Source organism: Paenibacillus apiarius, assembly GCF_017052585.1.
Taxonomy (GTDB): domain Bacteria; phylum Bacillota; class Bacilli; order Paenibacillales; family Paenibacillaceae; genus Paenibacillus_B; species Paenibacillus_B apiarius.
The window spans coordinates 807,400-1,657,500 of the sequence record NZ_JAFFHZ010000001.1; the positions used below are offsets into that span (position 1 = coordinate 807,400).

General features: G+C 50.3%; 741 protein-coding genes, 25 tRNA genes, 2 rRNA genes, 13 pseudogenes, 8 riboswitches and 3 other annotated features (2 of these 792 cut by a window edge). Of the genes and pseudogenes, 235 read left to right on the forward strand and 546 right to left on the reverse strand.

Annotation, left to right across the window (positions count from 1 at the left end; genetic code table 11):
• The 3 genes from JSQ80_RS03780 to JSQ80_RS03790 form a co-directional block, all read right to left on the reverse strand.
• Positions 1-1,037: the 5' portion of a hypothetical protein gene (locus JSQ80_RS03780; protein ID WP_206094397.1), read on the reverse strand. It extends 364 nt beyond the left edge of the window; 1,037 of the gene's 1,401 nt are visible here — the first part of the coding sequence; its start codon is at positions 1,035-1,037; its stop codon lies off the left edge, out of view.
• 116 nt (positions 1,038-1,153) lie between these two features.
• A complete protein-coding gene (locus JSQ80_RS03785) occupies positions 1,154-1,627 on the reverse strand; it encodes a DUF4188 domain-containing protein (protein WP_087435266.1) in 474 nt (157 codons plus the stop codon).
• Between the two features lie 10 nt (positions 1,628-1,637).
• A complete protein-coding gene (locus tag JSQ80_RS03790; RefSeq protein WP_087435267.1) occupies positions 1,638-2,267 on the reverse strand; it encodes a TetR/AcrR family transcriptional regulator in 630 nt (209 codons plus the stop codon).
• Positions 2,268-2,436: 169 nt separating this feature from the next.
• Here JSQ80_RS03790 and JSQ80_RS03795 point away from each other — a divergent pair, with 169 nt between their 5' ends.
• Positions 2,437-3,252, forward strand: coding sequence for a DUF368 domain-containing protein (locus tag JSQ80_RS03795; protein WP_087435268.1), 816 nt, complete (start codon positions 2,437-2,439; stop codon positions 3,250-3,252).
• A 159-nt stretch (positions 3,253-3,411) separates the two neighbouring features.
• Here JSQ80_RS03795 and JSQ80_RS03800 read toward each other — a convergent pair whose 3' ends face one another.
• Together JSQ80_RS03800 and JSQ80_RS03805 are read right to left on the reverse strand one after the other, a co-directional pair.
• Entirely contained in the window at positions 3,412-3,984 is a 573-nt protein-coding gene (locus JSQ80_RS03800) for a DUF2199 domain-containing protein (RefSeq protein ID WP_206094398.1), read from the reverse strand.
• A gap of 269 nt (positions 3,985-4,253) precedes the next feature.
• Positions 4,254-6,149, reverse strand: coding sequence for a PrkA family serine protein kinase (locus JSQ80_RS03805; RefSeq protein WP_206094399.1), 1,896 nt, complete (start codon positions 6,147-6,149; stop codon positions 4,254-4,256).
• Positions 6,150-6,482: 333 nt separating this feature from the next.
• On the opposite strand from JSQ80_RS03805, the gene JSQ80_RS03810 reads away from it, so the two are divergent.
• Positions 6,483-7,313 carry a DUF2161 domain-containing phosphodiesterase gene (locus JSQ80_RS03810; protein WP_206094400.1) on the forward strand — a complete coding sequence of 277 codons (831 nt, stop codon included), beginning with the start codon at positions 6,483-6,485 and terminating at the stop codon, positions 7,311-7,313.
• Between the two features lie 51 nt (positions 7,314-7,364).
• Here JSQ80_RS03810 and JSQ80_RS03815 read toward each other — a convergent pair whose 3' ends face one another.
• The gene (locus JSQ80_RS03815; protein ID WP_206094401.1) at positions 7,365-8,576 is read right to left on the reverse strand and encodes an aminotransferase class I/II-fold pyridoxal phosphate-dependent enzyme; all 1,212 of its coding nucleotides are present in this window, start codon (positions 8,574-8,576) and stop codon (positions 7,365-7,367) included.
• Positions 8,577-8,947: 371 nt separating this feature from the next.
• Here JSQ80_RS03815 and JSQ80_RS03820 point away from each other — a divergent pair, with 371 nt between their 5' ends.
• Positions 8,948-10,402 carry an IS1182 family transposase gene (locus JSQ80_RS03820; protein ID WP_418888888.1) on the forward strand — a complete coding sequence of 485 codons (1,455 nt, stop codon included), beginning with the start codon at positions 8,948-8,950 and terminating at the stop codon, positions 10,400-10,402.
• Positions 10,403-10,849: 447 nt separating this feature from the next.
• Here the strand turns inward: JSQ80_RS03820 and JSQ80_RS03825 are convergent, their stop codons facing one another.
• Entirely contained in the window at positions 10,850-13,243 is a 2,394-nt protein-coding gene (locus JSQ80_RS03825) for a sensor histidine kinase (protein ID WP_206094402.1), read from the reverse strand.
• Positions 13,244-13,462: 219 nt separating this feature from the next.
• Here JSQ80_RS03825 and JSQ80_RS03830 point away from each other — a divergent pair, with 219 nt between their 5' ends.
• Positions 13,463-13,873 carry a hypothetical protein gene (locus JSQ80_RS03830; RefSeq protein ID WP_206094403.1) on the forward strand — a complete coding sequence of 137 codons (411 nt, stop codon included), beginning with the start codon at positions 13,463-13,465 and terminating at the stop codon, positions 13,871-13,873.
• 17 nt (positions 13,874-13,890) lie between these two features.
• Positions 13,891-14,958 carry a phosphodiester glycosidase family protein gene (locus JSQ80_RS03835; RefSeq protein ID WP_206094404.1) on the forward strand — a complete coding sequence of 356 codons (1,068 nt, stop codon included), beginning with the start codon at positions 13,891-13,893 and terminating at the stop codon, positions 14,956-14,958.
• 396 nt (positions 14,959-15,354) lie between these two features.
• Here the strand turns inward: JSQ80_RS03835 and JSQ80_RS03840 are convergent, their stop codons facing one another.
• Both JSQ80_RS03840 and trmL read right to left on the reverse strand, forming a co-directional pair.
• Positions 15,355-15,603: an AbrB/MazE/SpoVT family DNA-binding domain-containing protein gene (locus JSQ80_RS03840; protein WP_087435276.1), complete on the reverse strand. Its 249-nt coding sequence runs from the start codon at positions 15,601-15,603 to the stop codon at positions 15,355-15,357.
• Between the two features lie 333 nt (positions 15,604-15,936).
• Positions 15,937-16,401, reverse strand: a complete 465-nt coding sequence (gene trmL, locus JSQ80_RS03845; RefSeq protein WP_087435277.1) for a tRNA (uridine(34)/cytosine(34)/5-carboxymethylaminomethyluridine(34)-2'-O)-methyltransferase TrmL — start codon at positions 16,399-16,401, stop codon at positions 15,937-15,939.
• A 230-nt stretch (positions 16,402-16,631) separates the two neighbouring features.
• On the opposite strand from trmL, the gene JSQ80_RS03850 reads away from it, so the two are divergent.
• From JSQ80_RS03850 to JSQ80_RS03875, 6 genes are all read left to right on the forward strand, one after another.
• Entirely contained in the window at positions 16,632-17,090 is a 459-nt protein-coding gene (locus JSQ80_RS03850; protein WP_418888866.1) for a MarR family winged helix-turn-helix transcriptional regulator, read from the forward strand.
• Positions 17,087-20,248 (forward strand): MMPL family transporter, encoded by a 3,162-nt coding sequence (locus tag JSQ80_RS03855; protein WP_206094406.1) that lies wholly within the window; start codon positions 17,087-17,089, stop codon positions 20,246-20,248. Before JSQ80_RS03850 ends, JSQ80_RS03855 begins: the two co-directional genes overlap by 4 nt.
• 319 nt (positions 20,249-20,567) lie before the next feature.
• Positions 20,568-20,930: an HsmA family protein gene (locus JSQ80_RS03860; RefSeq protein ID WP_206094407.1), complete on the forward strand. Its 363-nt coding sequence runs from the start codon at positions 20,568-20,570 to the stop codon at positions 20,928-20,930.
• 130 nt (positions 20,931-21,060) lie between these two features.
• Positions 21,061-21,771 (forward strand): response regulator transcription factor, encoded by a 711-nt coding sequence (locus tag JSQ80_RS03865; protein ID WP_206094408.1) that lies wholly within the window; start codon positions 21,061-21,063, stop codon positions 21,769-21,771.
• A gap of 361 nt (positions 21,772-22,132) precedes the next feature.
• Complete coding sequence (locus tag JSQ80_RS03870; RefSeq protein WP_206094409.1) at positions 22,133-23,362, forward strand: lytic polysaccharide monooxygenase; 1,230 nt, start codon at positions 22,133-22,135, stop codon at positions 23,360-23,362.
• Positions 23,363-23,950: 588 nt separating this feature from the next.
• On the forward strand, positions 23,951-24,961 hold the full coding sequence (locus JSQ80_RS03875; protein WP_206094410.1) for a fibronectin type III domain-containing protein: 1,011 nt from the start codon (positions 23,951-23,953) through the stop codon (positions 24,959-24,961).
• 95 nt (positions 24,962-25,056) lie between these two features.
• Here the strand turns inward: JSQ80_RS03875 and serC are convergent, their stop codons facing one another.
• Positions 25,057-26,151: a 3-phosphoserine/phosphohydroxythreonine transaminase gene (gene serC / locus JSQ80_RS03880; protein WP_206094411.1), complete on the reverse strand. Its 1,095-nt coding sequence runs from the start codon at positions 26,149-26,151 to the stop codon at positions 25,057-25,059.
• 266 nt (positions 26,152-26,417) lie between these two features.
• On the reverse strand, positions 26,418-26,999 hold the full coding sequence (locus JSQ80_RS03885; protein WP_206094412.1) for a TetR/AcrR family transcriptional regulator: 582 nt from the start codon (positions 26,997-26,999) through the stop codon (positions 26,418-26,420).
• Between the two features lie 300 nt (positions 27,000-27,299).
• Here JSQ80_RS03885 and JSQ80_RS03890 point away from each other — a divergent pair, with 300 nt between their 5' ends.
• From JSQ80_RS03890 to JSQ80_RS29935, 4 genes and pseudogenes are all read left to right on the forward strand, one after another.
• Complete coding sequence (locus JSQ80_RS03890; protein WP_206094413.1) at positions 27,300-28,574, forward strand: MFS transporter; 1,275 nt, start codon at positions 27,300-27,302, stop codon at positions 28,572-28,574.
• A 162-nt stretch (positions 28,575-28,736) separates the two neighbouring features.
• A complete protein-coding gene (locus tag JSQ80_RS03895; protein ID WP_206094414.1) occupies positions 28,737-29,789 on the forward strand; it encodes an LLM class flavin-dependent oxidoreductase in 1,053 nt (350 codons plus the stop codon).
• Between the two features lie 73 nt (positions 29,790-29,862).
• Positions 29,863-30,045 (forward strand): annotated as a pseudogene (locus JSQ80_RS03900) (alpha/beta hydrolase); the annotation flags it as partial.
• Positions 30,042-30,164: pseudogene (locus JSQ80_RS29935) on the forward strand (class I SAM-dependent methyltransferase); the annotation flags it as partial. The pseudogenes JSQ80_RS03900 and JSQ80_RS29935, both read left to right, overlap by 4 nt.
• 293 nt (positions 30,165-30,457) lie before the next feature.
• Here JSQ80_RS29935 and JSQ80_RS03905 read toward each other — a convergent pair.
• The 14 genes and pseudogenes from JSQ80_RS03905 to JSQ80_RS03970 form a co-directional block, all read right to left on the reverse strand.
• Positions 30,458-31,060 carry a class I SAM-dependent methyltransferase gene (locus tag JSQ80_RS03905; RefSeq protein ID WP_206094415.1) on the reverse strand — a complete coding sequence of 201 codons (603 nt, stop codon included), beginning with the start codon at positions 31,058-31,060 and terminating at the stop codon, positions 30,458-30,460.
• 253 nt (positions 31,061-31,313) lie between these two features.
• Entirely contained in the window at positions 31,314-33,902 is a 2,589-nt protein-coding gene (gene ppsA / locus JSQ80_RS03910; RefSeq protein ID WP_206094416.1) for a phosphoenolpyruvate synthase, read from the reverse strand.
• 12 nt (positions 33,903-33,914) lie between these two features.
• Positions 33,915-34,961 carry a Cfr family 23S rRNA (adenine(2503)-C(8))-methyltransferase gene (locus tag JSQ80_RS03915; RefSeq protein WP_206094417.1) on the reverse strand — a complete coding sequence of 349 codons (1,047 nt, stop codon included), beginning with the start codon at positions 34,959-34,961 and terminating at the stop codon, positions 33,915-33,917.
• Between the two features lie 255 nt (positions 34,962-35,216).
• Positions 35,217-36,701, reverse strand: coding sequence for an Lsa family ABC-F type ribosomal protection protein (locus tag JSQ80_RS03920; protein ID WP_206094418.1), 1,485 nt, complete (start codon positions 36,699-36,701; stop codon positions 35,217-35,219).
• Positions 36,702-37,660: 959 nt separating this feature from the next.
• Positions 37,661-38,188 (reverse strand): VanZ family protein, encoded by a 528-nt coding sequence (locus tag JSQ80_RS03925; RefSeq protein WP_206094419.1) that lies wholly within the window; start codon positions 38,186-38,188, stop codon positions 37,661-37,663.
• A 316-nt stretch (positions 38,189-38,504) separates the two neighbouring features.
• Complete coding sequence (locus JSQ80_RS03930; protein ID WP_206094420.1) at positions 38,505-40,349, reverse strand: acyltransferase family protein; 1,845 nt, start codon at positions 40,347-40,349, stop codon at positions 38,505-38,507.
• Positions 40,350-40,445: 96 nt separating this feature from the next.
• Positions 40,446-41,480: an LCP family protein gene (locus JSQ80_RS03935; RefSeq protein WP_206094421.1), complete on the reverse strand. Its 1,035-nt coding sequence runs from the start codon at positions 41,478-41,480 to the stop codon at positions 40,446-40,448.
• A 449-nt stretch (positions 41,481-41,929) separates the two neighbouring features.
• Positions 41,930-43,273 carry a DUF418 domain-containing protein gene (locus JSQ80_RS03940; protein WP_206094422.1) on the reverse strand — a complete coding sequence of 448 codons (1,344 nt, stop codon included), beginning with the start codon at positions 43,271-43,273 and terminating at the stop codon, positions 41,930-41,932.
• 606 nt (positions 43,274-43,879) lie between these two features.
• Positions 43,880-47,284, reverse strand: a complete 3,405-nt coding sequence (locus tag JSQ80_RS03945; protein WP_336245703.1) for an S-layer homology domain-containing protein — start codon at positions 47,282-47,284, stop codon at positions 43,880-43,882.
• A 611-nt stretch (positions 47,285-47,895) separates the two neighbouring features.
• Positions 47,896-49,035, reverse strand: a complete 1,140-nt coding sequence (locus tag JSQ80_RS03950; RefSeq protein ID WP_206094423.1) for a WD40 repeat domain-containing protein — start codon at positions 49,033-49,035, stop codon at positions 47,896-47,898.
• Positions 49,032-50,498 carry a sensor histidine kinase gene (locus tag JSQ80_RS03955; protein ID WP_206094424.1) on the reverse strand — a complete coding sequence of 489 codons (1,467 nt, stop codon included), beginning with the start codon at positions 50,496-50,498 and terminating at the stop codon, positions 49,032-49,034. Before JSQ80_RS03955 ends, JSQ80_RS03950 begins: the two co-directional genes overlap by 4 nt.
• Positions 50,495-51,199: a response regulator transcription factor gene (locus JSQ80_RS03960; protein WP_206094425.1), complete on the reverse strand. Its 705-nt coding sequence runs from the start codon at positions 51,197-51,199 to the stop codon at positions 50,495-50,497. The genes JSQ80_RS03955 and JSQ80_RS03960 overlap by 4 nt, the downstream gene beginning before the upstream one ends.
• Before the next feature lie 2,082 nt (positions 51,200-53,281).
• A pseudogene (locus JSQ80_RS03965) lies at positions 53,282-53,533 on the reverse strand (helix-turn-helix domain-containing protein); the annotation flags it as partial.
• 121 nt (positions 53,534-53,654) lie between these two features.
• The gene (locus JSQ80_RS03970; protein WP_206094427.1) at positions 53,655-54,650 is read right to left on the reverse strand and encodes a hypothetical protein; all 996 of its coding nucleotides are present in this window, start codon (positions 54,648-54,650) and stop codon (positions 53,655-53,657) included.
• 445 nt (positions 54,651-55,095) lie between these two features.
• Between JSQ80_RS03970 and JSQ80_RS03975 the strand changes: the two genes are divergently transcribed.
• Both JSQ80_RS03975 and JSQ80_RS03980 read left to right on the forward strand, forming a co-directional pair.
• The gene (locus tag JSQ80_RS03975) at positions 55,096-55,584 is read left to right on the forward strand and encodes a DUF2975 domain-containing protein (RefSeq protein WP_206094428.1); all 489 of its coding nucleotides are present in this window, start codon (positions 55,096-55,098) and stop codon (positions 55,582-55,584) included.
• Positions 55,585-55,594: 10 nt separating this feature from the next.
• Entirely contained in the window at positions 55,595-55,834 is a 240-nt protein-coding gene (locus JSQ80_RS03980; RefSeq protein WP_206094429.1) for a helix-turn-helix domain-containing protein, read from the forward strand.
• Positions 55,835-56,434: 600 nt separating this feature from the next.
• On the opposite strand, the gene JSQ80_RS03985 is transcribed toward JSQ80_RS03980, so the two are convergent.
• The 37 genes from JSQ80_RS03985 to metA form a co-directional block, all read right to left on the reverse strand.
• Entirely contained in the window at positions 56,435-57,067 is a 633-nt protein-coding gene (locus JSQ80_RS03985) for a type II CAAX endopeptidase family protein (RefSeq protein ID WP_206094430.1), read from the reverse strand.
• Between the two features lie 174 nt (positions 57,068-57,241).
• Positions 57,242-57,391: an aspartyl-phosphate phosphatase Spo0E family protein gene (locus tag JSQ80_RS29415; protein WP_336245704.1), complete on the reverse strand. Its 150-nt coding sequence runs from the start codon at positions 57,389-57,391 to the stop codon at positions 57,242-57,244.
• 811 nt (positions 57,392-58,202) lie between these two features.
• The gene (locus JSQ80_RS03995; protein ID WP_206094431.1) at positions 58,203-61,709 is read right to left on the reverse strand and encodes a discoidin domain-containing protein; all 3,507 of its coding nucleotides are present in this window, start codon (positions 61,707-61,709) and stop codon (positions 58,203-58,205) included.
• 235 nt (positions 61,710-61,944) lie between these two features.
• Positions 61,945-62,634 carry a stalk domain-containing protein gene (locus JSQ80_RS04000; protein ID WP_206094432.1) on the reverse strand — a complete coding sequence of 230 codons (690 nt, stop codon included), beginning with the start codon at positions 62,632-62,634 and terminating at the stop codon, positions 61,945-61,947.
• A 60-nt stretch (positions 62,635-62,694) separates the two neighbouring features.
• Positions 62,695-64,032 carry an alpha/beta hydrolase gene (locus JSQ80_RS04005; protein ID WP_336245837.1) on the reverse strand — a complete coding sequence of 446 codons (1,338 nt, stop codon included), beginning with the start codon at positions 64,030-64,032 and terminating at the stop codon, positions 62,695-62,697.
• A 5-nt stretch (positions 64,033-64,037) separates the two neighbouring features.
• Complete coding sequence (locus JSQ80_RS04010; RefSeq protein ID WP_206094433.1) at positions 64,038-65,375, reverse strand: alpha/beta hydrolase; 1,338 nt, start codon at positions 65,373-65,375, stop codon at positions 64,038-64,040.
• A 25-nt stretch (positions 65,376-65,400) separates the two neighbouring features.
• The gene (locus JSQ80_RS04015; RefSeq protein ID WP_206094434.1) at positions 65,401-66,315 is read right to left on the reverse strand and encodes a LacI family DNA-binding transcriptional regulator; all 915 of its coding nucleotides are present in this window, start codon (positions 66,313-66,315) and stop codon (positions 65,401-65,403) included.
• Between the two features lie 97 nt (positions 66,316-66,412).
• Positions 66,413-68,149, reverse strand: coding sequence for an alpha-glycosidase (locus JSQ80_RS04020; protein ID WP_206094435.1), 1,737 nt, complete (start codon positions 68,147-68,149; stop codon positions 66,413-66,415).
• 190 nt (positions 68,150-68,339) lie between these two features.
• A complete protein-coding gene (locus tag JSQ80_RS04025; RefSeq protein WP_206094436.1) occupies positions 68,340-69,173 on the reverse strand; it encodes a sugar ABC transporter permease in 834 nt (277 codons plus the stop codon).
• Positions 69,174-70,490 carry a sugar ABC transporter permease gene (locus JSQ80_RS04030; protein ID WP_206094437.1) on the reverse strand — a complete coding sequence of 439 codons (1,317 nt, stop codon included), beginning with the start codon at positions 70,488-70,490 and terminating at the stop codon, positions 69,174-69,176.
• Between the two features lie 48 nt (positions 70,491-70,538).
• Positions 70,539-71,834, reverse strand: coding sequence for a sugar ABC transporter substrate-binding protein (locus JSQ80_RS04035; RefSeq protein ID WP_206094438.1), 1,296 nt, complete (start codon positions 71,832-71,834; stop codon positions 70,539-70,541).
• Positions 71,835-72,034: 200 nt separating this feature from the next.
• Entirely contained in the window at positions 72,035-73,459 is a 1,425-nt protein-coding gene (gene glnA / locus JSQ80_RS04040) for a type I glutamate--ammonia ligase (RefSeq protein ID WP_206094439.1), read from the reverse strand.
• 464 nt (positions 73,460-73,923) lie between these two features.
• Positions 73,924-74,985, reverse strand: a complete 1,062-nt coding sequence (gene aroF / locus JSQ80_RS04045; protein WP_206094440.1) for a 3-deoxy-7-phosphoheptulonate synthase — start codon at positions 74,983-74,985, stop codon at positions 73,924-73,926.
• A 121-nt stretch (positions 74,986-75,106) separates the two neighbouring features.
• Positions 75,107-75,253 (reverse strand): hypothetical protein, encoded by a 147-nt coding sequence (locus JSQ80_RS04050; protein WP_206094441.1) that lies wholly within the window; start codon positions 75,251-75,253, stop codon positions 75,107-75,109.
• 48 nt (positions 75,254-75,301) lie between these two features.
• Positions 75,302-75,811 (reverse strand): DUF2062 domain-containing protein, encoded by a 510-nt coding sequence (locus tag JSQ80_RS04055; RefSeq protein WP_240463520.1) that lies wholly within the window; start codon positions 75,809-75,811, stop codon positions 75,302-75,304.
• Positions 75,812-75,835: 24 nt separating this feature from the next.
• The gene (locus tag JSQ80_RS04060) at positions 75,836-76,786 is read right to left on the reverse strand and encodes a 4-hydroxy-3-methylbut-2-enyl diphosphate reductase (protein WP_087433453.1); all 951 of its coding nucleotides are present in this window, start codon (positions 76,784-76,786) and stop codon (positions 75,836-75,838) included.
• A gap of 44 nt (positions 76,787-76,830) precedes the next feature.
• Positions 76,831-78,312, reverse strand: coding sequence for a sensor histidine kinase (locus JSQ80_RS04065; protein WP_087433452.1), 1,482 nt, complete (start codon positions 78,310-78,312; stop codon positions 76,831-76,833).
• 3 nt (positions 78,313-78,315) lie between these two features.
• Positions 78,316-79,002 carry a response regulator transcription factor gene (locus tag JSQ80_RS04070; protein ID WP_176392801.1) on the reverse strand — a complete coding sequence of 229 codons (687 nt, stop codon included), beginning with the start codon at positions 79,000-79,002 and terminating at the stop codon, positions 78,316-78,318.
• A gap of 164 nt (positions 79,003-79,166) precedes the next feature.
• On the reverse strand, positions 79,167-80,825 hold the full coding sequence (locus tag JSQ80_RS04075) for a S1C family serine protease (protein WP_206094442.1): 1,659 nt from the start codon (positions 80,823-80,825) through the stop codon (positions 79,167-79,169).
• Positions 80,826-81,285: 460 nt separating this feature from the next.
• Positions 81,286-81,702 (reverse strand): YugN family protein, encoded by a 417-nt coding sequence (locus JSQ80_RS04080; protein WP_087433449.1) that lies wholly within the window; start codon positions 81,700-81,702, stop codon positions 81,286-81,288.
• Between the two features lie 35 nt (positions 81,703-81,737).
• Positions 81,738-82,403 carry a response regulator gene (locus JSQ80_RS04085; protein WP_206094443.1) on the reverse strand — a complete coding sequence of 222 codons (666 nt, stop codon included), beginning with the start codon at positions 82,401-82,403 and terminating at the stop codon, positions 81,738-81,740.
• 39 nt (positions 82,404-82,442) lie between these two features.
• Complete coding sequence (locus JSQ80_RS04090; protein ID WP_087433447.1) at positions 82,443-83,525, reverse strand: HAMP domain-containing sensor histidine kinase; 1,083 nt, start codon at positions 83,523-83,525, stop codon at positions 82,443-82,445.
• Positions 83,526-83,532: 7 nt separating this feature from the next.
• On the reverse strand, positions 83,533-84,525 hold the full coding sequence (gene liaF, locus JSQ80_RS04095; RefSeq protein WP_206094444.1) for a cell wall-active antibiotics response protein LiaF: 993 nt from the start codon (positions 84,523-84,525) through the stop codon (positions 83,533-83,535).
• 684 nt (positions 84,526-85,209) lie between these two features.
• Positions 85,210-85,584, reverse strand: coding sequence for a hypothetical protein (locus JSQ80_RS04100; RefSeq protein WP_206094445.1), 375 nt, complete (start codon positions 85,582-85,584; stop codon positions 85,210-85,212).
• Positions 85,585-85,724: 140 nt separating this feature from the next.
• Positions 85,725-86,591, reverse strand: a complete 867-nt coding sequence (locus tag JSQ80_RS04105; protein ID WP_418888867.1) for a 3D domain-containing protein — start codon at positions 86,589-86,591, stop codon at positions 85,725-85,727.
• A gap of 123 nt (positions 86,592-86,714) precedes the next feature.
• The gene (locus JSQ80_RS04110) at positions 86,715-87,314 is read right to left on the reverse strand and encodes a PadR family transcriptional regulator (RefSeq protein ID WP_240463522.1); all 600 of its coding nucleotides are present in this window, start codon (positions 87,312-87,314) and stop codon (positions 86,715-86,717) included.
• 16 nt (positions 87,315-87,330) lie between these two features.
• The gene (locus tag JSQ80_RS04115; RefSeq protein ID WP_206094446.1) at positions 87,331-88,866 is read right to left on the reverse strand and encodes a DHA2 family efflux MFS transporter permease subunit; all 1,536 of its coding nucleotides are present in this window, start codon (positions 88,864-88,866) and stop codon (positions 87,331-87,333) included.
• Between the two features lie 162 nt (positions 88,867-89,028).
• On the reverse strand, positions 89,029-89,766 hold the full coding sequence (locus tag JSQ80_RS04120; RefSeq protein WP_206094447.1) for an exonuclease domain-containing protein: 738 nt from the start codon (positions 89,764-89,766) through the stop codon (positions 89,029-89,031).
• Entirely contained in the window at positions 89,763-90,926 is a 1,164-nt protein-coding gene (locus JSQ80_RS04125) for a DUF294 nucleotidyltransferase-like domain-containing protein (protein ID WP_206094448.1), read from the reverse strand. Before JSQ80_RS04125 ends, JSQ80_RS04120 begins: the two co-directional genes overlap by 4 nt.
• The gene (locus tag JSQ80_RS04130) at positions 90,898-92,298 is read right to left on the reverse strand and encodes an ammonium transporter (protein WP_206094449.1); all 1,401 of its coding nucleotides are present in this window, start codon (positions 92,296-92,298) and stop codon (positions 90,898-90,900) included. The genes JSQ80_RS04125 and JSQ80_RS04130 overlap by 29 nt, the downstream gene beginning before the upstream one ends.
• 216 nt (positions 92,299-92,514) lie before the next feature.
• Complete coding sequence (locus tag JSQ80_RS04135; RefSeq protein ID WP_240463523.1) at positions 92,515-94,743, reverse strand: M1 family metallopeptidase; 2,229 nt, start codon at positions 94,741-94,743, stop codon at positions 92,515-92,517.
• A gap of 251 nt (positions 94,744-94,994) precedes the next feature.
• A complete protein-coding gene (gene thrS, locus JSQ80_RS04140; protein ID WP_206094451.1) occupies positions 94,995-96,959 on the reverse strand; it encodes a threonine--tRNA ligase in 1,965 nt (654 codons plus the stop codon).
• A 579-nt stretch (positions 96,960-97,538) separates the two neighbouring features.
• Positions 97,539-98,459 carry a putative sporulation protein YtxC gene (gene ytxC, locus JSQ80_RS04145; protein ID WP_087433437.1) on the reverse strand — a complete coding sequence of 307 codons (921 nt, stop codon included), beginning with the start codon at positions 98,457-98,459 and terminating at the stop codon, positions 97,539-97,541.
• Positions 98,460-98,779: 320 nt separating this feature from the next.
• Positions 98,780-99,919 (reverse strand): cyclic dehypoxanthinyl futalosine synthase, encoded by a 1,140-nt coding sequence (mqnC, locus tag JSQ80_RS04150; RefSeq protein ID WP_087433436.1) that lies wholly within the window; start codon positions 99,917-99,919, stop codon positions 98,780-98,782.
• A 281-nt stretch (positions 99,920-100,200) separates the two neighbouring features.
• Positions 100,201-101,400, reverse strand: a complete 1,200-nt coding sequence (locus tag JSQ80_RS04155) for a trans-sulfuration enzyme family protein (protein ID WP_206094452.1) — start codon at positions 101,398-101,400, stop codon at positions 100,201-100,203.
• A gap of 7 nt (positions 101,401-101,407) precedes the next feature.
• A complete protein-coding gene (locus JSQ80_RS04160) occupies positions 101,408-102,589 on the reverse strand; it encodes an aminotransferase class I/II-fold pyridoxal phosphate-dependent enzyme (RefSeq protein WP_206094453.1) in 1,182 nt (393 codons plus the stop codon).
• A complete protein-coding gene (metA, locus tag JSQ80_RS04165) occupies positions 102,589-103,530 on the reverse strand; it encodes a homoserine O-acetyltransferase MetA (protein WP_206094454.1) in 942 nt (313 codons plus the stop codon). Before metA ends, JSQ80_RS04160 begins: the two co-directional genes overlap by 1 nt.
• A 144-nt stretch (positions 103,531-103,674) precedes the next feature.
• A riboswitch (SAM riboswitch) is annotated at positions 103,675-103,830 on the reverse strand.
• Positions 103,831-104,359: 529 nt separating this feature from the next.
• Between metA and corA the strand changes: the two genes are divergently transcribed.
• Positions 104,360-105,295, forward strand: a complete 936-nt coding sequence (corA, locus tag JSQ80_RS04170; protein WP_087433432.1) for a magnesium/cobalt transporter CorA — start codon at positions 104,360-104,362, stop codon at positions 105,293-105,295.
• Positions 105,296-105,359: 64 nt separating this feature from the next.
• Here corA and JSQ80_RS04175 read toward each other — a convergent pair whose 3' ends face one another.
• A complete protein-coding gene (locus JSQ80_RS04175) occupies positions 105,360-106,418 on the reverse strand; it encodes an HRDC domain-containing protein (RefSeq protein ID WP_206094455.1) in 1,059 nt (352 codons plus the stop codon).
• A 259-nt stretch (positions 106,419-106,677) separates the two neighbouring features.
• On the opposite strand from JSQ80_RS04175, the gene JSQ80_RS04180 reads away from it, so the two are divergent.
• Positions 106,678-106,974 carry a DUF3055 domain-containing protein gene (locus JSQ80_RS04180; RefSeq protein WP_176392799.1) on the forward strand — a complete coding sequence of 99 codons (297 nt, stop codon included), beginning with the start codon at positions 106,678-106,680 and terminating at the stop codon, positions 106,972-106,974.
• A 761-nt stretch (positions 106,975-107,735) separates the two neighbouring features.
• Here the strand turns inward: JSQ80_RS04180 and JSQ80_RS04185 are convergent.
• The 15 genes from JSQ80_RS04185 to JSQ80_RS04255 all read right to left on the reverse strand — a co-directional run bounded on the left by JSQ80_RS04185 (position 107,736) and on the right by JSQ80_RS04255 (position 120,313).
• Positions 107,736-108,650, reverse strand: a complete 915-nt coding sequence (locus tag JSQ80_RS04185; RefSeq protein ID WP_206094456.1) for a 5'-3' exonuclease — start codon at positions 108,648-108,650, stop codon at positions 107,736-107,738.
• Positions 108,651-108,736: 86 nt separating this feature from the next.
• Positions 108,737-109,108: a Spx/MgsR family RNA polymerase-binding regulatory protein gene (locus JSQ80_RS04190; RefSeq protein WP_206094457.1), complete on the reverse strand. Its 372-nt coding sequence runs from the start codon at positions 109,106-109,108 to the stop codon at positions 108,737-108,739.
• 60 nt (positions 109,109-109,168) lie between these two features.
• Positions 109,169-110,149: an RluA family pseudouridine synthase gene (locus JSQ80_RS04195; protein ID WP_206094458.1), complete on the reverse strand. Its 981-nt coding sequence runs from the start codon at positions 110,147-110,149 to the stop codon at positions 109,169-109,171.
• On the reverse strand, positions 110,142-110,726 hold the full coding sequence (locus tag JSQ80_RS04200; protein WP_206094459.1) for a cob(I)yrinic acid a,c-diamide adenosyltransferase: 585 nt from the start codon (positions 110,724-110,726) through the stop codon (positions 110,142-110,144). The genes JSQ80_RS04195 and JSQ80_RS04200 overlap by 8 nt, the downstream gene beginning before the upstream one ends.
• A 30-nt stretch (positions 110,727-110,756) precedes the next feature.
• Complete coding sequence (locus JSQ80_RS04205; protein WP_206094460.1) at positions 110,757-111,323, reverse strand: bifunctional adenosylcobinamide kinase/adenosylcobinamide-phosphate guanylyltransferase; 567 nt, start codon at positions 111,321-111,323, stop codon at positions 110,757-110,759.
• Positions 111,324-111,365: 42 nt separating this feature from the next.
• A complete protein-coding gene (locus JSQ80_RS04210) occupies positions 111,366-111,917 on the reverse strand; it encodes a hypothetical protein (protein ID WP_206097468.1) in 552 nt (183 codons plus the stop codon).
• A 97-nt stretch (positions 111,918-112,014) separates the two neighbouring features.
• Complete coding sequence (locus JSQ80_RS04215; RefSeq protein WP_206094461.1) at positions 112,015-112,275, reverse strand: aspartyl-phosphate phosphatase Spo0E family protein; 261 nt, start codon at positions 112,273-112,275, stop codon at positions 112,015-112,017.
• 149 nt (positions 112,276-112,424) lie between these two features.
• Entirely contained in the window at positions 112,425-113,633 is a 1,209-nt protein-coding gene (locus JSQ80_RS04220; RefSeq protein ID WP_206094462.1) for an aminotransferase class I/II-fold pyridoxal phosphate-dependent enzyme, read from the reverse strand.
• Positions 113,634-113,646: 13 nt separating this feature from the next.
• Positions 113,647-114,147 carry an Lrp/AsnC family transcriptional regulator gene (locus tag JSQ80_RS04225; RefSeq protein WP_087433422.1) on the reverse strand — a complete coding sequence of 167 codons (501 nt, stop codon included), beginning with the start codon at positions 114,145-114,147 and terminating at the stop codon, positions 113,647-113,649.
• 279 nt (positions 114,148-114,426) lie between these two features.
• Positions 114,427-114,816 (reverse strand): spore coat protein, encoded by a 390-nt coding sequence (locus JSQ80_RS04230; protein ID WP_087433421.1) that lies wholly within the window; start codon positions 114,814-114,816, stop codon positions 114,427-114,429.
• Between the two features lie 34 nt (positions 114,817-114,850).
• Entirely contained in the window at positions 114,851-115,114 is a 264-nt protein-coding gene (locus JSQ80_RS04235; RefSeq protein ID WP_206094463.1) for a hypothetical protein, read from the reverse strand.
• Positions 115,115-115,312: 198 nt separating this feature from the next.
• Positions 115,313-116,560: an MFS transporter gene (locus JSQ80_RS04240; RefSeq protein WP_206094464.1), complete on the reverse strand. Its 1,248-nt coding sequence runs from the start codon at positions 116,558-116,560 to the stop codon at positions 115,313-115,315.
• 79 nt (positions 116,561-116,639) lie between these two features.
• Positions 116,640-117,182 carry a hypothetical protein gene (locus JSQ80_RS04245; RefSeq protein WP_206094465.1) on the reverse strand — a complete coding sequence of 181 codons (543 nt, stop codon included), beginning with the start codon at positions 117,180-117,182 and terminating at the stop codon, positions 116,640-116,642.
• A 326-nt stretch (positions 117,183-117,508) separates the two neighbouring features.
• On the reverse strand, positions 117,509-117,928 hold the full coding sequence (locus JSQ80_RS04250) for a DUF350 domain-containing protein (RefSeq protein ID WP_087433417.1): 420 nt from the start codon (positions 117,926-117,928) through the stop codon (positions 117,509-117,511).
• A gap of 27 nt (positions 117,929-117,955) precedes the next feature.
• Entirely contained in the window at positions 117,956-120,313 is a 2,358-nt protein-coding gene (locus JSQ80_RS04255; protein ID WP_206094466.1) for an endonuclease MutS2, read from the reverse strand.
• A gap of 151 nt (positions 120,314-120,464) precedes the next feature.
• Between JSQ80_RS04255 and JSQ80_RS04260 the strand changes: the two genes are divergently transcribed.
• Positions 120,465-120,821 carry a phage holin family protein gene (locus JSQ80_RS04260; RefSeq protein ID WP_087433415.1) on the forward strand — a complete coding sequence of 119 codons (357 nt, stop codon included), beginning with the start codon at positions 120,465-120,467 and terminating at the stop codon, positions 120,819-120,821.
• Between the two features lie 136 nt (positions 120,822-120,957).
• On the forward strand, positions 120,958-121,335 hold the full coding sequence (locus JSQ80_RS04265; protein ID WP_206094467.1) for a cupredoxin domain-containing protein: 378 nt from the start codon (positions 120,958-120,960) through the stop codon (positions 121,333-121,335).
• Positions 121,336-121,429: 94 nt separating this feature from the next.
• Here JSQ80_RS04265 and JSQ80_RS04270 read toward each other — a convergent pair whose 3' ends face one another.
• Positions 121,430-122,047, reverse strand: coding sequence for a CvpA family protein (locus JSQ80_RS04270; RefSeq protein WP_206094468.1), 618 nt, complete (start codon positions 122,045-122,047; stop codon positions 121,430-121,432).
• 20 nt (positions 122,048-122,067) lie between these two features.
• Positions 122,068-124,923, reverse strand: coding sequence for a cell division protein ZapA (zapA, locus tag JSQ80_RS04275; protein WP_206094469.1), 2,856 nt, complete (start codon positions 124,921-124,923; stop codon positions 122,068-122,070).
• Between the two features lie 342 nt (positions 124,924-125,265).
• Between zapA and JSQ80_RS04280 the strand changes: the two genes are divergently transcribed.
• Positions 125,266-126,567: a helix-turn-helix domain-containing protein gene (locus JSQ80_RS04280; RefSeq protein WP_206094470.1), complete on the forward strand. Its 1,302-nt coding sequence runs from the start codon at positions 125,266-125,268 to the stop codon at positions 126,565-126,567.
• A 240-nt stretch (positions 126,568-126,807) separates the two neighbouring features.
• Here JSQ80_RS04280 and pheT read toward each other — a convergent pair whose 3' ends face one another.
• Together pheT and pheS are read right to left on the reverse strand one after the other, a co-directional pair.
• Positions 126,808-129,252 (reverse strand): phenylalanine--tRNA ligase subunit beta, encoded by a 2,445-nt coding sequence (gene pheT / locus JSQ80_RS04285; RefSeq protein ID WP_206094471.1) that lies wholly within the window; start codon positions 129,250-129,252, stop codon positions 126,808-126,810.
• Between the two features lie 66 nt (positions 129,253-129,318).
• The gene (gene pheS / locus JSQ80_RS04290) at positions 129,319-130,353 is read right to left on the reverse strand and encodes a phenylalanine--tRNA ligase subunit alpha (RefSeq protein WP_206094472.1); all 1,035 of its coding nucleotides are present in this window, start codon (positions 130,351-130,353) and stop codon (positions 129,319-129,321) included.
• An 829-nt stretch (positions 130,354-131,182) separates the two neighbouring features.
• Here pheS and gap point away from each other — a divergent pair.
• The 6 genes from gap to glpK all read left to right on the forward strand — a co-directional run bounded on the left by gap (position 131,183) and on the right by glpK (position 140,299).
• Entirely contained in the window at positions 131,183-132,223 is a 1,041-nt protein-coding gene (gene gap, locus JSQ80_RS04295) for a type I glyceraldehyde-3-phosphate dehydrogenase (protein ID WP_206094473.1), read from the forward strand.
• Positions 132,199-132,360 carry a GapA-binding peptide SR1P gene (locus JSQ80_RS04300; protein WP_240463525.1) on the forward strand — a complete coding sequence of 54 codons (162 nt, stop codon included), beginning with the start codon at positions 132,199-132,201 and terminating at the stop codon, positions 132,358-132,360. Before gap ends, JSQ80_RS04300 begins: the two co-directional genes overlap by 25 nt.
• Positions 132,360-135,035 carry a pyruvate, phosphate dikinase gene (ppdK, locus tag JSQ80_RS04305; RefSeq protein WP_206094474.1) on the forward strand — a complete coding sequence of 892 codons (2,676 nt, stop codon included), beginning with the start codon at positions 132,360-132,362 and terminating at the stop codon, positions 135,033-135,035. Before JSQ80_RS04300 ends, ppdK begins: the two co-directional genes overlap by 1 nt.
• A gap of 388 nt (positions 135,036-135,423) precedes the next feature.
• Positions 135,424-136,776 carry an NCS2 family permease gene (locus JSQ80_RS04310; RefSeq protein ID WP_206094475.1) on the forward strand — a complete coding sequence of 451 codons (1,353 nt, stop codon included), beginning with the start codon at positions 135,424-135,426 and terminating at the stop codon, positions 136,774-136,776.
• Between the two features lie 1,219 nt (positions 136,777-137,995).
• A complete protein-coding gene (locus tag JSQ80_RS04315) occupies positions 137,996-138,700 on the forward strand; it encodes an MIP/aquaporin family protein (protein WP_206094476.1) in 705 nt (234 codons plus the stop codon).
• Between the two features lie 45 nt (positions 138,701-138,745).
• Positions 138,746-140,299, forward strand: a complete 1,554-nt coding sequence (gene glpK, locus JSQ80_RS04320; RefSeq protein WP_206094477.1) for a glycerol kinase GlpK — start codon at positions 138,746-138,748, stop codon at positions 140,297-140,299.
• 128 nt (positions 140,300-140,427) lie between these two features.
• Here glpK and JSQ80_RS04325 read toward each other — a convergent pair whose 3' ends face one another.
• The 12 genes from JSQ80_RS04325 to JSQ80_RS04380 all read right to left on the reverse strand — a co-directional run bounded on the left by JSQ80_RS04325 (position 140,428) and on the right by JSQ80_RS04380 (position 151,131).
• Positions 140,428-140,976 (reverse strand): hypothetical protein, encoded by a 549-nt coding sequence (locus JSQ80_RS04325; RefSeq protein WP_206094478.1) that lies wholly within the window; start codon positions 140,974-140,976, stop codon positions 140,428-140,430.
• 517 nt (positions 140,977-141,493) lie between these two features.
• A complete protein-coding gene (locus JSQ80_RS04330; RefSeq protein ID WP_206094479.1) occupies positions 141,494-141,658 on the reverse strand; it encodes an XkdX family protein in 165 nt (54 codons plus the stop codon).
• Between the two features lies 1 nt (position 141,659).
• Entirely contained in the window at positions 141,660-142,280 is a 621-nt protein-coding gene (locus JSQ80_RS04335; protein WP_206094480.1) for a hypothetical protein, read from the reverse strand.
• Positions 142,277-144,805, reverse strand: coding sequence for a hypothetical protein (locus tag JSQ80_RS04340; protein ID WP_206094481.1), 2,529 nt, complete (start codon positions 144,803-144,805; stop codon positions 142,277-142,279). Before JSQ80_RS04340 ends, JSQ80_RS04335 begins: the two co-directional genes overlap by 4 nt.
• Positions 144,805-145,089 (reverse strand): ketopantoate hydroxymethyltransferase, encoded by a 285-nt coding sequence (locus JSQ80_RS04345; protein ID WP_087433399.1) that lies wholly within the window; start codon positions 145,087-145,089, stop codon positions 144,805-144,807. The genes JSQ80_RS04340 and JSQ80_RS04345 overlap by 1 nt, the downstream gene beginning before the upstream one ends.
• Positions 145,086-145,673, reverse strand: coding sequence for a putative phage tail protein (locus tag JSQ80_RS04350; RefSeq protein ID WP_206094482.1), 588 nt, complete (start codon positions 145,671-145,673; stop codon positions 145,086-145,088). Before JSQ80_RS04350 ends, JSQ80_RS04345 begins: the two co-directional genes overlap by 4 nt.
• The gene (locus JSQ80_RS04355; RefSeq protein ID WP_206094483.1) at positions 145,666-146,766 is read right to left on the reverse strand and encodes a baseplate J/gp47 family protein; all 1,101 of its coding nucleotides are present in this window, start codon (positions 146,764-146,766) and stop codon (positions 145,666-145,668) included. Before JSQ80_RS04355 ends, JSQ80_RS04350 begins: the two co-directional genes overlap by 8 nt.
• Positions 146,759-147,175, reverse strand: a complete 417-nt coding sequence (locus JSQ80_RS04360) for a DUF2634 domain-containing protein (protein WP_206094484.1) — start codon at positions 147,173-147,175, stop codon at positions 146,759-146,761. Before JSQ80_RS04360 ends, JSQ80_RS04355 begins: the two co-directional genes overlap by 8 nt.
• Positions 147,172-147,474 (reverse strand): DUF2577 domain-containing protein, encoded by a 303-nt coding sequence (locus JSQ80_RS04365; RefSeq protein ID WP_087433395.1) that lies wholly within the window; start codon positions 147,472-147,474, stop codon positions 147,172-147,174. Before JSQ80_RS04365 ends, JSQ80_RS04360 begins: the two co-directional genes overlap by 4 nt.
• Before the next feature lie 3 nt (positions 147,475-147,477).
• Positions 147,478-148,443: an XkdQ/YqbQ family protein gene (locus JSQ80_RS04370; protein WP_206094485.1), complete on the reverse strand. Its 966-nt coding sequence runs from the start codon at positions 148,441-148,443 to the stop codon at positions 147,478-147,480.
• 37 nt (positions 148,444-148,480) lie between these two features.
• On the reverse strand, positions 148,481-149,161 hold the full coding sequence (locus JSQ80_RS04375) for a LysM peptidoglycan-binding domain-containing protein (protein ID WP_206094486.1): 681 nt from the start codon (positions 149,159-149,161) through the stop codon (positions 148,481-148,483).
• Positions 149,158-151,131 (reverse strand): phage tail family protein, encoded by a 1,974-nt coding sequence (locus JSQ80_RS04380; RefSeq protein WP_206094487.1) that lies wholly within the window; start codon positions 151,129-151,131, stop codon positions 149,158-149,160. The genes JSQ80_RS04375 and JSQ80_RS04380 overlap by 4 nt, the downstream gene beginning before the upstream one ends.
• Before the next feature lie 81 nt (positions 151,132-151,212).
• Between JSQ80_RS04380 and JSQ80_RS04385 the strand changes: the two genes are divergently transcribed.
• Positions 151,213-151,449, forward strand: a complete 237-nt coding sequence (locus JSQ80_RS04385; protein WP_206094488.1) for a hypothetical protein — start codon at positions 151,213-151,215, stop codon at positions 151,447-151,449.
• Here the strand turns inward: JSQ80_RS04385 and JSQ80_RS04390 are convergent.
• The 6 genes from JSQ80_RS04390 to JSQ80_RS04415 form a co-directional block, all read right to left on the reverse strand.
• The gene (locus JSQ80_RS04390; protein WP_087433391.1) at positions 151,446-151,868 is read right to left on the reverse strand and encodes a phage tail assembly chaperone; all 423 of its coding nucleotides are present in this window, start codon (positions 151,866-151,868) and stop codon (positions 151,446-151,448) included. The two genes, JSQ80_RS04385 and JSQ80_RS04390, sit on opposite strands and share 4 nt — an antisense overlap.
• 37 nt (positions 151,869-151,905) lie before the next feature.
• Complete coding sequence (locus JSQ80_RS04395; RefSeq protein WP_087433390.1) at positions 151,906-152,367, reverse strand: phage tail tube protein; 462 nt, start codon at positions 152,365-152,367, stop codon at positions 151,906-151,908.
• 1 nt (position 152,368) lies between these two features.
• Positions 152,369-153,685 (reverse strand): phage tail sheath family protein, encoded by a 1,317-nt coding sequence (locus JSQ80_RS04400; RefSeq protein ID WP_206094489.1) that lies wholly within the window; start codon positions 153,683-153,685, stop codon positions 152,369-152,371.
• Complete coding sequence (locus JSQ80_RS04405; RefSeq protein ID WP_087433388.1) at positions 153,685-153,888, reverse strand: hypothetical protein; 204 nt, start codon at positions 153,886-153,888, stop codon at positions 153,685-153,687. The genes JSQ80_RS04400 and JSQ80_RS04405 overlap by 1 nt, the downstream gene beginning before the upstream one ends.
• On the reverse strand, positions 153,860-154,303 hold the full coding sequence (locus JSQ80_RS04410) for a phage tail terminator family protein (RefSeq protein WP_206094490.1): 444 nt from the start codon (positions 154,301-154,303) through the stop codon (positions 153,860-153,862). The genes JSQ80_RS04405 and JSQ80_RS04410 overlap by 29 nt, the downstream gene beginning before the upstream one ends.
• A gap of 224 nt (positions 154,304-154,527) precedes the next feature.
• Complete coding sequence (locus JSQ80_RS04415; RefSeq protein WP_206094491.1) at positions 154,528-154,950, reverse strand: ArpU family phage packaging/lysis transcriptional regulator; 423 nt, start codon at positions 154,948-154,950, stop codon at positions 154,528-154,530.
• A 278-nt stretch (positions 154,951-155,228) separates the two neighbouring features.
• Here JSQ80_RS04415 and JSQ80_RS04420 point away from each other — a divergent pair, with 278 nt between their 5' ends.
• The 3 genes from JSQ80_RS04420 to JSQ80_RS04430 all read left to right on the forward strand — a co-directional run bounded on the left by JSQ80_RS04420 (position 155,229) and on the right by JSQ80_RS04430 (position 157,254).
• Positions 155,229-155,681: a helix-turn-helix domain-containing protein gene (locus JSQ80_RS04420; protein ID WP_087433385.1), complete on the forward strand. Its 453-nt coding sequence runs from the start codon at positions 155,229-155,231 to the stop codon at positions 155,679-155,681.
• Positions 155,682-155,702: 21 nt separating this feature from the next.
• The gene (locus JSQ80_RS04425; RefSeq protein ID WP_206094492.1) at positions 155,703-156,137 is read left to right on the forward strand and encodes an ImmA/IrrE family metallo-endopeptidase; all 435 of its coding nucleotides are present in this window, start codon (positions 155,703-155,705) and stop codon (positions 156,135-156,137) included.
• Positions 156,138-156,303: 166 nt separating this feature from the next.
• Entirely contained in the window at positions 156,304-157,254 is a 951-nt protein-coding gene (locus tag JSQ80_RS04430; RefSeq protein WP_087433383.1) for a GDP-mannose 4,6-dehydratase, read from the forward strand.
• A gap of 61 nt (positions 157,255-157,315) precedes the next feature.
• Here the strand turns inward: JSQ80_RS04430 and JSQ80_RS04435 are convergent, their stop codons facing one another.
• The 7 genes from JSQ80_RS04435 to JSQ80_RS04465 form a co-directional block, all read right to left on the reverse strand.
• Entirely contained in the window at positions 157,316-158,083 is a 768-nt protein-coding gene (locus JSQ80_RS04435) for a class I SAM-dependent methyltransferase (RefSeq protein WP_206094493.1), read from the reverse strand.
• Positions 158,084-158,273: 190 nt separating this feature from the next.
• Positions 158,274-158,951, reverse strand: coding sequence for a pentapeptide repeat-containing protein (locus tag JSQ80_RS04440; protein WP_206094494.1), 678 nt, complete (start codon positions 158,949-158,951; stop codon positions 158,274-158,276).
• A gap of 815 nt (positions 158,952-159,766) precedes the next feature.
• Positions 159,767-159,840: transfer RNA gene (locus JSQ80_RS04445), tRNA-Gly, on the reverse strand.
• 65 nt (positions 159,841-159,905) lie between these two features.
• Positions 159,906-159,982 (reverse strand) — tRNA-Pro (locus JSQ80_RS04450).
• A gap of 111 nt (positions 159,983-160,093) precedes the next feature.
• On the reverse strand, positions 160,094-160,756 hold the full coding sequence (locus JSQ80_RS04455; RefSeq protein WP_087433380.1) for a response regulator: 663 nt from the start codon (positions 160,754-160,756) through the stop codon (positions 160,094-160,096).
• A gap of 23 nt (positions 160,757-160,779) precedes the next feature.
• On the reverse strand, positions 160,780-161,619 hold the full coding sequence (locus tag JSQ80_RS04460; RefSeq protein ID WP_206094495.1) for a histidine kinase: 840 nt from the start codon (positions 161,617-161,619) through the stop codon (positions 160,780-160,782).
• A gap of 111 nt (positions 161,620-161,730) precedes the next feature.
• Positions 161,731-162,726 (reverse strand): LacI family DNA-binding transcriptional regulator, encoded by a 996-nt coding sequence (locus JSQ80_RS04465; protein WP_087433378.1) that lies wholly within the window; start codon positions 162,724-162,726, stop codon positions 161,731-161,733.
• A gap of 226 nt (positions 162,727-162,952) precedes the next feature.
• Between JSQ80_RS04465 and JSQ80_RS04470 the strand changes: the two genes are divergently transcribed.
• Positions 162,953-163,279: a YbjQ family protein gene (locus tag JSQ80_RS04470; RefSeq protein ID WP_019421390.1), complete on the forward strand. Its 327-nt coding sequence runs from the start codon at positions 162,953-162,955 to the stop codon at positions 163,277-163,279.
• The gene (locus JSQ80_RS04475; RefSeq protein ID WP_206094496.1) at positions 163,276-163,539 is read left to right on the forward strand and encodes an HD family phosphohydrolase; all 264 of its coding nucleotides are present in this window, start codon (positions 163,276-163,278) and stop codon (positions 163,537-163,539) included. The genes JSQ80_RS04470 and JSQ80_RS04475 overlap by 4 nt, the downstream gene beginning before the upstream one ends.
• A gap of 58 nt (positions 163,540-163,597) precedes the next feature.
• Here JSQ80_RS04475 and JSQ80_RS04480 read toward each other — a convergent pair whose 3' ends face one another.
• Complete coding sequence (locus JSQ80_RS04480; protein ID WP_206094497.1) at positions 163,598-164,578, reverse strand: aldolase catalytic domain-containing protein; 981 nt, start codon at positions 164,576-164,578, stop codon at positions 163,598-163,600.
• 265 nt (positions 164,579-164,843) lie between these two features.
• On the opposite strand from JSQ80_RS04480, the gene JSQ80_RS04485 reads away from it, so the two are divergent.
• From JSQ80_RS04485 to JSQ80_RS04495, 3 genes are read left to right on the forward strand one after another with little or no spacing between them, the layout of a single operon-like run.
• Positions 164,844-165,107 (forward strand): FeoA family protein, encoded by a 264-nt coding sequence (locus tag JSQ80_RS04485; protein WP_206094498.1) that lies wholly within the window; start codon positions 164,844-164,846, stop codon positions 165,105-165,107.
• Positions 165,104-167,134, forward strand: coding sequence for a ferrous iron transport protein B (gene feoB, locus JSQ80_RS04490; RefSeq protein ID WP_206094499.1), 2,031 nt, complete (start codon positions 165,104-165,106; stop codon positions 167,132-167,134). The genes JSQ80_RS04485 and feoB overlap by 4 nt, the downstream gene beginning before the upstream one ends.
• A 16-nt stretch (positions 167,135-167,150) precedes the next feature.
• Complete coding sequence (locus JSQ80_RS04495; protein ID WP_206094500.1) at positions 167,151-167,345, forward strand: FeoB-associated Cys-rich membrane protein; 195 nt, start codon at positions 167,151-167,153, stop codon at positions 167,343-167,345.
• A 64-nt stretch (positions 167,346-167,409) separates the two neighbouring features.
• Here the strand turns inward: JSQ80_RS04495 and JSQ80_RS04500 are convergent, their stop codons facing one another.
• On the reverse strand, positions 167,410-168,330 hold the full coding sequence (locus JSQ80_RS04500; RefSeq protein WP_206094501.1) for a LysR family transcriptional regulator: 921 nt from the start codon (positions 168,328-168,330) through the stop codon (positions 167,410-167,412).
• A 164-nt stretch (positions 168,331-168,494) separates the two neighbouring features.
• Here JSQ80_RS04500 and JSQ80_RS04505 point away from each other — a divergent pair, with 164 nt between their 5' ends.
• Positions 168,495-169,499 (forward strand): DMT family transporter, encoded by a 1,005-nt coding sequence (locus tag JSQ80_RS04505; protein WP_206094502.1) that lies wholly within the window; start codon positions 168,495-168,497, stop codon positions 169,497-169,499.
• A gap of 149 nt (positions 169,500-169,648) precedes the next feature.
• Here the strand turns inward: JSQ80_RS04505 and JSQ80_RS04510 are convergent, their stop codons facing one another.
• From JSQ80_RS04510 to JSQ80_RS04520, 3 genes are all read right to left on the reverse strand, one after another.
• Complete coding sequence (locus JSQ80_RS04510; RefSeq protein WP_206094503.1) at positions 169,649-171,157, reverse strand: leucyl aminopeptidase; 1,509 nt, start codon at positions 171,155-171,157, stop codon at positions 169,649-169,651.
• A 136-nt stretch (positions 171,158-171,293) separates the two neighbouring features.
• On the reverse strand, positions 171,294-172,712 hold the full coding sequence (locus tag JSQ80_RS04515; RefSeq protein ID WP_087433368.1) for an ATP-binding protein: 1,419 nt from the start codon (positions 172,710-172,712) through the stop codon (positions 171,294-171,296).
• A 303-nt stretch (positions 172,713-173,015) separates the two neighbouring features.
• Positions 173,016-173,423, reverse strand: a complete 408-nt coding sequence (locus tag JSQ80_RS04520; RefSeq protein WP_087433367.1) for a hypothetical protein — start codon at positions 173,421-173,423, stop codon at positions 173,016-173,018.
• Between the two features lie 185 nt (positions 173,424-173,608).
• Here JSQ80_RS04520 and JSQ80_RS04525 point away from each other — a divergent pair, with 185 nt between their 5' ends.
• The 5 genes from JSQ80_RS04525 to JSQ80_RS04545 all read left to right on the forward strand — a co-directional run bounded on the left by JSQ80_RS04525 (position 173,609) and on the right by JSQ80_RS04545 (position 181,873).
• Complete coding sequence (locus JSQ80_RS04525; protein WP_087433366.1) at positions 173,609-173,833, forward strand: KTSC domain-containing protein; 225 nt, start codon at positions 173,609-173,611, stop codon at positions 173,831-173,833.
• 235 nt (positions 173,834-174,068) lie between these two features.
• A complete protein-coding gene (locus tag JSQ80_RS04530) occupies positions 174,069-174,542 on the forward strand; it encodes a DUF4912 domain-containing protein (protein ID WP_206094504.1) in 474 nt (157 codons plus the stop codon).
• Positions 174,539-177,457 (forward strand): 1,4-alpha-glucan branching protein domain-containing protein, encoded by a 2,919-nt coding sequence (locus JSQ80_RS04535; protein ID WP_206094505.1) that lies wholly within the window; start codon positions 174,539-174,541, stop codon positions 177,455-177,457. Before JSQ80_RS04530 ends, JSQ80_RS04535 begins: the two co-directional genes overlap by 4 nt.
• Positions 177,454-179,886 (forward strand): sugar phosphate nucleotidyltransferase, encoded by a 2,433-nt coding sequence (locus JSQ80_RS04540; protein ID WP_206094506.1) that lies wholly within the window; start codon positions 177,454-177,456, stop codon positions 179,884-179,886. Before JSQ80_RS04535 ends, JSQ80_RS04540 begins: the two co-directional genes overlap by 4 nt.
• Positions 179,887-179,890: 4 nt before the next feature.
• Positions 179,891-181,873 carry a glycoside hydrolase family 15 protein gene (locus tag JSQ80_RS04545; RefSeq protein ID WP_206094507.1) on the forward strand — a complete coding sequence of 661 codons (1,983 nt, stop codon included), beginning with the start codon at positions 179,891-179,893 and terminating at the stop codon, positions 181,871-181,873.
• A gap of 89 nt (positions 181,874-181,962) precedes the next feature.
• Here JSQ80_RS04545 and JSQ80_RS04550 read toward each other — a convergent pair whose 3' ends face one another.
• Positions 181,963-182,511, reverse strand: a complete 549-nt coding sequence (locus tag JSQ80_RS04550) for a peroxiredoxin (RefSeq protein ID WP_087433361.1) — start codon at positions 182,509-182,511, stop codon at positions 181,963-181,965.
• Positions 182,512-183,064: 553 nt separating this feature from the next.
• Between JSQ80_RS04550 and JSQ80_RS04555 the strand changes: the two genes are divergently transcribed.
• Positions 183,065-184,786, forward strand: a complete 1,722-nt coding sequence (locus tag JSQ80_RS04555) for an alkaline phosphatase (RefSeq protein ID WP_206094508.1) — start codon at positions 183,065-183,067, stop codon at positions 184,784-184,786.
• Between the two features lie 230 nt (positions 184,787-185,016).
• Here JSQ80_RS04555 and leuB read toward each other — a convergent pair whose 3' ends face one another.
• Both leuB and JSQ80_RS04565 read right to left on the reverse strand, forming a co-directional pair.
• Positions 185,017-186,093, reverse strand: a complete 1,077-nt coding sequence (gene leuB, locus JSQ80_RS04560) for a 3-isopropylmalate dehydrogenase (RefSeq protein ID WP_206094509.1) — start codon at positions 186,091-186,093, stop codon at positions 185,017-185,019.
• 113 nt (positions 186,094-186,206) lie between these two features.
• Positions 186,207-186,839, reverse strand: coding sequence for a CmcI family methyltransferase (locus JSQ80_RS04565; protein WP_206094510.1), 633 nt, complete (start codon positions 186,837-186,839; stop codon positions 186,207-186,209).
• Between the two features lie 283 nt (positions 186,840-187,122).
• On the opposite strand from JSQ80_RS04565, the gene JSQ80_RS04570 reads away from it, so the two are divergent.
• The 4 genes from JSQ80_RS04570 (at position 187,123) to JSQ80_RS04585 (ending at position 192,424) form a co-directional block, all read left to right on the forward strand.
• Positions 187,123-188,211: a glycosyltransferase family 61 protein gene (locus JSQ80_RS04570; protein ID WP_206094511.1), complete on the forward strand. Its 1,089-nt coding sequence runs from the start codon at positions 187,123-187,125 to the stop codon at positions 188,209-188,211.
• Positions 188,212-188,898: 687 nt separating this feature from the next.
• A complete protein-coding gene (locus JSQ80_RS04575; RefSeq protein ID WP_206094512.1) occupies positions 188,899-189,546 on the forward strand; it encodes a NeuD/PglB/VioB family sugar acetyltransferase in 648 nt (215 codons plus the stop codon).
• A 32-nt stretch (positions 189,547-189,578) separates the two neighbouring features.
• The gene (locus JSQ80_RS04580; RefSeq protein ID WP_206094513.1) at positions 189,579-190,685 is read left to right on the forward strand and encodes a DegT/DnrJ/EryC1/StrS family aminotransferase; all 1,107 of its coding nucleotides are present in this window, start codon (positions 189,579-189,581) and stop codon (positions 190,683-190,685) included.
• 32 nt (positions 190,686-190,717) lie between these two features.
• On the forward strand, positions 190,718-192,424 hold the full coding sequence (locus JSQ80_RS04585) for a DUF4214 domain-containing protein (protein ID WP_206094514.1): 1,707 nt from the start codon (positions 190,718-190,720) through the stop codon (positions 192,422-192,424).
• Between the two features lie 16 nt (positions 192,425-192,440).
• Here the strand turns inward: JSQ80_RS04585 and JSQ80_RS04590 are convergent, their stop codons facing one another.
• Complete coding sequence (locus JSQ80_RS04590) at positions 192,441-193,607, reverse strand: glycosyltransferase (RefSeq protein WP_206094515.1); 1,167 nt, start codon at positions 193,605-193,607, stop codon at positions 192,441-192,443.
• Positions 193,608-193,804: 197 nt separating this feature from the next.
• Between JSQ80_RS04590 and JSQ80_RS04595 the strand changes: the two genes are divergently transcribed.
• Positions 193,805-194,914, forward strand: a complete 1,110-nt coding sequence (locus JSQ80_RS04595; RefSeq protein WP_087433352.1) for a glycosyltransferase — start codon at positions 193,805-193,807, stop codon at positions 194,912-194,914.
• Positions 194,915-195,036: 122 nt separating this feature from the next.
• On the opposite strand, the gene mnmH is transcribed toward JSQ80_RS04595, so the two are convergent.
• Positions 195,037-196,062: a tRNA 2-selenouridine(34) synthase MnmH gene (mnmH, locus tag JSQ80_RS04600; protein ID WP_206094516.1), complete on the reverse strand. Its 1,026-nt coding sequence runs from the start codon at positions 196,060-196,062 to the stop codon at positions 195,037-195,039.
• A gap of 261 nt (positions 196,063-196,323) precedes the next feature.
• Between mnmH and JSQ80_RS04605 the strand changes: the two genes are divergently transcribed.
• From JSQ80_RS04605 to JSQ80_RS04625, 5 genes are read left to right on the forward strand one after another with little or no spacing between them, the layout of a single operon-like run.
• Positions 196,324-197,418 (forward strand): mannose-1-phosphate guanylyltransferase, encoded by a 1,095-nt coding sequence (locus JSQ80_RS04605; protein ID WP_206094517.1) that lies wholly within the window; start codon positions 196,324-196,326, stop codon positions 197,416-197,418.
• Between the two features lie 31 nt (positions 197,419-197,449).
• Positions 197,450-198,562: a glycosyltransferase gene (locus JSQ80_RS04610; protein WP_206094518.1), complete on the forward strand. Its 1,113-nt coding sequence runs from the start codon at positions 197,450-197,452 to the stop codon at positions 198,560-198,562.
• 44 nt (positions 198,563-198,606) lie between these two features.
• Positions 198,607-199,365: a glycosyltransferase family 2 protein gene (locus tag JSQ80_RS04615; protein ID WP_206094519.1), complete on the forward strand. Its 759-nt coding sequence runs from the start codon at positions 198,607-198,609 to the stop codon at positions 199,363-199,365.
• Positions 199,362-200,402 carry a glycosyltransferase family 4 protein gene (locus tag JSQ80_RS04620; RefSeq protein ID WP_206094520.1) on the forward strand — a complete coding sequence of 347 codons (1,041 nt, stop codon included), beginning with the start codon at positions 199,362-199,364 and terminating at the stop codon, positions 200,400-200,402. The genes JSQ80_RS04615 and JSQ80_RS04620 overlap by 4 nt, the downstream gene beginning before the upstream one ends.
• Before the next feature lie 17 nt (positions 200,403-200,419).
• Entirely contained in the window at positions 200,420-201,289 is an 870-nt protein-coding gene (locus JSQ80_RS04625; protein ID WP_206094521.1) for a hypothetical protein, read from the forward strand.
• 134 nt (positions 201,290-201,423) lie between these two features.
• Here JSQ80_RS04625 and JSQ80_RS04630 read toward each other — a convergent pair whose 3' ends face one another.
• The 8 genes from JSQ80_RS04630 to JSQ80_RS04665 all read right to left on the reverse strand — a co-directional run bounded on the left by JSQ80_RS04630 (position 201,424) and on the right by JSQ80_RS04665 (position 210,573).
• On the reverse strand, positions 201,424-202,362 hold the full coding sequence (locus JSQ80_RS04630; RefSeq protein WP_206094522.1) for an NAD-dependent epimerase/dehydratase family protein: 939 nt from the start codon (positions 202,360-202,362) through the stop codon (positions 201,424-201,426).
• Complete coding sequence (gene rfbF / locus JSQ80_RS04635) at positions 202,350-203,117, reverse strand: glucose-1-phosphate cytidylyltransferase (protein WP_206094523.1); 768 nt, start codon at positions 203,115-203,117, stop codon at positions 202,350-202,352. The genes JSQ80_RS04630 and rfbF overlap by 13 nt, the downstream gene beginning before the upstream one ends.
• A 41-nt stretch (positions 203,118-203,158) precedes the next feature.
• Positions 203,159-204,241, reverse strand: coding sequence for a CDP-glucose 4,6-dehydratase (rfbG, locus tag JSQ80_RS04640; protein WP_206094524.1), 1,083 nt, complete (start codon positions 204,239-204,241; stop codon positions 203,159-203,161).
• 44 nt (positions 204,242-204,285) lie between these two features.
• Entirely contained in the window at positions 204,286-205,242 is a 957-nt protein-coding gene (locus JSQ80_RS04645) for a GDP-L-fucose synthase family protein (protein ID WP_087433343.1), read from the reverse strand.
• A 28-nt stretch (positions 205,243-205,270) separates the two neighbouring features.
• Positions 205,271-206,515 carry a glycosyltransferase gene (locus JSQ80_RS04650; RefSeq protein WP_206094525.1) on the reverse strand — a complete coding sequence of 415 codons (1,245 nt, stop codon included), beginning with the start codon at positions 206,513-206,515 and terminating at the stop codon, positions 205,271-205,273.
• A 335-nt stretch (positions 206,516-206,850) separates the two neighbouring features.
• The gene (locus JSQ80_RS04655; protein ID WP_240463528.1) at positions 206,851-207,483 is read right to left on the reverse strand and encodes a DUF1796 family putative cysteine peptidase; all 633 of its coding nucleotides are present in this window, start codon (positions 207,481-207,483) and stop codon (positions 206,851-206,853) included.
• A gap of 12 nt (positions 207,484-207,495) precedes the next feature.
• Positions 207,496-208,146, reverse strand: a complete 651-nt coding sequence (locus JSQ80_RS04660) for a glycosyltransferase family 2 protein (protein WP_206094526.1) — start codon at positions 208,144-208,146, stop codon at positions 207,496-207,498.
• A gap of 51 nt (positions 208,147-208,197) precedes the next feature.
• Positions 208,198-210,573, reverse strand: a complete 2,376-nt coding sequence (locus tag JSQ80_RS04665; protein WP_206094527.1) for a DUF4214 domain-containing protein — start codon at positions 210,571-210,573, stop codon at positions 208,198-208,200.
• A gap of 202 nt (positions 210,574-210,775) precedes the next feature.
• On the opposite strand from JSQ80_RS04665, the gene JSQ80_RS04670 reads away from it, so the two are divergent.
• From JSQ80_RS04670 to JSQ80_RS04685, 4 genes are all read left to right on the forward strand, one after another.
• On the forward strand, positions 210,776-212,227 hold the full coding sequence (locus JSQ80_RS04670) for a hypothetical protein (protein WP_206094528.1): 1,452 nt from the start codon (positions 210,776-210,778) through the stop codon (positions 212,225-212,227).
• A gap of 16 nt (positions 212,228-212,243) precedes the next feature.
• Positions 212,244-212,732 carry a D-Tyr-tRNAtyr deacylase gene (locus JSQ80_RS04675; protein WP_087433338.1) on the forward strand — a complete coding sequence of 163 codons (489 nt, stop codon included), beginning with the start codon at positions 212,244-212,246 and terminating at the stop codon, positions 212,730-212,732.
• Positions 212,733-212,847: 115 nt separating this feature from the next.
• Positions 212,848-213,417, forward strand: coding sequence for a class I SAM-dependent methyltransferase (locus tag JSQ80_RS04680; protein WP_087433337.1), 570 nt, complete (start codon positions 212,848-212,850; stop codon positions 213,415-213,417).
• 59 nt (positions 213,418-213,476) lie between these two features.
• Complete coding sequence (locus tag JSQ80_RS04685) at positions 213,477-214,175, forward strand: class I SAM-dependent methyltransferase (RefSeq protein ID WP_206094529.1); 699 nt, start codon at positions 213,477-213,479, stop codon at positions 214,173-214,175.
• A gap of 178 nt (positions 214,176-214,353) precedes the next feature.
• On the opposite strand, the gene JSQ80_RS04690 is transcribed toward JSQ80_RS04685, so the two are convergent.
• Entirely contained in the window at positions 214,354-215,163 is an 810-nt protein-coding gene (locus JSQ80_RS04690) for a glycosyltransferase family 2 protein (protein ID WP_206094530.1), read from the reverse strand.
• A gap of 33 nt (positions 215,164-215,196) precedes the next feature.
• Complete coding sequence (locus JSQ80_RS04695) at positions 215,197-215,895, reverse strand: class I SAM-dependent methyltransferase (RefSeq protein WP_206094531.1); 699 nt, start codon at positions 215,893-215,895, stop codon at positions 215,197-215,199.
• Positions 215,896-216,405: 510 nt separating this feature from the next.
• On the opposite strand from JSQ80_RS04695, the gene JSQ80_RS04700 reads away from it, so the two are divergent.
• From JSQ80_RS04700 to JSQ80_RS04710, 3 genes are all read left to right on the forward strand, one after another.
• Complete coding sequence (locus JSQ80_RS04700; protein ID WP_206094532.1) at positions 216,406-216,930, forward strand: hypothetical protein; 525 nt, start codon at positions 216,406-216,408, stop codon at positions 216,928-216,930.
• A 278-nt stretch (positions 216,931-217,208) separates the two neighbouring features.
• Positions 217,209-217,847, forward strand: a complete 639-nt coding sequence (locus JSQ80_RS04705; protein ID WP_206094533.1) for a hypothetical protein — start codon at positions 217,209-217,211, stop codon at positions 217,845-217,847.
• A 107-nt stretch (positions 217,848-217,954) separates the two neighbouring features.
• Positions 217,955-218,572: a histones H3 and H4 gene (locus tag JSQ80_RS04710; RefSeq protein ID WP_206094534.1), complete on the forward strand. Its 618-nt coding sequence runs from the start codon at positions 217,955-217,957 to the stop codon at positions 218,570-218,572.
• 96 nt (positions 218,573-218,668) lie between these two features.
• On the opposite strand, the gene JSQ80_RS04715 is transcribed toward JSQ80_RS04710, so the two are convergent.
• The 3 genes from JSQ80_RS04715 to JSQ80_RS04725 are packed head-to-tail and all read right to left on the reverse strand — an operon-like array spanning position 218,669 to position 221,848.
• Positions 218,669-219,073 carry a M67 family metallopeptidase gene (locus JSQ80_RS04715; protein ID WP_087433330.1) on the reverse strand — a complete coding sequence of 135 codons (405 nt, stop codon included), beginning with the start codon at positions 219,071-219,073 and terminating at the stop codon, positions 218,669-218,671.
• Position 219,074: 1 nt separating this feature from the next.
• Positions 219,075-220,460 (reverse strand): hypothetical protein, encoded by a 1,386-nt coding sequence (locus JSQ80_RS04720; protein WP_206094535.1) that lies wholly within the window; start codon positions 220,458-220,460, stop codon positions 219,075-219,077.
• A gap of 59 nt (positions 220,461-220,519) precedes the next feature.
• Positions 220,520-221,848 (reverse strand): hypothetical protein, encoded by a 1,329-nt coding sequence (locus JSQ80_RS04725; protein WP_206094536.1) that lies wholly within the window; start codon positions 221,846-221,848, stop codon positions 220,520-220,522.
• A 65-nt stretch (positions 221,849-221,913) separates the two neighbouring features.
• Between JSQ80_RS04725 and JSQ80_RS04730 the strand changes: the two genes are divergently transcribed.
• Positions 221,914-222,576, forward strand: coding sequence for a BMQ_0737 family morphogenetic spore coat protein (locus tag JSQ80_RS04730; RefSeq protein ID WP_087433327.1), 663 nt, complete (start codon positions 221,914-221,916; stop codon positions 222,574-222,576).
• 88 nt (positions 222,577-222,664) lie between these two features.
• Positions 222,665-223,645, forward strand: coding sequence for a CgeB family protein (locus JSQ80_RS04735; RefSeq protein WP_206094537.1), 981 nt, complete (start codon positions 222,665-222,667; stop codon positions 223,643-223,645).
• Positions 223,646-223,782: 137 nt separating this feature from the next.
• On the opposite strand, the gene JSQ80_RS04740 is transcribed toward JSQ80_RS04735, so the two are convergent.
• Positions 223,783-224,130 (reverse strand): DUF1360 domain-containing protein, encoded by a 348-nt coding sequence (locus JSQ80_RS04740; RefSeq protein ID WP_087433325.1) that lies wholly within the window; start codon positions 224,128-224,130, stop codon positions 223,783-223,785.
• Positions 224,131-224,259: 129 nt separating this feature from the next.
• Between JSQ80_RS04740 and ytxJ the strand changes: the two genes are divergently transcribed.
• Complete coding sequence (gene ytxJ, locus JSQ80_RS04745; RefSeq protein ID WP_206094538.1) at positions 224,260-224,649, forward strand: bacillithiol system redox-active protein YtxJ; 390 nt, start codon at positions 224,260-224,262, stop codon at positions 224,647-224,649.
• A 6-nt stretch (positions 224,650-224,655) separates the two neighbouring features.
• On the opposite strand, the gene selD is transcribed toward ytxJ, so the two are convergent.
• From selD to ilvB, 6 genes are all read right to left on the reverse strand, one after another.
• Positions 224,656-225,732 (reverse strand): selenide, water dikinase SelD, encoded by a 1,077-nt coding sequence (selD, locus tag JSQ80_RS04750; protein WP_206094539.1) that lies wholly within the window; start codon positions 225,730-225,732, stop codon positions 224,656-224,658.
• Between the two features lie 690 nt (positions 225,733-226,422).
• Complete coding sequence (locus JSQ80_RS04755; protein WP_206094540.1) at positions 226,423-227,334, reverse strand: transposase; 912 nt, start codon at positions 227,332-227,334, stop codon at positions 226,423-226,425.
• Between the two features lie 497 nt (positions 227,335-227,831).
• Complete coding sequence (locus tag JSQ80_RS04760; protein ID WP_206094541.1) at positions 227,832-229,382, reverse strand: 2-isopropylmalate synthase; 1,551 nt, start codon at positions 229,380-229,382, stop codon at positions 227,832-227,834.
• A 117-nt stretch (positions 229,383-229,499) separates the two neighbouring features.
• Positions 229,500-230,492 (reverse strand): ketol-acid reductoisomerase, encoded by a 993-nt coding sequence (gene ilvC, locus JSQ80_RS04765; RefSeq protein ID WP_087433320.1) that lies wholly within the window; start codon positions 230,490-230,492, stop codon positions 229,500-229,502.
• A 216-nt stretch (positions 230,493-230,708) separates the two neighbouring features.
• Positions 230,709-231,203, reverse strand: a complete 495-nt coding sequence (gene ilvN, locus JSQ80_RS04770) for an acetolactate synthase small subunit (RefSeq protein ID WP_411829100.1) — start codon at positions 231,201-231,203, stop codon at positions 230,709-230,711.
• Complete coding sequence (gene ilvB / locus JSQ80_RS04775; RefSeq protein WP_087433318.1) at positions 231,203-232,948, reverse strand: biosynthetic-type acetolactate synthase large subunit; 1,746 nt, start codon at positions 232,946-232,948, stop codon at positions 231,203-231,205. Before ilvB ends, ilvN begins: the two co-directional genes overlap by 1 nt.
• A 692-nt stretch (positions 232,949-233,640) precedes the next feature.
• Here ilvB and JSQ80_RS04780 point away from each other — a divergent pair.
• On the forward strand, positions 233,641-234,093 hold the full coding sequence (locus JSQ80_RS04780; protein WP_206094542.1) for a GNAT family N-acetyltransferase: 453 nt from the start codon (positions 233,641-233,643) through the stop codon (positions 234,091-234,093).
• A gap of 59 nt (positions 234,094-234,152) precedes the next feature.
• Here JSQ80_RS04780 and JSQ80_RS04785 read toward each other — a convergent pair whose 3' ends face one another.
• The 4 genes from JSQ80_RS04785 to JSQ80_RS04800 all read right to left on the reverse strand — a co-directional run bounded on the left by JSQ80_RS04785 (position 234,153) and on the right by JSQ80_RS04800 (position 237,273).
• Positions 234,153-234,452 (reverse strand): eL33 family ribosomal protein, encoded by a 300-nt coding sequence (locus tag JSQ80_RS04785; RefSeq protein WP_206094543.1) that lies wholly within the window; start codon positions 234,450-234,452, stop codon positions 234,153-234,155.
• Between the two features lie 140 nt (positions 234,453-234,592).
• Positions 234,593-235,300 carry a hypothetical protein gene (locus JSQ80_RS04790; RefSeq protein WP_206094544.1) on the reverse strand — a complete coding sequence of 236 codons (708 nt, stop codon included), beginning with the start codon at positions 235,298-235,300 and terminating at the stop codon, positions 234,593-234,595.
• A complete protein-coding gene (locus JSQ80_RS04795) occupies positions 235,285-236,190 on the reverse strand; it encodes an ATP-binding cassette domain-containing protein (protein ID WP_206094545.1) in 906 nt (301 codons plus the stop codon). The genes JSQ80_RS04790 and JSQ80_RS04795 overlap by 16 nt, the downstream gene beginning before the upstream one ends.
• 18 nt (positions 236,191-236,208) lie before the next feature.
• A complete protein-coding gene (locus JSQ80_RS04800; protein ID WP_206094546.1) occupies positions 236,209-237,273 on the reverse strand; it encodes a nucleoid-associated protein in 1,065 nt (354 codons plus the stop codon).
• A 207-nt stretch (positions 237,274-237,480) separates the two neighbouring features.
• Here JSQ80_RS04800 and JSQ80_RS04805 point away from each other — a divergent pair, with 207 nt between their 5' ends.
• Entirely contained in the window at positions 237,481-237,636 is a 156-nt protein-coding gene (locus JSQ80_RS04805) for a DUF1540 domain-containing protein (RefSeq protein WP_087433312.1), read from the forward strand.
• A gap of 234 nt (positions 237,637-237,870) precedes the next feature.
• On the forward strand, positions 237,871-238,434 hold the full coding sequence (locus JSQ80_RS04810; RefSeq protein WP_418888868.1) for an acyl-CoA thioesterase: 564 nt from the start codon (positions 237,871-237,873) through the stop codon (positions 238,432-238,434).
• Positions 238,435-239,032: 598 nt separating this feature from the next.
• Here JSQ80_RS04810 and rplT read toward each other — a convergent pair.
• The 4 genes from rplT to JSQ80_RS04830 all read right to left on the reverse strand — a co-directional run bounded on the left by rplT (position 239,033) and on the right by JSQ80_RS04830 (position 241,743).
• Positions 239,033-239,392 carry a 50S ribosomal protein L20 gene (gene rplT / locus JSQ80_RS04815; RefSeq protein WP_206094547.1) on the reverse strand — a complete coding sequence of 120 codons (360 nt, stop codon included), beginning with the start codon at positions 239,390-239,392 and terminating at the stop codon, positions 239,033-239,035.
• A 43-nt stretch (positions 239,393-239,435) separates the two neighbouring features.
• Positions 239,436-239,636: a 50S ribosomal protein L35 gene (gene rpmI, locus JSQ80_RS04820; RefSeq protein ID WP_206094548.1), complete on the reverse strand. Its 201-nt coding sequence runs from the start codon at positions 239,634-239,636 to the stop codon at positions 239,436-239,438.
• A 64-nt stretch (positions 239,637-239,700) separates the two neighbouring features.
• Complete coding sequence (gene infC, locus JSQ80_RS04825; protein ID WP_140397873.1) at positions 239,701-240,201, reverse strand: translation initiation factor IF-3; 501 nt, start codon at positions 240,199-240,201, stop codon at positions 239,701-239,703.
• 303 nt (positions 240,202-240,504) lie between these two features.
• Positions 240,505-241,743, reverse strand: coding sequence for a glycosyltransferase family 2 protein (locus tag JSQ80_RS04830; protein ID WP_087433309.1), 1,239 nt, complete (start codon positions 241,741-241,743; stop codon positions 240,505-240,507).
• A gap of 1,287 nt (positions 241,744-243,030) precedes the next feature.
• Between JSQ80_RS04830 and JSQ80_RS04835 the strand changes: the two genes are divergently transcribed.
• Complete coding sequence (locus JSQ80_RS04835) at positions 243,031-243,558, forward strand: phosphatase PAP2 family protein (protein ID WP_087433308.1); 528 nt, start codon at positions 243,031-243,033, stop codon at positions 243,556-243,558.
• Between the two features lie 141 nt (positions 243,559-243,699).
• Positions 243,700-244,875: an MGDG synthase family glycosyltransferase gene (locus tag JSQ80_RS04840; RefSeq protein ID WP_087433478.1), complete on the forward strand. Its 1,176-nt coding sequence runs from the start codon at positions 243,700-243,702 to the stop codon at positions 244,873-244,875.
• Positions 244,876-244,985: 110 nt separating this feature from the next.
• Here the strand turns inward: JSQ80_RS04840 and trmB are convergent, their stop codons facing one another.
• From trmB to JSQ80_RS29420, 3 genes are all read right to left on the reverse strand, one after another.
• Complete coding sequence (trmB, locus tag JSQ80_RS04845) at positions 244,986-245,684, reverse strand: tRNA (guanosine(46)-N7)-methyltransferase TrmB (RefSeq protein ID WP_206094549.1); 699 nt, start codon at positions 245,682-245,684, stop codon at positions 244,986-244,988.
• Positions 245,685-245,846: 162 nt separating this feature from the next.
• A complete protein-coding gene (locus JSQ80_RS04850) occupies positions 245,847-246,023 on the reverse strand; it encodes a hypothetical protein (protein ID WP_206094550.1) in 177 nt (58 codons plus the stop codon).
• Positions 246,024-246,198: 175 nt separating this feature from the next.
• The gene (locus JSQ80_RS29420) at positions 246,199-246,327 is read right to left on the reverse strand and encodes a hypothetical protein (RefSeq protein ID WP_272491071.1); all 129 of its coding nucleotides are present in this window, start codon (positions 246,325-246,327) and stop codon (positions 246,199-246,201) included.
• A gap of 163 nt (positions 246,328-246,490) precedes the next feature.
• On the opposite strand from JSQ80_RS29420, the gene mnmL reads away from it, so the two are divergent.
• The 5 genes from mnmL to JSQ80_RS04875 all read left to right on the forward strand — a co-directional run bounded on the left by mnmL (position 246,491) and on the right by JSQ80_RS04875 (position 250,196).
• Positions 246,491-247,441: a tRNA modification radical SAM protein MnmL/YtqA gene (gene mnmL, locus JSQ80_RS04855; RefSeq protein WP_206097471.1), complete on the forward strand. Its 951-nt coding sequence runs from the start codon at positions 246,491-246,493 to the stop codon at positions 247,439-247,441.
• Position 247,442: 1 nt separating this feature from the next.
• Positions 247,443-248,057 carry a tRNA 5-(aminomethyl)-2-thiouridylate-methyltransferase MnmM gene (mnmM, locus tag JSQ80_RS04860; protein WP_206094551.1) on the forward strand — a complete coding sequence of 205 codons (615 nt, stop codon included), beginning with the start codon at positions 247,443-247,445 and terminating at the stop codon, positions 248,055-248,057.
• A gap of 12 nt (positions 248,058-248,069) precedes the next feature.
• Entirely contained in the window at positions 248,070-248,465 is a 396-nt protein-coding gene (locus JSQ80_RS04865; RefSeq protein ID WP_019421613.1) for a VOC family protein, read from the forward strand.
• A 21-nt stretch (positions 248,466-248,486) separates the two neighbouring features.
• Positions 248,487-249,455, forward strand: a complete 969-nt coding sequence (locus JSQ80_RS04870) for a type I phosphomannose isomerase catalytic subunit (RefSeq protein WP_206094552.1) — start codon at positions 248,487-248,489, stop codon at positions 249,453-249,455.
• Positions 249,456-249,719: 264 nt separating this feature from the next.
• Positions 249,720-250,196, forward strand: coding sequence for a small multi-drug export protein (locus JSQ80_RS04875; RefSeq protein ID WP_206094553.1), 477 nt, complete (start codon positions 249,720-249,722; stop codon positions 250,194-250,196).
• A gap of 98 nt (positions 250,197-250,294) precedes the next feature.
• On the opposite strand, the gene JSQ80_RS04880 is transcribed toward JSQ80_RS04875, so the two are convergent.
• Entirely contained in the window at positions 250,295-252,142 is a 1,848-nt protein-coding gene (locus tag JSQ80_RS04880; protein ID WP_206094554.1) for a helix-turn-helix transcriptional regulator, read from the reverse strand.
• Between the two features lie 171 nt (positions 252,143-252,313).
• Between JSQ80_RS04880 and JSQ80_RS04885 the strand changes: the two genes are divergently transcribed.
• Positions 252,314-253,165 (forward strand): type II CAAX endopeptidase family protein, encoded by an 852-nt coding sequence (locus JSQ80_RS04885; RefSeq protein ID WP_206094555.1) that lies wholly within the window; start codon positions 252,314-252,316, stop codon positions 253,163-253,165.
• 25 nt (positions 253,166-253,190) lie between these two features.
• Here JSQ80_RS04885 and JSQ80_RS04890 read toward each other — a convergent pair whose 3' ends face one another.
• Positions 253,191-253,514, reverse strand: a complete 324-nt coding sequence (locus JSQ80_RS04890) for an ArsR/SmtB family transcription factor (RefSeq protein WP_087433274.1) — start codon at positions 253,512-253,514, stop codon at positions 253,191-253,193.
• Between the two features lie 122 nt (positions 253,515-253,636).
• Between JSQ80_RS04890 and JSQ80_RS04895 the strand changes: the two genes are divergently transcribed.
• A complete protein-coding gene (locus tag JSQ80_RS04895) occupies positions 253,637-254,872 on the forward strand; it encodes an MFS transporter (protein WP_206094556.1) in 1,236 nt (411 codons plus the stop codon).
• A gap of 51 nt (positions 254,873-254,923) precedes the next feature.
• Here the strand turns inward: JSQ80_RS04895 and JSQ80_RS04900 are convergent, their stop codons facing one another.
• Entirely contained in the window at positions 254,924-255,091 is a 168-nt protein-coding gene (locus tag JSQ80_RS04900) for a hypothetical protein (protein WP_176392790.1), read from the reverse strand.
• A gap of 184 nt (positions 255,092-255,275) precedes the next feature.
• Between JSQ80_RS04900 and JSQ80_RS04905 the strand changes: the two genes are divergently transcribed.
• From JSQ80_RS04905 to JSQ80_RS04925, 5 genes are read left to right on the forward strand one after another with little or no spacing between them, the layout of a single operon-like run.
• A complete protein-coding gene (locus JSQ80_RS04905) occupies positions 255,276-255,950 on the forward strand; it encodes a response regulator transcription factor (protein WP_087433272.1) in 675 nt (224 codons plus the stop codon).
• The gene (locus JSQ80_RS04910; protein WP_206094557.1) at positions 255,947-257,320 is read left to right on the forward strand and encodes a sensor histidine kinase; all 1,374 of its coding nucleotides are present in this window, start codon (positions 255,947-255,949) and stop codon (positions 257,318-257,320) included. The genes JSQ80_RS04905 and JSQ80_RS04910 overlap by 4 nt, the downstream gene beginning before the upstream one ends.
• 59 nt (positions 257,321-257,379) lie before the next feature.
• Positions 257,380-258,294, forward strand: a complete 915-nt coding sequence (locus JSQ80_RS04915) for an ABC transporter ATP-binding protein (RefSeq protein WP_206094558.1) — start codon at positions 257,380-257,382, stop codon at positions 258,292-258,294.
• Positions 258,291-259,004 (forward strand): ABC transporter permease, encoded by a 714-nt coding sequence (locus JSQ80_RS04920; RefSeq protein WP_206094559.1) that lies wholly within the window; start codon positions 258,291-258,293, stop codon positions 259,002-259,004. The genes JSQ80_RS04915 and JSQ80_RS04920 overlap by 4 nt, the downstream gene beginning before the upstream one ends.
• Position 259,005: 1 nt before the next feature.
• Entirely contained in the window at positions 259,006-259,746 is a 741-nt protein-coding gene (locus tag JSQ80_RS04925; RefSeq protein WP_206094560.1) for an ABC transporter permease, read from the forward strand.
• Between the two features lie 94 nt (positions 259,747-259,840).
• Here the strand turns inward: JSQ80_RS04925 and JSQ80_RS04930 are convergent, their stop codons facing one another.
• The 5 genes from JSQ80_RS04930 to recQ form a co-directional block, all read right to left on the reverse strand.
• Positions 259,841-260,308, reverse strand: a complete 468-nt coding sequence (locus JSQ80_RS04930; protein ID WP_087433267.1) for a hypothetical protein — start codon at positions 260,306-260,308, stop codon at positions 259,841-259,843.
• A 74-nt stretch (positions 260,309-260,382) separates the two neighbouring features.
• On the reverse strand, positions 260,383-261,285 hold the full coding sequence (locus JSQ80_RS04935) for a DUF2167 domain-containing protein (RefSeq protein WP_206094561.1): 903 nt from the start codon (positions 261,283-261,285) through the stop codon (positions 260,383-260,385).
• A 443-nt stretch (positions 261,286-261,728) separates the two neighbouring features.
• A complete protein-coding gene (locus tag JSQ80_RS04940) occupies positions 261,729-263,525 on the reverse strand; it encodes a B12-binding domain-containing radical SAM protein (RefSeq protein ID WP_206094562.1) in 1,797 nt (598 codons plus the stop codon).
• 41 nt (positions 263,526-263,566) lie between these two features.
• Positions 263,567-263,923: a chaperone CsaA gene (gene csaA, locus JSQ80_RS04945; RefSeq protein ID WP_206094563.1), complete on the reverse strand. Its 357-nt coding sequence runs from the start codon at positions 263,921-263,923 to the stop codon at positions 263,567-263,569.
• On the reverse strand, positions 263,920-265,749 hold the full coding sequence (gene recQ / locus JSQ80_RS04950; protein ID WP_206094564.1) for a DNA helicase RecQ: 1,830 nt from the start codon (positions 265,747-265,749) through the stop codon (positions 263,920-263,922). The genes csaA and recQ overlap by 4 nt, the downstream gene beginning before the upstream one ends.
• 279 nt (positions 265,750-266,028) lie before the next feature.
• Here recQ and JSQ80_RS04955 point away from each other — a divergent pair, with 279 nt between their 5' ends.
• The 11 genes from JSQ80_RS04955 to JSQ80_RS05005 all read left to right on the forward strand — a co-directional run bounded on the left by JSQ80_RS04955 (position 266,029) and on the right by JSQ80_RS05005 (position 278,879).
• Positions 266,029-266,949, forward strand: a complete 921-nt coding sequence (locus tag JSQ80_RS04955; RefSeq protein WP_206094565.1) for an RluA family pseudouridine synthase — start codon at positions 266,029-266,031, stop codon at positions 266,947-266,949.
• Positions 266,950-267,705: 756 nt separating this feature from the next.
• Positions 267,706-268,581, forward strand: coding sequence for a radical SAM/SPASM domain-containing protein (locus JSQ80_RS04960; protein ID WP_206094566.1), 876 nt, complete (start codon positions 267,706-267,708; stop codon positions 268,579-268,581).
• Positions 268,582-268,800: 219 nt separating this feature from the next.
• Positions 268,801-268,910, forward strand: a riboswitch (SAM riboswitch).
• 89 nt (positions 268,911-268,999) lie between these two features.
• Positions 269,000-270,031, forward strand: a complete 1,032-nt coding sequence (locus JSQ80_RS04965) for a methionine ABC transporter ATP-binding protein (RefSeq protein WP_087433260.1) — start codon at positions 269,000-269,002, stop codon at positions 270,029-270,031.
• A complete protein-coding gene (locus tag JSQ80_RS04970) occupies positions 270,003-270,662 on the forward strand; it encodes a methionine ABC transporter permease (protein WP_206094567.1) in 660 nt (219 codons plus the stop codon). Before JSQ80_RS04965 ends, JSQ80_RS04970 begins: the two co-directional genes overlap by 29 nt.
• A gap of 38 nt (positions 270,663-270,700) precedes the next feature.
• Entirely contained in the window at positions 270,701-271,549 is an 849-nt protein-coding gene (locus tag JSQ80_RS04975) for a MetQ/NlpA family ABC transporter substrate-binding protein (protein WP_206094568.1), read from the forward strand.
• Positions 271,528-272,646, forward strand: coding sequence for an iron-containing alcohol dehydrogenase family protein (locus tag JSQ80_RS04980; protein WP_206094569.1), 1,119 nt, complete (start codon positions 271,528-271,530; stop codon positions 272,644-272,646). Before JSQ80_RS04975 ends, JSQ80_RS04980 begins: the two co-directional genes overlap by 22 nt.
• A 340-nt stretch (positions 272,647-272,986) precedes the next feature.
• The gene (locus tag JSQ80_RS04985) at positions 272,987-273,229 is read left to right on the forward strand and encodes a hypothetical protein (protein ID WP_240463535.1); all 243 of its coding nucleotides are present in this window, start codon (positions 272,987-272,989) and stop codon (positions 273,227-273,229) included.
• Positions 273,230-273,517: 288 nt separating this feature from the next.
• Positions 273,518-275,659 (forward strand): NHL repeat-containing protein, encoded by a 2,142-nt coding sequence (locus tag JSQ80_RS04990; protein WP_206094570.1) that lies wholly within the window; start codon positions 273,518-273,520, stop codon positions 275,657-275,659.
• A 249-nt stretch (positions 275,660-275,908) separates the two neighbouring features.
• Complete coding sequence (locus JSQ80_RS04995) at positions 275,909-276,115, forward strand: hypothetical protein (protein ID WP_087433256.1); 207 nt, start codon at positions 275,909-275,911, stop codon at positions 276,113-276,115.
• A gap of 29 nt (positions 276,116-276,144) precedes the next feature.
• Positions 276,145-277,377, forward strand: a complete 1,233-nt coding sequence (locus JSQ80_RS05000; RefSeq protein ID WP_206094571.1) for an aminopeptidase — start codon at positions 276,145-276,147, stop codon at positions 277,375-277,377.
• A 314-nt stretch (positions 277,378-277,691) separates the two neighbouring features.
• Complete coding sequence (locus JSQ80_RS05005; protein WP_206094572.1) at positions 277,692-278,879, forward strand: MFS transporter; 1,188 nt, start codon at positions 277,692-277,694, stop codon at positions 278,877-278,879.
• 81 nt (positions 278,880-278,960) lie between these two features.
• On the opposite strand, the gene JSQ80_RS05010 is transcribed toward JSQ80_RS05005, so the two are convergent.
• Together JSQ80_RS05010 and JSQ80_RS05015 are read right to left on the reverse strand one after the other, a co-directional pair.
• Positions 278,961-279,599 carry a cyclodeaminase/cyclohydrolase family protein gene (locus tag JSQ80_RS05010; protein ID WP_206094573.1) on the reverse strand — a complete coding sequence of 213 codons (639 nt, stop codon included), beginning with the start codon at positions 279,597-279,599 and terminating at the stop codon, positions 278,961-278,963.
• Positions 279,596-280,460 (reverse strand): annotated as a pseudogene (locus tag JSQ80_RS05015) (bifunctional 5,10-methylenetetrahydrofolate dehydrogenase/5,10-methenyltetrahydrofolate cyclohydrolase). The gene JSQ80_RS05010 and the pseudogene JSQ80_RS05015 overlap by 4 nt, the downstream one beginning before the upstream one ends.
• 88 nt (positions 280,461-280,548) lie before the next feature.
• Positions 280,549-280,633, reverse strand: a riboswitch (ZMP/ZTP riboswitch).
• 145 nt (positions 280,634-280,778) lie between these two features.
• Between JSQ80_RS05015 and JSQ80_RS05020 the strand changes: the two are divergent.
• Together JSQ80_RS05020 and JSQ80_RS05025 are read left to right on the forward strand one after the other, a co-directional pair.
• Complete coding sequence (locus tag JSQ80_RS05020; RefSeq protein ID WP_206094574.1) at positions 280,779-281,396, forward strand: hypothetical protein; 618 nt, start codon at positions 280,779-280,781, stop codon at positions 281,394-281,396.
• A gap of 301 nt (positions 281,397-281,697) precedes the next feature.
• Positions 281,698-283,152, forward strand: a complete 1,455-nt coding sequence (locus JSQ80_RS05025) for an IS1182 family transposase (protein WP_272491159.1) — start codon at positions 281,698-281,700, stop codon at positions 283,150-283,152.
• A 94-nt stretch (positions 283,153-283,246) separates the two neighbouring features.
• On the opposite strand, the gene JSQ80_RS05030 is transcribed toward JSQ80_RS05025, so the two are convergent.
• From JSQ80_RS05030 to JSQ80_RS05065, 8 genes are all read right to left on the reverse strand, one after another.
• The gene (locus JSQ80_RS05030; protein ID WP_206094575.1) at positions 283,247-284,269 is read right to left on the reverse strand and encodes a zinc-dependent alcohol dehydrogenase; all 1,023 of its coding nucleotides are present in this window, start codon (positions 284,267-284,269) and stop codon (positions 283,247-283,249) included.
• Positions 284,270-284,313: 44 nt separating this feature from the next.
• Positions 284,314-285,123 carry a carbohydrate ABC transporter permease gene (locus JSQ80_RS05035; RefSeq protein ID WP_087434386.1) on the reverse strand — a complete coding sequence of 270 codons (810 nt, stop codon included), beginning with the start codon at positions 285,121-285,123 and terminating at the stop codon, positions 284,314-284,316.
• Positions 285,124-285,167: 44 nt separating this feature from the next.
• Positions 285,168-286,109 (reverse strand): carbohydrate ABC transporter permease, encoded by a 942-nt coding sequence (locus tag JSQ80_RS05040; protein ID WP_240463543.1) that lies wholly within the window; start codon positions 286,107-286,109, stop codon positions 285,168-285,170.
• 100 nt (positions 286,110-286,209) lie between these two features.
• A complete protein-coding gene (locus JSQ80_RS05045) occupies positions 286,210-287,538 on the reverse strand; it encodes an ABC transporter substrate-binding protein (RefSeq protein ID WP_206094576.1) in 1,329 nt (442 codons plus the stop codon).
• Between the two features lie 430 nt (positions 287,539-287,968).
• Positions 287,969-289,360, reverse strand: coding sequence for an extracellular solute-binding protein (locus JSQ80_RS05050; protein WP_206094577.1), 1,392 nt, complete (start codon positions 289,358-289,360; stop codon positions 287,969-287,971).
• 96 nt (positions 289,361-289,456) lie between these two features.
• Positions 289,457-290,803, reverse strand: coding sequence for a helix-turn-helix domain-containing protein (locus tag JSQ80_RS05055; RefSeq protein WP_206094578.1), 1,347 nt, complete (start codon positions 290,801-290,803; stop codon positions 289,457-289,459).
• Between the two features lie 40 nt (positions 290,804-290,843).
• Positions 290,844-291,908, reverse strand: a complete 1,065-nt coding sequence (locus JSQ80_RS05060; protein WP_206094579.1) for a dihydrodipicolinate synthase family protein — start codon at positions 291,906-291,908, stop codon at positions 290,844-290,846.
• 1 nt (position 291,909) lies between these two features.
• Complete coding sequence (locus JSQ80_RS05065) at positions 291,910-292,926, reverse strand: NAD-dependent epimerase/dehydratase family protein (RefSeq protein WP_206094580.1); 1,017 nt, start codon at positions 292,924-292,926, stop codon at positions 291,910-291,912.
• A 428-nt stretch (positions 292,927-293,354) separates the two neighbouring features.
• Between JSQ80_RS05065 and JSQ80_RS05070 the strand changes: the two genes are divergently transcribed.
• A complete protein-coding gene (locus tag JSQ80_RS05070) occupies positions 293,355-294,533 on the forward strand; it encodes an MFS transporter (RefSeq protein ID WP_418888869.1) in 1,179 nt (392 codons plus the stop codon).
• A 427-nt stretch (positions 294,534-294,960) separates the two neighbouring features.
• On the opposite strand, the gene JSQ80_RS05075 is transcribed toward JSQ80_RS05070, so the two are convergent.
• Positions 294,961-295,725, reverse strand: a complete 765-nt coding sequence (locus JSQ80_RS05075) for a TrmB family transcriptional regulator (protein WP_206094582.1) — start codon at positions 295,723-295,725, stop codon at positions 294,961-294,963.
• 250 nt (positions 295,726-295,975) lie between these two features.
• Here JSQ80_RS05075 and JSQ80_RS05080 point away from each other — a divergent pair, with 250 nt between their 5' ends.
• Entirely contained in the window at positions 295,976-296,380 is a 405-nt protein-coding gene (locus JSQ80_RS05080) for an NUDIX domain-containing protein (protein WP_206094583.1), read from the forward strand.
• Positions 296,381-296,433: 53 nt separating this feature from the next.
• On the opposite strand, the gene JSQ80_RS05085 is transcribed toward JSQ80_RS05080, so the two are convergent.
• Entirely contained in the window at positions 296,434-297,684 is a 1,251-nt protein-coding gene (locus JSQ80_RS05085) for a hypothetical protein (RefSeq protein ID WP_206094584.1), read from the reverse strand.
• A 409-nt stretch (positions 297,685-298,093) separates the two neighbouring features.
• Between JSQ80_RS05085 and JSQ80_RS05090 the strand changes: the two genes are divergently transcribed.
• Complete coding sequence (locus JSQ80_RS05090; protein ID WP_206094585.1) at positions 298,094-299,029, forward strand: helix-turn-helix transcriptional regulator; 936 nt, start codon at positions 298,094-298,096, stop codon at positions 299,027-299,029.
• Between the two features lie 80 nt (positions 299,030-299,109).
• The gene (locus JSQ80_RS05095; protein ID WP_206094586.1) at positions 299,110-299,886 is read left to right on the forward strand and encodes an effector binding domain-containing protein; all 777 of its coding nucleotides are present in this window, start codon (positions 299,110-299,112) and stop codon (positions 299,884-299,886) included.
• Between the two features lie 781 nt (positions 299,887-300,667).
• On the opposite strand, the gene JSQ80_RS05100 is transcribed toward JSQ80_RS05095, so the two are convergent.
• From JSQ80_RS05100 to JSQ80_RS05110, 3 genes are all read right to left on the reverse strand, one after another.
• Positions 300,668-300,835, reverse strand: coding sequence for an aspartyl-phosphate phosphatase Spo0E family protein (locus JSQ80_RS05100; RefSeq protein ID WP_272491074.1), 168 nt, complete (start codon positions 300,833-300,835; stop codon positions 300,668-300,670).
• Positions 300,836-301,213: 378 nt separating this feature from the next.
• Positions 301,214-302,503, reverse strand: a complete 1,290-nt coding sequence (locus tag JSQ80_RS05105; protein ID WP_206094587.1) for a helix-turn-helix domain-containing protein — start codon at positions 302,501-302,503, stop codon at positions 301,214-301,216.
• A 143-nt stretch (positions 302,504-302,646) separates the two neighbouring features.
• On the reverse strand, positions 302,647-303,144 hold the full coding sequence (locus JSQ80_RS05110; RefSeq protein ID WP_206094588.1) for a GNAT family N-acetyltransferase: 498 nt from the start codon (positions 303,142-303,144) through the stop codon (positions 302,647-302,649).
• 279 nt (positions 303,145-303,423) lie between these two features.
• Here JSQ80_RS05110 and JSQ80_RS05115 point away from each other — a divergent pair, with 279 nt between their 5' ends.
• Entirely contained in the window at positions 303,424-303,657 is a 234-nt protein-coding gene (locus tag JSQ80_RS05115) for a hypothetical protein (protein WP_087435635.1), read from the forward strand.
• A gap of 297 nt (positions 303,658-303,954) precedes the next feature.
• On the opposite strand, the gene JSQ80_RS05120 is transcribed toward JSQ80_RS05115, so the two are convergent.
• The 5 genes from JSQ80_RS05120 to JSQ80_RS05140 all read right to left on the reverse strand — a co-directional run bounded on the left by JSQ80_RS05120 (position 303,955) and on the right by JSQ80_RS05140 (position 309,651).
• On the reverse strand, positions 303,955-304,839 hold the full coding sequence (locus tag JSQ80_RS05120; RefSeq protein WP_206094589.1) for a DMT family transporter: 885 nt from the start codon (positions 304,837-304,839) through the stop codon (positions 303,955-303,957).
• Positions 304,820-306,547 carry an amylo-alpha-1,6-glucosidase gene (locus JSQ80_RS05125; protein ID WP_336245705.1) on the reverse strand — a complete coding sequence of 576 codons (1,728 nt, stop codon included), beginning with the start codon at positions 306,545-306,547 and terminating at the stop codon, positions 304,820-304,822. The genes JSQ80_RS05120 and JSQ80_RS05125 overlap by 20 nt, the downstream gene beginning before the upstream one ends.
• 29 nt (positions 306,548-306,576) lie before the next feature.
• Complete coding sequence (locus JSQ80_RS05130) at positions 306,577-307,398, reverse strand: carbohydrate ABC transporter permease (RefSeq protein ID WP_206094590.1); 822 nt, start codon at positions 307,396-307,398, stop codon at positions 306,577-306,579.
• The gene (locus JSQ80_RS05135; protein WP_206094591.1) at positions 307,395-308,336 is read right to left on the reverse strand and encodes a carbohydrate ABC transporter permease; all 942 of its coding nucleotides are present in this window, start codon (positions 308,334-308,336) and stop codon (positions 307,395-307,397) included. The genes JSQ80_RS05130 and JSQ80_RS05135 overlap by 4 nt, the downstream gene beginning before the upstream one ends.
• Before the next feature lie 70 nt (positions 308,337-308,406).
• Positions 308,407-309,651 (reverse strand): ABC transporter substrate-binding protein, encoded by a 1,245-nt coding sequence (locus JSQ80_RS05140; RefSeq protein ID WP_206094592.1) that lies wholly within the window; start codon positions 309,649-309,651, stop codon positions 308,407-308,409.
• A gap of 886 nt (positions 309,652-310,537) precedes the next feature.
• Between JSQ80_RS05140 and JSQ80_RS05145 the strand changes: the two genes are divergently transcribed.
• The 6 genes from JSQ80_RS05145 to JSQ80_RS05170 all read left to right on the forward strand — a co-directional run bounded on the left by JSQ80_RS05145 (position 310,538) and on the right by JSQ80_RS05170 (position 316,492).
• Complete coding sequence (locus tag JSQ80_RS05145) at positions 310,538-310,723, forward strand: hypothetical protein (protein WP_206094593.1); 186 nt, start codon at positions 310,538-310,540, stop codon at positions 310,721-310,723.
• Positions 310,716-311,504, forward strand: a complete 789-nt coding sequence (locus JSQ80_RS05150; protein ID WP_206094594.1) for an aminoglycoside adenylyltransferase domain-containing protein — start codon at positions 310,716-310,718, stop codon at positions 311,502-311,504. The genes JSQ80_RS05145 and JSQ80_RS05150 overlap by 8 nt, the downstream gene beginning before the upstream one ends.
• A 123-nt stretch (positions 311,505-311,627) precedes the next feature.
• A complete protein-coding gene (locus tag JSQ80_RS05155; protein ID WP_206094595.1) occupies positions 311,628-311,861 on the forward strand; it encodes a hypothetical protein in 234 nt (77 codons plus the stop codon).
• Positions 311,858-313,204 (forward strand): S41 family peptidase, encoded by a 1,347-nt coding sequence (locus JSQ80_RS05160; protein WP_206094596.1) that lies wholly within the window; start codon positions 311,858-311,860, stop codon positions 313,202-313,204. The genes JSQ80_RS05155 and JSQ80_RS05160 overlap by 4 nt, the downstream gene beginning before the upstream one ends.
• A 324-nt stretch (positions 313,205-313,528) precedes the next feature.
• Positions 313,529-314,047: an aminoglycoside adenylyltransferase domain-containing protein gene (locus tag JSQ80_RS05165; RefSeq protein WP_240463547.1), complete on the forward strand. Its 519-nt coding sequence runs from the start codon at positions 313,529-313,531 to the stop codon at positions 314,045-314,047.
• Positions 314,048-314,170: 123 nt separating this feature from the next.
• Positions 314,171-316,492: a S9 family peptidase gene (locus JSQ80_RS05170; RefSeq protein ID WP_206094597.1), complete on the forward strand. Its 2,322-nt coding sequence runs from the start codon at positions 314,171-314,173 to the stop codon at positions 316,490-316,492.
• Between the two features lie 215 nt (positions 316,493-316,707).
• Here JSQ80_RS05170 and JSQ80_RS05175 read toward each other — a convergent pair whose 3' ends face one another.
• The gene (locus JSQ80_RS05175) at positions 316,708-317,253 is read right to left on the reverse strand and encodes a hypothetical protein (protein WP_087435643.1); all 546 of its coding nucleotides are present in this window, start codon (positions 317,251-317,253) and stop codon (positions 316,708-316,710) included.
• Between the two features lie 362 nt (positions 317,254-317,615).
• Here JSQ80_RS05175 and JSQ80_RS05180 point away from each other — a divergent pair, with 362 nt between their 5' ends.
• Positions 317,616-317,978 (forward strand): VOC family protein, encoded by a 363-nt coding sequence (locus JSQ80_RS05180; RefSeq protein ID WP_206094598.1) that lies wholly within the window; start codon positions 317,616-317,618, stop codon positions 317,976-317,978.
• Between the two features lie 72 nt (positions 317,979-318,050).
• Here the strand turns inward: JSQ80_RS05180 and JSQ80_RS05185 are convergent, their stop codons facing one another.
• Positions 318,051-319,064, reverse strand: coding sequence for a ketoacyl-ACP synthase III (locus JSQ80_RS05185; protein ID WP_240463549.1), 1,014 nt, complete (start codon positions 319,062-319,064; stop codon positions 318,051-318,053).
• A 236-nt stretch (positions 319,065-319,300) separates the two neighbouring features.
• Between JSQ80_RS05185 and JSQ80_RS05190 the strand changes: the two genes are divergently transcribed.
• From JSQ80_RS05190 to JSQ80_RS05200, 3 genes are all read left to right on the forward strand, one after another.
• Positions 319,301-320,221: a polysaccharide deacetylase family protein gene (locus JSQ80_RS05190; RefSeq protein WP_206094599.1), complete on the forward strand. Its 921-nt coding sequence runs from the start codon at positions 319,301-319,303 to the stop codon at positions 320,219-320,221.
• Positions 320,222-320,233: 12 nt separating this feature from the next.
• On the forward strand, positions 320,234-321,529 hold the full coding sequence (locus JSQ80_RS05195; RefSeq protein WP_206094600.1) for an MFS transporter: 1,296 nt from the start codon (positions 320,234-320,236) through the stop codon (positions 321,527-321,529).
• A 142-nt stretch (positions 321,530-321,671) separates the two neighbouring features.
• Complete coding sequence (locus JSQ80_RS05200; RefSeq protein WP_206094601.1) at positions 321,672-322,394, forward strand: MOSC domain-containing protein; 723 nt, start codon at positions 321,672-321,674, stop codon at positions 322,392-322,394.
• Positions 322,395-322,525: 131 nt separating this feature from the next.
• Here the strand turns inward: JSQ80_RS05200 and JSQ80_RS05205 are convergent, their stop codons facing one another.
• Positions 322,526-322,852, reverse strand: a complete 327-nt coding sequence (locus tag JSQ80_RS05205) for a MazG nucleotide pyrophosphohydrolase domain-containing protein (protein ID WP_087435649.1) — start codon at positions 322,850-322,852, stop codon at positions 322,526-322,528.
• Between the two features lie 75 nt (positions 322,853-322,927).
• Between JSQ80_RS05205 and JSQ80_RS05210 the strand changes: the two genes are divergently transcribed.
• A complete protein-coding gene (locus JSQ80_RS05210) occupies positions 322,928-323,506 on the forward strand; it encodes an LOG family protein (protein ID WP_206094602.1) in 579 nt (192 codons plus the stop codon).
• Positions 323,507-324,076: 570 nt separating this feature from the next.
• On the opposite strand, the gene treC is transcribed toward JSQ80_RS05210, so the two are convergent.
• From treC to JSQ80_RS05235, 5 genes are all read right to left on the reverse strand, one after another.
• Positions 324,077-325,777: an alpha,alpha-phosphotrehalase gene (gene treC / locus JSQ80_RS05215; protein WP_272491075.1), complete on the reverse strand. Its 1,701-nt coding sequence runs from the start codon at positions 325,775-325,777 to the stop codon at positions 324,077-324,079.
• A gap of 101 nt (positions 325,778-325,878) precedes the next feature.
• Positions 325,879-327,291, reverse strand: coding sequence for a PTS system trehalose-specific EIIBC component (gene treP, locus JSQ80_RS05220; RefSeq protein WP_206094603.1), 1,413 nt, complete (start codon positions 327,289-327,291; stop codon positions 325,879-325,881).
• 235 nt (positions 327,292-327,526) lie between these two features.
• Complete coding sequence (locus JSQ80_RS05225; RefSeq protein WP_087435652.1) at positions 327,527-328,471, reverse strand: helix-turn-helix domain-containing protein; 945 nt, start codon at positions 328,469-328,471, stop codon at positions 327,527-327,529.
• A gap of 114 nt (positions 328,472-328,585) precedes the next feature.
• A complete protein-coding gene (gene treR, locus JSQ80_RS05230) occupies positions 328,586-329,335 on the reverse strand; it encodes a trehalose operon repressor (RefSeq protein WP_206094604.1) in 750 nt (249 codons plus the stop codon).
• 232 nt (positions 329,336-329,567) lie between these two features.
• On the reverse strand, positions 329,568-330,449 hold the full coding sequence (locus JSQ80_RS05235) for a DUF2268 domain-containing putative Zn-dependent protease (protein WP_206094605.1): 882 nt from the start codon (positions 330,447-330,449) through the stop codon (positions 329,568-329,570).
• A gap of 237 nt (positions 330,450-330,686) precedes the next feature.
• Here JSQ80_RS05235 and JSQ80_RS05240 point away from each other — a divergent pair, with 237 nt between their 5' ends.
• Complete coding sequence (locus JSQ80_RS05240; RefSeq protein ID WP_206094606.1) at positions 330,687-331,016, forward strand: YnfA family protein; 330 nt, start codon at positions 330,687-330,689, stop codon at positions 331,014-331,016.
• 202 nt (positions 331,017-331,218) lie between these two features.
• On the opposite strand, the gene JSQ80_RS05245 is transcribed toward JSQ80_RS05240, so the two are convergent.
• The 3 genes from JSQ80_RS05245 to JSQ80_RS05255 all read right to left on the reverse strand — a co-directional run bounded on the left by JSQ80_RS05245 (position 331,219) and on the right by JSQ80_RS05255 (position 335,925).
• Entirely contained in the window at positions 331,219-332,673 is a 1,455-nt protein-coding gene (locus JSQ80_RS05245; protein ID WP_272491165.1) for an IS1182 family transposase, read from the reverse strand.
• A 289-nt stretch (positions 332,674-332,962) separates the two neighbouring features.
• Positions 332,963-334,018 (reverse strand): hypothetical protein, encoded by a 1,056-nt coding sequence (locus tag JSQ80_RS05250; RefSeq protein WP_206094607.1) that lies wholly within the window; start codon positions 334,016-334,018, stop codon positions 332,963-332,965.
• Positions 334,019-334,176: 158 nt separating this feature from the next.
• Complete coding sequence (locus JSQ80_RS05255; RefSeq protein WP_206094608.1) at positions 334,177-335,925, reverse strand: methyl-accepting chemotaxis protein; 1,749 nt, start codon at positions 335,923-335,925, stop codon at positions 334,177-334,179.
• A 241-nt stretch (positions 335,926-336,166) separates the two neighbouring features.
• On the opposite strand from JSQ80_RS05255, the gene JSQ80_RS05260 reads away from it, so the two are divergent.
• Positions 336,167-337,732 carry a gluzincin family metallopeptidase gene (locus JSQ80_RS05260; protein ID WP_206094609.1) on the forward strand — a complete coding sequence of 522 codons (1,566 nt, stop codon included), beginning with the start codon at positions 336,167-336,169 and terminating at the stop codon, positions 337,730-337,732.
• Between the two features lie 23 nt (positions 337,733-337,755).
• Here the strand turns inward: JSQ80_RS05260 and JSQ80_RS05265 are convergent, their stop codons facing one another.
• From JSQ80_RS05265 to JSQ80_RS05295, 7 genes are all read right to left on the reverse strand, one after another.
• Positions 337,756-338,628 (reverse strand): TIM barrel protein, encoded by an 873-nt coding sequence (locus JSQ80_RS05265; RefSeq protein ID WP_206094610.1) that lies wholly within the window; start codon positions 338,626-338,628, stop codon positions 337,756-337,758.
• Between the two features lie 160 nt (positions 338,629-338,788).
• Positions 338,789-339,856 carry a Gfo/Idh/MocA family protein gene (locus JSQ80_RS05270; RefSeq protein ID WP_206094611.1) on the reverse strand — a complete coding sequence of 356 codons (1,068 nt, stop codon included), beginning with the start codon at positions 339,854-339,856 and terminating at the stop codon, positions 338,789-338,791.
• A 35-nt stretch (positions 339,857-339,891) separates the two neighbouring features.
• Entirely contained in the window at positions 339,892-340,755 is an 864-nt protein-coding gene (locus JSQ80_RS05275; protein ID WP_206094612.1) for a TIM barrel protein, read from the reverse strand.
• A gap of 322 nt (positions 340,756-341,077) precedes the next feature.
• Positions 341,078-342,319 carry an amidohydrolase gene (locus tag JSQ80_RS05280; RefSeq protein WP_206094613.1) on the reverse strand — a complete coding sequence of 414 codons (1,242 nt, stop codon included), beginning with the start codon at positions 342,317-342,319 and terminating at the stop codon, positions 341,078-341,080.
• 21 nt (positions 342,320-342,340) lie between these two features.
• Positions 342,341-343,132 (reverse strand): ankyrin repeat domain-containing protein, encoded by a 792-nt coding sequence (locus JSQ80_RS05285; RefSeq protein ID WP_206094614.1) that lies wholly within the window; start codon positions 343,130-343,132, stop codon positions 342,341-342,343.
• A gap of 170 nt (positions 343,133-343,302) precedes the next feature.
• Positions 343,303-345,336 (reverse strand): endonuclease MutS2, encoded by a 2,034-nt coding sequence (locus JSQ80_RS05290; RefSeq protein WP_206094615.1) that lies wholly within the window; start codon positions 345,334-345,336, stop codon positions 343,303-343,305.
• Positions 345,337-345,801: 465 nt separating this feature from the next.
• Positions 345,802-346,764, reverse strand: a complete 963-nt coding sequence (locus JSQ80_RS05295; protein ID WP_206094616.1) for an AraC family transcriptional regulator — start codon at positions 346,762-346,764, stop codon at positions 345,802-345,804.
• A gap of 163 nt (positions 346,765-346,927) precedes the next feature.
• Here JSQ80_RS05295 and JSQ80_RS05300 point away from each other — a divergent pair, with 163 nt between their 5' ends.
• Positions 346,928-347,608, forward strand: coding sequence for an MOSC domain-containing protein (locus tag JSQ80_RS05300; protein ID WP_206094617.1), 681 nt, complete (start codon positions 346,928-346,930; stop codon positions 347,606-347,608).
• A gap of 1,201 nt (positions 347,609-348,809) precedes the next feature.
• Here the strand turns inward: JSQ80_RS05300 and JSQ80_RS05305 are convergent.
• The 7 genes from JSQ80_RS05305 to JSQ80_RS05335 all read right to left on the reverse strand — a co-directional run bounded on the left by JSQ80_RS05305 (position 348,810) and on the right by JSQ80_RS05335 (position 355,901).
• Positions 348,810-349,751, reverse strand: a complete 942-nt coding sequence (locus JSQ80_RS05305; protein ID WP_206094618.1) for an IS3 family transposase — start codon at positions 349,749-349,751, stop codon at positions 348,810-348,812.
• Entirely contained in the window at positions 349,688-350,365 is a 678-nt protein-coding gene (locus JSQ80_RS05310; RefSeq protein ID WP_206094096.1) for a helix-turn-helix domain-containing protein, read from the reverse strand. Before JSQ80_RS05310 ends, JSQ80_RS05305 begins: the two co-directional genes overlap by 64 nt.
• A gap of 328 nt (positions 350,366-350,693) precedes the next feature.
• A complete protein-coding gene (locus JSQ80_RS05315; RefSeq protein WP_206097478.1) occupies positions 350,694-352,127 on the reverse strand; it encodes an MDR family MFS transporter in 1,434 nt (477 codons plus the stop codon).
• A gap of 259 nt (positions 352,128-352,386) precedes the next feature.
• Entirely contained in the window at positions 352,387-353,091 is a 705-nt protein-coding gene (locus JSQ80_RS05320) for an ABC transporter permease (RefSeq protein ID WP_206094619.1), read from the reverse strand.
• Between the two features lie 16 nt (positions 353,092-353,107).
• A complete protein-coding gene (locus tag JSQ80_RS05325) occupies positions 353,108-354,007 on the reverse strand; it encodes a glycine betaine ABC transporter substrate-binding protein (RefSeq protein WP_206094620.1) in 900 nt (299 codons plus the stop codon).
• A gap of 67 nt (positions 354,008-354,074) precedes the next feature.
• A complete protein-coding gene (locus JSQ80_RS05330; protein ID WP_206094621.1) occupies positions 354,075-354,734 on the reverse strand; it encodes an ABC transporter permease in 660 nt (219 codons plus the stop codon).
• Positions 354,735-354,737: 3 nt separating this feature from the next.
• Positions 354,738-355,901 (reverse strand): ABC transporter ATP-binding protein, encoded by a 1,164-nt coding sequence (locus JSQ80_RS05335; protein ID WP_087435667.1) that lies wholly within the window; start codon positions 355,899-355,901, stop codon positions 354,738-354,740.
• A 442-nt stretch (positions 355,902-356,343) separates the two neighbouring features.
• Between JSQ80_RS05335 and JSQ80_RS05340 the strand changes: the two genes are divergently transcribed.
• The 3 genes from JSQ80_RS05340 to aceA are packed head-to-tail and all read left to right on the forward strand — an operon-like array spanning position 356,344 to position 359,491.
• Positions 356,344-356,574 carry a hypothetical protein gene (locus tag JSQ80_RS05340; RefSeq protein WP_087435668.1) on the forward strand — a complete coding sequence of 77 codons (231 nt, stop codon included), beginning with the start codon at positions 356,344-356,346 and terminating at the stop codon, positions 356,572-356,574.
• Between the two features lie 6 nt (positions 356,575-356,580).
• The gene (aceB, locus tag JSQ80_RS05345) at positions 356,581-358,188 is read left to right on the forward strand and encodes a malate synthase A (RefSeq protein WP_206094622.1); all 1,608 of its coding nucleotides are present in this window, start codon (positions 356,581-356,583) and stop codon (positions 358,186-358,188) included.
• A gap of 19 nt (positions 358,189-358,207) precedes the next feature.
• Positions 358,208-359,491 carry an isocitrate lyase gene (gene aceA / locus JSQ80_RS05350; RefSeq protein WP_206097479.1) on the forward strand — a complete coding sequence of 428 codons (1,284 nt, stop codon included), beginning with the start codon at positions 358,208-358,210 and terminating at the stop codon, positions 359,489-359,491.
• A 50-nt stretch (positions 359,492-359,541) separates the two neighbouring features.
• On the opposite strand, the gene JSQ80_RS05355 is transcribed toward aceA, so the two are convergent.
• The 13 genes from JSQ80_RS05355 to cobD form a co-directional block, all read right to left on the reverse strand.
• Entirely contained in the window at positions 359,542-360,837 is a 1,296-nt protein-coding gene (locus tag JSQ80_RS05355; RefSeq protein ID WP_206094623.1) for an NCS2 family permease, read from the reverse strand.
• A gap of 174 nt (positions 360,838-361,011) precedes the next feature.
• Positions 361,012-361,114, reverse strand: a riboswitch (purine riboswitch).
• Positions 361,115-361,317: 203 nt separating this feature from the next.
• The gene (locus tag JSQ80_RS05360; RefSeq protein WP_087435671.1) at positions 361,318-361,833 is read right to left on the reverse strand and encodes a DUF2179 domain-containing protein; all 516 of its coding nucleotides are present in this window, start codon (positions 361,831-361,833) and stop codon (positions 361,318-361,320) included.
• A gap of 689 nt (positions 361,834-362,522) precedes the next feature.
• Positions 362,523-364,142 carry a cobyric acid synthase gene (locus tag JSQ80_RS05365; protein ID WP_206094624.1) on the reverse strand — a complete coding sequence of 540 codons (1,620 nt, stop codon included), beginning with the start codon at positions 364,140-364,142 and terminating at the stop codon, positions 362,523-362,525.
• Between the two features lie 7 nt (positions 364,143-364,149).
• Complete coding sequence (gene cobS, locus JSQ80_RS05370; RefSeq protein ID WP_206094625.1) at positions 364,150-364,992, reverse strand: adenosylcobinamide-GDP ribazoletransferase; 843 nt, start codon at positions 364,990-364,992, stop codon at positions 364,150-364,152.
• Positions 364,989-365,555 (reverse strand): bifunctional adenosylcobinamide kinase/adenosylcobinamide-phosphate guanylyltransferase, encoded by a 567-nt coding sequence (gene cobU / locus JSQ80_RS05375; protein ID WP_206094626.1) that lies wholly within the window; start codon positions 365,553-365,555, stop codon positions 364,989-364,991. Before cobU ends, cobS begins: the two co-directional genes overlap by 4 nt.
• Entirely contained in the window at positions 365,552-366,616 is a 1,065-nt protein-coding gene (gene cobT / locus JSQ80_RS05380) for a nicotinate-nucleotide--dimethylbenzimidazole phosphoribosyltransferase (protein ID WP_206094627.1), read from the reverse strand. The genes cobU and cobT overlap by 4 nt, the downstream gene beginning before the upstream one ends.
• Positions 366,613-367,491, reverse strand: coding sequence for an ABC transporter ATP-binding protein (locus JSQ80_RS05385; RefSeq protein WP_206094628.1), 879 nt, complete (start codon positions 367,489-367,491; stop codon positions 366,613-366,615). The genes cobT and JSQ80_RS05385 overlap by 4 nt, the downstream gene beginning before the upstream one ends.
• A complete protein-coding gene (locus tag JSQ80_RS05390; protein WP_087435677.1) occupies positions 367,488-368,531 on the reverse strand; it encodes a FecCD family ABC transporter permease in 1,044 nt (347 codons plus the stop codon). The genes JSQ80_RS05385 and JSQ80_RS05390 overlap by 4 nt, the downstream gene beginning before the upstream one ends.
• A gap of 17 nt (positions 368,532-368,548) precedes the next feature.
• Positions 368,549-369,565, reverse strand: coding sequence for an ABC transporter substrate-binding protein (locus JSQ80_RS05395; protein ID WP_087435678.1), 1,017 nt, complete (start codon positions 369,563-369,565; stop codon positions 368,549-368,551).
• Between the two features lie 368 nt (positions 369,566-369,933).
• Positions 369,934-370,131, reverse strand: a riboswitch (cobalamin riboswitch).
• A gap of 196 nt (positions 370,132-370,327) precedes the next feature.
• Entirely contained in the window at positions 370,328-371,116 is a 789-nt protein-coding gene (locus tag JSQ80_RS05400) for a histidine phosphatase family protein (RefSeq protein WP_240463552.1), read from the reverse strand.
• A gap of 99 nt (positions 371,117-371,215) precedes the next feature.
• A complete protein-coding gene (cbiB, locus tag JSQ80_RS05405) occupies positions 371,216-372,181 on the reverse strand; it encodes an adenosylcobinamide-phosphate synthase CbiB (RefSeq protein WP_206094630.1) in 966 nt (321 codons plus the stop codon).
• 106 nt (positions 372,182-372,287) lie between these two features.
• Positions 372,288-373,028 carry an adenosylcobinamide amidohydrolase gene (locus JSQ80_RS05410; protein WP_240463555.1) on the reverse strand — a complete coding sequence of 247 codons (741 nt, stop codon included), beginning with the start codon at positions 373,026-373,028 and terminating at the stop codon, positions 372,288-372,290.
• A 123-nt stretch (positions 373,029-373,151) separates the two neighbouring features.
• Complete coding sequence (cobD, locus tag JSQ80_RS05415) at positions 373,152-374,246, reverse strand: threonine-phosphate decarboxylase CobD (protein ID WP_206094631.1); 1,095 nt, start codon at positions 374,244-374,246, stop codon at positions 373,152-373,154.
• Positions 374,247-374,576: 330 nt separating this feature from the next.
• Between cobD and JSQ80_RS05420 the strand changes: the two genes are divergently transcribed.
• Complete coding sequence (locus tag JSQ80_RS05420; protein WP_087435683.1) at positions 374,577-375,041, forward strand: phosphatase; 465 nt, start codon at positions 374,577-374,579, stop codon at positions 375,039-375,041.
• A 117-nt stretch (positions 375,042-375,158) separates the two neighbouring features.
• Here the strand turns inward: JSQ80_RS05420 and JSQ80_RS05425 are convergent, their stop codons facing one another.
• Entirely contained in the window at positions 375,159-375,716 is a 558-nt protein-coding gene (locus JSQ80_RS05425) for a nitroreductase family protein (protein ID WP_206094632.1), read from the reverse strand.
• Positions 375,717-375,860: 144 nt separating this feature from the next.
• On the opposite strand from JSQ80_RS05425, the gene JSQ80_RS05430 reads away from it, so the two are divergent.
• Entirely contained in the window at positions 375,861-376,865 is a 1,005-nt protein-coding gene (locus JSQ80_RS05430) for a lipoate--protein ligase (RefSeq protein ID WP_206094633.1), read from the forward strand.
• A gap of 564 nt (positions 376,866-377,429) precedes the next feature.
• Here the strand turns inward: JSQ80_RS05430 and JSQ80_RS05435 are convergent.
• The 5 genes from JSQ80_RS05435 to JSQ80_RS05455 all read right to left on the reverse strand — a co-directional run bounded on the left by JSQ80_RS05435 (position 377,430) and on the right by JSQ80_RS05455 (position 382,201).
• Positions 377,430-378,287 carry a MurR/RpiR family transcriptional regulator gene (locus JSQ80_RS05435; protein WP_206094634.1) on the reverse strand — a complete coding sequence of 286 codons (858 nt, stop codon included), beginning with the start codon at positions 378,285-378,287 and terminating at the stop codon, positions 377,430-377,432.
• 434 nt (positions 378,288-378,721) lie between these two features.
• Positions 378,722-379,411 carry an N-acetylmannosamine-6-phosphate 2-epimerase gene (locus tag JSQ80_RS05440; protein ID WP_206094635.1) on the reverse strand — a complete coding sequence of 230 codons (690 nt, stop codon included), beginning with the start codon at positions 379,409-379,411 and terminating at the stop codon, positions 378,722-378,724.
• A gap of 124 nt (positions 379,412-379,535) precedes the next feature.
• Positions 379,536-380,429, reverse strand: coding sequence for an ROK family protein (locus JSQ80_RS05445; RefSeq protein ID WP_206094636.1), 894 nt, complete (start codon positions 380,427-380,429; stop codon positions 379,536-379,538).
• A gap of 149 nt (positions 380,430-380,578) precedes the next feature.
• Complete coding sequence (locus JSQ80_RS05450) at positions 380,579-381,439, reverse strand: SIS domain-containing protein (RefSeq protein WP_206094637.1); 861 nt, start codon at positions 381,437-381,439, stop codon at positions 380,579-380,581.
• A 315-nt stretch (positions 381,440-381,754) separates the two neighbouring features.
• Entirely contained in the window at positions 381,755-382,201 is a 447-nt protein-coding gene (locus JSQ80_RS05455) for a hypothetical protein (protein WP_206094638.1), read from the reverse strand.
• 642 nt (positions 382,202-382,843) lie between these two features.
• Between JSQ80_RS05455 and JSQ80_RS05460 the strand changes: the two genes are divergently transcribed.
• The 3 genes from JSQ80_RS05460 to JSQ80_RS05470 all read left to right on the forward strand — a co-directional run bounded on the left by JSQ80_RS05460 (position 382,844) and on the right by JSQ80_RS05470 (position 385,931).
• Positions 382,844-384,199, forward strand: coding sequence for a helix-turn-helix domain-containing protein (locus JSQ80_RS05460; RefSeq protein WP_206094639.1), 1,356 nt, complete (start codon positions 382,844-382,846; stop codon positions 384,197-384,199).
• Positions 384,186-384,338 (forward strand): hypothetical protein, encoded by a 153-nt coding sequence (locus tag JSQ80_RS05465; RefSeq protein WP_206094640.1) that lies wholly within the window; start codon positions 384,186-384,188, stop codon positions 384,336-384,338. The genes JSQ80_RS05460 and JSQ80_RS05465 overlap by 14 nt, the downstream gene beginning before the upstream one ends.
• Positions 384,339-385,118: 780 nt before the next feature.
• Positions 385,119-385,931 (forward strand): Cof-type HAD-IIB family hydrolase, encoded by an 813-nt coding sequence (locus JSQ80_RS05470; RefSeq protein ID WP_206094641.1) that lies wholly within the window; start codon positions 385,119-385,121, stop codon positions 385,929-385,931.
• 155 nt (positions 385,932-386,086) lie between these two features.
• Here the strand turns inward: JSQ80_RS05470 and JSQ80_RS05475 are convergent, their stop codons facing one another.
• Positions 386,087-386,887 carry an MBL fold metallo-hydrolase gene (locus JSQ80_RS05475; protein ID WP_418888891.1) on the reverse strand — a complete coding sequence of 267 codons (801 nt, stop codon included), beginning with the start codon at positions 386,885-386,887 and terminating at the stop codon, positions 386,087-386,089.
• A 328-nt stretch (positions 386,888-387,215) separates the two neighbouring features.
• On the opposite strand from JSQ80_RS05475, the gene JSQ80_RS05480 reads away from it, so the two are divergent.
• Positions 387,216-387,938 (forward strand): glycerophosphodiester phosphodiesterase, encoded by a 723-nt coding sequence (locus JSQ80_RS05480; protein ID WP_206094643.1) that lies wholly within the window; start codon positions 387,216-387,218, stop codon positions 387,936-387,938.
• Positions 387,939-388,015: 77 nt separating this feature from the next.
• Here JSQ80_RS05480 and JSQ80_RS05485 read toward each other — a convergent pair whose 3' ends face one another.
• From JSQ80_RS05485 to JSQ80_RS05525, 9 genes are all read right to left on the reverse strand, one after another.
• Entirely contained in the window at positions 388,016-389,125 is a 1,110-nt protein-coding gene (locus JSQ80_RS05485; RefSeq protein ID WP_206094644.1) for a sulfate ABC transporter substrate-binding protein, read from the reverse strand.
• A 25-nt stretch (positions 389,126-389,150) separates the two neighbouring features.
• Positions 389,151-390,215, reverse strand: a complete 1,065-nt coding sequence (locus JSQ80_RS05490; protein ID WP_087435696.1) for a sulfate/molybdate ABC transporter ATP-binding protein — start codon at positions 390,213-390,215, stop codon at positions 389,151-389,153.
• Between the two features lie 2 nt (positions 390,216-390,217).
• Positions 390,218-391,159 carry a sulfate ABC transporter permease gene (locus JSQ80_RS05495; protein ID WP_240463556.1) on the reverse strand — a complete coding sequence of 314 codons (942 nt, stop codon included), beginning with the start codon at positions 391,157-391,159 and terminating at the stop codon, positions 390,218-390,220.
• Entirely contained in the window at positions 391,156-391,971 is an 816-nt protein-coding gene (cysT, locus tag JSQ80_RS05500; protein ID WP_206094645.1) for a sulfate ABC transporter permease subunit CysT, read from the reverse strand. Before cysT ends, JSQ80_RS05495 begins: the two co-directional genes overlap by 4 nt.
• Before the next feature lie 631 nt (positions 391,972-392,602).
• Positions 392,603-401,077, reverse strand: coding sequence for a glycoside hydrolase family 94 protein (locus JSQ80_RS05505; protein WP_206094646.1), 8,475 nt, complete (start codon positions 401,075-401,077; stop codon positions 392,603-392,605).
• Between the two features lie 125 nt (positions 401,078-401,202).
• Positions 401,203-401,835, reverse strand: coding sequence for a hypothetical protein (locus JSQ80_RS05510; RefSeq protein ID WP_206094647.1), 633 nt, complete (start codon positions 401,833-401,835; stop codon positions 401,203-401,205).
• A 333-nt stretch (positions 401,836-402,168) separates the two neighbouring features.
• The gene (locus JSQ80_RS05515) at positions 402,169-402,771 is read right to left on the reverse strand and encodes a TetR/AcrR family transcriptional regulator (RefSeq protein ID WP_206094648.1); all 603 of its coding nucleotides are present in this window, start codon (positions 402,769-402,771) and stop codon (positions 402,169-402,171) included.
• 14 nt (positions 402,772-402,785) lie between these two features.
• On the reverse strand, positions 402,786-403,418 hold the full coding sequence (locus JSQ80_RS05520) for a YigZ family protein (protein WP_087435702.1): 633 nt from the start codon (positions 403,416-403,418) through the stop codon (positions 402,786-402,788).
• Between the two features lie 102 nt (positions 403,419-403,520).
• Positions 403,521-404,876, reverse strand: coding sequence for a glucose-6-phosphate isomerase (locus JSQ80_RS05525; protein WP_206094649.1), 1,356 nt, complete (start codon positions 404,874-404,876; stop codon positions 403,521-403,523).
• A 275-nt stretch (positions 404,877-405,151) separates the two neighbouring features.
• Here JSQ80_RS05525 and JSQ80_RS05530 point away from each other — a divergent pair, with 275 nt between their 5' ends.
• Positions 405,152-406,045 carry an NAD(P)-binding domain-containing protein gene (locus JSQ80_RS05530; RefSeq protein WP_206094650.1) on the forward strand — a complete coding sequence of 298 codons (894 nt, stop codon included), beginning with the start codon at positions 405,152-405,154 and terminating at the stop codon, positions 406,043-406,045.
• A gap of 164 nt (positions 406,046-406,209) precedes the next feature.
• On the opposite strand, the gene rarD is transcribed toward JSQ80_RS05530, so the two are convergent.
• Positions 406,210-407,145: an EamA family transporter RarD gene (gene rarD / locus JSQ80_RS05535; RefSeq protein WP_206094651.1), complete on the reverse strand. Its 936-nt coding sequence runs from the start codon at positions 407,143-407,145 to the stop codon at positions 406,210-406,212.
• 196 nt (positions 407,146-407,341) lie between these two features.
• Here rarD and JSQ80_RS05540 point away from each other — a divergent pair, with 196 nt between their 5' ends.
• Positions 407,342-408,658, forward strand: a complete 1,317-nt coding sequence (locus JSQ80_RS05540; RefSeq protein ID WP_206094652.1) for an esterase/lipase family protein — start codon at positions 407,342-407,344, stop codon at positions 408,656-408,658.
• Positions 408,659-408,787: 129 nt separating this feature from the next.
• On the opposite strand, the gene tkt is transcribed toward JSQ80_RS05540, so the two are convergent.
• Positions 408,788-410,806 (reverse strand): transketolase, encoded by a 2,019-nt coding sequence (gene tkt / locus JSQ80_RS05545; protein WP_206094653.1) that lies wholly within the window; start codon positions 410,804-410,806, stop codon positions 408,788-408,790.
• A gap of 714 nt (positions 410,807-411,520) precedes the next feature.
• Between tkt and JSQ80_RS05550 the strand changes: the two genes are divergently transcribed.
• Positions 411,521-412,120, forward strand: a complete 600-nt coding sequence (locus tag JSQ80_RS05550; RefSeq protein ID WP_240463557.1) for a S8 family serine peptidase — start codon at positions 411,521-411,523, stop codon at positions 412,118-412,120.
• Between the two features lie 958 nt (positions 412,121-413,078).
• Here the strand turns inward: JSQ80_RS05550 and JSQ80_RS05555 are convergent.
• Positions 413,079-413,810, reverse strand: coding sequence for a restriction endonuclease (locus JSQ80_RS05555; protein ID WP_206094654.1), 732 nt, complete (start codon positions 413,808-413,810; stop codon positions 413,079-413,081).
• A gap of 427 nt (positions 413,811-414,237) precedes the next feature.
• Between JSQ80_RS05555 and JSQ80_RS05560 the strand changes: the two genes are divergently transcribed.
• From JSQ80_RS05560 to JSQ80_RS05570, 3 genes are all read left to right on the forward strand, one after another.
• Positions 414,238-414,894 (forward strand): CatB-related O-acetyltransferase, encoded by a 657-nt coding sequence (locus tag JSQ80_RS05560; protein WP_087435708.1) that lies wholly within the window; start codon positions 414,238-414,240, stop codon positions 414,892-414,894.
• Between the two features lie 746 nt (positions 414,895-415,640).
• A complete protein-coding gene (locus JSQ80_RS05565) occupies positions 415,641-415,967 on the forward strand; it encodes a BLB8/JUQZ-1 family protein (RefSeq protein WP_206094655.1) in 327 nt (108 codons plus the stop codon).
• A 493-nt stretch (positions 415,968-416,460) separates the two neighbouring features.
• Positions 416,461-416,952 carry a nitroreductase gene (locus tag JSQ80_RS05570; protein WP_206094656.1) on the forward strand — a complete coding sequence of 164 codons (492 nt, stop codon included), beginning with the start codon at positions 416,461-416,463 and terminating at the stop codon, positions 416,950-416,952.
• 68 nt (positions 416,953-417,020) lie between these two features.
• On the opposite strand, the gene purU is transcribed toward JSQ80_RS05570, so the two are convergent.
• Positions 417,021-417,926, reverse strand: coding sequence for a formyltetrahydrofolate deformylase (gene purU, locus JSQ80_RS05575; protein WP_206094657.1), 906 nt, complete (start codon positions 417,924-417,926; stop codon positions 417,021-417,023).
• Between the two features lie 46 nt (positions 417,927-417,972).
• Positions 417,973-419,094 carry a deoxyribonuclease IV gene (locus JSQ80_RS05580; RefSeq protein ID WP_087435711.1) on the reverse strand — a complete coding sequence of 374 codons (1,122 nt, stop codon included), beginning with the start codon at positions 419,092-419,094 and terminating at the stop codon, positions 417,973-417,975.
• A 123-nt stretch (positions 419,095-419,217) separates the two neighbouring features.
• On the opposite strand from JSQ80_RS05580, the gene JSQ80_RS05585 reads away from it, so the two are divergent.
• A complete protein-coding gene (locus JSQ80_RS05585; RefSeq protein ID WP_087435712.1) occupies positions 419,218-419,688 on the forward strand; it encodes a DUF2621 domain-containing protein in 471 nt (156 codons plus the stop codon).
• A 141-nt stretch (positions 419,689-419,829) separates the two neighbouring features.
• Positions 419,830-420,756, forward strand: a complete 927-nt coding sequence (locus tag JSQ80_RS05590; RefSeq protein WP_206094658.1) for a TIGR01777 family oxidoreductase — start codon at positions 419,830-419,832, stop codon at positions 420,754-420,756.
• Between the two features lie 109 nt (positions 420,757-420,865).
• Here the strand turns inward: JSQ80_RS05590 and JSQ80_RS05595 are convergent, their stop codons facing one another.
• Genes JSQ80_RS05595 through JSQ80_RS05640 form a run of 10 tightly spaced genes read right to left on the reverse strand, consistent with a single transcriptional unit; the run spans position 420,866 to position 431,431 of the window.
• Entirely contained in the window at positions 420,866-422,449 is a 1,584-nt protein-coding gene (locus JSQ80_RS05595) for a DUF6382 domain-containing protein (RefSeq protein ID WP_206094659.1), read from the reverse strand.
• A gap of 40 nt (positions 422,450-422,489) precedes the next feature.
• A complete protein-coding gene (locus JSQ80_RS05600; protein ID WP_087435714.1) occupies positions 422,490-422,996 on the reverse strand; it encodes an A24 family peptidase in 507 nt (168 codons plus the stop codon).
• A 54-nt stretch (positions 422,997-423,050) separates the two neighbouring features.
• Complete coding sequence (locus JSQ80_RS05605; RefSeq protein ID WP_087435715.1) at positions 423,051-424,013, reverse strand: AAA family ATPase; 963 nt, start codon at positions 424,011-424,013, stop codon at positions 423,051-423,053.
• Positions 424,014-424,028: 15 nt separating this feature from the next.
• Positions 424,029-426,293, reverse strand: a complete 2,265-nt coding sequence (locus JSQ80_RS05610) for an acyl-CoA cholesterol acyltransferase (protein WP_206094660.1) — start codon at positions 426,291-426,293, stop codon at positions 424,029-424,031.
• Between the two features lie 14 nt (positions 426,294-426,307).
• On the reverse strand, positions 426,308-426,991 hold the full coding sequence (locus JSQ80_RS05615; protein ID WP_240463558.1) for a pilus assembly protein: 684 nt from the start codon (positions 426,989-426,991) through the stop codon (positions 426,308-426,310).
• A 53-nt stretch (positions 426,992-427,044) separates the two neighbouring features.
• Positions 427,045-427,233, reverse strand: coding sequence for a Flp1 family type IVb pilin (locus JSQ80_RS05620; RefSeq protein ID WP_240463559.1), 189 nt, complete (start codon positions 427,231-427,233; stop codon positions 427,045-427,047).
• A 53-nt stretch (positions 427,234-427,286) separates the two neighbouring features.
• Entirely contained in the window at positions 427,287-428,168 is an 882-nt protein-coding gene (locus JSQ80_RS05625; protein WP_206094661.1) for a type II secretion system F family protein, read from the reverse strand.
• Between the two features lie 44 nt (positions 428,169-428,212).
• Positions 428,213-428,986 (reverse strand): type II secretion system F family protein, encoded by a 774-nt coding sequence (locus JSQ80_RS05630; protein WP_206094662.1) that lies wholly within the window; start codon positions 428,984-428,986, stop codon positions 428,213-428,215.
• A 13-nt stretch (positions 428,987-428,999) separates the two neighbouring features.
• Positions 429,000-430,274: a CpaF family protein gene (locus JSQ80_RS05635; protein ID WP_240463560.1), complete on the reverse strand. Its 1,275-nt coding sequence runs from the start codon at positions 430,272-430,274 to the stop codon at positions 429,000-429,002.
• Positions 430,271-431,431 (reverse strand): nucleotide-binding protein, encoded by a 1,161-nt coding sequence (locus JSQ80_RS05640; protein WP_206094663.1) that lies wholly within the window; start codon positions 431,429-431,431, stop codon positions 430,271-430,273. Before JSQ80_RS05640 ends, JSQ80_RS05635 begins: the two co-directional genes overlap by 4 nt.
• A gap of 283 nt (positions 431,432-431,714) precedes the next feature.
• Between JSQ80_RS05640 and JSQ80_RS05645 the strand changes: the two genes are divergently transcribed.
• Positions 431,715-432,932 (forward strand): NupC/NupG family nucleoside CNT transporter, encoded by a 1,218-nt coding sequence (locus JSQ80_RS05645; protein ID WP_206094664.1) that lies wholly within the window; start codon positions 431,715-431,717, stop codon positions 432,930-432,932.
• A 101-nt stretch (positions 432,933-433,033) separates the two neighbouring features.
• Here the strand turns inward: JSQ80_RS05645 and JSQ80_RS05650 are convergent, their stop codons facing one another.
• From JSQ80_RS05650 to JSQ80_RS05680, 7 genes are all read right to left on the reverse strand, one after another.
• The gene (locus JSQ80_RS05650; protein ID WP_206094665.1) at positions 433,034-435,145 is read right to left on the reverse strand and encodes a methyl-accepting chemotaxis protein; all 2,112 of its coding nucleotides are present in this window, start codon (positions 435,143-435,145) and stop codon (positions 433,034-433,036) included.
• 131 nt (positions 435,146-435,276) lie between these two features.
• Positions 435,277-435,567: a hypothetical protein gene (locus JSQ80_RS05655; RefSeq protein ID WP_087435724.1), complete on the reverse strand. Its 291-nt coding sequence runs from the start codon at positions 435,565-435,567 to the stop codon at positions 435,277-435,279.
• A gap of 346 nt (positions 435,568-435,913) precedes the next feature.
• Positions 435,914-437,428, reverse strand: a complete 1,515-nt coding sequence (locus JSQ80_RS05660; protein ID WP_206094666.1) for a potassium/proton antiporter — start codon at positions 437,426-437,428, stop codon at positions 435,914-435,916.
• A 144-nt stretch (positions 437,429-437,572) separates the two neighbouring features.
• A complete protein-coding gene (locus JSQ80_RS29940; protein WP_206094667.1) occupies positions 437,573-437,767 on the reverse strand; it encodes a helix-turn-helix domain-containing protein in 195 nt (64 codons plus the stop codon).
• Positions 437,701-438,435: an AraC family ligand binding domain-containing protein gene (locus tag JSQ80_RS05670; RefSeq protein WP_206094668.1), complete on the reverse strand. Its 735-nt coding sequence runs from the start codon at positions 438,433-438,435 to the stop codon at positions 437,701-437,703. The genes JSQ80_RS29940 and JSQ80_RS05670 overlap by 67 nt, the downstream gene beginning before the upstream one ends.
• Before the next feature lie 221 nt (positions 438,436-438,656).
• On the reverse strand, positions 438,657-439,310 hold the full coding sequence (locus JSQ80_RS05675; RefSeq protein ID WP_206094669.1) for an SGNH/GDSL hydrolase family protein: 654 nt from the start codon (positions 439,308-439,310) through the stop codon (positions 438,657-438,659).
• A gap of 156 nt (positions 439,311-439,466) precedes the next feature.
• Positions 439,467-441,368 (reverse strand): heavy metal translocating P-type ATPase, encoded by a 1,902-nt coding sequence (locus tag JSQ80_RS05680; protein WP_206094670.1) that lies wholly within the window; start codon positions 441,366-441,368, stop codon positions 439,467-439,469.
• Positions 441,369-441,698: 330 nt separating this feature from the next.
• Here JSQ80_RS05680 and JSQ80_RS05685 point away from each other — a divergent pair, with 330 nt between their 5' ends.
• The gene (locus JSQ80_RS05685; protein ID WP_206094671.1) at positions 441,699-443,051 is read left to right on the forward strand and encodes an Nramp family divalent metal transporter; all 1,353 of its coding nucleotides are present in this window, start codon (positions 441,699-441,701) and stop codon (positions 443,049-443,051) included.
• A 97-nt stretch (positions 443,052-443,148) separates the two neighbouring features.
• Here the strand turns inward: JSQ80_RS05685 and JSQ80_RS05690 are convergent, their stop codons facing one another.
• From JSQ80_RS05690 to JSQ80_RS05700, 3 genes are read right to left on the reverse strand one after another with little or no spacing between them, the layout of a single operon-like run.
• Positions 443,149-443,421 carry a hypothetical protein gene (locus JSQ80_RS05690; protein ID WP_087435730.1) on the reverse strand — a complete coding sequence of 91 codons (273 nt, stop codon included), beginning with the start codon at positions 443,419-443,421 and terminating at the stop codon, positions 443,149-443,151.
• Between the two features lie 12 nt (positions 443,422-443,433).
• The gene (locus JSQ80_RS05695) at positions 443,434-444,771 is read right to left on the reverse strand and encodes a DUF4097 family beta strand repeat-containing protein (protein ID WP_206094672.1); all 1,338 of its coding nucleotides are present in this window, start codon (positions 444,769-444,771) and stop codon (positions 443,434-443,436) included.
• Positions 444,768-445,088, reverse strand: a complete 321-nt coding sequence (locus JSQ80_RS05700; RefSeq protein ID WP_087435732.1) for a PadR family transcriptional regulator — start codon at positions 445,086-445,088, stop codon at positions 444,768-444,770. The genes JSQ80_RS05695 and JSQ80_RS05700 overlap by 4 nt, the downstream gene beginning before the upstream one ends.
• 216 nt (positions 445,089-445,304) lie before the next feature.
• Between JSQ80_RS05700 and JSQ80_RS05705 the strand changes: the two genes are divergently transcribed.
• The gene (locus JSQ80_RS05705) at positions 445,305-446,048 is read left to right on the forward strand and encodes a YwaF family protein (RefSeq protein WP_087435733.1); all 744 of its coding nucleotides are present in this window, start codon (positions 445,305-445,307) and stop codon (positions 446,046-446,048) included.
• A 375-nt stretch (positions 446,049-446,423) separates the two neighbouring features.
• On the opposite strand, the gene JSQ80_RS05710 is transcribed toward JSQ80_RS05705, so the two are convergent.
• Complete coding sequence (locus tag JSQ80_RS05710) at positions 446,424-447,713, reverse strand: MFS transporter (protein ID WP_206094673.1); 1,290 nt, start codon at positions 447,711-447,713, stop codon at positions 446,424-446,426.
• 412 nt (positions 447,714-448,125) lie between these two features.
• Here JSQ80_RS05710 and JSQ80_RS05715 point away from each other — a divergent pair, with 412 nt between their 5' ends.
• The 6 genes from JSQ80_RS05715 to JSQ80_RS05740 all read left to right on the forward strand — a co-directional run bounded on the left by JSQ80_RS05715 (position 448,126) and on the right by JSQ80_RS05740 (position 454,122).
• Positions 448,126-449,469 (forward strand): ABC transporter substrate-binding protein, encoded by a 1,344-nt coding sequence (locus JSQ80_RS05715; RefSeq protein ID WP_206094674.1) that lies wholly within the window; start codon positions 448,126-448,128, stop codon positions 449,467-449,469.
• A gap of 331 nt (positions 449,470-449,800) precedes the next feature.
• Positions 449,801-450,748, forward strand: coding sequence for a carbohydrate ABC transporter permease (locus tag JSQ80_RS05720; protein WP_206094675.1), 948 nt, complete (start codon positions 449,801-449,803; stop codon positions 450,746-450,748).
• Positions 450,749-450,757: 9 nt separating this feature from the next.
• The gene (locus JSQ80_RS05725; protein WP_206094676.1) at positions 450,758-451,588 is read left to right on the forward strand and encodes a carbohydrate ABC transporter permease; all 831 of its coding nucleotides are present in this window, start codon (positions 450,758-450,760) and stop codon (positions 451,586-451,588) included.
• Positions 451,589-451,658: 70 nt separating this feature from the next.
• A complete protein-coding gene (locus tag JSQ80_RS05730; RefSeq protein ID WP_206094677.1) occupies positions 451,659-452,846 on the forward strand; it encodes a hypothetical protein in 1,188 nt (395 codons plus the stop codon).
• A gap of 96 nt (positions 452,847-452,942) precedes the next feature.
• On the forward strand, positions 452,943-453,158 hold the full coding sequence (locus JSQ80_RS05735) for a hypothetical protein (protein WP_087435739.1): 216 nt from the start codon (positions 452,943-452,945) through the stop codon (positions 453,156-453,158).
• Positions 453,159-453,270: 112 nt separating this feature from the next.
• A complete protein-coding gene (locus JSQ80_RS05740; RefSeq protein ID WP_206094678.1) occupies positions 453,271-454,122 on the forward strand; it encodes a polysaccharide deacetylase family protein in 852 nt (283 codons plus the stop codon).
• Positions 454,123-454,194: 72 nt separating this feature from the next.
• On the opposite strand, the gene JSQ80_RS05745 is transcribed toward JSQ80_RS05740, so the two are convergent.
• Positions 454,195-454,923: a L,D-transpeptidase family protein gene (locus JSQ80_RS05745; RefSeq protein WP_206097483.1), complete on the reverse strand. Its 729-nt coding sequence runs from the start codon at positions 454,921-454,923 to the stop codon at positions 454,195-454,197.
• Positions 454,924-455,038: 115 nt separating this feature from the next.
• Between JSQ80_RS05745 and JSQ80_RS05750 the strand changes: the two genes are divergently transcribed.
• Complete coding sequence (locus tag JSQ80_RS05750) at positions 455,039-455,788, forward strand: ROK family protein (RefSeq protein ID WP_240463561.1); 750 nt, start codon at positions 455,039-455,041, stop codon at positions 455,786-455,788.
• 170 nt (positions 455,789-455,958) lie between these two features.
• Here JSQ80_RS05750 and JSQ80_RS05755 read toward each other — a convergent pair whose 3' ends face one another.
• Positions 455,959-456,063, reverse strand: coding sequence for a hypothetical protein (locus tag JSQ80_RS05755; RefSeq protein WP_019422970.1), 105 nt, complete (start codon positions 456,061-456,063; stop codon positions 455,959-455,961).
• 186 nt (positions 456,064-456,249) lie between these two features.
• Between JSQ80_RS05755 and JSQ80_RS05760 the strand changes: the two genes are divergently transcribed.
• From JSQ80_RS05760 to JSQ80_RS05770, 3 genes are all read left to right on the forward strand, one after another.
• Positions 456,250-456,660: a GNAT family N-acetyltransferase gene (locus tag JSQ80_RS05760; protein ID WP_206094679.1), complete on the forward strand. Its 411-nt coding sequence runs from the start codon at positions 456,250-456,252 to the stop codon at positions 456,658-456,660.
• Positions 456,661-456,807: 147 nt separating this feature from the next.
• On the forward strand, positions 456,808-457,044 hold the full coding sequence (locus JSQ80_RS05765) for an HTH domain-containing protein (RefSeq protein ID WP_206094680.1): 237 nt from the start codon (positions 456,808-456,810) through the stop codon (positions 457,042-457,044).
• Positions 457,045-457,133: 89 nt separating this feature from the next.
• Positions 457,134-457,508 (forward strand): IS3 family transposase, encoded by a 375-nt coding sequence (locus JSQ80_RS05770; RefSeq protein WP_206094681.1) that lies wholly within the window; start codon positions 457,134-457,136, stop codon positions 457,506-457,508.
• Positions 457,509-457,789: 281 nt separating this feature from the next.
• On the opposite strand, the gene JSQ80_RS05775 is transcribed toward JSQ80_RS05770, so the two are convergent.
• Positions 457,790-458,791: a hypothetical protein gene (locus tag JSQ80_RS05775; RefSeq protein WP_206094682.1), complete on the reverse strand. Its 1,002-nt coding sequence runs from the start codon at positions 458,789-458,791 to the stop codon at positions 457,790-457,792.
• A 325-nt stretch (positions 458,792-459,116) separates the two neighbouring features.
• Here JSQ80_RS05775 and JSQ80_RS05780 point away from each other — a divergent pair, with 325 nt between their 5' ends.
• Positions 459,117-459,371 carry a type II toxin-antitoxin system HicA family toxin gene (locus JSQ80_RS05780; protein ID WP_240463562.1) on the forward strand — a complete coding sequence of 85 codons (255 nt, stop codon included), beginning with the start codon at positions 459,117-459,119 and terminating at the stop codon, positions 459,369-459,371.
• Positions 459,372-459,429: 58 nt separating this feature from the next.
• Positions 459,430-459,828 (forward strand): type II toxin-antitoxin system HicB family antitoxin, encoded by a 399-nt coding sequence (locus JSQ80_RS05785; RefSeq protein ID WP_206097484.1) that lies wholly within the window; start codon positions 459,430-459,432, stop codon positions 459,826-459,828.
• A gap of 738 nt (positions 459,829-460,566) precedes the next feature.
• On the opposite strand, the gene JSQ80_RS05790 is transcribed toward JSQ80_RS05785, so the two are convergent.
• Both JSQ80_RS05790 and JSQ80_RS05795 read right to left on the reverse strand, forming a co-directional pair.
• Positions 460,567-460,652: transfer RNA gene (locus tag JSQ80_RS05790), tRNA-Leu, on the reverse strand.
• Between the two features lie 156 nt (positions 460,653-460,808).
• Positions 460,809-462,479, reverse strand: a complete 1,671-nt coding sequence (locus JSQ80_RS05795) for a flagellin (RefSeq protein WP_206094684.1) — start codon at positions 462,477-462,479, stop codon at positions 460,809-460,811.
• 369 nt (positions 462,480-462,848) lie between these two features.
• Here JSQ80_RS05795 and JSQ80_RS05800 point away from each other — a divergent pair, with 369 nt between their 5' ends.
• The gene (locus JSQ80_RS05800; RefSeq protein ID WP_176392953.1) at positions 462,849-462,998 is read left to right on the forward strand and encodes a hypothetical protein; all 150 of its coding nucleotides are present in this window, start codon (positions 462,849-462,851) and stop codon (positions 462,996-462,998) included.
• A gap of 180 nt (positions 462,999-463,178) precedes the next feature.
• Here the strand turns inward: JSQ80_RS05800 and JSQ80_RS05805 are convergent.
• The 13 genes from JSQ80_RS05805 to JSQ80_RS05865 all read right to left on the reverse strand — a co-directional run bounded on the left by JSQ80_RS05805 (position 463,179) and on the right by JSQ80_RS05865 (position 474,952).
• A tRNA-Leu gene (locus tag JSQ80_RS05805) sits at positions 463,179-463,264 on the reverse strand.
• A 46-nt stretch (positions 463,265-463,310) separates the two neighbouring features.
• Positions 463,311-463,386, reverse strand: a tRNA-Lys gene (locus JSQ80_RS05810).
• A gap of 48 nt (positions 463,387-463,434) precedes the next feature.
• Positions 463,435-463,509: transfer RNA gene (locus tag JSQ80_RS05815), tRNA-Glu, on the reverse strand.
• Between the two features lie 159 nt (positions 463,510-463,668).
• A complete protein-coding gene (gene mgtE / locus JSQ80_RS05820; RefSeq protein ID WP_418888892.1) occupies positions 463,669-465,018 on the reverse strand; it encodes a magnesium transporter in 1,350 nt (449 codons plus the stop codon).
• A 263-nt stretch (positions 465,019-465,281) separates the two neighbouring features.
• Positions 465,282-466,574: an alpha-L-fucosidase gene (locus tag JSQ80_RS05825; RefSeq protein WP_206094685.1), complete on the reverse strand. Its 1,293-nt coding sequence runs from the start codon at positions 466,572-466,574 to the stop codon at positions 465,282-465,284.
• A 95-nt stretch (positions 466,575-466,669) separates the two neighbouring features.
• Positions 466,670-468,358 (reverse strand): ABC transporter substrate-binding protein, encoded by a 1,689-nt coding sequence (locus JSQ80_RS05830; RefSeq protein ID WP_206094686.1) that lies wholly within the window; start codon positions 468,356-468,358, stop codon positions 466,670-466,672.
• 52 nt (positions 468,359-468,410) lie between these two features.
• A complete protein-coding gene (locus JSQ80_RS05835; protein WP_206094687.1) occupies positions 468,411-469,307 on the reverse strand; it encodes a carbohydrate ABC transporter permease in 897 nt (298 codons plus the stop codon).
• A gap of 14 nt (positions 469,308-469,321) precedes the next feature.
• Entirely contained in the window at positions 469,322-470,287 is a 966-nt protein-coding gene (locus tag JSQ80_RS05840) for an ABC transporter permease (protein WP_087435750.1), read from the reverse strand.
• Between the two features lie 335 nt (positions 470,288-470,622).
• Positions 470,623-472,905 carry a helix-turn-helix domain-containing protein gene (locus tag JSQ80_RS05845; RefSeq protein WP_206094688.1) on the reverse strand — a complete coding sequence of 761 codons (2,283 nt, stop codon included), beginning with the start codon at positions 472,903-472,905 and terminating at the stop codon, positions 470,623-470,625.
• 128 nt (positions 472,906-473,033) lie between these two features.
• Positions 473,034-473,122: transfer RNA gene (locus JSQ80_RS05850), tRNA-Ser, on the reverse strand.
• 9 nt (positions 473,123-473,131) lie between these two features.
• Positions 473,132-473,207 (reverse strand) — tRNA-Asn (locus tag JSQ80_RS05855).
• A gap of 345 nt (positions 473,208-473,552) precedes the next feature.
• The gene (locus JSQ80_RS05860; RefSeq protein ID WP_206094689.1) at positions 473,553-474,374 is read right to left on the reverse strand and encodes a uroporphyrinogen-III synthase; all 822 of its coding nucleotides are present in this window, start codon (positions 474,372-474,374) and stop codon (positions 473,553-473,555) included.
• Between the two features lie 71 nt (positions 474,375-474,445).
• Positions 474,446-474,952: a SprT family protein gene (locus JSQ80_RS05865; protein ID WP_206094690.1), complete on the reverse strand. Its 507-nt coding sequence runs from the start codon at positions 474,950-474,952 to the stop codon at positions 474,446-474,448.
• A gap of 89 nt (positions 474,953-475,041) precedes the next feature.
• On the opposite strand from JSQ80_RS05865, the gene JSQ80_RS05870 reads away from it, so the two are divergent.
• Positions 475,042-475,395, forward strand: coding sequence for a hydrolase/acyltransferase (locus JSQ80_RS05870; protein WP_087435754.1), 354 nt, complete (start codon positions 475,042-475,044; stop codon positions 475,393-475,395).
• 292 nt (positions 475,396-475,687) lie between these two features.
• Positions 475,688-475,807, forward strand: a complete 120-nt coding sequence (gene cmpA, locus JSQ80_RS05875) for a cortex morphogenetic protein CmpA (RefSeq protein ID WP_019422578.1) — start codon at positions 475,688-475,690, stop codon at positions 475,805-475,807.
• Between the two features lie 113 nt (positions 475,808-475,920).
• On the opposite strand, the gene JSQ80_RS05880 is transcribed toward cmpA, so the two are convergent.
• From JSQ80_RS05880 to JSQ80_RS05910, 7 genes are all read right to left on the reverse strand, one after another.
• The gene (locus JSQ80_RS05880) at positions 475,921-478,146 is read right to left on the reverse strand and encodes a Tex family protein (RefSeq protein WP_272491078.1); all 2,226 of its coding nucleotides are present in this window, start codon (positions 478,144-478,146) and stop codon (positions 475,921-475,923) included.
• Between the two features lie 299 nt (positions 478,147-478,445).
• Positions 478,446-478,796 (reverse strand): type II toxin-antitoxin system PemK/MazF family toxin, encoded by a 351-nt coding sequence (locus tag JSQ80_RS05885; RefSeq protein ID WP_019422581.1) that lies wholly within the window; start codon positions 478,794-478,796, stop codon positions 478,446-478,448.
• A 3-nt stretch (positions 478,797-478,799) separates the two neighbouring features.
• Complete coding sequence (locus tag JSQ80_RS05890; RefSeq protein WP_019422582.1) at positions 478,800-479,081, reverse strand: CopG family ribbon-helix-helix protein; 282 nt, start codon at positions 479,079-479,081, stop codon at positions 478,800-478,802.
• 211 nt (positions 479,082-479,292) lie between these two features.
• Complete coding sequence (gene alr, locus JSQ80_RS05895) at positions 479,293-480,528, reverse strand: alanine racemase (RefSeq protein WP_206094691.1); 1,236 nt, start codon at positions 480,526-480,528, stop codon at positions 479,293-479,295.
• A gap of 240 nt (positions 480,529-480,768) precedes the next feature.
• Positions 480,769-481,893: an outer membrane lipoprotein-sorting protein gene (locus tag JSQ80_RS05900; RefSeq protein WP_206094692.1), complete on the reverse strand. Its 1,125-nt coding sequence runs from the start codon at positions 481,891-481,893 to the stop codon at positions 480,769-480,771.
• Positions 481,894-482,118: 225 nt separating this feature from the next.
• The gene (locus tag JSQ80_RS05905) at positions 482,119-482,910 is read right to left on the reverse strand and encodes a polysaccharide deacetylase family protein (protein WP_206094693.1); all 792 of its coding nucleotides are present in this window, start codon (positions 482,908-482,910) and stop codon (positions 482,119-482,121) included.
• On the reverse strand, positions 482,898-483,509 hold the full coding sequence (locus tag JSQ80_RS05910; protein WP_418888870.1) for a YkoP family protein: 612 nt from the start codon (positions 483,507-483,509) through the stop codon (positions 482,898-482,900). Before JSQ80_RS05910 ends, JSQ80_RS05905 begins: the two co-directional genes overlap by 13 nt.
• 113 nt (positions 483,510-483,622) lie before the next feature.
• On the opposite strand from JSQ80_RS05910, the gene JSQ80_RS05915 reads away from it, so the two are divergent.
• Positions 483,623-484,201 (forward strand): TetR/AcrR family transcriptional regulator, encoded by a 579-nt coding sequence (locus JSQ80_RS05915; protein WP_240463565.1) that lies wholly within the window; start codon positions 483,623-483,625, stop codon positions 484,199-484,201.
• A gap of 157 nt (positions 484,202-484,358) precedes the next feature.
• On the opposite strand, the gene JSQ80_RS05920 is transcribed toward JSQ80_RS05915, so the two are convergent.
• Positions 484,359-485,051 (reverse strand): ABC transporter permease, encoded by a 693-nt coding sequence (locus JSQ80_RS05920; RefSeq protein WP_206094694.1) that lies wholly within the window; start codon positions 485,049-485,051, stop codon positions 484,359-484,361.
• A gap of 496 nt (positions 485,052-485,547) precedes the next feature.
• Complete coding sequence (locus tag JSQ80_RS05925) at positions 485,548-485,943, reverse strand: DUF3471 domain-containing protein (protein WP_206094695.1); 396 nt, start codon at positions 485,941-485,943, stop codon at positions 485,548-485,550.
• A 188-nt stretch (positions 485,944-486,131) separates the two neighbouring features.
• Here JSQ80_RS05925 and JSQ80_RS05930 point away from each other — a divergent pair, with 188 nt between their 5' ends.
• The 3 genes from JSQ80_RS05930 (at position 486,132) to JSQ80_RS05940 (ending at position 488,769) form a co-directional block, all read left to right on the forward strand.
• Entirely contained in the window at positions 486,132-487,274 is a 1,143-nt protein-coding gene (locus JSQ80_RS05930) for a serine hydrolase domain-containing protein (RefSeq protein WP_206094696.1), read from the forward strand.
• A gap of 224 nt (positions 487,275-487,498) precedes the next feature.
• Entirely contained in the window at positions 487,499-488,263 is a 765-nt protein-coding gene (locus JSQ80_RS05935; RefSeq protein ID WP_240463566.1) for a S1C family serine protease, read from the forward strand.
• A 35-nt stretch (positions 488,264-488,298) separates the two neighbouring features.
• Positions 488,299-488,769 carry a GNAT family N-acetyltransferase gene (locus JSQ80_RS05940; RefSeq protein ID WP_206094697.1) on the forward strand — a complete coding sequence of 157 codons (471 nt, stop codon included), beginning with the start codon at positions 488,299-488,301 and terminating at the stop codon, positions 488,767-488,769.
• A gap of 160 nt (positions 488,770-488,929) precedes the next feature.
• On the opposite strand, the gene JSQ80_RS05945 is transcribed toward JSQ80_RS05940, so the two are convergent.
• Together JSQ80_RS05945 and JSQ80_RS05950 are read right to left on the reverse strand one after the other, a co-directional pair.
• Positions 488,930-490,132: an MFS transporter gene (locus JSQ80_RS05945; RefSeq protein WP_206094698.1), complete on the reverse strand. Its 1,203-nt coding sequence runs from the start codon at positions 490,130-490,132 to the stop codon at positions 488,930-488,932.
• A gap of 9 nt (positions 490,133-490,141) precedes the next feature.
• Complete coding sequence (locus tag JSQ80_RS05950; protein ID WP_087435765.1) at positions 490,142-490,594, reverse strand: MarR family winged helix-turn-helix transcriptional regulator; 453 nt, start codon at positions 490,592-490,594, stop codon at positions 490,142-490,144.
• A 388-nt stretch (positions 490,595-490,982) separates the two neighbouring features.
• Here JSQ80_RS05950 and JSQ80_RS05955 point away from each other — a divergent pair, with 388 nt between their 5' ends.
• The gene (locus JSQ80_RS05955) at positions 490,983-492,437 is read left to right on the forward strand and encodes an IS1182 family transposase (protein ID WP_272491165.1); all 1,455 of its coding nucleotides are present in this window, start codon (positions 490,983-490,985) and stop codon (positions 492,435-492,437) included.
• Positions 492,438-492,634: 197 nt separating this feature from the next.
• On the opposite strand, the gene JSQ80_RS29695 is transcribed toward JSQ80_RS05955, so the two are convergent.
• The 8 genes from JSQ80_RS29695 to JSQ80_RS05990 form a co-directional block, all read right to left on the reverse strand.
• Positions 492,635-492,865 carry a hypothetical protein gene (locus tag JSQ80_RS29695; RefSeq protein ID WP_336245706.1) on the reverse strand — a complete coding sequence of 77 codons (231 nt, stop codon included), beginning with the start codon at positions 492,863-492,865 and terminating at the stop codon, positions 492,635-492,637.
• A 66-nt stretch (positions 492,866-492,931) separates the two neighbouring features.
• Complete coding sequence (locus JSQ80_RS29700) at positions 492,932-493,306, reverse strand: hypothetical protein (protein ID WP_336245707.1); 375 nt, start codon at positions 493,304-493,306, stop codon at positions 492,932-492,934.
• A 126-nt stretch (positions 493,307-493,432) separates the two neighbouring features.
• Complete coding sequence (locus JSQ80_RS05965) at positions 493,433-495,271, reverse strand: adenine deaminase (RefSeq protein WP_206094699.1); 1,839 nt, start codon at positions 495,269-495,271, stop codon at positions 493,433-493,435.
• A gap of 84 nt (positions 495,272-495,355) precedes the next feature.
• Complete coding sequence (locus tag JSQ80_RS05970; protein WP_206094700.1) at positions 495,356-497,200, reverse strand: S-layer homology domain-containing protein; 1,845 nt, start codon at positions 497,198-497,200, stop codon at positions 495,356-495,358.
• 312 nt (positions 497,201-497,512) lie between these two features.
• Positions 497,513-497,740, reverse strand: coding sequence for a hypothetical protein (locus JSQ80_RS05975; RefSeq protein WP_206094701.1), 228 nt, complete (start codon positions 497,738-497,740; stop codon positions 497,513-497,515).
• Positions 497,741-497,929: 189 nt separating this feature from the next.
• The gene (locus JSQ80_RS05980) at positions 497,930-499,726 is read right to left on the reverse strand and encodes a flavocytochrome c (protein WP_206094702.1); all 1,797 of its coding nucleotides are present in this window, start codon (positions 499,724-499,726) and stop codon (positions 497,930-497,932) included.
• A 181-nt stretch (positions 499,727-499,907) separates the two neighbouring features.
• Positions 499,908-500,750 carry a YitT family protein gene (locus tag JSQ80_RS05985; protein WP_087435770.1) on the reverse strand — a complete coding sequence of 281 codons (843 nt, stop codon included), beginning with the start codon at positions 500,748-500,750 and terminating at the stop codon, positions 499,908-499,910.
• A gap of 88 nt (positions 500,751-500,838) precedes the next feature.
• A complete protein-coding gene (locus JSQ80_RS05990; RefSeq protein ID WP_206094703.1) occupies positions 500,839-501,372 on the reverse strand; it encodes a GNAT family N-acetyltransferase in 534 nt (177 codons plus the stop codon).
• A 117-nt stretch (positions 501,373-501,489) separates the two neighbouring features.
• Between JSQ80_RS05990 and JSQ80_RS05995 the strand changes: the two genes are divergently transcribed.
• Complete coding sequence (locus JSQ80_RS05995; RefSeq protein WP_206094704.1) at positions 501,490-503,226, forward strand: ABC transporter substrate-binding protein; 1,737 nt, start codon at positions 501,490-501,492, stop codon at positions 503,224-503,226.
• A gap of 82 nt (positions 503,227-503,308) precedes the next feature.
• Here JSQ80_RS05995 and JSQ80_RS06000 read toward each other — a convergent pair whose 3' ends face one another.
• Both JSQ80_RS06000 and JSQ80_RS06005 read right to left on the reverse strand, forming a co-directional pair.
• Positions 503,309-504,994 (reverse strand): alpha/beta hydrolase family protein, encoded by a 1,686-nt coding sequence (locus tag JSQ80_RS06000; protein ID WP_240463567.1) that lies wholly within the window; start codon positions 504,992-504,994, stop codon positions 503,309-503,311.
• A gap of 60 nt (positions 504,995-505,054) precedes the next feature.
• Positions 505,055-505,288 (reverse strand): annotated as a pseudogene (locus JSQ80_RS06005) (aldo/keto reductase); the annotation flags it as partial.
• A 305-nt stretch (positions 505,289-505,593) separates the two neighbouring features.
• On the opposite strand from JSQ80_RS06005, the gene JSQ80_RS28920 reads away from it, so the two are divergent.
• Positions 505,594-505,701, forward strand: coding sequence for a DUF6254 family protein (locus JSQ80_RS28920; RefSeq protein WP_240463568.1), 108 nt, complete (start codon positions 505,594-505,596; stop codon positions 505,699-505,701).
• A gap of 107 nt (positions 505,702-505,808) precedes the next feature.
• Here JSQ80_RS28920 and JSQ80_RS06010 read toward each other — a convergent pair whose 3' ends face one another.
• Together JSQ80_RS06010 and JSQ80_RS06015 are read right to left on the reverse strand one after the other, a co-directional pair.
• Entirely contained in the window at positions 505,809-505,988 is a 180-nt protein-coding gene (locus JSQ80_RS06010) for a hypothetical protein (protein WP_206094705.1), read from the reverse strand.
• 13 nt (positions 505,989-506,001) lie between these two features.
• Positions 506,002-509,247, reverse strand: coding sequence for a polysaccharide lyase family 8 super-sandwich domain-containing protein (locus JSQ80_RS06015; RefSeq protein WP_206094706.1), 3,246 nt, complete (start codon positions 509,245-509,247; stop codon positions 506,002-506,004).
• Positions 509,248-509,673: 426 nt separating this feature from the next.
• Between JSQ80_RS06015 and JSQ80_RS06020 the strand changes: the two genes are divergently transcribed.
• Entirely contained in the window at positions 509,674-509,985 is a 312-nt protein-coding gene (locus JSQ80_RS06020; RefSeq protein WP_206094707.1) for an ArsR/SmtB family transcription factor, read from the forward strand.
• A 212-nt stretch (positions 509,986-510,197) separates the two neighbouring features.
• Positions 510,198-511,385, forward strand: a complete 1,188-nt coding sequence (locus JSQ80_RS06025) for an MFS transporter (RefSeq protein ID WP_206094708.1) — start codon at positions 510,198-510,200, stop codon at positions 511,383-511,385.
• A gap of 458 nt (positions 511,386-511,843) precedes the next feature.
• On the opposite strand, the gene JSQ80_RS06030 is transcribed toward JSQ80_RS06025, so the two are convergent.
• From JSQ80_RS06030 to JSQ80_RS06065, 8 genes and pseudogenes are all read right to left on the reverse strand, one after another.
• Positions 511,844-513,298, reverse strand: a complete 1,455-nt coding sequence (locus JSQ80_RS06030) for an IS1182 family transposase (RefSeq protein WP_272491159.1) — start codon at positions 513,296-513,298, stop codon at positions 511,844-511,846.
• A gap of 365 nt (positions 513,299-513,663) precedes the next feature.
• Positions 513,664-515,292, reverse strand: a complete 1,629-nt coding sequence (gene groL / locus JSQ80_RS06035; protein WP_087435775.1) for a chaperonin GroEL — start codon at positions 515,290-515,292, stop codon at positions 513,664-513,666.
• Positions 515,293-515,417: 125 nt separating this feature from the next.
• Complete coding sequence (groES, locus tag JSQ80_RS06040) at positions 515,418-515,699, reverse strand: co-chaperone GroES (RefSeq protein WP_087435776.1); 282 nt, start codon at positions 515,697-515,699, stop codon at positions 515,418-515,420.
• Positions 515,700-516,032: 333 nt separating this feature from the next.
• Complete coding sequence (gene tatC, locus JSQ80_RS06045; RefSeq protein WP_087435852.1) at positions 516,033-516,815, reverse strand: twin-arginine translocase subunit TatC; 783 nt, start codon at positions 516,813-516,815, stop codon at positions 516,033-516,035.
• A gap of 104 nt (positions 516,816-516,919) precedes the next feature.
• Entirely contained in the window at positions 516,920-517,195 is a 276-nt protein-coding gene (locus tag JSQ80_RS06050; RefSeq protein ID WP_087435853.1) for a twin-arginine translocase TatA/TatE family subunit, read from the reverse strand.
• 169 nt (positions 517,196-517,364) lie between these two features.
• Complete coding sequence (locus tag JSQ80_RS06055; RefSeq protein ID WP_087435777.1) at positions 517,365-517,856, reverse strand: MogA/MoaB family molybdenum cofactor biosynthesis protein; 492 nt, start codon at positions 517,854-517,856, stop codon at positions 517,365-517,367.
• Positions 517,857-517,924: 68 nt separating this feature from the next.
• A pseudogene (locus tag JSQ80_RS06060) lies at positions 517,925-518,074 on the reverse strand (cyclic pyranopterin monophosphate synthase MoaC); the annotation flags it as partial.
• Positions 518,075-518,102: 28 nt separating this feature from the next.
• Positions 518,103-518,813, reverse strand: a complete 711-nt coding sequence (locus tag JSQ80_RS06065; RefSeq protein ID WP_206094709.1) for a 5-formyltetrahydrofolate cyclo-ligase — start codon at positions 518,811-518,813, stop codon at positions 518,103-518,105.
• Positions 518,814-519,125: 312 nt separating this feature from the next.
• Between JSQ80_RS06065 and JSQ80_RS06070 the strand changes: the two genes are divergently transcribed.
• Positions 519,126-521,099 (forward strand): ABC-F family ATP-binding cassette domain-containing protein, encoded by a 1,974-nt coding sequence (locus JSQ80_RS06070; RefSeq protein ID WP_087435780.1) that lies wholly within the window; start codon positions 519,126-519,128, stop codon positions 521,097-521,099.
• Between the two features lie 162 nt (positions 521,100-521,261).
• Here the strand turns inward: JSQ80_RS06070 and JSQ80_RS29425 are convergent, their stop codons facing one another.
• The 9 genes from JSQ80_RS29425 to JSQ80_RS06110 form a co-directional block, all read right to left on the reverse strand.
• The gene (locus tag JSQ80_RS29425) at positions 521,262-521,396 is read right to left on the reverse strand and encodes a YbaK/EbsC family protein (RefSeq protein WP_272491079.1); all 135 of its coding nucleotides are present in this window, start codon (positions 521,394-521,396) and stop codon (positions 521,262-521,264) included.
• A 15-nt stretch (positions 521,397-521,411) separates the two neighbouring features.
• Positions 521,412-521,738, reverse strand: a complete 327-nt coding sequence (locus tag JSQ80_RS06075) for a YbaK/EbsC family protein (RefSeq protein WP_240463569.1) — start codon at positions 521,736-521,738, stop codon at positions 521,412-521,414.
• A 58-nt stretch (positions 521,739-521,796) separates the two neighbouring features.
• A complete protein-coding gene (locus JSQ80_RS06080; protein ID WP_206094710.1) occupies positions 521,797-522,837 on the reverse strand; it encodes a S66 family peptidase in 1,041 nt (346 codons plus the stop codon).
• Positions 522,838-523,179: 342 nt separating this feature from the next.
• On the reverse strand, positions 523,180-524,793 hold the full coding sequence (locus JSQ80_RS06085; protein WP_206094711.1) for a 2-isopropylmalate synthase: 1,614 nt from the start codon (positions 524,791-524,793) through the stop codon (positions 523,180-523,182).
• A gap of 56 nt (positions 524,794-524,849) precedes the next feature.
• Positions 524,850-525,117, reverse strand: a binding site (T-box leader).
• 66 nt (positions 525,118-525,183) lie between these two features.
• Positions 525,184-525,466: a binding site (T-box leader), on the reverse strand.
• 99 nt (positions 525,467-525,565) lie between these two features.
• Entirely contained in the window at positions 525,566-526,615 is a 1,050-nt protein-coding gene (gene tsaD, locus JSQ80_RS06090) for a tRNA (adenosine(37)-N6)-threonylcarbamoyltransferase complex transferase subunit TsaD (RefSeq protein WP_206094712.1), read from the reverse strand.
• 14 nt (positions 526,616-526,629) lie between these two features.
• On the reverse strand, positions 526,630-527,064 hold the full coding sequence (gene rimI, locus JSQ80_RS06095) for a ribosomal protein S18-alanine N-acetyltransferase (RefSeq protein WP_411829063.1): 435 nt from the start codon (positions 527,062-527,064) through the stop codon (positions 526,630-526,632).
• Between the two features lie 147 nt (positions 527,065-527,211).
• Positions 527,212-528,069, reverse strand: coding sequence for a tRNA (adenosine(37)-N6)-threonylcarbamoyltransferase complex dimerization subunit type 1 TsaB (gene tsaB / locus JSQ80_RS06100; protein ID WP_206094714.1), 858 nt, complete (start codon positions 528,067-528,069; stop codon positions 527,212-527,214).
• 2 nt (positions 528,070-528,071) lie between these two features.
• Positions 528,072-528,551 (reverse strand): tRNA (adenosine(37)-N6)-threonylcarbamoyltransferase complex ATPase subunit type 1 TsaE, encoded by a 480-nt coding sequence (gene tsaE / locus JSQ80_RS06105; RefSeq protein WP_206094715.1) that lies wholly within the window; start codon positions 528,549-528,551, stop codon positions 528,072-528,074.
• A 175-nt stretch (positions 528,552-528,726) separates the two neighbouring features.
• Positions 528,727-528,918 (reverse strand): H-type small acid-soluble spore protein, encoded by a 192-nt coding sequence (locus JSQ80_RS06110; RefSeq protein WP_087435787.1) that lies wholly within the window; start codon positions 528,916-528,918, stop codon positions 528,727-528,729.
• Positions 528,919-529,108: 190 nt separating this feature from the next.
• Between JSQ80_RS06110 and ku the strand changes: the two genes are divergently transcribed.
• From ku to ligD, 3 genes are all read left to right on the forward strand, one after another.
• Positions 529,109-530,146: a non-homologous end joining protein Ku gene (ku, locus tag JSQ80_RS06115; protein WP_206094716.1), complete on the forward strand. Its 1,038-nt coding sequence runs from the start codon at positions 529,109-529,111 to the stop codon at positions 530,144-530,146.
• A 3-nt stretch (positions 530,147-530,149) separates the two neighbouring features.
• Positions 530,150-531,136, forward strand: coding sequence for an ATP-dependent DNA ligase (locus JSQ80_RS06120; protein ID WP_206094717.1), 987 nt, complete (start codon positions 530,150-530,152; stop codon positions 531,134-531,136).
• Positions 531,137-531,229: 93 nt separating this feature from the next.
• Positions 531,230-532,138, forward strand: a complete 909-nt coding sequence (gene ligD, locus JSQ80_RS06125) for a non-homologous end-joining DNA ligase (RefSeq protein WP_206094718.1) — start codon at positions 531,230-531,232, stop codon at positions 532,136-532,138.
• A gap of 96 nt (positions 532,139-532,234) precedes the next feature.
• Here ligD and cls read toward each other — a convergent pair whose 3' ends face one another.
• Positions 532,235-533,662, reverse strand: a complete 1,428-nt coding sequence (cls, locus tag JSQ80_RS06130) for a cardiolipin synthase (RefSeq protein WP_206094719.1) — start codon at positions 533,660-533,662, stop codon at positions 532,235-532,237.
• Between the two features lie 200 nt (positions 533,663-533,862).
• Between cls and JSQ80_RS06135 the strand changes: the two genes are divergently transcribed.
• The 3 genes from JSQ80_RS06135 to JSQ80_RS06145 all read left to right on the forward strand — a co-directional run bounded on the left by JSQ80_RS06135 (position 533,863) and on the right by JSQ80_RS06145 (position 537,732).
• A complete protein-coding gene (locus JSQ80_RS06135; protein ID WP_206094720.1) occupies positions 533,863-536,061 on the forward strand; it encodes a penicillin-binding transpeptidase domain-containing protein in 2,199 nt (732 codons plus the stop codon).
• 86 nt (positions 536,062-536,147) lie between these two features.
• Positions 536,148-537,251 carry a M23 family metallopeptidase gene (locus JSQ80_RS06140; protein ID WP_240463570.1) on the forward strand — a complete coding sequence of 368 codons (1,104 nt, stop codon included), beginning with the start codon at positions 536,148-536,150 and terminating at the stop codon, positions 537,249-537,251.
• Positions 537,252-537,279: 28 nt separating this feature from the next.
• On the forward strand, positions 537,280-537,732 hold the full coding sequence (locus tag JSQ80_RS06145) for a bactofilin family protein (RefSeq protein WP_206094721.1): 453 nt from the start codon (positions 537,280-537,282) through the stop codon (positions 537,730-537,732).
• Positions 537,733-538,213: 481 nt separating this feature from the next.
• Here JSQ80_RS06145 and JSQ80_RS06155 read toward each other — a convergent pair.
• The 17 genes and pseudogenes from JSQ80_RS06155 to JSQ80_RS06235 all read right to left on the reverse strand — a co-directional run bounded on the left by JSQ80_RS06155 (position 538,214) and on the right by JSQ80_RS06235 (position 558,950).
• Positions 538,214-538,965: pseudogene (locus tag JSQ80_RS06155) on the reverse strand (LCP family glycopolymer transferase).
• Positions 538,868-539,761, reverse strand: a complete 894-nt coding sequence (gene rfbD, locus JSQ80_RS06160) for a dTDP-4-dehydrorhamnose reductase (RefSeq protein ID WP_206094724.1) — start codon at positions 539,759-539,761, stop codon at positions 538,868-538,870. The pseudogene JSQ80_RS06155 and the gene rfbD overlap by 98 nt, the downstream one beginning before the upstream one ends.
• Positions 539,758-540,357 (reverse strand): dTDP-4-dehydrorhamnose 3,5-epimerase, encoded by a 600-nt coding sequence (rfbC, locus tag JSQ80_RS06165; RefSeq protein WP_206094725.1) that lies wholly within the window; start codon positions 540,355-540,357, stop codon positions 539,758-539,760. The genes rfbD and rfbC overlap by 4 nt, the downstream gene beginning before the upstream one ends.
• Before the next feature lie 313 nt (positions 540,358-540,670).
• Positions 540,671-542,077 (reverse strand): right-handed parallel beta-helix repeat-containing protein, encoded by a 1,407-nt coding sequence (locus JSQ80_RS06170; protein WP_206094726.1) that lies wholly within the window; start codon positions 542,075-542,077, stop codon positions 540,671-540,673.
• A gap of 56 nt (positions 542,078-542,133) precedes the next feature.
• A complete protein-coding gene (gene tuaD / locus JSQ80_RS06175; RefSeq protein WP_206094727.1) occupies positions 542,134-543,462 on the reverse strand; it encodes a UDP-glucose 6-dehydrogenase TuaD in 1,329 nt (442 codons plus the stop codon).
• Between the two features lie 5 nt (positions 543,463-543,467).
• Positions 543,468-544,361 (reverse strand): UTP--glucose-1-phosphate uridylyltransferase GalU, encoded by an 894-nt coding sequence (gene galU / locus JSQ80_RS06180; protein ID WP_206094728.1) that lies wholly within the window; start codon positions 544,359-544,361, stop codon positions 543,468-543,470.
• Between the two features lie 21 nt (positions 544,362-544,382).
• On the reverse strand, positions 544,383-545,555 hold the full coding sequence (locus tag JSQ80_RS06185) for a glycosyltransferase family 4 protein (RefSeq protein ID WP_087435801.1): 1,173 nt from the start codon (positions 545,553-545,555) through the stop codon (positions 544,383-544,385).
• A gap of 6 nt (positions 545,556-545,561) precedes the next feature.
• Positions 545,562-546,584 carry an NAD-dependent epimerase gene (locus JSQ80_RS06190; protein ID WP_206094729.1) on the reverse strand — a complete coding sequence of 341 codons (1,023 nt, stop codon included), beginning with the start codon at positions 546,582-546,584 and terminating at the stop codon, positions 545,562-545,564.
• Positions 546,585-546,593: 9 nt separating this feature from the next.
• Positions 546,594-547,784, reverse strand: coding sequence for a glycosyltransferase (locus JSQ80_RS06195; RefSeq protein WP_206094730.1), 1,191 nt, complete (start codon positions 547,782-547,784; stop codon positions 546,594-546,596).
• A 127-nt stretch (positions 547,785-547,911) separates the two neighbouring features.
• Positions 547,912-549,966 carry a carbohydrate-binding protein gene (locus tag JSQ80_RS06200; RefSeq protein WP_206094731.1) on the reverse strand — a complete coding sequence of 685 codons (2,055 nt, stop codon included), beginning with the start codon at positions 549,964-549,966 and terminating at the stop codon, positions 547,912-547,914.
• Between the two features lie 96 nt (positions 549,967-550,062).
• Entirely contained in the window at positions 550,063-552,033 is a 1,971-nt protein-coding gene (gene asnB / locus JSQ80_RS06205; protein ID WP_206094732.1) for an asparagine synthase (glutamine-hydrolyzing), read from the reverse strand.
• Between the two features lie 45 nt (positions 552,034-552,078).
• Positions 552,079-553,458 (reverse strand): hypothetical protein, encoded by a 1,380-nt coding sequence (locus tag JSQ80_RS06210; protein ID WP_206094733.1) that lies wholly within the window; start codon positions 553,456-553,458, stop codon positions 552,079-552,081.
• A gap of 16 nt (positions 553,459-553,474) precedes the next feature.
• Entirely contained in the window at positions 553,475-554,569 is a 1,095-nt protein-coding gene (locus tag JSQ80_RS06215) for a glycosyltransferase (protein WP_206094734.1), read from the reverse strand.
• A 16-nt stretch (positions 554,570-554,585) separates the two neighbouring features.
• A complete protein-coding gene (locus JSQ80_RS06220) occupies positions 554,586-555,944 on the reverse strand; it encodes a phenylacetate--CoA ligase family protein (protein ID WP_206094735.1) in 1,359 nt (452 codons plus the stop codon).
• Positions 555,901-557,250 (reverse strand): lipopolysaccharide biosynthesis protein, encoded by a 1,350-nt coding sequence (locus tag JSQ80_RS06225; protein ID WP_206094736.1) that lies wholly within the window; start codon positions 557,248-557,250, stop codon positions 555,901-555,903. Before JSQ80_RS06225 ends, JSQ80_RS06220 begins: the two co-directional genes overlap by 44 nt.
• Before the next feature lie 277 nt (positions 557,251-557,527).
• Positions 557,528-558,202, reverse strand: coding sequence for a CpsD/CapB family tyrosine-protein kinase (locus JSQ80_RS06230; protein ID WP_206094737.1), 675 nt, complete (start codon positions 558,200-558,202; stop codon positions 557,528-557,530).
• Positions 558,183-558,950, reverse strand: a complete 768-nt coding sequence (locus JSQ80_RS06235; protein WP_206094738.1) for a YveK family protein — start codon at positions 558,948-558,950, stop codon at positions 558,183-558,185. The genes JSQ80_RS06230 and JSQ80_RS06235 overlap by 20 nt, the downstream gene beginning before the upstream one ends.
• Positions 558,951-559,440: 490 nt before the next feature.
• On the opposite strand from JSQ80_RS06235, the gene JSQ80_RS06240 reads away from it, so the two are divergent.
• Complete coding sequence (locus JSQ80_RS06240) at positions 559,441-559,812, forward strand: helix-turn-helix domain-containing protein (RefSeq protein WP_206094739.1); 372 nt, start codon at positions 559,441-559,443, stop codon at positions 559,810-559,812.
• Between the two features lie 111 nt (positions 559,813-559,923).
• Here JSQ80_RS06240 and JSQ80_RS06245 read toward each other — a convergent pair whose 3' ends face one another.
• The 6 genes from JSQ80_RS06245 to JSQ80_RS06265 all read right to left on the reverse strand — a co-directional run bounded on the left by JSQ80_RS06245 (position 559,924) and on the right by JSQ80_RS06265 (position 570,956).
• Positions 559,924-560,118, reverse strand: coding sequence for an AbrB/MazE/SpoVT family DNA-binding domain-containing protein (locus JSQ80_RS06245; RefSeq protein ID WP_240463571.1), 195 nt, complete (start codon positions 560,116-560,118; stop codon positions 559,924-559,926).
• Positions 560,108-560,791, reverse strand: a complete 684-nt coding sequence (locus tag JSQ80_RS28925) for a PAS domain S-box protein (protein WP_336245839.1) — start codon at positions 560,789-560,791, stop codon at positions 560,108-560,110. The genes JSQ80_RS06245 and JSQ80_RS28925 overlap by 11 nt, the downstream gene beginning before the upstream one ends.
• A 115-nt stretch (positions 560,792-560,906) precedes the next feature.
• The gene (locus tag JSQ80_RS28930) at positions 560,907-561,314 is read right to left on the reverse strand and encodes a hypothetical protein (protein WP_240463572.1); all 408 of its coding nucleotides are present in this window, start codon (positions 561,312-561,314) and stop codon (positions 560,907-560,909) included.
• Positions 561,315-561,916: 602 nt separating this feature from the next.
• Entirely contained in the window at positions 561,917-563,236 is a 1,320-nt protein-coding gene (locus tag JSQ80_RS06255) for an MFS transporter (RefSeq protein WP_240463573.1), read from the reverse strand.
• A gap of 103 nt (positions 563,237-563,339) precedes the next feature.
• Positions 563,340-567,938 (reverse strand): glutamate synthase large subunit, encoded by a 4,599-nt coding sequence (gltB, locus tag JSQ80_RS06260; protein ID WP_206094741.1) that lies wholly within the window; start codon positions 567,936-567,938, stop codon positions 563,340-563,342.
• A gap of 819 nt (positions 567,939-568,757) precedes the next feature.
• Positions 568,758-570,956, reverse strand: a complete 2,199-nt coding sequence (locus tag JSQ80_RS06265; RefSeq protein WP_206094742.1) for an Ig-like domain-containing protein — start codon at positions 570,954-570,956, stop codon at positions 568,758-568,760.
• Between the two features lie 272 nt (positions 570,957-571,228).
• Between JSQ80_RS06265 and JSQ80_RS06270 the strand changes: the two genes are divergently transcribed.
• Complete coding sequence (locus JSQ80_RS06270) at positions 571,229-571,816, forward strand: lipoprotein BA_5634 family protein (protein WP_087435819.1); 588 nt, start codon at positions 571,229-571,231, stop codon at positions 571,814-571,816.
• A gap of 86 nt (positions 571,817-571,902) precedes the next feature.
• On the opposite strand, the gene JSQ80_RS06275 is transcribed toward JSQ80_RS06270, so the two are convergent.
• Positions 571,903-572,481, reverse strand: a complete 579-nt coding sequence (locus JSQ80_RS06275; protein WP_206094743.1) for a TetR/AcrR family transcriptional regulator — start codon at positions 572,479-572,481, stop codon at positions 571,903-571,905.
• A 210-nt stretch (positions 572,482-572,691) separates the two neighbouring features.
• On the opposite strand from JSQ80_RS06275, the gene JSQ80_RS06280 reads away from it, so the two are divergent.
• Positions 572,692-573,801: an MGDG synthase family glycosyltransferase gene (locus tag JSQ80_RS06280; protein ID WP_240463574.1), complete on the forward strand. Its 1,110-nt coding sequence runs from the start codon at positions 572,692-572,694 to the stop codon at positions 573,799-573,801.
• 43 nt (positions 573,802-573,844) lie between these two features.
• The gene (locus tag JSQ80_RS06285; RefSeq protein WP_206094744.1) at positions 573,845-574,222 is read left to right on the forward strand and encodes a permease; all 378 of its coding nucleotides are present in this window, start codon (positions 573,845-573,847) and stop codon (positions 574,220-574,222) included.
• A 215-nt stretch (positions 574,223-574,437) separates the two neighbouring features.
• Here the strand turns inward: JSQ80_RS06285 and JSQ80_RS06290 are convergent, their stop codons facing one another.
• Entirely contained in the window at positions 574,438-575,424 is a 987-nt protein-coding gene (locus JSQ80_RS06290; protein WP_206094745.1) for a C40 family peptidase, read from the reverse strand.
• Positions 575,425-575,747: 323 nt separating this feature from the next.
• On the opposite strand from JSQ80_RS06290, the gene JSQ80_RS06295 reads away from it, so the two are divergent.
• Positions 575,748-576,788 (forward strand): hypothetical protein, encoded by a 1,041-nt coding sequence (locus JSQ80_RS06295; protein WP_206094746.1) that lies wholly within the window; start codon positions 575,748-575,750, stop codon positions 576,786-576,788.
• A 110-nt stretch (positions 576,789-576,898) separates the two neighbouring features.
• On the opposite strand, the gene JSQ80_RS06300 is transcribed toward JSQ80_RS06295, so the two are convergent.
• The 6 genes from JSQ80_RS06300 to JSQ80_RS06325 form a co-directional block, all read right to left on the reverse strand.
• Positions 576,899-577,519, reverse strand: coding sequence for a hypothetical protein (locus tag JSQ80_RS06300; protein WP_206094747.1), 621 nt, complete (start codon positions 577,517-577,519; stop codon positions 576,899-576,901).
• Positions 577,516-578,151: an aspartate/tyrosine/aromatic aminotransferase gene (locus tag JSQ80_RS06305; protein ID WP_240463575.1), complete on the reverse strand. Its 636-nt coding sequence runs from the start codon at positions 578,149-578,151 to the stop codon at positions 577,516-577,518. The genes JSQ80_RS06300 and JSQ80_RS06305 overlap by 4 nt, the downstream gene beginning before the upstream one ends.
• Positions 578,152-578,159: 8 nt before the next feature.
• A complete protein-coding gene (locus JSQ80_RS06310; RefSeq protein WP_206094748.1) occupies positions 578,160-578,885 on the reverse strand; it encodes an ABC transporter ATP-binding protein in 726 nt (241 codons plus the stop codon).
• Between the two features lie 72 nt (positions 578,886-578,957).
• Positions 578,958-580,670 (reverse strand): ATP-binding cassette domain-containing protein, encoded by a 1,713-nt coding sequence (locus JSQ80_RS06315; protein ID WP_240463576.1) that lies wholly within the window; start codon positions 580,668-580,670, stop codon positions 578,958-578,960.
• The gene (locus tag JSQ80_RS06320; protein WP_206094749.1) at positions 580,667-581,656 is read right to left on the reverse strand and encodes an ABC transporter permease; all 990 of its coding nucleotides are present in this window, start codon (positions 581,654-581,656) and stop codon (positions 580,667-580,669) included. Before JSQ80_RS06320 ends, JSQ80_RS06315 begins: the two co-directional genes overlap by 4 nt.
• On the reverse strand, positions 581,643-583,262 hold the full coding sequence (locus JSQ80_RS06325) for an ABC transporter substrate-binding protein (protein ID WP_206094750.1): 1,620 nt from the start codon (positions 583,260-583,262) through the stop codon (positions 581,643-581,645). The genes JSQ80_RS06320 and JSQ80_RS06325 overlap by 14 nt, the downstream gene beginning before the upstream one ends.
• Positions 583,263-583,524: 262 nt before the next feature.
• Between JSQ80_RS06325 and JSQ80_RS06330 the strand changes: the two genes are divergently transcribed.
• Both JSQ80_RS06330 and JSQ80_RS06335 read left to right on the forward strand, forming a co-directional pair.
• Positions 583,525-584,430 carry a LysR family transcriptional regulator gene (locus tag JSQ80_RS06330; protein ID WP_206094751.1) on the forward strand — a complete coding sequence of 302 codons (906 nt, stop codon included), beginning with the start codon at positions 583,525-583,527 and terminating at the stop codon, positions 584,428-584,430.
• A 48-nt stretch (positions 584,431-584,478) separates the two neighbouring features.
• A complete protein-coding gene (locus JSQ80_RS06335) occupies positions 584,479-585,003 on the forward strand; it encodes a hypothetical protein (RefSeq protein ID WP_206094752.1) in 525 nt (174 codons plus the stop codon).
• A 168-nt stretch (positions 585,004-585,171) separates the two neighbouring features.
• Here JSQ80_RS06335 and JSQ80_RS06340 read toward each other — a convergent pair whose 3' ends face one another.
• From JSQ80_RS06340 to JSQ80_RS06415, 17 genes are all read right to left on the reverse strand, one after another.
• Entirely contained in the window at positions 585,172-586,092 is a 921-nt protein-coding gene (locus JSQ80_RS06340) for a cation diffusion facilitator family transporter (RefSeq protein WP_206094753.1), read from the reverse strand.
• A gap of 319 nt (positions 586,093-586,411) precedes the next feature.
• The gene (locus JSQ80_RS06345; protein ID WP_206097498.1) at positions 586,412-587,110 is read right to left on the reverse strand and encodes an N-acetylmuramoyl-L-alanine amidase; all 699 of its coding nucleotides are present in this window, start codon (positions 587,108-587,110) and stop codon (positions 586,412-586,414) included.
• Complete coding sequence (locus JSQ80_RS06350; RefSeq protein WP_206097497.1) at positions 587,094-587,513, reverse strand: phage holin family protein; 420 nt, start codon at positions 587,511-587,513, stop codon at positions 587,094-587,096. Before JSQ80_RS06350 ends, JSQ80_RS06345 begins: the two co-directional genes overlap by 17 nt.
• Positions 587,514-587,593: 80 nt before the next feature.
• Positions 587,594-587,680, reverse strand: a complete 87-nt coding sequence (locus JSQ80_RS29945) for a CD1375 family protein (RefSeq protein ID WP_418888893.1) — start codon at positions 587,678-587,680, stop codon at positions 587,594-587,596.
• A gap of 249 nt (positions 587,681-587,929) precedes the next feature.
• Positions 587,930-589,114, reverse strand: a complete 1,185-nt coding sequence (locus JSQ80_RS06355) for a pyocin knob domain-containing protein (protein ID WP_206094754.1) — start codon at positions 589,112-589,114, stop codon at positions 587,930-587,932.
• A 374-nt stretch (positions 589,115-589,488) separates the two neighbouring features.
• The gene (locus JSQ80_RS06360; RefSeq protein ID WP_206094755.1) at positions 589,489-590,127 is read right to left on the reverse strand and encodes a hypothetical protein; all 639 of its coding nucleotides are present in this window, start codon (positions 590,125-590,127) and stop codon (positions 589,489-589,491) included.
• On the reverse strand, positions 590,120-591,304 hold the full coding sequence (locus tag JSQ80_RS06365) for a baseplate J/gp47 family protein (protein ID WP_206094756.1): 1,185 nt from the start codon (positions 591,302-591,304) through the stop codon (positions 590,120-590,122). Before JSQ80_RS06365 ends, JSQ80_RS06360 begins: the two co-directional genes overlap by 8 nt.
• Positions 591,267-591,644: a DUF2634 domain-containing protein gene (locus JSQ80_RS06370; protein WP_206094757.1), complete on the reverse strand. Its 378-nt coding sequence runs from the start codon at positions 591,642-591,644 to the stop codon at positions 591,267-591,269. The genes JSQ80_RS06365 and JSQ80_RS06370 overlap by 38 nt, the downstream gene beginning before the upstream one ends.
• Complete coding sequence (locus JSQ80_RS06375; protein ID WP_206094758.1) at positions 591,641-591,913, reverse strand: hypothetical protein; 273 nt, start codon at positions 591,911-591,913, stop codon at positions 591,641-591,643. Before JSQ80_RS06375 ends, JSQ80_RS06370 begins: the two co-directional genes overlap by 4 nt.
• Positions 591,914-591,984: 71 nt before the next feature.
• Entirely contained in the window at positions 591,985-592,779 is a 795-nt protein-coding gene (locus tag JSQ80_RS06380; RefSeq protein WP_087432024.1) for a phage protein, read from the reverse strand.
• Entirely contained in the window at positions 592,763-593,083 is a 321-nt protein-coding gene (locus JSQ80_RS06385; RefSeq protein ID WP_087432023.1) for a phage baseplate plug family protein, read from the reverse strand. Before JSQ80_RS06385 ends, JSQ80_RS06380 begins: the two co-directional genes overlap by 17 nt.
• A gap of 50 nt (positions 593,084-593,133) precedes the next feature.
• A complete protein-coding gene (locus tag JSQ80_RS06390) occupies positions 593,134-593,895 on the reverse strand; it encodes a LysM peptidoglycan-binding domain-containing protein (protein ID WP_206094759.1) in 762 nt (253 codons plus the stop codon).
• Positions 593,896-593,911: 16 nt separating this feature from the next.
• Positions 593,912-595,684 (reverse strand): hypothetical protein, encoded by a 1,773-nt coding sequence (locus tag JSQ80_RS06395; protein WP_206094760.1) that lies wholly within the window; start codon positions 595,682-595,684, stop codon positions 593,912-593,914.
• 163 nt (positions 595,685-595,847) lie between these two features.
• The gene (locus JSQ80_RS06400; RefSeq protein WP_087432020.1) at positions 595,848-596,132 is read right to left on the reverse strand and encodes a hypothetical protein; all 285 of its coding nucleotides are present in this window, start codon (positions 596,130-596,132) and stop codon (positions 595,848-595,850) included.
• Positions 596,133-596,163: 31 nt separating this feature from the next.
• On the reverse strand, positions 596,164-596,568 hold the full coding sequence (locus JSQ80_RS06405; protein ID WP_087432019.1) for a phage structural protein: 405 nt from the start codon (positions 596,566-596,568) through the stop codon (positions 596,164-596,166).
• 116 nt (positions 596,569-596,684) lie between these two features.
• The gene (locus JSQ80_RS06410; RefSeq protein ID WP_206094761.1) at positions 596,685-597,683 is read right to left on the reverse strand and encodes a DUF3383 family protein; all 999 of its coding nucleotides are present in this window, start codon (positions 597,681-597,683) and stop codon (positions 596,685-596,687) included.
• Positions 597,684-597,690: 7 nt separating this feature from the next.
• Complete coding sequence (locus JSQ80_RS06415) at positions 597,691-598,152, reverse strand: hypothetical protein (protein WP_206094762.1); 462 nt, start codon at positions 598,150-598,152, stop codon at positions 597,691-597,693.
• Between the two features lie 659 nt (positions 598,153-598,811).
• Here JSQ80_RS06415 and JSQ80_RS06420 point away from each other — a divergent pair.
• A complete protein-coding gene (locus JSQ80_RS06420; protein WP_206094763.1) occupies positions 598,812-599,279 on the forward strand; it encodes an ArpU family phage packaging/lysis transcriptional regulator in 468 nt (155 codons plus the stop codon).
• Positions 599,280-600,237: 958 nt separating this feature from the next.
• Here JSQ80_RS06420 and JSQ80_RS06425 read toward each other — a convergent pair.
• Positions 600,238-601,854 carry an ABC-F family ATP-binding cassette domain-containing protein gene (locus tag JSQ80_RS06425; RefSeq protein WP_206094764.1) on the reverse strand — a complete coding sequence of 539 codons (1,617 nt, stop codon included), beginning with the start codon at positions 601,852-601,854 and terminating at the stop codon, positions 600,238-600,240.
• A 427-nt stretch (positions 601,855-602,281) separates the two neighbouring features.
• Between JSQ80_RS06425 and rsgA the strand changes: the two genes are divergently transcribed.
• Positions 602,282-603,553, forward strand: coding sequence for a ribosome small subunit-dependent GTPase A (gene rsgA / locus JSQ80_RS06430; protein ID WP_206094765.1), 1,272 nt, complete (start codon positions 602,282-602,284; stop codon positions 603,551-603,553).
• Between the two features lie 19 nt (positions 603,554-603,572).
• A complete protein-coding gene (locus tag JSQ80_RS06435; RefSeq protein ID WP_206094766.1) occupies positions 603,573-603,803 on the forward strand; it encodes a hypothetical protein in 231 nt (76 codons plus the stop codon).
• Between the two features lie 44 nt (positions 603,804-603,847).
• Here JSQ80_RS06435 and JSQ80_RS06440 read toward each other — a convergent pair whose 3' ends face one another.
• The gene (locus JSQ80_RS06440) at positions 603,848-604,885 is read right to left on the reverse strand and encodes an MBL fold metallo-hydrolase (RefSeq protein WP_206094767.1); all 1,038 of its coding nucleotides are present in this window, start codon (positions 604,883-604,885) and stop codon (positions 603,848-603,850) included.
• Positions 604,886-605,265: 380 nt separating this feature from the next.
• Here JSQ80_RS06440 and JSQ80_RS06445 point away from each other — a divergent pair, with 380 nt between their 5' ends.
• From JSQ80_RS06445 to JSQ80_RS06470, 6 genes are all read left to right on the forward strand, one after another.
• The gene (locus JSQ80_RS06445) at positions 605,266-606,408 is read left to right on the forward strand and encodes a virulence factor (RefSeq protein ID WP_206094768.1); all 1,143 of its coding nucleotides are present in this window, start codon (positions 605,266-605,268) and stop codon (positions 606,406-606,408) included.
• Between the two features lie 350 nt (positions 606,409-606,758).
• Positions 606,759-607,151 (forward strand): GntR family transcriptional regulator, encoded by a 393-nt coding sequence (locus JSQ80_RS06450; RefSeq protein ID WP_206094769.1) that lies wholly within the window; start codon positions 606,759-606,761, stop codon positions 607,149-607,151.
• Positions 607,148-607,846 (forward strand): ABC transporter ATP-binding protein, encoded by a 699-nt coding sequence (locus JSQ80_RS06455; RefSeq protein ID WP_206094770.1) that lies wholly within the window; start codon positions 607,148-607,150, stop codon positions 607,844-607,846. Before JSQ80_RS06450 ends, JSQ80_RS06455 begins: the two co-directional genes overlap by 4 nt.
• 20 nt (positions 607,847-607,866) lie before the next feature.
• Positions 607,867-608,613, forward strand: coding sequence for an ABC-2 transporter permease (locus tag JSQ80_RS06460; protein ID WP_206094771.1), 747 nt, complete (start codon positions 607,867-607,869; stop codon positions 608,611-608,613).
• A gap of 53 nt (positions 608,614-608,666) precedes the next feature.
• A complete protein-coding gene (locus JSQ80_RS06465; protein ID WP_206094772.1) occupies positions 608,667-609,590 on the forward strand; it encodes an ABC transporter ATP-binding protein in 924 nt (307 codons plus the stop codon).
• An 89-nt stretch (positions 609,591-609,679) separates the two neighbouring features.
• A complete protein-coding gene (locus JSQ80_RS06470; RefSeq protein WP_206094773.1) occupies positions 609,680-610,834 on the forward strand; it encodes an ABC transporter permease in 1,155 nt (384 codons plus the stop codon).
• 51 nt (positions 610,835-610,885) lie between these two features.
• On the opposite strand, the gene JSQ80_RS06475 is transcribed toward JSQ80_RS06470, so the two are convergent.
• The 6 genes from JSQ80_RS06475 to JSQ80_RS06500 all read right to left on the reverse strand — a co-directional run bounded on the left by JSQ80_RS06475 (position 610,886) and on the right by JSQ80_RS06500 (position 618,921).
• Entirely contained in the window at positions 610,886-611,887 is a 1,002-nt protein-coding gene (locus JSQ80_RS06475) for an ABC transporter ATP-binding protein (RefSeq protein WP_206094774.1), read from the reverse strand.
• Entirely contained in the window at positions 611,884-612,906 is a 1,023-nt protein-coding gene (locus JSQ80_RS06480) for an ABC transporter ATP-binding protein (RefSeq protein ID WP_206094775.1), read from the reverse strand. Before JSQ80_RS06480 ends, JSQ80_RS06475 begins: the two co-directional genes overlap by 4 nt.
• Positions 612,873-613,868: an ABC transporter permease gene (locus tag JSQ80_RS06485; protein WP_206094776.1), complete on the reverse strand. Its 996-nt coding sequence runs from the start codon at positions 613,866-613,868 to the stop codon at positions 612,873-612,875. Before JSQ80_RS06485 ends, JSQ80_RS06480 begins: the two co-directional genes overlap by 34 nt.
• Positions 613,865-614,836: an ABC transporter permease gene (locus tag JSQ80_RS06490; protein ID WP_206094777.1), complete on the reverse strand. Its 972-nt coding sequence runs from the start codon at positions 614,834-614,836 to the stop codon at positions 613,865-613,867. Before JSQ80_RS06490 ends, JSQ80_RS06485 begins: the two co-directional genes overlap by 4 nt.
• An 80-nt stretch (positions 614,837-614,916) precedes the next feature.
• On the reverse strand, positions 614,917-616,629 hold the full coding sequence (locus tag JSQ80_RS06495) for an ABC transporter substrate-binding protein (protein ID WP_087432038.1): 1,713 nt from the start codon (positions 616,627-616,629) through the stop codon (positions 614,917-614,919).
• Between the two features lie 408 nt (positions 616,630-617,037).
• Complete coding sequence (locus JSQ80_RS06500; protein WP_206094778.1) at positions 617,038-618,921, reverse strand: ABC transporter ATP-binding protein; 1,884 nt, start codon at positions 618,919-618,921, stop codon at positions 617,038-617,040.
• A 153-nt stretch (positions 618,922-619,074) separates the two neighbouring features.
• Positions 619,075-619,264: riboswitch (Lysine riboswitch) on the forward strand.
• A 118-nt stretch (positions 619,265-619,382) separates the two neighbouring features.
• Here JSQ80_RS06500 and JSQ80_RS06510 point away from each other — a divergent pair.
• The 3 genes from JSQ80_RS06510 (at position 619,383) to JSQ80_RS06520 (ending at position 623,545) form a co-directional block, all read left to right on the forward strand.
• Entirely contained in the window at positions 619,383-620,831 is a 1,449-nt protein-coding gene (locus tag JSQ80_RS06510) for an amino acid permease (protein WP_206094779.1), read from the forward strand.
• Positions 620,832-621,143: 312 nt separating this feature from the next.
• Positions 621,144-622,511: a cytochrome ubiquinol oxidase subunit I gene (locus JSQ80_RS06515; RefSeq protein WP_087432000.1), complete on the forward strand. Its 1,368-nt coding sequence runs from the start codon at positions 621,144-621,146 to the stop codon at positions 622,509-622,511.
• Positions 622,508-623,545 carry a cytochrome d ubiquinol oxidase subunit II gene (locus JSQ80_RS06520; RefSeq protein WP_206094780.1) on the forward strand — a complete coding sequence of 346 codons (1,038 nt, stop codon included), beginning with the start codon at positions 622,508-622,510 and terminating at the stop codon, positions 623,543-623,545. The genes JSQ80_RS06515 and JSQ80_RS06520 overlap by 4 nt, the downstream gene beginning before the upstream one ends.
• Before the next feature lie 96 nt (positions 623,546-623,641).
• Here the strand turns inward: JSQ80_RS06520 and JSQ80_RS06525 are convergent, their stop codons facing one another.
• The 4 genes from JSQ80_RS06525 to JSQ80_RS06540 form a co-directional block, all read right to left on the reverse strand.
• Complete coding sequence (locus JSQ80_RS06525; RefSeq protein ID WP_240463577.1) at positions 623,642-624,835, reverse strand: transglutaminase domain-containing protein; 1,194 nt, start codon at positions 624,833-624,835, stop codon at positions 623,642-623,644.
• 388 nt (positions 624,836-625,223) lie between these two features.
• The gene (locus tag JSQ80_RS06530; RefSeq protein WP_240463910.1) at positions 625,224-626,024 is read right to left on the reverse strand and encodes an alpha/beta hydrolase; all 801 of its coding nucleotides are present in this window, start codon (positions 626,022-626,024) and stop codon (positions 625,224-625,226) included.
• 125 nt (positions 626,025-626,149) lie between these two features.
• Entirely contained in the window at positions 626,150-626,851 is a 702-nt protein-coding gene (locus tag JSQ80_RS06535; RefSeq protein ID WP_418888894.1) for a bifunctional 4-hydroxy-2-oxoglutarate aldolase/2-dehydro-3-deoxy-phosphogluconate aldolase, read from the reverse strand.
• A 51-nt stretch (positions 626,852-626,902) separates the two neighbouring features.
• Entirely contained in the window at positions 626,903-627,889 is a 987-nt protein-coding gene (locus tag JSQ80_RS06540) for an ROK family protein (RefSeq protein ID WP_087431995.1), read from the reverse strand.
• Positions 627,890-628,173: 284 nt separating this feature from the next.
• Between JSQ80_RS06540 and JSQ80_RS06545 the strand changes: the two genes are divergently transcribed.
• Entirely contained in the window at positions 628,174-628,383 is a 210-nt protein-coding gene (locus tag JSQ80_RS06545) for a hypothetical protein (RefSeq protein WP_087431994.1), read from the forward strand.
• Between the two features lie 103 nt (positions 628,384-628,486).
• Positions 628,487-628,662, forward strand: a riboswitch (M-box (ykoK) riboswitch).
• A 350-nt stretch (positions 628,663-629,012) separates the two neighbouring features.
• Here JSQ80_RS06545 and JSQ80_RS06550 read toward each other — a convergent pair.
• The 5 genes from JSQ80_RS06550 to JSQ80_RS06565 all read right to left on the reverse strand — a co-directional run bounded on the left by JSQ80_RS06550 (position 629,013) and on the right by JSQ80_RS06565 (position 634,846).
• Complete coding sequence (locus tag JSQ80_RS06550) at positions 629,013-629,711, reverse strand: YkyA family protein (RefSeq protein WP_087431993.1); 699 nt, start codon at positions 629,709-629,711, stop codon at positions 629,013-629,015.
• Between the two features lie 24 nt (positions 629,712-629,735).
• On the reverse strand, positions 629,736-630,587 hold the full coding sequence (locus JSQ80_RS06555; protein WP_206094783.1) for a polysaccharide deacetylase family protein: 852 nt from the start codon (positions 630,585-630,587) through the stop codon (positions 629,736-629,738).
• A gap of 454 nt (positions 630,588-631,041) precedes the next feature.
• The gene (locus JSQ80_RS29430; RefSeq protein ID WP_272491083.1) at positions 631,042-631,164 is read right to left on the reverse strand and encodes a hypothetical protein; all 123 of its coding nucleotides are present in this window, start codon (positions 631,162-631,164) and stop codon (positions 631,042-631,044) included.
• Positions 631,165-631,872: 708 nt separating this feature from the next.
• Complete coding sequence (locus JSQ80_RS06560; RefSeq protein ID WP_206094784.1) at positions 631,873-634,011, reverse strand: DNA topoisomerase III; 2,139 nt, start codon at positions 634,009-634,011, stop codon at positions 631,873-631,875.
• 46 nt (positions 634,012-634,057) lie between these two features.
• Positions 634,058-634,846 (reverse strand): SDR family oxidoreductase, encoded by a 789-nt coding sequence (locus JSQ80_RS06565; protein WP_206094785.1) that lies wholly within the window; start codon positions 634,844-634,846, stop codon positions 634,058-634,060.
• Between the two features lie 150 nt (positions 634,847-634,996).
• Here JSQ80_RS06565 and JSQ80_RS06570 point away from each other — a divergent pair, with 150 nt between their 5' ends.
• The 3 genes from JSQ80_RS06570 (at position 634,997) to JSQ80_RS06580 (ending at position 637,169) form a co-directional block, all read left to right on the forward strand.
• Positions 634,997-635,593, forward strand: a complete 597-nt coding sequence (locus JSQ80_RS06570) for a class I SAM-dependent methyltransferase (protein ID WP_087431989.1) — start codon at positions 634,997-634,999, stop codon at positions 635,591-635,593.
• 122 nt (positions 635,594-635,715) lie between these two features.
• The gene (locus tag JSQ80_RS06575; protein ID WP_206094786.1) at positions 635,716-636,450 is read left to right on the forward strand and encodes a TraX family protein; all 735 of its coding nucleotides are present in this window, start codon (positions 635,716-635,718) and stop codon (positions 636,448-636,450) included.
• Positions 636,450-637,169 carry a TraX family protein gene (locus JSQ80_RS06580; protein ID WP_087431987.1) on the forward strand — a complete coding sequence of 240 codons (720 nt, stop codon included), beginning with the start codon at positions 636,450-636,452 and terminating at the stop codon, positions 637,167-637,169. Before JSQ80_RS06575 ends, JSQ80_RS06580 begins: the two co-directional genes overlap by 1 nt.
• 392 nt (positions 637,170-637,561) lie before the next feature.
• Here the strand turns inward: JSQ80_RS06580 and JSQ80_RS06585 are convergent, their stop codons facing one another.
• From JSQ80_RS06585 to JSQ80_RS06600, 4 genes are all read right to left on the reverse strand, one after another.
• Positions 637,562-638,278 carry a Crp/Fnr family transcriptional regulator gene (locus JSQ80_RS06585; RefSeq protein ID WP_019423514.1) on the reverse strand — a complete coding sequence of 239 codons (717 nt, stop codon included), beginning with the start codon at positions 638,276-638,278 and terminating at the stop codon, positions 637,562-637,564.
• Between the two features lie 72 nt (positions 638,279-638,350).
• Positions 638,351-638,515, reverse strand: coding sequence for a rubredoxin (gene rd / locus JSQ80_RS06590; protein ID WP_087431985.1), 165 nt, complete (start codon positions 638,513-638,515; stop codon positions 638,351-638,353).
• 71 nt (positions 638,516-638,586) lie between these two features.
• Positions 638,587-639,807, reverse strand: a complete 1,221-nt coding sequence (locus JSQ80_RS06595; protein ID WP_206094787.1) for an NAD(P)/FAD-dependent oxidoreductase — start codon at positions 639,805-639,807, stop codon at positions 638,587-638,589.
• Positions 639,808-639,837: 30 nt separating this feature from the next.
• Entirely contained in the window at positions 639,838-641,073 is a 1,236-nt protein-coding gene (locus tag JSQ80_RS06600) for an FprA family A-type flavoprotein (protein WP_206094788.1), read from the reverse strand.
• Positions 641,074-641,295: 222 nt separating this feature from the next.
• On the opposite strand from JSQ80_RS06600, the gene JSQ80_RS06605 reads away from it, so the two are divergent.
• Complete coding sequence (locus JSQ80_RS06605) at positions 641,296-641,760, forward strand: V4R domain-containing protein (RefSeq protein WP_206094789.1); 465 nt, start codon at positions 641,296-641,298, stop codon at positions 641,758-641,760.
• Between the two features lie 69 nt (positions 641,761-641,829).
• Positions 641,830-642,171 (forward strand): cupin domain-containing protein, encoded by a 342-nt coding sequence (locus tag JSQ80_RS06610; protein ID WP_206094790.1) that lies wholly within the window; start codon positions 641,830-641,832, stop codon positions 642,169-642,171.
• 116 nt (positions 642,172-642,287) lie between these two features.
• Here JSQ80_RS06610 and tatA read toward each other — a convergent pair whose 3' ends face one another.
• The 4 genes and pseudogenes from tatA to JSQ80_RS06630 all read right to left on the reverse strand — a co-directional run bounded on the left by tatA (position 642,288) and on the right by JSQ80_RS06630 (position 643,490).
• Complete coding sequence (gene tatA, locus JSQ80_RS06615) at positions 642,288-642,491, reverse strand: twin-arginine translocase TatA/TatE family subunit (RefSeq protein ID WP_087431980.1); 204 nt, start codon at positions 642,489-642,491, stop codon at positions 642,288-642,290.
• A gap of 18 nt (positions 642,492-642,509) precedes the next feature.
• Complete coding sequence (locus JSQ80_RS06620) at positions 642,510-642,716, reverse strand: twin-arginine translocase subunit TatC (protein ID WP_336245708.1); 207 nt, start codon at positions 642,714-642,716, stop codon at positions 642,510-642,512.
• Positions 642,717-642,888: 172 nt separating this feature from the next.
• A pseudogene (locus JSQ80_RS29705) lies at positions 642,889-642,960 on the reverse strand (twin-arginine translocation signal domain-containing protein); the annotation flags it as partial.
• A gap of 146 nt (positions 642,961-643,106) precedes the next feature.
• Positions 643,107-643,490, reverse strand: coding sequence for a c-type cytochrome (locus JSQ80_RS06630; protein WP_087431979.1), 384 nt, complete (start codon positions 643,488-643,490; stop codon positions 643,107-643,109).
• 210 nt (positions 643,491-643,700) lie between these two features.
• Between JSQ80_RS06630 and JSQ80_RS06635 the strand changes: the two genes are divergently transcribed.
• From JSQ80_RS06635 to serS, 3 genes are all read left to right on the forward strand, one after another.
• Positions 643,701-644,177: a glutathione peroxidase gene (locus tag JSQ80_RS06635; protein ID WP_206097499.1), complete on the forward strand. Its 477-nt coding sequence runs from the start codon at positions 643,701-643,703 to the stop codon at positions 644,175-644,177.
• Positions 644,178-644,201: 24 nt separating this feature from the next.
• Positions 644,202-644,687 carry a MarR family winged helix-turn-helix transcriptional regulator gene (locus tag JSQ80_RS06640; RefSeq protein WP_087431977.1) on the forward strand — a complete coding sequence of 162 codons (486 nt, stop codon included), beginning with the start codon at positions 644,202-644,204 and terminating at the stop codon, positions 644,685-644,687.
• 318 nt (positions 644,688-645,005) lie between these two features.
• The gene (serS, locus tag JSQ80_RS06645; protein ID WP_206094791.1) at positions 645,006-646,283 is read left to right on the forward strand and encodes a serine--tRNA ligase; all 1,278 of its coding nucleotides are present in this window, start codon (positions 645,006-645,008) and stop codon (positions 646,281-646,283) included.
• A 226-nt stretch (positions 646,284-646,509) separates the two neighbouring features.
• Here the strand turns inward: serS and JSQ80_RS06650 are convergent, their stop codons facing one another.
• From JSQ80_RS06650 to JSQ80_RS06675, 6 genes are all read right to left on the reverse strand, one after another.
• Positions 646,510-647,016 (reverse strand): VanZ family protein, encoded by a 507-nt coding sequence (locus JSQ80_RS06650; RefSeq protein WP_206094792.1) that lies wholly within the window; start codon positions 647,014-647,016, stop codon positions 646,510-646,512.
• A gap of 16 nt (positions 647,017-647,032) precedes the next feature.
• Positions 647,033-647,995, reverse strand: a complete 963-nt coding sequence (locus JSQ80_RS06655; RefSeq protein ID WP_206094793.1) for a copper amine oxidase N-terminal domain-containing protein — start codon at positions 647,993-647,995, stop codon at positions 647,033-647,035.
• 428 nt (positions 647,996-648,423) lie between these two features.
• Positions 648,424-650,853 (reverse strand): heavy metal translocating P-type ATPase, encoded by a 2,430-nt coding sequence (locus tag JSQ80_RS06660; RefSeq protein WP_206094794.1) that lies wholly within the window; start codon positions 650,851-650,853, stop codon positions 648,424-648,426.
• A 71-nt stretch (positions 650,854-650,924) separates the two neighbouring features.
• On the reverse strand, positions 650,925-651,125 hold the full coding sequence (locus JSQ80_RS06665; protein ID WP_087431971.1) for a copper ion binding protein: 201 nt from the start codon (positions 651,123-651,125) through the stop codon (positions 650,925-650,927).
• A 263-nt stretch (positions 651,126-651,388) separates the two neighbouring features.
• Complete coding sequence (locus tag JSQ80_RS06670; protein WP_087431970.1) at positions 651,389-651,712, reverse strand: metal-sensitive transcriptional regulator; 324 nt, start codon at positions 651,710-651,712, stop codon at positions 651,389-651,391.
• Between the two features lie 272 nt (positions 651,713-651,984).
• Positions 651,985-652,659 (reverse strand): tetratricopeptide repeat protein, encoded by a 675-nt coding sequence (locus JSQ80_RS06675; RefSeq protein WP_206094795.1) that lies wholly within the window; start codon positions 652,657-652,659, stop codon positions 651,985-651,987.
• Between the two features lie 182 nt (positions 652,660-652,841).
• Between JSQ80_RS06675 and JSQ80_RS06680 the strand changes: the two genes are divergently transcribed.
• A complete protein-coding gene (locus JSQ80_RS06680; protein WP_336245709.1) occupies positions 652,842-653,408 on the forward strand; it encodes a maltose acetyltransferase domain-containing protein in 567 nt (188 codons plus the stop codon).
• Between the two features lie 98 nt (positions 653,409-653,506).
• Here JSQ80_RS06680 and JSQ80_RS06685 read toward each other — a convergent pair whose 3' ends face one another.
• Both JSQ80_RS06685 and JSQ80_RS28940 read right to left on the reverse strand, forming a co-directional pair.
• The gene (locus JSQ80_RS06685; protein ID WP_206094796.1) at positions 653,507-654,466 is read right to left on the reverse strand and encodes an MraY family glycosyltransferase; all 960 of its coding nucleotides are present in this window, start codon (positions 654,464-654,466) and stop codon (positions 653,507-653,509) included.
• Positions 654,467-654,689: 223 nt separating this feature from the next.
• On the reverse strand, positions 654,690-655,082 hold the full coding sequence (locus JSQ80_RS28940; RefSeq protein ID WP_206094797.1) for a rhodanese-like domain-containing protein: 393 nt from the start codon (positions 655,080-655,082) through the stop codon (positions 654,690-654,692).
• Between the two features lie 204 nt (positions 655,083-655,286).
• Here JSQ80_RS28940 and JSQ80_RS06695 point away from each other — a divergent pair, with 204 nt between their 5' ends.
• Together JSQ80_RS06695 and JSQ80_RS06700 are read left to right on the forward strand one after the other, a co-directional pair.
• Positions 655,287-656,207, forward strand: a complete 921-nt coding sequence (locus JSQ80_RS06695) for an aldo/keto reductase (RefSeq protein ID WP_206094798.1) — start codon at positions 655,287-655,289, stop codon at positions 656,205-656,207.
• Positions 656,208-656,409: 202 nt separating this feature from the next.
• Complete coding sequence (locus JSQ80_RS06700) at positions 656,410-657,039, forward strand: nitroreductase family protein (RefSeq protein WP_206094799.1); 630 nt, start codon at positions 656,410-656,412, stop codon at positions 657,037-657,039.
• Positions 657,040-657,125: 86 nt separating this feature from the next.
• On the opposite strand, the gene JSQ80_RS06705 is transcribed toward JSQ80_RS06700, so the two are convergent.
• The 4 genes from JSQ80_RS06705 to JSQ80_RS06720 are packed head-to-tail and all read right to left on the reverse strand — an operon-like array spanning position 657,126 to position 661,281.
• Positions 657,126-658,232, reverse strand: a complete 1,107-nt coding sequence (locus JSQ80_RS06705) for a GerAB/ArcD/ProY family transporter (protein ID WP_206094800.1) — start codon at positions 658,230-658,232, stop codon at positions 657,126-657,128.
• Entirely contained in the window at positions 658,229-658,474 is a 246-nt protein-coding gene (locus JSQ80_RS06710; protein WP_206094801.1) for a hypothetical protein, read from the reverse strand. Before JSQ80_RS06710 ends, JSQ80_RS06705 begins: the two co-directional genes overlap by 4 nt.
• A gap of 3 nt (positions 658,475-658,477) precedes the next feature.
• Complete coding sequence (locus JSQ80_RS06715) at positions 658,478-659,680, reverse strand: Ger(x)C family spore germination protein (RefSeq protein WP_206094802.1); 1,203 nt, start codon at positions 659,678-659,680, stop codon at positions 658,478-658,480.
• A gap of 17 nt (positions 659,681-659,697) precedes the next feature.
• Positions 659,698-661,281: a spore germination protein gene (locus tag JSQ80_RS06720; protein WP_240463578.1), complete on the reverse strand. Its 1,584-nt coding sequence runs from the start codon at positions 661,279-661,281 to the stop codon at positions 659,698-659,700.
• Positions 661,282-661,645: 364 nt separating this feature from the next.
• Between JSQ80_RS06720 and JSQ80_RS06725 the strand changes: the two genes are divergently transcribed.
• Positions 661,646-662,518 (forward strand): aminoglycoside 6-adenylyltransferase, encoded by an 873-nt coding sequence (locus JSQ80_RS06725; protein ID WP_206094803.1) that lies wholly within the window; start codon positions 661,646-661,648, stop codon positions 662,516-662,518.
• A gap of 241 nt (positions 662,519-662,759) precedes the next feature.
• Here the strand turns inward: JSQ80_RS06725 and JSQ80_RS06730 are convergent, their stop codons facing one another.
• On the reverse strand, positions 662,760-663,017 hold the full coding sequence (locus JSQ80_RS06730) for a hypothetical protein (protein ID WP_206094804.1): 258 nt from the start codon (positions 663,015-663,017) through the stop codon (positions 662,760-662,762).
• Between the two features lie 186 nt (positions 663,018-663,203).
• On the reverse strand, positions 663,204-664,061 hold the full coding sequence (locus tag JSQ80_RS06735; protein WP_206094805.1) for a DNA alkylation repair protein: 858 nt from the start codon (positions 664,059-664,061) through the stop codon (positions 663,204-663,206).
• A gap of 492 nt (positions 664,062-664,553) precedes the next feature.
• Between JSQ80_RS06735 and JSQ80_RS06740 the strand changes: the two genes are divergently transcribed.
• The 3 genes from JSQ80_RS06740 to JSQ80_RS06750 all read left to right on the forward strand — a co-directional run bounded on the left by JSQ80_RS06740 (position 664,554) and on the right by JSQ80_RS06750 (position 669,151).
• On the forward strand, positions 664,554-667,061 hold the full coding sequence (locus JSQ80_RS06740; RefSeq protein WP_240463579.1) for a M60 family metallopeptidase: 2,508 nt from the start codon (positions 664,554-664,556) through the stop codon (positions 667,059-667,061).
• 182 nt (positions 667,062-667,243) lie between these two features.
• The gene (locus tag JSQ80_RS29710; protein WP_206094807.1) at positions 667,244-668,518 is read left to right on the forward strand and encodes an NUDIX hydrolase N-terminal domain-containing protein; all 1,275 of its coding nucleotides are present in this window, start codon (positions 667,244-667,246) and stop codon (positions 668,516-668,518) included.
• A 60-nt stretch (positions 668,519-668,578) separates the two neighbouring features.
• Positions 668,579-669,151 carry a thymidine kinase gene (locus JSQ80_RS06750; RefSeq protein WP_206094808.1) on the forward strand — a complete coding sequence of 191 codons (573 nt, stop codon included), beginning with the start codon at positions 668,579-668,581 and terminating at the stop codon, positions 669,149-669,151.
• Between the two features lie 97 nt (positions 669,152-669,248).
• Here the strand turns inward: JSQ80_RS06750 and JSQ80_RS06755 are convergent, their stop codons facing one another.
• From JSQ80_RS06755 to JSQ80_RS06775, 5 genes are all read right to left on the reverse strand, one after another.
• Positions 669,249-669,563 (reverse strand): AzlD domain-containing protein, encoded by a 315-nt coding sequence (locus JSQ80_RS06755; protein WP_206094809.1) that lies wholly within the window; start codon positions 669,561-669,563, stop codon positions 669,249-669,251.
• A complete protein-coding gene (locus JSQ80_RS06760; protein WP_206094810.1) occupies positions 669,554-670,264 on the reverse strand; it encodes an AzlC family ABC transporter permease in 711 nt (236 codons plus the stop codon). The genes JSQ80_RS06755 and JSQ80_RS06760 overlap by 10 nt, the downstream gene beginning before the upstream one ends.
• A 74-nt stretch (positions 670,265-670,338) precedes the next feature.
• Positions 670,339-671,154 (reverse strand): TrmB family transcriptional regulator, encoded by an 816-nt coding sequence (locus JSQ80_RS06765; protein WP_206094811.1) that lies wholly within the window; start codon positions 671,152-671,154, stop codon positions 670,339-670,341.
• Positions 671,155-671,384: 230 nt separating this feature from the next.
• Entirely contained in the window at positions 671,385-672,218 is an 834-nt protein-coding gene (locus JSQ80_RS06770) for a CsxC family protein (protein ID WP_206094812.1), read from the reverse strand.
• 105 nt (positions 672,219-672,323) lie between these two features.
• Complete coding sequence (locus tag JSQ80_RS06775) at positions 672,324-673,556, reverse strand: hypothetical protein (RefSeq protein ID WP_206094813.1); 1,233 nt, start codon at positions 673,554-673,556, stop codon at positions 672,324-672,326.
• A gap of 485 nt (positions 673,557-674,041) precedes the next feature.
• Here JSQ80_RS06775 and JSQ80_RS06780 point away from each other — a divergent pair, with 485 nt between their 5' ends.
• Positions 674,042-674,854, forward strand: a complete 813-nt coding sequence (locus tag JSQ80_RS06780; RefSeq protein ID WP_240463580.1) for a collagen-like protein — start codon at positions 674,042-674,044, stop codon at positions 674,852-674,854.
• 105 nt (positions 674,855-674,959) lie between these two features.
• Here JSQ80_RS06780 and JSQ80_RS06785 read toward each other — a convergent pair whose 3' ends face one another.
• The 3 genes from JSQ80_RS06785 to JSQ80_RS06795 form a co-directional block, all read right to left on the reverse strand.
• A complete protein-coding gene (locus tag JSQ80_RS06785) occupies positions 674,960-675,109 on the reverse strand; it encodes a hypothetical protein (protein ID WP_206094815.1) in 150 nt (49 codons plus the stop codon).
• Between the two features lie 91 nt (positions 675,110-675,200).
• Entirely contained in the window at positions 675,201-675,563 is a 363-nt protein-coding gene (locus JSQ80_RS06790; RefSeq protein ID WP_206094816.1) for a YybH family protein, read from the reverse strand.
• A 49-nt stretch (positions 675,564-675,612) separates the two neighbouring features.
• Positions 675,613-676,800 carry a YbfB/YjiJ family MFS transporter gene (locus JSQ80_RS06795; RefSeq protein WP_206094817.1) on the reverse strand — a complete coding sequence of 396 codons (1,188 nt, stop codon included), beginning with the start codon at positions 676,798-676,800 and terminating at the stop codon, positions 675,613-675,615.
• 131 nt (positions 676,801-676,931) lie between these two features.
• Here JSQ80_RS06795 and JSQ80_RS06800 point away from each other — a divergent pair, with 131 nt between their 5' ends.
• The 5 genes from JSQ80_RS06800 (at position 676,932) to JSQ80_RS06820 (ending at position 682,476) form a co-directional block, all read left to right on the forward strand.
• A complete protein-coding gene (locus JSQ80_RS06800; protein ID WP_206094818.1) occupies positions 676,932-677,801 on the forward strand; it encodes a LysR family transcriptional regulator in 870 nt (289 codons plus the stop codon).
• 169 nt (positions 677,802-677,970) lie between these two features.
• The gene (pepV, locus tag JSQ80_RS06805; RefSeq protein WP_206094819.1) at positions 677,971-679,416 is read left to right on the forward strand and encodes a dipeptidase PepV; all 1,446 of its coding nucleotides are present in this window, start codon (positions 677,971-677,973) and stop codon (positions 679,414-679,416) included.
• Between the two features lie 227 nt (positions 679,417-679,643).
• Positions 679,644-679,973: a phasin family protein gene (locus JSQ80_RS06810; protein ID WP_087431948.1), complete on the forward strand. Its 330-nt coding sequence runs from the start codon at positions 679,644-679,646 to the stop codon at positions 679,971-679,973.
• A 28-nt stretch (positions 679,974-680,001) separates the two neighbouring features.
• On the forward strand, positions 680,002-681,627 hold the full coding sequence (locus tag JSQ80_RS06815; protein WP_240463915.1) for an ABC1 kinase family protein: 1,626 nt from the start codon (positions 680,002-680,004) through the stop codon (positions 681,625-681,627).
• 66 nt (positions 681,628-681,693) lie between these two features.
• Positions 681,694-682,476 carry a MerR family transcriptional regulator gene (locus JSQ80_RS06820; RefSeq protein ID WP_206094821.1) on the forward strand — a complete coding sequence of 261 codons (783 nt, stop codon included), beginning with the start codon at positions 681,694-681,696 and terminating at the stop codon, positions 682,474-682,476.
• A gap of 84 nt (positions 682,477-682,560) precedes the next feature.
• Here JSQ80_RS06820 and JSQ80_RS06825 read toward each other — a convergent pair whose 3' ends face one another.
• From JSQ80_RS06825 to JSQ80_RS06895, 15 genes are all read right to left on the reverse strand, one after another.
• Entirely contained in the window at positions 682,561-682,869 is a 309-nt protein-coding gene (locus JSQ80_RS06825) for a YerC/YecD family TrpR-related protein (RefSeq protein WP_087431945.1), read from the reverse strand.
• 354 nt (positions 682,870-683,223) lie between these two features.
• Positions 683,224-684,597 (reverse strand): Na+/H+ antiporter NhaC, encoded by a 1,374-nt coding sequence (gene nhaC, locus JSQ80_RS06830; RefSeq protein WP_087431944.1) that lies wholly within the window; start codon positions 684,595-684,597, stop codon positions 683,224-683,226.
• Positions 684,598-684,688: 91 nt separating this feature from the next.
• Positions 684,689-685,513 carry a bifunctional hydroxymethylpyrimidine kinase/phosphomethylpyrimidine kinase gene (gene thiD, locus JSQ80_RS06835; protein WP_206094822.1) on the reverse strand — a complete coding sequence of 275 codons (825 nt, stop codon included), beginning with the start codon at positions 685,511-685,513 and terminating at the stop codon, positions 684,689-684,691.
• Positions 685,514-685,602: 89 nt separating this feature from the next.
• Entirely contained in the window at positions 685,603-687,465 is a 1,863-nt protein-coding gene (gene tdc / locus JSQ80_RS06840) for a tyrosine decarboxylase (RefSeq protein WP_206094823.1), read from the reverse strand.
• A gap of 76 nt (positions 687,466-687,541) precedes the next feature.
• On the reverse strand, positions 687,542-688,951 hold the full coding sequence (tyrP, locus tag JSQ80_RS06845) for a tyrosine-tyramine antiporter (RefSeq protein ID WP_087431941.1): 1,410 nt from the start codon (positions 688,949-688,951) through the stop codon (positions 687,542-687,544).
• 783 nt (positions 688,952-689,734) lie between these two features.
• Complete coding sequence (locus tag JSQ80_RS06850) at positions 689,735-690,445, reverse strand: protein rep (protein WP_206094824.1); 711 nt, start codon at positions 690,443-690,445, stop codon at positions 689,735-689,737.
• Between the two features lie 51 nt (positions 690,446-690,496).
• Positions 690,497-691,756: a tyrosine--tRNA ligase gene (gene tyrS, locus JSQ80_RS06855; RefSeq protein WP_087431939.1), complete on the reverse strand. Its 1,260-nt coding sequence runs from the start codon at positions 691,754-691,756 to the stop codon at positions 690,497-690,499.
• A gap of 84 nt (positions 691,757-691,840) precedes the next feature.
• Positions 691,841-692,061: a binding site (T-box leader), on the reverse strand.
• A gap of 96 nt (positions 692,062-692,157) precedes the next feature.
• Positions 692,158-692,430, reverse strand: a complete 273-nt coding sequence (locus JSQ80_RS06860; RefSeq protein ID WP_206094825.1) for a helix-turn-helix transcriptional regulator — start codon at positions 692,428-692,430, stop codon at positions 692,158-692,160.
• 22 nt (positions 692,431-692,452) lie between these two features.
• On the reverse strand, positions 692,453-692,707 hold the full coding sequence (locus JSQ80_RS29440) for a methyl-accepting chemotaxis protein (protein WP_272491086.1): 255 nt from the start codon (positions 692,705-692,707) through the stop codon (positions 692,453-692,455).
• 974 nt (positions 692,708-693,681) lie between these two features.
• Positions 693,682-693,870, reverse strand: coding sequence for a Spo0E family sporulation regulatory protein-aspartic acid phosphatase (locus JSQ80_RS28960; protein ID WP_206097503.1), 189 nt, complete (start codon positions 693,868-693,870; stop codon positions 693,682-693,684).
• A gap of 701 nt (positions 693,871-694,571) precedes the next feature.
• Complete coding sequence (locus JSQ80_RS06875; RefSeq protein WP_206094826.1) at positions 694,572-695,858, reverse strand: helix-turn-helix domain-containing protein; 1,287 nt, start codon at positions 695,856-695,858, stop codon at positions 694,572-694,574.
• A 310-nt stretch (positions 695,859-696,168) separates the two neighbouring features.
• A complete protein-coding gene (locus JSQ80_RS06880; protein ID WP_087431936.1) occupies positions 696,169-697,122 on the reverse strand; it encodes a siderophore ABC transporter substrate-binding protein in 954 nt (317 codons plus the stop codon).
• A 126-nt stretch (positions 697,123-697,248) separates the two neighbouring features.
• Positions 697,249-698,007, reverse strand: a complete 759-nt coding sequence (locus JSQ80_RS06885; RefSeq protein ID WP_087431935.1) for an iron ABC transporter ATP-binding protein — start codon at positions 698,005-698,007, stop codon at positions 697,249-697,251.
• Complete coding sequence (locus tag JSQ80_RS06890; RefSeq protein ID WP_206094827.1) at positions 698,001-698,951, reverse strand: iron chelate uptake ABC transporter family permease subunit; 951 nt, start codon at positions 698,949-698,951, stop codon at positions 698,001-698,003. The genes JSQ80_RS06885 and JSQ80_RS06890 overlap by 7 nt, the downstream gene beginning before the upstream one ends.
• Positions 698,941-699,894, reverse strand: coding sequence for an ABC transporter permease (locus tag JSQ80_RS06895; protein ID WP_087431933.1), 954 nt, complete (start codon positions 699,892-699,894; stop codon positions 698,941-698,943). Before JSQ80_RS06895 ends, JSQ80_RS06890 begins: the two co-directional genes overlap by 11 nt.
• A 428-nt stretch (positions 699,895-700,322) precedes the next feature.
• Between JSQ80_RS06895 and JSQ80_RS06900 the strand changes: the two genes are divergently transcribed.
• Positions 700,323-701,723, forward strand: coding sequence for a sulfatase-like hydrolase/transferase (locus JSQ80_RS06900; protein ID WP_206094828.1), 1,401 nt, complete (start codon positions 700,323-700,325; stop codon positions 701,721-701,723).
• Between the two features lie 46 nt (positions 701,724-701,769).
• Here JSQ80_RS06900 and JSQ80_RS06905 read toward each other — a convergent pair whose 3' ends face one another.
• The gene (locus JSQ80_RS06905; RefSeq protein ID WP_272491087.1) at positions 701,770-701,997 is read right to left on the reverse strand and encodes an ATP-binding protein; all 228 of its coding nucleotides are present in this window, start codon (positions 701,995-701,997) and stop codon (positions 701,770-701,772) included.
• Between the two features lie 423 nt (positions 701,998-702,420).
• Between JSQ80_RS06905 and JSQ80_RS06910 the strand changes: the two genes are divergently transcribed.
• On the forward strand, positions 702,421-703,164 hold the full coding sequence (locus tag JSQ80_RS06910) for an endonuclease/exonuclease/phosphatase family protein (protein WP_240463581.1): 744 nt from the start codon (positions 702,421-702,423) through the stop codon (positions 703,162-703,164).
• Positions 703,165-703,481: 317 nt separating this feature from the next.
• Here the strand turns inward: JSQ80_RS06910 and JSQ80_RS06915 are convergent, their stop codons facing one another.
• From JSQ80_RS06915 to ehuB, 14 genes are all read right to left on the reverse strand, one after another.
• Entirely contained in the window at positions 703,482-704,378 is an 897-nt protein-coding gene (locus tag JSQ80_RS06915) for a DMT family transporter (protein WP_087431930.1), read from the reverse strand.
• A 109-nt stretch (positions 704,379-704,487) separates the two neighbouring features.
• Positions 704,488-705,405: a DMT family transporter gene (locus JSQ80_RS06920; RefSeq protein ID WP_206094829.1), complete on the reverse strand. Its 918-nt coding sequence runs from the start codon at positions 705,403-705,405 to the stop codon at positions 704,488-704,490.
• 67 nt (positions 705,406-705,472) lie between these two features.
• Complete coding sequence (locus tag JSQ80_RS06925; protein WP_206094830.1) at positions 705,473-705,793, reverse strand: ArsR/SmtB family transcription factor; 321 nt, start codon at positions 705,791-705,793, stop codon at positions 705,473-705,475.
• A gap of 169 nt (positions 705,794-705,962) precedes the next feature.
• Positions 705,963-706,217 (reverse strand): hypothetical protein, encoded by a 255-nt coding sequence (locus tag JSQ80_RS06930; RefSeq protein ID WP_206094831.1) that lies wholly within the window; start codon positions 706,215-706,217, stop codon positions 705,963-705,965.
• A gap of 60 nt (positions 706,218-706,277) precedes the next feature.
• Positions 706,278-707,327: a hypothetical protein gene (locus JSQ80_RS06935; protein ID WP_206097761.1), complete on the reverse strand. Its 1,050-nt coding sequence runs from the start codon at positions 707,325-707,327 to the stop codon at positions 706,278-706,280.
• A 153-nt stretch (positions 707,328-707,480) separates the two neighbouring features.
• Positions 707,481-708,407 (reverse strand): manganese-dependent inorganic pyrophosphatase, encoded by a 927-nt coding sequence (locus JSQ80_RS06940; RefSeq protein WP_087431923.1) that lies wholly within the window; start codon positions 708,405-708,407, stop codon positions 707,481-707,483.
• Between the two features lie 203 nt (positions 708,408-708,610).
• Positions 708,611-709,513, reverse strand: coding sequence for an ectoine hydroxylase (gene thpD / locus JSQ80_RS06945; RefSeq protein ID WP_418888895.1), 903 nt, complete (start codon positions 709,511-709,513; stop codon positions 708,611-708,613).
• A 19-nt stretch (positions 709,514-709,532) separates the two neighbouring features.
• On the reverse strand, positions 709,533-709,919 hold the full coding sequence (locus tag JSQ80_RS06950; protein WP_087431921.1) for an ectoine synthase: 387 nt from the start codon (positions 709,917-709,919) through the stop codon (positions 709,533-709,535).
• Positions 709,920-709,953: 34 nt separating this feature from the next.
• Positions 709,954-711,237, reverse strand: a complete 1,284-nt coding sequence (gene ectB, locus JSQ80_RS06955) for a diaminobutyrate--2-oxoglutarate transaminase (RefSeq protein ID WP_206094833.1) — start codon at positions 711,235-711,237, stop codon at positions 709,954-709,956.
• Positions 711,234-711,773 carry a diaminobutyrate acetyltransferase gene (gene ectA / locus JSQ80_RS06960; protein WP_206094834.1) on the reverse strand — a complete coding sequence of 180 codons (540 nt, stop codon included), beginning with the start codon at positions 711,771-711,773 and terminating at the stop codon, positions 711,234-711,236. The genes ectB and ectA overlap by 4 nt, the downstream gene beginning before the upstream one ends.
• Before the next feature lie 2 nt (positions 711,774-711,775).
• Positions 711,776-712,642 (reverse strand): ectoine/hydroxyectoine ABC transporter ATP-binding protein EhuA, encoded by an 867-nt coding sequence (gene ehuA / locus JSQ80_RS06965; protein ID WP_087431918.1) that lies wholly within the window; start codon positions 712,640-712,642, stop codon positions 711,776-711,778.
• Between the two features lie 18 nt (positions 712,643-712,660).
• Complete coding sequence (gene ehuD, locus JSQ80_RS06970; RefSeq protein ID WP_206094835.1) at positions 712,661-713,311, reverse strand: ectoine/hydroxyectoine ABC transporter permease subunit EhuD; 651 nt, start codon at positions 713,309-713,311, stop codon at positions 712,661-712,663.
• Between the two features lie 3 nt (positions 713,312-713,314).
• Positions 713,315-713,977 (reverse strand): ectoine/hydroxyectoine ABC transporter permease subunit EhuC, encoded by a 663-nt coding sequence (gene ehuC / locus JSQ80_RS06975; RefSeq protein ID WP_206094836.1) that lies wholly within the window; start codon positions 713,975-713,977, stop codon positions 713,315-713,317.
• A gap of 4 nt (positions 713,978-713,981) precedes the next feature.
• A complete protein-coding gene (gene ehuB / locus JSQ80_RS06980; protein WP_087431915.1) occupies positions 713,982-714,884 on the reverse strand; it encodes an ectoine/hydroxyectoine ABC transporter substrate-binding protein EhuB in 903 nt (300 codons plus the stop codon).
• Positions 714,885-715,438: 554 nt separating this feature from the next.
• Between ehuB and JSQ80_RS06985 the strand changes: the two genes are divergently transcribed.
• Complete coding sequence (locus JSQ80_RS06985; protein ID WP_206094837.1) at positions 715,439-717,502, forward strand: serine hydrolase; 2,064 nt, start codon at positions 715,439-715,441, stop codon at positions 717,500-717,502.
• Between the two features lie 51 nt (positions 717,503-717,553).
• On the opposite strand, the gene JSQ80_RS06990 is transcribed toward JSQ80_RS06985, so the two are convergent.
• Positions 717,554-717,952, reverse strand: coding sequence for a GNAT family N-acetyltransferase (locus JSQ80_RS06990; protein ID WP_206094838.1), 399 nt, complete (start codon positions 717,950-717,952; stop codon positions 717,554-717,556).
• Between the two features lie 558 nt (positions 717,953-718,510).
• Between JSQ80_RS06990 and JSQ80_RS06995 the strand changes: the two genes are divergently transcribed.
• Positions 718,511-719,044: an RNA polymerase sigma factor gene (locus JSQ80_RS06995; protein ID WP_087431913.1), complete on the forward strand. Its 534-nt coding sequence runs from the start codon at positions 718,511-718,513 to the stop codon at positions 719,042-719,044.
• Positions 719,044-720,444, forward strand: coding sequence for a DUF4179 domain-containing protein (locus JSQ80_RS07000; protein ID WP_206094839.1), 1,401 nt, complete (start codon positions 719,044-719,046; stop codon positions 720,442-720,444). The genes JSQ80_RS06995 and JSQ80_RS07000 overlap by 1 nt, the downstream gene beginning before the upstream one ends.
• A gap of 101 nt (positions 720,445-720,545) precedes the next feature.
• Here JSQ80_RS07000 and JSQ80_RS07005 read toward each other — a convergent pair whose 3' ends face one another.
• Complete coding sequence (locus JSQ80_RS07005; RefSeq protein ID WP_206094840.1) at positions 720,546-721,169, reverse strand: GNAT family N-acetyltransferase; 624 nt, start codon at positions 721,167-721,169, stop codon at positions 720,546-720,548.
• A 267-nt stretch (positions 721,170-721,436) separates the two neighbouring features.
• Here JSQ80_RS07005 and JSQ80_RS07010 point away from each other — a divergent pair, with 267 nt between their 5' ends.
• The gene (locus JSQ80_RS07010) at positions 721,437-722,783 is read left to right on the forward strand and encodes a hemolysin family protein (RefSeq protein ID WP_206094841.1); all 1,347 of its coding nucleotides are present in this window, start codon (positions 721,437-721,439) and stop codon (positions 722,781-722,783) included.
• A 347-nt stretch (positions 722,784-723,130) separates the two neighbouring features.
• Here the strand turns inward: JSQ80_RS07010 and JSQ80_RS07015 are convergent.
• Together JSQ80_RS07015 and JSQ80_RS07020 are read right to left on the reverse strand one after the other, a co-directional pair.
• A pseudogene (locus JSQ80_RS07015) lies at positions 723,131-723,550 on the reverse strand (response regulator transcription factor); the annotation flags it as partial.
• 55 nt (positions 723,551-723,605) lie between these two features.
• Positions 723,606-724,196 (reverse strand): TetR/AcrR family transcriptional regulator, encoded by a 591-nt coding sequence (locus JSQ80_RS07020; RefSeq protein WP_206094842.1) that lies wholly within the window; start codon positions 724,194-724,196, stop codon positions 723,606-723,608.
• An 83-nt stretch (positions 724,197-724,279) separates the two neighbouring features.
• On the opposite strand from JSQ80_RS07020, the gene JSQ80_RS07025 reads away from it, so the two are divergent.
• Together JSQ80_RS07025 and JSQ80_RS07030 are read left to right on the forward strand one after the other, a co-directional pair.
• Complete coding sequence (locus JSQ80_RS07025; RefSeq protein WP_206094843.1) at positions 724,280-724,813, forward strand: hypothetical protein; 534 nt, start codon at positions 724,280-724,282, stop codon at positions 724,811-724,813.
• A 62-nt stretch (positions 724,814-724,875) separates the two neighbouring features.
• The gene (locus JSQ80_RS07030; protein ID WP_206094844.1) at positions 724,876-726,027 is read left to right on the forward strand and encodes a DUF418 domain-containing protein; all 1,152 of its coding nucleotides are present in this window, start codon (positions 724,876-724,878) and stop codon (positions 726,025-726,027) included.
• Positions 726,028-726,078: 51 nt separating this feature from the next.
• Here the strand turns inward: JSQ80_RS07030 and JSQ80_RS07035 are convergent, their stop codons facing one another.
• The 4 genes from JSQ80_RS07035 to JSQ80_RS07050 all read right to left on the reverse strand — a co-directional run bounded on the left by JSQ80_RS07035 (position 726,079) and on the right by JSQ80_RS07050 (position 729,177).
• Complete coding sequence (locus JSQ80_RS07035; protein ID WP_206094845.1) at positions 726,079-727,098, reverse strand: phosphotransferase family protein; 1,020 nt, start codon at positions 727,096-727,098, stop codon at positions 726,079-726,081.
• 25 nt (positions 727,099-727,123) lie between these two features.
• On the reverse strand, positions 727,124-727,867 hold the full coding sequence (locus JSQ80_RS07040; protein ID WP_272491090.1) for a thioesterase II family protein: 744 nt from the start codon (positions 727,865-727,867) through the stop codon (positions 727,124-727,126).
• 150 nt (positions 727,868-728,017) lie between these two features.
• Positions 728,018-728,758 carry an SDR family NAD(P)-dependent oxidoreductase gene (locus JSQ80_RS07045; RefSeq protein ID WP_206094847.1) on the reverse strand — a complete coding sequence of 247 codons (741 nt, stop codon included), beginning with the start codon at positions 728,756-728,758 and terminating at the stop codon, positions 728,018-728,020.
• Positions 728,759-728,763: 5 nt separating this feature from the next.
• A complete protein-coding gene (locus JSQ80_RS07050; RefSeq protein WP_206094848.1) occupies positions 728,764-729,177 on the reverse strand; it encodes a tautomerase family protein in 414 nt (137 codons plus the stop codon).
• Between the two features lie 116 nt (positions 729,178-729,293).
• On the opposite strand from JSQ80_RS07050, the gene JSQ80_RS07055 reads away from it, so the two are divergent.
• On the forward strand, positions 729,294-730,193 hold the full coding sequence (locus JSQ80_RS07055; protein ID WP_206094849.1) for a LysR family transcriptional regulator: 900 nt from the start codon (positions 729,294-729,296) through the stop codon (positions 730,191-730,193).
• A 67-nt stretch (positions 730,194-730,260) separates the two neighbouring features.
• On the opposite strand, the gene JSQ80_RS07060 is transcribed toward JSQ80_RS07055, so the two are convergent.
• A complete protein-coding gene (locus JSQ80_RS07060; RefSeq protein ID WP_206094850.1) occupies positions 730,261-731,289 on the reverse strand; it encodes a LacI family DNA-binding transcriptional regulator in 1,029 nt (342 codons plus the stop codon).
• Between the two features lie 245 nt (positions 731,290-731,534).
• Here JSQ80_RS07060 and JSQ80_RS07065 point away from each other — a divergent pair, with 245 nt between their 5' ends.
• Entirely contained in the window at positions 731,535-732,584 is a 1,050-nt protein-coding gene (locus JSQ80_RS07065; protein ID WP_087431901.1) for a 2,3-butanediol dehydrogenase, read from the forward strand.
• Positions 732,585-732,719: 135 nt separating this feature from the next.
• Here the strand turns inward: JSQ80_RS07065 and JSQ80_RS07070 are convergent, their stop codons facing one another.
• The 17 genes from JSQ80_RS07070 to JSQ80_RS07150 all read right to left on the reverse strand — a co-directional run bounded on the left by JSQ80_RS07070 (position 732,720) and on the right by JSQ80_RS07150 (position 749,604).
• A complete protein-coding gene (locus JSQ80_RS07070; protein ID WP_206094851.1) occupies positions 732,720-733,556 on the reverse strand; it encodes a carbohydrate ABC transporter permease in 837 nt (278 codons plus the stop codon).
• Positions 733,556-734,431: an ABC transporter permease subunit gene (locus JSQ80_RS07075; protein ID WP_206094852.1), complete on the reverse strand. Its 876-nt coding sequence runs from the start codon at positions 734,429-734,431 to the stop codon at positions 733,556-733,558. The genes JSQ80_RS07070 and JSQ80_RS07075 overlap by 1 nt, the downstream gene beginning before the upstream one ends.
• 129 nt (positions 734,432-734,560) lie before the next feature.
• Positions 734,561-735,784: an ABC transporter substrate-binding protein gene (locus JSQ80_RS07080; RefSeq protein WP_206097506.1), complete on the reverse strand. Its 1,224-nt coding sequence runs from the start codon at positions 735,782-735,784 to the stop codon at positions 734,561-734,563.
• A 183-nt stretch (positions 735,785-735,967) separates the two neighbouring features.
• Entirely contained in the window at positions 735,968-736,966 is a 999-nt protein-coding gene (locus JSQ80_RS07085; protein WP_206094853.1) for a LacI family DNA-binding transcriptional regulator, read from the reverse strand.
• A gap of 191 nt (positions 736,967-737,157) precedes the next feature.
• Positions 737,158-738,111, reverse strand: a complete 954-nt coding sequence (locus JSQ80_RS07090; protein ID WP_206094854.1) for a metal ABC transporter substrate-binding protein — start codon at positions 738,109-738,111, stop codon at positions 737,158-737,160.
• A gap of 65 nt (positions 738,112-738,176) precedes the next feature.
• A complete protein-coding gene (locus JSQ80_RS07095) occupies positions 738,177-739,037 on the reverse strand; it encodes a metal ABC transporter permease (protein WP_206094855.1) in 861 nt (286 codons plus the stop codon).
• A complete protein-coding gene (locus JSQ80_RS07100; protein ID WP_206094856.1) occupies positions 739,034-739,780 on the reverse strand; it encodes a metal ABC transporter ATP-binding protein in 747 nt (248 codons plus the stop codon). Before JSQ80_RS07100 ends, JSQ80_RS07095 begins: the two co-directional genes overlap by 4 nt.
• Positions 739,781-739,992: 212 nt before the next feature.
• Positions 739,993-741,576, reverse strand: coding sequence for a response regulator (locus JSQ80_RS07105; RefSeq protein WP_206094857.1), 1,584 nt, complete (start codon positions 741,574-741,576; stop codon positions 739,993-739,995).
• A gap of 16 nt (positions 741,577-741,592) precedes the next feature.
• Entirely contained in the window at positions 741,593-743,377 is a 1,785-nt protein-coding gene (locus tag JSQ80_RS07110) for a sensor histidine kinase (RefSeq protein ID WP_206094858.1), read from the reverse strand.
• On the reverse strand, positions 743,374-744,876 hold the full coding sequence (locus tag JSQ80_RS07115) for an extracellular solute-binding protein (protein WP_240463583.1): 1,503 nt from the start codon (positions 744,874-744,876) through the stop codon (positions 743,374-743,376). Before JSQ80_RS07115 ends, JSQ80_RS07110 begins: the two co-directional genes overlap by 4 nt.
• Before the next feature lie 219 nt (positions 744,877-745,095).
• Positions 745,096-745,185 carry a winged helix-turn-helix transcriptional regulator gene (locus JSQ80_RS07120; RefSeq protein WP_254912076.1) on the reverse strand — a complete coding sequence of 30 codons (90 nt, stop codon included), beginning with the start codon at positions 745,183-745,185 and terminating at the stop codon, positions 745,096-745,098.
• A gap of 386 nt (positions 745,186-745,571) precedes the next feature.
• Positions 745,572-746,588 carry a GTP 3',8-cyclase MoaA gene (gene moaA, locus JSQ80_RS07125; RefSeq protein WP_206094860.1) on the reverse strand — a complete coding sequence of 339 codons (1,017 nt, stop codon included), beginning with the start codon at positions 746,586-746,588 and terminating at the stop codon, positions 745,572-745,574.
• A 25-nt stretch (positions 746,589-746,613) separates the two neighbouring features.
• On the reverse strand, positions 746,614-747,171 hold the full coding sequence (locus JSQ80_RS07130) for a molybdenum cofactor guanylyltransferase (RefSeq protein WP_206094861.1): 558 nt from the start codon (positions 747,169-747,171) through the stop codon (positions 746,614-746,616).
• The gene (gene moaD / locus JSQ80_RS07135; RefSeq protein WP_087431889.1) at positions 747,171-747,404 is read right to left on the reverse strand and encodes a molybdopterin converting factor subunit 1; all 234 of its coding nucleotides are present in this window, start codon (positions 747,402-747,404) and stop codon (positions 747,171-747,173) included. The genes JSQ80_RS07130 and moaD overlap by 1 nt, the downstream gene beginning before the upstream one ends.
• The gene (locus JSQ80_RS07140; protein WP_206094862.1) at positions 747,401-747,844 is read right to left on the reverse strand and encodes a molybdenum cofactor biosynthesis protein MoaE; all 444 of its coding nucleotides are present in this window, start codon (positions 747,842-747,844) and stop codon (positions 747,401-747,403) included. The genes moaD and JSQ80_RS07140 overlap by 4 nt, the downstream gene beginning before the upstream one ends.
• Positions 747,845-748,351 (reverse strand): molybdopterin-guanine dinucleotide biosynthesis protein B, encoded by a 507-nt coding sequence (mobB, locus tag JSQ80_RS07145; RefSeq protein ID WP_206094863.1) that lies wholly within the window; start codon positions 748,349-748,351, stop codon positions 747,845-747,847.
• Positions 748,348-749,604: a molybdopterin molybdotransferase MoeA gene (locus JSQ80_RS07150; protein WP_206094864.1), complete on the reverse strand. Its 1,257-nt coding sequence runs from the start codon at positions 749,602-749,604 to the stop codon at positions 748,348-748,350. The genes mobB and JSQ80_RS07150 overlap by 4 nt, the downstream gene beginning before the upstream one ends.
• A 65-nt stretch (positions 749,605-749,669) precedes the next feature.
• Here JSQ80_RS07150 and moaC point away from each other — a divergent pair, with 65 nt between their 5' ends.
• Entirely contained in the window at positions 749,670-750,164 is a 495-nt protein-coding gene (gene moaC, locus JSQ80_RS07155) for a cyclic pyranopterin monophosphate synthase MoaC (protein WP_087431885.1), read from the forward strand.
• Positions 750,165-750,217: 53 nt separating this feature from the next.
• On the opposite strand, the gene JSQ80_RS07160 is transcribed toward moaC, so the two are convergent.
• The 8 genes from JSQ80_RS07160 to JSQ80_RS07195 all read right to left on the reverse strand — a co-directional run bounded on the left by JSQ80_RS07160 (position 750,218) and on the right by JSQ80_RS07195 (position 760,515).
• Positions 750,218-751,708 carry a nitrate/nitrite transporter gene (locus JSQ80_RS07160; RefSeq protein ID WP_206094865.1) on the reverse strand — a complete coding sequence of 497 codons (1,491 nt, stop codon included), beginning with the start codon at positions 751,706-751,708 and terminating at the stop codon, positions 750,218-750,220.
• 126 nt (positions 751,709-751,834) lie between these two features.
• Positions 751,835-752,482 carry a response regulator gene (locus tag JSQ80_RS07165; RefSeq protein ID WP_206094866.1) on the reverse strand — a complete coding sequence of 216 codons (648 nt, stop codon included), beginning with the start codon at positions 752,480-752,482 and terminating at the stop codon, positions 751,835-751,837.
• Between the two features lie 14 nt (positions 752,483-752,496).
• Positions 752,497-753,555 (reverse strand): sensor histidine kinase, encoded by a 1,059-nt coding sequence (locus JSQ80_RS07170; protein WP_418888871.1) that lies wholly within the window; start codon positions 753,553-753,555, stop codon positions 752,497-752,499.
• Positions 753,552-754,016 (reverse strand): GAF domain-containing protein, encoded by a 465-nt coding sequence (locus tag JSQ80_RS07175; RefSeq protein WP_206094867.1) that lies wholly within the window; start codon positions 754,014-754,016, stop codon positions 753,552-753,554. The genes JSQ80_RS07170 and JSQ80_RS07175 overlap by 4 nt, the downstream gene beginning before the upstream one ends.
• A 49-nt stretch (positions 754,017-754,065) precedes the next feature.
• The gene (gene narI / locus JSQ80_RS07180; RefSeq protein ID WP_206094868.1) at positions 754,066-754,758 is read right to left on the reverse strand and encodes a respiratory nitrate reductase subunit gamma; all 693 of its coding nucleotides are present in this window, start codon (positions 754,756-754,758) and stop codon (positions 754,066-754,068) included.
• Entirely contained in the window at positions 754,745-755,320 is a 576-nt protein-coding gene (gene narJ / locus JSQ80_RS07185; RefSeq protein WP_206094869.1) for a nitrate reductase molybdenum cofactor assembly chaperone, read from the reverse strand. Before narJ ends, narI begins: the two co-directional genes overlap by 14 nt.
• A complete protein-coding gene (narH, locus tag JSQ80_RS07190) occupies positions 755,313-756,851 on the reverse strand; it encodes a nitrate reductase subunit beta (RefSeq protein ID WP_206094870.1) in 1,539 nt (512 codons plus the stop codon). The genes narJ and narH overlap by 8 nt, the downstream gene beginning before the upstream one ends.
• Positions 756,841-760,515, reverse strand: coding sequence for a nitrate reductase subunit alpha (locus JSQ80_RS07195; protein WP_206094871.1), 3,675 nt, complete (start codon positions 760,513-760,515; stop codon positions 756,841-756,843). Before JSQ80_RS07195 ends, narH begins: the two co-directional genes overlap by 11 nt.
• Positions 760,516-760,878: 363 nt before the next feature.
• Here JSQ80_RS07195 and JSQ80_RS07200 point away from each other — a divergent pair, with 363 nt between their 5' ends.
• Positions 760,879-761,976: a cohesin domain-containing protein gene (locus tag JSQ80_RS07200; RefSeq protein WP_206094872.1), complete on the forward strand. Its 1,098-nt coding sequence runs from the start codon at positions 760,879-760,881 to the stop codon at positions 761,974-761,976.
• A gap of 222 nt (positions 761,977-762,198) precedes the next feature.
• Here the strand turns inward: JSQ80_RS07200 and JSQ80_RS07205 are convergent.
• The 11 genes and pseudogenes from JSQ80_RS07205 to JSQ80_RS07250 form a co-directional block, all read right to left on the reverse strand.
• Positions 762,199-762,274: transfer RNA gene (locus JSQ80_RS07205), tRNA-Lys, on the reverse strand.
• Between the two features lie 382 nt (positions 762,275-762,656).
• Positions 762,657-765,143: an S-layer homology domain-containing protein gene (locus JSQ80_RS07210; protein ID WP_206094873.1), complete on the reverse strand. Its 2,487-nt coding sequence runs from the start codon at positions 765,141-765,143 to the stop codon at positions 762,657-762,659.
• A 526-nt stretch (positions 765,144-765,669) separates the two neighbouring features.
• The gene (locus JSQ80_RS07215; RefSeq protein ID WP_206097507.1) at positions 765,670-767,769 is read right to left on the reverse strand and encodes a serine hydrolase domain-containing protein; all 2,100 of its coding nucleotides are present in this window, start codon (positions 767,767-767,769) and stop codon (positions 765,670-765,672) included.
• A 281-nt stretch (positions 767,770-768,050) separates the two neighbouring features.
• Complete coding sequence (locus JSQ80_RS07220; RefSeq protein WP_206094874.1) at positions 768,051-768,992, reverse strand: alpha/beta fold hydrolase; 942 nt, start codon at positions 768,990-768,992, stop codon at positions 768,051-768,053.
• Between the two features lie 307 nt (positions 768,993-769,299).
• Positions 769,300-770,658 (reverse strand): sensor histidine kinase, encoded by a 1,359-nt coding sequence (locus JSQ80_RS07225; RefSeq protein ID WP_206094875.1) that lies wholly within the window; start codon positions 770,656-770,658, stop codon positions 769,300-769,302.
• The gene (locus JSQ80_RS07230; protein ID WP_206094876.1) at positions 770,655-771,329 is read right to left on the reverse strand and encodes a response regulator transcription factor; all 675 of its coding nucleotides are present in this window, start codon (positions 771,327-771,329) and stop codon (positions 770,655-770,657) included. The genes JSQ80_RS07225 and JSQ80_RS07230 overlap by 4 nt, the downstream gene beginning before the upstream one ends.
• Positions 771,330-771,808: 479 nt before the next feature.
• Positions 771,809-772,488 (reverse strand): annotated as a pseudogene (locus tag JSQ80_RS07235) (ABC transporter ATP-binding protein); the annotation flags it as partial.
• Position 772,489: 1 nt separating this feature from the next.
• Positions 772,490-773,835 (reverse strand): annotated as a pseudogene (locus tag JSQ80_RS07240) (FtsX-like permease family protein); the annotation flags it as partial.
• On the reverse strand, positions 773,820-774,512 hold the full coding sequence (locus JSQ80_RS28965) for an MFS transporter (RefSeq protein ID WP_240463585.1): 693 nt from the start codon (positions 774,510-774,512) through the stop codon (positions 773,820-773,822). The pseudogene JSQ80_RS07240 and the gene JSQ80_RS28965, both read right to left, overlap by 16 nt.
• Complete coding sequence (locus tag JSQ80_RS28970) at positions 774,509-774,985, reverse strand: MFS transporter (RefSeq protein ID WP_240463586.1); 477 nt, start codon at positions 774,983-774,985, stop codon at positions 774,509-774,511. Before JSQ80_RS28970 ends, JSQ80_RS28965 begins: the two co-directional genes overlap by 4 nt.
• Positions 774,978-775,628, reverse strand: coding sequence for a TetR/AcrR family transcriptional regulator (locus tag JSQ80_RS07250; protein WP_206094877.1), 651 nt, complete (start codon positions 775,626-775,628; stop codon positions 774,978-774,980). Before JSQ80_RS07250 ends, JSQ80_RS28970 begins: the two co-directional genes overlap by 8 nt.
• 182 nt (positions 775,629-775,810) lie before the next feature.
• On the opposite strand from JSQ80_RS07250, the gene JSQ80_RS07255 reads away from it, so the two are divergent.
• The 3 genes from JSQ80_RS07255 to JSQ80_RS07265 all read left to right on the forward strand — a co-directional run bounded on the left by JSQ80_RS07255 (position 775,811) and on the right by JSQ80_RS07265 (position 777,537).
• Entirely contained in the window at positions 775,811-775,999 is a 189-nt protein-coding gene (locus JSQ80_RS07255; RefSeq protein ID WP_418888872.1) for an Rrf2 family transcriptional regulator, read from the forward strand.
• 175 nt (positions 776,000-776,174) lie between these two features.
• Positions 776,175-776,525, forward strand: a complete 351-nt coding sequence (locus JSQ80_RS07260; protein WP_336245710.1) for a DsbA family protein — start codon at positions 776,175-776,177, stop codon at positions 776,523-776,525.
• 64 nt (positions 776,526-776,589) lie between these two features.
• Positions 776,590-777,537: an MBL fold metallo-hydrolase gene (locus tag JSQ80_RS07265; protein WP_206094878.1), complete on the forward strand. Its 948-nt coding sequence runs from the start codon at positions 776,590-776,592 to the stop codon at positions 777,535-777,537.
• A gap of 620 nt (positions 777,538-778,157) precedes the next feature.
• On the opposite strand, the gene JSQ80_RS07270 is transcribed toward JSQ80_RS07265, so the two are convergent.
• The 6 genes from JSQ80_RS07270 to JSQ80_RS07295 all read right to left on the reverse strand — a co-directional run bounded on the left by JSQ80_RS07270 (position 778,158) and on the right by JSQ80_RS07295 (position 786,413).
• Complete coding sequence (locus tag JSQ80_RS07270; protein WP_206094879.1) at positions 778,158-779,429, reverse strand: IS110 family RNA-guided transposase; 1,272 nt, start codon at positions 779,427-779,429, stop codon at positions 778,158-778,160.
• A 159-nt stretch (positions 779,430-779,588) separates the two neighbouring features.
• Positions 779,589-780,422, reverse strand: coding sequence for a CPBP family intramembrane glutamic endopeptidase (locus JSQ80_RS07275; RefSeq protein ID WP_206094880.1), 834 nt, complete (start codon positions 780,420-780,422; stop codon positions 779,589-779,591).
• Positions 780,423-780,531: 109 nt separating this feature from the next.
• On the reverse strand, positions 780,532-781,326 hold the full coding sequence (locus tag JSQ80_RS07280) for a MerR family transcriptional regulator (RefSeq protein WP_206094881.1): 795 nt from the start codon (positions 781,324-781,326) through the stop codon (positions 780,532-780,534).
• Positions 781,327-782,611: 1,285 nt separating this feature from the next.
• A complete protein-coding gene (locus JSQ80_RS07285; RefSeq protein ID WP_206094882.1) occupies positions 782,612-783,865 on the reverse strand; it encodes an L-lactate MFS transporter in 1,254 nt (417 codons plus the stop codon).
• Between the two features lie 161 nt (positions 783,866-784,026).
• A complete protein-coding gene (locus JSQ80_RS07290; protein WP_206094883.1) occupies positions 784,027-784,773 on the reverse strand; it encodes a LytR/AlgR family response regulator transcription factor in 747 nt (248 codons plus the stop codon).
• Positions 784,770-786,413, reverse strand: coding sequence for a sensor histidine kinase (locus JSQ80_RS07295; protein WP_240463587.1), 1,644 nt, complete (start codon positions 786,411-786,413; stop codon positions 784,770-784,772). The genes JSQ80_RS07290 and JSQ80_RS07295 overlap by 4 nt, the downstream gene beginning before the upstream one ends.
• Before the next feature lie 803 nt (positions 786,414-787,216).
• Between JSQ80_RS07295 and JSQ80_RS07305 the strand changes: the two genes are divergently transcribed.
• On the forward strand, positions 787,217-787,477 hold the full coding sequence (locus JSQ80_RS07305; RefSeq protein ID WP_206094885.1) for an N-acetylmuramoyl-L-alanine amidase family protein: 261 nt from the start codon (positions 787,217-787,219) through the stop codon (positions 787,475-787,477).
• Positions 787,478-787,774: 297 nt separating this feature from the next.
• Here the strand turns inward: JSQ80_RS07305 and JSQ80_RS07310 are convergent, their stop codons facing one another.
• On the reverse strand, positions 787,775-788,224 hold the full coding sequence (locus JSQ80_RS07310; protein WP_240463588.1) for a TetR-like C-terminal domain-containing protein: 450 nt from the start codon (positions 788,222-788,224) through the stop codon (positions 787,775-787,777).
• Positions 788,225-788,497: 273 nt separating this feature from the next.
• Between JSQ80_RS07310 and JSQ80_RS07315 the strand changes: the two genes are divergently transcribed.
• Entirely contained in the window at positions 788,498-790,267 is a 1,770-nt protein-coding gene (locus JSQ80_RS07315) for an oleate hydratase (RefSeq protein WP_206094886.1), read from the forward strand.
• Between the two features lie 277 nt (positions 790,268-790,544).
• Here JSQ80_RS07315 and mle read toward each other — a convergent pair whose 3' ends face one another.
• The 4 genes and pseudogenes from mle to JSQ80_RS07335 form a co-directional block, all read right to left on the reverse strand.
• Positions 790,545-791,399 carry an alpha/beta fold macrolide esterase gene (mle, locus tag JSQ80_RS07320; protein ID WP_206094887.1) on the reverse strand — a complete coding sequence of 285 codons (855 nt, stop codon included), beginning with the start codon at positions 791,397-791,399 and terminating at the stop codon, positions 790,545-790,547.
• A 943-nt stretch (positions 791,400-792,342) separates the two neighbouring features.
• Positions 792,343-793,188, reverse strand: coding sequence for a DUF2785 domain-containing protein (locus tag JSQ80_RS07325; RefSeq protein ID WP_206094888.1), 846 nt, complete (start codon positions 793,186-793,188; stop codon positions 792,343-792,345).
• A gap of 71 nt (positions 793,189-793,259) precedes the next feature.
• Complete coding sequence (locus JSQ80_RS07330; protein ID WP_206094889.1) at positions 793,260-793,553, reverse strand: aminotransferase class I/II-fold pyridoxal phosphate-dependent enzyme; 294 nt, start codon at positions 793,551-793,553, stop codon at positions 793,260-793,262.
• Between the two features lie 191 nt (positions 793,554-793,744).
• Positions 793,745-794,822: pseudogene (locus JSQ80_RS07335) on the reverse strand (IS3 family transposase); the annotation flags it as partial.
• Positions 794,823-794,979: 157 nt separating this feature from the next.
• On the opposite strand from JSQ80_RS07335, the pseudogene JSQ80_RS29950 reads away from it, so the two are divergent.
• From JSQ80_RS29950 to JSQ80_RS07350, 3 genes and pseudogenes are all read left to right on the forward strand, one after another.
• Positions 794,980-796,149, forward strand: a pseudogene (locus tag JSQ80_RS29950) (IS3 family transposase).
• A 29-nt stretch (positions 796,150-796,178) separates the two neighbouring features.
• A complete protein-coding gene (locus JSQ80_RS07345; RefSeq protein ID WP_206094890.1) occupies positions 796,179-797,060 on the forward strand; it encodes a hypothetical protein in 882 nt (293 codons plus the stop codon).
• Between the two features lie 372 nt (positions 797,061-797,432).
• Positions 797,433-797,963 carry a hypothetical protein gene (locus tag JSQ80_RS07350; RefSeq protein WP_206094891.1) on the forward strand — a complete coding sequence of 177 codons (531 nt, stop codon included), beginning with the start codon at positions 797,433-797,435 and terminating at the stop codon, positions 797,961-797,963.
• A gap of 132 nt (positions 797,964-798,095) precedes the next feature.
• On the opposite strand, the gene JSQ80_RS07355 is transcribed toward JSQ80_RS07350, so the two are convergent.
• The 19 genes from JSQ80_RS07355 to JSQ80_RS07445 all read right to left on the reverse strand — a co-directional run bounded on the left by JSQ80_RS07355 (position 798,096) and on the right by JSQ80_RS07445 (position 819,700).
• On the reverse strand, positions 798,096-799,478 hold the full coding sequence (locus tag JSQ80_RS07355) for an ABC transporter substrate-binding protein (RefSeq protein WP_206094892.1): 1,383 nt from the start codon (positions 799,476-799,478) through the stop codon (positions 798,096-798,098).
• Positions 799,479-799,567: 89 nt separating this feature from the next.
• Entirely contained in the window at positions 799,568-800,695 is a 1,128-nt protein-coding gene (locus JSQ80_RS07360; RefSeq protein WP_206094893.1) for an efflux RND transporter periplasmic adaptor subunit, read from the reverse strand.
• Between the two features lie 11 nt (positions 800,696-800,706).
• On the reverse strand, positions 800,707-801,567 hold the full coding sequence (locus tag JSQ80_RS07365; RefSeq protein WP_206094894.1) for a carbohydrate ABC transporter permease: 861 nt from the start codon (positions 801,565-801,567) through the stop codon (positions 800,707-800,709).
• A gap of 17 nt (positions 801,568-801,584) precedes the next feature.
• Positions 801,585-802,454, reverse strand: a complete 870-nt coding sequence (locus JSQ80_RS07370; protein WP_206094895.1) for a carbohydrate ABC transporter permease — start codon at positions 802,452-802,454, stop codon at positions 801,585-801,587.
• Positions 802,455-802,605: 151 nt separating this feature from the next.
• Positions 802,606-803,367: a hypothetical protein gene (locus JSQ80_RS07375; protein ID WP_206094896.1), complete on the reverse strand. Its 762-nt coding sequence runs from the start codon at positions 803,365-803,367 to the stop codon at positions 802,606-802,608.
• A complete protein-coding gene (locus JSQ80_RS07380) occupies positions 803,364-804,815 on the reverse strand; it encodes a sensor histidine kinase (protein ID WP_206094897.1) in 1,452 nt (483 codons plus the stop codon). Before JSQ80_RS07380 ends, JSQ80_RS07375 begins: the two co-directional genes overlap by 4 nt.
• Before the next feature lie 2 nt (positions 804,816-804,817).
• Complete coding sequence (locus JSQ80_RS07385) at positions 804,818-805,474, reverse strand: response regulator transcription factor (RefSeq protein ID WP_206094898.1); 657 nt, start codon at positions 805,472-805,474, stop codon at positions 804,818-804,820.
• A 633-nt stretch (positions 805,475-806,107) separates the two neighbouring features.
• Positions 806,108-807,013: a triphosphoribosyl-dephospho-CoA synthase CitG gene (gene citG / locus JSQ80_RS07390; RefSeq protein WP_240463589.1), complete on the reverse strand. Its 906-nt coding sequence runs from the start codon at positions 807,011-807,013 to the stop codon at positions 806,108-806,110.
• Positions 807,014-807,016: 3 nt separating this feature from the next.
• The gene (locus JSQ80_RS07395; RefSeq protein WP_206094899.1) at positions 807,017-808,747 is read right to left on the reverse strand and encodes an NAD-dependent malic enzyme; all 1,731 of its coding nucleotides are present in this window, start codon (positions 808,745-808,747) and stop codon (positions 807,017-807,019) included.
• A gap of 27 nt (positions 808,748-808,774) precedes the next feature.
• Entirely contained in the window at positions 808,775-809,335 is a 561-nt protein-coding gene (citX, locus tag JSQ80_RS07400) for a citrate lyase holo-[acyl-carrier protein] synthase (RefSeq protein WP_240463590.1), read from the reverse strand.
• The gene (citC, locus tag JSQ80_RS07405; RefSeq protein ID WP_206094900.1) at positions 809,332-810,372 is read right to left on the reverse strand and encodes a [citrate (pro-3S)-lyase] ligase; all 1,041 of its coding nucleotides are present in this window, start codon (positions 810,370-810,372) and stop codon (positions 809,332-809,334) included. The genes citX and citC overlap by 4 nt, the downstream gene beginning before the upstream one ends.
• Positions 810,373-810,484: 112 nt before the next feature.
• Entirely contained in the window at positions 810,485-811,645 is a 1,161-nt protein-coding gene (locus tag JSQ80_RS07410) for an NAD(P)-dependent malic enzyme (protein ID WP_206094901.1), read from the reverse strand.
• A gap of 69 nt (positions 811,646-811,714) precedes the next feature.
• Positions 811,715-813,271, reverse strand: a complete 1,557-nt coding sequence (gene citF, locus JSQ80_RS07415) for a citrate lyase subunit alpha (protein ID WP_206094902.1) — start codon at positions 813,269-813,271, stop codon at positions 811,715-811,717.
• A gap of 26 nt (positions 813,272-813,297) precedes the next feature.
• Positions 813,298-814,161 carry a citrate (pro-3S)-lyase subunit beta gene (gene citE, locus JSQ80_RS07420; RefSeq protein WP_206094903.1) on the reverse strand — a complete coding sequence of 288 codons (864 nt, stop codon included), beginning with the start codon at positions 814,159-814,161 and terminating at the stop codon, positions 813,298-813,300.
• Positions 814,162-814,455, reverse strand: a complete 294-nt coding sequence (gene citD / locus JSQ80_RS07425) for a citrate lyase acyl carrier protein (RefSeq protein WP_206094904.1) — start codon at positions 814,453-814,455, stop codon at positions 814,162-814,164.
• A 36-nt stretch (positions 814,456-814,491) separates the two neighbouring features.
• Positions 814,492-816,738 (reverse strand): hybrid sensor histidine kinase/response regulator, encoded by a 2,247-nt coding sequence (locus JSQ80_RS07430; protein WP_206094905.1) that lies wholly within the window; start codon positions 816,736-816,738, stop codon positions 814,492-814,494.
• A gap of 325 nt (positions 816,739-817,063) precedes the next feature.
• Positions 817,064-818,416: a 2-hydroxycarboxylate transporter family protein gene (locus JSQ80_RS07435; RefSeq protein ID WP_206094906.1), complete on the reverse strand. Its 1,353-nt coding sequence runs from the start codon at positions 818,414-818,416 to the stop codon at positions 817,064-817,066.
• A 109-nt stretch (positions 818,417-818,525) separates the two neighbouring features.
• Positions 818,526-818,720, reverse strand: a complete 195-nt coding sequence (locus JSQ80_RS07440; RefSeq protein ID WP_206094907.1) for a hypothetical protein — start codon at positions 818,718-818,720, stop codon at positions 818,526-818,528.
• Between the two features lie 281 nt (positions 818,721-819,001).
• On the reverse strand, positions 819,002-819,700 hold the full coding sequence (locus JSQ80_RS07445) for a response regulator transcription factor (RefSeq protein WP_119790346.1): 699 nt from the start codon (positions 819,698-819,700) through the stop codon (positions 819,002-819,004).
• A 1,049-nt stretch (positions 819,701-820,749) separates the two neighbouring features.
• Between JSQ80_RS07445 and JSQ80_RS07450 the strand changes: the two genes are divergently transcribed.
• Both JSQ80_RS07450 and JSQ80_RS07455 read left to right on the forward strand, forming a co-directional pair.
• Positions 820,750-821,802 (forward strand): XRE family transcriptional regulator, encoded by a 1,053-nt coding sequence (locus JSQ80_RS07450; RefSeq protein WP_206094908.1) that lies wholly within the window; start codon positions 820,750-820,752, stop codon positions 821,800-821,802.
• Entirely contained in the window at positions 821,789-821,944 is a 156-nt protein-coding gene (locus JSQ80_RS07455) for a hypothetical protein (protein WP_206094909.1), read from the forward strand. The genes JSQ80_RS07450 and JSQ80_RS07455 overlap by 14 nt, the downstream gene beginning before the upstream one ends.
• A gap of 426 nt (positions 821,945-822,370) precedes the next feature.
• Here the strand turns inward: JSQ80_RS07455 and mgtE (JSQ80_RS07460) are convergent, their stop codons facing one another.
• On the reverse strand, positions 822,371-823,702 hold the full coding sequence (mgtE, locus tag JSQ80_RS07460) for a magnesium transporter (protein WP_206097512.1): 1,332 nt from the start codon (positions 823,700-823,702) through the stop codon (positions 822,371-822,373).
• Between the two features lie 214 nt (positions 823,703-823,916).
• Positions 823,917-824,093: riboswitch (M-box (ykoK) riboswitch) on the reverse strand.
• Positions 824,094-824,395: 302 nt separating this feature from the next.
• Here mgtE (JSQ80_RS07460) and JSQ80_RS07465 point away from each other — a divergent pair.
• A protein-coding gene (locus tag JSQ80_RS07465) for an IS3 family transposase (RefSeq protein WP_206094910.1) occupies positions 824,396-825,573 on the forward strand; the annotation gives its coding sequence in 2 pieces (ribosomal slippage) (positions 824,396-824,684 and positions 824,684-825,573; 1,179 coding nt in all).
• A 421-nt stretch (positions 825,574-825,994) separates the two neighbouring features.
• Here JSQ80_RS07465 and JSQ80_RS07470 read toward each other — a convergent pair.
• Entirely contained in the window at positions 825,995-826,330 is a 336-nt protein-coding gene (locus JSQ80_RS07470; protein WP_206094911.1) for a helix-turn-helix domain-containing protein, read from the reverse strand.
• Between the two features lie 430 nt (positions 826,331-826,760).
• Here JSQ80_RS07470 and JSQ80_RS29955 point away from each other — a divergent pair, with 430 nt between their 5' ends.
• Positions 826,761-827,054 (forward strand): EthD domain-containing protein, encoded by a 294-nt coding sequence (locus tag JSQ80_RS29955; RefSeq protein WP_206094912.1) that lies wholly within the window; start codon positions 826,761-826,763, stop codon positions 827,052-827,054.
• Between the two features lie 287 nt (positions 827,055-827,341).
• On the opposite strand, the gene JSQ80_RS07480 is transcribed toward JSQ80_RS29955, so the two are convergent.
• A complete protein-coding gene (locus JSQ80_RS07480; protein ID WP_206094913.1) occupies positions 827,342-828,199 on the reverse strand; it encodes a LysR family transcriptional regulator in 858 nt (285 codons plus the stop codon).
• 131 nt (positions 828,200-828,330) lie between these two features.
• Between JSQ80_RS07480 and JSQ80_RS07485 the strand changes: the two genes are divergently transcribed.
• The 4 genes from JSQ80_RS07485 (at position 828,331) to JSQ80_RS07495 (ending at position 830,405) form a co-directional block, all read left to right on the forward strand.
• Positions 828,331-828,852, forward strand: coding sequence for a GNAT family N-acetyltransferase (locus JSQ80_RS07485; protein ID WP_206094914.1), 522 nt, complete (start codon positions 828,331-828,333; stop codon positions 828,850-828,852).
• A 63-nt stretch (positions 828,853-828,915) separates the two neighbouring features.
• Positions 828,916-829,317: a metallophosphoesterase family protein gene (locus tag JSQ80_RS28975; protein WP_240463591.1), complete on the forward strand. Its 402-nt coding sequence runs from the start codon at positions 828,916-828,918 to the stop codon at positions 829,315-829,317.
• A 7-nt stretch (positions 829,318-829,324) separates the two neighbouring features.
• The gene (locus JSQ80_RS28980) at positions 829,325-829,606 is read left to right on the forward strand and encodes a metallophosphoesterase family protein (RefSeq protein WP_240463592.1); all 282 of its coding nucleotides are present in this window, start codon (positions 829,325-829,327) and stop codon (positions 829,604-829,606) included.
• The gene (locus tag JSQ80_RS07495; RefSeq protein ID WP_206094915.1) at positions 829,560-830,405 is read left to right on the forward strand and encodes a copper amine oxidase N-terminal domain-containing protein; all 846 of its coding nucleotides are present in this window, start codon (positions 829,560-829,562) and stop codon (positions 830,403-830,405) included. Before JSQ80_RS28980 ends, JSQ80_RS07495 begins: the two co-directional genes overlap by 47 nt.
• Positions 830,406-830,628: 223 nt before the next feature.
• Here JSQ80_RS07495 and glmS read toward each other — a convergent pair whose 3' ends face one another.
• The 18 genes from glmS to JSQ80_RS07585 form a co-directional block, all read right to left on the reverse strand.
• Positions 830,629-832,464, reverse strand: coding sequence for a glutamine--fructose-6-phosphate transaminase (isomerizing) (glmS, locus tag JSQ80_RS07500; protein ID WP_206094916.1), 1,836 nt, complete (start codon positions 832,462-832,464; stop codon positions 830,629-830,631).
• Between the two features lie 760 nt (positions 832,465-833,224).
• Positions 833,225-834,568 carry a phosphoglucosamine mutase gene (gene glmM, locus JSQ80_RS07505; RefSeq protein ID WP_206094917.1) on the reverse strand — a complete coding sequence of 448 codons (1,344 nt, stop codon included), beginning with the start codon at positions 834,566-834,568 and terminating at the stop codon, positions 833,225-833,227.
• Positions 834,569-834,646: 78 nt separating this feature from the next.
• Positions 834,647-836,074, reverse strand: coding sequence for a CdaR family protein (locus tag JSQ80_RS07510; protein ID WP_206094918.1), 1,428 nt, complete (start codon positions 836,072-836,074; stop codon positions 834,647-834,649).
• Positions 836,067-836,891 (reverse strand): diadenylate cyclase CdaA, encoded by an 825-nt coding sequence (cdaA, locus tag JSQ80_RS07515; RefSeq protein ID WP_087431860.1) that lies wholly within the window; start codon positions 836,889-836,891, stop codon positions 836,067-836,069. Before cdaA ends, JSQ80_RS07510 begins: the two co-directional genes overlap by 8 nt.
• A 295-nt stretch (positions 836,892-837,186) precedes the next feature.
• Positions 837,187-837,804: a zf-HC2 domain-containing protein gene (locus tag JSQ80_RS07520; protein WP_087431859.1), complete on the reverse strand. Its 618-nt coding sequence runs from the start codon at positions 837,802-837,804 to the stop codon at positions 837,187-837,189.
• 219 nt (positions 837,805-838,023) lie between these two features.
• Positions 838,024-838,590, reverse strand: a complete 567-nt coding sequence (gene sigW, locus JSQ80_RS07525; RefSeq protein ID WP_087431858.1) for an RNA polymerase sigma factor SigW — start codon at positions 838,588-838,590, stop codon at positions 838,024-838,026.
• Between the two features lie 288 nt (positions 838,591-838,878).
• On the reverse strand, positions 838,879-841,671 hold the full coding sequence (gene ppc / locus JSQ80_RS07530) for a phosphoenolpyruvate carboxylase (protein ID WP_206094919.1): 2,793 nt from the start codon (positions 841,669-841,671) through the stop codon (positions 838,879-838,881).
• A 338-nt stretch (positions 841,672-842,009) separates the two neighbouring features.
• Positions 842,010-842,083 (reverse strand) — tRNA-Gly (locus JSQ80_RS07535).
• Between the two features lie 7 nt (positions 842,084-842,090).
• Positions 842,091-842,167: transfer RNA gene (locus JSQ80_RS07540), tRNA-Pro, on the reverse strand.
• Between the two features lie 17 nt (positions 842,168-842,184).
• Positions 842,185-842,261: transfer RNA gene (locus JSQ80_RS07545), tRNA-Arg, on the reverse strand.
• An 8-nt stretch (positions 842,262-842,269) separates the two neighbouring features.
• Positions 842,270-842,344: transfer RNA gene (locus tag JSQ80_RS07550), tRNA-Gly, on the reverse strand.
• Positions 842,345-842,927: 583 nt separating this feature from the next.
• Positions 842,928-843,001, reverse strand: a tRNA-Gly gene (locus tag JSQ80_RS07555).
• 7 nt (positions 843,002-843,008) lie between these two features.
• A tRNA-Pro gene (locus tag JSQ80_RS07560) sits at positions 843,009-843,085 on the reverse strand.
• Positions 843,086-843,096: 11 nt separating this feature from the next.
• A tRNA-Arg gene (locus JSQ80_RS07565) sits at positions 843,097-843,173 on the reverse strand.
• A 10-nt stretch (positions 843,174-843,183) separates the two neighbouring features.
• Positions 843,184-843,258: transfer RNA gene (locus JSQ80_RS07570), tRNA-Gly, on the reverse strand.
• Positions 843,259-843,749: 491 nt separating this feature from the next.
• Positions 843,750-844,394: a LysE family translocator gene (locus tag JSQ80_RS07575; RefSeq protein WP_240463593.1), complete on the reverse strand. Its 645-nt coding sequence runs from the start codon at positions 844,392-844,394 to the stop codon at positions 843,750-843,752.
• A gap of 355 nt (positions 844,395-844,749) precedes the next feature.
• Positions 844,750-845,064, reverse strand: coding sequence for a hypothetical protein (locus JSQ80_RS07580; RefSeq protein ID WP_206094920.1), 315 nt, complete (start codon positions 845,062-845,064; stop codon positions 844,750-844,752).
• Between the two features lie 499 nt (positions 845,065-845,563).
• Complete coding sequence (locus JSQ80_RS07585; RefSeq protein ID WP_206094921.1) at positions 845,564-845,959, reverse strand: DUF3221 domain-containing protein; 396 nt, start codon at positions 845,957-845,959, stop codon at positions 845,564-845,566.
• Between the two features lie 307 nt (positions 845,960-846,266).
• Between JSQ80_RS07585 and JSQ80_RS07590 the strand changes: the two genes are divergently transcribed.
• Both JSQ80_RS07590 and JSQ80_RS30185 read left to right on the forward strand, forming a co-directional pair.
• Positions 846,267-846,728, forward strand: coding sequence for an SRPBCC family protein (locus JSQ80_RS07590; protein WP_206094922.1), 462 nt, complete (start codon positions 846,267-846,269; stop codon positions 846,726-846,728).
• 185 nt (positions 846,729-846,913) lie between these two features.
• Positions 846,914-847,048 (forward strand): BLB8/JUQZ-1 family protein, encoded by a 135-nt coding sequence (locus tag JSQ80_RS30185; protein ID WP_472850237.1) that lies wholly within the window; start codon positions 846,914-846,916, stop codon positions 847,046-847,048.
• Positions 847,049-847,106: 58 nt separating this feature from the next.
• On the opposite strand, the gene JSQ80_RS07595 is transcribed toward JSQ80_RS30185, so the two are convergent.
• The 10 genes from JSQ80_RS07595 to JSQ80_RS07640 form a co-directional block, all read right to left on the reverse strand.
• Positions 847,107-847,191: transfer RNA gene (locus JSQ80_RS07595), tRNA-Leu, on the reverse strand.
• Positions 847,192-847,200: 9 nt separating this feature from the next.
• Positions 847,201-847,276 (reverse strand) — tRNA-Lys (locus tag JSQ80_RS07600).
• Between the two features lie 7 nt (positions 847,277-847,283).
• Positions 847,284-847,358 (reverse strand) — tRNA-Gln (locus JSQ80_RS07605).
• Between the two features lie 14 nt (positions 847,359-847,372).
• Positions 847,373-847,448, reverse strand: a tRNA-Thr gene (locus tag JSQ80_RS07610).
• Between the two features lie 6 nt (positions 847,449-847,454).
• Positions 847,455-847,530, reverse strand: a tRNA-Val gene (locus tag JSQ80_RS07615).
• A 4-nt stretch (positions 847,531-847,534) separates the two neighbouring features.
• Positions 847,535-847,609: transfer RNA gene (locus tag JSQ80_RS07620), tRNA-Glu, on the reverse strand.
• Between the two features lie 40 nt (positions 847,610-847,649).
• Positions 847,650-847,725 (reverse strand) — tRNA-Thr (locus tag JSQ80_RS07625).
• Between the two features lie 5 nt (positions 847,726-847,730).
• Positions 847,731-847,806, reverse strand: a tRNA-Asn gene (locus JSQ80_RS07630).
• A 46-nt stretch (positions 847,807-847,852) separates the two neighbouring features.
• Positions 847,853-847,969, reverse strand: a 5S ribosomal RNA gene (gene rrf, locus JSQ80_RS07635).
• Positions 847,970-848,037: 68 nt separating this feature from the next.
• Positions 848,038-850,101 (reverse strand): 23S ribosomal RNA (locus JSQ80_RS07640) (it continues 864 nt past the right edge of the window).

Sequence of the window (850,101 nt, forward strand, 5' to 3'; positions counted from 1 at the left end):
ACTACGTTTTGCTGCGCTCCATGCGTCTGCGCCGTAATGCTTTGCACTTGGCCAGATGGCTGGAAGCTGCTTGGCACTACGTTTTGCTGCGCTCCATGCGTCTGTGCCGTAATGCTTTGCACTTGGCCGGATGGCTGGAACTGTTGTCCGCTGTACGTTTCGGATACGATGCTATGTAAGCCACCTGCTTGATATCCGCTGCCGAAGCTGTTTTGGCTGTTGCTTACAATGCCGCCGGACAACCCTTGATTCAGAGCGCTATAGCCGCTTTGGCCGCCGCTGTAGCTGCTGTACGCGCCTTGGTTCGCCGTGCTGCCGGACGGACCGGAGCTGTTGCCGCTGTACGTGCTTGCCACGATGCCGCCTGATACTCCCGGATTCACAGCGCCATAGCCGCCTTGGCCGCTGTAGTTGCTGTACGCGCCTTGGTTCGCCGTGCTGCCGGACGGACCGGAACTGTTCCCACTGTACGTGCTTGCCACGATGCCGCCCGATACTCCCGGATTCGCTGTGCCATAGCCGCCTTGGCCGCTGTAGCTGCTGTACGCGCCTTGGTTCGCCGTGCTGCCGGACGGACCGGAGCTGTTGCCGCTGTACGTGCTTGCCACGATTCCGCCCGATACTCCCGGATTCGCTGCGCCATAGCCGCCTTGGCCGCTGTAGTTGCTGTACGCGCCTTGGTTCGCCGTGCTGCCGGACGGACCGGAGCTGTTGCCGCTGTACGTGCTTGCCACAATGCCGCCCGATACTCCCGGATTCGTTGCGCCATAGCCGCCTTGGCCGCTGTAGCTGTTGTACGCGCCTTGGTTCGCCGTGCTGCCGGACGGACCGGAGCTGTTACCGCTGTATGTGCTTGCCACAATGCCGCCCGATACTCCCGGATTCGCTGCGCCATAGCCGCCTTGGCCGCTGTAGCTGTTATACGCGCCTTGGTTCGCCGTGCTGCCGGACGGACCGGAGCTGTTGCCGCTGTATGTGCTAGCTACTATACCGCCAGACGGAATTTGACTGTTTTGCCGAAATTGTTGGTATGTCATGCCATATCCTCCTTATGCTATTCACTTGGCCGAACTATGCCCGGCACTCATCGTTATTATGGATAGACAAGCAGGAGGTTTATGCACATGAAATAAATAATTTCAACCGCTTCGGTTTAACCGTGCCGTTCCGCGTTCATTCGCCCTCTCGCCCCATGATGCGGGCCTTCCGCCGGAATCAATTCGCCTGCTTTTCCGAGTCCGGTCGGCGGCATATCGTTGTACACCGCTTCATATTGACCCGGCTCGACCCGATACGTTTCATGATATATTCCGACACTGCCGTCCTTATAGGTTTTATGGAACTGGCGCCATGTTTCCTTATGGAATCCTTGTCTTGCATACCGCTCCAAATCTTCAAAGGAACGCCAATACTGAATGAGCATCGGTCCTTTGCCCCCGATGTAATATTCAGCATGCAGAAATCCATGCTCCTTATCTTGGTATAATTCCTTCATCATGCGCCGCATCGCGCGAACTACGGGCAACCATTTGTGGAAGGCGGGCAGCCGGTTTATCCGCATTCCGATAATAAAGACGACGAACGGCCCATCCATTTGGGCCGCATAACGCCCACGACTCACTTTCATTCTTTCACCCTCATTTCTTCAATATATCAAGATGCTCCTGATAACAGCGCACAATGTCGCGGCGTTGCATGATATGGGCCGTCAAGTATGCGCCATAAAAAATGGTAAACAGCATCTCTGTCAGCTGATCGATGCTCAGTTCGGCATTCACCTCGCCGTCCGCAGTCGCTTCTTCCACGATACGCCTCATCAATACGTCCAGTCGCGGGACCACCGCTCTCGCTTGCCTCTCCTCTCCAGGGAACAAGAGGGAAATTTCCGCATCGCTCAATACAGGCATGCCTGGGTGCATCTTCGCTTCCGCAAGCAGTCCGATGAGCCGCAGCATCATGCCGGGTCTTCTCTGATCCTCTGTCGCAATGCTGGTGAACAGGTGCTCGGCCGCCGCCCATCCGCGCAGCCCATGCTTCTCGATTTCAAGCCAGCGGTTCGTCAACCAGATGCACATGTAGTAAATGAGAATATCCTCTTTTTGAGGAAAGCACTTAAAGAATGTCACCTTCGACACTTCAGCATGGGCGCAGATGTCTTCCACTTTCATGTCGCGAAATGTTTGGTGAACGATTAATTCCAGACTCGCTTCATAGAGCGCAAGCTTCGTCTTCGCTTTCTTGCGTTCTCTGAGTGAAATGTTCTCCATATCCATCTCCTTTCGCACTACTCCATCTAAATAAAGTTTACTCGAGTTAATTAATTTACTCAAGTTAATTTTTTATAATCATATTCAGACCATTTGAACTCGGAGAAGAAATGATTGTACAATGGATGTGGTTTCATAGAGTAGAAGATATAGAAAAGGAGATAGACGCGTGTTTGAGTGGAAAAATATATTTCGTGGAGTCCTCATCGGTACGAGTGATCTTATTCCGGGAGTGAGCGGGGGCACCATTGCCGTCATTCTTGGCTTTTATGAAAGATTAATTGCGGCGATTAGCGGATTTTTCAGCCGGGAGTGGAAAAAACATCTTGGATTTCTTATTCCGCTAGGAATCGGGGTAGGGGCTGCGCTATTGCTGCTCAGCAAAGTGATGAAATGGCTGCTTGCTGAACATCCGCAACCAACCTTCTTTTTCTTTCTGGGCCTTATTCTCGGCATTATCCCGTTCTTATGGAAGGAAGCAGACGGTTCGCGTAATTTCAAGCCTATCCATTACGTTTTGCTGCTTATAGCCGCCGCAGCGGTCGCCTGTACGGGCTTCTTCAAACCGGAAGACCAGAGCCCGGTCATTGAACTGTCGCTTTCGTCCGGCGTATTCTTGTTTTTTGCAGGCTGGCTCGGCAGTATGGCCATGATTTTGCCAGGCATCAGCGGCTCATTCGTCCTGCTGCTCCTTGGCGCTTATCCGACCGCGATCCATGCCTTGTCGAGCTTGGATATTCCGCTTATCGCGGTAATCGGCAGCGGGGTAATTGTCGGATTTATCGTCAGCAGCAAATTCATCCGTTATTTGCTTAGCAGCTTCCCGGCCATTATGTACGCAATCATAATCGGAATGGTCGTCGGCTCGCTTGCCGTTGTTTATCCAGGGCTGCAAGGGTCATGGGTATCGCTCATCATCAGCCTGCTCACGATGGTTGTCGGCTTCATTGCCGCATTGTACTTAGGCAAGCAGCAGCCGCAATAATTCATTGAGGGAAGTGCATCCAATGAACAAAAAGGCACCTCGTCTTATCGGCGGGGTGCCTTGTTTCATGCAGGGTGTAGTTGTTCCGTGAAGTTCATATTCCCCATGCGGAATATTCAATGATAACTTAAAAGAAGCCGTTCGATGGGGTATTTCAATCTATTGCGCATCCGTATAACGATGATAGCTGGCATGAAGAGGACGCAATTCCAGCCACCGTTGAAAGGTAATTCCTTGCTCCTGTTCCTCATACAACGGGTGCTCCGTCTCACCTAAAATAATGTCAGGCGTTGTCGATTTGTCGTAAAACGTCACCTTAACGGGTAAAGCCAATGTGTCAGGGTACCCCGGTATGGCGGACGACAGTCTTCCTCTTACTTGCTTAGGCTTTGATTGCGTGTCTTTCTTCGATCCGTCTGCCACATGTTCCGGATTGATCAGCACCCAGACATCCCAGCTTACCTGTCCGCGGCCATTGCGGAATGGGACCGTCAGGCGTCCGTGAACGTAGTAGTATTGATCGTCCATGACGCATTCTTCCGCGGTCAACCGGCAGCGTTCTTCCCGTTCCCATGGCTCGATCTCCGTCACATAGAATGGGGCCGAACAATTGGTATAGACACTGCCTGCAGACGGTTCGCCCTGCTTGCGCAGCCTGATGCGATGCGGCCTCCTGCGTTTGTTGATTGCATGCGCTCGACTGTTCGCGCATGTCTGTATTGTGGTTACCATATCTCTCCACTCCCTCCACTATTCATTTACGCATAAAGTGACACGGAGTGGTGGTTAAATTGTGAACATTTTTCAACATAATTCAACAAATATCTACACCAAAATGTCTAAAAATGTCGAAATGTAATGTATGACTTATTCGCTGCATCATTGCAACGGTTTTGCTGTCATCGTACCATGTTAGCATAGATCCAGCGAGGCTTAAGTTACTTAATGACAAAAAATCCCCTCTGGCCGAGGGGATAAGCATACTTGATCATGTCTGATGGTTAACGGTTCAGCAGACTGCCCACATAGCGCAGCAGTTCGTTCGCGCACACCGGGCAGTAGCCGTGCCCTTCCATCAGGCGGGCCGATACCTCATTGATACGCTTCAACTGGTTCTCATCCGGCGTTTTCGTCGATGTCGTAATTTTGACGATATCCTTCAAATCAGCGAACAGCTTCTTCTCGACCGCTTCACGCAGCCGATCATGGCTGTTGTAATCGAATTTGCGCCCTTTGCGGGAATAGGTTGACAGACGAATCAATATTTCCTCGCGGAACGCTTTTTTCGCATTTTCCGACACTCCGATTTGCTCCTCGATGGAACGCATCAGCCTTTCATCCGGCTCCATCTCCTCGTCGGTCAGCGGATCGCGAATCTTTTTCCAGTTGCAAAACGCTTCAATGTTGTCGAGATAATTCTCGAACAACGTCTTGGCCGACTCTTCGAACGAATAGACGAACGCCTTCTGCACTTCCTTCTTGGCCAGATTGTCGTATTCCTTGCGCGCCACGGAAATGTAATTGAGATATCGTTCCCGCTCTTCCTTCGTAATCGAAGCGTGCTGATCCAAGCCATCCTTCATCGCCCGCAGCACATCCAGCGCGTTAATGCATTGAAGATCCTGCTTAATGAGCGCACTGGAGATACGGTTGATGACATATCGCGGATCCACTCCGGACATGCCTTCTTCCGTGAACTCGCTCTGCATTTCCTTCAAATCGTTCTCTTTGTAGCCTTCCACTTCCTCGCCGTCATACATGCGCATTTTCTTGACGAGGTCCATGCCTTGCTTCTTCGTCTCCTTCAGACGGGTCAAGATGGAGAAGATGGCGGCCGCCCTGAGCGCATGCGGCGCAATATGGATATGATTCATATCGCTCTGTCCGATCAGCTTCGCATAAATCTTCTCTTCCTCGGACACCTTCAAATTGTACGGAATCGGCATCACGATCATCCGCGATTGGAGCGCTTCATTTTTCTTGTTGGCAATAAAGGCTTTATACTCGGATTCGTTAGTATGGGCAATTATCATTTCATCCGCCGAAATTAGCGCGAACCGTCCTGCCTTAAAGTTCCCCTCTTGCGTCAACGAGAGCAAATTCCACAAAAACTTCTCGTCGCACTTTAACATTTCTTGAAATTCCATCAAACCGCGGTTGGCCTTGTTCAATTCTCCGTCGAAGCGGTATGCGCGCGGATCGGATTCAGAGCCGAATTCTGTAATCGTGGAAAAATCGATGCTGCCCGTCAAATCGGCAATGTCTTGCGACTTCGGATCCGATGGGCTAAAGGTGCCGACACCGATCCGGTTCTCCTCGGATACCAGCACCCGCTCCACTTCCACGCGTTCAATATCGCTATTGAATTCCGTTTTGAGCCGCATCTGGCAGGATGGGCATAAGTTGCCCTCGATACGGACGCCAAGCTCCTTCTCCACGTCCGCTCTCAGCTCGTGAGGGATCAGATGAAGCGGCTCTTCATGCATCGGGCAGCCCTTGATTGCGTAGACTGCGCCAAGCTCGGTGCGCGAGAACTGCTCAAGTCCCCGCTTGAGTATCGTGACAAGCGTTGATTTACCGCCGCTCACCGGACCCATCAGGAGCAGAATCCGCTTGCGCACATCCAATCGTTTTGCAGCTGAATGAAAGTATTCTTCCACTAATTTTTCGATTGCCCGATCCAGACCGAAAATTTCTTTTTCAAAAAACTTATATCGTTTATGCCCATCGACTTCCTCCACACCGTATGAGGCAATCATTTCGTACACACGCGCATGAGCCGTCATCGCCGGTGCGGGGTCGCGCCGAAGCAACTCGACGTATTCTTTAAATGTCCCGGTCCAGGCCAATCGTTCGCTCTCGGCTCGGTGCTCAGCAATCCGTTTGAATATGTCCATCCCTCTAAACCTCCAATGCTCCCGATTTGCAACACAGCCCTTCATCGCCGCTACATTTGTCTGTCTGTTCTTTGGTGTCTCTCTATGTTGTATGCATTTACCTTCGCAACCAACTAGGCTATTGTCTTAGTTAATCCAACAACAGATAAAAAAATAGTGTATTACATACCTATGCAAACCGAGCTGTTTATTATCACGAATTTTTGGAGCCGGGCGCAGAGAAAAACAGACTCCGCTCATGCCGTGTTATAATGGTTCCGCAGACTGCAATGCACGGAATTTGAACGAAAGTAAATGATAAATCAAGAGTGGTTGGCGAGGGGGAATAGGTGGATGATGTCCTTACAGGGTCTCAAGGAAGAAAAGATGCGCGAGCAGAACACGTCCGCACCGATGGAAGAGCACGAAACCGGGCGCAAGAAGGGCAAGCGCAAAGAATCGGAACTGTACGCGCCGCTCAAAGCTTACTTTGAGGCGCAAGGGTACGAGGTTCGAAGCGAGGTGCGTCATTGCGATATCGTCGCATTGAGGCCTGATGCGGCCCCGGATGAAGAGCCCCTCATTGTGGAATTGAAATCTTCCTTCAATCTTACGCTTGTGCTGCAGGGCTTGGAAAGATTGAAGCTGTCTTCGCAGGTGTATGTAGCGGTGGAGAAAAAGAAAGCGGCAAGCAAGAGCCATCCCGTCAGCGCGCTGCGCCACCTGTGCCGCAAGCTTGGACTGGGGCTCATTATGGTCACCTTCTATAAACGGAAGCCGCCGTTCGTGGAGCTCATATGCGAGCCGGGCCATGATGGCGGGATCTATATGGCTACGAAGCCGATCAAGACGCGCGCCGCCAAGCTTGTGCGGGAATTCTCCGCGCGCAGCGGGGATTACAACGTCGGCGGGATAACGAAGCAGCCGCTCGTAACGGCTTATCGGGAGAAGGCGCTCCGCGTGGCCTCCGCATTGCGGGATGGCGCCTTGAAGGCATCCATCGTTCGCGATCGGACCGGGGTCGGCGATGCTGCCGCCATCTTGCAGCGGAATTATTACGGGTGGTTCGCCAGGGTCAGCCACGGCGTGTACGCCTTAACCCCTGACGGGCAAGAGGCATTGATACGCTATGCCCATGTTGTAGCGAGGCTGCCGGGAGCCATTGCCACCCGGGCCAAGCCATAAACCGGTGCAAGCGCAAGGGGCGATCCCGTCCGCTTGCACCTCGGCAGTTCGTTATACTCCTGAGTAACGGCCGAAAAATTCGGATACCGCTTCGGTCAGCCGCTCCATGCCGGTACGGATCGTCTCGGGCTGAGCGAACGAGAAGTTCAGGCGCATCGTGTTGCGCTTCGGCTCCCCGGCATAGAAAGAGGTGCCCGGCACGAATGCGACGCCCTTCTCAACCGCGCATGTCAGCAAGGTCTGCGCATCCAATCCTTCCGGCAGCTCAACCCAGAAGAACATGCCGCCCTGCGGCGTATTCCATTTCGAATCGCGCCACATGTCTTTCTGCAATTCCGTCGCCATCGTCTCCATCCGCTCTTTGTAGACCGCCGAGAGCTTATGAATATGGTCATCCAGCTTGAACACTTCCGGCAGCAGCATCTCGCTGAGGATAAGCTGGTCGAGCACACTCGAATGGAGGTCCGACGACTGCTTCGCGCGAGCCATCATGCGGATAATCCGTTTGTCGGCAACAATCCAACCGGTACGCAGTCCGGGAGCAACCGTTTTGCTGAATGTGCTCGTATAAGCGACGATTCTATCTTCCGGCCGTCCTTCCAGCGCCGCGATGTTCGGCACACGCTCGGAAGTAAAGCGCAGATCCCCGTACGGATCGTCTTCCAGAATGAGCACTTCATGCTCGCGGCACAGGCGCAGCAGCGCTTCTCTCCGTTCCAAGCTCCAAACGCGGCCGGTCGGATTGCCGAACGTCGGCACGACGTAGACGAATTTGGGTTGATGCTGCTTCAGCTTAGCCACCAAGTCCTCGGGCACCATGCCGTTATCATCGCTTTCAACCGGTATGACGCGTGCATTGTACATCCCCAGCACCTGCAAGCAAGCCAGGTAGGTCGGATTCTCCACGAGCACGACATCTCCTGGATCGAGTATAGCTCTGGCGAACAAATCTATCGCCTGCTGCGAGCCCGAGCTGATTAACAACTCTTCCGCATCAGCCTGAATATTGCGTTGATTTCCCATGCGGGCGGCAAGGCGCTCGCGCAGGCTCAACGTCCCTTCCGTCAATCCGTATTGCAGCGCTTGCGGGCCTTGGCGGAATACCCGCTCCGATGCGGTTCGAATCGCATCTACCGGGAACCATTCTTCGGCCGGAAGACCTCCGGCAAAGGATATAATTGACTTTCCTTGAGTTAATTTTAAAATATCGCGCACAGCTGAGCTTTCAACCGATTGAATGCGCTTTGAAAATGAGTACTGCACCGACTATCGCCCCTTCCTATTCCCAAAATGATACACCCATCGCTTTATTTATGCAACGGGTTAAAACGGTTGTTCCGAGGTGCTATCGGCGCTCATTGCAGCCGATAATGAAAAACTATACGCCACATTCCGAAGGGCGCAAATAGTTTAATCTATTCAACCTTATGTTCGAGAATGTTCTTTTCTGCTAGGACAAGGCAGGGAGGGGCCGGAGAACGGCATTTGTGCAGTTGTTTTTGCGATGTGCCGCCCTTTTCGGCGTTTGAACTGCAAATATCAGACTGTTGAAAAAAGCCGTGTTTTTCGGTGCACTAACGTATTAGTATGATACAATATCAGTAATTAATTTGGATGAGAGGCGTGTGGTGATCTTGTTGAATAGCAAGCAGTCCGAAAACAAAGCTCATAATGAAATGGAACTTATTTGCATGGATTTATTGGTACCTCAAGATCATCTGCTACGCCTTATCGATAAATATGTGGATTTCTCTTTTATCAGGGAAAAAGTTCGGCCTTACTATAGCGAAACCAAGGGACGACCGGCCTTAGACCCCGTTGTATTATTTAAAATGATGCTCATCGGATATTTGTACGGCATACGCTCTGAACGTCAATTGGAGCAAGAAATCATTCCGAATGCTGCTTATCGCTGGTTCCTTGGCCTGCGTTTCTCCGATCGCGTCCCCGATCACTCGACGATCAGTTGGAACCGGAATAATCGGTTTAAAGATACGAATCTCTTTCAAGAGATTTTTGATGAAATGGTACATCTGGCGATCAACCATAAGATGGTGGATGGTCGTCTCTTGGTGACCGATTCGACTCATATTCGAGCCAACGCTAACAATAATCGCTACACGATGCAGGTTCTCGAAGAGACCCCTCATGACTATCTAAAAGAATTAGAGAAGGCCATCAACGAGGATCGAGAGAGCCACGGAAAAAAGCCCCTTCCTCCCCGGAAGCCTTCCGGGGAGGAAAAACCACGTAAAGTAAGTCAAACCGATCCCGAGTGCGGACTGATGAAACGAAGCGGTAAACCGGAGGCATTCTGTTATCTCGACCATCGCACCGTCGACCATAAATATAACATTATCACCGATGTCCATGTGACACCTGGCCATGTTAATGACGCTGCCGTCTACGTGGAACGCCTCAAGCGACAAATCCAAACCTTTGCATTTCAATCGACGCTGGAAGCCGTCGCGCTGGATTCGGGGTACATGACGCCTTACATATGCGATCAGACGCTAAAGCTAGAGATCGCTGCGGCTATCGCGGAACGCAATGCTCCAACGCCCCCTGACATTTTTCCGAAGAAACAGTTTATCTACCATGCGGAAGAAAATGGCTACCTGTGTCCTGCAGGAAAAATGCTAATGTATACGACTACCAATCGACAAGGGTATCGGGAATACACGTCAAATGCCCAGGAGTGTGCAAACTGCCCCCTGCTCAATCAGTGTACGAAATCGGCCAACCACCAACGTAAGATCGAACGACATATATGGGAAGAGAGTAAAGAGAAGGTCGCTCAGTACCGGAAAACCCATTCCGGAGAGGCGGCCTATAAGTTGCGTCCTCAAACGATAGAACGAAGCTTTGCAGATGCAAAAGAGCTTCATGGATATCGTCGCTGCAAGTTCCGCGGGAGAGCTAAAACGCAGGAACAAGCTTTCATGACCGCAATAGCCCAGAATGTAAAAAAGATTGCCAGGTACCTGGCCCAAAAGGTCGGAGGTGGGCAGAAGCAAAAGACTCCACCTGTTGTTTTAACCAAATTAAGGAACTTATCGAAACCTTTAGCTCTAAATTCTGCCGCTTAAACCGATTTTTCAACAGTCTGAAATATGCAGTTTATTGCGAGAGGATGACCATTAATTGTACGATTACGCGAAGATGAACTGTACGATTGAGCTTGTTGAAAAACCTGAATGTAAAAAAGAAACAAGTATGGTGGGGGTATCCGCTTCCGTCGCTGTTGAATCCAAGTCATTAGGGATGAGACGGTGCGGGGATGACTCGGATTCAAAGGCGATCACCGGGTCTCTCCAGCAGACACCCTCCACCTTTATTTGTTTCATTCGGGGTTTCTCAACAACCTGACGATCGCAGTCCGTGCGGCCACACCGTAGAGCGCCTAGGCGAAGCTGGAACTGGTTATTACTGACCGCAGGAGAGAGCAATCGGAAATGCCGAACGAAGAGAGTATAGCCTCCCCCCTATTGTTGTCCGCTCTACCTAACATTTGAAGCGCAGACCTCCCCGTACGCTCATCCCCATGACCCGGATTGAACAGGCGCAGCTACGGGCGTCTCGTCTGAGTTGGGCAGCACCGGCACATCCGGGAACGGAATCTGAATTTCCCCGCAAGCGCCTTCTCCCGGCGCCGCGTTCCAGTCCATCGTGCCCTTAAGCATGAACACGCGCGCCCGCAGCTGCTTCAAGCCTCGAACCTTCTCCTCGCTGCTGAAGACGACAGCCGGATCGAACCCGACGCCATCATCTTGATAAGAGACGAGTACATGATCGCTCGAAGCTGCAAGCGACAGGTGAACATGCTCTGCAAACGCATGTTTCCGCGCATTTATCAGCAATTCCTGCACGATGCGGAACAGATGCAGCTTGAACGAAGGAAGCTGCACATCGACCATCAATTGATTGTCTACCTCGAAGTGAATGCGTTCCTTCATTTCTTGGAACTCCAGCTCCATATATTGCCGAATGGCATTGCTCAGCCCTGCTGTCAGTATCAGCTTCGGCTGCAATGACAGGCACAGATGCCGCAGCTTCATGTTGACCTCGTCCAAACGGTCCCCTACTTGGCGCAGTGACGCAGACTCATCCGGAGCGGCGGAGCGATGCATCGCCTCCACCTCAAGGCTTGCTTCGTGCAGTGGCTGCATGACGCCGCATTGCAGCACTTTGGCCAGCTTCGTCCGGCCTTTCTCTTGTGAATCGAACAGAGTATGAACCATCCACGTGCCGCAAGCTTTGGAAGACAACGCCTCTTGATTGGCATGCAGCTTCAATTGCTGATTCCGCTCATTCAGCTTCTGAATCGTCATTACTTTTTTCATGCCGATGTTCATATGGCTGATGACCTGACGCACCCATTCTCTTTCTTCCATATTCAATTCGTCTTCATTCTGTTTCTGCGTCAGCATCAGATGGGCCACATAGGCATCATGCCGCTCTACTTCGAACCAAGAGGACGTCTCCGAGTGGAACTTGCCCGAACGCACCCTTCTCTCTATATCCTGCATGTCCAGTTCTCCTTCCGCATACGACTCGATATCGTTATGCGGATTTTTAATGATCAATGCGGCCCCCTTCACCTGCAAGGTCTGGATCATCGAGTACAGAATCACTTGACTCCAAGCTTCCATCGTGTCGAGCGCATTCAACTGCTGCGTAATCCGCTGGAGCGATTGCTTGAGCTTAAGGTTGTCCGGATACATCGCCGCCATTAATTTCCGATGAAAGAACGGGTAGGAATACAGCAGAAAGGCCAAGATGATCACGATAAAGCCGAAGCTGAACAGGTGATGCATGAACGTATGGCGCTCGACGAAAATCACTGCGTTCAAACCGACGATGATCGATCCAGGCACCATCGCAATCAAGACGACCGACATCATTCGTTTTAATATCATTTCAATATCCGACAGCTGCTTAAAGTGGTTCAAGTAAACGAAACACAATGGCAAGGTGAGCGCAAACCAACTTGTCAACAAAGGCGAGACCAACGCTCTATAGCCGAACAGCAATGGCAAATACGACAAGAAAAGAAGCGGCGCAAAGGCAATGCAAATCCAGAGCCACATGTAACGGATAACCGCGCATAACTGCGGTGACTGCCCTCTGTGCCGATAAGATATGAACGCAAACCAGCCCAGGTTCGACCCGAGGCCTATGATGAACAATACCTCTTTCAAGATGCTGTCAACGACAAAGAACGTATAGAAGTCGCCTGGCAAAAAATAAATGAACTTCGCCGCGAACTGCAGCAGCGCCAAGCTGTATAAAATCTGAAGCCAGCGCTTGGAGCACGTGATGCCTGCTTTCTCTTGAAAAAATTGCAGCAAAAAATGAAACAGCACGATCGGAGATAGAACGATGGCGCTCGTTATGGTGATTTCTCCCCAAATATCTCCACGCAGCGCAGCCCCGATACTCATGTATACCGTGCCCATGATGACAAATAGCATGGAGAGCATCTTCATCGTCTTCGTCGATGAATCCTTCCACCGTACGATCCCCGCCAACAGCAGCAATACAATTTCGCTGGAGAGGGGAATAACGTCTGAGTACGGATGGCGCGATTCATGTCCCAGGTCAATGAGCTTAATCTCGTCCAGTTGACTGATTTCAATATAATCGGCTTGCTCGATGATATGCCAGTTGCGGACCGTCGGATAGTCCTCTGGCGGTACGCCGTTGATGCTGCGAATCGTGTCGCCGATCTCCAACGCGTGATTGATGTATACATTCTCGTTATCAAAACCGGCGATCTTCCACTGTCCTTGCTGAACTTCCAGCCTGATGCCCAGGTGCGGATACAAAAACGTTACATGGATAAACCAGCATTGCAGGACAACAAGCGCGACCAAGCCTATTTTGGCAATTGTTTTCAAATGATATGTAACTCTATCTTTCTTTCCCAAGTTGTCACCCCTGACTAGACCAAAAGACGAGCTGAACCGACATATTTCTACAAATATATACCGATTGTATCGAACCGCAACTATAACATCAATGACTTTTTTGTATGAATTTTGCATCTTTCGCACGAAAAATGCTAGAATACATGCTAGAATACTATAATGATTATTTTAAAATTGGATTGATTAAAATCCAATCGACTTCCTTCGAGGTGATTAGACATGCAGCCATCAGTACATACGGAGAGCGACACCTCACGTCGCACCCGAACGAAGACGAGCGGAGCTAGCGCGAAATGGTTTCTTCTGTTCTGGGCAGTCATGATAGCGATTGGCGTGACGGCTACCTACTTCTACAGCAACCACATGAAGACAACCATGCTTCAGGAGCTGCAGCAGCAGACCGAAGCCCAACTGCAACAAGTGAAGCTATCCTATGAGAAGCAACTAAACGAGTTGAACAAGAAGTTGGACGCGATGCAAAGCAAAGTCGAATCGTTCAATGAATTGCTCACATTTACGAAAGATAACGCATCGAACAAGACCGATAACAGCAACAAGCTGTATACGCAATTGAACGAAGTGAAGAAACAGCTAAGCGTGCTGCAGAAAAAAATGGAACTGCTGAAGTAATAAGTGAGGCGGATAAGATGAAGCTGCAAGTGAAACGGGTCAACCGGCTGTTCATGCTGGTGACCGCCCCTTTTCTGGGCATGATGATATGGATGCTCTCCTCCTCCTTGACCGCAACGCTCGACTTGGAGTGGAAGCCGCTGGAGGAACCAGCCGCGTTGAGCGAGAAGCAGGCCAAGCTCGTAGGCGACTTGGAGCAGGCCCGGAAGACGGCGGACTTTACGGTAGAATCCGTGCGCCGCACGGCAACGCTCTATCAACGCACGACGTCCACGATGAACGATCTGGTCAAGACGGCCAGCGCTCAAGCGAAACGTCCAGAGCAAATATATGACCGGCGCATCACCTCCCGGTTAGGAACACCGAAGGAAAGCGTCAACAGCGACAAGCTGCGTGCCGAATTGTTCGCAATCAATCAACCGACCTATAGCGGATATGCGATGAAGATCAAGCTTAAGGATCCGAAGGCGATGCGCTTGACGCTTGGATACGATAAATACGGCGGTTCCGAGACGACGATGCATGCCGTTAACCGCTATGGCGCCGTTGCCGGCATTAATGCGGGCGGCTTTGCCGATGGCGGCGGCAAACGTTATCCGCTGGGAACGACCGTTATGAACGGGAAATACGTAAGCTCGTTCGAACCGACCCACAAAGACTTGGCTTTTGTCGGATTGGATAAGGCGGGGCGGCTGATCGGCGGCAAGTTCTCGGATCAGTCCGAATTGGATTCCCTGGATCCGCAATCCGGAGCGACCTTCGTTCCCGCACTGCTGAAGAACGGAACGCATCTGACCATTCCGGAAAAATGGCGGACTTCACCGCTCCGGGCGCCGCGCACCGTCATCGGGAACTATAAGGATGACCAATTGCTCATCCTCGTGACCGACGGCTATAACGAGAACGGAAGCTCGGGCGCAACGCTCGCAGAACTCCAGAAGAAGCTGTCCAATCTGGGTATCATTGACGCCTACAACTTGGACGGGGGCGGCTCCTCCACCTTGGTCTTCAACGGAAGGGTCGTCAATAGTCCGTCAGATGGCGAGCTGCGTCCGCTGCCGACGCACTTTTTGTTTTTCAAATAGAACGGAACCTCTAAGTATAACATGAGCCGCGCTTCCATACCGTGCCAAAATTCACACCTTTTCCATTTTCTTTTTGGCATGTCTTGGTTATAATAGTAAGAGTTACTGGAGGTGTGCGTATCATGTCCGTTACTTTTTGGATTATCATGCTTGTTTTCGTACTGTTCTTGACCGCCATCTTCACGGCAGGTTACAACGACGACAAAACAAAAGGCTTGTAAGACGAAGAAACTTCCCAAGCAGGGAAGTTTTTTTGTTTGCGGCGCTGAATGCGCAGAGGACCAGAGGCCTGATACGGGAGCTGTCAATCGGCAAACTGGCCATGTCGGCAATCACTGCACGATAACGCAAAAAAAAGAGGAGCACCACCGTAATGTGGATGCTCCTGCTCTTTTTTTACCGCACCAAGTGCATCATTTCACTCATGCATTGCGAACATATGTAACGATCTTTAAATTCGGACACACCATCCATTGAGCCACAAAATACGCATTTGGGACGATAGCGTTCTAAAATGATATGATCGCCTTGCACTAAAATTTCGACAGGATCCCCCTCGTTCATCTGATAACGCTTCCTAAGTGATTTAGGCAAAACAATGCGTCCCAGTTGGTCAACTTTACGGACTACACCGGCAGGTTTCATCAGTTCCACCTCTCTTGTATTTCTATTCTCATGCTTACCCTTGAAAACTCTGCCACTACTACTTCTATGTACCTAGCAAAAATCCTGCTGAAATATGTCAATTCGTTTCGTTTTTAATTATTTTTTGTAATATCGCATAAGGCAGCAAAAAAAGGCAGCGGCATCGAGTTCGAACATCCATTACTTGTTTTATCTTATCTAGTAAAAAATACCTAATCTTGCAAGCTTCCTAGTAAAATCATCCGATACCTTGGTGCGACTTCCATCGCAGGCCATCGTCCTTTCGCATGGGTCAAAAGATATCGTCATGCGGAAGGACTAGGTCCCGACGATTTACTGGAGATTAGGATAATCAAGCTGCCGCAACGCTTCGTATACGATGATCGCCGCCGAATTGGATAGATTGAGCGAACGCACTTTATCCGTCATCGGCATGCGCATGCACGTATCACGGTTTTCCTCGATAATTTCCGGGGGCAGCCCCTTCGTTTCCTTGCCGAATACAAAGAAATCGCCGTCTCGGAATTGAAAGTCACCGTACCGTTTGTCCGCCTTCGTCGTGGCATAAAAAAAACGCGCATCCGCGTATTTGTCCTTCAACTCTTGGAACGAGTCGTGGTACTCGATCGTTACCGCGTGCCAATAATCGAGACCGGCCCGCTTCAACGTGGCGTCATCGGTCCGGAAGCCGAGCGGCCGGACCAAGTGCAGATGCGTCCCCGTTGCAGCGCACGTGCGCGCGATATTTCCCGTGTTGGCCGGAATTTCCGGTTCCACGAGCACAATATGAAGAGCCATCTCCTGTTCACCTCGCATTCCTCATTATTATACACCATATGACAATGATAGCGTTTGTTTATCTTTACCTAAAGCGCACTTTTGATTGCGAAGCTTCCCAAGAGAGAACTTGGCCTTTCATCTTGCATTCCCGCGTGAAGCCGGAGCGATTTGACAAGGAAGTTTGGCTCATTTTATGATAGTTCTATCATCGAATAGTTCAATTGATGAACTAATTGGACAAAGAGAGGATGGAGAGAGTGAACCGGGATCCGAAGACTTTAATCAATCGGTACATTGACGCCGAATTTACCGTCATGAAGCATTTGTTCAATGAGATTGGCGATGCCATTCCAGAACAGTTAACGCCGGAGCAATTCCAGATTCTGTGCGTGATTGACCGGCGCGGCAGCTGTACCTCCACCGACCTTGCCGACATTTTCAAGGTCGTGAAAAGCTCCATTACCGCCATCGTCACGCGCCTCGTGGACCGCGGCTTCATCACGCGAACGCGCGACGAAGAGGATCGGCGCCTCGTCGTGCTGTCCTTGACGGACCTCGGGCGCGCCATCTACGAGCAGGCAGATCAGACGGTGCAGGATATCGTCTCCTCCTACCTCGTTCATTTTGACGAGACGGAAGTTGAGACGTTCATCGGAACGTACGAGAAGCTGGCTCGCTTGATGTCGGAAGGGAGGCAGCGGCCATGAGAATGATATTGAAGGCAAGATGGACGGTCATTTCGATCTGGATCGTTGCCGCCGTCGTCTTGTTCATCGCGGCCCCGTCCCTAAGCGATCTCGTTCAAGAGAAAGGCACGATCGCCGTTCCGGACGATTACCGTTCTGCCCAAGCCCAGCGCATACTGGATGAAGTATCGGCCGCTAGCGGCAAAGCGCATGAAGCGCAGATTGCGCTCGTCTTTCATAATCCTAGCGGGCTGACCGAGACGGATACGCAAGAGATTAAGCAAGCGGTTCAAGCTTTGTCCCGTCAGAAAGACACGCTTCACATCGTCTCCGTGCTTGATCCGTATGGGCAGCCGGAGCTGAAGAATAAGCTCGTCTCGAAGGACGGCCAGACGGTGCTGACCCCGCTCAACGTCAACACAGAGAAGCTGAGCGCCGTTGCTACTAGCGAGCTGATCTCGAACGAACTGCAATCCGTCTCCGTCGAGCATTACATGACAGGCAGGCAATTGATCGACCACGATCAGATCGTCAGCTCGCAGGAAGGACTGAAGAAGTCAGAAATCATTACCGTCGTCTTTATTTTATTGATTTTGTTCGTCGTCTTCCGTTCGTTCGCCGCTGCGTTCATCCCGCTCTTGACCGTCGGGCTAAGCTACATCATCTCGCAATCGATCGTCGCCTTTCTGGTGGATGGCGTGGATTTTCCAATCTCGACGTTTACGCAAATTTTTATGGTGGCCGTCTTGTTCGGAATCGGGACGGACTACTGCATTCTTCTGATTAGCCGATACAAAGAAGAGCTGGCCCATCACGACGATCCGGGGGACGCGATTGTGGCGACTTACCGTACAGCCGGGAAGACCGTCCTGTTCTCGGGTATCGCCGTCCTCGTCGGCTTCTCGGTCATCGGACTGTCACAGTTCATCCTGTACCGCTCAGCCGTCGCCGTTGCCATCGGCATCGCCGTCATGCTGCTCGCGCTCCTGACCGTCGTGCCATTCTTCATGGCGGTGCTCGGCAAGAAGCTATTCTGGCCGGCCAAGAAGTCGATTGAACATAAGGAGAGCCGCCTCTGGGGGGCAGTCGGTTCGTTCTCCGTGCGCCGTCCGCTGGCTGCCTTCCTTATCGTAGCGGCCATCACCTTGCCGTTCCTCTTTACGTATAGCGGCGATGTGTCGTTCAACAGCCTGGAGGAAATCGGCGACAACTACGAATCCGTTAAAGCTTATAACATCATCTCAGCAAGCTTCGATCCGGGCGAATCGATGCCGGCCCAAGTCGTCATCCGCAGCGGGAGCCCGCTCCATGATGCGGAATATATGGGGCTCGCCGAGAAGATAAGCCGCGAGATTCTCAAGGTGGACGGCGTGTCCAGCGTGCGCAGCTTAAGCCGTCCGGCAGGAGATGAAATCGAGGACTTCCATGTGGCCGAACAGGTGAAGACGCTGGAAAGCGGCTTGACCGAGGGCAGCAAGGGGCTGCAGGACATTCACAGCGGGCTGTCTCAAGCGAGCAGCGAGCTCCGCAAGAACGAGCCGAAGCTGAAGGAAGCGGTCGCCAGCACCGGGCAATTAAGCGAAGGCACCGCCCAGCTGAAGAAGGGCATTACGCAGTTAAGCAGCGGTCTCGGCCAGATTGAGAAGGGCATCAAGGATGGCTCGCTCGGAGCCGGCGAATTGAAAGCCGGATTGAAGCAGGCGAAGGATAGCGCGCAGCAATTGGCGGAAGCGCATAGTAAACTGTTGGCGGCTTACCGGCAGATCGGCGGCGGCCTGCGCGAGCTGGATTCCGGATTGGGCCAGATGAAGCAGCAGGCAGGCGGTATCGCGCAGGCGCTGCAGTCCTTGAATACCCGCTTCGCCAGCTTGGAAGGCCGTTACCCAGAGCTGCTGCAGGATGAGGATTACTTGGCTATCCGCGGCACGGTGACGGAGACCGGCCAAGGGACGGGCCAATTGTCATCCGCCCTGGGCGAGGCGGCGGCACAGCTTGCGCAGGTTCATGCCGGTATGAAGCAGGCGAACCAGAGCTACGAGCAAGCCGCAGCCGGCCAAGCCGCATTGGCGAGCGGATTCGACGAATTGATTGCCGGTATCGGCCAGTTGGAGAGCGGTTTGCAGCAAGCAGCCAACGGTCAAGGCCAGATTATTGGCAAGGTGCCTGCCATCATCAAAGGGCTCGACCAGCTGCAGCAGGGGCAGAAGCAAATTAGCGGCGGCTTCGCGCAGCTGAACGACCAGATCGGGCAGCTGACAGACGGTCTAGCGCAGAGCGCCGACGGCTTGTCGCAAATTTCCGGCGGCCTGAAATCTGCCAACGAATACTTGAATCAAGTCGGCTCGTCCTCCGACAAGGAGCTGGGCGGATGGTTCGTGCCGGACGAAGTGCTGAAGAACGAAGCGTTCCGCCAAGCACTTGACCTGTACCTGTCGGAAGACCGCAGCGTCATGACGCTGGATGTCGTGTTCGCCGACAATCCATACGGCACGCCTGCCATCGATCGCGTCGACCAAGTGAACACGGCCGTCGAACGGGCCGTCAAGGGCACGGCGCTGCAGCAGGCTGACATCGCCATGGGCGGCGTATCCAGCACCTTCGCCGACCTGAAGCAGATGTCCGGCGCAGATTACACACGGACAGTCGTCTATATGCTGATCGGTATTTTGCTTATACTCATCATCCTGTTCCGTTCCATCGTCATGCCGCTATATATTACTGCATCGCTCTTGCTGACGTTCTTCACGTCAATGAGCGTGACGGAGCTGATATTCGTCGACATCCTGGGCTACACCGGCGTCACTTGGGCGACTCCGTTCTTCGGCTTCGTCATGCTGATGGCGCTCGGGGTGGACTACAGCATCTTCCTGATGGAACGATTCAACGAGAACAAGCACCTTGACGTGCAGGACGCCATACTGTTCGCGATGCGGAATATGGGAACGGTCATTATCTCTGCCGTCGTCATTCTGGGCGGGACCTTCGCTTCGTTCTATCCATCGGGCGTGCTGTCGATGATGCAGATCGCTACCGTCGTGCTGTCGGGCCTTATGCTGTATACGTTCCTGCTGCTTCCATTCTTCGTGCCGGTCATGGCCGCAACCTTCGGCTCTGCCAACTGGTGGCCATTCGGCATAAAACGTGAAACGGAGCGGAAAAGAGATAGCCTAAGCGCATAGCTCATATTGGCATAACAATGTAGACATCATGCCCCGGTATAATGATATTCTAATCAAGCCTGTTGGGAAACGCCCAGCAGGCTCTTTTGCTCAAATATCACAAAGGCCGCGGTTTCTAGACGCCACATTCCCTTTCGATGCTGTAAGCGCCATACCCGCCGTTACAAGCTCTGTTACTCTCTCACCTCCATGAACCGAAAGCTTGTAATCTTCCATTCATATTCGATTCATAAAACCGATCTATGATTAGACTACAGCGGCACACCGCTCTGGGATGAACAGATGCCGCTAACCAATTACAACTGGGAGTGAGACACACATGCTGGCATTGGCAGTCATATTTATTAATTTGGCGCTCGTTTTTTATACGATTGGGGTATGGGGAGAAAAACGTGCGGGCGCTTTGCAACATAAACATCTCTTCTTCTTCCTGCTCGGTCTTGTCTGCGATACAACCGGCACCTCGTTGATGAGTCTTCTCGCTGGGGACGGCGGAAATCCGCTGCATGCACTAACTGGACTTGCGGCCCTTATTTTGATGCTCGTTCATGCGGTATGGGCCGCTCTTGTCAAATGGAAAGGCAGCGCGGCTTCGCAGCGCTGGTTCCATAAGTTCAGCTTGACCGTATGGGGGCTGTGGCTCGTTCCATACCTTATCGGCGTTGTCATGAGCATGACGTAATTACACTTTTTTTTACATCCCGTTTACGTTTGCTTAATATGGCGCTGACGAATGCCCTTCATAATGGTGATAGACGTTCGCGAGGACATGACTCCGACACTGAAATCATTGAATTGCGGGAGGGACTGCTATGAAATCGAAAATATTAGTTGTTGATGATGAACCATCCATCTCTACCCTCATTGAATATAACTTGAAATTGGCTGGCTACGATGTGTTGTGCGTATATGACGGAGAAGCGGTATTCGACGTGCTGGCAACCTTCCGTCCGGACCTGATCGTGCTTGACCGCATGCTGCCGAAGAGCGACGGGCTGGAAGTGTGCCGCAAGCTGCGTGCACTGAACAACATGGTTCCGATAATTATGCTGACGGCGATGCAGGACGTAGGCGACAAAATACACGGCCTCGATAATGGAGCGGATGATTATATGACGAAGCCATTCTCTCCGCAGGAGCTCATTTCCCGAATCCAAGCGGTGATGCGGCGCATCCGCTCCTTGCCGCTCTCCGACGACGGCCGCATATTCGAAATCGGCTGCTTGACCGTCATGGCCGATCAACGGGAAGTGGAGCTGAATGGCCGCAAGGTAGAGCTCACTCCGAAGGAATTCGAGCTGCTTGTCTTCCTCTGCCGGCATCGCGGCAAAGTGCTCAGCCGCCAGCAGCTGCTGCAGGGCGTATGGGATTATCATTTTCTTGGCGATACGCGCATCGTTGATGTTCATATCAGCCACCTGCGCGACAAAATCGAGAAGAACGCGCGCAGCCCTGAATATATTATGACAATCCGCAACGTCGGCTATAAGCTGACGGAGCCTTCCCGCCGCATTCTGGCCTAGCGCCGGCGCGGAATATCAATTGAATTTCCCTCATTTCCGATATATTCCCCGCCTGTTTCCCCGAGCAGGCGGGGAATATGTAGTTCCATTGACGGATTCCATTGAAATTTGCTTCCCTTGCTTCCAACAGCCTCAAATGGGGATACATGATTCGCATCGACAAGGACTGCCCGATTGTTTAGGCTGTTTGCCAGATTGCTTCTGTTTTTTCTGCATATATTCCCTGCAACTAGTACTTGAGATCTATTCAAAAAATAGTAGTATACGTTCATATGAATTGATACTAATAGAAGACTTAAATTAAAGCGCTTATCTTTATAATGATAGAGAATACAAGAGTATACACAACAAGGAGGCAAAAATGGTGACACAACCACGCATTTGGAATCATCTCGTTTCGAAAGTATCTCCCCTGTTTGCAGCTTTCGGACTCACGGCGCTCGGCCTGGCATGCACGCTCATCTTTGCGGACAGCGCTTCGGCTCACGGCTATATCGAGTCTCCAACCAGCCGTGCCGTATTGTGCAAGCAAGGATTAAACAAGGACTGCGGACAGGTGCAATATGAGCCGCAAAGCGTGGAAGGAAAGGGCTCCTTCCCGCAAGGCGGACCGGCAGACGGCCAAATCGCCGGCGGCGGCGTATTTGCGGAGCTCAACGAGCAGACTGCCGAGCGCTGGCACAAAGTGACGCTGCAGGGCGGCAAAAATACGTTTAAATGGTATTTAACAGCGCCGCACGCGACATCCGAATGGAAATATTACATCACGAAGAAGGATTGGGACCCGAACAAGCCGTTGACTCGCGCCGACCTTGATCCAGTGCCGTTCTGCTCCATCGACGACGGCGGCAAGAGACCGCCGAACAACGTCACGCATGAATGCACCGTGCCGACCGATCGCAGCGGCTATCACCTGATTCTCGGCGTCTGGGAAATCGCGGATACCGGCAATGCATTTTATCAAGTGATCGATGTCAATCTGATGAACGGCGGTACGGGTGAACAAGCTCCTGCCGCCCCTGGCGATGTCGCTTCCCCATCCCAGACCCAAACTTCGATCGACATTAGCTGGTCCGCCGCTGCGGCGCCGAACGGAATGAAAGCATATGAAGTGCATCGCAACGGAGTGTTGATTGGAACGACGAATCAGACTTCTTATGAAGATAGCGGGTTGACGCCGAATACGTCCTATACGTATACGGTCCGTGCCGTAGACAGCGCCGATAAAAAGTCTCCGTTCTCCGCGCCGCTTACGGTCAGCACGTTAAAAGAAGACGGCGATGGCGGCGGTGATGGCGGAAATCCGCCGCTTCCGGGCGTATCTGCTTGGGAAGCAAGCAAAGTGTACAACCGCGGCGACCGGGTGCAAAATAACGGCTTGGAGTATGAAGCCTTGTATTGGACGCAGAACAACGAGCCCGACGTATCGGATGCGTGGAAGCTGGTCAGCGATGTCGTCTTGGATTGGAACAAGGACAAAGCCTATACAGGCGGAGACCAAGTAAAGCATAACGGCGTCGTCTATACCGCGCGCTGGTGGACGCGGGACGAAGAGCCGGGCCGCGCTGACGTGTGGCAGGCTGCAAAGTAGAACGTGCAAGAGCCCGCTCAAGGCGTTTGCTTTGAAGGGCTCTTTTTCCTGACTGCAGCATGCCATCACCATTTTTACAGAATGGTTCATCATTAATTTTCTTTGCATTTTTCCATTTTGATATACTCCAGATGTTCCCTTCCCCAGCCACACATACTGTCCAGTCCTTAGATTATTCCATCATACACTCCAAGTAGAGAAGGAGAGAATAAACGATGTCTGCATGTTCATTACAAAATCAACGTGTCGTCATTATCGGAGGAAGTTCAGGGATTGGCCTGTCTTGATGCCGGGCGCTTTTAGCCAGCGGCCATTGGATGACGGCGCATCTTATGCGGCTTGCAACAACAGGAAGCCCCCTTTTTCCGGATAGGGGTTACATTTTACGTTGAATATAAATGACATGGCTCGCATCAGAGTTGTGTCATTTTTATTACCGTTCATTACCAGCAAAAGATATTTTTTTGTTGGGAACTTATGACTTAAGAACTATTAACAGATGCCCAATTGCTGATTAAAATTAAGTAAGTATTTTCCATAGAAGGGGAGGGTGGGGATTCTATTTTCAATATAAAGGAGGAGTTATAAATGAAGATAAAAACAGGATTTGCTCGCTTCATCGTGTTGGCTCTATGCGCAATTGTTGGAATCAGCTCTCTAAGTTTGCCTTCAGCTTATGCGGCTTCGGCGCAAGTGCTCTATATCGGACCGGATGCATCCGTTATTTTGATTAAAGACGACGCTGGCGATTATTATGTGAACGGCAACAAAATTTCTCAGCAAGGAAACATGAGATGGGAGCGGGTATTCGAAAATTCATGGTCAACGGGATACTTCAAACGTTCTCAAACGATTAATTACTTCAATGGATCGAGTTCCTTGATTGCCGCTGTAGATGGCACTTACACCTCTCCATATACAGGGACTGTACAGAAGGCGCTGTTTCTTCAAGTCAAAAAAGTACACATGATAAACAGTGAAATGAGCTATTCTCAATCCGGACAGAACCCGGGAAAATGGGAGATTAAAAGAACCGATGTATTGGGTTTGGAAACCCCAAGGGATACTGAGGATTTTGACCCAGTTACGTATTTAGTAATAAATGCGGACACGGGAGCGGTTGTTGACTTTTATTCCAGCCTAAACCCTTACTACTACTCCAAAGCAGAAGTTCCTGAAGTATCCGTGAATAACAAATCCGAGACGATTGCAGTCCCGAAAGAAGCTCCCCAAGTTTCCCTGACCGCTCTCTCTGATACGTCTGCTACCTTAAGTTGGGGTGCCGTTCCACATGCTTTTATGTATGAAATCGAGAATAACGGACAGTCATTCCATGTGCTAACCCGCACGGCTTCCTTTGTGAATTTGACTCCGGCTTCTACGTACCAACTCCGTATCAGAGGGGCCAATCACCTTGGGGCCGGACCATGGCAGAACGTTGCGTTCCAGACTGAGCCTTCCACTTCCCAGCCACTGGCTCCTGAGTCAGCAGAGACCCAAGACATTCAACTTCAGCACACTACTCTATTGCAACCATCTGACTTCATTGTTCAGCAACTTGAGACGATAACAGAAGCGGCGTTATCCATCGTAAACTAGGAAACTACGCCTTATATCAACAACATTTTATATATCCGCCAAAACAAGCTAACACCCCGCATGGAAAACCTTGCGGGGTGCAGTTACATCAATTATTAACCGTTCTTCTGTTGGAATTGCTTCATGAACTGGGCCAACGCCTCGCAGCTTGCATATGGCACCGCATTGTAGATGGAAGCGCGCAGGCCGCCGACGCTGCGGTGTCCCTTCAGACCGACGAAGCCCGCTTCCCCGGCTTCCTTGATGAACCCCTTCTCCAGCTCCTCATCCGCCAGACGGAAGGTGACATTCATGATGGAACGGCTGTCGCGCGCCGCGCAGCCACGGTAGAAATCGCCGCTGTTATCAATGACGCCGTACAGCAGCTCGGCTTTCGCTTGATTATCCCGCTCAACCTGCTCCAAGCCCCCGCGCTCCTTCAACCACTGCAGCACGAGATTGACCATATATACGGAGAAGGAAGGCGGCGTATTGTATAGTGAATTGTTTTTATGATGGATGCTATAACGAAGCATGGATGGAATCGTCTTAGGGCTGTTCGCAAGCAATTCTTCCTTCGCGATGACGACCGTCACGCCTGATGGACCCAGGTTCTTCTGCGCGCCCGCGTAAATCATGCCGAACTTCGACACGTCCACTGGACGGCAGAGGATGTCGCTTGACATATCGGCAATCAGAGGCACCCCGCCCGTATCCGGGTAAGTCGCGAACTGTGTCCCCTCAATCGTTTCGTTGGAGGTGATGTGAACATATGCAGCGTTCTCCGGCGCTACAATCTCCTCCGGTGTCGGCATGCGCATGAATCGGTCGGATTCGGTAGAGGCAATTACTTGCGTCTCGCCGATAAGCTCCGCTTCCTTCACGGCCTTGCTCGCCCAGCTCCCTGTATTGACGTATGCGCCAACCTTGCCGCGTGCCAGCAAGTTCATCGGCACCATGGCGAACTGCGTGCTCGCCCCGCCCTGCAGGAACAACACGTCGTAGCCTTCAGGAATGTGGAGCAATTCCTTCAATAATTGCTTCGCTTCATTGTGAACCTGTTCGTAGACGGCGCCGCGGTGCGACATTTCCATAATGGACATGCCTTGACCCCGGAAGTCGACGAATTCGGATTGGGCCCGCTCCAAGACTTCCAGCGGCAGTGCAGCCGGACCGGCGTTAAAGTTGTACGCGCGTTGATGTTGTTCCATCGGTTTCTCCCACCTTCGTATTCTTGTCTATCGAATATTTTATCGATAATCATAGCAGCAATTGGTTCCCGCTTCAAGGAGGTAACGCAAAAAAGTCTAGACTCGCCTACTTCGACCCTTGGTAGACTCGGAATGAGAGCAATAGCTCTCGATTATCATTCCAGGCGCCGTAATGGTGCAGGTGTGAATCATGGAGTTCCTTTGCTGGAGGGTTACCGCAATCACCCACTTCTGCAGGGCTTTCGCAATCTGAGATTCAGTCCGAGTTACTTAAGTAATGTGAGCGCCGTTGCGATTGCATTGTCAACAAAGGAACGTTGTGGACGCGACTTCATCATGACCGTTAGCCCAATTAACGCTACGATCAGCGCTTGCGCTAAAGACTTTGCGTCTGTGTGGGCTTCGAGCTCGCCTGATTGAATTCCTCGTTCTATCGTCTCCTGAAAAATGACGGCCAGGTACATTTGATGTTCTCTGGTCAAGATTTCGAACTTCTCATCATGAGGCGCAAGTTCGACCATGGTATTGATACAAAAGCAGCCCCGACTACGATCTTCTGCATATTCCTCCGCAATCACCCCTGCAAAGAAAGTGGAGAATGCTTCTTTTACAGATGGATGGCTTTGAAGTCTAGCTCGTACCTCGGAAGCACGGGACATCGTGTATCTGCGAAGCGCGGCTTCGAACAATTCTTTCTTGTCTCCAAAGGCAGAATATATGCTGGGGCGTTGAATGCCCATTCTAGAAGTGAGATCACTTAATGAGGTAGCTTCATATCCCTTCTCCCAAAATAACTGCATCGCTGCATCTAATACTTGTTCCTCGTCAAATTCTCGGGTTCTTGCCATTAGGGAATACCTCTCTTTACGCTTGAATTTTATTTATTGCTTAAGGTGCAGTGTCTAGGTGGCTACAATCGCCTCTTTTATATACCGAATAGTATGTTATTATTGTATAATTAGCTGTTTATTATGTCAAACGCAGGTTGGACTATCCTAATAAGCGAAGCAAAAAACTAACTTGAAAACAATCAAATCAAATAAAATGATTGACAGCACAAGTAAGCGCGAGATATATTTACGTATAATTATAATGTACCAATCGGTACGTTATATATACTGGCATCTAACATGAATGGAGGGGAAGATGTGTACAAAACGGAGGAGGTTATCGAAAAAGAAGCACTTCACGCCGAAATAAAGGCCGATTCACCGCAAACAGCACAGAGCATGTCTGATGCAGATCAACGTGCCCCCATGTCTCGCCCTGTGACACTATTGTTTGCGGCTGCCTGCGGAATGTCGGTCGCCAATATTTATTTCGCGCAGCCATTGCTCGATCAACTGTCGAGTGAGTTCGGTATTGACCATTCCATTGTCGGCATCGTTATTACCATTACTCAAATCTTTTATGGATTAGGATTGCTGTTGCTGGTACCGCTTGGAGACTTTCTGAACCAGCGCCGCTTGATTATCGGTCAGATGTTACTGTCCACGATAGCTTTGGGAATCGTTGGAACTTCAACCACTAGCAGCATACTATTTGCAGGGATGGCACTGGTGGGGCTGCTTGCCGTGGTGACTCAGACTCTTGTGGCGTTTGCGGCAACTATGGCTGCCCCTGCCGAGCGGGGGCGTGTCGTTGGCATGGTAACAAGCGGAATTGTAATCGGCATACTTCTTGCGCGGTCCATTTCAGGGATACTAACAGATCTTGCGGGTTGGCGTTCCGTATATCTAGTCTCTGCGGCGTTGATGCTTCTGATGATCTGTATGTTTCTCAGAGTGCTGCCTCATGTTGAGCGTGAGGTACATTCATTGTCATATCCCAAGTTGCTAGGATCGGTGCTTATGTTGTTCATACAAGAACGGACGTTACGCATCCGTTCTATACTGGCTCTGCTTATATTTGCGGATTTCAGCATATTGTGGACTTCGCTTGTGCTGCCCCTTAGTGGGCCGCCATTATCGCTGACGCATAGCGCAATAGGAGCATTCGGTATTGCAGGAGTAGCAGGAGCGTTAGCTGCTGCACGAGCGGGGAAGCTGGCTGACCTAGGTTATGGTCAGAGGACAACGGGAATTGCTTTGATGCTGTTGCTAGTTTCATGGCTGTTCATCAGTCGTATAGAGCAATCGTTACTCGCATTAGTTATAGGTATCGTTCTGCTTGACCTGGCAGTGCAGGCCGTACATGTTACGAATCAAACGATGATCCTGCCACTGCGTATGGATGCTCGCAGCCGAATTACTGCCGGATATATGGTGTTCTATTCAATTGGCAGTGCTGGCGGTTCAATTGCTTCGACTCATACGTATGCGCACTACGGATGGGAAGGAGTATGCTTGCTAGGTGCTTCCGTTAGCACTGCAGCTCTTCTCTTCTGGACAATGACAAGACGCACTACGGCTGCACGCCACTAGAGTAAGTTATTGTCCCCTGACATCGATATGAACATAACAGCCTCATCAAGCGGATTGACACACCTATCTGCTCCAGCAGAAATGAGTAATAGTTCGAAATCAAGATATACGACCTTGAATTAAGCGGTTGAGGGAGAAAAATCGAAAGAGGAGAGATGCTCCATGGAAATAGGTATTACTTCGTTCGTAGAAACAACGCCGAATATTCAGACTGGTGAAGTGATGAGTCACGCACAGCGATTACGTGAAGTAGTCGAAGAAATCGTCCTTGCGGATCAAGTGGGACTTGATGTGTTTGGCGTAGGTGAGCATCATCGGAAAGATTATGCGGCTTCTTCACCAGCAGTTGTGTTGTCTGCTGCTGCCTCCCTAACCACACGGATTCGGCTCACCAGTGCTGTGACAGTCCTTTCATCAGCTGATCCCGTACGCGTCTTTCAGGATTTTGCTACGCTCGATGGCATCTCAAATGGACGTGCCGAGATCATGGCGGGCAGGGGTTCCTTTATTGAATCCTTTCCCTTGTTTGGTTATGACTTAAATGACTATGAGGAGTTATTTAATGAACAATTGGAACTGCTTCTGAAAATACGGGAATCCGAGAAAGTAATATGGAGGGGAGGCCATCGGCCATCGATTGATAATTTGGGTGTGTACCCGCGGCCCGTTCAGGACCCTTTGCCAATATGGATTGGCAGCGGAGGTAATGAAGAGTCCGCTGTTCGTGCAGGTCTGCTGGGCTTGCCATTGATACTGGCGATCATTGGTGGAAGCCCGACGCATTTTGCACCGCTTGTGCAGCTTTACAAGAAGGCGGCAGCACACGCTGGACATGATGTATCGCGGCTTCAGGTGGGGTCTCATTCGATAGGATTCGTTGCAGAGAATACGGAACTTGCGGCAGATACATTTTTCCCCTCTACCCAGGCCGGTATGAATAAGCTCGGCAAAGAGCGGGGGTGGTCTTATTACGACCGTTCCAGCTTTGATGCCGCACGACGCTTTGATGGTGCGTTGTATGTCGGTGATCCGGACACAGTTGCCCAAAAGATCATCCACCTTCGCAAGCATGTAGGCATTACACGCTTTATGATGTATGTACCATTAAGCACGATGCCGCATGACCAAGTCTTGCGGGCCATAGAACTGCTCGGAACAGAGGTTGCTCCCCGGGTGCGAGAGGAAATTGCCAAGTGGGAAGCTGAGATGGAATAAGGAGCATCCATTCATTCGCAATTCAGAGAACGAGGATCGAATCTGGTCTCATTATATTATTGGAGGGGTTTACATGAATATTGACAGTCGAGTATTACCAGAATTAAGACAGGCGTTCGCACAATTTCCAGGCTTTCAATTGGAGGAGAATTTAGAGTGGAGCAGAAGTCTATTGTCGAATCCACCTTTGGAGAAGTCAGAGCACGTCCACACGACCAGCCGAATGATTCCAGGCGCTGCAGGTGAGATGCTGTTGAGCAAATGACTGAGCAATCTGATGATGAAATTATGCAATCGCGGGACGATAACAGCGATTTTGCAAAAAAAGCAAAGATGCTTCCTGTAACTTTTGTAGTCAAAGCAAGAAAACTATAGTATCCTATAGCTTAATCATGACTAGCAAATTTTTAATACATCGCCATTCAAATTCAACATTTCCCATAGTTCTATCTCATCTTTATCTGAGCATTTAAGCAGACTTGTGTCTCACATAAAACGACATAAGTCTGCTTAATTACATTTTTGTACATATGTTATTAAATTGGCTTCAGGCCTTACCCCATGAGGCTTTGTATAAGATGTGTAACAATTTATAACCCCTATGGTTTTTGCAAATAATCATTTCTCGAAAATCATATCTACTAACGGGATAATTTCCGCCTAAAAGCTTATTTTTGAGAATCAAGAATAAACATAGATGCATCATGTCCCATGAATATTTTACTTCCATTATAAAAAGTTTTGGATTGAATATTCCTGTACCCTATTTTAGTCATAATGTCAGTTAGCTTTACTTGATTAAATCCGTTATGAACTATATCTGAAACTACTTTTTCATTTTTATTAAAATCTACGATTAGTAAATGTCCTCCTTCATTTAGAACATCAAATAATCTTGATAAAACTAATTCAACATCATCAATATGGAGTAGAACCTGAGCCATAAAAATATAGTCAGCATGTAAATCCGATAGACCTTTCTCTTCAAAATCAAAGCATAATGTATCTACATTCTGAATATTAAAACCAGAAATTTTTTGCTTTATTTGATTTATCATGTGTTGTGAAGTATCCAGAAAAAGCATTGAATTAAAATCGTTTAACAAGTTCATTCCGACAAGACCAGTTCCACACCCAAAATCAATAGCATGCTTACTATTAGCGTCAACTAAATACTCACGAATGGCATCAGATGATACCTTTGCAATTTGAATTCTTTCAGAAGTGTCATATATATTAGCTATCATTTCAAACTTATCCGTATTTCCCATTATTACCTCTCCAATCTGCCTTAATAAAATCATGAATACAACAATATAGAATGATATTCTATCGAAGCATTAGCATTTAGTCCACATTCTTATTAGTGCTTATGGTTGTCCAATGCTTTATTCTCGTTCGTCGGGACCGTGCATGCGTCCAGGTAGATAAAAGAACGAACGGGATAACCGCCCTTTTATCCATGACAGGTTGCATTTAATGCCGTCCATTATGGCAGAGACTCTTACTTGACGTATTCAGCCATTACAATATTTCGATATACCCTTCTGTTCCATGCACACGAATTCGTTGTCCATCTTCTATCCGATTAGTGGCATTCTCCACTCCTACAACTGCAGGCAAGCCATATTCACGTGCGATAACGGCTCCGTGGGTCATCAGTCCGCCAACTTCGGTGACGAGGCCTTTTATAGATACAAACAATGGTGTCCAGCTAGGATCCGTAAAGGCGGTGACTAATATATCTCCATCTTCTAGATCAGCATCTTCCATGTTCAAGATGACACGTGCGCGTCCCTCTATAACTCCGGAAGACACGGGTAGACCTATAATAGCTTCGTCAGGCAGATTTTCTCGTTTGTACTCCCCTGCAATGATTTCACCATCAGACGTGATAACACGTGGTGGAGTTAGCTTTTCATAATAGTTGTACTCGTCTTTTCGTTTGCTGATGATGTGGTAATCCAGTTTATTTGTGCGTACAACCTCGTGAAGTTCCTCCAAAGTGAGATAGAAGATATCTTCTTTTTCATGAATGATGCCCGCTTGTACGAGTTGTTCGGCTTCTTTCAGTAAAGCCTGTTTATAAACGAAGTAGCGATTAACCATGCCGTATTTCGGATATTCCCTATACCCGCTGAAATTCCGGATGAAGTCGATCGTTTGTTTTGTTTCTTTAGCTTTTTGTTCACCATCAGGCAATTGCTTTAATCGTTCTAATAACTCTTGTTCTTTTTTCAAAGCTTCTTGCTGCCCTTGCTCAAATTTCCGCTGGCTAGCATTAGGCTCAAAGTTTTTGATGTTACCAAGGATCAACGGGACAAGTGTAATTGGTTTCTCACTCCAACGCGTTCTAGTTATATCGATTTCTCCGGCACAGCGCATTCCGTATTTGGCGAGATAAGCATCGATCGCGTCTCGGGTTTCCTGCCCGCCTTCCAACTTAAGCAGTTCATCCAAGAAGTGATCCTCTTTTACATGTTCTAAATAATCTATGACTTCTGGATAAGGACGAATCACATCTGCGACATCCAATAGCGCCAGACCCATTTCCGAAGTAATATTGCCCGGTACAGATTGAGAAAGTGTATCTGCTGCGTGTTTTTCACCTAACCACTCGTTCATGTTTTCATTGATCCATGCTGCAGCATCCATTGCAACCAGAATCACATCTATAATTTGCGCATCAAATACAATCTTCTTTAATTGCTGGAGATCTTCGAAAATAAAATCCAACAAATCCGATCCTGATTTCGTTTGGATATTTTGTTTCAACGCTTCGAGCGATTCTTGATTTCGCTTAATCGAATCAGGAACGATTGACGGATTGTTTTCAATTTCACGCATTTTATCTGCGTTGCTTTTATACGGATTTGGTGCTGTGTTATCATCTGGCAGCATCTTTATAAAATCTCGCTCTAGAACGGTCATCAGTGCGTCTTTGATAAGCGGATCGGATTGTCCCAGGTAATTTAATATATTGTCTCTGCTAGCCAGCATTGGTGTCACATCAACAAACAACCTACCACCGGCTTTACGCATGGGTGCTGGATTTGTTAACTGGAAAAAAGACAATCCCAGCGGTTTCATGGGATCGGTCATCATTTGTTGGTGACCGACAGATACATAAACGCGATTTTCCTGATCATTCGCTTCAGGGATCGGGTATAACGTCGTGATTGGCCGACTCTGGACAATATAAAAGGTATCATCAACCAGACACCATTCGATATCTTGCGGGCAACCAAAATATGCTTCGATATGCCTTCCGATGCGTGCTAGTTGTAAAATTTGTTGTTCAGTAAGGGTTTGAGTCTTTTGCTGCTCAGGATCGATCTGTTGTGACACTGTTCCCCCTTCTTTGCGTCCATAGACCGCCAATTTTTTGGCCGCGATCCTCTTATCGACGATCTCCCCTTCCTTTACTTTATAACAATCGGCAGATACCAGGCCAGAGACCAGTGCTTCTCCAAGCCCAAAACTGGCATCGATCGATATCACCTTTCGGTTAGAAGTAATCGGATCAGCGGTAAATAAAATCCCCGAAGCTTGTGGGAACACCATCCTTTGAACGATAACAGCTAAATAAACGTGACTGTGGTTGAATCCATTTTGCATACGGTAGATTACTGCGCGATCCGTAAATAGGGAGGCCCAACATTTGCTGATATGCTGCAGGATGGCTTTTTTGCCGATAATATTTAAATAGGTATCTTGTTGACCAGCAAAAGAGGCATATGGCAAATCTTCAGCAGTCGCACTAGAACGCACGGCATAAGCATGTTCCTCGCCAAACTGGGAGAGATATTGAGTTACTGCTTTCACAACATCAGTAGGAATTTCTACTTCCAAAATAATTTGTCGAATCTTCCTGCTGATTTCTCCAATTTGATCTCGATCTTCTACGTTTAGCATAGTTAGTCGATTGAGCAAAGCATGGTACGTTTCGTTCTGCTTGATTGCTTTTTGATATCCCACTGTTGTAACACAAAATCCTTCTGGTACTTGTATTCCTTCAATTTTTGATAACTCCCCTAAGTTCAACCCTTTTCCGCCAACGAGCAGAAGCTGCTTCTTCTCCATCTCCTGAAAATCGAGAACCAAAGAACTCATTCCATATCTCTCCTATCCATTAATTTTAGAATCAGCTCGGTATAACTGACCACATGCCGCATTAATGTCCGATCCGAATTGAGTTCGAACCGTAACGTTCACACCATATATTTTCAACGTCTGAACGAACATATTGATCCTTTCGGGATCAGATGGCAAGTAGCTTTGAGGCGTCACTTCTGTCGAATTGTAGGGAATTAGGTTCACGTGGTAGAGATGTTCCCAAGATCCCCTTCCCCTTAACAGAGCGGCAACCGCTTTCGCATGCTCTGCCGAGTCGTTGAACCCTCGAAGAAGAATATACGCGATATACACCTTTCTTCCCGTATGTCGGATATGACGATCCAATGTATTCAGCACGTCGCGGAGCGGAAACCGCTTATTAATCGGCATCAGTTCGTTCCGCTGCTCGTCGAACGGCGAATGCATCGAGAAGGTTAGATTGACCTGAGGAAACTCCCGCGTCAACCTATCGATTCCTGGCAACAGGCCGATGGTGGAAATCGTAATCCTTCTATGTCCTAAACCGAAGAGATTCGGGTTGGTCAAAATCGCCAGCGCATCGAAAAGGTGCGGGTTGGCGAGCGCCTCCCCCATGCCCATGAAGGACACGCTGTCCAAGGCGTGGCCGTTCAAGTGAAAGTGAAGCAATTGGTCGGTAATTTCGTCGGCGGTCAGATTTCGTTTCAGGCCGATGGTACCAGTGGCGCAAAAGCGGCATCCGAACCCGCAGCCGCACTGCGTGGAAATACAATACGATTTCCATCCCCGTTTATAGGAAAGTCTTACGGCCTCCACACGTTCGCCACCACCGATGGCAAACAACACCTTGCTGACCTGCTGCGATGTGAGTTCCTTTACCGGAATAACGCTGGAGACGTACGAACCAAGCGTCCGGGCCAACTCTTCTCGCAAAAATGTAGGCAGTATGGTGATCCGTTCGTATTCAGCAATTTTTTGTTTGAAAATAGCGTCTATAATTTGACCATACCGGTACGCAGGCTGCTTGTATTTGGACAAAATCTGCCCAATCGTATCGTATTTCGAGGTTGGTTTCATGTGTTCTCCTTACCGCCGGAGAAAATGCAGAAAAGCAACCGTCATCCAGCGCTTACATGCGTCTTTCACCAACTACGCAGGAAAAAACACGATGCGTTTACGGACATAATCGCTACGTGCATCTGTCGATAGATTGGTATACCTCCGGCAACAGATTCATTTTTTTGTGAACCGGGTCAATCGATAGGAACCGGTTCACATAATCATCTACAACCTCAACCTCAATGCTCATTGTTTTCATCCTCCTAGAGTGTGTTAAACGTTCAGTTCCACAATTTTAGTTGCGATATGTTTGCAAAACTCGCTGTCGTGCTCCACAAAAAGGATAGTTGGCGAATGCTCCAGCAGCAGTTCTTCGATTTGCATTCTGGAAATGACGTCGACAAAATTAAGCGGTTCGTCCCAAACATGCAAATGAGCGCGTTCGCAGAGGCTTTTCGCGATCAGAACCTTCTTCTTCTGACCGCCGCTATAAGAAGCCATGTCCTTTTCGAATTGCAAGCGCGAAAAATCGAGTTTTCTCAAAATCGCTTTGAATAAGCTTTCGTCAATCCCGCTGGATCTGGCGAATTCCGACAAATTGCCCCGCAACTGCGAGGTATCTTGTGAAACGTAGGAAATTCTCATCTGGCTCCCTTTTCGCAACACGCCGGAATAAGGTATTTCCTCGCCGCAAATCAGTTTGAGCAAGCTGGATTTGCCTGAGCCGTTCGGACCGGAGAGCACGATGCGATCCCCTTGCTCGACAGTAAAGCTGATGTCGCGGCAAACGTTCTTCTCTCCATAATGAATCGAAATGCGGTCAAGCTCGACCAATTGGTGTTTATGATAAGTCATCTGCGATATTTTCAGGCTTTCCGAGCTATCGACGTTTCTCAGAAGCTGGGATCTTTCCTCGATCGCGGATTGCTGTCTTTGCTCGATCGATTTGGACCGCTTCATCATTTTGGCGGCCTTGTGACCGATGTATCCTTTGTCGACCTTGGAGCCGGAGTTGCGGGTGCCGTTTTTCGTTTTCTCTACTTCGTGCGACCAGTTGCTGGTTCGCTTGGCCGCTTCGGACAACCTCTTAATGTCCTTCCTCAGCTTTTCGTTCTCGGCCCGTTCGAAATTGTCCTGTCTTTGTTTATTCTCCCACCAGTCCGAAAAATTTCCGTTCTGGATTTCGATATTGGTATTATTGATCGAAATAATGTGATCCACACAATTGTCGAGAAACGCCCGATCGTGTGATACCAATATAAACCCGCTCTTGTCGTTCAAATAGTCACTTACCAGCTTCCGAGCATGCAGATCCAGATGATTTGTCGGCTCGTCGATAAGCAAAAAGCTGTTTTCCTTCAAAAACAGGACTGCCAGCATTACCTTCGTCTGTTCTCCGTTGGACAACGAGTCGAACGGTCGATACAACACATCTTCTGACAACTTCAGCAGCGAAAACTCGCGCATGAGCTGCCAGTGCTCATAGTCCGGATAGATGTCGGCTACCACATCGAATGTATATTTTTCCTTGTGTTCGACGTGGAACGGGAAATACTCGAAACTGACGTTAGAGGAAATCGTTCCGCTGTATTCATACTTGCCGAGCAACAGATTGAGAAACGTAGTCTTGCCCCGGCCGTTCCTCCCCGTAAAGCCCAATTTCCAGTTGGTATCGATTTGTAAACTTACATGCTCAAAAATGTTGTCGTAACTGCCATCATAGGCAAACGTCAGGTTCGTTACCTTGATCAATGACATTCCAGAAACCTCCTTGGTTCACAAATAAAAAAGAGCTGCAAGAAAGTTGACCTTTCTTACAGCTCAAAAAAATAAAGCAAATCCAACCCTACGCAGAGTCAGATAAGGATATATTCTTTGAGTGAAAAGAATAAGGTAACTTTCTTGCCAATAAAGAACAAAACAGAACAAATAGAACTTGTTTTATTCTTTAAACGTAAGCAAGAAATTTTACATTATCCTCTTCAACTCCAATCGTAAGTGTTAGCGCAATATTAACATACCAGATATTTCATTGCAACTAACTCTTCGATTAAGACACCATTGATTTTAAGCCTTCGACTTTGCTCGATAAGCCGGCGTCTTCTCTCGACTTCCTCGTTAAACTATTCTTTTACGTAATTAATTACGATCGGCGCCGCTCGGCCCAGACAAGAACATAAATCGTTAAAGGACAAGAACATGTAGCGAAACCCGTTCCCGAAATATTCGACCTCCTAAACGACAAAAGCTGCCGGATCCGACGCCGGCAGCTTTGAACTATCGTTCCCAGTCGTATGATGAGGTCAGCCAGTTTTTACTGGTTGACCACTTTTGTTTTGGTGATGTATTTGTCAGTAGCCGGGGCAGAACGGTCGTTCCCCTGGGTCTGTAACCCGATGCTAAAACTGATCGCCCCCCTACTTGCAGAAACCATGTTTAAGCTGGTTGAGACGAATAGATCTCGCATAACAAGCGTCTTCACTCTGTTTACTTTGACACAAAGTTCCCCTTTTAATTTTGGTCTAAATTAATCTATTGAGGGTAGCTTTGGCCTCTCCTCCAAGCAAGATGGTAACTTTGTGTCACAGTTACTCTAATGAGGGGGGCAACTTCTCCAACTATGTTGGGAGTAAACTTCTAAACTGGTGAGATTTGCATCCCAAGATACAGAACCATCCTTCAAAGTGAGTCATTCAGCCCTATCTCTATGCCTTCTTCTATTTTTGATGTATTTCAAAAAAATTATTCACTCCTTCAACAATTACGGTTGTACCAAATGAAAGGAGGAGCGTTATTATGACTACTTTACTCATACCCTTTATTGTATTTTTAGAACGAGGTACTAGTTTTTGTGCGCAAAATCCGATCGTAGCGCCTAATGTATTAATGAAAATATCATCAATATCAAAACTTCCTAAATGTGTTATCATTTGTAATATTTCAATCATAAAAATAGACACACAAAATAGAATAATAAATCGTAAAAACCGGCAAGGAAACAGTAGCGGGATTAAAATCCCATAAGGTAAAAAAGCTGCGAAGTTGGCAAAGTTAAAAAACCAACTTTGAAAGTCTCTACCTAATGGAAAATACAAAGGAATCCCATTTGGTATTAGGTTATACCAATACTCTTGGTTATGAATACGACTTGTTCTGTCAAAGGCGAAGAACAGGAAGTAGAGAATCACAACAGTATAAGCTGCTAGCAAGGTGATGGTAACCTTACGAACTTTTCCTTTAAACATAAAAAATCCTCTCATTTCTATCTTCTACTCATTATTAGTCCAAGATGTGTAAAAACCACCCAAATGCTACAACAAGTCTCAAATTTACGGGTTTACTTCATTGCGACCGCTTAAACAACAGGAATCTGAAAAACCGTCGGTCCGGGTTGAACCGCTCGGAATAATTAGCTTAGAGTAAGAAAAAAGGCCAAGCCGGCCATGTCCGAAGGCTTAGCGTAATATTTTCGTTAAAAATGTTGGCGGGATCCCATGGTGACATTTTCATCATAGCTTGTTTCCCACGGTGACAGGAATATTTTGTTATAACAATTTAATGCTATTTGGACTGAATTGACTTAGCAATAAGCGAAGCGTATGCTTTAGCTCCTTCCGGTTGCGGGTGAACGCCGTCCTTCGCAAACCATTCAGATTTGTCTGCGCTAAGCGAGTGCCAGTCGATCAATGTGACATTGGAACGCTCCTCGGCCGCTTTGGCCAATGTTTCGTTTACTGAATCCTGCCAGTCTCGCGGCACACGGGAGTTAACGAGATAGATTTGCCTATTCTCACCGATTGTATTGAGTAGTTCTTCGAGTTTTTCGGAAGAAAATGGCCCATTCGTGCCAAGCTCAATAATGACAATCTTTCCTAACTTCTCTTTCGAATCGAGTTGTGCCACGACATCCTTCGCTTCAGACATTTGCCGACTTACCTTACCATCTATGTCAATGCCGGGTATTAGTTCTTTCAGATAAGGCGCTACTCCGACCAACACGGAGTCACCAATTGCTGTAACTTCTACGGATGACTTAGAGGGGCTCTCATCCTTGGGTGTTGACTTTGTGACTTGCGAGTCGGCATTAAATGACACCGATTTTGAATTATTCAATGGTGCCGATTCAGTTTGTTTCGAATTTTCGATGGAATTTTCGCTTCCTGCCCTTGCACAAGCTACACAAATGAAGATGATCATAACGACGGAAAACAGCATAAACAAATGTTTGATCGGTTTTGATTTTTTCATATATCTAACCTCTTTCCTTAAATGGTATGTCTTCCCGTTCCGAATGGGCTCCTCTACAAATCTATAGGACAGCGCGGCTAATACAACAGTTATCATTAGTTGGGCTAGCTGGAGAATAAGATTCGGACTCACGTTTGGATCTGCAGATCCCGTTAAGACAATAATCGGATAATGCAACAAATATATGCCATAAGATCGGACTCCGATCCAGCGAAGGGGTTTCCAGGCAAGCAGTTTGCCTACTGCGCTGAACGGACTCGCCGCAGCCGCAATGACCAATGCAGATGCTACGGAGAGGACGACCATACCGCCGCGGTATAATGATTCATCGTATTTCCCGGTCTTTGTCAACATATACATCACGATACAGAGACCGACAACGCCCAAAATGTTAACCCAAGCGTTTCCCTTTCGCGAAAATGGTTCAGAAAATTTGTGGCTTGGATATATGATTGCAAGTGCTGCTCCAATCAACAGCCCAAAAGCCCTTGTATCCGTTCCGTAATAAACTCGGCTCGGGTCTGTGCCTGGCTCATACAAAAATACCATCAATGCAAACGAAACGGCTGCTCCCGCAAGAATTAGCAAAAAAAGTTTGCCGCGCGTTGGGGCAAAAGTAGAAATCACTATCATTAGAAGAAACGGCCATATCAAGTAAAATTGTTCCTCCACAGCGAGCGACCAAAGATGTCCGATAGGTGAAGGGGGACCAAAGCTTTCAAAGTAGGATACATTATGGTAAATTAAATACCAATTGTTCGTATATGTTAACGATGACCAAATATCCCCGCGAATCGAAGACAGCCTTCCTGGATCAACAATCGCAAGATAGGCGGTTAGAATGCACAGCATAAGTAGCATGGCCGGCAACAGTCTGCGCATGCGCCTCAACCAGAACTGTTTCATGTTGATTCGACCTTTTCTCTTACGCTCTTCCATCAGCAAATCCGTTATGAGGTAGCCTGAGAGTACAAAGAAGACACCTACTCCCAATAATCCCCCCGAGGCCACGCCCCAGTTAAAATGATAAGCAATTACAGCGAGAACGGCTAGAGCCCGGAGTCCATCTAGTCCCGGCATATAGCGTCGTTTGTCTTTCATAACATCTTGAGGCCTATTCGAATGAAGCTTATCCAACCTCCCCATCGTTACTGACATTTCACTTCCCCTCCCTTTTACTAAAGTAGTTTTTTATGTGGTTGGTGGGACGAGGCATTCCCCAGATACATTGTCAAAATCTCATCCACATATCGCTTATTTCCTATCACTACTGCCGCCGCTGTTTACGCTGCCCTTGTCGTCTTTCAACAGCACTTCCTGCACATAGTCACGAAGCTTCTCGTTGTTTTTCACGCCTAGGACAGAGGCGCCCCTCACTGACTTGCCGGCGAGAAGATCCATCGGTGGAATTTGCGCGGATCCGGCCATGTGGCTCTCCACACCGAGCGTAGCCAGTTTCAACATGTCGGAGATGTCCAAGTTCGTCTTGATGTAAGGCGCCACGCTTTCTAATATTTGCTTCATCCTCATAAGATTCCAACCGGACTTCAACTTATCGGCTACGGCCGAAAGCAGGTTGCGCTGCCGTTCGGTACGGGTGAAGTCGCTCATTGCGTCATGACGAAAACGCACGTATTGCAACGCTTTATCGCCATCCAACTTTTGCTGCCCCTTTTTCAAGTGAATATCGTACCGGTTGCCATCGGCTTTATCGGTATAGGTCATGTCTTTCTCAACATAGAAATCGATGCCGTCGATCGCATCAATAAGTGATTTAAATCCTTCGAAATCAGTATAGACGTAGTATTGAATGTCAAGGCCTAGCAAATCACCAATCGTTTTCATCGCAAGGTTCGGTCCGCCTAGTGCAAGCGCCGTGTTGATTCGTCCTTCGCCATGGCCTTCAATCCTGACGTAGGTATCACGCAGAATGGACAGCAAATGCGCTTTTTTCGTGACAGGATCAAAAGTTGCAAGTAACATAGAGTCGGAGCGAGCCTTCTCGTTCTCCTTTAACCCTCGATTGTCACCACCCATCAGCAGGATGTTGACTCGTTCAGTGCCTTCCCATTTGACGGGTTTCATTGACTCATCTTCCTTATACTGGCCTATCGGTATCGTGTCCTTCGGTTTATCCAAACTATCGAGTGTATTGAAGGCCCCAATGGCCTGATAGGTAAAAAGGCTGACGATGCACAGTAATAAAACGCCAATGCTGATCGAAGCGTACATCCATACCTTCTTTTTTTTAGCTCGATTATTTTGATTTCCTTTTCCAATCCTAATCATGTTGCTCCTCCTAATCATTTTCTTTTAGAAGGTGTTAAACGTTTTAGGAGCAAAATTCCATTGACCAGCCCCTCTAACGCCCCCTCCCAATGCAAAACCATCTGACCGAATGCATTGTTAATGGCTTAACTGTTGCCTTTTCACCTAATTTTCTCCTCTGAAATTGACCATAATACTCCACTGTGTTACGTAGATGCGGAAAAGGTATAGTGATTAGATAAGCGTTTATAAAAAAGCCCACCCAAGGGTGAGCTGTTCTAGCAGGGTCTACGATTCTTCGATACAACGTAATATTCATCTCAGTTCAGGTTAACAACAGATTTCAAATTCCAACTTTCTCATACGCTGATCCAGAAATACTCATCCATTGGGTACCAGGCTATATCTCGGATCTCCTCCCCGTAAGACTAAAGCAAGTAGTTAGAAAGCCGCCGTCGAGAACGAACCTCCTACCTCGACGATGGTGCCGTTCGAGAGGCGCTAAACGCGCGGTCGAAGTGTCTCATCAATGACTCGAGAGGACCGTTAGGGAGCCGCGCGATCAACCACCCTGTCAGCAGCGTTGCGGCCGCGACGAGAAGGTCACCGAATGGAATCCCTCCGACACTATATTCTATCCCCGCCAGTTTGAGAGACCATATCACGACGAATTGAGCCGCATACATCGTCAATGCCACGCGTCCGACTGCAGCGAAAGGCATTAACACTACAGAGGACTTCTTCGGTACGAGACATACCAGTCCAAGCACGAGGAATGCGACTCCCAGCCCAATCAGCGTCTGGAACGTCGACGCACTGTGCGGAGATGTCCAGAGAAGCATGTTCCACAGCGGCGGTTCCGTGTTGAGCGGCCAGATTGCATTCGGGTCCGGCATGGTCGGCATGGTCGGCATGGTCGGCACGGCACTGACCGTGCCTTGAAGGCCAATGAGCCACGCATCGAAGGAACGGCTCAGCCCGGGAATAACGAAAGCGCTCAGCATCTTACCGACGGCGAGCATGATACCGCCACCGCCCGCGAGTGCGAGTGCGGTACGCACCTTGGTGAGGTCAAGGCGCCCGATCGCCATACCGGTAACGAAAGCGGGAGCGAGCGCGAGCGCGGACATCGGACCGCCCGCAATATCATAAAGGGGGTACGCTCCCGATAGGGCGCTCAAACCAAGAATCATCAGCGGTGGGGCGACCACGGCCAAAACGGCTGCTGTCGTAACGAGCACACGCGTCGAACGACGAACCAGCACCAACGCCAGCACGAACATTGCCGCATAGGCGGGTAAGATCACCCCGTACGGGGTATTCAGCAGGATGAGCAGATACCCAATCACATCAATGAACACTGCTCGAGCGAGCATCCGTGCTCGGAACGCGGTCGTCTCCGTTTCTCGATCCTTCATGCGTTGCGCCATGATCGAGTAAGAAATGCCGCCACAGAGCACGAACAGCAGCGTCGTATTCCCGGAAACGATCGCAGAAATCGTTTCATTCGATGAGAAGTGCTGCAAATACATCCCTATGACCGCTAACCCCCGTGCTGCATCAAGCGCAACGAGACGTCCGGCCGTCCTCGAATTAGCCCGTGCCTTCCTTACTCCGGCAGACTCCCCGTTGGCGATGTCAACTTGCCCACCGTCCTGAAGTGGAGCCGATACATCTACGAACATCTCGTTTGATTCGCCTAAAACCGCATTGTTTTTCAGTCCGTTGTTATTTGAATCCGCTACATCCTTGATGGTTGCTCCTGTTTCATTTTCACTTCCGGACTCGTCCGACAGCTTGATACTGACTGACAATTAGCATTCCTCCTCAAAATGGTTATTTCTTTAGGTGTTCTTCAATTCCTTGCAAGTAGTGGTTGTTATGCTTATTCCACTATAACTGGCAGATGTCGCAAAAGTTTGATCAAGATGTAAACAAAATGTCACAACCGATGCGTGCGATTTTATGCCTCATAAAAACAACCTTACTCCGGTCCGAAGTCCGAGATAAGGTTGTAGGCAGGTAGAGTGTTATTGGGTTGTCGTTGAGCTTCAGGTAGCTATTGAAATTTGATGATAAATGACTGCCCGACCGAGAAATCCGTTTGTGTCATTTGGGAAGGGGAAAACAGGCTGCGTATTTACGCAGGTTGTGTTATTCCAGAAAAGGGCCATATGTGGAGTAACAGTATGTATATATTTTAAGGAAATTAATGCATGAATCACAAATGTGTTCTTTCAATGCTCTTCCCTCATACCGAGCAGATATCTTGATTAAATATATAAAAAAATCAGCGCCTCCCTATCGGATTGTAGAAACAAGTTGAAGGGATGACGGAGCTAACTCGAGTCCACAAAAACCATCGCTTCGAATTAATCCGAAGCGATGGTTTTTGTATATATTTTCATTTATGGATTTTATCACCAGTCTAGGTGCATCATGCGGCTGATAATGACTGCAGCTTGCGCACGGTTGGCGATGTCTTTTGGACCATAAGTTGTATCGGTTAATCCTTGGAGGACACCTTCTTCGGTCAACTGGGCGATAGCCTCTCTAGCGTATAAAGCTATGTTGCCTCTGTCAGTGAATTTGGCCAATGTTGCGCCGATATTGCCGGTCGAAGCATTCCGGGTCAGCTTCAGGGAATTGGCGGCCATGATGGCCATTTCTTCACGCGTGATTGCCCGGTTTGGCTCAAAACGGTTGCGGTCTACGCCTCGGACCAGATTGGCTTTAACCCCGGCCGCTACGTACGGGTAATACCAGTCCGACGGCTGAACGTCGGTGAACGATACGGTCGCCTGATTGTCGGACAGGTCGAGGGCTCGAACGATCATCGCCAGAAATTCGGCACGAGTTACTTGCTTCATCGGTGCAAATTGGTGTTCGGAGACACCCTTGATGATGCCGAGAGCAGCCATTTCACGAACATTATCGCCCGCCCACGCTTCTGCGCCTTGCAGGTCGCTGAATTTAGGAACTATTCCGGACCCTGGTACTAATGGTGCTTGATCAGCATCATTTTTGTCCGTAATTGCATTGAAAATCGAGTTCGCCAGCAAACGGTACTGATGCCGTGGATGATCGTTATTGATGAAATCGTTAGAAAAAACAGTCAGGTTCTTGTTGTTTTCATGGTATGTGAAAGCTATGATCTTTCCTTTGGCAGCCTCATGTCCCGGCCACCAGCCTGCTTTGAAAAAGTCGTCTCGATCACTGGTAACGGCAAGCACTTTTGCCATTTTGGGAACTGTCCTAATGTAAGAACCCGTGACTGTGTAGAAATATTCCTGTTCATCGTAAGCGGCTGTAATAAGATTATCTTGCATGACGTTTGCCAAGAATACGCCTTCGTATCTTTCCCATTGTTTCGGACCTTCGAAAGAAAATCCAGGTATCCAGTTTTGGATATTACTCAATCCAAAGTATCCAAATGCGATGTAAGGCTTTCCTTCTTCTACATATCTGGAAGAGCCGAAAGTATTAACAAGTACGTCTGCATTCGACTGGCGTGTAGTCACCTTAAAGCCCAGCCCTTTCAGCACATAGGCCGTTTCACCAAGAGCTGCAACGGTAGCAGGCTTAAGGACTTTACCGCTTGGCCCGGTATTGCCAAATTCGCTCGCGTCGAGATAATACTTGGAAGCCAATGGAGACAAGTCACTGTAGGCAACCACGAAGTCACCCGCTTCATATCCTGACCCGCTTTTGGTGAGCATCGTAACGGTCTTGCCGGCAGCCAATAACTCATTGACCGCTTTTATAGCATCATTGTTTGTGTTCTGGATCAGAACATAAACAGAGTTATTTGGCATTTGTGTCGCCGGAACCGACACGGATGTTATTGGAGAAGTTTTGTTTGTGAATACACCGGCTTCTCTTACTGCGTAACGATCGAATCCGCGCATATCATGGAAGTTTTGAATGATTTCACCGGCCATCGATTCAAAATCGGATACATCCATTCCATCGTACAAGACCAGGTTCGCGATTCCACGCTTAGCCTGATGCATGTTTACAACAAATGATCCTGCAGGATATGTCGTATCGGCAACGGTTACGGCTCCTGTCGAACGTTCAATCTTAACTCCATTTCGAAGCAGGTATTCAACCATACGGTAGGTTTCCAGAACATTCTTTTGAACACTTTTGTCGATCGGTAGGACATAGTACTCCGGGAAGAAGTTTTGGTTATCTTGACGCGGACGGCCAATTGTTTCATTTTTGGCATTAACAAGGTACTTATCTACGGCACGGTCATCGATATTGTCCACACCGCGTTCATATATTTTCAATTGGTTCATGAACAGCTCTTCTTTTTTTCCGCTGACATAAGCGGTAGCTCCCGCCGCAGCATAATACAGCGCTTTGGCAGAATCCTCGTTCAACTCGGGTATTTCAAGCGTATGCCCCATTGCACCGTGATGCATTGCGAATACGGCTGTATATGCTGCGGATGCATCATCCCATCCGGAGGCAGTGCCTTTGGAAACATAGTTCGCATCCTTTACGGATTTGAGATGTTCTTCGTAAGGGATATGATAGTAGTCGTACTTCGTGTTTGCGATGCCGGCCTCGCCCATAGCGGCCGCTTGTTCCAACATGTGCTCAATGAGCAAATCATACTCGAGGTTCGGGTCATGGGGCGGTGTAGCCGGCTCGATCAGAAAGTTCGGGTCAAATCCATGCATATCCAGGAAGGACAGTGGCGACCATTTCGCGATTTGTTCCGTGACGATACGCGTTTCAGGCTGTGTTTGATAGGAATTGTCTCGATTCAGATCGAAACCCTCGGCATTATGACGTGTGTTGTGAACCCGACCATCCGGATTGTCCGTATAAACGAACAGGAAGAAAACGTTCTCCAACACATCGTCCATATTCAAAGTGACCTTGGTTCGCTGGCCGTTTGGCAAGGTTGTATCATATGTAATACTCTTGTCCAATGCCATCGTCTTAAAATAATTCAGAATCGCATCAACGCCAGGCGATTCATCCGGATGAATATTGTTAATCCAGATCGGCACTTTGTAATCCCCAAATGTCCCGGATGTGATGTCGGCTTGCAATTGCTTAGGATCATTCATCATTGCAGGATGCGTCACGTTTTGGTACTTGTCAACGGTAGCTTGATCCTTGGCAAGTACAGTGAAATAGATATCGCGGCCTTCCGCCGATTTCCCAATTGAAGTAGTTTTGATGTACCTGTCATTTTTTTGAGCTGCTCCTGCCGTGATTGCATCTATCTCCGGCTTTAGCTCATCGTAGCTGCGGAAACTGTCATATGGCGTCAATTTAACAGGCGCATGAGCAATGACTTGTCCGTTAGCTACCGCTGCCAGTTCAAATGTCCCAATTAGTGACGGGTACTGCAAACGAGGTGCGGACAGGTTGACAGTATCGTAAGGAAGATCGAACGTAACGCTTGCAGTAACTTCACCGTCCTTTACTTTTACATTGTCAACTGTAATAAAAGGTGCACCATTATAACCACGATCCTGATATTTTTTCCATTGGGACAGTGGTTTGCCATCGTACGTCCAGCTTAAGCTTTTCACATCAACACCTTCCGGAAGCTTGAACGCAGCATGAAGCGTTCTTTTCTCTGTCATCGATGCAACATAGTTGTCCAGTTCCAACGTTTGAGGGTTATTAACCTTTTTCAGGTTTAGCGTCGTTATTTCCGCCTGCTGATCGGACGAAGCAGTGATTCCCATATCCTGCACAACCTCTGCCATCGCAATGCCTGGAGTCATAGCACCCAGTAGCATCGCAAACGACAAAATCAACGCCAAATAACGCTTTGTGATCAAGTTCTTAAACACCTTTCTCCTCCTCTTCTCTCGTAGGCTCACTTTTAATGCAAAAAATAGTCATGAACCAAATAACGCTCCATAGGCCCCCTTGTTCCATCTCCGGCTTACTGGGCGGCTTCCCCGCTCGGCGATATCTCACCGACGATTGTTCTCACAACCATGTCGGTTAATCATGTACATAGACGTCATTTTTAACCGGATCAGAATCTTTCGTTCTCGAAAAAATTCTTTCAGCTCAATTTTTTATCGTTACGGATAGAACAGCTACTCCTCCCACATAGGTCTTCTTTAGTACCTAATTTGGCGAGTTTACCCTTCTTTCTACCGTATTCTGATATCCCACTGAAGCCAGCTTCCACATATCGTATACCGATAAATTGATATCGATAAAGGGATTGACTTCTTCTCAATGGACAGTGACCAGAGGTGGCCGATGGGGGATGGAGGGCCATATTTTAATATAGCTAGCAGATGTCACTAAAGTTTGATCAACATGTAAACAAAATGTCACAGCCGATACGTACGATTTTTTGAAACAAAAACAACCTTACTCCGGTCCGAAGTCCGAGATAAGGTTGTAGGCTTGAAGAGCGTTATTGGGTTGTCGTTGGTCCAGGCAGCTATTGAAATTCGATGATAAATGACTGCCCGACCGTGGAATCCGTTTGTGTCATTTGGGAAGGGGAAAACAGCTTTTGTCCATGAATTAATAAACTGTTATTGTCTAGGCTCCAGTAAATATAGCTAGGGAGAATCCCGCGGTAAACCGGCTCGTTATACAAAACATTTTTCCCTTGAATTTTACCTGCATAGATAATATCCTGGTCGTACAATGAGTAAGCAATGCTTTTCTTGTCATGAGAAAATTTAAAGTTGCCCACCTTATCCAGTAGTACGGAAAGTTCGCCGTTTCGCCGATCGTATTCGTATAACGTTCCATCGATTCCAAGGAATGCAAACTGATTGTTGTTGATCCATGCATTCTGCTCGCGCCCAATTTGGTGTTCGAATTGAATCTCGATTTCACCTTCCCCCGTATTTGTCCCCATCATGATGTAATTTTTTTCCCCAGACTGATCATATTGAAATGTAGTCAATAGCACGCTGCGCCCATCATCGGAAACGTTGATCTTTAGGATCGTATTCCCCGAGGGAATTCCCTTCAGCTTAAAAGTCTTGGAGCTTTGAGTCTCGGCATCGTATACACCAAGGCTGGTGACTCCGTTATCACGCGGATCCACCACCAGATAGCCTAGATACCTGCCATTGCCTGACCAAGCAACATCCTGCACAAACAGTTGCTCAAGGGAATTGATCTTTGCCACTTCGGTTTCTTTGCCGTTCTCTAATGATATTAGATTCAGAACAACTCTCGATTTGGATATTTCGCAGATGTATTTACCATCCGGGGACAGTTGCATATCTGGAACTTCCATGTGAATTCCTGGAACGAACTCGCTTTGCTCGTAAGGATGGGTTAGACGCTTTATCATCATACGGTCTGTCGAGCTTTTCCTATACGAAGCTACCACGGAGTTGGTAGAGGTCCAGCCAAGCAATTGACCAGCACTCGTGAAATCATCAGGAAGCCGATAGATCTTATTCACCTGAAATGGTCGAGAACCTTGATCTTCGGTATGCTCCTCTTCTTTGCTCGGAATAATAATCGTCTCAGTTTTGGGTCCTAAATTGCAGCTTGACAACAGCATGAGCATCAACGACAGGATCCCTAGTGATAAAATAAACCGTTTTTTCTTCATGATCGATTCTCCGTCCTCTTGGAGTTGAAACCGTCAAATTCCACAGTGACGGTCACATGACGATTTTGGCTATCGAAGGAGATCGTTCCCCCGAAGTCGTGGACGATGGATTTGACAATACTGAGCCCCAGCCCTACACTACCCTCTTCTGAAACACTTGGATGAGCCAAATAGAATGGATGAAATAAGTTTGCAAGCTGATCTGCCTCTATAGGGTCACTTGGATTATCAAATACAAAGCGAACCTTTCCGTCAACATGCAGCGCCTTCACAGATATTTCCGAAAGCGATAAGCTGTATTTGATCGCATTATCCAGCAGGTTGATAAAGAGCTGGCGCAGCCTGTCTCCTTGACCGAATACGACCAAGTCATCTTCGATTTGATACTTTATGCTTTTCTTATATCGCTGTGCACGAATGGCCATCGAATCGCACACATCCTGCAGGATAATTCCAGCATTGATCTTGTCGGACTCACTTATCATGGAATTGTTACGCGATACTTCAAGCAGCTTTAATACCATGGTATGGAGGCGTCTGCTTTCTTCTATAATATGGTTCATTCCTTTTTCAAAAAAATGCGGGTCCTTTTCACCATTCTCTCTGATCAATTCCGCATACCCTAGAATTGAGGTTAGCGGAGTTTTAAGCTCGTGGGTTATATTGTCAAAAAAACGTTTCTCCTGCTGGTGAAGTTCCTTGAGATAATCCCGATCCTTTTTAATAATGGTGATCTGCCTGCTAATTTGATCGATCATATCATTAAAATTATCGGCCAGCCTGCCGATCTCATCTTTACGATTAAAACGGATGCGAACGTCCAAGTTCCCATCCTTCACCTCGGTCGAGGCCCAGGTCAGTTTGACAAGAGGGATAGTGATGTGCCTCGAAAGAATATACGAGAATAGGAATGCCGCTGCAAAAATCGCAAGCGTAATAAAAAAGATAATGTCCAAAATCCTTCCGCTTTGCGCATAGATTAAACTGAAATCTTTGGAAAAACGCAAGATCCCCACCTTGGACCCATCAATCACGACCGGATAGGAAAAAAGAACGGATGCTGTATTATGCTCATAGGTGATGCTGTATGCAGTTCTGCCCTTAATCGCCTGCTTCAAATCGCTATCTTTCTGGTATGGGAACATGGACTTGTCCGAAGAATACAGCAATTCGCCATCCACCGTATAGACACTGACGTTGCTGCCGGTGGCGTGTTTCAGATCATTCGCCATTTCGAGAGCCATCTCGCCAAAGTACAGCTCATTACTTGTAAAATGGTTGATCAGGAACGCTTGGCGAACGTATACATTGCTGTTGTTCTTAACCCCGACTAATTCAGATGTAACTATTTTTTGATTGCTTGTCCGAATGAATTCTTTGACGGTTTGATTAAGGACAATGAACGAAAGTGAAAAAATCAAAAAAAATCCGATAAGAAACTTTATGCTGATTTTCCGTATCATTCCCTTTCCGCCTGCTTCTCGAATTTGTATCCAATCCCGAAAACGGTAGTAATGAACTCGCTGGCGTCAAGTTTTTTACGAAGTCTTTGTATGTGAGTGTCGACAGTACGGGTATCGCCGACAAAATGGTATCCCCATACCATATCAAGTAATTCCGAACGTGTGAACGTTTTGCCTTGATTTCCAATCAAGGTCATGAGAAGATCAAACTCTTTTGGTGTCAATTCAACAGCGTGACCATTATTTTTTACAAGTCGTTCTTCTGGAATAATTTCGATCTGTTTGAAACGAATCACACCATGCTTCGCTTCGTTTTGTTGTCCACTGTTCGCTTGATCCACTCTCCGTAGAATCGTCCGGATTCGGGCAACAACTTCGCGCAAGTCAAAAGGCTTCGTGATATAGTCGTCTGCGCCGAATTCAAGGCCAAGCACTTTATCGGTGATATCGGATTTCGCAGTAATCATGAAGATCGGTATGTTATAATTTGCTGTTACCTTTTTGCAAATATCCAGTCCGCTTTCGTCAGGCAACATCCAGTCGAGAAGCAGAAGATCGGGTTGAAATTTTTGCAGTTCGATCATTCCGTTTGCTCCACTTGCCGCCGTTCGAGTTTGAAAGCCCTCCATAGAAAGTCCGTATGAAAGTAGATCGGCAATCGCAATATCATCTTCAATAATGAGAATTTTTGCTTTATTCATCTTAATCCCCGTCTCTTTTGTTACTAATGCCAGGAAGGGTCACGGCACCGTTACTTATGTTACCGATTCGTGTAGAAATAATCAAATTCATATGAGGAGGACGCTAACAATTCGATAATTAAAATTTATTTGATAATCAACTAATCGTCAAAGTATATAATGTTCTTGTCATCGGATAACTCACGTTTCCTTGTTACTGAACCAACCTCGCAACCGTAGTCTTTTATTTATAACTAAAAGTTTCGCAAGGATAACTACTCTTAAATCCGTATGATGAATATCCCGTGCGGTCCCTGAAGATCCGTATCCTCCGTAACGGCGGCGACGACTACCTTACGAATTCCCTCTGGCTGTCCAAACACTTTCAGTCGATCCGTAAATAAAACCACTGCTTATTATATTTGGGCAAAGGCACTTACAAGTGGAGAGGCCACTTTTATGTGCCTTCTTCACAAGTTTGTCCAACTTTAAAATCATTGAGAAGAGATAAGAAGGGATTCAAGATTCCGGAGCAACACTAGGAAAATATGCCATATATAAATAACAATTGGTGTGAGTTTAACTGTTGTGTATCATTCCCTGTCAACGACAAGACGAGCTCGTTAGCCTTGGCGGTTAGTTCAAAAACTGCTGTTTATCTCAAGTTCAGAGACTGATGATCCGTTACGTGTCGTTCAAAATACCAACGTGTAAAATCCGCCCGAAATGCAGGTATTAAGCACATTGCCTATACCGGCTTCGCTTTTGCTGAGGACAATCCATTCGCTCTTGTTCATCTGACTACCGAGTATGCTTTTTTTACTACGAATATTCGATACAACTTCTTACGTAACGGTGGTTAACAGAGTTTTGTTAATTCGTCATAAAAGTAAATGTAGGGATCGGGACGACCATTACAAATGCCACTGAAAGGGAAAGTGAATACGGTTAGCCGTAGTGATCTGGCTCTGGCTGCCGCAACAGTTTTAACTGAGGATGGACACGAGAACAAAGAGTTCAATCTTCCGGGTGGGTAACTTTATGTTGAGCAAAGTGGTAAACGTTTTGGCGAGCGTTCACATTCGATCACACGCTTCACGTATCATCCATTGGGAGGTTATCTCCGCCTCTTGAGCACACTTACATGCGGATGCGTTTATTATGGTCCCAAAAGTTTGAAAGTATTACCGCACTGACTTGATCATGGACAATAATTCTTCTTCACTGACGCCTTTCTCCAGGCTCAAGGAATACGAAAATCCATGCGAGTTCCATGTTGCCAGTTCAATTTGCCTTGATTGCCTTTGATGGTCACCTGTTCATTTCCGATTTGAATGATGTTCGCGTCACCAGCCCTGGACGTTGGGGACGGTGTCATCCCTCATCCCGTTGTTCCTATGCCAAACCTGAGAGAAACTATCCCCCAATTGATGCTCTTAATAAAGGAAAAACTGACGATAAACGCACCGTCAGTTTTTTGTCAAAGTAAAGGGTTCAATCTACACTGTTTTTTTACATACGCTTGTGCCAATTCAACATCATCACCCTGTAGTTCATCATCCAATAATCTTGAAAAGTTGCATCTGATGTGACGCGACCGGCCGCATCTCGGCTGCTCTCGGAACCATCAGTGAAGTGTTCCGCTATAAGCCGGCGCGGCTGCCTTGATGATCTGTATCAGCTCGTCTGCCTAGTTGCTTTCGTAGTACCCGGTTACGCGAAAAATACGAACAGTCTACTTTATTTTCTTCTTTTTCGAGGATATGACATTGTAATCTTGTCAGTCTAAGAGGTGGCGCCATTGCTTCTTTTCGGGTATCATATGCCTTGGAAGTATTTCCGCACTAGGGACATGCGAATGAGGATCCTCGCTCGAAGTCAATGTGCAGATGCCAAGCTTGATCGTAGTCATCGAATTCAATATGTGTGAGTTTCCAAAGGTCTTCTAACTGTAAAGCTATGCTGAACATATTCATGATCAGTTGGTATTATTACTTATCGAACTCCACATCAGTTATCATCCCGCCCTATTAATTGTCTTATGAGCAGGACCGACAACATTTCTAGTAAGTAGACATAACCCATGAACTATAGCGAGGAAGCGCGAAGCACCTGAACAGAACCTTGTACAAGCAAGCCTGCATACAGCCAGCGATAGATCGTTTTAAAGTATTCATAAGACATTTGTGCTTTGTCAGCCTTATACATGTTGACATCCTGATTGCGCTTCAACTCACGTGCAATACTTGAATGATGCCGTCCTAGCTCCTGAGCAATAACCCTTGTAGACCAACCTTGAGCGTGTAGCAGTTCTAGCTGCACTCTTTCTGTTGTGCTAAAATGTGAGTAACTCATGATTGATTCCTCCGTGTAATGGATTGTTGTGGTGACACCATTTTACACGAATCAATCATGAGCCATTTTTTTATTTACTGGTAACTGTCGCAATTCATATTACAATCCGTCTTCATGATGCTTATTCTTCAATATACACTCTTTCTCCGGACATCAAGTAAACTACGTTTTTGTCGGCATCCAGCGCCGCTACCATCTTTGTCTCCTTATTTTGGACGAAGCAGAAATCTCTGGCCGAGTTGTCCCATTTCACTTCAAGTCCCTGGATGTCCATATTGAACAATTTCTTCGCGATCGGGGCGACCACTTCTTTCGCTTCTTTTTCGGTAATATCTTTCTTCAACACACGTTTTCGCCCACCATCATGAACGTAGCGTACCTTCCCCGTCTTTTCATCTAGAGAAAGCGTGACCTTGTCGCCTTTAAGCTCCCACGTCTTATTCTCAACGCCACCCTCAAGCACAGCTTTCGTCACGTCAAAGTCACGATCTAAAGCCGTTTTCACTGCTTCCGTTGCCGTTTTCAGTAATTTCGAATCAAGCTCGTTCTTGCTAAATTCGATCGCCGCCCCAATACGATTTTTCTCTTTCGACCCTGGCATATTTTTCAACAGAAAGGCGGAGAAATCTTTCCCTCTTAAAGAATACTGGGTAAAAGGTTGCTTTGGATTTTCATAGTACTCGGACACGTCAACTTCTTTATCAAATGTGTATTTTTTCTTGGCATGCATCCCTTTCAGCACTTTCAGGATTTCATCCTGATCCTTTTTGCTGATTCTATCGATGGTTTGCTTCCCTCTGATACTCCATATTTCTTTGGTCTTTTGTATATAGGCTACACTATAAGTTTCATCTTCAGAACGAACCCACACCCACCCTAACATTTCATCAAGCTCGCCAACATCCTGCAACTTAATCTCTTTCCCCGCAAATTGCTTTACGGCCTTTTGCAGCTCGGCAGCCAGCTTCTTGTCGATTTTCACTTCTTTGCTCTTCGCTTGCTGCTGCTCTTGCTGCTTCTCTTGCGCTGCCTCCGCGCCGGCAGGAATCGGTCCTGCCAATGTGGCCAGCATGCCGGATACGACCAGTGTTGCAACGATAGCTTTTTTCAAATTCACGGTAAATCCTCCTATGTAATTACTTGAATATTTGCTCACTCATATTATCCTAGCAAAGGAATTGCAAAAAACCACAAAACATTCTATTAATATTAATTAAGAAATCGTTAATAACCAACAAGATTAATATCAGTTACTTTTGACCATTGACTTTACTATCTTGAGCAGAGCGTCACCGTCCTTGGCATCCGGATACATCAAGCAACTCATTCAGTCTGGGGCTAGTTAATTTTCCACGGTTGCCGTTTCTATCGGCGGATTGCTTGCTGCTGCCCTTGTTTTAGGTTTTATAGAGCATTTCTTTGTAATGAGGAATGCTTTTTTATCTTTTTTTAAAATGAAAAGGATATTTCTATAACAATAATGTAAAACAATAATGTTTTATTGTAAAACGATAAAACGTGTGTTAAAGTCAAATTTACAATAAATAAGTGAGGTGCTTTTTATGAAACAAGGTTCAACACTCTTTTTAAAGATAGCTGTTTTTATTATCGGAACTCCAGTTCTTGCTTTGAGTATATTTTGGTTGCCTGGGATAGCCGCTAGAGATGCAGCAGCGCATCCAGAGACTGCCTACTTGCAGTATCCCTTTTTGATAGGTGCATATATAACGGTAACACCGTTTTTCGTTGCCTTATATCAGGCTTTAAAACTTTTAAGCTATATTGACCAGAACAAAGCCTTCTCGGAATTATCTGTTAGAGCTTTGAAGTATATAAAATATTGTGCAATCACCATCAGTACCTTGATTGTAGTAGGAATAATATCTGGAGTTATATTGATTGCAGGTGAAAGTGAAGACATAACAGGTTTTATAAGCTTGGGATTAATGTTCACTTTTGCTTCAATGGTGATTGCAGTATTTGCTGCTGTTCTTCAAAGACTTTTACAAGAAGCCATCGATATAAAATCAGAGAATGACTTAATAGTCTGAGGTGGATAACATGGCAATTATAATCAATATTGATGTGATGCTGGCTAAAAGGAAAATGAGCGTAACTGAACTTTCGGAGAGGGTTGGAATAACAATGGCTAACCTTTCTATATTGAAAAATGGAAAGGCAAAAGCAATTAGGCTTTCAACTTTAGAGGCAATTTGCAAAGCATTAGAATGCCAACCTGGAGATATTTTAGAATACAAAAGTGACGAAGACACTTACACTATAAGACATCACGTAACGTGAGGGTAAAGACGATACAACCATAATTTTTCTATACTCCAACACCTTAATATCGTGATTGTCGGACTACATCTATACGAACCCAGGAATTAGCATTAATACCTGCAGGCCTTTAACAGGCAGACCCCTGGCGCGCAAAAAAGACCGCCTAAAGATTGAAAGCGCCCATTCTTTAATTTTCATAAACATCCCCTTATCTAAAGGTGAACGCAGAAATATTTTCAATCCTCAACAGGACACCTGCAGTTCCATCACAACAATGTGCTCCTCGCCATCCTCATAGTAAGTTCCGTCCAAACATTCCTAATCGCCAGGCGCCACTGTATCATAAATAGAAACAAAACAGGCATATAGAAATGACAATTGGTACCAGCCAATACTTTCTCTCCAAATAAGATTGATATTGATCTTTGGAGTGATGACGCAGCCGCTCAATCTTATCAATCTTCCGCAACAGGAGCCAGCAAAAGTACAGCGCAGGGATGGACGCTGCACCTGATATCCCTAACAAAAAATAGTTGGGAGAATCAGATGGCGAAGATACACTCTTCACCAAATCCCCGCCTTGCATATACGATCCGACTACATAGGCGATGTTTGTAGTCATATGGATGACGATCCCCGGCCAGATCGACCGAGCGTAGAGTATACGATAAGTGCCGATACCCAAGCAGCGAAGAACAGCTCCATCAGCCGATATGGATTGTTGTGAAAGAGGGCGAACAAGACGGAGCTCATCGCCGCGGCGAACCATTTCCCCTTTTGTTCGTATCCGGTCAACAGCACCCCTCTGAACAACAGCTCTTCACATATCGGCGGAATTACGCCAATCGCTACGATGAGCAAAGCTAGGGACATGATGTCGGTTGCGATCGGATAAATCGATACCTGATACGTTCTCCCAAGGGCTGCTGATACGATTTCGGTCGCTTGATGAATAAACAACATGAAAATCTGACTAAGCGCATATATCAGTATACTTAGCAGCATCGTTCGCCAAGTCACCTTACGGAACTTGAATACGGACACCCATGAAAGCTCTTCGTTGCTCGTTAATACAACAGAAGGAATCACATTCAATCCGATTTGTGCGAACGCTACATAGAGTAGAAAAAAGCCTAAGTTAGCGTATAGCTGATGTTTATCTGGAAATATAAAGGTAGACAGCACATTTCCCGATATATAGGAAACAAGAAACAGCCAGCCCGCATGTATTGCATTCATTCCTTTAGTCATTCCTCTCTCCCTCAACTCGTCACGAAACCCCAAGTTCTTTGTCTATCCGCTGTATCGCACGCTTGGACTTGAGCAAGGCTGTGGACAGTAGAATAACGATGCCCGATACGATAGGAGTCCATGTCCAACTAACTAGCCGGTATTCAGTTAACGTTCGTGTTTATTCGAAATTTTTTAGATATCCAGTTCTTGGCTTAGTCTAACTACTTCATCGTCAGTGAGACCTTTATCAACCGCAGTTCTCAATAGTTGCTGTCTTAATCCGCGATTTTTTGACAACGGTGCATCTAGTGACGCGTCATAGTTGGATACAATAGAACTCACCTCCGCATAACAACTTAACTTATAGCGGCAGGTCAACTACAGTTGCAATAAGTATATAATGTGTTTCGGTGAATACAAAAATTAGGTGGTAAAGAAACAAAATGTAAAAAGAACACCCGAAGGCGTTCTTTTTATGGATTTGATCCTTAATGCTGTATTATTTTTTCGTCTTTTTGCTGTAAATCCATTGTTGTCGAGAAAGACCAATAAATATGATTGTAAAGAGAACGGATTGAATCCAATTACTTCCGTTCTTGAAGATGGTGGTGTAATACGACACCAATAACCCAATTGCCACAAGCCCCAAGAAAACATAATTCCTTACCAAAATGTTCTTTCTAAAGATGAAGTGAATTCCTAGAACGACTATTAATGTGTACAGAGTAAGAAAAGAAATGGTGATTAATAACGCTTCAATTTGACTGAGTTCCATAACTCTCCTCCACTACGTTGAATTGCGCTTACGAGTTTGTTGTAACTTCGTAATAAATGACTGGCAACCAATGAATGTTAAGCGTTATGCCATTCCCGCGGTTGTAGTAATCAAAATCATTAGCGATTGAGTTTCCTGAAGCATTTGAAACATTGTACAGGACAGTAAAAAATTATAAGAATCGGTGCAACTGCCTTAAACCCAGATCAATGGGCAATAGGTATTTTCAGTTCCGCAACAATATTCGCCGCAACGGTTACTTGATGCACGACCTGCTAAACACATTTTAAAGAATATAGCATAAAAGATAGATTCATAAAATTTTTAATACTCCCCTAAAATCCCCGCATCTTTCATAGATACGGGGGTAACGCCAGCCTATTTCATCTGAATCATTCGTACCAGCTCTTGCATCGGACGAAGATCACGTGTCGCATCATATGGATAGCGGTTCAACACTTGGAGAAGCAGCTTTCGTAATGTCTCTTGTTTGTGTAATTTCGGGAGCAATTCATCCATTAATGCAATCAATCTCTTGTATTCCTGAATATGATCCGGTTGATACACTTCGAACTCGAAGAAGGAGTAACCAAAGACGGTCGCCCGCTTCACGCCTTGGAATTTGACATATCGCGCAGCCTTCGGATCGAATGTGATAATGTCCAAGTTGCCTTTGGAAGTAATGACTCCGCCATCACCGGACACGTTCGTCCAGTTCTGCTTGTCATCAGACACGAGCAGCTTATATTTTTCTGCACCCGCTTGCCACTTGATAATGACTTTGTTGATTTCTTTCGACTCGCCCAAGTCAACCATAAACCATGCATCGTCCACGTAAGCGCTGGACCATCTGGAGCTTATGGACACAATCCCATCCACCGCCATGTCAGACGAATAATATGGGAACTCAGTCGCGGAAGATTCCGTCGCTTTATGCAGCGCCGCATTGTCACTGCTAAGCAGCTCAATCGGTTTATTGTATATCATGACATTATCCAGAACACCCTTGAATGCATTCGTATCGCTGCCGATCTTGAGCGTTGGCAGCACCAGCGTCTGCAGATGAGGAAATGTGTTCTCGAGCCGCTCCACGTATTCATCCACATTAACGAACAGCGTAACGCCTTTACTGTCACCCCTCAGAAAGATATGCGTCCACTTGTCCTCCGGAACGACGTAATTGAACGCGCTGTCATAGTGTTCCTTCGTAAACCCAAGCTTGCCCGTCTTGCCCTGCTTGAGCTTCAACCTGCCTGCGGGAGACTCCATTAGCACAGCGTCATCTGGATTGTTCTTGTCCGGCTTCACCCACATCGAGAGAGTCCATCCGAACCCGAGCGCCTCGATCGGTGTCTCAATGTAGCTCTTCCCTCCGTTCAAGCGGACCCCCTTGCCGTATTTCCCTTCTGTCATTTCAACGTTGACGCCCTCACCGTCAAATCCGTTGCCTGATTGATCCTTGAATTGATCTTCGAACAAATATTGAATGACACGATTTTCTTCATTATCAACGACGATCTTATGCGATAAATTCGCGTTCGGCGCATCGCCAATGGCCTCCGCCCGCTTCACATACCGCTCGAAAGACTTGTCGTCTCTCGTTCCGGTCCACATCTTCTCCGACACGACTTGGATCCCAGGCAGCAGCCGCTCATGCGAGTCGTCCATCGATAAGCCATTGGCATCAGACACATCGTTCCATAAGGCGAACATACCACCTTTACCGCGCGGGTGGCCGAATGGCAGCGTCGTCGTCTCCCATTTGATCGGCTCCCATTCATTGTACAGGAACTGGGAATTCAAGTAATCCCCATATAAGGTAGGAACGATATACAGGAATACATTCTGAACGTTAAGAACGTCGAAGCCGAGATCTACGGCCTGCTGCGGCGCACCATAAGGCTCATACCAGATGTCCATCGTAGCTTCATTACTTACCGGTGTCGATCCGTTGTATTCCGTCAATCCGCCCCATAAATGCGGGTGCTTGCCTTTGCCGTTAATATGTTTCACGAGTGTATCCATGTACCGCCGGAAAATTTCAACATCCGGTCCCCAATATTCATCCGTACCAATGTGCACTTCAGGCCCGACGAAGGTCGGATCGCTTCCATCCAAGTATTCATCGAACAATTTCTTTACAAAAGCAACGGTTTCCGGTTTGGAAATGTCTAAGGAGCGTTCGTTCCCAAGTGCAGGATCATAGGAGGTAAATGCGCGGGAATGCCCTGGCGTATCAATTTCCGGAATGACATTGACGCCATAGTCCATGCCTAGAAGCTGAAGGTCTTTGAATTCCTGCTTCGTATAATAGCCATTCGGGCTGGCCAGTCCCGGATATGTGGTGCTTTCCAGCCGGTAAGCTGCCGTCGTTCCATCTGCGAACGGCGTGCCGACATCATCGTTCAAGTGAATCTGGAACATGTTCATTTTGTACCAAGACAACAGCTTTACGTAGCTTCTAAGGAAATCTATCGTATAGAACTTGCGGGCGACATCGATCATCAGTCCGCGCTTCTCGTACTTCGGATAGTCTCTCGCTTCCCCTTGAGGGATGGTGCGATCCTTGTTCTGCTTGATGATCTGGAGCGCGGTTCTCGTACCGAAGAAAGCCCCCTTCGCCGACACGGAGGCGATCGACACATACTCGCCTGCCTTGAACACATTTCCTTCCTCACCGAGCCACGTCAAGGACGGATCAAGAGACAAGTACAGATCCCCTGTCTGCGGCTCCCCATAGACAATCTCAAGCTCGTATCCCGTAAGATCCAACAGATCCTCGCGTGTCAATTCGGCTGCCTTGCGCAGCGCTGACTCGTCCGGCGGGTTCACGACAATGCGCGAAGATTCGGTCAGTGCATAGTTGCCGGAGCCCCCATACCATTCTCTCAAGGACGGAATCACGTCCGGCTCTGCATTTCGTTCCGAGGTCTGCTTATATTGGCCCGGAACGGTCACGGCGATATTTCCGGACAGGAGCTTTCGCTTCGGATCGTTCAGATCTTCTGCCTCCACCAGGAGGTTCACCTTGGCATCCACCAACGGCGCGCGAATATTGCCCTCCCGATCAATGACAGGCAATCGGTCGCTGCCGTACACGCTCACGCGGAATCCTTCCGGCACTTTAGCCGCAGACCAATCCAGCTTCGTCTGACCGGCATGCACCGTCAATGTTGCTGCTATTTTGTCTATGATGGATTGCAAGTCATTCAACTGGTACACCTCAAATTCATAAAAGGAGTAGCCATACAGGATGCCATCGACAGGCGCCCGCTGCACGCCCTGGAATTTCACATATCTGGCTTGGCGCGGAGCGAAATCAATGATTTCCGTCCCTCCCTCGCATTGGATAATCCCATCATTGTCCTTCACATTCGACCACAACACGCCGTCATCAGATACGAGTATCTTGTATGTATCAGCCCTTGTCTGCCATCGAATGACGACGCGATCCACAGCCTTCCGCTCTCCAAGGTCAACATAGAACCATTGATCATCTTGCTTCGCAGAAGACCATCTCGTATTGGGCTTTCCATCTACGGCTAATTCAGGATTAAGATAATCCACTTCGTTGCCAGCAGCAAAGACCGGCTTGTTCAAGGCTAGATTCGTCCCGCTGAACGCAGCGGGTGCTTCATCTGGAGAGTCACTCGGGAGTACGTTGCCGTCTTTGTCATAGACGGCATCCGTGACGCTGTGCGGCGGTCCATCCTGAACAGCTGGGACTGTTGCGGCAGGAGGCGTGTCCGCCTGTCCTGATGCGGCATTTTTCACACTGGAATTCGCCAACGCTGTCGTCGGCTGGGCAACGGTCAAGGTCGCCGTCATTGCAACCATTAGACTGAGCAGCAATAAAACCGCTTTCAATTGTATCGTTTTCTTCATAGTCCCTCCATATCATCTTGTTATCGGTTTGGTCGAATACAAGTTATTGCCCATCACCTCCTTTTTTTATCCTATAATTTCCAAAACTCTGTTGCAACACAAAAAAAGGCATAAGCAAAAAGTTTACACTTCTCACTCATGCCCCGCTCGGGTAACACGTAAAAGGTAGATACTGTATCTTATTCGGGAACATGCTCAATTATGAAAGCGAAACCGAACGAACCGCCGTTCCTTTTTAGAGGGTGCGGAATTTCAGATCTTTACAGTCTATATAGAAAGAAAAGGTTCTCGTTTCTTTTGTTCCATTCAGGGAAAGACTGAACGTCAAGTTTTTGACATCTCGGTCTGCCAACCCTAGATTGCGCACCCAGCCATGCTTTTCTTTTTTGGGTTTGATGGCCCCGGCTTCAAAATCGGGATTTGCCGGAGAGATCCCAACCGTTTCATATGATTTGCCTTCAATGCCGTCGTTTGCTCCCGTCTTCGCGCTTCCCAATTCAGGTGTAATATCTTCATTGCTCGTATTATTTTTAATCGTGATTTCAAAGTCCGTATTCCCCTCTGTAACCCGCACCGAATGAACCGTTACCTCAACATCTTTCACGGTTTGGGTGATAGGCAATGTTTCGAACTTAGTATCGCTGCTCCCGGAAGAGCCGCTTTCTGGCTTCTCTTCCTTCTTTTTAGACTCCAGCCTGATGCCGCCTTTTTCGAAAGCAACACGATATCCAACCGCATCGGCCAATTCCCGAATTGGAAGATAGAGCTTGCCCTCGATGGACACGGGCTTGTCGCTCAGCGCTTTCTCTTGTCCGTTAATGTAAATTTTGTATTCTTCGGCTTTGGCTGTAAAGTTCGATGCAGCGAATGCAATTCCTGAGAAAAAGATCGCGCCGCATATGAATCCAGTAACTAGTTTCTTCATTGTTATCTTTCCTTCCAATATACAAAAATCTTTGGAGTTACGTTAACCCGATGCTATCATCTAAGACCAACGTTCTACGCGAATTTCGAGTTTTGAATCCATTAACGCTTTATATCGGCGCTCCACCGTGTTCCCCACTGCATCGACCTCGACGATTCCATCCTCGCGGCTGACCTGGTACACCCATTCGGCATGCAGCGGTATTTGCAGTTGGTTCGTATAAGTGCGGTTGCCCGGATTGTACCTCAACGGAAACCATGCATACAGCTTGATGCCGTCTGGCGTATTTGACGGGACATGGACGACGATATCCAGCGTGATATGCGTTTTGATCTCTGCGGTGACACGAATCATTAGGGCAGCTTCCAACCCATCATACTGAACGGTTACCTTCGTTTGTCCCTGTTGCAAAGGGATAACGGTTCCATCCTCCCGAACTTGCGCGATGCGTTCATCCTCTACTCGATAGGCCGCTCTTAATAGAGACATCTTGAATCCCGAATCGAACTCGACAATCGGGTTCAGCCGGCATTGAGGGCCCACGATTCCAACCTCTTCACTGCCGTGCAGCGTCAATGAACAGGCCTTGCCTTGATTGCCAAAAAAGTGGATGAGCGGCGCAGCCACTCTTGCCGCCCAATCTTTTTCCACATGAGCCGCTCCGGGTTCATAGAGATAGACCAGCTCGCCTTCTGCTTTATAGCCCAAGTCCAGAAGCTTCTCGGCCACTTCCCGCACATGCTTTTCCATCACCAAGAGCCCTTCGCTGCTTCCCAGATCCATCCATATTTTAGCAACAGGCTGCTTTGCGGTGAAAGAATGATACTGCGGCGCTTCTTCCTGAGTCTCTGGGTCCACGCAATAAAAATACGGCGAAACGATGCCCAGCATGCCGAACACGTCGGGACGGCGAAATCCCATATGGTACGTGACTTGTCCCCCTCGTGAGGAACCCATTAAAGCGGTATGCTCCGGCTCTGTTTTCGTGCGGAACACGGAATCGATATAAGGCTTCACTTCATCGATAATAAAGCTCTCATATAGATGGCCGCGCGGTTGGATCGGAACCTTATCCGCTTGATGGAGAATGCCTTCCATGTCATGGGTGAATTCATCGGCCCGTTCCTGCCCCATATTGGGTATGCCAACTACGATAATTTCTTCGATAATATGATCGGCAATCAGCTTATCGACGGTAACGTGCACGTTCCATGAATAGCCATTGAATGCCGGATGAAAAATATTTTGCCCGTCATGCATGTACAGAACCGGATACCGCTTGCTCTTGTCATGCTCATAGCCGGGAGGAAGATATACGAATATATCCCGCTTGTTATCCAGATAGTCCGATTGAAAATTTTCAATTCGCAATATGCTTGAACCACGCATCATATTCATCACCTTTACTTGTTCTCCGCCAAGAGATCCACCCAATTTTCGACTTCGTAATGCAACACCAATCCATCCGTAACCGTAAATTTGCGATAAGGAACTTCCTGGCCGTGGCGATCGGTTTCATGCTTGCCTAAGCCGCGGGAAATCCGAAATTCAAAGGACAAGTCCCGCGGTGCCTCGAACGTGCCGCCATACAGCCCTTCGTTGATCATCGGCAATTCGATCCCGGCATATAGTTTTTCAGTGCGCGGCGTAAATTCCGGCACTTTCACAAAGATGTCCACCGCGGCCGTCTCGGAAATATACGGAACGACGGTGACGTCCACACAAGCATGGATAGAGTGATTGGCATAGGTTACGGTTGTCTTTCCTGCTTGCTTCGGAACGAGCGTTCCGTCTGCGGTTACCACTAAAATTGCGGGATCGGCCACTTCATACACGGCGTTGAGATCCGTCATGACAAAGCCGCTGTCGAAGCGAACGACCGGGTTGAACGTCCGCTTCGGCCCCTCTATGCCTACTGCCTCAGGTCCCCGCAATTCAACATGCACAGGGGTGCCTATCTCTCCAAAAAAATAAAGGAGAGGCGCATGAACCCTTGCCGCCCAATCTTTTTGCGCATGACCGGAGCCGACTGCATAATAGTACATCAAATCATTCCCCGGCTCATAGCCGACTTGAATGAGCACATCCACCACTTGCCGCACATGCTTTTCCATAACGGTGAAGCCTTCTGCATCTCCTACATCCATCCAAATTTTCAGATCCCTCTTCTCCGTATAGACATTGCTCAGCCATCTGTCTTCCATCGTGTCCGGATTCACGCTTACAAAGAACGGACACAGTGCTCCAACCATGCCAAAGGTGTCGGATTGACGAAATCCGATATTATAAGAGACCAATCCGCCGGCGGAAGATCCCATCAAGGCCGTATGTTCTTTACCAGTTAACGTCCGGTATTCCCGATCGATATAAGGCTTCACTTCCTGAACGAGAAATTGCTCGTATAATTCGCCTTGATTGGCCGTGTGGAACACATTGTGCCCGTCCGGATTCGCATGCATATATTCCGCAATCCGCGCATCTTCCACATGGGAAATCGCGACTACAATGATCTCCTTCATCCTGCCTTCAGACACCAAACGATCAACCGCTTTATGAACGTCCCACGAGTCTCCCTTATGATCCGCAAAAAAAACATGCTGACCGTCATGCATATAGAGAACGGGATATCGCTGTTGTTCATTCGTTTCATAGCTAGGGGGCAAGTAAACAAACATATCTCTCGTATTATTAAGAATGCTTGAATAAAACTGGTTGATCTCGATTAACCGTGATGAGTCCATTAGACAATCTCCTCATACCCTATTTTTACGAGGAGACCGACAAAAATAAAAACTTCTCCTCGTGTACGTATTCCACATCATGAATATAACTGTCCATCAAATGTACGATTGCCGTGTAATCATTCAAGTCGAATGACACCTTTGCCATATCTTCCCGCAGGATTTCCGGACAATGGCACGTGCACCATGCAATCATATTTTGATTGGTTTTGGCTGCTTCATTGGCGACAAACTCGTTCATAACGATGCCCGGGCGGCCATTAAACTGCCCTAAAAACGCCTGCATGCCGCTTGGATTTTCATACACATAAATCCGATCTTCAGCCAGGCCCGATGCTTGCTTGATTGCGCCCCGCCATTGGTCATTGTTGTATGAATCCATAACAAGAAATTGCGGATCTTCGCCGAGCAAGTCGCGAGATAAGCGGAAGCTTGCCTCCATGTCCGGCATAATCTTGTGAAAGAGCGAATCTTCGATATAACTGTCAATGACAAATACCGGAATGCCGAACCCGAAATATGGAGTGATCGTTGAAAATCGCTCTTGATCCACATTGATCAAAAACACGCCATCCAAATTTCTTTCCATAATGACCTTATAGGATGGAGCCGTGCTGTCGATTTGCATAAAAATAACGTGATAGCCCAGCGCGCTGCATTGCTGCTCGATTTTGCATATCGTTTTGGCATATTTCAGATCGGACCATGGACTTTGTATGTCGTCTTTAAATAATAAAATGCCGATTAATCCGGTCTTTTTGATTTTTAAAGATTGAGCCGTGCGATTGGTCACATACTTAAGCTGCTGCGCCACTTTAAGGACCTTAACACGCGTCTCATCGGAAATGGATTGCGTCTTTACATCGTTTAAAATATAGGACACCGTGGCTATGGAGACACCGGCCGCTTTGGCGATATCCTTGATCGTTGTTTTTTTCATATTTATCCGCCCTCGCTTAACTTAAACGTTTAAGTTAATTAAAGCATACCGCCTATTCCGTGTCAATTTTAGCCACTTACCGCCCTTAATGCATGAATCAAGCCATGAATACCATCCATCCGAACGCAGGAAGACATACCGAAATCTCGTCCTTCTCCAGCGTGTATGTTCCGTTCCCGAGCATCGTTGCAGTCACTGGCTGCCGCTGCATCCCTGCAAAGGAGAATGATGCCTCCTGCCCGCTGTTATTGAAGCAAATGTATAGCTGTTCACTGGCGTGCTTCCTTACTACGGCCAGCTGCTGCCGGTTCGCATATATAATCTGGAAAGAACCTGCTTGCAATGCGCGATGCGCGGTGCGCAAAGAAATGAGCTCGCGATAAAAATCAAACAGCGCGCGGTTCTGCTGCTCTTCCTCCCACACCATCGGCTTCCTGCAATCCGGATCCGGCCCGCCCGTCATCCCCACTTCATCTCCATAATAAATACATGGAGCGCCGAGGAAGATGAACTGGAACAGTACGGCAAGCATCGCTTTCCGCTCATCTTGCGCCACCGTAAGCAAGCGTGGAGTATCATGGCTTCCCAAAATCGTAAAGGTGGCTTCGTTCACTTGCTGCGGATAGTCGGCCAAGAGCTTATTCACTTGAGAAGAGAACTGCTCCGCATCCATCGCGCCCTTCGCAAAAAAATCAATGACCGCCTCGGTCACCGGATAATTCATCACCGCGTCAAACTGATCGCCTTGCAGCCATGGCATCGCATCATGCCATATTTCGCCCAAAATATAAAAGTCCGGCTTTATATCCTTGCATGCTTTGCGGAACTCCCTCCAGAACTCATGGTCAATCTCGTTCGCAACGTCCAATCTCCAGCCGTCAATATCGCATTCTCTAATCCAATATTGCGCGACATCCAGCAAGTACGCTCTCACTTCCGGGTTTACGGTATTCAGCTTCGGCATATGAGACTCGAAGGCAAAGCAATGGTAAGAAGGTCTTGGCGCCCGCACAAGCGGAAACTGCTTAATATGGAACCAATCCCGATAGCGTGACGCTTCTCCATCCTTAAGCACATCCTGGAAAGGGGCGAACCAGTAGCCGCAATGATTGAATACCGCATCCAGAATAACGCGAATTCCGCGATCATGACACGCTTTTACGAGATTTTTCAACAGTTCGGTATCGCCAAACTGCGGGTCCACCTTTAAATAATCGGTCGTGTCGTATTTATGATTGGTCTTCGCTTCGAACAAGGGCGTAAAATAAATGGCGTTGACGCCAAGCGAGCTGATGTAATCAAGCCGCTCCAATACGCCCTGCAGGTCCCCGCCGTAAAAATCATGCGGGCCCGGATTCAACTCTTCCCACGGACGAACCTGATCCGGATCGTTTGCGGGGTCCCCGTTGGCGAACCGGTCGGGAAAGATCTGATAAAACACCGCATCCTTCACCCATGCTGGCGGCTGCAGCACCTCGCTCGTCCATAGAAATGGATAGTCGAAACATGAAAGCGGATCCGCCGGTTTTTCCTTGACAAAGCCTTTCTCCGTGTACCACACTGTCTGCTCCCCGGCAACCAATTCAAACGCATATCTGAGCCGCAGGTGCGGGGGAACGACTTCCGTTTGCCAATAATCGAACAGATCGTCGCTGCCCAGCTTGTGAAGCTCGGCTTCGCGGACGGTATTGTCCCAATCATATTTGTCTCCATAGAGGGCTTTGACCTTTTGGAGATCGTTTTTTTTGGCCCGCAGCCGAATATGGATCGTGCGGTCGTCATAGGGATAGCAATACGAATTGCCAGGTCTGTGATAGATAGCTTCTAATTGCATGGCGTGACATACTCCTTTTTAGAGAGCGCTTTTGATCACGAAGTTAAACCAAGAAGTAACTCGGCATCGAATCTTGCATTCACTCTCGAAGTCCGCTGCTCATGTAGTCTCGCCTACACTCCGCTGCTCCTTCTTCGAGTTCTTGCAACCTTCTCGGTGCTGAAAAGCGCCTTTTGATTACTACTTTTATTTATCCTTTATCCGCACCCGCCGTGATTCCGTGGATGAGATATTTTTGGAAGTACATATATAGAATCGTAATCGGCAGCGCCACCAGAACGGCGCCGGCAGCAAACGTCGTAAAGCTTGAATTCGTCTCCGTGGCCACCATATTGTACAAGCCTTGGGCCAACGTCATTTTTTCGGACGATCTCAGCACGATTTGCGGCAATATAAAATCCATGAAAGGTGTAATAAAGCTGTTCAATGCGACAAAGGTAATCGCCGGCAATGACAACGGCAATATAATTTTAAACAACGTCTCTGTATGACTCGCTCCATCAATGTAAGCCGCTTCTTCGAGACTTTTCGGGATCGTATCGAAATGGCCTTTCATCACCCATGTTCCCATCGAAATGGAACCGCCCGCGTAGATCAGGATGAGACCCAAATGCGTATCCAGCAGCTTCGTCTGCAGCAGCAGCACGAAAATCGCCATAATCGACAAGAAGCCCGGAAACATTTGCAAGATCAACAACGCCATCAATCCTTGCTGTCTGCCTTTGAAGCGAAAGCGCGAGAAGGCGTAGGCCGTCGCCGCCACAAGAGCCGTCGACACCGCCGCGTTGGCAATGGCGATCGTAAGCGTGTTGGTAAACCAAAGCACAAAATCGGTGTTCCGAATGAGATCGACATAGTGCGCGATCGTGGGCTGGTCAGGGAACATCTTGCTCACCATTAAGGTATTGCCCGGATTCAGCGACGTTCCGACAACCCAAATCAACGGATATATCGTCGTAAGCAGCAGTGCGGCAAACACCGTGTAAATGCCGATTACGACCAAGTTGTTCAGCAATTTAGACATTTAGACCCTATCCTCTTCTTGAGTTGTCTTCATCCGCCGATAATTCCACAGCGAAAATATCGTAATAAAGACGAACATAATAATCGAGACGGCGGAAGCCATATTGAATTGGCTTTGATTCAACGTCATCTTAAAAATCCACGAGATCAAAATATCGGTGCTGCCCGCGTAATAATAATCAGGATGGTTCGGATTGCCATCCGTAAGCATGTATATCAGATTGAAGTTATTGAAGTTAAAAGCAAATTGCATAATCAATATCGGCGCCGTGGCCGCCAACACCAGCGGAAGAGTGAGCTTGAAAAACTTTTGCGATCCGGTGGCCCCGTCCACAGCGGCCGCTTCGTACAGATCGCGCGGCATCGTCGTCAATACGCCTGACATCAACGCCATGAGGAACGGAGTCGAGAACCATAAGTTAACGAGAATGATCGTGACTTTCGCCATCGTCGGATCGGAAAGCCAAGGCACCGGCGACAAACCGAGCTTTGCAATCATATCGTTCACAGGACCGAACGAGCCGTTCAGCAGCACCCTGAACACCAGAATCGATATAAATTGTGGAACTGCCCACGGCAGAATAAATATCGTCCGCCAAAATTTTTTGAATTTAACTTTAGGGTGATTCACCATCAACGCCAGCAAGAGACCGCTAAAAAAGACAGACAATGTAGACGCCGCAGCCCAGATTACATTCCAGACAGAAATCCCAAAAAAGGTTGTGCGCCATGCCTCTTGGGCAAATAAATCATAAAACGTTCGAAACCCTGTCCAATCCACCAAGGATCGGTCAGGAATGTGGTTCGGGGCCGAATAGTTCGTAAATGCCAGCAGCACATTAAATACCAATGGCATCACCGTCACGAACAGCACGAAGCAAATGGCCGGCAGCAGCAATAGATAAGGAAAATTACGATGCTTTGCCCGCCTTGCGGATTCGATAAATCCCGGGACAGGCTTTCCCTCGTCCCTTAGCGCGCCATTTTTCTTGGCATCGTAAATATTGATGGCATAGAAGCCTGCAAACAATAAAATAAGCACCAGGGTGATGAGCCCATGTATCAACATGAAAATGGAATGATCGCCTTTAATGACATTCCCCGCTACAATCCTCGTAGGCACCTCGCCTAACGTTATTAACCCTCTAATCCCTTGATAGGCAATCGGATAATAGTTCCAGAAGAACAATTGGGCCGCAAGCATAAATAGCAAGCCCTTCAAATATTGCTTGTTGTAAAGCTGACCCAATCCTATAAAAACCGCAGAGAAGACAGCGGCTTTTGTCCGATGCCGACGAGCACCTGTTGTTACATCCATACGGAAGACCGCCTTAGTCGAAATTTTGAGTGTCTATAGTTGCCTTTATTATTTTTTGGTCTGCATTGCCGTTTTGATTTGTTCAACCGCCTTATTCAAGACAACGCCCGGTTCTTGATTATCATTCCATATCGCGGCCAAGGCTGCGCCCGCCGGCACCCATACATTTCCCATTTCAGGTATGGATGGCATTGGGGTCGAATGCTTCGCTTGTTCCAGGAACGCCAGAGCATTGGCATCCTCCGCAATGATCGGCTCCTCCATCATGTCTTTTCTCGGAGGGAGCTGCGTCGTCATTTCAAACCGCTTGGTGCTGTTCTTCCGAGAGGTTGCATAACTCGCAAACAACTTCGCGGCGGCCGGATATTCGGTATACGAGTTGACGTATAGAGCTCTGATCCCCGACATGCTGTTCGGATGTTCGCCGTTTGGCAATAGAGGCAACGGAGCTACCCCATAATCCATGCCCGCATTCGTCAAATCGGTCATTAACCATGGTCCGCCCATGATCGCAGCCGTTTTTCCTTCTATAAAAAAGCCGGTGATGATATTGTCATTGATATCGTTAATGTTGATCGGCAAAATCTTTTTTAACGATTGAAAAAACTTCGCGCCCTCAATCGACTTCTCGCCGTTCAAGCCAATATCGTTCGCATCCGTCCCCCCGTTCCCGAATACATATCCGCCATAACCGGCAAGAAAGGAGTAGGATTGGTACAACTGGCCTACATTCCACATGAAGGCATACTTTTTGTTTTTCGTGTCGTTATAGGTCTCGGCAAATTTTATCACTTCATCATAAGTGGCGGGAGCCTTATTCAACAATTTTTTATTGTAATATAGCGCATACGTGTCGATAGCGGTTGGAAACCCGTACAGCACCCCTTCATAACTGACACCTTCGACGGCCGAGGCCATAAATTCGTTTTTCGTTTGTTCGTCAAACACATCGTTTTGCAGCACAAGCCCTGCCATGACGGCATTGCCCAAATGATCGTGCGGCGCGGAGAAGACGTCGGCCCCAATACCGGCAGGCCCATCCGTTGTCAGCTTCGTCACGGAATCGATAGCGGGAACCGCCTCCACCTTGACCTTTATTCCATACTCTTGTTCAAAGCTTTCTGCGACCGCTTTCAGAAAATCCAATTCAGGCCCTTTGGATTCCCATACGAGCAATTCGGCTCCCTTCTCTGGCTGCAATCCCGCTGGTGTCGCGTGCTGTTGCGCCGTATTCCCCGGCTCTTGCGCGGCTGGCTGACTCATATCCTGCGCACCGCATCCCGCGAGCAGTAAAAAACTGAAAAAAGCTGCCGTCAATGTGGAAATCAAGAAGCGCGTTGACATGCCTTTCCCCTCCAGTCTCAACTTAAACGTTTAAGTAGTTTCAGTAATATGATAACTTTAGATTGCCAGAGTAGTCAATAAAAAATGTGGAAGAGCACCTATAAAAAACAAAAAAGCAGGTTCTGTATCTCCACGCGAACCCGCTAATAAGAACACCCCGCATCCAAGCTGGACACGAGGTATTCCATGTGCATATGAGATTAGCAATCGAAATAAAGGCTGTATTCTTGAGGGTGAATGCGAATGGCAACGGATTTCGCTTCCGCACGCTTCACTTGCAAGTAATTGTCGATGAACTCTTTCGTGAATACGCCGCCTTCTACGAGGAACTCGCAATCGGCTTCCAGAGCGTCGAGCGCTTCTTCCAGCGTTGCCGGAACGCTGCGAATCTCCCGCTTCTCCGCATCGGACAATTCATAAATGTTGCGGTCATACGGACCGTAGCCCAGCACGGTCGGGTCCAGCTTGCGCTTGATTCCGTCCAGCCCCGCCATCAGCATCGCGGCAAATGCCAAGTACGGATTCGCCGTGGAGTCCGGTGTCCGGAACTCGACGCGGCAGCCTTTCGGCGTTACGGCAGCAACCGGAATGCGCACCGCTGCCGAGCGATTGCCTTTCGAGAAGACGAGATTGACCGGAGCTTCATAGCCGGGCACCAGACGCTTGAACGAGTTCGTGCTCGGGTTCGTCAGCGCGATCAGGGCCGGAGCATGATGCAGAATGCCGCCGATATAGTGCAGCGCCATCTCGCTCATGTTCGCGTAGCCGCCCTGTTCATAGAACAGCGGAGTGTCGCCGTTGAAGATCGATTGGTGCACGTGCATCCCGCTTCCGTTATCCCCGAACAACGGCTTCGGCATGAAGGTCGCGACCTTTCCGAATTGGCGCGCCGTGTTGTGTACGATATATTTGTATTTCATCAGATTATCGGCCGTGCGCGTCAACGAGTCGAAGCGGAAGTTGATTTCGCCTTGTCCTGCCGTCGCCACCTCATGGTGGTGGCGTTCGATGCGCAGACCCGCTTCTTGGAGCAAGCGGCACATTTCACTGCGCAGATCCTGCTGAGAATCTACCGGGGCCACCGGAACGTATCCGCCTTTCGTGCGCACCTTGAAGCCGAGGTTCCCGCCTTCTTCCTTCCGGTTCGTATTCCAGGATGCCTCTTCCGAATCGACATAGAAGGAAGAGCTGTTCATCGTGCTTTCGTAGCGAACATCGTCAAAGATAAAAAATTCGGATTCAGGAGCAAAGTAAGCATCCGTGCCCACACCGGACGTCTGTAAATACTCTTCCGCCTTCTGTGCGATGCTGCGCGGATCACGGTCATATCGAACGCCATCGGGCGTGTAAATGTTGCACATCACAATCAGTGTAGGATGGGCGGTAAACGGATCGACATACACGCTCTCGGCATCCGGCATCATCACCATGTCGGACTCTTCAATGCCGCGGAAGCCGGCAATGGATGAACCATCAAACGCAACTCCGTTCTCGAACGTTCCCTCATCCACCTCTGCTGCAGGCAAGCTGATATGATGTGCGCGGCCCATTAAATCAACAAAACGGAAATCCACATATTGTATATGCTTTTCTTGAATCAACTCGAACACTGCGTTCACCGACATGATATTTCCTCCTGTTTCCGAACATTAAACGCTAATCACGTATCAATTGTTCACTTTGTAGTTTTTGGTTGATGTAATTATAATTTGCAGCAGGAGGTTTCGTCAATAGTCATGTCAGGTATTTTTTATTTTCATGTCAGGTAATATTACACAAGAGCATCTTTTTCATTTATTCTATGCAAATAAACAACTTTTTTCCTATCAAATGAGGAAGTAAAGAGCTTGTTTTTGATAATCTGTGTTTACTACAATAATTGTATTGCTCATTAATCATTTGCACTATTCATCATGTTTATTGTGTTTTAATCCGTAATTCTTGCACAATCTGAACATCTTTTCCGAAGCGAATTTGCATTATAATTCCGATTTGACTTAACTATGCGTATATAACAAAAAACCGGTCCATCCTTATAAGGATAGAAACCGGTTTTAGGTTCTATTTACATTCAAGCAAGGCGATGCCCCTATTTCACCCATGTTGCGAAATGAGCCGCCTCCTGCTTCTCCGTGTGGAACGTCTTGCCGCACAACGGCGCGAGCTGTTCCAATTCTCGCAGCAAGTTCGCGAATTGATCGGGGAATAGCGATTGCACCCCGTCGCCAGTCATCGAGTTGTCAGGATCGGTGTGCATCTCGATGATGAGTCCGTCCGCGCCTGCCGCGACCGACGCTTTCGACATCGTCTCCACCAGCTCGCGGCGGCCTGTCCCATGGCTCGGATCCGAGATGACCGGCAGATGGCTCAATTGCTTCATGACCGGAATCGCGGTCAAATCCAACGTGTTGCGCGTATACGTCTCAAACGTGCGGATGCCCCGTTCGCACAGCATGACGTTCGGATTGCCGCCCGCCAAAATGTATTCCGCCGCATTCAACCACTCATCATAGGTTGCGCTGAAGCCGCGCTTCAGCAGTACCGGCTTGCCGCATTCACCCAGCTTGCGCAGCAAATCAAAATTCTGCATATTGCGTGTGCCCACCTGCAAAATATCCGCATATTCCGCGCAAATATCTACATATTCCGGTGTCATGACCTCTGTAATCGTGAGCAGATCATGCTTGCGTCCGGCTTCGGCCATCATGACAAGACCCTCTACGCCGACGCCTTGGAAGCTGTAAGGACCGGTGCGCGGCTTGAATGCGCCCCCGCGCAATATTTGTCCGCCGGCCGCCTTGACGAGCCGGGCGATTTCATCGATTTGAGCCGGAGATTCTACGGCACATGGACCGCCCATTATGGCCAGATTGCCTCCGCCGATTTTCACGCCGCGAATATCAATGACGGTATCCTCCGGATGGAAGTCGCGGCTCGCCAATTTATACGATTTCGTTATTTTAACCACGTTCTCTACGCCTCTCATCTGTCTTAGTTGTTCTGCCAATTTTGGTTCCGCTTGCCCTACGATGCCGATGACCGTACGGTCTGTCCCCCGGGATATGTGGGCCTGATTGCCTGCGTTCTCGATTGCGCGGACCAGCTCCGCGATTCGTTCCTCCGGCGTCTGGTTGGATACAATTACGATCATGACAAATGATCCTCCTTATCGTGTCGATAGCGTTACTCTAGAAGCGGCTATTCGTGCAATTTATAAGCAGTGCGAACGGATCGTCCAAGCACCTCTTTTTCACTACAACGCTTATACGCTTTTAAGCTTTTATGCTTTTAATCATTAAAGCTACTATATCGGAACGAAAGGAAATCGTCAACCCTTCCTCTGAGCCAATTTCTTGCCGCATGAATTTCTTGTCATGTGAAAAAGATAACATCCCGCCATAAAGAAAGCTCTCTTCCATTCTCGATTCCCCTCTTGCGGGGTGAGCTGAGATGAAAGAGAGCTCTGCTTACCTATCGGCTTCCGCGCGGCGCCACCGGCGCTTCTGCCTGCGGCGTTCCTGCATGAACCGCAGGCCTTGCTTTACCGGAAAATATAGCATGAAGCCGAGAAGGGCGCCGTCGATGATGCCGCCGACAATTAAATACATATTGATGGTGAGCACATGGTTCAGCCACTCCGGCAACATGGAGAAGCTCACGGTCCAGTGTGAAGGCAGCAGCCAATGCCCCACCCTTTCGTTCAGCACCGCCACGGGAATATAGATTACCTTGCCCAGCACAAAGCCGATGAAGGCGGCCGCCACCCGGCCCCGCAGCATATATACGAGCGGGAACAGCAGCAAGAATGCCAAGCCGGCTGTAGGCAACGTGAACATTTCTATGAATAGTCCGACGCAAAACCCTCTGGCCACTTGAGCAGCTCCGCCGCTTGTTCGGAGCAGCTTCAATGCCTGATACTTACACCATCTCTGCACGGCCATCGCCCCATTCTCTTTTCCGGCTGCAAGCTTGCCCATTCATGTAGTTGCCATGTAAAAAAACTAATTTTTAGTCTTCGTCCTTACGGTCGGCAACAGCTTGCGCATGTTGACGGTGCGATTCTTCTCCCATGTGTCCGGGTTATTCTCGTCGTACTGCTCCAAGTAGTTGGCAACCTCTCTCGTAATCGGCGTCGGCGTGGATGCCCCGGAAGTTAGGCCGACGACTCGGATCCCGTCCAGCCATTCCCGCTTCAGCTCCGACAAGTCCGCAATCCGGTACGCGCGCACGCCGGCTATCTCCTCAGACACTTGCGCCAGACGGTTGGAGTTGTTGCTTCTCGGATCGCCGACGACGATAACGAGGTCGCAGCCCTTCGCCTGCTCGGCTACGGCATGCTGCCGCTCCTGCGTTGCCATGCATATTTCATTATGAATTTCGGCCTTCGGATACTTGGCGATGAGACGGTTCATGATGTGCTTAATATCCCATTGGCTCATCGTCGTCTGATTCGTAATGATAATGCGATCCGTCGTCAGGGACAGCGATTCGATCTCTTCTTCCTTCTCAATCAGATGCACCTTGTCCGGCGCCACTCCGATTGCGCCCTCCGGTTCCGGATGGCCCTTCTTGCCGATATAAATAATTTCATAGCCTTCGCCGGTCTTTTCCCGAATCAGATCATGCGTCCGGGTTACATCGGGACATGTCGCGTCAACCGTCGTCAGCCCTTTCTCGCGCGCTTTGCGGCGCACCTCCGGCGACACGCCGTGCGCCGTAAAGATGATCGTCCCCGACTCTACTTGATCGAGGATGTCCAATCGGTTGGCGCCATCCAGCGTGATGATGCCCTCTTCCTTGAACGCATCCGTCACGTGGCTGTTATGAACAATCATGCCTAATATATAAATCGGACGAGGCAGATCCAGATTGCGTGCCGTCTGTTGGGCCAGCACCATCGCATCGACAACGCCGTAGCAATAGCCTCGCGGTGTTATTTTCACGACTTCCATCGGTACACCTGCTTTCTTAGATTTCACTTCCGCTTGCATTTCTATTATACCGGAAGTGAACTATCCTCGTCGACCGATGCCAACGGCAGCCATATCACGAACGTCGTTCCCTCCCCGGGCTTCGTGACCACTTCAACCGAGCCGTGATGCTCGTCGATAATCCATTTCGCAATGGACAAGCCAAGGCCGGTTCCCGAAGTGACGCCGCGGGATACGTCCGCGCGGTAGAAGCGCTCGAATATATACGGAACTTCCTTCTCATTCATGCCCATGCCGCTGTCTCTCACCTTCAGCCCGATCTGTTCGTCCTGACGGATGGCGTCCAGCCGAACGTTGCCTTCGTCCGTATACTTAAACGCGTTTTCGATGAAAATGAACAGCATCTGCTGCAAATAATCTTTGTTGCCATAGACGACGGCATGATCCAATACGGCAATATCACCGAGCTCCCATTCCGCCTTGCGCGGTAAAAACTGGGCTCGACGCACGACTTCTTCCACTAAAGGCTTCAGCTCGGTCAGCTCTTTTTCCATCATGTACCCCGCATCCGCACGGGCGAGCGACAGCATGTCATTGATTAACCGGCTCATGCGGCGCGACTCATCCGCGATGTCGCGCAGAGCTTCCAACGACATCTGCTCCCGTTCCCGTTCGCTCAGCGGGAGCTTCCCCGGTGAAGCTGTCTCGTTAATCCACATTTTCTCGAGCAGATCGACATTGCCGCGAATGGTCGTCAGCGGTGTCCGCAGTTCATGGGAAGCATCTGACACGAAGCGCCGCTGCGCCCGATACGCATCATCCAGCTCGTTATAGAACGTCTCCATGCGGCTGAGCATGCTGTTGATCGTGTCCGTCAGCTGGCCGATTTCATCCTCTGGCGGTCCTTCGCGCGGAATGCGGACGCTCAAGTCCGCCCCCTTCTGAATGCGGTTCGTGGCCCGAATGATATTGCCAATCGGTCTTAGCGACTTCTGCGCCAGGAATAGCCCTAGGGAAAAGGCCAGCACAAGGGTGACCATCGAGGCGGTGATGAGAATGCTGCGCAGCTCGCGGGTGAACTTTGCTTCATGCCCGGTAAAGGCGGCAACCTGCAGCGCGCCGATTGTCGATCCGTTTTTGTCTAATTGAATCGGGATTTCGTATACGAGAAATTCAAACCCTTGCAATTCCACTTTCCTGTACCCGGTGCGAATCTGGCTAGGCTTTGACGGCAAAGGCAGCTCCAATCCGAGCTTGTCCAGGTTAGTCGATTGGAGCGCCTTTTGATTGCGGAAATTAATCGTTTGGATGTACAAATCTTGATTCAACAAGCGGGCCACATCGGATCTCTTCACATCGAAATCGATTCCGTTAAACCAATCCCCCGTCGGTTCGAGCGACAAGCGCTGAGCCTCATTCTGAACTCTGGTCTTAATATCATTGTACAGATTATAATCGACGAACGTATAAATCGAGACTCCGAACAGCATGAGCGTAAACGCCAGCAGCACGGAATACCATACGGTCAGGCGAAGGCGAATCGACATGCTCTAGTTGTCCCCTCTCAACACATAACCCGTCCCCCGGATCGTCTGTATGATGCGTTTGCCCCCATGCTCTTCCGTCTTCTGGCGCAGCATCGCAATATATACCTCAAGCACATTCGATTCGCCGCTGTAATCGTACCCCCATATTTTCTCCATAATCATGTCGCGCGGCAGCACCCGCTTCGGGTTCTGCATGAACAGATGCAGCAGCTCGAACTCCTTCGCCGTCAGTTCGATCGACTTGCCGTCCCGCTGCACTTCCCGCGTATGCAGATCGAGCACGATGTCTTCGAAGGCCAGGCGGTGAGATCCCCCTTCGCTATCCGAACGGCGGCGCAAGAGCGCGCGCACGCGGGCAAGCAATTCTTCCAAGGCGAACGGCTTGACCAAATAATCGTCAGCGCCATTGTCCAATCCGCGCACCCGATCCTGCACCTCATCCTTCGCCGTCAGCATAAGCACCGGCACGGCGCTGCCTGCCTCACGCATGCGGCGGCACACCTCCCATCCGTCCACCTCCGGCATCATGACGTCAAGAATGACCAATTCCGGCTCCTGCATCATAATCTCCCGCAATCCTTCCGTGCCGTTCGACGCCGTGCGCACTTCATATCCTTCGAATACGAGCCCCCGGCGCAGCATGGATGTAATCTTCTCGTCATCATCCACAATCAATATGTTAGAACGCATCATGTAAGTCCTCTCTTCTTTATAGTCTAGGGCTGCATCGGTTCATATACCCTGTTATCATACGAAAAGGAAGCCAAGAACTGCATGCCGCAGTTCTGTGCTTCCTATGTTGTCACGCATAAGCGGGAAAATCAACCCTTACCGCCGCTGCCGCAAGTGCATGCTTAAGGCTGCTGCTGTTGCAATTGGTTTTCGAATTTATTCCGGTCGCCAATCTTCACCTGCACATCCGCCTTTTTCCCGTTGCGGGTAATCTGCAGCGTTACAGTATCGCCAACTTTCTTTTTCCCTATCTCTTCAATTAAATCTTCTTTGGCGGCGAAGCTTTTGCCATCCATGCCTGTAATGATATCATACGCGCGCAGGTCTGCCTCATAAGCAGGCGAACCGAACAGGACGTTCATGACGAGCGAGCCTTCTATATTAGAAATGCCCATTTGTTTGGCAAAATCCTCCGTCATTGTCGCGAGCGTTGCTCCGATGAACGGAACCGGATCCTTCGCAATTTCCTTGTTCGCCTTCAAATCATTTACGACTTTGTTCATCACATTTGAAGGAATCGCAAAGCCGATCCCTTGCGCCTGCTTGCTGACGGCCACATTCATGCCGATGACCTCGCCTTTCATGTTCAGCAGCGGACCGCCGGAGTTCCCCGGGTTAATCGAAGCGTCAGTCTGCAGCAGGTGCTCGTACTTCCGCGCGCTGCCGTTGTCGTTGACATCGATGGAACGCTCGCGCGCGCTGAGCACGCCCACCGTGACCGAATGGTCGAAGCCGGAAGGGTTCCCGATGGCTACCAGCCAATCGCCGACTTGCGTCCCATCCGAATTGCCGAGCGGAACGGTCGGGAAATCGCCCTCGCCCGTAATTTTCAATACGGCCAAGTCCAAATCCTTGCTCTGGCCCAGGAGCTCCGCTTTGAGCGGCTTCTTATAGCCTTCCACCGTCACTTGAATCATTTCGCCGCCTTCGATGACATGTTGATTCGTTAAAATATAACCGGATTTATCGAAGATAAAGCCCGTGCCGAGGCCAAGCGGCTGCAGCTGCGCATCTTGTCTGGAGTTGCCGTTGCTGCCGTATGAATCGCCGAAAAACTGGCGGAAGAACGGATCGTCCATCCATGGATTGCTGCCTTGGCTGCTGCCTCCGCCGGTTCTCGCGTACGTTTCAATCTTAACGACAGCCGGGCTCGCCTGCTTGACGACTTCGGCCACGCTGCTTGCCCCATCAGGGAACGGCGTGCCCGGGGCGTTCGTGGTGACGGCGTTCGCCGCCGCGCTTGTGGCGCTGTCATTCCCTGCGAACGCTTGGTCGCCTGTAAACAGGTTCGTCTTATCCGCTGCAAACATAAGTGAACCAACGACCAGCACGCCTGCCATGAAAGAAGCGAAAATCGTCAAGAATGATGTTCTGCGCTTCCGCTTCGGTTCATTGAACTGCCAGTTGCCTTGAGCTCCCTGAGGAGGCTGGCCTCCCGCTCCGCCGGATCCCCCTCCGGCATAGCCGCCCAGGCCTGCGCCTTGCTGCGTTACGCTAGAGAAGGGCAGCGGCTTGACTGGATTCGGCGGCGTCACTTGCACGTCGCTCGTCCACCCCTTAGGATCAACGGAAGTCGTCGTCGCTGGATCCGTATTTTTCACCGATTGGTAAGGGCCATAGGCGTAATAATAAGAGCTGCCTTCCTGCGAATTGCGTTCTGTGCCATCCTCACGGCTTTGCTTCTCATGATCCGCTGCCTGCCCGTTCATAGGCTCCGTAGAAGATGTTGTATTAGAATCCTTATCGGATGTTGAAAAAAACTTGCGCCCTTGTTCGTCCATAGTGCTTACCTCCTAGAAATAACTCGTATCAAAGTATCGTGATGATATATTTATATAATGGATGAGGAACCTTAAACTTACCTTAAAATCATTATAAAACACGATAAAAGATAATGAGCCGTTCCTAAGAACAATCTAACACAGGATGTCACATTTCTCTCGTTCTAGCTCCCTTTTGTCTCATACATTAGACTTCGTACTGCGAAAATAGCACGTAAATTACTGTACGATAAGCTTCGTTGGAATATGTCCAATTCGATCCCTCGCTTCTTCGCTTATTCCGCTGCATTCGCCGAAAAATAACTGCATCCATTGGATCAAATCCAATCTATATACCGTTTAGCCGTTCTCCCCTGCTTTTCATACAAAAAAACAGGCCCCCAGACCTGTTTCAACCGCTTGATGCCTATTGTATGCGTATCTTGGTAAAAATAATGTCTGTTGCTGCCGCACGTGCACACTACTTTGCCGCATCCAGCTTCGCTTCGGCTTCGTCAAGCTTTGCCCGGGCAAGCTTCAGTTCCTCTTCGCCAAGCGAAGCATCCTTATCTGCCGGCGACTGGAACTGGTTAATGAGACTGCCGAACAGCTGCGAATCAGCCGCCGGATCGTTGCCAGTCTGGTATTGATGCTTCAATACATACGGCCGATCCAATTGGACAAGGACCGCTTCGGCGGAATCTGCGTCGAAGGCGCCATTCACCGCACGAAAAGGCAGCCTCAGCCACACGGTTTGTTCATCGTTCAGCGCACAGTCGAAGCTGCCGCCATCATAATTCCAATTGCCGCCGATGCTGAAGCCAAGCGGTCCCAGTGCCCGCACCAGTTCATTCGTGTCATATTTTCGTCCCGTCATTTTCCCCTGCAACAGTTGCATGGCATTACCCCCTCTGTTACATAGGATAGACGAAGTCATCCACTTTTAACCCATCCTTTGCGATGGGCAAACACGGCGAGCTGAGTCCGATCCTGCAGCTCGCATTTCATTAATAGATTGGATACGTGCGTCTTCACCGTCTTAATGCTGATATGAAGCTCCTCGGAAATGTCCTTGTTCGTCTTTCCGTCTGCGATAAGAAGCAGCACTTCCTTCTCCCGTTCGGTCAAGCCTTCATCGTCCGGCTGCGCAGCGCGTTTACGCAATCCGCGGGTCAACGCTTGCGATACTTCGCTGCTCATCACAGGCATTCCCTTCAAAGCCCCGCGAAGCGCGTAAACGAGCTCCTCGGCGGACACCGTCTTCAACACATAGCTCACGGCGCCGGCTTGAATCGCCTCGAAGACCTGCTCATCTTCCATAAAGCTTGTCAGCATGACGATTTTCAAATCCGGAAATAAAGCAATCAGCTCCCGCGTCGCCTCGACTCCGTTCATACCCGGCATCATCAAGTCCATCAAGACCAAATCAGGCAGCGGCTCCTCGCGGGCACTCAGCTCCTGAATCGCTTGTATCGCTTCTCCGCCACCGCTTGCTTCCCCCAATACGTCAATGCTCGGATCGAGCATTAAATACGTTCTAAGTCCCAATCTTACCATCTCATGATCATCCACGAGAAATACCGTCATCCGATCTCCCATCGGCTGTCCCCCGTCCCTTCTGCCATCCTATGCATGATCCTATGCCGAGGAGGAATCGTCGGCTTGCTCTTTTGCTTCCTCATTCTCCTCATGCTCGAATATCGGAATATGCACGCGAATCGTCGTCCCCGCACCAGGCCGGCTTATCAAATCCATATGCCCGCCCAGCTTGTCGACCCGTTCGCGCATCGTCGTCAAACCATAGCTCCCGGCCTTAAATGATGCGCTCTGCTGATCAAACCCCTTGCCATCATCACTGACCGACAAAATGACTTGATTCGGCGTCTCCTGCATCGTCAGCGTAACCAGCTTCGCCTGCGCGTGCTTCACGACGTTCGCCATCGCCTCCTGAATCATAAGGAAGCATTGATGCTCCTTGGCTTCCGACAATTCGAAATCAAGCTCGATATCAATTTTGCCTTGCAGCCCGTTCTGCCTGCAATAATCAGGGAACCAACGCTCAAGCGCCTCCTGCAGCGTGCGCCCATCCAGCTCCAGCGGGCGCAGCTGCGCAATCAAGCCGCGCATCTGCCGCTGAGCCGTGTGCGACATCTGAATCAGATGCTCCACCACTTGACGCGCCCGCTCCATATCCATTTCCATTACTTTGGGCAATGAAGAGGAGGCCATATGAAGCGCGAAGAGCTGCTGGCTGACTGTGTCATGCAAATCCCTCGCCAGCCGGCGGCGCTCCTCCAATACGACCGCTTCACATTCCCGCTCCCGATCCATCACTTGCCGCTCGGACAGCTTTTGCAAAATGCGAAGCTTCTGCTCCATGGCCCCCACCATCGTATTAAAATCCTCATACAGCCGATCGAACGACGCATCGTCCCCGAGCGGAATCCGTTCAGACCAGTTCCCTTTCATAACCTGCATCATGCTGATATGAAGCACATCCAGGCGCCGCTGCAGCCGCACGCCGGCCACATACCCCATAATAATCGACACAATGATGACGGTTGATATTCCGAACAACCACCAGTTCATGCCTTGATACCAAGTTCCGCCGTATACAAGTCCAATCCAGAAGACGCTCATAATGATGCAGCCCGAGATGACAAAGGTAAGGAGCAGCTCCCATTTTACGCTTTTTGAACTTCGGAACCACCGTGACAGCATGAATGCGTTACCCCACTCTCATTACCTTCACATCGCCGATGAACGTGCTGACGACGATACGGACTTTTTTCCCTGCTTCATAGAAATAAGGTGTCTCCACCTGCAAATTGTTAATAAAGCCATCTTTCTCCCGGCCAAACACTTTCACGTCGCCCAAAAAAGAGCTTGATGTGACGACGACGCCCAAATCCATATCATTCGGCACATACACCTTAACGTCGCCGATGAAAGAAGAGACTGTTACCTTCGTTTCGCCGTACGGCACTTGCGCCTTCGTCAAATCAAGCACCGTATCGCCAATAAAATGAGAAATGTTCATCGGCTTCAATTCCCAAAAGTCGCTGCCCAGATGAATATCTCCGATAAATCCGGCTTTATTGACCGTCGTCCGCTTGTCTCCGGATGATCCCATAGGCGGCGGAGGTATCGGCCCCGAGTATGAGGGCCCGCCCTTCATAGACGAATCATAGTCCATATTCATATCATAATCTTTATTAATGCCTTTGTTGAAGTCCTTGTTAAACTCTTTATCAAAGTCCTTATTGAATTCTTTGTTGAACTTCTTGTCGAAATCATCATCCAACGGCTGCGGTTCACTATAATGCGGGTCATAGTTCCCGCCCCATTGGCCGTCATTCCAATGGCCATTCTTCTTGTTCTTCCATTTATCCGCGTATTTTCTCGGCTTGAAGAGCATGCTTACCCCGATAAACACGAGAATTAGCGGGAACAGAAGCTTGAAAAATTCACCTGGAGACATGTTCAAGTAACCCAAGTTCGTCAGTTGGAAAAAACCGCCGATACCAAGCAGAATGAGCCCCCACAATGCGCCGCTGAGCAATGCGTTCAGCCCCGTTACGATTAAGATGAGCGGCCAGTAGGTCCGAAGAAGCTCCCCGATATCCATATTGATGTAGCCCAATTGATCTAGCATGAAAAAGACGCCGATGGCAATGAGAACAAGCCCTCCTAACCACCGTCCGCGATGTTGTTCACCCATGGTTACCCCTCGTTTCCGTTATTCTTCAATCTCGTAACTTCAGTGTACGCGAAGTCTCGTCCTTGCGCTAGCGGCGGGGGGTGGAAGTTGATCTCGGTCTCGGGACCGAGAGGCTGGAAGTGTCTTACTGGATGCATAACAAATCGGGAAGATGTTTTTGTGCTGCGTGCAATCGGTTCGAAGTGAGCTTTTCGGCGGGCACGTAAGGAATGGGGTCGACGAACTGCGATTGTGCAGTTGTTTTGGCGATATTCCGCCTTTTGGGGCGTTCGAAATGGAAATATGCAGTTCAAACTGAGGGGATTAACCTTATTTATACGATTATATAAAAATAAACTGCACAATCGCAGTTTAGCATGACGAAAGACGCAAAAACGGAATTTTTAAGTGTATATTTGCAGTTGAAGGGCTTCCCGCTATATCATCAACCGTTCTAGACAACATAGAGCATGCCATGGACCGCTTTGCAATGCGGGAATCGTTCGTTCCGTTCATGCTGACCGAAGGGGAGGGGGCTATAAGTGCCGAAACGAGAGAAAAAGTCCTCTTCAAAATTCGGAAATAACTAACAAAGCTCTATTCAAACTCGAATGAAGAAATTCAATAGGAATGGAGAAATCATCAATATTAAACGATGGGCTATCCCGTATGCTAAATTCATCGGGACGGCCCATCGCTGGAATGCTATCTTTTTGTTCTTTTTACGATATTTTTCATTGCATTTTTATTGTTGATTACTCCGCAGCCCCCTGCCGACTCAGCGCCAAATTCAGTATCTGCTGTTCCAGCTTCTGCGCCAAATTCTGTATCCGCCGTTACAGATTCTGCTCCGAATTCAGTATCCGCCGTTACAGATTCTGCTCCGAATTCAGTGTCCGCCGTTACAGATTCTGCTCCGAATCCAGTATTCGCCGTTACAGATTCTGCTCCGAATTCATTGTCTGCCGATAGAGATTCTGTTCCGAATTCAGTATCTGCCGTTCCAGCTTCTGCTGCGAATCCCGAAATGTATTTCGAGTTTGCAGGATTCATGCGGTTTGCTTTGTTGTTTTTTGCCATCGTTGTTCACCTCCTGATATTTCCGCCGATTGGCGGACATGTCAAGGAAACGTCGTTTCCCTAAGAAGTATTATGCGATGACATCCTCCCCTTTATTCCAAGGGGGAGCACATACAACTTGCCAGGTTCTTCAGCAACAGCTACAGCATTGATTTAGGTATGTTTCCGTTCTTAAATACCGCTTCGTTTAATTCGGTTAATGTTTTCTCCGACAATTTACCGTTTCCTTGCTTGATCAACTGCACTTCCACTTCTTTTTTGCCCCACTGGCTATATACTTGCTTCGTGGTGTCGAAGTACAGGTCGATTTTCTTTCCTTTTATTTTGGAACCGATATCCGATACAATGCCGTATCCGTATCCGGGAATATACAATATACTTCCTAAAGGGAAGACAGACAAATCTGCCGCAATGGTCGAGACGTAATCTCTGCGCACCTTCACGCCCGAATACGTAATTCCGTATTCCGGATGTCCCGGCTTTTTCCCAGTTGATTCCACCCCGGCCGTATACCCCGTTGCAACGACCTTCACGCTCTTAAGAACCTGCTGCTGCTGCGGCGCGAGGTTCGTATCCGTGAACGACAGTTGCGCCGAAGAGACGGGAATCGCTGTTTGCTGCTGCTTTGCCGAAGGCTTTTTCGCAGGCGGCTCGACGAACACGAGCGCAGGCGTCGATACGGTCCGATTCAATTGCCCCAAGTAGGCGCTCCACTCGTTCATGTTATGATGATTGAAGGCGTGTCCCGCCATTGACAGCATCGGTTGCGACCGGTCATTGGACCACGGAGTACTGTATTTTTCCGATATCTCCTTATTCCACTGATAAGTATGCGATGCAGACAGATAAGCCGTTGCCGTATGCCACGGCGCCAATGCCGCAGCCGTCATGAGGAATGCGCTCAGACAAGCCAATCTAGACAACCTTGCCAACACGCATGGCTGACGATCTCTTCTCGATGTCAGTCGTCCCTTTCGTTCCAAGCGTGTGATATACATTGTAAACATATGGTTACCCCTCCCTTAGTGGGAAGGATTCCACCGTTTTTTTCTTTTATTCATATTCAACAAAAAAAGAACATTCCCGACATGCGAGAATGTTCCTTCGACAATATTATAGCGCTAGCAGGCTTATGATTTGTGTAATGGAACCACTGGAAGCGGCTCACCGACATCGCCTAACCGATTCGCTTCAGCATCCTTATACAATTCCTTCAACCAATTCAGTTCCGTAACTGTATACCGGTAGCCTCCGTATAACATATGCAGCACGGCTCGCGATGCGGAGGGGACATGCTCTTCATACAAAGCCCACATCCGCTCCACTTCCTTCTCGAACGCTTGAATGCGCGCGCGGATAATCGCTTTAATCTCTTCCTGATCGCCGTATTTGACAAAGGACAAGGCCGCAAAGAAGGGATGCAGCAAATGCGGAGGCAGCTTCATCTCTTCAAGCAGCATCCGTTGGAACTCGGATTCGCCCTGCTTCGTAATCCGGTAGATCGTCTTGTCGGGACGCGCCCCCCCGCTGATTACTTCCACCGTTTCAATCAACCCGCTCTTCTTCAATTGTTCGATTGCATAATAGAGCGAGCCATACTGAAGCTTCATATAGTTGTGCATTTCGCGCTCTTTCATTTCCTGGCTCATTTCATAAGGATGATAGTCTTTGTCCATGAGCAATCCAAGAATAGCCAGTTTCATCGACATCGGTTCCACCTCTTTATCCATGAGACAACAACCTTGCTTACCTTTCGCCGGATGATGCGCTCGCTTGAACGGCAGCGGTTGTCGAATGTCCATGAGGTTTAGTTGTCACCATTTTAACACGACCCATCATCAAAATGAACATAACAGCGAACAGACAAATGAGAATTGACCATTGGAACACGTATGCAATCGAATCTGACAACACTTCAAGCAGCTGCTTGAGCAACGATCCCGGCATCGATTGTCTCACTTCCTCTTGAAGCAGAACCTGCGGATTGCCGAACGCTTCCGCCAGCTTGGGGTCCGATAGGACGGCGCTGTATTTCTCCTGCAAGCAGGAAGTCTGGAAGCTGCCGAAAATAGCGATGCCAAGCGCATTGCCAAGCGTTTGAAAAAAACGGACTAGCGAGTTGACCGTCCCCCGCTGCCGATAATCGATGTTATGCTGGGCAGCCAAGGATGTCACGGGATAAGAAGCCCCGATTCCAAGCCCCATTACTATCATATAAAGCGTCATTTGCAGTTGTGACGTTTCCGGGGTCACCCCTGCCAGACAGACGACCGCTGCCAACAGAACCGACACTGCGATCAGCATAATGTTTCGGAATGGCAGTTGTCTCACCAGCATCCCGCCAGCCATGCTGCTGACGACAAGAGCAAGCATCATCGGCGTGAGCACGGTGCTCGCGCTCGTGGCGCTCCCTCCGGCGACGCCCTGCACGAATAACGGAATGAAGACGGCTCCTGCCATCAGCACCATGCCGAACAGCAGCCCGGCAGCCATGCTGGATGTAAACAGCCGGTTATGGAACAGCCTCAATGGAATGATCGGTTCCGCGACACGCGATTCGATCCATATAAAAGCAATGAGCAGCGCGATCGTTGCGGCAAACAGACCAAGGATGAGCGGGGATGTCCACGCTTCCTCTTTGCCGCCCATCTCAAGCGCGAACATGAAGCACAAAATAGAGGCGACCAACGTAAATGTTCCTAACCAATCAAGCTGCTGTTTCCGAAAAACCAAAGTTTCACGATAGCAAAAGACGACAATCAGCAGCGCGATAAGCCCAATCGGAAGATTGATAAAGAAAATCCAACGCCAATGTATATAATCCGTGAAAAATCCGCCGGCTATCGGCCCAAGCACACTGGATAGTCCGAAAACAGCGCCGAACAACCCCGTCATTTTCGCCCGCTTATCGGCCGGGAAAAGGTCGAACAGAATCGTAAACACAACAGGCATCAGCGCCCCACCGCCAATTCCCTGCACGACACGGAACATAATAAGCCCGTCCATGGACGAGGCTGTGCCGCACAACATCGATCCGGCCATAAATACGATTATTCCGAACACAAAAAATCGTTTTCTCCCATACATGTCGGAGAGCTTCCCGAATAGCGGCATGCCTGCCACGCTCGCGATCAAGTACGCAGAGAATACCCAAGCGAACTCTTTCATCCCTCCCAGCTTCGCCACTATGACAGGCAAGGCAGTGACCAGTATAGTTTGGTCCAGCGAGACGATAAGCAATGCCATTAACAATCCAAGGACAGTCATATGAACACGAGACACTTTAACCCCACTCCTCTATATTCTAATTTGAATACATAAGTAATTATATTTAAATTAGAATATAATGCAATACGTTTTTTTGCAGCCGCTGCAAAAAAAAAGCCTGAGGGACCGCCAGCACCTCTCACATGAACATTGGCGTCCTCAGACCTCATATCCAGTTTAATCCTGACCCAGAAAGGCGTATAGCTCTCCGACCGTCCGCACCTCCCGCTGCCGTTCGATGTCGCTCACCAGCGCGCACCACAGCCGGGCAGTCAACATAGCATCGTGCAACGCGTGATGGCGGCCCGTATTGTCCAATCCGTAGAACGAGAGCCAATCGTCGAGCGTGTTATCGATATATCGGGGATACAGCTTCGCAGCCACGTGCATCGTATCTAAAACACGGTGTTGCGACATGACACGGGACGTCTTCCACAAAGCGGCATTAATAAAGCGCCTATCGTGCCCGCTTCCATGGGCAATGAGCACACGCTGGCGCACGAATTGGAGAAACTCGCCCAGCACGATGACCAAGCTCGGCGCCTGCTGGGCCATCTCATTCGTGATGGAAGTCAATCGTTCTACGTGCGGCGGGATATCACGATTCGGATTGACCAAACTATAGAATTGGTCATGCTCGGGGCATTGTTCCCCGTGAAGCGCTACTGCACCGATTGAAATAATTTCGTCCCCCCTCTGTGGCGAGAAGCCAGTCGTCTCCAGATCGAATATGACGGCCTCCAGCTCTGTCAAGGGGACATGATCCAGACTCTGCCGCTTCTGCTCCCGCGCCAGCGAGCGAATGAAAGCGATCTGCTGCCCGCTTTTCATGTCGTACAGGGAAGCGAGCGCCGGAGCGAGGCCGCCTTGACGGTATATTTTCCATACCTCCGAAGCAGGACCCCAGCGCGTCATCCTCCATCAGCCCCATCCCTGTCTGCATCGGCATCGTTGCTCAGCCTCTTCTCCTGCCTTCTGCACTCGATGCGGGCGCGCTGCTGCAAGGTCTTTACTTCACGCACGCACGCCTTAATCTGCGCCCGGACCGGTCTCAGCAATAGCTCCCTTGCAACAATGCCGCTTGACTGCCATAGACCGTCCGCGATCATCTCCTTCTCTGTCAGCTTGCGCAAACGCAGGCAGAGGGAGAAACGCGCCAGCAGCCGCGTGGCTTCCTCCGGCTTCAGCACTCCGATTCTGCGCAACCCGGATATGCGCGCCTTCGTCGAGGTGTCCGCGAGCCCGTACATGATGCTTATATAACGGACTCCGTTCACGAATGGGATATAAATGCCATATTTGATTTCCGTTCCTCCGGCATGCGCGCCGTAAGGAACCCGGATCAAGTTGCCAAGCAGCCCGAGCACTGGCTGATGGCGCAGCGAATGATGCAGAAGCTGGCCAGCGAGCTCCGGATACCGTCTTACACACGTACGGTAATGGTCCGATACATCGTCCGCCAGATGGCTCTCTCCGGCCAGCGGTCGCATATCCGCACAGATGAGCAAATAACGGACATGCTCCCAAACAGGCTGATCGAACCACCTCTGCAGCTGCTCCAGCCACTTAGCCCTCGGCATGCACCATTGCGGGTTGCCGCACGTTACTTTGCCTGCGCATGGCGGATAACCGACCGTTTGCAGCGCCTTCTCTATTTCCGTCCCGAGCCGCTGGAAATAAAGGCTGGCCTCCTCAGCCCGATCGCAAGACAGGTCTTCGTACACAATGCCATTATCTTGATCGCTCCAATATGTTTGCTCCCGCCGGCCCCCGCTGCCGAACAGGACGAATGCATAGGCGCAAGGCGCATTCAACCCTTGCTTGCGCAGCTCTGCCTCTGTCAAGCGGACCGTCTGGGCGATCAAGCGATCCTGCATATCGTTCCACTGTTCATGGAAATCGAACTCGTCCTGTTCATTCTGAACGAAGCTCGTCGCGAACAGCACGTACAATGACTTGCGGAGCTGGCCCAGCTGTGCCAAGTCGGGCGCCTTGTCGATAAAACGGCGGAGCAGCTGCAAGGGCGGCAGAGGCATCCCGGCCGCCTCAAAAATGTTGGCCAGCAAGGGATTCATGCACCTGCTTCATTTGTTCCGGATACCCGTACTCGCCATGCTCGCTCAGGTCGAGTCCGATAATCTCTTGCTCCTCGTGCACGCGCAGACCTGTCAACCCTTTGATGACGAACAGGAGGATATAAGAGACGAAGAAAGCGAAGGCGCCCGCCGCCGCTATGCCGTACACTTGAACCCACAACTGCTCGAAACTGCCGGTGTCGATAAGCCCTCCCTTGCCGACGCCGACTTTCTCCGCCAGCTCCGTCGTAGCGAAGATGCCGTTCGATAGCGTTCCCCAGATGCCCGCCATGCCGTGCACGGACAAGGCATAGATCGGATCGTCGATGCGCAGCTTCTCGAACAGCTTTGCGCTGTAGAAGACCAGCACGCCGGCGATAAGTCCGATGACGATCGCCGCCCACGGATCAACGAAGGCGCACGATGCGGTAATTGCGACTAATCCGGCAAGGGTGCCATTCAATATCGTCGGAATTTCGGCCTTGCCGTTGACGATCCAACTGATGGCAAGCGCGGCAATGGCGCCGGCGCCGGCGCCCAGCTGAGTGTTCATCGCGACATACCCAAAAAATCCGTCGCCGACCGTCAACGTGCTGCCCGCATTGAACCCGAACCAGCCAATCCAGAGGATAAGCACGCCGAGCGTCGTATAGACTTGGTTGTGGCCTTTTATTTCATTCGGAGCCCCGTCTTTATTGTATTTTCCGATGCGTGGTTGCAAGAGAAGAGTGGCTGCAAGCGCCGCCATCGCCCCAGTCAAGTGGACGACCGTAGAGCCGGCGAAATCCTGCTTGCCATGTGCGGCGAGCCAGCCGCCGCCCCATATCCAATGCGCAACGATCGGGTAGATGACGGCGGTGAACAGCACCGTGAAGAGCACGTAGACGGATAGCTTAGCCCGCTCGGCAAAACCGCCCCAAGCAATGGATAAAGATACTGCGGCAAAGGCGAACTGAAAGGTGAAGAACACGAATGGAGGCATGCCGGCGGCCGTGTACGGATTGAAGAAGAAATCGCCCCAACCTATAAACGAATTGCCGCCGCCGCCAAAGATCAGGCCGTACCCGACCGCCCAGTACACGATCGAGCATAAGCCGACGGTGAAGACGGTTTTTCCTGCGACATGCCCCGCATTTTTCATGCGGGTAGATCCCGATTCCAGCAATATAAATCCCGCTTGCATGAACAGCACCAAGATGGCGGACAGCATCACCCACAAGGCGTTCAGTCCCGTCTCCAGCGTCTGGACGGACGAATCTCCCGCAGCCGAGACCATATCGGTAACGAGCCCGAACCAACCGCAGCCGAAAAGAGCCGCAGCAGTCCACCTTCCTCCATCTCGCATTTTGCACTTCACATGGTTGCTCAACATTTTCTCCACACTCCTTATCATTTTATGTCATGTTATCTAACATAAATGTATTGATTTATGGAGATTATATACGTGAGATCGGCTCCTTTCAATGGGTCAATCAAAAGAATCCATATAATTGTTCAATATATGTAAATAAACTTCACATAAAAACCGCAAACGAAAAGCCGCAGAAGTCTGACCTCTGCGGCTTATAACCCGTTCGTAAGTTTTAAGTTATTCTACTGACGCGAAAATCTTTGCAACCGGGTTTTCCACAAACTTTTCTTTATAGATGGAGCCATCTGCCTTTTTCGCATAATACTGATAGAAATTGCTCGTTGCGCCCAATGGTTCCATGCCCATAGTAGGCAAGATATCATCAGCCGTTTGTTTGTTGAGATGGTCGTCGGTCCAGAAATAATGCACGACGAGACGGTCTTTATTATATGGGTGCAGGACGCCATACGCACCGTGAAGCCCAGGCTTGGCCATCACTTCTTTCCAAGGAAAGCCCGCGCGCTCGGCATTTGCAACAATGCCGGGCTTCAATGCTTGAATGAACGCGTTATGCTTCGGATTGCCGATCACGATGACGTTGCTCTTGGCCAGCGCTGTTTCCATGCTCTTCTTGACGGCTTGTTTTTCAGATAAAATGTCAGCTTTTATTCCGAGCATGCCAAGCATATTGTTGATGCCGCCGAACAGCATTTCCTGCTGCTCTTGGGCCGCTTTGCTGGCCGGATCGCTGTATACGACGGTCAACGGCTCGCCGCGCAGCGCCTTGGTCATTAATTTGAACATCGTTTCTTTAGGCAAGTCAGGAAACCCTTTCTCGACGCCTTCATACATATCCAAAAACGTTAATCGCATAAATTCAGCCCGCTCCGCCTCTGTCATGCGATACTCCGGCTTGAGCTCGAAGTTGGGCTTGTTCAGGTTGTCATCCATTCGATCGCGGACCGTCTTGCCGAACTGATCCTCGATGGTCTGCAGCAAGCCATCGACGGTTGCGTTACGGTATGCATAACGGTTGAAATACTCTTTCATGAACAAGTCGAACTTCTCTTGGCCGACCGTGCGGTACAGCTCGTAAATGGCGAGCCGTCCTCTTTTGTAGAACAACTCATGTGGTGATTCCCCTGCGTTATCGTTCGTGGAGTTGATCGCTCTGTCCTCCGGGAATTCGTTATTTCGCACGTCGTCGAAGCCGCTCAGCTTGTCGCCTTGCTCATTGAAGAAATAGCTCATGGCGAAATCCGCAAAACCTTCATCCAAAAACGATTCCGTCTCGGAGTCATTGCCGATAATGGAGTGGAACCATTGGTGCGCGATTTCATGGACAAATGCAGTGTGCTTCTCCGGCACGGCATTGGCGCTTACAAGGCCCATCTGAATAACGCGAGAGAACTCCACGGCTACGCCTTCCACGTGGGACTCCACGATGCGGAATTCGGGATATTCATATTTGCCGAATTTATCGTTGAAAAATTCGATCGCTTTGAATGCTTGATCGATATACTTGTTGATTACAGCCGTTTTTGCCGGATCATTTTTGTCATTGTAGTACATATACTCAATCGTCAATCCGTTTTTTGTCTTGCTGGCTTTATGGAATTTTTCGCTCGCGAAAAATACAAGCTCGCGAGTCTTGTCAGCCTTGGTCGATACCACTTTGCGGCCGGATTCAGCCGGCTGTTCCGACATTTGTCCCGGCATGGCCACTTCAAGCTTCTCTGGGACGTTCATGCTCACATGATAGTCAGCCACTTCGTAATAATCGGTTTCAAATTTGGTGCTGTACGGCGTCTTGTTCCAAGCATGCGTCTTCTCGTCGTAGACCGACATGACAGGGAACCAATGCGCGCCGTTAATGATGTCCTTATAGTAGGACAAACGCTGGGATCCAAATGGAATTTTCGTCTTATATTCCAATTCCAACGTGACTTCTTCGTCTTTATTCAGCGCCTTCTCCAGCTGGACGGTCAACGCCTGCTTCCCGTTCTTCACGGCAAGCGTACGCCCTGTAGCCGCGTCTTTAACGCTGATAATATCGATGCCGCCCAGAAAATCCTCCGGTTTTTTGTCCGGGTTTTCTTTGGCGATTTGCTCGTTGCTGCGTGCAAACATCGATGGCTGCGTTTCCTTCGAACGATGCGCGTCGGCGAACAAGCGGAACACGACATCGTTAAGCTTGTCGGAGGATGTGTTGCGGTATTTCACCGTTTGCTTACCGGATATCGTCATGTCATCCGTATTCAGCTTGGCTTGAATCTCATATTGAATGTTCGTTTGTACTTCTTGCTTCGTATTCGCTGCCAATGCCGAAGCGGCCTGTGCCGAGCTTCCTTTGGAATCCGCTTGCGCGTAAGCCCTATTTGCGGAGGTAAACGGAGCGGCGAGCAAAGCAAAGGCCATGGAAGCTGCTATCGTCGTGTGCAGCAGTTGGCGTCCAGTAAGTTTCATTGTTATCATCCACTTCCTTCAGTCAAATAATCATCTCGTGATGTTACATTCATTATAGAACAATCACGCGCATGCAGCGTGGGATTTATCTTATCGCTTCCTTACATTTTTGTCAGGATGGCTGGCTGGGCTGCCACTGACATAGCCGGAGAACGACTCATCTGCTCCCGCCGGACAGACTGAAAAATAAAGACGCCTGTCAGCGACAGGCGTCTTCCGTTCCTATTCTATTCCTTTGGTTACAGCATCATTTATTGTTCTTTCGGCGCTGCTTCCGCCACATGACGAGTACGGATTTCCTCTTGCAGCATCGCGATAACTTCGGCGAGCGGCTTCATGCCGAGGTCGCCCTCTCCCCGTTTGCGGACAGATGCGGCGGCACCGTTCTTCTCGTTCTCGCCGACAACGAGCATATACGGCATTTTTTCCAGCTGCGCTTCGCGAATTTTATAACCAAGCTTCTCATTGCGCACGTCCGCTTCCGCACGGATGCCCGCATCGAGCAGCGTTTCCGTAACTTCCTTCGCATACGCTTCATAAGTCGGCGATACCGGAATTACCTTGGCGTGTACCGGAGACAGCCAGAGAGGCAGCGCGCCGGCAAAATTCTCAAGCAGGAACGCGGTCATGCGTTCCATCGTGCTAATAATGCCGCGGTGAATAACGACCGGACGATGCTTCTGCCCGTCTTCGCCGACATACTCCAGCTCGAACCGCTCCGGAAGCAAGAAGTCCAGCTGCGCTGTCGACAACGTCTCTTCCTTGCCGAGCGCGGTCTTGATTTGCACATCCACCTTAGGGCCGTAGAACGCCGCTTCTCCCTCTTCTTCGAAGAACGGCAAGCCAAGCTCTTCCACAACTTCACGCAGCATGCGCTGGGACATTTCCCACATCGCATCATCCGGGAAATACTTCTCCGTATCTTGCGGATCGCGATAAGATAAGCGGAACCGGTATTCCTTAATGCCGAAGTCCTCATATACGCGGCGAATCAAGTTAATAACGCGGGCGAACTCTTCCTTGATCTGATCCGGACGACAGAAGATGTGCGCGTCGTTCAGCGTCATAGCCCGAACGCGGTGCAAGCCTGTCAGCGCCCCTGACATTTCGTAGCGGTGCATGGTGCCCAGTTCTGCGATACGAATCGGCAGTTCGCGATAACTGCGCATATCGCTCTTATACACCATCATATGGTGCGGACAGTTCATCGGACGGAGCACGAGCTCTTCATTGTCGAGTGTCATTACAGGGAACATGTCCTCTTGGTAATGATCCCAGTGACCCGACGTCTTATACAGATCGACATTTGCCAATACTGGCGTGTAGACGTGACTGTAGCCGAGGCGTTCTTCCAAATCCACGATATAACGCTCCATTGTCCGGCGCAGCGTTGCGCCGTTCGGCAGCCAGAGCGGCAAGCCTTGTCCGACTTCGCGGGAGAACGTGAAGATTTTCAATTCCTTGCCGAGCTTGCGATGGTCGCGCTTCTTCGCTTCTTCCAGGTAATGCAGGTATTCATCAAGCTGCGCCTTCTTTACGAAAGCCGTACCGTAAATGCGCTGCAGCATTTTGTTGTCGGAGTTGCCGCGCCAGTACGCGCCCGCCAAGTTAAGCAGCTTGAACACTTTGATCTTTCCGGTGGAAGGCACATGCGGCCCGCGGCACAAGTCGAAGAACTCGCCTTGATCGTAAATCGTAATGACCGAATCTTCAGGCAAGTCGGAAATGAGCTCCACCTTCAATTCATCGCCGATCTCATTGTAGATGCGAAGCGCTTCTTCACGCGAGACGACACGGCGGCGAATCGGCAAGTTTTCCGATACGATGCGTACCATTTCCTTTTCAATCTTAGGCAAATCTTCAGGTGTGAGCGATACATCCATATCGATATCATAGTAGAAGCCATCCTCGATAACCGGACCGATGCCGAGCTTGACGTTCGCCTCTTTATATAGGCGCTTGATCGCTTGCGCCATCAAGTGAGCGGTGCTATGACGCATCACTTCCAGACCGTCGGCGGAATCCGCCGTCACGATTGCGACCTGTGCATCCTGTTCGATCGGCGTATACAAGTCGACTACTTTCCCATCCATTTTCCCAGCCAATGCACTTTTCTTCAGGCCGCTGCTGATTGAGCCGGCCACATCTTCAATTGTGCTCCCCTGCTCATACTCGCGTACGGCGCCATCCGGCAATGTTACTTTAACCATAGACATGTGCTGTTTCCTCCTTGTTTGTCGTTAGAAGCATATGACCTCTTAAAAATAAAAAACACCCGTCCCGTAAAAGGGACGAGCGTTCATAATCATAGCAACCCGTGGTTCCACCCTCATTCGATTGCTGCGCCGATACGAGTCAACACTTGCATGCCGGTAGGGCTGAGCAATCCTTGAGCATTCGGTAACGGGAATGACACGTCGAATGATACTGTCTCTGGTGTCCATACAACAAGTATGGAATGGCCAAGGAGTTCTCATTCAATGCTTCAAAGGGGTAAATGTACGGCGTACTCCGAAGAGACTTGCAGCCTTGGTCTCTCTCTCTGCGCGGTTCCATCCGTCATTCATGTCTTCATCATCGCATGACATTATGCAGCTGTTGAATCAATATGGCATATTATATGCGATCTTTCATCGGCGGTCAAGGGGCGATCCGATCCTGCAGCTGCGGCTATCCGCTGCATTCGTCCAAGCCCGTCGAAGGCGGAGCCCCGATTTGGCCAAAAATAAAAGGCGTTGCCGCTGATTCGGATATTAGTCCGAACAGTCGGGAATCACCTTCTGCTTAAGACGGATTCAAGTGTAGCTGTCCTGCGTCTGCAATGCTTCGCTTGCCTGGGGCTGGCAAGCGCTGCAGTAAATGCAAACGTGCACACGTGACTCAAAAATTTGCTGAATGGTTTTAATCACTTGGGAATCAGGCTCCCGCGTATGAATAATAATATTTTGCGGAGACACGTTAATGAGCGTGCTTACAATCATATCTTCCATTTCCATGTCGTAATCCAGCATTTCCACAATCATGCCGTCAACGACGTGCTTCGGCTCCAGCGGCTGCATCTGCTCATTGAGAAGAGTAAATTCATGTCCGCCCCTATGCATCAAATGCGCAAGCGGTATTTTGGTCTCTTGAATGAACACGAAATATTTCAGCAGTCCGATAAATTCTTGATATTGGCGTTCAAGCACATATTCGTCAATCGCGTAATCCACGACTTCGCGCAATTCGTTCATATACTTTACTAAGCGGAACCGGATAAAGCCTTCCAGATTCAGATCCGTATGCTCCTCTAAATAACGGCGCAGCACCCGCATCACTTTGCCTTTGCGGCGGCGGCGCGCCTCCGCAGCACCGATATCGTCAGTTCCGTTAAGCAGCTGCAGGCAATATTCCTCAATCTTGCTCTGCTCGCGCTCATCATAATGCGTTTCTTTCGTAATAAAGGAACGGATGAGCGATTTTTCCTTCATGGACAAAATATATTCGGCAAGTGCCCGTGCGGCTTTATTCCATACGTCTTGTCCTTGTCCGGCAAGCTGAAATCCAGGCATAAGACCGCGGCAAGTAATCAAAGCCATCTGTTCGGTAAGCAATTGATCGAACTCTACGCCGTTCGGCTGTTTATGTAAATCGCCCAGCTCTTGCTGCAGTAAGTCCGTCAAAGCTGCTATGTCATCCTGCGATGCATGCGGTAACGATATGGTGAACAGTTCCATGAACTCACTCCTTTCTGTTCCTTATTAAGTATATGGGAGCAAGGAAACAGATATACGAAGAGGGTTTTGGAAATAGACCCTGCTCATAACACCTCACGTTCACATCCGTTGGACGAAATCCAATGTAACTTATGGACTACTCGCTTCATCCAACGAGAAAGGCGCTGCCCAAGCTTCCTCGTCTACCAAGGGCACGGGCAACGCCAGTATAATTAGACCATAATACCGAGGTCATATGCATCATAAACACATGTGGAGAAGGCGAGCTTCTGTAACGCATGATTACGTATTCATGTCCGCGTTACTCTGAATTCCCCTGGTTAGTTCTGCATGATGAAGTCGCGTTCTACACGGATGTGCTCATCGTTAAACACTTTCAGTATGTTGTACTTCGTATCCCGCTGCGCCGGAATCTTGCCGGCCTCGCGAATGAGGCGAAGCGTGCTCTCGATGTTCACTTTGTGCGTCGCTCCGGCGGCGGACACGACGTTCTCTTCAATCATTGTGCTGCCAAAATCGTTACAGCCGTAGCTCAACGTCAGCTTCCCGATTTCGGGGCCCATCGTTACCCAAGAAGCTTGGAAGTTCGGAATATTGTCCAAGAAAATCCGGCTGATGGCCAATGTCTTCAAATATTCCTCCGGACTTACGCGCTCCGCCTTCATGTTCGTATTGTCCGGCTGGAATGTCCAAGGGATGAAAGCCAGAAATCCTTTGGAAGAATAACCGTTCGCCAGACATTCATCCTGCGCCGTACGAACGCGTTCCATATGAAGCGCTCGTTCTTCCAGGAGCTCGCCGAAGCCGATAACCATCGTCGCCGTCGTGTTCATGCCAACCTTATGCGCGGTCTGCATGACGTCCATCCAATCCCGCCACGAGCCTTTAAGCCGGCTAATCTTGCGGCGCGTGCGATCGTCCAGAATTTCCGCTCCGCCGCCAGGCAAGGAGTCCAGTCCCGCCTCATGAATTTCACGCACGACTTGCTCCAACGACAATCCGTCAGATACTTCCTGCATCTTCAAAATCTCGGCTGGCGAGAATGAGTGCATCGTTATGTTGGGGAAACGTTCTTTGATCGCGCGCAGCAAGTCCGTGTAATAGCTGAAGGGAAGCTCGGGATTGGTTCCCCCCTGCATCAATATTTCCGTACCGCCGACGTCGATCGTTTCCTGAATTTTCTGAAAAATGACTTCATCCGGAAGGACATAGCCTTCCTTCGAACCCGGCGCGCGGTAGAAGGCGCAGAACCGGCAATACGTATCGCAAATGTTCGTGTAATTGACATTGCGGCCAATCACGAAGGTAGAAACGGGCTCGGGATGCCACTTCTGCATAAGTTGATTGGCAGCGGCTCCAAGCTTCTCTATCTGGTCGGTTTCGAACAAGGTTACGCATTCGTCCGTGTCAATTCGTTCGCCGCGCAGCGCTTTGTCTAATATGCGGTCAATCGGTGACATCGTACAGTCACTTCCTCTCAAAAATAAGTTGCACAAGTTGCATGCTCATGCGAAAAAAACTATCTCTTGGCCAGCCACAGCCACAAAAAAATATATGAACGTGCGTGATATGGCTCATCCGTACGTGACATGATCTTGCATCAATCCATGTCAACAACTGCAATAATGGTAACATAGTTTGCCCGTAAAAAACAGCACCTCCCGGTACAAGCTGCACCGAAGATTAGTCCGGCGCGACACCTGAAACGGGAGGAATAAAGCAACTTCATTCTAATATTTTATTACCTATTTAACGCTTGATCCAAATCATCCAGCAAATCATCAATATGCTCCAAGCCTACGGAGAAACGGAGCAATCCATCCGTAATGCCTCGTTCCAGCCGCACTTCCTTCGGCATGGCCGCATGGGACATCATCGCAGGATAGGACAGAATGCTCTCGACAGCACCCAGACTGACGGCGACCAGTGGCACCTTCACTTGGTTGAGCACCCGCTTCGCCCGTTCGCCGGATCCGACATCGAAGGATACGACCGCGCCGTAGCCTTGCGATTGCTTCTCATGAACCTCGCGGCCGGGATGATTGAGCAGCCCGGGGTAGTAGACGCGGGCAATATCCGTTCTGGCTTGAAGCCACTCCGCAAGCCGCCGCGCGCTATGCTCGCTCTGCTTCATGCGGGCTTCGAGCGTCTTCATGCCGCGCATCAACAGCCAGCTGTCCTGTACGCCCAATACGGTGCCGAGCCCGTTCTGCACTTGCTTGACACGGCGTCCGAGACTTTCGTTCGCCGTAACCGCCAGCCCGGCCAGCACATCGCTGTGACCGCCGAGGAACTTCGTCGCGCTGTGCAGCACGATGTCAACGCCAAGCTCAATGGGACGCTGATGGTACGGCGTCATGAACGTGTTGTCGAGCATCGTGATGAGTCCCTGTTCCTTGGCCCAAGCCGTCACTTCCGCGATGTCCGTAATTTTGAGCGTCGGGTTGGACGGCGTCTCCATATATACGGCCTTGGTGTTCGGTCGAAGGGCTGCTCTGATCTGCTCGATATCCGTCATATCGACGAGCGTCGATTCGATGTGCAGCCGGCTCAGGATAGACGTCAACAAACGATACGTCCCCCCGTATACATCCTCTGTCACGATGACGTGATCGCCTGCCGACAGCAGCAGGAAGGCGGATGAAATGGCAGCCATGCCGGATGCGAAAGCGTATCCGTTGCTTCCGCCTTCCAACAGAGCGATATATTGTTCCAGCGCCTGGCGCGTCGGATTGCCGGAGCGCGAATAGTCATATTCGGGCGGCTCATAAATGTCATGATGGTGGAACGTTGACGCTTGATATATCGGAACGCTGGACGCCCCCGTATTGCTGTCGATTTCACTGCCAAAATGGATTAGCTTGGTCGCAAAGCGGCGCTCCTCTTTAGAGAGTTGCTTGTTGCCCGGCTCATCACCGTGCCGATTATGTCGCTCGCTCATATCTTCGTCACCTCTCTATTTCCGCTTTTGCCGCGGCAATGGCTTGATTCAAATCCGCTATTAGATCTTCCGCATGCTCTATACCGACCGAGAAGCGCAGTAGACGGTCGTCAACGCCGACCCGCTCCCGAATTTCCTGCGGGATATCCGCGTGCGTCTGTATAGCCGGATACGTCATTAACGATTCGACGCCGCCCAAGCTTTCCGCGAATGCAATCAGCTTCAGATGTCTCAGAATCGGTTCAACATATCGCGCATCCTTCACACGGAATGAGAAAATTCCCGTGTTGCCCGACGACTGCCGCTTCTGAATGTCATAGCCCGGGTGATGCGGAAGCGCCGGATAGTACACTTCTTCTATGGCTGGATGTTCCAGCAGCCAGTTCGCGATAGCCGCAGCATTCAATTGATGCCGCTCCATTCGCAGGGCGAGCGTCTTCATGCCGCGCATCAATTGATACGAATCGGACGGACTGAGCACGGCGCCGATGGAATTGTGCAGAATTGCGATTTCGTCGGATAACGCCTCGCCCTTCGTCACGATGAGGCCTGCCAATACATCGTTATGTCCGCCCAAATACTTCGTCGCGCTATGGACAACGATATCTGCTCCAAGGTCAAGCGGACGCTGGAAGAACGGCGTAAGCAGCGTATTGTCGACGATCGTCCGCATGCCGTGCGCCTTGGCCCAAGCCGCCACCCGTTCGATGTCGGTTATCATCATGAGCGGATTGGTCGGCGTCTCGATGATGACTGCCTTCGTCTCTGGCTTGCGCGCCGACTCGAGCGCATCCATATCATTCGTATCGACATAGGTCGCCGACACGCCGAAGCGGGCCATAATTTTTTCAAGCAAGCGGTATGTCCCGCCATACAAGTCCAACGATACGATGAGATGATCCCCTTGACCGAACATCGCGAACACGGTCTGCAATGCAGCCATGCCCGAACTGCACGCAAAACCTGCATCGCCGCTCTCCAAGGCTGCCGCCGCGTCCTCCAGCACCTGCCGGGTGGGGTTCTTCGTGCGTATATAATCAAATCCGGTGCTCTGTCCGAGCCGTGGATGGCGATAAGCGGTTGCTTGATAGATTGGATACGTGACGGCGCCCGTCCTTGGCTCCTGTACCGACCCGATCTGCGCGAGCCGGCTTTCGATGCGGTAGTTGTCAGAATTCTGTGCAGCCATTACACTTGCGCCCCTTCCTTATTCGATACGGCTCTGCCCAATTCATATGGCGTCTCTTGATATACGTAGTAGTTCAACCAGTTGGAAAAGAGCAGATTGGCATGCGCACGCCAAGTCGAATACGGCGTTTTGGACGGATCGTTATTCGGAAAGTAATTAACCGGGAGGTCCATACTCATCCCTTTCGCGATATCCCGATCGTATTCCCATTTCAATGTACAGGGATCGTATTCAGAGTGCCCGGTTACGAAAATTTGCTTGCCGTCTTCGGTTGCAACCAAGTAGACTCCCGCTTCTTCCGATTCCGCCAATATATTCAATGCGGCAACTTGCTCGATATCCTCGCGTCTCACTTCCGTATGGCGGGATTGCGGAACGAGGAACATCTCGTCGAACCCGCGTGTCAGACTTACATTTTCCTTCGTCAACGTATGGGGAAATACCCCGAATATTTTCTTTTTCAGTGAATATTTGCGAATGCCGTAATGGTAGTACAGACCTGCTTGGGACGCCCAACAGATATGAAAGGTCGAGGTCACATTTTCCTTGGACCATTTCATGATGCGGCACAGCTCCTGCCAATAGTTCACGTCCTCGAATTCCATCTGCTCCACGGGAGCCCCCGTAATAATCATGCCGTCAAACTGCTGATCTTTGATTTCCTCAAACGTTTTGTAAAAGGAAGACAAATGATCCGCGGATGTATTTTTCGAGGTGTGGCTCGCTGGATGAAGCAGCGTCACATCTACTTGAAGCGGCGTATTGCCAACTAAGCGCAGCAGTTGGGTTTCCGTCGTCTCTTTCGTCGGCATCAAGTTCAGAATCACAATTCGGAGCGGACGAATATCTTGGTGATACGCGCGTGTTTCGTCCATCACGAATATGTTCTCCTGAGTCAGTATTTCTTTGGCCGGCAAATGATCCGGAATTTTAATCGGCATGACGCTCTCCTCCTTCATATTGGGTCCATACTTACGGCTTGGCAAACGTTATGCGGCAAGTGGATACGGCGTTCCTTTCCATTTTCTATACAAAAAAGACCTTTCCCGGCTTCGAGAAAGGTCATGCATTGCGTTCTCATGCCTCTCTCATCTGTCAGCAACGATTGGATCGCTGCTGCAAGAATTAGCACCGTACGTACATAGCCGTCAAGACTCTTGGAACAAGAATCTGTCGTGTCATGGCTAACGCCGGTTGCCGGGTTTCATCGGGCTTGTCCCTCCACCTGCTCTTGATAAGATTGCTATCGTTCATTATTCATTTGTTTGCCAGTTGCCAAATAGGACTTGGTAATAATTTATAGCAAAGACAAGCCTTTCGTCAAGAGGCAAATCACAATCTCTTTTGAAATGCATATTTTAAAGCAATGACAAACTTCATACTTTCGCTACCTGCCCTGTGCGGACTCATCTAACTTCTGTCATTCATTTTTTCTTGAAAGGTGAAAGTACGAGCGTTATACTTAACAAGTGCGTGAGCGCACTACCTTATTTATAACGAATAAGTTGAGGTGAATTTCGGATGGATGGCGACCCGAGGCCGTGCCACGGTACGAACGGACAACCGAATATGACGATTCGACAGGAACCGATGTCGCCCAAGACCGTTGCTGTCTGTTGCTCGTGCCTATAAGTTGAGCCGACCTTCAACTGCCTCGACGTATGACTATGCACCGAATGACGGATGACGTAATGAGCATCACCCTGCTTGAATCGTCAAGATTAGACGATGCAGCCCGTCCATTGTCGGCGGCGCGAAGGAGTGAATGCAATGAAAATCCGTCTTGTAAACGAAGGGGTATTTATACCTGTAGAAGACATCAAGGTCGCATTGAAGCCGCCTGAACAAGGCTTTTACTGGATCGATGCCGATATTGACGATCTGATCGTGCTGCAGCCTTTATTCTCCATGCATGATCTGGCCGTAGAAGACTGTATGAGCGAAGAAGAGCAGCGCCCGAAGATTGAAATCTATGAAGGACACTACTTTATCGTGCTTAACAGCATCCGGTTTGATGATGAAGAAATATTTTTACGTTCACTGAACATATTTTTAGGCAAGCACTTTATCATCACGGTAACGAAACAAAAAATAAACGAGTTGCGCATGGTGAAGCCGGTCCTGTGGGAACAGGAAGTCAGTGCGGCAGACCGCATGCTATATCTCTTAATTGATATGGTCGTTGACAACTATTTTACGGTAGCCGATCGAATTGAAGCGAAGATCGACAATCTGGAAGAAGAGCTCATCGTCAGCGCCAAAAAGACCCACCTGAATGAAATCATTAGCTTGAGAAGCGAAATCCTATGGCTCAAAAAAGGATTGGCTCCGCAAAAAGAAGTGCTGCTCGTCCTATACCGCAAAGAACTGCGGCTTATCGATGACGATTTGCAAAAATACTTCCGCGACATTTATGAAAATGCGGTTAAAGTGTCAGAGACATTCGAAACATTCCGCGATCTGATGGGAAACTTGCGCGAGTCATACCAGCTCAGCATTGCGAATCGCGCGAATGATATTATGAGGGTATTCACCGCCATCACGACCATATTTATGCCGCTTACTTTAATTACGGGCATCTATGGAATGAACTTTGACTACATCCCGTTCATGGATTGGGATTTTGGTTCATTCTATATGATTGGCTTCATGTTTGTCCTCGGAGCATTCATGTTCTATTTATTCCGAAAAAAAGATTGGATTTGACAAGCGGCTGTCCCGATGTGCCCGTGTTCCTGACTCGCTCAAGGACACGGGCATTATAGTTCATTCAGCTTGCCTGACGTGCGGAAGCAGCATTCTTTTGCTGGCGGTGAAGCAGACGCAGAAGACGAATCCGCTCGTAGTTCGCCTGCACGGAAGCGGAAGATTGCTCTAAAGCCGCTTCACCGAATACTTTGATATACACCGGCTTCAAGTACTCGTCCCCCAGCTCTGCAAAAGCCATATCAATTGCCTGCCTCTCTTCCGGCGGCAGCGAGCTAATCTCGGCCTCCACTAACGTTTCTACTTGGTAGCCCTCCCGCTCCAGCGTTTCAACTCGCATAATGAGCTCCCGGCGGTCTACGTGCAGAATTTCCATCAGCTCCAACAGGCTCCGTCCTTGCTGTATTCCCTCCAGCAGCTTTCTGCGCTCGGTCAGCTTCGTCAACTCATCCCGCTGTTTCGCTTCCCATTCCGCATAGATCCACTGTGCGAATTGCTGCTCGGTAATGGCCTCCTGCACCCACTGCAGAGGGAAGGTCGTGCTGCGTTCATGTTCCTTCGTTATTGCGATGATATCGTCCCCGAACGATTGTAATTTGGCATCGCCGAATCCCGGAAGCTCCTTCAATTCCTCCAATGTATGCGGTAAAAATGCGCTCACAAGCCGAAGCATCCGGTTCGTCGCCACCCAATACGGCGCGCGTTTCAGGCGGCTTGCCATCTCTCGGCGCCACTTGGCCAACTGCTCGTACACGTTCTCTTTCGCATATAACTGGGCATAGCAATTCACCCATTCCTGCCGTTCTTTCATCCGGCGTTCATGAATGTCTGTATCTGGGACAAATCCCAGCACCATGCGATAGCCCAAGCTAAGCAGCTGAGCCAACCCTCCCCGCAACGCAGCGCGCATCTCGGCCCAAATGGAACCTTCGAACCATACCTCAGAAGCCCCGCCGTCCACTTCCCAGATTATGATCCACTTGCCCTCCTCTTCTCCTACCGTGACAAGGCCCTGCTGGGATTTGACCGTTTCAACCTCTTTTTTAGTCTTGCGCTTCCCCATGCGTCCGTCCTTGTCTGTGCCTTCCTGATAATCGAACCTTGCCGTCCAGATTACTTGCATGTGCGACGACTCCTCCTTTATCATAAGTTGCATGTTATCCATTCATAATGTGGAACATAAAAAAGAAAGCACCTCTTCAAAATGCGGTTATACGCATTTCAAAGAGGTGCTTCCCCGTCCTAGTTATGAATTTACCTAAATTATACCACATAGGTATGAAAGGTTGCAATTGTTACTTTTCGTGCATGTTCAACTCTTTTAGAAGTTGCCGCTGTTACGCTATAATGGGAATGCTACTCATAGAAGGAGGTTCGTCACGATGAATATGAACGATATAGACTTTTTATCCGACGGTACAGAGGAGACGTCAACGCGCTTCGTTACGTTTATTGGCCCGAGCATGCACCGCTTTGATCTGGCTGTTACGACGACGAACCGTTTCTACGGCAAGAAGCTCGTTACGGATTTGCAGAGCGGCTTGACCGCCATCCTCGGACAAGACGATCTGGAAGAAGAGGGTTATTTGGAATCGTTCTATCGCTTGGGCGACGAAGAAGCGGAAGATTTGCGTCATTTTCTGTCCATGGTTATCGGTGCCGTCCATTTTACGGACTAAGGGCCAGGTTGATGAAGCCTCATACTTCCACGGTAAGATGCGGATGGAGAACGATATATCAACGATATCTGTTCTCCTGTTCGCTCCCATATATCACATTGTGCAGTTATTTCACTTCAACACCGCTCCATTCTTGTCGATAATACCACGGAGAAGCACGATGAGCGCTTTTTCGAGCCGGTAGGTCTTTAATGCTTGACTTTTCATCATATGTAATATTCCGTTCGGGCAGTGGCGCGTTCTGACTGGCGGTGATTCGCTGTATCCGCCTTTTGCTCCATTCTCCCCTTCCATCAGAAGGCGTCACGTCGAATGGCGACTCTGGTTTACTTCCATCATTATCGGCCCCTTCATGCCATGGATCCGAACGGCATGTGCTAACCTCGACATTATCTCTCCTGACGGTATGGGAGAATGGATCTAAGGACCATTGTACGGAGGCCCGATAACATGTTTTCGCTCAAAGGGAAAGAGGACTGCCATTCTGAATGAAGGGGAGAGTGAGGCAATGGATACCGAACAGGCATACCTTTTTCCGGAAAGGGAAGTGACGCTCCAAAAGATCTTCTATCGAGGCCTTTCGAAGACGAGCGAGCACGTTTAGGGATAGGTTTCATCCCCATAAGGATTGTCTGGTTTCGCTTGGATAAAAAAACGGCGATGCAGGCTGGTCCGTGTCACATCATGACAGAACAAGCAAGCTTCACCGTGTTGTTGCCGCTGTTATGCGGCACTTATGGTTGTGCTATTATTCGAATGAATCAAATTCCGACTAACTTCACTATGCTGGACATTTCGAGCCGTTCAAATACGGCATGCACCGCAGTCTGTTCCGGTTCGAACAGACAGCGCTCGGTATCGCATACGACCGGAGCGTCGCACTCAATCCGCGCCAGTTGGCGCGATAAATGAAGCATGTCCATATCCGACTCAATCTTCGTGCGCACGCCTTTGGCAAGCGACGGCAGATTGTCAAGGATGCCTTCGATGGAGGCATACTCCTGAATTAGCTTGTGCGCGGTCTTCTCGCCAATGCCGCGAACACCCGGATAATTGTCGGACGTGTCTCCCATAAGACCTTTCAAATCAATAATTTGCTCTGGCGTCAACTGCTTCTCTTCCATTAAAGTGAGCGGGCTGTATACCGCGTAGTTGCCATGCCCTTTTTTCATTATAATAACCGTTGTCCGTTCATGGACAAGCTGGAGCATATCATGATCGCCTGTCAAAATATGGACTTCCATTTCATCCCGGTATAAACGGGCAAGCGTTCCGATGCAATCATCCGCTTCATACCCTTCCGCCGAAATGTTCGGAATGCCGAAGCTGTCCATCACATCGCGAATGAGCTGAAATTGCGGAACCAGATCCTCGGGGCACTCCGCACGATTCGCTTTGTACTGGTCATATTGCTCTGCACGGAACGTCTTGCTGCTCAAATCCCAGCAGCAAGCGATATGAGTCGGTTCAAATGTTTGCACCGCATCCCAAAAATAGCGCATAAACCCGTATACCGCATTGGTCGGAGTCCCGTCCTTCATGCGGCGAATGGAGCCGCCGTATGCCGTCGCATAGTACGCGCGGAAAAGCAATGCCATCCCGTCGACCAACAGAATGCGCGGCAGTTGAGATGGCTGAGATGTCTCTGCATGTTCTTCGAGCTGTTCTTCCAGCATGAGTGTTAACTCCTTTCGCAATACAATGCCTTCCAGTATACCATATATTGCGGCTCACCGCGGTTAACGGATTCTGCCATGCCCGCTCAATGCTTGGAGGCAGCAGTCCACGTGTTCTCGAACATCTCTTCGCGGAAGCCGACTGTCGCCCGATTCCCGTCGGTCACGATCGGCCGCTTGATCAATTTGCCGTTCGATGACAGCAACTCCAACTGTTCTTCCTCGCTCAGTTGCGGCAATTTATCTTTTAATTGCATCGATTTATATACTTCGCCGGACGTATTGAACCACTTCTTCAATTCCAGTCCGCTCATCTCCACAAGCTTCTTCAGCTCGGCTGCCGTTGGCGGCTGTTCAATCAGCGGAATCAGCTCGGTCTCAATGCCTTGAGCCTGCAGCCATTTAACCGCTTTGCGGCACGTGCTGCATTTGGAATATTCATATACGGTCAACTTCATTGTACTCTCTCCTTTATGACGTCGTTCACACATGCTTCATACATCTTATCGAAGCCTTTATCATACAAGCCCTTGACGCAACCGTTCTCTTAGCTGCTGCAGTTCGGGCGGCAGCTTAGCTGTAAACTGCAGGGGCACCCCCGTCATTGGATGCAAGAACCGCAGCTCGGACGCATGAAGAGCGTGCCGGGTTAGCGGCGCAACCGCAGCCTGAAGGAATGGCGTTCGCGCCAGCTCGTTCGTTGCATAGAACTTGTCTCCCAGCAGCGGACATCCTAGATGCTGCATATGCACGCGGATTTGATGGGTTCTGCCCGTCTCCAAGCGGCAGGATACTCGTGCCGCCTCGCCATCGTATGTTTCGATCACACCGTAATGCGTAATCGAATCGTATCCATCCGGAGTCACGACGCGAAGATGCGGCTGCTCCTTGTCCCGGTCAATCGGGGCATGAACCGTTCCTTCGCGTGGAACCGGCACGCCATATACGAACGCTTCGTACTGCTTCCAGACTTCATTGTTCCGCATCTGATCAGACAGCTGATGATGCGCATGTCCATGCTTGGCTACGATAAGCAAGCCCGACGTCTCTTGATCCAGCCGGTTCGCGGGGCGGAAGCGCGTCTGCTCTCCCTTAACCCTCCAATAATGGACAACGCCGTTGGCCAGCGTTCCGTTGGGATAGCCTTTCGTCGGATGGACGACGAGTCCCGCCGGTTTATTGACGACGAGGATATCGTCATCTTCATATACAACATCTACGGGAATCGGCTCCGGCTCAATATAATCAACGGTCTCCTCCGCAATTCGGACGTGTACGACATCTCCGCCGTTCAAACGGTCCCGCACGGTAAGCGGCCTATCGTTGTACCGCTCCATGCCGTTCACCGTTATCGCACGTTCCACTGTCTTCAAGCGGGTCAGCAATCGCCGCGACAGGTTCAGCCGCGAACGGAGAACCGTCCGCAGTTGAATGCCGGCCTCTTCCTCCGGCACAACATAAGTGAGCTCCGCGGCGATATCCAATTTCGATTCAGTCATGTCGTTCTTGACGTCGAAACACTTCGGCGCTGCGCACATATTCCTGGTCTTGCACCACGGCAATTGCATTGGCGCGGCGTGCCGCGGCAAAGAAATAATCCGATAGCCGATTAACGTATTTCATCACTTCTGCATGCACCGTCTCTTGCCGTGACAAGGCGACCAAGCGGCGTTCCGCCCGCCGGCATACAGTGCGGCAGACGTGAAGCGCCGAAGCGACGTCGCTTCCTCCCGGTAAAATAAATTTGCGTATAGCCGGAGTCGAGTCTTCATGCGCATCGATCCAAGCTTCAAGCCGCTCCGCCTGTGCTGCGTGAATTTTGTAGGTGACGCTGTCTTGCTTCGTCTCCGCATACGCGACATCCGAACCGCAATCGAACAGCTCGTGTTGGATTTCGACTAGCTGCTCCCGCAATTCATTATAGCCGTCTTCCCGGCAACAGGCCGCAGCCCAGCCGACGAACGCGTTCAATTCATCCAGCTCGCCATATGCATCCACCCGCAGATGATCTTTGGCGACCCGACCTCCGATGAGCGAAGTCATGCCTGCATCACCCGTCCGAGTATATATATTCACAACTAAGGCCCTCCCATCTTTTCCAATCTATTATCCGCGGAATCGAGTTGCGCTTAGCTCCTCCGGAATGCCGGCGGTCAAGCGAAACCATTGATGGCTCCTCCGAGCCAGTTCCAGATTCAATGCGGCATGCTGCGTAATATAGCATCGTTCTTTCCTATCGGTAAATGCCGTGTATCCGGGAGGTTCGTCCGTAATAACGAACACCTTCCCTTGGAACGACAACAACGCATGCTGCAGTTCCTCGCGCGCCGCCGTTATCATTTCCATATAATCGCCATCGGAGATGCTGCCGGCATGCTCTTGCATAAAGCGTTGATGCGCCGCGCATAAATACGACGTCAAGCTATCAATGACCAGAACTCTCCGCTCGGCACGATACAGATTCGATTCCTCATTGATGCGATGGAGCACAGCCGGCAAGGAGTACCCGGTGTGAATGGTCTGCCATGTGAAATGTGGGGGTGCGGGCATGGCATCCGGCAGCGGCGTAGCGTGTGTAACGACATATAGCCCTTCGCGTCCGAAGGTTGCCGCATACTTGAGGGCAAACGGCGTTTTGCCGCTGCCGGCGCCTCCTGTCACCCCTATTATCATGTTGTTTCCCTCCATCACCTGTCATCCGTCCTGTTTCTGTAATTACTGTTCCTCTGCCAACGCTTTCAGCACCTCAACCGAGAGCTCTTCATTCGGGGTTCGGGCCGGTATCGTAACGAACAGCCCTGGCTCCTGAATGCCAATCTTCTTCAGAAGCGGCATCTGGTCTGCAGGCAGAGCATACAGATGCTTTCCTTTATATTCGTTATATCCTTTTTCCGCTTTCTCGTATACGACTCCGTCCATAACACCAGCCGCATATTTTTCCTTGTCGAAATAGTTGTCCAATACGACATGTCCGCCCTGCATCGCCATCGTCTTGACGTCATCCTCCGGCAACATAACGATGCCGTTGTCGCCTGCAGCATATTCGACAATCAGTTTTTGCAAATTGTACATCGGCGATGCAACGGCATCCACCGTAAACTTTCCTTCAAATTGCTTGCTCAATTCTTCTTTTAACGCTTGCGTCATTTCGGATGGCACTGTTGACTTCGGCATCATGAATACGGTTATATCCGCTTTCGGTCCGCCGCAGCCGCTTATAAGGATAAGCATCGCCAGCAGAGCCCCCACGAATCCCCATTTGCGCATCAAGCAATCCCCTCTCTCCTCATATGTCTCTTCATTCACTATATCATAAACGCTGCAAGCAAAAAAAGAAGACCCCGCAGGGTCTTCGTTCACGCAGTCATTTCTTGACATGCGACTTCATATATTCGTTAATTTTCAAGTCCAGCATACTGCTGATTTCGATGACATTCTCAGCCGTAAACGACTGTTCTTCTTGAAACATCTGCTCCATTTGCTTGCGAAGAACAAGAATTTCATTTTCTAGCGCAAGTAGCTTGGACGAAACGTTTCTTGTTTTGCCCGACCATTTCGGATGAGATCCATCTTCTCTCAATAAACTACGTGAATACGCCGTCAAGGTGTAGTTCGAACAAAACAAGTGACCTTTCCTCCCTTCGCAGCTGGATACTCGAAGTCCCTATAGTTGTCCATCTGTTCCATATGATGGGACAACCTAGCGAGACATGTTATATTATACCAGAGGAAGGGTACAAAAACTAGTTCATTTTAGTTGAATTTGAATTTTTTTCACATTTCTTGCTTCATCTTGTCGAGGAAGCGTCCCATGCGGTCGAGCGCCTCATTCAGCTGCGCGACAGACGTAGCGTAAGAACAACGGATGAAGCCTTCCCCGCCCAAGCCGAACACGTCGCCGGGCACTGCCGCAACCTTTGCTTCGAATAACAGCCGATGGGCAAATTGCTCCGAAGTCAGTCCCGTCGATTGAATGGATGGAAAAGCATAGAATGCCCCCTGCGGCTCATGGCAGTCAAGTCCGATCTCCCGGAAGCCCTTGACGACCAAACGGCGGCGTTGATTGTATGACTCCACCATTTGGGCTTTCTCTTCATGGCCGTTCTTCAACGCTTCCAACGCAGCCACCTGCCCCATAATCGGCGCACACATGACCGTATATTGGTGAATTTTCAACATCGCTGCAATAATTTCTTTATGTCCGCACGCATAACCCATGCGCCAGCCCGTCATCGCAAACGCCTTGGAGAAGCCGCTCACCACAATAGTTCGATCCTTCATGCCCGGAACCGATGCAAAGCTTACGTGCTTCTGATCATAAGTCAGTTCCGCATAGATTTCATCGGAAATAACGATTAAATCATGCTCCTCCACCACTTTTGCAATCGGAAGCCAATCCTCGTAAGTCATAATGCCCCCGGTCGGATTGCTCGGATAGCACAGGATGAGCACTTTGGATTTCGGCGTTAATTTTGCTTTGAGCGCTTCAGCCGTCAATTTGAACTGGTTCTCGGCAGATGTTTCAATTCCGACCGCCACACCGCCGCCAATCGATACGATCGGAGAATATGAAATATAGCAAGGCTCTGGAATCATTATTTCATCGCCTGGCGACACGAGCGTCCGCAACGCTAAATCAATCGCCTCCGAGCCGCCGACCGTAACGAGAATCTCGTCCGCCGGATTGTACGTGATCTGGAACGAATCGTGCAAATATTCGGCAATCGCCTCGCGCAGCTCAGGCATCCCCGCGTTGGATGTATATTTGGTGCGTCCCCGTTCCAATGAGTATACGCATGCCTCCCGCACATGCCATGGCGTGCAGAAATCCGGCTCTCCGACGCCAAGCGTAATAATGTCTTTGCTCGCATTCGCCATGTCGAAGAATTTGCGAATGCCTGAAGGTGGGATGTCTCTGACCAACGGATTGATATAATTTCCCATGGAGCGCATCGTCGCTTGCTTATCCTCTTCCTTAATCATGACACATCACCTTTCACGGGGATACTACGAGGCGATGATCGTCCTCGCGGTCTTCATAAATAATGCCTTCTTGCTTATATTTCTTCAATATAAAATGCGTCTTCGTCGAAAGCACCGATTCAATCGGAGACAGCTTGTCAGATACGAACGATGCGACTTCACGCAAGTTCTTCCCTTCGACTTCCACGAGCAAATCATACGCGCCGGACATAAGGTAGACGGATTTCACCTGCGGGAACAAGTAGATGCGCTCCGCAATGCCTTCGAAGCCGCGGCCGCGCTCAGGCGTAATCTGAACCTCAATCAGCGCCGTCACTTTCTCGTCGTTCACCTTGCTCCAATTCAGGACTGTCGCATATTTAACGATGACGTGATCGTCTTCCATTTCGGTGATGGCCGCTCTGACTTCTTCTTCCTCCACACCAAGCATCGTCGCGATTAAGCCAGGAGAACGACGGGCGTCCTCTTTCAGCAGCTTCAGTATATTAATGTTTAATTCGCTCAAATCCTTCATATGACGAATCCTCCCCCGGCCTGGATAAATAGCAAGTGTTCAAAGGGGCACTGCTCCACCCTGGGATGCTTCGTGATCCGAAAGGGGCTTTTTGAACTACCTCTATAAGGCCGTTTTCAGTTGGTATGCCTATTATGATACACCTTATTACAACTTCCTGCCAAGAACCACCTATGCCGTATTCCCAGGTCTATCCGGATCTGCTCCTGGCCGCCGGCTAATATGAAAATAGCCGTCCTTCCACAATGGAAAGACGGCGCTATCGGCCGGAGCGAATGATTACATGTAATTAGGGGAATGGCTGCCTTGATAGTTCCCTTGTGTATAGTTGTTGTTATTGTAATTATGCTGCTGGCCGCTCAGCTTCTGCTGTACGAACTGGTTCGTTTTCATCTGCGTTTGTTGATTTTGCTGCAGCTGCTTATTTACTTCCTGACGCAGCGCCGGCGAAGCCACGGAATACATATTGTTCTGCTCCATTAGAGTGAACAATTCTCCCTGCATCTTGAGCGTGCTGTTCGTCAAATCGGTAAACATTTGCCGGACCGTCGGGCACGCCGCCTCCGTAACGCCTGTCGCATATTCGCGCGACGTGCGTTTCAAATCGGCCAATATCGTATATAACAAATCTTCCTCAGCCATGAACCCGCTGTTTCGTGTATTGTTCATCGTCAACATTGCCTCCTGCTCTTATTTGACTATGTTATTGCGATTGAGATTGCTGCGGTTGGGTCGGCGCCAGCTGAGCGTGCTGCTGCAGTGTCTGCACAAGAATATTCATATGCTGCTGATGAGTGGACACCATATGCGTCAGCGCTTGCTGAACCGTCGTATTCGCCGAGCTGGCGGCGGTTGCCGCGCATTGCTTGATCAGCAGATCTTCATTCGAGATCGAATCGGCTATATACTCTAATTCTTTGGCGGTCAGCGGTTTCATGGTCAGATGATTTTGTTGTCCATATTGCATTTGGCATGATCTCCTTCCATCTCTTGTATGTTCGCGTACTATGTGTATTATGGACCCAGCAATAGGAAAATATGTAATGCAAACAACGAAAACAAATTGTCTGGTAAGCTGAATCGCTTGATGCCGTGAATTCCAGCTGCCTCATGATTGGCAGCTGGTTTACGGCTGCTCGTCTAGCTCCCGCTTCATCTTTGCTTCTTAGCTTCCCGGTTTCTTTCGATGCTTTTCCAGACCGTCCGGGTGTCTGCTCGCATGCGGGCGCTTCACTAACGGCTGCATGAACCATGCGCTTAACACAGGCGCTGCGCCGATAACCGTGAGAAATACGATAATCGCCGTATTGTTCGTTCGCCATTGAACCAGAGCGATAAAGGCCGCGATGCCCGCCATCCGCCCGATGATCAAACCAAATTCCCGCAGTACAGTGAGCTCGACGCGCTGGCTGACCGACTCCTTATCGACCGCCATAATATCGAATGTGGATGATGTCATCGGTATAGTGAACAGCGGCGAGAAGAGGGAAGTTATAATACCGAACATAAGCAGCGTCCCATATTTGATCTGAAAATATAATGGGGTAACCGCGAGCGCCATCGCTACCGCGCCGAGCAATATCCCTTTGGCACGGTAAGATACTTCAAAGAAACGCCCTGCCACATAGAAGCTGGCCAGCGCAACCGCAGAGGTAATAAGTGTGTAATTGCCGAGCTTCAGTTCATTGGCAGTGGCAATATACACGATCAGCCCGACGAGAAAAGCGAACACGCCATCGCGTATTCCTTGTGACGCCAAAGCCGGCAGAGCGGTGCGCCAAGGACTGTGCAGAGGACGTACCCAAGTGAACGGAAGCGCCCAGCAATAATGGCCTTCCGGCGGACGTTTGTGAAGCCAGAAGCTAATAATGACCGCTCCGATAAAGACAACAAAGGAGATGGTAAATATGATCGGATAGCCGCGGCTATCGCCAAGCGTGGAGATGAGAAAGCCCGAAGCCCAAGGCGCTGCCATCCCGCAGCCCGATCCGATAAATCCGACCCAGCCATTGAACAAATCGCGGTTGGCCGCATCCGTCACTTCAAAATATACGACATTGAAGGCCAGCCAGAAGGCCCCGGAAGCGGCACCCAGCGTTAAGCCGAGCGGCCATATGTAATGAACAGCCTCCTTATCGATCCACAAAACCACGGCGTAAAAGATGCCGGCAAGCCCGATGCCAAGGCGCAGGCAGTTCATTTTGTTGCCTTCTTTAACCCATTTGCCGGCGAAATAGAACATGAGCCCGATTGCAATTTGCTGGCTGAACGCAAACCAGCCGATGAGTGAATAATCCGACTTCGCTTTCCAAAGAAAAACGTTGACAAACGTCCCTGACAGGGCGTTCGCCAACGAGAATAGACCGTATACGACCAACAACAAGATGGATTGGCCGTCCAGACGCGCCTTCACGAAGGTAAACCTCCCCGCTTCCGTGGGCTTGCACCCATTTCGTTACAGCTTTTAAGTTACCCCAAAGCGCGCGTCTTATTTATTCTGATTTCGTATTGCGTACATTTTCCATTAATGGTTCACGATATGTCTCTGCCAGCACCTTCGATACTTGAAAGCAGGACGTGCATACATATACATCCAATTGAAACGGCGCTGTAAGCAGCGGCTGCTTGATAGTCTCAGGGATGTGGGGCGCGAACTGGGCAGAAGGGAGCGTTTCTTTGCCGATAAGCATCATGTATTCCCGGCACTGCGGGCATTCAGGAACTTCTGGCTGCTCATGCAGCACCTTGTCTACGCCTTCTTGGTAGCGCAGCGCATCCGGTTCGCTAAATAGAACGGAATCGTCATCCCAGCCAAAGTTGGACCAGCCTTTCTCTTCCGGCTCATCTGTATCCGCATCGGATGCTTGTTCGTTGCGCGCATCCTTCGCGTCATCTTCATCGTGTTCGATCATGACGTTCAAACTCCGATAAGCATTCAATTCATTATGGCAGTGCGGGCATTCCTCTTCCGGCCCCAATACCTCGTCCCATACAATTTCCGTATCGCACCAAGGACAGATTGTCGTGCTGCTCATTGTCCATCATCAAACCTTTCCTTTATAGGTAGTTTAAAAAGTGTCATTTTGATCACGATGCGTATCTGAAAGCAAAAGCGGCATCGAATCTTGCATTCACCCTCGAAGTCCGGTGCTCGTGTAGTCTTGCCTACACTCCGCTCCTCCTTCTTCGGCTTCTTGCAACCTTCTCGGTGCTAAAAATTCCACTTTTTAAACCCGATTTCATTTTAAGCCTAAATATTTACCCAATACACAATTCCGATAATGACAAATAGCGCGGCTAAAGCAAACAGCGTTCCCCATAAGTACTTCATGAATGACCTCCGCGGTATAATCCAATCACACTACTTGATGCTCGAACCAATAATGTAGGACAACGATACCGAGATAATCATCGCCAGGAGACCCACCGCCCGATTGTCTTTCTGTATCTCATTGTCCAAATTAAAATACGGCATCAAAAAGCCGAACAAAAAGTAAGCCACAAGCAATAGTACATAACCAATTATCGCCCATGTCAACGAAGCGTATAACGAGTCCCGCGCTTCAATCCCGAAGCGAAAAATATTGCATATCCCAAATATTTTCCCCGATGTCGCCAGGGCAACGCTAATATTTCCTTTGCGAATCTCGTCCCAGCACTTATAACGCGTTACCAATTCAAATACGGATAACAACAGCACCAGAGCGAGCAGCGCCACCGAAAAATACGCTATCATCGATACGTACGGATTGCTAAGCCATTGTTCAATTAGATGTTCCACTGTTGTCCTCCCCACGTTCAAGAATGATTACTTCAACTCCGCCACGGTTACTCCCGTGCCGCCTTCGCCATAATTGCCGAGACGGAAGCTCTTTACATGCTTATGCCTGCGTAAAAATTCTTGAATGCCGGTGCGAAGGATTCCCGTTCCTTTGCCATGGATAATGTATACCTGACCCAAGTTGCCAAGCAGCGCCTCATCCAAGAAACGATCCACTTCCATCATCGCCTCTTCCAGGTTGGCCCCCCGCAAATCAAGCTCGGACCGGACATTTTCTCCACGTGTGCGCTTCACGTTCATGCCGGATTGCACCTGCTTCGCTTCCGACTTGGACGAGGACAGCAGCTCCAAATCATCGAGGCGAACCTTCATCTTCAAAATGCCGAGCTGAACAACGGCTTCCTGTCCTGCCAGTTCAACGACGGTGCCTTTTTGATTCAAGCTGTATACCATTACTTCGTCGCCGGCTTCGATTTTCCGGGCTGCCTTCACGCTCTTCTTCGTCTTCGCGGCAATCTTGCTGGCCGGCGACGCTTCATCAAGCTTTCTGCGGGCTTCCGTCAAACGATGATCCTTTACCTGAGCCCCTTCCAGAGCCAGCTGCCTCAATTCCGAAATGATCTCTTCCGCTTCGCGGCGGGCTTTCGCAACGATGGCCCGCGCTTCTTCTTCCGCGCGCGCTACCCGCTTGTCGCGATCCGCTTCCAACTTCTCGCGTTCTTCAGCCAATGCTTGACGCAGCGCCTCCGTCTCGCGCCGCAACCGCTCCGCAGCCTCGCGTTCCGCTTCCGCTCCCAGACGATTCTCTTCCAATGAAGCGATCATCGTCTCTACCCGCAGATCCTCTTCCGTCACTTCGCCGCGAGCATGCTCGATAATGGACTTCGACAACCCGAGCCGTTCGGCAATGGCAAATGCATTGCTTCGTCCAGGCACGCCAATCAACAAACGATAGGTTGGACTCAATGTCTGAACATCGAACTCCATGCTGGCGTTAATGATGCCTTTGCGTTCGTACGCATACGCCTTCAGCTCGCTATAATGGGTCGTGGCCACCATGCGGCAGCCGAGCTTATGGATATGCTCCAGAATGGCGATTGCTAATGCCGACCCTTCCGCAGGATCTGTTCCTGCACCCAGTTCATCAAGCAATACCAAGCTCTTCGGCGTCATATGGCCCAATATTCGAATAATATTCGTTAAGTGGCTGGAGAACGTGCTCAAGTTCTGCTCGATGCTCTGCTCGTCTCCGATATCGGCGTATATCGCATCGAATACGCACATCTGACTGCCTTCCTCCGCCGGAATGAACAGACCTGACATCGCCATAAGGCTCAGCAGCCCCATCGTCTTCAGGGATACCGTCTTGCCGCCGGTATTTGGACCCGTGACGATGATGGAGGTGTAGGAATTGCCGAGCTCCACATCAATCGGCACGACTTGTTCTGCCGGGATCAACGGATGACGGCCTTTCTTCAGCTTGATAAAGCCACGGTCGTTCATGCGCGGAATCGATGCCTTCATCTGATGGGCTAATCTGGCTTTGGCAAAAATGAAATCCAATTGCTCCACGCAATCCGTATCGTACAGCAGCACATCGGCGAGAAGACCGACTTCCTCGGTCAAACGCGACAAAATGCGCTCAATTTCGCGCTCTTCTCTCAGCTTCGTCTCGCGCAGCTTGTTGTTCATTGCCACGATCGCTTCCGGTTCAATGAAGAGCGTGGCGCCCGAGCTCGATTGATCATGCACGATACCACCGTAATGTCCGCGATATTCCTGCTTCACCGGAATGACGTACCGATCATTGCGAATCGTAACTAACTGATCCTGGAGCATTTTTTGTCCGCTCTGCGAACGAATCATGGATTCCAGCTTTTCACGAATGCGCGTTTCCCCGATGCGCAGCTCACGGCGTACGGTCGCCAATTCCGTGCTGGCTTGATCCAATACGTCGCCCTGCTCGTCGATACAATGGCGAATATCTTCCTCCAGCGCCTTCTGGTCGCTGATGGATTGCGCCAATTCATGGATGAGCGGCACCGGATTGTCTTCATGAACGCTTGCTATATGCCGGGCGACACGTCTGCCTGACAAGAGCAGCAACGAAATATCCCACAGCTCGCTTGCGCTGAGCATGGCATTGATGCGCGCGCGCTTGATGGAGCCGCGAATATCCTTCACCCCGGAAAACGGCGCTCCGCCCTTAAGGCGCTCTACCGTCATCGCTTCATCTGTCGCCTGCAAACGGCGCTTCACTTCATCTAAATGTGTGCTCGGCTGCAATGCCAGCGCAGACTGTTCTCCCAGCGGGGTCGCCGCGTGCTGCGCTAATGACTGCAGTATTTTATGGTAATCCATCGTGTTTAAAATTTTCGAATCCAATTCTAGTCACGACTCCTCTCGCTGTAATTATATCGAAAGACCTAATTGAAGGCTATTCATGTCTGAACATGCCACTTATGTTTATCGCGGATAAGGTTACAATAATTGTTGCACAAACCTATACCCTTCAAACAAGTAAGGAGGAAAGTCCATGAGTTTTCTCGGTCATGTCGTTCGATTTATTGTGGCAGCCATTGTGTTGATGGTCACGGGCTGGATTGTGCCAATGTTTGCCGTAGGCGGCTTCTGGAGTGCCTTAATCCTCGCCTTGATCATTGCCTTGTTCGGCTGGATTGTCGAAGGCATTTTTGGAAAAAAAGTTACGCCGTTCGGTCGGGGTATCGTTGGCTTTTTAGTCAGCGCCCTCGTCATTTACGTCGCCCAATTCTTTGTAGCCGGCGTATCGGTCACCATCCTCGGAGCGATTTTGGCTGCCTTGGTCATCGGGTTGATTGACTTGTTCATCCCAATCGCCTCTCCGTTCGAAGCCGGACGCGAAGCGAAATAATCCGAAGGCTGCCGCTTCACGCCATCAGTCCTTTCCAGACGATATGCCGAATCACTCCAATTCTGTATTTTTGCCCGACAAAGAATGGCAAAAAAGGAGTGAATCAGCTACACTGTTATGGAAAAGGAGGATGAGCATGAAACGAAGCAGCCTTTGGACGTTATCATCATTTTTCATTATTATGATCGTCTTGCTGGTCGCTTGCGGAGGAAATAAAGAACAGAATTCGCCAGCAAGCGCTTCTGCCTCCGCAGATACAGAGCTTGTCATACAAGCGACCAATTATAAGTTTGACCAACCGGAATATCGAATTAAAGCAGGCGAACCTGTCCGCATCGTTTTGGATTCCTCCGGAAATCACGGGTTAGCCGTCAAAGAGCTGGGTCTCTCTCTCGATCCCAATACCAAGGAACAAGTAATAACTCCAGAGAAGCCCGGCACCTACGAATTCCAATGCACGATTATGTGCGGCCCGGGCCACCGTGATATGAAGGCTGTACTGATCGTCGAATAACATTGCAACCAGCTCCCCATGAACGGCTTCCCCACGGCTAAGCCTGGCCGCATACACGAGGCCGCCGTATCCTTTATTGGAAACGGCGGCTTTTTCAAAGCCATTGCGCCCATTTTACCGCTTCAACCATAACATCCGGGATCCACTGCCCCGTCTTATCCACCCAGACTGACTGCTCCACCCAGGTACGTATATAGCCTGCAGGCCATGCCCGAAGCAGCACATACAGGATACACCACAAAAATACGAACTGAATAAGTCCGAGCACTGCGCCGGTAAGCCGGTCTACGGTCCGGATTGGCCCGGACGCGGTGAATTTGCTCAATGCAAAGCGGACTAGCCATAAGCCGGCAAGGACAAAAAAGAACAGCAGCGCAAAGGCAATGACCGCATGCACCGTATCCATCAGCTCAGATGACATTGAACCCGCACCGTCTGCGGGCGGGTGCGGGCTTGCCGCTTGCTTGCCTGTTGCAAACAGCCTCTTCCTTACCCATGGGATGAAGTAATCATAGAAGCGCGATGCGACGACAAAGGCTACGATATAGCCGAACAACGAGAGGGCTTGTGCTTTCAGTCCCCGCTTCGCTCCCCACGCGATGCATATCACTGCAGCTATGGCAATGATATAATCGAGCCCATTCCAAGCCATTACCCCCTCTGCGAGTCCATTCCATAGGTTGTCAAAAAACATTGTGATTTCTTGTAACATAATTCATCCTTTATTGCGATTTAACGGACATCCTGCTCAATCAATTCCAACCATTCGTTGAACTCCGATTGCAGCTTCGAATACTCGTCTTTGAGCTTGGTGTAGGCTTCTTCCGTTTCTTGAGCTTGCTTGCGCTCCATGTCCCGCTCTACTTGCGACAACCGGAACTGATGGGACAATACTTCGAATTGTTCCTGAATGGCCGCCATATCCTCGTTCACGGCAGCCTGTTCCTTGGCTTGCCCCAATTCGGCTATGACGTCCTTCAACTGCTGCTTCAATTCCTCTCGTTCATCATTCCAAGATTTGAACGCAAGCGACCAATCCTTCTCTTGCTCTGCCCATTCCTGTTCCCGCGCGTTCCAATTGGATTCCGCTTGCTTCCATTTCCGTTCTTCCTCTTTCCATTGTTCGAAATGCTCAAGCCACTGTTCTTCCCGAGCCTGCCACTTCTTCTCCAGCTCCTGCCAGTTCGCTTCCCGAGCTTCCCACTGCTCTTTCTGCCCGGTCCATTCCTGTTCGTTATGCTGCTGCTCGGCGAGCTGTTCCCGCCATTGTTGCTCGCGCGCCCGCACACTTTCAAGCTCCGCTTCCCAAGCTTGCTCCCGCTCCTTCATCTGCTTCTTGTAAGCTTCATATTGTTCAAGCTCAGCCTCGTACAACTCTTGCTCCTCTTGCAGTTGGGCGCAGCGCTCCGCTGCCTCCACCGCTTCTTTCTGAGCCGTCTCCACTGCTGCCGCCGCTTCAGACTGCGCGCTTTGCAGCGTTTCTGCCGCAGACTGCCAGTTCAGCTTCTCCGCCTCCATCTGACGGCACTTTGCTTCCAGCTCGGCGGCGATATCGTTGAAGGCTGCCTGTCCCTTCTCTTCCTTCGCCAACCAAGCATTTCGTTCTTGTTCGAACTGCTCCTGCAGGAGGCTGCGCTCCTGCTTGAACTGTTCTTGCAGACTGATGCGTTCCTTCTCGGCTTCCCGCTTCCATGACTCTTTTTCCGCCTGAAGACGTTCCTCAAGCTGCGCCTCGTGCTGAGCAAGGAGTTCTTCGCGCTCGGCAGCCGCCAGCTGTTCCGCTTCTTTCAGCTGCTCCTGCAGTTCCGCCACTTCCGCGTGTGCGTCGTCCCGCACCCGAATGAGCCGTTCCATCTCCACCAAACGCGCGCGATCGAGCTCTTCCGCACGGCTTAATTGCCCTTCGACCTGATGGAGGCGATGAGACGCCTTCTTCAGTTGTTCCTCCGCTTCCGCGCGCAACGAAAGCTCCAGCGCGGCCATCGCTTGTTCATGTTCGACTGCCGCCTCCTCATGCAGGGCCGTGAACGTTTCCACATCCTCCGCATGCTGGGCCCGCACTTGCTCCAGCTCTTTCTGATGCGCGGTCTCCATCTGCTCGAGTTCATTGCCAAGGGCTGCTTTCAATTGTTCCAGCTCGCTTTGGTGGCGGGACTGCGCTTCCTCCAGAGCGTCCTGCTGCTTCGAGCTCTGCAGTTCGAGATCCTGTTGGTGCTTCGCGTTCAATTGAGACAAAACATCTTGATGCTTCGTATTTACTTGCTTCAGCTCGTTTTTATGCTTCGCATCGATTTGTTCCATTTCGGTCCGATGCGCTGCTTTTGCCTGCTCCAGTTCAGTACGGCGCTTCGCCTCTGTCCGTTCCAATTCAGTGCGAAGCTCCGCCTCCTTCTGATCGAATTGTTGCTGCAGCGCAGACAGCGCCTCTGCCTGCTTCTCCTGATGAGCGGCTGCCGCCTCTTCCAGCTCCTTCGCATGACGTTCGGCCAATTCCTTCATCTGGCCTGAGTGGCGCTGATTCGACTTCAGCAATTGATTGCCATGAGACGACTTCAATTGTTGAATCTGCTCTTCATGCTTCGTTTGAATCTGATTTATCTCTGCGGTATATTTTGCTTCTAGCGCTTGAACCTCGCTCGTTCGCTCCTGTTTCAATTGCTCAACTTGCGCGGCTTGCTGTTCAGCAAGCTGCTTGACGCGCTGCGCATGGTCCGACTTTAACCTTTCTGTCTGAGCGCCGTGCTCTTGAGCCAAACTCGCCTTCAGCTCGGTCAACCGCTTCTCCCATTCAGCCGCTTGCGCAGCCAACTGCCCTTCCCAAGCAGCCGTCTGCTCCGCCAGTTGCTCTTCCCAGACTGCAGCCGTCTCTTCTGTCCGCTTCTTCTCGGCATCCAGCTTTGACTGCCATTGCCGCTCCTGCTGGGCGAGCTTCTGCTGCAGCGCCGCTTCGTGCGCCTTGGCAGCCTGCTGCTTGTCCTCAGCGGCCGTCTTCAGCTTCGCTTCCAGCTCTTGGAGCTTGCGCTTCGACTCATTCTCCCGGGCCGTCATCGATTGAATGCGGCGGTCCGCTTCCTTCGTCTGTTCCGTCAGCTTCTGCAGACGCTCGTTCGCAGCGCGCTTCTCATCAGACAGCTGGCGGTTCGCTTCCTTCAGCTTCGCCGCTTCCGCACGAAGCGAAGCAGTCTGCTTCTCTACCTGCTCCTTCTCCTTGGCCAGCTCTGCTTGGAGCTTGTCAATCTCGGCGCCCGATTCCTTGTGCAGCTTCTCTAGCGCTTGCGAGGATTCGGACTTCAGCTGTTCGAATTCGCGCGCCAATGCCTTGCCGGCATGCTCCTGCTCTATCAGCGATGCGCTTATGCGCTCATGGTCGTCCTTAATCTTCTGCACTTCTTCCGCAATGTGCACGGCCGCAAGCACGGCGATGCGCGGCGTATCCAGACGCGAGTTCGCATCCGAGATGACCCGCATATGCTCGTCCACCACGGCAGCGATATTTCGCATATATTCTTTGCTTGTCGTACCTACCAATTTATATTGCGTTCCATATATTTCAACCGTAACCCGATGTTTGTTATCTGGAGTGGTCATTCTATACGTCCTCCTTACCGTTGCGTCGCCAACGAACTGCAAATATGACTTTGCAAATGAGGCAACGAAATCTTCCCTTTATAAGTTCGATGTCCTTAGCCTCATTTCCTGCTACGCAAAGCGGAAAGTCAGGTTTCATTTCATATATGACGGGCCGAAAAAGAAATGGGGTCCGTCTTATTCCTCTCGGGAGGAAACAACAGGTAAAACCGATGCGGAATCCAATGCAGAATTCCGTCGAACCTTCATCCGACACGAATTGACCAAATGATATTTACTTATAAGGCATTATTTGGTACTGTTGTTATAAGAATAACCTACAGGTTTTGAAGAGGTGATGATATGAGGGCCGAGTCGCTTCAATTTACGACTATTGGAGACTTCATCCGAACACGCAGACAAGAGGCCAACTTAACGTTAGTCCAGTTAGAAGAAATGACAGGAGTCGGCAAAGGCATCATCTCCAAAATCGAGAACGGTGAAACAAAGCGCCCGGAATTTAAAACGATGCATGCCCTTGCGAGTGTCCTCGACACCGCATATCCGAATATCGTGGAATTATATCTCTCCGTCGAGCAGAGAGCTGATGTGCTCATGTCCATTTTGAAGGAGTCCATTTACAGCGCTCCCTCATTGTGCTATAAGATTGCCGCTCAATTTTTGCGCGACGAAAAAAAAGACAGCACTGAATTAGTGGGACAATTGTATAGATTTGCAGGCTCGATTGAAGATGCTGAATCGGTCAGGCTTTCCCTGTACAAGCTCATCATCAAATATTCACGCACGCACGGCATTCAGGACTACTTCGCCAAAGCCTTGCTGCAAGAGTATCTGATCGAACGGGATAACTTGGAGTTGTTGCATTCAACCTATCATACAGGAAAAAACATTGCTCATTATGTGCAATTTCTTTCATCTGAAGAACAAATTTCCTTTTACTATAAAATAGGCGCCCATGCTTATCAATTAAACAAACACCAAGAATCAATCGATTTTTGCAAGCAAGTTTTAATATTGGATACAACGGACAGTGTCACCAAAGCGCATGCCCTCTCCTTCATTTCCTTTTCCTATTATTTCTTGGACAATTACGATATGGCGGAACATTATTTGCGGCAATACTGCACGTTCCAATTTCCATTTGTGCAAGAAAACGCAGATTTCATGACAGCCAAGCTAAACGGCAAAAAAGGAAATGTTGAGTTAGCCATTCATCAAATGGAACAATGTTTGGAAAAGTCTGCGCATAAAGTCAACATTATTTATGATCTTTTTGATTTATATTTGCAGCAGAACAACTTGGACGCTATCGAAAAGCTATTTCAGCGGGAAGAGCAGCTTATTGAAGCCGAGCGTTCCAATCACCCGAGTCTGATTGCAGAGCTTGCTTTATACTACAAAAATAAAAGCGAATATTATAAACTGATCGCAATGCATGAGCAATCTGTCGATTGCTTGCTGAAAAGCATTACCATGTTCGTTAGTGTCGACAGGCATACAAACGCCTATGAATGCATTGAATTATTGTTTGATCGGCTCTATGAGAATTGTGACCCAATTAACAACATGAAGTATTTACATAGAATCAAGTCCATGTTTTACGAGCTGAATAGCAGCAAACAAAAGATAGGAGAGATGATATGAAAAACGTAAAAGCTAAATTGACTGCTGTTGTCCTGTTTCTGTCTCTGATCGTTGCTCCGGCGGCAACCATGTTCACTGGTGGCGGCGGTGTCATTAACCCTTGGTAAGGTTCACCGCTCCCGGACAGGCAGCCGCAAAATAAACTGCATGTGACAATGCACTTCAAAAAAATGGTGGAACAGGACTCTTCCTGCTCCACCATTTTTTGATGCAGATCTAATGTTACCGCATGATACACCTTTATTTGCGCAATTCTGCGTTATAGGCTGTTTCAAGCGCTGCAATGACACGCCCGTGAATAGTTGTAATTTCCTCATCGGTAAAGGTATGCTCCGCATGGCGGTATACGAGGGAAATCGCGACGCTCTTCTTATCCGCTGCGATGCGATCGCCTGTATAGATATCGAATACCCCTACGGATTCCAGCCATTCACCAGCCGCTTCCTTAGCCGTATCGACCAATCGGCCCACTTCCACGTTGCGGTCGACCACGACGGCAATGTCGCGATCGACTGCCGGGAACCGAGGGAGCGCTTTATATGCAATGCTGAAATCTGCCGCATCCATCAGCGGCTGCAACCGCAGCTCCGCCACGTACGTTTCGCCAAGATCCTTCTGACGTTGAATTTCAGGATGCACTTGTCCAATGATGCCGATATATTGCTCGCCTTCCGCACCCATCAAATACAGGGAAGCCGAACGCCCCGGATGCAGCCCCTGTGGACGATTCGCCTCGTATCGGATGCGGCCCTCCAGCCCCAAATACGAAGCAAGAGCATCCACAACGCCCTTCACATCATAGAAGTCAACCGCGTCGGAGCTGACATTCCATTGTGAATCGCTGCGCTTGCCGGTCATGAGAAGGCCAAGCGCCAGCTCTTCCTTCACCAAGGACGTCAATGTTTCCTGCGCCGTCAAGTACAAGCGTCCAAGCTCGAACGTCTTTACATCGTCATTTTTGCGGTTGCGATTATATGCCGCCACATCCAGCAAGCTAGGCAGCAAGCTTGTGCGCAGCACGCTCCGCTCTTCGCTCATCGGCATCGCCAAGCGGACCGGAACAGCCCCGTCGAGGAACGTCGGGAAAAGCTCGGTTTCAGCCGGATGCGTGAACGAATACGTTACCGCTTCGTGCAGGCCGTTATCCGTCAACACCCTGCGGATCGCACGGCGGATCATCTGTCCTTTGTTCAGATGTCCCGGTGTCGTCGGACCTTCAATGGCCGTCGTCGGAATGTTGTCATATCCATAGATGCGGGCCACCTCTTCGATCAGATCGACGGCGCGCGTAATGTCGCCGCGGCGGGATGGAACCTCTACATGAAAGACGCCGGCTTCGGGTTCGGCGGCTTCCAGCCCTAAACGCTGCAGAATGGACGTCACGTCTGCCGACGTCAGCGCCGTGCCGAGCATGCGGTTCGTTTTGTCCAACGTCAGCATTACCGTTCTGCGTTCATGCGGCTGTGCCGTCTCCTCGACAATGCCTGCGGCGATGGTGCCGCCTGCCAACTGGCGCATCAGCTCTGCCGCGCGATTGAGCGCCGGAATGACCGCTTCCGGGTTCACTTCCTTCTCGAAACGGAGGGACGCTTCCGAGCGGAGTCCCATTTGGCGCGATGTTTTGCGCACAACGCTGCCCGCAAAATGAGCCGACTCCAGCAAAATATTAACGGTGTCGCCACTCACCTCGGAATTCTCGCCGCCCATGACACCGGCGAGCCCGATCGGCTTGATGCCGTCCGTAATCAACAGCATATGCGGCTCAAGCTTGCGCTCTTGCCCGTCCAACGTAACGAGCGTCTCGCCTTCGGCCGCATAACGCACATCGATCGCGCCGTTGCCGCTTAATTTGTCCGCATCAAAAGCATGGAGCGGCTGCCCGTATTCGAGCATGACGAAATTCGTAATGTCAACGATGTTGTTAATCGGGCGCACGCCCGCCGCAAGCAGCCGATTCTGCAGCCAGAGCGGCGACGGCTTAATGCTGACGTTTGCAATGTAACGCGCCGCATACCGCTTGCATGCGTCAGGAGCGCTGATGCGAACGCTAATGGCTTCGCTTGCTTGCTCAGTTGATTCGGTGACCGTTTCTTCCGGCAGACGCACCGGACGGCCCAGCAGCGCGCCGACTTCATAAGCAGCACCGATCATGCTCAAGCAATCCGAGCGGTTCGGCGTCAAGTCCAGCTCAAGCACGTGATCGTTCAAGCCGAGAACATCGGCAATCGGCGTGCCAATCTCCGTATCTTCAGGAAGCACGAGAATGCCTTCCTGCATTTCTTTCGGCAGCAGCTTATCATTCATGGCCAGCTCTTTGGCCGAGCAGATCATCCCTTGGGATTCCACGCCGCGCAGCTTCGCGCGCTTAATCTTCATGCCGCCGGGCATGACCGCGCCGATTTGCGCAACAGGCACTTTCTGTCCCGCATCGACGTTCTTTGCTCCGCAGACGATTTGCAGTTGTTCGCCGCTTCCGGTGTCCACCTTGCATACATTCAATTTGTCGGCATCGGGATGCTTCTCCCGGGATACCACATAACCGACCACGATGTTGTCAAGCCCTTTATTTCTGTTCTCCACCACATCAATTTCAATTCCGGCGCGCGTCATCTTCTCGGCAAGCTCTTCCGCGGATACGCCGGTCAAATCGATATATTGCGATAGCCATTGGTAGGATACGTTCATGACCGTTCTCTTCCTTTCCCTTCAGAGGTTGTTCAAAAAAACCATTTTTTTGAACCTATATTTAGGTTACATACGAGCAAATTGTTGGAGGAATTTCATATCGTTCGTATAGAAGTGGCGGATATCGTCAACGCCGTATTTCAGCATCGCAATCCGCTCCACCCCCATGCCGAAGGCGAAGCCGGAGTATACTTCCGGATCGTAGCCGCCCATCTCAAGCACGCGTGGATGAACCATGCCCGCTCCGAGAATTTCAATCCAGCCGGTATGCTTGCAGATGCGGCAGCCGCTGCCGCCGCACTTCATGCAGGTAACGTCGACTTCCACGCTTGGCTCGGTGAACGGAAAGAAGCTCGGGCGCAGGCGGATCTGCATATGCGGACCGAACATTTCACGCGCGAATTGCAGCAGCGTTCCTTTCAAATCACTCATGCGGATGTTCTTGTCGATGACAAGTCCTTCAATTTGATGGAACATGAACGAATGCGTCGCATCATCATCATCGCGGCGGTAGACGCGGCCCGGGCAAATGATTTTGACCGGCACGTCGCCCTTCATCGCTTCCATCGTGCGAATCTGCACCGGAGACGTCTGCGTGCGCATCAAAATATCTTCCGTAATATAGAAGGAATCCTGCATGTCGCGCGCCGGATGATCCTTCGGCAGATTGAGCGCCTCAAAATTATAATAATCTTGCTCCACTTCCGGGCCTTCCGCCACGGTGTAACCCATGCCCACAAAGATGTCTTCGATTTGCTCCACCACTTTGTTCAGCGGATGGATTGCGCCTTGCGCCATTGTCCGGCCTGGCAGCGTGACGTCAATCGTCTCTTCCTGCAGACGGCGCTCCGTCTCTTCGCGTTGGAACGCTTCCTGCTTCTGTTCGATAAACTCCTCGATGGCGCCGCGGACCTCGTTCGCCACTTGGCCGATCAACGGACGCTCTTCCGCGCTCAAAGCGCCCATGCCGCGCAAAATCTCCGTAAGCGCCCCTTTTTTACCAAGAAATTTGACGCGCAGATCGTTCAGATTGTTCGCATCCTTCACTTGCTGCAGCTTCTCCAGCGCTTCGGCGCGCAGCGCCTGTAAACGCTCCTTCATGGTGTCAACCTCCCTATAGTTTCCATTCAAAATAAAAAGGCCTTCTCTGTCTCAAGGGACGAGAAGGCCGTGGTACCACCCTTATTAGACATCACGCGGCTCTGGCGTAGATCTGCTCTCCTGCAGCGCCGAGGCGCAACGTGCTGTCTCACTTGCTACGACGATAACGGGTCGTCACCGGGCACCTCTACTGGCTCAGGCGGGCTGCCTGCCGTTCAAGGCCCTGCTCCGGAGTGAATTTCGGCAGTCCGTCCTCAAGAAACGCTCTCAATCCTCGGCGTCTCCTCCCTGGTAAGCGGTGCTGCGTACTCGTCTCCATCTCGGCATTGCATGGATACAAATGTTGACTATAGTCAATGTCGATATGATGCATGTGTTGACTATAAACAATGCGTTACATTTCAAGTATTATAGTCAACCTGTGGACGATTTGCAAGCCTAATCCGACCCAATGTTGTTCTTGAACCGCGCGGAAAAGATAAAAGCGCACTTTAACGTCGCCACACACCCGCTGTAAACAGTGCTTATGCCCATTCTCCCATACAGTCAGAATAAACCGCAACGATAATGAGTTGTGCAGAAAAGATTTGGAATGAAGCTGCAATTAGATGTCCGTTAACCGAGATGCCCCTTGGGCATGCAGCCCCTGACGGAAAGGGAGAACGAAACAAAGTGGTGGACGTGAGCCCGCAGGGAATAGAACACCTTAATTTTTATTATGACGTATTATATAAAAATAAACGATTATATATTACACATCATTTAATATTTGTGATATACTACATCCAGGAAAAATAAACCAACGATCCATCCTGAAGGAGGAATTGAAATGGCATTACCAGTTGCCGTCAACGGCATGGGCCGCATCGGCCGGCTTGTGTTTCGACGGGCTATGGATGAAGCTGAATCACCGTTTTGCATTCGGGCAGTGAACAGCCTCTATCCGGCTTCCACCATCGCGCACCTGCTCAAGTACGACTCCATTCACGGAAAATGGAACGCGGATATTGCCTCCGAAGGCAATACGCTCATTATTAATGATACGCACATTCCGGTATTGGCAGAAGCCGATCCGGCAAGGCTGCCGTGGCAACAACTCGGCATTCATACCGCCATCGATGCAACGGGCAAATTCACGGACCGCCCAGGTGCTTCTAAGCATATTGAAGCGGGCGCGGAGAAAGTTATCGTCACCGCCCCCGGCAAGCAGCTCGACCTTACGGTCGTCATGGGCGTCAACGAACAGATGTATGACGACGAGGCTCACCGGCTCATTTCCGCCGCATCGTGCACGACGAACTGTCTCGCGCCGGTCCTGCACCTTCTCGATCGCTCGTTCGGCGTCGTCTCCGGCTGGATGACAACCATCCATTCGTATACCAATGATCAGAAGCATCTCGACAATCCGCATAAGGACCTGCGCCGCGCGCGCGCATGCACGCAATCGATGGTCCCAACGTCTACCGGAGTAGGCAAGGCGCTAGCCGGCATACTGCCGCATCTGGCGCCTGCCGTTCAAGGCATTTCCGTACGGGTGCCGACACCAGACGTATCGCTCGTCGATTTGACGGCCGAGGTGAAGACACCGGTGACGGCAGACGACGTCCGGCTCGCGTTCCTTCATGCGATCCGGGACGGATATGACCGTTATGTGGAATGGTGCGATGAGCCCCTCGTCTCGACGGACTTCATAGGCAACGACAAATCCGCGGTCGTGGACGGCTTGTCGCTCATCGCGCACGATCGGCACATCAAGCTATTGGCTTGGTATGACAATGAGTGGGCTTATGCGGCGCGGGTCGTCGACTTGGCCCGCCATCTGACTCAGGAAGGAGTGGAGAGCGCATGTCCAACAGCAGCAGCCCAGTAATGCTGGGCGTCATTTTATGCGAACGATGCGACAAGGTTCTGGAAGAGATCGATACAGAAAAAGTGACCGTCTACTACCATCGGTGCGATGATTGCGCCGCCAGTAATGAAATAGATCGAATCGGGGGAGACGTTTGATGAAATCGAATTGGATTAGTCATTTCCGGCATGGAGATGCCGGCATGAAGTCGCTGCTAGGCGGCAAGGGAGCCAATCTGGCGGAGATGACGCGCATCGGGCTGCCGGTGCCGCCGGGCTTCACCATCACGACGGAGGCGTGCCGCTCCTATTATGCGCTGAATCGGCTGCCAGACGGCCTGATGGATGACGCGCGCGCCGCCCTGCAGGCGGTCGAGCTGGCGCGCGGCCAGCAATTCGGGGACGCCGGCGATCCGCTTCTCGTATCCGTCCGCTCCGGCTCTGTCCATTCCATGCCCGGAATGATGGATACGATTCTGAATCTCGGGCTGAACGATGACACGGTTCAGGGGCTGGCCGCCGTCACGAGCGACGAACGCTTCGCCTATGATTGCTATCGGCGGCTCATCCACATGTTCGGCAACGTCGTGTTCGGCGTCGAGTCCGACGCATTCGAACGCATTCTCGCCGATGTGAAGTCCCAGTGCGGCGCCCAATCGGATCAGAACGTAACGGCGGACGGCTTCCGCGAGCTTGTCGGGCGCTACAAGCAATACTTGGAGGAAACGGCCGGCGCCCCGTTCCCGCAAGATGTGCACGTCCAGCTGCAATTGGCCGTCGAGGCGGTATTTCGGAGCTGGAACAACCACCGGGCACAGGTATACCGCAAGCTGCACCACATCCCGGACGACGAGGGCACCGCCGTCAACATTCAATCGATGGTGTTCGGCAACCGCGGCGCGGACAGCGGCACGGGCGTGCTCTTCACCCGCCATCCGTCGACCGGGTCGCGTGAGCTGTTCGGCGAGTATTTGACGGATGCCCAAGGAGAGGATGTCGTCGCCGGCACCCGGACGCCGCAACCGATTGCCAAGCTGGAGGACGACATGCCGGACCTGTATGAGCAGCTGATACAAGCGGCCGGGCAGTTGGAGCGCCACTACCGCGACATGCAGGACATCGAGTTCACGGTCGAGCGCGGCAAGCTGTTCATTCTCCAGACGCGGGCCGGCAAGCGGACGGCGCAGGCCGCCGTCGCCATCTCGGTCGCGCTGGTTAAGGAAGGGCTCATCACGGTGCAGGAGGCCTTGCTGCGGACGGATGTCGCGCAGCTGGAGCATCTGCTGCATCCGTCGATAGCGCCCGATGCCGCGGTTGACGCGGTCGCGTCCGGCCTGCCCGCTTCCCCGGGCGCCGCTTCCGGCCGCATCGTGCTCGATGCCGATGAGGCCGAGCGCCTGGCCGCCGCCGGCGAGCGCGTCATTCTCGTCCGGCCGGAGACGACGCCGGAGGACATTCACGGCGTGCTGGCGGCAGAAGGCGTCTTGACGAGCCGGGGCGGCATGACGAGCCATGCGGCCGTCGTCGCCCGCAGCATGGGGAAGCCGTGCGTCTCGGGCTGCGAGGACGTGTGCTTCGACTTCGGGCAGAAGCGCATCGTCATCGGGACGCGGACGTTCCGCGAAGGCGACCTGCTGTCCATCGACGGTACGACAGGCCGGATTATAGCCGGCGCCGTACCGGTCGTCGAGGCGGATATGTCGGCCGAGTTCCTGCAACTGCTGGAATGGGCCGACCGTGAACGCGAGCTGCGCGTCTATGCGAACGCGGATGCGCCGGAGGAGGCCGCCAAGGCGCGCGCGCTCGGCGCAGAAGGCATCGGCCTGTGCCGAACCGAGCACATGTTCATGTCCGCGCACCGGCTTCAGATCGTGCAGGACATGATCCTTGCGGAGACAGAGACGGAGCGCCGGAAGGCCTTGGCGAAGCTGCTGCCGATGCAGCAGGACGACTTCGAGGGCATCTTCGAGGCGATGGACGGCTTGACGGTCACGATACGTCTGCTGGACCCGCCGCTGCATGAGTTCCTGCCGAATCTGGAGGAGCTCGTCGTGCGGCAAACGGAGCTGATGGCGAAGGACGTCGGAACGCCGCAGGAGCGGCGCGAACTGGAACGATTAATCGCCAAAGTACGCTCCCTGCACGAAATGAACCCGATGCTCGGCCAGCGTGGCTGCCGCCTCGGCATTCTGTTCCCGGAAATCTATGAAATGCAGGTGGAGGCGCTGTTCCTGGCGGCATCCCGCATGCTGCGCCAAGGCGTGCGCGTGCAGCCGGACATTATGGTCCCGCTCGTCGGGCATGCTGCCGAGCTGCGTCTGCTGCGGGAGCTTATCGAGCGCACCGCCGAGCGGGTGCTCGGTCCGGAGCGCCGCAGCTGCGCCTATCGCGTCGGCACGATGATCGAGGTGCCGCGCGCCGCGCTTACGGCGGGCCAGATCGCGGAGCATGCCGATTTCTTCTCGTTCGGCACGAACGATCTGACGCAGATGACGTTCGGCTGCAGCCGCGACGACGCAGAGGGCAAGTTCCTCACCCACTACGTCGACCGCCGCCTGCTGGCCGCCAACCCGTTCCAAGTGCTGGACACGACCGGTGTCGGCCAATTGATTGAGCTCGCGGTGACCCGCGGCCTTGCCGCCAACCCGCAGCTGACGACCGGCATTTGCGGCGAGCACGGAGGGGATCGGGATTCCATCCTCTTCTGCCACGTGACAGGATTGGATTATGTCAGCTGTTCGACATACCGTATCCCGCTTGCCCGGATCGCAGCCGCTCAAGCGAAGCTGCTGCTCGGCAGCCGGAACGCTTCGCTGCATTCCGTGTCCGTGTAGAAAATGGATCATCGCTCCAATAAACAGGCGTCCGCACTCGCGGGCGTCTTTTTTTTGAAAATCCATGTAAACATCGCTGCAAAGCATACAAAGTTGGGATTAAAAAAGATGCGAGCAATCCTTATGGCTATAACAACCGCCTTTGCACGCACTCTTTCACCTACGAAAGGCCTTGAGACAGGTTTTCTGATCAAAAGGTAGAGTGCAGCAAAGGACGGAGCGAATCCCTTTTGTTCAGTTCCTTGAAACCAATGGGTGTTGAGGCCGAAACCTTGTTTATTTGAACGCGGGATGTGATACAATAAGCGCATGACGGCTTCAATGCCGTCTATCTTTCATACTATTGAAAGGGTTGGGTGAGGGGCTACGATGGAAAGAGGGTATTTCATTGGTCCGCCAAAAAGAACACTCGCGCGCGCAGGCGGATTCCGGTTCTTTGCCTAATGCGCCTTTACGGTCAACCGCTGGCGGGATGCGCCGGGAGCTGTTGGCCGGAGTCGTGTCCTTTTTTGCAATCGTCTATATCATCATCGTCAATGCATCGATATTGGCCGACGCCGGTATTCCGCAAGAAGCGGGCATAGTCGCGACCGTGCTCGCCTCCGCCGCCGGATGCTTCATCATGGGCTGGTGGGGCAAAGCGCCGATCATTCTCGTGCCGGGCATGGGGATCAACGCCATGTTCACATACACGCTCGTGCACGGTATGGGATTAACGTGGCAGCAGGCGTTGGCGGTTGTATTCATATCGGGCATCTGCTTCACGATTATCAGCTTCACCACGCTTGCTGAACAGCTGCGGGCGGCTATTCCTGATTCGCTGCAGGAGGCCATTTCCGTGGGCATCGGCTTAATGCTCGTGCTCATCGGGCTGCAAAAAGGCGGCGTCATCGTCTCCGATGCGTCGACCATCATTGCCGTGCAATCCTTCGGCGAGCCAGGCGTGTGGGTCACGTTCGCCACGTTGGCGCTGACTTGCATCCTGTTCACGCGCAAAGTGCCGGGCCATCTGCTGATCGCGATCATCTTCGGCACTGCGCTTGCTTATGTGACCGGAGCCGTATCTTCCGGCGCAACTAGTGCAGCCGGTGAAGGCAGAGCCGCGAACGAGGCGTTTTCCTGGGCGGTGTACGGCGACGTTTTCGGTCAGTTCACCTGGGAAGGCGTGTCCGCCGCTTCTATGGCTATTGCGGTGTTTTCGTTGACACTGGTCATCGTGTTTGAAAATGTCGGCTTGATTAACGCCCAATTGAACATGTGCCGCCGCCCCGAGCGCTTCCAGCGCGCCATGCAGGCGAATGCCCTGTCGGTCGTCACCTGCGGGATATTCGGAACGAGCCCGACCGTAGCTACGGTCGAAACGGCGGCTGGCATTTCGGCGGGAGGCCGTACGGGATGGACCTCCATCGTGACCGGGTCCTTATTCCTGGTTACGCTCGTGGCGCTGCCATTATTGACGTTCGTGCCCGATCAGGCCGTTGCGCCGATTCTCATCTTCATCGGCGGCTTAATGATGCCTGCCGTGAAGAAGATTCGCTTCGAGCCTATGGCCGAGGGACTGCCCGCGTTCTTCATCATCGCGTTCATCCCGCTCATGCACAGCATCGTGGATGGCATCGCCATTGGGTTCGTCAGCTACGCCTTGTTCCAAATCGCTGTCGGAAAGGCGCGCGAAGTAAAGCCGCTGTTTTACGTCATCTCGGTGTTGTTCGCGGTGCATTTCGTGCTGCAAGCACTATAATTATTGCTAACTGGGCGGCTTCGGATTGAAGCCGCCTTTGTTGTGCCGCGAAACACCGTTCACAGGTTAGATGTAGATGTAGATGTGGACGAACAGTTGATGCAATAGTGGAGAGGGAACGGCTCCAACTGCAATTATACATTTGAAAGCAGCCTTTTTACGTTTTTCGTCACACTGGACTGCAATCGTGCAGCTCTTTTTTGCGAAATCGCACAAATACTGGTAATACCTGCATTTCGAACTGCACATTCGCAGCTCATACGCCGAAAAGGGAAGCATTTCTCAACAACAACTGCACAAATGCAGTTCGCAGGCACCTCACCTGAACTTCGTCCAACAACATGGCACAACAGATGCCGAAATCGCCCTTTTGAGTGGAAACATTAGATGAAAGCAGGCCAGACAGTCCCCCAGTCATTCTGCGCATATGTCATGAAAATGGAGATGGACATCGTCCCTTTTTATCCGGTTGGAGCTTCCTGTCACTCTCCCCTTCATTCAGAGAAAACGAGTACTGCGTGCCTGAGGCGCTAGACGACGCGAGTGATTTAACTGTAATTACTGCAACAACTGAGATGCAATGTTACTGGAGACAGGTACACAGGAATTTATATTGCCCTCCAGAGGAGTGCCCCTTCTGACCGAGTGGGAGAATGCGGAGAAACACTTTGCAGTTAGTTAATCTAAGTTGAACTATATTTTTCTCCACGTTCGAAGCAAGTCCCATTGGACAAAGTACAACGGAATGTGCAAAGCGGGCGGATCAAGGACCAGTAGACTGTATTCTGTCCAGTGGCTCTGCTTTATTTTTACCGATTGCCGAAATAAAAGTGTCGAAGCGCTGGAGTTAATTCCAGTTAAACCTGCTGTAAAGAAGGATTCGATGCTCTTTCTGCTGCACAAAATCCAATGACGGGACCATGATTTAGCTGCACGGGTGGTCTTCCCTTACCTCTTTTTCACTTCGGGTGGACAGATTCTTCAACAAAATTTCTCATTATTCATTGATAATTCAAAAATAGTTGAATATACTGTAATTAAGTTAATAGCTAAAGCGGTTACATGAGAAATGGAGATGACCAATTCATATCTTTGCCTTGCGGCAAGGGTGTATGATATTGGATCATCTCTTTTTGCTTGCAGGGGGTGCGTAGCAGAAAAAAGTATCGTATTCTGAAAATATGAAAACGCATACAGATAATCCGGGGAGGAACTTTGGATGACACCATTTTGGGGAGAGTTAATTGGGACTTTGTTATTGATTGTATTGGGTGATGGCGTTGTGGCCGGGGTCGTCCTGCGAAAATCAAAAGCGGAAAACAGCGGCTGGATCGTAATCGGGTTCGGATGGGGACTCGCCGTGGCCATTGCCGTGTATGCAGTCGGGTCAGTTAGCGGGGCGCACCTCAATCCGGCCGTAACGCTGGGGATGGCGGCCATTGGCAAGTTTGCTTGGGATCAAGTTCCGCTGTATATTGCGGCGCAAATGATCGGGGCATTTCTCGGAGCCGTGGTCGTATGGCTGCATTATTTGCCGCACTGGCGGGCGACTGAGGATCAAGCGGCCAAGCTCGCGGTGTTCGCAACGGCTCCGGCCATCCGCAGCACAGGGTCTAATTTGTTGAGTGAAGTGATAGCCACGTTTATTTTCGTGTTCAGCCTGCTTGCCATTGGCGGCAATACATTTGCAGACGGATTACAACCATTTATCGTCGGCTTCCTTATCGTCAGCATAGGTCTTTCCCTGGGCGGCACTACAGGTTATGCGATTAACCCTGCACGCGATCTCGGCCCGCGCATCGCGCATGCCCTTCTGCCCATTGCAGGAAAAGGGTCTTCCGATTGGAGCTATGCATGGGTGCCGATCGTGGGGCCAGTCGTTGGAGGCGTTCTTGGAGCGCTTGCTTATTCGTTCATGTTCTAATATACCAATGATTTGCACACATTAATTGATGGGGAGGAAATTCAGATGGACAAAAAATATATTCTCGCTTTCGACCAAGGCACCACCAGCTCACGAGCCATGTTATTCGATCATTCCGGCGATATCGTCGGCGTGGCGCAAAAGGAGTTTACGCAAATCTATCCGCGTCCCGGCTGGGTCGAGCATGATCCGATGGAAATCTGGGGCACGCAGAGCGGCGTCGCGCGCGAGGTGCTGGAACGCTCCGGAATCCGGCCGCAGGAAGTGTCGGCCATCGGCATTACGAACCAACGGGAGACGGTTATCGTCTGGGATAAAGATACGGGCAAGCCAATTCACAACGCCATCGTATGGCAGGATCGCCGCACGTCCGGCATTTGCGACGACTTGGCCGCGCGCGGGCTGACCGAGCCGATTCGCGAGAAAACGGGACTCGTATTGGACGCATATTTCTCCGGCACGAAGGTAAAATGGATTCTCGACCACGTGGAAGGAGCTCGCGAACGGGCCCAGAAGGGCGAGCTGCTGTTTGGCACGGTCGATACGTGGCTCATTTGGAATTTGACGCGCGGCACGACGTTCGCAACCGACTATTCGAACGCATCCCGCACCATGCTGTACAACATCAACACGCTGGAATGGGACGCCGAATTGCTGGAATGGCTGGATATCCCGGCTGCGATGCTGCCGGAAGTGAAGCCTTCAAGCGGCATTTTCGGTTATACCGATGAGCATACATTCGGCGGTGCCGAGATTCCGATTGCCGGGGTGGCGGGCGACCAGCAGGCGGCGCTGTTCGGTCAGGCTTGCTTCGAGCCGGGCGAAGCGAAAAATACGTACGGCACGGGCTGCTTCATGCTGATGAATACGGGCGAGCGCGCCGTCGCTTCGAAGAGCGGATTGTTGACGACGATTGCCTGGGGAATCGACGGCAAAGTGAATTATGCGCTTGAGGGCAGCATATTCATTGCCGGAGCGGCGATACAGTGGCTGCGCGACGGGCTGAAAATGATCGATTCCGCTCCCGATTCGGAATATTATGCGGGCAAGGTGGAAAGCTCCGACGGCGTGTATGTCGTGCCCGCTTTTGTCGGATTGGGCGCTCCTTACTGGGATATGTATGCGCGCGGAGCGATTTTCGGCTTGACGCGCGGCTCCAGCAAGGAGCATATCGTCCGGGCGACGCTTGAATCGCTCTCCTATCAGACGAAGGATGTGCTGAGCGCGATGGAGGCCGACTCCGGCATTACGCTGCAGGCATTGCGCGTAGACGGAGGCGCGGTCGCCAACAATCTGCTGATGCAATTCCAAGCCGATATGCTCAACGTCAACGTTGAGCGGCCAAAGGTAACGGAAACGACGGCGTTCGGCGCAGCCAGTCTCGCAGGGTTGGCTGTGCAGTTCTGGAATATCGACGATTTGAAAAAGACTAAAAAACTGGACCGCACCTTCACTCCGCAAATGGACGATGCCAAGCGGAATAAGCTCTACAAGGGCTGGAAAAAAGCCGTAGAACGCACGATGGCTTGGGAGCGCGAGGATGAGGAAGATCAAGAGGAGGCTGGCGCCTCCGGCAATAAAGAGGAGATTCAAGCTTGATGTGTCATGGAATTACAAAGTTATTTACTTGATTTAATTCATTTACACGACCGTCAGCTCGTTAGCGAACGAACTCATCACGTCTGCTCAGAAAATGAGCCGTAGAATACCTCTACGGCTCATTTATTTTAACCTCCGAAACACTCATCAATAATGCCGGCGACACCAAAAAAGCTCAATAATGCCGAAAACACTTCCTCGCTTGCCAGTTTAAAAGCATCTTTTACTGCCCATTTGATCGACTCCCCTACTGACATACCTAAGTCTCTTGCAGCTTTAAATGCTCCCGACATCACCTCGACGACTTTCTTCACACCGCCGGCAGCTTTAATCGCATCCTTGATTTTAGTTACCTTTGCCGCCGGTATTGCTGCCCCTATTAAAGTTTCACCAATGGCAGCTACACAGCCTAAAATGCCCATAGGCTGATACCCATAATGTTCTACTATCCATTCACGTGTAGCTTCGTCACCTTGCGCAAGTACGCTATCGGGTATCTGTTCAATCATTCTGAGTCCCTGTTCCAGCTCTTGAAGCTTCTGTGCATCGGCAATTGTCATTTCAGCTGTTTGATGCTTCCCCTGTGCATTTGCGGATATTGGAAGGCTTAATGATGTAAAAAACAACGATACAGCTATTATAGCAGTAACACATACTTGCACCCTTCCTTTAATCATGAAAAAACCTCCTCTTCCAAATTATGTATTGCCATAATTTAGTGTATCATATATTATGATTGGAATAAATACAAATATTCTAGAGGTGAATTTTAACATGAAAAAAGAAACCCCCTATTATCTGCTTGCGTTATTTATACTTATGTTCACATTTTTCGACCGTTTTTTCATTGAAGACGAATCGATTAAGGATATAATAAGCATTGTCGGTTTCTTCCTCTTGCTCTCTATATTTTTTAGAGTCAGACACATTAAAAAAAGGGAAGACAATGCGAATAAACGCGATTAGGATAAAAGCAATTGCACAATGTACAGATATTGCAGCGGCTAGTCCCAGATAGACCATTGTATGATATTCCTTCAAGGTGGACGGCAGCACTTTCTTGCCCCAGCCGTTAAAACTCCCGTAATAGGCTGTCCTCACACCAGCATCTGCTTGCTATCTTTAAATTAAATTCCCCTTAAAAAATGAAAAAAGCCCCCGTATCGCCGAGGGCATGAACATTGCGTATCCGATTTACAAGGCGCTCTTGACTTGATATGTTTGTCCCGTGATTTCTTCGAACTGATCCGGAGTAATCTTGCCGAATTCGCAAAACTTGCCGATGTAAAGCGGCTCTTCCGGTTCGATTTTGTAAATCCCCATATCATAGTAGCGTTTAATCGTTGCGAACCAATCCATGTTAGATCACTCCTTTTTCGGCTAGTTGCAACAGTAACGTTGCATGATCTTGCGTAAGCTGCTCGTTCTTCGTATCCAGTTCGGCATTCTGAGCACACAGCGCGGTTGTATGTTCAGAATGTTGCTCGCTCTTCGCTTCCAGTTCAGCCACATGGAGCAACAGCTTGGCATTCTCCACCCGAAGCAAGTCAAGCTCGGATGGCACTGGCTTAGGCTGTAAGGCCTCTATCTCCTCTTGCGTAAGGCCATTGCTCCAAAAGGAAGGGCCGTCTACTGGCGGCGGCGGCTTCGGCTGCGGGTCTTCTCCTTCCGGTTCGTACTCGGCCTTGGCTGCGGTATATTCGGCATATGCAGCCTCGTAGTCTGACATGGCTTGTCTATGGCCTTGGACGTCGAACGTCGGCTCATAGAGACCGTCAGGCAGCGGTACGGCGACCGTGTAGCCAACAAGCACCGTTTCCGTTTCGGCTGGCTGCTCGTCGTTCGGCTGCTTCGTTTCTAGCACCTCTCCCTCGTCCGTTTGGACAGGTTCGCGCCGATCAAAAACACCCGTCACGGAGTCCGCAACGAGCGTTGGTTCGACGTATTGACCGGATAGGTCGGTTATAAATGCGTACTTCATGACTTTTTCACCTCCAGCCCATCAATTAACAGCTCTAATCCATCAAAGGAGAGGTATGTCCCTGCTGTGCCCGTATTTAAGAAAACTGCGCCACTAGATAAAAGGCAATTAGCTGTCGCGACTGTTCCTCCTCCCCAGGTTACTACACCAAAATAACTGTTGTATCCTGGCGCCTTTATGGGAAGTACAAATAACTGTAATAGTTTTCCTGACGAGCCACCTTGTATTGCACCGCGCAGTAGCAGTCGATTACCAATAACCCTAAATCGTAAGGGTATCGCTGCGAATGTTGTCCACCCGTTTATTGGCGTAACCGGAATCCATCCCGTATCCTCAACCGCTTCCGCCTTGCTGTTCTCCACCACCGACAGCCGCCGCTGAACATCGCCTACATCCTGCACCAAGTCCGATACAGTCCCGCGAAGATTCGCCGCCACGATGCCGTTGATTGGAGCCGCAAGCGTTTGGTCTAGCATCGTATAGGTGACGTGGTAGACTGCATCCACTTCAGGGATAGGGTTCTCGGCGTACTGGTACGGCTCGCCATTCCAAACGCCATCCTTGAATGTCCAGCCGAGATCTCTTGTTTGGTTACGGTATACTGCAAGGAGTCTCGTTGTTCTATGCTGCAAACGTCCACCAGGTGCGTTAATCGCATTGATGTAATTACCGTAAGGATTCGCCTTCTCACGAATCACAATGCCACTGCCGACCTCGACCATATTCGCTCCCTTACACAGTGTCGCGCCTGTTTCGTAGTTACGGACAGGTTCGACGGTTGACTTGGCCTTGAGATATTGGAGACGGTATGGCGTCCATTCTGCATAAGAGGTAGGAGGTACCGTCCTAACACCACCTGTACCGTCTACGACACCATTGTTGTTCGTACCTGTACCGTTCCATATCTTTCCCCATGTTTTTAGTCCGACTTCTCCGTTATACAGAGGGCTTTTTGAATCAATGTTTGGATTTTCGGAGCTAATAGATTTATACATTTTCCAACCCAAGAAATACGCCTTAATTTCGTCTGTATCCGGTGTATAGTCTGGCCCCCATCCGCTGTCTGAATTTGGTATCGTTAAATATAGGTACCCCGTAGATGGCTGCAGGTCAAAACAATCCGGTTTGTCATTTGTGTTATCGTGCTTTAAGGTAGTCCCATTATACTTGGTCATAAATTGAGGATTCGAGGCAACCCCTCCTGGAACGTACTGAATAATACGCACTCGTTTATGCCCCGTAAATGATGCGTCGTGCATCCACGGCAACGAACCATCCAACGCAACCTTCTTCCACTTTTCCAGCACATACGGCAGACCATCGTCGCCAGCGAATAGCACGTCCGGATTGCTACCATCTACCGGATTAGCGGCTAGGTCGCATTCTGCTGCCCATATGCTGCGTTGTTGTGGCGTGAATGGCTTCGGTTCGGTGCCGGGAACGAGTATTGTATTCTCGAAGGAGAACGTGCCTGAGGTGGCTATATTAGATAACTGCACTATTATATAGTCTGTTGTTGCGCCGATGGTGACTGACTGCGAAAAGAATCCGTCACCGTCTGTTGTTTCGGCTATGGGGTATCCAATTACGGTACCATCTTCTTTATACTCACCTAATACCATTCGACCATATCTTGAAGAGGACAGCGTGTATGTCTGACCGCGAATAACCCGGATTTTTGGAGAAATGGTTGCTTGATATTGTGCGGTGACTGTTTTACTAAGTTTGTATGGGCCATTAATTGTATCAGTTGTTCGTAGATCCCAATCCGTAAACGGCGGCAGAAAGTTCGCCCCTGTTACGATGGCATAGGGATTGCAAACGTTTATCATAGCGTCTACGTATGGGTAGCGTGCTGCGACTTGCTCTGCGGTCATAGACTGGATAGTGTTGTATTCGGCTTCGGATATTTCGTAAATGGCAACATGCTTGAAATTCGCGACACTGTCCGGACACGTTTGCAGACGAACCACTAGACTATTAGTTTCTGCTTTAGAGCGGAAGGAAAAGACAGTGTATGCTTTTTTGCCGGCTTCCACTTTTGGTACCACGGCCCCATAATCGGAAGTTACGGCATCAGCTGAAAACTCAATGGGGCGAATGTACGCCTCCCCACCGCTTTCAGCATGTACATGACCGATCACAACATAAAATGCCCCTCCTTTCACGGGCAAAAATTCAACCGTTTTATGCCCTGCAAAGTGTTCGGGGTTCTCTGGGGCAGAAAGAGCTGTTACTTTTAACGAATCGCTTGTGGTAGCAACAGTTGCGCCTGTCCCTAGCCAATGCGTAGCAGAATCGCCCTTGCCCATCGAACCCAACATGTTTATCAATGTCCGCCCCTTAACTTCGCCAAAGTTAAACGGCGTATCATTCTCCACCTCAACCACTTGCACGCCGGGGGATAATGTCAACGCTTCGCGCTCCGCCACATGCGCATCCTTCAGCCCCTGCTCGATGCGGTTCAAATCCTTCTCCGTCACGGTATCGTCGTATTTCCAATCCGTCTTTGCCTCGTATGGCATTAGGCCACCTCCTTCACTGTAATCGGCTGCTTGATGATGGTATCGGATGTGAGCGGGATGTAGACGGCGTTCGACGTCAGCACCGCGCCGTCGGCGGCCCGCAGCTCAATCAGCGATACGCTGTCAACCGAACCGATGGGTATCATGTATTCCAGGTTCACGATGCTCTCGGATACTTTTTTTACCGTAAATTCCGTAATTTCGTAGGTTTTATTGAGCACAACCTTGGCGATCCGCGTATTCACATGGTTTGCCAGTTCACTCAAAAGCGACGGTTCTATCATTTCATCTGCACCTCCGATCCGCGCTCGGCGAACGGCGATCGCCCCAGCTTCCACGTCGTGGAAAGCCGTGTCGTCCGTTTCAGATCCGAGCGGAATATGTTCTCTTGCATACCGACACCCGATACGAGCGCCGTCTCCTGCTGGTAGACCAAGTTCGCCGGTTTAACCGTTCGTACGGTGTGCCCCACTTCTTTAAAGACGGCGGCATCCGTAATGTTGGCGACAATCCGCAGCAAGAAGGCATCCGTATCCACAACGGCCCGCGCCTTGTCTTTGCCCAGCAAAAAGTCAAGCTTCTCCTGCAAGTACCGCACGGTAAACGGGGGCTTCGTCGTATAGCGGTTAATGATGCGTCTGCGCCGAAAATCCAGCGTCTCCGCATCGCGGTCCGGCAGGATGCCGAGCATCCGTTCCCGCCGCGCTAGCGCTTCCTCGCTCGCCGTCATGACGAACTGATCATCGAAGAGCCTTTGCGCCGCAGCCAAAAGCTCCTCTTTCTCTTCCTCCTGCGCTTCCATCAGCAGAATCATTTCTTTCATTTCATGGTAAAGGTCAGGCAGCAGTCCGATTAACTTATCAGCCATTCAAGGTCACCGTCCCCAGCACCGGGATCTCCTCCGCATCCAGCTCAACATTGGAAGCCATGTCATTCAGCTTGGTGTCAGCAATGTCCGCAATCCCTTTAATGGTCAAAATGCGCGCTTCCAGTTGGCTGACGCGTACGATTGTTCTGTCTTCCTCTTTCCATGCCGTCCGCAGCGTCCGCAAATAATCGGCAATGACTTTCTCCACGTCGGACTTCACTTGGGAAACGGTAACGCCGGCATCGAGGGTGAGCGTCGTCGACACATTGATGCCGACAGAGATAGCGCCTTTAATCGTTACCGTATGACCGATAGGGGCGAATCCCAGTCCTTTTCCTTGATTCGCTTCCGGATCGATCAGAGTCTGAACCTCCCTAATCAACTCAGCGGACGGGGAGTCGAAGCTGCTCGAAATAATGGTGCACTTTACCGTGCCCCCGCCTTTCCATACCGGAAATATTTTCACGCCGCCGACGCCGGTAATGGAGGTTACCTTTTTCTTATAGTCCGCTGCATTGCCTCCGAACGGCTGCTCGTTCACCGCCTCGAAGAAGCGGCTCCGCAGTGACTCGTCCGCCTCTGCGTCTTCCCCGGGAGCGATAACGTCCGCTATTTCGGCCCTTGCCAGCCCATCTACGTAATCCACCGGCATAAGCGAACCGTAATACTCGTTCCCTTTCGAGCCTTTCGCTTCGCATTCGAGCACGAACACCCCCGCCGACAACCGCTCGACAACTGCATAATTAAGTGCTGCTGTAGAAAAACGGGAACGCAACGGAACATCAAACGGTTCACCCGCGGAATCATAGAACAGCCCTTTCCGCCGTGCCGCAGTTGCTTGCTTCCGCTTCACCCCGTATTCAGCCGTGCGCCGCTCCAAATAATCGCCGCTTGACGTATCCGCATAAGAAAGCTCGTTTTGCACATGCAGCTCTGTATAAGCCTGTGCGAGCTCCACGGCAATGGGCGCGAGCGCATCGTAAATGATGCTGCCTTCCCGCTTGTCCACATCGTCCGGAACGCGTTCCAGCATGCGTTCCATGATGTCCTCAAGGCGGGGCACCGCCCATGAGTCTTGTTCCATATCAGCCATTCATCTTCACCTCCTTCGATATTTGCAGCTTGCCTACGCTTGTCTCTACTGTAAAGCGTACGTGCAGCGAATCCCCTTTTTGCTCAAAAGCGAACTCGTTTACACGTAAGATACGGTCATCCTGCATCAGCGCCTCGGTTATAGTGCGCTGCAATTCGGACTGCACGAAGCCAAGGCTGTACCCAATATGCGCCAGCAGTTCCGAACCATAATCAGGGCTGTAAATAAGATGCGCAAACCGATCCGTCAGCAGTATCTTCAACACCGCCTGCCTCATCGCTTCCAATCCATCCGTCATGCCGGCGATGCGCCCTGCTTCCATATCCAACCGATAGGTTCGGGTCGGCTGCTCGGCATAATCCAGCACCGTTGAAGCCGGTGTAACCCCTGTACTGTACTTCGGAATCATGCATTCACCACCTTGTCGAGCGCGATATAGCTCTGCCCGCCCTGCATGCGGGCCAGCAGCAGGCGGTCACCGGAACGCAGGCCCTGACGAATCGTGATTTCCTCCGCGCCAATGTGCACCTTATATTCCTTAAGCTGTTCCGTTATGACCAGAGCAGACGCTGGCAGCGTAAACCGCTGATCAATCTGAACCTGAAGCGGTGATACGCTCAGCACCTCGCCATACAGCAGCGCGACCGGACTCGAAGCCTCCACCGCGCCCGCGCCGGCTTTTTTAATAATGTCCAGCATCATTTTCATGTTCTATATCACCTTCAACGTTAATGACATCTTATGCCCCGACCCGCTCCATTCCTGGGAGCACTCGTCAATCAGCATATACTGCTCCATGCCCTGTTCAGGCGCAAAAATGGGGATGTACATTCCGGCCCGAATGCGCGCATCCCCTACAGCGTTCACTTTCATCGTTTTCTTCTCGCGGTTGTACAGCTTCATCAACGCTTCCAAACGCTCCTCCATTTGAGCCTTGTTCAGATTTTCATCGATTTTTTTATACAGCTGCAGTTGTCCCCATTTCGCGATATTGTTGCTGTCCTGCATAATATATACCTCGCGCTTGCCTGTAGCCTCGTTATCCCGGAACAGCTTTACGCGGTTATACGTTTCCTCATCGATGCTTGCCTTATAGGATATGCCAGTCATCTGGCTGCCCTCGCCCACAATACGGTCCGTCGTCCAGCTTTTGGCGTCGCGCAGCGTCAGCTTGCCGAAATCGTCATACAGCACAAATATGTTCTTCGTCGCGATCAGCGTCATGTCGAGCGCGCGGAGAATGATATCCAGCAGTTTCTTATTGTCCTGCAGCAAGATCGGGATTTTATGCTTCGTGTCGGCAAGTTCGCCAACCTCGAGTTGACAAGCTTTGGCGATTCGCTGAATCACCTCCGTCGCTGTCACGTTCTCAAGCACGTACGTATCGTTCGTCAGCAAATAGCGGATTTGGTCAAATGCGGTCAGCTTTACCTTATCGCTCTCGTCCGTTTCCACGCTGAACACATACCCGTAAAAGATAGCCGCCCCATCCGCCCACACGCGCACGATGTCGCCATTGTTAATGGTAAAGGAACGATCCTGAAACAGCGCTCCCTTGATATACGAAATCGACATGCTCGCCGGCTTGCCTGAGCGGGACGTCGACCACGACATATCGGTAATCAATTGGGAAATATCCCACAGGGTGCCGTTGCGGTTATCGATGTGCACCTCCATCCAGTCCGTCACCTCCTAAAGTACCCGTAAATACCACTCACTTTTTGGGAATGCGCAAAATGCGTCCCGGCTCCAGCTCGTTCATCATTTCATCGTTCCGTATGCCGTTCAACCTTTGAATTTCAACAAGCTTGCTCTCATCGTTGCAGAGGCTTTTGGCTATGCTCCACAGCTTGTCTCCCGCCTGAACTGTATATTCGGTTGGTCCTTGCCGTTCATCAGCGCGTGCTTGCGGCGCTTTTTGCACCTTGACTTCCGCTTGGCCATTGCCCAAAACCTTCACTTTTTGCGCAGAATAGAACTTATATTGCTTCAGCGACAGATCATATTCCAGATCGCCTACACTGCCTGCCGCCTCTCGCCAGGTGAACTTCTCAATCGCCATCGCCAGATTCATCTGATAAGTGGGGGTCGTCAACACGAAGCGGATTGGACGCTTGCTCTCCATCCAACTGCGGATCTGGATAACGTAGTCGCTCGGAGGAAGCAGCTTGTCCGGCGGGACATGCACGTAAGGCGCGGGGCTTATAGGAAAAATACTGCTGAACTGAATCGCTGCCGGCTTCGGCGTCTCGATGGCATTCACTTCCCCAAGGCCGATGATATCGAACGACTGCAGATTCCCCGCTTCGCTGATATCAAGCTGCGCCGGGTTGACCGGCAATTCGATCACCTGCTCCTGATTATTGAAGCTCAAATACATATGGTATCCGCTCATCCGTACACCCCTTCCGCCGTCATCACGAATTCTTCCTCCAGCTTCTGCCCGATGCGGTTAATAAGCGTATCCATATCGAAGCCTTGATGAATGTCGCCCGTGCTGACCTGCACCGTCGGCGTCAGCGTTACGAAATTCTGAATGCTGTCCATTTCCGCCAAGTCGCGCATCATCATCAGATTCTCATCCGAGATGTCTACCTCGCCGCCGATAGCCCCTACTTTTCCAACCTCGCCTACTTTCGGAATTTCCGCAGCTCCGCCATTCCACGGATCCACTTTGCCTCCAGGCGCAAGACCCGACGTGTCCGGAATCAATTTCTTAGTGAAGTCGAGATTGTCTTGAACAAGCTTTTGCCCGCTGAGGAAAGCATCCGTCAGATTGGTTTGATCCATACGGTACTTCGATAAATCCAATACATCTTTATCACTCTCAGGTTTCTCAGGCACAATTTGATCGGAACTCCATTTACCAATTAATTCAAATTTAGAGCCTGTTAAATCATTAACCTTCTCAATAATCCAATTAAAGGCATCCCCGAACGAGTTAATTAAATTTCCTATATAATCGGATACCGTTTTAACTAGATCATAAATTAGTTTTTCGCATGCATAGGCTGGATCGATTAATAAATTGCCAAAGAATTCAGCAAAGGAAATCAGCAAATTCCACGCATGGGCAACAGAATTGCTGATAAACGCAAAAAGCACAGCAAAGATTCCAACGACGGCGCCGACGACGGTTCCCGTTGATATTCCAAATTCATTCAGTACAGTCATGATAAGGACGAGCGCGCCAATGATGGCAAATAACGGCCAAGCGGCTATCACCCATTGGACAAGCCACGCTACCGCCATGGCTGCAGCAATGGCGCCAAGGACAATCAGTGTGTTCTGAACAAGATTCCAATTCTCGACGAGAAAGTTCACAACGGCAGCCGTTGCACCCGCCAGCATGGTCAACCCCGCTTGTATGCCTGCAAAAAATGGGTCGAACTTTCCTTCTTGAAATGCCTGATTGATGATGTCCAGCACCGGAGCGAACACTTGTAACGCAGTCTCTCCGGCCGCGGCCAACAAGCCATTGAACCGGTTTACCGCCGCTTCCCATTTTTGAATCGGGCTGTCCATCAACAACTCCAGCGACGCTTTGCTCATGTTCGCCTTCGTCATTAACGCATCGAAAGTTTGCAGAAAGCCATTCAAATCGCCGTTTTTGGAGAATGACTCCAATTTTTTTTGTTCTGCGGCGCTTGCCGGAATTTGGAGCTTCTGCAGCAAGCCTTCGCTCTTGCCGAAATAAGCATCCTTCATCAAGCCCGCTGTCTCTGCCGGGTCACCGCCTTGTGGTTGAAAGGCTGATAAACGCTGCACCATTTCATTCATGCGGAGCACATCACTCGTATTTTTCGATACCGAGGTTAATGCAAGACCAGATTGCAATGATTTCGCTACATCCTTGCCATTCATCAGGGCCTGTCCCCGCAGCGCTTCGAAGACCGGCGAGCCTTTCTGGGCAGTTCCATATCGGGCATTGAAGCGCGCTCGCATATCTTCTGATTCGGCGGCTCCCTTCACGGCATTGACACCTATCATTTTCCATATGCCCAGCATTTTGGTGCCCAATTCGCTATAACTTTTACTAATGCTCTCTCGGAGCCCTTTAAATATTCCAGCAATGTTGTCCCGCATTTTTTCGTAAATTTTCCCACCATGCGAAATGCCCTTGCCATTGTCATTATCAGCAGGCGAAGGCTGACGTAAAGGCGCTTCGGCTTTCAACGTTCGGAGGTATACAGAAACCGCCAATTGATTCATGGCATCAACCGTTTTTCGCCACGTGTTCTTTGCAAGCTCCATCGTTTCTTCCAGTTCTTTCTTTATTCTCGTATCTGCTCGGGCAAAAGCGGCCGTAAACGATTGCATAGACAGGACAGGAGCCGAAAACGCCAACGTTGCTTGTGCATTCATGTTCACTTCCCTCCTTCTGTCCGCAAAGATGAAGAGAGCGGTTCCCCATTTGCACCTGACAGCCTCATTCGATAGCTGCTCTTGTACGCGCCAATTGTGGAACCGCCTCTGTCTCTTGCGGTTCATCCATCGTGTTCTTTACCGCTTCTTGCGCATGCTGCGCTGCGCCTTGCGCTCCTCTTCCACGCGGATGTCAATCATCGCGTAGACGGCGGCGCGTTCGCGAGCCGGGAGCGCCAGCAGCTCATGCGGCAAGATGCGAAGCTTATGGAGGGCGTAATAGGCATAGTTCGCCTCGCCGTCGCCCTCCCGGATTAGTTTTTTACTTCATTGACGAGGTCGTTCGTGTCCTGGTTGAAGCCGTTCAGCGTCTGCACCTGCTGCAGCAGCGCCGTGTATTCTCCGGGCAGCAGCATTTTGCGCAAGAGCGCTTCCGCGCCCATGACGCCGTACGATTGCTGCAGCTCCGCATTTTTCAAGTCTGGGTAGACAACGCTCGCCACGATCAGCTTCGCTGTATACTCATTGAAGTCGATTTCCGGCGTAACGACGCCCCCCTTGCCCTTCACCTGCTTCGTGGCCGCCTTGCGGCATTGCTCGTTCTCCACTTCGCTCATGCTGCGCAGCGTCCAGGCAACCGGTTCTCCCTCTTCGTTTTTGAAGCGGGTCGATACCGCAAACGTCATCTCCGTATTCGGTTCGGCATTTTGGGCAAAGAAATAGCTTAATGTGCTCATAGTTGTTTCGCTCTCCTCATCTTTTTGTTATTTTAAATTACACGGAAGGGTTGGAAAAGTTATTTAAAATATCGACATCATCAAACGTAAATTCCACTTCTTCCTCCAGCACGTCACTTTCCGTATCGAGCTTCGCCATGACGACGCTGTTCAGGTTGACATTTTTCAACGTGACGGTTTGTGCTCCGATGGAAGAGGTCGGGTCCTCGTTCGTCACTTGAATCGTGAAATTCGTGTCTTTGCCATTCTTGATATATTCCAGCATCATCTGGCGGAACAACGGCGTCATGTAATAGATGGTCATGCTGCCCGTTCCTGACCAGCCCGCTGTCTTGTGTTGCGTGGCGCGGCTGCCAAGCGTCTTAATCTCCGCCTTCTGCTTTTCGATCTTCGCTTCCAGCGTCTTGATATAAAACATTTCCTCGTTTTTGCCGTTAATTTGCGCAAATGCGCTGCCCTCACGGCCGGAAATCGTATCTTTTGCCTGTAAGAAACCCATCTTACTTCACCTTCACTTTCATGTAAATTTTCTCTACTGCATCGACCGGCTGCACCGTCAATTGAATGACGATGCTGTCCGAAGCCTCGCCCTGCGCAACCAGCACGTCCGTCTGCGCGTCAAAAGGCTGAATGGCATTCAAACGCTGCAACTGATCCAAATAAGCAATGCACTCCGCGCGGAACAATTGGCGCCCTTCTTCGTTGTTGTTCGTTTTGCCGACATACGCCGTTTCGAAAATGCGCTTCATATCGTTCGCAATGCCGTCCAATACGCGGATAACGCGGTTTTTGGAGAACGGCTGCCCTTTGTCCGGCGAATAAGTCGACAAGCTGTTGATATCCTGCTCCACCACGGCGCGTCCGCGCTGATGAACGAACACGAACTCGCCCTTGCGCAGCGCTTCCTCCACTTGGCTGTTCGTCATGCGGATATCGGCGTCGACCGCGTCCTCGTATGCGTTATACGTCAGCGATTCGTTCATTGCCGCCGCTGCCGTCGCCGCTGCAACCCAGGCGGTTGCCTGCGCCGCGTTCAGCACGGTGCCGTCTGCCAGCTTGACGCCATTTTTCACGCTGATGACGCCCTCGCTGTCTGCCGTCGGATATTGAGCCATAACCGCCTGCACCTTCTTGCCCTCGTCTTCGCGCATCCGCTTCACAAATGCCGCATATACGGAACATAACGCCGCGTCCGCCGAAGTCAGCGCGACCGTATGGAAATCATGCACGGCAATCGCATCGAGGAAAGACACGTGCTCCGCATTCGACACGCTGCCGTCGTCGCCTCCGGTGAGCGGAAGTCCCGCAATCCCCTCAATCGCTCCTGCGCCTTCGAATTCCACCCAAGCGTTGGCTGTCAATTGTTCGGCTTGCTTGACGGTCTGACTATCCACCACGCGTCCGCCAACTTTCGTAATGACATCCACCTTCGTGTCGTCGTCGACGTTCGGCTGCACCGCGAGTTGAATGTCGTTGCCGCGCACGCCGCCGTGGCGCGCCTTCACCTTCAGTTCTTTATGAGTCGCTGCCGCCTTGGCTCCTTCATTCAAGCGGTACAACAGGACCGTCTTCGCCCGCTTGAACGCTTCACGCACGAGCAGCAGAGCCTCATCCGTCAGCTCGTAGCCGAGCTGTTCGAATACCGGCTCCCCCGCATGCAATTCGAGCACTTGCTTCGCCGGTCCCCAGCTCAGCTTCAACGGCAGCGCCACTACGCCCCGTTCTCCAATCGCTCCCATCGGAGCGGCATCCCCCTGAAAGCGCACATATACGCCTGGTCTTACCTTGTTCTGAGTCATCCATGTTCCTCCAGCCATCACTTTACCTCCTGAATTAGAAAATGTTGTAGCAGCGCATTGACTTGCGCCTTCGTGTACCGTTCGTTCTCTTGCAAGAGCGCGTGCAGCATGTCCCGCTCGCCCGCGCCCCATTCCTTCGCTTCCAGCCACTGTCCCTTCGCATAAGCGGTGTCCGGGGCAGCTTGCCGGGTATTACGCTTGTCCATCTCGCGGTTCTGCATCTCGAATGCGTCCCTCCTGCTTCATCGAATTCATCTTGCTCGCCTCTTCCCGTGAACGCGTCAACATCAGCTCATACTGCACCTGAAACCGCAGCGTGCGCTCCGCAATCTCATGCTTCCAGCCCGTTCCCCGGCATAAGCCGCCGTCCGCCTCGATCAGCTCCAGCACTTCGTACAGCGCATCGGCCGCATCATGGACGGAAGCATCCAGGACGGCGGGATAATAATGAACTTCGACCGCCGCCTGCGCCAAGTAGCGGCGTTCACCGACGCGCTCCCGTTCGCCCCGCACGAGCTTGACGACAAAGCACGGCGCTGCCTCGTCCGTCCGCTCCTCCGCCTCCAGCACAGGGATGTCCGGGAAGCGTTCCCGCACTCGCCGCATCACTCCTTGCCGAATATCATAGCTCCGCAAGCCTTCACCTCCTGTTCATAGATGCAAAAAAACCGTTCGGCAGCTTGGCCGCAAACGGTCTTCTATTGCAAGGCTGCCCTGCCAAATGCCCACAACCTCACACTATCATCTTAGCACCGTGTCCCGTCCAACGGCGTGCCATCATCCGGCCATCAAGAGGACAAGCGGCGAAATACGGGCTCAACTGCAGCATCTCCTTCGGACAATATGGTTCCTTGATTCCTTCAATCCTCAAATACTTCTACCCCCAGCATGAAGGCCAGCTCCATCACGGCCCGTGCTTTAATGCGGCGGAACGTGCGCTCGCTGACGTTCAACTCATGGCATAATAAGTAATCCGGCTTGTGCGCGTACGGATCGAGGTAGCAGCATTCAATCACCTCTCTTTCCGTTTCCCCAAGATGCGCGACCGCCTTCATCACATTGTCATGCACCGACTTCATATAAGCTTCCTTGTCCACATTATGAACAGCAGCCGCCTCGACAGGCTTGCCTACCTGATTCGTCGCCCCATGGAACCTCGGTTCATAGGCGGGGGTCATTCTCATTTCCCGCCGCACCACTCCCGCGCGTTTGTACAAGCACGCCAATGATAACTGCTGCTCCACCATTTTTCGCGTCGCCGTCCGGTTTACCGTTGCCAACATCGCCGTCACTCCTTCAGTTCGTTTATAATACCAACACACTAAGCAACATTGTTACTTTAAATAACTATATAAGCGCTATAAAGGGTTCTTGTTTGGCTTCGAAAAGCTCTTGAGTTATTGTAAACAACTATATACAATAGACGTTGTTCATTGTAAACAACTCATAAATCATGTTGCGAACATTTGTTCCCGTATGATATACTGCAAGCATACCATGCTCATAAAATGAACGTCAATCATGAATTTATGAACATATGTGAAAAATAAGGGTGATAACGATGTCAGAGACGAACAAAGAACGTGTAGGTTCTCGCATTAAAGAAATGAGGCTCAAGCAAGGCTTATCTCAAGACGATGTTGCACACGAGCTTGGCATGAAGCGGGCCAATGTAGCCAATTATGAGGCGGGGCGCACGACGCCGCCAAGCGACATCATCGGGCGGCTCGCCGATCTGCTGCACACGTCAAGCGACTATTTGCTCGGCCGCATCGATAATCCGATGCCTTTGACCGTAAGTCCTCACGAATCCATACCGGAATGGGCCACGTGGAAGGATAAGCGGGATTTCAAGAAATTGCTTGAAGAAGATGCGGAGATTATGTTCGATGGCGTCCCGATCGAAGAGGATGATCGCGAGCGGGTCATCCAGGTACTGGAGGCCTTGTTCTGGGATGCGAAGAAAAGAAATAAGCGGAAGCTGAACCGAAACCGAACACAACATACCGACTAACTTATCCGCGAGGTGCATCTCATGGATGTAGAGAAGATTGTACGATCGTTAATTCGAAAATATAAGACGAACTGCCCTTTTCAGCTTGCACAGCACGTTAACATTCAAGTTCAGCTGACGCAGCTTGGCAACTCGACGCGCGGCTTTTATTTCCGCAAGCTTCGCCGCCGCTATATTGTCATTAATTCAGATCTACCGTTTGAATGGCAGCGCTTTGTGTGCGCGCACGAGCTCGCTCATGACCGGCTCCATAAGGGAGTCGGCCACTTTTTTATCGAGCGCCATACCTTGTTTCAAGTCGGCAAATTCGAACGGCAGGCCAATCAATTTGCGCTGCAGCTTCTGCTGGCGGACCAAGAATGCGTGGCTGGCGAGACGCGGGAGATATATTGCGCGCGCAATGGCATTCCGCCGGAAATGGCAAAGTTTCTTCCAATCGAATCCGATCGAGAATAAGCGCGGGATGCGAAAGTATGGATCATACTTCGTATCCCGTTTTTTTCCCTATAATGCAGCGCCGATCGGTATAAATGCCGTCACCCTTTTCTGCCTACTCCACATAGTATAGGGTAAAGCCGAACTATGGGTGTATGCTATTAATCTGAGAGGTGAGACCATTTACATGAAGGCGCTTGTCACCGGGATCTCCGGTTTCGTCGGAAGTCATATGGCGGAATATTTGCTCGATAACAACGTAGAGGTCATCGGCACGATTCGCAATCGCAGCCGCATGGAGCATATCCTCCACATTCAAGATCAGGTTCACCTTGTGGAATGCGAGCTGCGCGATCCTTTCTCCGTCGAGTCGCTCTTGACGCAGGAACGTCCCGATCTTATTTTTCATTTGGCCGCGCAAAGCTTTGTCCCTACATCATGGAACTCCCCTATCGACACCATTCATAACAATGTTGCCGGACAGTTGAACATTTTTGAAGCGGTGCGGCGGCTGGATCTCGATTGCCGCATTCAGATCGCCTGTTCCAGTGAAGAATATGGCCATGTCGAGCCGGACGAAACGCCGATTCGGGAAGAAAATCCGCTGCGCCCGTTAAGCCCGTACGCTGTGAGCAAAGCGGCGCAGGACTATCTCGGTTACCAATATTTCAAAAGCTACGGCCTTCATGTCATCCGCACCCGTACCTTTAACCACACCGGACCGCGCCGCGGAGAGCAATTCGTTACGTCCAACTTCGCCAAGCAGATTGCCGAGATCGAAAAAGGCATCCGCCCTTCGAAAGTGTCGGTCGGCAACTTGAATGCGAAGCGCGACTTCACCGATGTGCGCGACGTCGTTCGGGCTTATTGGCTTGCGCTTGAACATGGCGAGGCGGGAGATTGCTACAATATCGCATCGGGCTCCTGCGTCACCATACGCGAAATGCTCGACATGCTGCTCTCCATGAGTACCGTCTCGATTGACATCGTGCCGGACCCAAGCCGCATGCGACCGTCGGACGTTGAGATTTTACTCGGCGACATGACCAAATTCTCAAAGCACACGGGCTGGAAGCCAGAGATTCCTTTTGAGCAGACATTGCGCGATTTGCTCAACTATTGGCGCGAGCGTGTGTAAACGAAAAAAACCGCCACTCTATTGCAGAGTGGCGGTTCCTTTTTAGTGATTTAGTTAATCGTCATTTCCGTGCCTCGAACGTGAACATTTGCGTCTCGCGAGCTGGCTTGGCACCGAACTCGTAATCGGCCGAGCATACAATGTCGTTAAATCCGACGCTCTCCAGCAGCAGCTTGAGCTCCTCGACTCCGTACCATCGCAGCGCGAACCGCTGCAGCTCCGTCTGTATTAATTTTCCTTCCCGCCATTTTTCATATTTTAAATAAGACACCTGATGTTGATGGAGAAAATCAACCTCGACCACTTTTTGCTCCATTGTAATCAGATCTCCGTATGGCAGCACATGGGTCGTCGTATGGACATTGCCGATAGAAAAATCAATGCCACTATAATCAGGCAGAAAAATGTCGACAATAAAACGGCCCCCTGGCACAAGATGCTCATATATGCATTTCAATGCATGAATTGACTCTTCCCGCTTTTCGATGAGCAAAAAGGTGCCGGCAGGCATTATGATCGCTTCATAATTATGCGGCAAGGAAAACTGCTGTAAGTTGCCTTCATATAAATCGGCGTGCAAGTTGCGTTCCGCCATCCGTGTCCGACACACAGCCAGCATCTCCGCGGAATAATCGATGCCATCCACCTTCATCCCGGCTTCCAGCAACGGAATCAGCATGCGGCCGGTGCCGATTCCAGCCTCCAATATGCGACCACTGCAGGTGCGCAGCCGTTCACGGTAATATTCAATGTCTCCATTAATGGAATGTCCGACCGGTTTCGTAAAATCATAAACTTCCGCACTAAGTTCCCCGTAATAGCTGAACATGTTCTTTCCCTCCGTTATTTGAGGAACGGAAGAACGGTTATTTTAAGAACGTGATTGCTCTCAACTCTTCCGCACCTTGAATAAAATATTCGCTTGCAAAGAGCTGACTGTCATGTGAATCACTCACTTTCTTCGGAAATATTTAACAGCATACTAGATTGTTAGACAAGATGCAAACCAAAAATTACCACTACACGTCTGTTTCTTTGATAATGAGGCCAAACGTTCTGGACAACACGACCGCTTGCTCCGGGGAAATCATGCAGCCCTGCAGATCTTCCAGCGTTGCGCCCAAGCCATTGAAGCGGCAGGTGCTTAGATCGATTCCCGCTAATTTAGTGCCTGACATTTGAGCTTGATCCAGATTTGATTCGCATAACTCCACTTTTGTTAATTCCGACCTGTAAAAATCGGCGTTGCATAAGGACGAGTGTTCGAATTTCACCTGCTTGCAGTTGGCAAAGCGAAAGGTCGCAAAATCCGCGGAGCAATTATGAAACAATACATTTCGCAAAGTCGATCCAAGCAAATTCAGCCCCAACATTTTGCAGTCATTCATTTCCACTCTGTGCATGATTGCGTCACTTAAATCTATATTAGACAGGTCACATTTTTCAAAAATAACGTCTGTTAATTCAAGCTTATGAAGGCTGAGTTGCTCAAACGTCACATTTTTAAAGATAACTTGGTCAAAACAGACTCTTTCAGCAACCTGATGTCCGATCACTTCATTTTCGACAATCCCAATCTGAAACAGCTCTTCGGTATAGATCTCCCTATCCGTAAAATCGAGCTTGTCCAGCTGTTCTAACTCCTTGGGTAATCTAGGCGGTGAAACAACGGTGTTCTTCTGTTTTTTCTTATCCACGCTTGCATCTCCTTGCCTCTTGATAGTTGTGCACAAAAAGATTCGCTCAAACAAAGACAGTTTTGTTTGCCCCAACAATCCCTTTGCTTCATTCTCCCCTTCCTTCAGAAAATGCCAGTCCGATGCTCGACTCCAGTGTACTTCCTTCTATCAAATAGAATCATCGCGTCGTATCCATATGTAATAGAGCATGTCATTTCTCCTCAGCTTTATCCTATCCTGACGGCATGGGAGAATGGAGCTAAGCCCCATTATATAATGTTGCTGAAAGATAGCAAATGGCCACCATTCTGAATGAAGAGGAAAGGTGACGCCGAGCTGCATTTGTGCAGTTGCTCTTGCGAAATCCAGCTCTTTTTGGCGTTTGAGCTGCAAATGTGCAGTTCAACGGGAGGATATTACGATTATTTGTGCGATAACGTGAAAATGTACTGCACATTCGCAGAACAGCATGATGAAAACCGCAAAAAGGGAACTTTCAACTGTACAATTGCAGTTGGAGCGCAATTATTCGACCAGACATAAATAGGCTCTAAGCGATTCTGTCATCGTTGTTTGCTGACTGAAGGACAAAATTCAATTAAAAAAAGCCTTGGAAAAACCAAGGCTTAAAAAGGGTAAAGGTTATGAAGAAAAAATTGGTCCTGACAACAAGTTGCTCTTGGAGCGGGTGATGGGAATATTCAACATCTGATTCTAAATGAGCCTTCGACTCGCTTAGAGGTAATGTTGACGCGCGCCCTACTTTGGGTATTTCACCGAAGTATTTACGGGCGGCCGAACCCTTGGGTTCGCTTCCTATCCCATAATGCTCTTGGAGCGGGTGATGGGAATCGAACCCACGCCGGCGGCTTGGGAAGCCGCTGTTCTACCATTGAACTACACCCGCAAATTACAAAAACACACTCTAGCTAAGAATAACGCAGACTGGAGTGTGTGACAGTTAGAAATTCATGGTCGGGACGACACGATTTGAACATGCGACCCCTTGGTCCCAAACCAAGTGCTCTACCAAGCTGAGCTACGTCCCGACAGACGTTAAGGTGTCAACAACTAGTGACAACATTGAATATATCATATTTAACGCCATTACGCAAGCAATTTCTTGCAATTATATATTCCAGTCTCTCGATCACACCTTCTTAATTATCGACGAGCCCATGCTCAAGCGCGTAACGTGTCAATTGGACTCGATTCTCGAGGTGAAGCTTTTGCAAAATATTTTTCAAGTGATTTTTCACGGTATGCTCGGACAGCGAAAATTGCGCAGCAATTTCTTTATTGGATTCGCCCTTCGCCACCCGCTCCAATATTTCACGTTCACGTGAAGTAAGCGGTGTCGCTGCCGGAGGCTTATTCGGCCCTTTGGGCGAGAACTCCTGCAGGATGCGGAAGGCAAGCTCCTTCGACATTGGCGCTTCGTCTATGGCGATGGCGCGCAAATATTCATGCCATGCCGAAGGCTGCAAGTTTTTGAGCAAATAGCCCTGCGCCCCTTTTTTCAACGCTTCGAATAAATGGGTAATATCATCGGATACCGTTACCATTACAATTTTAACATAGGGGAATCGCTCTTTAATGCGCTTGGTCGCTTCTAGTCCGTCCATCATCGGCATCGAGATGTCCATCAAAATCAAATCAGGCATTACCGTTTCCGTCATAGCGAGCGCTTCTTCGCCATTTACCGCTTCGCCAACGATAATAAAGGAAGGATCGATGGACAAAATGTCACGCATTCCTTCACGGGCATGCGCATGGTCGTCTGCAATAAGTACGCGAAATGCGTTTTCCGGCAGCGAATTCATAAATAAAACCTCCTTTTTGTCTGTCACGCTTCTGGCCTTGATTCTTTGCATACGCGCAGCACGGTTGTCTGCTGCGCCACACGTTCCACATGCAAGCTCCAGCCCATGTTGCGAGTGCGATCCCGGAGCATTTTCAAGCCGTACTTGCCCGATTCGGCGAACGGATCGCTGCTGAAGCCGACTCCGTCATCCCGCACTTCGCAGTAAAATCCGCCGGGGCTCTGTTCCCCTATGACCTGAACCGTCTGCGCATCCGCGTGCTTGCGCACGTTCGTCAGCGCCTCCCGAACACAGGAGAACAGCGCGATTTTCTCCTTAATCGAGAGCGCTTCCTCCGGTAAATTCCATCGGACTTCGACCTGCCACTCCGTATCCTTCTTGCTGTCTTCAATCATGTGCATCAATTGCAAAGACCAAGAGAAATCCGCCTCTTGAGGCGCCGTTCTCAGGTTGGCAATCGCTTGGCGCACATCGTCATAGACGTGGCGCACCGTCTGGCGCAGCTTGTCCAGCTGGTCGCGCTTTTCTTCCGTAGACGCGGCCTCCAGCCGATCGATTTTGACAGACAACATGAACAACGATTGCGAGATTCCATCATGAAGCTCCTGGGCCAAACGCTCCCGTTCTTCCAGCGCCGCCTTGGTCTGCTGCTCCCTGCGCAGAGTCGCCTGCGTATCGTCCAGCAGCTTGAACAATCTGGTCAGCAGCGTGGCAGACACGATGAAGACGATGACCGGGGCAAGAATATTTCCCATATCCATCGATAGATAGGGCAGCAGGAAGGAGTGACGAACATACTCCCATAAGCCGATCGTAATCGTCGGTATCCATAAGATGAGTCGTTTAATCATTTTGTCGCTCACGGCGCTTCTCCTCCTAACCCAAACAATAAAAGCATGAGGCACATCCTAAGAAGGACCTTCATGCTTCAGTGAAGTTGCCGCAATGATGTCACAGCCACATTCCCAGTGACTCTACTGCGGTGGAGCTGTTGACTCTCGTACTATGATTTCTGGATTAAGCTTCAACGTAGTGCTGCGTTTGTTCACGCCATTGATTTGTTTCATCAGCACATCTACCGCCATTTTGCCCATTTGTACGGCAGGTTGGCGAATGGTCGTCAATCTTGGCCTTAGCTCGGAAGCCAGCGCTTGATCGTCATAGCCAATGACGGATATGTCGTCCGGAATCCGGAGGCCCGCTTGCCGCAGCGCATTGACAGCGCCGATCGCAGTGAAATCGTCTGCAGCGAACAGCCCGGTCGGCAGATCACCTTGCGCCAACCATTTTTGCACGACTTCATATCCGGATTGAATAGTGAATTCTCCTGGTTCGAGGGAGAATGGCTCCAGCCCCTCCTCTTTCAGCGCCTGCATGAAACCCCTTTCACGTTCGGTTGCACTCAGGAAATATGGCGGCCCTTGAATATGGGCGATCGATCGGTGCCCCAAATCAATAAGATGCTTTGCCGCTTCATATCCTCCCTTGAAGTTATCGACCGTCACACTTGACACTGCCGGATGATTCTTTTGGTTATCGATAAGCACAAAAGGAATTTTACGTTTTTTCAACTCCATCACGTAAGGCTCTTCATCAACGGCTGCTAATATGAGCAGGCCATCTACGCGATCCTCCTGAATGAGATAGCTCCCCGCCCCCTCCTCCAAGGGATGGTTGGCTACGGACAAGGCCAAATAGTATCCATGATCCCGCAAAAGAACCGACACCGTCTGCACGATATTGTCCAAATATGAATCCTGTAGCGTAGTTACGATCATTCCGATTACGCCTGTTTTTCCTTTCGCTAAGCTGCGTGCCGCCGCATTGGGATGATAGTCCAGTTCTTTCATCGCCTGCAGTACCTTTTGACGATTTTTCTCTCGAACGGTACTTGCGTTGTTCAAGACACGGGATACCGTCACAACGGACAAGCCAGCTTTTTTGGCCACATCAAAAATACTGACTTTCATTAGCCTTCTCTCCTCATAGCTTCGTCGTATTGGATAGGCTTGCAACATCTAGTATAAATAATAACGAATTTAAAGCGTTATTCCAATAAATTTGAATATACTTTTTCATTCATTAAATCCTTGAAACGAAATGAAGCGGCTCCCGTATGATTATAAAAACAGTATCCTCAGGACACCCTTACCTTAGTTAACAACTTCTTAAAGGGGAAAAGGAGATGAGCGTTCCATGATCGTAGTGACAACAGAGCGTATCGCAAATTATGAAGTGACTGAAGTAATGGGCACGGCCTTCGGCGTAGTCGTGCGCGCCCGCGGAATCGGCGGAGATATTATGGCGTCGTTAAAAGGCTTGGTCGGCGGCGAAGTAAAGCAATATACGCAAATGATTGAAGACGCGCGCCGTCAGGCCATGGACCGCATGATTGAGAACGCGCATGCAATGGGCGGAGACGCCATCACGATGATGCGCTTCGACAGCGGCGATGTCGGCCAGAATATGAGCGAAATTGTAGCCTATGGAACCGTCGTCAAGCTGAAGCCGGTGCATGCATGACGACGGCACTCAATGTTCTAGTGGCGGCCCTCATCATATACGGGCTTCCTCTGCTTGGTCTAATCATTCTTATTATTATCGGCAAGAAATATTTTGATAAGCGTTATAAGCAATACGATAATCCGCTGGATGCAATCGGAGTGAACGGTGATTTCGTCCCTACGAAAGAAGTCTTCATCGACCCTCGTGACGGCTTCAAATACCAAGTGTACTACAATCCCAAGTCGGGAGAGCGCAAATATGTGCGCGTGAACCAATAATAAATAACCGCCCTCCTCTCCGGTACCGGAGAGGAGGGCGGTCGCTGTATAGGTTACGTTATGATTCCGAACGTTTCTGACTCTTCTGGTTGAAATTCACTTCCGGCGTCGTCATCTGATCATAGAATTCCAAATATTTGTCCCGATCCTCCGATGCTAACAGGGCCATGGCCGAGCGCGGATGCTCGTCAAGCGTACCCGTGACGAGGTAAGGGATCAGATATCCCCACTCCCATTTCTCGCGCGTCTGCAGCATGAAGTTCTCGATAAAGCCCAGCACCGAACGCATTTGATACTTGCTGTTCTTCAAGTGAGTCAGCAGCAGCTCCGTAGGACAGTTCCCCGCGCCCCGGCCCATGCCATACACCGATGCATCCAGCATTTCAACACCGATTTCCGCCGCAACGAGCGTATTCGAGAAAGCAAGCTGCATATTATTGTGCGTGTGCACGCCAAGCCGTTTATTCGGCAGATGTTCTTTAAATTTGTTTACCAGGTAATGAATATCATTATGATCAAGGCTGCCGTAAGAATCAACGACGTAGACCACATCGACCGGACTTTCTTTAATCATGGCGAATGCTTCCACCAAGTCGTTCTCCATTACATTGGACAGCGCCATAATATTCAACGTCGTCTCATAACCGCGTTCATGGAACACGTTCACCAGATCGAGCGCTTTGTCGACATCCTTAATGTAGCAAGCAATACGGATTAAGTCGAGCAGGCTCTCGCTGCGCGGCAAAATGTCGTTCTCGTCCACGCGGCCGATGTCAACCAGCGCCGACAGCTTCGTGGTGCCTTTTTGCGGAATGACTTTTTTCAAGAAATCGTCATCCAAAAATCGCCAAGGACCTGCTTCGTCAGCGCCCTTCAACAGCTTCGGCGAATTTTTGTAGCCAATTTCCATATAATCGACGCCTGCTTCATTCAATGAGGCATACAGGCTTTGCACAAATTCTACGCTGAAATCCCAGTTGTTCACAAGTCCGCCATCGCGAATCGTGCAGTCGATAATTTTGCAATGATTCGTTTTCATCCCGCTATCTCCTTTGCAAAAATAATTTTCTCTCCATTCTAATGGAAACTTTCACATAAAGCAAAGCAAAATAACCTGTTTTTTGCGATTAATTGAGTCACATCGCCGAACATTCACATAAAATATGTATTTTCCATGAGAAAAATCACATGTTTTTACACAAATCATATGATAAGTTCAATTTATTCATAGTGATAAAGATTATCATTCCAACTTGATTGAATAGACTTGAAAGCTGCAAACGATAGAAAGAAGGATGATTCCCATGAGCACACAGCCATCGACTGCTGCTGACATCAATACCACTCTAAGTGCGCTTAAACCCGGACAACAGGCTTGCATCTGTGATTTGACCCGTGTTCATGCAAGCATATTCCGCCGCTTGCTGGATCTGGGGGTTGAAGAAGGAACTTGCGTGCACATGAAGCGCGCCAGCCTGTTCGGCGGACCGCTTACGCTTGAAGCCAACGGACAATTGTTCGGAATCCGGCGGAGCGTTGCCCGGCTTATCGGGGTGACGCACCTATGACGACCTGGACGACGGCGCTTGTCGGCAATCCGAATACCGGCAAGACTTCCCTATTCAATGCGCTAACCCGTTCCTATGAATACGTCGGCAACTGGACCGGCGTCACCGTCGAGAAGAAAGTCGGACAGCTTCATCGCCAATCTGGAACATTGATCGATTTGCCTGGCATATACTCGTTGCATCCGATGTCGCGTGACGAGGGCGTAGCGGTTCAATATTTGCTGCGTGAAACCCCGGATACATTACTGAATGTCGTAGACGCCTCCCAGCTTGAACGCAATCTATATCTGACCGTCCAATTATTGGAGTATGGCGTTCCAACCTATGTCGCGCTGAATATGAACGACGTAGCGGAAGGCCGCGGCATCCGCATCGACGCGAACAAGCTGTCCGAAGCGCTTCAAGTCAAGGTTATTCCGGTCAACGCCCGGCGCAAGCAAGGCATAGCGGACATTATCGCGCAGCTGCAGTCTGCGCGATCCGAATCCCCCAACGAGCCAGCAGCGTTCCACTTGGATTATGGCGATGAAGTGGAAGCGGCGGTTGCGCAAATGAGCGCCGTGCTCCCGGAAACGAATGTGCCTCTTCGTTGGGTGGCGCTGCAATACTTGGAGCGCAATGAGGAGGTTCATCGCTGGGTGCGCGGCAGACTCGATCCCGTTCAGACGAGACGTCTGGACTCGATATGCGAGGAGACCGAACATCAGTTGCGCGCTCATGGTCAGGCACTGCACTTGGCGCAGCATCTGCGGTTGGTGCGGAACTCCTTCATCCGCGAAGTGTTGTCATCTTCGGTGAACATGAATGAACGGAAGCCCCACACTCTCACCGAACGAATCGATGCGATCGTCACCAACCGTTGGCTCGGCATTCCGATATTTATCGGTATCCTATATCTGATGTTCAAAGCGACCTTTGAATGGCTCGGCACTCCGCTCTCGGATGCATTGGATGCCTTCTTCTCGGGTCCGTTAACCGCCGGCGTTTCGTCCTTGTTAGAGACCATTGGCGCTTCATCCTTTACCCATGCGCTCCTGGAGGAAGGCATTATCGCCGGTGTGGGCGGCGTGCTCGTCTTCGTGCCGCAAATTTTCATCCTGTTCTTGTTCATCTCGTTCATCGAAGATTCGGGTTATATGGCGCGGGTTACGATCGTCATGGACCGGCTGATGGAAGCCGTCGGATTGAACGGCAAAGCGTTCATCCCCTTCGTCATCGGCTTCGGCTGCAACGTGCCCGGCATCATGGCCGCCCGCACGATCGAACAGCCGCGGGAACGGCTCGTTACGACGCTGCTCGTGCCCCTCATGTCCTGTTCAGCACGTCTGTCGGTCTATGCCCTGTTTGCCGGCGTCTTTTTTGAAAGCCATCAGGCGCTGGTCGTGCTCTCGCTTTATTTGCTTGGCATCGTGCTTTCCTTGTTGCTCGCGAAGCTCTTCACGAAGCGGTTGATGAAGGAAGAGCAAAGCGTATTCGTCGTAGAGCTCCCGCCGTACCGCATGCCGCAATGGCAGACCCTGTTCCGCAGCACGTGGGAGAAAGGGAAAGGCTTTGTCCGCAAAGCCGGAACCTTCATTCTGGGAGGGTCGGTGTTAATCTGGCTCATGACTTATGCGGGGCCGGGCGGATTCGGAGTAGAGATGGACGACAGCTTCTTGGCCCGCATCGGCGGCTTGCTCGCACCGCTGTTCATTCCGCTCGGATTCGGAACTTGGCAGGCCGGAGCAGCCTTAATTACCGGCTTTTTGGCCAAAGAAATTGTCGTATCGACCATGAATATCATCTATCATGCTCCGGATGCGGCGCTATTGGAAGCGCAAATTGCCCAAGCCTTTACGCCGCTATCCGCCTTTACGTTCTGCGCATTTATTCTTCTGTACGTCCCATGTCTGGCAACGGTCGGAATATTGCGCAAAGAGACGTCTTCATGGGGCTGGACGGCGTTCGCAATCGGATATTCCTTCGTCATTGCTTACGTTGTTGCGCTCCTCATTACCGGCGTCGGGCGGCTGCTCGGCTATGCTTAGGAAGAAGGTCATTTTCATGCCATGGATAGAAATCGGATTCGTTGCCATTATTTTTGCTTATGCCATCTGGATGGTTGTCCGTCACGTTCGAAAAAGCAAGCAAGGAGCATGCGCTTCTTGCGCCCTGAATCGCTCCTGCACGTCGGCATGTTCCGCCGCCGAGCCGCAGGCAGACCGAAACAGCCTCGACAGCCGCAACCTGCCCCAATAACGCGCGAGGGTGAACCATTCCTTCAGGAACGGCTCACCCTCGTCTTATTATGCTCAGCTCTCTGCTATGGTATTGTCAACAGTGTCGTCAACGGAATGTGGCTTCCCCGCCGTGTGCGAATCTCTTCGATCGTCTCCATGAAGCGCCGCTCCGCTTCGCCCAGATACGCATCTCCCCTGCGAATATACACGACCGACACCTTGTTGAATGGCCGGGGAATACGGAACACCCGCAACGCCCCTTCCTCCTCTAATTTGCTGATGGCGGCCCGCGGCACGACTGTGATGCCGAGTCCGGCGACCACGGTGCCGATTATCGTCTCAAGTGTGCCGAATTCCATTACTTTCGTGGGCGAGATTCCCTCTTGCTGCAGCCATTCCTCCAGCTTGGCGCGATAACCGCAGCCTTTGCGGAAGACGAGCAGCGGCCGATGCAGAAGCTCGCGAACATGATCAGCCCACATCTGCCCCTCCATGACGCCGCGGCCGCAGACGAGCACCAGCTCCTCGTCGAATACGGGATGCTGCTCCACGTTGGCTGCCGTCACCGGTCCGGAGACGAAGGCGCCGTCCAGCCTATATTCAAGCACCTCTTCCGTCAGCTTCTCAGTAACGCCAGTCACTAACGAGAGGTCTACCTTCGAGTACTTCTGATAGAACAGACTAAGGATATCCGGCAAGCCGACGACAGTCTCTACCGAACCGATAAGCAAGGAGCCGGCAGGGTCATCCGTATCTTGAAATGCCTTCCTCATCTCGTTCATCAGCTGAGTCATGCGCTCCGCATAATACAGCAGCTTGCGCCCTTCCGCATTCAGCATCATGCCCCTGCGGTGGCGATGGAACAGCGGATGGCCGAGCTCTTGCTCCAGCAAGCGGATGCGAGCGGTGACGTTGGATTGAACATAGCCCATTTCCTCGGCGGCACGGCTCACGCTGCCATGCTCGACAACGGCCATAAAGATATGAATATCACTTACGTCCATGCTGATGGCTCCTTCATGATGATCCTTCACAGTAAGTGTGAGCTATTATTCTAAGTGATATCTTAAATCACTTTCAATTGTTTTACAAGATATTAAAAAAGTCATATGATGAATGTCATTGAGTCGCAAACATCAGGATTGCACTGTAGGAGTGAACATTCATCATGAGTAAGAAACATTTCTGGCAAGGAGCGTTATTCTGCCTCTTCGCCGCTGTTGCGTGGGGCGCCATGTTCCCCATCGCCGAGAGCGCGCTGCATCATATTGATCCGTTCTGGTTCTCGGGAATACGTTACCTTGTTGTCGGCTTGCTGTTGGCTATTATTCTTGGTTTCAAAGAAGGAAGGCGGGCTTTTCGCACCGAAGGCCGCGGCTTGAAGCTGTGGGTGCTCGGCGCGCTCGCGTTTACCATATATAACTTCGGCGTATTTTGGGGACAGCAACAGCTTGGCAAGTCAGGCGTGCTGCTCGCTTCGATTATGGAATCATTCATGCCGATGCTTGCCGTATTGTTCGTATGGCTGGTCACCCGCAAGCGTCCGAATAGTTGGACCTTAAGCTGTGTCATCGTCGCTTTCATCGGCGTGCTCTTCGTCGTCACGAAAGGCGATTTCGCCACACTCGCGAATGGCGGCTTGCAATTGCTGCCCCTGCTGTCCGTGTTTGCCGGTGTAACCGGTTGGGTCATCTTTACCGTGAGCAGCGATCAATTCTCAGGCTGGTCGGCGCTGCGGTTCTCGGCACTAACCTCGCTGTACGGCGGAGTTACGACATTTGCCATCGTCTTGATAATGACGGCGCTTGGCATCGTCGATGCGCCGGCTGCCGGCACCATCGTCAATATTATGCCTGAGATGCTATTCATGATTGTTGTAGCCGGATTGCTCGCACTCTTAAGCTGGATTCAAGGCATCCAGAGATTGCATGCCATTAACGGAATGCTGTTCATCAACTTCGTGCCGGCAACTACCTTTATTATATCTGTCATTCAAGGCTACTCCGTGTCCGGGGCGGAAATGTTCGGAACGCTGCTTATCGTGTGCGCGCTCATCGTCAACAACATCATTAGCCGCCGGTCACCTGCAGAGGCAACAGCGAAAGCTGCAGCCGCGCCGAAGCCAGTTCACGGACGCGTTCCGAAAAAGCATACGCACGCTCCGACAGGATAAAAGGAAAACAATCGACTACCGATAACAAACTAGACTTCACATAACCCTACAAGGTTGAAATTACCCCTACAAACAACAAGGGAGAGGCCCGATAGCCTCTCCCTTGTTGTTGTGTATTCATATATTATCAATGCGTGAAATGAGCGGCTCTACTTCGCCAGCACCGTTTCCGTAATCGTGCGCACCATAACCCCGGTCGCCCCTTTCGGATCAACACCGCGGCCACTGCCCAAAAAGGCCGTGCCTGCGATATCCAAGTGCACCCAAGGCAGATCGTCAGCGAAGGTGCCCACGAACAGACCGGCCGTAATCGTGCCTGCGCCGCCTGGAATGGCATTGCGGACGTCAGCCACATCGCTCTTCAGCATATCCCAATATTCTTGGTTGGAAGGAAGCTCCCACACCAGCTCATTCGTGCGCGCCGCAGCCGCTTTGAACTGGCCGAAGAACTCGTCGTTGTTCGTTACGACTCCGGTCGTAATGCTGCCTAGCGCCACCCCGACAGCGCCCGTCAACGTTGCAACGTCAATCAGCTTGCTTGCGCCAAGCTCTTTGGCATACGTCATACCGTCTGCCAGAACCAGCCGGCCTTCAGCATCCGTATTGAGCACTTCAATCGTGCGTCCGCTGTAGGAGGTCAACACATCACCCGGCTTCAACGCATTGCCCGCAGGCATATTCTCTGCCGAAGCGACCACGCACAGCACGTTCGCTTGGGGACGAATGCGGCCGATCGCCGCCATTGCGCCGAGTACCGCCGCTGCGCCGCCCATGTCGCAAATCATCTCGTCCATATTGCCCGCGCGCTTCAAGGAAATGCCGCCCGTGTCGAACGTAATCCCTTTGCCGACAAGACCATAGACGTCTGTCCATTCGTCTTTGCCTTGATATTTCAGCACAATCATGCGCGGCGGATTCACGCTGCCTTTACCGACGCCGAGAAGACCGCCCATGCCTTTCTCTTCGACTTGCTTCTCATCGAGAACGTGGGCCTCGAAGCCGTGTTCCTTCGCAAGCTCAAGAGCCGCTTCAGCAAGCGTGCTCGGGTACAATACGTTCCCTGGCAGATTCGTTAGATCGCGCGCAAACGTCGTACCGTACGCATAGGCGGTTCCACGTTCTGCGCCTTCCGTCCAAGCCGCTTCAGCAAGACCTTCCGCACACAGCGTGAACGATGCGAATTCATGTGCCGGCTTGGCGTCTTTCTTGTACGTGACGCGCTGATAAGCGCCTAGCATAAAGCCTTCCACCATCGCATGAGCCATCGCCTTCGCGTCTTCCCCCGCAGCCTGCACGAGCTCCTGAGGAACGATGACCGAGATGCGTCCGAGACGAAGCTTCACTGCTTCGCGAGCGGCTTCCGCCAACATCAAGCGAACTTGCTTGACCGTTAACGCTTCCTCCTTGCGGCCAATGGCGATAAGCACAGGCGCTTGCTCTTGTCCCGTCGGGACAACATACGTCTTGCAGCAGCCCGCTTCGAACAACCCGCGGCGCACCGCTTCCGCGCATGCTTCTGCGCCGGGGAAACCTGACGCCAGCTCGAACTCCGCTTTGGTACCGATAACGATTACGGCGTCCGCTTCAACCTGATTTGATGCCAAGGCTTGTGCTTGAACCTTAACATCTTGCAACCATGTCACATTTGCTAGTTTCATTTATGTACCATCCCTTTGTATAAAAATGATGATGCCAAATGCCCTCCATATTGTACCACAAGTTCAAATCCGGTACGAGACGGAGGACCATTTGCCATTTAAAGCGATTGCAATCTCGGGATGATGTTATTCAGCCTTACGCCAACGGCAGACGTATGACGAACTCCGTCCACGCCTCTTCCTTGCTGTCCACGGTGATCGTTCCCCCGTGATTTTTAATAATCCGGTAGCTGACTGACAGGCCGAGGCCGGTGCCTTCTTCCTTCGTAGTGAAGAAGGGATCGAACAATCGTTCCAACGTCTTATGATCCATGCCTTTGCCGTTGTCGTGAATTTTGATCGATACATACATTCCTTCTTGTTGAGTCGAGATGCGGATTAATCCTTTCCGCTTGGTGTGAACGTGATCAATTGCATCGATGGCGTTGCGAATCATATTTAGAATGACTTGCTTAATTTGCTTGACGTCAATTGATACAAAAAGAGAGCCTGCCTCAGAATGATCCGTCAATTCGATTTCGCAGCCTTTCATAAGCGCGTCGCTCTCGGTAAGGAGGACCACTTCCCGAAGGAGGGATGAGATAGGAACTTCTGAGGTCATCGGGGCTGAAGGTTTCGAAGAGTTCAGAAATTCAAAAATGATATCGTTGGCCCGGTCGATTTCGGCTAAAATAATCCGGGCATACTCTTCTTTTCCCAGTTGCATCAAATGCGGACGCAGCAACTGAATAAAGCCGCGGATAGAGGTCAGCGGATTGCGGATTTCGTGGGCGATCGCCGCTGCAATCTTGCCGAGTATAGCCAGTTTGTCATTTTGATAAGCGGTTTGTTCAATCCGTTTGAAATCCGATACGTCTTTGATGCTGAACAAATAGTCGCCATCCATCTGGTCTCCGTACGTAACGGTAACAAGATAATGCCTGTCATTTCGATCGGAGAATTCATGATAGCGCTTTCTTCTCAAAATGGTATCTTTGTAGAGCCGTAAAATCATTTTGCGCTTGTCCCTCTTTAAAAGCGGGTGGAGGAGCAATTCGAGCAAGGAACATCCTACCAATGCCTTGCGGGGAACGTCGAGCAGCTTCGCCGTCTCAACATTGATAAAGGACAGCACCCCGCTGCTGTCAAACAGCACAATTCCGCTATCCATCTGTTGCAGCACGTTTTCATACTTATTGCGTACGCTCTGGGTGGAGTACAACGCCTGTGCGGACTGAATCCAAGGCTCGCGAATCGGGTCTAAAACCATTGCATTCCCCTCCTTGCTTCCCTGTTCTGTCTTGATAGCCGTAATCCATTCCATGAAATAAATGAACGAACGATTAAGCGCCTTTATGCCTTCATCCATTTCGACATGGGATAGCACGGTGAACAACGCTTCCTCATGGATGCTTAATACATCCCGGGGGTCCAATTGATTCGTAGCGCAGGCCGAATCTCTCACTTGCTGCAAGTCTTGCTCGCCGCCGTTCAGGATATAGTGCCGCAACCCATTGATGTAACGTTGTTTCCATTCCGATTGATTACGTTCTTCCTTCGCACTCAGCGCATTCAATTGTGACTCACCTCATTATACGGCAACCGTTTCCGTCCCATAGGTTCGTTCCAACAGTACCATCATAGTAAACTTTTGGCAAAAGCGTCAACCCATTATTATGTCGAAAATAGACAAATAAACTCGCATCCTCTAAAGGTAACTTAAAGGCTCGGCGCGAGATTACGCATGTGAAAGAAGGCGAGTTCGTCCGCCTTAGTCGAATCGGCCCACCATTGGCCAATGCGCTTTAGGACTTATGACAACCGTCGCCTCCTGCCATCGCATCCAGCATCCGCTGGAATGCCTGTCGCCTTCCGCTTCCTACTTCTGCTTCAATAACTGCGCCTTGCGGCGGCTCATCAGCGCCAGACGGCGCTTCAACTGAGATTCCCACTGCGCATCGTTCCACTGTTTCGCCAAAGCCAGCAGGTCCAGCGCATTATCAATCTGGTTCTTCACGAGTTCGAGCGGATCATCATTCTCATGATTGATGCAGTTCTCGAACAGCCGGCCGTCTTCCGAGGTGACATAATCACGGAAGTCAACTTCCTCCGCACCGTCGCTTTGCGCATATTCCGCCAGTATTTCATACTCATTTTCCACTAAAAAATGCACTTCAATGCGATGACATACCGGACAAAGCAACAGGGGAACATTATGAATGCGAGTCCGATAATGCTGCAGCGTACCATTGGTCCCAATCATGCTTGCTCCACAACAAAAGCTCATGTTCTCCCTCCTCGCATGGATCCATTGAAGACTAGATTGATGTAGATTATTCGCCGCTCTCCCGCTCAATTCCTTTTTTTTACTCCAACTTCCTCCCAATGTCCTATTTCAAATCCGTGTCCACGTATATCACCAAGCCATAAAGCATATAGATGTGGAACAATCTTTGAAATGGGGGCGTGCGTGTGAAACCGAATGTGCTGTTTGTGTCCTCTAAGCAAATTCAGTATTTACGCTACGACAAAGTGAATCATGAATTGATTGTACACTATGCTACCGGGGAAACGGCGGCCTATCCGTCGGTGCCCGAAAGCTGGTATGAGCGTTTGCTTCATTCGGAGAACCGGTATGACGAATTCATGCGCTTGACGGAAAGCGTAATGAAGAAGCCGGCGGAGAAGCATTGCTGATCAGGCCGATGCAGCGGCTTAGCTTCATTGTTTTTGAGCTTCATTTTCATAGGTTCTCAATACGCTTTTCAAATATTCACCAAACATCAGACATGAAACCCGGCAGTACTGGATAAGTATAGTCTCGGGTCCCATTTGTAAATTACCGATGTTATCCGAAAGGGGGAGAACTCTCATCCGCTCACCTATCCAAGACAAATGGTCTTCACGCCGGCATTATTCGGTCATCCACCTGATGGTCAAAGATCCATATACCTTATTTGCGTACTGGGACATAACCGATCGCAAGCGCGCAGCCACAGAACAACACTACCGCATGAGTTGGCACCGACTAACCAAGAAAATCCGATTGTATGCCGTAACGGATCAACAAGAGCTGCAGTCCGGATCGGTCCATTATTTCGATGTGAATCTCGAGCATCTGGAACAGGATAGGGATTCCGTCTACATCCATTCCATCGAGCCGGACCAATCTTACATAGCAGATTACGGTCTTCTTAACTCATCGTTGCAATTTATACCTGTTGTACGCTCTGCAGCCATTCGCACTCCCCGTAGTCTCTCGGCAGCATCCGCCGATTCGGAAGAGACGGCAGCGGCGCGAATCACTTCGTTGTCCGCCCAACCTCCGTCGTCCGAATCGTCCTCACCCTTTGAACAATTCTCTGCTTACACGTTATATCCAAATCGAGAAGGAGTCCGTAAATGAACGCAATCACGTTGTATCCGTCAGCCGCGCCAACGCAGAACGAGGGACAGATCGCCTTGATCCTGCATGCGCATTTGCCTTATGTGCGTCACCCGGAGCGGCCGAATTCATTGGAAGAACGCTGGTACTTCGAAGCGATGATGGAAACGTATTTGCCTCTGATAGACGTCTTTCGCCAGCTCGAGCAAGATAACGTTCCGTTCCGCATTACGATGACGCTGTCGCCCACGCTCCTGTCGATGATGGACGATATGGTGCTGCAATCCCGATTCGAAGAGCATTTGAAGAACTCCATCCGGCTTGCGCGTTCCGAGACGAAGCGGCTGCACACGGACAACGAGCTGCAGCCCGTCGCCATCATGTATCTGGATCGTTGGCTCAAATGGTTGCATTTATATCGCGAATGCAAGGGCCGCGTCATCGAGTGGTTCCGTCATTTTGTCCAAAAAGGATGGCTGGAATGCATCACCTGCGCCGCCACTCACGCCTTTCTTCCGCTCATCAAGCATCCGGAGATGGCCAGCGCTCAGATTGAAATCGGAGCGCGCGAGCACGAACGGCTGCTGGGACAACGGCCAGAAGGCATATGGCTGCCGGAATGCGCCTATTCCCCCGAGCTGTCTTCGCTCCTGCGGGCAAGCGGAATCCGGTATTTCATGGTCGATCAACTTAGCTTGCTGACGGCACAGCCCCGGAAGGATCGGCTTCAATATGCTCCCGTCATGACAGAAGACGGTGTATTCGCCTTTGCCCGGGACCCGGATTCATCCCGCCAAGTCTGGAGCAGCTATGAAGGCTATCCCGGAGATTGCGATTACCGGGAATATTACCGCGACATCGGCTTTGATTTGGGCTGGAATAACGAAGAGGAATGGAATTATATCCGCCCCTATATATTGGAGGATGGAGCAAGGCTGAACACGGGCATGAAATACTACCGCATTACAGGAGCGGGCTCTGACAAAACTCCCTACCGTTTGGATTGGGCTCTGCGCAAGGTGCGGGAGCACGCCAAGCATTTCCTGGACAGCCGGGAGCGCCAGCTCGTTCAGGCGCAGACATGGATGGATCGGGCGCCCCTTGTCGTCTGCCCCTATGACGCAGAATTGTTCGGTCATTGGTGGTTTGAAGGACCGCTGTGGATTGAAGCCCTGTTCCGCGAGCAGCATGCCCGCCGGGAACGGAATAAGCAGCGGACGAAATTCGTCGCGCCAAGCGATTATATTGCGGCCTATCCGGCCAGCGAACAGGCGGATCTGTCCTTCAGCAGCTGGGGGCGGGGCGGATATGCCGACGTATGGCTGCAAGAGCGCAACGATTGGATATATAAGCATCTTCATCATGCGGAAGATCGGCTATTGCATCATGCGCAGCGGCTGCAGGGCAGCTGGGGGTTCACACCGGTTCAAGAACGAATCATGAATAGGGCGTTGAAGGAATGGATGCTCGCTGCCAGCAGTGACTGGGCGTTCATCCTGGATGCCGGCACCGTGACGGAATACGCCGCAGGACGGACCCGGCAGCATCTCGGGCGCTGTCATTTGCTGCTCGATATGCTCGAACAAAAGGTTTATGACCAGGTTCAGCTGCAACAAATGGAGGCGGAATATCCCTGCTTCGAGACAGCCGATTATCGCCTTCTGCTTTCGGGCCCGGGCTACAGCGCGACGGGCAAGGCTGACACGCCGTCATACACCGCTTTCCAGCCGTCCGCTTTCACCCCTGCTGCAAATCCCAGAGCCAAGGTCATTCTCATGCTGGCATGGGAGTTCCCGCCTCTCGTCGTAGGCGGCTTATCCCGGGCCGTGTACGATCTGTCCCGCCATTTGGCGGAGAAGCAGTGCGACGTCCATGTGGTCACGCGCGAAGTCCCGGACGCTCCATCCTATGAGTTGATGGATGGCGTGCATGTGCACCGCGTCGCGCTTATCCATTCGGTCACTCCTTTCGGCTTTATGGATTGGGTATTCCAGATGAACGCGGCCATGTCCGACGGAGTAGATGCGCTGGTCAGCAAAGGGCTGGCCTTCGATTTCCTTCATGCCCACGATTGGCTCGTCTATCCTGCTGCCCAAGACATAAAGCAAGCATTCGGCTGTCCGCTCATCGTAACCATTCACGCGACCGAGCACGGGCGCAATCACGGCCGGATTCAAGGCGAGCTGCCACAGCGCATTCATGAGATGGAATACCGGCTTGCCGAAGAAGCAGAACATGTCATTGTCTGCAGCAACTCCATGGTGCAGGAGGTCGAGCAGATCTTTTCCCTGCCGCGCCGCAAAATTACGATGATTCCGAATGGTGTCGAACTTGGAGCGGAGCCGGCTGCGATACAAAACTTGTCAAAATCAACCGTTCCCGCATCAGAACCTCCGCTTCTGTTCTATGTAGGACGGCTCGTATACGAAAAAGGAATTCACGTCCTCATCGAAGCGATGCCTCGCATTTTGCATACCGTACCAGATGCGAAGCTTATTATCGCTGGTACCGGTCCGATGAAGCAGGAACTTGAGCGCCAGGTTCAAGCCATAGGTTTGGCGGAGCATGTGCACTTTGCCGGATTCGTCCAAGATGAGATGCGGGATGCGCTGATTCAGTCCGCTCGCGTATGTGTTTTTCCGAGTCTATATGAACCGTTCGGTATCGTTGCACTGGAAGCCATGCGCTTCGGCACGCCGGTTGTCGTGTCCGACACGGGTGGATTGGCAGAGATCGTGGATCATGGCGTTGATGGCTACAAAGCGCTGCCGGGCCATGTTGAATCCCTCGCTTGGCATATCACCGACATGCTGTCGCATCCGGATCACGCGGCGGAGATGGCTGCCCGAGCGCTCTACAAGGTGCGCACGCAATACGATTGGAACACGATAGCTGTGTCTACGAGACAAGTATATGAAGGAGTGATCGCTCGATGAAAGCCGTCATCATGGCTGGTGGAAAAGGAACACGTCTGCGGCCGCTTACGCTAAAGACACCGAAACCTATGGTACCGTTATTGAATCGCCCTTGTATGGAATACATTATCGAGCTGTTGAAACGGTACGATATTCACCAGATCGCGGTCACGGTTCAATACTTGCCCGATGTTATTCGCAGCTATTTCGGAGACGGGTCTGACTTCGGCGTGCAGCTTCATTATTTTGAGGAGAACACTCCGCTCGGGACAGCCGGAAGCATCAAGAACGCCGCCTCCTTCCTGGATGAGACCTTTATCGTTATTAGCGGCGATGCCTTGACTGATTTCAATTTGCGTCAAGCCATCCAATATCATAAGCGGAAGCATGCACTCGCCACGATGATATTGACGCAAGTCCGTTCCCCGTTGGATTACGGTGTAGTCATGACGGATGAAGAGGGGAAAGTGACTCGCTTTCTGGAAAAGCCCAGCTGGAGCGAAGTGTTCAGCGATACCGTAAATACCGGCATTTACGTGCTGGAGCCTGAAATACTGTCGTGGATTCCGGAACGGGAGACCTACGATTTCAGCATGCAGCTCTTCCCTGCTCTGCTGCGGGAGGATAAGCCGCTATATGGTTACGTAGCGAATGGGTACTGGTCGGATGTCGGCAGCCTGCATCAGTATCGCCAGACACAGTTCGATATGCTTGACCGGAAAGTCGAAGTGCGCATACCGGCTGCCGAGCCGATGCCCGGCTTATTCGTAGAGCACGGGGTGCGTCTGCCATCGCGGCTGCGCCTAAGCGGGCCATCTTATATCGGAGCGGGCTGCACGCTGCACCCTTCGTCAGCGGTTGGCCCATACACGATTCTCGGCGCGGGAAACGTGATTCATTCGTACAGCTCACTGGAGCGAACGATCGTATGGGATGGCAGCCATATCGGCAGCCACTGCGATATCCAAGATGCAATCGTGCTGCACCGCACGCTGATTGGCAATGACGTCCATATTCAAGAAGGAGCCGTTATCGGGCACGGCTGCGCGTTGGGAGACAAGTCTCATATTCGCCCCCAAGTCAAGTTATGGCCGGACAAAAAGATCCAGCCTCATAGCACGGTCCATACTTCATTGATATGGAGCGAAGAGGCGCCTGCCGCTCTCTTCGGCGGCAAAGGAATTGTCGGCAGGGCGAATGGAGACATTACCCCCGAATTTGCCGGCAAGCTTGCAGCCGCATATGGCTCCGTTCTCCCCTCCGACGCTGCAGTTGTTCTCGGTTCGGGAACGCATCCCTTCGACACGCTATTAAAAAGCGTGTTCGCCGCCGGCCTGCGTTCGCTCGGCATCCACGTCACCGATATCGGCGCTGCCTCCATGGAGTGCACCCGCTTTGCTGTGCAGACGCTGAAGGCAGACGGAGCGGTTCACGTGCAGCTCTACGCGGCAAGCAACGATTTGCAAGCTGAACAGGTCATGATTCAATGGACGGATGCCCAAGGAATGCCGATAGCCAAGGGCCTGGAACGCAAAATTGAGAATGCTTATTTTCAAGAGGATTTTGCAAGGGGCGCCATCGATCGGGTTGGACGGTGGAAAGGCTATGATCATGCCATTCCGGATTATATCGAAGCGCTGCGCCGTGCGGGTGATTTCGAACTGATCCAGGATGCTTGTTTTTCCATCGTCGTACAGTCCACCTCGTCCGAGGCTTCTACAACGGAACGTTTCGCTGCTATGCTGGGCGGAACAAGGGTGCACACCCTATCGGCCCAGCCGAATCCGGCAGCGATCATCGAGCATGTCCGCAATATTCAGGCTCAGATTGGCGTCATGTTGAATGAAGACGGCACCTTCCAGCTCGTTACGGACGAAGGAACGCTCATTCATGAAGACACATTGCTTCCCCTCATCGTGCTCGCCTTGGCGAAGTCAGGTATCCATGCGAGCGTAGGTGTTCCTGTCAGCGCTCCGGTTACGGTGGAGCAAGTCGCCGCGAACAGCGGCATCCGCATCGTGCGGACGAAGGAGCCGCTGCGCGCCCGTATGGAAGCAACGAACGGGCTGCCCTTCTCCCCGTTCGCCCATCGTTTGTATGCGGTAGGTCTCATCTTGCAGCTCATGGCAGCTGAGCAGCGATCCTTGCGCGATCTTGTCGCAAGCATGCCGTCGGTTCACACGGCGAAGGAGCAAGTCCCTTGCGCCCTGCACGAGAAGGGCGGCATAATGCGGGAGCTGATGGAATGGGTCCGCCGGGAATCGGTTCAGGCAGAATGTCTGGATGGGGTTCGCATTCAATCCGAAGAAGGCTGGATTCTCATTCAACCGGATCAAGACGAACCGCTGTTTCATATTATCGCGCAGGCGGAAAGCCCCGCGAAGGCACGCATTTTGGCTCATGAATTTGCAGGGAAATTAACGAATACGCAACCTTTGATAAGGAAGTGATGACGTGCCTAGACATCTCGTCGTAGGAAACGGAAAATTCCTGGTCAACTTGGATGAGCATACCTATATACGTGATGTCTACTTCCCTTATGTAGGCCAATTAAATCACGTAGGAGGTTATCGCTGCCGTGTCGGCGTATGGGTGGATGGGCAATTCAGTTGGTTGGATAACCCGGAGTGGAGCTTTCGCTTAGGTTATGTCGAGGAATCCCTCGTTACGGACGTGACAGCCGATCATCCCCGATTAGGGCTGACCTTGTTTATGAATGATGCCGTCCATCAGCGCGACACCATTTTTCTCAAACGAATCCGCATCGTCAACCACCTGCCCTTTGCGCGTGAAATCCGCCTGTTCTTCCATCAAGATTTGGTCATCAATGAAACGGAAGTGGGCGATACCGCGGTGTACTACCCGAATAACGGAACCCTTTTTCATTATAAGAAGGACCGCTACTTCATGTTCAACGGCATAAGCTCTTGGCGGGATGGCACACTCGAAGGGATCTATGAATATTCGACCGGCATTAAAAGGTTTCACCACGCGGAGGGCACGTGGAAGGATGCCGAAGACGGACAGCTGATGGGAAATGACATTGCCCAAGGGTCTGTAGACAGCACCTTCAGCTTGCGTACCGAAGTGCCGGCTGCCGGTGAACAGACAGCCTACTATTGGTTCGGCGCCGGGACTAATTTGAAAGAGGTCGTGCGGCTCAATGAATATGTTCGCAGCAGTCACCCTGAGCAACTTATCGAGAGGGTAAGCACCTATTGGAAGCGCTGGGTGAACAAACAAAGCCGGTCCTTTGCGAATCTTGAACCTGAGCTGATTCGCCTCTATAAGCAAAGTCTGCTTATCGTGCGCTCTCAGACGGACGTGAACGGCGCCATCATCGCGGCGAACGATACGGATATTATGCAGTTCAATCGCGATCATTACAGCTATATGTGGCCGCGTGACGGCGCGCTCGTTGCCCAGGCCATGTCTGCGGCCGGCTATCATGGCATGATTGCGCCTTTCTTCCGCTTCTGTGCCGAGGCGCTGACTTCCGATGGATATTTGCTTCATAAATATAATCCGGATGGAACAGTCGGTTCGAGCTGGCACCCTTACGTTCATGACGGCAAGCAGCAGCTGCCGATTCAAGAGGATGAGACGGCGCTTGTCCTGTACGCCCTATGGCAAGATTACGAGCAGCACGGGGATATTGAAATGGCGCAATCGCTCTATCAGACGCTCATCCGGCAAGCCGCAAGATTTCTTCTCCAATACCGTGATGCGCATCTGGGACTGCCGCTTCCAAGCTATGATTTATGGGAGGAACGGTACGGGATATTCACGTTTACCGCCTCCGCCGTATATGGCGGCCTTGCCGCAGCCTCGAAGTTCGCTGCATTATTCGGGGATGACGAGCGGGCGCAGCGGTACAATCAAGCTGCGGAAGAGATTCGAATCGGAATCATGACCCATTTATGGAATGAAGAGGAACAACGCTTCGCACGCGGCTTATATCGTCACGACGGCCAGTGGACGCAGGACACGACACCGGAAAGCAGCATCTTCGGCATCTATGCCTTCGGTGTGCTGCCGGCGGACGACGCGCGCGTATTGTCCACGATGCGGTCATTAAGAGAAAGGCTCTCCATTCGAAGCGGCACGGGAGGCATTGCCCGCTACTATCGCGATTATTACTTCCAACGCTGCTCCGATATGAGTGTTGCTCCGGGTAATCCGTGGATCATATGTACGTTATGGTTCGCCAACTATGACATCGAGCTGGCCTCAACGCTCACCCAGTTGGAGCAAGCCCATGACACGCTGCGATGGGTCGAAGCGCATAGCCTGTCAAGCGGACTTCTATCCGAGCAGCTTGATCCGTTTGACGGCAGTCCCGTCTCGGTCGCGCCGCTAACGTGGTCGCATGCCACTTACGTGGACACTGTGCTCAAGTACTTGGCCAAGTATGAACAATTGAGCAATGACCCATAACACGTGCTCACCCGATCTACAAAGCCCCGGCGGAATGATCCGCCGGGGCTTTGCTATGTTCATTCAATTGGATGCGTCAAGCGCACTGCTTACTTCGCAACCAAATGCTTGTCGCCTGGTTTCCAGTTAATTGGGCACAAACCGCCGGATTGCAATGCTTGCAATACGCGGAGTGTCTCTTCAACACTGCGGCCAACGTTGTTATGGTTAACGACTTGGTATTTCACTTCGCCTTCCGGATCGATGATGAACAGACCGCGAAGCGCAACGCCATCTTCTTCAATAAGGACGCCGTAATCGCGCGCAACATTCTTCGTAATGTCGGAAGCAAGCGGGAAGTTCAACTTGCCGAGGCCATTGTCTTCTTTCGGTGTGTTGATCCAAGCGCGGTGGCTGTGGATGGAGTCAACCGAAACACCGACGATTTCTGTATCCAATTTCTTGAATTCTTCAGCCGCATCGCTCAATGCAGTAATTTCAGTCGGGCACACGAATGTGAAATCAAGCGGATAGAAGAACAGAACCAACCATTTTCCGCGATAATCGGACAAATTTACTGCACCAAAGTTTTGTCCATCGCCATTTACTGTCTCCATGTTGAATTCTGGAGCGGGTCTGCCAACTAAACGTTCTGCCATGTCGAATTCCTCCTTGAACTATATCAATAATAATGATTCACACGAGTTAATAGGCTAGTTGCTGTGGAACAACTTCCATATTGAATGTTATCATTCGATAATAATGATGTCAAGATTATAATCATTATTTATTAATATTAATTATAAAATATGGCTGAATTGCGAATCATTCTCAGTACAACTTGCAATGCCTCCATATTATATCATTTCTACGCCCTTATATCCCTCTCCTGCTTGCAGCCGATGCAAATTTTTGTGCGGAACGTTAATTTTTTGTGAATTCGCAGAACGGCGCATAGCGTAAACACCTATAACACCTCTTGGCTTCGTTCTCCCCTTCAATCAGAAGCTGCCTCCCCTTTTGTAATATTAATGCATCTCCCGCCTCATTTACGCACAAAAAGCCACCGATTTGTTAGAGCATCCGGTGTCTGGAGCCATTACAAAAACTACATATACATTTGAATTTCCGTTTACATTCATTTAACCATCACGTGACATTCCCCCTCTACAATAAAGGATGCAAATATATAACCAGTTGGAGGGGTAACTGTTGAACAAATATGTACGCAAATCGCTAGTAATTGGTCTGGCACTTCTCGTGCTTCCGCTTAGCGCGATGCAATCAGGTACGACGCTGGCGAAAGAAACCGCAAAACCTCAGCCGGTCTCAAAAAATCTCATCATCCTGATCGGTGACGGCATGGGACCTGCACAAGTGTCGGCAGCTCGAATCTACTCCAAGAACAAGCTGAACCAACCTCACCTCAATCTGGACAGCATATATGTGGGTCAAGCCACCACCTTCGCTGATAAAGGTGAAGATGGCGATGCCATTGTGTCCGGCGAAGTAACAGATTCTGCTTCGGCAGGTACTGCCTTTGCCACAGGACACAAAACATACAATGCGGCAGTCAGCGTTTCTAACGAGGATGTTTCCAAGCCGTTTGCCTCGGTCATCGAAGCTTCCAAGTCAGTCGGCAAATCAACAGGGCTTGTCACAACGGCCCGGATCACGCATGCAACACCTGCAGTATACGCAGCGCATGTCCGCAGCCGTGATAATGAAAATGCGATTGCATCTCAATACTTGACATCCGATGTGGATGTTCTGCTTGGCGGCGGCAAGCGCCACTTCGTGAGCAAGAAAGAAAAAGGCAAACGTGAAGACAAAACCATTATTCCAGACTTTGAGAAAAAAGGTTATAAAGTTGTATACGATAAAAAAGGCTTGAAATCATTAACGGCAAAGAACAAAAAAATTCTGGGCCTGTTCCATGATTCCCACATAGACTACGTGCTTGATCGCAAAGCGGAGACACCTAGCTTGGCTGACATGACCTCTAAAGCAATTGAATCATTGGCTGCCAATCCAAAAGGCTTCACGATGATGATCGAGGGCGGACGGATTGATCATGCCGGCCATGCGAACGATTTAGGATCTATGATCCAAGAAACGTTGGACTTTGATGCAGCAGTCAAAGTAGCGCTGGCCTTCGCAAAAAAGGACGGCAATACATCTGTGGTGATAACAGCGGACCATGAAACAGGCGGATTCTCGCTCTCACGCGATAACATTTACGAGCTGAACGTGGATGCATGGGATAAACAAAAGATTTCATCCGAGCTCCTTGGGCCACAGCTTGCCAAAGCCACCACAACAGATGAAGTCAAGGAACTCATCAAGAAATATACCGGCTTTACCGACGTGACAGAGGAAGAAGCGCAATACATTATGGAGGGCGACGGATCCTCTTATAAGCAGGAAGGTGCATTTAACCAAGTGATGGCGAAGCGTTATTTAGTCGGATGGTCCGGACACGGACATTCTGCCGTTGACGTAGGCGTATGGGCCTACGGTCCGATTAGCCAGCTTGTCAAAGGGCAAGTCGACAATACCGATATCGCCAAAAGCATGGCTGAAGTTGCAGGATTGGATCTGGCGAGGGCTACAGCTGAACTGCGCAGCAAGCATTTGTACCCGAAATTTAAAGTAACCCCTGAAGGCAGCATCATGTACCCCGCAGTGGAATTGGCACAAGCTCTGCACATCAAGGTGTCGGATAACAGCGCTGCAAAGGAAACAACATTCACAAAAGGAAAGGTAACCTTAAAAGTAAAGGACGATAACACGGTAACAATGAACGGCCAGACCAGCACCTTGCCGGCAGAATTAGACCACAACGTGCTGTACTTAAACCTCGACGCATTCAGCAAATTAACGGGTCTGCCTCTGAAATGGGATTCCTTGTCTGAACGTATCGCACTGAAATAAGCATGTTGACATTGAACATTGACACGTATCAGAGGGCGACCAGATTGCCCTTCTAGTCCAAGCGGCAAAAGGCTACAGGGCGAAGTGCCGTCATCTGACAAGATTGGTTCCAGATAAGTTCCGCTCCGGGCGCCGAATGCCCGTGCTTTAAGGTCAAATACCGATTTCGGATATTCACGCATACGATTGGAAGGTCGGAAGCATAACGCTCCGACCTTTATCATCCAACCTTATTTCATCGCGGCCACGATCAGATCGCCCATTTGCTCCGTGCCGAGCGCCTTCGATTTATCCGTTGCGATATCCCCTGTGCGGTGTCCCGCGTCAAGCACTTCCTTCACCGCCGTCTCAATCGACTGCGCCGCCGCTTCGTATCCGAATGTCAGGCGGAACATAAGCGCCACGGACAGGATCGTCGCAATCGGATTCGCCACGCCTTGGCCCGCGATATCCGGAGCGGAGCCGTGCACTGGCTCGTACAGCCCGAAGCTGCCTTCTCCCAGCGAAGCCGAGGACAGCATGCCGATCGAGCCCGTCAGCATCGCCGCTTCGTCACTCAAAATATCTCCGAACATATTCTCCGTCACGATGACATCGAAGCTCGACGGACGGCGCAGAAGCTGCATCGCACAGTTGTCGACCAGCACGTGCTCCAGCTCCACGTCCGGATATTCCGGCGCAATGCGGTTCACCGTTTCGCGCCAGAGGCGGGACGTCTCGAGCACGTTCGCCTTGTCGACCGAAGCCAGCTTCTTGCGGCGCTTCTGCGCAATCTCGAACGCTTGGCGCACGATGCGCTCCACTTCCTGCACGTTGTATACGCACGTGTCGACCGCTTCTTGCCCGTGTTCGCCGTCGCGGCGGAACTTCTCGCCGAAGTAGATGCCGCCCGTCAGCTCTCGCACGACGATTAGGTCCGTTCCCTCAAGCACCTCCGGCTTCAATGTAGAGGCATCCTTCAAGCAATCGAAGATGACTGCCGGACGGATATTGGAGAATAATCCGAGCGCTTTGCGAATGCCAAGCAGCCCGGTCTCCGGGCGAAGCTCCTTCGGATTGCTGTCCCATTTCGGACCGCCTACCGCTCCCAGCAGGACGGCATCCGCTTGCTTGCACTTCTCCAGCGTTTCTTCCGGAAGCGGGGTTCCTGTCTCGTCGATTGCAATACCGCCGAATAGGCTGTGGCTCGTTTCGAAAGAATACCCGAACAGCTCCTCCGTACGTTTTAATACTTTTTCCGCTTCTCTGACGACTTCCGGCCCGATGCCGTCACCTGCGATAATGGCGATCTTCTTCACGTCTGGCATGTCTGTCACTCCTCGTTCATTGTCGTTACTTCAGTTGTAACACAAATGAAAGAGGTTGGCTAAGATATAAAAGCTATCATTTTTATAGGAAAAAACTATGGGTATAGTTATTTTCAATCGGCCTGCCCATCAATTACTTTTAGCAAATACCCATTCGGATTAAATGTAAGATGGAATTTATGTCTGCTTTCATCCACTATGAATTGGTCATTCTCCGTCAAAAATTGTTGCACGGCTCCCATGGGGCCGGGAGCCCATTGGGGAACAACCGGATTCCCCCCGATGATAGTATCTTCTACAATCATGTAACTTCCAACCGTGACCAGATGATGATATATTCTCATTTCATTGAGAACGTGCGGCGCTGTATGATCGGAATCGAGAATGACCAATACGACATCGGCAGGACATATATATTCCTTTACTTTATCAACCATCTCCGAAGAGGTCGTGTCACCTATTAAATAAGTAATTCTGCCATGCTCGGGTCTTTCCATTTCCACGATATCGATCGTAATCACCTTGCCCTTGCCTAATACATCACACATATGGGCTAAAAACAAGGCGCTTCCGCCCGCATTCGTTCCGCATTCGATTATGACATCCGGCTTGATATTAAACAGAATTTCTTGATAGTTGAATAAGTCTAGCGGACATTTAAGAACGCGGTGCCCGAACCAATATGTGTCCAGCCATACTTCACTATCAAAGTAATGATGATGAAAAGATTTTACGCAATCGTTCATTGTTTCTACCCCTTTCCGGCCAATTGCATTTTCATATCCTTTTATAGCAGTGTATGAGTATTATAATTGCTTCGTGAAAGAAATAGATGAACTTGCACTCTATCATCTAAGCCCAAATCTCATTTACAGGCCAATATAAAGCCGGGGTCTCTCAGCTCGAGAAATGTGTATATCTGTATCCTATACGCCGTCCCCCCGCCTCCGAATCAATCATAGAATATTTCAATCTACTAAACCCTCGCCGTAAAGTAAGGCAACGAGTCTATTAACGGAGGGAAGAAAAATGTATACAATCCCCGACCAGTTCTATGCAAAAACGATCGACTGGGCTATAACTTACGCGTTAAGCAACAATTACCGCTTGGAGGACGTTTACAAGGTGATTTATCCGAGAGAGACGCTTCAGCTTCAAGCGCCCAAAGGTTTGGACCTTCCCCGTTGGCCTACGCTATGCAGCTTCGACGAGGCCTTCGTGGCCGTCATTCCATATGGGCGTGCCGTTACGGGGAACTGTTATTCCGTCACGTCGGACAATAAACGGCTGCTCGATGTCGAGTACAGCTATCCCTACAGCTTTCAGGAATTGCCGCCTCCAGAGTATCGGGCGGAGACCGTGGCTACCCTCATATGGGGTTGGAATATTCCCGAAGTCGTTTTCACGCAAGCCATATTCGGCCACTGGTTTTTTGATATTTTGCCGCGCATTCATCTGTTGGAACATAGCGGGATCGCAATAGATAGATACTTAATCGGCAAGCTGACCCATCCTTTTCAATATGAGTCGCTGAATATGCTCGGTATTCCAATGGATAAATTGATACAAGTAGACAAAAATGATTTCCATCTGATGGCTGACAAGTTGGTCGTCCCCGCAGTGCCTTGGATATTGGGCAAGAGCCCTAGATGGGCCTATCACTTTATCCGGCATCGTTTGAAGGATACCCATCCGGTTCAACCTGTGAGCGGTTATGAACGAATATATGTAACCCGGCAAGATGCGCATGCGCGCTATGTCCTGAATGAAGACGAAGTCATGAATTTGCTGCGCGCTAAGGGCTTCACCCGCATCGTGCTCACTCCGTTGAGTACCCAAGAAAAAATAGCCATTTATTCATCCGCCCAAGCAATCGTCGCGCCATTCGGCAGCGGCAACATCAATCTCGCTTTTTGCAATCCCGGAACCAAAATCGTGGAGCTTACGCCGTATACCATTGCAGATGATTACTTTTGGAAAATAAGCAACCATGCGCAGCTCGACTATTACGAAATCGTCTGTGACATCGAATATCCGCCCAAACCGATAGGAGGATTGGACAACTTTACCGTTGATCTCAACAAGCTGCAGCAGGTTCTTGAATTGGCCGGGATATAGACCGGACTGAAGCACCGATTTTCGGAGAAAGAGATATCCTTAAAGATCCAGATTTCACGGATCCAAGTTATGAATATATTTGTTATACCGAGAACCCAGAGAAAGGCCGTTCGGAAATCTGGAAGGTGATTCAAGCACAGCGCAAACACGAAGATCCCATACGCGATGCCTGGGGTACAAATTGATGCCTCATAAGCTGTTCCCGAGCATGACACCAGTAAATGATGGATGCCAACATAAGCCTTGCAGGGGATAAGCGCCGGCATCTACTTCAAAATGTAAAGACGGGCACGCTCAAATAGTGAAGGCGCCCGTCTTTCATAACTATTCCTTTTTTTGTCATTCAGACTCCGTTATATAGTAATGGAAGGGCCCCATTTGCTTCGATTCCGATAACTAGAACTTCAGGCCGGTACGCGGCCGAAAATACAATTCCCCCATAGTTCACACCCACATTCTTTTAATAGGAACTCTATATCCTATAACTCGGAGCTATTGCTCTGCTATTATCATTTGCCTGCTACTTTGTATTTGTACGCTTGACGCTATCTGGACCCCATCTTTTCGATTACTTTATTGCCATCTATTTTCACCCATTTTACGATAACCATTTCTTCTGCCTACATCGTCCCATTGCTTCAATCATAACCTACAATACGACATGAGATTGTCAGGAGGGAATGATTCGTGTCCAGCAGACAAAAGACGGTTATCATTGGCGCAGGCGGACATTCCAAAGTTATCATTGATATGCTGGGCTCCAATCCCATGATAGAGATAGTGGGGTGCACGGCCGCCACGGGAATGGGCACAGTCTTGAACGTGCCTGTATTAGGCGATGACTCTATCTTGCCGTATCTATATGATCATGGCGTCCGCCACGCATTCGTGGCGATCGGCGACAACCGGATCCGGCGCAAGATGACACGTCATGCCAAAGACATCGGATTTACATTGATTAATGCCATCAGCCCATTTGCGTATGTGTCTCCGTCAGCCCAGTTAGGCTCGGGGATTGCCGTCATGCCCCGCGCCGTGTTGAATGCGGAAGCGCACATTCATGATAATGCCGTTATCAACACGGGAGCGACGGTCGATCATGAATCCGTCATCGGAGAATCGTGTCATGTGGCGCCGGGTAGCAGTCTTTCCGGGAATGTGCGCGTTAAAAACGGGGCTTTCTTGGGCACGGGAACGAAAGTCATCGACGGCATAACCATTGGCGCCTGGTCGGTACTCGGCGCAGGTTCCGTCGTCATCCGCAACATTCCGGATCGATGCCTTGCTGTGGGCGTGCCGGCCCGCGTCATTAAGCAACGTCATGAACCGTTCTAATGCGCAGATACGAACGTTGGAGGGAAAAATACATGAACAAATATTATTCCATTGCAACTCCCATTTTGAATGGGAACGAAAAGAAATATGTCATGGACTGTTTGAATTCGACGTGGATCTCTTCCAACGGCCCGTATTTGGATCAATTCGAGCAGCAATTCGCCGCTTTCTGTCAGACGAAGCACGCAATTGCCTGCAGCAACGGCACGACAGCCCTGCACTTGGCGCTGATGGCTCACGGGGTCGGACCGGGGGATGAAGTGATCGTTCCGACACTTACATTCGTTGCAACGGCAAATGCCGTATCATACTGCGGAGCGGTCCCCGTGTTCGTCGACGCGGAGGCAGAAACATGGAATATAGACACCGACGCCATTGAAAGCAAGATTACGCCCCGCACGAAAGGAATCATTGCCGTTCATCTGTACGGACATCCTGCACATATGGATCCCATCATGCATATCGCGCAAAAGCACGACTTGTTCGTCATCGAAGACGCTGCCGAGGCCATTGGCGCCCAATATAAAGAAAAAATGACGGGGTCGTTGGGGCACACCGCCACGTTCAGTCTGTTCGGAAATAAAATCATTACGACCGGCGAAGGGGGCGTCGTAACGACCAATGACGACGCTCTCGCCGAAAAAGTCAAACTGCTGAAGGGGCAAGGAATCGACCAAAACAAGAAATATTGGCATCCCGTTATCGGATACAATTATCGGATGACCAACATTCAAGCGGCGATTGGATGCGCCCAGCTTGAAAATGCCGACTGGCACATCCAGCAGCGTATCCGCGTTGCCATGCACTATTATGACTATCTCCAAGGTGAAGACAGACTGACGCTTCCGGTTCAGAAAATATGGGCCAAAAATGTATACTGGATGTTCAGCGTCGTGCTCAACCGATGTTCGGAAATGCAGCGGGATTCGATCATGAAGTATTTAAAAGACTATGGGATCGAGACAAGACCGTTCTTCTATCCGATGCATATCCTTCCTCCGTATGCACACGGGCAGACGTCTACGGAATTTCCGGTAGCTAACCGCATTGCGTCCCAAGGCATCAATCTTCCGAGTCATGGTGAGTTGACGGAAGACGATATCCGGTTTATTTGCCGGACGCTAAGAAATGTGTTGTAACCTCGTTACAACGGTTTGAGGGGGAGACGTCATTGGCATTGCAACACCGGGTCATACATTTCATACATGCCATATTGAAGCTGGAAGGGTTGGACTTCATTAGAGAGCTGTATCGGCAATTCCTCCACCGGGAGCCGAGTGCGATGGAGTATCAGCATTATATGAGACTGCTGGCTATGCACCAGACCAAGCAGACGCTGATAGTCCATGTCATGTGCAGCGAGGAGGCGGAACGGTTATATCATCAGCCGCCTTCCGGATTTATCCATCTCCATGATGAGAATGAGACGGCCGCAAGCATCTTGCGCCGCTTTTATCCTTCTGAACCGTTTTTTTTCGTTCATTCGTTATACAATGAATTGTTATGCCGCAATCCGGATACGCAAGGAATGCAAGGCCACCTGCACAGTTTATTGGGGGGCATGCAAAAGAAAAATCTGCTTCACGCATTTTTCATATCGGCGGAATGCCAAAAATTCCTTTCCATGCCCCAAATCCCTTTCATAAACGACTGTCGGACGGTCGGAACGGGGATTGCAGCTCCTCCATGGGGACATCGGATTGTGAACCATATCGGCATCTTTTTGGCTTATCCTCACCCTCTCGCCTTGGACGGCGAGGGAATCGGGCGCTTTCTTTACCGGTTAATTGAGGGCTTTTTAAGTAAAAGACCGGATGTCCACATCCATATAGCCGCCACAGATTACAACTATGCGGATGCTGAACATTCATTCGCTTCATTAAAATTCCAATTCCCTGGACGGGTTCATATCACTAGATCGAACAATATCGAAACGTTCAATACGAATGTCCCGGCGGAAGTTTGGATTGTGCCTATCGTTTCACTTGAATTGGCGATGTTTTTAAAGAAACCTTATATCGTATGTTTGCATGATTTGGTTCATCATCAATTCAAGGACTTGTATTTTACAATGTATCCTGAATTTTGCTATCGGGTTGACCGCAATGGTTATCTGGTCTTGAAGAAAGCCGTAGCCATCGTATCCAATTCCAATTATGTCCGGTACCACCATGCCATCGTTGTCGCCGGAATGCCTGCGGAGAAAACACATGTTATCCGATTGGCCCCTCCGAACGACGAATATCAATCTTTTACTTTTATTGATGAAACCCAATTCCGTTTGAAATACCAGTTATTGTATGAGTACCTTGTGTTCCCGACCGTTTTGCGCCTGCATAAAAATTTCGAACGGCTAATTGCCGCATTTATCAAATTTAGACAATCATTCGACGGTTACCATTCTCGATTGCGTCTCGTATTCACTGATCAGCTGACGAACAATCCAAAGCAGGCGGAAGTCATGCAAATATTACAGCATGTTGCAGATGAAGATATTCGGAGCAGCATCATGTTTATAGGCCGAATTCCGAAATCCGATCTGCCCTCGCTCTACAAATACGCGCTGGGAACCATCGTTCCGACTCTGTTCGAAGGCAGCTGCCCGTTCCCCATTCTGGAATCATTGACGATGGGCACGCCTGTCGCGGCAGCCAATATCGAGGTGACGAACGAGATCATTACAGATATGAGCGCATTCCTGCCATTCAACCCCTACTCCATCGAAGAAATGGAAGCGGCCATTCGCGGATTATGGACGTACCGCCACACTCTGCTAGCCCGGCAACAAGCCGCGATTAGCGGAGCGATGCAGCGCAGATGGACAGATGTCGCCAATGAATATTACGCTTTACTACAGCACGTCGCCAGCACGAACTAATGGCTGCTTGAACGGCTCACAGCATGCTGTAATGCTTCATGTAAGCTAGCCGGAATATATGAATATATTTTTTTGCGACATCATCCCACGTTTCCGACGCATCGTTCATGCCTTGTACGGCAGAGGCCTTATAATGCGCATAGTTGTCAAATAGACGCTTCAACGCTTGCGCGATCGAATCCGGCGACTCCGGGTCGAACCAGACGATGTCGGCGCTGTGCCTTGCCAGATGCTCCCGCATGACGGGGATATCGGAACAGAGCACCGGGACGCCCAATCTCAACGCTTCTTCGACCGGATAGCTTCCGCCGCCTTCCGACATGCTCGGCATGATTAGGGCTTGAGCATTCCTCACGACCGGGATGACGTCCACATCCTTAATGAATCCCATCGGATACACATCTTTGTCAAGATGCAGCCCGACCCGTTTCATTAATGATATAAGTGCGGGAACATACAAATGATCAGGCCAGTGAGGCGGAACGCTGCGCAACAGCTCCGTGTTGTAGCCGAACAAAACGAGCGGAACTTCGTTGCTTTCAGTAAATCTTGAATAGGCCAGCAGCAAATTATAGTGATTTTTATGCGGTGACACATTGCTTGGGTACACCACGTACTTCTGCGGGAGACGTAATGCCAATTCTTCGGTTACCCTCGTATTTGTCAAGTTTGCGGACGGAAGAATGGCATGCTCGATAACATGGACTTCATTGCATTGCGGCCCGAAGTGCTCGATTAATCTTGATTTTACGTGATGGGAAGAGACGGCGACGGACGTCATATTTTCTATCCAGCATTTGGATTCTTTCCAACACTGTTGAACGACGGCACCCGTCAAATAATGAGGGACAAAGTCCATCACCGTTGTATCATGGAACGTGCATATCGCCGGAATGTGCACCTTGACATATTCAGGACCATGCGGCCAGAAAAAGTATACGACATGACAATCGGAAAGCAGCGCATTTCCTTCAGACGATTGAATGGATCCGCTAAAATAAACGATATCGATATTCGGGTATCCCGTAATATCGATTCTTTCTTTAAAGCTTGTTTCTGAGGATATGACTAATCTCACCAGATCAATATCTTCCTGCCGTGCCATCGCAGGCAATAGATTAGACAATAGTCTCGCTCCGCCGCCTGCGGAAATCAAATTGGCACACCAAATCATAATTCTCATTTTGCAACTCCCCTTTGAAGAGGTTGTTCAAAAAGCCCCCTTTTGAACACGCACTTGAAGCATTTACAAGCGGGTGATTCGGCAATTCCTTAATGAATATGCGACGCGCTCATGGATGATTCATCGCGATGTCCGGAAAGCAAAGATATTTCACGCCAATAAGATGAATATAGATGGGAAAAAAGGAGGATATGAAGATGGCGCAGATCATATGGCATGGAAATGTATTCGACTCCACAGGGTACGCCAAAGCAGCAAGACAATACGTGCTTGCCTTGCATGCGCGGGGTGCGGACGTCAAGCTGGAGGCCTATTCCGGACTCCCTCCTGTCGAGCTCCCCCTTAACCAAAAAACGGTGCTGGAACAATTGCGGGTCAAGCGGAGCAGAGCGGTTCAGCGTGTAAGCGTCTTTCATTATATCCCGGACTTCTGGAGAAAAAAGCTGCGGCCCTCGTTCGGCTTCACGTACTGGGAAACATCCAAAATTCCGGACACCTGGGTCAAGCAAGCGAACCAAATGAATGCCGTGCTGCTGCCCAGTCTTCACAATATCGATGTCTTTCACCGTTCCGGCGTCACCGTGCCGTTATTTTATGTCCGTCCGTGCCTGTCCGAGCCATATCATTCGCCCTCTCCCGAGTCTACGCCGCCATATGTGCACCATTTGCCTCCATTCCGGTTTTTATCGGTCTGTTCCTGGATTGACCGCAAAGGAATCGACCTGCTGTTGAAAGCGTTCTGGAACGAATTTACGGCTGCCGATCCGGTATGCTTGATTATTAAATCGGCGGGAACCGGGGATATTTTCCAACAAGTGGAAAAATTAAAGCAGGAGCAGATGCTAACGCACATGCCCGCGCCGGTATACATTGATTTGGAGCTGAGGAGCGAAATGGAAATGGATGCCCTGTACCGCAGCAGTCATGCGTTTGTGCTGCCGAGTCGGGGGGAAGGCGTCGGCTATCCGGTGCTGGAAGCAGCCATGAGGGGAATTCCGGTTATTGTGACGGGATGGGGAGGCCATGCCGATTTTTTGAATGAGCATAACAGCTACTTAATTCCGTATCAGCTCGTGCCCGTGAAGCCGCAGCCCTATTATTACGGGTACCAAAGCGATCAGCTCTGGGCGGAAGCATCGATCGACTCGCTGCGAAGCACGATGCGTCATGTCATGACCCATTATGCGGAAGCGTCCGTGAAAGGGCAAATCGTCATGCAGCATACTTTGACGCACTTCTCTCCGGATAAGGCGGCGCAAGATCTTATCCACGCGCTTACGAACATGACCGGCTTCTCCTTCACCTGATATTCCACTGCAAAAAAAGAGATAAGGAAGCCGCCCTTACCTCTTTCTTCGTTACCTGTTTCAACTACCCCAAGTTCTCCCTTTTTAAAGCTAAAACCTAAAATGGGAATCTTTGTCAGAATCTATACAGGAAGCTGCCGCTTAATGAGCTGCAAGGCTTCGCCCACATTTGCCGCCTCAATGGCGTGGATCGATCCGTCATACTGCTCGGAAGCATGGTCATAGCGGGAATCATAGTAATGCTCAAGCATGAGCGCAGCCGCTTCTCCGTAATTCTCCAATCGCAGCGCGTCGGCAACGGCGTGCGCTCCAGGCGTGTGCATCCGGCGCTGGATGCGGGCAAACGCTTCACGAATCGCTTCCGGATGCTTGGATGGCTCATAGGCGGCCACAATGTTGCGTACCCGTTCCTGCACCGGCAAATGCACATCTAACACGGTTCCGCGCTGCTTGGCGCGCATGAGGAACTCCGGCAGCACAATCTTGCCGAGCCTGCGGCTTTCCGCCTCCAAGAGCACATAGGCGGCGTTGTCCGACTGCAGCTGAATCAGTCTGTCCAGCAGCAGCGCGTCGAACATCTTCTGATTGTTCGGTGCCTGTCCGATATGTCCGAACACCGATCCCCGATGACCAGCCAGCCCTTCCAAGTCCAATACGGGATAGCCTTCGGAATGCAATCGCCGCAGCATGTCCGTCTTCCCCGTTCCCGTATGCCCCGACAGCACGATGCAGGGCACGGTCAATTCATGCTGCTCCAGCGTCTCCTGCACCCAGCGCCGGTAAGAGCGGATGCCCCCGGACAGCCGATACGGCTTCAAGCCCATCAACGACATGACCGTAGCCATCGTGCGGCTGCGCATGCCGCCACGCCAGCAATAGATGACAACCGGACCATCCAATTGCTTAAATTGTTTATACAATGCGGGGAGCTTGGCCGATGCGATTTGAAGCCCGCGTTCTTTCGCCGCTTCGACGCTAACCTGCTTATAAATCGTGCCGATTTCCGCCCGCTCCTCATCGGAGAACAGCGGAATGTTGATGCTCCCCGGAATCGTAAACTCCTTGAATTCCCCCGGCGATCGCACGTCGACCAGCGTCGCCTTTTTATCGCGCAATGACAAACATTGCTCCAATGCAATATCTTGCATGCCCCTCACCTCTTGTTGTCTCTCTCGTTACGCATCTCTATTTTTAAGACTATAGCAAACCCGGCCATAAATCTACTCTGCCTTCTATCATGGACAAAAAACGCGCCTTCCAAACGAATGAATCACCGCCCATTGCGCCCACACTCCGTCAAGCGCCGTGCCCTTTTTTCCTCTTTGTTCATATGTAGTAATAATTCTCTTCTGTCATCATCGTCTGTTTTTCAGGAGGTGTTTCTCATTACAACAGTCAAGGCTGTTATTTTGGCTGGGGGAAAAGGGACCCGGTTTTGGCCGTTTAGCCGTTCGCATTGTCCAAAGCAATTTTTGCCGATTCTTCACCAGCAATCCATGATTGCCGATACTCTGCGGCGCATGCTGCGCTACTTACCGCTTGAACATATTTACATCGTTTCACTGGAAGAATACGTTCCGCTCATCCGGGAACAGCTCCCCGGCTTCCCGCCTCAAAACATTATCATTGAACCAATGGCCAGGGATACGGCCGCCTGCATCGGTTTATCCGCGCTGCATATGCTTATGGCCGATGAGGATCCGGTGCTTATCACCTTGCCTTCCGATCATTATATATCGGACCCGGATGCATTCCATGAAGGCCTGCGATCCGCAGTCCGGCGAGCGGAGCAGGAGCCGTGCGTCGTCACGCTGGGCGTTCGGCCGACCCGTCCGGAGACCGGCTATGGATATATCCGCATTCGTACCGATCACTGCGACGCGGCGGAGAAATGTGCCGGCGAGCAAAGAGAGCAATGGGCGGAACCAATAACGGCCGTAGAAAAGTTTATTGAGAAGCCTCATCTGTCCGTCGCGCAAAAAATATTTTCTGACGGATGCCACTATTGGAACACAGGCACTTTCATCTGGAAAGCATCCACAATCATGCATTTGCTCAAGCTGCATCTGCCCGATCTGCACGATATATTAATGGAAATGAAACCTATCATGCGCAACCCGGCCGGCGGCTCAGAGACGCTTGCGCTGCTATACGGCAGACTCAACAAGCAATCCATCGATTACGGCGTCATCGAGAAATGCGAATCGATCTACATGATTCCCGTACATTACGGGTGGGACGATCTGGGCAATTGGAATGCGCTGGAACGAACGGAGCAGCCGGATGAGCAGCATAACGTGATATACGGGATCCATCAAGGACTGGATACGAACCGCTGCATCATATATGGGACATCGAATCAACTGATTTCAACGGTAGGGGTCGAAGATATGGTCATCGTCGCAACCGATGATGTCCTGCTTATCTGTCATAAAGAACGGACCCAAGATATTAAGAAGGTTGTGGAACGGCTGAGCCAGCAAGGTTACCGCACATTTTTATAGACTGTTGTCCGTCTTGAGGGGAGGAAGCACAGTGAGCGGCGAGATGTATATCCGCAACATCGGGACCGTATTCGAGCCGACAGGTTACGCGAAAGCAAACCGGCATATTTTATTGGAACTTATGAAAAGAGGCGTGCATTCCCAATTTTCCCCCATTCATCCCGAAGTCGTCAAAGTGCCGCTATCCCCTTCCGTCGAGGCCGGATTGCACGCGCTTATGCACACTCCCCTGCCGCAGCATCATACGGTTCTGGTCCACTACCCGGCGATCCATTTCGTCAAAGATGCGCAGCGGTTCACGATCGGCATGACGATGTTCGAATGCAACCGTCTCCCTTTCACTTGGGTTCGCCGATGCTGCAGCATGGATGAGATCTGGGTGCCGTCCACCTTCAACCGGGATACCTTCATCCAATCCGGCGTCCCGGCGCATAAAATCCGGGTCATGCCATACGGCATCGATCCGCTCATGTATTCTCCCGCCCGGCCGCCCCTTCCCGTTCCCGGCAGGCGGGGCTATGCCTTCTTGTCGGTCTGCTCGTTCGATGACCGCAAAGGAATCGATATTTTGCTGTCCGCCTTCTTCGAAGAATTTTCCGAATCGGAGGACGTCTGCCTTATCATCAAGACGCGCGCCTCCTCGGAACCGGAGATTGGAAGGCAGCAGGCGTATATAGATGCCATCGCCTCCCAGACACCGGGGCGGACGAGATCATCCGTCATCTTGCTGTCAGCCATCCATAGCTGGACGGAAGAGGAACTGGCCATGCTGTATAACAGCGCGGACAGCTACGTCCTCGCCACCCGCGGCGAGGGCTGGAGCATGACGGTCATGGAAGCGATGGCGTCGGGCTTGCCCGTCATTACGACACGCTGGTCTGCCCATCTGGACTTCGTGAACGATATGAACGGCTATCTCATTGCCGTGCAAAGGTTCGTCCCGTCTCATCAGACGAACTCCCGGCTGCTGTGGGCCGTTCCGGATAAGCATCATTTGCGGCAATTGATGCGCCACGTCTACGTTCACCGTGAAGAAGCCGCAGCCAAGGCGGAGCTCGGCCGGCAGACGGTAAGCGGGCAATTCACGTGGGAAGCGAGCGCTGCCCGCATGCAGCAGCGCCTGCAGGAAATATCCGCCAGGTAAAAGGGGTTGTTCGAACCTGCACGAAAAGGAGAGATTACAGCGCCATGATCAGCGTCATTGTACCTACCATCCATCATACCGAACTGGTGAAACAATGCATACACAGCTTCATCAACAGCGTGCATGATCTGCCATACGAACTTATTGTGGTCGATGACGGGAGTCCGCCCCACATTCAGCGGGAGCTGGCGGATTGGGCCGCTCCCCTCAATGTGCACATAATCGCCAAGCCAAGCAATGAAGGCTTCAGCCGTTCGGTCAACCTCGGCATTCAACATTCGCAGGGGCAATTCGTGCTGCTCGTCAACAACGATGTCGTCTTCCATGAACCGGGGTGGCTGCAGCATATGCTGCTTACCATGCATGGCTCCGCAGACATTGGCATTGTGGGCGCCCGTCTATTATACCCGAACCTGACGATTCAACATGGCGGTGTGGTCCCGGCCCATAAAGGCCATTTCGATCACCGCTTTCGGGGTCAAGCGGCCGACTTCCCGCCAGCCTTGGCGGTCGAAGACATGAATGCCGTTACCGGCGCGCTGATGCTCGTGCGCAGACAGCTCTTTGACCAGATTGGCTTGTTCTCGGAAGAGTTTTTCATTGCCTTCGAAGACGTCGATTTCTGTTACCGCGCCAAGCAGCACGGCGTTCGCGTCATTTACTGCGGAACGGCCTGCGCCCTTCATCTTGAAGGCTATACCAGAGGCACGAATAAACATAACAAGAATAGGTATTGGCGGCAAAAAGAGATGGAGGCCCGAAAAAAATTTTGGATGAAATGGGGAGGGAGCACCTTCAGATGACTGCACCGTTGGAGGTCGTGTACGTGCTGGAGCTGACCGGATTGTCCGGCGGCATCCGAAATGTGTTGGAGCAGGTAAACCGCCTGCACGATATGGGCGTAAAGGTTCATTTGTTCGCGCTCGATAAGCAGCCTGTCTGGTTTCCGCTCAAGATCGCCGTTCACCGGTTTCCGAGCTATCCGGTCATGCTGCGCACATTAAGACGAATGAATTGCATTAAAATCGCCACCTGGTGGAAAACGCTCGCCGTCGTCTGGCACAGCTGCGACCGCAGACGCGGCGGCAGCGGAGTGCCATTGTACCTTGTACAAGATATAGAGGAAAGCTACTATCCGAACTGGCATGACATGCAGGAGCGGGTGCGCAATACGTACCGGGTGCCGGTGCACATGATGACCATCGCCGACTGGACGACCAGACAGCTGCTTGAACGGTTCCAAAAGCATGCCAGCAATATCTCCATAGCGGTCGACTTCGACTTGTATAAGCCGAACCGCACGCACGATTACGATCCATTCCGCATTCTCGCCTGCAGCCGGCGCAGCCAGCATTTGAAAGGCTTCGACATCACCGTCCACGCCGTCAAGGACGCATGCGCCAAGCTGCCGCAAGCATCCCTGGTCACCTTCGGCGTAGAACCGCCCTATATCGAAGGGATCCCGCAAATCCATTTTTCCCATCCGGATGATCAGCATGTATCGTATCTGTACGCCAACTGCGGCGTATTCGTACAAACATCGTATCATGAAGGCTTCGGACTGCCGATTCTCGAAGCGATGGCGTGCGGCGCTCCGGTCGTGACGACCAAGGCGGAGGGCAATGAAGAATTTTGCCAGAATGGATGGAATTGCATACTGACGGAAAAAGGGGATGCCGCTGGAGTGGCGCAAGGAATTCAGCGCATACTGACCGATCCGCAATTTTCTGCCTTCATTGCAGCGAATGGGATGGCCACGGCGCAGCAATACAATTGGCCGCGCGTCATGAACAACTTGACGAACGTGTTTCATTCGCTGATTCCGCAGCTGCAGCACTGAGAATGGAGGCGCCCGCCATGTCTGCTCCCATTTTCTTCATGCATCGGGGTAATGAGCCCTATCTATCAATCAGCCTGCAGCAAGCGAAATGCAGCAATCCGCATGCGGAGGTTATTCTTATCGGCAAGCCGGCGAACCGGGGCCATGGCGGACCGCATGTCCGCCATGCGTTCCTCGGCGATTATTTTGCCGGCGCCGCCCTTTTTTCGAACGTATACAAGCACGACAGTCCGAACACCCGCGAGTATAACCTATTTTGTTTTCAACGTTGGTTTGTGCTGCGGGATTATATGTGCAGGCACGGAATTACAGAAGGTTATTATTTGGATTCCGATGTGATGCTGTATGCGGATATGCGGAACAGCCATCTTCGCCGCCATCCGTTCGAGCTGTGCTGGACGACCTATGTTCATATCGATCCGCTGAAGCAATTGTGCGAAATGATGATGGGCGCGTTCGCCGATCCTGCCAGCTTTTCTCATTTGCGCCACCATACACGGCAGCTTGGCCATCCCGCCGTTTCCGACATGATCGCCTTCGATCTGTTTTACAGCCATGTGCTGGGGAACACGAGAACGTACGGCTTCCATCAAGACGGTTTATACGACTACAATCTCCACCATTGCAGCGGGTTTGAAATGCAGGGCGGCTTCAAAAAGATATATTGGTGCGGCGGCGCCTTATACGGCAATCTACTCGCGGAACACCGGTTTCTGCGCATAAACAGTTTGCATTTCCAAGGAGGCGCCAAAATCTATATGTCCCATTTTCACACACCGTATTTGCCATCCGGGAGAAATGAAACGTTCTATTTCCACTATGGCGCACAGACTTGGGTAATGTCGGATTATGCGACAGCCGCTATTTCAGGAGACGGCATGCCATAGAGCGTCTATGGTTGACCTCGTGCTGCCAAATCATCCGCTTCATGGCAGACGACGTCATGTTTGTCGCTAGAAAAACACCCTTTCCCCACAGAACAGCCCCAGCTTGATTACATCAGGCTGGGGCTGTTACTCATCTATGAACTATGGACCGCTTCATCAAGCATCGCTTGGATTCCTGCCTGCAAATCGACTTTGCTCGACCATCCCAAAGCGGTGAGCGGTTCGATGTCCGCCTGTGAGTGCATAATTTCATGCTCCCGGTATGGGAGCGCCCCGAACCGGAGCGCGGTCTGCGACCGGGCCAAGCGGTGAACAAGCTGCACGAATTCCCGAACCTCAACCGCCCGCCCGGTGCCGAGCTCATATTGCCGGAACGGCTCGGAATCACGGGCTGCACTGCGCCTTAGCAATAGCGCATACGCATCGGCCGCATCCGTCGCATAGATAAAATCACGCGCCTGCCGCCCCGGTGTCAGCTTTAACTCCGGCACGTTCGCGACACAGCTCCGCACGGCGTGGCTGGTGAATTTATCGTTATTATCAAGCGGTCCGTACACATGCTCCAGCTTGACGTTGATAAAGCGGACAGCGCCCTTAAGCGCCGCCTCCCTGCCCCATTCGGCGAAGTGCCTTTTGGACAACGTATAGCCGATTAAATATTTGTAGTCGAGCGGCTCGCGGTTGATAAACGTATCCGTGTTGAGGAACAGCTTGGCGCCGTAACGTACGGCCATCTCCAGCAACCGCAGCGGAAATGCGACATTCGCCGCCATCAATTCACTGAATGGCGCCTCGTCCCGGCCGTATAGGGTTGCCGCATGAACGACGGCGTCAATCGGGGCGTGCTGCGCGACAATCGCCTCGAGCTCCGCCCGATCCAAGTCTGCGGTTGCGAGGCCGGACAGCACCCCGCTGATGCGGCGGCAATCGGAGAAGCTGCGTTTCAGCACGATGACATGATGTCCGTCGCGCAGCAGCGCCTTGACGATATAGCTGCCCAAGAACCCCGTCGCGCCCGTCACGAGCACTCGCAACGGCCGTTCAGCCTTGCTCCCCGGTTCTATTGGCTCCATGGCGCATTCCCCGTCTTCCACAGCTGCTCGAGATGCTTTTTGTCGCGCAATGTATCCATTGGATGCCAGAAGCCCGTAAACGGAAAAGCCATCAGTTCGCCGTCATGAGCCAGCCGCTCCAGCGGATCCTGCTCCAACACAGTCTCATCGCCGCGAATATAAGAGAAGACTCCCGGATTCATAACGAAAAATCCGGCATTGATCCATCCTCCCTCTCCCATCGGCTTTTCTTGAAATCCCGTCACCTGATTATCCTGCATTTGCAATGCGCCAAAGCGCCCGCCAGGCAGAGTGGCCGTTACAGTCGCCAGTTTCCCGTGAGAATGGTGGTACTCGACAAGCTTGGCAATGTTGATATTCGCCAAGCCGTCTCCGTAGGTCAACATGAACGGCTCATCCCCGACGTACCGCTGAACGCGCTTCAGTCTTCCTCCCGTCATCGTATCCCGACCGGTATCCACCAGCGTGACCCGCCAAGGCTCGGCACAATGCTGATGGATAGACATTTGATTCTGATTGCTGAAATCAAAGGTCACATCCGAGCGATGCAAATAATAATTCGCAAAATACTCCTTAATCATATAGCCCTTGTACCCGAGGCAAAGGACAAAATCATGATACCCGTACCGCGAGTAGATGGACATAATATGGTGGAGGATGGGCCGATCGCCGATCTCAATCATCGGTTTCGGTCTGACTTGGGATTCTTCGCTAATCCGCGTGCCGTAACCGCCAGCCAATATAACGACCTTCATCTGTTAACTTCCCCCTTTCCTTGGATAGGCGAGCCCGTACGCTATACGCTGTCATATAAGGCAATCTGACGCAAGCAGACCTGCTGCATGTCGCAGCCGGCTTTATAAGCGCGCACCCAGTCCGAAATATGCTGAACGGTTTGCTTTACATTCCATTTCGGATGCCAACCGAGCTCTGCCTTCGCTTTGGAACAATCCAACTTCAACATGTGCGCTTCGTGAACGTCGTCTTCATCCTCGATAATAATCGGTATATCGCTCCCCCATGCGGCGCACAGTGATTCGGCGATCGACAGAACCGTCTCGGAGCTGCTGTCGTCCGGACCGAAGTTCCAGCCCTGGGCATATGCCGCTCCATGCTCGTACAGTTTTTGCGCGAGTAGCAGATAGCCGCCGAGCGGTTCCAGTACATGCTGCCACGGGCGGACGGAATTCGGCCTGCGGAGGCGGATGGCTTCCCGCCGCAACAATGCGCGTACAACATCGGGCACGAGCCGATCCTCGGCGAAGTCTCCTCCGCCGATGACGTTGCCCGCCCGGGCCGACGCCAAGGCAACGCCGTGCGAGCCATGACGATCCGGATGAAAGTAAGAGCTGCGGTATGCGGCGGTCACAAGTTCGCTGCACGCCTTGCTGTTCGAATACGGGTCATATCCTCCCAAGCGGTCTTGCTCGCGGTAGCCCCAGATCCATTCACGGTTGTCGTAGCATTTATCGGTCGTGACATTGATGCACGCTCTGACCGGTATTCCTTGATGAACGGCTGCACGCACTGCTTCCAGCACATTGACCGTGCCCAGCACATTGACTTCATACGTTTCTGCCGGATGGACATATGAGGCGCGGACCAGCGGCTGGGCCGCCATATGAATGACAATGTCCGGCCGCGCCTCTACAAGAGCTTGGGTCACATCTTCCCGCGCCCGCACGTCTCCGGTTACGGAGCGGACAAGAGCGCCGATGCCGCAGCAAGCAAATAAACTGGGATCCGTCGGCGGCTGAAGCGCATATCCGGTAACACGCGCGCCGAGTCTGTGCAGCCACAGGCACAGCCATGAGCCCTTGAATCCCGTATGACCGGTCACGAATACGTTTTTGCCCTTCCAGAAGGACTGATCACTCACCGTTTCCCCTCCCCGCTTCCGTTCCAATCTCGCATATCCATTCTTTACTTGATATCCCCTTTGGATCTTTGTTCCCGATACCATTCAATCGTGCTCCTCAACCCGCTCGCCAAGTCGGTAGCCGCTTCGAAACCGAAGGCTTGCTTCGCCCGCCCGACATCGAGCAACCGCCGCGGCTGTCCGTCCGGCTTGGCGGCATCCCAGACAATCGCTCCGGCATAACCCGTCAACGATTGAATGAGCGCGGCCAGCTCGCGAATCGTAATTTCTTGACCGGTGCCGATATTAATCGGATCCGGTCCATCGTATAATACCGTTGCCTTCACAATCGCTTCCGCCGCATCCTCGACGTAAATAAACTCGCGTGTCGCTGTGCCTGTTCCCCATAGCGTAATGCTCTCTTTTCCTTGCTCCATGGCGTCCACGCATTTGCGGATAATGGCCGGAATGACGTGGGATGTTTCCAAATCGAAATGATCTCCCGGTCCATACATGTTCACGGGAAGCAAATAGATAGAATTAAAACCATATTGTTCACGGTAGGCATGCGACTGCACCAGCATCATCTTCTTGGCCAACCCGTAAGGGGCATTCGTTTCTTCCGGATACCCGTTCCACAATTCGCTCTCTTGGAATGGAGCGGGCGTATGCTTCGGATAGGAGCAAATCGTCCCAATCGCCACAAGCTTCTCTACCTGGAACAGGCGCGATTGTTCGATAAGCTGAGTTCCCATAATAAGGTTGTCGTAAAAAAACTTGCCGGGATTTTTCTGATTAGCGCCGATCCCCCCGACAACGGCAGCCAAATGAATGATGATTTCAGGCGCGCAATCGTTCAGCATCTGAACAATGTCCTGCCCCTTCCGCAAATCATAGCTGGCGCTGCGTGGAACAAAGACGGATTTGCATCCATACTCCTCTAGTTTGCGGACGACATGTTTGCCCAAAAAGCCAGACCCGCCAGTCACCGCTATCCTTTTTTGCGCAAGAGCAAGATTCACCTGACATTCACATCCTTTAACGGGCCTCTTATAGCAACGGAACGGGATGCCGATTCGCCAGCACCCATCTGTTTGCTACATCCGCTCCCTTTTTTAAATGATGAAAAAATTCATATTCCTGCTGCGACAACGGAGCAATGAGATTAATTCTAAAGCTGAGCTGGCGGGCATCGTTGCTTCCGCCGCGTGCGGCAGGCACGAAGTGCTGGTCGGCGCTAATATCAATTGACGTTCTCGTGCTAACCGCATCGATCCGCAAGTCGATATAGAAGTTTCCATCCGCGACAGTCACCTTCTTCACCGGGATGCCGTTCACATGTACCGTAAGATGCAAATCCCCATGTATGCGTTGATAGGTTCCATGACAGAGCAGCCGTTTGCATGGTTGATCCGGTGTCGTTTCTATGGTTGCGCGGTAGTTGGGGGGAGCCCATCCATCCTCATACCGGTTGGTGTCGGCGATGCGTGGATAATGCCCGAAGAGCGGGTATTTTTTGACGAGTTCGGCCCACCACAGCAGACCGTTCTTGAAAAAATGGATGATAAGCTGGCATAAATAATTGTTCGACACAGTGCCGTAATTTTTCATGCTTGCCGTCAATATTTCCGGCAAACCGACCTCCGTATAACCGACGACCGTCTTGCATGAGGAATGCATACGCGAATTCGCCAGCAATTCGTCCATATACCCGATCGGATAATGCTTGGAAATACGCATCCACATGTCATAGTCCATGCAGAACTGCAACTGCTCGTCAATGCCTCCCAAGCTGTCATACACTTCTTTGCGCACGAACGATGCCGGTTGGCATACGATGCAGCATTCGAATAACCGTTGCGATTGATAGGGCTCCACGTGATACGGCTTCAGAAATCGGTTGGACTCGTCGGTATAGTTGCCTCTGCCGTATACCATCCCCAAATGGGGATTAGCCTGCAAGACATGTACCGCCTTTTCAACCGCTTCCGGCAAATACGTGTCGTCCGAATTCAGCCATCCGATAATTTGGCCCTGCGCCAGTTGCAAACCTTTGTTGATCGCATGGGACTGCCCTCTGTCCGGTTCCGACACATAGCGGAAGCGGTGTCCGCAGCGGTAGCTGTATTCCTGCAATATAGCAACGGTCCCGTCGCTTGAGCTGCCATCGATTACGATATGCTCGATATTCGGATACGATTGTGACAATACGCTTTCTATCGTCTCGCGGATAAACGCCGCTTGGTTAAAGGAAGGCGTAACAATGCTTACCATGGGCAGAAGCGGATTGAGCACCGGTCATAACCTCCAAACGATGTGTCGTTGTTTCTGAGTTGTTGAAACGTTATATATATATGAAATCTGGATGATTCTGCCACGGCAAGCATATACAGGCTCATTGAAAGTTCGTAATTTAGGGAAGACGCGTTCTCGTTCCATGGACTCCGTCATGTCACCCGAATCATATGTACGCGTGCTGCATGAATGCGGCGCCAACGTCATACTCGAGGCGGAGCCATTCCGTGACCCGGCATCAAGTCGCCGTAGCGGGCCAAATCCTCATGCAGCACGGTCTAGCATTACTTTCCAAGAAGAATGCCCGGAAATGGAGTCCGCACGGAGCGCAACCTTCAATCAGCCCGGTAATGAATGCCCGCAAAGACTGCGTTCCAGAGTTCATCGCTCTGGGCATCCCATTCGGCAGGAATTTCCAAGGCGCAGGTATGTGCTAACGGCCATCCGCTTTCCACGATCTGATAAGCGGATCCGGGATTGACGACCAGAAGGGTAAACTGATGCTGGACGATGGAAGCCAAAGCGGCCTCCAATTCGATCGTTTCTTCATAAGTCGCATTCAACCGAAAGAAAAATATCCACTCGCACCGCTCCACTTTGTCGAGAAACCGGGTGATGCGGCGCTGCAGCGTTTCTTGAAAAAGCGGATATTTTGCATGAATCCCTTCTGCTCCTTCTGAACACAGGAAATCATGTACCGACTGCATGCCGTAAATGCAATCGCGCACCGAAAAGTTGTGACCGTTGAATACCGTCCCATCCACCACAATATTGGCGGGATGCATAAAATGAGCGAACCGATTGCGCAGCAGCGTGCACAACCCCGGAACAGAATTAGAGTACATCCAATCAATAACGCCACTGTAAGGACGCAGTCCATACCGCTCCATACGCTGGGACGGGTAGCAATTCGATCCGAGACTGTATACAGCGTCATAAGTCCGTTTGATTTCAGACAAGCGCATCATATCTCCCCTTCCTTACGGCAGATTGAACGGTGTCAAATACGTTTCCTGCGCCATCTTGCCGCCCCACTTCAGCTCATAATACCGTTCATAGAGCGGCCACGTCGTATCAACGATAAAGTTGAACCGCGAATCCGACTTTCTGGTCGAGCTTCCGTGATGCTCTACTGGCAGTCCTGTAAACACTTCATCATAGCCTGCCAGCCTTAGTCTGCGGTGATAATCGATATCGGCGAAATAGCTGCTGAATATCGTATCCCAAGGTCCTGCGGCCCGCACTGCCTCCATGTTGTAAGCAGCCAGCGCGTCGAAGTTCGTCAAGGCCAGCCCCCACTTGCGCCCGCTGCTCAGCAGATCCTCCAGCACTCCAAGAAACGCCTCCGGCGTGCCCGGATGCGCCTCAGCGTCGTTATGCATATAAAACACCGCATCGGCTTCGCGTTCGGCAGCCACCCGTTGGAACCAGTTCATGGATTGGGTAAACGTAAGCGGGACGGGCGGTTCATATACGGTCACGCTCCGCGACAGGCCGGTATCGTGCTTCAGCTCGCGCTCCGCCGAATTATCGAGCACGAATGTATTCCCCCAATACGGACGGATACTATCGATGGCCCGGTATAACAAGTCCTTGCGGTTGACATACGGAATTCCCACGATGTAACGCATGCTGACCACTCCTTTTCGATTGCGCACTTTTTAAGAGGATGTTCATGGAGTTCATATATGCTGCACACGGTCCGCAATCCGCTTGGCGGCATTCGCCCACGTCCATTGTGACAGCACCTGCTGCGAAATCCCCTGACTGCGCTCTTTGACCGCCTCTCGGTTGTCATATACATAGCGCATAATATGTGCCAAATGCTCATAGTCCGGCTCCGCCCATTGGAAGTTGGTATAATACGGGCACTTGGCCACTGCCGGCACCAACCGTTTTACACGGACGGGGAATCCAGTCTGTTCGTTCAAGAAGTCACGCTGCGCGCTCCAATCGGTCGCTATTACCGGGATGCCGCACGCCATCGCCTCCAATAGCGGCATGCCCCAGCCTTCTCCTCTGGTCGGCAGTACGAAACAATCGGCGGAACGGTACATGCTGCCAAGCAAATAAGCAGGAATCGTCTGGTTATAGACAATCAATATTTTGGATTCGACATGTTTTAAATTCAATTTGCGGATTTCCGCACGCACATCGATGTCCGGATCTTTATTCGTAATTTTGCATACAAGCAGCACATCGTCATGAACGAACTCATTTGCGAATGTGCGCAGCATTTCCGCCGGCGCTTTTCGTTCGCCCCATTCAAACACGCTCAAAAACGTATATTTTTCCGAAAAGCGAAACGATTGTATCCCCGGATTGAAATAATTCGGATCGATGCCTAACGGCACGATATGGATCGGCACGCGGACGCCGCTATTGCGGAATGTCTCAACGTTAAAACTGGACGGAACCCATATTTCGTCCATTCTATTGCACTGCCGCACCCATTCCTCCGGCAAGCCGTCAACCTCCAGCATCGTATAGCCGACTTTGTATTTTCCTTCATTTTTAAAGAAAACGTCTCCTTGGCCATAGACGACTTCCGGAGCAGACGAATCTCGTGCGCGCATGCTGAACACATTGATGCGGTAATCGTCGCTCATCTGCGGCTCCACCGTCTGGAACGGAGTTCCCGGGCCATAGACGTACCGGTAATGCATTTTAACGCGAAGCTCGTCGAGCGCTGTCATCATATTTCTTGAAGAGTTGGCATAACCGCTTGATAAATTCGCAATGGAATGCCAGTTCAACTTGTGAGTGTACTGCTCCTCCAGATAGCTGGCCCATTTGTCGCGGAATATGCTCTGCGACTGCATGAACAATTGATTAAAATCGACGTTGTTCACTTTGGTCGTCGCATTCTGCGAATGAATGAGCGTTACCCTTCCGTCATAGACGACCCGGTATCCGTCCGCAATCGCTCTAAGGCAATAGTCAGTATCTTCAAAATAAGCAAAATAATCGGGATCCAGCGTTCCGATGGCATCAAGCAGTTCCCGCTTCAAATAAGCGCACGCAAATACAACCCCTTGCACATCCCGTACACCCTCATACTGATTGATATCCGTTTCCAGCCCGCCAAGCTGCTGGCCCCAGCATGTTTCCGCGTAGATATACGTTCCCGCATGCTGCAGCTTCGCATCGTCCCCCCGCAATCTGCAGCCGACAATTCCGATGTCCCGGGCGGAATAGGCTGTCTCCTGCAGCCTCTCAATCCAATCAGCCTGCGGTGCGACAATATCGTTGTTCAGCAGTATAATGTCGCTGTCCGGATCGCATTGCGCAATCGCCAGATTATTTCCGGCCGTAAATCCGCTGTTCCGCCCATGTTCAATCAGCTTTACCCACTGAATCTCCCGCAAATAGGGCAGAGTCTCATCCGTGCTGCCATTATCGAGGACCACGACGTCGACCAGATCGTTATCCGCCAGGCGGGCAAGGGATGAAATACATTGCTTCGTATGCCTCAGACCGTTCCAGGTCAAGATGACGACAGAAACCTTGCGCTTCAGTGGCGGCGCGGCGGGATGACGGCTTTCCTCCTTCTCCGGCGCAGCCTCATCAATTTCGAACTCGCCGAATTCGAACGGCCCGTTCATTCTTGGCATTTGGGGCGAAGCCAACAGCTGCTGGCATTCCGGCGACACAAGCACACCCAAAATGATCGAGAGACGTGACCTTCCGTTGCGCAGCAAGTTCGCATAATGAGGCACGGCCTCATGCTCCACGTCCCGGCACAGCAGCTCGGCGTACAGTTCATGAACGAAGGAAGCGGAATCGATGGTCAACAAGGTATAGATACGGTGATAAATGCGGGGAGTGACGCCCTGCAGACCGCCAGCGCCTTCCTTGGCGTATGTCTGCTTTAATTCCCTGCTCCGCAAGAAGTTGACCGCAATCGATAACTTCGTATGTCCGGAGCGAAGCAGCCCCGCAAAATGGCTCACGCCGACAATCTCCGGTTCTTTATTCAGCAGTTGTCTGTACAATTCCGTAACATAGGCTTCCTCTTCCAATCGGAACATCTGGTGTAGCTTTTGGATGATGTTCAATATCGATCCCTCCAACACACTGCGGATGATACGGTCATTTGGATCCAGTGTATTAGCACAGCCATTGCTTTGCCTGTGCATTTGACCGTGGCGGGCGCTTTATCGCGCAAACTAAATGCAAGAATAGCCGCAATCCATCCTAATCCGTTCAAGCGCTGAATAAAATGATATCAATGGAAGATCAAGCAGGAGGCGGTTGAAAATGGAACGCCGGTATTTGGTGGCGAACGACTATCATATGTCTATCGTTAAGCCTGCGGACCGCGGGCTTGTTATAGAAACATTGGATCATGCATGGAAAGAGAGCCGCGAGGAATTTGTGCTTGAATATGCGGACCGTCTATACGACATCTGTCAGGACGACAAGCAGTATGTTCATATCGTGTATGCAGATTGCTTTCAACAGCTCGTGCATGCCCGGATTGCCCCTCACGACAGCACGGTGATCAAATGCAAACTGGACGGCGATTTCACGGAGCTTGCCGATCTGAAGATCGCATGCTGCGCCAATCGGCTTCATCTCGCGCTTCGTTTCCCCGGCCGCATCGATCATCTTGCGCTGTCCGGCATCCACTGGACGAAGCTCGGATCGACCGTGACCGAGCTGCCTGTCCGCTCGATTCAGCTTGTGACGGACGGGAACTCGCTCTGGCTTGCAGGCTGCATGATGCAGCAAGCCTGCATCTGGAGCTTCGATCAGGCTGCGGGAACGTGGAGCTTGCTTGACAGCATGTTCCACTTGCCGCACACGGATGCGCAAGGGCCTGTCTTCATTCAGGTCTTACCCGATTGGAACGGCCATCTGCACGTGATGCTGATTCATTTTCTTCACGGAAAGCTCTCCTTTCATTCCTGCGCTGCACCCGAAGAATCGGAATCGGCCAAGGCGGCGGAGGGCAGCATCGCCATTCCTCCCGCTAGGGTGGAATGTGCGGTCTGCGCCGTGGAACGTGAACGACTCCGCTTTTTTTGGCTTGCAGAGGAGAGCATCTATCGCATTGACTACCATATTGCCTGCGGTGCGTGGGGAGGTCTCGATACGGTCCCTGCATCCCATCCGGTTGCATGGCACATCATATCCGCTCTGAAGACCGGCAGCGGCGCGGCGCCGTATTGGCTGTCTGACAGCAATCATATCGGCAGCTTGTTTCAGTTGAGCGGTTGGGGCGTTGAATCATACCGGGCTGCCAGGAATTTCGGGCAAAGCCTGCGTTTCGCCCATCGTGCGATCGCCACCGCCGATTCATTGACGAGACGCCGCAATCAGTTGCATGAAGAACGAGAACGACTGGAGCAGACACTACAGTGCTGGCAGCAGAGAAAATCAACTCTGGAGCAGCGGCTGTCCGTGCTTGAAGAGGAAAAAAACATCCGCCGCGCGCTGCATGTTACTACAGTGGCCGATAAGCTGCTTGCAAAGATGCAGGCCCCCGCTCTGCAGCCTGAAGCCGCACTTGTGAAGGAACAGGAGCCCGGCAAAAATGAGGTGCAAGAGCTCAACCATACTCATATTGCGGAGACCCTCTATGAATCCGCTCCAGTTCCCGCACTGTCAACTGTTTACTATCCCGCACGGTATGAAGACGCAACCCAAGCATCAAGCTTCAAAATCAAAGTGGCCGATCTCTTATCCAAAATGACAAAAATCAGGTAACTGCGAGGTGATGACCATGAATCACTCCCCTGCTTCGGTGTCAGTCGAATGCTTGCTCCAATCTGCGGCCGATATCGATGTAACCATGAGGCGCGTAACCTTGTTCGTGAACGTGCTGTTCCGCAATACGGGACAACAGCCAATTGCGCACCCCCGCATCGTGATTGCTGTTTCCCCAGAGCGCGCTTGCGAGATAAGCGGAAAGATCCTGTCTCCCCAATTGATTCAAACGCTTGCCGTCTATGTAAAGGGCGGCAGGCAATCCGGATGGAAATTCACCGATGATAATTGGTTTCGGTCCGGCAAAGCGAGCGGAGAGTATCACATCGAAGCGATTGAACCTCTAACGCTGTCTCCGGGCGGCGGATGGACTGAAATGAAAGATTTGCAAATCGAATGTGATCTGGACAAACTGGCAAAGCCCTTGACGGTGAACGCTTTTATTATGGCGCAAGACACCCGCTTTTCCGCCCTCAATTCCATCTGTATCAGCATAAGCGCATAAATTGTGCGATTGACCATACAACTTCCTTTCTTCCGATGAATACAGTAAATAACGGATAACAGGCATTACACCATATGTGGGCAGCATACGACACAATGTAATAAGGAGTGAAGAAATGAGAAACATCATTAAAAATTTCGCTGCCATTTGCGCAGCAGTTCTGCCTTACGAGGAGCCGGTATACGAGTTCGGCGCTTATCAGGTCGCGGGCCAGGAAGGCTTTGCCGATCTTCGTCCTTATTTCCCGGGCAAAACGTATGTCGGATGCGACATGCGTCCAGGCGTTGGTGTCGATCTCGTTCTGGATCTTCATCATATTGATCTGCCGGACGAGACGGCAGGACTCGTTATTTCATTGGATACGCTGGAACATGTGGAGGATCCGCGGCTCGCATTGACCGAAATCCACCGCATATTGAAGCCAAACGGGATTGCCATCATCAGTTCGGTGATGAATTTCCCGATTCATGACTATCCGGCTGATTATTGGCGCTTTACGCCGCAAGCATTTGCCAGCATATTGAAACCGTTCGATACCGTCATTACAGATTACGCGGGAGAGGAAATCTTCCCGCATACCGTAGTCGGCATAGGCATCAAAGGAAATGCAGTTCCTCCGGAGTATATCCAACTGTTGCAGCATCATTTGAATCAGTGGAGACAAAACAGCTATCATCAGCATTAAAACCGAGGATGGCAAGCGGTAAACCAGTATGAATCTGGTTGCCATGGGAGGTAAGGATAGTGATTTATTTCTGGAATCAAATCATACATCCGATCTTGCAGTTGACGAAACCAAAAACGATTGTCGAAATTGGGTGCGCGCAAGGGTTAAATACGATGAACCTGTTAAGCTACATCAATGAGGCGGACAACGGACGCCTCATTGCCATCGATCCCTCTCCTCAGTTCGATGTGCAGCAATTGAAGCTGCAGTTCGGGGGTAAGTTCGAGATGCTGCAGGGATTCAGTTTGGAGCTCCTCCCTCACATCCGCCAGAGCGATGCCGTGTTTGTCGACGGGGATCACAATTGGTTTACGGTATATCATGAATTAAAGCATTTAGAGAGAATGGAACGGTTTCCGATCGTATTTTTGCACGATTTGGAGTGGCCTTACGGAAGACGAGACATGTATTATTTTCCGGAATCCATACCTGTTCAATTCCGGAAGCCTAGTGCGAAAAAGGGCATTTTGCCCGGTGTCAACGAATTGGTGGAAGAGGGTCATAATTCATCGGTCCATAATGCCGAGTATGAATACGGGGAGAGAAACGGTGTATTGACCGCGGTGGAGGATTTCATGAAGGAATCGAAGCGGCCTCTGCAATTACACAGAGTTCACAGCCAATTCGGTCTTGGCGTACTAATGCCGGACGACTCGGATATCTATCGCCATTATAATGAAACGGCCCGTCACATCATCGCGCAATCGGGCATGTAAGCGATCATAATCGAAGCCGCAGATGTCCTCGACGTCTGCGGCTATTGCTTGCTCGATTGCCCGCGATATTCTCGGCAGCCTTTTTATATGCGACTCCCGCGGCCTGCATCATTTTGAACGGAGAACCGTTGCTTGAGCTTCAAGTGAAGTTAAGTAATGAGCAAAGCCTCTATCGAGGCTATACCTTCATTGCGATCGGCCCATTTACATCGTAATAATTAAATTGCGAATCGACGCTAAGCGCCTGTTTATGACCCCACTTCCCATGGAAGATGATTTGGTTTTGACCATATAGCGACATCTCAGTCAGACCGAACTGTTCGAGCCATGTCGCATAATCTGATTGTGACGAAGTTTGTGAACCGACATGGTGAACGTAAACGCCGATCGTAAGCACCTTATATCCCCGGTATATGGATTCAAGGCAAATATCCATATCATAATAATGGTGAATCGGATACTGATTCGCGATACCGCCGATTTCAAGAATAAGCTCTTTTCGTATAATTAAGCACATCCCGTCCAGCACAACGGAAGGAACGTAATCCTGTACCATGCGTGTTCCGTGAACTTCGGCATTGATCATGTTGCTTGTGAATGATGTGCGGAATCCTTTGCAATCCATTGAATGCCCTCCGCCGAATCCGGCAACTCCGACATAAGGAACCTGTGACAATACCCGATTTATCTTTACATCAAAATGCGGCTCTAAAATAAGGAGATCATTATGGAGATACATAATGTAAGGTGTATTCAACACCTGCCATGCCTGATTCATGGCAGGGATGACCCCGATGTTCACTTCATTGCGGATATAGTAATCGCCGAGAGCCTGCAGTTCTGCCTGATATTGTATGCTAGAGCCATTATCGATAATCAAGATCGGTATATGTTGGCTGGAATAGGCTCGTATATAATGGATGCACTGCCTTGTCATATCCAATTGATTCAATACTAGAATAGCAATGCCGAATAGTGATGAAGACATCTTTTTCCCTCCTTCTACAAGTCTTTATATCTCCTATAATCCCGACAAAGAGAGAATCGCTTGGATTTGCATATCGACTGCATCATGTTTTGGAACGATAATGCCAAGTCCGCTATTGGAATAGGCTTGATGAAAGCTAACACTTAATGGCGTTTGCTTTAAGAAGTCTTCGACCGCCGTGAGTACGCCGTTGCGTTCCCCATTTTCATAGAGGGCATTGTAGAGAATGCTGTTCGCCCCTCCAACTTCCAGCAATTCCGAGCGGCCGTATTCCATTCCTTTTTTGGCATGCGGATGAAGATAGGCAGGCGGTATCGACTCAGGGAAGTAATACATATCTCTTCTGCCATATGGCCATTGCGTGTCGTGCAGCAGAACGACAGGGAATTTTTCGTCCTGCGAGGCCATCGCCTCAATCAACTTCAATTCATGATATACGGTGTACCAATTGTGGTCTCCGTCGATAAGAATGGCATCGTACTGCCGCAAATGAGGAAGAATTTCCAAGCTGTAATCCATTAGCATATGAAATTCTTTGTGAAAAAGTCTCTTATATTCCAGAACGTCAAACCTAGGGTATGGATCAATAACGAACAATTCTCCGTTTACGGCACGGCAATATTGCAATAGATGACTTGTATTCCACCCATTCTCCGCCCCAATTTCCACAATCTTCCTTACGCCAAATATTTGCAAGAGAGGCAATATTATTTTTTCCCAAAAAGCAAGCATCTCTCTCACCTCCGTTAAATCATTGTATTCCATTACTTGATATTGGTATAAACATTCATACCATTATGAAAAAAGCGGCCTTTGCTTGTCCAATAGAAACAAAAAAGGGCCCTGCCAATTATAGGCAAATGGGCCCCATAGTCACCAATCCACGCCCCGCCGTTCTGATGTCAATTCCCCACAAGCAGAGAGTCAGCCCTTCTCCTCCTCTTGGATGCATACATGAGGATGCTTCGGGCAGTCATCTTCGTCGATGACGACAGGGCCGCAACCATTGTCGGGATCAATAGTTAATACGTCGCCTTGGCAGAAAGGTCTGTCGAACGTCAGCGTGAGCAAGAGCAAATTGTCTGGTTCACTCGTCGGAATGCAATTGCAACATCCGAAAAGTTCTTCAAAGTCGAGGTGCAGGCAGCATGTCGGACAATCTAACACAATCGTTTTTGCGCAAAATGTGGTCTGTACTTTTACTTTGACGATACAAGGAACTTCGCATTTGTTTCCCTTTTTATGATGTCCGTGATCACCGCACTTGCACTTATCGTGGCAGTCGCAGTCGTGCTTGTGCTTGCATTTATCATGACAATCGCAGTCGTGCTTGTGCTTGCATTTATCATGACAATCGCAGTCGTGCTTGTGCTTGCACTTATCGTGGCAGTCGCAGTCGTGCTTGTGCTTGCATTTATCATGACAATCGCAGTCGTGCTTGTGCTTGCATTTATCATGGCAATCACAGTCGTGCTTATGCTTGCATTTATCATGGCAATCGCAATCTTGCTTGTGCTTGCGCTTATCGTGGCAGTCGCAGTCGCGCTTGTGCTTGCGCTTATCGTGGCCGTCGCAGTCGCGCTTGTGCTTGCGCTTATCGTGGCAGCCGCAGTCGCGCTTGTGCTTGCACTTATCGTGGCAGTCGCAGTCGTGCTTATGTTTGCACTTATCGTGACAATTGCACTCATGATGGCGGTCGTTATGATGATGAATTATACATTTTTCCTTCAAATTATCGTTGGTCACGGTAATATCAAGGTCACATAACGGTTGTTTTGTCTCATTCCGCAATATGAACTTAATCGCGTTTTCACAGTGAGCCGTCACGTGCAGCGTGCGGAAGACAAGCTTTTTCTTTAATGGGATCGTCATTTCTTACCTCCTCAATCTAACTTTCTAATCTATAAATATGCTGATTCAACGATGAAGGTTTGTGCGAATGAATCTAGCGATCCATCCATACCATCGATTCCGGCTGTTCATACAGTAGTAATGTGAAGGGACAACACCAAGTCCTTTAACAAGCCTAAAGGAGGTTATTTTATATGCCAATTATTCCTATTCAACGGCTTACAAGCACCACAGCCAACGTAGTCAGCGCGGATACCCGGGCAAATGCAGCTATTTTAGCGCTTAGCGGCGCAGCTCCTAACGTAGTCAATGTAGGAAACGCGCCATTGATATGGCCTGAAATTCGCAAGTTCGACAATGACAACACCATATTTTCCCTTGCTCCGGATCCACAGGCCGTATGGACGCAGCCGACGTTCATTCCCGGAGAAACCCACGGCTTTGCCGCAGTATCCATTACGGTTCCATTGACAATCGGTATCGTCAATGATTTTCTAATCGCTTTGACCGTATTTGCCGACAACGCCGTGACCGCACGGATTCAAGCCGTCAGCTCGCTTGGAATCAGCTTGTTCCCGGTTCCAGGGCTGGATGTCGACTTGAACGCCGGCTCGTTGGACCCAACCACCGGCGTAACGACCGATGTCGCCAACCCGTATAACTGGCAAAGAGTCCGCTTCTACTCGATCCCGGCTTCCCTCGGATTAATCAATATCAGCATTGGCGTGCGATTCGTCTTCTCCTTCCAAGTGACGAACTATCTCACCAACGGCGCCATCAACACGGCCGGCTTGGCCTTCGCGGCCGATATTTATCAAAACACCCTGCTCTAATCTGAGAAAATTGATGTAATCTAGGACAGCAACAGCCATACCCGTTATTCATGCGGGTATGGTGCTCTCATCTTATGGCATCATTATTGGATAGGAGGTTGCAAATCGTGCCATTGCTTCCGATTCAGAGACTAGTAAGCCATACCGCGACCGTAGTCGGCGCTGCCGACAGAGAGACGGCTGTCGGCCAGCTGTTGTCCGGAACGGCTCCAAATGTCATCAAGACAGGCAAGCTGTATGACAAAAACAACGCCCTTGCGAGGCTATTTAATGACGGCAGCGCGTTTCTGCCCGTCCCCGATCCGCATATTGTGAAATATGCTGCCGCGAATCAAGCTGACTGCAGTCAGGGCTATGCGGCGCAATCCCATCCGATTAATCTGGACCTGTCGAACAATTTTCTTATTGTGCTCATGGTGTTCAGCACAACTGAATTGCATACTCGTGTTGACATTGCAGATTTAGATACCCTGAACCTTCTTCATTCATGTCCTCAGCCTATGAACCCAGGAAGAAAATCCCTGCTCATTTTCTCTTCCTTGAATGCGGACAGCCACAGCCGCTCACAATGCTTGCGGAGCTACACAATACCGGTTGTGTTCGATGAGGCGTGGACGGGACTGGATGTCAAATTCGTCTTTTCCTTTGAACCTGCAGATGAACGCGACCCGATCCCGGAAGGGTTGGCTTTCATTGCGGAAATCTATCAATCGATTCCCCTGTAGGACGTGTTGTAAAAGGGGGACTTGGGAATTCTGGAAGCCTACAATAAACAAAAACGGTCCCTTATCCATACTGCAAAGACAAAGATAAGAAGACCGTTAGGAAGGAACAAGCCAAATCGGCTCATGTTGCACATCTCCCCCCGTGATGCGGTAGCTGCGGACGCGCGGTCGCAACCGGTTCAATGATACGATAAGGTACGAACAGGGATACGCAACATGTTCAATATCGAATGCGGACGGGTAAGGGTAACTATTCGGATGAGAATGATATATTCCTAACAATTCTTCATTGTGCTGCTTCATTTCCTGTAAAGCCGCCACCACTTGCTCCGTATCCATAGCGAACGATACAGGGCTCTGATTGACGTTCCGCATATTCCAGCAGCGTCCGGCCGTCCCACCGCTTCCGGACAGCAGGCCGCAGGCTTCAAGCGGTTTCTCTTCCATGCAGTGACGAACCATTTCACGATAGGCTCCTGCTGCGATTCGAAGGCAGCCCATATTACGATTTCTGAGCCCTTTCTCTCTCTAACGTCATCATATTAAACGGTTTTTGTTCCTGCTTTTTTCCTTGCTTTTGCGACATCTGATTCATGTAACTAAAAAATGACGGGTTGCGGCGCTGTTCCTCATCGGATGGCCCCTGCTCCTTCTTTGCCGTCTGCGTGTGCAGCCATATAAAAGTCGAATATGTTGGCGTATGCTTGGAACGCGTGTCCTGCCCTTCTTCTGCCAAAGCCTTCATCCCGTTCTCGCCTTGACGTTCCGATTCAATGCGATCCTCTGGTTCTGTGCCGGCAGTGACAGTGTGAACAGCTTCGGCTGCATCTGCTTCACTTGCTTCCAGCAAGGTTTCCGGCGGAAATTGTGAATCTGAATCAGTGATAGTATGGATTTCATCGTGTTCATAGACCTCATAAGCTTCATAGGCTTCATTTTCTTCATTTAGTTCAATTGCTTCATTCATTTCCTCTTCTTCATTGTTCTCAATTGCCTCATACCCTTCATTTCCTTCATTAACCTCAATTGCCTCATACTCTTCTTCATCTGTTTCATCCGCATCGTTCACAAGCTCATCCTCGACTGCATTCGGAATGCCAACCGCTCCGGTTAGTTGGCCTGCATCATCTGCGGCTGCAGCTGCTGGGCCCGATTCCACTGTTTCTACATCGCAGTGCTGTTCCGCAGCTATTGAATCATCCGTCTCTTGCTGAACGGCAAGGCCAGCTTGCTCCATCCACTGCAGCGTTCGAATGAGGTCAAGGACCGGCTGCTTCGCAAAAAATGAGGTCGCCGCGCATACAAAGCTTCGGGACAACTGCTCCAACTCCAGCGGAGACAACGCATAGAGCCTTCCGTACGTTAAAGCAACCATCGGCATATTGTGGCCGGATAAAGGAGAAATATAACTCTTTATCTTCTTCCAATTCAACGACACCCCGCCGACAGGCAAGTCAGATAGCTTCACAATATTTTGGATAAGCAATTGTGCCAGCTGTTTGCTTGATTTCATCTGCTGAACAAAAAAATGGGCTGTGACCTTATTCTCGTCCTGATCAGGCTCCAACACCGAAAGCCAAATACTCGGCTTCGCTCCGTTCAACTCAGATAAGCATGCCTTTCGTTCATCCTCTGTTTCAACAATCCATACCTGCAGCCCAGCTGCTCTAAGCGCTTCACTGGCGAGCGTCAGCAGTCTGTCGGTAACCCGTTTGCATTTGCTTTCCAATACGACCTGATGCCCCGACAACGGATTGACAATATTGAGCGTATCGTTTTCTTTGTCCAAATGAAAAGTAAACGAATGCATGCCAAGCAGTTGATACACATCGGGAAGCATCGATTCGGAAATCGTGCAGAGCGGTTTGGAGCTAATTTGGATTTTCATCTGTTCCCCCTCCGTTCTGATCTGGGTAAATCCTGAAAAGCCCACTTTTCGAACTACACTTATAATATGAAGCGCAGAGAGAATGTTTCCGCATCGGCCGCCTCCTGCAGCTTCTTTATTTCCGCCAGTACTTCGCGCTCCATTTGTTCCAGCATCCGGCACTGCTCCATGATCTGCTGCAGCGACATTTCTTTTGCCGCATTGCCGCTGTCCATCTCGTTGACGGCTGCTTGCAGCCCATCCACCTTGCCTTCGAAATGCCGGAATAACCTTTCCACCTGCAAGCCGTAGAAAGCTAACCCGGTGTCAACAGGCAGCAAAGCCTTCATCGCAGAGAACGAGTTCAGCAAATCAATCTCTTCAATCGGCCGGAAGAAAGGTGCCCCCACTCCGAGCAAGAGCACCGGAATGAGCCAGTCAGATTCGCTTATGATGCTCTGGACGATTGACAGCTGCGCCTGTGGTGAAAAGCATATATCGGTAAAGGGCGACCAGCACTCCCCGTAATCCGTCGAATATGTAATCGCAATTCGCCCGCCCTCTTCAACCAGCAGCAGCAGCAGCATTTCTCTCCTGCATATAAAGTAGGGCTGCGGCACCGCATCTTCAAATCGAACCGATAGCGGCATGCATGATCCGGGAATTCGCGTTGGGTTGGCATAATGAGATGCAACCGCCGTACCGCTGAGGATCGTCCACGCCGCATGAGGCTGGCCGTCTTCATCGACGGACAATCCAATCTTCCACCGCTGGCGAACCTCTGCCGCTGCGAACAGGCGCATCCATACCTCGTCGCTCTCGTGCTTGAAATCCACTTCAAGCAGCTCAAGAGCATGCTGCTCTTCTTCATCGCTGCACACATGAAACAAGCCGTAAAGCCTCCCTTGCTCGCTTACGGTAAATAACGCTTGCTCGATACGTTGGCCCGTTTGACCCGGACTCATATCCGGAAACGTAACGGAACGCTCGCGCCACACTCCTTTATGGCAGACTTTCATCTTGAACGTCAGCGCCTCTTGCTCTTTCACGACATAACCAATATATAGGGCGGACCGATGCATGAATAAATACGGGAACCCGGCACTCCCGCTGCGCTCAATGCACCGTTCCTGCTGCAGGCCCGTATCCAGAGAACACTTCAAATAGTAGAGACCCGTATCGCATTGCGCCAGAACATGAATTTGATGCTCAGATGGGATCGCGCAAAATTGTCTGATCGGCCCGTGCGCCTGCCATGTCATGAACAGCGGCGGCTCCTGCAGCCGATGCACCGCATGCTGCAGCACCCCGTCACGGTTAATGCCGAGCCAATGCGAACCTTGCGGCATTTGAAAAAAGACATTCCTCAGCACCGTTATCCCTCCAAAAAATTCATGGGGTTTCGTCACCTTTTTATTACCTCCTCCATAGACTGTATTGAATTTGAATTCTATAAAGGAGGCCTGAAACATCAATGGAGAGCAAGTTGGTTCAAGGGCAGACGACACCCCCCGAATATTTGCCTTTACCCTCTTTGGAATGTATAGAGGTTCCTAAAATATTCGATTGGGTGTTGAAAGTAACCCAAATTGTCGACGAGTCCACAGTCGATCCGATGTCCTGCTTACCGCTTCCGACCTCATTCCGAATCGAGGTAAGAGTAGTTGACGTCGACTGCGAAGAGAAAGTTGGTTCTACGAGAGAAAACGTAGTTGTCACGGTCGGTGGCACTCCAGTGACGTTGCAACGGGTAGTCATAAGAAAGTTCGGAACGTATGAGGTAACGATTATCGACACCTCGGTTATCCCGAACGTTGTGCACTGCAAATATACGAAGAACTTCGTGCGCTTTGAAAAAGTGCTCTTGTGCGCTCCTCCGGGAACGGTAATCGATTGCCATATCGTGCCGGAAGCAACAAGAATCGAGTTCTTGGATATCGTGAACAACACGTTCGTCAACGTCGATATCGTCATTTGCCAAAGCATTCAAGTGAAAGCTAACGTCAAGATGATGGTTGAAGCGGAATTGTGCCAGCCGCGCGCTGAAATTCCGATTCCGGAAGGTCCTTGTGTGGTCACGTTCCCTCAACAATGCCCTGACGTCTTCCCTGGTGCGCCTTATCCGTTCCCTGGATAATTTAAATGCTGATCGCTTGGGGTGGTGGACCAAACCATCCCTTTTTTAATCTTTCGTCCTTTCTTCACAGGCAAGCAAGGAGGCGTCTATGAAGCTGTATTATATTGCTTCCGGCTACCGGAGACCGATTGATATTCTCGATAATGCGCTGATGAAAGCAGTTTGCGGACACAGTCACGAGGTGCGGCTATTTCGGCTCAATCGGACTCCCATTCAGAGCTTGCTGCCCGAAATCCGTCAATTCGCTCCTGATTTTGTGCTTACGCTGTGCGGACCGAAGTCATTTCTTCCTCCGGAGCTGATTCGCGCCATCCGGGCTATGGGCATTCCAACGGGCGTCTGGTTCACGGACGATCCATACGCGATCGACAACGCGTTGCGAGTGGCTCCGCATTACGATTATGTGTTTACGATTGATTCCGGGTGCATCCCCTACTATGAAAGGAACGGCAGCAAGCGCGTATTTCACCTGCCGCTCGGAACAGACTTGGACATTTTTCGTCCGTATGCCGTTCATGCTTCGTACCGGAACGACGTATGCTTCATCGGAACGGGCTACGACAATCGGCTTGCTTTCATGAAGGAAGCGCTGCGGTATGTCAACAAGGATGTCCGGGTGCAATTGGTCGGTCATTTCTGGGAAACGGTAGACTGGTCAGGCGGCTGCGTGCCAAGCATTCGGAGCAAATGGATTAATTTCTCGGAAACGCCTCGTTATTTTAACGGCGCAAGCATCGTCTTGAATATCCATAGGAGCGAGGACGACTCGCTCATCGATAAGAACAAAGCCGGGGCTCCCGCTCATACGATCAACAACCGCACATTCGATATCGCAGCATGCCGGGCTTTTCAGCTTACCGATTACCGTCCGGATCTGGAATTATTCTATACGCCGGGAGAAGAGATTGGCTGCTATGACTCCCCGAAGCAGTGCGCGGATCTCATCCACCACTATATGAACGAACCCGGGAAAAGGCAGGAAGCGGCAGCCAAAGCCTATCACAGAACATGTGCCCAGCATACCTTTTCGCATAGGCTGAACAGCTTGCTGAATTACATCGCAACCTGACGACTAACCGAGCCATAATTTATCATATGCTATTATGATTTTGAAAGATGCAGACGGCTGCCTTATTAGTGGACAAATAAGCATCCATTTAATGCGTGGTTCAAAAAGAGCATAAAAAAAGGCAGGCAGTTGCCTGCTCAGCCTTTAACAAACGATTCCAGAATCCCGGCCGCCCCGGCGATCGCCAGCACGAGCACGAACGGATAAGCAATATCCGGTATAAGTAAATAAGCTGCTCCCACTGCGGCGGCACACCACACTCCGACGCACCAATAACAGGTCAAGAGCTTCCGCATAAATGCGTGAAAACGTCCGCCTTTTTCGTCAATTACGGCATAAATGGCGCCCGTTTCGTCGGTGTGGAACCGTTCCTCCACAAACGGGCGGCGCAAAAATGCCGTTATTTCATCGAACACGATAAGCCTCGTCAAGCGGTAGCTTGCCAAAAATAGAAGCACGAACGTAAACCAAGAGATGTCCCACATCAGCAGTTCCCCCCATGTCCTGCAAAACGTACCGGTTCAATTCATTGTATGTCACCCTGGACCTGACAAGAACCGAATACATAGCCGCGTTCAACGCGCTTGATATGAAAGCTAAGGAGGAACCTTGCGATGTCTCTGATGATTATTCAATCCGGCGAACAGCTTACGCAGCTCATTCAGCAATCCGATGCCAGACCGTTGTTTTTATACAAACATAGCTCGCGCTGCGGGTCGAGCCGGGTCGCCCATATCGCGCTCAATCAGTTTATATCCCGCTTTCCGGACGTCTCTTCCCGCTTCGCATTCGGCGTTATCCGGGTCGTCGAGGAAAAGGCGCTGTCCGATCGGGTATCTCTCGAACTCGGAATCCCTCACGTATCTCCGCAAATTATTTTAATCAACCGGCAAAAGGTCGTCTGGCACGCCTCTCACCAACAGATTAATTCCAACCAATTGTGCAGAATAGCCCTTCATTTTCTGAATGCGCCTGAGACTCGCGGAAAAATATATATAGAATGACGCTTATTAGCCGCGATTGCCGACCATCTGCCCCGTCACGGTAATTTGACCCGGATGATCCGCAACGACATCGCCGATGCATGCTGCCGCAACGCCTTTATCGTTCATCGCTTGCAGCAGGGCTTCCGCGTCTGCCTCCGCTACGGATAACAGCAATCCGCCGGAAGTAACGGCATCGCACATAATCAGCTGCGATAGGTCATCCAAGCGACCGTCAAAGCGAATGTTATCCTTCACATGATTGAAGTTGTTCTTTGTGCCGCCGGGTACGGCGCCCTGCTCCGCCAACTCGCGCACGCGCGGAAGAACCGGAACGGACTCTGCATAAATGCGCAGGCCGGTCTGGCTGCCCTGCGCCATTTCCGAACCGTGCCCGAGCAAACCGAAGCCGGTAACATCCGTGCAGGCGTGAACATCATAAGCCGCCATCACTTCCGCCGCCGTCTTGTTGAGCATCGTCATCGTCTTTGTCACGAGCTCGATTTCATCTGGCTGCAGCAGCTCGCGCTTGAGCGAGGTAGTCATAATGCCGACCCCGATCGGCTTCGTTAACACGAGCTTGTCTCCCGGACGGGCGCCGGCGTTGGTGAGCACCTTATCCGGGTGTATGATGCCGGTTACAGCCATTCCGAATTTCGGCTCCGCATCATCGATGGAGTGGCCTCCGACCAATGTAGCCCCCGCCTCCTTGACCTTGTCTCCCGCTCCACGCAATATTTCTGCCAGCACGGACTTATCCAGCTTTGAGATCGGAAATGCCACAATGTTGAGTGCCGTCAACGGCTTGCCGCCCATCGCATAAATATCGCTAAGCGCGTTGGCTGCCGCAACCTGGCCGAATGCGTACGGTTCGTCCACAATTGGCGTGAAGAAATCGACCGTCTGCACGATCGCAAGCTCGTCGTTCAACCGGAACACGCCTGCATCGTCGCTTGTGTCCAAGCCGACGATCAAATCGGGATGCTTCTCCGCCGCGGGCAGCTGCCGCAGCACCTGCGCCAAATCTGCAGGGCCAATCTTGCAGCCGCATCCTCCTTTGCTTGACAAAGTCGTCAAACGGACATTGTTGGGTTGTTGCTCCATCTTTCATCATCCTCCTGATTATAGGCCAAAACATCTGTCATTATTTTACCACACTACATGGTCTCTCTCTGACATGAATTATCGTATCATTGATTCTCCAATGCGGCAGGCGGGAAAGGTGTTAATTGGGTGTTAAGAAATAAGGTAGCGCTATGGATGGATGGTATTGCTCTAAATAGTCCTTTTGCCCACTATCCCAACTATTCAGAAAATGAGCACAGCATGTAGCTATTTGCCCATTTTTCAGTAAAAGATCAAAATCTATTACATTTCATCGTATATTGCAATATCATCGTCTGCCATAGAAGTGATGCAATCCATGTCCGCAACACTATCAATAGCCGTTTTTTTATAGTATCGAGATAATGCACTGCAGCACCATCCACCGTACGTGGCATTTACAGGACTAAAACATGACTCAAAGACTTCCTTGCACACAAAGCAGACCATCCTCATTAACTTGAGAATGATCTCTTGAGCATCGAATAATGGCAGTGACGCAATGCTGCAACTATAATGGGCTCGCTTAACTGCCATACTTGACAATATCCTTATCGATAAATGCTGATATTTGCACAATTGTAGCGTTTATCATCTCACTGTAAATGGAAGCTTCGTGATAAGTTATGCTGATTGTCCAGCTCTAAACCTTGTCAATTTCAGCTTAAAACAAGACGCAAACGTTTTCCGTCAAGCAGCAAGAGGCATTCTCCCTCTCGTTCTTCCATGTCTTCTCCACACTAACGCTGTAAAGATATTAACGGATAAACATTGATCCGCCAACCGTTCCCATATGGATACATGCTGCGATTCAAGATTGCAGCGATAGCAGTATTCGTCCAAATAAGCTTGCAAGTATGTCCCACCCAAGCCATGAAACGTCTTATTAATCCAAGCGCGAGCCTGATCAGCAAGGTGACGAAGCACATCAGGCCGGCGAAAACGGAAAGGGTGCTTCATAATGTCAACATTACGCGCATCATAAGATACGTGCCGTGAGACAAATGCTTCCCGCCCCTCATTCATCAAGCTCTTATAGGATAAATGTTTGCGCAAAACAAGCTTCATCTTCACATAGATGGGAGTGTTGTCCTCACTCATCGAGGCGGCAATCATATACGGATGTTCCTTGGTATGCAAATGAAATAAAGGAGTGTATTTCGGTCCATAGCAGGTCAAGGCGGCACGAACAGCCTGATCGAGCGGACGATCTGCATCGACTGCACTCATGACGGCTCTAAGCTTGTGCAGCATCGCCCAAGCCGTCTTATAGGTAACTTGTATGAGTGAACTTAGCTGAACAGCATTAATCCCCTCGTCGGTTCTTGAAATGAGCCAAATGGCAGCCAGCCACTTCCTGAGTTCAGTCCGGCTTCCTTGCATTACTGTGCCTGCAATGAGAGAGCATTGATGGTGGCAGGAGCAGCATTGGTATAGCGGCAGCCGACGCGAACGAATCGTATACGCCTCACGGTGGTTGCAACAAGGACAAACGTAACCATGAGGCCACTTTCTCCGAAATACCTCATCCGCACATATTTCCTCAGAATGAAAATGCGCAAATAGCTCCTCCAACGACTTAAACGACACCCGCCCCACCATATTACCGCCCTCCTGAAAGAGAACATTTGTTCTGCTTATGCAAATTATAGCAAATAAAGATTGATGTTTCAAGTAGATATATCCGGTATCCTTCTAGCTACTTAATCGCAGAATCTGAGCAACAACAGCTCTTACTGAATCATGATTTGAACAACCTGAGACAATGGGAGAGCGGACAAAAGGACTTATCAAGACATAGGTAGAGTGCCATAGGCAGAGTGCGTAGGGTGCACAATAGAACTAGTTTTTGAGAGGCGTCTGCATCTCTTTTCCAACCCATTTAATGAAGCAATCGGACTGTTCCGGAGACGTCAGTTGCATGAGCTGAGACAATGGGAGAGTGAACAAAAGGACTTATCAAGAAAGACATAGGGTCGGGTGCACATTAGAATGACTCCATAATAAAAAAGACTGCCCCACATTCATGTTGTGGGACAACCTTTGGCGGCGCTTGATTATTTATTTTCCATTGCGTGCATACAGCGCCTGATCAAAGCTTAAAGCAGCCCGATCTTATCACGCCGATTGCCGCCGTCTAACTTCCGTTTCTCGATTAGGCGATTCAACGCGTCAACGTAAGCGCGAGCGCTCGCTTCGAGAATGTCGGTGCTGACGCCTCTGCCTGTTACGGCGATATCATTTTGAGCAAGCACGACATGTACTTCTCCAAGCGCATCTTTGCCGTTCGTAACCGATTTGATGGAGTAATCGGACAGTTCCACTGCCTCTTGCGTCGCTTTATCGATTGCCATATAGATCGCGTCGACGGAGCCGTTCCCTTCGGACTCTTCCTCCAGCACGCCACCATCCAGCGTTACGATCCGCACCTTCGCAGAAGGGATCGATTTATTGCCGTAAGCGACGTAAATCGTTTCCAATGTGTACGCTTCAGGCGCATCGATGAGCTTCTCTTCAATCATCGCGCGGATATCTTCATCCGACACTTCTTTCTTCTTATCGGCCAGTTCCTTGAACTTGGCAAACGCATGATTCACTTGCTCTCCATCAAGGTTATATCCCAAGTCGAAAAGCTTCTCGCGGAATGCGTGACGTCCGGAATGCTTGCCGAGCACTAGCTTGCTCTCTTTCAAACCAATCGTCTCTGGGGAAATAATCTCATACGTCGATTTTTCCTTGAGCATGCCATCCTGATGAATGCCTGACTCATGCGCGAAGGCATTAGCCCCGACAATCGCTTTGTTTCCGGGAACCGCCATCCCAGTCAACTTGCTGACAAGGCGGCTCGTTCTTGCAATTTCGGACAACACGAATGACGTCTTCGCTTGATAGAAATCCGCGCGCGTCTCAAGAGCCATCGCCACCTCTTCAAGCGCCGTGTTGCCTGCTCGTTCGCCAATGCCGTTAATCGTGCCTTCAATTTGATCGGCGCCATTCAGTACGGCGGCAAGCGCATTGGCCGTTGCCATGCCAAGATCGTCGTGGCAATGAGCACTGAGCTGAATCTTTTCAATACCGGAAACGTTCTCCTTGAGCGTCTTAAAGATGTTGCCGTATTCGTACGGCGTCAAATAGCCGACCGTATCCGGAATATTGACGACAGTAGCGCCGGCGCGAATGGCCATTTCTGTAACTTGGGATAGAAAATCCAATTCAGTGCGGCCCGCATCTTCCGGGGAGAATTCAATCTTGCTGAAATATTTCTTAGCATAGCGAATGGCCGCATCGGCTGCTTCCAGCACCTGTTCTTTCTCCATGCGGAGCTTATACTTCCGATGAATCGGAGACGATGCAAGGAAGAGATGCAGGCATGGATCCTGCGCATCCTTCAAAGCTTCATAGGCGGCATCGATATCGGGTATGCGCGCACGGGAAAGACCGACAATCGTCGAGTTCTTTACCGCTTTCGCCACCGCGTTTACAGCCGCCAAGTCGCCCGGTGATGCGGCAGGAAATCCCGCTTCGATGCGATCGACGCCCAAGCGCTCCAACTGATGTGCAATTTCGAGCTTTTCTTTCGTATTCAAGTTGACGCCAGGGGATTGTTCTCCATCCCTGAGCGTCGTGTCAAACATATAAATTTCACGCATCGTTGCACCTCCTTCAGTTCTATCGGAGCGCTGCTCTGCAGTTCTCCATAAATCAACAGCGTCCTCCGCCTGTCGACGGGCGGACGCTGTGCGTTATCGCCTTACATTACAGTATGCTTACTTCTTAATCCAGTGCATCATTTCGCGCAATTGACCGCCTACCACTTCGATTGGATGGTTCGCTTCATTGCGGCGAGTTGCCGTCATATAAGCACCGTTTGCTTGGTTCTCCAAAATGAAGTCGCGTGCGAATTTGCCTTGTTGAATATCAGACAATACTTCTTTCATCGCTTTCTTCGTTTCTTCCGTTACGATGCGCGGACCCGTTACATAGTCACCGTATTCCGCTGTATTGCTGATGGAATCGCGCATCGTTGCAAGGCCTCCTTCATAGATCAGGTCTACGATGAGCTTCATTTCGTGCAAGCACTCGAAGTAAGCCATTTCAGGAGCGTATCCCGCTTCTACCAGCGTTTCGAACCCGGCTTTGATCAGGGCGCTGACGCCACCGCACAGTACCGCTTGTTCACCGAACAGGTCTGTTTCCGTCTCTTCTTTGAAGGACGTTTCAATAACGCCTGCGCGTGTACAGCCGATACCTTTCGCATAAGCGAGACCGATTGCTTGCGCATTGCCTGTTGCGTCTTGCTCGATAGCGATCAGACCCGGAACCCCGAAGCCTTCCACATACGTACGGCGCACCAAATGTCCAGGTGATTTTGGAGCTACGAGCAATACGTCGTTGTCCTTCGGAGCAACGATTTGACCGAAATGAACGTTGAATCCGTGGGAGAACATGAGCGCTGCGCCTTTTTTCAGGTTCGGTGCGATTTCGTTTTTATATACCGAAGCTTGCGTTTCGTCCGGCATCAAGATTTGAACGACGTCTGCACGGCTTGTCGCTTCCGCAACTGACATAACTTCAAAGCCATCGTTGCGTGCTTTATCCGCGGATTTGCCTTCACGAAGCCCAATAACAACTTGAAGACCGCTGTCGCGCAAGTTCTGAGCTTGAGCGTGACCTTGGCTTCCGTAGCCGATAACGGCGATTGTTTTCCCCTGCAATACACTTAAATCTGCATCTTTTTCATAGTACATAGTAACTGCCATACGTATGAGTCCTCCTCTTTCTTCCTTATCATAGTATAATCTGTTAACCCCGAATGAAGCGGGTATTTCAAGGGACAATCCCCTTCATCATGGCCGTTCACCGCTTGTCCCCTGAGAGACCCCCTCATTCGGGGGCAATGCGACGGCGGTAACGGCAGCTGCAAGCAAACCGGCTCCACCCTGTTTCTTCATATTATAGTGTGTCTCAGTTCCTCACTATCCGTTGGCTTGACCACGAATTAAGGCCGTTACGCCTGTACGGCTAATTTCTCGTATGCCATATGGCTTCAAAAGTTCAACCATCGCTTCAATCTTCTCTGAATCTCCGACCACCTGAACCATAAGCGTGTTCGGGCCGATATCGACAATCGAAGCGCGGAATGTCTCGACGACGCCTAGTACTTCTGGACGTTCGTGCGATTCAGCTTTCACTTTAATGAGCGCCAGCTCGCGGGCAACCATCGGCTGCTTGCTCAGATTCACCACTTTGATGACATCGATAATTTTGTACAGCTGCTTCTCGATCTGCTCCAACAGATGGTCATCTCCGGTCGTGACGATGACCATTCGGGAAAGTCCTTCTTCCTCCGAAGCGCCGACGGTGATGCTCTCGATATTGAATCCGCGGCGCCCGAACAATCCGGAAACGCGCTGCAAAACGCCAGGTTGATCGTTAACGATGACGGCTATCGTATGCTTCGTCGTACTCATCATTCACTTTCCCCCAGTATCATTTGGTCAATCGTGCAGCCTTGCGTAACCATTGGATACACGTTCTCATGCTTGCGGACAACAAATTCCACCACAGCCGGCCCGGGCGTATTCAACGCCTCCTGCCATGCTTGCTCCGCTTCTTCCTTTGTCGTCGCTCTAAATCCGCGAACACCGTAAGCTTCAGCTAATTTCACGAAATCGGGGCTGCCTGCCAAATCGATATGGCTGTAGCGGGTGTCATAAATAAGTTCTTGCCACTGACGCACCATACCGAGAACACGGTTGTTAATGATAGCCACTTTTACGGGAATGTTATTGATGGCGCAAATTGCAAGCTCTTGCGCGCACATTTGCATGCCGCCGTCCCCATTGATAGAGACGACCGTGCGATCCGGGTAAGCCATCTGCGCCCCGATGGCAGCTGGGAATCCGAAGCCCATCGTGCCAAGTCCGCCCGAAGTAATCCAAGAACGCGGATGGTTGAAGCGATAATATTGTGCCGCCCACATTTGATGTTGTCCGACGTCTGTCGTTACGATTGCATCTCCGTGAGTCATATCATTGATCATTTGAATGACCCATTGCGGCTTTAATTCTTTATCCGAATCAATGAAAGCGAGCGGCTTCTCTTCTTTCCACTGCATAATCTGCGCGCGCCATGCATCCGCTTTATCCGTGCGCTTGACCGTCGCATTAGCTAACTGAAGCGTTGAACGAATATCGCCCACGATTGGAATGTCTGTCGGAACATTTTTCCCAATCTCCGCCGGGTCGATATCAATGTGCACAATCTTTGCTTTTGGCGCAAAGCCGTCTAGCTTCATCGTCACGCGGTCATCGAAACGCGCCCCGATATTGATAAGCAAATCCGCTTGCTGAATTGCCATGTTCGCGGTGAAGGTTCCGTGCATCCCCGGCATGCCCATCCATAAATCATGACCGCTGGGAAAGCCGCCAAGTCCGAGCAGTGTCGTCGTGACCGGAATTTGCGCCTTCGTTGCAAAATCGTATAATTCTTCGTGCGCTCCCGAGTGAATAACGCCAGCTCCAGCCAAGATGACCGGGTTCTTTGCCTCTTCAATTGCCTTCAGCATCTTATCCACTTGGTATTTGTTCGGTTGAACCGTCGGATTGTAACCGCGAATGTTGACGCCCGTCACCGGGGTAAACAGCGCCTTCGCTGCCGATACATCCTTCGGAATATCGATAAGAACAGGGCCTTTGCGTCCAGTATTGGCAATGTGGAACGCCTCATGAATGACGCGAGGCAGATCTTCAACATCTCGAACCAAATAGCTGTGCTTCGTTACAGGCATTGTAATGCCGGTAATGTCCGCTTCCTGGAACGCATCTGTCCCGATAAAATTCGTAGCAACGTTCCCTGTAATGACTACCAGCGGAACGGAGTCCATATATGCCGTTGCGATTCCTGTAACCAGGTTCGTTGCACCGGGACCCGAAGTTGCGATGCAGACACCTACTTTGCCGCTTGCGCGAGCGTAACCGTCCGCCGCATGAATTGCCCCTTGCTCGTGTCGAGTCAGGACGTGATTGAAATCCTCGCGGCCGTGCATAGCGTCGTAGATGTAGAGCACCGCGCCGCCCGGATAGCCGAACACGCACTCCACACCTTCCAACAACAAGCTGCGAAGCAACATTTCTGAGCCTGTAATTACTTCAGGCTTCATCCAATTTTGTCTTAATTCATCTGTCGACCGCATTGTCGTGCGATGTGAGCTCATAAGCCATCCTCCTTACGCATCCTTGTTGGTATCCAATTCGGGCTCTAGGTTCATCATGAAGGTGTCTTGCCTGGCCAGGCATATTTATAACAAAAAAACCTTCCATCCCCGCAGCTTGCCCGCTGCTTAAGGGACGAAAGGTTGTTCTTCCGTGGTACCACCCGTGTTCATTCCACATCTCGCGATATGAAATCTCAGCGAGTACGCGCATGTCACGTGACATACAATTCAAATACGCATACTCTTGACGCCTAACGCGCGTCTGACGATTCTCCCTACTCACATGGCTGTTGTAAAACATCAGTTTCATCAAAGCCATCTGTTCAGGAAAACAGCTCCGAGGTGAGCTCGCATCTAAGGGATTAAGGCGCCGGTTTCAGCAAACTTCCGATCGCTCTCTGTTCATAAGGGCCCTTAACGCTTCGTCCTCTTCATAGCCGTTGGTATTATGTGTAAATCTCTTTCAAATGTTTAGAAACATTATATTCCTACACCTATCAGGAGTCAATAGGTCAATTTCAAATTTTTTTGTGCCACGACAAATCGGCTAATTTTCCACCTAGAGAGGACATTAGTATAAAACCCGAACCGTTCCGGCGTACAAAAACCGGATCACTTCCATCCATATCAGACTCACCGATTGCCAATCCCTCCATATGATAACAGCAACAAATCTTTTCAGGGGGATGAACATGATTCGACTTCGCCGTCCCAAAAGTGATGACGAATCCATTTGGTTAATCATTAAGTCGGAGCTCCTTCCGCGTTCGCACTTAGCATGGGACCCTGAACAAGTGCGCAAAGAACTTCCTCGGCGGTTAAAAGGCATTACCTATGTAGCAACCAACCGCCTCCATCGCACGGTTGGCTTCGTTCACCTGCTTGTGCAGGAACAGACTCTCGTTATCGATATGCTCGCTGTCTCCCGTCAAGCTCAAGGCCAAGGATATGGGCGTCAGCTTCTGAATCGGGCCGAGCAATATGGGCGCAAACACCGCTGCAGATCGTCCCGGATGCTTGTCGATTACGGAAACCGGGAGGCCGAACGATTCTATGAACGCAATGGCTATCGCTTAATCCGATATGTGGCCGCGGTTGTCTGCAATGAGATGGAAAAAACTTTCTTTTCATACAAAAAAGCCTGAGGAATCAACCTCAGGCTTGCCTCTCTTCTCTCGTGCCCTCTGCGGCAAGTTCTATTTCGTTACCGATAATAGCCGTATGGATATCCATAGTACCCCCCATAGCCTCCATATCCTCCATAGCCTCCATATCCTCCATAGCCATAGCCGTAGTATGGAGCCGTGCCGATGGCCAACAAATCAAATAACACCAAAGGTATAATCGCTTTAGTCTTGACCTTTTTGTCCTTCGGTTGTTCCAGCACCAGCTTGTTTCCAGAAATGCGCACCAGCTTTCCCGTCACAACTTTGCCGCTCTTATGAACTGCGTATATGCGCTTGCCTACCAGCTTTTGCGCTTGAGCCTTGGTAACACCCCGCATGTCAACCCCTCCTTCATGGTGGTTACTGTACAACGTATGTAAGTGATTGACAGGCTGCTTGTATAAAGGCCTTCCCATAACAAAAACTGTGCTAGAGTCTGTCAGCAAAAACTAGATTAGAAGAAGACGATATGCACTCGTCATAAATCTCGGCGTTTCATGCGCTTCCAGCAAATAGCCAACAGCCCGGCAGAATAAAGAAACGGCAACAACAATACGCCGATTCGGCCAAGCACGGAATACTTCTCGTAATTCATCAGCATGTCCATCGCCGGAAATGCCGGAGGAAGCAGCCATGTCATCCATTGTATGCCGGGAGGAAGGAGTTCTCCCAGCTTGCCCTGGGAGAATGATATCGCAATCAGCGCCAAAATGCCGCCAATGGCATGACCCATCTTCGCCTCCAATCTGGAATTGAATAAAGCGGCGAACGACGTCCCCAATAAAGCCAGACCGAAGTGGGCCGCAAAAGCAACTGTAACATGCTCCCAGGTTGCAGGCTTGTCAAATTTATTAAAAATAATCGGATATAGTATGGAGTATAAATCTAGCAACACAACCAACAGAACAACCGAGCATAGAACTCCCGCATAGTATTTCTTCGCGCTTCCCAACCGCAAAATCGTAATTTGCTCTTGCACCTGTTCCTGCGATGCAAAGAAGCCGTAGGCAAGCCACGAGGCAATCAGAAACAGCAGCACCGACGTGGCCGCATAGCTTCCCATAATCGGATTCGGGGCATAGGTATAAAATAATCCTATAAATATCACAAAGGTAAGCAACGAAGGAATATATCGATGCGATCTGCTAAAATCGCGGATTAAATACAAGATTAAGTGCTTGCACATGACGCTTGGCCCCTCTCCCGATCCGCGCACGAATGACGCGCCGCCTGTTCCTTGTCGGCAGCATGCAGCGCAGTAATCGTCCCATTTCTGTTCAATATGGCGCGCAGCGCATCATCGGAATGCTCCGAATAGATAATTAACCGATGCGTATGTCCGTGGCTAATCAGACTCACCACGCCGGCAAGATGGCGCAGTTCATTCGCCTGTTCCGTTCCTGGCAGACTGAACTCGATGACGAAGCAGCGCTCCTCACGGCGCTCCAGGAGCGTGTCAGACACAATCTTTCCACGTTGCAGGACCATTACCCGATCGGCAAGCTCGTCCAGCAACCGCCTTTCATGACAGGTCAAAATGATGGCCAGACCTTGCTGCTTCAATTGCTGCAGCAATTGAACGAGCTCCGTCTGCGAAGCGGCATCCAGCCCGGATAGCGGCTCATCCAATATTAACAGGTCTGGTGGATGAAGCACTGCCTGCATAAGGTTCACCTTCTGCATCATTCCTTTGGAGAAGGTGCTGATTCGGCGATGCGACGCTTCTTCCAACCCGAACAGCGTCAGCAATTGCGACATCCTCTCGCGCACTTCTTTCTCGGCCATCCCTTGAATCATGCCCATGGAGTATAAATATTCATGAGGAGTCAAACGCAAGCGCGGAAACCGCTCGGGAGCGAATCCGATGTTCAGCTTTCCATGAGTTCCCCTCTTTATTTTGCCGCTGGAAGGAAGGGATAGGCCTGCAATAATGCGCAATAGCGTGCTCTTTCCCGAGCCGTTGGCACCGTTGACGGCGACCGTGTGTCTCGCCTGCAGCGAGAAAGAGATATCTTCAAGAACAACAGAAGTGCCATAGCGCTTGCTTACACGATCAAGCTGGAAGATATCGTTCATGACATCAGCCTCCGCCGTTTATTCTTCTTCATTGTAGAATACTTTGTAATAGTGCATGCCCCGGTTTTCGTCATAGCCCTTCTCTACGTACGGGAAGCTCTCGCTCTTCAGCTTTAGCTCCACCCCCGTATCGGTGCGGATATTATTCTTGAACGTGCGCTTTGCCCGCTTGAGCGCCACCTGAGAAATAGGAATTTCGTCCAGCGGCGGGAGTTCGTTTGCTTCCTCGTAAGTTTCCTTGTACGTTTTAAAAATGGGGGCGATATCCGGATGCGCTATCACCTCTTCCGTGAACGCCTCTTCTTCGAACTGCTCATGCTTCGCGAAGTAATCGATCGTGCTGTTGATGAACTGCAGCTTTTCTTTCTTTTCTGGGCGCTCCTCGGCTGCCGGGGCGATGACGTCATCGTAAAATTGCGTGCACATTTCGATAACCTTGTCCGTCAAATAATGCTCATCCTCCAACAGCTTCACGTTCAGGAAATCCTCTAGCCAAAACAGTGCCGCCTCGCCCTGCTTCCCGGAGGAAGTATCTACGACGCCAACCGAATAACCTGCCTCCGCCTGCACGTTCAGAATAAGACAGCCCTTGTCCAACTTGCGCACATTGACGCCTTCCTCCACCCGCACGCCGAGACGTTCTTCCTGAGGTTCGTCCACCTGCAGGAACACGTCCTTGTTCTCCGACTTGAAGATGCCTAGCGCATCGATGCTGAAGTTGTTATATAAAATGTTGTTCAAGTGAACAACGTACAGCTCCCCCGGCTTAATCTGCGGATGGCCGGACACCGCATATAGGTGATTCAAGATATGAACCGATTGCTCATGGAACGCATCCGCCTTCTGAAAAATGCGTCCTGCATAGGTGTACACCTCGTTTAACGAGAGCTCGGACTCATGTTGGAAGCGATAGGTTGCATCGAATTTAAAGCTCGACAAAAAATATTTCAACAACGTATCCCGCACATCCTCGTTCGGAACGTCGTATAAGGTTTGTGATATTCGGACGCCTTCATCTTGGGATGGACTGCCTACCCGATGGACGATCATCCGGTGAATTTCCGCTTTTGACAAATCTATCATGCTTTCACTCTCTCTTTCGTAAAGTCGCGTTCTTCTATTGTATCGAAAAAAAGAGAGAATGGGAAAGCCAACATTCACCTGATTGGTTGATAGATTTCATAGTACGTTTCATGTACTATTTCATGCTAAAAATAGGATACCTTCGGGGGCGGGGTATAATATTACGGCCTTTATGGCTAATTTATAACTATAAGGAGGTGAACAACCATGGCAAAAGACGTATTATGCGAAGTGAACTCCTGCAAGTATTGGGCTGCCGGCAACAAATGCGCCGCAACCTCGATCTATGTTGTGAACAACCGTGGCAAGCAGGCACATGATTCCGGAGATACCGATTGCAAAACGTTCGAACCAAAGCTGTAGCTCGTGCAAGGCGCAGGGCGACCTTCCCCGTCGCCCTTGCTTGCCATCGTCATTGATAATTATTATCATTCGACTGTAAAAATATACTTCTTACAAATGTTTTAATGGATTACGAATAACCAAGATATGCGAATGGATGAGAGTACATAGAACTGAGCCCGCTCCGGTTGGTGGCTGTAACATATTTCCTGATTGTTCGTCGTGAACCAGCATTTATAATAGGTGTATGACTTCATGAAAGGACGTAATAAACAAATGACCGTAAGCCAATCACCATCCACGCAACCCGAAACGAAGCATTGCCGGGAATCACGCGTGTTCAAGACCGGACGGGTCTTCCCGAACGATGTCAACAATCACGAGACATTGTTCGGCGGCAAATTGATGAGCCTCATCGATGAGACGGCATCCATATCCGCCATGCGCCACTGCCGCTGCAACGTTGTCACGGCGTCTACGGACTCAGTCGACTTCCTGCGTCCCATCCGTCCGACCGATTCGGTCTGCCTGGAATCGTTCGTCACTTGGACGGGCAAGACGAGCATCGAAGTGTTCGTCAAGATCATATCCGAGAATTTATATACTGGAGAGCGCACCGTTGCCGCAACCTCCTTCCTCACCTTCGTGGCCCGCAAGGAAGACGGCTCACCTGCCAACGTGCCGCAGGTCATACCGGATACAGATGAAGAGAAGCTGCTGCACCAATCCGCTCCCGAACGATCCCGGCTGCGCAAATTACGACGCGTTGCAAGCAAGAATCTGGCGGACAAGCTGACGACGCGCAAATATTGGGAATGAACGGCGCATAAGAGCCATCGTTTATAGGGCATACTCCTGTTAATGATGTTCAGGCTAAGGAACATGAAGTGAAGTGATCTGCAAGCTGGCCGGAGGCGCTGCCTCCGGTTATTTATAAGGTCACTCCATGTGCCTCTCACATGAGAGCATAGATCCATTTTCGTATTGCTTCACTCTCCCCTTCCGTCAGTTCATTCAGTTAAATTAGGACAGTAAGTCCGGTAAGTGCAGTTAGTTTAGTAAGTCAACGCAGCTTGTTCAGTTAGTCAACTCAGTAAGTTTATTAGGTTTTCAGTTAGTTTGGCGGTTAGAGGGCTTATCGCCAAAAGTTGGGTCCGCTATTAACTTTATCGTAGCTTCAGCTTCCTACCCATCTTTGCTTTGACGACTCTTTAAAATGGCTACTATTTATTCTTCTGAGCTTAAGGGAGATGGAGCAAGACATTGTCATATGTTTACTCCCCCCGGCAACCTGTCAAATAGCATACACCAGCTTCAACACCGTGGAGGAACCCATCCAATCCAATACACTTATGCGGATCAAAAAAAGCAGCGCATTCGAAAGCTTCGAATGCGCTGCTTTATATACCGTCATCGCTTACGCGTTAACTTTTTGTTTTGCTACTGCTGCCAAGGAGTTGAACGCGTTGATGTCGTTCACTGCCAATTCAGCCAGCATCTTGCGGTTGATGTCTACACCAGCCAATTTCAAGCCGTGCATCATTTTGCTGTAGGACATGCCGTTCATGCGAGCTGCTGCATTGATACGAACGATCCACAGTCTGCGGAAGTCACGCTTCTTGTTGCGGCGATCGCGATATGCATAAAGCAAGGATTTCATCACTTGCTCATTTGCTGTTCTAAAAATACGGTGTTTGGAACCGAAGTACCCTTTTGCCAATTTCAATACTTTCTTATGACGACGACGTGTCGTAAATCCGCCTTTTACTCGTGCCATTTCTTGTTAACCTCCCAATCAATTCATGTATCCGTAAAATTGCTTATTTTAAGTTAGCCAATTGCTGCTTCAGACGACGAACGTCGCCAGCCGCCATAACCGGGCTTGTTGCAAGAACGCGCTTCGTACGTTGCGATTTGTGGGAAAGCAAGTGGTTGCGGTACGCTTTGTAACGGCGAACCTTACCTGTACCTGTAATTTTGAAGCGGCCTTTCAAGCTGCTGTGCGTTTTCATTTTAGGCATAATCATTTCCTCCTCAAGTTCGGTAATTCCATCCGCCGCCTATACCCTGCGCGGCGGGCAACGCTTAGTTATTGTTGTTCGGCGCCAGAATCATAATCATGCTGCGGCCTTCCAACTTCGCCGCGCGCTCTACATTACAAAGCTCTTTCGCTTCCTCCAGAACACGATCCAATACCTTCTTACCGATGGCAGCATGCGCGATCTCACGTCCACGGAAACGAACGGAGCATTTTACTTTATCGCCTTCGCGCAAAAACTTCAAGACGTTGCGCAGCTTCGTCTGAAAATCATGCTCGTCGATATTCGCACGGAACCATACTTCCTTGATGTCCACCGTTTTCTGGTTCTTGCGTGCTTCCTTCTCTTTCTTCTGCATCTCGTAACGGAACTTACCGTAGTCCATAATACGACATACAGGCGGTTTCGCCTGCGGAGCCACGTTAACCAAGTCCAAGTTCGCGTCATACGCCATTTGCAGCGCTTCGCGGAATGGTTTGATTCCGATCTGCTCGCCTTCTGCACCGACTAAACGAACTTCCTTCGCACGAATTTCCTCGTTAATCAAATGATCCTTGCTAATGGTGTGCCACCTCCATATTCGAATTCCCAATCTGCTTATGTTGAGCAAAAGAGGGATGCAAGCTCTATAAAGAGCCCACATCCCTCACATAGACATTAAACATTCATGTGAAACACTGACGTGCAGTGCAAGTCCAGGAACCAGCCAACCTACGTCGGTCAGGTGAGAAGCGGGCGCTTCTTCTTTTTCAAAATCAAATATGCAATTCACATACTCAAGTAATATATCATGGCACCGAAACAATGTCAAGCAAAGAATTCAATGTGCCGCGATATCCCAAACCGCTCTTTACACCTGCTTGCCCTGCATCTCTTCGAGACGTACGACGCGCGTATGTTCCGTGTGGCTCCACACCTTGTTGTTCTGTGTAAAGAACGCGTAGAACGTAATTGGCCACCAAGAGAGCAGATATACCGGGAAGGTGATGAGCGAAGCGTAAATCCGCCAAGACTTCACGCCTTCCAAAACAAGCGCTAGAACAAAGGCCGCGCATGATAGCACAAGCGATACGACAGGCACCCACGATGGCAAGTACTGGAAGAACGTTGCAACGTTCGGCCCATTGAAGAAAGCCGCATCGACCCACATAAACGCTGTCATCAGGAACGTCACCAATACGGTATACACCGTAATCGTGTACAGCGCCATATCGAACTTCGCCATATTGCGTTCCTTGATGCTCCGCCATAAGAGCGGGAAGAAGTAACGGCGCGCCACCGTAAAGTGGCCTTGCATCCAACGCAGCCGCTGACGGGCTGAAGCTTTGAAGGTCAAAGGCTTCTCATCGAACACGCGCGCGTTGTAATTAAGCACCGGATTCACTCCGTTCATGACGCAACGGGCGGTAAATTCCAAGTCTTCTACCAAGCTCGTCGCACCCCAGCCCATTTCTTTCAGCAGCTTGCTTTCAAAGCACATACCTGTGCCGCCCAAGAAATTGGCCATATTCAGATTTTTGCGGGACAGCTGCCACAGGCGGTTGCAATACCAATAGGTCACGCCGTATGCGGCTGTAATCCAGGAATCCTCCGGATTCTTCGTGTCGATATATCCTTGAATGACGCGTGCCCCTGAACAAAGGTCGTTGTTCATTTCCCGCAGGAAATCCGTGCTGACCAAGTTGTCCGCGTCCAGCATAACAATCGCATCGTATTGGCGCGGCATATCCCATAGCTGCTTCAGCATCCATTCAATCGCATAGCCTTTCCCGCGTTGATGCGGATTATGGCGTTCGCAAGCGTAAACGCCGTGTTCCCTCACGATGTCAGCCGTGCTGTCGGAACAATTATCACAAATAACGAAAACGTCGTACAACTCTCTCGGGTAATCCAACGTCTTCAAATTTTCGACTAACGCTCCAATGACCGCTTCTTCGTTATGTGCGGCAACAACAACCGCGAACGATTTCTGCGGGTCGTATACCTTGCGTTCTTTCTTGCGGTAGATGCCGAACAGCGACAAGGTAAACTGGTACACCCCAATCGCGGCCAATAGCACCTGCAGGCCGATAAATAAATTATCCACCATATTTGGTGTCCCCCTTTTAATAACCCCTGATTTATTGCTTTGTTGCAGCGAGCATGCATTTATATATGTGAACATGCTCATCTCTCTATATTTGTTTACCCCGCTGGAGACGGTCGATCACGATTTTCTACTGTTTGCCTTGGTTTGTCAAAACCTTTTATTGGCTTTCAATCGCCAATTGCTACATTATCGCTTGAGTTCGATTGCGAAGTCGCGCTCGATCGGGCTTTCCCGCTGGGTTTGTTTTATTTTCATCCAAATGCTAAAAAATTATGGCTTTGGACCCCCTTTTCGTCAAAAGTCGATGTTCATGTTGAATCATGACGTATAAATGATGCAGGTTCATCCCGATAGAGTCTAGGTTACCCTATACTGTTAAAACGGAGCACTTCCGCTAAAGGTTGCAAGTTCTAACCTTAAATTTCTTTAAGAAATGGAATGGTTTGCATATATCTACCACCTGTTACCCAATTATGTCCCGATTCAAACATGGAGGCACGTTTTTATCCGACGGCGAAAGTGTAAGGTTCCACAATTTGTGTACGGAAATCTGACGGGCCGCCTCCCCCTTTTGTCGTCGAATGAATGGATAATCCAGAACAAACGCAGTCGTTGAATGAATCGGCCAAATTCCTGCTGCAGCAATCCAAACTATTTTCGGGGATGATCGTCCTCATATAAAGAAGCACTTATCGAGCCGATTCCGCATATAATTGATGTCGAACCGGCTCCCGCTGCACGGGATGAAGCGGCTTGCAGCTATCCGAATCAACTCCGCGGGTCCATAGTATATGAAGAAGTTCCCAGCTTATTTGTTGCAGCGAGCGGCATATGCCTGCCTCCATAACAGCATTTCCAAAGATGGGACTCGGTAGAACTCCTAGTGAGAACGAAGTGGCGGCATGGACAAGAGTCGGCCTAAACTGGATCGTTGCTTGAGGATTTGTTACGGAGTGCGAAGGGCCAACCAGCGTTCGGCAGACAAAGCGAAAGAATCGGAGCAATCGGCCAATCGCCGGAGCGTTCATGCCGCTCCGTCCCTTTCAGGCCCGTACATGTCGGTAAATAACGCAATCCGCATCATACAATCTGCTTTCTCGATTTTGAGCCATATATTACTTAGGATAAAATAAGAATATATAATTGAAATCAGCCGCATTTAAAAATATGATGAAGATGCCCGGTGACTTAGCAGGGCTTCAGATAAAATTCACAAACTCATTATCTTCTGTTAATGTTACGTTGTTACAATTAAACATAATTTACCGCATAACGGAGGGAACAGCTATGACCCGTGTTATCGCGTGGCTTGGGCATCGTGAACGTCAATTGTTCTTTTGGATAAATCGACGGCTGCACCATCGCACCATGAATATTTTTCTGTATACGATGACTCATCTCGGCGGGGCTACCTTCACCATTGCGTTTACCGTTCTGCTCGCTCTGTTTGCGCCCGCTCCATGGGCCCGAGTCGGCTGGCAGTGCTTGGTCGCTCTGGCCGTGAGTCATATACCGGTCGCTTTGATTAAAAAATGGTATCCGCGCGTGCGGCCCCACCTGGCTCTGCCGGATATTCGGACCTTCCGCAAGCCGCTTGTGGACCATTCGTTCCCGTCGGGACATACAACCGCCATATTTTCTGTCATCATACCGCTTATTATCGCAAACCCTACATTGGCTTGGGCATTGCTTCCGGTTGCGGCCATCGTGGCGTTGTCCCGCATGTATCTTGGACTCCATTATCCTTCGGACTGCTTGGCTGGGGCCTTGATTGGGACAGGGGCCGCCATCAGCACCGTCACGCTGTGGACTTAAAGAACAAGTTGACACCGTAAGGAAGTTATTTGCGTATTGATGGATATCGTTTTTTATTGATAAAAAAGTAAAAGGGTGACTACCATGCAACAAGCTGTGACATTGACGCTTCCGGCGGGTCCGTTCACACCCGGTTCCGACATGGAAGGCAAAAAGCGCATATTGTTGTTGTCGGAACGATTCGGGGCAGGTCACACCCAGGCTGCCCATGCTCTGGCCGTCAGCCTGAGAAAGCTGTCGCCGCAGCACGTGCAGACGCGCGTGATGGAATTGGGCAGCTTCTTAAATCCGAAAACGGCTCCTCTTATCATAGAAGCTTACCGCAAGACGGTAATCGTTCAGCCGAAGCTGGTCGGATTCATGTATAAAACGCAATATCACAAATCGTTAAACCGTCTGACAACAATGGCTCTGCATCGGGTATTTTACACGCATGCAATGTCGGTGATGCGCCAATTGAAGCCGGATATGATTGTATGCACGCATCCGATTCCAAGCGCAGTCATTTCGCGTCTGCGCCGACTGGGGCTGGATGTCCCGCTGTGCACGCTTATAACGGACTATGATGCGCATGCGGCTTGGGTCAGCCCGGCCGTGAACCGTTATTTCGTCTCCACCCCGGAAGTCAAGGCGAAGCTGGAGGCGCACGGCGTGGACAGCAGTTGCATCCAAGTAACCGGAATTCCGGTTCATCCAAAATTCTGGGAGACGCATGACCGCAATACGAAGGCAAACATCCGGGAACGGTTCGGGTTGAAGGACATGCCGACCGTCATGGTCATGGGCGGCGGCTGGGGGGTCATGGATCCGAGCCAGACGACCGAGATTTTGACTAGGTGGCGCAAAGACGTGCAGTTCATCTTCTGCATCGGCAACAATGAGAAGCTGCACCGCCGTCTGCTGCAAAATCCGCGTTTCCAGCACGAGAACATCCATGTAATCGGCTATACGCAGGAAGTCGACCAACTGATGGACATCTCCGATCTGCTCGTTACGAAGCCCGGAGGCATGACTTGCACCGAAGCGCTGGCGAAGGGCATTCCGATGCTGTTCTATCAGCCGCTTCCGGGACAAGAGGAAGAGAACTGCCATTATTTTACGGAAAAAGGCTACGGTGAGCCTATCGAATCGTCACATTCGGTGACGAAGTGGATGAATATGCTCGCCCATCAATATGATGAAGTAGCAGCCCGGCGCCGTGAGCACGAACAGAATGTGGCGCGCTATCATCCCAAAGCATGCGCAGAGACGATTCTGCGCATGCTGCAGCAAGAGCCGGAGCAAGAGAATCCCGCCTTCTCCTTCTTTGAAGAATAACGGAACGACAAGAACAATCTGAATATGACAAAGAACACGCGAGAGCTGCGTCGTAAGTTGATACGAAGCCTTCGCGTGTTCTTCTTGTATTACGAAACCCGCAGCTTGGCTTACGACAGGGAAGCGCGGTAATTATGAAGAGCCTGGGTGCCGATAAGCACCTCGACCCGATGAATGTTCATGCCTTTATTAACGAATTTTTGCTCATACTCTGTCATGACATGCGATTCGTTAATGCCATCACGGTGCAAATTCAGGCTGATGTCGCGCATTTGCAAGCCCATCTGCGCAAAGGAATTGAGCGAGAATTCAAAGAGCGTCTCAGAGTCCGTCTTCAAGTGAATTTCACCCTTCTCGTTCAGGGCGCGCTTATATTTCTCAATAAAGCGCGCATGCGTGAGGCGGCGGCGGGCATGGCGATTTTTTGGCCAAGGATCGCTGAAGTTCAAATAGACGCGCTCAATTTCATCTTCAGCGAACATCTTTTCCAAAAATTCGATATTCGCACGCACCAGCTTCAAATTCGAGCGGGGCTCCACGCCCTGCTCTTCCCATAACGAGCACGCCTTCTCGCAAGCGCGCGCAATTAATTCATCATACATATCGACACCGATAAAGTTCACTTCCGGGTAGTTCAAGCTCATCTGGCTGATGAACTGCCCTTTCCCCATGCCAAGCTCCACATAAATCGGCCGGTCATTTCCGAACAATTCGTTCCATTTGCCCTTATATGTTTCCGGCTCCAGCACGGCGAGCTGGGATTGTTGCTCCAGCAGTTCCTTAACCCCTCTTTTGCCACGTAAACGCATGTGCTTTCCTCCAATGAATATGATCCAATCCCCTATTTTGAATGAGAACGGGTAAAAAGTAAAGACTACCATAACAGACTCCGGCTCAGCAGCCGCGTAATCAAAAAAAGAATGCCTGCGTTGCCGCGGCATTCTGTCATCAATATCATGCATCTAGCTTCGTTACTGCCGTTCCATGCCGTATTTGCGCAGAATGACCGCGTTCAGCTTGCGCATCGCCTTAGACTTGACCGAGGAATCGGCATGGAATTTCTGCCCCGCCAACGCCATTGCTTCCTTCACCGTCAACTCAATCGTAATCTTCTCTTCTCCTTGCGGAATATGAATAGCAGAGTTCATCTTCCATCACCTCATTAATTGATGGCAACACGTGAGTGGCTTGCCGATTAGCGAAATGGGTTGCTTCAACGCGTTGTGAAAGCGCTTTATCCACTGATTCGAATATAACATGAAATGTGAGGTTGTTCAAGCGGATTTATGGGAACGGAGGCCGCTGGCTGACGATATTTTGTCTTCATACATGTCTCGTTTCGAACAGGTGAATCTTAATCTTGACCAATTCCAGACAGCCTATAGCCGTCTTCTGGAAGCTGTAATCATCGTACAGGGCTAATCCGCCATTGCCGGCTTCCTGGCGTTTCATATCCGTTGCCGCACCGACCTGCGAGCGTCCGCATCTTCGCTTTTGCGGCCAGATCTGCTACAATAAAACCACAGCGCACTCCTCTCCTTCTTTGCAATCGGAGCCGGAGCAAGCTGAAGCATAACCTTAGATTGGAAGGGCTTGTGTGCCATTGAATGAACTAATGAACGAACTACCGCGTATCCCCGGGCAATGGGGAGATAAGCGGTTCCATACATGGAATACCGAGATGCGGAGACAATTCGGGGAGAAAGTATTCAAGGTCATGCTCGATGCCGGCTTCACCTGTCCGAACCGGGATGGACGCATCGCCATCGGAGGCTGCACCTTCTGCAGCGCGCGGGGGTCCGGCGATTTCGCGGGGCGGCGCCGCGACGACTTGGTTACCCAGTTCAATACGATTCGCGACAAGCAGCACGAGAAGTGGCCCAATGCCAAATATATCGGCTATTTTCAAGCGTATACGAATACGTATGCGCCGGTGGACACGCTGCGCGAATATTTCGAGGTTATATTGGAGCAGCCCGGTGTCGTCGGCTTATCCATCGCGACACGTCCCGACTGCTTGCCGGATGATGTCGTCGAATATTTGGCAGAGCTGAATGAGCGCACGTATCTTTGGGTCGAAATGGGGCTGCAGACGATTCACGAATCGACGTCCCGGCTGATCAACAGAGCGCACGACACGGACTGCTACTTGCAGGCGGTACAGAAGCTGCGCAAGCACAACATTCGCATCTGCACTCATATCATATACGGACTGCCGCAGGAGTCGCATGAGATGATGATAGAGACTGCGAAGGCGGTCGCACGCATGGACGTGCAGGGCATCAAGCTCCATCTGCTCCATCTGATGCGCAAGACGCCGATGGTCAAGCAATATGAAGCAGGACTGCTTCGCTTCTTGGAGATGGACGAATATGTGAAGTTGATCGTCGATTCCCTTGAAATTCTTCCCCCGGAAATGATCGTGCACCGCGTCACCGGCGACGCGCCGCGCGACTTGATTGTCGGTCCGATGTGGAGCTTGAAGAAGTGGGAAGTGCTGAACGCGATTGACGCCGAGCTCAGACGGCGCGATACGTGGCAGGGCAAGTATTGGAGGGAGCCATAGCATGGGCTTTCTTTCCGTACTGAGCTATGGGCAGCAGATCGTGAAGGAGCGCGTGCAGCCGGGCGACCGCGTCATTGACGCGACGATGGGAACGGGCGTGGATACCTTGTTCCTGGCCCGGCTCGTCGGGCCGCGCGGCGAAGTCGCGGCCTTTGACATACAAGCGGAGGCGCTGGAGCTGACGCGGCAGCGTCTCCGCTCCGCCTTGGGGGCGGACGGCAGCGCGAGGGCAAGCCTGCATCTGGCAAGCCATGCCGAGATGCGCGGCGCGCTGCCTCCTTCGTGGCACGGCGCGACGGCGGCTGTCATGTTCAACCTCGGCTATCTGCCGACGGTTGAAGCGGATAAGCGCATCATGACGGCGCCGTCCACGACGCTCGCGGCGCTCGACGCCGCCTTGACGCTCCTGCGTCCGGGCGGTGTGCTCAGCGTCGTGCTGTACCCGGGCCACGAAGGCGGCGACCGCGAAGCGGACGCCGTCCGCGCTTGGGCGGAGGCCCTGCCCTCGGCGCTCGGGCAGGCGGTCGTGTACCGCATGCTGCAGCGGCCCGAAGCGCCTTATGTCATCGGCGTGGAGAAACGTTCCACCAGAGCCGGCTTGCCGAACCAACGATAGGAGTTGAAGGATATGGCAGTGCGCAAAATCGAGCATACTGGAATTATGGTCCGTCAATTGGAGCCATCCATCCGCTTCTACGAGGATGTTATCGGCATGAAGCTGAAGGATACGCTAGTACATACGAACGGCGTTATCCGGCTCGCATTCCTTGCCTTTCCCGGTGCGGATGAGAGCGAACTGGAATTGGTTGAAGGCTACAGCGACCGTCTTCCTGAGGAAGGCAGGGTGCATCATCTGGCCTTCCGCGTCGACGACGCGGAAGCCGAGTTGAAGCGCGTGAAGGCGCTCGGCCATGTCGAGCTTATTGATCAGGAACTCGTCACCTTGCCGAACGGCAGCCGCTATTTCTTCTTTAAAGGTCCGGACGGCGAGTGGCTTGAATTTTTCCAAACTACGAGAAACTAGACAACACGGGAGTGAGAGAGCATGACAACACCATACCCACTGAAATTTCAACCTGAATTCAAAGAACGTGTCTGGGGCGGACGCGCGTTGACGCGGTTCGGACTGGAGCTGCCGGAAGGCCATATCGGTGAAGGCTGGATGATTGGCGATCATCCAAACGGCACGACGAAGGTCGTGAACGGCGAGCTTGCAGGATTGGGCTTGGACCAAGTTCGCGAGCAACACGGCAAAGAGTGGTTCGGCACGAAGGGCTTCTCTGAGAAAAACGGACGCTTTCCGCTGCTCATCAAGCTGTTGGATTGCAATGACGACTTGTCCGTTCAAGTGCATCCGACAGATGAATATGCTGGCCTGCCGCAAGGCGAGCTGGGCAAGACGGAAATGTGGTATGTGCTTGATGCGAAGCCAGACGCCAAAATCATTTACGGCTTGAAAGAAGACATCGATCGCGAAGCGCTGGCGAAAGCCATTGAAGAAGGCCGCATCATGGAAGCGCTGCAGGAAGTTCCCGTGCAAGCGGGCGATTCCTTCTACATTCCAGCCGGCACGGTGCATGCGTTGTGCGCAGGCGTTGTAGTCGCCGAAATTCAGCAAAATTCCGACACCACCTACCGCCTGTATGATTATAACCGCCCAGGCTTGGACGGCAAGCCGCGCGAGCTGCATATTGAAGACTCCCTGAATGTCATCGCTTACGAGGGGGCGGGAGCTTCGCGCATGAAGACGGACTCTGCTGCGCCTAACGAATGGCTGAAGCTTGCTGAATCTCCTTATTTCCGCGTAGAAAAAGGAATCGTAAAGCAGCCATGGACCTTGTCCACGACACCGGAAAGCTTCGTTATCCTCGTCGTATGCGAAGGCACGGGCACACTCAAATGGGAAGAGCAAAATTTGCCGTTCAAAGCGGGCGAATGCTTCCTGCTTCCTGCTAATCTTGGCGCATATACACTTGAAGGCGACTGCACAGTGCTCCGTTCCGTCGCGCCTTAACGAATTCCATTGCTTATCCGGCTCTCGATGTTCGTGAGCCGGATTTTTATTTTTCATCCGCGCGCCCTGCCAATTTTCTCCCCAGCGCTGACGAACCGCTCATTTTTCCGGTTCTCGTTTGCAGGCACCGACAGATTGCGGCATATTCCGAAAAAAAGGTTTCCCCGAATTATAGAACCGTGTATTGTATGAAATGGTACGCATGGCCAGGAGATATCCCTAAGCTGAAATTGGAATTAAAACATAATAAGGGGGCGTATGGAAATGGACTTGGATTTTCTATATTCTGTACCCGATGAATGGAAATACGGAGTATTATTTTTGTTCGCCGCTTTACCATGGTTGGAAGTGTTTGTCGTCATTCCATTAGGCATATTAATGGGCTTGTCGCCCATTCCCGTTGCATTGGCCGGGTTTCTCGGCAATTTAATCCCGATACTCCTGATCGGGCTGCTATTTAAAAAGTGGCAGGAGTGGAGACAAAAACGGGGAAAGTCGATAGAGCCGTCTCCGAAATGGGCGAAGGCCCAAAAAATATGGGATCGCTACGGCGTCCCCGGATTGTCGCTGCTCGCTCCAATTATCATTGGCACCGATATTGCCACTATCCTCGCGCTTTCGTTCGGCTCTCCACGCAAATGGGTCATTGCATGGATGACCGTAAGCTTAGCCGTCTGGTCGCTAGTTTTAACCGTCGGCACCGTGTTCGGCTTTGATTTTATTACCTATTTAACCGCCTGAAGCCAGCAGGCGGTCTTCTTCATTGCAATTGAATTATCCACTGGATTAGGATTAGTCCCGGTGCGCTTCGATGGTACAAGGATTGGGTTTTGTGTTTATTAATCTCGCACGAGCTTGGCCCTGCGGGCCGCATTCGCGGCGGATAAGCGATCATGGACGCCTAGCTTCGCATACAGGCTCGACACGTGATTGCGCACCGTTCCCTCCGACAAATACAGCTTTGCCGCGATTTCACGATACTTCATTCCTTTCGCCAAATAATGCAGCACCTCACGTTCCCGTTCCGTCAGCCCAAACGGATCTTCGGCAGGTACCTCTTCCGCTGCGGCCATCCCTGCTCCTTCAGGCCGCCCCTGCTTTATCTGTTCAGTCATGGCCAGCGCCAACGACTGCGGCACAAACGTGCTGCCACGGGATACAAGGCGAATCATCGCAAACAGCTCCTGCGGATGAATGGACTTGAGCAAGTAGCCTTCCGCTCCGGCTTCGATAGCCTGCACCGCATGCTCCATCTCATCGATCGCGGTCAGCATCATCAGCTTGATATGCGGCCAGCGATCCTTTATTTCCCGTGCGGCAGCAATTCCGTCCATTACAGGCATACGAATGTCCATCAGAACAACATGCGGTTCCTCTTCCGCCCCGGCTATGCGTTCAATGGCTTCACGACCGTTGGCAGCCGTTCCTGAAACAATTAGCCCTTGTTCTTTTTCTAACAAAAAATGTAAACTTTCTCGTGTTAGCTGCTCGTCATCTGCAATGAACAATCGTATTGGCGGTTCAGATTCAGGCTGCACAGCGGGAAGACAGCAACTCACCCGTGTGCCTCCATCAGGCTGCGACGCGATGTCCAGCGATCCTCCGTATGCTTGCAGACGCTCTTGCATCGACGTCAGCCCATAGCCAAATGTGAGGCCGTCGCTCCCGACCCCATCATCCTTAATCGTCACACTTATTTTACTGGCCGTATACGCCATTTCCACCTCGATTTGTTCCGCTTGACCATGGCGCACAGCATTCGTAATCGCTTCTTGCACGCATCGCTCCAACGTCACACGATGAACAAATGGGATGAACCGGGGTTCCCCGCTCACTATGAGACGACTCTTGATTCCTGTCTGCTCGCTCATCCTGTTCAGCATGTTCTGCACATGCTCGCTCATATCTATCTCCGAATGCTCTGCTAAGGCTATGCCATGTATATGATGACGCACCGCAGCAAAGCTGCTTCTGGCATGCTGCAGCACACTGTGCAAGCGCTGCTTCGCTTGTTCCGGTTCAGTATCCAGCAAAGAATGTACCGTCTCCAGCCCCATAATGAGCGATGCCTGCGAATGACCCAGAGCATCATGCAGCTCTCCCGCGACACGGGATCGCTCCTCCTGCACCGTGAGTCTTTCCACTTGCTCCGCATATTGTTGAATCGTGAGGAATTGCCGTTCGTTCTCACGCAGCAGCTGCTGCAATCGCTGTTGGTTATACAGGAAGACATTAAAGCCATATCCGATACCAAACAAAATAAGATGGTTTATCATCTGATCCGGCACAGTAAACCAGGCAATCTTCCCGCTCCAAATTCCGAGTAACGGAAACGATGTAAAGATAGGAGCCGACCACCAAACCATTCTTTTGGATGAAAGAAATCCGGCTAACAGCGAAGGAACAACCATATTGTCCAGATACATCGGCATCGAGAAATGCATGAACACATTGATTCCGCCCGCACAAATTATTTCCGAGGCAATAAATAGGCGCGGATGTATGTATCCCGGTCTCCAAAACAATAAGGGAATACCGCCCGACAGAATGAACAAACTGTAGGCTTGCCAATCCGGAAGCGTTACAAAGCCGGGAGTGAAAAGCATATACAGGATGCCGGAGACTATCCACAACACATAAAGGCCCAGTAAAGCCCAATCAATCCAATGCCATTGCCGTTCTTTCATGACTATTCCTCTTTCATTCGTAAAATATGACATTCATATGATTGCAATTTCCGATGTTCCTCACTAGGTGTCCAATGTTCATTTTAATATGCTAATAGAGGTTGTTCAAAAAGTCACCCTTTGGACACGTGCTAATAAGGAAAAAGAAAGAATAACATGGAGGAATGCATCATGTTTTATAACTTATCAGATCGGTCAAAAGCTTACACCTATATGGCACTTGTGCTCGTCCTGGGACTCGGATTCAGCTTCATTCCGAACATCAGTTCCTTTGCCTATATGTTGACGCCTGCCATCGCCGCTATGCTAATGATGTTCATCGTGACACGTGACGGCTGGAAGCGCGCAGGATGGGCAACACTTGGCTTGCACCGTCTCGGACTGCGCATGTGGGCGGCAAGTCTAATTATACCCGTGGCCATCATTGTGCTCAGTTATGTAATGGCTTGGGCAGCCTCTTTGCTGACGTTTCACGTGCCGCGTGACTTCCAAGGATATCCATGGAGTTCGTTTCCAATCGTAATTGTGATTACGTTCCTTATGAACGTATTGACCAGTTCCTTGGGCGAAGAATTGGGCTGGCGGGGATATTGGCTCCCGCTGCTTGCATCTGCCTGCGGAGAACGCCGGGCCCTGCTCATTAGCGGGTTTATTCACGGAGTATGGCATGTGCCGATGATTTTCATCGCAGGCAACTATCATGCGGAACAGAATCCCGTGCTCGCCTGTGTTTGTATCGTCGTCAGCACCCTGTGCCTCGGGCCATTTATCGGTTATGTGCGTCTGCGTACTGCAAGCGTATGGCCCGCCTCCATTCTGCATACGGCGCATAATTTGGCCTGGATGGTTATGGCTGTGATTACGACACCGATATCTGTTTCCGCCTACTATATTAGCGGGGACAATAGTGTAATCAGCATGCTGTGTTATGTTGGATTAGCCGTATGGGCATTCCGACGCCTTCCCATAGCTCCGCTCCGGCAAGCAGCAGCATCATCCTCAGCGCAAAGACCGCCTTTATAAGGCGGTCAGCTTGCGAGCAATCTCCTTATTCTTCTTTGGCCCCGCTACTTGGGGCACTCTCCCGAATCACCTTCAGCAATCCCGGAAACCGTGATTCCAAATCCAACGTCCGCAATGAGATAAACCGCTGAGTCCCCTCCAGTCGTGTGCGAATGACTCCTGACTCCCGCAGCACTTTAAAGTGATGGGACAGGGTTGACTTTGGCAGCGCCAATTCAAAGCCGCCGCATGACAATTCCGATGCATCCATGAGCTGCAGCACTATCGAAAAACGAATAGGTTCGCTCAAAGCATAAAAAATGTGCTGCAATTCAAGCTGTTCCGTTTCCGGATGATATAAAGTTCTCATAGTAACATTGTACTGCAATCGTTGACATCATTCAATAGTTCGAATACACTCGAACTATTGAATTTAGGTGCGCGCCTTTTCAATCCCAACTCATACAGACACTCCACAGGAGGACACACAACATGCAACAAAAATCAACGGACGCACAACCACATGCTCGAATAATAATGACATTGTTTTTTTTCACGATGTTTGTTATCGGAACGGATACGTTCATCGTCTCCCCTTTGCTGCCAGCCTTAAGACAGGTATTCCATATTTCAGCAGAGCAGTCGGGATGGCTTGTATCGGCTTATGCTCTCGGCTATGCGGGCTTCGCTCTAATCGCAGGTCCGTTATCTGACGGATTCAATCGCAAATCGTGCCTTGTTGCCGGCATGATCGGGTTTTCCGCCTTTACGGCAGGCTGCGGCCTGGCAGCGGATTTTTCCACATTGCTAGCTTTGCGCGCTCTCGCGGGAATAAGCGCGGCAATCGCCTCCCCCCAAGTATGGGCCTCCATTCCGCAGCTAATGCCCGCTCACCGCGTCGTCAAAGCAATGAGCTGCGCCACTGCAGGGCTTGCCGTCTCCCAATGCATGGGCGTCCCTCTCGGCAGTGTGCTGGCGGCAAGCAGCTGGCGCTTTCCGTTCTTTGCGCTAGCCGGAGGCGCGCTTGTCATTACACTTCTTCTGGCTGTTAAGCTGCCATCGATTCCACCGCGTCAACGGAGCGGGATATCCGTCGCCGCCTTGGCGCAACAATATCGTTCCGTGCTGAATGAGCGACGTTCTATTACGGCATTTCTCGGTTATTTCTTGTATCAGCTTGGCACGTTCGCCACCTTCTCTTTCTTGGGGAATTGGCTGGCCGATGATTTCGCGTTATCCTTGCAACAGACAGGACTGTTCATCCTCGTCTTCGGTGCCGGCAATTTGGCCGGAAGCTTGATGACAGCGTCAGTTGAGCGCTGGTTGGGCACTCGCGTTACCGTAACGGCAGCTCTACTCGGCATGATAAGCATGTATTTGCTCGTCATGTGGGGTGGTCATATCGCTGTCGTGGGCTTCGCTTATATGATGATCGCATGGATGGGAGGCATTCTGTTCCCGCTTCTGATGAATACGCTGCAGTTACAGCAGCCTTCCGCACGGGGAACGATTGCCGCGCTGGCGAACAGCACGATGTATGGCGGAACGATGATCGGTTCTTCATTGGCCGGCCTGCTCTATGCCCGGGTAGCGGGTTTTCCCGCCATAGTTATCCTGACGATGCTTTGCTATACCGCTGCGATGATCCTGTTTCGCCATATATTACAACCGGTAACGATGACGTCAATAGCCGCCTCTTCCGCCTCGGCGCCGAACGTTGGGCGCTAACGTACGGATTTTGTGAAACACTTCGCCCAGTCTTTCGTATAAGGTGAATAACTATACGACAGGGCTAGGTGCGATCAGGAATGGGCCATTCTGCCCGCTCAGCTTGAACGCGAGCCATCGGCTCACCCCTTTTTCGCCGGCTTGCGCCGAATTCGGAACAAGGTGCGCAGCCTGCCCTTTGCCGTTAGTTTGCACACTTCCCGTCAGCAGCTGAGACAAGCAAAATTGCAGCCGCCGTCTGTTATATAAGGATTTACCGCAATCTTAAAATTGGAATTGAAGGGATACACGCAATTACATGAGTCCAACTCAGTAACCCTACCCTAATGAGCTGGCGTCCCAAGACGTCAGCTTCTTTTTTGTGATTGCGCATCATTAACGCCGGAAAGGGACATGAACAAATATGAAACAACGACTGCTGTATATTGAAGACGACCAAGAAATTGGTCAGTGGACGAGCGAATATTTACACGAGAAGGGTTACGAGGTGGTATGGCTTACTTCCGGGGATCAGGCTTTAGATGCTGCAGCAAACAGCGATCTCGTCCTACTGGATGTCATGCTGCCGGGTCTTGACGGCTTCACGATCGGACAGCGGCTCAAAAAAGAGCATCCCCTCACCCCCATCCTGATGCTGTCCGCACGCACGGCCATCGATGATAAGCTTCAGGGCTTGCAGTTCGCCGATGATTATGTGACCAAGCCATTTCATCCCGACGAGCTGGCAGCGAGAATCGAGGTGCTGCTCCGGCGCTGCGAGAAGCAAGAGGCGGCGCTTACGGAGCTGAGGCATTTACATGTCTATCCCGGGGAAAATCGTATCGTGGATACGCGAACCAATGAAGAGCTTGTGCTGACAGGCAAACAGTTTCATATTTTTACATACATGCTGCGCCATCGCAATCAGATTTTGACCAAGGAACAAATATATGAAGGCGTCTGGGGAGAGCCCTACATCGAGGGGGACAAGACGCTCATGGTTCATATCCGGCACTTGCGGGAAAAAATCGAATCGGATCCAAGCCAGCCCGATATCATCGAGACCATTCGCGGGATTGGCTACCGGTTGAAGCTATGAAGCCGCGCGTTCTTTTTAGCAAGTCGCTGTTAGTCCGCTATATGATCATCGTCTTCGCCGCGCTCGTCATATGGCCAATTATATTTCCGCTCGCCTCCACCTTGTATCAGTTGACGATTGACTATAGCAATGAGGCGAAGCTGAAGAAAAATATTTATGCGGGCGGCGATCGTCTTGAGAACCGGTGGCACGAAGAGGCAGCCGCCTTGAAGGATGCGAAGGAAGCAGCGATTGCGCAGAGGCTGCGTGATTTGAAGCGGGAATTTCCGAAAGCCGGCCTATTCTGGGTCGATCAGACGGGACGAACGCGCCTCATGCTGCCCGAGCGGCCCGGCATCCCGCAGCAATGGAACGCCGGTGACAGCATCGCCTTCATGAAGCAAAGCTTCAATGGCGATCCGTTCACCGCCGTCGCCTTTATCGGGCAACAGCCGGAGCAGGGCTTCATCGTTATCCAGGTTCCGCGTAAGCTGATGGTGTCCGACGCTTCATTTGACAGCGCGCACATCTTTATCATCGTCATTGCCGTATTCGTGCTGTTCACCGCGTCCTCCTGGTGGTTCTTCTATCGGCTGCGAAGCCGGCTCGTCCGTCTGGAAGAAGCGATGACATCGCCTGACGGCAGCGGGATACCGGCGCCTGTGGAAGTTAGGAGCTCCGATGAAATCGGACAACTGGAGCACGCGTTCAACCGCATGATTGGCGAATTGCAGCTAAGCCGGCAGCGGGAACGGGAAGAGGAAGAGCTGCGCAAGAAGCTCATCGCGAATCTATCGCATGATCTGCGCACGCCGCTGACGACGATACGCGGCCATGCCCATTCCCTGCGGCAGGAGCCGGTGTCCGACCGCGGCAAGCAGTCTTTGACGCTTATTGATACGAAGGTGGGCGACTTGGCCCAGCTTATCGACAATTTGCTCTCCTATACCCTCTTGTCCGCCAAAAAGTACGAGTTTCATCCGGAGCAAACCGATATTTTGCGTCTCGTTCGCACTTCGGCGGCAGGCTGGTTCCCTGTATGGGAGAAAGAGGGCTTCGAAGTGAATATCGATTTGCCTGAGCATCCCCTTACATGGGAGGTGGACCCGCAATGGTTCGCCCGCATCTTGGACAATCTGTTCCAAAATGTATTGCGCCACGCCGCTTCCGGCCGCTATATCGGCGTACGGACGGAGATGCGCGCAGGACGCGAAGCGCTCGTCATCGAGGACCGCGGCCCGGGCATGGAAGCCGTCTCCCAAGGAAAGGGCGCGGGCATTGGACTGACAATCGTGGCGCTCATGACGCAAGATATGCGGCTGCATTGGGAAGTCGCCAGCAGTTCAGAAGGTACTGTCACTTTCTTGTATCCAAAATTAAACTGGAATTAACCTAAGGGTCCCGCTCGTTTAACCTTCGGCAGATAGTATGAATACCGAGGTGATTCCAGTTGAGTGACTACATTATTCAGACTCAAGGATTAACGAAGCAATATGGCGCGCGCAAAGCGGTGAATGAAGTTACATTGAACATACGGCGCGGTGATATTTACGGCTTTCTCGGCCCGAACGGCGCCGGCAAGACGACGACCATTCGCATGCTGCTCGGTCTGATTCGCCCGAGCCGGGGCCGCATTCACATTTTCGGCAAAGAGTTGCACAAGCACCGGATGTCGATCTTGAAAAAGGTCGGCTCCTTGGTTGAATATCCGTCTTACTATGGTCATTTGACAGGATACGAAAATTTGGAGGCGATTCGCCGCATCTTGGATGTGCCGAAGTCCCGCATCGATGAAGTATTGTCTATCGTCCGCTTGACGCAAGATGCGAAGCGTCCTGTAAAGGGCTACTCCCTCGGCATGAAGCAGCGGCTCGGGATCGCTTGCGCCTTGCTGGGCCAGCCTGAGCTGCTCATTCTGGACGAGCCGACGAACGGTCTGGACCCGTCCGGTATTTTGGAAATTCGCGAGCTGATTATAAGCATGCCGCAGCAGCACGGCATTACGGTGCTCGTATCGAGCCACTTGTTGAGCGAAGTGGAGCAGATGGCGAATCGGGTCGGCATCATCCAGCACGGCGAGATGGTATTTCAAGACACGATCAACTCGCTGCGCAATCGGGCGCAGCATCGCATCCAAATCGCGGTGTCGAACCCGGAGCAGGCATTCCGCACGCTTGCCGCCTCTGGCTGCAGCGCGGAATTCAACGAGGAATCGCTAGTTCTCGATTACATGCCTGACAACAAGGTAGCCGCCATTGTCGAGCTGCTCGTTCGCAACAGCCATTCCGTCTACCGGGTGGAAGAGAAACGCCAATCGCTCGAAGAGATGTTCCTGGCTCTTACCGGGGAGGGGAGCAGACAATGATAGGCAAGGTGCTGTCGTCCGATTTTATGAAAATCCGCCGCACGTGGATTTGGCTCCTCATCTTCCTTGGGCCGTTCGGCGTTGTCAGTCTGCAAGCGATCAACTTCAGCCTGCGCTATGACTATTTGACGAAGGTGTACGCCGATGATCTGTGGGGAGGCTTGCTGCACAACGTTCAATCCTTGTCTGCTCCGGCGCTTCTGTTCGGCATTACGCTCATTGCGTCGATGATCGCCGGAATGGAGCATCGCCTGAATTCATGGAAGCAGCTGTTGGCGCTGCCCGTATCGCGGTTTCACGTCTTTACCGCCAAATTCGCGCTCAACCTCATCCTTCTGCTCGGCGCCTGTGTGCTGCTAGCGGCAGGCTCCATCCTTCTCGGCGCCGGACTCGGATTCGGTTGGGATATTCCTTGGCCAAGACTGTTCATCATCAGCTTCTATCCATTCTTTGCCGCCATGCCGGTATTGGCCGTGCAGCTATGGCTGTCCATCGTGATGCGCAATCAAGCCATCCCGCTTACCTGCGGCATTATGGGCACGATTTTGTCCCTGTATTCCATAAAAATGCCGGACTGGATGCCGCTGAAATGGCCACATTTGGTAAATGCGGCAGACGTGCCCGAATATTCCGTTCTGGCCGGATTGGCGGCAGGCGCCGTCATCTATGCGGCAAGCCTCGTCCATTTTGCCAGAAGGGATGTGAACTAACATGAAATCCTTTATGAATGTGTTCCATTCGGAAGGAATGAAGCTGCGCAAGTCAAACATTTGGCTCCTTATATTCGTCAGTCCGCTGCTCGCATCCTTGCTTGGTCTGCTGCAGACGAGCGGAGATCCTAATTCGAACGATTGGCCGCTGCCGTGGACTACCATGGCCAGCATACACGCCCTTTTGTTCCTGCCGCTGCTGACAGGCGTATTCTCCGCCTTCGTATGCCGCTATGAACATAACGGCGGTGGCTGGAAGCAGCTCCTCGCCTTGCCTGTATCGCGCAGCGGGTTATATATGGCCAAGTTCCTCCACGTTGTGCTCTTGCTGGCGCTGACTCAACTGCTGTTCACAGCAGGCGTTATTGCCGTCGGCTTCCTGAAGGGATATGCGATGAATGTTCTTCCGTGGGACGAGTTCATTAGACGCGCATGCAGCGGTTGGTTCGCCACGCTGCCGCTTGCCGCGCTGCAGTTGTTCGTCTCCACGGCCTGGGCCAGCTTCGCGGCGCCGCTCGCCATCAATGTCATGCTGACGCTGCCGAACATGCTCGTCGTCAATTCGGAGAAGTACGGGCCGTGGTACCCATGGTCCCAACCGGCGCGATCCATGCTGCTGATTAGCGATAATAACTACGGAGCTTTCAACATGCCGATGGAGACGCTGCTGTTCATCATTGCCGGCAGCTTCATCGTATTTCTGAGTGCGGGATTAATGTATTTCAGCCGAAAAGATATATAAAGCAAAGACAGCGTCCCTTATGCTTGACGGGCAAGAGAAAACTCCTTGCCTTTCAAGTTAGGGACGCTGCGTTCATTCATGCTTCATATCGCTGCTATATCGTCTTTAAGTCATCTGTTAGGTAACGGCGATCCTCTTCGCTATCAACATGCCGGGCAAGCTCTTCCGCTCGCGCAATGTAGCCTTCCACATCCTCCGCTTTGTTCAGCAGACTGGACGCTCGGGCCAGCGCCTCATACGCGTAAGCCGTATCAAACGCGCCTAAGTTATATTTCCGGCATATATCCACACACCGTCTCGCGTGGTACATCGCGGATTCAGCCATGCCCGCCGTCGAATATACGCGGGAAATTTGCCATTCCCCCCGTGCGAATTGCAGTTCATTACCGGCTGCGCCCCAATGATACCGGGACGCATGTGCCGCATGAATCATTTGATCCGTCTCTTCCTGCGTGCGAGTCGTTTTCTCCAGCAGCTCCCATACGAGGTTGAACAGCTCTTTTGCGATCTTCGTATTCGTATCCGTATCGGCCTGCGAACTGTATTTCATCATCGCGGTCATCTATTCATTCTCCTCATGTCCACACGTTCCAAGATGATGCCCTGCTCCATCGAACAACAGCAGAATCCATCTTCCTATGTCAGCGACTGTGGAGTGTCATCACCAGAAGGCGGAACCGTAGTTTCGTCTTTTTTCTTTTTCCCCGTAATCAGACGCCACAACCCGGCAAGCACAGCTACGACCACGATCCAGAACTTTTTGAACAAGCCCAGAATCAGCGCCAAAAATCCGACTTTTTTGGCAACGGCCAAGCCCGCGCCGCCGAGGACGAGTCCAGTAAGGCCGTATTCAGCGACCTTGTCGGTAGATTTATCGAAATCCTCGTACCGCTTTCCTTCCTTCACCTTGAAGCTGGACAGCACCGTCTTTTCCATTTCCACACGGTCTGCCGCCAAATGCTCAGGATTGGAAACCAGTACGATGGAAATATAACCTTCACGCGTCAAAAGCCGTTCGTTATAATTTACAATCTTCTCATTGCTAGAGTTGTGCGCAAGCAAAGACCACGTCAGCCGCTTCGTCTTTTCGTTATAAGCGGGCTCGATATCCCAGCTGTCCACGAATAGGTGTGCGCTCGGATCCAACTCTTTATTAGCGGCTTCGGTTCCGTCCTTGTAGCTCTGAAGCAGCTCATCTGCATCAATCTTATCTTTCTCGTCGTCTTTGATATGGCCGGAATCGGTATATTCAATGAATACGCCCCAAGTCGCATCCTCAGCAGCAGGGAGCACAGCTCCAATTTCTTCACCGGATGGCTTACCGCCAGTTTCTGTTATGAACGTCTGCGCATCCTTGCCATTCAAAAAAATCATGCCTTCTTGGAGCGTAAAGGACGCCAAGCCCTCGCCAATATCGATGGCTTGTCCCGCTCCTTCCACCCAATTCAATTCTGGTGCCGCACCCGCTGGAGAAATTCCTCCGAGCAGGATTGCAGCACTAGCAATAATGACAGTGCATCTTTGTAGCCATTTTTTCAAGGTCTTTTCCTCCTAGAACATTTATCTCTATTTAACACCGCTATACTATACAGGAAATATTACCAGAGATAAATGAGCGAAAAAGACCATGACTTTTTTCCTTATATTTTCTGTAAACTGCAATTGGCCGCTTTATACGTGGCGCGGGCAACCTTGCAGGCGGATGGGGAAAACGTATGAACTATCCGCACCTTCGTTCATATTACGCGCCAGCCTTAGAGAACGGCTGTTCGCAAAGGTATTGGACAGAGATGCCCCTTGCAGCACTCCTATCACTCAGCAACCTATTTACGGCCGCATGACTGAAGAGTTGTCCGCGCAAACATTTGTATCTATTGATCCTGACCTCACACAAAACAGTAAGGACTGCTAATATCGAAATATTAATACGACAAATTTCGACATTAAAAAAGCTTTCCAGCAATGCAGTATCCCTAACTTGTTTACTTTTCGGCCATGACACGTTCCGGTGCAACAAACAGAAGCGGTGTCTCGTCATCCGTCTGCTGGTACAGCACGATAACGACCGCCGGTTCTTCCCGCTTCGCCTCCTGCTGTGCAAAGACCGCTTCCGCAACGGAAGGCCCCATGTTCATCCACTTGGATGCATCGAACGGCAGCCGTTCCACGACCGCGTGCTTATGCAGCTCCTTCTCGCTCAGACCGAGTGCGGCGAAATCTGCCGAGATCCGGCCGGGATGATTCGCAGCCATGCGCAGCATGTGCAGAGCTTCCTCTTTCCTTATCGCAGCGTCCCACCATATTTTGCGCGGCTTGTATTTATGATTCATGAAGTAATCCAGCTTCATCAGACCAAGCGCCACATCAGGCCGCTGAAGGCCATGGTCCGCCAGGAAGGAGCTTAGACGCACGAATAAATCCTCCAGCTGATGTCCAATCTTCTGCCAGCCGTTCGCTTCCCAATAATCGCCGAACGCCTGAAAGAAATCAAACGGCGATGCGAATTCCCGCTGCATAAGATGCTCCATCGTACGGTCCATGCGGTGCGAGTTCCAGTACTTCTCAAGCACGTCCTCCAAACGCTTCAAGCGGACCACATCGTCGAATGGCAGCACATCATTGCTCAGCATCTCATAAGGCGCATGATCCATATAGACGTAACCGTATTTGTCCGCCTCCAGACGCAATCCTGTTCCGCGCAGCATTTTCAAGAAGCCCAACTGCAGCTCTTCAGGCCGCAGCTCGAACACGTCGTTGAACGTTTTGCGGAACGTGTCATAATCCTCCAGCGGCAGTCCCGCGATCAGATCCAAGTGCTGGTCGATCTTGCCGCTCTCCCTCACCTTTGTCACCGTGCGCGTCAGCTTCGTGAAGTTCTGGCGCCGCTTGACGAGCTCGTTCGTCGGATCGTTCGTCGATTGCACGCCGATTTCGAAGCGGAAGATACCCGGAGGCGCGTTCTCCGCCAGGAAGTCGAGCACCTCCGGACGCATAATGTCGGCCGTAATCTCGAACTGGAAGACGCATCCCCGGTGGTTCTCAAGAAGGAATTGGAACATTTCCATCGCATACTCGCGTTTAATGTTGAACGTACGGTCGACGAATTTGATTAGCTTTGCGCCGTTATCGATTAAATAGATCAAGTCTGCCTTGGTCCGCTCAATATCAAAATAACGCACGCCCACCTCGATGCTCGACAAGCAGAACTGGCAGCTGAACGGGCAGCCGCGGCTTGTCTCGAAGTAGACGATGCGTTTGCCCAGATTCGGTATATCCTCCGCAAAACGGTGCGGCGAAGGGATATTATTCAGGTCCAGCTTCGGACGGGGAGGGTTGATCATGACCTCTTCCCCCTTGCGGTACGCCAGTCCGAATACAAAGTGATATTTTTGTTCATCGCGTATTTCACGAAGCAGATGAAGCAATGTCTCCTCCCCTTCGCCAATGACGATGAAGTTGACGTCCGGCAGCCGCTCCATCCAATATTCAGTGTCATAGGACACCTCCGGCCCGCCCAGCACGATACGCGCGTCAGGCCGAACTTTTCTCAGCATGCTTATGACTTGAATCGTCTCTTCGATGTTCCAAATGTAGCATGAGAATCCGATGACATCCGCCTTCCGCTGGTACAGATCGGAGACGATGTTCATCGCTGGATCTTTAATCGTATATTCGGCTAGTTCGACGTCGAACTCATGCTCGCAGCTCGCTTTTAAATAACGGATGGCAAGCGAGGTATGTATATATTTTGCGTTCAACGTGGCAAGTACAACTTTCATGGTTGCTCCTTTCATATATGCATTGCGGGACCTGCCGGGGATTATGCTATCGGCGTCCCATTCGGGACTTCCTCATCCGGCTGCAGCAAGACGACGTCTCCGCTGCCCGGAACTCCACCCAGGACGAGCACCTCGGAATCAAAGCCCGCAATGCGCCGCGGCGGAAAATTCACGATGGCCACCACCTGCCGGCCGACGAGCTTGTCCGGCGTGTAACGCGCCGTAATCTGCGCGCTTGATCTCTTCATGCCGAGCGGTCCAAAATCAATATACAGCTTAATCGCCGGTACGCGCGCCTTCTCGAACGGCTCAGCCTCTACAATCGTGCCGACGCGCATATCCAGCTTCATGAAGTCTTCTATTGATGCAAAGGTATTTGTAATGTTATCTTCCATCATATCCATTCCTCCTGACTATCAAGCTTGACTGCCTCTTCTTCCCGTTGCTGAAAAAACGCCAAAAACGGCGCCCCGAATTGCTTCAGCTTCGCTTCGCCAACCCCTTTAATGCGCAGCATGGCAGCTTCCGTAGTCGGCTGCACCTCCGCCAATTCACGCAAGGTGCTGTCGTTAAATACGATGTACGGCGGAACGCCCGCCTTTTGGGCCAGCTCGCGCCGCAGCAGGCGCAGCTGTTCAAATACGGTTTCATCCACGGCTGACGCGGTCTTCGGCTTCAACGATTTGGCTACGCGCTGCGTCACTTGCCGCTGCCCCTTGAGCACCTCTGCCGCCAGCGGCAGCAGACGGACGACCGGATATTGGCCTTCGCTCAGCTGCAAATAGCCTTCGGCAATGAGCACATAGATCAGATCGGCAATCGCTTTCTCCGTCAAGTGGCGCATTTCTCCATGTGTCGGCAGCTTCTCGAAGCCATATTGAATGACCTTCTTGTTGCGCGAACCCTTCAGCACGGAAGCAACCATCGATACGCCGAACCGTTCGCGCATGCGATAGATGCAGGAGAAGATCTTCTGCGCTTCCGTCGTAATGTCGATTGACTCGCGCTCGTCCTTGCAGCTGCCGCACGTGCCGCACGCCTCTTCCCCTTCTTCCCCGAAGTAGCGCAGCATGTAGTTCTGCAAGCAGCCCGTCGTGTAACAATAGTCAATCATGGATTGCAGCTTCCTATATTCGTGCGTCTTCCGTTCCGGGGTCGCTTCGCTCTGTTCAATGAAAAATTTCTGCGTCAGAATGTCCTGCGGATGGAACAGCAGCACGCACTCGCTCGGCTCGCCGTCCCGGCCCGCGCGGCCCGCTTCCTGCACGTAGGCTTCCATGTGCTTCGGCATGTTATAGTGCAAAACGTAGCGCACGTTCGACTTGTCGATCCCCATGCCGAACGCATTCGTCGCCACGATGACGCGGACGTCGTCGTACAGGAATGCCTCCTGCATGCGCGCCCGCTCTTCGTCGTCCAAGCCCGCATGATAGCGGCCGGCCGCGACGCCCGCACGACGCAGCATCTCGTGCAAATCCTCCACATCCTTGCGGGTCGAGGCGTATATAATCCCCGCTTGATGCTCGCGCCGCCGCACGTAATCCAGCGTGAACGCCTTGCGCTCTTCCCCGCGCAGCACGGTAAACGCGAGGTTGTCCCGCTTGAAGCCCGTGACGACCAGCTCCGAATCCCCGAGCTCCAGCAGCCGGGTCAAATCCTCGGTCACCTCGGGCGTGGCAGTCGCCGTAAATGCCGCCATCAGCGGACGCGGACGACCGGCTTCCTCCAGTTCCCGCATGAACGGGGCGATTGCCCGGTAGCTTGTCCGGAAGTCGTGCCCCCATTGCGAGACGCAGTGCGCTTCATCCACGGCCACGAACGAGATGGGGAGCGTCTTGGCACGCTCGCGGAACCATTCGCTTTCCAGCCGTTCCGGGGCCACGTAGAGCAGCTTCAAGCGTCCATTCTGCGCCTGGCGCAATATGCCCCCCGCTTCTCCGAGCTCCAGCGTGCTGTTGATGAAGGCCGCTTCTACACCCAAGCTCTGCAGCGCGTCAACCTGATCCTTCATAAGTGAAATAAGCGGTGATACGACCAGTGTCACGCCTGGCAAGAGCAATGCCGGAAGCTGGTAGCAGATCGATTTCCCGCCTCCCGTCGGCATGATGCCCACCGTATTTTTTCCTTCTATAATATGTTGTATAATCCGCTTCTGCCCCGCGCGGAAGTCGTCATAGCCGTACACCCGCTTCAACGCGCTTCGCGCTTGGTCCATCGATATCATTGCGATAACTCCTTTTTTCTCCCATTTTCATGCAAATTTGGTGATGACCAACGAGCCGTTCGAAGACGTCTATAATCGACATCACATTGCCCCCATTATATCATGGCGTTTGCTTACATAGTAAATCGATTCCCTTGTCCATGATGGGATTTCGTGCATCCGAACGGGCTTTTTGCTATAGTAAGAACATTCGATATGCGAGGTCAGATCTGGATGGAGAAGATGTTATCGTCGTCTGCTTCCCGTGAACTTCGTTAGCGATGTAACAGGAGGTATGACATGAAGAAGAAAGCACATCATTCACATTCCGGCCATTCCGCGCCCAAACGGTATACGGTCACGGAACCGGCGGAATTGCTGCCCTATTTATTGACCGTAATGTCCAATATGGGGCGCAACTCTGTTAAATCCATTTTGGCGCGCGGACAAGTATCCGTAAATGACCGGGTCGTGACGAAATACAATTTCCCGCTTCAGCCCGGGCACACGGTCACGATTTCGAAGGAGAGAGTATCCGATGAGCCCCTTTTCATCGGGCTTACCATTCTGCACGAGGACGAAGACATCATCGTCATTCAGAAAGAAGCCGGATTGCTCTCGATCGCTTCAGCGCAGGAGCAAGAATTGACGGCCTATCGGCAGCTGATGGCACACGTGCGCAGGGACAACCCCAAGCATCGGATCTTTGTCGTGCACCGGCTTGATCGGGATACTTCCGGAGTCATGATGTTTGCGAAAAGCGAGAAGGTGCAGCAGAAGCTGCAGCAATCGTGGAAGGATATGGTGCAGGAGCGCTCCTATATCGCGCTGGTAGAAGGGCAGGTCAAGAAGCCGGAGGGTACGATTTCCTCATGGTTGAAAGAAAGCAAAACGTTAAAGATGTATTCGAGCCCCTACCCAAATGACGGCTTGCATGCCATCACTCATTATAAGACCATACAATCCAACCGGAACTTCTCCTTATTGGAGATCCATTTGGAGACAGGACGGAAAAATCAAATCCGCGTTCACATGCAGGATATCGGACATTCCATTGTGGGGGATAAAAAATACGGTGCGAAAACAAAGCCGATCGGCCGGCTCGGACTTCATGCGCGGGTATTGGCTTTTGTGCATCCGACCAAAGGAACCGACATGCGATTTGAAACAAACATCCCCAAAACGCTGCTCAGCCCATTCCGCAACGATTCGGCCCAGTAAGAGGCCAATGTAGACAGCATAAGCAGCGTCCTAGAAGCTCAAGCTGAAATACGGCTTGAGTTTTTTTGCATGCTGATTGCGGTTCCGCCACCCGTGACTCAGATTGAGCAGGACTAGAACCGTCGTCATACTCTTTGCTTCACTCTACCCTTGACTCAGATCGAGCGAAACAACAGTATTCGAAGTACTCTTTGCTTCACTCTCCCGCTGGCTCAGATTGAGCGAAACAACAGTGCTCGACGTACTCTTTGCTTTACTCTCCCACTGGCTCAGATTGAGCGAAACAACAGTGCTCGACGTACTCTTTGCTTCACTCTCCCGCTGGCTCAGATTAAGCGAAACAACAGTGCTCGACGTATTCTTTGCTTCACTCTCCCACTGGCTCAGACTATGCATGGTACTATGGATGAGATAAGTTCGTTTTGGATCGGATCCGAGCCGTGCAGAGCGATTAAACGGTACCAACTGCTGACGCCTCGATAGGATTCTCCTTTTTCTGAACCAAAGGGAGAGTGAGCAAAAGGACGAAATAGGACCCTCTCCTTCTTGGGAGAGAGCACGGCCTATACCTCAGCCAACTAACCCTCCTCATGCAACTCTCCTTGTCACAGTCGATTCCCTTATCAATCTGCCTCAAGAACGAAAGCCTTCTATAAGCCCGATGTTTCTAGTACAATATAGAATCAGGCGTGTTATCAAGTCATTGCCAGCAACGGCCTGCGTATTTACAGAAAGATATAGAATGGGGAAGAAGTCTTGAAAACGTTCAAAAAGGTATATGTCGAAATTACAAGCGTATGCAATCTGGCCTGCAGCTTCTGTCCGCAAACGGCTCGCAAAGCTAATTTCATCAAGCTGGACACCTTCAACAACATCTTGGATCAGATCAAACCGCATACGAATCATATTTATCTTCACGTCAAAGGCGAGCCCCTCCTCCATCCCAAAATCGATGAGTTGCTGGATGCCAGCCATGCCAAAGGGTTCAAGGTCAATATAACGACGAACGGAACGCTTATTAAGAAAAACAGGCATAAGCTGCTCGGGAAACCGGCGCTGCGCCAAATGAACTTCTCGCTGCACAGCTTCGACGGCCACGAGGGATCTGAAAATCGAGAGGGTTACTTGAATGATATTCTTTCTTTTGTGCGGGAAGCGGCCGAGCATAATGTCATCATATCGTTCAGGCTATGGAATTTAGATCAAGACAATGCAACGAATTTGATGAAAAGCAGAAACCGGGACACACTGGCCATTTTAGAAAAAGAGTTCAACCTCGACTACAAAATTGAAGAAAAAGTGATGCCGGGCAGCGGAGTCAAAATTGCCGACAGAATTTATCTGAATCAGGACCATGAATTTCAATGGCCAAGCTTGCAGGCGCCTGAAGATGATGGCAAAGGCTTCTGTCATGCGCTTCGGAGTCAGGCCGCGGTGCTGGTCGACGGAACGGTCGTCCCTTGCTGTCTGGATGGCGAAGGCGTAATTAATTTAGGCAACATCAACAGCACTCCTTTCTCTGAAATTGTAGAGGGCGAAAGAGCGAATAATGTGTACTATGGATTTTCCAGAAGAGAAGCTGTTGAGGAGTTATGCAGGAAGTGCGGGTACCGGCAGAGGTTCGGCACTTGAAGCTTTTTAAAAATACGCCTCAGCACGCCCTGGGGGCAGTCATCTCCTTGAACTCAAAGGGGAGTTGAGTCCCGGTGTCATGATTCCATTGTTCGCAAATATCCCCAGCGAAAAACTATACCATGGAAAGTTATCATTTCCAGTTTGAAAATAAATATTGAAAATTTTATTGACAAGCAAATCTTTCATGTGTATTATTTTCACTAAACTTCATATTCTACCTTATCAAGAGTGACTGAGGGAATAGGCCCTATGACGTCCGGCAACCTTACCATGAGAGTAAACGGTGCTAAATCCTACGGAATGCATCCCATTCTGAGAGATAAGTCGGTTAATGCCAATTCAACCTCTTTCTCTTACGAAAGAGGTTTTTTTGATATCATAATGGTCCAGCAACAGGAATGGCGGGGTGAGAGAAATGATCGAAATCAGAAATCTGGTAAAGGAGTACAAAAGCAAAACATCTACGGTCGTTGGCGTGAACAACGTCTCCTTAACAATAAACAAAGGAGAAATTTACGGCATTATAGGACGAAGCGGAGCGGGAAAAAGTTCGCTTCTGCGCTGCATCAATTTGCTGGAGGAGCCTACATCGGGCCATATTTCCGTCGATGGAGTGGATTTGACCGCTTTAAAGGGCGAAGCTTTACGCCAAGCGCGTTTGAAAATCGGAATGATTTTTCAGCATTTTCACCTGATTCGCTCCAAGACGGTGTATGAGAACATCGCCTTTGCGCTGAAAGCGAATCGAAAAGCCAAAGATGAAATCGATATTCGCGTCATGGAGCTGCTGGAGATGGTCGGACTATCCGACAAACGCAATGTGTATCCGGCCCAGCTGAGCGGCGGACAAAAACAGCGGGTGGGCATCGCCCGGGCGCTTGCGAACGAGCCGCACGTATTGCTGTGCGACGAGGCAACGTCCGCACTTGATCCGGAAACGACGCAAGCGATATTGGAGCTGTTGAAAAAAATCAACCGCGAGCTGAAGCTGACCATTGTGCTCATTACCCACGAGATGGAAGTGGTAAAAGATATATGCGATCGGATGGCTGTAATGCAAAACGGCAATGTGGTGGAGGAAGGAGCCGTCTATGACATCTTCTCCGAACCTAAGCACCCGATGACCCAATCCTTCATCAGCAGCCTGTTCCAATTCGAGCTTCCTGAACGGTTGCTCCGGCATTGCCAAGGAACGATTGTCAAAATTCACTTTGTCGCGCCGCAAGCGGAAGAAGCCATCATTACCGATGTGATGCAAGCCTATCGGGTCAAAGGCAACATTTTGCACGGGAAAATAGAATACATCCATGACAATCCTCTTGGCATTCTCATGTTGGAGCTCATCGGAGACGCTGCGGAAGTGCAGCGGGCTATCGATTATATAAGAGAGCGCACATATCGACTGGAGGTGATCTACCATGGACTCCCTGATTCAACTATTGCCTGACCTGAATAAAGCATTCTTTCAGACGCTGTATATGGTAGGAATTTCGCTTTCTGCCGCCTTAATTCTGGGTCTTCCCATTGGAATTCTCTTATTTGTGACTGACAAGGGACTGTTTCTGGAGCATACGCCGACGAAAAATATTGTGGGCTTCATCGTCAACATGATCCGATCGATTCCATTTATTATTTTGCTTGTCACATTGCTGCCGGTAACGAAGCTCATTACAGGCACCACCATCGGCCCAACGGCCGCCTCGGTATCCTTATCGGTCGCCGCGATCCCGTTTTTTGCCCGGCTGGTGGAAACGGCGCTGCGCGAGATCGATAAAGGCGTCATTGAAGCGGCTGTCTCGATTGGAGCTACGCCGTGGATGATTATTAAGGACGTGCTGCTTCCCGAGGCAAAGCCTGGCATTATTCAAGGCGTGAACATCACCGCAATCAGCTTGGTAGCCTATTCGGCAATGGCAGGCACCGTTGGCGGAGGCGGGATTGGCGACTTGGCCATTCGTTTCGGCTATTACCGCTACGATAATACGGTAATGTTCACTACAGTTGTCATCTTGGTTTGCTTGGTGCAGCTGATTCAATACGGCGGAGATTTCATCGCCAAGAAAGTAGATAAGCGTTAAGTATTTGTAAATACACACATCATCTGGAGGGTTTTAACATGAAAAAAGCAGCACTTCTTCTCTCTCTCATCCTGGCGATTGGCTTGCTTGCCGGATGCGGCAGCAGCACGTCCACAACGGCAAACGGCACAGACTCTAAGCAAGAAGAAAGCAAAGCTTTGAAAATCGGAGCCACTGCCGGACCGTACAGCGATATGATTACCAAAGCGATTAAGCCGATTATAGAGAAAAAAGGGTATACGATCGAGGTAATCGAATTCGGCGATTACGTCCAGCCGAACCTGGCGTTGTCCAATGGCGATTTGAACGCGAACTTATTCCAGCACAAAATTTACATGGAAAATTTCGCAAAGGAAAACAAGCTGCAGCTGTCTGAGCTCATCTCGGTTCCGACCGCGCCGATGGGCATCTATTCTTCGAAATTCAAGTCGCTGGATGAAGTTGCAGCCGGAAGCACCGTCGCGGTTGCCAACGATCCGACGAATCTCGCGCGCACGTTAGGACTGCTGCAGGATGCGGGACTGCTGACAATTAACGAGGACATCGATCCGCTGCGCGTGTCGGAGAAAGACGTGAAAGACAATCCGAAGCAGCTCGTGCTGCAGCCGATAGAAGCCGCGCAACTGCCGCGCGCGGTCGATAGCGCCGACCTGTCGCTCGTTCCCGGCAACTTCGCGCTGGCTGCCAAAATGAACTTGCTGGACGCCCTCAAGCTCGAAAATATGCCTGATGATTATCGCAACCGCGTGGTCGTCAATACAGCGGATCTGGACAAGCAATTCGCTAAAGAGTTGAAGGAAGCCGTAGAATCCGCTGAATTCGAACAAATGATCGACGAACAGTTCAAAGGCTTTGGCAAGCCGGAATGGATGCTGAAAAGGAAGTGACATCGTTGGAACAACGAGTAATCGTCAGAGGAGCCCCTGCGCTCTATCATTGTGAAGCCGGCATACTGGACAAGCTGGAACTATTGCTGCAGCCTTATGCTTGCAAGCGGGTGCTCGTCGTGCACGGCGATCGCTCCTTGGAGGCGGCCAAGCCTTTTTTTCCACAGCAAACCAAGCTTAAGCTATTATATCTGCGCTACAATGGCGAATGTACGTTGGAAGAAGCCCGGCGCATCGCCCGTTACGCCCAGACCGAGCAAGCCGATGTCATTCTCGGCGTCGGCGGCGGCAAGGTTATGGATGTGGTCAAAGCTGCCGCGAACGAATCTCGGCTGGACGCTATCCTTGTGCCTACGCTTGCCTCAAACTGTGCGGCATGGACACCGCTGAGCGTGTTCTACAACGAACACGGACAATTTACCAACTATACGATATTTCCAAAGAGCACGCTGATGGTCTTGGTCGAGCCGAGAATTGCGCTGCAAGCTCCCGTCGCTTATCTAAGAGCCGGAATTGCCGATACGTTGGCCAAATGGTACGAAGCCGATGTGCTGATTCGCAAGCTGGCGCACCCATCTGCCGCCGTACAAATCGCCCATCACGCTGCCCGCCTGTGCCAGTCCACCCTGTTGGAGCATGGGCGGCAAAGCATCCAAGATGCCGAGGCCAAGCAGCTGTCGGACGCCTTCGTGCAGGTCGCCGAAACGATTATAATGACAGGCGGAATGGTAGGCGGGTTCGGCGATCATCTGGGGCGCATCGCGGGAGCCCACTCGGTTCACAATGGGCTTACCGCGGCTCCGGCAACGCATGGGCTGCTGCACGGCGATAAAGTAGCCTATGGCATACTCGTTCAGTTGGTGTTGGAGAGCAACCTGCCGGAGGCGCAGCGGCTGCTTCCTTTCTATCGGGATATGCATCTGCCTTATCGGTTAACCGATCTGGGTCTGTCCGGCCAAGATGAGGCAACATTGAAGAACATCGCCAGCGCCGCGACGCACCCGAATGAGTCGATTCACCTCATGAAGGATGGAATTACGGCAGACGATGTGTATCAAGCAATGATAGCGCTGGAAGACTCCATAGCGAAATCATGAACAGATATTTTTCCCAGTGGAGTATATTGTATAGAAATAGCGGGGCGGGATTACATCCCATGCCCCTTTTTCATGGCTGCACTCCATCCGTTTCCCGCCTATCCCCATCTCCCATCCCTTTTATTCGAGTAAAAATGAATCGTTTCGGTTCTTTCAACTACACAATCCATCACTAGTAGACATATTTCCATCAGGAATAGAAAAAAGCACACCTTTTTTTATAACCAATGGTTAATTTTAACCCCTTTGGGCAGTGACAAAAACGGCGTCGACAATTTAAGCAAGCTGATCATTGGCACGAAAGAGACGATTCTGATCTATTTTCCATTGCATTTTCTTTTTGGCGATTATCGAGACAGGCCGCGTCGCGCATTTGATCCAGGAGCAAACGTATAAAATTGCGCACGAGCCTTTTGTCGAAGCGGGAGTGGGATTGGGTCTAAGCTCATGGCGGCTGTCGAAAAGCTACTATTTCCCGGCGCTGCTTCCGGCGCTCGCCGTGGCCTTCTCCATTTTAACCTTCAATATACTAGGCGAAGGATTAAGACGGCATTTCAATAGAATTATGAACGTTTATTTATAGAAAAGAAAGCTGAACCGCTTGCCGAGAGCAGGTGCATCCTTTTCAGCTTTTTTGACTTGTCTCTAACATGTCTATATATCGGCGGCCAGTTGACACCTCTATCGAACGAGGTAAGATCTATATGAACCAGTTATATTCTAGCAAGTGCCTTAGCCCATTAGTTACTGCTGTGGAATACCACGAATAACAAACCACATGAAAACCTGCAGCAGATTCGCTTCCCACCGAGCGGCCTGGAACTTATGCCTGTATGGAATGGTGGATGAATCAATTAGAGGAGGGAAACTCTTGACAGAGCGATGGAACACACGAATAAGCTCGATTAGCGCCATGTTGGCGGTGATGCTGACCGTCTTGGCATTCGGCAATCCCGCGGCCGCGGCAGATACGGCCGGCACAGCCCCTGGCGGAATGCCGCCGGCAGGATCGATTGTCTTTAAAAACAAAATATTTGCAGAGCCGGTAGACCTGGGCATTCCCGTCTTCACCGTTGCGATTAACGATGCGGTCGCGGGTATCGAGGATGGACGGCCAACAATGTACTCCACGGCGCAAGGCGATACGTCCGTGTTCAATGTGGTGGATATTCAAAGCAACAAGCTGCTGCGCTCCTTTCGGCTAGAGGGCGTTCATACCTCCTGGCGCCATACGATTGCTCCGGACGGAACCGTCTATATTGCAGCCATTATGTCCGGCAGCACTAGAGGAGAATTGTGGAGCTATTCACCCCGGACGAAGACCGTAAGCAGCTTGGGAGAGCCGCTTCCAGGCGAAAAATCAATCTGGTCCATGGTAACCGACGAGGATGGCAACGTATACGGAGGCACGTTCCAGCAAGGGAAGGTGTTTAAGTATGATCCCATTGCGAAGAAGTACCATGATTACGGCCGCATGCTGAAGGACCAGGAATACGTGCGCTCAATGGCGTATGACAACGGCTACATTTATGCAGGCATCGGCTCCACGGGAGCCATCGTCAAGCTGAACGTTCAGACCGGGGAGAAGCAGGTGATTTCCGGCCAAGTGGCCGATCTCCTCGGCGTGGCTCCGGCAGACGTTCCGTTTGCGTATGACATGGCGATCGTGGATCGGTATTTGCTCGTGAAGTTCGGCGATCCGCTCATGACCTTGTTGTTCTATGATTTGGACAAAAGCGAATGGCTGCCGCACAAAGTCGGGAAAAACATTGGCGGCGTGCAAGGAGCGGGCGTGTTCTCGTTTAACCAGCTTGCAGCGAAGGACGGCAAAGTGTATGTCCCCGCCAACGGGGTCATTACAGAGATCGACTTGACTACGTTCGAGGCGCGCATGACCGCCATGAAATATGGCACCTCCTTCCGCGGAGCCGCCTGGGTAGCGTTCAAGGACGATCCAGACTTCCCGGGAATGTCATTCGTAACGATGCAGCGTGACGGCAAGACGTCCATCTTCAATGTCGACACGGAGAAGAGAAAGGATCTCCCTTCCGTCGTCACAGGAGCATCCAATCCGCTGCACAATATGGAAAACGGTCCAGACGGGAACATATACATGAGCGGATATCCCGGCGGAATCGGAGTGAGGTTCGACCCGCGGACCGACGCATTCACCACCTTCGGCTTAGGACAGGCGGAAGGCATGGTTGCCTATGGCCAAGAAATGTATTTTGGCATATATCCGGGAGGCCACATTCAGAACTTAGATACGACCAAGCCGGTTCCACAAGCGCACACCGTGTTCCAAATCGGCTCTGAGCAAGATCGCCCTTATATTATGCGGGCTGCGGATGACTTCATCATGATGGGGACAATTCCCGATTACGGCAAATTAGGCGGCGCATTGACTCTATATTATCCGGATACGGGAAAGAAGGAAGTATACCGTAATGTCGTCCGCAACCAGAGCATCAACGGCCTGGCATACAAGGACGGGAAAATATTCGGCTCGACCACCGTCTTTGGCGGCCTGGGGATTGCCCCGACTGAAAAAACGGCCAAAATGTTCGTGTGGGATGTCGAGAAAAAACAAAAAATAACGGAATTCACACTGGACATCCCCGATCTAGATCGGCCTGTCATGATTAGCGGCTTGTCCATTGGCCCAGACGGCAATGTATGGGGCGGGGTCGACGGAATCTTGTTCAAGCTGGACCCGGATACGTATCGCATCCTCGACTATAAAAATATATACCCGCATGTTAAAAATTACGGCTTCTGGCGCCCCTACCACCCGCATTGGGGCCAAGACGGATTGTTATACATGGATTTGGCGGATCGCATCACCGTCATCGACCCGAACACGTGGGAATTTGCAACGTTATCCGAGGATAACGGCAGCACCTTCAAGGAAATTGCTTTTATGACGCTGGCCAAGGACGGGCAAGGCAACGAGCATATTTATTACATTGATCAAGCGAACTTGATCAAAATTCCAATTTCCAACGCAGGATAAGGAGCCTGGACCCGCGATCGAAATGGAGCTGCCCGCCGCCAAAGAGATTGGAAATCCGCTGCAGGAGCATAAATCGGCATACTGGGAGCATTACAACAATTGGCTCTCTCCTAATACTGACACATTCATCCTGATTAGGGATTGCTCACGGCAATGAGATCCCATTATTATTAATACAGGAACATGTGATATTATTGGACAGATAGGTTAAAATTCTAAAATGGAAATTGCATTCGAGGTGAAAATAAGATGGAAGAAAATAAAACAACCGCTGCGGAAACAGATGAGGCGAAAAAAGTGAGTCTCGCCGACGCGGCCAAGCGGATGCTGCAGCAGAAGAAACAAGCGCAAGGCCAAGCACAAGGCCCGCACAAGCATCAAGCGGCAGGCAACCAAATGATGAAAAGCCAGCATACGAAAAAGATTAACAATCAGCGCAAGCGCATGGGTGTGTAGCTCATAACAATTGAAAAAGGTGATGACATATGGCAACATTCGAACAACAGTTGGAACAATACGCTGAGCTCATCGTGAAGGTGGGCGTAAACGTGCAGCAAGGGCAACCCGTGTTCGTGACCGGCTCGCTTGAAATGGCGCCCCTCGTCCGTCTCGTCGCAAGCAAAGCGTACGATGCAGGCGCAAGCAATGTCCATGTAGAGTGGACGGACGATACGTTGACGCGCCTGAAGTTCGAAAAAGCGGCAGACGACGTGTTTACCCAGTTCCCGCAGTGGGAAGTCGAGAAACGCAACGCATTTCTGGATAAAAGAGCGGCGTTCATCTCCATCGTATCCTCCAATCCCGATTTATTGAAGGGGATCGATCCGCAGCGGATCGGCAACAATCAGAAGGCATCGGGCAAAGCGTTGGAGCGCTTCCGCCAATTCGTGCAATCCGATAAAGTAAGCTGGACGGTCGTGGCGGCTTCGACCCGCGCCTGGGCAGCCAAAGTGTTCCCGGATCTGTCCGGCGACGAAGGAATCGCGAAGCTGTGGGATGCGATCTTCGAATCCGTCCGTCTCAATACGCCTGATCCGGTGGCAGCTTGGAAAGAACATAACGCGACATTACATAAAAAAGTGGATGTATTGAACAGCAAGCATTTCCACAAGCTGCACTACACAGCGCCGGGCACGGACTTGACGATCGAGCTGCCAGAGAAGCATCTGTGGGTAGGCGCAGGCAGCACGAACGAGCAGGACGTGCCGTTCATGGCGAACATGCCGACCGAAGAAGTATTCACCGTGCCTCACAAATCCGGCGTGAACGGCTACGTGTCGAGCACGAAGCCGCTCAGCTACGGAGGCAACCTCATCAATAACTTTAAAGTGACGTTCGAGAACGGGCGCATCGTGAAGGTCGAAGCGGAAGAGGGCCAGGACATTTTGCAGCAGCTCGTCGACACTGACGAGGGTTCGCACTACTTGGGCGAAGTGGCGCTTGTGCCGCACGAATCTCCGATTTCGCAATCGAATGTCCTGTTCTACAATACGCTGTTCGATGAAAATGCATCGAATCACCTGGCGATCGGAAGCGGCTACGCCTTCAACGTGGAGGGCGGCAAGACAATGTCGCAGGAAGAGCTCGCTGCGGCCGGCGTGAACATCAGCATCACGCACGTCGACTTCATGATCGGCTCCGCGGAGATGGACATTGACGGCATTCATGAGGACGGTACTGTCGAGCCAATCTTCCGCAAGGGCAATTGGGCGATATAACGAAATGACAGTTTGAACGATTGACGCGGATTTGCGGCGGCAGGAGCATGAGGCTCCTGCCGTTTTTCTATTTAGGCACCATGAATGCAAGCCGTATCGCCTTACCCTTGAAACGCCTCTTTTATCCGCTCTCCCCATTCATCAGAAACCGTTTGCTGACTGGAGGGGAGAGTGAAGCAAAGCATGGCGGCACATGAACAAGGTTCAGAGGGTGCAGCTCGGTTGGAACTACGATATTCATGCTTGTCGTAATCCTGCAAACATGCGCATAATGGTAGGAAATAGATGACATTTTAGGGGAAGGAGACTCTTCCATGCACGTATGGCAGGATTTCAAGATATTTATGAGGATTAAGGGCGCGGGTTTTCTCGTGCTGACCCTCTTTTTGTACGGAATCGGAACCGGGATTTTGGCTCCGATGAACGCCATTTATTTAAAGGAGTCGATAGGACTCGGCAAAGGCGAGATTGCTTCGATTTTTGCCATATCGCTCTTTTTGAACATGGTGCTTACGATCTCGGTCGGATTCATCAGCGACAGCATGAAACGGAAGAAGACGATTCCGATCCTCGCATCCCTGGTGTGCATGACGGGTCTGCTCATCTATATGAATGCTGCGGCCTACGTTCCGGCACTCATCGGGATGGCGCTCGCGACCGCGCCTTCAGGCATGATTATGGGACAGCTGTTCGCGATGGCCCGCAATCATTTTACGCGCATGGCTCCGGACGTCGTGGAGATCGCCCAGATTTGGCTCCGCGCGACGTACAGCGTCGGCTTCTTCACGGGCTTGCTGCTTGGGGCCAATTTGTATTTGCTGGCAACGTTCCAGGGCGTGCTGTGGGGGAATATGGCGGGGTATGCGGCTTTGTTCATCCTGCTGCTGTTCTATAAAGAAATTACGGCAGAGGCGTCAGCCAACAAGACGGTTAAGGGGGAACCCTTCTCCGTCGTCATGCTGTTCGCCATTCTGCTGCTGTCCTGTGCCGATGCGATTCGGGGATTGTATTTGCCGCTCGTCGTCCACGAGCAATTCGGAGATCCGCGCCTGATGTCTTACATATGGAGCACGCAGGCCGTGTTCGAGCTCTTGTTCATGACGATGGCCGGCTATTGGGCCGCCAAATACGGCAGCAAGCCGATCATCCTGCTCGGCAGCGCCTTTGCGCTGGCCACTTATTTGACCTACAGCGCCAGCGGGTCATTGACCGTCTTTTTTCTGGTGCAACCGCTGTATTCATTCTTCGTGTCCGTGCTGTATGGCGTCGGGATGGGCTACGTGCAGCGCATGTTCATTCACAAGGCGGGCTTCGGCGCCAGTCTGTATGTATTCATTTCCCAGACGGCTTCTCTCATCGGCTACTTCCTGCCGCTGCTAATCGAAGGGGTGACGCCGCGCATCTTCTGGATACCCGCGGCCTTGATTATCGTGTCGGTTGGGCTGATGACGAAGGTTCTGCATACCGATCGGCATCAGCGCCCGCAAGCCCTTTCTTCATAAAAGGACCCATACTGGCAACGAAAGCCGGCGATTCCGCTACGGAACCGCCGGCCATTTTCTATGCCGTGCAGCAAATAGGCCCTATGCCTTGATTCGTTGATGCACGGTGCGCAGCGCAGCTTCCTTCAACTGCCCCAGTTCCATGAGCAATTGGGAAGCTTGCTCCGCGTATTCTCCCTTGCGCTCCGCATCCTTCACCGAGGCAAGGTTCATTTCAATCGTCAAATAAGCGGATTGGGCAGCCGCTTCGAACAGAATGGCCCCAATGCCCAGATCGGAGATGACGTTCTTGTTGGATATCTCCGCGATAGCAGCCGTCATGCGCATTCCGTCTTTGCATACCCGGAGCAGCCGCAGCGGAACATCGATCGCCGCGTAGGTCGCTGCGCGCATCGCATGTCTGCGCTGCGCCTGCTCTGCTTCAGTGCCCTTGGGCAGCCGCAGCGCCTCCATGAACTGCCCGAACGTGCGAATGTCGTCGGCAAGCAGCTCCTCGCATAGAGCAGACAGACTGTTCATCTCATTCAGCGTAAGCTCAATTTGTTCCCGAATGGCCGCGAACTTCTCGCCCTGCGACAGATTGCCCACCATCGAGGTCATCGCTGCGCCGAGCGCCGCCACAAGCGCGGCCACGCTGCCTCCGCCCGGTGTCGGCTCGGCGCTGCCCGCATGCTCCAAAAAGCTTCTTATCGAACTGTCCCACGTGATCGCTTGATTCATTGCTCCGTCTCCTTTTCGCCGAGCTGGTAATCCAGCGCCCGCAGCACATTTTCGAACAGAATGGCGGTCGTGAGCGTGCCTACTCCTCCCGGAACCGGCGTGATGGCCGTCACCTCATCCGCCACATCCCGCGCAATATCGCCCGCAATCGACCCATCGTCCGACTCGTTGATCCCTGCATCGACCAGAACGAGCGCTGGATGCACCATATCCCTTGTAATCAGGTTCGGGCGTCCGACCGCCGCGAACGCAATCTCGGCATGCCGCAAGTGGAAAGCGAGATCGGGCGTGCGGGAATGGCATACCGTCACGGTCGCCTGCTCCCGCTGCAGCATGTGGAAGAGCGGCAGGCCTACGGTTTGCCCTCTCCCGACCAGCGTGACATTTTTGCCTGCCAGCGAATAACCGTAATGCTTGAGCAAGCGGATGCAGGCCTGCGGCGTGGCCGGATAGATCCCGCGCTCCCCCAGTAATGGTCGCCAGCTTGTTGAACGGCGTCACGCCATCGACATCCTTGAGCGGCGCGATGGCCCGCTCGATTGCCGCCGCGGACAGATGCTCCGGCAAAGGCAGTTCGAGCATAATGCCATGCACGTCACGATCGGCGTTCAGCTTGGCGATGAGCTCCAGTATTTCTTGCTCCGCCGCGTCTTTGCCGAAGGCATGCAGCTGGAACGATACCCCCAGCTTATCCGCCGCCTTCTGCTTCATCTTCGCATAATAAGCGGATGCGAGATCCCCCTCGACGAGAATCGTGGCAATGCATGGACGATGCCCCTCCGATGCATACCCCTCCACCCGCTTCCGGATATCGTTGTATACGGCATCCGCAGCTTCTTTTGCTTTCATGATCATTCCCATCGTATAACCTCCTGTAGCATATCGATTGCAATCATTTGAAAAACAAAAAAAGCATTTGCCGAAGCTCATCAATCGAGTCTTCAACAAATACTTTTACCCAGGCGAACGGTATCATCCGACTGTATGCTCCCTCGTGGTTGCCCCCACTTTTTTCGCCAGTTACATACAGCATTCAATTTCTTTTATCCTATCAAATCGGAATAAAAAAGAAAACCTTTTTTGTTTTTACAAAATAAATTCCTGCGCCCCGTCACATCTAACCTATCGTGAATATCATGGAGCAGCGAAGCACATTCATCTAGAAGAGGGTGTTATCGAATGCCTATTGTAGGTCAGGCTATAATAGTTAGCAGCAGTAACGTATATGTTGCGAATGACCGGGATACAGCCATTGCTTTGGCCGTAAGCGGAGCGCCAGGCAATAAAGCCACGGTTGTCCCCCGCTATGCTCTTTGGCCCCAATTAATTAAATATTCGAATGACAACGGGCTTTTCCCCACTATAAATCCCCGATACATTTGGGATTCAACTACATCCGATGGTCAAAGCAGAGCATTTGCCGCAAGAAGCGGCGGCATCAGTAACGCTAATCCGCTCACAATTAACGTAAATTTATGCGCCTTTTCCGACAATGCCCATGTGGCCCGGGTTGACGTTTATAATTTTAGTCCACCGACCCCTGAGTTGGTGCAGACGTTAACTCCTCCAGTGCTCTTGGATGGAAATATGGATCCTATTGTCGGCCTAACCGAAACGCCGCCTTACAATTGGCAAGACATAAGAGTGTACAAAAAAAACACTAACACCCCTCTTCCTCCCGGACAAATATATGTCGTGGTAGTGTCTTTTACAGCAGTCAACTATATTCTCAATCCGCTTGGAAGCGAAAATCCTGCAGGATTATCGTTCATTGCCAATGTCGATTTTATTACATGACCAGCTCCGACAATCATCGAAAGTTGTCCATCACTCACCCTATCATTCAAAAGGATGCAGGACAAGTTAGGAAAAGAGATATCAAACTGCAAAAATACAGTTGTTTTTCCGCATTTCCGGCTTTTTCGGCATTTGAAGTGCAAATGTGCAGTTAAAAACAATGGAATCCCCGTTTTTGTGATATTAAGCTAAAATGAGCTGTATTTTTCAGACTGTTGAAAAAAGCCGTGTTTTCCGGTGCATTAACGCATTAGTATGATACAATATCAGTAATTAATCTGATGAGAGGCGTGTGGTGATCTTGTTGAATAGCAAGCAGTCCGAAAACAAAGCTCATAATGAAATGGAACTTATTTGCATGGATTTATTGGTACCTCAAGATCACCTGCTACGCCTTATCGACAAACATGTGGATTTCTCTTTTATCAGGGAGAAAGTTCGGCCTTACTATAGCGAAACCAAGGGACGACCGGCCTTAGACCCCGTTGTATTATTTAAAATGATGCTCATCGGATATTTGTACGGCATACGCTCTGAACGTCAATTGGAGCAAGAAATCATTCCGAATGCTGCTTATCGCTGGTTCCTTGGCCTGCGTTTCTCCGATCGCGTCCCCGATCACTCGACGATCAGTTGGAACCGGAATAATCGGTTTAAAGATACGAATCTCTTTCAAGAGATTTTTGATGAAATGGTACATCTAGCGATCAACCATAAGATGGTGGATGGTCGTCTCTTGGTGACCGATTCGACTCATATTCGAGCCAACGCTAACAATAATCGCTACACGATGCAGGTTCTCGAAGAGACCCCTCATGACTATCTAAAAGAATTAGAGAAGGCCATCAACGAGGATCGAGAGAGCCACGGAAAAAAGCCCCTTCCTCCCCGGAAGCCTTCCGGGGAGGAAAAACCACGTAAAGTAAGTCAAACCGATCCCGAGTGCGGACTGATGAAACGAAGCGGTAAACCGGAGGCATTCTGTTATCTCGACCATCGCACCGTCGACCATAAATATAACATTATCACCGATGTCCATGTGACACCTGGCCATGTTAATGACGCTGCCGTCTACGTGGAACGCCTCAAACGACAAATCCAAACCTTTGCATTTCAATCAACGCTGGAAGCCGTGGCGCTGGATTCGGGGTACATGACGCCTTACATATGCGATCAGACGCTAAAGCTAGAGATCGCTGCGGCTATCGCGGAACGCAATGCTCCAACGCCCCCTGACATTTTTCCGAAGAAACAGTTTATCTACCATGCAGAAGAAAATGGCTACCTGTGTCCCGCAGGAAAAATGCTAATGTATACGACTACCAATCGACAAGGGTATCGGGAATACACGTCAAATGCCGAGGAGTGTGCAAACTGCCCCTTGCTCAATCAGTGTACGAAATCGGCCAACCACCAACGTAAGATCGAACGACATATATGGGAAGAGAGTAAAGAGAAGGTCGCTCAGTACCGGAAAACCCATTCCGGAGAGGCGGCCTATAAGTTGCGTCCTCAAACGATAGAACGAAGCTTTGCAGATGCAAAAGAGCTTCATGGATATCGTCGCTGCAAGTTCCGCGGGAGAGCTAAAACGCAGGAACAAGCTTTCATGACCGCAATAGCCCAGAATGTAAAAAAGATTGCCAGGTACCTGGCCCAAAAGGTCGGAGGTGGGCAGAAGCAAAAGACTCCACCTGTTCTTTTAACCAAATTAAGGAACTTATCGAAACCTTTAGCTCTAAATTCTGCCGCTTAAACCGATTTTTCAACAGTCTGATTTTTGCAGTCCAGAGCGACAAAAAACGTAAAAAGGGAACCTTCAAATGTATAATTGCAGTTGGAGACGCTCCTCATTCCGCTGCCGAAGAAGATGGCGGATACGACAGCACGATACCTACCGTATCGCGTGAAGTGGTCTTATAACGCTCATAGGCTGCCGCGGCTTCGTCCACCGGCATCTCGGCCGAGATGAGCGGCGCGACCTGGATTCGCTTCCCGGCGAGCAGGCGCACATATTCGCCCACATTCCTGCCTTCCGTCCAGCGCACATACCCTTTCGGATAATCGATGCCGTCCACTTCATACTCGCGCATGTACCTGCCTGGTCCGCCGGCGCGGGAGATTAAGATTTGCGCTTCCTTGGAGAACATCCGCTCCCGGTCGAATTCCATTTCCAAGTCTCCGACAATGACCACCTTGCCGCGATCCCGAACCCAAGTGAGCGCCTGATCGATCATCCCCGCCGCATTCCGTCCTGTGCACAAGAAGACGGTATCGACCCCATCACCGCCGGTGGCGTCTTGAATGGCTGCCTCGATCGCTGCCAGCGTCGCATGCGCGTCATCGATTCCGCACTGGCGCAGCACCTCGCAGCGTTCCGGCAGCAGATCATAGCCCAGCATATGATAGGACGCGGCGTTCCCGATTTGGCCTATCAACTGCCCCAATATGCCCAGGCCCACTACGACGGCCTGTTCGCCGAACTGGAGATTGGCCTGCCGCAGCGCGTGAATCGCAATCGCGCCCAAGCCCGCAAAGGCCGCCTCGCGCATCTCCACGTCAGCGGGAAGCGGCGCGAGCAAATGCTTCGGCACGGCGAGCAAGCCCGCATGCCGCACGAACGGTGCGCCGTAACACGCGACGCGCTGTCCCGCCTGCACATGAGTGACGCCCGCTCCCACTTCCCGCACAATGCCGGCGGCGCTGTAGCCGAGCGGGATCGGGCGGTCCGTTTGTTTCTTCGACATCATCATTTCCGTCCCCGGGCTGATGGCCGAGTATTCCGTATCAACCAAGACGAAGTTCTGCTTCACTTTCGGCTCGGGGAGGGTAACCGTCTTGATTTGCCCATCCAATGCTACAACCGATATCATGCTGATTCTCCCTTTCTTGTGCGGTATTGCGCTATCGCAAATTCTTAAGATTTAAGTCCCGTCATGGCGATGCCTTCCGTAAAGTAACGTTGGAAGAAAATGAAAATGAGGAACGTGGGCACGAATGAAATCGCGGAGCCGGCCATCTCAACCCCGAAATTCCCTTCCTTCGTCAAAATGGAGGCCAGCCCCACCGTAATCGGAAACATATCCTCGGACGTCATGAAGATGAGCGGCGTGAACAGATCGTTCCAGCAGCTAATGAAGGCAAACGTCCCGATCGTGGCAATCGCCGGCTTGGCGAGCGGCAGCATAATGCGGAAAAAAATCGTAAAATCACCCGCCCCGTCCATATAGGCCGCCTCCTCCAAATCCTTGGGAATGGTCATCATGAATTGCCGCACGAGAAACACGCCCATAATCGCCCACAGCTCCGGCACAATGATCGAAGCATACGTATTAATCCAGCCAAATTGGCTGAACATGACATATTTCGGAATAATGAGCAGCTGACCCGGAACCATGACGACCGCCATCATCGTCCAGAAGACGAATTCACGGCCGGGAAATTTCTTTTTGGCAAAAATGTAGCCAAGCACTGCCCCGAAAAAGATTTGTGCCAGAACAGGCACGATAGTAATGACCAATGAGTTCTTAATCCATTGCGTGAACGAGCTCTGGTTCATAATATAACTGAAGTTGTACAGCGTAGGATTGGTCGGAATCCAGAACAGCGGATCGGCTGTGGCCCTCTCTACCTTTTGCAGCGAGCCTAAAATCATCATCGCAAACGGGAAAAAGAAGATGATTCCGAGGATAGCGAGCATCAGGTATACAAATAGGCTCTTCTTCATTGAGATAGTCAAAGCAAGCTCCTCCTCCTGCCGTGACGGGCAGCTTAATAGTGCACATCTTTCCCCAAATATTTGCGCTGCACGAGCGAGATGGCGAAAATGATAAAGAACAATAGATAAGCAAGGACACTGGCATAGCCCAAGCGAAGCCCTGTGAAGCCTTCCTCGTATAAGTAATACACGAGAGTCGTCGTTGCGTAATTAGGCCCGCCGCCCGTAATCAAATACGCGGAATCGAATATTTGGAAAGAACCAATCGTCGTAATTATCGCCACGTAGAAATGGATCGGCAGCAGCAGCGGGAAGGTCACTCTCCAGAACGTTCGCCACTTTGAGGCCCCATCAATTTTGGCCGCTTCATATAGATGGCCCGGGATTGATTTCAAGCCTGCATAATAATAAACCATGGTGCTGCCGCTAACCTTGAACACGCTCAAGGCGGCCAATACAGGCAGCGCCTGCTTGGAATCGGAAAAGAACAATTGCGTATCGATGCCAATCCAGCTCAATATATAGTTGATCATCCCGTATTCCGTGCCTTTGAAGAGCCAAGCCCAAATACCGGAAATAATAACGAAGGACGTGACGACCGGGAGAAAATACAAGCCCTTAAAAAAGCCGGAAGCCTTCACGCCGGAGTTGACCAACAGCGCCAAGCCCAGTCCCATGCCCATCGTCGGCACAATATAATAAACGGAAAACAACACGGTATTCCAGATCGATTTCCAGGCAATCTCGTCTTGAAAAAAATAAGTCCAATTCGCCAGCCCCACATATTTCGGCGTGCCTATAATCGGCCAATCCATAAACGTCAGCACAAAGCTAAAGGCGAGCGGAACGATTTGAAAGATGAGAAAGTGGGCTAATATCGGAATCAAAAACACGTAGACGATCGCATTTTTCTTGAATTCCAGCCGGAATCGCGCGCCTAATGGCGGTTTGTGCCGCAGAATCAGCAGCTCGGCCTGATCATTCGCTTTTGACAACGTAATCACCTACGATCGCATGAATTAGTAATAAGGAGGCCACCGCAACCCTGCTTGCGATGAACCCCCACACCCTTAATGAATCAGCGCTTCAGCACTGCTACCCTTTGCTTTGCTCATCTTGAATGGCTTTGGCCGCCGCATCCGCTGCTTGCCGAGGCGTCTTCCCGCCTTCGAGCATAGCGGAGATTTCAGCTTGAATCTTGGGCATAATCGTTCTGGCGACCGGACTCATTACGCCTGGACGGGCATAAGCCGCCACCTCGAGGAACTTCTTCATGTCTTCCTCATTCTCATAGATGGAGGAAGCTGACTTGCGGGTAGGGATGTAATTGGCAAGCTTATTGAACGCCTTTTGCGTCTCCGTGTTGGTCAGCACTTTCACGAACTCTGCCGCCGCAGCTTTATTTTTGCTGTTTTTCGGCACCACGAACATGCCTACGGTGCCGAAGCTGGCCTCTGCCTTTCCCTTTAACGGCGGACCAAGCACATAGTCTCTGTTCTCCGTCTTCAACACGCTTAAAGTAACGCCCGCTCCCCATACCGACATCATTTTGCCGGACAAATATTCCGGGAACTGATCCTGATTGGATATGGAGTCCTTCGGAATCCACCCTTTGTCATACATATCTTTGATGAATTGGAAGGCGGCAACCCCTTCCGCATTGTTGATGATTACGTTCTGACTCTCGTCAACGACATCTCCGCCGAACTGCCACAGTACCGGATACAACGTCGAATTGCAGCAGGCCGCTCCCCCGTTGAAGTCCCGGGCATAGTATCCTTTGGCGGCGGCTTTCTCCGCCCAGACCTTATATTCATCCCACGTCTTCGGCACGTTCGCCGGGTCCTCGCCGATTTCCTTAACAATGTCAGGGTTGTAAAACATCATTTGCGCTTCTTGAAGGATAGGCAAACCGTATAGAGTCCCTTGGTACGTCCCCGCTTCCAAAGAACCAGGAGAAAAATCATCCATGTTGTTGTCTGCCAGATAAGGCATTAACGGCTCAAGCACGTCCTTGTCGGCAAATTGCGGAATCTGGTCGGGAAGCTGATAAAATACATCTGGACCATTGCCCGCCGCAAGGGCCGTCAATATTTTTTGCTCGCGGTTCTTCCACGGAATCTCTTCCAGCTTCACTTTGACATCGGGATGCTTCTCATTGAACGCTCCAATCGCTCCGTCAAACACCGCCTTCAGCTCATCCTTCTTCTCATCGGCAACATAGGGATGAATCCATACCGTAATATTGCCGGACAGCTTATTCCCGGCGGCTTCCTGCCCGGAATTGGCCTGTTCCCCAGCAGGGTTCGCTTCTCCGGCATCCGTTCCTTGACCTGAATTCGAGCCGCTTGGTCCGCATGCCGCGAGCAGTATCGACAGCGGCAATACAAGCGTCAACAGCAACATGCCCGTGCGTTTAACCATATCTAAGACCATCCCTTCTTTATATGCTAAACAAACTAGATAAGAACCAAAGCAAGCCTTTTACCCCCCCACTGTAAACATATGTAACGTCGTCATCACCCCCACAGCAATCAATGTGTTCTAAATAAACGACGATATAGCAAACGATTTATAGGACCACTTTAGTTCATATCTGGTGTATTTATAAGTTTACCCAGCCAAGAAAGCGCTGTCAATACTTTCCGTGTTAGCGACAATTTAAAGACAGCCCGCTGCGACACGATAGGTGATGTTCCCTCATCGTTGCCTTTCCCTGACGGAATGGGAGAATGGACGCAAGAAGCTTTGCGCGGAAGTTCGTCCAACAAAAAAATAACCCCAATACGTAAAAGTACCGGGGTTATTCGGATTCGTGGCGGTTCATGCAACGAGTCCAAGCGGCAAAACGCGCTCATTTTCCCGCTGACTCATCCAGCACCTGCTCCAGCCGGGAGCATAGCTCGTCTTCCTCTTCCATATGAGACCAATATAGCTTCATTTCGTTGCGCATCCGATCGATTTCATCCGTTCGCAGCCGCAGCTCGCTAAAAAAGCGGAACGACGGAATGATTTCACGGTACATCGAAAATCTGCCCGGGCGGGACAATATATCTGTGCCGTTCCATTCTGCCGCCTTCTTATGCGCGGGTATGCTGAACGTATGCTTGCGAATCGTTAATTGCGCCGGGTAGGAAAGCAAATAATCGACCAGTGTTTTGGCCGCCTCCTTCGCTTTCGATTTCCGGCCAATCATCAGCCCGATCGCGAGCAGCAATGTTTTCGCTTCGTTCAAGTAAGGCAAGGGCGCCACGTCGAACGAGAACTGGACATCCTTCAGATGGTTCAAGCTGAAATAGGTCGACATAATCATCGAGACCTTGCCTTGACGAAACAGATCTTCCGCATCCGCATCGCTTTCCGACATATAGTTAGGAAAAATATGCTGGCGCCCCAACAAATCGCGGGACAAGCGCACGCCCTCCATAAGCCGCGAGCCGCGCAGCCGGACGCGTCCTTGCTCGTCGCGCTCCACCACCGCTCCGCTCTGAAGCAGAAATACGGGCCAGCGGTTGGTGGACAGCAAATGAAAGTAAAATCCGTACCTGTCCTGCCCGCTGCCTAGCTGCGCAGCCGCCTCCATCAGATCGGACCAGCGCCAGCTGCTGTCCGGTTCGGCCATATCCTTCTCCGCAAAGTGATCCCGGTTGTAGCAAAGGATGACCGGAGAGAAAATAAGCGGCAGCGCCAATAAGTGATTTTGATAGCTGAAGCAATCTGATATAAAAGGATACTGTCCGGCAGGACTCTCGAGGGGTTCGAGCAAGTGATGATGCCCCGCATGAACGAACATTTGAAAATCGCTGTAATTTACGGTCGCGATATCAAGCATGTCCCCCTCCATATACTCCGACACCGTATCGCTGTAATTTTCATAAGGAAGGGGGATCATGCGCACCCGGATATGCGGATGCTTGAGTTGGAAGTCGGACAACAATGATTCCATTGCCGCCTCTTTGACTACCGATCTGTAGTATCCAAGCCGAAGCTCTACGGTTCCTTCATTGCCCGGGGTCATTACCCGGTTGCCGATGCGCGGCACTTTTTCGATCAATTGCTCGGATACGAGAATATCCAAGCCTTTGCGCACGGAATTTTTACTCAATTGAAACTGTTCGCCCAATGCTAATTCGGAGGGCAAATATTGTCCAACAGCACGTTTCCCGGTCACAATCTCTTCCCTTAGCACGGAGACCATTTCGTCCAGACGTTTTCTAAATGTGGTGCGGCTCGGTTTGCTTGTCATTCTATAATCCCCTTCACCCATAACTACTCCGACCTAGTATATATCTAGTTTACATAATAATGATATCGACATGTATAGAAAAAGTCAACGCTCGCCTCAGCGAACGAGACGGCTCAGAAATGACATCCGGTAAATTTGCCGGGGGCGGCCTTTATACCTGCCTTTCGTTTCACCGACGACGTTCACCAGCCCCGCATCAGACCATGCCAATAATAAGCGGTGCGCGCTTCGCACCGTCACACTCAACGTATCGGCGAGCTCCCGCGCATAGAAGTCGATCTGACCGCTCCGGGTAATATGCGCCACGAGCCGGCTCACATACACCGTCGTGCAGCCCGCCGCCGCAGCTTCTGCAAGAATGCCCGCATCAATCAGCGATAAATCGACTTCATGGGGCCGCGTCATCTCCAACGGCCCGATGACGCTCCGATCCTCGCGAAGGATGAACCCGATATTGCCGCCGGCATCCTTCGCATGGCGAAGCGCCATTCGAGCATGGACGCCTGCTTCATTCGCCGTCTTGCCGAACCCGATGCCGACACTCAGCGTCAAGCCGAACTGCCGCTCCAAATCTTTTGCAAGCGGAAGCGACTTATACCCTCCCGTTTGCTGCTCAAACACCCCCCGTGTCGTCATGAACAAATACTCATCACCGCTAAACGGCGTTAAATACCCTTCCAATGACTCCACATAGCCAAGCAGCGTGCGGTGAATGTCCAGCTTCAAGCGCTGCAGCTCATGCTCCAGCATTTTGCTCTCCGCCAGCCGCGCGAAGCCGTCGAGATGAATCATGCCAACCACAATTTGCCCTTCTTTGCTGCGGCGCGTCTCGGTCGCCAGAAGAGCCCGCTCCAATGCGACCACGACGTCCTGCTCGGTCGGCGCGATAAAAATATGGGGGACGCCCGCTTCCGCAAGCGCGTCGGCCACCCCATGAATCCCGGTCAGGGCCGCTGCCGTTTCCCCCCGGCTATAGTGGCGCTGATGGAAATCGATAACCTCTTCCAGCTCCGCTCCGATTGCGTCCCCGAAATACATCATTTCGGCCGGCTGCTCGTTCAGCTCCACGTTCGTTTTCGCCATATCCTTCTCGGTAACCGAATCGACAGAGAGCGCCGTCAAGCCGTATTGCTTGTTAAGCTGATAAAATGCCCGGAATAGTCCGCCCCCGGTAAGCGGGACGAAATGCGCCGGAATCGCGAACCGCTGCTCTTCGATTGCTTTTTTGTAAGGGAGAGGACCGGAAAACAAAATCACTTCCACCTGGTTCAGGCATCGCTCCACCAGCCTGGGCACTTCCGCTTCCTTGCTGTACGTTGCGATTACCGGAACAAATGACGGAAACCGCTTCACCGCCGCCTTCATAATCGGAATGACGGCTTCTGACCCAATCAATCCAATCGGAATGCCTTTGTCCAACAATCTTCGTGCCGTTTCCACCATGGATGCCCCTCCCCGATAAATGGATCATTCGAAACAACAGCTACGGCTTGAGCCAAGCCGATAAATGCTCGCCAACAAATTCGTCATCCGTCAAATGAGGATAGTCCCGGTAAATGCGGTCCAGTTCTTCCGCCTGCCCGGGCGACAATCCTTCTTCCTCATTCAAGCACCATATTCCGTCCAATAAGCCCTGTCTGAACAGCACTTCATGAATGCCGGCAATGCAGCCCTTGAATCCATTCGCCGTGTCGAACACTGCCGCGTTGGAATCGGTAACCTGCGCATTCAGCGTAAGCCACTCGCTGGATATCCGCTCGTGCTCGCAGGCATGCTTCACGCGCTCCAGCAATTCGACCGCCCGCTTCGTCCATACCGCCCAATGCCCGAGCATCCCGCCGACGATCCGTTTCTCGACCGGCTTGCCATCGACCATGAACCGGTACACGGTCAGCAAATCGTTGACGATATTGTCGTCATTGCCGGTATATAGCGCAATCTCGTCCTTGCGCCGGGAGTGGCACACCGCGCGCACGACGTCAATCGTCTGATAACGGTTGAACGGCGCCATTTTAATCGCCATCACGCCGGGGATATCTGCGAATTGCCGCCAGAAGTCATAGCTGAACACCCGTCCGCCGACAGACGGCTGCAAATAAAATCCGAATACAGGGATGATGTCCGCAATTGCCTTCACCCGTTCCAAATGATTCAATTCTGTCCAGCCTTCAAGTCCTCCCATGCTCACTAAGCCCATTTCATAGCCGAGGGATACGGCCAAGCGCGCTTCCGCAACCGCTTGATCCGTCGTGCCGCATATCCCCGCTACCTTCAGAAACGGGCGATTCAGTCCGGCCCGCTCCACCTCCTCCGCCGCGATCCGCAGCACCGGCTCATACAGGCCGGCAGCGCGAAGTTCGAATTGGGTGGAATGGACGCCGACAGCAATGCCTCCAGAGCCCGCTGCCATATAATACCGGGTAAGCGCCCGCTGCCTTGTCTCATCAAGCTTCCGTTCCGCCGTGAGCGCCAGCGGATGAGCCGGAATGACGACGCCTTCATGCAGCTTCTGCCGCTCCGCGGTTGATAACGGCCGATATGCAGCCATGCTAGTAATCCCCCTTTCTCTCTTGGAAATGAGTCGGCTTGTTCCATACTTCTCCGCCCTGCTCCAGCCACTCGGCAATCCAGTCGATCATTTGCATCAACGATACGCGCGGGTATCCGAACAATTGAAACGACTTCGCCGCGTTGCTCAGCAGCGCCGTATCCGCTTCCTTGCCTTCGATGATCGGCGGCAGCCCGAACCGCTGTCCGAATTGCTCCGCCGCCCAGCGCAATGATATCGTCTCCGGGCCTGTCACGTTAATCATGTTCGGGGGCGTGCTGCAGGCCAGCAGCGAGCGGATGGCGATTTCATTGGCATCCCCCTGCCAAATGCAATTCGCATGCCCCATGCTGATATCAATCGGACGCTTCTCCCGCACCGACTTCGCAATCTCAAGCAGAACGCCATAGCGCAGATCGATAGCATAGTTCAAACGATAGATGGCCATCGGTATGGAATGCGCCTTCGAGTAATATTCGAACACCCGCTCCCGCCCCAAGCAGGATTGCGCATACTCTCCGACAGGTCCCGTATCCGACTGCTCGCTGGCGCCGCCTTGGAGTACCGGGGTTAACGGATATACGTTCCCCGTCGAGAACACGACGAAGCGGGAATTACGGAATTTCTGCGCCACTTGCCCCGGTAGATAGGCGTTCATCGCCCACGTAAACCCTTCGTTGCCCTTCGTCCCGAATTTGTTGCCTGCCATGTAGATGACGTTCTTCACGTCCGGCAGTTGTTCGAGTCCGTTCGGATCGAGCAGGTCCGCTGCAATCGTTTTCACGCCGTCACGCGCCAATTGTTCCTTCAGACCCGCAGCGGAGAATCTCGATACGCCGTACACTTGCTTGTTCACTCCCGCCTTCCGGATCGCATTCATCGCCAAGCGCGCCAGACTCGGCCCCATCTTGCCGCCGACGCCCAGCAGCATAATATCCCCCTCGATATTGGCCATATCCTGAACCAGTGCATCTGACGGCTCCGCCAATTTTGCTTCAAGCTCTTCAATCGTTCTCATCCCATTTCCCTTCCTTCTGGTTTAATGGTGAAGCACCGTTCCTACTTTCATGTTAGGAGAGGGGAATGGATATAGACAAGTAGATTAAATTGTCTTTAAGTGCTGATGCTTAACATTATCCTAGCTAGATATAAACAAGTTATATACCAGATATACAACAACTTCAGCAACATATCAACCATTGTCAATTCATAAAACCAATAAGGAAGCTTACGTAAAGTAAATATATAAGCGATTATTAAGTTTATTCATAATTTATTTGGACTTTTATATGCTGGTTTAAATCTAGTTTTCAGACTGATAAGCTCGGTACAGAACCCGGCTATATAAAAGTGAATACGCCCAAAAAATAATTTTTTTGTTGCGCTCTGGTTATTTGGTTACTATAATAGTAGTAACTTTTCAACGTGAAGGAAGGAATGTTTCGTTTGGACTTTCGTGTATATATTTTAGCGCTGGCGGCCTTTGTCGTTGGTACCGTGGAATTGATTATCGGCGGGATTCTTGATCAGATTGCGTCCGATTTGCACATCTCCGTCAGTGCGGCAGGGCAGTTGATTACGATCTTCTCGATCGCCTTCGCCGTGTCTGCGCCGATATTGATGAACGTAACGGCAAGATTTGAACGCAAGAAGCTATACCTTGTCTTTTTATTCGTGTTTCTTATTTCCAATCTTATCGTCGCCTTCAGCTCGAATTATGTGACCTTGTTGGCGGCTAGAGCCTTGTCCGCATCAAGCGGTTCATTGCTTGTCGTCTTGTCCATCACGATCGCGTCGAAGCTCGTCCGGCCAGAATACAAAGGGCGCGCCATCGGCGTCATCTATATGGGCATCAGCGGTTCGCTCGTCTTGGGCGTTCCGATTGGCATGTTGATTGGCAATGCATACGGCTGGAGAGCGCCGTTTCTCTTCGTGGCGCTGCTTACGGCAGCGGCTATGGGCGGAATCTATGCCTTCTTGTCGAAGGTGCCGCCATCCGCGGTAACATCGCTTCGCATGCAAATGTCTTCGCTCAAGAACGCTAAGCTCGTCAGTGGCCACCTCATATCCTATTTGATGTTAACGGGGCATTTAACGATGTACGCCTATTTCACGCCGTACTTGCAGACGACCTTTCAGCTAAGTCCGGGGGCGACAAGCGTGGTCTACTTCCTGTTCGGCCTCGCGGCCGTATCTGGAGGCGGGCTTGGCGGATGGTTGGCGGATAAATGGGGAACGAGCCGCTCAATGCTGGTTATCGTATCGTGCTTCGCTCTGGCGATGTTCATTCTGCCTCTGGCCGCGCAAGTATCGTTCTATGTCTTTATGGCGGCGGTCATGCTCTGGAGCGCGCTCAGTTGGGCACTGTCTCCGGCGCAGCAGAGCTATCTCATGCAGACCGCACCCGAGACGTCCGACATTCAGCTCAGCTTGAATTCGTCTGTGCTGCATCTGGGCATAGCCAGCGGCTCCGTCGTCGGCGGTATCGTCATCGAACAAAGCTCCGTGGCTCATAATGCGTGGGTAGGCTGCATCTTTGTGGTGCTGGCGCTTGGGAGCGCGGTGTATTCCCTTACCCGCCCCGCTCTCGGCAAGCCGGCTGCTCCCGCCGCAATTGCAGAATAGATGAATATACCCGGGGCATCTGCCTCGGGTTTGTTTTTTCTTTGCCGCATACCTTCTGGCCTTATTGCGCAGCAAAAGTATGTCTTCGTCCAGCTCTTTGCTCCATTCTCCCCCTGCCTCAGGAAAAAAGCAATATAAATGCTCGCTTCCCTGCAACGTTTCGAATGGCCAGTATACTCTCCTAATCTGCAGCTTCGTGCTCGACTTGATTTTCATTGCAACAGTGTTCTTTATTTTCCATTTCATATCCATGATCATATCCAGGTGGCCTGCCGCTGCGCCGCTTCTGAGAGGTTGGGAGAGTGGGCAAATAGGCCAAACTATAGAACACCGCACCCCAGAATCCAAATTATCCGAACACCTTTACCCGCCTCACCACGCAAAAAACTCCCGCACGTTTCCGGCCTGTGCGAGAGTGTTCCCGATTTCAATAGCGCAGCTGCATAAGCAGCGACTTCATCTCCTCGTCCTGCATCAGCTCCGCATAATATTTTTGCGATATTTTGGCCAAGGCGACGTCATGATAGAAATACTCAATAAAAAACTTAACGAACGGTTGCGACCCTGTGCGCATCGCCTGCCAATCCCCGTTCTCCATCCCCGCGAACATGAGCTGTTCCGAATCGGCCACGATGAGCATGAACCGCTCCAGCGTCTGATGTTCCTCCGTCGGGGCAAGTGTATGCAGCTTCGATACCTTTGCCTGCGGCACGTCCATTCCCGTGACAAACGCCTCGACGCGGACGCCCTCCCGCTCCTTCCGTTCCAGCAGCGGAACGCATTCCTTGAACACATCGCTCCACATCGAGACGATGATGGAGTCCGATGCCTCTTCGATCAATAGCTTGCAGTACGCCTCGATGGAGGTATCCGACTTCAAGCTCCACACTTGGTTATCGGCATATTTTTTGCGTTTGTTCATCTGCTTCAACTGCTCGATGCTGTGCTCGAATTCCTTGGACAGCTTGTCGATTACGACCTGCAGCGGCAGCGCCAGATATGTTTTTTTCTTGTCGGAAATGGAGTCTGAGACCAGCCCTTTATCGCTCAACCTCGACAGAACTTCATAGATCTTCGCCTTCGGCACGCCCGAGTGCTTCACCACGGTCGAGGCATCCAACGGGCCTTCACTGGCAACCAACGTTTCGTATACTTTGCTCTCATATTGCGAGAATCCGAATTTTTGAAGCATTGCTCCTCCTTCTGTTCCTTATCCTTGCATCCGTTTCGGAACGTTGTTCCGCGTCGCGTTACGACTATCTTACTCCAGCCGCCGGGAAATGAAAAGCTCATCCCTTAATCCTGTCCACCTTCTCCCAAAATGAATTATAATGAACTAGACAGAAGGAGTGGATATGATGACTCAGATGAATCGCCAACGGACCGTAGGAATCGTTCTCTTTGATGATGTGGAAAATTGAATAGATGGGAGATAGATAACGTTGAATTCTCAACCTAGAGTCGGCGTGGGAGCCGTCATCATTAACGATTCGAACGAAATTTTGCTCGTCCTGCGGGCCCGTCATCCAGAGAAGGATAGATGGAGCATTCCCGGGGGCAAGGTTGACTTGTACGAAACGTTGGAGGATACCGTCGTCCGTGAAGTAATGGAGGAAGTCGGGCTTCAAGTGGAGGTGCAGCGGCTGCTCTGTACAGCGGAAACGATTGACGCGGGGCGGGGGGATCATTGGATATCCGTCATCTACGAGACCAGAGCCGCCGCGGGCGAAGCCCGCAATATGGAGGAAGGCGGGGCGCTTCAGGAAGTAAAGTGGTTCCCTCTGAATCAATTGCCGCCGAACCTGGCTTCCTTTACCGTGCCAGCCATCGATGCCCTGCGCTCGTAATCGGATAACCTGGAAAAAGGCCAGAAACGCTCGCAGTTTCTGGCCTGCTCGATTCAACGTATCGTTTTTTCATTGAACTTTCCAGAGAAGAAGTGATAACCACCGCGCCAGGCAAATGTTTCACCCTTCTTCAGTTCCGGCGCAGTATCCACAATCTGCAAAAAGTACGTTTTCCCATAATCTTGCGTAAAGACAATCGGACGCAGATCCGCTAGATACTGTAATTTGCCCAGGCCGTAATCGCGATCGAGCCAGGCGAGCAAATGATGCCGTCCCGCTTCCTGTTTGCCGGAGCGAAGCAAATAGTTGTCTATATCCGGGTGCTCCGCTTTCGTTCCGGAATCGCTATAGCCTGCGGCTGAACTCCGGGCCACCAGCTTACACCCGGCATAATAACGTATCTCGTCATTCCAAGCGCCATTGACCGTCTGCAGCCCGTAATATTTGTATATGGTCACGTCTTCCAAGGCTTCAATATCGTTATTTACCTGAACCTGGCCGCCTGCAATATTGTAGGTTACCGTTTCTTTCAATATTTCACGGCCGCTGCCGTCCTGCTGCTTCGTATTGTATCCTTGAATATAGTTAACCACTTGAATCGTCACCTTGCTGTTCGGAATCACTTGGCCGTCTTCGACTTCCACTCCATCGGCCCACACTTTATATTGAACTGTTCTTGCTGTAGGGGAACTGTTTATGCCCCCGTCATAGTTGTGATTTCCCCCTGTAAAATCTTGCCCGTTCGGGTTGCCGGACTCATTCGCCTTTACGATATAAGGCCCAATCCAATCCGATCCTTCTCCCTGCAGCACGGTCGACGCCCGATTCAAATCCGGACTGATCTCCTTGCCCTCGTTCGGGCTTAGCCGCCATTCATAAAAGCTGTGCAGCTTATTCGCCCCGAAATGATCGAACACGAGCCACATATCGTAGCGATCATTGTACTTGTGAGCCACTTTAATGTTGCTTCCATCCTTAACTACGTATTGCTTTTCACCCTGCAAAGGTTCGCGAATGACAGGATTGTTTAATCGTGAGTCAACTTCAATATTAGAATCCGCTCCTTTCAATTGGTTGAATCGCCATGACGACACTTCCACAACCTTGGATTCCGCCTCGATATTTCCCACTGTCGCCCGAATGACGGCTTTACCGGTCCGTAGCGCTCCGGCTACCCAACTTGAAGCGTGATTTGATTTTTCATCATTTTTGGGGAAGTAGTCGGCAAAAGCAGGCGCGGATAAAACAGTTGTCATCAGAAATGCAGCCATCAGCAAGCTTAAACCTTGTTTCCATATCCTCATTCACAATTTCACTCCTTTATATCCCAATGTAAATAAAGCGTTTTCACAAGTGATTATAAAACCTCCCCTCTGCGCAGCTTACTTGCGTGTTTGAGCATGGTGGAATATACTTCCTTTTCATTATATTTAAAAGGTTATATTATTCAATAACAACTGCATCAACTTTCTTAAATGATTCGAAAGAATTATGCGTCTCCATCCCTATACCTATAAGCGTCGAAAATCATCATAACTTACCGCACACACTCGACCTATTATCCAGACCAACGCCCGCGTGCAGTAATGTATTATATTGGCCTCGCTCGATCCTTTGGTATAACATAACTTAGTAACAACGATTCCCGCATCGCTTGACAGCGTATAACCTGATCAAACGTTAACATTCTAAGGAAAACCGGAGTGATAAGAAATGAAAATCGATCGCCTGTTGTCCATCGTCATTCTGCTCATTAACCGGAAGATGGTGCAAGCGAAGGAGCTCGCCGACATGTTCGAGGTGTCGGTGCGCACCATTTACCGCGATATCGAGGCCATCAATCAGGCTGGCATTCCGATTGTCACCTTTCAGGGGGCGAACGGCGGCATCGGGCTGGCGGAAGGCTACCGGCTCGATCGCAATCTGTTGACGAACGACGAGCTGGCCGCTCTCGTCACGGCGCTGCAGAGCATCTCCTCCTCCTACCGCAGCCAGGAGAACGACATGCTGCTGGAGAAGATCAGCAGCATTGTCCCGCCTGCCGATTCGGAGCAGTTCAATATTAAGACGAAGCAGTTCATGGTTGATTTCTCGCCGTGGGGCAACCATAGCCGGACTGAGGAGAAGCTGGTGAAGCTGAAGCAAGCCATCGAGCAGCAGCAGCCAGTGACCTTCACCTATTGCAGCGCGGACGGCAAAGTGACGGCACGCTGTGTCGAACCGTATACACTGGTATTGAAGCGGCAGCGATGGTACTTGTACGGCTACTGTACGCTGCGCGAGCAGTTTCGATTTTTCAAGCTGTTCCGCATCAAGGATATGGTGACGGAAGCGCGTCAATTCGAGCGCCAGGATATACCAATCAATCAGCTTCCATGGGAACGGGACTGGAATGCGCCGCATCAGACTGTTCGAATCGTTCTGCGCTTTGAACCGAACGTAAAGCATCTTGCCGAGGAATGGTTCGGCATCGAAGAACTGCAGGAAGACGAGGAAGGCAAATTCGTCGTATCCGTCCCCTTTCCCGAGGACAACTGGCTGTATGGCTTTATTCTCAGCTTCGGCGAAGGGGTGGAGGTTATCGAACCGGAGCATATTCGCAGCAAGATTCGCAGCATTGCCTCCCGCATTGCCGCGAAATACAAGTAAATTATTTATTTTAAACCTGACAGAAGGTTGTCAAGTTCGCGCTTGTATACTGAAGACAAAACGAAACAGGAGTGATTCCAATGACTCAGCAACAACTGCAACGCGAATGCCAAAGCTGCGGGATGCCGCTGCAAACCGAGGAGCAGCTCGGAACCGACAAGGACAACAATAAAGTACAGGATTATTGCATTCATTGCTACGCAAACGGCGAGTTTGCGCAGCCGGACATGACACTGGAAGAAATGATTGACCTCTGCGTGCCATTCATCGTGGAGAATGGCATGGAAGAGCAAGCCGCCCGCACGATGCTCCAGGGATACCTGCCCAATCTGAAGCGCTGGGCCGCCGAACACGGCAATGATACACCGTCCTTGCAACCGGTCGCAATTGTGGAGCGGGAGGAACTGAAGCTTATCGGCGTTGCCGCGCGCACGACGAATGCGCGGGAATTCACGCCGGAAGGAGTTATACCTCAGCTATGGGGGCAGTTCTGGCAGGATCAGGTGCAAGCGAAGATTCCGAATCCGGCTGAACCGGGCGTTATCTATGGCTGCTATCACGATTATGAGAACGGCGCCATAGGCGAATACTCGATTCTCATCGGTTCTAGCGCAAGCTCGCTTGATTCCGTTCCGGAAGGCCTGACTGCCACAATCGTACCCGCGGCTAAGTACGCCGTGTTCACCACCGAGCGCGGCCCGTTCGCCAAGGTCGTCGCCGAAGCGTGGCAAGGGATCTGGAAATGGTCCGCAACCTCTGGCATGAAGCGCGCATTCACGGGCGACTTCGAGCGCTATGATGAGCGGAGCATGAACCCAGAAGACGCGCAGATCGACATTTATATCGCGATTCAATAACAATATATATGTAAGGCACCGGGGCGGCTCCCGGTGCCTTGTTCTTCATAATGTCTCCAACTGCAATTGTACATTTGAAATTTCCCTTGTTAGCTCTTTCATCACCCTGGACTGCAATCGTGCAGATCTTTTCCATATAACCGCACAAATAATGGTAAACAATTGGTATTATACTGCACATTTGCAGTTCAAACACCGACAAGGACGGGATTTCTTTGAAACAACTGCTCAAATGCAGTTCATCGCCTCCTCTAGTACAGGCTCGTTATCCGAGACTCATGCAGCAAAAACAATGTTTGTGTCTATTTTGGACGACAAAAAAAGAAGACCATTTATGGCCTATCCTGAAGCTGTGACCTGTTAAAAAGGTCACAGCTTCAACCCTTGGTATCTTTCGTCTGCTTAGCCTGTAACTGCTTTTTCAGGAGCATTTATTTGCTCGATTTCTTTCGTTTTCTTTGCCGTTGAATAAGCACAATTAATCCTACTGTTAAGAGCAAAGACTGATTGCGCGTATCCATGGCTCCAAACAATGCATAATAATACGAGATTAGAACTCCAACTATTGCGATTCCAATAAGGACATAGTCCCTGAATATGAGATTCTTTCTAAAAATGAAGTGAACCCCCAAAACAACCATTAAAGCGTACAACGTGAGAAAGAACAGGATAATAAACATGGACCCAGCTATACTAAGTTCCATTACCTCCCCCTCCTTTACGAACCGCCCTATCCCCATATTTTATTGTTAAATACTAGGGCGGTTTGCAAATTGAGCATTCAAATGAACTCTTCACTCCCCAGCTTTTTGTTCCTTCGTTTTTCAAATTCCACAAGATAAAAATCCAACTGTTGACTTAGCCTGACAATCTCCACATCTGTGAAACTTTTCTTCTCAGCCACCGCTTGTATCAATTGCCGACGGACACTTTCTATTTGATCAAGCAAGTCGTCACGTTTTTCATAACAAAAGTAAAAAGGCTCAATTGCCGGGACACCCTTTCGTAATTAATGACAGTGTATGATGGGGATCGCCTCATCCATAAACTGTATCTTTGACTTGATTATAGATGTCGTTGGGCAAAAATACCTTTTTTATGTTTTTTTATGCAACTATTTAGTCGTATCATTATCATATATACAAAAAAGGACGCCCAAAAGGCGTCCTTTTGTCCCAACAATATTCTGCTCATATGACTATCATTTCGGTACAATCCACGGAGCTGTGTAAGTAACAATGTCTGTAATTATCCATGGGGCAGTTAAAGCGGCAAGGAAAAGAATCGGTAATTTTGACCTAAGCTTTTTCATATATACCAATCCTTTCTAATAATTTTTGTTGATAACCTGCATGTACATTGAGTTTATCTTTTTTACAAGTTCCACGTCTAAACGTGCTGCACCCTTAATAATTGCTTGATTGATCAAGGTAATGCCTTCAAAAGCATTGTCATACAACCCTATTCTCATGTATTCTACAACACTCTTAAGGTAATAATCAAAAGCTCTATCTACACTGTCTTCTTCCAAAAGAACATTTCCAACTAATTGATAAAAATAAGCTAACTTCGCTCTTTTGTCAGGTGTCGTACGAGTGTCTTGCAGTGAGTTTTCCATTTCTTCTTCATATTGAAGCAACTGTAATGCAGAGCTTGGGTCATTCACTCGTATGTATAAGCTGCATAATTCGGAGACGACATATACCAAATTGTATTCGGAAGAGTGTTTTAAATACTCATTTAATTGATGCAGGCATAATTTGATGTCTCCTGTTTTTACGCTAACAAATCCTTTGAACAACTCTGAATTTTCAACTGCACAGGGTAAATCAAATTTTTTGTATTCTTCCAGATATTGTTCACTTTCTTCAAACCTCTTCAGATTGTAATAACAAAAGATGATGTTGTTAATTGCGTATGGCTTGTATTTCCCTGTATCATTCTTTATGACAAATTCACTAAATTTTATAGACTCATCGTAGAGCATAAGGCTGTATGCATGAACAGCTAAACTATAATGAGCTATTATTTTTTCCCTCTCATTAAGAAAATTGGCGTAATCCAATGTGTATTTACCGGATTGATATGTTTCGTTTAATTTACTGAAATCATTTCGTTCAATCATGTATTTCCGGTACAATCCCTTGGCAATATAGGGCATAATTCCATGCGCGCGCGAGTAGTCGATGATGAGGTTGAACAAAGATAATTGAATGGAGGTATCCTCTATGGAGTCTGTCGTTTGGTACAACTTCTCAACCAAGTCCAAGCTGTCTTCATTCGATGATTCGAGAAACTTGGCGGCTATCTTGGTTACTAAAGATGCGTTGCTTGGCGCTTCGAGCGCTTTTTGCAAAAATGAGAAAACCACATCTGATTTGTGCCCAATCTCGATGTACAGTTCTACGATGTCGTCACTGGGGATGTCTAATTCAGCAGCAATGGATTGAATAATGTTAAAATCGGGGCGCTTAACCTCCCCGTTCTCAATCCGCGACAAGCTGCTCTTATCGATGCCGATAAGCTCCTGGAGCTTAGACAAACTAATGTCTTTTTTCTGGCGATAACACTGTATTAGTTCCCCGAGTGTTGCAGGCTTCGCAGCAACGGCACTCACAAACTCACCTTCCTTTGTCTTGCATGTAATTGACCACCTATATATTACCATCTTTATCATGATATGAAAACAGCGCTTATGCATGAACCGATTGATATCATGGATTTCAGTCAAATAATACATTCATGAAAGCGTTCAAGGCGCTAATCATCCCGCGCATGATCCCCTTGCAATTCCTTCTTCATCCTTATATTCGTGAGCATAACGCCCTTCCGTTCCACGCTCTGGGTACGAATTACCGCATACCCTTGCTTCTCGAAGAATGGTCTCGCGGTCAAGCTTGCATCGGTATGCGCCATTCGGATGCCCGCGCTACCCGCATCCCGTTCAAGAGCGGCAACGAGAGCCGAAGCAACGCCCTGCCCTTGATAATCTTTATGCACATACAACCGATCCAAATAACCTTCCGTTGTCATGTCCCCGAACCCGACGATGTCACCCCCGCATTCGGCAACGTATGCGAATCGATCGCGGAACGAGCTTAGCCACTGCCGCGCTCGCGCCTCTTGCTCAGCCTTCGGCGCCCAAGCCTCAAGCTGGGCCTTGGAATAATCGCGCGCATTTATCGTATGAACGGTGTCATAGAACAGCTCCACCATCTGCCGCACATCCGGCGGACGGAATTCACGGATCGTTATCATTGGAATCCTCCTTGCGTGAACGACGATGGGCCGCAGGTTGCTGCACCCCCGGCCCGTCTCATTCATTGTTTTGTGATGTGTCTAATCCATGCGCGGCATTATCATCTCATGCAGTATGAGCAACAGGCAGAATAAAGAGCGTCGCAACGCTGCACAAATACGGTGTTGTCTGATGGCGTTGCCTTCCGCATGGCTTACAAAAATATGCTCCTCTTTCTACAAGTAAGGTTTTATCAATGATATAATGGTTATAATTAGTTTGGAAAGGAGCTGTTAATCTTGGCGGTTAGTAAAGATCGAATTAACTACCTCATAACTCGTCTGTCAAATAAAGATCTTGAACTAATAACAGATTTGATGGAACGACTGATTCAACACAATCAAACTGAAATTCCAATTGATGATGAACCCACTACCCAAGATGACTTACATGCGATTCAAGCGGCTCACGAAGCAATGAGTAAAGGAGAACTAGTAGCTCTAAAGGACATTGAACATGAGTTACGAAATTAAGTTCTACAAAGAAGCAATAAAGAATCTCCGTAAATTAGACAAAACAACACGAAATCGGATTCTTGATCACATTAATATACTCTCTGAGAATCCAAGACATCCGAACGCGGTGATGTTTATAAATCTTAGGGGCGCTGCTATGTGTCTCTTTTTTTCGTTTAATAGGACCGATTGCATCAATGAGTGCCGCCTTCATATTTTCCTTTGCACCATTGTCTATCATTACGTAACTCCATCGATACATTCCTTGATAGTCTCTGCCTGCATACAGCTGATTCATACAAGCCTCATACGCGTCTAATTCATGCGCCGCCCCGATTTGCCTTGTAAAAAGCTGAGCTTCGTTTCTGCCGTCACGATCGCTATAAGTATCAAGATGCTGCCGGCGATCATGCGCGGCGTCATCATCTCATGCAGGATGAGCACGGAGAAAAGCGTGCCGAACAGCGCTTCCGTCGATAAAATAATGGCCGCTTTCGTTTCGGTCGTATATTTCTGCGCAACCGTCTGCAGGAGGAAGGCAATCGTCGTGCTGAACACGCCTAAATACGATGCGGCCAGCAGCCCCTTCGCATCAACGTGGATGTCAAACGCCTCCCCCCGGAACACGACGACGAGGAAAGACAGCAGGAACGCCACCATCATTTGAACAATCGTAAGTTGTATCGGATGATGCTTCTTGACGAATTCGCACGTGAAAAAGATATGAAGCGCAAAGAAAACGGCGCAAAGCAGCGTTAACCCATCCCCGATATTCAAGCTGAAGTTGAATTCCAAGGATAAGACACCGACACCGATGGCGGCCAGTACCGCCCCAATCACTCCGTACTTGTCCAGCTTTCTCCGATACAAGAGATAGCCGATGAACGGCACGATAACGACGTTGATGGCCGTCAAGAAGGCGTTCTTGGATGGCGTCGTATATTGCAGGCCGACCGTCTGCAGCGTAAAGGCCAGATAGAGAAACACGCCCAGCACGATGCCTGCGCCGATCGCGGATTTGGTTAAAGTTTGTACATGTTTATTGAAGCAAACGGAAATCAGCACTGCGGCAATCAAAAAGCGGATGGCCATCACCTGATAAGGAGTTAGCGACTCCAACGAGAGCGCTCCGGCAACGAATCCGGTGCCCCAGATGATGGCAACCAGCAACAGCCCGATTTCACCTGAATATTTTCTCATGATGCTCCTCCGGCGGTTGGATGGACTCTCTGGCCAACATAAGGAATACACTTGATGTCCACGTAAATGCCGGATCGACCAAGCCTTTCCCGCTGAACGGATCGAAGTTCTCCGCCATGCCGCCGGCCAGCGTCAAATCCATAAACTTGGCAGCTAATCGAGATGCAAATTCATTATATCCGTTGCGCCGCAAGGCATCAATGAATAAATAGGTGACAGGGGCCCAGATCGGCCCCAGCCAATAGCCATTGTCCCGGTACAAAGGGCTGCGGTAGCTTTCCGTGCATAAGCCATAATCCGCTTCGAATCTCTCGGTCAACCCGTTCGCAAGCGCTGCGGTCACTTCACTAGGCAATCGGTATCCGATAATAAGCGGCATATAGAGTATCAAGCTGTCTTGATGCGCGATAATCCGATCTTCCGGCGCATATCTCGCCACGAAGCGGCCATCCCGATACAATCGGTCCATCAGCAGTCCATACAGCTCATCCGCCTTCTCCGTCCATGCCTTCGCTTCATCCGCCCGCTCCAATTCAGCAGCCATGCCGCTCAGGATGTCCATCTGGCGAATCAAATGCGCCGCCAGATCCGGCGCTTCCACCGGGATGCCGTCATGGAAGATGGAGGCGTTGTCCCAGCCCGAATCGTTCCCGTGGTTGTAGACCGGGAGCCGGGAAGCCGAGGGGCGGCGATAGTCGAGCCAGTAGTTCGTCGCCCGCGCCAGACTGTCATACATGCGGGCCACGATGGCCCTATCATCGAACCACGCATTCCGCTCTCTCATCCGCGCGAACGCCCACGCATGGATAGGCGGCTTGCAGCAATTGAAGGACAGGAACTTGTCATTGATGAAATCCGCATATATGCCGCTTTCATCCTGATGCGCCATGAAGATGTCAAGCTGAGCCAGAGCAAGCATGGGATCGCGCTCGCTCAGCATCATCGCATTGAAGCAGTTGTCCCAACTCCAAATATTGAACATCCAGTTTTTTGACATGTACATCGCATAGTTGTTGAGCTGCCCTTCGGGGTGGACGACACACGACCAGGTGATATAGGCCGCCAGCCGGCGGGAAGGCTCGTATCGCTCTGGCACCGCCGGCATCTGCCGCAGCCACTGTTCATAATGGCGATCCACCCGCTCGCATGCCCGGGCGTAATTCTCATACTCCTTCTTCCGCCATACCGTTTTATAGCTTTCAATGACGAAGACGCCCCCCTCATCCTGATCGCCGTCTGGATTCATGACAAGCTCGATGCTGTCATTGCCGACCATCTTCCATGGAGCTTGAATGCGGGCATCCCCATAAAGCAAGGTGAACATGAGCTTGATTTCCTTTGAATACAGATGATATTCCCATTGCTGCGGCCCATATGGCATGAGGCTGTCATAGCGTGTTTTCACGGCCGTCAGCTTCAAAGACGCCCCGGCGATCCGGCAATGAATGATGTCTTCACCGCTGATGCACAGCTCGGCATACTCCGCATGATTGTGCCGATGGATGATGCGCAGCCTCGTCTCCGTCACGTCGAGATCGAAGTCGGCGGCCTGGCCGTGCTTCATCAGCTCCAGCACAAAGATGCTGCTCGGCGCTTCGTCTCCCCCATGCAAGTCTCTTACAATCAATCGATTCGTGTCCCTCTCGATGGACACTGCGAAATAAGAACCAAACCGGCTGAAGGGAATTCTGGAAATATCCAATTGCACAACCCCACCCCTTTTCTTTCTCTCGTTTGCTATTTAATGGCGCCGCTAATTCCTTCCACGATATACTTTTGCGCATACAAGAAGGCAATGACAGGCGGGATAATCATCAAAATCGTAATCGACATGATCGGCAGGATTTGCAGTTCATGCACGCCCTTGAACGAGGCAAGGCCGAGTGCCAGCGTATACTTGGTCCGATCCTGCAAAAAAATGAGCGGCCCCAAATAATCATTCCAGACGGACAGCATGTTCAATACGGCAATGAGCGTAAGCGGAGCCTGCATAATCGGCACAAATATTTTCCAATACGTCTGAAAGTCGTTCGCGCCGTCAATCTTGGCCGCATGCTCCAGCTCCTTCGGAACGTTCATGAGGAACTGCCGCAGCAAAAACACGTAATAGGCAGAGCCGAAAAAGGCAGGCACGATAAGCGGCTTCAACGTATTAATCCAGCCGAACAAATTGAATTGCATATATAGCGGAATCATCGTCACGTCCCACGGAATCATCATCGTAGCCAGCAGCAGGATGAACAGGCCATTTTTGAATTTGAAATGGTATCTGGCGAAGCCGTAAGCGATTAACGAACAGGAAATCAATTGTCCGAGCGTCGTCAAAACGGTAATCGCGACGGAATTCATGAGATACAGGCCGAACGGCTGCGCTTTCCACGCATCCACGAAGTTGACGAATTGCGGCATTCCCGGAAAGATAGCCGGCGGATATTGATGCACTTCCGCTTCCGTCTTCAAGGCGGTCAATACGATCCAGACAAAAGGAAGCAAGAAGTAAATCGCAAATCCGATTAAGAAAAGATAGACGATCGCTTTATGCCATTTGGACATTTTCATTTCTTCTTGCCCCCTCGTTTCCGTTCATGCTTGACTTCATTCTCATAGAACACCCATGCGGAAGAAGACTTGAAGATGAGCGCCGTCAACAGCAGGATGATGATGAACATGAACCAGGCGTTCGCGCTGGCATATCCCAGCTTGTGATGCTTGAACGCATTGTTGTACACGAACAATCCGTAGAAATACGTCGATTTCAACGGGCCGCCGTTCGTGAGGAGCAGGACGAGTGTCAATTGCTGCAAGGCGGATATCGTTGACGTGATCAAGTTGAAGAAGAGGGTCGGCGTAATGAGCGGAAGCGTAATGCTTGTAAACTGGCGGATGGAGCCCGCTCCGTCTATCGCTGCCGATTCATATAAATCTGGCGAGATGCCTTTTATATTCGTATAGAAAATGAGCATCATCGTGCCGACGCCCCATGCGCTGGCAATGACGATCGTCATGATGGCGCTGGCCGGATCGATCAGCCACTTGGGCCCTTCGATTCCGAGCAACGATAAAGCGTAGTTCAAAATGCCATATTTGCTGTTGAAAATCCAGCCCCAAATAATCGATACAGCCACGCCGGATACGACGGCCGGCAAGTAAAATATCGTCCGGAACACTTTGACCCCTGTGACAGGCTGCGATATGAGCATCGCGAGAATCAATGAAGTGATCAAGCTTAACGGCACGTAGAGCACCGCGAATTTCAGCGTGATGACGAGCGATTTATAGAATTGGGGGTCATTCGTGAACATCTTCGCATAGTTGTCGAGTCCGACAAACTTGGGAGCGGACGTTACCGGCCAGTCAAAAAAACTCATCACGAGCGAAAAAACCAACGGCCCGATCGTAAATAGCAATAAACCGACGATCCACGGTGAAATAAACAAATACGGAGTCAACTTTTCCATTATTCGGACTCTTTTGTGTCGCGCGACTGCCTGTTCCATATTGTGCCTCCCGGTAAGGATGGTGTTTTGAAGGAAAAAGGGGTGCGCACACCCCTTTCACCCTAACAACTTATTGCGCCGCTTCATCTAGAGCAGCCTTCGGATCCGTCATTGTGCTCGGGTTGAAGATCTGCTCGAACACGAGTCCGAGCCGCTCCGAGATTTCACTCCAATTCTCGACCTTATACGAGGCTGGCGTATAGTCCTGGCTTTGCTCCAGCATGTTGTAGAACACTTGCTTCAATTCATCCTGCTGCAGCTTCTCGCTTGCGACCACGCTCTTCAATACAGGCAGCTCGTAATCGATGCGCGCCTTGTTCGCTTCTTCGCTCGTCCAAAATTTGATAAACTCCCAAGCGGCATCCTTCTTCTTCGAATCCTTCGACATCGAGATGCCGGAAGAGGACACAATGCTGACAGCGCTTCCATTGCGGAAAGCAGGCAATTCGACGACGCCGAAGTTAATCCCGGCTTCCTTCAAGCTTCCGATGGACCAGGCTCCGTTGCTGAACATGGCGACTTTGCCGGATTTCATTTCTGTAGAGCCTGAGCCTTCGGTCGTAATCGCATACCCTTCCTTGAGCATGTTCTGGAACATCGTCAATACTTCAACCGATTTATCGCTGTTGACGCTGCCCTGCAGATTGCCTTCCTTATCGACGTAAGCGGTTCCATTTCCCCACAAAAACATTTCAAAATCATACGGATCCGGCTTGCCCGAGAAGGCGAAGCCGCTGATGCTCTCCTCCGGATTGTTCAGCTTCTTGGCCGCTTCCTGCAGATCGTCCCATGTCCAACCGCTCTTCGGGTATGGCACCCCGGCCTTGTCGAACAAATCCTTGTTGTAGTAAATGACATGTGTCGTATAACCGACAGGCAAGCCTAAAATCTTCCCGCCCGCAGAGTTGTAATTCCACAGCGTTTCATAATAGTTGCTTTTGAACTCCGCGCCCTCTTTCCCGATATATTCATCGAGCGGTTCCAGCGCGTCCTTATAGGTCGGGTAATTCCACATGTACATCACGTCAGGAGCGTCTTTGGCGCCCATTCCCGCCGCGATCTTCGTATCGTATTCGCTGCCGTATGCCTCCAGGCTGACGTTGATGTCAGGATGGGCTTCGTTGAACTTGTCGATCAATTGCTGCTGGAGCGACAAATTCTCTTCCGAATCCCAAGTCGCGAAGCGTACGGTCACTTTCCCGCTTGACTTGCCGTCTTGCGCTGGTTCCGCCGTTCCTCCTCCCCCGCATGCCGTCAGAAATAACGAAGCGAGAAGGAGAACAATGAACCATGACTTGCCTTTCGCTTTTTCCATGAAAAGCACCCCTTACTGTATTTGATTGCTATACTGCATTCATGCCATATCAGGATGTCGAACAAGCTGCGGATGCCAGAAAAATGTACGGTACGATGAGCATTCAATAACCATGCAAGCCGATCTGGAGATGTGTATGCAAAATGCTGGATGAGACCACACCATCTGAAGTGCAAAATCAGCCGGTATGGAGAAGATGTTGTTTCCCATTATATTTTTTACCTTAGTAAAAAGTCAATATGTTTTACTCAATTAAATGGGGGAAAACTAAAAGAGCAGTTCGTTTTCCCCTTCATAATTTCCACAAATCGTTTATTTACTATCTTTTTTCACGTTTTATCTTCTTTTTTACTACAATAAACCAATTAAAAACAAGTATTTTTACTAAATAATTTTTGGCTCTCATTTACGTTCTTCTAAGTAAAAGTAAAACCGAGCGAAAAATTTTCCAATGCATCTCTGGCTGCTCTCATCTATAGAAGATGACTGAATTTGTTCCAACTGCAATTGTGCATCTGATTTACCGAATCATCCGCCATTCCTGGTGCTGAACTGCAAAAGTACAGTTCATGCTCGTGAAATCTCATAAAGACGGCAAAACCTTTGAATTTAACTGCACATTTGCAGCTCTAAGGCTGAAAAAGCCTGATTTTCACAAAAATAACTGCTTATTTGCAGTTCGTGAAAGAGGCAGTTAGAAACGAAAAAAATCGGCCCCCGTTTCAAGCATGAACGCGGTGTGCCGTTTTTTTTTGTTCGCACGCAGCGGCTGTGTTACGAAGCAAGGGAAATTTCTCCAACCTTTTTTTGCCCCCGCCCGTAATATCCTTATAACAAACTTATTTCGTTCTAATCTCCGCCTAAGGCTATGAAAAGGAGCTTGCGCATGAGCACAACACAACTGTTTCAGGAATTCCCCCTGCTGAAGACCGAGCGCTTGCGTCTTAGACAAGCAGGGCTGCTCCGGCAGCATGAGTTCGAGCAGGGCCAATTCGTCGATCTCGCCGTCTTCGCCCTGCTGCGCCAAGAATATGCTAGCCGGGAACAAGGAGGAAGCTCTCGCCATGGATGACCGCATACCCCCATCCATTCAACCGCTGCTGCGGCAATATGCCGATCTGCTGCAGTCCGAGCTGCCCGATGCATTCCACGGCGTGCACCTGTACGGTTCGATTGCGCTCGGGGCATATGACGATCGGCACAGCGATATCGACTTCGTCACAACCATCAATCGAAGCTTGAGCGCAGACGAGCTGGCTCGCCTGCGGGAGATTCACCGCCGCCTTCCGCGCGAGTTCCCGTTAGCGAAACGAATGGACGGGATGTACATTCGTCTGGAGGACGCGGGCAAGGTCAATGGCGAATTGCAGCCATACCCTTGCTGCGCCAGCGGAACGTTCAAACCGTCCGCTTACTGGGATGTGAACCATATTACGTGGTGGACATTGAAGCATCACGCCATTCCCGTAGCCGGCCGGGAACTGCAGCCTTTGATACGGACGGACTGGCGCGACGTGTCGGATACGCTGAAGTACAACATTGAAGTCTACTGGGCGCAGAAGGCGGAGAAGCGGCTCTGCTTTTTGCTCGACGAATGGGTGGAAAGCGCGGTGCTCACCCTGTGCCGGATCGAATATACGCTGAAGGAACGGCATATCATTTCCAAGACTGGCGCCGGAGAGCATGCCCTTGCCGTCCTGCCGGAGCAATGGCATCCTCAGGTGCATGAAGCGCTGCGCATCCGCACTGGCAGCGGCATCCCGGCTTTTTCCTCCCGCTTAAGGCGGGCCGCGGCGATCCAGCACTTCCTGAAGGAACGAATCCGCTTATGCCAAGAGCATTATTTTTCGTAACCGAAGGCAGGGCAAAGACAGGCTTTCCTGAAGACACTGTCATTTTTTTCATGAATATGCCAGGCCAAAAAAGGGTGTATACTCCTATTTGAATATATGTACATATAGAGAGGGGTTAACTAGATGAAGAAAAAAGTCATATCCGCGGCGCTCGGCCTGATGAAAGGCTTCCCGGACGGCAAGCTGCACGAACAGGAGACGGCGACCATCCGTGAAGCCGCTTCGGCTCTGGATAATTACAAGCAGCTCAGCCTGTCCAAGATCGACAATAAAGGGGTGCCGCAGATTTCCGTAGAAGAACGCGAAAGATTAAGAGCTTTTAGACTGTCAAAAGGCTGGAAAGGTTTGATGATATGAAAAGAAAAATAATAGCAAGTATATTAATTTTTACCCTGACTTTATCCCTGTTCGCTTGCGGATCGAAACAAGATGGTATATCAGGTGAAAGTAAAGATAATTCCACGACAATGTCAAGCGACACTTTATATCTGGATATGATCCTTACAAAAAAACAGATGCTGGAAGATTATGATGCGATGTGGGAGAGTTTTGAGGAAAACTATCCTTTTTATGGAGTGCTTGACCGGCTGTATCTCTTAAACAATATGGAGCCTGACTATTACAATGCTACCAAAACAAAATACCGCAAGCAGATTGAAAATATGGAACTTGAAGGCGATAAAGCTATGTTTGAGTTTGCCAATATTATTGCAATTTGTGTGAATGATGTGTACGGCACGGTTGGGCATGTGAGCATTGTAAACCCTAACATGTTGCGTTCATTGAAAGTATACAAAGAGCATGTAAATGAAAGTCCGGAAGTGCGGCCATGGGTCGATGTGATAGAAGATCCGCAAATAATCGCTTTTTATAAGTATCTCGATTATTTGATGGGACTCCAACAAGCAGATAAAGGAGGAAGTGCTCCTACCCCTGAGGAGATAAACGCGCAGCAGGAAGAAGAACTCAACAAAATGAAAGCGACAAATCTTACGACAAAAATACTGGAAAAAGGAAAAATAGCGTATATCAATGTTGAATCCTTTGATGATGTATTCATTGAAGGCGATATGCCTAAAATACGTGCATTTTTAGAAGAGGTCAAGGATTACGAGCATTTGATTCTAGATATTCAAAATAACGATGGCGGCAACACCACGTACTGGGAAGAGGCATTTGTCCGTCCAAATATTTCCGAACCTGCCACCACATCTCTTGTAAGGCTTATGAAAAATACCGAATTGACCCAAAGATTTTATGGCGTTGATTATGAAGGCTCTGCTCTAACCACAGAAGATGTGAAAAACGACCCTAATTTTACATCTCTTCACAAAGAGGATTTAGAAGATTTGACATTGGCAAGAGAGATTTCATATACCCTAGAGCCTAAATTCAGCGAAAAATTATTTAAAGGTGATATATGGGTGCTAGTTGGTCCTGCGGTGTATTCCTCTGCCGAATCATTTGCGGTATTTTGTAAATCCACACATTTTGCTACATTAGTAGGTAAAACAACAGGTGGTTCTAACAGTGGCGGTCCTATTCTGTTTGAACTGCCAATTAGTCACCTCTTAATACAGTTTGATGTGGAGTATGGCCTCAATCCAGACGGAAGCAGTAGTCAGGAAGTGGGCACTACGCCGGATATTGAATCGGAAGATGCTTTAAAAACTGTGCTTGATTTGATCGGCAAACATTAACATTTTGGGTTTCTCAACAAGCTCTTATTTGCAGTTCGTGAAAGAGGCAGTTAGAAACGAAAAAGTCGGCCCCCGTTTCAACATGAACGCGGTGTGCCGATTTTTTTGCTCGCAGGCAGCGGCCGTGTTGCGCAACAAGGGAAATTTCTCCAACCTTTTTTGGCCCCCGCCCGTAATATCCTTATAACAAACTTATTTCGTTCTAATCTCCGCCTAAGGCTATGAAAAGGAGCTTGCGCATGAGCACAACACAACTGTTTCAGGAATTCTCCCTGCTGAAGACTGAGCGCTTTCGTCTTAGACAAGAAGGGCTGCTCCGGCAGCATGAGTTCGAGCAGGGCCAATTCGTCGATCTCGCCGTCTTCGCCCTGCTGCGCCAGCGGAACGTTCAAACCGTCCGCTTACTGGGATGTGAACCATATTACGTGGTGGACATTGAAGCATCACGCCATTCCCGTAGCCGGCCGGGAACTGCAGCCTTTGATACGGACGGACTGGCGCGACGTGTCGGATACGCTGAAGTACAACATTGAAGTCTACTGGGCGCAGAAGGCGGAGAAGCGGCTCTGCTTTTTGCTCGACGAATGGGTGGAAAGCGCGGTGCTCACCCTGTGCCGGATCGAATATACGCTGAAGGAACGGCATATCATTTCCAAGACTGGCGCCGGAGAGCATGCCCTTGCCGTCCTGCCGGAGCAATGGCATCCTCAGGTGCATGAAGCGCTGCGCATCCGCACTGGCAGCGGCATCCCGGCTTTTTCCTCCCGCTTAAGGCGGGCCGCGGCGATCCAGCACTTCCTGAAGGAACGAATCCGCTTCTGCCAAGAGCATTATTTTTCGTAACCGAAGGCAGGGCAAAGACAGGCTATCCTGAAGACACTGTCATTTTTTTCATGAATATGCTAGGCCAATAAAGGGTGTATACTTGTATTTGAGTGGATGTACATATAGAGAGGGGTTAACTAGATGAAGAAAAAAGTCATATCCGCGGCGCTCGCCGCCGTGCTCGCCGCATCCTTGCCGATGTCCGTCATGGCGCAGGAGCAAGCTGCGCCATGGTACAAGAGCGGAGTCAGTGCGCTCATATCGAAAGGGATTATCGCTGAAAATGCGGATGTCACGGCAACCGTCTCAGTCGGCGACTTCGTCCGTTATTCCGTAACGGATCTCACTTACCAGCATGGCATCGATCCGATGAAGGCTGCCATGGGAGAGGGCTGGATCGCCGATGGAGAATTCGCATCGACGGACGCGCCGATCAAGCGCGGCGAGCTCGCCCGTATCCTGGTGCGCGCTCTCGACCAAGAGCTAGGCGAGAAGAGCTTGGCTGAATACGCGGAGCGCGCGAAAGCGCTCGGCCTGATGAAAGGCTTCCCGGACGGCAAGCTTCACGAACAGGAGACGGCGACCATCCGTGAAGCCGCTTCGGCTCTGGATAATTACAAGCAGCTCAGCCTGTCCAAGATCGACAATAAAGGGGTGCCGCAGATTTCCGTAGAAGATTTCATGCGCAACCCGGGCAACTTCTCCTACCAGCTTTCCACGGACGGCGATTATATTTCGTATGCGGCTCCGTGGGAGAACCGCGCGAATATTTTCGTGCAGAAAATGGATGGCTCCAGCGAGCCTACCCGCGTCACAAGCTCGAAGGATCGCGATATTGCCGGCTTCCTTTGGAAAGACGATCATATTTTGTATTTGAAAGATAAGGGCGGAGACGAGAACTATCACCTTTACTCCGCGGCCTTCAACGGCAACGAAGAGAAGGACTTGACGCCGTTCGACAAGGTCCGAGTCGGTCTCGTCAGCATGCTGTCCGGGGTGAAGGATGAAATCCTCATCACGATGAACAAAGACGATGCGAAAGTGTTCGACGTATACAAGCTGAACGTCAAAACGGGCGCAACCAAGCTCATAGCCAAAAACCCGGGCAACATCCAAGCCTGGATTTCCGATCATGAAGGCAAAATCCGGCTCGCCGTCGCGTCAGACGGCATCGAAGGCGCCGTGCTGTACCGTGATACAGAGGCCGAAGAATTCAAGCCGTTCATCACGATGGAAGCCGGAGACACCGTCAATCCGCTCGCATTCTCCAAGGATAACAAGACCATCTATGCGGTATCCAACAAGGGCCGTGACAAAGCGGCGCTCGTTACGTACGATTTGCAGGGCAAGGAGAACGTGCTGTATTCGCATCCGGATGTGGATCTGGCAGGCGCAATGTACGACTCGAAGCAAGACAAATTGCTGATGACGGCTTATATGACGGATAAAGTTCATGTGAAGTTTTTCGATGATAAATTTGAAGCCTTGTATAAGAAGCTGCAGGACAAATTGAACGCGACGGAAAGCGAAATCGGCCTGAACGATTACAATGAAGACATGACGAAATTCATCGTCAGCATGTCCAACGACAAAACGTATGGCAAGTACTATTACTATGATTCCACAACCGATCAGTTGACGCTGCTTGCCAATTTGAGCGAATGGCTCAAGTCCGACCATCTGGCCGATATGCAGCCGATCTCGTATAAGAGCAGAGATGGATTGACGATTCATGGATACTTGACGCTGCCGAAGAACAAAACGCCGGAGAAGCTGCCGCTTATCGTCAACCCGCACGGCGGCCCTTGGGCGCGCGATGCCTGGGGCTTCAATCCGGAAGTGCAATTGCTTGCGAACCGCGGTTATGCCGTGCTGCAAGTCAATTTCCGCTCTTCGACCGGATATGGCAAAGCGTTTCTGGATGCGGGCAACAAGCAATGGGGACGGAAAATTCAAGATGATATCACCGATGGCGTGCAATGGGCCATCAAGCAAGGCATTGCCGATTCGGATCGCGTCGGCATTTATGGAGCATCGTTCGGCGGATATGCGACTCTCGCAGGCATCACCTTCACGCCTGACATGTACGCGGCCGCTGTGGACTACGTAGGCGTGTCCAACATCTTCACGCTGCTTGATACGCTGCCTCCATATTGGGAGACGAACCGCAACATGTTCTATGAGCGTGTCGGCCATCCAGAGAAGGACAAGGAACTGCTCAAAGAGGTGTCACCGGTATTCCATGCGGACAAAATCGTGACGCCGCTCTTTGTAGCTCAGGGCGCCAACGATCCGCGGGTGAACAAGGCGGAATCCGATCAAATCGTCGAGGCGCTGAAAAAGAGAGGCATCGATGTGGAGTATATGGTCAAAGACAATGAAGGCCACGGCTTCAACAACGAAGAGAACCGCATCGAGTTCTACAACGCCATGCTCAAGTTTTTGGATACGCATTTGAAATAATTCGGAACGGGCCCTCAGGGGAACAATGACCCGCAAGACGGACCACTTTAGCAAAAGCGGCCTTCTTGCGGGTCATCTGCGTTTTATGCTTCCTGTTGCTTTAAAGCCAAATTACGCTGCGTTATTTTCACGCGTGCATTCCGAGCCCAGCGAAGCGCGTTGTCAGGTTCCGGGCTTCACAGTTGCAGACGCTCCCCTTCCAGATACCGCAGCACTCATGCAAGCTCGGTAATCCAATACGCCAGAAATTCCTTCACCCGTTCGTCCTCCTCGATGTGCAGCACCCGTTGAAAAAGCCATCTCACCCGCTCCTTCAACGACCGGTCGCGCTGGCTGCACAGTCCGAGCAAATCGATGCAATGCAGCCGTTCCGAGCCGCTTCCATATTCGAACAACTCCACGTACACCGCCGTGCCGCGGGCAATCTCACGCATGCATTGCTCCTTCAGCCGCGAATGGCCGCTCTCCATGCTGACCTCCGCCGGTTCCCCGGACGCAATTTGAACGAGCAGTTCCAACAGGAACGGCCGCGCCGCATCCGTCGTGCGCTGCAGGATACCGAGCAAGCAGATGACGGTTGGAATGGCGGCTTCATATACCGCTCCTTGCACAACGACCGTGTTCTCGATTTGCCAGCAGGCTTGTTCCGCTTGTTTCACGGTGGCGGCTTGTTGCAGTTGGAGCAGGGCATTCGGCAGATGATCCGTCGTTCCCGCCGCCCGATACTCCGACCACGGGATGCGAATGATGTCCCAAGCCATAGCGTTCGGCACCTCTTTTGCAAAAAAATTTCTTATTGCATAATCTACCTAACCTATCTGTACAGCCTATAAGTGCGTGTTCAAAAAGACGACTTTTCACCGAGAAGATGCTTCATGATCAACAGCAGGTTTTTGGAACAACCTTTACAATCCGATCCGAAGAAGACATTAGCCTATGGACAGCATATGCCTTTTGGCCGCAAGAAGTTCCTGGGGAACGATGCCGCTGCCAAACGTTTGTGTCCGCGTTCAGTCGTATGATAGAATTAACAAGAACATTCGTTCCTATATCTGTATGCCTGTTTATGATCGTGAATAGAGGACAATCTATATTAATATTGGACGAAAAAGGGTGATGATCAATGATTAAGCAAATTTCTACGGTAGCCGTATATGTGGATGAGCAGCAAAAAGCGAAGCAATTCTGGACGGAGCAGGTCGGCTTTGCCGTTACGGCTGAATTCCCGATGGGAGCGGACACCTTCTGGCTGGAAGTCGGTCCTGCAGGCGCGCAATCACGCCTCGTCCTGTATCCGAAGTCAATCATGAACAATTGGGAGGAGCAGAAGGCGTCCATCGTCTTCGAATCGGATGACGTGCTTGGCGCGTACGAGACGATGAAGGCCAAGGGCGTTGAATTTGCCGGGGAACCGCAGCAGATGAAATGGGGAACCTTCGTAAGCTTTAGAGACCTTGACGGCAATGAATTTCTGCTGAAGGGATAACGAGAAGAGAGCACGAAGAGCCGCGCCCCGGATTAACTCAGGGCTGCGGCTCAGGTTCGCTCATGATGAAGGTTAGAGCGGTGTCGGCTCCGATACTTGCTCGTCAAAGTTAAGATGCACAAGCTGTCCGGCATGAACCAACCCGGAGCCAAAACCGTACATAAGCGCCCGATCTCCATTTTGAACCTTGCCATTACGGATACCCAGATCAAGCGATAAGGGAATGGAGGCAGCCGAAGTGTTGCCAAAGTTCACTAAGCTATATAATGTTTTTTCCATTGGGTAATTCAACTTCTCGCAAATTGGCTCGATCAAACGCAAATTAGCGCTATGCGGGATGAACCAGTCAACTTGATCCAATTGGGTGTGAGCTTTATCCAACAGCGAATGAATACCGGAAGGCACCGTTCGGGCAACCCATCGCAGCACCTCTCTCCCATTTTGAACAAGACATTGGCTATCCACTAATTCAATCTCATTTATTTTGTTGGCCAGACCTGTACGATAGACGTGCTGTGCCCCTTTCCCATTGCTCCCCAAATGAAATCCGATGAAGCTCTGGAATCGCTCGTCACTTTCGACCAGCACGGCGCCGGCCCCATCACCGAATAATATGCAAGTGCTGCGGTCCGAATAATCTGTAATCTTCGAAAGCGTATCCGCTCCAAGCACCAAAATTTTCCGATGCATTCCAGAGGCAATGTAACTGTGTGCCGTGTGTAATGCATAGACGAATCCTGCACAGGCCGCACTGATGTCGATTGCCCCGGCCTTCTGGGAAATTTGCAAACGTTCCTGTATAAGACACGCTACCGATGGAAATGAAAAATTAGGCGTGCTTGTGGCAACGATAATCATATCTACATCTTCAACGTCTTTGTTGAATCTTCTGATCAAATCATTGACTGCAGCCACGCACAAATCGCTTGTAAATTCATCAGGCTGACTGATTCTGCGCTCCTGAATGCCTGTTCGTTGCATAATCCACTCATTGCTCGTTTCAACCATGCCTTCCAGATCGGCGTTTGTCAGCTTTTTATGCGGCGCATAAGTTCCGATAGCCGTAATTCTTGCTCCTGGCACCATTCCCACCTCACCACCATTAGTGTTTGGTATTAATACTTGGTACTAATATTAGCAGTATCCTTCGTTATGATCAATCGAACGATTCCAAATCCTCCAAAACGAAATATTCCGCTGCTGTAAATTTGAGTTCATGGACAGGCACTTTTACAAGTGTTGCAAGTTTCCGTCTAGGCAGGAATATAGTCAAACTAAGCATCATTTTGAAGCGATTCCAAACTAAAACGGAGGCGTTTGCGATGGATGTGTTAGGCATGCTCGGGTACAAAGCGGCAGATCGGCTGCTCATAGTCAATGCTGATGATTTCGGCATGTGCCACGCTACGAATGAAGCCATCAAGCAGCTTCTCGACGAAGGCGCCGTATCTTCCGCGACGGTGATGATGCCGTGCGGATGGGCTAAGGACGCGGCGGTCTGGAGTGCCGCCCATCCACAGGCCGATGTCGGGATTCACCTGACATTTACAAGCGAATGGGAAGGCTACAAATGGGGGCCCGTTAACCGCCAGGGCGGCACCTCGTCACTCGTCACGGCAGAGGGGTATTTTCCAAGCGATTGCCTGACGTTCGAACGTCAGGCCGAGCCCGCGCAGGTTCGCGCCGAAGTGATCGCGCAGATCGAGATGGCTCTCTCTCTCGGGATGAACCCGACGCATCTCGACAGTCATATGGGCAGCTTATACGGTCTCGAGACAGGCCGTGATTTTCTTGACATCGTATTTGATGTTTGCTCCGAATACGGCCTGCCCTTCCGCCTGCCGAAGTCGATTGCGATTACAGGGATGCAACTTTCCCCTGATATGGAAGCGTTTGCGCAGCAGCGGGCCGCACAGGCTGCAGCCAAAGGAGTCGTCATTCTGGATGAACTGCTTAGTCTCCCGTACGCCAATCAGGAAGGTCAGAACGAGGAACAAGTGAAGGCAGAGATGGCCGCACTGCTCCGCAGCTTGAAGCCGGGGGTGTCCGAAATCATCATCCACCCTTCGTGCATCACTACGGAATTGCAGTCAATCACCCCGCATTGGGCGCGGCGCGGGTTGGAGTTCCAGCTCTTGCTCGATCCCGGAATGAAGCAGGTCATCGCCGACGAAGGCATTCACCTGATACGCTGGGCCGATCTTAGAGACGCGCAGCGGGGCATGCCCCCACAGCGGCATTAGGGGGCTAAGCATATGGGCATTCACGCCACTCCGGTCCGCAAAGCGGCGTTCACGTCCGGGAACCTCGCCTCCAACCTGATGGCGCAGATGTTCTCGGCTTACATCGTGTATTATTACGTCGACGTGCTCGGCGTCCGTCCTGGCCTTATCGGGATAGCCATGGTCATTCATGGCATATTCGGGGCCATCCTCAATCCTCTCTTCGGTTACGTGTCCGATCGATTCCGTACGCGCTGGGGGCGCCGCGTCCCTTATATCTCGTTCGGCATGATTCCGCTGGCGGCAGTGTTCACCCTGCTATGGTTCCCGCTCTCCTCCGGCACGGGCTTGTTCTGGTATTTCCTCTTCATCGTCCTGCTCTACGACGTGCTCTACGTGCTTGTCATTTTGAACTACTCCGCCCTGTTTCCTGAAATGTTCGCCACCATGAAGGAGCGCGCCTCCGCCTCGTCCTGGAAGCAGATGTTCGGCATCATCGGCATGATCGCCGGCGTGGCTGGGCCGCCGCTCTTCTATGACCGTTACGGCTGGGAGACAATGGGGCTTATGTTCGGTATCGCTGCCGCGCTGTTCATGGGCGTGATGGTCTGGGGTTCAAGAGAAAATGAACAGGCGGCCCCGGACACATTCGGCTTGTGGAAAGCGGTTAGGTATACTTGTTCCAACCGTTTCTTCATCATTTACGTCCTCGGCGGCTTCTTCGTGCAGCTGACCTTCGCCCTCCTGCCCGCGGCGATTCCGTTCTTCACCAAATATGCGCTCCATGCAGAGGAAAGCGCCAATTCCATTTTGCTCGGTCTCGTCTTCGTCACCGCCATTCCGTGCGTCTACGCATGGGCGCGCTGGACGAACCGCTTCGGTCCGCGCAAGACGATGCTGGCCGCCATCGCATGCTACGCCGCCGCGCTGGCCCCGCTCTTGTTCGTCGCCACCCCGGCTGCCGCCTATGTGACGGGAGCGGCCATCGGCTTCGGTCTGGCAGGCATCATCATGCTGCTGGAGGTCCTGCTTGCCGAAGTCATCGACGAGGATGAACGCAGAACGGGAGCGCGCCGTGAAGGCATCTATTTCGGCATGAACGGCTTCACTATCCGCTTCGGCGTATCGCTGCAGGCGGTCATTATGAGCCTCGTGCTGGAACAGAGCGGCTATGCGGCGAACGCCGCCGCCCAGCCCGACGCTGCGATTGCCGGCATCCGCTTCATGCTGGCTGGCATTCCGATTCTATCGCTCGCCTTAGCTTTCATCTGCTTCTACTGCTATCGCCTTGGCATAGCCAGACCGCCCAATAGGCATTCTCGCGGGTAACGCTTATAATCAGCCATTCATGAACTGAGGAATCCTGCGCCTCTCTCTCAGGAGAACTCCTTGACCGAATCGGCCAAATAGCAGACAATGGAAGCAATAAAACAACTACCGACAACCTTTTGAATCGGAGCGTGAATGAACGATGGAACGCATCGGCGCACTCAAAGAAATCGTAAGACATCCGGTAAAATCCTTCCGGGGAGAGCGAGTTCAACACACGAAGGTAATGGATTACGGCTTATACGGAGATCGAAGCCACGTCTTTCTGGATGACACGCGGCCGGGGAAATATGTAACGATTACCCAGTGTACGAAGATGGCCCAATATGAAGCCCGTTTTGCAGGCCCGGATAATGCGGACCGGTATCCGCGCATAGAGGTTCGTTCACCGAACGGCGCCGTATATGATTGGGAGGATGAAGCGCTGAAGCTGGAGCTGGAACAGGAGGCGAAGCGAGCCATGTCGCCGCACAGCTATTCGCCGCAGCACGTCCCGCTCGGCGCCATTGAGGAAGCTCACATCCTCCTCGTGACCGATGCATCGGTTACTGAGATGGAACGGCTGTGGGGGAACCGCATCGATTACAATCGTTTTCGGCCGAATCTATTCATCCAATTGGATAATCCCATTCCGTTCATCGAAGAACGATGGCTCGGCAGAAGGCTGCGCATCGGCGCTGCGGAGTTGGAATTGAACAGCTTGTGCGAACGGTGCATGATCATTACGGTCGATCCGGACAGCGGAGAACGGGCTGCTTCGCTGCTGAAGACCGTCGTGCAGGAGCGGAGCAGCAACTTCGGCGTGTACGCCTCGGTCGTGCAGACCGGTGACATCGAAGCAGGACAGCCTGTCTATTTACTATAGAAGGAGCGGGATAAATGACATCGTTCATCTATCCCGCTTCTTCTATGGATGGGCACTCGATTGTCGCGCCATCTGCGCCAGAGGCCCTCATCCGCTGCGAGCGGCCCGCCCGGAAGCTTTTTAATCGAGACTTACTCTTCGCTGCTGCCAAAGCGCTTCTCCAGCTTCTGTATATGCGCCTGAGCAATCTCGCTTAATTCGATGTCGTATTTTTCCGACAAAACAATCAGATTGGCAAGCACGTCGCCCAATTCCTCCACCAGCTCCTGCCGCAGTTCCGCACCGCTCTTCTCGCCTTCATCCGGACGATCGCGCCCGATTTCTAGCGCCCGCACGACCCTTGCCACTTCCCCGACCTCTTCCATCAGGAAGCCCACGCGGATGAACGGATTGTACTGCGACCACTCCCGCGCACGGTAAAATTGCTGCACCCATTCCTGGAACGGCTTCATCTCCATCTTTTTTTAACTTCCTTTCTTCTTCCATGATGTCTATACTTAGAACAGTATAGCAGATGAAGGAGGCAATCTATCATGAAAAAAATATGCGTATATGCAGGCTCGAATCTTGGCAATCATCCGGACTTTGCAGCAAAGTCGAAGGAATTGGGGCGTTTGATGGCCGAGCGGCAGCTGGAGCTCGTATACGGCGGGTCCAACGTCGGATTGATGGGCGAAGTCGCCAATGAAATGCTCCGGCTCGGAGGCAAAGTGACAGGCGTTATGCCTCGTGGATTGTTCCGCGGCGAGATCGTTCATACGCAGCTGACCGAACTGATTGAAGTGAAAGACATGCGCGAGCGCAAAGCGACGATGAGCGATCTTGCTGACGCCTTCATCGCGCTGCCGGGCGGCTTCGGCACGTTCGAAGAGCTGTTCGAGATGATTAGCTGGGGGCAGCTCGGCATTCACAAAAAACCGATTGGCGTGCTCAATATCGAAGGCTACTATACGCCGATGATGGAAATGGTGCGTCATTCGATTCAAGCCGGATTCGTAAAGGCGGAACATGAGCAATTAATTCTGAATTCGGCAGAACCTGCCGAGCTGTTGGATCAATTAAGCAGCTACGTGCCGCCTGTGTTCGGGAATAAGTGGAATCAATTGGATTAAAACTGATTTGACCGCTGCACACTATGCAAGTTCATCTGTGGAGGCCATTGGAGCATCGCCTGCCAAGCTTCTCCACAGATAGAACGCCGCATATGCAGGCTTCACATCCGCTTCAGCCTCGCGGCCTTCGTTCGATTTCTGACTCCTTGCCTTTCACTCCTCCGACAGACCGCCGCTAGCCGTTCGCTTAGCCGCCTCAACCTTTCAGTGGCATCGCCCGTTATTTTATCTAAAATTTCAGCAGCGCCGTTATATCACTTTCCGGATTCGATCTCACGTTAATTCCCGCCACTCCATCTATGTCAACACGCTGTTAGCTTCACTATCCCCGTTACTCATATTGCTTTTTCCGCCCTCGTATTAGTCGTTTGACCATATGTATAGCTTTTTGGCCGTGAGTTTGGAAAATATGGAATATCCGTAATCGTAGCGTGACTGAGCCGGAGGGAGAGTGCGCATAAGCACCTATACACCAAGATCAGCCAGTGCCGCCCTCGCAAACTTATCCATTCTGGCATACCAAAAAGCTCCCCTAAAGAGAGGAGCTTCAAATGTTCGTGCCGCAGCATATTACTTGTCGTTCACCACATGGAAAGCGACCGATTCATATGGGCGCAGGACGAGCCGTTCTATCGTATTCGGCGTATCTGCATAGTTGCTGAGCAAAATGCGCGCTTCGCCCGTTATTTCTTCCTCCTGCGGCAGCGTGAACGTCGCCTCGTGTCCGTAGAAGTTGCTTATGACGAGCAGGCGCTCCTTCTTGCAGGATCGCACATACGCAAAGATTTGCGGATGGTCAGCCAGCAACAGCTTGTAATCGCCGTGCACAATAATGTCGTATTGCTTGCGCAATTCAATTAACTTGCGATAGTGATGGAAAATCGAATCCGGATTCCGCAGCGCCTCCTCGGCATGAATGGCGCGGTAGTTCGGCGCGGTCTGAATCCATGGCGTTCCGCTCGTGAAGCCGCCGTGCTCCGAATCATTCCACTGCATCGGCGTACGCGAATTATCGCGCGATTTCTGCTGCAAAGCAGCCATTATATCAGATTCCGGTACACCGCGCTCCCGCAGCATCTGATACGCATTGATGGATTCGACGTCGCGGTAATCCGCGATATCATCGAAATGCGGATTCGTCATCCCAAGCTCTTCGCCTTGATACACGTATGGCGTCCCTTGCATCAGATGCAGCGTCGTCGCGAGCATTTTCGCGGAAGGCACGCGGTACGCCCCGTCGTCGCCGAACCGGGATACGGCACGCGGCTGATCATGGTTGCACCAGAAGAGAGCGTTCCACCCGCCGCCCGCGTTCATGCCGGCCTGCCAGTCGCTCATAATCCGCTTCAGCCCCACAAAATCGAAATCGGCGGCCACCCATTTCTCACCCTGCGGATAATCCACCTTCAGATGGTGGAAGTTGAACACCATGCTCAACTCGCGCTCCTCCGGCCGCGTGTACTTCACGCAGTTATCCATCGTCGTCGAAGACATTTCGCCGACCGTCAGCAGCTGTGAATATTGCGAAAATACGCGTGCGTTCATTTCTTTCAAAAATTCGTGAATGCGCGGACCGTCCGTATAATATTTGCGTCCGTCAGCTGTCGGCATATCCAGCGAATCATCAGGGAAGCGTTGATCCTTGGAGATGACATTGATGACGTCCAGCCGGAATCCGTCAACGCCTTTGTCCAGCCAGAACTGCATCATGTCGTACACACGGTCCCGGAGCTCAGCGTTCTCCCAGTTCAAATCCGCTTGGGATACGTCGTACAGATGCAAGTAATATTGCCCTGTCGCGTCGTCATATGCCCAGGCGCTGCCGCCGAACTTCGATTGCCAATTGTTCGGGGCTCCGCCGTTCACGCCGTCTTTCCAAATATAATAGTTGCGTAAAGGACTGTCTGCGCCCTTGGCCGCCTCCTTAAACCATGCATGCTCCGTCGATGTATGGTTGACGACGATATCCATGATGATTCTGATGCCTTTGGCATGGGCTGCGCGCAGCAGCTCCTCGAATGTCTCCATCGTGCCGTATTCCGGCTGAATGCGATAGTAGTCGCTAATGTCATAACCATTATCCTTCTGGGGAGACTCATAGATCGGAGTAAGCCAAATGACATCAATGCCCAGCTCCCGCAAATAGTCCAGCTTGTCAATAATGCCCTGCAAATCGCCAAGTCCGTCTCCATCCGTATCATGAAAGCTCTTCGGATAGATTTGATAAATGACTGATTTCTTCCACCACTCCTGCTCCAATTCCTGTTTCATCACTTGCACCACCATGTCTTTCTTTTTTGCATTCACACATAGATGTCAGTTCATTGACCGTCAATGTTTAGACCTTAACCTTAAACCAACGCGTTCCTTCATTACGATTGCCGCTTGGTCTTCCCGATGAAGAACGTAATGACGAACGGAACGACCAGCGCAACCGCCATGCCGATGAAGAATGGCACCCACTGCTGCGGGAAGATAGACAAGAATCCCGGCAGCCCGCCCACGCCGATGGATACGGCCTGAACCTTAAATGCCGTAATGACGACTGCTCCGAGAGCCGAACCAATCATCGCGGCAATGAACGGATAGCGCAGACGCAGGTTCACGCCGAACATGGCCGGCTCCGTAATGCCCAGATAAGCCGAGATTGCGGAGGTAACCGACATCCCTTTCAGCTTCTCGTCTTTGGATACGAACAACATGGCGAGCGCCGACGAGCCCTGCGCAATGTTGGACAGCGCCAGAATCGGCCACAAGAACGTGCTGCCCGTGCTGGCAATCAGCTGCAAATCAACGGCCAGGAACGTATGATGCATGCCCGTGACAACTAGAAGCGGATACAGGCTGCCGTAGATGAGTCCGCCCAATACGGAGAAGTGCTCAAATATGCCGACGAACGCCGTCGTAATCGCATTGCCAATCGCAAATGTCAGCGGTCCGATAACGATGAATGACAAAAATCCGGTCAGCAATAGCGTAATCGGCGCCACGAGCAGCAATTTGAACCCGTCAGGCACCCGTTTGTTCAAAAAGGACTCAATCTTAGCCAAACAGAAAGCGGAAACGAGCACCGGCAGAACCTGGCCTTGGTACCCGATCTTTTCAAATTCGAAGCCGAATAAGTTCCAGTGCGGCACGGTTCCTTGCGCAACCGCATCGCCGTACGACCATGCATTCATCAAATCGGGATGAATGAGCATCAAGCCGAGCACGATCCCGAGCAGCTCGCTGCCCCCGAACTTCTTCACGGCCGACCAGCCGATAAGTCCCGGCAGGAAGACGAAGGCCGTATTGGCGATCAGATTGATCATTTCGGCGAAGCCTTTCCATTGGCCGTATACGTCAATGAAGGCTTGATCCGCGAAGAATATCCCTTTGCCTGTCAAGATGTTGTTGATCCCCATCAAGAGACCGGCCGTTACGATGGCAGGCAGAATCGGAATGAAAATATCGGCCAGCGTTTTGATCGCACGCTGCAGCGGATTCAATTTTTTCGCCGCCGCATCCTTAATGTCTTGCTTGGAAGCGCGTTCGCCTCCGGTAAGAGCCAACAGCTCCCCGTATACTTTCTCAACGAGTCCCGGACCGATGATAACCTGAAACTGTCCGTTCGTCGAAAATGATCCTTTTACCAGTTCATTGCGCTCTAGCGCTTCCTGATCCACAACGCCTTCATCATTCAGCGCGAACCGCAGCCGGGTCACGCAATGGGTTACGGCGCCAATATTGTCTTTTCCCCCAATGGCCTCTAATATCTGCTCAACCGACTGTTGCTTGATAGCCATGTGTTAACCTCCCCAATGGAATCGCTTCCATGATTGTGAGTTTATTATAGCTTGTATAGACAGGTTTGTAAACACTTGTATAGACAAGCCCCTCTATGCAGCTTCATGTAATATATACCAATCCCTTCGTTACTTAGTACTACCCGTTCCCAGTATAGGTATAACCTGTTCGACGCAAAAAAATCCAGCCGGACTAGCCAGCTGGATTGCGCACTCTATGGACGCTCTATATGCTCTATATGGATAAAGCATTCTTCTTGAAATGAGTCGGGGTGACGCCCGTCTGGCGCTTGAACACTCTTGAAAAGTACGGCACATCGTTGAACCCGACCTGGAAGCAAATATCCGTCACCGACATATCCGTATCCAGCAGCATCGCAGCCGCCTTATGAACCCGCAGGTCGACAAGATAGTCATTATACGTTTTGCCGGTGAACCGTTTGAACAACGCGCAAAAATACGATTTCGAAATGCTGAACTTGCGGCACAGCATCTCCAGACGCAGTTCTTCATTATAGTGCTCATGGATGTAATTGATAGCCCCGGTCATCAATTCCCTGAATTTCTCCAACCGTTCGTCTTCATCGTTTGCTTGACCGGATTGCCGGGCCATCTCCCGAACGAGAAGCGACATGAGCTTAAGCAGATCCGCCTTCAGCACAAGTTCATAGTATCGTTTGCCGAGCCGGAACTCCTCCAGCATGTCATGCAAGATGCGCGACACTTCAAGGTCTGTCTCTCCAGACAGCGCGACCTTCGGTGTTACATGCTCCTCGTCGAGCATGAATTGCTCTAGATAGGAGTAATCGAATCCGCCCTTTCTTCCATTGTGCGGCTGATACTGCTCGTCGATGAAGTGCGGCAAAAATTCACACCCGATAATATCGATTTCCTGTCCCGGCACCAGCGACACGCGATGAACGGCATAAGGGGGTATGACAAAAATGTTGCCCTTGACCATCCGGTACGTGTGTTGGTTAATCGTATGAATGAATTCGCCTTTGACGACATACCAAATTTGAAAATAATCGTGCGTATGATCGCGGATGCTGCCGCCGGCCCGATTCCAACGGTATACTTTAAAGGGCAGCAGCGTTCCAATTTCACTTTCCGCACTGTAAAAAACGACATCTTCCGGTATCTCTTGATGCTGCTCTTCTCTTTGTTCCGGATTAGACAACGTTTATCCCCCTAACTGTCCTCGTCATATTGCCTCGATTCGGCCATCACGCCTTGTCCTTAGACAATCGTGTGGCAATAACTCCACTGCAAACGCGCAGCCCGTCCACTCTGCTTAACGGCGGCGCGCAAAATCGGTAAAGACGAAGCGCTCCGGATGATGGCGCGATTCCGTATACTCGAACAAGGTTCCGTCATGCAAATGGACGAAATTTTTCACGACGACGACGAAGCTGTACGATTTCATGTCCAGATGTTCGCGGTCCTTCGCTGTCGCCGGCTCCACTTGAATGATTCTTTGGGCAAAGCCTATTTTCAAGCCCAGTTCTTGCTCGATGAAATCATAGATGGAGCGCTCGGCTATCTCTTTCGTCAATCCTTCGAGCTTGTCCTGCAAAAAATAGTTGATGTCCAAAATGATGCGTTCCCCGTCCAGTTTGCGCACGCGGTGGAGGCAATATACCTGTTCGCCCACAGGCAGCCGCGTCCGTTGATGCAGCTTGTCGGTTACATTCATTTCCGCAAAATACGGCACCGTCGTGACGAACTGCTGTCCGCTGCTCTCGCTCGCTTCTTTGAAGCTGACCAACCCGCCGAACGAAAACGTAATGGCATTGTTGTCGAGCACATATACCCCTTTGCCCGGATGGCGATTCACGAGCCCTTCCTCGACGAGCAGGTCGAGCGCGTTGCGAATCGTTCCTCTGCTCGTGTCATAAATGCCGCAAAATTCATGCTCAGACGGCAGCTTCGTCCCCGGAGCGTATTGCCCGGATGCAATCTTGCCTTTGATATCTTCATATATGGCCATATACCGCTTATTCGTGTTCGTATTCATCGCAATCCCCCGATAATGCTTCCACATTCCGCTGCTTCATGTATTTCTCTTTTTTCATCATATCATGATTAGGGCGGCAGAGGAAAACAGGCGGCGTTTTCGTTCATTCGTGCAGCTCCCCTATATAATCCATGGGAATGATGCGATATTCTGTTCATGAGTGTAAAAACACGGTTCGGTTGGTAGTCCGGACAAGCATAAGGGCAGATAGCATTTATGCTGCGGCCCCGGTAACCTTTGGGTTCCGGGGCCGCTTTTATTAATGCTTATCGAAGTATCCGGATTGCTTGATGATCTCGCTGGTCGGCGTTAATGTCGCTTCCGCAGCCGTCTTGCCGGTCTTTTGCAGATAAGCCTGGACCAAGTGATATCCGACGGCATAGCCGCCGTGAGGCGGCATGCCGACCGCTTCGCCTCCGAACATCGCCATGATGTCATCGCCAAAGATATAGCTCCTTGCCTCGTTGAAGCCGCTGACATCCAGTGCTTCGCCGATTAGCTGCTTAGCCCGTTCCAGCGATTTCGCATCCACATGGCTTACCCATGGGCCGACCTTCTCCCAGCCGTACAGCGAATGCACGAATGCTTCCGCCAAGCCCTCCATCACAATATACTGCGCAACCGTAACCTTCATGCTCCAAGACTCAAAGCCCAATCGCATTTGGTGGTTGAATTCATGGGCGGCAGCAGCCGGAAGGCGCGGAAGATTGAATTCACTCGGCCACACGTTAACCATAATATAGCCCGGAATGCCCGCGAACCCGGTATATCCCTGATGAAATGCCGCCATCTCGGGATGGCGGTCCTCCAGCAAAAACAGGCCGAACTCGATGTAGGGTGTTGGCGGCTCATAACCAAGCTGGCGGAAGCATTCCAGCGACTGTTCCAGCGCTTGACGGCACATTTCCTCGGCCCCGGCTTCCGCCAGTTGAGTGAGCGCCGCTTCATACCGGTCCACAGGACCATCCGGCCGCATCAGGCCGAACTGCTCGATCGGATCATTTTGCGGCGGCACAATATAGTCTATCCTCCCCGCGAACGGCCCCAGCAGGCGCTTGCGCATCGCTTCCTCCCTTAGTTCCTGCGGCAATGCGATAATGTCGCGCTGCCTTTGCACCATATCATACACGTTGATGTTCATGGTGTGATCCCCTTTCGTATTGTTGTCACTCATGACGATACGGGATCACGTTGCGTGAGAGTCAACCTTAACTTTTTTACAGCTGCGCATGTCTTTTTTGGCGACATAAAATGTCCCCGTTCAATGTCGTATGCTCCAATTGCCATGGTCGGCGCAGAAGCAAGGACTATCTTTTCATCCGAAAGGGTTTGCGATATAGTGGGGACAACATGACTGCTATTCTAGAGGTGACATTATATGTTCATGGCTGTATTGCTCTTTGTTGTTGCCGGTCTAGCCGAGATCGGCGGCGGCTATATGGTGTGGCTGTGGCTGCGCGAAGCCCGGCCGCTATGGTATGGCATCGTTGGAAGCCTTATCTTAATCGCATATGGCGTTATCCCTACGCTGCAATCCTTTCCTTCATTCGGGCGTGTCTATGCGGCATATGGAGGGGTATTCGTCGTCCTTGCGGTTCTCTGGGGCTGGTGGGTGGATAAAAAAACACCGGACTTTTACGACTGGGTCGGCGCCGTCTTCTGTCTGGCGGGGGTAGCTATTATGCTGTGGGCGCCGCGCTCGTCCTAAGGGAGCGCCTCCTACTGCAATTCTAAGAGCACCCTTTTTGCGTCTTTCGTCACGCTGAACTGCAATCGTGCAGTACATTTTCGCATAAATACATAAATAATGGTAACCCCCTCTCTTTCAACTGCACATTTGCAGTTCAGACGCCGAAAAGGGAGTGATTTTGAAAAAACAACTGCACAAATCAGACTGTTGAAAAATCGGTTTAAGCGGCAGAATTTAGAGCTAAAGGTTTCGATAAGTTCCTTAATTTGGTTAAAAGAACAGGTGGAGTCTTTTGCTTCTGCCCACCTCCGACCTTTTGGGCCAGGTACCTGGCAATCTTTTTTACATTCTGGGCTATTGCGGTCATGAAAGCTTGTTCCTGCGTTTTAGCTCTCCCGCGGAACTTGCAGCGACGATATCCATGAAGCTCTTTTGCATCTGCAAAGCTTCGTTCTATCGTTTGAGGACGCAACTTATAGGCCGCCTCTCCGGAATGGGTCTTCCGGTACTGAGCGACCTTCTCTTTACTCTCTTCCCATATATGTCGTTCGATCTTACGTTGGTGGTTGGCCGATTTCGTACACTGATTGAGCAAGGGGCAGTTTGCACACTCCTCGGCATTTGACGTGTATTCCCGATACCCTTGTCGATTGGTAGTCGTATACATTAGCATTTTTCCTGCGGGACACAGGTAGCCATTTTCTTCTGCATGGTAGATAAACTGTTTCTTCGGAAAAATGTCAGGGGGCGTTGGAGCATTGCGTTCCGCGATAGCCGCAGCGATCTCTAGCTTTAGCGTCTGATCGCATATGTAAGGCGTCATGTACCCCGAATCCAGCGCGACGGCTTCCAGCGTCGATTGAAATGCAAAGGTTTGGATTTGTCGCTTGAGGCGTTCCACGTAGACGGCAGCATCATTAACATGGCCAGGTGTCACATGGACATCGGTGATAATGTTATATTTATGGTCGACGGTGCGATGGTCGAGATAACAGAATGCCTCCGGTTTACCGCTTCGTTTCATCAGTCCGCACTCGGGATCGGTTTGACTTACTTTACGTGGTTTTTCCTCCCCGGAAGGCTTCCGGGGAGGAAGGGGCTTTTTTCCGTGGCTCTCTCGATCCTCGTTGATGGCCTTCTCTAATTCTTTTAGATAGTCATGAGGGGTCTCTTCGAGAACCTGCATCGTGTAGCGGTTATTGTTAGCGTTGGCTCGAATATGAGTCGAATCGGTCACCAAGAGACGACCATCCACCATCTTATGGTTGATCGCCAGATGTACCATTTCATCAAAAATCTCTTGAAAGAGATTCGTATCTTTAAACCGATTATTCCGGTTCCAACTGATCGTCGAGTGATCGGGTACGCGATCGGAGAAGCGCAGGCCAAGGAACCAGCGGTAAGCAGCATTCGGAATGATTTCTTGCTCCAATTGACGTTCAGAGCGTATGCCGTACAAATATCCGATGAGCATCATTTTAAATAATACAACGGGGTCTAAGGCCGGTCGTCCTTTGGTTTCGCTATAGTAAGGCCGAACTTTCTCTCTGATAAAAGAGAAATCCACATATTTATCGATAAGGCGTAGCAGATGATCTTGAGGTACCAATAAATCCATGCAAATAAGTTCCATTTCATTATGAGCTTTGTTTTCGGACTGCTTGCTATTCAACAAGATCACCACACGCCTCTCATCAGATTAATTACTGATATTGTATCATACTAATGCGTTAATGCACCGGAAAACACGGCTTTTTTCAACAGTCTGACAAATGCAGTAGGATGCCTCTCTCCTGCCTTGTCCCAGTCGAAAAGCACAACATGTCTCATCACAATCCGAATCTATTTTTTTATCGGAACCCATTGAAGAAATCCGGCGGGTCAGTCCGTTAATCTTTCCTCATGTGTACGTGTTCAGCATGGAAAAGGATATATTACCTCCTTATCCCATTCGATACTTTTGATCACTCTCCCCTTTGATCAGCTAATAAATGCTCCAGCTCAATTTCATGATCGATTTTCAGCTCGCAACGGTTTCTCAATTCATAGTACTTTTCCAAAAGTCTGTTCCCCAGCCCGAAATGATCGATAATCAAGCCGATAATCGATTCATCCTTATCTGGATTAGGCCAACTGAATAATTCCTCATAAATCTCCCGGACGGATTCATTATTTTGACGAGCGAACCGGATTGGTTGTCTATGGTAAGTCAGTTTCAAGCTCAACATTTCATAGAGAACTTCAAGGCGATAGTCCAGTTCTGTTTTGTCGCTCATAAGCGCAGCCTCATTTTTTATATCCCGAATCAGCTCCTTGAAGGTCAATCCGACGTGCTGCATGGACACATAAGACCACACGCCGGTGCCTGTGCCCATTCCTTGCGCTTCCCAGCTCGGATTCCATAAAATATCTTTGAGCACATCCTTCTGATCGGTTCCAAACAAAGCGATGCCTAAAATAAGTCCGGCGTTGCAATCGGTTGAGGCCGCATGTTCCCCCCATCCCGCCAATCGGGGAACGATATCGGGAGCGGCGCATGTAACGCTCAGGGCCGGCAAAAATTCAGGGAACAAGCTTTGGCCCATCCATTTTTCGATTTTCGCCTTAATCAGATCCTTGTAAGGTTCGCAGGGCAGATGGAGCAGCCCTATGCAGGCGCTCTTCGATAGGCCCCAATCATCTGCTTCCATATAGGAGATAAGCTGTTCCGCGCAATCGGTGAAGCCAAGGTACCCCAATACATGCAGGATACCATCCGGAATCCCTTCTCTTAGCTCGTGATGGCAAAAACACTTGTTGTGCAGCTTTTGCGCCAGCTCTTCATCACCATGCTTCATGATGGGGTAGAACAAGCTGCCGTCAAAGTCAGCCGGACTTTCAAGAAACCATTGGGCAAGTGCGAACGCATCATCGATACTTCCGTATTTGGCGATGAGATCCGCATAAGCGGACACGATTCCCGCATCCAATCTGTTGTTTTGACGATGTGCATGTATAAGCTTTCGGGTTATTTCAATCATCGCGCTGCTCCGTATTTCATATTATTTGCAGGCTGTTCCATAGTGCATCCTCCAATTCGAAATCATGCTCTTTTCCAAATTATCATTGAATCACTATGGCCTCAGCGCAAAAGGGAATATACCCCATGTAAATGTAAGTGATTACAACAATAACCCTGCTATGATGATGCAGCCGCTGAATCACTCTCCAGCCATGCTTTCAATTCGTCCAGCTGCTGCAGCAATTGTTGCGAGCTGTCATCCAGCTGCTTGTAGCTTTCAATCGCATCTGCCAACCGTCCTTCATCAACCTGACGCGCCGCTTTGCCTGCCAAAAGATGCATTTCCCGGTGCCGATCGACCAAGGCTTGAAATTTCGGGCTTTGCAGCAGGGCAGTCGACTTCTGTTCATGCTGTGCTTGAATCCATTTGCCCAATCGGCATTGATTGTAGTTCTCCATCAACTCAGGATCGCTATCATCGTAGCCCAACAACCGATTGTAGGTCCACCATTTCCATAGCAAATGATCCGTCTTCATGATGCGAATCCACTGTGCGTCACTCATATGATTGAACCATTCCAAGGAGCTTCGTCTTAAGCCTTCGACTGATTTGCTCGTCGTATAAATATGCCCGCCGGTCTGCTGGGCCAGCGACATGACCGCTTCGGTGTTTTTGACGATGCCTGCCATGTTGTTCGTTATTTCTTGGGTGGCCGCTGCTTGCTGTTCGACGATGGACGCGATCGTATCTTCGGTTAATCCGACCTCGTTTACGGAGTACATCATTTGTTCCAATTGCTCAAACGCGCCTCTATTTTTGCCATGCTGGATGTCCATCTGATCCGACATCTGATTCGTCCGCTCTTGAACGGATGTTGCCAGCGATTGAATGTTGCCTATCACTTCATAGACATCGTGAACGGAGCGTTTCGTCTGCTCCGACAGCTTGCGGACCTCTCCGGCCACGACGGCAAAGCCGCGTCCTTCTTCGCCCGCACGGGCCGCTTCTATGGAAGCGTTCAGCGCCAGCAGATGCGTCTGATCCGCTACCGAGTCGATCAACTGCACAACGTCGGACAAGTCCTGTACAGACTGCTGCAAATGCTCGAACCGATCTCTCGTATCGCGGAACAACTCCGTCATCTCCTCAAAGCCTTGAATCGTCTGTTCGACTATCGCCTTGTTCTCTTGCAAAGCGTTAACCATCCGATCGGTCGTTGCGGCTGCATCTGTCGTCTGGGAAGAAACTTCTTCGATCGAAGAGGTCAATTGCTCTGCAGCCGATTGAATGCGCAGCGCATCTTGAATCGAGTTGTCGGCCGCTTGCAGCAGTGAATGGATGCCGTCCATCTGAATGAGCATCTCCATCGTCTGGCTGTTCGAATCCATAATCCGAAACTCATAAGCGGCCTGATACGCTTCCAGTACGATCTGAGCATCCAGCATCAGAATCCGATGCAGCGCCAGCGTCATCTGTGCCGCGTCATCCGCCCGAAAGTCTTTGACGATTAGCGGAACGAGATATTCATACACGCGCAGAAACGAAGCGAGAAACCATTCCGGCTCCAATTGAATGCGGCTGTGAACCTGCCCGATTTTCTCTCTCGCGCGCACATACTCTTCATCGAATGCGATATGGGGAATCGAACGCAAGTAGATGATAAATGTCTCTGTCAACCGTTTTCGTGTGCTGTGTTGTTCGATGAGTGATTTCATTTCGGGAAGCCGGAACAACAGTTCATAATGGCGCTCCGTGATAGCTTCGGCATACTTGTCAAAGTACGGGGCCAAGCGGCGCAAACATTCAACGTCTTGCGATGTGACTTGCAAAAATAGGAGCTTCGACTTTAATGAATCCAATGCGTCGACCGTTGTATCATGAATGGTTTGGGGTAACGTTGGTTTGCGAAGAATCACGCTGTTCATCCCTTTCTAGATTTAAAAAATATATAAGGATATGATCATATTCACATATTAATTATAGTAACATATTCCTCCTTAAGACCATTAGACCTATTTTTTCGACTTATTTCGTGACAAAACTGTAAGCCTCGCGTAAGTCAAATCGATAGGCGACCCTGCCGGCCCTCTTCTACAATAAATGTAGATGTTTAACAACCTTTAACAGGAAGCCTTATTTATCTCATCGGCGGAAGGGGGCCCCATCATGAGAAAAATACAAATAAATCCATCGCGCACTGGCGGCAAGCATGGGATAATGCTCGTCCTGCTGCTTATCCTGATAAGCTTGCTTGGCGGATGCGCGTTACATAAAAGCGAAGCCCAATCCTCGCATCCCGAGGTTTCATCCTCCCCGATTCGATATGCTATCGGAGCGACCTGGAACGAACAAACGCATACGATACGGGCATCGGCCAACGTCACTTTCCGCAATGCGCATGACAGCGCCTTGCAGGAATTGGTTTTTCATTGGTTCGCCGACAGCTACCGCAAGCCGGAGCTCCAGCCCATTCAATATAGACAGCGCAACGAACAGCTGCTGCTTGAACGACGGCATGACGCGAGTGGCGGCAACGATGTCTTCCTTGGCGGCGTGACGACGAAGGAAGTAACGACGGCAGAAGGCAAGAAGCTTGAATATACCCATGCCAACCAAGCGCTTACTGTCCAGCTTGGCAAAGCTTTGGCGCCCGGCGCAACGGCCTCGATCCGCATCGAATATGAAGTGCAAGTGCCTTATGGGGCACAACGCTTGTCCTATGCAGAGCGTTACGCTGGCGGAACGTATTGGACGCCGCAGCTTGCCGTCTATGACCCGATACGGCGCGCTTGGAACCGGGTCCCGAATTATCCTGGCTATAAAAGCGACTTCTTCTATGCAGCCGATTATGATGTCCAGCTGAATGTCCCGGCTGATTGGGCCCTGATTACGAATGGAACCCAAGTCGGGCGCACCATGGAACAGAACAGGCAAATCGTGCACGCTCAGGCCCGCGGCATCCGCCAGTTCGTCTTTTATGCCAGCCCGGACTATCAAGAAACGAAACATGCGTTAACAGGCGGCGGAACATTGTCGCTCTACACGTTCAAGCAAAGGCAGATCTCTGCGGCAGCGCAAGAAAAATGGTTCTCGATCGTCGGGGACGCCATAGCGTTTTACAGTGTCAAATTGGGAAAGCTGCCGGTAAAGCATTGGAAATTCGTCGAGGCTCCGTTTCCGGAAATGAATGAGGGATTGGACGGCGTCATCCTATTCGGCAAGCTTGGAGACGCCCGGACTGATGCGAGTGACGCTGACGCAGTCGTCACGGATGATACGCTCCGTTCCATAGCGAAGCAGTGGTTCTCGTCCTCCATCGGCAATAACGCGGCCACCGATGCATTTTTGGAAGAAGGATTATCTGAATTTGCCGTTCAATATTTTCGGCACGAAAGCCAGGGAGCGCCTTGGAAGCAAGTATCCCCGGCTGCGCTATCCGGCCAGCCGGTGACGACCTCCAGCATCCAGCTGGATGAGGGTGCGCTTGAACTGTACCGCGTCAAAGGCGCGGCGGTGATGACGGAATGGGTGCGGCAAACGGGAACGGAAGCGCTGGATGCCGTATGGCAGCAATATTTTACGCGATACGAAGGAAAAATGACCACGGTCGGCGGATATGTCAACGTAATCGGCCATGCGTTGGGACAGAAGGAGAAGGCTGCCATGCAGCGCCTGTTGTCCGGCGCGGCGAGCGATGACGCCTCAGACATGGAAGAAGGACGGCAGTCTTAGAACCGCCGTCCTTTCTATTGGTCTTATCTATAGCTTTTAATGAATTCCACCGCTTTGCGAATATCCGTTTCAGGCGTATTGCCGACCTCGCGCTCAATCGTCAAGTAGCCTTTGTACCCGATGTCTGCGAGTGCTTGGAAATACGCGTCGAAGTCAACCTTGCCTTCGCCAAGCGGAACTTCCTTGAATGGGCCGGACGTTGCCATTTCGGCAATCTTCTCATGCGTCATCGGCTCATATCCGAGCATGCCGTATACATCGCGCGGATCGACCTCGCGCAGACGAACGCCGTCTTTGACATGAGTGTGAACGATATAGTCCTTCAAGGTGTACACGCCTTGAACCGGGTCATCCCCGGTTACCATGACCATGTTGGCCGGGTCGAAGTTGACGGCTACCCCCGTGCCTGTCAATGTATCGAGGAACGACTTCAGATGAGCAGAAGGCTCTGGCCCCGTCTCAATAGCGAAGTGCGCGCCCAAGCTGTTGGCATATTGGCTTAACTCCTCGCAAGCCTGCTGCATCGTGTAAAATATCTCATTTTGTTCATGCGGAACGATCCCGATATGAGTCGTGACCACATTGGTGCCCAGATCAAGCGCGAGATCGAGAATGCGCTTCGACTTCTCCACTTTTTCCGGGTTCACCTGTTTATCTTGGAAGCCGTGGCCGCCCAAATCACCTACAAGCGCGGAAATGTGCAATCCAAGCGAATCGATATAACTGCGTAATTCCTTGCGTTCCGCTTGCGATAAATTGGCCGGGTCCATCTCGCCCTTGACGGCATAGATTTGCACGCCGTCCGCGCCGACTTCTTTCGCTTTCACCAGCGCTTCACGCACCGGGAGGCGAAAGCTGTCTGTAATGACACCGATTGGATTCGTAATTTTTGTCACGGTTACCACTCCTTAATGTAATGATGGCCTACTATGATCGCTGAGCAGAAGCAGGACCCAAGTTACGCTCCGGCAATTCATGGGCATGTTGTGTTCTAGAACGCGCGCAGCCAATCCCTCGCGCAATCCCCCTGCCATCCCTTCCCGCTCGCACCTGCTGCTAAGAGTATACGATTTCCCTTCCTTTGGCGCTGGATTCGTAAATGCCGCACAGCATCTTCATCATTTCCACTCCGTCCTCTGCCGGGCACAATGTCTCCGTGCGGCCGAGGCAGCAATCTATGAAGTGATCAACCTCATTTTGGAATCCGCGGTTGAAGTCGAAGCTCAGATGGTCAATCTGCGGGCTCATGTTCAAAATCGTATTATGCTTCTCTCCGAGAATGAGCAGCTCCGGCTCCACTTCCGCTCCGCCCTTGTCGCCGAACAGCTTGACGTTAAGCTCATCCTGCTTCAAATGCAGGGAGAAGCTGACATCGACGGCAAGAGAAGCGCCGTTCTCGAAGCGAATGAGCGCATTCGCCATATCTTCGACCGTATTCACATTGGCATCATAATCGGATGCTTTATAGAACGATAAATTTTCAATATGATTCCGATTGCCGAGCAGATTGTACGTATTGCCGCTAACCGACTTCACCTTCGGCTTGCCCATGAGGTACCAGCACAGGTCGATGACGTGCACGCCCAAATCGATCAACGGTCCGCCGCCCGAGCGCTCTTTGTCGCTGAACCATCCGCCCGGGTTGCCTAGCCGGCGCAAGCAGGAAGCTTTCGCGTAATAAATTTGGCCCAAGTCGCCATCATCGATAAATTTCTTCAACACGCGGGTGTTCGTGCCATAACGGCGCACATATCCTACCTGCAGCGTCTTGCCGCTCTTCTTCTGCGCTTCCTGTACGGCCAGCGCCTCTTCCACGGTCATGCACAACGGCTTCTCCACCAGCACATGCTTGCCCGCTTCCAGTGCGGCAATCGCAATCGGAGCATGGGAATTGTTCCATGTACAGATGCTGATTGCATCAACATTCGAATCGGCGACCAATTCCTTATAGTCCGTGTAGATAGCCGCCTCAGGCGCGCCGAATCTGACGGCCTTCTCTTTCGCGCGTTCTGCATTCAGGTCGCAGACCGCCACGATTTCGGCTTCGCCGTTCTTCTCATAACCGCCAAAATGCATTTCAGATATCGATCCGGCGCCTACTACCGCTACTTTTACTTTACTCATCACTTATCCATCCTCCCTATATATGAAACATGCAATTAAACTTCATCCCAGATGCGGCGTGCGTTGTCCATCGCAATCTTCGTGCCTGTCAGACAATCTTCCATGCCTTCAAATTCGATGCTGACATAACCGTCGAAGCCCGCAGCCTTTACCGCGCGCACAATATCGTACATCGGCAAATCCCCTTGGCCGACAATCGCGCCGCGCAAATAATTGCCATGCAGCGACTTGAACCAGCCTTGGCCCGGATTACGGTCCGCAGGGCGAATATAGAAATCCTTCAAGTGAACCATGGATGCCGCTTCAATGTTGTTGCGCACGGCGATAAGCGGGTTCTCATCCACGCAGACGAAGTTGCCCACATCCATCGTCGTGCGGAAATTGTCCCGATTGACAGCAAGCACAAGGCGTTTCACGCGCTCGCTCGCTTGTGTATAGAAGCCATGATTCTCCACGCTTGTAATGATGCCGTAGGTTGCGGCGTAATCGGCGATTTGGCGGCACGCTTCCACAAGCTGAGGAAAATCCTGTTCGAAGTATGCGGTTCCGGTCTCGCCATGGGGACGCGACGCCACGTCATGGCGCATCCGTGTCACTCCCAACCGATTCGCGACATCCACGTGCGCCTTCACGCGATCGATCTCGCGCTGCAGCGCTTCACCGTTCAGACCGGCGAAATTGGCGCCGATGCAGTAGTTGGACAGTTCCAAACCAATCTGCTCTGCCTTCTCGCGCAGCTGATCGGCGAATTCCGGACGGTTCACCATATCAAAGTCCAAATCCACGATCTCCGCATGGTCCGCACCTTGTTCTTTCAGCCATTCCATCGCTTCAAACACGCTCATCCTTTTCTGATGCAACGCGGCATGCAAGCTGTAAATACTGACTCCTAATTTCACCGTGGCTCACTCCATTTCGTTGTTGTTCAAACTTGCTGTTTTTCCGCACAAATGCAAGCGGTTACATGTATAGTGTAATCTCTCCTCTTCATTATAGGTAAGTACACCCCGCTCACATTGCACTATATTCCACAATTGTTGGACTTTCTTACACAAATGAAACAAGTCTGTCCGAAGGCAGCGCCTGAATTGGCCGGATCGCGGAGAAGACAAAGAGGTTATGACCATTCGAATAACATTCTCGGAAGGATCATAACCTCTTTACGGCACACAGATCTTATATTTCTATACCGGAAGCGCCGCACCACTAACGAATGGGCGATTAAGCGCGCGGCAGCTCTCCTGCCACGATCCGGCCCTGGAACAGAACGGCCGGACGCTTCGAGCAGCGGGCTACGGCCTCTGCCGAGCAGCTTGCTTCGACGAACACCGCATCAGCCGGAGCGCCGGACGCCGGCCACACCTGCTTGCCGGTGTCATCGAGCGGCGTTACGCCGCCCGTAATGAGGCCGAGGACGCGGGACAGCGTGAACTCATCGACGTAATGATACAGCTCCGCCGCCAGCTTCGCCTTCTGCAGCATATCCCCCGTACCGAACGGAGACCAGTGGTCGGTGATGCTGTCATTGCCCAATTCGACCCGAACCCCCTTGCCGCAGAGCATCGGTATCGGCATGTTCACTGACCCGATTGGCACGGTTGAGGCAACAGAAATACCAAGCTTCGCGAATCGCTCCGCCAATTCCGTCCCTTGCGCATTGGCCATGCCCGCGAAGCCGAACGCATGACTGACGGTTACCCTCCCCTGCCAACCGGCCTGCTCCGTCATATCGGCCAGCTTGTTCATCGTATATAGGCCCAACTGGTTGCGCTCATGGAGGTGAAGGTCGATACCCGCATCAAACTCCACTGCGATATCCATCAGCGCCCCGAGCGACTTCTCGACATTGTCATCGACGGCCGCCGGGTCGACCGCGCCTACATGAGTCGCGCCCAGACGAATCGCCTCCTTCACCCGATCGACGGAAGCGGACTTGAGAAGCCCGTGCTGCGGGAAGGCAACCGATTCCGCCGTCAACTTGCCCTTATATTCCTCCAGCACTTCCAACGTAAGTTCCATATTCTTAGTCTCGATGACCGGATCTACGTTCGTATGGGTTCGGACATGAGTCGCGCCATGATCGATAATCAGATCCAGCAGCGCGGCTGCACGCTCCTTGAGCGTAGCCAACTGCTTCGGCAGCAGCTCACGTTCCTCCGCCAGCCGATCAAAGATGCTCGCGGCCGGCTGGACGGCCTTCCAAGGCCCGCCGTAATAGGTCTTGTCAAGATGGATATGCATTTCCCGGAAGGCCGGCAGCATAAGGAGCCCCTTCGCATCGATCTGCGGAAGGCCATCCTGAGGCAAGCGGCCTGCCGGTTCGATGACAGCGATAATGCCCTCCTCGACGCGCAAATGATGAAGCGCCGTCTCTGTTCCTAAGATGCGTCCTTGTTCCTTATGGAAGCCTGTTTCCAAGTTGACATTAATCAACCAATATGTCGCACATGTCGCAGCATTCATGATGATTTTCCCCCTTGTCGGTTATCGCACTTCCTTGCCGCCGGCTTGCTCCAGCATATTGGCAATTTCCTCGAAGCCCCGGTCACATGCATGGGCCAACGCTGTCACCCCATGGCTGTCCGGAATGTTCACATCCGCTCCATTCCCGATGAGAAGCTTCACCGCCTGTTGATGCTCCTTCCCGCCGCTGCCGAGCACGATCGCTTCCATCAAGGCGGTCCAGCCAAGATTGTTCACATGGTTGACATCCACATCGGACTCCGTCAGCAAGTACTCGATAACGTCCAAATGCGCATGCTCTGCCGCCGGAATGAGCGCCGTCCCGCCGAAGCGGTTCGTCAGCTTCGTATCCGCTCCCGCCTCAATCGTCAGCTTCAGAATGTCGAACAATCCCTCAGCTCCCGCATACAAGTATGGATTGTCCTTGTTATGAGCCTGAATGTTAATATCAGCGCCTTTTTCGATCAGCGTCTTGACCGTTTCCGGGTAATTGCCGATCGTGGCCAGCAAGGCCGGGGTCCGGCCGCTGCCATCCTGCGCATTTGCGTCGGCACCGCCCGCGATATGCCGGAGCACTTCTGCCGTTTTCCCCTCCTTGGCCGCACTTAGCAAAGCATCGTTCAATGCTGGCACATCCTCTCCGCCGAGGTCCTTGTTCGGCTTGCCATCCCTGTTCTGCTCATGCTTTCGGCCGGCGTTGCGATCTTGGTCCGCATCTGCTTGAGATTGAACCCCGGATCGATTCTTGTCTGGAGCACTGGCACAGCCTGTGAACAGCAACATCGACAATGCCAGAGCCATCGCGCGCAGCATGAGGCTACTCCCCCTTCGTTATCGGGATTTTCCTTTATGCTACCACGAAAAATAGTATATGAAAAATATTTACATTATTCGTTTTTCATATGATTATAATATGGAAGCCTGCATGGATAATCTTCACCCCGGTCGGTTGGAGATTTCAACAATCAATGCTCGAACTGCATTCACTTCGGGCCCTTTGCCGTTGTTCCGGCTCCTGAATCATGCTGAAGGCTCTTTTTGTTGATTTTGATGCGCTGCTTTTCTATGAACACACCGACATTGCCCTTGGAATCCTCTTCTTCGCAGACGGTGCCCGCCCGATTCAGAGAGGAAACGTATACGCTGTCGCCGATTTCGAAACGCTTGTCGGCGGGAACGATGACAGCCGGCGGCTCCTCGGCTTGCTCCTTCGGCACGTCGGCAATGGAGGGTTGATTCGTCAAGGTTGAGGAACCAGGCTCCGCGATAGCCACTCCGTCGAGGTAGTCCGCCACTTCCGCCATCATGGGTTCCGCATATGGCCGCTCAGCAGCAGATATTGCTCCCGCGCCCATCGCGGCTTGAGACGGCTGGATTGGGCCCGCTTGCCAACTGCCGCCATCGGGCTTCGCTCCGGCCTCACCAAATGGCTGCTTCTCTTGCCCTTCGGTGAGGCCGCCTTCTGCAGGCAGTGCAGAAGCTCCAAGCTCCTTCCTGCCTGCCGTAATTTCCTCCGAGCGGGCAATGATGGCGGGAGAGATGCCCAGCTTCTGCGCGATGAGGAACGCGTAGCTGTGTCCCGCTTCTCCGATGCGCAGCTGATAAAGCGGCTGCAGCGTGGCGGCATCGAACTCCATGCGGGCGTTTTCGAATCCCGGGGCAAGCGCAGCATAATTTTTAATTTCATTGAAGTGCGTCGTAACCATGACGGTCGTCCCTCTGCGATGCAATTCTTCCAATATCGCGATTGACAGCGCGACGCCTTCCCCCGGATCGGTCCCCGATGCCATTTCGTCGATGAGTATAAGCGTTGAATCGTCCGCATAGCTCAGCATGTCGATTATATTTTTGACATGCGCGGAAAAGGTGCTGAGCGATTGCTCGATGCTCTGTCCGTCTCCGATGTCTGCCGCTACATGCTTGAACACGGCAAATGTGCTTCGCTCCTCCACGGGAACCAGCAGGCCGGATTGAACCATTAACGTGAGCAGCCCCACCGTCTTCAAGGCTACCGTCTTGCCGCCGGTATTCGGTCCGGTAATAATCAACGTCCGATACATGCGTCCAATACGGAACGAGAGCGGCACGGTATTGCGTCCGAGCAGCGGGTGCTTGCCCCCGCGAATGTCGATGACGCCTTCCGTGTTCAGCCCTACGTTGCGGCCGCCGATGGCAAGGCTGTACTTTGCTTTGGCGAACAAATAATCATACGTGCCGACCGTCTCCACATTCAATCTCAGTTCGCGGGCATACTGCTCCATGAGGCCGGACAGCTCGCTCAGCACCTTGGCCTCTTCCCTCGCTTCGTCCGCTCTCAATCCCGCCTGCTCATGCTGCAGATGCGCAATTTCGACCGGTTCCATATATACGGTCTGACCGCTCGCCGATTCGTCCAGCGTGCTGCCTTTGAATTGCTTGCGGAACTCCTTCTTAATCGGGAGCACATAACGCCCGCCTCGCATACTGACCAGGTTTTCCTGCAGCAGCGTGCGGTATCTGCTCATTAAAGCTTCGATCTTGGACTTGATGCGGCTTTCAACGGCGGCAAGCTTTTTGCGGATTTTGCTTAAATCCTTGCTTGCCTCGTCAGCGACCCGTCCATTGTGAATGCAACGTTCAATTTCGGATTTCAGCTTATCCAGATCATGCATGGCTGCCGCATACCCGCTCACCGTCGGAGCAATCTCGCTTTTGGCGATCATATACCTTCTAAGCTGGGCACAGCTGCGCAAAAACAACAGGGTATGCGTAAAGTCAGACTCGCTGAATACATATCCGGTTCCGAGCAAGGACAGTACCGGCTCGATTCCTTGCAAAGACGGCAGCGGCACGCTGGCCCCCTGCAAGAGCAGAGCGTGCGCTTCCGCCGTTTCGTCGAGCGCCTTTCGTATTTCGTTCAAATCCGTCATCGGCTCCATCTTCTCGACGTGCTGTCTGCCCAAATAGGAGAGGGCGTTTTCCATAACGCGCTCTTTGATTCTTTCGTACTCCAAACGCTGCAGCATTGTGTTATTCATTGTTTTAGCTCCTTTTAAAGTTTAGTGAAAAATAAAAAAAGGCAGAAGAAATGCGTAGATCGCATTCTCTGCCTGTCGTAATACTTGCCTTTGACATACGTGCCGACATGCTGGAACGATACATCTGACCTTCTCGGGAAGGGCATGCCGTACCGTTGCAAGCTTGGGTAAACAAAAAAACGTGCTGAAAAACAGCACGGAGTCGGCTCGTATGGAGGCGAGATCTCGGGCGTTGGATGATATCCGCTGTTCTTAACTAAATCCAGAGGCTCATTAACGGCGTAGAAAAATAAACGTCAGCTATGACGCTTCATTGCAATCGTCAACTTAACCTCGATATGGAATTGATTAGTTAAGAACGCTAACCAACATCAAGTTCTCCCCTTATTGCATAATATCCCAATCATACTAAATGAAGAGATGCGGCGTCAAGCGCTGCCTCCCCATGTATGGCAAATGCGCTTCCTACGGCTGGCCCAGTCCGTTAATCGGCGGCGCCTTCTTCTTGTATTGCGAAGGGGATACGCCTGCATGCCGCTTGAACATGCGCGAAAAATAAGCCAAATCATTGAAGCCCGCGCCGAAGCAAATATCCGTCACGGACATGTCAGTTTCCACAAGCCATTCCGCTGCCTTGCGCACGCGCAAATCAATCAAATAATCGTTGAAGGTCTTGCCTGTGAACCGTTTGAACAAGTAGCAAAAATACGTCTTCGACAAACTAAACTGCCGGCACAGACGCTCAAGCCGCAGCTCTTCCGCAAAATGCGCATGAATGTACTCCGTCACCGAGGTCATCAAATCGCGGTATTTCTCCACGCGGTCGTCTTCCTCATTAGGCCTATCGGCCAATTTCGTATATTCGCGAATAATGACGGACAGCAGCTTCAGCAGGTTGGCTTTAAGGACAAGCTCAAAATAACGCCTCGATTGGCGGTACTCCTCCAGCATTTCCTCAAGCAGACGGCTGACCTCCATATCCGCCTCGCCCGTGAGCGCCACCTTCGGCGTAACCTCTTTCTCGTCGGTAAGAAACTGCTCCAAATAAGAGAAATCGAAGCAGTCCTTGCTCCAATCCGCTCTCTCGAAACGCTCGTTAATAAAATGAGGCAGAAACTCGCAGCCGATTACTTCCATATCCTGACCCGTGATCATTTCGACGCGGTGCACGGCAAACGGCGGTATGACAAACAGATTGCCCTTAACCATATTGTACGTCCGGCGATTAATCGTGTGTTTGAATTCGCCTTTCAGCACATACCATATTTGTATGTAATCATGCGTATGATCCCAGATGCTTCCGCCCGATTGATCCACTTTGTACATTTTACAAGGCAGGTGAGCCTCCAGCTCTTGTTCCGAATGAAATACGATGACGTCGTTCATCGTGCGAGAGGGGCCTTGGTCGCGCCTCGCATCATGTGACATGTTCATCACCCTGTCAGTCTATTAAGATTGGTCTAAATGCACTATACTGCTAATAGCCCCTGTTGCATGAACGCTGCGGGCATGTACTTCTATTGTATTCTTCACGCAGGAAATAAAATCCTCTAAGCGCGATCTAAAAGGAAACATTTTGGAGGTAGATACCTTGAACATCAAGATCAAGTCATTGAACGTCGCTCTGCCGCACCATTGCCTGGAACATAACGGGAAGCCGGTCCTTTCGGGCATGGTGAAGCTCCCGGTCGCCGTGCCGACATACCTTCACCCGCTCGGGTTCGACGGCGATGGACAGGCCGACACGAAGCATCACGGCGGACCCGATAAAGCGGTCTGCGTCTATGCGCAAGAGCACTATGCCTACCGGGAGGCAAGATGGCAGCGCGAACTTCCGGCGGCGGCATTCGGCGAGAATCTCACGACGGAAGGCCTGATTGAAGAGGACGTCCACATCGGCGACATCTTTCAAGCCGGCGGAGCGGTCGTGCAGGTGACGCAGCCGCGCCAGCCTTGCTTCAAGCTGGCCGCCCGCTACAAGATGCCGGAAGTACCCGTATGGATGCAGGACACGGGTTACACTGGGCTGTATTTCCGCGTGCTTGAGCCTGGCCTCGTTCAGCCTGACGGAATGCTGGTCCGGCTGACACAGGACCCTGCCGCTGTATCGATTCAATACGCGAACGAGGTCATGCACCACCGCCGTGACGGCGAGGAGGGTCTTCGACTCCTCCTGGACGTCGAAGCGCTGTCCGCCAGCTGGCGCGCCACCTTCACGAAGCGGCTGGCCGGCTCCACGACTGACACGAATGAGCGCCTGTTTGGGAAATAGCGCAGGCGTCGCGCAGCCGCATCGATCCATCAGACGCGCTCCGGCTGATGGATTGATGCGGCTGCTCCATAATGGCCCTCCGCTCTCTAGGCGAATCTCACGAGTCGAAGCGGCGCTCTCCAGCATAGAGGCGCACGATGCGCGCGCCGGGCTCGAGCGGCACTCCCGTATATCCGCGTTGCGCCCATAGGCCAGCTTGATGCCACGGAGCTCACCCATAAAATCATTCACGTGATCATGGCCGATAAAGGGCCCATCACATCCCCCTGCTCCACCATCGCTTTGAACATCCCGCTGTTGAGCGGCAGTAAACAGATGGGCTCTCCCCGCTGTCCAACATACATTCGAACGCCTATACTTGATGGTATTCCATCAATGGAATATGGAAGAACGCGACGGCAGGCACAGGTCTGTCGCCGCCATACACCTTCGCATAGCGCGCAGATTGCTGACGGTACCAATGCAGGAGGTACGAAAATTCATTTGATGTTGAGGGCATGATCCAAAGATTGATGAAAAACGGATAGAGCTCGAAAGAAATGTGAAGCTGATTTTGAAAAACATATGAATACGGATCAAATGGATATCATATCCATTAGTAATAAAGTGAGCGCTTGCCCTGCGAGGTGAAGTATTCCTGCATGACTTGACCATGCATTCAGGTTCATTCGAAATGACGACTGACGAGCTGCTATCGATATTGTTTATGGATTTATTGGTCGAAGTGCGAAAAGGGAACCAGCGGAAGCTGACGAAACTTATTATAGCTCGTATGGAGGACTGATGAAGAAATCGTTTGATTTGAGAATCAATTTTAAAAATGGTAAGATTAACTTTGTTTATACGGTCCAAAATATACCAATTTAGGTTGGGGATAATTTAGGAGGGAAGCAAGCCGGATAAGAATAAAGGTATCATCCTTAAAATACTTTCTATAATATGCGTGATAGTAGGTGCTTATTTTTTATTAAATAGCACAAAGATGGGCGATAATCAAGCAAGCAAGTTTGTAACGATGATGGGTGGAAGTGTAAATACTGAGGATTTGATGGCTCATTTTAAAGCGTATACAGCAACCTACCGTATATTTGGGGGTGTACTGTTAGCAGTAGGATTAATTCGCTTCTTACAAAAATAAGAGAGGCTGTCCCATGGATGAACTGCACCCCGTCAAGTAGACAGTACAAAAAATAAAAATTAATTAAGCGGCTTTGGTCCTGAATTCCATCGGACTGAGGCCGTTTAGTTTTGCTTGTAATCGTTCGTAATTGTAAAAGTGGATGTAGGCCTGGATGTCCCTCTCGAGCTCCTCAAAGGTATGATAGGTGTGTAAATAATACTTCTCACATTTTAGAGTTCCCCAGAAAGATTCCATTGGACCGTTATCGATACATCGTCCAACACGGGACATACTCTGAGTCATTTTGTTGTCGTCCAAGAGCTTCTTGAAGTCCAGAGAGGTATATTGGAAACCCCGGTCGCTATGAAGCATGGGCTTGCTTCTTGGTGCTTCTTGCAAGGCCCGTTTCAACGTCTGAAATACAAGAGGATTGTTATTGGAACGCCCGAATACATAGGAGACGATGGATTTATCATGAAGGTCGAGAATAGCGCTTAGATACGCTTTTTGGCCATTGCCGTACTTGAATTCCGTCACATCCGTAACCCACTTTTCATTTGGCGCATCTGCCGTGAATTTGCGGTTCAGCACGTTCTCCGCCACCTGCTGTGGAGTGGATCTCGCATATCTCTTTTTCTTCCTCCGGATGACGGATTGAATTCCTTGTATCTTCATCAGCCGGTACACGCGCTTTTGGTTAATCGTTTTTCCCGTTTGGCGGCGCATGTGCAACGTCAATTGACGGTATCCAAAGGTACGCTCGGCTTTCTCATAAATGGACATCATGACATGCGTCAGTTCTGCATTTTCCTGCTCATGCGAACTGGGCTTGCGATTTAGCCACTTGTAATAGCTTGAACGTGAAATGCCTGCAATTTCACACAGAAGCTGAACGCTGAACAACGCTTCTTCCTGAAGCGCTTGAATAGCAAGATAGACGTTCTCTTGACGGTATTGGCTTAGCTTCGCCTCCTTTGGAATTCCCGTAACTTTTTTAGAAATGCATTCTCCGCCCGAAGCCACTCGATTTCATATTCCATCTTTTTCATCTCGAGTTTTTGACGATCGGCCTCTGTTAATTCCTCCGGCGCTTTCTTTCTTCCCCGACCATCCTTTAACGCATCATGACCGCCCTCTTCAAACTTCTTCACCCATTGGTAGACTTGCTGGTAGGAGACCTGAAAATGGTCCGCTGTCTTACGGTAGTCATGCTGATGAGCAAGACAGTATTGCACAATATCGATCCGTTCCTGCCAAGTCGTTGAACGCCCCTTCGTCATTGCTTTCGCTCCTCCTGAATAAGCTTTTAAGCTGCTATGACGATTATACTCCTTAATCCAGTTGGAAAGCTGCGTTCTACTTGCAATCTTGTATTTATCGATGATCTGATATTGGGACAATCCTCCCTCTATGTAATCCTTCACCGCTTGGAGCTTAAGCTCAGCACTATAACTTCGATTATGGTTTTGTTTTTCTAACCCCTCATAACCATACACCTTGTAACGACGACGCCATTTCACCAAAGTCGTTTTGCTGATACCGTATTTCTTAACTGCAGCCTTAACACCAATTTCGCCACTTTCGATTTCACCAATGATAACGAGTTTCTCTGACGCATCATATTTTTTATTAGGCATAAAAAAGCTCCCCTTACACAGGCTTTATTATTTCACCTGTCTACCGTAAGGGGAGCATATCAGGACTAGGTCCATCGGGACAGCCTCATTTTAATTAGGATTATTAATACGTTACAACGTTAAAACAAACACCTTGAATGGACCTAAGAGTTATTATACGAAAGACGACAACATAACATATTCCCCTTTGAAAAGGAAGGCGAGCATTCTGAATAAGAGGGATAGTGAAGCAATAGCTAAATGGACGTACCTTCCTCTCTACAGGAAAGAGGCGAGGCTATGATTCCCAAGACGCTTGCAAATAAAAAAGCCGGCCGTAATGGCCAGCTCAGGAGGAAGCGCTCGCCGAGGCTCCGGATTTCTGCAGCTCCATCGGGTGGTTGCGGTTCGGCGTTCTGCTGAGAAAGTATACTAGCGGCAAGCCGAGCAGTGTCATGATGACACTAATAAAGTTAATATCGTTGATGCTTAGCGTGTACGCTGCATTTTGCAGCAGCACCGGATCCGAAATGCTCCCCTTCAATTCAGCCAGATGGGTGATGGTCCGCGCCGCGAGCAGCGAGCTGAACAGACCGATGGACAAGGAGGCCAAGCCCTGCCGCAGCCAACTGTTAATGGAAGAACCGTAACCGGACAATTCCCGCGGAATGGCCGACATCCCCGCATTCATCGCCGGCGTATTCGCAAGCGCGATGCCGACGTTGCGCACTGCCATCCAGAACGTAATGTAACCGTGCGGCGTATTGACGTGCAGGCGGCTCATCTCATACGTGGCGAAGCCCATAAGCAACAGTCCGGCAAAAATGAGCTTCACCGGACCAAATCGGTTATACCAGCGGCCCGTAAACGGAATAATAACAGCCATCAAGGCAGAGGCCGGAAGCAGCACGAGACCGGAAGTAAGCGTCGAAGCCCCTTGAACATTTTGCAAAAAGAGCGGTGTCAGCAAAGCCCCTGCATATAAGCTGATTGTCAGGATAGACACAAGCAGCATGCTGAATGTATACCGCATATGAAGGAATACCCGGAAGTCCAGCAACGGCTGTTCCATCTTCAAGGATCGGCGGACAAAGAGCGCAATGATGAGGATACCCGCGCCGATTAGACCAAGCGTCTGCCACGAGGCCCATCCCCATCGCGCTCCGTTCCCGAACGCAAGCAGCAAGGACAAGCTGCCCAGCATGACGCTCACGAAGCCGATGCGGTCAAACGACGTTTGCTCGCTGATGCGGTACATCGGAATAAAGCGGATTACCGCCGCCATCGCAATAAGGCCAATCGGCACGTTAATCCAGAACAGCCAATGCCAATCGCCCACATGAACGATCCAGCCGGCCAATGTCGGTCCGACAGCAGGCGCTACCATGGCCGACAAGCTCCATAGGCTGATCCCCAACGCTTGGCGTTCCTTCGGGATGACCTGATAGACAATCGTCATCGTCGTCGGCATGATAATGCCGCTGAAGGCGCCCTGCAAGACGCGGAATGCGATCAGACTGGACTCGCTCCAGGATAGCGCGCACAGCACGGAGCATATGACAAAACCGCCCAATGCGACAAGATACAGCCGCTTCGTGCTGAATCTGTTGCCGAAATAAGCGACTGCAGGCGCAATAATCCCTGTAGCCAACATAAAGCCGGTTAACACCCATTGAATCGTGAGCAGGTCGGTGTGAAAGTGCTTCATTAAGACGGGAAGAGCGATATTAATCGTATTCGTGCTTAATACCGCCAAAAAGTTGCCGAAGAATATAGCAAACATAATACTCCAGAAGGTGCTATTCGATATCGTCTTTTCTCCTTCTCCCATTCCATCCATCACTACTTTCTGTCTATAAAATAAAAGATACAATGCAATAATTAATGTAAGAAATGACATGAAACGTCTTGCTAATAAAGTTTACTCCCCTCATGATACAGTGTCAATATTGACATATGGGAAAAGGCAAAAAAAGCCGAAAGTCAATGTGACGCAATCAACTTTCGGAGTTGCGGTTTGTTTCCCGCGCTTGAATTTGCAATTATGCCGTCGGTGATGCGGACGGCTCTTTCTTGGATGCGTTCTTGCTTGACTTGCGCTCGGACAAGTTCAGCTTGCGCTGCAGCGCGCCCAGCACGATATCCGAGACAATGGCGAGCAATGCCGCCGGAATGGCGCCGGCATAAATGCGCAGCGGATTTTGCCCGTTCAGTCCGGAATAAATCTCCCGGCCCAATCCGTCGCCGCCGACAAGCGGAGCTATCGTCGCCACCCCGATTGCGATGACCGCGGCAATTCGCAGTCCTGTCAGCATATAGGTGAGCGCCAGCGGGAACCGGACTTTAAACAACAGCTGGATCGGGCTCATGCCGACACCGCGTCCCGCCTCTACATAGCTTGCATTCACCTGCTTCAGGCCGACATACGTATTTCTGACAATCGGATTGAGCGAATATAGCAACAAGCCAACCACGACCGTCGTCGTGCCGAGTCCGAACGCCAGCATCAGCAGGACGAGCAGCGCCAAGCTGGGAATGACTTGCAGCGTGCTGGTCACGGCCAGAATGAATCTGGCCGACCTTTCGTTGCGGGAACAGAGCACGCCCAGCGGAACGCCGATGACAAATGCCAATCCGACGCCAGCCAGCACCATGATAACGTGTGTAACAAAATACTCCCATAATAAATCCGCATTCCGTCCCATATAAGACAGCAAATCAGCAATAGTCCATTGATAATCGCCCATGTTGCGCCTCCTTTCGTTACTTCTGGAGCAGACCGGTTTCTTTCAAATAATTGACGGCCACTTCACGTTCGCTTTTCTTCTCAATATCTACTTGATAGTTCAAGTCTATCATTGTCTTTTCATCGAACTTGCCGATTAACAATCCGATGACTTCGTCCAATTCCGGATATTTCTCCAGCAGATCCTTGCGCACGACCGTGGATGCGTCATACGGAGGAAAAAACTGCTTATCGTCTTTAATCGTCGTCAAGTTAAAAGCTTTCAGCCGGGAATCGGTGGAGTATGCCAGCACGATATCGACCTGCTTGTTCGCCACCGCCGCGTAGACGAGGCTTAATTCCATCGGAAATTCCTGTCCGAATTTGAAGCCGTAAGTGTTCTGAAAGCCCCTGTATCCGTCCGTATCGCGCTCCAGCCAAGTCGTATCGACACCTAGACGAAGACTGCCCGCATCTCTGGCCGTATCGGAAATCGTTTGATAACCCTTATCCTTCGCCAAATCCTCGCGAATGGTGAAGGCGTACGTATTTTCAAAGCCGAGCGGGTCGTACCACTTGAAACCGAAATATTGATCAAAGCCTGCTTTGGCTTGCTTGAGCACTTCCTCCCGATCCTTCGTATCTTTTACCGGGAAATGATTGTTGAAAATTTCTCCAGTGTAAAGCGTCGCCATTTGCAGTTCATTTTTCTTCATCGCGTTAATAACGACCGGGCTTGCCGCCAGATCTGGCAGCACCTTTGCTTTCAAATCGGTCCGGTCCTCAATCAGCGCCTTGTACATCTCTGCCAAAATCTTCGCTTCCGAGAAAGTCTGGGCTCCGATGACAATGCGATTGTCAAAGCCGCACGAAGACATCAGCATCATGAACGCCAACATGACCGAGGTCATGCCGGCAAGCCGTTTCCATCGTTTCATACCGTATCCTCCTCTACTAAGCCAATCCGTTCGCTGCACCGACTGCACACCCCGTTCGCGTACGGCATTATGCCGCAATGCTGCTCGTCCGTCCGAAACGGCGTGTCAGTACTCTTTCCAACCATCCGAGCAAACCGTCAATCAAGAATGCCAGCACAATCGCTCCCAAAGCGCCAGTCACGATCAATTCCGGCTTGTTCACGCCCAGCCCCGACACGATAAGCTGTCCCAGGCCCCCGGCGCCAATCAGCGCTGCAAGCGTAGCCCAACTGATGATATAGACAGTAGTGACGCGGATGCCGGACATAATATACGGCAGCGCGAGCGGAAGCTGGATCTGTATGATGCGTTGAAGCGTGCCGTACCCCATTCCCCGCGCCGACTCCAGCACGCCGCGGTCGACCGATTCAAAGCCGTCGTACGTATTGCGCAGTATCGGCATGATGGAATACAGGAACAACGCGATGATGGCAGGCTTCATGCCGATGCCCATCAGCGGGATGAGAATAGCCAATAAAGCCAAGCTGGGCACCGTCTGCAGCAGATTCGCCAAGAAAAATACGATGCTATTCAACCAGTTGAAACGGTTATATACAAGCGCGATGCCAAGCGGTATCGCGACGAGACATCCGAACAATACAGCCACAGCCGATATCGTCAAATGATCCCGCAGAGCAACAGCAATGTCCGCGCCTCGCTCCTGCAAAAAGGACCAGAATGCATTCATTCGTTACGCCTCCTCTCCGAACGTATTCGTTACGCTGTCTACAATGGACGGATATACTTCCGACAAATGCTTGACGACACTCCCCCGTGTAATCAGTCCCACGAACTTGCCCGTCTCATCGACGATTGCCAAATTCGTCAAACGATGCTCGCTCATCATCTTCACGGCGTCAGGCAGCGGCGTGCCCGGACGAACCAAATATCCGATCGGCTTCATGACGTCCTTCACCGTCTTGTTCTCTTCGCCGTATTGGTCCAACACGTTATAGATGGATACGATACCTTGCAGCATATGCTGCCGATCCACGATAAACAGCGAGTCGACCTTGCGCCGCTCCATCATTTTGATCGCTTCTGCCAGACCGCGGTTCGGAAAAATCGTTACCGGATTCGGCACCGTAACTTCGTCGACCGTCGGAATGTCGATGCTCGTCCCGCTGTCCATTCGCTTCTGGCCGATAAAGGCGCGCACGAAGTCGTTCGCGGGGTGACGGAGAATTCGTTCCGGAGAACCGGTCTGGATCACTTCTCCATCTTTCATCAGCACGATCGTATCCGCGATTTTGATCGCTTCGTCCATGTCATGCGTCACGAACACAATCGTCTTATTCAGCTCTTCCTGAAGGCGAATCAACTCATCCTGCAGTTGTTCGCGGCTAATCGGGTCCAGCGCGCTGAACGGTTCATCCATCAGGATGACGTCCGGGTCGGCGGCGAAGGCGCGGGCTACTCCAATACGCTGCTGCTGTCCGCCGCTTAACTCCGATGGATAGCGATCCCGGTATACCTCTGGATCCAAATTGACTAATCGCAGCAATTCATCTACACGCTGATCGACTTTGGCTTTATCCCATTTTTTCAAGTGAGGCACTACGGCAACGTTCTTGCCAATAGTCATATGAGGAAACAAACCGATGTTCTGAATGACGTAGCCGATATTGCGCCGTAGTTCAACCGGATTCTGCTCGGACACATTTTTGCCGTTGATGAGGATTTTACCGCTCGAAGGGGTCATTAAACGATTAATCATTTTCATGGTCGTGGACTTACCGCACCCGCTCGGACCGATAAGAACGGTGAGTTCGCCTTTCTTGAACTCAAGGTTAATCTCTTTCAAGGCTTGGAAGCCATCGTCGTATACCTTTTTCACGCGTTGAAATTCAATCATGCACCGTTCACCTCTTTTATAAATTAAATTAATAGAACATTGTTCCATACATTGAAACTACTTATGTTTATTATTTCATAACTATTTCTCTATGTAAATGTTTATGCTTGTTTCCTCCACCTGCGTTAGAACGCAAAATCTTATTTTCACAGGTAAACATAAGCATAACTTATAAATAAACCGAGCATGGACTTATGAACCAAAAATCGCAAAAAACTGCGTCCGGGTACGCGATTACATGCCCTCCCGTCATTCATTATGCGCAATTATAAATATTTTATCGCCATGACACGAACATGTTGTTTAATGAGATTATTCGCAAACGGATGGAAAATTTTTAAAAAAAGGGGCTTTTCATTTTCGGAAGTCCTGTTATAATACAGATTAAAGATTTAAAAAACTGTATTATAACAGGAATCATCATTATCAGGAGGCGATTGAAATGGACTGCTACTACTGCCATGGCAACGGAGAGATGGAATGCTTGAAATGCGACGGCAAAGGGAATCAGGGGGAAAGCGGCGAATGCCGCACATGCCAGGGGCACGGCTACACGCCTTGCTTTCGCTGCAACGGGAGCGGCAGCTTGGACTATGAATTCAACGAGCAGGACTCGATTGCGGACATTTTGCAAGCCGTCTATTTGAGCCCAAGCTTCAGCAGAGGGAGGTAACCGATCATGACAAAAACGTCATCACGCGATTGCAAGGATATTGTCGTACTTGGCCCGATGCCGGAACCGTTCGCGGATATTTTGACGCCGGAAGCGCTCGCCTTCCTCGGGAAGCTACACGAGCGGTTCAATCCGCGCAGACGCGAGCTGCTTGCCGTCCGCGCCGAACGGCAGCGCCGTCTGGATGCGGGCGATCTGCCCCACTTTCTGGAGGAGACGAAGCACATCCGCGACGGCGGCTGGACGGTCGCATCCGTGCCGGCTGACCTGCAGGATCGGCGGGTGGAGATAACCGGCCCTTCCGGGGACGCGAAGATGGTCATCAATGCGCTCAACTCCGGCGCCAAGGGCTTCATGGCCGACTTCGAAGACGCCAACTCCCCGACGTGGGAGAACACCATCCGCGGCCAAATCAACATGCGCGACGCCATCCGGCGCACCATCTCTTACACAAGCCCGGAGGGCAAATCATACCGCTTGAACGAGCGGACGGCGTTCCTGCTCATCCGTCCCCGCGGCTGGCACTTGGAGGAGAAGCACATCCGCATCGGCGGAGAGAACGCCGCCGGCAGCCTCGTCGACTTTGGCCTTTATTTCTACCATAATGCGCAAGCCCTCATCCAGAATGGCTCCGGCCCTTATTTCTATCTGCCGAAGCTGGAATCTCACCTCGAAGCGCGGCTGTGGAACGATGTGTTCGTGTTCGCCCAACAAGAACTGGGCATCCCCCAAGGGACCATTAAAGCGACGGTTCTCATCGAGACGATACTCGCCACCTTCGAAGCCGACGAAATTCTATATGAGCTGCGGGAGCACAGCGCTGGCTTGAACTGCGGCCGCTGGGACTACATCTTCAGCTTCATCAAGCGGCTGAACCGCCATCGGCACGCGCTGCTCCCCGATCGGTCCCAAGTGACAATGACGGTGCCGTTCATGCGGGCATATACGCAGCACGTCATCCGCACGTGCCACAAACGCGGCGCGCACGCCATGGGCGGCATGGCGGCCCAGATTCCGATCCGGCACGACGCCGCAGCCAACGCGAAGGCGATGGAGCAGGTCCGCGCCGACAAGCTGCGCGAAGCAAGCGACGGCCACGACGGCACATGGGTAGCCCATCCGGGACTCGTGTCGATTGCGCTGGAAGTGTTCGACGAGCGGATGAAGGGTCCGAACCAACTGGACAACAAGCGTGAAGACGTCCATGCGACGACCGAAGACCTGCTGGCCATTCCGGAAGGAACGATTACCGAACAGGGGCTGCGGACGAACATCAGCGTCGGCCTGCAGTATATCGAAGCATGGCTGCGGGGTTACGGCGCCGTGCCGATCTTCAACCTGATGGAGGACGCGGCCACGGCCGAAATTTCCCGCACTCAAGTATGGCAATGGATCCGGCATCCGGAAGGCCGGCTTGCGGACGGCACCGACATAACGCTTGAGCTTGTCCTGAAGCTGACGGAGGAAGAATTGGGCGCGATTGAAGCCCAGCTTGGCAAGGCTGTATTTGAAAGCCGCCGATTTGCGGAGGCAAAGCGGCTGTTTACGGATTTGGTAAGCGAAGAAACTTGCAGCGAGTTTTTGACGGTGACGGGCTATGAACTGTTGGGATGAAATCATTGAATGTGAGGAGATGGCTGCTATGACGGAAAGGCATGCGATTCAACAATTGGAGAAAAAATGGAAAATGGAACGCTGGAAAGGCATCACCCGCTCTTATTCGGCTGCAGAGGTCGTTCGGCTGCGCGGTTCCGTGCAGGTGACGCATACGCTGGCGCAGATGGGGGCCGAGCGGCTGTGGCATCTGCTGCATAACGAAGATTACGTGCATGCGCTTGGCGCGTTGACGGGGAACCAAGCGGTGCAGCAGGTCAAGGCCGGCTTGCAGGCCATATACTTGAGCGGCTGGCAAGTGGCGGCGGATGCGAACCTGTCGGGACACATGTATCCCGACCAGAGCCTATATCCGGCGAACAGCGTGCCGCAGGTCGTGAAGCGGATTAATCAGGCTCTGCAGCGGGCCGACCAGATTCAACATGCCGAAGGCAAGGACGGCACCTACTTCTTCGCCCCGATCGTGGCCGATGCCGAGGCGGGCTTCGGCGGGACGCTGAACGTATTCGAGCTGATGAAGGCGATGATTGAAGCCGGTGCGGCCGGCGTTCACTTCGAAGATCAATTATCTTCGGAGAAGAAGTGCGGGCATCTCGGCGGCAAAGTGCTGCTGCCGACGCAGCAGGCCATCCGCCACTTGATTGCCGCCCGCTTGGCCGCCGACGTCATGGGCACCGACACCCTTATCATCGCACGCACCGACGCCAACGCGGCCCAGTTGATGACAAGCGACGCCGACCCGTACGACCAGCCGTTCCTGACGGGGCAGCGTTCGCCTGAGGGCTTTTACTATACGCGTGCGGGGCTCGATCAGGCGATCGCGCGCGGCCTTGCCTATGCGCCTTATGCGGACCTCGTCTGGTGCGAGACATCCGAGCCGGACATGGACGAAGCGCGGCGCTTCGCTGAAGCGATACATGCCAAATATCCAGGCAAGCTGCTCGCTTATAATTGCTCGCCCTCCTTCAACTGGAAGAAGAAATTGGACGACAAGGCGATCGCTGGCTTCCAGCGCGAGCTTGGACGGATGGGCTACAAGTTCCAGTTCGTGACGCTGGCCGGCTTCCATGCGCTCAATTACAGCATGTTCGAGCTGGCGAAGGGCTACAAGGAGCGCGGCATGGCCGCTTACTCGGAGCTGCAGCAGGCCGAATTCGCCTTGGAGCCGTTCGGCTACGAAGCGGTGAAGCATCAGCGCGAGGTCGGCACAGGCTATTTCGACGAAGTGGCGCAGGCCATCTCGGGCGGCACTTCATCCACGACCGCCTATGCGCATTCTACGGAGGCGGAGCAGTTCACATAAACCAGGAACGACCGCCCTTCTTCGGAGGGCGGTCGTTATGCGTGTGGACATCAAGCGATATATCCAATATAGGCAACGAACAGCACGGTCAACACGTACATAATCGGATGAACTTCGCGGAATTCGCCTTTAGCCATTTTGATGATCGTATACAAAATGAAGCCGAGCGCAATGCCTGTCGCGACTCCATAAGTGAATGGCATCGCTACGATCGTAATGAAGGCCGGAATGGCTACCTCAAGCTTCTCCCATTTTACGAAGCGCACCTGCGAAGACATCATCGCACCGACTACAATAAGAGCCGGAGCCGTCACTTCAGTCGTCACGACAGACAATAGCGGCGAGAAGAACAACGCCAACGCGAATAACAAAGACATAACGACGGAAGTGAATCCGGTGCGTCCGCCTGCGGCAATCCCTGCCGACGATTCGATGAACGATGCCGTCGTCGTCGTGCCCAGCACGGAACCGACAAAAGAGGCGGAGGAGTCAGCCAAGAGGGCCCGGCCCGCGTTCGGAATCTGGTTGTCCTTCATCAAGCCTGCTTGGCTTGCGATCGCAATGAGCGTTCCTGCCGTGTCGAAAAATCCGACGAATAAGAAAGTAAACACCACTGCCAGCAATTCCGGGGTGAACACTTGATCCAAATGCGTGAACGCTGCGCCGAACGTAGGCGACAGGCTCGGAATGCTGCCCAAGATGCCCGTCGGCAATGGAACCAGTCCCGTAATCATGCCGACAATCGCCGATACAATCATGCCGTAGAAGATGGCCCCGCGCACATTGCGCACGAGCAGAACGACAGTGACGATGAAGCCGAACACCGCCAATAGCGTCGGACCGGAGCGGAAATCGCCGAGCGTGACGAACGTCGCGTCGCTTTTTACAATAATGCCTGCGTTCTTCAAGCCCATAAAAGCAACGAAGAAGCCGATTCCGCTCGCAATCGCGAATTTCAAGTCCTCCGGAATGATCGCGATAATTTTTTCCCTGACTTTAATCAGACTCAAAATAATAAATAATATGCTGGATACGAATACACCGGTCAACGCCGTCTCCCACGATATGCCCATGCCGATGACGACCGAGTACGTGAAAAAGGAATTAAGCCCCATGCTCGAGGCGACGCCAATCGGGTAATTGGACAGCACCCCCATGAGGAGCGTTCCGATAATCGCCGTCAGCGTCGTCGCGGTGAATACGGCGCCGCGGTCCATGCCGGCTTCACTCAAAATAATGGGATTGACGACCAATATGTAGGCCATGGAAAGAAAGGTCGTCAAGCCCGCAATGATTTCTTTGCGGTAGGTCGTACCCCGTTCCGCAAATTGAAAAAAAGATTTCATGGATGCGCCTCCTGATGAATATGCTTGCATGTTCTTAATCATGAAAAAAAGCTCTGGCGCCTTGCTTTACGCAAAGTCCAAAGCTTGTACATCAACTGGAGATATCCGGGTCCGCTGCGGCTTCATCCGCGCATGAACTCGTCCCGCCGAAGGCAAACCGCCAAGCCCATTTGTCCTCCAGCGCGTTCTCCTTGTAGCCAAGCTCTTTACGGGTAGCTTTGTAGAAACGTCCGCGCCTTATTCGCGAACCTATACAAGGGCTATGTTTGCATGTATGAAAAACCAACTCTCCAACTTTAGCAGCGATTGAAGGTGTCGTCAAGGATATCTGTCATAGCCTTTTCAACGTTGTCCATTTGACTGGATGTGTTCCAATCAATCGGCGCCACACGGCATCATACGAGCAAATCCACTGTACAATATCCAACGATCGAACTTTTTCAACCATTTCCACCTAAAAAAAGAACAAAGGCTGCAGCATTAACGCCGCGTCACCTTTGTCCAGAATCCGCCATGCAATTGGCTTGGCTCGGATGTCACGATAAAAGCTTTCGGTTCGATATCCAATATCAAAGCATACAGCTTATTGCGGTTCTTCCGGCGAGACAGCACCTCCAGCATAAGACGGTGTCCGTCCCGCCCGCTGCCGATCCATGTCGTTACGCCATAGCCATGGTCGCGCAGGTAGTTCGGCAGATCGCTTTCCGGATTGTTCACAATAACCTTGAGAACAACATAGCCAAGGGCGATTTTGTCCTCAATCCACGATCCAACCAGCACCCCGATGCCGTAACCGGCCGCATAGACGATGAGGCTAATCGGTTCATTCAAATATTTCAACACCATATTCAAGCCGAGCACGTAGATGATAATCTCGACCGTACTGAGCGCAGCGGCCAAATACCGTTGCCCTTTTAAGGTGAGAATCATCCGCAGAGTGAAAAATGAGACGTAGACGATTTGGATGGTGAAAATTGCGATTAAAATCGTAAACATATCGTGTTCCTTTCCTTCCGCCGAAGCAGCTGCAAAGCGTTTGTTATATAAAGCTCATTACCCTTCTCCCCCGTCCCAGAAACGATTGCTAAAAAAGAAGGGCCCCGGCATATTTGCCGGACTCCCTTGATTGTAATCCCTTTACATCTGCAACACAAGCCAAATTAGAGCCGGATGAGCGCTTCCAATTAACGGGCTGTCCTAGACGATGGGATGCGCGTCTGCTTGGACAGCCTGGCGGCGTAATCTTCCCATGCGCGGACTGCACTCTCTTCCTCAAACGAAAGAGCTCCAAAAAAGTCCTTTTGCTCACTATCCCCTTCATTCAGAAAGATGTAAGCAAAGGCTCTTAATGGTCAAAACGGCTACTTTCACAATCTGAACAATGGGGATGGTGAATAAAAGGGGTGATTCAACGATACCAGACTGGCTACCTGAACCTTGGGGAGAATGAACAAAAGGGCAGCTTTGGCAGCTCTTTCTTGTTCCACCTGAGCCTTGGGGAGAATGGGGAGGTTCTTCACTGCTCAAGCTCAGCGAGGCTATAAAAAGCAGTCCGGAACTTATAACGCAAGTTCCAGACTGCCAAAAATACCAACAGCCGAACGAAGACATGACAAATCTGATCATATCCGTCTCCGCTATATTTCATATCGGGGGCCGAGATGCTTGCGTCATTCCGTTCGCAATCAGCGTCCGTAATCGCGCAAAATGCGGTATACCTGATCCATATCCAGATGCTCTCGAACCCGCTCCGCCAGCCGTTCAAAGGCAGCTTCCCGATGAGCGCCGAAGTCGAAATCATTCGGAAGGGGCTCCAGCCCCTTGGCATGGCGCAGCCCATTCAACCAGCCCCTGCGGAAGCCGTCATTATGGAACAAGCCATGCATATACGTGCCCATGATGCGCCCATTCGCATGCAGCATGCCGTCATAGCCGTTATAGCAATCATGAAGCGTCCCCTCTTCGTCTGCTGCCTGCAGGTCCATGAGCGGTTCGGCCGCGATATCCGATTCGGTCCGCACCGAGCGGCCCATATGAATCTCGTAGCCTTCCATCTGACAACCGTAGAGTGGAGTATCGCGCAGCATAGAGGCGGACACCGCACCCCGCACCCGCTCTGTCCGTTTATCCGCAGCGAATTCCGTCTCCATCGGCAGCAGCGCCAAGCCGTCCATGACGGCGCCTGCTTCCGCCTCGGCCCCGTATGGATCAAGAAGCCGCTCGCCCAGTATCTGATAGCCTCCGCATATGCCGGCCACGACGCCGTCCTTCGCATAAGACACAATCGCTTCCGCTAGTCCGGTCTCGCGCAGCCATTGCAAATCGGCCATCGTGCTTTTCGTCCCCGGAATGACGATTGCATCCGGCACACCCAGCTCTTGAGGACGGCGAATATAGCGGATGCGCACATCGCGTTCCGCCACGAGCGGGTCGATATCCGTAAAGTTGGATATGCGGGGCAAGGCCACGACGGCAATATCCAGATCGTTCTCCGGCAGCACCTGCCCCTTCCACTGCTCGAGCGCAACGGAATCTTCCGCTTCGATATCCAGATCATCGGCATACGGCAGCACGCCGAGCACCGGCAACCCTGTCCGCTCCTCGAGCCAATCGAGTCCCGGCTGCAGCAGCGTGACATCCCCCCGGAACTTGTTAATGATGAAGCCCTGCACCCGCTCCCGTTCATGCGGCTCCAGCAGCTCCAGCGTGCCGACAATGGAGGCGAATACGCCGCCGCGGTCGATATCCGCAACGAGAAGCACCGGCGCTTCCGCCCAGGCCGCCATGTTCATGTTGACGATATCGTTCTGCTTGAGATTGATTTCAGCCGGACTGCCGGCTCCTTCCATTACGACGATATCGTAACCAGCGCGCAGCCGATTCACCGCGTCGACCACCGTTCGCTTCGCCTCAGGCAGGAAGCCGGTCCGGTAATCGCGCGCGCTCAGGTTCATATATGGTTTGCCGTGCACGACGATCTGAGACTGCATATCCTTCATTGGCTTAATCAGCACCGGGTTCATATCCGTCGTCGCCATTATGCCGCAAGCTTCCGCCTGCACCCCTTGCGCCCGGCCAATTTCCTTGCCGTCAGGCGTAACGTATGAGTTCAACGCCATATTTTGCGATTTGAACGGAGCGACATTGTAGCCGTCCTGCTTGAAGATGCGGCATAGCGCGGTCGTGACGACGCTCTTGCCGACATCGGATGCCGTACCCTGCAGCATGATCGCCCGTCCCTTGCCGCCGCTTTCTTTGCATAATGGAACACGTGCGGAAGCGTTCTTTCCTGTGTCTAATTCCATTAACCGTTCACCCTTTCCATCCGGTCATAAGTACGAGCAGCAGCAGCAAAACCGTTTCCGTCAGCTCATTCATTGCTCCATACGTATCACCCGTCAAGCCTCCGAGCTTCTTGGACAAATAACTCGAGCAGCTCCAAACTGCGGCCAATCCCAGCACAGGAGCGGCCATCAGGAGCCACCACGGATGAACCGCATACGCAGACAGCGCTGTGAAGGAAGCAGACCGTCCGGATATATCAAGCGGCATTGACACTGTAATATATACGATCACAAGGCTAAGCAGAAACGCGGAAAAACCAGCACCGAGCAAATGCCCGCGGTGCAAACCTTGAAAATAGCCGCCCAGACCCGATTCCGCACGCGCATACGGTTCGTTCGTCATAGCCCACACCATCGCCGCCCTGGACCAAATGAACGGGACGACAAGCCATAGCTGCCATGCTCCGTCCGTCATCAGGCTTGATATAAGCGACCACTTGAGCAGCAGCACGAGCACGCAGATGATGACCCCCATCGCTCCGACGCGGCTGTCCTTCATAATTTCCAGCATTCGCTCACGGGAACGATGGCTTAAGACGCCATCTGCCGTATCCATCAGCCCATCCATATGCAGTCCGCCGGTCAGAGCCACGGCGAGCGCCAGCGTCAATGCGGCAGCGGGGCCTGAAGGCAGGACAAGCTGAAGGCCAACTCCCGCCCCCCATATAAGAACTCCGATGATACATCCAGCCCATGGAAAGAAAAAGGTGCTTCGTTTGAGCACCTCGTTCGTGAAGGGAACATTCACGGGGACCGGAATTCTGGTCAGAAATTGCATTGCGGCAACAAATGCCTGCAGCCATTGCTTCATAATTGAACCATCCTGCTCTTTATTTCAATCGGTATGCCCGCCGTGACGAGATACACCTCATCCGCCCGTGCCGCAAGCCGCTGATTCAGCCGGCCCGCCGCATCGCGAAAGATGCGCCCGAGCTTGTAAACGGGCACGACACCGCTGCCGACTTCGTTCGTCACCACTACGACGGTTCCCTGCACTTCCGCCAAAACGTCCAGCAGCTCGTCGATACGCGCGTCCAATCTTTGCTCCAGCTCCGGGCCTTCCCCCGACTCCTGCTCAGCTTGGAGCAGCTCGTTCGACAGCCACAGCGTCAGACAATCGATAAGCACCGCCGCGCCGTCCGCTTCCGTCAGCCATTCCGGCAATTGCAGCGGACAATTGGCGGTATGCCATCCATAACCCGAAGCCTCTCGCTGCGCTTGATGCAGCCGAATTCGTTCCCGCATTTCTTCATCGTGCGCTTCCGCCGTCGCAACATAAGTGCCGCCTTGCGGCGCCAGCTTCTGGAGCAAGCGTTCCGCGAACGTGCTCTTGCCGCTGCGCGCCCCGCCGGTGACGAGAATGAGTCGGCTCATTGGCCGTCATCCTTGCCGGATACGCCTGCTTCGGCAAAGGTGGCCATCTCGCGCATAATGCGCAACGAGGCATCGATGAGCTGGAACATGAGCGCTCCGCCCGTTCCTTCGCCCAGACGCATATTCAAATGCAGGCACGGCTGCAATTCCAATTCCGACAGCAGTGCCGCATGCCCCCGTTCCTCCGACAAATGAGAGCCGATTAAATACGGCTTGACGGCAGGCACCAAGCGGACGGCGGTCAAGGCCGCGGCGCTGGAAATGAAGCCGTCGATGACGATCGGCGCGCGATTCGCCGCCGCACCGAGAATGACGCCGACCAAGCCCGCAATCTCCAGGCCGCCGACCTTTGCCAGCACATCGATCGCATCGTCCGCATCCGGTTGATTCACTTCCAGCGCACGGCGGACGACGCTGCACTTATGCTCCCATTGGGCATCGCCGATGCCTGTTCCGCGTCCGACAGCGTCGGCTGCTGGCAAGCCGGTAAACGCGCACAAAATGGCGGCGCTGGCCGTCGTGTTGCCGATTCCCATCTCGCCGGTCGAGAAGAGGCGGTATCCGGCCTGAATGCACTCTTGTACCGTATCCGCACCGGCCTTAATGGCGGCTTCCGCTTCCGCACGGGTCATCGCAGGCCCCTTGGCCATGTTGGCCGTCCCTTTTCTCACCTTGCGCGATTGCAGGTTCGGGTCGGACAAATCGGCATTGACGCCTACATCGACGCAGATGACGTCGGCCCCGGCTTCGCGTGCCAACACGTTCACCGCCGCTCCGCCGCGCAGGAAGTTGTGAACCATCTGCGGTGTCACTTCGGCCGGGAACGCGCTAACTCCTTCTTCACAGACTCCGTGATCGCCAGCCATCACAATGACAGCCTTCTTCTCTATCTTCGGCTTTGCTTCTCCTGTAATTCCCGCCAGCTGAACCGCAAGGTCCTCAAGCAGGCCCAAGCTTCCCGGGGGCTTCGTCAATTGGTTCTGATGATGAAGCGCCGCCTGCTTAGCAGGCTCATCCAAAGGCTGAATACGGTCAATAAGTAGTTGAAGTTGTTCGCTCATGCTTGTTCATCTCCGTTTTCAATGATATTGGTTTGCAAATTAGTCTGCGTATTGCCGTGTTGAGGACAAATGAGCACCTGCGGCCTTCCGGTCTCCGGATGCGGCACAATCGTCGTCCGAGTTGCGAAGATGCGTTCCAGCAGTTCTGCAGATATCAATTCGTCCGGGGTTCCCTCCGCGATCAGTTGCCCCTCTTGCATCACGACAAGGCGGTCGCAATAGAGAGAGGCCAAGTTCAAGTCATGCAGCACCGATACGACCGTCAAGCCGCAATCCTGCTGCCAATCACGCACGACATCCATGAATTGGACCTGATAATGAATGTCAAGGTAGGTCGTCGGCTCATCGAGCAGCACGATGCTCGGCGACTGAGCCATCAGCTTCGCCAACGCAGCCCGCTGCCGCTGGCCTCCGCTCAAGCGGTCCAGCGGACGATCTGCGAGCGGCGTCAGCTGCAGCCGTTCCATAATGTTGTCAATGAACGGACCGCTGTCCTCCCCTTCCGATCCGAACCAAGATTGATACGGGAATCGCCCCATCTCAACAATTTCTCGCACGGTAAAGCTAAGCGGAGGCAGTGCCTCCTGCTGCAGCACCGCCATCAACCGCGATAGTGCCTTCCGCTTATAAGAGGCAACCGCCCGTCCCTGAATGCGGACACGTCCGGCGGACGCGGTATCCGCTCCCGACACGAGCGACAAGAGCGTCGATTTCCCGCTTCCGTTCGGTCCGATAATACCGAGCCATTCGCCCGGCTGCACGGAAAGCGATACGTTGCTGAGCACCGTCTTGTCGCCGTAGCGTTTGCATAGCCGCTCAGCGTGAATGATCGGTTCCGTTGATTGCGCCTCTTGCTGCGCCGCTGTCTGACTCATGACCAAGTCCCCCGTTTCGCGCGCTTGTTCCGGATGAGCAGGTAAGCAAAAAATGGCGCGCCGATAAAGGCAGTCACTACGCCGAGAGGAATTTCTATCGGCGCAAACGCCGTTCTTGCAATCGTATCCGCCCACATCACATAGATCGCGCCGCCAACCGCCGAAAGCGGAATCAAATAGCGGTAATCCGGACCGACGATTAAACGCAATATGTGCGGCACGACCAAGCCTACAAAGCCGATGACGCCAGACACGGACACCGCCGCCGCCGTAATTAACGTGGCGGTAAGGAGCACGACCCATTTCGTGCGCTCCACATGGAGCCCGAGATGGGAAGCCTGCCGCTCGCCCAGCGCGAGCAGATTGAGCGGTCTGGCATAAGCAATAAGAAGAATGATGCCGATAGCCAAGTATGGGCCCAGCACGGCGGAGTAGGACCACCCGCGCAGCGCCAAGCTGCCCATCACCCAGAACATGATTTCATTAATCGTCTGTTTCGTCATTGCGACCAGAAAAGAGACGACGGCGCCAAGGAAGGCTTGCATGACGACCCCCGACAAAATAAGCGTTTCGATCGGAATTTTCCCGCCTTCATTGGCAAGCCGCATGACGATGATAAGCGTCAACGCGCCCGTTCCAAAAGCTACGACCGGAATAGTCCACTCCCCAAGCAGCGCGTATTGGAGCCCGAAATAGATGAGAAAGGCCGCGCCGACAGACGCTCCGGACGATACTCCCAACGTGTACGGATCGGCCAGCGGATTCCGCAGCACACCTTGAAATGCGGTGCCTGCCACGCCAAGCGCCGCGCCGACCAGCATCGCGAGCACGACACGCGGAAAGCGCACCTTCATCATAATTTGCGCGGACGCGTCATCCCAAGTCACCGGAATGGCCGTGTCCAACCCCGGTATATGATGGAGCAAGATCCGCGTAATTTCACCCAAAGGCATCTGCACCGAACCTACAGCCAAGCATCCAACAACGGACAAGAGGAGCAGCACAATGCCCGCTCCTCCATACCATGCCATCTTGCTCATCGATTTCTCCACACTGGTTATTTCACCAGGTCAGGGTAAATCGCTTTTGCAACGGATTTCAGCCCTTCCGCCACACGCGGTCCCGGACGGCTGATCAGATTCTGATCCACGCCGATAACCAGATTGTTTTTTATTGCGTTAATATTGTTCCACCCGCTGCGGCCGCGGATAATTTCTTCCAACGACTTGTTCGTATCCTGATCGACCACCCCTTGGGTATACAAAATGACGTCTGGATTCGACTTGATGATGTTTTCCTCGTTGATTTGCACCCAGCCTTCCGTATCTGCCGCTACGTTCACGGCGCCCGCAAGCTCGATGATCTCATTCATGAATTCGCCGCTGCCAACTGTCCAGCCCGGAGAGAATTCAATGTACACTTTTTTCTTGTCGGTTACGCTTTGCACGGCCGTTTGCACTTCTTCGCGCGTTTTCTCCATCTGATCGACGACGGCTTGCGCTTCTTTTTGACGATCCGTAATTTGACCGTACAGTTCTATGTTTTTGACGACATCGTCATATGTCTTCGGTTCCACTTTGAAAATTTTAATGCCCAGCTCGCGGAATTTCTTTACGACAGGCTCTTTCATCGAAATACCGGTAAAGACGATGTCAGGCTTCGCAGCGATGATCGCTTCTTCATTCGGCTTCACGATGCCGCCCATCTTCGCTTTCGCAGCAGCCGCTTCCGGATAATCGTCATAATCGGATACCCCGACGATTTGTTCATCCAAGCCGAGTGCGAACAACGACTCGGTCTCAGCCGGCGATACCGAAATGATGCGCTCCGGCGCTTTCTCGAAGGTGAACTCTTCACCCGTAACGTCTTTTACGGTAAGCGGATACACCGTCTTGGCGGCGTCATCCTGTTTTGGCTGTTCAGCATTGGAAGCTTCTTTGTTCGTGTTCTCCTGCTGCGCCCCCGTGTTGTCGGAAGGCTTTGCTTCCTCTTTGGCCGCGCCGCAAGCCGTCAAGCTTACCGCCAAAATTACGGCCAGCACGGCTGTCAGCGTTTTATTCAACCACTTGTGCATACATGTCCCTCTCCCTTGCTTAAAATATTCCTTGAGTGTTGAGTGTGAATCGTCTTCTGTGAACCGGAGCAAACATAGTGCTTGTCAAAAGGTGACGAGCACATTCCTTCATCACATGTATGTCCAATGAATCAGAATTTGCTTGAATAGAGAAAATCCCTTTGAACACGCACTGTCAGGAAATAGGTTGTCAAGATGCGCAGTGTGTAAAAAACCCCCGATCCTGCGGATCGGGGGACTTGTCTCACTTAGCCTCAAAGGTACGGCACGGCATCGCCAGCGTCATGCTTGCCGCAATAGCGGTATCGACAGCGCCTTGCATTGCCTCATGCCCTACTTCATTGACGTGGTCCTTTCCGCGAAGGATATTGCTCGTCTCTCTTCAGGCAGGTCTCCTGACTTAGAAGCTGCACGTTGCCGCTCGCCTTCCCATCGCCGCATCCGGACGTCTGCACATCCGGCGCCTCATCGACAGTGGCTTCATGAGCGCAACACTCCATTCACAGTGGCGGGACCGCGCCGGATTCTCACCGGCTTCCCTGTTAACCTTGGGCATGGATTTTATACCTTCGATCGGCTGAGCCGTATCCGTACACGCAAGGACCTGAAGAAATTGCACTATTCATTTGTCCGTTCAAGCATTGAACTTGATAATTGATTATAGGGGAAAAGCCCCGTTCTTGCAATAAGGATGCTCACATGGCAATCTGCCTGCCCTGCACGAAGCAACAATCCGGCCATCCCACTCCCCGGCTGCCCCGGCTATGGAGACGGAAATCGCTCGGCACGAAGAAACACCCATTTGCGCGCGCAGCGCTTCGCCGTAATCATGACGCCGCCGCCAATCGGCGCCGCCGTCTCCCAGAATGACTTGCGCGGGAATGCGAGCGTGTGCAGCCGCCGCACGATGCCGCCATGGGTCACCACGAGGACATCCGGGCGAGCCATGCGGCAGGATGAGCCTTGCGCAGAGTGGCCGGTCCGAATCCGGGCATTTCGCTTTCCGCCCGTTCGCGGCGGACGATTGCGTCTGCCTGTCCTCCCTGCATGTTCCGGAACAGAGCGAACATGCGCCCGCGCATTTCTTAATATCTCCCACCATACATGTGCCGTGCGCGTACAGAATGACTGCCACGGTTCCCCCCGGGGCGGCTGCACGGACGACATATCATCCAGCCACTTCCGATACTGGGGCTCTTCCTTCAAATCGTTATAGGTCAAGCCTTCCCACATGCCGAAGTCGTACTCGCGCAGCCGCGTATCCACAGATGCTTCCCGGCTGTCGCGGGGCCGCAAGTACGCGATCGTTTCGCGGCAGCGGCGCATGTCGCTTGTGTAGAGGAGCGGAGCAGGGTGCGCCAACGCACGGCGCAGCGGCCTCAACTCCTCTGAAGCCTGCGGCAGGATGGAATTATCCGTATAACTGATGTAACGACGTTCCACATTCGCCTGCGTCAACCCGTGCCGCACGAGCGCGAAGCGCACGATGGTATCACGCGCGCCCTTTTTTCTGCGCATATTCCGCGCGGACGGAATACCTCTTGTTGCCATTCCAGATGGGCCTGCTCCTGATTGACGCCGTTTTTGACGGGGAGCTTTATATTGTCGTGTCAGTCTCATTTCATTCTTACTCCTTCATCCGCCATTCATCTACAGGAGCCATCCCCCGCGCGCATATAGCAGCACGGCAGCGATGACTGTGAAGCCCAGCGTGCTGCCTGTCAGCAGCCTGCAGACAGCCGGAATGTGCTGGGCTTGCAAAGGCTCGGCCGCGTCTCCCATATAAGCGCGAAACGATCGAACGCCCTTATACACATTATATCCGCCGAGCCTGATACCAAGCGCTCCGGCCGCGGCCGCCTCCGGCCAGCCGCTGTTCGGGCTTGGATGCTTCGGCGCGTCACGCTTGGCGGTCTGCCAAGACCGCGTCCCGTCATATCCCTTCATCCAGGCGCATATCGCGATAAGAACCGCCGTCATGCGGGCCGGAATCCAATTCGCAATGTCATCCAGCCGCGCGGAGGCCCAGCCTAAGTTGCCGTACTTCTCATTTTTATAGCCAACCATCGAATCGAGCGTATTGACCGCCCGGTAAGCCATCGCCAGCGGCGCACCGCCGATTAGCGCGTAACATAACGGGGATATGACCGCATCCACAATATTCTCGGCTATGGTCTCAACCGTGGCGCGCACGATTTCAGGCTCGTCGAGCTCATCCGTATCGCGGCCGACGATCATGCCGACTTCGCGCCGCGCACCTCCGATGTCCCGTGCGGCTAACCGCTTGTACACCGCCATCCCCGCGTCCTTCAAGCCTTTGGTTGCGATCGTCGTGCCGATAAGAAGCGCTTCGGCCGCCCATGCAAGCGAGTAATGAATGGCATGAAGTCCCCATAGCGCCGCCCACGTCAAAGCATAGGAGCCGCCAACGACGATGACCGGCAGCAGGATGCCGAGCGGCTTCAGCGCCGCTTCAGATGCCGCGGCCTTGCGGATGGCACGCTCCAACGCCGCAATCGCTTTTCCAATCATAATGACGGGATGGGGAATCCAGCGAGGATCACCTGCCAATCGGTCCCATATGTATGCTGCTATGATGATGAACGCCGCTATCATTTCTCCCCCACCTTATTTGTTGCGACCGTAGTCATTTCCTCTTGCCTGGCAGACTTTGCATTCAGCCGCTTCCCTGTCGGAGCAACAACGCCTAACGATTCGCTCGTCATGGAAACAACGATCCGTCAGCTTCATGCTGAGTCGCGACAGATTCCGTAACGGTCTCGTATACAAGCCGCCCGACTGCATTTCCAATCGTGGTTGCCGTGCCCGCATAGGGATGAACTTTGTTATAGCGTCCGCTGTCGAGCATCGCAAAAGCGATCGCGTCGGTTGTCGTTCCCGTCGCCATACGCTCCGTCTCTTTATCATAAATATGTAAATCGGCCAGCGCCGCGCATTTCGCTTCCGTCGCCGTCATGAACACATTCCATACCGCCGCATCGGACAGCCTGCCATCCAATACGATAATCGTGTTTATCGTGCCGGGCTTGAGCGGTTCATACGCCGAAAATACTTGGCGAGCCAGTCCCGCGCGCGCCGCGTTGCTTGTCCCTGCCGTCGTAACGCACAGCAGCGAGCAGCCGTCCCCATGCTCCTCCGAGACTGACGCATGAGTCACTTTGGCGGCCGTCATCAGGCCAACGGTATCATCCGGCGCATATCCCCATTGCCCGCACATTTCTTGCATATACCTGACCGGCTCCGAGCAATCGAAGCCTTTGCGCACCATGCAATTCAAGATTCGGGTTCCCGTCCAGCTTCCGCCATGGAATACCGCGCTGCTCCAGATGGGTGCCCGCCGCGGCAAATCAACCGTCACATGCTCATGTCCCCAGCGGACATGAACGCCCGCAATACATTCAGACGCATAGGCGCGCGCACCGTCGCGATAAGGCTGCATCATTCTCCCCCTTGATCCACGGTATATTCCTTGCAAAAACGCCGATTCAATATCTGACGCTATCCGCGTCTAGCTTCACTTCCGTTAACAAAAAGAGACTATTCTGCAATCTCTAATAACATCCTTTTAATGTAACACAGCTTGCACTGAAATCGCCAAACGTTCATTTAACGTTCTATTTTTGATCGCAATCCGGAAGTCGCCCGCCGTCAACCCTGTATACATGTCACAGTTGCGAATCAATATCCCTTTGCGCCCCAATGCCTCCTGCAACCCCTTCGCCGTCCAAGGCGCCGGTGCCCGGCAGAGCAGAAAGTTCGCTTCGCTGGGCCACGTCTTGATGCCAAGGCCTGCAAGGCGATCGCGCAGCCAGAACCTTTCCGTCACAATCAGCTCGCGCGTCGCTCGGACATAATCGTCATAGTGCTTGTCAGTGAGCAAGGCCTCTCCGGCAGCAAGCGCCAGTCCATTGACGCTCCATGTAACCTGCTTGGCGATCATCCTTGCTATCAGCTCGGGGTGAGCCACGGCATAGCCTAGACGAAGTCCCGGAATGGCATAAAATTTCGTCAGCGATCGAATGATAATCAACCGCTCATATCGATGCAGAACCGGAAGCAGCGAAACCTTTTCTTCCTGCGGCAAAAAATCAATGAACGCTTCGTCGGCAACGAGCAGCGTATTCGTCTTCTCCGCCATACGGGCGGCCCGCTCCAGCCGTTCGCGGTCATAGACGAGGCCCGTCGGATTGTTCGGATGTCCGATAAAGACGAGATCGGTCTCCTCCATGAGCTGGTGCAGCTGCTCCTCGGCTGCCAGAAAGCCCTCCTCCTCTTGTCCAACCGCCGTGATGACATCCGCTCCGAACTGCCGCGACAAAGTCTCATATTCCGAGAAGCAGGGGGCGATGACGCCGACGGTTCGCGGCTGGAACGCAAGCAGAAGAAGCGCCATGCACTCAGCGGCGCCATTGCCAATGACTATTCGTTCCTCAGAGACCTGCAGCTTGGCCGACAGCGCCGCCTTCATCTTCCGGTGGCCCGGATCCGGATAGTTAACGATGCTCTCCACTGCTTGCTGCAGACGTTCGGCCACCACCGGCGGAGGACCGAGCGGATTAATGTTCGCGCTGAAATCCAGAAATGCCTCGCTCGATACGCCGAATGCATCTGCGGCGGTCCATACATCCCCTCCGTGCCCGAATTGTTCTATTGATGACATGGCAGCCTCCTTGTCCAAAATTCGTTTTTCTTCATTCCAACACGCCTATACTTGTACACTTGCAACTCCCCCGGAGGAACTGTTATTATCAGCCAAGGGTCGATAAAAGGTGCCGCTCGCCATAGTGGGCGTTGATCTCGCGCATATATCATTTCTCTTCGTACATTATGCGTAACGCAACGGCGTTCGTCAAACGATTTTTCCTTTTCAACGAAATGCCGAAAAACATTGGAAAAACGCACACTATTACACATCTGTTAAATGTTGTATAATTACTATACACTCTACATTTCGGCCGGAGTCGTCATGTAATTCGGAGGAGGGATAATCATGTCGGTGCATCACAAAACATCCTGGGCCTCTATCAGCGCCGCCATCATTGTCACCATCTACTATGCAACGGTCCTGTTCCGCCTCAAGGGGGACATCGGACTATACAGTACGGAAATGATGGCGCTGGCTCGCAACGTCTTCGGCACCGCGGTAGTGGTTCAAGCCGTCATGTACTTTGTCAATTTCATGTCCAAGGACGAGCCTGAAGATAAAGATGTGGCGCGCATGGTCTCGCTGCAAGCGAACCAGATGGCGCTCGTGTTTCTCGTGCTGGCAGTCGCTTGCTGCGCCGCCTATCTCATCTATGTGTCAGACACGCGCACACTGCTCCTGTCTCCGCTTGTATGCGCCCATCTGCTCGTCAGCGTGCTGCTCTCGGCATGGATCATCAAGTATGCGGTGGAGCTATTGCTGTATTATCGTTACTTGAAGCCTGACGCCATGGACCATCCGCAAAAATGAAAACGATTACTTCTGCAGTTATCGCATAAAACCGCTTGTTAGCGCAACAAAAGCGCAGAGGCCATTCGGCTTCTGCGCTTTTGTTTATTCATAAATTGATTGATTGAATGAATCCGTTCAGTTCAGCACGGTGAAAAGTTCTTCCGCCGATGTGCGCGGACGGGCCTTCGGCGCTTCATCGAAATAACCAAGGCGCAGCACGCCTACAATCTTCTCCCCCGGATTGACTCCGGCAAGCTCGCGGAACTTCTTGTTGTAGATGTAATCGCCCGTGTGCCACAGCATGCCGATCCCTTCTTCCCAGCCAAGCAGCTGGAGGTTCTGAATGAGGCAGCTTACCGCCTCCAAATCCTCTTCCCAAATAGCTGGACGCGGGTCCTCCGGCATGACGACAATCAAATAGGCCGGAACATTATTCAGGTGATTCAGGAACTTCTGCTTCTGCTCATCGGTTGCATCTTTCAGCTTCGTCTTGTCCAAGATGGTCATCAGGCCGTTAACGAGCTTCGATTTGCCTTCTCCTTCCGCATAGATGAAGCGCCACGGCTCGCGGAGCCCGTGATTCGGCGCCCACACCGCATCGTTCAACAGGCGAAGCACAAGACTTCGATCTACAGGTTTATCATTAAATTCATGGATACTCCGGCGTTCACGAATAATGGAAGCAATGGACATGGTTCGTCCTCCTCTGTTCAGCACTTATTGCCGTGCATATATTTTCTATACTCTATTATAGGTGATAACGATTATCAATATCAAATATATTTTGTGTTTTTTCTTAAATCGATTACAATAACATCATAAGGAGGCGGACGAGCAATGAAATTTATCGATAATCAAGGCATAACCGATCCCCGCATGAATCTCGCAATCGAGGAGTTCGTGCTCAAGCATTTGCCGCTCGAAGAAGACAGCTATTTATTGTTCTATATCAATGAACCTTCCATCATTATCGGGAAGAACCAGAATACGATAGAAGAGATTAACTCCGAATACGTCAAAGATAATCATATCCACGTGGTTCGCCGTCTATCCGGAGGCGGCGCCGTGTATCACGATACAGGCAATTTGAATTTCAGCTTCATTACGAAGGATGACGGCCAGTCGTTCCACAACTTCCGCAAATTCACCCAGCCCGTCATCGATACGCTGCGCTCACTGGGCGTAGACGCGGACTTGACGGGACGCAATGACATTCAAGTCGGCGAACGGAAAATTTCCGGCAATGCGCAGTTCTCTACACGCGGACGAATGTTCAGTCACGGCACGCTGCTCTTCCAATCGGAGATGGAGCATGTTGCTTCGGCGCTTAAGGTGCGTCCGATCAAAATTGAATCCAAAGGAACGAAATCGGTGCGCTCCCGCGTGGCGAACATTTTCGAGTTCCTGAACGAGCCGCTCACCATCGAGCAGTTCAAAGCAGCCATTCTCCGCCACATCTTCGGCGCGGAGCCGGACCAAGTGCCGCAGTACAAGCTGACCGAAGAGGATTGGGAGACGATTCGCCGCATTTCGAAGGAACGCTATCAGAACTGGGATTGGAACTATGGCCGCTCGCCGAAGTTCAATGTCGAGCATTCGAAGAAATTCCCGGCGGGCATCGTAGACGTGCGCATGGACGTGGCGGATGGCATCATTCAATCGATGAAAATATACGGCGACTTCTTCGGCGTGGGCGAGGTCAGCGATATCGAGACAAGAATGGCTGGCGTGCGTTATGAAGAACAAGCGGTCAGAGAGGCGCTCGAAGATATGAATGTCGAGCATTATCTCGGCAATATATCCAAGGATGATTTCATCGGCTTGGTCATGCTGCAAGAATAGAACGAAGAGCGCTTCGCCCGGTTAAGCGGCGGAGCGCTTTTTCTCTCCGCTTCTGCTTGCCCCGACGCCCGCAACTGCAATTGTGCAGTTCATTCGTCCCGTTTTCACCTGAATCGTCATTTCAACTGCGAAAACGCAGTTCATTCTGTTGCCTGACCCCAATATATGAAAAAACGTCAATATCAGATGTACAAATGCAGTTAATTCGTCCAAAAAGCCCAAATTGCTGAATTCAACTGTACTATTGCAGGTCAGAGTAGATCAGCAGCGGGGCAGCAGTCTGCACAACTGCGAATCCAGACAACAGCACTACAACATACTTTGCACGTCAGCTAACCGTGACACCAAGATGTTGACCACTGGCTGCTGTCAGCCATCCCGGACACCAAGCCCTTCACCGCTGACTATGTCTTCGAACCCGGGTACCAAGCCGTGCAACTCAAACCTGCGCACTCCTTAAGAAATGCGCATATTCACCTTGAAGCCCGCCATCCATATCCGCATGCAGACACAAAATACCAACCGCCCGCTTCCCATTCAGGCCGTTGTTATTTTCCCGCCGACTCAATACAGCTTATCCAGCACGGACTTCGCCGTTTGCTGAATCGCATGGCACGTCTTTTCCTTTGCCTGCAGCGCCACGGCCGTCGACAGGATGTCCAGCACGTGGATTTGACCCATCTTCGACGAGAAAGCCCCTCCTTGCAGCGGCGTTTCCCGCGAGCGAATGAGCAGGATGGAATCGGCGAACTTCGTAATCGGCGACTTCGCATGGCTCGTCAGGCAGATGAAATGCACGTTATTTTCCTTTGCAAGCCGAACGGCATCGACGAGGTCCTTCGTACTGCCCGAAGTCGAAATGCCGAATACGACATCTTGGGCCGACATAAGCGTCGCATTCATGGCCATCACGTGCGGATCGGTTACCGCTTCCCCTACGAAGCCGAGACGCATAAAGCGGTACTGGGCATCCATCGCCGTCATCGCAGACGATCCGACACCCATGAAGAACAAGCGCCGGGCCTTCAAAATGGCATCGACAGCCTTCTGCAGCTCGTTCATGTTAAGCAGCGACAACGTATGCTTCAATGAAGCGATGTTCTCCATCGTCATCTTCTGCGCCACGCTGGAGAGGTCATCGCTCTCTTCAATTTGACTCTCTTGATGCTTCAGCGGCGTCACCAAATCTTTGGCTAGCGACAATTTGAAATCTTGATAGCTCTTAAAGCCGAGGTTGCGACAAAACCGCAGCACCGATGTTTCTCCGGCATCCGCTTTCTCCGCCAGATCCGTAACCGTGGCATACAGCACCGAATCAGGATCTTTCAACACATAATCGGCAATCTTCTTCTCCGTCTTCGTCAACGATGGGTACAGGCTGCGTGTCAGCAGCAGCGTATTGGTATGTTCGCCTGCGATCATGAAGGAATCACCTCATTTCTTCGCTTTTCGCACAGTTCGCGCCGGCAGTGCCGCCAATGTCAGCCGTACGCTTGTCTGGCCCGTCTCCGGCAGTACTCTATGAAACTATACTGGACCTGTTTATCTAGGTGATAGGTTACAGCGCTTACTTGCGTGTATTGATACAAATGTTTTTTTGAGTTAACCTGTTTCCATCTATTATAATGTATTCCTTGAATTAACTGCAATGAGATGCCTGGATGTTTTAACCTGTAAAAATAGAATAGAATTTGATACAAAGGAAAAACCAATTCGGACTATGGATATTAGCGTTATTGACATTTGTCATAACGCTGCGTTCCGCCGCAACGCAAAAAAGACGTATACGAAGTCGCCGTTCCCAGCGCCAGCCTGGACGTATACGTCTTCTGGAAGTTAAAAGAATGAACCGCAACTCACTTGGCATGCTGTTCGATTTCAGCGACAAACGATTGGGTAATAAGCTGCGGCCTCGTAATCGCCGAGCCGACGACGACCGCATGCGCGCCAAGCTGCAGCATATGAGCCGCTTGCGATGGCAAGTTGATTTTGCCTTCGGCAATGACCGGGATGCTTAATGACTTGGCAAGCTTCTCGACGAGCGAGAAGTTCGGAAGCGAATCCTGGGGTGAGTACGGAGTATAGCCCGACAGCGTCGTCGACACACAATCAACTCCCAGGGATGCGGCATACAAGGCTTCCTCTTCTGTCGAAATATCCGCCATAACCGCTTGCTGCCGTTCCTTCGCAAAGGCGACGATCTCCTCCAGCGTCTCTCCGTTCGGACGCTTGCGGCGCGTGGCGTCAAGGGCGATCATATCGACGCCGGCATCGAGCAATTCCTTTACTTCCTTTAAAGTCGGCGTAATGTATATGTCGCTATCCTCGTAATCGCGCTTCACGATGCCGATAATCGGCAGGCCCGTCATTTTCTTAATCTCTTGAATATCCTTCGCCGTGTTGGCCCGTATTCCCGCAGCCCCGCCCATTTCAGCCGCCAGCGCCATCTTCGCCATGAATGCCGAGCCGTGCAGCGGCTCATCTTCCAACGCCTGGCAAGACACGATCAGCTTGTTCTGAATTCGTTCCAATATGTGTTTTCCCATACCATTCCAACTCCCATTGCTAGTCTGGACAATCCTGTGAACGGCTTCCGTAGTTAATCCCGCCGCGAACATCCGGCTCCAAGGCATATAACAATCATGAATGTGAATGTCAGCTCCTACTCTCCTAAAGTCGTGCATCCCACACCATCCTGGCCGCTCCGATGGACCCGGCTTGATTCCCTAGCTCGGCCGCTCTGATTGAAATATGAAGCCTCTGACGCTTTACCCGCTCTTCCAATAGCCCCCACCATATCGACTTGGAATCGACCATGCCGCCGCCGATCAGGATTGCCTGCGGATTAATGCCAAGGTGAATGTTATGAATGACGACGGTTAAATCATCGATGAATTGGTTTAGCACAGCAGCAACGGCAGGATTGCCCTTCTCATAAGCCTCCAATACCTCGACGCCTGACGGAAAATGGATAGACGCCGCCTCTGCGGCTGCTTGAACAAAGGCGGTGCCGGATATGTACTGTTCTATGCAGCCTCGCTGGCCGCAATTGCATGGACGCCCGTTCGGCACCAAAATGACGTGGCCCCATTCCCCGCCGTTCCATTGCGCCCCTCTCACGATTTTGCCGCCAATCCGGTTGGCTCCGCCGACCCCCGTGCCCAGCGTCAGCATCGTCACGTCGCAACAGCCTGCTCCCGCCCCGAGCCAGCACTCTCCAATAAGAGCCGTATTGGCATCGTTATCCACGCTCACCCGGCGATGAAATACAGACTCGATTTCTTCCTTCAGATTGCTTCCTTGCCAGCCGGGCAAATTATCGGTAGCGTATACGATTTCGCCGGTGCTTGCATTGACCCGGCCCGCTGTGCCGATTCCGATGCCTTCGCTGTCGGGATGCTGCTCCAACAGCTGCCTGATGACATCCTTGACATTCGCGAGGATGCAGTCCTTGCCCTTGGCGGCATCTGTCGCTTGATTCGTCTCGCCGGCAATGCGCCCGCTTTGATCGATCACGATCCCTTTAATCGAGGTGCCGCCAATATCAATTCCAATCGCCTTCAACTCATTCTCCCTCCTCGTGTCCATTCCCCGAGCAGATTCAAGCGGGAATATTTACTTTTCTGAAAAATTATAACGGATATATTCTTCATATATACATATGTATCGCCGCTCGGCCTGAGATAGCACAGGCAAACGGCGATAAACAACATCTAATACAGTTTATCAGAGATTGATTTTGCGGATAGTTCCCTAAATCTCAAAGCCTGTTTCTTCATATGAAGCGACACGGCTACGTTCAAAATATCGATGACGGCAAGCTGTGAAATTTTGGCGGCCAGCGAGCTGCCTTGCAGCGGATTTTCACGCGCCACAATGAGCAGGATGATATCGGCCACTTTCGTAATCGGCGAACGGGCATTGCTTGTTAACGCAATCACCTTCGCTCCCGTTTTTTTCGCAATCATCAAATTTTCGATGGTGTCCTTCGTGCTCCCGGAAATCGAAATGCCTACCGCGACGTCCTCTTTACTCATAAAAGCGGCTTGCATCGCCTGAAAATGAGTATCCGTCTTGGCGCTGCTCAGTTTCCCGATGCGCGAGAACGTGTGCGCTGCCTGCACTGCCGTCAAGCCCGAGGAGCCTACGCCGAAGAAGCAAATGTTCTTCGCTGCAATCAAGGCTTCAATGGCCTGCCCCAATTGACCCGGATCGAGTAATTCACGGGTTTGCTCCAAGGTATTAATGTGCGTGGCCACGATTTTCTGGCTCAGCACTTCCGGCTCGTCCGTTTCGTTCACCGCCTGGTGCAAATGCTCGGCCGGCTTTACCAAATCTTGCGCCAAGGACAGCTTGAACTCTTGAAACCCCTGAAACTTCAATTTGCGGCAAAACCGCAGCACCGTCGTCTCGCCTACATCGGCATTCTCGGCAAGCTCGGTTATGGAATGGTAAATGACATCCTGCGCATTTTCCAAAATGTATAGAGCTACCTTCTGTTCGGTCTTCGTCAATCCATTCAGGTGACTTCGTATGTTGAGCAATGTTTTCCCGGTCTCATTTCCGCTAATCACATATAATCCTCCTGTAGCACCTTCATATCGGAATATTTTTTCTTTTAAAAGAATAATAGAGGTACTATTCTCCTTTATTTCTTTATTTTATATGCAGAACTACCGATTTGCAACAAATTACAAGCTTGGGCTTTAGGGGGGGGCGTGACCGTTTTTTTTCCGTTTGGTTCCTTTTTATCTCATCCCTAAAAAAGATCGGAGGTATTCTCTCTCAAAATCAAAACTTCATCATATTAGACTCCAAGACTTTCCAAACACACATATAAAAAAGGAGCCGCCTCATTCTGAGGTAGCCCCTTTGTAATCGTTATTTACTTAAAATTGTCTTGCACTGACATTGATGTCCATTTCGTGTCCATCACTGCTAGTTACATAGACTTTCCACTTCCCAGACATTCCACCGCCGCTGTTCATAGTAAAATTTCTTGTTCTGCCTTCGCCAGGACCAACTTCAACATATCCATGGTCTTTATAACCAATATGCTCCACTTTAAATTTTACTGTTTTCGATCTGTGGTTGTTTTTAACAAATACATTTAATTCTTTTCCGTTTGATGGTGAAAGTGAAAATGTATTCTCAAAAGCAGACCTGCTTACGTGGTGCACGTCGTTTATGGGGGTATTATCAAGAGTCGTAAATTCTGTTTCATTTTCGATTTCCTGCCCACTAGCCACTTTTAACCCGTCATTATCTGCAAAAGATACCGAGGAGATGGATAACATCAAAATCATAGACATGCAAATTACCATAAATTTTTTCATGATAAACATCCTCCTTCATTGTTATTGAGCATAGTTTACCCGAATGCCAGCTTTAAGGGTTCTTCAAAAAGAGTACGAAAACAGGTGGTTAGCGGCCTAAATTTGGAGGGTTCGAAAGCAAATAGGCCGTTTGCGAGAGTGAATAGTGCGGGTGTAGATTGAAGTCTAGGAGCTCAGCATCCGATGGTAAAAACCTACGCAGATTTATAGTTCATAAACGATAGAAACAGGCGAATAGCTTCTACCTGGTCACCTTCCTTTATTAGATTTTTGTTTCCATCATTATGACTATCGGAATGAAGAGTATTACATTCATAATCAAAACAAGCTGGATTCACTGCTATTGTACCATATATTATAAAAAAAGGAATCATTGATATTAATCACTCAAATTATTGCATCTTCTATTTCATGTGGAGCCTCGTAACATGCATGTCCTCTTTTACTTCGTTTTCTCAGATCCTGAAGGAATCCTCCTCAAAATTCGACAAAAATAGCTAGAGAATTTAACCAGAAGTCAATTCGAGATTCAACCCATCCTAACTTATACTAGATTAAACAGATTTAGGTATTGAGATAATTTGTAAGTTATGCAGGAGTTTTTATCCAAATGATGAATTACTAATGAGGAGGGTCCACAAAATGTTATATGACCATCATGTAGCTCCGACGGTACTCCGTCAAAAGTTGCAAGAGGAACTGATTAAAAGGGGGTGGAAGCAAAAAGATCTGGCGGAAGCTGCTGAAATAGAGAGTTCATCGATCAGCAACATCTTCAACCATAAACAGTTCCTTATGCTTCCACAGCTCCATGCCATGAATCAAGCTTTTGGTTCCCCGAACCATGCCTTTTATGAAGAGTTTATTGGGGAATGCTGTAGCGAAAACGGCCGGCTAAAGCCAGATAAGACGAGCGATTTCATACTCCACTGTATCGCAATTGAAAAGTATGAACTCGTCAAACAACTTGTCCAACTCCTCCATGAAGAAACTAGCCGTTCCAAAATGATCGACCCCACCTTCAGGATAGCCGAACACATCTTCCAGTCAGACAAGCGCAACTTCTCACTCCCCTTCTATGACATCATCACCCAGAACGGATACAGCAGAAGTGAAAAATTGGCCATCTCCTACTACAGAAGATTTCTCATCCTTAGAAACCTGGACACTTGCGGAGCCGGTAGTGAAGCATTATGTCAGCTTTTTGAATATTTGCCTTTATTGCCCGATAAAATGAGATTTGATGCATATTATCGCATCCTGACGTTCTATAATGTAGTAGAGAACTGGCCAAAGCTGCTCCTGTATGCCAAAGAGCTGCGGAACATTGCACTTGCCGAAGGACAAAATGACTATGTGGCCGAAAGTTGGTTGTATGAGTCATTCGCATTGAAAGGCATGAAAAACTTTGAAGGCGCATTAAAGGCTACTCTGGAGTATGGTGTATATGGGGACCATTACGCCTGGTTATCCAAATGCAACGAACTTTACATCTCCATTGAGATGAAGCAAACCGAGCCTATCGAAGAGATTATGAGCATGCTGAAGGACGTCCAATTGCTCCTCGTGATCCCAGTTGCCTTGGATAGCTATATCAGCAACGGGGCGTTCCAAGATGCGAAACAGTACCTGGATAAGTATAAGTCATATGTAGACGACTTGTTATCTCGGAAGGACCCATTTTACTTGAAACATAAACTGCGCCTGACGCAAGCTTTGAGTCAATATTATTTTGGAACCGAGCAACATGAAATCGGATTTGAATACAACGCTGTATCTTTGGAATTGGCACTTAAGCTCAAGAACATGCAGCGTGTAGGAATGGCTGTCGTTACCTTTCAAGAACATGAAATGCATGCTTCAGCAGAGCAAAAGAATCGATACGTACATATCCTTTTGAAAGAGGTGAATTCAGATGAAGAAAGCATCGATCATCATGTTCATGGCTCTTTTCTTGTTCAGTTTTACAGGAGCATCGTCGGGAATGGGACTGGGTGACATCGGAACAGGTTGGCTAGCCGGCGACATTGGAACAGGCTGGTCGCCAAGTGTCATCGGAGCGGGATGGCAGACAAGCAACATCGGATCAGGATGGTCACCAATGAGTAACTTAAACAGTGATACCATGAACACGTAATCTGGCAGGACATTAGCGATAGGGGCCCTTGATTCAAGGGTCTCTTTTGTTGTTCTCTTCTCAGCCAAGATCCTCGGATACTTTCTTGTCGGGGCGAACGGCTAATCTGACGCTGAACCTCTTCGGAACGCAGGCCTTGAAGGGCCTTGCTTTCAAAACATCTGGCCTATAGGCCACGGTGAATTCTCTCACGTACATCCCGTTGTTCCTATGCCAAACCTGAGAGAATCTATCCCCCAATTGATGTTCTAAATAAAGGAAAAACTGACGATAAACGTATCGTCAGTTTTTTTGACAAGTATAGGTTCAATCCACACTGTTTTTTACATACGCTTGTGCCAACTCAACATTATCACCCTGTAGTTCAACCCGATATTTACAACTGCTACTCATCCAATAATCTTGAAAAGTTGCATCCGATGTGGCCGAGTAGAGGGTAAGCGAATGTTTTTCCCACCAAATGTTGTCTGAACATTTTTCCAAGAGACTGGCCGTAGCGCCCCCTTTGTCTACCGATAAACCGTATCTACCGTATCTACCGGCCTACATGCATTTACAACAGTTCTAAGCCGTTGAAAGAAATAACTTTCTGTCAACTACTATACTAGATATTCGCACCTTTTATTTATCTATAAAATGATTTTCTTCTCTTATCTCCTCTAATTGCGGGAATGATTGCTTTCGATTGAAATAAGGCGTGCATGAGGTACAATAGGAATACGTGTTCAAAAAGATGAGATGAGGCTGCTGCGTACAGCCCATGAAATGGGGAGAGAAACGATGTATAAGCTAATTGCCATTGACGTAGACGACACATTGATTACCGATGACAAAGAAGTGACGCCCGGCACGAAGCAAGCGCTGGAGCAGGCCGTCGCCCAAGGCGTTGCCGTAACGCTGGCTACCGGCCGCATGTACGCGTCCGCGCACAATATTGCGCTGCAGACCGGGTTGAACGTGCCGCTCATTACGTATCAAGGCTCGTTAGTGAAAAATGTGATTGACGGACACATTTTGTACGAACGTTCGGTGCCGAAAGATGCCGCGCTCAGCCTGCTGCGTTATTGCGACGAGCATAAGCTGCACCTGCAGCTTTACATTGACGACCATTTGTATGCTCGTGAAGAAAATGACAAACTCATCGCGTATGCGAATTTGTCGAACATTCCGTATACGATCGAGCCTGATTTCGACCGATTGCTGGCGTCTCCATCGACGAAGATGCTCATGATTGACGAACCGGAACGGTTGGACGCCATCGCGCCGGAGCTGCGGGAACTGCTCGGCCCGGATGTTCATATTACGAAATCGAAGCCGCATTTCCTCGAAGTGACGCACCGCGAAGGCACCAAGGGCAGCGCACTGCGCCATCTTGCCCGGCACTTCGGCTGCAGCTTGGAAGAAACGATTGCAATCGGTGACTCGTGGAACGACCACGATATGATTGAGGCAGCCGGACTCGGCGTCGCCATGGACAATGCCGTCGACTCGCTCAAAGCAGTCGCAGACTACGTGACGCTTAGCAATAACGAGGAAGGCGTCCGCCATGTCATCGAGAAGTTCGTGCTTCATCCTGCTCAAGACAAGCAATAACGCGTGACGGAATACAACAAGCCGCTCATCCAGTGCGTATACATGTATGCACGGTGGAGCGGCTTGTTTTTTGCCTCTATGAGCTGTGATGCCTCGATTGCCTCAACTTATTGAGCGGTGCTTCGCTTCAGACTATATCATCGTTCACCTGAACGTCATCCGCCTATCCGCATCCCCGTACGAGCCAATGTGACTTGTGACGGCAGTGGATACGATTGGCGCAAATCGATATCGTGGGACATATGCGTGAATACCGTTTGCTGCGGCTGAATGTCCTCAATTAGCCGCAGCGCCTCTACCATATCATAGACGGACCGGGTCGAATATTCCGCCTGCTCATGATAGAAGTTCGTCCCTAAAATAAGCAGGTCGAGGTCCTTGAACCATTGCAGTTCCTCCTCGCCCAAGCCGATCGCATCAGAGGCGTACACCCAGCTTCGCAAGACCGGACTGGCTGTGCCATCCGGCCCAGCTTGCCCCCTTCCCGCCCCGGCGACAGGCGCAACGCCATCCACCCGATCGAACCGGTACGCATAAGCATATCCGTTCTTGCCGTGATTCACCCGAATCGGACGGATGGACCATTCGTGCCAACGCCAAGGCTCCTCGATGCTCTGGAACGTCACGAACCGTTCGAGCCATGGATACATCGGGCGAATCGTCTCGCTTACCTCGGCCGGCGTAATGACGCGCCCCTTCCGCTGCAGCCAGCGGCATGCGTCCGCATAGGCGGTTAGGCCTGCAATATGATCTTGATGCGCATGCGTAATCAACAGCTCGTCCAGCCAGAAGATGCCGGCGCGCTCCATCTGTCCCGTCCAATCGGGCCCGCAATCGATGAGCAGCTTATCCTCTCCCCGTTCCAGCAGCACGGACGAGCGGTACCTGCGGTTAACTCCGCTTCGTCTCGCTTCTTCGCACACCTCGCACGCGCAATACACACGCGGCACTCCCATCGAATCCCCGGTCCCCCAGAAGGCAATGCTCCAATCCTCCGCTGCGCTCAAGGGTTGAAGCGGGTCAGCCGAATCCGCTGCGCCCGTATTTGCGCCGCATGCCGTTATCGAATTGTGCTCCATCTATCATTCCCCCGCATTTCTATTTGCATGGCTTCACCTTTACAAGAAAATAACGAAACCGTTCGGAATTCGTCATTGTTCTTCCGTCTATTATCCAGTATAATCGGTTTCAATTCGGCATGCATTCATCAATGACGGATCCGCCATGTTACAACATGCATGATAACCTGGGCCCTATCATGTTCGCCATTCGAGGAGGATAACCATGAATAGCAATGCACTATTTCATCATGTGGAAATTGTGGCGCACCGCGGTTACGCAGCGATACACCCTGAGAATACAATGGAAGCCTTACGCCGTGCGCTGGAGCTTGGCGCCGATTCCTTGGAAATAGACGTCCATCATTCCAAGGAAGGCATTCCCGTCGTCATCCATGACGACACGCTGGATCGGACGACGGATGGAACCGGCCCGGTGCGCGAGAAGACGATTGAAGATCTGCAGCAAGTGGACGCCGGCACAAAATTCAAGCCCGAATTTGCCGGGTGCCGCATTCCGTTGCTGGAGGAAGTGCTTGAATTGTGCGGAGGCACGGTCGGATTGCAGCTCGAGCTGAAGGAACGCATCACCGAAGGCGAGGCGCGCGCATTGCTGCATCTGCTCACGAATTATCGCATGCAGGAACGGACCATGGTCATCTCCTTCCATCCGGACAACTTGCGGCTCGTGCGCTCTCTGCATCCCCATATTGAACTCGGCTGGTTATCCGACAAGCCGGTTGACCTTGCCCCTTTGCAGGAGCTCGGCCGCGCCACGCTGCTTCTGCAGCATGGGGTCGTACAGCGGCAGCCCGACATCGTGCAGGCGGCAGAGGCGGCCGGTATCGGGCTTGGCGTATGGACGATACGCGATCTCCAGGACGCCTATCGGCTTGTGCGATTGGGTGTGCGCCGATTAACGTCCGACATCCCGCTATATCGGGATTAACGATATGCTAACTCAAGAAGCGCAAGCGATGATTGCCCTTTTCGGACAACAGCCGCTTGCGCTGATTTTTGTTCTGTTCAGTTTATGCCGGCCAGCACCTCGTACCATATCCCGCGCTTGCTATAGAGCGTCTCTTTGACCTGAGACCAGCCTCCCATATCGCCAATGCTGAACAGCCCTTCCGGAATCGGATACTTCCGTTCCATCGCATGAGCCGTCTCCTCGTGAACAGGCCGGAAGCCGGCTTCCGCGAACAATTGCTGTGCCTTTGCTTCGCGCAAATATGTGACAAACGCCCGCGCCACGTCCTCGGTGCCATGCTTCTTCGCATACCGCTCGACGACGACCGCCGGATTCTCAATCAGAATCGTATGCTTCGGAATAACCATGCCATACGCTATGCCTTCCCGCTTGCGCGACAAAATTTCGTTCTCATACGTCACGATGACGTCACCGACCCCATACTCAAAGGCGGCCATCGAGGCCCTGCCGCTCTTATCCAAGGAAATGACGTTGCGATGAATGCGCAGCAGCAGCTCCTTCGCATGGCGCGGCCCGTCCAGGTTCTGCTCTGCCGCTGCCTTCAAGCCGGCGCCGTAGATTGCGTTAATATCCCACTGCGCCCCGCCGGACGTCTTCGGATTCGGGTAGAGCACCTCAACACCCGGCTTCGTCAGATCCTCCCAGTCACGAATACCGAGCGGGTTGCCTTCCCGCGTTCCCATCACGACGATCGATCGCGTCACCATACCGTCATAGGCGTCCTGCTCTTTCCAATCGGCAGGCAGCAAGCCGGCGCGCACCAGCTTGTCAACGTCCCCTTCCATGGCAAACAAGGCCACGTCCGCTTCCAGCCCGCCGGCAATTGACCGTGCCTGCGTGCCGGAAGCTTCGTATGACTCTTGGAAGACGACCTTCTGCCCCGTCTTCGCCTCCCAATCGGCTGCGAATTGGGGCAGAATGCTCCCGAGAGCTTCCTTCGCCACCGCGTAGGCGCCGATTACAAGCGTTACGCTATCCGTCTCCCTGTCTCCGGCCGCCCCCGCCGCCTGCTTCAGCTGTGCCGATGCAGCCGCATTCATCCCTTCCGGCGCGGATGAGGGAGACTCCCCGCTGCAAGCGGACCATACAAGGATGAAGAAAAGCAGCGCCGCCGCAACTGCATATTTTCTTTTGCCCGTACTCATCGCACGCCTCCTGCTGACTCCGTCATTATATGAGAACCGGCAACGGGTCCTCTTTGAGCGCATTTTCCTGCATCCAGCTCCGGTCTTTATCGAATAAATAAATGCGATGGATAAGCACCTGCACACGCTCTCCGATATGAAGCACCGGACTCTCCAGCGACCGGTATGTCTTCAGCCTCATGCCGCCCACATCCACCTCCACCATCCACTCGCTGCCGCGAAAATGAAGCGCCTTGACCTTGCCTTGAACACTTGCCGAAGGCAGCCGCACTTCGCCCTCTCTCCCAACTTCAATATATTCCGGCCGTATGAGCGCCTTGCTTTCCTCACCCGGGTTCATGCTTTCGAACCCTTTCAAAGTGTGGGCATTCGACAGCAGCGTCGATTCGCCGATAAATTCAGCCACGAATGGCGTCTCCGGCAGCTTGTAAATCTCCCATGGCGTCCCCATCTGCTCGACCCGCCCTTGATTAATGATCATGATTTCATCGGCCACCTCAATCGCCTCATCCTGATCATGAGTAACGAAAATCGAAGTGATGCCGACCCGCTCAATGAGCTCCTTCAGCCAGCTGCGCAGCTCTTTGCGAATTTTCGCATCAATGGCCGCGAATGGTTCATCCAGCAGCAATAACTGAGGCTCCGGCGCCAATGCCCGCGCAAAGGCGACGCGCTGCCGCTGCCCGCCTGACAGCTGATGCGGATACCGCCGTTCCACACCGCTCAGCCCGGTCAGCTCCACCAATTCGGCTACACGTTCCCGAATACGCGCTTTCGGCCACTTCTGTATCGTCAGGCCGAACGCGATATTGTCGAACACCGACATATGCTTGAACAGCGCATAATGCTGGAACACAAAGCCGATGCCGCGCTGCTGCGGGGGCACATCGTTCATAAGCTTTCCTTGAAACATAATCTCGCCGCTGTCCGGCTGCTCCAAGCCTGCCAGCATGCGCAGAACAGATGTCTTGCCGCCGCCGCTTGGACCGATCAGTCCGATTAATTGTCCGGCTTCAATGGAGAATTCCACATCCTGTACGGCGTGATAAGAGCCAAACCATTTGTTTAACTGACGAACCTCGATATGCATCGCTATTGCACCCCTTTTTGCCCATTGTGCGCTTGATGCGCCTTGTGCTCTTTATGCTTCTTTGCCCATTCCATCACTAAAAGCAGCACGACCGAGATGAGAGCCAGAACGAGAGCAACGCTGCTCGCGGCCGCAATATTGAAATTTTCCACGTCCTGATACACCAAAGTCGTGGCCGTCTGCGTCTTGTTCATAATGTTGCCCGACACAACGAGGACCGCCCCGAATTCACCGAGCGAGCGCGCAATGGTCAGCACAACGCCGTAGAGAACGCCCCAGCGTATTGATGGCCATGTGACGCGCCAGAATATCGTCCAATCATAAGCGCCGAGCATCGACGCCGCTTCTTCCTGCTGTGTTCCGATTTCTTGAAGAACGGGAACAACCTCTCTGACCATCAGCGGAAACGTAACGAACAGCGTGGCCAGCACCATTCCCGGAAAAGCGTATACGATGTCGATCCCGGCCCGCGCAAACATGGCGCCCATTATCGTATTGGGACCAAGCAGCAGAACAATCATAAATCCGCCAATAATCGGGGATACGGCAAACGGAAGATCGATTAAGCTGTTCAATATATGACGGAGCTTTGTTCCCAGCCAGTTCCCTCTGACGAGCACAAGTGCGGTAAGAATGCCAAAAATCATATTGACGACCGTCACAATTACCACGACGGCGCCCGTCATTGCCATGGCATGAATGGCGGCGGGACGAGTCAACGCGTTAATGAACGAATGGAGCCCGTGTTCGAATGCGCCTGCAATCATCTGCAGCAAAGGAGCGATCAACAGAGCAAAGAAAACAAGGTAAGTAAGGACGATAAGAATGACGGATTGCTTCGGGCGAACTCCCGGCCCAGAGCCAGGCGGCGTGCGAACAGCCCGTGCGGACTCATATTCGGATAGATCCTTGCAGGAAGAAATCGGGGAGAATGGATCACTCATACTTGAGACCTCCGCGCCTGCAGGACGTTGACGAAACACAGTACAATAAATGACATCGTTAAGAGGATGACAGATACAACCGCGGCGCCTTGCGGATTATCGCTTTCGATCTCTCCGAAAATATAGACCGATGCAATCAGCGTCTTGCCCGGTATATTTCCCGCCACGAGCACGACAGCGCCGAATTCCGCCATGGCCCGCGAGAAAGCGAGCATCGCTCCGCTTATGATGCCGGGACGCATTTGCGGCAGCAGCACCTGCATAAACGTGCGCATGCGGGACGCTCCCAACATATAGGAAGCTTCTTCTTCGGCCCGATCGGCCTCTTCAAGAAGCGGCTGCACGGCGCGGATGACAAAAGGAAATGTGACGAAGACCATGGCGGCGATGATAGCCGGCTCCGCGAATACGATCCGAATGCCGAGCATGTCTGCAAGCCCCCCGGCCATGCTGCCCGGACCAAGCAGCAGCAAAATCATTAATCCGCCAACCGCCGTCGGCAAGGCAAAGGGCAAATCAACCAAGCTATTGAGCCATGCCCGCCCGAAGAAGCGGTAACGGTGCAGCACCCAAGCCGACATCGTGCCCAGAGCGACATTGATGGCTGTAGCGATGAGCGCCAGGCGGAAGGTTAGGGCCACTGACTGCCAAGCGAGCGGTTCCGCCAAGCTTTCTGTGAAACGGGTCCATCCTCCGGCAAAGGATTGAAAGTAAATTCCGCCGATTGGCAGCACAATGAGCAAAAACACGTACAAAAGCAGCGTGGTGCGAAAGCCCCACAAAGCCCCTTTATGTCGCAGCACTACGTTCACCCGTTCTACCTCCATTTATATCAAAGTATCATTTAAATAATTCCTACATGTTTACTTGGTTTTTGTTTTCGTTATTTTACCAAAATATAGAACGCTCCGTCAAGGCTGCCGAAGGCTCATATTATAAATAAGGGAAAGCTGGCTGGTCTTCATCCTTCAACGAACCTTATGCAACTTATTCCAAATGCTTATGATGGGTGAATACCTACGCATTGTTTTTTGACTGCCGCAACCCGTTTCAAGGAAAACAAAATGCTCCGTTCGCGATAATGGCGCGAGCAAACTGGCGGTGATATGCTTCATTCGCCTCTTTCCTCCATCCTCCCCTTTCCTCAGGGGGCCGCATGTCCAGCGTCCACTCTGGTTCACTCCCTGCCATTATATCAGCCGTTTTAGGCCATGGTTGCCAAACGAAAAGCGCTATCCCCTCAAACTCCCCCTCCAGATATCCCTCAACCTCAACCGAGCGATCGCCAACATGCTTTTTTAGGAAAGTCCCCCCATTCTGAATAAAGGGGAGAATGAGGCAAAGGGGAAACAAGCATACCTCCTCCGCGAAGGGAAAAGCTGGCGAATGATTTAAAAACAAAAAGCCATCCCGAAAGATGGCTAAACGAAATATACTGCACAGCTACAACGTCAATTCGACCTCATGCGCGCCCTGTTCATCCCGCAGCGGAATGAATGGCCCCTCTTCCCCGAAATATTGCTCCAAATCGAGCTCTTTTCCATCGATGGCCAGCTTGCTCTGACCCTCGTTAGGACGGGACGGACTGCACTTGCCGGCTGGATTGCTGACCTGAATCCGATATTCCGCATTGCCGTGCCGGTACCGCACGGAGAACGCCGGCCAGTCTTTCGGGATGCACGGGCTAATAATCAGCTTGTCTCCGCGGCGGCGAATGCCAAGAATCCATTCCAGCCCGGCTTGATACATCCACCCCGCCGCACCCGTGTACCAGGTCCATCCGGCATGCCCTTTATGTGGCTTTGCCGAGTAAACATCGGCCGCCATGACATAGGGCTCCCCGTAATATCGGTTGACCTCGGCTGGATTCATCGTATGGGTAATCGGGTTCAGCATATGGAACAGCTCGAATGCCTTATCTCCATTTCCGAGCATCGACCAAGCGACAATGCTCCATATGACTCCATGCGTGTACTGCCCCCCGTTCTCCCGAATGCCAGGCGGGTAGCCTTGAATGTACCCGGGGCTCGGTTCCGTGTTGTTAAACGGTGGCGTGAGGATATAGGCCATCTCCATATCTCTGTCCACAAGCTCACGGTCAAATGAATTCATGGCCCGCGCGGCCTTGCCTGCTTCCGCGAGTCCGGAAATGACCGACCAGGACTGGGCGATGGAGTCGATCCGGCATTCCGCTTGATGTACGGAACCGAGCCATTGCCCCGCATCGGTGAAGGCTCTGCGGTACCATTGACCGTCCCAGCCGTGTTCATTGAGCGCAAGCTTGAGCTGCCCGGCGACGTCGCGATACCGCGCCGCCCGCTCCGTGTCCCCGCGCCGCTCGCATACTGCTGCGAACCGGATCAGAACGTCGCCCATGAACCAGCCCAGCCAGACGCTCTCGCCCCGGCCTTCCGCTCCGACGAGGCTCATGCCGTCATTCCAGTCGCCAATGCCTATGAGAGGCAGGCCGTGTTCGCCGAACCGTTCCAGACTATGGTCAAGCACGCGCAAGCAGTGCTCATATACGGTTCCCGTGTCGCCGGATAAGACTGTCTCCTCATATCGCTCATGCTCCCCTTCGCGCAGAAGCTCACTTTGCAAATAAGGAGCGCTTTCCTCTAACAGACTGTCGTCCCCCGTATGCTCCAAATACCGGCTCAGGGCATAAGGCAGCCAGAGCAGGTCATCGGAGAAGCGGGTGCGGATGCCCCGGTGCGTCTCTTCATGCCACCAGTGCTGGACATCTCCTTCCTTGTACTGGTGGGAAGCATGAATGATAATCTGAGCCCGGGTCAAGTCGGGACGGCAATGCAGCATCGACAGCGAGTCCTGCAGCTGATCACGGAAGCCATATGCGCCTCCGGCCTGATAGAAGGCCGATCGAGCCCACATTCTGCATGCCAGCGATTGATACAGAAGCCAATTATTGAGCAGCATATCCATCTCCTTGCTCGGCGTGGACACCGCCACCGTTCCCAACAGTCCGCTCCAAAATTGCCGTATCTCTTCATAGGCTTGCTCGCAAGCAGCGGGTTCGCGGTATTTGCGCAGCCACTTTTCGGCGGCCTGTACAGAATCGTCGCAGCCCAGCAGCATGTAAATCGTCCGCTCCCCGCCAGGCTCGATGGCAAAGCGGGTCTGTACGGCTCCGCAGCTATCGCTCACCGGACCGTCCGAGTCCGACAGCCGGTCCCGCTCAAGCGCCGCTGGCTGCTCCGCCGTCCGGTTCCGACCGATGAATTCCTGCCTGTCCACCGTCCACGACGTCTCCCGCATGGAGGCATCGGCTGCCGCAGACGGTTCATTCTCTGCGGATGCGGCGGGATACACCGCAAGAAAAGCCGTCGCATCGCGGAACGTATCCTGGTATGTGTTGCGCGCGATCAAGGCCTGCACCGAGCCGTTCCACTCGCTCACGATGTGCGAAGCGTTGCTCTGACGATTCACGCCGAGCACCCACTCCGCGTAATACGTGACGGACAGCTCCCGCCGTTCATCCGACGGGTTGCGCAGGCGCAGCTTCATAATTTTAATCGGAGCGTCTACGGGCACGAACACGGTCAGCTCCTGATGGAGGCCGCCGCTGTCATGAGCATAGCGCGAATACCCCATCCCGTGAGCGATATTGTACCGAGCTCCTCCATCCATGCCCTCCTCTCTGTTAGGGGAACCGACCAACCAATATTCGCCGCTCTTGTCATCCTTGAGATAGCACGCCTCGCCCCGCGGATCCAGCGCAGGATCGTTGGACCAAGGGGTCAGCTTGCATTCACGGCTGTTGCGCCACCATGTATATCCCGTGTTCAGCTCGGACACAAGACATCCGAAACGCGGATTGGCCATCACGTTGATCCATGGCGCTGGCAGGAAGCGATCATCCTTGAGCGTCATCCGATATTCGCTGCCGTCCCTGGAGAAGCCGCCCCATCCGTTGAAAAAGAGGAGCGGCGTGGAGTCGGACATCTCACTCTCTCCTGCATTTGCCGTTGATTGATAGGAATCACTCTGCGTGTGCCCTGCTTTAAGACGCTGCTGCTTCGTTTTCGGCAGATTCGCTTTCGCTTGGCTTGACGGCTTTCGGTTCGCCTCTGCCTGTTCTTCATCTTCTTGGCCTGCTGCCGAATCGGATGCTTCCGCTGCCTTCAGCTGCGCCTTCAGGCTTGGCCCATCCGCTCGAAGAACGACTCGTGCCGTGGCGAACAGCAGCGCGCGGTCCTCATCCGGCAGTCCAGCCGACGCTATGAGATATGCGCTTCCGTGATCGGTGCGGTAACGGTTCAAACGGTGCTCGATGCTGCGCTGCAGGCTTTCCTGCACATTTTGCTGATATCCTTCAAGCGCTCCGTTCAACACGACCACATCTAAAGACAGCCCTTTGCGAAGCAAATATTCATGGCCTGACAACAGCTTATGGATAAACGGCAAATGAATCGCATCGTCGATAGTGACGAGCACGATGGGCCGATCCCCTGAAACGCCATATGACCATAAGCCGGATTGGGCCTTCGTGTTGACGGCAATACTCGCTTCCTGCTCATCATTCAATCGCCCAGAATATAGCGCGCGGCTCGCCAGCACATGATACACAGCGGCATCGGCCGGGCTCAACTGCATGTTATGCAGCTCGATTTGGGCATGGGTCCATGCATGCTCGAACACCCGGTCCGCCTCGGCCTTCCGCGATAAAGTCCGCGCGAGCGCAAGCGCCTCCTCACGCGTGCCGGCTACTCCGGTAACGGCATACAGCGCAATGCGTCCGCCGGCTTGCAGTGTTATTCTTCTCCGCATGATGAACGCCGGATCCGCAACCGAGCCGACTGCTCCGCCCAAGCGGGAACGCAATCCTTTCGGCGCGGCCAGCGTATGTCCCCTGCCGATGAAACGAGCCCGATCCGTCTCCATCTCCGGAGTGTCGGACGCTTCTTCTCCATCCGTGAAGACGTGGAACGCCCACAGCGCCTGCTCGTCCGCGTTTCGCGGCCGTTTGCGCGCGAGCAGGCACCGCGCTTTTGCATCATACTCCGTCTCGATGAACAGCTTCGTGAAGGCGGGATGGGCTGCATCCGCATCCGGTCGGGCCAGCGCCAATTCAAGGAAGGTAGTCACCTCGAAGGTGCGAGTGTCCGCGCCTGCATGATACAGCGTCAGCTTGCGCACCTCCGCATCGGCATCGGGAGATACCGCGATTTCCAATGCGGTCTGCATCTCCCCGTCCGTCCGCTTGAACAGCGCTTTCTCCAACGAAAAATGCGCCTCGGCGAAAGACGGCGGCACGCGGCATGGCTGATAGGTCGGCGACCAGCACTCATCCCGTTGCACGTCCCGAATGTACATGTAGCTGCCCCAGTCATCCTTCACCGGATCCTCCCGCCAACGGGAGACGGCCAGCCCTTGAGACCGCAGCTGCCCGCTGCCGCTGTTCGTAATCACGGTCGTGAACGAACCGTTGGACAGTATCGCCGCTTCCGGCGCCGGAGTATCGGCAGACGGATAGGAGCGGACCGGTGATGCCTGAGGCTGCGTCGGCTGCGCAATGCGCTGGATGCCCGCTGCCTCAACGCGCGCCTGCGCCGGCTTGGCCGGAATCCGCTCCTGCAGCAGCAATTCAGCAGTCTGGATGCGTTTATCCCGATGGAAACGCTCGATCATGTTATGGTCATGCAGCATATTGGCGATGGTCAGCAGACTCATCCCTTGATGATGGGCCATGAAGCTGCGAATGACCTCGGCCTTGCTGCCGTCCGGCATTCGTTCCGGCGTGCAGTCAATCGCTTCATAGAAGCCGTACTTGCCCCGGGCTCCCATTTCCTCCATCCGGCGCAAGTTGTCCATGCCTTCGGCAACAGCATATGGAAGCGCCATGATTGCCGCATACGGCGCCAGCACCAAATCCTGCTCCAGCCCCCGCTTGAAGCCGAGACCGGGAACGCCGAATGCCCGGTATTGATAGTTTTTCTGGTAGTCGAAGGCATAATATCCCGATTCCGAAATGCCGAACGGAACGCCGCGTTCCTTTGCATACGCCATCTGCTGGCGAACGACGCCCCGGTACGTGCTGTCCCAAATTGTTTTTGGATAGGTGCGCATCAAGAGCCAGGGCATTAAATATTCGAACATCGTTCCCGACCAGGAGACGAGCGCCGTGCGCCCGCCTTGACTGCGGGTGGCCCGCCCAAGCGCCATCCAGTGGGACACCGAGATTTGCCCCAGCGCGATCGCGACGAAGCTCGTCTGTCTCGCTTCGGACGCGAGCAGGTCATACAATACCGCGTCGCGTTCTCCGCTGGCCGCGTGATACCCCAGCACGAACAGCTTGGCTTTGTGATCGTACAACGCGCGGAAATCGGTGCCGTTAATGAGCGTTTCCACACGCTCCAACAGCTCCCGGCCGCGCTCCAGAACCTGATCCGGCCCATGGGATGACTCCTGCTTCAGCTTTTCCAGCTCGGCCGCAAATTCAAAGTGCAGATCATCCCTGCCATCTGAATCGAGCCGATTGCGCTCGGAATGTGCTTTTCCGGGAAATTCCTTCATGAGCCATTCCGCCACTCCTTGCTTAACTGCAATGAGACTGGCTACGAAGTTGCCGGAATCGACCGTGGACACATATACGGGAACGAGCGGCTTGAGGGTAAGCGTGTCATACCAATTGAACAAATGCCCGTTCCACTTTTCCATCCGTTCCACAGAATGGATGGTTCGTTCCAATCGTTCCAGCAGCTCGGCCGTGTTGATAAATCCGAAGTCCCGCGCGGTCAAAGCCGCAGTCAGGAAAAAGCCGATATTGGTCGGAGAAGTGCGATGAGCGACGCCATTGGGCGGATCAATCTGCACATTGTCCGGAGGGAGCCAATGATCTTCGGCTACCGTGTAATCTTCATAAAAAGCCCAGATTTGCCGGGCGAGCTCCCGCAGCTCCCGTTCGTCGTGCACGGACACGGATTCCGCCTTTTCCGGCTCCGCTTGATCCAGCCAGCGAATGACGGCCGGGGCCATTGCCCATAGCAGGCACAACACCACGCCAAAGCTTGCTATATATGGATCCCGCTGCAGTATGGAAGCCGCGGCTGCGAGCAGCACGAGCACATAGCCCGCCGTCATTCCTAAGAGAGGGGGATGCGCGTTCTCCCGGTTGCTGCGTTCGATGTGCAAAGAACTTGTCCACTCCAGCAAGCGGCGTTTGCTGATTGATAGCCTGTATAGGGTTCTGGCGATGGCATCAGCCATCAGCACCGCTTGGAAAGGCAAAGCAAGCAAAGCGAGCCCCGCATGAGCCGCAGCCATGCCGATTCCCCTTGGATCCCATTCCGCTCGGGTCAGATTCACCAATTGACGGATGACGGGAATGAACATCGTCGCCAGCACGACGCCCAGCCACCTCCAAGGCGTCCCGGGCAGGATGGTGAATCCGAGCAGCAGTGCGAATAAGACGATCGGAAGCAGGCTGCGCCGCAGGTTATCAATAATTTGCCAGCGCGTAATGATAGACAAGTCAACGGGCAGCAGCTCGCCCCGACGGCTCTTCATCCGGGGAAAAAGCCAACCGAGCAGCTGCCAATCTCCTCGCACCCACCGGTGAAGCCGGTTCTGATAAGCGATGAACTTGGCGGGATGATCATCAATGAGCTCTACATCCGTCAGCAAGCCCGCCCGCAAAAAACCGCCTTCCAGCAGATCATGGCTTAGCACCCGATTTTCGGGAATTCGTTCACACAAGGTTTCCGCAAATGCATCTACATCAAAGATGCCTTTCCCGGTAAAAATCCCTTCGCCTAAAGCGTCCTGATACGGATCGGAAGCGGCGAACGAATATGGATCCAGGCCGGGCACCGACCATAAACCGGCTAGCCGCGATTGCAAGGCCGACTCCAGATGGATTCCGATTCGCGGTTGCAGCACCCCGTATCCCTCTACGACCCGGGAGCGCTTTTCATTTAGACGCGGTCTGTTGTAAGGCAGATGCAAAGCTCCGATCATTCGATGGGCGCTTTCCAACGGAAGCCGCGTATCCGCATCCAGCGTAATAATATAGCGGATGCGCGGCAGCACCGCGGCATTTCCGTATGTATAGTCGTAGCTTGTCTCATTGCTGCCTTTCAGCAGCTCGACGAATTCCACGAGCTTGCCGCGCTTGCGTTCCCAGCCCATGTACACTTCTTCGCCGGGATTCCACCATCTGCTGCGCTGATAAAGATGGAACGTCGTATCATCGGAGATCGAATATCGCTTGCTGAGCCGCTCCATCCTCTCTATGGCATAGGCAGCCAATTTGTCATCCTCAGGCAGCCGTTCCAAGCGGGAATCCGTAAAATCCCCCAAAATCGCATAATGGATATGGGGACTGCGATTCGCCAAGTAATGGATTTCAAGGCGGTCCACCATCTCGTCCACTTCTTCCTTGGACGACCATATGACGGGGATGACGACCATCGTCGCGGCTTCGGCCGGCACTCCGGCAGAGAAGTCGTAACGAAGCAACGTATTCGGACGAATGGCGCATTCGATAATATAGTGAAGACCGGTTACCGCCCATTCGCTGGCCGGAAGCGCCACAGCCGCCATAACGATAAACCAGCCCACTGGATTGATTCCCTGCCCCCAGCCAATGATGAGCGACAAGGCTGCCCAGAATACCGCAAACAAACATGCAAGCAGCGCCATGTAGGATGTCTGGGCACGGCGACCTAGGAGCCGGTTCCCCGGCAGCGGCCGGGGTTTGCTGCATTTTTTCAAGGAGCGCTGGAGTTCACTTACTCCTCGGGGCTCGAACAAGTAATAGGCCAAGAACGAACGCCGCGGCATAAGATTCGCAGTTGATGCTATGGATGCACCCAATGTATGCAATGGACCCGCTGCTTGCGCCGAACCCTCCTTTACTGCCGATGCCGATTCCACCGCCACTCCCGCCGGTAAGGCGGAAGCCTGCTCCGCAAGCGCAAGCGCTTCGCGGGCGACCAGATTCTCCTGTACCCGGAGCCGCCGGGCCAATAGCTCCACCCGGTGACGGATCGTTCCGCGGCTCGCCGCATCCAGCTTCGGATACGTATCTGTCCGGTCTTGGCGAAGCGTTTGTTCCACCAAGCTGATGCGGACGAATGCGTCATCCCACGACCAACGCTCGTTCTTCCTCAGGCTGCTGATGAGATGACCCGCTTTCCGTTGATAAGACGCCTGCAACTGCAGCTCATAAGTTACGATACGGTCAAGATCCCGATCGCCGTTTTCGAACTGGCAGATCAACCATTCCCGTACGGAAGCGGCATGATCGGCCCACTCGCGCAGGTGGGATATTAAGTGGACGGCCCAGGCCCCTGACAGAGGGAAGGACTGTCCTTCCTCCTCCAGCTTGGCGCCAAGGGATTCGGCATTCCAAGCGCCGGGTTCGAATTGTCCGAGCAGCCGTTCGACATCCATGCATATTTCTCTTCTGTCCTGCACCTGAAGCATGACATCCGTAAGCTGATGAATGAGCGCCAGACGAAGGAAAAGAGGGATCGACCATGCTTCCGCAACGGTCAGAACCGCTACCTCCTGATAGGCATTCACAAATTCAACAAGCGACGTTTCATCCAGCACGCCATCAACCAATGCGATATATTCAATGCAAATCGATTGAATACGGTATTGGCGCTCCTTGCGCAAATACGGCAAATTGTTGGGCAGCGCCCCGGTAATTTGCTGCTGCATGCCCTTTACCTGATCCCCGATAAATTCAATATTATCAAGCAGCCAATCCTCCGCAGGCTGTGTACAGCTTGCAGGATGATGCTGCAAAAGGTTGGCAAACGCACGCAACGAGTCCAAATCCGCCGCTGCTCGCTTCAACAGGCTTGTTCGAGAACGGGCAGTGCGTTTTGGTGTATGCCGCAGCGCCAACTCGCGCGCTTTTTGACGAAGTGTATCACGATGTTCAACCATTAGAGCCTCCGAAAATCAAATTAATTAAGATTTCACGTTTTCATATGATTTCCGAAAGGCCATGATTTTATGGGATTGCGTGAAAATAGATATGGAAAGCCCGAAGACATGAGCGTCTCCGGGCTTTATCGTTTCGCGACGGCAAAGGATACGACCCGCCCCTGAGCAGGATCGATACCGATGTCGTAAGTCGCGTTTGTTCTTTTATTTTGGAATGCAACATGCATAATACCATGCCGCAATGCGCGTTCGCCAGAGAGCATTTCCAGTTCTCCCGCGGCGGCATGCAGCTGCTGTACCACGTAATGACGGGCTTCTGACTCCAATCGCTTCATTTCCGTTCTCGCAGGCGGCGCCTTCATTGAATTGCGCGTTACGCCAAGTTCGTAAAAATCACCCGTTTTCAAATTCAATTCGCCATAGAAGCGCTCGATTCCCCCAGTGGCGCCAGCATGCTTGGGCAAGCCGACGAACGTGACATGGCCAGGGCGCGCCTTCCGTTTCCCGGAACCTGCCAAGCGTCTGGTAAAGCCGTACGTCATATTCCATTGCCCGATATCGATCGAAAGATCGAAATACCGCTTCAATCCGTCAACGGCAAATTGCTGCATCCTGATTTTGTCGATCGCTTTTTCCTTTCCGTACGCTTTGACTGTTTTACTTACTTGATGATACGTATCTGTCACAGCTTGTCCGCATCCCGTTAGCACAAGGCATATGATTACGGTTCCCGCAAGCAGCGCCGCTGTTTTGTTCATCCGTTTTTCTCCCCTTGCCTTCTATCCTGCCATCTAAGACGCGCGGCGCCCCGCTTTCCCCTTCTATATGGTGGCAGCTCCGGGATAGCGAGACAAGAGACACGTCCCCTTATAAGCATAATGGATACGGACGAAAGCTTCATGTCATTCCTCTTACATTTAGCTTACAATCTTGCAAGATTGGGGGAGTTATCAATCATTAAAAAGCCTCCTTACATTCATTCATCCCCCATCCTTGCTAATGACGGGTTGTGGCTGGGCTACTGTCACGATATGTGCAGCCGAATGAAAACGTGAGGAGGCTTTATGCGGTTCGTTGTCATCACCAATACATCATGCCGATTGCGCCGATTCAAGCGCTCTCCGGCATAGAAAGCGAACATGGGCCAATGCAGCCGGTTTGACCTCTTCAAAGGTGACTTGATCTTGAATATAAAAGGAGATGAAGCCGTGCATAGCAAGAAATAAACTGAGCGGAATATTATGGCGCTCTTGATCGGAATGCATATTGCCGCTCAGGGACTGTCTTACGATAGTCGAAAACATCTCTAAGCAACGCCCCTGTTCCGTCCGGGCATAAGCGAGCAATTCCTCATCCCGCGTCATGAACATAATTTCATAATGATGCGGATGTTCCAGTCCAAATCGGACAAACTCCAACATAACCTGCTCCATCTTGGACAATCCGTCGGAAGGAGCTTGGTTGACAACACGTTCGAACAGCCGTTCAAGCCGCTTGAAATCTTCTTGGACAAGCGCGTAGAACAGCTCGGCTTTATCTTTGAAATGATAATAAAGCGAACCATGGCTGTACCCTAATTGTTGGCCGATACTTCGCATGGAGATGGCTCGGTACCCCTTCGTAACAAACAAATGGCGCGCCACTTCCAAGATTCGCTCTCGCGACAACTCTTGATCCACTGCTTTTCTTGCCATAGCGGTTGTTCTCCTTATTCCCCTTCAATGTAATATAGCGGGTCTCCCTTCCCGATTACGGCCTGACCTTGCGTCAGATCCGTTATCCACGCGATAAACCGCTCACACTCCGACACGACGGGCAAGCACGTCAGCGTGACCTTATCGGCAAATTGCGTTTCTCCCATCCGTGTTTCTTTATTGCGCAACTCATTTTCCAATTTGCCAAGCCATGTATAATCAATCTCGACAAATACTTCTTGATGCAATACTTTCTCGATCGCTTCAGCCGCTTCAATCGCTGCCACCGCACCGTCCGAGTATGCGCGTATCAGGCCGCCGGCACCGAGCAGAATGCCTCCGAAGTAACGCGTGACGACGATAGCCGTATCTTTCAGGCCTTGGTTCTTCATCACTTCCAAGATCGGCTTCCCCGCGGTCCCGCTTGGCTCCCCGTCATCCGACGCTTTCTGGATTTCATCGCGCTCCCCTATAATGTATGCGGAGCAGTTATGGGTCGCATTCCAGTGCTTCTTCTTCATCTCTTCGATAAATGTAATCGCTTCCTGTTCGTTAGTTACGGGTTTGCCGTAACCGATGAAGCGCGACTTCTTAATGACGATTTCCTTGCTGCCGAATTGGCGTACGGTCTTGTAACGTTCTAACAAAAAACTCACCTTCTTATTGCCAAGAAAGCAGTTCCCCATAACGGTGAACTGCTTTCATCGGCTTGTCGCTTAACTTAGCTGTGTTGACTGGCGCCGACCCGATTAACGGGACAGTCTCGCTTCCAATTCCGCCTTCTCGGCTTCATAGCCTGGTTTGCCAAGCAGGGCGAACATATTTTTCTTGTAAGCTTCAACACCTGGCTGATCAAATGGATTGACACCGAGCAAATATCCGCTGATTCCGCATGCTTTTTCAAAGAAGTACACCAAGTAACCGAACGAATGCGGCGTCATATCCGGAATTGTTACAATCAAGTTCGGAACGTTGCCGTCAGTATGAGCGAGCATCGTGCCTTCAAATGCCTTCTTGTTGACAAAGTCCATTGTCTTGCCCGCCAAGAAGTTCAGTCCATCCAAGTCGTCTGCATCTTCATTAATCGTCACATGGTGAGACACTTTATCCACCTGAATGACGGTTTCGAACAGGTTGCGCGTTCCTTCTTGAATGAATTGTCCCATGGAGTGAAGATCTGTCGAGAAGTCGACCGACGCCGGATAAATTCCTTTGTTGTCCTTCCCTTCGCTCTCGCCGTACAGCTGCTTCCACCATTCGGACACGTAGTGCAGGGCAGGCTCATAGTTCACGAGAATTTCCGTCGTCTTGCCCTTGCGGTATAGCGCGTTGCGCACTGCCGCATATTGGTAGCTCAAGTTATCCGATACATCGGGATTGTTGAATTCCACAGATGCGTCCTGAGCGCCTTGCATCATTTCGTCAATGTTAATGCCTGCAGCCGCAATTGGCAATAGGCCTACAGCAGTAAGTACGGAGTACCGTCCGCCAACGTCGTCCGGAATAACGAACGTCTCATAGCCTTCTTCTGTGGCCAGCTTTTTGAGGGCGCCTTTCTCGCGGTCTGTCGTTGCATAAATGCGCTGTTTCGCTTCTTCTTTACCGTATTTCTTCTCCAGCAATTCACGGAAAATACGGAACGCGATGGCAGGCTCTGTCGTAGTGCCTGACTTGGAGATGACATTGACCGAGAAATCTTTGCCATCGATCAGATCGAGCAGGTGCGTAATATAAGTCGAGCTGATGTTGTTGCCTGCGAAATAAATTTCCGGTGTCTTACGCTTGTCCTTCGGCAGCATGTTATAGAAGGAATGCCCCAGCATCTCAATCGCGGCGCGCGCGCCCAGATAAGACCCGCCGATGCCAATGACAATCAGCACTTCGGAATTGGACTGAATGCGCTCGGCAGCCGCTTTAATGCGTGCGAACTCCTCTTTGTCATACGCAGAAGGGAGATCGATCCAACCCAAAAAGTCGGAACCTGTGCCTGTCTTATTATGTAATTGCTCATGCGCCAAGCGAATGGGCTCTTTAAAATAATCAATTTCATGCTGACTAACGAACGTCAACGCCTTGCTGTAATCAAAGTGCACTTTTTTTGTCATCGTACACCCTCCTCGAGTATTGGTTGACTTTGCCACTTTAACCCATGAAAATCAAGATATAGTCATAGAATACTGGATTTTGAACGGAAACACAAGGGAACGCGCCTCATTGAAAAGGTTTACACGATAAAACATATTTATAGCATTGCACAATATCAAGTATGAATGCGTTGTCAGGAAAAAAAATATCGCCTGCTTCATGCCTCCCCGCGCTCCTTCCGAGTATGGTACACTATTCTCGGACAATCAGCTTACACTAACGCGAGGTGAACCCTGTGAAGAACGTAGCAGTATTGGGATTGGGAACGATGGGCGCGCCGATGGCCGCGAATTTGATTCGCAAAGGATTCAACGTCACGGTATATAACCGCACACCAGAGAAGGCCGCACCGTTGCAAGAGCTCGGCGCCAAGACGGCTGCAACGCCGCAAGAAGCGGCAGGATATGCCGATGCCGTCATCACGATGGTAAGCGATGATCGCTCGATTGAAGCGCTCTATTATGGAACGGATGGTCTGATGGCAAGCATTCGGGAAGGTCAGATTATTATCGATTGCAGCACGATTTCTCCTGTGCTCGTGAAGCGCTTGGCTGCCGATTGCAGGCAGCGCGGCGCACAGTTCTTGGATGCGCCGGTTACCGGCAGCAAACCTGCTGCTGTCGACGGCACGCTCGTCTTCATGGCCGGCGGAGAGGCGGAAGCGCTTCAAGCCGCCATGCCTGTCTTGGAGGCGATGGGACGCAAAATCGTCCATATGGGGCCGACAGGCAGCGGATCGATTACGAAGCTCGCCCACAATACGATTGTAGGCATCAACAATGCGGCGCTGGCCGAAGGCTTCTCTATCGTTGCCAAAGCCGGAGTGAACCCGAGCGCCTTCTTGGACGTCGTAAAAAATGGCAGCGCCGGAAGCAAAGCAGCCGAGTTGAAAGGCGAGAAAATCATCGCCGGCGACTTCGACAATCAATTCTCGCTGCAGCTGATGCTCAAGGATTTGAAGCTTGCATCCGTCTTGATGGAGGACATGCAGTCTCCGTCTCCGATGCTCGATGCCGCCAAAAATTTGTTCCAAATGGGACAAACCGCCGGCTTCGGCGAAGAAGACTTGTGTTCGGTCGTAAAAATGTACGAGCAATGGATCGGACATGCCATCGGACGGGACAAGTAAGCTGGATATAGATCTTTACGGCGAACAGGGAGTGTGCGGGGAAATCCGCCACTCCCTGTTCATATAGCCGGCAATAATGCCGCACGCTTCCCCGGCCTGCCCCATGATGATTGATAATCTGTTCTTATGCCAGCTCTCCCTCTCCTTCTGAGGCTGAAAACGCGCTACATCTTCTGAATGCCAAGCTTGCTTTCCGATTTTCTGCGCTGGAGCATTTCTCTGGATCGGGAAAATGTAAAAATAAGAAGAGCGATCCAAATCAGCAGAAACGCCAGCAGTTGCGGCAGGCTAAAAGGCTCGTGAAACAGAAACAACCCTAATAGCAGCATGATGGTCGGCGCGATATATTGTAGGAAGCCGACCAGCGTAAAGGAAATTCGTTTGGCTCCAGCGGCAAATAACAGCAAAGGAATGGCCGTCACAACGCCTGCCCCCATCAGCAGCAAAATAACCGATATATCCCTGTCCCATAACGAGACGGAGCTATGATCGAAAAAGAGCAGAAAGACAAGCGCAAATGGCGTCATGATGAGCGTTTCAATGGTCAGTCCCGTCCAGGCGCCGATGGCGACCTTCTTTTTAATAAGACCATAAAATCCGAAGGTGGCAGCCAAGGTCAACGCGGCCCAAGGTATGCTTCCGTAATATATCGTCAGACACAGCACACCTCCTGCCGCGATGGCAACGGATATCCACTCTGCCTTATTCAAGCGTTCTTTCAAGAAAAATGTGGCTAGAAACACATTTAGCAGCGGATTGATGTAATAGCCAAGGCTCGCTTCAACCACGCGATCACTCTCTACGGCAAAAATAAAAACGAGCCAGTTGACGCTGATCAGAACGGAGGCCAAAATCATGCTTATGGCCTGTTTTTTATGGGTAAACACATATTTCATTTCTGCGGTTACCGTCTTCAGCTTTCCTAACAGCAAAAGAATAAGGAGCATAAACACCAACGACCATATGATTCGGTGAGCCAACACCTCTCCGGCAGGGACAGATCCAACCGATTTCCAATAAATGGGAAGAACACCCCACAAAAGATAGGATAACCCTGTTGCGAGCACCCCCATGGAATACTCGCCTTGCTTTATTTTCATTGCAATCCTCCGCTCCACCCAAGATGTTATCTAAAAAATCTTCTTTTACTATATCAAAATTTATATAACACTGGGGATTGTTTTTGTTTTTTTATTTCTAGTTGTAAACATAAAGTTTTAATGGTAATATTTTCAACATACACCTCAAAAAAGATTTGCGGAATTTTGAAAACGTTAACAAGGAGGGAGCCTGTTCATGCAGCGCAGACTGTCACTTTGTATGATTTTCCTTATTCTTTTTTACTCCATCTTTAATGCCCGCTTGCCGGATGCCCACGCGCAAACCAACGATTACAACAATGAATTGAGTTTCATGAGTCCTCTGGAGAATACGATTCACAAGAGCCGTCAAAATGATTACCCGATCGTGCTTGTGCATGGGTTTGGAGGTTGGGGGAGGGAAGAGATGCTTGGTTTTAAATACTGGGGCGGCTTCAGCGATATTCAAGATGATCTGCGTCATTACGGGTATTCGGTCTTTACCGCCGCGGTAGGGCCTGTGTCGAGCAGTTGGGATCGGGCTTGCGAGTTGTATGCGCAAATTAAAGGAGGGACCGTCGATTATGGCGAAGCCCACTCGAGCCTGCACAATCATGCGCGCTATGGAAGAACGTATGAAGGTCTGTACCCGGAGTGGGGGGAAATCAATCCGAAGACCGGAAAGCCCAGGCGGATACACTTGCTGGCCCATAGTCAAGGAGGGCAAACCGCACGCTTGTTCATACAATTGCTTGAGAACGGATCTGCTTCGGAACGTGACGTCACCCCTGGATCCGATTTATCCCCTTTATTTAGTGACAAGCAGGCACCGCATGTTAGCAGCCTTGTCGCCATTGCCTCTCCGCATGACGGTACCAGTTTAACGCATTTTATTGAGGGAATCGCTCCCTTTGCGCAACAAATTATCGGATTGGCCGCCGCAGTAGCCGGTAATTCGGAGAACCCCGTTTATGATTTCAAATTGGACCAATGGGGTCTGAAAAGAATGCCTGAAGAATCGTTCCTCAGTTATTCCACACGCATATACAAAAGCGCCATTTGGAGAGACACTAAGGATGTTTCCCAATGGGATCTGAGTCCGGATGGGGCAAAAGAATTAAATGAGTGGGTAAAAGCGCAGCCGCGCGTCTACTATTTCTCGGTGTCGGCGGAGAAAACATTCAGAGTCCCGTTATTCGGTTGGCATGTGCCGAAATTGCACATGAATCCATTTTTGGTTGTGTCAGGCCTTTTTATCGGCTCTTATGCGGCTAATGTCCCAGAACGCGTAGCAATCGATAGCGATTGGTGGCAAAATGATGGTCTGGTCAATACGATTTCAATGAGCGGGCCAAGGAATGGATCGAACGATCAAATCATAGCTTACAACGGGAGGCCGCAGATGGGGAAGTGGAACTATCTTGGTTTAATGGCTTCTTGGGATCATGCGGATACAGTTGGATTGTCAATAATAAATCCGCACGGATGGTACCGCGACATCGCTGACCTGCTCGGATCTTTACCGATTGATTAAAAATGAATGTCTCGTTCGCAACGAATCCAAATGCGCCTGCTGCACGAGAAAAAGACCGCGCAACGGGCAGCCGGCATCAGCCAGCTTGCCCGCATAGCGGTCTTGCATGTATCATATCAGGCTTTTATGCTACACCAAAGCTTTCACGCGGCTCACAACATTCTCCACCGTAAAGCCGTATTCGCTCATGACACGGTCTCCAGGTGCGGATGCGCCGAACGTCGAAATGCCGAGGATGTCGCCTTGGTCGCCAACATATCGTTCCCATCCGAACGGAGAAGCCATTTCTACGGCTAGGCGCGCCTTCACATCCGGAAGCAATACGGAATCTTTGTATTCCTTCGGCTGTTTCTCGAACAGATCCCAGCTTGGCATGCTGATGACGCGAACTTGAATGCCTTCTTCAGCCAATGCTTGCTGCGCGCGCACTGCCAATTGAACCTCGGAGCCTGTAGCGATGATTTGCGCTTGCGGCTTGCCGCCGGCAGCGTCAGCCACGACATACGCGCCGCGAGTGATGCCTTCGCGGGCACCTTCGACAGTAGCCTCCAAGATCGGCAGGTTCTGGCGAGTCAGCACGAGCACCACCGGATTGCCAGTGTTCTCCATCGAATACGCCCATGCGGCAGATGTCTCGTTGCCATCGGCAGGACGGATAACCGTTACGCCAGGAATGACACGAACGGATGCCAACTGCTCGATCGGCTCATGAGTAGGACCGTCTTCGCCGACGGCAATACTGTCATGCGTCAATACATACGTTACAGGCAAGCCCATAATGGACGACAAGCGTACGGCCGGGCGCAGATAGTCTGTAAATACGAAGAACGTGCCGCCGAATACTTTGACGCCGCCATGCAGCGCCATGCCGTTCATTGCGGCGGCCATCGCGAATTCACGCACGCCGAAGTACAGGTTGCGGCCTTCGTATTGGCCGGGACGGAATGTAGGCAGGTCGTTCAAATGGGTCATCGTCGAGCTTTCCAAGTCAGCAGAGCCGCCCGTCAAGAACGGAATGTTTTTCGCCAGTCCATTCAACGCGTTACCCGAAGCGACGCGAGTCGAGACCGCTTTGTCGCTGGATGCGTACACCGGCAGGTCGGCATCCCAATTTTCCGGCAGTTGGCCGCTAATCGCCGTGTTGAATTGGGCAGCCAATTCCGGATACGCTTGCGAGTACTGCTCGAACTGCTTATTCCAAGCCTCATTGGCTTGTGCGCCTTTGTTCTTCACATTCTGTTCGAAGTGAGCGTATACTTCCTCAGGTACGGAGAAGTCTTCGTGCTCCCAATTTAAGAATGCTTTGGTCAGCTTCGCCTCGTCAGCGCCAAGCGGCGAACCGTGCGTGCCGCCGTGGCCGCCCTTGCCCTGCTTGTTCGGGCTGCCATAGCCGATGACCGTTTTCACCTCAATCAGGGTCGGCTTGCTGCTGTCTGATTTTGCCTGTTCCACTGCTTGAGCGATCGCAGCCAAGTCATTGCCGTCTTCCACAAGCAGCGTGTGCCAGCCGTAAGCCTCATAACGTTGGCGCACGTTCTCGCTGAAGGAGAGATTGGCTTCTCCGTCCAGCGTAATATCATTGGAATCGTAGAGCACGATTAGTTTTCCTAATTTCAAATGGCCTGCGAGCGATGCCGCTTCGCTTGCCACGCCTTCCATCATGTCGCCGTCGCCACAAATGGCAAACGTATGGTGGTCGATTACATTGTACTCGTCACGGTTGTATGTCGCGCCCAATTGCGCTTCAGCCATGGCCATACCGACGGCCATCGCAATTCCTTGTCCAAGCGGACCGGTCGTTGCGTCGACTCCGGCCGTATGGCCGAACTCGGGATGCCCTGGAGTCTTGCTGCCCCATTGGCGGAAATTTTTAATCTCTTCCATTGGAAGATCATAGCCGCTAAGGTGCAGTAAGCTATACAATAACATGGACCCGTGCCCGGCGGACAACACGAAGCGGTCGCGGTTGATCCATGTCGGATTGGAAGGATTGTGCGTCATCGCCTTCGCGAACAAATGATACCCCATCGGTGCGGCGCCCATTGGCATACCAGGATGTCCCGATTTCGCTTTCTCAATTGCATCGATAGCCAACGTGCGGATAGCCGCTACCGAAAGCTGATCAATGTTGGTTTGATTTACAGTCATTGCTGATTTCCTCCTTAGACTCCTACTCTTCACAAGTTGATATTTAGGATGAATTGAGAATGCGTAGTGGCTCAACTTGTACTCTGCCCCATTTTGCATTATTGTACCATTACTCACCTTTCGATGCCACTTCAACGTAGTAAAAAGAACGGTCCGCATCGCTCCTCAACTGGAAGCATCCCCATTCTATATGTAACGATAATCCATCCTATCTATATCCAACCTGTTATGCAAGCAAATACTGCTGTAAGAACACACCAGTTGTTTACATAAATCAAACTAATTAGTTGCATGCAATTTTTTCCCTTGCTATATAATGAAATATATACCTCGCGCTATTTTTGCATAAATTCAAATGATTACAGATAGTATATCTGTGTTAACAGAAAATTATCGTGTATTGCCGGATTGTTTTGAAACTTTAGTGACTTTGCCGTGACTTTTAGCATGCCATCAAATGTCCCATGCAATCAGCGCTATCGACGATATCCCTTTCCGTACAGCGGGGCCATATGCCGATAACTCGCATGTCTCGCGCAACCACCTCCGCTAAAGAAAGATTGAACTGGTTCTTAGCATGATTCCCCAATTGGTACGCGCATCTTTTGAAAATGACATGCGAACAGTAGGAGCCTCTGCCCTCACCATTATACGAAAGTTGAAAAACGAGCATCCTGCTATAGCGGAAGAAATCGCCAAGGCACTCTTAATCCCTTGAGAACTGCACATCCTTTAAAAGTGAATTCCTTTCCCGAAATGAGGAAATTTGGCATAGATTCAAATGCTCAAGAACCTTCAAGGGGAAACACTTGTTCGGCTATTAAGGTAGGAATGTTTGATGGCGGGGTAGACCCAACAAATCCTTTGCTTATAAGGCATGTTAACGAAAACAAGGTTTTAGAAACAGAACCTTTAGATAAAGGTGTAGAACATGGGACAGCAGTCGCAGGCTGTATCCTGTACGGACCATTAAATGCTTACGGAAAAGGTTCTCAGGTACCACAGCCTCTTGTTTCTGTCGAGAGTTTTAGAGTTCTTCCTTTAAGCGAGCCTGATGATTACGAACTTTATGAAGCAATTGACATTATAGAAAGCATCGTCCCTTCTAGGCATGATATTAGTGTTTATTATTTATCCTTCGGGCCTAACGGACCAATTGTAGATGATGATATTTCCAGGTTTACTTATGCTCTTGATGAACTAGCTTGGAATTATCGAAAGCTCTTTGTCGTCGCTGTTGGTAATGATGGTGATCTAGATAAGCCTTTTAACCGCATCCAAGCCCCTGCTGATATTATTAATGACTTGGAGTAGGGGCATTTGCATATGATTATTCTAGTGGAGAGGTTATTAGAGCATCCTACAGGGAAGGGTGTAAAGTAAAACCTGATCTTGTTTGATTTGGGGGGACGAAAACAGGCCAATACATACCATCTCTTATACTCATGGACAAAAAAGCCTTAGTAACATACCTATCCAAAACCTCATATGGCTTCTGCATCTCAGATGATAGAGAAGGAGCTATAGTTCCGATTACAAATGCAATAGTTGCTGAGGCTACTAGAGTAGTCCATCCTATATCAGCTCTTTTTGCCACTAAATTAGCGTTCACATATGCAGATAATCTTAGTAACTCATTTTCATCACAACATTCCCTCTGTAAATCTTCTATAACTCTGCTTTGATAATGCCAATCCGAAATATCCCGCTCTCTTCTTAAAAGAGTATTCCTATAAAATACATAGATGCGATCGTCTCGGACCGGAATATTCGACCTCAAGAAAAAAACAAACCAAACAGTTGCAATAGGCCCTAGTGCTGAAATTATAACCCATCTTGGGCCTACTCTGTTTCTTAAATAAGCTATGTGTATGTTAGCAATCACCAACATACACCATAATAAATATGACATATGGCTCCACTTCTTCATGTCGGATTTCGACAATTAAGAAGGTATTTCTTCCTACAACTTTCGCTACCCTTTTACACAGCGCAGCATGCTGCAGAACTGCTTCATCCCGGTCCAACTTCCCCATGGACAACTCTTGCATTTTTCTGGCTGCTTCGGCGGGGATCTGAACCGCTTCTTTTTCTTCATAGTGCTTTCCTCCAATAAAAAAGCCGCCCAGGAATGTGCGACTTCGGATACAATATACGTGGATCTAAAACCATTTTACTGAGCTGCGAAAATTAGAGCCAAAAACATTTTTTCTTACTCTCTTCCAATTTCCCCATTTCATCGTCCTCAAGCTCGAAATATCTCATTATTTCATTACACTGCTTCGACCTTCTTAGTATACCGGCATTTTGGAAAGTTGCTGCAGCCGTAGAATTGACCTTTGGGCCCGCTTCGCAGTACCAATTTATTACCGCATCTTTGGCAAGTCAATTTATCAACCGGCGCTGCTGCTATGACCGCTTTTGGTGTCGGATCTGTTCCGGGGTTCATTGCCAGGATCATGTCAATCAAGGCTTCACGATTAATAAGTTTCACCTTATTAGACTTAGCCAAATCATACGCAGCAGCCGTGTAGTCGCTGTTTGAGACCACCCAGGCTTCTCCAGCTCCATAGTGTGCAATGGACGCCTGTGCTTCCTGAACAGCCTTAATCCCCACATTCTTGTTGTATCGCTTGGCTTGGACAACGATCTTCTTCCCCTCTTTTTGAAGGACTAGATCGGCGCCATAATCACCAGCAGCTTTGGTCACTTGGGTTTTGTAACCTTGTGCTCGGAATAAGTGCCCTAAATACTTTTCAAACTGAACGCCTTCCATCTTATCGATATCTTCGATGCCTGACTTTTTTAGCCGTTCGTCTCTTTTTACACTGATGCTGATCAGCACAGCTATCAAAACCGCGACAGCAAGAATGCTAACTATCAAAGATGCCTGTAACGATTTCGTTAACGAGTATGTCCCAAAGGCCGCAACTATGACCACAAGACCACATAAGCCCTGAATAAACTCCTCCTGCTGTTTTGCCTTGCTCTTTCTTCTCGCCATGTCTACATATCCCCCATACATCGAATGTTATGATATACCAATATTCGACATTTAGGACTTTAATCCCTCCGTGAAATGAAGAAAAGAGGAGAAGAGTTACGCCCCGGTTCGTATGCTACCTATCTGCAGCCGTGCGTGTCATTATCGCCTTTTTCTATGTTTCCATACTATCGTGAAAAGACCGTCATATGGTGTTCAACTTTGGGTCAGTTTACAGTCAGGTCGTGCTCATATAAGGGTCAAAAATTTCACTTTATATTCGTACAGTGTATTTGACGAACTGATAATTCGTTTGTTACAATCTCACCAACAAATAGGAAAAGGATGAGGACGATGGTTCGTCGTTTGAAACGGTTTAAGAATGTTGCTACGGCATTAAGCTTCTAAGTAAAAAATGATTTATACTACTTAGAAGCGAGGGAAAAGAATGAAACAACATCGATTTGACCACTGGTCTGAAATTAAGTATCTAAAGGATATTGTCACGAGCCCAATGATTAAAGTAGGGGATTACTCTTACTATTCTGGTTATTACGATAATCATGATTTTGAAGATGGGTGCGTTAGATACCTATGGGGGGATGAAAAATCAAGAAAGTTATTTAACCCCATCGAAGACTATGGTTGGCATATAGATAAGTTGATTATAGGTAATTACGTATGCATTGCGAGTGGTGTAATTATTTTAATGGGTGGAAATCACAATCATCATTGTGAATGGATTACCGTGTATCCATTTGTGGAGCAAATTGAAACTTCTTACAAACCAAAAGGAGATACAATCATCGAAAGTGATGCTTGGATTGGCATGAATGCAATGATTATGCCCGGTGTGACAATAGGTGAAGGTGCCATTGTTGCGGCTGGATCGGTTGTCGCAAAAGATGTCCCACCATATACGATAGTAGGCGGTAACCCTGCTAAAGAGATAAAGAAACGCTTTACAGACAAAGAAATCGAAATGTTAAAGGAAATGCGTTGGTTCGATTGGGAACGTGAGAAAATTGAACGGGCCAATCATATCTTATCAAGTTCTTCCATTAATCAATTATATGACTTTTATCAAAGGGAAATAAAACCATAAGGTTTAATTCTAGAGCACCTCATTGAATAAAAACGAATAAGATTAATAAGCCATAGTCCCTTCTTAATAGGTAAATTAAGAAGGGACTAATTTTTTTTGAGATAGTTACAATTTAATGAAAACTCATCACTGCTCAGTTTGTCTCTACTGTTCAAAAATCCTTATCCAGCTCGAAGAACCATCAGTTTCAACGTGTTGGCCATGCTCTCGGCTCCCTCACCGATCTTCCGCCGGATCGTACTGTCTGATAAGCTGTGCCGGAAGAACAGTAGCGTCTCCTTATACGAATAGCCCTGAATGTATCTGTAATCGAACGCCTTCTTGGCATCCTCATCCTCCACGGATTCCGCGGGGGTCTTATTGTCGTTAAAAAACTTATTGTTATGTTTTCTAATTAGCTACTTTATATTCCAATGTTTACCTGTTATGGTGTAGTCGTAACAACTAATTTTGGATGGAGGTTGTCTTTATGAAATACCTAAGTAAAGCCTTGCTCTGTTGCATTGCAGCACAGGTTGGTCCACTTGGGTTGGTATGTCTGGCTCAAAAGTCGTATTAGTAAGTGGTGATGGTGTCGTGAGTCTACCGCCCTAAGCATCGGTCAGTTCTAGACTATTCAGCAAATCCACCTTTTCTTGATTTATCATTGTCTACACTCTCCTTTCTCTCTGAAGTACATCTATTATTTTCCTATTTAATGGTAACGTTGTTCTTTAAAATAAGTGATTATAGAAGGAGCTAAAGTCATGAAACTGCCCTACAAATTAGTTTTAATTACTGCTCTTGTATTTTCAGTATTCGGTGGAGTAGCTTCTGCTGCTACGACAGAAACAAACTTAAGCATCAATGATGAAGATACATTCACCGTAACCGCTGGCGTTACTTACAGAGATCTGAAAGTCTCCCATTCGGTTATGCTGTCAGGTACATCGTGGAAGCTTGTTTCTGGAGCTGATGTAGTATCTCTTAATCCTTATGGGCTAGTCACTGGCCGAAGTCAGGGGGATGCAATTATATACGCGTATGAAAATGGCCGGCTTTATTGGAAGCATTATATACGTGTAAATGATTAAATATAGTAAGGTCGGTAGAGAAGAGCAGAATTTTTTCTGCTCTCTTTTCATGTAGTTAGGATATTTTATGCGACAGCACCTATAATCTGCAGATTCAGTACAAAGCTCTGACAAGTCTGCTCAGCAGCGACAGATTTTATCCAAAGAACTTCGGTTTCGTATCTGCCCAGCCTCTGCCTGTGTTCTTCTTGTTTTACGGCGCCAAGGTTCCAGCCGCTGGTCGCACATCTCGTTTGAATAGCCCGCAAGAAGAACCGGACCCGGGTGCTTTAGTAACACGTCAAGCAATTCCACATGATCATCCTCGGTCATCTCGTGCTTATACATTTCTCCCCGCCTGGTGCCGAGGAGATACGGTGTATCGGCATAAATCAAGACGTTTGATCGGGAGTAACGTTTAATTAACTTCGTAGCCAACTGGCTTTCAAATTGCACTCTCCGAAGCCGTTCCGTTAACTGAAGGATTTTTACCGTAGAATTGGAGTGATTGCTTGTGATTGATCTGGAGCGCGTTCTTCTAGAAGGAGCTTGGTTGTCTTTGCTGTTCGTCGTTATCTTATTGGGTTCGCTATATGTTAATCCTCGTATGTGGCTGCACGATTATCCGAATGACATTCAACAGGCAGTCCGCCCGAAAACGGACACAGAAAAAAAACAGCTTGCCATATATGGAAGCTGTGTTATGGCCCTCATGCTTGTACCTTTCATCACATCGCTATACGATGGGGGAAACGTAACCTACATGAACGCCTTTCTTCATTTTTTCATCGTTTTTATGATGATAAGCTTGGCCGATCTCATTCTTATTGACTGGCTTGTTTTTTGCAGCATTACGCCAAAATTCATTATCATTCCCGGAACCGGGGGCATGAAGAGCTACAAAGATTATATGTTTCATTTCAAAGGCTTTTTGAAATCAATTGTTATATTCGGCATATTCAACCTGATACTCGCCGGTATTCGGGTTACCATTAATCTGATCTAAGGCAATCTCACAAAGGGGCCATACCCAACGAGCATAGAGAACGCTCTTACGGTACAGCCCCCTTTCTATTAATTGAATACAACTGTCTTATTCTGATACACAAGAATCCGGTCTTCAATATGCCAATGCACAGCACGGGCAAGCACGACACGTTCAATCGTGCGGCCGATGCGCTTCAGCTCATTCACGTCTGCACGATGCGTTACGCGCTCGACGTCCTGCTCGATAATCGGACCGCCGTCCAGCTCTTCCGTTACATAGTGGGCGGTTGCGCCGATCAGCTTTACACCTCGATTATACGCTTGCTGATAAGGCTTGCCTCCGACAAAGGCCGGCAGGAAAGAATGGTGAATATTAATGACATGGTTCGGATAACGCTCAATGAACTTCGGTGAAATAATCTGCATGTAACGGGCCAAAATGATGACATCCGCTTTACCTTCCACCGCTTCAAGCTGCAAACGCTCCGCCTCCGGCTTATTGTCCGGATTCACCGGAATATGAATATACGGAATACCGAATGATTCCACATATTCCTTCATATCCGGATGATTGCTTACAACCATCGCAATATCCGCATCCAGATCACCCGCTTGCCATTGCCACAGCAGCTCGACCAAGCAATGATCCTCTTTTGACACAAAGATCGCAAGGCGCTTCTTCTGACTGACACGCGAAATGCGCCACTGCATGTTAAATTCTCCAGAAATCTCTTGGAAATCAGATTCCAACTGAGGCATACGCTCCCCTAGCTGCTCCATGTCGAATTCAATGCGCATGAAGAACATGCCGCCCTCGGGATCCATCGTATATTGATCCGATTGGACAATATTGGCTCCGTGCTCATATAGAAAACGGGACACCGTCGCTACAATCCCCGCGCGGTCCGGGCATGAAATGAGCATGCGTGCGCGGTTATGCGAATGTTCTCCGGCCTGCTGCCGGGCATGTACCATTGTATGTTGATGGGTCATGAAAGGAATTCCTCCAGTAAAATGCCTTAGTAGCTGCGCTCGCCCTCTATTCTTTCACTGCTTGTCCAGCGAACCATGCGGTCAAGCGATGGTTGATCTCTTCTTCCGCCAAGTCCGGGAACAGCTCCGACTCGAGCACCATATCGTAAAGGCGTTCCATCGGCTCGCGCGGATCCGCTTTCTTTGCCTTGGCGTCATTTTTCAACAGACTCCACGTATCCAATACGAATGCGCGTTGTTCAATATCCTGCTCTGTGAAGAAATGACCCAGACGCTCCACGTCTGCAAAAAAATGTTCGCCGAAGCGTTCTGCCGCATCTCCGCGCAAAAGTGCGATCTCCGCCTCATACATCGGACGCTGCTTCTTCGCATCTTTCCCAATCCATGGCGTTTCGAGAATAAACGGACGGCCTTGAAGCGCCTCATGATGGACGACTCGCTTGATGCCGTCAAATCCAATCCAGCCGGCCCCAATTGGTGCGTGGCGGTCTTTGCCAGCGCCGGTCGGATTCTTGCTGTCGTTGATATGGACAATCGCGATGCGATCCAATCCGACCAACCGATCGAACTGTTCCAGCACGCCATCCAAATCATTGACGATGTCGTATCCGGCATCGTGAATATGGCACGTATCCATGCACACGGTTAAGCGATGATTGTCTTCGACCTTATCAATAATCGCCGCCAATTCCTCGAAGCTGCGGCCGATTTCCGTGCCTTTCCCAGCCATCGTTTCCAACGCGATATTAACATTCGTTTCCTTCGTATTGCGCAGCACCTCATTTAAGCCTTCCGCAATCCGGTTCACTCCATACTCGGCATCCTTGTCTGTATAGGCGCCAGGATGGAGCACTATATTCTGTACGCCGATGCAATCTGTACGGCGAATTTCTTCCTGAAGAAAATTAACAGCCAATTCAAAGGTATCTGGTTTGTAGGAGCCAAGGTTAATAATATACGGGGCATGCACGACAATTTCCTCGATGCCGTGCTGAGCCATCAATTCCTTGCCTTCTTCAATATAGAGCGTCTCAATTGGCTTGCGGCGGGTGTTCTGCGGTGCGCCGGTATATATCATGAATGAGCTGGACCCATAGGATACGGCTTCCTTCGTCGCAGTCAACAGCCCTTTATCGGAAAAAGAAACATGGGAACCTATTTTTAGCATAAGGCAACTCCTCTCAGATCATTACCCCTTATTTTACAAGGTATATCGAAATAAATCTAGGAATGCGGTATAATTCCTAATAGACTACTTGTAAAATGTACCACATGTTTGCGAGGTGAACCCATGCTTGACACAATCGTTTTTTTCCCGTTGACAACCGGCTTGCCAAATGAATGGTTCATGAATTCGATAGCTTTTTGGACCTTTGTATTGCTTGGATTTATGGCTATCGGAGGCTTCTTCATGTTCCGCAAGTTCATGAAGGTGCTGCCGATGAATGACGGAAAATCAAAACTGGATTGGCAAAATTACTGGGTGGAACGAAGCCGGGAGCTGTGGACCGACGACGCCAAAGCTTTTTTGGAAAAGCTGGTCGAACCTGTCCCGAAAGCTTTCCGAGATATCGCGCGTCATTCGATAGCCGCCAAGATCGGCCAAGTCGCCGTCGAGAGCGGCGCTTCCGAGGTAACTCGGGATCATTGCATTCAAGGCTACATCATTGCGACACCGAAGCGGGACTATCGCAGCCTAATCCGATTTTTGGACAAAAATGAAATCGATTACGCGCCATACAAGCACCTGCTCAACAAATAATTTTCATCACGCTCGTCAGTCACTGCAGAATATCCGGGTTTGAATTGAACATCCCCGCTGTTGAGGATGTCGACATGTAACCTCTAAGAGGTTGTTCAAAAAGACCCCCTTTGGATTACGCATTTTAAGGAGGGATAACGATTGAAAATGATGATCTGCGGCGGTTCCGGCCTTGTCGGGAAAGCGCTGTACAAGACTTGGCTACAGCAAGGGCATGAAGTCATCATTGTATCCCGTTCCCGCACCAAGCTTGTTATAGAAACCCGGAACCCTCAAGCATCCGTAATGAGCTGGTCTGAACTGGCTCATGCTCCGGAACATTGCCGCGACGTTGATGTCGTCGTCAATCTGGCTGGCGAAACGATCAATCAACGCTGGACCGATACGGCAAAGAACCGCATTGTCGCCTCGCGCGTCGTCCCGGCCCGGCGGATAGCGGATTGGGCGGGCAAGCTGCCGCGGAAGTTGCCTCTCTTGGTTAGCGCATCCGGCATTTCAGTATATGGTCCTTCGGAGACGGGAACCTTCGATGAAATGAGTCCCGCTGCCGGGGATGATTTTTTGACTGACGTCGTCTATCAATGGGAAGCCTCCGCCGACACCATCCCGGCCGAACGCTGCGTCAAGCTGCGAATCGCCCCGGTTCTTGCCAACGTCGGCGGCGCCTTCCCGTTAATGAAGCTGCCTTATCTATTCGGAGTCGGCGGGCGGATTGGGAGCGGCAAGCAGCCATTCTCTTGGATACATATCGAGGATATGGTCCGATTGATAGACTTTGTCGTTCATGACACCAGCATGGAAGGCGTTGTTAATGCCTCGGCGCCAGAAGCCGTTACGAACGAGGACTTCGGCCGCACGCTAGGCAAAGTGTATCATCGGCCCCATTGGTTCCCGGTTCCTTCCTTTACGCTCAAGCTCCTGTTCGGCGAGATGTCGATGCTCTTGCTGGAAGGCCAGCGCGTATATCCAGCCAAAGCGCTGGAACACGGTTTTACCTTCAATTACGGAACGCTTGAGAAAGCGTTAACCACGCTTCGTGATGCAGGACGCACCCCACCACAACCTTGACCACTTAGACCATTGCTTTCCTAAGCTTCACTAACGTGTGATATGAACAAGCTGGTCCGAATTCAAGGGTCAGCTTTTTTTGCCGCACATCCTCCTCAGACATTTGCCTTTATCCTGCCCGGTATATGTATTTGGAACGTGCGATTGTCAAAGTGTCCCCATCGTTAAGCGGATACAGCTTATACGGTATAAGCAGTTCTCCTTGAAGCTCGGTGCCGTTCTTCGAACCTAGATCGCGAATCGCGCAGCCTCCTTCTTGCGCGAGCACAACCTCACAATGATGTTTGGATACACCAATGCCTTCATCGCGAAGTTGGACGCCTTGTTCCGCACGCCCAATCGTATAAGGGTACAACTCCAGCATAATCCGATCCGGCAGCACGCTGCCCGCTTCGTTCATTTTCTGCAAGTGAGGGCCCTTGCTGACTGGTGAAGCCTGAGCCGATTCTCCCTCTTGTCCCAACATGACAGTAGCATCTCCTTGAGAATCGCCCAACATCGACGTATACTGCGATAAATTATCGTAATATGCTGCTCCGCCATGCGCAGCCTGTGCCCAATGCTCACTAGGATGAACCGATTCAGGCTGCAATGTCTCTCCTTGTCCCATCGCTTCCGCTGAATAAGCGCAGCCCGGCATCTCCAGGGACAGAAAATCAGGCAGCAGCATATCCTTCTTGGATGGAACGTCATGGCTGAAAGCGGCTGCATGCACTTCATTCTGACCAGCCTCCCCCCTCTGCTTAGACCATCGGTTACTCCACTTCGCTATCCAGCCGGACAGCCATGCGCCGCCGATTCCGACCACAAAGGCGCTCCATATGATGGCTACGGCCAAAGAGGCAGCGGACGGCGAGGACAGGTAACTATACCTCCACCCCAATGCGGCTGCGGCGATAACGGCCCCCGTGACGGTGATAATGCGCTTTTTACCGGATGCTGCGCCCGCTTGCTCCGCTTCTATACCTGAGGAATCCTTCCCGCTCCGTTCTTCCGCTGAAGGCCATGCTTGTTCTACCGGATTTTCATTTCGAGCATCATCTGCTATAAAATCCGGAACTGCATCTGGCAAGGTAAACAGAGAAGCTCCTTGCTGCACATCGGGAGATGTGTCTGGAGAGCCTACGATAAGAGACTCCAGCAAACGGCGCACATCCGCCAAAGACTTGTCCTCCTGAGACAAAATTTGAATAAGGCGCTGAAATCCGTCCCCGATCCAGTTACACACATATGATGACAACAATATGCCCAGACGGCGCAGGCCATCCATTCCAGCCTGAGGATGCAGCGGCTCGAGCGTAGGAATATAAGGCACATGCAGACTTCCGTTCCAAGCATGGCTCTCCACATAAATAAACTGCTCGTGAAGCAATATGTGATTTGGATGCAGCATGTACACCCGGCTCTCTTCCAATACCCGCACCAACTGCAGCATCCATTCAAAATACTGGATGGATGTCATATTAGCCGTACGAAGCACTTGGTGAAGCATCTTTTTACCGCTAATGTCATATAGAAAGGTTACTTCAAAATCAATTTCTTGAATTTCAAGCGGCAAAAAGTGAGGCACGACATTATGACGCAGCATATTGAGTTGATGAAGATCCAACTCATCGGAATGAACAGACCGTTCACGGGTCAGCAGCATCCCCATCTTGCCTTCGTGAACGAAATCCGCCCGATATCCGTACACTGTATTTCTCGCTCCTTTCGAATCGCCGGCTCGCAGCAATTTATAGCAGCTGGCTGTAATATACCGTAACCGCAGCGGGCAATACGGCCCACATAAACGGAAATGTCGCCTGGCGGGCGGCCTGAAGCTTCAAGGGTATCCACGTCCGAAGCCATATCACTTGCATGAATGCGATGCACAGCCGCTTCATTCTGCCTTTTCGGCCTACAAGAAGAATGAGCGCTGCAATGAGCCCTCCATACAATATCGAATATATAATCGTTTCCCACGTAAATTGCATTCCCATAAAGGCGCCAATCGCCGCAAACAGCTTGACGTCCCCAGCCCCAACAGCACGCACCAAGAACAGCAGCAGCATAAATCCAAACCCGGATAACGCTCCTGCCACACTAAAGGCGATCCCGTTCCAGCCATTCATGATGCCGTGCCCGACTACTGCCGCAGCACAGGCTGTCATGGTCAGTTTGTTCGGAATTTTGCGCGTAAAAATATCGGTGATAAAAGCGGCCGACAGCATCACGCTGCAGAACCACGCCGTCCATGTCATGCGGCTCCCCCCTCATCATTATAGAAATCCGATCTCATAAAATATGCATTATCGTCACTTGACAGTAAACATCCGCTCTGCGCTGCGGCCGTCTTCCGTCTTCACGACAAGACGCCATGCTCCAGATGTCGTATTGCCCGAAACGTGCCATTCCCAAAAAATATGTCCATCCGCATCGGCCACCGCCCATCCAACATGCCTCGCTTGGCTTTGCCCGCTCTTGTAAAATACGATCAGCTCAACCCGTTCATTGGGCGCGACTTTGGCAATTAGCTTCGCTTTTCTGCCTGGAAGGAGCGGTTCCGGCGTTAAACTGACCAATACGGGAACAGGCCTGTCCCTTCCTTCGCCTGCAGTCCCCTCTGCTCCCGGCGGCGGACCGTCGCCGACCCATACGCGTTCGGATGCTCTGGAAACGATGGTTACTGTCTTCAACAAAAACGGAACTCGCATCGGCAGATCGTATGCGACTTCTATCGCGACATACGGTTCCTCTTTTTTAATGACGTCGGGCAGCTTAAGATGCGTAATGCGAATGCGGTCCTCCCGCAGCACCCCTTGAATGCCATACCTAGTCATTAAAGGTTTAAACACCATTTCGCCTATACGCGCCTGTCCCCATTCCCCGGCAGACTCCGCTTGACGCTCCGCCCACTCCGTGCCATCCTGCACCCAGTTCTTAATCGGATCGGGCAGCGCATCCCCGAATTTCGTTCCGAAGTCACGCACCGCCATTCTCATGGTCATCGCTGGAGGCTTGGACAACCATTTGCCTGCGGCTCCGCGCTCGGCAGAGTCCGGCAGCTGATTCGCTGCCAGGCTGATCGGATACATATGAGCGGCGACCTGCTTCACTGCGTTGACGGCTGCCGATTGGAGAGAGGTCGAGATTACGGCCGCTTGAACCATAAAGATAAAGAACAGAAACAGCAGCAACACCATAGGCAGCAATAATGCCGCCTCTAACGTAATGCTGGCGCGTCCATCCCGATACATTTTGAAGAAATGACGCTGCACCGGCCTCCCCCCTCGTCAGTAAGAAAAGACGGAGGTTTTCTTGGAATAATAGCGGCCATCCGAAATGTCACCGTCCCATATACCCGTATGTCCCAGCCACTTCATAAGGCCCGGCAAGAACCACAACGGCATATTTAATGATAGCTCTACCTGTCCGTATGTACCGCGAGTGGACGGATCTACGCCGGTATTATGATGAATAAGGGCAAGCATACGCATGAGCATCCCATCACGGCTCCCGTGAGCAAGCATGAACAAACGCAAATGATCACTGTAAGCGAGCGTTACGGACGGCAGGAAGCGCGATAGCTGAATTTCGTTGCGGGTAACGAGCAGAAGCATGTCCTGCAATGCCTGCTCGATGCCGTATACTACCGCTGCCGCTAGAATGAGCAGAGGATTGGCCAGTTTACTGAATTCAACCAACCCTTCCATCGTCCGTATGGCAAGCCGCATGGCAAATATTTCACCATAAGCGGCAGTGATATTTCCAATCGGGCTATTGAAACCGTACAAAATATACTCCACCTCTTGATTGCCAATGCCTAACGACTCCAGCACATCTTCCCCTGGCTGTCCGAACTTGATCAAGGACTGCAGCTTGGCCGGATCGTAGGAAGTAAAATATAAAAAGGCATATTCGTTGCGGTAAAGCCGATCCCGGAGCATCCCCATCCCCTCCGCCAATTGGTCATACAAGAATGTTATCGAATCCATCGACTGCTTGCTTCTGTCAATCGCATCGGCACCGCTCCCATTCCCGCTTCTTTCTTCAGAATCAGACGTCTGATTGAACTGCGCAATCGCTTCCGCCTTGCTTCTCACCTCTTGAAATGTCTGTTGATGGGCTTGCAGGCGAGTGTCCAGATTGGCAAGCGCAAACAGCATATCGTTTGCCTTTCCCAGCTTTTGATTTGCTTCTTTTTCCTTCAGCTTGCGCTCCTTTTCAGCCTCCCTGTACCGCTTCATTTCCTGCTCGCGCAAATAGATGCGGTTGCTGGATGATTCGATATAATATTGCTCATACGTTCCCCATAGCCTCCATAGATGGTATATGGACTGTTTCAAAGCGTACGAGGAAACGGACTGATTTTTAATTTGACTCATCATGGCTTGAAACGAATTTACAGCGGCATTCAATTGAGCCGCCTTCATCTTCTGCCCCTGAATCTCCTCATTCCATTCCTGTACAAACTTCTCGGGCAGCACCAGTTGATCGGCAGCCGCATTGATTTGTTGTATCGCTTCAACAATCTGCGCATTATTCGGCATATGGCTTATATTCGGGCCTGTTGATTGTCCTCCAGCACGGTCATAGCCACTAAATGAGCGGCTGGAACGAACCTCCTCAATAACCTTCTTCATATCTTCGTTGTATGTGCTTGCTTTATTTAAATGAGTGCCTGCTTGTACAAGCATTTTCGTATGCACGGAATGCTGCCGGGATACGACTCGCTGCAATGTATAAGCAACGTTCCGGGCATATTCCTCATAATTCTCCGTCTCCCGCTCGTACTGCTTCTCTTGTCCTTCATCCAGTGAAGCGTCCGCATGTACTTTCGTTACGTAGTCGTCATATTGGGCGCCAATGTCGGCAGCGGAACGAATGGACCCTAATGAAACATCCTGCCTGATGGATGCTTCACTGGAGGCAATCATGCGCTTGATAGCAGAAGACGCTGCAGCATCCCGCGCTTTCTTCTGCAAGCGAACGACCTCATCCAGCTCCTTATTCCGGCGGTCTGCCAGCTTCTGCAGCTTGGCGAGCAGTTCCGTCGTCCGGGCCGCTTCTTTCAATGCTCCTGACAACGGCTTCAACTTGCCGGAAAGCTCAAGGGCAAATTGAACAGGCGCTTTGTATTTCATATCCTCCAATATTTGTCGCTCGAATTCATCGTAGCGGCCGAGCGGCCGGGTGATTGTCGTCGTATGGCTATCCAGCCGCATGGGCACCCAAGGAAATACGCCTGTTGATTTGTACTCATTCTGATCCTGCATTACATGCTCCATAATAAGCGCAGGATCGGTGTATCCGTATGCAAACAATTGATACCGTTCCTGCAGTGCCGGATCGTATGACGACATAACTGAACGGATTCCCGACTGCGCCAACACTTCGGTTCTCCATTCGGCTGCGGCGATGCGGGCATAATCGATGAGCACGGAAGTGAACAGAAACACCACAGCCACAATGAAGATAAGAAGCACGGATACGGAGCCCCGATCATCTGCCCATCCTAAATTCCGTTGCAATTTGCCGCATTTGCCGTCCTGCTTCATAGCCCTCCTCCTCTTCAATGCGGGCTGTTCTTCGCGTCGTCTGACTGTGCCGCCGCTTGCTTGACGGCTTCAGCCGCTTGTCCCGCTGAAATTCCTTGTTTGCTCCACATTTGCAATTTGGTATGCATATAGCGGGCCAATTCGACCGAACGAATGAATTCGACCGGTTCAACTACAGCGGCAACGGCTTGACCTTCAGAAGATACGCGGCTGCCTGTCAGACGATGAAAGGCCACTTGGTACAATGGCCTGATGAGCGACGTCGTCACGGTACGCTCTGCCACTGAGTTGTCGTATTTTAATTCACCTTGAAAAATGTTCGGCAAAAGCAGGGCCGCACGCTCCAATTTACGTTCGGGCAGACCTCTGGAATCATGCTGCGGAGGCAATGTCACGGCATACGACGTCGTATCGGACAAGTCTGAAAACAGCCGGTCTATCAGCTTGTCATTGAAGAGACGCCAATAAAGTCCGTCATGCCGGCCAGCTTGAAAAGAACCATTCTTGCCATCCTTAAAGCTGTTGTCCCAGAAGGCCGCCCCCCGCTCCGAGGCCAGAGTTGCCGCATGAGAAGCGAGCACGCTCTGAAAGATTAAAACAGCGAAAAACAGCATTGCAAGCGTACAATAAAACACAACCGGAAAAATGATGGACGCTTCCAAAGTCATCGCTCCATTATCCGCCGCCAGCTTCTTCATCCACTGCCGCAGCTTCTTTATATCGCTCCCTCCTTTTAGAAAGCCGATCGTCTTTATGGCTTAAAGATTTTGTCTGTTTCCTTCTCCGCCCTGCCTATCAGATTTTCCAAAAAAGCCGTAATATTTTTACGGAATACAAGCGCCAACACGACGATAACCGCAATAATGACAACGATTTCCACCATTCCAAGCCCATCCTCTTCCTGCCACAAACGCCTCCATATGTATTGCAACTGCATCATGCTAACCTCTTTTCTTTTCGGTTTGTTTGCCTTCTCGCAAAGGATTGACTTTTTTATTTCATCATTAATAAAGCAGGCGCTCCAACTACGGCAAGGACAACGAGAAACATAAGCATCATCGGAAAAACAAGCTTCGTTGACACTTCCTCGCCCCGCTTGCGGGCAACCGACTTGCGCTTCTCCCACAGCTGCCTTCCCAGCTCTTCCATCGCAAGGACGAATGTTGCGCCTCCGCGCCGGTGATTCATAAGGAGCGTGGTAACGAACATCGACACCTCCTGCATCGCGCAGCGCTTAGCGAACTGCTCCATTGCTTGAGGGAACGAATAGCCGTGCTGTATATCCTTCATCATGCGGTTCAATTCCGCGTACAAGGGGTGTCCATAACGCTCCTCCCGTTTTCGTTCAATACAGAGCGCCAATGCCTTCTGAACCGTCTCTCCCGCCTGTACCAGCAGCGTTAATTTGCTTAGCAGCTCAGGCAGCTCCAATTGCAGCTCCTGCCGTTTGCTTTCTGCTCTATTGATGACATCCCGCGCACGCGCCAACGGCAATATGGTGCCGAGCAGCAGCCCTCCCGCCATGTTCGCGAAGCTTCCATCGGTAACAGCAGGAAGCAGCAGGGCGGCAAGCAGTGCCGCATATGCATACAACGCCATTTCCGCCATCACGGCCCGATACATCGTATGGGAAAGGGCAGGCCCATAGATTTGCATTACGGCTTGACGCAGAGAAGCCAATGACGGATGCGTGTCCAAGGCAGGCTGCGCTTTCTCCAGCCACAGGAGCGATGCCGGCAGCCAACGAGCCGTCTTCGGCTCGATCCCCATATTTGAAATAAGCTTGTCATAACGGGCTCTGCTTATTTGATTCACCAACAAGTAGAGCAGCGCTCCTCCTATGCAAGCCAGCCCCCATACCCATTCCGGCAGCACTCTGTTCACCTCCCCTTCGACGTAACAACACACTTCCTGCCCATTTAGACGCGAATATTCATCATTTTCCGAATTAACCATGCTCCCAGCAAAAGCAAGCCCAGCGCGGCCGTAGCAATCATTCTGCCCATGCCTTCATATAAAGCCGCCATGAAGTCGGGTGAAGTCAAATTCAGGAATGCCAAAAACAAGAAAGGCGCCGCCATCATCGCTTTCATCTCCAGCTTTTTCTGCGCAACAAGAACTTCGATCTCTTGCATAATCTCCATTTTCTCGCCGATGACCGACGCTGTCCGGCGGACAACCTCAATCAGATCCCCGCCCGTTCGCTTGCAAGTGACGAATACGTCGGCAAAATTAGATATGTCGTCCTGTTCCGCCCGGCGGCTGAAATCCAAAATTGCCTTCTCAATAGGTTCACCATTCTCCTGCCTCATTGAAATAATGTGCAGTTCTCTGATGATATCCACTTCAGTGCCTGGGTACAGCAGCTTTAAATCATAACTGGCCTCCCGAAATGCATTTTCCATGGAACGCCCTGCCGATAATGACGAAGATAAAGAATATAGCACTTGCTTGAACTGTTGGGTCAATTGCGATCGTTTGCGCTCCAGCAGCACAGACTGCCTGATACGGGTATAACGTGTTCCGATAACGGCCAGCACTATCATGGCCAGCCAGTGGTGGTAGAACAAGTAGCCGATTCCCGCCATAACAGATGCTCCCGCGTAGAGAGCAAACAGGCGTTCCTTCCGATTCATAACATAGACCGAATATTGCGGCAAACCCATATCAAGTTGGCGGGAAGGTTGCTTCATTCTCTTGCTCCTTTCATCTTAAGGGCACATCCAGACCCGCCATCCGCAGCTTGTGCCTATTGCGAATGACATGCTCCGACGGAACGAGACTGCCTGCTATTTTCCCGTCTTGTTCCCCGCGTTCTTCATACCGGTATAATGACGCCAACATCACCTCTCCCTCTGCAACGCCAAGCACTTCTGCTATGTCCATTACTTTGCGCGATCCGTCCCGCATTCTGGCTAGATGGACGATAATATCAAGCGCCGATGCAATCTGCTGCCTCACGACAAGAATAGGGAGCCGGGCTCCGCTCAGAACCATCGTCTCCAGGCGGCTCACCATATCCTTTGTTCCATTTCCGTGCCCGGTCGACAAGGAGCCGTCATGCCCGGTATTCATCGCCTGCAGCATGTCGAGCGCCTCTGCGCCCCGCACTTCCCCGACGACGATGCGGTTCGGTCTCATCCGCAGCGAAGCGCGAATCAATTCCCTGATCGAGATCGCTCCTTTCCCTTCCGAATTGGCATTGCGCGTCTCAAGCGAAACCAGATTGGGAACCGTGCGAATCTGTAATTCCGCAGCGTCTTCAATCGTAATCACCCGTTCGCCGGCAGGAATATTTTGCGAGAGGGCATTCAAAAACGTCGTCTTACCCGAGCCCGTTCCCCCGCTAATGAATATGTTGTACTTTGCTTGCACTAGCATTTGCAGCAGCAATGCTGCCTCTTCGCTTATGGCGCCGCCGTCCACAAGGTCGTGCATAGTAAGCGGCTCATCCGGAAACTTGCGAATCGTCACCGTCGGCCCCTTCAGAGCAATGGGCGGCAGCACGACATGCACTCTGGACCCATCGGGCAATCTCGCATCCACAATGGGCGAAAAGTCATTCACCACGCGATTCACCTGGGATACGACAGCTTGTATGATGTCTTCCAGCTTGTCGCGGCTCTCAAAGCCGAGCGTCAGCCGCTCCATGCAACCGCGCCGTTCAATGAACAGCTCTTGATGGCTGTTAATCATAATTTCCGTTATCTCGGGATCATCCACTAGCGGCTGCAGCGCATCCAGTCCGCGAAAAGAGTAGAACAATCTGCTGACAAGCTGACATAGCGTGTCAGAAGTGAATTGCCGCGCTTCATCACAACCGAACAACGTCTGCTCGATACGTTCCGTCAATGCCTCATCTGACAGCGGTTCTCCCCATTCCATACTTTCTTGCACCCGTCTACGAATAAGCAGATAGACCGCTTCCAACGCAGCGGAGTGTTGATCGGCGCTCGACACAGTGCCGCTTCCCTTCCTCATCGCGCCGTTCCCCTTACCTGATCCGTTCCCGTCAGATTCAAATGGTTGTGCGCCCAATTCGCCAATGTTGACTCGAATACCGTCGATTGGAACCATTGTTCCGGTCCATGAATCTGTTTCCAAGAAGGAATATATGGAAGAAATCCGCTAACAGCCGCCTCGCGAAACGTCCAGCGGTTCATCATAGTCCCCATATAACGATTCACCACCAATCTCATTCGCTTAGGGCGATGGCGAACCGCCTCATCTTCCGCCCGCATCCATTCCCCAAATATGTGCTGGGACTTGATTATGTGCCCCAAATCGTCCTGCAGCAGCCAAATGACCTCGCCATTCAAGCTCCATACCGCTTCAAACGGCTGATGCTCGTTGCGGCCTTCGACTATGATCAGATCGAAACGGGCGCTCGCTTGAATACAGCAAAGAAGTCGCTGCATCAGCTTACGGTCAAGCTCCCCCCATTCCTCCATCATTTGCAGCGGCTCGAACGTGCTCGCCCCAAGCATTGGCAACGAGACGGTATACTGTTCCAATGGCATAGGGAGCCGTGTGCCGCTCTCCTGATTACGCTTTAAATAGTAAAGAAGCTGAGACAAAGAAGCTGAATCGCCGTCTGCTTCTCCACGCGGCTGCTGCAGAAGCGAATATTCTTGAATCGGATCGACATTGAGAAGAAAGATTCGCTTCCCTATGCCGGCCGCATGCTTCGCTAAGTGGAACGCGACGGTCGTCTTCCCCGCTCCTCCCCCTGCAGAGGTAATCCCGACAATGCGGCAATCGTGTGCCGGTGGTTGAACGGCGACTTGCAATAAATGCGAGTGACAACGCTCTTCAATCGTGCGGAACAACCGGGAAAGCGGCTGGTACGGATTCTCGACAATATAAGGAAAGGCACATTCCATTGATCGGTCCTCAGTGGATAACACCATAACAAGTATCCCATCCACATCTTCCTGCGTTACTTCCTGAAGGATCTCTGGCTCCGCCACGAGCATATGTATCCCGGGCTTCAACCGTAAATAATGGCGCAGCGTATCACGCTGGCTAAACACGCGCAAATGAAGTGATTCGCCATAATTGGATTGCTTCCAATAATCCGTAAACCCATCAAGTACGCGCTTCTGCTGATGAGCAATGACGATATCCCACCTGCTCATGCTTTTTCTCTCCTTTCCACCTCACCGCGTCGAATTCCAAGCACAAAAAACACCGCCACCAAGCTGACATGCAAGAACATGTCTCTAGCTTGATGACGGTGCTTCCGTACAATCGTTCAATGTGAAGTTATCCCTACAATACCACATTTTTACGTGAGACGCAATGTTTATTCTCTCCCCTCCTTATGTTGAACCACAGCTGGATTCCTTTTACATAAAATGCATAAAGAAGGCATGCAACAACGAATAATACCTCTGTCGTGACTGCAAAGGAGTGTGACTCATGCAATACGTCTGGGGATTGTTAGGCATTGCGTGCCTTCTTTTGATCGGATTTTTATTTTGCGAGGATAAGCGCCGCATCCGCTGGCGGCCCATAATAGGAGCCCTCTTCCTGCAGCTGCTGTTCGGGATGATCGTTCTCAAATGGGAAGCCGGGCGGCGGGCGCTCCGCGCCGTATCTGACGGAGTCTCCTATGTTATCACTTATGCCAATGAAGGGGTCAGCTTCGTATTCGGAAGCGCGATTCCACAGGCAGGGCAGGGCTTCGTATTTGCCTTCCAAGTGCTGACGATCATCATCTTCTTTTCCTCGCTCATCGCAGTGCTGTATCATCTCCATATCATGCAGTGGGTGATTAAAATCATCGGCGGCTTCCTGAGTAAAATGCTCGGCACGAGCAAGGCCGAGTCCTTGTCCGCTACCGCCAACATTTTCGTCGGTCAAGTCGAGGCTCCGCTAGCCATTAAGCCGTATCTGAATCAAATGACCCGCTCTGAAATATTTACGGTCATGGTCGGCGGCATGGCTTCCGTGTCAGGCTCGGTATTGGCGGGATATGCTTTGCTTGGCGTCCCTTTGGAATACTTGATTGCGGCAAGCTTCATGTCCGCACCTGCGGGATTGCTTGTCTCCAAGCTGCTTATACCGGAAACAGAACACCCTGTCACTAACGAACATATCGATGTTACAGGCGGCGAGGAAGATGCCAGCAACGTCATCGATGCCGCTGCCCGCGGAGCGGTGGACGGTCTGCAAATCGCATTGGCGGTAGGCGCTTCCCTGATCGCCTTTATTGGGCTTATCGCCTTCGTTAACGGGCTGTTGGGGGGAATCGGCGGATGGTTTGGCAATGCAGCCTTGTCTCTGCAAGGCATTCTCGGCTGGCTGTTCTCGCCGGTAGCTTTCTTGGTCGGGATACCTTGGGCCGATGCTCCGATTGCCGGCAGCTTAATCGGGCAGAAAATCGCGCTGAACGAGTTCGTTGCCTTCTCCCAAATTCCAACCATTAAAGCTCAAATAACCGACCGTTCGCTCATGATCGTCAGCTTTGCTTTATGCGGATTCGCGAACCTCGGTTCCATTGCCATTCAAATTAGCGGTCTGGCCTCCATGGCTCCAGACAAGCGAAAGTATATTACGAGCTTAGGGCTTCGCTCCGTGCTTGGCGGAACGATTGCCAACCTGCTAAGCGCAGCCATCGCCGGCATGTTCTATTGATGACTGCGTTTTAAACACTTAACGCTCCAACAAAATGCCCGCATTCCTCACATCAGGAATACGGGCATCTCTGGTTACGGATTCAATCCGGCTATCGTTGCCTAGTATTTAAATTGCGACAGCTTGTCTTTCAAGCTTACGGACACATCTTCCAGCTGCTGGGACAGCTCGACTAACCGGTTGGAAATATTCAGCTGCTCCGTGCTCAACGACGCCACCTCTTCCGAGGTAGCGGACGCTTCTTCCGCGACTGCGCTCACATTGCTCATCGCTTCGACAAGCGTCGATTGCGCTTCATTCAGCCGTTCAATCGAACCGGTAACATGGTTAAGCTCTTGGATCATGCCGCCCATCTGATTTTGAACGGTTCCAAAGATGACATCCGTCTCGTTCACCGCTTCCGCCTGCTTCTGGAACATCGGGATCGCTTCGGACAATGCTCCGACCGTCTCGGTAATTTCCAACTGAATGCGCTCGGTTATTTGACCGACGATATCGATGGACTGGCGGGATTGCTCCGCAAGACTGCGGATTTCATCGGCGACGACCATAAAGCCTTTGCCAGCCGTCCCTGCACGAGCGGCCTCGATTGTAGCGTTCAGAGACAAAATATTCGTCTGCTTCGTCATGTTATGAAGCACGTCCAATATTTTGCGAATCGATTGCGTGCTTTCGCTGAGCGTATTTACCTTATTGGCCAAGGAACGCATCATGTCTCCGGTCGACGTAGTCCGATCCATCAAAGCGGTCATATTCGATGCGCCCAATTCACTTGATTCCGCCACCGCTTGCGCAGAAGCATCCATTTGTTCGTTCGCCCCGACGACCAGCTTCATTTGCGAAGCCATATTATGCGTCAGATCATGTCCGCGTTCGGCTTCTACGGCCAGGGAGGTGGCTCCCTTCGCAATCTCCTCCGTCGCAACGGCGATTTCCTTCGCCGAAATGGCTGTAGACCGGGAGGCTTCGGACAAAGAAGTTGCCGTTTCCAGCACGGCGCGCGCGCTCGCATCCGTACTCTGCACGAGCATCGTAATTTGCTCCATCATGATGTTAAAACCTTGCGCCAATTGACCGATTTCATCTTTGCTCTTCGACGTCGCCCGCACGGAGAGATTCCCCTCTGCTCCCTCATTCATCAAGTTGCGGAGCTTCACCAACGGTGTTGCTACCCATTGAATGACGAGCCAACCGATAACGGCAGCCAGCAACGCAGCAGCGGCCATCGATATGAAAGTCAAGGTCAGGATGCTCTTCGCATCCTTCACCAATTCTTGAACAGGCACCGCTCCCACGAGAACCCACTTGTTCGCTTTCATCTGATCGTACACGAGCAGCATGTCGCCATTGTCTTCCGAATGGACCGTCATGCTCCCGCTTATCGTCTTCTTGCCATCTTCCGCCTTAGGTTGCAGCCATTCCGGCGCTGCAGTCGTCAATGCCTTCGCGTCTTGGGCATACATATATTGCCCTTGTTGGTTCAAAAGCTGAATCGTTGAACCTTCACCGATATCGATATCCTCCAAAGAATCGCTAATCGCTCTCAGCTTAATTTCCAAAAAGATGATATATTCCGCCTCGCCGGAATTCAAATCACGCATCGGTCTTGCAATACCGAAAGTAGACTCAGGCGAATTATCGACGCCCTTCGGCATCGTGCCAACCCAAACGGATTGCCCGTTGCTATTTTTTGCCTCTTCGAACCAAGCGTTCTTCTTAATATTCTGAATGCCTTGGCGCATGCCCATAGCCGATAACGGAGTCCGATCCGCGTTAATCGGAATGAGATACACGTTCTCGATAAGCGAATTGCCTACGCTATAGGTTTGCAGCGTTTTCTGAATCACATCCGACATCTGAATCATGTCGTAGGTTCCGACTTTCAATCCGCGCATCGTCTTCAGCGATGAGGTAAGGTTCGGATCGAACATAATTTGCATCGTCATATTGTTAAATTGGGTGAGTTGCATATCAATCTTTTGCGCAGCCTGCACCATCGTCTGATAGCTTGAGGTGGATACGCGCTTTTCAATCGCATTTTTCGATACCAAATAGGAAAACATACCTACGCCAAATACGAACACGATAATACTGACAACAAACACAAGGAACAGCTTCGCTCCAACCGAACGAGCCGGATTTTGGACAAACGAAGCCGTAAGCGTTTTCCAGCTCCATTGCTTCTTGCGTTGTTTCCCCTTATTCCCCTTCAACTGATTCATCTCCTTATCTCTGAAACTTTCTCTGCTGTGTAAGTAAAGCACCCTATCCCTGAATCCCGTCAGGAGAGGATAAGGCGCCAGGCATCACATATGTATAACCCTCTCCCAGAGCATGAGCGCGGTTACAAGCACTCTTCTCCCAGATCGAATGCGTGCACAATATCAAGCTTCGTTACATTCACCTCGCGGTAAAATTGAAAATCGGGATGTTCCCCAATCAACTTTTCTCTGGCAGCATGACGCAGCTCCTCGAGGGTCATCGGTTCCTCCGCGCCAATGACCAGCTGATCCACCCGCTCCTTGTCACTGTAATCAAAGTCGATAGTCTGACTGGTTACATCCACAACATGAACATACCGGTTCGGGTGATACCCCAGATGCTTGAACGCTTCATTTAATTTCTCGTATTTCATCGTAATGAACTTCACCTTTCTTTGCTGTGCTACTTTTCTACATGCACTATTATAATATCGGTTAAATGGACCTATTTCACAATAGCTCATACAACATTTTCCTCATTTTTTTGTGTATATCCCAGAAAAATGAGCAAAAAGAACAAACGCACCTGTAATAATACAGGTACGTTTGTCGTAAAAATAGGAATTACGCCTCATGCATGGTGGGGGGAGAGATCAATCAGCGTAAATTCCGTCTGGCGTCGCGGCTGAAAACGCATACGCCCTATCCATTTCATAGTGCCTTATTAAAAAGGCGGGTTAAAGGAAATCGATCACAGTTCGATGTAAAGATTTGAAATGTTTATTGTGCCTCACTGTTGGTATCTGCCTCTATATCGTTGGCTGCACCGCTATCATGCGACTCTCGGCACGTTTCTTCTTTCTCCGTAAACAGCTTGCGAATTTCGTCCCGCTGTTTCTTCGCTACGAGCACGTAAGCCACATCGCCCGCTTGCAGCTTCGTCGTCCCTTTCGGCGCAATCATTTCCTCTCCCCGAATTACAGCGGTTATCAAGGTGTCGTCCGGCAGATTCAATTCATGCAAAGGGCGATTCTCAACGCTTGTCCCCGGCTCCACAGTCTTTTTCACCATATCCATATTCGTCTTGCCGACAGATACCAGTTCAAGCGCATGCACCGCTTCGCCCGAAGCATCCCCCGACAATGCCAATCGTTTGGCCAGCGGTGAAATCGTTGCTCCTTGAATGAGGGCAGATGTCAGAACGACAAAGAATACGACATTGAAAAACAACTGTCCGTGCTCCAGCCCGGCAATCATTGGATAGGTAGCCATGACAATCGGCACTGCTCCCTTCAACCCCGCCCAAGCGATCAACGTCTTTTCCTTTAATGAAAATTTGCTGATAAGCAAGCTGATGAATACGCCGATGGGCCTCGCGACAAACATCAAGATGATGGAAAGGACAATTCCTTGCCATGCCACTTCCACCAACTGATTCGGGAACACAAGCAAGCCAAGCAGAATGAACATCATAATCTGCATCATCCAGGCAAAGCCTTCATTGAATCTTACAATGGTAAACCGATATTGCAAATCAGCGTTCCCGAGCACCAATGCCATCACATATACGGCAAGAAATCCGCTGCCATGCAGCAAACCGACGCCGCTGTATGTAAAGATGGCGAAGCCGATGGACAATACCGGGTACAGCCCGGATGTATCAAGCGAGATGCGGTTCAATATTTGGATGGCAATCCATCCGGCCAGCAAGCCCAATCCAAGACCCAACCCCATTTGCCATAGGAAGGAAAGCAGCATGCTCCACAGTGACATATCCGGTGCCTGGACAAGCTCAATGAAGGAAATCGTCAGAAATACCGCCATTGGATCGTTCGTGCCCGATTCCGCCTCCAAGGTCGATGTCAGCTTCTGCTTTACGTTCTGGCTCCCCAGCACGGCGAAGACGGCCGCGGCGTCGGTTGAGCCTACGATGGCTCCGATCAACATTCCTTCCCGCCAATCAATATCCAAAATATAGACGGCGCCTACGCCAAATACGATAGCCGTAATGACGACCCCCAACGTCGCCAATATGACGGAAGATCCAACGACCGGGCGAATATGCCTCCAGTTCGTCTGCATGCCGCCATCGAACAAAATTATGATCAGAGCCAAAATCCCGAATAGCTGCGCTAACTTGGCATTGTCGAAATAAATAAATGGATTCAGAGCCATACCGACTATAATGAAAAAAACAAGGGACGGCACATTGAATCGATTCGAGAATTTGGCACTGATCACCCCGGCCAACAATAAGCCCCCGAATAAAAATAACAATCCGTCAGTCGTCCACAAGACGGCATCATCCTTTCATGCGATAATTCTTAGATGTCTGTAGAGATAGAGCGCAGCATCGCGGTGTTGCCTTTTCCATGCCGCAGTGCAATTCAATTAAGGAATGAGATAAGGGGGACTTAACGAAGTGAAAGCCAAGTTAACTTATGCCATATGAATATACTTATCCATTATACCGTAAATAATATAGCTATATAAGCCCCGGCAAGCTTCGGCGACGGTAACGTCGGGCTTGAGCAGCTGCTCGGTGGCATGCCGAAGCCGCAAATCATTTAAATACTCGTTAAAGGTCTTCCCGGTATAGGCTTTAAATACGTCACAAAAATTGGTTTTGGACAATGAGGCGTGACGGCATATTTGATCGAGACGAATCTCTTCGCGATAATGCTTCTGGACGAAATCGATTGAGGCCAGCACCGAATCGCGGCAACGGTTGAGCCGTTCCGCCTTCTTGTTGGGTACCACCGGGGCGGCGTCTTCATCCGAAATTCCTTCCGCATTTCTTCAAGGATGTGACGCACTCGCAAATCATCTTCGCCCATGAGACTCACCTTCATCAACCGCTTGCCTTCTTCAGCCAAGAGCGGCTGCAAATAGCGGTAATCCAAGCAGTCCTCTTGCAGCATCGGTTGATTGAAGCTGTCATTAATATATACAGGCAGGAATTCACAGCCGATGATCTCGGTTTTTTCCTGCAGCATCCACTCGACCCGATGCACGGCATACGGCGGAACAATGCATATGCTGCCCGCTTGCATTTCATATTGCCGGCCCAAATAACTATGAGTAAAGCAGCCTCTTACGACATACCAGATTTGAAAATAATCATGGGTGTGATCCCATAGCGAGCCATGTGTTTGATCGATCTTGTACATCTTGCAGGGCAAGGGCTCCGGGAACTCGAATTGCGAATGGAAAAATACAATGCCTCGAGCGGAAAACTCAGCCGTATCCCGATTGACCCACCTATTTTTCATTACACGACCATTTTGTACGACAGACATCATTCATTCCTCCCCTTCAAGATCGATATGCGGAATATGGGCAAGCCAAACTGTGTAAGCGTTTGCAATATATTCACCAAACGGCATATGGCTTGAATATGGCTTGATTCCTTACGGAATCGAGGGCGGAATGGCTGCCGCCTCTTGTAAAAGGGGAAAAAGTCCTGGTATGCCAGATGCAAATGATGACGGTATGCCATACCGGGACGTAGATTAATAAGTATTTAAGAGTAAGATGATACAGGCAATGCGTGAATGAGCGCTTTGGCGATAGCCATATGTCCAATGGCATTCGGATGGACACGATCCCAAGCCAAGGAGGCCGGATACATATGAAGCAGCAAACGGTCAAACACCGCTTGCGTGTCGACGAACAACGTCCCGTGCTTTTCGGCCGTTCTCTTGACGATGCGGCCATATTCATCCATCATCCGCCGCATCTCGTCTTGCGGATTCGGTTCAATATAGAACGGAGTCATGAGCACCATCCATCTCACCTGAGACTTCGTGCACGCCACCAGACGCTCCAGCACAGCTTCATAGTCGTCCGCATACACGTGGGATTCGACCACATGCGGCATGTCAAATTGGCGCCATACATCATTAATTCCGATGCAGAGAATTACACCATCCGGTTGTTGTTGGAGAACATCCGTGTCCCATCTCGCCTCCACATCCACCACCGTATTGCCGCTTACTCCCATATTTACGACTCTTGTGCCGAGCTCAGGATGTTCCGTCTGGAGCAGCGCATCGAACAACGAGACGTATCCTTTGCCAAGGGCGCCGAATAATCCTTCTCCAACCGGTCTCGCCCGTTCGCAGTCGGTAATCGAATCGCCAATAATGACCACTTTATCGCGTTGTTGCAATGTCAAGGAATAAACCTCCCTACAAGGTTATGGAATAACTCTCCTCATTATACCAATTAATAAGGAGCGACTGTTCAATTCGTTCATAAATGAATGAATACGATAGGATAGCGGCAATTTCCTGCTTATCAACCCGACTTCGTGCAAATTAGGCGCATTGGTTCAGGACTTAAGTAGCCGGAGCCCGTTCAATATGACTAGTATCGTGCTTCCTTCATGACCTACGACTCCAAGCGGAAGCGGAACGCCGAACGCGAAATTCGTAATAATCAAGGCCGTGATGACCACAGACGCGAAAATGATATTTTGCTTAATGATTGTCTGCGTTCTTCTGCCAAGTAAAATAGCGTGTTTAATCGTATCCAAATCGTCGTTCATCAGGACCAGATCTGCCGTTTCCAGTGCCGCATCGCTGCCGGTTGCCCCCATTGCAATGCCGACGGAGGCGGTTGCGAGCGCCGGTGCGTCATTCACGCCGTCCCCTACCATGGCGACTTCCCCGTACTCGGCCTTCAGCTTCTTCACGATATCCAACTTATCCTCCGGCATCAGCTCGGCAAATACCAATTCGATCCCTGCTTCCTGCGCAATGGCGGCAGCCGTCTGCTCCTGATCGCCAGTCAGCATTGCCACTTTGATGCCGATCCGCTGCAACTGCTGCACCATTGCTTTCGCTTGCGGGCGGATGCGATCCTGCAGTGCGATAATGCCTGCAATTTCTTCTTCCCGCTGAACAACGATGACTGTCTTGCCTTGCTGCTGAAGGCTGCGCACCACGCCGTGCAGAGCATTCTGTTGCTCCGCATGCATAACAAATTTCGGTTTGCCTACGCGCCAGCGCGCGCCGCCCATCCGAGCCTCGATGCCAAGCCCCGCCAATGCTTGATAGTCGGTCGGACGCATCCATGCGTCATCGATGTGTTGTCCGCTTCGGCACGCTTCGGCCTCTTGCACGATAGCCTTCGCAATCGGATGCGTCGACAGCGACTCAAGCGCAGCCGTCGCTTGAAGCAATTCGTGCTCGGAGAAACCGGCATACGGGAGGACATCCGTTACTGAAAGCTCTCCCATTGTTAACGTGCCCGTCTTGTCAAAGGCAATCACTTGAATGCGCGAGATATGATCCAAATGCGCCCCGCCTTTAAACAGCATGCCTTTGCGGGCGCTGTTCGAGATAGCCGAGAGTGTCGCCGGCATAATCGAAGCGACGAGGGCGCATGGCGATGCGACCACAAGAAATACCATGGCGCGGTAAAATACGTCCTCCCAAGCTTCTCCGAAAAACAAAAACGGAACGAGAATAAGCACGATCGTCGCCAATATAATGACTCTGGCATAGATGCGTTCGAATTTCTCGATGAACCGCTGCGATTTCGGCATTTCGCTCTGCGCTTCCTGAACGAGGCGAATGATTTTGGAGAAAAGAGTGGATTCGCTGGTCTGCGTCACTTCCACATATAACGCCCCTTGGCCGTTCACCGTACCCGCAAATACCTCATCGCCCTGAGCTTTATCAACGGGGAGACTCTCTCCGGTAATGGATGCTTGATTGACCGCTGAATGTCCTTCCGTAATCGTGCCGTCAGCCGGAATGCGCTCTCCCGGTCTGACTATTACCAGTTCGCCAAGCCGCAGCTCTTCGACTGGTACGTTCGCTTCTTCCCCGTTCCGCAGCACGTTCGCATGCTCGGGCTTCAGCTCCATCAGCGCGGAAATATCGCGTGAGCTTCGGTTCATCGTGAATGTCTCCAGCGCTCCGCTCAGCGCGAAGATGAAAATAAGCACGGCGCCTTCCGACCAATACCCGATGCAAGCCGCACCAACCGCAGCCGCGATCATCAGCAGGTTGACGTCCAAATCCTTTTCCCGGACCAATGTTGCAATTCCGTCCTTTAACTTTAACCCGCCACCGCTAACATAAGCCAGCAGATAAAAAGCTATCGCCCATGCTTCCGACACCATTCCGGCAACTAAAGCCAGCAGAATAAAGAATAAAGCGCCTGCCGCCGCCAGTGCTTCGCCATATTTTTCACACCATAATTGGATTGTTGATCGCTTGTTCATAAGTGTAATATCCTCCTTCGTTGATAATGACTATCGTTGTTAATCCCCTAAAAATGAGACATGCTGTTCCCATATAGGGAACAGCATGTATTGAGAATGAGATTAATTTTCACCGTGGTCATTTTTTTTGAACAGAGGAAACTTTTCTATACTTATTATAATCTACATACAGCAAATTGTGAATAAAAGTTTTATCTTGCCTCAAGGAAACATTATTCACCTGGTGCAACTCTGTTAGTTGGGGGTATAATATTTATATAGGGTATAACATCCCCCTTCATTATTAACTAACAAGGCGCACGTCGACACAACTAGAAAGAAGGGTTACACATGAAGCCGTATCCTAATGATGAATCAACGGCTGACGTTCAGGATGGATGGAAGCAACAACGGGACGAACCCAGTCTTCCCGAAGCGTATAAATCAATGCCGGTGCCGAAGAAGGGCAGCTTCTTCCGAAAGTTTCTCGCCTTTGTCGGGCCGGGCTACCTCGTCGCCGTCGGTTACATGGACCCGGGGAACTGGGCAACCGCTATTGCAGGCGGCTCGCAATTTAATTACACGCTATTATCCGTTGTTTTAATTTCAAATTTGATGGCCATGCTGCTGCAATCGTTGTCTGCGCGGCTCGGAATTGCAACAGGAAGAGATTTGGCGCAAGCCTGTCACGACCACTACAGCAAGCCTGTCAATTTCGTGTTATGGATTCTATGCGAATTGGCGATTGCGGCCTGCGATCTGGCGGAGATCATCGGCTCGGCGATCGCCTTGCAGCTATTATTCGGACTCCCCCTTATTATCGGGGTCATTATTACATCATTGGATATTCTGATCGTGCTGCTGCTACAGAACAAAGGCTTTCGATATATTGAAGTAATCGTCGTTGTACTGATCGCTACGATTATGATGTGTTTCGGCGCCGAGCTTATTTTGTCCAGACCTGACGCTCGCGAAGTGCTGCACGGATTCGTTCCCAGCGCCGAAATTGTGAAAAATCCGGCAATGCTCTACATCGCGCTAGGCATTCTCGGAGCGACCGTAATGCCCCATAATCTGTATTTGCATTCTTCGATCGTACAGACACGTAACTATGAAGAGTCTTATGAAGGCAAAAAATCGGCGATTCGGTTCGCGACGCTTGATTCAACGATCGCGTTGATACTGGCCATGTTCGTCAATGCCGCCATTTTGATATTATCGGCCGCTACGTTCCATTCGAGCGGACATACCGAGATCGCGGAAATTCAGGATGCGTATCACATGCTGACACCGCTGCTCGGCACAGGCATGGCGAGCGTGCTGTTCGCTGTAGCGCTGCTCGCCTCCGGCCAGAACTCGACCTTGACTGGCACGCTCGCCGGGCAGATCGTCATGGAAGGCTTTCTGCAAATCCGGCTCAAACCTTGGGTGCGCCGCCTCATTACGCGTCTCATCGCTATCGTGCCCGCCGTCATCGTCATCGCCATTTACGGAGAGGAAGGAACGGCGGATCTGCTCATTTTGAGTCAAGTCATCCTCTCTTTCCAATTATCGTTTGCCGTCTTTCCGCTTATCCGGTTCACGAGCGACACGAAGAAGATGGGGGCTTTCGTTTCCCCGCTCTGGATGAATAGTCTCGCCTGGGTATCCGGCATCATGATTGCGGGCTTGAATCTCTATTTGCTTGTTGGAACCTTTATGTAAGGAGATTGTTCAAAAAGCTACTATTTTAAACTGCCATTACAATATCAAAAGGCTGCTTCCCCATCAAACCGCGATTGGGGGGCAGCCTTTGCTTGTATTATGAACCGAAGCGGAAGGTGCGCTTCTTGACCGGTTGGAGCCGCATGATGATTGCAGCCGCCTGAAGCCGAATCTCCTCCTGCTCGGAATCAAGCATTTCCCGCAGCACGGAAAGAGCCTTGTCACGCAATTCGTTCAATCCTGTTTCGGCCGGGAGACTCCATGTCGCCTGTCCCCGCATCCACATGTATCGCGCCTGGCGTTCGACCTGTCCTTGCTTCATCTCGATAAGCTTCTCGACGGAATAGTAATCATGCTGCACGCGCTTCAACTCTCTTTCTTCTTAATCCATATTTACGTTGACGTCTCCGACCTTTGTAGATAATCTGACGAGCGGACCGCCTTCTCCGATGCCGCCTTCGAAGAAGCCGCCCGATCCTCTGCGCCGTTGCAGCAATGGCACGTTGAGAGACAAGTCTCCGAGGAGGGCGGACGCTTCCAACTGCATTTGTCGAGTGGAGGACGCAATACGAAGATCAATGCTGCCGGCGACATTGCCAATGTCGCATGCCCCGGTCTCGGGACCTACGGCACAGCGGATGTCCCCGTTCTTCACGTCCACACGCAGCGTGCCGCAGATGTCCTGCACGGTCACATCGCCCGAAGCCGAGGCCGCTTCCACATCAGCCGCAATACGTTCCAGCTTCACGTCACCGGAGGCAGTGCTGCAGCTCCATCTCTCTCCTCGTCCATTGCGTACCTCCAAGTCACCAGACAGCAGTTCCATCACAAGCTCTTCGGCTTCTACACCTTCCAACTCGAGATCCCCGGACGTGGAATTGAGGCGAACCCGTTGCGCTGCCACGTTCTCCACCGCCAAATCTCCCGAGAGCGCCTCTACCTCCAGCACACCGAAGCGGCAGTTCTCAATCTCCACATCTCCTGACTTGGCGTCTGCACGCAGCAGCCCGATCGAGCTGTTCTCGATGCTTGCATCGCCAGAATTCAGTTGGATGCGGATCTGCTCGTTCTGCAAATACCGCAGCTTTACATCACCCGAATTGGAGTTAAGGCGCATGCTGCCACGGAACGATTGCGGCACTCGGACATATAGATCGGCGCCGGCAGAGGACATCAAAGAAAAGAATCGCTTCGCGCCTGTTCTCCGCAGTATCACCTTAATATTGTAAGTATCGTGGACAACTTCTTCAGTCACTTCATATTGCTCCGGATCGCTCGTGTCGAATCGATACGTGAAAGTATCACCGTCATATGATTCGATAAACACATCCGTCACATCGGTCATGATGTTCGCCGCATGAATCGCCGATCCCATATACCCATATGGTTGGTTCCCCTCTAGTGAATCATGATGATAGTTCGGCAATTCGAAGTTCAGGCCGCCCGCTTGAAATGATGATTCCCGCTCGCCAGATGAAGGCTTCTCTGTACCGGAACCGCCCGCTGGAGCCGCATGAGGACGATACTGCTCGATAATCTCGTCCGCAATTGACTGAACGCTGCCGAGCGAGCGCACGATTTCGTCGTCCGTTTTCCCCATTTCACGCGCCTCTGCGAAATGCGTTTCGAAATCAGACATTATTTCCTTGCGTTCGGAATCCGGGATTCCATTCAACAACCGTTCCAGCTTCACTAGAAATTCCAGTCTCTGCATGCTCATGCTTTCATGACCTCCTTAATAATTTCATCCACGCCTTCCGAGAAGCGGCTCCATTCTGCCATCATCTCGCGCATGTAAGTCTCGCCCGTCTCGGTCAGCTTGTAATATTTTCGGGACGGCCCTTCCGGCGACTCTTTCAAATACGTCGAAAAATAGCCTTCCTGCGTCAGTCTGCGCAACAGGGGATACATCGTGCCTTCTGCCACGAGGAACTTCTCTGAAATGCGATGAACGAGTTCATAGCCGTAGCGGTCTTGCTCATAGGTCAGCACAAGCACACACAGTTCCAAGGCGCCTTTTTTGAATTGAACGTTCACTCGATTGCCTCCTTCGCATCTATTTCAACTTATCTGGACAATCGTTCCATGGCTTGATGTTCTACATAGTAACACACACTACTGTACAATACAAGGTACCTTTTAAAACTAAATTCATCTCCATGATTTCGATAACTATTCTGCCGATAAAAAGGAAGCCTAACGCTTTCTTTGGCATGGTATAATGAATCCAGTTTTTATATGGAGGTATTTCCCATGGCTCAATTGTTCGATATACAAGCCGTATCCCTGTTCACAGCCTATTCGCCCGCTCATATCGTAACCTTGGCCCTGTTCGCCTTGCTCATCTGGCTAATGTATGCGTACCGAATGAGTCTTCGGGGAAACCAAATGGGGAGCATCGTCCGCTTCAGTCTGGTGACGGTACTCGCACTGTCCGAGCTGTCGCTGAATCTGTGGTATATCTGGTATGGTCGGTACGACTTGAAGGATACGCTGCCGCTTGAGCTATGCACCATATCGTTGTACCTGTCCGTTGCGATGCTCATCTGGAAAAGCCGGCGCTTGTTCCAGATTGTATACTTCGTCGGAATCGGCGGAGCCTTGCAAGCGCTGCTCACCCCAGCGCTCGATTATGACTATCCCCACTTCCGGTTCATTGAATTTTTTGCGGCGCATATCGCCATTATTTTGGCTGTGCTTTATATGCTCTGGGTGGAGGGACACCGTCCAACCCTAAAATCTGTATTCGCCGCCATGGGCTTTCTCAATCTGCTCCTTGTTGCAGTCGGCACCGTGAACGCAATGACCGGCGGCAATTACATGTTCCTCGCCCGCAAGCCTGAGACGGCCTCGCTTCTGGACGTGCTTGGACCGTATCCATGGTACTTAGTGTCGCTGGAGGTTGTCGCATGCCTGATCTTCTTGCTCATGTACCTGCCATTTGCCATATCTGCGCGAGTTCGGCAAGCGCGGCCGCAGGAGACGGGCTATGATTAATCGCAGTGCTTCACATACCGGCGGACTGGAACCGCAGATCTATGACAATCACGAGCAGGAGCCAGCAGCAGCCTCACTATATACTGACCGGAATACATCCATTTTTCTGACAAACACGCCCAGATTACTCATGCCCTCATCTCCTTGTTTGGAATTCGTGTTTAGTTATACCACAAGGTGATTTTTGAAATGTTGCTCTCTCATTCGGAATTCATGTTTGTCGTTCAGAGGGAGTCACCGAGAGAGTGGTCTAAAGGTAAAGGATATACAAAATGCACAAAGCCGTTCCCAGTCGCAGCGCGAAGATGAGAACGGCTTTGATATCAGATTGGAATATAACGGAATGAACCTTCTGCATGTGATGAGCGGCTCACCTCATGCAGAGTGGGTATCTGTCTCTGGGCAAACGGTGCCATGCCGCCCTTCCAGACGTTCCGCGGCAATAAATCCGGCGGCGGATACGAGCAGGAGCAGCCCCATGCCTAAATACAGAGCCTTTGTTCCCAGTTGATTATATATAAAAGCCCCGATAAGGCTTCCCGTCATCGTCGCCCCGATGCTCATGACGACCGACATGACTGCTTGGCCGCTTGCGCGAAAACGGTCGGGAATGAGATCCATCATATACTCCGCCAAATAAATGAAGTATAGGGCGATGCCCACTCCTTGAATCGCCTGCATGAACAAGATGAGCGGCAGGATGTCCGTTGCGTAGATGACTAGCGCGCGCGCAGCCATAATGACGGCGGACAATGCCAGCATGGTGAGCGGCCGGAACTGCCGGCCGGAGCGTCCCAAATATAAGAAGACGAATACCTCCGTCGCCGCCGGCAGCATCCATCCGAGCCCGATGTCGAGCGAACTTCCGTTCATATCCCGGATCATGAAGCTAAAATATTGATCGTTGAAGATGAGCGTCATATTGTAAATGATGAGCACAATCATGAAGAGTACGAAGCGCCGCGTAAAAACATAGCTCCAGAACTCCTTCATGTTCACCTTCGTCCGCGGCTTTTTCCCGCCCGTTCTCCCTTCGCCAACCTCTGCCGCAAACGCTTCGGCAGCATTCCGCGGCGTATCGTCCCGTCTCGGATCCCGCAGCGGCAGCAGCGCGCAGCCGGTCAAACCGACCAGAACCATCACGATCCATCCCATCGACGCATGTCCCGGCAGCCGCTCCAGCAGCCATCCGATAAGAACCGCCGATACCGCAAACCCTGCCGCGCCGCAGCCGCGAATGACCGCATAGGAATCTCCCAGCCGTCTCGCCGCAAGCATCGCCATGCTGTCGGTCAGCGACGTGGCTGGCACCCACAGAAATTGAAAAACAAAAATGAGCCCCATCACCGTCCACGGCTCCGAGGTATGAAAGACGAAAAACAATACTCCAAGCAACGCAAGCAGGAGGGCCAACAGGAGAGGCTTCATAGCCGCGAACTTGTCGCTCAAGTAGCCAATTAAATAATTGCCGATCATGCCAACGATGGGAAGCACTGCGTTTTGCAATCCGTACATGGCATCGCTATAACCGATATCTTTGTAATATAACGGAAAAAAAGAAGAAAAGACCGCCGCCGGCGTAAAAAGCATAAACATGTAGACATACATATGGCGGAGCTGCCGCTTGCGATAGAAACTATGATTCAAGGATTCCATGGAACTCATCTGCCTGCCTCCGTACAGAGGCTCAGAAGGACACCCATGCTCTTATCTTGTTCACGTATGCGCATCATGCTGTTCATAGTCCCTTTCGTGTCAGAATTAAGAATATTCCCTATTTTAGCACACGAAAAGTTTAAGCGGTTTCGTTTTCATAGTTTATTAAAATGTATTCAATATTCGAGTTATTTTTGAAAGCGCATACCCATAGGATGAAGTAGGCATTTCTATATTCGCCCTGCAAAATTAATGGCATTATTTACAATTCCTTATTACTAGCTTAACGCTATGTTAAAAATCACATTTTACAATGGGACATGTGCACAGTTCCGATGATTTTACTGCAGAATCTAATTTTTCATTAGCTAACTCAATACCCTACATTAGGAACCCATTCATGAGGAGTGTAAATGTATCTATGAAAGCAAAACGCTGGTTTACGATGTTAACCATTATTTCCATGCTGTTCCTGGCAGTCGTCGGATGTTCTAGCGGCGCCGCTCCGGCAAGCACGGGCGATTCGGCCGAGGGCCAAGGGGATACTGCCGTTCCGGCTGTAAAGGAAGAAGATAAGACGCCAGTCACGATTCAATATTGGCACTCTCATGCGGAAGCCCAAGAAGAGGGCTTGACGTATATGATTGCAGAATTTCACAAGAAATATCCTTACATTACGATTGAGCCAGTCTATCAAGGCGGCTATGGCGATCTGCACAAGAAGCTGCTTGCTGCGGTCGCGGCGAACGACGTTCCTGCGGTAACGAACGTTGAGGTCTCTTCCTTGCCCATGTTTGCTCATGATGGAATCTTTGAAGACCTTACCTCTTATATCGAGCGCGATCAGGTCGACATGACCAGCTTCTCCGAAGGCATGGCGAAAGCCTATGCTTACGAAGGACGCCAATTCGGGTTTCCGCTTATCGTGAGCATGAGCGTCATGATTTACAACAAGACGATGATCGACAAGCTAGGCGTCACACCGCCGCAATCCTGGGACGAAGTCGAAGCGTTCAACAAACAGGTCACGGTGAAAAAAGACGGCAAAACCGAGCGTTATGCTCTTTCCGTCCCAGGATGGGACAACTGGTACTATGATCCGTGGATGATCAACGGCGGCGGTTCCGTCTTGAACGCCGATATGACGCAAGCCAGCATCGATTCGCCGGAAAGCCTGCGCTACATTCAAAACTTCAAACGTTGGGTAGATGAAGGCGCCATGCATATCGGATACGGCAAAGGAGCGTCCGGCACAATGCGCCAAATGTTCCTGGAAAGTAAAATCGCCATGATTGAACACACTTCCGCCATGATTAAGACATATGTGGAAAATGCAGACTTTGAAGTCGGCGTCTCCTTCCTGCCTGGCGATAAAACGCGCATTTCCAATATCGGGGGAGCGGGTATCGTCATGATGAGCGGTGCCAAAGACGACCAAAAAGAAGCAGCATGGAAATTCATTCAGTTTATGACAAGCCAAGAGCATAACATTCAATGGGCGGAGAAAGTCGGCTATTTGCCAACACATAAGTCAGTCGTCGATACCGAAGAAGGCAAAGCTTATCAGGAACGCTGGCCGCAATATAAAGCGGTGCTCGAAAATTTCGATAACGTTCAGCCCCGCCTCCAGCATCCGCTGTATCCGGAGTTCAGCAACTTCTATATTGAAGCAGTCGGAAAAATGGTGCTCGAACACGGGGATCCGGCTCAATTGATGAAGGAAGCGGCAGCGGAAATCAACAAAGTGCTGGAAGACAGCAATTAAGCGTGATCAAATCCGTAATGCTTCGTGATCAAATATTGAACTTTTCAGCACCGAGAAGGTTGCTTGAACCTGAAGAGGGAGGAGCGGAGTGTAGGCAGAACCTACATGAGCACCTGAAATGTTTCTAAAGGAAACATACTTTGGAAGCATAAGCTCTTCGAAGGTGAATGCAAGATTCGATGTCGAATCAGCTTCCAGTTATGCTTCGTGATCAAAAGTTCAGCGGTCAAGCAAGGCTGTATCCCCTCAAGTATGGACACAGGGCGTGCGGCTTTGGCTTGGCCTTTCTATTATCAGTTGATTCCGTTCTAAGGAGAGGGCGAATATCGATATGAATTCACATTCGGAACAATCTTATGCTGTACAGCCTGCCCGGCTATCCGCCAAACGGCCTTGGTCTTGGTACCGCTTCTTTGAAAAGTGGAAGGACTTCAGTTTCGCGCTGCCGGCGCTGCTATTCTTGCTCGTGTTTACTTATTACCCGCTCATCTACTCGATATACATCAGCATGACGAACTGGAACATGACGCGTCCGATTAAGAAGTTCGTCGGCATGGAGAATTATACGAAGCTGTTATCGGGGGAAGAGTTCTGGAAAGTATTGACCGTCACGTTCAAATATACCGTGTTCGACGTCTTCTTCACGATTGTTATCGGTCTCGGGCTGGCGCTGCTGTTCAACTCCACATCAAAAATATTCAACTTCCTGCGTGCCGTTGTCTTTATGCCGTATTACATCTCGATGGTTGTAGCCGCCATGATTTTCTTATGGATCTTCAACGCGGAATACGGCTTGGCGAATCACATTCTTCATCTGGCCGGGTTCGACCCCGTAGCCTGGATGACGAATCCGAATACGGCACTATCTGCGCTCATCACCGTGTCATTATGGAAGGGCGTCGGCTTCGCAATGCTGCTCTTCATCGCAGGACTTCGCAGCATTCCGGTGGAATATTACGAAGCGTCAAGCATTGACGGGGCCACGCGCTGGAGCCAGTTCCGGCATATTACATTGCCGCTTTTGTCTCCCATGACATTGTTCCTTATCATTACGAACTTTATCGGCTCGATGCAGGTGTTCCAATCGATCGATATTATGACGAACGGCGGACCGCTTAACGCAACGAAGGCGATGGTGTTCTGGATTTATCAGATGGCCTTCTCCGACTTCCGCACCGGCCGCGCATCAGCGCTTGTCGTCATCTTCTTCATCATTATTATTACGTTGACCGTCATTCAACTATGGATTTCCAAAAAACGAGTACATTACGAAGGGTAGGCTTAGCGGATGTCCAAATCCATCTCATCTTCCATCCGGTTGGCAGCAGCCATCTTAATAACGATACTGATGTTTTTTCCAACATACTGGCTCGTTGTCACCTCGCTTAAGACGCCGTACGAGCTGCGTCTGGCGATTCCCTCCTTCTGGCCGGAGTCATTCCGCTGGCAAAATTACGTCGAGGCATTTCAAGCTTCGCCGTTCGGACGTTATTTTCTCAATACGACGATCCAGACATTCGGCATCATGTTCCTGCAAATCAACGTCGCCATCTGGGCCGCCTTCGCATTCGCCAAAGGGAACTTCCGGGGCCGAGACAAATGGTTCATTCTCGTGCTCGCAGCGCTAATCGTGCCGGAGCAGGTTACCTTCGTGCCGGTCTATGTGATGATGTCTAAGCTCGGCTGGTTGAACACGTATTTCGCGCTCATCGTCCCCCACGGAGCGTCGGCATACGGTATCTTTTTGCTGCGGCAGTCGTTCAAATCATTGAATAACGATGTGCTGGAGGCGGCGCGCGTGGACGGCGCGGGACGATTCCACCAATTGTACCGCATCCTCGTGCCGATGGCGATGCCGACGATTGCGACACTGATCGTGCTAACGTTCATCAGCAGCTGGAACTCTTACTTCTGGCCGCTCATTATGACGAACTCCGATAATATGCGCGTGCTCACTGTCGCCGTGGCGATGATGCGTGACTCTGTGGCAGGCGATGAGGCGTTGACCTTCCATATGCTGAGCGCTGCGAGCGTCATGGTCATCCTGCCGATTGTCATCGTGTTCACCTTTGCCCAGAAGCATATTGTGGCGGCATTGGCCAATTCGACATTTAAATAACGCATAAGCAAAAAGATCGAGTGAACGGTTTGAATCTAATCAACCCGATGAAAATATAGGAGGCGATGGCATGTGTTCAACTAAGCAAGCACAATGGAAACAAAGCGCGCGCGGGCTGCTCCTGCTTGGCATTCTATTCTGGACAACCGCATGCGGCAGCGGCTCCGGAGGGGCGTCTGATATATCGGCTGCCAAGGAGCCTGCGTCTTCTGCCACCGGCACAACTGCCGTTCCGTTGACCAAAACAGCACAGGCTCCCGTTCGGTATGGAAAGCTGACACAGCAAGAAGTCGAGAAGAAGATGCGCATCGATAAAAAGGAGTTCCGGCCGATCCTGGAGCTGGCGACACTTGGTCCGATTATTCCAGGTCTGCATGAACAGGTCATTCCGCAAGGGCTCGCCTACGCGCCTGAACAAGGCTGGCTCGTGATGTCAGGCTATCGGGAAAAAGGCGGAGTCAGCGTACTCGCCCTGCTGGATGCCAAAAGCGGATTACTGCTGAAATCGTTCGAGCTGTATGAAAAGAATAACAAGCCTTATACCGGGCATGCAGGCGGCACGGCCGTCACACCGGGTTATGTGTGGATCGCTTCGGGCGGCGAAGCGCGCTACTTGTCAATCGAAGCGCTCAACAAGGCGGAGGACGGAGGGCGCGTTGTGTTCGAGGGCAGTCTGAAGACCGGCGTCCGCGCTTCGAACGTTGCGTATGAAGACGGATTGCTATGGGTCGGAGAGTTCGCCCACGGGACAGAATATCCGACGGATCCGTCCCACCACTTGCGGACCCGCGACGGCGAGGAATACCGTGCGTGGATGGAAGGCTATGAGATAGACGCCCAGACTGGCTTGCCGCCGCAGCTTGCCGCCAGCGCAGAAGCTCCGCTTCCCGCGGCGATCCTATCCATTCCGAATCGCATTCAAGGCATGAGTCTATGGAAAGGCCATTGGATATTAAGCGATTCATTCGGACGCAATAGCGAGAGCACCATCCTCTTCTATGCCGATCCGCGCAAGGAAGCCCCGCACATGAAGGTGAAGCTCGGAAAAGAAACTGTCCCGGTATGGTTCCTCGACAACAAAGCTATGATGGACAAGCTGGATGGGCCCCCAATGTCAGAGGAATTGGCGGTTATTGAAGATTCGCTGCACATTTTATATGAATCCGGTGCAGAGAAATTCGCCACCTCCGGAAGCTACGCCATGGATACGATGCATGTTCTCGATATGAACGCCGTACAAGCAAAGTGGGTTCAGTAGCCTGAAGCCGTCGTATATGACGGCTTTTTCATTTTCCTTTATAATGAAGAGGCTAGTCAAATCATTGATTGTATAAATGAACAGGAGTCTTGTCCTATGAACGAAGCAAAACTGAACGAATACATGCGGCGGAAAGAAGAGATTCTCTCAACAGCTAATGAAGAGATCTCCGCGCTTGTTGCGGAATTGATGGCAGATATGGAGCAGTTGATGAAGGACAACGAGCGGCTGCGCAAATCGCTGCAAGCTGCCGGTAAAGGCAAGCCACGCGCTTGCATGTCCACCAAACTGAAGGACGCGCTATACGAATAATTCATCCCTCATTCAACTTTTTTCGTATAATTTGGATAAATCCACTGTTTCCTCCAAAACATAAAGCTACATCTGTCTACTCGATGAAAATAGAATGTGCGGAGGAACACCAATGAACAAGAGAATCATATTATTGGTTCTGCTTGCGGTATCGGCCGCTGGATGCAACCCGTCCACCAAGCCACCCGCAGCCAAAAATTCGCAAGAAGGCTACACCATTCAACAACGGAAAATCAAAATGGCAGCGAAGGAAACACCAAATCTTGCCGGGGGTCAAGAAAGTCAGGTGCGCAAACCAAAACCCCTGTCTTTAGCAGAGCTTCGCAAAAAATACCGTTCACATTTCGTGCTGCAGGGACCTTCGGATCGGAAGCGCGTCAGCTTGACGTTCGATGACGCGCCAGACAACCAATTCACTCCGCAGGTGCTGGATGTGTTGAAACAATATGGCGTAAAAGCCACCTTTTTCGTCGTCGGCAACCGGGCGGAAAAGTATCCGGAAATCGTTCAACGCATGGTAGACGAGGGACATTTAATAGGAAATCACTCATACACTCACGCCAACTTGCCTAAATTGTCTGACGAAAGCTTTCGCGACGAGGTAACCCGGACCGAAAAAATCATTCGGCAATTGACCGGGCATCATATGCGTTATATTCGGCCTCCCTATGGCAATATAAGCGAAGAACAGATCAAATGGCTTGCCAGCCAAGACATACTCATCGTGAACTGGAATGTTGACTCGCTCGATTGGAAAGGGTTGACTGCAGAACAAATAGAAGCGAACATTATGAGCCATCTAACACCCGGGGCTATCGTGCTGCAGCATTCCGCTATCGGAGAAGGCGGAGATCTGTCCGGCACCGTCAAGGCGCTGCCGCTTATCATTGAGCAGCTCAACGAGCAAGGCATTGACATCGTAACGCTCCCCGATTTGCTGAACAAGCCCGCTTACCGCCAGTAATTAACGAATCCCTTGCCGACTCGGCAAGGGATTGTTTGTTTTGATTTGACTTATTATTTTGCTTGTCAAGCGTCATTCCCATAACCCCAAAGATTGATAGATTTCCTTGGAGACAACACCGTCCTCTGGAAGTCCATGCAACCGTTGATATCGCTTCAATGCGGTCGTCGTCGCCCCGCGAAATCTCCCGTTACATTCACCTTCGTACAACCCAGCCGCTTGCAGCCGATTCTGTATGAGCAGCACATCCCCGCCTGCATCGCCTTCCGCCAGTCTTCGCGGCTCCCGGTACAGTCCGCCTAGCACATGTCCCAGCATCGTGACTTTCGTTCCGACGGGTACCCGTTCAAATAACTCTTCCACATCCCTGTTCCGCATCCGCACACAGCCGTGACTTCGGTTATGGCCGATAGAATCGGGACGATTCGTACCATGAATGCCATAGATCCCCCACGGTACATTGAGCCCCATCCATCTCGTTCCGAATCCCGATCCCCAATGCTTCCCTTTAAAAACGACCTCATATTGTCCGACGGGCGATGGAGTAGCGGGATTGCCGAGGGCTACCCGATATTTCTTGACCGGTCTGCCGTGAATGAAGAAAGTAAGCTCGTGCTTGGAAGGATCGACGACGAGATGAACCGCTTCTTGCTCTGACATAATCGGCAGCGGTTCAGCTTGCGCCTTGGACGGCAGCATGAGCAATATCATCACCAACAGCAGGAACGAAACGGCGGTATGAATAATCGGGCACATTCTGCGATAAGCAGATATGCATTTTACTGTATCGTTGTTTAACATCATCATTTCTTCCTATGGTGTTCGTAATCTGTACTATCCCAGTAATAATATGGATTAAACGCCGCAAATTTATCCGCCGCAAAACCTCGCAGACTGTCCCGATACTAAAAAATATATGTCATATGTATTCATCGTATGGATGCATAACTCATTACACGCATATGAAGAAGGCAATGTTCTGTTCGCCCCGAACTTGGGCTGGAGAAACGTTGAGCTGAAGCGGACTATAGAGGAGCGGTTTCCCGGGGCGATCGTCACGGTCGACAATGAAGCTCGGGCAGGCGCCATTGGCGAATGGGAGTACGGCGCAGGCGAGAAGGCGCAGCACCTCGTCTATGTCAGTGCAGGGGCCGGCATCGGCACCGGAACGATTATCGGAGGGGAATTGTTCAAGGGCGCATACGGCTATTCTGGCGAAATGGGACACATGACGATTGCAGCGAACGGCCGCAAATGCAGCTGCGGCAACCGGGGCTGCTGGGAGCTGTACGCTTCGGAGAAGGCGATTGCAGAAGCTGGCAAGAACGTGACCTATCATAGCTTGGAAGAAATCATGCAAGCTGCTGAGCAGGATGAGCCGATCGCGCTTCATACGCTCTATCAGATTGGAGAGTACTTGGGCGTCGGCATCGCCAATATTATTAACACGTTCAACCCGGAGCTAGTCATTATCAGCAACAAGCTCACCCAAGCTGAACGCTGGATCCGCAAGCCGCTTCTGCGGACGGTGCAGCAGCGCACGCTTCAATCTCATCAACATGGATTGCAAATTCATTTTTCCTCGCTGCAGCAGCGTTCGACCGTGCTTGGCGCGGCCAATGAGGTCATTCAATCATTTGTCGGACGAACTAGAGTGTCCGTATAAACGCACAAAGGACTGCCTACTGTCCGTCTGATAGAAGAGTAGGCGGCCTTCGACTCGGACACCCGCATCATTGCTCGCAAATTTGCTGAAAAAATTAGCGCACCGAACGTAAACATTCCATCATGTCAAAAAAGCCGGAATCACAATCCCGGCTTTTCCCCGGTGTATGGTTAGAACCAGCCGGAGCGCAACACGATCACCAACAAAATGAAGAGAACCAAAATTACGCCTGTAGAAGTAAAGAAACCACCACATCTTCCAGCAATGTCGCTCATTTTTTGTCCTCCTTCACCGTTATTAATGTGTACTTGCGTTGTTATTGTATGGCCTGCTGTGGCAAAATGATTCTATTAAATGCCCACATCCATCAAACTTGCGCTTCTGCCCTGCCAGCGGTAGCACATTGTCAAAAAAATCCTGTATAATGAAACGGAATTCATATACTTAGGAGGTTTGTTCCGTTGCATCCAAACATACATATATTTCACGAAGCGCCTACACCAGAGGAATATACATCTTTGCGAGTCGCTGCCGGTCTCAGTCCCAAAAGCTTGGCCGGAGCCGAAATCGCTTTGAAAAACTCCATCTTTGCAGTCACATTGAGACATGAAGACGAGCTCGTAGGTATGGGCCGAATCATCGGAGACGGCGGTTGCTTTTATCAAGTTGTAGACATTGCGGTTGCCCCTTCTTATCAAGGACAAGGGTTGGGGAAGATGATTATGGCGGAGATCACCAATTACTTAGAGCATAACGCGCCCGATAAATCTTATGTAAGCTTATTGGCAGATGTACCAGCCGATCATCTATACAAAAAGTTTGGTTTTGATTACACGCATCCCAAGTCTCTGGGCATGTTCAAAAGGTACTAGGGCAGCAAACAACTTCATGCAGACTAGAAATAAACCATCCGTCCAATGAACTGTGACCCGTAAGAGAGACACTTGAAAAAAGTGACCCTCTTACGGGTCATTTGTGTTTTAATCAAACTATGGAGAATGGTACGAGGGGATGATCAAATGGGAGTGACAAGAAGAGCGCGAAAGGTATCCACAGAGCAAGAAATCAAACAACTGGAGGCCAACCCAAATGTGCGGCACGTGTCGGGAAAGAATATCACGTATTCGCCAGACTTTAAAGTTGCCGCAATAAAAGCCTATCATGAGGGTCAGACGCCAATAGAGATATTTCTAAAGGCTGGGTTTAAAATGGATATCTTTGGTCATGAAAAGCCCAAAAAGATGTTGCTGCTTTGACGTAAAGGCGACCAGCAGGAGCGTTAACGACAGAAGACAAGCTCAAACGGGCCGGAGCCCGGATTAAGCTGCTGGAAGCGGAGAACGACATGCTAAAAAAGCTCGAAGCGCTCGAAAGGCAAAGTCGTAACACGCTAAAGCCCTCCGAGCGCTTCCAGATGATCAACCAGACGCTTCGCCTACATGATTTGCGTCGGATGACACGCTATCTGTGTCAAGTGGCTGAGGTGAGCCCGAGCGGATATTATCGATGGTTCCGTTTAGAAGAGAAACGACAGCTTCGAGAAGCTGCAGATGAACGAGAGGCGAAGGCGGGTGCCTTGGTAATCAAAATGCGATTGGAGCGTCTGAACGGCATCGTGATGAATCACAAGAAGATCCGTCGACTGATGCGTAAATTTAGGTTGGTCGCCGTCATTCGCCACCCTTACCGCAAAATGGCCAAGAAAATGTTGATGTTGTAATTACCAATACTGGTTTCTCGGGGGAACTGCTTGCCTCCGATGTTTGCATTGAAGGTCACATTAAAGGTAATAAACAGAAAACAGTCTCGGCCACTATTGACTCTCGAGATAGCTATAAAAGTAAAAAAAAGCAATAATAGGTGATTAAACTCCAATACCTTTCACTTGCTAAAGACTTCTCTTCATGAGGAGTCTTTTTCTTTTAATTTAGGTAACAAAAAAGCACCGGTTAAGGTGCTTTTTGAAATCTACATTTTATTCGCCGTAGTCACTGGCGACACCTAATTCCCTGCAGCGGCTCTACTCCCCGATTTTATGTACACCACGTTTTTATCGGCATCCAATGCGGCTCTCACCGTCGTAACATCATTTTTTTCGATGAAGCGGTAATCTTTAAATAAGTTGTCCCATTTCACTTCATATCCCGTAATGTCGATATTGAATAATTTCTTGGCAATCGGGGCGACCGCTTCTTTGGCCTCTTTTTCCGTCATTTCTTTGTTCGTCGTCACCTTATTACCTTGTTCATTGATCAGGCTGGCTACTTTCCCGCTCTCCATGTAAATTGTCACCTTGTCGTCCTGAAGCATCCACGTATTTTCTATCAAACCACCATATGAGAGATGGGCCTTCGTCACGTCAAAATCATGATCTAAAGTCGTTTTCACCGCTTCTGCCGCCGTTTTCAGCAATTTCGGTTCAAGCTCTTTCTTGTCAAAAAAGATCATGACCCCATTGATATACTCTTTCATTGAGGGATGGTTTTTAACCAGTTCTACAGTAAAGTCTTTCCCTGTCAACGTATACGAGGTATGATCTCTCAAATTTTCCTTTTTATTATCATAGTACCGTTCCACGTGCACTTCTTTATCAAATGCGTATGTTTTCTTTGAATACATCCCTTTCAGCACTTTCAGGATTTCATCCTGATCCTTTTTACTGATTTTGTCGATTGTCGTCTTGCTGAAAACGCCCCCTATTTGTCCTGATTTATGATTGTAGAAAACACCATATTTTCCGTCTACAGATTGAACCGTGACCTGGGTAACAAACGTAAGCTCGCCAACATCCTCAAGCTTAATCTCTTTCCCCGCATATTGGCGTACTGCTTTTTGCAGCTTGGCAGCCTGCTTCTTGTCTATTTGAACCTTCTTACTATCCGATTGTTGCTGCTCTTGCTGCTTCTCTTGCGCTCCCTCCGCGCCCGCAGGAATCGGACCTGCCAATGCGGCCAACATGCTGGATACGACCAATGTTGCGACGATAGCTTTTTTTAAGTTCACGGTAAAATCCTCCTATGTAATTACTTGAATATATGATCACTTATTTTATCCTAGCGAAGGAGTTGGGGAAAAACCACAAAACAGTCTATTAATAATAATTAAGAGAACTTTAAAAATATTAAGAAAATCAGATGTTTGCCCTTACGCCTTTCCCACCATACATTAGGATGGTTGAACAATGAAGTAAACACGGCGCAACTTGCTGCCGGCCGATGTATCCGTCTATTCATAGGTGGCAATCGTACGACAAAAATAGACCGTTCCCGCATCCTTCTTCAATCAACACGTATATTTTATACGCATTTATTATTGACGCGCATTATTTATGCGTGTTATAATAGTTCGTGAAGGGAGAGAGAAACACTTGGGGAAGCAACGTACCGTCAGGGAAGTCTTACAAGCGCTCAAAGCTGCGGGATTCTACAAATCCCCCACTCACGGCAAAGGCACTAGCCACCGTCGGTACATACACAAAGAGGACCCTACGCGATACGCCGATGTCAGTTACCACTCCAGCGGCGATGTACTTGCGAAGGGGACGTTGAGAAGTATCGAACGAACATCAGGGGTTGAGTATTAAACCCTTGATGTTCTAATCCCCAATCCTCCCTTCGGAAAAAGATAAAGGAGGCTTCATGATGCCGAATTATATTTATCCGGTTGTTGTTGAAGAAACACCTACTGGTGTGAGTATGTACTTTCCGGATTTTCCAGGCACATCAGTTACGGCTCCATCTGTCGTGGCCGGTATAAAGGATGCTAAGATCATGCTGATTCATCGTATCGCAGAGTTGCACGACAATAACGAGTCTGTTCCGGTGCCTTCTGAGATTGACACAATCCAGTTGGAAGAGCCAAGCGACAGAATTATCTATGTCGAAGTATTTGTAATACCGCCGACCGATGATAAAACAGTAACTAAAAACTGCACTATGCCGAAATGGCTTCGCGATGCTGGAGATGAAGCTGGTCTTAACTTCTCTCAATTGCTGCAGCAATCTGTCCGCGAAGCTCTAGGCATTGAACGGCGGCCGTAACTAGGCCGCTTTTTTTCATAATTAAAAACCGCCTCACAAGGAGACGGCTTTAGGAGAAGGGGAAAATGATACGAATGACAGGGCTCGAACCTGGGAGTTCGGAGTCTTGTTCTTGCGGCCGCCTCCGTACCTCAGCCAAGATTACACTGGTATAAAAGATGCAGCCACCTAGTGCGTATAAGCTCGTATACGGCCAATTCTCTAATTATTTCACATTACCATCATAGCATCTTAGGAATCGTGAGACAGTGGCATCTTAGTCGCACGGTTGCCAAACTCCATCAACTCCGAAAAACAGCGCAGTTAAGGCATTTGTCGCCGCTTTGCTGGGGGGAGACCGGCAGTATGTATTCCATGGCGGATTCGGAAAACCGTATTATCACACATACCCTTCAGAATGGTGGATCAAGTTTGTCACCAGGCATAAGCTAAAACGCATTAGATTTCACGATTTAAAGACATAGCTCTGCTACGTTGCTTATCGAAGCTGGAGCCCCCCCTCAGGGCAATCTAGAAACGTCTTGGGCATTCAAAGTGTCAAACCACGGCCGACATATATGCACATATAACAAAGAAGGTATAACCGACATATTGCTGAGAAGTTCGACAAGTTCGCATCGGGATTTGGTCCCCAATCGGTCCCCAATGCGTAATCTCCTCCAAGCTAGTCCCCAACCACGTCCCCAAAGACAAAAAAGAAAAAGCCTTGTGGCACAAGGCTTTCGAGATTGTTATGTATGGTGCGGTAGAGAGGACTCGAACCTCCACGGGCGTACGCCCACTACCCCCTCAAGATAGCGTGTCTGCCATTCCACCACTACCGCAAGTTCCTAGTAATTCAAGGGATAGGATTTAATTATAGCACATATGTGATATAAAGTAAAATCTTTTATACGAAGCAGAGTTACCTCGCTCTCAGTAACTAGCGAACGCCGGCCCCTCGGAGTCAGCATTCGCTTATATTCTGTTGCTTCTCTGTGTTATTTCAAAAGTTGAAGCACCATATTCGGTAATGTATTGGCCTGTGCAAGCATTGCTTGTCCCGCTTCGGCAATGATTTTACTTCTAGTTAATTCAGCAATGCCTTCTGCCATATCCGTATTTTTGATACGGGATTCCGATGCCGCCAAATTTTCCGCATAATTGCTCGCATGATTCAGAGCATGCTCCAATCTGTTCTGATCTCCGCCTAATCTTGCCCGCCCATTAGAAACTGTATCGATCGCGCTCTTTATCTGCTCGATGGCTTGATGCACATCCGCTTGCTCAGATAAATCAATATTATGAAGACCTAGAGAAAAACTGTCAGTATTGGGGATGACTATATCGATCACATCGTCAGGACTGCTGCCTTTCTGAATGGTTATCACAGCATCCGTACGACCAATAAACGCCTTCCCGTTCATACCAATAGATATATATTCCTTTCCATTCCATGCAAGACCATGCAAAGAAGCGCTACCTATTCTGCTTGTTTCCCAATCCAAACCATCCTTAGAAGTATGTACACTACTCCCACTAAGTGCAACATACTGATGGCCATCGTATAATATTTGTTCCATAAAGTTTCTATTCGAACTAAGCTTAGCTTGATTCCAGTTTACTCCATCTTTTGAAGTAAGGATTGTATTATCGCCTACTGCTACATATTGATTATTTTCCCAAATAACATCTTTTAAATTATTTCCAGTCCCAGACTTCTGAACGCTCCAATGAATTGCATCTTCAGATCTAACGATGGTTCCGTCTTTCCCAACAGCTACGTAATGTTCCCCATTAGAAGCAACTCCCGATAATTGATTATTGGTCCCCGATAACACCGTAGTCCATTTAGCATTCGTTTCATTAGCTTTAGCTGTAATCGCGATTGTCCCATCCTCGCCGACTGCGACATATTTCCCTCCAACTAATTTTGCATCAAATAATTGAGGACTATTTTTTCCCGAAGGTTGACCATATCCCGTTCGCAAATATCCATCTTTAGTGGTGTATACTCCGTGATTCTCTATCACTAAAAACTGCTCTCCGTCCCATTTAACACTATGCAAATTTACGTTTGAAGGAGGAGGTGATGTAGAAGGAGGATACCAATTTACCCCGTCTTTTGAAACCAAAGAGTTGCAATTTTTTCCGACAGCCAAGAACATACTGCCGTTCCATTCTATATCATAAAAATGAGTAGTTGTACCCGTATCAACCTGTTGCCATCTAATAGGCACTTTTCCTTTCCCGTTTCCCCCGCTCAACAGAGATATATCATTGAACTTTGTGGACCTGGCAACGTTATCAATCTCGTAATTAAGTTGTTGAAACTCTAAATTTATTTTTCTCCGGTCGTTTTCATCATATGTCCCTGTAGCCGCTTGCACCGCTAACTGATTCATCCTCTGCAGCATGGCATGAACTTCCGCCAGCCCTCCTTCCGCAGTTTGTACCAGAGATATGCCATCCTGAATATTACTAGCTGCTTGCCGCGCTCCGTTCAATTGAAAGCGCATTTTCTCCGAAATAGCCAGACCCGCCGCATCATCTGCTGCGCGATTAATGCGATCTCCTGAAGAGAGAGCTTCCATCGTCTTCGTTATTTTTTGATTGCTTTTTTTCATATTATTGTGTGCGTTTACAGCATACGAATTATAAGTAATAAACATACCATCCGCCTCATGTATCGTATTTGTGTCAATTATTGTTTACCTTTTAAGTAAAACAGCCTATTTTCCAATATGTATATAGTAATATTTTAGTATATGTTCATATTTAAATTATAACATAATAAAAATAAATTATGTATATTCGCTTACATCGACAAAATATTAACTGATGATGTTTTATAGCAAAAGAACACATTTAAAGAGCTGTGGAAACTAGCTACATTTTTTTCTTTTTATGTATTCACAAAATAATATCCTTCCAAATGAACAGTCTGCCCGTTTAGGATGTTACCGGGGATTTACTGTTCCGAAAGGGAATGAGAAGGACCTGTCTGGATAAAACTACTCTTGAATAAGGGGGTGATATGGATGGATCAAACGACAAAAAACGGACCGAAGAAATTAGAAAAAACCATGAAGACTAGAAACTTTACTCGGGATGACAAATCCAAACCGCATGCTGAAACCATCAAATCCGAGAAGCTCCGTTCCGAAAACGCTGACCGTATTTACGAATAGACATGTGAACCTCCTGATGGTCCCAAGCGGAGCAGGCAGAGGTTAAAGTCGCTTTGCCTATCTTGATTGCAGATTGCGGGGCTGCTGGGGCGTGTCCTGACAAGCATTGGGCTCGTCCTGACTTTCTTCCCCGAAAAACAAAAAAAGCCTTAACATCAAGGCTTTACGATTGCTTAGGTATGGTGCGGTAGAGAGGACTCGAACCTCCACGAGCGTACGCCCACTACCCCCTCAAGATAGCGTGTCTGCCATTCCACCACTACCGCACGTTTAGGGAAATATATGCCCAGCTTCTCTTAATAAAAGAAAAACTGGTGAGCCATGAAGGACTCGAACCTTCGACACCCTGATTAAAAGTCAGGTGCTCTACCAACTGAGCTAATGGCTCATGCTGACCGAACATTGTTGTTCGCCATATCCATCTCAAAAATAGAAATGGTGACCCGTACGGGATTCGAACCCGTGTTACCGCCGTGAAAGGGCGGTGTCTTAACCGCTTGACCAACGGGCCATGCTCAACACTTTCATCGTCACCTCCGCGGCGACAATTAAGAGTATAACAAACGCTATGTTCGTTGACAAGCTTTTTTTTAAAACTTTTTTTACCAAACGGGTAAAACGTTTTGCGCGGAAGACACCACCCGCAGGCCTGCATCCCGCAAGCAAGCGGTCAAACCAAATACGATAAAAAGACAGTCGCCGTGCCAAAATAAACAGTCAAGGAAAAGATATCATTCAACGTCGTTATAAGAGGTCCGGACGCTACGGCCGGATCGGCATTGCACTTGTATAAAATGAGCGGAATGATAGTGCCGGCCATCGTCCCGATGATGACTGTAAGAAATAAGGAGCATCCTACTACAATGCCCAGCGGCAAGCTGGCTTGCCATATTCCCGCCACCAGTGCCACGGATCCGCCGCACACCACGCCAATAATAAGTCCTACGAACAATTCCCGCCATAACAGACGCCGTACGATTGCTTTGTCTATATTCTCAGAAGATAATCCGCGAATGACGACAGCTAGTGACTGCGTGCCCGTATTCCCTGTCATTCCGGCAATCATGGGCATGAAGAAGGTTAACGCCACCACCTGCTGCAATGTTTCTTCGAACCGGCTAATAATGCTTCCGGAGACGAGTCCGAGAAAGAGCAGCATAATGAGCCATGGCAGTCTGCGCCGTGCCGCGGTTACCGGATTCGTGCGAAAGTCGATGGTCTTGTCGGTTGCCGACAGCTTATTAATATCCTCATGCGCCTCTTCCCGCAGGACGTCGATGACGTCATCGACGGTCACGATACCGATGAGCTTGTCGTCCGCATCCACGACCGGCATGGACAGGAAGTCGTATTGTTCGAACAGCTTCGCCACTTCTTCTTGGTCCGTGTCTGCCGTTATGGAAATAACCTTCTCGTTCATGAGCTCCTGTATCGTCTCATTCTCCTGAGCGAGCACCAGCTCCCGATATGACAAGGTGCCGACGATACGCTTCTGTTCGTTGACTACATAAAAATAATGCACGTGCTTCGTCAGCTCTGCAAAGGCCTTAATCTTCTCTACCGCTTCCCGCACCGTGTAGCGGTCATAGAACCACACGTAACGGTTGGTCATCAGACCGCCCGCCGTCTCCGGCTCGTAGGTGAGCAACTGACGCACCGTATCGCTCTCTTCCCGTTCCATCAGCGAGAGGAGGAATTCCTTCGCTTCCAGACTGACGGCCGCCATCATATCGGCGACATCGTCATTATCCATCCGGTTCAGCACTTCCGCGGCGCGTTCGCGCCCGAGCATCTGAAACGCTTCAAGCTGCAAATCCGGATCCAGTTCCCGTACCATCTCCGTCAACTGATCGATATCCAGAGCACCCAGCAAGTGAGAGCGCTTCGTCATCTTCGCATCGCGATAGACGACGGCCAAGTCATACGGCTGCCAATAACGAAGCTCCCGCCTCACCTCTTCTGGCGTGCCTTCCAAGATGCGGTCGGCTTCTTCAAGAATATCCTCCGGTTCAGAGGGGATTCTTCTGTTGTCTTTCAAGTTGTCGCCGTCGTCACGATAGTTGTCTGATGATTTATCGCTCACGTCGCTCACCTCCTGCAATCCTCTTTCTCACCCTGCCTTGTCAGACATGGTACCCCAGTACAATCATACACCATGGTGTTATTCACGAACCAGGACATATGTATGCTAGTTCAGCCGGCACTCATAGTGTATGAAAAAAAGCAAGGAATAACCACGAACGAATCCGCGATAGATCCTTGCCCTGTCTTATATTCGATATATTAAGGCGACATTCCTGCCTCTATAAGCCATTCGCTGCTTTTTTCTTCATCTGTTTCATTCTTCGTGCTATAAACGGCCAAGGAACGAATGATTGGCTCTTCCACGCATTCGGAAATGCGAAGGCGGATGCTGTCGGTCTGCAGCGGTTCAATCCGATCGATTTTTTTATGCCCAATCGCACTGCCCTGCGCCACCTGCTTCCATTCTCCGCCAACCAGGGCCTCCACTTTATAAGCGCGGACCCGTTCGCCGTAAGTGATATCTTCCATCGCAATGACATGGTCGATCGGCCGTTCCGCCCCCCAATCGAGCATAACTTCCGTTCCGGAGCCCTTCGTCTCGGCAAGGCATTGTCCGAAGCGGCGTCGGATTTCCGTGCCGAATTCCCGCACGCGCTCCACATCGCTGTCAGGCAGCAGGCCGCGGTCATCCGGGGAGACGTTCAAAAGCAAGGTAGTCCCATGGCCTACGGAGCGGTAGTACAAGTCCAGCAGGTGATCTAATGAATGCAGGCTGCTCTCGTCATCCGGGTGCCAGAACCAATGTCTCGCCCGAATTGGCACATCGCATTCGGCAGGGACCCATTCCGGCGTGGCTTCCAGCCACGTATTCATATCGCTCGTAAACATGCTTACGCGGGCGCTGCCGGCAGTGTTCCAGCACGGATACGGAGCGACGCCGTCTTCATTGCCCACCCAGCGAATCGTCGGAGCTCCCATATTGAAGATCATCGCATCCGGCTGATGCTGCTTCACAAGGCCAATGATGCGCGGCCAATCGTATTGCCTTCCTTCCGAGCCCGCTCCGTCGAACCAGACTTCCACTAACGGTCCGTAGCCCGTCAAGAGCTCTGTGAGCTGTTCCGCATAAAAATCATCATAAGCGGCAGGATCGCTGTAGCATGCCGCATTGCGGTCCCAAGGAGATACGTACAGTCCGAACAGCATGCCCTCTTCCCGGCATGCATCGGCAACCTCGCGCACCACGTCGCCTTGACCGTTCTTCCATGGGCTGGATTGGACCGAGTAAGCCGTCGTCTTCGTCGGCCACAGACAGAACCCGTCGTGATGCTTAGCCGTCAGAATGACATATTTGAATCCGGCTTCTGAGGCCGTGCGGATCCACTGCCGCGCGTCCAGCTGCGCCGGGTTGAACAGCTCCGGGGAATCGGTTCCGTCTCCCCATTCCTGATCGCAATATGTGTTGATCCCAAAGTGAAAAAACATGCCCAATTCCAAGTCCTGCCACGCTATTTGCTGCGGGGTGGGCAAAGCCAGCTTCGTCTTCGTCATGACGTCCTCTCCCTTGCTTCAAATTCGCAAATTAGTGCGTCAGTATAAGCCATGCATATGTTTCCAAGCACCGGCGGATAACGAATGGCTCCCTTTTATTTGTTAATGGCGTTGCCGTAAATTTCTAAATATTTCGGCAGCTGCAGGCCATCGAAGCCTTTTACGTAAGCATCCCAATCCTTATCCAAGCTTTTGCTGCCGGTAATGAACTGAGCCATGTTCGACTCGACATAGTCACTGATGGACGTCTGCAGTTGAGCCACCAAGGAAGCGTCCTCGGCTGCGATGAATACGTCCGCAGGGAATGCCATTTCCGGCTTCGCGAACGGTTCATATTTCTTCGACTCATTGCGCAGGCGAAGTCCGTAGCCGTCTTCCGCGAACATATCATCCGGCACCGCAAACGAATCGCGCAGCTCGTTCGTCATCTTCATAATGCCAAGCTCCTGCCAAGTGCCGTTCTGAACTTGCGATACTCCCGGCTTCGGTGTTTGCTTGAAGCGCGCAGGTTTGCCGTCAGCCGTTTTTTCGCCTTCCTTCGCTTTGCGCCAGCCATCGCCTTCCTTGCCCAGGCTCGTATATACCGTTGCTTCTTCGGTGTACAGGTAATCCGCAAAGCGAATGGCTGCAATTTGCTGCTCCGGTGTCGCTTTGTTCGTAATCGCGAACTGTCCGTTGCCGGCGCCGACGAAGTACCCGGTCAACTGTACGCCGTTCGGCCCTTTCAAAGGCGGAACCGTTACATATTCCTTGTGGCGCGGCGTCAAATCGTTCGGATTGTACACATAGCTGATAAGCGCTGTCGATACGGCTCCCATCACATTGTCCGGCTTGTTGCCGATTTGCTTGACGGCATCCGCATTCTGGGTGAACGAGGCTTTATCGATAAGCCCTTCCGCATACAGCTTATTGATAAAACGCAACCCTTCGCGCCATGCTTCTTGATTCGGCGAGAACTTAATGCCGTCGTTGTCCATGTACATGTAAGTAGTGGCATCATTATAGATAAAGGCGTTCATCAAGTAAGCATCCAAGCCTCCGCCCCACATTTCCTTTTTCCCCGCCGTAGTGAGCGGCACCTCATCTGCTTTGCCGTTTCCGTTCGGATCCTTCTCTTTAAACGCTTTCAGCATTTGATAGAACTCTTCCGTCGTCTCTGGCATTTTTATCCCGAGCTTATCGAGCCAGGTCTGGTTGACCCACATTTTCGAAGCGTAGGTGCAATGATAACATTCGTTCACTTTCGGGATCGTGTAAATATTGCCGTCCGGCGTCGTCATCGCATCCTTCAAGTACGGAATGTCCGTCATGGCCTGCTTAATGTTCGGAGCATACTTTTCGATTAAATCATTCAACGGAACAAATACGCCCTGCTGTCCATACTTCATCTGATCCGCCTTGGAAAAGTTGCCGGCGAGAATGACTTCCGGATAGTCTCCGCTTGCCATCATCAATTGCTTCTTCTCTTCGATGGCCCCCTCCGGCACGACGTCCCATTTAACTTTAATATTAGTCTTCTCTTCTACAAATTTCGTAAATTCGTTCGTCTCCAGATTTTCTATCGCTGCCGATTGCGGCGCGAACATCTTGAGTGTCATCTGTTCTTTCGCAATCGGGTATTCCCCCACCGGATTGAACAATTCCTCGGCATTCGCGGGTTCATTAGCAGCGGCATTTCCCTTTCCTTCCTCGGTGCCGGCACCGCCCGAACCGCCGGAGCAAGCCGCCAAGAACAAGGAAGCGCACAGCAATACCGCAAGCATTGTCGTCCATTTCAATTTCATCCTACAAGCCTCCCTTATATATTGTCCATTTGGGTTGTAACCTGGCACAGAACTAACCTTTTAACGAACCGATGAGGACCCCTTTAACGAAGTGCTTTTGCACAAAAGGATAAATCATCAGCACCGGAGCGCTTGCCACCACGATAAGCGAATATTTCAACAGCTCCGACATGCCTTGCAACTGCAGCATATCATCCACGTTCGCCATCATCGTAGGATCGACGGTGTTCAAAATAAGGATATTCCGCAGCACGATTTGCAGCGGGAACATATCCGGTGACTTCAAATAAATGAGAGCGCCGAAGTAAGAGTTCCAATGACCCACCGCATACATCAGCGTCATAACGGCCAATATCGGTTTCGAGAGCGGCAGCACGACACTTGTAATAAAGCGGACGTCGCTGCAGCCGTCAATCTCCGATGCCTCCGCCAATTCTTCCGGAATACTCGTCTGGAAGAACGTGCGGGCGATAATAACCTGAAAAACAGCCAATGCGCCTGGAATAATCATGGCCCATCGTGTATCAATCAGACCCAACGATTTCACGACCATATAGTTCGGAATGAGTCCGCCATCGAACAGCATCGTGAAGACGAGCAGCATCATGATGATGTGCCGCCCGTAGAACGTGCGGCGAGACAGCGGATAGGCAATCAGCACCGTCATGACGACGTTTACGAAGGTGCCCGCCACGGCGTAGAAGAGCGAGTTCCCGTATCCGGTCAATATATTCGGGTTCGCAAAAACCGCTTTATATCCAGCCAGCGTGAAATCAACCGGGAACAACCATACGCGGCCTGAATTGACAGCTTGCGGCGAACTGAACGAAGCGCTCAAAATATGCAGCAGCGGGAATAGAACGATAACAAGCGCTCCGCTTAACACGACGTACACGAAGATAAGGAACAGGCGGTCGGGAAGCGACTCGCGAATAGCCGGTTTGCTCATGAATGCTGCCCCCTTTACCACAGACTCGACTCTGACAGCTTGCGCGCAATCGCATTGACCGTCACGATGAGAACGAGGTTGATGATAGAATTAAATAGTCCGATTGCTGTCGAGAAGCTAAAGTTCGCATTTAACAAGCCCACTTTGTACACATAGGTTGAAATAATCTCGGAAGACTCCAAATTGAGCGGGTTTTGCATGAGGTACATTTTTTCGAAGCCGAGACTCATCATGCTGCCTACGTTCAAAATGAGCAAAATGACCATGACGGGGAAAATGCTCGGCAAATCGATATTCCAAATCTTCTGGAAGCGTGTCGCGCCGTCAACCTTGGCAGCTTCGTACAAATCCGGATTGACCCCAGACAAAGCCGCGATGTATATGATTGCGCCGTAACCGGTAAATTGCCACACGTCAGACCAGACATATATCGATTTGAACAGTTCCGGCCTTCCCATGAAGTCGATGCCTTCCAGCCCGAACAGGCGCAACATGTTATTCACCATCCCTACGTTCGGAGACAGGGCGACGATAATGATGGATACCATAATAACGGTAGAAATGAAGTAAGGGGCATACGTGACCATTTGCACAGTTTTCTTGAAGAAACCGTTCTTAATCTCATTCAAAAACAATGCCAATAGGATGGGGGCGGGAAACCCGACCAGCAGGCCGTACAGACTAACCACGATGGTATTGCGGATGTAATTCCAGAAGTAGGGCGAATTCAAAAACTGCTCAAAATATTTAAACCCTACCCACGGACTCTCCCAAATCCCTTTTACGACGTTATACTCTTTAAAGGCGATGAGCACTCCGCCCATCGGAACGTACTTGAAAATGATAATGTAAGCGATTGGAAGAAAAACAAGCACATATAATTGCCAATGCTTCTTCATTTTCTTGCCGGCACCGTCGGCAAACGCGAAGCGCGATGTCGTCAGGCGGCGGGAGGCAGTTCCGGGCGTGACGTTTGCCATATTCCATTCCTCCTTCATTTCTTTTGCAACCGACTTCAAAAGAGGGTTCATTACTGAGGCAGTTCCTATTGCGGCGTCGATAATATCGAGCCTCCCGGGTTGCCTTGATTATAAAAGGCGGAATGAGGCCATGACAATCAACCGTTTTCGCAAGGCTTAACGGATTTCTCCCTATCGCGCAGCCTGCTCCCTGCAAGGGATTTATTGGGGGCAATATATATTTTTCGCCCGCTTGATATGTTTCGCAAACCTGTCTGATTATAACAAAAAACGCCGTTGCTGCCGGCACCAGGCTCATCCAGAACCCCGCATGCCGATATTACGGCGCTGATTATTTATCCGTCGCGTGTCAAGGGTGAAGGTTGCGCCGACATGACGGCGCGATATTCCCCCGGAGCAACCCCTTCCACTTTTTTAAATATGCGGCTGAAGGATACCGCTCCGCCATAACCAACTTGCTCCGCTATCGTTTGAATGGAGTCATCGCTATCCCGGAGCAGCCGCTTAGCACGCTCCAAGCGGATATGAATCAGAAAATCGATGAACTTTTCACCGGTAACCTCCTTGAACGATTTGCTCAACGTCTTCGGCGGCACTTGGAAGCGTTCGCTCAAGTGGTCGAGCGAGAGCTGCGGATGCGCATAGTTCGCTTCAATGTACGCTTGAATTTGACGTATCAGCGCGGTCGAGCGCTCCGCTTCCGCAGCAGACATCCACTGTTCCGCCTGCTTCAGCAGCTCGGACAGCAGCTGCTCAAGCTCCTGCATCGTCTCGCATCCTTCAATCCGCTCCAGCCACTTCGCTGTATCCGGAGGAGCATCACTCGTCCGTTGCGTCAGCTTCAGCCGCTTGTTCAGTTCCACGCCCAGCAGAGTGCAGGCCCGCACCACCTCTTGGCGGCAACACCTTGCCGCTCCCAGCATATGAAGCCAATCCAGCAGACGTGCCTTCCACTCTCCCTTGCCCTGCGCAACGCTGAGCGCGAGCGCCCGGGTGAGCGGCGCCACATCCACATCTACGGTCTGATGCTCCTTCTCTATGAGCACCCGGTTCATGCCGCAGGTCAGCTTGCGGCTCAACGCCCGCAAGGCCTGGGCGAACGCCTGCGGAATGTCTTGGATGGAGGCGGCGACATCGCTGACGCTGGCCGTAGATGTCCATTTCAAATAATTTTGAATCCAAGGCAGCATCTCTTCCATCACATCCGCAACTTTACGGGCAGCATGGGGATACTCCGTCTGTGCAGATGCAGGCTGCCACAGCATCACGAGCCGTTCCCCTGTCAACCAATCGGCCCACACCTTCCACTCATACTCTGCGGCTATTTCATGAAAGGCCGATTTCATCGCATATTGAAGCAGGAAGCGATCCCGCCGGGAATACGCTTTCGTGAACGAAAGATACCGATCGATTTCGACCGCGACGACCACACACCAGCGCTCGGCATCCAACGGAACGTCCAATGCATTCTCCTTATTAAGCGGATGCTCTTCATAGCTACCGTCCAACCATTGCCGAAATGCGTAATTGCGCAGAAATACGGCATCTTGCTTGCCCCGTTCCGCACTCTCGTCCCGTTCGGCAAACATCCGATCAAGAGCGGATTCGATGACGGCAAATTCATCCCAGCGCGATTGGTCCGATTGCAGGTAGGATGTCGTCTCGGCAATGGAGTTGACCCGCTGCACCAGATTCGCGACTGGCTTGTAATGACGATGGGTAATGTACACCATCCATCCCATCGCGGCGAGCAGCAGCAGCATGCCGCCAATCATCCATACATTGAACCATTCCTCTATACGAAAGAAACCCTTGCCCTTCTGAAACCCGCTCTCGAAAGTCCACCCCGTATAAGGCGACATATAGTCCGATACGACCGTGTATGACGGCGAAGAGTTAGAATTAGAGTTGGAATTAGGGTTAGAATCAGAATTTAGGTTATCGGTATCATTTTCTAGTAAATTGACACCCGAGCGATCGCGAATGCTGACGGCATTCAAGTCGGAGGCATGCCACTCCTGCACGAGCGCTTGAATGGATGCGGTGGCTACGCTCACGACGATCATTCCGTCTCCCCCGCCAGTTAAAGGCACGTGACGCACGAGCGACACGACAGACTTTTCATCTTGAAAATCATATTCTTTAAAGGGGCGCACGTCACCCCACGCGTATTCGTTGCTGCGAATATGACGGTGCGCCTCGATGAAGTCCTTGTCCATATATTCGCGAATAGTGAAGGCGCCGCTGCTGCTAAGCACCGATTCATCTTGCAATCGGACCAAATATACGTTATCGATAAGCAGATTACGGGCGCTGATCCGTTTCATAAGCTTTTTGATACGCATATGTAGAGCGACGTCATCATTCTTTTTGCCGTGAAAATATTGTTCCAGCTCCGGGGCGTTCAATACCTCGGAGACAACCATTTGGTCAATGTCTTTCAAGGAAGCGTCCGTGGCGCGAAGAGCTTGAAGGAGAAGCGAAGAATTCGACTGGATTGCGTCTTTGCGGCTTTGTTCGCTCAGCGTCTGAAAGAACACAAAGAACAGGAAGCTGACGACAATAATAAAAACAGGCATATACGACAGCAATAAGCGGTAAAACCATCGTTTGGCCATAGCGTAACGTTCCTCCTTCGAATTCCACTGCAAGGATGGAAAGAGATGGATTGCTGCCTTTAGGCAAGTAAACGCTTACATATTGGATAAACAAAAAAATCCCTCGCGGGACTTTGTCTGTTCCATAATGGCGGAGAGAGAGGGATTCGAACCCTCGCGGCTGTTACACCCTAACGCTTTAGCAAAGCGCCCCCTTCGGCCTCTTGGGTACCTCTCCATAATAAAATGGCTCCCCGAACAGGACTCGAACCTGTGACAACTCGGTTAACAGCCGAGTGCTCTACCAACTGAGCTATCGGGGAAAGACAAGTATTAATTTATCATGAATAATTAACGGTGTCAAGTGTCTGGAATGAAATTTGTTGTGAGAAATAGCTGGATGGGATCTTCGGGCGCCAACAGGGCCGCTTCCACTGGACAAATTACAGCCCACATGCCGTATTTTCGCCGAGTCCGTTCATTTGACTGGAATAATTCCTTAATGGCGCTGCTCCGACTTCGACTTCAACTTTTGAACTTAGACTACGGTATCGACTGCGACCTCGCCCCCCGGCCGCAGACCACGAGAAAGCCGAGTTCTGCGCCGCCCCGCCGCGCCCGCTGCAAACCATTCATGGCGTTCCCGCTGCTTCCCGCTTTTATTTGACTCAGCCCTCCTGATGCTCAAACCACTGGGACAGCGCAACAATAAGCGCTCCCATCCGCTCTTCCTCCGGAACGAGGATGCGCTCAATACCTGCGTCCGCGATGGCAGCGGCCGTTACTTTGCCAACGGCGGCCATTATTGTCCGCTCCTTCAAGACTTCGAGCAATTGCCCGGTCAGCTGCCGCTCTCTGGCATACGCGAACAAGAACCGCGCCTGCGGAGCGCTTGTCATCGCCACGGCATCGATTTTCCCTTCGAGCAGCTCCTCGGTTAGCTGCCGGAGCACGGCGCCCTCTGGCGGAGTATGCCGATATGGCATTAATTCCATTGTCTCAGCCCCGGCCTCCAGAAGGAATTGCAACAGCGCCGGGGCGGGGTCACCATGCAGTTGCAAGGCGGCACGGCTGCCTGCCATCCGTTCCACGCCGCTCGCCCTCAAGGCGCGTATAAGCCCGAGCGTCGAGCCGTCATCATCGCGCACGTCCACCGCCAATCCCAAGCGGCGCAGCGCATTGACCGTCTTGTAGCCCCGTGCCGCATGGCGGAGCCGAGCAAGCTTGGCAAGAAGGGCCTCCTCTTTCTCTGCTGCGCGCGCGGCTTCGACGAGCTTGTCCACTCCCATGCCAGTCGTCCAGATCGCCCAGTCAAGCGGTTCATGAATCAGCTTATCCACCTCGGCTTCCAAATGCTCGAACTGCTCGACTATCGTGCCCTGCGTCGGCCGGATAAGCGGCGTTCCTCCTTGCTTGGAGACGATCACCGCCATCTCTTCCGCTTTGCGGGGCCCCGTAAGCGCGATCACTTTGCCTTCACATTTCGCCATGTGCGTATTCCTCCTCTTCTCCATTCCACCATCGCCGCACGCAAGCGGCTATGCCAAGTTACGTGCTGGCCTCAGCGCCTGTTTGTTCCTTTTCCCATCGCCGCTTGCCTCTCCAGAGCCGTCAGCCGCAGCGGTCCGCGGCAGCGTCCGCATACGTAGCGCTTCACATCTACCTGTCGTTTGCGCAAATATGCCTGCCCGCAATGGCCGCATTCCAAGCGATAACGGTACGGCTCGGTCCGCTTCGGGGCAGCGCCCGGCAAAGCCTTGCAATAGCGCGATCCTCCTACCGCTTGCAGCAAATCCTTGAATTCTTTGTCCCGGTGACGATATCCTCTGCCCTCAATATGCAGGTGATAGTGGCACAGCTCATGCTTAATGATCCGTTCCACTTCCTCCGTTCCGTTCGCTGCGAGCTGTTTCGGATTGATTTCAATATCGTGAGACTTGAGCAGGTAGCGCCCTCCCGTCGACTTGAGTCTGGCGTTATATCGAGCCTTGTGGCGGAACGGTTTACCGAAGTCCCGGATCGATACCTGTTCAATCCAGGCCTGCAATCGCTCGTTCGACTCTAGCATTGTGAATCACCCTACTTCCTACTTGAATTTGTACTGGAAGTTCAGTACACTGTCAAGAGTAGAATTGCGGAAGAAGAGAGGGAATACGGATGCCGAAGATGCGCTATGTTCTATTTCAACGTGAAGGGACATTGGAATTTGTCGAGATGCCTTCCGATTATGCCTACCAATTGAGCGCACTCAATCTGCGATTGTGCAAGGAAATTGGCAAGCTCACCGCCTCGGGCGTACCGAAGCTGCCTGCTGCGGTTGCGGAGTGCGACCATCTGGAATTGCTGCGGGAAGAGGACACGATAATCAACGGATTGGATTACGTGAATCGATTGGAGCGCGCCTTCGCCTCCATCCAAGAGGATCAGTATCCGCTCATCGCTCTCTTGACGGAGATCCGGGCGCTGCAAGCTCAGATGGAGCAATGGTATGAGGAAGAATACGAAGGCTAGGCGCGAACGGACAGGCTAAAGCTGCCATTATATCGATGCACCAATCCTTTTTTTCTTAGCAGACGAACAGAGCTGCCGCATGAAGCGGCGGCTTTTTTGTATGCTTTTGGCGCTTGGCGTTCCCGAAACGCATAAGTTGCATCGCCCGCCATATGACCCGCATTTAGCCGGAACCTGCCATTTAGGCAAGGACCCGGCTTTTTGCATGCGGACCTGCACCAAAAACGGCCATTGCCCATAAGATAGCGATACAACGACGAATCTCTCGTCCCCGGTTGAAGGAGGGATGCTCATGCCGCAATGGTTGTGCAATCAGTTGATGCGCGCCTTTCACAAGAAAGACCGCCGTCAAATCAAACTGTTGAATGAGTGTTGGTTTTTTTATCGTTCAAAGCCGCGTGTTCATTCGTAAATTGCTGCGTTTCGCCCAAAAAGCCCGAAAAACGGAAGCAAAGCTGCCTGACCATCACAAATGAAAAGTCGAACCCCCGTCCGCGACCGCGACGGGGGTTTTGATTAAAGTCGCTATTCCATGTTCGGACGCTTCATCGTTAGACCGACGCGTCCTTTCTTCACATCCACCTGAAGTACCCATACCGTGACATTGTCACCGACGGATACGACATCGAGCGGATGCTTCACATATCGGTCGCTTAATTGGGAAATGTGGACTAGACCGTCATTTTTAATCCCGATATCGACGAACGCGCCGAAATCGATTACGTTCCGCACCGTTCCCTTCAGCTCCATTCCAGGCTGCAAATCTTCAATCTGCAGCACATCCGTCCGAAAAATAGGCGGCGGCAGCTCCTCGCGCGGATCACGCCCAGGACGCAGCAGGCTGTCGATAATGTCCTTCAGCGTCGGAACGCCAACATCCAGCTTCTGCGCCAGGGCGGTGACGTCCGCGCGCTGCAGCGATGCCGCCAGCTCCGGAGCTCCGATGGAATCGAGCCGCAGTCCGAGCTCGGTGAACAGCCGATCGACGACACTGTACGATTCGGGGTGAATCGGCGTCTTATCGAGCGGATGGTCGCCTTCAGTAATGCGCATAAAGCCGACACACTGCTCGAACGCCTTCGGCCCTAAGCGCGGCACCTTCTGCAGCTGGCGGCGCTCGGTAAACTTCCCGTTGTCTTCCCGGTATTTGACGATATTTTTCGCCAATGTCATGTTCACGCCGGATACATACGACAATAAGGATGGCGATGCCGTATTCACATCAACACCAACATGGTTGACCGCCGATTCCACAACGGCGCCCAAGCTCTCTTCCAGCCGCTTCGGCGCGACGTCATGCTGATATTGACCGACGCCAATCGCTTTCGGGTCGATCTTCACGAGCTCCGCCAGCGGGTCCTGCATGCGGCGGGCAATCGAGACTGCGCTGCGCTCCGCGACGTCAAGCGACGGGAACTCCTCCTGTGCCAACTTGGAGGCTGAATAGACGCTGGCGCCCGCTTCGTTCACAATCGCATATTGCAGTGACCGATCCTTGCGGGCATTCATCCAATTCGCAACGAATTGCTCGGTCTCGCGCGATGCTGTCCCGTTCCCGATGACGATGAGCTGGACGCCATATGTATCCGCCAGACGGTTGAAATTCTTCTCCGCTTCCGCCGTCTTATGATGCGGCGCGGTCGGATACGTGACGGCCACTTCGAGCATTTTACCCGTCTCATCGACGACAGCGAGCTTGCAGCCTGTCCGGAATGCAGGGTCCACTCCGAGCACCGTCTTGCCCTTGACTGGCGGCTGCAGCAGCAGGCTGCGCAAATTTTGGGCGAATACCTGAATCGCCTGCTCTTCGGCCTTATCCGTCAGATCGTTGCGCACGTCCCGTTCGATGGACGGAGCGATAAGCCGTTTGTACGAGTCTTCGATCGTCGCCTTCAACAATTCTGTGACGACAGATGCGCTCTTGATTACCTTCTTTTCCATATGAGCGATAATCTGCTCTACAGGCACGTCCAGCGCAACCTTCAAAATCTCTTCGCGCTCCCCGCGGTTGATGGCCAAAATACGGTGCGAAGGCAGCTTGCGGACCGGCTCGACGTATTCATAATACATCTCGTATACCGATTCCTGCTCCTTATCCTTTGCCTCGGTGCGAAGCACGCCGTGCTCCATCGTAAAGCGCCGCACCCAGGCGCGAATGTTCGGATCGTCGCCGATGCTCTCGGCGATAATGTCCAGAGCGCCCTGAACGGCCAGTTCTGGCGTAGGCACGCCCTTCTCTTCATTCACATAAGCCGCCGCTTCCATTAACGCATCGCCTTGCTTCGGGAAGCTCATCATCCAATTCGCAAGCGGTTCCAATCCACGTTCCTTTGCCACGCTTGCTCGCGTTTTCCGCTTCTGGCGGTAAGGGCGGTACAGATCCTCCACCTCTTGCAGCTTCACGGCCGCGACAACGGAGCGTTGCAGCTCTTCAGTAAGCTTGCCTTGCTCGGCGATAAGGCGCAGCACTTCGCGCTTGCGCTCCTCCAGTCCGCGCACATATCCGAGGCGCTCTTCCAAGGAACGAAGCTGATTCTCGTCCATCTCACCGGTCATTTCTTTGCGGTAACGCGCAATGAATGGAATCGTATTCCCCTCGTCCAAGAGGCCGACTGTCGTCTCCACCTGCTTCAGGCCAAGGGATAATTCTTGCGCAAGCTGCTTCAGCAAGCGCTTGGGCTCGTCCTGCTTCATTTGTTCCAATAACGGCTCCAGCGCCGTCAATTCCATTACGGTGTCTTGTACTGCCATCGTTTCATTCCTTTCCGTAATCCGAATCAGTGTCGTATTCCTCTGCCTAAGACCCTATGTTCTATTGTCGCAAAAGAGAGCCCGTTTTTCCAGAGCAAAGGTCACACGCCAATACTGCCTGCTCCCGCTTATCCGTTTGCACTCGTGATCGGCATGTTCCTTCCCTCGTCCTCATACTTCCTGACTATATGGGAGAATGGAGCTAACAGCAAATGCGCGGAAGGGAATGCCGCCATTCTGGAACGCAAAAATAAAAAAACGAGGCTGCCCTCGTTCTTCTAAAAAGCTTGTGCAAATGGTTAGAAATCAATTAAACCAACACTGATTTGGAGTCCTTCATCGACCTTGCGCATCGTCTCTTCATCCAAGTGCGTAATCTTGTCAGTCAAACGCTGCTTATCGATCGTGCGGATCTGCTCCAGCAAGATAACCGAGTCACGGTCGAAGCCGTGCGTTTCCGCGTCAATCTCCACATGTGTCGGTAATTTCGCCTTCTGAATCTGAGCCGTAATCGCAGCAACGATAACCGTCGGACTAAATCGATTGCCGATATCGTTCTGTATCACGAGGACGGGACGGACCCCGCCTTGCTCCGATCCAACGACGGGCGATAAATCCGCAAAAAATACGTCGCCGCGCTTTACAATCAATGTCTACACCCCGCTAACCAAACGGCCGAGAGTGCCATCCGCATCTTCTTCCGCATAAAAAGCCTCAGAAGCCATCGTTAAATTGATTTTGGCCATCTCCATGTAGCCGCGCTGCATGGATTCACGAATGTGTCGTTTTTTTCGCTCGTTTAAATATAATTTCATTGCTTGTCGAATAAATTCGCTTCGGTTGGATTTCTCCATAGCAACAATGCCGTCCACTTCTTGTAGTAATTGGTCGGGCAAGCTGATCATGATTCGTTTGGTGTTCTGAATATTAGCCACCTGTCCTCGCACCCCCAAAACCTTTCCTGCCTATTTACCATTATGTCGATTCCGTAGAAAATTTATACAAAAGCATATATATGCCCGATGCAGATGGAGTATGTTGCATGCGCAAGCAAAAAAACAGCTGCATCCCGATACTTATTCGCGCTTTAGACATAAAAATCCTTCATCTTTTAAAAAATGACACACGGTAAATGGTTCCACTCCCTTATTTTCCGTTATTTTCCGTCAAATCTTGCACTCGCTCCCCTGCCAACAACGGATTCACCACCTGCACCGGCTTCCCTTGCACCATGTACAAGCGCGGAACACGATGCGCTATCATGCACACCACTTCATAATTGATCGTGCCTAAATGTGCGGCAATCTCCTCTGCCGTAATCCGCTCCTCTCCTTGGGAGCCGATAAGCACGGCTTCTTCTCCCGCCTCGATCTCGACGGCGGCTGCGCCCAACGGCCGCAAGGAGACCATGCATTGATCCATGCAGATACGGCCGATGACAGGCACTCGCTGGCCGCGTATGAGCATGCTGACCTTACCGCTTAATAAGCGCGAATAGCCGTCCGCATAGCCGATCGGCATCGTTGCAATTCGCTCGTCGCTCGTCGTGCAATATTGAACGCCATAGCTGATGCCTTCGCCTGGCGGCACCGTCTTCGTATGCACGACCTTCGTCTTCAACGTCAGCACCGGCTCCAGCTCAATTCGGGTACGGTTCACCTCTATGGAAGGATACAATCCATAGATGCTGACTCCGACGCGAACCATGTCGTAAGACCAATCCGGCATATCGATTGCTGCAGCGCTGTTGCTTGCATGAACAACCGGAACCGTAATCCGCTCTGCGGCAAGCGCCTCAATCACGGCTTGAAATCTCGTCCGCTGCAGCTCGGAATAAGCTTTGTCCGCTTCATCGGCACAGGCGAAGTGAGTAAATATCCCCTCTACCTCTACGCCCTGTACGGCGTTCAATCGCTCTATGCAGCTTACCGCTTCCTCCGGGGTGCGAATGCCGAGCCGTCCCATGCCGGAATCAATCTTTACATGCAGTTTCAATATTCGTCCGCCGTGCTGCGCACTGAGCGATGGTGCCTCGGCCTCAAGCGCCCGAATGCATTCCTCGGAAAAAATATTGAGTGTAATATCATATTGGTAAGCCGCCGAAAAACCTTCAGGCGGCGTATAGCCTAGTATCAATATCGGAGTGCGTACACCTGCGCGTCGCAGCTGTATCGCTTCTTCCAGGAAAGCCACGTTTAAATAGTCTACACCGAATCGTTCTGCGGCACGAGCCATTTCGACCGCGCCGTGACCGTACGCATTCGCCTTGACACAGACGCTCAATCTGGTTGCAGCAGGCAGCGCGTCGCGAAAAGCCTGCATGTTACGCTGCAAAGCGTCTAGTGAAATCTCAGCACACGTTGGGCGAAAGTACGTTTCCAAGTCAGTCACCTTCTCCGTTCCCTATCTCTCCCGTTCAATCGTCAATAACCTATGTTAAAGGCCGGATCGCAGACTGTCAACCAAGCAAAAATGACTTTTCCGGTCTTTGCTATGGGAATAACCGCTTATATAGGGAAATTGTTCCGATTCTATCCCGCTTGAACCCGCTCTACATGCAAAAAAACCAAAGCCCATACTCTGAAGAGGTCTACAGAATACGGGCTGGCTCTTTCCTATTGCTTATTTTCCTGGCTGATCCACCATTGATTGCGCAACCTTGACCATTTCAGCTTCTGGAAGATCCGCGCTTGTCATCCGGTATTTAACACCGTCATACACCCAAGTGAGCGTCTTCTGCTCATCGCCGGTCAACTGACCATACGTGAAGCCCAAATCAAGCGCTTTTCCATATATCAAGCCTACTTCCAGATCCTTCGGCCGCGATTCCAAAATCGTAAAGTTGTATGTGCCGGCGTAGCGCAGCATGACTGAGTGGTCTTTGCTCTCAGGAACCTCCATATCATCCTTCTTCGCCACGCCTTCCGGGAGGTATGAAGGCTCGATGAAGCCGAATGGCCCAAGCTCCTCGGTCGACTCCTTCTGCGGCTCAACTGCCGGATCGGTTCCTGTGCCCTTCGCGTCCGGCTCGCCTTCCGGCACTGTCGTCTCCTTGGCGGCATCCCCGGCCCCGTCCTTCGAATCGACGATTCCGGTCGGGATCGACGCATGGTTCATGCTGGTCATGTTGCGCTGCATATCAAACGAGTCTTTGTCGAATTTCGTGCCGAATACAAATTGATTGAACTTCATTTCGACCACAACATTCGCGTCGGAGTCCGTAACCTGAACTTGCTTTGGCGCATAGTCATTTTTGTTCAACCATATTTTTTGCCGCACGAGCGAGTCTGTCTGATAGTTGGCAGCAACTTCAAACACGTAGCTGTCCCCGTCGGTAGCGAATTGGCGGCCATTGTCCGACAGAATGCTGCGCACCAGCGTCTGATACAGATACACTTGACCCTGATTTTCCGGCCAATCGCTTTGGAAGCGGAAGATTTTGTTCAAGCTTGGCGTCAATACAAAGACGCCTTCTTCGTTCCGCAGCACAACCTGCTTGATGTCCTTCTTCGCATTGGTCAACACGATCCGGTAATAGGAAGGATCTTGATACCGGACTTCCACTTGATACTCGAGCGGCTGCTGCCCGGAATGCAGCGTCATCGTGCCGATGCCTTCATAACTTTCCAGCTTGCTCATCACGTGATCCAAATCCTGAACCACGGCGGTTGCATCCTTCTTCCCGCATCCGACTACCAGAATCGCAACACTTATCACGATGGCCAATATCCACGTGATCCGACGCATGAGATCATCCCCTCTGACATTGAATATTCTTCGATTCGGTGTACTCCTCATCACTGATAACATGTCTATGTGGGTACTTGGCCAATTATGCAGACTAGCATGACAAGCGTGACAAGTTATAGGTGCACGCCATTCATCGCATGTTGCAAGACCGTGTCTAACGCGGCTTATTGCATGTTGGCAGACGCGAAAAGAGGGATCCTGAAGGCTCCCCCATTCCATTCGTTATTTATAAATGCGAGGCAGCGCCACATTAATAGGAACGCGTCCCCTATCAACACCTTTGTCATAACCGGCACATCTTAGAGCCTGAAGCTCATCCGCGCGCACGCATTGATATCCCTTCAAGCGCAGATCCTTGAGAACATCCTGCAGTCCTTCCAGCATTTGCTGCGGAGCAGCTTCGTCTGCTCCGATCGTATCACCGCTATCGTGCAGCAGCACAACGGAGCCTGGTTTGATTTTTTTGATTAGTCTTCGTTTAAGCCGATCCGCATCCGTATCTCGCTTCCAATCCCATCCCATAACAGACCAGAGCACGATCCGATAAGACTTGCGCAAAAAGAGGAAATCCCCAGCGTTCAATATCCCCCACGGAGGCCGATAGAAGGCGGGCCGTTCCCCGGTAATGCGTTCGACAATGTCAGCCGACCGATCCACATGCTGCCGCCTGACCTGCCTTGGCGTCATCAGCCAATTAGGCAGATGTGTATAGTTATGAATACCAATTTGATGGCCTTCACGGTATATTCGCCTCATCAACTCTGGATATTTCTCGGCTTTGCAGCCAAGCACGAAAAAGGTTGCCTTGATCCCATGCTCTTGCAGTAAATCAAGCAGTTGCGGAGTATATCGGGGATCGGGGCCGTCATCAAATGTAAAGGCAACCTTCGCCGCATGTTTTCCTTTTCTAAACACGCCTATGCCGCATATTCTCGTCATGAAAAAAGGAAGCGCCATATAAATGAAAATCAATAAAAGAATGAAGATGGATACCCCAAGCATCAACTTCTGCATGGGATCACTTCTTTTCGGTAACGCTGCATTAAAGACTGCTTCGTCATCATCAACATCATCGGGTTCAGCTTCCCTGTGCTCTGCTTGACTCTTCGCTTGCCGCTCGGATGCAACACCGCGAGCAAGAAACGAAGATACCAAGTCGTTATCCACCGGAACCATTTCGATGTCATCGGGTGCAGTTCAAAACCCAATCCGTAAATAATTCCGCGATGGAGCAAGGTGATGCCCGTTAATGCTTTGACTTTCGCAAGTTCGGGCGTGCTTTCCATTGCCAGGCTTATCTGTCCAAGCGAATCGCGCAATAGACGAGCCGTCATCAAGGCTGCCCGATCCGGTCCGACGGAACGGGACAACTGCAGCACTTGTCTATTATCAAGATGAAGCTCTCCCACCCAATCTCCGGCATGCACCCAATGACCGTCATTGCATTGCACGTCTTGCCCATGATGACGCCTTACAACCAGCTTGCATATTCCATATTGGGATACGGATACACTTCGCAATCTGGTAAACAAGTCAAACACTCTTTCCCACATCATCCAAATAGATTGCAAACACACTTTCGAGGTTGATGCAAACACGTTCAATACAGTCACCTATTTCCCTAGTAAAATATGTTCAACTCCTTCACTTCTATTATTAATAGTAGAGAATGAAATTCTCTTTTCTCTTACTCCGTTCTTACAAATTTCTTAAGCTGCATGCAGCAATGTTTGTATTGACTATCCGTTCAGTCAAAAGTTTTGATAACAAAAAGGTAAAATATTACTGTGATCATCATCATCATGGCCCCCTTGCGGGCCTGCCCCCAGAAGCAAATGATCAAATTCGGAGCGTTGCCAGCGAGAAGATTTTAAAAGCGGCAAGGGTCGATATTCGGATCGAAGAGCTGCTTGTCGTCATGGAGGCTGCGGCAGCGAACGAGACTCCTGCCGAGCAAATCCGGCACATCGTAGAAGGATCGCTGGATAACGTGCGCATTCAGCCCGAAGTGTTCAGGTTCTATCTTCATCTTATGACGCAGCCCAAACAAGACAAAGTGTTAAGCAAATATACGGCCAAGTTGGCCGCAGAGTACGAAAGACAGTTTGAAGTCCAATGTGAAATGTTCGAACAGCTGGGAGTTCCTGACCCGAGGATGAGATCTCTCCATTTTTCATCCTTGCTTCAAGGAATTATGCTTATGTTTTCGAACTATCCGAAGGGATTTCCCCTCGCCGAGGTCAAGAAGCAGGTGCTCCAGGAAATCAACTCACTTATTTCTCGTCATGAATGCGCCAAGTCCTGATAGAACGCCAAGTCCGATCGTGCAAAAAATTCCGATTAAAATTCCGGGTTCCCCTATATTGGCATAGAGAAACCCGTTCATGAAGATGGAAGCCATACAAATAAGGAAAATCCATTTCATAATTTGATGTGCTGTCATCCTTATCTCCCCCTAAAAATTAAGTAATGTCAACTTGTTCAACCTTGCGAACCGTAGCGGCTGCCAGCACAAGGCCAACCACCGCCAAGGACAACGGAATATATATAATGGAGGCTAACGAAAATACTGGATTGTGCGCGCTGACTATCGCTGTAATCAGGATGGACGATAGGATCGTTTCTGGAACCGATAGTTTGCGCATCCCGAAAAATAAAGGAATCAAGCTCGTTCCCGAAGCGGCAAAGGCAAATGCGAACATGCTCACGACCTGTTGAACGACCATTTCCAATGGCAATGATCCGGGAATAAACTGCAAATACGCATTTACACTAAAAAATACAAGCGCCACAAACGCGTTGGAAACGATGATCGCAATAAAGGTCAGCCCGCCTACTATGCATAATTTAGAAGCAATTATTTTCTTGCGGCTGATTGGGTATGAAAACATGATCGTAATCGTTTTATTCTTATACTCCTCGATGACCAGCCTTGCAATGAGCACTGCCGCAAACACAATAAATGTGGCCCTGACGATTGCGCCGATTACGACAAAAGCTTCCTGAAAACCATTAAATGCAGATTGGCCTTCGTTACTTTCCACATACCCAATCAGACAGAGCAAAGCCGCCATGATTACATTTGCAATGATAGCTCCATTCCTATACCAACCAAATTTCGTTTTTTTCCATTCCAGCTTCATGAGCTTCAGCATTTGATATCACCTTTCTGTCTTTACCTATTTTCTATTTTAGCGGCGGTTCATTTCTTTTCTGTTTCTTATTTCTTAAGAAAATCTTACGTTCCGTAATGGCGGGATACGAGGAACATATATATATGGGAGCTGATAACGTGCAAAATTTCAAAACATCCATCGACAGAAAGGGAAACCTAATTATTACAATAAGAGATTCCGAGAAAAATTCGTTACTCTCCATGAAAAAGAATGAAAAAGAAATTACGGTTAGAAATATCCCAACATGAGTAGATATTGCAGGCCATGCACTCTGAACAGCTTAATTGTCATACGCCATCCTCGTTAACATAATTTCCCTTGTCTCCTACAAAAAAAGTAGTGTGAGCAACTACTCACACTACTTTAACGGTTGTCTAACGTTTTTGCGAAATATTCACTATAGTTAAATCAATAACAAAGCTGCCTTTTAACAATATATCCAAACCAACTATTCCATTAATTCCGAAACGTTCGTCTAGTTCTTCGTAAATTCAATTTCCTTCGCCCCCGGCTCTATGTTCATCGGCACCGAGAAGCGAAGGATATTACCGTTCGAGTCGGCATAAAATGTGCCTTTTACCTCCGCTTCAAACCGTTCATAGGAAATTTCGAACACATCATCGTTCAAATGTGTCATAGGCAAGGTCAACGAATTATACATCAATTGCAGACGGCCATTATCAAGCTCAATGCTCGCCTTCCCATAGCCTGGATGTTCATAAGTCCCTGTATAGTCTATAAGCGGATGAGGGAGGGCCGATTCGATTTCACCCTTGAGCTCTTTAACATTTTGGCGCCCCTTCTCCTTCTGTTCCTGAAGCTGTTCCTTCCACTTCTTAAGGTCTTCCTCAATTCTTCCATTCCAATCCATTTCCTCAAGACCTAGCAAACGATCAAATAGGTTAAAGGATGCTATTAATGGAAGCGAAACCTTTCTTCATTTGCAGACGCACTCCTGTTTTATGCACAATTTCAACATCCTTGCTTCTCCTTCAGAGAACAGTAGGGTACAATGGAAGGACAGCTTCATTGAGAATCATTATCACATATGGAGGTTCGATGAATTTGAACACCGAGCACAATCAACAATACGATATAGCCAAATTAGGAACGCTGCTGCACGAAGACCATATCGCATGGAATTTTAGAAATATGGACAAAATTTTGCCCAAAAACGATATTCAGGCCCCAGAACGCAAATTTCTGTTTCAAAAAGTCGAACAGCCGTTAACAGAAATTGGTTATGAGATAAACGGACAGCGCAACAAAGTCGCCGATTATTTGCAAAAGGTGTTTGCCACCGGGTTTCTGGTCATTAAAGACGATACGATCATGACGGAGCAGTATTTTAACGGCTATAGCGAGCAATCGACCGCCATGTCCATGTCCGTGGCTAAATCGTTGGTGTCCGCTTTAATGGGCATCGCGTTTGAGGAAGGGGCTATGAACGATGTTCATGATCCGGTGACCTTATACTTGCCGGAGTTAATCGGAAGCGGCTTTGACGGGGCGAGCATTAAAGACATTTTGCAGATGTCTTCCGGCGTTCGCTTCAATGAAGATTACGCTGACGAGAATGCGGAGATCTACACCTTCTTGAACGATGTGTTCGGCGAGACGGCCATGCCCATATCGAAGTTTGTGCAAAAGCTGACAAGATTGCAGGCGCCAGGCCGTTTCCAATATAAAAGCGTCGATACTCAAATTCTATGCATGTTGATTGAAAAGATAACCGGAAAGAAAGCATCTGCCTATTTAGAAGAAAAAATATGGAAGCCGCTGGGCATGGAACAGGATGCATACTGGAATACCGATCTGCATGGCAACGAGATTGCCTTCACGTTCGTTAACGCGACGCTCAGGGATTACGCCAAGTTCGGAAGACTATATTTGCATAATGGAAATTGGAATGGCAGCCAAATCGTATCCGACAAGTGGGTCAAGCAATCGGTAACTCCCGATCGGGCCGATTTGCAGCCAGGGGCAGCCGACGACTTCTTCGGGTATCAATATCAATGGTGGATTCCGCAAAACAGCAACGGATCTGAATTTATGGCGCGCGGCATTTACGGGCAACACATTTATGTGAATCAGCAAGAACATGCCGTTATCGTAAAAACCGGGGTTGATCCGACCATTTTCAATATTCATGATTACGAAGCCGTCACTGCTTACCGCACCATCCTCGAGCATTTGAAATAATCAATAAAAAAGCTGCAGCCTCATCGGGCCGCAGCTTTTGCCCATATTCTACATATCTGTTCGCTCGCGGTCCCATTAGGTTTGATATAATAGTCTGTAATCTGCACTTCTGAGCATTTCTTATTGATAGTCCCATCACTAATGCAATCATTAGCGAGGAGGCATATCCCATCCATAAAAATGAATTGAACGATCAAAAAGTCCCCTTCGAGCCTTCAGATGACATGACTAAGCCTTTCTTCATAGGAGAAGAAGCTGAATGGAACCAGGAGGACGACAGTGAAGAAGATCTGTATACTCCCTCCCGAAGAACATGGATTAAAAAAACGATAGCCATCTTGCTGGCTATCCTGCTGTTCGGCAATTTGATCGCTTTTTTACCGCAGATCTACAACCTTCCAGCCCTCCGTTTTTTGAACAAGGACACAGAATTATCGCAGAATGAACAGATTCAGCAATATAAACAAGCGGTGGTCGTCATAAATGCCAGCGATCGGAAAGGTACCGGATTCAATATCGCCGCGAACGGCCTCATTATTACGAATCAACATGTAATGGAAGCCGAGCAGGTTGGCTCTGTCCGTTTTCTTCATGGGAAGTCGTATCTGGCAGATGTCATCGTTCGCGATACGGAACTCGACGTTGCCATACTTAAGATCAGAGACAATGAGACCGACCTGCCTGCGCTAGAATTGGAGACAGAGACACCGTATCAGGCAGGCAGCCCAATCCATGTCATAGGCAATCCATTATCTTTCTACCAAATCGCCATTGAAGGCACCCTTATAGGATTGGCTTCTCTTGATAATCGCGATCTTCCCGTGCTCATGATACAGGCGCCTATCCATAAAGGGAACAGCGGCAGCCCTGTTATCAACCAGAATGGTAAAGTCATCGCTGTTGTATTCGCTGCTTCAAATATGAAACAGGGAGACCAATCCATCGACATAGGGCTCGCAATACCAATCGATTATCTGGAGAATACGTAACGTCAAACTAATATGTATATTGGGGGTGTTATGGAATGCTGCTTGAAATTGTTTCGTTGAATGAGTCTCTTATTCCTAAAGTAAGAGGCTTGGTTAGTGGTTACTTAAATTCTTCGTTTGATGGGGATGATGAATCCGCCTATTCTCCCGAACAAATGGAAAAGTGTGAGCAAATTCTCAATCGGTTCTTATGCTTTGATTTGGCTCATTGTTATTTGGCTAAGCATGGCGAGGAGTATGTAGGGCTTATTGTCCATTCATGGAGTTTTTCACTATCCAAAGGTTATGCTGTATTGCGTATAGAAGCTTTATATTCGTTGCCGAGCTATAGGAACAAGGGTGTCGGCAGGAAATTGTTGCAACATGCCATTGATCTAGCCAATGAGAAAAAAGCTGCTCGCTTACAGCTTGAAACAGACGATGAAAATGTTCCTGCTCGGGCCTTATACGCAAGTCTCGGTTTTGAGCTGCTAACAGGAAAGGGAGTGTACATGTTATTTTTATAAGATGGGCAGCCCAGTGGCTCTTTTGTCCACTTTCTTTTCGTTAAACTCAGTAAATTTAATTGCTAGTCTGAGCCAGTGGGAGAGTGAACAAAAGGACCGACTGAGACATGATCGGGAACAGGAATATCATTGCTGCGGAGCCGTCGTACAGTGGCAATACTTAGGTGGCAACATCTGCTTTCCCGCTCTGTTTAACAGTAATCATTTGAACTGCGGCATAGACAACAAGGAACAAAATCATAAACGCCGCCGCATACCGGTACATCACTGCATAGCCTGTCACGGAAGAGATCGCCCCCAGCATCAATGCGCCAGTCGCGACGCCGAAGTCCGTGGAATTGTAGAACATGCTGTTGGCCATGCCGTACTGTTCCTGCGGAACCGACCGGATCATCCAAGCTTGGATCGTTGGCTGGATAGCGCCGAATCCAAGTCCGTACAGCAGAGCGGACAGAATGAGCATGGGCATCGATGCCGCATATGATAGCACCGTTAAGCTCGCCACGACACTAATGGCCGCAGGAATAAGTACCGCCGCATGTCCTCTGCTGTCGAACACCCTGCCGGAGATAGGGCGGATAATAATGATAGTGACTGCATTAAACAAGAAAAACAGGCCGACCTGCTCCAGACGAACCGCTTCCCCATACAAAGCGATAAAGCTGAGCAGACCGCTGTACGTGACCGACAATATAACGTTCAGCAGCGCCGGAAACAACAGCTTCGAATTCAAAGGCTGCTTGGCTCGAGGTCTTGCATGAGCCCCGCGCCTTTGTTCTGGCTCAGGAGGAAGCGAGCGCGTCAGCACCATAATCGGAAAAATAAGAAGCACAGTCACGGTCCCCAGCATGGCCAGCACATCGAAACCGGACTGCTTCATCACGTTCAAGCCGATCATCGGCCCTATGGACATGGCTAGGCTTGTGGACAATCCGAAATAGCCGATGCCCTCTCCCATTCTTTTTACGGGAATAATTTGCGACACCAGTGTGGGAATGATTGTGCTCGCCATCCCGAACCCCACTCCATAACCGACTCGCATAAAGAGCAGCGAGCCAATCGATCCGGCCAGAACATAGAGGCCTGTCGTTAGGGCAGCTGCAGCCAGCCCGACAAACAAGATGACATTGCGGCGCACTTTCCTCATCAGCGCCGCTGTCAAAAAACGAGTCGCAATCGCGGAAGCCGCGAACACGCTCGTTACTAGGCTGACCATCAAATCCCCGGCATGGAATTGGTTCTTCACATACGCCGGAAAAGATGATAGCAGCATTTGCAAATTCAGAAATAACAGGAACGCGCAAATCGTTAAAGCTATAAACGATTTCGTCCATAGCTTTATTGGTTGTTCATCGTACTGCATGGCTATCTCCTACTCTCTGTCTGTTAGTTCGTTTACGTGATTGCCAATCCGAAGCAGAAGCTCCATGAGCACTTCATATTCTTCATTGGATACACACTGCTTAATGTCGTCGGCGGCCTGCCGCTCGATCGGGGCCGTCCTTTGAATAAGTGCCATTCCGTTATCCGTAATATTGACCAAGAACGAGCGGCGGTCGTTCTCGCCGATTTTCTTGTAAATAAGCCCCTTCCTCTCTAAATGATCGAGAATTCGAGTCGTTGTCGGCTTATCCTTGCCCGCACGTTCGGCGATTTCCTTCTGAATCAGCCCATTGGCCCTGCTTATCTGGTACAGGACCGACCACTGCTCCGGCGTAATGTCATGTTCCTTCAGCCGTTGCTGCAGAAGGTTCGATAATTTGCGATAGGTTACGCCCATAGCGAAACCGATTGAATGCTCTAAGCCGTTGCCATGTGTCGTCATTCCCATCTTCCTTGTCTCATTCCTTTTAATAGTTGTTTTAACAACTATATGCTAAACAACCATGATTGTAAACCATTAATTATTGCCGTTGTATTCAATATACATATCAACGAGGGGCCATGAAGGCCCCCCAGTTGGCTACGAACTTGTATCCTCCAACAAATTCAACGTCTTGGCTACCGTCACCGCCTTCATTCGCCGCCCCCCTCAACCACGCAGCGCACGTTGCACGAACTGCAAAAGTACATCTGTTTCAGGTCTATTCCCCTCTTTTTGCCTCTCCAACTGCAAAAATCAGACTGTTGAAAAAAGCCGTGTTTTCCGGTGCATTAACGCATTAGTATGATACAATATCAGTAATTAATCTGATGAGAGGCGTGTGGTGATCTTGTTGAATAGCAAGCAGTCCGAAAACAAAGCTCATAATGAAATGGAACTTATTTGCATGGATTTATTGGTACCTCAAGATCATCTGCTACGCCTTATCGATAAATATGTGGATTTCTCTTTTATCAGAGAGAAAGTTCGGCCTTACTATAGCGAAACCAAAGGACGACCGGCCTTAGACCCCGTTGTATTATTTAAAATGATGCTCATCGGATATTTGTACGGCATACGCTCTGAACGTCAATTGGAGCAAGAAATCATTCCGAATGCTGCTTACCGCTGGTTCCTTGGCCTGCGCTTCTCCGATCGCGTACCCGATCACTCGACGATCAGTTGGAACCGGAATAATCGGTTTAAAGATACGAATCTCTTTCAAGAGATTTTTGATGAAATGGTACATCTGGCGATCAACCATAAGATGGTGGATGGTCGTCTCTTGGTGACCGATTCGACTCATATTCGAGCCAACGCTAACAATAACCGCTACACGATGCAGGTTCTCGAAGAGACCCCTCATGACTATCTAAAAGAATTAGAGAAGGCCATCAACGAGGATCGAGAGAGCCACGGAAAAAAGCCCCTTCCTCCCCGGAAGCCTTCCGGGGAGGAAAAACCACGTAAAGTAAGTCAAACCGATCCCGAGTGCGGACTGATGAAACGAAGCGGTAAACCGGAGGCATTCTGTTATCTCGACCATCGCACCGTCGACCATAAATATAACATTATCACCGATGTCCATGTGACACCTGGCCATGTTAATGATGCTGCCGTCTACGTGGAACGCCTCAAGCGACAAATCCAAACCTTTGCATTTCAATCGACGCTGGAAGCCGTCGCGCTGGATTCGGGGTACATGACGCCTTACATATGCGATCAGACGCTAAAGCTAGAGATCGCTGCGGCTATCGCGGAACGCAATGCTCCAACGCCCCCTGACATTTTTCCGAAGAAACAGTTTATCTACCATGCAGAAGAAAATGGCTACCTGTGTCCCGCAGGAAAAATGCTAATGTATACGACTACCAATCGACAAGGGTATCGGGAATACACGTCAAATGCCGAGGAGTGTGCAAACTGCCCCTTGCTCAATCAGTGTACGAAATCGGCCAACCACCAACGTAAGATCGAACGACATATATGGGAAGAGAGTAAAGAGAAGGTCGCTCAGTACCGGAAGACCCATTCCGGAGAGGCGGCCTATAAGTTGCGTCCTCAAACGATAGAACGAAGCTTTGCAGATGCAAAAGAGCTTCATGGATATCGTCGCTGCAAGTTCCGCGGGAGAGCTAAAACGCAGGAACAAGCTTTCATGACCGCAATAGCCCAGAATGTAAAAAAGATTGCCAGGTACCTGGCCCAAAAGGTCGGAGGTGGGCAGAAGCAAAAGACTCCACCTGTTCTTTTAACCAAATTAAGGAACTTATCGAAACCTTTAGCTCTAAATTCTGCCGCTTAAACCGATTTTTCAACAGTCTGAAAAATACATTTCATTTTGCCAAAAATCGCCTTAATTCAAAGAAATCACGAGTTCAACTGCACCTTTGCAGTTCAATAGCCTGAAAATCGCTGTCTAGCGAATTTCTAATGTACATTTGCAGTTATGCGTCAGCCCATTCGTGCTAGCCCACGAAGGAATCGAATCAGTAACCTGCTTCACCAATCGATTTCATCGATACTGGTGCGTATGAGCGCGTAGCGACAAACTCTGCTCCCTCTGCCGACAAGCGGCTTCAGCCAGCCCTTTGCGCAAAGGGAATGCAAATGACGCACGGCCGCACGGTGATTTACTCCTAACTGTGCCTCAACGTCCTTTGGGCGAAGCGGACTCGCCAAGCGGAAGGCAAGCAGGATGACTTCTCTCTCCGCGAGAGTTCTCGTGTCCACAGGCGCCCGCCCGGGCTGATAACGGCTCAACAACATCCGCAGCAAGGTGATGCATAACTCGGGTCGCTACGCCACGTCATCATAGGCGAAGGAGACAACGCGGAATCCCAACCCCTGCAAAAACGTGTCTCGATTCAACTCCTCGCAGTACTTCTTGCGGTCCATATCCCGCACATGTGAACCGTATCCTTTAATCTCCCATATCACCTTCACATGACCCGGCAGCCAGGCAAAGTCAGCAAAATAAGATCTCCCCCTCCAATCCATCACCTCATATTCCGGATGTAAATAATCGAAATTCCCCAAGAGCGGCCACCAGACGTTGCGCAAAAACAGCACTTCTCCGTGCTGATGCCCCCGCTCCAGCCGTCCTTTCCGTTCTCCCGACCTCCGTTCGAGATGGGAATGAATCCATTCCGCATGAGCAGCTTCATATTCCACGCTGCCAACACCTCCCCCTTCAACAAAAAAGAACGCCCCGCTCCATCGGGTGATGGATAGGGACGTTCTTCGCCACTTTAATTCGATTATAGCCCAAGCCCACTGGAATCTCCAGACATAAGCTTGTTAAACATATTGCTCATCATCCACAAACAGCGGCACTTCGACAAACCCTTGCTCCGTCGTCTTGATAAGCCCTATATCTGACAGCCGCAGCTCGGGAACCACGATTAGCGCAAGCAATGAGAGCGTCATGAACGCATAGTTCATCGTGCAGCCAGCTTCATACAAAGCTTCGCTGATGGCGCGGGACTGCTCGGCAACCTCTTCGAACGGCGCGTTCGACATCAGCCCCGCTACCGGAAGCGGCAGCTTGACGACCTTGTCCGCTGTCACGACAGCGATACCGCCTTGCATATCGGCGACGACGTTGGCTGCTTGGGCCATCAGCGCATCCGAATTCCCGATTACCATCACATTGTGGCAATCGTGAGCCACTGTCGTCGCAATCGCCGCCGGCACGTTGAAGCCGACGTCGGACACGAGGCCAAGCGCTTGATTGCCTGTGCCTTTATGGCGCTCAATGACTGCGATTTTGCACAAGCCATCCTCCACGTTTAGCGCAATGCTTCCGTCCTCAATGCGTACGGATACGAGCTGCTCCTTCGTATCGACGTGGTTCTCCCGCACTTGGATCGCTCTTGCCGTCCGCTCTCCCGATTGCACCGGCGCTTGAATAACGAAGTCTTCCGGCCGTACTTCCCGGGTAAGGTGAACCGAATGGATCGCTTCCTCCGGATACGTGAATTCCGGCAGCTCGACGACCATGCGGCCATGCTCCGCTACGACTTGTCCGGCAGCAATCGTCATGACGACATTGACATCGGCCAGATTGCCATCCAGGATAATGATGTCGGCGCACGAAGCAGGGGTAATCGTGCCGACATCGCGGGCAACTCCGAAGCGCTCGGCGGTGTTGATCGTCGCCATTTGGAACGCCGTCACCGGACGGACGCCTTGCGCGATCGCATGCCGCACGACAAAATCCATATGGCCTTCGTCCACCAGCGATTCAGGGCTGCGGTCATCCGTCACCAGGATCATGCGGCGTGTATCGATACCGTGATCGGTATGAGCCTTAATCGATTCGGCCACATCATGCCATGCCGAACCGCGTCGCATCTTCGCATAGATGCCCCGGCGCACGCGCTCGATGACATCCTCCGCCTTGACGCTCTCGTGACAGCCGGAAATGCCGCTGGCCGCATAGGCGGATATTCTCCAGTCGTCAACCGGCCATGTGTAATGCCCGTCGGCGACTCTTCCCGCACGCAAGGTGGCTTGAATTTCCCCGATCATTTTTTCGTCGCCGAACACGACACCCGGGAAATTCATCACTTCGCCCAGCGCAATCATATCGGGTCCCCAGGTGAAGGCTTCCGCCACTTCCTCTGGACCGATCGAGGCCCCGCTTGTCTCCAGCTCCGGCCCTGTCGACGGCACGCAGGAAGCCACCTGCATATATGCCGCAAGCGGTGTTTCTCTCGCTTCGTCGAGCATGAGCCGGAGGCCGGGCAGCCCGAGCACATTCGTAATTTCATGGGCGTCAAAGAAGCCGCCGGTCGTCCCCTTGACGAGCACCGCTCTCGCGAATTGCGTCGGAGTGATCTGGCTGCTCTCGATATGGCAATGCCCATCCAGCAATCCCGGCGCTACATAACGTCCGCCCGCGTCGATTACCTTCGTGTCGTCTCCAATCATATGGCTTGCATCCTTGCCTACGAAAGCAATGCGTGTTCCCTGCACACCGATGGAAATATCGTCCTGAATCTCTCCGGAACAAACATTGACCAATTTTGCATGTAGAATAACGAGTGTAGCCTTCATATCTCCGCGCGCGGTTGCGACCAGATCAGGCACGCAATCAGCAAGATGCGGTCTGGCAAAACGTTGTGGTGATTCCATGATAGTATAGTCCTCCTCGTTGTTGAGTAAAGCGAACGTGAATATATTGCACGGGTGGGAAGTATGTGCGCAACAATACAATCTCTATTGTTCCACAAACATGTCGAACAGCTTCTGCAACAGCACAAATGTCTGCTCATATGTAAGCAATCCGTCTGGATCGAACTTCTGCTCCCCCACTCCAGTCAATAGCGATAGGCTAACTGCTTTATACACGTAGTCCTTCGCCCACGGGGCAATATTCGCATCGTCGGCAAAAGTCGCCTTTGCCGTATCTAAAACGGAGGCTCCGCTCCCGGTCCGCTCCGTTAATGTCGTATGCAAATGAAGGAGCAATGCCGCAGCCTGCTGGCGCGTGATGTTGTCAAATGGCGAAAACATATCGTTGGATGTCCCGCCGATGAGCCCATTGGCGTATGCCTTTGATATTTCTATGCTGCTTATATCTTTGAAGGGCGATTGGCCCTCGGCAAGTGATTCACCTAAAATATTTTCGCACAGGCGCACAGCCAACTCCGTAAAGCCGATCCTCGTAATGGGCGCCTGATACGATTGGTCATATTGATACGGGACGATGCCGTTGCTCTTCGCCCTCCGATAGTCGGGCAAGGCCCACGGACTGACCCTATCGCCGCTGCCAGGCTGCTCGACATCAATTAATATCGTGTCGTAGCTTTGAAAATAATTTTTGACGCCTAGCAGCGTTTGGCCGGGCTTCAGCCCCGTAATATAGCCTTCGGCATCAACTAAGGCGACCTCTGGATCGGCCATTTCGAATTGAACATCCGCAGCCTGCAGATGAGTGGACGTCGTTCGAGTATTAAGCTTTATTTTTTCTCCCTGCGCAAGGCGAAGCGATGACGCCCTTAACGTTACTTCCGGAATCATATCGAAAAAGACCGTGTCATATTCGATGTCCACAGCTTGGCCTGCTTTGTCGTATACACCGCTCACCTCTACATGAAAAACATCATCTTCATGGAACCGTTCTATGCCATCCGGTCTGAAGATGATGGTAAACGGCACCCCATAAGGGCCTGTTTCTACATTAAAGTATTTCCCATTCTTATTCGTATCCTTGTTATCGAAAACCCATTGCTTCCCGTCACGCGTTCTCGTCAATGTGACTTGAATGCGATCCGTTCGGGTCCGATCATATCGCTCAACGTTAAGGGAGAAAGACCACGGATCGTCTGGCGCAAACATTTCTTCGGGAAACAAGCCTTGGGAAGGCCAGCTTATGTAATCGTATTTCACTTCTTCCGCACGGTCCTTATTGACCGCATACATCGAAGAATAAGGGACTCCTTCTGCAGAGAACACGATGCCGAACATCGTTTTTTGCATAGGCGGATTCAAAATCCAGCGTCGATGTCCAATCCGGTCAATATTGCCCGGCCCGCTGTCAGACATATAACCATGGATGATGCTGCTATAGAAGGTTGACCTGCCCATCGATAGATTGCTCGTTCGCGTTCCTTCGCTGCCGAGCTTGAACAATACATCCTCCATGCCGCTTGGGTGTGTCGGATGATGAGTCAGGCGGTCATTGACGGCATTGACCAGCGCAGCGGCCTGCTGTTGGGTATGCAACCCCCACTCCGGCTCAACATCATCTGGCAGCCCGGCCAAGTAACGCACGAAATTCGTCGCGTTAACTCCATCCGTTACATATTCCGCCTTCAGCTTGCCCGGAGCATATGGTGCGCGTGTCTGTGGCTCCGCCTCGTAAATGTCCGCCGCCTTCATGTACTGAAAGCTCGTCTCCATAGGCTTGTACTGCAGCCATTTATTAATAATTTCTTGCTTCGTGCGATTGACCGTCTTCTCTTGCACACGGTGCGGGGCAGCAGAGGCGTCAGCAGCGCCGCTCCATAATAGAGATATAAAAACGGATATGACCAGCATTGCCTTTACATGCAACTTCATACGCTTAACCCCCGCCGCCTAGCCGAATAAGTATTCCATACAGATACATCAATTCGCCCCCATCCTGCATTTTCCTCTATTCTTCGGCAAAAACATCTGAACAACCAGCTATTCATCCTTTTCTCTAATCTGCTTTTGCTTCCAATAGTGTGAGTCGATACTCTTTGCCCCTGAAAATCAGATGTTTTTATTGCACTATTGCATCTCCACTGTTCAAAAACTGCTATTTTATGTTTTATATTGTATGATTGCAGTTCCTCAAGTCCAACCAACCTTCTGAATTATTCCAGTTCATTCAATATGAAATATTATCTACCATATGTATTCATCTAAGTGAGTGCGCACAAGCCCGTAGCGGAACACTTTAGTTCCTTTACCAATAGCAATCGGCTTCAGCCACCCTTGTTTGCAGAGGGATTGCAAATATCGAACTGCCGTCCGATGATTCATTCCCAACTGTACCACGACATCCTTCGGACGAATTTCTCCTGCCAACCGGAAGACAAGCAGCATGATCTCCCGCTCGGCAAGCCCCCCCATTTTTCCTGCACCTCCATAAAAAAAGAACGTCCCTGCTCCATCACGGGATGGACAGGGACGTTCTTCGTCACTTTACCTTGATTATAGCCAAATAATGCTCAGCTCACCAGCTCACATTATAATTCTCATCAATGCTAAACCTTATGCTAATGCACGCCGCCACAGCATAGCCACGGCTTTTCTCACTATTTATTTTGCGACTTGCTGACCGGCAATGCGCCCGAATGTAATTACATCGGCAATCGCATTCCCGCCAAGCCGGTTTTTGCCGTGAATGACGCCTGTCACTTCGCCTGAGGCGAACAAGCCCGGAATCGGCTGGCCTTTCTCATTCAGCACCTCTGTCGTCTTATTGATCACGAGTCCGCCCATCGTATGGTGAACAGAAGGCACTGCCTTTTGGATGTAATAAGGTCCTTGGCTCATATCCTTCAACCCTGCACGATGTTTAAAGTCGTCATCTTTGCCTGCCTTGGCGAACTGATTGACGCGATCCACCGTCGCCTGCAGCGCTTTCGGGTCGATGTTGAAAAACTTCGCGGCTTCTTCCAGCGTTTCTGCTTTGTGAAGCAGGCCGTCTTTTACCAGCATATCGTACTCATCCTGATGCACTTCAATCGTCTTGCCGATGTCGGCAATGGATTGGTTCCACAACTGATACGCGTAACCGCCGTCTTGCGCGAGAATCGCTTTCGAAATTACGTCGCGGCGCTCTAACTCTTCGACGAAACGTTCGCCACTCTGGTTTACCAGAATCGCCCCGTCAAAGCGGCTGTCTGCAACGAGCGAGATAACGCCTGTCTTCGGATTGCATACCGGATAAGTCTGGATACTATCCATATTTGTAATCGCGGCGCCAACGCCTTGCGCCATCACAATACCGTCACCCGTCGTGCCAGGCGCGTCGGTCGTCATATATTTTTCATCGTATTCCGGATTGTATTGCTTTCTCATCTCGACGTTGGATCCGAAGCCGCCCGCAGCGATTACGACGCCTTTGCCGGCATGGAATGTGATGGTGTTGCCACTGGCGCCTGTTGCCTCGACGCCTACGACTTTACCTTTATCGTCGGTAATCAATTTGTCTGCCTTCGTGTTCGTCTTCAGAACGACACCGGCATCATCCATATGCTTTTTCAGCTTCGTAATGAGCTCTGCTCCCGTATGTCCTTCCGGAATAAGCGCACGCTTGACAGAGTGTCCGCCGAATTGGAACAAGTGATCCTCCAAGAAATTAACCTTCACTTCATCCTTTAGCCATTCGGCGGCTGCGGTTGCATTCTCGGCAAGCACGCGGACCATTTCTGGGTCGCCCTTATCGTCCCCGCCTTTCAGCGTGTCCTTCACGAATAAATCGACACTGTCTTCAATGCCGAGCTTTTTCTGCACCCACGTATTGGCCGCGTTCATCTCTCCGCCGGAGATGAGCGTATTGCCGCCTACGCTTGGCATTTTCTCAAGCAGCACGACCGAGGCCCCCGCTTGCTTCGCTTCCAATGCCGCGCTGAATCCGGCGCCGCCGGCGCCGATAACGACGACATCAAATGTCTGTTCGGCAGGCTCCTCCGATTGGCTGTTTCCTTCCGCCTTCTTCGCTACGAGCGTCAATCCAGCCTTCGCCACCGCATCTTTCACCGCATCAATGAAACCTTGGCTGGTCATGGTGGAGCCGCTAATCGCATCTGCATCTGCACGGTTCGATGCGATCATCGTATCCTTCAATTCTTTATACACAGGCTCGGCCAGCACTTCGTTTTCCTTCTGTTCGAGCACTTTAATGTCCTTGATTTCATTGTTCTCAAATGTGACTTCTACCTTAATCGCACCGTGTTTTCCATCGCCTTCGCCGATTGAAGTGACTGTCTTCGCCTGTTCCGTTCCATTGTCGGCGCTTTGAACATCCTTGTTTCCATTGCCGCATGCAGCCAACATCGCGACTAAACATAGGATGAGCAATATGCTTCCCGCTTTCTGAATGCTCTTCATGTCGTTAACCCCTTGTCTAATATGCTCTAGTTTCGCAGCGAAATAATACTGTGCACAATACATCAATTATAGTAGCATAGTTTTTTTTATTTAAAAGTGAAAGTTATCACTTTCACCAAGTTTAAAGCGGTTTTTCATAAAAAAGAGGGTCACCTTGACCCCCTTTCCCCTAGCTTGTTGCTCATGACACCTGGCTTGCTTTGTACCCTTTGCCAATGAACTCATGAACGCTATGAACGGTTACATAAGCATGCTCATCCAATTCGCATATAATTTTTTTCAGCTGCACGAGTTCCTGTTTGTTAATGACGATATACAGCAGTTCCTTGTTGGAACCCGTATATCCACCGCGCCCTTCCAGCACGGTCAATCCGCGCGACATCGCGGTCGTCACCTTTTGTAATATTTCATTAGGCTTTTCAGAGATGATGAGAACCGCTACCCGTTCATCCAAACCTTCAATCATGAAGTCAATGACCTTCGCGCCCACATATACGGCGATCAAAGTGTACATCGCTTTTTCTTGGCCGATGATGAATATCGAGCCCGCAATCACGACGATGTCGATAATGAGCATCCCTTTGCCGACACTCCAGCCCAAATACTCATTCGCAAGCCGGGCCAATATTGCGGAACCTCCCGAAGTGCCTCCCGCTCGAAATATGAGGCCCAGACCGACGCCTACCAGCAATCCCGCGAACAAGGCTGCCAACAGCGTGTCATCGTTAATTTTCACCCCGATTTTTTCGGTGACATGCAAAAACAACGAGGTTAACACAATGCTGACGACGGTATATAGGACCGTTTGCCTGTCAAAAAATCGATAGCCGATTGCAAGTAAAATACCGTTTAAAATAAAGTTAACGACTCCTGGCGACCAATCGAACAAATAGTGCGTCACCACTGTAATGCCGATGATCCCGCCCTCCGACAGCCGATTTGGAATGGCAAAATAATTAATGCCGAGCGCGAAAATAAGTGAACCCAGCGCTACTAACGCTATGTCCCGAAGAAGTTTTTTCATCTTGATAAGCCTCCCACCTGCCATTGTACACGATATGAACCACTATAGGGAAGATTCGGCACTTATTTGGCGCGAGAGGTGTGAAGCTTTACCCGTTATATTCCGACTGGAGCAAACCCATATGAATAACATGATGCCATGCGCCGTTGCGGAACAAGAATTCTCTGGATATCCCTTCCTGCTTGAAGCCAAGCTTCTCATACAGCTTGATCGCCCTCGTATTGAAGTCAAATACCCTTAATGAGATGCGGTGCAAGTTCAATTCCATGAAGGCATAACGGAGCAAAAGCCCTAACGCTTCCTGTCCATATCCCTTCCCCCAATAATCCGGTTCGCCAATGTCGATAACCAGTTCGGCGTTCCTGTTCTTAACATCAATGGAGATGAGCGAAGTAAGACCGATTGGCTGATCGGAAGCGGAATCCGTTATGAGATACGTTTTGGAATTGGTTGTGCCAAGAATGACATGTTGAACAAAGCCCCCGGTTTCCTCCAGCGAGTAAATGTCCAAGGAAAGGCTGGTCGATTCCATCACGCCAATCGTGTTTCTCCACTTGTGATAAACGGCAATGTCTTGTTCTGTCATTTTTCTCAGTTTGATTCTGTTTGTTGCAAACATCATGCTCCCTCCTATCATCATTTTTGCCTAAGATGCTGACAATCTCATTATCCGATTTGCCAAAAGAGGAAAAAAGGGTATAATCCTTGCTTAAGTGTCCCCTTTTGAGGAGGTGATTGCATGATGCTGGATTATTTAGAATTCCGCACCTATCTATATGAACGCGAGCAGGAGGAGCGCACCGCGTCGTTCCGGCTGCACGAACTGGAGATCATCTGGCGCTGCAGCGTCAAAAACGCAAAACGGAAATTAAAAAAACTGACAGAGCAGCGTTACTGTTCCTACATTCCCGGCCGTGGCAGGGGAAATCGATCGAAGGTTCAATTTTTTACCGATTTTCGCGAGGAGCTGCATACCGTAATCCAGACATATCTAAAAAACAGAGATTTGGAGCGGCTCATGCATGTATTGCAGCTCCCTTTTCCTCAGCAATGGATAGACGATTTGCGCAAGCCCATACAGGAGCAATTAGGGCTGCAGGCGTCCAATCCTGCCACTGATGTATTGCACGCCATCATAATCCAGCCTGTGACAACCATCGATCCGGCGCATTCATCGATTACGTTCGATCAGATGCTCGTTTCCATGATTGGCGATACCCTTCTTCAATATGACGCGGACAAGGACGAACTTCTGCCTCACCTTGCCATCGCCTGGGAAGCGGATGAACGTTGTGAAATATGGACGATTTATTTGAGAAAACGAGTCCTGTTCCATCACCACCGCACATTGAGGAGCGACGATGTAAAATACAGCTTGGAACGGCTGCAGGAAGCATCGTGTGCCAACCGATGGCTTGCGGAGGATATCGCTTCGATCGACTGCTTGTCCCCGCTTATGGTCCGAATCAATCTGCGTCAGTCCAATCCCTTATTCGGGCGTTACTTGGCGTCAGCGCCGATGACGATTGTACCAGCGGATGCTCCAATACAAGACAAGCATTTCATTGGTACGGGCGCTTACAAACTAACGGAATGCACAGACAACAAAGCGGTATTGGAGGCATTCGACGATTACTTTCAAGAAAGGCCTTATATCGATGCCGTCCAATTTTGGCGGGTACCGCCGGAAAAAGCGCACCTGATTGCGTATCGCATCAATAAAGATGACGAGCAGCCTGAACTGGCGATACAGGAAGATCTCATTGAGAATGGCTTTCGGTTTGTCATGTTCAATACGAAGCAGGTCCCCTTGATGAGAGATAAGAAGTTGCGGCTGGCTATCAACGACCTGTTTGCGATGGATGAGATGTGGCAGGATTTGAACAGAACCGGACTGGTCCATGCCTCTCACTTCTTCCCTTGGAAGAGCAAGCCGATAAAACGAAGCTTAGCGATGGCGAAGCAATGGCTGGAGAATAGCTCCTACAGCGGGGAAATGCTGCATGTATACACGTTGGATTTGCCGGAAGGAAGGGAGGAGGCAGACTGGTTGCAGCGCCGCGCCGCACAAATCGGTTTAAACATGATGCTCCATCCCTACTCTTTCGCTGAGCTGTATGACCGCTCTAAGGATGAGGACATTCATATGATCTTTTCCGGAGAGGTGTCCACGCTTGATCCGCACCTTTCGTTTTTGGGGGCCTTTTACAATGATGCGCTCGCTTTCAGGCGATTCATTGCCGACAATCATATGACCATCATCAATAACAACCTGAAAAGATTGAAGCATGCCCCATTCACCGGGCGAGAGCGGCTTATCGACGAAGTCGTCCAATACATGCACAAGGAAATGCTGATCGTGTTTATGCACCACCCCCTTCAGCAGCGCATGTTCGATCCGATGCTTGAGCATATCCAGTACGATTCCTTCACATTCATCGACCTAAAAAAGCTGTGGGTGCGCCCGCCTTGCTGAAAAAAGTGCACAGTCCCAAGACCGTGCACTTCCCCAGCTTATTATTTTAGCTGTATCGATTCATATTCCTTCTTCCGTCACCTTAATGGGATTTGACCCATTTTGCCACGTCGTTGATGACATCAAGCGGCACGTTGCCCGGAACAAAGTATTCTTCTCCGGTGGAAGGCTTATCTGACGGTACGAAGATATGGTTCAGCTTCGGATACAGCTTGGTTTCTACATCTTTCCGGTTCTCCAATGCTTCCTTCCAACCTTCAAGATGTTCTTTGCCGACCTGGACGTCATTGTCACCTTGAATGATGAAGAGCGGAATTTTCTGGTTCTTGGCGATTTCTCCGCCATAATGGTTGCGGAAATCGAACCACCAGGATGCCATAGCCAGCGGCAAATCTTGCGGATAATGATCTGCCGTATATTTCTCGTCCTTAATCAGTTGCAGCTGTTGCTTCCACATATTCACCTGCGCTTCAAGCTGGGCAATGGCCTGCTCCGGCTGTCCCGCTTCCTTCGCGCGGTTCAGTTGTCCTTCCATCTGGGTCAGCATCAAGTCCTCAAGCGGGCCGGATGGACCGGCCGCAATAATAGCGCCGCGCACTGTCTTCGCACTGTCTTGCGCAAGCAGGCGAGGCACGAGCATGCCGCCTTGGCTGTGGCCCAATACATATACATGCTCCTTGTTCAAACGCTTATCTTGTCCCGCCCATTTGACTGCTGCGAACGCATCGTCAATCGTCTCTTCCTTGACCGTAAACTTCGGCACAGCGGTCGCTTGGAACGGATATTCGCGCGTACGCTTCTCATAGCGGAGCGTCGCTATGCCCTGCTGTGCCAAACCTACAGCCATATCCCGGAACATCTTGCCAGCGCCGATCGATTCGTCACGGTCATTCTGGCCGGATCCGTGCACCAATATGACTACCGGGAACGGGCTCTCGCCTTGTGCAGGCACCGTCAATGTGCCGGGAAGCTTGAATTTGCCGTCGCCGATGACGATGTTTTCTTCTTTATATGCATTCGCATCGTCATATGCCGGAGCTTGATATCCGCCTGACCCGATCATAGCGAAGAACAGCTCGTCGACAAGACCTTGATCATTGTAGCGGATTTCAAGCGGCAGCATCTGCCCTTTATCCGTCTTGAACACAATGCTTACATTTTGGTGCACCCCGTTATCGTCCATGACCGCATTCACGAATTGGGTCGGGAGACCGAACATTCCGGTAAGCAGCTTCGTATGTGAGAGCAGTGTCGTCTTCTTTGTCGCTTCCCGGAGCTCCGGCGTAATCCATTTTTGCAAGTCGGCTTCCGCTTGCGGCTGTGCGGCCAATTTACTCCACTCTGCGACGAACTGGGAGGCACGCGTTTTCCAATCCGAAGCATCTGGAACGACCGAACCGTTAACCCACGAGGCATTCACATGAAGGCCTTGCTTGACCGCTTCCCATGGCACAACCAGAGCGCCCTGCTTGCTGAATTCAGCTTTCGCGGCCAGCTTCAATTGTTCTCCGTTCACATCTGACCGATCGTCATTGAGACGAACTGTCCATACCCGATCACCATAGGCGACTTTGGCAGTTTGATCCTCTGAATTCCATTTCACGTAGGCGCCGACGGATTCAACAGCTTCTCTTAACGGTACCATCGTCAGATTTTCTTGCTCTCCCAATTCAATGGCCGGAGTCTCTTCCGCCGCCAACGCAACGGGTCCCATGCTGCCGAACAACAAGCAAGCGCTCATCATCCATTTCCATGCCGATTTGTTCATATCTACATCCCCTTAACAGATTAAATCAATAACCCAGCTTTCTATATTACGTTTTCAACCCAATATTCGTTCAAGCTCTGCTAATTCTTCTTCCGAAAATGCGAGATTGTCTAAGGCTTTAACATTTAAAGCTTTTCCTTGACGAACAATTAAATCTAAAGCAGCCATCGTTTCTTCCAAAGGCGTATTTGGATCCGGCCGATGAGAGTAAAAAATATCGACATAATCCAGTCCCATCCGCTTCAAGCTCTGATCCAAACTGGCTACGAGATATTTTTTGGAACCCCACTCTCCTTTCCCATCAAAACGCACGATAGCGAAAATCAATATGTATTCCTATTTATTATAATCTATTGGAGACTTTGCTTGTTACTGTTTGTGCGAGAATCGTTGGAAGGGGTTATTCTCCACTCCATTGGCCTTTCACACCTGACTTTGGCGGGAATAGGCGCGCTTCGTACAGACCATATTAATGACACGCTCCATTGAAGCTTGGCGATGCGCCGGAAGCAAGAGCATGTCTGGCAAAACGCCGTCTGTATCGCCACAGACTTTAGCGGAACGGAAAAATAACGTATTCTATTAAGGAGGCAGCAATCATGTCCATTCCTAAACACCGCCGAGTAAATGCCAATAAAATTCGAAAACAGACTCCTCATCCGCCGCATGGCAAAGTAAAGTCCTTCAAAGAACTTGTAGAAGAGTAACTAAATTCGAGGCGCTTGAGCATCGATAAATGATACGCTCAAACGCCTCTATTACGTTACGGATAAAAACGGAAAGTAAAGAGGGGCTTTCATTTCCGTCGTTACATTTATGATTCCCGATCAGCTCCTTTATATCGCAAATAACGCTGCTGCAAATCATGCCAATTGTTGATTCCTGCGCCCGGCATCCAATGCTTTTCGTCTTGACCGTCATAATCAGAGATATGTACGGCTATAATATGGGGAGCGAGCTGGTCAATGAATGCTTCCGGCGTCTCAAACAGCAAATGGTTCACATCTTTACCGCAATTGAAAGCGTATCGCATGGCTCTTGCCGCGAGAGCCTTCCGCACGAACGACGATTTTCCATCCTTTATCCGCCCGAAAGGCTTGGATGGAGGGATCAGATGACGCAACTTCAAGCTGATCATCCGCATTATCCCAATATAAGGTCAGCTGTTTCCTTGTCTGAGTCGGATCGGATATAGCTATGGCGACACCAGTATCCGTCTCCTTCATCATCAAGGCCAGCGGAGCTTCCGCGCGCAGCCCTTTCACCTCTGCAGGAGCAAAGAAATGAACCCCGGTTAGCCCGCTCTTGCTGGCGGACACGGCATGCACTTGACTATCTTGGCGGAGGATGCGAATATCGGGATTCCTGCTGTACGCTGCCGTCCCTTCTGGAGAAGCGTTTGGCAGCAGCACATAATGGTATGAATCCGCGTTCGGTTCCCCCCCGTGCGGAATGGCCAAGCTGCCGTAATGTCTCGTCAGCAGATCGTCTTGCACATTTGGACTTCGGTTTACTTCACGCCATGAATGGGTCCGCGTTTCCCTTATGATACGGAGCGGCTGAAGATCTAAAAATACGACACCCAAGTCTGAGTTCGCCGCATTCCCTTCCATGTGCGCCCACGAAGCACGCTTGAGCATCTCTTCGCCATTCCGCTGCGTCAGCATGTCGTTCCCGTCTGCAATAATCCGATTGGAGCCTTGTCCGTTCAGCTTGCGGTTCTCGACAATCGTTTCCATCGCGCCGTTGCCGCTGCTTCGAATGTCAGTGCCAAGCGCCACGATTTCGTTATCAAACATGAACCATGACTTCTTGCCCTCCAAACTCGTTTTTGTGCTGCCGCTCAATGCGAATTCCATGCCGGCTGTGCCATACATGCCGTCAAGCGATGCTCCTCCTACCCACGGCTTCCGGTTATAATAGGACGCCCAATCTTTTGGTTCCGGCAGCACATGGTCCGTCGTTGTGCCGGGCAGGCGTCCCATATCGATGGTAGCCCAATATCCGTTGCTGAATTGAGACAGATCACCGTTATACAGCGACGTCATGCCGATACCCGTGTACCACCCCTTCACATTCTCGCCGTTCCCGTACTCGAAGGCGGAAATACGCGGGGAAAACATGCTGATGCCGAGAGCAAACCGCTCACGCAGATGAACGGACCTGTCCATTGCGGCAAACAACTGATGTTTAACCAACTCGCCTCTTGGAACGACGCCGTCGTCGGACATCAGATTTTTCACCAAGCTCATTTCATATATATTCAGACCGGCAAAATATGGCTGGAGCGACGTATCGGACAAAGCCCACTCCTTAATCATGGCACGGATGCGCTGGCGTGTCTCTGCCGGGGCCCCTTCCGCCAAGCGCAGCAGCGATATCGCAACCGCACGCCCGGACACATGGTCTTCCGCTGCCGCTCTTGAAATGGCGCGGCCGCGAACCATATCCATCATCGCGCCTTTATAGATAAGCGGCTCGAAGGAGTCGAACACCCACTCGTACACAATGCCCGCATTCGCGTGCTCAATTGGCCAGGCCGATCCGTTGAACAAGTAGAATACGTCAGCCATACCCGATATGAGGACCGCGCCGTAGCTTCCAGTATAGGCAATATTGGCATGCTGGATAATCGAGCCGTCGTCATAGACGCCATCCCCCGATACGGCATATTGATATTCCGAATCCAGCGCATCCCTCGCCTGAAGCAGCTTAGCACTGTTGTCATCCGCCATGCTGCGCAGCGTGACGACCATTGCCTTATCAAGCAGATTCGCGCCATTCTCCACAATATCCGGGTTTACGGTAAACCTGATTTTCGGATCCGGAACAAACCTGTCGATGGCGGCAACGTATTGGCGAAGCTGCTCTGGTGTCAAATCATCATGCATGAGGACGATCAAATCTCCCAGCATGCGGGCAGAGCCGATTTCCCAATCCCACCAATTGCCGAACGTCTTCGTGCGCTCGTTATATTGATGCATGTAGACGAAGTCTATTCCAGAGACTATCGCCCGCCTTAGCTCGTCGCTCTGATAGAAGCGTGATGCCTCCGTTCGATATGCGACAGCCATCGTTCTCAGCTTATCCATGTTGCTGGAAGGCGCCCAAGATACATGCTCCGGCGGCCCTTCTCCCCACAAATTCAACCTTTCCGGCTCCAAGTTCATTGTATCCAGTAATCCGGTATGGCTCTCATTACGAATTTTCGCATCCAGCTCCGCTATTTTGCCGTTCAAATCGAGATCTCCGGGATGATGCAACGCGTTGCCTGTCAAACGGTCAACCCATTTGTCCCGCATGCTCCGGAAGTCCTGCTTCCGATCAACCGTGTCTACATGGACCCGGGACACGGCTTCCACCTTGCCATTCGGCGTTTCCACTCGAATCACGGCAATTCCCTCCTTTTTTCCAATGACAACACCGTCTTGGGTCACTTCAGCCACCTCCGGGTCAAGCGAAGACCACTTGAATAGAATTTCTTCCGTGCCTCCCGGGAATCGGATGGGGGTCAAGCGAATCGATTCTCCCGTTCGCACAGAGGCCGGATTCGGCTGCAGCATTAGAGCGTTGATGACCGGTTCATTGGTCCGACTCAGCTGTGCTTCATCAAAAAAAGCGCTGCCCGTGGCTGATTCAAGAAACAGCTCAATCCGCAGCCGTGCCGCATTGCCGGGAGTTTGTATCGCCAACGTATGCAGCTCCCATCCGGTATTGCCCTTGAGCTTGACGGTGGACGGGCCATCACCTGCTTTTGCGCCGTTCGGCCCGAAGAACTGCGTCCGCACGTAGACACCGCCGTGGCCCGCTTCCGTCCGTACCCGCTCGGCCTTCATCGCCAGCGACAGCACGTAGCTGCTGTCCGGCTCGACGGCCACGTCCTGCAGCACGGCTGCGCGGCTGACCACGTCAGCGTCCACACGGATGGCCCGTTCCCCCTTGTAAACCATGTCCGTCACAGATAGGACAGGTGAACCCGAAGGTGTCCATTCGCTCCAGTGAAGCGGCTCGATATTGTCCTTCCATCGATTCCGGGATGTAGTGCGCACTTCTTCAAAGCTTGAATTTTTCAGTAAATTGGGATAGTTGTTTACGGAGGCTAGCACAAATGAAGCGGCAGCGGGCTCTGCGATTACGGCAGAATCGGCGGCGGTCTGCGAGTGAGCGGTAACAGGGATATAAGGGAACAACAATCCGAAGGCGAATAAGCCGCAGGCAATACGTCTGCGCCCGTTGGTGTAACGATTGTGCAAGAACACTCATCCTTTCCGTTTTTGGAATAGTCAGAAAGTTAGCGCTTACATTCGTTTTAATTATACGGCAGAATATCGGAATGACAATAGTCCAAACCATTATTTCGCAACATTTTTTACGGTGTTGGATAGTGACATCCTCAATAAAGTTTACATATAACAATGGAGAATGGGATGACGAGTATAAAATAATCGTATATTCGGACAACGTGCTGCGGGAGAATGAAACAAAAGCTGTTTCGCAAATATCTGTCATGATTGGTTAGTGTGGGCTCATTATTGGGATGCTGGGGCAGGTCGTGAAGATTACTGCGCTTGCCCTGCAGCTTATTTGGATTCCGAATCTGCTTCAACGTCCAATTTCCTTCCTATTGCACTGCTCGCTTATCCATTTACAAATCTATAAAAATAGATATAATAAACATTATGGAACCTTTATTGATTTATAAAGCATTGTCAAATGAGACACGTCTTCTAATTATGCGTTGGTTAAAGAATCCGGAAGATTTCTTTGATGAAAAACTCTATTTACAGCAAGGCCTCAGCTTTAAAATTGGTGTATGTGTAGGAGATATTCAGGCTAAAGCGGGACTTGCGCAATCTGTCATCTCTAGTTATCTGTTAACGATGCAAAAAGCCGGGTTGTTGGATTCCGAGCGAATCGGGAAGTGGACGTATTATCGCCGGAATGAAAAAATGATCAAACAATTTTCCGAGTATGTCCAGAAGGAACTATAAACAGAAAGGAGGTCTTTTATTTTATATCTACATATATAGATATGAGGTTTCGTATAGAATAAAGCTTTTTGGTATGGATCTTACATCTGAGTCATGTCGCTTGAAGTTCTGCTGGTATATTTTCGACGGTCAGGCTCTTCTAGCGATTTATCAAATCTAATTATATAGATATCTATATATAAAATTCATTCTAGAAATGGAGACTTTTTAAAATGAACAAGATTAACCCTCTGCTTATCATTGTGCTGGCTTTAGGCGTATTCGGCATTATTACGACTGAAATGGGTATTGTAGGAGTTCTGCCCCAGATAACTCAAAAATTTAATATATCAGCTTCACAAGCAGGATGGCTTGTGAGCATATTTGCTTTAGTCGTTGCCATTTCAGGTCCATTCCTTATCTTGCTCGTATCCGGTATAAATCGCAAAGTCATTCTATTAACCTCTGTGTTTGTTTTCACGATTTCAAATATTGTGTATGCCTATACAACGCAGTTTGATGTTATGCTGGTCTTCCGTATTCTTCCTGCTATCTTTCATCCCGTCTTTTTTTCGGTAGCCCTTGTGACTGCAGCCAAGCTTGCCCCTCGTGAAAAAAGCTCCAAAGCAGTCACCAAGGTTTTTGCCGGCATCACGGTCGGGTTTGCTTTAGGCGTGCCTTTGACTTCTTTTCTCGCGGAACAGATTTCGTTAGAAGCAGCTTTCCTGTTCGGAGCTGTGGTAAGCGCCATTGCCTTTGCAGGAATGCTGGCTTGGCTTCCTTCCCTGCCTGTTAAGGAAAAAATGTCTTATGGCAAGCAGCTTGGGATACTGCGCAAACCTCAATTATGGTTAAATATCGCGGCAGTCATATTTATTTTTGCAGCTATGTTTTCTGTGTACAGCTACTTTGCTGGATATCTTGGACAAGTAACGCATATGAATGGTTCCTGGATTAGCGTCATGTTGATGGCATTCGGTCTAATCATGATTTTGGGAAATTTTCTCTTTGGGGGCTTATTGCAAAAAAGCATAACCAAAACCGTAATCCTATATCCCCTCCTAATTACGGCCGTTTACTTATTCGTTTATTATGGGGGTTCGTATTTCATTCCGATGGTTGCTATCGTGTTCGTGTGGGGAGTCGTGCATTCTGGCGGGCTTATTGTCAGTCAGACATGGCTAACCGCGGAGGCGCAAGAAGCTCCTGAATTCGGCAACAGCTTGTTTGTCTCCTTTTCCAATCTTGGCATTACTGTAGGAGCATTTGTCGGTGGTTGGTTTATTTCCCGATTGGGAGTCCATCAACTTATCTGGAGCGGAATGATGTTTGCCCTGCTTGCTTTCTTGTTGATTATTATAAAAATAAAAGTTTTCAGTTCGAGCGCAGAGGCAGCTGAACATAATTATCATCGGGTATAGAGCCTTAAGGGAAAAATGGAGATTCGCGTTATTGACGTCTGTCGTAACGCTGCTGATATTCCTGCACAAAAAAACTTTCCTTACGGCTTTGGGGGGTGCAGGCCTGTGATGGGAGTGTCGGACTTCTCCGTTGCCAATCGTTTATCTCAATGCTAGGCAATATAGCCACTTCCATGTTGAACGTGTACTTGCAGGAAAGAGTGTCCGACTGTCCCGCCAGATTTCATATAATGGCATTGCGGGCAAGGGTTTAGGCCTCTGATAAGATATGTCGAGCCTTGCGACAGCGTCCAGGAGAAGAGGAGCCGATGCGAACTGCATTAGTGCAGTTGTTTTCGCAAAATACCGCCCTCTTCGGTGTCTGGACTGCAAATGTGCAGTTCAAAACAAGAGAATTACCATTATTTGTGCGAATATGTGAAAACGAACTGCACTTTTCAGACTGTTGAAAAATCGGTTTAAGCGGCAGAATTTAGAGCTAAAGGTTTCGATAAGTTCCTTAATTTGGTTAAAAGAACAGGTGGAGTCTTTTGCTTCTGCCCACCTCCGACCTTTTGGGCCAGGTACCTGGCAATCTTTTTTACATTCTGGGCTATTGCGGTCATGAAAGCTTGTTCCTGCGTTTTAGCTCTCCCGCGGAACTTGCAGCGACGATATCCATGAAGCTCTTTTGCATCTGCAAAGCTTCGTTCTATCGTTTGAGGACGCAACTTATAGGCCGCCTCTCCGGAATGGGTTTTCCGGTACTGAGCGACCTTCTCTTTACTCTCTTCCCATATATGTCGTTCGATCTTACGTTGGTGGTTGGCCGATTTCGTACACTGATTGAGCAAGGGGCAGTTTGCACACTCCTCGGCATTTGACGTGTATTCCCGATACCCTTGTCGATTGGTAGTCGTATACATTAGCATTTTTCCTGCGGGACACAGGTAGCCATTTTCTTCTGCATGGTAGATAAACTGTTTCTTCGGAAAAATGTCAGGGGGCGTTGGAGCATTGCGTTCCGCGATAGCCGCAGCGATCTCTAGCTTTAGCGTCTGATCGCATATGTAAGGCGTCATGTACCCCGAATCCAGCGCCACGGCTTCCAGCGTTGATTGAAATGCAAAGGTTTGGATTTGTCGTTTGAGGCGTTCCACGTAGACGGCAGCGTCATTAACATGGCCAGGTGTCACATGGACATCGGTGATAATGTTATATTTATGGTCGACGGTGCGATGGTCGAGATAACAGAATGCCTCCGGTTTACCGCTTCGTTTCATCAGTCCGCACTCGGGATCGGTTTGACTTACTTTACGTGGTTTTTCCTCCCCGGAAGGCTTCCGGGGAGGAAGGGGCTTTTTTCCGTGGCTCTCTCGATCCTCGTTGATGGCCTTCTCTAATTCTTTTAGATAGTCATGAGGGGTCTCTTCGAGAACCTGCATCGTGTAGCGATTATTGTTAGCGTTGGCTCGAATATGAGTCGAATCGGTCACCAAGAGACGACCATCCACCATCTTATGGTTGATCGCTAGATGTACCATTTCATCAAAAATCTCTTGAAAGAGATTCGTATCTTTAAACCGATTATTCCGGTTCCAACTGATCGTCGAGTGATCGGGGACGCGATCGGAGAAACGCAGGCCAAGGAACCAGCGATAAGCAGCATTCGGAATGATTTCTTGCTCCAATTGACGTTCAGAGCGTATGCCGTACAAATATCCGATGAGCATCATTTTAAATAATACAACGGGGTCTAAGGCCGGTCGTCCCTTGGTTTCGCTATAGTAAGGCCGAACTTTCTCCCTGATAAAAGAGAAATCCACATGTTTGTCGATAAGGCGTAGCAGGTGATCTTGAGGTACCAATAAATCCATGCAAATAAGTTCCATTTCATTATGAGCTTTGTTTTCGGACTGCTTGCTATTCAACAAGATCACCACACGCCTCTCATCAGATTAATTACTGATATTGTATCATACTAATGCGTTAATGCACCGGAAAACACGGCTTTTTTCAACAGTCTGACTTTTGCAGTACGTGATGACAAAACCCTTCAGAAGGAAATTTTCAACGGTACAATTGCAGTTGGAGACACCTTTCCTACAAAAAGTCCCTATAAACCGCCCGAAGCCAGCCGGTGGAACGAACTCTAGCTCCTGCAAAAAGGCTTATCAAAAGTGCGGTGAACGATTTAAGAAACCTCTAACATAACGTGACCCATATATGTCTTTTCCATAGAAAAAGGCCCCTTTCGGGGCCTTTCTTTCTTGCTATATCAAGCCTTGGGGCTGATGGATTACATCATTCCGCCCATACCGCCCATGCCGCCCATATCAGGCATTGCAGGCTTATCTTTTTCTGGCTTGTCAGCGATAACCGCTTCAGTTGTCAAGAACATAGCCGCAACGGAAGCTGCATGCTGCAATGCGGAGCGAGTTACTTTCGCAGGGTCCACGATGCCTTGAGCAATCATGTCAACCCATTCGCCAGTTGCCGCGTTGTAGCCTACGCCGACTTTTTCATTTTTCAGGCGCTCAACGATAACGGAGCCTTCTTGACCCGAGTTGTCCGCAATCGTGCGAACTGGGGATTCCAGCGCGCGCAATACGATGTTTACGCCCGTCAACTCGTCGCCAGCAGATTGAACTGCCGCTACCGCTTGGTATACGTTCATCAATGCCGTACCACCACCAGCAACGATGCCTTCTTCCACGGCTGCGCGAGTTGCGTTCAGAGCATCTTCGATGCGCAGTTTGCGCTCTTTCAATTCTGTTTCCGTAGCTGCGCCGACTTTGATAACCGCTACGCCGCCTGCCAATTTAGCAAGGCGCTCTTGCAGCTTCTCTTTGTCGAACTCGGAAGTTGTTTCATCGAGCTGTGTACGGATTTGCTTGATGCGAGCATTGATATCCTCTTTTGCACCAGCGCCGTCAACGATGATTGTGTTTTCTTTCGTAACACGGATTTGGCGAGCTGTACCCAATTGGTCGATCGAAGTCGATTTCAATTCAAGGCCGAGTTCTTCTGTAATCACTTGACCGCCAGTCAATGCAGCGATATCTTGCAACATTGCTTTGCGGCGATCGCCGAAGCCTGGAGCTTTAACGGCTACGCAAGTGAATGTGCCGCGAAGCTTGTTAACGATCAATGTAGCTTGAGCTTCACCTTCAACATCTTCAGCGATGATCAGGAGCTGCTTGCCTTGTTGAACGACTTTCTCAAGAACAGGAAGGATTTCTTGAATGTTGGAAACCTTCTTGTCTGTGATCAAGATATAAGCGTTATCGAGAATCGCTTCCATCTTGTCTGTATCAGTGATCATGTATGGAGATACATAACCGCGGTCGAATTGCATACCTTCAACCACTTCAAGCTCTGTGTTGAAGCCTTTGGATTCCTCGACAGTGATTACGCCGTCCTTGCCGACTTTCTCCATTGCTTCTGCGATCAATGCGCCTACTTCTTCGTCGTCTGCGGAAATAGCCGCAACTTGAGAAATGCTTTGCTTGCCTTCGATAGGCTTCGCAATTTTCTTCAAGTCTTCAACTGCCGCTTTTACGGCTTTCTCGATCCCTTTGCGCACGACCATAGGGTTAGCGCCTGCAGTAACGTTTTTCAAGCCTTCACGAATCATCGCTTGAGCCAATACTGTTGCAGTTGTCGTACCGTCACCGGCTACGTCGTTTGTCTTCGTTGCTACTTCTTTAACGAGCTGAGCGCCCATATTTTCAAACGCATCTTCCAGCTCGATTTCTTTCGCAATCGTTACACCGTCGTTCGTGATAAGCGGGGAACCGAATTTCTTCTCCAACACGACATTGCGGCCTTTAGGACCGAGCGTTACTTTCACGGCATTCGCCAAAGCGTCGACACCGCGAAGCATTGCGCGACGTGCGTCTTCAGAGAACATGATTTCTTTTGCCATCGTGAAACCCTCCTCGATACAATTCGAATTATTGATAGTTCATGTATGATTGGTGCGTGCGATCTGACATTAAATCAGATCCATATGTTTTAACTATTCAGCAAACTTGGCGCAGATGCGGCTATTTAGCCGATAACTGCGTGAATGTCGCTTTCTTTCATAATCAAATACTCTTTGCCGTCGTATTTGATCTCTGTACCTGCGTATTTGGAGAAAATAACGACGTCGCCTTCTTTTACATCCAATGGCACGCGTTGGCCGTCTTTCCATACGCCATTGCCTACAGCGATGACTTTGCCTTCTTGCGGCTTCTCCTTAGCTGTATCCGGCAGTACGATACCGAAAGCTGTAGTTTCTTCCTTCGCGATTGTCTCAATCAATACGCGTTCACCTAAAGGTTTGATCATGAAAATAGCCTCCTTTTAAAGAAGAAGTTATAAGGTGAAGAATCCAACCGCCGCTTACGGGCGACGGACCGGATTCCCAAAAACAAATGGATATCCAGTGTTAGCACTCAAGCACCTCTAGTGCTAATAACCAATTTCTATGATACTGATTTTAGGTTTCGATTGCAAGAGGGTAGCGGGTTAAAAATTTTTAAGATTATAACCAGGAGCCAAGTTCTTGGAATTCCCGCTATCCTTTTTACATGAAAAATAAAAATGCAGGTGCAAAAGAATGCTCTCTGCATCCCTTCAAACCTGCATCATTTCACGATATAACGTTCGGCTCTGGAGTCATCAAGCCGTTGTCGCATCCGACGAACCGTCGAATTCTTCTTCCCATGCCTGCTGCTCGGCCAGCTGTTTGCGGTACACAATCGAAGAAGTGAATACGCTCACCTCATACAAAATCAACAGCGGGATCGACACGAGGATATCGGAGATGATATCCGGCGGCGACAGCATCGTCCCGAGCACGATTAAGCCAAAATAGGCGAACCGGCGCATCTTCCGCAAACGCAGGGGGTTCAAGATCCGAATCCGCGTGAGAAACATGATGACGACGGGAAGCTCGAATAGCAGCGACATTGGCAGCAGGATGTTGAACATAAACGTAAAATACTGCGTAATGCCATACGTCTCCGCCAGCTCCATATGTTTGTTGATTTTTGACGTAAACTCAAACGCCATCGGAAATACGACAAAATACGCAAACGACAGGCCAAGCAAAAAGAGGACAAACACAAACGGCACATACCGAAGCGCAGCGCGCCGTTCTTCCGATTTAAGCCCTGGGCTGACGAATGCCCACAGCTGGTACATAATAAACGGAAGTGTAATGGCTAGAGCCACGATGAAGGCAAATTTCATGTAAATGCCGATACCGTCCCATAACGAAAATCCGTGCAAATTGAATTGGTTCGCCGGTTCCGTATTGCGCAAATAATTGTATATCGGGTCAGCGAGCAGAAATCCGCCAATGAGTCCGACGACCAGCATAATGACAACATAAATAATCCGTTTGCGCAGCTCCGTAATATGCTCAACAATCGTCATTTGATCTTCTGTCTCTTCAGTCATTTGCGACATACTCACACCAACCTGTTCATGACGTTGTAGCGTGTGCAGCACTTTATGAAGGAAAGCCTGCACATAGTAATAAATAATAGCGCCTCAAGCCGCTATTATTCAGGCAAACGACGTTGCTGTTCAGCACTGGCGGCAGGTTGAGAAGCCGATGCAGCCGGGGCCGGCGCTTGGTTCACGTCAACGGATTGCACTTCCTTGCGTGCAGGCTTCACATCTTCATCGTCACCCATAATATCCCGCGCGCCCGCCTTGAATTCACGCAGCGTGCGTCCGAACGCTCGTCCGAGCTCCGGCAGTTTATTGGGTCCGAATAACAATAATGCGATGATTAAAAGCAAAAGAACACCTGATACTCCAATACCATTAAACACAGCGTATTCTCCTTTCGTCGCTTTCTTAATAAAATATGTGTCCAAAAAACAATCCACTGTTTCGGCTTTTTGAACAACTTCTAAAAAAACTTCCTGTGATCTATATCATATCATAGCTGCCAGCCGTAAAATACCAAGAATTGTAACAGTATTTTGAAGGATAGCAAGATTACTCGTGATCGCCGTAATTGCCGCTAATAATTTCGAGGGCATGAGGCAATTGATCCATAATAGCCATCAAATTGTCGTGAACTCCCTTCGGGCTGCCCGGCAAATTAATAATCAATGTATTGCCGCGAATACCGCATACGGAGCGTGACAACATGGCCCGGCGCGTCTTCTGCATGGAAGCAAGCCGCATCGCTTCGGCAAGTCCCGGAACTTCTCTCTCCACGACCTTCAATGTTGCTTCCGGGGTTACATCCCGCGGCGCCAGCCCCGTCCCCCCCGTTGTAATGATTAAGTCCGCTTGAAAGTAATCGGCCATCTCAATGAGGGAAGCCGAAATATCATTCATTTCATCGGGTACGATACGGTATTCGACAATTTCTCCATGCAGCTCTTCTTCTACCAGCTCGCGAATGACCTGCGCACTCGTATCCTCGCGTTCCCCACGCGATCCTTTGTCACTTGCCGTTAGAATCGCCACTTTCCAGCGCATGCCCGTTCCTCCTTCCACGAATTCCCCTTATCGGGTCGTCCTTTGTCGGTTCTATGTATTTCTGTATGTTAAGCTTGATTCGCTTGGTAATCTCCATGTTTGCCGCCGCTCTTCGCGAGCATCGTATGGCAGATGACGATATCTTGCTGCATCGCTTTGCACATGTCATATACCGTGAGTGCAGCTGCCGATACGGCCGTCAGCGCTTCCATTTCCACGTCCGCCATCTTGCCGCGTCCCTCATCATTAAAATGAGTCAAGTGATCCATGTTCGTGTTCATTCCTCAAATTCCTGCTCTCTGCGCAAAAAATTACGCCGTCTTCCGTAAATAACCGCTCGACTGTCATATCATGGGACTCCATAGGCACCCGTTCGATCACTTGCCAAGCGTAAACACAGCTGATGCGAACCGGCAGCGGTATATCAGATGCAGGCTTCCCTTCGCCCCCCGGGACCAAGGTTAACCGACTCGCGGCAATCAACCGGTCCCAAAATCGATCATAATAGCCAGCCCCCAAACCCATGCGCCCTCCTTGACGATCAAAAGCAATGCCTGGAACAACAATAACGTCTAGCAGCGGCCAGTCCGCAGCGGCCAGCTGTTCCGTCTCCGGCACAGGCTCCTGCAGCCCGAAGCATCCGGTAGTATACCGCGTCCGCTCATCCCACCGATGCAGCGTCATCGAGTGGTCGGCCGCTTCCGTCCGGGGAATATAGATGTCATCTCCTGCCGATCGGCATGCCGCCAGCAACGCTTTAATATCCAGCTCCTTGCCGAAAGGGAGATAGGCGAAAATACGCAACGGACGGCCGAGCTGCTCGCGCAGCTCCGCGACGTGGGCAGCAGCTCTGCGGCAGGCCGCCAAGCTGGCTGAACGATATTGTTCATTGGTGACATCACGACGCCGCTGCTTGAACCGTTGGCGCATTTGTCGTTTCTGTTCAGCTGCCGTCACAGAAAATCCCCCTTCACGTTATCCATTAACGAGAATTTGCTCCATACTCTCATCTATGTGCGATTACACTTGTTTTCATTGTTTTTCACGATTTTCAACCTTAGTTTACCATCCTTATTTCGTTTCCGCCACCATTCCCCTTTTTTCTTCCGCTCCAAACCCTTCTTACGTCCGTTCCCCTCTAAATTATGCACGAAAGAAAGGCTTATCGCACTTTTCCACTTTTTTTAGTACACTTAAGGAGATTGTTTGATTGGGGAAAGCTTCAATTCATCATTTACGTTAACTTGTCCAAAACGGAGGAGATATAAAGTGCTGCTTCAAGTGAACGGCATGAGCAAAAATTACGGGATTACCCCCGTATTGACGAACATTACAATGCAAATTCTTGAACGGGAGCGGATCGGCTTGGTAGGCGTCAACGGTGCCGGCAAGTCTACGCTCCTTCAATTGATAGCAGGCGAATTGACGCCAGACGGCGGCACCATTTTCAAGTCCAAAGAAACGCGCATCGGTTATCTTGCGCAAAATAGCGGCCTGCAATCCGAGCGTTCCATCTGGGACGAGATGATGCACGTCTTCGAGCATCTAATGGAAGCGGAGCAAGAGCTGAGAGACTTGGAGCATCAGATTGCAGATCCGAAGCTGGCCGAAGACGAAGCTAAATATGAAGACATACTGCACCGTTATGCGGAGCGTTCGGAATGGTTCCGCCAGCAAGGCGGCTACGAGATGGAGACGCGCGTCCGCAGCGTTCTGCATGGGATGGGCTTCGCACAGATGGATCCAAAAACTCCGATTCATACGTTAAGCGGAGGCCAGAAGACGAGACTCGCGCTGGCGCGCATTTTGCTGCAGCAGCCGGACCTTCTCCTGCTCGATGAACCGACGAACCACCTTGACATTCATACGCTTACTTGGCTTGAGTCATATTTGCGTTCTTATCCCGGCGCGGTTCTGGTCGTATCACATGACCGTTATTTCCTTGATGCCATGGTAACGACCATTATTGAAATCGAGCGTCACCAAGCCAAAAGATACACCGGTAATTACACGAAGTACATGGAATTGAAGGCAGCCGAATATGAGCAGCAGTTAAAGCTGTATGAGAAGCAGCAGGATGAGATCGCGCGGATGGAGGATTTCGTGCAACGGAACCTTGTCCGGGCATCGACGACCAAGCGCGCCCAAAGCCGCCGCAAAGCGCTAGACCGTATGGAACGAATCGACAAACCGCTCGGCGATTTGAAAAAGGCGAATTTCAGCTTCGAAATTACCCGCCAAAGCGGCAAAGATGTGCTTTACGTTCAGGATGCGGCTGTCGGCTATGATAACCACCCGCCTCTCTTTGAACACGCAAGCTTCGAATTGAAGCGTGGAGAAATGGTCGCCTTAATCGGACCGAACGGAATCGGCAAATCAACACTGCTAAAGACGCTGATTGGAAAGCACCCGCTGCAAGCGGGGCAGTTCCATTGGGGCACGAACGTCTCGATCGGTTACTATGATCAGGAGCAGACTACGCTCAATAACAGCAATACCGTGCTGGAGGAAGTATGGAGCGCTTATCCCCACCTTGAAGAAGTGCGGATTCGCACCGTTCTTGGCAGCTTCCTGTTCAGCGGAGAAGACGTGCTGAAGAAAATCGGATCCTTGAGCGGGGGAGAAAAAGCCCGGGTCGCGTTGGCAAAACTAATGCTTGAGCAAGCCAATATGCTCATACTGGATGAGCCGACGAACCATTTGGACTTATTCAGCAAAGAAGTATTGGAATCCGCACTCATGGATTATGAAGGAACCGTGCTGTTCATTTCACATGACCGCTACTTTTTGAACAAAATGGCAGAGCGCATCGTCGAGTTGAGTCCAACCGGAACCTGTCATTTCCTGGGAAATTATGACGATTATCAAGCTAAAAAACAGGAGCTGGCTGAAGACGAGGCGATACGCGCCTCCTTGCAGCCGACCGGCGGCACGAGCAAGCCCTCGACGTTTCAAGGCGGAAAAACGGCTGATGATTCAGACGATTCGAAGAGCGGAGCCGCGGCATTCGAAGCGGACAAGCTGGCCAAACGCGAAGAACGGGCGCGTCAGCGGAAGCTGGAGCAATTGGAGAAGCAGATTGCAGAGCTTGAAGCGGAAATTGCGGAACGTGAATTGGAACTAGCCGAGCCTGAAGTATACAACGACTATGTGCGTGTTCAATCGATACAAGAGCAGCTGGACGCGGACAAAACGGCGCTTAACGCCGTGTATGCGCAATGGGAGCAATTGATGGAAGAGTAGGACACAAGTCTGGGTGATGAGAGGGACAGTTCCCCACTGTCTCTCTCATCCATTGGATGTTGTGCAATGAAACACCAACGTATATGACGATAGGTCTCATTGGAAATCAATCAGTGGTTTGGCACGCTTTCCGCAGCAGTCCTTGAAAAGCGGCCCAGACCATTACTGCACGCAAATGACTTGTCCCTTCGTCATTTTTACGAGTTCTTCCGGTGTTAGTTGAAAAACTGCTTTCGGATGTCCTGCGGCAGCCCATATCTCTTCAAATTGCAAGAGGTCCTCATCAATAAAAGTCATAATAGACTCCTTATGTCATAAAGGCGGCACTCCCCCGATAACAAATCCTGTATGTTCACGCACAAAATCCGCATCGGCTTTTCCTAGCTTCTCATTGAGCATTTTGCTAATTTTCTTTTCATCAATTCTGTTTATTCCGCTTGCGACAACCAATAAAGGTTTTCCCGAAGCTTTAATCCGAAAGATGATTGACTTCGCAATTTGTGCGACCTGACAGCCTATTGCATCTGCTGCTTCTTGAGCGGTGCGCGTGCTGTCTGGAAGTTCTGCCACCTTATTGCTATATCCCAACTCCAAAAGTTTATTTTGCACCGCTTTGGCGCTGTCCTTTATTTCTTCCATGGCTTAGGCCCTCCGACAATTGTGCATTTTTGCGCCTCACACTACATCTTCTACCTTATTAACAAAATGACATCGTTATCTTCCCTCTCCCGGCAAGCGAGGATACCTCCGCCAACGCTCCATTGACCAAAGTCAATTGCGGGGGAACATGGCCAATGTCGGCGTCATAGATGACTGGAATCTGTATATCATCGAAGATGTGGCGCAGCGCATCCTGAAGTTCGAAATTTTGGGTTGGCGCATAACCATTCGGTCTCCCAAAAAGAAACCCGTTCGCATGTTCAAACCACCCGCATTGCTTCATCTGCCATAAATGCCTGTATATATCGGCCGCATTCATTTCGCTGCTTTCCATGTACCATATGATCCCGTCCTGTTTGCAATACTTGTGGGAGAACTCATTGATAGGCGCAAAAGGCGTCCCGACAAGGATAGATAAAGTATCCAGACAACCGCCCAGCAGTCTCCCTGTAAAATGAAGCCCGCTATCAGAATCCTCTTCCTGGCCGAGCGTCTTCCACCTTGTAGGGGTATCCAATTGATACCCGGGAGTGGAAAAGTCCCAGAAAGACTGAAAGAAAGCCGAGGAGGTCTGAACAACGGTTTGGTTATGTTCTGTGCTCAAAACGTCCTCCCAACGGGCAGTAGTTTCATCCCAATTGCCGGAACCGAGCTCGATATAATTCACTCCATGCGCTGTAGCGCATCCTGTTCGCAACGTATAGGCGAAGTTGAATGTGCTGATATCCGAGTATCCCAGAATCCATTTAGGCTGCTGATTTTTCAATGAATCCCAATCCAAGAGAGGCAATATTTCGATAAGGAATTCGCCGCCCCAAGGCGGAATAACAGCGTTCACTCTTTCATCTGACAGAAAGTCTTGAAGTTCGCGCGCCCTTTGCTCCTTGCCAGAACTAACGCATTTATCATTCGTCCAAATCGTCTTTCCTTCCATCACCTCGTACCCCGAATCCTCGAACTCGATTTTTGACCGTGTCAGTAAATGGTGCAAGTGCTCTTCAACCCCGCTGGAAGGGGCGGTAATGGCAATGCAATCTCCTTTTCTTAGCGGTGCGGGATATTTGATTGTATCGCGCAAAGATTTCTCCTCCTTTCATGAAACATGGCGCGGATGCTGATTTTCATGCTTGCTTCTCACGAGAAATCTGTGCTCATGAAAGTCACAGGTTATGCACAAAATCAATCCATGCAAATGAGAACATATTTGCAACCCAACTTCGTTTTTTTATTGGTGCACCAGTATTATTTTTTTGTAAACCAACATTATCCACTGATTTATCCACATTATCCACAGAAAAGATGCTTTTGTATGCAAAACCTATCCCCTTTTTCATAGAAAATAGACCGTAAGTCCCGAAAGGCTGTAAGCGTTATATCCACATTTTCAACAGGATATGTGGATAACTTTGTCCACATATGATTAGGATATCTCTTTGGACTGTGCAGGAACAGCTGCCTGAACGGCTTCAGCGCCGTTATCGCCGTCATTCTCTTGAGCGCGCAGCGCTTGATTGCATGCCGCGATATAGGCTTGCGCAGCAGCCAGCACAATATCTTGATTCATGGCGCTTCCTTGGTACGTATGATTGTATAGCGACACGGTAACAACGGCCTCGCCCGACGCTGCTTCTCCGGAAGACAGGGAATGCAGCTCCAAGTCTTCAAATTGGACCGGCGCCTGCACAGATTGCGCGATTGCCCGGATAACCGCTTCTATCGGACCGCCCCCGACTCCCGCGTAAGTCGCTTCCTGTCCAGTCGCTTGATTCTTGACCGTAACGGAAGCGACGCTAGCGCGAGAACTGCCCGCGATCACCTGCACATCGAGCAATTGAATGGGCTCCAGCTGCTGATGCAGCGTCTCCCCGATGCATTGCAGCAACTGATCGTCCGTGACGACCTTTTGCTTATCCGCTATTTCCTTAAAGCGATCGTAGACCTCATCCAACTGAACCGTGTCCAACTGCACTCCGTATTGAGCGGCACGATGCTTCAGCGCATGTCTGCCTGAATGCTTGCCAAAAATAATCATATGATGCGGGATGCCCAGCTTAACCGGGTCCATAATTTCATAGGTGCTGCGATGCTTGAGCAATCCGTCTTGATGAATGCCTGATTCATGCTGGAAAGCGTTGCGACCGACGATCGGCTTGTTGAAGGCAATCGGAAAATGCATCATGCGGCTGACCATGCGCGACGTCTCGTACAAGTGCTCGGGCCGGATGTTCGTGTCAGCCTGCAAAGCCTCGCCCCTCGTGTCAAGTGCCATAATGAGCTCCTCCAACGCGCAATTCCCCGTGCGTTCTCCGACTCCATTCACGGTCACTTCAATCTGCGTGGCGCCAGCCTGGATCGCGGCAAGACTATTCGCCACCGCCAAGCCGAGATCGTTATGACAATGGGCGCTGAAGGCTACGTGCTCCGCTCCGCGCGCTCCTTGACGCACCTTCCGGAACAATGCGCCGTATTCTTCAGGCAATGCATATCCGACCGTGTCGGGTAGATTGATGATGGTCGCCCCTTCTTCGATGGCCGCTTCCACCAGTTCGATGATGAAGTCCACATCCGCGCGCGTCGCATCCATGGCCGTGAATTCGATCGGATCGACGAATTGCTTCGCATAAGCGACCGTCTCCCGCGCCATCTGCTTGACCTCGGCCCGCGATTTGCGCAGCTGGTGCTTCAAGTGTATATCCGAAGCCGAGACAAAGACATGAATGCGGCGTAAAGCGGCGTCTTCAGTTGCGCGCACTGCCGCATCGATATCACCGCGAACCGCCCGCGCGAAGCCGCAAATTTCCACCTCCGGCAGCATGCGCGAGATGCGCTGCACCGCTTCGAACTCGCCTGGACTGGACACCGGGAAACCCGGCTCCATCACATCTACTCCAAGCTGCGCCAATCGAGATGCCAGCGCCAGCTTCTGTTCAAGCCTCAAAGCGGCACCGGGCGCTTGCTCTCCATCGCGCAGCGTCGTATCGAAAATGTGGATTCTGTTTCCGTTCATGCTATGAAAGCGGCGTTCGTTATTCATTGATTTCATCCTCCGTATCTTTTAAGTTATGGAACAAAAAAACCTGTCGTCTCCATGTTAGAGACGACAGGTTCTGCCGCGGTACCACTCCAATTGAGGCATGGGGAACGTATTGTTGCCATGCTTCCGCTTGAGCCTTGTAACGGGAGGGACCGTAGCGGCCTAGCACTTCGCTGCCTACCGATTTCAATCGGCTAGGCAGCAATGCATTTCAGCTGCTCCACTTCGAGGCGAGTTCAGACCGTTCCGCCGCTGCGTCGCACCAACCCGCAGCTCTCTGCTCAAGGCATCCACCGTCTTACTGCTCCTGTTCATCGTGTTATCTTATTCTTATCTATACGCAGGTTGCTCCAAATGTTGTCTTTAAAAATAAAAAAACCTGTCGTCTCGATTAGAGACGACAGGTGTTCTGCCGTGGTACCACTCTACTTGATGGGCCTTCATCCTCGCGAAAGATGAAGCAGCCATCCGCTTCATGCGCACAACGCCGGGCCTATATCCGGACATTCGCCGTTATGCGCGCCCGATGACGGGGGCTCCGTAATGGCGTACTGCATAGTCGATTCCGCCATTCCGCTCACAGGCGAGTTCAGGCCGACTGCCGCTGTGTCGCACCAACCCACAGCTCTCTGAGACAAGTCTAAACCTTACTGCTCCTGATCTTAGCGTTTAACCGATATTCCCATTCCATGGAAGGATTAGGTTTGTTGAATATTATATTGTTCGTTGCTGGCATAGTCAATACCTTTTGAGCAAATAATTAAAAGCCTTTTTAGTTTCCGACGGACCAGCCTTCAAGAGAGAACAGCGGGCCTGCTTGGAAGTCAAGCGGAGTGAATTGTCCGCTCTTCCATTTCAAATAGGCGGCAGCGCCAATCATCGCCGCATTATCGGTGCAATATTCGAACGGCGGCACCAGCAGCGGCACGCCTTCCGCCTTGCAGCGCTCGCCTAGAGCCGCGCGAAGACCGCGATTAGCCGCCACGCCGCCGCAAAGCAATAGCTGCTTCGCGTGGTACTCCTTCACGGCGCGCATCGCTTTGCCCGTAAGCACGTCGATTACCGATTCCTGAAATCCGCGGGCGACTGCAGCATACACCGGCGGCTCACCGCGCATTTTCGCTTGATTGATCACATTCAGAACCGCTGACTTCAAGCCGCTGAAGCTGAAATCATAGGAATCCGGCTCAAGCCAAGCGCGCGGCAGCTCGATTACTTCCTCTGCCTCCCCGGCCAAGCGATCGATATGCGGGCCTCCAGGATAAGGAAATCCGACGGCTCGCGCCACTTTATCGTAAGCCTCGCCCACAGCGTCATCTCTAGTCTTCCCAATAACGCGAAATTGACCCTCGCTCTCCAAATGGACAAGCTCCGTATGTCCGCCGGACACGACAAGCGCCATGCACGGGTATTCCATTTGTTCCGTAAGCTGATTGGCATAAATATGTCCTGCGATATGGTGCGTGCCGATAAGCGGGATATCCAATGCCATGGCAAGCCCCTTCGCCGCGACAATGCCAACGAGCAGCGAGCCTACAAGACCGGGACCTTGCGTCACCGCAATCGCGTCCACATCGGACAACGCGATGCCAGCTTCGGCAACCGCTTGTTCCAGCATGACCGTAATCGTCTCCACATGCTTGCGCGAGGCGATCTCCGGCACGACGCCGCCAAAACGGCGGTGAACGTCGATTTGACTCGATACCATATTGGACAGCACTTCGCGTCCGTTGCGCACGATGGCGACCGACGTCTCGTCACAGCTCGTTTCCACGGCTAAAATAGTGCATGATTTCGATGGTTCAGAACTACAATTTATCAATGAATTCACCTGCTTTAGTCATTCGACGCCAGATCCGTCCACATAATCAACGCGTCTTCTTGATTGTCTGAATAGTAGCCTTTCCGAATGCCGCAGCCCGTAAAGCCGAACTTGGCGTATAGACGCTGTGCCACCTGATTGGATACACGAACCTCCAATGTCATCTTCTGCATCTGCAGCGCCATGGCGCGCACCACCAGCTCCAATAGCAGACGCTCGCCCAGTCCATGACCGCGAAAATCGGGATGAACGGCAATATTGGTAATGTGCGCCTCATCAATGACCGTCCACATGCCGGCATAACCGATAATGCGCTCCTCGAAAATCATGACAACATATTTGGCAAAATGATTTTGCGTCAGCTCGTTGCGAAAAGCGTCTTGCGTCCAGGGCATCGTAAAAGAAGCATGCTCCACCGTCATGACGCCGGGAATATCCTCAATCGTCATCCAACGCAAATCGACGGGAATCTCTTCTTTTCCTTCATGACGTCCTTTTCCCGTTCCGCCTTTTTTATTCAATTCCATAGGTTCTTCAGACGCCGCTTGCCCATATCTCCGTTCAGCTTCTCCCATCCGGCCTGCGCTCCTTTACGGTTACTTGTTCGCCCTCGCGGCGGCTTGTTCCTTGGCCAACAGCTTCGCTTCCGCTTCAGCCAATTGCGTGTAATTCGGCTCCAGGCGATGTGTGTCTGTCCGCTCTCCGCTGCGCCATGCCTCCAGCCCCAATCTGCCGATCCAATGCGACTTCATCGTGCAAGGCACCGCTTGAATCCGTCCGCCGAACTGTGCTTGCAGCGCCTCAATCCTATCTCGCTGCTGCTCCATCTCACCTACAAACCATACGCGCTTCACGGAGCGATCCGCATGTTCCCCCTGCACGCCATTTTCCCGCAAAGCCTGCTCGATCTCTTCTGCAATTTGACTGAACAGACGGATGCCGTCTTCCTGTTCACGCCGCACATAAGGATATCCGTCTTCAGTTGTCCCGTCATCCACGGCAAAGCGCGCCGTATAGACCTGTCCACGCCGGGCATCCATAAGCGGGAATATCCAGTCTCCCGTCATTCCTTCCCCCGAATCGCATGGCTGCGATGATTCGTTCAGGCACAGCTCCATTCCGCTTAATGCGAGCGCATGCAGGCTGGATACGCCTATTACCGGCTTTTGCCACGCCCAGGCCACCGTCTTGGCTGCCGTGACGGCAATGCGAACGCCCGTATACGATCCCGGCCCTACGCCGACCGTGACCAGATCCATCTCATTCCCTGCCCAGCCTTGCTCCTTCATCATGGATTGAATGGCCGGCACCAGCATGATGGAATGATTGCGCTCCGCTTGCGATTCATGCTCACTGACGACTTGCTTCTGCCGAAGCAGCGCAACGGTCATCATCGCCGTAGACGTGTCCAGAGCCAGTACCTGTTCGTTGTGAATGCCTTGTTGTTCCGCCATGATTAGACTCCCATCCGTTTAAGTTCGTTCACCCACGTCACATACGGTTCGCCGTAGGCTGTGAGCCTCATAACGCGCTGGTGCTCGCCGTCCGACTGAATGAATAAGTGAAGATACTTCGGGGGCAAGATCGGAGTAATAATGCTGGACCACTCCACAAGCGATACCCCATCACCGTAGAAATAATCGTCCAGCCCCAGCTCGTCCGCCTCCGCCATCGATATTCGGTATACATCCATATGATATAAAGGCAGGTCGGCGCCTTCGTATTCTTTAATAATGGTAAACGTCGGACTGTTTACGACTTCCGTGATGCCGAGCGCCTTGGCCACCGCCTGGGAGAATCGGGTCTTGCCCGCTCCCAAGTCTCCATCAAGCGCAATGACGGTACCCGGTTGAAACTGTGCGGCAAGCCGTTCTGCTAACCGCTCCGTATCCGCTTCACTCGTGGATCGGAAGGCAAATTCAACTGATTGATTCATAATTCCCTCCATACAAAAAGCCACATTAAACCTATGAGCCGCAGCCTCTGGTAACTGATTCATTATTATATCACAAATCCCATGCTGCCAACCGCTTTGTCCTCCAGCTTCCGCATGTTTCTCCCCGCAAAAATGACGCCTGCAAGCTGCAGACGCCATCATGCGTTTCAATCACTCACTTCTTCTTCTCTTCCACCAGACGCCCCACGGATACAGTATGGGTATTCATTGGATTGGTTCCCACTTGAACCGTTGCCATCTCGTTAGCTTCGTCCACACTCTCTATCCAGACCGGATGATCGTTGTCAAGGCGGACAGGCACTGTATCCGTCATTTCGAGAATTTGCTTCGCACGACTGACATCCATCGTTATCTTCCTCCTTACGGTGTCGCTGTTAACGTGACTCAAAGCTGCCTTTTTCATGCATGGGTAGTTCCAAGAAAACGGTCGCATACTGAAAAGAAAGCAAAGGCAAAGCACGTAAATGAACGAAAAACACGCATACGCCGCAAGAGGCAAGGATGCACTAAGCCTATATAACAAAGGAGGGACCTTCATGCATACGGTATGGAAAGGCGCCATCAGCTTCGGACTCGTTCACGTCCCCGTCAAAATGCATACCGCCACTGAAGACAAAGACATTTCCATGCGCATGATTCATAAAGAGTGCGGAAGCCCGCTCTCCTACGTTCGCAGCTGCCCAGTCTGCGACAAGGAAGTCGCTTGGGATGAAATCATAAAAGGATACGAATATGAGAAGGGCAAATTCGTATTATTCGAAAAGGACGAGCTGGAGAAATTGCAGGAAGATGCGAACCGCGCCATTACCATATTGGATTTCGTCGATTTAAAGGAAATCGATCCGGTTTATTTTCAGAAAACGTACTATTTGTCCCCGGATCAGGCCGGTTCGAATGCGTATCAGCTGCTGCGGGAAGCGCTGAAGGACACCGCCAAAATCGGCATTGCCAAAGTAACGATTCGCGCCAAGAGCAGTCTGGCGGCGATTCGGGTCATCGACAACTGCCTTGTGATGGAGACGATGTTCTATCCGGATGAAATACGTGCCGTCTCTCAGGTTCCGAACGTTCCGGACCATGTCGAGGTGAATCCGAAGGAGCTCGACATGGCCAAGCTTCTCATTAGCCAGCTCTCCACCGAATTCGAACCGGATAAGTATACGGATGAATATCGGGCACGGCTGCTGGAACAAATTCAACGGAAGATAGCCGGTCAAGAGGTAAGCGCCGCGCCTTCCGTACAGCCTGCGGACAACATCGTCGACTTGATGGCCGCCTTGCAGGCGAGCATCGATGCGATGAAGCAGCCGATCGGCACCGATCCGGGCACTGAGCGAGCGCCGGCGGCGCGCAAGCCGCGGAAGAAGGCCGCAGCCGGGGCGGCAGCGATAGCGGACCCGGCGCCTGACGAAGCGGCGCCAACGACGCGCCGGCGGACATCCCGCAAGGCGGCGGAGCCTCCGGCGGCAGCGGGCGGCACGGCGCAGCCAGATCCAGAGCCGGAAGCGAAGCCAGCCACGCGCCGCACCCGGCGCAAGACTGCGAAGACGCCAGCTGATGAAGCGGTACAATAAGCGATGATTAACGCCGGATCAGACGAATCCGTCCGCCATTCGGAAGAAGCGCCGCCGCTTCCCGCTTCGCTTGCGCTTCCGTCGCCGCCGATGTCGCCGCTGCTCGTCGACCGCATCCCGGAAGGCGCCGACTGGCTTCACCAGCTGAAATGGGACGGTGTCCGCATCATGGCGCAGTGTCATCGCGGCCAAGTGCGCTTGTTCTCCAAACGATTGTTGGAGAAAACCGCGATCTTTGGCGAAGTGACCGCCACATTGGAACGATGCGCCGCGCTTGCAAAACAATCGGTGCTGCTCGACGGCGAAGTCGTCGTCTTCGACCCGATGTTGAACCGGCCATCGTTCCCGCTCGTGCTGCAGCGCGAGCGGACGCGCAGCCTCAATCCGCGCCATGCCGGACTGCATGCGACGTACGTCGTTTTTGACGTGCTGGGCATCGGCGAGCAGGACTTGAGGCCGCTTCCGTACGAAGAGCGGCATCATATGCTGACCGGGCTGCTTCCAGAGAAAAGCGATCATTGCTTCGTCGCAGATGCCTTCTCCGATGGAGCTTCCCTGTGGGAATGGGTCCAGCAGCATGAATGGGAAGGCGTCGTCAGCAAGCGCAAAGCCTCCCCCTATGTGTCAGGCAAGCAGCACCGCGATTGGTATAAAAATAAGAAGGACGTGCAGCTTGATGGCTGGGCCGTCGGCTTCATGCTGAACGGCAAGCGGCCGGCAAGCGTCGTGCTGGCGGACGAGCAACTGCAATATATCGGCAAAGCCTCCATCGGCTTGGACGAGACTCACCGGAAGCTGCTGCTCGCTTGGGCCGCCCAGTATGAAGCCCCTGCAGCCGGATCGATTCCGGCCTCCTTAAAACGGGAACCTATCGTCTGGTTCCGGCAGCCGATTCCCATTCGGGTATCCGCGCTCGAATATACGCCGGGAGGACAGCTGCGGCATCCGCGAGTTCTACTCTTTCCGTTGCTGGAACGGCCATTGCAATAGCGCTTGTTCAAATAAAGAACCAGCTTTGCAGAGCCTGGATGAACGAGTTTGTCATAACTGTCTCTAATCGATAAACGGGAGGGCCTTCATCTTATGGGAAAACAAACGGCAACAGCATTAATGGTGGACGGCCACGAGCTTGTCATTACGAATCCGAACAAGATGCTCTGGCCCGAGATGGGGATTACGAAAGCCCGGTTCATTCAGGAGCTCATTCGCTTGAGCCCCTTTCTGCTGCCTGCCTGCCAAGATCGCTTTTTGACGACGATTCGTTATCCGGACGGCGTGGACGGCCATTTTTTTTATCAAAAAAATGTGCCGGTCCCGACACCGGCCTTCGTGCACACCGCTGTTCAGGAAAAAATCGAGTATGTCATGCTTCAGCACGTGCCAACGCTTATTTGGCTCGGCAATCTGGCCTGCATCGAATACCACCCTTCCCTGCATCGGGTGCAGGATCCGCTCCCTTCCGAGTGGATTATCGATTTGGATCCTTCCGTGCCGGAAGAAGATCGGATTATGGAGGCGGCTGCTATTGTCGGACATCTCCTTCAGCAGCTCGGCATTCGTTCCATTCCGAAAACATCCGGCGCCACGGGAGTGCAGCTGGTCATACCGATTAAAAAAGGCCCCTCCTTCACACAGTTAAAGGAGCTGGGGCTATTGCTCGCGAGCTATCTGTGCGAACGGCACCCGAAGCTGTTCACGATCGAACGCTTCAAAAAGAACCGGGGCAGTCTCATCTACATTGACTATATGCAGCATGATGCCGGAAGAACGATTGCCGCGCCATATACGCCCCGGGCGACACGCTATGCGTCTGTATCGATGCCGCTTACTTGGGACGAGGTGAATCGCAATCCGAAGCCGCGTGAGTTCAATCTGCTGAATGCGGCGGACCGGTTGCAAGCAATCGGCGATCTGATTCAACAGGCCAAGCCCCAGCCCATTGAACCGGTTTTGCGGGCCCTTTCCGCGCAAAAACAGACGAAGCCATTCTAGATTTCAGATAGAGATTGTCCCAAAAAAACGTCTTGTTTTAAACACCATACTTAACGTACGCGTTAAAATGGCCACAGGGACATATTGAACCACCTCTTAAAGAAGCGGCGACAACAACCGGGCAAAAGCCTCAGCTGTCCGCTGCCAGCGCGATCGTCTTGCGAACACATGATAATCAATCTCTACGCTATCCGCAAAATCTTGATGGAAGTCCTCCTCCAAGCGTGCGATCGCGTCTTCATCAAACAGCACGGCATTCAGCTCGAAATTGCTGAAGAAGCTTCGCATATCCAGATTGGCCGTACCGACCGAAGCGAGCGTATGGTCCATGATGAACGTCTTTGCATGGGCAAAGCCTTTTTGATATTGATAGAAGGTAACGCCCGCCTGCATCAGCTCCTCGACATAGGATAAGGAAGCCCAATCCACAATCTTAGAATCTGACTTGCCCGGTATGATGATGCGCACGTCGATACCGCTAACCGCAGCCGTTTTCAACGCCAATTGAATGCTGGAATCGGGTATGAAATACGGCGTTATAATCCATACTCTTTTCTTCGCCATGCTCAATGCCCCGAAGAAGAGCTCTTGAATGGCGTCCCAATTCGTATCCGGTCCGCTCGAGATCATTTTCACCTGCTCACGCCCCGTGCATTGGTGATCCGGGAACATATCCGAACGGTTCAATATCTCTTCTTTTACGAACGACCAATCATGCAGAAATACCGCCTGCAACGCGAATACCCCATCCCCTTCCACCCGGAGATGCGTATCCCGCCAGAAGCCAAGCTTGCGGTTCAGTCCCAAGTAATCGTCTCCGATATTAATGCCGCCCACAAAGCCTGTCTTTCCGTCCACGACTAGAATTTTGCGATGATTGCGGTAATTCAAGCGGCGGCGGAAGAAGGAAACCGTCAACGGCAAAAACCAATGAAACTCTATGCCTGCTTCCCGAAATTTACGCAAAAATTTGTGCCGCAGCTCAATGCTCCCCACTCCATCCGCAATGATGCGCACCTTTACGCCTTCTCTCGCCTTGGCAATGAGCGCGTCTTGAAACATCGTTCCGATGCCGTCATCCCGCAAAATGTAAAATTCCATATGGATATGGCGCTCCGCCGCACGAATCGCCTCAAGCATGGATTCGAAGGTGGCATGGCCGTTCGTCAGCACCTTCGTGCGGTTGCAGCCGGTTATCGGGCTCGCGGATAACGAAGAAATCAAGGAGAACAGCCGCTCTTGCCTTTGCATTTCACGGTTATTCAATTCAGATACATTTCGTATCTCCTTTAACCGCACTTGTTCGCGCTTGCTCATATCATCCGCCCATAGCTCCCGCTTCCTTACCCGGCGGCGGGCCGTATATTCCTGGGCCAGAAAATAGTACATTACAAATCCAATGAGCGGAAAACAGAATAGAATGAGCAGCCATGCCACGGCCTTCGAAGGATGCTTATATTCTAAAAGCACAATCGTAACGATTTGAAAAATATAAGTGAGCAGAACCACTACGATCCATATCATAAATAAGGTTAACCTCCGAACTCGTGAAAGAAATTACATATTTTATCTATATCATAATTTGGAGCAGGGCGAAACGGAATTCCGCGCATGTCTGAACCAATCGTCATCGGCATCGGCGGCGCCTCTCATGCCTTGCGCTGCAATAACAATCAATGTAGAGTAAATATTACCATTCGAATCAGGCGAGGAGGATTTTACCAATGAATCAGAGGATACGATTGCGTGTCATCGTTCTCGGTATGCTCATGGTATGCGTCTTTATCGTATTAATCATACGCACATTCTGGATTCAGGTCGTAAGCTATGACTTTTACATGGAAAGCAACCTGCGAACCTGGGCCCGCAGCGAGGTGCTTCAAGCGAAACGAGGCACGATCTATGACCGCAATCACAAGCCTCTGGCACTGGAAGCCTCCGCATACAACCTCGTGCTGTTTCCGAAGGAGATTGCAGAGCTTAAGCAGGAAGACAAGGTGGCCAGCGGCTTGCATGCTCTCATCGGCAAACCTCGATCCGAACTGGAGGATCTCATCGGGAGAACGAAGCAGCAGCAAGTGGAAGTGCGCACGCAAGGCTGGAATATGGATTATACCCAGCTGGAGCGCTTCAAGGAGCAATTCGGCGATTATAATGATTTCGGCGAATGGCTGCATTTCCCGGACTACGGCATTGGCCTGCTGAAGGCGACGAAGCGTTACTATCCTTATAATGAACTTGCCTCTCATGTTGTCGGCTACATGAACAAGGAAGGCGAAGCGATCTCGGGGATTGAAGCGAAATACGACGAGCTTCTCCAAGGTCATGACGGCAGGGTGGAGTTCCTGAAAGACAATCGGGGCAACCCTGTCCCAAGCGGCAAGGAGACGATCCGTTACCCGACGGATGGGGAATCGGTAACGTTGACGATAGATATAGAAATCCAGCGTTTTCTGAATGATGCGATGAGGCAAGTGATGGCGGAATGGCGCCCGCTCAAAGCGATGGGCATCGTCATGGATCCGAACACGATGGAGGTGCTCGCCATGAATTCCATGCCGGATTTCAATCCAAACAGCTATTGGAAAATTCCAGACATCGGCGCTTTGACGAATCATACAATCCACTTCGGGTACGAGCCCGGCTCCACCTTCAAATTAGTCACGCTGGCCGCGGCCATCGAGGAAGGCGTCTTCCGGGCGGAGGATCATTTCAAATCGGGACAAATCAAGGTGCCGGGAAGCCGCCCCATTCACGATGTCAAAAGGGAAGGATGGGGCTACATCAGTTACCAGGAAGGGCTGGAGAAATCAAGCAATGTCGCCTTTATCAAGCTCGGACTCGAACAGCTCGGGCCGGACAAGCTTAAAGATTACATAGCCCGCTTCGGCTTCACCCAGCAGACAGGCATCGAATTAAGCAGCGAATCCAAGCCAATCATTGCCTTCGAGCGTCCTTCCGAAATCGCCACGGCAACCTTCGGTCAAGGCGGGATCATCGTCAATTCGCTTCAACTCGCCAACGCCTATGCAGCGATTGCAAATGGCGGAACGTGGAAACAGCCGAGCATCGTCCACGCCCCTGCCACGGCTCGGAACAACGAGCGGCGCATCGTGTCCGCAGCTACGGCCAAAGAAGTAACCGAGCGTTTGGAGAAGGTCATTCTCAATGGCACAGGCAAGCCTGCCTACATCGAAGGCTATCGTGTCGCCGGCAAGACGGGGACGGCCCAGATTCCGCAAAAAAAAGGCTATAGCGAGAAAACATGGCTCATCTCCTTCGTCGGTTATGCGCCCGCAGACAATCCGAAGGCAGTCGTCGCGATTGTCGTGGATCAGCCGCAAATGAACGGCGACTATACCCTTGGAGGCCGCGTGGCGATGCCAGCCTTCCGCGATACGATGCTGCGCACGCTGCAGTATATGGGCGTCAAGCCGGACAAGAACGTTGCAGACGGGGCGCACACAGCCGATTTTGCCGGGGCCGCGGAGAGCCGGGGCGGGCCGAAGCCGCAAGCAATCGCGGGGAATTACATCTCGCAGGAAGTCAAGGCCGCTATCGCATCCATTAGGCAGGAACAGCTCGAGGCGGTCGTCCTTGGCAACGGTTCGAAGGTGCTTGAGCAATATCCGTCAGAGGGGACGTGGCTGTTCATCGAACAACCGATCTACTTGGTGACGGACAAGCGCGATCAGGTCAAGCTCCCCTCCCTATCAGGATTGCCATTGCGGGATGCGCTTGCTATCTGTCAATTGCTCGAATGGAAGGTAGACATCGAGGGAGAAGGCTACGTCGTCAAGCAAGAGGAACAGAATCAGGACGGAAATCGACGTGTAAAGCTGTTTTTGGCATCCGGACACTCGATTTATAAGCAACAAAACGCTGAGCGGGCCGCCGCAGAGACAACCGATGTAAAAGAGTGACGAAATATAAAAGGTATGTTTGGAGAGATAATTGAATAGAGTGCAATAGAGAGTAAACTTGCAGTTGACGCTAAAGCCGAGGTGATATGATGAAACGGCGTTGGTGGAAGGGAAGAATGACGTTGCTTGTCATCCGCGACGCGGAACAGACGGTCAGACAATTGAACATGTCGAAAATGCTGATCGTCTCCGTTCCGATTGCCGCTGTATTGTCCATATCCGGTCTTATTTTAAGCATGCAGTGGAAATCTGCCGCTCATATTCGCGATTTGGAAGGCCAGCTCTCCAATCAATCAGCAGCGCTGGATATTACCGTAAAGGACAAAGATGAAGCGATTCGCCTGCTTCAGAACGAGATCGTGCGCCTATCCTCGGAGACTCAATCCGTCAAGGCCCGCGTCAAGCAGATGAGCGAGCTGGAACTGCAGATGCAGCAGTTCGTCGAAGGCTATATCAACGTCCCCGAGGATACGAACAGCCCGTCAACCTACACGGCTCAGCACACCGCCTGGAACGAACGCGTTCAAGTCGGCGGCGAGGCGCGCAAGGTGCGATCCGAGCAAATCATCGATCTTGCCCATCGTTCCAGCTTCGATCTGGAACAGGTTCGCCGCATGCTCGCAACCGTACAGAGAAGCGCTCCCGCCACACTGAAGCAGGCGCTGACGAAGCAAACGACGATTGCCGGAACGCCGTCCATCTGGCCGACGACGTCACGCCGCATCACATCCAGCTTCGGATACCGGCAGGACCCGCTTAATGGGCGGGCCGCCTTCCATGCAGGCATCGACATCGGCGGCGAGATGGGCGACCCGGTGTATGCCGCCGCCGATGGCGAGGTCACTGAAGCCGGATTCAATTCAGGCCGCGGCAACTATATTATCGTCCGCCACGTGAATCAGCTGGAAACTTGGTATATGCATTTGCAGCGTATCGATGTCAAGGCGGGAGAGCGCGTGGCGAAAGGGGATGAAATCGCAAAGGTCGGCACTACGGGGCGCAGCACCGGCCCTCACCTTCACTTCCAGATTGTGCAGAAAAGCGAGCCGATTGATCCGCTTCCGTTCGTAGGGAACGCCCCGTCCGTCAAATCCGCTGCTTCTTCCCCCCTCCAGCCATCACCGTCACACCGCCGGCCTCTCCTGCCGAAGAATCCGCAGCTGGCGTCAGGCAGCAGAGAGAAATATTAACTGCGCTTTATAAGGAGGTTGTACACGCATGTTCCGTCGTCGCGCAAAGTATCAGCCGCAACAAACCGATACTTTTATCGGGCATGGTGCAGAATTCGAGGGTAACATCTGCTGTGAATCCAATATCCGTATTGACGGGAAATTCAAAGGAGAAATCATAAGCAGCGGCTCCATCACGATCGGCGATCGCGGTGAAGCGCATTCCACGCTATCTGCCGGCTTGATTGTCATTGCCGGCACCGTCGTCGGCGACATACATGCTTCTGGCAAGCTGCTTATTACGTCAACCGGTAAAGTATGCGGCAATTGCGAATCCGCGGTGCTCGTCATCGAAGAAGGCGGTATATTGAACGGAACCAGCCTCGTAGAGCAGCCGGCCCCTGCTGAAGGTCATTCGGGTGCTCACAAAGAAAAACCAAAGGAGAAAGGGAGCGATTCGGAAAGCGAAGAGAAAAAGGTGAACGAGAAGCAAGCGGGGTAGCGCTTGCTTCTCGTTCCATATATAGAGGAAGGAGAATTACCGATTGGAAGCTGCATAGTTCGGACAGCCGTATGACCTTTCCGTCATAACCGCCCTCCATAGCATTTGTAACGGTGTATAGGCTCCTATGCAGGGTTGGCACGCGCCTAAAGGTGTGCGTCCGTAATAAAATCCTGTGCGAAAATGCAGCATGGAAGGTTCCTCAGCGAGCATTTGCCCACACCCGATACAATATATCGCTTGCTCCGTTTGCCGCACGTCCGTCTTCATTAGGCACTCCCCTTTACATCGATTGTCCGCTTTCAACGTTACAATTCGTATCACAAATGTAAGGTATTGCGAATACATTTGTCAAGATGTATCATCCAAATTTTTATAATTTTTTTGTCTCACCCACTGCTTCTCCCGCTCATCGACAAGCAAATAATAAATTCCGCCAATTTTCGCGCCCTGTCCTTGCAATGTGTCATGCTCCACATTATCAATCTCTGAATGCGTTCGCTACATCCACGCCATCGAGCTCGTCGATGATGGCCGTAAAGCCTTCCATATTCGTCTTTACATAATAGTGGACGGGCGCCTGAAGCAGCTGCTCCACGGTCGCGGCGGTCATCGGCACGCCCCGAAGGCATAAGCGTGATTGATTTTATCCACTGTGCCTGTCCCCTCAATCCGCGTGCGCGTCTCCCGCGGAATGCTCAGAATGGATGCCGCTCCCCGCTTCGGTTGAACGGTAACGAACGCAAGCGTGTCCGCGCGGCCGCGATCGCCTTCCCGTTCATCGACCCCGATGATGAGCAGCGTGAACGGATCCTGGGCGGATAAATCGGGCATACCGCCGTCATGCACGGGTAACGGCGCTTGGCTGCGGCCGGCATCCGTACCTGCGGACGGCTTCGGGCTGACCGTCCGACCGGAATTTACCCCAGCGGATGCCGGAAACGACGGCCTCTCGCGGGAAGGAAGCGGCTCATACATGGAATCGGCCGTCTCTTTGAGCGCGTTCCACACCGTAATGCACCCTGCCGCCCCGGCAATGAGAAGGCTGCCGAGCAACACAAAGGCGGCCTTATGCCAAGGCCGCCAACGCTTCCATATTTGCTTCATCATAAACCCTCCGGGCACAGATATGTTTTTACGCCTTCCCGTTGCGATCCCCGAGCGTCTGCTCCAAGCACTCCTCCACGAAATGCCGCAGCGCCTCCGACCAATGCCGCAGCAAGGGAAATCCATTCAACCGCAGCGCCATTGGCTCGAGCACCGAATATTCCGGACGGCGCGCCGGACGCGGGTATTGCGATGTTCCGACAGGGCGCACCATCGTGGCCAAGCCTGCTTCCGACACTATGGCGGAAGCGAACGTATGCCATGAGCACCTGCCGCTATTCGTTATATGATAGGTACCGTACTTATCGGTCGCGAGCAGCCGCAAGATCGCCTCTGACAAATCAAGCGTATAGGTAGGACAGCCGACTTGATCGTGAACGACCTGCAGCTCTGATTCGGTCTGCGCCTTGCGGATTATCGCCTTTACAAAGTTCTCCCCATAAGCCCCGAACACCCACGAGGTGCGGACGATAAATGCACGGGAATGATGCTGGCGCACGAATTGCTCCCCTTCCCACTTGGAGCGCCCATACCTGTTTATCGGACGCACTGGGTCGAACTCGTTGTACGGCCGCGACGCCCGTCCGTCAAATACATAATCGGTGCTAATATACACGAGCCGCGCCCCGGCTTGCGCCGCGGCTGCCGCGACATTGCGGGTGCCATACGCATTTATCCGGTAAGCGGTATCCGGATCTCCTTCCGCATCATCTACCTTCGTGTAAGCTCCGGCGTGAATGACATGCGCCGGGCGCTCCCGCAGCATCACGTCCATCACTTGCTCCGCATCCGTAATGTCGAGTTCATCCCGTCCGTATCCAATCGCCTCGATCCCCTTCCGCTGAAGGAGAGCCATCATTTCAGCGCCGAGTTGTCCTTTGGCGCCAGTCACAAGTATCGAACCGGCAGCACAATTCATCATCGGCGATCGCCTTCAGTTCCAGCTTCCGTGGACGCATGGCTCGCGCTTAGTACGTTCGGCAGCTCGGCGTCGCATAGCAAGGGATGCTTCCGATCCTTCTCTGACATCATCGGATTCCGGACTGGCCAAGCAATGCCGATGGCCGGATCATTCCATATAATGCCTCGATCCAGCTCTGGAGCGTAATACGCGTCTACTTTATAGAGAACCTCCGTATCGGGCGCCAACGTGCAGAACCCATGGGCAAAGCCATGCGGAATGAGCAGCTGCCGCTTGTTGGAGGCGCTCAGCTCCACCCCAACCCATTGTCTGAACGTCGCCGAACCCGGGCGAATGTCCACCGCGACGTCGTAGATGGCTCCCGCCGCCACCCGTATCAATTTGGCTTGAGCTTGCGGAGGCAATTGATAATGCAGTCCGCGCAGCGTTCCCGTCTGAACGGACAATGAATGATTATCCTGCACGAACGAATGCGCGATGCCGAATGGCTCCAATTTCAACGCGTGGTAGCTTTCCATAAAGAAGCCTCGATCATCCTGGAACACGTCCGGTTCTATAATGAGTACCTCTTTCAATTTCGTACGAGTAACTTTCATTCTTTCACCTCTTTGCGGTAACTCACAATATTGATTATCATATGCTTGCACCACAAAAAGGTGTTCTTTAAGAGGTTGTTCAAAGTCCCCTTTTGATCACGAGGCATCCCAAGATGTTACTCTGCATCGAATCCTGCATTCACCCTCGAAGTCCGGTGCTCATGTAGTCTCGCCTACACTCCGCTCCTCCTTCTTCGGGTTCTTGCAACCTTCTCGGTGCTGAAAAGTGGTATTTTTGAACATGTTCTCTAAGAGTTGTTCAAAGTCCCCTTTTGATCACGAGGCATCCCAAGAAGCTATTCGGCATCTGGCTCTATACGTTTTCGATGGGGATCACCACATTCGATTCTTCATTTCCAGCCCGAGTAATGACCGTCCCTTCATTTCCTAGATGCTGCAGCCAACCGGTGGACAGCGGCTTGCGCAGCGCCACTTGATTGTGGCGTATCCATATTTGCGCATTGTCCTTAAGCTCTCTGACTTGAACGGCAATTTGCGCCGTTTCGCTCCATGCGTTCGTAATCGAGTTATGCTCCACAAATATATGATTGAGAGGCTCGCCAAGACCGTTAATATCGATCCCTGTCAGTTGCGTGGAATTTTTAGTCAAGTCGTTCAATCCGAAATCCATGATGGCATTTTGCTTAAAATACAACCTTTTCTGCGTCCCCAGTATACGAATCCCGGTGTGACACTGCATAATTACATTGTTAGTGAAGCTCACGTCGTAATTTCCCCGCTGGTTAGGCGCATAGGCTTCAATGCCCACTACATTGTTTTGCACGACATTTTCGGACACGATACCGTTGTTCGCATAATTGAACAGCATAATTCCCGCATTTTGTCCGCCGCCTTTGCATTGATTATTGGAGACCAGGAACCGCTCGGCGCGATGCGACACGTCTTGACCGTCCCCGAACCCCTGAATCGAGATGTCCGATTGATTGTTGTACGACAGCGTATTGCAGCTTACAGTAGCTCGCTTTGCCCCGCAAATACGGATCCCGTGCTGCGCGCATTCGGCAACCGTACAACCTAACACAACAGCGCCATCGGCACGAATGACTTCGATGCCCGAGCCTTCGACTACTTGCGACACCTCGCAAAAAAGCGCCTTGCAGTCTTCCGTTACGCCTTTATGATCGAATCCGATTCGTATCCCGGTATTATCGCAGTTGAAGGCCTGACAGTGCTCCAACACGACGTGTTTGCCTGACATGACGTTGATCCCGTGACTTTCCCCTTCTCCGGGATTGAGCACATCGCGGATTTGAATGTGCCCTACGTAAGCCTGATTCGCATCGATAATGCGAATGCCGTCTTTCCCCCGCGCCTTCATCCGAATTATAGACAGCGCCTTCCCGTCTCCAATAAGTGACGTGTTTCCTTTTAGCTGCAGCGTGTTGGAGATGACATATGTGCCTTTCGGCACATATACGACACTGCCTTCGGCTTGTTTCAGCGCCTTTTGAAAGGCTGCGGTATCATCTGTTTTATTGTTTCCTTTGGCTCCGAACGATTTTACATTCAGCCAATTGGTCTTTGCACCGGAAGCTGCCGCCGCGGCAGCGCTCGCCACCTCACCGTCCCCATGGCCGATGTCCAGCTCCCTCGACAGCCAGTTGCCGCCTGCCATTCCGATCCCGAACGTGCCCAATGCAGCGAGCAGCGCCCTCCGATCCATTTTCCGATTCCAGCCGTTTGGGTTGCGGTTATTCATCTGCGATCTCCTTTGTATCTATATAAGTTGAACGATTCACACAGGTTGGAAATGTGTCAGGCAAGCACCTTCTCCGCAGTCACGACCTTCCGTCCGATGCTTGCGTAATAATAGCCCAAGCCCTGCATGCTCTCTAATGAAAAACAATTCCGCCCATCGATCAAAATCGGTTGTTTCATCAGCCGCATCACTTTATGTAAATCCATCCACTTGATTTCTTCCCATTCCGTAAGGATGATGGCCGCATCGCTGTCAGTCACCGCCTCGTAAACGTCATTGACATACTCTACTCCGGCAGGCAGCCACTTGAGCGCTTCATATTGAGCAATCGGATCGTAGGCGGCAATGCATGCACCGCGCTTCATCAGCTCCGGAATTATCGTCAAGGAAGGCGCATAGCGCATATCATCCGTATTCGGCTTAAACGCCAATCCGAGAATAGCGATTTTGTAGCCGGAAATGTCGCCGAGCCCCTCTATCAATTTGTCGACAACGACCATGCGCTGCTTATCGTTCGTCTCGATGGCGGCTTGAATTAATCGCGCTTCGATTCCATTCTGTTCCGCAATGAATTTCAACGCCTCCGTATCTTTCGGGAAGCAGGAGCCTCCATACCCGATGCCCGCTTGCAGGAACTTGTCGCCGATGCGGCTGTCCAAGCCGATGCCGATTGCGATATCCGTCACATCGGCCCCCACGCGCTCGCAAATGTTGGCGATCTCGTTAATAAACGAAATTTTGATGGCCAAAAACGAATTCGCCGCATACTTAATCATTTCCGCACTCTCGATATCCGTAATGAATATTTTAGTATGCAACGGTTCATGCAGCCGCGCAATGGCCAACGCCGCTTCCGGATTGGAAGCTCCGATTACCGCCCGCTCCATCGACAGGCAGTCCTCGATTGCAGTGCCTTCCCGCAAAAACTCCGGATTGGAGACGACGTCATACTTCATGCTTTTATCTATCATATGTTCCCGGATTTCACGCGCTATCTTTTTGCCCGTTCCTACCGGAACCGTGCTTTTCGTCACGATGATTTTGTACCCGTTCAGCTGCTGTCCGATCGTTCGCGCCACCGCCATTACATAGGTCAGATCCGCTTCCCCGGTATCAGACATCGGCGTGCCGACCGCGATGTATATGATGTCCGCTTCACGGATCGCCTGAGCAATATCGGTTGTGAAGCGCAGCCTCCCTGACTTCACATTCGATTGCACCATGTCTGCCAAGCCAGGCTCGTAGATCGGGATCTCGCCGCGCTGAAGCTTGGCGATCTTGTTGCCGTCCACATCGCAGCAGATGACGTTATGCCCGATCTCGGCAAAGCAGGTTCCCGACACCAAGCCCACGTAGCCGGTCCCCAGCACACAAATGTTATTCATACGGATTACCTCCCGCTCCCGACGAGTTCTCTTTCATACAGCTCTTGCAAATAATGGAGCACATCCGCCCGCAAATCATCCCGCTGCAAAGCAAAATCAACAGTCGCTTTGATGAAGCCGAATTTGTCGCCGACGTCGTACCGAATCCCTTGAAAATTAAAGGCGAGCACGGCCTGCTCATAATTCAACGTTGAAATCGCATCGGTCAGTTGTATTTCTCCTCCGGTCGTCGGCTGCTGCTGTTCGAGAATATTGAAAATGTCAGGCGTCAAAATGTAACGTCCCATAATGGCAAAGGAAGAAGGGGCATGCTCGCGCAATGGTTTTTCCACAAAATGCGACACTCTCATTACATTAGGCTCCAGAGCTATGCCGCTGGGCGCTACGATTCCATACTTCGAAATATGCTGCTCCGGCACTTGCTGAACGCCGACAATCGGTTGTTCATACTTGTCATATATGCCGATGAGTTGTTTCAGGCAAGGCTTTTCAGACTGCACAATATCGTCGCCCAGTAAGACGGCAAACGGTTCATCGCCAATAAACTTCCGGGCGCACCAAATGGCGTGGCCCAATCCTTTCGGCTCGCCCTGGCGCACATAATGAATATGAGCGAGCTTGCAGATTTGCCTGATTTCACTCAGTTCCTTCCGCTTCTCTTTCTTCTCCAGCGTCTCTTCCAATTCAATGGCGCGGTCAAAATGATCCTCGATAGCGCGTTTTCCTCTGCCTGTCACAATCAAGATATCTTCGATCCCGGATTCGACGGCTTCTTCGATAATGTATTGAATGGTCGGTTTGTCTACGATGGGGAGCATTTCCTTCGGCTGCGCCTTCGTAGCCGGCAAAAAACGGGTTCCTAGTCCTGCCGCGGGAATGATTGCTTTCTTCAGTTTCATGTATGGCATCCTCCTTTTTCTTTACACCGATACCGAAGTAGATTGGGGCCTGTTCGTACGGGACTGCAGATCGCGGTAATAAGCATGAATGCGTCGTGTAACGATATCCTCGTTGAATTCCAGCTCGATGGATGCGCGGGCCATGCGGCCTATCCGCGCCCGCTGCGCATCATCGTTCAGGAGCAGCCCTAATTGCTGCGCAAGCAATTTCACATCTTTGTACGGAACGAGGACACCTGTCTCGTTATGACGAATCAGCTCCCGTGTTCCCAGCACATCAGTCGCCAGCACCGCCTTTTCAAACGACATGGCCTCCATCAATATTCTCGGGATTCCCTCTTTTTCCGAAGTCAGAACGACAGTATCCGCCATTTGAATGTATGGATAGATATCTGTGTGATAACCGATCCGCTGCACATAACGTTCCAATCCGAGCAGCTTGATTCTTGCTTCCACCTCTTGCTCCAATCCGCCCTTGCCGGCCAACAGACAGGCAAAATCAACTTGAAGCTCATCCTTGAGCCTCTTTAACCCGTCCAATAAAAAAAAGTGATTTTTAACCGGCTCGAAACGAGCTCCGACTAAAATCACTTTTTGATGCGGCCCGATATGATGCTGCAGCCTTAATTGTTCGATATCGGCGGCGCTGATCTTGCTGCGGCGGTTGTCAAGCAGCTCCAAATCGACTCCGTTGCCTTCATACAGTATTTTTTTTCTGGGCGCGTATTTTTTGATTTTGCTCATATCCTCCCGGTTTTGGGACGCAATCGCGTCACAGAACCAGGCCCCGATCCGTTCCATTTCGCGATACATCGTATTTTTCAGACGGCCCTGCCCTTCGTAGAATGGAAGGCCATGTGTCGTATGGACAATTAACGGCACACCGGCCAGCCAAGCGGCGATTCTGCCAATGACTCCGGCTTTGGCGTTATGGGTATGAACAATATCGTAACGTTCGCTTCGCAACAAGTGAACGAGGCGAGCAATTGCAACCATGTCGTTCCAAGGCGCTACCGTCTCTTTCATCGGGACAAAATGCAAGGTCATCGTATGCCGGCTCATCAAATCCGCATCATAGCCTTCCCTGGACGAAATCAGATGCAAATCGTAGCCTTTCTTTTGAATCAGCGCCAGTTTGTCGACCAATATACGATGACTTTTGGCATTCGTGCAGATGTGCGCCACTTTCTTCACTTGCGATCACGCTCCTGTTTTTTGCTTGGCTTCATAATGGACGAACCATTCGACAAATCGCTTCAAACCTTCATCTAGCGCAATCTCCGGCTCGAACTGAATGACGCGGCTCAATTCCGCAACATCGGCAAAGGTCTCGCAAACATCGCCATCCTGCATCGGCAGCAGGTTCAAGTCTGGCGTGCGGTGCAAATAGTCTCCGAGCAGCTGAATCATCCGCATCAATTCGACAGGCTGATGATTCCCTATATTGTATACACGGTATGGCGCATAACTGCTGCCCGGATCAGGGATTGCCCGATCCCAGTCTGGATTGGCTGCCGGGATATGCCCCATCAAGCGGAAGATCGATTCAACAATATCATCAACGTACGTAAAATCACGTTTCATGCGGCCATAATTATATACCGGTATCGGCTCCCCTGCCAAAATGAGTTTGGCAAATTTATAGTACGCCATATCCGGTCTTCCCCACGGTCCGTATACGGTGAAAAAACGAAGTCCCGTCGTCGGCAGAGCATATAAATGACTGTAGGTGTGCGCCATCAATTCATTCGCCTTTTTCGTCGCGGCATACAAGCTGACCGGGTGATTCACCGGATGCTGCACCGAGAACGGCATGGTTACGTTGGCCCCGTAGACAGAGCTCGAAGATGCATAGATAAGGTGGGAAATGCGATGATGGCGGCATGCTTCCAAGATGTGAATGAAGCCGACGATATTGGCGTCCACATACGCCTTCGGATTGTCAATACTGTAGCGCACTCCGGCCTGCGCGGCCAGATGAATGACGGTGTGAATCCGGCCGTTGCCCAAAAGCTTGAATAGCGCATCTCCGTCTTCCAGAGCAACCTGATGAAAATGAAAGTGGTCATACTGCTGCAGCAGCTCTAAACGGTCCCTCTTTAACTGCGGCGAATAGTAGTCATTCAAATTATCGATTCCCAATACTTCCTTTCCTTCATCAAGCAGTCTTTTGGCTGTATGAAAGCCGATAAAGCCTGCCGCTCCCGTAACTGCAATCACCATAGTTCCCTCCTATCTGTATTCCAGCACTTTGTCTTTGTTAGGTTCAACCGATTCGGGAGCAGGCTTCGTATACGAAGCATATATGTCTTCATGACGCTGAACCATGCTTTCCAGATTAAACAGTCGAATCGCCCTCTCCCGTCCGCGGGCCCCCATAAGGTGTTGTTGTGCCGGAGAGAGTGAAGCGTATTGGATGATGCATCCAAATAAAGAGTCCGGTTCTTGGGGCGGGCACAAAAAACCTGTTTCATCAGGAATGACGAGCTCGGAGCTGCCTCCCACATCCGTGCATACGACCGGAGCCGAAGCGGCCATTGCTTCAATGACGACACCGGGCAGCCCCTCCCAATTCGAGGCGAGCACCATAAGGTCGGCCCCCCACAGCAAACGATGCACATCGTCGCGCAATCCCAGCAGACAGAAACGGTCCTGTAATTGGTTGGCCTCAATCGCCGCCTCCAGCTCCTCCCTCATCTCCCCTTCCCCGGCGACAAGCCATTTGAAATCAAGTCCAGCCTTCCTTAATAAGGCGGCCGCTTCTATCGAGCACGTATGGCCCTTCTGTTCCTGCAGACGCCCTACCGATAAAATCATCAGCTGCCCGGATGCAATGCCCAGCTCCCGGCGAACGTCCGCTCTCGCGTCTTCATCCGGGCATACGAAAGGAGAGGCATCGATGCCATTGTAGATGACATGCAGTTTTTCGGGCGGAACAATGCGCGCTTTAATCATTCGCTGCGCCGCCAAGCGGCATATAATGGTGGTGGCGTCTGAAAAGCGATCCGTCCATCTTAGCAAGGCATCGCGGATCTCGAATCCGGCACGCCTTGTCTTCGCGGCCGAGCCGAAATAAGTGTTGCGTATGCTCGATATGATGGCAGGAACGCCGCACATGCGGCCGATAATGCGGCCGACAATGTTGGCATGGAACATAAATGAATGCAGGATATCCGGTTTGAATGTCCGAATCAGCCGGATAAGACCAAGTAAGGCAAGCACGTCCTTCTTCGAGGACATTTGCAACGACTCTACTTGCAGTCCGCTTTGCTTCATGATGTCCGCTACCGGTCCTCCCGGAAGCATAGAGACAATCACGATGTCATAACGTTCCTTCAGCGCATCGGTTAGACGATACAGCATCATTTCCGCTCCTCCGACATGAAGGCCGGAAATGAGAAACATAATTCTGGTTCTCCCCACCGCGTATCCCCTCCATTTCTCTTTAGCATTTTTGCAAGAAAAACCTGAGGCTGAGCCTCAGGCCCTTTTACGTGCGGCGGAATCGGCAGCGATATCTTAGGTTCAACTAGCTGCGACCGACTATCCTTTATACGATCATTCCGTAAGCGCTGAATACGGCCACTACGTCAAGATACTGCCACGTTACCGTCCCGTCCGTTATGGCGCCCGACGTTTGGGTCGGTGCGGTAGTTCCCGAAGTGCCCGCTTTTGTGCATTTATACACTTTTCCATTGGCATTGACCATCGCATTCACGTTGTAAGCGGTGTTCGGCTGCCAGAGCGTGTTGCAAGCCCGGCCTGCGGCCACGCATACCCAACCAATATATTGGCCGCTGACCGCCGCCTTGTTGCGAACCGTGTCACTGACTTTCCAAGCCCCGCCCGCAGGCGGAGCCGTCCCTTCGATTTCCCGCGCGTTCCATGAGTTTCCCGTGTCGGTACAGCGCACGACATCGCCGTTCACGAGCAGCACGCGATTGAACGACTCTTGCATCGCCTTGTTCATATTTCCCGTCATGATCAGGTTAACAATGGATTCGGAGTCGATATAGATGGCGGAGTTCACTTTCGCTCCGTCAGAGGATTGCATGACATTCCCCTCGATAATCAACTGTGTCATATGCAGCTTGATCAAGTTAATGCCGCCATAATATCTGTAATTGCGCAAAATGTTTCCTTTTACGCTGCCCTGCTCCCAATCCGTCCGGTAATCCGTTCCTTCCTTCGTCTGCGCCTCGCTCTCAATGAGTATGGAGCCTTTATTCGCGACGTTGCCGTTAATGGAGAAGGCATCGTTGCATGCGGCGCAAATGGCCACCAGATATGAATGATCGCCTGCAAAAAAAATATTGTTATTGGCGATGAGCGTCTGATCGAACCCGCGCACATCAATAGCCTCCGAAGGCGAAGGATGCGTGCTTTTCAATTCGTTGCCGACGATGGTGCATGTCTGCAATCCGTCTTCAAATGGAAGGGAGTTGGCCCCATACAAGGTAATAATATGCTTGGAACGAACCTGTATTGAATTGCCGGTGATGGCGATTTGACGATGTTTGCTGGTCGAAGCTCCTCGGGCCCCGTCTGGTTTGCATTCGAGGAACACATCGGGCTCACCGTCAATTTCGGCAACATTGTTCGCTATAACCACTTCCACCGCACCGTTAAACAGATCGATAACCTGCTTTTGCTTGGGCTTCAGCGATCCCTTCATGATGTTGCCAGATATAACGACACGCCGGCTATACAACTCCTCGACAACCGGTGTCGAATCCGGATTGGACGTACTAATCTTCAAGAAGCGGTGTGCGTTGACCACGTCAAACAGATTGTCAGTTATTTGAACATCGTAGCCACCATACATTTCAATCGATTGCGGATCGACCTGAAACCCGTTATAGTCCCCCGTAAACGAACAGCGTTGGATTCGGATTTTGGAGACGGTCTTGCCGTTCTGTGGATCTCCGGCATAAATCCGGGTTTGGTCGAACAGGCAATTCTCGATCGTAATTCCAGTTCCCTCCGTGATCCACACGCCGGGATTCAAATACGTGCCGGAACTCGTCTTGCCGGCAAATTTGATTCCGCGAATGATCGTATTGCTGCTCAGACTCAATCCCCCGATGACTACCGCGTCTTCACCGTAAATCAAGACGCCTTCCGGCAGCTTCGGGAAGTTCACTTCATAGCTGCCCGGCGGAAAATAGATGTTGCGCCCGATTTGCAGCGCATCGGTCAAAGCCTTCGTGTAATCATTGTCGGTGTCTTGTTTGTACCAGGTTACGTTAATTCCCCGCTGGATAAATTCCTGCAGGGGAAACGTGCCGTCCAGCTCCAATTCGGCCACGTCGCGCTGCAGCTTGGTTACGTCGTTGCTCATAGATGCCTGCTTGGCTCGAACTTCTTCCATGTGCTGTTGCACGGAAGCGATCCCGCTCCGGACCGTGCCGATGTGCCCATTCGCCGACGCGAGCCCGCATCGCAGCGTGCCGATATGTTCGTTCACGCTGCCGAAATCTTGTTTGACCCTATCGATTTCGGCGCAGGCGATATCAATTTTAACTAAATTTTCATTATATCTACAACGGTTTAAAAATAGACAGTTCCATAAATGCAGCTGGAGTTTATCCGTTTTCGGGCCCATATTGATTCCCCCTCACACCCAAGCAGTCGGGCTTCCTGCTATAAAATATGAGAGAGGGGGCATAATGGTATAGTTATCACACTATGGGCTTCCAGCCTATTTCGTCTGTTCCTCCAACCACGCTTGAAACATCAACACATCCCATAAATCGTATTGCCAATTCCGCTTGCCCTCCAGATGTTCCTTCCACCGCTGACGTATAGGTGCCGGATTCAAATATCCCTGCTGCCTCATCCTCGCTTCGCTCAGCAAATGCTCCGCCCATTCGCGCAGCGGTCCGCGCAGCCATGAACCGATGGGTACGCTGAAGCCCATCTTCGGCCGATTCATAATGCTTTCCGGCACATATTGATTCAATACTTGCCGCAACAGCCACTTTCCTTGACCGCCCTTAATCTTATATGTAACGGGTAACTGCCAAGCGAACTCCACAATCCGGTGATCCAGAAAAGGAATGCGGGATTCCAAACTGACGGCCATGCCGGCCCGGTCGACCTTGACCAAAATATCATCCGGCAAGTAGCTGATCATATCCAAATACATCATCTCATGCGAAAAATCGGAAAAAAATTGCTGCGGCACCGTTTCAAAAACCGTATCCAAGGCACAGCTTCCGATAACGATGGAGTGATCCTTCCAGTGTGAAATCATGTACCGGTAAAATTGGCGGGAATTCAGGCTGCTGTCTTTGATCAGTTCCGCCAGACGGTACATTTTGTCCCCTGCCGTTCCCGGCACGGTAGCCCGTTTCTTGAGCGGAGACCACCAACGCGATAATTGATTCCATGTGGAGACCGGAATCGAGTGAATGATTTTGGAAGCGCCGATACGGCCGAATACCGGCACTTTGTTCAATTTGCTCCATATATCCTTCGTGATGAAATATCGCTTATATCCCCCGAACAGCTCATCCCCTCCATCTCCGGACAAACTGACCGTTACATGCTTGCGGGCGAGCTCCGAGACCAGATAGGTCGGAATTTGCGAAGAATCCGAAAATGGCTCGTCATACAAACGGGGCAATTTAGGAATGACGTTCATCGCTTCCTGCGGCGTGACATACAGCTCCGTATGATCGGTGCCAAGATGACGGGCTACTTCCTTGGCATGCACCGCCTCATTGTATCCTTCCTCGTGAAAGCCGATTGTAAAGGTCTTCACCTTTTGCGAGCTTTGCGCTTGCATGATGGAAACGATGGTCGAAGAGTCGATTCCTCCCGACAAAAAAGCGCCGATCGGGACATCCGATACCATTTGCCCCCAGATTGACCGGCGCAGCAGCGCATCCAACTGCTTCACCGCCTCTTGCTCGCTTATGTCGATTTTGTGGCCTTGACCATTCTGAACCGCTTGTTCCACCGTCCAATAAGACTGTATATCATGCGTTCCAGACCGCGTATCGTAAGTCAACATCGTTCCCGGCGGCAGCTTGCGGCAATTTTGAAAGATCGTATACGGCGCTGGAATATAGCAATGCTGCAAATACAAGCCGATGGCATCCCGGTCGATCTGATTCACAAATTGGGGATGCGCCTGCAGCGCCTTTAATTCCGAACCGAACAAAAACTCATTCTGTTGTCCAAAAGCATAATAGACCGGTTTTTCCCCCATCCGATCCCGGACCAGATGCAATTTCTTATCCTTGCGATCATACAGCGCAAATCCGAACATGCCCGTGAACCGGTGCACGGCACGGTATACCCCTAACTTTTCAATGGCTGCCAGCATCGTTTCCGTATCGGAATGACCGCGCAATTGGGAATATAGTTCAGGCGCGGTTGATTGCAGCCACGTCTGAATTTCCTTGTAGTTGTATATTTCGCCGTTAAACACGATGACATAGCGGCCGCTGGGAGAAAGCATCGGTTGTCGTCCGTGTTCGGACAGATCGATAATGGACAGTCTGCGGTGGCCGAGCCCGATGGTTCCATCGCTATCTTCCCCCCACCATCCGCAGGCATCCGGTCCGCGATGGACAATCCGATCCGTCATGGCTTTAATCGTTGCTTCCATCTTGGCCATAGTGAGCGGCGCATTCCGAGCGACAAATCCGACAATTCCACACATCCGATATAACTCCCCTTTAAGTGCGTATTCAACCTCTTTAATGGATTAAATTAATCTTTCGGCTTTTTTTTCGGCTGCTTTGCTCCTGCCTATATTCATGAGCATGAGCGCGAGCCCTAATCCGATTGCGTATGTAAAGGCGGATTGAAAGGCCATCTGCGGATCGCTGTACATAATGCGGAACGCGAAATACAGTATCCAATGAACTCGGTAAATGACGATGAACCCGTTTTTATTTGCCGAAAACATCCGTTCCATCAAAACAAGCACGCCGCCAAAAGCGAATCCGAGAATGGCGACACCCGCTATCCCTAGATTGAAATAACCGAAGGACACGAAATCGACAGGCGTCGTGCCTTTCGTCTGGAACATCCACGTATTCAGCTCGGACACCGTCTCCGGGAGATTGAGCGGAATGAGCCGGGACGGCACCAGATGAAGCGCGCCGAGCGGAATATCCACGAAGAACCGATACATATTCTCATATGGAAACGTCTGTATGGCATTCGCTAACGTCACATAGGGGAATGAGAACTCCAGCAGCACTTTGGAAATAATGTTGCCCGCTTCCGAGCCGATATTGGTCAGCTGGTTGCCAACACCTTCGGGATAAATAAAATAATTGAAAATTTGTTTTCCAAACAAGACGATGAGGACGAAAAAAAAACCAAACCCGAAAATGAGTTTGATATTCCATGCTTTATTTCGGACGACATTGACCAGCGGGAACGTAATTAAATAGGAGACCATCTCCATTCTTCCTGCTTTATGGAACAGCAGCACCATCGACAAGCCGAAGGTGAGCAAAAAGCATAAACGTGACCACGCGCGGATCCTGGAGCGCTCCGCTTCCTTGGCCAACGCAAAAAAACATAAGGAGGCTGCCATAATGAACGTCGACAGGTTTTTGAAAAAGAGCCATTTTGATTCAATAAAATCAGTGCCGGAACGAAGCAAAATAGCATATTCGAACAATTTGGACCATCCGCCGATGGAGGACGTATAAATGACAAAGCTGATGAGGCCGATACAGGCGATTAAAGCGGAAGCAGCGAATAGACCGCTCTCCTGTAATGGCTCCAGCCTATCGAGCCGCTCCCGCTGCATGCCGTCAGCCTGACCTTGGCGTAAGCGCGAGCACGTGAAATAACCGGCCGCGATAAACAGATAACCGGCCAGACTGCACAATGATGCGTAGAAGTATGAGGTTGAAGAGAAGGAATTCTTCAGAATCCAGCTCCAGCTATCCAGTTCGTCAGGGAGTAAAAAAGCGCAATAAATCGGGATGACACTGAAGCATACAAAATAGATGCCGCTGACGGCAGCCAAAAAATCAAACGGGCCATTTCTTTTTTTTCTAACCTGTTCCATGACCAGGATGACTCCTCCGAGCAGCATCGCAACAGGTACGGCCAGCCACCCCATTTTTGTTCTCCTCCCCTCAGATCGCAACAAATAAATCCGTATATCGGTCCACAATCCGTTCAATATCGAATTTTTCCGCGTGGGTTCGCAGCTTCATGAAGTCAGAGGGATCAGGGGAAGACAATTTGGCATAAATGCCATCAGCCAACTGCTCGGCATCTCCGATCGGCACCACTTTCCCGTACGTCCCTTCTTCCAGCACGTCCGGAACGCCTGCGCAATTGGTAGACACGATTGGAAGCCCTAGCGCCATTGCTTCGAGCAAGACGTTAGGCAAGCCTTCATATTTGGAAGACAATATAAATAAATCGGATTGTCTCATATACATATACGGATTCTCGACAAAGCCCACAAAATCGATATGCTCCGAAATATGAAGCTGTTGCGCCAACGCAGTAAGCTTCTCGTATTGACTGCCGGTTCCCAAAATAATCATCCGGCAATTCATTCTTTTGTGCACGAGCGCGAACGAATGAAGCAAGGTGATATGGTCTTTTTGCTCTTCCAGACGTCCCGCGCTTAAGATGACTGGCATTGTTTTATCGGATAACCACCTATGGTTCACCTGTTCCTGCGCATGTTTCCGAATTTCATGCAGTACGACCGGATTGTGAATAATCGTAATTTGTCGCGCTTGGATCTGCTCATTGGATTGCAAAATATCGTTCTTCATATCATTCGACAGGGCGACGATCTGATCGGCCCTGGGATAATACCATTTGAATAATAACCGGTGCAGCTTGCTGCGGCGTTTCAACTCCTGGCTGGGCATATTGGCCTCGCGTACGATGACCTTCGGGTTCCCCTTCAAGAACGGCTTAATCGCCAGCAAAGCGATGTTCAGATGCATTAACGTAGACATAATGACATCCGGCTGAATGCGATTGATTTCATTGACGAGTTTAATCATGCTGTAACGCACTTGGGAAACGCCAAGATCGGTAACGGCTATATCCTCCGGCAAATGGGATACAAACGGCCCATGCAGAGACAGCGTCATAAAACAAGGGCTGACGCGCTCCCTATCGATATGCTTCAATAAATTAACAACAACTCGCTCGGCACCGCCGCCATGCAAATTGGGCGTAATAAAAAGCACTTTTTTCTTCATATCCAGCTCCTTTTGGTCATGCCGTCACATGGGAAATCAAGTAGCGATACTTCCCTGAAGCTTGCGGAGATATAACCTCAACGTGCTCATATGTAATATCGCAGCCTTCACCAAGCACAGCCTTGAATTGATCGTTAATTTTCCGGATTTCGGCAGCATATCCGCTTAAACCGACCTCGGGATGCTTTAGCACGACGAAAACCTTCACTTGTTCGTACGCTTCCTGAATAATCTGATATTGCTTAACCCAATCCTGATAAAAGAAGAGCTGGCTGAAATAGGTCCCTTGAATTTTCGTTCCGTTCGCATTGATGAAGGTATCGCTAATTCTGCCGGTCACTTCTTTCAGCAGCTTGAACGGCCGGCCGCACGTGCAGCTCTCATCAGACCAGACGCCCAGATCGCCGATTCGGTATCGTATCAGCGGCATCGACAAGTTGCACAGAGGCGTTACGACAATCTCCCCGACTTCATGCGGAGCGGCCGGCGTCCCATCCTCGCGCAGCACTTCTACATAATGGGTTAGCCCCGATACGTGCAATCCCTTATGATGCTCGCACTCGCAGGCAATGTCGCCCACCTCGCGCGAACCGTAACGGTTATAGACTTTCGTTTGAAAGACGCGTTCAATCGTTTGCCGCATATGGGGAAACAACACGCCAGCCGTCGTCATAATCGCATCGGGATGATGGATCGGGAGCTGATGGCGCTCGATATATTGGGCCAGCTCGTATATGCTTTCCACATAGGCCAATATTTGCTTCGGTTTGTATTCATTAATGCTATCGACAGCCAATCTTACCCGTTCTTCATCCATGCGGTACGCATTGATCCACCTTTCATTGCGCATCCATCTTCCAACATGAGTTCGCATCGTTTCTTTGCCTGCGAGCAGGTCGCGCATCGATCCCCATAACCGTATTTGCCGGTCTCCCGGCAGCCGCCCCGTCCACTGGTCATAGAGCAATTTCAACGATAGCATCCAAGACATCGTATCATCGTCTTGAATGAATCGGACCGGCTCGCCCGTCGATCCTCCGGACGTTTCTTCAAACCATTTCCGCGCTTGTATATCTGTTGATATCAATTGCCCGTAATGCTCCCGCATAATATCTTTCGTAAGCAGCGGAATTTGCATAAAGCGGGGCCAATCGATCATGTTGTTATGAATAAGTTCGTTTACACTGATTTTGTCGCGGTAAAAGGGAACCTGTTGGCAAGCATGCTGAAGCAAGGCGCTCAGCTTCTTATGCACGTATTGCTGGTATTGCTTAGGCTCGAGCCACTGATTCCGATGCAGCGTTTTATATTTACCGAACACATCCTTTTGTCTATACAACCGAATTCGAGTCAACCCTTTTTTCAGCGGATTCAATACCATTGCCTTCTTCTCTTCCTTTCTCTATTAATAAGCTGCGTTTGCGCGCGACGATCATCATAGACGCAACCAAGCCCAGATTCATTACGACTCCCACCAAGCTATATAGCGCAATGCTCAGCAGCGGGCTGTTATATGCGTATCCGCTGAATAAAGCCGCTACCCGAAGCAGAAGCGAAATGATCTCATACACGAGCAAATGCTTTTGCAAATTAAAGAGCTGACCGGTTACAAAGGCAGGCGGCATAAAGAAATTCACAAACCACCAGCACACCATCCACCGGGCATACTCTCCCGCTTCGTACCACGTTCCTCCGAGCGCGAATGCGAATAATTCCGGCGCGAACGCCACTGTGGCGAGCACAGGGACAATGCCGGCGCCAATCAGCGCCAAGGTCGTCTTTTTCAGCAGACCGAACAAAGGCATTCCTTGATTATGCAGTTCTGACGCCTGTTGAAAATAAACGTTGCGAACCGATTCGCTTATGACATAAATGGGCAGCTGCAGCATGCGAAGAGATAATCCGTACAGCCCGACGACAGCCGGTCCGAAGAACACGGCAAGCAAGAAGGGGGTCATATTTTGGGCGACCGAATTCACTATCGTCTGCGGCATGTTATACAACGGATACTGTTTAAATTTGCGGGCTTGCTCCTTCATCGCCGCCACGTTCGTTTCTGTAATGAACTTGGCCTTGTCCTCCTTCCACACCTGGAAGAAGAGCACTCCGGAAGCGAGCATTTGACCCGCGAATTGCCCGAGAACGAGCCCGATCGAACCCAACCCGGTTATACCGCCCGTCAATTGCATGCCAGTAACACCCGTCGAGCGAAAGATTTGCGAGATGGACTGCCTTTTATATTTTTTGTTCCGCGTGCACCAATAACTAAAGCATTGATACCCTCCGATAGAAAATACAGTGAGCGGCAGCCATACCGTCCATACGGCATCCATGCGCGGAACGCCAAACCAATTGCCGATATACGGCCCTATAATCAGCATCAGAAGCCCGGTGCCAAGCGTTGTAAGCAGCAGCGCGATCATCGATACATTAACGAGATTAACGCTATCTTTTTCCCGCTCGGGAACGACTATGGACATTTCATATTTCCAACACGCGGTCACAGAGAACAAACTGACGAATGCCGTATATATGGAGAAAACTCCGAATTGCTCCGGCGTATACAATCGGCTTAGCAATGGGGCCGCTGCAATCGCAATGCCTTGTGACAATGCGGTTCCTGACATGAGAACGGCGGCATTTTTGAACAGCTTGCTTTTAGGAAGCGCCAAGATGGACAATTTCCAACACCTACAATCCCGATATATTTGCATGAATCCGCAGAGCACTTGCAGCACAAGGCACATTGTTAAATCGCTTTAACTTCATACGTTGTCCGACAAGCCGTCATCATGCAAACTGGGGCATTTAACCCCTCCTCACGCCACACCCTCGACGATGAACGTCTAAGGCCCACGCTTGCCCACAGCATGGCCGAGTGCCTACAATGATAAAGGTATAGTAGGCATTACCTTATGATAGTCCGGCTAATGGACTGACCCAATTAATCACGAAGCATTAACAATAGTCGTACCACTCCGATTTATATATTTTCTCCTGCCCGTTCAAGACGGTGCCCAGCAGATTTGCTTTCACGATTTCGAATTGCTGCTTCGCCTTTTTTACCGCCTGCGCTTTCGTCTTGCCAGCCAGGACGACGAGCACGGCCCCGTCACATTTATTTGCTATAATTTTGGAGTCGACTACGGGCAAGACCGGCGGGCAATCAACCAGCACGACATCGAAGCTCTGCTGCAATTGCCGCAGGCAATCCGTCATTGGCTGGCTGGAGAGCAATTCGGCCGGATTATCCGGGATTGCGCCTGCCGGAAGCGTCCATAAATGCTCGATTTCCGTTTCCCGCAGCACTTGATCCAGAACGGTCGTTTCATTTAGAAGCGATGACAGCCCCAAGCTTTTGCCAACATTGAACACTTGATGGATGGCAGGCCGCCGCAAATCCGCATCTACAATGACGGTCCGTCTTCCTTCCATTGCAAAGGAGACCGCCAAATTGATGACAGTTGTCGTCTTGCCTTCTCCTTGATTCGCCGATGTGACAGCAAGACTTTTCAGATTCCCTTCATTCAGCAACTGCCCAATATTGGTCCTTAACTGACGGTAATGCTCGGATACGTAAGATTGGGGGTCGTCTCTAGTAATGAATGCCGGTTTACGCATTTGTCGAAACATTGGTACGCTCACCCGCCTTTTTGTGCGTGATGGAAGACTGACGATGTTTTGCAAAGTTGGAGGATTTTCCGTTTATTTTGGGAATGACGGCCAATGTCGGCAAAGACATCAGCTGCTGCAGCTCCTCTTCCTCGTGTATGGAATCATCAAAGCATCCTCGTACGAGGATGACCCCGATGCTTATCATGAACGAGAGTATGAAGGCTATTAACGCATTGAGGATAACGTTCGGCTTCACCGGTCCTGGATCAAGCGCGGGATCGGCCGGATTTAATATCGTTACATTGTCCACATGCATCAAGCCGGGTATTTTTTTCATGAATTGCTCTGCAATGCCGTTGGCGATTTTACTGGCCAGCTCATAAGAAGAGGCTTCGGCGCTAATGGTCATCACTTGGGTCTTATTCGTCGAGCTTACCGTGACACTGTCGCGCAATTTTTTGCTGTTCATATTAAGATCGGGATATTTCGCCAGGACGTCTTTAATCATCCAGTCGGTTTTAATCAATTCTTTATATGTGGAAATTAATTGCATATTCGCTTCTAAATCATTCAGGTCAAGCGTGCTTTCCCCTTCGACGATCCTCGTTTTATTTACAATCAGCTTCGTGGACGCTTCATAGACCGGAGGCACCATAGCCATGCTGCTGTACAGTGTTCCGCCGGTGCAAATCACTACAAAGAGCGCAATGATCCACAACTTCTTCCTCAGCATGCGCAGCATCGTCTTCATGTCCAATTCCCTCATTGCCTTACTTTCCTCCTTATCGAAAAAACGTATCGACGATTTACTGCAATTCGGCATTATTTCTATCATGGTTTTCTTTGACGAGTTGATTGAACTGCAAAATTTTTATGTGGTAAAATAGACTGGAATTTGGTTGCAAATAATAGACCGGCATTAACTTGTACAACTCGTGAATGTTGAACTGAGCTGGACACAACGTCGCGATGGGTTCATTTATAGGAAGCCGCACATCGTTCTGTGTTTTTTAAGCTCACATGCTCCATAACTTCATCCTCTGCTTGATATAAAAGTGATGGTGCTGATCATTGCAGCATGGCATAATGAGACTTAATGTTACATCAATATTTTTTGGATACATTATGTATCAAATCACCTCTTTACTTTACGATACAATTTGTAACACGTCAATCCTTTTCTTCTATTTTTTTGTTATTTTAGATACGATTTGTTTCATAGTAATTGGATTTGGATTCAAAAGGGGGTTATTCAAATGAGCACCGGAATCCGCATTGCGGAGCTGCGCGAAGGAAAGGGATGGACTCAAGAAGAGTTGGCTGAATTGCTTGGAATTACGCGGGCTGCGTTATCTCATTATGAGAAAGATCGCCGTAAACCCGACTTTGAAACGTTGACGAAATTAGCGGATCAATTTGAGGTTTCCATCGATTATTTGGTCGGGCGTCTGTCCAGTCCGAACGGACAGGCGACGCAAGAGGTACTTATGTTTGCAGACGGGCTTGAACTGTCGGATGAGGAGCTGCTCAAAAAGTTTCGGCTTACTGTGGATGGCCGTGAATTAACGGAGGACGAAGCGCGCCGATTCATCGCTTTCGTGCGAGCGGAACGCTCTATGCGGCCATAGATAAGTGCTGCAAATATAAAGCCCCCCCGCTATCAAAATAGAGCGGGGGTGAGGTCCATTGGCTTGATTCGGGAATGAACCCGATGATGAAGATATTTTTTTTCGCTGTTTTCATATCGACGCCTTGTACAGCTCATGCAATTGTTGTTGACCGGCGTTTGGGGAAGACTTCCTGATGATGACCTCCCCGGTCCGTTCACTGATTTCCACATCCAGCGTATCACCGAATTCCACATCCAGCTTGTCCAGCATATCCTTTGTAAAAACACCGTAACTGTTCCCGATTCGCATAAGCTTACGCTTCAATTCGTTGCACTCCTTTCATTACTCGTTGGGGCTCCATCGGCAGCTTGCCATGAGATTCGCGGGGCATGGCCGGAGCATAGATGGCATATCCGTCAACGGCCATCATCTGCTTGTTCTGCTTCGCTTCGGCGATCAACCGGGCCGCCAGCTCCTTGTAGCGCCTCCGGTTCGGCAGTCCCGTCAAGTCATCGTGGTATGTCAAGTAATTATAGCGCCCCTCCGACTCGACCCTTTCCGTAATATCACGAAATTGCCCGAAAGCCCCGATTCGATTGCCATGCTCATCCATGATGGGAAGAGCGTCGAATAGACATACCTGTTTTGCTCCGGTTGCCATGTGGCACACGACCATCTCAATCTCCTCGCAGGTCTTGCCGGTTCGGATGACCTTCTCGATATAAGGCCCCATGGGTTTCATCTCCCATACCGGCTGCTGTATCAGATCGTTCCGGGATAGACCCGTCCATCGCTCTGCATATGAATTGAATTCGGTAATTCGCCCGTATCGATCCGTAACGATAATGCCATTGCGCGTCGTATCCATCATAATATGGTTCAAAATGTTCAACTTGCGGTTCTGCCTGCGCAAGAGCAGCTCGCGTTCAATCGAGTCGGCCACGGTAACGAGCATCGCCATAAAATAGGGATGTGCATGCTCCATGGACGTCATCATCGACACCGTGCCGAGCAGGTTATTCTCGTCCGTGGCGCCAAAGGGAACGGAATAACAGGCTTTGTCGTGAAAGCAATGGTGAAAATGCTGCTCTCCAGCAAGCTGCACAGGCCTTCTATATGTCTTCGCAAGAGTGATGCTGTTCGTTCCGCATGCTTCTCCGGTGAATTGCACTCCCGCTTCGATGCCGAGCTGCCGCCAGCTGCTGCATCGTCTCGTCCCCCGCCATGTCGAGCTCACAGCCGTTCTCATCCGAGATGACGATGACAATTGGGGTGCCGGCGAGCTGCGTAATTAATCTGCCCGTGAAAAAGCGAACGATAGTCAACATTTCTTCATATAAAATCCGTTTGTGCATTAGCTCCGACGGGCCTAGCGCGGATCTGAACCGAGGAAGCAATGCCGGCTTGAGCCTCATGTCCCCAAAATCGATCTCATTGCCTTCCCTCCGCGTGTTGAATTCGAAGCATAACCTTCTTACCGCACCCAGGCTCACTGGCGATGTCGATTTCCGCTCCCGCATAATTAATACGCTTTAATTATTGAAGGGCTCTCGATTTTGATAGGAGCTCCTCTAGTCCCTCTCTCGTTCACCGATGGTCATTCAGCTGTGCCTTGTTTCGTTTATCTCAATGCCGCTATCCAAAATATGAAAATTGTGGTTGTTTTAATAGTCTATACGTTGAAAATCCTGCATTGTTCCGGTAGAATGATTCGGGCACAGATCTTAAACATCCTCCGACGGACTGCCGTCCGTACGGAGGATGCTGTTTTGTTCCGCCCTTTTTATCTTATCGTATGTACAATCGCCATACGTCTTATATCCTCTGGGCATCGCTCTAATTCGATATCTAGCTGCTGCAGAACGTAAATGATGTCTAATGATATTTTGTCACAATTCGTATTCGCATGGATGTATTCGGTCGTATGAATCGTTTCCGTGTGCCCACTCTCTATCATAACCCGTACCTCACTTCGTTCAGATTGTCCGCAGATATCGTTAGAGCCCGTCATCATTATTTTGCGACACCATTATTATAGCCCAGCCGAATTAGGTATACTGTCGGATGCTGAAACGAAGCGCGCCTCTTTTTTCTTCTATTTTTGTCGAATCTCATATTACTTTTATGAATATGTGTCAAATGAATGCTTTTTCGTTTTCCGCTGATTTTGTGCTTTCGTTTGCACCCATGCATGAAGGACGAAAAACATGACCGCGATAGCGGCTATCCAAGTCGAAATGACGGCTACTCCATTCAACCCGCTCCGGTCGTACATAATCCCAAGCACATACGGACCAATCATGCGGCCGACGGAAGTGATGCCGCCAGCCACGCCCATGTAGAACGGCGCCTCCCGTCCGGCGCGGGCGGCAAGGAACGCGGGAACCGCTGGGGACACCAGCATTTCCCCGAGCGTAGCCAATACCATGCCAAGCACAAATCCTCCATATACCGGCACGAACCATATAACTAGATAGGCCAGTCCGTAAAATACGGCGCTCCATGTCAATTGTGCCGTTAGCGGCTTCGCGATCGTGCGTTTCAACCACGAAATGATAGGCTGCGCCATGAAGATAAGCACGCCGTTCAACGTCCATAACAAGCTATACATCGAGAAGCTCATATTGTTGTCGGCGATATGCGGAGCGACGCCCGTTCCCCAAAGGGAATTCGCAAGCCAGACAAACATGGAACCGATCGACATGAACAAATATATCCGATACGCCGCCAGCTTCTGCCAGATGCTCCGCTCGGGCAGCACGCCGCTGTCGGGCAATTGCAGTTCCGGCGCCTCCCCCAGCTTCCGGTTCTGTCCCGCTCGTTCCTCAGCCGCCGGATGTGCCCCCGCCCGCCCTTCATCTTTCATTCCGCGCAGGAAGCGGTGAAAGAAAACGGCGAAGGCAGCTGAGGTCAAACCGTTCAACATAAAGGTGAGATTGAAGGAAATGTCGGCCAGCACGCCGCTCAATGCGGTTCCAAGCGCCACGCCGATATTGTTCGCCACATAAATAACGTTAAATAACTCTTCCCTTCGCTCGGCCCAGCGAAATCCAATAAAGGACTGGATGGCTGGCATCGACATGGAGTTGGTCAAGCCCAGCACGGTCATCGTCGTCACATAAATCCACCAATCGGCATGTGCGGTAATGACAAGCGCGAATTGCAGAACGGACGTCGCTGCCAAGGCCCCGATGAGAAGCCGCCGCACGCCAATGCGATAGTATAGTCCTCCGCCCAGCAATTGCCCGATGACCCCGCCCAGCATCTGCATGAAGATGACGAATCCGGCATCTGCCAGCGATCGGTTCAATTGCGTATGCACAAACAAGGTAGTGAGCGGCCACATGAGCGCGCCGCCTGTCGAATTAATCATGCTGGCCCATATAAAGACGTTCATTTCCCGCGTATAATTGCGGAACATTCCTAAAGGCGAATGCCTCATTCTATCACCAACTGTCTCTCCCGAAGTCAAGGTCCAATTAAAAAAAGCCTTAGTCCGAGCTCGAAAATCTCCGAGCTGCAAACTAAGGCTATCGTATCATAAATCAGTTTCCGCCGACACGTGATAAATCTCGCATATTTGCTTCGAAAGCAGTCAGCAAGGCTGCCTCGCCAGTCATTCCTTTCGCTTCCACCTTCGCGATCTGCTCCATCATCCGTTTATAATCTTTCGGAATGACTCTGACCAATTGCCGTCTCGTCGTCTCCCAGTCGCGAAGCAGACGCTCGCCGAGCGTGCTGTCCGTATAGTGAACATGCCGCTCGATCATCGTCTTCACCACCAGGGCCTCATCTTCAGCCTCCACATGCTCCAGCAGCACCATCTCAAGATTGCAGCGGTCTACAAAGGAACTGTCTCTGTCGAGCACGTAGGCGATTCCGCCAGACATCCCTGCGGCGAAGTTGCGGCCGGTCGTGCCCAGCACGACGACTCTTCCCCCGGTCATATATTCACAGCCGTGATCGCCAACCCCTTCCACGACGACATGGACACCGGAGTTACGTACGGCGAAGCGTTCGCCGGCAATGCCGCGGATGTATGCTTCTCCGCTGGTCGCGCCATAGAAGGCCGTGTTCCCGATAATAATGTTCTCTTCCGGCACGAAGGTCGCTTGCCGTGACGGCTTGACGATAATCTTTCCGCCCGAGAGGCCTTTGCCGACATAGTCATTGCAGTCCCCCTCGACCGACAGCGTCATGCCGCCCGGCACGAACGCGCCGAAGCTCTGCCCGGCCGACCCGACGAATGTATAACGGATCGTATCCTCCGGCAAGCCGGCCGCTCCATAACGGCGAGTCACTTCGCTGCCGACAATGGTGCCGGTCGCGCGATTCACGTTGCAGATGGCGAACGTGCCTGCAACCGGTTCCTGGCGCGCAAGCGCAGGCTCGGCTAACGGAAGCAGCTCTTGCATGTCAAGCGTCTCCTCCAGGCCGTGATTCTGTTCGCGCACCCGAATGCGCGCAGAGCCTTCAGGCAGTTCCGGTTGATGCAGGATAGACGACAGATCGAGGTGCTTCGCCTTCCAATGATCGATGGCTTCCCTCACGTTCAGACATTCGGAGCGGCCTATCATCTCGTCGAGCGTGCGGAATCCAAGCTCCGCCATCAGCTCGCGCAGCTCTTCCGCGATGAAGCGCATGAAGTGGACGACGTGCTGCGGATCGCCCGCAAAGTTTTTGCGCAGCTCCGGATTCTGCGTCGCCACCCCGACCGGGCATGTATCGAGCTGGCAGACTCGCATCATCACACAGCCGATGACGACAAGCGGCGCGGTCGAGAAGCCATATTCCTCCGCTCCGAGCAGGGCTGCAATCGCCAAGTCGCGGCCGGTCATCATCTTGCCGTCCGTCTCCAGCACGATCCGGTCGCGCAAGTTGTTCAGGATAAGCGTCTGGTGCGTCTCCGCAAGTCCGAGCTCCCACGGCAGCCCCGCATGGCGGATAGAGCCTTGCGGCGATGCCCCGGTGCCTCCATCGTATCCGCTGACCAGAATGACGTCGGCGCGTCCCTTCGCCACGCCTGCGGCGATCGTGCCGACGCCGACCTCGGACACGAGCTTGACATTGATGCGCGCTCGCGGATTCGCATTTTTCAAATCATATATTAATTCCGCCAAATCTTCGATCGAATAAATATCATGATGCGGCGGCGGCGATATGAGCCCGACGCCCGGGGTCGAACCGCGCACCTCCGCGACCCAAGGATATACTTTGCGTCCCGGCAGCTGTCCGCCTTCGCCCGGTTTCGCGCCCTGCGCCATCTTGATTTGGATTTCCTCCGCATTGACCAGATAGTTCGACGTGACGCCAAAGCGTCCCGAGGCCACCTGCTTGATGGCGCTCCGTCTCCAGTCGCCGTTCGCATCCTTCACGAAGCGTGCCGGATCTTCTCCGCCTTCGCCCGAGTTCGATTTCCCGCCAAGGCGGTTCATCGCAATAGCCAAGCTCTCGTGCGCTTCCTTCGAGATGGATCCGAATGACATCGCGCCAGTCTTGAACCGCTTCACAATTGAATCCACCGGTTCGACCTCATCGATGGAGACCGCCGGGCCGGCAGGCTTCAATTCGAATAGGGAGCGAAGCGTCCGGTTCTGGCTGTACTCGCCTTGCACCAAGGCGGAATACTTCTTATATAACTTGTAATCGTTCGTGCGGCATGCCTGTTGAAGCGTATGAATCGTCTGCGGGTTGAAGAGGTGATCCTCCCCGCCCTTGCGCCATTGATATTCTCCGCCGGAATCGAGCTCCGGATCGCGCCCCGCTTGCTTCGCGAACGCCCGGACATGCTGGGTCAGCGCTTCCTGCGCAATCTCCTCCAAGCCGATGCCGCCGATACGCGACGGTGTCCACGTGAAGTATGCATCAATAAATTCCTGCTTCAAGCCGACGGCTTCGAAGATTTGCGCGCCGCGGTATGATTGCACGGTGGAGATGCCCATCTTGGACAAAATCTTCACGACGCCTTTCGTGGCGGCCTTGATGTAATTTTTCACCGCTTTCTCATGCGTAACGCCGCCCAGCAAGCCTTGATGAATCATATCGTCCAGCGTCTCGAACGCCAAGTACGGGTTCACGACGCTGACGCCGTAGCCGAGCAGAAGCGCATAATGGTGAACTTCGCGCGGCTCCCCGGATTCGAGAAGCAGGCTTACCTTCGTGCGCGTGCCTTGGCGAATCAGGTGGTGATGCAGGCACGCTACTGCAAGCAATGCCGGTATCGCCGCATTGTCCTCATCTACGCCGCGGTCGGACAAAATAATAATGTTATGTCCTTTGCCGATGACCCGGTCTGCGGCTTCGCACATCGTCTGCAGCGCCGCGCGCATTCCCTCCGCTCCTTCCTCGGCCAGGAACAGAATCGGAATCGTGATCGACTTGAAGCCCGGGCGCCGGATATGGCGCAGCTTCGCGAACTCTTCGTTCGACAGCACCGGGGTCTCAAGCTTGATATGACGGCAGCTCTCCGGCTCCGGCAGGAGCAGATTGCGCTCCGGTCCGATCGTCGTTCCCGTCGCCGTCACGATTTCTTCGCGGATAGCATCGATCGGCGGATTCGTAACTTGAGCGAACAGTTGCTTGAAGTAGTTATACAGACGCTGCGGCCGATCGGACAAAATGGCGAGCGGCGCATCATATCCCATCGAACCGAGCGGCTCGACACCGCTTGCAGCCATCGGCTCCAAAATTTTGCGCAGCTCCTCGAACGTATAACCGAACGCTTGCTGCTGCTGCTGCACGTTCTCGTGCTTCGGCTCTGGCGTCTCTGGCGCATCAGGCAGATCGGTCAGGTCAATCAGATGCTCATCCAACCACTCCCGGTAAGGGTTCTCTGCTGCTATCCGGGCTTTCACTTCCTCATCGGCGATAATGCGCCCTTGCTCCGTGTCGACCACCAGCATCCGCCCAGGACGGAGGCGGTCTTTATACAGCACATGCTCCGGCGGAATATCCAATACCCCGGCTTCGGAGCTTAATATAATTAAATCATTCTTCGTCACATAATAGCGGGAAGGGCGCAGACCGTTGCGATCCAGCGTTGCGCATATCTGCACGCCGTCCGTAAACGCCATTGCCGCCGGACCGTCCCACGGCTCCATCAAGCAGCTATGATATTCATAGAATGCCTTCTTCGCCTCATCCATGCTGTCGTGATTCGACCATGGTTCCGGCACCATCATCATGGCGACATGCGGCAGCGGCCGTCCCGCCAAATAAAGAAATTCGAACGTGTTATCGAACATTGCCGTATCCGAACCGTCGTGGTCGATGACCGGCTTAATCTTCGCGAGGTCCTCGCCGAAGATGCCGGACTGGAACAACGTCTGACGCGCATGCATCCAGTTCACATTGCCGCGCAGCGTATTGATTTCTCCGTTATGAATCATATAGCGGTAGGGGTGAGCCCGCTCCCAGCTCGGAAACGTGTTCGTGCTGAAGCGCGAATGGACAAGCGCAATTGCCGTGTCCAGATTCTCGTCCTGCAAATCCAAGTAAAATCGCCCGACCTGCTCCGTGGTCAGCATGCCCTTATATACGATCTTCCGGCACGACATGCTCGGAATATAGAACGAATCGGCTCCATCTTCCTGCGTGTAACGAATTTCTTTCTCCGCCAGCTTGCGGATGATATACAGCTTGCGTTCGAATGCCAGCTCATCGTGAAGATCGGAGCTGCGGCCGATAAACAGTTGGCGGACATAAGGCTTCACCGCCTTGGCGGACTGGCCGAGCCCTTCTTCATTCGTCGGCACCGTGCGGAAGCCGATGAACGTCTGGCCTTCTGCTTCGACAATGCGGCGGAGCACCATCTCATGACGCTCGCGGATGCGTTCGTCCCGGGACATGAACAGCATCCCGACGCCATATTCGCCGGATGGAGGAAGCTCGATATGTTGGGCCTTCATTTCCTTTGCGAAGAAGCGGTGCGGAATCTGCAGCATAATGCCTGCGCCGTCACCGGTATTTGGTTCACTGCCTTGTCCGCCGCGGTGCTCCATGCTGACAAGCACGCTTAGCGCCTGGCGAACGATATCATGAGACTTACGTCCTTTGATATGTGCGACGAAACCCATTCCGCATGCGTCTTTTTCATACTGCGGATCATATAGACCTTGTTTTGGAGGTAAGCCGTTCTGTTTCATGGAATGCAACCTTTCTATATAAATTGAACTATCCTGGCATCGTTATTTACGGACTTGAAATGAATTTATAATTATTCATTTGTATTGTTTAATTATTTTAACACCACGCTTATATCATGGCAATTTAATATTTTTATGTATATGATAATTTTAATTATTTGGCCTATTCAGCCATTGTAAAGAGCTTATCCCGCTTCAACACATTACATTCACCAGACATCTATCGTTTATAAATTATGATTCTTTTTTTGCACTTTTCAACATATTATTTAGATTTATCAGAAACGTAAGTTAAAATTTTCCCATACATATATGTATATTTATTCTTTTCCATGCATAAAAGAAGACTGTTTGATATTGAGCAATGGCGCGTTCAGACTGAAGGGACTCTACTCCCCTCCTCTTTGCTTCATTCTCCCTTTCCTTCAGAAGACGGGTGCGCTCCTTGGTTTATTTGTAATCGGCCGTTTCATGCTCGCAGCCTATTGTCCGCACAGAACGGAATGCGCCTTATCCCCGACGTCATTCTTCCTGACTATATGGGAGAATGGATCTAAGGACCATGTTAAGACCCCTCTGCACCGGCATCATGTTTATCGTCTAGGAGCAAAAACTCTTACATTTCAAAAGGGAAGAGGGGTTGCATCTGATCTGAATGGAGGGGAGAGTGAGAAAAAGGAGCGAATGAAGCGAATAGACATTCCTTCCTCAATAAGGATAAAGCAAGGCCGTGACAGGAGAGGGCATCCTCCCCCGCATTTGCGTAAGAGAAACCCGCACATCCTGACGGATATGCGGGTTCGCCTGTTCCATTCCTATTTATTTCACGCTTACGCGCAGCGATGTGCTCTTGCCATCTAAAGTCAGCTTGACGGAGGTGCTGCCTTTCGTCACGCCTTGAACACTGGCGCGATCTACCTTAACCTTCGTATTCGAAGGCACAAAAGTGACCTTAGAAGTTACATCTACAACTTCTCCCGTGTCATAGATGGCTTGCACTTTCCAGCTTGCCTTCTGCCCGACGCCCAGCTTCACGCTCTTCGGAGTCGCCTCCAGCTTCAACAAGCGCGGCTTGACATGAACCGGAACCTCAAGCGGCTGGCCTTGATATTCGCCAATCAGCTTCGTGCTTCCGATGGCTACTCCTTTGACGTTAGAGCCGCTAACTGTTGCCACCTTTTCATCTTCGATCTTCCATTTGATTTTCGATCCGAGAGTTATCGTCTTGCCGTTCTTATATTTCCCCGTCACCTTGACCGACTGAGACTTTTTTACATTCGTGGTAATCGTCTGCGGAACGATATCAAACGATACGATCTCCTCATCAATCGTCACCTTCAGCGACAGCTTCACATTCGAGAAAGTGCCGTTCAATGTAACTTTGCCAGCGATGAGCCCTTTGATCTTGCCGTCACGCACAAGCAGGTTCGGCGAGCTCGATTCCCACTTCATATCGGAAGTGACACGCTCTTCCTCGCCATCGATGTAGATGACCGTCACTTCCGGAACCGGCTGCTCCCGTCCGGTCACGACGCTCAGCTCGGTCGTGTTGGCCTGCAGCACGAGCGCTTTGCGCTGCACGGTCACTTCCGTCGCCAGCGTCTGGCCGCGCACGTTCGCCGTCAATGTGACGACGCCGCGGTTTTCTGCTTTCATTTTTCCGTCTTTGATGGAGACGATGTCCGAGTTGCCGGATGTCCAATCAGCCAGCCCCGAGACATCGATCGTATCGCCGTTTAACGTCACCCCGTTAATTTTCGGCAGATCCTGCACATCTTCCATATATATATTTTGCTTGCGGATTTCACCCTTGTCCTTATCCTCGTCGACATCGGCCCACTTCAGCTTCTCGATCGTCGGGTGAACCGTCACTTCAATGGACTTGGTCAAGCCTTTGTATTTCACTGTAATCGTGGACGAACCGGCGCCTTTCGCATACACTTTGCCCTGCTCCACAGTCGCGGCCATCACATTGCTCGACGTCCATTCGGCGAGACTCGTCACGTCCTGCTGATTGTCAGCGCTGTTCAGCACGAAGGTCTGAACCGTTAGCGGCCCGTCGCCCAGCATCATATGCTGCGCCTTGTCCGGCGTCAATCGCATCGCCTGATAAGAAGCCCGCACCACGACCGTGACCGATTGGGAAGCGCCGAGATAGCTGGCCGTTAGCGTCGCCGTTCCCACGCCAATCGGCTTGACGACACCGGACTTCACTTCTGCAACGTTCGTATCGCTTATGCTCCATTCGGCTTTATCCGTCACATCTTCGAACGTGCCGTCTTTCTTCTTAACCTGCGCGGTCACCGTCTGGGAATCAGCGCCGTAATCGAATTCAACCAGCTTGTCCGGCGCGAGCGTCATTTCCTCATAAGGCAAATCGACCTTGAGCTTAATATTTTTGCTAAGCCCTTTATGCTTAACCGTGATTTCGGTTTCGCCCTTCGTTTTCAAGGTAAGAACGCCTTTATTGATGTCAGCTACGTCTGTTTTGGACGAGCTCCACGTAGCGTCATCTGTCACGTCATTATCCGTTCCGGTAGCTTGATCAATGGCAAACGCCTTCCATTTCAGCTTCATGCCCAGCTGCGCGTTCATCTCCTTGGGCACTTCTGCCCCGGATTCCGACATGCGCACGCTCAGCTGATCGAACTGATAGCTGGAGACCACCGTCTTCTTTATCGTATAACCTTGATACTTAGCGGTAATTTCCGATGTTCCTTTGCCTGCGCCGCTTACCCAGCCCGCATCAACTTTGACTGCGCTTGGATTGGAAGTGCTCCATGTAGCCAAGCTCGTTACATCCTTCGTCTCTGTCTTGCCTTTAATCGTCGCTTTTACTTTCAATTGTACGGATTGTCCTTCGACAACAACATGCACAGGGGAAACGTTGGATTCAAATTCAATGCCTGTCACCGTATCTTCCGCGACCGCTACCCCGTAAAACGGCAGCAAGCCGAACAAAAGCGTAAAAACAAGCGCTAGGCTGAACCGCGATGTTCTCTTACTAGTTGTGTGCACCCTATCTTCTCCCTTCCCTTTACACTGCCTATAACATATTTCTATATAGATATAACGGTTATTGAAGCGAAAATTGTTACCTTATACACTCAACTTCCATGAAAGAAACATAAATTTGAGTCTATTTACCTATTTAGGGCATTGAATCAATTATGGTAATGTTTCTTACGATATTGAAAGACAATTGTCACTGAACTCAATGGTTCCATCGTTCATGCTCCTGTATTGTTTAAGATGGATTTTCTCAAAACAGATGCAGAGGTGAACACACAATGAAAAAAATGATAGGTTTGGCCGCGATCGTTATGCTCGCAATCGTTGCAGGGACAGGCTGTTCCTCCTTATTTGGTGAAAAAGCAAACGGGATTATATTATATGGAACAGATGAACAACTCAGCCAGGCGACAGAGAAAGTGAAGCCAGATGTATCTGCCCAAGAAACATATCCAATCAAGGTTGACGAACAAGACAGCGGGACTATGGTCGTCATCAGCAAATCAACCGCAGAGGGGTTGTTGAAATCCGGCCTGCTGCAGGAAGTGAAGGACAAAGCAACGAAGCCAATTAAGGAGCTTCCTGCCCTATCTGCCGACAAAGCCATCATTTTCGCCAAAACTCGGACTGCCGAAGCAACTGTAAAAGGCAACAAGTTAACCGGTTCGTACAGCGGGGATGTCGTGATTGGCGAGAGCCGCTCCTATGCGGAAACCATTGTCGTGATGGATGACACAGCGTGGAAGAAGCTCAATGCCGATCATCTTGGAATGGCTGTCGTTACATTTAAAAAAGACCCTAAACATTTGCTCGGCGATGTCAGCAAAGAAGTCCGTGTCGCGCAAATGGTCAGAATCAGCAAATAGCAGCAGCTATAAGCACAAATATAAACAACCTTCCACACTACCGGGAACTCGGTACGCAATTGGAAGGTTGTTCTTGCTTAAGCCGCTTATTTGTCAGTGGCGAGCCCGTCCATGAAGTGGAGACGAAAATAGGACTTGATCGATTCCTTGTCCAAAGGTTCATGCAGCTTGTTCCACTCCGTGGACAACGCTTTATACAGTTGAAGCATAACGAAGCTGATAATCTTCGGATCGGCCTCTTTCACCTCGCCCTTCTCCATGGCAAGACGAACTTGGCGTTCCACATATTCAAGCAGTTCCTCTTCGAGCATAAGGAGCGCTTCCTTCGCCATCGGAGTGCCGAAGTCCCGGACCTCCTGCGAAAGCTTCATCGCCAGTTCATGCCGAGTGCGGAAATCCAACACCCGATCGAGCACGCGGTACAAATTATCGAAGAATGACTTGTCCGCTTGAATTTCACGATCGGCAATCTCCTTCATTTCACCAATGAGCTGTTGCAATATTTCACCGAACAATTCTTCTTTATTCGTAAAAAACGTATATATCGTGCCTTTGCCTACTTGGGCAATCTTGGCAACTTGATCCATCGTCGTCGCTTTATAGCCGAACAAAGCAAAGGATTGCGCTGCCGCTTCAACAATCTGTTTTCGGCGGTCTATGGACATCTCCTCTGGCTCCTTTCTTCGACAGAGTTCTGACTAAATGACCATTTCGATATTTTGGTCATACTGTCTTTACTCTGAAATGTAACATATAATAATCTGAATTTCAACCGAATTCACTGCCTGACGAAGGGAATTACTTACATGCATGGTTCGTCTTATTGGCTGATGCTTCCTGTAGACATTCCGGTTATAATGGAAATGGGTGAGAACATGCGAAAAAAAAGAATCCTTCTTTTGTCCGAAGGTTTCGGCACGGGCCATACGCAAGCAGCGTATGCTTTATCGGTTGGCATTAGACAACTTGCCCCCGATGTTCAGACGCGAGTCATTGAACTGGGCAAGTTCCTGAATCCGACGGTAGGACCGTTAATCTTTGCCGCTTATCGCAAGACGGTGAGCACGCAGCCGAAATTGGTCGGACTTTTGTATCGTAAAAAATATAAGAAATCGCTGAACCGTTTTACTCAATTGGCTTTACATCGCATATTCTACACACAAGCTTCTCATGTCGTTGAACAATTGCGCCCAGATGCCGTCATCTGTACGCATCCGTTTCCCAATATCGTCGTATCGCGTCTTAAGCGTTCCGGCTTGGACATTCCTTTATATACATTGATAACGGATTACGACGCCCACGGCACGTGGTTGAATCCCGAAGTGAACCAATACCTCGTCTCCGCTCCCGAGGTGCGCCAGAAGCTGCTTATGCGCGGGATCGCCTCCGATAGCATCGTAGTTACGGGAATTCCCGTCCATCCGAAGTTCTGGCAGCGCTGCCCCCAAGCCGAGGCACAGCATATCCTTGGCCTGAAGCCGCTCCCGACCGTGATGATTATGGGCGGAGGCTGGGGATTGGCGCTGGATGAAGAGCTGCTGCAATATATGTCGACTTGGCGCGAGCATGTGCAGCTCTTATTCTGCATGGGCAGCAATCAGAAAGCGATTCAGCGCATGGAGCAGGACCCGATGTACCGGCATCCGAACATACATATATTTGGATATACGCAAGAGGTGTCTACACTAATGGATGCGTCCGATCTATTAGTGACGAAACCCGGGGGCATGACGTGCACGGAAGGAATGACCAAAGGCATACCGATGCTGTTCTATGCGCCGATACCGGGGCAAGAGGAAGAAAATTGCGACTATTTTACAGAGCATGGATTTGGCGAGCGCATTGAATCGAGAGCAACGGTGGCGAAATGGTTCAATGATTTGCAGCTTCACTATGAGACGCTGCGCCAGAAGCGGCAATCGGGCCAGCTCTCTTTCAGAGAGCCTGACAAATGCGCCCAAACCGTATTGAAATTGCTGCAATAATCGAATCTTATTCACGTAACTGATGTAAAGGGATGGATGCATAATGATGTTTTCAGTAATGGGATTTGCGGGCAATGTGCTGATCGCGCTCGGGCTGCTCGCCAAGACACTCAGTTGGATAACCAGCAAGGGGTTGTTTATAGCCGTCATTTTTTTCGGCTTTATTTTATTCGGCATCGCGGAGAGCAAATGGGGCCGCCGCCACGTTGTCGTGCGCTCCATCGACTATTTGCCGCTCATGGCATGCGTTATTCTGTACGCATTGGCACAGAATGAATCGGTGAAAGTCGCGGCGATCGTTCTCCTGCTGCCGTTAGGCGCCATAAGCTCTTGGATTGCGGTACGTCTGTCCAAGACGAAGAAGTACCGGTCCATACCGAGAATCGACGAAACGAAGAACGATCCTCCGAAATTTCAATGAATGGCGGAATAGGCTGTATCCGTGAGCAGAACACGCTCATCGGGTGCAGCCTTCTTTTTTGCATGCTGCTGACGACCGCATATAAATGAAAGGAAGAGGCCGCCATGGGTCTCTTCCTTCGCACATCATATGAAATGATAAGAGAAAAATAATAGCTGGAGATTCATTGTATAGCTTGCTTGCATAGCGTTTCTTATTGGCTGAAAGCGTTCATTTTACAAGACGCTGCCGCCGAACAGGAAGCGGTATTCCCACGTCGTGTTTTTGATGTTATCGATACGCACGCCGCCCGATTTTTTGGAATACGTATGCAAAATTTGGCCGTTGCCCAAGTAGACGCCGACATGCGTGATGCGCTGCTTGGACTTGTTAATGCCGCTATAATTGGATTTTTTCGACCCTTTATAGGTCATAAAGAACATTAAGTCTCCGCGTTTCAATTGGCTGATGCTAGTTTTGGCCGTGGAATGCGACTTAATCCAGGCTCCTTGCTTACGGGAATCTGTCGGAAGCACGATGCCCAATGCTTCTTTATAGATATGTCTGACGAAGTCCGAGCAGTCGAACGTTTTCGTATTGTTGCGGTTCGAGCCGAACTCGTAAGGCGTTCCCTTATACTTTTTGCCCGTCTTAATCACTTTCTCGATTTTAGCCGACTTGCTGGTAGAAGAGGCAGCCATAACGTAGGTGCCTTCGCCGGAAGCGGCTGCCGTTGAACCAGAAGGCGCTGTGGATGGGGTATCCTCCACCTGTATGTATTTGCTGTCGGCACTCATATACCCGATGATGCCGTTTTGATCCTGTACCTTGTACCAATTGCTATTATGCTTGTCCAAAATGACAACCTGCTCGCCCTTCTTCGCCATGCGAATAATGGTCCCGGACAAGGACGGTTCGGTACGCAAGTTAACGCCGTAAACGACTTTCCCCGTTTTTTGATCGTTCGACTGCTTATCCGCAGGTGTTGCTTGCAATGCAGCCGGATCGATTAAGGTCGCTTCCGAATCAAGCAGGAAACCGCCATTATCATCATCGTTATCCGGATCGCTTTCTTCTATCAAATATTCTTCCAATTGCGGAATTTGGCTCGTTATTTCTTCATCGGTCATTGCCGCTGATGCAGGCGCCGCGTGCAGTGGTGTCATCATCATCTGACTTGCCATCGTAAACATTAGTAAACCTAACAGTAATTTTTTCTTCATGAGAAGCCTCCTTGTTGTTCGTACATTACTGTGACGTGCAACCGAATGTTGAGCTAATGTTCATATGAACAAGATGTCAAATACTAGATTATTTTAATCATAATTCTATATTTGTAACGACATCCCAATAACGCTCGCCCTTATTATATATAGACTTTCAACCAGGCTGCCATCGGACTATTCTCTTAAAATTCGACAAAAATTTAACCAAAACTAGTCCTATCGAACCATTGAAACCCATATAAAAGAAAACATTTACACAATCCCCCATAGATTGATGGTATATTATAGAAGTCATTGTTATTAAAAAGGAGCGTGTTCCTATGGTTCGTATACATCGATTTTCTGTCCCTTGGCCGGTACTGGTTATGATGTTGGTCGCTGCGGCGGATGTTTCTATGCTGCTCACCTTCTCCTCAGCCACCGTTCCGGATCTGTTATCGTTCGGAGTGGCATTGGATTTTATGATCATCCTGCCCTTGTTGTATTTCTGGTTCCGCGTTCGCCGAGCCGACTCCCTGAAAAGAGCCGCCTTCGTCCGTTCGCTTGCAGCAGGACTGGCCGGATATGCGGCAATGAGTCTGTTCGTCCCGCCTGTTGGCACAGAATTGCAGCGTATCCTCGACGCTTTGGCATTGGGGTGCGGAATCAGCATGGCTGCTTATGTGATCTATCAAACGGTGCGGGTGCGGCGGGCGTACCGGATCTTGTCTGCCGATGGCGGGGCTCCTCTGGATGCGCTGCGATCGTCTTTCGCCGATGCGGTAAGCTCGCAGAAGACGGGCGCGCTGCTTGTGCACGAAGCTTCTGTCTATTACCACGCGCTGTTCAGTTGGCGAAAAAAATCGTATGTTCCTGAACGCGCCGCCGCTTTCGGCAGCTTGGAACAGTCCAGCATGCTCGTCATCGTCATCGGAACCATCCATGTGCTCGTCCTGGAAGGGATCGGGCTCCATTTTCTCATTCACCAATGGTCCGCGATCGCGGCATGGATTTTAACCTTGTCCAATGTATATTTCATTGTGGTCCTCATTGCGGATTATCGGCTGACAATGCTGAACCCGGTGCTGGTTACCGGGCAGAGCGTGCGAATCCGCCACGCCCACGACATCTGGGCCGATGTGGAACGCGAGGACATCAGCAGCGCTTGGATGACGAAAGAACCGCTGCCGAAGGAGCTGGTACCCGTTACGGCTGCTCCTGCCTTCGGCACGCCGAACGTCATCCTCCAGTTCCATCGTCCGGTCACGGTGACGGGCCGCTTCGGCATGAAGCGCAACGTGAAGCAGATCGCGCTGTGCTTGGATAAGCCGCATGATTTTGTGGCTGAGGTTATGGGTGATCGGGAGCCGGGTCGGCTGTAGCCATGCTTTACTGCTCTTGGCAGTACGGCTTCCCGGCTTGGATTGAGGGGTAATAAAAGGCTGTCGAGAATGTCTCGGCAGCCTGACGGGTAAATGGGTAACAAAATGATTTATTCAAGCATGATATCTTCTTCTATCCACGCGAGATAGCCATCCAGAAACGTTTCTGTTTTTGGAATGAAACCTTGTCCGAAATGATAGTCTGGATCCAAAGTCGTCATATATATATTTCCTTTGTACGACTGGCGATCGACGCAAATAATCGCTTCTCCCAGTTCATTGACAAGGATCGGCTCCGCCCTTGCGCCGCCTTCCAGCCGAAATACGCCGTGATAGTGCCACTTTGCATCATCGACCGCAATCTTTTGAAATAACGGATGTTCAGCATCAACCGGATATAACGGCAAATCTGCGCCTTGATTCACCCACCAGTAAAAATTAGTCGGGTAAAACTTCCAATTGACAGGAGAAAGCCACGGTTTCTCGATCTCCCCGAAGGTGATAAGATGTCCTCCCTGATTCAAGTATTGGCGGAATTGCTCCGAATGCCGGCACAGCATATCCTGATTCAAGCGGGTAGGCACAATCACGTAATCGTACTGCGGCAGTTCGGTTCGATGCAGATCTAACATGTAAATCCTATCGGTAAACCGCTGGCGGTACTTTCCGTCTTTTCTCGTAAAAAAATAATGCTGGTAGCTGACACCGCCGTATAATATACCTGTCTTCATCGTCTTAACTCCTCATACTCTCTATCGATCCAAGCCAACAACTGCAGCCCCATTCTTCGAGCCGTTGTCGTGTCGGACAATCCGTATGCCAACAGATCGGTGCCTGCACCTGCTACAATCGTCCCGTTGGTCGTGTGTCGATCCACATAAACAACCGTCTGGCCGGCATTATCCCATAGCGCAATCTCCGCATGTGCAGGCGCTTCGAAGTAGCCCCGTGAGAAGAAGCCTTTTACACCACGGCGATAATTCAGATCGTACTCCGTTACGCCTCGAAAGAGCGGATGCTCATCATGGGCAAGTATGGTCCGCGCGTTGATGTCTAGCGAGCTTCGAATCCATAAGCCATTGCCGGGCAGCCATGGCAAAAATATTTGGGCAAAGGAAACGACAATTCGTCCCTGTTCCAGAAACTGCGCGATACAATCACGATGTTGATGCAAAAATTCCTCATCTATATTGTTAGGCACAACCATCGCACCGTATGGCGCCAGTCTATCCATCGTCATATCATACAAAAACATGCGCTCTAACCGATTCTCGTACAATTCATGCCGATACACTCGCGAGGAACTGTCCGAATAGGAATCTAAGTAAGCAATCTTTATGGGCATCGTCATGGCGCTATACATTAACCTCCCTAAACAAAGTCATCGTAACAAGCGGCTAATAGTGATTTGGTATACGCGTTAGCGGGATGCTGCAATACCTCATCTGTCGTTCCCATCTCAAGCAGCATGCCGTTGTGCATGACAGCGGCACTATCCGCGAAGCCGCGAATCGTCTCAAGCCGATGCGTAATAAATAAGAAGGACATGTTATGCTCCCGCTTCAAGTCAGACAATAAGCTTAAAATGTCCCGTTCTGTCATCGGATCTAGTGCCGACGTGATTTCATCGGCAACAAGCAGTTCAGGCTCCAGCGCCAAGGCGCGCGCAATGGCAACACGCTGCTTCTGTCCGCCCGAGCATTCGGCAGGCAGTCTGTCTAAGAGGTCACGAGGCAGCCGAACTCGCTCCAGCAGTTCCTCGACTTTCCGTTGCGAGGCCAAGCTCGTCCATTTGTTCAACATAAGCGGCTCGGCAATAATATCTTTGATTTTCCAATATGGATTCAGGGAGCGATCCGGGTTTTGAAATACAATTTGCACTTTCGCCTGCGGCTGTATGGGAGCGCCCTTCCAAAAAACAGCCCCCTCCGTCGGCTGCTGCAAGCCGACAATCAGCTCGGCCAGCGTCGATTTGCCAGACCCGCTTTCTCCTATCAGCGCAAATACCTCATGCTCGGAAATCGAGAAGGACACATTCTGAACCGCAAATGGCTTGGACAGCCCAAAACGCTTTGAAATATGCTTCAGCTCGAGCATCGCTTGCACTCCTTATCTCATTCAAATCGTGGTTGTTCAAAAGTCCGCTTTTGATTACGGACTTATATGTCTTCACTTTGTCGATGGTATAAGCGCCTGCAGCTCACGACTGTAGCTCGTTGCAGGCTGAAGCAGCCACTGCTCCGCAGGCGCGTGCTCCAGCAGTTGACCATCTTTGATAATCATCATGTCGTCAGCCACCCGCAGCGCCGCTTGCAGATCATGTGTGATCAGCAGCAGTGTCATCCCATACTCTCTAACCTTTGTGATGAGCAAATTAAGGATTTCCCGCTTTACGACAGGATCGAGCGCGCCTGTCGGCTCGTCAGCAATCAGCAGACTTGGCTTATTAATAAGCGCCAGCGCTATTAATGCGCGGCCGAGCATACCTCCGCTTAATTCATGCGGATAGCTGTCCAGCAATCGCTCAGAAAGCTGCACCTCCCGCAATGCCTGCCCGGCGGCAAGCCGTTTCTCCGATGCAGTGACGCTTGACGCGTCCGCCCCCTGCATCGCCTCCATAAATTGTTGTCCTACGGTCAATAGCGGATTAAAGCTGAGTCGAGGGTCCTGAACAATAAATGCAGCGTCGACCCAGCGGTTTATACTCTGTTCGGCAGAGCCGCCATTCGGACCGACACTGCGAATATTTACTGCCCCGCTCATGACATCATCCGGCAGCATGCCGTATATAGCCCGCGCCAAAGTCGTTTTTCCTGAACCCGATTCGCCAATAATAGCCGTGACGCTTCCTGCAGCGATAGAAAAAGACATCGGCTGCAAAATCATAAGTCCATTGTGCACCACGCTTAAATCGTGAACCGCAACCGCGTTATCCGCTCCAGCATGAGTCGCAGTACAATGTACAGCACGTTGAGATTGCTCGGCTGCCTTGACACTGGAATGCGTGCCTGGGACAGACGCATCCATTTCGCCGGAAGCCAGCAGCAGCTTGACCCTGCTGCTGGGGCTGTAGGAACGCAGCCATCTGTTCCCTTGCTGATGTTCGCCTTCGCTTAATAGAGCAAGTCCAATCGTTACGAGCAGGAGCGCCAGCATCGGCGGTACAATCGTCCACTGCCAAGCTGTTGTTATCCACGTTTCGGTTTGATGGAAAGCTTGCTCCAGCATTTTGCCCCAGGTCGGTTGGTTCGGATCGCCAAGACCAAGGAAAGACAAGCTCGCCTCCATCGTTACCGCCTGACGGAACGATAGAATGAACTTCGTTCGCAAAAGTGGAACGATAAAGGGCATCAGGTGCTTTCGCAAAATATAGCTTGGCTTTCCATGAAACAACTGTGACGCTTTCACGAATTCCCGCTCACGCAGCGACAACACGGAGGCTCGAATGAGCCTCATATATCCGGGCCAGGTAAGCAAGCCAAGCGCTACAATCAACTGCCAGACGCCGCCTGATGTAAAGGCGGCTACAATAAGCACAAGCAGCAAAGAAGGCAGCACAAGCAGCACATTCGCCAATCCGTTTATCAATGGATCAAGCCTTTTGAAATAACCTGCCACAAGCCCAAGAACACCGCTTAGCGTGGTGCTAATAATGGCAACGCCCAGCCCGATTAGGAGCGTCGTACGCGCCCCATAACTGAGCTGGCTGAACACATCCTGGCCTAGCGCATTGGTGCCGAGCCAATTCACACTCGATGGAGCGAGCAGTCGTTCGCCATCAAGCGCAAAGGGCTCTACACCTGCGAGCAGAGGCCCTGCAAGAGCTAATGCGACAAAACATGCTACTATAACGCTGCCTGCTTTTTTTGATCGGTTCATCATGCTCCCCCTTGCTTTCCTGTCTGAATTCGAGGGTCAAGCAGCGGGTATATCCTATCTGCGGCCATGTTGAGCAGCAATACAAAAGCGGTCATCAGCACAAAAAGTCCGTGCAGCAGCGGATAATCCCGCGCCAAAATCGCTTCCTGCAACAAATTGCCGATGCCCGGGTACGAAAATACCGTTTCTACGAGTACCGATCCGGCCAGCAGCCCGCCAAGCCGGACAACAACCATCGTTATAATAGGGAGAATGGCGTTTCGCAGAACGTGTCTATACAAAATAGTGCCGCTGCCCACACCTTTGGCCAATGCAAATTCAATAAACGGCTCGCGCAGCACCCGAATAGCTTCATTGCGCATCAGTAAATAGATGCTGGCCGTATTCGCCACCGTCAAGGTCACGACAGGCAGAACTGCATGCCAAGACACGTCTATCGCCAGGTCCCACCAACCATTAGGTGTATAAAAAGGCGTCTCCGCGCCACCGAGAGGAAACCAATCCCATTTCACCGAAAATCCGAGCACGAACAACATCCCTGTCAAAAAATCCGGGATTGTGCTGACACTAATCATGGTGAGAAACCATCCGCGGTCATGATTCCCTGCATGCCGCCATGCAGATAGCAATCCTGCAGCTATGCCGATCACGATTGACAACACGGTTGCCACGCCAACGATGAGCAGCGTCCACGGGAGACGATTCATAATCACTTCATAGACTGGCATTTTATAGGTGAACGACTGCCCAAAATCGAAGGTGAATATCCCCTTCACGTAGTCCGCAAGCTGCATCCATGCCGATTCATCGAGATGATAGTAGTCCCTCATCGCTGCTTTTTGCGCATCCGAGATAAAAACAGGGCCGTCTTCCCCGCCCTCCAAAAAATCAATAGGCCCCCCCGGCAGCAGCCGGGGGAGAACAAAATTCAAAAGCAGCACAAATAACAACACATATAAATAGGTGACAGTATGCTTACTTCTTCGCATCGATAAATGCCGCCTTGTTGTCCCATAGCGGTATGCCGTCCGCTATACCGCCATAGGTGTTGAACCAACGGTCAAACTCAGCTGCCTTGTAAAGGAAATAAAATGGACGATGATACAAGACGAGCGTCGGCAATTCCTCTGATAAAACAATTTGCATTTCGCCAACAATCTCTTTTCGTTTCGCTGTATCCAGCTCTTGCAGTTGCTCCTGGGCCAACTGCTGGAACTGTCGATTGTCGAATGAGCTGCCTCTGGCTGCAAATGAATTGCTTGCTTTTCCTAAAAACCACAGCCGTAAAAAGTCGGGGTCGCCGCTCAGCCCGATATGCCCGGTTAACGCCATATCGTATTTGTTCTCACCCATTGCAGAGGTGAACGTCGCCCCATCCACCTGTTGAATGTTCAATTCGATGCCAACCTTTTTCAGCATCTCCTTCATCATTTGCGCTTCTTTGGAAGTAGAGGAGACTATCAAGCTTAGCTTCAAGTCTTGGCGCACGCCGCTGCCGTCTTTGCGGTAACCAAGCTCGTCGAGCATTTGTTCAGCTTTGGCCGTGTCATATTCATAGGTCTTAACCTTATCGTTGTACCAAGGCGAATCCGGTGGAATAATCCCGCCGCTGCCCGGAATAGGTGTCCCCCCAACAATTTTGCTAGCCATTTCCGTACGATCAAGCGCATATGCCAATGCCTGGCGCAACCGCTTATCCTTTAATTGCGGATGGCTATGGTTAAATACGACGCGGACCGCACTGCCTGCCGGTTCGCTCTTCATGACTTGAAAGCCTTCCTTCTGAAGTTGCTCCGCTTCCCGATAGTTCAAAGTCGACGCTGCATTAATTTCATTCTTCTGCAGGGACAGCACTTTGTTTTTCGTATCCATGTATGCAACATCTTGTACGTTCACGTTTCCCTTGAAATAGCTGCCATTAGCGATGAACAAGTATTGCCCCGACTTATCATCATACTGTTTTAGCGTAAATGGACCTGTGCCAACCAGTGCTGACGGATCGCGATAAGCGATCGGATCGCTTACGTTTTCCCATACATGCTTCGGAATAATGGGCATAATCCCCACTAGGTCGCTTAAAAATGGAGCATATTTGTTATTCAACTGAAACTCAACCGTGCCGTCTCCCGTTTTGGACACGGATTTGATTTGGCTAATGTCGCCAGTCCATGGGAACGGGTGTGTCTTGAAGTATTCAAATGTAAACACGACATCATCCGCGGAAAACGCCGTCCCGTCATGCCACTTCACATCCTGCTCCAGCGTGAACGTATACCGCAATCCATCCTCGGATACCTTCCACGATGCAGCGAGCCATGGAATGACTCCCGTGCCGTCTTTCCAGGTTAAGGTGTCGAACAAAAAGCTATTGCGCAAATAACCGCCAGGTCCTGACGGCTTGAAAGCAAACGGCGATGGGTAGCCGCTTTCCTGCCATCCGATTCGGATGGCAGGCTGCTCCTGTGCTGGTACTGTTGAGGATTGCGGAGCCTTTGCATGTTCTGCCGGTGTAGATGTATGCGATGAACTGCATCCTGCAAGCAAAATGAATGCCATGAATAGTAAAGCTAAGTATGATGTCGTGCGAAATTGCATGAAAATAACACTCCTTTTTCTCGATTCAAGCGGTAACGTACAAAATTTAAGATAAATTAATTGAGAATGAAAATCAATATCAAAAGATGAAGTGATAGTTGGAATAATAGCGGCACAACCCATTTGATTCCGTTTTCATATTAAAATCTAATAGATGTATCAAAAAGAGCGATAGATTTATTGTTATGATTGATATTGATAATCAATCTCATATTTAGTATACTCTCTACTATTCTCATTCCCCCTAGGAGGCTGCACACTCATGAAGGTTCTCGATAAAATGGAAACTTTTTTGACGTTGGCTGAATGCGGGTCTTTTTCCGAAACGGCGAAGCGCCTCTTCTGCTCTCAACCGACGGTAACCAGCCACATTCAGCAGTTGGAGGAGCAATTCGAGGCAACGCTGTTAATGCGCTCGGGAAAATCGGTGCGTTTGACGCCACAGGGGGAAGTATTGCACGAGTACGCCAAAAAAATGGTCGCCCTATTTGAGGAGGCTTCGCAGAGCATCAAGAACGCGGGTCTTTCGAGCCCTGTGCTCGCGCTGTATGCCAGCAACTATATGGGGGTCTACGTGCTGCCGGATATTTTGCGGCGGTTTCACCACAGCTATCCACAGCAGCATTTTGAGCTCCATACGTATGGTTATACAGATTTGATTGACATGCTTATGGAAGAAAAAATCACTATGGCCTTCCTGCCTATCTATGAGGAAGACAAATATGTCCAGACTCAATATGATTCCATTGTGCTGTTTAAAGACGAGTTCGTGCTCGTGCTTCCGCCGGATCATGCTTGGGCGGAGCGAAAGATGCTGTATGCCCGCGATATCGCTCGCATAACGCTGCTGCTGCCGCAAAACAGCTATTTGCAGGATTGCATTTTATCTCCTATCTATGAGTTGGGGATTCGGCCAGACACAATCCATATGAGCAGCTTCGAGGTTATCAAGGAATCCATTAAGGCCGGATTGGGCGTTGCCTTTATCCCCTACTATGCCGTACGCGGCTCACTAGATAAAGGCGAGCTCATAGCGAAGCCCGTATACCGATTGCGTATCGAACGAAACAACGGATTTATTCACAGGAAGCACAAGCCGCTCACCCAAATCGAGACCGCTTTTTGCGAATGTGCTCAAGGCACTTTACTGTTGAATGGCAACGCTTAATCATTCTTGCCGCGTCTTTTGGATGTGCGCGTTTTGGAGGTTGAACCGATGTCTGTTATTCGAATTATGGACAACAAGGATGTAATTGAAATCAGCTTTGAAGATATTAAAAAATACCATGGCGGACTGGCCCTCATGGCTATCGCTGTTGCTTTCCGCGTGCAGCAAGCCGCTATACATGAATTGTTCGGCTCGGAACCGCCGCAGCGGAACATGCTCAGCATCCTGTCCGGCCATGCGGGTCCCGGGTTCCGCGATGCGTTCGAATTCGTTACTCGCGCTGTCACACGCGGGGTTTACAAGGTAAATGTCCATTACCCGGCGGCGCAATACGACCCGCATCGCGCCCAGTCCTACGCCTTTGTCCTCTCGGCCGGGGAAGGCGCCGCTGTTGAAGTGGTGTTGAAGGACAACTTCCTTCCGCTTGAGTTCTACGACTACTTGGCAAAAGGCCGCAACAAAGCGATGACCACACAGGATGTGGAGCAATTTGACAAGCTGAAGCTGGAGCTTTCGCAGCAAGCGTTGGCGTTGCCACAGGAAGAGTTGCTCACTGTGAAGCGGCTCTCGTAATTCAATGTCTGGCATGTCTGGCATCCATTGCTGAACCTGCGGAAGTCGCAGCTTGTCATGCTTGTCATGTGCCAGTCAACCACAGCAAAAAAGCGTGCAAGAAGCTCTGACAACAACTCAGAAGCCTCCTGCACGCTTTTCATTTTCATTTCTATGATGATGCGGTTCTCAATGTGCCGCTCGTCCTTGAAGACTTGCCGACTCAGACGCCGCTCCCGTATCCATCGGCTCCACATGCACGTGCACATGCGTAATATTGTGCTTGCGCTTCATGCTTTGCTCGATATCATCGCAGATTTGATGGCCTTCGATAAGACTCAGCTTCGGATCGACCTGCACGACTACGTCCACGAGGACCAGACTTCCATGCAGACGCGCCTTCACTTCGCGAATAGCCCGCACTCCGTCCGTGCCCGCCACCGTCTTGCGCAGCCGCTCCAGATGCGCCTCATCGAAGCCGTCGGTCAACGTATGCGTCGTCTCGCGGAATATATCCCACGCCGTTTTGCAAATCAACACGCCAACCGACAAGGCCGCTAACGGATCCAGCCAAGGCAGCCCGATCTGGGAGCCAAAGATGCCGATCGCCGCCCCGAGACTAACGAGCGCGTCGGAACGATTATCCTGCGCCGCCGCCATTAGAGCCTGATTGCGGATGCGATTCGCCAGCCGCTTATTATACTGGTACACGACGAACATGACCGCTCCGCACACGACCGCCACCCATCCGGTAATCGGATTGGGCGTTACTGACTCTCCGTTAAATATAGAGCCGATGGTGGACAAAATAACCTGGATGCCGACAGTTGCCATAATAAATGAGGCAATGAGCGCAGCAATCGTCTCCGCGCGCAAGTGACCGTACGGATGATCGCGATCCGGCGGCTTCTGAGAGATTCTTAATCCGATAAGCACCGCCATAGAAGCAACGATATCGGTCAAATTATTCCAACCATCCGCTTGCAGCGCCTTCGACTGGTAATAGAATCCAATGGTCAGCTTTAATGCAGATAAGGCAATATAGGCAGCAATGCTAATCCATGCTCCCTTTTCCCCTTGCTTCATGTCCGCATATACGTCTGCGCTCATGTTATACCCTCCCCGCACCATTTACCCGAAAACGATATAGGATATAAAAAAGTCTTCTTTCCATCACGATTCACAATTGCTGAAAAAATAACTTTTTTATGTTCATGGTTTCATTTGCATTTTTCGGATCCCTATCTTAACAGACCGATTCCGTGTGGGTCTAGAGAAACAGTGTTGACCCTTGAAACAACTCTTGAACCGGCAAAAACCTGTTGCTTCCGGTTAGAAAAGTTGAGTCTGCTAAGAAAAGTTGCTAGGGGGCAACAACGCCCCATCTAGATAGGATGTGCGCTGGGGAGGACAAGTATACCCGAGGTAACTAGATAACGTAGGTCTTCAACTGCTGTGCGTCCCATTTGACCTTGCGCCCGCAGCCTGTGGCCAGCTCGCGGACAGGGGCGTACACTTTGCCGTCAATGAGGTAGCCCGTCATCGCTATGGATGAAGTTGAAGCAGCATTCCCTTGCAGCTCGATGTGAACTTGGCGGACGGGAACGCTGTGCGGTTCGTTCGGGCGTGCTCCGGCTTCATGCTCCCGCAGACACTGCTCAACGAGCGCCATGAACTGCTGCCACTGCGGCAGCAAGCGGGATGGGCATGCTTTCCCGCTCCAGTGACGGTGCGGCACGATGCGATCCAGCGGGATACCGTGCTTCTGCGACAGCATCGCAAGCAATTGCGCCGCATTGCGCCACGCCTTGGGCTCGTCCATCCCGGCGTACATGCATATCTCGACGCCAATGGATAACGCATTGCCGGGACCCGCTCCATCGCCCGCATGCCATCCCTGCTCGTCATCGCGCAAATGCTGGTACACGGAGCAATCATCCACCGTGTAATGCCAGCTTGTCTGCGCTCCGCCGCTGCCGTTCAAAATATAGCGCGCATGCGCCTCCGCCGTCGCCCCCGGATCCGTGTTGTCCGTATTATGCACCGTCATGTACATCGGCTTCATCGGACGGCTTGGCTTGTTCGGCCTCCCATCAGGCAGAAGGCGCTGTTTAACCTCGATGCTCATCATTCATTCCTCCTTTGCCTTTCAACACCTCGACCGCTTGACGAATTGCCGGCGGCAGCGGCACGCCCATCCGCCCTCCGTTTTCGATAATCGATAGCAACTCGTTGGCAATATAGAAAAAAAGAGTCGCGTCTCGCAGCAAATGCTGATCCCCCAATACGGTGTCGATCTGATGCGCAATCGCGACAATCAAGAAAATAAACACCTTGCGCGCAATGCCGATAAGGCCAACGCTGCTGCGCAGTTTGCCCTCCGCTCCTGCGGCCATCACGCCGGTGGCGTAATCTACTACCGCGATAATGACCAATACTTGCAGCAGCAATGGCCATCCGCCGAACAGCAAGGATGCGGTTCCCGCTGCCATCGCTACGCCTGCTTTGAGCAGCACGTCGATTCGTTCCATCATGTTTCCTCCTTTCGAGAATAAAAGTGCCCCCGGCCGCGGCCGAGGGCATAAAAATAGCGCCTTCTATTAGGTGGCGCTTACTCTATTTTTTCCAGCATTGCTTGTACGTCGTTTCTCCATCTCAGAGGCACAGCATCGAGCGTTCTAAGTCCCTTTTTAATCAATTCGCAATATACTATGATTCCATTTTCGGCTAGGATGTCTTTCAGGAGAGTGTTGTCCTGCTTGAGTTGTCCGTTTTCGGCTTCCAGTTCCCGGACTCTACTTTCTACGGTGTCTATACTTTAATAGTCGTAATAAAATTTTGCCGTTTCCAGTCCAATTTTAGTACCAGAAGCAACCCGGGACGTGATCCGGTTGCTTTAGGCAACACCTTTATATCCTACGTAAATCCTACGTACATCGTTAAACTCCTAATATAAAAATGTGGAACCACTCAAGGTGATACTTGCAACATCATTCGCGCGATACGCGTATGCCTCGCCCGCAATACGTATTTCTCCGTTTATGTTAAACCCGTCTGGTATAGGTATATTTCTAGAGGCTGGGCTCGAAGTACTCCCATACGAGGCATATTTGACGATAAATTGGCGAGATTGACTCACTAATTCAACACTGACTATTGACTGTGAACCAGCATCTGGGTTACCCGTCATCAGCGGCAAACGTATGCCTGTATCATCGAACGCAACCAAAGCCGCGTGGGCACTGTCACTGGCATAAATTGATGAGTTTCGGTTTCCTGCATCAGCGAAATAGGCATTTTTTGCTGATGCAGGTAGTGTGAAAAACATAACCGTTTGCGTCCCCTGTCCAGTCTCACCGTATGCACTATTTGACACATCGATCCGACCACCTGTCGATATCTGCCCAATCTTCCCCGCCAATTGGTCGAACGTATCATTCGCGGATGCCGGGACTCCCTTGGCGTTGATGGCACCCGCGATTTTGTTTTTCGCTTCAACGCCAGAGTGCTTTAGTTCGTTGTAATCATCGATATTCAACACTTTTTTCCATGGTCCCCACGAATTGTTGTAAAAGTTACGCGTAAACACCCTGTTATCACTTGGATTAAAGACATACCAAGTTTGGTTTACACCCGCATGTTTGCTTACTTTTACATAACAGGACTGATCATCAGGTCTATTTGCAAAAGTACTAACCTCTGCGTTAGCAGGATTGTAATATTCGCCTTCGTCCCTAACGTTGTTCATATCCGTGTTCGCAGGGAGATATATTGCTTTTTTCACAAACGAAGTGTTGACATAGTTTTTTGCATTCGCCTCCGCTTGATTTGCCTTTGCCTGTGCCCCCGCAGGCGTCTCTGCCCCAATGTACTCCGGCGTTATCTTGGACAGGTCGATGTCTGCGACTTTCTGATCAGCGTATGACTTAGCCTCGGACAAAGCGGAAGTAACATCCGTTTTCTCTGCAGCATTATTCTGCAGCTCCTCAAGCGCCTCGTACGTCGTGTTCATGTGCCAGTTCATCCAGGCCGCCGGCGGCTTGTCCATGACGTTGTAGCCTTCGGTGATTTTGGATTCTGGCGGGCGGATGCCCTGCTTCTTCCATTCGGGAAGCGGTTTTTGAAATGCCATTGTGTAATCCCTCCTCATATATTCGTAACCGCAGCTTGCCATTGGATTGCCACCCTCCCTCCCAATACAGCAAGGATTCCGGTGACAACGTAACGGTCAGCTGCAAAAATGCAGTTCATTGCAGCGTGGAACTCCACTTTCCATGAATAAGCTGCAAAAGTGCAGTTAAATGACGTCGTTTCGGGGCAGTTGCCGGTTTTACGCAGATTCAGATGTACTTTTGCATCTCATGGCCCCAATATCGTCCATTTCAGCAAATTCAAATGTACTTTTGCACTTCACGCAGCCTAACACCAGCGAGGCTAAACGGCAGGCATAGGTTCCCCAGTCCTGCCTTGCCTAGCCCCAGCCATCATACGCCATTCCCAGCACACCTAGACCGGTATCGCGTAATCGTTCCCCGGCACGTACATATCCCCGAGCGTGCCGCCCACGGTCATCGCCTCGTCGGCGAGGCCATGCTCGTCTTGCTCCAGTGCGTCGTACGCCGACGACAACGAGAAGGTGCCGGTCAGCTCGACCTGGCCGACGCGCACCCCGGCGGCGACGAGGCGCTCCACGAGCGAGACGAACTGCGACGGGCTCAAGCCCACGCCGCTCAGCTTCTCGTACGGCACCTCGCTCACGTGAATCGCCGCCGGCTCGGGGCTGACCGGGTCGTTGTACCGCTCCGACAGGCCGAACTCGCCCGGCTCCGCGTTCAGGGCCAGCGCCAGCACCTCGATGACCGAATCGAGGTTGCCGCTCGCGTTCATGCGCGCCAGCTTGGAGCGCAGCAGCAGACGGTACACCTCGTCCGTCGCCTGGCCGCGCGGCTGCCCGAGATTGCCGCCGATCATGTCGAGGGTCGCTCCCTCCGCCTGTTCGATGCTCTTCCAAGCGGACATGCGCTGCACCGTCGCGCCAATCTCATTCAACTGCTGCAGCCATACGTCAGCCAAAATAGAAAAACGGCTGCCTTCCTTCGCGATAACGTCTGGCAGCATGTCCATCAGATCGTTCAGCTTAAACATGAGTCACCGCCACCTTGATCCGCTCCGGCGCCACCCGCGCCACGTGATACAGCGGAATATCCACATTGCCGCTCACATATTCGCCATCCGCCAGCTTCACCTTCAAGTCCATCACTTCCTCGACGCCGATCACATTTTGCACCGCCGTCAGCAAACGGCTGTACACGATGCGCGAGCCTTGCGCCAGCCCCGTGTAATCCTGCTGGTCGGCGCCAATGCCGCCGATATACTGCGCAATCGCCGTCACGATATCGTCCGCGCCGCGCGCCGGGAACGTCGGATTGGCCGACACGGCGGCCTCCACATGCACGTCCAGCATCGTCATGCGGCTGAACCGCACCTCATGCTCGCTCCCGCTCACATCGCGCACCTGCACGCTTTCCGTGCCGTCCGTGCCAATGCCCGCCGCCTTCTTGTCGAAGATCGCCTTCGCAATCTGCTCCGGCTGCCCGCCGTACACATATGCGCGGATCGATTTCGGCGGAATGCCCTCCGCATTCGTATCCATCGTGTTATTTACGCGCACCGAAGCCGACTTCACATCCGGCAGCTGCAACAGCGCCGATGCGATCGCATCGATCGTCGCCGCATGGCTGCCATCGCGCGCCGCACGCAAGCGATCGCGGAACTCCACGTCATTTTCGCGCTCGCGACCGTCGATCATGCCGCAGGCATTCGTTACGCCCGTCAGCTCCTTCACCGGATTCATCAGCTCCGTGATGGCTCCCGCCGGAACGTTGCCAGAGATACCGGCCACCGCCGCCGTCACATTCACCGTGCCGCGGCCCGCATCATCCAGCGTGCACGCCATCGTCGTCGCGAACCAGACGCCCGCCTTCGTGCCAACCTGCAGCCCCGCCTGAACCGTATGACCCGGCGTCCCGCTCAGTTCGATCGAACCGTGGGCCGGCTGCTCCAGCTTGCGCCGCAGCCCGTAGAACACCGCCAGCGCATCCAGCTGCACGCCGGTCGCATATTGAATGTACGACTCGTGATACACCTGCTCCACGTCCTCCCACAGCACCGACAAATGCCACGCGAACACCTGCAGCATCATGCCCAGCGGCGACGTTTCCGACGTGTTGATATCCTGCCCGAGCCGTTTGCCCAGCTCCGACACCATTTCCTCATAAATATCGTTATACGTTTTGCGCTTCAAACCCGCTTCCGTCAGCATAATTCAACTCAACCTCCTCTCCATCCGCGCTCATCATGACGAGGCGCATAGACACCGTCCGCGCACGCTCATCCCAGTCAATTTCCAGTTCCTCCACCGACTGAATGCGGGGCTCCTCGGCCAGACAACGCATGACCGCCTCCCGGATGCTATCCTCGTCCACCTGCTTGCCCATCATTTGATCATGATCCAACCCCATGTCAGGCGCAAAAAAATACTCGCCCAAACGAGTTCCCATCCGTATCCGCACCGACTGCGCCAGCTCTTCGCGCCCGTCAATCCAAGCGATTTGCCCGTCAGACACCTGAATATCCCCGTCGTTCAAAGCCCAAGCTTTCATTCGCCTGCCACCTTTCCCACGATAACGCCCCCGCCGCCATTCGCCTCCGTAAAGACGACCAGAACGCGGCTTCCAGCTTCCAAGACAACCTCGGATGCCTGCTGCACAACGGGCAGCTGATAGCGAATCACCCCTGCTTCCCCGTCCAGCTCCACATCGGCGTCGGCCGCTCCCATGCGAATTACGGTGCCGAGCTGCGCGCCCGTCATGCCGGACAACCTGTGATCTATCCATGCCTCCAAAGCGCCGACTGCGCGATTGGCTCCCATGGCGTCCCCTCCTTTCCCTCTCTAAAAAACGAACTTGCCCGCAAAACGACCGCGTAATCACTCCGCTGGCCTCATTCCTTGACCAGATCCACTTCCGTGATGAACTGCTCGCCCGAAATCGTATGCTTGCCCTGCTTCACCTTATACACGCCCTCGAAATCCTCGCTAACGAGCCTAACCTGGGCGCCCGCATGCAGACGATGATTGAGCAGTGATGTCGCGCGGACTCCCTTCGTCTTCCCCTCTTCAAAGGACTGGGGACTGTCGATCAGCCCGCTCTCCGGGGACAGCGCCACAAACGTGCGGCTCGTCGCAACCATATTGGCCGCTTGAAAATACAGCTTGCCCTGCATCGTATACGTGCCCAAGCCGCATGCCGCCGCGGCGCGCCGAATCGCATTCAACGGATCGCCCTTGACCACGAACCCCTTCGCATAGGTGTGGTCGGCGGGCAGCCGCAGCTCGCCGTGCGGAATCTGGGCCCGGTTCAACAGGTCCCTAATAATCTCGCTCGCCTTGCTGCCCGGCCGGTACGTATGCACCATGTCATACACTGATACCTTCAAGTCATCCTTCACTTGAATCGTCGTTACCCGGTCCATCTGCTCCCGCTTCGTGCGCACTTCCACGATGTTGCCCTGCAGCACCGTGCCGAGATCCGTTCCATAACCTGCATTCACGATGACGCGCATGCCTGTTTTTAGATTGGCGAGCGTATGCTTGGACAGATTATAGAGCTCAACCGTCGATTCATTCGGCTCTTTGTCGTCATCGAAATCGGCCACGACCCGGAGCGATAAATCCTCATATGTGAAGCGGTAGCCGCCAATAAGCACTTCGCAATTGCGTTTATACAAATATTCCATCGTCTTCTCCCAGATGCACGGACACGGACTGACCGAGCGTATCCCAAGTGACGTGCTCTTCCGGATTTTCTCCGTATGGCACGATCAACTCCAGCGGAAAGTCGGGCGTTTCCATGCTCTCGAACAACGGCACTCCCCACACCAGCTTGACGCCAAGCGCAAGGGGAAGGTCCCCTTCCAGCAAATCAACCGTAAAATAATCATGCCGCGCGTTGTAACGCACCTCGAACGTATACGTCCGTTCCCCTAAATCCATGTCGAACGAATAAGGGACAAGCTCCTTGTCAATGACAATGACCGCCATCCATCTTCCTCCTCTCTGCCAAAAAGGCGCCTTCCTTGTCTCCCGCCGCGTCAGGCCACCCGGATATCCATGCCCGCCTTAAGCGTGGCGTAAGAGCTGATATTGTCATTCATGCCCCGCAACACGTCGACCGGGATACGGAACTTGGCCGCAATCGAGTACCAGGAATCTCCCGGCAGAACCGTATAGGTCCGGTACGCATACTTCAGATTCGGATTCACCTTCTTCTGCTTCTCCGTCGCATTTTGCCCAATGGACAGCATCATGCCAATCGGCGGCGGCACACTGGGATCCAAGTGAGAATTCCATTCGCGGAGCTGCCTCACGCCAATGCCGTAGTAGCGGGCAATAGATTCCCATCTCTGTCCCGCTCGCACAATATGCGACCAGGGCTTCGGACGGTATGACGTGTTCCGTTTGCCCGAACGGACCTTCGGCTTCACCGCCGCTTTGCGCTTCGGAGGAAGCTTCGTATACCGGATCGTCACGACATTAATCTGCTTGAGCGTCAGCGAGAAGCTCATACCGTTGCCGATCGAGCTGTCATGCGCCGTCCGCAGGCTCGTAATGACGCAGTTCAGCAGCATGTTGCGCCCGGTATATTGCAGCAGCGTGCCCGCGTTCATCGCCTTCACGAGGCGATGGCGGTAATTCGACGCCTGGGGCCCGAGAATGAGCCCCTCCAGATGCAGGCTGACCGTATCCTTTTGAATGTGATCCGTTATCGTGCCGCCCTTTTCAATGTTGTGGCTGCTAACCTGAACCGCGTATTCCGGCTCCTCCGACGTGACGAACAGGTCGATTCCGCCCAAGCGGCTCAATTTCGTCTTAATAGGACATCGCCCCTTCCTTCGTAGTTTGCGGCTGCGGCATTTTGCTCGAAATGCTGCGCTCGAACGAACGGAACGAGGCGTCGAACTGATCGCGCGCGATGCGCTTGATTTCCTCAATCATGCGCATATCGATATAACCGTTCACATTGAGGTTCATGACGACGTTGCTGTTCGCATTCACATCCATCGACCCGCCACCGCCCGGCAGCGGACCCGGAATGTTCAGCGGCGGAGCCGTCGTGATGCCGTTCCCCGTTCCGGTCATATCCGAATAAGGCCGAGGCGATACCGGAGCCGGAGCGGACACGGAAGATAGGGGCCCTCCGCTCTGGGTGCTCTGGGCGCGCAGCGCGGCCGTCGGCGGCTCCATCTTCGGAATAATCCGATTGGTTGACGGCGCCTGTTCAGAAGCCTCTTCCTCCTGCTCATCCTTCGGCAGCAAAAATTTCTCTGCAGCCCACAGACCGGCATCCAGCGCCAGACCTCCCAGAAAACCCGCTGGATTGAACCGCAATATCTTCGTTGCTTTACTGACCACCTTCGCCCCTTTGATGAGCTTGCCGAACCAGCTCGTCTTCTTCGCGGCGGATGCCGCCTTCTGCACGGTCGCGGTCGTCTTGGCCGTCGCCTGGGCCGAGGCGGCTGCCTGCTGCACCGGATTCGGCACCGGGTTCATTGCCGTGCGCACGGATTGCGCGGTATGCGCCATATCCATCGTCGTCTGTGCGGCCGCAGCGGCATCGGCAAGCACCGCAACCGGCGCTGGCGCATCCGAACCGGCTGCGGCCGTCCCCATCGCGGTTCCCGATGCGGCTCCCGCGAGCGGGTCTCCCGCAGCTGATGGCGCTCCAGCTCCGGCAGCCTCGGACGGCTCGCCGCTCTGCCTGTCTGCAGAGCCTCCAATCAAACTTAAGCCCCCAGCAAGCATTCCGAGACCTATTCCCCTGCCAAGCTTGCCTTTGCTGATCCTCGGCATCCTCTTTGCCTTGCCGTGCGTTTGTGTTCTCGTCTTCCCAATCGGGCTGACCTCCGCGTGAGCCGCCTTGCCCATCTCTCCGGCACTGGCGTTAGGCGCAGGAGCGCCCATGGCGCCTGTTCCGGTGCCGGTTGCCGCTTCGGCAAACGGCTTCATCGAGGAAGGCGATTTATTGCGGCCTCTCCATCCGCGCCGGCGATAAGTGTCGGTTCGCCGCGGCGTTTCCCTTTGGCTGTCGTCCCCCGGGGACGCAGAGGCGCCCTTCTTCGCGCTTCCTTTTCCGGAACGCTTGCCTCTGTCATCCTTGCCCGAATCGAACAGGCCGCCCTTCCCGCCGGAGCCAGTCGTTCCCGCGCAGCAGCAGCATTTGCAGCCGCCTTTGTCTCCTTTGAACTTGTCCTTCACCCACTTCACATTGTCTGCGAATTCCTTGAACGACTTGAACATGTCATTCATATCCTGCGTCAACGTCACGGGCGCCGACTTCATAAATGGATCGTTCCATTTGGCGGGCTTGTCCTTCTCTCCCGAGCTTTGCCCGACGACAACCTTGACGGAAGCTTGGGCTTGGGCGATGTTCGAGCTATTGGCGCTGGCCAGAGAAGCTGAGCCCGCCTGTCGGGACATATTGCTTGCCAACAGCGAGCTTGCCAGCTTGCCCTGCCGTTTCAACTGCTCCGTCTGATCCCGCATCGCATCCTTCAGAATGGTGATGATCGGCTTCAAATCGCCCAACCTGCCGTTCATCGATCTCAGCTCGCGGTGAATGGCTGTAGACACCTGTGCATCCATTTCTTATTTCCCTCCTTTCCCGAACATCCACTCCATGGCGGAGGCGGCCTCGCATAGCTCCTCGATGCTCATGGCGTCCGCCTCCGCATACGTAATGCCGCCCCGGCTATTCAACACGACATGCCAAAATAATTGCCGGAGCGGATTCGTGGAAATGGAACGTTTATACGATGGATGATTCGGGCTCCAAGGGTGTATCGACCATCCCTAAAAACCGCGCGCATTCCAGCCAGAGCGGAGTCAAGAGGTCGGATTTGTCTTCGAGCGCCTCCCAGCTGAGGCGCGGGGATACGATCACATGCTGGAGGAAGAAATCCATCGAAGACTCCAGCTTCCAGCCGCCGTCCGCCTTCAGGGCAACGTCGTACAACCGCATCAAGGCACGCGCGCCCGGATGCTGCAGGACGTAATCCTCGCCCTCCAGCGTTACTGTCGTTTGCTTGCTCACATTGATTCACCCTTTCCCAGTCGTATTTTCGTTACATCACCTGATGTGTGTAGTCCAGCACTTGAATCTCGTATTCGCGATCCTCAAGCTCCGCTCCGTATGCCGCTGCCGGCAGCTTCTTCACGATAGCCTGCGTGCCGCCAATCCGCTCGCGCGGTTCATTGTGGGATACGACCCAGATGTCGAATATCTTCTTTTCGCGTGCGAGACGATGGAACAGCTCCAACTGCGGAGATGTTGACATGAGCGTTAATTTCACCGTGCCGAGCGGATTGTTTTTGTGCGCAATGGCAACTTCGCCACGAGCGCCAACGTGCGCCACGGACTGCTCTTCATCCTTCTCGCAGGAGACGAACGTGTTCTCTCCGAATCCCGTAATATACTTGCCGTCCACGATAACGGACACTTGCTTTGCATCATAAATGCCGATACTCATTGCTATCGCACCTTCCTTTTCCTGTACGGATATAATTCAATGCATTCCAACAGCTTGGCTTGTCCAAGCCGTATATTATGAATAATGTCGTAAAGTGTCTTCCATACCGCTTCCGGTTAGAAGCGGATGACACCCTTAATACGCACCTGATGGACCGCGCCGGCAATCTCGAACCAGAACGAACCGCCCCGATAGTCACGGTTGGCGCGATCGCTTGGATCCACCTCATTGCGCAGCAGGAAAGAAGTGCCGAACAACGGCTCGCTGCTGTCATCCGCCGCGATGATGCCCATGCGGAACGCTTCCTGCAGCACATTGACGACCGTGCTCTCAATCTGCGCGATGCCTGCGTTCGTATACGGCACCTTGTCAGACTGATTGAGCAGCTGCTGAATTTGCGCCTCCATGCGGGCGCGGACATAGTCGCGCGACATGATGACGTCGATATATTCGCCGGATACGGTCTTGCCTTCCGACGTGCGGGCTTCGCCTTGCTTGTTCACATATGTGAACGCTCCGCCGTCATGAATTTCCATCAGCTCGCTTGCCGTCAGCTTGAGCGGCGCGATGCCGGTGCACGCCTTGAACTTCCAGGTAACGGAGCCAACATCCGCGGAGCCGACCGCGCCCACGAGCGCCGCATCAGGATACGCGTCCATATCCGTATGATAGAATGCCGCGGTGCGCGTATATCCTTTCGCCTTCAACGCCTGCAGCTTCGTCTTGTCTGCAACCCGAGTGACAAACAAGCGATAGTCCTCCTTCTCCAGCTCGGCCGCAAGGGCTTCTACCGTCGCAGGACCATTGTCGGCGGACAGCAAATAGTACCATCCCATATCCAACACGGCACGCAGGCGGTCCACCGCCGCTTCCTGCTCGTCGTGAGCCGTAATGGCAATGCGGGCCGGAGAGCGATCTCCTTGACCGAAGAGGGCCTGCGCCATTTTGTATTCCGGCGTCGCCTCGGCGAAGTCGGCCTTCACCGTTTCCAGATCGCCGTATTCCTTGTAGGCGGAACCGCCCTCTTTTTTCCCGAGAATCAGTGGCATGGCGAAGGACAATCGTCCCGTCGGCTTCTGCAAATCAATCGTTACTTGCACGTCTTGCAATGTCATCTTCCCTTCACTCCTTTGATTTCATTGGATTCAAATGAATCGTTGCTACGGACGGCACCGTCCGTTCGAAGCGGTCCTTCATGCGGAGCTTGATTTGAAGGCCAAGCCCCGCATGCGGCTCCGTCTTCCATTGCGCCGGACTGATATGCACCATCGCGGCCGGAATGCTCTCGAGGCAATCCAGTCCGTCGGTCCACAGCCAGCCCAGCATGTCCCGGCATCGTTCAACCATCTCCATCCGATCGCCCGCTCGGATAAGAAGCAGCCACTCCATTTCCACCACCTTGTCCACAGCGCCCTGATGCTCCTGATGATTCGGCGTGCAATCGATGTACGGTGAAGCGACATCATAGGCAATGAGCGGCAGCGAGCTGTCCGTCTGGAGCGCATCCACGCTTATGACAGGCAGCTGCAACGCCTGACCCAGCGGCATGATCCACTGTTGAACGATATTCCGATAAGCAATCAAATTCCATCACCTCCTTGGAATCATCCTGAAACATCCTTCTGCCAACTGCCTGTTCAGACGGCCCGCTTCCTTGAAGCCTTGCAGGCACTGTCACTGATGCGGCTTCTGTGTTCACGATGTCCACGTTACTAGTATAGAACGGAGAACGTATGTTTGGTTTAAAGGAAAGGTTTAGTTTCTTTTTGATTTCTTTTTATATTATTATAAGAACACATGTTCTTGTATTTGTGGTATAATGGGTATACCTGCCACGGTGTTCAATTAAAACAACCTCAAGTCGTTGTTGTTTTCTATAAGTGCATGTTCAAAGAGGCCGCTTTTCAGCACCATAGAAGGTTGTGCATACGCAGACGCTTGGAGGGAGCATTCGCGAAGGGAATGCGGATCGCTGTTCATATTAAGGAAGCAATTCTTTCCGCTGGCATTGCTTGCCCTACACGAGCGCCAGCATGAAGCGCAGGCAACGATCGCCGAAGCATGTGCTCTATATGAGTGAACCCAAGCTTCGATTCCGCATGGCCTTTTAAGAGTTTGATGGGCAAGAAGAGATATTTTAAACAACTATTACTTAGAGTATTTGCTCAAAAAAACCTTTCAGTATTGAAAATGGGAGACTTTTTGAACATCTCCAAGAGTCGAAATAAAGGAGGACTTGCTTGATGATACCAATGGAATATATGGAGATCCCTAAAATGGAAACGATGGATGCCAAACAAACGAAAGCCCGCATCGAGGAAGTATTTGCTAAATACAGAATGTGCAAAGTAATGAAGTTTACGGTGCGCGAAGCTAAGATTACGACGAATTATGAAACGAGAGAGAATGGGACCACGAACCGGATTGGTGATCCGACGGCTGCGGTTGCCGTATACAACACAGACAAAGCAAGCGAATGTCTCGCCTTCTGCGAGCTGGTCGAATCGATTGTGAACGAGCTGGAGCCGGACGAGCAGCTCCTTATCCGCGAACGCTATATGAAAGCAGCGCGCATGACCGATATGAAAGTGTACAGCTTCAGCTTCGATCCTCCGATTAGCGCCGTCACCTACGGACATATTCGCAAGCGGGCCTTCGCGAAGCTGCTGCACGCTTTTCAATACGCATTCCGTCCTGCGCGCACCACGTAAACGCCCCTTTCCGCACCGGCATTGACGACCATAGCGCCTATCCTTATGCCAGCCGGCTTCAATCCGGTTGGAGGGGATAGGCGTTTCGCGTTCCGTTTTATTGAAGTGCTCACGATTCTCCCGCTGGTTCAGATACGGTGAGAAAGACGTTGTACAGCAAAAAAACTCCGTGGATCCTACATTCTATACCCGAAACTCGTAACGCGAGAGAGGTTGACGATCATTTTGCCGTGTCGTGTTTCGGCGGAGATTGGATTCTGTCCAACGCTTTGACGGTTTGAGAGCGATTGTATGGAGAACCACTGGAAAAGGTCCAGCTGAATCGTGCTTAAACGGCGGCGTACAACGAGAATCCCGGTTTTGGCCGGATGATTTCCAATGAAAAGGCGGCTTGCGCTCAAAACTCGATAGAAGACTGTATATTTTCCAATAGATCAAATGGTGACTGGAGTGAGCATAGCAAGGGGAAAAGGTGGAAGAGAGTAGAGTTTAGTTTATGGTGTATGCTGTTTGTCTGCATTCATCAGATTGAATGTTCTCTCCTTTTATCCTTTGCTTCACTCTCCCGCTGGTTCAGATACGGCGAGAAAGACGTTGTACAGCAAAAAAACTCCGTGGCTCCTACATTTTGTCCCCGAATCCCGTTCACACGAGAGAGGTTGTCGATCATTTTCCCGTGTCGTGTTTCGGCGGAGATTGGATCTGTCCAACGTTTTGACAGTTTGGTAGTGATTATGTAGAGACCCACGGAAAAGACCAGGCTGCCGAGAAACCTCTATTTTTTCAATATGCCCGTATGCGTGAGAAAGGGCTGCTGCTGCCGTTCTGACTGAGCGGGAGAGTGACACAAAGGGGCGAAAAGGCATGCCCTCCCCTCTTGGGAAAGGTTCCATTCCATGAGTCAAAAAAAGTCCAGACCCGCTCTTGTAAAGAGAAGGTCTGGACTCCTGTTCATAGCCTACGCGTACATCTGCTCGCGCAATGTCTTAATTTCGTCGCTATTCAAATATTCGTCAAACGTCGTCACGCGATCGATGATGCCATTCGGCGTAACCTCGATGATGCGGTTCGCGATCGTCTGTACGAACTGGTGGTCATGCGATGTGAACAGAATCGTTCCGTCGCAGTCGATGAGACCGTTGTTCAATGCCGTAATGGACTCAAGGTCCAAGTGGTTCGTAGGCTCATCCAAAAGAAGCACGTTCGCGCCGGTCATCATCATTTTCGACAGCATGCAGCGCACCTTCTCGCCCCCGGACAACACGCTTGCCTTCTTCAGCGCTTCTTCGCCTGAGAACAGCATGCGGCCCAAAAATCCGCGCAGGAATGTTTCATCCTGATCCTTCGAGTATTGGCGCAGCCAGTCAACAAGGCTCAACTCCACACCGTCAAAGTAGGCTGAGTTGTCTTTCGGGAAATAGGCCTGCGATGTCGTAACGCCCCAAGAGTACGTGCCCGCATCCGCTTCCAGCTCGCCCATAAGAATTTGGAACAGCGTCGTCTTCGCCGTGCTGTTCGGTCCGACGAACGCAATTTTGTCCCCTTTGTTGACAACCAGGTGGAGATTGTCGAATACCTTCTCGCCTTCCACCGTCTTCGTCAAGCCTTCGATAGTGAGCAGCTGCTTGCCTGCTTCACGCTCCGCCTTGAAGTTGATGAATGGATATTTGCGGCTCGATGGGCGAATATCGTCAAGCGTAATCTTGTCGAGCATCTTCTTGCGGGAAGTCGCTTGCTTCGACTTGGATGCGTTCGCGCTAAAGCGCTGAATGAACGCTTGCAGCTCTTTAATCTTCTCTTCCTTCTTCTTGTTCTGGTCGCGCATCATTTGCTGAGCCAGTTGGCTTGACTCGTACCAGAAGTCGTAGTTGCCCACATAGAGCTGAATCTTGCCGAAGTCGATGTCCGCGATGTGCGTGCATACTTTGTTCAAGAAATGGCGGTCATGGGATACGACGATAACGGTGCCTTCATAATCCATCAAGAAGTTCTCCAACCAATTGATGGACTCCAGATCCAAGTGGTTCGTCGGCTCGTCTAGGAGCAGGATGTTCGGGCGGCCGAACAGCGCTTGAGCAAGCAGGACGCGAACCTTCTGGTTGCCTTCCAGCTCCGCCATCTTGTTGTCGTGCAGATGTTTTGGAATTCCAAGGCCAATCAGCATCTCTGCTGCATTCGCCTCCGCTTCCCAGCCGTCCAATTCCGCAAATTCTCCTTCGAGTTCGCCGGCGCGCATGCCGTCTTCCTCGCTGAAATCCGCTTTGGCATAGAGAGCGTCTTTTTCCTTCATAATATCGTACAGGCGTTGATGGCCTCTAATGACCGTCTCCAACACCGGGAATTCATCATATTCATAATGGTTCTGCTTCAAGACCGACAGACGGTCTCCCGGTGTAATGTGCACCTCTCCATTGGTCGACTCGATCTCGCCGGACAATATTTTAAGAAATGTCGATTTCCCCGCACCGTTCGCGCCGATTAGGCCATAGCAGTTCCCGGGCGTAAACTTGATGTTCACGTCCTCGAACAGCGCGCGTTTGCCGTAGCGGAGCGTAACGCCGGTTGTACTAATCATGGCATTCCCGTCCTTTAACTTTAATGGTTTCAAACGGTTATTATAGCACACTTATCGGCATTTTGCGATTGTTCCGGCATTTATTGCACGGGATTCGGCGATTTTTGTCCATATATTTAGATGCGCGCCTGTTAACACGCCTCTATTTTGTCTAGATCCTCGGCTTCCTGCCTACCATTTAGTGGGTTATCCGTATATAATGTGATCATCTGATTTAGAAAGCGAGGGATGTCATATGGCAACAGCATATAACGTTCGGGAGGAACTGCTCGGCGCCTAGCGCATCCGTAATGACGCAACTCGACGCTAGTGTCGTTGAACTGTATTCTGTTCCCGAACTTGACCGTGGCGCAACGTCGTTGGAAGGTGACAACCATGCAAGTTCATTCGAAGCGGCCTCAAGCCGTGAACAAGGGAGAATACAGATTTGAATCCATTAAAAAAACAGCACAATCTCAAGCAAGCTCAAAACCAATCGCAAGCAACCGACATCGTCAATAACGAAACCACTCCATATACGGAAGCCGCACAAGCCGCAGAGGCCGAACAGGCCGGCAGCGGCTTCCCGCAAGCGCAAGACGGCGGCCGTGCCGTGAAGGAGATCACCGCGCTCGGCTGGGATGACGCGTGGTCCGATACGTGGACGGCCTGGCTCGACGGGCTTAGCGAAGCGGTTGTCCGCCGATTTGCCGGCGAGCTCGTGCCAGCGCGCGTATCGCTTGCGCACAAGCATATGTACCGCGTCATCAGCGCGGACGGCGAGTGGCTCGCCGAGCTGTCCGGCCAAGCGCGCGCGGGCATGCTGGCGCTAAGCGACTGGCCGTGCGTCGGCGACTGGGTCGCCATTGCGCCGCGCCCGGCAGAGGGACGCGCGACGATCGCCGGCGTCCTGCCGCGCCGCAGCTTGTTCGCGCGCAAGGTCGCCGGCAACCGGCGGGACGCGCAGGTCGTCGCCGCGAACGCCGATGTGGCGCTGCTCGTCACAGCGATGACGAGCGACTTCGAGCCGCGGCGGCTGGAACGCTACGCCGCGCTCGCGTGGGACAGCGGCGCCATGCCGGCCGTCGTGCTGACGAAGGCCGACGCCGCCGAGGACCCGGCAGCCTTCGTGGCCGAGGCGATGCGCACCGTCCCCGGCGCCGATGTCTTCGCGGTGTCGGCGCTTACGGGCGCAGGCCTCGAACGGCTGCAGGCGCTGCTGGCTCCCGGGACGACCGTCGTCCTCGTCGGCTCGTCCGGCGTCGGCAAGTCCACGCTCGCCAATGCCCTTGCAGGCGGAGAGCGCATGGCAACGCAGGCGGTGCGCGAGAACGACGGCAGAGGCCGTCACACGACGACGCACCGCGAGCTGCTGCCGCTATCCGGCGGAGCGTGGCTCATCGACACGCCCGGCATGCGCGAAGTCGGCATGATCGCCGTGGACGGGGGCAGCGGCCTGGAGCACGCCTTCGAGGATATTGAAGCGTTGGCGTCAGCTTGCCGCTTCTCGAACTGCTCCCACCAGCACGAGCCCGGCTGCGCCGTGCAGGAAGCCATCGCTTCCGGAGAGCTGGAAGCAGAGCGTCTGCGGGGCTATCATAAGCTGCAGCGGGAAATCGCTTATATGCGCCGCTCGGAAGCGGCCCAACTGAAGCGCCAACACGCGAACAGCGCCAAAAAGACGGCGAAGACGCCCAACTCTTCCGGCAAGCGGAGTTAAATCAACTCATCCAAGAGGAATGGCATTCACGCTGAAAGATACCCTCTTCACCGGCGGTTCAGGGATGCTCCCGCGAGCGTTCCTGAACCTTTTCTTTTCTGGAATACCGCTTCCGCCGGTTGAAACGAAAACAATCCTTCCAGGTTATCGCTTGTGCTCGATTATATTCCTTTCCTCTTCTGCTCACACAGGACTAGCCTTTTTAGATGAAAAAAGAAAAAACAGCCTCCTATTAAAGGCTGCTTCTTGAATCGCAATCGTATGTTGCATCCACTTATATATGCTATCCTGCATTTACTGTCTAAAGTTAGCGCGGCGCATATTGTCCGGCACTTCCCTGTTCGCTGCGTTCGCCCCGGAAGGACTCCATGTTTCGCCATGGGACAGGAGCCGCACCTTATCCCGGTCTATATTTCGTCTGCGCCGTTCGGCCTCCAAACGGTCGAGCGCTTCCTTCGGCGTATCGTCCGCCAGCTTGAAAGCTCCGTAATGCATTGGAATCATCACCTTTGCCTTCACGTCCTCGAACGCCTGCAGCGCTTCTTCCGGCGTAATATGCTGCGGCGACATGAACCATTCCGGCTCATACGCTCCGATCGGCAGCAAGGCGACATCGATATCGAAGCGGCTGCCAATCAATTCGAACCCCCGGAAATACCCGCTGTCCCCCGCAAAATAAATCGTGTCCTCCACCGCAGCGGCATTGTCGGCCCGACCCTTAAGATCGCGCGGCTTCTCCGTCTGCAGCCGTTCTATCACATAACCGCCCCAATGGGAGCGATTCATATCCGTCAGCGTTCTGCGCGTCCAGTGCTGCGCCGGAACGAAAGTAAAGCGCACCGAGCCGAGAACGATATCGTTCCACCAATCCATCTCCATCGTCTGCGAAAACCCTTTGCGCACCATTTTACTTCTCAGCCCTCCCGGAACGATTAACACCGTCTTCGGGTTCATCAGCCGGCGAATCGAGCCGAGATGCAAATGATCATAGTGCGAGTGCGAGATGAGGATGACATCCACCGGCGGGATACGGTCAATCGGAATGCCGGGCGGGGCCAACCGTTTCTCCATCGCCATGCTTTCGGCCCACACCGGATCCGTAACGATATTTAAACCACCCGTCTGGAGCAGAAAGGTCGAATGACCTATCCAAGTGATAGTCGTCTCTGTCCGGTTGGCGCCCAGCCGGTCAAGATCCGGCTCCGCTTGCGGAACCACATAGGAATAATCCTTCTGCTTAAGCCGCACTTTTCGCTCGGCACGCCAGCGCCGAAACTGCTTCCAGGCCTTTTCCGTCGTCACATCGTCCATATTGACGTAATAGCGCTTCATAGCACCACCTCATTTGCAAAAAGTTCGGATCGAATGACAAGGGTTAGATTTCATTCCCTTGCAGATGCGATGAAGTCAATGTCTTGTTCTAGCATACCAGAGTCAGACTTCCTCCAACAACTGACCAGCCATCGCTTCACAGCAAAGCGCAGCAGCGCTTGATTCCGTCATGGCAAGAGGCGCTGCGGCTAATCTCCATCGTATTCAACTGGCAGCTTCTTGTTGAGATCCATTGCACACTTCGTGTCTTTATATTTATAACTCATTTTTGTTCGTTCCAACCGTCTCTCCGTCAAATTGCACCCCGCTTCGATTCATTGTTCCTGCAGGTTCATTGCGGTACAATATAGTCAAAACAACACATACAGGAGGTGCCGTCAATGAACTTAATCACAATTGAACCAACGCCCAGCCCGAATTCGATGAAGCTTCATCTGGATGAGACGCTGCCGGCGGGCATTCGTCGAACATATACGGAGGAGAACCGGCGCTCCGCTCCCGCCATTATCGGACGCCTGCTTGATATCGAGGGTGTAAAGAGCGTCTTTCATACTGCTGATTTTATTGCGTTGGACCGATTCTCCAATGCGGACTGGGCGCGTATCTTAGCAGATGTGCGCGATATCTTCGGCGAACCGCAAGCCGCTGAAGGCCAAGAGGGCGACCTTGCGGCATGGACATCCTTCGGGGAAGCCCAAGTGTATGTGCAGTATTTCCGCGGCATTCCGATGCAAATTCGCGTGCAAGCCGATGGCAAGGAAGAGCGCATCGGCCTATCCGAGCGCTTCGTGCGCGCCGTGACGGAAGTTGCCAGCGCCACCTTGATCAAAGAGCGCAAGCTGAGCGATTACGGGATTCGCTATGGCGAGCTGCCCGATATCGCTCGTGAAGTGGAACAGGAGCTGGAAGCAGCCTATCCCGACGATCGGCTCGCTTCTTTAGTGCAGCAAGGCATTGCCGCTGGCACAACGGACGCGCCATTCGTCGAAGAACGCCGCGAATTGACAGATGAGGAATTGGATGCACGCCTGCAGCATGAAGATTGGCGCGTACGTTACGCCGCTTTGGAACGGATGGAGCCTGTTCAGGAACGTTTGCCGTTCATCGCGCAAGCACTTCAAGACGGGCAAAGCCAGATTCGGCGCCTGGCCGTCGTCTACTTGGGCGAATTGAAGACGGCGGAATGCATGCCGCTGCTGTTCCAAGCCTTGAAGGATTCCTCGGTTAGCGTGCGCCGCACAGCGGGAGACACGTTGTCCGATATCGGCGATCCGGCCGCTATTGGCCCGATGATGGAAGCGATTAAGGACAAGAACAAGCTCGTCCGTTGGCGTGCAGCCCGCTTCTTGTACGAAGCCGGAGACGATCGGGCGTTGCCTGTGCTTGAAGCGGCCGCTCAAGATACGGAGTTCGAAGTCGCATTGCAGGCGCGGATTGCGATGGAACGCATCCGTTCCGGAGAAGATGCCGTCGGCACCGTATGGCAGCAGATGGCCCGCCTGCGCGAGCAGCAGCCTGAATAAAAAACAACAGCCCGTCTTAAGAAACAAAATGTTCCAGCCTGTCCATTCGTAATAGAATGTAGACTCTCTTCTATATTCCCCCCCAGAGCAACACGCTGCGGGGCGCGAGTGCGTGCAGGCTTTTTCTTTTTTGTTCTTAGCCGGGTGCACGGTCAAGGCCATGGAGGCCGCTGGCAACACCGCCGGTCGTGCCAGCCCTGTGGTCGGCGGTAAACTAAGCAATTGAATAAGCAGCTCTTGAAGACGGTTTCCAAATCGGAAGCTGTCTTTTTTTCGTGCACCTATTGTATTAAGTGTATCAAGTGATATAATACACCTTATACAATATTTTTACGCGAGGAGGGAGCTCTTTGAATGAAGTTGACATCGGTGGATTCCGCTTTGTGCTTGACTTAAGCAAGCCGTTATATGAGCAAGTGTTGAATCAGATTCGAAGTTCGATTGCGAGGGGGGAGATTGCGTTGGGTGAGAAGATTCCTTCGGTACGGGAACTGGCGCAAGCATTGAAGGTAACGCCGAACACGGTGATGCGCGCTTATCAGGAGCTGGAGCGGGAACGATTGACCGAGACGCGACGGGGTCAAGGCACGTTCATCACGACGAATGCGGACACCGTGGAGACAATCCGCAATAACTTGGCGGAAGAAGCGGTGCAAGAATTTTTTGAAAAGATGCACAGCATAGGATTTACATGGGATGATATTCAGCAACTGATTCAGCAAAAAGGAGGACGCTCCTCATGAACGAAATCGCAATCCGGGCCGATCATATCGTGAAGCGGTACGGACAGAAGCGGGCATTGGACGATTTCACCATACATTTGCCGCAAGAACGCGTCATTGGGATACTCGGAGCGAATGGCGCCGGCAAATCGACATTCTTCCGGATGGTAACCGGATTGATAAAGCCGGACCAAGGAACTATCGATGTGCTCGGACACGCGCCAGGCTGGCAGACGAATCGGGACATTGCTTATTTGCCCGACCGGGCCCGCTGGTATGAAGGCCATACGGTCATGCTGGCTCTGGACTGGGCGGAACAACTGCTTCCCGGGTTCGAGCGCCAACGCGCAGAAGCGCTTATTTCCTTTATGGGGCTGGACCCCGAGATGAAGGTTCACGGCATGTCACGCGGCCAGGAAGCAAGGCTGATGCTTACGATTTGCATGGCACGCAGCGTGCCTTTATTAGTGCTCGACGAGCCCTTCTCTGGCATTGATCTGCTGACGCGCGAGCGGATTATCGAAGCGATTATAGATAATTTGAGCGATAAGCGGCAGACCGTGCTTATCAGCACCCATGAGATTCACGAGTCAGAGAGTCTGTTTGATTATGTTGTCTTTATGGACAACGGGCAAGCGCTGCTGCACGGAGATGTCGAGACGCTGCGCGCGGAGCGGGGTTCGATGGAGTCTATCTACCGCACACTGTACCGTTAAGGATCGGGGAGGAATTGCTTATGGATACAAATGCATTGCTTTATTTAGTCAAAGATGAACTGAAACGGCGCAAGAGCAAAAAGGATCACGCCAAATGGCGGCTTTTCTATCTCGCCGCAGGGATTGTGCTGCTCCTTGCCGTCACCGCTTTTTTTGCCAATAAGGTCAAGCCAATGGGGTTGATGTTCATCACCTTCGGCTTGCCTTATATGTCATTCATGCTGGCTTATAGCTTGGTCAAAAAAGAGTGGAAAAACGGTACATTGGGCTGGTGGCTGTCACTGCCTTATTCGCGCAGCACGCTCATACTGTCCAAGTATGCGGCTAGTCTCTGTGTCGTCTTTCTCATTTTCACCGCCGCTTGGCTCATTACGCTCTTCTTCTACGTTTACGCGACTATCTGGCAAGGATCGTTTGAAGTCGCCGGCTTATTATCGTTTATGTCAGGTTCGTCCGTGTGGTATTTGTTCGTGTTCGCTGTCATTCCGTTCATGAACGCATTCGGTCTCTTTACTTCCATCGCTGGACAGTCGCGTCTGAAGCCGCTAACCCCGCTGCTCTGGATGATATATGGCTTATCCGGGAACGCGATATTTTGGTTAACGCAAACACCGGAGAGAGGTCATTTCTTGAACACACATTTAGACAGAGGCTCGATTCCGTTCGGACCGTACGAGTTTGCGATCGCGGTGCCCGTTTCTATTGGTTTGGCCGCGATCCTGCTGTACTGCTCTGCCATAATGTTAAAAAAACAGGTTGTCCTTTAAGTTAAAAAATTCAAAAATCAAGGGGACTTCGGGATCAAACGGAGGTTATTGATATGGAATATGCACTTCAGGTGTCTCAACTGCAAAAATCTTATGGGCAAAAGACCGCATTAAACGGCGTGTCCTTTCAAGTCCGGGCAGGAACCTGCTTCGGATTGCTCGGCCCGAACGGAGCAGGCAAATCTACGACGATGAAAATATTAGCCGGCATTATTGCCCCTGACAGCGGCAGCGTTCACGTATTCGGCATCGATGCGGTCCAGCGCGCGGGGGATGTGCGCAAGGTCATCGGCTACGTCCCGCAAAACATTACGCTGTATGAGAAGCTGACCGCTTATGACAATCTGCTCTTTTTCGGGGAAATGTACGGCTTGCAAGGAGCCGCATTGAAACAGAGAATATCGGAGGTGCTGGAACTGGTCGGTCTGCAAGACCGGGCCCGTGATGCGCTGTCTACATTCTCCGGCGGCATGATGCGCCGGGTCAATATGGCAGCGGCGCTGCTGCACCGCCCGAAGCTCATCATTCTCGACGAGCCGACCGTCGGCATCGACCCCCAGTCCCGCAATCATATATTCGAAATGATTCGGCAGTTGAATCAAGAAGGCGTGACCATCTTATATTCTACGCACTACATGGAGGAAGTCGAAGTGATGTGCGAGGATGTGGCCATTATCGACCACGGTTCCGTTATCGTTCATGGCGGATTGCATGAGCTGCTGGCGCAATACGGAACGCAATCGGTATACGTGGAAACGGACGGCGCCGCGGTGCCGGATCTGGCATCCGTGCCGGGCACATCAGCTTCTCATGGAAGCGGTTGGAAGATCGAAACTGACGACGTGCTGCGTACGATGCGCAGCGTGTCAGATGCATGCCTGCAGTCGCACTGTGCCGTCACCCGGCTGGAAGTCGTCCGCCCTTCACTTGAAACGGTGTTCTTGAATATAACGGGCACGTCGCTGCGGGATGCTTAAGGATAACCAAACTGCTGGTTCGAGTTCGCAAAGTGAACTTTTATGCATCAAGAAGGTGGCAAACAACCGAAGTTTAGGAGGATTGTACAGTGATTAAAAGCATGGCTCGCAAAGAAATCCGATTGTTGTTGAAAGAAAAAGGCACCTTCTTCTGGCTGCTCGTTCTGCCGATTCTATTCATCGTCTTGTTCGCATCTGTCTTCGGCAGCGCCGGAAGTTCGACGATCAAAGTACAATATCTTGACATGGATCATACCGCGGCGTCCAAGGAACTGCTGCAGTCGATCGAACGTATGGACGGATTCGAATTGAAGACCGACTCCACGCTCTCGCTGGAGGAACAGCTCGCCAGCATCCGCGACGGCAAGCTGTCCGCGCTGCTCGTCCTGCCGCAAGGATTCGAAGCGAGCTTGAAAGCAGACGCCAACGGGCCGGCTGAAGTAACGCTGTACCGGGATGAGACGGTTAACTCTACTGTCGCTCCGATCCAAGCCGTGCTGCACAACATCGCCAGTGGATACCGGGATGCGAGCATCGCGCACGCGCTGGCATCCTCAGGCATGAATGAGGCGAAGCTGAAGCAGGTTCTCACGCCGCCGATTCACATTGCGGAGAAGACAGAAAATGCAGTGCCCTTCGATATGATCAGTCAAGTCGTGCCGGGCTACACGGTCATGTTCGTCTTCTTCATCATCATCTCGATGACTCGCCGCTTTATCTCCGACAAGGAGACCGGAATGACCGCCAGGCTCTCCAGCACGCCGATGCGTCCGCTAAGCTATCTCATCGGCATGTGGATTCCATATCTGCTCGTCGTACTCTTTCAATGCGCCGTCCTGCTTTCCTTCGGGCACTTCGTATACGGTCTGGAGCTCGGTGACATGTTGTCCGTCGTCGTCATCATCCTGGCGCTGTCCCTCTGCGTAACCGGGTTGGGGCTTGCACTGTCGGTCTTTGCAAAGAGCGAGAACCAAGGCGTCGCATTTACCCAGCTAATCGCCATGGGAGGAGCCGTCATCGGCGGGCTGTGGTTCCCGACGGAAATGATGCCGAAATTCATGCAAATTATCGGACAATTCACCCCGCAATACTGGGCGCAGCAAGGTTTGAAAAGTGTCATTTTGCATGGCGCTCACGTACAGGATATATGGCCTAACGTACTTATATTGCTGGCATTTGCTTGCGTTACCCTGTTTATCGCAGTGCTCCAATTTCCCCGGTTTATGCGGCAGGCCGCTCATTAACCCCGCCAACAGCAATCCCCTCTTCCAGGATCGAAAGAGGGGATTGCCCATTTACTGTATCAGAACCTTCATTTCACTATATTCCAGCGGAAAATGGCAAGCCACTTGTCTGCCGGACGACACCGTTTGCATTTCAGGATCTATCTTCCGGCACTGCTCCTGCGCATATGCGCACCGCGGATGGAAGCGGCAGCCTGACGGCGGATTGGCCGGCGACGGCACATCTCCCTGCAGAACGATGCGTTCCTTCTTCCGATGCGGATTCGGTCTTGGGATTGCGGACAACAGCGCTGCCGTATAGGGATGCAGCGGATTCGCGAACAACTCCTCCGTGCGCGCTACCTCAACCAATTTACCCAAGTACATAACTCCTACCCGATCGGATATATGCCGGACCACATTCAATCCATGGGCAATGAACAAGAACGTCAGCCCAAGTTCCTTCTGGAGCTTCATAAGCAGGTTCAACACTTGGGATTGAACCGAGACGTCCAAGGCGGACACGGCTTCGTCCGCTACGATGAATTGCGGATTCAGGGCGATTGCCCGGGCAATACCGATGCGCTGCCGCTGACCGCCGGAGAATTCATGCGGATAACGGTTGCGTCTGGATGCATCCAGTCCGACCAGCTCCATCAATTCAACGACCTTCTTGTCCATCTCCTTGGCCGACATGCGCCGATGAACACGCAGCGGCTCTCCGATAATATCCTGTACGTGAAAGCGCGGGTTCAGAGATCCGAACGGATCCTGAAATATAATTTGCATATCCTGCCGCAGCCGCCGCAGCTGCTGTGAATTCATCGCTTGCACATTTTTCCCGTCAAAGTAAACTTCTCCATCCGTTGCCTTCTGCAAATGGAGAACCACTCTGCCAAGCGTCGACTTGCCGCAGCCGGATTCGCCCACCAATCCGAACGTCTCTCCCTTATATATACCCAACGAAATATCGTCAACCGCCTTCACATGACCGACGACCCGATTGAATAGCCCAGTTTTAATGGGAAAGTACTTCTTCAAATGGCGAATATCGACAAAATAGGGTTGACTCATACGCGCTTCACCTCGGATTCCTTGTCGTCTGCACAGAAGCTCCCACCGGACTCATACAACCAGCAGGACACTTGATGATCCGGTCTGAATTCATGGAGGGAAGGCTCCACTTGCAGACACTTCGCCTCCGCTTTCGCGCAGCGCGGATGGAACCGGCAGCCTGACGGCAATTGATTGATTCCGGGAATGGTGCCGGGTATCGTATAAAGCTCTTCTCCACGCGCGCCTTCCAATCCGGGAATGGACTTCAGCAGCCCGATGGTGTACGGATGGCTCGGATGATCGAATATCTCTCCGACCGTGCCCTCCTCGACGATCTTGCCGGCATACATGACCGCAATGCGGTCGGCCATCTCGGCGGCTACGCCCATATCGTGGGTGATTAGCACAATGGCCATGCCCAGTTCCTGCTGCAATCGCTGCAGCAGATCAAGAATTTGGGCCTGAACGGTGACGTCCAAGGCCGTAGTCGGTTCGTCGGCGATAAGAAGCTCGGGCTTGCATACGAGCGCCATCGCGATGACGACTCTCTGCCGCATGCCGCCGGACAACTCGTGCGGATACTGCTTGGCCCTTAATTCCGGGTCGGGAATGCCGACCATGCGGAGCATATCGACAGCCTGCCGCCACGCCTCTTTGCGGCTCATCCCGCGATGCAGCCGCAAGCTCTCCGCGATCTGATCGCCGACCGAGAACACCGGATTGAGCGCAGACATCGGATCCTGGAAGATCATCGCAATCCGGTTGCCGCGAATGCGGATCATTTCTTTTTGACTCATAGAAGCCAATTCTTTGCCGCTAAAACCAATGCTGCCTTCAAAAATCGCACCGCCGGCATAGTCTACCAACCGCATGATGGAGAGGGACGCAACGCTTTTGCCGCTGCCGGACTCTCCCACGATGCAAAGGGTTTTCCCTTTCTCAACGGAAAGCGTAATCCGGTCAGTCGCTTTGGCGATTCCTTGCTCCGTCACAAAGCCCGAAGTCAGATTCCGGATTTCGAGAAGTTTTTCCGCCATTCCTGCAACCTCCTCCGGGGTATTCTCACTTTTTTGCTTGGGTCGAAAGCGTCCCGTATGCCATCACCGATGAAGTTGACAGCCAGCACGACAATCAGGATGCATAATCCCGGATAGATCGCCTGCAACGGATCGACCAGCATGAATTCCTGCGCGCTGCTAAGCATCAGCCCCCAGCTCGTTTCGGGCGCCTGCACCCCCAAGCCGAGATAAGACAATGCCGATTCGGCAAGAATGGCGCCGCCCACCATCAGCGTCGCGCTGACGATAATCGGCGCGGTCGTGTTGCGAAGCAGATGCCTCCCGATAATTCCCCAGCTTGACACGCCAATCGCCTTCGCGGCTTCCACGTATTGCATTTCCCTCAGCTGCAGGAAGTTGCCCCGCACGAGACGGGCCGTCCCCATCCAACTGGTGGAAGCCATAATGAATATCATGTAGCTGAATTTGGAGCCGAAAATGGACAGCACGAGAATGTTGAGAAACAACGTCGGCACTGAATACATGACGTCTACCAGACGCATGAAAAGCGTGTCGACCCATCCTCCGAAGTAACCGGACATCGCGCCAATAAACGAACCGATGACGACGGTAATAATGGCGACGGAGAAACCGACGAGAAGCGAGACTTGACTGCTGTAAATCAACCGCGACAGCACATCCCTGCCCAATTCATCCGTTCCGAACAAGTGCTTTTCACTGCCGGCAGGCAAGTTCGCATTCATCAAGTCGATGGCAGCCGGATCGAATGGGGCGATGACACGGGCAAATAAAGCGATAATAATAAAGAACAGCAGGACGACAAGCCCGGCTACGGCAAACGGATTGCTCATGAATTTCTTGAATGCCGTCTTCCAAAGCCCGCTTGGCTTATCCGGTACTTTCTCCACCGCCGGCTCTAACTTCGGTTCGGAGCCGGGGGCTAGCTTGTGTCGCTTCCCTTGCAGCTTCGGTACACTCATGCCGATGCCCCTCCCTTGCGCGCCAATTGAACCCGGGGATCGATGAGCGCATACAGAATGTCAGCAAGCAGGTTGCCGATGACGACGATAACGGCCGTAATGAGCGTAATGGCCATCAATACCGAGTATTCCCGCGCCAAGGCCATTTCTACGAAGAGACGCCCCATGCCCGGCCAGTTGAACACATTTTCCGTTATGGCCGCGCCGGACACGAGAATGGCCAAATCCGAGCCGAGAATGGTAACAATCGGTATCATCGCATTGCGCAAGGCGTGCCGATAAATAACCCGTTTTTCTTTCATTCCCTTCGCTCTGGCCGTCCGGATATAATCCTGATTGAGCACCTCCAGCATACTGGAGCGGGAATACTTTACATACGAAGCCAAGAAACCCAATGTAAGCACCGTAACAGGCAAAATCAAATGCATGAATAAATCTCCGATCTCGCCTTCCCTGCCCATCGTATACATATCGGACAGCGGAAGCAGATCAAGCTTCAGCGCGAACAGCTCCTGCAGCAATATCCCGAACCAGAACGTAGGCATGGCGAAGCCAAGATAGGAAATGAATGAAGCGGTCTGATCGGAAAGACCGTATTCAGCGGTACTGTTGTATATGCCCCATGGAATCGCTATCAAGAGCGAGAACAGCCAAGCAACGCTCATGAGAACGAGCGTATTTTGCATAGTCGGCCATAAGATCTCCCCTACGGGGAGGTTGTTCTTGAACGTGTGCCCCAAGTCGCCCTGCAGCAAATTGCCCATCCAACGCATATATTGGATATAAACCGGCTGGTCCAAGCCGAGATTCTTCGCTTGAATCTGCGCCGCTTCCTGTGATAATCCCGGTGACAGAAACACTTGCGTAGGCCCGCCTGGAGCCGCATGAATAAGCGCAAACGTAACTATGGATACGAGAAAGAGCACCAGAATAGACTGCAGTATGCGCCGGATCAAATATTCGGTCATATGTTATCCTCCTAAGCTTGAAGGGGAAGGGGCAAGCTCCCCTTCCCCTTCACCGGTGTTGTTTAGCTGTAACCGTTACGTCATTCGACCCACCAATTAATCATGCGGTACATGTATCCATAAGCAAGTGACGGCTCCGGCTTATCTTCCTCGGCAAAGTTCACTCGCGGCCCGATTCCTTGCGGCGTTCCGTACTGGTACAAGAATACGTAAGGAAGTTCGGTGGAAATTTCTTTCCCCACTTCCTCGTAAATTTTCTTGCGCTCGCCCTGATCGACGACCGAATAGCCTTTCACCCACAAATTATCCAGCTTCTCATTCTTATACCAGCCGCTGTTCTGACCGGCAGGAGGATAATATTTCGAAGAGAACGTGCTCTCCCCGTCTGGATCTGGCGTAGTCAACGACCATGCCATCAAGACTGCTTGGTATTTGCCAGTGTTTAGATGCTGATCGACCCAAGCGGCGAAATCGATGCCCTTGGTGGTGACTTCAATGCCGACATCCTTCAAATTTTGCTGCACGATGGAAGAGATCTGCTCGCGGCGGCTATTGCCGGCGTTATACTGCAGCTCGAAGGAAAAACGTTTCCCGTCCTTGGTCAGTATGTTGTCGGTTCCAGGCGTCCAACCGTCTTCTGCCAGCAGTTGCTTCGCCTTCTCCACATTAAACTCATAGTTGACGGCCGCTTCACCCGGATCTGCCCAGGAGCCAGGCAGGAACGGAGCGTTCATGAGCTGGCCTGTTCCTTTCAACACATTGTCTACCATGCCTTGACGGTTCAAGGCATAGGCAATCGCCTGTCTCGTCTTCTGTCCCTCGAACGGGCTGAAGTTATCCTTGAAATTCTTCGGCTCGAAATTGAAGCCCAAATACTCGTACATCGGCCCTGGCGCAAGAACGACACGGAGACTGTCCCGTTTTTGCACCGCTGCCAATTGCGTGACAGGGATGGCTGATATCGTATCGACATCGCCTTTAATAAGCGCCTGAACCTCGGTATTTTGATCGGCATATATTTTATAGATGACTTTTGCGATATGAGGCTTCTTGGCTCCCCAGTAGTTCGGATCTGCGTCTACGGTTATATGCTGCTTTTGCTTCCATTCGGACCACTTCCATGGGCCGTTGGTGACGGTCTTGGCCGGATCCGTTCCATATTCATGCTGCTTCAATTCCTTGGGTGGCACATCTTTGAGTATATGACTAGGAGCGAGTGTGAGTGTAAGGGAGTATATGAACGGTGCGTAAACTTGTTTCAATTGAATCTTAGCGGTTTGTTCGTCGACCTTCTCGACGGAGTCTACTTTGTCGTATGCGCTTATTCCCGGCGAGCCGACTTCGGGATTGCGGACTGTATTAAGTGTAAAGATGATGTCATCGGCCGTAACCGCAGTGCCGTCCGTCCACTTGGCCTCTGGCTTCAGCTTCACGGTGTACGTCTTGCCATCCTCGCTTATTTGCGGCGGCTCGGCCGCAAGCGACCATGGTTCCGCTACGACGTTGCCCTGCCGATCGAGATCATACAACTGCGCGAGTATAAGCTTGGATACGTCTCCCGAAGAGGTGTCGCTCTGAAACACGGGGTTGACGGTCACGATATCGGAGAAGGTGCCCATGGTAAGGGTGCCTCCGTCTTTCGGCGTCTTTGTTGTGTTTTCCTTCGCTGGTTCCGTCTGTGATGTATTCTCTGACGGTGTCGGTTCTTCCTTGGGTGGATTCGTCGCGGTGTTAGAACCACCGCACGCTGATAACAGCGTTCCAATAAGCACCATAATCAGCAATAAAGACATCCTCTTCTTTTTTACCACATTGTATCCCCTTTCATCTTTGCGAATATTTTGTGAAGGATATATTTACCTGTATATTTTACCATCACGGCATATGTAATTGTAGTAAAATGATGGGAATTACTCTTGACAACATTAAATATTATCTAAAGATTGGATAAAGATTTCACGGCCGGGCATTAGAAAACTTCCGTAAGAGGATGTTCTGGGAGAACAAGGCTAAGAGCCGCTGCATAGAAGCCTGCAACTTATTCTCGTGTGAATAGAAAGGGAGGCCCCCCTTCTGAATGAAGGGAAGAGTGAAGAAAGAAACGGAACAGGCACACCTTCTGCGGGGATGTGGGCGGGACGCTTCAAAAGAATCATTCCTTGCTCCCATACAAAAAAGCGGCCATAGAGTGCCGCTCTTCATCAGAACCCTCTCAAGGAAGGCTTCGCATTCATATACTGCTGCATTCTCAATTCTTCTTCGCCCGTAAGCTCCTCTGAATCCGGATCCTTGAACTGCGTATGGTATAACGCAGCATACAAGCCGTCTTGCTGCAGCAGCTGGTCGTGGCGTCCCCGCTCCACGATGCGGCCATCGTCGAGCACGAGAATTTGCTCGGCCGCCAGAATGGTCGACAAACGGTGCGCAATGACGACCGTCGTCCGTCCATGCATCAATTCCGCCAACGCGACCTGCACATATGCTTCGGACTCCGAATCGAGATGCGAGGTTGCTTCGTCCAGAATTAAGACTCGCGGATTTTTCAGAACGGCTCGCGCAATCGACAGACGCTGACGCTCTCCGCCGGACAACCGATGGCCCCGTTCCCCCACGATGGTGTCATAGCCTTGCGGCAAGCTCATGATCATGTCATGAATATAGGCTTTACGGCAAGCTTCTTCCAATTCCTCCTGTGACGCCCCTTCCTTCGCGAAGCGAAGATTATCGGCCACGGAAGCATGGAACAGAAAGGATTCCTGCGTTACATAAGCTACCTGCGCCCTGAGCGATGCCATCGTTACTTCCCGCACGTCATGGCCATCGATGAGCACGGCCACTGCCGTTACGTCATATAAGCGGCCGATCAGATTGATAAGCGTCGACTTCCCGGCTCCGCTCGGTCCGACCAGCGCCACCACTTCGCCCGGCGAAGCCTGGAACGTGACAGCCTGCAGCACGTCCCCGCTCCCATCGTAGCCGAAGCTCACATGCCGGAACTGGATTTCCCCTTCCACGGCGGACAACGCCATGGCCTCCGGTTGATCCGCCACATCCGGCTCCATATCCAAATAGTCGAATATGCGCTGAAATACCCCCAAAGCGGTCACCACTTCCACATGCAAGTTCAACAAGGTGCCGAAAGGCTGATACAACCGGGACAAATAAGCCGCAAAGGCCACAATCGCCCCGATCGTCATTGAACCGTTAATAACCTCGTATCCGCCATACATATAAATGACGGCCGTCCCGAGCGGACCGAGCGTCGAGACGAACATGAAGAACCAGCGGCCTACCAAGTTAAGCCGGATTTCCAGGTTCTGCACCTGACGATTCTGCTCCGCGAATCTCGCTTCCTGGGCTTGTTCGCGGCCGAAGATGCGCGTGAGCATCGCTCCCGATACGCCGAACACTTCGCCAAGCTGCGAGGACATGTCGGCGCGGACCTTTTGCGTATTGACACGGAGCTGCTTGCGGTAACGCGATACTTTGCGTACGGGAATCATCGATAATGGCAATATAAATATCGCAATTAATGCTAGCTTCCAATCGAGCGTGAACAAAATGCCGATCGTCGTCAATACAATGACGATTTGCGTCAGCGACGAGACCGCGACATTCGTGACCACATTCTGAATCGCCGCGACGTCATCGGTGACGCGCTGAATCACTTCGCCTGAACGCGAGGCCGTAAAAAAGCCTACGGATTGCCGCTGCAGATTGCGAAATAATCCTTGCCGCAGATCCGCCATGATGCTTTGTGTCACCTGCGTGTTCAAATGGCTCTGCAAGACACCGAGCATGCCGCTTGCAATCGGCAGCCCGACGAGCCATACTGCCAGAGTAAGCAATTGATGCATATTTTTATCCGGAATTGCTTCATCGATAATACGTTGCATCACAAGCGGCGGCAGCAGACCGATGACAGCAGCCGTTAACGCTAACAGTATAATCAACGCCAACCGGGGCCAATAGTTGCGGAACAACGCCCATATCCGCTTAAGCGATACATCCTTTACCTCAGCTCGTTTCGTCGCCCCTTGCGGTTCATTGATTCGCATCGTATTGCCATTCCAAGCTTGACGCATAGGCATTTCTCCTTATCATGGATGTTTCGATATTGTCATACGTTTTGAAATATTTGGTATTGATCAGACCGACAGCATTCTCTATACTTAACAGATATATTGTAACAATGATGCATGTCATCTTCATAGTGCAAAAAATCCTCATCCTATCCACGATGAGGTAGAGGTTGCGATTGTTATGAGTATCTTCGTCAAGGCGGGAAGCGCCGATGAAGCGAAGAGAAAGGAACCGTCGCCGAAGTTCACGCCGCCCGCTTCCGGGGCGTGGGTTGGGGCTGCTGCCGAAAGGCGCTGCACTGTCATGCGGAGATTACCCATCCTCGCATGATGCGCTATCTTTGGAAGGGTATGATGAGGGGACGGTCTAACCGTTTGAACGTTATACGCTTCAACGGTTTTTTTGTTGTTCTCTCCTCCTTTCCGGCTATACTAAAGATACCTAAGGAGTGAAATCGGACATCATGAGTCAAAAACAAGATCAACAGCAGCTGCGCAGAAGTCTGAAGACGCGCCACCTGACAATGATCGCGCTTGGGGGTTCCATCGGAACAGGATTGTTCCTCGCGAGCGGCGGGGCGATAGCCCAGGCAGGCCCGGGAGGAGCGCTCGCCGCATATATTTCCGTGGGCATTATGGTGTACTTCCTGATGACGAGTCTGGGGGAATTGGCTACGTATATGCCCGATTCCGGCTCGTTCAGCACATATGCCAGCCGGTACGTCGATCCGGCGTTCGGGTTCGCGCTCGGTTGGAACTTTTGGTTCAACTGGGCGATTACGATCGCGTCAGAGCTGGTTGCAGCCACGCTTATTATTAAATATTGGTTTCCTGACAGCAACTCGTTTATATGGAGCTTGTTGTTCTTGAGCATCATTTTCCTATTGAATTATTTGTCCGTCAAAGGGTACGGAGAATCGGAATATTGGTTTGCGATTATTAAAATTACGACCGTTATCGTCTTCCTTGTGGTCGGCATTTTGATGATCTTCGGCATTTTGGGCAGCGAGCGCATTGGCTTTGAAAATTTCCACGTCGGTGACGCGCCGTTCCACGGCGGATTTTTCGCCATTCTCGGCGTCTTTATGGCGGCCGGTTATTCGTTCCAAGGGACGGAGTTAGTCGGTGTCGCCGCCGGAGAGAGCGAGAATCCGCGCGAGAGCGTGCCGCGTGCCATCCGTCAGGTATTTTGGCGCATTTTGCTCTTTTACATCTTGGCGATTTTCGTAATTGCGATAATTATTCCCTATACGCATCCGAGCTTGCTGGCAAGCGATTTGAACGATATTAACACTAGCCCGTTCACGCTTGTATTCGAGAAAGCGGGCTTTGCCTTCGCAGCAGCGGTTATGAATGCCGTCATTCTCTCGTCGGTGCTCTCGGCGGGCAACTCCGGCATGTACGCATCCACGCGTGTGCTGTGGGTGCTTGCAAAGGAAGGCAAGGCGCCGAAATTCCTGGCGAAGCTGAACAAGCGCGGCATTCCGATCAATGCGCTGCTCTTGACGACTGCCGTCGGTATGCTCGCCTTTCTCGCCAGCTTCTTCGGAGACGGCGTTGTCTACCTGTGGCTTCTGAACGCATCCGGCATGTGCGGCTTCATCGCCTGGCTTGGCATTGCGGTCAGCCATTACCGGTTCCGGCGCGCCTTCGTCAAGCAAGGCCACGATTTGAAGGAGCTGCCTTACAGAGCCCGCTTCTTCCCGTTCGGGCCGGTATTCGCTTTTACGCTTTGTATGATCGTTATTCTCGGCCAGAACTATCAAGCATTTATCGGCCATACGATTGATTGGAAAGGCCTTCTCATGACATACATCGGGCTGCCCCTCTTCTTGGCTGTATGGCTCGGTTACAAATGGAAGCACCGCACGAAGGTCATTCCGCTTGAGGAATGCAAATTCGACCATAAATAAAGATCTTCCCCAGCAAGAAGCAAGTCCGCACCTCATCCGTTGCGCGCCATAGACATGGCGGCGCGGCGAATAAGGGGGCGGGCTTTTTATTTTGTATGGTCTCTGGCCAGTGGATACTGTGCGGCAGGGAAACTAGTACTATAGAAACTTAGCCCAGTGGCTAGATAAACGTTGAAGTCGCCTTGCACGGGGTTATATCCACTTTTGTTTTGCAGCAATGCTCCACCAATTGGTTAATGATGTATATTCATTAACATCTTTCCATACACTAACGTCCGAGCCGACCTTATTCCGAAGCAAAGAGGTGGATGTATGGATCCCGTAACAATGGCCCGTGCCTTATTCGGCACCTCCATGGCCTTTCATATTATATTTGCCACGCTAGGGGTTGGACTGCCCCTCATGATAGTGTTCGCCGAAATTATGTACTGGCGCAAGAAAGACCGGGACTATGCCGTGCTCGCGCGGCGCTGGACGAAGGCGCTCGGCATTCTGCTCGGCGTCGCCATTCCATCCGGCACAATCGTAGGTGTCATGCTCGCCCTATTGTGGCCCGGATTTATGGAAATCGTTGGACAGGTAATCGCCGTGCCGTTTCAAGTGGAAATCTGGGCCTTCTTCTTCGAGGCGCTGTTCATGGCCATTTACCTGTATGCCGCCGATCGCCTGTCTTCCGGCATGCGCATCCTGAGCGTGTTCTTCGTCATGGTCGGTGCCAGCGCCTCGGCGGTGCTCATTACCGATGCCCAAGCGTGGATGAACACGCCCACCGGCTTCAAGCTAGTGGACGGGAAGATTACCGAAGTCGATCCTTGGGCCGCCGTCTTTAACCCGTCCTTTTTCACGTCCGCCCATCATGTGCTGACAACGGGCTACATGACCGGCGCGTTCTTCATCGTGACCTCAGCCGCCGTCATGCTGCTTAAAGCCCGGCAAGACGAGCGCGAAGCGGCCTATCACCGCAAAGGCCTGATGCTCGGACTCGTCATCGGCTTGGCAATGTCGCTGATCACGGCGATGAATGGGCATGCGGCCGCTCAATCCTTGCATAAGCACAATCCGGAGAAGCTTGCCGCAGCGGAGGGGCTTTTTCAAACGACGACACATGCCCCGCTCGTCATTGGCGGAATTCCCGATCCCGATACGCAGACGATTAAGTATGGCATCGAAATTCCCGGCATGCTCAGCTTCCTGGCAGCGAATTCGTTCGATACCGAGGTGAAAGGATTGAACGAGATTCCGCGGGAAGATTGGCCGCCGTTGTTCGTCCATACTTTGTTCAATCTCATGGTGTTTATCGGATTCGGCTTGCTGGGCCTCTCGTTCGCGGTCGTCATGTGGCGCGCCTTCACCCGCAAATCGCCACGGCCGTTCCCGCGCTGGTTGATGCACCTGTTCGTGTGGACTGGCCCATTGTCTATGCTGGGCATCGAAATCGGCTGGATCTTCAGCTGTTCCGCACGGCAGCCTTGGACGATCTACCGCGTACAGCGCACGACGGATGCCGCCCTGAAGAGCGACAGCATGGGCACGCTGTTCTTACTATTCGTCATCATCTACGTGGTGCTGTTAATTATGACTTCGCTCGTCATGCGCCACTATTTCAGGCGCCATCCCGTCTCCGCCGATCTGATCGAGCATGCGGAAGATACGAATGACACCAAAGGGGCATTCTCATGAGCGACGCTACGATTGCGATTACGGTATTGTGGATCTTCCTGTTTATTTATTCGCTTCTCGGCTCGGTTGATTTCGGCGCCGGCTTCTGGGCGATGATTTTTGGGCAAAGAAATGCAGGCGGCGATACAAAAGCCGCCGGCCTGGCGAACCGCTTCCTATCGCCATCGTGGAAAATTACCAATACGTTTCTGGTGCTGTTCGTAGTCGCGCTGGTCGGTTTTTTCCCGCTGGCGACGTTCTCGCTCGCCTCACTGCTCTTGGTGCCCGTCTGCCTGGTGCTCATTTTGCTAACGATTCGCAGCGCCTTCATGGTGTACAGCTATTCCGTGCACTCCTATGACCGCGCGCTGCGCATCATTTCCGGGATTACGGGGTTGTTGATTCCCGGCCTGCTCGTTGCGGTGCTGGCGGTGACGCTGGGCGGGCTCGTAACGGAAGCGCCGAACGGCGCCTTAACGCTGAATTACGGCAAGCTGCTGACCAGCCCGACGCTGTATGCGCATTTGGCATTCGGCTACGCCACTGAGCTGTTCTTCTCGGCATTGTTCCTGGCCGACTATGCCCGGGAAGGCCGCGATCTGGCGACGTATAGAACGTATCGGCGTTTAGCCGTCATCTTCGGACCGCTCAGCCTTATTGCGGCGGTTGCCGTCACGTTCACGATGCTGCCGGAGGCTGCATGGATTATCGCCCGCTTCCGGGAACAGTGGCTGTGGTTCCTCCTGTCAGCCGCCGCCTTCGGCATCGGATACGGCTGCTTGTTCATCAAGCGCCGGAAGGGCTTCATCGGCAGCACGCGCGCAGCCGTTATTTTCATCGCGGTGCAGTATGCATTAGCGAGCTTTGCCTACGGCAGGGCGCACTTGCCCTATATCATCTACCCGCAGCTTACGCTGGAGGCTGGCTTTACGAACCCTGCCATCTTCCGTTCGCTGCTGATCGGATACATTGTGAGCACCATCCTGCTTATTCCGGTGTTCATCCTGTTCTGGAGACTCTTTTTGAAGGACAGGCGCTACCTCGAACAGGAATAAGAAAATCGCCACGCTCGCCGCGAGCAGACGCAACAACAGGCCTTGTCCCACGCATCGGCGTAACGGGGCAAGGCCTGTCCATTGCTATAATACAAGTTATTCCGGCATTATAATCTCCACAATCAGATCGTCGTTGTCCTTCAGAGAGGACACGCGATACTCCAGCGGAGCGGACAAACCGGCCGCATCCAGCACATCATGCAGATCGGAGCGAAGCTGCAGTTCACTCCCCGTATATCGGAGTTGAAAGTGGTCGCGCCCGGATTGCCTAGCCGACTGGAAGCGTCCCGTCAAGTCCGTCACATCCCGTATCGCCCTGTCCGGCAGGAGCACGTCTGCGCTCCATACCTGTTCCAGTTGGCCCGTCAACCGCTTCAATGCCTCGTCATCGCTTTGATGCATGCGCAGCAAAGCCTGTTCATACGGCTCGACCGCCTGCGGGATGTTATCCGATGTCCATGAATGATCCATGCGCATCTCCGCGTCGGTGCGCAAGTAATAGGTATACCGGACCTGGTCGCCCCGGTCTGGCAGCGGATCATCCCACGTTGCATCAATGTGATACCACTTGCCATCCAACTGGATCATATTCCACGCATGAAGCATGCCGCCCGCTTCCCCTTCCACTATGATGGTCCGAATACCGGCTTCTTCGAACATCGCCTGCATGAGCAGCGCATAGCCTTGACATACCGTCTTTCCTTCGGTCAGCGCCTCGTAGGCGGTAAACTTCGTCATTGCCTCATCATAGGCGACATGGCTCACGATATAATCGTGTATCGCTTTTACCTTCACATGCGGAGATTCGTCGCTCTTCGTGATGCTTGCCACGATCTCCTTCGCCTGATTCCGCACATAAAGCGATTGCGCATACGTTTCACGGTAATCAACATATACAGTGACATTGGCGTAATCATTGCCGCCTTTCCATTTGAACGAATATTTGCTGACATTGTAGCGTATGAACGGATCGGAATAGAGCGCTTCCGACAACGCCTTGCTGACTTGCTCCGTCAGTGTATCCGTACTTCCAACATATCGGAAGGAAGACATCGTTTCGCGCAAGGTGAATCGTTCACTCAACCAATCGCGCATCCCTTGATTGTCCCGCAACGTAACTTGAGAGGATTGAGCTTCTACGGTAGGCCATATTGCAAAGCCTGTAATAATTCCTATGGCAATACCGCCAAAAATCAAGACGCGAATCATGGAGAACCAGGAGCGTTTGCGCTGTAAATCACCCATTTCCCGGGGGCACCATACGCCGTTCCGAGCCTTAATATCGAACAACCGCATCACCACCTTCGCTTCGGCGGTGTTGTCCCGCCCATGCTGGTACGAATCGTAACATAGGCAATTTGCAGATGCTGTCTAGTTATGGAGCGGATATGATCGAGGAGGTTTCGTTCCGTTTCTATCGTGATCGACAAGCTGTGGCAGCAAGAGAGCCCTTTTTAGATGATTGGCGTCGCGGATACCCCCTTTCCTATGCAGAGAAAAAGACGACTGATAGCGAATGCGTGCGACATTTGCCTGAAAAAAAAGCGCAAGAGGAAGAGAATTCTTCGTCTTGCGCCTTATGAAGAGCCGGGTTGCAAGTGCTGCCGCAAAAACGGCAGCACTTCCGGCCAGAACGCAGGGTCTCTGTCCGAGCTGCTGTGGCCGTCTGAATCGACAATCAAATGCGGCTGATGATAGGACAACCGCTGCAGCACATTTTCCAAATCGCTGGCAGGAATATAGCCATCCTTGCGGGAATGGACCAGCAGCAGCGGGACTCTTCCCTAGTGCGCGCATAATTGCTGGACATGCATTTCGCCAGATCCAGGCCGTCGTAGACAGCAGTTGGAATCTGGGACCGATACAGCCAAATACGCGGAATGACCGTTGCGAGCGGAAACGCGGGCAGCTTGCGCCGCTTCAGCTCCGCCGCAACCATCGTTAGCGGGCGGGAGGGCATCGAATCGGTAACGACAGCCTGAACGGACAACCCTTCGTCCAACGCCAAGATGGCGCCGAAGCCGCCCAATGAATGTCCAAGCACTCCGATGCGCCCGCTATCCACATCCGGACGTTTCCGCACGTAGCGCACCGCCGCAAGCAAATCGTCTCGGAACAACAATGCGGACGGCGCCTTCACGGTTCCGCTCTCGCCATGACTGGTCACATCGTACATGAATACATTAAAGCCCGCATCCGCGAGCGGATAAGCATAGCGAAGCACACGCACGCGATTGGAGCCCCAACCGTGTGACACGATGATAACCGGAGCCTTTTGTGCCGGCGTATTCCCTTTTCCCCATATGAACCAGCCCTGAAGCGCGGCGCAGCCCTCAAACGTCACCCGCTCAAAAGGCCGTTCGGGTTCGGCGCTCACCGGAATTTGCCGCGGGGACTGGCTCTTCACTGCCAACGCCCAAGCACCGCCCGCTGCGCTGCTGACGAGAGCCAAAGCGCTCACACCATAAGTCCACAGCATAGCCACATATATCGCCTCTCTTATATAATTGCCTCACGTTCATTGTCTACTATTATTATTTAATCATATCGGCCTTATCCGAAACCCGCATGCGCAAATTTATGTGCGGTTAGACAATCATGCAGCTACCCGTTCTCCAACGCTTTTTCCTGTACGGTTAGAACGAAGCGTTCGGCGTGCCCGGCCAGCCGCTCGAACTGTCCTTCCCGAATATAGTCGGCTCGCACCAGCTTGGAGCCCAAGCCGAAGGCAGAGGCGCCCGCCTTCAAGTAATCCGCGACATTGCCCATGTCCACGCCGCCTGTCGCAATGATCGGGATGTGCCGCAGCGGGCCGCGGATTTCCCGGATATAATCCGGTCCAAGCGTTCCGAGCGGGAACAGCTTGACCGCTTTCGCCCCGGCTTTCCAGGCGCGCACGATTTCCGTCGGTGTAAGCACGCCCGGCCACACATCCACACCTTGCTCCGCAGCACAGGAAATGACCTCCTCGTCCAAATTCGGAGAAATGAGGAACTGGGCGCCGCTGGCGAGCGCTTCTCGGGCTTCAGCCATATCCGTTACCGTTCCTGCGCCGATATATGCCTTACCGTCGAACCGTTCCCGCCAACGATGGATAATCTTCGCAGCGTCTTCCGTGTTCATGGTCACCTCCATGAAGCGGACGCCGCCCTTCACCAGCGCTTCTCCGGCAAGAGCGGCCGCTTCTCCAGTAAAGCCGCGGAAAATAGCCACGATGCGTGCCGTTAGCATCTGTTCCGTTATAGACAGATCGGCTGCCGTTATCAGGCTATCTCTTCTCATCGCTGCTTCATCGGTGTCCTTCATCATCTGCCATGCCCCCTCTCTTGTTGTTCCGATGTCATTCAACTGCCTGCCTTATATTGCGCTTCCGGCAGTTGAATGACGCAGCTTTTCCGCCCGGTTCTTCGCGAAAGCCGCGCTGCCGATCACTCCGCCGTCATCAATCAGCTCACCCTGGCGGATCGTCAACCGCTCCAAGTAACCATGATAGACCGAACGCTGCAACGTCTCTCGCACCGATTGGAACAACCGGTCTCCAGCCAGCGCCCCGCCGCCGCCAATCACGATAACGTCCGGACTGAGGAGTGAAATGGAGTACGCCAACCCTTTGCCAAGCACTTGACCGGTATAGGTCAGAATGTCAACAGCCAGCGCGTCGCCTTCGTCATAAGCTTGCGAGACATGAGCGGCGGTCAATTCCCCGCGCTCGTGCGAATCGCGCAAAATGCTGTCCCGGCCCGCGTCCAGCGCTTGCTTAGCTTGGCGCACGATACCCGTGGCGGAGACGACCGTCTCCAGGCAGCCTGCAAGTCCGCAGCCGCACGGCGTCGACTCGCCGTCAATCGCGACATGTCCCAATTCACCTGCCATGAAACCGCTCCCGTAATACAATTCTCCGTTCACCACGGTAGCGGCTGCCAGCCCTGTGCCGATGGTCACGCCGTGCACGACGCCCGCGCCACGTCCCGCTCCGCTCATCGCCTCGCCATATACATACATGCGCACATCATTATCTATAAAGACAGGCACGCCAACCTTTACGCTTAACCGTCCCGCAACATCCACATCATGCCACTTCAAATTGGATGCGAAAATGCTGACTCCGCGCTCCGGATCGATAAATCCCGGAATGCCGGCTCCGACGGCAAGCAAATGGCTGCGATCCAGCCCCGTTTTCGCGAACAGCTCATCAATCATGTCGGCCATCTTATCCAAAACGTGGTCAACGCCAAGTGCCGCTTCCGTCGGCCGCTTCACCTTGTCCACCATCTCGTAACGTTCGTTCACGAGTCCGCACACGATATTCGTTCCGCCTAGATCGATTCCTATCATATATTGCATAACTTCTCCACCTTGCCTTCCCTATAAAGTTTGAAACACTCGTATAGCTGTGATTTATCCGTATTATAGCATGGAGCAGTCAAGTTTTTGATTGAAAAAATCATACTTCACTGTTTCCCGCTTCAAGTCTTCGCCATCATTTCGCCTTAAATTTGCCTTAAACTTGGAAACAATATTAAAGACGAACTGGAAGCAAATCGCTATAATAGTACTGTGATGTATGTCACACGCGAGCCCCGATTCAAGAATTATTTTAATTAGGATTGTAAGAGGTGAATGATCATATGACGTATGTAGACATCAGCAGCATAAGCCCGCAATTGTTCGTAACGGTGCTTTTTTTCCTGCTAATCGTATGCCCGCTGCTCAGTCTCGGCGTAGTTCGTTTCTTCCAACAGCGTATGAAGGCCGGAATAACTTATATCGCTTCCGCGGTCGTATCTTACGTCGTCTTTCTCATCATCGCGGATTTTGTGGCCAAGACCTGGAGCTGACTCTTTCTTCGAAGGAACCGGCTATTTTATACTCGATAAGCGCCCGAATCATTGACTTATGGTTAAAAGATGCTATAACTATATAGAGTCATGAATGCAATTTCATATTCCTCGTTAGGTGAGGCTCCTATGTGGAGATATGCTGCTGCCCAAAAATGTCGAGAGACGCCAATGGGTCAACAGAAACCATCGACTTAAGGTGGTTTTTAACGTAGCTGGATGTCGCATGCGTCATTCCTATGCCACATAGTGCTAAAACTCAACGAATAGAGGGCAATGGCACTTGTAGTTGCTATATTTTTTAGCATGTAAATTTGCTGCGTACACAAAACATCCTCTTCGTTGCGGATGTTTTTTTGTATTTCAGGAGGTGATGAGAGATGGATAGTTCCCCCGGCCCCGAACCGCATAGCAAGCACAACAGCACATTCATAATTATATTTGGAGAACGTCCGTCTCTTGTCATCTAACGAAGAGATGGGCCATGAAGGAGGTCCATTACTATGGTATTAGCAACTGTGTAATAGCAAGGTTGCGTCAAGCCTCGCTTGCCGCCGGGCTGCCTGCATTTTCACAACAAAAAAAGAGGGCACTTGGGCCCTCTTTTACTCTATCTTGATTCTGTTATGCTATCCTTCTTTGTTCTCAGCGTTCTCGTCCCGATTCCCTTCGGACTCGGTCACTTGGAGGCCGGCCCCCTTATAAAAGGCGGACTTCATCGTGTTAAACTGAGTGGTATAGTCGTTGAACTGCGACTTGAGCTCCTCCACCTTCCGGTATACTTCATTCCGTTCGGAAATCCCCGTCGTAATCGACTTCAGCTTCGTGTTTTGCGATTTCAGCTCGTCATAGATGAATTGCTCGCGCTCCAGCCATTGGCCATACTTCTCATGCAACGCCTTGAACGTGTCATATCGCTTCACATATGCGGTATATGCCTGTTCCGCCTGCTTCTTCAACTCTTCGTCCTCTAGCTTGGCGATGACGTTATCCAATTCTCCCATCTGGCTGCGCGCGTCATCAAGATGAGTTTTCACTTGCTCCATTGCCTGTTTGCGTTCTTCCAGCGCTTTGTTCGTATTGTCAATCAACGTTTGCACGTTGCGATTGTCTTGCTTCCCTTGATTCAAAATATTGATATATTGCTGCTCGTCCTTATCTTCCAACGTCTTCAACGTTTCCAAGGAGGCCGTTACGTTTACTTCCGCCGAGGAAGCCTTTTCGAATGCTTCGAAAATCTTCGTCGTCGGCGCAGCCCCGCATCCGGTCAATCCAACTACTACGGATAACAATGCCGCGATAGCGGCAAATTTCTTCCAGCTTGCCAATCTCTTAACCTCCCAGTCCGGATGCTATAAACGCTTGTCGTGATGGAAATTGCATACGAAATGCGCATTCGGGTCATACACTTCAAATTCATAGCCCTTGCTCTGAATATATTCAATAATGGAAGGCAAAGCTTCCAATGTCTGCTGCCGGTCGTGAAGGAGAATCACTTCCACGTCTTCCGTTAACGTTCCTTTGATCTGCTCAAGAATCCGGTTCGGCTGTCCGATGAACTTCCAGTCGAGCGAATCGAGCGTCCAGTCCCACATCTTAAAGCCCGCATCCGCAATATCCTTACGGAACGACTCGCCGATTTGCGGCGCGCTGCCGTATGGTGCCCGTATCAACGTCGGCTTGAAGCCGGTCAGGTTCTCCACGATGCCCTGCGCTTCCTGGAACTCCTTGATGAAATTCCCTGAACCGCCGCTCTTATACAGCCTGTTATAATCATGCGTCATACTGTGTAGTCCAGGATAATGGCCTTCCTCCACCATTCTCTTGACGGCGTCCGGGTAAGTGTTCATATTATCGCCTAGCATGAAATAAGTCGCTTTAATGTCATGTTTCTTCAATAAGTCCATCATATCGTTAGAGTATTTACTCGGTCCGTCATCGAACGTCAAATAAGCAACCTTGCGAGTCATGCCGTTAAACTCTTTCGGCGTCTCCTTCTCTTTCGCCGCCGAGGCGAACGTGGCCACTTCCGTTACGATCAGATCGCTGCCAGAGGCCGATACCGTGCCCAGCAAGCTTTTCCCAGCGGCATATATGCCTATGCCAATCGCCACACACAACAAAAACAGAATCGTACGACCTATAAATTTCTTGCGACTTCTCCGGCGACGTTTGCCGACCGTCACCGCTCCTCTATCCACCATTCTACATATCCACTTCCTTCTAGCGACTTCATTCGACATTACTATAATATAAATCTACCATTTTGGCATTACAGAAACGTTACAAGATACGAGATTTTGTCTAAAATTTAGATACAATGTTGTTACCATTTTAGGGAACGTCTGTATTTAGCGCTTACATTTGAAACAGAACATTTTCTTTGCTCCAGCTGCATTTGTGCGGTTATTTCCCCCTTCTTCCCGATATATGAACGATGGACCTCGAAAATGCATGGCCATTTTAAAACGGCGCACGATTAGGAAATGAATAAGATGGCATCGCGCTTTTGGACAGTAAAACACGAAAAAAAGAGTTAATTGACGGTCTATTGAGCATAAAAAAAGCCGGCGCTGGTTCATAAACCAACGTCGGCTGACTTCCGCATGATAAGGCGCAGGCGCAGAGATTTTCAGAGCACGTGTTCAGCAAAAAAACTTAGTTCTTTGTCATTTCATCTAACTTTTCATTTATTTTGGATATTTTTTTACTAATAATATTTTGATTCCCAATAATCCCCGCAAAACCAACAATAAGAATAACACAAATAAAAATACTCAAGCTTTTTCCTCCTTATCGCTAATATTTGTTCTAGCATAATGGGTTTTGAATTAGAGAGTATCTCTACTTTTTCATCTGCGTCCGACCACAAGAATTTATTTTTGTTTATGTCAAAATTAAGAGGAGGATATCGGGCCACTTGAAAACTGATCTGTGACCCGTAAGAGGGACACTTTGCAAACAGTGACCCTCTTGCGAGTTATTTGTGTTTTAAATCAGATTATTAACGAAAGACGAGGTAACAAACATGGGGAATATAAATCGAGCATTATTCAATAAAGAGGAAATGAGGAGACTCGAAGCCAATCCGAACGTGCAGCATGTCTCGGAGACGAATATCACATATATATCACATATACCACGGCGTTCAGGCTTCCGCTCTGCGTATATATGGAAGGCCAAACACCCATAGACATTAAAAAAAAGATGACCCCTGATGAATTCAGAGGCCATCTGTTAGCCAGATAGACAAAGGCCGTTTTTTCAAACCGTCCAGTTCAATCCCTCAGGCGCGTTTTTTTGCTCTCATCGTCGTTATTCCAATCTCCTATGCACACAAAGATGACTAGCCGAATCCCCTAACTCCCATCTCTCGCGGTACATTCCTTGGATCAGATACCAGACAGTACCCCTTTACATGACGATGTTCATCGTAAGCATCTCCCTTGACCTGCTCTTCTTGTCGCGTGCGCCGAGATGTTGCCGGTTCTAGTCGTCCTGCTTCGAAAGCGCCGCCTTCAGCAGCTCGCCCAAATTGTTGCCAATCGGCTCTTGCTTTTCGTATTGCTTGATCAACTGCCGTTCCTCGCGTTTACGGACCTTGCCCCCGCCTTCCTCCAGCTTCTCCGTAATGTTGCACGGCAGACATTGGACGAATTTCCCCGCCTTGCCGATCTTGAATTCCATTTTTTTGTGGCACTGCGGGCAGCGGCGATTGGACAGATTCTTCTCCTCGGAACGTTTGTATTCGCACGATTTGCTGGAGCAGATGAGCCGCGTGCCGCGCTTGCCCTTGCGTTCCATGAGGCGGGAGCCGCACTCCGGACAGAAGCGGTTGGTCAAATTATGCGGTTTGTATTCGGCGGCACTCGTCTTTACTTCACGGACCAATTGCTCTGTCATCTGCCGGATATGCTTCATGAATGCGGATGTGCGCGCCTCGCCGCGCGCAATACGTTCCAGCTCCCGCTCCCATTCAGCCGTCAACTCCGGTGAACGCAGCTGTTCAGATACGAGGTTAATAAGCTGCGTCCCCTTGCCGGTTGGTTGGAGCGAAGAGCCCTGCCGTTCAATCGTATCCGACGAGACCAGCTTCTCGATTATATCTGCGCGTGTCGCCGGGGTGCCGAGTCCGTGCTTCTCCATCTGAGTGAGAAGCGTTGCTTCCGTATATCGGGCAGGCGGCTTCGTGCGGTCACGGCGGGTGAAGATGCGCTTCACGTTCAAGCGGTCCCCTTGGGACAGGCTCGGCAAGCGCTGCTGCTCTTCCTTCCAAGACGACCGCGCATCGCCGTCCTCCTCCTCAGACGCGTCATCCCAATCGTCCTCGTATGCTTTGCGCCAGCCGGAATCCAGCATCGTCCGGCCTTTGGCATATAGGCGCTCGCCTGCCATCTCGACGACAATGTTCATTTGCTCGTAGCGTACCGGCGGCAGGAAGAGCGAGATAAAGCGGCGCGCGATCAGATCGTACAGCTTCCGCTCATCCGATGAGAGCGCCGACAGCCGCAGCGGTTCATCGGTCGGAATGATCGCATGGTGATCCGTCACCTTGCTGTCATCGACGATCCGCTTCGTTACCGGCAGCTTCGAGCGCAACAGCGGTTTGACCAGTGCCGCATAGGGGCCAACCGCCATGGCGTCCAGCCGTTCCGGCAGCGTATTCGTCATATCGGACGATAAGTGCCGGCTGTCCGTGCGCGGATACGTAACGATCTTATACTGCTCATACAGGCGCTGCAGCACATTCGAGGTCTGCTTGGCCGAGAAGCCATAGCGGCGGTTCGCGTCACGCTGCAGCTCGGTTAAATCATATGCGAGCGGATGCGGTTCACTCTTGGCCGCCTTCTTCAATTCCGCGACAACCGCTTGCTTGCCCTGCAAGCGGCTGACCGTCGCTTGAGCCGCTTGCTCGTCGAACACGCGCGCATCGCCGTTCTTGCCGCGCCAAGCCGCCTCAAAGCCGCCGAAATCCGCGAAAATCAAATCATAATCCTGCGAACGGAAATCGCGGATCTCCCGCTCCCGATCCATAATCATCGCCAGCGACGGCGTCTGCACCCTGCCTGCGGACAACGGAGTCTCGAACTTGCAGGTCAAAGCGCGCGTAACGTTCAAGCCAATGAGCCAATCCGCCTCTGCGCGGCAGCGGGCCGATTCATACAGCCGATCGAATTGGCTGCCCGGCTTCAATTGGCGGAAGCCCTCGCGAATCGCTTTGTCCGTCTGCGACGAAATCCACAGCCGGCGAAACGGCTTGTTCCATTTCACCATCTGCATAATCCAGCGCGCCAGCAGTTCGCCTTCCCGCGCCGCATCGGTCGCGATAATGAGCTCCTTCAAGTCTTGACGCTTGCTAAGATGCTGCACCGCCTTGAATTGATGCGCCGATTCGCGCAGCACCTTCAATCTCATCTGCTCCGGCACCATCGGCAGATCCTCTAAGCGCCAAGTCTGATATTTTTTATCGTAATCTTCCGGTTCGGCCAGGCCGACGAGGTGGCCGAGCGCCCAGGTGACCACATATTCCGGTCCTTCAAAATATTGCTTATGAGTCGTGCGGCATCCGAGCACCCGCGCAATTTCGCGGGCGACGGACGGTTTCTCCGCAAGAACGAGTGATTTCATAGGTCCAATCCTTCCATTCCCATTTGTTTTTCTTATTATACCATTACTAGAGCGAGCGCACCGCTCCTCCGTCCGCCAATAGGGCCTGACCCGTCATATAGCTGTTAGCCGGCGAGGCAAGAAAAGCGATCAGCCTGCCCATTTCCTCCGGCTCCCCGTACCGGCCGATCGGAATGCGCGCCCGCTCATCTTCCGCGATGCGCTCGGTGCTGACTTGCTGCGCCCGCGCCGCCAATTCATCCAATTGAAGCACGCGATCCGTAGCGAATCGCCCCGGCCCAACTGTATTGATCAAGATGTTGTCCTTCGCCAAATCAGGAGCCAGCGTCTTCGCCAAGCCCAATACACCGACCCGCAGCGTAGAGGATATGACCAAATTCTCGATCGGTTGTTTGTGGGCGGAGGACGTAATGTTCACGATGCGGCCGAACTGCTGCTGACGCATGCAGGGCAACACGGCGCGAATCGCTCGCACGTAGCTGAGCAGCGTCAATTCAAATCCATGCTGCCAGGCCGCATCATCCATGTCGTCAAATGTGCCCGGGGCCGGACCGCCGCAGTTGTTGACCAAAATATCAATGGTTCCATAGCGTTCTACCGTTGCCGCCACGACCTTTTCGATATCTGTGGCATTCGTAATATCGGCGACAGAGGAAAGCGGTTCTGTCCCGGTTCGTTCCGCTATGCTGCGGACCGCTGCGCTTACGGTGTCCTCATGGCGGCCGACCAGCATAATGCGGGCTCCTTCCTCCGCCAACGCGGATGCTGCCGCAAATCCCAAGCCTTTGGAAGAAGCCAATATGATAGCTGCTTTACCTTGCAATTGTAAATTCATTCTCCAACACACCTTTCCGATTATCGTTTCGATTAAGATAAAGTCACCGTTAGTATACCAAATAAAACCACCAGTTGACGGGGGATGCCCCGGAATAGCTTTCCTGCATCACGACACACTAAAAGGTACGGGCTAAAGGAGGACGTTCAGTTGAAATCAGCCGATGCAAGCCGCCGTTTCAGCATGCTTAATTGGTGGGACAAGGCTCTCTTTTTCTATAAATTCTTGAAATCTCCTCAGCAGATCGGGAGCATCATTCCCAGTTCAAAAGCTTTGGCCTCGCAAATGACCAAGCCTGTCGACTGGCTGCTGGCGGAAGCCATAGCCGAACTCGGCTCTGGAACAGGTGTCGTGACCAGACAAATCTGTGCAAAAAAGCAAGCGCATGCCGCAATGCTGCTATTCGAAAAGGACGCGGATATGCGGCGCAAGCTGTCCCGTCAATATCCGAATGTCACCATCGGCGACGACGCGCTGCAGCTCTATTCCACGATGCAGCAGCAGGGATTGAGCCAATTGGACGCCATAATCAGCGGGCTTCCGTTCGCCATGTTTCCCTTCGCTGTGCGTGAATCGATACTGGACATCGTGGAGCAGTCGTTGAAGCCAAGCGGCGTCTTTGTCACATTCCAATACTCGCTGCATATGCGCAAACGGTTAAAAGAACGCTTTGCCATGGAGCATATCCAATTCGTGCTGTGGAATTTTCCACCCGCTTTCGTATATGTGTGCCGAAAAAACAGATGAACAAATATAGACCGGAATAATGAAGTCCTCCTTCTCTTCCGCTAACGGTGTCCTGTCTTCCTATGCTATGATTAGTCACGATGACGGGACATTCCTTGTTCCAAGGGAGGAGGTTTGCCTGCTTGCGTTTCAATGGTTATCAACTCAAGTTGTTCGCGATGGCGCTCATGCTGCTGGACCATGTCCATGCCTTCATTCCAGGAGCTCCCGATTGGTTCCATTGGCTTGGAAGAATCGCTGCGCCCATCTTTTTCTTCTTCCTCGTTGAAGGTTTCTGTTATACGGGCAGCCGGGAGAAGTATATGCTCCGCATGCTCGTCTTTACAATCATCATGGCCGCGGGAAGCGATGCGCTTGTCCTTCTGTTGCCGGGCGGCAGCATACCCAACAACATCTTTTTATCCATGCTTGCGGCGCTTATGCTTATGGCGACGCTCGACTGGATGCGCCAATCTCGCCAGTATGCAACAGGTCTCTCGTTAAGCGTCCTCCTTGGCTTGGTGATGGTGTTCTACGTTGAATTCAGCTGGCTTGCGGTATCGATGACGGTTATCTTTTATGTATTCCGCGGGCATAAAGCCGCGCTCGCAGCTGCTTATGTCGTCTCCTCTCTGCTGCTGACGTTGGGACCTTATGCGCTTATGCCGGATGCGGCAACCAAATGGACATACGACGAAATGTTCATTTTGCACCCGCAATGGATGATGATTGCCGCGATTATTCCGATTCTGCTCTACAACGGATCCCGGGGAAGCAACTCGAAACGAACGAAATATTTATTTTACTTGTTTTATCCCTTACATATCTGGTTGTTATATACGGTCGGTTACACTGATTTAGACAGGGGGAACCTCTGATGCGTTTGAACGGATTTCAATTGAAGCTTTTAGGTATGGCGCTGATGCTGCTTGATCATGTGAAGCAATTCATTCCCGGTATGCCGCTCTGGTTCGGATGGCTGGGAAGAATTGTCGCGCCTATCTTTTTCTATTTCATCGTGGAAGGCTTCTTCCACACGCGCGACCGTAAAAAATACATGCTGCGTCTGGCGATAGGGGCAGTCATCACCAAGGCAGGCAGCACGCTGCTGCAATTCGCTCTTCCAGACAGCTCGCCGATTATGAACAACATCTTCCTGTCGCTTCTCATGGCGCTCCTGCTGCTGACGGCGATTGAATGGACGAAGACAACGGGCCGCATAGCGCTAGGCACGCTGTATATCGTGCTGGCCATCATCGGCGGAACCTTTACCGAAGCTAGCATTCTCGGCGTCATGATGACATTCGTCTTCTATTTCTGCCGCGGGAATAAAGGCAACATGGCCCTTGCTTACGTCCTGTCCATGCTGTTCATTACGCTTGGTTTGGAGTTCAGCAGCCCGAATCCCATGTTCACATATGAGAATTTGTTCCTGATCAACTACCAATGGATGATGATTTTCGCGATTATCCCGATATTGCTGTACGACGGAACCCGCGGCTATCACGCCCCATGGTCCAAGTACATGTTCTACGTATTCTATCCCGTTCACATTTGGCTGTTGTACACGTTCGGTTACCTAATTGCTAATCCATAAATAGCGGGCGGTGGAAAGGATAACTAGGCATTCCTTTTGAATCGCTCTCCCCGCTCGCCAGAGTCCCATTTTTCTCGTTTAGCGCCACTCTCCCTTCCCATCAGAAAATTGTTAAAAGGACTTGGCCGTGAGCCACCCCCTTGGAACAACAGCGTACATTTCTTACGAAAAAGTATTTTTGATTGTAGAACTGCAGCTCCTTTTCTGAACAAAGGGGAGAATGAGGCTAAGCACTGGAATAGAGTCTCATACGGATGGTTTGGAAATAAATTACATATCATATATGTTCACAAGTCATTACAACTTCGTAAATATGCAAAATGCGCACAAAAAAAGCCGCAGACGCGCGGCTTTTTGGTCATCCCCCTGTCAAGCAGACAGATGAAGAAAGCTTAATCAATATATTCGTTTAGCTTTTGCATATTTCGTATCGTAATTTCCCGGGTGCCTTTGATTTCAATAATACCCAGCCGTTCAAACTTGCTGAATTTGCGGCTGATGGTTTCCCGCGTAACTCCCACATAGTTGGCCATTTCTTCGCGTGAAAGAGGGAGTTCAACCTTTATCCTTCCCTGCGCTCCCTGCGCCGGTTTGCCATATTTATTCCCGAGTTCCAAGATCATATAGGCAATACGTATTTCAGGGTCCTTTGTAGCCAAACTTTGGGCCAGGTTTTCCGTGTGCGCCAATCTTTTCGTAACCGTTTTGAGCAGCTTCAACGAAATATCCGGGTTGCTTCGGACAAGATGCTCCATATCATCTTTGGTAAACATGCAAATGTCGGTCTTTTTCAGCGCATATGCGCTAAAATTACTCAATTCATCACTGTTGAAGATATTCAACTCGCCAAAAAAATCTCCATTGGACAGGATATGCAAGATTTGCTCTTTTCCTTGAGGCGTCATTTTCAGCAGTTTGACATGGCCTTGCTTAATTATGAATAAGGTATCCGAAGGTTGTTCCTCCAGAATCAGCGCTTCGCCTTTCTCATACTTTCTGTGTCTAATCATCGCGCTGACTTTAGCCAAATCCTCATCAGAAAGAGAAGCGAAAATGGGTACTTTGCGGGTGCATGGCTCCTCGGCGTATTGGCAGGAATTTTCTGTCATCGTATCCACTCCATTCACTCTATCTGCTCCATGTACAGTCTGAACGCATGACCGCACAACGTTTCAGTGCCGTTAGCCTTCAATAGGCGCAAATTGGGTCTTGTCTTCACCGCACACCGGACAAACCCAATCCTCGGGAAGATCCTCAAAGGCTGTGCCGGGTAAAATATCTTCATCAGGATCGCCGATGCTCGGATCGTAAATATACCCGCAAGGCTGACATATATATTTTTTCATAGTATTCTCTCCTTGTCATTAACTTATAGTGCGTATTCAAAAAGGCCGGCTTTCAGCACCTATGGTTGGGATTATTGCAATCTTCTTGTGACTTCGTTCATGACTTCCTCTATGCCGCAGATTGCAAAGTCTAATCCATCAAGATTAAGGCTTTGTTCAATAGCGGCTTTATACGGTAAGGAAGCGGCAACGTTCTCGAATACAATAGCTCCGCACAGGGAGTTGTCTTTCATAAAAATCCGTTTATAACGCTCTTGTGCCGAGTCGGTTATGCTATTGTCGCATTGCTGTTCTTCCACCAGGCCGATGGAGAATAAGGGGGTGTCAAAGGTGTTGGACAAGGTCATTGGAACCGGCCGTTGGTAAATCGCTTTGTGGTTGGCCATATTGGCCCCGGCCACTTTCCCCTGCTCGATGGCACATCCCCACAGGCCGTCCACCTTGCCTTGGAATTCGGCGCAGTCCCCCGCGGCATAAATATCAATGTTGTTTGTTTGCATTTGCTCGTTGACGATAATGCCCGTCCCGGCTTCCAGGCCTGCCTCGCGGGCAAGCGCAATGTTCGGAATCACTCCGATTGAATAGACGACATGCTCACAGGCAAGAGTCGAGCCGTCTTCAAGCTCTATACCTTCTGCGCGGCTTGTGCCAATAATGCTTTTGACACCTTGCCCAAGTCTCACCTCTGCTCCGAATTCAACAGCTTTGTTCATCAACATTGCCGAGGATTGGGCATCCAACTGCCGGGGCATAAGCCGTGATCCGGCCTCAATAATAGTGACAGGATATCCGGTCTGAATAAGCGACCAGGCGGTTTCCAATCCCTGAATGCCGCCCCCGATGACACAGATCCGATCCCCCATCCGCAAAGCGGCCTTGAACTTGTCCGCATCATCCCTGTCCCGAATGTTATGCACGTTTGATAAAGAAGCGCCTTGGAGACTCAGCTTGCGATTTGTGGCTCCTGTACACAGCAGAAGCTTATGATACGCAATCGTCTGGCCGTCAGCGGTCATAACTGATTTTTTTCCCGTATCAATGGAAGCGATTCGGGTACTGTCATGTACGGCAATTCCGTTATCGCGGAACCATTTTTCTTTCTTGATCAATACTTTTTCACTGTGCAAGTCTGTAAACAAGCCTTTGGAAAGCTTCACCCTGTTGTACGGAAGGGCCGGCTCCTCCCCAAAAATGGATATTTGCGTTTCGTCATCATGATCTCTGATTGCTTTGGCTGCATGTACGGAGGCAACTCCGCTGCCAACAATAACATAATGGTTGTTCTCGGCCATACTTATCTTCCTTTCTATAGTCTGATCTCGTTAAACCGCGCTAAGCAGCAGGTCTGTGATGAATTCGGCAGCATTTCTGATTTTTTTGATTTTTTCTTCTTCTTTTGGCGAGAAGCGCACACGTACAGGGAATTCCACATGCGTCATTCCGGTTGTCTTGATTACGTGCGAGGTGCTTAGCACGGTCATATTCGTCTGATTCAAATAATCCTGAACGACTTCAATGGCTTCGCCGCTCCAACCGTAAGAGCCGAAGGCTGCTGCAAGCTTCCCTTCCAGGTTCATCTCTTGCAGCTTCTGCAAAAGGGTCTCCAATGTACCGGTCATGTCCGCATATTTCGTCGAGCTGCCGATCAAGACGGCGTCTGCAGCCCCGATGCTGCTTAATATTTCAGTCTCGTCAGCCTTGTCCACGTCCCACAGATCCACGCTGATATTGTTTTCAAGAAAACATTCTCTCAGGATATTGGCCATTTTTTTGGTGTTATTTTTAAGCGTTGCATATACAATCGTTACTTTCTTGTTGTCCTTTGTTTCGGTGCTGAACTCATCATACAAGCTGATGTACTTGGCAATGTCACGCCGAAGTATATAGCCATGGGAAGGGGCAATGATTTCGATCTCCAAATCCCGGATGGCTTCCATCAGTGTCCGGACATATCTTCTGTGCGGATGGATAATTGCCTGGTAATATCCGATGAAATCGGCGGTGATATCATATCCCGCTTCATCCGCAAAGGGATGCTCCACGGCTACATGAGTGCTGAAAATATCGCATGGGAACAATATTTTATCCTCGATACAGTAAGTAATCATTGTTTCTTCCGTATGCAGATATGGAGTTTCTTTGAAGAGAAGCGTCTTGCCTCCAATATCAAGCTGGTCGCCATCTTTGACCACAAGATAATTGCGGTGCTGAAGCTTGTACATTTGTTGAATTTCCGGCACAGCGATTTCCGTGCAGACAATCGTGGCATTGGTTGCCTTGGAAGCCAGCGCCGCCAGACCGCCTGAGTGATCGGGTTCGGTATGGTTAATAACAATATATTGGATATCCAGCGGATCTATCATTTCGGCTATTTTTTCGGCGTACTCTCTTCCGAACTCCATATCTACCGTATCAATCACGGTTGGTTTGCCGGTTTTGAGCAAATATGAATTATAGGTCGTACCTTTTGTTAACGTAAGACGATGAAAGGGAACCTCGCGACTATCAATCTTTCCCACCCAGTAAATATCTTTGGACAGCTTACATTCCGTTAGCATTAGAATAACCTCCTGCGGATCATTTGTTCATTTGTAACGACACCCTGATTTTATGCCTATTTGCAGGGGAAAAAGAGGATTGAAATCAAATTTTCGAAAATAAAAAAATGGTTCCGAAGCCGGATTGCGATTTATGTGACTGGAATCACAAATTGTAAGGAGCAGTCCAATATAATAGAAGTAAATTCAATCATTCAGCAGAGAAGAACAGGCGGTGTACATATGAATCAAGCAACTGTTGCACAAGAGTTTACGTTTGACGATATGAAAAAAATTTCAAGAACAAAATTGGGGCACACTGTTCCGATGGAGCTGTACAGAGCAGTTCGTTTAATTGGAATGTATCAAGGGCTTCCCATGAAAGGGAAGGGAACTACAGTTACGATTGGCAGAAAAATCGGCGAAAGCTTACCCGTTCATTCGTTAGAGGAGTTGCTGGATGTATTCCGTGAATTAAAAATAGGAGATCCTCAAATTGTTCATGAGGAAGAGCACAAAATTCATGTTGCTGTGAAAGACTGTTTTTGTGAAGGGTTACCTGAAATGGAGGGCAATATGGTGTGTGATCTGGAAGGAGCGATCATGGAGGGGGCGATGAACAAAATTAAAAATAAGAGGGTTTTTGTCAAGGAAATAAAATGCAATGTTAACGGAGACGACTGCTGCGAATATGAAATTCGTTTTTAAGTGAAAAGCGGCCTTTTTGAACATGGACTTTAAGTGAACATTAATTACCTAACAGGAGAGTGATATCTAATGCAAAAGAATAACCTTGCCCAGTTTCAAGAATATCAGGAGAACAAATTTACGAAACGCATTATTCACAAGGAAGCGGAAAATGTAATTTTCATTTTGAATTTTAGTCCGGGAGCCGAGCTGCCGACACATAATCATCCGGGCGCCAACGTGTATATTCTGGTGCTTGACGGAAAGGGGACCGTAACCAGCAATGGGGCGGAAACAGCAGTAGTAGAAGGGGATATCATTCATATCACTGGAGACGAGAGTTTCTCTTATCGCAACGGTGCAGACACCGTTTCCAGCCTTTATGTGGTATTAACGAAAACGCCCAACGAGCGTTACGCCCAAAATATCTGACAGTTGCTTCCAAGCGTGAGTTATAGGCCTGAGACATGTACTGGAAGCCCTGATCCGAATCGAGCAAGGCTTCCGAGACGTCTCTTTTTCGCACCCGGATAATACCATTTGAAAAGTTAAATGAGCTTTTTCAGATCTTCGATGTTATCTTTCTCCGCCTCATCCTTCACGTCATCCACGATACCTCTTGTCGAGTTGCGGAATTCACGCAGGGTATCCCCGAAGGCGCGGCCAAGCTGGGGCAGCTTCGCCGGCCCAAATATGACAAGGGCGATGAGCAGGATAATAATCAAACCCGATACGCCAATATTGTTCAACATATGAGCTTCCTCCATTCGTTAACTGTTGGTAGGCAAGGCCGTCAGCCTGCGATAGTACAAGCTCGATATGACGGCACTGCATTCAAACAAGATGATTAACGGCATCTCGAACGCGACGCCAAGCGAAAATACGACGTTGAACATGAACGTTAAGCACCGGTCGATCCCATACGTCTCCATTGCGCCGATGCTCTGGTTCATTTTCATCAAAAAGTGGATCATCATCAGAAATACGACGAAATAGCTGAATGAAATACATGAGCACCTGATTGAAATCGGCTAGTAACGGCTGCTCTTCCGGAGTAGCAGCATCCGGCTGTTCCTCCGGTTTCGTCAGCGTATTATTAAGGATGTTGAGGACTGCTCCTATAATTCCGCCGCCGACGACTCCCCCGAGCGCCGCACCGGACACTTTCAAGAAATTGCGCCGGGAGCTGCTTCGAGGCTGGTTTTCTTTATATTCTGGCACAATGATCCTCCTCGTCTTTCATCCATTTCTTCTCTTTCATGCTGGTAAACTTACTATTTCCGCCCTATCCGAATCTATGCACAAAAAAAGCAGAGCCTCTGCCCCGCCTCATGCCAGCATCTATTTGTCCGCGAATCGAAGCTAATTCACTTCTTCGCCGCCAGCCAATCGGTAAGCGACTTGATCTCATCTTCACTCAGTATGCCTTTGAATGCCGTCATCCCGTTGCCGCCGTTGTGGATAATATTCGAAATTTCTTCCGGCGTCCTTTTTGCCCCTACCTTCTGCAAATTGGGTCCTGCCTGTCCGCTTAAATCGGCAGCATGACAAGCGAGGCAATTCTGCTTGTATACCGCTTCGGCATTTGCAGTAGTCGTGGCTTCTCCTTGCGTCTCTCCTTGCGTTGTTCCTGGCGTTTGACCTTGATTTTCTTTTTGTGCCTGTTCCTTATCCGTGTTGGTCTTTGATCCGCATGCGGTTAGTCCAAGGAGCAGAACGACTGCCAGCAGCATCATTGTAACTTTCTTCATTATTTGCACCTCTAATCATCCTAGGAATAGCGTTAGGTTATCCGAAAGAATTGCCGTTCATTCTTGATAAAGAAACAGAAACGCCATTTTAAATTGTGTGCAATTAAATTGACCACAAGTAAATAGTGTGATATAAATGAAATAGAAATGAAATAGAAATGAACGACTCCAAAATACATGGAGCATGTGAATGCAAAGGAGAGAATAATGATGACAACAGTATATGATTTCTCAGTCAAGACGCCGAGCGGTGACATGAAATCCTTGCGCGACTACGAAGGACAGGTCATTCTGATCGTCAATACGGCAAGCAAATGCGGCTTTACGCCCCAATTCGCAGAGCTGCAGCAATTGTACGATACCTATAAAGAGCGCGGTTTGGTCATTCTCGGATTTCCATGTGATCAGTTCAATAAGCAGGAGTTCGACGATATTGGTGAAACAATGGAATTTTGCCAATTGAACTACGGTGTCACCTTCCCGATGTTTGCCAAAGTGGACGTGAAAGGTCCGGATGCGGAGCCGCTCTTTACGCATTTGATCTCGGAGAAAAAAGGACTGCTCGGCAGCGATGTCAAATGGAACTTCACCAAGTTCCTGATGGACCGTTCCGGTCAGGTCGTAAAGCGCTATGCGCCTCAGACGAATCCCGCCAAAATGGAAGAGGAAATAATAGCCTTGCTGTAAGGCGCAATTAAGGAGCTGCTTACGATGTCAACACAGCATGGAGCTCACGAAGCAAACGATAACGATAACCTGCTGAAGCTGGATAATCAATTATGCTTCGCCGTTTATGCCGCGTCGCGGGAAATGACGAAGCTGTACCGTCCGCTGCTGGAGCGGCTGGAAATCACCTATCCGCAATATTTAACTCTGCTGGCGCTATGGGAGCGGGATGGAATGACGGTCAAGTCGCTGGGCGCCCGCCTGTATCTCGATTCCGGCACATTGACGCCGATGCTGAAACGCATGGAGCAGCAAGGGTTGCTTGAACGCAGGCGCGATCCAGAGGACGAGCGCAAAGTCGTGATTACGCTCACGGACAAAGGCTGGGCCATGAAGGACGAGGCGAGGTGCATCCCTCAGCAATTGGCAGGGCAGGTGTGCAAGCTGACCGATGCTCCCGACAAGCTGCTGCAGGAGCTTCATTCCCTTCTGGCGCTGCTGCGGCACGCGAATGAGGGCGCTGATGAATAAGACGTTGACTTCCGGGAATGATGTCATATAATTAAAGTTGTTTATAACGTTTGATCAATCATTGCATGTACAATCCGATATCGTCATTATGCCGATGATGAGCATCCAACTCAGAGGCGTTCTCGTCAAGGCATCGGCATTCCGATGCTCCTAAGTTAACCGGCACCGCCCGTTACCGCGGAACCAAGAGGATCCATCGCGCCTATGCGCGTGGATCAAGTTGGGTGGCACCGCGAGCTTGCGCTCCTCGTCCCAATCGGATGAGGGGCGCTTTCTGTTTATTTACGGATATGCGAACGGTAAAGGAGACGAGGAACGATGTTGGACATCAAATGGATACGAATGAATGCGGATAAGGTGCAGCGGGCGGCCCGGCTCAAAGGGATGGCTTTCAATGTGCAGGAGCTTCTAGCTTGGGATGCGAAGCGCAGAGACCTGCTGCAGAATACGGAAGCGATGCGGCAGGAGCGCAATAAGGCTTCGGGGCAAATCGCTGCGCATATGCGCGCAGGAGAAAAGGAGCCAGCCGAACGGTTAAAGGAGCAGGTCCGGCAGTTGAACGAAGAGCTTGGCCGAGCGGAGCAGGAATTGGACGAAGCTGAACGGCAGTACCGCCATCTCTTGCTGCTCGTGCCGAATCTGCCCGCGGATGATTCACCTGTCGGCGTCTCGGATGCGGACAATATCGAAGTGCGGCGGGTCGGAGCGGCCCGCGCGTTCGACTTCCCCCTGCTCGATCATGTGGAATTAGGCGAACGGCTCGACCTGTTCGATATCCCCCGCGGCGTGAAGGTAGGCGGCGCACGGAGCTATTATTTGAAAAATGCCGGGCTCCTGCTGCATCGCGCCGTGCAGCAATTCGCGATCGACATGCTGACGGATCGCGGCTTCACCATCATGGATGTGCCGCTCATGGTGCGCCGGGACGCCCTCATCGGCACGGGCTTCTTCCCGCTCGGTGAAGACCAATGTTACGCCATCCCGGAGGAGCAGCTATGGCTTGTCGGCACTTCGGAGGTAAGCCTTGTCTCTTATTATGGCGACGAGATCGTCGATATGAGCAAGCCGATACGGCTCGCTGGCGCGTCGCCCTGCTTCCGGCGCGAGGTCGGCTCGGCCGGGCGGGACGTGCGCGGCTTATACCGCGTGCATCAATTCGCCAAGGTGGAGCAGGTCATTCTCGCGCCGAACGATGCTGCGGTGTCGAACCGTCTGTTGGAAGAGATGGTCGGCCATGCCGAGAGCATCCTGGAGGCGCTGGAGCTGCCTTACCGCGTCGTGGCGGTCTGCACGGGCGACATGTCGCAGAAGACGTTCAAGCAGTACGACATCGAGACATGGATGCCTAGCCGCGGGGCTTATGGCGAGACTCACTCGGCGTCGAACCTGCACGACTTCCAGGCGCGGCGCATGAACATCCGCTACCGCGACGCGGAGGGCCAGCTGCAATATTGCCACACCTTGAACAATACGGCGGTCGCTACACCGCGCATCCTCATTCCGCTGCTGGAGAACCATCAGCAGGCGGATGGCTCGATCCGCATTCCCGAGGCGCTTCGCCCTTATATGCGCGGCTTGGCAGAGATCCGGCCGTAAGAGACGCTATATACGGCAACATGACAGATGCCCGCCCGCTACCCTGTCCTCATCTGACAAGGGTAGCGGGCGGGCATCTGGTTAATAGCCGAATGTCGCCTAATCGGAGACGAGTTCCTATGTGTTATTGGAAAATGGACAGTTGAAGGTTCCATTTGAGCGGCCAACCGGCATTTTAACTGGATGAAATGTGCATCCATCCTTAGGCACGCACCGCTTCCGGCCGTCAGTATCCGGAACGCTTGTTGCGTCTGCCGATCGCGCCCGCCAGGAGGAAGCCTGTGACGACGAGCAGAATGCCGATGCTGTCAACGCCGACATCGATGGCGTGACCCGTCCGGCCGGGGACAAAGCTCTGGTGCCACTCGTCCGACATCGCATAGAGCAAGGTGAACAACGCCCCGAGCACGATAGCGCCTGCCCGTTTCAGATACAGCGCCAAACCTAATTGAATCGCTAAAAAAGCAAGAATCGCATACTCTGTAACATGGGCCGCCTTACGGATGAAAAATTCCACAAAATCATAGGGTTTCGTCCAGGTGACAAGCCCGCCGTCATAATAGAACTCGACCTGCGGAAGCCAACGCGCCACCATATCCATTGGCAGCCATGCCGCTAGCGTAGGCCGGAGATCCTGATGCGTGTAGGGCTCCGACGATTTATAGAAAATAACCCCCATCCAGAGCAGCGTCAACACGAACCACCAAATGGCCCGTTTATTGCGCAAATTCATTATTTGCAGACCTCCCTCATGCCTTGCCGTCTGGCTGTTCTCCGTCTGTTCTTTTCTCGCCAGGTATCGCTATAATCGCATCCGCATGAGAGCGCAGCGATTTCGTCACTTCGAACTTGCCCAGCTGCGCAGTGGTGCCATCCACGCCGACTTTGCCGTAGGTGACAACATCCTGAACCGGGAACGAATGGTTGAAGTAGACCGCCTTCTCTTCTTGTTCCGGCTTATTGCCAATCTCTTCGATGAATTTATCGGAGGCAGTGCCCCTGCGTCCTTGCCACATCACTTCGGCCAAGCCGTCGCCATTGATAACGACATAGCTCATGATGTCTTTGACGCTGTAATAATAGCGCAGCGCCTCCCCTTCAGGGAACTGAATGCTAACCGCAAATCCTTCCGCGCGCGGCAGCAGCTCCCGGTTCGGATGTACGGTTGGCAGACGAAGTGCTTCCTTGCGCGCATCCTCCAAGCTTCCGGTTCGAATGACCTCATCCCGCTTTACACGTTCCGGCGTGCGGATGACGGCCGTCTTCTTCGCCTCGTTCCATACCACTTTGCCTCCCAAGGCTTCGCTGATGAAACGCAGCGGCACATACGTGTGGCCATCGATAAGGCGCACCGGCGCGTCCAAGTTTACTTGTTTCCCGTTAACCAAAGCGTGCGCTTCGTTAGCCACCAGCTTGACCGTCCTCGTTTTGTCGGGAGGATACACCCATACCGTCTTGCTCTTCGCATCCCAATTATACGTGATATCCTGTTTATCTTTTTTGTCCTGCTCGTCAAAGTAGCTGTAATCGTCGAATGCAAAGAGAGGAACCATAATGTGGTTTTCTTCCCATTTCCATTCCGAAATATCGAACCCGTTCAAGTACACCTTCATATCGCTCTTCGACGGGGCCGCTTGCGCTGAGTGTGCCGCTGTTCCGGCGAATCCGAGCCACAAGGACAGACAAAGCGCGGCGGCTAGCCATTTTCTCATCTCACTTCTGCTCCTCTCTTACGTGGATATCCATTTGTCTTGAAGCTTCTTATTCTCTTCTTTAAATGCTTCTCTCTTTTATAGACCGAACCCTTCTTGCAAATGTTGCAAATTTCGACGCATTCCGTCCCAAGCGTAAAAAACATCCCCCGCAGCGATGAATATCGCCCGAGGGATGCTCCACAGGTCTGACGTTATGGGATAATCGAAGCGATAAATGAGCCATGGGAAAGTAAGATTGCAATAAAACCCCATTGGGGTGTTCCACAGGTGCCCCTCCTTTCTGCAAGAAACAGTAAATAATAAATTATTATCTTAATAAAACATTTTCAATGGTTTTTTTGCAAAACGAGAAAAATAAAAGCCCCGTAACGGCCGCGGCACATTACGAGACTTCGCAAAACTATGCATAAACTTCATGTGACGTATTAGAGCTTCACCCGCTGCAGCCGCAGCGCATTCAGCACGACAGACACCGAGCTGAGCGCCATCGCCGCGCCCGCAATCCATGGAGCCAGCAAGCCGAGCGCCGCGATTGGGATGCCGATCGAATTGTAGGCAAGCGCCCAGAATAAGTTCTGGCGAATGTTGCTCATCGTCTTGCGGCTCATATAAATCGCATCCGGGATGCTGTTCAGGTCGCCGCGCATCAGCGTCACATCAGCCGCTTCCATCGCGACGTCGGTTCCGGTGCCGATGGCCATTCCGATATCCGCCATCGCCAGCGCCGGCGCGTCATTGATGCCATCGCCGACCATCGCAACTTTCTTGCCTCGCGCCTGCAGCTTCTTCACCTCTGCCGCCTTGCCTTCCGGCAGCACTTCGGCCAATACATGCTCGATGCCGGCTTGGGCCGCAATTGCCTGAGCCGTGCGTTCATTGTCCCCGGTAATCATGATGACTTCGATGCCCATTTGCTTCAAGCGCGCAACTGCCGTTTTCGAAGTATTCTTAATCGTATCGGCAACGGCGACGATGCCCTCATATTGGCGATCGACCGCGATCAGCATGGCCGTCTTGCCGTCTTGCTCGAGTCTGGCCATGCGTTCGAACGCATGCTGGGCCTGCACATCATATTTGCCCATCAGCTTGCGTGTACCGGCAAGCACCTCCTTGCCTTCCACGACAGCGCGGATTCCATACCCCGGTATCGCTTCAAATTCATCCGCTGCCGTCAGGGCGATTCCTTGCGCTATAATTCCGTTCACAATCGCTTCGGCCAGCGGATGCTCGGAATCTTTCTCGGCAGACCCGACCAAGCGCAGAAATGCTGCTTCATCGATGCCCTCAGCAACGACATCCGTCAATTCCGGCTTGCCCTTCGTAATCGTGCCCGTCTTGTCGAGTATGATGGCTTCGATTTTGTGCGTCGATTCGAGATGTTCGCCGCCCTTGAACAAAATGCCCAACTCGGCAGCGCGGCCCGATCCGGCCATAATCGAAGTCGGCGTAGCCAAGCCGAGGGCGCACGGACATGCGATGACCAGAACGGCAATCGAGATTTCAAGCGCACCCGCGAAGTTGCCCGGATCTACCGCGAAATACCATACGAAGAATGACACGATCGCGATGCCGACCACAATCGGAACGAAGATGCCGGAGATGACGTCGGCAACCCGTTGAATCGGGGCTTTCGAGCCTTGCGCTTCCTCCACGACTTTGATGATTTGCGCCAAGGCGGTGTCTCTGCCGACCTTGGTCGCGCGAATTTTCAATCTGCCGTTTTTGTTAATCGTTGCGCCGATGACAGGGTCCCCGGCATTTTTATCGACGGGAATGCTTTCTCCCGTCAACATCGATTCGTCGACGGACGATGTGCCTTCCAGCACCTCTCCATCCACCGGGATTTTTTCGCCCGGCTTCACCAGCACGACATCTCCGGCAAGGACTTCCTCCACCGGAATGGTCAGCTCCTGTCCGTCGCGGACGACGAGAGCCGTCTTGGCCTGCAATCCCATCAGCTTCTTAATCGCCTCGGAGGTGCGGCCTTTAGCAAGCGATTCGAACAGTTTACCCAGAATGACAAGTGTAATGAGCACGGCGCTTGTCTCGTAATACATCTCTGGACCATGATGCCCGTTGGCGCCTTGCAGGGCCCATTGGACGGTCAAATAGAGGCTGTAAAAATAAGCAGCAGACGTTCCCAGCGCAACCAACACGTCCATGTTGGCGCTCTTGTTGCTGAGCGCCTTGTATGCGCCGACATAAAATTGCTTCCCGATATAGAATTGTACCGGCGTGGCCAACGCCAGCTGGAACCACGGATTCATGAACAATTCAGGCAGCCATATCCATGACGTGAAGGAAAAGTGGCTGACCATCGCCCACAGAAGCGGGAAGGACAGAATGGCAGATGCAATCAGCTTGCGCTTTTGGCGTGTCACTTCCCGCTTGCGGCGCTCCGCCGGATCCCCCTGCTCCCGCTTCGGCACGGCCGTATAACCGAGCTTCTCCACCCGCTCTTGCATATCTTGAACCGACAAGTCCGCCGGATTGTATTCCACATGAGCCGTTTCCATTGCAAAATTGACAGTGGCTGAAGCTACGCCCGGGATTTTGTTGAGCGTCTTCTCGATTCGAGTTGCGCAGGCCGCACAAGTCATCCCGCCAAGCTGGAAGTCGACTGTATCCTTCACGGTGCCGTAGCCCAGCTTCTGAATCGCTTCCTCCATCCTCCCCGTGCCGGTCTTGTCTGGATCATACGTGACGGTCGCACGTTCCATGGCGAAGTTCACATTCGCTTCCGCAACACCCTCGAGTTTGCTTAGCCCTTTCTCAATCCGATTTGCGCAAGCGGCACAGGTCATGCCTGAAATTTGTAAAGAGGTTTGCTTTGTCGCCTTACCCGTTGCGTCCATATCCTAACACCTCACCTGCTTCTTAGCATCGTTATGAGAAGAAAGCCGCCCTTGCGTCGGACGGCTTGTCATTACACGATGTCGTAGCCTTGATCTTCAATTGCTTCCTTAATTGCATCCAGCGTCAGTTGGTTCTCATCGTACTCCACCATTACTTTGCCTGCGGCCAAATCGACTTTACCGCTCGCACCCAATTCTTTCATCGCATTTTCAATGGAGCTTACGCAGTGGTTGCAGCTCATTCCTTCTACGTTCAATGTCACAGTTTGCATCTTAATTCGCTCTCCTTTATTTATCATTTCATAACATGGTTCATTCTCATCGTTACGTGCGGTGTGCATTCTTCTAGTGTGCCGCATTCACGACCGACGAAACACGCGGCGGTCCCGTTCTGGAATATCGCGTCCGGAAGAAGTTCACCTCCTTGTTTTTTAGTATACCCCTCTACCCTATATTAGTCAACACTTTAATACCATAGGACCCCATCCTATCTTGCATGTGCGAGACAAAAGGGATTCATACGAATCCCCCAACTTCATTTCATCAATTTATTCATCGTCGTCAATATTTCATCAATTACTTCGTGATCGCCTTCTTGGATGCGCTCGATGACGCAGCTCTTCATATGATGCTCCAGCAACAGCTTACCGACGCCGTTCAAGGCCGCTTGAATCGATGAGATCTGATTCAACACATCGTCGCAATACGTATCCTTCTCAATCAAGCCCTTGACGCCGCGTATTTGCCCCTCGATTCGATTGAGACGGGTAATTAAATTCTTCTTCGTCTTCTCGGAGTGGTGGCTCTTGCGATCATTCGAGACTGCACAACAGTCAAGTTCTTGGTTATTCTCGTCCATACAATCTCCTCCTAGAGGTTTGTTCTTAAAGATTCCCGTTCCAAAGGCTCCTCTTTTGAACAAGCACATCTATATATGAATCACAGTGTAGCATAGTCCCCCCACCTATGCAAAGCGGTTGTTCGGCGGACACGGAGCCAAATAAATGGCGAACATGCTCAAACCGTGCGCAAGCGCGCCTGCTCATGGAAAAGCAAATCCAACAAAAAAAAGCCCTGCGCTCCCATTCGGAAATGAAGACCTGAATGTTCCCTTCACTTGGAACCATGCTGTTATGCCATCGCTCTCTTGAGGCGGCACTTCATCATCCATCTGCGCTCGTGACGCTTCTTATAGCGCGGCAGCGCTTGGTAGATCTGAACCGCCTCATCCCAGGCGCGCTTCGCTTCCTCTTTCTTCCCGATCTGCGCGTATAACATTCCGAGGCGATAATAGGCTTCGCAGGACGAGGATTGGATATGGCGGAACGATTGCAGCGCTTCAATCGCTTTATTCTTATCCGACTGTGAGTGCATGGCGGCCAGGCGCAAATAAGGCTCCCCGTATTTCACGCGCGGATTGATGTCCAACGCTGTTCGAATCGCTTCTTCTCCCCTTGCGGTGTCGCCGGTATGAATATAACTGGTGCCGAGGTCGTCCCAGTATTCAGCCGAATGGTCCATCGACTCCTGCAGCGGTTCCAGCAGGCTGCGGGCTTCACGGTAGCGCTTCCGCTCCATGAGCAGCCGCGCCATGTCTTGCTTGGCGGAGACGTCATGAGGATTCGTGTTCAGTTGCTGCCTCAGCTTCGAAATACGGTTCATTCTTTGCAACGGCTTAACCATGCTCGGTGACAGACCAATAAATTGCCGATCAATAATATAGACGATGAGAAGCAAAACGATAATGGCCAAAAACGGATTGCCAAACAGCCAATACAGCATGCCGAACCCAATTATCTTACTCATGGCAACGTTCACATCCCCATCAAAGTTGAATCCATCATACCATATTTTTGCTATTCCTGTGAATTCGGCGGTTATGGCGCGCCATCCCGTCTATGACCGCAGCGCTTGCAAACCAGCAAGCATTTCGATAATGTAGACAAGACCGTTATCATTTCACCTCATCGCAGAAGGAGACATACACAGTGACAACACATTCTGAAAAAGAAAAAATGATTCGCGGCGAGTTGTACATGGCAGGAGACGAGGAGCTGGTACGCGATCGTGAGCAGGCAAGACGGCTGACACGTCTATATAACCAAACGTCGGAGACGGACTATGAAGTACGCAGCCGGCTGCTGCACACGTTATTCGGAACGGTCGGCGAAGGAATATATATCGAACCGACCTTCCGCTGCGATTACGGCTATAACATTTATGTGGGCAAAGGGTTCTATGCGAACTTCGATTGCGTCATGCTGGACGTGTGCGAAATCCGTATTGGCGACAACTGCTTTCTCGCGCCGGGCGTCCACATTTATACCGCAACCCACCCGCTTCATCCGTTGGAACGAATCTCCGGCTATGAATATGGCAAGCCGGTCGCGATTGGCGACCGCGTCTGGATCGGCGGACGTTCCATCATTAACCCGGGCGTGACAATCGGCAATAACGTCGTCATCGCTTCCGGTTCAGTCGTCACGAAGGATGTGCCGGAAAATGTTGTGGTCGGAGGGAACCCGGCGCGCATCATCAAAACAATCGAAGTGTAAACCTGCGCATCATGCCATGCATCATGAAAGGGGCTATCCCGCCAGCAGCGCTATCTGCTGTGGAACGCCCCTTTGTCTATGTATCTATCGCACCTATTCTACACTTGCAGCAAGGTTAAAATAATCGAGGTCAGACCGAAGCACAGGTTAATGAGCAGCAGAAAAGCAACAGCCTGCTTCTGATTCAAGCCGACCGCGAGCAGGCGATAATGCGCTTGGGAGGCATCCGCCTTATACACCGGTTTCCCTTGCAGGAAGCGGCGGATGACAACGAAGACGTTGTCGAATATCGGTACGCCAAGTGCAAGAATCGGGATGAACAAAGACAATACCGTCGCTTGCTTGAAGGCGCCGTCCAATGCGATGACCCCGAGAATGAAGCCCAAGAATGTCGCGCCTGCATCTCCCATAAATACCTTCGCCGGCGGTTTGTTATAACGCAAGTAGCCAACGGAAACGCCCACCAAAATAATCGCCATCATGGCGGATACGCTCTGTCCCTGCGCCAAGGCGACCGCAAAGAGCGTCCCTCCGGATATCGCCGTCAGACCGCCTGCCAGACCGTCCATTCCATCAGAAAAATTAATGACGGTCGTAACGCCGAATATCCACATGACCGTCAAGATGAATTGCAGCCATCCAGGCAGACTGACGAATTCATGCGTGAACGGATTCGTGAATCCTTCAAATTTAATGCCGGAGCTAAACACTATGATTGCAGCGCACACCTGCACTAACAGCTTGGGCAGTGCGGGAAATTCTTTGCCATGCGTCTTATACCAATCATCCACCGTACCGATTAGCAAGATGAGCAGCCCGCCGCCAAAAATGGCGATCGACTCTACCATGACATTGCGCACGAGCAGCACGTAAGTGATGAAGAAACCGATAAAGATGGCAATGCTCGCCGTTAACGGGATCGGTTCCCGATGTATCTTCCGTTCACTGTCTTTCCGCGGCTTGTCTACAAAATCAATGCGAAATGCCATCTTCCGCAGCGGCGGGATGAGGAACATCACGATTAGAGATGAAATCAAAAAAGCCGATAGGTAGAGCATAAATTCCTCCTATATAACGCTTTCTTCGAGTAAAACAACCATACGATTCATTATAAGGATTTTCCCGCTTACGGCAACTGACCCCCCCAAGATTTTTGTCTCTGATTGCGCTTGATTCCAGCAGCATCGTTATGATTTGTTTGTGTAGCGGGAAGCATCTTCCTTCATTCCGGAGTTTCCAGCCTCCTCGTATTTTCCCATTTTACCATAATTGGCGAACGTCTCAACACGTCGCCTCGCCAGCGCATGGCTGGCATCGATAAGCCCGCACGGCGTATAGCTTCACGAACCCTCTCCGCTTCAGAATACGAGCCGCCTTCCGCACTTCCCTCGCACTGGACCCGAGTATGACGACCGAATCCAGCACCGACAGCTCCTTCCTCCACACATAAGGCAATCGGCCCACATAAATAGAGGTCGAGCCCTCTAAATGGCATTCCATATAATCTACGGGATCCCTTATGTCGATCAGCTTGACGGCGGGATCCATCTGTACGAACTCGCACACGGCCGTCGGCGTAACATAGGTCAGGCCGGCAACCGGCCGCATTTGCCAAATGCGAGACATGATTAGAAACAGACTGACAAGCGCCCCTAGCTCTATCCACCAATTCACGTCAATTCCTCCTTCATGCAAGCATTCGCAACCACATACCCCACCAGGTATAAAAATCATAGTAGCTATCATTGCTAAAGTCAACCCTCCTGCTGTCCAAAATAGAGGCTTCCCAGCAGCTCGCAAAAAATAGAAATACGGCGCTGCCATATGCTATCATCAGAGTAGCAATACGAAGCTGATAAGAAAGGTGTGAATCGTTGGATGCAATATCGCAAACTCGGCAAGACCGGATTGAAAGTGTCCGTCATCGGCGTCGGAACGTGGCAGTTCGGCGGTGAGTGGGGTCATGATTACACGCAGCAGGAAGTAGACCGTATTTTACATAAAGCAAAAAACACAGGCATTAACCTGATCGATACGGCGGAATGCTATGGCGATCATTTGTCCGAAGCGTTCATCGGTGAATTTCTGCAGCGCGACCGGCGGGAAGATTGGGTCGTCGCCACGAAGTTCGGCCATAAGTTCCACTCTCATCTCCAGCGGACGACCCAATACGGCGCCCAAGAGGTGCTGCAGCAGTTGGAAGATTCCTTGCGCGCATTGCGGACGGACTATATTGACCTATATCAATTCCATTCCGGAGACGACCAAGCGTTCGACAATGACGATTTGTGGACGATGCTGGACAAACAGGTGCAAGCCGGCAAGATCCGCCATATCGGCTTGTCATTGAACAAGAGCAACAGCATGCATCAGACTTCGGCTGCCAGCAAGGTTGGCGCCGGCGCAATCCAGGTCGTCTACAACCGTCTCGATCGCGGACCGGAAGCAGACGTCTTTCCCGCTTGCATGGATCAGGACTTAGGCGTATTGGCGCGTGTTCCGCTCGCGAGCGGCTATTTGAGCGGCAAATACAGACCTGGAGCCGAATTCGCCGCGAACGATGTGCGCCATAATCATGACCGGGCCGCAGTCGATGAGAAGCTGAAGCAGGCCGAAGAAATTAAGCGCACGGAAGTGCCGCAGGATGTCAACATGGCTGAATGGGCGCTCGCTTGGTGTCTGCGGCACGAAGCGGTTACCTGTGTCATTCCCGGCTGCAAAAATGAAGCCCAAGTCGAAAGCAATGCCCGCGCCGCCCTGCTGGCTCCAACGGATCATCCACAAATATGGCGGCACTAGGGCAGGAAGAGCCAGACACGCCTGTGAAGCGTAGGCGTGTCTTTTTTGAACGACAGTATGTAATTATTTTCACATAATGTATGATTCATTTTAAGTAACTTAATTATTGTTTATATATTTATATTATTTACTTACTTTTATAAAGTAAGTGTGGTATACTTTTCTTAACAAATATCCCGATGAATTCGAGGAGGAGAACGAAATGAGTAATGATTTCTTGACTGTCATTAAAGAAAGACGATCCGCCAATAAATTTCTTCCAAATGTTGAAATATCCACCGAGGAGCTTGACGATATGTTCTCGCTCGTCAAATTCGCGCCATCCGCATTCAATCTTCAGCATGCGCACTATGTGACCGTCACGGACAAAGCGTTGATGGATCAGCTCTATGCAGCTGCCTATAAGCAGTATAAGGTCAAAACCGCCTCGGCTGCCATTGTCGTATTGGGTGATACGGAAGCCCACCTGAAAGCGGGAGAATTGAACGAAGGGCTGCTTCATCTTGGGATCTTGAGCAAACAAGAGTACGATAAGACAGTGGAAGGCACGACGCAATTTTATGAACAACGGGGAGACACGTTCAAGAGAGAGGATGCCATTCGCAACGCAAGCCTGTCCGCGATGCAATTCATGCTCATCGCCAAAGCGAAGGGCTGGGATACTTGCCCGATGATCGGATTCGATCCCGATCAAGTACAATCCATCCTGAACATCCCTGACAATTACGTACCGGTCATGTTGATCACGATCGGAAAGGAGGATACTTCCAGTCAGCGTCCGCGCGGTTACCGCAAGCCGGTCCGCGAATTCGTGACGCATAATTCGTTCTAACTTCCGATTGGTTTGATGCGGTCCCGCCATTCAAACCGGGTGCTTGCGCCGTTATGCGGTTGAAACGGCGCAAGCACCCAGTTTCTTTATTCGCGCAGCTCCCGCATCTGACTCTTCAGAAAGGATACCATCCACAATCCAAGCGGCAGGAATAGAAACAATACAATCGTGAGCATCGGCCAAATGCGGGTATCCCACCAAATCTGATAGGATGTATTCGGATAGAGGATTAACGAAAGCACCATGCAAATAATCGCCCAAGGGAAAATCATCGATCGGCCGTCTTTTAATTGAAGCACATGCTCGAGCGCCTTAATGCCGAAGTAAAAGTACATGCTCATTTTGAAATATAAGGTAGTCAGCCAAAGCGTCGCCATCAATACTTCAATTCGGGTAATGAATTCTGCAAGATTGATTTTCTGCGCAAGCATATAACTCGGAAAAGAGGCTCTTGCCGTACTCTCGCTGCCCAATACTAAAATGCACATGAACGTCATCAGAAACAAAAAGAAACCGCCGATTGCATGTCCGATTACGAAGGCGCGGATTTTGGACTTGCGGTGACCGTCAACCTGAGGATACAACGTCCAAAATGAAAACAGCGTCAGCGTCGTGAAGCTTAAATAATGCAGAATTGTCCGGATATAAGCGGCTCCATTCGCTTCAAACACCGGAAGAATATTATCGAGCTTGGCTTGGGGAAACACGAATATCGTCAAGGCGACAAACGTGAGTGTCATTATGACGGCAAACAGTTCTCCGGCTCTCGCTACCGTTTTCATTCCCAGACGCAATCCGATGACGACCGCCAGTATAAACATCGCTTGCACCGCGATACGCGGTGTCTCGGGAATGATTTGAGTCGTCATGAACGAACCCAAATAACTTAACAAGGAAGCTACTCCGTCCAGAAACGACACGAAAGCGTACAACAGAATGAGCACGCTCCCCAGCCACTTTCCAACCGTGTTATCTATGTAATCGAAAATCGTTTTTTCGCGGACCGCCCCCAGCCATTTTCCATAGAGTAGAGCCGCACCTGCACTCAATAGTACCGCTATCATCACCGCAAGCCATCCATCCTGCTTGCTGTAGTACGCCGCGGCAGACGGCACATACAGGACGGATGAGCCTACCGTATGCAATACAACCAAACATAATAGTTGGCGAACATCAATCCGTTCCCTTCTCATTGCTCCACCATCCTGTCCAAGCTGTCGATAATGAGGTGGCTAAGCGGCTCCATCATCCAGGCAAACCACTGATTCGGATTCGGCAGCGGCACATCCAACAAATAGACGAGAGCCAGTACCATAGCGCCCGTAAACATGATGCTAAAATATCGCAGCTCCTTCGAGCGATTCTGACGCCGCAATTGCGGAACTTCAAACCACAGAATCAGAGCGCCGATAACGGCCAGAATCAAGATAGCCATCCGCTACTCCTCCTTCTCGTAAAATTTAAGGTAGGAATTGAGCTGTGTTCCTGTTTCGTTCAAGCTGACCTTCGTCGTAATATGAACCGGGACGTCGGGATAAATGGCGGTCCATCGGCTTTTTATCTTCTTCCACTCCGCAAAATCGGCCTTATGCAGCGCCTTCCCAAATCCAAAAATATCGGAACGGAATATACGCTGCGCCTTATAGACGGATGCGCGAAGCAAATCGGAAAAAGACTTCTCCGCATCCCGTTCCACGCGAGCAATGACTTCCGGATTAATCAGATCAATATTGCAAGCGGCTTCTGCCACATTCACATCTACCGATATGTCAATCCGTATTTCGGGCTTGCCGTTGCGGAAATGGCCGGTCACCGAACTGTCGGCCCGCTTTACCTCCAATCCGATACTGCCCCCGTCTGGACATGGCGCAATCCCGATCGTGCTGCTTATATTCCCCGTAATATAGTTAAATCCCTTGCTCTCCTCCTCATTGAGCCATCCGATCAGCTTATCTTTTTTGAATACGCCCAGTGTAGTAAATTTCGTTATGGTCAGATCTGACGTTTTTTGCGTATTGTCGACCTTGTTTGCGGATTGTCCGGGATTTTGGACAGTGACACCGGGGAGTACCGGTTCCTTGCCGATGAGGAACGTCTGCTGCAAAAAGTCATTCAACAGCACGCCTCTTGTCGGGGCCCAGTTCTTCTCCGACTGCTCCAACGCCTTGAACAGCTTATTTGCCGGCATGCGTTCAAACGGCGTTATGACTTCGAGCACGTGATGCGCGGACGTATTGCGGGCTATGACAACATAAAAATCTCCTCTAATTTCGTGATCGCGCGACAGATCGAGCAAATATTTCAACCCATCTCTGGCTACCTCTTCGCTAATAACCAGAATGCGCATATGGGATAAATAAACTTTGCGCGGAATTTGCACGGTCATACGGCGGAACGCTTCCAACAAGACGCGCCCCTTCTCTTGAACGACTAATACGGGCGCAGCCGTCGAGCCCCCCTTTTTGGCGGCAACCGCGCTGACGTTGGCGAGCTGCGCGGATACGATATATTCGCCGTCCTGCTTGTCGATTCCGATGCCAAGGGCAATCCCCAGCGTATCCAACTCCCTGCGGTTCCAGCACGATGTCAGCAGCAGGGCAAGCATCATGAGAGCCAGAAGGGCTCCCGCCATTCGTTTCATTGGGTATCCTCCATGCTTCATGATTGAGATGCAGACGAATCCTGGTCGCCATTCTTCTCTGTCGACTCGTCTGGCGGTTGTCTGTATACATTGGTGTGCAGCAGGCTCGGCCGCGTATACATCATCCACCACGGTGCGCGGATCAACGCATCCTTCTGATCCGGCAAACGAACGGGCGCGATCGGAGACATATACGGCTTGCCGAACGATTCCAGATGGCACATGTGCATCACCAAAATAACCATTCCGATAAATATCCCATAGAAGCCGAATGAGGCTGCCAACCCCATAAAGACGAACCGGAGCAGCCTAATGGAAATGCCGACTTCCGGATTCGGAAAGATCAGGCTGGTAATTGCGGTAATCGAGACGATGATGACCATGACGGGGGATACCAAGTCCGCTTCAACGGCGGCCTGTCCCAATACTAGGGCGCCAACAATCGAGATCGCCGTCCCGACAGCGCGCGGCATCCGTATCCCTGCCTCATACAGCAGCCGGAATGTAAGCTCCATCATAACCGCTTCCACAAATGCGGGAAAAGGGACTCCCTCCCGTTGCGCTGCAAGGCTGATCAACAGCTGGGTCGGTATCATTTCCTGATGGAAGGTCGTCAAGGCGATGTAAATAGATGGAGTCAACAAGGTAATGAAAAAAGAAGCAAAGCGGAGGAAGCGCGAAAAACCGAAATCATAGCGCTGGTAGTAATCCTCCGCCGATTGCATCAACTCGGAAAAGAGGGATGGAACAATCAATACGTGCGGCGATCCGTCAACCAGAATGACGATTCTTCCTTCCAATAGTGCAGCAGCCGCAACATCGGGCCGTTCCGTATTGTTTACCGTAGGAAAAAGACCGAAGGTGGTGTCCTGAATGAATTCTTCCACATAGTTGCTTTCCAGCACACCGTCGATGTTAATGCACTCCAAGCGCGAATGAAGTTCGGCCAGCACGCCTTCGTCCACGATCCCTTGAATATACATGACGATCGCGGACGTCTTCGTCAATACTCCGAGCTCCTTCGATTCGAGCCGAAGATCCGGATGTTTAATCCGCTTGCGCAGCAGCGCCGTATTGACGCGAATGGTCTCTGTGAATGCTTCCTGCGGTCCTTTGATTACCGTTTGAGAGGTTGGCTCGCTGACCGGGCGATGCTCCCAGCCGTTCGTGCATACCGCATACGCCTCTTCATGGCCGTCGATAAGCAGCGCCGTCTTGCCGCACAGCACCGCATGCAGCAGATCATCCAGCCGCTTAAGCGGCTGCACATCCCCTGCCGCAATGCCCAGCTGCTGTATCCAAGCTCCCGGATCAGACGTCCGGTTCGTTGTCATGTTCAGATCCACGCGGTCAGATCGCACCAGAAAGGACTGGATCAAATAATATACAATTGTCGGGTTGACCATTCCATCCAAATAAATAAAGGCAACGTCCGTCTCCCCGTCCTGACCGGCCTTCAATTGCCGAATGACGAGATCGGAGCTGTCGCCGAGCGCCTGGCGCACATCATCCAGCTGCGCCTTCAAATCAGTGTGCAGCGGTTGCTTGTCCTGTTCCGTCATAAATCCTTCCCCAAGCGGGCCCCCTCCTATTTGTTTCATTTTTTTATCCTGAAAAGGAGTTTTTTATGGTATGCCCATCCGCGAGCAAAGGCATGCGCCGGCACCTTTCTCCTATAGAACTAGAAATCGTCTCATCCTGGGGGATGGATGCGTCTGCTTGGGGCAGGCCGATGGCAGACTGCGGCAGAATCTGCCGCGACCCAAATATTGTGAATCTCCCGCTCTTAGGATATAGTCATCTTTAAGATGATTGATGAGCAGGAAAGGAAGGGCAGGATATGAAGAAAAGGCTAAACAAGTTATAACGCTTACGTAAGGCATATCGCTCCGGTTATCATTCCCGAGCGCCTCCTGATTGGGCTCGTATTTTCGAAAACTATAATTGGGAGGTTGTTGTTACGAAATGAGAACCGAAAAAGAAATGATGGATCTAATACTAACCACTGCCGCACAAGATGAGCGAATTCGCGCTGTCATTATGAACGGATCACGTGCCAATCCCAATGTAAAGAAAGACTTTTTTCAGGATTATGATATTGTATATGTCGTCAAAGCCATCGAATCATTTACATCGGATCATAGCTGGGTTGATCGGCTTGGCGACAGAATGATCATGCAAATGCCCGAGGATATTATTCTTGTTCCAGCTGAAGAGGATGGATGTTTTCCTTATCTTATGCAGTTCACAGACGGCAATCGGATAGATCTTACGCTAGTGCCTATAGAGAAGGCGGATGAACTTGTGGGGCGTGACAGCTTGAGTATCCTCCTTCTGGATAAAGATAAAATATTCGCGCCGTTTCCTCCGGCGAGTGATGAAGACTATCTTATCGGGCAACCGACTGCCAAGCTATTCTCGGATTGCTGCAATGAGTTTTGGTGGTGCAGCGCAAATGTTGCAAAAGGGCTGTGGCGGGAAGAACTGCCATATGCAAAAGCGATGCTTGAAGGTCCTGTGAGAAGCATGCTGAACAGCATGCTTGAATGGCATATTGGGATTGCGGCCAATTTTACTGTGAGCGCAGGCAAGTTCGGCAAATACTTCGAACAACACCTTGAAGATCAGATATGGAATGAGTTCGTAAATACTTATTCCGATGCTGATTACGAGAATATATGGCAATCGCTCTTTGCAATGTGCGGTTTGTTCAGACACGTTGCCGTAAATATCGCAGATCATTATGGCTATGAATATCCGCATGTTGACGATGAAAGAGTTACCGCACACCTTCATCATGTGAAATCCCTGCCTAAAGACGCTGCCGAGATGCACTGAATTAGATGGGCATAACCCCCATCTGGACTGCATGAAATCCAACGGGGAATCAGTATTAACTCTAATAAAGAGTGCAAGAACCATTAAGCCGCGGCTTAATGGTTCTTTTTATAACCGCTTGCACTTCTGTTCTCTCTGCTGGGTGGATTCCCTTTGCAAATTTTACTAGACAGAGAAAAAATACCCCTTCTTATCATACATTGAGGTTAGCGCTCAATAGCAGTGATTAGAAAGGGTGCCGTTACAGCATGATACCGTATTCAGTTACTTGATTGATTTGCAGCCGATCCATATGAATGATGTCATTCCACTGTTCGTTATTTACTGTAAAGTTCGCTTTCGTCTCTTGCTGTTCTTTGTCCTTGATAGAGCAAATGGAGAGCATATTGCACGGATCCAAAAGACTTTGAAGAGCGCTGCCATGTCCTCCATTCTCTTGCTGTTCCCGATGTATTCTGCCTTTTTTCATATCTGGCGGCTTTGTTTTGTATGAGTTCAAGCCTTACAGCTTGCCCGCCTTGTTATTAGATGCATGAGAGATGAAAAAGGTTTGCTTTTTTAAGAATTTTTTAAGCAAATGTTCGCAAGAGTAACGTTCCATCATGGACGCCCCCGTTTGTCCCAGCCTCCACTCGGATATGGTGCGATGGAAACAACATATATTCCGTTGGCAAGCGATCATTAATCATTGCACTTGCTTGGCAAGCGTCCGCTTGGCCTTGGTTACGATTCTTGCCGTCTCTTTCGTGTCCGATGTCCGCAGCCAATCGTCACATACTTGCAGGACCCATCCCGGATTCGACTTGCTCGCATCGTTCAGCCAATTGCCTGCCGAATCTTGAACATACTTGGCCGGGTCGGAATTGACGCCTTCCAATAGCGGCAGCGCCAATTCCGGTTCGAGCTTTAACTGCTCGATATGCTTGCACCAGACTCCTCTCGGCCTTGTCGATTCAATGGCAAATCTCCGGACATTGGCATCCGGATCCGTCACCCAGCTCTGATAGAGGGAGATCGCCGCCGGAAGCTCGCGAATAATCGATTCGCGGACCGCCATCCAACCGATTTCTCTTACACCGAAGTGCTTGTCGGCAGCAAATGGCTTCATCTGTATTAGCTTCTCCTCCAAGGAAAGCTCCTCGTTCAAGCCGATTAGATACGTTGCCCAACAACGTACGCTATCGGACAGATGAGCGGCTAGAAAATTCATGGCAGCAGTGAATTCCTGTTGACTGCGATTCAGCAGATCTACCCGGATCGCTTCGGCAATAAGCGGGATAATCTTCATCGTGCTTCTCTGCTTGAGTTGGTTGATCTCCAGCCCTAACGGCTGCACTAAATGATGAAGCCCAACTTCAGGCAGGACATGCCGCAGCAGAATCACATGATCGACAGCCAGCCATTCCGTCAAATTGACGCTTTCAATCGCACCCTGATGCAATAACTCAAGCACCTCTTCCGGGATATCCGCAGCCTTGCTTGACCCCTTGCGTGCCAGCACCTTATCGGGAACTTGCTTTGTAATCTGATGCTGTTCCTCCATGTCCATGCCTCCTCATCCTTATAGCCGAAACCATTCCGGCCGTTCACAAACATATGTTCTTGTTTGATTTCAGTATATACCGTATCTTAGGCTTTATACAACCAGCTATTCGGGACTTCGCTCTTTTTTCATTCCCGGTTCCATGTTCCTTGCAGGATACAGACTGATAACCGTAGGACTTACCCATGCAGGAGACCGGAGGCTCAATCTGCTTTTAATTACATGCGGCTTATTGTAAATGACACCGCTGTTCAGTACAATATGATACACACCAAGAGCACTGTAACGCACGACAACAGCATTCCAGGCGAGGAAGGGAGGCACAATCCGAGGGATGATGCGCACCCGCATTCGCTGCTGTTCATCATTTTCCGAAAAGAGCAGTCCTCATCTCATCCCGGCAAGGCCACAAGAGGGAGCAAGGTCCTCCCCCTTGCTTCAGGCGTATACTCCATGACAATGAATACGGATACAAAGGAGTGTATCATCGGCATGAACATGAATACGAAAATGATTATGATCTCCGCAATCTGCTCCATGACTCTGGCATTGTCCTTGTTCTCGACTTCTATATTCGCGGATCCGGTACCTGCGTCATCATCAGTGAGGCCCGAGCAGCCGCTCAACGCCAAAATTGCAACCGCTTCCTTCACTGAGCGCGACCTGGATCTGTTGAGCCGGGATATGACAGGCCTTCCCCTTGACGGCGATTCCTATAACGGCGGCGTCGCAGCCATAGGCCAGAATGCCTTCGCCGTGGCGGCCAGCCCCAAATCGACACCCATAATGGCAGCGGCCCGTTACGGACAAGGCCGGGTTGTCACGGTCGGAAGCGAATCGTATTTCAACTTGAGCGAATCCGATCAACCGAACGGCAAGGCGACGATTGCGCGCAATATCCTGCTGTGGGCGACAGAAGGCTTGACCACGAGCTATCAGGACGCGCTTGCCGGCAAAGGTCGCATCGCCCTCCTTACGAAGACAGAAGACTTCAAGGCACGATCCGATCTTCCGGTAGATATTACACGAATCGACAGTTGGAGGGAAGCCGATAAGAGCGGCAAGCCAATGCTTGACCCCGGCAAGTTCCCCGTCGCCTTCATTGACTATAAATTCGTCAGTAAAGACGAAGTGCCGGCGCTGCTTGATTACATACACAAAGGAGGCAGGCTGGTCGTCGCTCTCAAAGGATGGGTATTGGAGCAATTCCCTAATGTATCGCTGGATACCGCCCAGTCTTCGGCATCCCTCGGAACGGACTATCCGCTTCAGCAGCTGCTCAATTCGGCCGGCTTGAGCTTGATGAACAATCAGGCGACGACGTGGGACGGTACGGCCCCGTTCCTCAATGCCAATCAAGCGGCGGCCTACGAAATCGGCAATTTGATCTCCGAAGCCAAATGGATAGAAGCCGGCACCAAAACGATCGATGAAGTTCGCATCGGCTTTCCGGATTCGAATGCAGAACAGAAAATGGCCATTTTAACCTCTACGTTGAGTTCTACGCTCGGCGCTCTTACTCCGTCCAGTTCGATTTATGATCAAGTCCAATCCGATTCCCATCAATTCACTCATGTGGCGCTTCCGGTCGATCCGCAAAAGAAGCCGTACAGCGCTTCCCTGCTTCCGGTCGTCATGGACCGCATCTACCAGAATCCGTCCGGAACGAAGTCGCCGTTCGCCGATGCCTTTCCAGGCAAGGTGTCCGTTGAGGCTCCTGTCATTAACGACAAGGTTGTCGAGGTCGATTTCGATTACTCCACTTATGATTACCTGCGCCAAGGAACCGTTCCGAAAAATTGGATCAGCACCGGATTGTACGCGGAAGCGGGCAAGACGATTACCGTCACTGTGCCAGGGGGAACGCCCGACTTGGATGTGCAGATCGGCGCTCATACCGATAATCTGAAGGGCCTGCCGATCGACAAGTGGTCCCGCGCGCCGCTCGTGACGACACGGATGTCATTGAAGCCGGGCGCCAATACGATAACGAGCCCCTATGGCGGATTGGTCTATTTGATTCCGGCGAAGCCGCAATCAGGCAAGAAGGCTGCGGTTCATCTGAGCGGCGCCGTCAATGCTCCGTACTATGTGCTGGGAACGACGGACAAGGAAGAATGGAAGAATACCGTGCGCAACTATTCGGCGCCTTGGGCAGAGCTGCAATCAAGACGCGTCATCATCACCGTTCCGTCCGAATATGTGCGCAATCTGGATAGCCCGGAGGAGTTCCTGAAATTATGGGATGTCATGCTCGATCAATACGACAAACTGGCGGGCGTCGCGCCGAACAAGCCGGAGCCGCACCGCAGCGTTACGCTTCCGTACCGTTATGCCGGCGATGCCCAGATCAGCGCCGGCTTCATGCATGCCGGTTATCCGATCATGTTCTTCAACGATCCGTCGGCTATCGATGCGGTAACCGTGAATGGCATCAAGACGCTCGACGGATGGGGCTGGTGGCACGAGACGGGTCATGAATACCAGCAATACGCTTGGACATGGGGCGCAGTCGGCGAAGCGACGGTCAATATATACTCCCTGTTCATTCAAGACTATTTTGGCAACCATTCGCGTCTTCTCACCAAGAAGACTTCAGACGGCAAAACGTATTACGACGTCGCCTTCGAATATTTGAACAACAGCACTCCAAATAAAAACTTCAACAACGGCGATCAGAACGACGTCTGGACGCGTCTGATCATGTTCCGCCAGCTGCAGATCGCCTACGGCTGGGATCTGTACACGAAGCTGCACACTTCCGTCCGCGACATGCCGCAAGCGCAGCTCCCGCAGAACGATCAGGAGCGAATCGATCTATTCGTGGCCAAGACCTCGGAGCTCAGCGGCAACAATCTGCTAGAATTTTTTGATACATGGGGCTTGAAATATTCGGATAAGGCCAAAGCCAAGGTGCTCGGCTTGAAGCTGCCGAAGCCCGCGGCCGCTATTTGGACGTTGAAGGACAGCCTTGTTCCGGGAGGAAGCGAACAAAATTGACTTCAAGCTTCACGATAGGAGTAAGGTAAAAAGAGGGGGGAGTCTCCCCCTCCTTTTCGTTTGGCGCGCCGTTCCTCCCTCTCAGGCAGCTCACCTATGTGCTGGCAGATCGCCCTAAGATCGTTCATAATAGATGGATATACAGATGAATGTTGATCAACCTACATGGGAGGGCGGATACGATGATTCGAGCGGTTCTGTTTGACTTTGACGGAACGTTGGCGGATACGCTGCCGCTATCTTTGCATGCGTTTACAGCGGTATTCAAACGATATGATAACCGGATCGTCACGAACAAAGAAATTGTCGCCATGTTCGGACCGACGGAGGAGGGCATCCTCACAGCCAACCTTCGGCATGCCGGACTATTGCCGCAAGCGGTCGAAGAATACTTCGAGCTGTACCGCAATTGGCATCCAAGCTTCGTGCGTTCGTCGGCGGATATTCGCGGCTTGCTGCAAGCCTTGAAGGAGAGAGGCCTGGCAGTTGGCGTCGTGACGGGCAAAGGCCGGAGAGCCTACGATATTTCGGTCGGCATGCTCGGGCTGGCCCCGTTCATTGATGCGGCCGTTACGGGAGACGACGTGAAGCGGGCTAAGCCTGATCCGGAAGGAATTGCGACAGCGCTGCACGCTCTGCAGGCAGATCCCGCCGAGGCCATATGGATCGGAGACAGCGAAGCTGACATTGTTGCTGGTGTGGCTGCCAGGGTCTATACCGCAGGCGCGAAGTGGTTCGACACGGTGCAGTCCGAGCATTTCGCGACGGTGCCGAATGCAATCTTCACCCGAACTGCGGAATTGTTGGAACTAATCGATTGCAGCAATACAGGGAGTACGAATGAAATAAAGTGGCTTCAATGGGCGAAACGGCTGCAAGCGCTGGCTCAAACCGGGCTCACCTACACGAAGGACGTATATGACCGGGAGCGCTATGAGGAATTGCGGGGAATGAGCGTAGACATGATGGCCAACTATTCTGAAGTTAACAAGGAACAGATCGAGCTCGCTTTTGCGGCCGAGGATGGTTACGCGACACCCAAGGTCGATATACGCGGCGTAGTCTTCAAGGATGACCGGATTTTGCTCGTTCGGGAAAAAGCCGACGGCGCATGGTCGTTACCCGGCGGATGGGCGGATATCGGGTTCTCGCCGGCAGAAATAGCCGTTAAGGAAATTCAAGAGGAGTCCGGCTATGAGACGGAAGCGGTCAGACTGCTGGCGATTATGGATAAGCGGCTTCACCATCATCCTCCGGAGCCTTACCATGTGTATAAGCTGTTCATTCAATGCAGGGTGGTGGGCGGAGAAGCATTAAGCGGCGTAGAAACGAGCGCCGTCCGTTTCTTTCGTGAAGATGAGCTCCCTGAGCTTTCTGTCGAACGCAATACGGCACGGCAAATTCGGACGATGTTCGAATTTTTGAGACAGCCCGACAAGCCGGTCATTCTCGATTAATTCATTCGGCTGTGCTATTATAAACTTCGTCATGTCAGCACAGAACGGAGTTGCATCAGCTTGGCACAGTTATACTTTCGATATGGCGCGATGAACAGCGGGAAATCCATCGAAATCTTAAAAGTCGCACACAACTATGAGGAACAGAACAAGTCGGTCCTTATCTTCACTTCCGTCTTGGATGACCGGGACGAAGTCGGATATGTGTCTTCCCGCATCGGATTAAGACGCGAAGCGATACCGATTCATCCGCATACGGATGTGTTCGAGATTGTGCGCCGCCAGCCCGAGCCGGCGTCTTGCGTGCTTGTGGATGAGGTGCAGTTCCTGAAAAAGGAGCACATTATGCAGCTTACCTCCATTGTGGATGAGCTCGACATTCCGGTTATGGGGTTTGGACTTAAGAATGATTTCCGCAACGAATTGTTCGAGGGAAGCCGATATATGCTGCTGTATGCAGACAAACTGGAGGAAATGAAGACGATCTGCTGGTTCTGCGAGCGAAAGGCGACGATGAACCTGCGAGTAGACGGCAACGGCAATCCTGTATATACGGGCGATCAGATTCTGATCGGCGGCAACGACCGCTACTATCCGGTATGCCGGAAATGCCACAGGAACCCGCCACTATAACGTCAAGACACAGGTGCCCGGCTTATCCGACGATGAGATCGGAGCCGGGCGTTTGCGTCCCATTCATGGATTGCTTCTGTTCTTGACGTCCTCGTGACTAGAAGAAATAACGCAGCAGCATCATGGAAAGGATGCCCACCGCCACCGTCCCCATCAGACTGCGGGTCAGGACGGCTACGAGCACCGTAGGCAATGCGGCCCACAATCGGATGAAGCCCGAATCGGCCGCATTCAACAGCAATTCCTGCGACAGCAAAGCAGCCATGATCGCGATCGGAATATAATGAAGCCAGCGCATCGACCATTCAGGCAGCTTCATTTTGCTTAACACGACAAGCGGAAATACCCGCGGAATCATCGTCACGACTGCGCCTCCCACTATTATTAGCATGAGCTCCCATCTCACTTCCACTTCTCAATCACCATCCCTATCGCAGCCGCCAGCATCGTCGCGGCAATGACATCTATTCCAGACGGCAGCACCGTATGCAGGCCAACGGTCAGCAGCAAGGCGCACATTAGGACAGCCAGATCGTGTCTCCGTCCGGGCCGATCCGCCATTTGCAGAACGAGCAGGCCGATGAACATCGCCGGCAAGGCGTAATCGAGGCCGAACGCTTCCGGCTTGCCAATCCATTGCCCAAAAATACCGCCGGCAATATTGGCAAGCAGCCAATTCAAATAGGCTGTTATATTCAAGCCGAGCATCCAGCCGTTATCGGCATAACCTGTCCGCGAGAGCCGATTCGCCGCGACTGCAAACGTCTCATCGGTCAACAGGAAGCCATGAATCGTATTCTTCCAAGCAGGCAAATGCCGAAAATAAGGCGCCAGCGCTGCGCTCAGCAGCAAATAACGCAAATTCGCGATAAATATGGTGGCGATAATGGACGTAATCGGGGCCCCGGCCGCGAACATGCCCACTGCAATAAACTGTGCGGAACCGGCATACAGCACCACGGACATGAGCGCAATTTCCGCTATGGTCAATCCCGCCGTCCGCTCCACGACACCGGCAGCGAAGCCGATGCTTAAATATCCGAGCACCGTCGGCAGGCAATCTTTCACGCCCAGCCAAAAAAGTCGTTCCTGCACCGCAGCATTCTCCTTCATCCCAAAGCTCCCCTCTTATTAGATGTTATTATTCTAACGACTATAATTTCTTCAAAAAAAAGGCTCAATCTGCGTCATTCCGCATTGAACCGAAGCCCAGTAACGACGTGCACCAGATCAGGCTTCGTGCGCCAGAGCCGGTCCAAGCGTTCCGGACCGTATTCTCTTGTAACCTCTTCGACCATGATGTCATGCCGTATGTACTCCGTTGCCACCAATACCAAGGCCGGATCACGGGTCTTGACCGCCCAAGCCGGAGCATGATTGGAGAAGCTGGCGATGAGAACTTCCTCCCCGTCGCGCGATACAATTGTTAAATGTCCGCCCATTCGTTGTTCTACGACATCGGGAGTCATGTAATTATGATGATAGGTATTGCCTAGTTCAATCTCAGGCGCGCCGAACAGAATCGAGAAGACACTCACCCCTGCCTGAACGCGCTGTTGAATTGCCGGCTGAATCGGCGGAACTTGCGGTTCCCATACCGATAACCACAATTCCTCCTTCGCGTTCTCGATCATGTCATTCATTTCATCAATCACGCGCTGATCGCTGCGGACATGCCAGATGACATCCACTTCACGCTCACTTTCCATCCCCGATAACGCATGCTCCAAATAATCGAATGACTGTTCATACGATTTGCGCAGCCGATTCATTAGTTCCGTCGCAGGCACTGGCGCATATTTCACGGGTTCGGACGGCACCGTATAGATCGCCCCTTTATCCAATAGCTTGCCGAGCACTTCATAGATCATCGACCTCGGCACGCCAGAGCGCTTGCTTATCTCGTATCCGGTAACCGGAGAGGTCCGCAAAAGGCCCACATAGGCCTTCGCTTCATATTGAGAGAAACCCAGCTTATGCAGCTCCGCAACAATTTCGTCCATGAATGTCACGCTTCCTTTTTCGCACATAGTAGTTATTATAATAATTACTATAATCCAATATTTATATTTGTCAAATCATTCGCACGAATCGATGTACGTTGAACGAAATTCGATTTTCGTGGCGGGACTGACTGCCGTGGCCGTGAAACACAATGGTGGAAGTTCAATTATTCAGCTTATATCGATGAATAGAAAAGAGCTGTCGAGAAATTCTCGACAGCTAAGCTGCATTACCGATCTCTGCAATCTCTTTTGAGGTCTTTGTGGCCTTTGTGGTCTTTAAGGTCTTTGTGATCTTTGTCGTGGTCTTTGTCATGATCTTTGTCGTGGTCTTTGTGGTGGTCTTTGCAATCATCGTCATCTTTATGGCCCCATGGCAATGGAACTTGTTGCTTTTGCAGTACTTTTACCGTTACGTGCATGACGATTTTTTCCCGCAGTTTGCGGAACGTTTTCTCTTTACGAGGCAGGTCATCATCGTAGAAGAAGTCTTCGCCAAGGTCGAGTTCATGGAATCTGACCTTCACCAGTTCGCAGAAAGGCTGTTCGTTAAAGAATACTTCATGGCTGAAGAATGTCTTTTCAAGTTGAGGCGACATTTCATCTTTATCCAAAAATTCAAACTCTTCCACTTTTTCGTTGGAAAGCTCAGGCTTCACTTTGCCGAATTTGATTTCTGTGACGCATTGGAAAGGCACGTGTGCTGTCGTATGAAGAATTCTTCCGCACACGGCAGTCTCCGTTGGAGATGTGTCGGCTGTAGCATATTCAATATTTTTACGGATAAACCCTCTGAGGTATAATTTGGCTTTCGTTACCCATTTGCCATGGAAATCGACCGGAACCAATTTGCACTGCTCCAAGAACACTTTTTTCTTTATCCGTTTAATTTCCAATGCAGGCTCATCTAAGCTAATCAGAGCTTCAACGTTAACTTGAACTTCACGCTCTGCCAATACTAAAGGAACTTTAATCGTTGGCCAATGTGGATCGTGTTTTTCGTTCTCGCATTCAGCTAGTGTTGTTGACTCAACTACGCGGCAATCCCCATCATTACAGGACATCTCTTCATCCTCCTCGTAATAGCTGCTCATCTTGTTCGTGCAATACTATATTATTACGGAGAAGTATAATTGCTTTGGCGCTTGTCTTGGAGAATTTGCCCCTTTTCATCCAATGCTCAAAGGGATCAACTGCTTCCGGAACCACCACACCCGGCCCGACACGTGAATCATGCCTCTAGCCATCTGACCGTCGGCTTGATCCCGCTCCAACACGGCTTTTACATGCCAATCTCCCGTTTCTGCCCGTATGCTTGGCTGATAGGGCGGGAGTATGTCACAGGACTTTGGATCTAAAGGCCGTTTCTCGGAAAAAGGACGGAGCACCGTGCTTGAAAAAGGAATAAACGTCATTTGATGCCGCAAATCGGGACTGTCCAGCGTTGTGCCTATAGCGGTTAACCTGACTTGACCCGTAAGCCAGACGAATGTTGACTCAGCTTCGTCAATACGTGTGTCCTCTATCATGAGCTTTGCCTCATAGCGCACGTCTTTCCAGTCATGCTCCCACTGCACTTGAATGAATTGCTCCCAGCCGATATCCCAGATGGCATCCAATAAGGATACTTCCGTGAAGGATGCTGCCTGATCTTCATTGCGGTATGATACGCAGGCTTGGGTCATAATCGGTTCCATTTTACTTGCCTGGACATGATCTTCCATACGCGCTGACTGCTTCGGCTGCGGAGGGTCCATTTCTTCCAATGGATCTGCATCTGTCTGCACAGGATGCGGATCGGTATCTGCCTGCACAGGAAGCGAATCGTCAACCGGGGTGTGCAGCTCTATTGCCGGCGGTGTGTCCATAGCCATAGTGGTCGAAGGCGCTTGCGCAACCAGTTCCTCCTGCGGCAGCCTTACCGTCTCGATCACGGCCGCTTCTGCCGGCGGATCAATGTGGCGGAAGAGCACCTCCGGATCGGCAGTCGTCTGCTTGGCGGGACGATGCTCATATGCATAAAAGATTCGCTTGCGCCGCCGATTAGTCCGCTTCGCCGGAGCTTTCCGTTTCGGATAGCGTTTCGGCGGAGCAATAGATAGAGCCTTGGGGCGGTTACGCTGTGGAATACGTATGGCAGCGCTGGAGGAAGGCTTTTTCCTGCGAGCCGCTAGCTGGCTCAATCGATGATATGGTTGGATTGACAGCTTCTGTGCCTTTCTTGGGACAGAGTGATGCGGTCTCCGGCGGGAACCTCTATGTTTGCGGGCACGTATCACTGTTGGGGCCATGACAGGCCGGCAGCAGGCCAGCTTATAACAGTTGAGAATGGTCAGATTCGGATTAATCCAGGGGGCGGGCAATTTACGAACGCATATCTTACTTTCGATATTTCTCTTCATAGTGAGTGGCACCTCGCCAATGTTCCATCAAACCCTTTTGCATATGCATAGCTAATACTAAAGTATGTCATCGCCTGTAGACGAGTGTTAAGGCAACCGCCTCTTTTTTCATTGCGCCGTTACTAGGGGGATTGCCCGATGGTTTCTCCCCAGTCCAATGCCTATTTATTGATATAAATAGTCTCCTGTCTATCTCCGCTTAGTCATTCGTCCACCCTGTTTGAGTGCAGACGCCGTACTATATAGAAAAATGATAGGGAGGTGTCTCTGACTTGGGCCGCACTGCATTAAGAAGAAGACACTGCCGCAAAAAAACGATAATCGTCTGCCGGTGGATAAAAAAACGGAACAAATGCTTGCGAAAAAAAACGGGAAAAGGCCGATGCTCTCATAAAAAAAACAAGTTGATTCGCCGTACCAAGCCGCGAGTGTGTCACTCTGATTCCAGGCTGCAAGGAGCGCAAGGTACCGCGGATCCCCCAGGATTGCAACGACCGGCTGGACCGCAAGGTGCCGCGGATCCCCCAGGACTGCAAGGACCGGCTGGACCGCAAGGCACTGCCGGCTCCGCGGGATTGCAAGGATCGTCAGGACCTCAAGGTACTGCGGGACCCTCCGGATTACAAGGAGCGGCTGGACCGCAAGGTACTGCAGGACCCGCGGGATTGCAAGGAGCGGCTGGACCGCAAGGCGCTGCGGGACCCGCGGGATTGCGAGGAGCGACAGGACCGCAAGGACCGCAAGGTATTTCAGGCGCACAGGGGATTCCCGGACCGGCTGGACCTCAGGGACCGCCGGGAGAACCGGGACCGCAAGGGCAGCAAGGACCGCCGGGCTCCTCTTCGGATTGCTGTGTCCCGCCGATGCAGTACATCCTGTCTCAGCTGGAAGGAGTCCAGGTAACGTTGGGAACGACAAGCAACCCCCCTGGAAATTTTAGTAACTCGATCATTGTCAGTGTGAGCGATTCTTTAGTGACGGTCCGAAGAGATACGAGACTGTTCGTCATTCCCATCAGTGAAGTGGTTGCCGTCGCGGCTCCTCAGGTCGAGGACGTTGCGCTGCTGGAGCCGCCGTCGCCCTCAAGCGACTGCATTGAAGCTCCGCTGCGTGAATTTCTTGACGCCAACATCGGGACGGCAGTCGATATTACTACCGTCGGCTTCGGACTGTTCGCCAATATTCAGAACGCCGTCGTGTCCAGAACCGGCGAGGGGATCGTCATCTTGGATGTTACGCAAGCCATCGATTTCGCAGCGGTATCTCTCTGTAAAATCACCTCCCTCTTATCATGCTAGGAGCGTTTATAAGCTTAGCGGGTATCGTGTCGGGTAATCAACTCGATTAATAAACCGAGAGAATGACGGGACTTCATCCCGCCCCTCTCGGTTTTTGCCATTTCATTAAGGCAACCGCCGCGACCGATGAAGCCTGCCGATGAACAGCAAGCCGTCATACTGGTCACGCATGATCCATTCCTCTTCGAGCACGCCCCAAGACTTGGCAATGCGGGCTGCCAAGCCCCGGGCAATATGCTGGCGCCATATTTTCAAAACAAAAAACTCCCGCCCCCTAAAGGGACGAGAGCATATCTCGCGTGCTGCGCTATCACGAAATTGCAATGTCTATGATTCGCCCTGCCGGTTATAGCGGGCTCAAATGCTCGTGCACGAGCTTCCACCCGCCGTCTGCGCGCTTGAACGCATTCGTGGCGCGGCCGCAGCCTTCTCTCCACTCGCCTTTGTAGTACCCTTCCCATTTATACGTATAGGTGCATACGGCCACGTCTTTCCCAGCCGCGATCCATGTTACGTCCACTGCACTGTATACTTCCTCTTGGATCGTCTGCCATGCCTGTTCGAAATAGTTTTTTATCTCTTCCAGCGATGTGCAGGTCTTGTCCGTAAACCAATATACGGCAGCGGGATCGAGCAGTGGTTGGACATTGGAAAAATCATGCGTGTTCGTCGCTGCGATGTACTGGGCAAGTGTATCTTTATAATCCAAAATAAAGCCCTCCTCCGTCTATCATCCTTTTCCAAATATTATAGCAAAATCAGCCTGCCGCCTGCACTCTTTCATGTCCCGTCACCAGCACGATCAATCCGCACAGGAGCGTCAGCGACGCGAACACAAGCGCGCCATCGTAGCTTCCGGTGTGCGCCATCAATACACCGGTAACGATCGGTCCGATGATCTGTCCGGCCCCATAGACTGCCGTTGCATAGCCGATAATCGTGCTGCTCGCCTGCGGAAACATGCGCCGGACTAACGACATGGTCAGCATCGTAATCCCCATAAACGTCGCTCCGAATAAAAAAGCGCCTGTCAATACGCCCACTGCATTCGGAAAAAGGACAGGCAGAATGACCCCGAAAATTTGAGCGCAAAAGGCCGCGTATAGTGCCTGCATGCTGCCATACTTCTTCTCTGTCCAGCTCCACAGCCAACAGGAGGGAGCAGCCGCCAGACCGACGAATACCCAGCTCAAAGCGGAAAATTCGCTAACCTCCGGTATTTGATCCACGATGGCCACTAAAAATGTGGCGCTGACAATATAGCCCATGCCTTCGCAGCCGTATGCGACAATAAGGCGCATCAGCATGCCACGGTTACCTGCGATGTCCTGATAATCCCGCTCGATCCGCTCGTTTTCGCCGCATGCTGTCTGCGGTTCCTTAAGAAACAGCAGCGGGAATGAACCCAGCAGCATCGATACACAGCCAAGCCCGCCCCACGCCCATTTCCACCCTCCGAACCCGTTCAACACGGGCACGATCCATCCGCTCAGCATGATCCCCAACCCGACGCCGCTGAAGAGCCAACCGGACCAGGACGAACGCCCGCGCCGGGCCAACCCGTCCAACACGATCCCGGAAGCAAAGACGAATACAAGCCCGCTGCTGAAGCCTGACACGAAGCGCAGGACAGACCATGACACGAACTCGCCCGCAACGCCCATCAGCGCCGTCGTCAGCACGTTGGCAAGCAGATAGAGCTTCAAGTGAAATACCTTGCCTCTGCGCCAAGGCAGCATGCCCGCGGCTAAAGATCCGAGCAGATAACCAATATAATTATACGATGACAGATAACCAGCCCCTGTCTCGGACAATCCCGCATTATGCGTCATCAGAGGCAAGAGCGGAGTATAGGCGAATCTGCCGATGCCCATCACAATAATGAGAGAGAGCATTCCCCCTGCAAGAAGATAGGCCGGATGATTGCTGTCCACCCGATTTCCCATAGTAAAAACATCACCTTTATTTATAATTTCCCCTTTCTCCTCATCATAAGGATGCTAAACTGGTTAGTAAAATGATATATTTTCATGTTTCATATCAATTATTTTGATATCAGGATTGCGAGGAGAACGCGATGAACATCGAGGATTTATATACGTTTCACGTTGTCGCCCGGGAACAGAGCATATCCAAAGCGGCGGAAACGCTCAACTTCGTCCAATCGAACATTACCGCCCGAATCAAGCGGCTCGAGCAGGAGTACGAGACACTGCTCTTCTATCGCCATCGGCACGGTGTGACGCTGACGTCAACCGGCAAGGCGCTTATGGCCTATACTGAACAAATCCTTCAGCTCATCGATGAATCCAAGAAAGCAATTATTCACTCGAACTCCCCGCGAGGCCCGTTGGCTATCGGCGCGATGGAAACGGCGGCCGCCGTGCGCCTGCCCCCGCTGCTGGCCGCTTATGGCGCCCGATATCCGGAGGTTGAGCTGCTCCTGCATACGGACAGAACGAGCGAGCTTGTCAAAATGGTGTTGAACCGTGAAATCGAAGGCGCATTTATTGCCGGGGAAGCCAATCATCCCTCCTTATGTGAAATACCCGTCTTCAAGGAGAAATTGGTGTTCGTCGTGCCCAGGAACTTGACGTCCCGTCTCGTCCGGGACGATTTGAAGCGGCATAACTTGATCGTGTTCAAGTCCGGCTGCTTCTACCGCACAACGATGGAGGATTGGCTGCGTGCCGAGGGCATCGTTCCGAACAGAACGATGGAGCTGAACACGCTCGAGGGAATTATCGGCTGTGTCAAAGCCGGGTTGGGCATGTCCATGCTGACCGAATCCGTAGTCGATCAGCTCGATCGGAATCATGACCTGGCCCGGTACCCGCTGCCTGGAACCGCCGGGAGCGTCACGACCCGATTCATCTATCATAAAGACATCGTAAAGACCGCCGCGTTCAACAGGTTCGTCTCGATGTGCCAAGATGAGCAGCCGTGAGAACAGCTGCCGCGGACTTTCAAAGCCAAGCGGCTCCTTCATGGCAATATTTCCTTTTGCTTGACTGCAAACGTTTTGCGCCATGCTATACTTAAATGGATTGAATTGCTCGGGCCATGCTTATGTCACGAACAATTTTTCACGACAATGGAATAAGGAGTGCACAATAATGAATTGGATGGCTGAAGTTACCGCAAGACAAGACGAGCTGTTGAATGATTTGAAAGGGCTGCTCCGTTTTGAAAGCGTCAAGGACACCAGCACCAGCGGACCTGGACAGCCGATGGGCCAGGAAATCGCCCGGGCGCTTGATTATATTCTGGAGCTGTCCCGACGCGAGCAGTTCCGCGTCAACAATCTGGACGGCTACGTCGGATATGCCGAATACGGGGATTCCGACAGCGGCGAGTATATCGGCGTGCTGTGCCATTTGGACGTCGTTCCGGCCACTGGCCAATGGACTACGCCGCCGTTCCAACCCGATGTCCGTGACGGCAAGCTGTACGCGCGCGGCGCGATTGATGACAAAGGCCCTACGCTCGCAGCCTTCTATGGTCTGAAAATCGTAAAAGAACTGGGGCTGCCGTTAAAGCATAACGTGCGGATTATATTCGGCACCGACGAAGAGAGCGGCATGGAATGCATGAAGACGTATACGCAGCGCGAGAAGATGCCCATGGCCGGCTTTGCGCCGGATGCCGACTTCCCGATTACCCATGCGGAGAAGGGGCAAATCAACACGAAATTTCTCCTGAAGCGGAGTGGCGGCTCCTCCGAAGCAGCAGATCCAGCGGACGGAACTCGATTCGAATTGATTGCCTTCCATGGCGGCGGCATCGCCAACATGGTCCCGGAATCGGCTGCAGCGACCGTAGCGGGTGAAGCGTCTGCTCTTGCGGACATGGCGGAACAATTCCAAGCCTACTGCGCCGAACAGAAGCTGAACGGCACCGCAGAGGTGAAGGATGGCCGGATAGAGCTCGGGATGAAGGGCAAGTCCGCGCACGGCATGGAGCCGCACGTCGGCATCAATGCCGCATTGAAGCTTGTCCGCTTCCTGCGGGATTACCGCTTCCAGCCTGATGCCGAGCGGTACATCGGCTTCATTGGCCAGCATCTGGTCGACGACCATCTGGGCGCGGCGCTCGGCATTCAGTTCCAGGATGACATTACTGGTCCCCTGACTGTAAATGCAGGCATTTTCGAATATGGAGCGGAGATCGAACCGTTCTTTCACTTGAACATCCGCTTCCCTGTTACGCAGCAATGCGACGACATCCTCGCAATGCTTGAAGCGAAAATGGCTCCCTACAATATCGTGATGGATGATGATCTGGATCTGAAGCAACCCCATCATGTGGACCAAAGCCATCCCATGATCAAGATATTGCAAAAGGTATACGAGGAAGAGACGAAGCTGGAACCGACACTGCTCACGACCGGCGGCGGCACGTACGCGGCCTTCATGGACAATGGTGTCGCCTTCGGCGCCCTCTTCCCCGGCAGGGAAGAGACGGCGCATCAAGTGGATGAGCACATCGAAATCGACGACTTGTTGAAAGCGGCCGCCATCTATGCCAGAGCGATCTACGAATTGGCCAACTTGGATTCCTAATGCATTCCGTAACAGAAAACTAGCTTGCGAGGCTGCTCCTTACGTCAATGAATGACGAAGGGCGGCCTCTTTTGCTGCATAACCCGAAATATTGGAAAGATCCACGGGTATACTACAGATATCACTATCTTTCTGAAGCAATTCCAATGAAGCCTGCCGTAAAGAGAAATACGCGCCCGGTTCGTTGCATAAAATCCAATGCAGGATGAGAATAGGAGGGAAAACGCATGAGTGACTTGTTGAAAAAAGCCGTCTCGCTCGGTTGGGGCCTGACAATGGCCAGCAAGGAAAAGGTGGAAAGCCTCGTGGACGAACTGGTGAAGCGCGGGGAGCTCGCGCCTGCAGAATCCAAAGAATGGATGAACCGGCTCATCGAAAAAGGCGAGAAAGAACAAGCCGAGTTCAAAACGATGATTCAAGAGCAAGTGAAGCGCAAATTACAGGACATGGACGTGGCGGCAAAGTCCGAACTGGCCGCGTTGGAAGCGCGCATCGCCGAATTGGAGGCTCGTCTCGCCCGCTTGGAGACGGAAGCGGAGCAGGATCGTGTGGATTAGACATACCCGCCGCTACCGGGACATCGCCATGGCGCTTATGCGTCATGGCTTTGGCTATATGGTCGAGGAAATGGGGCTCTTCCAGGTGCTGTCGCTCCCCCGCCGCCTGATTACGCGCGAAGCGCCGGAGACGAAGACGGTAGGAGAACGGATTCGGTTAGTATTGGAAGAGCTTGGTCCGGCCTTCATCAAGCTGGGGCAGCTGCTCAGCACTCGCTCCGACTTGTTCCCGGACTCCGTCATCCGGGAGCTGGTCAAGCTGCAGGATCAGGTTCCCCCCTTCCCGGCGCACGAAGCGCGCCGCATCATTGAAGCGGAGCTCAATAGGCCCATCGGAGACGTCTTCAGTTCCTTCGATGATGAACCGGTGGCGGCGGCTTCCATTGGCCAGGTGCATCTGGCCAAGCTGCACGGCGGGGAAGCGGTAGCGATTAAAGTGCAACGGCCGGGCATTCATCCTGTCATCGAGCGCGATCTGGAGATTGTCAAGGGCTTGACCGCCATCGCCGAGAGACGCTGGGCATGGGTGGCGGAATATCAGATTCCGCAAATGATCGCGGAATTCTCCAAATCGATGAAGGCGGAGCTGGACTACAACCACGAAGGACGCAATACAGAAAAGATCGCACGGCAGTTCCTGCATGTGCAAGGCATACATATCCCCCGGATTTATTGGCAGCATACCTCCTCTCGCGTGCTCACGATGGAATATGTGCAAGGCGTAAAATTGAGCCGGCACGAGGACATCGCCGCACAAGGGCATGATTTGAAGGCACTAGCCGAACGCTTCGTCCATGCGATGCTCCACCAAATGTTCATCGAAGGCTTGTTCCATGCCGATCCGCATCCCGGCAATCTGCTTGTATTGGATGACGGCAGATTGGCCTTTCTCGACTTCGGGATGGTCGGCCGCTTGAATGGCGACATGAAGGATTATTTATCAGACCTCATCATCTCCTTGATGAGGCAGCGGACAAGCGGGATCATCCGGGCGATTGCAGGGCTTGGCGTCGTCCCAGACCGCACCGATATGACGCAGCTGAAGCGGGATCTGGATCGGCTGCGCGCGCAGTATTACGACATTCCTTTTACCGACATCAGCCTGGGGCAGTCGCTCCACGATCTGTTTGCGGTCGCCCAGCGGCACCGGATTACGCTTCCTCCCGATCTTATTATGCTGGCGAAGGCGCTCATTACGATGGAAGGCGTCGTGGAGGAGCTGGACCCGACGCTCAGCATTCTGGATATGGCGGAGCCATTCGGGCGCAAACTGCTATTGGAAAAATACAGTCCCCGCAGGGTCCGGAAAAAGCTGCTCGGCGGAGCTTCCGACTTCCTGCAGGCGCTGACTGATCTGCCGAAGCAGGCCAATCAGCTTGCCCGCATCCTGAGCAGCGGCAAAGTAAGAGTCGAAGTCGAATTGCCGGAACTGGATCATGCGCTGCATAAGCTCGATCAGATTAGCAACCGGCTCTCCTTCAGCATCGTGCTGCTCGCCTTCAGCATCATTATGGTCGGGCTCATTGTCGGTTCCTCGCTCACCAGAAAGCCGACGCTGCTATGGGATGTTCCCGCGATCGAGATCGGATTCGTGGTCGCTGCCTTCATGTTTCTGTGGCTGCTGTACGGGATTTTCAAATCCGGCAGATTTTAAGCGGCACAAAACTGTTGACCCTAACGTAACGTGATAGATTACGATAAAGGCAAGGAGGTGAGGCGGATGGCGTACAAAGTAAAAGAAGTGGCCGATTGGGTCCGAATCAGCGTGCGCACGCTCCATCACTATGATGAGATTGGGCTTCTGAAGCCGGACACCGTCACCCCGGCAGGATACAGACTGTATTCGGACGGCAATTTGGAGATGCTGCAGCAGATCTTGTTCTTCAAGGAGATCGGCTTCACGTTGGAGGATATTAAGCGAATTGTAGGCCAGCCGAATTTTGATCGGAAGCATGCTCTGCAGTCGCACCGGGAGCTGCTTCTCAAGAAGAGAGAACGGCTTGAGGAGATTATTCGCACGGTCGAGCGAACGATAGTATCTTTAGAAGGAGGTATAGATATGGAAAAGAAAGAGATGTTCGAGGGCTTCGATATGGCAGACATCGAGGCGCACCAAAAGAAATATGCCGAAGAAGCGCGCGAGAAATATGGTCGTGATATCGTCGATCGCACAATGGATCGGACATCCAAGTATGGTAAAGACGACTGGGCCGCGATTATGGCGAGCCAAGCGGCCATATACAACAAAATCATCGCTGCGATGGATCGGGGTCCCGCAGACCCGCAGGTCCAGGAGGCCATCGGCGAATGGAGACGTCATATTACGAGCAACTTCTATGATTGCACGCTCGATGTGTTCCGCGGCCTCGGCGATTTGTACGTTGCTGACGCTCGCTTCACGAAGAGCATCGATCAATACCAGCCGGGCTTGGCCCAATTTATGCGGGAAGCGATGCACATCTATTGTGATACCGAAGAGAAGCTGACTCCTGCCGATAGATAAGGTGCTATTATCCAAATGCGCGAGCCTTAGAATCGGTTCTAAGGCTCTATTCATTTGCCCGCCAGCAAACATGACGGGGCCCCATCACTTTTCTGAATTTTTTTTATTCTGCATCCGCTTAAACACGACATCATACATATCGTTACCGTGATGAAGGGAACGCTTCACGCGGGAGATCGTTGCCGTGCTTGCGCAGGCCTCGGCCTCAATCTCGCTGTATGTATGGTGATTGTACAGCATTTTGGCAACTTGAAATCTTTGAAACAACGTTTTGATTTCATTCACGGTACATAAGTCATCAAAAAAAGAATAACACTCTTCAACGGTTTCGAGTGTCATAATTCCCTCAAAAAATTCATCCAACGCTTTTCCTTTCAGTTCATCTATTAACATGTGTCTACCTCCTGGAGTAATTGCCGTATGCTGTAAAACTTGCTTCATCTTGAGGTATATAATCGAAAGGTCGTTTACAATAACATATTTATTTTGATTAGAAAATCGGTGAAATATTCGCCAAGTTCAACCCGAAAAGTGTGATTTTTTTCACCAATAAATACAACAATATTTAATTTTTAAATAGGCATTACATATTATATCACTATTTCTTGCGCGCGTAATTAATCCATATATTACAAAAAAACATGATTTAGGAAATTTTATCACTCATTTTCCGCATGAAAACGCTGCAAATCGATCGTAGGGCAAAACGCGGACCTCCCCTTATAAAGGACAGATCCGCACATCCGATCAAGCGGTTCTACATGATTTTTTTTCTTTGATAAGGAACCCGAGCAAAATATTAATCACCGGAGCGATGATACAGAATATTGCGAATGGAAGATATTCCAATGTAGATACACCCAAGGTGCCCGTAATGAATACGCCGCTGACACCCCATGGGATAAGCGCATTGAAGGCTGCCCCGGCATTGGCCACGATTCCGGAAAGATTTCTTGGATGGAGATTGAGTTCTTCAAATTGGGGTTTGAAGGCTTCTCCCGGCAAAATAATGGATAAATACTGTTCTCCGAGAAGAATGTTAATTCCAATGGCGCATAACGCGGTCATTAAAATTAATTTTCCTTTTGTGCTTACGAATGCCGAAATTTTGGATATCAGGGTTTTGATAATGTTGAGCTCGACTAACAACCCTCCGAGAGATAACGCAAGCAGGATAAGGGAAACAGACCACATCATGCTTTGCATACCGCCGCGAGTAAGCAGGACATCTACGCTCTCTACCCCTGTATGCGAAATAAATCCATCTTGCATCAGATTGGAAATCTCAACAAAGCTCGTGTGTGGATGATAGATATAAGTAATGCAGATCGTACTGGCAATGCTTAACAATAAAGTCGGGATAGCCGGTATTTTTCTCCAAGCGCAAAGAAATAGCACCAATACCGGAATCAAAGTGACCGCCGATATAGTAAAAGAGGAATGTAAGGTGTTAACCAGCTCATCAATTTGAGCCCCTGTCGACAAGACCTTTGCGTGACCGGCAACTCCGAAGAAGACGAGCGAAATAATGAAGGATGGAATCATGGTCCGCATCATGTTCCGAATATGATCGAATAAATCCACCTCTGCTATAGCAGAAGCCAAGTTCGTTGTATCGGATAAAGGTGATATGTTATTGCCCAAGAAGGCGCCGGAGATGATGGCTCCCGTCGTTAGCGCCGAATGGTATCCCATGATTTGCCCCATGCCGAAGAAGGCAATGCCAACTGTCGAAATCGTCGTGAAGGAGCTCCCTACGGTGATTCCTACAAGCGCGCAAATGACAAAGACGGAAGGTAAAAAGAACTTAGCAGATAAAATTCCAAAACCATAAACCATAATCGTCGGAATCGTTCCTGCAGCAATCCAGACGCTTATCAAAGCGCCAATCAGCATAAAGATGAGGATCGGAATCAAACCAGGCATGATGCCGTTTTGAATTCCCTTGTGAATAATTTCCCAAGAAACGCCTTTAAACTTCGCGAATAAGATAACGGCACCCAATGAAATCAAAATAGGAACTTGAGGAGATAAGCCTAAGCCTATAATGCAAGTTCCTATGATCGCCAATAACACAACTAAAAGAAACATGCTTTCTTTTAGCGTAACATCTTTTTTCATATCATATACTCCTTATCATTTAATGACCATCTATTCAACATGCAGTCATTGAGAAGTGGGTTATAGATTGGACATAAACAATAATTCGATCTTATTGAAGCAGGCGTTGATCCGCTTTATTGTATGCTCCGTGCCAGACAGGTCCCACGAATTGATTAAAAGCGAAGCCGGATCTGATGCCCTCGGCAGTGAAAGCTTTTGCTTTCGCAACTGCCGCTTCCACGGATAGCCCCTTGGCAAGTCCTGCTGCAATAGCCGCGGCAAAGGTGCATCCGGCGCCGTGATTGTGATTCGTATGAATCTTCTCCGATTCATACAGCGTGAACTCGGAGCCATCATACAACAAGTCGATCGCATTCTGATCCTCTAGCGATTTCCCGCCTTTAATCACGACATGTTCCGCGCCAAGCTCGATAATTCTTTTCGCAGCTTCTTTCATGTCGGCTACCGTGCTTACCTTGGCCATGCCGGATAATTGGCTTGCTTCGAATAAATTAGGCGTTACAATCGTTGCTCTTGGCAACAGATACTCGCGCATGGCCTGTCCATTTTCGGGCTGCACCAGTTCATTTTCCCCTTTGCATACCATCACCGGATCTATTACTACACTTTTCACATCATATTTGTCTATGACATTGCTTACGAGTTTAATTGTATCAACCGATCCGAGCATTCCCGTTTTCATGGCATCCAATGAACCGCCGGAGAAAATCGTTGTCACTTGCTCATGCACAAGCTCTGAAGCAATTGGATGAACATGATGATGCCAATGATTATCAGCATCCATGGTGACGATAGCCGTAATGGCAGATAAACCAAAAGTACCGTATTCTTCGAACGTTTTGAGATCCGCCTGCAGTCCTGCTCCCCCGCTTGAATCAGAGCCTGCAACCGTCAAAACTTTTTTGATAGTCATTTCAAGCACTCCCTGCCCCGTAGGAATTGAAATAAAGGGTGAATGCGCAACAACATCCCTATCGTTACGCATTCACGTGTCCTTTTTACTTATTTCATTTCTTTGTAAATCGTTTCAAGCTTGTCTTGTATCGCTTTTTCAATCTTAGCCGCATATTCGTCGAAGACGGCTTTGTCATGAGCATATGGAGATAATCCGCAAGCGCGCAGCACGGTGACTTTGCCTTCGCGTTCCCACTCTTTCTCGCTGAAGCCAAGACTTTTAACAAATGGAAGCGGGCTATTGCCATAGTCAGGAATAGCAAAATCCGTATGGGAAGTAATGAATTCGTTGTTGTATAATCCGCCTTTAACATAAGAAGCATAGTCAAAGAAATCATGGTTTAATTTATTCATTTTTTCCAAGTCGGTATTGCCTTCCTCGTTGAAAACATAGTCGACCATGTTGAAGTCGGGTTTTGTCAGCGGATATACTCGGATTGTTTTATCGCCAACTTTAAATTGTTTATTTTTCAAAAATTCGTAGAAACGATAAGAACCTTCGATGCTCGCGCCGATTAATTTACCATAGCCGGTTACGTTTAATGGCAAGACTTTATGAGCTGTCCAGACGGCTGCTGCAGTTGCGCCTGCTTTTGAGCCTTCAAGAATATAAGCGCCCAGCAATGCAGGAATGTCCGCGCCTTTCTCGAAAACATAGGTTGCAAAGTAGGAGATGGCATCGCGCATTCTGCTGTCTTTAATAACAATCGCGCCGGCAGAGTAAGGAATATATCCCATTTTGTGCGGATCGATGGTGATGGTTTCCGCTTGGTTCATCGCTTTGAACGAATTGTAAATATCTTTGGTCAGCCACTCGTTTTTCTCTGTAAACACGTTATATTTTTCATATACTTCATCGATTTTTTCGAAATCGATAAATTCATTGTGTTCGTCCAAGAAGATGGCGCGGGCATATCCGCCATAAGCGGCATCCACATGGATGTAGAAATAGATTCCTTCCTTGGCCAGCTTCTCCCGCAGCTCTACCATTTTATCAATGCGGTCCACTTGGCCTTCTTCCGTTGTTCCGATTACACCCACTACACCAAGAACCGGAATTTCTTGCGCGGCCAATTCACGAATTTTAGCTTCGAGCTTGGCAATATCCATGCGGTAATGATCATCTACATCGATAGCTTCTACGCAATCAAGCCCCGTGCCGATAATGTCGGCAGCCTTCAGCCAAGAATAATGCTTCGTTTGCGGAATCAACCATTTTCCCAATTTATTGAGGTGTTTACCGCTGCGAGCAGAGTGAGCCTTCACTTCATCAAGCTTGTCAGGAATTTGATCCATGATGGCGAGGATTTCCTCCGTCGACATATTCAATAACTCCCACTCCGATTTGCCTGCTACATATTCAGGCGCTACTTCTCTGATGGCAAGCGGCAGCGACTTCATGTTTCTTGCATACCAGAGACCTTCCAAGTTCGCGATCGAACCGTCCGCGCAAATATGTCCCCAGCCTTTTTCTTTTTCATAGCTCATAAGCGTAGCTAATTCATGTCCGACTTCTTCTTCCATTTGAGATGTGCCTGGTGAAGATTCATACGCTACGTTATTGCCATTCCATAACATGGCGGCTGTATAAGCAATAATGGAAGGCATCAACGTTTCCGAATTCATGTGTCCCCAGAAACGGCCTGCTGTGTGCCATGGCAGCGATTCTGTCCGCAGCTTGGAAGATAACTCATTAAATACGCTGCGCACATGGTCGGTAGTGTCTTGGAAGCTCTTCGAACTTTTATCATATGGAGTAATAACCGGCAAGTCTTGCGGTTGGTAGTTTTGACGCCAGCCCACATGCTCGTCCACTACTTTAAGCAGCAGTTCTTTGAATAAATCAACATTTTCACCTTTGTCACCCAGGAAGAGCGCTTTTAGATTGATCTCTGGCATTTGATAATTCATGTTCAGTTCCTCCAATATGTTCAATTTGATTGTTAACGGAATATATGAAACTTGATGTTATCTGGTTAACTAGTGATTACTCACTTTTTTTCCACTCCGGCTTTTTGCACTTGTGAATAATAAGAGCGATACCGACCATTACGATAGTAGCCCCCACTTGATAGATAATGTATCCCGTGTATTGACTAGGCTTAAGAATCGATGGCGGAATGATGCTGACCGTAATCGTGATCACAACACTTAGCAGGGATAGAATCGAGACAAACCACATTAATCCGTTGCCCTTGCTTCCCAATCGGAAAGGTCTCTCAATCTCAGGCAATTTGTAACGCAAGCGAATCGCGGAGACAGCAATTAATGCGTATACGACACAATAAAGAATGGTCGTCGTAATCGTAATGATTAGAAACGCGCTGTTGACATCCGGCACAACTACGTACAGGACAGCTACTAATGAAATAACAATCGCTTGTATCATGACAAAGGTGATTGGAATATCTTTTTTGGTTCTCTTTTGGAAAAACTTCGGCAGATTGCCTTCATCCGCAACTTTGATCATGGATTTGCTTGGTCCCAGCACCCATGCGCTCAGCTGCACTAATACCCCAATCAAAATCATGGCCGAGATAATATTGACAAAGATAGATGGTATGCCTAAATTTTCACAAAAGATAAGATAAGGCTGCGTAATATTGGCAAGCTCCAATTGCCCCTGCGGCACTGCGTTCGATACCGTCAAGCCGGCAACAAGGTTAAAAATAACGAGCAAGATAACGGAAGCAATAACGGCAATTGGATAATTGCGTTTCGGATTCTCGATATTGTTCGCATGCACGGATGAGATTTCAACACCCGCGAAGATGAAGATAATGCCCGACAAATAAGACAAGCTTCCCAATTCTCCGAAGTTCGGCACTAAATCTTTCCATTCGAAATTTCCCAAATAGCTGTTCGGCTGGATTCCGTTTTTGAACATGTACATGACACCCAAAATGACCAGTATTACAAACGGAATATAGACCCCGATAACCGAACCCAAATTACCGCAAATCTTAACCATATCGAATTTGAGATTTAATAATGTTACCCCCCAGTAAGAAATGAGGATAACCGCAAAAATAAAGTAATTGTTCGAAGACAGCTCCGGCATGTCAATGACATATCCGAACAGCACGCCTACCGTTGAAGAGACCATTACCATGCCGAAAAACATTTGGACCCATAATAACCAAGAGGTTACGAACCCCCATTTTTCACCCAAAGCCTTCTTCACCCAAACTTGAGGTCCCCCTTCTTCGGGGAATCCGGTTGAAAGCTCGGCTGACATGAGCGCAATCGGCAGTGCAAATAACACCGCTGCAACGAGCATGTAGAAGATTTGGGTCCAACCTGTAATGGAAAGCGTCGGCACACTGCGAACAGTGCCAAAGAACGCCATCGTAATACCGATTAACCCGAACAGCGTTAGTCTTTTTGAATTGGCCATAGATCTGTCCTTCTTTCTGCTATTCAATTCTTTATTTCAAACTCTCTCAAAAATTAGAGAAATAATTCACATGCATGGGGAAATGTATAACGAACGTGTTGGGTTCTTTCTCGCCTTCACCTCTCGTTACGATAATCTTGATATGCAATTGTTAATCGATTAACTTGAACAACGCCAGTTTACGCCTCTATTTTTGTTGTGTCAATCTCTTAACACCCCTTTAGTACCAAGGCTTTTCATTGATTTTCCAGAATCTAATTATTATTTACTTTAAAGCTTTTACTACTCCATTGATAAAGGCTTTAAACGATAACCGCTTTTATGGGCAAAAGCGGTTATGAATTCAACGATTAATTAATAATGTATTTATATGAATTAATATTAATGATTATAAGAAACGTGCTTATCGGTTCAGCGCTCTTTTTTTGCCATTTACATTATCCGTGCCGTCAGGCGAATAGATAAAAGTGTTGATAGGTGCAGGAGAGCGGGAGGCATACTTATGCAGACGAAGGATATGTATTGATTTGCAGCCGGGCACATGAAGAATAGGGGAATTAACCTATTTTTCTTATATTTTTCAATCAAATTTTAATGTTTCAAAATTGTTTTAATTCGAGTTGGAGTTAGGATTTGGAAATGTTTTTTTTTTAAAGAAACCGGCTCAACCAAGGGAGTCTCTGGGGCAGCTTTCCTGATTATATGGGAGATTGGTAAAAGAAGCGAAAAGGGACTAGTCCGCAGCCACTTTCATGGCTAGGGGACAGTCCCTCAATGGAAAGATTATAAAGGGTTATTAGAAGAAAAAAAAGGGTTGCTCGCTTCTGATCGCAAGCCCGGATGCCATTCCAACATCCTGTCAAATGCCCGATTCGCAATTGAATCTTCGGTATGCAATGCATCCATCTCTGGAGCAAAGCCGTTATCGAATCCGATTTGATCCATCTCATCTTTTAACAGTCTGCTGTATCCTATTAATCTTCGCGATGCAATAGGTGTGCTTTTTTTCGCGGTATTCTTGCTTTCCGCAGCTTTGTGCAACAATGATAACCCTTTTTTCATCTTCATCATAACCGCAGCAGCATCACACTTGGAATTAACGGCTTTTACCTTTACAAACAAGTTATTTTCAATATCCAATGCCTTGCTCCACATAGATAACCAGTTATCATATTTTATATAATATCTGCCTTGAAAATAACTTTTTATAGCGGGGAGCAAGATATGGATTCGGGGATAATATTCATCCCCCCGCTTCACAATATCCAGCATCCGAAAATAACCAAGTGTAGCTTGCTTTATACTCTTATACTTAAACAGCCGATTGAATCCAATTAACATATTATCAAGCTCTTGATTGATACGTTCTTCTGCCACATGTTCCATGCCCAGCTCTACTATCAACCAATTGACTTGTTTTTCTTTGTTCACTTTCGCTATCATGCAGTGGTTATAATATGCTAATTGTAACGAGCGTTTCCACGATACAAGCATGATTAACCCTCGCTTTCACTCCATGACCAATCGTTGAATACAGCTGCTCGATTACCCTAATTTCACTAGGCTGTAGTTCTTTTTGCCTTTGCGGATAATGATGAATCTGCCATCGAATGAGTTCTCCACGGTCACATCCATGTTCACATCATTTACTCGTTCGCCATTCATGGAGATGGCCCCGTTCGCAATATCTTCCCGCGCCTGGCGCTTGGAAGGCTCAATGCCTAACTCGACCAGCCATTCCACAATATTTTTCGTTTCTTTCGGCGCATGGAACGTAGGCATATCCTTAAAGCCTTGCTCGATTTCATCCGCTGTCAACGATTTAATATCTCCGCTGAATAATGCTGCCGTAATTTTCTTGACTTGAGTCAACAGTTCTTCACTGTGCACAAACTTGGTCATTTCCTCCGCCAATACTTTTTGCGCTTCACGTTTATGAGGCTCTGTTTTCACCTTGGCTTCTAATTCGTCAATCGCCGCTTTGTCTAGGAAGGTGAAGAATTTCAAGTATTTAATGACGTCACGATCATCCGTGTTGGCCCAGAACTGGTAGAATTCGAATGGCGTTGTTTTGTTGGCGTCCAACCATACGGCCCCGCCCGCCGTTTTACCGAATTTGGTTCCGTCCGCTTTTAACATTAATGGAATGGTTAATCCGAATACCTTCGCATCCGGTCCTTCTTTTCTGCGAATCAAGTCCAGACCGCTTGTGATGTTGCCCCATTGATCGGCACCGCCGATTTGCAATTGAACATCTTCTTCTGTGTATAGATGATGGAAATCCATGGACTGAAGAATTTGGTATGAAAACTCCGTGAATGAAATACCGCTATCGAGACGGCTTGCTACAATGTCTTTGGCCAGCATCGTGTTGACGCTGAAATTTTTCCCGTAGTCTCGTAAAAAGTCGATAACGTTTATTTTATGTGTCCAGTCATAGTTATTTACCATTTTCAGTTCATTGCTGCCATCTGTATCGAAGAGCTTTTTCATTTGTGCAGTGAGAGCTTCAACGTTCTTCTGCACCTGCTCTAATGTTTGCAATTGACGTTCGGTTTGACGTCCGCTTGGGTCGCCGATTGTTCCGGTCGCTCCGCCAATCAAAATAACGGGACGGTGTCCGGCCAGCTGGAAGCGTTTCATCATCATAAACGGAATTAAGTGCCCAATGTGCATACTATCGCCCGTTGGATCGACGCCGCAGTACAAAGAAATCTTCTTCTCTTTTACCAATTCGCGTAATCCTTCTGCATCTGTTTGTTGGTTGATCGCGTCGCGCCATTCGAGTTCTTCGATAATATTCATGGTTTCCAACTCCTTTGTTGTAAGTATCCTATACGTATGATAAACGCTGATAAATAAAAAAAATCGCCCCATTGTCTATCTAGACATAGGGACGATTGATTAACCGTGTTACCACCCAAATTGCATTCATAGCGCTGCAGTCGCTATAAATACCACTCTCGGCAATAGTATCGATTGCCAATCCGCTTAGCATTACCTAAGATACTCCAGAGTGTAATTCGCAAGTTTGTTTGTGCTAGGTCGCATCTCCCCTAGCTTTCTGGAAACAGTGACAAACTGCTACTGGGCTCTTTCAACGTATATCATATATAAGATTACAGAACAGTATAGTGAATAAAAGAACACTTGTCAATTAAAATAAAACTATCGTTTGTATCCCTCCTTAAAATAAAGAAGCTTGATTAGGTCGTAAATTGATGCACGATGAAGGAGGATAACAGCTGTCTCGTCGATCCTGCCCCCACTTTGCTTCTAATTTTTTCGATATGGTTTTTTACCGTTTTCTCGCTAATCATGCAATACCTCGCAAGCTCCTTGTTACTAAAGCCGTATGTAACCATAAGATGCATAATTTCGCTCTCCCGCTTCGTCAGTTGGTAACAATCGGCGAAAGAGCTAATCACATGCTCCATTGCCGTGATCGGCATGGATTGTTCGTCGTCTTCTGTACTCATACTGGTGTCCCTCTTGTGAACATTAAATTTCAGCTTTCAGCAATTCTAACTCATTTGCAAAATTGCCCGCCAATTTCCGGACTTCATCGGCCACCACATTAAATCCTCTCCCGTGTTCCCCCGCTCTCGCCGCTTCAATGGCCGCATGTAAACCAAGGAGATGGCTTTGTTCCGAAATGTCCCTCATCACATTACCCATATTATAAATTTCGAAAACCACTTTGTTCAAATCCATCACTTTGCAGTGGGCCTGCTGCTGTGATTGGGCGTGCTCCAAGCCGTCTCCGCCATCTCTATGTATTCGTTATCGATAACGCCAGAACGATAGAAAATACCACCGCTTCCTTATTAACCATGAATTAAAGTCGAGCCTAACTATTATATATCCGATGTATGGGATGTCCAACAAATATCACAATGAGGCATGATAGCATAAAAATCTGACATAGATCTAACATATCATCTCAGTCGGTTGCTCTGTGAACGATAATTATATGGGAAATCCCTTGTTCTAAAAAATAATATAAAAAAAAGCCTCACTGATATTATCATCCTACTTATAAGGAGGTAATTCCCAAGGTTTAACAACCAAAACAAGAACTTATGTTCTTGTTTTAAAATAGTGTATTTTTTTTCTGTCAATTTCAACGCTTGTTCTTAAATAAATTGCCGCTAGCAGCTTTTAGACTGCTAACGGCTGAATAGAACTAAATACTTTCTTTACGCCCCAGTTTTACAAAAAACAATAGACCTCCTGGTTAGCTGTTTTCTCCGATCAGATAGAATATTCATGAGTGCTAAATCCTGTCTAGTAAACGTTACCCCTGTTCATTTGAACTTATACTAACTCTCCGTTAACTCAGCAACACATCTGGTCTTAATCTTTTATTTTCCAGTCTCATGCTATAAGTGGACTCGGGTATTTGTATCCCCAGGAGAATACCCCATAAATTCACACCTGTTTTTGGACGAGTTCACCTTTTCTGGTCGGTGTCGTTACCAAGCCATGAGGCTGTTTGCTGGCATGATCAAATGCGTATTTTCTACGGTTTAACCTAACGTATAACCAATATAAATCAAGCCTTCCACACTAACGCCTAAAGTAGAAGTGTAACCCTTTGTCGTTAGTACACCAAAAGTTCTGCTTGTTCTTATCCAGATTATGCTTGTCTTCAAGGATAGGGTTCTCAAAATCTCAAATGGCTACCCAGAAGAAAACAAAATATGTTTTTCAATCTCTCCGTGTTTCATTTAAAGCTCCTTGCTAACATAACGCTTTTTCTGTGACTCTAAGATGTATACGTCTAATTCTTGACTAATCATAATAACTTCACTGTCAGTAAACCCCTTCTTCTGATTTACCGCTTTAACAAGTTGCTGTCTGAGGTTCTGTATCTTCTCTGTTAGTTCATCATCTAAACTGTTGTGAAAAGGTACAATTTTTTATCACCTCGCAAATACAGCTTCGATAATGGGCGCCCACGATAGCTGTGTCTTTACTGCAATTATATTGTAAGTCGTATAAAAAACGGTAATATGTTATTTAAGCAACTTTACACCTCATTAACTAAATATATCCACATAAAAAAAGTACCCTAACGGGTACTCATTACTACCAGGGGTAAACTCCATTATATAGAGATTGCTTTAGGGAGCCGAACGAGAGGCATGCGGACAAGGTAGGCCGGATCAATCTTTATTTTCCCAAACTGATCATTTGTACGGCCACTTTTTTGTATTCAGTCTAATACTTTCCGCTTATAAGTGACAATTGTAATGCCCATATAATCGCGTCAAATCAAGATTGTCTAAAACTGTATTTTCTTCTGACATAGGGGGTTCATGTACGGTATCGAGTTGGATTTTTCTTCGAGTTTCAGGAGTTCATTGATGGTGGGGAAGTTATTTTAACAGACTCTCTGCTGAGTCTCTTTCCAATACCCTTATATATATTTCTATATTATTTTCAAATAGTTTCACACGAACGCCAAACTTTTTTACCGATGGATATTAGTTTGGTTTCCATTCGGGGTTTCCACCTGAATATGCGGTTACATCTGATGATTCAGCATTAACCGAAATTGGGGTGAAAATTAAATACAAAGAGATGAAAAGAACAACCATGGAATACAACTTTTTTTTCATACCTCATTACTCCTCCCTTTTAGTCTTAACTCATCATATAGCAAATCAATTTTACTGATGGTTTCAACGTTTATGAGGCTAGTATTATTCAGGAGTTCTTTGGACACAAAACTTAGGTTCTCAAATGCTTCATCAAATTTTGATATACTAGCGTATTCTAGTGTGCTCCTATATAAGCTTTCAAAAGAACCCTCTATATCATCTCCAATAAGAGTTTTACCTTTGAGTCGGTAATAGTAAGCTATATTTAATTGTGTGATAGGTGTTGTCACTGGAATATTGTTGATTTTATCCTCATAAGAAAAAAGTTGTCGAGCAGCATGCACATCATTGTTTTGGAGGTATATTTCGAATAGCCTAGTTATAATAATGATGAAGTTTCTGTCAGTTACATTTGGTAATAATTGATTTAGCTGATCAATTGCCATGTTCATGTTTCCTGTCCTGCTATTGACTAACGCATTTGTAACTTTTTTATTTTCTTCAACACCAGGTATGTTATAGTTGCCATAATCTTTTAAAAAGGCCTCCCACTTTTCATGATCACCCAGACAATCATATGCAAGACCCGTTAAATAGAGAGCGTTTGCTTTTATTTTACTCTTAGTGTTATCGTTTTTAATTACGTACTCGCATAAGTCAATGCATTCCTCGTACTTCATTAAATTGTATGCATGGACACCAAGTTTATAATGAAGTGTAAGGGCTTCTTCATTCGACAGAAAAGTTGTGTAATGCACGATATGTTGCCCCGCCTGATATATAGCCTCTAATTTGCTGAAATCGTCTCGTTTGATCAAATAGGCTTGCAAAAGACCTTTTGCAAGAAATGGCATGATTCCATGGTCACGTGAGTAATTAATGATTAGCATGTACAAAGATAACTTAATCCTTTTATCTTTTAGCCCGTTAACAAAGCTGTAAAGGCGCTCAATAAGAATTTGGCTGTCTTCATTTGGGGATTCTAAGAACTTTAAACCTACTTTATAGACAAGTTCTTCATTTCCTGTTTCTTGAATGACATCTTGCAAAATGCTTTGTAGGGAGTCCGCCCTATTATCAATTTCAATGTAAAGTTCGATGAGCTTTGCAAAGGGAATCTTTAACGCTGTCGCTAATGGACGGACTGTTGTAAATTCCGGTCTCTTGACGTCTCCATTTTCAATCTTTGATATGGTTCCTTTGTGGATGCCTGTCAATTCCGATAATTGCGATAACGTCATGCCAGCTTCACGCCTGTGATGGTGAATCAAGTCCCCAATTGTATGAATAATATCATTCACTCATACCCGCACCTTCCTCTTGGTTTCAGAATAATTGACCACCTATATTTTACCATGATCTTCACAGAATTAAAATAATACTTAACGTTTTAACCATTTTGTTGAAGTAATAGTGGCAGTTCAACTTGCTTACGCTATGTGTCCGCTAGGCACGCACTGGAGCGAAGCCAAAGCAATCCTGTCGGAAGCCGGCCTGTGTTTTACGCTTGCGGCGGAGGAGACAAATTTTGGGTATGAATAAACAGACAAAAAAGTGCATGAAAGCAGACCTTTTTACAAGCCTGTTTCCATGCACTTTGATAGTTAAGCTTTATTTCGTGCCTGCATCAATTTCCTTCACCATTTCCGAAACGGAGAGCAGTCCGCCGCCAGACAGATACCAGAAGCTCGGATCCAGATAGACGATATTGCCGTCTTTGAATGCTTTCGTATTTTTGACCAGTTCATTTTCAACGACTTGCTTCGCAGACGATTCGCCGCCGATTGCTGCGCCTCTATCTACAACGAACAGATAGTCCGGATTTTTTTCCACGATATATTCAAAGGAAATGGACTTGCCGTGTGTAGACACTTCAATGTTGTTATCTACCGGAGTATAGCCGAATACGTCATGGATGATGCCGAATCGGGAACCTGCTCCGTATGCGCTGATTTTACCGTCGTTCGCCAAAATGATAAGCGCGTTTTTATTGTTTGCCGTCACTTTATCATTTAGCTTTTTAATGGATTCGTCGATGCTGGCCAGCTCTGTTTTCACTTCTTCTTCTTTGCCGAAAATTTGGCCGATCGTTGTTGCATTCTCTTTAAAGGATTCCATGTAACGCGCCGTATCGACACCCAAGTAAATCGTCGGGGCAATTTTCGTGAATTCTTCATACATGTTGGATTGTCTGCCGGAAATGATAATCAAATCCGGTGCCAGCTCATTGATTTTCTCGAAATCAGGCTCTTTCAAGCTGCCGACATTCGTATATTTGTCGTCTTCGAATTTGGAAAGATACGGCGGCAAGCTGCCTTTCGGCATCGCAGCTACTTCGATTCCCAATTTATCCAATGAATCCAATGTGCCAAAGTCAAATACGACGATCTTCGAAGGATTTTTCTTTACCTTCGTTTCCCCTAACTCATGCTTAATCGTAAGCTCTTCAGCCGGTTGGTTCGTTGCCGCTGCGTTGGACGCATCGCCTTTTGATTCCTTTTGCCCGCAAGCCGCCACTACCGTGACCAGCATGGCAATTATGAGAAACATGACTGTCTTTTTCATTTTTCCACCTCGATAATTTTTTTTTGATGCTGTTCGCATCGTGACCCTTTTGAAATAGTTGATGCATATATGCCATTTCAACGAATACCGGTGCGGTATCATTGAAAGTTGTAACCAGCGTTAAGATTAAGCGAAATAGACACAGATCTTATTGTCATTGACATCTTCGATCTGAATGTCCATATCATATATTTCCTGCAATACGGACGGAACAATAATCTCTTCGGTCGTGCCTTCTCTAACGACTCTGCCGTTCTTGAGCGCAACGATATAATCCGAATAACAGGAAGCAAAATTAATATCATGGATGACGATAACGATCGTCTTGCCAAGCTCATCCACCAGTCTCCGCAAAATTTTCATGATTTGCACGGAATGCTTCATGTCCAAATTGTTCAGAGGCTCATCCAGAAGGATATACTCCGTATTTTGGGCGATGACCATGGCGATGTAGGCCCGCTGCTTCTGGCCGCCGCTTAGTTGGTCCAGGTATTTATGCTCTATATCCTTGAGATCCATATATTCAATCGCTTCATCGACATATTTCCAGTCCTCTGCCGTCAGTCTGCCTTGCGAATATGGGAATCGACCGAAGGATACAAGTTCCCGAATCGTCAAGCGGAGATTGATATGGTTGGACTGCTTCAGGATCGATATTTTTTTCGCCAGATCGTTGCTCTTGCATTGACTGATGTCCTGCTCATCGATGTAAATGTCCCCCTCATCCTTCGAAATCAGGCGGCTGATCATCGACAGCAGCGTGCTCTTCCCGGCCCCGTTCGGACCGATAAAGGAGGTGATTTTGCCCTTCTCTATCGTAACGGACACCCGCTCCACCACGTTTTTGCTTCCATATTGCTTCGAGACATTTCTTACTTCTACCACGATTTATTCTCCTTTAATAGAAGATAGATGAAGTAACCTCCGCCGACGAAATTGATAATGACGCTCAAGGTTGTGGAGAAGGTAAACACTCTTTCCACAATCAACTGTCCTCCGACTAACGCAATGATGCTGATGAGGACGGAACCTAAAATCAAAAACTTATGCTGATACGTCTTCAAAAACTCATACGTCACGTTCACGACGAGCAGCCCCAGGAACGTGATGGGACCGACCAGTGCCGTTGAGATGGATATGAGTATCGCGACGACGATCAGCAGCCGTTTGACCACGTAATCATAATCGACGCCCAGGTTGATGGCCTGCTCTCTTCCCAGCGACAGCACATCCAAGTACTTGGTGAATCGCATGAAATACAACGATACGAGCAGCACCGCGATGATGGCGATAATAAGCAGATCGGTTTTGATATTGTTGAAGCTGGCGAACATCTTATCCTGCACGACGGCGAACTCATTCGGATCGATGAGCACCTGCATGAACGTGGACAGGCTTCCGAACAAGGTGCCGAAAATCAATCCGATTAACAACAAGAAATAAATATTTTGATCTTCGCGTTTGAAAATGACTTTGTATAAAATACTTGAAAAGAGAACCATAAGGCCAACGGAAATGATAAAGTTGATATTGCTGTTCGTTATCGTTGCATTCATCGAGCCGAATACGAAAATGACGAACGTCTGGATTAACATATATAGCGAATCCAAGCCTAAAATGCTCGGCGTCAGTATGCGGTTGTTCGTTATGGTCTGGAATACGGTCGTCGCAAAAGCGATGCAGCCCCCGGTCAAAATGATGGCGAGCACCTTCATGCCTCTTCGTGGAAGGACATAACCCCAGTTGGTTCCGATTTTGAAAAATACAAATACGGCAATCAACGCGACGGCAATGGCGGCGAGCGCTCCCAGTTTTCCTTTATAGCCCATGCGCCCTTCTCCTCATCAGTAAGTAAACGAAAATAGCACTGCCTATGATACCGACGGTCAAGCTAATCGAAATCTCATACGGATAAATAATGATTCGACCGAGTATATCACAGAACAAGACGAATACGGCCCCAAGCAGAGCGGTATGAGAAAGGCTGTTCTTCAAATGATCCCCTTGGTATATGGACACGATGTTCGGCACAATCAAGCCCAGAAACGGGATCGTCCCTACCGTCAACACAACGGAGGAGGTCACCAGAGCTACGATTACCAAGCCGATATTCACGACCCGCTTGTAATTCAACCCCAAGTTCTTGGAGAAATCCTCGCCCATTCCGGCAACCGTAAATTTATTGGCGTACAGGTAAGCAATCACGATGAGCGGAATGCTGATATACATCAGCTCGTACCGCCCCTTCAGAATCATGGAGAAATCGCCCTGCAGCCATGAGGACATATTCTGAATCAAATCGTACTTATATGCGAAAAAGGTAGAAATCGAACTGATAATGTTGCCGAACATCAACCCGACAAGCGGAATGAAGATCGTATCTTTGAACTTGATCTTGTCCAGTATCTTCATGAATACGAAAGTTCCAAGCAAGGCAAATACGAAGGCGACAATCATCTTCACCAGCGGGCTTGCGCTCGTAAATAACATCAAAGATACGAGAATGCCCAGCCTGGCCGAATCCAACGTGCCGGCCGTTGTCGGCGACACGAACTTATTGCGGCTTAACTGCTGCATGATCAAGCCGCAGATGCTCATGCTGACGCCTGCAAGAATAATGCTGATGAGGCGCGGAAGCCTGCTGACGAGCAAAATTTGTGCTTGGTCATCCGATAATGTGAACAGATCCAGCGGCGTAATGTCCTTGACCCCGATAAAAATCGAAGCAAATGAAAAAATAATGAGGGCGATAACCAAGTATCTTATTTTCATGACTCTTCCTTTTTGAGGAGTTTGTATTCTGCTTATGTAGCAACTGAAACATAGGTAAATAAGAGTAGTAATGAGATTCATTATCATTCAACTCAAAGAGTATTGTAGCCTACCTAATAACGAGTGTCAAGGATAATGATAATTATTATCATTGGAAAATAATAATACTACCACCGCATCGTGTTTGGCGGTTCTACGGCTGCAAAATATTAGTAAGTTGAACATTCCATTTTCTGCTATAATACATCTAATCGTTTACCGTTAATCGACATCACCCCATATTTTTCGACCTCCACGATGGTTAGGACATGCTTGCCGGCACCCCCGACATGAAGCAAAATCCAAGGCGATCTATTGAAGTATAACACAGCCAAGAGAGGCTTCAGATTTGAATTCACAGGCTACCTATTTTATGGGAGGCGGTAATTATGAAAAATGAGGCGGCAGGCAGCAAGCCGAATATCGTATTCGTGTTGACGGACGATCAAGGAGCATGGGCTATGGGATGTGCCGGAAATCATGAAATTCACACGCCGAACCTCGACCAGATTGCTGCGCAGGGAGTCCGGTTCGCCAACTTCTTCTGCACCTCACCCGTCTGTTCCCCTGCGCGGGCATCGCTGTTCACGGGCCGCATTCCGTCGCAGCACGGCGTCCACGACTGGATCCGGGAAGGGAATATCGGCCCGGATGCGACTCCGTATTTGGCAGGCCAGACTGCCTTCACCGAAATTTTGGCGGAGAACGGTTATGTCTGCGGCATCAGCGGGAAATGGCATCTCGGTGACAGCATGACACCGCAAAAGGGCTTCACCCACTGGTTCGTTCACCAGACCGGAGGGAGTCCCTATTACAATGCGCCAATGGTGAGGGAAGGGGAGCTCGTCTGCGAGAAAGGCTACATTACCGATGTCATTACGGATGATGCGCTGCAGTTTCTGGAATGGCAGGACGGCTCGCGGCCTTTTTATTTGAGCGTTCATTATACAGCGCCGCACAGCCCTTGGATTGGGAACCATCCGAAAGCCTACACCGATCTGTACGCTGACTGTCCGTTCGAGACGTGTCCGCAAGAGCCCGAACACCCTTGGCGAATCCCGGCCGTTCCTGGACCAGAGAACCCGCGGGAGAATGCTATCGGCTATTACGCCGCCATCACGGCGCTGGATGCCAACGTAGGCCGGATTCTCCACAAGCTCGACGAGAAAGGTTTACGGGACAATACGCTCGTCATCTTCATGAGCGACAACGGGTTCAACACGGGGCATCACGGCATATGGGGCAAAGGCAACGGCACGTTCCCGCAAAATATGTACGACACCTCTGTCAAGGTTCCCGCGCTGTTCAGTCATAACGGGCGAATCCCGCTCGGCATCGTCTGCGAGCAGCTGGTGAGCGGGTATGATTTTATGCCCACACTGCTCGATTATGTCGGCTTGACGCACGACGAGGCCGGGCGGCTCCCGGGGAGCAGCTTCCTCCCGCTTCTGCTCGGGGAAGAGATGAAGGAGCGGGACAATATCGTCATCTACGACGAATATGGGCCGGTTCGCATGATTCGGAGCAAGGAGTGGAAGTATGTTCACCGCTATCCCTACGGCCCGCACGAGCTGTATCATCTGGCAGCCGATCCGGGAGAGCGCAGCAATCTGATAGATGATCCGGACTATTGCCGCCAAGCGGCCACGATGAAGGCTCAGCTCGAAGCCTGGTTCCACCGTTATGTCGACCCTGCCTTGGACGGGACGAAGGAGGCCGTCTACGGCTCCGGACAATTGCGTCTGGCCGGTCTCGCTAGCCGCGGCGAGAAGGTGTACGAAGAGCAATGAAACGGACCCTGGATTCCCTGGATATCCCGCATTTTCTCCAGAGAATTCAGGGTCTATCAAGCCGCAATTCCGCTTCCGTAATGACAGGCAGGCTGATCGTAAAGGCAGTCCCTTGCTGCGGCAAGCTCTCCACCGATATGCTTCCGCCATGGTTGTCAATAATATTGTAGCTGACCATCAGGCCAAGGCCCGTTCCCGAATCCTTCGTCGTATAGAAGGGCTGCCCGAGCATCTCCAGCTTGTCCCGAATGGAATTTCCTCGTTCACGAATCAACCTTTTTCCAAAAATGCTGGGGAGGAGGTATTTCCCCAGGAGGCAGGCAAGAGAATGTGGCGCGAAGGGGGAGAACTGCAATTGTGCAGTTATTTTTGCGGAAATCCGGCTTTTTCGGCCCATCAAGTGCAATTGCGCAGTTAAAATCGCATGTTTTACCATTATTTATGAGGTTGCGTGAAAATAAACTGCACTTTTGCAGTCCAGAACCTTGAATGGCAAGAGCCAGGGCCAAGCAAATGCACAATTGCAGTAGGAGCGTCGTTGCTAATGCGTTTTTGAAAGAACTGTTTAACAGAACGGCGTGACAGTGCCTATTGAAAGGGCTTCCGGGATAACTGAGAACCGTCATTGACGGCTGACGCAATCTGTGCAAAGGTAGGAAGCATAGGACGATATCCATGCAATCAGTCGGGGGGTGCAATGATGATGCAGATACAAGCTTCGCTAACCGTCATGTCATACAATATTCAGCATGGCCGCGGAATGGATGACCGGTACGATCCGGTCCGGATTGCGAATGTCATTCGTGATTCCGGCGCGGATATTATCGGTCTGCAGGAGGTTGATCGCCACTTCGCAGACCGGAGCAACTACGAAGATACGATTGCCGTATTGGCCGGGCATTTGGAGATGAATTACGCCTATGGCGCCAACTTGGATTGGGCCCCCGAGCCGGGACGCAGCGAGCGGCGTCAATACGGGATAGCCGTGTTAAGCAAATTCCCGATCGTGATGCAGCGCCATTACCTGCTGAACAGCTTCGGCAACGAACAGCGCGGACTGCTGGAGACGGAGATCGACGTTAAAGGGACCCGGCTGTTTTTCTATGCGGCCCACCTCGGCTTGGAAGAAAACGAACGGATGGCGCAAACAGAGAAAATTCTCGAAATTGCCGCGGCACGAGCAGGTTCTGCCATTGTCGCGGGCGACTTCAATGCTTATCCGGACGGTCCGGAGATTACGAACATGACCCGGGAATTCCGCAATGTGTTCGCCGATGTTCCGATGGCATATACGTATCCGGCCGGCAATGCGGCTGAAACGATCGACTACATCCTCATTGGCAGCGAGGTTTTCATCGGAGAGCGGCGCGAGGTTATCCAGACGTTGGCGTCAGATCACTACCCTATCGCTGCAAGCTTGTCGTTATCGCGGAGACGGTAGCACGCTAAGGAGCGCCGCGGCTCTCCAAGCGGGAATCAATCCCCCGCGAGGGGCGCTCCTTTTTTCGGCTTCCATCCCATATTCATCCAAGCATGCACTCGACCATCAGTCGGTGCCAGTTGATATTTACCCTATCGTATCCTGATATGTTCAGCACCCTTTTGCGGCTGACCTGCCAAGAACACGATGCAGCATAGCATCAATGCCATATACTCCAACAGCAGAAGCACGGAAAGGGGCCGAAGGCATCCCGTCTCCCCGCTACGAAAAAAAGAGCGGCCTCCTTGTCGATCTTGGAAGCCGCGACACTATAACTGCTAAATCGCTCTCTCCTGCCCGGACGTCTCCTTCACCTTCGGCTTAACCAGTGCGAAGCCCATTCCGCCGAAAATCAATACAATGCCCGCAATCTGCATGCCGGTTGGCCGGAATCCGGTGAACACCGTGTCCAGCAAGATGGCTACAGCCGGATCGAGAAAGACGAGCGCCGAAATAATGCGCGTCGGCAAATAACGCAAGCTGTCAAAAAACAAATAATAGACAAATCCGGTATGAATGAATCCCGTAGCCACAATGGCACCCCAATTGCTTGCCGTTACACCTTCAAAAGCATTGAAATCGACAAACGGCAGCAAAATGAAGATGCCGAGCGTTGTTTGCAGAACAGTCATCGCATAGGCGCTCATATTCGACACCCCCTTGCCCAGCAAGGTCGTAAACGCATAGAACAGAGCGGCCAGCAGCGCCCAGACCACACCCGAAGACAGCAATTCATCAAATGAAGTGCCGCTATTAAGGCCAATGACGAGCAAAGTGCCGATGAAACAGATGATGATCGACAGAAATGCCAGCAGCGTCAATCTTTCTTTAAATACGATGCTTCCGATCAGAATAACGAGCACCGGAGCCAGATGATAGATTGAAATGGCTATCGTAATGGACATCAGCTCAAAGGCTTTGAATAGAAATACCCAATTGAATACGAGAAAAACGCCGCAGGCCAAAATTTGCGCAATTTCCCGCTTGCTCCATCTTTCTCGCTTATATTGTCCGGACAAGACCCAACAGAGACTTAAAAACAACGTCGCGCAAATACAGCGCACAAAGACCAATTCGAGTGACGGCAGCCCCGTATGCTCGGAGAAGAAGCCGATCGAACCGAATATGCACATCGAAATGATCATTTTAACCATAGGCAGTGATAATGACTTCATACTAGAATCAACCCCTAGATGTTATAGCAATAACTACTAGTATATTATTTTTTTTGTATTCAGCCAACCGTTATTTTCCAAGGAGTCTAACTAACCTTCTTGGCCATAGTCATTTTTGATTACCAAACATGGCGATATACAAACCAGACAATACGATAATCATGCCGAGCAGTTGCTGCCACGATACCGTTGAGCCATACAGCGCTACTGAAGCCAGCGTTGCGACGATGGGAACCAGATTTAAGTACATGCTCGCTTTCATGGCCCCGATTTGTTCGACTCCTTTGTTAAAAATGATATAGCCTACCAGCGTTCCGCATACGACCATATAAAGCATCTCCTGCCATCCTTGCCATGACATTTGGGGAACCCGTTCCCAACCGCCTTCGAACGACGAGCTAATCGCAAGGAATATCGAACCGAATAAGGTCGTCAACGCAGTTGTGAATAACGGCGATACCTCCTTCATTACCGCTTTCCCTGCCAGACCATATAGCACCCCGCATATCAATGCCGCCACAAACATCAAATCTCCGATATTCAGTGACAAGGACAACAACGCGTCCAGCGAACCTTCCGTGATGACTATAAGCACGCCAATCGATGTTAGAAGGAGGCCAATCCCCGTTCTGCCGCTCCATGATTCCTTCAGAAACAGCACGGAGCCCAGCGCAGTGAACACGGGCATCGTCGCGATAATCAAGGAACCGTTAATGACCGAGGTATCATGCAGACCGGCGAAGAACAACGCGTTATAGCCGAATATGCCTGTGAAAGATACAAACAGCAAGCCTTTCCACCGCACTTTCAGCGCCCCCATATTCCATTCGGCTTGGATGGTGACGATTAAGGCCAATATAATTCCTGCCATGCCGAAGCGAATCGTGGCGGCCACAAGCGGAGGAATCTCGGTCACGACATGCTTCGCCGTCGCAAACGATCCTCCCCAAAATAAAGGGACGAGCAGCATCCATACGTACATTGAGCTCCATTTCGTTTTATCCTGCTTTGCCATGTTTCCATTCATTTTGTTAGCTCCTTCTCCATTATAATAATTATATGTTTAAACATATAAACATTTAATTCAAAAAAAATTAGTAGTTTGTCTCGATCGCCGCAATCAGCTCTTTAATTTGTGTCATGAATTCACTGGCGCGCAAAGAATAAAACTTTTCCGTGCCGTTTCTATCAAACGAAATCAGATCGGCTTGGCGCAATATTTTCAAATGATGCGATACCGTCGGTCTGGAAATCCCCATTTTTTCCGTAATTTGATTGACATTCAAGCTGCCTTGCTCCAGAAGCAGCATAATGATCTGTTGGCGATTCTCGTCTCCCAGCGCTTGGAAAATGGGAGTCGCTGCTTTGAATTTGTCCAACACAAGTTCTTTATTTCTGCATTCGAACGATTCCATCCAACCTGCGCCTCCTTATGTTGATACTTTTAAACATATTTATTTTATGCCAACTCCGATTGTTTTTCAACCGCCAGCATAGTAAAAAGAGCCCTCCTCCCGCAATGAAGGAAAGCTCTTGCACGGACAGCCATTTTTAAGAAAGAGCAATCTGCAACATGCTGTCTGCTTACGTCAACTTTCGCTGCAAACGCTGCAAGTAACGCCAGCGGATCATGATGAAGTATACGAACTGTACCGACACAAAGGATGCGAAAATGATAATCGAACCCATCAGCACCGAATAATCCACCAGCTGCTGCAGGGCCAGGAATGCCACCCCGCTGGCATCCGTCTCCACCACATAGACGGCATCCACTTGAATCTCGGGATAGACATAATTACGGATAAAGGAACGTTTATTATCTTGAATGACTTCATTCACGAGCGTGCGCAGCTGCGATCGACTTGGAAGTCCTAAGGGTTTCTCTGATAGATCGCAGCACTATTTGATATCCGGCTCCAGCACGATATAACTCCAGAAACCGCCTTTCGCATCAATATTGGCGCTGACGGTCGGTTGGCCTTTCTTCGTGAACGCATAATTATCCTTCTTGATGGTGACATCATAACCGGTCAAATCGATATCGAACAGCTTCTTTACCATCGGCTTGGCTGCGGCAACGGCCTGATTCTTCGTGTAGAACGGCTTCTTGTCCTGCTTGACGGCTTTACCCGACTTGTTGACAGCCTCTTTCTTCCCCCACAAGCTGATGTTTGTCACCTTTCCCGTCTTCGAATCAATATCCACGACATAATTGGCCAAGGTGTCACGGAACTTCCATCCGTCATAATGTTCACCGCAGTAGTGGATTGCTATGTCCAATTGCACGGCTGTACCGCCGTTCATAGTCTTCAGCGCGTTCAGCCCGGCATTTAGCGCCTTCTTGTCTGTCGCCTTGTCGAACGGGTAACTAATCGTAGCATCTTTCACCTTGAGTGTATCCGCATCAAGCGTTATCATGCTCTCTTTCCCCACATTGAGCGCTTTTGAGCCATGCTTTACAACCATGTCTTTCCCCGTCATAACCCACTCATGCACCGTGCCGTCGCTCAGGAACTTCTTCTCCCGGCTGACGGACTCTGCTGCGAACGTTTTGTTCGGATCAAGCTTGCGAATCGCTTGCGTCGCGGCATCCTTGACTAATGCGTCCAGAGCGCTCCACTTGTAGTCGGCGAATATGCCCTTAATGCCGCCTGTCTTCTTGTCAACCAGAATGCGGCCGCGTCCCAACTTATTGTTGAAGATCCATTGAGTTGAAATATCGCTAATGCCGTTTTTCTCAACTTCCAATTCGACTGCCGAATCGTTCAAGAAGGCGCCCAATTCCTGCTGCGCCGCGTCAATGACCTTCTGTTCCGGCTGGCTGTCGCTTTTGTTCGCGTTCTCTTCAATAATAATGACGGATTCGGCGGCATGAGCCGCATTCATCGGATAGGAGACAAGCAGCACACTGGCAATTGTCGTGCCTATCATCCATTTTTTCTTTGTCATGTATAAGTCCTTCCTTCCATTGTTAGTGATATTTCTACTCCTAATACCATGTAAGTCCGGACTTTCTTACACTCGCGCAACAAAAAGACTGCCAGGCACAATTGCCGGCAGCCTCTTCTTCTTCTATTGGATGTAGTCTTGGTTCAACTCGGACTATTTCAACGTTTCCGTCAATACAGGCACGATTTGCGATTTGCGCGACACAACGCCTTTGAGAACGGCTTTATTATCAACCAACGATACGTTGTATGCTTTCTCGACGGCATCTGCCGCGCGGCCAAGGGCCAATGCAACGGAGTCGTTATTTAAGATATCCGTCACGACGAATACGAACAAGTCCAAGCCCTTGTCGGCAATGATGTTGGACAGCACGGCTTCCACTTCGGCTTGGCGGGCAAGTACATCGTTGACATCCACGGCATTGACTTGCGCGATTTCGACCTTGGCGCTTCCCATTTGGAATTCCTTGGAGTCGAGGGAGACGAGCTGCTCAATCGTTTTGTCGCTCAGATCCGCACCGGCCTTCAACATATCCAGGCCATAGCTTTCTGCATCCACGCCGGCGATGTCCGCCAATTCACGGGCTGCCGCCACGTCTTCTTTCGTGCAGGTCGGGGATTTAAACAACAGAGAATCGGAAATAATTGCGGATAACATCAATCCCGCAATTTCTTTGCGGATGGAGATGCCGTGTTCCTTGTACATTTTCTTCAGAATCGTCGCGGTGCAGCCGACAGGCTCGGCCCGGTAATACAGAGGACCGCTCGTTTCGAAATTGGCGATGCGATGGTGATCGATGACCTCTAACACCTGAACTTGATCGATGTCACTCGCGCTTTGCTGGCGTTCGTTATGATCGACCAAAATAACGCCCTTCACTTCGTTCGCTACCGTGTCAACAAGACGAGGCGCATCGAATTTAAAGTGATCCAACGCAAACTGCGTCTCCCCGTTAACGCTGCCGAGGCGGACGGGCTCCACATGGAAGCCCAGCTGGGATTTCAAATCCGCGTATGCAATTGCGGAACAGATCGTATCGGTGTCAGGGTTTTTATGTCCGAAAATAAGAATTTTATCCATCTTCTTACTCCTTTTTTTTCATATATTCTGCTGAGAAAAGTATACACCAGAACTCTTGCGGAATAAAGGCTCTACGAGCTGACTCTCAAGGCCATCCATGATAATCCTCAAAATAGACAACCTCTGCTCAAAGGTAAAAAGGCCCACCTTGCGGTGGGCCCTTCTCCTTGCGGAAATAGAAACGATACATCGTGCCGCTGCTATCATGAACGCGTTGCAATGTAATCAGGTCTTGGTTGCTTGCCCGAGTAAGGCGCCTCCAGTCTATTGTCCACACTGTTATAGACAATGAACACATTGCTGCGCGGAAAAGGCGTAATGTTGCTGTTCGAGCCATGCATCACATTGCAATCGAACAACAGAATCGAGCCCGCCTTGCCCGTCGGCGCCACGATGCCGCCTTGGTTGACCAAGCAGATTAAGCTGTCTTGATCGGGGATTCCGTATTCTTGGCGGCGCAGCGATGACTTGTAATGGTCGTCTGGCGTTTCTCCGATACAGGAGACAAACGTGCGGTGAGAACGCGGTATTACCATTAATGGACCGTTGTTCGCATGATTATCTTCCAGCGCAATGGAGCAGCTCAGCGCCCTCATTCGCGGCATGCCATCCTCCACATGCCACGTTTCAAAGTCTGAGTGCCAATAAAACTCCTTGCCGGTAAAGCCTTGTTTAAAATTGATGCGTGACTGGTGCACATAGATCTGGCTGCCGAGAATCTGCTGCACGATGGACACAATTCTCGGGTGGCTGGCCAACTGCTGGAACGCCCCCTTGTCACGATGCACCGCAAATATGGAGCGTATCTCCTCGCTGCCGGGCTCCTGAATCACTTCAGGCTTGTTGCTGCCTTTATTTTCATGAAACAGTCTGACAAGCTCTTGCTTCCATACTTGCACCTCATCCTCGTCAAAGAATGAATCCAAAAACAAATATCCATTCGCTTCGTAGGAAGCAAGCTGTTCAGCCGTAATTTCAGCTTGGTTAATCATGTGGTTATAGACAACAGGATCCTGCCGTTTCAATAACAACGTTTCCGTATTCACCCTTGACGGATACACATCAGACGTTCCTGCAACATGTTGAACTTGGCTTTGCGATGTCATCATGGTCGTGCTCCTTCCATTAATTAGCTTCTAAAGGATACGTGCCTTCTGCATCATGAACTTCGCTGCCTGAGCAAGGCGGATTGAATACGCACAGCATGCGCATTTGACTCTTCCCTCTCAACAGATGCTTTTCGTGACCATCGAGTACATATAACGTCCCGGGCCGTATTGGATATATGCTTCCGCTCTCTACTACCTCTATTTCTCCTTCTCCCTCTACACAGTAGACAGCCTCGACATGATTTTTGTACCAGATCTCGGTTTCCGTGCCCGCTTTGATCAAGGTATCATGCAGCGAAAACCCTACCCCATCCTTCTTCAGCAGCAATCTTCTGCTGTTCCATGTATCTGCCTTCACATCATGCTCCGTACCGATAATGTCAGATAAATGCTTGACGATCATAGCGAATTCCTCCTATTCGTGAAATATATGTTTGCTACCGTTCTTCTGCAATTTCCTTCATGCATGTTCGCAAAATATCCAATCCTGCAAAGAGACCCGCTTCATCAATCGTTAGGGGCGGCATAATCTTGGCCACCTCGCTGTCTGTACCGGACGTCTCCATAATGAGCCCCTTAGCAAAGGCTCTGGCACAGAGTTTCTCCGCCGCACCAGGTATGCCGAAGGCAATCCCCTGCATCAATCCTCTGCCTCTAACCGATCCTTGTAGTTCAGGATATTGTGCGACTTGTTCATCCAAACAAGTCCTGATGATCTGCCCTTTTGCCATAATCTCGTTCGTGAACTGCCCGGACTCCCAATAACGGAGTGCCTCTGTGGCCGTAACGAAAGCGAGATTGTTCCCTCTGAACGTTCCGTTGTGCTCGCCCGGCTTCCAGATGTCCAGATCGGGGCGAATCAAGGTAAGCGCCATCGGCAATCCGTAGCCGCCTATCGATTTGGACAGGCAGACGATGTCCGGTATGATGCCTGCCCGTTCGAAGCTGAAGAACGTCCCCGTCCGGCCGCAACCCATTTGGACGTCGTCCACAATAAGCAGAACTTTTTTGCTGCGGCAGAGCTGCTCCAGACGATGCAACCATCCATTGCTTGCCTCATGAATGCCGCCTTCGCCCTGAATCGTCTCGACGATGATGGCTGCGGGCAGCGATACTCCGCTTCCGCTATCAGTCATATAGTTCTCCATATACTCAATCGTATCGATATCAGGACCCAAATAACCGTCATACGGCATAGATACAGTATGGTGAAGAGGAATCCCCGCTCCCCTCCGTTTGAATTTGTTGCCCGTTACAGACAAAGCGCCCAGCGTCATTCCGTGAAAGGCATTCGTGAATCCAAAGATCGTCGAACGTCCCGTCACTTTACGCGCCAGCTTCAACGCGCTCTCCACCGTGTTCGTTCCCGTAGGGCCAGGAAACATGACTTTGTAGGGAAGCCCTCTCGGTTTAAGAATCACTTGCTGGAACTTCTCCAGAAATTGTTCCTTGGCTCTGGTAGCCATATCCAAACTATGTGTAACGCCATCGCTTTGGATATAATCGAGCAGTTTTTGTTTCATGGCGCAGTTGTTGTGCCCGTAATTGAGCGCACCTGCGCCGGCAAAGAAATCAATATACTCATGATTATGGGCGTCCCACAGCTTATAACCTTTGGCTTTCGTAAATACGGTAGGAAACGACCTGCAGTAGCTCCGTACCTCAGACTCTAACGAATCGAATACTTGTAACGATGGTTTACTTGAATCTAATAGTTTCATGTCACCGTCTCCATTCTATCGTTTTTGTTGTTGCATAATGGTCCTATTCGGATCAGCTTCTCGCTCTCGTGCGCCCCTTCCGGGAACAAATGAGAGGAGAATCCTTCTTCCGTCACGAGGGCACTCTTCCATGCTATTGCCATTTTGGCAAATAACCGTTGCGAAGGCGTGTTGCTTGGCGTTATCGTCGTCTCAATAAACCGAACCTGTTCGCGGCACGCTTCATCATACAATTTTTGTAAAAGCGTTTCGGCAATTCCCCTGCCTCTATAGGCATCCTGTACGGTTATTTGCCACACGAACAGCGTTTCCGGTGTTTCCGGCGGCAGAATCGCGGATACAAACCCGATAATGTTCCGATTGCACTCCGCCACGATGCATGTATCTGAAAAGTATTCACACAGCATGATGTAGCAATAGGCCGAATTCACGTCAAGCGTGCCGCTCTCCTCCACTAGCTTCCATATCTGTTTTCCGTCGGCCACCCTGGCTTTGCGCAAGGTACAAGGAATGGATTCCGTCAAGTTCATGGTCATGGTCACGATTCCCCCTCTGCCGCAGATGTAGTGGCTTGTTGAAGCCCTCCCATATACCAGGTCTGCCGGAAACGGCTCAAAAAGGTTTGCAGACGAGGGCTTCGCGGGTTCTCGAATATCTGTTCCGGCGTTCCTTGTTCGACAATCGCACCGCCGTCCGTAAAGATAATCCGATCCGCAATCTCCCTTGCGAAGTCCATCTCATGCGTAATCAGCATCATGGCCATGTCGCCTTCTGCAGCGAGATCCTTGATGACCGTAAGCACCTCGCCGACTAGCTCAGGGTCAAGCGCAGAGGTAGCCTCGTCGAATAACATCACTTTCGGGCGCATCACAACGGCCCTCGCAATCGCAACCCGCTGTTTTTGCCCGCCTGACAGGCGTGCAGGGTATTCGTCCACCTTGTCAGTCAATCCGACCTTCGCAAGCATTTCAATGGCGCGCTCTTCGGCTTCCTTTTTGTGCAAACCCAATACGTGAATGGGCGCTTCGGTTACATTGCGCATAATGGTCATGTGTGGAAAGAGGTGAAAGTGTTGAAATACCATTCCGATACGGCTGCGGACTTTGTGCAGATGCTTTTCGTTCGCCGCAACAAGCTTCCCCTTCACTTCCTGATGCCATAACCATTCTCCATCAACTTGAATCGTTCCCGAAGTTGGCTGCTCCAATGTCATGAGCATTCTGGCCAATGTCGTTTTTCCCGATCCGCTCGGACCGATAACCGCAACCTTTTCACCAGGATATATATTAAGATTGATGTCTTTCAGCACGGGAACAGAACCGTAAGACTTGCACACGTTCCGGTAAATAACGATAGGACTTTGTGACGTTGCCGGGGCAATCGGTTTGCATTGGGCGCTTTCCATCTCCGATTTTCCCCTCCCCTATTTTATTTGGAATTTCCTTTCCAGCCTTCTGATAAGCAAAGATGAAGGATAACTCAGCAGCAGAAATAATAGACCTACCAGCGTAAAGGCTTCTAAGTAGCGAAATGAGCCCGAACCGATCGCTTTGGCCGTTTGCAGCAGTTCTACAAGTGTGATGGCCGACAAGATTGGCGTTTCTTTAAACATCGTAATTAAATAATTGCCCATGACAGGGATGACCGGCGGTATTGCCTGTGGCAGAATGATGTTCTTCCACGAATGCCGCCTTCCGAAATTAAGAGCCTTCGCCGCTTCCCACTGCCCTGCAGGCACCGCCTCGATGCCCGAGCGGAATACTTCGGACATATAGGTGCTATAATGTAAACCTAAACCAATGACTCCGGTTACGAATGGGGTAAATGAAATGCCATAAAGCGGCAAAGCATAAAAGAGAACGAATAGCTGAACAAGCAGCGGTGTGCTGCGGATGAACTCCATCCAGGCCGTCGCCAATACAGACATTGCTTTATATTTGGATCGTCGGGCAAGCGCCAACGGCAAGCCGAGTGTACACGCCACCGCAAATCCGAGCAACGTGGCTCCAATCGTAATCGGAAGCACTTGAAGCAGTTGAGGAAGAATCTGCAAGGCATAATGCCAACTCCACATCCGCTACACCCTCCCCTTCACGGCCCTGCGCTCCAAATATCGAATGCCGAGCGTCAAGGAGTAGGCCATAATGAAATAAATCAAGAGCATCAAAGCAAAAATCTCGGTTGTACGGGAGTTGTCGAATGAGCGTAATACCATTCCCTGATAAGTCAAATCCATCAGCGTTATCAAATATACGAGTGAAGTTCCCTTGAGCAGTTCAATTTTGAGATTGCCGAACGAAGGCAGCATGAGCACCATCGCCTGCGGCAAAATGATTCTCCGCATCCGCAGCCAAGGGCTCATATTTAAGGCGGCAGCTGCTTCATACTGACCCTTGGATATGGACAAGATGGCACCCCGTACCACTTCAGAGCCGTAAGCGCCATAATTTAAACCAAGAGCAAGCACTGCAGCGGTCATCGCGGACATGCGAATGTCCAGCAGCATGGGCAGCGCAAAGTACAGCCAAAACAGTTGAACCAGTAAAGAGGTTCCGCGGAACACTTCAACATATACCATGCTGGCAAAGCGGATGCTGCGATGCTTAGACAAACGCATCCCCCCCGCCAGAAAAGCACTTATGAACGCCAATATGGTAGAAAAAAATACGAGTTGAAGGGTGACCCACGCTCCCCGCAAAAGCGTAGGCAAAAATTCAGCCAGCGTTACGAGTGTACCCATTGGTTCACTCTTGTGACAGCTGTTCAGCCGTCATGTCTTCAGGCAATTCCTGCTCGGTAAAACCGAACGGTTCCAAAATTTCAAGCAGTTTGCCCGATTTTTGCAAGCTGTCCAATTCTTTATTGAAAGCCTCCCGGAAAGCGGTATCTTCCTTGCGAAACGCCGCCGCTCCATACCCTCTTACGTTCTTTCCCTCTATCTCCGGTTGCTTAAAGTCCATGACACGCTCCAATTGGTCATCCTTCGTCGAATCCAGCATGGCCTGCAAGGATGGTCCTGTCATCGTCACCGCTTCCACACGGCCTGCTTGCAGGGCCGAGATGGCAGACGGCTGGTCTGGAACAGTAACAATTTGCTCCTTCGCCACACCTGACTTCGTCAAATATTCGGCTTCTATCGCCCCGACCATCACAGCCACTTTGACATCCTTATTGCCGGCTATATCCTTATAGCTGTGCAGGTTGGCCGGATTCCCTTTCTTGACGGCCAGTGCCTCGCCAATGCTGTATTCCGGATTGGCAAAGGCTACTTCTTTACTTCGTTCCGGATTAATGAACATCCCTGCGGTAATGATGTCGAATCGCTTCGCCTTCAAGCCCGGTATTAACGAACCGAATTCCGTCAGCACGCCGTTCATCTCATTGATGCCCATACGTTTCAGAATTTCTCTAGCCACTTCCACGGCCTCCCCCGTCAATTTCCCATCCGGAGTGGCATAAGCATATGGCTTCTCATTAGCGAATCCTACGGTAATGAATCCTTGTTGGTTGGCTCTTTCCAGTAAGTTTTCTTGATTGGTTGATTTTTCACCGTTTGCTTCTGTTCGGCTGTTGATGTCCGTCGAAGTACAGCCCACCAGCATGACCGCCAGTGCGAAACATAGCGCGTACGAAAACAACTTCTTCATCCGAAAACTCCTTTTCCTTTTTTTGGGGCCCTATTAAAGGGTAACATGAACCAAAATGTATCTCATCCTTGATATTTCCACTTCATCCATCTTCAGGACTCTTATCCTCTGAACAGATGAGATTAGAGGGTCTATCCAAAAAATACCTCCCATATCCTCCCCAATGCGGCATGATTCGAATTTTAAAAAAATTCAATTGATTGAGAAAAAGAATAATAAACTGCAAAATCGAATGATTTATTCGATAATTTAACTCAATTTGATCAATTTTAGATAAAATCAACCAAATTCAACTCTCTGATTACTTGCACAATCAACAAACTGGTGAATTTCAACCACAGACACCAGTTTGCAAACCGTCCGAACTACCGTACTTGCCTCGACAAAAGCATTCCTCTGCCAGGCAGACGTAATCTTCTCGCGGAGTCGCTCGGAGAAGCCGATTATTTTTTTGCAAGTGGAAAATACTTGAAGGGTAAGGGCCGTTTTTCACAGTCTTACAGGATAATTTTGTGAATCGCCCATCTTTTGATGCGGAGAAGGAGTGATTGGGATTGAAAACAACGAAACGGTATACCCGTCAATCAGGAAAAAAAGGGCTGCTCTGCACACTCGCGCTGGCGATGGCATTGTCGCTATGCGGTCCTGTCTACGCAGCGGAAGGCACAGGCGCCGACAAGCCTGCCTCGTCCTCCACAGCGGCGCCAACCGGGCAAACATCGGCGGCAAGTGCGGGGCCGACGGATTCGAAGGAAGTGGAGGCATTCGCCGACAAGCTGTTCGCTTCCCCGAAGCTGGAGAAGGTCCCCGGAGCCGTCTTCGTCGTCGTGAAGGACGGCAAGGTGCTCCTCAGCAAAGGATACGGCTATGCCGATGTCGCGGCCAAGAAGCCGATGGATCCCGACAATACGGTCATGCGCGTAGCATCCGTCACGAAGCCGTTCACCTCCGCGGCACTGCTGCAGTTGGCCGAACAGGGCAAAATAGACTTGAAGAAGGATGTCGAAGCCTATATGGGCGGCATGAAAATTCCGCGAAAGGTCAAGGGTCCGCTGACGGCCGAGCACCTGATGACCTATACGAGCGGTTTTGATTTTGCTGATACCCCGAGCAATACCAACATTGACAACATTTCCGATTTCGTGCGCCACTTCATGCCGACCGTTGTACGCAAGCCCGGGGAAACCTACATGTATGACAATTTCGGCTTCATGCTGCAGGGGTATATCGTGGAGCAAGTTGCCGGCATGCCATTCAATCAATACGCTAAAAAGCATCTGCTGGATCCGCTTGCCATGAACCACAGCAGCTTCGTCATGACGCCGGAAACGAAGGCCGGCTTATCGGTCTCGTACCAGCCAACAGGCGCAGTCCTTCCCTACTATGAGACTATGCCGGCGGACAGTCCGGACGGCAGCCTGCTCTCGACCGGAGGCGACATGGCGAAGTTCATGATCGCGCTGCTAAGTGAAGGGACATATGACGGCAAACAAATTCTAAAACCAGAGACGGTGCGCAGCATGCTGGACGTAAAGGTATCCTCGCATCCACAGCTTCCGAATACGTCCTATGGGTTCGAAGCGAGCTACCGCGAGGCCTTTAACGGCCAGAATGTCATCGGCAAAGGCGGAGATCTGCCGGGCTTCAGCTCATGGATGTGGCTGCTGCCTGAACATAAAACAGGCGCGTTCGTCATTTTCAACCGGAACGATGGCATGGCCGATAACTTCCGCGAATATATCTTCAAGTCGTTCATGGACCGCTATTACCCGGATAATCGGCCGGAGCCCGTCTTCTTGAAGCCGACGCAGAAGGAGCTCAAGCTGTACGAGGGCAACTATCGCGATTTGCGCACAGGCTTCTATGTTGTTCGCGTGGAAGCGCAAGCGAACGGCACGCTGGAGTTGGCCGATCCGTTCTTCGGGCGGCAGCGGCTGCGCCAAGTGGATCCGCTTCTCTTCGTTAACGACCAAGGCCAACAAATCGGCTTCAAGCGGAATGCGGACGGCAGCATCGCTTATATGGACAAAGGAGGCGTCGCCTGGTCCGAGAAGCTGACCGCAACAGAGGTCAAGTTCAAGGACATCGGAGCGGACCATCCGTATCGCCCCTATGTGCGCGACCTCGTTATGAGAGGCGGCATTGACGCTGAAGCAGGCGCACGCTTCTGGCCTAGGATGGTGATAACGCGCGCCGAATTCGTCTCGATGCTAATGGCCAGCATGCATTTGAAGCGATCGGCGAATCCGCCGGCCTTCTCCGACACGATCGGCCACGCGGCGGCGCAAGACATCCAGACGGCAGTCGAGTGGGGGGTTCTCACGGCCGCGGCCGATAAACGTTTCGAGCCGGACCGGCCGATTACCCGTCAGGAAGCGGCCGCCCTCATCTGGCGGATCGCTTCCCTGCTCGGCGTGCCGAAGCAGGATGCGAAGATATCTGGCGATACCGGCTCTTGGGCGCTTCCGGCCGTGAAATACATCGTTGCCGGCAAGAAGCACGGCCCGGAAGTAACGCCGAAGCCGGACGGATCGGTCGATTACAACTCGACGCACGCCATGCTGCGCGAAGAGGCGGCCGCGCTCATCAGCACGTTCCTCGCCAGCCCGATGCAGTAACGATTGCTGAGGCAAGCCACGCAGCCTGCTTATATCAGGTATCGCAACAAGTCAGCCTCGGACACACTGCCGTCCGAGGCTGACCCTTTGCCGGATCCGCTGCACAAATTCAGTCCCATCCGATTTAATCGCACTCTCCGCACATTTGACTGAATATTTTCCAACAGGGACAGCTTCGAGCGTGTAAATCAATGCAAATCCGCTTCCCATCAAGCGGAGCTGGCACGTTGCCTCCGCGGAATGACTCATCGCAACACTTTGCGAAGCACAGCAGTGCCTTCCAGATCCGGCACCGCTTCTGTCGTATATCCCCTCTTCGGACATGTTCCAGTCCGGGAGTATTTCCGTAATTTCCGTTTGACGGGTCAGTGAATATAGATCGGGAATATCCGCCCTTGTGAATTCTCTCAATCGTAACGATTCGGTTGCAAAACCAAGCTGTTGTCTCATTTATAAAACACCTTTCAAAGTGAATGAAATTTCCGTATCCGCATTTGTCCAACAAAAAAACGGAGTGCCCCAAATAGGCACTCCGCAAGTATATGCAATACTCCCGCTGAGTCCATGTAATGGGTCAAAAGGGCACACTTCTCCCGTTGTTCAAATACGGGATTTTTGTGCTATTTGGCAACCATTACAAAGAAACTGGCATGAAGTATAAATTCCCCTTTCCAACATCTAACTTTTAATCTACCATGAATATAAAATAGCTGTAAACAAAATTTTCATATTGCGTGAACCTCCCGGCTGTGCCGCAGAATCTAATGTATTAGATGCAAGTCGGCGAGGAGGAGCTAAATGATATGGCCAAACTATACTTCAATCTGGACTTGAAAGGCTGCGAGGTATCTATAGAATATGATGAATACACGTTTGCCACAAAGGGAAGCCGTCCGTGAAAGGCACGATCAATGATAAGGGGGAATTCCGGAAGATGACGATTTCCCCCCTCCGCCTCCTGAACAGCGAACGGAAATTTTGCAGTAAGTCACAAAGGAGATTATAACATTGCAGCAGCTAGAGCATGAAGTAGAGCGGGCCCGCCAAGGCGACAAGGATGCGTTTGGAACGCTCATTCGGGCTCATGAAGCCTCTCTTTACAGAATAGCCAAGTCCATTGTGTCCTCGGACGAGGATTGCGCGGATGCCATCCAAGAAGCGGTACTGAAAGCGTACCGCTCTATTCATTCATTGCGGGAGCCGCGATATTTCAAGACGTGGCTCGTTCGGATATTGGTGAACGAATGCCGATCGATTTTGCGAAAGCGGAAACAGACCGTTCCGTTCATCGAGCTTCAGCATGCGCGTGCGTATGAAGACGATTACGTGCATATTGAGACACAAGAGATTGTCGATTCGCTGGACGAAGACTTACGCATTGTCGTCACTTTATTTTACATTGAAGATTTGCCGCTGAAAGAAGTGGCCGACATGCTGGATCAGCCTGTCGGCACGGTCAAATCACGCCTCTACCGAGCCCGGCAAAAGCTGTCCGAGCTGTTGAATGTCACTAACGGCAGCGGAAAGGAGCTGACAACCTGATGGAGTCCAAAGTGGATGAAGAAATTCGTCAGCGGTTAACGGCCAGATGTGCCTCGGATCTTCCCGATCTGGTGAAGACGCGGTTGGAAGAGACGCTTCAATCCCTCGACGCTGTGCCTGTGCGAAGAAAAACGCGTAACCGCAAGCCATGGTTGGTCGCTGCCGCCGCCATCCTTATCATTGGCGGCACGCTAGCGTCCGGCTTCGTGTCCCCCGTAATGGCGGAGACGCTGAAAAAAGTGCCGTTTATCGGTCAAATTTTTGAAACGCTCGGTGATGAAGGTCTCCAAAATGCGAACCGGAAAGGATTGTCCGCGCCTGCTCATTTCACCGCCGCCGATCAGGGCATTACCCTTACCATTACAGAGGTATTGTACGACGGCGTCCAGGTCGTGCTCGGAATCCAGGAGGAATCGGAAAATGCATTGCCCGCGCTTGACGACAGCTGGGACAGATATGAGATTGAATTACGTGACTATTACGCTGATGTGAGCGACATATGGACGCATAAAGCGACACGGATGATTTCAAAAACGCCAGCGCAAAATATTGGAATTTTGAAGTTCGAATCTGTCCATGGGTTGGAAGCAGAGCGTGACGCCAAGCTGCCCGACGAGTTCACCGTTCCGTTTTCAATCAAGCAGGTGGGGGAGGTAAGCGGGAACTGGGAGTTCAACGTCCCTGTCAAAATCAATGATTCCCAAACCCAAAAAATACTCCCCGAGGAAACGAAGCAAGTAAACAATGGAAAGGGCTCTATCACCCTTCAATCCGTAATCTCCACGCCACTCGGAACAGAAGTGAGATTCCAGATTGCAGAGGATTCCTCACCGGATAAACAGAAGAAAAACTGGAGTGGATGGAATAGTTCCTATATCTTAATGGATGAGAACGGATATATTATTCCATCGATGGGTGGTAAAGGAGGACCGGGTGCTCAAACCGATAATAGCACGGTGACAATGGAATTTGCATTTGATTACGCCCCATTGCCCGAGCATGCCAAAAAGCTCATATTCAAGCCCTATTATCCCGGAAAACGCTATGGAGACAATACCGTTATAGTGGATCCGAATGCTTTGCCGGTAACCGTACAGCAAGGAGAAATCGGTTCGATTACGATACGAAGCATTGCGTTCAACCCGGATAAAACGGTGCTGCACTTTGATGTTGAGGGCAACTCCCCGGAAGATCAAACAAACGCCATACTGCTTATACAAGACGGTGAGCGCGTCTGGTATAGAAATAAGTTATTGAAAGTAGAAAATGGGATATATTCGTACGTTATGGAATGTGATGATCAGCCACTGCAAAAAGACAAAGAAATCAAATTCTATACAAGCAAAATACGGAAGGCCACCTTCTTCAAGGAGCTCGAATTCGAAATCCCTTTACAGTAACAACATGATGCCGTGAAAGATGCCTGCAGCCTATCGCAGAAAGACACCCCTGGGGACATTGAGCATATCTCAGTGTCCCCAGGGGGTGTGTCTTGTTATGGCTATACTAACGTTTCCTTATAGTAATCAATGACATTCGTCCGGCGAAAGCCGCACGATTCATACAGACCGAGCGCGCGCTCGTTGCTGACGGCTACCTCCAGCTGGAAGCGCGCGATGTTCGACTCGCGCCGCAACCGCTCGATCGTCCCGGCAAGAGCGGCCCGCCCTAATCCATGGCCCCGCTCCTCCGGGCGCATACAGAAGCCATAGATGAACGCCTCATCTCCCTCAAGCAGTACGCCAAGCTTGCCGACGGCTCGGCCGCCGCTCTCAATGATGTACGTCGCTTCCTGCGGCGATAGCGCTGCCGTCGCCAAGTCACCCGCTTCCTGTTCCGGCAGGTCGAAGCCGACCCGGTTCAGTTCAGCCAACACGGTCACATCATCAGGCCTGGCTTCGCGCAAATCGATTTCCCGCTGTTGCCCGCTTGGCAGCGGCGCATCAGCAGCATCTTTCCGCTCCATCACGTATTCGGAGAACGCATACGGCACCCCGCGCCGCTGCAGAAAAGCAACGCCGGAAGCGGAATTACGCGAGCAGATGTAAATAACCGCCTTCGGCCCCCGCCGAGACAACTGTTCAAGCGCTTCTCCCAGCATGCTCGTGAACAATCCTTGCCGCAACCTACCACACCATTCATCATAAGAAAAAAACAATCTACTGGCTTATACTTGATAAATATATTATACAAAGCAACATATTAATCCTCCTGAATTGGACCGTTTGCCAGCAAAACTAAGAAAATGAATGCGTTGACTCTATTTCACCCATTTTACGTGCTGGTTTAACCTTCAATGTTTGCAGCGGTTATTTGTATAACCATCCGCAAGTTCGTATAATTAGTTCAAATGAACTCTAAAATCTAATATAAAGGGATGAGACAAAGTAATATGGGCATAGGATTTAATCTATTCATGGTTGCCATACTCATTGTGTTGACCGCCTTTTTCGTCGCTACGGAATTTGCGATTGTAAAGCTCCGTTCCAGTCGTGTGGATCAGCTCGTGCTGGAAGGACGAAAAAATGCATTGGCCGTTCAACGCGTAACCAGCAACTTGGATGGATATTTGTCGGCATGTCAGTTGGGTATCACCATTACAGCCTTGGGACTAGGCTGGTTAGGAGAGCCTACAGTAGAAGCCATGCTGCGCCCCCTCTTTGACAAATGGCACATTCAAAGCGACATCAGCCATGTCATGTCGTTCTTAATCGCATTTATTTCGGTCACATTCCTGCATGTCGTTATCGGCGAGCTTGCTCCCAAGACAGTGGCGATTCAGAAGGCGGAAGCAATCAGCTTGGCGACGGCCAAACCGATTATATATTTTCACAAAATGATGTATCCTTTCATATGGCTCCTCAATGGTTCCGCCAATTTGCTTGTTCGCCTGTTCGGATTCAAGCCGGTTAAGGAGCATGAAGAAGCCCATTCGGAAGAAGAAATTCAGATCATCCTGTCGGAAAGCTATCAAAGCGGAAAAATCAACAACACCGAGTATGGTTATGTGAGCCGGATTTTCGCTTTTGATGAATTGCTGGCCAAAGAAATCATGGTGCCTCGCACAGACATGATATGTTTATATACCAATAATTCTTTGCAGGAGAATTTGAGCATTATCCGCAAAGAACAATATACCCGTTTTCCGGTCGCTACCAACAGTAAAGATCATATCGTAGGCATGATCAACACCAAGCAGCTCTTTTTGGAGTACGACAACAATCCAGACTTTGATTTCAAGAAGCTGGTGTACCCGATTTTGACAGTCCCCGAGGTCATTCCGATCAAGTCGCTGTTGAAGCAAATGCAGCAAAAACGGGTACATATCGCCCTGCTGGTAGATGAATTCGGAGGGACATCCGGCTTGATTACGATCGAAGACATTCTCGAGGAAATTGTCGGAGAAATACGGGACGAATTCGATACCAATGAACGAAAAGACATCGAGAAGCTGGCTGAGAACTGTTACTTAATCGACGGCAAGGTGAATCTGCACGAATTCTGCAATCTTACCGGAATCATTATTGAAAATAAAGAGGTAGATACCATCGGAGGCTGGGTATTCAGTGAGTTCCTCGATCTTCAGCTGGGCAAAGAAATTCAATATGAGCATATTAAAATCATTATTCGCGGCATGAGCAAAAACCGGATTCGCAAACTTGAAGTCATCGTTGAAGACAATGAACCTGCGCCAAAATGCGAGGAGGAACCCGAGGAACAACACTGCTCCATTCATTAATGCACAACACAACCTTCAAAACCGAATGTGTGGGAAAATATTGCAATCAGAGGGCATCCGGTTCGGATGCCCTCTATTTTGTGCCCTGGCTGCTAAGCGGGGAGGCGGTCACTTTTTGAATAGGAATGAGTATGTCAAACGCCTGGCTTAACGAAGTGTCTGCATAGCTTGGTTTACTGGGATCGGCACTTGCAAATCCAATTGCAAAAGGACGCTGTTTTCAATGCAGCTCCTCCTAATAGACAATGATGATTACACCTTATTTGACGCTAGCTCGCTAGCGCCTTTCAGTATTGCAAAGTCAGTGTCATAGAAGCTAGTGACCTTTTGTCATTTATCAGTTTGTCTTAGAGCAGCCCGGTTTCCAATGCCTTGCTTACGGCCTCTTCTCGATTGCGCACGCCCAGCTTGACATACAACGTTGAAGCATAGTTCCTTACCGTACCGTCTGACAAGTATAGTTTCGAGGCGATGGTTTTGTAACGCAAACCTGTGGACAGGAGCTGTAAAATTTCTAATTCCCGTGTCGTCAGGCCATACTCTTTTATTTCCGTGTTCGCCTCGGCAGGCTTGATCTCATTCCGATGCGTTTCAAGTTCATCAAGCAGCTTATTTGAAATGTCTTGATCGATCAGCATTCCCCCGCGATATACGAGACGGATCGTTTCCGCCAGTTCGCGCGGGTGCATAGATTTGAGCAGATAACTATCCGCTCCGCTTTGCAGAACTTCAATGGCTTTTTCGGTTTCTTGAAACGCGGTCAAGATCTGTCCTTCCCCACTTTGGTATCATCTAACAGAATCCGCTGAAAAAGCGGTTGGATCATTGGCAAAGAGCCTCTAAATGATGCAGGACTACAGATTTAAGCACGTCCGAAGTAACACGGCCAGGCTGCATGACAGCGTGCACGGCCAGGCCGTCAATAAGCGCATACAAGCGCTCCGATTCAATCTCCCGGTTAAGATCGGGACGCGCCAAGCCGGAATCAACAAGGAGGTCTATACTTTGTGACATAGCCGCTCTAAGCTCATCGTACACTTCATTGCTTAAGGATTGAAGAGCCGGATCGACGAGCGCTTTGGCCGTAAAGTTAAACCACACCTCCATTTCTGCGCTTCGCTCTTCATCTCTCGGCAATAATTCATATAAGAGCAATTGAATGTCTTCGAAAGGCACCCCCGTAAATTCAGTGCTTCTGATTCGGGCTTTCACCCGATCGGATACCAGCTTCATGGAGAAGGCCAGCAGCTCGGATTGGGTCGAGAAATAATGCCGCATCGAACCTGCCGATATTCCGGCTTCCGCGGCAATGGTGCGGACAGATGCGCGCTCCAATCCATCCCGGCGGATAACCCGCCAGGCGGCTTCCGCAAGTTTTTCTTTTCTTTCTTCATGATCCACAATTTTAGGCATGAGCTCAGTATAACAGATATTGTCTTTTTAATACAATCGTGCTAAATTAAATAACACAGTTGTATTAAATAAGGAGTGGGAGCATGATCGGATGGTTGATTTTAGCTTGTGAAATCGGTTTTTGGGTGTTTATCTTATTGGGGTTGTTCGCAAGATACCGGCTGCGTCAGCGAACATTGGGAACTGTGTTGCTGTTGTGCACTCCGCTTATCGATATATTGCTCATCGTATTTACCGTTGTCGATCTGAGAAACGGAGCAGCCGCCACTGCCTTTCACGGCTTGGCGGCAGTATATGTCGGCGTGTCCATCGCATTCGGGAAGCGAATGATCCAATGGGCGGACGAACGATTCGCGCATTTGTTCGCAGGCGGTTCCCGCCCTCTGTCTTCTTCCGTCAAGCATGGCGCACAGCACGCCAAACAGGAGCGGGCCGGCTGGTATCGGCATGTGCTCGCGTGGGCAATCGGCAGCTTATTACTGTTCGGCATCATATACAGCGTGGGAAATGCAAATCAAACAGAAAGCTTGTTGAAAACGGCGCAGATGTGGACGGCAATTTTAATAATCGACTTTATTTGGAGCTTCAGCTATACGCTGTGGCCGCGCAAAAGCTAGAAATGGCAAGCTCAGGACGATCGCTCCGGCAGGTTCGAAGGAAATAGGAAAGGATGCGCAAAATGAACCGAATACAATTGCTCGACATATGGAGAGGGTTCGCCATAATTGGCACGCTCGGCACGAACATATGGCTGTTCGCTCATCTCGGTAATTTGGAAGCCATATTCCCCCCTTCATCCCAACATTGGTGGTTGTCTCTGGACACCATCATTTCAACTATCGTATTGTTTCTCGTTAACGGCAAGTTCCTCGGCATGCTGACCATGATGTTCGGCGTAGGGTTGGAAATGAAGCGGAGGAAGGCGGAACGGCTTGGAACATCTTGGCCTGGTATCTATTTATGGACATCATTCCTGCTGCTTGCGGACGGCTTGCTGCATTATTTTCTCGTCATGGAGTTCGATATTTTGATGAGCTACGCCGTTACGGCCATCATCGTATCATTCGTTGTGAACCGGACTCGGAAGACGATTATTCGCGTCATGCTGTTGGCCGGAATCGTGCATTCGTTCATGATAATCTCCGCTTTTGTGTTAATTGCCTCGGCGAATGTCACTGTGTCCACCGGAGACGCGTTCAAGAGTGTCATACTGCTATTTCAAACAGGCACGTGGTTCGAACAAATCTGTTACCGATTCGAAGCATTTTGGATGTACCGCTTCGAGTCGATCGTGATACTGCCTATGAATGTGTTTCTCTTCTTGTGTGGCGTCCTCTTGTTCCGTTCCGGCGCGTTCGCTGCGGACACGAATGGGCAAGCCATCCGCCGCAAGATGCTGCGTTGGGGGTTGGGGCTGGGAATTCCGCTGAACATGCTCATATTTGTTCCGGGTCTCTCGTTTGATATTCCGGTTCGCTATTTATTTGCGCCCGTGCTGTCACTCGGTTATATGGCGATCATTGCGAAAGTGATGGAGCTGAGCAAGTGTGGCTGGTTGTTATCCCGCTTGGAGGAAGTCGGAAAGACAGCCCTATCCTGCTATATGCTGCAAAACATTCTCGCTTCCGTTATTTTCTATGGCTGGGGATTCGGCTTCGGCACAACCTCTGGTTCGTCGGTATTTACCATTTTCATGTGGGGACTTATATCGGTTCTAATGATGGTATTCGCTCATCTCTGGCTTCGTAAATTCACCGCAGGTCCGATAGAATGGGCTTGGCGGCGGCTGTCAGAACTGCCTGTGGAACGGGAACGCTCTCTAAGCGGGTAGATGCACGGTGCCGAGGCTCTCTTTCTCCTAAAAAAGATGGCTCCTGACGAATCAGGAGCCATCTTTCAACAGGCTTGCCGCAGATTCCATGAATCCTTCGGCCCAGCGGGAAAAAGAAAGGTCATTGTCCCAAGTTGCTTGATTGGTTGCTTTGGCACATCCCCACACCAATATCCGGCGATGAAGCATATGGACTCTGAAGCGTTCCATGAAGGACTCTTTCGTGTCAGTGCCGGCGAGATAATGAGAGAGGAACTGCCTTGCCAGCTCTTTTTCCCCGTTCTCTACATACCATTCGGTCATTCGGGGCAAGTCCGCAGCTCCATCACCGAAATAGGAATTGGTAAAGTCAAACACGCCGCTTACTTGCCACCTATCCGCATGCTGCTGCAACAGGAAGTTCTCTGGTTTATAATCGCCCATAACAAAACATGGAGCGGGCAATTCATCAAATGCGGCAGCCGAGCTTGCCAACACATCTTCAACCCATTCCATATCTTCGCCTGTAATTACGGAATACTTCTTAGCGTCATCGAGCCAATATCGAACGGTGTTATACAACCATGTTTTGTAGGAGCCTTCAAAGGGGCGCACCATGTGATTATCGGGATTGAACTCGCCGTATTGTTCCACTTTCCAGCTATGTAACTCGACTAAGGTTGCGGCCAGTAATTGCGCGATTTCTTTGTTATCTTCTGCGTGAAGGCTTGCTTGCAATTGCGGCGCGTTCAGATGTATGCCGGAAAGGCGGGGCATCAAGGAATAGCTCCAGCCGAAAATGTCATCCGAGTCGTCGATCAAATAGGGAGCGGGAACAGCCGCATTCGTCCGTGTGGCCAAGTGCTCTACAAAGAATTTTTCCTCTCTGAATTGCCCCTGAAAAATGGGATTCCCTTTCAAAACATACTCGCCTGCAGAAGATGTGATGAACATGGTCTGGCCCATCACGCCGTGTGCTGTTTTTTCCGCGGAAACTAGCTTCCCGAGATCGAACCGATCAAGCATGAGCTGTAATTGCTCGTCCGTGATTTCCCCCAATTGATTAGAGGCAAAATATATTTTAACAGTCAATGTGCTCTCTCCCCCGGAATTCCTGTCAAGCAAAATCTCCGCTTCGAATCAGCTCCGCTCTCGAGGAGCTATAGGGCAACAAAGCGTCCTTGACAACATTTGCGATTGGTTGAACATGATCAAAGAGAAAAAAGTGTCCTCCTTGAAATTCATGGAGTCTGCACGATGTGGACGTATGGGTTTCCCATCCCTGCACTTCATTGACAAAGGATTCGCCGCTCCCGTACAAAACACTGAGATCCGTGTTCAACTTTTCCGCTTTCTCCTCATATTCGTATTGCTCTATAATCATGAAATCATTGCGTAGAATAGGAAGATATAAATCGATTAATTCCTTATGTTCAAAAAACTCTTGCGGCGTCCCTTCCAGTTCTTCAATTTCTTTCAGAAATTGTTCTTCTGGCAGGTCGTGAATGGGCTTATCCTTCTTCCTCAGGCGGGGAGCGCTGCTGCCTGAGCAGAATAAATGAACCGGCAGCGGATGTCCCTGCTGGCGCATATAATGGCACAGCTCATACACAATAATCGCCCCCATGCTGTGCCCCCACAGAGCATATGAACCGTCATCGACATGCGGAATAATCTGTTCTGCTACATCTTCGACGGCAGCACGAATCGACTTATAGAAGGGGGCCCCAAACCGTCTGCCCCTGCCTGACAATTCCAATGGCACTAACTCTACAGCATCACCCATGACATGTTTCCACGGGTTGTATATCATTGCAGAGCCTCCTGCATATGGAACGCAAAATAGCTTTACTATACTCATGACACACTCCTATCGATACCGATGTGAAATTTGCCGTTGCTGCACGGCATCTGTTCCGGTTCGCTATATCATCAATCATACTAAATAGGGGATGTCGAAGTAAGGTGGATTTTGTAAATTTACAAACGATTATGTTTCCGGCGAGTTTGATTACAAGGTTTGTCCGCTGTCCACGGTGATGATTTGGCCTGTCATCGATTCTTGTTCCAGCACCGAACAGATGAGATGAGCGATATCCTCCGGTGTCGAAATGCGCTGCAGCAGCAGATTGCTGCTCAATCGGTTCATCTTCTCTTCCCGTCCTGCCCACCACCTTGTCGCGACGGCTCCAGGCGCCACGCTGCAGACTCTGATTTCCGGCGCCAGAGCGCGGGCCAACGATTTCGTCAGACCATGCACCGCGGCCTTGGATACGGCATATGGAAGCGAAGAGCCTGCCCCTGCCAATCCCGCAATGCTGCCCACGTTGACAATGGCGCCGCCTTTATTTTCCTTCATGAAGGGAGCAACAGCCCGTGCGCAGTAGAACATGCCTTTGACATTAACCGCATACAGCTCATCCCATACCTCTTCCGTTGCCGCTTCCAGATCATCCAGCGGAATGTGCCGGGTGATGCTTGCGTTGTTGACGAGCAAATCAACCGTTCCGAATTGATGGACAATCTGCCCGACCATGTTCCGCACTTCCCCGTCCCGGGAGACATCGGCTTGTATGGCTATTGCGCGCCCGCCTTCGTTTTCAATCAGTTGCGCCGTCTCCTCCGCCTCTGCTTTTGAACGCGAATAATTCACGGCTACGATTGCCCCCCGCCGAGCCAATTCGATGCACGCAGCCTTGCCTATCCCTGTTCCTCCGCCGGTAACGAGAACCACTTTGTTTTTCAAATCCATCTCAATCACTCCTTTTCCGTTGTTGCGCCAACTTCCTCTTGCGGCGCGAGCTGGGCAATACCGTTCCCGAACGACCAATTCCATGTGCCCGTCTCCGTCACAATAATCATGACATCCTGCTTGCGAATTTCCAAGGCTGCGTGCAGCCGTTCGGCGATGCGCGCATATAAAGCCCGCTTCTTCGCAAGCGTTCGGCCTTTCATCGTTATTTGAATGTAGATCATGTCTTCCGTGCGGTTGATATTCAAGTAGTTCGGGTCATAAAAAAATTCATTTTCTCCATGCTGGGTAATCACTTGAAAGTAATCATCTTCAGGCACGTCGATGGTTTCGATCATGGCGCGATGAATAGTCTGGCTGATATTGCGGAGTTCTGTCCCTGATCTGCCTGTGCGAAGGTCGATTCGTACAAACGGCATATGTGATTCCCCCTCGTGCGGCTTATTAGTACTGCTATTGTATATCTCAATAATCGTTTTGTATAATTGAATTAATCGAATCAATAATTCAATATTATTGAACCATGGAGGTTAACATGGATCTTAAAGCATTAAAGACCTTTCATAGGATCGTGGCACTCGGAAGCTTTAACCGCGCAGCCGCAGAACTGAATTATGCCCAGTCCACCGTCACGGTGCAAATCCAAAAGCTAGAGTCGGAATTGGGAGTTCAGTTGATTGAACGGGGTAAAAGTTTTCAGCTGACCGAAGCAGGCCGATTGTTCCATCAACAAAGTACGCATATTGTAAAGGATATAGAACATCTGGAAGCCACAATGTCGGATATGTTAGTGGGGGAAGCCGGAAATATTCGTGTAGGGGCGGTAGAACCTATCGCCAGTTGCCAGTTGCCCGGCATATTGGACAGCTTCTTATCCAAATATCCGAAGATCCGCATCTCGGTGGACATTGCGAATACATCTGATTTAAGCGAGCGGCTTCTAAAGGGGGAGCTTGACTTGGCACTCTGTTCGAGACAGGACATCGGAACCGCCCTTTACTTCGAACCGTTATTTTCAGAGGAGCTTGTATTTCTAGTTCCAGAGCGGCACCCGCTCGCAAACAATCCGACGCTCTCTTTCGAGGACATTACACATCATCGCATGCTTCTTACATCCAAAAATTGCTTGTATCGCAAAAAAATCGAAATCGCGCTGCAGGAGCTATGCGAAAATCAAGTGGAAACGATGGAAATCAGCAGTATGGCTGCCATGAAACACTATGTCGAGAGCGGTCTAGGCATCGCGCTAGTTCCCAAAAGTATCACATCCCCGCAGCTATCGGGTGTGGTCGCCCGCCAAATAAATGGCACCCGGATCAGCATCACTTTTGGCATGCTCTGCAAGGCTGCCGATTATCCATTGAAGCTGGCTTGTGCAAAGCTGTATGAGTGTCTCAAGCAAGAACTTGCCGGCCCGGCGGATACAACGGCATAAGAGGGGCGGAAGCTCTGTTCAGCCGTTGCTGTCGGCAATCCGATCGTCCCCCACATCACATCCTGAATCATTCAAGCTGCTGAGAAGTGCGGGTCATGGATACGCTTGACTCTCTCACGATGAGGCGAGGTTCGAATTGAACCCGCTCGTAAACTCCCTTTTTTTGCTCCATAATCCGGTTCAACAACAGTTCAGTAGCCACTCTTGCCACTTCCGCCCCCATAATCGAGACGGAGCTGAGTTTCGGCGTCGTAATCGTGCCCCACAGTATATTATCGATGCCAACGACAGCGATATCTTCAGGCACGCGGATGCCTAATTCTTTGAACCGGTTGGCCAATCCGATTGCGATCATGTCGTTCCCCGCATAAATAGCGTCAGGCATATTCGCAAGCCCGGCAAAGTAATCGGCTGCCTTCATTCCCGTCTGCAACGAGAAATCATCTCCGAAATAGACCAATGAGATATCGACATGCGGCAAGGCATCTTCATAAGCGAAAAACCTCTCCTCGATAATATCTTTGGGAGCGCCTGCATAAGCGATTCTAGTTCGGCCAATGTTAAGCAAATGCTCCATGACTAGTTTGCCTTCTTGAGCGGACATGCTTACGATGTCCGCCTTGATATCGGACTCTAATTTTTTTCCGTAATTGATGACGGATATGGGGGTACTGGATTTGTTAATCCAGTCCTTGAGTGTCTTCGGGTAGGCAAGCGGCAGCAAAATGAGTCCATCCACATGAAGCTTCTTTACTTCCTTCAAAATTTCCAGCTCCGCTCTTGCATTTCCCAACGTATTAATTTGAACGATGCGATAGCCATAGTGTTTGGCGGCTTGTTCGACAGCATATGCGATTTCCGGAACAAACGCGTTGCGAATATCCGGAACGGCTAGCGCAATTTGCTTGGTTTGCCGCACTTTTAAGCTTTGGGCAGAAGTATTGGGAATGAATCCAAGTTCTTCAACGGCTGCCATCACTTTGGCCTTTGTTTTCGCGCTGATGCCATCCGCATCATTAATCGCTCTGGATACAGTCGCGATGCCAACTCCCGCTTTTTCGGCCACGTCTTCAATCGTAACTTTTTTATGAACCATTCCGAATATCCCTCCCGCCTAATATGGAATTGCTTCCATTTTTATATTGTGAACAAATCAAGGACATCATACCACATAACACCCATTATTCATTATATTTTCACGATGATACAAATCAGATTTGACTTTATGGCGACATTGTGACATATTTAATATCGGAAACGTTTCCAGTATGCTCTATCAATTTCCATGATTTCATAATATCCTTATCACTTGTTTTCTACACTTCCAGGGAGATGATAGCAATGAAGGCATTGAGATGGCATGGCGTAAAAGACCTGCGTTTGGAGAATATTGACGAACCAACCGCTCTCAAAGGCAAAGTGAAAATAAAAGTCGAATGGTGCGGAATCTGCGGCAGCGACTTACATGAATATACAGCAGGGCCGATCTTTATTCCGGGAGGCGCCCCTCATCCTATTACGGGAGAGCAGGCGCCTATTGTTATGGGACATGAATTTTCGGGGCAAGTCGTGGAAGTCGGCGAAGGCGTGACGAAGGTTCAACCAGGCGACCGGGTTGTTGTCGAGCCGATATACTCATGCGGTGAATGTGAGGCCTGCAAGCAAGGAAAATATAATCTTTGCGGCACAATGGGCTTCCTTGGCCTGGCTGGGGGCGGCGGCGGATTTTCCGAGTTCGTGGCTGCAGAAGAATATATGGTGCACAAAATCCCCGAGAGTGTGTCTTATGAGCAAGGCGCTCTTGTGGAGCCCTCTGCGGTTGCACTGCATGCAGTCCGCCAAAGCAAGCTGAAAGTAGGCGATCGGGCAGTCGTATTCGGTACCGGACCGATCGGCCTGTTAGTCATTGAGGCATTAAAAGCATCCGGCGCAGCGGAAATCTATGCCGTCGAGCTATCTGAACAACGCAAACAAAAAGCAGAGGAGCTCGGAGCCATTGTCCTCGACCCTTCCAAGGTTGATGTTGTGCAAGAAATTCATGAACGGACCAATGGCGGAGCAGATGTCGCTTATGAGGTCACTGGCGTTCCCCCTGTGTTAACGGATGCGATCAATTCCACCAGAATTGGCGGCGAAGTGATGATTGTAAGTATTTTCGAAAAAGAGGCGGCCATTAAGCCGAACACCATTGTAACGAAGGAACGGACCATGAAGGGGATTATCGGTTACCGTGATGTATTCCCGGCGGTTATCAGCTTGATGGAAAAAGGGTATTTCCCTGCCGATAAACTCGTGACGAAGCGGATCAAGCTTGATCAGGTTGTGGAAGAAGGCTTTGAAACCCTCTTACAAGAAAAAAACCAAGTCAAAATTTTGGTCAAAGCGGAATAAAAAGCAAAAGTCGGATTTCTGTAAGAGCGGAAATCCGACTTTCTTTATTTCACAAGTTCCATATTGACATACCTGCTCGTGAGCACAAGCGCATTCGTTGTCCGCGCCATGCTCTGATCCCCCTCTCTTGCGTTCTTATTTGACTGCGCCTGATGCAATACCCTTAATAATGTATTTTTGTGCCAACATATAAAAAATGACAACTGGAATAATTGTTAACGTTAATCCCGCCATCGCCTGATTCCATACAATGGTGAACTCTCCGAAGAAATAGAAGGTCGACAACGGAATCGTGCGCAGACCTTTGTCGGCCAATGTTAATGACGGAAGAAGGTAGTCATTCCACAGCGCGATCACATTCAATATGGCAACCGTTATCGTAATGTTTTTCAGCATTGGAAATACGATTCGCCAAAAGACGCCGAATTTGCCGCAGCCGTCGATCGTCGCCGCTTCCTCCAAATCAATCGGAATCGATTTGATAAAGCCGTGATACAGGAAAACGGCCATACCCGAAGCAAATCCTACGTTCATATAGATTAAGCCTTCATGCGTATTCAGCATTGCAAGATGCAGATTGGTGCGAATCCAGTCCATCACCTGCATCAAGGGCATCATCAAGGTTTGGAAAGGAATCAGCATCGTCGCAACCAACGTCATAAAGATGATTTTACTTAGCTTATTGTCGGATCTTACGAGCATCCATGCCGTCATCGAAGCCAATACGATGATGAGCAAGACAGAAACAATCGTTACATATAAAGAGTTGCCGATAGCCGTGAAGAAGTTCATTTTTTGCATGGCTTCTTTATAGAATTGAAAGCTGAAGGAAGTAGGGAAGGCCAGCGCATTTTCATATAGTTCCGCACGGTTTTTGAAAGAGTTGACCACCATCATATATATCGGCGAGAGGAATATGACGGCAAGGACGAGAAGCAATATTTCGAGTAATAGCCTGCTTGGTTTTCTCATTAATATTGCACCTCTCTCTTTTTCGTCATAACAACTTGAGTCAAGGTGAATACAGCTACCACGAGAAAGAATATAACAGCCTTGGCTTGACCCAGCCCGTAATTGCCATAGGCGAATATTTCATTGTAAATATTCATTGCAAACATTTCCGTAGCGTTATTAGGTCCCCCTCTAGTCAGAGACAAGTTGACGTCGTAAATTTTGAATGCGCCAGACAGCGTCAAAAAGAGACAGATGGTGAAAGCAGGCATAAGCAGCGGTAAGGTAATCTTGGTCAATCTATGCCACACATTCGCTCCATCCACCTTGGCCGCTTCAACAAGCTCATCTGGAATCCCTTGGAGACCGGCAATATAGATAATCATCGTATAGCCAGCCACCTGCCAAGTAAAGACGATTACGATTGCGTATAAGGAGAACTGAGGATCAAGCAGCCAGTTGAAGAATATGCCGTCCAGCCCTGTTGATTGCCCTAAATAACCAAACACATCGGTAAAAATAAATTGCCATATATATCCAAGTATTAAACCGCCGATAAGGTTAGGCATAAAGAACAACGTTCTCGCCACATTTCTTACACGCAGCTTGGTGGTCACGAACAGCGAAAATGCAAGTCCCAACACATTGACGGATATTACCGCCATCACGGTAAACTTTACGGTGTGCCATGCGGATGAGAGAAATCGCTCGTCTTTAAACAATTGAAGAAAGTTGTCAAAACCAACGAACACTTTCGGATTAGCAGGAATGCCATCCCATTTCACGAAGGAATAGGCAATACCGAATAGAAACGGTATGATGACAACAGTTGTAAAGATAAAGAGCAAGGGGAACGTAAATAATACGAACCAAAGCTTATCCTTTCTCTTCTTCACATCCATCCCCTTCTTTCAAGTAAGGTTCAAGTATTCACAAGAAACAAAAGAAAAACAAAAAGCCTAGCGCTCTAATGCATGCAACCTTAAAGGTTAGGCTTTTGTTTTATCATTTTGAAAGATATAGGTTTATTTTGACGCTTTTGCCCACACTTCGTCGAGCTTCTGCAGGAACTGCTCACCCGTCATGTCCTTGCTCAGGAAGTACTCTTGTGCAGCAGGCGCCAAATCGTTCATAATGATGCCGGCCGGGAAATAGTTATTGGCTGTCGGAATCGTTTTACCATTCTTTGTTGCTTCATACACCGCTTTAGACAATGGATCGAGATCGCCTGCTTCTATATTTGTCATTGCAGGAATGAATTGAAAATCATTAACAATCGCGTTTTTGCCAGTTTCACTGTTGAACAGCCAGTCCAGGAAGGCATTAGCCGCTTTGATTTCATCTGCATCCGCTGTTCCATTAATTACCCAGTTGCTTGCTACGCCGACTGTGAGCTTATCGTTGCCTGCCAACGGGAACGGCATCATACCGATTTTCGAACCAAAATCCCCGTAATCCTTCAGCATGGAGTAGCTCCAGTTGCCTTGATGAATCATCGCTGTTTTACCTGTTGCAAAATCCCCCATTTGGGTGTCATATTTGATTTCCATCGGATTTTTCGCATACGCTCTGATGGCATCCATAAATTTCGCGAACTCCTGGAACTCTTTTGTCTCCGACATCTTCACTTCGCCGTTGTTCAGTTTCTCAATGTAGTCTTGATAATCCGGTTGTAATGCAAATGGAGTATTGATTATATGTCCAATTAAGAAGTATCCCTCTTGTGATAGAGCAAGACCGTTTATACCTTCCGCTTTGAACTTCTCAAGAGTCTTGGTGAAAGAGTCAAGGTTCGTCACATCCGCCGGATCAACCATCTCCTTGTTGTAGACCAGACCGTATCCCTCTACGCCATAAGGAACGCCTACAATTTTTCCACTAATCTCTAACGCCATATTAGGAGCAATGTTCTTCACATATTCCTCATTGCTCATATCATAAAAGTAGGATTTAAACTTTTCTGCTTCCGTACCCGTTCCGATGCTGAAAATAGATGGCCCCTGATTGCTGGTAAGCTTCATTTGCAATTGAGTCCCGTAGTTGTCGCCGGCAGCTCCCCATACTTCAGCTTCGTTACCGGTTTCCTCTGTATATTTGTTTACTAAATTTTCCAACTTTTCCGTGATTTCAACCTTCGATTGGAAGATGGTGATTTTTTTTAATTTTTCTTGGCCTGATGAATCCGTAGAAGAACTGGAACTGCCGCTTTCAGAACTTCCACAGCCGATCAAGGTTGCGACTAGAGCCATCACGGTCAATAGACTTAATACATGTTTACCTTTTTTACCTTTTCTCAATTTTCACGCCTCCCCAATAAGTATATGCATTTATGTAGTAAAGCGCTTTCAAAAATATCTTATTGGGTTTTTCTTCACATGTCAACAAAAAATGAATACGTTTTCATAAATTATTGATAAAAAACTCATAAAATTTCACTTGTTTTTTAATAAAAATTCGTATTTTTTTACTTGCTTCACGGATTTTCTCCACTGAATGGTTGCGCTTAGCTTAACTGGTTCCCTGCTCGTTGCACCCTTTATCATGGCCAACAACTCTTTGGCCGCCAGATACCCGCTTTCATAGCGAGGGATCGCAATGGTGGTTAATCCCGCCATTATCGCTGCATCGGAATTGTCGAACCCTGCAACCGAAATATCTTCCGGCACTCTGATGTTGTTTTCCTCAAATGCTTTCATCGCCCCAATGGCCATATTATCATTCGCACACACCAGCACCTCAGGCATCACATTGCTTAAGATCATAATCTTGGCTGCCTGATAGCCGCTGTTCTCCGTATAATCACCGTGGAAATAATTCCTTCTGTCAAATGTTACGTCATTATTTGCCAAAGTATCCAAAAACCCAGCAAAGCGCTCTTTATGATCCAAGGTAAATTCCACACCGCCAATGAACCCAAACTGTTTATATCCATTGTCAACCAAAGCCTGCACCATCTCACACATTACCGGATAGTTATCAACGATTACGCTTTTGGTATTGGCGTATTCTTCTTCAATCAGTCTGTCCATCAGGACAATAGGAAAATGAGGCGTTGCAAAAGAGATTAAATCATCATCGGTCATATTGCGATCTAAGCTGATGATTCCGCTCGCAATATTGCCGCGTATCAAATTAGCGCTGGACTTATTCGTGCATATTACTAAATCATATCCATTTTCTAAGAGGCAATGGTTAATCCCTTTTATGATTTGCAAATAATAGTCACGGTCAAAGTCACTGAATACAAACATGATCGTATTGCTTTTACTTGCTTTGTTCGATGAATTTGGAAAGTACCCCTTTTCATTGCAAATCTTCAACACTCGTTCCCTTGTCGCTTGTCCTACATTTTTGCGACCGTTCAGTACATTGGACACGGTTGAAACCGAGACCTCTGCGAGCTTGGCTATTTCCTTCAACCCACTGATCATGTGGATCCTCCTTCAGTGATGGATATGATCTTAATATAGCATGAAATGTAAAAAGTCTATATTATATCCGTACGTGATGGTTGGAAATGGAGTCAATACAACCGCCCAAATCCTGAATGACCAGCAAATTCCGCAAAAAAAAACCGGAGGAACAGTCTGTTCCATCCGGTCTATCCAGAAAGGCAATCCATCTATTTATCTTTTAGTCCGTTATAGATGATATCCGCGTTCGATTCAATCATCTTCATATACGTATCCCCAGCTTCGCCTGGCTTGCCGAGCGAATCCGTGAATATCGTTCCGGCAATCGGAACTCCCGTTTCTGAAGAAACAGTTTCCATGCTTCTCGCATCGACGCTCGTCTCGACAAACAATGCTTTGACGTCATGACTGCGAATAATATCGATAATCGACTTCAATTGTTCCGGAGTCCCTTCATCGTGGGAATTGATCTCCCAAATATAATAAGCATCGAAGCCGTAAGCGTTGGAGAAATATTTAAAGGCTCCTTCGCTGCTGACCAAGATTCGCTTTTCTTTAGGGAGCTCATTCATTTTTTGCTTCACGGACTCATGCAATTTTTTTAATTGCTCAATATATGCGTTTGCATTTTTTTCATAGGTTTCCTTATGATCGGGATCGACTTGAATCAACGCTTTCATTACATTTTCGGTATAAATGATGCCATTCTCCACATCCAGCCACGCGTGCGGATCTTCCTCGCCTTCGTGTCCCCCCGATTTCAAGTACATTGGCTGGACTCCTTCACTTACTTTGAAGACCGGTGCGTTTTCTCCCGTTTTCCCGGCAGTCTCAATCATTTTCTCAAACCAGCCGTCCCCCGTTTCCAGGTTCAGCCCGTTATAGAAGACAAGGTCGGCATCGGTTGTCTTCTTCACATCTTCAGGAAGCGGATCGTACTGATGGGGATCGGACCCGATTGGCGCCAGACTATGGACATCCAGCCGATCGCCGCCTACATTTTTAACAATGTCATAGATGATGGAGTAAGTTGTAATAACCTGCAATTTTTCTTTATCGTTCGATTCCGAAGCCTTCTCGGTCACAGGTTGTCCTCCGCAAGCGGCAAGCGCGAGCATGGAAATCGCCATAACCACGGTAAGAAGCAAATTTCTTTTTTTCATTGTTCAAGCGCACAGATCGTATGGAGAACCAATGATCTGCGCTCCCTCCTTTTCCCTATACATAATTAGTAATTGACTGCGGTTTTTTGTTTGCGGCTTTTTAACGAGCGCCATAGCACGCCTTGTTTTGGTGAAAACATGAATGCCAAAAACAACAGGACCGTCGCTACCAGAACAATGGTTGCTCCTGAAGCCAAGTTAAAGCGGAAGCTGATATACAGCCCGAGAACTGCGGAAAGCGCCCCGCACCCTGCGGCAATAAACAGCATTTTCCATAATCGGTCCGTTAATAAGTAAGCAGTGGACGCTGGCGTTATCAACATGGCCACCACGAGCACGATTCCCACCGTTTGCAAAGAAGCTACCGTTACCATCGTAAGCAGCGTCATCAAAAAATAATGAATCAATTTGTTAGGCAACCCATAAGATTGGGACATCGTCGGGTCAAATGAGCTGACGAGCAGTTCTTTATAAAATACAACTACAGCTATCAGCACTAAGGCGCCAATTCCAAAAGTCATCCACATATCAGAAGGCCTTACAGCCAGCACATTACCGAACAATATGTCGTATAAGTCGGTGCTGCTTTTGAGAATCGTTATCAGTATAATGCCTAAAGCAAACGCCGACGTAAACATAATCCCGATGGAAGAATCGTTCTTGATTTTACTGTTCTGACTAATATAGCCGATTCCAATCGCCGTCAAGACACCGGTCAGCACCGCTCCGAAAAAATAATTGACTCCAAAAAGATACGATAAAGCGACGCCCGGAAGAACGGCATGAGAAATGGCGTCCCCCATGAGAGCCATGCCCCGCAAAATAATAAAGCAACCAATGACGCCGCAAATAACGCCGACCATAATCGATGTGACTAACGCCTTTTGCAAGAAGCCATACTGCATAATTGCCTCGAAGAAATTCATGCGCCCGTCACCACCATATCTCTTAAAAATGAAAGCTGTCCTCCGTATGCTTGGGCGATCATCTTCGGATTCATCACTTCTTCTACGGTGCCGTAACGAACAAGATCTTTATTCAACAGCACCAATTCATCAAAATACTCGTCCGATTTGCTCAAGTCATGATGCACGACGAGTACGGTTTTACCGCTGTCACGCAACTCTTTCAAAATTTGTATAATTGTTTCTTCGCTGGAAATATCAATTCCGACGAACGGCTCGTCAAGAAAAAAGATTTCCGTTTCCTGCGCAAGCGCCCGGGCCAAGAAAACACGCTGCTGCTGCCCGCCGGAGAGCTCGCCAATTTGCCGCTCTGCAAAAGCTTCCATCCCAACCTTCTCCAGGCACTCATGCGCCCACATCCTTTCTCTTTTCTTCGGCCGATGGAAGACTCCAAGCTTTGGATAAGTACCCAGCAGCACCGTCTCCAATACCGAAATCGGGAAGTCCCAATCAATATTGCTTCGCTGCGGCACATAAGCAATCTGCTTGCGAACCTGCTCCACTTCCTGACCTAAAATCGTCACTTCTCCTTTGTCGCGCGGAATCAATTTCAACAATGATTTTAAAAGTGTGGATTTCCCCGCTCCATTCGGCCCGATGATGCCAACAAGGCTCTGCTTCTCAATCGAAAAGCTGATATCTCGTAACGCTTGACTCCCGTAGTAGGACACATATAGATCTTTCACTGTTAAAGCACAAGACATATCTAGTTCTCCTTTCTCCAAATCCGTTACTTATACTTTACCTAAGGAAATAATTTTAATCAAGTTAAACTTTTTTGCCCTAGGGAAAAATATAATACATATGGCTTTGTAAGTTGCATATAGTGCTAAAAAAAGCTGACTCCTGTTGAGTACAGGAAATCAGCTTGGTCAATGTATAAATCAACATTTTATCACAAAGTGGCTGGTTGAATTTACTTCTTGATGCTGCCCGGTGTTATCCCCCAATATCTGCGGAAAATTTTAGTGAAATAGCTGATATCCCGGTACCCTATCATAGAGGCCGCATCATACACTCTAGCCCCGTTCATCAAAGCGGCCTTCGCCCGCTCCATCTTCCGTTCCAGCACATACGAAGTAAAGGACATGCCTGTTTCTTGCTTGAATAAACGGCTTAAATAAGAAGCGTTCACGTAAAAGCGATCGGCTAGCGTATGCAAGGTGAATTCTTGTTCCACTTCCGTCTCCAACAGCTCTAAAATAGCTTCTACGGTTCTGTGAGTCACTTTTCTGTCGTGACAATGAGAGTAGGACACAATGCTTTTCACGGCGCTGCGCAAAACATCATACATGCGGTCCGGGATTGTGAGCGATTGCAAATTATAAAGATAAGCAAAATCCGTGCCGGTGACTTCTTGAATGGACCATCCGCGTTTCCGTATAAAAAGCGCCAGCACACCCGTAATATATAACATGTGCTCCATGATTGACTCATAGGAAGCAGAGTTGTTCTTCGAAGCCTCCCACATATTCGAAATCATATGCATGGCAAGCTCTTCGTCTGCTGTTTCCAAAGCCATCTCGAGCTGCTTGTCATCATGTGCATGATGAGGATGAACCATCCCATCGATCTGCTGCGGCTCGTGATAAGGGATTGCGATTCCGCCGCCGTAGACTGCACGATTTTGCAGCGCTTTTTTCGCTTGAACATATAACGGCTGCAATTCATGGAGCCTGCCAGCATCCCCGCTTATTCCTGCACTTACAGATATATCGAGGCATTGTTTGATATTTCTAAGCAGCTTTTCCATCGTGGTGTGAATGGCAAACAACTCTTGGCGGACATCTACCTTACCCGGGATCTTTCCTATGACAATGGTCGAGCCATTCTCATCTTTACATAGATAATAATCGGAGTCAGACAGTAATTCACGAATCAAATGGATTAGCTTGTTCGCATCCAAGCCGCCTTCAGCAATGCGGCTAGCAGGTTCGTCTACATCTATAATGATTAAGGCATAGCTGGAATGCAAGTCCATCTCTAGCTTTAACGACTTCATGCAATGTTCAATCTCTTCAAGTCCGTAATGTCCATGCACCAAGTTCTTATAAAAATGTTGATGAAGGATAGGCAGGTATTGTGTCCATTGTTCCTGAAGCATGACACGGTTGCTCCGTTCGATGAACTCGGCATGGATGCATTGTGCCGCGTCACGCACGGACTGAAGGATGAGGCTTTCGCCCGCTGGCTTGAGCAAATATTTATATACGCCCAGTTCGATCGCCGCCTGAGCATATTTAAAATTATCATGACCGCTCAAAATAATGATCTTGATATGCGGATATTCACGGGTAACTTCGCGCGCCAAGGTGAGTCCATCCATTTCAGGCATTTGGATATCCATCAGCAAGATGTCTGGTTGCTTTTGCTTAATTTGTATGAAAGCCTCCGTTCCATTACACGCCGTCCCCACCATTTCAATAGCATGCTTGTCCCATGGCATATGTGATAAATTTTCCAGCAATCTGGTTTCGTCTTCCGCAATAAGAAGATTCACATCGCTCTCCCCTTATTCAGTTGTTTTGGTTTGTGCAATTCTCAATAGGCAATAGAAGCGTCACCGTTGTTCCGACGCCCAATTCACTTTGGAATATGATTTGCGCAGGATCGCCATAGAACATCTTGACCCGGGAGAAGACGTTGCTTAAGCCATATAATTCTTTATCTGCCGTTTCCAAAAAAGACAGGGGCGTCGTTTTGCCGGCGATTTCGCTCAGGACTTGATGAATAGACTGAATTCGTTCTTCGCTTATGCCTGCTCCGTTATCTTGTACAGTAAGAATTAACTTCCCTGACTCCACAACACTCGAAATGGTCAACACTCCCCCGTGCCGTTTTTGTTCCAGCCCATGAATAACCGCATTTTCCACTAACGGTTGCAGGAGCAGCTTGAGTACGGGGATTGATTTCGATTCTTCCTGCACCTTATATATAACTTGGAAGCTGTCCAAGAACCTAATCTGCTGGATGCGAATGTAGTAATCCAGATGTGTCATCGTTTCATCTACCGTGAATGTATCCTGGCCTTTATGAAGACTTAGCCGGAAGAAGTGGGATAGATTCAATACCATCTCGCTTATCTCTTCAGCTTCATAGTTCTGGGCCGTCCAATATATAGAATCCAATGTATTGTATAAGAAATGCGGGTTAATCTGAGATTGAAGAAAGGTAAGCTCCGTTCGCGCTATACGAAGCTGTTGTTCATAGTGATCTTGAATCAGATGTTTTTGATGTTTGACCATTTGATTGTATCCGTTCATGAGATATCCGAATTCGTCTTTTCTTCCGGTGTCCAACTGAATGTTGTAATTTCCTTCGATAAGTCCTTTCATTGCATCTTTTAATTGCCATAAAGGCGATGCGATCCGATTATAAATTCCCCACGAGATAAATAAGGCCAGCATAAAGCTGCTCGCTATAATTAAATAAGTATAATGCCGCATCGTCTTCGTTTCCGCATAAATCTCATCAATCGGCAAAAAGATCTCCAGCGTCCATGGATACCGGGCAGATTCTACACTCACTCCCAGCCTGTCAGCCTCCTCGATAGATACGCTTTGAATACGGTCTGAGGGTGACAGGATTGCATGACCATCCCTGCCCCGCAACACAACGCTAGTGTGAGCAGAAGCTAATAATGGTTTCAGAATAGCTGTGAGTTTGTTTTTATGTAAGGTGACAATCAATAAATTTGGTTTCCTCTCGATGTTGTACAGATCCATGGTCCGTGTGAACGAGATCGTATCGCTATCAATCAGCTGCCCAAATGAATGGTTTCCCCCTATTTTCTGTTCGGGCATCATTAACTCCGTACCGCTATCTAAATGAGCTGCCAAACTTGCAAGCCATTTCCGTTCCTCGGTTCCCCCGATGCGGCGCCCCCCGAACTTCGTGGACAGCATCGTATGGGTCCCTGCATGATAAATGGATATTTGGGAGACCATCTGGCTGACCGCTGTAACGTTCCATAGCTCCTCAAGCAATTCACTATACTGTACGATGGTTTGCGGAGACAACTCATTTTCGTTTACTTCCAAGCTTTCGATTATCTTTTTATTCGTCGCGATCAGGTTGGTTAGCACTTCACTATTTTGCAAGGTCAATTCAAGATTAACCATTACGGACTCGAGCTTCTGCCGGGTCTGCTCTGTTGCTTGTTTCACAATAATTTGATTCGCCTGGTTGTTCACGTATAAGCTGACGACAACTAGAGGAAGAAGCACGATGAAGAAATAGGTGGTTAGGCGAATATGCGAGCTTTGCAGGAACTTATTGTATAAGCGTATGAACAATTTCATCGTTCGCCCTCATGCGGATGGGCTTTGTACCATTCATTCACTTCTTTCGTAACCTGGCTCCCTCCATTTTGTTTCCATTGCTGCGTATAGGCATCGAATGATTCCAAAGGAGCTACACCGAGTACGATTTTTACAAACAATTCTCGCGACCCGGCAAGTTCACCCCATTTTTTCAGCATCGCAGGCGTAGGCGAACCCAAAAATGCGTCGTGTATGGCATGCCTTTCAACCCTTTGGATGTTGTCATACAAACGATACTGTTTCCCATAGGAGTCGACGCGGGATCGAAGCATCTTCCGATCGTCCACATTCACTAACGCAGAATAGATCCCTCTATATACATGCTTATCATGCTCGGCAAAATCACTGATGATTTCTCCGTCTTTTCGATTCCAGACCTGCTGCTCGAATCCAAAGACTAAGGATGTCAGTCCCTTGCCCGCGATAAAATTCAAAAAGCGAATCACCTCACCGGCGTGAAGGCTTTCCTTGGGAACCACCTGATATCCGTAAATCGTCTTTCCGTTAACCCCCTGCTCACCGTTCTTTCCAATTGGATATTCCAGAGGAATCCACTTGGCTTTCGGGTCTTTTTTCATATTTTGGGCTATCGCGCCGCGCGTATCATACCAAGCGGCGGAGAATAGGCCGACTTTCCCCTCCGCGATTTTCTCTAACATGGTCTTTCTTGTGTGGAGCGGAAAATCTGGATCGATCCATTTCTGTTTATATAATTCCGCCAAAAAGGATAACGCTTCTTTCGTTTCCGGCAAAATGTCCGCATAGACGAGCTCTCCGCGACGTTCAGTCCATTGATCCAATTGAACTCCATGTGCGCCAAAGAAAGGAGAAGAATGCTCAAGATTTGCCATCATCGTAAAGCCGAAGGTGTCGTTCTTGCCGTTGCCATCCGGATCGCGCTCCGTAAACGCTTGAATAACCTTCTTGTAATCTTCAAGCGTTACTGGCTGCGGGAGCTTCAAATTGTCCAACCAGTCTTGTCGGATGTACATCAGTTCGTTTCCATGAACTAAATTAACACTCGGGATCGCATAAATATGACCGTCGATTGTTACTTGATCCCATACCTCTTTAGGTATGACTCGCTTTAAGTCCGAGCCGTATTTTTCAATCCAACCCTCAAGCGGCATTAACTTATTCTGAGCGACATAGCGGAAGAACTGAATTTTAGAATAAACACTGAGCATATCCGGAAGGTTCGCATCGGAAGAAAGTAAGGCGTGAACGGTGTTCCCATAGCTCGTTACAGGCGGTAAATAGACATCTACATTTACACCGGTTTGTTCTTCTATGTATGTTAAGTAAGGATTATGATTCTCATCCAAGCCATCCGGGAAAGGAAAACTCAAACCATTGATAACGATGGAAATCGTATTTTTCTCTTGTGAACTCGTTTCTTTGGAGTGCTCGGGAAAAAACAGAAAACTCAAAAACACAAATGCAAACAAGTAAATAAGCAAAAATAGTTTATTTGCCATTTTACTGATCCATAACATAGTAAGGATCGCCCTTTCGGTTATTAGACGTGCGTGATACAGATATAAACTGATCGTGTTAAACGAAATGATCCCTATTGGCGAGCGGCTCCCCGACTTGATTCGATACCCTGTGACATCTCAAAGTATAATATACGTTCTCAATCGCTTACAATACTATTCAATCAATTAATTGAAATATATGGATTACACGGATAAACGTCAGCTTGGATAGGCATATCTATGAATAATTCCTGCCATTTCCAGCTCTTTTAATTGCTCCGCAAGCATTTTATGGTTAATGCCGGTTATACTATTTTCAGTTTACCGATACTTGAAAATTTTTTTCTTGGATTTTTCTTCATTTATAAAATAAACTATTATATGTATAATCATGGGCATGGGATTATTTCCCTTTTTTTCCCTTAAAGAATGGAGGCCAAAGACCTGGATATAGCAGCAAGTCAGTTTTAATCTCCGAATACTATATTTCTCTTCTTCTACATATTTAGAATATAACAAACAGTCCTATTCGCATGAATAATAGGACTGTTTGTTTATGCTCTATCGTTCGATGAAAATTTTACTATTTTCAATCGTGATTTCAGAGGGCAGGTTAATCATATTCCATAAGAACAACCGCTTTGCGTGTGAGCATATGGAGCGGTTGTTCCTTCTTTGTCATACCGCAACCTCTTCTACCCGCCAATATAGGACATGTTTATTTTTTTTCGCTGTTTCGCCGTCTGTTCGGTACGTTCATCCGAATAGCGGTCATTCCGCTTCTCCCACAAATCGCGAATAGCGGCCAGGATTTCATGGTCCGCCACACCTCCGCGAATCAGTTCCCGCAAGTCAAATCCCTGCGAAGCGAACAGACAGGTATAAAATTTCCCCTCCGATGACAACCGCGCACGCGTACAGGTCGAACAGAACGATTCCGATACGGAGGTAATAAAGCCAATCTCGGCTTTACAGTCTGTATATTGATAACGTTGTGCAACCTCCCCATAGTAATGGGGCTCTAAAGGTTGCAGGTCGTAGGCAGCGCACAATCGTTGATAAATCTCCTTTTTGGTGACAACACGCTCAAAGCTCCAGTCATTGTCGTTCCCCACATCCATGAATTCAATAAAACAGAGCGTGATTCCCTGCTCTTTGAAATAGGCTGCCATAGGCAGGATTTCTTGATCGTTCACGCCTTTTTGCACAACCATGTTCACTTTAATATGGAACCCTATTTTTCTCGCATGTTCAATATTTTCCAATATAGCAGCCGGTTTAATCCCGCGCCCATTCATATGTGCGAAAAGCTCCGGCTCCAGCGCATCCAAGCTAATGTTCAATCTGCGCAGACCCTTATCATATAATTGCTGGGCGTACTGGTTCAGGAGAAGACCATTGGTAGTCAATCCGATATCCTCGATCCCGTCAATATGAACAAGCATCTCGACTAATTCCGGTAAATTGCTTCGCAATAAGGGTTCGCCGCCAGTTAAACGAATCTTCTTCACACCGAGAGAAGCGAATAGTCGAGCCACGCGATGGATCTCTTCAAAGGTCAGCAGCTCATTTTTCGGCAAGAACATAAAGTCATAACCGAAAACTTCCTTCGGCATGCAATATGTGCAGCGAAAATTGCAGCGATCGGTGACTGAAATGCGCAAATCGCGTATCGGTCGGTGCAACTGATCACGCATGGGTTCTATGGTCATATTACAGCCTCCCTCTCTCTTCATGCTATTCTGGCGTATTCATATTTTGAAACACATGGCCGGAATCCACGGTTAACTTGCTTCCCTGAACCCAGCGCACATCAACTTGTGCCAATAATCTCATTACACTGTATTGACCTTGCGCCAACGAACGGTGAATGAAGTCTTTCATCCGACGGTGAAACACAGCGACAAGCGGGTGGCGAGCTCCATCGGCTTCAACGGCAGCAGCATCCTCGCCTGCGTAACACTTCACAAGCGATTTCATCACGTCGGCTGTCATGTAGGGCATATCACAGGGCAAAATAACATACCGCTTGGCAGGATAGGCTGCCATCGCTGAATAGATTCCCGCAAGCGGTCCGCATCCCATGAATTCTTCGGCATCGGTGATCACGTTCATCTTCGGAAGAAATCGTTCCTGAAATTCCGGGCGTCCTACGACCACTACGTGAGAACTAATGCTCCGCAGTGCCTCATATGCAACTTCATAATAGAATCTGCCATTTGATTGGGCAAATGCTTTTGGAGATCCAAAACGCTTAGACAATCCCCCTGCAAGAACAATGCCGACCGTATCCATCAACCGCCGCTGACCGGGGGAATAAAGGCAATCGCGTCCCGGGCACGAATAACATCGTCTGGCCGAGCGTACTCTTCATTCACTGCAACAAATAATGTTTTGTTCTTAAAATCGGGATAGGTTTCTTTGGCCCAATCCATGAGCTCTTGAACAGTCCATTCTGCACGATCTATGGTTTCTTCGGACTTTCCTGTTATCTCGCGCAGACCTGCAAAATAACATACACGAATCATTCCATCCCCCTCCTTTGCGCGGGCTTTTTCTGTTCGCCAATCCATTCCTCGCCGTTTTCCCATATTTCTTTTTTCCAGATCGGCACCATCTCTTTGATCCGTTCAATCGCATACTCATTTGCCTCGTAGGCAGCTTTCCGATGCGGTGACGACACCGCGATGACGACTGCCGTATCTGAAATATGAAGCTCACCAATCCGATGGGCAATGGCAACGCGCGTGCCCAGCCACTTCTCTTCAATCTCGGCACCGATTTGCGCAAGTTTCTTTTCCGCCATCGGCACATAGGCCTCATATGCCAAGTATAACGTTCTCACACCTTGTGTCCACTCTCGCACATGACCCGTGAACGTAGTCACAGCGCCTGCGCCTGGATGCAATACCAATTCCATAACCTGCTGAACATTCAGGGGACCGTCGATAATCTCGTATTGCTTCATTTAACGCTCACCTTCTAAATAGTCTAACATCCATTCATCTATACAAGCCTCATCCTGATTGCCCAGCACCGTAATATCTTCGTCCCGCTCGATATTCGCATCCTTATATGCCAAGACAAGTACGATATTCGATGCTTTCTGCAAACCATCCCATTCTTCCTTCGTGCGTACAATGACCACTTTGGGCTCCAGCGCTTCCTTAAAGCCCTCTACGAAAATAATGTCTGGCTTGGCCAACGCAGCTAACTTGATTAATTCTGGAAGCTCGGGCCCGCCCTCCATATGCATCTGAACCAAACCGCCGCCAACTGCGATAGAGCTCACAGCTCCCTGAGACAGGAACTTCATGCTGTCTGTGTCTGCAGACGGCATGGAGAGCGGTCCGCCGTGTCCATGATGCTTAATCACCGAGACACGCAAACCTCGGGCTAACAGGAATTGAATCCATTTTTCGATCCGTGTCGTTTTCCCGCAATTTTTATAGCCTACTACCTGCAATATTTTCATAGTACCCACTCCGCGGACCCTTCCTCACCCCCTAATAAAAGCACGTCCACTTCGCGTCCCGCTTCATATCCCGCGGATCCGCCCGGGAGCACGATCAATGCGTTGCCCCGCGCAATCGAAGACACCGCATTCGATTTATTAAATCCTGCAGGCGTTACTAGCGCCCCATTCGGGGTCGCCTGATACACAGCGCGGATAAATCGCATAAATGGATTGGCTTTGAGGAAATTTTCGGTCAATGCAGCCTTTGCATAAGGTAAATATGGCTTCTGACTGCCCATCATCTTCATCATTGCGGGACGAACGAAGAGTTCAAACCCGGTAAAGCACGCGGAAGGATTCCCTGATAATCCAAACAAGAGCTGTCCTTGAGCAACGGCGGCCGTCGTTACGCTTCCCGGCCGCATCGAAACTTTATTGAACAAGACCTCAGCACCCAAACGCTCATAAATGGCCGGTAAATAGTCAAAATCCCCAACCGACACGCCGCCTGTCGTAATCAGACAATCCGTCTCGCTCAAGGCTTGAACGACTGTCTCATAACAAGCATCCAGATCATCTGCAAGCATGCCATAGGAACGGCTTTCAATTCCTAAACGAGCAAGCTGTGCCGCAATCATGGGACCGTTACTGTTCCGGATTTTGCCGGGGACAAGCTCATCTTCGACTTCGAGCAATTCGGTGCCTGTAGCAAGAATGCCTACAATCGGTTTGCGGGCTACACGAACCCGATCATATCCGAACGTTGCAAGAAGCGCGATCGTTCCGGGATGAATGAACGCCCCTGACGGGATCAGCTCTTCCCCTACTCGGGCATCTTCCCCTTGAAGAGAGACATTTTCATACGGTTGAAATGGCTTGCGAATGGTAAACACCGGCTCGGACACTTCCGCTTGCTCTAACATAACTACCGCATCCCCGTGTTCCGGCATCGCAGCCCCTGTCATCAGACGAACCGCCTCCCCTTCAGCAAGCGGCGCCTTAGCCACATGTCCGGCCCCAATACGATCAATAATACGAAACGAGATGCGATTTATACCCGATGCGCCGATCGAATCCACGGACCGAATCGCAAACCCGTCATAAGCTGAACGGTTAAAATGAGGAACATCCTGCTTCGCGATGATCGGCTCTGCCAAAATACGGCCATATGCCGCGCCAAGCGGCACCGTTTCATGTTGGCTCAAGCGCGCATGAGCGAGCACTTTGACAATGGCATCGGACACGGATACCGGTTTTCTCATTACATTCATAAACATCTTCTCCTAGCGCATATTGTGTTATACTACGGATTATTATGAAAAAGAGGGTGTGAAACATGTCCGAATTAACACATTTTAACGAACAAGGCCGGGCTAAAATGGTCGATGTCAGCGAGAAGCAGGAAACGGTGCGCACTGCCGTCGCGAAGTCCTCCATTCTGGTCAATGAAAGCATATATAAGCAAATTTCAGAGGGAGCGAACAAAAAAGGCGATGTATTCGCCGTCGCACAAGTCGCGGGCATCATGGCTGCCAAGCAGACCTCATCGATTATTCCAATGTGCCATCCCCTCGCGTTAACCGGGATCAACATTCAGTTCGAATGGAACATCAATCAGGCAGCCGCTCACTATGAAGTGCTGATTTTGGCAGAAGTGAAAACAAAAGGCCTGACAGGCGTTGAAATGGAAGCTCTCACCGCTGCCTCCGTCGCTGCATTAACGATCTATGATATGTGCAAAGCCGCTGGCAAAGAGATGATCATTGGTCCCACCATGCTGATGCATAAAACCGGCGGGAAAAATGGCGATTTTACACGTCAAGCGAACTAAATATGGCGTCCGCTTGCAGGGTGAGCCATTGCCGCCTTGCAAGTTGTTCCGTTTCAGTGAAAGGGAATAACGCTGAAAGAACCCACGTAGCGGACCACTTCTCCTGCGCCGTCTTTCACTGCATTAATGGTCAGAAGTTCCCTATATTCTTCCCCGCTCTTCCGGCGGTTCCAAATCTCCCCTTGCCATTGACCCGTTTGCCTAATTTCATTCCACATTTCCTCGTAAAATGCTCTAGACTGCTTCCCTGATTTTAAAATGCTTGGTGTGCGATCGATGACCTCTGCCTCTGTATAGCCTGTCAGCTCCGTAAATGCCGGGTTAACGGCTTGAATAACTCCCATCGAATCAGTGACTAGAATCCCTTGGCCTGTGGATCGAAACACTTCGTCCGACAAGGCAAGCCGATCCTGGTAATACATCCATACGACGAGGATCAGACTGGCTAGAGCGACTTGGGACAACGCCATGAACCCGATTGAATATTGCCCCGTGATGGAGTAAATACTCGATAACATCAACGGAGGGAAGAAACCGCCTAACCCGCCCATCATCGATACGATCCCATTCACCGTTCCCGCCTGCTTGTTGAAATATTGTGGGACAAGTTTGAAAATAACGCCATTTCCCAGCCCCGCACACACTGCTATTGTCAAACTGCCTGCCGTATAGAGCCCAATTGATGGCGAGAACGCAAGGAGAATGGCAGCCATGGTCAGGCCCAAGAATACGCCCATAAGCAAAAATAAAGGCTTGAACTTATCACCCAGCCATCCGCCGAGCGGACGCATGAACGTAGCCAAAGCGATAAACCCGGCCGTACGCATTCCTGCATCGACTTTATCAAGCTCAAAGTGAGAGACTAAAAAATTCGGCAGATATACCGTAAATGCGACGAACGAACCAAACGTTATAAAGTAAAAAAGCGAGAAGAGCCATAGTTTGTCGTTCTTATAGACACCCTTCATTTCTTCCATAATCGGTGTTTTCGCTCTTACTTCTTTCCGATCACCGAAGAATAGATTCAATACGGCAAAGACCAAGAGCAGAACGAGAAAGAGCTTCACCGTTAACGACCAGCCTACTTGGGTCGCAATGACCGGCGCTGCAAAGGTCGTAATCGCCGTCCCCAGATTGCCGATCCCGTACACCCCGTTGACTAGCCCGTGTCTTTCCTTCGGATAGTATTTCGGCAGCGACGTTACGCCGACGGAGAACACCGCGCCCCCAATGCCCAGAAACAATCCGCCAATGACCAAATCGGTAAATGAAGAAGCCTCGCTGATATAGAAGACCGGGAAAAGAAGCAGAATAAAGCTGACCAAGAAAACGATGCGCGCTCCAAAGACGTTGGCATAGTAACCCAACGGGATCCTTAGAATCGAGCCCAGCACAACTGGAATCGCAGTCAGAATCGCCAGCCGCTCTGCCGGAATTGGAATATCCTCTTTAATAAATGGAAGAAGCGCCGAAATAATAACCCAGACCATAAAGCCAAGCACCAAGTTTAGCGTTTGCAATGGCAATTGTATTTTTCTTATCATCACATCACCTAATTCCCAAGTACTGAATGACAATATATTGATTCCCATGTCTATTGTAAATGGGTGGCGAGCAAAAAAATAATAGGGAAATCCCCTGATTCTTCAGAGGAAATCCCTATATGTGCGTTAAAAATCAAGCAACTTCTTTTTGAGCGCATACTCGACAAGCTCCGGCCGGCTTTTCAAGTGCAGCTTTTCCATGATTTTCGTCTTGTGCACTTCAACAGTCTTGACGGAAATGAACAATTTCTCCGCGATTTCTTTATTCCCAAAGCCCTTGGCAACCAAAGGAAGAATTTCAATTTCGCGTTTGGTTAATAACTTGAAGGGATCGGAGTCACTGGATTCTTGGTCTTTCTTAATAAATTCCCTTACAAGGGACGTCGCCATTTTGGAATGAATGTAAGTGCCGCCTTTATAAACCGTTCGAATCGCGGACAGCAATTCCTCATCCGGCGCATTTTTTAATACGTACCCCGCTGCCCCGTTCTTAAGAACATGGAACAAATATTCTTCATCGTCATACATCGTAAGAATCAATATTTTCGTGTCCGGAAAATCACTGCTAATCTTCCCCGTTGCAATCAATCCGCTCTCGCCGGGAGGCATGCTTAAATCCATCAATAGGACGTGAGGCTTATGCTTGGCAACCATCTGGTAAGCCTCCATCCCATCCGCAGCCGTGGCGACAACCTCCATGTCATCCTGATAATTCAGGATCATGGAGAAGCCGCTTCGAACTACGGCGTGATCATCTGCGATGACTATTTTCACATTTCATCCTCCTCTCATTCAATCGGCGACAGTGGAATGTGAAGATGAATCGTCGTTCCCGCACCAATCTCCGATAGAATCAACAAGCGACCGTGGACTAGCTCAGAGCGTTCACGCATGCCGAATATTCCAAGCCCCGTCCCTTTTGGATCCCTTGTATTTACATGAAACCCGGAGCCTTCATCACGCACGATAAGCTGCAGGTTCCCTTGCTCCTCAAACAATCTTACGTGTATTTCATCCGTATTCGCATATTTAAGAGCATTCAGCACCGCTTCCTGGCATATCCGGTAGACTACCGTTTCGATCTCACTGCTGTAACGGGCAGACGAAAGCTCGGAATCAAAATGTACCAGCAGGCCATAGTTCTTCTCAATCCATTTGAAGTGAGAGCGAAAAGCTGCCTCTAAACCCAGATCATCGAGTGACGCCGGGCGCAATTCGACCGATAAATGACGAATATCATCCAATAATCTTGTTAATGAAGCTTCGGTCTGCTGCAGCTTGTTCATCACGACTTCGTCCACATTCATATATTTTAAGCAGCGTAAATCTACGAGGGAACTCAATAATTCCTGCGCAACACTGTCATGCAATTCGCGCGATATCCGCTTTCGTTCATCCTCTTGCGCTTTGATGACATATTTCATCATATTGGTTCGATACAGCATTTCCTGAGTTTTAAATTGCTTGGTCAAATTAAGCAGGATGAAGACACGAATGCCTTGTGCCTCATCGATCGTATGAAAGCTGGCTGCATAAGGCACAATTCCCTGCCCCCGCGTATTCAAGTAGACTTGGAAAGAGGAGAAATCCCCCTCATTATCGTCTAAAAAGCAGTTAGAACAGGACAGCACCGCTTCTTCATTCGTATAGCCCGCACAAGACTGGCAGATCGAAGTCTTTTTCTCCCTATGCATCTGCTCAATCACATCGATGTCGAGGATAGTCTCTGCAGCCGGATTCATGGCCAGCACTTCCCCTTCCGCACCGATAAAAAAGATAGCTTCCATGCTGTTCTCGTACATATTCTTCAGCAACTGGGATAGCTGAATTTCGTTCATTTGAATCACTGTTCTACCATCTCCCTGGTTAAGCAAGGGCCAAAATTCGGCTCGATGCCTTGCTGAAATGCGCGAAGCAGGGACTCTGTTAATTGATTCTCACAACGAAAGCCTACAAGCAATACACCTGCAACACGGCTATTTTTCCACAAGGGGACAGCACCCAAGCTTTGAAGCTGCTCCGACACAATAATCGGATAATTGAACATATCTTTAGGATCGAGGTCAGTATTCACGTTCTTGATGAGCATCGGCTTCCCCGTTTTGAACACCATGCCAGCAATCCCTTTGCCTGAATGCAATACAATCCGTTTAAAGCGATTGTTTAAATTGCCCGAAGCATATTGCCACGTTAGCACAAATTGATTTTCTGCCGGCTGTACAAGAGCGATGGAAACAAAGTCAAAATCAAATCGTTTCCGAAGTGTGTCGATTTCTTGCTGATAGTCAAAATTCGGTTCATCATGCATCCCAATTACTCCCTCGTTAATTGAAAAGAAGGCATGACACCTTCTCCTCCTATAATCCGTGTTTACGATTCTTTCTATACAGGATATAACTTCTCCCTACATAATTCAACGGAACACTCCAGACGTGAACCAGCCTTGTGAACGGCCAAAGCGCAAAGATGGAGAAGCCCGACAAAATGTGAATTTTAAAAGAGAGCGGCACATCCGTCATCAAGCTGGCATCCGGACGCAAGATAAATAAGTTGCGGAACCAGATTGAAATGGTTGACCGATAATCGAAACCGGGCTCGACGACATTGGTAACGACCGTGCTGTACAATCCCATAACCACAATGAATAGCAGCAACAAATTCACGATAATATCCGACGCGGAGCTTAATTTACGAACATTCTTTATGGTCAGCCGGCGAGCTGTCAGCAGCAGCATTCCGCCCAGCGTGAGGAATCCAAATAGGCTTCCGATGTACACCGCCCCGATGTGATACATATGATCGTTGATACCGATGGCATCCATCCATGACTTGGGAATGCCCAGGCCTGCGATATGCCCTCCGATTACGGGAAGGATGCCCAGGTGGAACATGAGACTGCCTAGCTTGAGACGCTTTTTTTCGATAAATTCACTGGATTTGGCTGTCCAATTGAACTGATCATTGCGATAACGAAAGATGTGGCCAACAACAAATACAACGATGCACATGTAAGGGAAGATGACCCACAGGAATTGATCAAGCAAGTTCATGGTCTGGCGCCTCCTGACGGATACAAGCTTTCAATGTTTCGCGCAAGGCTTTCATGATGTGAAAATAGGGACTATTGCCTTTGTCCAGTGATTGCAGAAGATGGTAGGTACCGTCCTCGATTACGCTGATGAGGACACCGAAGTCCCTCTCTGCCTGCGGATATCCCTGCCACTCTGCGGCGTAGATAAACTCGCACATCAGCGGCAGGTAATCTGATAATTCATTGTCAGGCATATCCAAGCCGAACATTTGATACAAGATTTTCAGCTTGGCAAGCATTTGCCCGCGTTCCTTCGTATCCTCGAATTTAAAATAGGTCATATACAAGGTTGAATCCTTCTGAAAATCAAAGGTTTGCACATACAGCTCTTCAATTTGTTCCATACTATAGTCATGCATGAGATTCCAGAATCGCTCAACATGTTCATAGGCCGGATCTGTTGGATCTAGCAATTGATTCATGACGGATGGGTGAAAATCGAGTTTCTCCGGGTACGTTAACTGCTGAGCGAAAAAACCGAATATAGGCTTATATTCATATAGCTTCTCGAGATTAATCACGCCATATTCCCCCATAGAAGTTGTCGTCGTAGCTGTCTTTGCCGCTCTTGTTGACCGATGGCCCTGCAGGTCCGCAGCCTCCGCAATTCATTCCGAAGCCTTCCGTGCCTTGCGCATGATAGGTGTCATAATAGCTTTCTTTATGTGAGGTCGGAATGACAAACCGATCCTCATATTTAGCGATCGCAAGCAATCGATAAATTTGTTCGGTCTGATGCGCCGTCAACCCCAGGCGTTCTAGCCGTTGTTCTTCAAAAGGCGTGCCTAGCGATAAGGCCCGCATATAGGACCGCATCATCGCCAGCCGTTGCAGCGATTCTTTCACAGGTTCCGCATCGCCAGACGTTAGCATGTTCGCCAAATATTGAATCGGCATCCGCATTTCCTCGATTGCCGGGAATATCATATCCGGATTCTGAATCGAATCCTTGCCTTCAAAATAGTTCATGATCGGGCTGAGCGGCGGCACATACCATACCATCGGCAGCGTCCGATATTCAGGATGCAACGGGAAAGCAAGCTTGTATTCAATCGCAAGCTTGTATACCGGTGAATGCTGAGCCGCCTCGATCCACTCTTCGGTTAAGCCGTCTGCCCGCGCCTGCGCAATCACTGCGGGATCATGCGGATCCAGGAACAAGTCACATTGGGCTTGATACAGCTCCTTGTCATCCGGTATGGAAGCCGCCTCCTGCACTCGATCGGCATCATACAACAACACGCCCAGGTAACGAATACGTCCCGTACATGTCTCCGAGCATACCGTTGGCAGACCGGCCTCAATTCGCGGGAAGCAGAACGTGCATTTTTCCGCTTTATTGGTCTGCCAGTTGAAGTATACCTTCTTATAGGGGCAGCCTGTCATACAGTAACGCCAACCGCGGCAAGCCTCTTGGTCTACCAAAACAATGCCGTCCTCATCGCGCTTATACATAGCCCCGGACGGGCAGGATGCAACACAGCTCGGGTTCAAGCAGTGCTCACAGAGCCGTGGCAGATACATCATGAACGCTTGCTCAAAATCAAATTTGATCTCTTCTTCAATCTTCTTGATGTTCGGATCCTGCGGACCTGTGACATGCGCGCCCGCCAAATCATCTTCCCAGTTCGGGCCCCACTTCAGATCCATATTGTCGCCTGTAATAGCCGACTTCGGACGAGCTACAGGCTGGTGCTTCTTTTCTCCGGCATTGGTCAGGTGTTCATAGTTGTACGTCCACGGTTCATAGTAATCTTTCATTTCAGGCATATCCGGGTTATAAAAAATTTTCCCGAGGGCAATCTTGGACAGCTTGTTCCCCGATTTCAATTCGAGCTTTCCGTTCTTCAGGGTCCAGCCTCCCTTGTAATGCTCTTGATCCTCCCATCGCATCGGGTAGCCGATGCCCGGCTTCGTCTCTACGTTGTTGAACCACATGTATTCGGCGCCAGAACGATTGGTCCATGTGCTCTTGCACGTCACACTGCAGGTGTGGCATCCGATGCATTTGTCCAAATTCATGACCATGGCAATTTGCGCCTTAATCTTCAAGCCACTCGACCTCCTTCATTTTGCGGACGGCAACATAGATATCCCGCTGATTTCCAATCGGACCATAATAGTTGAAGCCATAGCTGAGCTGAGCATAGCCGCCTACCATTTGAGTTGGTTTCACGTGAATTTTCGTCGGCGCGTTATGACTTCCGCCGCGATCCTTCGTAATCTCCGAGCCCGGCACGTTAATATGCTTATCTTGCGCGTGATACATGAACATCGTGCCTTTCGGCATGCGGTGGCTAACGACCGCCCGAGCTGTTACCACACCGTTGCGGTTATACACTTCAAGCCAGTCGTTATCTTGAATATGATGCGCCGCCGCATCCTCATTATTGATCCAGACGGTCGGACCGCCGCGGAATAAGGTCAACATGTGCAAGTTGTCCTGATACATGCTGTGAATATTCCATTTGCCGTGCGGAGTTAAATACCTAAGGACCAACGCGTCCTTGCCCCCAACAATCTGCTTGTCGCGCGATCCGAATACCATCGGCGGAAGTGTCGGTTTATATACAGGCAACGCTTCGCCAAACTGGAGGAAGATTTCATGATCGATATAGAAATGCTGTCTCCCGGTAAGAGTACGGAACGGAACAAGACGTTCAATGTTCGTCGTGAATGGCGAATACCGTCTCCCCATCTTGTTGGACCCGCTGAATACCGGTGTTGGAATGACTTCGCGCGGCTGAGCCGTAATGCTTTGAAACGTAATCCGTTCAGCTGCGCGATCGGCTGAAATATCCTTCAGCGCAACGCCCGTGTCTTGCTCGGCCGATTCCCAAGCGCGCTGAGATACCTTCCCGTTCGTCGCAGAGGATAAATTCAAGATCGCGTCTGCTGCTTGGCGCGCCGTATGAAGCTTCGGCAAGCCATTTTTAATCGAGTCATCGAAATAAGCGCCGTTGATCCGTTTCAATTCTTCATACTCTTCAGCAACCGAGAAGCTGACACCGTGAGCGCCTACTTTGCCTGTTGCAAGGTTCGGGCCGAGCGAGACATACTTGTCGTAAATTTTTGTGTAATCACGCTCTACAATAGACAAGTTTGGCATGGTTTTCCCTGGGATCGCCTCGACTTCCCTCTTGCGCCAATCTTTAACTTCACCGAAAGGTTGTGCAATTTCGCTTACAGAATCATGGGTGAGCGGCGTAGCGACCAGATCCTTATACACGCCTGGAAGATACTCTGTCGCCAAATCCGAGAAGGTCTGCGCAATTGTCCGATAGATATCCCAATCGGATCGGGATTCCCATAGCGGATCGACCGCAGGGTTAAACGGATGCACGAACGGATGCATATCCGTGGAGGATAAATCCGTTTTTTCATACCAAGTTGCTGCCGGCAATACGATATCCGCATACATCGGCGTCGCAGTCATTCGGAAGTCTAAAGCAACCAAGAGATCAAGCTTTCCCTCTACCTCTGCGCGCCATGTGATTTCTTCCGGCTTGTCTTCCTCGTTCGGCGTGGACAATAATCCGTCCCCTGCGCCGAGCAAATGCTTCATGAAGTACTCTTGCCCCTTCGCCGAGCTTGAGATCAGATTGGAGCGCCACACAAATAAGGAGCGCGGGAAGTTCACTGGCGCATCAGGATCCTCAACGGCAAACTGGGTCTCACCAGATACAATTTGATCAAGTGCCTGTTTAATAATGCCCTCGTTCGTCACGGTTCCTTGTTGTCCTGCTTCCTCGGCAAACGCCAAGCTGTTCTTATTGAATTGCGGATAGGATGGCAGCCATCCAAGACGTGCAGCGAGCACATTATAATCCGCCGGATGCTGGTAGCGGATGTTCCCGCCCGTTGGCGATTTCAACGATTCTGCACCCATCTCCTCATATTTCCACTGATCGGTTGCAAAATAGAAAAAGGATGTCGCATTTTGCAGCCGAGGCGCCCCTTGCCAATCCTTGGCAAAGGCAATTGCAGACCAGCCTTCAATCGGACGGCACTTCTCCTGGCCTACATAGTGCGCCCAACCGCCTCCGTTCACGCCTTGCGAAGCCGTTAATATAACCAAGTTCAGTATCGAACGATAAATCGTATCGCTGTTAAACCAGTGGTTAATCCCCGCACCCATGATAATCATGGAGCGTCCCCCGGTATCCAGCGAATTCTGAGCGAATTCGCGGGCAATTTGAGTCACTATGGATGGCTTAACACCCGTGATTGATTCCTGCCATGCAGGTGTATAGGATGATGATGCGTCATCATACCCTTTCGCCTCAAGATCGCTGCCGATGCGGCGTACGCCATATTGACTCAGCATCAGGTCATATACCGTAACGGCTAGCCGTTCCGTCCCATCGGCAAGCTGGATTTTCCGGGCTGGTATTGGACGCCTAAAAACCCCATTTCCGGTATTGTCGAAGTACGGGAACACCATCTCTTTCCATTCGACGCCATGGGGTTCAACGGATAACGCCGGCATGATCTTCGTTCCGTCTTCACGTTCCAGAATCAAGTTCCACTTTTTGTCCTTCTCCCAACGCTGCCCCATCGTTCCATTAGGAACCGTGATCATATTCGTTCCTTCATCCAGAATGACCGGCTTCCATTCGGCATGCTGCGAAGAATCTCCCAGATCGCTCGCTCGCAAGAAACGGCCCGCTTTATAAGATCCTTCATGCTGATCTAATAGAATCAGGAATGGCATATCTGTATATTGCTTCGCATAATTCAGGAACATCGGCTCCTGGCGCTCGTTATAAAATTCACTCAAAATGACATGCGTCATGGCTTGAGCAATCGCCGCATCCGTTCCCGGATTCGGAGCCAGCCAGTTATCTGCGAACTTCACATTTTCCGCATAATCCGGCGCCACCGACACAACCTTCGTTCCCTTATATCGAACCTCTGTCATAAAGTGTGCATCCGGCGTACGCGTTAGCGGCACGTTCGAGCCCCACATGATGAGGTAGCCTGAATTGTACCAGTCGCTCGACTCGGGCACATCCGTCTGCTCGCCCCAGATTTGCGGCGATGCTGGCGGAAGATCGGCATACCAATCATAGAAGCTCAGCATTTCACCGCCCAGCAGCGAGATGAACCTTGCGCCTGACGCGTAACTAATCATCGACATCGCAGGTATGGGCGTGAAGCCGGCAATACGATCGGGTCCATACTTGCGAATCGTATAGATGAGCTGTGCTGCGATTAATTGCGTCGCAGCCTCCCAAGACACGCGAATGTGACCGCCTTTTCCGCGCGCTTGCTTATAAGATAACGCTTTCTCTGGATCCTCCACAATGCTTGCCCAAGCCGCGACCGGATCCGAGGTTTCCTGTAAAGCCTGCTTCCACAAGCGCCACAACCGGCCTCGCATATACGGGTATTTCACGCGCAGCGGGCTATATTCATACCACGAAAATGAAGCGCCGCGCGGGCAACCGCGCGGTTCAAATTCAGGCATATCCGGACCGCATGATGGATAATCGATCTGCTGATTTTCCCATGTAATAATTCCGTTCTTCACAAATACCTTCCAACTGCAGGATCCCGTACAATTGACGCCGTGCGTAGTGCGCACGACTTTATCGTGCGACCAGCGCCCGCGATACATGTTCTCCCATGTGCGATCCTTTTCCTCGAGAATCGACCAGTTGCCTGAATAGCTTTCTGTTGGCTTAAAGAACCTCAGTCCAAATTTCCGTTTCATTTGGAGATCACTACTCCTTCTGCAGAATGACAAAGATTTGACGGGAATCAATGATTTGTCTATTCTTATACACTCATTATGAAAGGGACTCATTTTCATTCCTATAAGGGGAAATCCCTATATCCTAGCGGGGAAATCCCTCTTTCTTTCAAATGCCGTCATTCGCAGGCGAAGTTGGTTAACTTAGTGAATCATAGCCCTTGGAGCATCTGCACTTTTCTGAATGAAAAAATGTCTAACAACTCCTAACGTAAAGCTATAAAAATATGTATAAAAAGGAATTATTGTTTTGTTCATCAGGTATATATCCGATAAAATGAAAATGCAATTCGAATTTTCATCCAAAAATAGGGGGTTTTGCTTGTGAGGAAAAAAATGGTTTCTGCGTTTTTGGCCGGGTTGATGTTATTTTTGATGATTCCAGTAGCATCGGTCTTTGGAGCGGCAAAGGTGGGAGAAACTTTAACGAAGCCCGAGGAAGGTTGGAAGAGGTATTCTTATAAATCTCCTCAAATCACTTACTCGGGCAATGGATGGCATGAATATGGAGGCATCGAATATGAGACAACCGCTAAAGATGCCGCCTTTCAATTTAACTTTAAAGGCACTTCATTCCGTATCATCTCAATCAATTATTCATCTGCTTCGGATAACATTGCCGTTCTCATAGACGGTAAAGAGGCAGGAACACTTTCCTTGAAAGGCACTTCAGATTATACAGCTCGATTAAAATACGAAGTTGACGGATTGTCCGACAAGGAACATTCCGTACAATTCATCAACAACAAAACCGGAGAGTATATCATCCTGCAAGGGATTGACCTTCCGAATGCAGCAGAATTGATGCCTTATAACCCGGACATTCCTGCAGAACCTGCTGCACCGGAACTGGACGTTACATCAGTTACCGATCTTGTTTATCTCAATGAGACGTTTTTTGTGCAAGTTGCTCTAAACCACGCGCAAAATATTTATGCCGAAGATTTCACGCTCGACTACGATAAAACCCGCTTTCAACTCGTTGGTGTAGAAACAACGGACAACATGATGCTCGTCCATCAAAGCAATGCCGATCCCTTGCGATTAATTACAGCAAGCAAAGGACGGGAAAACGGGATCAACGGAACAGGGATACTCGTTAACTTGAAGTTTAAAGCCATTGGCTTAGGAAAAGGGAAAATAGACGCTACTAAAGCGAAAATAGCCGACAATGGCACAATCGAAATAACACTGGCGCCTGAAAACGTTGGTGAAAAAACAATTGAAGTTATCGCTGGCTCGAAGTCTGATTTTAGTCTTAAACACTTGGGCGAGCTCGCATTTCATTATGAAGCTGACAAATCCAATCTTTCTGCCGATTTACAAAATCTGTTAGGACAAACAGGAACAGTCGGTGATGTCGATTTAAATCAACTCGTTCAAGAAATTTTGGCAAATCCAAAATATGATTTCAATAATTAAAGGTTATGAAAATGCTCTTCTATACCAGAGGAGCATTTTCTATGTTTATGAGGTCCTTTATGTGCTGACAGGAGCTTAAGATCGATCTGCAAGCGATAGTCCCTTGTCGGCAAGAGCGGGCCTAGAGCTAGTCTGGTTAGGCAGGATTAATATCGTTGATTAGCGGGGAACTGAAAAGAATATAGCAAAAAAACGGCATCTCTGCCGTTTTGATTACATAACTGGTGGGTTCTGAGGGGCTCGAACCCTCGACCTGATGATTAAGAGTCAACTGCTCTACCAACTGAGCTAAGAACCCATATTCGATACTGGGTTCAAGGGGGATCGCTACATCCCGATTGAACGAAGCTATTATGGTGAGTGGCACCACTAAGTGATAATCTCCATAACTGGCTACTTCTTTATTCTAGACCTTTTGAGCAGATTTGTAAACTTATTTATCCTGACTAATTTTTGGTGAGTTTTCCTATTTTGGAACCTCAGATGGGGCATTATTTTAGGGATGTGCTCCATGTTTTAGCTGCCTTCCATGCGTATGTCTGATGTCATGAATCGCAATAGCTGGATGCTTTTTATGTAGCGGGAGACCTCATCACTATCATTGACGAAATCTCCCACTATGAGGATTAAAGTACTAATGCATGAAATTAACAGAACAAATAACCATAACTTCGATTCCTTTATTCTTCTTGAATCATTATTTTGACATTCGTATGAGCAGCGGCTGGAGTGTTGGCTGTAAAGAGTACCTTCGCATCACTTGTCGCTACGTTCCATCCTGTAATTATATTTCCAAATGCTTGTGCAATTTTCGTTGCTACATCAGCTGCCGACTCTGTACCCGTGAGTGTCACATTTACAGAGATAGGTGCCGACCCATCCGTAAACGTTACATGAAGGTTTCCTGCTGCTTTGGCACCATTAGTGATCGTTAATGCTGCAACTTTCGTGCCACCTACAGTCGTTGCAGCCCCTGCTGTGGTAATCGTGCTACTCGGCGTTCCTACTCCTGTTAACATTTCTTCTACCGTTACGGCAACATTATCATTATTCGCTGCTGGTGCTTGAGCTGTGAACTTCACATTCGCACCGCTTGCTGTTACATCCCATCCGCTAATCGATGTGCCAAACGCCATAGCGATAGCGTTGGCTACCTCCTCAGCCGTTTCTGTTCCTACTATAGATACATTTACAGAGACGGGAGTTGTACCGTCGGTGTAATTCACATAGAGCGATCCTGGAGCTGTTGCTCCGTTGAGCACCGCTAAGGTTACAACTTGCTCAATCCCCGTATTAGCTGTAGCATCACCTAAGGTAGTAATCGTACTATCTGGCATTCCTATTCCTGTGTAATCTCCCGATAGTCTTGCTACAGCCTTTGTATTATTAGCAGCGGGAGCATTGGCTGTAAATATTACTCTCGAACTGTTTGTAGATACGTTCCAACCCGGAATAGAGCTGCCGAATGCGGCAGCAATTTTATCCGCTAGCTGAGCCCCTGTTTCTGTGTCCAGCGTCATTACATTTACAGTTACAGATGCTACACCATCCATGAATTTAACGCCAACAGGTCCTCCGCCTGATATAGAACCGGGAAGCGTCAATGTTACAACCTGTGATGTGTTTGAGCCTAAGTTACCAGGAGTAGTTATTGTGCTTCTTGGTGCGCCTACTCCCGACGCCTCAAAGACAATTACTGAAACATTTTCATTATTCGTCGCTGGTGTTTGGGCTGTGAACTGGACATCTGAACCGCTCGTCGTCACATTCCAGCCCGGAATAGAGCTGTCGAATGCGGCAGCGATTTTCTCAGCTACCTCCTCAGCCGTTTCTGTTCCTGCTAAGTCGATTTTTACACGAACAGGCGTTGTGCCATCCGTGAACTCCGCATAGAACGAATCTTTCACTTTTGCACCGTTCGTTATCGATAATGTTGCGACTTGCGCAGTGCCTGCAATTGCCTCAACGCCTGAGGTAGTAATCGTACTATTTAACGTACCCACTCCTGTTGCGATATCCTCTACTGTAGCTTTCACATTCGCATTATTCGCTGCAGGAGCGTCAGCTGTAAAGAGTACATTTGTACCGCTTGCAGTTACACTCCACCCCTTTATAGTCGATCCAAATGCCGTAGCAATTTCTGCTGCTACATTAGCCGCAGTCTCTGCACCAGTCAGTGTTACATTTACAGACACAGGTGTCGTTCCATCCGTGAACGTTGCACGAAGTGTTCCCGCTACTGTTGCATCATTCATTATCGTTAGTGTTGCAACTTGAGCGGCACCCGTAGTCGATGAATTTTCTATGGTAGTCGTATATGTCACACCGGTAACAGTAGGTAACGCTGGTTCTGGTTCTGGTTCTGGTTTTGGTTTTGATTCTGGCTTTGATTCAGATTCAGATTCGGACTTAGATTCATATATATATATGATTTCAGTTTTAGTTTTAGATTCAGATTTAGTTTCTAGTTCAGTTTTAGAATTAGCTTCCGGTTTTGTTTCTGGTGTAGGAGTCGTAGGAGTCTTGCCGTTATTGTTTGTAGGTGTCTCTGGAGTTGAGCTTTTCGCTCTATCCAGCATCACAACGGCCTCTGCCCGAGTAATGTATGCTTTCGGTTTAAAAGTATGGTCTGAATACCCTATAATAATGTTTTTGGATGCTGTAGCACCTACTACACCTTTGCTCCATGACGCTATTGTTGAAGCATCTTTAAATACATTTGCTGTCTGTTCCTCGTTAGACATATTCAACAGATTTCCTACAATAACTGCCGCTTCTTGGCGGCTTAGGAATTTGGAACTGCGTATAGACTTATCTGCATAGCCTTGTATGTAGCCTTCCTTTACTGCTTTCTGAACTTCTGTGTATTCCCAATTTGATTCTTTCATATCAGTGAAGCTTATGTTAGTAGTTTGATTGAATTGAAACAAACGATTAACTAGAGCCATGAATTCTCCACGCGTAATGGTGTTATTCGGTTTGAGAGAACCGTCGGGGTATCCCTTGATCAGACCTTGAGCAATCCAGTTTCTTAATTGGTTTTCCGCCCAATGTCCTTCAATATCCGAATAAATCGTTTGACCGAACGCAACTCCGATTGAGGCAAACATTAAACTTATCATTAGAACGATGGTCAAAACTTTACGGGCAATTTTTCTAGCGATCATTTGAAACCTCCACTTTAACTATATTTTTCTATGGTGCTCAAAACAGGAGTTAACCAGCCCCTTCTGGATTCACGCTTGGAATCGTATTTGGGTAATAAGTAGTGATTGAGTATGCGCCAATCTGTCATGACAACCACTCCTTAGGACCTATATTTTATTACTTTCAATTTATCGGCTTCCCATAACCTTTTTATTAGGAAGAAAATCTCAGGAGAGTAATGGAATCCATACAAGTAGGTTTATCAACAAGCAGACGGACTTTAAGCAAATATGTGCTGAATAACTAAAAAAGCAACCTGTTAAAGGTTGCATGAGGATGCGATTTCGTTGACGAGCCTAAAAAACTTTCAGATCCATAAGTTCGTCTGCCAACCGCGAACCATTTCGTCGTGGGTAAGGTTGCTTTCATTGTTAGTTCAATCTTTGATTAATCATCTTGATGTTACTCTCTATGGCCGCACAAAAAAAGTGCTGCCCCATAAGGTCAGTAATGACCTTAGAGACAGCCTTTTAGACAAGCCTGTATTTATTTTTTTAATGAAATCTCAAATTTGGAGCCAACTTCTCCTGCAAATACGATTCTACCGTTATCCGGTAATAAGGCCTGATTCTTACCGCTGATCACGGTGTGGTTGATGCAAATACCTGCTTGATCATAGACTGCAAAGGAACCATTCGAAGGCATCTTAACCGTCATGACCTTTCCTTTGGCGGCAGCTGGAACTGAATACCATTTGGCAAGACCGTCCGCTTGGATCGTTGTCGAGGATTGCTTACCCGAATAGAGTGGTTTTACAAGTTCCTCACTAGCGTATAAGTTACCTGCTGCCGTAAAATACTCTACTCCATTCTCCTTAAAGAAGTTGATTTCCATTGTATCTCGACCAGCCATAGTAGGGATTTGCAGTGTGTTGGCTGCTTTGTTTGCATCAATGATCTTATTATTTAACAAATAACCAGGAACATCCTTAATCATATTAAATTGTAGAACTGGCCCACCGTTGAAATAGATCATCGATGAGTATTTCTCACTTAATACGTAATATTTTTTATTTTCACGCTCTTTCCATGCGGCAGTGATATCGTGGGATAATTCATTGGCTTCAAGCTTCTCTGCCTTATACTCTGAGAAAGCTAACTGTCCAAGCCCCGGTATGGATATATATGAGCGGGACCACAAGTAAGTGCGTCCATTTTTCTCAACGACGAATTTGTACTTTTGCGTGCCCTCCTCGTTTACAAAAGAACCATCTGCCGTATACGTATACTTTTGGGAAGGATTGTTTGGAGTCGTGATCGTGGATAAAGACAATTCGCCCACAGGATTCATTTCTACCTTCATTAATGCACCTGAACCTCCACCATAAATACCTGCATGCTGGGATAATTCCTGAGGCATATCCGCCTTTATAGGTACGCCATGCGACTTCGCTGGCTTCCGTTCTTTAATAACATCTTTCTCTTGCAGCGCGCTAAGCAGCAGTTCATTTGCTATCAATTGATCTGTTGCGCTTGAGCCACCTGAAGAGAGAACAGCCGCAGCCATGTTGTATTCCGGGAGCACGACTAACGATGAATGATAGGACGTCGTATCTCCACCTTTCGTAATTGCCTTAATGCCATATTGATTGTATGGAAACAAGTTTACACTATCCCATCCTAAGCCGTATGATAAAGACGTATCGCCCTCTTCCGGCCACATGCCTCTTTTATACTCTGCTTGTTCCATGGCTGATACCGATTTGGTAGAAAGAATACCATCGACTTCTCCCGTGAAAATCTGTGAGAATTTAACCATATCTTCAGCTGTGGAGTAAATGCCTCCTGTTGCAATGATGTTATAATTCTCTTGTGGAAGTTGTCCCTGATAATTAGGGTGATAGACCCCCGCCAGTGTCGCCGAATCCACAAGATCCTGCGGTGTTTTTGTGTTGTTCATTTCTAGAGGAACTGTAAAATACTTGTGTATAAATGCTGTAAAGCCCATGCCGCTAACTCTCTCTACCAATATTTCAGCTAACGAAAAACCAACGTTATTGTATACCGAGAACACGCCTGGAGCTGCTTTTAAGTCCTGGGTTGCCAATTCCTCCAACAATGTATCATGTGCATAAGTATCATTATCATCATACAATGTTGAATTTGGGCCCGTGTATCCATGAAGACCGGAGGAATGATTCAGCAGCATGCGTGGTGTAATCTGTTTGTAACGGTTGTCTTTCATCTTAAAATCAGGTAAATATTTCGCAACGGGCAAATCTAAATCTAACTTGCTCTCGTCTACAAGCTTCATAACAGCCGCCGCGAGCACCACTTTGCTCGTAGAACCTATACCATACTTCGTATCGGAAGTAAGAGGTACATTTCCCTTTATGTCGTTTTTGCCAGCATGCCCTGAAATGACAATCTCTCCATCATCAATGAGCGCATATTGCAGACTTGTAGTGCCGTAAGTTTCTGTTAGCAGTTTAGCTTTCTCAGCAGCTATTTTTTTAGTTGCATCAAAAGTAAGATGACTGCTGTTATTGGTGGCCGTTGCGGCCATTGCAGACATTGGAGCAAGCATCGTTAGCACGAGGGTAAAAGCGACTATTGAAGTCCGTTTTCTACCTGTTCTCGTGCCCATCCTCATTTTCATTACCTCGCTTCGTTTCACTCGCATCTTCTCCTGTCTTCATCGGTTTATTGGGCTACCTTAACGGGCCGCTAAGGAAAGCTTATATAACGAAGATGTACTCCCTGTGACTACAATATGAACGGAGTATGAACAGCCCCAAAAATGCTACGGCATACAAAAGAATCTCGGCCGGGTTCTCTTTCACAAACAGCGAAAAAACCGTCCTAAAGGACGGTTTTATATCACTTATTCACATGCACAAAATAGTGGAGAGACCTTTTTCAGTGCGCTTATTTTATTTCTTCCATAAATTTTCTAAAGTTTTCAGCTATTTCTTTTGATTTCGTATGGTGTAGATAATGTTCTCCTTCAAGTTTCATCACTTTTCCATGTACAGAATCTTTGACTTGCTCTTCATGCAGGGGTATCCAACCTTTCACGCTTGTATTATTCGCTTGTATAAAGAAAATAAGAGGAAGATTTTTTGGGAATGTTAAATGTTGAGCACCTTTAAAATTAGAAGAAATATGTTTCATTTCATTCAAGGTAGTGGCATTATTCCCGTTTCTATTCGAAATCATGCTCATTTGTTCTTTTGTTTTATCATCAAATGCTAATGAAGCATAGGGGTCACCACTTACTTTCTTGACCAATCTTAAGAGACCTGATTGTTTGAGAAATTTAAACGTTTTTAATGGGAATTTAACATCCATACCGGGTTGTGTTGGAACACTACTATCGATTCCGACAAATGCACTCACTTCGTTTGGATATTTGTTCACATAATCCAGTCCGTAAATGCCTGCAATGGAATGGCCCATTAGAGTGAATCGGTTAATATTAAGCTGCTGTAAAGCTTCATGAATTTCACTTACAATATGCTCCGTGCTTCGCTCTTTTTCGGTTTCATCACTTAATCCATAACCGAAAGGCTCTATCACGACAACTTTGTAAAATGGAGATAGTTCATCTACTAGCAGCTTAAAATCAAGAGCTGGTGCCGCTGTTCCATAACCAGGTAAGAGCACGACTGTTTCTTCGCCTTTTCCTTGAATCAATACATTCATCTTTTTCCCATCGACAGTTACAGACTGACCATAGGGTTCTATTTTTCCTTGCTCCGATTTGTTGCAGACAATATTAACGATAAAAACAATGGCTAGAAAAAGTACTATTGCTATAGCTATAACTCCTATGGATTTAAGTATAATGAGAAGCGCTTTTTTCATCATTTATGCGCGAGGGGTTAGAACGACAATTGAAGCTCGTTTTCTACCTGTACTCGTGCGTATCCTCCTTTTCATTATCACTCTTTGTTCCACTCGTATCGTCTCCTGTCCCTATCGGTTTTTTCCGGCTGCCTTAACGGGCAGCTAATGAAAGCTTATACGACGAAGATGTACTCTCTATGACGACAATATGAACGGAGTATGAACAAGCAAAAAAAATGCTACGGCGTCACATGCAAGGAAGCTTGCACATGAGCCGTAGCATGGAGAATGCGATTTAGACAATCCGAGTTATCCCCTATGAATCTAACTAATCTGTTGGCGTTGTGATTGGCAAGGTGACCATGACGGTCGTTCCTCGGCCGGGTTCACTTTCCACCCGAATGTCGCCTTGGTGTAGCGATACAATCTGTTTAACGATGGCGAGTCCCATACCGCTGCCGCCATACTTACGACTGTGGGAACGATCAGCCTTAAAGAACCGTTCGAATATACGCTTCTGGTCCTCGAAGGAAATACCAATGCCCGTGTCGGATATTCGGACGGTCACGTTTTTGATATCTTGTTTGATGCTGACGTCAATAACGCCGCCATCCTTGGAAAATTTGATGCTATTGCCGAGTATGTTCGTCCATACCTGGTTTAATTGATCATGATCAGCCATTATGCTGACGGCCTTCATATTGAGCTCAAAACGGATGTTGCGAGCCGACCATTGCGGTTGGAGCGCGACGATGACTCGCCTGATCTGTTCATCAAGGCTGAACGTGACCAGCCGCAGTTGCTGTGACTGCGATTCAAGCAAACTCAGCTTGAGCAGGTTATCGCTCATCTTGGACATTCGATCTGCTTCAGCGATGATAATATCGAGATAACGGCTTCGCTCGTTATCTGCGAGGTCTACTTGCTTAAGCGCTAAAGCATAACCGGATATCGAGGTGAGTGGCGACTGAACCTCATGCGACACGTTCGATACGAAATCCCTACGCATCTGCTCAAGTTGCCGCAGATCGTGCATCATGTCTTCGAAGCTGCGGGCCAAAGTACCTAGCTCACCCTTTTGTTTAATATTCAACTTGACGTTGAAATCTCCCCCTGCAATCTGCTTAGTCGCTTTTGTCAGCTTTTTGATCGGTCTGACGAGGAACATGGCAGCAATCAGAATCAATAGGCTTCCTGCGATCAATGAGTAGGTTGAAAAGTTCATAATCCACTTGATGAGAAAAGAGGCAGAAGGGGGAGCGATCGGGTACACAAACATCGCTTTTGTTCCCGTTTCTGTTTTTAACGGCAAGCCTAAGAGGGATGAATCAAGGCCTGTGACTTGAACCATTTTTCCATCCAATACGTCCTTGACTTGTTCCATCGTGACAGTGGAAATATGCTGCCCGCTAAGCGTGCCGTAAGACTGGAATTGCCCCGTCTCCTCATAAATTCGAATATAATAATTGAGCTGCTTCAATCCACTTAGGTACGTGTCTGCTTCCCGTAATGGGAATGTCTCGTAAATCCGGGCAATATCCTGGCCAAAATAAAGTAAGTTGACTTGCAAGTTTTCGTTCCATTGATCTTTATATACCCATATTGCCACAAAAAAAGCAATGATCGTGCCCCCGATGACAGAGGCGAGAAAGGTCAGGACGACGCGTGTATATAAGGATCGGATCATTCGTACACCTCAAGCCGGTAGCCAAGCCCACGCACCGTTTCGATACGAAAATCGGAGGTAGTCGCGAATCGTTCGCGCAGGCGTTTAATATGTACGTCTATCGTTCGATCATCTCCAGTGTAATCGCTCCCCCAAATTTGATCGATTAACTGCTCGCGCGTATAGACTTGTCCAGGTGTTCCAGCGAGCTTATACAGCAACTCGAACTCCTTGAGCGGCAACGTGAGAGACTCCGTCCCTCTCATCACCTTATAGGTCTGCCGATCAAGGATGACGTTGCCGAATTGGATCGTCTGCTTGGAGCCAATCCGGTATCGTTTCAGTAATGCCCTAACACGAGCCGTCAACTCCAACGGATCGAATGGTTTCGTCAAATAATCGTCCGTCCCAAGTTCGAAACCTTTCACTTTCTCCCATGTTTCGCCTCTCGCAGTCAGCATAAGTAAGGGAAGATCAGGATTGGCTCTTCGGAGCTCCTTGCATAACGTCCAACCATCCATAATCGGCATCATAATATCGAGCACGACAAGATCGACATGCGTCGAGGCATAGACGTTCAGCGCTTCCTTGCCGTCCGCGGCTTCGGCTGTTGCGAATCCGTCGTTGCGTAGAAACAAACAGACGAGTTCGCGAATGTTCGCATCGTCGTCAGCAACCAGTATAGTAGGCATCCGTTCCCTCTTTCCCTGTTTTTCATCCCATACAGTAGTAACCATTATACTATAAATGGATTTGAAACACAGAATAACGGGGATAGCTAGAACAGAAAAAGACTGCATACCAAAATAGATCCCAAGATTTCGTAAGCTTTCGCAAGGTGAATGTGCGGGTGCCGCCCGTTTTGCGTACACTTTGGGGCGAATTTGACTTTACTTTGCTCCTGTGCCAATCCGGCATATCGAAACAAAGCGGTACACTCGCATGGATGCTTTGTTTTATATATGCCATTGGCCTTATTTCAGGGTGTATCGAGGATAAATCCGTTTTTCTCAAGTTCTTCATAATAGTTTCTTTATTGCGCATCCACCCTACATAGAATTGTTGGAACTTATCATCTTCCGCCGTCTCGGAGGATAGCAACCGCCCGGAAGACACTGGCCTTGGATAACTGAAAGTGTCATTAGTAAAATCGTGACTGTGATACAATGAATCATATTCCTATTTCCCACATTTTCACCGTAACTTTCTCGACCCTGCCATCCATATCCGTCCCGTCAAACTTCGGAAGCTTCAGTTCGCTTACGATTTTTCCGTCGCGCATGAACATAATGCGCTCCGTACGCGCCGCAACCTTGAGTCGTGAGTTACAAGCATAACCGCAGTACCGTCCGCGTTGATTTCGGAAAAGATGTCCATAATCTCCTGCGCGGATCTTGAGTTGAGCGCGCCCGTAGGCTCGTCGCCGAAGATAATTCTCGGGCTGTTCATAAGCGCACGGCAAATTCCCGCACGCGGAAGCTGACCTCCCGACACCTGTGTAATGTCGCGCTTTTCAAGCTCCGCAATGCCTGTCCTTTTCATAAGCGCTCTTGCCTTCTCCGTAATTTTTGCGGCGTTTTTTCTGTTGCCGCGCATGGACGGAAGAATGATGTTGTCGAGGATATTCAGATTTTTTAGCATAGTCGGCTGCTGAAAAACAAATCCCATTTTTGTTCTGCGTATATCTGCAAGCTCATTCTCCCCAACCGCCGATAGATCCCTCCCGTCAAAAACGACCTTTCCGCTATTAACGCCATCCGTTCCGCTCAGTGCAAACATCAGCGTCGATTTTCCCGAGCCCGAAGGTCCCATAACCGCAACGAACTCGCCCTCGTTTATGTAGGCGGACACGCACGGCATACTTTGAAATGGCACTGTCGCTGCTCATCGTTTTTATAATTTCAGCGGCTTTTTCAGAAATATTGTCGGTCTGCTGAATGTCTATACGTATATCGCTGTTACCTATCCCCATATATTTGATGAAGTCTTCCGAGGAAATCGTGTTATACAGGTTCTGCGGAACAATAATGATAAATGCCGAGATCACAAGCACCGCAAGCATTGTGGCGTAAAGTCTTTTCCTTCCGAGAACATCTTTGACACCGAGAAAAATATTCGTGTTCAATAGCCTGTTTCCGCTTAGGCGAAAACGCTTTGCGCCCGCGGTTGTTTCCTGTGAAGCACCAAAGCGGATTGCTTCGGCGGTAGATATTTTCCGAAAGCGTCTCAGCACTCCGCTTACATAAGCAATTATTGCAAGGAATACAAGCAGTATGCCGATTATTCCGAACAACAAGGCAAAAGAAGAATTTTCGCTTTCCCCCATATAAAGCCGGATATTTTCAAGAAGCATGCCTTTGAACACAAACTAAAGTGCAAAACCGAGAGTACAGCCTGCCGCCGCAATCGCCGCGTACTTCGCAAGATAAATCTTCTTTATGTCGGAGATACGCAGTCCTATTGTCTTCATTACGCCGATTTCGCGGTAATCGTCTTCGATTTTCGCAAGGAGCGTAAAGCGTATGCACATAAATGCGATTGCAACGACAAGCACGCTTACAAGAAGGATAACCCCAATCATCATCCCGTCGGAAAGTGCGTTAATCGTTTTGAAAAGCGGATATGTAATCGTTGGTCCGTTCGCTTCAAGTCCTGCGGAAGCATAAGCGGTTTCGAATGCTCCGAGCGCCGACAAATCCTTTAATCTGAACTCAATCAGATATTCTGTATTTCCAAGATTTTTTAGCTCCTCGAAATCATTTTTACTGATCAGAAATCTTTTGGAAGAGGCTAGCATGGAATTCATCTGCGAATCTCGAAGAAAACCCGCAACAATAAATTTCTTCCCGCTTATGATAGCCTTGTCACCGACCTTTGTGGTGTTGTCCTTCATATAGCTTATCGGAACATAAAGCTCGCCGTCGGATACGTTTATGACGTTTCCGCCAAGATCAAGAAGATAATCGAACTTTTCGCTCTGTATGCTGAAACCTTTATTCTGAACACTATTCGCAAGCGAACGATCTTCAAATATAATCCGAGCGCCGTCAATGTTAAGAAATTCAAGCGCCTGAAATTCATCGACATTGCTATTCTGCTCCGCAAAACAAGCATAGCCGCGGCAGAGACAAATATCATGGTTGTCAGCGTAATTGCTTTGCTCTTTAAAATGCCATTGCGGATTATCCCGGAATACATAAGTCACCTCTGTTTTCAAGCTTTTTAACCGATTTCAAGTTGTACAGAATTACGGAAGTAACACATAACAAAATCCCAGCGATAATAATGAGTAATCCCGTTCCTCTGCCACTGCCCGTGCCGATGATCTTTCCCACACTCTCAGCAAGCACTCCGCCGTCAACTAACAAAGGAGTGAACACATAATCCGCAAGCACACCCGCAAGCGCATAAGCGGCAACAAATCCAAGTTGTGAAATTAACCCTATAAGTGACCATGCTCTGCCCTGAACGGAATCATCAATGTTGGTGCGAACAAGAAAATCCAGGCTTACGTTGGCAAACGGCATCATTGCAAAAAAGAGAAATCCCGAAATACAGAGAAGTATAATATTTTCGCGAAGTCCGAATACCGCCATAAATATTCCTTCGCAAAACAGCGCAATCGATAGAATTTTTACATAATCTTTTTTTATTGGAAGAAACCCTACAATCACACTTGATGCAAGCATTCCAGTAGCCACAATTGTTGCAAGTGTTCCTATTACGGCACTGTCCGAAAAAGCAAGTATCATCGGCGTGGAAAGTGTTTCGATGAAGCCAAGGAAAAAAGTCATTACCGATGACATGATCACAAGAACAAGCACGCCCCTGTTTTCAGAAATGGCACCCAGCCGTCTTTGAATTCCCCGATTCACGATTTTATCTGTCCGCATTTCTTTGAAACAAGACCTTTACGTACAGCAAGAGTTGAAGCAACCGTTACTCCTCCTCGGTAAGCAAATCCGTAACCGTAGCCTTGTATGCGGGACCAAGCAGCGATGAAAACACAGAACTTATGGTAACGCCCACACAAATTTGCCATAGCTGTACTTCTCCAACGAAACATACAAATCAGAATAAATAAAAGTCCCAATGCAGAAAGACCATCGCCCAAGATCATTAACAGCCTGCGGTCATAACGGTCCGCAAGCACTCCCGCAAAGGCGCTTAAGAGAAGCGAAGGCATAAATGCAAGCAAGGTTACAAGTGCCATTGCCGATGCCTTTCGCGTCTGCTGGAAAACATAAATCCCAAGCCCGAACGACGTAAGCCCGCTTCCTATTGCTGAAATAAGCTGTCCCGACCACAGTAGAAGAAATTTTCTGAAGGATTTTCCCGATTTATTCATAGCTGCTTCCATCATCTCCTCTACCAAACATCTGCATAGCGTCCATAAGACTTCCACTTTCTGCACCGAGCAGCCTTTCTACGTTGCAAACAAAGGCCAGTATTCGCGAAACGCACTCTTCGTTCGTCATTGTAACCATATCATCATCAAAAACGGTATTGGCATATATCACAACCATTTCCATGCATTCATACGGAAACGGCGTGCTGAATAGTCCCTGCTCAATGCCCTCGCGGATGATTCCCGTCAGTATCGACGGAACGCCATTGATTATGGCCTTTTGTATTTTTTGATGCATAAGCGCGTTCTGCGCCTTGTGAATGTGGTCCATAATTACCTTGCTGCTTCCGCCGCTTATGTTCATTGCCATTACAGCGCGGATTACGCGCTCGATTACGGGTATGCTCTTATCTGCGGCAATTTCCTGCGCCGCACCTAAAATACGGACATTATACCGCTCAATCAGCGCGTCCATAATATCCTCCTTCGACTTGAAGTGATAATATAGCGTTCCCCGCGCAATTCCGACCTTTCCAAGAATATCGTTTGTACTTGTGCCGTCAAAGCCCTTCTGACCGAAAAGCTCATCCGCCGCGTCAAGTATTTCGTTCCTGCGTTCCTCCGCTTCTTTTACAACTCTCATTTTTATGCCTCCTTCGTAACCGACCGACTGACTGTCGGTAACGTAATAGCATACTATTTAGAGTTGTCAAGAGAGTGTGCAAAATCTCGTCAAAAACTGATCTTGAAATTACTCCATCAAAAGCCCTCTTGACACTTGTTATGTGTTGTAACTATAATGGTTACATCGTGAGGGTGTCAGTAATGAAAATAAGCAGCAGATTTTCCATAGCGGTTCACATTCTTTCATTGCTTGCTCCAGCCAAGGATGCGCATTGCACGCCGGAATGGATTGCTGGTAGCGTCGGAACGAATCCGGTTATCATTCGGAAAATACTCGGGCAGCTAAAGAAAGCAGGATTGACGGACGTTCGAGCGTCGTTCTGGAACTGATCGTAAGACAGGCCCAAAATGCCATGGAAGCGGTCCTGTCTGACATAACGATGCATGAGTTACTTTCCAAACTTGCAGAACATATCAACATGAAAAAGTGAACCCATTTTTTTTGGAATTGTTGTAATAAAGTTGGTTACAACACCAAATCTCGAAATACATTGAAAGGAGAGACGTGGATTACGACGTCCATGACATGCTGGTCGCCAAGTACGGTATGAGCCGGGATCAAGCGATTGCGATAAACGAAAATCTTAGCGGTAAAGCGAAGGAAATCGGGCTTACATTCCAATTTGCCACCTTGATTCTGACGAACACATTCGATGCCCATAGGTTGGCGAAGTACGCATTCAATCAAGGTAAAGTGAACCCGAATGCACAGGAACTGTTCCGGGCATACTTTACCTACTCTTGGAATTTGGGCGAGGCGCAGTCAACTGACATGTTTCTCAACGCTTTGCAGACGGCTTGGAAGGAATCGCAGACGTTGAATCTGTTGGACGATGCCGGGAGCGAATCTGAGTGAGCAGCTTGTGCTGGCAGCGTTACGTTACTGTTTTTATCAATATAAGGAAGAGGGAGATTTGACGATGTTTAGTAAGTTTAGTAAGAAATCATCGATAGGAGTTATTTTGTTGCTTTGTTTCACGTTATTGCTGAGCGCATGCTCCGGCAAGGCGAATACGGCGGATACTGCGAATACCGCTAGCGAAGGAACTCAGAAGCCGGCGGCAGAGCTGAAGATCACACCGTTCAACCCTGGAGAAAACGGCCTCTTCTCCGTCTCCTCGAGCCTGATCGAAGGACCGAACGAGGTGCTGCTCGTCGATGCTCAGTTCGAAAAGAGCAACGCCGAGCAACTGGTCAAGATGATCCGCGACACTGGAAAGAAGCTGACTACGGTGTATATCAGCCACAAGGATCCGGATTTCTACTTCGGCCTGTCGGCGATCCGCGAGGCATTTCCTGATGTAAAAATCGTTGCCACCCCGGCCACTGTGGAAGGGATCAAGGCAACCATCCAGGTCAAGAGCGATTTCTGGAGTCCGATCCTGAAAGAAAACGCCCCGACCGCGTTGATCGTCCCTGATGTCCTTGACGGGGATAAACTGACGGTCGATGGCGAAACCGTGCAGGTGATCGGTCTCGACGGTTCAGATCCGTCTCATACCGTCCTTTGGGTTCCGTCGAAAAAGACCATCCTGGGCGGTGTCCCGCTCTACGAGAACCTGCATGTCTGGATGGCAGACAACCAGACCCCGGAGAGCCGTGACCACTGGCGGGAGATTCTGGATCGGATTCTTGCCCTGAAGCCGGAACGGGTTATCCCGGGCCATTACCTTGGCAAGAGCTCCGAAGATACATCCAGCGTCACCTTTACCCGTGACTACATTGCAAAATTTGAAGCTGCGGCTAAGCAGTCCAAGAATTCCGCTGAGCTGATTGCAGCGATGAAGAAGGCCTATCCGAACTTCAAGAACACAAGTGATCTGGAAATGGGCGCCCAGGTGATCAAGGGTGAGCGTTCCTGGCCATGATCTAACGCATGACGCCACGCGTTAGATGCGGAGATGGTTAAGCCATAATGGTGACACTTTCACCTGCTTCGACCTTTCCTTCCGCTACGATTTTCGCTCGGTCGTCATAATAATATAGCGGGTCGTCACACCGCCTTTGGAGCGTTCCACCATCAGGTTATCTCCATTGTAGCGGTCGCTGACGGCCTTTCCCTTTTCGGTCGTAACCTGCGTGAGGCGATAACCTTATTCAACTCCCTCGGTACGATTTAATTTTCTCACGAATGCTCGCTTATTCGCAGGATTTCACCCTTGCCAGAAATCAAGAAAGATAGTAAATGGAAGACCATAGAAGACCAGGATAACATGAAGGCGCGAGGAAATAGAGGGGGAGGTCGAAACCCCATATCCTTCCATATACTGCACGCATTCTCCACGCCGCCCCTGGAGGTTATCACTCCCATGTCTCAACGGGTCTATGCCCTCTCATTCCTTCGTTACACCTGTCCAAGGGGTGGAGGCCGGTCTAGCTAACGGTACGGGTCGGTGCCCTTTGGTTGAATACATCCGGTACTCTGTGCTTTCTTTTTGAAATCCCGCGAATAAGCCAAAATTCGTACGACGAAATGGTAGGATATTGCTTAAGCTGCTAGTTGAATTGGTATTGTTTTATGAGGTTTGTAGGCTTCACGGCTCCGAGCCATTCCAACGAGTATTCGAGCTAATTTACCACATAGCTTCATAAGAGACCTCATTTTCTTCATCTTTTTTACCTGTACATTGTACGCGTGCATGGCTTTGAATTCCGGATTGTTCGCCACTAAACTCATGGTCATCATGAAGATGAAACGGCGGAGGCGAGATCGTCCTCGTTTACTAATTTTCATCTGTCCAGTCCATTTTCCTGAGCTTGCTTCCGCAAGGTTGAGGCCAGCATGTCGCAAAAGTGCATTGCCGTGAACAAAGCCGCTTAAATCTCCTGCCTCACCAAGAATACCGGCCAGTGAAATGGCGCTAATCCCTTTGACAGCAAGCATAGACTTGGCAAAGGGAATACGATCCAACACGGCGATGATCTCCATTTCAACCGTTTTGAGCTGCAGGCAAGCAAGGTCGTACTCATCGAATAATTGCTTTAAGTGAAGCTTGTAGGCATTCGTGGCTTGTTTAGAACCAACGGAACAGCTAGCAAGCGCGATGAGAGCACGAGCTTTTCGCTCACCAGAATGACGCTTCATCAGCGATTTCCACCCTTCAATGATATCTTTAGGCTGTAGTTTACGAATTTCTTCAGGCGTAGGGAAAAGACGAAGGGTGGCCAACGAACCGGTGCACATCAGGCTCTTAAAGACCTGACGCAGCTCCGGGAAAACAATGTCTACCCAACGATGGATTTGGTTTTTGGCACTAACGAGTCTCGTTACGACAGAGTCCCGATTTGAGAGAAAGACTCGAAGCTCTTCAAAGGCTTCGGGCGTGTTACGAGTGAATGAGTAGTAGCCATTCTTAACCATGTCGGCTATGACTAGCGCATCTTTCTTGTCGCTTTTGGATGGTGTATTGTCGCGGTTTTCTTTATTTTTCTTAACCAGGTGTGGATTAACAAGAACGACTTCAAACTGGCGCTCGGAGAGCCACCTGGAGAGATTGAGCCAGTAATGCCCGGTAGGTTCCATGCCAGCAATGGCTGCCGTTAGTCCATGCGCGGCTTGCAGCGAAAGGATCCACTGGAGAAGGCTGTGAAAGCCTTCTTCATCATTTGAGAAGGATAAAGGATTACCGACAACAATTCCACGAAAGTTAACAGCACGTGCGACATGCATTTGCTGAGCGATGTCGATCCCGACGACGAGATGCTGAGCAGTAATTTTTTCAATGAGTTGATTTTGTTTGTCCTGCGATTTAAACTTCATAGTAGAGCGTCCTCCTAGATGATGGGATTTTAAGGGCTATGACCCGTTGCGTACTCCCATCGTACCGAGGCGCTTTTCTTTTTTCAAAGACGAAATTAATCCATCTACAGGAATGCTAACGCTCCCGATAGTTGAAGTGTATAGCTGTACAAACTATCACTAAATCATGTATTGCTTCCCATTAATAATGTTTGTATCTTCCTTTCCATACAATACTTTCTTTGGATTTATAACGATGAGTAAAACTGCTACCACTGAATAAAAAATTGCGCTATACATGATTAAATCGATTAAGTTTCCGTTTATTAAGCCAATAAAAAAATTAAAGAATTGGTGGATGATGATTGGAATGATTAAATTCTGATTTAAGTTATAAAATGCTGTCATGACGATCTTAGTGGATATGAGTGAAATCATAAAGAATAGAATATATTTGATTAAATCAATGCCCACATACCCTGTAGTAAACCATATGGGTAGATGCCACATCCCCCACCAAAACCCTATGATTATCGAAGCTTTTAATGGCGAATGCTTCTTTTGGAGCTCAATTTGAGCGAAACCTCTCCACCCTATTTCTTCTCCTAGTGGCCCTGCAAGAAGGTTTTTAAAAAAGAAATAGATCAGCATTCCCCATGATGATATCGTAAAAATAGAGTCTACTTCACTATTATTAGATACGATAAACAAAATCATCACAAATATGAAGGCTTGAATCATACTCACAGTAAGAATCACAGAAAATTTAAGTTTATTCTTGAATTTATCTTTTACAAATTGTATAAGACTCTGCCCAGGATAGATTTTTTTAAATAGCGCTGCAAAAGCAAAGGTTGAGGACCAAGCTGATATACAGAACATGACATCAATGATCCATGCAGGAAATCCTAGCATGCTTACGGCTCCTACAAGACAAAAAAGTGGCCAAAAAATGATATTGGTTAGTCCAATAAAACTTGCTACTGGTTTTTTTAGTTTCTTTTCTTTATTCATGCACAATCCCCACTTCAAACTAAGTATTTCGTAAATATGATAACGTTCATATTCACGAATACCTTTAGCTTAAACCTAGGGGTTACTCACAGGTCAATACAGGTCTGCTTTATTTGATAGGTGCATAAATTTCTAAAAATATGCGTTCAAGCCCATCTTCATAAGTGGTAAGTAAGATATTGATATAAACGAGCCCCAAAAGTTCATACCCTTTTTCTATTGCTACTTTTCTTAAACTAGCTTCCACGCTATGATCAATACTTTTTCCACCAGTTGACCATCTTCCATCTTCAATAACGGTATACATACATTTTGGATGAGATAGAATTTCACCTTCTATTTCTTTATCAAAGTCTTCTACTTTTCTTACAATTATAAACTTATCTTCTATAATACCTTCTTCATTGAAACTTATGACTCTTCTTAAAGATGTTAGAGTAACTGCTTTTTTTAAGCTGTCTGTGTTCTCTTTTAGAGTTTCATATTCATCATACGCAGTAAAATGTTCTATTTCTCCTTTTATTTCTAAAGGCTTCATTTCTTTTACTGTGTATTCTCCTAAAAATTGTTTAATTTTTCCGCAATCTTCTTTTACCATCTGAAGCTTTTTTAAAAGAAGCTTTTTATATTCTATTTCTTCTAAAACATCTTGTTCTTTCTCTTCTAATAATGATTTTATTTCCTCTATACTCTTGCCTTTTCTTAATTCCTGGATTTTTTTAATTTCAATATCAATTTCTCTATAGAAATTTACTGTTGTTATATCATATATATCAAAATGATTATATTTTCTATACCCATTCTCCATATTTTGCTTAGGCTTTACTAATTCCTTTTCTTCATAAAATTTCAAGGTATCTCTAGATACACCTAAAAATTTAGCTACTTGTCCAATTGTGTACATTATACTCTCCTTTATTATTGCTACATATTCTTTATCCTATTTCATATTATCAGTACGTCGAAAAATAATACCAAATGTAATTATGAATTTTGAAAAGTAAACAGGAAGATATATTGGTCAACCAAAAGAGTATTGGAAATATACAATTATTGATACGGAAATTCAAACCATTTCAATTGGTAGACACGCAATGTACCATTGGAGATAGTTTTCTTATTGAGCTGTCCTGCCCCGTTAGTGCAGTAACAGAGTGTAGTTAGTTTTGGTACGAATTTTTTATAAACGGTAAATGATGATTTTCCCAGTCCAGAAGATACTTATACTAGTAGGTTGGCCTATAGAAAAAGATTGTCCTGATGATTCTCATCAGGACAATTTAAGATAATACCTAGTTACATATATTATTAATCAGTTACACAGTTTATTGTTCGGTTACATACAATATTTAACGCATTCAAATCTATGTCCCGAAAATAAAGTCGTATCGCTACACCCCGACCATCTCAACTCGCTCAAACCCTTGTCCCGACTGGATTTTCTCGCCTTTTCCCTTCAATTGTCCGACAACTTGAGGCAAATTAAAGGCGTATCAGGGACAGGAAAAAGACTGTGTGTAAGGGCACAAAAACCGCCTGAGTAAAAGCAAGAGCAAAGCCTGGATAAGAAACCCGCCCAAAGCATGAGAAGCCTTGAAACGCCTAAGAAAAGCCTCTGAGATATGATTCGAGAAGAACCCTGCTTTCTCCTTCCCTCTCCCCTAATTCCTATCACCTGCAACAAAAGAAAAGCCGAGCAAATGTCAGGAAATCATCCTGGATTTGCTCGACTCTGATATGATTTTTATTTTCTCAAAACGAGTTTAATTTGCTGGTAAAGGACTTTATTTGCTTGTTACAAAATCATGTCAGGTGATAAAAAACTCTGGAACCAATTTTGTTGATTTTACTGGGTTTGCCGCGGCATTTGATAAACGCGAAAAAAAGAAAGTGTGGAACCACTAGAAATTACTATGTAAAGAAAGTTGGAAACTAATTTAATTAACTAAACTTTCGCAGACCAGCTTGTTTTCGTTGATAAACGCTCGAAGCTGCTCCATACATCCGACAAATCGAATATGGATTTAACATTAAGTACTTGAACATTCGAATGGGTTTGATAGCTGTCCTCACCTTATTTAACAAAAAAACGGGTTTCTTTTGCACAGCTTATATGTGCGAAAGAAACCTGTTTGATTTTCTGACACTCTTTCAGTGGCCTTTCTTATCGATAGGAGGTTCCATTGCGATTATCCCACATTGTAATGCGGTGTTAGCACAACTTCTTGGTTCTTGTTCGACTGATTACGTTGGCTAGGTACTGAGATAAAGATCGCGAACAAGAAAGAGAGCATACACAAGACCGCGATGACTGTAAAGGTAATATGGAAACCACCGAACAAAGCACTAAGGAACGAACCAGCCAAGGCACCTAAACCGAATCCTTGATAAATGATTCCATAGTTCTTGCTTTGGTTCTTCAAGCCGAAATAGTCAGCCACAATCGCTGGGAAGACTGTGATATTACCGCCAAAACAGAATGCGATCACCGCGACACATGTGAAGAAGATGCCCTGGTTCAAAGGTATGAAGCTTAACGTCATGACGGACAATGCCGTTGCGAAAAGCGCTCCAGCTACAACTTTCATACGTCCTACTTTATCGGACAATGCACCGAGAATGATCCGGCCGGCCGTATTGAATATCGCCACCATAGCTACAGCATTCGCTGCTGTGCTGATATCAAGAGCGGCAAGCTGCACACCGATGTCTTTGACGATACCAATCAGATACAATCCACTCATACAAGCTGTGAATAGAATAATGAAGAGCATATACGCTTCTTTCGTACGCAGCATTTCTTTGACTGTATAGTTCCGCCCACTGTGCGATTGGGTATTTGCGTTCGCAGGTGTTTCCGTAATTACGGCTTCTTTGATTAAGAACGAACCGGCAATCACCATCACCATCACGATCAATCCCCAGACCAGAAATGCATAGGAGACCCCCATGGTATTGATGAAATTAGCATTGATATATTTAAAAACCAAGCTGCCTGTCCCAAAAGCTCCCACCGAGATCCCCGATATCAATCCTTTGCGTTCAGGAAACCATTTAATTAAATTCGATAGCGATGTAATATATGCTGTACCATCCGCAAAACCAACAACCACACCAGCAAGTAAGTACAACATCCACAACGATGAAACCTGTGAGCTAGCGATTAGCCCTGCACCGAGAACAGCACCTGCAATCATCGTCAAACGCCGAATTCCGATACGATCCTGAATTTTACCGGCGAACAGTGTCGCAAAAGCCAGTGCAAAACTGGTGATGGAAAACGTAATCGATACAGAGCTAAGCTCCCATCCAAATTTGTCAGCTAACGGCTGATTAAATAAACTCCACGTATATATGGTTCCTAATCCCATTTGTACAATGATTGTTCCAAGGACGATCATCCATCGATTTATCTGCGATTGGGTTGCTTGATGCGTTCTCATGATAGATCCCCTCTTTTCATTCTGCTATGACCAAGATGTGTGCGTTATCTGTAGGGAAGAAAGCAACTTACGCCTTGCTTTCACACCCTTATCTTACAAGATAAAACGCTTTCTTGAGCCAAGAGCGACATGAAATGACGGGATTACGGAATGAATTGCATTTATATATGCATCAACTGCCTAAATTCTTTGACTTTACTTCGACTGACGGGCACTTTGGCATCCATATCACGTAGACGCAGCAGGTAGGTATTGTTGAACCATGGAACGATTTCATGGATTTGGGACAAATTGACGGTATAGGAACGATGACAACGATAGAATCGATCTTGAGGCAGCATAGCATGAAAATCCGAAATACTCATTGGCATCGTATAGATACCGCTCTTCGTGAATACGTTCGTCACCTTCTCTTGTGCTTCGGCATAGTAGATGTCATCGCTATCCGTTACGATATATTTATCATTTTTCAGCAGATTAATGCGTTTTTCCTCAGCTCTTGGCCTGCTGTCCATAGGATTTGAACTTCCTCCTTGCTGCACATCCCGTTCGAAGGCGGTCTCCAGCTTACGTAACATCGCGGCAATCCGGTTCTCGTCATAGGGCTTCAAGATATAATCAAAAGCTTCCAGTTCAAAAGCTTGGGCAGCATGTTCCTTATAAGCTGTTGTAAAAATAACATACGGTTTTTGCGCGAACTTACTGATATTAGTCGCTAGCAGCATCCCGTCCAGGGATGGAATGTTGATATCGAGAAAAATCGCATCGACTTCCTTCTCCTGCAGAAATTTAAGCACATCAAGGCCATCCTCGAATCGCTCCACGATTTCAATGCGGCTATGTTTGGTAATCAGATATTCCAGCTCTTCACTGGCCAATACTTCATCTTCCACAATTATCGCTCTCATCGTGTCTCCTTCTGTATGTCAAAAAAGATATTCGTTCCTTGATCTAGTCGCTCCACTGTAACACCATGCCCGAAAATGAGCTTCACACGCTTATGCACATTGAAAAGACCAATATGGTTCGGTGGAACACGCTCCTCCAGCACCTGTTTAATGATATCTTCACGGATACCCACGCCAGTATCCTGCACACCAATCCGAATGTAATCTTCTGTATCTTTGACATAGATGGTGACCGTTCCGGGTCCTTTCTCCTTCAGTATACCGTGGACAATCCCATTCTCCACTAACGGTTGAATGATGAGACTGGGAATCTTCACGGCGACCTCATCCACATCATAAACAACATGTAGCCGATTTCCAAAGCGTGCTTTTTCAATTTCTACGTAATTCCGAACCTGCTCCAGCTCCTTATGGATATCGATCAATTCATCCGTTAGCTCCAAATTATAACGTAAATATCCTGATAAATTGACGATCAGTTCCCTCGCTTGATCCGGTCTATTCCGGATCGAGGACCCAATCGCGTTCAACGCATTGAACAAAAAGTGAGGCTGAATGGTTGTCTGCAGCGCTTTGAGCTCAGCTTTATTCGCCATCTCCTTAGTCTCTTCCACACGGGAAACTTCCATTAATGTCGAAATGATCTGGGATAAACCGACGGCCATAGTCTGCAGCGGATAGGTAATTTTATGCGCTTTCCGATAATAAATCTTCAAGGTCCCAGTAACTTCTTCTCGCTCTTTCAGCGGAATAATGAGTAAGGATTGAATGCCGGGCAGCGCATCGTCCAACGCATGGTTGCTTATCATGAACTCCCCGCTCCGTATCGTCTCTTTGGTCATATCACTTATGATCTCATGCCGGAATTGATAGCGGTCTTCCCCAAAACCGACGTAAGCGAGCACGTTCGAGGCATCCGTAATCGCCACTGCATCGGCTTGAATATCTTCTTTAATAATGGAACAGATCTTGTGCAATGATTCGGTATTGATGGAGCGGAAATAGGGTAATGTCTTATTCGCAATGTCCAAAGCTAACTTCGCTTGCTGCGCAGCGATTCCTTCCCGCTCACTTTCTACATTCTGAATTAACAAAATGATCAATCCCGCATTCACTTGCCCTAGAATCATCGGTGTTGCAATTTTGGATACAATCTCGATACCTAAAGTTACAGGCTGCGCCATGAATATGATCAACAGCATCGTTAATGCCTCGCAAGCCATCCCGGCAAGAATCCCGATAAACCAACGTTTCGCTTTAGATGTTCGAAGATGAATATATCCAGATACCAGCCCCGCAATAATACTCGTGATGAGACATGGAATCGAGGTCACCCCGCCGATATCGATCAAATAACGATGGATTCCGGACACCACGCCCACGACAAGACCGACCCAAGGCCCGAATAAGATGCCTCCTGCCATAATCACGATGATCCGTACGTTGACGAGCGAGCCTTCCACATCAATGCCTGAGTAGGTACCGAATAGTGCAAAGGTACAGAACAGAATCGTAACGACGGAAAACTCCTTCGTTGTCAGCGATTCTTTTTGCAGAATTTGCTTAAAGCTCGGAATACGAGTTAAGAAAAACAAAATAATTAACAATAATGCTGCCCGCTCAAAGAGCTGAAGCAGCATCGTGAAATCTCCTTCTATGGAAACTACCTCCCTTTATCACAAGCTGTTGTTTGATTATTTTATCAAAGTTTGCTCTGTTTTCACGTTCCAAATATATACAAAATGTTCGTCATATACTTCACTGGCTACATCCCCTTCTTAATAAAACAGTCCCGATGACCTAACAAAGCATCATCGTGACTATTCTAGAAGTTCCACACTTTTTTTACTGATTCCACACTTTATATCACCAGACAGCTGTCACGGGAAAATATAGTATTAGACCGAGGTTGTTGATCCTATGCGGTTTTTGAATAGCAAAATCAGCAGCCTCTGTAAATATAAGTTTTAGACTGACCCCGTAAAAAGAAGCAGCGGCGGCGGATAGGACTCGAAAATAAAGTCTTAGACTCCCGCTATATTATTTAGCTATCGTATCCCGTTAATTGAATGACTTAAGGTCTACTTCCGATAGCTTCCGGCCATCATTAGCTTTACTCCGGCCTTCAACATTGCCCATGCAGAAAGCTATTCCGCAAAAGTATATGCTTCCTCCCTGAATGTCCGTAATGAACCCGCGGCCGGAGCGAAGATCATGGGGCGGTGACGGAAGGCAGTGTTGTAACGGTGATGGACGAACAGTACGGCTGGATGAAGATCCAGTCCGGTCGTCTAACAGGCTGGGTGTCGGATGATTATGTAGCCCTCTCTGGCTCTTCTGCTATTGGGGGAACAGCCAGCAGCAGCTCAAGCAACCATACGAACTGGGCAGCATCCGGGGCAAGACGTTCGTCATCGACACCAGACATGGCGGTGATCCGGGAATGATCGGCACCACCTACGGGACCTTGGAAAAAAATTTAAACCTGCAGACCGTCTATTATCTGCGCGATTATTTAAAGGATGCCGGTGCTCACGTAACCATGACACGGACGAAAGACAGCCATCGCATTTCCCTTTCCAGCAGGGCTCAGTTGTCACAGTCCGTCTCTGCTGATGCCTTTGTCAGCATCCACTATAATTCATCGCCGACAAAAGTATCCGGTACGCTTACCTTTTTCTTGTTAAATTGCACCATATTGTAATCAAAAGAACCGACTATAAAAAGTCGGTTCTTTATCTTAACTTCGTCATTTTTTATCGTTGGTTTACAACTTTTCAATTCTTGCACATTATAGGGGTTCTATTTAAAAGGTCTTTCGTTTTCGTATGAGGATATTCGTTCATATAGAGTTTCCTTTGGGACATCGGACTATTACCATAAAATATCTCCAACAAAATTAGATCAATGAAGCTTCGTGGCAATGGGGATGCCTATGAAGAACACATGTGTGGAGGGAACAACAAGCGAAACACCTGACATTCCATGATAAATGGGTGTACTAATTCTTAAAACGCTCCACTGCATCCATAAAACGCCCATCCATCAGTCGAACGATGTGGTTCACGATCGCCTCACAAGGCGTTTTCATCCCATCCTCAATCCAATCCAGCAGCGTTCCTGCAAAGGCATGGCTGTAAAATTGAACGATGAACGTCTTGTCCTCTTCCGAAATCGCACGGGAATCCGAAACTTCATTGATGACATTGCTTAGAAGTTCAAACAAAACCTGATTTAAAAACATCTCCAAATGCTCTTTTCCAAGAGAACGACATGTGTTCATACAAAGCGTCTTGTTGCTTTCCACATATTCTGAAATGATCAACAGCCCCTGCTGCCAAGTCGCATAGTATTTGTTATTCTGGATAGCGCCTAGTGCCTCCGTTTTATATATCCATCCAAGCAGGTCATAAATATCCTGAAAATGATAGTAAAAGGTTTGGCGATTCAACTTGCAGGCTTCCACCAAGTCTTATTTTATCTAAAGTCTTGGTGCCCAGCATATCCTTCAATGCATCAGCCAATGTATGCTTGGTGTACGGATGCATAGGAAACCTCTCCTTACGGTGCAATGTTCCTTATTATTTTACCATAACCTATAGATTTTTTAGACACATGGCACCTGACGTTGAAATTTTAGACACAGGGCTTTTACTGTCTATTTTTATTCCATTCATACTCCTATAAAGTGGAGGTATCAGGAACACTAAAGGAGGTTATAAGGATGTATTATAGCAATGGTAACTATGAAGCATTTGCCCGTCCAAAGAAACCACTCGGTGTTGATCAAAAATCCGCCTATCTGATCGGCTCTGGTCTTGCATCACTGTCCGCAGCCGCGTTCCTCATACGTGATGGTCAGATGAAGGGGGAAAACATTCATATTCTTGAGGAACTCGATATTGCCGGAGGTGGATTAGACGGCATCTACGATGACGGCCGGGGTTTCATTATCCGCGGTGGCCGGGAAATGGAAAACCACTTCGAATGCCTTTGGGATCTATTCCGCTCTATTCCTTCACTTGAAACGGAGGGTGCATCGGTATTAGATGAATTTTACTGGCTCAACAAGGAGGATCCGAACTTCTCCTTGCAGCGTGCTATCCTCAATCGTGGTGAGGATGCACATACCGATGGCAAATTCACACTTACTCAAACCGCTTCGATGGAAATTATCAAGTTGTTCTTTACTCCAGAAGAAGCGCTTGAAGATATGAAAATTACAGATGTCTTCTCGGAAGATTTCTTTAACTCGAATTTCTGGCTTTACTGGCAGACGATGTTTGCGTTTGAGCCTTGGCACAGCGCCATGGAAATGCGCAGATATATCGCTAGATTCATTCATCATATCGGGGGATTGCCAGATTTCTCAGCGTTGAAATTTACAAAATACAATCAGTACGAGTCTCTTGCACTGCCGCTAATGAAGTATTTGAAAGGCCATGGTGTCACTTTCCAATATGCAACGACCGTAACTAATGTTGAGTTTGATATTACGGAGAACAAGAAAGTTGCTAAAAAGCTGGTCTATGTTCAAAACGGACAAGAAAAACACATTGACCTGACTGAAAATGATCTGGTATTCATCACCAATGGCAGCAATACCGAAAGCTCCACTTTAGGCGACAACAACACTCCCGCCATTATGAACACATCCCTCGGGGGAAGCTGGGAGCTTTGGAAGAAGATCGCGGAGCAAGATCCTGCCTTTGGTCGTCCAGACAAATTCTGTGGCAACATTGCGGAAAGCAACTGGGAGTCTGCCACCATTACAACGCTAGATGACCGGATTCCGCCTTATATCGAAAAAATCTGCAAGCGCGATCCATTCAGCGGAAAGGTCGTTACTGGCGGTATCGTGACGGTAAAAGATTCAAAATGGCTGATGAGCTTTACCTTGAACCGTCAGCCTCACTTCAAATCCCAGCCAAAAGACCAGCTCGTCGTATGGGTATACAGCTTGTATTGCGACGTGCCAGGTGACTACATCAAGAAACCGATGAAGGACTGCACGGGTATCGAGATCACGAAAGAATGGCTCTACCACATCGGCGTACCTGAAGCAGAGATTCACGATCTTGCCGTAAACTCCGCAAACTGTGTCCCTTGCATGATGCCTTATGTTACATCTTACTTCATGCCAAGAGCTGCGGGAGATCGTCCGAATGTAGTTCCTGATGGATGTGTCAACGCTGCCTTTATCGGTAACTTTGCCGAAACACCGCGAGACACGGTATTCACCACAGAGTATTCGGTACGTACCGCCATGGAAGCTGTGTACACGCTTCTTGACATTGACCGCGGCGTGCCAGAAGTATTTGGTTCAGCTTATGATGTCCGTGTGTTGATGGATTCCACAGCGAAAATGATGGACGGCAAGAAACTAACCGATATGGAGCTGCCTCCAACAATCCAATTAGCAGCAATGACGGGTGTGCAAAAAATTTCTCACACCAGAATCATGCAGCTGCTTAAAGAGTATAAGTTGATCTAAACGAAAACGAATAGATGTAAAGCTATGAGGTTGTTGCACAATGGTGAGAGAATCAAATCACCGTGCTTCAGCCTCAGAAAAATAAGTTTTAGATTTACCACAATAAATGTAACAACGGCGACCTAAGACCTGAAAATAAAGCCTTAGACTCGCCGCTGCTTTACTTAGCTATCGAACCCCGTTAGCTTAATAACAAAATAAAGAAGGGGTTACAAACTGTAATGTAACCCCTTCTTTATTATTGCGTTAGTTAACAATTTGACTGCTGCATTCACTATTACGTCAACGTTGTGTGGTTCGAAATTGCTTTAATAATCGTATCCCAATCGTCAAAGTGTACTTCATGCCCCATTCCCTCAACCGTTAACAAGGATGCATTTGGTGCTTCATTAGCAAGTGCAACACCATGTTCCAAGGGAAGAATCGTATCACCCGTGCCGTGAATAACCAAAACAGGTACATGGATTTCCTTTAACTTTCCTTCGTATGCGTCGTCACCTTTAAGTAGTCCATGATTCAACATACTGACTAGATGATTCGCTCGTTTTATCTCGCGTTTTACTTGCTTATACGCTCTATGCTCATCGAAGTGATGCTTGGTACCACACATCAGTCGAGAGCCATTGACCAAGTATTTTGCAACCGCCTCTTCATCTAACCAATCCAGTGTCGCTCCATCTGCATGATGAGCATGAATCTTCTCATCCATCGGAGGCAAACCTCTGTCGATATAATCAGATCCAAAGATAGTCGAGGCGATCAAAGTTATGGTTAGAACTCTTTGAGGATGCTTTACTGCGATGATCTGTGCAATCATGCCACCCAGTGACAATCCCACGATGTGCGCTTGGTCAATTCCGTATGAATCAAGCACCCCGACTGCATCATCAGCCATGTCCACCACGGTATATTGGGATTCCCCAGATGGATAGGTAATTGAACGTCCCACATCTCGGTTATCAAATCGAATCACATAACGACCCGAGTCAGCCAAACCTTGGCAGAACTCGTCGTCCCAATAAATCATCGAACACATGCCTCCCATAATCAGCAAGACAGGTGGATGATTCGGATTGCCGAAACTCTCTGTGCATATCTCAATGCCATTGATTTTCCTTATCTTTTCACTCATGAGATAACTCCCCATTTCATTCGAATTTGTAATTTAAAAAAGCACACTCAAATTAACCCATACATTTTTCAAAAAAATGAATGAGATTAGATGAACTGTACTTCAAATTAACGTAAACGAATGAACTTGATAATCATTAGGAGCACTCTCCTTTAAAACTATTTGGGATTTTACCCCAAATTTTAATTATACCATACTCACTGCAATTTTTATAAGCTCTAATGGTCGAATGGTCGAAACAGATAATCCTTACTACGTTAACCTGCCCGTTAGCCTAATAGCTCCGCGAGTCTAGAACTTTATTTTTCATAAAAAACTTTATTTTCTCCGAACAAAATCTGTAGCTTTAGAATAAAGATTGATCAAATTAATACTAATAGCCTTGATAAACAAGCAAAAAGAAAGAGCGTGTTTTGAAAAAAGATTAATCAAAATACGCTCTTAATATATTTTATTGAATCATTCTTTTATAAAAAAGTTTGATCATTTCTATGATATTTCCTCCATTAAAGCGCCCTTTAATGGAGGAACATGCCAGAGGGTGTCAAACAAAGAACTAAGGCTTTGGTCAACCTTTTTGTTTACTTAAATAAAGCAGTCACAGTAGTAATTTTGTGACTTCCATTTTTAACTAAACGAAAATTGGAACACACTCTAATGGCCTTCCCCATTTAATTAAATACGATTCAAGCTTAGCAAAGTCAGTTTTACCGTAAATTAATTTGCTGTTTTTAATTGGTTCAATCTCTACTGTCTGGTAATCAATGATGTTCAAACCCTCACCGGAATTTTTGTAAATCTGGAATACTTGCCTCTCCTTTTGTGCGTGGTGGGTGGTACTTCCATTTTACCAAAGGATGGTTTCTTTTTGTTTTTCTTTACATAAAAAGGGGCAATCCCTCAGCCAATTTTCCATGGCTTTTGGGACAGCCCCTCTAATCCTTTAACTGATAGAAAACCTGTTCAATTTTGCCTCAGTACCAAGCATGACAGTGTTAAGCTCATTCCCTCGGCTATCTTGTCCCCTTCTGAAATAGAGACTGCGTAAAAAATTCTTGCTGTTCACGCGAGCAATCACCTGACTGCGACTTCTCGGCAAATTGCAGCATTGCGCTAAGCCGCTAATCCAATCAGCGATTTCTTGATGTGGAAGTAACTCTTTGTCAATCATCGTATCCACGATGTTGACCAACCGCTCATCATCCTCATCGCTAAAAATGTGTCTACCATTTTGAAGCATGCCAGAAATAGCGACAAGAACCTCACGCAGCATTGCGACGCTGCTCTCCTCGCACTGCACCAGCTCGACAAAAACATCCGCACCGTGAGACGCGCTGTGAGCCCAGCCTCCTACTGAAAGGTAACCTCGCAGATCCTTCTCCTCTTTATAATAACGGAGCATTGCATGCATTAATTGCTCAATTTCCGCTTGATTGAAAAATGGATTCTGTCTGTGGCGTTGCACAATCAAAGCGATAGGCAAGGCAGAGAACGTCCTTGTAAAAACTGACTGATCATCCTCGCTGCCAATATTATAGAACAAATGGTTCTCATCAGTCAGAACAGTTAAGAGGCTACGCAACTCCTCTCCACTGAACCTATTCTCTTCCTTAATCCACATATAAAACATCGGATAAATCAGGTTATCCCGTAATTCTGGCTGAGGATCGCCAATATATTGAAGTAACAAAGGTAAGAAATCTTGATGCTGCTCACCTTCGCGTAACTGATACTCATCCTTCTCAATTCTTTGCAAATCCAGCATCAATTTGGTCCTTGTATCGCTCATTTTCCCATCCCTCTCATCATTCGTTCACTCGCCTCGCCGAGATCATGAGTCAGCGGAAATTCTGCTTATTCCTATTCCCATCCCTTGGATGCAATAAATTCAGACATCAATTTCATTGCACCGCGGAATTTGTCAGGGTGAAGCCCAAATCCAACCCTGAAATGTCCAGGACGCTCAAACACTTCACCAGGAAGAACAGATACTTCCGTACTCGCAATCAATTTCTCTGCAAAATGTTGGCTACTAAGTGTTTTATCTTTCAAAAACGGGAAGGCAACGATTCCGCCTTCTAGTTCAACCCAGTCGAGTACCGTATTATGCTCGTTGACTAGCTTTCGGAATTCTGATACTTTTCTAGCATCCATGACTTGTGCTCAAGTCCGATCTTCTTCCAATGAAGCAGAAGCCTAACCGCAATAAAATCATTAATCGAACAAATTGTATGAGTAGTATAATCTTTAAAATCACGAATTTGGTCGATCAACTCCTTGTCAGCGACCACCCACCCTACTCTCAGTCCAACACATGCGAGACATTTGATCATGGCTCCCATAGCTATTCGTTTCCCATTGTAGAAGCAAGCAATGTACTTAAAAATCCGAGCCTTAGCATCTTTGCGGGTCTTGAACTTCTCTAAATATACGAGTTCTTTCTTCAGCACACTGTGGAACGACTCGATACAAGCGTTATCATAGCAATTCCCTTTACGGCTCATGCTGCCTTTCATCTTATACGTTTTAAGCCGCTCCTGGTACTCCTGAGAAGTATACTGGCTTCCGCGATCAGAGTGATGGAGGACTTCGCCGCGTGGCTTTTGAACTCGGTAGGCTTGATCTAGCGCCTTGATCACAAGTGACTTGGTCATTCGTTCATCCATATGAAATCCTACGATTTTACGGCTGTATAAGTCCATGACGCTGGCTAAATAAAGCCACCCCTCATCGGTTGGGATGTAAGTGATGTCTGTCATCCAGATCTGGTTAGGCGCACTCGCTTGAAACTGTTGGTTCAGCACATTTGCGGCGACCGGCAAGTTATGTTTGGAATTTTATATTTCTTGACCGTACGGGATTTAAGGCCCAGTTCCTTCATGATACGAGCAACAGTTTTCTCGGTTACCTCTATCCCTTGCTTCTTTAGGGTTTCCCAGACTTTCCTGCTTCCGTAAAGACGCCTGTTGTCGAGAAAAATGCGGCGAATTTTCTTTTTCAGCCACTCATGGCGTTTGCTACGCTTGCTTTCTTTTCGCCGAGTCCAATCATAATAACCGCTTCGGGAGATTCCAAATACGGTGCACATCTTCGCGACACGGAGCTTGAAGCGGTGATCATGAATAAATTGATAGATCAGCGCCGGTCTTTTGCAAAGTAGTGCATCGCCTTTTTTAAGATTTCGTTCTCCTCTTCCAAATCACGAATCCGCTTCTGAAGATCACGCATGGCCTTTTCTTCTGGCTTCAGTTGCCCGCTACCGGGAAACGCTTGATTGCCGTCTTGTTTAAACTCGGCGATCCATCGGTAAATCGTATTTTCATGCAAGCCCATTTCTCGAGCTACCTGCGCCACCGACTTTCCTTCTTCTTGAATGAGTCGAACGGTTTGCAACTTGAATTCTTTGTCGTACTTTTTCGTCATGTCGGACACCTCGATTAAGAATGATTTTATTTTCGCATTCTCGGGTCTCCGTGTCCAATATTGAGTCTAGCACCAGTATTATCCCCTTTAAGTAGACACTCAAAAAAAACCTTGTGCTATCATGAGGAACAAGAGTGAACTTGGAGGGGATTTTTCCATGGCTAAAAAGGGACAAGTGTTTCAACAGTATACCGAAGAATTCAAACTAGCAGCAGTCAAAGCGTATTTAGAAGGGAAGGCCAGCTATAAAACGGTAGCGGAAAAGTTAGAAATCAGAAACTGTACCCAATTAAAAGTATGGGTAAGGAAGTGGCAGCATGGAGAAGCGTTCGATATCCGTAAAGGGGTATCGAATCCTCTTAAGGGACGTCAACGTACAGCCTTTGACACTGTAGAACAAGAACTGGATTATTTGAAAGCACAGGTCGATTACTTAAAAAAGCGGTATACAAATCTGGTAAAGGAGGCACGCTCCGTCCGCAGGACAACTACCAAGTGATTGAAGAGCTGCGTGATCTCTAAGATGTTACGCGTTTGTTAGCCATTGCGGGGGTACCTAGGGCTAGTTATTACAAGTGGCGAGCGACACGGTCATTAAGGGCCGAAAGACAAACAAGAGATCAAGGAGCACATGATGGCTATTCACTTTGCGCACTCCTATTTCGGATATCCTCGTATGATGACAGCTTTGTGGGAGGCTGGTTACCGTGTTAACCATAAAAAAGTATGGCGGCTTATGAAGGACTTATCTATCCAGTCCGTCATTCGCAAGAAACGAAAGCGTTCTAGTTCTACGCCTTCCGTCGTGTACCCTAACCGATTGAAGCGTCAATTCCATGCTGTAGGTCCGCAGCAGAAGCTAGTCACCGATATTACGTATATCTCCGACGGCACACGCTTTTATTACCTGTCGGCGATACAAGATCTGTTCAACAATGAAATTGTGGCTTGGCAATTATCCGAGCGAAACGACGTAAAGCTGGTGCTGGATACGATTGAGCAGTGGACACGAAAAAGAGACGTTTCGGAAGCCGTGCTCCATTCGGATCAGGGCTTCCAGTACACGTCTCAGGCCTACAACTCACGATTGGAAGCATTCAGCGTCAAAGGCAGCCACTCTCGCAAAGCAACCTGCCTGGATAACGCCTGCATCGAATCCTTCTTTTCGCATCTCAAAACAGAGAAGTTGTATCTTCACCAGTGTACGTCAGAAGTTGAGATTCATCAAGCTGTAGAAGAGTATATCTACTTTTATAATTATCAGCGCTTTCAAGCCAAACTCAAACAGCGCGCGCCAATTGAGTATCGGCACGCGCTGGCTGCATAGCTTTTTTCATCTGTCTACTTGACAGGGGTATGACCACTGTCTCCTATTTCAGGAGGTTTTTAATTCTGCGTGACTTAGACACCACCGGAGCTGGGTATGAAGCTTTGCATCAGCTTATGGAATATCTGCCATTATTACCCGATGGTTTAAAGTTTGATGCATATTACCGCATTCTGACCTTCTATAGTGCGCTTGAGAACTGGCCCAAATTGCTCTCTTATTCTAACGAATTGAAGGAAATGGCCATCGCTGAAGGACAAGATAAGTATGTGGCTGAAGGATGGTTGTATGAGTCATCCGCTTATATAGGTATGAATAACTTTGAAGACGCTTTAATAGCTACAAAGCAGTATGCTTTATACGGAGAGCATTATTCATGGTTATCTAAGTGCAATGAGCTCTATATTTCCATTGAGATGTCGAACACAGAACCAATTGAAGAGCTCATGAGCATGTTACAAGCAGACCAATTACTTTTTGTTCTGCCTGTTGCACTTGATGCTTTTTTAAAGAATGGTATGTTGGATGAGGCTGGGCTATATCTTGAGAAATACCAAGTTCAAACAGCCGCTCTTTTAGAAAAAAAAGGTCCGTTTCATTTAAAACATAAGCTACGATTTACACTGGCTTTAACACAATATTATTTTGAAACAGGTCAACATGAGTTGGGATTTGAATATAATGCAATATCTTTAGAATTAGCACTCACTCTAAAAAACATGCAACGTGTGGGAAAAGCAGTATTTACATTTCATGATTATGGACTCTTTGCATCGGTAGAGCAAAAAAGTCGATTCATGAATATCCTTTCGAAAGGGGTGAAGTCCGATGAAGAAAGCAATGCTTGCTATGTTAATAACTCTTTCCTTATATGGTTCTATAGGAATGTCTTCTCAAATGGGATCAAGTGACATTGGATCTAGATGGTCAACAAATGTCATAGGAGAAGGATGGTCAACAAGTTAACATTGGAACTGGATTTGGAATGGAGTACAGGGACAGTGACTAAAAGCATCAAGTGTTTATGCTGCTAAAAGATGGCCTCTGACGTCAGGGGTCATCTTATTTGTCTAATTTCGGTACCCTAGCCTTTTCTTCTTACACCAGATCAACATCACCATTCTAAAACTTTAATTTCTTTCCGCTTGACTGGAGTTGGTTGCTCCTGCTGTGGCCGCGTGCATCGATAGTAGCCCGCGACATCCTCCCACTTTTTTTCGATAAGCGCAGATTTGTATTATGATCGTACACATCATTCGCATGTTGCGCAGGAGGCTTGGACCATGTTTGATCCTACGATTTTCGACAATCTGAAGGTCGTGCTGGAAGGCAAAATCTATGATCTGGATCAGGAAGGAGAATGGCTCGTCATCGGCCGGGAGGATCTGATCGATCTCGCCGGGTTCGGACGGACCTTCCGCATGCGCGTGCAGCGGCCCGGGGAGGCCTGCATTGCCGCATTGACGCTTGCGAGCGGCTTGGCCGATTTCGCCGCCGAGCTGCGGGGTCTGCGGCTTGTCGGGGAAGAGCCGGGCGCCCGGCTGGAGCTCTCCTTCGAGCTGGCGGGCGATTATACGGCGCAGGCGGACGAGATGGGAGAACGGCTGGCTTCCATCTGGGGCGACGCCGTCATCATGCGGCAGGAACGAACGGTTCCCGTCCCGATTCGGATCGGGGCCGCTTCTCCCGCCGCGGACGATGGGACGCACCGCATCGTGCTGACGTTCAGCCAGCCGATCGACGAGCGTCATCTGGGTGAGCTGGGCGCCCTCGTCAAGCAGACCCTCGATTCGCTTCAGCGTCTTAGCGAATAGCTTGCAGGGGGGGCGTCAACGTACGCCCCTCCCGCGGTTATGCGGCCGCACAAGTTCAAGCACCAAGGAGCGAGCCGTTGGCCACTACCAGACCATTTTCACATCGCTGCACGTACAAGATCTATCCGCGAACTACTCATTCAGATACGTCATCGCCCGGTTCTGGATCAGCTTGCTGATTTCCTCCGCCGATTTCTGTCCATTCATGTAATAAGCAAATTCTTGCGAGACGATATTGACTAGATCCAAATCAACCGATCCGTAGCCGCTGTATTTTACCGTCTCTAAAGCCGATTGCACCTTCTTTATCCCCTGCTCGAACGCTTGGGCATCAGGCAGCGGGAAAGAGAGGGGCAAGGGCACATCCGCTGCCTGAGAATCTTGCTTGCCGTCCCATTTCACGATCTGCTGCCGGGCCTGCTGCAGTTTTTGGGCGGTAGCCGCCTTGTTCAACGGAAATCCCTGAAGCTCGGTTGAAGTCTGCATTTCCTCGGACAGCATAAATTTCAGGAACATCCATGCCTCATTTTTTACGGCCGATTTGTTGTTAATCGCATACGCCTCCCACATTTCATAGACAGTTCCGCCGTGCCCCCCCGTACCCGCAAAGGAAGGCTTGCGGTAGATCGCCGTATCCGGGTTCAAGTAACTGACTAGGGCATTCAGCGGTCCGGACATATCGGCAAGGCTGAACAGACTATTCGACAGCCCTTTGCCATAGTTTCCGGCGTCCTCCATTCCGATCGCCTTTTCATCATAAAGCGACTTGATCTGCTCCATCGCATGGCGGAACTCGTCGGAATCAAAGCGGGCCTCCCCGTTCCGGTAATACTGTTTCAAATCGCCTGTCAGCAAAAAATCCGGTGCGATATTCAAAAATGCATAGAATTTTTGTCCCGCCTTCGCTTTCAGCTTGCCGGATAACTCGCCAATATCGCTCCATGTCCACTTGCTGTCGTCAATCGTGATCCCCGCTTGCTCCATCAGTTGTTTGTTGCCTTGAACGAACCCGTAGGGCGTAAAGCTGATCGGCATAATATACTGGCCATCCCCGGATGATACAGACGGAAGCAGATAGTAATCTTGCGGTTGGAACGCGCTATCTTGGCGCAGCATCTCTTGGATATCGGCAAACGCCTGCTTCTTCGCAAACTTATCCTTCGGCAAAAAATCGGTAGCGATAATATCGGAAGCCTTGCCCGACATAATCTGGGTCGTCATCGATTGGATATATTTTTCCACTTCCAGCAGGGTAACGTTTTGCTTGGACTTCATCGCCTCAAAATACTCTTGAATCTCCACATGGATATCGGGATGAAGCATCTCAAACTTCTGCACGGCTTCCTTCAAAAAAGAACTTGCCACCGGGACGGCAATCACAAGCGACTTCGCTCCATCCGCTTGCACAACCGCCTTCCCGTCCGCTGCCTGTCCGCCTTGTCCGCCGGAACAAGCAGCGAGCAGCAATCCAAGCACAGTCATAACCGTTAAAATCATCGCCCATTTTTTTATCATCGTTATGTCCCCTCTCCTTCAATCGGTAATAGAGTCGTATCGTTCGCCACGCATCGTATAGGCGGCTCCGTTCAATCCGCAACAGCGTCTCAGAGCCTTACCGGATCGCCGTCCCGCAGCGGCTCGCTGGATTCGGCCACAATTTGGTCCTGCGCGTTCAGCCCCTCCGCCACGGCTTCCTCGCTCGTTTCGTCCAAGATCCGAATATACTTCTGTTTCACATAATAATGGTTGCCGAGGGAGCTCCTATTTTCCTCCACGACAAATACATAATAGCCGCGGCTATCTTTCCGCAAATAAGCCTTGCGCAAGACAAGCCCCTCTTCCGGGGACGGTTTCTCGATCTGAACGCTCGCCTGCTCACCTCCCTTGAGCGTCTTCCCGGACAGAGCGACAACCACAATCGCTTGGGCCTGCGGGTTCTCCGTCCCCCCGCCCGGCTTGCCGCCATCCGCACCTCCGCTTGCCCCATGGAACGGAGCGTCAGCCTTGATTTCCGTTATCGTGCCCTTTTCTTGTCCCGCGCCCCGAACCGCGACAGGGAACTCCTCCCCGGCCGCCAACAGCGCGGCGGCATCCGCATCGATCACGAACGAGAATTGAAATCCCTCGCCGGAACTCATCATGGTTATCGCCGTCTGGCCTTGCGAGACGCGCAGCCCTTCCCGCGCCTGCACATCGGCGACGAACCCGGCATACGGCGCAGTCAGCGTCAACTTCTGCTGCCATTCCCGGCGGCGCGCGTTCAGCTTGCGCCTGGCGATTTCTTCATCCACCCTGCCGTTCTGCAGATCGCGCTTGGCTTTGCGCATTTCCTCCGTGTCCCCGTCACGCCCCGCCAGTTTAAAGCGTTCCTGCAGTTCTTCCCGCCCCCGAAGCCGCTTCTGCAGTTCCGCTTCCTCATCAAGCAGCGTCTGCTCCAGCTCGGAGCCATCGAAGGTGACCAGCGCCTGGCCTTTGGCCACGGCATCGCCGGGCTTGACGTGCACTTTCTTCACTTTCCAGCCGCTGTCGCTTGCCAGCTCGTCCTGCCGCCTGGGCATAACCTTTCCGCTCCCCTGGATGAGATGAGTCATCATTCGGGAGGCCGGCTTCTCCGCAATTACTTTCGGCAGCGTCATCGTTTGCAGGGTATGACTGTACACCGTCAGGCCGGCAAGGATGACCAAAAACAGAACAAACAGCGCGGGCGTCAACCGTTTTCGAGTAGCGTTCATGTGTTTGCCCCCTATCCTTTAATCCCTGAAAGCTCAATGCCCTCGATAAAATACGGTTCCATGCAAAAAAAGAGCAGCAGCATCGGCGCCATATAGAGGACCGAAGCGGCGAACAGCACTCCCAACGTCCCTTCCTGCACGCGGGACAGAATGACCGACAATGGCTGCAGCGCGTCATCATGAAGAAACACGAGCGGCTGCTCCACCATATTCCAATAGTCCGCGAACAACAGGACGACAAGCGCAGCCGCCCCCGGCTTCACCATCGGGACGACAATCGTGCCGAAGATCCGAAGCACGCCGGCTCCGTCCATCTTGGCCGCTTCAATATAAGCGTCCGGAATCTGCAGCATGAACTGCCTGAGCAAGAAGACGCCGAATGCGCCGAATATGCCGGGCCAGATTATCGCCCCAGGCGTATCAAGCAGCCCCAGCTTGTCCGACATAATATAGTTGGGCACAAGCGTAACCTGGAACGGCATGAGCATCGTCATCAAATAGAGCATGAACAGCGGCTCCCTCCCGGGAAAGCGCAGCTTGGCGAGCGCAAATGCGGCTAGAAGCGCCATGATCGTTTGTCCGATGATAATCGGAACCACCATAAAGACGGAATTCCAAAACATTTCCAAATATTGCGATGTCTGAATCAGCAGCTTGCCGTACTGGGCAAAGGACACCCAATCGGGAATCAGCTTCATGTTCACCCGTTCATGCGCTTCGCTCTTGCCGAGCATATCGTAATTGGCATGGATCTCCCGCTCGGTCATCACAGAATTGACGATCGTCAGCACGACCGGCAGCAGCACGACCGCCGCGGCCGCGCTCAAGCATAGGGTCCGCACCCATGCGGACAGCATAGATCTCTGAGTCATGGTCGCTCCTCCCTCCTCTATTCCATAAATGACCTGAATGACCGCTCGACCCGATGCAGCGCAAAGACGAGCACCAAGATGCAAAGCGCCATCAGGCACGCTGCGGCGGACAGTTTCTCCACTTCGAGCGAGGCGAACATGTTGTTGATGTAATGCTGCAGCATATAGATGCTGTCATGCGGATAATCGCCGGCGACCAAATACGTCTCCCGGAACACTTTGAACGAATTCAAGATCGACATCAGGATGACCAAAAACATGCTGGGCAGTAAATAGATCAACGTAATGCTGCACAACTTGCGGAGCCTTCCCGCCCCTTCAAGATCGGCAATCTCATAATACTGATCCGGAATATTCTGCAGCCCAGCCAAAAAAAGCACGACATTATAGCCGATGTTTTTCCAAATATAAATCAGGACAACAACGGCAATCGCCCAATCCGATCTCATCCAATCGATGCGGGACATGCCGAACCGCTCCAGCACGACATTCAACGCGCCATTCCAGTCGAAAAAAATCTGCCAGACCTGCACAATGGAAGCCACTGGAACGACGAGCGGCAAGACGAAAGCCGTCCGCAGCCATTTCCGGAAAAATACCCGCGAATGGAGAAACAGCGCCGTACCGAGCGAGGCCACGATAAGCAGCGGGACGCCCATGGCCGTAAAACGAAGCGTATTGCCTGCCGCCTTGAGGAACGATGCGCTCCGGAACAGCGCCTCATAATTGGCGAACGTCCATATCTCGCGATCCGGTCCGCTCTGAAAGGAATACAGGATGCTTTGACCGAATGGAATCACATAGAACAGAAAAAAACCGACCGCACTCGGCGCCAGGAAACAGACGGCGATCCCGATTTCCTTTTGAGCGGAACGCCACATTTTCATACTTCAGCCCTCCTATGTTGTCGTACAACCATCATATTCCCGGCATATATGAGAAGTTAGGTAAAGTTGTAATCAAGTTGTAAAATCGCTCCGAAAAAAAATAAGCCCTCATCTTCTTCAAGATGAGGGCTTGCGCCAAAATCGCCGCGGGCTACGTTGGCATAGAATACGTTGGATTTGAAATCACCTGTAAAAAATATGATGTCACGGCCATAATGTCTTTGCTGAAACTGAATACCTCTTTCGTGCGGGTATCGATCCCCACAATATACTTGATGACACGGGTTTGCTTATGGCGATAACACAAAAGCGTATACTCTTCCCCGTTCACCGGATACTCTCTCCATTCCAGCTCGCTCCAATTCACCGCGCCGCCCCGTTCCAGGAATTGTCTGGCGATCGCGCCCGCTTTATGCTTGCCGAGAGCCCCCCCACCCGTGGAGCCGGAGCGGTAACCGCTATATTGGCGGAGAGCCAAAATATCGCCATCGCTAGCATTCAAGGAGACGATATAGTGAATCGACGGATCATGCCGATTGATGAGAATAGCGGTATTCACGCCGCTCGGAAGGTCGCTTAATTGGGTGTTATACTCATCATCGAGGAGAGCTTCGTCGCCCTTTAACTCTTTCAACCAGCTTCTGACCTGATCCGGATCAAATGTTTCCAGCTCAATGCGCGTGTCCTCGAGCGTAAGATCAGCGCCAAAATACGTATTCACTGCCTTCACGCTTAACGTTTTTACCGTGTCCTCCGCCAACGTTCCCGGATACGCGAGCCGTTTTTTCGCCTGTGCCGGCCCGATTTTGTGCGCCATCACCGTATCCTTGTCGACGGGTTCATACCATCCCCCGCAGCCGGCAAGCAGCAGCATGCATGCTGTCCCGATACTTGCAAGTTTTCTCATCTTCATCGGTTCGCCTTCGCCTCGACTTCCTCTTGCCGGTCCTCGAACACCGCTTTGATCGTTGTCCCGGCCCCTTCTTCACTGATGACTTCGAACGTCCCGCGGTGAATCCGCGCGATGCTGTGACAGATAGACAGCCCCAGGCCCGCGCCGTTAGATTTGCGCGTCCTTGCTTTGTCCGCCACATAGAATGGCTCGAAGATGTGGGCCAAATGCGCCTGCGACATCCCGATGCCCTGATCCGCCACTTCCACAATGCGCCGCTTATTATCATTGTACACCTTAATCGTGACGCGCCCTTGCGCGGAAGACGCTTTGATCGCATTGTCCGCCAGATTGAAAATAAGCACCTTCATCAAATCTTTCTCCATCCGCAACCAGCAATCTTCGCACTCCAGGACAAGCTCAATTTGCTTCTCCTCCGCCTTCAAGGCGAGCGCCGCTTCCATCTCGCCAATGACGGCTCTCAGATTTTCCCGCCGCATCTCCACCTCATCGCCGCGCAGCACAATCAGATCCATCATCTTTGCCGCAAGCGACTCCAGCCGCCTCGCCTCGCTTCCGATTACATCCAGACCGTCCACGAATACGCGCTCATCATATTTGGTCACCCGCAAAAACTCGGCATAGCCGATAATTGAAGTCAGCGGCGTCTTCAACTCATGCGTAAGGTTGTGAATAAAGCGCTGCTTCTCCAGATTGTTCATCTCCAGCGCCTTGATTTTCTCCTCCACCACCGCGACCATACCGTTAAAATGGGTCGCCAGATTGCCGATCTCATCCTGCGAACTTATCTCCACCCGCTTCGAGAAGTCCCCCTGGGCAATGACCTGGGCGGTTCCGACCATGTTTTCAATCGGCTTCGTCAGCCCTTTGCTAATGAAAAACATCAGAATCATATAGATGAGGCAGGCGGCGATATCGACTTGCCGGAAAAATTGATATTGTTCCATCCGCTCCGCATACACAGGCGTAACATCCTTCATGTAGCTGATCGCATACCGCTTCTGATTGATCTCGATCTGGGACACCGTGAACAGCATCGTGCGCTGATCGGCATCGCTCAACATGTACCGAATCTCGTCCAAGGGGGTATCAAGCAGTTCCCGCCGGGGATGAGGCATACCCGCGTCCGCGCTGCTGCTGTACACCGTATGATGATCCGGTTCGCGCGTTATCTGCAAATACAGATGAGGATCGTTGTTCCGCGCCATAAAATCAGTTCCGGTATTGGAGAGCACCGTTTTTTCATAATCGAGAGAATGGTATATCTTCAAAATCGGCACAATCGTCTCCACCGTCGAACGAATGCTCAGGCTCTCCCTTAGCGTCGCATTGATCTCTTGCTTCAGCAGCTTGCCATGATTGCGTTCAATGATGAACACGGAGGCCAGATTGAAAATAACGACAAACACCAGGATGGAGAACAGGCAAATCTTCTGCCAAAACTTCATCCCTACGCCTCCAGGCGGTAGCCGACTTTATAAATTGTTTTAATCTGATCCTTGAGCTCCAGCTTTTTGCGGAGTGACTTAATATGCATGTCCACCGTTCGCGTGTCGCCAAAATAGTCTCTTCCCCACACTTTATCCAGCAATTGTTCCCGGGAAAGCGCCATATTTTTATTTTTCAATAGTACGACAAGCAGCTCGAACTCCTTCATCGTCAACTCTACCGTCTTCCCGCGAAGCGTGACCTCTCTTCGGTCCAGCAGCACCTCAACCTCATGGCAGGCGAGCGCCGTCTCCTCCCGGCCGCATCTTCGCAGCACCGTTTCGATACGCGCAAGCAGTTCAAGCGTCTCAAACGGCTTCACGATATAATCCTCCGCCCCGAGCTTCAAGCCGTTCACCTTGTCAAACACCGAATTTTTCGCAGTCAAAAAAATGACGGGAACATTGAACGGTTGAAGCTCCTCCATCAGTTCAAACCCGCCGATCCCCGGAATCATGACATCCAACAGCACCAGATCGAACCTTTCCTTCCGAATCCGCGCCAACGCCTCATGCCCGTCATACGCCTCAGCCGTATCATAATTGACAATATTCAAATTCATCTTGATAATCTTGGAAATATTCTCATCGTCTTCAACAATTAAAATTCTTCTGCTCAAAGCGTACCCGCACTCCCGACTCATAATAATATCAATCTATCAATCTCAAGCGTAATGGCAATAAAATGGGGTCTTGACCAATCCTCCCCAGTACCTTTATTCTTCCTCATACTATAATAATCCGGACTCCTATGAAAGCCCAAATCCCCCCAAAGGGACCAAATATAGCGCCGGATACGGCTCCTATCGTCGTATCTCGAAACGCATCCCCCATATAAGCCGTAACGTCGCTGACTTGCCCCCGGTGGATATCTGAGATCGCTTTTCCCGCTACGGCTGCCGTACCGGATATGGCCGCCGTCGAAGCAACAACGGCTGCGATGACAACAGCACTGGCTCCCGCGTGAGCTCTGAACCGGAGCCGTTGCAGGCGAAGCTGCTTAAGCGCACGAATCGCCTCCTTAGCCTAAAAATCTATACATTTATCCCACTAACGCATGATATGTACTCCATTTGCAGAACTTATGGACTCCTGTCTCTCTCTAAAAAACTGCGACAGCAAGATCATCAAACGGGATGCTTCCGGTCCAATCTTCTTAGAAGATTCCGGGAGGTAAAGCTTCGTATAACGTAAAAGACCGGTTGCCAAAGGATTACGGCAACCGATCGTTTCACTTACGGTAACGGTTATATTTAATCTTCGCGCAGCACAGATGCACGTTCTGTTCCCTCGCTGCAAATGCGGTCCAGCATGATGGTGACCGCGAGCAGGTCCGCCGAACCGCCGGGGCTGATGTTTCGCTTGATGAAGTCCTCGTCCAGCTCGCATACCATTTGTCTGCCCTGGTCCGTCAGCATGCCGCCGGCGTCCAGAACGCGCTGAGCCTGCCCTTGGACAATCGCCAGTGTGTCCATGTCGTGTCTGGCGACAATGTTTGTGTCCTCGTTTACGGTCATCAAATGGAGCAGCGTCTGCACGCATCTATCGTTCATGTGGCAAGCACCCTGGGATTTTAAATGCCGGAACGCCGGAAGCGAGCAGTTCCTTACGGTAGGAAATCCGTTCTCCACTTCTCCGCGGATTCCTTTCAAGCCGAATTTCCTGTACAGCGTTTCCCCGTTGGTCAGCCCTTCCGTCTTCTTCAAGGAATCCAGCTCGCGCGAGCACAAACCCGCCGTCATCCTGGATATTCGCTCGCAAAGAGCGTCTTCATCCACACGGGCCCTTTGCTGCTCCACCATACAGCAAGCTGCGGCGGCACAGATGATCCCAAGTGAGAACACCAGCCCCTTGTGGGTGTTTACGCCGCCTGTAGCGTCAAACATGGCTTGTTCGGCCGCCATGCCAAGCGGCCGCAGGCTGTTGAAAAGCTCCTGCGGATGGTCCCCGCGAAACTCCGCTCCCAACCGGGCACACTTGACGAAATAGGAATAAAGGGCGGCAGAGCTCTCCATAAAGGTGAGAAAGTCCATGTCATTATGCGCGCCCCGATTGAACCGGTCAACCAAACCCGGCTTCGGACTGGCGGAAACCTCCAGCAGCAGCGCCAGCACCGCATCTTTTCCCAGCTTCTCGCAAAGCTCAACCTCTGCCATCATAGGTCACCTTTCTCCTAAGCCAAAATGGAATTGGTTTTTTCCGATGTGAGGCTTATAAACCGGCTCCCACATGGCGTTTTGCACCGCTTCTTCGATATGGTCCGTCGGAGCGCCCGCTACGCCATCCTTCATCGCGGCCTTCGCCACCGCAATAGCTACGGCTTTCGACACGCTGCGAAGATCCTCTACCTTGGGCAACAAGGATGTGCCGGGCTTGGTAATATCGACAAGACCGGCTACGGCGGATGCGGCAGCCGTAAACATATTTTCCGTGATCAGCCTGGCTTTCACGACAATGGAGCCAAGGCCGAGGCCGGGAAACACGAACGCGTTATTGGATTGCCCGATCGCATACTCCGTTCCTTTATACGCAACAGGCTCAAACGGGCTGCCCGTGGCGATCAGCGCTTTGCCGTCCGTCCACTCGATCAAGCTGCCCGGCGCCGCTTCCGCTAAAGCTGTCGGGTTAGACATCGGCATGATGATGGGCCGTTCCACGTGCCTCGCCATCTCTTTGACGATTTCTTCCGTGAAAGCGCCGGCCACGCCGGATGTGCCGATCAGAATCGTGGGCTTCACCTGGCGAATGACTTCCAGCAGAGGAATGGTTCCCTTCTCGCAGCGTTTCCAGTCCGCCACTTCATCGGCTTTTCGAACGTAAGGCCGCTGGAATTCCAGTATTCCGTCCATCTCGTCCGTTAACAGCCCGCGTTGATCAATGGCCCAAAATCTATCGTACGCATCCTCTTCGGAAAGTCCGTCCGCCATCATCGCCCGGCTGATCTGATCGGCATTGCCGGTGCCCGCCGAGCCGGGGCCGAAGACAACGATCCGCTGCTCCCGCAGCGGAACACCCGTGAGCTTGAGCGCCGATAAGATGGCGGCAAGCGTAACCGCGCCCGTGCCCTGAATATCGTCATTGAACGTGAGGATTCGATCCTTGTAGGACTTGATAATGTTGCGGGCGTTCACGATGCCGAAGTCTTCCCAATGAAGCAGGGCGTTCGGGAACCGCTCAAGCGCCTTGGCAATAAAGGTAGCGACAAATGCCATATACCGTTCTCCTTTGATCCGCTCATGACGGTTGCCGATATAAAGCGGGTCCTTGAGCAGCTTCTCGTTATTCGTCCCCGCATCGAGCACGACTGCGAGAACCCGGCCCGGATGGATGCCTGCGGCTGCCGTATAAACCGCCAGCTTCCCGATGCAAATATTAATGCCGCCTACTCCCCAGTCGCCGATCCCCAAGATGCTTTCGGAATCGGTGGCGACAATCAGATCGATATCGTCCGGCTTCGCATCGATATGGGCGAATGTCTCCTCCATGCCGCCGATGTCGTCGATCGAAAGGTACACACCGTCGGGGCTATGGTATTCCAAGCTGTAATTCTGGATCGCTTCCCCAACCGTCGGCGTGTAGATAACGGGCAGCATCTCGCTGATGTGATCGCTCAACAGACGATAGAACAGAACCGTATTTCGCTTTGCCAGATCGTTTAGCATGATGTTCTGCCGCAGCTTGTTCGGCTGCGCGAGAAATTGCTCATAGGCCCGTTTGGCTTGCTCTTCCAAGGTCAGCACGATGGGGGGCAGCAATCCTTCGAGCTTCAATTTCTTGCGCTCTTCCAGCGTAAAGGCCACGCCTTTATTGAGTAACGGCTTGGCGAGAATTTCTTTCCCGCAGACGACGGATGCTTCATCGCGCTCAGTGGTTGGAAGATGTAGAGCTGCCATTCGATTTTCCCTCTTTCTTCATTATAGTTAACAGACAAACTCCGTAGTTCTTGCATGTACGGCTTCCTTCTGAAAATAATCGTCCGCGATCTTTTGAATAGCGTGCAAAAGCTCGGTTATGGAATGCGCCCTGCTCCGTCCGCATACGTGCGCGTCCTGTTCGCACAGCAGGCACTTGCGCTTGGGATGACTCAGCTCCTCTCTGGATATAATCGTTCCGTTGCGCCCGATAACGTCCATATCCAGCAATCTGCCCAGGGGATGTAGGTTCTCCAGCGATATGAGAAGCTCCTTGACCGCACGTTCATCCGCATCGACGACAATAAATGCTTCGGAACCTGTCGCAAGATTATAAGTTTCCAGATAGACCGGCGATATTCGATTCATTGTCAGTCGATGAATCAGGCTCTGATACCCCTCCTGGAAAATTTGCCTGCTCATCGAAGTGGATTTCCGGGGACCGGGGATGTTTACCGTAAAGGAAATTAACGGCAGCGAGAAGGTCTCCAGAAGTCTTCTTTGTGTGGCCGCCCTGTCTTCGCGGGCCAGCAGCATCTGTTCAAGGGTTACTTCAACGTCTTGCATCATGGCGTCTCTCCCCGGATACGACGAATAAGTTCACCGGCCCCCGGCGACATCAGGAACGTATAGGTCGTCTCCGGGACCAGGTCTTGTACGGCATTCATATCGCCCTTACGAATCAGCTCCCGGACTCTCGATGCGCTGATGGCCACTCCGCCGGCTGCCAATCTCGGCACTTCCTCCACTTCGATTCCGCAGGAAGGAAGCATCTCTTTCATGATCCGGTTATAGGCGCGGGTAACCTCGCAGAACGGTTCTTCGCCTACAAACCTTTTTTCAATCCGCAAAGAAGGCGCGATATATCGGGTAAAAAGGGTCAGGTCAAGCTTGGCATAGGTCTCCGCCACGTCCTCATACTTCTTCATAAAATAAGACGGAAAGGTAGCGTCGGATATGATATAATCCTTGCCCCAATGCAGCACTACGTTGGACAGATGCTTGATCCCGTCCTGCACCAGCCTGTATCTGATTTCCGACGGAAAAATCGACCTGTCCTCCCGGACGACGAACACATGCAGCCTTTTGCACCTGGCGGCGGCATATTCAATCAAGTACCGGTGTCCTAATGTAAACGGATTGCAGTTGACGACCATCGCCGCCGAAGGAACCGCTTCGCCGGATTCGCGCAGGGCGTTATCGAGATACTTTTGTACGCCGTCCCTTCGATTCTCCAGCAGCACGATTTTAGGCGGCACTTCGGCGATAGCATGAAAGCCGAGACCGGAAAATATCCGCTTGTTCTCGGGCTTGGTAAAAATGAACAGGTGCGTCCGGCCTCTCCGGTATTCTTCGTTCACCAGATGCGTGACGACCCGGGCCGAAAGCCCTTGGCTTTTATATTCGTCATCGACGGCGATGCATTTCAGCACCCTGCCGGAGAAGGAGCCCGTGGCCACCATTCGGCCGTCGTCCACGATGGCCACGGCATATTCCATTTCCTTGTCCACCGTCAGTCCCTGCGTGCCAAGGAACGCCTGAAGCCCGCTGATATCGCGCCCAGATTCCAGCCTTAGAACCTGTTCCTGCAGTTGATCTGTCCACATGGCATTCTCTCCAATAAAGGAAGGCGCGTCCCGTCCCTGTATAGGTATGGACGAATACGCGCCCCATAATTATCCCGCCGCTGGAGCTGTGGGAGGGCCGATTATTATCTTGCTACCCCTGTTGCCGGGCAACCGTTTTGACCGCTTCGCTGACGGCGGTACTTACTCTTTTATCCAGTGCGTCCGGGACGATATATTGCTCGTTCAGCTCATCATCCTGCACCAATTCGGCGATTCCTTTGGCGGCGGCGAGCTTCATTTCATCGGTAATAGCGGCTGCTTTGACATCCAGAGCGCCTCTGAATATACCCGGGAACACCAGCAGGTTGTTGATCTGATTGTCGAAATCCGATCTCCCGGTGGCCACAATTCTTGCGCCGCCCTGAAACGCTTCATCCGGCAAAATTTCCGGAACCGGGTTGGCAAGCGCGAAAATGATGCTGTCCGGATTCATCGTTTGCACCATTTCTTTCGTTAGCACGCCTTCCACCGATGCGCCGATAAATACGTCCTTGCCTTTGATGACCTGTTCAAGCGGGCCCGTTTCGAGACTTCGGTTCGTAACCTTCGCCATACTTTTCTGCGCGTCGTTAATGGAATCGTCGTTCTCGACAATGGCCCCGTTGATATCGCACAATACGATATGCTTGGCTCCAGCTGCAAGCAATAGCTTCGCAATGGCAATTCCCGATGCGCCTGCGCCGTTGATCAAGATGTTTACGCTATCAAGCGACTTATTGACGATCTTTAGCGCGTTGTACAAGCCAGCCAATACCGCGACGGCCGTGCCGTGCTGATCGTCGTGATAGACCGGAATATCGAGCAGCTCTTTCAGCTTGTCTTCGATATAGAAGCATTCCGGCGCTTTAATGTCTTCCAGATGAATGCCGCCGAAGCCCGGAGCGATGACTTGAATGGTTCTGACAATTTCATCCGGGTCAGAGCTGTCGATACAGATCGGATACGCATCCACGCCGCCGAATTCCTTAAGCAGCAGCGCCTTGCCTTCGATTACGGGCAATCCCGCCTCCGGACCGATATCGCCAAGCCCTAAAACCGCCGTTCCGTTCGTAAGAATGGCAACGGTGCAGCCTTTGATCGTATACTCGTAAGCTTTGCTTTTGTCTTTGGCGATTTCTTTGCATGGCTCGGCTACTCCCGGCGTATACGCAATGGCCAGATCATCTTTGGTATTGATGGGCATTTTTCCTGCGATTTGCAGCTTTCCGTTGCTTTCCTTATGCGCTTTTAACGCCACTTCTTTTATGCTCATTGTTTTATTTCGTATTGAACAGCAGGTTCAATACGGCCTCCTCTTCGATAGGATCAGAAACGCCCGTTCTTATTTGTTTTTTACCTGGCGGATGACGTCGATGACCGAGCCGTCGCGGTATTTGACAACGCCGACAATTTTATCCTCCCATTGGATGGGCTCGGGATTTCCGATGATGCGGGTTGCTTTTTCCTTCAGTTCCTCAATCGTCACTACCGGAAGCTTGGCTGCTTTCAGGTTGTGCAGCAGGTCGTCCCGCAGCGGGTTGACCGCGATGCCCTGATCGGTGACGAGCACGTCGACCGTATGGCCTGGGGTAATGATCGTATTGACCTTGTCGAGAATCGTGGGCATTCTGCCGCGGATCAGCGGAGCGACAATAATCGAGGCGGAAGCTCCAGCCGCGGTGTCGCAATGTCCGCCCGAAGCGCCACGAATCACGCCGTCGGATCCTGTGATAACATTCACATTGAAATCAAGGTCGATTTCCAGCGCGCTCAGTACGACGACATCGAGCTGGTGCGCCGCGCATCCCTCGTTGTCGGGGCTCGCATAATACTCGGCGTCGATCTGATGGTGGAAGCGGTTGTTCTTAAGCGATTCCACCGCTTTCAGGTCAAAGCTCTGCACGTCGAGCAGCCGGTGGATCAAGCCTTCTTCGTGCAGATCGACGATCTGTTGGGTGATACCGCCAAGGGCAAAGCTTGCCTTGACATTGTGCGCCAGCATCTTGTCCCGCAAAAACCGCGTCGTCGCAAGGGAAGCGCCGCCCGATCCGGTTTGCAGCGAGAATCCGTCCAGGAAGTAACCGGAAGCCTCGATAACGTCTGCGGCATAGCGGGCGATCAGGAGGTCCTTCGGATTGCTCGTATACCGGGTAGCTCCCGAGACGATTCCCTTCGGGTCGCCGATGCAATCGACTCCGACGACGTAATCGACCTGCGATTCCGGGATGCCGAAAGGAACGTTGGGGTACGGGACCAAGTTGTCGGTAACCATGACGACATGGTTCGCGTGCTGCGCATCCACTTTCGCATAGCCCAGCGAGCCGCAGGCGGAAGCGGCGGCATTGCCCCGCGAATAGCCGTTGGCGTTTCCGTACGGATCGCACGAAGGCACGCCGAGAAACGCGACGTCGATCGGGCATTCTCCTGATGCGATCGCCCGCGCCCGGCCGCCGTGGGAGTTGATGACGACGGGAATGTCCATCAGGCCGTGCGAATAGGCTTGCGCGAGCTCACCTCTTAGGCCGCTCGTTTCAATTCTGCGGATGACGCCGTTCTGCACATGCTTGACCAATGGAGCATGGATATCCGTAAGCGAGCTGGCCGCGAGCACGAGGTCGCGAATGCCCATCTCGGCGATTTTATCGATGACCATATTGACGATATAGTCTCCGTTGCGGAAATGATGGTGGAACGAGATCGTCATCCCGTCTCTTAAGCCGGTCGCTTTAATGGCAGCTTCAATCGAAGCGATGATTTTGTTTTTGGCGGGATTTTGCTGGCGGTCCTTGAGCCGCTCCGTATTCTTATACTGGCCGTTGACCTGTTTCTTATGATAGGGGGTCAGCGAGCCGAGCCCGTCGATATGCAAGGGAATTTCTCTTCCTGCCTCGTTATGCATCACATTCACCTTATTCCATGTTATTTTTACGCGTTGGCCAAGCTGAGAACTCTACGGGCTCTTTCGACGATCGGACGGTCGATCATCCTGCCGTCCAGGCTGATGACGCCCGAGCCCTTGGCTTCCGCTTCCTCGATGGCTTCAATGACCCGCAGGGCTTTGCGTACTTCGTCCTCCGTGGGCGTGTAAATGCGATTGACGATCTCAATTTGGCGCGGGTTAATGATGGACTTGCCGTCAAAGCCCAACTGCTTGATCAGCTTCACTTCGTTCGCAAAGCCTTCCTCATCCTTGACGTTCGAGAAGACGGTGTCGATCGCATCGATGTCCGCCGCCCTTGCGGCGAACAAGATGATGCTGCGGGCCGTCAGCAGCTCAATGCCGTCGGCCGAACGAGTCGTTTTGAGATCGGTTACGAAATCCTCGGCGCCAAGGGCAATCCCGATGAGCCGGCTGCTGGACGTGGCGATGCGCTCGGCGTGCAACACGCCCTTGCCGCTTTCAATCGCGGCGAACAGCTTGATCGTGCCGTGCTCCATGCCGATCCTGCGCTCAATCTCCGTGATTAATTCGTCCGCTTCGACGACATCGTCGGCTGTCTCCGTCTTCGGCAATCGGATGGCATGCGGTTGCGCCCGCACGATCGCCTCGAAATCGTCCCTGCCGTAAGGAGTGTTGAGGCCGTTGACCCGAACGAGCACCTCCGTCTCGCCAAAGTCGAACGTTTTCAATGAATGGTATACGAGCAGACGCGCCGCATCCTTCTCGTGTAACGAAACCGAATCCTCAAGGTCGATCATGATCGAATCCGCGCCGTATATATGGGCATCCCGAATCATGCCGGGATTGTTGCCGGGAACGTAGAGCATCGTTCGTCTAAGCTTTTGCATTTATTCCGCCTCCCATGGATGGTAGTTATCATGGACCGCTCTGCCGACAGCTGTCTTGACCCTCGCCTGTATGGTGCAATCCAGTGCGCCCTTGTCGTTGGCGCGTACAAGCGCATCCGCTACCCCCATGTTTTCCAGCGTTTCCCGGATGACTTTGCGAATCTGATTGCCGAACTGATTTTCCACCGTGCTGACTAGCTCGATTTCGATGCCCTTGCCTTCGTTTTGTTCGATGGATATCGTGATATCGCTTGATTCAAGCGTACCCGCTATCCCTACTTTGCTAATCTCCAAAGTGAACACCTCGCTAACCATGTCTGTTAATTGCCTTTAGCCTCCGGATTGGAACAGCTCTTTGATCTTTCTCGCCAGTTCCGATCCGGTTACCGGCTTACACATGTAATCGTCTATGATGAACCGTTCCATGGACTCCACGACCTTTTCCTCCACAAATCCGGTCACTAAGATGACCTTGATTTCCGGGTTTAGCGTTTTCATCCGTTCCGCCAAATCCAGGCCTTTAATATAGGGCATGGCTTGATCGGTAATGACAACGTCGAACTTTGTCGGGTTCAATTCGAATGTTTTGATCGCTTCAACGCTGCTCGATTCGGAGTGTACCTTAAAGCCGAAGGGCTCAAGACCTTTTTTCATCGCTTTCAAAACCTTGATCTTGTCATCGATAAGTAGAACGGTCTTTGAATCCGTAGGAACAGGCAAGGGACAAGACTGGCCTTCATTCACCTGCAGTGTGGCTTGAGGAATGTAAACCGAAAAGACGCTCCCCTTTCGGAATTCACTTTCCACCGTTATAAATCCTTTATGATTCTCGACGATTCCGTACACGATGAACAACCCAAGTCCTGTACCTTCTCCGGTTTGCTTCGTCGTGAAGAACGGATCGAAGATTCGGGACATCGTTTCCTTACTCATGCCGTATCCCGTATCAGAAACGGATATTTTGACAAAGCGTGGAGCGTCCTGTGCGGATTCATTTATTTTTCGGGCCTCGTGGAGAGAGAGCGTTTCCACCTTGACCTTCAAAGTCCCGCCTTGATACTTCATTGCCTGATACGCATTGGTGCAAAGATTTAATACTACCTGATGGATCTGCACTTTATTAGCCAGCATGACGGCACTGCCATCGAGCTTTTCAAAAACGACATCAATATTTGGCGTTATGATCGGCTCGACAAGTTTCAACGTTTCCTCAACCAGTGCGGCTACGTTTGCGGGCTCGTATTTGCCTTTCCCGTTGTCCGAACGGCTAAAGACAAGCACTTGTTCGATTATATTCCGGGCTTTTTCAGACGCTTCATAGATTTCGTTCGCATAATCGTACATTTCATCCTGAGGACTAAACTTGTTCAGCATGATTTCCGAATACCCCAAAATCGGGGTTAGCAAGTTATTGAAATCATGAGCGATTCCACCGGTCAACGTACCGATAACCTGAAGCTTTTGAGCGTGCAGCAGCTGCAGATCCTTTTTCCTTATCTGCTCGTGAGTGACGTTCAGCTCCCTCAAATACTTCGTTTCCACTTCAAGGGCTTTTTTATTTTTCTGAGCCTTCATGACCATGAAGATGGCACCGGATAAAATTAGTAAGATCATGGCATAAATCTCCATGTTTTTGAAACGATTTTGGGCGATGGGCCCCTTCACGTCATCATAGTCCATAGCTACGGCGACGATCCAAAAAAAACCGTCAAAGTGAGCCTTGGAAAAAGCTTCAAACTTTTTGGTTTTCGCCAGGCTCTGCTCCATCCACCAATAGGAATGGTAAACCGCCGAACCTTCTTCCTCGCTTAACTGCAAATCCATTAACTTGTCCAGATCCCTAAAATCCAGTTCGGGATAAGCAATTTTCAGACTCTCCAGGGATTTCCCTATATTCCACGAATTAGGATGCATAAGGTAAACCCCCTCATCGTTCTTCACGTGGACATAGCCCTTCTTGCCGACTCGGAACGGCTTGACCAGAAGTTCATATACAGCGTTCAGATCAACCGAACTGACGAGAATACCTTCAAATTCCTGATCTAGAAACACGGGTTGGTAAATATTTGTAATGTATCTTCCAGGTTGTTCAAACTTGGCCTCTCCGATCAGAGCCTGTTTTTCCCTCAGAACATTTTGAATCTCATCTTCAATGGTTGTCCGAATGGCCCCCGCTACGGTACCGGAGGTTTCGGGAAAAATACCTACCATTTTTCCCTCTTTGTTAATAACGTAAATTCTTTCAACCCCTTGATTTTTTGCCATGTAATAAGCTTCAATCGCCTGCTTTACCGGCAACGGATCGGCATTGGCCATTCCGAGGGCAACACCGCGGTTTCCCGCGACGATTTCAAGATTGTGGACCTGCTCTTTAAAGGACACCTCCAGGTTCCTGGCGGTCAATTTGGCGATCGTCAAAAGCTGCTGCTGTTGCTGAGTGATCACGGTCCGTTCGTCATTGACATAGGAACCATAGGCCATCCAGACAAGAAGCAGAAAGGCAACCGGAAGCGCCAACAGCATAATGAAATACAGCAAACTTTTTTTGTTTCGCAGCTTGTCAAGTTTGAAATACATATCGTTTTTCCTCTCCGGGCCATCATCTAGTCGCCCACTTCATCCGGATGGAGGCAACCTGATTCCATTATGGACGAATGTGAAGTAATTTTTAAGCGATTCCCAGATTCCGACTTGTAAAATCATTCTTAACGAATCTGCTGATCTCGAGATATACCCATCGTAGAACGAAAATCTTAAAGTATTCTGGCATCATCTTAAAATTTTTTAAAGATTTTCGCTTTCGATACATTTGTCGGGATCGAGAAAGCCGTGATTGCGGCTACAATGGAAGCCCCCACAACACAGACAGGCTTTCTGCAACGCCAACCCGCCCTTATATCATTTACTTCAACCACAACTCGAAAATTACGCCTGCTGCCACCAGAATCAAGGCTCCGCCGAGACGGGTAGCCAGCTGCGCATAGGACATCAAGATCATTCTGTTCGATGCGCCCAATATTTCAAGGTCACCCGAGCCGCCGCGGTTAACGTGGCACAGACCGCCGGCAATGACGGCTTCGATTTCATAGAAGCCAACCATTTTAGCAAAGAACCAACATCCGATGGAAACGCCTGCAATCGTAAAGATACTAATAACAGCGGTTTGCATATTAACTGCATGAAGCAGTGCGCTAAAATCGGTAAAAGTGATACCGACACCTGCCAAAAAGACATACATGATTTTACCCATCATAAATTCGTTAACCTTTTTCAACCCGTCTTTTGCACGTTGAGGAATGACGTTACATGCATTTGCAAGGATCAAAAAGATAACCATGTAAGCATAAGGGTGAACCTTGAAAGAACCGATACTTGGAAGCAGGCCGTTACCAACCAAATTTGCCAGAGCAAAGAAGGCCATGGCAACAAACAGCCCGAAAACTGCATCCGCCATTGTGGCATTATTTTCCTTTTTGGCTTCGTTTGCAGCAGTGACTTGACCTTTAATCAATTCACCGTTACCGGTCCACTTCGGTATTTTCTTTCCGATTCCATTTAAAATTGCTGCGAAAATGATGGAGAAAATGTTGGCAATTGTTAAGATTGCGATTGCCGAGGAATACCAAATTTTCGGGTCTTGATGAGTAACTTCGCCCCAAATTTTACTCATCGGAATGGCGCCGGCGCCATTTCCGCCGCCCATAATCGGAAATGCATAATTGATGACGACTTCTTTATAAGGCACGCCAACAAGTAATCCGCCTACAACCGCAAAGATTATTGCAGTAATTGTACCGACGACAACCATCGGAATAAATGCGCCAATCGCTTTGGCCAAAAACTTTCTATTAATTGCCAAAATGGAACTGGTGATAATGACCGCAATAAAAAAGTCAAGCAATCCCATTTCGTCAAAAAGATTCTTTACTCCGTCTGCTGCTTCTGTAGGAATAATACCTTGAGCCACTAAAAATGAAGCGCCCAAGAAAGAAAGCAAGGCGCCGCCGCCGAGATAGTCTTTCCAGATCGGAACGTTATCTCCGACCTTCCCAAAGAAAAATCCAACAACGTATAATAACATAATACTTCCGGCAAAAGTTGTGTCGATAGATTTGGTGACAATAGATAAAGTCACGATTACAAAACCGGAAAACCATGCCCATAAAGGCAACCCGTACATGTTAAGGGATAGAAAATTTCCCTTTGAGGAGGTTCCAATCCCCTCAGAACCTAACGTTGGTGATAGTTTTGACATCGTTATTTCCTCCTAAACTGACTGAATTACAGGGCCATGAAATATGTAAGCGCTTACAGAAACGGCACTTCCCTATACAAATGGGATACCTTTTTTCGCGTGGTTACGCTCACTGTAAACGCTTCCCATTTTTCCGCAATCGAGCTTCCTGGTATTTGGCTGGTTTTTCGCTTAACGGGTAAGCGGGGAAGGATGGGTAACCAAACTCCAGCAAGTCCGCACATTGATCGCAAATTTGCCCGGCTTTGTCCAATGTCCTTCCATTGCCGTAACATAGCGAGCATTCTTGTCGAGGCTTGTTCATTGGGTTTCTTCCTTTCCGATGTCGAAATGATCAAGCGTGTATTGCTTCTCCCATCGAATGTTGGATCATCCTCCTTTATAACAGCATCCGGATTTTTATTAACGTTTTCATTTTTCTTCCTAATCCAGAGCGTTTTATCATCTGGGATTGAGATAAATTTATTGTAAATTGCAGTTCTTAAAGTAATCTGATCAAATCTTATTATTTTTTAAGATTTGAAAGAAAACGAAAGACCGCCAGGAGGATGGTCCTGACGGTCTTTCGGCTTATGCAATTTTGTTCTAGGTTTCCACAGTAAAACGGTATCCGATCCCCCACACCGTCTGGATATATTTTGGTTTATCGGGCTTATCCTCGATTTTTGTTCGCAGATGCCGGATGTACACCATGATCGTATTGTCGTCGATCACCGTTTCCTTCCAGACGTTCTGGTACAGCTGCTCCTTGCTGAACACCTGGTTGGGATTCTCCATCAAAAATTTCATCAGCAGCGCTTCTTTGGAGGAAAGCGTGATTTCTTCGCCGTTTTTGTAGAACGTATACGTTTTCAGATTGAACAGGAACGGCCCCAAGGCCAATTTGGAAAACTTATCCTTTGATTCGAGCATCTCGCGGTAGCGGCGGATGTGATTTTTCACCTGGGCGCACATAACCTGCGGGCTAAAGGGCTTGGTGATGTAACCGTCGGCACCCAAGCCGAAGCCGATGATCTGATCCGTGTCTTCCTTCTTGCCGCTAAGGAAGACGATCGGGGTGTTGATGCCGAGTGCGCGGGTTTTCCCGAGAACGCCGTAACCGTCGATATGATCCATCACAATATCAAGAATGATCAGATCAAAGGCTTGCTTTTGGATCATATCCATCGCTTCGCTTCCGTTCTTCGCCTGAAATACCTGCATGTTATCGCTTTCAAGAACAGTGGTGATCAGCTTTCGAATATAGTCTTCGTCATCGGCGACGAGTACCTTTGCTTTGCTCATACTTATGCGGCACACCTCCGTTAAGGTCAAGGCTGTAAACGAGTTTTTATCGGACAAAGAATGTGATTTTATTCCCATGGCCTTTTAAGGTGAAGTTTATCAACACTGTTCCGAAAAATCAAGAAGTCAAAAATGGTCGTTTATCCTAAAAAAAGGAGGCCCGATGAAAGCGGCCTCCTGAATGCATCGCAATGAAGCAAGGAATATTTAAACATAGGATGGTAAACGGCGTGAATGGTTCACGGCGCAAATCCGATGTGAGTAATAAAGTTGGTTGAATAGAAAAAAACCTGATAAACCAAGGGTTTTGGCTTCTCAGGTAAATATATATTGTCTCAAACATATACTCTCATTTGTCTCATTTATTGTTATAGTCAGTCTCAATTATAACCATTACTCACATAACGCAACATCAGCTTTAGCTACCGTGTTACAGTCTCTCAAATCTCCTGAAAACAGAAAGGAGTTTGGAAAGCTATATTTGATAACTTCTCCGCTGTCTTCCTCAATTTCAACCTCTTGTACAGCTGTATCGTGTCGATAAACATAGATGTACCTATCCCTGCCCCAGAACAGACCGACAGAAGGCGAATCCGTTCGTCTGAGAGAGTATCTAAGGTATCAGTCTCGTATAGGCGGCCGGACGGTAATTTGAGAGAAGTCCTCATGACGATAAACGCTGATTTCAATTTTGTCCTGGATACTTAGGATAGATGAGTATTTTGTGCCGGAAGTATCGACTAGCCGTCGTGGCTCCCTGTTATGAACCTAGAACCTTTATCCGGCTACTCCATTTAGAGACTTGCCTGGTTGGATTTGGGGAAAAATGGGTGTCGGACTGACTCCCTTTTTACTTCCGATTCCCATTCCCTGCGGAACTCTCCCTCAAAATTCGACAAAAATAGCTAGAAATTTAACCAGAAGTCAATTCGAGTTTCTCTGCATCCTAACTTATACTAAATAAAACAGATTTAGGTATTGTGATAATTTGTAAACCTAGCAGGAGTTTTTATCGAAATGATGAATTACTAATTAGGAGGGTCCACAAAATGGTATACGACCATCATGTAGCTCCGACGGTACTCCGTCAAAAGTTGCAAGAGAACTTGTTAAAAGGGACCACCTTCAGAATAGCCGAACACATCTTCCAGTCAGACAAGCGCAACTACTCGCTCCCCTTCTATGACATCATCACCCAGAACGGATATAGCAGAAGTGAAAAATTGGCCATCTCTTACTACAGGAGATTTCTCATCCTTAGAAACTTGGACACTTGCGGAGCCGGTTGTGAAGCATTATGTCAGCTTTTTGAATATTTGCCTTTATTGCCTGACAAAATCAGATTTGATGCATATTACCGCATCCTGACGTTCTATAATGTAGTAGAGAACTGGCCGAAGCTGATCCTGTATGCCAAGGAGTTGAGGAACATCGCGCTTGCCGAAGGGCAAAATTACTACGTGGCCGAAGGTTGGTTATATGAGTCATTTGCGCTGATGGGTATGAAAGACTTTGATAGCGCATTGACGGCAACTCTGCAGTATGCTGTATATGGAGAACATTATGCTTGGTTATCTAAATGCAACGTGCACTACATCTCCATTGAAATGAAGCAAACCGAGCCGATCGAAGAACTCATGAGCATGGTGAAGGATGATCAATTGCTTCTGGTTCTTCCAGTTGCGTTAGACAGTTATATTTGTAACGGTGCCTTTCATGATGCAAAACAATATCTGATGAAGTATCAGTCAAATGTAGATGATTTGTTGTCCCGGAAGGACCCATTTTACTTGAAACATAAGTTGCGCCTGACGCAAGCTTTGGCTCAATATCATTTCGGAACCGGTCATCATGAATTAGGTTTTGAATACAACGCCTTGTCGTTGGAATTGGCACTCGCACTGAAGAATATGCGGCGTGTAGGAATGGCCGTCGTTACGTTTCAAGAATATGAAATGCAGGCTTCAGCAGAGCAAAAGAAACGATTCGTAAATATCCTTTCGAAAGAGGTGAAATCGGATGAAAAAAGCATCGATCATCATGTCCATGGCTCTTTTCTTGTTCAGTTTTATAGGGGCATCTTCGGGAATGGGGTTGGATAACATCGGATCAGGATGGCAAGTCGGCGGCGACATCGGCTCGGGATGGTCTCCAAGTGTCATCGGAACGGGATGGCAGACCAGCAACATCGGATCAGGCTGGTCACCAATGAGTAACTTAAGCGAAGATATCATGAACACGTAATCTGGCAGGACGTTACTGAGAGCGGCCCTTGATTTCAAGGGTCTCTTTTTGTTGTTCTCTTCTCCAACCAAGTTCCTTCGGATCCCTTTATTTCGCTTAACATTAAGTACACATATCCGGCTCTGGCCACCAGGGAAACAGTTTGGTCCTTCCCTTCGCCTCACTTGTGCGAAAGACTTAGCGTATCTTGTCCGAGTGAACGACTCATCTGACGCTCAACCTCTTTGGAACGATAGCCATGAAGGGCCTCTCTTTCTGCCTATAGGACACGATGAATTCTCTCACGTTCATCCCGTTGTTCCTATGCCAAACCTGAGAGAAACTATCCCCCAATTGATGCTCTTAATAAAGGAAAAACTGACGATAAACGCACCGTCAGTTTTTTGTCAGGTGAACCAATGGCTGCCGGCGCCGGACTGGTTCCAGTCACAAATTCAGGATCATCTTAGCCATAGTGAAGTAGATGATGAGTCCGGTGCCATCCACCAGGGTGGTAATGAACGGGCCGGAGACGACGGCCGGATCGACTCTGAGCTTGTGCAGGACCAGAGGCAGCACAGCCGCGATGAGAGAGGCCCAGATTACGATAAAAATAGCCGTGACGGCAACAACGCTTCCGATATCAAAGCCTACTCCGAGGAACTGGGCGCGAAGAAACGTGGCTGCGCCCATACAGATTCCGAGAACGAAACCGGTCGCCACCTCTTTGCGAGCGACTCTGAATATATCCTTCGGCTTCACTTCCCCGAGCGCCAGGGCGCGAACAAGAGTCGTTACGGTCTGGGTCCCCGTATTGCCGCCCGTCCCGATCAGCAATGGGACGAAGAAAGCGAGCGCGATGACTTCCGAGAGCGTGTCTTCAAAGTAGCGGAGCACATTCCCCGTATAGGCTTCGGCTACGAATAGGACAAGCAGCCATGCGATTCGCTTGCGAAATAGCTTCCAGAAGGAATTTTTAAAATACGGCACTTCTAAAGGCTGGCTTCCGCCCATTTTCTGAAAATCTTCCGTAGCTTCTTCATGGATAACGTCAATTAAATCATCGACCGTGATAATCCCGATCATTCGCTGCTCCTCGCTAACGACGGGAAGAGCCACCAGATCATAATTGGATAAAATCGTCGCAACCTCCCGCTGGTTCATCCGGGCAGTCACCGACACGAAATCCTTGAGCATGATTTCCTCCAGCTTGGCGTCGGCCTTGGCGAGGATCGCCTGTTTGAGCGACACTATCCCGACCAGCTTGCCGTTGTTATCCAGTACGTAAAAGTACGAAACCATTTCCGCATCTTGCCCGACTTTACGGACATGCTGGAACGTATGCTCCACCGTCCAATAATTCCGGACCGCAATATAATCTACCGTAGCCAGGCTCCCCGCCGACTCTGGCGGGTATTGCATCAGAGCGCTGATTTTCTCCCGGTAATCGACAGGCAGAAACTCCAATAAAGTTCCGGCTTGGTGAGGATGGATAGCCAGCAGCAGATCGACGACTTTATCGCTGGACATCTCATTCAGCATGGAAGCGGCTGTCTCCTTGCTCCCGCGGTCCAAGATTCGATACTGCAATTCGGGATCGGCATATTCCAAAATTTCTGCCCCTAGGGCAACCGGAAGGTTGGCAATGAATTGAATTTGCTCGCTTTCCTCGAGCTCCATCAACATTTCGGCTAAATCATATGGCTGGAACCGGGCGAGGAATTCTTTGAGGGCACCCTGCTTTTGTTCGGCCAGTCTGTCTTTCAAATCTTGAATCATCCATTTTTGAACCATGTTTTTTGTCCCCTCAATTCGCAAAGTAGTAGCGTTTGTCAACTCGTCGTTCTAATCATTATTATTAGAATTATGAATCTAATTGAAAAACGTAATACTGGAACTACTATCCATTGTGTATACCTCCTATTGGTCAGAATAAACAATAAACCCTCCAGGGCTACTGGAGGGTTCGATAAATGTATGCAAATATAACATTTCCGCACCCCCTGGTTGAGTTTTAGCACTATGCAACGTAAAGAGAAAACAATTAATCACTTAGCCACGTTAAGAAAAGCCTTAATCCGGCAATCCCTGTTCTACCCATGGGCATCTTTCGATATTTCTGGGCAAGTAGCCTATGTTTGCATAGGAGCCACACCTAACAAGGTTTTTATTACATTTATTGCCTTATAAGGGGGCATTCGGGTTCATCAACATATACAAATAAACTTTGTTATTCTTCTGTGATACAATTTTGGCATTATATCCTGATTACCAGTAACTTACACGAACTGCATAGCTCATGATAACTTCTTCTCATATCAAAAGTTCACCAAATTCCTGAGACGGTTCATATTTTGAAAACATTCTAGAGTAAAAAAACCGAAGCAGTGGTATTATCCCCTTTAAGTAGACACTCAAAAAAAACCTTGTGCTATCATGAGGAACAAGAGTGAACTTGGAGGGGATTTTTCTATGGCTAGAAAGGGACAAGTGTTTCAACAGTATACCGAAGAATTCAAACTAGCAGCAGTCAAAGCGTATTTAGAAGGGAAGGCCAGCTATAAAACGGTAGCGGAAAAGTTAGAAATCAGAAACTGTACCCAATTAAAAGTATGGGTAAGGAAGTGGCAGCATGGAGAAGCGTTCGATATCCGTAAAGGGGTATCGAATCCTCTTAAGGGACGTCCGCGTACAGCCTTTGACACTGTAGAACAAGAACGGGATTATTTGAAAGCACAGGTCGATTACTTAAAAAAGCGGTATCCAAATCTGGTAAAGGAGGCACGCTCCGTTCGCAGGATAACTACCAAGTGATTGAAGAGCTGCGTGATCTCTATGATGTTACGCGTTTGTTAGCCATTGCGGGGGTACCTAGGGCTAGTTATTACAAGTGGCGAGCGACACGGTCATTAAGGGCCGAAAGACAAACAAGGGATCACGAGATCAAGGAGCACATGATGGCTATTCACTTTGCGCACCCCTATTTTGGATATCCTCGTATGATGACAGCTTTATGGGAGGCTGGTTATCGTGTTAACCATAAAAAAGTATGGCGGCTTATGAAGGAATTATCTATCCAGTCCGTCATTCGCAAGAAACGAAAGCGTTCTAGTTCTACGCCTTCCGTCGTGTATCCTAACCGATTGAAGCGTCAATTCCATGCTGTAGGTCCGCAGCAGAAGCTAGTCACCGATATTACGTATATCTCCGACGGCACACGCTTTTATTACCTGTCGGCGATACAAGATCTGTTCAACAATGAAATTGTGGCTTGGCAATTATCCGAGCGAAACGACGTAAAGCTGGTGCTGGATACGATTGAGCAGTGGACACGAAAAAGAGACGTTTCGGAAGCCGTGCTCCATTCGGATCAGGGCTTCCAGTACACGTCTCAGGCCTACAACTCACGATTGGAAGCATTCAGCGTCAAAGGCAGCCACTCTCGCAAAGCAACCTGCCTGGATAACGCCTGCATCGAATCCTTTTTTTCGCATCTCAAAACAGAGAAGTTGTATCTTCACCAGTGTACGTCAGAAGTTGAGATTCATCAAGCTGTAGAAGAGTATATCTACTTTTATAATTATCAGCGCTTTCAAGCCAAACTCAAACAGCGCGTGCCAATTGAGTATCGGCACGCGCTGGCTGCATAGCTTTTTTCATCTGTCTACTTGACAGGGGTATGACCAAAGCAACGGCTTCAGCGGCTACCTTTATTAAATGCAATAACGAAGGTGAACAGCTCGTCTTATTTCTGACCTTTCTTTCTGGACTGCTGCGACTTCCTTAGAATACGTTCCACATCCCGTATAATACTTTCTCTCTTCTCTTGGGCTGAAGGGAAAGCATTTTCTCCTAAACGAAATTTACCGCGGATAACCTTTGAATACTTTGATTTCAATGCCTCTCCCCCCTAAAGGTGATAGAAGCATTATCGCCAAATCTATGAAAATTAAACATGAAAGAGAGCCTCTACAGGCTCCCTATCAATGATCTGTTATTCTATTGCGCCTTATTTGCAAGGGCAATGAGTTTTTGGACACTCTCTTCTTGCCTCGCAAGCAGCTTATCCCGTTATGAATTTGATTTCAATTTTAATTTCAGATGAGCTATTTCTATAATTTCGTTCTTATCATAATCATCGAGGTTCCTGTAAAGCTCAATTAACCCTTTTTCGTTATCGTCTTCATATGTAACTCCGTCTCCCGAAGTCCGACCTGTTAATAACCAGTTTAAATTAACGTTATAGTGAGTTCCAATGGATGCTAAAGTTTCCGCTGAAGGATTACTATTCCCCATTTCAATTTCACTCAAGTTTCCCTGAGAAATCCCGATAACCTTTGCGAATTGAGATTGGTTTTGATTATTCTCTTTTCGAATACATTTTATCCGATATCCGATTTCGCCCATACCTCTCACCACCAAATATCGACTTAATAAAAAGAGGGCAACCCGAAATCATTCCTTCAGGTTACCCTCTGATGCATAATCATCTTACGTGGTTCCACACTTTTTTATCACCGGACAAATTGTCAAAAGAAAATTAAGTTCTAGACTGAAAAATTAAGTGTTAGACTAGGCAAATAAAGTTGTAGACTGTGAAAATAAAGTATTAGTCTGACGTTGCTTCATTTAGGCTAACGAGCAGGATAGTGCGATCATCAATGATGATAAAACTTGGGGTTTTTGGTTTGGTAACCGAAAAACTTCGAACTTATATTGGCTTATTTCCCCATAAAATTGACTTGTTAATTTGAGTGTGGTCCCTTAGAGTAATTTAAAAACTAGCGAGGTGGATCAACAGATTAAAGTAATGGCCTTTCTTACCAAAAAGGATGGCATGAATATACGAGATCTTATCGAATACTATGAGAATCTACATGTACCACTGATTACTAGATTGGCACCAATCCCTAGCGTTTACAAACGAAACTACATTCTACGAAATGACGACTCTAGTACAAAAGATGACTTCGATATCGTGACAGAACTCGTATTTCCTGACCGTGGTGCTTATGAAGCTTGGGTAGCTAAGATGTATGCTCCACACTCTGGAGTTGCAGAGGACGAGCTCAATTTTCTTGATCGTTCTCGAACTAGATCTTATGTCGTCGAAAACATTTATATCAAGTAAGAAGACCGTATCGCTGGATATAAACAGGAGATGTAAAGGTTTGGCCGCCTCATCTCCCTGTTCCCCACAGCTTTACGCCATGCAAAACACTCAAATATAAAAAAGAGTGGCTAAAATTGAGATTGCTTCAACAGTTCACTAGCTGGCTTTCTGAATTCGACCGATCGATTAAGCTACCGGGCAGGGTAGTTCAATTTTATTTAGACTGCCAGCTCGATTGGCAACCTTCACTACGCTAACTGGAAGAAAAATCTAATAACAATTGAAATAATAGCACCCAGTCTAAATCAAGTTGCATCGGCCCCGAGCAGTTCCAACGCCATCTGGACGTGGAGTTGCTTATGCTTCTCAGTCAAATAACAGGCGTAACCCTTGATAAGTGGTGACTCGACAGGCAACGGGATTCGATACAGCCTGTTCGATTGAAGATATGGATCAGCAATGGATTTTGGCAAAAAACCAAAAACAGAGTTGCTTAACAGCATCGTCAACATAATGGATGAATGGTCGGTTTGAAGGGCTGAAATAAAACCCGGCTCAACAAGGGAGGTAAACCATTCCGCGAACGTTTTGCCCCAATCGATATGGCAATAGGTCGGCGAGGAAAAATCGGGCTCAAGGAGCTCGGTCGATCCGTCGGCAGATACAAGAATGATTTCGTCTTCGAAAAGCAACCGTTTCGAAATACCTGGATGGTCGGGCGGATCTAGTTTGATCGCAAGGCTGACGGAACCGTCAAGCAGCAAATCACGAATCATATAACTCGGATCGAGATAGCTCAAAAATTTGACCGCGACATGCGGATTTTTTACTCTGAAGTCGATAATCCGATTCAAGTATCGGTAGTGCCATACGGAGCCAGGACCGCTCACCACGATATGTTCCCGAAATTGTTCGGACAGCGATAGTTTGCTTTCCTGGATGAGCTGGAGCATACGTTCAGCGTAGGGTAGAAAAGCGATGCCAGATCGCGTCGGCCTGACGGTTCGATTGTCGCGATCAAACAGCCGCTTGCCAACGGCTTGTTCCAACGCCCGAATTCTCGCAGTCACAGCGGATTGGGAGATGTGCAGATGTTTGGCCGCGGTAGTGAAGTTGAGGGTTTGGTAAACCGCAATAAATGCCTCCAAATGAAACTGGTCCATTAGCGTTCCTCGATTCGATTTATTTATTACTACAATGTTTAAGATTTGTTATACAAATCATTCTAGGTCAACTATACTTTTCATACAAGATATGTATTGTAAGGAAACTTGGGTATGGGAGGTTATAAATAATGAATGATGAGTTGTTACGAATTGTACAAGTGAACACCATTGATGATTATATCGAGGATCTTGCAGACCTTCTCGTACAAGTGGTAGAAAACGGAGCTTCAATCGGCTTCTTACCGCCGCTTTTGCACCGTGAAGCGCAGGACTATTGGGCTAACCTCTTGAATCCAGACATTAGGTTATGGGTTGCCGTGCTGCATGAACGCGTGGTAGGTACTGTGCAGCTCCATCTCTGCGGTAAGCCGAACGGTAACCATCGTGCGGAAATTGCTAAATTGATGACGCGGCCACAAAACAGGAGAATGGGAGTTGGGGGTGAACTTATGCGTATGGCGGAAGCGGCAGCGTGGAGCGAAGACCGCACATTGCTAGTACTCGATACGCGGAAAGGAGACCCGTCAAACCTGTTGTACCTTTCTATCGGATATCAACAGGCTGGAACAATCCCGTCATACGCAAAATCGGCAAACGGAAATCTGGATGCGACGGTTCTATATTACAAGCTACGTGAACCGAACGCCTGAAGGATAAATGTCGGGTAACGGGACTCTTTAGTTCAGTATCAAATGATAATGAGGAAATTTAAAATGAATAAAGATTACACGATAGCAGTCATTTCCGATATACATAGCAACATCTATGCTTTGGAAGCTGTTCTAAGTGACATAGATTCACGTGGAATAAAAACAATTGTAAATTTAGGAGATACATTGTTTGGTCCTACAGATCCTATTAAAACAGCCGAATTAATTTTGAAGAGACCTGATATAATTAACATTATGGGTAATTGTGATCGGTACCTACTTCAAGAACAAATGGAATCAGTGACATTTCATTATGTGAAACCAGTACTTACTCCAGAAATACATGATTGGATTCAAAGACGTGGGTATTTGAAGATTTATTATTCTGTCATGGAACTCCTTTCGCAGATGACGAATATCTGTTGGAGGAAGTTACTACATATGGTGTTATTAAAAAGATGTTGAGGCACTAATGTCTGAACTAGCTCCAGTTCCTCAAAAAGTAATTTTTTGTGGTCACACACATATTCAGAAATCGGTGTGGTTGCCGGATGGTAAATGGATTGTTAATCCCGGAAGCGTCGGACTTCCAGCATACTCTGAGGACGCACCCCACCCACATTACATGGAATCGAAGACGCCTCATACAAAGTATCTGATTAGTGATAAAATTGTATACCAATATACCAAGAAAGGAGATATAAATTATGAAAAAAGTTTTGTTTGGTGCTTTTCTTGCCATTCTCTTATGTAGTGCATCTACTACTTATGCAGCGGACACTCAAATAAAAGTTGATGGTATTTCTGTCGTATCTGATGTGAAGCCCGAATTTAAGAACAATCGCACAATGGTACCCCTACGTGTTATTTGCGAAAATTTGGGGGCTACTGTCAATTGGTCGAATTCCGAAGTTACTCTTACGAAAGACAATATGAAAGTAATTTTAACTCCGAACAGCACTTCAGCGAAGAAGAACGGCGAAAAGATAACTCTTGATGTAAAACCATATGTAAAAAATAATCGTGTAATCGTCCCACTTCGTTTTACCGCGGAGACGTTTGGATGTAAAGTCGATTACAGCAACTCTACAGTAACTGTAGACACCAAGCCATTAGTCATTGATGGTGTAAAAATAAAAGCATTGCAATATGAATACCATATGACGATGGGCGGCGTAGTCCAACAAATAAATGGGAATGCGTATAATGAAACCATTTATCATATTATTTCAAAAAACAAGGGTACAAAGGTAAAAGATCCTGACAGCTACTCTTGGATGGTTAATCTTGATACACCTGGATCTTATTATAAAAATGGACAATATGTTTTTTTGGACGAAAAGGGAAATAGCGTAAAACAATATGATATCTATAGTTTAGTTAATGCATTCCCAAATGATTTGTTATCAGGATACCCAGAGGTATTGATTCATGACGCTTCCGAAGACCAATGGTATATGTTTAGCAATGCCGCAGGAGATTCCATTCGTCAGTTGTTGGATACGGCCGGAAAGAACGGATTTCTGAAGGTGATCAGTGATACAGTTGCTTAATTCTTATCGTACTAACGAGAAACGTTAGTTCAATGAAACAGCGACAGTCTAGGACTTTATTTTCTTATCCTTGGCCTGTCGCTGTTTTATTTTCTAGGGTCAGTCTAAAACTTATTATATGGAGTCTGACGTTATAACAGTTTGAAAAGTCACCTAGATCATAGACATCCAGTCTAATACTTTATTTTCCGCTGACACAAATCAAAACAACATCCTACAACTTTTACTCCACCGTCACGCTCTTCGCCAGGTTGCGCGGTTTGTCAACGTCATTGCCGCGTGCCAAGCTGGCGTAATAAGCGATAAGCTGCATTGGCACCACCGAGAGCGCCGGTGCAAGCCGCGGCAGCGTCGCAGGCAGGACGAACATGCCGTCAACCGCCTTCTGCACCGCAGGAGCGTTCGCCTCGTCGGCAATCGCATAGACAACCCCGCCGCGCGCCTTCACTTCCTTAATGTTGCTTACCGTCTTCTCCACCAGCGCAGATTGGGTGACCAGCGCGATGACCGGTACGCCCTCCTCAATCAGCGCTAGCGTGCCGTGCTTCAATTCACCCGCAGCATACGCCTCGGAATGAATGTAGGAGATTTCCTTCAGCTTCAGCGAACCTTCCAAGGCCACCGCATAGTCGAGGCCGCGGCCGATAAAGAACATATGGTCGTGCTGCGCCATATCTTCGGCCACCCGCTTCAGCTCGTCGGTCTGCTCCAAGATGCGTTCTACCTGCTCCGGCAAAGCCTCCATCGCAGCAAGCTGCTCCTGAATCCAAGCCTCTTCCTTCGTGCCTAACGACTCGGCCATGTATAGGCTAAGCAGCATGAACGCTATCAACTGCGACGTATACGCCTTCGTCGAAGCGACGGCAATCTCCGGGCCCGCCCACGTGACGACCGTATCGTCCGCTTCGCGAGCGACCGAGCTGCCGACCACGTTCGTGATAGCCAGTACCGTTGCGCCGCAGCGCTTCGCCTCACGCAGCGCCGCGAGCGTGTCCGCCGTCTCGCCGGATTGGCTGACCACGATGACGAGCGTGTCCGGCGTAATAATCGGAGACCGATAGCGGTATTCCGACGCAACATCGGTCTCTACCGGCAGACCTGCGCATTGCTCAATGAGCGTCCGTCCGACAAGTCCTGCGTGGTAGGCCGTTCCGCAAGCGACAATATGCACGTTGCGGATAGTGCTCAATTTCGATGGTGTCACATGCTTCAACTCTGGCAGCTTGATTCCGCTGCGTTTTTCCTTAATTCTGCCGCGCATCGTATCGCGATACGCTTTGGGCTGCTCATGAATTTCTTTGAGCATGAAATGGTCGTAACCGCCTTTTTCTGCAGTCAGCGCGTCCCAATCGACAACAATCATTTCCCGAGAAATAAAATTCCCCTCTAGCGTCATCAATTCGACAGCGTCCTTAGTCAGGACCGCCATTTCACCATCATTGAGAATGTACACTCGACGTGTATATTGCAAAATCGCCGGAATATCCGAGCCAATAAAATTCTCTCCATCGCCAATACCGATAACGAGCGGGCTGGCGAATCGGACCGCAACCAGCTTCTCCGGTTCATATTCCGTCAGCACGGCCAAGGCAAAGGCTCCGCGCATATGCGACGTTGCCCGCTGTACCGCCTTCACGATATCCCCATCGTATTCTCTCGCAATCAGATGGGAAATCACTTCCGTATCCGTCTCCGACACAAAGGTATAACCCGCCTCGATAAGCTCCTCTTTCAATTCCATATAGTTCTCGACGATACCATTATGGACGACAGAGAACTTCATGGCCTCATCCGTGTGCGGATGCGAGTTCACATCCGACGGCTTCCCGTGCGTAGCCCAACGCGTATGACCGATGCCTACCGTGCCTTGCAGCGGTTGCTCCTCCAGACGGGAAGCAAGCACGGCCAGTCGGCCCTGAGCTTTGCTGACCTGCAAGCCTTGCGGCGTAAATACCGCAATGCCTGCGGAATCATAACCCCGATATTCCAATTTGCTTAATCCATCCAACAACACCGCTTGAGAATCTCTTGCTCCGATATATCCGACAATACCACACATAATTCATAGACCTCCATTATGCTGCGTTCTGGACGAACGTCGCGCACAGAAGTCATGCTGCTGGCCATACAGACACATGCATTCAATGAATTTATGAGGTTAAACATAATACCGCAAATTTCTGCCCATAGAAGACGTCAACGGGAGATTACACGTTCCGTGCTTCTACTGCACAACAGCATTATGGGATAAGGATCCCTTGAATTCTGTGCGCTCCGTTCATCCATGAGGCAGCCCATTTTTTATATTAAACGTTCATCATATTCAATAATTGATTGACATTCACCTTCGTAAGCAAGCGTTGTGCGATAAGTTGCCTCGTCGTTTTCCGCTCTGCCATTACGGTGCCGGTGACACACCGGGAGGTCCCCGCCGATAATTTCGAACACCCCCACCTCGTCCACTTGCTGCAGATGTCGAACCTGCCACCAAGTGCTGGCGCTTTTGATACGGTTTCCCGCTTCACTTTCCTTCCTGTCTCTACCCTCCCTTACTATTCCGAAATGAGACTTGCATCATTAGACACGTTATTGCGCACAGCGAAGTCCAAAAATACAACCATAGATACCCTGCACCGTGTCCAGCTCCAATGATACGCCGGCTGCTTGCATGAGCCATGGAAGTTCGACAGTCTTCTCATCGCTCCGTTTCAGTGGAACATGCTCTTTATTATATGCATTTCGGTTTTTGTTGGCAATGGGTACACAATAATAGGAAAAAAGCCGCTTCTCTCGCAGCATGAGAAAAGCGGCTCACAGCATTAGCTTAATTCCTTCTGTACAACGTCCGCAATGCGCTTCACATACGCTTCGACGACATCTGCATCCGGGCCTTCCGCCATGACCCGAATGAGCGATTCCGTACCGGATGGACGCACGAGCACACGCCCGTTATCACCGAGCTCCTGTTCTACGGCAGCAATAACTTGCTCAATGACAGCATTGTCTTTGTACTTGCTCTTGTCCCCGACACGCACATTGACGAGCACTTGCGGATACTTGCGCATAAGCGACTTCGCTTCGCCCAATGTCTTGCCGCTGCTGATTAACGTATCGACAAGCTGGATACCCGTCAGCATGCCGTCACCGGTCGTATTGTGCTCAAGGAAGATGACGTGTCCTGACTGTTCTCCACCGAGATTGAAGCCGCCGCGTCTCATCTCTTCCATGACATAACGGTCGCCGACCGCAGTCTTGGCCGTGTTCAAATCGAGCTTCTCCGCCGCCTTGAAGAAGCCGATATTGCTCATGACCGTCGTCACGATCGTATCGCCTTTCAAACGGCCGGCCCGCTTCATCTCGAGTCCGCAAATAAGCAGAATAAAGTCTCCGTCCACTTCTTCCCCATGCTGATCAACGGCTATCAATCGATCGGCATCGCCATCGAACGCAAGTCCGAGGTGCGCACCTTGACGCACAACCTCTTCCTTCAGCTGTTCCGGATGCGTCGATCCGCAAGCGGCGTTAATATTCAATCCGGTCGGTTCCGCCCCGATGGCAATAACTTCTGCGCCGAGCTCCCGGAACAAACGCGGAGCAAGCTCATATGCCGCTCCATGCGCGCAATCGAGCACGATGCGCAGGCCTTCGAAGCGGTTCGACACGGTAGACTTCAAATACTCTACATAGCGCCATTTTGCTTCCGTATCCGTTGTGACGGTACCGAGGCCTTCGCCGATTGGACGCGGCAGCTCATCCGTCTCCGCATCCATGAGACGCTCTATTTCAAGTTCCGTCTCATCCAGCAGCTTGAAGCCGTCAGAGCCGAAAAATTTGATGCCGTTGTCCTCTACCGGGTTATGTGAAGCCGAAATCATGACGCCAGCATCTGCGCCCAATAACCGCGTCAAATATGCCACAGCGGGCGTCGAAACGATGCCAAGCAGCACGACATCCGCCCCTATAGATAAGAGCCCTGCCGTCAAAGCTGATTCCAGCATGCGTCCGGATACGCGCGTATCCATCCCAATAAGCACCTTTGGCTTGCCTGAAGCTTCGCCAGTCAGCACATAACCGCCGCAGCGGCCGATCTTAAATGCGAGTTCCGCGGTCAATTCTTGATTCGCAATTCCACGTACCCCATCTGTTCCGAAATATTTCCCCATCGTCTTTTCTCCTAACTTCAATTTAATGCGTGTTTTCAAGAAGATCTATTTAGGTGTACCGATATGTTGTGCAATTCGTCATGATGATTGATCATTTTCGGACTTCGAATCCGGAGAAGTGTCGTTCGCCTCGCTCGAAGTTCCTGCATCTTCCTGTCCGGCCGGCTTATGCTCCTCTTGCCCCGTCTCACTCTGGCTTCCCTCAGATTTCCCGGCATCTCCTCCTGCGGGAGGAATCGGTTTCGTGTCGGGCTCTGTCGTTACGGGCGCACTGTTATCCTGGATTATAATCGTCACCGTAAGCGGCATATTCTCCACTCGTCGAACAAATCTTGGAAGATTGACTTGAAGATTCACCGTATGCTTGCCCGGAGGCAAATCATTCACGTTCGCAATTAACTGAATATCCGCGGCCTTGAGCTCATCCACTAGGCTCGGCGCGCCGACAACAGTGACGTCCATCTTGCGGGTAGCCGGTTCCGCAACCGTCGTCTCCAGCCGGTCGTTCTCCCCTGTTAATATGATAGGCACTCCGGAAATCACTCTTTGCTTCACGCTCGAAATTTGTAAGTCGACGGTAATCTCACTCGGTTCTATTTTCTCAATGTTCGGCGGAGGCGTCAATCTCACATTTAATTTATATACACCCTCGGCTTTAATCTGACGCAGATCGACCCGAACCCCATCGAAGAATTCGAATTGGTCCAGCGCCTCCTGCGGGCCGTATAACGTAATCTGATTCACATCAGGCGTAAGGGTCGATACGGCCAGGCCATCCGGCAATTGCCCCTCCAAATTCACCTGCAGCGGCACGCTCTTGAACGGCTTCGTAACCGGTATTTCGACTTCCACGACAGAAGGCGTCATAACCGCGTCCTTAATCTCCTGACCCTTGGAATTATATGCGGTGAGCTTGACCCCTTTCGACACAACGGACTCATTCGCCTTCTCAATATTTACCATAGCCGTCACCGACTTCACTTCGGCCATCCGGGATGCAGGCAGCGTTACGTGCACCCGGTTCGACGGGCTTACAATCGCCGTGCCGGCCTTGTAGCCTTTGGCCGGGATCCCCTGCGTCTTCACCTGAACTTCGAATTCCTTCGTCTGAACATCTTCCAGATCGACGGTTACGCTTGACGGGAGCATGGAGACAAGCTCGATGCCCGGCGGGAATTCATGGTGAAGCGGAATGACATGCCTCCCTGTCCCATATCCGGTCAAATCCAAAGTCACTTTATAGTCCTCCGGCAAAGCGGCTGCAATGATGGTTCGTTTCCCGCGAACCTGAATGCGCACCGTTTCCGGCTTCATTGATTTAATAACCTGCTGCTGCGTATCCAGTCCTATCGTCCGCACTTGAACGCTGTCAATCCAACGCGACTCCATCAACGGCGGTGTGTTTACAACCGTAGAATCGTCCTTATGTACTACGGCGAAAAGCAAAATACCCAGGACCAGCGCTATCACCTTCGCTGCATTGTTATTCATTAGCCACTTATCCATGATGCTCACCTTTTCGCTTCCAGAACAACCGGCGTTCTTTCTTCGTCTTGGGCTTCAATTCCTCGAACAGCTTGGAAATAAGCGATTCCTCTTTAATATCCCTTACGACCTGTCCATTCATCGCTAAAGAGACCTGACCGGTCTCCTCCGAGACGACGACAGATATGGCATCGCATACCTCACTAATCCCGATGGCGGCACGATGCCTTGTGCCCAGTTCCTTGCTTATGAAAGGATTCTCCGACAATGGCAAATAACAGGCGGCGGCGGCGATATGACTGCCGCGCACAATGACCGCCCCGTCATGGAGCGGAGTGTTCGGGATAAACAGGTTAATCAATAGCTCCGAGCTGATGCGTGATTCCATCGCGATTCCCGATTCGGTATATTCATTAAGTCCCGTCGTGCGCTCGAATACGATCAGCGCTCCGATTTTGCGGCGGGACATATAGTTAACGGATTTAATTAACTCGCCGATGACTCTTGCGGTTTCATCTTCTTCCGCAATCAGACGGCCGCCGAAAAACTTGCCTCGGCCCAATTGCTCCAGCGCCCGCCGCAGCTCAGGCTGAAAAATAATGACAACCGCGAGCACGCCGAACGTGAACATTTGGTTCATCAACCATTTCAACGTATACAAATCAAACCACGTACTAATGGCCCATGTGATGACAAGGATAAAAATCCCTTTCAGCAACTGTACGGCACGGGTTCCGCGGATGAGAACGAGCAACTTGTAAATAATGAAGCTGACAATTAAAATATCGATAATATCTTTGATCGTGTCTTTCCACGTCATATCCGTAAAATAATTCATGCAGGTACCCCCGGCAATTCCCTGATAAGAGCCTGATAAAAACATCCTTCTCTCTACGTACTAACTATATACTTTTCGCGGAGCTGACGCAAAACTCCTTTTGATATGAGAAAACCTCTATCGAGGTCTTCCGCAGATGAGCGACCGCGCTTAGAGGTGATTTTTAGCGCCATAAGAAATGTTTGGTTGCGCTTACTCTTCATATACCATAAACATTTCTTAATGGCAAAAAACTCTCCTACATGTAACGCAGGAGAGCTGTGGTACGATACGAATGATATGCGTACCCGTCCAGTTATGGCAATGAAGGCCCTGAACCGAACAGATTCGTAATCTGGTACCAAATCCAGCTTAATGCTTCGTCGATTTGATGAACCGAGCCCGATATATTCGCCGTAGATGCTTGGAACACTTTGCCGTCGATGACCGTTACATCACCTTGTACTTGACCGTACACCTCGGCCATCCCGTTGTGAATCGTCAAATCACCGGCAACCACTTTGTCTGAGGGAACAATGACTTTGTTATTCTCGATAACAACACCGTCCAAGTGTGCTCCTTTGACCATAAGCTGTTTATCCGCATTCCACATGCTAAGCGCACTTGTCATCATGACCAAGACAAAAACGGCTGCGACCGTGATAGCCGGGTGCCGCTTCACCCATACCAATAAAGCACTTTGCTGCCTTGGCTTCGGAATGACACTCATAATTCGATCGGTTAAATCATCCGATGTCGGCTGCAAACGATGATTGAATCCGTACAGCAGGCGATCCGCCTCTTCTAATTGACGAAAACGCTCACGGCAAGCCGGGCATTCAAGCATATGCGCTTTGAGTTCTTTCGCACATTCTCGGTCCAAATCGTCATCTAGTAAGTCGTGCATTAATGAGACGGCTTGTTTGCAATCCATTTGAGCCAATCCTTTCATGGAGTTTCCAAATATAAACGGCGGTACCGCCGTTTAAATGCAAGGGCGGAATGGATGCGCAGGATGTAGATCGATCATCCACAGCAACCCGCATGCTCCGCTCTTGTCCGGTTCCATGCGCAGGACGCACGTTATGCCGGTTTGATATACGATACGACTTGAGATCAAAATAGTTTCAAACTTTTAACCTGCTATTATTTCTCAGATTTTCCGTTCGAGCTTTTTGCGGAGAAATTCACGTCCCCGGTGCACCCTCGTCTTAATCGTCGTGACAGGCATATCCAGCACGTCGCTAATCTCTTGCAAAGACATATCCTGCAAATAACGAAGTATCATCACCGTCTTATATTTGGCTGGCAAGCTATTGATAGCCTCATGCACCATGCGCTGCGTCTCGCTCACAATCAAATACGACTCCGGTGTCCGGTCGTCGCTCGGAATCATCGCGTACCCGTCAATGCCTTCCTGGTCTGTCATCTCCGCATCCAACGAATAGCTCGGCTTACGCTTGCGCAGTCGATCGATGCACAAGTTCGTCCCGATACGATATATCCAGGTCGAGAACTTTTGGTTCTCATCATATCGATCCAGATTGCGGTATACTCGCAAAAAGGTATCTTGAACTACGTCTTCCGCTTCATGCCGATTGCTCAGCATGCGGTAGGCGAGGTGAAAAATTTTATCTTTATATAGTTCGACAATCTCGGCAAACGCCCGCGTATCCCCTTTTCGAGCCAATCTCGCGAGCCGTTTTTCTAACGTATCCAACGGTCTCCCTCCATCCTCACTGCTCGTTACGCCGATGTCTTCTACAATCATTGAGGTACAATGACAATGCCGGACATCGTAAGCAGGAATCCGAACCTTGGAGCACCGTCATCTGTACTCATCCCATCCACCTTCTGCTCGGTTCCTGGTCATCGCTGCACCAGTCGTCCCTATGCATAAACACAGGAAAAGTCGAGCCTTGATCGCTCAAGACTCGACTGCATCGTCGCTGCTTCGTGCTCCAGTCGATACGACGATTAGCCACGCCACTGCGCATGTCCGTCATTATCAACCCGTGTTTCGAAGTCCTGCTGCAATGCCGTTAATTGTCAATAACACTTCCCGCAGCAATATCGGATCGTCTTCCTCGGATTCGCGCAATTCACGCAGTTCGGCCAGCAGTTGAACTTGCATATAGCTCAGCGGGTCCACATACGGATTGCGCAAGCGAATCGACTCCTGAATGACGGGAACGTTATCCAAAATTTCTTCTTGTCCGGTGATTTGCAGAATCAAATCAGTCGTTAATTGATGTTCTTCTTCAATTGCTGTAAAGATACGATCCCGGATCGTTTCGTCTTTAATCATATTGGCATATTCTTTCGCTATGACTAGGTCTGCCTTGGCGAGCGCCATTTGCAAGCTGTCGATCATAGACTGGAAGAAGGAATAGTGCTGGTACATGTCCCGCAGAATCTCCATATTCTCTTCTTTGCCTTGATAAAAGCTTTGCAATCCAGTCCCTGCCGCATACCATGCCGGAAGGAGGTAACGGCTCTGCGTCCATGCAAATACCCATGGAATGGCACGCAAATCCTCGAAACGATCGCTGTTCTTCCGCTTCGACGGTCTGGAGCCTATGTTCAGCTCGCCAACCTCCGGAAGCGGGGTCGATTCTTTGAAATAGCTCAGGAAGCCCGGATCGCGGAAAATTAAATCCTGATACTTTTTCAAAGAAGCTTGCGAAATGCTCTCCATTAATTCTTTCCATTTGGATTCATACAAATCGGAATGCGGCGTACGTGCCAGCATAGCCGCTTGAATGAGCGCAGAGGAAGCTTGCTCCAAGCTGCGGTAAGCAATGCCCTGCATCGAATAACGCGAGGACAACACTTCCCCTTGTTCCGTTATCTTGATGCCTGCGCCAATCGTATGAGGCGGCTGAGCCATAATGCTGCGGTTGAGCGGCATTCCTCCGCGTCCCAACGCACCGCCGCGGCCATGGAAGAACTTGAGCTTCACGTCATAGTTCTGTGCCATCGCGGTCAATTCCTTAAGCGCTACGCGCAGTTCCCAGTTGGCGGTGAATGCGCCGCCGTCCTTGTTGCTGTCTGAATAACCGAGCATAATCTCCTGCATGTCATTCATGGCACTTACGGCACTGCGATAAACCGGAAGATCGAACAGCGTCTTCATAATGCCAGGCGCTTCATGCAAATCGTCAATGGTCTCGAAGAGCGGCACCGCTTGAAGCGTGCAATGGATATCCCCGTTCGCCGTTTGACGGAACAAGCCGACTTCCTTCGCCAGCAGCATGACTTCCAGGACATCGCTGGCCGCTTCCGCCATACTAATCAGATAACTGGTGATGCACTTGACCCCGAATTCCTTTTGCGCCTCATAAATCGTAACATAGACGTTCAAGCATTCTGTCGTGGAATCGCTATATTGAATATAGGGCGAAATCAATGGACGCGGATCGTTCAGCAAACGGTTCAGCAGTTCAATCTTCTCTTCTTCGCTTAGTTGGCTGTAATCCTCGACGATATTCATATTCGCCAAAATTTCCGTCATCGCACTCTCATGTTCTTTGCTATGCTGACGAACATCGAGCGTGGCCATATGGAAGCCGAACAGCTCCACCTGGCGAATCAGCTTGCTTACATTAGTATCCGCCACATAGTCTGCAAAATGGTGACGCAAGCTGCGATCAATAATTTGCAAATCTTCCACGAATTCCTTCGGCGTACGGTAACGCTGCAAAGTGTCTTTCGTAGACTCATCGGAGAGGTTATTCAGCTTCTCCAACATATAGGTCAGCTTGATGCGATATGGTTCTTTCTCATTGTTCCAAAACGGAACGTATTTCAACGTTACGTTCTCCTGATCCTTCGCAATCGAGCCGAACAGCTCCTCGGATACTTGAACGATGCTTGTGCTGAAGCTTAAAGTGCGGAATAATTCTCTTATTCGTTCTTCATACTTGCGTATGGCCAGCCCGCGGTGCATCGTCAATGTCTCCCATGTGACAGAAGACGTAACCGAAGGGTTGCCGTCCCGGTCTCCGCCAATCCATGAACCGAATCGAAGGTAAGTCGGAACGTGCCATGCTTGGGTCGGATAATATTTATCAAGGCAACGCTCTAGCTCTTGATACACGTCAGGCAGAACATCGAACAAGGTTTCATGAAAATAATACAGGCCGTTGCGTACTTCATCCAATACCGTAGGTTTGCGATCGCGCAGTTCATCCGTCTGCCACAGCGTAATCACTTCATTGAGCAGCTTGTCGCGCAATTGTTCCCGTTCACGGTAAGTAAGTGTCGGATTATCTAACAGCATGACGTCTTCGGCGATGCGTTTATGAATATCAAGAATTGCGCGACGCATCGCTTCGGTCGGATGAGCCGTAATGACAAGTTCCAAAGAAATGCTTTCAAGAATTTCTTGCAACTCAATTTCCGAAACTTTCCGCTCTTTCAACTCCAGAATGACACCCTCAATGGAGCCCGGCTGTACCGTCTCCCCAGCAGAGCGCTCGTAATCACGTTTGCGTCGAATCCGATGATTCTGCTCCGCAATGTTTACCAGCTGAAAATAGATAGCGAATGCACGAATCACTTGATGTCGAATTTCAGGGTTCAACGTATTGATCAGTTGTTTGAACTCTTCGTATAATTCAGGCAAGAACACAGCACGTAATGATTTGCTTAATTCCCGAATTTTCTCCACAATGTTAAGCAGTTCATGACCGCCTTGATGGACGAGTACTTCGCCAAGGATATTTCCCAGAAAACGAACGTCCCGCCGCAACAAGTTATTTGAATTCGTTTTGTTTGCGGTTAACGTATGGTCAGTCATTCGTCTCCCCCTATCTCTGCGTATTCAGTCTGCACTGAATTGGGCTTTCCTAACATCATACTACAAAATCAGACTAAAATCTTTACATTTACATTAAAAAATCGTACGTTCGTTCTGTATCCCCTTACATTAGTTCGGGTTTGCATATACAAAAAAAGACCTTGCAGCGAAGGTCTTTATGTATATTAAGGTATATTTATGCATTTCATTGTTAAGGAAGTACCCAACACTCTGTCACTTATCTTAAAGTGTTAACGCGCGCCCTGTGCAAGCAATCTCATCTGATGCCTGTACGGGCGTCGAACCTTTGGATTCGCTTCCCTGCATGAAGTTGTAAATGGAGCGGGTGATGGGAATCGAACCCACGCTACCAGCTTGGAAGGCTGGAGTTCTACCATTGAACTACACCCGCGTATGAATGGTCGGGACGACACGATTTGAACATGCGACCCCTTGGTCCCAAACCAAGTGCTCTACCAAGCTGAGCTACGTCCCGATCGCTTATTTAAAAAATGGCGTGCCCTGAGAGATTCGAACTCCCGACCTTTTGATTCGTAGTCAAACACTCTATCCAGCTGAGCTAAGGGCACATATTATCTGGAGCGGACAACGGGATTCGAACCCGCGACCCTCGCCTTGGCAAGGCGATACTCTACCACTGAGCTATGTCCGCATTTCTTTAACATAAATATATTACCACATCATTCGATATATTTCAACATTTTCTTTACATAAACTTTTTGGGCGGGAAGTTTCCCCTTGGAGCATCGATAATCCCTGCTGTCTGGACATCCCACAAAGGGTTTTGTTCATACGTCGCTCCTTTGCCGCACTCTCCCCTCCATTCAGAACAATACGCGTGCCTTCACGAATGTTTATCTCCCATAAATGAGGAATTTCCACCAATTGATAAGCTACCACGCTTTCGAATTTTACTCGGGTAGCGCATCATACATGTTTGTATCCTTCTGATTCGAAGGGATAGTGAAGCTAAGCATTAAATTAAAGTACTTCTTCCCCACAGACATACCCATTTAAAAAACGCCGATGAAGTGGTTATCTTGTTCATTATGGAGCGGGGGATGGGAATACTCCGTTTGCTTTTGCGTGCCGATCATTATCGGCAACGCTCATAGCGCCCCCGGACGCGCGCTGGTCTGTTTTTCGCAGAAGCATGGCAGCGCGGTCGAACCTGATTCGCTTCCCATCTATGTACATAACAAAAAAACGCCCGTTGGCGTTTGCTTTGTGCGTTATGGAGCGGGTGATGGGAATCGAACCCACGCTACCAGCTTGGAAGGCTGGAGTTCTACCATTGAACTACACCCGCATATGAATGGTCGGGACGACACGATTTGAACATGCGACCCCTTGGTCCCAAACCAAGTGCTCTACCAAGCTGAGCTACGTCCCGATCGCTTAAAATGGCGTGCCCTGAGAGATTCGAACTCCCGACCTTTTGATTCGTAGTCAAACGCTCTATCCAGCTGAGCTAAGGGCACATATTTTATCTGGAGCGGACAACGGGATTCGAACCCGCGACCCTCGCCTTGGCAAGGCGATACTCTACCACTGAGCTATGTCCGCACATTTACAGTTAATCTTTTTTCAGAAGCGACAAGTAATAATATATCACAATACTGAATCATTTGCAACACTTTTTTTAAAAAATTTCTTAATGATATGAATTATTACCGCACATGCTCGTTGCTTCGCTTGTGTAATGGTGTTTATCCAATTACAGTTCAAATAAGAAGCGACAAGTAATAATATATCATGAATTCGAATGAAATGCAACACTTTAGTTATCGGTTCATTTTGGCATAAATGTTACTAAGGATCTCTTCAAAGTTATCATCCGTAACCTCTAGACATATTCCGTCATTAATCGTAACAGGCCTTGCGATGTGAATAACTCATCACCAGTCATCCACAACGCAATTTCCCTATCTACACACCCGATCCTTCTGCATGTTGGATAATGAGAATACTTGGTGCATATGAAAAGCAACTGCTGCTTTCGTCCACAATTGATTCCCTTCCGTCAAGAAGGTGGATGCCATATCTACGAAGGCAAATTAATGCCGATGTTCAAACGCAACTTTCAGGCCGAATCCAATAAGCACTAATCCGGTTACGCGTTCAATCGTTTTATGAACGGAAGGCTTCTGCAGCCATTTGCGGAACGCATGAATAAAATAGACGAACATGAGCAACCACACAATTAATAAAAAGGCATAGATGAGCCCCATCGTCAGGTACTGTGTAAAAGAAGCGGTATCTGAACGAACGAACTGAGGCAAAAAGGTAAGAAAAAACAAAGCGACTTTCGGGTTTAATACATTCGTCAATACGCCTTGAGAAAAACACTTTATAACCGAACTGCGGCCCATTGCAACGTCTGCATCATCTACTGAAGACGGCGCCTCTTTATGTGAGTTTGAACCCTTCGATATGAGCGAACTGATTCCTAAGTATATCAAGTAAACGGCCCCTGCCCATTTAACCGTCTCATACAATACCGCGGATTGCGCTAACAATACGGATAATCCCATGGCTGCGGCACAAGTATGGATAATAATGCCGGCGGAAGTCCCTACAGCAGTTGCAGTTCCTCCGCGTTTCCCATAAACAATCGTACTTTTCGTAACTAACGCCGTATCAGCCCCTGGAGTTAAAATAAGTGCGATAGACATCAATAAAAACATGGTGAATGGCCCCAATAACGAAACCTCCTAAAAAAATGTCATGCAGTTGTGCAAAAGACTTATATACACAGCAAAAAAACCTTGCATCCCAAGGGTTTGATGATAATGGTGCGCGTGGAGGGACTTGAACCTCCACGTCGTTAGACGCTAGCTCCTAAGTCTAGGTGACCTGTTACCCTGGCTGCGTGTAAGTCTTTGTATACGTTTTTTTCAGTTATCCACAGGATTCTTTTTTTGGCAGATTTTAACTGCGTCTACCGTGTTTCTACTTATTATAAATACTCCCCAGATTAACTGCAATGTCTTGCCTAAATATTTCGTTTGCAAAAGTGTTCAGCATAATGGAAAAGCCCCGGATTTCTCCGAGGCTTCAATAATAAACTTTATCGGGTAAATCCCCAATACCGATCCATCTGCCTTTTGAGTATCGATAACGCAATACTATCCCTTCTCGCCTGATGTTGACCTGCATCCCTTCAACTGGTTCCACGATATCATCAATGCTATCGGAAAAATCTCCTTCTTTCAAAAAGGCAAGCGCATCAAAACGCCATGTCATCAACTGCCCCATACAATCGGCGCATACGACGATATCCCTTTCCGTACAGCAGGGCCATATGCCAATAACTCGCATGTGTCGCGCAACCACCTCCGCTAGAGAAAGATTAAACTCGTTTGCAAGCATAACATCGCCTCTCTCACGCCGTTCTCCCCTTAACCGGGTACCAAGATAAAATACGTTCCAGGCGACGTTTTGGCCAAAAGGCACGTTCATGGACCACGCCATTCTTAACTCGGCGTACAACGATTCGACGCTGCGTAAAAACTCCATTCCTGTCTTCGTAAATAATCTCAACTATTCGCCCAATGTAATGTTTCAGCGTTATCCTTGCCTCGAACATTTGTTCGGTAATAGTATATGCGAATAAGCATTTGATTTACAATAGAAAAAATTACTGTACCGAACCGAACCCATTAGCATTTTTTTCTCGGGTACTTACTTTTTTCAATTAGGAGTATCGTCTGAAGTGATAAATAACATAGGTTACCGGACTGGAGGAAAGTTAACCTCATTTGCCCTAGTACAAAAAAAAGACCACATTGGCATTGGCTTATACCTCCGTGGTCTCTTCGTCTCTTTTTCATTGAAATAACTTAACTACAACCCAGCATTTCTGCATAGATTAGTCTACTATTTTTTCAATAGTAGGTAAAATTGCAATTGGCGGGTTTGAATAATGTGCTAATTTAAAAAACACATTTACTTTATCTCCTACTATATATATTTCATCTTCTGGAATAGGAACAATTAATATTTTTCCTTGATCAACTAGCTCTCCCCAATTTCCTTGCACTGCTTCTTCTTTTGTGGAAGTATCTGCAACAGTCATATACTTGTCGCCAATGGACATGATATATCCAGTGAAGCGTGACTGTTCCTGTTTCTCAATAGATGAGATAGAAGCGCTCTTCGATGAAGATTCGTCTGAATGCGCATAAGCCGGTGTGAATCCTACAGAAAATCCTAAACCTAAAGTAAGAATGGTTGCTACAGCTACTACTTTCTTTTTTGTAATCATAGTGATGAACCTCCTTGTATTTTTTGGTTACACTTCCTTATTTCTATTTTATAAGCAATAAATCCTTTATTTTTACATATGATTAACAATTTTGTCACAAAATAATAAGAACACTTAGGAATAAGCTCCTAAGTGCTCAATGTACCTTATATAATTATATATGCCAATAGTTCGAATTGAATGGATAGAAGAAGTAAATTTCTTCATCAACAGTCTATACCGTTTTTCGAGACGTTGAGAATGAAAAAGACACTGTCATAGTTCATTCGTGATTAAGGAACCTTAAACGATAAAAGGAGAAATCAAGATGCCAACCTTGAATCATGTACCGATTGCAAAGGCAGAGATGCTTATTAGAAAACCGATTGAGGAGGTGTTTGAGGCTTTTATCGATCCGGCGATTACTTCAAGATTCTGGTTCACGAAAAGCAGCGGAAGATTAGAAACGGGAAAGCGCGTCCAGTGGGATTGGGAGATGTACGGTGCTTCTGCAGACGTTGAAGTAAAAGAAATCGAAGAAAACAAGCGAATCCTCATCGAATTTGGCACCACGGTCGAGTGGATTTTTACTCCCCGGGCAGAAAACGAAACTTTCGTCACGATTACAAACTCAGGGTTTAAGGGAGATGCGGATGATATTGTAAAGCAAGCGATAGATTCAACGGAAGGATTTACGATTGTTCTCTGTGGGCTGAAAGCGCTTCTTGAGCACGACATCGTGTTGAATCTCGTAGCGGATAAGGCTCCTTACGCCCACGTTAAACGTTAAGAATCGCCTTTTAGCTGTTGCGAGCGAATAGCTGAATTGCGGACAGAGCCAGCCACCAGAGTGGCTATGGCGTCTGCGAGTACAACGTAACAAGAGTTCAAACCAGCTAATAATTCCGTTATGGCCGCAGGTGTTACTTACTCGGATTTGAGGGTTTCATACTCCGCTTGGTTAATGGGTTCGTCATGGAGACTTGTTTCAGGATTGGTGTAGTATCCCTCGATTCTTCCGGTAGAGTAACAGGGTTGAAACCTGGAGATGCGACTATTTACGCATATGACAGCAATGGAAACCATTACTGGACGCAGGGAGTTAGATAAAATAAAAACTTCCCTTAGAAAAGCAAAAAACCCTTGTATCCCAAGGGTTTGATGATAATGGTGCGCGTGGAGGGACTTGAACCCCCACGTCGTTAGACGCTAGATCCTAAGTCTAGTGCGTCTGCCAATTCCGCCACACGCGCACGATTAACTGGTGAGCCATGAAGGACTCGAACCTTCGACACCCTGATTAAAAGTCAGGTGCTCTACCAACTGAGCTAATGGCTCTTATAAATGGCTGGGGATATAGGATTCGAACCTATGCGTGACGGAGTCAAAGTCCGTTGCCTTACCGCTTGGCTAATCCCCAGTATAAGTTGTAAATGGTGCCGGCGATAGGAGTCGAACCCACGACCTACTGATTACAAGTCAGCCGCTCTACCAACTGAGCTACACCGGCATATTATGGTGGACGCTGACGGGATCGAACCGCCGACCCTCTGCTTGTAAGGCAGATGCTCTCCCAGCTGAGCTAAGCGTCCAAAATGGTGACCCGTAGGGGATTCGAACCCCTGTTACCTCCGTGAAAGGGAGGTGTCTTAACCCCTTGACCAACGGGCCTTAGTCATAATGCTTATCATTGCTCTAAACAAGTAAGTTGTGGAGCTCTCAACCGGGATCGAACCGGTGACCTCATCCTTACCATGGATGCACTCTACCGACTGAGCTATGAGAGCAAAAGTGGCTCCCCGAACAGGACTCGAACCTGTGACAACTCGGTTAACAGCCGAGTGCTCTACCAACTGAGCTATCAGGGAATATTGTGGACTCTCACAGGACCCATCTAAAGAGTCCTAACGGTCTGCTTGGCAACGTCCTACTCTCCCAGGACCCTGCGGTCCAAGTACCATCGGCGCTGGAGGGCTTAACGGTCGTGTTCGGGATGGGTACGCGTGGAACCCCTCCGCTATCGTCACCAAACAGATATTCAAGGTTTGCGCCTTGAAAACTGAACGCGAAAGTTTCATTTGCTCTAGAATCATTGTTATTAGGATAAGCCCTCGACCGATTAGTATTCGTCAGCTCCACACATTGCTGTGCTTCCACCCCGAACCTATCTACCTCGTCGTCTTCAAGGGGTCTTACTAATTGGGAAATCTCATCTTGAGGGGGGCTTCACGCTTAGATGCTTTCAGCGCTTATCCCTTCCGTACGTAGCTACCCAGCCATGCCTCTGGCGAGACAACTGGTACACCAGCGGTACGTCCATCCCGGTCCTCTCGTACTAAGGACAGCTCCTCTCAAATTTCCTGCGCCCGCGACAGATAGGGACCGAACTGTCTCACGACGTTCTGAACCCAGCTCGCGTACCGCTTTAATGGGCGAACAGCCCAACCCTTGGGACCTACTTCAGCCCCAGGATGCGATGAGCCGACATCGAGGTGCCAAACCTCCCCGTCGATGTGGACTCTTGGGGGAGATAAGCCTGTTATCCCCAGGGTAGCTTTTATCCGTTGAGCGATGGCCCTTCCATGCGGTACCACCGGATCACTAAGCCCGACTTTCGTCCCTGCTCGACTTGTAGGTCTCGCAGTCAAGCTCCCTTCTGCCTTTGCACTCTTCGAATGATTTCCAACCATTCTGAGGGAACCTTGGGGCGCCTCCGTTACTCTTTAGGAGGCGACCGCCCCAGTCAAACTGCCCACCTGACACTGTCCCCGAACCGGATTACGGTCCTAGGTTAGAACTCCGATACGATCAGGGTGGTATCCCAACGATGCCTCCACCGATGCTGGCGCACCGGCTTCGCAGGCTCCCACCTATCCTGTACAGACCGTACCAAAGTCCAATATCAAGCTGCAGTAAAGCTCCATGGGGTCTTTCCGTCTTGTCGCGGGTAACCTGCATCTTCACAGGTATTAAAATTTCACCGGATCTCTCGTTGAGACAGCGCCCAAGTCGTTACGCCATTCGTGCGGGTCAGAATTTACCTGACAAGGAATTTCGCTACCTTAGGACCGTTATAGTTACGGCCGCCGTTTACTGGGGCTTCGGTTCATAGCTTCGCCTTGCGGCTAACCACTCCCCTTAACCTTCCAGCACCGGGCAGGCGTCAGCCCGTATACTTCGCCTTGCGGCTTCGCACAGACCTGTGTTTTTGCTAAACAGTCGCTTGGGCCTTTTCACTGCGGCCCCCTCGGGCTATTCACCCTACCGAGGCACCCCTTCTCCCGAAGTTACGGGGTCATTTTGCCGAGTTCCTTAACGAGAGTTCTTCCGCGCGCCTTAGAATTCTCTTCTCGCCTACCTGTGTCGGTTTGCGGTACGGGCACCTTCACCTGGCTAGAGGCTTTTCTTGGCAGCATGAAATCAAGACCTTCGGTACTATAAATTTCCCTCCCCGTCACAGCCCAGCCTTATGGTCAGCGGATTTGCCTACTGACCGGCCTCACTGCTTGGACGAGCATCCATCAGCTCGCGTCCCTATCCTTCTGCGTCCCCCCATTGCTCATAACGGCTTACGGTGGTACAGGAATTTCAACCTGTTGTCCTTCGACTACGCCTTTCGGCCTCGCCTTAGGTCCCGACTTACCCTGGGCGGACGAGCCTTCCCCAGGAACCCTTAGGCTTTCGGCGGACATGATTCTCACATGTCTTTTCGTTACTCATACCGGCATTCTCACTTGTGTATAGTCCAGCAGTCCTTCCGGTCTACCTTCAACCCGATACACAACGCTCCCCTACCCATGCATCTTACGATGCAAGCCATAGCTTCGGCGATACGTTTAGCCCCGTTACATTTTCGGCGCAGAGTCACTCGACCAGTGAGCTATTACGCACTCTTTAAATGATGGCTGCTTCTAAGCCAACATCCTGGTTGTCTGTGCAACTCCACATCCTTTCCCACTTAACGTATACTTAGGGGCCTTAGCTGATGGTCTGGGCTGTTTCCCTCTTGACAATGGACCTTAGCACCCACTGTCTGACTCCCGGATATAAGTCGATGGCATTCGGAGTTTGACTGAACTTGGTAACCCTTGGCGGGCCCCGCATCCAATCAGTGCTCTACCTCCACGACTCTTGACTCCGAGGCTAGCCCTAAAGCTATTTCG

Coding starts and splice junctions, on each gene's coding strand:
- rpmI (WP_206094548.1), bottom strand. CDS start 239,636: ATGCCTAAAATGAAAACGCACAGCAGCTTGAAAGGCCGCTTCAAAATT.
- JSQ80_RS04755 (WP_206094540.1), bottom strand. CDS start 227,334: ATGGTGGGGCGGGTGTCGTTTAAGTCGTTGGAGGAGCTATTTGCGCAT.
- JSQ80_RS06705 (WP_206094800.1), bottom strand. CDS start 658,232: ATGAGAAGGGAACGGATTGATGTTCGCCAACTATTATGTTTGGTTGTA.
- JSQ80_RS07070 (WP_206094851.1), bottom strand. CDS start 733,556: ATGAGAAAACCAAGCAGGCTATTACTCGAAATATTGCTTCTCGTCCTT.
- JSQ80_RS04660 (WP_206094526.1), bottom strand. CDS start 208,146: ATGCGTTACATCGTGGGAATTCCGTATGTCAACCGCAAGGACTTGTTA.
- JSQ80_RS06850 (WP_206094824.1), bottom strand. CDS start 690,445: ATGCTTGTATCGTGGAAACGCTCGTTACAATTAGCATATTATAACCAC.
- JSQ80_RS05620 (WP_240463559.1), bottom strand. CDS start 427,233: ATGATGCAGTTGCAATACATATGGAGGCGTTTGTGGCAGGAAGAGGAT.
- JSQ80_RS07025 (WP_206094843.1), top strand. CDS start 724,280: ATGATCGGATGGTTGATTTTAGCTTGTGAAATCGGTTTTTGGGTGTTT.
- JSQ80_RS05185 (WP_240463549.1), bottom strand. CDS start 319,064: ATGGTGCCAGGAGCAAGAATTACGGCTATCGGAACTTATGCGCCGCAT.
- JSQ80_RS04865 (WP_019421613.1), top strand. CDS start 248,070: ATGGCAGTGCGCAAAATCGAGCATACTGGAATTATGGTCCGTCAATTG.
- JSQ80_RS06535 (WP_418888894.1), bottom strand. CDS start 626,851: ATGAAGGACACCGATGAAGCAGCGATGAGAAGAGATAGCCTGATAACG.
- tkt (WP_206094653.1), bottom strand. CDS start 410,806: ATGACTGTAAATCAAACCAACATTGATCAGCTTTCGGTAGCGGCTATC.
- JSQ80_RS06460 (WP_206094771.1), top strand. CDS start 607,867: ATGGATACAAATGCATTGCTTTATTTAGTCAAAGATGAACTGAAACGG.
- JSQ80_RS06420 (WP_206094763.1), top strand. CDS start 598,812: ATGATACCAATGGAATATATGGAGATCCCTAAAATGGAAACGATGGAT.
- JSQ80_RS05705 (WP_087435733.1), top strand. CDS start 445,305: ATGGCTCAATTGTTCGATATACAAGCCGTATCCCTGTTCACAGCCTAT.
- JSQ80_RS04155 (WP_206094452.1), bottom strand. CDS start 101,400: ATGAGCGAGCGACATAATCGGCACGGTGATGAGCCGGGCAACAAGCAA.
- rplT (WP_206094547.1), bottom strand. CDS start 239,392: ATGGCACGAGTAAAAGGCGGATTTACGACACGTCGTCGTCATAAGAAA.
- JSQ80_RS05585 (WP_087435712.1), top strand. CDS start 419,218: ATGCTTGACACAATCGTTTTTTTCCCGTTGACAACCGGCTTGCCAAAT.
- JSQ80_RS07220 (WP_206094874.1), bottom strand. CDS start 768,992: ATGATGAAAAAAGCGCTTCTCATTATACTTAAATCCATAGGAGTTATA.
- ilvN (WP_411829100.1), bottom strand. CDS start 231,203: ATGAGTACGACGAAGCATACGATAGCCGTCATCGTTAACGATCAACCT.
- JSQ80_RS03870 (WP_206094409.1), top strand. CDS start 22,133: ATGGTGACACAACCACGCATTTGGAATCATCTCGTTTCGAAAGTATCT.
- JSQ80_RS07315 (WP_206094886.1), top strand. CDS start 788,498: ATGTATTATAGCAATGGTAACTATGAAGCATTTGCCCGTCCAAAGAAA.
- JSQ80_RS04730 (WP_087433327.1), top strand. CDS start 221,914: ATGGAGAGCAAGTTGGTTCAAGGGCAGACGACACCCCCCGAATATTTG.
- JSQ80_RS05645 (WP_206094664.1), top strand. CDS start 431,715: ATGCAATACGTCTGGGGATTGTTAGGCATTGCGTGCCTTCTTTTGATC.
- JSQ80_RS05340 (WP_087435668.1), top strand. CDS start 356,344: ATGGACTGCTACTACTGCCATGGCAACGGAGAGATGGAATGCTTGAAA.
- citE (WP_206094903.1), bottom strand. CDS start 814,161: ATGCAAAAGCTTAGACGAACGATGCTCTACGTTCCCGGCAACAATCCC.
- JSQ80_RS04895 (WP_206094556.1), top strand. CDS start 253,637: ATGCAACAAAAATCAACGGACGCACAACCACATGCTCGAATAATAATG.
- JSQ80_RS06435 (WP_206094766.1), top strand. CDS start 603,573: ATGGCATTCACGCTGAAAGATACCCTCTTCACCGGCGGTTCAGGGATG.
- JSQ80_RS28975 (WP_240463591.1), top strand. CDS start 828,916: ATGAATAAAGATTACACGATAGCAGTCATTTCCGATATACATAGCAAC.
- JSQ80_RS05330 (WP_206094621.1), bottom strand. CDS start 354,734: ATGAATGCATTCTGGTCCTTTTTGCAGGAGCGAGGCGCGGACATTGCT.
- JSQ80_RS04760 (WP_206094541.1), bottom strand. CDS start 229,382: ATGCGTGAAATTTATATGTTTGACACGACGCTCAGGGATGGAGAACAA.
- JSQ80_RS04235 (WP_206094463.1), bottom strand. CDS start 115,114: ATGCAATATGGACAACAAAATCATCTGACCATGAAACCGCTGACCGCC.
- JSQ80_RS04455 (WP_087433380.1), bottom strand. CDS start 160,756: ATGAATTCGCTGCCGGAAAACGCATTTCGCGTACTTATTGCAGACGAC.
- JSQ80_RS04260 (WP_087433415.1), top strand. CDS start 120,465: ATGAGTTTTCTCGGTCATGTCGTTCGATTTATTGTGGCAGCCATTGTG.
- JSQ80_RS03960 (WP_206094425.1), bottom strand. CDS start 51,199: ATGAATAAAGCAAAAATTCTCATTATTGAAGATGATATTGCGATTGCC.
- JSQ80_RS06860 (WP_206094825.1), bottom strand. CDS start 692,430: ATGAGTACAGAAGACGACGAACAATCCATGCCGATCACGGCAATGGAG.
- JSQ80_RS05795 (WP_206094684.1), bottom strand. CDS start 462,479: ATGTTTATTACTTATAATTCGTATGCTGTAAACGCACACAATAATATG.
- JSQ80_RS06240 (WP_206094739.1), top strand. CDS start 559,441: ATGAGCACCGGAATCCGCATTGCGGAGCTGCGCGAAGGAAAGGGATGG.
- JSQ80_RS05800 (WP_176392953.1), top strand. CDS start 462,849: ATGGATCAAACGACAAAAAACGGACCGAAGAAATTAGAAAAAACCATG.
- JSQ80_RS03810 (WP_206094400.1), top strand. CDS start 6,483: ATGATGTCCTTACAGGGTCTCAAGGAAGAAAAGATGCGCGAGCAGAAC.
- cobU (WP_206094626.1), bottom strand. CDS start 365,555: ATGAGCCGACTCATTCTCGTCACCGGCGGGGCGCGCAGCGGCAAGAGC.
- JSQ80_RS04975 (WP_206094568.1), top strand. CDS start 270,701: ATGAAAAAAGCAGCACTTCTTCTCTCTCTCATCCTGGCGATTGGCTTG.
- JSQ80_RS06685 (WP_206094796.1), bottom strand. CDS start 654,466: ATGCTCTACCTATCGGCTTTTTTGATTTCATCTCTAATCGTGATGTTC.
- JSQ80_RS06135 (WP_206094720.1), top strand. CDS start 533,863: ATGAATCAGAGGATACGATTGCGTGTCATCGTTCTCGGTATGCTCATG.
- JSQ80_RS03790 (WP_087435267.1), bottom strand. CDS start 2,267: ATGGAGAACATTTCACTCAGAGAACGCAAGAAAGCGAAGACGAAGCTT.
- mobB (WP_206094863.1), bottom strand. CDS start 748,351: ATGAAAATATTGCAGGTAGTAGGCTATAAAAATTGCGGGAAAACGACA.
- JSQ80_RS05480 (WP_206094643.1), top strand. CDS start 387,216: ATGAATAGCAATGCACTATTTCATCATGTGGAAATTGTGGCGCACCGC.
- JSQ80_RS03920 (WP_206094418.1), bottom strand. CDS start 36,701: ATGTCATTGATCAAGGTAACGAACCTGACGTTTGCCTATGATGGCAGT.
- JSQ80_RS06675 (WP_206094795.1), bottom strand. CDS start 652,659: ATGAGTAAGATAATTGGGTTCGGCATGCTGTATTGGCTGTTTGGCAAT.
- JSQ80_RS05695 (WP_206094672.1), bottom strand. CDS start 444,771: ATGAGCATGCAGAGACTGGAATTTCTAGTGAAGCTGGAACGGTTGTTG.
- ppc (WP_206094919.1), bottom strand. CDS start 841,671: ATGACTGACCATACGTTAACCGCAAACAAAACGAATTCAAATAACTTG.
- JSQ80_RS05055 (WP_206094578.1), bottom strand. CDS start 290,803: ATGGTGGAAACGGCACGAAGATTGTTGGACAAAGGCATTCCGATTGGA.
- JSQ80_RS06375 (WP_206094758.1), bottom strand. CDS start 591,913: ATGGGAGCCAATCGCGCAGTCGGCGCTTTGGAGGCATGGATAGATCAC.
- JSQ80_RS05440 (WP_206094635.1), bottom strand. CDS start 379,411: ATGGGAAAACACATATTGGAACGAATTCAGAACAAGCTGATCGTGTCT.
- JSQ80_RS04105 (WP_418888867.1), bottom strand. CDS start 86,591: ATGTTTACAATGTATATCACACGCTTGGAACGAAAGGGACGACTGACA.
- JSQ80_RS05395 (WP_087435678.1), bottom strand. CDS start 369,565: ATGCACAAGTGGTTGAATAAAACGCTGACAGCCGTGCTGGCCGTAATT.
- JSQ80_RS03835 (WP_206094404.1), top strand. CDS start 13,891: ATGAAGCTGCAAGTGAAACGGGTCAACCGGCTGTTCATGCTGGTGACC.
- JSQ80_RS06410 (WP_206094761.1), bottom strand. CDS start 597,683: ATGACATTGCAAGACGTGCAAGTAACGATTGATTTGCAGAAGCCGACG.
- mnmM (WP_206094551.1), top strand. CDS start 247,443: ATGGGCTTTCTTTCCGTACTGAGCTATGGGCAGCAGATCGTGAAGGAG.
- JSQ80_RS04970 (WP_206094567.1), top strand. CDS start 270,003: ATGGACTCCCTGATTCAACTATTGCCTGACCTGAATAAAGCATTCTTT.
- JSQ80_RS06280 (WP_240463574.1), top strand. CDS start 572,692: ATGCGAAAAAAAAGAATCCTTCTTTTGTCCGAAGGTTTCGGCACGGGC.
- JSQ80_RS07470 (WP_206094911.1), bottom strand. CDS start 826,330: ATGGGCGAAATCGGATATCGGATAAAATGTATTCGAAAAGAGAATAAT.
- JSQ80_RS03850 (WP_418888866.1), top strand. CDS start 16,632: ATGGAGAGAGTGAACCGGGATCCGAAGACTTTAATCAATCGGTACATT.
- JSQ80_RS06660 (WP_206094794.1), bottom strand. CDS start 650,853: ATGGACGCAACGGGTAAGGCGACAAAGCAAACCTCTTTACAAATTTCA.
- ku (WP_206094716.1), top strand. CDS start 529,109: ATGCATACGGTATGGAAAGGCGCCATCAGCTTCGGACTCGTTCACGTC.
- JSQ80_RS04590 (WP_206094515.1), bottom strand. CDS start 193,607: ATGAGAATTATGATTTGGTGTGCCAATTTGATTTCCGCAGGCGGCGGA.
- JSQ80_RS04720 (WP_206094535.1), bottom strand. CDS start 220,460: ATGAAAATCCAAATTAGCTCCAAACCGCTCTGCACGATTTCCGAATCG.
- liaF (WP_206094444.1), bottom strand. CDS start 84,525: ATGGGTGAACAACATCGCGGACGGTGGTTAGGAGGGCTTGTTCTCATT.
- treR (WP_206094604.1), bottom strand. CDS start 329,335: ATGTGGAAGCATTATCGGGGGATTGCGATGAATACGAACACGAATAAG.
- JSQ80_RS05785 (WP_206097484.1), top strand. CDS start 459,430: ATGCCGAATTATATTTATCCGGTTGTTGTTGAAGAAACACCTACTGGT.
- JSQ80_RS04980 (WP_206094569.1), top strand. CDS start 271,528: ATGGATGCTGAAAAGGAAGTGACATCGTTGGAACAACGAGTAATCGTC.
- JSQ80_RS04505 (WP_206094502.1), top strand. CDS start 168,495: ATGAGTAAGAAACATTTCTGGCAAGGAGCGTTATTCTGCCTCTTCGCC.
- JSQ80_RS05090 (WP_206094585.1), top strand. CDS start 298,094: ATGAAAATCGATCGCCTGTTGTCCATCGTCATTCTGCTCATTAACCGG.
- JSQ80_RS04695 (WP_206094531.1), bottom strand. CDS start 215,895: ATGCTTGCTTTTTGGGAAAAAATAATATTGCCTCTCTTGCAAATATTT.
- JSQ80_RS05355 (WP_206094623.1), bottom strand. CDS start 360,837: ATGAAATCTTTTTTTCAATTTGCGGAACGGGGTACGACCTACCGCAAA.
- JSQ80_RS05925 (WP_206094695.1), bottom strand. CDS start 485,943: ATGGATTGGAATGGAAGAATTGAGGAAGACCTTAAGAAGTGGAAGGAA.
- JSQ80_RS05140 (WP_206094592.1), bottom strand. CDS start 309,651: ATGGAAAAAGCGAAAGGCAAGTCATGGTTCATTGTTCTCCTTCTCGCT.
- JSQ80_RS07265 (WP_206094878.1), top strand. CDS start 776,590: ATGTTTAGTAAGTTTAGTAAGAAATCATCGATAGGAGTTATTTTGTTG.
- corA (WP_087433432.1), top strand. CDS start 104,360: ATGAAAATCCGTCTTGTAAACGAAGGGGTATTTATACCTGTAGAAGAC.
- JSQ80_RS04035 (WP_206094438.1), bottom strand. CDS start 71,834: ATGTCAACGCGCTTCTTGATTTCCACATTGACGGCAGCTTTTTTCAGT.
- JSQ80_RS06895 (WP_087431933.1), bottom strand. CDS start 699,894: ATGAAAATAAGATACTTGGTTATCGCCCTCATTATTTTTTCATTTGCT.
- JSQ80_RS05030 (WP_206094575.1), bottom strand. CDS start 284,269: ATGATATCGGTTGTAGCATTGGATGGGCAAATCAAGACGGTTACCCTC.
- JSQ80_RS07050 (WP_206094848.1), bottom strand. CDS start 729,177: ATGCCGTTTGTACGAATCGACCTTCGCACAGGCAGATCAGGGACAGAA.
- JSQ80_RS05095 (WP_206094586.1), top strand. CDS start 299,110: ATGACTCAGCAACAACTGCAACGCGAATGCCAAAGCTGCGGGATGCCG.
- JSQ80_RS04875 (WP_206094553.1), top strand. CDS start 249,720: ATGGACTTGGATTTTCTATATTCTGTACCCGATGAATGGAAATACGGA.
- JSQ80_RS06900 (WP_206094828.1), top strand. CDS start 700,323: ATGAAAAATGAGGCGGCAGGCAGCAAGCCGAATATCGTATTCGTGTTG.
- JSQ80_RS06255 (WP_240463573.1), bottom strand. CDS start 563,236: ATGAGGCATTCGCCTTTAGGAATGTTCCGCAATTATACGCGGGAAATG.
- JSQ80_RS05540 (WP_206094652.1), top strand. CDS start 407,342: ATGCAGCGCAGACTGTCACTTTGTATGATTTTCCTTATTCTTTTTTAC.
- cbiB (WP_206094630.1), bottom strand. CDS start 372,181: ATGATAGCGGCGTTCATCATCATAGCAGCATACATATGGGACCGATTG.
- rfbD (WP_206094724.1), bottom strand. CDS start 539,761: ATGATGAATTGTGCTGCCGGTTCGATACTTGTGACTGGCGCCAAAGGA.
- JSQ80_RS05970 (WP_206094700.1), bottom strand. CDS start 497,200: ATGAAGTTGCATGTAAAGGCAATGCTGGTCATATCCGTTTTTATATCT.
- JSQ80_RS07370 (WP_206094895.1), bottom strand. CDS start 802,454: ATGAAAATGTGGCGTTCCGCTCAAAAGGAAATCGGGATCGCCGTCTGT.
- JSQ80_RS04345 (WP_087433399.1), bottom strand. CDS start 145,089: ATGATAGAACCGTCGCTTTTGAGTGAACTGGCAAACCATGTGAATACG.
- JSQ80_RS06665 (WP_087431971.1), bottom strand. CDS start 651,125: ATGCAAACTGTGACATTGAACGTAGAAGGAATGAGCTGCAACCACTGC.
- JSQ80_RS05210 (WP_206094602.1), top strand. CDS start 322,928: ATGAAAAAAATATGCGTATATGCAGGCTCGAATCTTGGCAATCATCCG.
- ytxJ (WP_206094538.1), top strand. CDS start 224,260: ATGTCTCTGATGATTATTCAATCCGGCGAACAGCTTACGCAGCTCATT.
- JSQ80_RS05175 (WP_087435643.1), bottom strand. CDS start 317,253: ATGGCTTGGGACATCATTCGCATCCCGTGGTCGGAGTATCGGGCGGCG.
- JSQ80_RS04470 (WP_019421390.1), top strand. CDS start 162,953: ATGATCGTAGTGACAACAGAGCGTATCGCAAATTATGAAGTGACTGAA.
- JSQ80_RS04890 (WP_087433274.1), bottom strand. CDS start 253,514: ATGAGAACTTTATATCATCCGGAAACGGAACAGCTTGAATTGCAGCAC.
- JSQ80_RS04315 (WP_206094476.1), top strand. CDS start 137,996: ATGACACCATTTTGGGGAGAGTTAATTGGGACTTTGTTATTGATTGTA.
- JSQ80_RS04400 (WP_206094489.1), bottom strand. CDS start 153,685: ATGGCTGGAGGAACATGGATGACTCAGAACAAGGTAAGACCAGGCGTA.
- JSQ80_RS07160 (WP_206094865.1), bottom strand. CDS start 751,708: ATGATAAGAAAAATACAATTGCCATTGCAAACGCTAAACTTGGTGCTT.
- JSQ80_RS04180 (WP_176392799.1), top strand. CDS start 106,678: ATGAATATGAACGATATAGACTTTTTATCCGACGGTACAGAGGAGACG.
- JSQ80_RS06770 (WP_206094812.1), bottom strand. CDS start 672,218: ATGTCCTGTAATGATGGGGATTGCCGCGTAGTTGAGTCAACAACACTA.
- JSQ80_RS06670 (WP_087431970.1), bottom strand. CDS start 651,712: ATGGACGAGAATAACCAAGAACTTGACTGTTGTGCAGTCTCGAATGAT.
- cobT (WP_206094627.1), bottom strand. CDS start 366,616: ATGAGCGAACAACTTCAACTACTTATTGACCGTATTCAGCCTTTGGAT.
- JSQ80_RS06815 (WP_240463915.1), top strand. CDS start 680,002: ATGGCGCTTATGCGTCATGGCTTTGGCTATATGGTCGAGGAAATGGGG.
- JSQ80_RS05190 (WP_206094599.1), top strand. CDS start 319,301: ATGGATGTGTTAGGCATGCTCGGGTACAAAGCGGCAGATCGGCTGCTC.
- JSQ80_RS05510 (WP_206094647.1), bottom strand. CDS start 401,835: ATGAACAAAACAGCGGCGCTGCTTGCGGGAACCGTAATCATATGCCTT.
- JSQ80_RS06555 (WP_206094783.1), bottom strand. CDS start 630,587: ATGGTGGATAGAGGAGCGGTGACGGTCGGCAAACGTCGCCGGAGAAGT.
- JSQ80_RS04230 (WP_087433421.1), bottom strand. CDS start 114,816: ATGAACAATACACGAAACAGCGGGTTCATGGCTGAGGAAGATTTGTTA.
- JSQ80_RS05035 (WP_087434386.1), bottom strand. CDS start 285,123: ATGAAGAAGAGCCTATTTGTATACCTGATGCTCGCTATCCTCGGAATC.
- JSQ80_RS06235 (WP_206094738.1), bottom strand. CDS start 558,950: ATGAGGGAATTGGACATGAAGACGATGCTGCGCATGCTGAGGAAGAAG.
- JSQ80_RS04020 (WP_206094435.1), bottom strand. CDS start 68,149: ATGCAATTAGAAGCTATCTATCACAGACCTGGCAATTCGTATTGCTAT.
- moaA (WP_206094860.1), bottom strand. CDS start 746,588: ATGACCATAGAACCCATGCGTGATCAGTTGCACCGACCGATACGCGAT.
- JSQ80_RS06760 (WP_206094810.1), bottom strand. CDS start 670,264: ATGAAGGAGAATGCTGCGGTGCAGGAACGACTTTTTTGGCTGGGCGTG.
- JSQ80_RS05835 (WP_206094687.1), bottom strand. CDS start 469,307: ATGAGCAAACCGGCTATTCGCGAGTCGCTTCCCGACCGCCTGTTCCTT.
- JSQ80_RS03955 (WP_206094424.1), bottom strand. CDS start 50,498: ATGATACGGAAAATCAGCATAAAGTTTCTTATCGGATTTTTTTTGATT.
- JSQ80_RS06530 (WP_240463910.1), bottom strand. CDS start 626,024: ATGCTGTGGACTTATGGTGTGAGCGCTTTGGCTCTCGTCAGCAGCGCA.
- JSQ80_RS04835 (WP_087433308.1), top strand. CDS start 243,031: ATGACCCGTGTTATCGCGTGGCTTGGGCATCGTGAACGTCAATTGTTC.
- JSQ80_RS28930 (WP_240463572.1), bottom strand. CDS start 561,314: ATGCGGGAGCGGAAATCGACATCGCCAGTGAGCCTGGGTGCGGTAAGA.
- JSQ80_RS07435 (WP_206094906.1), bottom strand. CDS start 818,416: ATGTCAAAACTATCACCAACGTTAGGTTCTGAGGGGATTGGAACCTCC.
- JSQ80_RS28925 (WP_336245839.1), bottom strand. CDS start 560,791: ATGATGACGTCCATGGAGCATGCACATCCCTATTTTATGGCGATGCTC.
- JSQ80_RS04520 (WP_087433367.1), bottom strand. CDS start 173,423: ATGAGCTTTTGTTGTGGAGCAAGCATGATTGGGACCAATGGTACGCTG.
- JSQ80_RS06465 (WP_206094772.1), top strand. CDS start 608,667: ATGGAATATGCACTTCAGGTGTCTCAACTGCAAAAATCTTATGGGCAA.
- JSQ80_RS05465 (WP_206094640.1), top strand. CDS start 384,186: ATGGGACTGGGTGACATCGGAACAGGTTGGCTAGCCGGCGACATTGGA.
- rarD (WP_206094651.1), bottom strand. CDS start 407,145: ATGAAAATAAAGCAAGGCGAGTATTCCATGGGGGTGCTCGCAACAGGG.
- JSQ80_RS04300 (WP_240463525.1), top strand. CDS start 132,199: ATGTCCAACAGCAGCAGCCCAGTAATGCTGGGCGTCATTTTATGCGAA.
- JSQ80_RS04090 (WP_087433447.1), bottom strand. CDS start 83,525: ATGCTGTCACGGTGGTTCCGAAGTTCAAAAAGCGTAAAATGGGAGCTG.
- JSQ80_RS05085 (WP_206094584.1), bottom strand. CDS start 297,684: ATGAGGATATGGAAACAAGGTTTAAGCTTGCTGATGGCTGCATTTCTG.
- citG (WP_240463589.1), bottom strand. CDS start 807,013: ATGATGGCAGAGGTTGAGCTTTGCGAGAAGCTGGGAAAAGATGCGGTG.
- JSQ80_RS04030 (WP_206094437.1), bottom strand. CDS start 70,490: ATGGATGTAACAACAGGTGCTCGTCGGCATCGGACAAAAGCCGCTGTC.
- JSQ80_RS06825 (WP_087431945.1), bottom strand. CDS start 682,869: ATGTTAATAGATGAACTGAAAGGAAAAGCGTTGGATGAATTTTTTGAG.
- JSQ80_RS04885 (WP_206094555.1), top strand. CDS start 252,314: ATGTTTTATAACTTATCAGATCGGTCAAAAGCTTACACCTATATGGCA.
- JSQ80_RS04785 (WP_206094543.1), bottom strand. CDS start 234,452: ATGCGGGGTGTTACCAAGGCTCAAGCGCAAAAGCTGGTAGGCAAGCGC.
- JSQ80_RS07270 (WP_206094879.1), bottom strand. CDS start 779,429: ATGAAGTTTAAATCGCAGGACAAACAAAATCAACTCATTGAAAAAATT.
- ppsA (WP_206094416.1), bottom strand. CDS start 33,902: ATGAGTTCTTTGGTTCTCGATTTTCAGGAGATGGAGAAGAAGCAGCTT.
- JSQ80_RS07090 (WP_206094854.1), bottom strand. CDS start 738,111: ATGAAAAAAAGAAATTTGCTTCTTACCGTGGTTATGGCGATTTCCATG.
- JSQ80_RS06920 (WP_206094829.1), bottom strand. CDS start 705,405: ATGAATGGAAACATGGCAAAGCAGGATAAAACGAAATGGAGCTCAATG.
- JSQ80_RS06455 (WP_206094770.1), top strand. CDS start 607,148: ATGAACGAAATCGCAATCCGGGCCGATCATATCGTGAAGCGGTACGGA.
- JSQ80_RS07395 (WP_206094899.1), bottom strand. CDS start 808,747: ATGGCAGCTCTACATCTTCCAACCACTGAGCGCGATGAAGCATCCGTC.
- JSQ80_RS06610 (WP_206094790.1), top strand. CDS start 641,830: ATGCAAAAGAATAACCTTGCCCAGTTTCAAGAATATCAGGAGAACAAA.
- JSQ80_RS05830 (WP_206094686.1), bottom strand. CDS start 468,358: ATGAAATTGAAATGGACGACAATGCTTGCGGTATTGCTGTGCGCTTCC.
- JSQ80_RS05430 (WP_206094633.1), top strand. CDS start 375,861: ATGAAATTTATCGATAATCAAGGCATAACCGATCCCCGCATGAATCTC.
- JSQ80_RS07360 (WP_206094893.1), bottom strand. CDS start 800,695: ATGAACGCTACTCGAAAACGGTTGACGCCCGCGCTGTTTGTTCTGTTT.
- JSQ80_RS05670 (WP_206094668.1), bottom strand. CDS start 438,435: ATGATGTCTGTCGTACAAAATGGTCGTGTAATGAAAAATAGGTGGGTC.
- JSQ80_RS04280 (WP_206094470.1), top strand. CDS start 125,266: ATGAGGGCCGAGTCGCTTCAATTTACGACTATTGGAGACTTCATCCGA.
- ehuB (WP_087431915.1), bottom strand. CDS start 714,884: ATGAAGAAGTTGTTTTCGTACGCGCTATGTTTCGCACTGGCGGTCATG.
- JSQ80_RS07130 (WP_206094861.1), bottom strand. CDS start 747,171: ATGGATACGGTCGGCATTGTTCTTGCAGGGGGATTGTCTAAGCGTTTT.
- JSQ80_RS05560 (WP_087435708.1), top strand. CDS start 414,238: ATGAAACAACATCGATTTGACCACTGGTCTGAAATTAAGTATCTAAAG.
- serC (WP_206094411.1), bottom strand. CDS start 26,151: ATGGAACAACATCAACGCGCGTACAACTTTAACGCCGGTCCGGCTGCA.
- rfbF (WP_206094523.1), bottom strand. CDS start 203,117: ATGAAGGTCGTTATATTGGCTGGCGGTTACGGCACGCGGATTAGCGAA.
- JSQ80_RS04595 (WP_087433352.1), top strand. CDS start 193,805: ATGGCGCAGATCATATGGCATGGAAATGTATTCGACTCCACAGGGTAC.
- JSQ80_RS06795 (WP_206094817.1), bottom strand. CDS start 676,800: ATGGGAAATCGGGTGGACAGCAATCATCCGGCCTATCTTCTTGCAGGG.
- JSQ80_RS04220 (WP_206094462.1), bottom strand. CDS start 113,633: ATGATTAAGGAAGAGGATAAGCAAGCGACGATGCGCTCCATGGGAAAT.
- JSQ80_RS07580 (WP_206094920.1), bottom strand. CDS start 845,064: ATGCTTGCAAACGAGTTTAATCTTTCTCTAGCGGAGGTGGTTGCGCGA.
- JSQ80_RS03975 (WP_206094428.1), top strand. CDS start 55,096: ATGAAACAAGGTTCAACACTCTTTTTAAAGATAGCTGTTTTTATTATC.
- JSQ80_RS07045 (WP_206094847.1), bottom strand. CDS start 728,758: ATGGATTTGAAAAACAAAGTGGTTCTCGTTACCGGCGGAGGAACAGGG.
- JSQ80_RS05860 (WP_206094689.1), bottom strand. CDS start 474,374: ATGGCGAAATGTGAAGGCAAAGTGATCGCGCTTACGGGGCCCCGCAAA.
- JSQ80_RS04420 (WP_087433385.1), top strand. CDS start 155,229: ATGTCAGAGACGAACAAAGAACGTGTAGGTTCTCGCATTAAAGAAATG.
- JSQ80_RS06910 (WP_240463581.1), top strand. CDS start 702,421: ATGATGATGCAGATACAAGCTTCGCTAACCGTCATGTCATACAATATT.
- ytxC (WP_087433437.1), bottom strand. CDS start 98,459: ATGGAACTGTTCACCATATCGTTACCGCATGCATCGCAGGATGACATA.
- JSQ80_RS04135 (WP_240463523.1), bottom strand. CDS start 94,743: ATGAAACTTACTGGACGCCAACTGCTGCACACGACGATAGCAGCTTCC.
- JSQ80_RS06560 (WP_206094784.1), bottom strand. CDS start 634,011: ATGAAATCACTCGTTCTTGCGGAGAAACCGTCCGTCGCCCGCGAAATT.
- JSQ80_RS04000 (WP_206094432.1), bottom strand. CDS start 62,634: ATGAAGAAACTAGTTACTGGATTCATATGCGGCGCGATCTTTTTCTCA.
- JSQ80_RS05170 (WP_206094597.1), top strand. CDS start 314,171: ATGAAGAAAAAAGTCATATCCGCGGCGCTCGCCGCCGTGCTCGCCGCA.
- JSQ80_RS06405 (WP_087432019.1), bottom strand. CDS start 596,568: ATGAGTATCGGCATTTATGATGCAAAGCAAGTGTCCGTTATCGTGGAC.
- JSQ80_RS05930 (WP_206094696.1), top strand. CDS start 486,132: ATGAATTTGAACACCGAGCACAATCAACAATACGATATAGCCAAATTA.
- JSQ80_RS06510 (WP_206094779.1), top strand. CDS start 619,383: ATGAGTCAAAAACAAGATCAACAGCAGCTGCGCAGAAGTCTGAAGACG.
- JSQ80_RS07295 (WP_240463587.1), bottom strand. CDS start 786,413: ATGCTGCTTCAGCTCTTTGAGCGGGCAGCATTATTGTTAATTATTTTG.
- JSQ80_RS06655 (WP_206094793.1), bottom strand. CDS start 647,995: ATGAGAAAATGGCTAGCCGCCGCGCTTTGTCTGTCCTTGTGGCTCGGA.
- JSQ80_RS06925 (WP_206094830.1), bottom strand. CDS start 705,793: ATGGAATCGTTCGAATGCAGAAATAAAGAACTTGTGTTGGACAAATTC.
- JSQ80_RS05045 (WP_206094576.1), bottom strand. CDS start 287,538: ATGGTTAAACGCACGGGCATGTTGCTGTTGACGCTTGTATTGCCGCTG.
- JSQ80_RS06775 (WP_206094813.1), bottom strand. CDS start 673,556: ATGAAGAGAAATATCGAAAGTAAGATATGCGTTCGTAAATTGCCCGCC.
- treP (WP_206094603.1), bottom strand. CDS start 327,291: ATGGCTATCAAGCAACAGTCGGTTGAGCAGATATTAGAGGCCATTGGG.
- JSQ80_RS07195 (WP_206094871.1), bottom strand. CDS start 760,515: ATGAAACGGAAATTTGGACTGAGGTTCTTTAAGCCAACAGAAAGCTAT.
- mnmL (WP_206097471.1), top strand. CDS start 246,491: ATGAACGAACTACCGCGTATCCCCGGGCAATGGGGAGATAAGCGGTTC.
- JSQ80_RS05715 (WP_206094674.1), top strand. CDS start 448,126: ATGAAAGCAAAACGCTGGTTTACGATGTTAACCATTATTTCCATGCTG.
- JSQ80_RS04740 (WP_087433325.1), bottom strand. CDS start 224,130: ATGTGGGACATCTCTTGGTTTACGTTCGTGCTTCTATTTTTGGCAAGC.
- JSQ80_RS06305 (WP_240463575.1), bottom strand. CDS start 578,151: ATGTATAGCGCCATGACGATGCCCATAAAGATTGCTTACTTAGATTCC.
- JSQ80_RS03935 (WP_206094421.1), bottom strand. CDS start 41,480: ATGATTAGGATTGGAAAAGGAAATCAAAATAATCGAGCTAAAAAAAAG.
- JSQ80_RS04190 (WP_206094457.1), bottom strand. CDS start 109,108: ATGAAGTTGACCGTATATGAATATTCCAAATGCAGCACGTGCCGCAAA.
- JSQ80_RS06230 (WP_206094737.1), bottom strand. CDS start 558,202: ATGTTTCGACAAATGCGTAAACCGGCATTCATTACTAGAGACGACCCC.
- JSQ80_RS04690 (WP_206094530.1), bottom strand. CDS start 215,163: ATGTCTTCATCACTATTCGGCATTGCTATTCTAGTATTGAATCAATTG.
- JSQ80_RS04625 (WP_206094521.1), top strand. CDS start 200,420: ATGTCTGCTCCCATTTTCTTCATGCATCGGGGTAATGAGCCCTATCTA.
- JSQ80_RS05755 (WP_019422970.1), bottom strand. CDS start 456,063: ATGAGCGACATTGCTGGAAGATGTGGTGGTTTCTTTACTTCTACAGGC.
- JSQ80_RS07455 (WP_206094909.1), top strand. CDS start 821,789: ATGGGGTTGGATAACATCGGATCAGGATGGCAAGTCGGCGGCGACATC.
- JSQ80_RS06735 (WP_206094805.1), bottom strand. CDS start 664,061: ATGGAGGAACAGCATCAGATTACAAAGCAAGTTCCCGATAAGGTGCTG.
- JSQ80_RS06345 (WP_206097498.1), bottom strand. CDS start 587,110: ATGAGCATCGAGGTTAAACAGCGCCTTCTGCCTGATGGGAGGCCGAAC.
- JSQ80_RS06425 (WP_206094764.1), bottom strand. CDS start 601,854: ATGATTAGTACAACCGGCGTTACGCTCCGCTACGGCAAACGCGCGCTG.
- JSQ80_RS05310 (WP_206094096.1), bottom strand. CDS start 350,365: ATGCCTAATAAAAAATATGATGCGTCAGAGAAACTCGTTATCATTGGT.
- JSQ80_RS05730 (WP_206094677.1), top strand. CDS start 451,659: ATGTGTTCAACTAAGCAAGCACAATGGAAACAAAGCGCGCGCGGGCTG.
- JSQ80_RS05870 (WP_087435754.1), top strand. CDS start 475,042: ATGCCGAAGATGCGCTATGTTCTATTTCAACGTGAAGGGACATTGGAA.
- JSQ80_RS05965 (WP_206094699.1), bottom strand. CDS start 495,271: ATGGAATCACCACAACGTTTTGCCAGACCGCATCTTGCTGATTGCGTG.
- JSQ80_RS04010 (WP_206094433.1), bottom strand. CDS start 65,375: ATGGACTCATCACGGTTAATCGAGATCAACCAGTTTTATTCAAGCATT.
- JSQ80_RS06200 (WP_206094731.1), bottom strand. CDS start 549,966: ATGGGCCCGAAAACGGATAAACTCCAGCTGCATTTATGGAACTGTCTA.
- JSQ80_RS04245 (WP_206094465.1), bottom strand. CDS start 117,182: ATGAGCAGCACGACAATCTGTCCTTGGTGCGATACGGAAATTGTATGG.
- JSQ80_RS06295 (WP_206094746.1), top strand. CDS start 575,748: ATGGTTCGTATACATCGATTTTCTGTCCCTTGGCCGGTACTGGTTATG.
- JSQ80_RS05555 (WP_206094654.1), bottom strand. CDS start 413,810: ATGGCGAGAAGAAAGAGCAAGGCAAAACAGCAGGAGGAGTTTATTCAG.
- JSQ80_RS05360 (WP_087435671.1), bottom strand. CDS start 361,833: ATGTTTACGATTTTAATCGCAATTTTCACCATCCAAATCGTCTACGTC.
- JSQ80_RS05365 (WP_206094624.1), bottom strand. CDS start 364,142: ATGGAATTAGACACAGGAAAGAACGCTTCCGCACGTGTTCCATTATGC.
- JSQ80_RS05460 (WP_206094639.1), top strand. CDS start 382,844: ATGTTATATGACCATCATGTAGCTCCGACGGTACTCCGTCAAAAGTTG.
- JSQ80_RS04435 (WP_206094493.1), bottom strand. CDS start 158,083: ATGTTCAGCTATTACGGGGAACTTAGTGCGGAAGTTTATGATTTTACG.
- JSQ80_RS04465 (WP_087433378.1), bottom strand. CDS start 162,726: ATGAAAGTCAGTATTTTTGATGTGGCCAAAAAAGCTGGCTTGTCCGTT.
- JSQ80_RS06350 (WP_206097497.1), bottom strand. CDS start 587,513: ATGGAACGAATCGACGTGCTGCTCAAAGCAGGCGTAGCGATGGCAGCG.
- JSQ80_RS04055 (WP_240463520.1), bottom strand. CDS start 75,811: ATGGGCAAGCTTGCAGCCGGAAAAGAGAATGGGGCGATGGCCGTGCAG.
- JSQ80_RS05765 (WP_206094680.1), top strand. CDS start 456,808: ATGGGAGTGACAAGAAGAGCGCGAAAGGTATCCACAGAGCAAGAAATC.
- thiD (WP_206094822.1), bottom strand. CDS start 685,513: ATGACTATCAAAAAAGTTTTGACGGTTGCAGGCTCTGATTCAAGCGGG.
- JSQ80_RS04940 (WP_206094562.1), bottom strand. CDS start 263,525: ATGAAAGTTGTACTTGCCACGTTGAACGCAAAATATATACATACCTCG.
- JSQ80_RS04540 (WP_206094506.1), top strand. CDS start 177,454: ATGAAAGCCGTCATCATGGCTGGTGGAAAAGGAACACGTCTGCGGCCG.
- JSQ80_RS07520 (WP_087431859.1), bottom strand. CDS start 837,804: ATGGATTGCAAACAAGCCGTCTCATTAATGCACGACTTACTAGATGAC.
- rimI (WP_411829063.1), bottom strand. CDS start 527,064: ATGACGATTGAGGATATTCCCGGCGTCATGACGGTGGAGCATGCTTCT.
- JSQ80_RS07485 (WP_206094914.1), top strand. CDS start 828,331: ATGAATGATGAGTTGTTACGAATTGTACAAGTGAACACCATTGATGAT.
- ectA (WP_206094834.1), bottom strand. CDS start 711,773: ATGACCATGAACTTGACGGAATCCATTCCTTGTACCTTGCGCAAAGCC.
- JSQ80_RS06380 (WP_087432024.1), bottom strand. CDS start 592,779: ATGGAATATTTGTATAAACGCAATTGCGAAGTGCTTATTGGCGGCTAC.
- tsaB (WP_206094714.1), bottom strand. CDS start 528,069: ATGGCGGAACAACAAGGCATTCACAACGAACAGGTACTGGCTCTGGAC.
- JSQ80_RS06495 (WP_087432038.1), bottom strand. CDS start 616,629: ATGTCTTTATTGCTGATTATGGTGCTTATTGGAACGCTGTTATCAGCG.
- ectB (WP_206094833.1), bottom strand. CDS start 711,237: ATGAAACTATTAGATTCAAGTAAACCATCGTTACAAGTATTCGATTCG.
- JSQ80_RS06360 (WP_206094755.1), bottom strand. CDS start 590,127: ATGTTTAAGCTGAACGATCTGATGGACATGCTGCCAGACGTTATCGCG.
- JSQ80_RS05240 (WP_206094606.1), top strand. CDS start 330,687: ATGTTCATGGCTGTATTGCTCTTTGTTGTTGCCGGTCTAGCCGAGATC.
- cobD (WP_206094631.1), bottom strand. CDS start 374,246: ATGTCATCAATAGAACAATTCGGGCACGGAGGGGATGTATGGACCGCC.
- JSQ80_RS29955 (WP_206094912.1), top strand. CDS start 826,761: ATGAATATACGAGATCTTATCGAATACTATGAGAATCTACATGTACCA.
- JSQ80_RS06725 (WP_206094803.1), top strand. CDS start 661,646: ATGAGAACCGAAAAAGAAATGATGGATCTAATACTAACCACTGCCGCA.
- cobS (WP_206094625.1), bottom strand. CDS start 364,992: ATGAAGCAATGGCTGCAGGCATTTGTTGCCGCAATGCAATTTCTGACC.
- JSQ80_RS05940 (WP_206094697.1), top strand. CDS start 488,299: ATGCTGCTTGAAATTGTTTCGTTGAATGAGTCTCTTATTCCTAAAGTA.
- JSQ80_RS05920 (WP_206094694.1), bottom strand. CDS start 485,051: ATGCTGAAGCTCATGAAGCTGGAATGGAAAAAAACGAAATTTGGTTGG.
- JSQ80_RS04675 (WP_087433338.1), top strand. CDS start 212,244: ATGAATCACTCCCCTGCTTCGGTGTCAGTCGAATGCTTGCTCCAATCT.
- JSQ80_RS06545 (WP_087431994.1), top strand. CDS start 628,174: ATGACGTATGTAGACATCAGCAGCATAAGCCCGCAATTGTTCGTAACG.
- JSQ80_RS07365 (WP_206094894.1), bottom strand. CDS start 801,567: ATGACTCAGAGATCTATGCTGTCCGCATGGGTGCGGACCCTATGCTTG.
- JSQ80_RS06710 (WP_206094801.1), bottom strand. CDS start 658,474: ATGGCTATCTTGATTCTGGCCGTTATCGGCGCTCTGATTCTGTGGTTT.
- JSQ80_RS06395 (WP_206094760.1), bottom strand. CDS start 595,684: ATGGATGCACAGGTGTCTACAGCCATTCACCGCGAGCTGAGATCGATG.
- JSQ80_RS04910 (WP_206094557.1), top strand. CDS start 255,947: ATGAAGCCGCGCGTTCTTTTTAGCAAGTCGCTGTTAGTCCGCTATATG.
- JSQ80_RS05845 (WP_206094688.1), bottom strand. CDS start 472,905: ATGGCCAAACGATGGTTTTACCGCTTATTGCTGTCGTATATGCCTGTT.
- JSQ80_RS06915 (WP_087431930.1), bottom strand. CDS start 704,378: ATGAAGTCATTATCACTGCCTATGGTTAAAATGATCATTTCGATGTGC.
- JSQ80_RS04380 (WP_206094487.1), bottom strand. CDS start 151,131: ATGAATGCACAAGCAACGTTGGCGTTTTCGGCTCCTGTCCTGTCTATG.
- JSQ80_RS05610 (WP_206094660.1), bottom strand. CDS start 426,293: ATGAAGCAGGACGGCAAATGCGGCAAATTGCAACGGAATTTAGGATGG.
- aroF (WP_206094440.1), bottom strand. CDS start 74,985: ATGATCGTAATTGTATCCAACCAGACGCCGGAGGAACGAATCGCGGAG.
- JSQ80_RS04365 (WP_087433395.1), bottom strand. CDS start 147,474: ATGAAAATGATGCTGGACATTATTAAAAAAGCCGGCGCGGGCGCGGTG.
- JSQ80_RS05130 (WP_206094590.1), bottom strand. CDS start 307,398: ATGAAAATGTCCAAATGGCATAAAGCGATCGTCTATCTTTTCTTAATC.
- tuaD (WP_206094727.1), bottom strand. CDS start 543,462: ATGAATAACATTTGTGTGCTGGGGACCGGCTACGTGGGCTTGGTGTCG.
- JSQ80_RS05905 (WP_206094693.1), bottom strand. CDS start 482,910: ATGCAGAAGTTGATGCTTGGGGTATCCATCTTCATTCTTTTATTGATT.
- JSQ80_RS07040 (WP_272491090.1), bottom strand. CDS start 727,867: ATGAGTATAGTAAAGCTATTTTGCGTTCCATATGCAGGAGGCTCTGCA.
- JSQ80_RS04535 (WP_206094505.1), top strand. CDS start 174,539: ATGAACGCAATCACGTTGTATCCGTCAGCCGCGCCAACGCAGAACGAG.
- rfbC (WP_206094725.1), bottom strand. CDS start 540,357: ATGAAAGTTACTCGTACGAAATTGAAAGAGGTACTCATTATAGAACCG.
- JSQ80_RS05075 (WP_206094582.1), bottom strand. CDS start 295,725: ATGCTTCAAAAATTCGGATTCTCGCAATATGAGAGCAAAGTATACGAA.
- JSQ80_RS06715 (WP_206094802.1), bottom strand. CDS start 659,680: ATGAAACGAATGGCGGGAGCCCTTCTGGCTCTCATGATGCTTGCCCTG.
- JSQ80_RS05525 (WP_206094649.1), bottom strand. CDS start 404,876: ATGACAAAAAAAGTGCACTTTGATTACAGCAAGGCGTTGACGTTCGTT.
- JSQ80_RS05145 (WP_206094593.1), top strand. CDS start 310,538: ATGAGCACAACACAACTGTTTCAGGAATTCCCCCTGCTGAAGACCGAG.
- JSQ80_RS07030 (WP_206094844.1), top strand. CDS start 724,876: ATGAACCGAATACAATTGCTCGACATATGGAGAGGGTTCGCCATAATT.
- JSQ80_RS04395 (WP_087433390.1), bottom strand. CDS start 152,367: ATGGGTTTCTTACAGGCAAAAGATACGATTTCCGGCCGTGAGGGCAGC.
- JSQ80_RS04005 (WP_336245837.1), bottom strand. CDS start 64,032: ATGAATATGATGCGTGGTTCAAGCATATTGCGAATTGAAAATTTTCAA.
- JSQ80_RS29425 (WP_272491079.1), bottom strand. CDS start 521,396: ATGACTTTTATTGATGAGGACCTCTTGCAATTTGAAGAGATATGGGCT.
- gap (WP_206094473.1), top strand. CDS start 131,183: ATGGCATTACCAGTTGCCGTCAACGGCATGGGCCGCATCGGCCGGCTT.
- JSQ80_RS05935 (WP_240463566.1), top strand. CDS start 487,499: ATGACTAAGCCTTTCTTCATAGGAGAAGAAGCTGAATGGAACCAGGAG.
- JSQ80_RS07080 (WP_206097506.1), bottom strand. CDS start 735,784: ATGGCTCTAGTCGCAACCTTGATCGGCTGTGGAAGTTCTGAAAGCGGC.
- JSQ80_RS05985 (WP_087435770.1), bottom strand. CDS start 500,750: ATGAAAAAACTTCTTCGGGACATAGCGTTAGTAGCGCTGGGTTCACTT.
- JSQ80_RS05485 (WP_206094644.1), bottom strand. CDS start 389,125: ATGAGTACGGGCAAAAGAAAATATGCAGTTGCGGCGGCGCTGCTTTTC.
- JSQ80_RS05325 (WP_206094620.1), bottom strand. CDS start 354,007: ATGAAACGATGGAAACGGCTTGCCGGCATGACCTCGGTCATGTTGGCG.
- mle (WP_206094887.1), bottom strand. CDS start 791,399: ATGAGTGAAAAGATAAGGAAAATCAATGGCATTGAGATATGCACAGAG.
- aceB (WP_206094622.1), top strand. CDS start 356,581: ATGACAAAAACGTCATCACGCGATTGCAAGGATATTGTCGTACTTGGC.
- glnA (WP_206094439.1), bottom strand. CDS start 73,459: ATGTCGGTGAACGCAGTGTTCGAGTTGATTCAAGAAAAGCATATACAA.
- JSQ80_RS04715 (WP_087433330.1), bottom strand. CDS start 219,073: ATGGGCTGCCTTCGAATCGCAGCAGGAGCCTATCGTGAAATGGTTCGT.
- JSQ80_RS04500 (WP_206094501.1), bottom strand. CDS start 168,330: ATGGACGTAAGTGATATTCATATCTTTATGGCCGTTGTCGAGCATGGC.
- JSQ80_RS06800 (WP_206094818.1), top strand. CDS start 676,932: ATGAACATCGAGGATTTATATACGTTTCACGTTGTCGCCCGGGAACAG.
- tsaE (WP_206094715.1), bottom strand. CDS start 528,551: ATGAATCAATCAGTTGAATTTGCCTTCCGATCCACGAGTGAAGCGGAT.
- JSQ80_RS04840 (WP_087433478.1), top strand. CDS start 243,700: ATGGAAGGCAAAAAGCGCATATTGTTGTTGTCGGAACGATTCGGGGCA.
- JSQ80_RS05320 (WP_206094619.1), bottom strand. CDS start 353,091: ATGGGCGATTATCAATGGACTATTGCTGATTTGCTGTCTTATATGGGA.
- JSQ80_RS04480 (WP_206094497.1), bottom strand. CDS start 164,578: ATGAAAACGAATCATTGCAAAATTATCGACTGCACGATTCGCGATGGC.
- JSQ80_RS06445 (WP_206094768.1), top strand. CDS start 605,266: ATGAACTTAATCACAATTGAACCAACGCCCAGCCCGAATTCGATGAAG.
- JSQ80_RS04810 (WP_418888868.1), top strand. CDS start 237,871: ATGAAAGGACGTAATAAACAAATGACCGTAAGCCAATCACCATCCACG.
- JSQ80_RS06335 (WP_206094752.1), top strand. CDS start 584,479: ATGTCTGTTATTCGAATTATGGACAACAAGGATGTAATTGAAATCAGC.
- JSQ80_RS04080 (WP_087433449.1), bottom strand. CDS start 81,702: ATGCAACTGTTGCAGGGGAAAATGACGGGACGAAAATATGACACGAAT.
- aceA (WP_206097479.1), top strand. CDS start 358,208: ATGGCTGCTATGACGGAAAGGCATGCGATTCAACAATTGGAGAAAAAA.
- JSQ80_RS05280 (WP_206094613.1), bottom strand. CDS start 342,319: ATGAATGCTGCGACATGTGCGACATATTGGTTGATTAATGTCAACTTG.
- JSQ80_RS04680 (WP_087433337.1), top strand. CDS start 212,848: ATGAGAAACATCATTAAAAATTTCGCTGCCATTTGCGCAGCAGTTCTG.
- JSQ80_RS06935 (WP_206097761.1), bottom strand. CDS start 707,327: ATGACAAAGAAAAAATGGATGATAGGCACGACAATTGCCAGTGTGCTG.
- JSQ80_RS06120 (WP_206094717.1), top strand. CDS start 530,150: ATGATTAACGCCGGATCAGACGAATCCGTCCGCCATTCGGAAGAAGCG.
- JSQ80_RS04110 (WP_240463522.1), bottom strand. CDS start 87,314: ATGGATAAAGAGGTGGAACCGATGTCGATGAAACTGGCTATTCTTGGA.
- JSQ80_RS05900 (WP_206094692.1), bottom strand. CDS start 481,893: ATGCGTCGGATCACGTGGATATTGGCCATCGTGATAAGTGTTGCGATT.
- JSQ80_RS07440 (WP_206094907.1), bottom strand. CDS start 818,720: ATGAACAAGCCTCGACAAGAATGCTCGCTATGTTACGGCAATGGAAGG.
- JSQ80_RS05915 (WP_240463565.1), top strand. CDS start 483,623: ATGTTTGTATTGACTATCCGTTCAGTCAAAAGTTTTGATAACAAAAAG.
- JSQ80_RS05490 (WP_087435696.1), bottom strand. CDS start 390,215: ATGCATATCGAGGTTCGTCAGTTAAACAAATGGTTTGGCTCTTATCAC.
- JSQ80_RS07060 (WP_206094850.1), bottom strand. CDS start 731,289: ATGGTTCATAAAAAAGTTACGATTGAAGACGTGGCCGAAAAAGCGGGA.
- glmS (WP_206094916.1), bottom strand. CDS start 832,464: ATGTGTGGTATTGTCGGATATATCGGAGCAAGAGATTCTCAAGCGGTG.
- JSQ80_RS06520 (WP_206094780.1), top strand. CDS start 622,508: ATGAGCGACGCTACGATTGCGATTACGGTATTGTGGATCTTCCTGTTT.
- JSQ80_RS05735 (WP_087435739.1), top strand. CDS start 452,943: ATGAACGAAGCAAAACTGAACGAATACATGCGGCGGAAAGAAGAGATT.
- JSQ80_RS28920 (WP_240463568.1), top strand. CDS start 505,594: ATGTCCATTCCTAAACACCGCCGAGTAAATGCCAATAAAATTCGAAAA.
- JSQ80_RS05505 (WP_206094646.1), bottom strand. CDS start 401,077: ATGGTTGAACATCGTGATACACTTCGTCAAAAAGCGCGCGAGTTGGCG.
- JSQ80_RS05285 (WP_206094614.1), bottom strand. CDS start 343,132: ATGCTGCGCGCGATGGCTCTGGCATTGTCGATGTTGCTGTTCACAGGC.
- JSQ80_RS07210 (WP_206094873.1), bottom strand. CDS start 765,143: ATGATCGCTAGAAAAATTGCCCGTAAAGTTTTGACCATCGTTCTAATG.
- JSQ80_RS05580 (WP_087435711.1), bottom strand. CDS start 419,094: ATGCTAAAAATAGGTTCCCATGTTTCTTTTTCCGATAAAGGGCTGTTG.
- JSQ80_RS04330 (WP_206094479.1), bottom strand. CDS start 141,658: ATGGATTGGTTCGCAACGATTAAACGCTACTATGATATGGGGATTTAC.
- JSQ80_RS07250 (WP_206094877.1), bottom strand. CDS start 775,628: ATGAGAGTTGTAAAAGAAGCGGAGGAACGCAGGAACGAAATACTTGAC.
- JSQ80_RS07290 (WP_206094883.1), bottom strand. CDS start 784,773: ATGAGAGCGATAATTGTGGAAGATGAAGTATTGGCCAGTGAAGAGCTG.
- JSQ80_RS03895 (WP_206094414.1), top strand. CDS start 28,737: ATGGAAATAGGTATTACTTCGTTCGTAGAAACAACGCCGAATATTCAG.
- JSQ80_RS04225 (WP_087433422.1), bottom strand. CDS start 114,147: ATGAAGGATTTGAGCGAATTAAACATTAATATACTGAAGCTGCTGAAA.
- JSQ80_RS04120 (WP_206094447.1), bottom strand. CDS start 89,766: ATGACGCGCTGGGGTCCTGCTTCGGAGGTATGGAAAATATACCGTCAA.
- JSQ80_RS07115 (WP_240463583.1), bottom strand. CDS start 744,876: ATGGCAAATAAACTATTTTTGCTTATTTACTTGTTTGCATTTGTGTTT.
- JSQ80_RS07085 (WP_206094853.1), bottom strand. CDS start 736,966: ATGATCAGTGGGTTGAAGGAAATAGCCAAGCTCGCAGAGGTCTCGGTT.
- JSQ80_RS04370 (WP_206094485.1), bottom strand. CDS start 148,443: ATGGAGGTGCACATCGATAACCGCAACGGCACCCTGTGGGATATTTCC.
- JSQ80_RS04205 (WP_206094460.1), bottom strand. CDS start 111,323: ATGATAATAGGGGTGACAGGAGGCGCCGGCAGCGGCAAAACGCCGTTT.
- JSQ80_RS04130 (WP_206094449.1), bottom strand. CDS start 92,298: ATGTTGAGCAACCATGTGAAGTGCAAAATGCGAGATGGAGGAAGGTGG.
- JSQ80_RS06190 (WP_206094729.1), bottom strand. CDS start 546,584: ATGGTGATTGCAGTTACGGGAGCGGCAGGCTTTATCGGCTTTCATACA.
- leuB (WP_206094509.1), bottom strand. CDS start 186,093: ATGCCAGACGTGAAGAAGATCGCCATTATCGCAGGTGACGGCATCGGG.
- JSQ80_RS05780 (WP_240463562.1), top strand. CDS start 459,117: ATGCGTGTTATAATAGTTCGTGAAGGGAGAGAGAAACACTTGGGGAAG.
- JSQ80_RS05455 (WP_206094638.1), bottom strand. CDS start 382,201: ATGAAAAAATTTATGGTAATTTGCATGTCTATGATTTTGATGTTATCC.
- pheS (WP_206094472.1), bottom strand. CDS start 130,353: ATGAAGGAGCGTTTACAGGCGCTGCGCGCCGAAGCGCTGGAGAAGCTG.
- JSQ80_RS07450 (WP_206094908.1), top strand. CDS start 820,750: ATGGTATACGACCATCATGTAGCTCCGACGGTACTCCGTCAAAAGTTG.
- JSQ80_RS04805 (WP_087433312.1), top strand. CDS start 237,481: ATGGCAAAAGACGTATTATGCGAAGTGAACTCCTGCAAGTATTGGGCT.
- treC (WP_272491075.1), bottom strand. CDS start 325,777: ATGAAACAGGAATTGGAGCAGGAGTGGTGGAAGAAATCAGTCATTTAT.
- JSQ80_RS05825 (WP_206094685.1), bottom strand. CDS start 466,574: ATGACGAAGACGAAGCTGGCTTTGCCCACCCCGCAGCAAATAGCGTGG.
- JSQ80_RS05750 (WP_240463561.1), top strand. CDS start 455,039: ATGTCATATGTATTCATCGTATGGATGCATAACTCATTACACGCATAT.
- JSQ80_RS04360 (WP_206094484.1), bottom strand. CDS start 147,175: ATGATTCCGAAGTACAGTACAGGGGTTACACCGGCTTCAACGGTGCTG.
- JSQ80_RS04995 (WP_087433256.1), top strand. CDS start 275,909: ATGGAAGAAAATAAAACAACCGCTGCGGAAACAGATGAGGCGAAAAAA.
- JSQ80_RS05600 (WP_087435714.1), bottom strand. CDS start 422,996: ATGACATGGACGGCGTGGTTCTGCAGCGTGATGCTGTCGGCCGCTTTT.
- serS (WP_206094791.1), top strand. CDS start 645,006: ATGTTGGACATCAAATGGATACGAATGAATGCGGATAAGGTGCAGCGG.
- JSQ80_RS04670 (WP_206094528.1), top strand. CDS start 210,776: ATGGAACGCCGGTATTTGGTGGCGAACGACTATCATATGTCTATCGTT.
- JSQ80_RS07495 (WP_206094915.1), top strand. CDS start 829,560: ATGAAAAAAGTTTTGTTTGGTGCTTTTCTTGCCATTCTCTTATGTAGT.
- JSQ80_RS07100 (WP_206094856.1), bottom strand. CDS start 739,780: ATGTCTTGTGCTTTAACAGTGAAAGATCTATATGTGTCCTACTACGGG.
- JSQ80_RS07430 (WP_206094905.1), bottom strand. CDS start 816,738: ATGTATTTCAAACTTGACAAGCTGCGAAACAAAAAAAGTTTGCTGTAT.
- JSQ80_RS05635 (WP_240463560.1), bottom strand. CDS start 430,274: ATGAGGAAGGGAAGCGGCACTGTGTCGAGCGCCGATCAACACTCCGCT.
- JSQ80_RS06215 (WP_206094734.1), bottom strand. CDS start 554,569: ATGAAGAAAAAAGTGCTTTTTATTACGCCCAATTTGCATGGCGGCGGT.
- JSQ80_RS03925 (WP_206094419.1), bottom strand. CDS start 38,188: ATGTTTAAAGGAAAAGTTCGTAAGGTTACCATCACCTTGCTAGCAGCT.
- JSQ80_RS06765 (WP_206094811.1), bottom strand. CDS start 671,154: ATGGACGAAATTGTTGCGGAGCTGCATAAGCTGGGTTTCTCTCAATAT.
- JSQ80_RS04430 (WP_087433383.1), top strand. CDS start 156,304: ATGAAGGCGCTTGTCACCGGGATCTCCGGTTTCGTCGGAAGTCATATG.
- JSQ80_RS06600 (WP_206094788.1), bottom strand. CDS start 641,073: ATGCTAACGGAATGTAAGCTGTCCAAAGATATTTACTGGGTGGGAAAG.
- JSQ80_RS05120 (WP_206094589.1), bottom strand. CDS start 304,839: ATGAGAAAATATTCAGGTGAAATCGGGCTGTTGCTGGTTGCCATCATC.
- JSQ80_RS05475 (WP_418888891.1), bottom strand. CDS start 386,887: ATGGGAGTGCCGCGTGTGTATTGCGCGTGCGAGGTGTGCGAAGAAGCG.
- JSQ80_RS05295 (WP_206094616.1), bottom strand. CDS start 346,764: ATGTCACATGATGCGAGGCGCGACCAAGGCCCCTCTCGCACGATGAAC.
- JSQ80_RS05200 (WP_206094601.1), top strand. CDS start 321,672: ATGGAACGCATCGGCGCACTCAAAGAAATCGTAAGACATCCGGTAAAA.
- JSQ80_RS05335 (WP_087435667.1), bottom strand. CDS start 355,901: ATGATTGAATTTCAACGCGTGAAAAAGGTATACGACGATGGCTTCCAA.
- JSQ80_RS06890 (WP_206094827.1), bottom strand. CDS start 698,951: ATGGGCTATAAAGGAAAACTGGGAGCGCTCGCCGCCATTGCCGTCGCG.
- JSQ80_RS06355 (WP_206094754.1), bottom strand. CDS start 589,114: ATGGCATTTCAAAAACCGCTTCCCGAATGGAAGAAGCAGGGCATCCGC.
- JSQ80_RS04510 (WP_206094503.1), bottom strand. CDS start 171,157: ATGAAACTAGCAAATGTGACATGGTTGCAAGATGTTAAGGTTCAAGCA.
- JSQ80_RS05205 (WP_087435649.1), bottom strand. CDS start 322,852: ATGGAGATGAAGCCGTTCCAGGAATGGGTGCAGCAATTTTACCGTGCG.
- JSQ80_RS06810 (WP_087431948.1), top strand. CDS start 679,644: ATGAGTGACTTGTTGAAAAAAGCCGTCTCGCTCGGTTGGGGCCTGACA.
- JSQ80_RS04085 (WP_206094443.1), bottom strand. CDS start 82,403: ATGGGAGATCGGATGACGGTATTTCTCGTGGATGATCATGAGATGGTA.
- zapA (WP_206094469.1), bottom strand. CDS start 124,923: ATGACCACTCCAGATAACAAACATCGGGTTACGGTTGAAATATATGGA.
- JSQ80_RS06605 (WP_206094789.1), top strand. CDS start 641,296: ATGAATCAAGCAACTGTTGCACAAGAGTTTACGTTTGACGATATGAAA.
- JSQ80_RS03785 (WP_087435266.1), bottom strand. CDS start 1,627: ATGAAAGTGAGTCGTGGGCGTTATGCGGCCCAAATGGATGGGCCGTTC.
- JSQ80_RS04265 (WP_206094467.1), top strand. CDS start 120,958: ATGAAACGAAGCAGCCTTTGGACGTTATCATCATTTTTCATTATTATG.
- cmpA (WP_019422578.1), top strand. CDS start 475,688: ATGCCGCAATGGTTGTGCAATCAGTTGATGCGCGCCTTTCACAAGAAA.
- JSQ80_RS06565 (WP_206094785.1), bottom strand. CDS start 634,846: ATGAATTTACAATTGCAAGGTAAAGCAGCTATCATATTGGCTTCTTCC.
- JSQ80_RS03865 (WP_206094408.1), top strand. CDS start 21,061: ATGAAATCGAAAATATTAGTTGTTGATGATGAACCATCCATCTCTACC.
- JSQ80_RS06270 (WP_087435819.1), top strand. CDS start 571,229: ATGAAAAAAATGATAGGTTTGGCCGCGATCGTTATGCTCGCAATCGTT.
- JSQ80_RS07330 (WP_206094889.1), bottom strand. CDS start 793,553: ATGGATGCTAGAAAAGTATCAGAATTCCGAAAGCTAGTCAACGAGCAT.
- JSQ80_RS06700 (WP_206094799.1), top strand. CDS start 656,410: ATGAGTAATGATTTCTTGACTGTCATTAAAGAAAGACGATCCGCCAAT.
- JSQ80_RS06025 (WP_206094708.1), top strand. CDS start 510,198: ATGAACAAGATTAACCCTCTGCTTATCATTGTGCTGGCTTTAGGCGTA.
- JSQ80_RS04580 (WP_206094513.1), top strand. CDS start 189,579: ATGAACAAATATTATTCCATTGCAACTCCCATTTTGAATGGGAACGAA.
- JSQ80_RS06950 (WP_087431921.1), bottom strand. CDS start 709,919: ATGATCGTCAAGCATTTATCTGACATTATCGGTACGGAGCATGATGTG.
- JSQ80_RS07065 (WP_087431901.1), top strand. CDS start 731,535: ATGAAGGCATTGAGATGGCATGGCGTAAAAGACCTGCGTTTGGAGAAT.
- JSQ80_RS06290 (WP_206094745.1), bottom strand. CDS start 575,424: ATGAAGAAAAAATTACTGTTAGGTTTACTAATGTTTACGATGGCAAGT.
- JSQ80_RS04075 (WP_206094442.1), bottom strand. CDS start 80,825: ATGGACGAACAAGGGCGCAAGTTTTTTTCAACATCCGATAAGGATTCT.
- thpD (WP_418888895.1), bottom strand. CDS start 709,513: ATGACATCGCAAAGCCAAGTTCAACATGTTGCAGGAACGTCTGATGTG.
- JSQ80_RS04920 (WP_206094559.1), top strand. CDS start 258,291: ATGATAGGCAAGGTGCTGTCGTCCGATTTTATGAAAATCCGCCGCACG.
- JSQ80_RS06595 (WP_206094787.1), bottom strand. CDS start 639,807: ATGGCCGAGAACAACCATTATGTTATTGTTGGCAGCGGAGTTGCCTCC.
- JSQ80_RS05995 (WP_206094704.1), top strand. CDS start 501,490: ATGATGCTGGATTATTTAGAATTCCGCACCTATCTATATGAACGCGAG.
- JSQ80_RS03805 (WP_206094399.1), bottom strand. CDS start 6,149: ATGGACATATTCAAACGGATTGCTGAGCACCGAGCCGAGAGCGAACGA.
- JSQ80_RS04350 (WP_206094482.1), bottom strand. CDS start 145,673: ATGGCTGATAAGTTAATCGGACTGCTGCCTGACCTTTACCATGAAATG.
- JSQ80_RS07410 (WP_206094901.1), bottom strand. CDS start 811,645: ATGAGCATAAAAGAAGTGGCGTTAAAAGCGCATAAGGAAAGCAACGGA.
- JSQ80_RS06515 (WP_087432000.1), top strand. CDS start 621,144: ATGGATCCCGTAACAATGGCCCGTGCCTTATTCGGCACCTCCATGGCC.
- JSQ80_RS06585 (WP_019423514.1), bottom strand. CDS start 638,278: ATGACAGAAAATTCCTGCCAATACGCCGAGGAGCCATGCACCCGCAAA.
- JSQ80_RS04955 (WP_206094565.1), top strand. CDS start 266,029: ATGAAGAAGAAAGCACATCATTCACATTCCGGCCATTCCGCGCCCAAA.
- JSQ80_RS05390 (WP_087435677.1), bottom strand. CDS start 368,531: ATGAGCAAGATGGCATGGTATGGAGGAGCGGGCATTGTGCTGCTCCTC.
- JSQ80_RS06310 (WP_206094748.1), bottom strand. CDS start 578,885: ATGCTCGAGCTGAAGCATATTTCAAAGCGTTTTGGGCTGTCCAAGCCA.
- JSQ80_RS04185 (WP_206094456.1), bottom strand. CDS start 108,650: ATGCTGGAAGAACAGCTCGAAGAACATGCAGAGACATCTCAGCCATCT.
- JSQ80_RS06325 (WP_206094750.1), bottom strand. CDS start 583,262: ATGCAATTTCGCACGACATCATACTTAGCTTTACTATTCATGGCATTC.
- JSQ80_RS05615 (WP_240463558.1), bottom strand. CDS start 426,991: ATGAAGAAGCTGGCGGCGGATAATGGAGCGATGACTTTGGAAGCGTCC.
- JSQ80_RS03950 (WP_206094423.1), bottom strand. CDS start 49,035: ATGAAGAAAAAACGGTTTATTTTATCACTAGGGATCCTGTCGTTGATG.
- tyrS (WP_087431939.1), bottom strand. CDS start 691,756: ATGAATATTATCGAAGAACTCGAATGGCGCGACGCGATCAACCAACAA.
- JSQ80_RS06500 (WP_206094778.1), bottom strand. CDS start 618,921: ATGCGTCAAGCTTGGAATGGCAATACGATGCGAATCAATGAACCGCAA.
- JSQ80_RS07255 (WP_418888872.1), top strand. CDS start 775,811: ATGAAAATAAGCAGCAGATTTTCCATAGCGGTTCACATTCTTTCATTG.
- JSQ80_RS03905 (WP_206094415.1), bottom strand. CDS start 31,060: ATGGGAAATACGGATAAGTTTGAAATGATAGCTAATATATATGACACT.
- JSQ80_RS05110 (WP_206094588.1), bottom strand. CDS start 303,144: ATGATAACGATCCGTGAATTCCGTCCGCCGGATGTGCGGCAGATGGTG.
- JSQ80_RS06820 (WP_206094821.1), top strand. CDS start 681,694: ATGGCGTACAAAGTAAAAGAAGTGGCCGATTGGGTCCGAATCAGCGTG.
- JSQ80_RS06640 (WP_087431977.1), top strand. CDS start 644,202: ATGTCAACACAGCATGGAGCTCACGAAGCAAACGATAACGATAACCTG.
- JSQ80_RS04965 (WP_087433260.1), top strand. CDS start 269,000: ATGATCGAAATCAGAAATCTGGTAAAGGAGTACAAAAGCAAAACATCT.
- JSQ80_RS03985 (WP_206094430.1), bottom strand. CDS start 57,067: ATGACTAAAGGAATGAATGCAATACATGCGGGCTGGCTGTTTCTTGTT.
- JSQ80_RS04565 (WP_206094510.1), bottom strand. CDS start 186,839: ATGAACGATTGCGTAAAATCTTTTCATCATCATTACTTTGATAGTGAA.
- JSQ80_RS06620 (WP_336245708.1), bottom strand. CDS start 642,716: ATGATGATCCACTTTTTGATGAAAATGAACCAGAGCATCGGCGCAATG.
- JSQ80_RS07230 (WP_206094876.1), bottom strand. CDS start 771,329: ATGCCTACTATACTGGTTGCTGACGACGATGCGAACATTCGCGAACTC.
- JSQ80_RS07010 (WP_206094841.1), top strand. CDS start 721,437: ATGGGCATAGGATTTAATCTATTCATGGTTGCCATACTCATTGTGTTG.
- JSQ80_RS04850 (WP_206094550.1), bottom strand. CDS start 246,023: ATGAACTCTGCTATTCATATTCCGCAAGGAGAAGAGAAGATTACGATT.
- JSQ80_RS05680 (WP_206094670.1), bottom strand. CDS start 441,368: ATGAACAAGCGATCAACAATCCAATTATGGTGTGAAAAATATGGCGAA.
- ligD (WP_206094718.1), top strand. CDS start 531,230: ATGGGAAAACAAACGGCAACAGCATTAATGGTGGACGGCCACGAGCTT.
- thrS (WP_206094451.1), bottom strand. CDS start 96,959: ATGTCTATGGTTAAAGTAACATTGCCGGATGGCGCCGTACGCGAGTAT.
- JSQ80_RS04070 (WP_176392801.1), bottom strand. CDS start 79,002: ATGCGTTCTAACATATTGATTGTGGATGATGACGAGAAGATTACATCC.
- trmB (WP_206094549.1), bottom strand. CDS start 245,684: ATGCGTTTACGTGGCAAAAGAGGGGTTAAGGAACTGCTGGAGCAACAA.
- JSQ80_RS07000 (WP_206094839.1), top strand. CDS start 719,044: ATGGAGTCCAAAGTGGATGAAGAAATTCGTCAGCGGTTAACGGCCAGA.
- JSQ80_RS06145 (WP_206094721.1), top strand. CDS start 537,280: ATGTTCCGTCGTCGCGCAAAGTATCAGCCGCAACAAACCGATACTTTT.
- JSQ80_RS06880 (WP_087431936.1), bottom strand. CDS start 697,122: ATGAAAAAGACAGTCATGTTTCTCATAATTGCCATGCTGGTCACGGTA.
- JSQ80_RS05515 (WP_206094648.1), bottom strand. CDS start 402,771: ATGGCAAGAAAAGCAGTGGATCAAGAGTTGTCGCGAGAGCGAATCTTG.
- JSQ80_RS07445 (WP_119790346.1), bottom strand. CDS start 819,700: ATGAGCAAAGCAAAGGTACTCGTCGCCGATGACGAAGACTATATTCGA.
- JSQ80_RS07225 (WP_206094875.1), bottom strand. CDS start 770,658: ATGATCCGATCCTTATATACACGCGTCGTCCTGACCTTTCTCGCCTCT.
- tdc (WP_206094823.1), bottom strand. CDS start 687,465: ATGAATTATCAAATGCCAGAGATCAATCTAAAAGCGCTCTTCCTGGGT.
- JSQ80_RS05155 (WP_206094595.1), top strand. CDS start 311,628: ATGAAGAAAAAAGTCATATCCGCGGCGCTCGGCCTGATGAAAGGCTTC.
- JSQ80_RS07095 (WP_206094855.1), bottom strand. CDS start 739,037: ATGAATTTCTTCGAGGCAATTATGCAGTATGGCTTCTTGCAAAAGGCG.
- JSQ80_RS04800 (WP_206094546.1), bottom strand. CDS start 237,273: ATGATAGATTTGTCAAAAGCGGAAATTCACCGGATGATCGTCCATCGG.
- JSQ80_RS04705 (WP_206094533.1), top strand. CDS start 217,209: ATGCCAATTATTCCTATTCAACGGCTTACAAGCACCACAGCCAACGTA.
- JSQ80_RS06075 (WP_240463569.1), bottom strand. CDS start 521,738: ATGGAAGAAATAAAGGACAGCGCCAAAGCGGTGCAAAATAAACTTTTG.
- JSQ80_RS05385 (WP_206094628.1), bottom strand. CDS start 367,491: ATGAGTCAGACAGCGGCGCAGCAAGAGGCGCAATCAACGGAACCGATC.
- JSQ80_RS06695 (WP_206094798.1), top strand. CDS start 655,287: ATGCAATATCGCAAACTCGGCAAGACCGGATTGAAAGTGTCCGTCATC.
- JSQ80_RS06340 (WP_206094753.1), bottom strand. CDS start 586,092: ATGAGCGCAGACGTATATGCGGACATGAAGCAAGGGGAAAAGGGAGCA.
- JSQ80_RS05495 (WP_240463556.1), bottom strand. CDS start 391,159: ATGAGTGATCCATTCTCCCCGATTTCTTCCTGCAAGGATCTATCCGAA.
- JSQ80_RS05945 (WP_206094698.1), bottom strand. CDS start 490,132: ATGCAGTACGATGAACAACCAATAAAGCTATGGACGAAATCGTTTATA.
- JSQ80_RS06720 (WP_240463578.1), bottom strand. CDS start 661,281: ATGAAACAAATAGGAGGGGGCCCGCTTGGGGAAGGATTTATGACGGAA.
- JSQ80_RS03915 (WP_206094417.1), bottom strand. CDS start 34,961: ATGAAACCAACCTCGAAATACGATACGATTGGGCAGATTTTGTCCAAA.
- JSQ80_RS06055 (WP_087435777.1), bottom strand. CDS start 517,856: ATGCGCTGGAAAGTGGCGATTCTAACGGCAAGTGACAAAGGATCGCGT.
- JSQ80_RS04905 (WP_087433272.1), top strand. CDS start 255,276: ATGAAACAACGACTGCTGTATATTGAAGACGACCAAGAAATTGGTCAG.
- JSQ80_RS03875 (WP_206094410.1), top strand. CDS start 23,951: ATGAAGATAAAAACAGGATTTGCTCGCTTCATCGTGTTGGCTCTATGC.
- JSQ80_RS04340 (WP_206094481.1), bottom strand. CDS start 144,805: ATGCCATACGAGGCAAAGACGGATTGGAAATACGACGATACCGTGACG.
- JSQ80_RS07510 (WP_206094918.1), bottom strand. CDS start 836,074: ATGGATAAGTGGCTAATGAATAACAATGCAGCGAAGGTGATAGCGCTG.
- purU (WP_206094657.1), bottom strand. CDS start 417,926: ATGACCCATCAACATACAATGGTACATGCCCGGCAGCAGGCCGGAGAA.
- JSQ80_RS06580 (WP_087431987.1), top strand. CDS start 636,450: ATGCGTTTGAACGGATTTCAATTGAAGCTTTTAGGTATGGCGCTGATG.
- JSQ80_RS03840 (WP_087435276.1), bottom strand. CDS start 15,603: ATGAAACCTGCCGGTGTAGTCCGTAAAGTTGACCAACTGGGACGCATT.
- JSQ80_RS07110 (WP_206094858.1), bottom strand. CDS start 743,377: ATGAAATTGTTCATACGCTTATACAATAAGTTCCTGCAAAGCTCGCAT.
- JSQ80_RS06940 (WP_087431923.1), bottom strand. CDS start 708,407: ATGGATAAAATTCTTATTTTCGGACATAAAAACCCTGACACCGATACG.
- JSQ80_RS05710 (WP_206094673.1), bottom strand. CDS start 447,713: ATGAGTTCCATGGAATCCTTGAATCATAGTTTCTATCGCAAGCGGCAG.
- JSQ80_RS07020 (WP_206094842.1), bottom strand. CDS start 724,196: ATGCCTAAAATTGTGGATCATGAAGAAAGAAAAGAAAAACTTGCGGAA.
- JSQ80_RS06385 (WP_087432023.1), bottom strand. CDS start 593,083: ATGGCGGTCATTGTCATTGACAAGGAGCTTGTCCCTTATTCGTTCGAC.
- JSQ80_RS06635 (WP_206097499.1), top strand. CDS start 643,701: ATGACAACAGTATATGATTTCTCAGTCAAGACGCCGAGCGGTGACATG.
- JSQ80_RS03980 (WP_206094429.1), top strand. CDS start 55,595: ATGGCAATTATAATCAATATTGATGTGATGCTGGCTAAAAGGAAAATG.
- JSQ80_RS06020 (WP_206094707.1), top strand. CDS start 509,674: ATGGAACCTTTATTGATTTATAAAGCATTGTCAAATGAGACACGTCTT.
- JSQ80_RS28970 (WP_240463586.1), bottom strand. CDS start 774,985: ATGAATAAATCGGGAAAATCCTTCAGAAAATTTCTTCTACTGTGGTCG.
- JSQ80_RS04210 (WP_206097468.1), bottom strand. CDS start 111,917: ATGCGCAAATGGGGATTCGTGGGGGCTCTGCTGGCGATGCTTATCCTT.
- JSQ80_RS29710 (WP_206094807.1), top strand. CDS start 667,244: ATGATTCGAGCGGTTCTGTTTGACTTTGACGGAACGTTGGCGGATACG.
- nhaC (WP_087431944.1), bottom strand. CDS start 684,597: ATGAAAAAAGATGTTACGCTAAAAGAAAGCATGTTTCTTTTAGTTGTG.
- ilvB (WP_087433318.1), bottom strand. CDS start 232,948: ATGAGCTCACATCGCACGACAATGCGGTCGACAGATGAATTAAGACAA.
- JSQ80_RS03885 (WP_206094412.1), bottom strand. CDS start 26,999: ATGGCAAGAACCCGAGAATTTGACGAGGAACAAGTATTAGATGCAGCG.
- JSQ80_RS05435 (WP_206094634.1), bottom strand. CDS start 378,287: ATGATCGCAGGCGAACATACCAATACGCTGCTGCTGACACGCAGCCTG.
- JSQ80_RS05010 (WP_206094573.1), bottom strand. CDS start 279,599: ATGAATCAAGCGATCACGTGGGACAGTTCGATAAGAAGCTTTTTGGAG.
- JSQ80_RS05020 (WP_206094574.1), top strand. CDS start 280,779: ATGCCTATTGTAGGTCAGGCTATAATAGTTAGCAGCAGTAACGTATAT.
- JSQ80_RS30185 (WP_472850237.1), top strand. CDS start 846,914: ATGGAGACTTGTTTCAGGATTGGTGTAGTATCCCTCGATTCTTCCGGT.
- JSQ80_RS04700 (WP_206094532.1), top strand. CDS start 216,406: ATGATGTCCGTGATCACCGCACTTGCACTTATCGTGGCAGTCGCAGTC.
- JSQ80_RS04630 (WP_206094522.1), bottom strand. CDS start 202,362: ATGGAGCCAATAGAACCGGGGAGCAAGGCTGAACGGCCGTTGCGAGTG.
- JSQ80_RS05420 (WP_087435683.1), top strand. CDS start 374,577: ATGTCGGTGCATCACAAAACATCCTGGGCCTCTATCAGCGCCGCCATC.
- JSQ80_RS06480 (WP_206094775.1), bottom strand. CDS start 612,906: ATGGCGGAAAAACTTCTCGAAATCCGGAATCTGACTTCGGGCTTTGTG.
- JSQ80_RS06485 (WP_206094776.1), bottom strand. CDS start 613,868: ATGAGTGTACCGAAGCTGCAAGGGAAGCGACACAAGCTAGCCCCCGGC.
- recQ (WP_206094564.1), bottom strand. CDS start 265,749: ATGATATCGATGGACCAAGCGCGAAGCGCGTTGAAGCGGGTGTACGGC.
- JSQ80_RS05290 (WP_206094615.1), bottom strand. CDS start 345,336: ATGAATAACACAATGCTGCAGCGTTTGGAGTACGAAAGAATCAAAGAG.
- JSQ80_RS04325 (WP_206094478.1), bottom strand. CDS start 140,976: ATGATTAAAGGAAGGGTGCAAGTATGTGTTACTGCTATAATAGCTGTA.
- JSQ80_RS06315 (WP_240463576.1), bottom strand. CDS start 580,670: ATGATGAACCGATCAAAAAAAGCAGGCAGCGTTATAGTAGCATGTTTT.
- JSQ80_RS06490 (WP_206094777.1), bottom strand. CDS start 614,836: ATGACCGAATATTTGATCCGGCGCATACTGCAGTCTATTCTGGTGCTC.
- JSQ80_RS05720 (WP_206094675.1), top strand. CDS start 449,801: ATGAATTCACATTCGGAACAATCTTATGCTGTACAGCCTGCCCGGCTA.
- JSQ80_RS04485 (WP_206094498.1), top strand. CDS start 164,844: ATGAGCACACAGCCATCGACTGCTGCTGACATCAATACCACTCTAAGT.
- JSQ80_RS05255 (WP_206094608.1), bottom strand. CDS start 335,925: ATGAACAGCGTGATTCTTCGCAAACCAACGTTACCCCAAACCATTCAT.
- citF (WP_206094902.1), bottom strand. CDS start 813,271: ATGCATAACGAGGCAGGAAGAGAAATTCCCTTGCATATCGACGGGCTC.
- JSQ80_RS07140 (WP_206094862.1), bottom strand. CDS start 747,844: ATGAAGCAATACGAGATTATCGACGGTCCCCTGAATGTTCAGCAGGTT.
- moaD (WP_087431889.1), bottom strand. CDS start 747,404: ATGATTCGTGTATGTTATTTTGCAGGTCTGCGCGAGATAACAGGAAAG.
- pepV (WP_206094819.1), top strand. CDS start 677,971: ATGAATTGGATGGCTGAAGTTACCGCAAGACAAGACGAGCTGTTGAAT.
- feoB (WP_206094499.1), top strand. CDS start 165,104: ATGACGACCTGGACGACGGCGCTTGTCGGCAATCCGAATACCGGCAAG.
- JSQ80_RS04795 (WP_206094545.1), bottom strand. CDS start 236,190: ATGAACGATATCTTCCAGCTTGATCGTGTAAGCAAGCGCTATGGCACT.
- JSQ80_RS05950 (WP_087435765.1), bottom strand. CDS start 490,594: ATGACGACACATGGCAACGGCTTAGAGCATTCAATCGGTTTCGCTATG.
- JSQ80_RS06990 (WP_206094838.1), bottom strand. CDS start 717,952: ATGAGACAACAGCTTGGTTTTGCAACCGAATCGTTACGATTGAGAGAA.
- JSQ80_RS05250 (WP_206094607.1), bottom strand. CDS start 334,018: ATGATTGAAATAACCCGAAAGCTTATACATGCACATCGTCAAAACAAC.
- JSQ80_RS05180 (WP_206094598.1), top strand. CDS start 317,616: ATGATTAAGCAAATTTCTACGGTAGCCGTATATGTGGATGAGCAGCAA.
- csaA (WP_206094563.1), bottom strand. CDS start 263,923: ATGATGGAAGATAACATTACAAATACCTTTGCATCAATAGAAGACTTC.
- JSQ80_RS06300 (WP_206094747.1), bottom strand. CDS start 577,519: ATGAAGACAGGTATATTATACGGCGGTGTCAGCTACCAGCATTATTTT.
- JSQ80_RS05770 (WP_206094681.1), top strand. CDS start 457,134: ATGCTAAAAAAGCTCGAAGCGCTCGAAAGGCAAAGTCGTAACACGCTA.
- JSQ80_RS06440 (WP_206094767.1), bottom strand. CDS start 604,885: ATGAAGCGCTATTACGTCAATATGGACGATGTGACGACGGAAAAGGCC.
- JSQ80_RS05195 (WP_206094600.1), top strand. CDS start 320,234: ATGGGCATTCACGCCACTCCGGTCCGCAAAGCGGCGTTCACGTCCGGG.
- JSQ80_RS06000 (WP_240463567.1), bottom strand. CDS start 504,994: ATGAACAAATCGGCATGGAAATGGATGATGAGCGCTTGCTTGTTGTTC.
- JSQ80_RS06210 (WP_206094733.1), bottom strand. CDS start 553,458: ATGGGGTGGCTGGCCGTACCTGTTGCGATGCTGCTCGGAGGAGTCATC.
- JSQ80_RS06085 (WP_206094711.1), bottom strand. CDS start 524,793: ATGAATAACGAACGCCGCTTTCATAGCATGAACGGAAACAGAATCCAC.
- JSQ80_RS07175 (WP_206094867.1), bottom strand. CDS start 754,016: ATGCATGATGAACCGAATTTTGACTATCAGCAAGAAATCGACACACTT.
- JSQ80_RS04375 (WP_206094486.1), bottom strand. CDS start 149,161: ATGAGCGGATACCATATGTATTTGAGCTTCAATAATCAGGAGCAGGTG.
- JSQ80_RS07275 (WP_206094880.1), bottom strand. CDS start 780,422: ATGAATAAAGAAAAGAAACTAAAAAAACCAGTAGCAAGTTTTATTGGA.
- JSQ80_RS04925 (WP_206094560.1), top strand. CDS start 259,006: ATGAAATCCTTTATGAATGTGTTCCATTCGGAAGGAATGAAGCTGCGC.
- JSQ80_RS06475 (WP_206094774.1), bottom strand. CDS start 611,887: ATGAGTCAACCCTATTTTGTCGATATTCGCCATTTGAAGAAGTACTTT.
- JSQ80_RS05980 (WP_206094702.1), bottom strand. CDS start 499,726: ATGAAGAGCATTCAGAAAGCGGGAAGCATATTGCTCATCCTATGTTTA.
- glpK (WP_206094477.1), top strand. CDS start 138,746: ATGGACAAAAAATATATTCTCGCTTTCGACCAAGGCACCACCAGCTCA.
- mgtE (WP_206097512.1), bottom strand. CDS start 823,702: ATGATTCAAGATTTGAAAGACAGACTGGCCGAACAAAAGCAGGGTGCC.
- JSQ80_RS05235 (WP_206094605.1), bottom strand. CDS start 330,449: ATGAACATCAACGTGTATGATATGGTGCAAAGGCAGCGCGACATTATC.
- JSQ80_RS04025 (WP_206094436.1), bottom strand. CDS start 69,173: ATGTCTAAATTGCTGAACAACTTGGTCGTAATCGGCATTTACACGGTG.
- JSQ80_RS07350 (WP_206094891.1), top strand. CDS start 797,433: ATGTTTGATCCTACGATTTTCGACAATCTGAAGGTCGTGCTGGAAGGC.
- JSQ80_RS05840 (WP_087435750.1), bottom strand. CDS start 470,287: ATGGCAAACGTCACGCCCGGAACTGCCTCCCGCCGCCTGACGACATCG.
- JSQ80_RS05975 (WP_206094701.1), bottom strand. CDS start 497,740: ATGGGGGGGCTTGCCGAGCGGGAGATCATGCTGCTTGTCTTCCGGTTG.
- JSQ80_RS28980 (WP_240463592.1), top strand. CDS start 829,325: ATGTCTGAACTAGCTCCAGTTCCTCAAAAAGTAATTTTTTGTGGTCAC.
- JSQ80_RS07345 (WP_206094890.1), top strand. CDS start 796,179: ATGACCACTGTCTCCTATTTCAGGAGGTTTTTAATTCTGCGTGACTTA.
- JSQ80_RS05160 (WP_206094596.1), top strand. CDS start 311,858: ATGAAAAGAAAAATAATAGCAAGTATATTAATTTTTACCCTGACTTTA.
- JSQ80_RS05655 (WP_087435724.1), bottom strand. CDS start 435,567: ATGAAATACGAGAAATTAAATGAAGCGTTCAAGCATCTGGGGTATCAC.
- ehuC (WP_206094836.1), bottom strand. CDS start 713,977: ATGGGTACACTCGTAACGCTGGCTGAATTTTTGCCTACGCTTTTGCGG.
- ehuA (WP_087431918.1), bottom strand. CDS start 712,642: ATGGAAAGCGCCCAATGCAAACCGATTGCCCCGGCAACGTCACAAAGT.
- JSQ80_RS07585 (WP_206094921.1), bottom strand. CDS start 845,959: ATGATTACAAAAAAGAAAGTAGTAGCTGTAGCAACCATTCTTACTTTA.
- JSQ80_RS07215 (WP_206097507.1), bottom strand. CDS start 767,769: ATGGGCACGAGAACAGGTAGAAAACGGACTTCAATAGTCGCTTTTACC.
- citX (WP_240463590.1), bottom strand. CDS start 809,335: ATGATGCAAGACGTTGAAGTAACCCTTGAACAGATGCTGCTGGCCCGC.
- JSQ80_RS04065 (WP_087433452.1), bottom strand. CDS start 78,312: ATGTCGATTCGCCTTCGCCTGACCGTATGGTATTCCGTGCTGCTGGCG.
- JSQ80_RS04495 (WP_206094500.1), top strand. CDS start 167,151: ATGCCATGGATAGAAATCGGATTCGTTGCCATTATTTTTGCTTATGCC.
- JSQ80_RS07305 (WP_206094885.1), top strand. CDS start 787,217: ATGATCGGCACCACCTACGGGACCTTGGAAAAAAATTTAAACCTGCAG.
- JSQ80_RS04100 (WP_206094445.1), bottom strand. CDS start 85,584: ATGGCAAAAAACAACAAAGCAAACCGCATGAATCCTGCAAACTCGAAA.
- JSQ80_RS06275 (WP_206094743.1), bottom strand. CDS start 572,481: ATGTCCATAGACCGCCGAAAACAGATTGTTGAAGCGGCAGCGCAATCC.
- JSQ80_RS04550 (WP_087433361.1), bottom strand. CDS start 182,511: ATGGCAGAACGTTTAGTTGGCAGACCCGCTCCAGAATTCAACATGGAG.
- JSQ80_RS06330 (WP_206094751.1), top strand. CDS start 583,525: ATGAAGGTTCTCGATAAAATGGAAACTTTTTTGACGTTGGCTGAATGC.
- JSQ80_RS03800 (WP_206094398.1), bottom strand. CDS start 3,984: ATGGTAACCACAATACAGACATGCGCGAACAGTCGAGCGCATGCAATC.
- JSQ80_RS05425 (WP_206094632.1), bottom strand. CDS start 375,716: ATGTCCATTGCTTCCATTATTCGTGAACGCCGGAGTATCCATGAATTT.
- JSQ80_RS04880 (WP_206094554.1), bottom strand. CDS start 252,142: ATGAAAGAACGGCAATGGCATTGGATTGATTGGGCTTTACTGGGCCTT.
- JSQ80_RS03995 (WP_206094431.1), bottom strand. CDS start 61,709: ATGAAGAAAACGATACAATTGAAAGCGGTTTTATTGCTGCTCAGTCTA.
- JSQ80_RS05740 (WP_206094678.1), top strand. CDS start 453,271: ATGAACAAGAGAATCATATTATTGGTTCTGCTTGCGGTATCGGCCGCT.
- JSQ80_RS04425 (WP_206094492.1), top strand. CDS start 155,703: ATGGATGTAGAGAAGATTGTACGATCGTTAATTCGAAAATATAAGACG.
- JSQ80_RS05005 (WP_206094572.1), top strand. CDS start 277,692: ATGCACGTATGGCAGGATTTCAAGATATTTATGAGGATTAAGGGCGCG.
- JSQ80_RS03930 (WP_206094420.1), bottom strand. CDS start 40,349: ATGTCAGTAACGATGGGGAGGTTGGATAAGCTTCATTCGAATAGGCCT.
- JSQ80_RS04335 (WP_206094480.1), bottom strand. CDS start 142,280: ATGAAGTACGCATTTATAACCGACCTATCCGGTCAATACGTCGAACCA.
- groES (WP_087435776.1), bottom strand. CDS start 515,699: ATGATCAAACCTTTAGGTGAACGCGTATTGATTGAGACAATCGCGAAG.
- JSQ80_RS05050 (WP_206094577.1), bottom strand. CDS start 289,360: ATGACAAGCAAACCGAGCCGCACCACATTTAGAAAACGTCTGGACGAA.
- mqnC (WP_087433436.1), bottom strand. CDS start 99,919: ATGTCACCGATTGACCGCATATTAGACAAAGCGCTGCGCGGCGAACGA.
- JSQ80_RS06285 (WP_206094744.1), top strand. CDS start 573,845: ATGATGTTTTCAGTAATGGGATTTGCGGGCAATGTGCTGATCGCGCTC.
- JSQ80_RS05270 (WP_206094611.1), bottom strand. CDS start 339,856: ATGAGTAAAGTAAAAGTAGCGGTAGTAGGCGCCGGATCGATATCTGAA.
- tatC (WP_087435852.1), bottom strand. CDS start 516,815: ATGACTGAAGAGACAGAAGATCAAATGACGATTGTTGAGCATATTACG.
- JSQ80_RS06320 (WP_206094749.1), bottom strand. CDS start 581,656: ATGCGAAGAAGTAAGCATACTGTCACCTATTTATATGTGTTGTTATTT.
- ppdK (WP_206094474.1), top strand. CDS start 132,360: ATGAAATCGAATTGGATTAGTCATTTCCGGCATGGAGATGCCGGCATG.
- JSQ80_RS04620 (WP_206094520.1), top strand. CDS start 199,362: ATGACTGCACCGTTGGAGGTCGTGTACGTGCTGGAGCTGACCGGATTG.
- JSQ80_RS07380 (WP_206094897.1), bottom strand. CDS start 804,815: ATGAAGTTTTGGCAGAAGATTTGCCTGTTCTCCATCCTGGTGTTTGTC.
- pheT (WP_206094471.1), bottom strand. CDS start 129,252: ATGAACGTATCCTACCAATGGCTATCGCAATATATCGATTTGACCGGC.
- ehuD (WP_206094835.1), bottom strand. CDS start 713,311: ATGTGGAGTTGGCATTATGCCTTGCAGATTCTTCCTCAACTGCTTCAA.
- JSQ80_RS04870 (WP_206094552.1), top strand. CDS start 248,487: ATGACAACACCATACCCACTGAAATTTCAACCTGAATTCAAAGAACGT.
- JSQ80_RS04390 (WP_087433391.1), bottom strand. CDS start 151,868: ATGAGCACATTAAGCTATTTCTTTGCCCAAAATGCCGAACCGAATACG.
- JSQ80_RS05880 (WP_272491078.1), bottom strand. CDS start 478,146: ATGGCAGTACAAGACACCGTAATGGAATTGACGGCGCTGGAGCCGTTA.
- trmL (WP_087435277.1), bottom strand. CDS start 16,401: ATGGCTCTTCATATTGTGCTCGTGGAACCGGAAATTCCGGCCAACACG.
- JSQ80_RS07285 (WP_206094882.1), bottom strand. CDS start 783,865: ATGAGAACGCATCAAGCAACCCAATCGCAGATAAATCGATGGATGATC.
- JSQ80_RS29420 (WP_272491071.1), bottom strand. CDS start 246,327: ATGAAACGCCAGGAAGCCGGCAATGGCGGATTAGCCCTGTACGATGAT.
- JSQ80_RS04830 (WP_087433309.1), bottom strand. CDS start 241,743: ATGGTGGATAATTTATTTATCGGCCTGCAGGTGCTATTGGCCGCGATT.
- cls (WP_206094719.1), bottom strand. CDS start 533,662: ATGATATGGATCGTAGTGGTTCTGCTCACTTATATTTTTCAAATCGTT.
- citC (WP_206094900.1), bottom strand. CDS start 810,372: ATGTGGACAGATCAACTGCAGGAACAGGTTCTAAGGCTGGAATCTGGG.
- JSQ80_RS05990 (WP_206094703.1), bottom strand. CDS start 501,372: ATGATGTTTGCAACAAACAGAATCAAACTGAGAAAAATGACAGAACAA.
- JSQ80_RS06140 (WP_240463570.1), top strand. CDS start 536,148: ATGATGAAACGGCGTTGGTGGAAGGGAAGAATGACGTTGCTTGTCATC.
- JSQ80_RS06370 (WP_206094757.1), bottom strand. CDS start 591,644: ATGAAAGCTTGGGCTTTGAACGACGGGGATATTCAGGTGTCTGACGGG.
- JSQ80_RS04270 (WP_206094468.1), bottom strand. CDS start 122,047: ATGTTACAAGAAATCACAATGTTTTTTGACAACCTATGGAATGGACTC.
- JSQ80_RS05470 (WP_206094641.1), top strand. CDS start 385,119: ATGTATAAGCTAATTGCCATTGACGTAGACGACACATTGATTACCGAT.
- JSQ80_RS04050 (WP_206094441.1), bottom strand. CDS start 75,253: ATGGAAGAGAGCTTTCTTTATGGCGGGATGTTATCTTTTTCACATGAC.
- JSQ80_RS04060 (WP_087433453.1), bottom strand. CDS start 76,786: ATGGAAGTCGTGAAAATAACACCGCGAGGCTATTGCTACGGCGTTGTC.
- moaC (WP_087431885.1), top strand. CDS start 749,670: ATGTCCGAATTAACACATTTTAACGAACAAGGCCGGGCTAAAATGGTC.
- JSQ80_RS04125 (WP_206094448.1), bottom strand. CDS start 90,926: ATGAATCCCTTGCTGGCCAACATTTTTGAGGCGGCCGGGATGCCTCTG.
- JSQ80_RS07055 (WP_206094849.1), top strand. CDS start 729,294: ATGGATCTTAAAGCATTAAAGACCTTTCATAGGATCGTGGCACTCGGA.
- JSQ80_RS04530 (WP_206094504.1), top strand. CDS start 174,069: ATGGTCAAAGATCCATATACCTTATTTGCGTACTGGGACATAACCGAT.
- JSQ80_RS05630 (WP_206094662.1), bottom strand. CDS start 428,986: ATGAAGCAACCTTCCCGCCAACTTGATATGGGTTTGCCGCAATATTCG.
- JSQ80_RS05565 (WP_206094655.1), top strand. CDS start 415,641: ATGAAACTGCCCTACAAATTAGTTTTAATTACTGCTCTTGTATTTTCA.
- JSQ80_RS07150 (WP_206094864.1), bottom strand. CDS start 749,604: ATGAATGTAATGAGAAAACCGGTATCCGTGTCCGATGCCATTGTCAAA.
- asnB (WP_206094732.1), bottom strand. CDS start 552,033: ATGTGTGGAATTGTCGGATTTGTCGCTCGGAATGCGCCGCTCACTATG.
- JSQ80_RS04355 (WP_206094483.1), bottom strand. CDS start 146,766: ATGGCTGATATGGAACAAGACTCATGGGCGGTGCCCCGCCTTGAGGAC.
- JSQ80_RS05150 (WP_206094594.1), top strand. CDS start 310,716: ATGGATGACCGCATACCCCCATCCATTCAACCGCTGCTGCGGCAATAT.
- JSQ80_RS06170 (WP_206094726.1), bottom strand. CDS start 542,077: ATGAATAACCGCAACCCAAACGGCTGGAATCGGAAAATGGATCGGAGG.
- glmM (WP_206094917.1), bottom strand. CDS start 834,568: ATGGGGAAATATTTCGGAACAGATGGGGTACGTGGAATTGCGAATCAA.
- narI (WP_206094868.1), bottom strand. CDS start 754,758: ATGAACTTGCTTGATCAATTCCTGTGGGTCATCTTCCCTTACATGTGC.
- JSQ80_RS04405 (WP_087433388.1), bottom strand. CDS start 153,888: ATGCAGAACCGCGAGATGGACAAGCGTAATACCCGGCAAGCTGCCCCG.
- JSQ80_RS05410 (WP_240463555.1), bottom strand. CDS start 373,028: ATGATGCAGCCTTATCGCGACGGTGCGCGCGCCTATGCGTCTGAATGT.
- JSQ80_RS04930 (WP_087433267.1), bottom strand. CDS start 260,308: ATGACCGCGATGATGAAATACAGTTCGCAGGCCGATACGGATACGAAT.
- JSQ80_RS05400 (WP_240463552.1), bottom strand. CDS start 371,116: ATGGCAACAAGAGGTATTCCGTCCGCGCGGAATATGCGCAGAAAAAAG.
- tyrP (WP_087431941.1), bottom strand. CDS start 688,951: ATGGCCAATTCAAAAAGACTAACGCTGTTCGGGTTAATCGGTATTACG.
- JSQ80_RS06740 (WP_240463579.1), top strand. CDS start 664,554: ATGAACATGAATACGAAAATGATTATGATCTCCGCAATCTGCTCCATG.
- galU (WP_206094728.1), bottom strand. CDS start 544,361: ATGAAACTGAAGAAAGCAATCATTCCCGCGGCAGGACTAGGAACCCGT.
- JSQ80_RS04655 (WP_240463528.1), bottom strand. CDS start 207,483: ATGATGCGCTTGTCTGAAATCAAACGGACTTATGACGCTGTATACAGT.
- JSQ80_RS03830 (WP_206094403.1), top strand. CDS start 13,463: ATGCAGCCATCAGTACATACGGAGAGCGACACCTCACGTCGCACCCGA.
- rd (WP_087431985.1), bottom strand. CDS start 638,515: ATGAAAAAATATATATGTCAGCCTTGCGGGTATATTTACGATCCGAGC.
- JSQ80_RS05745 (WP_206097483.1), bottom strand. CDS start 454,923: ATGTTAAACAACGATACAGTAAAATGCATATCTGCTTATCGCAGAATG.
- JSQ80_RS04790 (WP_206094544.1), bottom strand. CDS start 235,300: ATGTGCAAGCACTTAATCTTGTATTTAATCCGCGATTTTAGCAGATCG.
- JSQ80_RS07325 (WP_206094888.1), bottom strand. CDS start 793,188: ATGAGCGATACAAGGACCAAATTGATGCTGGATTTGCAAAGAATTGAG.
- JSQ80_RS06110 (WP_087435787.1), bottom strand. CDS start 528,918: ATGGATGTCAGTCGTGCGAAGCAAATTCTCGAAATGACGGATACAGTG.
- JSQ80_RS04780 (WP_206094542.1), top strand. CDS start 233,641: ATGATTCGACTTCGCCGTCCCAAAAGTGATGACGAATCCATTTGGTTA.
- tatA (WP_087431980.1), bottom strand. CDS start 642,491: ATGTTGAACAATATTGGCGTATCGGGTTTGATTATTATCCTGCTCATC.
- JSQ80_RS03860 (WP_206094407.1), top strand. CDS start 20,568: ATGCTGGCATTGGCAGTCATATTTATTAATTTGGCGCTCGTTTTTTAT.
- mnmH (WP_206094516.1), bottom strand. CDS start 196,062: ATGCAAGATATTGCATTGGAGCAATGTTTGTCATTGCGCGATAAAAAG.
- cdaA (WP_087431860.1), bottom strand. CDS start 836,891: ATGAATTATTTTACGGATATGACGTGGAAAGACACGATCAAAGATATT.
- JSQ80_RS05065 (WP_206094580.1), bottom strand. CDS start 292,926: ATGAGAACGATTGAAGAGCTTGAAGCAAAATTGGCGGAGCCGTCAGAT.
- metA (WP_206094454.1), bottom strand. CDS start 103,530: ATGCCGATTAAAATTCCGGATCATTTGCCGGCCAAAGAAATACTGACT.
- JSQ80_RS04475 (WP_206094496.1), top strand. CDS start 163,276: ATGACGACGGCACTCAATGTTCTAGTGGCGGCCCTCATCATATACGGG.
- JSQ80_RS05260 (WP_206094609.1), top strand. CDS start 336,167: ATGAGAAAAATACAAATAAATCCATCGCGCACTGGCGGCAAGCATGGG.
- JSQ80_RS03855 (WP_206094406.1), top strand. CDS start 17,087: ATGAGAATGATATTGAAGGCAAGATGGACGGTCATTTCGATCTGGATC.
- JSQ80_RS05725 (WP_206094676.1), top strand. CDS start 450,758: ATGTCCAAATCCATCTCATCTTCCATCCGGTTGGCAGCAGCCATCTTA.
- JSQ80_RS05865 (WP_206094690.1), bottom strand. CDS start 474,952: ATGCTAGAGTCGAACGAGCGATTGCAGGCCTGGATTGAACAGGTATCG.
- JSQ80_RS05000 (WP_206094571.1), top strand. CDS start 276,145: ATGGCAACATTCGAACAACAGTTGGAACAATACGCTGAGCTCATCGTG.
- JSQ80_RS05135 (WP_206094591.1), bottom strand. CDS start 308,336: ATGGAACAGGCAGTCGCGCGACACAAAAGAGTCCGAATAATGGAAAAG.
- groL (WP_087435775.1), bottom strand. CDS start 515,292: ATGGCAAAAGAAATCATGTTCTCTGAAGACGCACGTCGCGCAATGCTT.
- JSQ80_RS04195 (WP_206094458.1), bottom strand. CDS start 110,149: ATGACTGAATCGAAATTGGATATCGCCGCGGAGCTCACTTATGTTGTG.
- JSQ80_RS07355 (WP_206094892.1), bottom strand. CDS start 799,478: ATGATAAAAAAATGGGCGATGATTTTAACGGTTATGACTGTGCTTGGA.
- JSQ80_RS06630 (WP_087431979.1), bottom strand. CDS start 643,490: ATGAAGAAAGTTACAATGATGCTGCTGGCAGTCGTTCTGCTCCTTGGA.
- JSQ80_RS06365 (WP_206094756.1), bottom strand. CDS start 591,304: ATGCTGACGGAAGCGGGTTTGAAGCGCAAAACGTATAACGATATTTAT.
- ilvC (WP_087433320.1), bottom strand. CDS start 230,492: ATGGCAGTTACTATGTACTATGAAAAAGATGCAGATTTAAGTGTATTG.
- JSQ80_RS07590 (WP_206094922.1), top strand. CDS start 846,267: ATGCCAACCTTGAATCATGTACCGATTGCAAAGGCAGAGATGCTTATT.
- JSQ80_RS07480 (WP_206094913.1), bottom strand. CDS start 828,199: ATGGACCAGTTTCATTTGGAGGCATTTATTGCGGTTTACCAAACCCTC.
- JSQ80_RS07375 (WP_206094896.1), bottom strand. CDS start 803,367: ATGAAGATGAGAAAACTTGCAAGTATCGGGACAGCATGCATGCTGCTG.
- JSQ80_RS05640 (WP_206094663.1), bottom strand. CDS start 431,431: ATGAGCAGGTGGGATATCGTCATTGCTCATCAGCAGAAGCGCGTACTT.
- JSQ80_RS04015 (WP_206094434.1), bottom strand. CDS start 66,315: ATGAAAAAAACAACGATCAAGGATATCGCCAAAGCGGCCGGTGTCTCC.
- JSQ80_RS05685 (WP_206094671.1), top strand. CDS start 441,699: ATGAAGCCGTATCCTAATGATGAATCAACGGCTGACGTTCAGGATGGA.
- JSQ80_RS05060 (WP_206094579.1), bottom strand. CDS start 291,908: ATGGCTGCATATCGGCCGTTATCAACCGCGGAGCGGCAGAAGCTGCAT.
- JSQ80_RS04570 (WP_206094511.1), top strand. CDS start 187,123: ATGTATACAATCCCCGACCAGTTCTATGCAAAAACGATCGACTGGGCT.
- JSQ80_RS04175 (WP_206094455.1), bottom strand. CDS start 106,418: ATGCAAGTAATCTGGACGGCAAGGTTCGATTATCAGGAAGGCACAGAC.
- JSQ80_RS04615 (WP_206094519.1), top strand. CDS start 198,607: ATGATCAGCGTCATTGTACCTACCATCCATCATACCGAACTGGTGAAA.
- JSQ80_RS05165 (WP_240463547.1), top strand. CDS start 313,529: ATGAGTTCGAGCAGGGCCAATTCGTCGATCTCGCCGTCTTCGCCCTGC.
- JSQ80_RS06650 (WP_206094792.1), bottom strand. CDS start 647,016: ATGAATTTGCGCAATAAACGGGCCATTTGGTGGTTCGTGTTGACGCTG.
- JSQ80_RS04415 (WP_206094491.1), bottom strand. CDS start 154,950: ATGTTGGCAACGGTAAACCGGACGGCGACGCGAAAAATGGTGGAGCAG.
- JSQ80_RS04160 (WP_206094453.1), bottom strand. CDS start 102,589: ATGGCTGCACAGAATTCTGACAACTACCGCATCGAAAGCCGGCTCGCG.
- selD (WP_206094539.1), bottom strand. CDS start 225,732: ATGGAGCAACAACCCAACAATGTCCGTTTGACGACTTTGTCAAGCAAA.
- JSQ80_RS06540 (WP_087431995.1), bottom strand. CDS start 627,889: ATGCAATATATGATAGGAATCGATCTAGGCGGAACGAATATCGTGTGC.
- JSQ80_RS04735 (WP_206094537.1), top strand. CDS start 222,665: ATGAAGCTGTATTATATTGCTTCCGGCTACCGGAGACCGATTGATATT.
- JSQ80_RS07280 (WP_206094881.1), bottom strand. CDS start 781,326: ATGTACACAATTGGACAAGTAGCTAAATTTTTAGGTGTATCTAGAGAT.
- gltB (WP_206094741.1), bottom strand. CDS start 567,938: ATGAAACAGAACGGCTTACCTCCAAAACAAGGTCTATATGATCCGCAG.
- JSQ80_RS05315 (WP_206097478.1), bottom strand. CDS start 352,127: ATGTTTGCTATATTCTTCGGCAACTTTTTGGCGGTATTAAGCACGAAT.